The 702,426-nt window shown below is 61.3% G+C and carries 704 protein-coding genes, 7 tRNA genes, 3 pseudogenes and 2 riboswitches (1 of these 716 running past the window's edge); of the genes and pseudogenes, 263 read left to right on the top strand and 451 right to left on the bottom strand.

Annotated elements, in window-relative coordinates; translation table 11 throughout:
- Positions 1–104: 104 nt before the first annotated feature.
- From AC1RTP_RS03820 to apbC, 5 genes are all read right to left on the bottom strand, one after another.
- Positions 105–180: transfer RNA gene (locus AC1RTP_RS03820), tRNA-Ala, on the bottom strand.
- Between the two features lie 75 nt (positions 181–255).
- The gene (gene gltX / locus AC1RTP_RS03815) at positions 256–1,650 is read right to left on the bottom strand and encodes a glutamate--tRNA ligase (protein ID WP_498604864.1); all 1,395 of its coding nucleotides are present in this window, start codon (positions 1,648–1,650) and stop codon (positions 256–258) included.
- Between the two features lie 126 nt (positions 1,651–1,776).
- On the bottom strand, positions 1,777–2,163 hold the full coding sequence (locus AC1RTP_RS03810; RefSeq protein WP_498604862.1) for a DUF4399 domain-containing protein: 387 nt from the start codon (positions 2,161–2,163) through the stop codon (positions 1,777–1,779).
- A gap of 10 nt (positions 2,164–2,173) precedes the next feature.
- Complete coding sequence (locus AC1RTP_RS03805) at positions 2,174–3,298, bottom strand: WD40/YVTN/BNR-like repeat-containing protein (RefSeq protein ID WP_498604860.1); 1,125 nt, start codon at positions 3,296–3,298, stop codon at positions 2,174–2,176.
- The gene (gene apbC, locus AC1RTP_RS03800) at positions 3,298–4,380 is read right to left on the bottom strand and encodes an iron-sulfur cluster carrier protein ApbC (RefSeq protein ID WP_498604858.1); all 1,083 of its coding nucleotides are present in this window, start codon (positions 4,378–4,380) and stop codon (positions 3,298–3,300) included. The genes AC1RTP_RS03805 and apbC overlap by 1 nt, the downstream gene beginning before the upstream one ends.
- A gap of 82 nt (positions 4,381–4,462) precedes the next feature.
- Between apbC and metG the strand changes: the two genes are divergently transcribed.
- Positions 4,463–6,616: a methionine--tRNA ligase gene (gene metG, locus AC1RTP_RS03795; protein ID WP_498604856.1), complete on the top strand. Its 2,154-nt coding sequence runs from the start codon at positions 4,463–4,465 to the stop codon at positions 6,614–6,616.
- A gap of 2 nt (positions 6,617–6,618) precedes the next feature.
- Positions 6,619–7,098: a GNAT family N-acetyltransferase gene (locus AC1RTP_RS03790; protein ID WP_498604854.1), complete on the top strand. Its 480-nt coding sequence runs from the start codon at positions 6,619–6,621 to the stop codon at positions 7,096–7,098.
- Between the two features lie 41 nt (positions 7,099–7,139).
- Here the strand turns inward: AC1RTP_RS03790 and AC1RTP_RS03785 are convergent, their stop codons facing one another.
- Both AC1RTP_RS03785 and AC1RTP_RS03780 read right to left on the bottom strand, forming a co-directional pair.
- On the bottom strand, positions 7,140–8,165 hold the full coding sequence (locus tag AC1RTP_RS03785) for a hypothetical protein (RefSeq protein WP_498604852.1): 1,026 nt from the start codon (positions 8,163–8,165) through the stop codon (positions 7,140–7,142).
- Positions 8,166–8,432: 267 nt separating this feature from the next.
- Positions 8,433–9,335, bottom strand: coding sequence for a DMT family transporter (locus AC1RTP_RS03780; RefSeq protein WP_498604850.1), 903 nt, complete (start codon positions 9,333–9,335; stop codon positions 8,433–8,435).
- 120 nt (positions 9,336–9,455) lie between these two features.
- Between AC1RTP_RS03780 and AC1RTP_RS03775 the strand changes: the two genes are divergently transcribed.
- From AC1RTP_RS03775 to AC1RTP_RS03755, 5 genes are read left to right on the top strand one after another with little or no spacing between them, the layout of a single operon-like run.
- Positions 9,456–10,463, top strand: coding sequence for a porin (locus AC1RTP_RS03775; RefSeq protein ID WP_498604848.1), 1,008 nt, complete (start codon positions 9,456–9,458; stop codon positions 10,461–10,463).
- 50 nt (positions 10,464–10,513) lie between these two features.
- On the top strand, positions 10,514–10,723 hold the full coding sequence (locus AC1RTP_RS03770; protein WP_498604846.1) for a DUF3460 family protein: 210 nt from the start codon (positions 10,514–10,516) through the stop codon (positions 10,721–10,723).
- A gap of 20 nt (positions 10,724–10,743) precedes the next feature.
- Positions 10,744–11,664 carry a segregation and condensation protein A gene (locus AC1RTP_RS03765; protein ID WP_498604844.1) on the top strand — a complete coding sequence of 307 codons (921 nt, stop codon included), beginning with the start codon at positions 10,744–10,746 and terminating at the stop codon, positions 11,662–11,664.
- A gap of 8 nt (positions 11,665–11,672) precedes the next feature.
- Positions 11,673–12,512 (top strand): pantoate--beta-alanine ligase, encoded by an 840-nt coding sequence (gene panC / locus AC1RTP_RS03760; protein ID WP_498604842.1) that lies wholly within the window; start codon positions 11,673–11,675, stop codon positions 12,510–12,512.
- Positions 12,513–12,519: 7 nt separating this feature from the next.
- On the top strand, positions 12,520–13,701 hold the full coding sequence (locus AC1RTP_RS03755) for a hypothetical protein (RefSeq protein ID WP_498604840.1): 1,182 nt from the start codon (positions 12,520–12,522) through the stop codon (positions 13,699–13,701).
- Here AC1RTP_RS03755 and AC1RTP_RS03750 read toward each other — a convergent pair.
- The 16 genes from AC1RTP_RS03750 to flhD form a co-directional block, all read right to left on the bottom strand.
- Entirely contained in the window at positions 13,694–14,863 is a 1,170-nt protein-coding gene (locus AC1RTP_RS03750) for a chromate transporter (protein ID WP_498604838.1), read from the bottom strand. The two genes, AC1RTP_RS03755 and AC1RTP_RS03750, sit on opposite strands and share 8 nt — an antisense overlap.
- A gap of 4 nt (positions 14,864–14,867) precedes the next feature.
- A complete protein-coding gene (locus AC1RTP_RS03745; RefSeq protein ID WP_498604837.1) occupies positions 14,868–16,082 on the bottom strand; it encodes an EAL and HDOD domain-containing protein in 1,215 nt (404 codons plus the stop codon).
- Positions 16,083–16,166: 84 nt separating this feature from the next.
- Positions 16,167–16,556, bottom strand: a complete 390-nt coding sequence (gene cheY, locus AC1RTP_RS03740; protein ID WP_028104141.1) for a chemotaxis response regulator CheY — start codon at positions 16,554–16,556, stop codon at positions 16,167–16,169.
- Between the two features lie 110 nt (positions 16,557–16,666).
- Complete coding sequence (locus tag AC1RTP_RS03735; protein ID WP_498604835.1) at positions 16,667–17,746, bottom strand: protein-glutamate methylesterase/protein-glutamine glutaminase; 1,080 nt, start codon at positions 17,744–17,746, stop codon at positions 16,667–16,669.
- A 17-nt stretch (positions 17,747–17,763) separates the two neighbouring features.
- Complete coding sequence (cheD, locus tag AC1RTP_RS03730) at positions 17,764–18,384, bottom strand: chemoreceptor glutamine deamidase CheD (RefSeq protein WP_498604834.1); 621 nt, start codon at positions 18,382–18,384, stop codon at positions 17,764–17,766.
- Entirely contained in the window at positions 18,365–19,213 is an 849-nt protein-coding gene (locus tag AC1RTP_RS03725) for a CheR family methyltransferase (protein ID WP_498604833.1), read from the bottom strand. Before AC1RTP_RS03725 ends, cheD begins: the two co-directional genes overlap by 20 nt.
- A gap of 29 nt (positions 19,214–19,242) precedes the next feature.
- Positions 19,243–20,952: a methyl-accepting chemotaxis protein gene (locus AC1RTP_RS03720; protein ID WP_498604832.1), complete on the bottom strand. Its 1,710-nt coding sequence runs from the start codon at positions 20,950–20,952 to the stop codon at positions 19,243–19,245.
- Positions 20,953–21,013: 61 nt separating this feature from the next.
- Positions 21,014–21,493, bottom strand: coding sequence for a chemotaxis protein CheW (locus AC1RTP_RS03715; protein ID WP_498604831.1), 480 nt, complete (start codon positions 21,491–21,493; stop codon positions 21,014–21,016).
- A complete protein-coding gene (gene cheA, locus AC1RTP_RS03710) occupies positions 21,490–23,733 on the bottom strand; it encodes a chemotaxis protein CheA (protein ID WP_498604830.1) in 2,244 nt (747 codons plus the stop codon). Before cheA ends, AC1RTP_RS03715 begins: the two co-directional genes overlap by 4 nt.
- 14 nt (positions 23,734–23,747) lie before the next feature.
- The gene (locus AC1RTP_RS03705) at positions 23,748–24,113 is read right to left on the bottom strand and encodes a response regulator (protein WP_155454197.1); all 366 of its coding nucleotides are present in this window, start codon (positions 24,111–24,113) and stop codon (positions 23,748–23,750) included.
- Between the two features lie 44 nt (positions 24,114–24,157).
- The gene (locus tag AC1RTP_RS03700) at positions 24,158–24,706 is read right to left on the bottom strand and encodes a chemotaxis protein (protein WP_498604827.1); all 549 of its coding nucleotides are present in this window, start codon (positions 24,704–24,706) and stop codon (positions 24,158–24,160) included.
- Positions 24,707–24,716: 10 nt separating this feature from the next.
- The gene (gene motB, locus AC1RTP_RS03695; RefSeq protein ID WP_498604826.1) at positions 24,717–25,649 is read right to left on the bottom strand and encodes a flagellar motor protein MotB; all 933 of its coding nucleotides are present in this window, start codon (positions 25,647–25,649) and stop codon (positions 24,717–24,719) included.
- Between the two features lie 18 nt (positions 25,650–25,667).
- Entirely contained in the window at positions 25,668–26,528 is an 861-nt protein-coding gene (gene motA, locus AC1RTP_RS03690) for a flagellar motor stator protein MotA (RefSeq protein ID WP_498604824.1), read from the bottom strand.
- Positions 26,529–26,623: 95 nt separating this feature from the next.
- Positions 26,624–27,376, bottom strand: a complete 753-nt coding sequence (locus tag AC1RTP_RS03685) for a class I SAM-dependent methyltransferase (protein ID WP_498604823.1) — start codon at positions 27,374–27,376, stop codon at positions 26,624–26,626.
- Positions 27,377–27,528: 152 nt separating this feature from the next.
- Positions 27,529–28,077, bottom strand: a complete 549-nt coding sequence (gene flhC / locus AC1RTP_RS03680) for a flagellar transcriptional regulator FlhC (RefSeq protein ID WP_498604821.1) — start codon at positions 28,075–28,077, stop codon at positions 27,529–27,531.
- A gap of 11 nt (positions 28,078–28,088) precedes the next feature.
- The gene (gene flhD, locus AC1RTP_RS03675) at positions 28,089–28,406 is read right to left on the bottom strand and encodes a flagellar transcriptional regulator FlhD (protein WP_055936061.1); all 318 of its coding nucleotides are present in this window, start codon (positions 28,404–28,406) and stop codon (positions 28,089–28,091) included.
- A 638-nt stretch (positions 28,407–29,044) separates the two neighbouring features.
- Between flhD and kynU the strand changes: the two genes are divergently transcribed.
- The 4 genes from kynU (at position 29,045) to AC1RTP_RS03655 (ending at position 32,495) form a co-directional block, all read left to right on the top strand.
- A complete protein-coding gene (gene kynU / locus AC1RTP_RS03670; RefSeq protein WP_498604819.1) occupies positions 29,045–30,283 on the top strand; it encodes a kynureninase in 1,239 nt (412 codons plus the stop codon).
- A gap of 9 nt (positions 30,284–30,292) precedes the next feature.
- Positions 30,293–31,132, top strand: coding sequence for a tryptophan 2,3-dioxygenase (gene kynA, locus AC1RTP_RS03665; protein ID WP_498604818.1), 840 nt, complete (start codon positions 30,293–30,295; stop codon positions 31,130–31,132).
- On the top strand, positions 31,129–31,776 hold the full coding sequence (locus tag AC1RTP_RS03660; RefSeq protein ID WP_498604817.1) for a ribonuclease T2 family protein: 648 nt from the start codon (positions 31,129–31,131) through the stop codon (positions 31,774–31,776). The genes kynA and AC1RTP_RS03660 overlap by 4 nt, the downstream gene beginning before the upstream one ends.
- A 125-nt stretch (positions 31,777–31,901) precedes the next feature.
- Positions 31,902–32,495, top strand: a complete 594-nt coding sequence (locus AC1RTP_RS03655; protein ID WP_498604815.1) for a CHRD domain-containing protein — start codon at positions 31,902–31,904, stop codon at positions 32,493–32,495.
- Here the strand turns inward: AC1RTP_RS03655 and AC1RTP_RS03650 are convergent.
- The 6 genes from AC1RTP_RS03650 to AC1RTP_RS03625 all read right to left on the bottom strand — a co-directional run bounded on the left by AC1RTP_RS03650 (position 32,492) and on the right by AC1RTP_RS03625 (position 39,733).
- Positions 32,492–32,935, bottom strand: a complete 444-nt coding sequence (locus tag AC1RTP_RS03650; protein ID WP_498604813.1) for a carboxymuconolactone decarboxylase family protein — start codon at positions 32,933–32,935, stop codon at positions 32,492–32,494. The genes AC1RTP_RS03655 and AC1RTP_RS03650 overlap by 4 nt on opposite strands.
- Positions 32,936–33,132: 197 nt before the next feature.
- Entirely contained in the window at positions 33,133–34,137 is a 1,005-nt protein-coding gene (locus AC1RTP_RS03645; protein ID WP_498604812.1) for a sensor domain-containing diguanylate cyclase, read from the bottom strand.
- A 16-nt stretch (positions 34,138–34,153) separates the two neighbouring features.
- Complete coding sequence (locus AC1RTP_RS03640) at positions 34,154–35,011, bottom strand: RNA polymerase sigma-70 factor (protein ID WP_498604810.1); 858 nt, start codon at positions 35,009–35,011, stop codon at positions 34,154–34,156.
- On the bottom strand, positions 35,008–37,533 hold the full coding sequence (locus tag AC1RTP_RS03635; protein ID WP_498604808.1) for an ATP-binding protein: 2,526 nt from the start codon (positions 37,531–37,533) through the stop codon (positions 35,008–35,010). Before AC1RTP_RS03635 ends, AC1RTP_RS03640 begins: the two co-directional genes overlap by 4 nt.
- 3 nt (positions 37,534–37,536) lie before the next feature.
- The gene (locus tag AC1RTP_RS03630) at positions 37,537–38,529 is read right to left on the bottom strand and encodes an ABC transporter substrate-binding protein (protein WP_498604806.1); all 993 of its coding nucleotides are present in this window, start codon (positions 38,527–38,529) and stop codon (positions 37,537–37,539) included.
- A gap of 7 nt (positions 38,530–38,536) precedes the next feature.
- Positions 38,537–39,733 (bottom strand): ATP-binding response regulator, encoded by a 1,197-nt coding sequence (locus AC1RTP_RS03625; protein ID WP_498604805.1) that lies wholly within the window; start codon positions 39,731–39,733, stop codon positions 38,537–38,539.
- Between the two features lie 135 nt (positions 39,734–39,868).
- Here AC1RTP_RS03625 and AC1RTP_RS03620 point away from each other — a divergent pair, with 135 nt between their 5' ends.
- A complete protein-coding gene (locus AC1RTP_RS03620) occupies positions 39,869–41,758 on the top strand; it encodes a hypothetical protein (RefSeq protein ID WP_498604803.1) in 1,890 nt (629 codons plus the stop codon).
- Between the two features lie 15 nt (positions 41,759–41,773).
- On the opposite strand, the gene htpG is transcribed toward AC1RTP_RS03620, so the two are convergent.
- Entirely contained in the window at positions 41,774–43,654 is a 1,881-nt protein-coding gene (htpG, locus tag AC1RTP_RS03615; RefSeq protein ID WP_498604802.1) for a molecular chaperone HtpG, read from the bottom strand.
- Positions 43,655–43,798: 144 nt separating this feature from the next.
- Here htpG and AC1RTP_RS03610 point away from each other — a divergent pair, with 144 nt between their 5' ends.
- The 20 genes from AC1RTP_RS03610 (at position 43,799) to AC1RTP_RS03515 (ending at position 61,834) form a co-directional block, all read left to right on the top strand.
- Positions 43,799–45,460 carry a sensor histidine kinase gene (locus tag AC1RTP_RS03610; RefSeq protein WP_498604800.1) on the top strand — a complete coding sequence of 554 codons (1,662 nt, stop codon included), beginning with the start codon at positions 43,799–43,801 and terminating at the stop codon, positions 45,458–45,460.
- Between the two features lie 7 nt (positions 45,461–45,467).
- Positions 45,468–46,157, top strand: a complete 690-nt coding sequence (locus AC1RTP_RS03605; RefSeq protein WP_498604798.1) for a response regulator — start codon at positions 45,468–45,470, stop codon at positions 46,155–46,157.
- A 249-nt stretch (positions 46,158–46,406) separates the two neighbouring features.
- On the top strand, positions 46,407–46,550 hold the full coding sequence (locus tag AC1RTP_RS03600; protein ID WP_498604797.1) for a hypothetical protein: 144 nt from the start codon (positions 46,407–46,409) through the stop codon (positions 46,548–46,550).
- A 70-nt stretch (positions 46,551–46,620) separates the two neighbouring features.
- Positions 46,621–46,794 carry a Flp family type IVb pilin gene (locus tag AC1RTP_RS03595; RefSeq protein ID WP_498604796.1) on the top strand — a complete coding sequence of 58 codons (174 nt, stop codon included), beginning with the start codon at positions 46,621–46,623 and terminating at the stop codon, positions 46,792–46,794.
- A 69-nt stretch (positions 46,795–46,863) separates the two neighbouring features.
- On the top strand, positions 46,864–47,040 hold the full coding sequence (locus tag AC1RTP_RS03590; RefSeq protein ID WP_498604794.1) for a Flp family type IVb pilin: 177 nt from the start codon (positions 46,864–46,866) through the stop codon (positions 47,038–47,040).
- Positions 47,037–48,089, top strand: coding sequence for a phosphatase PAP2 family protein (locus AC1RTP_RS03585; RefSeq protein WP_498604793.1), 1,053 nt, complete (start codon positions 47,037–47,039; stop codon positions 48,087–48,089). Before AC1RTP_RS03590 ends, AC1RTP_RS03585 begins: the two co-directional genes overlap by 4 nt.
- Positions 48,086–48,673 carry an A24 family peptidase gene (locus AC1RTP_RS03580; RefSeq protein WP_498604792.1) on the top strand — a complete coding sequence of 196 codons (588 nt, stop codon included), beginning with the start codon at positions 48,086–48,088 and terminating at the stop codon, positions 48,671–48,673. The genes AC1RTP_RS03585 and AC1RTP_RS03580 overlap by 4 nt, the downstream gene beginning before the upstream one ends.
- Complete coding sequence (locus tag AC1RTP_RS03575; RefSeq protein ID WP_498604790.1) at positions 48,670–49,287, top strand: methyltransferase family protein; 618 nt, start codon at positions 48,670–48,672, stop codon at positions 49,285–49,287. Before AC1RTP_RS03580 ends, AC1RTP_RS03575 begins: the two co-directional genes overlap by 4 nt.
- Positions 49,288–49,299: 12 nt before the next feature.
- The gene (locus tag AC1RTP_RS03570) at positions 49,300–50,616 is read left to right on the top strand and encodes an ATP-binding protein (RefSeq protein ID WP_498604787.1); all 1,317 of its coding nucleotides are present in this window, start codon (positions 49,300–49,302) and stop codon (positions 50,614–50,616) included.
- A gap of 15 nt (positions 50,617–50,631) precedes the next feature.
- Positions 50,632–51,471, top strand: coding sequence for a Flp pilus assembly protein CpaB (gene cpaB / locus AC1RTP_RS03565; protein ID WP_498604785.1), 840 nt, complete (start codon positions 50,632–50,634; stop codon positions 51,469–51,471).
- A 13-nt stretch (positions 51,472–51,484) separates the two neighbouring features.
- Positions 51,485–53,059, top strand: coding sequence for a type II and III secretion system protein family protein (locus AC1RTP_RS03560; protein WP_498604784.1), 1,575 nt, complete (start codon positions 51,485–51,487; stop codon positions 53,057–53,059).
- Between the two features lie 9 nt (positions 53,060–53,068).
- On the top strand, positions 53,069–53,344 hold the full coding sequence (locus AC1RTP_RS03555; protein WP_498604783.1) for a pilus assembly protein: 276 nt from the start codon (positions 53,069–53,071) through the stop codon (positions 53,342–53,344).
- Positions 53,345–53,353: 9 nt separating this feature from the next.
- The gene (locus AC1RTP_RS03550; RefSeq protein ID WP_498604781.1) at positions 53,354–54,937 is read left to right on the top strand and encodes a pilus assembly protein TadG-related protein; all 1,584 of its coding nucleotides are present in this window, start codon (positions 53,354–53,356) and stop codon (positions 54,935–54,937) included.
- 5 nt (positions 54,938–54,942) lie between these two features.
- A complete protein-coding gene (locus tag AC1RTP_RS03545; RefSeq protein WP_498604779.1) occupies positions 54,943–55,401 on the top strand; it encodes a TadE/TadG family type IV pilus assembly protein in 459 nt (152 codons plus the stop codon).
- 8 nt (positions 55,402–55,409) lie between these two features.
- Positions 55,410–55,940 carry a TadE/TadG family type IV pilus assembly protein gene (locus tag AC1RTP_RS03540; RefSeq protein WP_498604777.1) on the top strand — a complete coding sequence of 177 codons (531 nt, stop codon included), beginning with the start codon at positions 55,410–55,412 and terminating at the stop codon, positions 55,938–55,940.
- A gap of 8 nt (positions 55,941–55,948) precedes the next feature.
- Positions 55,949–57,109: a CpaE/TadZ family protein gene (locus AC1RTP_RS03535; protein WP_498604775.1), complete on the top strand. Its 1,161-nt coding sequence runs from the start codon at positions 55,949–55,951 to the stop codon at positions 57,107–57,109.
- A 33-nt stretch (positions 57,110–57,142) separates the two neighbouring features.
- The gene (locus AC1RTP_RS03530; RefSeq protein WP_498604774.1) at positions 57,143–58,516 is read left to right on the top strand and encodes a TadA family conjugal transfer-associated ATPase; all 1,374 of its coding nucleotides are present in this window, start codon (positions 57,143–57,145) and stop codon (positions 58,514–58,516) included.
- Positions 58,517–58,519: 3 nt separating this feature from the next.
- Positions 58,520–59,497: a type II secretion system F family protein gene (locus tag AC1RTP_RS03525; RefSeq protein WP_498604772.1), complete on the top strand. Its 978-nt coding sequence runs from the start codon at positions 58,520–58,522 to the stop codon at positions 59,495–59,497.
- Between the two features lie 12 nt (positions 59,498–59,509).
- Positions 59,510–60,466: a type II secretion system F family protein gene (locus tag AC1RTP_RS03520; RefSeq protein ID WP_498604770.1), complete on the top strand. Its 957-nt coding sequence runs from the start codon at positions 59,510–59,512 to the stop codon at positions 60,464–60,466.
- Between the two features lie 12 nt (positions 60,467–60,478).
- The gene (locus AC1RTP_RS03515) at positions 60,479–61,834 is read left to right on the top strand and encodes a LytR C-terminal domain-containing protein (RefSeq protein ID WP_498604768.1); all 1,356 of its coding nucleotides are present in this window, start codon (positions 60,479–60,481) and stop codon (positions 61,832–61,834) included.
- A gap of 62 nt (positions 61,835–61,896) precedes the next feature.
- On the opposite strand, the gene AC1RTP_RS03510 is transcribed toward AC1RTP_RS03515, so the two are convergent.
- Positions 61,897–63,327: an aminotransferase-like domain-containing protein gene (locus AC1RTP_RS03510; protein WP_498604766.1), complete on the bottom strand. Its 1,431-nt coding sequence runs from the start codon at positions 63,325–63,327 to the stop codon at positions 61,897–61,899.
- A gap of 114 nt (positions 63,328–63,441) precedes the next feature.
- Here AC1RTP_RS03510 and AC1RTP_RS03505 point away from each other — a divergent pair, with 114 nt between their 5' ends.
- The 7 genes from AC1RTP_RS03505 (at position 63,442) to AC1RTP_RS03475 (ending at position 70,239) form a co-directional block, all read left to right on the top strand.
- Entirely contained in the window at positions 63,442–64,419 is a 978-nt protein-coding gene (locus AC1RTP_RS03505; protein ID WP_498604764.1) for a threonine dehydratase, read from the top strand.
- A 101-nt stretch (positions 64,420–64,520) separates the two neighbouring features.
- Positions 64,521–65,378, top strand: a complete 858-nt coding sequence (locus AC1RTP_RS03500; protein WP_498604903.1) for a DMT family transporter — start codon at positions 64,521–64,523, stop codon at positions 65,376–65,378.
- A 67-nt stretch (positions 65,379–65,445) separates the two neighbouring features.
- Positions 65,446–65,907, top strand: a complete 462-nt coding sequence (locus AC1RTP_RS03495) for a RidA family protein (RefSeq protein ID WP_498604762.1) — start codon at positions 65,446–65,448, stop codon at positions 65,905–65,907.
- Positions 65,908–65,925: 18 nt separating this feature from the next.
- Positions 65,926–67,119: an aminotransferase-like domain-containing protein gene (locus AC1RTP_RS03490; protein WP_498604760.1), complete on the top strand. Its 1,194-nt coding sequence runs from the start codon at positions 65,926–65,928 to the stop codon at positions 67,117–67,119.
- A 16-nt stretch (positions 67,120–67,135) separates the two neighbouring features.
- Complete coding sequence (locus tag AC1RTP_RS03485; RefSeq protein ID WP_498604758.1) at positions 67,136–68,347, top strand: esterase/lipase family protein; 1,212 nt, start codon at positions 67,136–67,138, stop codon at positions 68,345–68,347.
- Positions 68,348–68,464: 117 nt separating this feature from the next.
- Positions 68,465–69,760: an esterase/lipase family protein gene (locus AC1RTP_RS03480; RefSeq protein ID WP_498604757.1), complete on the top strand. Its 1,296-nt coding sequence runs from the start codon at positions 68,465–68,467 to the stop codon at positions 69,758–69,760.
- A gap of 2 nt (positions 69,761–69,762) precedes the next feature.
- Positions 69,763–70,239, top strand: coding sequence for a hypothetical protein (locus AC1RTP_RS03475; protein ID WP_498604755.1), 477 nt, complete (start codon positions 69,763–69,765; stop codon positions 70,237–70,239).
- A 3-nt stretch (positions 70,240–70,242) separates the two neighbouring features.
- Here the strand turns inward: AC1RTP_RS03475 and AC1RTP_RS03470 are convergent, their stop codons facing one another.
- A complete protein-coding gene (locus tag AC1RTP_RS03470; RefSeq protein WP_498604753.1) occupies positions 70,243–71,085 on the bottom strand; it encodes a substrate-binding periplasmic protein in 843 nt (280 codons plus the stop codon).
- A 63-nt stretch (positions 71,086–71,148) separates the two neighbouring features.
- Positions 71,149–71,943, bottom strand: coding sequence for an SPFH domain-containing protein (locus AC1RTP_RS03465; protein WP_498604751.1), 795 nt, complete (start codon positions 71,941–71,943; stop codon positions 71,149–71,151).
- A gap of 270 nt (positions 71,944–72,213) precedes the next feature.
- Here AC1RTP_RS03465 and AC1RTP_RS03460 point away from each other — a divergent pair, with 270 nt between their 5' ends.
- The gene (locus AC1RTP_RS03460) at positions 72,214–73,575 is read left to right on the top strand and encodes a diguanylate cyclase domain-containing protein (RefSeq protein ID WP_498604749.1); all 1,362 of its coding nucleotides are present in this window, start codon (positions 72,214–72,216) and stop codon (positions 73,573–73,575) included.
- 88 nt (positions 73,576–73,663) lie between these two features.
- Here AC1RTP_RS03460 and AC1RTP_RS03455 read toward each other — a convergent pair whose 3' ends face one another.
- The 3 genes from AC1RTP_RS03455 to AC1RTP_RS03445 are packed head-to-tail and all read right to left on the bottom strand — an operon-like array spanning position 73,664 to position 78,452.
- On the bottom strand, positions 73,664–75,226 hold the full coding sequence (locus AC1RTP_RS03455; RefSeq protein ID WP_498604748.1) for an FGGY-family carbohydrate kinase: 1,563 nt from the start codon (positions 75,224–75,226) through the stop codon (positions 73,664–73,666).
- On the bottom strand, positions 75,223–76,848 hold the full coding sequence (locus tag AC1RTP_RS03450) for a glycerol-3-phosphate dehydrogenase/oxidase (protein ID WP_498604746.1): 1,626 nt from the start codon (positions 76,846–76,848) through the stop codon (positions 75,223–75,225). Before AC1RTP_RS03450 ends, AC1RTP_RS03455 begins: the two co-directional genes overlap by 4 nt.
- Positions 76,845–78,452 (bottom strand): FAD-binding oxidoreductase, encoded by a 1,608-nt coding sequence (locus AC1RTP_RS03445; protein ID WP_498604744.1) that lies wholly within the window; start codon positions 78,450–78,452, stop codon positions 76,845–76,847. Before AC1RTP_RS03445 ends, AC1RTP_RS03450 begins: the two co-directional genes overlap by 4 nt.
- 68 nt (positions 78,453–78,520) lie before the next feature.
- Between AC1RTP_RS03445 and AC1RTP_RS03440 the strand changes: the two genes are divergently transcribed.
- On the top strand, positions 78,521–79,558 hold the full coding sequence (locus AC1RTP_RS03440) for an AraC family transcriptional regulator (RefSeq protein ID WP_498604743.1): 1,038 nt from the start codon (positions 78,521–78,523) through the stop codon (positions 79,556–79,558).
- Here the strand turns inward: AC1RTP_RS03440 and AC1RTP_RS03435 are convergent.
- The 4 genes from AC1RTP_RS03435 to AC1RTP_RS03420 form a co-directional block, all read right to left on the bottom strand.
- Entirely contained in the window at positions 79,555–79,977 is a 423-nt protein-coding gene (locus tag AC1RTP_RS03435; protein WP_498604742.1) for a hypothetical protein, read from the bottom strand. The genes AC1RTP_RS03440 and AC1RTP_RS03435 overlap by 4 nt on opposite strands.
- A gap of 82 nt (positions 79,978–80,059) precedes the next feature.
- On the bottom strand, positions 80,060–80,584 hold the full coding sequence (locus AC1RTP_RS03430; protein ID WP_498604740.1) for an SRPBCC family protein: 525 nt from the start codon (positions 80,582–80,584) through the stop codon (positions 80,060–80,062).
- Positions 80,585–80,621: 37 nt separating this feature from the next.
- The gene (locus AC1RTP_RS03425; RefSeq protein WP_498604738.1) at positions 80,622–81,983 is read right to left on the bottom strand and encodes a cytochrome P450; all 1,362 of its coding nucleotides are present in this window, start codon (positions 81,981–81,983) and stop codon (positions 80,622–80,624) included.
- 11 nt (positions 81,984–81,994) lie between these two features.
- On the bottom strand, positions 81,995–82,882 hold the full coding sequence (locus AC1RTP_RS03420) for a LysR family transcriptional regulator (RefSeq protein ID WP_498604737.1): 888 nt from the start codon (positions 82,880–82,882) through the stop codon (positions 81,995–81,997).
- 96 nt (positions 82,883–82,978) lie between these two features.
- Here AC1RTP_RS03420 and AC1RTP_RS03415 point away from each other — a divergent pair, with 96 nt between their 5' ends.
- Positions 82,979–83,689, top strand: coding sequence for a hydrolase (locus AC1RTP_RS03415; protein WP_498604736.1), 711 nt, complete (start codon positions 82,979–82,981; stop codon positions 83,687–83,689).
- A gap of 2 nt (positions 83,690–83,691) precedes the next feature.
- The gene (locus AC1RTP_RS03410; protein WP_498604735.1) at positions 83,692–84,006 is read left to right on the top strand and encodes a c-type cytochrome; all 315 of its coding nucleotides are present in this window, start codon (positions 83,692–83,694) and stop codon (positions 84,004–84,006) included.
- Here AC1RTP_RS03410 and AC1RTP_RS03405 read toward each other — a convergent pair.
- Together AC1RTP_RS03405 and AC1RTP_RS03400 are read right to left on the bottom strand one after the other, a co-directional pair.
- On the bottom strand, positions 83,969–84,874 hold the full coding sequence (locus AC1RTP_RS03405; protein WP_498604733.1) for a sulfurtransferase: 906 nt from the start codon (positions 84,872–84,874) through the stop codon (positions 83,969–83,971). The genes AC1RTP_RS03410 and AC1RTP_RS03405 overlap by 38 nt on opposite strands.
- A 16-nt stretch (positions 84,875–84,890) precedes the next feature.
- Positions 84,891–87,782, bottom strand: a complete 2,892-nt coding sequence (locus tag AC1RTP_RS03400) for a M16 family metallopeptidase (protein WP_498604732.1) — start codon at positions 87,780–87,782, stop codon at positions 84,891–84,893.
- A 48-nt stretch (positions 87,783–87,830) separates the two neighbouring features.
- Between AC1RTP_RS03400 and AC1RTP_RS03395 the strand changes: the two genes are divergently transcribed.
- From AC1RTP_RS03395 to AC1RTP_RS03385, 3 genes are read left to right on the top strand one after another with little or no spacing between them, the layout of a single operon-like run.
- Positions 87,831–88,601: an ABC transporter permease gene (locus AC1RTP_RS03395; RefSeq protein ID WP_498604730.1), complete on the top strand. Its 771-nt coding sequence runs from the start codon at positions 87,831–87,833 to the stop codon at positions 88,599–88,601.
- Between the two features lie 4 nt (positions 88,602–88,605).
- Positions 88,606–89,565 carry an MlaD family protein gene (locus AC1RTP_RS03390; RefSeq protein ID WP_498604728.1) on the top strand — a complete coding sequence of 320 codons (960 nt, stop codon included), beginning with the start codon at positions 88,606–88,608 and terminating at the stop codon, positions 89,563–89,565.
- Positions 89,562–90,215, top strand: a complete 654-nt coding sequence (locus tag AC1RTP_RS03385) for a hypothetical protein (RefSeq protein WP_498604726.1) — start codon at positions 89,562–89,564, stop codon at positions 90,213–90,215. The genes AC1RTP_RS03390 and AC1RTP_RS03385 overlap by 4 nt, the downstream gene beginning before the upstream one ends.
- A 128-nt stretch (positions 90,216–90,343) precedes the next feature.
- Here the strand turns inward: AC1RTP_RS03385 and AC1RTP_RS03380 are convergent, their stop codons facing one another.
- A complete protein-coding gene (locus AC1RTP_RS03380; RefSeq protein WP_498604724.1) occupies positions 90,344–91,603 on the bottom strand; it encodes a DEAD/DEAH box helicase in 1,260 nt (419 codons plus the stop codon).
- 93 nt (positions 91,604–91,696) lie between these two features.
- On the opposite strand from AC1RTP_RS03380, the gene AC1RTP_RS03375 reads away from it, so the two are divergent.
- Positions 91,697–92,662 carry a dipeptidase gene (locus tag AC1RTP_RS03375; RefSeq protein WP_498604722.1) on the top strand — a complete coding sequence of 322 codons (966 nt, stop codon included), beginning with the start codon at positions 91,697–91,699 and terminating at the stop codon, positions 92,660–92,662.
- Positions 92,663–92,668: 6 nt separating this feature from the next.
- On the opposite strand, the gene AC1RTP_RS03370 is transcribed toward AC1RTP_RS03375, so the two are convergent.
- Genes AC1RTP_RS03370 through AC1RTP_RS03360 form a run of 3 tightly spaced genes read right to left on the bottom strand, consistent with a single transcriptional unit; the run spans position 92,669 to position 94,547 of the window.
- Complete coding sequence (locus tag AC1RTP_RS03370; RefSeq protein WP_498604720.1) at positions 92,669–93,736, bottom strand: hypothetical protein; 1,068 nt, start codon at positions 93,734–93,736, stop codon at positions 92,669–92,671.
- 12 nt (positions 93,737–93,748) lie between these two features.
- Complete coding sequence (locus AC1RTP_RS03365; protein ID WP_498604718.1) at positions 93,749–94,138, bottom strand: VOC family protein; 390 nt, start codon at positions 94,136–94,138, stop codon at positions 93,749–93,751.
- A 1-nt stretch (position 94,139) separates the two neighbouring features.
- Positions 94,140–94,547, bottom strand: coding sequence for a hypothetical protein (locus tag AC1RTP_RS03360; protein ID WP_498604717.1), 408 nt, complete (start codon positions 94,545–94,547; stop codon positions 94,140–94,142).
- A gap of 59 nt (positions 94,548–94,606) precedes the next feature.
- On the opposite strand from AC1RTP_RS03360, the gene AC1RTP_RS03355 reads away from it, so the two are divergent.
- Complete coding sequence (locus tag AC1RTP_RS03355; protein ID WP_498604715.1) at positions 94,607–94,972, top strand: MerR family transcriptional regulator; 366 nt, start codon at positions 94,607–94,609, stop codon at positions 94,970–94,972.
- On the opposite strand, the gene AC1RTP_RS03350 is transcribed toward AC1RTP_RS03355, so the two are convergent.
- On the bottom strand, positions 94,969–95,457 hold the full coding sequence (locus AC1RTP_RS03350; RefSeq protein WP_498604713.1) for a VOC family protein: 489 nt from the start codon (positions 95,455–95,457) through the stop codon (positions 94,969–94,971). The genes AC1RTP_RS03355 and AC1RTP_RS03350 overlap by 4 nt on opposite strands.
- A 13-nt stretch (positions 95,458–95,470) precedes the next feature.
- Between AC1RTP_RS03350 and AC1RTP_RS03345 the strand changes: the two genes are divergently transcribed.
- On the top strand, positions 95,471–96,217 hold the full coding sequence (locus AC1RTP_RS03345) for a Mut7-C RNAse domain-containing protein (RefSeq protein ID WP_498604901.1): 747 nt from the start codon (positions 95,471–95,473) through the stop codon (positions 96,215–96,217).
- On the opposite strand, the gene AC1RTP_RS03340 is transcribed toward AC1RTP_RS03345, so the two are convergent.
- Positions 96,214–98,055, bottom strand: coding sequence for a DUF4153 domain-containing protein (locus AC1RTP_RS03340; RefSeq protein ID WP_498604712.1), 1,842 nt, complete (start codon positions 98,053–98,055; stop codon positions 96,214–96,216). The genes AC1RTP_RS03345 and AC1RTP_RS03340 overlap by 4 nt on opposite strands.
- A 101-nt stretch (positions 98,056–98,156) precedes the next feature.
- On the opposite strand from AC1RTP_RS03340, the gene dapC reads away from it, so the two are divergent.
- The 6 genes from dapC to AC1RTP_RS03310 all read left to right on the top strand — a co-directional run bounded on the left by dapC (position 98,157) and on the right by AC1RTP_RS03310 (position 104,310).
- A complete protein-coding gene (gene dapC / locus AC1RTP_RS03335; RefSeq protein WP_498604710.1) occupies positions 98,157–99,374 on the top strand; it encodes a succinyldiaminopimelate transaminase in 1,218 nt (405 codons plus the stop codon).
- Between the two features lie 2 nt (positions 99,375–99,376).
- On the top strand, positions 99,377–100,198 hold the full coding sequence (dapD, locus tag AC1RTP_RS03330) for a 2,3,4,5-tetrahydropyridine-2,6-dicarboxylate N-succinyltransferase (protein ID WP_155454268.1): 822 nt from the start codon (positions 99,377–99,379) through the stop codon (positions 100,196–100,198).
- 40 nt (positions 100,199–100,238) lie between these two features.
- Entirely contained in the window at positions 100,239–101,378 is a 1,140-nt protein-coding gene (locus AC1RTP_RS03325) for a PilT/PilU family type 4a pilus ATPase (protein WP_498604708.1), read from the top strand.
- 140 nt (positions 101,379–101,518) lie between these two features.
- Positions 101,519–102,277 (top strand): PEP-CTERM sorting domain-containing protein, encoded by a 759-nt coding sequence (locus tag AC1RTP_RS03320; RefSeq protein ID WP_498604706.1) that lies wholly within the window; start codon positions 101,519–101,521, stop codon positions 102,275–102,277.
- Positions 102,278–102,319: 42 nt separating this feature from the next.
- Positions 102,320–103,864, top strand: coding sequence for a helicase HerA-like C-terminal domain-containing protein (locus AC1RTP_RS03315; protein WP_498604704.1), 1,545 nt, complete (start codon positions 102,320–102,322; stop codon positions 103,862–103,864).
- Positions 103,861–104,310 (top strand): acyl-CoA thioesterase, encoded by a 450-nt coding sequence (locus AC1RTP_RS03310; RefSeq protein ID WP_498604703.1) that lies wholly within the window; start codon positions 103,861–103,863, stop codon positions 104,308–104,310. The genes AC1RTP_RS03315 and AC1RTP_RS03310 overlap by 4 nt, the downstream gene beginning before the upstream one ends.
- 58 nt (positions 104,311–104,368) lie before the next feature.
- Here the strand turns inward: AC1RTP_RS03310 and AC1RTP_RS03305 are convergent, their stop codons facing one another.
- Positions 104,369–107,212, bottom strand: coding sequence for a TonB-dependent receptor (locus AC1RTP_RS03305; protein WP_498604702.1), 2,844 nt, complete (start codon positions 107,210–107,212; stop codon positions 104,369–104,371).
- 210 nt (positions 107,213–107,422) lie between these two features.
- Between AC1RTP_RS03305 and AC1RTP_RS03300 the strand changes: the two genes are divergently transcribed.
- The 4 genes from AC1RTP_RS03300 (at position 107,423) to AC1RTP_RS03285 (ending at position 111,902) form a co-directional block, all read left to right on the top strand.
- The gene (locus tag AC1RTP_RS03300) at positions 107,423–107,776 is read left to right on the top strand and encodes an ArsC family reductase (RefSeq protein WP_498604700.1); all 354 of its coding nucleotides are present in this window, start codon (positions 107,423–107,425) and stop codon (positions 107,774–107,776) included.
- The gene (dapE, locus tag AC1RTP_RS03295) at positions 107,773–108,906 is read left to right on the top strand and encodes a succinyl-diaminopimelate desuccinylase (RefSeq protein WP_498604698.1); all 1,134 of its coding nucleotides are present in this window, start codon (positions 107,773–107,775) and stop codon (positions 108,904–108,906) included. Before AC1RTP_RS03300 ends, dapE begins: the two co-directional genes overlap by 4 nt.
- 10 nt (positions 108,907–108,916) lie before the next feature.
- Positions 108,917–109,807: a 50S ribosomal protein L3 N(5)-glutamine methyltransferase gene (gene prmB / locus AC1RTP_RS03290; protein WP_498604696.1), complete on the top strand. Its 891-nt coding sequence runs from the start codon at positions 108,917–108,919 to the stop codon at positions 109,805–109,807.
- A gap of 121 nt (positions 109,808–109,928) precedes the next feature.
- Complete coding sequence (locus AC1RTP_RS03285; protein WP_498604694.1) at positions 109,929–111,902, top strand: ATP-binding cassette domain-containing protein; 1,974 nt, start codon at positions 109,929–109,931, stop codon at positions 111,900–111,902.
- Here the strand turns inward: AC1RTP_RS03285 and AC1RTP_RS03280 are convergent.
- Positions 111,872–112,351 (bottom strand): chemotaxis protein CheW, encoded by a 480-nt coding sequence (locus AC1RTP_RS03280; RefSeq protein WP_498604692.1) that lies wholly within the window; start codon positions 112,349–112,351, stop codon positions 111,872–111,874. The genes AC1RTP_RS03285 and AC1RTP_RS03280 overlap by 31 nt on opposite strands.
- A gap of 129 nt (positions 112,352–112,480) precedes the next feature.
- On the opposite strand from AC1RTP_RS03280, the gene AC1RTP_RS03275 reads away from it, so the two are divergent.
- Complete coding sequence (locus AC1RTP_RS03275) at positions 112,481–113,503, top strand: HDOD domain-containing protein (protein ID WP_498604690.1); 1,023 nt, start codon at positions 112,481–112,483, stop codon at positions 113,501–113,503.
- Positions 113,504–113,590: 87 nt separating this feature from the next.
- Here AC1RTP_RS03275 and AC1RTP_RS03270 read toward each other — a convergent pair whose 3' ends face one another.
- The 3 genes from AC1RTP_RS03270 to AC1RTP_RS03260 all read right to left on the bottom strand — a co-directional run bounded on the left by AC1RTP_RS03270 (position 113,591) and on the right by AC1RTP_RS03260 (position 117,871).
- Positions 113,591–115,483 carry a flagellar assembly protein A gene (locus AC1RTP_RS03270; RefSeq protein WP_498604689.1) on the bottom strand — a complete coding sequence of 631 codons (1,893 nt, stop codon included), beginning with the start codon at positions 115,481–115,483 and terminating at the stop codon, positions 113,591–113,593.
- Between the two features lie 18 nt (positions 115,484–115,501).
- The gene (locus AC1RTP_RS03265) at positions 115,502–117,391 is read right to left on the bottom strand and encodes a flagellar assembly protein A (protein ID WP_498604687.1); all 1,890 of its coding nucleotides are present in this window, start codon (positions 117,389–117,391) and stop codon (positions 115,502–115,504) included.
- Between the two features lie 135 nt (positions 117,392–117,526).
- On the bottom strand, positions 117,527–117,871 hold the full coding sequence (locus AC1RTP_RS03260; RefSeq protein WP_498604686.1) for a hypothetical protein: 345 nt from the start codon (positions 117,869–117,871) through the stop codon (positions 117,527–117,529).
- A gap of 196 nt (positions 117,872–118,067) precedes the next feature.
- Here AC1RTP_RS03260 and ompR point away from each other — a divergent pair, with 196 nt between their 5' ends.
- The 6 genes from ompR to AC1RTP_RS03230 all read left to right on the top strand — a co-directional run bounded on the left by ompR (position 118,068) and on the right by AC1RTP_RS03230 (position 123,069).
- On the top strand, positions 118,068–118,832 hold the full coding sequence (gene ompR, locus AC1RTP_RS03255; RefSeq protein WP_498604684.1) for an osmolarity response regulator transcription factor OmpR: 765 nt from the start codon (positions 118,068–118,070) through the stop codon (positions 118,830–118,832).
- Positions 118,833–118,845: 13 nt separating this feature from the next.
- The gene (locus AC1RTP_RS03250; protein ID WP_498604682.1) at positions 118,846–120,192 is read left to right on the top strand and encodes an ATP-binding protein; all 1,347 of its coding nucleotides are present in this window, start codon (positions 118,846–118,848) and stop codon (positions 120,190–120,192) included.
- Positions 120,193–120,380: 188 nt separating this feature from the next.
- Entirely contained in the window at positions 120,381–121,349 is a 969-nt protein-coding gene (locus tag AC1RTP_RS03245; protein WP_498604680.1) for a cysteine synthase A, read from the top strand.
- 91 nt (positions 121,350–121,440) lie between these two features.
- A complete protein-coding gene (locus tag AC1RTP_RS03240) occupies positions 121,441–121,920 on the top strand; it encodes a VOC family protein (protein ID WP_498604678.1) in 480 nt (159 codons plus the stop codon).
- A gap of 18 nt (positions 121,921–121,938) precedes the next feature.
- A complete protein-coding gene (locus tag AC1RTP_RS03235) occupies positions 121,939–122,364 on the top strand; it encodes a YciI family protein (RefSeq protein WP_498604677.1) in 426 nt (141 codons plus the stop codon).
- A gap of 12 nt (positions 122,365–122,376) precedes the next feature.
- Entirely contained in the window at positions 122,377–123,069 is a 693-nt protein-coding gene (locus AC1RTP_RS03230; protein WP_498604675.1) for a YciI family protein, read from the top strand.
- Here AC1RTP_RS03230 and AC1RTP_RS03225 read toward each other — a convergent pair.
- Positions 123,066–124,058 (bottom strand): LacI family DNA-binding transcriptional regulator, encoded by a 993-nt coding sequence (locus AC1RTP_RS03225; protein WP_498604674.1) that lies wholly within the window; start codon positions 124,056–124,058, stop codon positions 123,066–123,068. The genes AC1RTP_RS03230 and AC1RTP_RS03225 overlap by 4 nt on opposite strands.
- A 53-nt stretch (positions 124,059–124,111) precedes the next feature.
- Between AC1RTP_RS03225 and AC1RTP_RS03220 the strand changes: the two genes are divergently transcribed.
- The 6 genes from AC1RTP_RS03220 (at position 124,112) to AC1RTP_RS03195 (ending at position 127,474) form a co-directional block, all read left to right on the top strand.
- On the top strand, positions 124,112–125,371 hold the full coding sequence (locus tag AC1RTP_RS03220) for an RNA polymerase sigma factor (RefSeq protein ID WP_498604672.1): 1,260 nt from the start codon (positions 124,112–124,114) through the stop codon (positions 125,369–125,371).
- Between the two features lie 9 nt (positions 125,372–125,380).
- A complete protein-coding gene (locus AC1RTP_RS03215; RefSeq protein WP_498604671.1) occupies positions 125,381–125,749 on the top strand; it encodes a VOC family protein in 369 nt (122 codons plus the stop codon).
- 4 nt (positions 125,750–125,753) lie between these two features.
- Complete coding sequence (locus tag AC1RTP_RS03210) at positions 125,754–126,272, top strand: GNAT family N-acetyltransferase (protein WP_498604669.1); 519 nt, start codon at positions 125,754–125,756, stop codon at positions 126,270–126,272.
- Between the two features lie 59 nt (positions 126,273–126,331).
- On the top strand, positions 126,332–126,676 hold the full coding sequence (locus AC1RTP_RS03205; RefSeq protein WP_498604667.1) for a DUF3024 domain-containing protein: 345 nt from the start codon (positions 126,332–126,334) through the stop codon (positions 126,674–126,676).
- An 81-nt stretch (positions 126,677–126,757) separates the two neighbouring features.
- Complete coding sequence (locus tag AC1RTP_RS03200; RefSeq protein WP_228892410.1) at positions 126,758–127,048, top strand: hypothetical protein; 291 nt, start codon at positions 126,758–126,760, stop codon at positions 127,046–127,048.
- Positions 127,049–127,150: 102 nt separating this feature from the next.
- On the top strand, positions 127,151–127,474 hold the full coding sequence (locus AC1RTP_RS03195) for a hypothetical protein (protein WP_498604665.1): 324 nt from the start codon (positions 127,151–127,153) through the stop codon (positions 127,472–127,474).
- Between the two features lie 42 nt (positions 127,475–127,516).
- Here AC1RTP_RS03195 and AC1RTP_RS03190 read toward each other — a convergent pair whose 3' ends face one another.
- Positions 127,517–128,086, bottom strand: a complete 570-nt coding sequence (locus AC1RTP_RS03190) for a glycine zipper 2TM domain-containing protein (protein ID WP_498604663.1) — start codon at positions 128,084–128,086, stop codon at positions 127,517–127,519.
- Between the two features lie 165 nt (positions 128,087–128,251).
- Between AC1RTP_RS03190 and AC1RTP_RS03185 the strand changes: the two genes are divergently transcribed.
- Genes AC1RTP_RS03185 through AC1RTP_RS03175 form a run of 3 tightly spaced genes read left to right on the top strand, consistent with a single transcriptional unit; the run spans position 128,252 to position 129,821 of the window.
- Positions 128,252–128,683, top strand: a complete 432-nt coding sequence (locus AC1RTP_RS03185) for a hypothetical protein (RefSeq protein ID WP_498604662.1) — start codon at positions 128,252–128,254, stop codon at positions 128,681–128,683.
- On the top strand, positions 128,671–129,270 hold the full coding sequence (locus AC1RTP_RS03180) for a hypothetical protein (protein ID WP_498604661.1): 600 nt from the start codon (positions 128,671–128,673) through the stop codon (positions 129,268–129,270). The genes AC1RTP_RS03185 and AC1RTP_RS03180 overlap by 13 nt, the downstream gene beginning before the upstream one ends.
- Positions 129,261–129,821, top strand: a complete 561-nt coding sequence (locus AC1RTP_RS03175) for a hypothetical protein (RefSeq protein WP_498604660.1) — start codon at positions 129,261–129,263, stop codon at positions 129,819–129,821. The genes AC1RTP_RS03180 and AC1RTP_RS03175 overlap by 10 nt, the downstream gene beginning before the upstream one ends.
- Here AC1RTP_RS03175 and AC1RTP_RS03170 read toward each other — a convergent pair whose 3' ends face one another.
- Genes AC1RTP_RS03170 through AC1RTP_RS03160 form a run of 3 tightly spaced genes read right to left on the bottom strand, consistent with a single transcriptional unit; the run spans position 129,822 to position 131,042 of the window.
- Complete coding sequence (locus AC1RTP_RS03170) at positions 129,822–130,235, bottom strand: GFA family protein (protein ID WP_498604659.1); 414 nt, start codon at positions 130,233–130,235, stop codon at positions 129,822–129,824.
- 10 nt (positions 130,236–130,245) lie between these two features.
- Complete coding sequence (locus tag AC1RTP_RS03165; RefSeq protein WP_498604657.1) at positions 130,246–130,704, bottom strand: immunity 26/phosphotriesterase HocA family protein; 459 nt, start codon at positions 130,702–130,704, stop codon at positions 130,246–130,248.
- Between the two features lie 38 nt (positions 130,705–130,742).
- Positions 130,743–131,042 (bottom strand): ferritin family protein, encoded by a 300-nt coding sequence (locus AC1RTP_RS03160; RefSeq protein WP_498604655.1) that lies wholly within the window; start codon positions 131,040–131,042, stop codon positions 130,743–130,745.
- 125 nt (positions 131,043–131,167) lie between these two features.
- Here AC1RTP_RS03160 and AC1RTP_RS03155 point away from each other — a divergent pair, with 125 nt between their 5' ends.
- Entirely contained in the window at positions 131,168–132,325 is a 1,158-nt protein-coding gene (locus AC1RTP_RS03155; RefSeq protein WP_498604654.1) for an iron-containing alcohol dehydrogenase, read from the top strand.
- A gap of 7 nt (positions 132,326–132,332) precedes the next feature.
- A riboswitch (TPP riboswitch) is annotated at positions 132,333–132,431 on the top strand.
- Between the two features lie 64 nt (positions 132,432–132,495).
- A complete protein-coding gene (locus tag AC1RTP_RS03150; RefSeq protein WP_498604652.1) occupies positions 132,496–134,586 on the top strand; it encodes a TonB-dependent siderophore receptor in 2,091 nt (696 codons plus the stop codon).
- A 103-nt stretch (positions 134,587–134,689) separates the two neighbouring features.
- On the opposite strand, the gene AC1RTP_RS03145 is transcribed toward AC1RTP_RS03150, so the two are convergent.
- The 3 genes from AC1RTP_RS03145 to pnuC are packed head-to-tail and all read right to left on the bottom strand — an operon-like array spanning position 134,690 to position 136,523.
- A complete protein-coding gene (locus AC1RTP_RS03145) occupies positions 134,690–135,394 on the bottom strand; it encodes a hypothetical protein (RefSeq protein WP_498604648.1) in 705 nt (234 codons plus the stop codon).
- Between the two features lie 2 nt (positions 135,395–135,396).
- Positions 135,397–135,912 carry an AAA family ATPase gene (locus AC1RTP_RS03140; RefSeq protein ID WP_498604646.1) on the bottom strand — a complete coding sequence of 172 codons (516 nt, stop codon included), beginning with the start codon at positions 135,910–135,912 and terminating at the stop codon, positions 135,397–135,399.
- Entirely contained in the window at positions 135,909–136,523 is a 615-nt protein-coding gene (gene pnuC, locus AC1RTP_RS03135; RefSeq protein WP_498604644.1) for a nicotinamide riboside transporter PnuC, read from the bottom strand. The genes AC1RTP_RS03140 and pnuC overlap by 4 nt, the downstream gene beginning before the upstream one ends.
- A gap of 120 nt (positions 136,524–136,643) precedes the next feature.
- Here pnuC and AC1RTP_RS03130 point away from each other — a divergent pair, with 120 nt between their 5' ends.
- The 3 genes from AC1RTP_RS03130 (at position 136,644) to AC1RTP_RS03120 (ending at position 139,391) form a co-directional block, all read left to right on the top strand.
- A complete protein-coding gene (locus AC1RTP_RS03130; RefSeq protein ID WP_498604642.1) occupies positions 136,644–137,285 on the top strand; it encodes a hypothetical protein in 642 nt (213 codons plus the stop codon).
- A gap of 29 nt (positions 137,286–137,314) precedes the next feature.
- Positions 137,315–138,595, top strand: coding sequence for an alpha/beta hydrolase family protein (locus tag AC1RTP_RS03125; protein WP_498604899.1), 1,281 nt, complete (start codon positions 137,315–137,317; stop codon positions 138,593–138,595).
- 235 nt (positions 138,596–138,830) lie between these two features.
- Positions 138,831–139,391, top strand: a complete 561-nt coding sequence (locus AC1RTP_RS03120) for a PEP-CTERM sorting domain-containing protein (RefSeq protein WP_498604640.1) — start codon at positions 138,831–138,833, stop codon at positions 139,389–139,391.
- Between the two features lie 63 nt (positions 139,392–139,454).
- On the opposite strand, the gene AC1RTP_RS03115 is transcribed toward AC1RTP_RS03120, so the two are convergent.
- The 10 genes from AC1RTP_RS03115 to AC1RTP_RS03070 form a co-directional block, all read right to left on the bottom strand.
- Positions 139,455–141,563 (bottom strand): S46 family peptidase, encoded by a 2,109-nt coding sequence (locus tag AC1RTP_RS03115; protein WP_498604897.1) that lies wholly within the window; start codon positions 141,561–141,563, stop codon positions 139,455–139,457.
- Positions 141,564–141,649: 86 nt separating this feature from the next.
- Positions 141,650–143,194 carry a PAS domain-containing sensor histidine kinase gene (locus AC1RTP_RS03110; RefSeq protein WP_498604639.1) on the bottom strand — a complete coding sequence of 515 codons (1,545 nt, stop codon included), beginning with the start codon at positions 143,192–143,194 and terminating at the stop codon, positions 141,650–141,652.
- Positions 143,191–145,134, bottom strand: coding sequence for a CheR family methyltransferase (locus AC1RTP_RS03105; protein WP_498604637.1), 1,944 nt, complete (start codon positions 145,132–145,134; stop codon positions 143,191–143,193). The genes AC1RTP_RS03110 and AC1RTP_RS03105 overlap by 4 nt, the downstream gene beginning before the upstream one ends.
- Positions 145,080–145,601, bottom strand: coding sequence for a chemotaxis protein CheB (locus AC1RTP_RS03100; protein ID WP_498604635.1), 522 nt, complete (start codon positions 145,599–145,601; stop codon positions 145,080–145,082). Before AC1RTP_RS03100 ends, AC1RTP_RS03105 begins: the two co-directional genes overlap by 55 nt.
- 191 nt (positions 145,602–145,792) lie before the next feature.
- Positions 145,793–147,166, bottom strand: coding sequence for an efflux transporter outer membrane subunit (locus AC1RTP_RS03095; protein ID WP_498604633.1), 1,374 nt, complete (start codon positions 147,164–147,166; stop codon positions 145,793–145,795).
- Positions 147,163–150,333: an efflux RND transporter permease subunit gene (locus AC1RTP_RS03090; protein WP_498604630.1), complete on the bottom strand. Its 3,171-nt coding sequence runs from the start codon at positions 150,331–150,333 to the stop codon at positions 147,163–147,165. Before AC1RTP_RS03090 ends, AC1RTP_RS03095 begins: the two co-directional genes overlap by 4 nt.
- Positions 150,330–153,398: an efflux RND transporter permease subunit gene (locus AC1RTP_RS03085; RefSeq protein WP_498604629.1), complete on the bottom strand. Its 3,069-nt coding sequence runs from the start codon at positions 153,396–153,398 to the stop codon at positions 150,330–150,332. Before AC1RTP_RS03085 ends, AC1RTP_RS03090 begins: the two co-directional genes overlap by 4 nt.
- Entirely contained in the window at positions 153,395–154,912 is a 1,518-nt protein-coding gene (locus AC1RTP_RS03080) for an efflux RND transporter periplasmic adaptor subunit (protein ID WP_498604627.1), read from the bottom strand. Before AC1RTP_RS03080 ends, AC1RTP_RS03085 begins: the two co-directional genes overlap by 4 nt.
- A 179-nt stretch (positions 154,913–155,091) precedes the next feature.
- Entirely contained in the window at positions 155,092–156,969 is a 1,878-nt protein-coding gene (gene sppA / locus AC1RTP_RS03075; RefSeq protein WP_498604626.1) for a signal peptide peptidase SppA, read from the bottom strand.
- Between the two features lie 26 nt (positions 156,970–156,995).
- Positions 156,996–158,465, bottom strand: a complete 1,470-nt coding sequence (locus tag AC1RTP_RS03070) for a sodium:solute symporter (RefSeq protein WP_498604625.1) — start codon at positions 158,463–158,465, stop codon at positions 156,996–156,998.
- A gap of 45 nt (positions 158,466–158,510) precedes the next feature.
- Here AC1RTP_RS03070 and dgt point away from each other — a divergent pair, with 45 nt between their 5' ends.
- The gene (gene dgt, locus AC1RTP_RS03065; protein ID WP_498604623.1) at positions 158,511–159,749 is read left to right on the top strand and encodes a dGTP triphosphohydrolase; all 1,239 of its coding nucleotides are present in this window, start codon (positions 158,511–158,513) and stop codon (positions 159,747–159,749) included.
- Positions 159,750–159,754: 5 nt separating this feature from the next.
- Positions 159,755–159,976, top strand: coding sequence for a DUF3820 family protein (locus AC1RTP_RS03060; RefSeq protein WP_498604896.1), 222 nt, complete (start codon positions 159,755–159,757; stop codon positions 159,974–159,976).
- A gap of 4 nt (positions 159,977–159,980) precedes the next feature.
- Here AC1RTP_RS03060 and AC1RTP_RS03055 read toward each other — a convergent pair whose 3' ends face one another.
- From AC1RTP_RS03055 to AC1RTP_RS03045, 3 genes are read right to left on the bottom strand one after another with little or no spacing between them, the layout of a single operon-like run.
- The gene (locus tag AC1RTP_RS03055; RefSeq protein ID WP_498604894.1) at positions 159,981–160,385 is read right to left on the bottom strand and encodes a PPC domain-containing DNA-binding protein; all 405 of its coding nucleotides are present in this window, start codon (positions 160,383–160,385) and stop codon (positions 159,981–159,983) included.
- Positions 160,385–160,765 carry a glutaredoxin gene (locus tag AC1RTP_RS03050; protein ID WP_498604622.1) on the bottom strand — a complete coding sequence of 127 codons (381 nt, stop codon included), beginning with the start codon at positions 160,763–160,765 and terminating at the stop codon, positions 160,385–160,387. Before AC1RTP_RS03050 ends, AC1RTP_RS03055 begins: the two co-directional genes overlap by 1 nt.
- 2 nt (positions 160,766–160,767) lie before the next feature.
- Positions 160,768–161,187 carry a DUF1810 domain-containing protein gene (locus tag AC1RTP_RS03045; protein ID WP_498604621.1) on the bottom strand — a complete coding sequence of 140 codons (420 nt, stop codon included), beginning with the start codon at positions 161,185–161,187 and terminating at the stop codon, positions 160,768–160,770.
- Between the two features lie 128 nt (positions 161,188–161,315).
- Between AC1RTP_RS03045 and AC1RTP_RS03040 the strand changes: the two genes are divergently transcribed.
- Entirely contained in the window at positions 161,316–161,663 is a 348-nt protein-coding gene (locus tag AC1RTP_RS03040) for a KGG domain-containing protein (RefSeq protein ID WP_498604619.1), read from the top strand.
- Here the strand turns inward: AC1RTP_RS03040 and AC1RTP_RS03035 are convergent.
- From AC1RTP_RS03035 to AC1RTP_RS03025, 3 genes are all read right to left on the bottom strand, one after another.
- Entirely contained in the window at positions 161,660–162,550 is an 891-nt protein-coding gene (locus AC1RTP_RS03035) for a DMT family transporter (RefSeq protein ID WP_498604617.1), read from the bottom strand. The two genes, AC1RTP_RS03040 and AC1RTP_RS03035, sit on opposite strands and share 4 nt — an antisense overlap.
- A 20-nt stretch (positions 162,551–162,570) precedes the next feature.
- Complete coding sequence (locus AC1RTP_RS03030; RefSeq protein WP_498604614.1) at positions 162,571–163,167, bottom strand: glutathione binding-like protein; 597 nt, start codon at positions 163,165–163,167, stop codon at positions 162,571–162,573.
- Positions 163,168–163,274: 107 nt separating this feature from the next.
- Positions 163,275–164,207 carry a LysR substrate-binding domain-containing protein gene (locus AC1RTP_RS03025; RefSeq protein ID WP_498604612.1) on the bottom strand — a complete coding sequence of 311 codons (933 nt, stop codon included), beginning with the start codon at positions 164,205–164,207 and terminating at the stop codon, positions 163,275–163,277.
- A gap of 105 nt (positions 164,208–164,312) precedes the next feature.
- Between AC1RTP_RS03025 and AC1RTP_RS03020 the strand changes: the two genes are divergently transcribed.
- From AC1RTP_RS03020 to AC1RTP_RS03005, 4 genes are all read left to right on the top strand, one after another.
- The gene (locus AC1RTP_RS03020) at positions 164,313–165,011 is read left to right on the top strand and encodes a pirin family protein (RefSeq protein ID WP_498604610.1); all 699 of its coding nucleotides are present in this window, start codon (positions 164,313–164,315) and stop codon (positions 165,009–165,011) included.
- 174 nt (positions 165,012–165,185) lie between these two features.
- Positions 165,186–165,839 carry a GTP cyclohydrolase II gene (gene ribA / locus AC1RTP_RS03015; protein WP_498604608.1) on the top strand — a complete coding sequence of 218 codons (654 nt, stop codon included), beginning with the start codon at positions 165,186–165,188 and terminating at the stop codon, positions 165,837–165,839.
- A 33-nt stretch (positions 165,840–165,872) separates the two neighbouring features.
- The gene (locus AC1RTP_RS03010; RefSeq protein ID WP_498604606.1) at positions 165,873–167,189 is read left to right on the top strand and encodes a S1 family peptidase; all 1,317 of its coding nucleotides are present in this window, start codon (positions 165,873–165,875) and stop codon (positions 167,187–167,189) included.
- The gene (locus AC1RTP_RS03005) at positions 167,186–168,163 is read left to right on the top strand and encodes an FHA domain-containing protein (RefSeq protein ID WP_498604605.1); all 978 of its coding nucleotides are present in this window, start codon (positions 167,186–167,188) and stop codon (positions 168,161–168,163) included. Before AC1RTP_RS03010 ends, AC1RTP_RS03005 begins: the two co-directional genes overlap by 4 nt.
- Here AC1RTP_RS03005 and AC1RTP_RS03000 read toward each other — a convergent pair whose 3' ends face one another.
- Positions 168,164–168,574, bottom strand: a complete 411-nt coding sequence (locus AC1RTP_RS03000; protein WP_498604604.1) for a VOC family protein — start codon at positions 168,572–168,574, stop codon at positions 168,164–168,166.
- An 18-nt stretch (positions 168,575–168,592) separates the two neighbouring features.
- Entirely contained in the window at positions 168,593–168,895 is a 303-nt protein-coding gene (locus AC1RTP_RS02995; protein WP_498604602.1) for a hypothetical protein, read from the bottom strand.
- A gap of 133 nt (positions 168,896–169,028) precedes the next feature.
- Between AC1RTP_RS02995 and AC1RTP_RS02990 the strand changes: the two genes are divergently transcribed.
- A complete protein-coding gene (locus AC1RTP_RS02990; protein ID WP_498604600.1) occupies positions 169,029–169,289 on the top strand; it encodes a hypothetical protein in 261 nt (86 codons plus the stop codon).
- A 37-nt stretch (positions 169,290–169,326) separates the two neighbouring features.
- Here the strand turns inward: AC1RTP_RS02990 and AC1RTP_RS02985 are convergent, their stop codons facing one another.
- The 27 genes from AC1RTP_RS02985 to AC1RTP_RS02855 all read right to left on the bottom strand — a co-directional run bounded on the left by AC1RTP_RS02985 (position 169,327) and on the right by AC1RTP_RS02855 (position 192,698).
- Positions 169,327–170,214 carry a cupin-like domain-containing protein gene (locus AC1RTP_RS02985; protein ID WP_498604599.1) on the bottom strand — a complete coding sequence of 296 codons (888 nt, stop codon included), beginning with the start codon at positions 170,212–170,214 and terminating at the stop codon, positions 169,327–169,329.
- Positions 170,215–170,218: 4 nt separating this feature from the next.
- Positions 170,219–170,716: a 2-C-methyl-D-erythritol 2,4-cyclodiphosphate synthase gene (gene ispF / locus AC1RTP_RS02980; protein WP_498604598.1), complete on the bottom strand. Its 498-nt coding sequence runs from the start codon at positions 170,714–170,716 to the stop codon at positions 170,219–170,221.
- The gene (gene ispD / locus AC1RTP_RS02975; RefSeq protein WP_498604596.1) at positions 170,713–171,396 is read right to left on the bottom strand and encodes a 2-C-methyl-D-erythritol 4-phosphate cytidylyltransferase; all 684 of its coding nucleotides are present in this window, start codon (positions 171,394–171,396) and stop codon (positions 170,713–170,715) included. Before ispD ends, ispF begins: the two co-directional genes overlap by 4 nt.
- Positions 171,393–172,100, bottom strand: coding sequence for a hypothetical protein (locus AC1RTP_RS02970; protein WP_498604594.1), 708 nt, complete (start codon positions 172,098–172,100; stop codon positions 171,393–171,395). Before AC1RTP_RS02970 ends, ispD begins: the two co-directional genes overlap by 4 nt.
- 4 nt (positions 172,101–172,104) lie before the next feature.
- Positions 172,105–172,662, bottom strand: coding sequence for an NUDIX domain-containing protein (locus tag AC1RTP_RS02965; protein ID WP_498604591.1), 558 nt, complete (start codon positions 172,660–172,662; stop codon positions 172,105–172,107).
- A 173-nt stretch (positions 172,663–172,835) separates the two neighbouring features.
- Complete coding sequence (locus AC1RTP_RS02960; RefSeq protein ID WP_498604589.1) at positions 172,836–173,138, bottom strand: DUF2818 family protein; 303 nt, start codon at positions 173,136–173,138, stop codon at positions 172,836–172,838.
- Positions 173,139–173,141: 3 nt separating this feature from the next.
- A complete protein-coding gene (nuoN, locus tag AC1RTP_RS02955; RefSeq protein WP_498604587.1) occupies positions 173,142–174,626 on the bottom strand; it encodes an NADH-quinone oxidoreductase subunit NuoN in 1,485 nt (494 codons plus the stop codon).
- Between the two features lie 22 nt (positions 174,627–174,648).
- Positions 174,649–176,157, bottom strand: a complete 1,509-nt coding sequence (locus tag AC1RTP_RS02950) for an NADH-quinone oxidoreductase subunit M (RefSeq protein ID WP_498604585.1) — start codon at positions 176,155–176,157, stop codon at positions 174,649–174,651.
- A gap of 17 nt (positions 176,158–176,174) precedes the next feature.
- Positions 176,175–178,229 carry an NADH-quinone oxidoreductase subunit L gene (nuoL, locus tag AC1RTP_RS02945; RefSeq protein ID WP_498604584.1) on the bottom strand — a complete coding sequence of 685 codons (2,055 nt, stop codon included), beginning with the start codon at positions 178,227–178,229 and terminating at the stop codon, positions 176,175–176,177.
- A gap of 32 nt (positions 178,230–178,261) precedes the next feature.
- Positions 178,262–178,564 (bottom strand): NADH-quinone oxidoreductase subunit NuoK, encoded by a 303-nt coding sequence (gene nuoK, locus AC1RTP_RS02940; RefSeq protein ID WP_057259369.1) that lies wholly within the window; start codon positions 178,562–178,564, stop codon positions 178,262–178,264.
- Positions 178,561–179,193 carry an NADH-quinone oxidoreductase subunit J gene (locus AC1RTP_RS02935; protein WP_498604581.1) on the bottom strand — a complete coding sequence of 211 codons (633 nt, stop codon included), beginning with the start codon at positions 179,191–179,193 and terminating at the stop codon, positions 178,561–178,563. The genes nuoK and AC1RTP_RS02935 overlap by 4 nt, the downstream gene beginning before the upstream one ends.
- A gap of 16 nt (positions 179,194–179,209) precedes the next feature.
- On the bottom strand, positions 179,210–179,698 hold the full coding sequence (gene nuoI / locus AC1RTP_RS02930) for an NADH-quinone oxidoreductase subunit NuoI (RefSeq protein WP_028104271.1): 489 nt from the start codon (positions 179,696–179,698) through the stop codon (positions 179,210–179,212).
- A 15-nt stretch (positions 179,699–179,713) separates the two neighbouring features.
- Positions 179,714–180,796, bottom strand: coding sequence for an NADH-quinone oxidoreductase subunit NuoH (gene nuoH / locus AC1RTP_RS02925; RefSeq protein ID WP_498604579.1), 1,083 nt, complete (start codon positions 180,794–180,796; stop codon positions 179,714–179,716).
- Positions 180,796–183,138 carry an NADH-quinone oxidoreductase subunit NuoG gene (nuoG, locus tag AC1RTP_RS02920; RefSeq protein ID WP_498604577.1) on the bottom strand — a complete coding sequence of 781 codons (2,343 nt, stop codon included), beginning with the start codon at positions 183,136–183,138 and terminating at the stop codon, positions 180,796–180,798. The genes nuoH and nuoG overlap by 1 nt, the downstream gene beginning before the upstream one ends.
- Before the next feature lie 12 nt (positions 183,139–183,150).
- The gene (gene nuoF, locus AC1RTP_RS02915) at positions 183,151–184,449 is read right to left on the bottom strand and encodes an NADH-quinone oxidoreductase subunit NuoF (RefSeq protein ID WP_498604576.1); all 1,299 of its coding nucleotides are present in this window, start codon (positions 184,447–184,449) and stop codon (positions 183,151–183,153) included.
- The gene (gene nuoE / locus AC1RTP_RS02910) at positions 184,446–184,925 is read right to left on the bottom strand and encodes an NADH-quinone oxidoreductase subunit NuoE (RefSeq protein ID WP_498604574.1); all 480 of its coding nucleotides are present in this window, start codon (positions 184,923–184,925) and stop codon (positions 184,446–184,448) included. The genes nuoF and nuoE overlap by 4 nt, the downstream gene beginning before the upstream one ends.
- 9 nt (positions 184,926–184,934) lie before the next feature.
- Complete coding sequence (locus tag AC1RTP_RS02905) at positions 184,935–186,188, bottom strand: NADH-quinone oxidoreductase subunit D (RefSeq protein WP_498604572.1); 1,254 nt, start codon at positions 186,186–186,188, stop codon at positions 184,935–184,937.
- Between the two features lie 3 nt (positions 186,189–186,191).
- Positions 186,192–186,782: an NADH-quinone oxidoreductase subunit C gene (locus AC1RTP_RS02900; RefSeq protein WP_498604570.1), complete on the bottom strand. Its 591-nt coding sequence runs from the start codon at positions 186,780–186,782 to the stop codon at positions 186,192–186,194.
- Between the two features lie 6 nt (positions 186,783–186,788).
- Complete coding sequence (locus tag AC1RTP_RS02895) at positions 186,789–187,265, bottom strand: NuoB/complex I 20 kDa subunit family protein (RefSeq protein WP_028104278.1); 477 nt, start codon at positions 187,263–187,265, stop codon at positions 186,789–186,791.
- 3 nt (positions 187,266–187,268) lie between these two features.
- Positions 187,269–187,628, bottom strand: a complete 360-nt coding sequence (gene ndhC / locus AC1RTP_RS02890) for an NADH-quinone oxidoreductase subunit A (RefSeq protein WP_170298974.1) — start codon at positions 187,626–187,628, stop codon at positions 187,269–187,271.
- 142 nt (positions 187,629–187,770) lie between these two features.
- Positions 187,771–187,855: transfer RNA gene (locus AC1RTP_RS02885), tRNA-Leu, on the bottom strand.
- A 95-nt stretch (positions 187,856–187,950) separates the two neighbouring features.
- Positions 187,951–188,388, bottom strand: a complete 438-nt coding sequence (secG, locus tag AC1RTP_RS02880; protein WP_498604568.1) for a preprotein translocase subunit SecG — start codon at positions 188,386–188,388, stop codon at positions 187,951–187,953.
- 31 nt (positions 188,389–188,419) lie between these two features.
- A complete protein-coding gene (gene tpiA, locus AC1RTP_RS02875; RefSeq protein ID WP_498604566.1) occupies positions 188,420–189,166 on the bottom strand; it encodes a triose-phosphate isomerase in 747 nt (248 codons plus the stop codon).
- Positions 189,167–189,314: 148 nt separating this feature from the next.
- The gene (locus AC1RTP_RS02870) at positions 189,315–190,295 is read right to left on the bottom strand and encodes an NAD(P)H-quinone oxidoreductase (protein WP_498604892.1); all 981 of its coding nucleotides are present in this window, start codon (positions 190,293–190,295) and stop codon (positions 189,315–189,317) included.
- 39 nt (positions 190,296–190,334) lie between these two features.
- Complete coding sequence (locus tag AC1RTP_RS02865) at positions 190,335–190,913, bottom strand: TMEM165/GDT1 family protein (protein ID WP_498604564.1); 579 nt, start codon at positions 190,911–190,913, stop codon at positions 190,335–190,337.
- Positions 190,914–190,919: 6 nt separating this feature from the next.
- A riboswitch (yybP-ykoY riboswitch) is annotated at positions 190,920–191,094 on the bottom strand.
- Between the two features lie 185 nt (positions 191,095–191,279).
- Positions 191,280–191,897 (bottom strand): tetratricopeptide repeat protein, encoded by a 618-nt coding sequence (locus AC1RTP_RS02860; protein ID WP_498604562.1) that lies wholly within the window; start codon positions 191,895–191,897, stop codon positions 191,280–191,282.
- A gap of 39 nt (positions 191,898–191,936) precedes the next feature.
- Complete coding sequence (locus tag AC1RTP_RS02855; RefSeq protein WP_498604560.1) at positions 191,937–192,698, bottom strand: GIN domain-containing protein; 762 nt, start codon at positions 192,696–192,698, stop codon at positions 191,937–191,939.
- A gap of 162 nt (positions 192,699–192,860) precedes the next feature.
- Here AC1RTP_RS02855 and AC1RTP_RS02850 point away from each other — a divergent pair, with 162 nt between their 5' ends.
- From AC1RTP_RS02850 to AC1RTP_RS02840, 3 genes are all read left to right on the top strand, one after another.
- Positions 192,861–194,291 (top strand): c-type cytochrome, encoded by a 1,431-nt coding sequence (locus AC1RTP_RS02850; RefSeq protein ID WP_498604558.1) that lies wholly within the window; start codon positions 192,861–192,863, stop codon positions 194,289–194,291.
- Between the two features lie 137 nt (positions 194,292–194,428).
- Positions 194,429–194,842: a hypothetical protein gene (locus tag AC1RTP_RS02845; protein WP_498604556.1), complete on the top strand. Its 414-nt coding sequence runs from the start codon at positions 194,429–194,431 to the stop codon at positions 194,840–194,842.
- 75 nt (positions 194,843–194,917) lie between these two features.
- Positions 194,918–195,331, top strand: a complete 414-nt coding sequence (locus AC1RTP_RS02840) for a hypothetical protein (RefSeq protein ID WP_498604555.1) — start codon at positions 194,918–194,920, stop codon at positions 195,329–195,331.
- A gap of 108 nt (positions 195,332–195,439) precedes the next feature.
- On the opposite strand, the gene AC1RTP_RS02835 is transcribed toward AC1RTP_RS02840, so the two are convergent.
- The 16 genes from AC1RTP_RS02835 to AC1RTP_RS02760 form a co-directional block, all read right to left on the bottom strand.
- The gene (locus AC1RTP_RS02835; RefSeq protein ID WP_498604554.1) at positions 195,440–196,795 is read right to left on the bottom strand and encodes a serine hydrolase domain-containing protein; all 1,356 of its coding nucleotides are present in this window, start codon (positions 196,793–196,795) and stop codon (positions 195,440–195,442) included.
- Positions 196,792–197,253 carry a YciI family protein gene (locus AC1RTP_RS02830; RefSeq protein ID WP_498604553.1) on the bottom strand — a complete coding sequence of 154 codons (462 nt, stop codon included), beginning with the start codon at positions 197,251–197,253 and terminating at the stop codon, positions 196,792–196,794. Before AC1RTP_RS02830 ends, AC1RTP_RS02835 begins: the two co-directional genes overlap by 4 nt.
- Positions 197,250–197,483, bottom strand: a complete 234-nt coding sequence (locus AC1RTP_RS02825) for a hypothetical protein (RefSeq protein WP_498604551.1) — start codon at positions 197,481–197,483, stop codon at positions 197,250–197,252. Before AC1RTP_RS02825 ends, AC1RTP_RS02830 begins: the two co-directional genes overlap by 4 nt.
- Positions 197,484–197,494: 11 nt before the next feature.
- The gene (locus AC1RTP_RS02820; RefSeq protein ID WP_498604549.1) at positions 197,495–197,944 is read right to left on the bottom strand and encodes an SRPBCC family protein; all 450 of its coding nucleotides are present in this window, start codon (positions 197,942–197,944) and stop codon (positions 197,495–197,497) included.
- Positions 197,945–197,986: 42 nt separating this feature from the next.
- Positions 197,987–198,442: a GNAT family N-acetyltransferase gene (locus tag AC1RTP_RS02815; protein ID WP_498604547.1), complete on the bottom strand. Its 456-nt coding sequence runs from the start codon at positions 198,440–198,442 to the stop codon at positions 197,987–197,989.
- Complete coding sequence (locus AC1RTP_RS02810) at positions 198,435–198,866, bottom strand: hypothetical protein (protein WP_498604546.1); 432 nt, start codon at positions 198,864–198,866, stop codon at positions 198,435–198,437. The genes AC1RTP_RS02815 and AC1RTP_RS02810 overlap by 8 nt, the downstream gene beginning before the upstream one ends.
- A gap of 123 nt (positions 198,867–198,989) precedes the next feature.
- A complete protein-coding gene (locus AC1RTP_RS02805; protein WP_498604544.1) occupies positions 198,990–199,454 on the bottom strand; it encodes an SMI1/KNR4 family protein in 465 nt (154 codons plus the stop codon).
- The gene (locus AC1RTP_RS02800) at positions 199,451–199,840 is read right to left on the bottom strand and encodes a DUF6632 domain-containing protein (protein WP_498604543.1); all 390 of its coding nucleotides are present in this window, start codon (positions 199,838–199,840) and stop codon (positions 199,451–199,453) included. Before AC1RTP_RS02800 ends, AC1RTP_RS02805 begins: the two co-directional genes overlap by 4 nt.
- Positions 199,841–199,905: 65 nt before the next feature.
- Positions 199,906–200,682 carry an amidohydrolase family protein gene (locus AC1RTP_RS02795; protein ID WP_498604541.1) on the bottom strand — a complete coding sequence of 259 codons (777 nt, stop codon included), beginning with the start codon at positions 200,680–200,682 and terminating at the stop codon, positions 199,906–199,908.
- Positions 200,683–200,718: 36 nt separating this feature from the next.
- Positions 200,719–201,657 (bottom strand): MBL fold metallo-hydrolase, encoded by a 939-nt coding sequence (locus AC1RTP_RS02790; protein ID WP_498604539.1) that lies wholly within the window; start codon positions 201,655–201,657, stop codon positions 200,719–200,721.
- 6 nt (positions 201,658–201,663) lie between these two features.
- A complete protein-coding gene (locus tag AC1RTP_RS02785) occupies positions 201,664–202,221 on the bottom strand; it encodes a dihydrofolate reductase family protein (protein ID WP_498604537.1) in 558 nt (185 codons plus the stop codon).
- Positions 202,222–202,311: 90 nt separating this feature from the next.
- On the bottom strand, positions 202,312–202,785 hold the full coding sequence (locus tag AC1RTP_RS02780; RefSeq protein WP_498604533.1) for a T6SS immunity protein Tdi1 domain-containing protein: 474 nt from the start codon (positions 202,783–202,785) through the stop codon (positions 202,312–202,314).
- Positions 202,786–202,928: 143 nt separating this feature from the next.
- Positions 202,929–203,318, bottom strand: a complete 390-nt coding sequence (locus tag AC1RTP_RS02775; protein WP_498604531.1) for a GNAT family N-acetyltransferase — start codon at positions 203,316–203,318, stop codon at positions 202,929–202,931.
- Positions 203,319–203,367: 49 nt separating this feature from the next.
- Positions 203,368–204,021: a hypothetical protein gene (locus AC1RTP_RS02770; protein WP_498604529.1), complete on the bottom strand. Its 654-nt coding sequence runs from the start codon at positions 204,019–204,021 to the stop codon at positions 203,368–203,370.
- A gap of 195 nt (positions 204,022–204,216) precedes the next feature.
- Positions 204,217–204,471, bottom strand: a complete 255-nt coding sequence (locus AC1RTP_RS02765; protein ID WP_498604528.1) for a hypothetical protein — start codon at positions 204,469–204,471, stop codon at positions 204,217–204,219.
- Between the two features lie 342 nt (positions 204,472–204,813).
- Entirely contained in the window at positions 204,814–205,185 is a 372-nt protein-coding gene (locus tag AC1RTP_RS02760) for a lysozyme inhibitor LprI family protein (RefSeq protein ID WP_498604526.1), read from the bottom strand.
- A gap of 489 nt (positions 205,186–205,674) precedes the next feature.
- On the opposite strand from AC1RTP_RS02760, the gene AC1RTP_RS02755 reads away from it, so the two are divergent.
- On the top strand, positions 205,675–206,070 hold the full coding sequence (locus tag AC1RTP_RS02755) for an OsmC family protein (protein WP_498604524.1): 396 nt from the start codon (positions 205,675–205,677) through the stop codon (positions 206,068–206,070).
- Positions 206,071–206,082: 12 nt separating this feature from the next.
- On the opposite strand, the gene AC1RTP_RS02750 is transcribed toward AC1RTP_RS02755, so the two are convergent.
- From AC1RTP_RS02750 to AC1RTP_RS02690, 13 genes are all read right to left on the bottom strand, one after another.
- Positions 206,083–206,607, bottom strand: a complete 525-nt coding sequence (locus tag AC1RTP_RS02750; protein WP_498604522.1) for a YbhB/YbcL family Raf kinase inhibitor-like protein — start codon at positions 206,605–206,607, stop codon at positions 206,083–206,085.
- Between the two features lie 80 nt (positions 206,608–206,687).
- A complete protein-coding gene (locus AC1RTP_RS02745; protein ID WP_498604520.1) occupies positions 206,688–207,200 on the bottom strand; it encodes an OsmC family protein in 513 nt (170 codons plus the stop codon).
- Between the two features lie 20 nt (positions 207,201–207,220).
- Positions 207,221–208,039: a helix-turn-helix transcriptional regulator gene (locus AC1RTP_RS02740; protein ID WP_498604518.1), complete on the bottom strand. Its 819-nt coding sequence runs from the start codon at positions 208,037–208,039 to the stop codon at positions 207,221–207,223.
- Positions 208,029–208,508, bottom strand: coding sequence for a hypothetical protein (locus AC1RTP_RS02735; RefSeq protein ID WP_498604516.1), 480 nt, complete (start codon positions 208,506–208,508; stop codon positions 208,029–208,031). The genes AC1RTP_RS02740 and AC1RTP_RS02735 overlap by 11 nt, the downstream gene beginning before the upstream one ends.
- A 1-nt stretch (position 208,509) precedes the next feature.
- Positions 208,510–209,166, bottom strand: a complete 657-nt coding sequence (locus AC1RTP_RS02730; protein ID WP_498604514.1) for a hypothetical protein — start codon at positions 209,164–209,166, stop codon at positions 208,510–208,512.
- Between the two features lie 35 nt (positions 209,167–209,201).
- Complete coding sequence (locus AC1RTP_RS02725) at positions 209,202–209,840, bottom strand: hypothetical protein (RefSeq protein ID WP_498604512.1); 639 nt, start codon at positions 209,838–209,840, stop codon at positions 209,202–209,204.
- Between the two features lie 124 nt (positions 209,841–209,964).
- On the bottom strand, positions 209,965–210,444 hold the full coding sequence (locus tag AC1RTP_RS02720) for a septation protein IspZ (RefSeq protein ID WP_498604510.1): 480 nt from the start codon (positions 210,442–210,444) through the stop codon (positions 209,965–209,967).
- Positions 210,445–210,590: 146 nt separating this feature from the next.
- Positions 210,591–212,711 (bottom strand): polyribonucleotide nucleotidyltransferase, encoded by a 2,121-nt coding sequence (gene pnp, locus AC1RTP_RS02715; RefSeq protein ID WP_498604508.1) that lies wholly within the window; start codon positions 212,709–212,711, stop codon positions 210,591–210,593.
- Positions 212,712–212,882: 171 nt separating this feature from the next.
- A complete protein-coding gene (gene rpsO / locus AC1RTP_RS02710; RefSeq protein WP_498604506.1) occupies positions 212,883–213,152 on the bottom strand; it encodes a 30S ribosomal protein S15 in 270 nt (89 codons plus the stop codon).
- 171 nt (positions 213,153–213,323) lie between these two features.
- On the bottom strand, positions 213,324–213,812 hold the full coding sequence (locus AC1RTP_RS02705; protein WP_498604505.1) for a hypothetical protein: 489 nt from the start codon (positions 213,810–213,812) through the stop codon (positions 213,324–213,326).
- Positions 213,813–213,834: 22 nt separating this feature from the next.
- Positions 213,835–214,167, bottom strand: a complete 333-nt coding sequence (locus tag AC1RTP_RS02700; protein ID WP_498604503.1) for a helix-turn-helix domain-containing protein — start codon at positions 214,165–214,167, stop codon at positions 213,835–213,837.
- A complete protein-coding gene (locus tag AC1RTP_RS02695; RefSeq protein WP_498604502.1) occupies positions 214,151–214,357 on the bottom strand; it encodes a type II toxin-antitoxin system RelE family toxin in 207 nt (68 codons plus the stop codon). Before AC1RTP_RS02695 ends, AC1RTP_RS02700 begins: the two co-directional genes overlap by 17 nt.
- A 186-nt stretch (positions 214,358–214,543) precedes the next feature.
- Entirely contained in the window at positions 214,544–215,860 is a 1,317-nt protein-coding gene (locus AC1RTP_RS02690; protein WP_498604500.1) for an MFS transporter, read from the bottom strand.
- A 153-nt stretch (positions 215,861–216,013) separates the two neighbouring features.
- Between AC1RTP_RS02690 and cyoA the strand changes: the two genes are divergently transcribed.
- Genes cyoA through AC1RTP_RS02650 form a run of 8 tightly spaced genes read left to right on the top strand, consistent with a single transcriptional unit; the run spans position 216,014 to position 223,565 of the window.
- Positions 216,014–216,997: a ubiquinol oxidase subunit II gene (cyoA, locus tag AC1RTP_RS02685; RefSeq protein ID WP_498604499.1), complete on the top strand. Its 984-nt coding sequence runs from the start codon at positions 216,014–216,016 to the stop codon at positions 216,995–216,997.
- Positions 216,998–216,999: 2 nt separating this feature from the next.
- Positions 217,000–219,003 (top strand): cytochrome o ubiquinol oxidase subunit I, encoded by a 2,004-nt coding sequence (gene cyoB / locus AC1RTP_RS02680; protein WP_498604498.1) that lies wholly within the window; start codon positions 217,000–217,002, stop codon positions 219,001–219,003.
- Between the two features lie 43 nt (positions 219,004–219,046).
- On the top strand, positions 219,047–219,631 hold the full coding sequence (cyoC, locus tag AC1RTP_RS02675; RefSeq protein ID WP_498604890.1) for a cytochrome o ubiquinol oxidase subunit III: 585 nt from the start codon (positions 219,047–219,049) through the stop codon (positions 219,629–219,631).
- On the top strand, positions 219,628–220,035 hold the full coding sequence (gene cyoD, locus AC1RTP_RS02670) for a cytochrome o ubiquinol oxidase subunit IV (RefSeq protein WP_498604497.1): 408 nt from the start codon (positions 219,628–219,630) through the stop codon (positions 220,033–220,035). The genes cyoC and cyoD overlap by 4 nt, the downstream gene beginning before the upstream one ends.
- A gap of 2 nt (positions 220,036–220,037) precedes the next feature.
- The gene (locus AC1RTP_RS02665) at positions 220,038–220,757 is read left to right on the top strand and encodes an SURF1 family protein (RefSeq protein WP_498604496.1); all 720 of its coding nucleotides are present in this window, start codon (positions 220,038–220,040) and stop codon (positions 220,755–220,757) included.
- Positions 220,754–222,058: an ATP-binding protein gene (locus tag AC1RTP_RS02660; RefSeq protein ID WP_498604494.1), complete on the top strand. Its 1,305-nt coding sequence runs from the start codon at positions 220,754–220,756 to the stop codon at positions 222,056–222,058. The genes AC1RTP_RS02665 and AC1RTP_RS02660 overlap by 4 nt, the downstream gene beginning before the upstream one ends.
- On the top strand, positions 222,048–222,584 hold the full coding sequence (locus tag AC1RTP_RS02655) for a response regulator transcription factor (RefSeq protein ID WP_498604493.1): 537 nt from the start codon (positions 222,048–222,050) through the stop codon (positions 222,582–222,584). Before AC1RTP_RS02660 ends, AC1RTP_RS02655 begins: the two co-directional genes overlap by 11 nt.
- Before the next feature lie 3 nt (positions 222,585–222,587).
- Positions 222,588–223,565: a CE1 family esterase gene (locus AC1RTP_RS02650; RefSeq protein ID WP_498604492.1), complete on the top strand. Its 978-nt coding sequence runs from the start codon at positions 222,588–222,590 to the stop codon at positions 223,563–223,565.
- Here the strand turns inward: AC1RTP_RS02650 and AC1RTP_RS02645 are convergent.
- From AC1RTP_RS02645 to AC1RTP_RS02625, 5 genes are all read right to left on the bottom strand, one after another.
- Entirely contained in the window at positions 223,518–224,159 is a 642-nt protein-coding gene (locus AC1RTP_RS02645; RefSeq protein WP_498604490.1) for a CatA-like O-acetyltransferase, read from the bottom strand. The genes AC1RTP_RS02650 and AC1RTP_RS02645 overlap by 48 nt on opposite strands.
- Position 224,160: 1 nt before the next feature.
- Positions 224,161–225,699 carry a 2-isopropylmalate synthase gene (locus AC1RTP_RS02640; protein WP_498604489.1) on the bottom strand — a complete coding sequence of 513 codons (1,539 nt, stop codon included), beginning with the start codon at positions 225,697–225,699 and terminating at the stop codon, positions 224,161–224,163.
- A gap of 35 nt (positions 225,700–225,734) precedes the next feature.
- On the bottom strand, positions 225,735–226,577 hold the full coding sequence (gene pssA / locus AC1RTP_RS02635; RefSeq protein ID WP_498604488.1) for a CDP-diacylglycerol--serine O-phosphatidyltransferase: 843 nt from the start codon (positions 226,575–226,577) through the stop codon (positions 225,735–225,737).
- A 42-nt stretch (positions 226,578–226,619) separates the two neighbouring features.
- Positions 226,620–227,690 (bottom strand): flavodoxin family protein, encoded by a 1,071-nt coding sequence (locus AC1RTP_RS02630; protein ID WP_498604486.1) that lies wholly within the window; start codon positions 227,688–227,690, stop codon positions 226,620–226,622.
- An 89-nt stretch (positions 227,691–227,779) separates the two neighbouring features.
- Positions 227,780–228,538 (bottom strand): SIMPL domain-containing protein, encoded by a 759-nt coding sequence (locus AC1RTP_RS02625; protein WP_498604485.1) that lies wholly within the window; start codon positions 228,536–228,538, stop codon positions 227,780–227,782.
- A gap of 153 nt (positions 228,539–228,691) precedes the next feature.
- Here AC1RTP_RS02625 and AC1RTP_RS02620 point away from each other — a divergent pair, with 153 nt between their 5' ends.
- Positions 228,692–230,314 carry an alkaline phosphatase family protein gene (locus AC1RTP_RS02620; protein ID WP_498604484.1) on the top strand — a complete coding sequence of 541 codons (1,623 nt, stop codon included), beginning with the start codon at positions 228,692–228,694 and terminating at the stop codon, positions 230,312–230,314.
- 157 nt (positions 230,315–230,471) lie between these two features.
- Here AC1RTP_RS02620 and ilvC read toward each other — a convergent pair whose 3' ends face one another.
- The 3 genes from ilvC to AC1RTP_RS02605 are packed head-to-tail and all read right to left on the bottom strand — an operon-like array spanning position 230,472 to position 233,749.
- A complete protein-coding gene (ilvC, locus tag AC1RTP_RS02615; protein ID WP_498604483.1) occupies positions 230,472–231,488 on the bottom strand; it encodes a ketol-acid reductoisomerase in 1,017 nt (338 codons plus the stop codon).
- A gap of 45 nt (positions 231,489–231,533) precedes the next feature.
- Positions 231,534–232,025 (bottom strand): acetolactate synthase small subunit, encoded by a 492-nt coding sequence (ilvN, locus tag AC1RTP_RS02610; RefSeq protein ID WP_028104341.1) that lies wholly within the window; start codon positions 232,023–232,025, stop codon positions 231,534–231,536.
- 2 nt (positions 232,026–232,027) lie between these two features.
- Positions 232,028–233,749: an acetolactate synthase 3 catalytic subunit gene (locus AC1RTP_RS02605; RefSeq protein WP_498604482.1), complete on the bottom strand. Its 1,722-nt coding sequence runs from the start codon at positions 233,747–233,749 to the stop codon at positions 232,028–232,030.
- 418 nt (positions 233,750–234,167) lie between these two features.
- Here AC1RTP_RS02605 and AC1RTP_RS02600 point away from each other — a divergent pair, with 418 nt between their 5' ends.
- Genes AC1RTP_RS02600 through AC1RTP_RS02580 form a run of 5 tightly spaced genes read left to right on the top strand, consistent with a single transcriptional unit; the run spans position 234,168 to position 237,327 of the window.
- Positions 234,168–234,737: an RNA polymerase sigma factor gene (locus AC1RTP_RS02600; protein ID WP_498604481.1), complete on the top strand. Its 570-nt coding sequence runs from the start codon at positions 234,168–234,170 to the stop codon at positions 234,735–234,737.
- Entirely contained in the window at positions 234,734–235,144 is a 411-nt protein-coding gene (locus AC1RTP_RS02595; RefSeq protein ID WP_498604480.1) for a DUF3619 family protein, read from the top strand. Before AC1RTP_RS02600 ends, AC1RTP_RS02595 begins: the two co-directional genes overlap by 4 nt.
- Positions 235,145–235,147: 3 nt before the next feature.
- Positions 235,148–235,978 (top strand): DUF3106 domain-containing protein, encoded by an 831-nt coding sequence (locus AC1RTP_RS02590; RefSeq protein WP_498604479.1) that lies wholly within the window; start codon positions 235,148–235,150, stop codon positions 235,976–235,978.
- Positions 235,965–236,480 (top strand): RDD family protein, encoded by a 516-nt coding sequence (locus AC1RTP_RS02585; RefSeq protein WP_498604478.1) that lies wholly within the window; start codon positions 235,965–235,967, stop codon positions 236,478–236,480. Before AC1RTP_RS02590 ends, AC1RTP_RS02585 begins: the two co-directional genes overlap by 14 nt.
- 37 nt (positions 236,481–236,517) lie before the next feature.
- Positions 236,518–237,327: a class I SAM-dependent methyltransferase gene (locus tag AC1RTP_RS02580; RefSeq protein ID WP_498604476.1), complete on the top strand. Its 810-nt coding sequence runs from the start codon at positions 236,518–236,520 to the stop codon at positions 237,325–237,327.
- Here the strand turns inward: AC1RTP_RS02580 and phnF are convergent.
- The 6 genes from phnF to AC1RTP_RS02550 form a co-directional block, all read right to left on the bottom strand.
- Positions 237,324–238,052 (bottom strand): phosphonate metabolism transcriptional regulator PhnF, encoded by a 729-nt coding sequence (gene phnF, locus AC1RTP_RS02575; RefSeq protein ID WP_498604474.1) that lies wholly within the window; start codon positions 238,050–238,052, stop codon positions 237,324–237,326. The genes AC1RTP_RS02580 and phnF overlap by 4 nt on opposite strands.
- Before the next feature lie 72 nt (positions 238,053–238,124).
- Positions 238,125–238,949, bottom strand: a complete 825-nt coding sequence (gene phnX, locus AC1RTP_RS02570) for a phosphonoacetaldehyde hydrolase (protein WP_498604473.1) — start codon at positions 238,947–238,949, stop codon at positions 238,125–238,127.
- On the bottom strand, positions 238,949–240,052 hold the full coding sequence (locus tag AC1RTP_RS02565) for a 2-aminoethylphosphonate--pyruvate transaminase (protein WP_498604472.1): 1,104 nt from the start codon (positions 240,050–240,052) through the stop codon (positions 238,949–238,951). The genes phnX and AC1RTP_RS02565 overlap by 1 nt, the downstream gene beginning before the upstream one ends.
- 34 nt (positions 240,053–240,086) lie before the next feature.
- Positions 240,087–241,760 (bottom strand): putative 2-aminoethylphosphonate ABC transporter permease subunit, encoded by a 1,674-nt coding sequence (locus AC1RTP_RS02560; RefSeq protein WP_498604471.1) that lies wholly within the window; start codon positions 241,758–241,760, stop codon positions 240,087–240,089.
- Positions 241,757–242,863, bottom strand: coding sequence for a putative 2-aminoethylphosphonate ABC transporter ATP-binding protein (locus AC1RTP_RS02555; RefSeq protein WP_498604469.1), 1,107 nt, complete (start codon positions 242,861–242,863; stop codon positions 241,757–241,759). The genes AC1RTP_RS02560 and AC1RTP_RS02555 overlap by 4 nt, the downstream gene beginning before the upstream one ends.
- Before the next feature lie 3 nt (positions 242,864–242,866).
- The gene (locus AC1RTP_RS02550; RefSeq protein WP_498604468.1) at positions 242,867–243,886 is read right to left on the bottom strand and encodes a putative 2-aminoethylphosphonate ABC transporter substrate-binding protein; all 1,020 of its coding nucleotides are present in this window, start codon (positions 243,884–243,886) and stop codon (positions 242,867–242,869) included.
- A gap of 155 nt (positions 243,887–244,041) precedes the next feature.
- Between AC1RTP_RS02550 and AC1RTP_RS02545 the strand changes: the two genes are divergently transcribed.
- Positions 244,042–245,079, top strand: a complete 1,038-nt coding sequence (locus tag AC1RTP_RS02545) for a porin (RefSeq protein ID WP_498604466.1) — start codon at positions 244,042–244,044, stop codon at positions 245,077–245,079.
- The gene (locus AC1RTP_RS02540) at positions 245,069–245,527 is read left to right on the top strand and encodes a GNAT family N-acetyltransferase (RefSeq protein ID WP_498604465.1); all 459 of its coding nucleotides are present in this window, start codon (positions 245,069–245,071) and stop codon (positions 245,525–245,527) included. The genes AC1RTP_RS02545 and AC1RTP_RS02540 overlap by 11 nt, the downstream gene beginning before the upstream one ends.
- Here AC1RTP_RS02540 and AC1RTP_RS02535 read toward each other — a convergent pair.
- From AC1RTP_RS02535 to AC1RTP_RS02525, 3 genes are read right to left on the bottom strand one after another with little or no spacing between them, the layout of a single operon-like run.
- Positions 245,494–245,790 carry a hypothetical protein gene (locus AC1RTP_RS02535; RefSeq protein ID WP_498604463.1) on the bottom strand — a complete coding sequence of 99 codons (297 nt, stop codon included), beginning with the start codon at positions 245,788–245,790 and terminating at the stop codon, positions 245,494–245,496. The two genes, AC1RTP_RS02540 and AC1RTP_RS02535, sit on opposite strands and share 34 nt — an antisense overlap.
- Positions 245,791–245,797: 7 nt before the next feature.
- A complete protein-coding gene (locus AC1RTP_RS02530; protein WP_498604462.1) occupies positions 245,798–246,040 on the bottom strand; it encodes a helix-turn-helix domain-containing protein in 243 nt (80 codons plus the stop codon).
- On the bottom strand, positions 246,040–246,567 hold the full coding sequence (locus AC1RTP_RS02525; RefSeq protein ID WP_498604461.1) for a DUF2975 domain-containing protein: 528 nt from the start codon (positions 246,565–246,567) through the stop codon (positions 246,040–246,042). The genes AC1RTP_RS02530 and AC1RTP_RS02525 overlap by 1 nt, the downstream gene beginning before the upstream one ends.
- A 63-nt stretch (positions 246,568–246,630) precedes the next feature.
- On the opposite strand from AC1RTP_RS02525, the gene AC1RTP_RS02520 reads away from it, so the two are divergent.
- A complete protein-coding gene (locus AC1RTP_RS02520; RefSeq protein WP_498604460.1) occupies positions 246,631–247,440 on the top strand; it encodes an alpha/beta hydrolase in 810 nt (269 codons plus the stop codon).
- Here AC1RTP_RS02520 and AC1RTP_RS02515 read toward each other — a convergent pair.
- The 4 genes from AC1RTP_RS02515 to AC1RTP_RS02500 are packed head-to-tail and all read right to left on the bottom strand — an operon-like array spanning position 247,427 to position 250,408.
- Positions 247,427–248,101 carry a PAAR domain-containing protein gene (locus AC1RTP_RS02515; RefSeq protein ID WP_498604459.1) on the bottom strand — a complete coding sequence of 225 codons (675 nt, stop codon included), beginning with the start codon at positions 248,099–248,101 and terminating at the stop codon, positions 247,427–247,429. The genes AC1RTP_RS02520 and AC1RTP_RS02515 overlap by 14 nt on opposite strands.
- A 32-nt stretch (positions 248,102–248,133) precedes the next feature.
- Positions 248,134–248,775 carry a WG repeat-containing protein gene (locus tag AC1RTP_RS02510; RefSeq protein ID WP_498604458.1) on the bottom strand — a complete coding sequence of 214 codons (642 nt, stop codon included), beginning with the start codon at positions 248,773–248,775 and terminating at the stop codon, positions 248,134–248,136.
- Positions 248,775–249,452 carry a T6SS effector amidase Tae4 family protein gene (locus tag AC1RTP_RS02505; RefSeq protein WP_498604456.1) on the bottom strand — a complete coding sequence of 226 codons (678 nt, stop codon included), beginning with the start codon at positions 249,450–249,452 and terminating at the stop codon, positions 248,775–248,777. The genes AC1RTP_RS02510 and AC1RTP_RS02505 overlap by 1 nt, the downstream gene beginning before the upstream one ends.
- Before the next feature lie 59 nt (positions 249,453–249,511).
- On the bottom strand, positions 249,512–250,408 hold the full coding sequence (locus AC1RTP_RS02500) for a LysR family transcriptional regulator (RefSeq protein ID WP_498604455.1): 897 nt from the start codon (positions 250,406–250,408) through the stop codon (positions 249,512–249,514).
- A gap of 100 nt (positions 250,409–250,508) precedes the next feature.
- Here AC1RTP_RS02500 and AC1RTP_RS02495 point away from each other — a divergent pair, with 100 nt between their 5' ends.
- Positions 250,509–250,736 carry a DUF2798 domain-containing protein gene (locus AC1RTP_RS02495; RefSeq protein WP_498604453.1) on the top strand — a complete coding sequence of 76 codons (228 nt, stop codon included), beginning with the start codon at positions 250,509–250,511 and terminating at the stop codon, positions 250,734–250,736.
- A gap of 126 nt (positions 250,737–250,862) precedes the next feature.
- Here AC1RTP_RS02495 and AC1RTP_RS02490 read toward each other — a convergent pair whose 3' ends face one another.
- The 16 genes from AC1RTP_RS02490 to AC1RTP_RS02415 form a co-directional block, all read right to left on the bottom strand.
- A complete protein-coding gene (locus tag AC1RTP_RS02490) occupies positions 250,863–251,546 on the bottom strand; it encodes an RNA pseudouridine synthase (RefSeq protein WP_498604452.1) in 684 nt (227 codons plus the stop codon).
- Positions 251,546–252,571, bottom strand: a complete 1,026-nt coding sequence (ltaE, locus tag AC1RTP_RS02485) for a low-specificity L-threonine aldolase (protein WP_498604888.1) — start codon at positions 252,569–252,571, stop codon at positions 251,546–251,548. The genes AC1RTP_RS02490 and ltaE overlap by 1 nt, the downstream gene beginning before the upstream one ends.
- 38 nt (positions 252,572–252,609) lie before the next feature.
- On the bottom strand, positions 252,610–253,536 hold the full coding sequence (locus tag AC1RTP_RS02480; RefSeq protein WP_498604451.1) for a class I SAM-dependent methyltransferase: 927 nt from the start codon (positions 253,534–253,536) through the stop codon (positions 252,610–252,612).
- Positions 253,523–253,717: a Fe-S cluster assembly protein IscX gene (gene iscX / locus AC1RTP_RS02475; RefSeq protein ID WP_057259699.1), complete on the bottom strand. Its 195-nt coding sequence runs from the start codon at positions 253,715–253,717 to the stop codon at positions 253,523–253,525. Before iscX ends, AC1RTP_RS02480 begins: the two co-directional genes overlap by 14 nt.
- Positions 253,718–253,733: 16 nt before the next feature.
- Positions 253,734–254,075, bottom strand: coding sequence for an ISC system 2Fe-2S type ferredoxin (gene fdx, locus AC1RTP_RS02470; RefSeq protein ID WP_055935517.1), 342 nt, complete (start codon positions 254,073–254,075; stop codon positions 253,734–253,736).
- A gap of 17 nt (positions 254,076–254,092) precedes the next feature.
- Positions 254,093–255,973 (bottom strand): Fe-S protein assembly chaperone HscA, encoded by a 1,881-nt coding sequence (hscA, locus tag AC1RTP_RS02465; RefSeq protein WP_498604449.1) that lies wholly within the window; start codon positions 255,971–255,973, stop codon positions 254,093–254,095.
- Positions 255,974–255,992: 19 nt separating this feature from the next.
- A complete protein-coding gene (hscB, locus tag AC1RTP_RS02460) occupies positions 255,993–256,508 on the bottom strand; it encodes a Fe-S protein assembly co-chaperone HscB (protein WP_498604448.1) in 516 nt (171 codons plus the stop codon).
- A 4-nt stretch (positions 256,509–256,512) separates the two neighbouring features.
- Entirely contained in the window at positions 256,513–256,836 is a 324-nt protein-coding gene (gene iscA / locus AC1RTP_RS02455) for an iron-sulfur cluster assembly protein IscA (RefSeq protein WP_057245543.1), read from the bottom strand.
- Between the two features lie 18 nt (positions 256,837–256,854).
- Positions 256,855–257,238, bottom strand: coding sequence for a Fe-S cluster assembly scaffold IscU (gene iscU / locus AC1RTP_RS02450; protein ID WP_028104361.1), 384 nt, complete (start codon positions 257,236–257,238; stop codon positions 256,855–256,857).
- Between the two features lie 24 nt (positions 257,239–257,262).
- The gene (locus AC1RTP_RS02445; protein WP_498604445.1) at positions 257,263–258,519 is read right to left on the bottom strand and encodes an IscS subfamily cysteine desulfurase; all 1,257 of its coding nucleotides are present in this window, start codon (positions 258,517–258,519) and stop codon (positions 257,263–257,265) included.
- 19 nt (positions 258,520–258,538) lie between these two features.
- Positions 258,539–259,021 carry a Fe-S cluster assembly transcriptional regulator IscR gene (gene iscR, locus AC1RTP_RS02440; protein ID WP_498604444.1) on the bottom strand — a complete coding sequence of 161 codons (483 nt, stop codon included), beginning with the start codon at positions 259,019–259,021 and terminating at the stop codon, positions 258,539–258,541.
- Between the two features lie 147 nt (positions 259,022–259,168).
- Positions 259,169–259,930, bottom strand: a complete 762-nt coding sequence (locus AC1RTP_RS02435) for a uracil-DNA glycosylase family protein (RefSeq protein ID WP_498604443.1) — start codon at positions 259,928–259,930, stop codon at positions 259,169–259,171.
- Between the two features lie 62 nt (positions 259,931–259,992).
- Complete coding sequence (gene sorB / locus AC1RTP_RS02430; RefSeq protein ID WP_498604441.1) at positions 259,993–260,304, bottom strand: SorB family sulfite dehydrogenase c-type cytochrome subunit; 312 nt, start codon at positions 260,302–260,304, stop codon at positions 259,993–259,995.
- A 10-nt stretch (positions 260,305–260,314) separates the two neighbouring features.
- Positions 260,315–261,535 carry a SorA family sulfite dehydrogenase catalytic subunit gene (sorA, locus tag AC1RTP_RS02425; protein WP_498604439.1) on the bottom strand — a complete coding sequence of 407 codons (1,221 nt, stop codon included), beginning with the start codon at positions 261,533–261,535 and terminating at the stop codon, positions 260,315–260,317.
- 47 nt (positions 261,536–261,582) lie between these two features.
- Positions 261,583–262,932, bottom strand: a complete 1,350-nt coding sequence (locus AC1RTP_RS02420; RefSeq protein WP_498604437.1) for a hypothetical protein — start codon at positions 262,930–262,932, stop codon at positions 261,583–261,585.
- Positions 262,933–262,971: 39 nt separating this feature from the next.
- On the bottom strand, positions 262,972–263,370 hold the full coding sequence (locus AC1RTP_RS02415; RefSeq protein WP_498604435.1) for a hypothetical protein: 399 nt from the start codon (positions 263,368–263,370) through the stop codon (positions 262,972–262,974).
- Positions 263,371–263,488: 118 nt separating this feature from the next.
- Here AC1RTP_RS02415 and AC1RTP_RS02410 point away from each other — a divergent pair, with 118 nt between their 5' ends.
- Complete coding sequence (locus AC1RTP_RS02410) at positions 263,489–267,166, top strand: ATP-binding protein (protein ID WP_498604433.1); 3,678 nt, start codon at positions 263,489–263,491, stop codon at positions 267,164–267,166.
- Positions 267,167–267,275: 109 nt separating this feature from the next.
- Here AC1RTP_RS02410 and maiA read toward each other — a convergent pair whose 3' ends face one another.
- Genes maiA through AC1RTP_RS02395 form a run of 3 tightly spaced genes read right to left on the bottom strand, consistent with a single transcriptional unit; the run spans position 267,276 to position 269,492 of the window.
- Positions 267,276–267,920: a maleylacetoacetate isomerase gene (gene maiA / locus AC1RTP_RS02405; RefSeq protein WP_498604432.1), complete on the bottom strand. Its 645-nt coding sequence runs from the start codon at positions 267,918–267,920 to the stop codon at positions 267,276–267,278.
- Complete coding sequence (locus AC1RTP_RS02400) at positions 267,917–268,939, bottom strand: fumarylacetoacetate hydrolase family protein (protein ID WP_498604431.1); 1,023 nt, start codon at positions 268,937–268,939, stop codon at positions 267,917–267,919. Before AC1RTP_RS02400 ends, maiA begins: the two co-directional genes overlap by 4 nt.
- A gap of 22 nt (positions 268,940–268,961) precedes the next feature.
- Positions 268,962–269,492 (bottom strand): VOC family protein, encoded by a 531-nt coding sequence (locus AC1RTP_RS02395; RefSeq protein WP_498604429.1) that lies wholly within the window; start codon positions 269,490–269,492, stop codon positions 268,962–268,964.
- 86 nt (positions 269,493–269,578) lie between these two features.
- Between AC1RTP_RS02395 and AC1RTP_RS02390 the strand changes: the two genes are divergently transcribed.
- Together AC1RTP_RS02390 and AC1RTP_RS02385 are read left to right on the top strand one after the other, a co-directional pair.
- Positions 269,579–270,448 (top strand): LysR family transcriptional regulator, encoded by an 870-nt coding sequence (locus AC1RTP_RS02390; RefSeq protein WP_498604427.1) that lies wholly within the window; start codon positions 269,579–269,581, stop codon positions 270,446–270,448.
- Positions 270,449–270,455: 7 nt separating this feature from the next.
- Positions 270,456–271,031, top strand: coding sequence for a gamma-glutamylcyclotransferase (locus AC1RTP_RS02385; protein ID WP_498604426.1), 576 nt, complete (start codon positions 270,456–270,458; stop codon positions 271,029–271,031).
- Between the two features lie 196 nt (positions 271,032–271,227).
- On the opposite strand, the gene AC1RTP_RS02380 is transcribed toward AC1RTP_RS02385, so the two are convergent.
- Positions 271,228–272,394: a PA0069 family radical SAM protein gene (locus tag AC1RTP_RS02380; protein WP_498604425.1), complete on the bottom strand. Its 1,167-nt coding sequence runs from the start codon at positions 272,392–272,394 to the stop codon at positions 271,228–271,230.
- Between the two features lie 127 nt (positions 272,395–272,521).
- Here AC1RTP_RS02380 and AC1RTP_RS02375 point away from each other — a divergent pair, with 127 nt between their 5' ends.
- From AC1RTP_RS02375 to AC1RTP_RS02365, 3 genes are read left to right on the top strand one after another with little or no spacing between them, the layout of a single operon-like run.
- Positions 272,522–273,088 (top strand): DUF2760 domain-containing protein, encoded by a 567-nt coding sequence (locus AC1RTP_RS02375; protein ID WP_498604424.1) that lies wholly within the window; start codon positions 272,522–272,524, stop codon positions 273,086–273,088.
- Positions 273,085–274,932: an Hsp70 family protein gene (locus AC1RTP_RS02370; protein ID WP_498604422.1), complete on the top strand. Its 1,848-nt coding sequence runs from the start codon at positions 273,085–273,087 to the stop codon at positions 274,930–274,932. The genes AC1RTP_RS02375 and AC1RTP_RS02370 overlap by 4 nt, the downstream gene beginning before the upstream one ends.
- Positions 274,929–277,772 carry an Hsp70 family protein gene (locus tag AC1RTP_RS02365; protein ID WP_498604421.1) on the top strand — a complete coding sequence of 948 codons (2,844 nt, stop codon included), beginning with the start codon at positions 274,929–274,931 and terminating at the stop codon, positions 277,770–277,772. The genes AC1RTP_RS02370 and AC1RTP_RS02365 overlap by 4 nt, the downstream gene beginning before the upstream one ends.
- Here AC1RTP_RS02365 and AC1RTP_RS02360 read toward each other — a convergent pair.
- The 8 genes from AC1RTP_RS02360 to AC1RTP_RS02325 form a co-directional block, all read right to left on the bottom strand.
- On the bottom strand, positions 277,765–278,391 hold the full coding sequence (locus tag AC1RTP_RS02360; protein WP_498604420.1) for a tRNA-uridine aminocarboxypropyltransferase: 627 nt from the start codon (positions 278,389–278,391) through the stop codon (positions 277,765–277,767). The two genes, AC1RTP_RS02365 and AC1RTP_RS02360, sit on opposite strands and share 8 nt — an antisense overlap.
- Before the next feature lie 15 nt (positions 278,392–278,406).
- On the bottom strand, positions 278,407–279,309 hold the full coding sequence (locus tag AC1RTP_RS02355) for a type VI secretion system protein TssA (protein ID WP_498604418.1): 903 nt from the start codon (positions 279,307–279,309) through the stop codon (positions 278,407–278,409).
- Positions 279,310–279,317: 8 nt separating this feature from the next.
- A complete protein-coding gene (gene tssH, locus AC1RTP_RS02350) occupies positions 279,318–281,909 on the bottom strand; it encodes a type VI secretion system ATPase TssH (protein WP_498604417.1) in 2,592 nt (863 codons plus the stop codon).
- Positions 281,906–282,364 (bottom strand): type VI secretion system baseplate subunit TssE, encoded by a 459-nt coding sequence (tssE, locus tag AC1RTP_RS02345; RefSeq protein ID WP_498604415.1) that lies wholly within the window; start codon positions 282,362–282,364, stop codon positions 281,906–281,908. Before tssE ends, tssH begins: the two co-directional genes overlap by 4 nt.
- A gap of 62 nt (positions 282,365–282,426) precedes the next feature.
- Positions 282,427–282,918 carry an Hcp family type VI secretion system effector gene (locus AC1RTP_RS02340; protein WP_498604414.1) on the bottom strand — a complete coding sequence of 164 codons (492 nt, stop codon included), beginning with the start codon at positions 282,916–282,918 and terminating at the stop codon, positions 282,427–282,429.
- 14 nt (positions 282,919–282,932) lie between these two features.
- Entirely contained in the window at positions 282,933–284,414 is a 1,482-nt protein-coding gene (tssC, locus tag AC1RTP_RS02335) for a type VI secretion system contractile sheath large subunit (protein WP_498604412.1), read from the bottom strand.
- Between the two features lies 1 nt (position 284,415).
- Entirely contained in the window at positions 284,416–284,910 is a 495-nt protein-coding gene (tssB, locus tag AC1RTP_RS02330) for a type VI secretion system contractile sheath small subunit (RefSeq protein WP_498604411.1), read from the bottom strand.
- 10 nt (positions 284,911–284,920) lie between these two features.
- Positions 284,921–285,502, bottom strand: a complete 582-nt coding sequence (locus AC1RTP_RS02325) for a hypothetical protein (RefSeq protein WP_498604410.1) — start codon at positions 285,500–285,502, stop codon at positions 284,921–284,923.
- A 164-nt stretch (positions 285,503–285,666) separates the two neighbouring features.
- On the opposite strand from AC1RTP_RS02325, the gene tssK reads away from it, so the two are divergent.
- Both tssK and icmH read left to right on the top strand, forming a co-directional pair.
- Positions 285,667–286,971 (top strand): type VI secretion system baseplate subunit TssK, encoded by a 1,305-nt coding sequence (gene tssK, locus AC1RTP_RS02320; protein WP_498604408.1) that lies wholly within the window; start codon positions 285,667–285,669, stop codon positions 286,969–286,971.
- Positions 286,968–287,714 (top strand): type IVB secretion system protein IcmH/DotU, encoded by a 747-nt coding sequence (gene icmH, locus AC1RTP_RS02315; RefSeq protein WP_498604406.1) that lies wholly within the window; start codon positions 286,968–286,970, stop codon positions 287,712–287,714. Before tssK ends, icmH begins: the two co-directional genes overlap by 4 nt.
- A gap of 6 nt (positions 287,715–287,720) precedes the next feature.
- Here icmH and AC1RTP_RS02310 read toward each other — a convergent pair whose 3' ends face one another.
- The 4 genes from AC1RTP_RS02310 to AC1RTP_RS02295 form a co-directional block, all read right to left on the bottom strand.
- Positions 287,721–288,470 carry an OmpA family protein gene (locus AC1RTP_RS02310; RefSeq protein ID WP_498604404.1) on the bottom strand — a complete coding sequence of 250 codons (750 nt, stop codon included), beginning with the start codon at positions 288,468–288,470 and terminating at the stop codon, positions 287,721–287,723.
- 13 nt (positions 288,471–288,483) lie between these two features.
- Positions 288,484–289,440, bottom strand: coding sequence for a type VI secretion system-associated protein TagF (gene tagF, locus AC1RTP_RS02305; RefSeq protein WP_498604403.1), 957 nt, complete (start codon positions 289,438–289,440; stop codon positions 288,484–288,486).
- On the bottom strand, positions 289,437–293,000 hold the full coding sequence (tssM, locus tag AC1RTP_RS02300) for a type VI secretion system membrane subunit TssM (protein ID WP_498604401.1): 3,564 nt from the start codon (positions 292,998–293,000) through the stop codon (positions 289,437–289,439). The genes tagF and tssM overlap by 4 nt, the downstream gene beginning before the upstream one ends.
- A 69-nt stretch (positions 293,001–293,069) precedes the next feature.
- Positions 293,070–293,783 (bottom strand): M15 family metallopeptidase, encoded by a 714-nt coding sequence (locus AC1RTP_RS02295; protein WP_498604400.1) that lies wholly within the window; start codon positions 293,781–293,783, stop codon positions 293,070–293,072.
- 103 nt (positions 293,784–293,886) lie between these two features.
- Between AC1RTP_RS02295 and AC1RTP_RS02290 the strand changes: the two genes are divergently transcribed.
- A complete protein-coding gene (locus AC1RTP_RS02290) occupies positions 293,887–294,399 on the top strand; it encodes a hypothetical protein (RefSeq protein WP_498604398.1) in 513 nt (170 codons plus the stop codon).
- Here AC1RTP_RS02290 and AC1RTP_RS02285 read toward each other — a convergent pair.
- Genes AC1RTP_RS02285 through AC1RTP_RS02270 form a run of 4 tightly spaced genes read right to left on the bottom strand, consistent with a single transcriptional unit; the run spans position 294,380 to position 301,197 of the window.
- Positions 294,380–295,147 (bottom strand): alpha/beta fold hydrolase, encoded by a 768-nt coding sequence (locus AC1RTP_RS02285; RefSeq protein ID WP_498604397.1) that lies wholly within the window; start codon positions 295,145–295,147, stop codon positions 294,380–294,382. The genes AC1RTP_RS02290 and AC1RTP_RS02285 overlap by 20 nt on opposite strands.
- 9 nt (positions 295,148–295,156) lie before the next feature.
- Entirely contained in the window at positions 295,157–298,387 is a 3,231-nt protein-coding gene (locus tag AC1RTP_RS02280; RefSeq protein ID WP_498604396.1) for a DUF748 domain-containing protein, read from the bottom strand.
- The gene (locus AC1RTP_RS02275; protein ID WP_498604395.1) at positions 298,384–300,273 is read right to left on the bottom strand and encodes a DUF6351 family protein; all 1,890 of its coding nucleotides are present in this window, start codon (positions 300,271–300,273) and stop codon (positions 298,384–298,386) included. Before AC1RTP_RS02275 ends, AC1RTP_RS02280 begins: the two co-directional genes overlap by 4 nt.
- A 51-nt stretch (positions 300,274–300,324) precedes the next feature.
- A complete protein-coding gene (locus AC1RTP_RS02270; protein ID WP_498604393.1) occupies positions 300,325–301,197 on the bottom strand; it encodes a hypothetical protein in 873 nt (290 codons plus the stop codon).
- A 71-nt stretch (positions 301,198–301,268) separates the two neighbouring features.
- Here AC1RTP_RS02270 and AC1RTP_RS02265 point away from each other — a divergent pair, with 71 nt between their 5' ends.
- Positions 301,269–301,601 carry a DUF2322 family protein gene (locus tag AC1RTP_RS02265; RefSeq protein ID WP_498604392.1) on the top strand — a complete coding sequence of 111 codons (333 nt, stop codon included), beginning with the start codon at positions 301,269–301,271 and terminating at the stop codon, positions 301,599–301,601.
- A 55-nt stretch (positions 301,602–301,656) separates the two neighbouring features.
- Here the strand turns inward: AC1RTP_RS02265 and AC1RTP_RS02260 are convergent.
- The 4 genes from AC1RTP_RS02260 to AC1RTP_RS02245 all read right to left on the bottom strand — a co-directional run bounded on the left by AC1RTP_RS02260 (position 301,657) and on the right by AC1RTP_RS02245 (position 305,699).
- A tRNA-Asn gene (locus tag AC1RTP_RS02260) sits at positions 301,657–301,732 on the bottom strand.
- Between the two features lie 58 nt (positions 301,733–301,790).
- The gene (locus AC1RTP_RS02255; protein WP_498604391.1) at positions 301,791–302,861 is read right to left on the bottom strand and encodes a DUF4034 domain-containing protein; all 1,071 of its coding nucleotides are present in this window, start codon (positions 302,859–302,861) and stop codon (positions 301,791–301,793) included.
- Positions 302,862–302,988: 127 nt separating this feature from the next.
- Positions 302,989–305,172 (bottom strand): TonB-dependent receptor, encoded by a 2,184-nt coding sequence (locus tag AC1RTP_RS02250; RefSeq protein ID WP_498604390.1) that lies wholly within the window; start codon positions 305,170–305,172, stop codon positions 302,989–302,991.
- Positions 305,173–305,279: 107 nt separating this feature from the next.
- Positions 305,280–305,699, bottom strand: coding sequence for a cupin domain-containing protein (locus AC1RTP_RS02245; protein ID WP_498604389.1), 420 nt, complete (start codon positions 305,697–305,699; stop codon positions 305,280–305,282).
- Positions 305,700–305,819: 120 nt separating this feature from the next.
- Here AC1RTP_RS02245 and AC1RTP_RS02240 point away from each other — a divergent pair, with 120 nt between their 5' ends.
- From AC1RTP_RS02240 to AC1RTP_RS02215, 6 genes are all read left to right on the top strand, one after another.
- On the top strand, positions 305,820–308,483 hold the full coding sequence (locus AC1RTP_RS02240; protein ID WP_498604388.1) for a S8 family serine peptidase: 2,664 nt from the start codon (positions 305,820–305,822) through the stop codon (positions 308,481–308,483).
- Positions 308,484–308,585: 102 nt separating this feature from the next.
- On the top strand, positions 308,586–309,230 hold the full coding sequence (locus tag AC1RTP_RS02235; protein WP_498604387.1) for a hypothetical protein: 645 nt from the start codon (positions 308,586–308,588) through the stop codon (positions 309,228–309,230).
- Complete coding sequence (locus AC1RTP_RS02230) at positions 309,227–309,925, top strand: ABC transporter ATP-binding protein (RefSeq protein WP_498604386.1); 699 nt, start codon at positions 309,227–309,229, stop codon at positions 309,923–309,925. Before AC1RTP_RS02235 ends, AC1RTP_RS02230 begins: the two co-directional genes overlap by 4 nt.
- Positions 309,915–311,162, top strand: a complete 1,248-nt coding sequence (locus AC1RTP_RS02225) for an ABC transporter permease (RefSeq protein ID WP_498604385.1) — start codon at positions 309,915–309,917, stop codon at positions 311,160–311,162. Before AC1RTP_RS02230 ends, AC1RTP_RS02225 begins: the two co-directional genes overlap by 11 nt.
- Positions 311,155–311,859, top strand: coding sequence for an outer membrane lipoprotein-sorting protein (locus AC1RTP_RS02220; RefSeq protein WP_498604384.1), 705 nt, complete (start codon positions 311,155–311,157; stop codon positions 311,857–311,859). Before AC1RTP_RS02225 ends, AC1RTP_RS02220 begins: the two co-directional genes overlap by 8 nt.
- A 16-nt stretch (positions 311,860–311,875) precedes the next feature.
- Complete coding sequence (locus tag AC1RTP_RS02215) at positions 311,876–312,814, top strand: hypothetical protein (RefSeq protein WP_498604383.1); 939 nt, start codon at positions 311,876–311,878, stop codon at positions 312,812–312,814.
- 1 nt (position 312,815) lies between these two features.
- Here AC1RTP_RS02215 and AC1RTP_RS02210 read toward each other — a convergent pair whose 3' ends face one another.
- The 3 genes from AC1RTP_RS02210 to AC1RTP_RS02200 all read right to left on the bottom strand — a co-directional run bounded on the left by AC1RTP_RS02210 (position 312,816) and on the right by AC1RTP_RS02200 (position 314,926).
- The gene (locus AC1RTP_RS02210) at positions 312,816–313,589 is read right to left on the bottom strand and encodes a LytR/AlgR family response regulator transcription factor (protein WP_498604382.1); all 774 of its coding nucleotides are present in this window, start codon (positions 313,587–313,589) and stop codon (positions 312,816–312,818) included.
- The gene (locus tag AC1RTP_RS02205) at positions 313,586–314,647 is read right to left on the bottom strand and encodes a sensor histidine kinase (RefSeq protein WP_498604381.1); all 1,062 of its coding nucleotides are present in this window, start codon (positions 314,645–314,647) and stop codon (positions 313,586–313,588) included. Before AC1RTP_RS02205 ends, AC1RTP_RS02210 begins: the two co-directional genes overlap by 4 nt.
- Positions 314,648–314,725: 78 nt before the next feature.
- A complete protein-coding gene (locus AC1RTP_RS02200) occupies positions 314,726–314,926 on the bottom strand; it encodes a hypothetical protein (RefSeq protein WP_498604380.1) in 201 nt (66 codons plus the stop codon).
- A 110-nt stretch (positions 314,927–315,036) separates the two neighbouring features.
- Between AC1RTP_RS02200 and AC1RTP_RS02195 the strand changes: the two genes are divergently transcribed.
- Positions 315,037–315,966 carry a hypothetical protein gene (locus tag AC1RTP_RS02195; protein WP_498604379.1) on the top strand — a complete coding sequence of 310 codons (930 nt, stop codon included), beginning with the start codon at positions 315,037–315,039 and terminating at the stop codon, positions 315,964–315,966.
- A 5-nt stretch (positions 315,967–315,971) separates the two neighbouring features.
- On the opposite strand, the gene AC1RTP_RS02190 is transcribed toward AC1RTP_RS02195, so the two are convergent.
- Both AC1RTP_RS02190 and AC1RTP_RS02185 read right to left on the bottom strand, forming a co-directional pair.
- Positions 315,972–316,643 (bottom strand): hypothetical protein, encoded by a 672-nt coding sequence (locus AC1RTP_RS02190; RefSeq protein WP_498604378.1) that lies wholly within the window; start codon positions 316,641–316,643, stop codon positions 315,972–315,974.
- A 112-nt stretch (positions 316,644–316,755) separates the two neighbouring features.
- Positions 316,756–317,292, bottom strand: coding sequence for a PEP-CTERM sorting domain-containing protein (locus AC1RTP_RS02185; RefSeq protein WP_498604377.1), 537 nt, complete (start codon positions 317,290–317,292; stop codon positions 316,756–316,758).
- 222 nt (positions 317,293–317,514) lie between these two features.
- Between AC1RTP_RS02185 and AC1RTP_RS02180 the strand changes: the two genes are divergently transcribed.
- Complete coding sequence (locus AC1RTP_RS02180; RefSeq protein WP_498604375.1) at positions 317,515–319,170, top strand: WD40/YVTN/BNR-like repeat-containing protein; 1,656 nt, start codon at positions 317,515–317,517, stop codon at positions 319,168–319,170.
- A gap of 2 nt (positions 319,171–319,172) precedes the next feature.
- On the opposite strand, the gene AC1RTP_RS02175 is transcribed toward AC1RTP_RS02180, so the two are convergent.
- The 14 genes from AC1RTP_RS02175 to AC1RTP_RS02110 form a co-directional block, all read right to left on the bottom strand.
- The gene (locus AC1RTP_RS02175) at positions 319,173–319,418 is read right to left on the bottom strand and encodes a hypothetical protein (protein ID WP_498604373.1); all 246 of its coding nucleotides are present in this window, start codon (positions 319,416–319,418) and stop codon (positions 319,173–319,175) included.
- A gap of 57 nt (positions 319,419–319,475) precedes the next feature.
- Positions 319,476–319,545 (bottom strand) — tRNA-Asn (locus AC1RTP_RS02170).
- A 175-nt stretch (positions 319,546–319,720) separates the two neighbouring features.
- Positions 319,721–320,584 carry an SIR2 family protein gene (locus AC1RTP_RS02165; RefSeq protein ID WP_498604371.1) on the bottom strand — a complete coding sequence of 288 codons (864 nt, stop codon included), beginning with the start codon at positions 320,582–320,584 and terminating at the stop codon, positions 319,721–319,723.
- A 2-nt stretch (positions 320,585–320,586) separates the two neighbouring features.
- Positions 320,587–321,615, bottom strand: coding sequence for a ParA family protein (locus AC1RTP_RS02160; protein WP_498604370.1), 1,029 nt, complete (start codon positions 321,613–321,615; stop codon positions 320,587–320,589).
- A gap of 87 nt (positions 321,616–321,702) precedes the next feature.
- The gene (locus tag AC1RTP_RS02155; RefSeq protein ID WP_498604368.1) at positions 321,703–322,953 is read right to left on the bottom strand and encodes a hypothetical protein; all 1,251 of its coding nucleotides are present in this window, start codon (positions 322,951–322,953) and stop codon (positions 321,703–321,705) included.
- Positions 322,954–323,142: 189 nt separating this feature from the next.
- Positions 323,143–324,354: a site-specific integrase gene (locus AC1RTP_RS02150; protein ID WP_498604367.1), complete on the bottom strand. Its 1,212-nt coding sequence runs from the start codon at positions 324,352–324,354 to the stop codon at positions 323,143–323,145.
- A gap of 83 nt (positions 324,355–324,437) precedes the next feature.
- Positions 324,438–324,788: a hypothetical protein gene (locus AC1RTP_RS02145; RefSeq protein WP_498604365.1), complete on the bottom strand. Its 351-nt coding sequence runs from the start codon at positions 324,786–324,788 to the stop codon at positions 324,438–324,440.
- 142 nt (positions 324,789–324,930) lie between these two features.
- Positions 324,931–326,346, bottom strand: coding sequence for an AICE element replication initiation protein (locus AC1RTP_RS02140; RefSeq protein ID WP_498604363.1), 1,416 nt, complete (start codon positions 326,344–326,346; stop codon positions 324,931–324,933).
- 1,279 nt (positions 326,347–327,625) lie between these two features.
- Positions 327,626–327,769: a hypothetical protein gene (locus tag AC1RTP_RS02135; RefSeq protein WP_498604362.1), complete on the bottom strand. Its 144-nt coding sequence runs from the start codon at positions 327,767–327,769 to the stop codon at positions 327,626–327,628.
- Between the two features lie 381 nt (positions 327,770–328,150).
- Positions 328,151–328,729 (bottom strand): hypothetical protein, encoded by a 579-nt coding sequence (locus AC1RTP_RS02130; protein ID WP_498604361.1) that lies wholly within the window; start codon positions 328,727–328,729, stop codon positions 328,151–328,153.
- Positions 328,730–328,817: 88 nt separating this feature from the next.
- Positions 328,818–329,525, bottom strand: coding sequence for a hypothetical protein (locus tag AC1RTP_RS02125; RefSeq protein ID WP_498604360.1), 708 nt, complete (start codon positions 329,523–329,525; stop codon positions 328,818–328,820).
- A gap of 244 nt (positions 329,526–329,769) precedes the next feature.
- On the bottom strand, positions 329,770–330,945 hold the full coding sequence (locus tag AC1RTP_RS02120) for a hypothetical protein (RefSeq protein ID WP_498604359.1): 1,176 nt from the start codon (positions 330,943–330,945) through the stop codon (positions 329,770–329,772).
- A 95-nt stretch (positions 330,946–331,040) separates the two neighbouring features.
- Complete coding sequence (locus tag AC1RTP_RS02115; RefSeq protein ID WP_498604358.1) at positions 331,041–331,523, bottom strand: hypothetical protein; 483 nt, start codon at positions 331,521–331,523, stop codon at positions 331,041–331,043.
- Between the two features lie 73 nt (positions 331,524–331,596).
- Positions 331,597–331,989: a hypothetical protein gene (locus AC1RTP_RS02110; protein WP_498604357.1), complete on the bottom strand. Its 393-nt coding sequence runs from the start codon at positions 331,987–331,989 to the stop codon at positions 331,597–331,599.
- 134 nt (positions 331,990–332,123) lie between these two features.
- On the opposite strand from AC1RTP_RS02110, the gene AC1RTP_RS02105 reads away from it, so the two are divergent.
- Together AC1RTP_RS02105 and AC1RTP_RS02100 are read left to right on the top strand one after the other, a co-directional pair.
- On the top strand, positions 332,124–332,363 hold the full coding sequence (locus AC1RTP_RS02105; RefSeq protein WP_498604356.1) for a helix-turn-helix domain-containing protein: 240 nt from the start codon (positions 332,124–332,126) through the stop codon (positions 332,361–332,363).
- A 563-nt stretch (positions 332,364–332,926) separates the two neighbouring features.
- Positions 332,927–334,057, top strand: coding sequence for a hypothetical protein (locus tag AC1RTP_RS02100; RefSeq protein WP_498604355.1), 1,131 nt, complete (start codon positions 332,927–332,929; stop codon positions 334,055–334,057).
- A 5-nt stretch (positions 334,058–334,062) separates the two neighbouring features.
- Here the strand turns inward: AC1RTP_RS02100 and AC1RTP_RS02095 are convergent, their stop codons facing one another.
- Complete coding sequence (locus AC1RTP_RS02095) at positions 334,063–335,007, bottom strand: reverse transcriptase domain-containing protein (protein ID WP_498604354.1); 945 nt, start codon at positions 335,005–335,007, stop codon at positions 334,063–334,065.
- 632 nt (positions 335,008–335,639) lie between these two features.
- Here AC1RTP_RS02095 and AC1RTP_RS02090 point away from each other — a divergent pair.
- From AC1RTP_RS02090 to AC1RTP_RS02080, 3 genes are all read left to right on the top strand, one after another.
- Positions 335,640–336,110 carry a hypothetical protein gene (locus tag AC1RTP_RS02090; RefSeq protein ID WP_498604353.1) on the top strand — a complete coding sequence of 157 codons (471 nt, stop codon included), beginning with the start codon at positions 335,640–335,642 and terminating at the stop codon, positions 336,108–336,110.
- Positions 336,111–336,171: 61 nt separating this feature from the next.
- On the top strand, positions 336,172–336,969 hold the full coding sequence (locus AC1RTP_RS02085; RefSeq protein WP_498604352.1) for a hypothetical protein: 798 nt from the start codon (positions 336,172–336,174) through the stop codon (positions 336,967–336,969).
- A 228-nt stretch (positions 336,970–337,197) separates the two neighbouring features.
- A complete protein-coding gene (locus AC1RTP_RS02080; protein WP_498604350.1) occupies positions 337,198–337,641 on the top strand; it encodes a hypothetical protein in 444 nt (147 codons plus the stop codon).
- A gap of 221 nt (positions 337,642–337,862) precedes the next feature.
- On the opposite strand, the gene AC1RTP_RS02075 is transcribed toward AC1RTP_RS02080, so the two are convergent.
- Positions 337,863–338,642, bottom strand: a complete 780-nt coding sequence (locus tag AC1RTP_RS02075) for a Swt1 family HEPN domain-containing protein (protein ID WP_498604349.1) — start codon at positions 338,640–338,642, stop codon at positions 337,863–337,865.
- 286 nt (positions 338,643–338,928) lie between these two features.
- Here AC1RTP_RS02075 and AC1RTP_RS02070 point away from each other — a divergent pair, with 286 nt between their 5' ends.
- On the top strand, positions 338,929–339,282 hold the full coding sequence (locus AC1RTP_RS02070) for an HNH endonuclease (RefSeq protein WP_498604348.1): 354 nt from the start codon (positions 338,929–338,931) through the stop codon (positions 339,280–339,282).
- A 244-nt stretch (positions 339,283–339,526) separates the two neighbouring features.
- On the opposite strand, the gene AC1RTP_RS02065 is transcribed toward AC1RTP_RS02070, so the two are convergent.
- The 4 genes from AC1RTP_RS02065 to AC1RTP_RS02050 form a co-directional block, all read right to left on the bottom strand.
- Positions 339,527–339,602 (bottom strand) — tRNA-Asn (locus AC1RTP_RS02065).
- 52 nt (positions 339,603–339,654) lie between these two features.
- On the bottom strand, positions 339,655–340,344 hold the full coding sequence (locus AC1RTP_RS02060; RefSeq protein WP_498604346.1) for a DUF3334 family protein: 690 nt from the start codon (positions 340,342–340,344) through the stop codon (positions 339,655–339,657).
- Positions 340,345–340,463: 119 nt separating this feature from the next.
- On the bottom strand, positions 340,464–341,741 hold the full coding sequence (locus AC1RTP_RS02055) for a hypothetical protein (RefSeq protein WP_498604345.1): 1,278 nt from the start codon (positions 341,739–341,741) through the stop codon (positions 340,464–340,466).
- A 17-nt stretch (positions 341,742–341,758) separates the two neighbouring features.
- Complete coding sequence (locus AC1RTP_RS02050) at positions 341,759–343,630, bottom strand: phospholipase D-like domain-containing protein (protein WP_498604343.1); 1,872 nt, start codon at positions 343,628–343,630, stop codon at positions 341,759–341,761.
- Positions 343,631–343,751: 121 nt separating this feature from the next.
- Between AC1RTP_RS02050 and AC1RTP_RS02045 the strand changes: the two genes are divergently transcribed.
- Positions 343,752–345,206, top strand: coding sequence for a serine hydrolase (locus tag AC1RTP_RS02045; protein ID WP_498604342.1), 1,455 nt, complete (start codon positions 343,752–343,754; stop codon positions 345,204–345,206).
- A 32-nt stretch (positions 345,207–345,238) separates the two neighbouring features.
- Here AC1RTP_RS02045 and AC1RTP_RS02040 read toward each other — a convergent pair whose 3' ends face one another.
- The 5 genes from AC1RTP_RS02040 to AC1RTP_RS02020 all read right to left on the bottom strand — a co-directional run bounded on the left by AC1RTP_RS02040 (position 345,239) and on the right by AC1RTP_RS02020 (position 349,007).
- On the bottom strand, positions 345,239–346,837 hold the full coding sequence (locus AC1RTP_RS02040; protein WP_498604341.1) for a DUF4955 domain-containing protein: 1,599 nt from the start codon (positions 346,835–346,837) through the stop codon (positions 345,239–345,241).
- Positions 346,838–346,991: 154 nt separating this feature from the next.
- The gene (locus tag AC1RTP_RS02035) at positions 346,992–347,297 is read right to left on the bottom strand and encodes a HigA family addiction module antitoxin (RefSeq protein WP_498604340.1); all 306 of its coding nucleotides are present in this window, start codon (positions 347,295–347,297) and stop codon (positions 346,992–346,994) included.
- Positions 347,298–347,313: 16 nt separating this feature from the next.
- On the bottom strand, positions 347,314–347,583 hold the full coding sequence (locus AC1RTP_RS02030) for a type II toxin-antitoxin system RelE/ParE family toxin (RefSeq protein WP_498604339.1): 270 nt from the start codon (positions 347,581–347,583) through the stop codon (positions 347,314–347,316).
- A 108-nt stretch (positions 347,584–347,691) separates the two neighbouring features.
- Positions 347,692–347,767 (bottom strand) — tRNA-Asn (locus AC1RTP_RS02025).
- A 37-nt stretch (positions 347,768–347,804) separates the two neighbouring features.
- Complete coding sequence (locus tag AC1RTP_RS02020; RefSeq protein ID WP_498604338.1) at positions 347,805–349,007, bottom strand: amino acid aminotransferase; 1,203 nt, start codon at positions 349,005–349,007, stop codon at positions 347,805–347,807.
- A 110-nt stretch (positions 349,008–349,117) separates the two neighbouring features.
- Between AC1RTP_RS02020 and uvrB the strand changes: the two genes are divergently transcribed.
- Entirely contained in the window at positions 349,118–351,184 is a 2,067-nt protein-coding gene (gene uvrB, locus AC1RTP_RS02015; RefSeq protein ID WP_498604336.1) for an excinuclease ABC subunit UvrB, read from the top strand.
- A 171-nt stretch (positions 351,185–351,355) separates the two neighbouring features.
- On the opposite strand, the gene AC1RTP_RS02010 is transcribed toward uvrB, so the two are convergent.
- From AC1RTP_RS02010 to AC1RTP_RS01990, 5 genes are all read right to left on the bottom strand, one after another.
- Entirely contained in the window at positions 351,356–352,015 is a 660-nt protein-coding gene (locus AC1RTP_RS02010; RefSeq protein WP_498604335.1) for a peroxiredoxin, read from the bottom strand.
- Positions 352,016–352,086: 71 nt separating this feature from the next.
- Positions 352,087–352,362 (bottom strand): hypothetical protein, encoded by a 276-nt coding sequence (locus tag AC1RTP_RS02005; RefSeq protein WP_498604334.1) that lies wholly within the window; start codon positions 352,360–352,362, stop codon positions 352,087–352,089.
- The gene (locus AC1RTP_RS02000) at positions 352,359–353,654 is read right to left on the bottom strand and encodes a hypothetical protein (RefSeq protein WP_498604333.1); all 1,296 of its coding nucleotides are present in this window, start codon (positions 353,652–353,654) and stop codon (positions 352,359–352,361) included. Before AC1RTP_RS02000 ends, AC1RTP_RS02005 begins: the two co-directional genes overlap by 4 nt.
- An 83-nt stretch (positions 353,655–353,737) precedes the next feature.
- Positions 353,738–354,334, bottom strand: coding sequence for a MarC family protein (locus AC1RTP_RS01995; protein ID WP_498604332.1), 597 nt, complete (start codon positions 354,332–354,334; stop codon positions 353,738–353,740).
- Positions 354,331–355,314, bottom strand: coding sequence for a hypothetical protein (locus AC1RTP_RS01990; RefSeq protein WP_498604331.1), 984 nt, complete (start codon positions 355,312–355,314; stop codon positions 354,331–354,333). The genes AC1RTP_RS01995 and AC1RTP_RS01990 overlap by 4 nt, the downstream gene beginning before the upstream one ends.
- A gap of 171 nt (positions 355,315–355,485) precedes the next feature.
- Between AC1RTP_RS01990 and AC1RTP_RS01985 the strand changes: the two genes are divergently transcribed.
- A complete protein-coding gene (locus AC1RTP_RS01985) occupies positions 355,486–355,926 on the top strand; it encodes an FKBP-type peptidyl-prolyl cis-trans isomerase (RefSeq protein WP_498604887.1) in 441 nt (146 codons plus the stop codon).
- 36 nt (positions 355,927–355,962) lie between these two features.
- On the opposite strand, the gene AC1RTP_RS01980 is transcribed toward AC1RTP_RS01985, so the two are convergent.
- From AC1RTP_RS01980 to ndk, 16 genes are all read right to left on the bottom strand, one after another.
- Complete coding sequence (locus AC1RTP_RS01980) at positions 355,963–356,508, bottom strand: phosphoribosyltransferase (RefSeq protein WP_498604330.1); 546 nt, start codon at positions 356,506–356,508, stop codon at positions 355,963–355,965.
- A 96-nt stretch (positions 356,509–356,604) separates the two neighbouring features.
- Positions 356,605–357,915 carry an adenylosuccinate synthase gene (locus AC1RTP_RS01975; RefSeq protein WP_055931621.1) on the bottom strand — a complete coding sequence of 437 codons (1,311 nt, stop codon included), beginning with the start codon at positions 357,913–357,915 and terminating at the stop codon, positions 356,605–356,607.
- A gap of 5 nt (positions 357,916–357,920) precedes the next feature.
- A complete protein-coding gene (locus tag AC1RTP_RS01970) occupies positions 357,921–359,081 on the bottom strand; it encodes an ATP phosphoribosyltransferase regulatory subunit (protein WP_498604329.1) in 1,161 nt (386 codons plus the stop codon).
- A 224-nt stretch (positions 359,082–359,305) separates the two neighbouring features.
- Positions 359,306–360,181: a protease modulator HflC gene (gene hflC, locus AC1RTP_RS01965; RefSeq protein WP_498604328.1), complete on the bottom strand. Its 876-nt coding sequence runs from the start codon at positions 360,179–360,181 to the stop codon at positions 359,306–359,308.
- A complete protein-coding gene (gene hflK, locus AC1RTP_RS01960) occupies positions 360,181–361,419 on the bottom strand; it encodes an FtsH protease activity modulator HflK (RefSeq protein WP_498604326.1) in 1,239 nt (412 codons plus the stop codon). Before hflK ends, hflC begins: the two co-directional genes overlap by 1 nt.
- Before the next feature lie 9 nt (positions 361,420–361,428).
- Entirely contained in the window at positions 361,429–362,574 is a 1,146-nt protein-coding gene (gene hflX / locus AC1RTP_RS01955; RefSeq protein ID WP_498604325.1) for a GTPase HflX, read from the bottom strand.
- Between the two features lie 10 nt (positions 362,575–362,584).
- Positions 362,585–362,830, bottom strand: coding sequence for an RNA chaperone Hfq (gene hfq / locus AC1RTP_RS01950; RefSeq protein ID WP_055931606.1), 246 nt, complete (start codon positions 362,828–362,830; stop codon positions 362,585–362,587).
- A gap of 133 nt (positions 362,831–362,963) precedes the next feature.
- A complete protein-coding gene (gene der, locus AC1RTP_RS01945; RefSeq protein WP_498604323.1) occupies positions 362,964–364,310 on the bottom strand; it encodes a ribosome biogenesis GTPase Der in 1,347 nt (448 codons plus the stop codon).
- A 7-nt stretch (positions 364,311–364,317) separates the two neighbouring features.
- Complete coding sequence (gene bamB, locus AC1RTP_RS01940) at positions 364,318–365,478, bottom strand: outer membrane protein assembly factor BamB (protein ID WP_498604322.1); 1,161 nt, start codon at positions 365,476–365,478, stop codon at positions 364,318–364,320.
- A 4-nt stretch (positions 365,479–365,482) separates the two neighbouring features.
- On the bottom strand, positions 365,483–366,130 hold the full coding sequence (locus AC1RTP_RS01935) for a YfgM family protein (protein WP_498604321.1): 648 nt from the start codon (positions 366,128–366,130) through the stop codon (positions 365,483–365,485).
- Between the two features lie 24 nt (positions 366,131–366,154).
- Complete coding sequence (gene hisS, locus AC1RTP_RS01930) at positions 366,155–367,498, bottom strand: histidine--tRNA ligase (RefSeq protein WP_498604319.1); 1,344 nt, start codon at positions 367,496–367,498, stop codon at positions 366,155–366,157.
- A gap of 5 nt (positions 367,499–367,503) precedes the next feature.
- On the bottom strand, positions 367,504–368,766 hold the full coding sequence (gene ispG / locus AC1RTP_RS01925) for a flavodoxin-dependent (E)-4-hydroxy-3-methylbut-2-enyl-diphosphate synthase (RefSeq protein ID WP_498604318.1): 1,263 nt from the start codon (positions 368,764–368,766) through the stop codon (positions 367,504–367,506).
- Positions 368,767–368,781: 15 nt separating this feature from the next.
- Positions 368,782–369,951: a helix-turn-helix domain-containing protein gene (locus tag AC1RTP_RS01920; protein ID WP_498604316.1), complete on the bottom strand. Its 1,170-nt coding sequence runs from the start codon at positions 369,949–369,951 to the stop codon at positions 368,782–368,784.
- Positions 369,952–369,964: 13 nt separating this feature from the next.
- On the bottom strand, positions 369,965–370,777 hold the full coding sequence (gene pilW, locus AC1RTP_RS01915; protein ID WP_498604315.1) for a type IV pilus biogenesis/stability protein PilW: 813 nt from the start codon (positions 370,775–370,777) through the stop codon (positions 369,965–369,967).
- A complete protein-coding gene (gene rlmN, locus AC1RTP_RS01910; protein ID WP_498604314.1) occupies positions 370,777–371,949 on the bottom strand; it encodes a dual-specificity RNA methyltransferase RlmN in 1,173 nt (390 codons plus the stop codon). Before rlmN ends, pilW begins: the two co-directional genes overlap by 1 nt.
- A gap of 95 nt (positions 371,950–372,044) precedes the next feature.
- Positions 372,045–372,470: a nucleoside-diphosphate kinase gene (gene ndk / locus AC1RTP_RS01905; RefSeq protein ID WP_498604312.1), complete on the bottom strand. Its 426-nt coding sequence runs from the start codon at positions 372,468–372,470 to the stop codon at positions 372,045–372,047.
- Positions 372,471–372,684: 214 nt separating this feature from the next.
- On the opposite strand from ndk, the gene AC1RTP_RS01900 reads away from it, so the two are divergent.
- The 4 genes from AC1RTP_RS01900 to AC1RTP_RS01885 all read left to right on the top strand — a co-directional run bounded on the left by AC1RTP_RS01900 (position 372,685) and on the right by AC1RTP_RS01885 (position 375,377).
- Positions 372,685–373,368, top strand: coding sequence for a Bax inhibitor-1/YccA family protein (locus AC1RTP_RS01900; protein WP_498604311.1), 684 nt, complete (start codon positions 372,685–372,687; stop codon positions 373,366–373,368).
- A 62-nt stretch (positions 373,369–373,430) separates the two neighbouring features.
- Complete coding sequence (locus tag AC1RTP_RS01895; RefSeq protein ID WP_498604310.1) at positions 373,431–374,399, top strand: CE1 family esterase; 969 nt, start codon at positions 373,431–373,433, stop codon at positions 374,397–374,399.
- A gap of 129 nt (positions 374,400–374,528) precedes the next feature.
- Positions 374,529–374,810, top strand: a complete 282-nt coding sequence (locus tag AC1RTP_RS01890) for a hypothetical protein (RefSeq protein WP_498604308.1) — start codon at positions 374,529–374,531, stop codon at positions 374,808–374,810.
- Positions 374,811–374,876: 66 nt separating this feature from the next.
- Positions 374,877–375,377 (top strand): hypothetical protein, encoded by a 501-nt coding sequence (locus AC1RTP_RS01885; RefSeq protein ID WP_498604307.1) that lies wholly within the window; start codon positions 374,877–374,879, stop codon positions 375,375–375,377.
- On the opposite strand, the gene rlmD is transcribed toward AC1RTP_RS01885, so the two are convergent.
- The 7 genes from rlmD to AC1RTP_RS01850 form a co-directional block, all read right to left on the bottom strand.
- Positions 375,374–376,714, bottom strand: coding sequence for a 23S rRNA (uracil(1939)-C(5))-methyltransferase RlmD (gene rlmD, locus AC1RTP_RS01880; protein ID WP_498604306.1), 1,341 nt, complete (start codon positions 376,712–376,714; stop codon positions 375,374–375,376). The genes AC1RTP_RS01885 and rlmD overlap by 4 nt on opposite strands.
- A gap of 106 nt (positions 376,715–376,820) precedes the next feature.
- Positions 376,821–377,834 carry an RNA polymerase sigma factor RpoS gene (gene rpoS / locus AC1RTP_RS01875; RefSeq protein WP_498604305.1) on the bottom strand — a complete coding sequence of 338 codons (1,014 nt, stop codon included), beginning with the start codon at positions 377,832–377,834 and terminating at the stop codon, positions 376,821–376,823.
- A gap of 10 nt (positions 377,835–377,844) precedes the next feature.
- Positions 377,845–378,735: a peptidoglycan DD-metalloendopeptidase family protein gene (locus tag AC1RTP_RS01870; protein ID WP_498604304.1), complete on the bottom strand. Its 891-nt coding sequence runs from the start codon at positions 378,733–378,735 to the stop codon at positions 377,845–377,847.
- Positions 378,736–378,751: 16 nt separating this feature from the next.
- On the bottom strand, positions 378,752–379,636 hold the full coding sequence (locus AC1RTP_RS01865) for a protein-L-isoaspartate(D-aspartate) O-methyltransferase (protein WP_498604303.1): 885 nt from the start codon (positions 379,634–379,636) through the stop codon (positions 378,752–378,754).
- A complete protein-coding gene (gene surE / locus AC1RTP_RS01860) occupies positions 379,633–380,370 on the bottom strand; it encodes a 5'/3'-nucleotidase SurE (protein ID WP_498604302.1) in 738 nt (245 codons plus the stop codon). Before surE ends, AC1RTP_RS01865 begins: the two co-directional genes overlap by 4 nt.
- Before the next feature lie 54 nt (positions 380,371–380,424).
- Complete coding sequence (locus AC1RTP_RS01855; RefSeq protein WP_498604300.1) at positions 380,425–381,468, bottom strand: KGGVGR-motif variant AAA ATPase; 1,044 nt, start codon at positions 381,466–381,468, stop codon at positions 380,425–380,427.
- A gap of 21 nt (positions 381,469–381,489) precedes the next feature.
- On the bottom strand, positions 381,490–382,095 hold the full coding sequence (locus AC1RTP_RS01850; RefSeq protein WP_498604299.1) for a toll/interleukin-1 receptor domain-containing protein: 606 nt from the start codon (positions 382,093–382,095) through the stop codon (positions 381,490–381,492).
- A gap of 118 nt (positions 382,096–382,213) precedes the next feature.
- On the opposite strand from AC1RTP_RS01850, the gene AC1RTP_RS01845 reads away from it, so the two are divergent.
- Positions 382,214–383,188, top strand: coding sequence for an NADPH:quinone oxidoreductase family protein (locus AC1RTP_RS01845; RefSeq protein ID WP_498604298.1), 975 nt, complete (start codon positions 382,214–382,216; stop codon positions 383,186–383,188).
- A 5-nt stretch (positions 383,189–383,193) separates the two neighbouring features.
- On the opposite strand, the gene AC1RTP_RS01840 is transcribed toward AC1RTP_RS01845, so the two are convergent.
- The 12 genes from AC1RTP_RS01840 to AC1RTP_RS01785 all read right to left on the bottom strand — a co-directional run bounded on the left by AC1RTP_RS01840 (position 383,194) and on the right by AC1RTP_RS01785 (position 391,620).
- Entirely contained in the window at positions 383,194–383,838 is a 645-nt protein-coding gene (locus tag AC1RTP_RS01840) for a hypothetical protein (protein WP_498604297.1), read from the bottom strand.
- Entirely contained in the window at positions 383,829–384,242 is a 414-nt protein-coding gene (locus AC1RTP_RS01835; protein ID WP_498604296.1) for a hypothetical protein, read from the bottom strand. The genes AC1RTP_RS01840 and AC1RTP_RS01835 overlap by 10 nt, the downstream gene beginning before the upstream one ends.
- Before the next feature lie 12 nt (positions 384,243–384,254).
- Positions 384,255–384,989, bottom strand: a complete 735-nt coding sequence (locus AC1RTP_RS01830) for a DUF899 domain-containing protein (RefSeq protein WP_498604294.1) — start codon at positions 384,987–384,989, stop codon at positions 384,255–384,257.
- Between the two features lie 2 nt (positions 384,990–384,991).
- Positions 384,992–385,645, bottom strand: a complete 654-nt coding sequence (locus AC1RTP_RS01825) for a Vgb family protein (protein WP_498604293.1) — start codon at positions 385,643–385,645, stop codon at positions 384,992–384,994.
- A gap of 48 nt (positions 385,646–385,693) precedes the next feature.
- On the bottom strand, positions 385,694–386,914 hold the full coding sequence (locus AC1RTP_RS01820; RefSeq protein WP_498604292.1) for a helix-turn-helix domain-containing protein: 1,221 nt from the start codon (positions 386,912–386,914) through the stop codon (positions 385,694–385,696).
- Positions 386,914–387,402 (bottom strand): hypothetical protein, encoded by a 489-nt coding sequence (locus tag AC1RTP_RS01815; RefSeq protein WP_498604290.1) that lies wholly within the window; start codon positions 387,400–387,402, stop codon positions 386,914–386,916. Before AC1RTP_RS01815 ends, AC1RTP_RS01820 begins: the two co-directional genes overlap by 1 nt.
- A complete protein-coding gene (locus AC1RTP_RS01810) occupies positions 387,387–387,743 on the bottom strand; it encodes a GFA family protein (protein ID WP_498604289.1) in 357 nt (118 codons plus the stop codon). The genes AC1RTP_RS01815 and AC1RTP_RS01810 overlap by 16 nt, the downstream gene beginning before the upstream one ends.
- Positions 387,740–388,408 carry a DUF6683 family protein gene (locus AC1RTP_RS01805; RefSeq protein ID WP_498604288.1) on the bottom strand — a complete coding sequence of 223 codons (669 nt, stop codon included), beginning with the start codon at positions 388,406–388,408 and terminating at the stop codon, positions 387,740–387,742. Before AC1RTP_RS01805 ends, AC1RTP_RS01810 begins: the two co-directional genes overlap by 4 nt.
- A 172-nt stretch (positions 388,409–388,580) precedes the next feature.
- Positions 388,581–388,727, bottom strand: a complete 147-nt coding sequence (locus AC1RTP_RS01800; RefSeq protein ID WP_498604286.1) for a hypothetical protein — start codon at positions 388,725–388,727, stop codon at positions 388,581–388,583.
- Positions 388,728–388,731: 4 nt separating this feature from the next.
- Complete coding sequence (locus AC1RTP_RS01795; RefSeq protein ID WP_498604285.1) at positions 388,732–389,361, bottom strand: hypothetical protein; 630 nt, start codon at positions 389,359–389,361, stop codon at positions 388,732–388,734.
- A 16-nt stretch (positions 389,362–389,377) separates the two neighbouring features.
- The gene (gene yoaA / locus AC1RTP_RS01790) at positions 389,378–391,390 is read right to left on the bottom strand and encodes a DNA repair helicase YoaA (RefSeq protein WP_498604886.1); all 2,013 of its coding nucleotides are present in this window, start codon (positions 391,388–391,390) and stop codon (positions 389,378–389,380) included.
- 29 nt (positions 391,391–391,419) lie between these two features.
- Positions 391,420–391,620 carry a YdcH family protein gene (locus AC1RTP_RS01785; RefSeq protein WP_055931517.1) on the bottom strand — a complete coding sequence of 67 codons (201 nt, stop codon included), beginning with the start codon at positions 391,618–391,620 and terminating at the stop codon, positions 391,420–391,422.
- 133 nt (positions 391,621–391,753) lie between these two features.
- Here AC1RTP_RS01785 and AC1RTP_RS01780 point away from each other — a divergent pair, with 133 nt between their 5' ends.
- The gene (locus AC1RTP_RS01780; protein WP_498604283.1) at positions 391,754–392,560 is read left to right on the top strand and encodes a PP2C family protein-serine/threonine phosphatase; all 807 of its coding nucleotides are present in this window, start codon (positions 391,754–391,756) and stop codon (positions 392,558–392,560) included.
- A 41-nt stretch (positions 392,561–392,601) separates the two neighbouring features.
- On the opposite strand, the gene AC1RTP_RS01775 is transcribed toward AC1RTP_RS01780, so the two are convergent.
- The 7 genes from AC1RTP_RS01775 to AC1RTP_RS01745 form a co-directional block, all read right to left on the bottom strand.
- On the bottom strand, positions 392,602–393,255 hold the full coding sequence (locus tag AC1RTP_RS01775) for a hypothetical protein (RefSeq protein ID WP_498604282.1): 654 nt from the start codon (positions 393,253–393,255) through the stop codon (positions 392,602–392,604).
- A gap of 13 nt (positions 393,256–393,268) precedes the next feature.
- Positions 393,269–394,366: a cell division protein ZapE gene (gene zapE, locus AC1RTP_RS01770; RefSeq protein WP_498604281.1), complete on the bottom strand. Its 1,098-nt coding sequence runs from the start codon at positions 394,364–394,366 to the stop codon at positions 393,269–393,271.
- 109 nt (positions 394,367–394,475) lie between these two features.
- Positions 394,476–395,909, bottom strand: a complete 1,434-nt coding sequence (gene lpdA, locus AC1RTP_RS01765) for a dihydrolipoyl dehydrogenase (RefSeq protein ID WP_498604279.1) — start codon at positions 395,907–395,909, stop codon at positions 394,476–394,478.
- 12 nt (positions 395,910–395,921) lie between these two features.
- Positions 395,922–396,251 (bottom strand): PspC domain-containing protein, encoded by a 330-nt coding sequence (locus tag AC1RTP_RS01760; protein WP_498604278.1) that lies wholly within the window; start codon positions 396,249–396,251, stop codon positions 395,922–395,924.
- 135 nt (positions 396,252–396,386) lie between these two features.
- Complete coding sequence (gene odhB / locus AC1RTP_RS01755; RefSeq protein WP_498604276.1) at positions 396,387–397,625, bottom strand: 2-oxoglutarate dehydrogenase complex dihydrolipoyllysine-residue succinyltransferase; 1,239 nt, start codon at positions 397,623–397,625, stop codon at positions 396,387–396,389.
- 80 nt (positions 397,626–397,705) lie between these two features.
- Positions 397,706–400,561, bottom strand: coding sequence for a 2-oxoglutarate dehydrogenase E1 component (locus AC1RTP_RS01750; RefSeq protein WP_498604274.1), 2,856 nt, complete (start codon positions 400,559–400,561; stop codon positions 397,706–397,708).
- A gap of 223 nt (positions 400,562–400,784) precedes the next feature.
- Positions 400,785–401,693 carry a LysR family transcriptional regulator gene (locus AC1RTP_RS01745; protein WP_498604273.1) on the bottom strand — a complete coding sequence of 303 codons (909 nt, stop codon included), beginning with the start codon at positions 401,691–401,693 and terminating at the stop codon, positions 400,785–400,787.
- 100 nt (positions 401,694–401,793) lie between these two features.
- Between AC1RTP_RS01745 and AC1RTP_RS01740 the strand changes: the two genes are divergently transcribed.
- The 4 genes from AC1RTP_RS01740 (at position 401,794) to AC1RTP_RS01725 (ending at position 406,702) form a co-directional block, all read left to right on the top strand.
- Positions 401,794–402,642 (top strand): MBL fold metallo-hydrolase, encoded by an 849-nt coding sequence (locus AC1RTP_RS01740; RefSeq protein ID WP_498604272.1) that lies wholly within the window; start codon positions 401,794–401,796, stop codon positions 402,640–402,642.
- A gap of 198 nt (positions 402,643–402,840) precedes the next feature.
- Positions 402,841–403,215, top strand: a complete 375-nt coding sequence (locus AC1RTP_RS01735) for a BlaI/MecI/CopY family transcriptional regulator (RefSeq protein WP_498604271.1) — start codon at positions 402,841–402,843, stop codon at positions 403,213–403,215.
- Positions 403,216–403,221: 6 nt separating this feature from the next.
- Positions 403,222–404,499: a leucine-rich repeat-containing protein kinase family protein gene (locus AC1RTP_RS01730; RefSeq protein WP_498604270.1), complete on the top strand. Its 1,278-nt coding sequence runs from the start codon at positions 403,222–403,224 to the stop codon at positions 404,497–404,499.
- 154 nt (positions 404,500–404,653) lie between these two features.
- Positions 404,654–406,702, top strand: coding sequence for a putative bifunctional diguanylate cyclase/phosphodiesterase (locus AC1RTP_RS01725; protein ID WP_498604268.1), 2,049 nt, complete (start codon positions 404,654–404,656; stop codon positions 406,700–406,702).
- 50 nt (positions 406,703–406,752) lie between these two features.
- On the opposite strand, the gene gltA is transcribed toward AC1RTP_RS01725, so the two are convergent.
- The 7 genes from gltA to AC1RTP_RS01690 form a co-directional block, all read right to left on the bottom strand.
- Positions 406,753–408,057 (bottom strand): citrate synthase, encoded by a 1,305-nt coding sequence (gltA, locus tag AC1RTP_RS01720; RefSeq protein ID WP_498604267.1) that lies wholly within the window; start codon positions 408,055–408,057, stop codon positions 406,753–406,755.
- A 46-nt stretch (positions 408,058–408,103) separates the two neighbouring features.
- Positions 408,104–408,385 (bottom strand): FAD assembly factor SdhE, encoded by a 282-nt coding sequence (locus tag AC1RTP_RS01715; RefSeq protein ID WP_498604266.1) that lies wholly within the window; start codon positions 408,383–408,385, stop codon positions 408,104–408,106.
- Positions 408,386–408,392: 7 nt separating this feature from the next.
- On the bottom strand, positions 408,393–409,103 hold the full coding sequence (locus AC1RTP_RS01710) for a succinate dehydrogenase iron-sulfur subunit (RefSeq protein WP_055931466.1): 711 nt from the start codon (positions 409,101–409,103) through the stop codon (positions 408,393–408,395).
- 16 nt (positions 409,104–409,119) lie between these two features.
- Complete coding sequence (gene sdhA, locus AC1RTP_RS01705; RefSeq protein ID WP_498604265.1) at positions 409,120–410,898, bottom strand: succinate dehydrogenase flavoprotein subunit; 1,779 nt, start codon at positions 410,896–410,898, stop codon at positions 409,120–409,122.
- Positions 410,899–410,901: 3 nt separating this feature from the next.
- Positions 410,902–411,267 (bottom strand): succinate dehydrogenase, hydrophobic membrane anchor protein, encoded by a 366-nt coding sequence (gene sdhD, locus AC1RTP_RS01700; protein ID WP_498604264.1) that lies wholly within the window; start codon positions 411,265–411,267, stop codon positions 410,902–410,904.
- On the bottom strand, positions 411,268–411,690 hold the full coding sequence (gene sdhC, locus AC1RTP_RS01695) for a succinate dehydrogenase, cytochrome b556 subunit (protein ID WP_498604263.1): 423 nt from the start codon (positions 411,688–411,690) through the stop codon (positions 411,268–411,270).
- A gap of 127 nt (positions 411,691–411,817) precedes the next feature.
- Positions 411,818–412,594 (bottom strand): GntR family transcriptional regulator, encoded by a 777-nt coding sequence (locus AC1RTP_RS01690; RefSeq protein ID WP_498604262.1) that lies wholly within the window; start codon positions 412,592–412,594, stop codon positions 411,818–411,820.
- 197 nt (positions 412,595–412,791) lie between these two features.
- On the opposite strand from AC1RTP_RS01690, the gene AC1RTP_RS01685 reads away from it, so the two are divergent.
- The 5 genes from AC1RTP_RS01685 to AC1RTP_RS01665 all read left to right on the top strand — a co-directional run bounded on the left by AC1RTP_RS01685 (position 412,792) and on the right by AC1RTP_RS01665 (position 419,412).
- Positions 412,792–413,781: a malate dehydrogenase gene (locus AC1RTP_RS01685; RefSeq protein WP_498604260.1), complete on the top strand. Its 990-nt coding sequence runs from the start codon at positions 412,792–412,794 to the stop codon at positions 413,779–413,781.
- 96 nt (positions 413,782–413,877) lie between these two features.
- Entirely contained in the window at positions 413,878–414,879 is a 1,002-nt protein-coding gene (locus AC1RTP_RS01680; protein WP_498604885.1) for an HpcH/HpaI aldolase/citrate lyase family protein, read from the top strand.
- Entirely contained in the window at positions 414,879–415,295 is a 417-nt protein-coding gene (locus AC1RTP_RS01675) for a hypothetical protein (protein ID WP_498604259.1), read from the top strand. The genes AC1RTP_RS01680 and AC1RTP_RS01675 overlap by 1 nt, the downstream gene beginning before the upstream one ends.
- Before the next feature lie 16 nt (positions 415,296–415,311).
- Complete coding sequence (gene acnA, locus AC1RTP_RS01670) at positions 415,312–418,020, top strand: aconitate hydratase AcnA (RefSeq protein WP_498604258.1); 2,709 nt, start codon at positions 415,312–415,314, stop codon at positions 418,018–418,020.
- Positions 418,021–418,143: 123 nt separating this feature from the next.
- Positions 418,144–419,412, top strand: a complete 1,269-nt coding sequence (locus AC1RTP_RS01665; RefSeq protein WP_498604257.1) for a DUF2863 family protein — start codon at positions 418,144–418,146, stop codon at positions 419,410–419,412.
- Positions 419,413–419,729: 317 nt separating this feature from the next.
- Here the strand turns inward: AC1RTP_RS01665 and AC1RTP_RS01660 are convergent, their stop codons facing one another.
- The 5 genes from AC1RTP_RS01660 to AC1RTP_RS01640 form a co-directional block, all read right to left on the bottom strand.
- On the bottom strand, positions 419,730–420,197 hold the full coding sequence (locus AC1RTP_RS01660; RefSeq protein WP_498604256.1) for a CYTH domain-containing protein: 468 nt from the start codon (positions 420,195–420,197) through the stop codon (positions 419,730–419,732).
- A 5-nt stretch (positions 420,198–420,202) separates the two neighbouring features.
- Positions 420,203–421,327 carry a M14 family metallopeptidase gene (locus AC1RTP_RS01655; RefSeq protein ID WP_498604255.1) on the bottom strand — a complete coding sequence of 375 codons (1,125 nt, stop codon included), beginning with the start codon at positions 421,325–421,327 and terminating at the stop codon, positions 420,203–420,205.
- A gap of 104 nt (positions 421,328–421,431) precedes the next feature.
- A complete protein-coding gene (locus tag AC1RTP_RS01650) occupies positions 421,432–422,895 on the bottom strand; it encodes a catalase (protein WP_498604253.1) in 1,464 nt (487 codons plus the stop codon).
- A gap of 99 nt (positions 422,896–422,994) precedes the next feature.
- Positions 422,995–424,056: a patatin-like phospholipase family protein gene (locus AC1RTP_RS01645; protein WP_498604252.1), complete on the bottom strand. Its 1,062-nt coding sequence runs from the start codon at positions 424,054–424,056 to the stop codon at positions 422,995–422,997.
- An 8-nt stretch (positions 424,057–424,064) separates the two neighbouring features.
- On the bottom strand, positions 424,065–424,808 hold the full coding sequence (locus AC1RTP_RS01640) for a transporter (protein WP_498604251.1): 744 nt from the start codon (positions 424,806–424,808) through the stop codon (positions 424,065–424,067).
- A gap of 77 nt (positions 424,809–424,885) precedes the next feature.
- Here AC1RTP_RS01640 and AC1RTP_RS01635 point away from each other — a divergent pair, with 77 nt between their 5' ends.
- Entirely contained in the window at positions 424,886–425,224 is a 339-nt protein-coding gene (locus AC1RTP_RS01635) for a VOC family protein (protein WP_498604249.1), read from the top strand.
- Here AC1RTP_RS01635 and AC1RTP_RS01630 read toward each other — a convergent pair.
- From AC1RTP_RS01630 to AC1RTP_RS01605, 6 genes are all read right to left on the bottom strand, one after another.
- Complete coding sequence (locus AC1RTP_RS01630) at positions 425,221–425,958, bottom strand: metallophosphoesterase family protein (protein WP_498604248.1); 738 nt, start codon at positions 425,956–425,958, stop codon at positions 425,221–425,223. The genes AC1RTP_RS01635 and AC1RTP_RS01630 overlap by 4 nt on opposite strands.
- Before the next feature lie 53 nt (positions 425,959–426,011).
- Positions 426,012–428,225, bottom strand: coding sequence for a LamG-like jellyroll fold domain-containing protein (locus tag AC1RTP_RS01625; RefSeq protein ID WP_498604247.1), 2,214 nt, complete (start codon positions 428,223–428,225; stop codon positions 426,012–426,014).
- Between the two features lie 129 nt (positions 428,226–428,354).
- Positions 428,355–428,486: a hypothetical protein gene (locus tag AC1RTP_RS01620; RefSeq protein WP_498604245.1), complete on the bottom strand. Its 132-nt coding sequence runs from the start codon at positions 428,484–428,486 to the stop codon at positions 428,355–428,357.
- A 171-nt stretch (positions 428,487–428,657) separates the two neighbouring features.
- Positions 428,658–429,062 (bottom strand): VOC family protein, encoded by a 405-nt coding sequence (locus tag AC1RTP_RS01615; RefSeq protein WP_498604243.1) that lies wholly within the window; start codon positions 429,060–429,062, stop codon positions 428,658–428,660.
- A 123-nt stretch (positions 429,063–429,185) separates the two neighbouring features.
- Entirely contained in the window at positions 429,186–429,488 is a 303-nt protein-coding gene (locus tag AC1RTP_RS01610; protein ID WP_498604242.1) for a DUF5710 domain-containing protein, read from the bottom strand.
- A 68-nt stretch (positions 429,489–429,556) separates the two neighbouring features.
- Positions 429,557–429,633: transfer RNA gene (locus AC1RTP_RS01605), tRNA-Pro, on the bottom strand.
- Between the two features lie 64 nt (positions 429,634–429,697).
- Here AC1RTP_RS01605 and AC1RTP_RS01600 point away from each other — a divergent pair.
- On the top strand, positions 429,698–430,534 hold the full coding sequence (locus tag AC1RTP_RS01600) for an SIR2 family NAD-dependent protein deacylase (RefSeq protein WP_498604240.1): 837 nt from the start codon (positions 429,698–429,700) through the stop codon (positions 430,532–430,534).
- A 50-nt stretch (positions 430,535–430,584) separates the two neighbouring features.
- Here AC1RTP_RS01600 and AC1RTP_RS01595 read toward each other — a convergent pair whose 3' ends face one another.
- Positions 430,585–431,292 carry a fumarylacetoacetate hydrolase family protein gene (locus AC1RTP_RS01595; protein ID WP_498604239.1) on the bottom strand — a complete coding sequence of 236 codons (708 nt, stop codon included), beginning with the start codon at positions 431,290–431,292 and terminating at the stop codon, positions 430,585–430,587.
- An 11-nt stretch (positions 431,293–431,303) separates the two neighbouring features.
- The gene (locus tag AC1RTP_RS01590) at positions 431,304–431,909 is read right to left on the bottom strand and encodes a TetR/AcrR family transcriptional regulator (RefSeq protein ID WP_498604238.1); all 606 of its coding nucleotides are present in this window, start codon (positions 431,907–431,909) and stop codon (positions 431,304–431,306) included.
- 93 nt (positions 431,910–432,002) lie between these two features.
- Between AC1RTP_RS01590 and AC1RTP_RS01585 the strand changes: the two genes are divergently transcribed.
- Positions 432,003–432,506, top strand: a complete 504-nt coding sequence (locus tag AC1RTP_RS01585; protein ID WP_498604236.1) for a GNAT family N-acetyltransferase — start codon at positions 432,003–432,005, stop codon at positions 432,504–432,506.
- On the opposite strand, the gene AC1RTP_RS01580 is transcribed toward AC1RTP_RS01585, so the two are convergent.
- Genes AC1RTP_RS01580 through AC1RTP_RS01570 form a run of 3 tightly spaced genes read right to left on the bottom strand, consistent with a single transcriptional unit; the run spans position 432,503 to position 438,228 of the window.
- Complete coding sequence (locus AC1RTP_RS01580) at positions 432,503–433,888, bottom strand: efflux transporter outer membrane subunit (RefSeq protein WP_498604235.1); 1,386 nt, start codon at positions 433,886–433,888, stop codon at positions 432,503–432,505. The two genes, AC1RTP_RS01585 and AC1RTP_RS01580, sit on opposite strands and share 4 nt — an antisense overlap.
- Position 433,889: 1 nt before the next feature.
- Positions 433,890–437,030, bottom strand: coding sequence for an efflux RND transporter permease subunit (locus AC1RTP_RS01575; RefSeq protein WP_498604234.1), 3,141 nt, complete (start codon positions 437,028–437,030; stop codon positions 433,890–433,892).
- Positions 437,031–437,046: 16 nt separating this feature from the next.
- Entirely contained in the window at positions 437,047–438,228 is a 1,182-nt protein-coding gene (locus AC1RTP_RS01570; protein WP_498604882.1) for an efflux RND transporter periplasmic adaptor subunit, read from the bottom strand.
- Positions 438,229–438,350: 122 nt separating this feature from the next.
- Here AC1RTP_RS01570 and AC1RTP_RS01565 point away from each other — a divergent pair, with 122 nt between their 5' ends.
- Positions 438,351–439,016 carry an alpha/beta hydrolase gene (locus tag AC1RTP_RS01565; protein ID WP_498604233.1) on the top strand — a complete coding sequence of 222 codons (666 nt, stop codon included), beginning with the start codon at positions 438,351–438,353 and terminating at the stop codon, positions 439,014–439,016.
- Here the strand turns inward: AC1RTP_RS01565 and AC1RTP_RS01560 are convergent.
- Positions 439,013–439,471 carry a YaiI/YqxD family protein gene (locus AC1RTP_RS01560; protein WP_498604232.1) on the bottom strand — a complete coding sequence of 153 codons (459 nt, stop codon included), beginning with the start codon at positions 439,469–439,471 and terminating at the stop codon, positions 439,013–439,015. The two genes, AC1RTP_RS01565 and AC1RTP_RS01560, sit on opposite strands and share 4 nt — an antisense overlap.
- A 108-nt stretch (positions 439,472–439,579) precedes the next feature.
- On the opposite strand from AC1RTP_RS01560, the gene AC1RTP_RS01555 reads away from it, so the two are divergent.
- Positions 439,580–440,074: a DUF4440 domain-containing protein gene (locus AC1RTP_RS01555; RefSeq protein WP_498604231.1), complete on the top strand. Its 495-nt coding sequence runs from the start codon at positions 439,580–439,582 to the stop codon at positions 440,072–440,074.
- An 80-nt stretch (positions 440,075–440,154) separates the two neighbouring features.
- Positions 440,155–440,424, top strand: coding sequence for a hypothetical protein (locus AC1RTP_RS01550; protein ID WP_498604230.1), 270 nt, complete (start codon positions 440,155–440,157; stop codon positions 440,422–440,424).
- On the opposite strand, the gene AC1RTP_RS01545 is transcribed toward AC1RTP_RS01550, so the two are convergent.
- The 8 genes from AC1RTP_RS01545 to AC1RTP_RS01510 form a co-directional block, all read right to left on the bottom strand.
- Positions 440,421–441,146, bottom strand: coding sequence for a hypothetical protein (locus AC1RTP_RS01545; RefSeq protein ID WP_498604228.1), 726 nt, complete (start codon positions 441,144–441,146; stop codon positions 440,421–440,423). The two genes, AC1RTP_RS01550 and AC1RTP_RS01545, sit on opposite strands and share 4 nt — an antisense overlap.
- A gap of 106 nt (positions 441,147–441,252) precedes the next feature.
- A complete protein-coding gene (locus tag AC1RTP_RS01540) occupies positions 441,253–443,139 on the bottom strand; it encodes an MFS transporter (protein WP_498604227.1) in 1,887 nt (628 codons plus the stop codon).
- Positions 443,140–443,244: 105 nt separating this feature from the next.
- The gene (locus tag AC1RTP_RS01535; RefSeq protein ID WP_498604226.1) at positions 443,245–444,345 is read right to left on the bottom strand and encodes an AbrB family transcriptional regulator; all 1,101 of its coding nucleotides are present in this window, start codon (positions 444,343–444,345) and stop codon (positions 443,245–443,247) included.
- Positions 444,333–445,394, bottom strand: a complete 1,062-nt coding sequence (locus AC1RTP_RS01530; protein ID WP_498604225.1) for an ABC transporter ATP-binding protein — start codon at positions 445,392–445,394, stop codon at positions 444,333–444,335. Before AC1RTP_RS01530 ends, AC1RTP_RS01535 begins: the two co-directional genes overlap by 13 nt.
- A gap of 28 nt (positions 445,395–445,422) precedes the next feature.
- Positions 445,423–447,198: an ABC transporter permease gene (locus AC1RTP_RS01525; RefSeq protein ID WP_498604223.1), complete on the bottom strand. Its 1,776-nt coding sequence runs from the start codon at positions 447,196–447,198 to the stop codon at positions 445,423–445,425.
- A 10-nt stretch (positions 447,199–447,208) separates the two neighbouring features.
- Entirely contained in the window at positions 447,209–448,294 is a 1,086-nt protein-coding gene (locus AC1RTP_RS01520) for an ABC transporter substrate-binding protein (protein ID WP_498604222.1), read from the bottom strand.
- A gap of 29 nt (positions 448,295–448,323) precedes the next feature.
- Positions 448,324–449,268 carry a Bug family tripartite tricarboxylate transporter substrate binding protein gene (locus AC1RTP_RS01515; RefSeq protein WP_498604220.1) on the bottom strand — a complete coding sequence of 315 codons (945 nt, stop codon included), beginning with the start codon at positions 449,266–449,268 and terminating at the stop codon, positions 448,324–448,326.
- A gap of 13 nt (positions 449,269–449,281) precedes the next feature.
- A complete protein-coding gene (locus AC1RTP_RS01510; RefSeq protein WP_498604219.1) occupies positions 449,282–450,355 on the bottom strand; it encodes a porin in 1,074 nt (357 codons plus the stop codon).
- Positions 450,356–450,455: 100 nt separating this feature from the next.
- On the opposite strand from AC1RTP_RS01510, the gene AC1RTP_RS01505 reads away from it, so the two are divergent.
- On the top strand, positions 450,456–451,142 hold the full coding sequence (locus AC1RTP_RS01505) for a response regulator (protein ID WP_498604218.1): 687 nt from the start codon (positions 450,456–450,458) through the stop codon (positions 451,140–451,142).
- On the top strand, positions 451,142–452,581 hold the full coding sequence (locus AC1RTP_RS01500) for a sensor histidine kinase (RefSeq protein WP_498604216.1): 1,440 nt from the start codon (positions 451,142–451,144) through the stop codon (positions 452,579–452,581). Before AC1RTP_RS01505 ends, AC1RTP_RS01500 begins: the two co-directional genes overlap by 1 nt.
- On the opposite strand, the gene AC1RTP_RS01495 is transcribed toward AC1RTP_RS01500, so the two are convergent.
- Together AC1RTP_RS01495 and AC1RTP_RS01490 are read right to left on the bottom strand one after the other, a co-directional pair.
- A complete protein-coding gene (locus AC1RTP_RS01495; protein ID WP_498604215.1) occupies positions 452,544–453,836 on the bottom strand; it encodes a sensor histidine kinase in 1,293 nt (430 codons plus the stop codon). The two genes, AC1RTP_RS01500 and AC1RTP_RS01495, sit on opposite strands and share 38 nt — an antisense overlap.
- A complete protein-coding gene (locus AC1RTP_RS01490) occupies positions 453,836–454,474 on the bottom strand; it encodes a response regulator (protein WP_498604213.1) in 639 nt (212 codons plus the stop codon). Before AC1RTP_RS01490 ends, AC1RTP_RS01495 begins: the two co-directional genes overlap by 1 nt.
- A 142-nt stretch (positions 454,475–454,616) precedes the next feature.
- Here AC1RTP_RS01490 and AC1RTP_RS01485 point away from each other — a divergent pair, with 142 nt between their 5' ends.
- From AC1RTP_RS01485 to AC1RTP_RS01465, 5 genes are all read left to right on the top strand, one after another.
- Positions 454,617–455,267: an energy transducer TonB gene (locus AC1RTP_RS01485; RefSeq protein ID WP_498604212.1), complete on the top strand. Its 651-nt coding sequence runs from the start codon at positions 454,617–454,619 to the stop codon at positions 455,265–455,267.
- Positions 455,268–455,351: 84 nt separating this feature from the next.
- Complete coding sequence (locus tag AC1RTP_RS01480; protein WP_498604211.1) at positions 455,352–456,773, top strand: HAMP domain-containing sensor histidine kinase; 1,422 nt, start codon at positions 455,352–455,354, stop codon at positions 456,771–456,773.
- Entirely contained in the window at positions 456,763–457,302 is a 540-nt protein-coding gene (locus AC1RTP_RS01475; RefSeq protein ID WP_498604210.1) for a hypothetical protein, read from the top strand. Before AC1RTP_RS01480 ends, AC1RTP_RS01475 begins: the two co-directional genes overlap by 11 nt.
- Positions 457,302–458,690, top strand: coding sequence for a sigma 54-interacting transcriptional regulator (locus tag AC1RTP_RS01470; RefSeq protein ID WP_498604208.1), 1,389 nt, complete (start codon positions 457,302–457,304; stop codon positions 458,688–458,690). Before AC1RTP_RS01475 ends, AC1RTP_RS01470 begins: the two co-directional genes overlap by 1 nt.
- A 175-nt stretch (positions 458,691–458,865) precedes the next feature.
- Positions 458,866–459,177, top strand: coding sequence for a BON domain-containing protein (locus tag AC1RTP_RS01465; RefSeq protein WP_498604207.1), 312 nt, complete (start codon positions 458,866–458,868; stop codon positions 459,175–459,177).
- A 57-nt stretch (positions 459,178–459,234) separates the two neighbouring features.
- Here AC1RTP_RS01465 and AC1RTP_RS01460 read toward each other — a convergent pair whose 3' ends face one another.
- The 23 genes from AC1RTP_RS01460 to AC1RTP_RS01350 all read right to left on the bottom strand — a co-directional run bounded on the left by AC1RTP_RS01460 (position 459,235) and on the right by AC1RTP_RS01350 (position 479,909).
- Complete coding sequence (locus tag AC1RTP_RS01460; protein ID WP_498604206.1) at positions 459,235–459,825, bottom strand: 4'-phosphopantetheinyl transferase family protein; 591 nt, start codon at positions 459,823–459,825, stop codon at positions 459,235–459,237.
- A gap of 5 nt (positions 459,826–459,830) precedes the next feature.
- The gene (locus tag AC1RTP_RS01455) at positions 459,831–460,277 is read right to left on the bottom strand and encodes an excinuclease ATPase subunit (RefSeq protein WP_498604204.1); all 447 of its coding nucleotides are present in this window, start codon (positions 460,275–460,277) and stop codon (positions 459,831–459,833) included.
- A 35-nt stretch (positions 460,278–460,312) separates the two neighbouring features.
- Positions 460,313–460,897: a hypothetical protein gene (locus tag AC1RTP_RS01450; protein WP_498604203.1), complete on the bottom strand. Its 585-nt coding sequence runs from the start codon at positions 460,895–460,897 to the stop codon at positions 460,313–460,315.
- Positions 460,894–462,126, bottom strand: a complete 1,233-nt coding sequence (locus AC1RTP_RS01445) for a beta-ketoacyl-ACP synthase (protein WP_498604202.1) — start codon at positions 462,124–462,126, stop codon at positions 460,894–460,896. Before AC1RTP_RS01445 ends, AC1RTP_RS01450 begins: the two co-directional genes overlap by 4 nt.
- A complete protein-coding gene (fabG, locus tag AC1RTP_RS01440; RefSeq protein WP_498604200.1) occupies positions 462,123–462,848 on the bottom strand; it encodes a 3-oxoacyl-ACP reductase FabG in 726 nt (241 codons plus the stop codon). Before fabG ends, AC1RTP_RS01445 begins: the two co-directional genes overlap by 4 nt.
- 1 nt (position 462,849) lies before the next feature.
- Positions 462,850–463,311: a hotdog family protein gene (locus tag AC1RTP_RS01435; RefSeq protein ID WP_498604199.1), complete on the bottom strand. Its 462-nt coding sequence runs from the start codon at positions 463,309–463,311 to the stop codon at positions 462,850–462,852.
- Positions 463,308–464,492 (bottom strand): beta-ketoacyl-ACP synthase, encoded by a 1,185-nt coding sequence (locus AC1RTP_RS01430; protein WP_498604198.1) that lies wholly within the window; start codon positions 464,490–464,492, stop codon positions 463,308–463,310. The genes AC1RTP_RS01435 and AC1RTP_RS01430 overlap by 4 nt, the downstream gene beginning before the upstream one ends.
- Positions 464,492–465,037: a DUF3261 domain-containing protein gene (locus tag AC1RTP_RS01425; protein WP_498604196.1), complete on the bottom strand. Its 546-nt coding sequence runs from the start codon at positions 465,035–465,037 to the stop codon at positions 464,492–464,494. Before AC1RTP_RS01425 ends, AC1RTP_RS01430 begins: the two co-directional genes overlap by 1 nt.
- Positions 465,021–467,405: an MMPL family transporter gene (locus tag AC1RTP_RS01420; RefSeq protein WP_498604195.1), complete on the bottom strand. Its 2,385-nt coding sequence runs from the start codon at positions 467,403–467,405 to the stop codon at positions 465,021–465,023. Before AC1RTP_RS01420 ends, AC1RTP_RS01425 begins: the two co-directional genes overlap by 17 nt.
- Before the next feature lies 1 nt (position 467,406).
- Positions 467,407–468,012, bottom strand: coding sequence for an outer membrane lipoprotein carrier protein LolA (locus AC1RTP_RS01415; protein WP_498604194.1), 606 nt, complete (start codon positions 468,010–468,012; stop codon positions 467,407–467,409).
- Complete coding sequence (locus tag AC1RTP_RS01410) at positions 468,006–468,440, bottom strand: acyl-CoA thioesterase (RefSeq protein ID WP_498604193.1); 435 nt, start codon at positions 468,438–468,440, stop codon at positions 468,006–468,008. Before AC1RTP_RS01410 ends, AC1RTP_RS01415 begins: the two co-directional genes overlap by 7 nt.
- On the bottom strand, positions 468,433–469,989 hold the full coding sequence (locus AC1RTP_RS01405) for an HAL/PAL/TAL family ammonia-lyase (protein WP_498604191.1): 1,557 nt from the start codon (positions 469,987–469,989) through the stop codon (positions 468,433–468,435). Before AC1RTP_RS01405 ends, AC1RTP_RS01410 begins: the two co-directional genes overlap by 8 nt.
- Complete coding sequence (locus AC1RTP_RS01400; protein ID WP_498604190.1) at positions 469,976–470,920, bottom strand: lysophospholipid acyltransferase family protein; 945 nt, start codon at positions 470,918–470,920, stop codon at positions 469,976–469,978. The genes AC1RTP_RS01405 and AC1RTP_RS01400 overlap by 14 nt, the downstream gene beginning before the upstream one ends.
- The gene (locus AC1RTP_RS01395) at positions 470,917–471,660 is read right to left on the bottom strand and encodes a glycosyltransferase family 2 protein (RefSeq protein WP_498604189.1); all 744 of its coding nucleotides are present in this window, start codon (positions 471,658–471,660) and stop codon (positions 470,917–470,919) included. The genes AC1RTP_RS01400 and AC1RTP_RS01395 overlap by 4 nt, the downstream gene beginning before the upstream one ends.
- Positions 471,653–472,741 (bottom strand): class I SAM-dependent methyltransferase, encoded by a 1,089-nt coding sequence (locus AC1RTP_RS01390; protein WP_498604188.1) that lies wholly within the window; start codon positions 472,739–472,741, stop codon positions 471,653–471,655. Before AC1RTP_RS01390 ends, AC1RTP_RS01395 begins: the two co-directional genes overlap by 8 nt.
- A gap of 24 nt (positions 472,742–472,765) precedes the next feature.
- Positions 472,766–474,517 carry an ApeI family dehydratase gene (locus AC1RTP_RS01385; RefSeq protein WP_498604187.1) on the bottom strand — a complete coding sequence of 584 codons (1,752 nt, stop codon included), beginning with the start codon at positions 474,515–474,517 and terminating at the stop codon, positions 472,766–472,768.
- Positions 474,510–475,058 carry a COG4648 family protein gene (locus AC1RTP_RS01380; protein WP_498604186.1) on the bottom strand — a complete coding sequence of 183 codons (549 nt, stop codon included), beginning with the start codon at positions 475,056–475,058 and terminating at the stop codon, positions 474,510–474,512. The genes AC1RTP_RS01385 and AC1RTP_RS01380 overlap by 8 nt, the downstream gene beginning before the upstream one ends.
- The gene (locus AC1RTP_RS01375) at positions 475,058–475,312 is read right to left on the bottom strand and encodes an acyl carrier protein (protein ID WP_498604880.1); all 255 of its coding nucleotides are present in this window, start codon (positions 475,310–475,312) and stop codon (positions 475,058–475,060) included. The genes AC1RTP_RS01380 and AC1RTP_RS01375 overlap by 1 nt, the downstream gene beginning before the upstream one ends.
- Positions 475,313–475,340: 28 nt before the next feature.
- The gene (locus AC1RTP_RS01370; RefSeq protein ID WP_155454474.1) at positions 475,341–475,595 is read right to left on the bottom strand and encodes a phosphopantetheine-binding protein; all 255 of its coding nucleotides are present in this window, start codon (positions 475,593–475,595) and stop codon (positions 475,341–475,343) included.
- Complete coding sequence (locus AC1RTP_RS01365; protein WP_498604185.1) at positions 475,588–476,361, bottom strand: lysophospholipid acyltransferase family protein; 774 nt, start codon at positions 476,359–476,361, stop codon at positions 475,588–475,590. Before AC1RTP_RS01365 ends, AC1RTP_RS01370 begins: the two co-directional genes overlap by 8 nt.
- Positions 476,354–477,073 carry a beta-ketoacyl synthase chain length factor gene (locus tag AC1RTP_RS01360; protein ID WP_498604184.1) on the bottom strand — a complete coding sequence of 240 codons (720 nt, stop codon included), beginning with the start codon at positions 477,071–477,073 and terminating at the stop codon, positions 476,354–476,356. Before AC1RTP_RS01360 ends, AC1RTP_RS01365 begins: the two co-directional genes overlap by 8 nt.
- A gap of 259 nt (positions 477,074–477,332) precedes the next feature.
- Positions 477,333–478,655, bottom strand: coding sequence for a homoserine dehydrogenase (locus tag AC1RTP_RS01355; protein ID WP_498604183.1), 1,323 nt, complete (start codon positions 478,653–478,655; stop codon positions 477,333–477,335).
- Positions 478,656–478,676: 21 nt separating this feature from the next.
- Complete coding sequence (locus tag AC1RTP_RS01350) at positions 478,677–479,909, bottom strand: pyridoxal phosphate-dependent aminotransferase (protein ID WP_155454470.1); 1,233 nt, start codon at positions 479,907–479,909, stop codon at positions 478,677–478,679.
- Between the two features lie 133 nt (positions 479,910–480,042).
- Between AC1RTP_RS01350 and AC1RTP_RS01345 the strand changes: the two genes are divergently transcribed.
- From AC1RTP_RS01345 to AC1RTP_RS01335, 3 genes are all read left to right on the top strand, one after another.
- Positions 480,043–480,417: an Mth938-like domain-containing protein gene (locus tag AC1RTP_RS01345; protein WP_498604182.1), complete on the top strand. Its 375-nt coding sequence runs from the start codon at positions 480,043–480,045 to the stop codon at positions 480,415–480,417.
- 25 nt (positions 480,418–480,442) lie between these two features.
- The gene (locus AC1RTP_RS01340) at positions 480,443–480,898 is read left to right on the top strand and encodes a peroxiredoxin (protein ID WP_498604181.1); all 456 of its coding nucleotides are present in this window, start codon (positions 480,443–480,445) and stop codon (positions 480,896–480,898) included.
- A gap of 238 nt (positions 480,899–481,136) precedes the next feature.
- Positions 481,137–482,921: a PhoH family protein gene (locus tag AC1RTP_RS01335; RefSeq protein WP_498604179.1), complete on the top strand. Its 1,785-nt coding sequence runs from the start codon at positions 481,137–481,139 to the stop codon at positions 482,919–482,921.
- 47 nt (positions 482,922–482,968) lie between these two features.
- On the opposite strand, the gene AC1RTP_RS01330 is transcribed toward AC1RTP_RS01335, so the two are convergent.
- A complete protein-coding gene (locus tag AC1RTP_RS01330; RefSeq protein ID WP_498604178.1) occupies positions 482,969–483,388 on the bottom strand; it encodes a VOC family protein in 420 nt (139 codons plus the stop codon).
- Positions 483,385–484,173: a DUF4349 domain-containing protein gene (locus tag AC1RTP_RS01325; protein WP_498604177.1), complete on the bottom strand. Its 789-nt coding sequence runs from the start codon at positions 484,171–484,173 to the stop codon at positions 483,385–483,387. Before AC1RTP_RS01325 ends, AC1RTP_RS01330 begins: the two co-directional genes overlap by 4 nt.
- Before the next feature lie 64 nt (positions 484,174–484,237).
- Here AC1RTP_RS01325 and AC1RTP_RS01320 point away from each other — a divergent pair, with 64 nt between their 5' ends.
- A complete protein-coding gene (locus AC1RTP_RS01320) occupies positions 484,238–484,441 on the top strand; it encodes a heavy-metal-associated domain-containing protein (RefSeq protein ID WP_498604176.1) in 204 nt (67 codons plus the stop codon).
- On the opposite strand, the gene AC1RTP_RS01315 is transcribed toward AC1RTP_RS01320, so the two are convergent.
- Both AC1RTP_RS01315 and AC1RTP_RS01310 read right to left on the bottom strand, forming a co-directional pair.
- Entirely contained in the window at positions 484,422–485,156 is a 735-nt protein-coding gene (locus tag AC1RTP_RS01315; protein ID WP_498604175.1) for a glutathione S-transferase, read from the bottom strand. The genes AC1RTP_RS01320 and AC1RTP_RS01315 overlap by 20 nt on opposite strands.
- Before the next feature lie 11 nt (positions 485,157–485,167).
- Positions 485,168–486,046: a LysR substrate-binding domain-containing protein gene (locus tag AC1RTP_RS01310; RefSeq protein ID WP_498604174.1), complete on the bottom strand. Its 879-nt coding sequence runs from the start codon at positions 486,044–486,046 to the stop codon at positions 485,168–485,170.
- A 112-nt stretch (positions 486,047–486,158) separates the two neighbouring features.
- Between AC1RTP_RS01310 and AC1RTP_RS01305 the strand changes: the two genes are divergently transcribed.
- On the top strand, positions 486,159–486,857 hold the full coding sequence (locus AC1RTP_RS01305; RefSeq protein ID WP_498604173.1) for an FMN-dependent NADH-azoreductase: 699 nt from the start codon (positions 486,159–486,161) through the stop codon (positions 486,855–486,857).
- Between the two features lie 52 nt (positions 486,858–486,909).
- On the top strand, positions 486,910–487,656 hold the full coding sequence (locus tag AC1RTP_RS01300; RefSeq protein ID WP_498604172.1) for a sulfite exporter TauE/SafE family protein: 747 nt from the start codon (positions 486,910–486,912) through the stop codon (positions 487,654–487,656).
- On the opposite strand, the pseudogene cueR reads toward AC1RTP_RS01300, so the two are convergent.
- The 3 genes and pseudogenes from cueR to AC1RTP_RS01285 form a co-directional block, all read right to left on the bottom strand.
- Positions 487,618–488,037 (bottom strand): annotated as a pseudogene (gene cueR / locus AC1RTP_RS01295) (Cu(I)-responsive transcriptional regulator); the annotation flags it as partial. The gene AC1RTP_RS01300 and the pseudogene cueR sit on opposite strands and share 39 nt — an antisense overlap.
- 3 nt (positions 488,038–488,040) lie before the next feature.
- Complete coding sequence (locus AC1RTP_RS01290; protein WP_498604171.1) at positions 488,041–490,230, bottom strand: heavy metal translocating P-type ATPase; 2,190 nt, start codon at positions 490,228–490,230, stop codon at positions 488,041–488,043.
- An 81-nt stretch (positions 490,231–490,311) separates the two neighbouring features.
- Positions 490,312–490,947 carry a hypothetical protein gene (locus tag AC1RTP_RS01285; RefSeq protein WP_498604170.1) on the bottom strand — a complete coding sequence of 212 codons (636 nt, stop codon included), beginning with the start codon at positions 490,945–490,947 and terminating at the stop codon, positions 490,312–490,314.
- Between the two features lie 153 nt (positions 490,948–491,100).
- Here AC1RTP_RS01285 and AC1RTP_RS01280 point away from each other — a divergent pair, with 153 nt between their 5' ends.
- Both AC1RTP_RS01280 and AC1RTP_RS01275 read left to right on the top strand, forming a co-directional pair.
- Positions 491,101–492,927 carry a GspE/PulE family protein gene (locus tag AC1RTP_RS01280; protein WP_498604168.1) on the top strand — a complete coding sequence of 609 codons (1,827 nt, stop codon included), beginning with the start codon at positions 491,101–491,103 and terminating at the stop codon, positions 492,925–492,927.
- Positions 492,924–493,316 carry a VOC family protein gene (locus AC1RTP_RS01275; RefSeq protein WP_498604167.1) on the top strand — a complete coding sequence of 131 codons (393 nt, stop codon included), beginning with the start codon at positions 492,924–492,926 and terminating at the stop codon, positions 493,314–493,316. Before AC1RTP_RS01280 ends, AC1RTP_RS01275 begins: the two co-directional genes overlap by 4 nt.
- On the opposite strand, the gene AC1RTP_RS01270 is transcribed toward AC1RTP_RS01275, so the two are convergent.
- The 9 genes from AC1RTP_RS01270 to rpsF form a co-directional block, all read right to left on the bottom strand.
- Positions 493,313–494,275 (bottom strand): GNAT family N-acetyltransferase, encoded by a 963-nt coding sequence (locus AC1RTP_RS01270; RefSeq protein WP_498604166.1) that lies wholly within the window; start codon positions 494,273–494,275, stop codon positions 493,313–493,315. The two genes, AC1RTP_RS01275 and AC1RTP_RS01270, sit on opposite strands and share 4 nt — an antisense overlap.
- Positions 494,263–494,823, bottom strand: a complete 561-nt coding sequence (locus AC1RTP_RS01265) for a helix-turn-helix domain-containing protein (protein WP_498604164.1) — start codon at positions 494,821–494,823, stop codon at positions 494,263–494,265. The genes AC1RTP_RS01270 and AC1RTP_RS01265 overlap by 13 nt, the downstream gene beginning before the upstream one ends.
- Before the next feature lie 77 nt (positions 494,824–494,900).
- The gene (locus AC1RTP_RS01260) at positions 494,901–495,911 is read right to left on the bottom strand and encodes an inorganic phosphate transporter (protein WP_498604163.1); all 1,011 of its coding nucleotides are present in this window, start codon (positions 495,909–495,911) and stop codon (positions 494,901–494,903) included.
- 15 nt (positions 495,912–495,926) lie between these two features.
- Entirely contained in the window at positions 495,927–496,553 is a 627-nt protein-coding gene (locus AC1RTP_RS01255) for a DUF47 domain-containing protein (protein WP_498604162.1), read from the bottom strand.
- Positions 496,554–496,619: 66 nt separating this feature from the next.
- Positions 496,620–498,011 carry a replicative DNA helicase gene (locus AC1RTP_RS01250; protein ID WP_498604878.1) on the bottom strand — a complete coding sequence of 464 codons (1,392 nt, stop codon included), beginning with the start codon at positions 498,009–498,011 and terminating at the stop codon, positions 496,620–496,622.
- A 96-nt stretch (positions 498,012–498,107) separates the two neighbouring features.
- Positions 498,108–498,560 (bottom strand): 50S ribosomal protein L9, encoded by a 453-nt coding sequence (gene rplI, locus AC1RTP_RS01245; protein ID WP_498604160.1) that lies wholly within the window; start codon positions 498,558–498,560, stop codon positions 498,108–498,110.
- 34 nt (positions 498,561–498,594) lie between these two features.
- Positions 498,595–498,885, bottom strand: coding sequence for a 30S ribosomal protein S18 (gene rpsR / locus AC1RTP_RS01240; protein ID WP_028104935.1), 291 nt, complete (start codon positions 498,883–498,885; stop codon positions 498,595–498,597).
- Positions 498,886–498,915: 30 nt separating this feature from the next.
- Positions 498,916–499,209, bottom strand: coding sequence for a primosomal replication protein N (gene priB, locus AC1RTP_RS01235; RefSeq protein ID WP_028104934.1), 294 nt, complete (start codon positions 499,207–499,209; stop codon positions 498,916–498,918).
- Between the two features lie 18 nt (positions 499,210–499,227).
- On the bottom strand, positions 499,228–499,608 hold the full coding sequence (gene rpsF / locus AC1RTP_RS01230; RefSeq protein ID WP_028104933.1) for a 30S ribosomal protein S6: 381 nt from the start codon (positions 499,606–499,608) through the stop codon (positions 499,228–499,230).
- 156 nt (positions 499,609–499,764) lie between these two features.
- Here rpsF and AC1RTP_RS01225 point away from each other — a divergent pair, with 156 nt between their 5' ends.
- Together AC1RTP_RS01225 and AC1RTP_RS01220 are read left to right on the top strand one after the other, a co-directional pair.
- Entirely contained in the window at positions 499,765–500,274 is a 510-nt protein-coding gene (locus tag AC1RTP_RS01225) for a hypothetical protein (RefSeq protein WP_498604159.1), read from the top strand.
- A 44-nt stretch (positions 500,275–500,318) separates the two neighbouring features.
- Entirely contained in the window at positions 500,319–500,648 is a 330-nt protein-coding gene (locus AC1RTP_RS01220) for a DUF4351 domain-containing protein (RefSeq protein WP_498604157.1), read from the top strand.
- Here AC1RTP_RS01220 and AC1RTP_RS01215 read toward each other — a convergent pair.
- Positions 500,637–501,086, bottom strand: a complete 450-nt coding sequence (locus AC1RTP_RS01215) for a hypothetical protein (RefSeq protein ID WP_498604156.1) — start codon at positions 501,084–501,086, stop codon at positions 500,637–500,639. The genes AC1RTP_RS01220 and AC1RTP_RS01215 overlap by 12 nt on opposite strands.
- A gap of 130 nt (positions 501,087–501,216) precedes the next feature.
- Between AC1RTP_RS01215 and lexA the strand changes: the two genes are divergently transcribed.
- A complete protein-coding gene (gene lexA / locus AC1RTP_RS01210) occupies positions 501,217–501,906 on the top strand; it encodes a transcriptional repressor LexA (RefSeq protein ID WP_498604155.1) in 690 nt (229 codons plus the stop codon).
- A 104-nt stretch (positions 501,907–502,010) separates the two neighbouring features.
- The gene (locus AC1RTP_RS01205) at positions 502,011–503,039 is read left to right on the top strand and encodes an alpha/beta fold hydrolase (protein WP_498604154.1); all 1,029 of its coding nucleotides are present in this window, start codon (positions 502,011–502,013) and stop codon (positions 503,037–503,039) included.
- A gap of 61 nt (positions 503,040–503,100) precedes the next feature.
- On the opposite strand, the gene AC1RTP_RS01200 is transcribed toward AC1RTP_RS01205, so the two are convergent.
- From AC1RTP_RS01200 to AC1RTP_RS01110, 19 genes and pseudogenes are all read right to left on the bottom strand, one after another.
- On the bottom strand, positions 503,101–503,523 hold the full coding sequence (locus AC1RTP_RS01200) for a hypothetical protein (protein WP_498604153.1): 423 nt from the start codon (positions 503,521–503,523) through the stop codon (positions 503,101–503,103).
- 1,089 nt (positions 503,524–504,612) lie between these two features.
- Positions 504,613–505,824 (bottom strand): annotated as a pseudogene (locus tag AC1RTP_RS01195) (cystathionine gamma-synthase family protein); the annotation flags it as partial.
- Complete coding sequence (gene purF / locus AC1RTP_RS01190) at positions 505,824–507,350, bottom strand: amidophosphoribosyltransferase (protein WP_498604152.1); 1,527 nt, start codon at positions 507,348–507,350, stop codon at positions 505,824–505,826. The gene purF and the pseudogene AC1RTP_RS01195, both read right to left, overlap by 1 nt.
- Positions 507,351–507,389: 39 nt before the next feature.
- Complete coding sequence (locus AC1RTP_RS01185; RefSeq protein WP_498604151.1) at positions 507,390–507,878, bottom strand: CvpA family protein; 489 nt, start codon at positions 507,876–507,878, stop codon at positions 507,390–507,392.
- A 25-nt stretch (positions 507,879–507,903) separates the two neighbouring features.
- A complete protein-coding gene (locus tag AC1RTP_RS01180; protein WP_498604149.1) occupies positions 507,904–508,833 on the bottom strand; it encodes an SPOR domain-containing protein in 930 nt (309 codons plus the stop codon).
- 11 nt (positions 508,834–508,844) lie between these two features.
- Positions 508,845–510,134 carry a bifunctional tetrahydrofolate synthase/dihydrofolate synthase gene (gene folC / locus AC1RTP_RS01175; RefSeq protein WP_498604148.1) on the bottom strand — a complete coding sequence of 430 codons (1,290 nt, stop codon included), beginning with the start codon at positions 510,132–510,134 and terminating at the stop codon, positions 508,845–508,847.
- Between the two features lie 69 nt (positions 510,135–510,203).
- Positions 510,204–511,076: an acetyl-CoA carboxylase, carboxyltransferase subunit beta gene (gene accD, locus AC1RTP_RS01170; protein ID WP_057259652.1), complete on the bottom strand. Its 873-nt coding sequence runs from the start codon at positions 511,074–511,076 to the stop codon at positions 510,204–510,206.
- Positions 511,077–511,165: 89 nt separating this feature from the next.
- Entirely contained in the window at positions 511,166–511,969 is an 804-nt protein-coding gene (trpA, locus tag AC1RTP_RS01165; protein ID WP_498604146.1) for a tryptophan synthase subunit alpha, read from the bottom strand.
- A gap of 115 nt (positions 511,970–512,084) precedes the next feature.
- Positions 512,085–513,326 (bottom strand): tryptophan synthase subunit beta, encoded by a 1,242-nt coding sequence (gene trpB, locus AC1RTP_RS01160; protein ID WP_498604145.1) that lies wholly within the window; start codon positions 513,324–513,326, stop codon positions 512,085–512,087.
- A complete protein-coding gene (locus AC1RTP_RS01155; RefSeq protein ID WP_498604143.1) occupies positions 513,310–514,002 on the bottom strand; it encodes a phosphoribosylanthranilate isomerase in 693 nt (230 codons plus the stop codon). Before AC1RTP_RS01155 ends, trpB begins: the two co-directional genes overlap by 17 nt.
- Before the next feature lie 11 nt (positions 514,003–514,013).
- Complete coding sequence (gene truA / locus AC1RTP_RS01150; RefSeq protein WP_498604142.1) at positions 514,014–514,817, bottom strand: tRNA pseudouridine(38-40) synthase TruA; 804 nt, start codon at positions 514,815–514,817, stop codon at positions 514,014–514,016.
- Between the two features lie 58 nt (positions 514,818–514,875).
- Positions 514,876–517,806, bottom strand: a complete 2,931-nt coding sequence (locus AC1RTP_RS01145) for a motility hub landmark protein FimV (RefSeq protein ID WP_498604141.1) — start codon at positions 517,804–517,806, stop codon at positions 514,876–514,878.
- Between the two features lie 250 nt (positions 517,807–518,056).
- Positions 518,057–519,184, bottom strand: a complete 1,128-nt coding sequence (asd, locus tag AC1RTP_RS01140) for an aspartate-semialdehyde dehydrogenase (RefSeq protein WP_498604139.1) — start codon at positions 519,182–519,184, stop codon at positions 518,057–518,059.
- 137 nt (positions 519,185–519,321) lie between these two features.
- On the bottom strand, positions 519,322–520,389 hold the full coding sequence (gene leuB / locus AC1RTP_RS01135; RefSeq protein WP_498604138.1) for a 3-isopropylmalate dehydrogenase: 1,068 nt from the start codon (positions 520,387–520,389) through the stop codon (positions 519,322–519,324).
- Positions 520,390–520,403: 14 nt separating this feature from the next.
- The gene (leuD, locus tag AC1RTP_RS01130) at positions 520,404–521,051 is read right to left on the bottom strand and encodes a 3-isopropylmalate dehydratase small subunit (RefSeq protein ID WP_498604137.1); all 648 of its coding nucleotides are present in this window, start codon (positions 521,049–521,051) and stop codon (positions 520,404–520,406) included.
- Between the two features lie 62 nt (positions 521,052–521,113).
- Positions 521,114–521,236 (bottom strand): entericidin A/B family lipoprotein, encoded by a 123-nt coding sequence (locus AC1RTP_RS01125; protein WP_155454431.1) that lies wholly within the window; start codon positions 521,234–521,236, stop codon positions 521,114–521,116.
- Between the two features lie 21 nt (positions 521,237–521,257).
- Positions 521,258–522,661, bottom strand: coding sequence for a 3-isopropylmalate dehydratase large subunit (gene leuC / locus AC1RTP_RS01120; protein ID WP_498604875.1), 1,404 nt, complete (start codon positions 522,659–522,661; stop codon positions 521,258–521,260).
- A 180-nt stretch (positions 522,662–522,841) separates the two neighbouring features.
- The gene (locus AC1RTP_RS01115) at positions 522,842–524,722 is read right to left on the bottom strand and encodes a chemotaxis protein CheA (protein WP_498604136.1); all 1,881 of its coding nucleotides are present in this window, start codon (positions 524,720–524,722) and stop codon (positions 522,842–522,844) included.
- Entirely contained in the window at positions 524,722–525,555 is an 834-nt protein-coding gene (locus AC1RTP_RS01110; RefSeq protein WP_498604134.1) for a protein phosphatase CheZ, read from the bottom strand. Before AC1RTP_RS01110 ends, AC1RTP_RS01115 begins: the two co-directional genes overlap by 1 nt.
- Before the next feature lie 341 nt (positions 525,556–525,896).
- On the opposite strand from AC1RTP_RS01110, the gene AC1RTP_RS01105 reads away from it, so the two are divergent.
- From AC1RTP_RS01105 to AC1RTP_RS01080, 6 genes are all read left to right on the top strand, one after another.
- Complete coding sequence (locus AC1RTP_RS01105; protein ID WP_498604133.1) at positions 525,897–526,364, top strand: universal stress protein; 468 nt, start codon at positions 525,897–525,899, stop codon at positions 526,362–526,364.
- 78 nt (positions 526,365–526,442) lie between these two features.
- Entirely contained in the window at positions 526,443–527,087 is a 645-nt protein-coding gene (locus tag AC1RTP_RS01100; protein ID WP_057259666.1) for a response regulator, read from the top strand.
- 136 nt (positions 527,088–527,223) lie between these two features.
- Positions 527,224–528,039: a Crp/Fnr family transcriptional regulator gene (locus tag AC1RTP_RS01095; RefSeq protein WP_498604132.1), complete on the top strand. Its 816-nt coding sequence runs from the start codon at positions 527,224–527,226 to the stop codon at positions 528,037–528,039.
- 134 nt (positions 528,040–528,173) lie between these two features.
- A complete protein-coding gene (gene hemP, locus AC1RTP_RS01090; protein ID WP_498604130.1) occupies positions 528,174–528,371 on the top strand; it encodes a hemin uptake protein HemP in 198 nt (65 codons plus the stop codon).
- A 72-nt stretch (positions 528,372–528,443) separates the two neighbouring features.
- Complete coding sequence (locus tag AC1RTP_RS01085) at positions 528,444–528,776, top strand: hypothetical protein (protein ID WP_498604129.1); 333 nt, start codon at positions 528,444–528,446, stop codon at positions 528,774–528,776.
- Between the two features lie 8 nt (positions 528,777–528,784).
- Entirely contained in the window at positions 528,785–529,963 is a 1,179-nt protein-coding gene (locus tag AC1RTP_RS01080; protein ID WP_498604128.1) for a DUF2325 domain-containing protein, read from the top strand.
- An 81-nt stretch (positions 529,964–530,044) separates the two neighbouring features.
- Here the strand turns inward: AC1RTP_RS01080 and AC1RTP_RS01075 are convergent, their stop codons facing one another.
- From AC1RTP_RS01075 to AC1RTP_RS01055, 5 genes are read right to left on the bottom strand one after another with little or no spacing between them, the layout of a single operon-like run.
- Positions 530,045–531,412 carry a sulfite reductase subunit alpha gene (locus tag AC1RTP_RS01075; protein ID WP_498604127.1) on the bottom strand — a complete coding sequence of 456 codons (1,368 nt, stop codon included), beginning with the start codon at positions 531,410–531,412 and terminating at the stop codon, positions 530,045–530,047.
- Complete coding sequence (locus tag AC1RTP_RS01070) at positions 531,409–532,425, bottom strand: FAD:protein FMN transferase (protein ID WP_498604126.1); 1,017 nt, start codon at positions 532,423–532,425, stop codon at positions 531,409–531,411. The genes AC1RTP_RS01075 and AC1RTP_RS01070 overlap by 4 nt, the downstream gene beginning before the upstream one ends.
- Before the next feature lie 4 nt (positions 532,426–532,429).
- Positions 532,430–533,257 (bottom strand): DUF4198 domain-containing protein, encoded by an 828-nt coding sequence (locus tag AC1RTP_RS01065; protein WP_498604125.1) that lies wholly within the window; start codon positions 533,255–533,257, stop codon positions 532,430–532,432.
- Positions 533,258–533,266: 9 nt separating this feature from the next.
- A complete protein-coding gene (locus AC1RTP_RS01060; protein ID WP_498604124.1) occupies positions 533,267–533,782 on the bottom strand; it encodes a DUF2271 domain-containing protein in 516 nt (171 codons plus the stop codon).
- A gap of 10 nt (positions 533,783–533,792) precedes the next feature.
- A complete protein-coding gene (locus tag AC1RTP_RS01055) occupies positions 533,793–534,428 on the bottom strand; it encodes a PepSY-associated TM helix domain-containing protein (RefSeq protein WP_498604123.1) in 636 nt (211 codons plus the stop codon).
- 162 nt (positions 534,429–534,590) lie between these two features.
- Between AC1RTP_RS01055 and AC1RTP_RS01050 the strand changes: the two genes are divergently transcribed.
- Entirely contained in the window at positions 534,591–536,846 is a 2,256-nt protein-coding gene (locus AC1RTP_RS01050) for a catecholate siderophore receptor Fiu (protein ID WP_498604122.1), read from the top strand.
- A 41-nt stretch (positions 536,847–536,887) separates the two neighbouring features.
- On the opposite strand, the gene AC1RTP_RS01045 is transcribed toward AC1RTP_RS01050, so the two are convergent.
- From AC1RTP_RS01045 to AC1RTP_RS01035, 3 genes are all read right to left on the bottom strand, one after another.
- Entirely contained in the window at positions 536,888–537,124 is a 237-nt protein-coding gene (locus AC1RTP_RS01045) for a hypothetical protein (RefSeq protein WP_498604121.1), read from the bottom strand.
- Positions 537,125–537,150: 26 nt separating this feature from the next.
- A complete protein-coding gene (locus AC1RTP_RS01040) occupies positions 537,151–537,504 on the bottom strand; it encodes a KGG domain-containing protein (RefSeq protein WP_498604120.1) in 354 nt (117 codons plus the stop codon).
- A gap of 125 nt (positions 537,505–537,629) precedes the next feature.
- Positions 537,630–539,072, bottom strand: a complete 1,443-nt coding sequence (locus AC1RTP_RS01035; RefSeq protein WP_498604119.1) for a RecQ family ATP-dependent DNA helicase — start codon at positions 539,070–539,072, stop codon at positions 537,630–537,632.
- 64 nt (positions 539,073–539,136) lie between these two features.
- Here AC1RTP_RS01035 and AC1RTP_RS01030 point away from each other — a divergent pair, with 64 nt between their 5' ends.
- A complete protein-coding gene (locus AC1RTP_RS01030) occupies positions 539,137–539,646 on the top strand; it encodes a GAF domain-containing protein (protein ID WP_498604118.1) in 510 nt (169 codons plus the stop codon).
- Positions 539,647–539,770: 124 nt separating this feature from the next.
- Here AC1RTP_RS01030 and AC1RTP_RS01025 read toward each other — a convergent pair whose 3' ends face one another.
- A complete protein-coding gene (locus AC1RTP_RS01025) occupies positions 539,771–540,538 on the bottom strand; it encodes a sulfite exporter TauE/SafE family protein (RefSeq protein ID WP_498604117.1) in 768 nt (255 codons plus the stop codon).
- Between the two features lie 86 nt (positions 540,539–540,624).
- Here AC1RTP_RS01025 and AC1RTP_RS01020 point away from each other — a divergent pair, with 86 nt between their 5' ends.
- A complete protein-coding gene (locus tag AC1RTP_RS01020; RefSeq protein ID WP_498604116.1) occupies positions 540,625–541,509 on the top strand; it encodes a LysR family transcriptional regulator in 885 nt (294 codons plus the stop codon).
- Here the strand turns inward: AC1RTP_RS01020 and AC1RTP_RS01015 are convergent.
- Together AC1RTP_RS01015 and AC1RTP_RS01010 are read right to left on the bottom strand one after the other, a co-directional pair.
- Entirely contained in the window at positions 541,498–542,295 is a 798-nt protein-coding gene (locus AC1RTP_RS01015) for an HDOD domain-containing protein (protein WP_498604115.1), read from the bottom strand. The genes AC1RTP_RS01020 and AC1RTP_RS01015 overlap by 12 nt on opposite strands.
- Positions 542,296–542,342: 47 nt before the next feature.
- Positions 542,343–544,376 (bottom strand): methyl-accepting chemotaxis protein, encoded by a 2,034-nt coding sequence (locus tag AC1RTP_RS01010; protein ID WP_498604114.1) that lies wholly within the window; start codon positions 544,374–544,376, stop codon positions 542,343–542,345.
- 233 nt (positions 544,377–544,609) lie between these two features.
- Here AC1RTP_RS01010 and AC1RTP_RS01005 point away from each other — a divergent pair, with 233 nt between their 5' ends.
- Complete coding sequence (locus AC1RTP_RS01005; RefSeq protein WP_498604113.1) at positions 544,610–544,972, top strand: hypothetical protein; 363 nt, start codon at positions 544,610–544,612, stop codon at positions 544,970–544,972.
- A gap of 61 nt (positions 544,973–545,033) precedes the next feature.
- Here the strand turns inward: AC1RTP_RS01005 and ltrA are convergent, their stop codons facing one another.
- Together ltrA and AC1RTP_RS00995 are read right to left on the bottom strand one after the other, a co-directional pair.
- Positions 545,034–546,404 (bottom strand): group II intron reverse transcriptase/maturase, encoded by a 1,371-nt coding sequence (gene ltrA / locus AC1RTP_RS01000; RefSeq protein ID WP_498604111.1) that lies wholly within the window; start codon positions 546,402–546,404, stop codon positions 545,034–545,036.
- 438 nt (positions 546,405–546,842) lie between these two features.
- A complete protein-coding gene (locus tag AC1RTP_RS00995; RefSeq protein WP_498604110.1) occupies positions 546,843–548,060 on the bottom strand; it encodes an RNA-guided endonuclease InsQ/TnpB family protein in 1,218 nt (405 codons plus the stop codon).
- A 21-nt stretch (positions 548,061–548,081) separates the two neighbouring features.
- Here AC1RTP_RS00995 and tnpA point away from each other — a divergent pair.
- From tnpA to AC1RTP_RS00975, 4 genes and pseudogenes are all read left to right on the top strand, one after another.
- Positions 548,082–548,499: pseudogene (gene tnpA / locus AC1RTP_RS00990) on the top strand (IS200/IS605 family transposase).
- Between the two features lie 79 nt (positions 548,500–548,578).
- Positions 548,579–548,821 (top strand): hypothetical protein, encoded by a 243-nt coding sequence (locus tag AC1RTP_RS00985; RefSeq protein ID WP_498604109.1) that lies wholly within the window; start codon positions 548,579–548,581, stop codon positions 548,819–548,821.
- Between the two features lie 90 nt (positions 548,822–548,911).
- Positions 548,912–552,088, top strand: coding sequence for a ligand-binding sensor domain-containing diguanylate cyclase (locus tag AC1RTP_RS00980; protein WP_498604108.1), 3,177 nt, complete (start codon positions 548,912–548,914; stop codon positions 552,086–552,088).
- A gap of 45 nt (positions 552,089–552,133) precedes the next feature.
- Complete coding sequence (locus AC1RTP_RS00975; protein WP_498604106.1) at positions 552,134–553,009, top strand: phosphate/phosphite/phosphonate ABC transporter substrate-binding protein; 876 nt, start codon at positions 552,134–552,136, stop codon at positions 553,007–553,009.
- Positions 553,010–553,015: 6 nt separating this feature from the next.
- On the opposite strand, the gene AC1RTP_RS00970 is transcribed toward AC1RTP_RS00975, so the two are convergent.
- On the bottom strand, positions 553,016–554,959 hold the full coding sequence (locus AC1RTP_RS00970; protein ID WP_498604105.1) for an ATP-binding protein: 1,944 nt from the start codon (positions 554,957–554,959) through the stop codon (positions 553,016–553,018).
- 5 nt (positions 554,960–554,964) lie between these two features.
- Entirely contained in the window at positions 554,965–556,047 is a 1,083-nt protein-coding gene (locus AC1RTP_RS00965) for a porin (RefSeq protein WP_498604104.1), read from the bottom strand.
- Positions 556,048–556,181: 134 nt separating this feature from the next.
- Here AC1RTP_RS00965 and mutS point away from each other — a divergent pair, with 134 nt between their 5' ends.
- Together mutS and AC1RTP_RS00955 are read left to right on the top strand one after the other, a co-directional pair.
- Entirely contained in the window at positions 556,182–558,854 is a 2,673-nt protein-coding gene (gene mutS / locus AC1RTP_RS00960; protein WP_498604102.1) for a DNA mismatch repair protein MutS, read from the top strand.
- Entirely contained in the window at positions 558,851–559,786 is a 936-nt protein-coding gene (locus tag AC1RTP_RS00955; protein ID WP_498604101.1) for a hypothetical protein, read from the top strand. The genes mutS and AC1RTP_RS00955 overlap by 4 nt, the downstream gene beginning before the upstream one ends.
- A 3-nt stretch (positions 559,787–559,789) precedes the next feature.
- Here the strand turns inward: AC1RTP_RS00955 and AC1RTP_RS00950 are convergent, their stop codons facing one another.
- The gene (locus tag AC1RTP_RS00950) at positions 559,790–560,335 is read right to left on the bottom strand and encodes an FKBP-type peptidyl-prolyl cis-trans isomerase (RefSeq protein ID WP_498604100.1); all 546 of its coding nucleotides are present in this window, start codon (positions 560,333–560,335) and stop codon (positions 559,790–559,792) included.
- A 58-nt stretch (positions 560,336–560,393) separates the two neighbouring features.
- Here AC1RTP_RS00950 and AC1RTP_RS00945 point away from each other — a divergent pair, with 58 nt between their 5' ends.
- The 3 genes from AC1RTP_RS00945 (at position 560,394) to AC1RTP_RS00935 (ending at position 562,565) form a co-directional block, all read left to right on the top strand.
- Positions 560,394–561,518 (top strand): ribosomal protein uL16 3-hydroxylase, encoded by a 1,125-nt coding sequence (locus tag AC1RTP_RS00945; protein WP_498604098.1) that lies wholly within the window; start codon positions 560,394–560,396, stop codon positions 561,516–561,518.
- Positions 561,519–561,530: 12 nt separating this feature from the next.
- A complete protein-coding gene (locus tag AC1RTP_RS00940) occupies positions 561,531–562,001 on the top strand; it encodes a DUF7931 domain-containing protein (protein WP_498604097.1) in 471 nt (156 codons plus the stop codon).
- 288 nt (positions 562,002–562,289) lie between these two features.
- Positions 562,290–562,565 (top strand): hypothetical protein, encoded by a 276-nt coding sequence (locus AC1RTP_RS00935; protein ID WP_498604096.1) that lies wholly within the window; start codon positions 562,290–562,292, stop codon positions 562,563–562,565.
- 116 nt (positions 562,566–562,681) lie between these two features.
- On the opposite strand, the gene bamC is transcribed toward AC1RTP_RS00935, so the two are convergent.
- The 9 genes from bamC to AC1RTP_RS00890 form a co-directional block, all read right to left on the bottom strand.
- Positions 562,682–563,836, bottom strand: coding sequence for an NlpB/DapX family lipoprotein (gene bamC / locus AC1RTP_RS00930; protein WP_498604095.1), 1,155 nt, complete (start codon positions 563,834–563,836; stop codon positions 562,682–562,684).
- 13 nt (positions 563,837–563,849) lie between these two features.
- Positions 563,850–564,728, bottom strand: a complete 879-nt coding sequence (gene dapA / locus AC1RTP_RS00925) for a 4-hydroxy-tetrahydrodipicolinate synthase (protein WP_498604094.1) — start codon at positions 564,726–564,728, stop codon at positions 563,850–563,852.
- A gap of 74 nt (positions 564,729–564,802) precedes the next feature.
- Positions 564,803–565,360, bottom strand: coding sequence for a class I SAM-dependent methyltransferase (locus tag AC1RTP_RS00920; RefSeq protein WP_498604092.1), 558 nt, complete (start codon positions 565,358–565,360; stop codon positions 564,803–564,805).
- Positions 565,353–566,555, bottom strand: coding sequence for a tryptophan--tRNA ligase (locus AC1RTP_RS00915; RefSeq protein ID WP_498604091.1), 1,203 nt, complete (start codon positions 566,553–566,555; stop codon positions 565,353–565,355). Before AC1RTP_RS00915 ends, AC1RTP_RS00920 begins: the two co-directional genes overlap by 8 nt.
- Positions 566,556–566,559: 4 nt before the next feature.
- A complete protein-coding gene (locus AC1RTP_RS00910; protein WP_498604090.1) occupies positions 566,560–567,225 on the bottom strand; it encodes a site-2 protease family protein in 666 nt (221 codons plus the stop codon).
- A gap of 51 nt (positions 567,226–567,276) precedes the next feature.
- Positions 567,277–567,900, bottom strand: a complete 624-nt coding sequence (locus AC1RTP_RS00905; protein ID WP_498604089.1) for an L-threonylcarbamoyladenylate synthase — start codon at positions 567,898–567,900, stop codon at positions 567,277–567,279.
- Positions 567,901–567,903: 3 nt separating this feature from the next.
- On the bottom strand, positions 567,904–568,773 hold the full coding sequence (gene htpX / locus AC1RTP_RS00900) for a protease HtpX (protein WP_498604088.1): 870 nt from the start codon (positions 568,771–568,773) through the stop codon (positions 567,904–567,906).
- 168 nt (positions 568,774–568,941) lie between these two features.
- Complete coding sequence (locus AC1RTP_RS00895) at positions 568,942–569,775, bottom strand: 3',5'-nucleoside bisphosphate phosphatase (protein WP_498604086.1); 834 nt, start codon at positions 569,773–569,775, stop codon at positions 568,942–568,944.
- Positions 569,776–569,817: 42 nt separating this feature from the next.
- Positions 569,818–570,693: an alpha/beta fold hydrolase gene (locus AC1RTP_RS00890; RefSeq protein ID WP_498604085.1), complete on the bottom strand. Its 876-nt coding sequence runs from the start codon at positions 570,691–570,693 to the stop codon at positions 569,818–569,820.
- A gap of 102 nt (positions 570,694–570,795) precedes the next feature.
- On the opposite strand from AC1RTP_RS00890, the gene AC1RTP_RS00885 reads away from it, so the two are divergent.
- The 3 genes from AC1RTP_RS00885 to AC1RTP_RS00875 all read left to right on the top strand — a co-directional run bounded on the left by AC1RTP_RS00885 (position 570,796) and on the right by AC1RTP_RS00875 (position 574,261).
- Entirely contained in the window at positions 570,796–571,320 is a 525-nt protein-coding gene (locus AC1RTP_RS00885) for a gamma carbonic anhydrase family protein (protein ID WP_498604084.1), read from the top strand.
- Between the two features lie 5 nt (positions 571,321–571,325).
- Entirely contained in the window at positions 571,326–572,273 is a 948-nt protein-coding gene (gene hslO / locus AC1RTP_RS00880) for an Hsp33 family molecular chaperone HslO (RefSeq protein ID WP_498604082.1), read from the top strand.
- Positions 572,274–572,443: 170 nt separating this feature from the next.
- Positions 572,444–574,261 (top strand): DUF885 domain-containing protein, encoded by a 1,818-nt coding sequence (locus AC1RTP_RS00875; protein ID WP_498604081.1) that lies wholly within the window; start codon positions 572,444–572,446, stop codon positions 574,259–574,261.
- Here the strand turns inward: AC1RTP_RS00875 and ftsB are convergent, their stop codons facing one another.
- The 4 genes from ftsB to pyrG all read right to left on the bottom strand — a co-directional run bounded on the left by ftsB (position 574,262) and on the right by pyrG (position 578,515).
- Positions 574,262–574,567, bottom strand: a complete 306-nt coding sequence (ftsB, locus tag AC1RTP_RS00870; protein WP_498604080.1) for a cell division protein FtsB — start codon at positions 574,565–574,567, stop codon at positions 574,262–574,264.
- Positions 574,568–574,614: 47 nt separating this feature from the next.
- Positions 574,615–575,898 carry a phosphopyruvate hydratase gene (gene eno, locus AC1RTP_RS00865; RefSeq protein WP_498604079.1) on the bottom strand — a complete coding sequence of 428 codons (1,284 nt, stop codon included), beginning with the start codon at positions 575,896–575,898 and terminating at the stop codon, positions 574,615–574,617.
- A 104-nt stretch (positions 575,899–576,002) separates the two neighbouring features.
- Complete coding sequence (gene kdsA, locus AC1RTP_RS00860; protein ID WP_498604078.1) at positions 576,003–576,857, bottom strand: 3-deoxy-8-phosphooctulonate synthase; 855 nt, start codon at positions 576,855–576,857, stop codon at positions 576,003–576,005.
- A complete protein-coding gene (gene pyrG, locus AC1RTP_RS00855; RefSeq protein WP_498604873.1) occupies positions 576,854–578,515 on the bottom strand; it encodes a CTP synthase in 1,662 nt (553 codons plus the stop codon). The genes kdsA and pyrG overlap by 4 nt, the downstream gene beginning before the upstream one ends.
- Positions 578,516–578,652: 137 nt before the next feature.
- Between pyrG and AC1RTP_RS00850 the strand changes: the two genes are divergently transcribed.
- Positions 578,653–579,087, top strand: coding sequence for a PRC-barrel domain-containing protein (locus tag AC1RTP_RS00850; RefSeq protein ID WP_498604076.1), 435 nt, complete (start codon positions 578,653–578,655; stop codon positions 579,085–579,087).
- Here the strand turns inward: AC1RTP_RS00850 and AC1RTP_RS00845 are convergent.
- Positions 579,084–579,560: a GNAT family N-acetyltransferase gene (locus AC1RTP_RS00845; protein WP_498604075.1), complete on the bottom strand. Its 477-nt coding sequence runs from the start codon at positions 579,558–579,560 to the stop codon at positions 579,084–579,086. The two genes, AC1RTP_RS00850 and AC1RTP_RS00845, sit on opposite strands and share 4 nt — an antisense overlap.
- A gap of 77 nt (positions 579,561–579,637) precedes the next feature.
- Complete coding sequence (locus tag AC1RTP_RS00840; RefSeq protein WP_498604074.1) at positions 579,638–582,871, bottom strand: error-prone DNA polymerase; 3,234 nt, start codon at positions 582,869–582,871, stop codon at positions 579,638–579,640.
- Positions 582,872–583,020: 149 nt separating this feature from the next.
- Here AC1RTP_RS00840 and AC1RTP_RS00835 point away from each other — a divergent pair, with 149 nt between their 5' ends.
- Together AC1RTP_RS00835 and AC1RTP_RS00830 are read left to right on the top strand one after the other, a co-directional pair.
- Positions 583,021–585,387: a TonB-dependent receptor plug domain-containing protein gene (locus AC1RTP_RS00835; RefSeq protein ID WP_498604073.1), complete on the top strand. Its 2,367-nt coding sequence runs from the start codon at positions 583,021–583,023 to the stop codon at positions 585,385–585,387.
- A 207-nt stretch (positions 585,388–585,594) separates the two neighbouring features.
- On the top strand, positions 585,595–585,786 hold the full coding sequence (locus AC1RTP_RS00830) for a hypothetical protein (protein WP_498604072.1): 192 nt from the start codon (positions 585,595–585,597) through the stop codon (positions 585,784–585,786).
- Here the strand turns inward: AC1RTP_RS00830 and coaD are convergent.
- From coaD to AC1RTP_RS00805, 5 genes are all read right to left on the bottom strand, one after another.
- On the bottom strand, positions 585,769–586,899 hold the full coding sequence (gene coaD / locus AC1RTP_RS00825) for a pantetheine-phosphate adenylyltransferase (RefSeq protein ID WP_498604071.1): 1,131 nt from the start codon (positions 586,897–586,899) through the stop codon (positions 585,769–585,771). The two genes, AC1RTP_RS00830 and coaD, sit on opposite strands and share 18 nt — an antisense overlap.
- Positions 586,900–586,928: 29 nt before the next feature.
- Positions 586,929–588,263: an ATP-binding protein gene (locus AC1RTP_RS00820; RefSeq protein WP_498604871.1), complete on the bottom strand. Its 1,335-nt coding sequence runs from the start codon at positions 588,261–588,263 to the stop codon at positions 586,929–586,931.
- On the bottom strand, positions 588,263–588,922 hold the full coding sequence (locus AC1RTP_RS00815; protein ID WP_498604070.1) for a response regulator: 660 nt from the start codon (positions 588,920–588,922) through the stop codon (positions 588,263–588,265). The genes AC1RTP_RS00820 and AC1RTP_RS00815 overlap by 1 nt, the downstream gene beginning before the upstream one ends.
- 20 nt (positions 588,923–588,942) lie before the next feature.
- On the bottom strand, positions 588,943–590,430 hold the full coding sequence (locus AC1RTP_RS00810; protein ID WP_498604069.1) for a Do family serine endopeptidase: 1,488 nt from the start codon (positions 590,428–590,430) through the stop codon (positions 588,943–588,945).
- A gap of 117 nt (positions 590,431–590,547) precedes the next feature.
- The gene (locus AC1RTP_RS00805) at positions 590,548–590,997 is read right to left on the bottom strand and encodes an Hsp20 family protein (RefSeq protein WP_498604068.1); all 450 of its coding nucleotides are present in this window, start codon (positions 590,995–590,997) and stop codon (positions 590,548–590,550) included.
- 180 nt (positions 590,998–591,177) lie between these two features.
- Between AC1RTP_RS00805 and AC1RTP_RS00800 the strand changes: the two genes are divergently transcribed.
- The gene (locus tag AC1RTP_RS00800; RefSeq protein ID WP_498604067.1) at positions 591,178–593,070 is read left to right on the top strand and encodes a M61 family metallopeptidase; all 1,893 of its coding nucleotides are present in this window, start codon (positions 591,178–591,180) and stop codon (positions 593,068–593,070) included.
- A 66-nt stretch (positions 593,071–593,136) separates the two neighbouring features.
- The gene (locus tag AC1RTP_RS00795) at positions 593,137–593,742 is read left to right on the top strand and encodes a glutathione S-transferase family protein (RefSeq protein ID WP_498604065.1); all 606 of its coding nucleotides are present in this window, start codon (positions 593,137–593,139) and stop codon (positions 593,740–593,742) included.
- Here AC1RTP_RS00795 and AC1RTP_RS00790 read toward each other — a convergent pair.
- The 6 genes from AC1RTP_RS00790 to AC1RTP_RS00765 form a co-directional block, all read right to left on the bottom strand.
- Positions 593,735–594,493: an alpha/beta hydrolase family protein gene (locus tag AC1RTP_RS00790; RefSeq protein ID WP_498604064.1), complete on the bottom strand. Its 759-nt coding sequence runs from the start codon at positions 594,491–594,493 to the stop codon at positions 593,735–593,737. The genes AC1RTP_RS00795 and AC1RTP_RS00790 overlap by 8 nt on opposite strands.
- Before the next feature lie 25 nt (positions 594,494–594,518).
- A complete protein-coding gene (locus AC1RTP_RS00785; protein ID WP_498604063.1) occupies positions 594,519–596,963 on the bottom strand; it encodes an EAL domain-containing protein in 2,445 nt (814 codons plus the stop codon).
- A 69-nt stretch (positions 596,964–597,032) separates the two neighbouring features.
- The gene (locus AC1RTP_RS00780) at positions 597,033–597,725 is read right to left on the bottom strand and encodes an alpha/beta hydrolase (RefSeq protein ID WP_498604062.1); all 693 of its coding nucleotides are present in this window, start codon (positions 597,723–597,725) and stop codon (positions 597,033–597,035) included.
- 204 nt (positions 597,726–597,929) lie between these two features.
- Positions 597,930–598,340 carry a cupin domain-containing protein gene (locus tag AC1RTP_RS00775; protein WP_498604060.1) on the bottom strand — a complete coding sequence of 137 codons (411 nt, stop codon included), beginning with the start codon at positions 598,338–598,340 and terminating at the stop codon, positions 597,930–597,932.
- 105 nt (positions 598,341–598,445) lie between these two features.
- Positions 598,446–598,922 carry a carboxymuconolactone decarboxylase family protein gene (locus tag AC1RTP_RS00770; protein ID WP_498604059.1) on the bottom strand — a complete coding sequence of 159 codons (477 nt, stop codon included), beginning with the start codon at positions 598,920–598,922 and terminating at the stop codon, positions 598,446–598,448.
- Between the two features lie 30 nt (positions 598,923–598,952).
- Entirely contained in the window at positions 598,953–599,705 is a 753-nt protein-coding gene (locus tag AC1RTP_RS00765; protein WP_498604058.1) for an SDR family oxidoreductase, read from the bottom strand.
- Between the two features lie 149 nt (positions 599,706–599,854).
- On the opposite strand from AC1RTP_RS00765, the gene AC1RTP_RS00760 reads away from it, so the two are divergent.
- On the top strand, positions 599,855–601,438 hold the full coding sequence (locus AC1RTP_RS00760) for a winged helix-turn-helix domain-containing tetratricopeptide repeat protein (protein ID WP_498604057.1): 1,584 nt from the start codon (positions 599,855–599,857) through the stop codon (positions 601,436–601,438).
- A gap of 57 nt (positions 601,439–601,495) precedes the next feature.
- Here the strand turns inward: AC1RTP_RS00760 and AC1RTP_RS00755 are convergent, their stop codons facing one another.
- From AC1RTP_RS00755 to AC1RTP_RS00745, 3 genes are read right to left on the bottom strand one after another with little or no spacing between them, the layout of a single operon-like run.
- The gene (locus tag AC1RTP_RS00755; protein ID WP_498604056.1) at positions 601,496–602,962 is read right to left on the bottom strand and encodes a Y-family DNA polymerase; all 1,467 of its coding nucleotides are present in this window, start codon (positions 602,960–602,962) and stop codon (positions 601,496–601,498) included.
- On the bottom strand, positions 602,892–603,578 hold the full coding sequence (gene imuA / locus AC1RTP_RS00750; RefSeq protein ID WP_498604055.1) for a translesion DNA synthesis-associated protein ImuA: 687 nt from the start codon (positions 603,576–603,578) through the stop codon (positions 602,892–602,894). The genes AC1RTP_RS00755 and imuA overlap by 71 nt, the downstream gene beginning before the upstream one ends.
- 34 nt (positions 603,579–603,612) lie before the next feature.
- Positions 603,613–604,602 carry a DUF4351 domain-containing protein gene (locus tag AC1RTP_RS00745; RefSeq protein WP_498604054.1) on the bottom strand — a complete coding sequence of 330 codons (990 nt, stop codon included), beginning with the start codon at positions 604,600–604,602 and terminating at the stop codon, positions 603,613–603,615.
- 67 nt (positions 604,603–604,669) lie between these two features.
- Here AC1RTP_RS00745 and AC1RTP_RS00740 point away from each other — a divergent pair, with 67 nt between their 5' ends.
- Both AC1RTP_RS00740 and AC1RTP_RS00735 read left to right on the top strand, forming a co-directional pair.
- The gene (locus tag AC1RTP_RS00740; RefSeq protein WP_498604053.1) at positions 604,670–605,944 is read left to right on the top strand and encodes a putative Na+/H+ antiporter; all 1,275 of its coding nucleotides are present in this window, start codon (positions 604,670–604,672) and stop codon (positions 605,942–605,944) included.
- Between the two features lie 88 nt (positions 605,945–606,032).
- Complete coding sequence (locus AC1RTP_RS00735; protein ID WP_498604052.1) at positions 606,033–606,536, top strand: PRC-barrel domain-containing protein; 504 nt, start codon at positions 606,033–606,035, stop codon at positions 606,534–606,536.
- A gap of 4 nt (positions 606,537–606,540) precedes the next feature.
- Here AC1RTP_RS00735 and hrpA read toward each other — a convergent pair whose 3' ends face one another.
- On the bottom strand, positions 606,541–610,551 hold the full coding sequence (gene hrpA / locus AC1RTP_RS00730) for an ATP-dependent RNA helicase HrpA (RefSeq protein ID WP_498604051.1): 4,011 nt from the start codon (positions 610,549–610,551) through the stop codon (positions 606,541–606,543).
- A 56-nt stretch (positions 610,552–610,607) separates the two neighbouring features.
- Here hrpA and argA point away from each other — a divergent pair, with 56 nt between their 5' ends.
- Positions 610,608–611,918 carry an amino-acid N-acetyltransferase gene (gene argA, locus AC1RTP_RS00725; protein ID WP_498604050.1) on the top strand — a complete coding sequence of 437 codons (1,311 nt, stop codon included), beginning with the start codon at positions 610,608–610,610 and terminating at the stop codon, positions 611,916–611,918.
- A gap of 29 nt (positions 611,919–611,947) precedes the next feature.
- Entirely contained in the window at positions 611,948–612,220 is a 273-nt protein-coding gene (locus AC1RTP_RS00720) for an oxidative damage protection protein (protein WP_498604048.1), read from the top strand.
- Positions 612,221–612,320: 100 nt separating this feature from the next.
- On the opposite strand, the gene AC1RTP_RS00715 is transcribed toward AC1RTP_RS00720, so the two are convergent.
- Together AC1RTP_RS00715 and rpiA are read right to left on the bottom strand one after the other, a co-directional pair.
- Positions 612,321–612,683 (bottom strand): hypothetical protein, encoded by a 363-nt coding sequence (locus AC1RTP_RS00715; protein WP_498604047.1) that lies wholly within the window; start codon positions 612,681–612,683, stop codon positions 612,321–612,323.
- Between the two features lie 22 nt (positions 612,684–612,705).
- Positions 612,706–613,383 carry a ribose-5-phosphate isomerase RpiA gene (gene rpiA / locus AC1RTP_RS00710; RefSeq protein WP_498604045.1) on the bottom strand — a complete coding sequence of 226 codons (678 nt, stop codon included), beginning with the start codon at positions 613,381–613,383 and terminating at the stop codon, positions 612,706–612,708.
- 80 nt (positions 613,384–613,463) lie between these two features.
- Between rpiA and AC1RTP_RS00705 the strand changes: the two genes are divergently transcribed.
- Genes AC1RTP_RS00705 through AC1RTP_RS00690 form a run of 4 tightly spaced genes read left to right on the top strand, consistent with a single transcriptional unit; the run spans position 613,464 to position 615,980 of the window.
- A complete protein-coding gene (locus AC1RTP_RS00705) occupies positions 613,464–613,829 on the top strand; it encodes a response regulator (protein WP_498604044.1) in 366 nt (121 codons plus the stop codon).
- A gap of 2 nt (positions 613,830–613,831) precedes the next feature.
- Positions 613,832–614,461 carry a chemotaxis protein CheC gene (locus tag AC1RTP_RS00700; protein WP_498604043.1) on the top strand — a complete coding sequence of 210 codons (630 nt, stop codon included), beginning with the start codon at positions 613,832–613,834 and terminating at the stop codon, positions 614,459–614,461.
- A complete protein-coding gene (locus AC1RTP_RS00695) occupies positions 614,458–615,414 on the top strand; it encodes a sensor domain-containing diguanylate cyclase (protein WP_498604041.1) in 957 nt (318 codons plus the stop codon). The genes AC1RTP_RS00700 and AC1RTP_RS00695 overlap by 4 nt, the downstream gene beginning before the upstream one ends.
- Positions 615,411–615,980: a dihydrofolate reductase family protein gene (locus tag AC1RTP_RS00690; RefSeq protein ID WP_498604039.1), complete on the top strand. Its 570-nt coding sequence runs from the start codon at positions 615,411–615,413 to the stop codon at positions 615,978–615,980. Before AC1RTP_RS00695 ends, AC1RTP_RS00690 begins: the two co-directional genes overlap by 4 nt.
- Here AC1RTP_RS00690 and AC1RTP_RS00685 read toward each other — a convergent pair.
- The 11 genes from AC1RTP_RS00685 to edd form a co-directional block, all read right to left on the bottom strand.
- The gene (locus AC1RTP_RS00685; protein ID WP_498604038.1) at positions 615,945–616,295 is read right to left on the bottom strand and encodes a DUF3147 family protein; all 351 of its coding nucleotides are present in this window, start codon (positions 616,293–616,295) and stop codon (positions 615,945–615,947) included. The two genes, AC1RTP_RS00690 and AC1RTP_RS00685, sit on opposite strands and share 36 nt — an antisense overlap.
- A gap of 10 nt (positions 616,296–616,305) precedes the next feature.
- Complete coding sequence (locus tag AC1RTP_RS00680; protein WP_498604037.1) at positions 616,306–616,686, bottom strand: hypothetical protein; 381 nt, start codon at positions 616,684–616,686, stop codon at positions 616,306–616,308.
- Positions 616,683–617,711 carry an acyl-CoA dehydrogenase family protein gene (locus AC1RTP_RS00675; protein ID WP_498604036.1) on the bottom strand — a complete coding sequence of 343 codons (1,029 nt, stop codon included), beginning with the start codon at positions 617,709–617,711 and terminating at the stop codon, positions 616,683–616,685. Before AC1RTP_RS00675 ends, AC1RTP_RS00680 begins: the two co-directional genes overlap by 4 nt.
- Complete coding sequence (locus AC1RTP_RS00670; protein ID WP_498604034.1) at positions 617,705–619,063, bottom strand: hypothetical protein; 1,359 nt, start codon at positions 619,061–619,063, stop codon at positions 617,705–617,707. The genes AC1RTP_RS00675 and AC1RTP_RS00670 overlap by 7 nt, the downstream gene beginning before the upstream one ends.
- The gene (locus tag AC1RTP_RS00665; protein WP_498604033.1) at positions 619,060–620,262 is read right to left on the bottom strand and encodes a DUF3667 domain-containing protein; all 1,203 of its coding nucleotides are present in this window, start codon (positions 620,260–620,262) and stop codon (positions 619,060–619,062) included. The genes AC1RTP_RS00670 and AC1RTP_RS00665 overlap by 4 nt, the downstream gene beginning before the upstream one ends.
- 18 nt (positions 620,263–620,280) lie before the next feature.
- The gene (locus AC1RTP_RS00660; RefSeq protein WP_498604032.1) at positions 620,281–620,832 is read right to left on the bottom strand and encodes a cysteine hydrolase family protein; all 552 of its coding nucleotides are present in this window, start codon (positions 620,830–620,832) and stop codon (positions 620,281–620,283) included.
- Between the two features lie 71 nt (positions 620,833–620,903).
- The gene (locus tag AC1RTP_RS00655) at positions 620,904–621,197 is read right to left on the bottom strand and encodes a hypothetical protein (protein ID WP_498604030.1); all 294 of its coding nucleotides are present in this window, start codon (positions 621,195–621,197) and stop codon (positions 620,904–620,906) included.
- The gene (locus AC1RTP_RS00650) at positions 621,190–621,684 is read right to left on the bottom strand and encodes a hypothetical protein (RefSeq protein ID WP_498604029.1); all 495 of its coding nucleotides are present in this window, start codon (positions 621,682–621,684) and stop codon (positions 621,190–621,192) included. The genes AC1RTP_RS00655 and AC1RTP_RS00650 overlap by 8 nt, the downstream gene beginning before the upstream one ends.
- A complete protein-coding gene (locus AC1RTP_RS00645; protein WP_498604028.1) occupies positions 621,681–622,184 on the bottom strand; it encodes a Rhs element Vgr protein in 504 nt (167 codons plus the stop codon). Before AC1RTP_RS00645 ends, AC1RTP_RS00650 begins: the two co-directional genes overlap by 4 nt.
- Positions 622,184–622,804 (bottom strand): bifunctional 4-hydroxy-2-oxoglutarate aldolase/2-dehydro-3-deoxy-phosphogluconate aldolase, encoded by a 621-nt coding sequence (gene eda, locus AC1RTP_RS00640; RefSeq protein WP_498604026.1) that lies wholly within the window; start codon positions 622,802–622,804, stop codon positions 622,184–622,186. Before eda ends, AC1RTP_RS00645 begins: the two co-directional genes overlap by 1 nt.
- A gap of 1 nt (position 622,805) precedes the next feature.
- The gene (gene edd, locus AC1RTP_RS00635; RefSeq protein ID WP_498604025.1) at positions 622,806–624,728 is read right to left on the bottom strand and encodes a phosphogluconate dehydratase; all 1,923 of its coding nucleotides are present in this window, start codon (positions 624,726–624,728) and stop codon (positions 622,806–622,808) included.
- A gap of 186 nt (positions 624,729–624,914) precedes the next feature.
- Between edd and pgi the strand changes: the two genes are divergently transcribed.
- The 8 genes from pgi (at position 624,915) to AC1RTP_RS00595 (ending at position 634,439) form a co-directional block, all read left to right on the top strand.
- Positions 624,915–626,564, top strand: coding sequence for a glucose-6-phosphate isomerase (gene pgi, locus AC1RTP_RS00630; RefSeq protein WP_498604023.1), 1,650 nt, complete (start codon positions 624,915–624,917; stop codon positions 626,562–626,564).
- Entirely contained in the window at positions 626,561–627,454 is an 894-nt protein-coding gene (locus AC1RTP_RS00625; RefSeq protein ID WP_498604022.1) for an SMP-30/gluconolactonase/LRE family protein, read from the top strand. The genes pgi and AC1RTP_RS00625 overlap by 4 nt, the downstream gene beginning before the upstream one ends.
- Before the next feature lie 23 nt (positions 627,455–627,477).
- Positions 627,478–628,950, top strand: a complete 1,473-nt coding sequence (gene zwf, locus AC1RTP_RS00620) for a glucose-6-phosphate dehydrogenase (protein ID WP_498604021.1) — start codon at positions 627,478–627,480, stop codon at positions 628,948–628,950.
- Positions 628,950–629,804, top strand: coding sequence for an SIS domain-containing protein (locus tag AC1RTP_RS00615; RefSeq protein WP_498604020.1), 855 nt, complete (start codon positions 628,950–628,952; stop codon positions 629,802–629,804). Before zwf ends, AC1RTP_RS00615 begins: the two co-directional genes overlap by 1 nt.
- A 114-nt stretch (positions 629,805–629,918) precedes the next feature.
- Positions 629,919–630,515, top strand: coding sequence for a cytochrome b/b6 domain-containing protein (locus AC1RTP_RS00610; protein ID WP_498604018.1), 597 nt, complete (start codon positions 629,919–629,921; stop codon positions 630,513–630,515).
- A 33-nt stretch (positions 630,516–630,548) separates the two neighbouring features.
- On the top strand, positions 630,549–631,301 hold the full coding sequence (locus AC1RTP_RS00605) for a molybdopterin-dependent oxidoreductase (RefSeq protein WP_498604869.1): 753 nt from the start codon (positions 630,549–630,551) through the stop codon (positions 631,299–631,301).
- A 66-nt stretch (positions 631,302–631,367) separates the two neighbouring features.
- Positions 631,368–631,676 (top strand): pentapeptide MXKDX repeat protein, encoded by a 309-nt coding sequence (locus AC1RTP_RS00600; protein ID WP_498604016.1) that lies wholly within the window; start codon positions 631,368–631,370, stop codon positions 631,674–631,676.
- An 87-nt stretch (positions 631,677–631,763) separates the two neighbouring features.
- Positions 631,764–634,439: a polysaccharide deacetylase family protein gene (locus AC1RTP_RS00595; protein WP_498604014.1), complete on the top strand. Its 2,676-nt coding sequence runs from the start codon at positions 631,764–631,766 to the stop codon at positions 634,437–634,439.
- 234 nt (positions 634,440–634,673) lie between these two features.
- Here AC1RTP_RS00595 and AC1RTP_RS00590 read toward each other — a convergent pair whose 3' ends face one another.
- The 5 genes from AC1RTP_RS00590 to AC1RTP_RS00570 form a co-directional block, all read right to left on the bottom strand.
- A complete protein-coding gene (locus AC1RTP_RS00590) occupies positions 634,674–635,132 on the bottom strand; it encodes a hypothetical protein (RefSeq protein WP_498604013.1) in 459 nt (152 codons plus the stop codon).
- 17 nt (positions 635,133–635,149) lie between these two features.
- Positions 635,150–636,088: a PA2778 family cysteine peptidase gene (locus AC1RTP_RS00585; protein ID WP_498604012.1), complete on the bottom strand. Its 939-nt coding sequence runs from the start codon at positions 636,086–636,088 to the stop codon at positions 635,150–635,152.
- A 2-nt stretch (positions 636,089–636,090) separates the two neighbouring features.
- Positions 636,091–636,474 carry a PA2779 family protein gene (locus tag AC1RTP_RS00580; RefSeq protein ID WP_498604011.1) on the bottom strand — a complete coding sequence of 128 codons (384 nt, stop codon included), beginning with the start codon at positions 636,472–636,474 and terminating at the stop codon, positions 636,091–636,093.
- A gap of 74 nt (positions 636,475–636,548) precedes the next feature.
- The gene (locus tag AC1RTP_RS00575) at positions 636,549–636,773 is read right to left on the bottom strand and encodes a hypothetical protein (RefSeq protein ID WP_498604009.1); all 225 of its coding nucleotides are present in this window, start codon (positions 636,771–636,773) and stop codon (positions 636,549–636,551) included.
- Between the two features lie 52 nt (positions 636,774–636,825).
- Positions 636,826–637,230 carry a hypothetical protein gene (locus AC1RTP_RS00570; RefSeq protein WP_498604008.1) on the bottom strand — a complete coding sequence of 135 codons (405 nt, stop codon included), beginning with the start codon at positions 637,228–637,230 and terminating at the stop codon, positions 636,826–636,828.
- A gap of 81 nt (positions 637,231–637,311) precedes the next feature.
- Here AC1RTP_RS00570 and AC1RTP_RS00565 point away from each other — a divergent pair, with 81 nt between their 5' ends.
- Complete coding sequence (locus AC1RTP_RS00565; protein WP_498604007.1) at positions 637,312–638,253, top strand: diguanylate cyclase domain-containing protein; 942 nt, start codon at positions 637,312–637,314, stop codon at positions 638,251–638,253.
- On the opposite strand, the gene AC1RTP_RS00560 is transcribed toward AC1RTP_RS00565, so the two are convergent.
- The 3 genes from AC1RTP_RS00560 to AC1RTP_RS00550 are packed head-to-tail and all read right to left on the bottom strand — an operon-like array spanning position 638,250 to position 640,171.
- Entirely contained in the window at positions 638,250–638,525 is a 276-nt protein-coding gene (locus AC1RTP_RS00560) for a DUF4242 domain-containing protein (protein ID WP_498604005.1), read from the bottom strand. The genes AC1RTP_RS00565 and AC1RTP_RS00560 overlap by 4 nt on opposite strands.
- A 49-nt stretch (positions 638,526–638,574) precedes the next feature.
- Positions 638,575–639,795 (bottom strand): D-amino acid dehydrogenase, encoded by a 1,221-nt coding sequence (locus AC1RTP_RS00555; protein WP_498604004.1) that lies wholly within the window; start codon positions 639,793–639,795, stop codon positions 638,575–638,577.
- 1 nt (position 639,796) lies between these two features.
- Positions 639,797–640,171, bottom strand: a complete 375-nt coding sequence (locus tag AC1RTP_RS00550; protein WP_498604003.1) for a hypothetical protein — start codon at positions 640,169–640,171, stop codon at positions 639,797–639,799.
- A gap of 122 nt (positions 640,172–640,293) precedes the next feature.
- Between AC1RTP_RS00550 and tal the strand changes: the two genes are divergently transcribed.
- The 6 genes from tal to AC1RTP_RS00520 all read left to right on the top strand — a co-directional run bounded on the left by tal (position 640,294) and on the right by AC1RTP_RS00520 (position 650,091).
- Entirely contained in the window at positions 640,294–641,223 is a 930-nt protein-coding gene (gene tal / locus AC1RTP_RS00545) for a transaldolase (protein ID WP_498604002.1), read from the top strand.
- 129 nt (positions 641,224–641,352) lie between these two features.
- Positions 641,353–642,546, top strand: coding sequence for an efflux RND transporter periplasmic adaptor subunit (locus tag AC1RTP_RS00540; protein WP_498604001.1), 1,194 nt, complete (start codon positions 641,353–641,355; stop codon positions 642,544–642,546).
- A 12-nt stretch (positions 642,547–642,558) separates the two neighbouring features.
- Positions 642,559–645,705: an efflux RND transporter permease subunit gene (locus AC1RTP_RS00535; RefSeq protein WP_498604000.1), complete on the top strand. Its 3,147-nt coding sequence runs from the start codon at positions 642,559–642,561 to the stop codon at positions 645,703–645,705.
- Positions 645,705–647,105, top strand: a complete 1,401-nt coding sequence (locus AC1RTP_RS00530) for an efflux transporter outer membrane subunit (RefSeq protein WP_498604868.1) — start codon at positions 645,705–645,707, stop codon at positions 647,103–647,105. Before AC1RTP_RS00535 ends, AC1RTP_RS00530 begins: the two co-directional genes overlap by 1 nt.
- Complete coding sequence (locus AC1RTP_RS00525; protein ID WP_498603999.1) at positions 647,105–648,178, top strand: patatin-like phospholipase family protein; 1,074 nt, start codon at positions 647,105–647,107, stop codon at positions 648,176–648,178. The genes AC1RTP_RS00530 and AC1RTP_RS00525 overlap by 1 nt, the downstream gene beginning before the upstream one ends.
- Positions 648,179–648,270: 92 nt before the next feature.
- A complete protein-coding gene (locus tag AC1RTP_RS00520) occupies positions 648,271–650,091 on the top strand; it encodes a methyl-accepting chemotaxis protein (protein WP_498603998.1) in 1,821 nt (606 codons plus the stop codon).
- On the opposite strand, the gene hemW is transcribed toward AC1RTP_RS00520, so the two are convergent.
- Genes hemW through AC1RTP_RS00505 form a run of 3 tightly spaced genes read right to left on the bottom strand, consistent with a single transcriptional unit; the run spans position 650,088 to position 652,952 of the window.
- Entirely contained in the window at positions 650,088–651,332 is a 1,245-nt protein-coding gene (hemW, locus tag AC1RTP_RS00515) for a radical SAM family heme chaperone HemW (RefSeq protein WP_498603997.1), read from the bottom strand. The two genes, AC1RTP_RS00520 and hemW, sit on opposite strands and share 4 nt — an antisense overlap.
- A complete protein-coding gene (gene rdgB, locus AC1RTP_RS00510; protein ID WP_498603996.1) occupies positions 651,329–651,916 on the bottom strand; it encodes an RdgB/HAM1 family non-canonical purine NTP pyrophosphatase in 588 nt (195 codons plus the stop codon). Before rdgB ends, hemW begins: the two co-directional genes overlap by 4 nt.
- Positions 651,917–651,947: 31 nt before the next feature.
- On the bottom strand, positions 651,948–652,952 hold the full coding sequence (locus AC1RTP_RS00505) for an NADP-dependent oxidoreductase (protein ID WP_498603995.1): 1,005 nt from the start codon (positions 652,950–652,952) through the stop codon (positions 651,948–651,950).
- Between the two features lie 102 nt (positions 652,953–653,054).
- Here AC1RTP_RS00505 and AC1RTP_RS00500 point away from each other — a divergent pair, with 102 nt between their 5' ends.
- Positions 653,055–653,969 (top strand): LysR family transcriptional regulator, encoded by a 915-nt coding sequence (locus AC1RTP_RS00500; protein WP_498603993.1) that lies wholly within the window; start codon positions 653,055–653,057, stop codon positions 653,967–653,969.
- A 58-nt stretch (positions 653,970–654,027) separates the two neighbouring features.
- On the opposite strand, the gene rph is transcribed toward AC1RTP_RS00500, so the two are convergent.
- Genes rph through AC1RTP_RS00485 form a run of 3 tightly spaced genes read right to left on the bottom strand, consistent with a single transcriptional unit; the run spans position 654,028 to position 656,698 of the window.
- The gene (gene rph, locus AC1RTP_RS00495) at positions 654,028–654,756 is read right to left on the bottom strand and encodes a ribonuclease PH (RefSeq protein WP_498603992.1); all 729 of its coding nucleotides are present in this window, start codon (positions 654,754–654,756) and stop codon (positions 654,028–654,030) included.
- A gap of 1 nt (position 654,757) precedes the next feature.
- Positions 654,758–655,693 carry a PP2C family protein-serine/threonine phosphatase gene (locus AC1RTP_RS00490; protein ID WP_498603991.1) on the bottom strand — a complete coding sequence of 312 codons (936 nt, stop codon included), beginning with the start codon at positions 655,691–655,693 and terminating at the stop codon, positions 654,758–654,760.
- A 12-nt stretch (positions 655,694–655,705) separates the two neighbouring features.
- Entirely contained in the window at positions 655,706–656,698 is a 993-nt protein-coding gene (locus AC1RTP_RS00485) for a serine/threonine protein kinase (RefSeq protein WP_498604866.1), read from the bottom strand.
- Between the two features lie 97 nt (positions 656,699–656,795).
- Here AC1RTP_RS00485 and AC1RTP_RS00480 point away from each other — a divergent pair, with 97 nt between their 5' ends.
- A complete protein-coding gene (locus AC1RTP_RS00480; protein ID WP_498603990.1) occupies positions 656,796–657,686 on the top strand; it encodes a YicC/YloC family endoribonuclease in 891 nt (296 codons plus the stop codon).
- Between the two features lie 85 nt (positions 657,687–657,771).
- Here AC1RTP_RS00480 and AC1RTP_RS00475 read toward each other — a convergent pair whose 3' ends face one another.
- On the bottom strand, positions 657,772–659,070 hold the full coding sequence (locus AC1RTP_RS00475) for a M20/M25/M40 family metallo-hydrolase (RefSeq protein ID WP_498603989.1): 1,299 nt from the start codon (positions 659,068–659,070) through the stop codon (positions 657,772–657,774).
- Between the two features lie 50 nt (positions 659,071–659,120).
- Between AC1RTP_RS00475 and AC1RTP_RS00470 the strand changes: the two genes are divergently transcribed.
- Positions 659,121–659,867 (top strand): DUF72 domain-containing protein, encoded by a 747-nt coding sequence (locus AC1RTP_RS00470; RefSeq protein ID WP_498603988.1) that lies wholly within the window; start codon positions 659,121–659,123, stop codon positions 659,865–659,867.
- Positions 659,868–659,875: 8 nt separating this feature from the next.
- Here the strand turns inward: AC1RTP_RS00470 and AC1RTP_RS00465 are convergent, their stop codons facing one another.
- On the bottom strand, positions 659,876–660,760 hold the full coding sequence (locus AC1RTP_RS00465) for an alpha/beta hydrolase family protein (RefSeq protein ID WP_498603987.1): 885 nt from the start codon (positions 660,758–660,760) through the stop codon (positions 659,876–659,878).
- The gene (locus tag AC1RTP_RS00460; RefSeq protein ID WP_498603986.1) at positions 660,757–661,335 is read right to left on the bottom strand and encodes a TetR/AcrR family transcriptional regulator; all 579 of its coding nucleotides are present in this window, start codon (positions 661,333–661,335) and stop codon (positions 660,757–660,759) included. The genes AC1RTP_RS00465 and AC1RTP_RS00460 overlap by 4 nt, the downstream gene beginning before the upstream one ends.
- A 103-nt stretch (positions 661,336–661,438) precedes the next feature.
- Between AC1RTP_RS00460 and gmk the strand changes: the two genes are divergently transcribed.
- Genes gmk through AC1RTP_RS00445 form a run of 3 tightly spaced genes read left to right on the top strand, consistent with a single transcriptional unit; the run spans position 661,439 to position 664,614 of the window.
- Entirely contained in the window at positions 661,439–662,080 is a 642-nt protein-coding gene (gmk, locus tag AC1RTP_RS00455) for a guanylate kinase (RefSeq protein ID WP_498603985.1), read from the top strand.
- 26 nt (positions 662,081–662,106) lie between these two features.
- A complete protein-coding gene (gene rpoZ, locus AC1RTP_RS00450; protein WP_005665923.1) occupies positions 662,107–662,310 on the top strand; it encodes a DNA-directed RNA polymerase subunit omega in 204 nt (67 codons plus the stop codon).
- Positions 662,311–662,334: 24 nt separating this feature from the next.
- The gene (locus AC1RTP_RS00445; protein ID WP_498603983.1) at positions 662,335–664,614 is read left to right on the top strand and encodes a RelA/SpoT family protein; all 2,280 of its coding nucleotides are present in this window, start codon (positions 662,335–662,337) and stop codon (positions 664,612–664,614) included.
- A gap of 34 nt (positions 664,615–664,648) precedes the next feature.
- On the opposite strand, the gene AC1RTP_RS00440 is transcribed toward AC1RTP_RS00445, so the two are convergent.
- Positions 664,649–665,278, bottom strand: a complete 630-nt coding sequence (locus tag AC1RTP_RS00440) for a transposase (protein ID WP_498603982.1) — start codon at positions 665,276–665,278, stop codon at positions 664,649–664,651.
- Between the two features lie 102 nt (positions 665,279–665,380).
- On the bottom strand, positions 665,381–665,944 hold the full coding sequence (greB, locus tag AC1RTP_RS00435) for a transcription elongation factor GreB (protein WP_498603981.1): 564 nt from the start codon (positions 665,942–665,944) through the stop codon (positions 665,381–665,383).
- 39 nt (positions 665,945–665,983) lie between these two features.
- Here greB and AC1RTP_RS00430 point away from each other — a divergent pair, with 39 nt between their 5' ends.
- From AC1RTP_RS00430 to AC1RTP_RS00375, 12 genes are all read left to right on the top strand, one after another.
- Entirely contained in the window at positions 665,984–666,565 is a 582-nt protein-coding gene (locus tag AC1RTP_RS00430; protein ID WP_498603979.1) for a hypothetical protein, read from the top strand.
- Between the two features lie 27 nt (positions 666,566–666,592).
- Positions 666,593–667,672: a sensor histidine kinase gene (locus AC1RTP_RS00425; RefSeq protein ID WP_498603978.1), complete on the top strand. Its 1,080-nt coding sequence runs from the start codon at positions 666,593–666,595 to the stop codon at positions 667,670–667,672.
- The gene (locus tag AC1RTP_RS00420; protein WP_155454022.1) at positions 667,665–668,312 is read left to right on the top strand and encodes a response regulator; all 648 of its coding nucleotides are present in this window, start codon (positions 667,665–667,667) and stop codon (positions 668,310–668,312) included. Before AC1RTP_RS00425 ends, AC1RTP_RS00420 begins: the two co-directional genes overlap by 8 nt.
- Positions 668,313–668,424: 112 nt before the next feature.
- On the top strand, positions 668,425–670,002 hold the full coding sequence (locus AC1RTP_RS00415; RefSeq protein WP_498603977.1) for a GGDEF domain-containing protein: 1,578 nt from the start codon (positions 668,425–668,427) through the stop codon (positions 670,000–670,002).
- A gap of 289 nt (positions 670,003–670,291) precedes the next feature.
- Positions 670,292–671,761: a flagellin N-terminal helical domain-containing protein gene (locus AC1RTP_RS00410; protein WP_498603976.1), complete on the top strand. Its 1,470-nt coding sequence runs from the start codon at positions 670,292–670,294 to the stop codon at positions 671,759–671,761.
- Between the two features lie 75 nt (positions 671,762–671,836).
- The gene (locus AC1RTP_RS00405) at positions 671,837–672,211 is read left to right on the top strand and encodes a flagellar protein FlaG (protein WP_498603975.1); all 375 of its coding nucleotides are present in this window, start codon (positions 671,837–671,839) and stop codon (positions 672,209–672,211) included.
- A 182-nt stretch (positions 672,212–672,393) separates the two neighbouring features.
- Entirely contained in the window at positions 672,394–675,051 is a 2,658-nt protein-coding gene (fliD, locus tag AC1RTP_RS00400; protein ID WP_498603974.1) for a flagellar filament capping protein FliD, read from the top strand.
- A gap of 21 nt (positions 675,052–675,072) precedes the next feature.
- Positions 675,073–675,513, top strand: coding sequence for a flagellar export chaperone FliS (gene fliS / locus AC1RTP_RS00395; RefSeq protein WP_498603973.1), 441 nt, complete (start codon positions 675,073–675,075; stop codon positions 675,511–675,513).
- A gap of 12 nt (positions 675,514–675,525) precedes the next feature.
- The gene (locus tag AC1RTP_RS00390; protein ID WP_498603972.1) at positions 675,526–675,852 is read left to right on the top strand and encodes a flagellar protein FliT; all 327 of its coding nucleotides are present in this window, start codon (positions 675,526–675,528) and stop codon (positions 675,850–675,852) included.
- Between the two features lie 14 nt (positions 675,853–675,866).
- Entirely contained in the window at positions 675,867–677,156 is a 1,290-nt protein-coding gene (gene fliK / locus AC1RTP_RS00385) for a flagellar hook-length control protein FliK (protein WP_498603971.1), read from the top strand.
- Positions 677,143–677,499, top strand: coding sequence for an EscU/YscU/HrcU family type III secretion system export apparatus switch protein (locus tag AC1RTP_RS00380; RefSeq protein WP_498603970.1), 357 nt, complete (start codon positions 677,143–677,145; stop codon positions 677,497–677,499). Before fliK ends, AC1RTP_RS00380 begins: the two co-directional genes overlap by 14 nt.
- Positions 677,499–678,260, top strand: a complete 762-nt coding sequence (locus AC1RTP_RS00375) for a flagellar brake protein (protein WP_498603969.1) — start codon at positions 677,499–677,501, stop codon at positions 678,258–678,260. Before AC1RTP_RS00380 ends, AC1RTP_RS00375 begins: the two co-directional genes overlap by 1 nt.
- A gap of 88 nt (positions 678,261–678,348) precedes the next feature.
- Here AC1RTP_RS00375 and fliE read toward each other — a convergent pair whose 3' ends face one another.
- On the bottom strand, positions 678,349–678,690 hold the full coding sequence (gene fliE / locus AC1RTP_RS00370; RefSeq protein ID WP_498603967.1) for a flagellar hook-basal body complex protein FliE: 342 nt from the start codon (positions 678,688–678,690) through the stop codon (positions 678,349–678,351).
- A gap of 169 nt (positions 678,691–678,859) precedes the next feature.
- Between fliE and fliF the strand changes: the two genes are divergently transcribed.
- The 13 genes from fliF (at position 678,860) to fliR (ending at position 690,388) form a co-directional block, all read left to right on the top strand.
- Complete coding sequence (gene fliF, locus AC1RTP_RS00365; protein WP_498603965.1) at positions 678,860–680,596, top strand: flagellar basal-body MS-ring/collar protein FliF; 1,737 nt, start codon at positions 678,860–678,862, stop codon at positions 680,594–680,596.
- Complete coding sequence (gene fliG / locus AC1RTP_RS00360) at positions 680,589–681,587, top strand: flagellar motor switch protein FliG (RefSeq protein ID WP_498603964.1); 999 nt, start codon at positions 680,589–680,591, stop codon at positions 681,585–681,587. Before fliF ends, fliG begins: the two co-directional genes overlap by 8 nt.
- Positions 681,588–681,702: 115 nt before the next feature.
- Positions 681,703–682,458 (top strand): flagellar assembly protein FliH, encoded by a 756-nt coding sequence (locus tag AC1RTP_RS00355; RefSeq protein WP_498603963.1) that lies wholly within the window; start codon positions 681,703–681,705, stop codon positions 682,456–682,458.
- A 1-nt stretch (position 682,459) separates the two neighbouring features.
- Positions 682,460–683,863: a flagellar protein export ATPase FliI gene (gene fliI, locus AC1RTP_RS00350; RefSeq protein ID WP_498603961.1), complete on the top strand. Its 1,404-nt coding sequence runs from the start codon at positions 682,460–682,462 to the stop codon at positions 683,861–683,863.
- 34 nt (positions 683,864–683,897) lie between these two features.
- Positions 683,898–684,338 carry a flagellar export protein FliJ gene (fliJ, locus tag AC1RTP_RS00345; protein WP_498603960.1) on the top strand — a complete coding sequence of 147 codons (441 nt, stop codon included), beginning with the start codon at positions 683,898–683,900 and terminating at the stop codon, positions 684,336–684,338.
- 12 nt (positions 684,339–684,350) lie between these two features.
- A complete protein-coding gene (locus tag AC1RTP_RS00340) occupies positions 684,351–685,799 on the top strand; it encodes a flagellar hook-length control protein FliK (protein WP_498603959.1) in 1,449 nt (482 codons plus the stop codon).
- Between the two features lie 129 nt (positions 685,800–685,928).
- Positions 685,929–686,450: a flagellar basal body-associated protein FliL gene (gene fliL, locus AC1RTP_RS00335; protein ID WP_498603958.1), complete on the top strand. Its 522-nt coding sequence runs from the start codon at positions 685,929–685,931 to the stop codon at positions 686,448–686,450.
- A gap of 12 nt (positions 686,451–686,462) precedes the next feature.
- Positions 686,463–687,443: a flagellar motor switch protein FliM gene (gene fliM, locus AC1RTP_RS00330; protein ID WP_498603957.1), complete on the top strand. Its 981-nt coding sequence runs from the start codon at positions 686,463–686,465 to the stop codon at positions 687,441–687,443.
- A 21-nt stretch (positions 687,444–687,464) separates the two neighbouring features.
- Positions 687,465–687,884 carry a flagellar motor switch protein FliN gene (gene fliN, locus AC1RTP_RS00325; RefSeq protein WP_155454007.1) on the top strand — a complete coding sequence of 140 codons (420 nt, stop codon included), beginning with the start codon at positions 687,465–687,467 and terminating at the stop codon, positions 687,882–687,884.
- Entirely contained in the window at positions 687,881–688,531 is a 651-nt protein-coding gene (gene fliO, locus AC1RTP_RS00320; protein WP_498603956.1) for a flagellar biosynthetic protein FliO, read from the top strand. The genes fliN and fliO overlap by 4 nt, the downstream gene beginning before the upstream one ends.
- Positions 688,521–689,270, top strand: a complete 750-nt coding sequence (gene fliP, locus AC1RTP_RS00315; RefSeq protein WP_498603954.1) for a flagellar type III secretion system pore protein FliP — start codon at positions 688,521–688,523, stop codon at positions 689,268–689,270. The genes fliO and fliP overlap by 11 nt, the downstream gene beginning before the upstream one ends.
- 11 nt (positions 689,271–689,281) lie before the next feature.
- Entirely contained in the window at positions 689,282–689,551 is a 270-nt protein-coding gene (fliQ, locus tag AC1RTP_RS00310) for a flagellar biosynthesis protein FliQ (RefSeq protein WP_498603953.1), read from the top strand.
- A gap of 3 nt (positions 689,552–689,554) precedes the next feature.
- Positions 689,555–690,388: a flagellar biosynthetic protein FliR gene (gene fliR / locus AC1RTP_RS00305; RefSeq protein ID WP_498603952.1), complete on the top strand. Its 834-nt coding sequence runs from the start codon at positions 689,555–689,557 to the stop codon at positions 690,386–690,388.
- On the opposite strand, the gene flgL is transcribed toward fliR, so the two are convergent.
- From flgL to flgG, 6 genes are all read right to left on the bottom strand, one after another.
- Positions 690,288–691,523: a flagellar hook-associated protein FlgL gene (gene flgL, locus AC1RTP_RS00300; protein ID WP_498603951.1), complete on the bottom strand. Its 1,236-nt coding sequence runs from the start codon at positions 691,521–691,523 to the stop codon at positions 690,288–690,290. The two genes, fliR and flgL, sit on opposite strands and share 101 nt — an antisense overlap.
- 21 nt (positions 691,524–691,544) lie before the next feature.
- Entirely contained in the window at positions 691,545–693,491 is a 1,947-nt protein-coding gene (flgK, locus tag AC1RTP_RS00295) for a flagellar hook-associated protein FlgK (protein WP_498603950.1), read from the bottom strand.
- Between the two features lie 62 nt (positions 693,492–693,553).
- Positions 693,554–694,456 carry a flagellar assembly peptidoglycan hydrolase FlgJ gene (gene flgJ / locus AC1RTP_RS00290; RefSeq protein ID WP_498603949.1) on the bottom strand — a complete coding sequence of 301 codons (903 nt, stop codon included), beginning with the start codon at positions 694,454–694,456 and terminating at the stop codon, positions 693,554–693,556.
- Positions 694,457–694,466: 10 nt separating this feature from the next.
- Positions 694,467–695,573, bottom strand: coding sequence for a flagellar basal body P-ring protein FlgI (locus AC1RTP_RS00285; protein ID WP_498603947.1), 1,107 nt, complete (start codon positions 695,571–695,573; stop codon positions 694,467–694,469).
- A gap of 2 nt (positions 695,574–695,575) precedes the next feature.
- Positions 695,576–696,229, bottom strand: coding sequence for a flagellar basal body L-ring protein FlgH (locus AC1RTP_RS00280; protein WP_498603946.1), 654 nt, complete (start codon positions 696,227–696,229; stop codon positions 695,576–695,578).
- Between the two features lie 15 nt (positions 696,230–696,244).
- Positions 696,245–697,027, bottom strand: a complete 783-nt coding sequence (flgG, locus tag AC1RTP_RS00275; RefSeq protein WP_498603945.1) for a flagellar basal-body rod protein FlgG — start codon at positions 697,025–697,027, stop codon at positions 696,245–696,247.
- Between the two features lie 161 nt (positions 697,028–697,188).
- On the opposite strand from flgG, the gene AC1RTP_RS00270 reads away from it, so the two are divergent.
- From AC1RTP_RS00270 to AC1RTP_RS00255, 4 genes are all read left to right on the top strand, one after another.
- Positions 697,189–700,044 (top strand): type VI secretion system Vgr family protein, encoded by a 2,856-nt coding sequence (locus AC1RTP_RS00270; protein ID WP_498603943.1) that lies wholly within the window; start codon positions 697,189–697,191, stop codon positions 700,042–700,044.
- A 2-nt stretch (positions 700,045–700,046) separates the two neighbouring features.
- Positions 700,047–700,793 (top strand): DUF4123 domain-containing protein, encoded by a 747-nt coding sequence (locus AC1RTP_RS00265; protein WP_498603942.1) that lies wholly within the window; start codon positions 700,047–700,049, stop codon positions 700,791–700,793.
- Between the two features lie 4 nt (positions 700,794–700,797).
- A complete protein-coding gene (locus AC1RTP_RS00260) occupies positions 700,798–701,565 on the top strand; it encodes a DUF3304 domain-containing protein (protein ID WP_498603941.1) in 768 nt (255 codons plus the stop codon).
- Positions 701,566–701,698: 133 nt separating this feature from the next.
- Positions 701,699–702,426 carry the 5' portion of a DUF3304 domain-containing protein gene (locus AC1RTP_RS00255; protein ID WP_498603940.1) on the top strand. The gene runs 70 nt beyond the window's last position, so the window shows 728 of its 798 coding nt (coding positions 1–728); it begins with the start codon at positions 701,699–701,701; the stop codon falls past the right edge of the window.

The following is a 702,426-nucleotide window of genomic DNA, read 5'->3' as shown; positions in this document are numbered from 1 at the left end:
CCACGGGGATTCGAACCCCGGTACTCACCGTGAAAGGGTGATGTCCTAGGCCTCTAGACGATGGGGACCCTGGACTTTCTTTTACTGCTTTTCCTTCGCAAAACTGGTGGAGGTAAGCGGGATCGAACCGCTGACCTCTTGCATGCCATGCAAGCGCTCTCCCAGCTGAGCTATACCCCCGTTTTGCAAGGAGACAGAAGTATAGCAGCCCTTCTGTAAATTGCAAATGCCAAATTGCAAGATTGTCGAAAATATTTAGGCAAATTTGGCTAAACGGGCAGCCACAGTGTCGCGTCCAAACAATTGCAGCACTGCATCGATGGCAGGCGTCTGCAACTGACCAGCCACCATCAGGCGCAGAGGCATGGCCAGCTGAGGCATTTTCAGACCGTGGGCTGCCAATACGTCCTTGATCATGGCGGCGATGGCTTCCTTGGTCCACTCGACGGTAGCGATACGGGCGGCGAAGTCGGCCACGGCTGGCTTCACCGCATCGGTGTAATGCTGGGTCATCAGGGCAGCATCGGGATTCGGCGCACGATAGAACAGCATGGCGGCATCGGCCAGTTCGTTGATGGTATTGGTGCGGTCTTTCAGCAACGCCAGCACCAGCGGCAGCTCAGGCGCGCCTTCCAGCTTGCCGCCGTCGGCCAGCAGCTTAGGCGTGACCAGCTCAGCCAGGCGAGTATTGTCGGATTGCTTGATCCAGTGGTTGTTGACCCAGGCCAGCTTGTCGTAGTTGAACTGGGCTGGCGATGCGGTCAGGCTCTCCAGGTTGAACCACTCGCAGAACTGCTCCATCGAGAACAGCTCATCGTCGCCGTGCGACCAGCCCAGGCGGGCCAGGTAGTTCAGCATGGCTTCCGGCAGATAGCCCTGGGCCGGGTATTCCATCACGCTGACGGCGCCGTGGCGCTTGGACAGCTTGGCACCGTCGGAACCCAGGATCATCGGCAGGTGGCCATACTGCGGCAGCTCGGCACCGATGGCACGCAGGATGTTGATCTGGCGCGGAGTGTTGTTCACGTGGTCGTCGCCGCGCAGCACGTGAGTGATCTTCATGTCCCAGTCATCGACTGCCACGCAGAAGTTATAAGTCGGGGTGCCGTCTGGGCGAGCGATGACCAGGTCATCCAGCTCCTTATTGGCGATGGTGATGGTGCCTTTGACCACGTCGTTCCAGGTCACATCGCCATCCAGCGGGTTCTTGAAGCGCACGACTGGCTTGCGGTCGGCAGGGATTGCCGGCAGGGTCTTGCCCTCTTCCGGACGCCAGGTACCGTCGTAACGCGGCTTTTCTCCCGCTGCGGTGGCTTTGTCACGCATAGCCTGCACTTCTTCCGGCGAGGAATAGCAATGATAGGCAGTACCGGAGGCCAGCATTTGCGCCACAACCTCACGGTAGCGATCCATGCGCTGCATCTGGTAGAACGGGCCTTCGTCATGATCCAGGCCCAGCCACTTCATGCCATCCAGGATGGCTTGCACGGCTTCCGGAGTCGAACGTTCCAGGTCGGTATCCTCGATACGCAACACAAAGGTGCCGCCGAAGTGGCGAGCAAAGGCCCAGGAATACAGCGCAGTACGCGCACCGCCAACGTGCAGGAAACCGGTCGGGCTAGGTGCGAAACGGGTACGGACTTGAGTCATTTCGAATGGAATGCAGAAAAATATAAAGGCGTCATTCTACCGTAATGAAAGTCGGGGTCAGGTCGAGCAAATGGACATTTTGCTGCGCAAAATGTCCATTTGCTCGACCTGACCCCGACTTTCGAGTTACTTGACGGTGACGGTGATGCTCTTCGACAGGCCGGGGCCGTAGCTTTGGTGGGCGCCGTTGGCGAATTGCATGGTCAGTTTGTAGGTGCCGGGTGGCAGCTTGACTTCGGTTTCGGTCTGGCCTTTGCCGAAGTGCAGGTGGGTTTCGTCGAATGGGACCGATTCGCCGACCTTCATGCTGTCGCCATTGATGATCAGGTGGTGGTGGCCGGTGTTGTTGTCCATCGTGCCGGCGGGCTTCACTTCCATGCCGGTTACGGCGAATTTGACTTTGAATGGGCTGCTGACGACTGCACCGTCTTTTGGTTCGGTGAAATCAACTGATTGCGCTGCCGCGGCGCCAGCTGCGAGGGCGATTGCAATGCCCGCCAGGATCTTCTTCATGTCTCTCTCCTTATTTAATTGGGGGTCCAACATACTTGACGATCAGGCCTTTCGGGCCGACTGCCCATCCTGTGCCGCTCGCCGTGAAGCCAACGGCGTTCAGTTTCGTTTCCTTCTCGATAATTGTCCAGCTTTTACCGCCATCGCGGGTATAGCCGGAACCTGCCAGGCCAACAGCAACGAAAGTGCCGTTGGTACCTGGCACCGGGACCACGGCGGACATGAAGCCGGACGGCAGGATCTGGGCGGGCGACCAGCCTGCGCCGCCATCCGTGCTGACGGAGCCATTCAGGGTGCCGAGGCTCGGCTCCTTGTAGTCGCCGCCTGCGACCAGGCCGCGCCCTTTGCCGTCAAAGCCAACCGAGAACGCGCCCTTGCTGGCGACTGCGGCTGGAATCTGCAGCGTGGCTGCTTGCCAGTTGTGGCCGCGGTCGACCGAGCGGAAGACGCGCGATTGCGCTGCGCCGCCGGTGACGAACCATGCGTCACCCTTCCCGCCTACGCTCAGGCAGGTGCCACTGGCGGCAAATGCGCCCTCTTGCGGCAAGGCGGCCAAGCCTCTGGGGTCGTTGACCGGCTGCCAGTTTTCGCCGCCGTCGGTCGTGACAAGGATCGCGAATGCGCCGCGCACCGGGTCGCCGAATACAATGCCGTTGCGGGCGTCCCAGAACGCCATGGCATCCCAGAAGCCTTCGGGCTCCTGGTTCACGACCAGCAGTTGCCAGGTGGCGCCGCCGTCGCGCGTGCGGTACATGCGAGATGCGGCGCCCGGGCCTGCACCCATCACGATTGCGGTGTTGGCGTCGAATGCTTCGATGTCGCGGAAATCGTAGGCTTCCGCGCCGGGCACGGTCAACGTGGTCCAGTTTTCGCCATCGATAGTGCGCAAAACCGTGCCTTTAGCGCCGCTGGCCCACGCAAGCTTCTCGCTTAACACGGACAGGCCGCGCAACTCCGCATCTGCCGAAGTGCGTTGCGGCGCCCATGCGGACGCCGTGCCCTGTGCTAGCACCGGGGGCGGAGGCACAACAGCCGGCGCAAATGGTCCGGCGGCTGGACGCGGCGACGAGCAGGCGGTCAACGCGGCCACCGCGGCAAAGGCGACCAACGCCGCGCAGGAGATGGCGCTCCGCATCAGTCGTGCTTTATGACGATGCTTGGGAACTTGCTGCTCAAATCCTTGGCTTTTTCGGCGACCTTCACAGCCACCTTGCGTGCAATCGCCTTGTAGATGGCAGCTTCGGCGCCATCCGGCTCGGCCACTACGGTAGGCTTGCCGGAATCGGCCTGCTCGCGGATCGCCAGCTTCAAAGGCAGCGCGCCCAGGAAGTCCACGCCAAAGTCGGCGCACATCTTTTCGCCGCCGCCATGGCCGAAGATTTCTTCGGTGTGGCCGCAGTTGGAGCAGATATGGGTGCTCATGTTCTCCACCACGCCCAGGATCGGGATGCCGACTTTCTCGAACATCTTCAGGCCTTTGCGCGCATCCAGCAGGGCGATGTCCTGCGGGGTGGTGACGATTACGGCGCCGGTGACCGGCACTTTCTGCGACAGGGTCAATTGGATATCACCGGTACCAGGCGGCATGTCGACGATCAGGTAATCCAGGTCGCGCCAGTTGGTCTGTTCAAGCAACTGCTGCAAAGCCTGGGTAACCATCGGGCCGCGCCACACCATCGGTTCATCCGGATCGATCAGGAAACCGATCGAGGAAACCTGGATGCCATGGCCTTCCATCGGATCCATGGTCTTGCCGTCGGACGTGGTCGGACGGCCGGAAACGCCCAGCATCATTGGCTGCGAAGGGCCGTAGATATCGGCATCCAGCACGCCAACCGACGCGCCTTCGGCAGCCAGCGCCAGCGCCAGGTTGACTGCGGTGGTCGACTTGCCGACGCCGCCCTTGCCCGAGGCCACAGCGATGATATTCTTCACGTTCGGCATCAGCTTCAGGCCGCGCTGCACGGTGTGGGAAATGATTTTGGTGGTGACAGTCAGGTTGACCTTGGCGCCCAGCGGCTGCAGTGCAGCCAGCACATTGGCGCGGATCGATTCGATTTGCGACTTTGCCGGGTAACCCAGTTCGATATCCAGGCTGATTTCGCCACTTTCGACCTTCAGGTTGCGGACGGACTTCGAGGAGACAAAGTCCTTATTGGTATTAGGGTCAATTACTTTGGACAGTGCTGATTTGACGTCATCTACAGTGATACTCATGCAATTCTCCATTGGTGATGGCGCAGTCTAGCGCATCCACTGGTAAAATGCTCTTTTTATCCACCTTACAAGCGCATCAATTATGACTCGCAAGCTGTTCGTCACCACTGCCCTGCCATACGCAAACGCTGCCTTCCACATCGGCCACATGATGGAGTACATCCAGGCCGATATCTGGGTCCGTTTCCAGCGAATGCAGGCTGAAGGCGATGGTTTGCGCGAAGTCCATTTCGTGGGCGCCGATGACACCCACGGCACCCCGATCATGATCGCCGCTGAAAAGGAAGGCATCACCCCGCAGGAGTTCGTGGCCAAGATCGCCGCCGGCCGTCCGCAATATCTTGACGGTTTCCACATCGCTTTCGATAACTGGTACTCCACCGATTCGCCGGAAAACGTGGAACTGTCCCAGGGCATCTATCGCAAGCTGCGCGAAGCTGGCCTGATCCAGACCAAGACCGTTGACCGCTTCTTCGACCCGGTCAAAGGCATGTTCCTGGCCGACCGCAACATCAAAGGCGAGTGCCCTAAGTGCCACGCCAAGGACCAATACGGCGATAACTGCGAAGTGTGCGGCGCGGCTTACCAGCCGACCGACCTGATTAACCCGTACTCGGTCTTCACCAACGCCACCCCGATCCTGAAGCCTTCGGAACAATACTTTTTCAAGCTATCCGACCCGCGCTGCTTCGAATTCCTGCGCGACTGGCTGAACACCCCTGGCCGTTTGCAGCCGGAGATGGTGAACAAGGTTTCCGAGTGGCTGGGCGAAGCGGGTGAAAAGCTGGCCGACTGGGATATCTCGCGTGATGCGCCCTACTTCGGCATCCCGATCCCTGATGCACCTAACAAATACTTCTACGTCTGGCTGGATGCGCCAGTCGGCTACCTGGCTTCGCTGAAGAACTATTGTGGCAAGAAAGGCATCGACTACGACGCGTTGCTGGCCGATCCAAGCACGGAACAGATCCACTTCATCGGCAAGGACATCGTCTCTTTCCACCTGCTGTTCTGGCCTGCGATGCTGGAATTCGCCCAGCACCCGACCATCGACCGCATGAAGGTTGCCGTGCACGGCCACCTGACCGTGAACAACGAGAAAATGTCCAAGTCGCGCGGCACCGGCATCTCGCCGCTGCGCTACCTGAACCTGGGCATGAATCCGGAGTGGCTGCGCTACTACCTGGCTTACAAGCTGAACTCCCGCGTCGAAGACCTGGACTTCACCGGCGACGACTTCGTGGCTCGCGTGAACTCGGACCTGATCGGTAAGTTCGTCAACATCGCGTCCCGTTGCGCAGGCTTCATCGCCAAGAAGTTCGATGGCAAGCTGGCTTCTGAACTGTCCGCATCTTCGCAGGAATGGATCAAGAAGGCCCTGGTTGCAGAAGATGGCTCCGAACGCCAGGCTTCCATCGCCGCAAACTTCGAATCGCGCGAATTCGGCAAAGCCCTGCGCGAAATCATGGAAATCGCCGACGTGGCCAACCGCTTCGTCGACGAAAACAAGCCATGGATCCTGGCCAAGGACGAATCGAAAGTCGCCGAGCTGCACGACGTTTGCACCGCAGCGCTGATCCTGTTCCGCCAGCTGACCATCCTGCTGTCGCCGGTGCTGCCGGGCGTTGCCACCAATGTGCGCACCTTCTTGAACGATACGGCTTACACCTGGGCTGACACCTCGGTCGCCAGCGGCGCCGCATGGCAGCCAATGCTGGGCCGTACCATCGGCGCTTACAGCCACCTGATGACCCGCGTCGACGCCAAGATGATTGAAGACCTGTTCGATGCGCCGGCGCAGCAAGCCGCTGCAACTCCGGCACCGGCTGCAGTCGCCGCTGAAGCCGCGCCAGCGCTCGAGGCGCCAGCTGCAGGCGACATCGAAGAACTGTCCCCGGAAATCTCGATCGACGACTTCACCAAGATCGACCTGCGCATCGCCAAGATCGTCAACTGCGAACACGTGGAAGGCGCCGGCAAGCTGCTGCGCCTGACCCTGGACGTGGGCGAAGGCCGCTACCGCAACGTCTTCTCCGGCATCAAATCGATGTACAAGCCGGAAGACCTGGTCGGCAAGCTGACCGTGATGGTCGCCAACCTGGCTCCGCGCAAGATGAAGTTCGGCGTGTCCGAAGGTATGGTGCTGGCTGCCTCCGCCAAGGATGAGAAAGCCAACCCAGGCATCTACGTACTGAACCCATGGCCGGGCGCTGAGCCGGGCATGCGCGTGCGCTAAGCATGGGCATATTAGTCCGCGAGGCGACTGCTGAAGATGCCTCACTGATCGCCGAGCTCACGCGCAAAGCGTGGGCCGGCAAGGTCAGCGTCACCTCCAGCGGCCATCGTGAAACCGCCGTCTACGTCGCCGACCACCTGCGCGACGGCGGCGGTTTTATTTTGCTGGACGGCGAAACCCCAATCGGCTCCGTACGCTGGCTGCCGCTCGATGCCGAGCCCGACGTGTGGGAAATCCTGCGCATGGGCGTGATTACCGACTACCGCGGCACCAACCTCTCGCAGCACCTGCTGGAAGCCGTGATCCATCACGCCCTCGCCGCCGGCATCGAAGAGGTCCGCCTGGCCGTGCGCAGCGACCAGCCCAAGCTGATCGACTTCTACACCGCTTACGAATTCACTCTCGCCGAAGAGCTGGAATACTCCCACGCCAACCCACTTGAACCAGCCCCGCTGGTTATGCGGCGCCTGCTGAAATACTGATCCGCTGTGGTGGCGTGTCGAGTTGGTCAATTATCGCATCGCTAGATCGCAGCGATGGGCCATTGGAAGTGGCGTAACAGCACCGACTGGAAGGGGTTGACTTGGGGACTGAACCCAATATACGAGTCGCCCTCCAGTTCAATATCGAACCTGACCTCCAAATCGACATGCACCTTCTCATTGCTGTCGATTAGACCCATTTCGATCATCGGCATCGGCACAAAGCCAGGCAAATCGCAATGCACGGCCCGCGAATTGTTCTCCTCGAGGATCAAGGGGCGCAGCTCGGTATTCGACGCCAGAATTTGCGGCTTTGAATTAATGAACTGCAAAGCCGTCTGGCGCAGGAAGAGCCGGCATTTGCTCCATTTATCGTCTGCCGCCCACAGCCCGTCGTAGAAGCCGGTCCATCCATCAAGCCGGCCAAACAGCTCCACCCACGGCGCGGAACGCCAGCGTCCGTTCGACGACGATGGTATGCGGACGGGGTCGAGGATAAAACTGGCCGTGGCGCCAATATTCCTCTGGATAAGCCGGTCGCCACCGTAATTGATATGACCAAAGAAATGCAGGCCATCGGTCTCGAATTGCGCCTGCAAGCCAGCATCACTGGAAAAAGCCTCGGTCCTGGACCACCAGAACATGCCATCGGGCGGCGGCAAAATCACCACGCCGTTCACATTTGGCCCATCCATGACATGGCCCTTGTTGAACGGTGCGTTCAAATGGCGCCCTTTAACGTCATCGAACTTTGTTTTAGCCAATAGTTCACTGATCGTCGTCGCCTTCGCGTATAAATCCGGGGCGAATTCCTTAATACACTGACGCAATTGATCTTGTAGCGCTGACCGCTCGCGCTTATGTAAAGATTCCGACACAGGTTGCTGGCCGAATAGTTGCTGCGATTCACGGCGCCAGGCTTTCAATGCGTCCAACGGCAAGTTTTGGTAAAACTGGTTGTAGCGTATTTCGACCGCGGTCTTATCCTGCGGGTGCGCCCCATCGAGCATTGCGGCGACCAGGACCTGATCCTTGACTGTTTGGGCTGCCGATGCGATTTCATTCATTTTCGCCTCCCTTGAGTGATTGCGAGTCTTAAGCTGCAATATCCAGGCCAGACTCCGGGCAAGCGAAAGGCGAGGCGCGTGTCAATTTTATCGACGCGCGCCAAAGAATGGCGTGATCACGCTGCCGATTGGCTCACTATTGCGATCGGTTTCGGCGGCTTGGGTGGGGGCTTCTGGCAGGCGGTGAGCAGGATGGCCGCAGCGAGGGCGGCCCAAGTGAAGGTACGCATGGCAACCTCCAAAGTGCAAAATTTGAAGTTATCAGATTCAGTGGCGTGCTGTCGCACGGCCGGAGGAGATAATAATCCCGCCGACAATCAGGATAAAGGCGGTTGCGTGGTAGATTTTCGGCGATTCACCGAGAATCAGGGACGACAGCAGGGCCGTAAATAAAGGCGTGAGATTCACAAAGAATGAGGCGACCGCCGGCCCGGCCTGTTGAACTCCGGCGCCCCAGCAGCGAAATGCAATAATCGCCGGGCCAATCGCGACATAGGCGAGCGCGGCAATAAGCGGCCAGCCCCAGTGAGTTGTCGCGGAAGAGATTGCCGCCTCGCCGGCCGCAAATAATCCCGACCATACGGCGCCAAATGCCACTTGCGCCAACAGGAAACTAGCCCAATGGCCGCGAATATCGGCCGGGCCGGTGGTGCGAATTAATAGCCAGCTATATAAAGACCAGGCAATCGTGGCCAGGATCATGAATATATCGCCGGCCACCAGGCGCAATTCCATTAAATGCGACCATTCGCCGCGCGCCAATACCAGTAATACCCCGGCAATCGATAAAACCGCGCCCGCAACTTGGCGGCGCGATACGCCTGCTCCGAAAAACAGCCAGCCAGTCAGCATCATCCAGACCGGCATGCCAGACGCCACCAGTGTCACATTGATCGGCGTGGAACTCTGCAAAGCGAGGTATTGCAGGGCGTTATAGAGCCCGATCCCGAGCAAGCCAAGAACAGTAAAGCGTCGCCAGTTCGGCCACAAGCCGCTATCGCGCCGAAAAACCGGGCCGGCGAACGGGAGAAGCAAAACGAAAGCAATCGCCCAGCGCAGGAAATTCAACAAAATTGGCGGAACCTCGTGCGCCACCATGCGTCCGACAATCGCATTCCCCGCCCACAGGATCGGCGGTATCGTCAGAAGTATTGCTGTGCGGGCTTTCATATAGCCCGCAAGGATACAACGCCGAAGGAAGTTTTGCTTGTCGTGAAACTTGGCAGCAGGGACAATGGGACGCAGCAGGAGAAGGCCGAAACAACAATATTAAGAAGGTAGCTACTCACGATGAAAAAACTGCTCCCAGCAATCGCCCTCACCCTCCCATTCGCCGCATCGGCGCAAACCCAAGTCAATATTTACGGCGTCGTCGACGCCTTTGCAGGCCGCACTGCGACCGCCAACGCGCCCCAATCAGTTGTTGCCGTCAACAGCGGCGGCATGATCACTTCCTATTACGGCTTTTCCGGCGCGGAAGCGCTGGGCGGCGGGCTGAAGGCCCAATTCCAGCTAGAGGGATTTTTCCGCGGCGACACCGGCGAAGGCGGCCGCGTGAACGGCGAAGCCATGTTCGCGCGCAATGCCAACGTCGGCCTGGCCGGCCAGTTCGGCATGGTGCGCCTGGGACGGATCGGCAATCCACTGTTCATTGCAGCGGGCCAGATCAATCCGTTTGGGCCGTCGACCAAATTCTCGCCGCTGATTAACCAAATCTTTACCATCCCGGGCGGCAATGCCACCCTGGGCGATACCGGCTGGAGCAATTCTGTCCAGTACGCGTCGAACCCGGTGCACGACACCACCTTCATCGCCCAATACTCGCTGGGCGAACAAACCGGCGCGCACAATAACAACTGGGCAGCCGTCGCCAAGTACGTCGGCAAGGAGTTGGCCGTGACCCTTGGTGCGCAGGATGTGCGTTTCGGGCCTGGCGTCTCGCCAACTGTGCCCCAGCAGCGCACTTACCTGGCCGCCGTTTCCTACGACTTCAAAGTGGTCAAGCTGTACGCTTCCTACTCCGACCACCAGGCCAAGGTCAGCGAGCGCGACGGCCATAGCGTCCAGGCTGGCTTCACCGTCCCTGTCCAGGGCGGCGCGGGACGCTGGATGGTGTCCTGGTCGCGCCTTACCGAAAAGGCAAAAATAGTGCCGGAATTCCATCGCGACACGGGCGCCGCAGGCTATGACTACAACTTGTCACCCCGCACCGACCTGTATGCAGTGCTGATGTACGACAAGATTAGCAACGCTAGCAAAGGAAATACCTACGTAGCGGGCATTCGGCATCGTTTCTAGTCGGAAAAGACGGTAGAATGTTTGTTGCTGAACCCCGTTATTTTCACAATATGAAATTTCTTAAGCAGAACCACAAATACGAATCCGACCACTCCTTGTTCATCAAGGAACTGAAGTCCAAGAATCCTGAGATCGAAGCTGGCCAGCAAGCAGGCCGCTCCATCCTGTGGGACAAGCCTTCGACTTCGCTGGACGACCAGGCCCGTAACAAGGCTTCGAACGTCAAGCAACAGGCTTACGTGTACCAGAACAAGGTATAAGAGCCGGGACGGCACACAGCATGTCGCCAAAAGACGCGGTGGACGAACAAGCCGAGCAGGCTGAACTGGCCGTCGCCGCGGATTTGCCGCCTGATGCAGGCGGACCAAGCAGCGGCGCGGATAACGCGCCACCCGAAGCGAGCGCCACGGCAGAAGCCAATGGCGCCGCTTTTGCACGCCTGTACGGCGAGCCGGTGCTCAAGCTGCCAAACGACCTCTACATCCCGCCCGACGCGCTGGAAGTGATCCTCGATGCCTTCGAAGGCCCGCTGGACTTGCTGCTGTACCTGATCCGCAAACAAAACTTCAACATCCTCGACATCCCGATGGCCCAGGTGACGCTGCAATACCTGAGCTATGTCGAAGAAATCCGCAAAACCAACCTTGAGCTGGCCGCAGAATACCTGCTGATGGCCGCCATGCTGATCGAGATCAAATCTCGCATGCTGTTACCGCAGCGCCAGCACGACCTCGATGTGGAAGCGGAAGACCCGCGCGCCGAACTGGTGCGCCGCCTGCTCGAGTACGAGCAAATCAAATTGGCCGCCTATGAGCTGAACACCCTGCCCCAGGTTGGCCGCGATTTCGTACGCACCCAGATCTTCATCGAACAAAGCCTGGTGCCGACCTGGCCCGAAGTCGCCGTGGTCGACCTGCAGGACGCATGGCGCACGCTCATGAAGCGCGCCACGCTCAAGCAGCACCACAAGATCACACGAGAGGAGCTGTCGGTGCGCGAGCACATGACATCCATCCTGCGCAAACTGCAATCGAGCCGCTTCATCGAATTCACCGAATTGTTCAATCCCGAATCGCCGCCGCCGGTGGTGGTCGTGAACTTCGTGGCGATGCTGGAGCTGGCCAAGGAAACCCTGATTGAAATTACCCAGGCGGAGCCCTTCGCACCGATCTACGTGCGCCTGGCTTACTCGCCTGCCTGAAAAAAACTATGAAAATCATTTCGAACATCGAAGAATTGCGCGACCAGCTGAGTGGCCAGTTGCGTACCGCATTCGTGCCAACCATGGGCAACCTGCACGAAGGCCACCTGTCCCTGATGCGCCTGGCGCGCAAGCATGGCGACCCGGTGGTGGCCTCCATTTTCGTGAACCGCCTGCAGTTCGGCCCGAACGAGGACTTCGACAAATACCCGCGCACTTTCCAGGCTGACGTGGAAAAGCTGGAGAAGGAAGGCGTCTACGTGCTGTTCGCGCCGACCGAAAAAGATATGTACCCGGAGCCGCAGGAATACCGCGTGCAGCCGCCGGACGGTTTGGGCAACACCCTGGAAGGCGAGTTCCGTCCAGGCTTCTTCGGTGGCGTCTGCACCGTGGTGACCAAGCTGTTCTCCTGCGTGCAGCCTAAGGTTGCAGTGTTCGGCAAGAAGGACTACCAGCAGCTGATGATCGTTCGTAATATGGCGCGCCAGCTGGGCATGCCGACCGAAATCATCGCAGCCGAAACCTACCGCGCCGACGATGGCCTGGCCCTGTCCTCGCGCAATATGTACCTGTCGGCCGACGAACGCGCTGAAGCCCCTTCCCTGTACCGCGCCCTGAACCAGGTGGCGGACGAAGTGCGCTCCGGCCACCTCGACGTGTTCCAGCTGGAACACAAGGCCATGGAAGAACTGGCCTCGCGCGGCTGGAAGCCGGACTACATCTCCATCCGCAAACGCAACGACCTGCAACCACCTAACGCCGGCGACCTGGCGCAAGGCGAAAAGCTGGTCGTACTGGCAGCGGCAAAGCTGGGCACCACCCGCCTGATCGACAACCTGGAAATTTAAGCTGCCGATGATGTCTTTCAGCGTGACGATGCGCGGCCGCCGCGATGCGGCCGATAAGGTGGAAACCGTAGCACGCCTGGCCAAACTCACCGGCCGCGGCGAAGCAGAAACAGAGCGATTCCTGGCCATGCCTTCGGTCGCGGTCAAGCGCGGGGTCGACCTGCGCACGGCTAATCGCTACCAGGCCGCGCTGGAAGACTGCGGCGTCTACGCCACCATCGAACGCGAAAGCATTGCTGAATCCAGCCTTGAGGGTATTCCCGAAGGCTTCCGCCAACTGCCTGCCCAACTGCGCCAGGCCGACCGCGACTACCGCTACACCGACCGCATCCACGCCGCCATGGTGGGCTTGCTGGCAGATGGTGTCGACGGTCCTGGCGTACGCTTCGCCATGGAACAGAACCTCAAGGGCATGTGCGGCGGCCAGATCAGCATCGAAGGTTTGCTGCTCTACTTCTCGGCCGATCGCCTCGACACCATCCTGAAAGACGGTGCCAACACCATCGACATCTACCGCCGCGGCGGCTTCCGCCATGTCATCAATTATGGCTATGGCGGGGGCAACCAGATCAGCGCAGCTGACTCAGCATTCTTCACCCAGGCTTCACGCCGCTACGAGGCCCTGTTGGCAATCCTGCGCGACTACGACCTGCTGTCGCCGGAAGGTCGTTTGCCCTCCACTATCCCTCTGCGCGACGGCAAGGGCGACCTGATTCGTTCCCAGGGCCAGCGTATCCAGTTCTGCCACCTTGATTCGCCGTATGTACACGCTGGCACAATCGAAGCCTGCCACGCCATCGGCGTCGAAGTGACCCGCCCCCTGCGCGATGGCATGCTGTGTACGGCCATGGTTCCTTACGCGAATCTGTTCCTGGATGGCGGCGAATCATTCCGCCCCCTGCCGCGCGAAGCGGTGCTGGAACGGCGCGCCTTGACTGGCTATGCGCTGCCCCAAGTCCCGCAACTCAAGCTGAAGGGCAACCTCGAAGTTGAATTCGACCTGTTGACGCCGCCATCCTCGCACGAGCAGCAGGCTTTCTTCGCCGGTTTCGCCGCCAGGATCAATGCACTGTCGGACGGACAGGTCGACTCGGGCAACCTGGCGCCGGGCCTGTTCCTGGTTGGGCGCAATATGGAACAGGCGGCCCAACTGGTTGCCCAGGCGTTGGAGCCGCTGCGCCTCAGGTAACCGGGTGCAGCAAGGGATAAATCGCCAAACCAATCAGCGCCGCACCGGCAACGATCACAGGTTCAGGAAGCTTTTTTACCTTCCACAATAAGGCTGCCGCCGCCAGCGCCAGCAAGGCGGTGGGGATATCGCTGATTGAGCGCCTGGCGATCACGATCACCGAACCGACAATGGCGCCAATAGCCGCCGCCGTGATGCCGTCAACGAAGGCGGCGACGGCCGGCTGCTTACCGTATTTCTTGAAGTATGGCGCCGGGATGATCGTGAACAGGTAGCACGGCAGGAAAGTGGCCAAGGCCGCGACGACAGCGCCTCCCAGGCCTGCAACCAGAAAGCCGATAAAGCCAACCGTAATCACCACGGGCCCCGGCGTAATCATCGCCACCGCGACGGCATCGACAAACTGCCGCTCCGTCAGCCAATGATGCTCAGTCACCACGCCGCCATACAGGAAGGGGACGATCGCAAGTCCAGAACCAAACACGAACGTGCCGGCCTTGGCGAAAAATATGCCCAGCTGCGTCAGCAGCGATACGTCAAGCGAGCCGACGATGGCGCCCGCCTGCGGCAACTGGAAAGCGGCAACGGCATTCATGCCGGTCCGGCCCAGCCACTTCGGCGGTGCACGCAGCAGCCAGGTCAGCACGCCGGCCGCGATGAAGAGCCAGGCGACTTCCGATTCCGTCACGACCGTGACCGCTGCCAGCAGCAGGTAAATCGCCCACAGCAGCTTGTCCTTGCCGATGCTCTTCTCCGTGAGCTTCTTCGCGCTCAGGGCGATGATGCCGATGACCGCAGCGCCAACGCCATAGAACACCGCTAGCATCCACGGCAGGCCGCCAAAGTGCACATAGGCCCAGCCAAGCGCAACAACCATCAGGAAGGACGGCACGACAAAGGCTACGCCAGCCAGCGTAGCGCCCAGGATGCTGTAATGGACGTAGCCGATGTAGATTGCCAGCTGCGCGGCCAATGGTCCCGGCGCCAACTGGGCCAGCGCCAAACCTTCGCGGTAGTCTGCGTCGGAAATCCAGGCCCGCCGCTCGACCAGGTCGCGCTGCATATAGCCCACCAGCGCGACCGGCCCGCCAAAGCCCAACGCCCCCAGCCGCAGGAAATACAGCATCAACTGCCATAAGCTATATGCGGGCTGGGACTGCATGCCTCTAGGTCGTGACGCTCTGGGTCCAGGCCAGGGCGGACAGGTGGGCCTTGTTGACGTCCTCTGGAGTCAGGGACAGGGATTCGGCCAGCGAGCTGACCAGGTTCGAGTTCAGTTCGCAGGCTTCGGCCAGCGCCAGGAATGGGCCATACTTGCCGCCGCGCGTCAGCAGCGCCTTCACGACTTCTTCATGCAGCTGGATTTCCTGCAGCACGTCCTTCATCGGCATGCCAAGCAGGCGGTCCAGCAGCGAGAACATGCCGGCCACGAAGATATTTTCCGCGTCCGCCCTGCCCAGCGCCTTCTGGCCCAGCAGCTCGGCCAGGCGGCCGCGCACCACGGCAGTTTCCAGCAGCACCGGCGAGAAGCCGGAAGTCGAAGCGGTCGCCAGCAGCAGGGTGAGCCAGCGGTACAGCGGCTGGTAGCCCATCAGCTGGATGGCTTGCTTCAGCGACTGCACTTCACGGCCCGCGCCGAAACCGGCCGAGTTAATGTAGCGCAGCAGCTTGTAGGTCAGGGCCGCATCGCGCTTCAATGCGCTTTCCAGCTGGGCGATATCGGCATTGGCATTCACCATCTGCATCAGTTGCAAAATGATTGTTTGCGAAGGATTCAAGCCCTGCCCTTCGCTGCCTGGGCGCGGGGTCAGGTGCAGCTTGCCGACGAAGGCATCGAGGCCCAGTGCGGCACAGGCATCGAAATCAGCCCAGGTGGTGACCGGCCGGCCCACCATGCGGATATTGGACGTCTTCAGCAGCGAATAGGCACGCGCCTGCTCGGCCACGTCGGCGCCGGTAAATCGTACTTCAACGTAGGAGCAGATGGTACCCAGGCGGCTGCCTACGCGCGCCAGGTCGGCTTCGCGCAAGAGAATGCCGACGCCGCCGGCGCGCAAGCCCTGCACCGCCGCCAGCGTGGTCGGATTGGCCAGCTCGGAGGTCTTGAGGGATAGCACGGTATGTTCGGGCGGCATGTCGAACATGGAATCGGTCGACAGCATGCCGGGCACGGCTTGCAGGAACAGGGTTTTCTGCTTGAGCAGCCAACCGTGTTCCGCATGGTTCACCTGGCTGGCGACGAAGCCGACGAGGCCTTCGAGTTCTTCCAGCGTAGGGGCCTGGGCATGTGCGTCTTGCTGTTGCCAGGTAAGTTCGTAGCCAACCACGCGCTGCTCGGGATCGAGCAGGGGCTCACGGACCAGGAAATGTGTCTGATGCATACGTAGTCTTATGCTGGGCTCAGGATGGAACAGCGGCGGCCATGGCTGCCGCCGCTAACTACTGTTGGTGTTGCAAGGCTGGGATCAAGCGCCGAGCTTTTCGAAGATCTTGTTCAGCTTCTCATCCAGGGTGGCGGCGGTGAACGGTTTCACCACATAGCCGTTGGCGCCTGCTTGCGCAGCCGCGATGATGTTTTCCTTTTTGGCCTCGGCGGTCACCATCAACACAGGCAGCTTGGCCAGTGCGGGGTCGGCACGGATGTTCTGCAGCATGGTCAGGCCATCCATATTCGGCATATTCCAGTCGGACACCACGAAGTCGAATTGCTCCGCGCGCAGCTTGGCCAGCGCCATGACGCCGTCTTCCGCCTCGTCCACGTTGGCATAACCCAGTTCCTTCAAGAGATTTCGCACGATGCGACGCATCGTCGAGAAATCGTCAACAACCAAAAATTTCATCTTTGGATCAGCCATGAATTGCTCCGTTGTTTCTACTTACGCGGTTATTAATTAAAGTGGTGTTCCCAGCAAGTTGTAGGATAGCATTTTCATTGCCCCAAGGCGAACTTAAAACCATACCCGTATCAAACGCGCAATGCGCGCGAGCCATGCTGTGAAAGGTAACCCAATACCATGCCGGGCAGCGCCTGCAAGGCGCCGACTTCATGGGTAGCGCCGACGGCGATCGCTTCACGCGGCATGCCGAAGACCACGCAACTGGCTTCATCCTGCGCGAAATTATACGCCCCGGCGTTCTTCATCTCCAGCATGCCTGCAGCACCATCCTTGCCCATGCCGGTCAGGATCACGCCGACCGCGTTTTTGCCCGCATTCTGGGCGGCGGAGCGGAACAGCACGTCGACTGAAGGGCGATGGCGGTTGACCGGCTCGCCCTGGTCCAATTTGGTCATGTAGTTGGCGCCGGAACGCGTCAGCAGCAGGTGCGAGTGGCCCGGCGCAATGTAAGCGTGGCCTGGCAGCACGCGCTCGTTGCCCTGCGCCTCCATCACGGAGATCTTGCACAGGGAATCGAGGCGCTTGGCGAAGGATTTAGTGAAGCCTTCCGGCATATGCTGGGTGATCAGGATGCCCGGGCAGTCCGACGGCATTTGCATCAGGAATTCGCGGATGGCTTCGGTGCCGCCTGTTGACGCGCCGACAATAATCAGTTTTTCCGAAGACATCAGTGGATTCCGTAATTGCGGCAGCGGCGCGGCGCCCTCACCCGCCGCCCCGGCTGCAGGCAAGGTGCGCGCCCTCACGCGGGCCTTGGAGGCCGCGCGGATCTTGTCGGAAATCAGGTCGGCATACTCGCGCATGCCGGACTGGATCGAAATTTTTGGCTTGGTGACGAAATCGACCGCGCCCAGTTCCAGCGCGCGCAGCGTGATTTCGGAGCCGCGCTCGGTCAGCGAAGACACCATCACCACCGGCATCGGCCGCAGGCGCATCAGGCGCTCGAGGAAGTCGAGGCCATCCATCTTCGGCATTTCGACGTCCAGCGTCAGCACATCCGGGTTGGTCTGCTTGATCAACTCGCGCGCCACCAGCGGATCGGGCGCGACGCCCACTACTTCCATATCCGGCTGGCTCTTGATGATCTCGGTCATCACGCTACGGATCAGCGCAGAGTCGTCGCAAATCAGGACTTTGATCTTGTTCATTTTTACACCTGGCTTTTTCAGAACAGCTCGACCTCGCCCGCCACAGGTTTCGACTTGAGGCGGTTGGCGTAGTCGTTCTCACGCTGCGCCAGGGTGTCGTTATGGGTTTGCATCAGTTTCTTGACCAGCACCTTGCCGGTCTTGGGGAAGAAGTACACCTTGCGCGGGTAGATATCGCACAGGTCTTCCGCCACAATGCGGATCTTTTCGTTTTTCAGGAAGCTTTGCACGAAGGCGGCATTGCGTTCGCCCACATTGATCGCGGTGAAGCCCTTCAGCACCGCGCCGCCGCCGAACACCTTGGCTTCCAGGTTATCGCGCCGCGCACCGGCCTTCAGCAGGTCGTTGATCAGCACCTCCATTGCATACGTGCCGTAACGCGCCGAGGCAGACACCGGGCTATTCTGGTCAGCGCCGCCATCGGGCAGCATGAAATGGTTCATGCCGCCCAGGCCCGTCAGCCGGTCGCGGATGCAGGCCGACACGCAGGACCCAAGCACGGTCACGATCAGCATGTCCTTATGGGTGTAGTAGTACTCGCCCGGCAAGATCTTGGCCGCGTCGCAGTCGAAGGTCCTGTCGTAATAGACATTGGTCGCGAATTGTTCTTTATCCATGTCATGCCCTCTTGCGCTCATCGAGCTCGTAGACAGTCTTACCGCGCAACTTCAAAGCGTCCGACACGTAAAGGAAGTTCTCGGAATGGCCGGCAAACAGCAGGGCATCCGGTTTCATCAAGGGCACGAAGCGCGACAGGATCTTGCGCTGGGTCGCCTTGTCGAAGTAGATCATCACGTTGCGACAGAAAATCACGTCGAAGCCGGGACGGATGTCCCACTTCTCGTCCAGCAGGTTCACTTGCCTGTAGGTGATCAGCGAGCGCAGCTCCTGGCGCACGCGCGCCATGCCTTCGTTGGCGCCGCGTCCCTTCAGGAAAAAGCGGCGCTGCTGCTCGGCTGTCAGCTTTTCGATCCGCTCCATCGGGTAGACGCCATTGGCCGCCGTAGCCAGCACATTGGTGTCGATATCGGTGGCGAGGATATGCACCGGCGGCGTCAACGTATTGAACGCTTCGCAGCAGGTGATCGCTATCGAATACGGTTCTTCGCCAGTCGAACTGGCGGAGCACCAGATATTGATCTGTTCCCCGCGCCTGGCCTTCAGGTGTTCGGCCAGCAGCGGGAAGTGGTGCGATTCGCGGAAAAACGAGGTCAGGTTGGTGGTCAGCGCATTGGTGAACGCCTCCCACTCGCCATTGCCCAGGCGCCCTGCTTCCAGGTCGTCCAGGTAGCGCAGGAAAGTATTGATGCCGGTGGCGCGCAAGCGTCGCGCCAGCCGGCTGTACACCATTTCCTGCTTCGAATCGGCCAGCGCAATGCCGGCCCGCTTGTAGATCATTGCGCGGACCCGTTCAAAATCCTTGCCGTTGAAATCAAACTCTTTCACGGTCTCTCTGGTCAGCGCCATTTGTGTTGGCCTCCGCTATTACATGGACATTAAAACTCTTCCCAATCATCGCCGGATGGGGCGGCTGCCGCGATTTTCTTTTTCGGCGGCTGCGCTGCGGCTGGCGCGGCTGCGACGATGGCGTTGCTGCGTGCAGGTACGGCGGGCTTGGCCTTGCGCGGTGCCGGCGCGACGCTGCGCTTGGCGAATTCATCGCCGGCCAGCTTGAAGATGGCCACTGCGTCCGCCAGTCGCGAAGCCTGTTCCTGCATCGATTCCGCTGCGGCCGCGGCTTCTTCCACCAGGGCGGCATTCTGCTGCGTCATTTCATCCATCTGGCCGATGGCGGCATTCACTTCTTCGATGCCATGGCTTTGTTCCAGGGTCGCGGCGGTGATTTCGCCCATGATGTCGGCCACCTGTTTGATCGAGGTCACGATCAGGCCCATGGTCTGGCCGGCTTCGTCGACCAAGCGTCCGCCTGCATCCACTTTGTCGACAGAGTCGTCGATCAGGGCCTTGATTTCCTTCGCCGCTGCGGCGGAGCGCTGCGCCAGGTTGCGCACTTCCGATGCCACCACGGCGAACCCGCGGCCCTGTTCACCGGCGCGCGCCGCCTCCACCGCTGCGTTCAGCGCCAGGATATTGGTCTGGAAGGCGATGCCGTCGATCACGCCGATGATGTCCACGATCTTGGTCGAGGACTGCTTGATCGAGCCCATGGTGTCGACCACTTGCGACACCACCTGGCCGCCCTTCTCCGCCACCGAGGATGCGGACACTGCCAACTGGTTGGCCTGGCGTGCATTGTCGGCATTCTGCTTCACGGTGGAAGTCAGGTTTTCCATCGATGCCGCGGTTTCCTCCAGCGAGGAAGCCTGCGATTCGGTGCGGGCCGACAGGTCGGCATTGCCGGTGGCGATTTCCTGCGAGGCGGTGGTGATGGTGTCGGTCGAGGTGCGTACCTGGCCGACGGTTTTCACCAGGCTGTCGTTCATGTCTTTCAGCGCTTGCAGCAGCTCGGAGGTTTCATCCTTGCCTTCCACCGTCACTTGCGAAGTCAGTTCGCCTGCGGCGACTTTCTGCGCCACTTCCACCGCACCAGACAAGGGGCCGGTAATGGACTTGGTAATCACCAGGGCGCATACGATGCCCACCCCCACCGCCACGGCGGCCAGCACCACCATCCACATGGTCAGGTTGCGATCGCCCTTGTTGGAGCTGTCCTTGAAGTCGTTGGCGGCGGTCTGCTGCAGGTCCACCAGCTTGTTCAGCGCAGTCAGGGTTTGCTGGTTCAGCGGGTCGATGCGGCCGGCGATGACTTTCGCGGCGCCTTCTGCGTTGAAGGCCATAATCTGGCCCATGGCTTCCTTGAATGCGGCGTCGACGTCGGTTTGCAGCGCGGAGATGTCGTTCAGGACTTTCTTCTCGGCGTCGTTCAGGCCCAGGCCTTGCAGCTTGCTGCGCGCCGCGTCGTAGCGGGCGCGGTTGGCCTTGACCTTCTCTTCTTCCTTCTGCATCAGGCTGACGTCCGACTGCAGGCCGATATTGCGCATGGCAATGCCGGTTTCGAGCATCGCGCTCTTCATGGCTTGCGCCTGCAATTCCTTGGCGCTGGTCAGCTCCAGGCCGGTCATCAAGGCCGACTTGTTGCGGTAGTTCAGCACATTGGTCAGCAGTACCGTGCCGACCAGGATCAGTAAAATCACGCCGAACCCGAAACCCAGCCGCGTGCCAATCTTGTAATCCCGCGCGTTCATTTGTGTTCTCCCTGTTTGTCTATTATTTTCCGGGACCTCGTGGCGATGTCCCGGTCGCGGATCATGCCGCCAGTTTTTCGCTCAAGCCCATTTCCGGGCTCGACATCAGGCGCTGGATGTCCACCAGGATCAGCATGCGCTCATCGATGGTGCCCAGGCCAATCATGTACTCCGTGCTGAAGGCCGTGCCCATGTCCGGCGCCGGCTTGATCTGTTCTTCGGTCAGCGAGGTCACATCCGACACCGAATCAACGACCATGCCTACCACGCGGCCGTTGATGTTGAGGATAATGACGACGGTGAATTGATCGTACACCGGTTCGCCCAGCTTGAATTTGATGCGCATGTCCACCACCGGAATGATGATGCCGCGCAGGTTGATCACGCCCTTGATGAATTCAGGGGCGTTTGCGATGCGGGTCACGGCCTCGTAGCCGCGGATTTCCTGAACTTTCAGGATGTCGATGCCGTACTCCTCGGATCCCAGCTTGAATGCCAGGAATTCCTGGACTGCGGTGCCGGCGCTCGCTGCGTCGCTCATGGTGCTTCCTTTACAAAGTTTGATTCGTCAACCAGCTGGCGCGAGGAGCGCACCAGCGCTGTCACGTCCAGGATCAGCGACACGCCTCCGTCGCCGAGGATGGTGGCGCCGGAAATGCCGGTCACCTTGCGGTAATTCGATTCCAGGTTCTTGACCACAACCTGCTGCTGGCCAACCAGCTCGTCCACGAACAGGCAGGCTTTCTTGCCCTCGGTCTCCACGATCACCAGGATGCCTTGGCATGGATCGGTAAAGCGCGGTTCGATATCGAAAATCTGGTATAGCGGGATCAAAGGCAGGTATTCGCCGCGCACCTTGATGACGCGGCCCTTGCCACTGATCTCCTTCACGTCTTCCGGCGCCGGCTGCAGCGATTCGAGCACGAAGCCAAGCGGCAGGATGTAGACTTCTTCGCCGGTCTGTATCAGCATGCCGTCCAGGATGGCCAGCGTGAGCGGCAGGGAGATCGACATCGTGGTGCCAAAGCCTTTGGCGGAACGGATGTCGACAGTACCGCCCATGGCGGTGATATTGCGTTTGACCACATCCATGCCGACACCGCGGCCGGAAACATCGGTCACCGTTTCGGCGGTAGAGAAGCCCGGCGCGAATATCAGCTGCCAGACGTCGGCGTCACTCATATTATCGGACAGCGGCAAGCCGTTCTGGCGGGCTTTCGCCAGGATCTTATCGCGGTTCAAGCCGCCGCCATCATCGGATACTTCGATGATAATGCTGCCGCCCTGGTGGGAGGCGGACAGGAACAGGCGGCCCGTTTCGGACTTGCCCGCAGCCTTGCGCACATCCGGCATTTCGATGCCGTGGTCGATCGAGTTGCGCACCAGGTGGGTCAGCGGGTCGACGATGCGCTCGATCAGGCCCTTGTCCAGTTCCGTGGCGGCGCCGCTGGTGACGAATTCGACTTTCTTGCCAAGCTTGGTGGCCAGGTCGCGCACCATGCGCGGGAAGCGCGAGAACACAAAGTCCATCGGCATCATGCGGATCGACATCACCGATTCCTGCAGGTCGCGCGTGTTGCGGGTGAGCTGGGAAATGCCGCTCATCAGCTTCTCGTGCAGCACCGGGTCCAGCGTGCCGGCGCGCTGCTCGATCATCGCCTGCGTGATCACCAGTTCGCCGACCAGGTTAATCAGCTGGTCGACTTTTTCCACCGACACGCGGATAGAGGACGACTCGCCGCCGGCCGGTGCGTGGGCTTGTTTTTCCGCTTCCTTGCGGGCGGCTTTCTTTTCCTGTTCTTCAGTAGGTTTCGGCGCTTCCGCCGGCGCATCCTTGATGCCGGCCTGGGCGCGGATCACTTCCAGCGGCTGGAAGAAACCGTAACCGCGTGCGTCTTCCATTGCAGCGCCGGCGTCTGAGCGGATTTGCTCCAGCGGTTGGAAGAAGCCGTAGCCTTCGCCGTCCGCAGGCGTAGCTGCGGTGGCGGTGGTTGCGGCGGGACCTGCACCGCCCGGCGGCAGCGGGTCGAAGAAGCCGTAGCCCAGCTCCGCTTCCTTGCGTTCACGTTCCGCATTCTCGCGCGCCGCCTGGGTCGGGCTCAGTGCCGGCAGTTCGCTGACCTGCATCTGGTCGGCATCGATCACGAAGGAGCAGATGGCCACAATATCGTCCAGCGATTCGTGGGTGGTGACGATCATGGCGTGGCGTTCGGCGTCCAGCGGCATCAGCTCCACATGGCCCATCAGGCCAAGTTCGGCGGCCAGCGCTTCCACTTCACGGTGCACCATGGGCGGCAGTTCCAGGCGATAGCGTTTGCCGCCGCTGTGGTCCACGGCCTGTGCCTCCGGCGTGCTGAAGCCCGACGCCACCGGCGCCATGGCTTCGATGTGCACGTCCTGCGCCAGTTCCTGCAGCATCATGCGCACGTCGCCCACCGCTTCCTGGTCGACGGCGGCGCCATTGCGGTGGCCGTCCAGTTGCATCTTCAGGATGTCCTTGGCGGCCAGGAAGGCGTCGACGTGGGTCGACGTCAACGCCATTTCGCCTTTGCGGATGCGATCCAGCAGCGTTTCCAGCACGTGCGTGACCTCGCTCATATCGGTCACGCCGAACGTCGACGCCCCGCCCTTCACCGAGTGCGCGGTACGGAAAATCGCGTTCAAGTCTTCTTCGCTGGGCGTCTCGATGTCGACCGCCAGCAGCAGGCGCTCCATTTCAGCCAGCAGTTCTTCCGCTTCGTCGAAGAAGACCTGGTAGAACTGGCTAATATCGATGGTCATGCCACACCCCTTTATTAGCCAATGACCTTCTTCACTACCTCAATCAGACGTTGCGGGTCGAAAGGCTTGACCAGCCAGCCATTCGCGCCGGCGGCGCGGCCCTTGGCCTTCATCTCGTCGGACGATTCGGTGGTCAGCATCAGGATGGGCGTCTTGGCGAAAGCCGGCTGTTCGCGCAGCAGCTTGATCAGCTGCAGGCCATCCATGCGCGGCATATTCTGGTCGGTCAGCACCAGGTCAATCGGCTGCAGCTTGGCCTTTTCCAGGCCGTCCTGGCCGTCGACCGCTTCCACCACCTGGTAGCCGGCTGCCTTCAGGCTGAATGCCACCATCTGGCGCAGCGAGGAGGAATCGTCGACTGCAAGAATTGTTTTAGCCATCTTTTTATCTCACTTATTAAGGTTTTCTTGTGTATTCAGGGTATTCAGAATAATTCGATGTCGCCGCTTTCCAGATGCTTCTGGCTGACCGCCTTGCGCAGCACGCTGCGCAGCTCCAGGCTCTGGATTGCCAGGGCCATGCTGACCTTGCTCAGCAGGTCGACGATTTCATCGCTGCCCGATTCCGGCACCACTTCGGCGCCGTGCGCCCCCAGCGTCCCGAGGAATTCGCGCAAGCCTGTCACACGCTTCAGCGTGCGGTCGATCAGCTGGCTGGTCATGTCCTGGAACTGCATGCTGGTGATTGCGGCATTCACATAGCCGCTCACCTGCTCATTCATTTCTTTCAAACGCGCCTTGTCTTCCGGCGTAGGATTGCCGCCCTGCAGCAGCAGCTCGATGGTTGCCTGCTGCGCGCTGACCGCCTCGTGGATGGCCATGAAGTTGCGCGTCAGCTTGTCAATCGCCTCTTCCAGCAGCAGGTTGGTCTGCAGCAGGTCGGTCTCGACTTCCGTCAGGTGGCGACGACCGTGGTCCGACACACCGGACAAAAGCCGCTTCACGTGGGAGCCAAGGATTTTCTTTCTGGTCATAACGCCTCGTTTATTTCTTCCCTGGTGCCGCTGCCGCTGCGGCTTGCGTCGCTTCCGTATCGAGGCCGACTTGCAATTTGCCGCCATCGCGCAGCACATTCTCCTCGGTCTTCTTATTCATCACGATAATGCTGATACGGCGATTGATCGGGTTGAAAGGATCCGCGCGGTCCAGGTGGGCAGCACTGGCCAGGCCCACTACGCGCAGGATCTTATTGTCGGCCAGTCCGCCATGCAGCAGCGCGCGGCGCGAGGCATTGGCGCGGTCGGCCGACAGTTCCCAGTTACTGTACCCCGTTTCGGTGAAATACGGCGTGGAGTCGGTGTGGCCGGACAAGCCGATCTTGTTCGGCACGTCGTTCAGTGCCGGAGCAATGGCTTCCAGGATTTCGCGTGCGTACGGCTGCAGTTCAGCCTTGCCGGCGTTGAACATCGGACGGTTTTGCAGGTCGACGATCTGGATGCGCAAGCCTTCGCTGGTGAAGTCCAGCAACAGCTGCTCTTTGAATTTTTTCAGTTCGGCATTGGTATCGATGGTCATTTCGATACGCTGGCGCAGGGCCTGCAGGCGGCCGCGCTCTTCTTCCTCGAGCGCCTTCTTGGCGGCATCCAGGTTGTAGGATTTCGATTTGGTCGGGTCGTCCGACATCTTGACCTGGCCGGTGCGGCGCGACAGGTCAGAGCCGCCGCCCTGGATCACCGAGGAACTGTCGCCGCTGCCCGAACCGCCTTGCATGGCAACTTTGAGCGGCGTCTTGAAGTACTCGGAAATGCCATTCAGGTCGCCCTTGGTGGTCGAGCCGAGCAGCCACATCAGCAGGAAGAACGCCATCATCGCCGTCACGAAGTCGGCATAGGCGATCTTCCAGGCGCCGCCGTGATGGCCGCCCCCGCCTTTCTTGATCTTCTTGACGATGATGGGCCGCAGGCCTTCTTCAGCCATGGCAGGTCCTCGCTTCCATTACTTCGACTTCGATTTTTTGATGTGCTCTTCCAGCTCGGCGAAGCTTGGGCGCTCGGTCGAATACAGCACCTTGCGGCCGAACTCCACCGCCAGCGCCGGCGCGTAGCCGTTCAGGCTGGCGAGCAGGGTCACTTTCACGCATTGGAACATCTTGGTCGACTCTTCCAGCTTCTGTTCCAGCAGGCTGGAGAGCGGACCGACGAAACCATAGGCAAGCAAAATACCGAGGAAGGTACCAACCAGCGCGTGCGCGATCAGCAAGCCCAGCTCGGATGGCGGAATGCCCACCGACTCCATGGTGTGCACCACGCCCATCACCGCCGCCACGATACCGAAAGCCGGCAGGCCGTCGCCCAGCTTGGCGATGCAGTGGGCAGGCACGTGGCCTTCCTGGTGGTGGGTGTCGATCTCGTTATCCATCAGGTTCTCGATCTGGAAGGCATCCATATTCCCCGACACCATCAGGCGCAGGTAGTCAGTCATGAACTCGACAATATGATGGTCTTCCAGCACGGCTGGATATTTACTGAACAAGGGGCTGTCTTCCGGCTTGTCGATATCGCCTTCGATCGACATCAGGCCTTCCTTGCGCACCTTGGACAGCACATCGAACAGGAGCGACATCAGTTCCATGTACAGATCTTTGGTATAGCGCGAGCCCTTGAACAGGCTTGGAATCGCGGCGAGCGTCGCTTTGATCGCCTTGCCGTTATTACCGACGAAGAAGGCACCTGCAGCGCCGCCGCCAATCATCAGCAGTTCCAGCGGCTGGAACAGGGCCGCCAAGTGGCCGCCATTGAGTGCGAAACCACCAAAAACGGAGGCGAGGACGACGATATATCCGACGATGACTAACAAGCGCGCAAACTCCCCGAAAGCTAGTTAAAAGCAATAATATTCCACAGTGGAACTACAATAGCGTGAAGACGCTCCCCCGGCAAGGGAAACAGCCTCTAAATTGCTCTTATATAGAGTGGCGGAGCACCCTCTGTGGTAAGGATGGTCTTGACGCCGTCAACTGCTGGAATTTCGAATTCATAACTGGCAAGCAAACTGCCGGCCCGCATCTCGCGCTGGGCCTTGCTCCACAGGGCCGGCATGGCGGCCGGCGACAGGTAGGCAAACACCAGGTCGTAGTCCGCAAAGTTCAACTGCTCATAGTCGCCGCGCGTGAAGCGGGCGCGGCTGCCGGACAAGGCCGCACGCACACGTGACACCAGCCAGGGCACGGGCGCCAGCTCGATCCCCATCACCTCCGACTCCGGCCGTGCAGCCGCCAAATGCAAGGTGAAGCCGCCCAGCCCGCTGCCGATATCGATCACGCGCAGCGCCCTGCCCTGCGGCAGTTCAGCCAGCACAGCGCGCCACACGGCGGCATTCGACGGATAGTAGGGAACCTGGGTGCGGTAAGTAGACCAGTACCAGCCCAGCAAGATGATGAAGGCGACTGCTGCTAACCATGGCGGGAAATGCAGGGCCAGTCCAGCCAGCAGCGCAATCGGGAACAGCAACTGGATCGGCAGCCACCAGCGCGCCAGGCCAATCTTCCAGCCGATGGCAGCGGCCAGCAAACCCTGCAGCAAAGCGGCTTGCAGCAAAGTCAGTCCATGACCAAGCGATTCAAGCGCAACAGCCAGCGCAGCGCATGGCAGCACCGCGCCGGCCTGGACCAGCAATGCCTGGAAAGCAGGGATTCGTAAAATCATTGCGGGAGTATACCCACGCCAGCGGCGCTGGCATATCGGTGCCTGACCCTGCGGGCCAGGCACCGGGTTACCGGTTTTAGCCTGCCGCATGGCAGGGCATGCTCAAAACCGGCAAACCAGTGTCAGACCCGCAGGGTCTGACACTACCAAACTCAAGCAGCGACGGCTTCGGCGGCGTCCTTGGCCTTGCGGGTCTTGCCGGCGCGCGAAGGCATGTGGCACAGGCCGCACTTGTAGTCGCGGTTCAAGTCCATGGCGTCGACCACGTACTTGCCTTTGCAGCAGGTGCAGGCCTTGAGTTTCAGCATGCCGCTGCCGGAGAATTTGACCAGGGTCCAGGCGCGAGTCAGCGAGAGCAGCGGCTCTTCGCCAGCGGCCGGCGGCATTTGTTCCAGGTAGAGCTGGTAAGCCTTCATCACGGCGTGGATGCCGCTGGCGCCAGCGTGCTCGACCAGGAAGTCGTGGATGTTCATGAACAGCGAGGAGTGGATATTCGGCTGCCAGGTCAGGAACCAGTCGGTCGAGAACGGCAGCATGCCCTTCGGTGGCGACACGCCCTTCAGCTCTTTGTACAGCTTGAGCAGGCGCTCGCGCGACAGCGAGACTTCGGTTTCCAGCAGTTGCAGGCGGGCGCCGAGGTTGATCAGCTCGATGGCCAGCTGGATTTCCTGGGCTTCCGTCACCACGCTCTTCTTGGTCATGGCGCCGCTCCTTAAGCGATTTCTTCGACAGCCTGGCCAGCCATCAGGATGGCGGCGTGGGACTGAGCCAGGGAACGGTCCTTGTTGTAGTTGGTCAGCATGCCGAGGATGGCGCTGTCGTCGAAGCGGAAACGGGCCAGCATCATATTGCCGCCTGCCAGTTTCAGGATCTGGGCATTGCTCATGCCTTCGATCAGGTCGGCGATGTCAGCCGAGATGCCAAGACGGAAGATTGCAGTGACTTTGTCGGCGCGGATCATCTGCTGCGCCAGCATCAGGTAGCTCAGGTTCGCATCGCGGATTTCAGCCATCATGTCGTTTGCGGTCATGTCCATCTCCAGTCGGTTTCAGCTTGCAACGCAAATATTCGTTGCCGTTGAGATACATTCTGCTGGAGACGACACAAAGCGCATAGAGGCCGCACTCTGTATTTTGGGTCGGGAATAGACGAAGTGACCCTGTAGGATTTTGTCCTACAACGGTCTGCCCATAGAGGGGCAACGCCAGCATTGGCGCGGGTCTGCGGGGCGTTCGGACTCGCCAAAACTGCAGGAGCCGAGGGTAAAAATGCGATGTCGGCGTGCTGCTTTTTTGCGACATCTAAACTGGTAACGGCAGGGTTTTGGAGAACTTTAGGGTTCAGAGCAAAAAATTTTAAGTTTTTTTCACTCAATCCAAACTGTCGAACAGCAAGCCTTTTACCGGGCTTCTAAAAACGGTAACGGCAGGGGTTTGGGGAACTTTAGGGTTTTTTGAAAATATTTTTGAAAATTTTTTAGTTCTTTATAAATCAATGGCTTAGCATACGAACCGGCACTACAGTGCCTGACCCGCAGGGTCAGGCACTGGTCGGCGGCGGCCGTGGGCAGGTGTCAGACCCTGCGGGTCTGACACTGGTTTACCGGTTTAGGCTAGCTAAAAGGTTGCTACAATCCCACTTTGTTTAAGTCTCAAGGAAAGCACCCGCATGATTTCCCGTTCCGACTGCCTGGCCCGCGACGCCGCGGATACCCTGGCTCCCCTGCGCGAGCAGTTCGACCTGCCTGCCGGCGTGATTTATCTGGATGGCAACTCCCTGGGCGCGCGCCCGAAAGCGGCCCTCACCCGCGCCACCGAAGTCATCGCCAAAGAATGGGGCAAGGACCTGATCACCAGCTGGAACACCGCCGGCTGGTTCGAGATGCCGAAACGCCTGGGCGACAAGTTGGCCCCGCTGGTCGGCGCCAAGGCCGGAGAAGTAGTCGTCACGGACACCACCTCGATCAACCTGTTCAAAGCCCTCGCCGCCGCCATGCACGCACAATCGCATACCGGCCGCAAGGTAATCATTACCGAGCGCTCGAACTTCCCGACCGATATCTATATGGCACAGGGCCTGACGTCCTGGCTCGACCGAGGCTATCAGGTAAAGCTGGTCGACAGTCCGGACCAGCTGCCTGCCGCCATCAACACCGACACCGCCGTGGTCATGCTGACCCACGTGAACTACCGCACCGGTTACCAGCACGATATGGCCGCCACCAGCGCCCTCGCCCACCAGCACGGTGCAGTGATCGTATGGGACTTGTGCCACTCGGTCGGCGCGGTGCCGCTCGACCTGCACGCGGACGGCGCCGATTTTGCCGTCGGCTGCACCTATAAATACCTGAATGGAGGTCCAGGCTCGCCAGCCTTCATCTGGGTCCCTGAGCGCAACCAGGACAAATTCAGCCACCCGCTGTCCGGCTGGTGGGGTCACGCCAACCCGTTCGCCATGGCGCCGGACTTCGCGCCAACCAAGGGCATCGGCCGCGCCCTGTGCGGCACCCAGCCCGTCACCTCGCTGGCGATGGTGGAATGCGGCCTCGATGTCTTCGGCCAAACCAATATGCAGGCAGTGCGCGCCAAGTCGCTGGCACTGACCGACCTGTTCATTGCCCTGGTCGAGCAGCGCTGCCCGAATCATCCACTGGGCCTGGTTACGCCGCGCGACCATGCGCGCCGTGGTTCGCAGGTCAGCTTCACCCACCCATACGGCTACGCGGTGATGCAGGCACTCATCGCGCGCGGCGTGATCGGCGACTACCGTGAACCGGAAATCATGCGCTTCGGCTTCACACCGCTATACACCAGCTTCGCCGACGTGTGGGATGCTGTTGAAATCCTGAAGCAGATCCTGGACGATAAAGCCTACGACATCACTGCCGCACGCGGCGCTGTAACCTGAGACATCGATATGACCGAAGAAAAGAAGGACGCGGCCTGGCATGGCGCGCAGATGGACTTCTCCAAGTCCATGAGCTATGGCGATTACCTGGGCCTGGAAAAGATCCTGAACGCCCAGCACCCGCTGTCGCCGAATCACAATGAGATGTTGTTCATCGTGCAGCACCAGACCAGCGAACTGTGGATGAAGCTCATGCTGCACGAGCTGCACGCCGTGGTTGACCATATCCGCCGCGACGACTTGCCGCCAGCTTTCAAAATGCTGGCCCGCGTAGCGCGCATCATGGACCAGCTGGTGCATGCCTGGGACGTGCTGGCGACCATGACGCCGCCCGAGTACACCGCGATCCGCCCGTACCTCGCTTCGTCGTCCGGATTCCAGTCGCATCAATATCGCGAAATCGAATTCATCCTCGGTAACAAGAACGCCAATATGCTGGCAGTGCACCAACAGGCGCCGGAAGCGCACGCCCTGCTCGACGCGGCGCTCCGCGCGCCTTCCCTGTACGATGAGGCGATCCGCCTGCTGGCGCGCAACGGCCTGCCAATCGATGCCGACCGCCTGGACGGCGACTGGACCCAGCCGACCGTGGCCAATGAATCGGTGAAGGATGCCTGGCTGCAGGTGTACCGCGACACCAACCGCTATTGGGCGCTGTACGAGCTGGCCGAAAAGCTGGTGGACATGGAAACCGCCTTCCGCTTCTGGCGCTTCCGCCACGTCACCACGGTGGAACGCGTGATCGGCTTCAAGACCGGCACCGGCGGCACCGCGGGCGTGTCCTACCTGCGCAAGATGCTGGATGTGGTACTGTTCCCCGAATTGTTCGCTTTGAGGACCGCACTGTGAAACGCTTGCTCGCTGCCTTGCTGGCCGCGGCGTGTGCGCTGCCGGCAATGGCGCGCGACGACCGCCCCGGCGTCTTTGACTACTACACGATGTCCCTGTCCTGGTCGCCGGAATTCTGCGACGGCCGTGGCGGCGCCGACCCTGTGCAATGCGCCACCGGCCGCCAGCTCGGCTTCGTGCTGCACGGCCTGTGGCCGCAGTTCGAACGCGGCTATCCGGAAAGCTGCGGCCGCAGCCGCATTTCCAACCGCCTGCGCGACCAGTACGAATCGCTCTATCCATCGCCCAAGCTGCTTTTCCACGAGTGGAACAAGCACGGCACATGCTCCGGCCTCGAGCCGCAGGACTACCTGGCCCTCAGCGCCAGGCTGCGCGACAACCTGAAGATCCCCGCCGCATTCGCACGCCCGCAACAACCGGTACGCGTAACGCCCGGCCAGTTCGAGCAGGAATTCCACCAGGCCAATCCATGGCTGGCGCGTGACTCCGTGCTGCCGGTATGCGGCTCGGGCGGCCGCTTCCTGCGTGAAGCGCGCGTCTGCTTCAGCAAGGACGGCAAATCGCGCAGCTGTTCGCAAGACGCGATCGTCTATTCGCAGAAGAGCTGCGGCCAGTCCAGTTTCCTCATGAAAAACGTGCGCTGACCTCGCTTGCATTCGTGCGCCGCAATACGGGCGCTTGAAGCGACAATAAGCGCGCTGTACCGCGCGCCTGCTTGCAACAACACGGGGGGGATCCGTCGTCGCGGGCTCGCACACATGAGGAGCCAATGATGAAGACTCATCTCGGCAAAGGGTTGGCAGCGCTGACCCTATTTGTCGCTTGTGCTGCTGCGCAAGCCGATGCAACAACCTACAACGCCACGCTCAGCGGCGCGGCGGAAAATCCGCCTAACCTGTCGACCGCCACCGGTAGTGTTTCGGTGCTGTTCGATATCGACAACCACTACTTCAGTATTGCGACGAGCTTCAACGGCCTGACTGGCGGCAGCGCAGCGGCCCACGTGCATTGCTGCACCGCCCTGCCGGGCGACGGCAATGCCGGCGTAGCCACCATGCTGCCCACCTTCACCGGTTTCCCGACCGGCGTGACCAGCGGCGCCTATGCCGCCATTTTCGACACCTCGCTGGCATCGTTCTGGAATCCAACCTTCCTGAGCGACCACGGCGGCACCACGGCCGGTGCTGAAGCAGCCCTGCTGGCTGCACTGGACAGCGGCTCGAGCTACTTCAACATCCACAGCAGTGCTTATGCGGGCGGTGAAATCCGCGGCTTCCTGGCGGCGCCGATTCCCGAGCCGGCACAGGGCTTGATGCTGCTGGCCGGCCTGCCCTTGCTCTTACTACGCAGGAGGAAAACTTAGCGAGGAATCGGGTTACGGGACGCCACGTTCAACATATTCCAGGAACGGATGACCGCAACCACGAAGCCCAGTTCCGCGATCTCTTCGTCGGAGAAATGCTCTTTGACACGGGCGTATGCTGCGTCGTCGGGGTCGCGGACTGGGATCGCGTTAATCAACTCCGACCATTCCAGCGCAGAGCGTTCTCGCTCGCTGAAGAATGGCGCCTCACGCCAGCCGGCGACCGCGTTCACGTGACGCGGATCCACATCCATCTTCAGCAGGTCCTGGTAATGCATGTCGATGCAGAAGCCGCAACCATTGATTTGCGACACGCGCAGCAGGACCAGGTCGACCAGCTTTTTGCCCAGCAGCTCACGGTTCAGGCCATTCGACAAAGCCAGCAGGTTCTGGAAGGATTTCTGGGACAGTTGGAAATAGTTGTAGCGCAGGGTGCTCATGGAAATTCCTCTCGGTCTGATGGTGAAGGCTGCACTTTGCGGCCTTCTTATCCATTAGACGGAGCGGCTTGCGGGTTTGTGACAGCTTGCCCGAAAAAAATGTCCACCGCGGGGTCGGGACGGTACCGCGGGCGGGCGAATGTGGACATTTCCGCCGGAAATGTCCACATTCGTTCCTGACCCCACGGTGGACATTTTCAGGTGGGCTGGGCGGGGAAGGTGCAGACGCGGTCGCGGCCGGCGCGTTTGGCGGCGTAGAGGGCGGCGTCAGCGCGTTGCAGTAGCTCTGCCAGCGACTCGCCGGGCTGGTGTTCGGCGACCCCGGCGCTGATCGAGAACTCGATGCTTCCTGTTGCACCGTCCAGGCGAAGGGCATGCACTTCTCCCCGTACGCGCTCGGCGAATTGACGGCTTAGCTGGAGGTCAAGCTTGGGCAGGAAGACGGCAAATTCGTCGCCGCCTGTGCGCACGGCAATGTCGATGCGGCGGGTATGGCTGTTCAGGAGCGCACCGATGCGCTGCAACACCGTGTCGCCGGCCAGATGGCCGTGATTGTCGTTGATGGATTTGAAGCGGTCGACGTCGAATACCAGCACGCTCACGCGCTCTGCCGGGTCCCGCTCATGCTGTTCGAGCAGGCGGGCGGCGGCATCTTCCATATAGTGCCGGGTGTACAGGCCAGTGACGGCGTCGCGCACCGCCAGCTTGTAGTACTTGGATCGGTCCTTTTCGAGCTCTGTGTTGTCGAGCTGGGCGCGGCGCAAGTCGTCATAGGCCGACAGCAGCTTCTCGTGCGCCTCCTGTAACTCTTGTTGCTGGCGCGCTTCGGTAGTGACGTCTTCGTAAATGGTGACGAAACCGACCACGCGTCCCTTTTCGTCGCTCATCGGGCGGCCCGTCACCTGCAAGACCGTGCCGTTGGCGCGGGTGCGACGGAAACGGTGCGGAACAAATTTGCGGGCAAGTTCGATACGCTCGCATACCTGGACCTCCGGATCGCCAGGGCCGAATTCGCCGCGCTGGGCGTTGAAGCGGAACAGGTCTTCCAGCGCCACGCCCTCATGCATGATGCTTTCAGGGAAATCCAGGCACTGGCAAAAGCTGTCATTCCAGAAGCGGAACTGCAAGTCGCGGTCGATGATCGACATGCCTACCGGCAGGTATTGCATGGCGCGCACCAGGTCGGACAATCCAACTTGCATGTCGAGCTCCCTTCCCTTACCGAATAATGTGCTCCAGCTTGTCCGGGTTACGCACCGCATAGATGCCGGTGATGCGCTGGCCGTCGCTCAGGAAGGCCAGGGCCGATTCCAGCTTGCCGTCGATGAAGCGCAGCAGGCCCGGCTCGCCGTTCAGCGTGACCGGGCGGAATTCGACAGCCCCCAGTTTGACCGCGCCGGCGAACAGCGCCGCGATCTTGTCCGGATCGGTAATGACAATGCCGAAGGACTTGACCTTGCCGCCGCCGTCGCCCACCAGTTCCAGGTCCTCCGCCAGCAGGGCGCGGACCGCAGCCTTGTCGCCGCTGGCCGACGCTTCGACGAAGCGCTGCAGCAGCTGGCGGTGGGTCTCGGCCGGGATGTCGAAGCGAGACTGCGGCTTTTGCACCCGTTCGCCGGCCCGACTCACCATCTGGCGGCAAGCCGCTTCCGTCTTGCCAAGCTGCTGCGCTACTTCCTCATAGTCGTAATCGAAGACCTGGCGCAGCAGGAAGGCGGCCCGTTCTTCGGGGCCCAGGCGCTCCAGCATCCACATATAAGCCAGCGACAGGTCGCTCGCGCGTTCGGCCTGCAGTTCGGGCGTTTCCTCGTCCACCGCCACCAGCGGCTCCGGCAGCCAGAGGCCCTCGTAGGCTTCGCGTTCCGCAATTGCGGCGCGCAGGCGGTCGATGGAAAGCCTGGTCGCCACCGTCACCAGCCAGGCTTCTGGCGATTGCACGCCGCTGGTGTCGGCGCCTTGCCAGCGCAGCCAGGCATCCTGTACCACGTCCTCTGCATCGGCGCGCACGCCAAGCATGCGATAGGCAATGGCGAACAACCGCGCCCTGTGCGCGGCAAAAACAGTTGGATCATTCATGAAGCAGGACTATACCCGACCTTGTGCACTTTCAGCAGGACCTCGCGCAGTTCGCGCACGCGCGGCGGCTTGCTCAATACTTCGTCCACGCTGGCCGGCTTGGCGTCCACGTCGCCCTCCGGGATCAGGCGCTGGCCCCAGCCCGTGACCAGGATCACCGGCGTGGTGGGCGACAACTCCTTGATGCAGCCGGCCACTTTGCGGCCATCCACATGCGGCATGCCAAGGTCGCTGAACACGGCATCGAAAGGCTGGCTCGATTCCTGCGATGCACGGAACTGCTCGATGCCGGCGGCGCCGCCATTGGCCGCCACCACGGTGTGGCCGTCGCGCTGCAGGATGGTGGTCATGGACGCCAGGACAGCCGGGTCGTCGTCGATCACCAGCAGGCGCATAGGTTCGGCCACTGCCACCGTCGTGGCCGGCGCTTCCAGCGGCGGCATCGTAGCGTGGGCCTGCGGCAGCGGGAAGGCCAGCGACACCGTAGTGCCCCGTCCCAGCATCGACTCGACCTGCACCACGGCGCTGTGGCGCTCGGCCATGGAATTGACGGTGGCCAGCCCCAGGCCGCTGCCGCGTTCGCCCTTGGTGGTGAAGAAGGGATCAAGGCAGTGGCGGCGCGTCGATTCGTCCATGCCGATGCCGCTGTCGGCCACTTCCACGATGGCGTGTTCGCCGGTGATTCGGGTGCGCAGGATCAGCGGGCCGCCCTCGGGCATGGCGTCAACGGCGTTGAACACCAGGTTGGTCAGGGCCTCGCGGATTTCACTCTCGGCGCCCATCACGGCGGGCAGCCCGGGCGCCATTTCCAGCTTAAGGGAAATCACCACGCCGCGCTGCTGCGGCATATCGCTCCAGCGCGCCCGCGTCAGGTCCGCCACCTGCTGCGCCAGTACGTTCAGGCTGACGCTGGACAGCTCCATCTGCGGCTCACGGCGGCGATACAGCTCGCGCATGCGCGCCACGGTGGCCGCCACGTCGTCGATGGCGCGGGCGATCACCTGCAGGTTATTGCGGCCGCTGGCGCTCAGGCCATCCTCGGTTTCCAGCAAGGTCTCCGTGTACAGGGCGACCGGCGAGATGGCGTTGTTGATGTCGTGAGCGATGCCGCTGGCCATCTGGCCCAGGGCGCGCAAGCGCTCTTCGCGCGTGATAGATTGCTGCGTGGCGTGCAGCGTGTGGTAGGCCTGCTGCAGGGCGCCGTACAACTGTGCCTGGCGTGCGGCCAGCGCGGCGTGCTCGCTCAGTTGGCGCAGGAATTCGCATTCGCCGCTGGTGAAGCCGTTGGGGATCACGCGGGCCACGGCCAGCACGCCGAACACCACGCTTTCGGCTTGCAGCGGCGCCAGTACCAGCGATTCCAGGCCGCCACGGTATAGGCGGTGCGGGAAAGGGAACTCACTGCCGCTGATATCGGGTTCGTACACCAGTTGGCCTTTCACGCAGCGCGACAGGCCGTTATTGTCGATCGAGACCTGGGCGCCCTCCTTCAGCGCCGCATCGGCCGGCAGCAAGGCATTGCCCAGGCCCACGCAGCTCGCTTCCAGCACCCCTTCCTGCAGCAGGAAGACGCAAGCGAAGTCCACCGGCAACTGGTCTTCCAGGCTGCGCACCAGCACTTGCAGGATGCTGCGCAAGTCCTGCCGCTCGCCGATGGAACGCGTCATCTGGTGCAGCAAGCTGAGACGGCCCAGCTGCGCCTGCACTTTCAGTTCGGCGCCGTGGCGCACTTCCATTTCGTCATGCAGGGCGGCGTTGGCATGCACCAGCTCATCGCGCGACACGGTGGTGGAGCGCAGGCGTTCGGTCATGGAGTCGAAGGCGCGCGCCAGGTCGCCCACTTCATCCACCGCCGTCATATTCATGCGGAAATCCAGTTTGCCCGCGCCGACCAGTTCGGCGCCCTTGCGCAATTTTTCCAGCGGGTGGGCCACGCTGCGGATGGTCAGCGCCAGCGCGCCCAGTACCGTCAGCGCCAGCAGCAGGCCCAGTGCGGCCGCCACGGCGGAGGCGTTCTGCTGCGCATTAAGCACGCCCTCGCGGCTGCGGCGCGCAAGGTCTTCGGCATCGCTGATCATGTCCTGGGTCTTGGACATCAGCTGGCCAAACAGACGCGCTTCCAACTGGTGCAGCACTTCGCCGCGTTCCGGCGTGACGCGCAATTCCTGGCGCACCAGCACCAGTTCGGAGAAATGGCGCGCCAGCAGCGGCAGGTTTTCCTGCAGCTCGCGCAACAGCCGGTTTTCGTCGCCTTCCTTGAACAAGTCTTCGCGCAGCAGAAGGCCTTGCAGCGAGTCCTTGCGCAGCTGCCACTGCACGTGCGAGCGCCGCTCCTGCGATTGCGAATACTCGAGCGACAGGTAGCGCAGCGCCACCACGGCGCTGACGATTTGACCGGCGCGTTCGTTGCGCTGCAGCTCCTGCTTGACCTGGCGCGTGGCGCCCAGCATCAGGAGCACGGCCAGCGAAACGCCGATCACGCACAGCCACTGGGCCCATTTGAGGCGGGTGATAATCTTCATGGCTTAGTGGATGACGGTGACGGCTGTCGGCCGCACCTCACCCATTCCTTCCAGGTACATATTGTCGAGGAAATTGGGCACGTCGCGCGAGTTGGACAGGCGGTTGCGAATGGCCCAGCGGGCGCGATCTTCCAGCGCCAGCAAGAGCGACTGGTCCAGTTCCAGGCCGAAGTGGTAAGTCGGCCAGGCTGCCAGCACTTCGTCGCGGTTCAGCTTTGCGGTCGCCGGCAACATGGGCTGGGCCTGGCCCGGCGAACGCTCGCACCACGCCGAGCCCCGGTCCAGTGCGTGCAGCAGGCGCGGTATGACGGCGGCCCGGGCGCCGGTAAAGCGCTGCAAGGCCACCAGGTTATAGATGCTCTCATAGGCCTGCTCGCCCGAGAAGCTGATTGCATTGTCGCCCAGCTGCTTGCGCATCGCGCCGAGGAAAGGCTCCCAGCCCGCCACCGCATCGACATCGCCGCGCTGCAGCGCCGGCCCAAGTTCTTCCGGCTTGAAGTTAACCATCGTGACTTCGCTGCTGTCCATGCGCTGCCAGTTGAGGAAGACGTCAAGCGTGAACTGGCCCGATGTGGCCTGCGACACGCCGATGCGCTTTCCCTTCAGGCTGGCCGGGCTGATCACGCCATGGTCGCGGCGGCCGACGATGCCGTGGTCTTTATTGGTACGGAAAAAAGTCGCGAGCACCTTGACCGGCAGGCCGTCCATGGCGGCGAACACGATGGGGATGTCGGCCACGGTGCCCACGTCGGCCTTGCCTTCGACCACCGCCTGCATCGACGCCTTGCCGCTGGAGAAAGGCAGCACCTTGACCTGCAAGCCCTGCGCGGAGAAGTAGCCTTCCTTTTGGGCGGCCAGCACGGCGCAGGTGCCGACATATTCGGTATTGGCGGCGATCACCAGCGACTGAAGCGCCGGCGCCGGCAAGTGCTGCTGCCGCCAAAGCCAGGCCACGCCCAGCACCAGCACGATGAACAGCACCGCAAGGATTTGCATGGTTCGGCTACGCATGTTGCTCCCGATGTGTGGTTTCCTGCGCCAATGGCAATTCGACCCAGAATGTGCTGCCTTCGCCCGGCTCGCTCTCGACGCCGATGGCGCCCTGCATGGCTTCGACCACGCGCCGCGTCAGGGCCAGGCCAAGGCCGCTGCCCTCTTCTTCTTCGTCGCGCCCCAGGCGGTGGAAGGGCTGGAAGATGTGCTGCACCTGGTCCGCGTCCAGGCCCGGCCCGGTGTCGCTGACCGAGATGCGCAGGCGGCTGCCGTTGACCGGACTGCAGTCCACCGCCACCCGCCCCTGCTCGTGGTTGTACTTGATGGCATTCGACAAAAGGTTAATCAGCACCTGCACCAGGCGCGTGCGGTCGGCGCGCAAGCTCTTTTGCGGTACGGTGCCGAAGCCGAGGCTGATATCGCGCTTAGCGGCCAGCGGCGTGACCATCATGCGGCATTCCTGCAGCACGGTCGGCAAGTCCACCGCCTCCATCGCCAGCGGCACCTTGCCCGCTTCGATGCGCGCCAGGTCGAGGATTTCGTTGACCAGCTTGAGCAAGTGCTGGCCGGACTGCACGATGTTGCGCGCGAAGCGCTGCTTTTCCAGCTGGGTGGCCGGCAGCTTGTCGGCCGCCAGGATTTGCGCGAAACCGAGAATGCCGTTCAAAGGCGTGCGCAGCTCGTGGCTCATATTCGACAGGAAACGCGACTTCTCCGCGTTGGCGTGTTCGGCGGCGGTGCGCGCCACCTCCAGGCGATGGTTGGCTTCGGCCAGCTCCATCACATTCTGCCGCACCTGGCGTTCCAGTTCGGCGTTGGCCATGCGCAGGCTGCGCGTGGCTTGGGCGCGCGCCAGCACCGGCAGCAGCGAGGAAGCCTTGAAGGGTTTGACGATGTAATCGAGGGCGCCGCCTTGCATGGCGCGCACGGCGGTGGCGATGCTGCCTTCGCCGGTCATGATGATGCAGGCCAGGTCGGGGTCATGCTGCAGGGCCGCCTTCACCAGGCCGATGCCATCCATGCCGGGCATATTCAGGTCGGACAGCATCAGGTCGAAGGTCTGGCCGCGCAGCACGTCCAGCGCCGATTCCGCGCTGCCGCAACCTTCGGCATCGAACTGGTACTGGCGTAGCACATCGCATAGCGCAACGGTGTGGGCGCTCTGGTCATCGACGATAAGAATGCGCTGCTTGCGGGCTTCCGTCATGCAATCCTCGCGGAACCGGTGGTTGCTTTGATTATGCCGCTTGACAACGAATTAAAGTCTATCCAAATCTAACCACCCTTAGTTAAAGCAAATCTGTAGCCAAACGAAAAGACCGATACTAGAATACCAACACACATGCTCACCGCCAAAATCCACCGGCGTACGCCGCTGATCCTGATGACCATGCTGGCCTTGTGGCTGGCTTACCATCCATGGCGCGGCATCTGGCATGACAGCATCCTCTACGCGGTACAGGCAATGCGCCGCCTTTATCCCGGCAACTTCCTTGCCGAACTCTATTTCCTACACGGCTCGCAGGATAAATTCACTATCTTCAGCCCTATCTATGCGGCCACTATCGAGGCCCTTGGTTTGCAGCATGCCACCATTGTGCTGCTGGTCATTGCCTATATGCTGTGGGTGGGGGCCGCAGTCTATCTGCTGCATCCCCTATTGCGCGGCTTCTATTTCTGGCTGGGCCTGGCCATGCTAGCCAGCTGGCCTGCCGATTACGGGCCCAGCGTCGATGTCTTCCACTTGGCCGAACCATTCCTGACGCCACGCCTGTTTTCCGAAGGGCTGGGGATTCTCGCGCTTGGCTGCTTCGTGCGCGGCCGCCTCGCGAGGGGCTTGCTGGCTTCATTCCTGGCGATGGCCCTGCACCCGCTGATGGGCTGCGCGCCCTTGCTGGCCGGCGTGCTGTTCCTTGTCTGGGGCAACTGGCGCGTCGTTGGGATCGCACTTCTTGCAGGCACGGTGTTGCTGGCGGTCCTGATCTTTGCCGGAATTCCCCCCTTCGACCGGCTGGTAATGAATATGGATGCCGAATGGCTGGCCCTGGTCAACGAGCGCGCCCCCATGAACGCCTGGGTCGCCTGGCAGGCGCAGGATTGGGTCAGCCGCACTGCGGTGGCGTTCTGCCTTGTGCTATCCGCAGCGCGCCTGGCCAAAGGCATGGTGGCGCGGCTGTTCGAATGCGCCGCCGTGATGGGCGCACTGGGTTTGCTGGCCAGTTGGATCGGTACCGGGCTGAGCGCCAATCTCCTGCTGATCCAGGCCCAGCCCTGGCGCCTGCTGTGGATGACCCACCTGTGCTCGTTGCTGGCCCTGGCCTGGCTGCTGGCCGAGTTCTGGCATCGCGAACGCATGGTGCGCGCCCTGCTGGTCGCGCTTTGCCTGGCGGTCCTCACGCGCGACACGGTAGGCGGTGTGCTTGCCCTGCTGGCTGGCGCCGCCCTGTGCTACCGTGTGCCGCGGCCCGCACTGCAGTGGCCGGCCTGGGGCAATTTCGCCGCGCTGGCTTGCGTGGCAGGCCTGCTGCTGGTGTGGGTGCTGGAAGTGAATATACTGGTGGCGCGCGCCGCCAGCGCTGAACTGAACCTGACGCCGACCATGTGGTGGGTGATCTGGTTTGCGGTCGCCATCAAGCAGGGAGCCGGCGCAGCGCTTTGGTGGGTGCTGCTGGCCTTCGTCTGGCGCAGCGGCGGCAGCCAGCGCACCGCGCCGCAACTTCTGGCGTTTGCACTGGCCTTCGGCGTGCTTTACCTTGCCACATCGTTTGCCACCCTTAACTTCCGCCCGACTTATGCGCTGTCGCCCATCGGTGAAAAAGCTGTGCTGGCCGAGTTCGGGCCGCGCATTCCGCCTGGGTCCGTCATGTACTGGCAAAACAATGTCATGGTGAGCTGGTTCCTGCTGCACCGATCGAACTACGCGTCGAATACGCAGATCACGGGCTTGTCCTTCAATCGCGGCACCGCAACGGAAGGCAATCGCAGGCTGGAACGCTTGCGCCGTCTTGGCGGGGAAGATGCGGTAGTTGCACTCGATATCGTGCAGACCAGGGCGGGCGCGCGCAAGTTGCCGGCGCCGAGCAGAGAAGGCCTGGCCTACGTCTGCGAAGACCCGGTACTGGATTTTGTCGTACTCGACACGCCCCTGGCGGGGGCAGTCGCGCAGGCGCGCGACGCCGAGTACGACAAGACTTACTACTTGTATGAGTGCGCCCGCTTGCGCGGGCGTTAGGCGGCTTTACTGTGCTTACTTCGCCAACAGCATTTCATTCACGCGTTTTACGAACGATGCCGGGTCGGCCAGGGTGCCGCCTTCGGCCAGCAAGGCCTGGTCGAACAGGATGTTGGCCCAGTCCTTGAACTTGTCGCCGGCCGCGTCTTCATATTTCAAACGCATGACCAGCGGGTGCTGCGGGTTGATTTCAAGGATAGGCTTGGACTCCGGCGCATCCTGGCCGGCGGCCTTCAGCATGCGCAGCAGGTTGCCCGACAGCTCGTGCTCGTCCGCCACCAGGCAGGCCGGCGAATCGGTCAGGCGGAAGGTGACGCGCACTTCCTTGGCTTTGTCGGCCAGCGCTTCCTTCATCTTGCCCACCAGTTCCTGGTACTGGGTTTCGGTCTCGGCATGTTCCTTCTTCTCCGCCTCGTCCTCCATCGCGCCCAGGTCCAGGCCGCCTTTGGCCACGGAATGCAGTTCCTTGCCTTCGAAGTCGTGCATAAAGGACAGCATCCATTCGTCCACGCGGTCGGTCAGCAGCAGCACTTCGACGCCCTTCTTGCGGAATATTTCCAGGTGCGGCGAGTTTTTCGCGGCGGCGAAAGTGTCGGCGGTAACGTAGAAGATCTTGTCCTGGCCTTCCTTCATGCGGCCCACATAGGCTTCCAGCGAAACGTCCTGCGCATCGCTGTCGTTTTGGGTCGATGCGAAACGCAGCAGCTTGGCAATGCGTTCCTTGTTGGCGAAGTCTTCGCCGATGCCCTCTTTCAGCACCTGGCCGAATTCGGTCCAGAAGGTCGCGTACCTGTCCTTCTTTTCCTGCTCGTCGGCGTTGGCCAGTTCTTCCAGCATGCCCAGCACGCGCTTGGTCGAACCCTCGCGGATGGCCTTCACGTCGCGCGACTCCTGCAGGATTTCACGCGACACGTTCAGCGGCAGGTCGGCCGAATCGATCACGCCTTTGACAAAGCGCAGGTAGGTCGGCATCAGCTGCTCGGCATCGTCCATGATGAAGACGCGCTTGACGTACAGCTTGATGCCGGCACGCTTGTTGCGGTCCCACAGGTCGAATGGGGCCTTGGCCGGAATGTATAGCAGCTGGGTGTATTCGCTGCGGCCTTCGACCCGGTTGTGGGTGTGGGTCAGCGGCGCACCGAAGTCGTGCGACACGTGCTTGTAGAACTCTTCGTACTGCTCCTGGGTGACCTCGTTCTTGTTGCGGGCCCACAGGGCGCTGGCCTGGTTGATGGTGGCCGGCTCTTCCGAGCCTTCCTTCTTCATCTGGATCGGCAGCGAAATATGGTCGGAGTATTTGCGGATGATGGATTCGAGCTTCCAGTCGTTCAGCAGCTCGTCCTCGCCTTCGCGCAGGTGCAGGATGATGTCGGTGCCGCGGCCGGTCTTCTCGATCTGCTCGATCGAGTAATCGCCCTCGCCCGCCGATTCCCAGCGCACGCCTTCGGAAGCATCGAGGCCGGCGCGGCGCGATTCGACGGTGATCTTGTCGGCCACGATGAAGCCGGAATAGAAGCCCACGCCGAACTGGCCGATCAGGGCCGCGTCTTTCTGCTGGTCGCCGGACAGCTTGCCGAAGAATTCCCTGGTGCCCGACTTGGCGATCGTGCCGAGGTGGGAAATCGCCTCGTCACGGCTCATGCCGATGCCGTTGTCGGAAATGGTGATGGTGCGCGCTTCCTTGTCAAAGGCCACGCGGATTTTCAGCTCATGGTCGTTGCCGTACAGGGCATCGTTATTGATCGCTTCGAAACGCAGCTTATCCGCCGCATCGGAGGCGTTCGAGACCAGCTCGCGCAGGAAGATTTCCTTGTTCGAGTACAGGGAGTGGATCATCAGTTGCAGAAGCTGTTTTACTTCTGCCTGGAAGCCCATGGTTTGCTTGTTTTCAGCCATTTTTGCCTCAATAGTCTTATGAGCGATGCATATAGGGCCGCCGCAGGATAATTTCAAGGCCCCGGCGTTTCATTAATACAACCTTGTTATGGACAACCACACGAGGTTCTCTTAGCATGGTAACAACAATGCAGCGGAGAGAATGTGATCAACGAGGGCCTGCTCCACGCGACTCTGCCGAAGGACACTTCGGATGCGTCCATGGTGCGCTGGATGCGCATGGTACTAGCCGTTGCCTGCCTGTTCACCCTCGTGGTGGAACCCAGGGGCCGGGCCGACGTGCTGTCACTGGGCGTCTTCCTGGCCTACCTGCTGCAAAGCTTCACCCTCCTCCTGTTGGCCAACCGCTCCATCCTGGTGCGCAGCAAGCTGATTTACTGGCTCGACGTCGGCTGGTTCACCCTGATGGTGTATGTCACGGGCGGTGATTCCAGCTTCTATTTCCTGCTGTTTTTCTTTGCCATCCTGACCTCGGCCTTCAGCCACGGCTTCGAGGAAGGCGCCCGCATCACCATGGCCGCCTCGCTGGCCTTCACCCTCACTACGCTGTACACCCACAGCGAGACGGAAATGGCGCTGGTCATGCTGCGCTCCACTTTCCTGCTGGCCCTGGGCTATATGATCGCCCACTGGGGCGGCATGGCCACGATCCAGCGCCAGCGCATGGGCCTGCTCCATGCGGTGAGCCAGATGTCCAACCCGCGCTTCGGCGTGGACCGCACCATCAGTTCGGTACTCGAACAAACCCGCTTGTTCTACCATGCCCACAGCTGCATCCTGCTGATGCACGACAACAGCGCTGCCAGCTGGACCTTGCGCGCAGCCAGCGGAGCGAATGCCGGCCGTCCCATCCATGCCAGCAACCTGGCGCCGGACGCCGCCGCGCCGCTGCTGGTATGCGGCGAAGACGCCATCCTCCTGATGCGCCAGCCACGCGGCCCTTGGCTGCGCCGCCGGCTGCAACTGAAAAGCTACGACGGCGAGCACCAGCGCTGGGTGGAGGAAGACGCCGAGGCGGGCGAAACCCTGGGCGAACTGCTCGACGCCTTTTCCCTGATCGCCGTACCCCTGCCGCTGCGGCGCGGCTCGGGCCGCCTGATCGTGGTGTCGCAGCGCCACCATTTCAGCAAGTCCGACGCCCTGTTCTTGTTGCAGATCGCGGCACAGGCCTTCCCGGTGATCGAAAATATTGAATTGCTCGACCGCATGGCCTCGGAAGCGGTCTTGCGTGAGCGCGAGCGCATCGCCCGCGACTTGCATGACACCACGATTCAACCCTATATTGGCCTGCGCCATGGTGTTTCGGGCATCCGCCTGAAGGCCGACCCCGGCAACCCGCTGGTGCCAGACTTGGACAACCTGCTCGACGTTACATCACAAGTGGTACGCGACCTGCGCAACTATGCCAAAAGCTTGCGCGGTGGGCTGGAAATGAAAGAGCCGGAACTGCTGATCGCCCTACGCCGCCAGGCGGCCCAGGTGCGCCAGTTCTACGACGTGCACATCAATGTGGAAACCAAGGGAGAGCTGCATATGAGCGACCGCCTGGCCGCCGAAGTATTCCAGATCGTCAATGAAGGGATGAGTAATATCTGCAAGCACACCACGGCGCGCAACGGCTATATCGAACTGGCCTGCACTGCCGGCCAGTTGACCGTGCGCATCGAGAATGAATGCTCGGGCCAGCCGGTGCTAGACTTTACACCGAGCTCTATCGCAGAACGCGCCGCTGCCCTGGGCGGCGAGGCCCGCGTCCAACGCGGCCGCCAGAACAACACTGCAGTACAGATTGTGATTCCGGTGTGAGGTGAGTATGGGGCAAGCTGACAAGAGAATCCGCATCATGCTGGTCGATGACCACAAGACCCTGCTATGGGGGCTTGGCAAGCTCATCGAAAGCGAAGCAAGCCATATGATTGTTGTGGGCACGGCGCGCGACTGCGACAGTGCCCTGGCCATGGCTTCCGAAGTATTGCCGGACGTCATCCTGCTGGACATCGATCTGGGCGGCACCTGTTCGCTGGACATTATGCCGCGCCTGCTGGAAGGCTGTAATGGCGCGCGCGTCCTGGTGCTGTCGGGCACGCGCGACCGCGAATTGCTGGACCGGGCCGTGATGATGGGTGCGCGCGGCGTGGTCAGCAAGGACGAACCGGCCGAAACGGTGCTCAAAGCCATCGAAAAAGTCCATGGCGGTGAGCTGTGGCTCGATGGCATCATGCTGACCCGCGTGTTCGAAGCCATGCGCAATCCACAAGCGAACCGGCGGCAAGATCCCGAACTGGACAAGATTGCCCAGCTGACCGCCAAGGAAAGGCGTATTTGCAGCTTAATTGCAACAGGTGGGGGCGCGGTTAATAAGGCTTTGGCGCAACAGTTGTTTATTTCTGAGCATACTTTACGCAATCATTTGACTGCCATCTATCACAAACTGGGTGTGTCGAACCGCCTGGATCTCTACGTGTTTGCAACCAAGCACAGGCTCGATCAAGCCGACCTGTAGCATCCCTCTCGCCCCCTGCCCACTACAGGCAGGGGTGCCGAAAATCTTTCTCTCCACACATCAACGTTACATCCGGGACAAATGTCCCGATTCCTGCTGGAAAAAAAGGACATCTATCCCGGTCAGAAAAGGACAGATGTTTGATGGAAGTCAAAACGCAGAAGCCTAAAGTGAACTCATCAGCACGGCAGACATGTCGGCTGAGACTAGAACCAGGCAAGGCCAACACAACCATGTCCGGAGTACAGAATGCGTGATCGATACCTACCGCCAAGAATCGCCAGCTTCATCGCCGAGGAAGACGGCAGGGCCTTTTACGAATATGTGCTTGTAGCCTCACTGACAGTTGTCGTCGGCATCATTGTGCTTCTGGCGCTTGGAAAAAGCAGGTGACGCGGGCTAGTTCCGTGCAGCTGCAAACACTTTGGTGCAATTTTCTACTCAGTCCCCGAAAGGAATCATCATGAAAGCCATTCAAAAATTCATCCGCGACGAACAAGGCGTAACCGCAATCGAATACGGCCTGATCGCCGCCCTGATCGCTGTGGTGATCATCGCTGCGGTACGGATTGTAGGTACCCAGCTGCGCACCACCTTCACCACCATTGGCACCGCGCTGAGCACCGCCAACAGCTAAATGGCCAGCCAGCGTCCGGCGAGGCCCAGCGCCTCCCCGGACGCGCTTTTTTCTGAACGGAGGCAGATTGTGAAAAACCGATTCTTACGATTCCTCCGTCACGAGCGCGCAGTTACCGCCATCGAATATGCACTGCTTGGAGGCTTGATTGCAGTAGTCATCGTGATCGCCGTCGGCATGGCCGGCGCCCAGCTCAAGACCCTGTTCGACACCATTTCATCCCAAGTCTCACAGGCCTCATCATGAGCGCAGTCCTGTCTCCGTCCATTGCCAGCCGCGCCAGCCTGTCGCGCATACTGCTGCGCGAACATGGGCTCCTGCTCACCATCGTCATCCTGGAACTGGCTGCCGCCCTTGCGCTGTGCGCCGCCCATCCGGAAAAATTCCGCGACGACCTGCAACTCGAAACGTATCTCAGCACCCTGCTACTGGGCCTGCTGTTTTCCCTGTGCGGCTATACCCTCCATGTAATGATTTTCACCCGTCCGGCACAACTGGTGCAGTATCTGCGCCTGAGCCTGGGCGCCTTCCTGACCCGCGAGCGTCTGCTGTTCGCAGCGCCGGTGCTGGTCATGATGCCGATTTTCGCCGCCAGCTTCACCGTATTGAAAGCAGCCGTGCCGCTGGTGCAGCCTTATGCCTGGGATGCCCGCATTGCCGCCGCCGACGCCTGGCTGCACGGCGGCGTGCAACCGTGGGAGCTGCTGCAGCCGGTGCTGGGCCACCCGCTGCTGACGGCCCTGGTCAGCATCAATTATCACCTGTGGTTCTTCATCCTGCTCGGCACCGTTTACTGGCTGGCCTTCAGCCTGGAACGCCGCCAGTTGCGCATGCAATTCCTGCTGAGCTTTGTGCTGAGCTGGATCCTGCTGGGCAACGTGATGGCGATGGCGTTCTCTTCTGCCGGGCCCTGCTATTACCAGCACTTTGTGCCAGGCGCCGATCCGTTCCTCGGCCTGATGCAATACCTGCAGGGCGCCAATACCGATATCCCCTTGCTGGTGCTCGATGTGCAGAGCAGCCTGTGGCACAGCTACGCGACCCATAGCGGCAGCAATGCCCTGAGCATCTCTGCCATGCCCAGCATGCATGTGGCCAGCTCAGTGCTGTTGGCCCTGCTTGGCTGGCGCCTGAACCGCACCGCCGGCATCGCCCTTACCGTGTTCGCCGTGCTGATCCAACTAGGTTCGGTCCACCTGGGCTGGCACTACGCGATCGACGGCTATGCCGGTGCACTGGGCGCCTGGGCTATCTGGATTGTTTGCGGCCGCTTGCTGCAACGGAGCGCAGCATGAACCTGGATGCCCGCGCCCTGCTGCCCATCGTGCTCTTCGCCTGCCTGCTGGCATGGGCGGTCGCCAGCGATGTGCGCAGCCGCCGCATCCCCAACCAGCTGGTGCTGGCCGGCATCGTGGCCGGCCTGGCGCTGCAAGCGACCGTCACTCCTGGCGCCGGTCTGTTCAGCGAACCTTTCGGCGCGTTGGGCGTGTTGAAGGGTGCAGCCGGCATGATGGTCGGGCTGCTTCTGCTCTTGCCTATGTATGTGCTGGGCGCGATGGGCGCCGGCGACGTCAAGTTGATGGCCATGATCGGCACCTTCCTCGGTCCGCTCGACACCGTGTGCGCCGGCCTGGCCAGCCTGCTGGCTGGAGGCCTGCTGTCACTGAGCGTCGCGCTGGTACAAGGCAGCCTGGGCCGGGTCACTGGAAACGTGAAAACCATGGTGCTCAGTAGCGTACTGCGCGGCCTGTCCGGCGGCAGCGCCCGCGTCGATGCGCCGCAAACGGCCACTGGCCAACTGCCTTATGCAGTGGCCATTGCCAGCGGCACCGTGGCGTACTTGTTACTGACCCGTTACTTCGGCTGGAGCCTCTTATGAACGCTACCCCACTCCTGGCATCGCGCGCCGTGAACCTGCTGGCGACTGCCGCACTGGCCAGCGTCTGGCTCTTGTTTTCGATTGCCCATGCGCGCGCCTTCGCCGCCACCGGCGACTGGACTTATCTGCTGTTCGTGGCTTCGGAAACCCTGGTGGCGGCGCTGTTCGTACTGCGCTCCGAGCCTGCCGCGGTATCGCATTCTCCGCTGGACTGGGTGCTGGCCATCGCTTCCACCGGCGCGCCCTTCCTGTTCGCGCCAAGCAGCGAAGGCCTGGTGCCGGCGGCGCGCGTGCTGATCGTTCTGGGCGTGCTGCTGCAGATCGGCGGTCTGCTCTCGCTCAATCGCAGCTTCGGGCTGGTGGCGGCCAAGCGCCAGATCAAGACAAGCGGCCTGTACCGCTGGATCCGCCATCCGCTGTATGCCAGCTACCTGCTGAGCTACGCGGGCTATGTATTATCCAACAGCAGCGCCGCCAACGCCCTCACCTGCTTGCTGGCTGCCATGCTGCTAGTGGCCCGCCTGCTGCGCGAGGAACGCTTCCTGTCGCGCGATAGCGAATACCTGCTGTACATGCGTCATGTGAAGTACCGCGTCCTGCCACTGGTATTTTGAGAGGGGTCCGCCATGCCTGCCGACTTTGAAGAACCTAGCAAACGCGCCTGGGCCGATGACCCGCTGCGCGTGCCCGCTCCGCGTACCGTGGAGGAAACCGGCCTGCCTTTTCTGCTGCTGGTGGAGTTGACCGCCAAGATCCTGTACCAGCGCGGCCAGATCAAGCTCAATGAGCTGTCCGGCCACATCAAGCTGCCGCTGTCGGTGCTGGACCCCGTGATCTCCTTCATGCGCACCGAAAAGCTGGCCGAGATGATTCGCCGCGGCATGAGCAACACCGATGCCGACATCATGTACAACCTGACCGATACCGGCCGCGACCGCGCTGCCGAGTTCGTAAGGCGCGACGCCTATGCCGGCGCAGCGCCTGTCACTTTCGCCGATTATGCCGAACGGGTGCGCGCCCACAGCGTGGCGCAAATGCGCGTCAAGCGCGAACATATCCGTAAAGTTTTCGATGGCATCGTCGCGAGCCCTGCAGTGCTTGACCAGTTGGGCGCGGCCATGAACAGTGGCCGCGCCATCTTTATCCATGGTCCGGCAGGCAGCGGCAAGACTTACCTGGCCGAGCGCCTGAACGGCCTGCTGCAAGGGCAGATCGCCGTGCCGCACGCGCTGCTGGTGGACGGCGACATCATCCCCGTCTTCGATCCGGTACTGCACACCGCCATCGAGGATACGCCGCCGCCAGGCATGCTGTTCGACCGCCGCACGCCGCGCGACCAGCGCTGGGTGCGCAGCGACCGCCCTGCCGTGATCACCGGCGGCGAACTGACTTTGGACGCGCTGGACCTGCGTTTCGACCCGACCACCCGCCTCTACCAGGCACCGCCGCACCTGAAGGCCAACGGCGGCATCTTCATCATCGACGACCTTGGCCGCCAACGCTGCTCGCCGGTGGAGTTGATGAACCGCTGGATTGTGCCAATGGACCGCCAGGTCGACTACCTGTCGCTGCAAAACGGCTACAAGTTCCCGGTGCCTTTCGACGTGGTGGTGATTTTCTCCTCCAACCTGCCGCCGGAATCCCTAGCCGATGGTTCCTTCCTGCGCCGACTGGGCTACAAGATCCATGTCGGTCCGCTGCTGCCGGAACAATACGAAACCGTGTTCCGCCAGGTCTGCCAGCGCTACTCGGTGCCGTTCGAGGCCGAGACCTTCGCCTGGCTGATGCGCCAGCATCACACGCACGAAAAGCCATTCATGGCCTGCTATCCACGCGACCTGGTTTCGCAGCTGCGCGACCTGGCAGCATACGAAGGACGCCTGCCCACGCTCGATATCGCTTCGCTCGAGTGGGCCTGGAATAACTATTTTTCAGCCGTCTAAGGCAAGGGGATAATCATGAGGAACACACGAGCAATGATCATGATGGTGGTGGCCATCGGGCTGGCCTTCGTGGCCGTGGTAGTGGCGGCGCGCTGGATCAACGCCCAGGCCACCACCAATACCGCCAAGGTGGCCGTAGCGCAGGTGGACATCAGCATGGGCGCGCGCATCACGCCGGACATGGTGCGCCTGGTCGACTGGCCCGCTTCCGTGCAACCTCCCGGCGTGATCAAGGACGACAAGGCACTCGAGTCGCGCGTCACCAGGAACAGTATCACGCGCGGCGAGCCTATCCTCGAATCCAAGCTGGCCCCGCCCGGCACCCAGGGCGGCCTGTCGGCGGTGGTGACCGAAGGCAAGCGCGCCATGACGGTCCGCGTCAACGATGTGGTGGGCGTGGCCGGCTTTGCCCTCCCAGGCAACTACGTCGACATCCTGGTCAATACCCAGGAAGAAGGCCAGCGCAGCCAGACCAAGGACCCGACCATCTCCAAGATTGTGCTGGAGCGCATCCTGGTGCTGGCCGTGGCGCAGGAATCCGGGCGCGACGATACCAAGCCAAAGGTGGTCAATGCCGTGACGCTGGAGCTGACGCCGGAACAGGTTGAAAAACTGGACCTGGCGCGCAGCGTGGGCAGCCTGTCGCTGGTGCTGCGCAACCAGGTCGATCCGAATCCCGCGCTGACCGCCGGCGCCACCAAGACCACCCTGCTGGGCGCCCAGGCCCCGGCCCCAAAAGCGGCGCCGGCCGCGGCACCCAAGCCAGCACCAGTGCGCAAGATAGCCACTGTGCCGCCACCGGGCGTGAAAGTGGAAATGATCAAGGGTCTGGACCGCAGCAGCCAACAATTCTGATACGGAGCTACTCATGAAACGAATCAGCACTGCAGTACCGAGCATCCTGGGCGCCCTGCTGGTCCTGCCCGCGCTCGTGTCGCCCGCCACCGCGCAAGTCGCCGCTGAAGCCGTGGTGGTGGCGCAGCAACCTAAAATCAAAGCCAAGGGCAGCATGCCAGGCAAGGCTGCGCCGGCTGTCTCGCAAAAAGACTCTGCCGGCATTCCGGAAGGCGGCCGCACCGAAATGGCGCCGACCATGCAGCTGGCCGAGGGCAAGTCCAGCATCGTGCGCCTGCAGCATCCGGCGGCCCGGGTGGCCGTGGGCGATGCGCGCATTGCCGATGTGATCCTGCTTAATCCGAAAGAAGTGTATATGCTGGGCCGCAACGTCGGCACCACCAACCTGATCGTTTGGCAGAAGACCGGCGACACCGTGATTGCCGACCTGACTGTCAGCGCCGATACGGCTTCCCTGCAGGCCGGTGTCGACAAGCTGTCTGGCGCGCCAGGCTCGGTCAAGGTGAGCGCGGCAGCCGACTCCATCATCCTGAGCGGCGTGGTGCCTGACGTGGTGGTATCCGAACACATCCTGCAAATGGCCAATGCCTACGTCACCCGCCAGCGTCCGCAAGCCGGCGGTGCAGGCGGCGCGGGCGGCGGCGCCCAGCAACAGGGTGGCTCAAGCGACAGCGGCCTGTCGCTCAAAGTGATCAATATGATGACGGTGGCGGCGCCCCAGCAGGTGATGCTGGAGGTGAAGGTGGCCGAGGTATCCAAGACCCTGGTCGACCAGCTGGGCGCCAGCATCAGCGCCAGCCACGCGATCGGCAACTGGACTTACACCCTGTTGTCCAATCTCCTGAGCGGCAATTCTTCGCTGATTGATGCCTTCAACAAACGCAACGGCAACTTCCTCACCATCGATGCGCAAAAGCGCGACGGCCTGGTGAAGATGCTGGCCGAACCTAACCTGATGGCCATCAGCGGCCAGGAAGCCAGCTTCCTCGCCGGCGGCAAGATCTTCATCCCGGTGGCCTCCAGTCCGGAAGGCGGCTTTACCCGCATCACGCTGGAAGAGAAGGAATTCGGCGTGGCCGTGCGCTTCACCCCGACCGTGCTGGCAGATGGCCGCATCAACCTGAAGGTAGCGCCGGAAGTGTCTGAGCTGAACAAGGAAGGCGTAGGCATCTCTGCCGGCGGCATCACAGGTACCGCCATCCTGCCTTCGTTCACCACCCGCCGCGCGGCGACCACGGTGCAATTGTTTGACGGCCAGAGCTTCGCCATTGGTGGCCTGATCAAGAACAACACCACCACCAATATCAAGGCCGTTCCGGGCCTGGGCGAAATCCCTGTGCTGGGCGCCCTGTTCCGCTCCAACGACTTCCAGACCGACCGCACCGAGCTGGTGTTCGTGATCACGCCGCGCCTGGTCAAGCCGCTGCCGCCTGATTTTGCCGACAACCTGCCGACTTCGAATGTGAGCGACCCGGCACGCGCCTCGCGCATCTTCATGGGCAGGATGGAAGGCAAGCCGCCGCGCGAGCAGCAGCAAGAACAACAAAAGCAGCCCGGCCAGCCGGCCGGCGGTTTTGACCTGAACTAGGAGGCCACCATGAATCGTTCCTTACTTCGCTCCGCCGGCATTGCCCTGCTGCCCCTCGGCCTGGTCGCCTGCATGGCGCCCGCGCCCTACGTCGACCGTGACATCGGCAAGGCCGCCACGGATATGCGCCACGCCCAGTACATCAACCCCGGCGCCGACCGCAATATGACGGTGCCGGCGGGCCTGGACGCCACGGCCGCCAAGTCGGGCTACGACCAGTACCAGAAGTCGTTCAAGGCGCCGGAGAAGAACACCAACACCTTCACGATTGGCATCGGTAAATAGGAGACTGCCATGGTCCAGCGCCTACCAATGCATCACCAGCAGCGCGGCTCTGTCGCCGTGATGACTGGTTTGCTGCTCATGCTCGTACTGATCCCGGTCAGCGGCCTGGTGCTGGACCTCGGTCACCTCTATATCGTCAAAACCGAATTGCAGAACATGGCCGACGCGGCGGCGCTGGCGGGCGGCAAGGACCTGGACAATTCGGATGCGGGCCTGAACAAGGCGGTGGCCTCCGGCAAGGCCATCGCCCTGAAAAACCGCTACGACTTCGGCAGCACGATGACGCTGAAGAACGAAAACTTCCGCTTCGCCGCCAGCCCGGACGGCCCCTGGTATACCCTGGCGCAAAGCTTGGGCAATGCCAACGGCCGCACCTTCGTCGAAGTCGACACCCACGACGACGGAGACCAGCAAAAACCACAAACAATCGACACCTGGCTAATGCGCATAGCCGGCAAAAACAACACCTCCACTTTCGGCAGGGCTGTCGCTGGCCGCTTCGTCGATACCGTGACCCCAATCGGCATTTGCGCCATCGACCCGGCCCACCGCACGGATAGCTACGACTACGGAACTTTCAGTGAAGTCGTCGAATTCGGCTTTCGCCGCGGTGTTGGATACAATGTGTTCGACCTCGGTTCGCTGGGCGGCGCATCCTCCGACCCTTACCTGATCAATCCTGTGAACTCGCCGCCGAGTGCTTGCGTTGCAGCGAACTCCTCGGCTAGCTACACCGAGCCGTTTATCTGCGTCGGCAACAGCGCGGTGCTACCGACCGGCGTCGGCCAGGTCTATACCAATACCGGCCTTTCCTCCTCACTGGAAAAAGCGTTCAACTCACGCTTTAACGATTATTCCGGCGGTTCCAAATGCGATCCGGCCACCGCGCCGCCGGATAAAAATATCAAGGAATACCTGTTCGGCGCCGGCAACCCACCGGCCGCCTGGCAGGATGCCGGTGGCACCACGCTGCCCAGCCAGCAGACCATCACCACCAGCGGCAGCCCGGCATTGCCACAATACTCGCTGCCCTACGAGGCGCGGGCCAGCGCCACACCGGCCAACGTATGGCCTAGTACCGTATCGACCCGTGTGACCACCCCTACGCCCTATGCGAATTATGGCGTGATGTGGTCGTACACCCCGGCCGTTCGAGCCAATGGCAGCACTGCAGTGACGCCGGCGGAAGCCAATGGCACCATCGGCACCAACATCGTCGGCACCGACAAGCTGATGTACGGCCTCAAAGGAGCCGCCACCAATTACATCGATCCAGCCAACTATCCGACCAGTGTCGGCGCCGGCTTTAGCTCGCAATACGCCGCTCCCTATAACCAAGCCAGTGGCGCAAACTTCCTGGCGCCGGCCGGCCGCAGCGGCGTGGAAGACCGCCGCATCCTGAACATCGTTCTGATCGATTGCCGGACAGCCCCGGTGGGAAGCGCCTCTTGCGGCGTCATGACGGCAGTCGGCATCGGGAAATTCTTCATGCAAAGGAAAGCCGACCTTGGCGGCTCGCCGAAGAAATTGTGGGTCGAATTCACCGGCCTGGTGGAGCCAGTGCCCACCTCCGAAGTCAAACTGTACAAGTGAACGCCATGCGCAACCGTCCATCAAATAAGCAGTCCGGCGCCGCCCTGGTCGAATTCGCCTTGGTGGCAGCGATCCTGATCCTGCTGCTGGCGGGCACCTATGAATTCGGCCGCGCCTTCGCCTTCTACGACGCCCTGAGCAAGGGCACACGCGACGCCGCGCGCTATATGAGCGTGGCGAAGAAAGCGACGATCAACTCCAGTTCCGTCAGCAACGCCCAGGACATTGTGGTGGCCGCCGCGAACGCCGCCAAGGTGCCAAATTTTGCCCGAAGCAATGTCGTCATCACCTGCCTGGATGCGTCCTACAACGACAGCAACTGCGTCGACGGCACCGCACCCGGCGGCGTGCGGGTCGAGATCAGCGGTTACGTGGTCAACATCGGCCAGACGATCCCGCTGATCGGTAATGCCAACCGCAACATCAGCCTGACTCCGCGCACCATCATGCGCTACATGCTGTGAGGACCATCATGCGCACGCCAGTCCAGCACCCAGACCTGAAACGCCAAAGCGGCGCCGCGATCGTGGAATTCGCCCTGATCTGCGCGATATTTATCGCGTTGCTCATCGCCACCATCGAATTCGGCCGCATGATGTACGTCTATAACAGCATGCAGGAGATCAGCCGCCGTGGTGCGCGCGAAGCGACCGTGCGCTGGATCAGCGACACCGCAGCGATCAAGAGCGTTGCCCTGTTCGGCGCCGGCACCCTGCCCGGCGCCCCGGAAGTCACCAGCTCCAACATCTTCATCCGCTACCTGCGCGCCAATGGCGTCGATGAAGTCACCACCCCACCGGCAGATGCCGGCGACAACCTGTCGGCCTGCAACGATGCGACGCGCACCCTTGACTGTATCGTGTACGTGGAAGTCTCGGTCAAGAACGTGACATACCGGCCGCTGATTTTCAATCCAGCCAACGTCACCACCTCGCGGCCCAGCGTCTCCCTGCCGCAAGCCACCACCGTCGTCTATGCCGAAAGCCTCGGCTTTACCAACTGAGCGATGCCATGAAGATCACAGCCATCTCCAGCAACGACAAGCAACTGTTCGAAATCGCCCGCATCCTGCGCGAGCGCAGCCTGGCCGACCAGGTCGACGTTCTGCCAGGCCTGGTCGACAAGCTGCCACGCTTTGAGGCTGGCGCGCCGGACCTGCTGCTGGTGGCGCAGCCGCTGCTCAATGGCGAGGATCTTGAACGGCTGGAAACGCTCAGCGTACAGCACCCCGACATGGTGATCATCATTGCCTGTGGCCAGCAGAATCCCGACTTCCTGATGCAGGCCATGCGCGCCGGCGTGCGCGAAGTGATGCCGATGCCGATCGATCCCGGAGCGCTGCAGTCGGCCGTGCGCCGCATCGACGAAAAACGCAATTTCAGTAGCCGCGCACTGGGCAAGGTGCTGGCCTTCATCTCCTGCAAGGGCGGCAGCGGCGCCACCTTCCTGGCCGCCAACCTCGGTTACGCGCTAGCTGCGGCAGAAGGCAAGAAAGTGGCGCTGATGGACTTCAACCTGCAGTTCGGCGATGCCTCGCTGTTCGTTTCCGACCAGCGTCCGGCCGCCAGCGTGGCCAGCGTGGCCCAGCAAATCCATCGCCTCGACCACTCGCTGCTCATTTCCAGCATGGTGCAGGTGACCCAGAATTTCCACGTGCTGGCAGCGCCGGAAGATCCGACCCAGGCCAACGACGTGCACCCGGAGCATGTGGATGCACTGCTGCGACTGGCTCGCCAGCACTACGACTTCGTCATCCTCGACATCGGCCGCAGCCTGGACGCCGTCTCGGTGCGGGCGCTGGACCAGGCCGACATGATCTTCCCCATCCTGCAGGCCACGCTGCCGTATATCCGCGACGGCAAGCGGCTGCTGCAAGTATTCCGTTCGCTCGACTATCGGAAGGACAAAATCCACCTGATTGTCAACCGCCACTCCAATAACGGCGACATCCGCCTGCGCGATTGCGAACAAGCTTATGGCATGGAGATGTTCCGCACCATTCCGAACCACTATGAAGCAGCTGCCGCCTCGGTCAACCAGGGTGTGCCGATCCTGCAGCTGCAGCGCGCCAGCCCGGTTTCCAAGGCTTTGCAGGACCTGGCGCGTACCTTGGCCGGCGAAAGCGGTACCGATTCGCGCGGCTGGTTGTCCCGCATTCTTCAGCGCGCGTAACAGTGCAAACTTGACTAGCCCATGGAGCCGATCATGCAGATCCCCGCCCAGACCCTCCGCAACCGCCTTGGCGCCGCCGCGCCGCTCAATGGCAACGTGTCCGCCTTGCGCGGCTCCGAGGCTATCGACAACCGCGCCTACCAGCAGCTCAAGCACCGCATCCACCAGACCCTGCTCGACCGGGTCGACCTGGAAGGCATGCAGCGCCTGACCCAGGACCAGATCCGCGACGAGCTGAAGGTCCTGGTCGAGCGCCTGCTCGAAGAAAACATGGTCGTGATCAACGACAGCGAACGGCGCAACCTGACCCGCGACATCCAATACGAGGTGCTGGGCTTCGGGCCGCTGGAACCGCTGCTGGCCGACCCGAATGTGTCGGATATCCTGGTCAACGGCGCACGCCAGGTGTACGTCGAACGCAAGGGCTGCCTGGAACTGACGGCGGTGACCTTCAATGACGACGCCCACCTGATGAAGATCATCGACAAGATCGTGTCCCGCGTCGGCCGCCGCATCGACGAATCAAGCCCGATGGTCGACGCCCGCCTGCCGGACGGCTCGCGCGTCAACGCCATCATCCCGCCGCTGGCCATCGACGGTCCGGTGCTCTCGATCCGCCGTTTCTCGGCCGATCCGCTGGGCCTGGCCGAGCTGATCAGCTTCAATTCCATGACCGAGGCCATGGCCAGCATCCTGCAGGCGCTGGGCAAGAGCAAGGTCAATATCCTGATCTCGGGCGGTACCGGCTCCGGCAAGACCACCATGCTGAACGCCATTTCCGGCTACATCAGCCACAACGAACGTATCGTCACTATCGAAGACGCGGCCGAACTTCAGCTGCAGCAGCCGCACATCGTGCGCCTGGAAACCCGTCCGGCCAATATCGAAAACAAGGGCGAGGTGACGCAGCGTGCCCTGGTGCGCAACGCCCTGCGTATGCGCCCCGACCGCATTATCCTGGGCGAGGTGCGCGGCGCTGAAGCGCTGGACATGCTGCAGGCCATGAATACCGGCCATGAAGGTTCGATGGCGACCATCCACGCCAACACCCCGCGCGACGCGCTGACCCGCCTGGAAAACATGATCAGCATGGGCGCCGCCGGCCTGCCGGTGAAGGCAATGCGCCAGCAAATCAGCTCCGCCATCGGCGTGGTGGTGCAGGTGGCGCGCCTGACCGACGGCAAGCGCAAGCTGATGTCGATCCAGGAGATCACCGGCATGGAAGGCGAAATGATCACCATGCAGGAAATCTTCTGCTTCAAGCAGACCGGCGTCGGCACCGACGGCTCGGTACAGGGCTACTTCAGCGCCACGGGTGTACGGCCACGCTTCGGCGAGCGCCTGCGCACCTTCGGCGTGACCCTGGCCGACAACATCTTCGACCCTTCCGTGCAAAAGAGGACGTAAGCCATGGACTACCTCTACTACGCTACCGGCATCCTGGTGTTCCTGGCCGTGGTGCTGCTGATCGAAGGCATGTACCTGACCTGGAACTCGGCCAAGGGGCCGGAGGCGGAACGGGTGGCGCGCCGGCTGCGCATGATGTCGGCCGGCGGCCATGCCGGCGGCGAAAGCCACTCGATGATCAAGCAACGCATGCTAAGCGAGACGCCGCTGTTCCAGCGACTGCTGCTGCAAATGCCGCGCGTGAGCCAAATCGACCGACTGCTGGAGCAGTCGGGCATGACCTGGACCGTGTCGGACCTGGTGGTGCTGTCGCTGATCTGCCCCGTGCTGGTGGGCGGCCTGACGCTGTTCATGGGAGTGCCCGTGCTCATTGTGCTGCCCCTGATGCTGGTTTCCATCGCGTTTCCCTTCCTCGTGGTGCTGCGCGCCAAGGGCAAGCGCCTGACCAAAGTGGACAAGCAACTGCCGGACGCGCTGGACCTGATCGGCCGCGCCTTGCGCGCCGGCCACGCCTTCCCGACTGCGATGAAGATGGTTGGCGACGAAATGAATGCGCCGATCGCAGACGAATTCAAAGCCACGTTCGACGAGGTCAATTTCGGCATCTCGATGAACGATGCGCTGATGAATCTTGCCACGCGCGTGCCGAGCACCGACTTGCGCTACTTCGTGATCGCTGTGCTGATCCAGCGCGAGACCGGAGGCAACCTGGCCGAACTGCTGGACAACATCAGCAAAATCATTCGAGACCGCCTCAAACTGCTCGGGCAGATCCGCGTGCTGTCGGCCGAAGGCAAGATGTCGGCCTGGGTGCTGGGCTTGCTGCCCTTCGCCACCGCGCTGATGATCCAGCTGACCAACCCCGAGTTCCTGGCCGTGCTGTACACCGACCCGGCGGGCCGCAAGATGATTGGCATGGCGCTGATCATGATGTTCCTGGGCGTGCTGGCAATGCGCAAGATTATCCGGATTCGCGTTTAGCGGGAGACTCACATGAACGTCCTTCAAATGGCATTTCTGGCCCTGGTGTTCCTGGCGGTATTCGGGGCCGCCTATGTGATCATGCTGCGCTTTGCCGGCAACCCGGTGCAAGGCCGCCTGCAGCAAGTGACCGACCTTCCGAGCGTCCCGCGCCGCCGCGAGCGCATCAGCCCTAACCTGCTGTCCCGCCTATCCGCCTGGCTGGCGCCGGTCGCCAAGCTGTCAGGCGCAGAGGAGGAGGAATGGGAAAAGTCATCGCTGCGCATTCGCTTCATGAATGCCGGTATGCGCCACCCTTCCATGGGTGTGCTGTACTTTGCCGCCAAGACAGCGCTGGCCATCATCCTGCCGCTGCTGACGTATGTGGGCATGGTGCTGTCAAATTCGCACCTGACCGGCAATGGACTGATGTTCTGGCTTTTGCTTGCCGCAGCAGTGGGATACTACCTGCCGAACTACGCCCTGCGCTATGCAGTCAAATACCGCCAGCGCGAGATTTTCGAATCCTTCCCTGATGCCCTGGACCTGATGACGGTCTGCGTGGAAGCCGGCCTGGCAATGGACGCTGCACTGCTGCGCGTGGCCGACGAAATCGGTATCAAGAGCCCGATCCTGGCAGACGAACTTAACCTGGTCACGCTCGAACTGCGGGCCGGCCTGTCCAAGGAACGCGCCTTGCGCAACCTGGCGCTGCGCACCGGGGTGGAGGACGTCGATGCACTGGTGGCCATGCTGATCCAGGCTGAGCGCTTCGGTACCAGCATTGCTGATTCGCTGCGCGTGCAGTCGGACCAGCTGCGTACGCGCCGCCGCCAGCGCGCCGAAGAAGCTGCTGCAAAGATTTCCCTGAAACTGCTGTTCCCGTTGATCTTCTTCATCTTCCCGTCACTGCTGGTGGTGTTGATGGGGCCTGCGTTTATCTCGATTTACCGCGTGCTGCTGCCAACCATGAACGGCGACGCCGGTTAGAAAGGAACTGCCATGATCAAGCTTAAGCCAATCGCCTTGGCCGCCATGGGTTGCGGCCTTCTCTCGGCATGCAGCGCTCCTCCGCCATCGCGTCCCCTGGCCATCCAGCCGGTGGTGCGCGGCGACATGCCGGGCAACCAGGCAGCCAGCTGGAACCGGCTGGCGCGCTTCCACCACGAGCGCGGGCAACTGGCCCTGGCGCTCGGCGCTTACGCGCAGTCGCTGGCGCTCGACGCCAACCAGCTCGAGGCGCGCAACGCGGTTGCTGTGATCGAGGCGCAGCGGGGCGACCTGGAAATAGCGCGCAAGGCATTGGTGGCACTGGTCAATGACTATCCAGGGGAAGCGCAGCCGCATACCAATCTTGGCTATGTGCAGTACCTGATGGGAGATAACGCCGGCGCATCGCAGACCCTGCGCCGTGCCATGGCGCTAGGGGCCGGACCAAAAGCTTTCCAGAACCTGCAACTGGCCGAAGCGGCTATGGGCAAGAAACCGGGCGCTGATGACATCCAAATGGCGGCCGCCCAAGCGGCAGCGCAGCCAGCTGCAGCACCCATTGCTGCCCCCGCTGCCATGGCCGTCGCGCCTTCCGTCGTACCAAGTCCAGCGCCGTCCGCGACTGTTTCGGCAGCGTCCGCGCCTTCCCCAGCACCAGCCGCCGCGCCGGTCGTCACCGCCGTTACCGCACCGGTCCCGACTCCGGCGCCCGTCATGCCGGTCCCTCCTGTACGCAATATGGCAGCGCCGCTCGCCGCCGCGCCGCTGTCCGCCGCCAAACCCGCGCTGGCGAACGCCCTGCCCGACACGCCAAACGTCTCGCGCAGCACGCCGCAGCAACTCACCCTGTTGCCTTCTTCGAGCGAGATCGCCAGCCATATGGAACTGGTTAAGCTTTCCGCAAACATCTACGAGCTGAAAGCCCGCGTCGCCGCAGACCCAATCGCAGCTCCTGTCGCAGCAGCAACGCCGATGGTGGCCGCCGTCGCGCCGAAGCCCGCCGTGCAAGCCGTGGCAAAAGCCGAAAAACTGCGCTTGGTACGCCTGGAAGTCTCGAACGGCAACGGCGTAACCGGCATGGCGCGCCGCTTCCGCAGCCTGCTCGGTCAGATGGGCATTCCAGTCGACCGCCTGAGCAACGACAAGCCATACAAACAGGTGAGCACCACGATCCAGTACAGCCCTGGCTTTGAAAAACAAGCCGCCAGCCTGCAGAAAGCCCTGCAAGGAAAAGTGCAGCTCACCAGCAAGCAGCTGGCGGCTAGCGACGTCCGCCTGGTGCTGGGCAAAGACGCCCGCGTCAGTCTGACTGCCGCCACCGAGGCAGCGGGCTTTTCCCTGGTCGCCATGCAAGAAGACAGCAAATAGCAGGAACCTGCCCCGCTGCGTAGCGCCTGCCTCGCGGCAGGCGTTACCGCTCAAGTAAAAGCCTAAGTCAGCTCTTTTTGCAGGAAACGCCAGATCTCAGGCGCCTGCAGCGCAGCGATGTTCAGGCGCATGAACTGGGACGGCAGCTGGCTCGGCGAGAACAGGCTGCCTGGCGCCAGCAGCAAACCCTGCCCCATGGCTTTTTCGGTCAGCACATTAGTGTCCCTTCCCGCATCAACCCAGACAAACATACCCGCCGGCGGCGCGCTGGCGATGCGCATGCCGGTTTTCTCCAACTGGCGCACCGTGCGTGCACGCAGGCCGTCCAGGCGCGTGCGGATGCGCTCCGTATGTTTGCGGTAGCTCCCCTCGGACAGCACCTTGTGCACTACGCGTTCGCCGATATCGCTGGTAGTCAGGGTTTGCAGCATCTTGCGGTCGGCCAGGCGCAGCGCCATTTCTTCCGACGTAGCGATAAAGCCGACGCGCAGATTGGCGGCCATGGTTTTGGAAAAACCGCCCAGGTAGATCACGCGTTTCAACTGGTCGAGCGCCGCCATGCGCGTGGCGGGCTGCACGCTGCTGCCCGGGTGCAGGTCGCAGTAGATATCGTCTTCCACGATGGTGATGTTGTGCTCCTCGGCGATGCGCAGGATCTGGAAGGCCTTGGCCGCCGACAGCGAGGTTGAACTCGGGTTGTGCAGCACTGAGTTGATCACGTACAGCTTGGGCTTATGGATTGCAGCCAGTTCGGCCAATCGCTCCAGGTCGGGCCCGTCGGCCAGGCGCGGAATGCCGACCACGCGCGCGCCCAGCGCGGCGAAGGAGCCGAACATCAGGAACCAGGCCGGGTCGTCGACGAACACCGTGTCGCCGGGACGGGTGAATTCGCGCGCCACCATGTCAATCGCCTGCGTGACGCCGGCGGTGGTGACGATCTGCTCCGGCGTAACGCCGATTTCCAGTTCCGCCAGTTTGTGCTGGAGGTACTGGCGCAGCGGCAGGTAGCCTTGCGGCACGCCGTAGTTCAACAGGATGCTGCTGTGCTGACGGCTGATGGCGCGCAGTGCATTGCCAATCGCGACGCCGTCCAGCCAATCGGCCGGCAGCACGCCGGTGCCGGGCATGTGCTGGTGCGGTGCGTTGCGGAACATATTGCGCACCAGCCAAACCACGTCCAGGCCATGCGTACCTTCAGGCTGCGCAGGGCCTGCTTCGCGCGGGGTGGCTTGCGGCGCCTGCAATGGCGCGCGGTCACGAATGAAGAAGCCGGCGCCGCGTCGTGATTCAAGGTAACCGCGCGCCACCAGCTTGTCGTAAGCCCCGACCACCGTGAAGGGCGACACGCCGTGCGCAGTGGCGAAATGGCGGATCGATGGCATGCGTGTACCGGCACGCAGCACGCGGTCGTCGATGCGGGCGGCCACGCTGCGCACGATCTGGTCGCTGAGCGACTCCCCGCCTTCGCGGGACAAAAGGATTGTATTGGTCATATCGCCATCACAGTGCGTGAATTTATCCGTGCAAGTGTACTGGTACTGTACTGGTTAATTATTCTACGATACACCCATCCCCTTCCAATTTCCAGCAAATAAAGGAGTCCTGCCATGAACCTGCTGCCATCCCGTGCCGAAATCGACGCCGCCGCCACCATCGTTTACGGCGCGATGCCGGCCACCCCGCAGTTTTCCTGGCCGCTGCTGAATGAGGCCCTGGGCACCGAGGCCTGGATCAAGCATGAAAACCATACGCCGATCGGCGCCTTCAAGGTACGCGGCGGCTTGGTTTATATGCACCAGCTGATGCAGCGCGAGCCAGGCGTACCCGGTGTGATCGCAGCAACGCGCGGCAACCACGGACAGGCCGTAGCCTTTGCCGCGCGCCGCCATGGCGTGCGCGCCGTGATCGTCGTCCCGCATGGGAACAGCATCGAGAAGAATGCCGCGGTACGCGCGCTGGGCGGGGAACTGATCGAGTATGGCGAGGATTTCCAGGCGAGCCATGATTACGCGCAGGCCCTGGCGCGCCGCGAAGGCCTGCATATGGTGCCGTCCTGTAATCCGGAGGCCGTGGCCGGCGTGGCGAGCTATTGGATGGAGTTGTTCCATGCGCAGCCCGAACTCGATACCGTGTTTGTGCCAATTGGCCAGGGTTCCGGATTTTGCGCAGCGATTGCGGCGCGCGAGGCGCTGGGCTTGCGTACCCGCGTGATTGGGGTGGTATCGGGCCATGCCACGGCTTACCTCGACTCCTTCCGCAGCGGCGAGCTGCAAGAAGCGCCATCGACTACCGAGCTGGCGGACGGTATGGCTTGCCGCCGGCCGCATGCGGGGTCGCTGGAGGTAGTGCAGCGCTATGCGGACGATGTGGTTGCCGTGAGCGATGAGGAAGTGGCGCGCGCCATCCGCCTGTACTACCGGGCCACGCATAACCTGGCCGAAGGCGCGGGCGCGGCGGCGCTGGCGGCGGCCTTGCGCCTCAAGCATGATCCACGCGTGGCGGGATGCAAGGTCGGCTTGCCGCTGACCGGAGCGAACGTGGATGCGGAGAAGGTCATGCGCGTTTTATCAGAGGTCCTGCCATGACGCCCTATTCACACGATGGGCCGGGGTGGGATGCGGACTGCAAACCCGGTAAATCTGGGTCCGACCCTGGTTTAGCGGGTTTGGCGGACGAGTCGAAAGGCATGCTGCTCGGCTTCGTCGGCGTCGCGGTCTTCAGCCTGACGCTGCCCTTCACGCGGCTGGCAGTCGCCGGGCTGGATCCGGTCTTCGTTGCCATGGGCCGCGCCGTGGCGGCAGCTGTACTGGCGCTGTGCTGGCTGCGCTGGAAACGTGCGCCGCTGCCGACGCGCGCGCAATTGCCAACGCTGCTCGCCGTCACCGTCGGCTGCGTCATCGGCTTCCCTTTGCTGACGTCCATCGCCATGCGCACCCTGCCCGCCTCCCACGGCGCGGTGCTGGTCGGGATCCTGCCGCTGGCCACCGCCCTGTTCGCGGCACTGCGCGGCCACGAGCGGCCATCCGCCGGCTTCTGGACCATGGCCGCAGCAGGCAGCGCGCTGGTGATCGGCTTCGCCCTGCGCCAGTCCGGCGGCGGCCTGCATGGCGCCGACCTGGCCATCTTCGCCGCCGTGGCCCTGGCCGCCATGGGATATGCCGAGGGCGGCCGCCTGTCGCAAACCATGGGCGGCGAGCAGGTGATCGGCTGGGCGCTGGTGCTGTCCCTGCCCGTCGCGGCACCGGCGACGGCATGGCTGCTGTGGCGCGACTGGACCGGCATCGCCACCGCACCGGCCAGCGCCTGGCTTGGATTCGGCTACGTTTCCGTGTTCTCCATGTTCATCGGTTTTTTCTTCTGGTACCGGGGCATGGCGCTGGGCGGCGTGGCGCGCGTCGGACAGGTGCAATTGGCGCAGCCCGGATTATCGTTGGTCGCTGCGGCACTAGTCCTGAACGAAACTTTGCAAATTGAGCATATTCTGTTCACTTTTGCCGTAATTGCCGTCGTCGGCGCAGGAAAACGCATGAAAGTGGCCCGTTGACCGTGACGAATTCGGCAAGCCGCAGAGTACAATAGCGTTTTCACGGAACCTTTTTCTTGGAAATCACATGTCTGTCTACGAAAAACTGAAGTCGCTCGATATCACCCTGACCGCGCCAGCCGCCCCGGTAGCCGCCTATGTCATGCATGTACAAACCGGCAACCAGGTCTTCCTGTCCGGCCACATCGCTAAAAAGGCCGACGGCACCCCTTGGGTAGGCCAGTTGGGTAAGAATATCTCGACCGAAGAAGGCAAACAGGCAGCACGCTCGATCGCCATCGCCATGATCGGCACCCTGCAGGAAGCCTGCGGCGGCGACCTGACCCGCGTCAAGCGCATCGTCAAGGTCATGAGCCTGGTGAATTCCACCCCCGATTACACCGAGCAGCACCTGGTGACCAACGGCTGCTCCGAGCTGCTGGGCGAAGTGTTCGGCGACGCCGGCAAGCACGCCCGCTCCGCTTTCGGCGTGGCCCAGATCCCGCTCGGCGCCTGCGTTGAAATCGAAATGATCGCAGAAATCGCTTAATTATCTAGAGTACTTAAAATGAAAATCGAGACCCCAAACCCATTGCAGTGGAACTTCTCCGAGCGTGCCAAAGGCATGCAGGCCTCCTTCATCCGTGAAATCCTGAAGGTCACCCAGCAGCCAGAGATTACCTCCTTCGCCGGCGGCCTGCCATCGCCAGCCACCTTCCCGGTGGACATCATGAAGGCAGCCTTCGACAAGGTCCTGTCGACCAACGGTAAAGTCGCCCTGCAATACGGCCCGACCGACGGCTATATGCCGCTGCGCCAGTGGATCGCTGATTCGCTGTCCCAGAACGGCGCCAAGATCTCGCCTGAACAAGTGCTGATGGTATCGGGCTCGCAGCAAGCACTGGACCTGATCGGCAAAGTGCTGATCGACGAAGGCAGCAAAGTACTGGTCGAGACCCCGTCCTACCTGGGCGCGCTGCAAGCGTTCTCGGTGTACCGTCCTGAATTCCATTCCGTTCCATCCGACGAACATGGCCTGATCCCATCGTCGCTGGACTCCATCGCCGAAGGCGCGCGCCTGCTGTACGCGCTGCCTAACTTCCAGAACCCGACCGGCCGCTCGCTGTCGGTGGAGCGCCGCCAGCAACTGGTGGAAACCTGCGCCCGCCTGAACCTGCCGCTGATCGAAGACGATCCATACGGCGCCCTGTCCTACACCGGCCAGCCAAGCCCGAAAATGATCGCCATGAATCCGGACGGCGTGATCTACATGGGTTCCTTCTCCAAAGTGCTGACCCCTGGCATCCGCCTGGGCTACGTTGTCGCTCCGCTGCCGATGGTTCGCCGCCTGGAACTGGCCAAGCAAGCTGCCGACCTGCACACCGCGCAACTGACCCAGATGGTCGTGCACGAAGTGGTGAAGGACGGCTTCCTGGACAAGCACATTCCAACCATCCGCGAACTGTACGGCAACCAGTGCAAGGCCATGCTGGATGCGATGGACGAGCACTTCCCGAAAGAAGCCACCTGGACCAAGCCAGACGGCGGCATGTTCATCTGGGTCGAGCTGCCAAAGCACATCAACGCGATGGAACTGCTGGACGAAGCAATCAAGAACAAGATCGCCTTCGTACCTGGCGCACCGTTCTATGCCAACGAGCCGGCCACCAACACCCTGCGCCTGTCCTTCGTGACCGTTGCTCCGGACCGCATCCGCGCCGGCATCGAAGTGCTGGGCAAGCTGATCAAAGCTCGCATGTAATACGGCGCCGCGCAGGTTGAAAATCCTTTCGAGGTACCTCCTCGCGGCATGCCTGGCCGCCGGCAGCGCACACGCTGCCGGCAAGCCCCCTGTCGTCCTGGTTCATGGCTTCCTCGGCTTTGACCACACGACCCTGGGCGGCAACTTCCGCTACTGGGGCGGATTCAACGATATCGCGCAACACATTGCGAGCACCAGCGGCCGTGAAGTATTTACCGCCGGTGTGGGACCGGTCAGCTCCAACTACGACCGCGCTATCGAACTGTATTACCAGATCAAAGGCGGTTGCGTCGACTACGGCGCCGAACACACCGCACGCAATACCATCGCAAGCGAACAGGCCAAGCCACAAGGCAAATGCTTCCCTGGCATATACCCGCAATGGGACGCCGCACATCCGATCCACCTGGTTGGACATAGCCAGGGCGGGCAAACCATCCGCACCCTGATACAGCTGCTGGAAAAACCTGGCGCGGAAGATCCGCATTGTGTGCCGCAGGCAGACCTGCTCAAAGGCGGGCGCTGTGGATGGGTCATCAGCGCAACCTCCATCGCCACGCCGCATAACGGCACGACGCTGCGCGATATTGTCGTCGGCTGGCTGCCGAGCGCGTCGACCCTGGCAGGACTCGCGGTGCACGCCATGGGCGCCGGCGGCTCGGGCGGTGACGGCTTCAAGTTCCGGCTCGAGCAATACGACATCGGCGTCGCGCCGTCAGAGTCGGTTACAGGCTTTTTCGAACGCACGCGCAACCATCCCTTCTGGAGCCTGGACAATCACGACTCCGCACAATGGGAGCTGTCGCCCGATGGCGCCAGGGAATTGAATAACTGGGTAAAGACTTCGCCCGACGTCTACTACTTCTCGGTCAGTGCACATGCCGCGCGCAAGGACATGACCGTACTCCTGCAAGGCATGGCGGGCGAATGGGTGCTGCCCTCCTTCGGCAAGCCGGGCATGGGCTCCTTCCAGCAAACCGCGCCAGGCCGCGTTCCCACCGACGCGCGCTGGTTCACCAATGACGGCGTGGTGAATACCGTCAGCATGGCCGGGCCGGAAGGCAGCACGATCCAGCCCTTCAACGGACAGCCAGTCAAGGGCGCGTGGAACCAGCTGGACGCCATGCAAGGCTTCGATCACTTCGCGGTCATCGGCTGGGACGCCAAGCCTTCGAAGTCGCTGAAGATGTACGACAAGCTGGTAGCCATCCTGTCCAAACTGGACTAAGCGGCCGCTTGGCTCGCGGTGCATTGCGATTGGCTCCGCAGGCACGGTTATCCCTCAACCGTGCGCAATCTCCCCGTGGTGAAATGAAATCACACAATAACCACGGGAGACACCCGCATGAAAGTGCTATCGAAACTCGTTGTTGCCGCCTGCCTGGCCGCATCCTCCACCACCTATGCTGCGAACAGCGATCCGGTCGTGCTGGTGCACGGCTTCCTCGGCTTCGGGCCGGAAACCTTTGCCGCCACCGGCTTCAAATACTGGGGCGGCTTCAACGACATCGCGGGTCATATCCGCGCCACGCAGCGCCCTGTATTCGTTGCCGGCGTTGGCCCGGTCAGCTCGAACTGGGACCGCGCGGTAGAACTGTATTACCAGATCAAAGGCGGCTGCGCCGATTACGGTGCGCGCCACACGGCGGACAATGCCGCCGCAGGCCATATCCAAAAGCCGGCCGGCAAATGCTGGGCCGCCGATCCGGCCAATAATCCCAACAACTATCCGCTCGCGCTGTACCCGCAATGGGATGCGCAGCACCCGGTGCACTTTGTCTCGCACAGCCAGGGCGGCCAGACCATCCGCACCCTGATCCAACTGCTGGAAAATGGTGGGCCTAACGGCGCCGGCAGCGAAGGCAGCGGCGCTCTGTACGCCGGCGGCAAAGTGGGCTGGGTCAAAAGCGCGACATCGATTTCTTCGCCACACAACGGCACCACGCTGCGAGATGTGGTCGTTGATTTCGTGCCGAAGGTGTCGGAGCTGGCGGGCAGCATCGTGCAGGTAGCGGGCCTTGGCGGCTCGGGCGGTTCGGGCTACAAGTTCCGCCTCGAACAGTACGGGCTGGCACAAGGGCCAGCCGAATCGATTGGCGATTTCATCGACCGCACGCACGCCTCACCCTTCTGGCAATTATCCAACCTCGACGCGGCGCAGTGGGACCTGGCTCCCGACGGCGCCACGCAGTTGAACAGCTGGGTAAAAACTTCGCCCAACGTCTACTACTTCTCCATCGGCTCGCGCGCTACAGAGCAAGGCCACTGGTGCTGCAACAACACGGACCGCGTCATCGCGCCCTTCCAGAGCAGCGATTACCAGTACGCCCGCAACGACATGATCTTCTTCCTGAAGAATACTGCGGGTGAATGGGTGGTGCCGTCTATTCTCCAGCGAGGCATGGGATCTTCACGCGGGCCGGAATGGTATGTCAACGACGGTGTGGTGAACACCAACTCGATGCGCTGGCCTTCCGGGCAGCCGTACCGCAATTTCGAGGGCACGCCGGTCAAGGGAAGCTGGAACTATATCGGCTACTACGACCAGTACGACCACTTCGACGTGATTGGATGGGACTCGCCATCGTGGGCGGTTTACCCGATCTACGACAACCTGCTTAGTATCATTCGGGGACTGTGATCGTGAGGGCGACGATTACCATCGCAGCGATCGGCGCGTTGGCAGCACTGTGGCACGCTGTCGCCAGCGTGCCCGCAGCGGCGCCGACACACGAGGCCGCGGCGCCCGATGCTTCGCGAACAATTGCGCGGCCATCGGCCGCCGCAGCAATCGATGCATCCGCCATTACACCTGCCGCTTTGCCCGGCGCAACTGTCGCGGCGCCTGCCCTCGCAAGCATCGAGGCTGCCGTGCGTGACGCGCGCAAGCAAGGCAAAGGCGAACATGAGGTCCATCGCCTGCGCAGTGCCGGCATGCCTGCCGCGCAAGTCGACGCATTGGCCCGGATGGAAGCTGCGGAGACCAGTTGGCGACAGCGTGTAGAAGCCTTGCAGGCAGCGTGCGCCGCCAACATCGGCTGCGACGACGCACGCGCCAGCTTCACGCACGAAGAACTGGCCCGCACTACCGCCTATTCGCGGCCAACTCTCAGGCAGTAAATGTCAGGGAACCTGCGCCACCATCCTGCCCGCATCATCCGCCCCGACATAGCGGGCGATCATGCGTTGCAGGGTGCCGTCGGCGCGCATCTCTTTCAGCAAAGCGCCCCAACGCCGCGACTCCTCGGCACTGAAGTGCGCCTTCGACATCATCAAGTTCGTGGAAACGTTTGGCTTAGTCGTGCCCCAGTCCTCGACACGTACAGCACCGGCCGCGATTTCATCTTTCAGGTAGCTGCCGTACACCAGCTTAGGCGCCACGAGGGCCTGGAAGCGCCCCGCCTTGAACATGGCGTACATACGGTCGGTATCGTCCACGTCCTCCACGCGGCCGATGTTACGCAACTGCATGACGAAATCTTCGTACGCCGGTCCGACGGCGTGGGCGCGACCATGGCCAAGCCGAAGGTTGGGGTCCGCGATGAATTCGGCCAGCGAATGCACGCCAATGCTGGCGTCCTTGCGCATCACCAGCATATTCCGCACCCACATATAGGGCTCGGCCCAGGCGAACATCATGCGCTCCGGCGTGCCTACTGCAGAAAATGTCATGTCGACGCCACCGCTTTGCAGAGCGGGCCAGATCGCCCGCCGTTGCATGACTTTGTAGGAGAAATTGCAGCCGCTTCGCTTGCGCAGTTCTTCAGCAAGATCCTTGTCCAGGCCCGCGCCGGCGCGGTAGAAATTACCAAATTCGTAAAGCCCGACCACGATGGGGCGCGAGGGGCACGCAGGCGCCTGAACCTTTTGCGCCTGCACTGGAGGCGCAAGCCCAGCCAACAGCATCAATGCCAACATGGCCGCGCCTCCATCCAGCCCGCGCAGCCCACGCATGAAGTCCAGCATGCTGCCTCCCGATGTCGTCAATCGCTGCAAACAATTATGACACGCGGCCCCGGGCCCGCCCACTTATTTGCTGGTCACGTTGACCATGCCCTTGAAGTCGTACGGGATCACCACCGTCTGCACCTTGCCGGCCGCGATGCCTTCCGCGATCTTCATCTGGGCCTGCGCCTGCATGTACGAGATGGCGCCGGCATTGGAGTTAAGGGCAGCGATTCGTTCCGCCTCCTTCTTCGCGATCTGCACCTCGACTTCCTTAGTCTTCTCTTCGTTCTTGGCGCGTACCAGGTTGTCGGCGCTGGCCTTGACCGCATCGCTCGGCACCATGCTGCCCACGCGCACCTGCGAAATCACAATGCCATTAAGTTTTTCATCGGCCAGCGTGGCGACCATGGTCGCCTGGATTTCCTGCTCGATCTGACTGCGGTTATCGTTCATGTTCAGCGCCTCATATTTGCGCGCGACCTTGTACACCGCATTGCGCGCAGTCTGGTAGATGTAGGCGTGCATCAGATAAATATCGCCGCTGGCATCCTGCGTGTGGAAAGCGCGGCTCTTGTTCACGTACAGGTCCGACACGGCCGACGGCGTGATGTTATAGATCACCGCCAGGTCGAAATCCTTCATCGTCGAATTGTCGGCAGCAAGCGGCATCAGGTCGCGCACGTCGACGCTGACATCTTTGATCGGGAAGGTCAGGACGTTGCCGATGATGGTCTGGTTGAAACTGCCCGCCACGCGCTCATCGGCTTCAACGGTCTTGTCGAAGTTGACGCGCAAGCCTACCTCGCCGGTGTCGATCACCTTGCAGCCAGCCAGGGTAAGCAGGGCTGGAACCAGCAGGAGCGGAAGTTTTTTCATTTGTGCCTCGGAAAGTTATAAGAACCGATATCCTATTGCTTTCTGGACAGAAAAAAATCATGAAAAAACGAGCAGAATTACCGTTGATTCAACGTTAATAAACATGTCTCAATATACACAAAATGTCACATAGTTCCTTGGATTACTGGAAACTTTGATCAACTTTCATTATTTCAACGTCTTTTTTAGGCAAAACCTTCCTTGAATTTTTACAATTCCAGTTGGCAACACGGTATTATCAACGGCATATCCTACTCACCTCCAGTCAGCATGAATCAAGGCGGTACCAGCTTTACACCACGGCGTGACGCTGTGATATTGATTGTTGATGATGCGCCGGACAACCTCTCGGTCCTGCGCAAGTTGATGGTCGAGCAGGGTTACCAAACGTACGTCGCCAACTCCGGCGAGCGCGGGCTGGAAATTGCACGCCGCGTGCATCCGCACCTGATCCTGCTGGACGTGATCATGCCAGGCATGGATGGCTTTGAAACCTGCCGCCAGCTCAAATCGCACCCTGCCACTGAAGATATCCCGGTGCTGTTCATGAGCGCCCGCAACGAGCAGGAAGACGTGGTGACCGGCTTTGAATTGGGCGCCGTCGATTACATCGGCAAGCCGCTGCGCATGGCCGAGGTATGCGCGCGTGTACGCACGCAGCTGCAGATCCGCTTCGCCACCGAAACGCAGCAGGAACAATCGGAACGCCTGCGCACCATCGTCAACAATATGGCAGAAGGCCTGCTGATTATTGAAGCCGATGGCCGCATCCAGTTCACCAATCCGGCCTGCGACCAGTATCTTGGATACATGTCGCACGAACTGGCGGGCAAATCGATTTCCGACCTGCTCAACCCGCTGGTGGCAGGCGAATACCTCGAATATTTTGCGCGCTACGCCGCCAATCCCGAAGCGGCGCACAGCCACGGCACGCGCGAAGTGATCATACGCCACCGCACCGGCAAATCCGTGTGCATGGACTTGACGCTGACGCCGATGTTCCTGCGCCAGCCGCTGTTTATCGGCCTGCTGCACGACATCACGCACCACAAGCTTTCTGAAGACGCGCTGCAGCGCGCGGCAATGATCGACCCGCTGACGAAAATTGCGAACCGGCGCCACTTCGACTCCTTCCTCGAGAAGGAATGGCAGCGCGCCATGCGCACCGGCGCCCCGCTGTCGCTGGTGGTGCTGGACGTCGACCACTTCAAGCTGTTCAACGATACACTGGGGCACGCCCAGGGCGACGTCTGCCTGCAGCAGGTAGCGCAAGCAATCAGCGCTCACGCGCTGCGCGTGACCGACCTCGCCGCACGCTACGGCGGTGAAGAATTCGTGCTGCTGTTTGCCGAGACCGATGCCGATTCCGCCTACCAGATGGCCGAATCGATCCGCACACACGTTGAATCGCTGCACATTCCGCACCCGCGCTCCGCGACCTCGCCCCATATCACGGTAAGTATCGGCGTAGCGACGCTGTGCCCCACTCCAACGGACAATATCGAATCGCTGTTCGTTGCCGCCGACCGCGCCATGTATGCGGCCAAAGAAGACGGCCGCAACCAGGTCCGCGCCACGCGACCTCCCACCACCGCCATCGAAGCCGCCCGCGCCGCCCTCGCCAAACGCTAAATGTCCACCTTGGGGTCAGGAACCGAAGTGGACATTTCTTTCGGAAATGTCCACTTTCGTTCCTGACCCCACGGTGGACATTTCTGCTTTATAGCTTTTCGGGGTAGCCGGTGATTTCGGCGATTTCGGCGTACATCGGTTGCAGGCGCTTGTACATCTTCAGGTAGACGCGGTGGTAGAGCTGGTCGTAAGTCTTGCGGTGTGCGGGGTCGGGCTGGAAGACGCGCCCCTTGCGGGTCATGGCGTTGATGGCGGTGTTGAAGTCCTTGTGCAGGCCCAGGCCAGCGGCAATCGCAATCGCTGCGCCTAATCCACTCGTTTCGTAGACATGGGCACGTGCGGCGGGCAGGCCGAAGATGTCGGCTGTCAGCTGCATGGCGGCGTCACTTTGCGAGCCGCCGCCTGCCACGCGCAGTTCGGTAATCTTCGTGCCGCCGCGCTTTTCAATCCTTTCACGGCCTTCGCGCAGGGCGTAGGCCAACCCTTCCAGAATCGCGCGGTACATGTGGGCGCGCGTGTGCACGTCGCCGAAGCCGATCATGGCGCCTTTGGCTTCCGGGCCGGGGACTTTGATGCCGGGGCTCCAATACGGCTGCAGCATCAGGCCCATCGAACCTGGCGGCACTTCATTTACCAGGCGGTCGAACAAGGCTTCGGGAGGCATGCCCTGCTCCACCGCTGCTGATTGTTCGAGGTGGCCGAATTGTTCCTTGAACCAGTTGACCATCCAGTAGCCGCGGAAGATCTGCACTTCGGTGCTGTAGGCGCCCGGTATCGCTGCCGGGTATGGCGGGATGAAGGGCGTGACTTCGACATATTTGCTGGTGGTGGTGTTGATCGTGGCCGTGGTGCCGTAACTCAGGCAGCCAATGTGCGGCTCAAGGCCGCCGGCGCCGATCACTTCGCAGGCTTTGTCGGCTGCGGCGGCGATCAGCGGCACGCCTTCCGGGATGCCGGTGGCTGCGGCAGCGGCAGCGCTGATGGCGCCGATCACGGTGCCCGGCTGCACCAGCTCGGGCAACTGCTCGGGGCGCACAGCCAGCGCTTGCCATTTCCAGTCACGCGCGCCGGCCCAGGCGTGGCGCTTGTAGTCGAAGGGCATGTAGGCGACCTGCGAGCCGATGGAATCGGCGAAGCGGCCGCTCAGGCAGTAATTCAGGTAGCCGGAGAGCAGCAGGAATTTATGCGTGCGGTCCCACAGCCCTGGCTCGTGGGCTTTGATCCAGTTCACTTCCGCTTCGCGGCGGAAGTAGTCGATGGTGCCGTCCACGCCGGCCAGCTTGAAGGCGGCTTTCCACAACGGGCCGATCGGCGGTATTTGTTCGGTGCGGCGCTGATCGAGCCAGGTGATGGCGGCGCGCAGCGGCGTACCTTCAGCATCGACGGCGACCACGGTGCCGCGCTGGGTGGTTACTGCTACGCCTGCAATTGCGTTGCGTGGGATGTCGGTAACGGTCCACAGGCGCTGGCAGGCGGCGCAGACGGCGTCCCAGTAGCCTTCAGCCTTGTGCTCGGCCCAGCCGGGCTGCTCGGAGTAGTAAGCTGGCTGCAGGTGCACCTGGGTCTTGGCGACCAGGTTGCCCTGCAAGTCGAACAGCAACGCGCGCACGCTTTGCGTGCCATTGTCGATGGAGAGGAGGTATTTGCTCATGCGCGTGCTTTCGGCAGGCTGTAGTTTGATCGGCATAATGCCAGATATGCCGCTTCTTCGGCAGCCCAGCGTTGGTCGTCCCAGCCAAGTTCGGGCTGGCAGATGGCGCGCACGCGGGCCAGTACGGCAGCGCCTCCTTGCGTCAGCTGGATGCCCAGCCGGCTGCGGCGCAGCATCAAGTCTTCCAGGTGCTGCACGGATTCGTGGCGCGCGGCCCAGCGCAGTTGTGCCCACAGCGTTTGGGTGCCGGGGATTTCTTCCAATTCGCCATCGCGTGCGGCTGCGGCCAGCGCGACGGCCTGGGCGCCATAGCGGCCTTGAAGGCGCAGGGCTTGGCCGGGGGCCAGCCGCTGCTGGCGAGCAGCTGCGGATGCCGATGCCGGCGATGGCGCGAAGATGGGACGCGGGCCGAGGTCTGCCTGCCAGTGCGGCAGCTGGGGCGCGGCGTGGCGCAGCACGTCCAGCGCGATGGCGCGGAAAGTCGTCAGCTTGCCGCCGGTGACGGTCAGCAGGCCTTCCTGCTGCCACAGCACGTGGTCGCGGGCCTCTTTCGATGGATCGGCCTTGCCCGTGTCGATCACGGGGCGCACGCCGGCATAGGTGGCCAGCACGTCGTCCTCGCGCAGCGCCAGCGTTGGGAACTGGTCGTGCAGCGCTTCCATCAGGTAGTCGGTTTCTTCCTGGGTGATCGCGGCTTCCTGCTGCAAGTCGGCGCGGTGGTCGACGTCGGTGGTGCCAACGATGGTGACGCCCTCCCAGGGGAAGGCAAACACCGGGCGGCCGTCGCGCGGGTGCATCAGGCTGATCGCCTGGGCCAGCGGGAGCCGCCAGGCGGGCAGCACGAGGTGGCTGCCGCGCAGGGGGCGCAGCCGCGCTTCCGCCTTGTCGTGCAAGCGGTCCGCCCACGCGCCCGTGGCATTCACCACCAGCTTCGCCTGGACTTCATGCGTTTCGCCGCTCACCGCGCAGCGCAGCAGCGCGCCATGCACACGGCTGCCGGCGCCGCCTTTACGCAGAAGCTTGTTCACGGCGCAGTAATTGAGCGCCACGCCGCCGTGCGCTTGCGCTTCCTGCAAAACGCGCAGCACAAGGCGGGCATCGTCTGTCTTGGCGTCCTGGTAGCAGATGCCGCCGTGCAGCCCTTCAGTGCGGATATGCGGGGCCATCGCGAGGAATTCTTGCGCGCCGAAATAGTGGCGACCGTGCTGGCCGGCCATGCGGTCGTAGATTGCCAGGCCAAGCAGGAAGGCGCGTTTGCCCGGCTTGCGGCCTTCATAGTCGCCGAACGCGAAGCTTTGCGGTTCGACCAGGCCGGGCGCGTCGCGCAGCAGCGCGTCGCGTTCGTGGACAGATTCGCGGGTCAGGGCGAACTGGCCTTCCTTCAGGTAGCGCAGGCCGCCGTGCACCAGCTTGGAGGAGCGGCTGGACGTGCCCCAGGCGAAATCACGCTGTTCGACAAGCAGTGCGCGCAGGCCGCGGCGCGAGGCTTCCAGCAGGATGCCAGCGCCGGTAATGCCGCCGCCGACTACCAGCAGGTCCCATTCACTGGCCAGCAGCTTGGCCAGCTGCGCGCGGCCGCCGGACTGCCAGTGCGGCACCGGCCCGCCAGCCGCCGCCGTCATGCCGCCTGCCCTGCCGGCAGCAGCTTGCCGGGATTCATAATGCCTTGCGGGTCGAAGTGTGAGAACAGCGCCTGCATGGCCGCCATGCCAGCCGCCCCCTTTTCCGCCGCGAGGTATGGCGCATGGTCGCTGCCCACGCCGTGCTGATGGCTGATGGTGCCGCCGTTATCGACGATGGCCATGCTGACGGCGTGCTTGAGCGCCCTCCAGCGCGCCATATCAGTCTCGTAATCGCCATCCAGCCGATAGACGAAAGTCGTGTAGACGCTTGCTCCCTGCGCGTACAGGTGGGACAGGTGGGTGTAGGTGTGCACCTTCTCGCCCATGCCGCCCAACACGCCGGTTGCCGCCGCCTCGACCGCGTTCATCATCAGCGCCACGCGCGGCCAGTCGACAGCCGTTTCCACCGTATCGATCACATAGCCCTTTTGCCAGGCGGCGTTGCGCAGGTAGACGTTGCGGAAGCGCCCTTCTTTCCACTTGTCGCCCATGCGGCGGCCAACGTGCACGCCTTTGAAGCCGCGGCAGGTGGAGATTGCGCTGCGCAGCGCGGCACGCGCCTGGCCGCGTGGACCGCTGGCGCCGATCATCAGCATGCATTTGCCTTCGCCGCAGCCGCGCAGTTTCAGCCAGCCTTCCAGCAGGCCAATCAGGCGCTTGTGGCCGGCCAGCGCCAGCATGGTCACGGTTTCCAGTGGGTTCGACAGGCGCAGCATCGACAGCCCGCCGCGCGCCTGTGCCAGCGCACGGACGGCAGCTTCGGCGCGTTCCCAGTCGGGGAAGAACACGGCGTGGAAAGCTTCATATTCGGGCAGCGGGCTGACACGCACGGTGGCTTCGGTCAGGATGCCCATGCGGCCTTCCGAACCGAGCACGATCTCGCGCAGGTCGGTGCCGGCGGCCGAAGCCGGGAAAGTCGGGATATCCAGGCGGCCTTGCGGCGTCTCCACCACCCCGCCTGCAAACATCTGCTCAATACGACCGTAGCGCAGCGATTGCTGGCCAGAGGAGCGCGTAACCACCCAGCCGCCCAGCGTGGAGTATTCGAACGATTGCGGGAAGTGGCCCAGCATATAACCCTGGGCGCGCAGTTGCGCCTCCAGGTCGGGACCCAGCACGCCAGCGCCGAAGGTAGCGAGCTGCGATTGCTTGTCCAGGTAATGCAGGCGGCCCATGCGCGTCATATTCACCGCCAGCACGGCCTTGTCGCAGGCCGGCGCCGTCAGGTGGCCGGCCACGCTGGTGCCGCCGCCTTGCGGGATCAGCGACACGCCGTTGCGCAGCGCAAAATCAATCAGCTCGCGCACCTGCTGTGCGCTTTCGGGATAAGCCACGCCGTCCGGAGCGGTGCCGATGCGGCCGTAGCGCAGCTTGAGCCAGTCCGGCAGGCTTTGGCCAAGCGCATTGCGCAGGCGCGTGGCCGGCGTGGCGTCGACCAACGAGTGCCCTGGCAGGCGCGATGGCGCCAGCGAGGCGCAAGCAGCGTCAAAGCTGGCATCCTGCACCGGCTTGCCCGGGCCGATGCGGCTGGCCAGAAAAGCCAGCGCATCGTCATGCAGCGGATACTCGAATGTCTCCTCGCCCCAACCGTTCCAACGTTTCATGTGCAATCCCTTGTTATACTTTACTCAAGAAAGCTTAACCCATCGCCCTCTGTCAGTATTGCTTTTTCATGCCAGCCGAATTGCTCGATCATGCCAAATCCGCCCGCGTTGCGGGCTCTTACCTGCAACCCATGCTGGAGGCAGCAGCGGCGCGCGGCGTGACGGCGCAGGCGCTGGAACAGGAGGCCGGCCTTCCCGCAGGCGCGCTGGAACCGCTGCCGGAAGCCCTGCCAGCGGCCACCTACGTCAAACTGCTGGACATCGCCGCCGAACTGGCCAATGACCCGCATTTCGGCCTGCACGTCGGCGAGCGCGTCAAATTGGGCACCTACACCGTGTATGGACTGATCCTGCTTAGCTGCCGCGACTTCGGCCAGGCCTTCGAGCAAACCATGCGCTACGAACAGCTGGCGCATGACCTGGGACGCTCAACGCTCGAAATCCACGGCGCGCTGGCCGACTACACCTGGCATTCCAATTACCCGCCGCACTGCCGCCACCTGGTCGACAGCGTGTTCGCCGGCATCCGCGTTTTTGGCAACTGGCTGGCCGGGACCACGCTGCCGCCGGCCGAACTATCGTTGATGCACGACGGCGGGGATCCATCCGGCCATGCTGAATACCTGCGCGTGTTCGGCGCCCTGCCCCGCTTCCATGCTACGGCCAATGTTGCGCAGTTTGAAGCCGCGCTACTGGCTTGGCCGGTGCCGAATGCGGACGTGAGCCTCTACCCTGTCTTGCAACAGCATGCGGAAAACTTGCTGAAACAGCGCGCAACTCCCGCCGGCGGCGGTATTGCGGCGCAAGTGCACGAGGCCATCGTTCAGCGCCTGGCGCAAGGCCAGGTACGCGTTGCCAGCGTGGCCGAAGACCTGGGCCTGGCGCCGCGCACCCTGCAGCGCAAACTGGCCGATGCCGGCTCCAGCTTCCAGCAGGTTCTCGACGAAGCACGCTTTGCGCTGGCGCGCGACTACCTGCGCCAGCCCAATCTTTCGCTGGTCGATATTGCCTTCCTGCTTGGCTACCAGGAGCAAAGCGCCTTCACCCATGCCTTCCGCGAATGGTCTGGGATGAATCCAGGGGCCTGGCGGGCTGCGGGCCGCTAAATCTCGGTTCCGTGCACGCGGATGAAGGGGCCGATGCAGCTGCCCATATCGCGCTTCTGGCACATGAGGAACATATTGTTCGATGGGTGGAACACGATGAAGGCCTGGATAACGTGGCCTACCTCGGTCACCTCGCCGGTGCAGTCCTTTTTACCGTTGTCCTTCACGATCTTGTCATGGGAGTGATAAAAACCATCGCCGTCCGGCTGGTCGTCGATATCGAATTCGGTTTCCGCTATCTCGGCCGCGCTGGTGATCAGGGCCGTGCCGTCGGCGCTGATGCGGTACATCTCGTGGCAGGAGCCGTCCGGCAATTCAAAGCGCCAGGTGCCGACGATGGGATGGTCCGTGCGCACGGGTGAGGCCAGCACGCTTTGGGCAACCAGCAGGGCTGCGGCGAACAACAGGATGGGTTTCATGGCAGCCCCTTGGCGGAGTGATTAACTCCAGTATAGACCTGTTGGCCGCCTTGCACTTTCCTGTTGCCGCCGCCTGCGGCGCCTACTTTTCCGCGACCGTTTTCAACTGCGCCAGGCCCTTTTCAAAGTCCTTGCCGATCATCTTGTCCATGCTGTAAAACACGCCCATCACCTTGGTGACGAACTGGCTTGGCCCTGTCATGGTCCAGGTGACCACGGTGGTGTCGCCTTGTTCCTGCAGCGCAAACTCGGTACGGTTGGACGATGCGAAAGGCTTGATGAAATCGAGCTTGATGTCCAACTGCGCCGGAACGCTTTCGAGAATCTCCATGCGTCCCTGGCCGACTTCGTCGTTGCCCTTCCATGCGTAGACGGCGCCTTTGCCGCTCGCAGCGCCTTCAAAGGTACGCTGCATGTTCGGGTCAAGCTTTTCCCACGGCGACCAGGCTGGCCATTGGTGGAAATCATTCAGGTAAGCCATGACTTTCGCCGGCGGCGCCTTGATGGCGGCGCTGCGCTGCACCTTGAAGCTGTCCGGTTGCATCAGCGCCAGGCCCAGGATCACAACAAGCACCAGGATCAGGGCCATCGAAATCTTTTTCAACATGCTCGCCTCTTGAAATATTGATATGCGAGCAAGCCTATCACAGCTGTCGCGGACGCAAAAGCAAGGGCAGCGCACTTGGCGTCATGGTGAAGGTGAACATTTCCTCCACCGGCGGCGCATCGGGTGCCGTTTCGATGGTGAAGCTGCGCATCAGCATCGACATCACCATGCGGATCTCGCACATGGCCAGGTAACGCCCCGGGCAAAAACGCGGGCCGCCGCCGAAGGGAACCATCTTGCGCGCAGGGTCATCGAGCTTTTGCTTGATGGCGGAATCGAGCCAGCGCTCGGGACGGAATTCAGCGCCATCTTCGAGCGGCGTTTCGAGCGCAAAAGAATGGCGCAGCAGCATAAATACCACGACGCCGGCAGGCACCTGTACGCCGTCGAGCGCCACATCGTTCACCGCTTCCGCCGCCATGATCGGCGCAACAGGCTTGAGCCGCATCGCTTCCTGCACGCAGCCCTCCAGGTAGGGCATCTGGTCCAGTGCGGGCGCGGTGTCGGCCTCCTGCGCCAGTCGCGCCGCCGCTTGCGGATTTTTCGACAGCAGGTAGAGCAGCCAGGCGATGGTATTGGCCGTGGTGTCCTCGCCTGCAAAGACCATGGTGAGGGCGTTGGCCTGCACCACCCGGTCGTTGATGCCGGAGTCCGGCAGGTCTCTCGCGACCAGCATGGCTTCCAGCAGGTTGGTGGGTTTGTCGTAGAGGATAGGGTTGGCCGCCATGCGCGCACGCGCGTCGGCGATGAAGCCGTCCACCGTGGTGCGGATACGGAGGCCCGCCGCATCGGTCGCGCGGTCGGCGGGCAGCTTCACCGTGCGCCAGTAGGCAACAGGCGCCACCACGCGGCGCGCCACCTGGCTGAAAACGAATTCGATATCCTGCTGCAGCGGATTGTCTTCATGCTCCAGCATGTTCTGGTCCTGGCCCATGGCCATGCCGATGGCCACGTCGAGGGCAAAGGCTTTCAGGTCGCGCAGCAGGCGTTGCTGCTGCCCTGCTTCGGCCGCCGCCAGCCAGCGCAAGCGCAGGCGCTCCGTCATGGCCGTCAAGGTGGGATGGAAGCGGTTGATGACTTCCGGCGTGAGCGCATGCATCACCATTTTGCGCTGGCGGCGCCACTCCTCGCCTTCGGCCGAGAACACGCCGCCCGTTGCGGCTTCCTCCAGGATGCTGGCAATGCGCCTGGTGCGCCGCCATTGGTCCGGGCGGTCGTGCAGGATCTGCCCGATGTCGGCACGCCGGCTGGTGACGATGAAGCGCCGGTCCAGCATGTGGAAACGGTAGATCGGGCCGTGATCGCGCGCCCATTGCTCCAGCGTCTGGTGAAAACGCACCGCGTCGAGTCCAATATTCCCAACCAGCGGCAAGCCGCTGGGGCCAGGCAGGTGTTCCATTTGCACCTCCGTCAGAAACCGCATTCCTTCAGATAATCGATGAACAAGCGCAGCCTCGCCGGCGTGAACTGGCGTGACGGGCGCACCGCGAACAGGCCATAGGGCTCGGGGCTGGCATCGGCCAGCAACTGCACCAGCCGCCCCTCAGCCAGCGCCGGCGCCAGCGCGAATTCCGGCAACAGCACGATGCCCATGCCCTGGATCGCCCATTCGGCCAGCACCTCGGCATTATTGGCGGCAAGGGGAACTTTCAAATCCAATTGTTCCCCGGGGTCGCCGATCAGCCGCCCCCATTCCTCACGCACGCTGAGCAGACTGTAATTTAACACCGAGTGGCCGCGCAATCCCGCCAGTGTCTTCGGCTTGCCGGCACGCCGCAGGTAGGACGGCGCTGCGGCGAAAACCCTTTCCACCGTGCCGATACGCGTGGCAACCAGCGAGGAGTCGCGCAGGAAGCCGATGCGCAGCGCCACATCGATCGCTTCCGCATGCAGGTCGGTGGTGCGGTCTTCCAGCAAAAGCTGCACCTTCAGGTCCGGATGGCGCTTCATAAAGGGCGGCAGCACCGGCGCCACTTTCTGGATGCCGAAACTTAGCGGAGCCGCCACGCGCAAGGTGCCGCTGGCCGTATCCTGGCCCTGGCGCACGCGGTCCTGCGCTTCATCGAGCAGCTGGAATACGGCTTGCGCATCGGCGTAAAAGGCGCGCCCGGTATCAGTGATGTCGTTGCGGCGCGTGGTGCGGGTAATCAGCTGGCTGCCCAGGGCAGATTCCAGCGTGGCGATGCGGCGGCTGATGGCGGCGGTACTGACCTCGAGTTGCTCGGCGGCGCGTACAAAACTGCCGCTCTCCACCACCGTGATGAAGGTGCGCAGGTCGATCAGGTCATATTGTTCCATTTTACGTAAATATCATTTGCGTAATCGCTAGTTTATTACGAAACGCGAATTTATTAAAGTTCACTCCATCGCAACCCCACAACTACGGAGCACACCATGAACTTCAAATCCCTGATCAAAGCCGCCCTGCCAGTGATCCTCGCATTCAGCGCCAGCGCCCACGCCGCACCGCCAGCCGAACAGCTGCTCACGCCAAGCAACCACACCCTGCTGCTGATCGACCACCAGCCGCAAATGGCTTTCGCCACCCGCTCCATCGATATCGCCGAATTGCGCAACAACGTGACCGGCCTGGCCAAGGCGGCCAAGACTTTCAAGGTGCCGACCATCCTGACCACGGTCGCAGCAAAATCCTTCAGCGGCCCGATTTTCCCTGAACTGCAGGCGGTATTCCCTGAACAAACCCCGATCGACCGCACCACCATGAACACCTGGGAAGACCAGCGCGTGGTCGACGCGGTGCAAAAGAACGGTCACAAGAAAGTCGTGATGGCGGCGCTGTGGACCGAGGTATGCCTGGTGCAGCCTGCACTTTCGGCCATCGACCAGGGCTACCAGGTCTATATCGTGACCGACGCTTCGGGCGGCGTATCGAAGGAAGCGCATGACATGGCAGTGCAGCGCATGGTGCAGGCCGGCGCCCGTCCGATCACCTGGCTGCAATACATGCTGGAACTGCAGCGCGACTGGGCGCGCGGCGAGACCTACGCTCCAGTGATGAAGATCGCTTCTGAACACGGCGGCGGCTACGGCCTGGGCATCGTCTACGCCAAGGAGATGTTCAACGCCAAAGAAGGCAAGAAATAATCATGCGCCTGGCAAGCGCCCTGCTGGCAGCCTGCGGGCTGCTGGCCGCCTCCGCGGCATCTGCGCAAAGCACCGGCCGCGAAGTGTATGAGTCGGTATGCATCGCCTGTCACGCTACCGAGAATGTGATGGTCAGTTCACCGAAGTTCGGCGAGCGCAAGGAGTGGCAGGAGCGCATGGCGCGCGCAGGCGGCATCGACGGCCTGGTACGCAATGCTGTGCAGGGAGTGGGCGCGATGCCCGCCCGCGGCGGAAAGCCCGAGCTGGATGCCGCGCAGCTTAAAGCCGCGATCCGCTACATGATGCAGGCGGATTGACCCGGCTCCATTCGCACCAGCCGCCGTCGTACACGCTGATGCGTTCCCAGTCCATCAACCAGGCATAGAAGAATGCCAGCGAAGCCCGCCAGCCGGTGCCGCAATAAAAAGCGGTGCGCTGGCCGGGCTCGATCCCCGCCTTACGCCACAGCGCGCTGATTTCCGCAGAAGGCTTCATCGTTCCATCGGCATGCTGGTATTCGCTCATGCTGTGCACATCGCCGTCATTGCCGGCACGGCCCCAGCGTGCGCCGGGAATATCGCCGCGTGCCTCGATATAGCTGTAGCCGGAGGTGGCACCGACATGCTCCTGCCAGGTGCGGATGCTGACAAGAGCGCCGTCCGGCTGCTGCAGCAGTTCTCGCGCCTGGACGGTGTCGATCAGGTAGTCGGGACGTGCCGGAAAGGCGGCGCCGAAGCTGGCTGCCGATTGTGGCGCCGGTCCAGCCCCTTCTTCCAGCGTCTGGCCGGCGCGCAGCCAGCCATCAAGGCCGCCATCGAGCAGGCGCACGTCGGCCACGCCGGCGTACAGCATCAGGTGGGCGGCGCGGGCGGCGGCCAGCGAGTTGCGGCCGTAAAGGATGACGGTGGTGTCGTGGCGGATGCCGTTTTCCAGCAAGAGCGCCAGCAAGGCGTCGTCGGACACCTTATTCCACAGCGGCTGCCGCTCCAGGCGATTGGTATCGATGTAGCCGGCGTCCGGATTATGGCCGCTTTCAAAGGCGGCGAGGCTGTCGCAGCCTACTTCAAACAGGCGCCATGCCCCGCCCGGCGCTGCCAGGACGGGCACGCCTGCGAGCAGGCGCGCCAGCCAGGCAGGCGATGGCAGCTGGCGCCAGCGCGCCAGGTCGGGACGAAAACCATGCATTTACGACAACTCAAAATCAGGAACCAGCCGGAAGTTTAGCAGTTTCGGCGGGCGCATCCTGCTTTGCGGCCGGCTTGGCATCCGGCTTGGCTTCCGCCTTTTCTTCGGCCGGATGCAGCACCACCTGCACATAATTATTGAAGTCGAAATAACGCTTGGCTGCGGCCTGCACGTCCGCCGCTTTCAGGCTGGCGATCATTTCGCCCTGGCGCAGCAGCTGTTTCGGGTCGGTACTGTTGATCAGCGACGACTGCAAACCGGCCAGCCACCAGCCGTTTTCGCGCAGCGCCTTGCGATAGTTCGCGGTCCAGTTTTCCTTCACCTTGGCCAGGTCAGCCTCCTCAGGACCTTTCTCCTGCAGTTTGCGCACCTCGGCAAAAGTGGCTTCGATTGCCTTGTCCACGTTTTCCGGCGCAGTCGGCAGGCCGATGTTGATGGTGTAATTGCCGTAGGGGTGACGCCCCATGCCGCCCGTAATATTCGCGGTGTAGACCAGGCCGCGCTGCTCGCGCAGGGCTTCAGTGGCCTTTATCTGCATGATTTCGACCAGGGCGCGCAGGCGCATCTGCTCGACATCGTCAACCTTCACCGCACCGGTAAAGGAAATATCGACCTGGCTCTTTTGCTCACGGCCGCGGCGCACCTCCTTCTTCACCACCCCGCGTACCGGACGCACATTGCGGTCCTTGTAGGCAGTCGGGATCTTCGCCGCCGGCAGGCCGCCGAGGTAGGTCGCGATCAGCGGCTTGATTTTTGCGAGGTCAAAGCTGCCGACCAGGATGAAGGTCATGCCGTAGGCGCTGGACATGCGCTCCTTGTGCATTTCCATCACGCGGTCCAGGCGGATGCCGTCCAGTTCTTCCGGACGCGGCGTCAGCCCTACTCGCGGGTGGTTGCCGAACACGGTGGTGCGCATGGTGTCGGTCAGCACAGCCTCCGGACGCGCCAGCGCATTGCGCGCCTGCTCCTGCTGCTTGTCGATGAAGACGCCGAACAAGGCCTGGTCGCGACGCGGCTGCGTCATTTGCAGGTAGACCAGCTGCATCAGTGTTTCCACGTCGGCGCTGCTCGATCCGCCGCTGAAGCCCTCGGTCAAACCGCTCATGCCGTAGGCGGAACGCACACTGCGGCCGGCCAGGATCTTCTGCAAGTCCAGTGGCGCGTAATCCTTCACGCCCATGCTGGCCAGGATTGAACTCGCGTAGCGCGCGTTCACAATATCGGCTTCCTCGGCCAGCGACTGGCCTCCGAAGCGGATGGAAGTCATCAGCACCTGGTCGTTCTTGAAATCGGTCGGCTTCAGCATGACTTTCACGCCGTTCGACAGCGTCAGCTCAGTGACGCCCAGAGTCTTGTCCGTGCTTTCCTTGACGATGCGGCCAGCCTTGGGAGGCTGCGCCATCAGGCTGGCAGCCAATGCTTTTTCCTCATGCGCGGCAACGGTGGCTTTTTCCGCCGCATCCACCGTGGCCAGCATCTGGTTTGCGTCCGGCACCACGGTGCCCGACTTGTCATTGCCCATGAAAATGACCAGCTTCTTCTGGCCCACTGGAATGGCAGTGCGCACCTGGGCATTGATTTCTTCGATCGTTATGCTCGGCAGCAGGTCCTTATGGTAGTTGTACTCGTTCTCGATACCCGGCATCGATTCGCCGTCAAGGAAGTGGCGCGTGTATTCGCTCATATGAACCGCCGATTCGGTCTTATCACGCTCGTTGTACAGGGTCTCGACGAAGCGGGCAATGCTCTTCTTGGCACGCTCGAGTTCCGCAGCGCTGAAACCGAGCTGGCGGGCACGCTCGCCCTCTTCCACCAAGGCGCGGATGGCCGGCAGTGCACCAGCTTTGCCCACCACGGCGCTGGAAACGAAGGAACGGTGGCCATGCACCGCCTTCGCCATGCTGCTGAAACCTTGCAGGAATGGCGGATTGCTTTGCTGCGACAGTTCTGTGATGCGCTGGCTTAGCATGGCAGCCGAGAGCTGCTCCACGATACTGGAGCGGTACTCACCCACGGTCGTCGACTCATTGCGCTGCAGGAATGGGTAGCGGATCGTCACCAGGTTGGAAGGCGACTCGCGGTCGGTCACGACGATCGCTTCAGACTCCTTGCGATCCGGGATGACCGCGTAGTTGCGCGGACGCGGCCTGGCTGGATTCACCAGGCTGGAAAAATGGCTGATCACCAGGCGCTCGGCCTCCTGCGGATCGATGTCGCCAACCACCATCACGGCCATCAGGTCCGGGCGGTACCAGTCCTTGTAAAAACGGCGGATCGCCTCCGGCTTGAAGTTCTTGAGGATTTCCTCCTTGCCGATCGGCAGCCGGCGCGCATACAGCGAGCCGTTGAACATCTTCGGCAGCAGCACCTTGTTCATGCGGTCGGCAGCTCCTTTACCAAGGCGCTGCTCTTCCAGCACGATGCCGCGTTCACTATCGATGTCGGCATCGTTGAAGGTCACGCCCTGGGCCCAGTCTTCCAGCACCAGCAGGCCCTTGTCCAGGTTTTCCTTCTTGTCGACCGGGATCGGCAGCATGTACACCGTTTCGTCGAAGCTGGTGTAAGCATTCAGGTCGGCGCCGAACTTCACGCCCACCGACTGCAACCAGGACACGAGTTCATGGCGCTTGAAATGGGTGGAGCCGTTGAATGCCATATGCTCGGTGAAGTGGGCCAGGCCGAGCTGGTCCTCATCCTCCAGCACCGATCCCGCGCGCACCACCAGGCGCAGTTCCACGCGCTTCTCCGGACGATGGTTTTGCCGGATGTAGTAAGTAAGGCCGTTTGGCAGCTTGCCCATTTTGACCAGCGGGTCAATCGGCAGCGCGGTGGCGGGATCGGGCGCGGCGGAGGCGGCGAACGAGCTGCACACCAGGGCCGCTGCAAGGAGAAGTTTTAGTAGTTTCATAACATAGTACGATACACCATAGGCCATCCTTAATGCTAGTATGCCAAAATGAACGCCCACCGCTCCGCAATCGCATGGCTTAACAGCTGGTGGCAGCTGCTGCAATTCGCCGCCCTGTTGTTGACGCGCGCCCTGGCGCCATCCAGCTACCGGCGCGATAACCGGCGCATGCTGTCCGAACAAATCGTCATCGCCACCACGGGCAACCTGGTCTGGTTCTCCGTGCTGTGCGCCCTGATCAGCCTGATCATCATCCGCATCGTGGTGGTCACCTCGGCCAGCTACGGCCTGTCGCGCTATGCGCTGGAAATGGTGGTGCGCGTACTGGTGCTGGAACTGGTGCCGCTGACGGCCGCCCTCTTCGTCGCTCTGCGGACAACCCTGCCTGCCGGCGTCGAATTTACGCAGCAAAGGCTGGCCGGCAACGCGCCTGAGGCGCGCGCCGCGCTGCGCACGCAGTTCTATCCGCGCGCCGCAGCCGGTGTGTTTGCGGTGTGGATGCTGGCAGCGGTCAGCTGCCTGGTGACCCTGGTGCTCACCTACCTGGTGATGTACGGCTTCACGCCATGGGCGCTGCCCGGCTACACGCGCGTGGTGGGTCAGATCTTCAATCCGGCCGTGTGCCTGATCCTGACGCTGAAAGTGGTGTTTTTCAGCCTGGCGGTGGCCGTGATCCCGCTGGCATCTTCTTATTACGGCAGCGTCCCCGGCACGCTCATGCGGCGCATCGGCGCAGCGCACGGCCTGGCCGACATGGTGCGCATGTTTTCCGTGATCCTTATGGTGGAAGCGGCCTCCCTGATGGGTAATTATTATTGACGATATGAGCGACACGACTAATCCTCCCGAACCGGCGTCAATCCATAACGCCGAAGCCAAGGCCGTGGCCCTCCTGGTGCTGCTGGCGGCGCTCATATTAGGCGCCGTTTTCTACCTGATGTATGCGCGCGGCGCCTTCGAAGCCACGCAAAGGCTGGTGCTCACCGCAGACGATTCCGAAGGCGTGGCCGTCGGCATGGACGTGACCTTTGCCGGCTTCCCGGTCGGGCGCGTGCAGCGCATTGAGCTATCGCAGGAAGGCAAGGCGCGCATCCTGGTCGACGTGCCAAGCAAGGACGCGCACTGGCTGCGCACCAGCAGCGTCTTCACACTGGAAAAAGGCCTGGTCGGCGGCGCCAAGCTGCGCGCCTTCACCGGCATCCCCTCCGACCCGCCGCTGGCGCCGGATTCCGAACGCGCCCTGCTGGTAGGCGACACGGCTGCCGAAATCCCACGCCTGCTGCAATCGGCCAAGGACTTGCTGAACAACCTGGCCGCGCTGACGGCCGACGATTCCGCCCTTGGCAGCAGCTTGCGCAATGTCCAAGGCGTCACCGAAAAGCTGAATGGTCCCGGCGGCGCGCTGGGCGTGATCGCCGGCGAAGACCAGAAAGCGCGCGAACTGCTGCGCAACGCCAACTCGCTTGTCATCAAAGCCGACAGCCTGATTGGCAATGCCGACAAGCGCGTGTTCGGCGACAAAGGCCTGGCCAACGATGCCCAGGCCGCCGTGCAGCAGCTGAACGCCCTGTTGACCGACGCCCGCACCACGCTGAAAAAGCTCGATGCCGTGCTGGTGGAAGCGCAAGCCGTCGGCGCCAACACGCGCGCCGCAACCGAGGACCTCAGTGCGCTGCGCTCGGAAGTCGACGCCAACCTGCGCAAGGTCGAACAAATGATCAATGAATTGAACCGCAAATGGCCGTTCAAGGGCAGCGACAAGCCGGAGATCAAACTGCCATGAATACAATCAGACTCGCGCTCATCGCCGCACTCCTAAGCGCCTGCGGCAGCGGCCCGCGCGTGCCGGACTGGCAGGTCAATGCCGCCAGCGCCACCGAACGCGCCAGCTCCGCCTACATGGAAGGCAAGAGCGCCATCGCCGAACGCGAATTCGCCCTCGCGCGCAACCAGGTTGGCAGCACCGGCCTGCCGGAATACGCCATCCGCGTTGAACTGCTGCGCTGCGCCGTGCAAGTGGCATCGCTGGTGTTCGAAGACTGCGCCGGCTTCACCGCACTGGCGCCGGATGCCAGCGCCGCCGACCAGGCTTATGCCCGCTACCTGGCAGGCAGCGCCACGCCAGCCGATGCCGCGCTACTGCCCGAAGCGCAACGCCCCGTGGCCGCAGCGTCCAGCGACACCGGCGCCGCCGCAGCAGCATCCGCCATCAAAGACCCACTATCGCGCATGGTCGCCGCCGGCGCCCTGCTGCGCGCCAACCGCGCCACACCGGAAGTGATGACGATGGCCATCAACACCGCCTCCTCGCAAGGCTGGCGCCGCGCCGTGCTGGCCTGGCTGAACGTCCAGCTGAAACGCGCCGAACAAGCCGGCGACGAAGGCGAAGCCGCCCGCCTCCGCCGCCGCATCAAGCTCGCCAGCACCCCATAGCCCACTATTGCCCAGTCCGTGTCACACCATGGGGTCACACCCCGAGTGTGACACGGGCTCAAGCGTCCTACGGCTGACCTCGTGTCACGCTTCGGGTGTGACCCCAAGGTGTGACACGGGCTCGGCTGTTATTCGGCGGCGGCTTTGGCGGCGGCTTCGCGTAGCTTGTCTTTCTTGCTCTTGCGCTTGCCCTTGATGCCGCCGGTGCCGTCGTTGGCGCCGGGGGGCAGTACTTGGGGCGCTGACGTGGGTTCGAAGCCGGGGAGGCGTTCGCGTTCTACGCGTACGTTCTGGCGCTTTTCGATCAGGCGGAAGTGCTGCTCGGCGTCGGGGGTGATAAATGTGACGGCCAGGCCGGAGGCTCCGGCGCGGCCGGTGCGGCCTATGCGGTGGGTATAGTCGGCTGGTGAGCGCGGGAGGTCGTAATTGACCACGACCGGCAGTTGTGCGATGTCGATGCCGCGCGCCGCGACGTCGGTCGCGACCAGCACTTTCAGTTTGCCTTCGCGGAAGTCGTTCAGCACCGATGTGCGGGCGCCCTGGCTGAAATCACCGTGGAATGCTTCCGCCGCTACGCCGCCGCGCCGCAATTTGTCGGCCACGTGTTCGGAGGCGTATTTGGTGGCGACGAATACCAGCACCTGGCGCCATTTTTCTTCCTTCATCAGGATGCGCAGCAGCGAGGTGCGCTGCGACTGGTCGACTTCAATGGCGCGTTGGGTGATGTCTGGCGCCTGCTCTTCAATGTCCTGCATGGCCACGCGTACCGGTTCGTGCAGCAGCTTGCCGGCCAGCGCCTGTACCGCAGCCGGGAAGGTGGCGGAAAAAAACAGGTTCTGGCGGCGCGCAGGCAACTGCGCCATGATGCGTGCGATTTCGTCGGCAAAGCCCATGTCCAGCAACTTGTCCGCTTCGTCCAACACCAGCACCGAGGCTTCGTCCAGCTTCAGGGCGTTGTGTTCCACCAGGTCCAGCAGCCGGCCCGGGGTGGCGACCATGATGTCGGTGCCGCCTCGCAGCGCCATCATCTGCGGGTTGATCGATACGCCGCCAAAGGCGACCGATACCTTGACCGGCACCGGCAGGTGCGAGGCGAAGCCGCGCAGCGTTTCGCCCACCTGGGCCGCCAGCTCGCGCGTCGGCGCCAGCACCAGGGCATACAGCTTGCGCGTGCCGCTTGCCGGCCGGCCTGCAGCCAGCAAGGCGTTCAACAGCGGCAGTGCGAATGCGGCGGTCTTGCCGGAACCGGTTTGCGCCTGTCCGAGAACGTCGACGCCGCGCAAAGCAGGCGGAATAGCGGCCGTCTGGATGGCGGTTGGCGTGCTGTAGCCGGTCTCGGTGACGGCGTTGAGCAGGGCGGGCGCGAGGCCCAGGCTGGAAAATGTCATGGATGGCTTCGATTGGATAAGCCGGCAGTATACCTTGCGCCGGATTTCATGCGACTATACGGTTGCTATCAATCTACCAACAGCACTTGAAGAATGATCAATTGGGACGCCCACTTCTGCCTGCCCCTGCATCCGCAAGCGGATTTCTCCCCTCTTAAACAGCTGCAGGCCGCTGGCGTAAATTACGTCTCGGTCAACGTGGGCATGGACATGAATCCTGTGCCGCAGGTGATGTCCGTGATCGCCGGCTTCCGCGCCACGATCGCCGCGAACCCGGATCGCTACCGCCTGGTGTCGGGCGCCGATGAAGTGATCCAGGCCGCCGCCGATGGCGTGCTGGCCATCGGGTTTGACCTGGAGGGCTCCATGCCGCTGATGGACCAGCCGGAAATGGCCGCTGTTTATGCGCAGCTGGGCGTGCGCCAAATGCATTTCGCTTACAACCGCAACAACAGCGTGGCCGACGGCTGCCACGATACCGCACGCGGCCTCACGCCGCTGGGCCATAAAGTGCTGCAGGCGGTGAATGATGCCGGCATCATCGTCGACTGCTCGCATACGGGCCGCCTGTGCAGCCTGGAGATCATGGCCGCGTCGAGCAAGCCGGTGGTGTTCAGCCACGCCAATCCCTTCGGGCAGCTGCCGCATGGCCGCAATGTGACCGATGAACAGATCCAGGCCTGCGCCGCGACCGGCGGCGTCGTCTGCATCTCGGGCCTATCCTGGTTCCTTGGCGCCGAGCAGCCGACTGCGGCTGACGTAGCGCGTAATGTCGCCTATGTGGCGGAGCTGGTGGGCACGGCCCATGTCGGCATCGGCCTCGATATCTGTGTCAGCCAGAAGGACCTGGACGATACGCCGCCGGGCGATTTCGATCCTTCGAAGTGGTGGCCCGAGTCGGCCGGCTACCGCGCCGGCCGTCCGCCGGCTTACGTGCCGCCTGGCGCCTGGAAATCGCTGCCGCTGGAACTGCGCAAGCTGGGAATGGCGCCCAACGAAATCGAACAAGTCCTGGGCCGCAATATGCTGCGCGTTGCGCGCGCCACCTGGCTGTCGTAAAGCCGGCTAAGGCTTGACCGCCTCGCGCTGCAGGGCGGCCGCTTGTCGCAGTCCTTCTTCGTTGAGGAAAGGCTGCAAAGTCTTGAAGGATGCAACCGAGACATCCATGCACGGCCCGAAACCAGCCTCGAATTCAATGCCCCCAGGCGCCAGGCGCGGACCACCCCACGACTTACGCTGATCCTTGCAGTCCGGATCGCCGCCGTTGTCGTCGAAACGGCCGATCACTCTGGTCAATGCCTTCGACGGCGCGAACACCCCCTCCTGCCATGTACCTGCGCGCGCATTGAACCAGCGCCACAGATCGACCTTGGCGCCGGTCGACAGGTCCCAGGTCTCAAACCACACGCTGATGCTGGAAACGCCGTGCCCTTTCGGCCATTCTGTTTCTCGCAGCGACAGCCAGCGATCCGACAGCCACACCACTTCTTCAGTTGATTCCGACAGGCCGTTCATGCGGGCGTCATGGCTCTGCGCCAGTCGCTTACGCAAGCGCTGCAGCAATTCACGGTTCACCGCCGCACCGTTGGCGCCAACGTCGCGCAGCACCACAGCTTCCGGCTCGAATTGATTGTCGCCGCGCTTCTGGATGCGCGTTGAAAGTTTTTGGTAGCGATGCCGGCCGAAAGCCTGCAACGGGCCAGACACAAGCTTCTGGGCATCGGCCACCGGCTTGAAGAAATACTCCGCTTCACAGACGCTGGGAGCCCCCTCCAGCTGGAGCGCCGTCCGCTTAAGCGCGATCGGCAGATGCTTACTGGCGCTGGCGCTATGCCAAGTGCCGCGCAGCGCATCGGCGCCTTCCGCAGCCAGCTGCCATTTTCCGTTCGGCTTATCGGCAGACTCCTCGCCTTCCAGCCAGCTGCCCTCCTCGCCCTCCGGTTGATGCAGGAGGATGTCCTTGCCATATTTAAGGTAGTAGTAGCGCGAATCCTCGCCACCCTTGCCATCGAGGCAGACGCGCACTGGCATCTGCCCGATCGTTCCCTCCCAAATGCCGCGCCATGCCTCTTGCGCGGAACACGTCCCCACCACGGCCAGCAGCATTGCCGGCGCCCACAGCCTTACTCTCATAAATCTCCAGGTTCACATGCCAACGTCGCCGTACGGCCCCGCCAGCACGACGACATAGCCTTCCGGATCGCGCAGCCACAGCTCGCGGTGCTGGGCGTTGCTGTTTTCCTTCGGCCCTTCCAGCACGGTGGCCCCGGCCGCCGCGGCACGGTCCACGGCGTCGTCGAAATCATCAGTCCAGAACCATAGCAGCGCGCCATTGCCATATGGGCGCTGTTCGGGATTGCCGATGTGGGGATGGTGATGGGCGTCCCAGCGGTGCAGTTGCAGCACCATGCGTCCGTCATGCAGTAATTGTTCATATTCGTTGCCGCCATGTCCGCTCTTCAGGCCCAGGGTTTTCTGGTACCAGCGGCTGGTCGCTTCGACGTTGCTGACAGCAATCAAAGGTTGCGCTTGCATATCACTCTCCCTTTCTGCTCATCGGAGGAACAGCATACCACTGCGCGACTCCCCAAGCGAATTCGGGGACGATGAACAGCCACACGAGCGGCAACCCGCCGCCGGCAAGCGCCCACGCGAACCAGGTGCTGAAAAGGAAGCGCGCCGCGCCATCGTAGGTGGCGAACTGCGGCTGCGGGTCGCGCAGGCGCAGCCAGGACCACACCAGCACAATACTGCCCATCAGGCAGGCGAACAGCAGATGCATGGTGCCGAAGCTTGGTAGCGCTGCACCGCCCAGCACCTGGTTGAACGCGGAGAGGTGGCCGTGCGCGATGGCGAAGGTCCATGGGGTGGCGAAAGGTGCTGTGAGCAGCAGGTCGTAGGCGGCGCTGGCGCGCACCAGTTTCTGGATGTTTGGAGTTTTCATGCTGCGCAGCTTAAACCTTGGAGTACACTCCAGGGTCAAGCACTTTTGGGAGAGGCGGTATGCAGATCGGCGAACTGGCGGAGGTCACGGGCATCAGCCGCGACACCTTGCGCTACTACGAGAAGCGCGGCTTGCTGCAAGCGCGCCGCGGCACAAACGGCTACCGCGAATATCCGGAAGAAGCGGCGGACTGGCTGCGCTATATCCGCACCGCGCAGGCGCTGGGCTTTACCTTGCAGGAGATCGAGGCGGACTTGCCTCTGCTGACGGCGCCCGCCTCCGACAGCGCAGCAGCCGTGCGCGCGGCGCTGCAGGCCAAGCTGGCCGAAGTCGACCGCCGCATCGACGGCTTGCGTGCCTTACGCGGCGAACTGGCACGGCGCATCAACGCGCAGATAGCGGAGTGCCCGCTGCGGCCGGCCTAGCCCTTGTAGGCCTTGCGCAGCGCCGCCAGGTCCATTTTCTTCATCCCCATCATGGCCGTCATGGCGCGGCCGGCTTTTTCGCGGTCCGGGTCCAGCAGCATGTCCATCATCTCGCGTGGGAAGATTTGCCAGCTCAGGCCATATTTGTCCTTCAGCCAGCCGCACATCTGGGCTGCCGGATCGCCGCCGCTACCCAGCTTGTCCCAAAAATAGTCGATTTCTTCCTGCGTGTCGCAAGGCACTTGCAGCGACAACGCTTCGTTGAATTTGAAATTCGGGCCGCCATTCAGGGCGCTGAATGGCTGGCCGTTCAAATCGAAAGCAACGGTCAGCACTTTCCCCTCGGCCTGGCCGTGGGTTTCCTTGCCTGCATCCGTGTAGTAACTGGTTTCGGTGATCCTGCTGTCCTTGAAGATGCCGGTGTAATAGCGGGCAGCTTCTTCGGCTTGATGATCGAACCACAGGCACGGGGTGATTTTTTGCATGGTAATCTCCAGTATGGTCAGCGCCACTTTCCGTTTCTACGAAGAACTGAACGACTTCCTGCCGCGCGCGCGGCGCAAGATGGAATTCACGGTACCGTGCGCGCAAGCGGCCACCACCAAGCACATGATCGAGGCGCTCGGCGTGCCGCATACCGAGGTTGAACTCATCCTGGTCAACGGCGAATCGTCGGGTTTCGAGCGCCTGCTTTGCGATGGGGACCGCGTGGCAGTCTATCCCAAATTCGAGACTTTCGACGTACGGCCGCTGTTGCATGTGCGCGCCGAACCGCTGCGCATAACGCGCTTTGTGGCGGACGCTCATCTTGGCGGCCTGGCGCGGCTGCTGCGCATGGCGGGTTTTGATACGCTGTACGACAACCAGATCGATGATCCCACTGTGGCCGCGCTGTCGGCCGACGAAGGACGCATCGCCCTCACCCGCGATCGCGACCTCTTGAAGCGGCGCGGTATAACCCATGGCTGCTACGTGCGGGCTTTGAAGCCTGCGCAGCAGTTTGCAGAAATGTTCCAGCGCCTGGACCTTGCGGCCAGCGCGCGGCCATTCACGCTATGCCTCGCTTGCAATGCGCCGCTGCGGTCCGTACTGAAGGACGAGGTAGCGGAGAAGCTGCCGCCATCTGTGCGCGCCACGCAAGATGAATTCCTGACGTGCGACTGCTGCCACGGCGTGTTCTGGCGGGGATCGCACTGGCGCCGCATGAAGTCGCTGCTGGAAAGCCAGGGCGTCAACAGCAATTAGCGCCCCGCCGATGACGAAGCTGGCGATGCGCCTGGTGTGCAATCGAGCGCAGTGACATCGGCAGGTGTCAGTGTCAGGCGCTGGCCGCCGGCCTCGATGTCGCGCAGGCGCTGCGGGGCGAGGGAGAATTCGCCGGCCCGCAAGCGATCCAGCACGGCGCTGCAGCCGGCCAGCTGCACCGGCGGCCTGGCGATCACCCGCCAGGGGCCGTCGCGTTCTTCCAGCAGCGCGGCGCCATCGCCCCGGGTCGCCCCGACGAGCAAGATATCCTGCCGTCCATCGCCATCCGCATCAAGCACGAAAGCATCGCATTTGCTGCCGGCGCGGCGCAGGCATCCCGGCGTCATGGCCGGCAAGCGCGCAGCCGCCCAATCCTGGCCAAGGAAACTGGCGGGCAATTGCGCGCCTTTCGGCCATACACTCAGGTTCGCGGCAATGTCGGCGGCCGAAGCAGCGCCCACCGTTCCCGGGTCCTCGTAGCGCTGGTTCAAGGCGGCGGTGGCGCGCGTACGCACCAGCCCCGCCTGCGCGCCGGCGCCGCGCGCAGCCAGCGACTGCAACGCCTCCATGCCATAGCGTGCCCCATGGAAGCGCAGGAAAGCGTAATCGAATTGCGCCGCCTGCGTCACGCCGCGCTCAAGCCGCGCCACTTGGTCGCCCACCGCAATGCGCGCCGGATCGGCAATTGGAGAGAACAGGGCAAACGACACGGCCAGCGTCAGGAAGGCTGCCGCCAGGTTCACATTACGCAAGCCATCGAGCCATGGCGTGCCGCGGCGCGCGGCCGCCAGCGCATACCCGCCCGCATAAACCGCGGCAACCAGCAGGCAAGCCGCGCCCAGCACGCGCTCAGTGGTCCAGCCGTAATCCCCAACGCGCAAACCAAGCGCATGCACGCCCAGCGCGACCAGCGGCAGCAGGAGGAAGCACGCCAGCCGCGCCGCAAAACGCACGCTGAGCGCCAGCCCGGCCGCCGCATCGCCGGCCTGGAAAGCCGCATTGACCAGCACCACGAGCACTGCGCAACTGGCCAGCAGCACGGCGGTGGCGTGGCGTGTTTGCCACAGCGGATCAAGTCCGGTGAACGGCAACGCGGCCAGGAAGCCGCCCACCATCAGCACGGCGATCGGCAGAATCCACGCCATCAGCACCAGCAGCAGGCTGCGGATGCCGCGCACAATCGCGGGCCGCACGTCGGTGGTATGCATGGCGCTGGAAAACGCCACGCACACCAGCGGCACCGAAAACCATGATTTCACCAGCAGCTCGCCCAGGAAATGCAGCTTGAGCAAATCGAACAAGGCATCGCCCAGCCACATGACCAGCCAGACGCCGGCCACGAACATGGCGGAAAACAGCAGTTGTATAGCCAGCTTCCAGGCGCTTTCAAAACAGGTGGCGTAGTGCGCAATGCGGCGGCCGTCCTGCGCGCCGGCCAGCACCAGGCTGTGGGCGACAAAGAAAAAGCCCGCGCTGAAGGGGAAGAGCAGGAACGAGGGACGTTTGAGCGGCGCCGTATCGAGCGCATTGCGCCAGGCGTCATGCAGGCATACGGCGGCCAGCGCCAGCGCGGCGACGCCCAGCCAAAGCAGCAGCTGGCGACGGTCAAGGTGGCCCAGGCTGGATATCAGCAATGCCGGCAACACGATCGCGCACATGACCAGCGGGATTTGCAGCCCCGGGTGGCCGGACGGCCAGCTGCCTGATTGCAGCGCATGATACAAAAAATACAACACAACGCCTTGCGCCAATCCTACGCCAAGGCGCAACTGCCCCACGCGCCGCGTCACGGCGGCATCGCGTACGGGAAGCTCCGGTTCTGGCAGCGAGGCGTCCATTGGCTGATCATAGCCCGTTCACAGGCCATTGTCATAATGGCAGCACCGACACTGTTGCGCGCCTCGCTATATAATCAATAGCTCAACCAGCCGCATTCGCCATGAATCCACATCTCGACAAGCTGCAGCCCTACCCGTTTGAAAAACTGCGCCAGCTGTTCGCCGGCAGCACTCCCAATCCCGCTTTCAAGCCAATCAGCCTTGGCATGGGCGAACCGAAACACCCTACCCCGGCCTTCATCCGCCAGGCCCTGGTCGACAACCTCGACGGCCTGGCCAGCTACCCGGTGACCGCCGGCAGCGAAGCACTGCGCGACGCGATCGCCTCCTGGCTGGAGCGCCGCTACGACCTGCCGACGCTGGACCGCGCCACCCAAGTGCTGCCGGTGAACGGCTCGCGTGAAGCCCTGTTTGCGCTGGCGCAGACCGTGATCGTGCCTGACACCGGCGCGCTGGTGATGTGCCCCAACCCGTTCTACCAGATCTATGAAGGCGCGGCTTTCCTGGCCGGCGCCGAGCCGTATTTCGTGAACTCCGACCCGGCCCGCAATTTCGCGCCGGATTACGACAGCGTGCCGGAAGAAGTCTGGCAGCGCGTGCGCCTGCTGTATATCTGCTCGCCGGGCAACCCGACCGGCGCCGTGCTCACGCTGACCGACTGGGAACACCTGTTCGCCCTGTCCGAGCGATACAACTTCATCATCGCCGCCGACGAGTGCTATTCGGAGATCTACCACGGCGACGAAGCGCCGCTGGGCGCCATGCAGGCCGCCAATATCCTGGGCCTGACCAAGGTTGGCGAGCCGTATGCCCGCCTGGTGGTGTTTTCCAGCCTGTCCAAGCGCTCCAACGTACCGGGCATGCGCTCCGGTTTCGTGGCCGGCGATGCGCAAGTGCTGAAGAAATTCCTGCTGTACCGCACCTACCACGGCAGCGCCATGGGCCCGCACGTGCAGGCCGCCTCTGTCGCCGCCTGGAACGACGAAACCCATGTCGAGGAAAACCGCGCGCAATACCGCGCCAAGTTCGCCGCCATCACGCCCCTTATCCAGGAGGTGATGGACGTGCAAATGCCGGACGCCGGCTTCTACCTGTGGGCCGACGTGACCCGCACCGGCCTGTCCGATACTGAATTCGCCCGCCGCCTGCACGCCGAGTACAATGTCACCGTGCTGCCGGGTAGCTACCTGGCGCGCGACGCCCACGGCATCAACCCGGGCCGCAACCGCATCCGTATGGCGCTGGTTGCCGGAACCGAGGAAGGCCTTGAAGCGGCGCGCCGAATCGTCCAATTCTGTCATCAACTGAAAAGCCAGTAAAAATGAGCATCCAGCAAATCATCGAAACCGCGTGGGACAACCGCGCCGAGATCAACCCGTCCAACGCCACCGCTGAAGTGCGCGATGCCGTCAACCACGTGCTGGCCGGCCTGGACAACGGCTCGCTGCGCGTAGCCCAGAAAGAAAACGGCGCCTGGATCGTCAACCAGTGGGTCAAGAAGGCCGTGCTGCTGTCCTTCCGCCTGGAGAACAACGTGGTCATGCCTTCCGACGGCACCATGCAGTTCTACGACAAGGTTCCGACCAAGTTCGCCAACTACTCCGCCGAAGATTTCGCCAAAGGCGGCTTCCGCGTGGTGCCGCCAGCTGTGGCGCGCCGCGGCTCCTTCATCGGCAAAAACGTGGTGCTGATGCCTTCCTACGTAAACATCGGCGCCTACGTTGACGAAGGCGCGATGGTCGACACCTGGGCTACCGTGGGTTCCTGCGCACAGATCGGCAAGAACGTCCACCTGTCCGGCGGCGTGGGCATCGGCGGCGTCCTGGAACCAATGCAAGCCAATCCGACCATCATCGAAGACAACTGCTTCATCGGCGCCCGTTCCGAGATCGTGGAAGGCGTGATCGTCGAAGAAAACTCCGTAATTTCGATGGGCGTGTACATCGGCCAGTCCACTAAGATTTACGACCGCACCACTGGCGAGGTATTCTATGGCCGCGTACCGGCTGGCTCGGTGGTCGTTTCGGGTTCGCTGCCGTCGGCTGACGGCAAATACAGCTTGTACTGCGCCGTAATCGTGAAGCGAGTGGATGCACAGACTCGCGCTAAAACAGGCATTAACGAACTGCTGCGCGGCGTTTAAACCGCCGTAACGGGTTCAAAAAAGAGGAGATACCCAAAAAATGGCAATGGACCGCCTGTTCCAGCTGATGAAGGAAAAAAACGCCTCGGACATGTTTTTCGCCGTAGGCTCGCCGGTGCACTTGAAAATCAACGGCATCCTGATCCCCATCAACCAGCAAAAGCTCGAGCCCGACAACCTGCGCGCCCTGCTGGCCGAAGTCTGCTCTCCGGAGCAGATGACGGAGCTGGACGACACCAATGAGCTGAACATGGGTATCTCCGTGGCCAACCTTGGCCGCTTCCGTTTGTCAGCCTTCCGCCAGCGCGGCAGCATTTCCGCCGTCTTCCGTTTCGTCCCGGCCAGCATCCCGCCGCTGGGCGAACTCGGACTGCCGCCGGTGCTGGCCGACCTGATCATGGAAAAACGCGGCCTGGTGCTGCTGGTCGGCGCCACCGGCTCCGGCAAGTCGACCACCATTGCCTCGATGCTGGACCACCGCAACGAACTGCGCTCGGGCCACATCCTGACCCTGGAAGACCCGATCGAATACCTGTTCCGCAATAAGAAATCGATCGTCAACCAGCGTGAAATCGGCAGCGATGCCAAAGACTTCTACACCGCGCTGCGCAACTCCATGCGCCAGGCACCGGACTGCATCCTGATCGGCGAGATCCGCGACCGCGAAACCATGGCTTCGGCAATGGCCTACGCGCAGTCCGGCCACCTGGTGCTGGCGACCCTGCACGCGAATAACTCGTACAACGCGCTGAATCGTATTATTTCCTTCTACCCGATCGAGAACCGCCCGGCACTGCTGCAGGATTTGTCCTCGACCATCAAGGCCATCGTGTCGCAGCGCCTGATCCGTTCGGCCGGCGGCGGCACCCGTACGCCTGCGGTGGAAATCATGGTCAACACGCGCTACATCTCCGACCTGATCGAAAAAGGCGAAATCGGCCAGATCAAGGAAGCGCTGGAAAAATCGCTCTCGCCAGGCTCGCAGTCCTTCGAACAGGCGCTGTACAAGCTCGTGATGGATGGCGCGATCACGAAAGACGAAGCGCTGGCCAACGCCGACTCGGCGACCAACCTTCTGTGGCTGCTGAACCACGGTATGGAAGCGCCTCCTCCAGTCGAGGAAGAAGAGCTGAAATCGCCGACCGACGCCTCCTTCACCGAGTTCACCCTGAACTCCTGAGCCGCACTGTCGTAAATCTTTACAGTTGCATCGCGGAAGCGACGCGCCCACAACCATAAGTCACTGAATACTAGGGACTTAGTTGTTTGGGCGCATTTCTTGCATTCCCTCCACATCAGCAATCCACGGAGGGGAAGCAAATGAAATCCTTGCTACGACTGTTTCTGCTAGCCATCTTGCTGCTGAGTGGACCGTTCGCCAAGGCTTCGCTGCTGTCCACCATTAACTACGTCTCCTGCGGCCCCAACTGCCTTCCTCCCACGATCGTTAGCTCCACATCCCTGAGTGGCAGCGCCCTTTCCTTCAGCAACTTATACGGTGGCGCATCGTCCCAGGCCAGTTACGGCACTCTGAAAGCGAGCGTGGACAGTTCCTATACCAGCTCCCCCTATACCTTCAGCTCCGGCAACTCTTTGGCCCAGTTTAATGATTGGATCACGCTGGGCGGCCTCACCGGTCCGCAGATGGTGACCTTTATCCTCCATACGGACGGAACGATGGGCGGCGTTGGCGAGGCGACCATTGGCACCACGGCCAGCATGTCGATTTCTCTGAACGTGGACGGCAACCAGGTTGCGCTGGTGGCCGACTATTTTGGCGGGCTCCCGCTGGCCCAGCCGAGCGCTGCGCAAGGCGGCGGGCTGACCGGGACTTTCGAGCTCGAATATGGAACCCAGCTTTCGCTTGACGCCCTCTTGCAGGTCAGCGGCAGTTTCGGCGGCTTCGCCCATTTCGGCGATACGGTGACCCTTGAAATCATTGCGCCGCAAGGCACGACCCTCACTTCCGGCTCCGGCACGAACTACCGCCTGACGACAGTTCCTGAACCAGCAACCGCCGCGCTTATGCTGCTTGGCCTCGCCCTGCTAGCAACTCGGAATCGATCTCGCTGGTGCTGATGGTATGATCGGAATTTCATATCAACAAGAAATTCCGCCCACATGAGCATTGCCCTGCCCATCGCAAAAAGCGAATCCCTTTCCCTCGACCTGCTGTCCAACCTGGTGAACCGTCACGGTTGCATTACCGGCGCCACCGGCACCGGCAAGACGGTCACGTTGCAGCGCATGGCGCAGTCCTTGTCCGACATCGGCGTGCCGGTCTTCATGGCCGACATCAAGGGCGACCTGTCCGGCATGGCGAAACCGGGCGTGCTGGGCGAGAAGATGGCCAAGCGCCTGGAAGCGCTGAAACTGGAAACCCCGCAGTGGGCCGGCTGCCCCGTCACTTTCTGGGACGTGTTCGGCGAACAGGGCCACCCGGTACGCGCCACCATTTCGGACCTGGGACCTACCCTGCTTGCCCGCATGCTGAACCTGAACGACACCCAGGAAGGCGTGCTGCAACTGGTGTTCAAGATCGCCGACGATAACGGCTTGCTGCTGCTCGACACCAAGGACCTGCGCGCCATGCTGCAGCATGTGGGCGACAATGCCGCCGACTACAAGACCAGCTACGGCAACGTGAGCGCCGCCAGCATCGGCGCTATCCAGCGCGGCCTGCTGACGATTGAAGAACAAGGCGGCGACGAATTCTTCGGCGAGCCTATGCTCAATATCGACGACCTGCTGCAAACCGATGCTGCGGGCAAGGGCGTAGTCAATATCCTCGCCGCCGACAAGCTGATGAACGCGCCGCGCATCTACGCCGTGTTCCTGCTGTGGATGCTGTCCGAACTGTTCGAAAACCTGCCGGAAGTGGGCGACCTCGATAAGCCTAAGCTGGTCTTCTTCTTCGACGAAGCCCACCTGCTGTTTGCCGAAGCGCCGAAAGCGCTGCTGCAAAAGATTGAACAGGTGGTGCGCCTGATCCGCTCCAAAGGCGTTGGCGTCTACTTCATTACCCAGAACCCGCTCGACATTCCGGAAACCGTGCTGGGCCAGTTGGGCAACCGTGTACAGCACGCCCTGCGCGCTTACACGCCGCGCGACCAGAAAGCCGTTAAATCGGCGGCCGAAACTTTCCGCCCGAATCCCGCCATCGACGTCGCGCAGGTGATCACGGAACTTGGCGTGGGCGAAGCGCTGGTGTCCTTCCTCGACGAGAAGGGCACGCCGCAGATCGTGCAGCGCGCTTTCGTGCTGCCGCCGGCATCGCAACTGGGTCCGATCACGCCAGCCGAACGCCAGGCCGCGCGCGACAATTCCGTTGTCGCTGGCGTGTATGAAAAAGAAGTGGACCGCGAATCGGCCTACGAAAAACTGACGGGACGTGTAGCCAATGCTAGCGGCGGCCGTGCCTCAGCGCCAGCCGACAGCGCACCAATGGGCCGTACCCCGGCGCCAGCGCCTGCCCCGGCTCCAGCGCCAGCAGACAGCGGTGGCTCCATTTTCGGCGACGTGTTGGGCGGCATATTCGGCAGCGGGAGCAGCAAGCGCGACTCCGCCGTGCAAGCGATGGTCAAGTCCGCCGCCCGCAGCATCGGCTCGCAAGTCGGCCGCGAAATCATCCGCGGCGTTCTCGGCTCCATCCTCAAGAGCCGTTGATTTTATCCGCGCAGCACTGGGACCGCGCCAATCCATTTATCCTGCAGGTATCGCCGGCAGCGGTCGATATTGATGGTATGGACCACACCAATAACGCCGTCTACGTGCGCTGGTGCGAAGAAGCCGGCTGGGCGCATTCCAACGCGCTTGGCCTGACCCTGGCCGACTACAAGCGCCTGGACCGCGGCATGGCGATCCGCCGCAGCGAGTTCGATTACATCTTCGCGACCAATAAAGGCGAGGCGCTACAGCTTGGCACCTGGCTGCTGCCGGGCGACAGCCCGCTATCGATGCAGCGCTGCTTCCAGCTAGTGCGGCAAAGCGACAACGCCACCGTGCTGCGTGCGCGCTGGGAGCTGGTCTGCATCGAACTCTCTACCGGCCGCCCAAAGCGCCTCCCGCCCGAATTCAACGATATCTACATCCCCGCCTTCTGCGCTCCATAAAAAATGCGCCGCCTGCCATTGCTGGCAAGCGGCGCATGCTGTGGTCAAGCCCTATGAATTAGAACTTGTAGTTGGCCCCGATGTTGAAGAAGCGGCCAACTGCGCCCGATTGGTGCAGGGCTGGGTTGTAGAAGGTCGACGCTGCGCTGCCGTAGGTCTGGAAGTCCAGCGGCGGCTGCTTGTTGAACAGGTTCAGGATCGAACCGTGCACCGTCCATTTGTCGCTCAGCTTGTAGTTCACGTTCAGGTCGAACGTGGTGAAGTGCTTCACGCGGCAGAACTCGGCCGGTGGGTTGGCGAATGCGCCACTGCCGTTGGCGATAGCAGACTTACAGGTCAGTGCCGATGCGCTGGATGGGTCGATCACGTCGTAACCGGAAATCCAGTTCGTCGTGCCGGTCACATTCAACGGGCCGTTGTCGAAGCCGAGGATCAGTTGCGCGCGGTCTTTCGGATTACCCGTATCGCCCGACACGCCGGAAGGACCGTGGGTGCCTGCCAGTTCCACAGTCGGGCCGCCAGTGATGGCCTGCTTGTAGCTGAACATATGCGACTCGATCAGCTCCGCAGTGAACTTGCCGACGCCTTCCACATTGAAGCGGAAGCGCATATCGATATCCAGGCCGCGCGTGGTGGTGGCCGACGCATTCTCGTAAGGATACGGTGCGAACAGCATATTACCCACCGACGGGGTGTTGGTGCCCTGAGTACCATCCGGCAGGATGAACGGCTGCGCCACTGGCGTACCACGCACCACGAACGGCATCGGATCGTAATTAGGATCGCTGATGGCGCTGATGATCTGGTTCGTCATCTTGATGTGGTAGTAGTCCGCCGACATATTGAACATCTTGCTTGGCTCGATGATCATGCCCAGGGTATAGGACTGCGATTTCTCCGGCTTCAGGTTCTTGCCAGGCTGCTGAGCGCCGCCCAGGCCCACCGAGCATTGCAGCGGGTAGTTGCCTGGAATGACGGTTGGATCCGGACCATCGTTCGGGCACAGAATCGGGTCAGGCACACCGTTGGCGCCGAAGAAGGCGCCGGTATTGCCGGTTTCGGCCGGGTTCGGGGCGCGGAAGCCCTTGGTGTAAGTACCGCGCAGTGTCATTTCTTTCAGCGGCACGTACTTGAAGCCGACTTTCGGCGTGGTCGCCTTGGCCAGGCCCATCACGCGGTCAAACCGCACCGACGCGTCCAGTTCCAGGTTCTTCATGACCGGAGCCACCAGCTCGGCATAGGTCGCGCCGATGCTTTGCTTGCCGATTGCCCAGGCATTGTTACCAATCTGCTCGCCGGATTCCACCGCATCAGGCGCCACGGCGTCGAGCTTGCGGCGGACATATTCCGCGCCCAGTCCCAGAGACAGCGGGCCGCCGGCCAGGTCCATCAGCTCACGCGAACCGCGCAGGCTCATATATTCCAGGGTGCTGGTCGCTTCGGTATGTGCGGTCGGCGCGATGAACTGGCGCAGGGTCGCGGCATTGCCCGATGCAGCCTGGCCCACCAGGTATGGGTGGGTCGGATCGTTGAACGCAGCCTGCAGGTTCGCCAGGTTGAAGTTGCCGTCGATAGCCTGCTTGACGCGGCTGCGGCTCCAGCCCACGGACGCGGTCACATCCCAGCTGCCGATCGTACCGGTCAGGTCGCCCACAAAGCGCAGGGTGCGCGCCTTCAGTTCGGTGCGGCCGCCGCCCAGCTCAGGGAAGTTATATTGCAGCAGCTGCGGCAGGCCGGTCGGATTGCCCGGATAGCTGGCTGGCACAGTCAGTTGCAGCGGGCCGGCCAGCGGTGTGGAGACCGGGTTTGGATATTTCGGGCCATATTGCAGCGCCGTCAGGCCGCCGCCGTTGGCGCCGGAGGTGGCATAACGGCCCAACTGCTCCGCGTCGGACTGGAACACGGAACCCTTCAGGTTCAATTGCCAGCCGCTGCCCAAGTTCTGGATGTGGGAAGCGATCAGGTTGATGTTCCTGGTTTCCGGCTGCAGTTCCAGGTCTTCGTCGTGGTAGGCGCACTGCTTGGCGTCCAGCATCGTCTGGTTACAGCCTGGCAGGAAGCCGGAGATTTCAAAGGTGTCCGGGTCAATGAAATAGCCAGTGGTCGAACCAGGCAAGCCGCCGTTGGAAGGCGTAGGCACGCCGCGGCTGCGGTCACGGCCGCCCAGCGCGGTCCAGTCGGTGCGGGTGAAGTCTTTGCCCAGGCGATCGGTCACCAGGATTTTCTTCTGCTTGCGGTACTCGACTGCCAGGTAGGTGTTATGGCCTTCCGTCCCCAGGTCGCCCCAGCCGTAGATGCCGGATACGTGAACAGTCTTGCCATCGCGGTGGGAAGACTCGCCGCCTTCGGCCGAAATGCTGCCGCCGACGACGCTCTTTTTCAGGATCACGTTGACCACGCCGGCTACGGCGTCGGAGCCGTACACCGACGAGGCGCCGTCCTTAAGGATTTCGATACGCTCGATGGCTTCAAACGGGATCTGGCTAATGTCGACGAAGCTGCGCTGGCCATCGTCCGACAGCGCATAAGGCGCCATGCGGTGGCCGTCGATCAGCACCAGGGTTGCGCCGACCGACAGGCCGCGCAGCGAGATGCCCGTTGCGCCGCCGGCGAAGGCGCCGCTGAAGGACTGCGACAGCGTACCCTGGCCGTTGGCCGTGACATTACGCAGCACGTCCGACACCGAGGTGTAGCCGGAGTTTTTCAGGTCTTGCGCGGTCAGTACCTGCACCGGGCTTGGGGTTTCCTTGTCGGTACGGCGAATGTTCGAGCCGGTGATTTCCACGCGCTGGATCGGTTGCGATGCTTCCGGTCCGGAGGTGGATTGCGCTTGTGCTGCGGGCGCGAGGGCCAAAGTAGCCATGGCCAGGTTTACTGCGAGGGGTAAAACCTTGTGTTTCATTCTGATGATCTCCATGAGGATGTGGCGACCATCAGACCACCAGTGATACATAAACGTCAATTGAGCGATTAATAATGTTGCTTAACAACCACACAATTGTTACTAGTAAAAGTTAAGTTAACCAAGCCCCTGCGAGCAGCCTTGCGCCATGCGCGGCGGGATATAATGTCGTCCTTCGCCCGCCGGGCGGCCCCCGCACAACAAACTCGAATGATTACTCTCTACGGCATCCCGAACTGCGACACCGTCAAGAAAGCCCGCGTGTGGCTGGCTGGCGCGCAGCACGACTTCACCTTCCACGACTTCAAGAAGCAAGGCCTGGACGAAGCCACCGTGCGCACCTGGCTGAAAACCCTGGACTGGGAAGTGCTGGTCAATAAGAAAGGCACCACCTGGCGCGCCCTGCCCGACGAGCGCAAGGCCGTTGTCACCAATGCCGATGCCGCGCTTGCGCTGATGCTGGAAAATCCGTCCGTGATCAAGCGCCCGGTGCTGGTCGGCGCCGGTGCGAAAGCCCACGTCGGCTTCAATGACGCCATGTACCAGGAAATCTTCGCAGCATGAGCGCTTCCCGCACCCTCGACCTGACCGAAAAGCTGCTGGGCCGCGAGTCGGTCACGCCGGACGATAAGGGCTGCCAGGATCATTTGAAATCGTGGCTTGAGCCGATCGGCTTTAAATGCGAGACCATCGTATCCGGCGAAGTGACCAACCTGTGGGCGCGCAAAGGTACCGAGAGCCCGGTGCTGGTATTCGCCGGCCATACCGACGTGGTGCCGACCGGCCCGGTTGAGAAATGGTCGTCCGAGCCCTTCTACCCGACCCACCGCGACGGCAAGCTGTATGGCCGCGGCGCTGCCGACATGAAGACGTCTATCGCCGCCATGGTGGTCGCTTGCGAGGAATTCCTGGCAGCGAACCCTGGCCACAAAGGCTCAATCGCCTTCCTCATCACCTCCGATGAAGAGGGCCCAGCAACGGACGGCACCATCAAGGTGGTGGAGAAGCTGAAGGCTCGCAACGAGAGCATCGACTACTGCATCGTCGGCGAGCCGACCTCCGACAAAACCCTGGGCGATGTGATCAAGAACGGCCGCCGTGGTTCGCTGTCCGGCAGCCTGACCATCAAGGGTGTGCAAGGCCACATCGCCTACCCGCAACTGGCGAAGAACCCGATCCACCTGGCCGCGCCTGCGCTGGCCGACCTGGTGGCGGAAGTCTGGGACCACGGCAATGAGTACTACCTGCCGACCTCCTGGCAGATGTCGAACATCAAGGCCGGCACGGGCGCGAACAATGTGATTCCGGGCGATATGCATATCGACTTCAACTTCCGCTTCTCGACCGCGTCCACGCACGAAAACCTGCGCGAGCGCGTACACGCCATCCTCGACAAGCACGGCCTGGACTACCAGCTGGACTGGGTGCTGTCCGGCCTGCCCTTCCTGACCACGCGCGGCACGCTGTCCGACGCGCTGTGCCATGCGATCAAGGATGAAACGGGCGTCGACACCGAACTGTCCACCACCGGCGGCACCTCCGACGGGCGCTTCATCGCCCAGATCTGCCCCCAGGTGATAGAATTTGGCCCCCCGAATGCCAGCATCCACAAGATCGACGAGCACATCGAAGTGCGCTTCATCGATCCGCTGAAGAACATCTACCGCCGCACCCTGGAAAACCTCCTGCGCTAAGAAGAACACTATGGATACCACCCTGTACACCACCCCGCGCGACCTGATTCGCCACGCAGTCACCCGCTTCAACAAGGCCAAGCTGTTCTTCGGCCATGGCAGCGCCGAGGCTTACGACGAAGCGGCCTACCTGACCCTGCACACCCTGGCGCTGCCGCTGGACCGCCTGGAGCCGTTCATGGACGCGCGCCTGCAGCCGGAAGAAGTGGCCGAAGTGCTGGCCGTGATCGAGCGCCGCGCCAAGGACCGCGTACCGGCCGCCTATATCACCAACGAAGCCTGGCTGGGCACTTACAACTTCTACGTGGACGAGCGAGTCATCGTGCCGCGCTCCTACATCGCCGAACTGATCCCGAACTACTTCGCGCCTTGGGTCAACGACGCGGAGAACGTTTCCAACATCCTGGAACTGTGCACGGGTTCCGGCTGCCTGGCGATCATGATGGCCGACGCCTTCCCGGATGCGGAAGTGGATGCGGTTGATATTTCCGGCGACGCCTTGCAAGTGGCGCGCAAGAACGTCGACAAGTACGAACTTGGCGACCGCCTGAACCTGATCCAGTCGGACCTGTATGCCAATGTCCCTGCCGGCAAAAAGTACGATCTGATCATCACCAACCCGCCGTATGTGAATTCTTCGTCAATGTCCAAGCTGCCGCAGGAATACCTGCACGAGCCGCAGATTGCGCTGGATGGCGGCGCCGATGGCATGGACCTGGTGCGCAAGATCGTCGCCGGCGCGGCTGAGCGCCTGACCGACGACGGCCTGCTGATCGTGGAAATCGGCAATGAGAAAGAATTCGCCGAGGCGGCCTTCGGCCACCTGGGCCTGACCTGGCTGACCACCAGCCAGGGCGATGATATGGTGTTCCTGCTGACCGCTGACCAACTGAAAAACTAAACCGGCAAGTCGGTGTCTGACCCGCAGGGTCAGACACCGGTAACGCGGCTGCCGCAGGCCAGGTGTCTGACCCTGCGGGTCTGACACCGGTTTACCGGTTTTACAGAAACGACCAACGAAAATGATCCGCTTCACAAACGTCAGCCTGATGCGCGGCCTGAAGCCGCTGCTGGAAAACGCCGACCTGACCCTGAACCCAGGCGACAAAATCGGCCTGATCGGCGCCAACGGCGCCGGCAAATCCAGCCTGTTCGCCATGCTGCGCAACGAGCTGCACCCGGACCTGGGCGACATCGACTTCCCGAAAAGCTGGCGCATGGCCTACGTGGCGCAGGAAACCCCTGCCCTGCCGCGCACCGCCATCGACTACGCCATCGACGGCGATGCCCACCTGCGCGAGCTGCAAGCCGAACTGGCGCGCCTGGAAGCGATGCCCGATTCGCCGGAACACGGCATCGACATCGCCCACGTCCACACCGAGCTGGCTGACGCCGACGCCTACACCGTGCAGTCGCGCGCCGAGCAACTGCTGCTTGGCCTGGGCTTCTCGCTGGAGCAGATGCAGCAGCCGGTCGCCAGTTTCTCGGGCGGCTGGCGTATGCGCCTGAACCTGGCGCAGGCGCTGATGTGCCCTTCCGACCTGCTGCTGCTTGACGAGCCGACCAACCACCTGGACCTGGACGCGATCATCTGGCTGGAAGACTGGCTGAAGCGCTACCCGGGCACCCTGATCATCATTTCCCACGACCGCGATTTCCTCGACGAGATCGTGAACGTGATCGTCCACATCGACGACCGCAAGCTGAAACGCTACTCCGGCAACTACTCCGGCTTCGAGCGCCAGCGCGCCGCGCACCTGGTGCTGCAAGCTTCGGCCATCGAGAAGCAGCAGCGCGCCCGCGCCCACCTGCAGTCGTTCATCGACCGCTTCAAGGCCAAGGCTACCAAGGCCCGCCAGGCGCAGTCCCGCATGAAGCAGCTGGCGAAGATGGAAGAATTGGCCCCGCTGCGCGCGGCCGCTGAATTCAGCTTCGAGTTCCGCGACCCGGTCAGCGCACCGAATCCGCTGCTCGTGATGGAAGACGTCAACTGCGGCTACCACACCGACGAGGGCGACAAGACCATCGTGCGCGGCGTGACCTTCTCCCTGGTGCAGGGCCAGCGTATCGGCCTGCTGGGCGTGAACGGCGCCGGTAAATCGACGCTGATCAAAACCATCGCCGGCGACATCGACCCGCTGACGGGCACCGCGACCACCGGCAAAGGCCTGGTGATCGGCTACTTCGCCCAGCACCAGGTGGAGATGCTGCGCCACGACGAATCGCCGCTGTGGCACTTGCAGAAAATGGCGCCGACCGTGCGCGAGCAGGAGCTGCGCAACTTCCTGGGCAGCTTCAACTTCCCTGGCGATATGGTAACCAGCAAGATCGCCCCGTTCTCCGGCGGCGAGAAGGCGCGCCTGGCGCTGGCCCTGATCGTGTGGCAGCGCCCTAACCTGCTGCTGCTGGACGAACCGACCAACCACCTGGACCTGGAAACCCGCGAAGCGCTGACCGATGCGCTGGCCCAGTTCGAGGGCACGCTGCTGGTCGTGTCCCACGATCGCCACTTGCTGCGCGCCACAACCGAACAATTCATCATCGTCGAAAGCGGCCGCCTGCGCGAGTTCGACGGCGACCTCGATGAATACAAGGACTGGCTGCTGCAAACCAAGATGGCCAAGCCGGCAGCTGCGGCCCCTGCCAGTGCCGGTGCTGCCAGCACCATCTCGGCCGGCGCAGCCGAAGAAGCGCCCCTGTCGGCTGCCGACCGCAAGGAGCAAAAGCGCCTGGAAGCCGAGCAGCGCCAGCGTCTGTCGGCCCAGCGCAAACCGCTGGAAAACCGCCTGAAGAAGGTGGAAACGGCCATGGCCCAGCGCAGCGAGCAGAAAGCCACGATCGACGCCGCGCTGGCCGATCCGGCCATCTACGAAGCCGAGAACAAGCCTAAGCTGAAAACCCTGTTAGCCGACCAGGTCGAATGCAGCAAGGAGCTGGAACAGCTGGAAGGCGAATGGCTCGAGCTTCAGGAGCAGCTGGAAGCATTGGCAGCTTGATGTCCATGCGCCGGGCGCAATGCCCCGCGCATCGCCATCAGGCGGTCGATATCGAGCACGATCAAACGGCGCTCGCCCAACTGCCCCATCCCCAGCAGGTAATCCACGTCCTCGCCCACATGCGGCAAAGGATGGATTGCCGACGCGGGCAGCGTGACCAGGTCGGTCACGCCATCGGTCACCATCCCCATCACACAAGTCGATAGCTGCAGGATAATCACGTCCGTGCGCGGATCGTGCGCCGGCGGGCGCGGACCGAAGGCCACGCGCATGTCGACGATAGGCATGATCACGCCGCGCGATAAGGCCACGCCTTCCACCAGCTCCCCGCCCGATGCGATGCGTTCGAGCGCGCTCAAGGGACGCAATTCCTGCACGCGGCGGTAGTCCAGCGCATACTCAAGGCCGCCCAGGCGGAACGTCAGGTACTGTCGCAGGTCGGCTTCCATTAGTGCTCCTCTGATTCCGGTGATACTTCATGCCATCGTACAGTTACGCAACAGCAAGCAGTTTGACCATCCTCAAAGGATGCAGCCTGGGCTACAATGCTTTCATGACAATTGCTGGGGAAAGCAACAATGTACCAATGGCTGAAGCGACTGCTCTCCAAACCTGAAAGCAGCCCTGCGCCGGCTATGGAACGCGCGCCGGCGCAGCAGCCGGCAGCGCCGCCCCGCCACGTCCTGTCGCCCGCTGCTGAAGGCGGCCCCGATTTCGAGCAGAAGGACCTGGTCAACTCCACCTTCCAGCGCTGGCTATTCAACCTGCGCGAAGACGAAGCGTTCGACACCAACGCCCCCGAAGGCCGCGTATTGCACGAATTGATCATGGCCGCGCAATCGGGCCACAACGCCGCCGACATGCTGCGCCGTATGCCGGGCGTGATCCCGCAACTGCTGCAAAGCCTGCGCAGCGAGAACTTCGCCGGCGCCGACATCGCCCGCAATATCTCCAGCGACCTGGTACTGGTGGGCTCCGTGCTGCGCCTGGCCAATGCAGCCATCCTCAATAGCGGCGAGCCCACCACCATCAAGAGCGTCGAGCATGCGGTGATCGTCGTTGGCCAGGAAGGCTTGCGCCAGCTGATCACCTCCGTTGCCTTCCGCCCCATCATCGACCTGAACTCGGGTCACTATACCAAGCAGCTGGCGCCGCGCATCTGGGATCAATCGGAAAAGAGCGCCATCGCCTGCCGCATGCTGGCGCCGGAATTCGGGGTCGAACCGTTTGAAGCCTTCCTGGCCGGGCTGGTTCTGAACTCCGGCTTGTTGACCGCCTTGCGCGTAATGGACGGCGCGGGCGCCAAACCGGGCGAACTGGGTTCGGCCACCTTCCGCGCCCGACTGGCGCGCGAAGGACGCGCCATTTCGGCCGGTATTTCGGAAGCATGGAATTTCTCGCCCGCGATCACGCAAGCGATCCGCGAGCAGGAAGACACGCGCGGCGGCGGCGCACTGTCGCCGATGGGACGCGTGCTGGCGGTAGGCGACTACCTGTCGAAAATCCGCCTGCTGCAAGCCAACCGCATGATCAACGACACCGACCACAACCTGTTCCACGACCTGCCCCTGGGCGCCATGCCCTGCTACGCCGCCATCTAAACTAAAATGTCCACCGTGGGGTCAGGAACGAAAGTGGACATTCCCAAAAGAATGTCCACTTCTGTTCCTGACCCCAAGGTGGACATTTCAAGCGGCGCTGGCGCTCCAGTCGAAGCTGCCGGCGCTGCCGTGGAATAGGGGCTGCTGGCTGCCCAGCGCGGCGCGCACGCGCAGCTTCACTTCTTTTGGCGGCAGCAAATAAGCCGGGCCCAGATCGGGATTGAACACCAGCTTGCGCACAAGTAGCTCGCCCGTCACCTGCCGCACCGTGCAGCGTGCGCTGCCGATCACCATCAGCTTTTGCTTGTAGACGTGTTCGCCCAGCTCCTGCTCTTTTTGCTGCGCGGCCTGGGCTTCCTTCATCGCCACCTGCAGGCGCGCCACCATCTTCAGCGAAGGGCCGACTTTCAGCGCCATTTTCTGGAACAGCGCCAGCTGCTCCAGGTTCAGCGTCACTTCCTGCCTGCGCACCTTGCTGGCCAATTGCAGGTAGTTGCGCACTTCCTGGTCGGAAGTGATTTCCTCCATCTGCGACTTGCAGCGCTCGGCCTGTAGCTCATTCTTTTCGGCGCGGACGGCGCATTCGGCCAGCTTTTCGTCGTATTTCGACGTGTCGGGCACCATCACATGCAGCTGCATTTCGGCCTGCTTGCGCGGACCGGCGTTGTCGATCTCGATGCGGCGCGCGGCGATGGCGCAGCCGGCGGCCAGCTTGACCAGCACTTCGTCCGCCATGATCTCGCAGTTGTAAGCCTCGGTGATGATCACGCGGGTGCCGGTAATCACGCAGTTCTGCGCCTTGCCCAGCACGACTTCGCCCTGCTTTGCCTGCAGCAGCGCGCCGGAGGCTACACCCGCCACGCGGATATTGCCGTCGGCATTGGTGGCGCTGCCGCCCATCAGGTTCTTTTGCAGGGCGATGGTGCCGCCGCGCGAAATGATATGGCCGTAGACGTCGGCATGCACGGTGATGTTGCAGCCTTCGACCGTGCGCTGTTCCTGCACTTCGCCGAATTCCTCGTAGTCGCCATCGAGCTGCAGGTTGCCGGTGGTGCGCGCGGACACGCCCTCGCGGCTGATGATCTTGGGGCCGATGGAAATGCGCTTGCTCTTGCTGTCGACGTTGATGAATCCTTCGGTCGACGAGACCAGGTAATCAATGCCGTCATGGTGCTCCACCACCGTGCCTTCCCCCGCCACCGAGGTCAGCTCCACGTCGCGCGGCGCCGGCGGTTCCAGCACAATGCCGGACAGCTCGAAGCCGCGCGCACCCGCAACAGGCGGCTCGCGCCGCAGCAGGCGCACCCGAGCCTTCACCTGCGGGAAGCGGTTCTGGAAGCTATGCAAGTCGAAACGCCCATTGGCCAGCAGGCGCGGCGCATTGGAGCGGTGGATGCTTTCCGAGACTTCCACGATGGCCGCGTCGCGCCCCGGCACCGGCGGCAGCTTGCGCGCCACGATCAGGCGCGCCACCTTGCCGCTGGCGATGGCTTCGCGCACCGCCGGCGCGTCAATGCCAAAGCGTACGCCCTTGGTCCACATATCGGCCACGAATTCGCCGAAATCGAGGTGGCCAGGCACCGGCACCGCGTCTTCAATTTCAATGAAAACCGGCTCGAAGTAATATTCGGCGTCGCCGCCGACAATGCGCACGGCCTTGTAGAGGGCGCGGCGGCCGCTCGGGAAAGGCACGATGTCGTCGGCGAAGCGCCAGAGCGGCTGGCCCTTCATCCCTTCCGGCAGCTCAGGGCCGGCGCCGTACAGGGCGCGGATGAAGACACCGTAATCGAGACCGCGGAAGAATGCGCCGGAAAGAAAAACCTGGTTGGCAGCCGCCTGCAGCAAGGCGGCTGGGGCTTCCGCCTTGAAATACACGCCATCTGCGCGCTGGACCAGCGACGATGGCAAATCGCCAGCCGCTGCGGCGGCCGGGGCAGCGTCTTCAGGCACCATGTCTCCCGGGATAGTCTGTTGCGCCATTGTACGGCTAATGGGCCATCAGCCTACACTCGCCTCGGCCAGCGACGCGCCATGCCAGTTCACGCTGCCATTCGAGCCGGCGAAGATGGCCACGCTGTCCAGCCGTGGCCCGCGCAGCAGGGTCTTGTAATCCTTGGGCGCGGCCGTGAAGTTGGCCGCCACGTTTTCTGACAGGGGCAAGGTGCGCACCAAGACTTCACCGTCCACCATGGTCACGCGCACCGAGGAACGCGCAGCAGCGCCACGCTTCAATTCTTCCAGCTCGTCGCGCCGGGCGCGCGCGCCGGCGATGGCGTCTTCGCCGACCTTGATCGATTGCAGGAGCTGGCCGATGGCCTTGATCTGCGGCGCCACGGCGGCCGCCACTTTCTTCAGGTGCGGCACCTGTGCCGGGGTCAGGTGGATCTCGCCCTTGCGCAGTTTTTCGGCCAGGGTCAGGTAGCTGCGCACTTCGGACAGGCCGCTCACGCGGTCATGCTCGGCGCGCCAGGCCGCAATCTCCGCCTCGTGTACGGCGACCTGGTTCTGCAGTGTCTCAAGTTCGGCTTGGTGCCCAGCGACGTCCTGCACCACCACGTAGACGAGCATTTCGCTGCTCTTGCGCGGACCGGCGCTCTCCACCACCACGCTGCGGCCGGCCACCGCACAGCCGATAGCCAGCTCGATCTGCACTTCGTCGGCGAAGATTTCGCAGTTCGAGGCTTCCGAGATCACCACTTTGGGCGCGCTGATCGTGCAGCTCTCAGCACGGCCATTGATGGTGATGGTGCCATTGGCGGTCTGGATGGTCGCGCCCGAGGCCACGCCATCGACCTGGATATCGCCCTTGACGTTGATCGCCTTGCCGCCCACCAGGTTGCGGCCCAGGATGATCGTGCCGCCGCTGGAGTGGATATTACCGAACACGTCGCCGTGCACGGTGATGTCGCTGCCGTTCACATCGCGCAGTTCCTGCACGTCGCCGAATTCCTCGAAGGCGCCCATCAGCTCCAGGTTGCCCGTGGTACGGCCGGACACGCCATCGCGGCTGATGATCTTGTCGCTTAGCCCAATCTGCCCGCTTTTCGGGTCCACATTCAGGAAGCCTTCGCGCGCAGCGACCAGGAATTCACCGTCTTCCTCGCGCACGATCACCGTGCCTTCGCCAGCAAAGCGCTTGAAATCCACATCATTCGGCGCCAGGGCCGCCAGCGGCAGGCCCGAGATATTACGGCCCGGCTCACCCGGCACGCCGGGCAGCTTTTGCAGGAGGCGCACGCCCTGCTTGATCTGTGGGAAGCGGTTCTGGAAGCTGGTCAGGTCCACGGTGCCGTCGGCACGCTGGCGAGGGGCATCGCTGCGGTGCAGCTCGGACGCCACTTCCACCACCTGCGCATCCTGCGCCGGGGTCGGCTCCAGGTCGAGCGCGGCGGCTACCCGTTCGCCCTTGGGCGCGGCCAGGGCGGCGCGCACCGCTGCCACCTGGATGCCAAAGCGCACATTCTTCACCCACATATCGGACACGAATTCGTCGAAGTCCAGCTGCGCCAGGCGCTCCGGCTGCAGGGTGCCGTCCTCCAGCTCCTCGGCCGGCAGGTAGATCGGTTCAAAGAAGTATTCCGCCTCGCCGTCGCGGATCTTGACGTTGCGGTACAGGGAGCGGCGTTCGGCCGGGAAAGCTTCGACCTTGTCGGCCACCCGCGCCAGCAGTTCGGCATTGGGGGCCAGCTCCGGACCCACGCCGTACAGGGCGCGCGCCAGCACCGGATAATCCAGGCCGCGCAGTACATGGCCGCTGCGGAAGAGCGCATCGACCGCGTTGGTCAGTTCCGGCGCAAGCAGGCGCACGTCGAGGAACACCCCATCGGGGCGCTGCACCACGCCAGCCGGCAAGGCTGCGCTGCTTTCCTGTTGTGCGGTTTGGGACAAAGCTCCTCCTCCAGTGCCCTGATGTTGGGCGCGCCGGGGCGCGTTGTCTTGCGGGCAATCAATATTACACGCAAAACATCAAATAACGGAGGTTTTAGAGCCGAAAGTTTTCTTAACGTTACGTAAACGTCACAATCACCGTCGAGGCGGCAGGGAATACACCTGCTGGCCGGCTTCATTGATCTGGCGGCGCAGGTCGCGGCGTTCGTCGGGCGTCATACGGCCTTGACGGCGCTGCTGCTCCGCCATGTCCCGGTTATCGTCCATGCGGCCCTCATACGAGCGCTCGCGCGCCTCGCGCATATCGTTGCGGTTATCGCGGAAATCGCGCGGCGGCGCTTCGCGGCGCTCCATCTGCCGTTCCTGGCGGCGCTCCTGTTGCCGCTGATGGCGGTCGGACTGGGCCTGCGCATTAGCCATCAAGGTGCAGCACAGGGCCGCGCACAGCGCTGCAGCCGCTTTGCCCAATCCCGTTTTCACACCAAGTTTCATCGCAGTCCTCGTGAGTCTTGCCTATCCATGCCCGCAGTGTATGCGCTCCGACTTTTCATAGTAAGAGCGACCGGGTAAAGTTTGTAAGAATTTGTAATGAGTTTTCACCGGTATGGCACCGGGAATCAATATGACGTTACCATAGCGACATGCATCTGACAATTGAACAAGATCAAAACGCCCTATGAATACCCCCACTACCCCTCCAGCAGCACCCGGCGGCCAGCACGGCCATCAGGCCAAGATCATGGTGGTGGACGATGACGTCCGCCTGCGCGACCTGCTGCGCCGCTACCTGACCGAGCAAGGCTTCAACGTCGTCACCGCCGAAAACGCCACCGCCATGAACAAACTCTGGCTGCGCGAACGTTACGACCTGCTGGTGCTGGACCTGATGCTGCCCGGCGAAGACGGCCTGTCGATCTGCCGCCGCCTGCGCGGCGCCGGCGACCAGACCCCGATCATCATGCTGACCGCCAAGGGCGAAGACGTGGACCGCATCGTGGGTCTGGAAATGGGCGCCGACGATTACCTGCCCAAGCCTTTCAACCCGCGCGAGCTGGTGGCCCGTATCGGCGCCGTGCTGCGCCGCAAGCAGCCGGACGAAATCCCGGGCGCGCCTTCCGAGCATCCGCAAACTTTCGAATTCGGCCAGTTCGTGCTGGACCTGGGCACCCGTACCCTGAAAAAGAACGGCGAAACCGTGCCCCTGACCACCGGCGAATTCTCGGTGCTGAAAGTGTTTGCGCGCCATGCGCGCCAGCCGCTGTCGCGCGAAAAGCTGATGGAACTGGCGCGCGGCCGCGAGTACGAGGTATTCGACCGCAGCCTGGACGTGCAGATTTCCCGCCTGCGCAAGCTGATCGAGCCGGACCCATCCAGCCCGCTGTACATCCAGACGGTCTGGGGCCTGGGCTATGTCTTCATCCCTGAGGGCCAGCCACGCTGATTTTGGGCTGCCGATGAAATTTCGCCTGCCGCGCCCGGCGTCGCTGACCAGCGGCCTGTTCTGGCGCACCTTCCTGATGTTGAGCGTGCTGATCACGCTCTCCATGTCGGCCTGGTTCGGCATGGTCAACTACGTCCAGCGCGAACCGCTGGCGCAGCAGACCGCCGCCCAGGTGGTGTCGGTGGTGACCATCACTCGCGCCGCCCTGACCCACTCCGCGCCCGATCTGCGGCGCGAGCTGCTGTTCGAGCTGGTGTCGAACGAAGGCATCCGTGTCTTCACGATGGAGGATGATGACGAAGTGGCGCCGGCCCCGGCTTCGGGGCTGATGTCCGACATCCACGCCATCGTGCGCGCCAAGCTGGGCGCAGATACCCGCTTTTCCTCGGAAGTGAATGGCGTGCCTGGCTACTGGGTCAGCTTCAAGATTGCCGATGACCGCTACTGGCTGATGCTGGAACGCGAGCGCCTCCAGGGTCCTGTCGAATGGATTGGCTGGGCGGGCGTGGTGTCGGTGGTGTCGCTGCTTGGTGCGGCCTTGATTTCCAGCCTGATCAACCTGCCGCTACGCCGCCTGACTGCTGCCGCCCGCGAAATCGCCCAGGGCAACCATCCCGAGCCCCTGCCTGAGGTTGGCCCGCAGGAAGTGCGCCAGGCCAACCGCAGCTTCAACCAGATGGTCGACGATTTGAAGCAGGTGGAGTCGGACCGCGCCGTGATTTTGGCCGGTATTTCCCACGATCTGCGCACGCCACTGGCGCGCATGCAGCTGGAAGTGGAAATGGCCAACCTGTCGAAGGAGGCGCACGAAGGCATGCAGTCCGATATTGCGCAAATGGACGCGATCATTGCGCAATTCCTCGATTACGCCAAGCCGACCGAGGCTTCCAGCTTTATCAACGTGGATATGGTGGGGCTGCTGTCCGAATGCGCGCACGAGGTTGGGCGGCAGGCGGATGTGAAGATTACGGCTGAGCTGCCGGAGCATGCGCATGTGCTGGGCAATGCGACTGACCTCAGGCGAGTGATCGCCAACCTGGTTGAGAATGCGCGGAAGTATGGCAAGACACCGGGTACTGATGTGGCTGAGATTGACATCAAGTGCACGGTGCGCGGAATGCATACCGCCAAGCGCGTGATTGTTGAGGTGCAGGATCATGGGGTGGGTGTGCCGGAGGAGCAGATTGCGCAGTTGCTGAAGCCGTTCACGCGGCTTGACACGGCGCGCGGACAGGCTAACGGTGCCGGCCTCGGCCTGGCGATTGTTGACCGCGTACTTTCGCGGCATGAGGCGGAGCTGGAAGTGGCTAACCGCGAAGGTGGCGGGCTCAAGTTCACCATTACGCTGCGCGCGCTGTAAACCCGGTAAACCTGGGTCCGACCCAAGGGTCAGACCCTGTCAGCTCAGCCGCTACGGGGATGGTTCTAGGCTTTTGACTTCTTGAGAAGATCAAATGCGCACAACCGTACCCCAATCCGTAAGACCGTTGGGGGTCTGACCCTGCAGGTCTGCCCCCGCCTTACCGGGTTTTAGACTAAATTGAAGCCATGCACCCCGCAAACGGCTTCGCCGGCGCCATCGGCCACACTCCCCTCATCCGCCTCGCCCGCCTCTCGGCCGAGACCGGTTGCGAAATACTGGCCAAAGCCGAATTCATGAACCCCGGCGGCTCCGTCAAAGACCGCGCCGCCCTCGCCATCATCCTCGACGCCGAACGCTCCGGCCGCCTTAAACCCGGCGGCACCGTCGTCGAAGGCACCGCCGGCAACACCGGCATCGGCCTGGCTCACCTGTGCGCCGCCCGTGGCTACCACTGCGTGATCGTCATCCCCGAAACCCAGTCCGAAGAAAAATTCGCCATCCTGCGCATCCTTGGCGCCGAAGTCCGCGCCGTGAAAGCCGTCCCCTACGCCGACGACAACAACTACCAGAAAGTCGCCGGCCGCCTGGCGCAGGAGCTGCCCAACGCCATCTGGGCCCAGCAATTCGACAACCTGGCCAACCGCCATGCGCACTATCAGCACACCGGCCCTGAAATCTGGCGCGACTGCGAAGGCAAGGTCGATGCCTTCACCTGCGCCACCGGCACCGGCGGCACCCTGGCCGGCGTCGCCCGCTACCTCAAAGAGCAGCGGCCGGATACCCGCATCGTGCTGGCCGATCCCTACGGCAGCGCCCTCTACAACTGGATCAAGCATGGCGAACTGAAGAGCGAAGGCAGTTCGATTTCCGAAGGCATAGGCAACAGCCGAGTCACCGCCAATTTGCAAGACACCCCGATCGATGACGCCGTCCGCATCGACGACAAGGCTTGCGTGCATATGGTCCATCGCCTGCTGCGCGAGGAAGGCCTGTATGTAGGCGGCTCCAGCGGCATCAACGTCGCCGCTGCTGTTGAGCTGGCGCGGCAAATGGGGCCCGGCCACACCATCGTCACCTTGCTATGCGACCGCGGCGCCACCTATGCGGCCCGGCTGTTCAACCCGGAATGGCTGGCGCAAAAAAATCTTTTGTAATCGTGTCGAACTGGCGCATCGCCGTTCGTCGTGGGATTATGGAGGCCGCAAAACGGTGTCCACTTTCCTCAACTACGAACGGAGATCCACCATGACTGTCAAAGCGATTCCAGAAGGCATGCACACTGTTACCCCGCACCTGGTTTGCGAGGGCGCTACAGAAGCCATCGAGTTCTACAAAAAAGCCTTCAACGCCGTGGAAAATGGCCGCATGCCAGCGCCGGATGGCAAGGTCATGCATGCCCAAATGAAGATCGGCGACTCGGTCATCATGCTGGTTGATGCCTTCCCCGAACATGGCTGCTTCGGCGCCAAACACTACAACGGCAGCCCAGTCACCATCCACCTCTACGTGACCGACGTCGACGCCACCTACGCCCAGGCTGTGAAGGCCGGCGCCACCGCCAAGCACCCGCCTGCCGACATGTTCTGGGGCGACCGCTACGGCGTGCTGGTCGATCCATTCGGCCACAGCTGGTCCGTGGCGACCCACACCCGCGACCTCACGCCTGAACAGATGATGGAAGGCATGAAGGAAATGATGGCCAACGCGCCCGACTGCAAAGCCTGAATAAAAGGAGAGACAAAAATGCGATTCATGCTCATCGTAAAAGCCACACCGGATTCCGAAGCCGGCAAGATGCCGAAAACCGAACTACTCGCCGCCATGGGCAAGTTCAACGAAGAACTGGTCAATGCCGGCGTGTTGCTGGCCGGTGAAGGCCTGCATCCAAGTTCGCGCGGCGCCCGCGTGCACTTCTCGGGCAGCAAGCGCACCGTAATCGACGGCCCGTTCTCCGAAACCAAGGAATTGATCGCCGGGTTCTGGCTAATTCAGGTAAAGTCGCTCGCCGAAGCCATCGAATGGGTCAAGCGCTGCCCCAATCCGATGGAGAGCGATTCCGATATCGAAATCCGCCAGGTCTTCGAGGCCGAAGATTTCGGCGCCGAGTTCACGCCCGAACTGCGTGAGCAGGAAGCCCGCATCGCCAGCAAAATCGCAGCGCCCGTGTAAAGGAGGCAGCAAATGCAGTACATGGTAATTCGGAAGGCCGACGCCACGTCGGAACTGGACAGTTTCCCATCGGCTGAACTGGTGCAGGCCGTGCCGGATGCCAAGTGGCTGCGTTCCAGCGCCGACGGCGGTTTGCGCATGCGCCGCCGCAACGGCCAGTGGCTCTACGAAGAAGGGCCCTTCGACGACGTGAGCGTAGCCGGCTTTGCTTTCATCGAAGCTGACGACCGCCGCGCCGCCAGCGATATCGCTGCGCGTTGGCCGTCGGCCGATGCCGAAGGCCGCGCCGTGATCGAGGTGCGCGAAGCCGGCTGCCCCGGCGGCTGCGTAGGCTTCGACACCGGCAGGCCGCCCAAGCACGCTGCCTGGGCTATCCTGCTGCGTTCGGACGAGGTGGCGGAACAGGATTTCGAACCGCCAGCCGTGGTGATCGACATCATGAACCGCGCCAATAACGCCGGCATCGCCGCCGGTGTCGCACTCTCCGGCGAGGGCTTGAAATCCACCGCGCGCGGCGCCCGCGTCAAGTTCAACGGCGGAAAATCCTTCATCACCGACGGTCCTTTCGCCGAAGTGAAGGAACTGATCGCCGGCTATTGGGCCGTCGATGCCGCCACGCGCGACGAAGTGATTGCCTGGGTCAAGTCCTATCCCTACCCTAACCCGGGCGACATGGAAGTAGAGCTGCGCAGGGTAGCAATTTAAGAACGCGCTACCGTGGAAGCGCGCAGCACCAGCTGTGCGTCGACCACGGTTAGCGGATCGACTTCCTGGCCATCGATGGTGGCCAGCAGTTTCTGCATGGCGGCTGCGCCCATGCGTTCGCTGTGCAAATCCACGCTGGTAAGGCCTGGGCACGAGAAATGCCCGAACTGGATATTGTCAAAGCCGACCACCGAGATATCGTTCGGTACGCGAAAGCCTAATATTTGCGCGGCTTTCATGAAGCCCAGTGCCAGCACGTCGTTAAAACACACCAATGCATCGAGCGGCTGCCGGCCCAAAACGATCGAAGAACACAGTTTTTCGCCAGCTGATGCCGACGGTGCGTCGGCATCAAACACCGTCAACTCCAGCCCCTGCGCAGCCAGCGCTTCGCGCACGCCCGCCATGCGTTCCCTGTCACGGAGAGACCTGGAAAAGCCCATATAGCCCACGCGCTGGTGACCCTGCGACAGCAAATGGCGCGTCACCATGAAGGCGCCAAGTTCATCGTCGCTGGCGACCGATGGCAGGTTGATGCGCTTGGGCCGACCGAAATAAACAGCTGGCCGGCCCAGCGCCATCAGCCAGTCCAGCTCCTCCTCCGGCGTACGCGTGTACACGATGAGGCCATCCACCCTGCGGCTCAAGTCTTCAAGCAGACGGCGTTCGCGCTCCGGGGTTTCTTCCGTATCGACCAGCAGCAAGTTGTAGCCATGGTCCTGAGCAACGCGGCTGGCGCCCTTCACGACGTTGGCGTAATGAGGATTCGTGATATCGAGCACGGACAGGCCGATGGCCTTGGTGCGGCCGGTGATCATCGACTGCGCCATCGGGTTAGAGCGATAGCCCAGTTCCTCGATCACGCTGGTCAGGCGGGCTTCCACGGCCGGCGAAAAGCGCTGCGTGCCGTTGACGAACTTGGAGACCGTGGCATTGGATACGCCAGCGGCGGCTGCCACGTCTCGGATTGTCGCTATGCTCTTCTTCATCGGCCCGGTCATTTTTGGAAAAGTTGCCGAGTTTATCATGCTAAAGTAGCACCATGAACGACAACAGCATCCACCGCGCCATCGACGCCGTCTGGCGCATTGAAGAAGCCAAGATCATCGCCGTGCTGACGCGCATGCTGCGCGACGTCGCGCTGGCGGAAGAAATGGCGCAGGACGCCCTGGTCAGCGCCCTTGAAACATGGCCGGAGAACGGCACGCCCGACCGCCCCGCCGCCTGGCTGATGCAGGCTGCGAAGAACAAGGCCCTCGACTACCTTCGCCACCAGAAGCTGGTGCACGAAAAAGAGCCGGAGCTGACCTACGAAATCGAAACCCTGCTACAGGACGCCGCGCCGGACCTGGAGCGCGAACTCGATGACAATATCGGCGACGACCTGCTGCGGCTGATCTTCATCTCCTGCCACCCCGTGCTGACCATGGAGGCGCGCGTGGCGCTGACCCTGCGCCTGCTGGGCGGCCTGACGACGGAAGAAATCGCCCGCGCCTTCTTGGCGTCAGAAGCGACGGTCGCGCAACGAATCGTCCGCGCCAAACGTACGCTTGGCGACGCCAAGGTGCCGTTCGAAGTGCCGCGCGGCGAGGAGCTGGAAGAACGCTTGTCCGCCGTCCTGCAAGTCATCTACCTGGTCTACAACGAAGGCTACTCCGCTAGCGCCGGCGCCGACTTGATGCGCCCTACCCTATGCAACGAAGCACTGCGCCTGGGCCGCATCCTGGCAGAGCTGGCGCCCAGTGAACCGGAAGTGCATGGCCTGGTGGCGCTGATGGAAATCCAATCTTCACGCTCCCGCGCACGCACGGACGCTTCGGGCAAGCCGGTTCTGCTGCTCGACCAGGACCGCACCCGCTGGGACCAGATGCTGATCCGGCGCGGCCTGGCGGCCCTGGAACGCGCGCAAAGCCTCGGCCGCGTACCGGGCCCCTACCTGCTGCAAGCAGCCATCGCCTCCTGCCACGCCCGCGCACGCCGCGCCGAGGATACGGACTGGCAGCAGATCGCGAACCTGTACCTCGCGCTGGCGACCCGCGCCCCGTCGCCCGTGGTGGAACTGAATCGCGCCGTGGCATTGGCCATGGCTTACGGCCCGGCCGTAGGCCTGGAGCTGGTCGACCAACTGGTCGATGAACCAGCGCTCAAGCAGTACCATCTGCTGCCAAGCGTCCGCGGCGACTTCCTCTACAAGTTAAAGCGCCTGCCCGAAGCGCGCTTCGAGTTCGAACGCGCTGCATCCCTCACTCAAAACGAACAGGAACGCCAGCTGCTGCTGACACGCGCAGCAGCGTGCAGCTAAGGTGAGGCCATGACTGATTTCATCGCGAGCCGATTCACGCTGGCAGTTCTCGACCTTGCCAAATCCACCGACTACTACACATCGGTGTTAGGCCTGACCATCGACTTCACCGTGCCTGGCTGGACCTTCCTCTCCCGCGCCGGCTTCCGCGTCATGCTCGGCGAATGCAAGGACGCCATTCCACCCGGCCAGATCGAGTTCCACTCGTGGTATGGCTACGTGTACGTCTCGGATGCAACCGCCCTATGCGCCGAATACCAGGCCAAGGACGCGGAATTCGTCCAGGAACTCGCAGACAAACCATGGGGCATGCGCGAATTCGGCATCCGCACAATCGACGGCCACCGCATCATGTTTGGCCAGGAACTCGAAAGCTAACAATATGAATCCCGCATTCACCATTTCCGTACCGCGCCTTCAAACAAAACGACTTACGCTTCGCGAATATCGGAGCGACGACTTCGACTTATTTGCGGACCATTTAGCGAATCCCGAAAGTTCAGCGTACTTGGGCTCTGCTGACCGTCAAACAGCGTGGCGAATCTTCAGCTCCCAAGCTGGATTATGGGTCCTGAAAGGGGCTGGTTGGTGGGCTCTGGAGGATAAGCAGACTGGTCAGCTCGTCGGAAATGTCGGAGCCTTCTTTCGTGAGCAATCCAATGTGATGGAATTGGGATGGAATACATATCGCGCCTTCTGGGGGAAGGGAATCGCAAACGAGGCGGCGGTGGCAGTCTTGAATTATGCGTTCGAGGTTCGGCGCGAACCGAAAGTTCGAGCACTCATCACCCCTGGAAACGATTCATCGCGCCGCGTTGCCGAGCGCATTGGCATGACCTACGAAATGGAAACTGAGCTCCACGGCAAAGCAATCAATAGCTTCATGCGTGAGCGTAGATGAATGGTCTTATAGCGGTCAGTAGCTACCAACCGAAAAATCAGGGATGCGAGGAACATCTAGTGCTCAACGATCTGGAAAGACGGAAGATTGAAAATGCTGTCGGAGCCTTCGTCGCAAGGCGTCGTCCGCCGCCGCACATTCGAAAAGAAATTGATCTTGATTTCAGGATTGCAGGGCAGAGCATAGAGATTTTTGAGATTCGCCCCGTTTGGCAAGGGAACGGAGAAACACATGAAATTCCTATCGCGAAAGCGACGTTTGTCAGAACACGCGGCGTTTGGCAATTGTATTGGCAGCGCAGAGATTTGAAATGGCACAGTTACGAGCCGTTGCCGGCGGTGCGATCAATTGAAGATGCCATTGCAGAAATTGACGCTGATCCGTATGCCTGTTTCTGGGGATAATTCGGCATCACTTCACGGTGTTCTTGACCAGGCCGAGTTCGGCCAAAAACGGACTTTCGATAAACCTGTTGTTAGGCGCTCATGTGGCAAGTAATTTTATTTGATTGTAACGACGCAGATGAGTTGGATAGCCTTCTTCGTGGCTTGTCGTCCCTTGCCGCCTTTCGTGACGGTACAGCGTTTTATTTCTACTCCCAGCTTCCGGGGCAGCCAGAGTTTGATGTCGACTGTGAAATCATTACTGGCGGCCTCATCACTTCCCGAAAAGGCGCATATCATCTGTTCTTTGGGCATCTCATCGACGCCCTCACTGCAAAGTTCGGAAAACTGGAGTTGTTTAAAGATGGTGAACTACCAGTGATCCAGCATTGAACCCTGGAGTCCGCGTTGGGGCGGAAGCCGCCTCCCCGAATGACAAACGATGTCGGCTCAAGTCTGGGCGAGTACAGTTAAGCACACCAGAGGCGTACTTCAATGACTCTCCCAATTCGAATTATGGCGGTCGCCGAAGTGATTATCGGCATCATGGTTGCTTCACTCTTGATGGTGGACCACCTGGGAATTGCCGGCCCCGATTCCGTCTTAACAGCAATATTGGGACTCTCGTGCCTGGCCGTTGCTGCTATTTCCATACCCTGCTTCGTCTGCTGCCTGCCTCTTTCGATTCGCCGATTGATTTCGACACCATCGGACCGCACGGCTTTGCACATTCTCGTCGTCGTGCTGGCGGCTCTTCTGATCCTCGCGCTGGCCGCCTGGCTCATACACATTTCCCCTTACTTAATCCGGCATGCATGACGTAGTCGCGAGGCCAGGCTGCGGCCCCGCGACATAAGCCAATTATTGTTGCTGCTGCGGTTGTGGTTGCGGCTGCTGCTGATTGCGTTTGGCGATTTCGTTACCAACGAAGCCGCCGCCAATAGCACCCGCGATGGTGGCCAGCTTGCGGCCGTTACCGTGGCCTACCTGATTGCCAAGCAAGCCGCCCACTACAGCACCGATACCGATGCCAACCGCACTATTCTGCGGAGCGGGCGCTGGCTGTGGAGCCGGCGCTGGACCTGCGGCCACCACAGGAGCTTGCGATTGTTCTTGCGCGACCTGCTGAGCCGGCGGGTAAGTACGATGCGGAGCGGGCTTATGTTCCGCCACGCGGCGCACTTCAGGCGCAGGCGCCGGCGTCGACACTGGCGCGGCCACCGGCGCTGCGATTGGCGCAGCTGCTGGCGCGGTCGTTGTGACGGCGGCTACCGGAGCAACTGGCGCAGCGGCGGCATTTGGCGCAGTGGAAGCCTGCGAATTGGGCAGCAGGCCCGCAATCGACGCAGCTCCAGCCAGACTCACAAGTGCTACCGAGGCAGCTGCAATGGCCATCATTGGATGAATTTTGGTGCGTGCGGTGTTTTCCATTTTCTTCTCTCTTGAAAATCGCCTTCAATGGCGCTTGCCTATCAAACGGCTTGGAGTGAAAACACGGTGACGCAAAAAGTGTTTCGTGAGTAAGTAAATGTTTCCGGAAGCATTGCAAATAAGGCATGCTACTATTCGCGATTAATTTGTAGTTAGAGGAAATGCATGTTTCAACGATTCACTACAGCTAGTATTTTCTTGCTGTTGGCTGCCTGCGCTTCGCCCGAAAAGGCTCCCGCTGTTACTAAATCCTGCATTTCCCAGGTTCACGAGTCCAAATCTGACTCGACCGCCGACTATGCTGCGTGTCGCTTCAACAATCGCGAGGATGCCTCAGCAACCGCTCAATGCATGCGCGATCATGGGTGGACCTTACAGCCAATCTGCCTGGACGATGATTGGGTCCATACAGACGCAGCGATCGCCCAATGCTTGGCTGCCTCCAAATCAGAGAACCGCGTCGACCATCAAGCGATGAACGAATGTCTGGCGAAGAATCAGCAGAAAGAAGAAAGTCCGTCGGCCAAACTTCAGAAGCTTATGAAAAAATGCAACGTATTCCAGTTTGTTGGGCAAGAGCTGCAATGCGCAAACTAATCATTTATCTCGCCGTGCCGTTCGTCGCGACTGCTTGCGCAGCACCGGCGCAAATCCCTCCCGGCACAAAGTACGTCTCCCCCTTTGGGCAATTCAGCTGCGGCCCGTTCAAACTGGACACCCAGGTCCAACCCGCCTTTGGCCCCCATGGCGGCACGGTGCGCTTTATCGACGATATAGGCATCACAAGGATCGATGTTGAGGAATTTCAGCCGGCGCTTGATGCCGCTGAGCTGGAGCAGCATCCAGAGACCGTCTATCTAGCCTATCTGGCAGTCCAGAATCTCCCATTAGTCAAAAGCGCCGTCCCAAACGCGAGCCTTCTCGGCTCGCGTTCGGCCGCCATTAACACGCACGCGGTCTACGAATCTGCGATCCTTATGCCCGGCAAATCGGATGCCATTTCACGCGAGGGCAAACCGCTCGACGGCGTACGGGGACAGGTTCATTACACAAATGGCCGCTACATGTTCACGATCAGCGTCAACTCCGTCGCATGGCCGGACAAGTCCAGCAAGGAACACATTGAAGATGCCTTGTCATCTGCGGCAAGCGCGTTCAAGGAGTGCACGTTCCCATGGAAATAAGCTACTCGCCGACCATTGAGGATTTCCGGGAAGCGCTAAGCACAGTCGACAGGGCTTACCCTGGCGTTCCCGACGCTCCAGCCCCGGCGTGGCAGAACTTCTTGTTTCGTGGGCTGAGACGGTTACTGGAAACCGTGGCAATCTGGATCTGCGTTGGATTTCTGCTCTTATTGTCGATAACAAATGTAGAAATCCATATTTGGCATTTGATCCTGGTCGCGGTGAGCGCGTTCGCTGGGGGAGCCAGTGCTTGTTGGGCCGTACAAGATAAGACTGCAATGCAATGCATCCGGGGGCATGTTGAACGTCGTGGATTGACGACTATTCGGCTAGGCAATGACGGAGTTGAAGTGCAACGCGGTGCAACGCGTTCATTCACACTATGGGGCGCCTACTCAAGGGTCGCAATCGTTAACAATCACCTCTTCCTGTTTCAAGACTGCGCGGCGGACTATATTCCTTTAGGCGCTTTCGAAAATGAGGAGCAGATGAACGAGTTCGGTAAATTTGCGGCCGCAAAAATCACCGAGCATAGCGCCAGACAGGAATAGCTAAGCGCTTTCAAGCGCTCCATCGCGGCGGGTGCGGCGGTAACGCGGGAGGTCGTCGCAGATCGCTTCCCAATGCAGGCGGTTGTCGGCGAATGTGTGGTCTTGGGGAGGCAGCGCTTCGGGATCGTCGAGGCTGCAAGTGGTGATATCGAGTTCGTCCGGCGTGCAGTCATCGCGGAACGTGAGCTGCGTGCCGCAGGCGCCGCAGAATTCGCGCGTTACGCCGGGGCTGGAGTGGAAGACGGCTGGTGTGCCGCGTACGTATCGGAACTGGGCGCGCGGCACGCTGAACCAGGCCATGCTGGGCGCGCCGCACAGGCGGCGGCACATCGAACAATGGCACCAGGTGCATGTCAGCACCGGCGCCTCGGCTTCATATTGCACTGCCCCGCAAAAACAGCCGCCCGTATACATAGGGATCTCCCTATTCCAGCATTTTGGTCATGAGCAGTTCCGCCGAGCCATAGCCGTATAGCGAATCGCTCTCCAACCCCTCCGTGTCATATGGCACGGACACTTCACGTTCCGGCTTGGCCGGGTCATCGCCGTAAGTCGCCTGCCAGGCGCGCTTAAGCGCATCGGCGCGGCGGATAAACATCGGTACCGGCCAGTCGCGCCGCTCGAAACCGAGGGTATTGCCGATCACCGGCCAGCGTCCATTGGCCACCGCGATGTCGCCGGTGCGGATCACCTTAAGCGCATCGTTCGCCGACAGCTGCTGCACGTCGCCGAGGGTCGGCAGCGTCCAGTGGGTCGGCCCGAACAGGTAGGCCAGCATGACCTTTCCTTGCGGCGACAGGCGCGCCACTAATCCTGTGGCATACCCGCCATTTCTGAGCGGGATAGCAAACCAACTGCCCTCCCGGTACGGCTGCAACTTCATCGACTTCCTTTCTTTCTGCAGCGCGATACCAGAAACGTTTACTCGTAGTGGTACTGCGCGACGATCGGTCCCGCTTTGAACAGCGCTTCCTTCATTTCTTTATCCATCTTCGGGTCGCGCCGGCGCACCCATTCCAGCAGCATCGCGATTTGCTTGCGCGTTGAATCGCGATGACTGGCCATGACCAGTTTCAGCTCGGGATCGGTGCACGTTTCGATACGCTGGTTCTGCAAATCCAGCATCTCGATCTTCTCGCTCAGCGACGTCAACGCCCGATGCATATCCAGCACCTGGGCATTCAAATAGTCGCGCGGCTCGACCACGTGTTCCTGTGTCATCTCACTCTCCTTAGGCATGCGAATACACGCATTGTCAGCCTGCGGCGCGGATTTCTCAAGTGTAGCAAGGTGATCTGGCGGGTGTCGCACGGATGGGCGAGATTTGCGCGATAATGCCCGGCACTATGCAAAACTTTGAATTCCATAACCCTACCCGCGTCATCTTCGGCGTGGGTCAGATTGCCTCCTTGGCAAAACATATTCCTTCCAATGCACGTGTACTGATGCTCTATGGTGGCGGCAGCATCAAGAAGAATGGCACTTACGACGAGGTACGCGCAGCGCTGGCCGAGCATACCGTGCTGGAATTTGCCGGCATCGAACCGAATCCGAAATACGAAACGCTGATGCAGGCGGTGGAATTGATCCACCGCGAGAAGATCGACTTCCTGCTGGCCGTTGGCGGCGGCTCTGTTGTCGATGGAACAAAATTCATTGCCGCCGCTGCGGTGTATGACGGCGATGCCTGGGACATCCTGAAAATCGGCGGCAAAGTCGTGAAGGCAGCCCTGCCCTTCGGCGCCGTACTCACCCTGCCTGCCACCGGCTCGGAAATGAACAGCGCGAGTGTGGTCAGCCGCGTGGAGACGCAGGAAAAACGCGCCTTCATGAGCCCTCACGTTTATCCGCGCTTCTCAGTGCTGGATCCGGCCAAGACCCTGACCCTGCCGCTGCGCCAGGTCGGCAACGGCGTGGTCGATGCCTTCGTCCACACCACCGAACAATACCTGACCTACCCGGCCAACGCGCCTGTGCAGGACCGCTTCGCGGAAGGCCTGCTGCAAACCCTGGTGGAACTGGGCCCGCAAGTATTGGCCCGCCCGGAAGACGTGGAAGTGCGCGCCAATATCATGTGGTCCGCCACCATGGCCCTGAATGGCCTGATCGGCGTCGGCGTGCCGCAGGATTGGGCTACCCACATGATCGGCCACGAATTGACCGCCCTGTTTGGCCTGGACCACGCGCAGACGCTGGCGATTGTCCTGCCGGGCATCCTGCAGATCCGCCGCGAGGCCAAACGCGGCAAGCTGCTGCAGTACGCGGAGCGCGTCTGGGGCCTGAAGAACGGCACCGAGGACGAACGCATTGACGCCGCCATCGGCAACACGCGCTCCTTCTTCGAGCAAATGGGCGTGCCGACCCGTTTGTCCGGCTACGGCCTGGGTCCGGAGGCGATCGACGCCACCGTCGCCGCCGTGGAAGCGGCCGGCCTGACCAGCCTGGGCGAACGCCGCGATATCACGCCTGAGGACGTGCGCAAGGCCTTGCAACTGAGCCTGTAGTACAATACCGCCTCGCTAGGGGTCCTCGCGCATGTGCGCGGGGTGAGAAATACCCTCGGAACCTGATCTGGATAATGCCAGCGAAGGAAAGCGCAGATGGATGAAGCTCCCCTCTTTCGGAGCTTCGCGTGCTCTCCCGCTGGCCCACACGCACAGCAAGAGCACACAATATGAATCGCACCAACCTCACCCTGGCCGCATTGGCCGTCGCTTCCGCCTTCGCCCCTGCCGCCTACGCGCAGGACCAGAAAATGACCGAAGTGGTCATCACCGCCAACCGCATCGCGGCCGAGCGCTCCTCCGTAGCCGGTTTCAGCGACCAGCCTTTGCTGCAGACCCCTGCTTCCGTCAGCGTGCTGACCCGCGAGCAGTTGCAGGACCTGAACATCCGCAACACCACCGATGCCGTCAAGTTCGACGCCAGCATCGGCGATGCTTACAACGCTGTCGGCTACGCCGAACAGTTCTCGATCCGCGGCTTCAAACTGGATAACGCCAGCTCCTACCGTAAGGATGGCCACGCGATTTCCGGCGACACCCAGATCCCGCTGGAAAATAAGGAAAGCATCGAAGTGCTGCGCGGCCTGGCCGGCCTGCAAATGGGCGTTGCTGCTCCAGGCGGCGTTATCAATTATGTGACCAAGCGTCCGACCGACAGCAACCTGCGCTCGGTACTGTTTGAAGTGAGCGAGCGCGGCACCGTGCTGGGCACCGTGGACTTGGGCGGCCGCTTCGAAGACCGCCGCTTCGGCTACCGCATCAATGCGGCCGGCGAGCGTATGCGCTCCATCATCAAGGGCGCCGACGGCCACCGCAGCTTCGTCTCCGGTGCTTTCGACTTCCGCATCAGCCCACAGGCGCTGCTGCAGATCGATGCCGACTACCAGAAGAAATCTCAGAAGTCCGCGCCGGGCTTCCAGCTGATTGGCGGCACCAGCCTGCCGATGGTCGATGCAGCCACCTTCCTGAACGACCAGCCTTGGGCCAAGCCGGTTGAAACCACTTCCAGCAATATCGGCGTGAACTTCCAGTACGAGTTGTCGCCTGAGTGGAAAGCCACCGTCAGCGCCAACCAGCACCACTTCAAACGCGACGACTACACCGCCTTCCCTTACGGCTGCTCGAGCGAAGAGCTGTGGCCTGGCTTCTGCGCCAACGGCGACTACGACGTTTACGATTACCGCAGCCTGGGCGAGAAGAAAAAGCCGCTGTCGGCCAAGGCGCAGTTGAATGGCCGCTTTGTGGCTGGCGGCTTGCGTCACCAGCTGACCGCTGGCCTCTCCTTCTTCAGCAACCATGAAAGCTGGGGCGATTACGTCTACGACTACGCGGGAGTGAGCAATATTTACCACCCGGTGGTGGTGCCGATGTCGACCGGCGTCGTTGGTCCCGTCTCCGAGCGCCGCACCGACAATGAACGCGCCGCTTACGTGCAGGATATCGTCGGCCTGACCGACCAGCTGGCGCTGCACGCTGGTGCCCGTTATGTTTCCGTGCGTCGCACGCAAGTTGACGCTGCCCCTAGCAGCGACAACTTCTGGCTGCCGAATGTGTCGCTGGTGTTTAGCCCGACCGCTAAACTGTCCTACTACGCTTCCTACGCACAAGGCCTGCAGCATGGCGGCGTGGCGCCAATCGAGACCACCAACACCGGCTTCGCGCTGGCTCCGGGCAAGTCGAAAGAGATCGAAGTGGGCGCCAAGGCTGATGTGAATGGCATTTCGCTGTCGGCTGCGCTGTACCAGATCGACCAGGGCCTGGAGTTCACCAGCCCTGTCTCCAACACCTTCGTGCGCAGCGGCCAGGAACGTCACCGTGGCGTGGAATTCACCGCGCAAGGCAAGGTGACGCGCGAGCTGCTGCTGGGCGTTTCGATGGCAGCCATCCATACCGAGCAGGAAGGCACCGGCCTGGCGATTTACGACGGCAAGCGTGTGACCAATGTGCCGAACTTCAAGTCGACTGTTTGGGCGGATTACATCGTGACCGACCTGCCGGGGCTGAAGCTGAATGCGAACTGGCAGTTCGCAGGTAAGAAGGCGTTTGACCAGGAGAATAAGACCATGGTGCCGTCTTACAGTGTGGTGAACCTGGGTGGCTCGTATTCTACGCGTATGGGTGGGACTTCGGTGATCCTGCGTGCGCAGGTGAAGAATGCTTTTGATAAGTTCTACTGGCGTGATGTGACGCCGGATCTGGGTGGCTATCTGTTCCCGGGTTCGCCGCGTACGTTCCAGATGTCGGCGCAGGTCGATTTCTAAACCGGCAAACCGGTGTCAGACCCACTGGGTCTGACACCCGACACGCGGCTGCCGCAGGCCAGGTGTCTGCCCCTGCGGGTCAGACATCGGGTTACCGGTTTTCTCAAAAGATGTACTGCACCCGCATCGCGAACGAATTGGCCGCGCGTCCCGAATTTTTCCCAAACAGGTAAGCCGCTTCATACTTGAAGTGATCCACCTGCCCAAAAAACGCCGGCCCTGCCCGGTGCCCCTGCTTCCTGGCCGGCAGCCAGTTATTCCACTTCCCCACCTCGCCAAAGCCCTGCAGCCCCGGCGAAAACCAGCTCTTCCAGCGCTGCTTGACCTGCCACTGATAAACCAGCTCCGTCTCGTTCTGCTCCCCGTTATCCATCTCGCGTTGGAAGAACAGGTTGAAATTGAGCTGCGTGCGCCAGACCTGCGCCTGCAGCACCGGCCCGATTTCCACGGCATAGCCATCTTCGCGATTCTTCGCGCGCTCCACCGTCGTGTGCAGCGCCACGTCCACGTCGTACTGCCCCTGCGTCAACAGGAAATCGTTCTGCCACTCCACACCAGTATTGCGCGTGCGGCGCCCATCGAATTGAATCCACTGTGTCGAAAGCTCGGTGTACCAGCGCGGCGTGACGCCGTAAGCAAACCCGATCTCCGGGCTGGCGACGTTGCGCGAATTTTTGTAGTGGGCGTTCCAGTACTTGTAGTCGATTGAAGCCTGGCCCGCCACATCGTAGACGGAGACCAGGTAATAGCCCGTATCGGCAAACACCACCTGCGGAAGGAAGGCAGCCAGCACGAGCAGTTTTTTCATCTTCAATCCCCTAAGAGTCGACCTACTTGTTTCAAGCGCTCGTCCAGGCTTCCGGAGATGCGGGTGTAAGGTACGCCGCGCCGGGCCAGTTCTTCGAGCAGGATGGCGTCAATAATACCGCTGACGTCCTGCTCCTCGTGATGCAGTCCGTCGGGTATCCATGCGAATTCTGGCTTGCAGACAAGGGTAATGTCGTATTGGCGCGACGATGCGAGGCTTTCGAGCTGCTCGTCGATGCCGCCAAAGTAGTGGATGCTGTACACCGCCGTCATCAACGGCGTGGTGTCGCAGAACAGGAAGCGCCCGCCTTTCGCGGCCAGCGCCTCTTCGCGCGCCACCTGGGTGCTGGCAATGTGGAACTGGTCGGTCGCTACTGGCACGTCCTGGCGCGCATCGCAGAACTCGCGCAAGTATTCAGGCACCCACGTTTCGCTGTAGCGCTCTGCCAGCGCCTGCGCCAGCGTGGTTTTGCCGGAAGCTGCGGCGCCGATGATGGCGACGCGGTAAGGGTGCTTCATTTCCAGACGACCGCTTCTTCCGCTTCGTCGCTGCTGCCCTGCCAGGCCATCAGGCCGGCAATCGCCATGGCGACGAACATGCCGTACAGGATGGCCGTCAGCATCAGGCCTTTATGCACATACAGCGCGACGTACAGCACGTCGACGATGATCCACACATGCCAATTCTCGATCTTCTTGCGCGACAGGAGTGCCTGGCCCACCAGGCTGCCGGCGGTGAGGAAGGCGTCCGTGTTCGGCACGTCGGTATTGGTGTAGGTGCGCAGGAACCAGGCCAGCACGCCGAAACCGGCCAGCCAGGCCACGCCGGACACCACGCGGCCACGCAGCGACAGGTTCGAAACGCCAAGCTGCAGGCCATCGCTGCCATGCAGCCATTGGTACCAGCCCCAGAACGAAACGGTGATAAACACCCCCTGCAGCGCCATATCGCCATACAGCTTGGCGCCGAAGAACACCACAGCGTAGGTGGCCGAAGAGACGATCGCGAACAACCAGGCCCAGTGGTTCTGGCGGATGTTCAGCCACACGGTGAGCACCGACAGTACAAACGACACCAGCTCCAGCGGAGTGGTGGTGGCCAGGCCAAACAGGGAAATGATTTCGTTCATAAGGTCGCGATGGGGTAACGCGCGATTATGCCACGCCAACCCCTCACGGGCCATATGTCAAAGTTGCAAAAAAGTAACGAATCGTGATAGCCTGCCACTTCTTAAATTAATGTCACTTTTATGCGCTTGCCCTTACTACTCTGTGCCAGCCTCGCTGCCTCCCACTGCTACGCCCAGACTGCCGCCACCGCCATCCCTATTTCCGCCTTCGTGGAGCGCGACCAGTACGCACATCCGAACATGTCGCCCGACGGCAAACACATGGCGGTGACGGTGCGAGTCCCTGACGGCAAACGCCCGGTCGCCATGGTGGTGTTCTACAGCCTACCGGACATGAAGTTGGAGAGCTCAATCCGCCTTAAAGCATTCGAGATCCCTTCCAACTACCACTGGGTCAGCAATACTCGGCTCGTGATCGAAAAAGCGCAGGAATTCGGCGACCGCGAGCGACCACTGCTAACCGGCGAAATCATGGCCTTCGACTTCGACGGCGGCAAACAGGAATACATTTACGGCTCCGGAATGTTCAAGTATTCCTCCCGCAATAATGGCTATGACGACGATTGGGGGTTCGGCTTCGTCAGCCGCGTACCCCAATCCATGAACGGTCACGTCATGGTCAACAGCCAACTGTGGAAGGCCGACCGTAGCATCCTGTTAGACATCGACTCGCGTACCGCCGTTCGCAAACAGCTCGCCACCATTCCCATGAAGCAGCTGACCTTTGTGACCCAGCGCGACGGTACGCCGCGCTTCGCTTAGGTCACAAAGAAGACACCAGTTTCGTGCTGATGCGCTTTGACCAGGCGACCGGCAACTGGGGCCCCATGGACAAGTCCTACACGGATATCGCGTTGACGCCGTTCGCGTTTTCCGAGGACAACAGCGAATTCATGGCCTGGCAACACAGTAAGCACGGCCCCGCCAAACTGATTCAAGAACGCGTGGCCGATGGTCAGCGCAAAGTCGTGGCATCCGATCCCGAAAGCACATTGAGCCTGATGTTCGGCAACAACAGCGGCTTCCCGATTGGCGCGTTCACCAACCTCGGCAGGCCACATGCGGTCTACCTCGACGAGAGCAAGAGCGAAGCGCAGTTGTATAAGAGCTTGAGCCAGCAGTTCCCCGATAGCGAAGTGCGTTTCATCGACTTCACGGATGATGGCAGCCGCCTGATCTTCTCCGTACGCAGCGATCGCGATCCAGGCTCGCTATATCTTTATGACCGTAAGGAAAATAAGGCCGACTTGCTAATGGAGTTCAGGCCAGGTATTAACCCCGAACAGATGTCCGAGCGCCGTCCAATCAGCTTCACTGCGCGCGACGGCTTGAAACTGTATGGTTTTCTGACCGTGCCGAAACACGCGCCCAACGAAAAACTGCCGATGGTGCTCCTGCCGCATGGCGGGCCGCACGGCCCATCCGACTCCTGGTACTTCGATTCAGATGCCCAATTCCTGGCCAGCCGCGGCTATGCCGTGCTGCAGGTAAATTTCCGCGGTTCGGGCGGACGCGGCGACGCTTTCCAGTCGTCCGGCCACCGCCAGTGGGGCGGCAAGATCATGGACGACTTGATCGACGGCGTGAAATGGGCCAGCAAGCAGGGCGAGATCGACGGCCAGCGCGTTTGCAGCTACGGCATCAGCTTTGGCGGCTATGCCTCTCTGATGCTGGCGGCAACGGAACCCGACATGTTCAAGTGCGTCATCGGCTACTCGGGTGTGTATGACCTGGCCTATATCTACAAAGAGGATAACGTCCGCACCTCGCGCACTAGCACCAACTGGCACAGGAAATACATCGGCGACGACATGGCGGAACTGGAACGCTTCTCACCTTCCGCCCAGGCCGCCCGCATCAAAGCACCGGTCCTGTTGATCCACGGCGGCAAGGACAACATCTGTCCGAAGGAACACGCTTACCGCATGCGCGACGCGCTGAAAGAAGCCGGCAAAACGCCTGAGTGGATGTACATCGACTACGAAGGCCATGGTTTCTACGATACTGAAAACAGAACTGCCGCCTACCAGAAAATCGAAGATTTCCTGAAGCGTCACATCGGCGCGAAATAAGGAAACGGGGCTCAGCGAGCCCCGTTTTTTACTTATGGTACCGTCGACAATATTTACACTTTCATGACGATTGGAACCTCTCAATATAGGGGCTTCCCTCTGTAATTCCCCACGTCCTTCAATTGGCGCGCTTTTTGCTCCTGACCAAGCTGGCAATGCTTTTAACGGCCAAGGAATGCCGGCCTACAGGCTGGCAAACGAGTAGTTCCACAATAATCCATACAGGGAGCCTGTTATGATTTTGAAGAACAAAAAAGTTATCGCGTCGTTGCTGGGTGCATCACTGGTCATCGCTGCAAACTGCTCTCAGGCGCACACCATCGCACTGGGCAGCATTAACGCCGGCGCTCCTGGCAGCGTCACGATCTGGCTTGGCAGCTATCACACCGACGCGCCGAATGAAGGTTCGTTGACTTTGAACGGCGTCACCAAAGCCTTTGATATGGTTTCCGATTCGCTGCCAACCGGCCTGGTGGCGGGCTCGAATTACTTCTATGCCGACACGGTCAGCGGCACACAAGGCGACTTTGATGCCCCGACCAATGCGACTTGCTGCGGCGAGACCCGCTGGCAGGGCGTGACCTTTACCGGCCTTGCTGCCGGCGACTATGCCTACAGCATCACGGGCATGAACTCGGTGGATTGGGCCGACTGGAACTCCAGCGAGGCCAACTGGCGTGGCATGGTGAACATTCCAACCTCCTCCGCCGGTGTTCCGGAGCCAGCCAGCTTAGCCCTGTTCGGACTCGGCATGCTGGGCCTGGCCAGCGCACGCCGCCGCAAGAGCCAGAAGTAAAAAGCAGTGAGGCCGTCCAGCGTTGACTGAACGGCCTCACGAGCGGTACTGCTTGTTACTGCTTTACTGCTGCTTCGGATATTTGATCGTCATTTCCTTCAGCAGGTTGTCCGCATGGTCAACCTCCTTCATCACCCACAGCATGTAGCGCACGTCCAGGTGGATGGCGCGCGTGATGTCGCGGTCGAAGTACCAGTCCTTGGTAATGGACTCGTAAGTCGAATCGAAGTTCAGGCCAATCAGCTCGCCGCGCTTGTTGACGATGGCGGAACCGGAGTTGCCGCCGGTGGTATCGGCGGAGGACAGGAAGTCCACAGGCACGGTGCCCAGCACCGGATCCTTGAACTGGCCATAACGCTTGGCCTTGACCGCATCCAACAGCGCTTTCGGCGCCTCGAACGGATCCTTGCCGGTGTATTTCTCGACGATGCCTTCCACGGTCGTGAACGGGCCCTTGCTCACGCCATCTTTCGGCGAGTAGGACGACACGGTGCCGTAGGTCACGCGCAGGGTGGAGTTGGCGTCCGGGTAGACCGGCTTGCCTTGCGACTTCTTCCAGGCGATCACCGCGCCCATATACTGCGGGATGATCTTTTCCATGTTGCCGTCCACTTCCTTGCGGCGCTCTTCCAGCGACATGGCCACGCCGTGCATGCGCACCGCCAGCTTGATGAACGGGTCATCCGATTTTTCGAAATCGGCTGGCGCCTTGTCCATCCAGGCCAGGCGGGTCACGGTATCGGCCAGCTTGGACTGCTGGTACATGGCTGGCACGTCGGCAACGGCAGGCGCCAGGTTGTCCAGCCACTGCGGATGCGACTTGGCAGGCAGCTTGGCGTAGCGCTGCAGGCCGGCCACGTAGCGCGCCTGGTCGACCGAAGCAACCAGCGATTGCTCGAGGCGGGTCATGCGGCCCTTGATATTGGACAGGTCGCGCTCCTGGTAGCCCGATTCGCGGTCGGCGTCAGGCTTCTGCTTTTCCAGCGCCAGGCGGTACAGGGTGCGTGCGCTCTTCAACAGGTCGCTGTAGGTGGCAACGCCGTAGGCGAATTCCTCGTCGCTCAGCGCCATGTCGGCGGCGATGCCGGTGTCCAGTTCGGACAGCATGGCGGCCGAAGCGTTGGGCTGCTTGCCGTACCAGGTGCGGAACTCGGCGTCCTGCACGTCCTTGATGGCGGCGATGTCCTTGCGCGCAAAGCCGTCCAGCAAGCCCTGGGTCTTCTTCATGCGGTTGTTGATCGACTTGACCACGCTGGCGTAACGCACCACGTCGTTGTCCTTGCCCTTGGTGGCAGCGGCAATGGCGTCCAGGTCGGCCTGGTAATCGGCCACCATGGCCGGGTAGCTCAGGTCGCGCGCGTAGCGGATTTCCACCGGCAGCTTGTAGCGGCTGGTGCGGCCCGGGTAGCCGGCCAGCAGGATCGGATCGCCGGCTTTCAGGCCTTCAGCCGAAACCACCAGGAAGTCCTTGGACTTGTACGGCACGTTGTCCGGCGACGGGTCAGCCGGTTTGCCGTCCTTGCCCACGTAGGCGCGCAGGAAGGAGTAATCGCCGGTGTGGCGCGGCCACTCGTAGTTGTCGATGTCGCCGCCGAAGTTGCCGATCGATTCAGGCGGCGCGTACACCAGGCGCACGTCCTTGATCATCATCTGGCGGATACGGTAGTACTCGGCGCCGCGGTGGAAGGCAGGCACGGAGCAGCGGTAGTTCTTGTCGGTCTCGCATTCGGCGATCAGGGCCTTGATGCGCTTCTTGGTCTCGGCGTAGCGCTCCTTGCCGGACAGCTTGTCCAGGCCATCGTTCACGCGCGCGCTCACGTTTTCCAGCTTGTCGGTCACGTAGACGCGGGTGGTCGGGCCGCCCGGCAGCTCTTCGGCGCGGGTCTTGGCCAGGAAGCCGTTGACGATGAAGTTCTTTTCAGCGGTCGAATTGCGCTGGATGGCGCCGTATGCGCAGTGGTGGTTGGTCACCACCAGGCCATCAGGGGATACGAACGATGCCGAGCAGCCGTCCAGCGACACGATGGCGCTCATTGGGTGCTTGGACAGGTCGGCCAGGCGTTCCGCCGGAATGGTGATGCCGATGCGCTTCAGTTCCGCCTTCAATTGAGGCAGTTGGTGCGGCTGCCATTGGCCTTCGTCGGCCATGACTGGAGCGAATGCGGTTAGCATCGCCGCCGTAAGTGCGAGTTTTTTGGTCAAAATAGTCCCCTGAACGGTGAAAGCACCGGCAGTATAAGCGTTCCGCGTAGTTAGGGCTATTGATTACTTGGCAACGGCAGTCGCACGGTTATGCAGCATCCGGCGCCGTGCTCGTAGTCGTTCAGGGTGAAGCTGCCGTGCAGGGCGTCGGCCCGCTCCTGCATGCCGATCAGGCCAAAAGAGCCTGGCCGCTCACGGCAAACCGGCGCAATGCCGATGCCGTTATCTTCCACTTCGAGCAGGACTTCGCCCTGCCAGACTTGCAGCCGGACGGTGACCTGGCTCGCGCGCGAATGGCGCAGCACATTGACCAGGGCTTCCTGCACGATGCGGAACAGCACGAGGCTTGCTTCGCCGTCGATGGCAGCCAGTTTCGCCTCGCCGGGCAATTCCAGCTCGTAATGCAGGCTGCTGCGCTGGCGGAAGTCGTTGACCAGCCATTCCAGGGCCGCCGCCAAGCCCAGATCCAGTACGGAGGGGCGCAATTCATTCATGATGCCGCGCACGCTGCGCAGGGTGGCGTCGATATTGTCCAGGGCCGCCGACACGCGCCGTGCAAAGCGCGTCTGGCGCCCGCCCATGCGCTCGTTCAGCTGCACGATATCGAGCTTCAGCGCCAGCAGGTTCTGTCCCAGTTCGTCATGGATTTCGCGTGCGATGCGCTTGCGCTCCTCCTCCTTGACTGCTGCCATGTGGGCCGACAACTGGCGCAGCTGGCCGTTGGCGTGCAGCAGTTCGGCGGTGCGTTGCACCACCCGGGTTTCCAGGTTGCGGTGCAGGTCCTGCAGCGCCGATTCGGCCTGCTTGCGGCGGCTGATGTCAGACAGCACGGCCACCACGCCGGCCACTCCGTTATCGGGTCCAGCCAGGGTGCGCAGCGAAAGCGCAGCCTGGAAGTCGCCGCCATCCGGCCGGCGTCCTGTCAATTCGCCCTGCCAGCTGCCGCGTTCCAGCGCCTGCAGCGTAGCGTCAGTCCCGCACAATGCTTCCAGGTCGCTGCCAATGGCTTTGGCCTCGGTGTAGCCGCTGATGGCGGAAAAGGCGGGATTGACGGCGACGATGGCGCCGTTGGCATCGGCCACCGCCACCCCTTCGCCCAGGTTATCCAGTACAGCAAAGGCGCGGCGCAGCGCGGCATCGTTCTGCTCGTGCGAACGCACGTCGCTGACCACCATGCGGATCGCTTCGCCGGCACGGTCAAGATTAGCCTCGATGCGCACGCGTCCGCCGCCGATGAATTCGAAGAGTTGCGCCATCATTGACGCGCTGGCGCCGTCGGCGTCCAGGCCGGCGAGCAGGCGGCGCAGGCCCGGTTGGCTGGCAGGAGCAAAGAAACGCTCCACCGGCAGGCCGGGCAACTGGCCCAAAGGCACCGCGAACAAGGCCGCAGCCGCGCGGTTGGCGCCGGCGATCCGGCCGTCGCGCGCCAGCGCCAGGTAGCTGACGGGCGCCTGGTCGAACAGGCCGGCATAGCGCAACAGGCCCTGCTCCACTTCACTTTTCTGACGCTCGAGCTCCGCCAGGGCAGCACTCTGGACTTCAAGTTCCAGCTGGCTGACTTGCAGCTCATGCCATTGGCGCAGGGCGTCGGATCGGGTCATTTGGCGCTATCTCCTCCAGGCGTTAAACGCGCTTCCAGCAGTTTGAGTTCGGTGACGTTGACGAAGGTTAGCACCAATCCATCGATCACGTTGTTCACCGTGCGGTAAGGCATGATGCGGACCATGAACCAGCGGCCGTCGCGGGTCGGGATCTGGCGCTCGCAGAACACCAGGGAGCGCAGGACTTCGGCCGCATCCTCTTCCATGTCCGGGTACACAAGGTCGTTGGCGATGTCGCTCAGGGGACGGTTCAGGTCCGTGGCGATCAGCTTGTACAACTGCGTGGCCTGGTTGGTGTAGCGGCGGATATTCATCGCGCTATCGAGGAAGATGACGGCTATATCGGTGCTATTCAACAGGTTCTTCATGTCGCTGTTGACCAGGGACAGGTCGTCCACCTTCGATTGCAGTTCGGCGTTGACGGTGTACAGCTCTTCGTTCAGCGACTGCATTTCTTCCTTCGAGGTAGTGAGCTCCTCATTGGTCGATTGCAGTTCTTCATTGGTCGATTGCAGCTCCTCGTTGGCCGCCTTCAGTTCTTCACGCGAGGTTTGCATTTCTTCGCGCACCGACTGCAATTCCAGGCGCGCCATGGTCAGCTGCTGCTCCAGTTCCTGCGGGCGCGGATCGGCGCCGCGGCTGCCGCGCTTGCGGGCCGGCATCGGCGAGGCGTTGAAGGTCACCAGCAGGTTGTGGCCGGACGCAGCGTCTTCATGCAAAACTTCAGCCGTCATGTCGACCAGCAGCGAGGCGGCGCCGTGCTTGAACAGCAGTTCGCGCACGGTTTCGGTGGATTCGCTGCGGTTGGCGCGCTCGATCAGGTCCGCCAGTTCGTAGCGCAGGCCGTCGCGCGCCATGGCATGGATATTCCAGTTGGCGCGGCCAGCGGCCGGCTCCAGGAAAGTACCCGTGCGGCCATGGATATAGAGGATATCGCCATCGCTATTGACCATGACTGCAGCAGGCGTGTGCGCCTTGAGCAGAAGGTGTTCTACTTGTGTCTGGATATTGCCGTTCATGGTCATAGTTGTGACTTCGATGGAACTTGGTTGCGCGGCCTTCGCGATCTTGGTTGGGAAATAATTCGCCACGCGCTGTGTGCTCGCGTCCAGGCGGCGGTAGATGCGACCGCAGCCCGGGACCGGGGTAAACAACTCGTTGTAACTGCCTGGCGTATCCGCGCTGCCCAATACCAGCAAGCCTTCCCGTTTCAAGGCATAGTGGAACAAAGGTATTAACTGTTCCTGCAGTTTTGGGTTGAAATAGATTAGCAGATTGCGGCAGCTAAGAATATCGAGTTTGGTGAACGGCGGATCGGAGATGATGTTCTGCTGCGCGAAGATAATCATATTGCGCAGCTCCTTGCGGATGCGGTAGCCGGAGCCGTCGGCCACAAAATATCGCAGCAGGCGTTCGTGCGACACCATGTCTTCCACCCCTCGCCCGAACACCCCCTGGCGCGCCTTGTCAATCGCGTCGCCGTGCAAGTCGGTGGCAAAGATCTGCAGCGAATACTTGCCCGGCTCGTTTGTGCGCGTGACCGCTTCGTCAAACACCATCGCAAGGGTATAGGCTTCCTCGCCGGTCGAGCAGGCCGGCACCCAGGCTTTGAAAGCCGCGCCATCCGGATTGGCAGCCAGCAGCGCCGGGATGGTTTCGTTACAAAGGTGCTCCCACACTGTCGGATCGCGGAAGAAGCTGGTGACGCCGATCAGCATTTCGCGGAACAGCAGCTGCACTTCGGCCGCGTTTTCGCGCAGGTAGGCCACGTAGGATTCCATCGAGTCGAGCTGGTGCAGCTTCATGCGGCGCTCGATCCGGCGCAGCACGGTGCTCATTTTGTACTCGGTAAAGTTATTGCCGGTGTGCCGCTGCAGAAGCGACATCAGCTCGCGCAAAGCCTGGCGCCGCGCGCGCGCGGCACCGAGCGCACCTGGCACAGCCACATCGGCATGGCGCCCGGCGGCGCCACGAAATCCGCCACGCCGGCGGTGATCGCGCTGCGCGGCATGGAGTCGAATTTGGCGGAGTTAGGCTCCTCTGCCAGCGTCACGCTGCCCGCTTCCTGGATCGCGCGCAGGCACGCGGTGCCGTCCGTGCCCATGCCGGAAAACACCACGCCGGCAGCGGCCTGGCCTTTTTCAGCGGCCAGCGTACGGAAAAAAGAATCGATCGGATACCGGCTATGGCCTTCCGATGTCTCCACCGACATCAGCTTTCCATTGGAAAAACCCAAGTCAAAATTGGGCGGAGCAACGTACACGTGGTCAGGCCGCACCTCGATCGAGTCCGCGATCTCACACACTTCCATGGTGGTGATACGGCGCAGCAGTTCCGGCAGCAGGCCGCGCCGCGACGGATCCTGGTGCTGCAAGACGATGAAAGCCATACCGGTGCGGGACGGCATGGAAGCCAGGAATTCGGAATTGCATCGAGCCCGCCGGCCGACGCACCCATGCCGACGATCTGCACCGCCTGGCGGTTCCGGTACGCATCGCTGGCGTCCGAATCAGATGAAACTAGAGGGTTAGTCATCCCGCCATCATGCCAGTGCAGCAAGGAAATGGCAAACCGACAGTTACCCCCTTTACAACGGCATTACTGCTGGTGCCAGCCGCCGCCTAGCGCCTGCACCAGCGCCACCGCCGTCGACTGGCGGTCGGCCTGCGCTTGCAATAAAGAGCGGCGGGCATTCAGCGCCGTGACCTGCGCCGTCACCACTTCCGTGTAGCTGACCTGGCCGGCCCGGTAGCGGTTAAGCATCTGCTGTTCGACCTGGGTCGCGGAATTGGCCGAGGTTTCGCGCAGTTCCTGCTGCTGCGCCAGCACCGAGCTGGCGACCAGCTGGTTTTCCACGTCGGCCAGGGCGTCGAGCACGGACTGGCGGTAGTTGGCCACGGCCACGTCGCGCGCGGCGCTGGCCTGGTCGACGCGGGCGCCGGTGGCGCCGGCATTGAACAGCGTCTGCGCTGCAGACAGGCCGAGCGACCAAAGCGTGTTGGACGCGCTGAACAAGCCACTTACCGCGCTGCCGGCCACGCCGTAGCTGCCGCTCAGGCTCAGGTTCGGAAAATAGGCGCTGCGGGCGATGCCGATTTGCGAGTTGGCCGCGGCCACGCGGCGTTCAGCGGCCGCGATATCGGGGCGGCGCTCCAGCAGCGTCGATGGCAGGCCAAGCGGTATCGCCGGCACCTGCAGCATCCCTGGCGCAGCCTCCAGCGTGAAATCGGCGGGAGCCTTGCCAAGCAAAACCGCGATCGCATGTTCGAGCTGGGCGCGCTGGCGTTGCGACGTCAGGCGGTCGGCGCTGGCGTTGGCGAACTGGGTCTTCGCTTGCAGCAGGTCCGACGTCGGCGCAACGCCGGCGTTGACGCGGTTCTGCGTGATCTGCAGCACGCGCTGGTAGCCTTCCACCGTCTCGCCGAGCAAGGCAAGCTGGGCGTCAGCCAGGCGCAGGCCTATATAGTTCGCGGCCAGCTCGCCCTGCGCGGACAGGCGCGCGGCGGCCAGGTCGGCGGCGCTGGCCTGGGCGCTGGCTTGTGCACCACTGACGCCGGCGCGCAGGCGGCCCCACACGTCAGGCTCCCAGCTGCCGCCGATGTTCACGCGATACTGGTTGCCGGTGCGCTGCTGCCCGCCCCCACCGCTTCGATTGGCGCTGCCGTCCAGCGTCACTTGCGGGAACAGCGAGGCCCGCTGCTCGGCCACCAGGGCCCGGGCCTGGGCATAGCGCGCTTCCGCGGCCGCCACGTTCTGGTTATTGACGTCCACCTGCTTCGCCAAGGCGTTTAGCGTGGCGTCACCGAACAACTCCCACCACGGGCCTTTTTCCAGCAGGTCCGCCGGCGCGGCCGGCTGCCAGCCTTGCGCTTCCTTGAACTGGGACGGCATCGGCGCGCTGGGCACCTGGTAGGCTGGGCCGGTGGCGCAGCCGGCCAGTGCGAGAGTCATCGCGCCAAGAATTTTTTTCATGTTGTCGCCTTTGCGCCGCGAAGGCGCATTTTGTCGAGCAGTAGGTAGACCACCGGGGTGGTCAATAAGGTCAGCATCTGGCTGGCAATCAGGCCGCCAATGATGGCGATGCCGAGCGGCTGACGCAGCTCAGAGCCTTCGCCAAAGCCGATCGCCAGCGGCAGCGCGCCCAACGCGGCCGCCATGGTCGTCATCAGGATCGGGCGGAAGCGCAGCAGGCAGGCTTCCCTTACGGCGCTGAGCGAATCCAGTCCGCGCGTGCGTTCCGCTTCCAGTGCAAAGTCGATGATCAGGATGGCGTTTTTCTTCACGATACCAATCAGCAGGAAGACGCCGATCAGGGCGATCAGAGAAAACTCCATGCGGAACATGAGCAGGGCCAACACCGCGCCAACGCCCGCCGAAGGAAGCGTGGACAGCACCGTGAGCGGGTGTACCAGGCTTTCGTACAGCATGCCGAGGACAATATAGATCACCACCAGCGCGGCGGCGATCAGGAAAGGCTGTTGCTGGTTGGTTTCCTGCGCCGAGCGGGCGGTGCCCTGGAAGCTGCCGCGCACATTGTTCGGCATGCCGATAGCGTTTTCGGCGTCCTTCACCGCCTGCTGCGCTTCGCCCAGGCTGGCGCCGTCGGCCAGGTTGAAGGATATTGTGGTCGCCAGTTCACCGTCCTGGTGGTTCACCGAGGCAGGAGTCGAACGCTCTGAGAAGGACGCCAGCGCCGTCAGCGGCACCATCGCGTCCGCATTCGTGCTCAGCGCCGAACCGCCGGATGGATCGCGCATCCCGACGCCGACGACCGAGCCGCCGCTGGTGCTTGCCCCGCTGGCCGCCGCGCGGCGGCCGACGTAGACATCGTCCAGCGATTCCGGACTGCGCGCATATTCAGGCGCGACCTCCATCACCACCTTGTACTGGTTCAGCTCATCGTAAATCGTCGCCACCTGCCGCTGCCCAAACGCGTTATACAGCGCATTATCGACATCGCGCATGGTCAGCCCCATGCGCGAGACCATATCCTTGTCCGCCGCAACGAAGGTCTCGACGCCGTTGTCCGCCTGGTCGGTATCCACATCCACCAGCGCCTTCTGCCGCTTCATTTCATCCGCCAGGCGCGAAGCCCAGCGCTTCAAATCCGTGCGGTTATCGCTTTTCAGCGTGTACTGGTAGGTGGAATTACTCTGCCGCCCGCCCATGCGCAAATCCTGCACGGTATTGAGGAACAGCGAAACACCCGTCACCCGCGCCAGCTTCGGCCGCAGGCGGGAAATCACCTGCTGCCCCGTCACGTCACGCTCGCCCGCCGGCTTCAGGCTGACGAACATGAAGCCGCCGCCAGCCCGCGAGCCGCCGGTAAAGCCAACCACCGTCGCCACCGCCGGATCATCGCGGATAATATTGACCAGCTGCCGCAGCTTCTCCTGCATCGCCTGGAACGAAATACTCTGGTCCGCGCGGATGCCGCCATTGATCTGCCCCGTATCCTGCTGCGGGAAGAAGCCCTTCGGCGCGGCCGCGTACAAGTAGACGTTCAGCCCGACCACGAACACCAGCGTCAACATCACCAGCAAAGGGCTGGCCAGCGCCCAGTCCAGCGACTTCTCGTAAGTGCGCAGGATGAAGGCAAAACCGCTCTCGAACCAGCGTGACACCCGCCCCGGCGCCTTGCGCTCCGCTCCGGGGCGCAGCAGCCAGGCGCACAGCATCGGCGTGGTGGTCAGTGAAATCACCAGCGAAATCATCACCGCAGCCGACAAGGTAACGGCGAACTCGCGGAACAGCCGCCCCACCTGCCCGCCCATGAACAGCAACGGAATGAACACCGCCACCAGCGACACGCTGATCGACAGCACGGTGAAGCCGACCTCCTTCGCGCCTTTCAAGGCAGCAGCAAAGCGCTCCATGCCCTCTTCCATATGGCGCGCCGTATTTTCCAGCACCACGATTGCGTCGTCGACCACGAAACCGGTCGCCACCGTCAGCGCCATCAAGCTAAGGTTATTCAGGCTGAAGCCGAGGAAATACATGATCCCGAAGGTGCCCAGCAAGGACACCACCGTAGCAATCGCCGGAATCAGCGTCGCCCGGGCACTGCGCAGGAAAGCACTCACCACCAGCACCACCAAAGCGATGGAAATCAGCAGCGTGACCTCGATCTCCCGCAGCGACGAACGGATCGAGTTTGTGCTGTCCGACGCCACTTGCAGCTTCACATCCTGTGGAAGCTGCGCCTGCAATTGCGGCAGCAGCTCGCGTACCGCGTCCACAGTTTCAATGACATTGGCGCCCGGCTGGCGCGTCACCAGGACAATCACGGCAGGTTCGCCATTGAACAGGCCCAGCGTGTTGCGGTTCTCCGCCCCGTCGGTCACTTCGGCCACATCCTGCAAGCGGATCGCTGCCCCGTCTCGCCAGGCGACAACAAGGTCGCGGTAATCGGATGCGCTACGCCCCCCGCTGGCAGTGGAAGCCGCCGAATAAATCTGCAAGCGGCGCCCTTCCACTTCAATTGCGCCTTTCGGCCGGTTGGCATTGGTCGCCTGGATTGCAGCCCGCACGTCCTCGGACGAAACGCCGTAGCGGTTCAGCGCAAATGGCAGCAATTCCACCCGCACGGCAGGCAGCGAACCGCCGCCGATCTCCACATCGCCAACGCCTTTCACCTGCGCCAGTTTCTGCTGGACGATGTTCGACACGGCTTCGTACACCTGGCCCGGGCTGCGGGTCGGTGATGTGAGCGCAAGGATAATCACCGGCGCGTCGGAAGGATTGGCCTTGCGGTAGGTTGGATTGCTGCGCAGCGTGGCCGGCAAGTCAGCGCGGGATGCATTGATCGCCGCCTGCACTTCTCGCGCCGCCGCATCGATCTTCCGGTTCAATTCGAATTGCAGGTTGACCCGGGTTGATCCGCTGCCGGAAGAAGAAGTGACCTCGTTGACGCCAGCGATCACCGCCAGCCGCCGCTCCAGCGGCGTTGCCACGCTGCTGGCCATGGTGTCTGGACTTGCGCCCGGCAGGCTGGCACTGACCGAAATCGATGGATAGTCCACCTGCGGCAAGGGCGACACTGGCAGCACAAAGAAAGCCGCGATGCCCGCCAGCGCCAGCCCTATCGTCAGCAGCACCGTGGCGATGGGGCGGCGGACAAAGGGTTCGGACAGGTTCATGCCAGCTCCTCGCGCCCGCGGCGGCGGCGCTGGGCCAGGCGGTCAAAGGCGAGGTAGATCACGGGCGTGGTGTACAGCGTGAGCAGCTGGCTGACAATCAGGCCGCCGAAAATCGACAGGCCGAGCGGCCGGCGCAGTTCCGCGCCCTCGCCCCAGCCGAACATCAGCGGGATGGCCGCAAACAGCGCCGCCAGCGTCGTCATCAGGATAGGCCGCAGCCGCAGTAGCGCTGCCTGGTGGATCGCATCTTGCGGCGCCATGCCCTGCTCTCGCTCCGCCTCGATGGCGAAGTCGATCATCATGATGGCGTTCTTCTTCACGATGCCGATCAGCAGGATGATGCCGATGATGCCGATCACGCCCAGCTCCTGCCCCGTGAGCATCAGCGCCAGCAGCGCGCCGACACCGGCCGAGGGCAGCGTGGACAGGATGGTCAGCGGGTGGATATAGCTTTCGTACAGCACGCCCAGCACGATGTACACGCACACCACCGCCGCCAGGATCAGCCAGAGCTGGTTGCTCAGCGACGCCTGGTAGGCGCCGGCCGCGCCGAGGAAGGTCAGGCTGACCGACTGCGGCAGGCCGACATCCTTGGCCGCTTCGCGGATTGCATCGACCGCCTGCCCCAGCGCCACGCCGGGCGCCGCATCGAAGCCGATGGTGGTGGCCGGATATTGCGCCACGTGGGTCACCTGCAGCGGCGCCGGGCGTTCCTGCACGCTGGCGATGGCCGACAAGGGCGTTGGCTTGCCGCTGCCGGTGCGCAGTTGCAGGTTACCCAGCGCTTCCGGCGTATCCATGCGGTCCTGGTCCGCCTCCAGGATCACGCGGTACTGGTTGGTTTCGGTGAAGATGGTCGATACGATGCGCTGGCCGAAGGCGCTGTACAGCGCATCGTCCACCGCGGCGGCCGTGATCGACAGGCGCGACGCCGTGTCGCGGTCGATGCTGACGTAGGCGCCGGCGCCTGTGGCCGTAACATCCGACACCACATTGCGCAGCCGGTCCTTGGATGCCATTCGATCGGAAAGCTTAGTAGCCCATTCGGCAACGGTCGCATTGTCGGCGCCTTCCAGCGACACACGGTATTGGGTCGGGCCGCTTTCGGCGTCGATGGTCAGGTCCTGGGTCGGCTGGAGGTATAGCTTGACGCCCGCCACCTGGGATACGCGCTGGCGCAGGCGGTCCATCACCACCGCCAGCTTGTCGCGGTCGGCCTTCAGGTTGACCAGCATACGGCCGGTATGCAGCATGGTGTTGTTGCCGGCGTCGACGCCCACCACCGAGCTAAGCGATGCCACGGCCGGGTCTTCCAGCATGGCGTTTGCGGCCTGCTGCTGCAATTGCGCCATGCGTTCGTAGGAAACCGTTTGCGCGGCTTCGATACGGGCCTGAAGCTGGCCGGTATCCTGGGTCGGGAACAAACCCTTTGGTATCCACAGGTAGAGCAGCACCGTCAGCAGCAGCGTACCGAGCGCCACCAGCAAGGTCATACCCTGGTGCTCGAGCACCCATTGCAGGCTGCCATCGTAGCGTTTGACCAGGCGGTCGAACAGGGTCGATTCATGCTCCTTGTGCGCCGCCAGCCAGCGGCCGGACATCATCGGAACCAGCGTCAGAGACACCACAGCGGATATCAGGATGGTGATGGCCAGCGTGACGGCGAACTCGCGGAACAGCCGCCCCACCACGTCGCCCATGAACAGCAACGGGATCAGCACCGCAATCAGCGACACCGTCAGCGAAATGATGGTGAAGCCAATCTGCTGCGCGCCTTTCAGGGCTGCGTCCATCGGGCTTTCGCCATCTTCGATGTAGCGGGCGATGTTTTCGATCATGACGATGGCATCGTCCACCACGAAACCGGTGGCGATGGTCAGCGCCATCAGGCTGAGGTTATTCAGGCTGTAGCCAAGCAGGTACATGGCGCCGAAGGTGCCGACCAGCGAAATCGGCACGGCCAGGCTGGCGATCACCGTGGCGCGCGGGCTGCGCAGGAAGGCGAAGATCACCAGCACCACCAATACCACGGCCAGCAGCAGCTCGATCTCCACGTGTTCGACGGAGGCGCGGATGCCGTTGGTGCGGTCGCTCAGCAAGCTCACCTCGATCGCACCCGGCAGGCTGGCCTGCAGCTCTGGCAGCCGCTCCTTGATGGCGTCCACCGTGGCGATGACGTTGGCGCCGGGCTGGCGCTGCACGTCGAGGATAATGGCCGGCGTCAGCGAGCCCCCGTGTCCGGCCCAGGCGCCAAGCTTGACGTTTTCCGCGCTGTCGACCACGCGCGCCACGTCCTGCAGGCGTACTGGCGCGCCGTTGCGGTAGGAGACGATCAGCTGCCGATAGTCGTCCGCCGCCAGCAACTGGTCGTTGGCGTTGATGGTGAAGGCGCGCGCCGGTCCATCGAAGCTGCCCTTGGCGCTGTTGGCGTTGGCCGCTGTGATTGCGGTACGCAAGGTGTCGAGGCCCAGGCCATAGCTGGCCAGCGCTTGCGTGTCGGCCTGGATGCGCACTGCCGGACGCTGGCCGCCGCTCAGGTTGACCAGGCCGACGCCGTTGACCTGGCTGATTTTCAGCGCCAGGCGTGTGTTGACGATGTTCTGCACTTCCGTCAGCGGCATCGTCTTGGAGGTGATGGCCAGCGTCAGTACTGGCGCGTCGGCCGGGTTGACCTTGGCGTACACCGGCGGCGCCGGCAGGTCGGTCGGCAGCAGCGAACTGCCGGCATTGATCGCAGCCTGCACTTCCTGCTCCGCCACATCCAGCGTCTGGCCAAGGCTGAATTGCAGGGTGATGATGGAAACGCCGGCGGCGCTGGTGGAACTCATACGCTGCAAGCCCGCCATCTGGCCGAACTGGCGTTCCAGCGGCGCGGTGACGGTGCGACCCATGACTTCCGGGCTCGCGCCTGGATATAGCGTGCGTACCTGGATCGTCGGGAAGTCGACTTGCGGCAGCGCCGACAAGGGCAGGAAGCGGTAGCCAAGCAGGCCGGCCAGCACGATGGCCAGCATGAACAGCGCCGTCGCCACCGGCCGCTTGATGAATGGCGCCGAAGGACTCATCGCGCTGCGCCGTCCGCCGCCCGGCCCTCGCCTTTTGCCGCACCGGCCGCGCTGCCTTGCACTGCTGCGCCGGAAGCCGCGTCCTCGCGATGGCGCCAGAAGCGGCGCGCGCCCTCGCCACTCGCCGCACTCGCGGCGCCGCTGGCCCCGGCGGCCGACGCCGCCGCGCCGGCAGCACCTGCTTCGCCGCGATGGCGACCGCCCCGGCCTCCACGTTCGCCGTCAGCGCCTCCCCGCTGCGATGGCAGCGTCACCCGCGCACCATCCTTGAGACGATCCGCGCCCTCGGTTATCACCTGCTCGCCCGCCTGCAGCCCGCCGGCAATCTGCACCTTATCAACGGTGGCGATCCCGCGTGTGACAGGACGCAAAGAAGCCGTCTGCCCATCCTGCAGCACATAAACATAGTCGCCCGTGGCGCCATGCCGCAAAGCCGTCACCGGCACCACCACCGCATCCTTGATGGTGCGCAGTTCCAGCCGAATATTCACGAACTGGCTTGGGAACAGCGACGACCCCGCATTATTAAAGCGCGCCTTCGCCATCACCGTGCCGGTCTGTGTATCGACCTGGTTGTCCAGGGCATGGAACTGCCCCTTCTCCAGCACCGTGCTGCGCGTACGGTCATACGCCAGCGCCACCATGCCCGCCCCCGAACGCTCGCCGGCACGCGGCGCCAGGTCGGCCACCCGGTCCTGCGGCACCGCAAACTCCACGTCGATCGGCGCCAGCTGCGTGATCACTGCAATCCCCGCCGCATCGCTCGATCCAACGAGGTTGCCTATATCAACCACCCGCAAGCCAACCCGCCCACTGATCGGCGCCACCACCTTGGTGTAGCCGAGGTTCAGGCGCGCCGTGCCTTCGTTCGCACGGTCCGTCGTGACCGTGCCTTGCAGCTGCTTGACCAGGGCCGCCTGAGTATCGACATCCTGCCGCGCAATGGAGTCCTGCGACAACAAGGTGCGGTAGCGCTCCAGCGTCAGGCGTGCATTCTCCAGCTGCGCCTCATCGCGCTCTCGCTGGCCGGTCGCCTGCATCAGCTGCAGCTCGAACTGGCGCGGATCGATCTGGGCCAGCACCTGGCCGGCCTTTACTATCTGCCCTTCCTTGAACAGCACTTTTTGCAGGATGCCGGAAACTTGCGGACGCACAGTGGTGGTGGCAGCGGCGGTGACCGTGCCCAAAGCATCGAGGGTGACAGGCAAATCGGCTTTTTCGGCAGTCGCCACGCCGACCGTCGCCGCCGGACCGCGCCCACTGCGGCCGCCGCGCCCCGCACCGCCTGCGCCCTGCCCTGCGCCAGCCGCACCGCCGCGCCCACCGGCGCCCTGCCCGGCCCCGGCCACCGTTGCCGCGCCAGGCCCATCGTCAGCCGGACCGCGATGAGTGAGGTACCAGGCCAGCCCACCCAGGGCCAGCATTCCGACGACGGCAGAGATACCGCCAATCCAGCGCGCGCGGCGGCTGGCATGCGGTTTCGTTCGAGCATTAGGTGTTGTTGGAGTCTCCATAGGGCGACCCTTTCTTATTGGGATGGCATTCGAATTGACTCTAGCACATGCCTGTTGCCCGAATACGTTAGGCACGAAACATCAGAAACAATTCAGCCCACCGGCGGCCCCAAAAGAAAAGCCGCCGGACGGGCCGGCGGCTTTTCTTCTGTAACAACTGCTTACAACGCTGCTACAAACTAGTCGGGAGAACTGCAGAGGCAATGGGTCAGCGCCATGAACGGCTTGCGCTGGGCAGTCATCTCGTTCAGCCAGCCCAAGTCCTGCACCACCTCGCTCGCCACGCCAGCTGGAATGCCGGCCGGCAGCAGCGAACCACGCGCCTGCTCGCCGAAGGCCTTGGCCGCGGCAGCCTTGGCCGACGAAGCGCCGAAGAATTCCAGTACCTTGTCGAAGCGCGTCTGCTCACGCTCGATGTACACCACGCGAGGCTCGCCAGCGATCTTCGCGTGGCGCGCAGCAGCTTTCAGCGCATCCTTGTAGCCGCCCAGGGTATCAACCAGGCCACGCTCCTGCGCCTGCGCACCGGTCCAGACACGGCCCTGGCCCACGGCATCGATCTTGTCGGCGCTGGTCTTGCGCGCCTTGGCGGCACGGCTGGTGAATTCCTCGTAAGTATGGCCGATCGCACCCTGGATCAACTGGCCGAAGCGAGGGTCCATTGGACGCAGCGGATTGGCCGCATCGCCCAGCCAGGTGGTGGTCTGGCCGGCGGTATGGATGCCCAGCTTGTCGATCACCTTGTCCACGGTCGGGAACAGCGCGAACACACCGATGGAACCGGTCACGGTGGCCGGATCGGCAATCACCTCGTCCGCCGCCATCGAAATCCAGTAACCGCCGGAAGCGGCCACATTACCCATCGAAACGATGACCGGCTTGCCCGCCGCGCGGGTAAGCTCCAGCTCGCGGCGGATCAGCTCCGAACCGAAAGCGCTGCCGCCAGGCGAATCGACACGCAGCACCACGGCCTTGATCGAGCTGTCTTCGCGCGCCATGCGCACCAGGCGCGCGGTCGACGCGCCGCCGATCTGGCCGGCCGGTGCATCGCCATCGCTGATTTCACCCACGGCCATCACCACACCGATCGCATCGCCCGTGATTTTCGGGAACACGCGGGCCAGGTAATCGTGATAGCTGACCTGGCGGAAGGACTTGACCGCAGGGTCGTCCACGCCAAGCTTGGTCATCATCACGCGTAGTTCATCCTTGGTTTTCAGGCCGTCGACCAGCTTCGCATTCAGCGCCACCTGGGCCAGGTTGCCTTTGGCCTCGGCCACCAGTGCCGGCAGGTTGTCGATCGCCTTCATCACCGCGCCTTCAGGCAGCTTGCGCGATTTTTCCACCTGGGCGGTGTAGCGCGCCCACAGGTCGTTGTACAGGAAGGCATCTGCCTCCGCCGCCGCCGGCGATGGGCCGTTTGCGATGTACGGCTCGGCGAAGCTCTTATAAGTGCCGACCTTCATCAGGTTCACGGTCACGCCCACCTTGTCCAGCGCATCGCGGTAGTAATTGCGGTACTTGCCGAAGCCTTCCAGGAATACCGCGCCCATTGGATGCAGGTAGACCTCATCTGCATGCATGGCGATCTGGTACTGGCGCTGGTTGAAGCTGGAGCCCCAGGCAACGACCTTCTTGCCGCTGGCCTTAAAGCGGTCCACTGCCGCGCCGATTTCGCGCAGCATGGCCTGGCCCCCGCCCTGCATTTCATCCAGCACCAGCACGAGGCCGCCGATTTGCGGATCTTTGGCGGCCGCATCGAGCACGTTCAATACATCGCGCAGCTGCACGGACTTGTGCACTTCGCCACCGGCCAGGCCGGCCATCAGCGCATCACGGCTGCTGCCAGCCGCTTGTTCAACCAGCCCACCTTCCAGGTTCAGTACCAGCATGGTCTTGTCGCCAAGCGGCTTAACGCCGCCGCCGAAAATGCCAGCGATCAGGAACACCAGCACCAGCAAGAACAGGAAATTCATGGTGGCGCGGCGGCTGCTGTCAACGGCACGCCAGAACCAGGCAAAACCGCCACGGATATACGAAAAAACAGAGCGAGACATCTTTACTCCCAGTGCCAAAATAATAACTACTTCACACTATAAGCGACATTCGCCTTATCGGGTGAAGAAATGAGGTAGAGCCCAGCCATAACCAGCAGGCCATTGATGACAAGAAGTTCCAGGCCAATGCGGTAGCTGCCGAACAAGACCTGCTGGTTGAAATCGACAAGGGCGCACAGCAGCGGCCCGGCCAGCGCAACCCACGGCGCCAGCTTGTCGTTCACCGCCCGTTTGCTGAGCAGGCCGAAGGCGAACAGGCCAAGCAGCGGGCCGTAGGTATAGCCGGCCAGTTTCAGGATCACGCCGATCATGCTGGCGCTATCGATCCATTTGAACGCCATCACCAGCACAAGGAACAGCGCGCAGAAGCCCAGGTGCACGCGGTGGCGGATGCGCAATTGCGCGCCCTCTCCCAAGTCCGCCCGCCGCTTCACGCCGAGGATGTCGATGCAAAAGGACGAAGTCAGCGCCGTGATTGCGCCGTCCGCACTCGGGAACAAGGCACTGATCAGGCCAAGCATGAATATGAGTTGCAGCGCGGCCGGCAAATGGCCCATCACGACAGCCGGGAAGATTTTGTCGCCGCTGGCGCTCACGCCCACCTGCGGCGCATACAGGTACAGCAAGCCGCCCAGGAACAGGAACAGCACCAGCACACCGGCCAGGATCAGGTTCAGCGCCAGCATATTCTTTTGCGAATCGCGGAGCGTGCGCACCGAGATATTCTTCTGCATCATTTCCTGGTCCATGCCAGTCATGGTGACGACGATGAAGGCGCCCGCCAGCACCTGTTTCCAGAAATATGCCGGGCTGTCGATATCGCTGGTGAACACGCGCGCCAGGCCGCTGGAACGCATATGCTCCAGGCTTTCCAGCACGCCCAGGTTCATTTCGTTCAGCAGGAAGACCGTGCAGGCCACCAGGCCAAACAACATGCCGGTGGTTTGCAGGGTGTCGGTCCAGACGATGGTCTTGACGCCGCCCTCATATGTATAGAGCAAGATCATCGCCAGGATCACCAGGTTCGTGATCCAGAACGGCACGCCCAGGCTGTCCAGGATTGTCGCCTGCAGGATGTTCACCACCAGGTACAGGCGCGCCGAAGCGCCCAGGGTGCGCGACAAAATGAAGAAGGCCGCTCCGCTCTGGTAGGAACGGCGGCCCAGGCGCACATCCAGGTAGTGGTAGATCGAAGTCAGTTTCAGCCGGTAGTACAGCGGCAGCAGCACGTAGGCCACCGCGATATAGCCCACGAAATAGCCGATCATAATCTGCATATAGCCGAACCCATCGCGCCCCACGGCGCCCGGCACGCTGATGAACGTCAGGCCGCTCAGGGTGGTACCCACCATGCCGAAGGCCACCAGCATCCAGTTCGAGCTCTTATTCCCGATGAAAAAGCTATCGTTATTGGCGTTGCGTGAAGTGGCCCAGGCTACGCCGAACAGCAGCCCGAAATAGGCCAGTACGACGAGAAAAAGTAAAACAGGAGACATTTTTTTATCCGGCGATGAAACTAGTGGGCCGCAATATACACCCGAATGTACAATCGCCACATGTACGCTCAATCCACCATCGATTTTGCCCGCGCCCAGGAGGCGTTGGTGCTGCCGCTCGAATACCGCGTCCACAGCCAGGCCGATGGCCGCAGCGAAGGCCGCGAAGAATGCATGCGCGATTACGCGCGCGTGCTGTATTCGTCTTCCTTCCGCCGCCTGCAGGGCAAGATGCAGCTGCTCGGGGTGGACGCCAACCGCTTCAACCGCAACCGCCTGACGCACAGCCTGGAAGTGGCGCAAATCGCCCGCTCCATTGCCGCCGACCTGGGGCTGGAGCGCAGCGTCGTATCGGAGACCTGCTCGCTGGCCCATGATATCGGCAACCCGCCCTTCGGCCACTACGGTGAAAAAATTCTGGACGAACTGGTGGCCGGCCATGGCGGCTTTGAAGGCAATGCCCAGGCCTTCCGCACCTTGCGCACGCTGGAAAAAAAGCACCACGCCTACGCGGGCCTGAACCTGACCGTGCGCTCCCTGCTCGGCATCACCAAATACTTCCAGCGCCGCGCCGACAATCCAAAGAAATTCCTGTACGACGAGGATTACGCATTCCTGTCCGAGCAGCTCGCCGCGCACGGAGTTTCGCTGCGCAAGAGTATCGACGCCCAGATCATGGACCTGGCCGACGAAATCGCCTATGCCGCGCACGATGTGGAAGACGCACTGAGCTTCGGCATCATCACCTGGGGCGAGATCGTCCACGAATTCAAGATCAGCAAGGACTTCTCCGCCGCCTACGAGCAGTTCGCCAGCATCGCCAACCACGCCCACGAAGAAGCGCTGAAATGCGATATGCAGGAAAGCTCGGAAGAATATTCCATCGTGCTGCGCAAGGAGCTGACTTCGCAAATCGTGCATGAACTGTGCCGCGACATCGCCGTAGTCGAAGGCAAGCACGGTCCGGAACTGGGCTACAGCAGCAAAGGCCTGCTGGCGCGCGGCCTGAAAAGCCTGCTGTGGCGCGCCATCCTGCGCAAGAAGGACGTGCAGCTGTATGAAAAGCGCGGCGAGAAGATCATTCGCGGCCTGTTCGAAGTCCTCACCGACAAGACTTACAACAAGGGCGGCATCCTGCTGCCGCCAGCCATCCGCAGCCTGAAAGACTCACGAGAGCGCCTGGTGGTCGACTACATCTCCGGCATGATGGATTCCTACGCCGCCAAGGAGTACGAAAAATACTTCGGCCCCGGCAGCCTGGATCGGATCTATCCACTGGCATGAACGCTATGAACCCGGAATACCTGGCAATGCTGGTGGCGCGCGATATGCCATATGGGAAGTACAAAGGCCGCAAGCTGGCGGACTTGCCAGGTCACTACCTTGGCTGGATGGCGCGCGAAGGCTTCCCGAAAGGAGAACTGGGCGCGCTGCTGGCCCTGATGTACGAGATCGACCACAACAACCTGCGCGCCCTGCTCGAGCCGCTGCGGCAGGGAAGCCGCCGCTAGGCCGCTAATCCTGCGGCGCGGGCCGGATTGCTAGTTCCGCAAAGCCGGTCAGCGCATCATGCTCGCGCGAGAAGCTGTGCGCCGGCAGCAGCACCAGCAGCAGTTCCGCCGTGGTGCGCACAATGCAGCCACGGCCCACATGCCCGCCAAAGACCCGGCCGCGCGCGTCGGACAGCATCATATGCAAGTGCGCGCCATCGGGCGCCACCGAACCAGCCAACGTCAGGATCTCCAGGTCGCCAAGCAATTCGGTCGGCTGCGCCAATCCCGCGTAGCGGATCTGCGCCACCGACAGGCTACCGATGCCCTGCACCAGGTAGCCCGCCGTGGCGCCCGCATCGCGCAAGGCCTGTTCAACGGCGCCGCGCAAGTCATCGCCCGGATTCAGGCGCAGCGGCAGCGCGTCCATCATGCCGGCAGGCGCGGCGCCACCATGGCCTTGAACTCGCCCGTTTCAACCAGGCGCTCCAGGTCGGAGAAGCCGCCGATCAAAACGCCGTCGACGAAAATCATCGGCAAGGTCGGCCAGCCGGTCCACATCTTCAGCGCGGTGCGGCGGCGCCACATGCTGAAGTAGCTGCCGTATTCAAGGTAGGCGTGCTGCACGCCCTGCGCGTCCAGCAGCTTGCGCGCTTTTTTCGGGAAGGGATTCCCGCGCATGCCAACCACCAGTACGCGGTTGGCGGCGACGGCAGCCTGCACTTCGGTCACGATATCGGCGTGGTTTTTCGCCACGCGTTCGCGGATGGCCGGGTGCAGGTGGGCGTCGTCGAGAATCTTTCGGGTCATCGTTATTCCTTGTCCAGTAAATCAAGCGTGGCCTGGTCGGGCACGCCGCCAAAATATTTGTCGAGGCAATCGCGGAACAATGCGTCACCGGGCGACGCCTGTGCAAACAGCGTCATCGAAGAATGGAACTTCATATTGTCCGGCGACCCGAAGATACCATGGACTGTGGCTCCCTGGACAGCCAGCACCAGCGCACTGCATTCGCGCAGCCGTGACCCGAGCACGGGATGATCCAGGTAAGCGCGCGCCTCCGCCAGCCCACTGATCGCGTAATGCTGCGCCGTCACGCTGTAGCCCAGGCCAGCCAGCTGCGGAAAGATGAACCACATCCAGTGGCTACGCTTGCGTCCAGCCGACAGTTCGCGGAAGACCTGCTGGTAAATACTGTCCTGTGCGGCGACAAAGCGCTCCAGATTGTACATGGCGTCCTCACCGAAAAATTACTTTTCAATGAGCCATTCTCCTACAAACTCTGGTCGCGTGTTCTGATTAATAGGCCCCTTCGTCACGCCTACCATGACGTCTCCTTGAACCGAAATGGGAGATGATCATGGCATCCAGTAATCAAGACAACCGCGGCGGCAACAAACAGTCGGGCGACACCAGCAACCGCGGCTTCGCTTCGATGGACCCGCAAAAACAGCGTGAAATTGCAAGCGAAGGCGGCAAGGCTGCCCACGCTTCCGGCAATGCGCACGAGTTCACCTCGGAAGAAGCACGCAAAGCCGGCAGCATGAGCCACAAGAATGACGGCAACCGCCAGTCCGGTTCCTCAGACACTGGCAGCCGCCAGAGTGGCAGCAACACCGGCAGCAGCGGTGGCGGCACCCGTGGCGGCACGCCGGAACAGCACGCAGAAGCTGGCCGCCAGAGTCACAAAAACGATGACAAGCGTTAAACGCGCCGCGTCATGAACGGAACCGTCCAACGCGACGGTTTCGGCAGCAGCCCGGTGGTCAGCGCGCACCCCGCGAGGATCACCAGGCAGCTCCCCACCATCTGCCACGTCAGCGATTCACCCAGGAACACGCAGCCCCACAGCACACCGAACGCAGGAATCATGAACAGCGCGCTCATCGCCTTGCTCGCGCCCAGCCGCGCAATCAAGCCAAAGAACAGCACATATGCAAAGGTCGTGCACAGCGCAGCCAGCGCCAGCACCGCTCCCCAAGCCTTGGCCGAAGGCGGCTCAGCAGGCCATAGCGCCAGCGCCGGGCCGATCAGCAAGATCGCCGCCACCACCTGGCTACCGGTCGCCACCGCCAAGGGCGGCGCCTCTGACAGATAACGCTTGCTGAAATTACCCGAAATTCCATAGAGCAGCGTCGCCACAAGGCACGCCAGCGAAGCCAGCGTGGTTTGCAGCATGTCATGTTGCGGCAGGAAATGTAGCTTGCCCGCGACCAGCAGCACCACGCCGCCAAACCCCAGCGCCAGCCCGGCCATACGGGTGATCGTCAGACGCTCGCCCAGCCAGATGGCGCCGATCAGGGCCGCGAACAAAGGCGTCGTCGCGCTTAGGATCGACGACAGCCCCGCCGGAATGGTCAGCGCCGCAAAATTAAACAGCAGGAAAGGCAGCGCCGCATTGGTCACGCCGACGAATGCGATGCCGCGCCAATACTTGCGGAAAGCCGACGCCTGCCCGCGCCACAGCAGCAGCGGCAGCAACAGCAGCGCCGCAGCGACCGCCCTCACCCCGCCCATCGCCACCGCCCCAAACGCCGGCGCCCCAACGCGGATGAACAGGTAGGACGCCCCCCAGATCGCCGCCACCAACACCATCCGCCCCACATCCCCCCGCCTCATGGCAACACCCCCTCCAGCGAAATGTCCACCTTGGGGTCAGGAACGAAAGTGGACATTCTGGCCTTCGGCCGAATGTCCACTTCTGTTCCTGACCCCAAGGTGGACATTTCGCGGCCGTAGGCGCGCTGAGTGGCTGGGCGCTGGCTTACTGCGTGGAACCAGCGTGCGAGGTGGGGATAGCCGGAAAGCGCTGCGCCGCGGACGCTTACCCAGGGGAAGCACGCTATGTCTGCTACCGAATACTGCTCGCCGCACAGGAATGCGCCGAGTTCAAGCTGCTTTTCGAGCGCATCAAACTGCGCCGCTGTTTGCTGCCCCTGGCATTCGAACGACTTCTGCCAGAAAAGCCATTGCCGCAGCGCCACCCGCCCGCGCAGGCTGGCCGGCATGCCGAAGCCCGCCTTCTCGGCCAGGTAGAGCAGCATGGCCCCCGACTCTTGCAGCGGCAAAGCGTCGCCGCCATCCACCGGCCAATGGTCGACCAGGGCCAACGCCTTCGGATTAGGAATGCGCCGGTACGGCAAGCCAGTCTCTTCCAGGAACATCAGCAATTGCTGACCTTGGGGCGTCGGGAGATAGTAGAAGTCCAGCATGGCAATCCCTTTCGATTGTTCGTCAGGGTTAGTTTGCTCCGGGCACTGGCTCCAACAAAGGTCCAGCGTTGGCAAATTTTATAGAGCCAGCATGACTTGTCGCTCATTTATTGATCGTGCGCAACTGTCGGCAAGTGGGTGCATAGACGATCAAATAGGTTCGGCTCCGACATGCGCTGCTGCCACCAGCGCAGGGCCGCACCGGACTCTCCGCTGCGCCAGGCCAGGTAAAAGGTTTCGTCGGGCTTGGGCTCATCCACCTCTTTTTCCACCAGCAGGCCGTCGGCGATGGCCTCGCGCGCGCAACGCTCGGGCAGGAAACCGAAGCCCAGGCCCGCCAGCTGGCAATCGAATTTGGCTTGCATGGTCGGCACGGTCAGCGTGTCCTGCCCCAGCACCAGGCCTACCGTGCGCGGCGCCAGCAGGCGCGAAGAATCGGCGGTGGCGATGGCGCGATGCAGTTGCAGCTCGTTGCGGCCCAGGCGGCCCGGCACTTGCGCTAGCGGATGCTGGGGCGCTACCGCGAATATCCATTTCAAATTGCCGATGGGCTGCGACACGTAACCGCCGCCGGCAGGACCATCGCCCGGCGCGCCGACCACAATGTCCGCGCGCCTCTCCAGCAAGGCTTCCCAGCTGCCGCCCAGGGTTTCCTGCGACACGCGCAGGCGGGTTTGCTGCGTCACCTGGTAGAAGGCGCGTACGTCTTCCATCAGCACGGCGGCGCCGAACATGGAGTCCAGGCCGACAGTCAGCTCCGTCTCCCAGCCCGAAGCCACGCGCCGCACCCGCTGTTCCAGGTCGCCCGCCGCCTTAAGCAGGTAACGCCCTTCTTTCAGCAGCTCGCGCCCCGCCGCAGTCAGTTCGACGCGCGGGCCGATACGTTCGAAGACTTGCACGCCAAGCTCCTCTTCCAGCTTGCCGACGGTATAGGAAATCGTCGAAGGGACGCGGAACAGTTCGCGCGCCGCGGCTGCGAACGAGCCGCCACGGTCGATAGCATCCACGATTTGCAGGGCTTCCAGGCTTAGTCTTAGCATTCGAAATTTTCGATCATATGAAGGCAAATTATTCGCTTTTTAACACGATAAAGCGAGCCTATACTGTGAAACATCTGATCGAAATTATCGCACAAGGAGATAAACATGTTGCAAATTCGCAAATCTGAAGAACGTGGTGTCGCTAACTTTGGCTGGCTGGATTCCCGTCACAGCTTTTCCTTCGGTCACTACTACGATCCGGAACACGTTGGTTTCGGCCCGCTGCTGGTGATTAACGAGGACAAAGTGGCTCCAGGCCAGGGCTTTGGCACCCACGGTCACCGCGACATGGAAATCATCTCTTATGTATTGAGCGGCCAGCTGGAGCACAAAGACAGCATGGGCAATGGCTCGGTGCTCAAGTATGGCGATGTGCAGCGCATGACGGCTGGTACCGGCGTGCGGCACTCGGAATACAACCACTCGAACACTGAAGGGGTGCATTTCCTGCAGATCTGGGTCCAGCCTTCGCAGGGGGGCATTGAGCCTGGATATGAAGAGAAGCACTTCACGCCCGAGAGCAAAACCGGTGCTTTGCGGCTGGTTGCTTCGCCTGATGGGCGGGATGGATCGGTGCTGGTGCACCAGGATGCCTTTATCTATGCCTCGATCCTGAATGGCGGGGAAGATGTGGTGCATACGCTGGCTGAAGGCCGCCAGGCATATGTCCACGTGATCCGGGGCGCGCTGACCGTCAACGGCACCGCCTTGAAAGGTGGCGATGCCGCCAAGATTACCGGCGAAACTGCGGTAACCTTGTCCGGCGCCCAGGATGTCGAAGTTTTGCTCTTCGACCTGCCTTAAACCCGGTAAATCGGTGTCTGACCCGCAGGGACAGACACCGTCTGCGCCCCGGCCAAGGGAACCAAAACTGTGGCCGTGAGACCGTTGAGGGTCGGACCCTGCGGGTCTGACCCAGATTTACCGGGTTTTTGTTATGATTGCAGGGTTCCACAATACAAAGATCGAAAGAGCAAGATGCAGCCCGCAGCAGAACAACCGGTAAAAGAAGAACTGGACTACGTCACCTCATGCGCCTTGCCGACGCCATGGGCCCAGTTCACGCTGCATGCTTTCGTCGAACACGCCACCGGCAAGGAGCACCTGGCCATGGTGCTGGGCGATATCGGCAACGGCGAGCCAGTCCTGGCCCGCGTCCACTCCGAATGCCTGACCGGCGACGTGCTGTTCTCCCAGCGCTGCGACTGCGGCGCCCAGCTTGAAGGCGCGCTGAAACGCATCGCCGAAGAAGGCCGCGGCGTGCTGCTCTACCTGCGCCAGGAAGGCCGCGGCATTGGCCTGATCAACAAAATGCGCGCCTACCGCCTGCAAGAGCAAGGCGCCGACACCGTGCAAGCCAACGAACAACTGGGCTTCAAGCCTGACCAGCGCAACTATGCCCTGGTCGAGCCGATGCTGAAGCAATTCGGCGTGAAGAGCCTGAAGCTGATGACCAATAACCCGCGCAAAATCGCAGCTATGGGCGCCCTCGGCGTCGAAGTGGCGGAACGAGTGCCGCTACTGGTCAACCGCAACGCCTTCAACCAGCACTACCTGAATACCAAGGCGCTAAAACTGGGACATATGATGACCCCAGCCACCCCGCCCGCCGCCGAAGACGGATCGCTGTAACCCGGCCCCGCCCCACGTCGAAGATAGGATTAGATGAAATTCTCTAAACTGGCATTCATACTGACTTTGACTTGGGGCTGCGCAGCAGCCAACGCACAGCAAGTCCCTCCTTCCGCCGCCGATGCAGTCGCCCTGCCGACACCATCGAGCACCGCGCAAAAACTCTATTCCGCCGCCAAGGCCGACCTGCTGCAAGTACGGTCGCTGCTGAAGACCGGCCGCACGCAATCCTCCGTCGGTTCCGGCTTCCTGGTCGGCACCTCCAACCTGGTCCTGACCAACTACCACGTCGTTTCGCAATTCGCGCTCGATCCTGATACTTACACCGGCGAGTGGGTCGACACGGCCGGCCAGCGCGGCAGCATCGAGCTGCTGGCGGTGGACGTGCTGCACGACCTGGCCGTGGTGCGCGTGAACCGCTACGGCACCGGCTACTTCAAGCTGGGCGACAAGCCGGTCACGCTGACGCAAGGCCAGTACCTGTACTCGATGGGCAATCCGCTCGACCTGGGCTTCGCGATTTCGGAAGGCTCGTTCAACGGCGTGATCGCGCGCAGCTTCTACGAGCAGCTGATGTTCACTGGCCCGATCAACGCCGGCATGAGCGGCGGCCCAAGCGTGACCGTGGATGGCGCGGTCGCAGGCATCAACGTCTCCAAACGCCTGGATGGTGAACTGGTGTCCTTCCTCGTCCCGGCACGCTACGCGCAGGAACTGCTGAAGAAAGTCGAGCCGGAGGCCAAGCCGCCGAAGGACTTCACCGCCATCGTTGCGCAGCAACTGCTGGTGCACCAGAAAGCCATGATCGACCAGTTGCTGGCCAAGCCGCTGACTGCCAAAGCCATGGGCCCTTACTCGGTGCCGGTGCGCGAATCGGAGCAGATGCGCTGCTGGGGGCGATCCAACGACCGCGATTCCTTCTCGGTGGAAGTGACCAACTGCCAGATGGAGTCCTCGCTGTTCGTTTCGAGCTCGCTGCAGACCGGCCAGGTGCAGATCCAGCACCAGTACATGAAGAGCACTGGCCTGGATGAAGTGCGCTTCGCCGTCCTGTCCAGCAACTCCTTCAAGAACGAGAACTTCGGCAGCTACAAAGACAAGCGCCTGACCGGCCCCACCTGCACCGAACAATTCGTCAAGAACGGCAACCTGCCAATGCGCGCCGTGATGTGCGTGCGCGCCTACCGCAAGTTCGACGGCTTGTACGACTTCGCCCTGCTCACTTCGAGCACCGACGAAGGAAAAATGAATCTCCAAAGCCGCCTCGACGCACGTGGCGTTTCGTACGAAAACGGCCTGCGTGCTTCGCGCGCCTTCCTCGAATCGCTGTCGCGCGGGGGCAAGAAATGAACGGCCCTTTCTTCATCGAGACCCTGGCGCGCAATGGCGACGTGCTGCACCGGCACCGTGTCGAAAAGCTGCCGATCACCATTGGCCGCGGCTATAACAACGATTTCATCCTCGACGATGCGCACACCGCGCCTACCCATGCGGTAGTGGAGCTGGCCGAAGACGGTGCGCTGGTCATGCGCGACCTGGGCAGCCAGAACGGCATCGCAATCCATGGCAAACGCCAGGCCCGCGTGCCGATCAACGGCACCACCGTGGTCCGCCTGGGCCACACCCGCCTGCGCATTCGCGACGCTGCTTTCCCCGTCGAAGCCGAAGTCACCGACACCACCATGCACGCATGGGAAGGCGGCGTGCCTGCGCTGGCAGGCATGGCGCTGATCGCTTTGTTTGTCGGTGTGACGGAAGCGCTGGCCGATACCGGCGCCTTCCAGGCCATTCGCTACCTGTTGGTGATTGCGACCGGCGTCGGCGCCGGCATGGTGTGGAGTGGCGTGTGGGCGCTGGCCAATCGCCTGTTCAGCGGGCATGCGCGCTTGGGACGCCACCTCTTCATCCTCGGCAGCGGCCTGGTAGCGATTGGCGCATGGAAGGCCTTGAGCGGAGTTCTGGCCTATGCCTGGTCAGCGGAAGTGTTCACGCGCTACGGCAACCACATCGTCATGCTGATCCTGGTGGCGATGATCTACAACCACCTGCGCACCATCAAGCCGCTCAAGCCGCGCTCTTTCATCTCTTCCTGCGCCGTGTTCCTGGCCCTGGGTTCGGGGCTGATCCTGATGCGCAATTACGAGAATGCAGGCCGCCTGCGCGATGAGCTGTATATGTCCGTGATCCTGCCGCCTTCGATGCGTCACAGCGAAGACCACAGCGTCGATGATTTCATGGGTGGCGCGGCCAAAATGAAAGCGGAAGCCGACAAAGCCCGCAAGTCCTCGAAGCTCAAGAAAGACGACGAGGACGACGACGATTAATCAGCTTGCGTAAGGCTTGCCGCGAAGTTCGACGGTATTGCCTTCGGGGTCGTTGACGTAGATCGACGGCCCCTCGCCTTCCGCTCCGTAGCGCGATTCGGACGGACCATTCGGGACATCATGCGCGCTCAGGTGCGCACGGATCGCCGCTTCATCAAAAGGCTCAACGCGGAAGCAGAAATGGTCGACGTTGCGGCCTTCCTTGCCCGGCGCGGCGCCGCCCATTTTCCCCAGCTTCTTATCGACCGGCACCAGGTCCACCAGCGAACTGCCAGCACGCAGCTGGATCAGGCCAATCTCGTCCTGGCGGCGCTCGACGGTGCAGCCCAAGACCTCGGTGTAAAAACGGATCATGCGGTCGGCATCAACGACGCGCAGGACGATGTGGTCGATTTCACGGATCTTGATCAAAGCTCGTCTCCTTAGGGATTAGATACGCAAGCGGCGGCGGTCATTGAGGAAGGTATCCAGCTGCTTCGGCGTCAGCGCCTTCACCGGATCACCGTGGAAGACATACAGGTAAGGCTCCCCGCCCAAACGGTCAGTCATCTTCGCCAGCACCAGGAAGCAAGTCCCAAGCGGGTACACAGCGGTGTCGCGCAACTGCCGCGAACATTGCACCCGCATCTCCGGACTGAACGCCTGCCCATTCACTGGCCGCACGACAACCTGGCCGTCCTCTTCCAGCGACTCCACTGCCACGTCGCGGTAATCAAAAGTATCTCTTGTCATCCCCGCATGTTACCTGATCCACCTCAACATCGCCCGGCTCACCAAGCGGGAAAATGAACTTCCCGCAGAGCTCGCTTGACGTCATATCTCATAGGGATACACTGAAAATGAAATGGAGACGAGGAACACATTCATGTCATATCCCTTCGAAAAGCAACCAGGCGAGAAGTCCGGGAATTCCTCGAAACACTGCAGTGATTTGACCGATTGGGATCGAGTCCACGCAATGGACGACGAGGACATTGTCTTCGACGAAGACAATCCAGAAATACTGCCTGGCGAATGGCAAGACGGCATCGTCAGATATATGGGTAAGCCCGCAACGCGAGAACAAATTGAAGATTTCAAGCGCCGCCTGCACGCTTATGCCAACCGCCCAGTGCTGCCGAAATGACCGGGGGCGTTACTTGAGGGCCAGCGCTGAAAGTCTTCTAACCACATGGACGGTCTTGCAGTGCAAACGGCTTTCCGCGCGCCCAGCGGTTGGATGAGAGGGAGAATGTCAGGGCGCGGACCTGGTGGTACCAGCCAGCGGGGACGTAGAGCATGTCGCCGGGCTGCACAATGACTTCGATCAGCGTGGCCTGCCGGGCCAACGGGTAGCGGTCGAAGTCGGGCGACTCCGGGTCGAAGGGGCTGCCGAACAAGACTGGGTTGGCTTCGCGCGTGTAGAGGAATTCGTCGTGGTGCGGTGGGGCGAGGAAGATGCGCTTGGTGCCCCATACTTGCGCGAAGATGTTGTCGTCATAGTCGCTATGCAGCGGCGTCACCGTTCCCGCCGGGCCGATCCAAAAGCGCGGCGGGCCCATTTTCTCAAAGTACGTCGGCCAGTGGCACATGCTGTTCAACTCGCGCAGCTCGAGGTTGCCGAGGTATGGCGGCAGGCCTTCGGTCGCTTCGGCAAGGTCGAGGTATTCCCGCATCGTGGTGTCCAGCATCGCGCGGTCTGGCGCGAAGGCGGTGCCGATGTAGTCGCCGACGCGGGCGCGCACGTGCACGTCGCCGAAGCGTTCGCGCAGGATTTCGGGGCCGAGCGCGCTGATTGGCCAGCGGGCGATGGCGCCGGGGATCAGGAATGGCAGGCCTTCGCGCGCACGGGCGCGGAAGTCGGCGGCGCTAGGCATGCGGACCCGCGGTATCTCGGTGATCGCAGGCAGCGCACGCGCGGCTTGCTTGATCGCTTGGCGCATTTCCTCCATCGACGACACGCCGCGCACCTCGGCATCGCGGCGGGCGCGCGCCTCGGCCTTCGCGCGCTGGCCCTCTTCATCGGGAGGATCGACACGAGAGGCGTCGAGCGGCGGCAGGCGTGACGACATGAATTTACGCGCCCTGGCGCAGCACCAGCAGCGCCACTGCTTCGGCGTTGATGCCTTCTTCGCGGCCCAGGTAGCCGAGCTTCTCGTTGGTCTTGGCTTTGACGTTCACATGACCGACCGGCACGCCCAGGTCGGCGGCGATATTGGCCGCCATCGTGGCGATGTGCGGCGCCATTTTCGGACGCTGGGCAATGATGGTGCAATCCACGTTGCCGATATCGTAGCCTGTTGCGCGCACGCGCTTGGCAGCTTCGCGCAACAGCACGCGTGAATCGGCGCCGCGGAATTCTTCGGCGGTATCAGGGAAATGCTTGCCGATATCGCCCAGCGCCGCCGCGCCAAGGATGGCGTCGGTGATCGCATGCAGCAGCGCGTCGGCATCCGAATGGCCAAGCAGACCACGCTCGTGCGGGATCTCAACGCCGCCGAGAATCAGCTTGCGACATTCAACCAGGCGGTGAGAGTCGTAGCCCTGGCCGATACGGAATGGAAGTTGCGTCATTTTGAATCCTGTCTCAAATACATTTCTGCGATCGCGATATCGGTCGGCAGCGTGACCTTCAGGTTACGCGGATGGCCTTCTACCAGTTTCGGCGAGAAGCCAAGCATTTCAATCGCGCTGGCATCATCGGTGATCGCATTCGGGTCCGGCGCCAGCGCCAGTGCGCGCACCAGCAAGGCATAGGAAAACATCTGCGGCGTCTGCGCCAGCCACAGCCCATCACGCGGCGTGGTCTGCACGGCGCCGGTGCGCGTGGACTTTACAGTGTCTACCACCGGCAGCGCAAGCAGGCCGCCAGCCTCGTGGTCGCCCACTGCGGCGATCAGTTTCGCGATCAGGGCCGGCGTCAGGCCTGGGCGCGCGGCGTCGTGCACCAGCACCATGTCGTCGTCGCCCAACTCCGCACGCATAGCGCGCAAACCATTGAGGATCGACTCCATGCGCGTGGCGCCGCCGCAGCGCAGGATCGTCACGCCGCCTTCCGGCGTAATCGAGTCGATATAGCCATCGTCATGACTGACCACCACGAAGGTGTGGGCAATCAGCTCGCTCTTGTGGAACGCGTCCAGCGTATGCTGCAGCATGGGTACGCCGTTGATCGGCAAGTACTGCTTGGGAGTGGCCGCAGCCATGCGCGCGCCGATGCCGGCGGCTGGAATCAATGCGAAGTATCGCTTCATTTTCGGCTACGTGTCTTCCTCAAAATATTCTGTATCTCGCCGTTGCAGGCTTTGCCCAGGCGGGCATATTCTGTCGGCGAATCAATCAGCGCCTGCTGTACTTCCACCTTGGCCATTTCGGCTTTGATGTAGGGCATCCAGCCGCTGTCGATCTCATGCTCCAGCGCCGAACGCGCGGTGCCGGCAGGCGCGTACAGCGGCTTGCCTTCAAAGCGCCGTGCCAGTGCCGAGCGTACGACGCCTTCAACCTTGACCAAGTGGTCCATGTAGGCATTCATGTGGCGCAGTTCGTGCGACAGGATCTCAGCGTAACCGCATGTCCCCGGCGGGAATTCATTGCCCACATAAATACGCACCGGCGCGTACGTCAGCTGCACTTTGATCTGCGGCGCCACACACTCATAGCCGCTCGCAGGGTCGGTCAGCATCGGTCCATCGAGGCCAATCTGCACGCGCGATTCTGTGCGGGTCAGGCCCAGCACATAGCCGGTTGCCGGCATCTTCTCGGTCCGCATGGCCGACAGCTGTTTGTACGATAGCTGCGTGTTGACCGAATACCCGTTCTGGCGTGCCGACAATACCGACACAGTCTTGCTGATCGTGTCTTCGCAGCGGATCTGGAACAGCGTCCGTTCCACTTGCGCTGCCTGCGCCTGGTTCGCCGCGAGGGCGCCAACCAGCATCAGGCTGCGCGAAGCGTTCATGGACTTAGTCCAGCTTCCAGGCGCCGGCGCGCAGCTTGTCCAGCCAGAAGGCGCCGATGACGGTTTTCACGTCGGTGATCTTGCCGTTGCGGACCCAGTCCAGCATTTCATCCACCGTGACGCTGATGGTTTCGATGAATTCGCCGTCGTCCAGTTTCGTTTCGCCGGCGGTCAGGCCGCGCGCCAGGAAAATGTCCAGGTGCTCGTCCGAGTAGGCGATGGCGTTGTGGATGGTGCTGACGAATTTCCATTCGGTGGCGGTGTAGCCGGTTTCTTCTTCCAACTCGCGGATGGCGCAGGCCAATGGGTCTTCACCCGGGTCGATCTTGCCGGCGGGGAGTTCGATGAAGACGCGGTCGTTCGGGTAGCGGTACTGGCGTTCCAGCAGGATTCTGCCGTCGTCCAGCACGGGGATGATGACGACTGCGCCGGGGTGACGGATGTATTCGCGCTTGGTGTGCTTGCCGTCCGGCAGGCTGACCGTGTCGCGGTGGACTTTCAGGAAGCCGCCGTCGTAGGCGATGCCGCCGTCTATTTTGGTTTCTTTTAGGTGCTTGTCCATGGTTTTCTAAACCCGTTAAACCGGGGTCTGACCCGCAGGGTCAGACCCCGAACGGTTTTACAGCCGCTGGATTTTGGTTGTGCGCCTTTGATCTTCTCAAAAAGTCAAAAGCCTAGAACCAACCCCGCGCTCGTAAAACCGTTGGGGGTCTGACCCCGGTTTATCCGGTTCAATTAGTGGTGTTTACGCAGGTAGCGTACCACGAAGCCAGGGAAAGCAAACACCAGGAAGGCGAAAGCCGCGACCCAGTAGAACTCCCAGTTCTGTGGAAACGCGGTGCCGATGCGGGATTCGAGGGCCATGCCAATGCCGCCTACGACGACATACAACACAGCCAGTTCCGCCAGCCGCACCAGAAATGACTTCTTGGCGGCTTTGAGCGGAACCAGGGCAAACACCTTCTCGTTCAGGAAAGGCAGGTTGGCGGCCACCACTGCGAGCAGGATGACCAGCCAGGATGATGCATTGACGTCCATCTATCAGGAAGCCAGGGTCTTCGACATCGCCGACATGCAGGCGTTCAGCAGCGGGCCAGGAATCATGCCCAGCACCACAACGGCCACGCCGTTCAAAGCCAGTACCAGGCCCTTGTCGCCGTGAACGACCAGCGGATTGTTGTCGGCCGCTTCGTCGAACCACATCACTTTCACGATGCGGATGTAGTAGAACGCGCCCACCAGCGAGAACATCACTGCGAACACGGTCAGCCATACGGCGCCGGTAGCCAGCACCGACTGCAGCACTGCGAACTTGGCGGCAAAGCCCATCATCGGCGGCACGCCGGCCAGGGAGAACATCAGCACCGACATCAGCGCGGCGTAAGCCGGGCTGCGCTTGGCCAGGCCCTTGAAGTCGTCGATTTCTTCCGCTTCGAAGCCCTGGCGCGCCAGCAGCATGATCATGCCGAACGAGCCAACGGTGGTCAGTACGTAGGTAATCGAGTAGTACATCGCAGCCGAGTAGGCAGCAGCAGCGTTGGCGGTGTCGTGACCAACCACGCCGGCCAGCAGGCCAAGCAGCACAAAGCCCATTTGCGCGATGGTGGAGTAAGCCAGCATGCGCTTCAGGTTGGTCTGTGCGATTGCGGTCAGGTTACCGATAGCCAGCGACAGCACGGCCAGGATCATCAGCATCTGCTGCCAGTCGAACGCCATTGGCAGCATGCCTTCCACCAGCAGGCGCACGCAGATGGCGAAAGTCGCCAGCTTTGGTGCACCGCCCAGCAGCAAGGTCACGCCGGTTGGCGCACCCTGGTAGACGTCCGGCACCCACATATGGAACGGCACGGCACCCAGTTTGAAGGCCAGGCCAGCCACCACGAACACCAGGCCGAAGATCAGGATCGACTTGTCGACGGTGCCGGTGCCCAGCTTGCGAGCCACTTCGGAGATATCCAGGGTGCCGGTCGCACCGTACAGCATGGACATGCCATACAGCAGGAAGCCGGAAGCCAGCGCGCCCAGGATGAAGTACTTCATCGCAGCTTCGGTAGCGCGGGCGTTATCGCGGCGCAGTGCCACCAGGGCGTACAGCGACAGCGACATCAGTTCCAGGCCCAGGTAGATGGTCAGGAAGTTGTTTGCCGAGATCATCACGTTCTGGCCCAGCAGGGAGAACAGTGCCAGGACGTAGAACTCGCCACCCAGGTTACCGCCCAACATGCCGCGGTCGGTGGAGTACTGGCGTGCATACACCAGCGTCATCGCCATGGTCAGGTAAGAGAACAGCTTGAGCAGGTTGCCCATCGGGTCGTTCAGGAACATGTTCGAGAACGAGTACACGGTGGTGCCGGCGTTGTAGTCGGCAAAGCTGAAGAAGGCCGCGCCCACCAGGGTCGCCAGCGTCAGCATGTAGGTGATCGCGCGCTTGCCCTCGTCGAGGAACATGTCGATCAGCAGGATCGCCGAAGCAGCGATCAGCAGAAAGACTTCTGCGTACATCGGGATCAGGTTAGTGGTATTCATGAAAACTTGGTCCTATCTGCAATCAAGGGGCCACAACGGCTGGCAGCTTGCTTTGAGCTGCATGCGCCAGCAGGTCAGCCACGGAAACCTGCATCACGTCGGTGAACGGTGCTGGGTACAGGCCCATTACCAGAACAGCGATCGCCAGGATGCCCAGCATCAGGAACTCGCGGTTGTTGACGTCGGTCAGTTCTTCCACGTGCGGGTTGGTGATCGCGCCGAAGATCACGCGCTTGGCCATCCACAGGGAGTAAGCCGCGCCGAAGATCAGGGCGGTGGCAGCCAGGATGCCGGTCACGAAGTTGAACTTCACGGCGCCCAGGATCACCATGAACTCGCCCACGAAGCCGGAGGTGGCTGGCAGGCCGCAGTTAGCCATGGAGAACAGGATGAACAGTGCTGCGAACTTAGGCATCTTGTTCACGACGCCACCGTAGTCGGCGATCTGTCGCGAGTGCATGCGGTCGTACAGTACGCCGATGCACAGGAACATTGCGCCGGAAATGAAGCCGTGCGAAACCATCTGCACGATACCGCCCTGCACCGACATGTCGTTGAACATGAAGAAGCCCAGGGTCACGAAGCCCATGTGCGCGATGGACGAATACGCCACCAGTTTCTTCATGTCTTTCTGCACCAGGGCCACCAGGCCGATGTAGATAACAGCGATCAGGGACAGCACGATGACCATTGGCGCCAGCTTGTGCGAAGCGTCAGGAACGATAGGCAGCGAGAATCGCAGGAAGCCGTAAGCACCCAGCTTCAGCATGATTGCGGCCAGCACTGCGGAACCGCCGGTCGGCGCTTCCACGTGCACGTCCGGCAGCCAGGTGTGGACTGGGAACATTGGCACCTTCACAGCGAAGGCCATGAAGAAGGCGAAGAAGATCGCGATCTGCTCATTCATCGTCAGCGGCAGTTTGTGCCATGCCAGGATATCGAAGCTACCGGACTTGTTGTACAGGTAGATGATAGCGACCAGCGTCAGCAGCGAGCCGAAGAAGGTGTAGAGGAAGAACTTGAACGCAGCGTAGATGCGGTTCGCACCACCCCACACGCCGATGATGATGTACATCGGGATCAGGGTCGCTTCGAAGAAGAAGTAGAACAGCAGGCCGTCGGTGGCGCTGAACACGCCGATCATCAGGCCGGACAGGATCAGGAACGCGCCCATGTACTGCGCCACGCGTTCGGTGATCACTTCCCACGCCGAGATCACCACGATGATGGTGATGAAGGCGGTCAGCGGGATGAACCACATCGACAGGCCGTCAATGCCCAGCGAGTAGAAGATGTTGAAGCGCTCGATCCAGGGAGCCTTCTCGACGAACTGCATGCCGTGGGCTTCGGTATTGAACTGAGTGATCAGCGGGATGGTCGGCAACAGCGAGACCAGCGAGCCGACCAGCGACAGCACGCGCACCATGCCGGCGCGCGAATCGCGGCCGACGGCCAGGATGATCAGGCCGAAAATAATCGGCACCCAGATCGACAGGCTCAGATATGTAGAAAGATTAGTCGTTGACTGCATTTGTTATCTCTTTTGCGTCAGCTGTTAGCCTGCCAGAAAGGCAGGAAGTACACGAGGAAGCCCAGGATGCCGATAATCATGACGAAGGCATAGTGGTAGATGTAGCCGGTCTGGAACACGCGGGTGATGCTGGAGAACCAGCCCACCACTTTCGCCGAACCGTTGACCATCAGGCCATCGATGATGGCGCGGTCGCCGGCTGCCCACAGGCCCTCGCCCAGCAGGCGTGCGCCGCGAGCGAAGACAGCTTCGTTGAACTTGTCCATGTAGTACTTGTTGTCCAGCAGGGTGTGCAGGAACTTGAACTTGGCGTAGAACCAGGCTGGAATCGCAGGCTTGACCATGTAGCAAACGTAAGCTGCGACCACACCAGCCAGCGCCAGGATGAATGGCAGCGAGGTGAACGAGTGCAGGCCCATGGCAACAGCGCCGTGGAACTCTTCTGCCAGTTCGTGCATCGCGTGGTGGTTTTCACCGACGAAGATCACGTCCTTGAAGAAGTCGCCGAACAACATTGGCTTGATCGCGATCGCGCCGATCACCACCGAAGGGATGGCCAGCAGGATCAGAGGCAGGGTCACTACCAGGCCTGGCGAATGCGGCTTCTCGCCTGGAGCCAGGCCGTGGTGGCCGTGGTCGTCCTCTTCGCCTTCGTCAGCGTGGTGCGAATCATGCGCATGGTGGTGTTCCTTGCCGAAGTTTTCCGGGCCGTGGAAGACCAGGAAGTACATGCGGAAGGAGTAGAACGCGGTCACGAACACGCCGCAGATCACGGCGAAGTAAGCGAAGCCCGAACCGGCGATGTGGGTCGCAGCCACGGCTTCGATGATCGAATCCTTGGAGTAGAAGCCCGAGAAGAACGGGGTACCGATCAGCGCCAGGGAGCCCAGCAGCGAGGTAATCCAGATCACTTTCAGGTATTTCTTCAGGCCGCCCATATTGCGGATGTCCTGGTCGTGGTGCATCGCCATGATGACGGCGCCGGCGCCAAGGAACAGCAGTGCCTTGAAGAAGGCGTGGGTCATCAGGTGGAACACGGCCACGGAGTAAGCCGAGCAACCCAGCGCCACGGTCATGTAGCCCAGCTGCGACAGGGTCGAGTAAGCCACCACGCGCTTGATGTCGTTCTGAATGATGCCCATGAAGCCCATGAACAGCGCGGTAATCGAACCGATCACCAGGATGAACGACAGTGCGGCGTCCGACATTTCGAACAGCGGCGACATGCGGGTCACCATGAAGATACCTGCGGTAACCATGGTTGCCGCGTGAATCAGTGCGGAGATCGGGGTCGGGCCTTCCATCGAGTCAGGCAGCCAGACGTGCAGCGGGAACTGCGCCGACTTGCCCATCGCGCCGATGAACAGGCAGATACAAGCGACCGAGATCAGCGCCCAGCCGAAGCCCGGCAGGGTGCCGTTGACCAGGATGTCCTTCTTGGCGAACACTTCGGCGTAGTCCATCGAGCCGGTGTAGGCCAGGATGATGCCGATGCCCAGGATGAAGCCGAAGTCACCCACACGGTTGACCAGGAAGGCCTTCATGTTGGCGAAGATCGCGGTCGGGCGGGTGTACCAGAAGCCGATCAGCAGGTAGGACACCAGGCCCACAGCTTCCCAGCCGAAGAACAGCTGCAGGAAGTTGTTCGACATCACCAGCATCAGCATGGAGAAGGTGAACAGCGAGATGTAGGAGAAGAAGCGGTTGTAGCCTTCGTCTTCAGCCATGTAGCCGATGGTGTAGATGTGCACCATCAGCGACACGAAGGTCACCACGTTCATCATCATCGCGGTCAGCGAGTCGATGTGGAAGCCGACGGCCAGCTTGACGCTGCCCACGGTCATCCAGCGATACAGGTCGCCGGTATAAGTTGCGCCATCCATCACCTGCAGCAGGGTCTGGAAGGAGATCAGGAAAGCGATCAGCACGCCAAGGATGGTCGCGGTATGCGACACCTTGCGGCCAACGACATTGCCGAAGAACTTGGTGCCCAGCAGGCCCGCGATTGCGGAACCTGCCAATGGCGCCAGCGGAACGGCCAGAAGGAGGGTTGGGTTAAGTTGCCCCGTCATGATTTACCTTATCTATTTTTCGAGGATTTAACTTAGCCTTTGAGGCTGTCCAGGTCTTCGACGTTGATGGTGTCCAGGTTACGGAACATCACCACCAGGATCGCGAGGCCGATTGCCGATTCGGCAGCCGCCACGGTCAGGATGAAGAAGACGAAGATCTGCCCGGCCGCGTCGCCCAGGTAGTGCGAGAACGCGATGAAGTTCATGTTCACTGCCAGCAGCATCAGTTCGATGGCCATCAGCAGGACGATGACGTTCTTACGGTTCAGGAAAATACCGACGATCGAGATCGCGAACAGGATCGCGCCCAGGATCAGTACCGAGGATAAAGTCATGGTGCCTCCTTCGTTTCTGCGGCAGCGACCGGAGCGTGGACGGTAGCGTCCATCTTCACGATCTTCAGGCGGTCGTTACGCTTGACGCGGACAGCAACGCCCGGGTCGATAGCCTTGGTATCTTTGCGCTTGCGCAGGGTCAGGGCCACGGCGGCAACGATCGCCACCAGCAGGACCACGGCCGCGATTTCAAACGCGTAGATGTACTCGGTGTAGATCTTCAGGCCCAGGGCCTTGGTCTGGCCGATGGTGTTGGACGCTTCAGGCACGGCGGTGCCGGTGCCTGGGAAAGCGCGCCAGATCACAGCCGACATTTCGAGCACGATCACGCCGCCGACGGCCGCAGCCACCGGCAGGTAATTCCAGAAGCCCGCACGCAGCTTGTCCATGTCGATGTCGATCATCATCACAACGAACAGGAACAGGACCATGACGGCGCCGACGTACACCAGCACCAGCACGATGGACAGGAATTCGGCTTTGAGCAGCATCCAGATGCCGGCCGCCTGGAAGAAGGCCAGCACCAGGAACAGTGCAGCTTGCACCGGGTTGCGGGCCGTAATAACGCGAAGCGATGCCAGCACCAGGATGGCAGCGAACACGTAGAACAGGATAGTAGTAAAGGTCATTATTTATCCTCGGCGATCAGCGGTACTTGGCGTCGGCCGCGCGGTTGGCCGCGATTTCCGCTTCGTAGCGGTCGCCCACAGCCAGCAGCATTTCCTTGGTGTAGTACAGGTCGCCACGCTTTTCACCGTGGTATTCCAATACGTGTGTCTCGACGATCGAGTCCACCGGGCAGGATTCTTCGCAGAAGCCGCAGAAAATGCACTTGGTCAGGTCGATGTCGTAGCGGGTGGTACGGCGGCTGCCGTCGTCACGCTGCTCCGACTCGATGGTGATCGCCATCGCCGGGCAAACTGCTTCGCACAGTTTGCAGGCGATGCAGCGCTCTTCGCCGTTTGGATAACGGCGCAGTGCGTGCAGGCCGCGGAAACGCGGCGAGATCGGGGTTTTCTCTTCAGGGAACTGGACGGTGATCTTCTTGGCAAACATGTATTTGCCGGTCAGCGCCATCCCCTTGAACAGTTCGGTCAGCAAGAAGCTGCCGAAGAAATCTTTCAATCGGTCCATTCTGTATTCGCTCTCTTACTTCCAAATATTCCAGGAGGTCTGCATCCAGGTCGCCACGAACACCAGGTACACCAGGGTCAGTGGGATGAACACTTTCCAGCCCAAACGCATAATCTGGTCATAGCGGTAACGCGGGAAGGTGCCGCGCGTCCAGATGAACAGCGATACGATGACGAAGGTCTTCATGAACAGCCAGAAGAAGCCGCCGAACACGCCGCCGATTTCCAGCGCTGCGATCGGAGCAGACCAGCCGCCCAGGAACATGATCGATGCCAGCAGGCCGATCAGGATCATGTTGGCGTATTCCGCCAGGAAGAACATCGCGTAAGCCATGCCGCCGTATTCGACCATGTGGCCGCCGACGATCTCGGATTCGCCTTCCACCACGTCGAACGGGTGACGGTTACATTCAGCCAGGCCGGAGATCAGGTACACGACGAAGATCGGCAGCAGCGGCAGCCAGTTCCACGACAGCAGGTTCAGGCCCATGGCAGCCATGGTGCCCTTCTGCTGGCCGGCCACGATTTCCGACAGGTTCAGCGAACCGGAAACCATCAGCACGATCACCAGGCAGAAGCCCATCGCGATTTCGTAGGACACCATCTGAGCCGATGCACGCATCGCCCCCATGAAGGAGTACTTCGAGTTGGCGGACCAGCCGGCGATGATGATGCCGTACACCTCCATCGAGGCGATCGCCATGATCAGCAGCAGGCCGGCGTTGACGTCGGCCAGGGCCGCGCCATCGGCGAACGGCACCACCGCCCAGCAAGCCAGCGCCGGCATGATGGTCATCACTGGACCGATGAAGAACAGGGACTTGTTCGACTTGGCCGGGACGATGATCTCTTTAAACAGCAGTTTCAGCGCGTCGGCGATCGGCTGCAGCAGGCCGTTCGGGCCTACGCGGTTCGGGCCGATACGGATCTGGATCCAGCCCAGCAGCTTACGCTCCCACAGGGTCAGGTAAGCCACGAGGCCCATCAGCGGCAAGGTCACGCACAGGATCTTGGCCATGGTCCAGATGAACGGCCAGAAGGTGCCGAGGTTGGCCGCGCCGGCGGCCTTGATGGTTTCAATCATTTCTGGCAGAGCCATTACTTGCCCTCCCCTGCTTTAGCAACGGTGATGTCACCGAACATTGCGCCCAGCATCGAGGTCGATGCGTGTGCGGCGGACACGCGCACCACGTTCGCTGGCAGGCCGGCGTCGATGATGGCTTCCAGGATCGCAAAGCCGGAGCCCTGCTTCACTTCGACCTTGTCGCCAGCCTTCACGCCGATCTGCTGCGCGGTGGCAGTGGACAGGTGCGCTTTAGGAGCGGCGGCATCGGTGGTCGCCAGAAGCGGGCCGGAACGGCGCGCCAGGGCGTCAGCGAAGTAGATCGGCACGTCGGCCAGGCGCTGCAAGCCGGTCGCGGAGAAGGGCTCGCCGTAGGAAGAGCTAACTGCGGCGGCCTTGCGCGACACGTTCGACAGCTTGGCCGACAGGTCGGATGCGCCTTTTTCGAACAGCTCGTCGCGGATCGATTCGGAGGTTTCGTAGTCGAAGCCGCCCAGGCCCAGGATGTTGCCCAGGACGCGCAGCACCTTCCATGCCGGACGGGCATCGCCCGCTGGCTTGACGGTACCGTTGAACGACTGCAGGCGGCCTTCGGCATTGACGAAGGAGCCGGAAGTCTCGGCGAACGGAGCGACAGGCAGCAGCACGTCGGCGTAGTCCATGCCGTGCTTGAAGGCCGACATCACGACCACCATTTCGGCGGCGTTCAGCGCGGTCTTGGCTGCTTGCGGGTTCGCAGCATCCAGTTCCGGTTCGGCGTTCAGCAGGACGTAGGCTTTCTTCTGTTGCGAGAACGCTGGCGCAGCGGACTTCGCGGTCGCGCCAACCAGGTAGCCGCCAACGGTGTTGGCTGCTTCGGTCAGGTAGCCCAGCTTGGCGCCGGTCTGTTCCGCGATCCACTGCGCAGCAGCGTGCAGCTTGGACGCTTCCGGATGCGCCACAGCGGCGTTACCCAGGAAGACGGCTTTGCGCTCGCCGCCCAGCAGGGATTCGGCAATGGCGTCAGCTTCAACGGAAGCGACAATGCCTTCGAAGCCGGCAGGAGCGGCAACGCCCTTCGCCTTGGCGACAGCGGCAACAACGCCGGACAGCGCGGCCAGCCAGTCGGTCGGCGCAGCGACGATCTTGTTGGCGGTGTTGATCAGGTTTTCATCGTTCGAACCATGCAGCACGGACAGCTTGCCGCCAGCCTTCACGGCCGCGCGGATGCGTGTCGCGAACAGCGGATGGTCCTTACGCAGGAAGGAACCGATCACGAACACGCGCTGCAGCGAGCTCAGTTCAGCGATCGGCATGCCCAGCCATGGCTTCACTTCGCCGTCCAGGGCAAAATCGCTCTGGCGCAGGCGGAAGTCCACGTTCTCGGAACCCACGCCGTGCATCAGCTTCTTCAGCAGGGCCAATTCTTCCACGGTGGAGTGCGCGGTGCCGTAGGCCGCCAGCGAATCCGCACCGTGTTCGTGCTTGATGTTCTTCAGGCCGTGCGCCACGTATTCCAGCGCGACTTGCCATTCAACTTCTTTCCACTCGCCGCCCTGCTTCAGCATAGGCTTGGTCAGGCGCTCGGCGCTTTCCAGCGCTTCGTAGGAGTAGCGGTCCTTGTCGGAAATCCAGCACTCGTTGACGGCTTCGTTCTCGAACGGCAGCACGCGCTTCACGGAGCCCTGCTTCACTTGCACGATCAGGTTCGCGCCGGTGGAGTCGTGCGGGGAGACCGATTTGCGGCGCGACAGTTCCCAGGTACGGGCGCTGTAGCGGAATGGGCGCGAGGTCAGCGCGCCGACCGGGCACAGGTCGATCATATTGCCCGACATTTCGGAGCTCACTGCTTCGCCCACGAAAGTGGTGATCTCGGAATGCTCGCCGCGCCCCAGCATGCCCAGTTCCATCACGCCGGCCACTTCCTGGCCAAAGCGCACGCAACGGGTGCAGTGGATGCAGCGCGACATTTCTTCCATCGCCACCAGCGCGCTGCCGGCCTTCGGCGGCACAACGCGCTTCTCTTCTTCGTAGCGGGACTCCATCTTGCCGTAACCTACGGCCAAGTCCTGCAGCTGGCACTCACCGCCCTGGTCGCAGATTGGGCAATCCAGCGGGTGGTTAATCAGCAGGAATTCCATCACCGACTTCTGTGCTTGCACAGCCTTGTCGGAGGCGGACTTCACAATCATGCCAGCCGATACCGGCGTGGCGCATGCTGGCAAAGGCTTAGGCGCCTTCTCAACTTCGACCAGGCACATACGGCAGTTCGCAGCGATCGACAATTTCTTGTGATAGCAGAAGTGCGGGATGTAGGTACCCAGCTTGTTGGCGGCGTCCATCACCATGCTACCCGCAGGGACTTCTACCTTTTTGCCGTCAATTTCGATTTCAACCATGATAATCGCAGCTTAGTAAGCCGAAACAGGCACCAGACAGTGCTTGTGTTCGACGTGATATTCAAATTCTTCGCGGAACTGCTTGACGAAGGCGCGTACCGGCATAGCGGCAGCATCGCCCAGCGCGCAGATGGTGCGGCCCTGGATGTTGTCGGCGATGGAGTTCAGCATGTCCAGATCGCTCGGACGGCCTTGGCCGTTCTCGATACGGTGGATCATGCGGTACATCCAGCCGGTGCCTTCACGGCACGGGGTGCACTGGCCGCAGGACTCTTCAAAGTAGAAGTAGGACAGGCGTTCCAGGGCTTTCACCATGCAGCGGGTCTCGTCCATCACGATCACGGCGCCCGAACCCAGCATGGAGCCGGCTTTGGCGATCGAATCGTAATCGAGGTCAGTCTGCATCATGATCTCGCCGCGGATCACCGGAGCGGACGAACCGCCAGGGATCACGGCCTTGATCTTCTTGCCGCCGCGCATACCGCCGGCCAGCTCCATCAGCTTGGCGAACGGAGTGCCCAGCGGGACTTCGTAGTTGCCTGGCCGCTCAACGTCGCCCGAGATCGAGAAGATCTTGGTGCCGCCGTTGTTAGGCTTGCCCAGGCCGAGGTAGTTTTCAGCGCCGATGTTCAGGATGAACGGAACGGCCGCGAAAGTCTCGGTGTTGTTGATGGTGGTCGGCTTGCCGTACAGGCCGAACGACGCCGGGAAAGGCGGCTTGAAGCGCGGCTGGCCTTTTTTGCCTTCCAGCGATTCCAGCAGCGCGGTTTCTTCGCCGCAGATGTAGGCACCGTAGCCATGGTGGGCGTGCAGCTGGAAGCTGAAGTCCGAACCCATGATCTTATCGCCCAGGAAGCCGGCGGCACGCGCCTCTTCCAGCGCTTCTTCAAAGCGCAGGTAGTCCTGGAAGATCTCGCCGTGGATGTAGTTGTAGCCCACGGTGATGCCCATCGCGTACGCGCCGATGGCCATGCCTTCGATCAGCGAATGCGGGTTGTAGCGAATGATGTCGCGGTCTTTGAAGGTACCTGGTTCGCCTTCGTCGGTATTGCAGACGAGGTATTTCTGGCCAGGGAACTGGCGCGGCATGAAGGACCATTTCAGGCCGGTCGGGAAACCCGCACCGCCGCGGCCGCGCAGGCCGGAGGTCTTCAGGTCGGCGATGATCTGCTCTGGCGGGATCTTCTCTTCGATGATCTTGCGCAGTGCGGAATAGCCGCCACGTTTCACGTAGTCGGCCAGGTGCCAGTTGTCGCCGTTCAGATCCTTCAGGATCAGCGGATTGATGTGACGGTCGTGCAGGGAAGTCATTTCTTGAGCTCCTCCACGAGGGCATCCAGTTTGTCGTTGCTCATGTGGGAACACATGCGATGGTTATTGACCAGCAGCACCGGTGCGTCGCCGCAGGCGCCCATGCACTCCCCTTCCATCAGCGTGAACTCACCGTCTTCGGTGGTGCCGCGGAAGTCGATGCCCAGCTTGGCCTTCAGGTGCTCGGCCGCTTTCACGCCGCCGGACAGTGCGCATGGCAGGTTGGTGCACACGGTGATCTTGTGCTTACCAATCGGCTTCAGGTTGTACATATTGTAGAAAGTCGCGACTTCCTGCACGGCGATGGCCGGCATGCGGATGTAGTCCGCGATTTCCTTCATGGTTTCTGGCGACAGCCAGCCCAGTTCAACCTGGGCGTGGGCCAGCGAGGCCATCACGGCCGACTGGCGCTGGTCGGCCGGATACTTGGCCAACTCGCGGTCGATTTTTTTATAGCATTCTTGGGATAACAGCATTTCTTGCCCTTAGCGGTCGATTTCACCGAAAACGATGTCCTGGGTACCGATGATGGTCACGGCGTCGGCGATCATGTGGCCGCGCGACATTTCGTCCAGACCCTGCAGGTGGGCAAAGCCCGGAGCACGGATCTTCATACGGTATGGCTTGTTGGCGCCATCGGAGATCAGGTAGATACCGAATTCGCCTTTCGGGTGTTCCACCGCGCTGTACGCTTCGCCCGGCGGCACGTGGAAGCCTTCGGTGAACAGCTTGAAGTGGTGGATCAGCGATTCCATATTGGTTTTCATGTCCACGCGGTTAGGCGGAGCGACCTTGCGGTTGCTGGTCATGACAGGACCCGGATTAGCTTTCAGCCATGCGACGCACTGCTTGATGATCTTGTTCGACTGGCGCATCTCTTCGATACGCACCAGGTAACGGTCGTAGCAATCGCCGTTGGTGCCGATCGGGATGTCGAAGTCCATCTTGTCATAGACTTCGTACGGCTGCTTCTTGCGCACGTCCCAGGCGATGCCCGAGCCGCGCAGCATGGCGCCGGTGAAGCCCATGGCCTTCGCATCTTCCGGCGACACCACGCCCACGCCGACGGTACGCTGTTTCCAGATACGGTTGTCGGTCAGCAGGGTTTCGTATTCGTCGACATAGGTCGGGAAACGCTTGGTGAAGTCTTCCACGAAGTCCAGCAGCGAACCCTGGCGGTTTTCGTTACGCTCGGCCAGCGCTTTCGCGTTGCGGATCAGCGATGCCTTGTACTGCGGCATGGAGTCCGGCAGGTCGCGGTAGACGCCACCCGGACGGTAGTAAGCCGCGTGCATACGGGCACCGGAAACGGCTTCGTAGCAGTCCATCAGGTCTTCGCGGTCGCGGAAAGCGTACAGGAACGGGCCCATTGCGCCCACGTCCAGCGCGTGCGCGCCCAGCCACAGCAGGTGGTTCAGCAGGCGGGTGATCTCGTCGAACATCACGCGGATGTACTGCGCGCGGATCGGCACGTCCAGGCCCAGCAGCTTCTCGATCGCCATCACGTAGGCGTGCTCATTGGACATCATGGACACATAGTCCAGGCGATCCATATAAGGCACGGATTGCAGGTAGGTCTTCTGCTCGGCCAGCTTTTCGGTCGCGCGGTGCAGCAGGCCGATATGCGGGTCGGCGCGCTGGATCACTTCACCGTCCAGCTCCAGCACCAGGCGCAGCACGCCGTGCGCCGCAGGGTGCTGCGGACCAAAGTTCAGGGTGTAATTCTTAATTTCAGCCATTTCTTACTTCCCGTAGTTTTCTTCGCGGATCACGCGCGGCACGTTTTCGCGCGGCTCGATGGTCACAGGCTGGTAGACAACGCGCTTCTGCTCCTGGTCATAGCGCATTTCAACGTAGCCCGACACTGGGAAGTCCTTGCGGAATGGATGGCCGATGAAACCGTAGTCGGTCAGGATGCGGCGCAGGTCGTTGTGGCCTTCGAAGATGATGCCGTACAGGTCGAACGCTTCACGCTCGAACCAGTTGGCGGCGCGCCAGATCGTGGTCACGGAGGCCACGATAGGCAAGTCTTCGTCGGACGCGAAAACGCGCACGCGCAGGCGCCAGTTCTTTTCCACGGACAGCAGGTGGGTCACGGCTGCGAAACGCAGGCCATCCCAGGTGCCTTCACCGTAGGTCGAGTAGTCAACGCCGCACAAGTCGATCAGCGTATCAAAACGCAAAGCTGCGTCGTCGCGCAGCTCTTGCATTACCTGGTAGTAGTCCCCAGATTTGACTGTAATCGTCACTTCGCCCAGCGCGACGACGATGGAGGCCCGCTCGCCCAGCTTTTGCTCGAGGGCGGAGACCAGTGTTTGCAGATGTGTGTTCATAAGGTCTTACCGCGCGATCGTGTTGGTCTTCTTGATCTTGTTGTGCAGCTGCAGGATGCCGTACAGCAGTGCTTCTGCAGTCGGCGGGCAGCCAGGCACGTACACGTCAACCGGCACGATACGGTCGCAACCGCGCACTACGGAGTACGAGTAGTGGTAGTAGCCGCCGCCGTTGGCGCAGGAGCCCATGGAGATCACCCAGCGTGGGTCAGGCATCTGGTCATAGACCTTGCGCAGCGCAGGGGCCATCTTGTTGCACAGGGTGCCTGCCACGATCATCACGTCAGACTGACGTGGCGACGGACGGAACATGAAACCGAAACGCTCCAGGTCGTAACGGGCAGCACCAGCATGCATCATCTCCACTGCACAGCAAGCCAGACCGAACGTCATCGGGTACATCGAACCCGTACGCGCCCAGTTGATTACCGTGTCAAAGGTAGTGGTGATGAAGCCTTCGTTAAATACGCCTTCAATAGACATGGCTTATTCCCAATCAAGGGCACCTTTCTTCCAGATATACCAAAAACCGACCACGAATTCGGCGATGAACACCATCATCGTCACGTAACCCTGCCAGCCCAGTTCACGCATGGAGACGCCCCATGGGAAGAAGAATGCAGTTTCAAGGTCGAACAAAATGAACAGAATTGCGACGAGGTAGTAACGCACGTCGAATTTCATGCGCGCGTCTTCGAAAGCTTCGAAGCCGCACTCGAATGGGGAGAGCTTGGCCGCATCGGGCTTGTTCGGGCCAAGGATATGGCCCAGCACTTGCGGGACTACGCCGACGCCAAGGCCGACGAGAAGGAACAACAGGACGGGGAAGTAATTTTCGAGGTTCACGATGGGTAAGCAGCTTAGTTGAAATACGCTCGACCCCAATCACTTAATGCTGAGACCAGGATCAAACGACACATCCTCGTAAAAAAACCAGCTAAGCCAATGAATCTGCGATTCAAACGACCAGCTGGCTTTTGATCTTTTTTGGTGCCGACGACGAGACTCGAACTCGTACAGCTTGCGCCACTACCCCCTCAAGATAGCGTGTCTACCAATTTCACCACGTCGGCAATAGGCCGCTATTCTACACTGTGATCGACGCTTTGTTAATGCACATTGCGCCTAAACAAGAAGAAAAACGGCAAAAAGTTCAAAGTTGCCAGTTTTACTTCGCTGGAGAAGCGGCCGAGGCAGCCGATGCTGCAGCCGAGGCAGCAGGAGTTTCCACAGGAGCCGGGGCGGCAGCAGCCGGAGCTGGTGCAGGCGCCGGAGCAGCCGAAGGGATTGCAGCAGAGCCGCTTACTGGAGCAGGCGCCGGAGCCTTGACGTTATCCATTACGCTCGCCGCGCCGGACGACACACTGCCCTTGCTGGCCAGGACCGACAGGCCCAGGGTGGAAGCAAAGAAGATCGCTGCCGCCAGGGCGGTCGACTTGGACAGGAAGTTCGAGGAGCCGGAGGCGCCGAACAGGCTGCCGGAAGCGCCGGAGCCGAAGGCCGCGCCCATATCGGCGCCCTTACCATGCTGCAGCAAGACCAGGCCAATAATCGCCACAGCGGAAATGACCTGCAATACGATAACCAGATTGAACAAAGAGTTCATGCTATTCCTTAATTAATAAAATTACCCTGCTTTATGCAGCCGCGATGATGGCGAGGAAGTCCGCCGCCTTCAGTGCTGCACCGCCAATCAGGCCGCCGTCGATATCCGGCTGGGCCAACAATTCCTTGGCGTTTTCCGGCTTCATGCTGCCGCCATACAGGATCTGCATGCCGGCGGCCGCAGCCGCATCCTTCTTCGCCACACGGGCGCGCAGCAGTGCATGCACTTCCTGCGCCATTTCCGGGGTGGCGGTTTTGCCGGTGCCGATCGCCCATACAGGCTCGTACGCCAGCACAATCTTTGCCATCTGCTCGGTGCTCAATACTTCCAGCACCGCGTCCAGCTGCTCGCCGACCACGTCGGCAGTCTTGCCCGCTTCACGTTCTTGCAGGGTCTCGCCCACGCAAACCACCGGCACCAGGCCGGCATTCACAGCGGCCAGCGCCTTTTGCGCGACCAGGGCGCTGCGCTCCTGATGGTAGGAGCGGCGCTCGGAGTGGCCGACGATGGCGAATTTGCTTGCGAAGTCCAGCAGCATGGCTGCCGAAATCTCGCCCGTGTAGGCGCCAGAAGCGTGGGCGGACACGTCCTGCGAACCCCAGGCAACTGCGCTGCCGGTGAGTTCAGCCTGACATTGTGCCAGATATGGAGCTGGGACGCAGACCGCGGTATCGGCCTTTGCGTCACCCAGGCCAGCCTTGATACCTGCCAACAGGGTAGTGTTGGCGGTACGGCTCCCGTTCATTTTCCAGTTACCGATGACTAGTTTGCGGCGCATAGTAGCTTAATTTTTAATAACCCGTAATTGTAGCTTGCTGCACGCAAAACCGGCAAGACGGTCGTCTGACCCACAGGGTCAGACACCTGGCCCGCGACCGCCGCCGATCAGTGCCTGACCCTGCGGGTCAGACACTGGGTTACCGGTTTTACAACACTTGCAACATAATTTTGCCCACATGGTTGCTGCTTTCCATCAGCTCATGGGCCTTGACCGCCTGCTCCAGCGGGAAACTCTCGTAGATGACCGGCTTGACGTCGCCCGCCTCGATCAGCGGCCAGACTTTTTCACGTAACTGGCGGGCGATGGTCCCCTTGAATGCCACCGAGCGTGGGCGAAGCGTGGAGCCAGTGATCGTCAGGCGGCGGCGCAGCACCTGCCCCATGTCCAGCGTGCCCTTGGCGCCGCCCAACAGCGCGATGATGGCGATGCGGCCGTCGTCGGCCAGGCAGCTGATCTCGCGCGGCAGGTAATCGCCGCCCACCATGTCGAGGATCACGTCCACGCCGGTATCGCCGGTCAGCTCGCGCACCACGGCCGCAAAGTCCTCCGTGCGGTAATTGATACCGCGCGCCGCGCCCAAGGCCTCGCACGCTCTCGCCTTTTCATCGCTGCCCGCCGTGGCGAACACGCGATGGCCCAGTGCGTGCGCCAGCTGGATCGCCGTCACGCCGATGCCGGAAGTCCCGCCCTGCACCAGCAAAGTCTCGCCCTTGCCCAGGCCAGCGCGGTCGAACACATTGCTCCACACGGTGAAGAAGGTCTCCGGCAGCGAGGCTGCCTCCAGCGGCGACAAGCCATGCGGCACCGGCAGCACCTGCTCGACCGGCGCCGTCACGTATTCTGCGTAACCGCCGCCCTGCACCAGCGCGCACACCATGTCGCCGATCTTGAAACCAGTCGCAGCCAGGTCGCCATCGACGATCTCGCCCGCCACTTCCAGCCCCGGGATGTCGGTGGCGCCCGGCGGCGGCGCGTAGCTGCCCATGCGCTGGAATACGTCCGGACGGTTGATGCCGGCCGCATGCACGCGGATGCGTACCTCGCCCTCCTTCGCCACGGGCAGCGGACGTTCGCACAGTCGCAGCACATCGGCCGCGCCGGGTTTGGTAATTTCGATCGCACGCATCATGGCACCACCTCTCTGGGAAAGAGGCGATTGTAGCGCTTACAGCCCGAAGCGCGCGCCCATGCCGAGCAGGGTCGCCAGGCCCAGCGCCGCGAACATGGCGGCGGCGATGCCGTGCACCAGCTTAAGCGGGATTTTCGCGGCCAGCTTGTCGCCGGCGAAGACGGCCGGCACGTCGGCGATCAGCATGCCGAGCGTGGTGCCGGCCACCACCATCAACGGGTTTGGGTAATGGGCGGCCATGGCCACGGTGGCGACCTGGGTCTTGTCGCCCATTTCGGCCAGGAAGAAGGTCACCAGGGTGGCGCCGAAAACGCCGAAGCGGCTGGCGACATTGGTTTCGTCTTCTTCGATCTTGTCCGGAACCAGGGTCCAGGCGGCCATGCCGAGGAAGGAGAATCCCAGCACCCAGCGCAGCACTTCCGGCGTTAGCATGGACGTGATCCAGGCGCCAAGCGCACCGGCCAGGCCGTGGTTGAAGATGGTGGCGATGAAGATGCCTGCAATGATGGGCAGCGGCTTTTTGAAGCGGGCGGCGAGCAGGAAGGCCAGGAGTTGGGTCTTGTCGCCGATTTCGGCCAGGGCGACTACGCCGGTTGATACGAGGAGGGAATCCATTATTGTGTTTCCAGGCCGGGCACGGACGAATGACCACGGCTCGCCCCCGGCCTAAATCGGCGGCGTCGTGGTCAAAGGTCTTGCCAAGTTTGGGACCGCATATGCCATGGCCTGTGGGCCAAGTGTGTTGACATATGCCTCCTCCTTTGCGGAGGAGAGGCTACTCCCCAATGACGGACGGGATTTTACACCAAACCCGGTAAACCTGGGTCTGACCCGCAGGGTCAGACCCCCAACGGTCTCACGGCCAGGGGTGAAGGTTGTCCGATGTTGATCTTCGTAGAAAGTCAAAAGCCTTGAACCAACCCCGCGGCCGCCGAGCAGACGGGGTCTGACCCTGCGGGTCAGACCCCGGTTTACCGGGTTTCAGCCGCCCCCAGTCCGAGAACTACGCGGCAACGCCGTCCCCCTCTTCCAGGAAGAAGACAACGCCTGCCCCTCCTCAATCTGCTCCTGCGACATCCCCCTTGCAACCGCCGACCGCTGCTCCGCCGCATTCGAAGACCCGCCCGCAGCCGCCAGGTTCCACAACATATAAGCAATCACATTATCCTGCGGCATCCCGCCAATGTGATACCGATACATCAACCCCAGCACCTGCTGCGCCTCCGGATGCCCCTGCTCCGCCGCTTTGCGGAACCAGGTCACCGCCTCCTTATGGTCCTGTATCACCGCATTCCCGGTGTAATACATGGCCCCGACGACATACTGCGCATCCGCCTTGCCCTTGACCGCAGCCTTGCGGTGCCAGAACAGCGCCTCCTTATAATCCTGCGGCACGCCCCGGCCCATGTAATACATCAAGCCGAGCAGGTGCTCGGCATCCGTATTGCCCGCCTTGGCCAGCGGCAGGATCTCCTTGTAGGCCAGCGCATAATTTTTGTTGTTATACGCCGTGGCCCCTTCCGCGAACCCGGCATGCGCGCTGGCCTGTAGCCCTAGTGCGATGCCAAGCGCGCATAACACGCCTCGTAGTTTTTTCATGGTGCTTTGAATTTATCTGTCTTATGCACTACTAACGAATTACTTCCAGCTCACCTTGCCCAGACCGTCCACACTGACGTTACGCTTGGCCGGCTTGCCGTACACGGTTACCGAACCCAGGCCGCTCAAACTCAGGTTGGCGTTATTGGTCGCATTGATGGTCGCGTTACCCAGACCGCTCAGCTCCAAGTCCACGTCATCCGCCTTGAACTGCTGCGCATTCAGGCCGCCCAGGCCGCCCAGGGTCGCTTTCAGATTCTTGCTGCGGCCGCCAATGGTGATGTAGCCCGCGCCCTGCAAGTCGAGGTCAACGTTTTCGTTCTCCGTCACCCACACATGCATGCTGCCAACGCCGCCCAGGTTGGCTTTCAGCTTCTTATAATCGCAGACCACCTTCATGCTGCCCGCGCCATCCAGCGTCAGGTCGATGTTGTCGCCGCTAAAACCGCTCACTTCCGTGGAGCCCACGCCTTCCGAGACCAGCTCGCGCAGCTGCGGCAGTACCAGTTCCACCTTCACCGCCGAAGACTTCAGCTTCATGCCGCGGCTCTCAGTATCGAGATAGAGTGTGTCGCCGGTCTGCACCGCCGTCACCTTGTTGACGTAGCGCTTATCGGTGGTGATGGTGAGGGCAGCCGTATCGCCGCGGCGCAGCTTGAGGTCGATCACGCCGTCGAGCTTGACGCGCACCACGCGGGCATCGATGGTCCGGCTCTCGGTCGTCGTATCGTCGGCACGGGCCAGGCCCAGGAACAGACAGAGGGCGGTGAACAGCAAGCCAATCTGGAACGGTTTCTTCATCTTGCATCCTTTATAAGTCACCAGCGCATTATATGACCGGTTTTTGATGGTTTCATCATATCGGCGCCCCCCTCCCCCGTCTTTCCATATGCGACGAAATGCAAAAAACAGGGAACAGGCGGATAATTCGCCTGCCTTTCCGTCATTCCTGAGAGAAATAATATGAAAAACACGCTCCAGACGCTGGCCGCCGCGGCCCTGACTGCCTTCCCACTCTTCTTTGCCACACAAGGCGCCCAAGCCGCCACCGATGGCATGGCCGCCGCTCACAAGCTCTACCAGGCCAATTGCGCCCAATGCCACGGCAAGGATCTGGAAGGCGCCGCCGGTCCCAACCTGGCCGACGCCGCCTGGCTGCACGGCCAGCCGACCAAGGCCAACCTGGTGCGCGTGATCAGCAAGGGGGTCGCCGACAAAGGCATGCCCGCCTGGGGCACGCAGCTGAGTGCAAGCCAGATCGGCCAACTGGCGGAATACCTGATGCCGGCCAACGCCGCCGCCCGCAAGGCCGCCAGCGGCGTTGCCACCGCTGCCGCCCCGACGCCGGCCGCCAAGCCGACCGGCCTCCCCTCCCTTAAGCTGCCGAAAGGCTTCCAGATCGCCGTCTATGCCGACAAGGTAGAAGGCGCACGCGAACTGGCCGTTACCGACAGCGGCATCGTCTTCGTCGGTTCGACGAAAGCCGGCAAGGTCTACGCCCTGGTCGACGCCGACAAAAACGGCGTGGCCGAAAAAGTCGTCACCGTCGCCGAAGGCCTGAACAACCCGAATGGCGTCGCCCTGCTCAATGGCGCCCTCTACGTCGGCGAAATCTCGCGCATCATCAGGTTCGACGACATCGAAAAAACTTACGCCAGCAAGCCATCGTACAAAGTTGTGAAAGACGACCTGCCAACCGAAACCTGGCACGGCGCCAAATATATCAAGGCCGGCCCGGACGGAAAGCTCTACATCCCGATCGGCGCGCCATGCAATGTCTGCGACAAGGAAGACGCGCCCCACTCCAAGATCTGGCGCATGAACCCGGACGGCAGCAACTGGGAATTGTTCGCACGCGGCGTGCGCAACACCGTCGGCTTCACCTGGCACCCGCAAACGAAGGAAATGTGGTTTACCGATAACGGCCGCGACGAAATGGGCGACAACATGCCGGGCTGCGAACTGAATATCGCACCGAAACCGGGCCTGCACTTCGGCTTCCCTTACTGCCACGGCGGCGTGGTGCCCGACCCGCAATTCGGCAAAGGCAAAAGCTGCGACGCCTACGTGCCGCCTGTCGCTGCGCTCGGCCCGCACGTCGCCCCGCTTGGCCTAGCGTTCTACACCGGCAGCCAATTCCCTGAGCAGTACCGCAACCAGTTGCTGATCGCCGAACACGGCTCCTGGAACCGCAGCAGCAAGATCGGCTACCAGGTGCGCCTGATTACGCTCTACGGCAACAAGGTAGTCAGCGATACCGCCTTCATTGACGGCTTCCTGCAAAACGAAGAAGTCAGCGGCCGGCCGGTCGATATTGCCAATTTACCTGACGGTTCGATACTCGTTTCCGACGACCATGCGCACAAGGTGTATCGCGTTAGCTACCGCCCATGATGGGGCATATGCGCAAGGTATCGCCACCGACAGTTCCATCAAAAGATTGAAATTACGTCGGCCATCGCCAGGGCTATATTGAAAAATAGCCAGACAACAAAATAACTGGCACCCTTGGTCCACGAACGGAGGCAGTCATGAAGCGATACTTCGCTGCCGCCGGGTTGTGCGTGCTAGCTGCAACTGCAGCTGCACAAAGCAGCACCGGCGCAGACCAATCGGTGGTTGTGCCCGCGCAGAAGCAAATGCAATTGGAACGCAAGCTCATATCACCGCAAGAGTTCTACCAATACCAGGGCAGCTATGCCCTGTCCAACGGCCAAACCCTCACCTTGTCGCGCAAAGCTGTCCGGCTCTACGCACAAATTGGCCAGCAACCCCGGCAGGAAGTCCAATGGTATGGCGACGGCAGATTCAGCGCAACTGATGGCAGCCTGGCCATGAATATCGTCTGGGTTGATGACGATACCGCCACGGGCGACCTGAATTACATGCCAAGCATGGCCGACGCCCAAACGGTGCATGCCAGCCTTACCTTAGCCTCGCGCTAAGGCAAACGGGGAACTATAGTGAAATAGCCAGGCAATCTTAAAGACCTGGCCATACACCTGAAAATGGAGGCAATCATGAAACGGTTAGTGGCTGCCGGCAGCCTGCTTGCGTTCGCCCTTACGGCGTACGCACAGAGCACCGGCGATCAGACAGTGTTAGTCCCCGCAGCAAAGTCAGTTGTGCGGACCTATATTGCGCCTGACGAATTCAGTAAATACAAAGGCGCATACGATCTCTCCAACGGCAAGACACTCTGGCTCATTCGCAAACAAACGCGCATTTATGCCAAGGTCGACGACCAATCCGAACACGAAATCACACGTACCGGCAGCGGTAAATTCGCCGCCCTCGACGGCAAGATGGCGATGGAACTTAAGTTTGCCGACGATGATTCAGTCAGTGGCCATTTGAGCTATGTCGATGAATCCATGCCCGCGATCGCAGGAGTAGCGCCAACGGTTATTGAAATGCAGTTCGCCTCGCGCTAGGTTATCGAGGACCTGCCGGTTCAACCACCGGCCTATGCCTCCCCTCATGACGCGCTAGCCGCGGGCACGTCAGGGCCGCCAGCCCTTGTGTAGGCTGGCGGCCTCTTTTTAGTTGACGATGCGCTCCGCGGTTTCGTCGCCGGAAGTACCGTGCAACATGAAGCCGGTCACCGCGCCATCAGGGCCACGCACGAAATCCAGCGTGGTCAACGAGCCTTCGACGAAGAACTTATCCACCCCATAAGGGCGCAGTCCCGCCGGACGGCGCCCTTTTCGTTCGAAGCGCAAGCCGCCGCCATCAAAGCTGATCGTGCGGACGCCGCTTTCGGACAGCCTGAACGTGCCGACAAAGGCCGTCATCGCAAGCTTGGTCATGGGGATTGTCTTTTGCGGCGGGAATGGCGAGCCCACCGCAATGGCCGCAGCGGTGAAGGCCACCCGGTCGGTATTGAGCATATTGCGGTTGCTGTTGCCCAGCACCGCCACGAAGACCTTATCGTCCGGCAGCCGGATCGCTTCCGCGTTGAAGCCCGCGATATCGCCGGCATGGGCCGCCATCCGGTGCCCGCGCATGGTGCCAAGCTGCCAGCCATAGCCATAGCTGCATTTCGCGCCGTTCGGCAAAGGACAAGGCGTAAAGGCCTGCCGCCAGGTATCCGCCCTGAGCAGCTTGCCGGAAGAAATAGCTTCGTCCCACAGCGCCAGGTCGTCCACGGTGGAGACCAGCGCTCCTGCCGCATAAGGCTGCGTCATGCTCACATGTTCCGCGGGTGTGTAGCCACTGAGGAAGCCCTCGCGATAACCGGCCACGCGGCGCCTGGCGTTGCGCTCATGCCCTTCGTAAGCTGTGTCCTGCATGCCCAGCGGCTCAAAGATATTCTTCGCGATGTAGTCAGCATACGAGGCGCCGCTCACCTTTTCGATGATGGCGCCCAGCAGGATGTAGCCGGAATTACTGTAGGCCCAGCGCTCGCCAGGCTCGAAATCGAGCGCTTCGTCCTTGAAGTAATCGATCATCTGCTGGACGCTCTTGTCACGGCCCTGTGTGAGCCCGAACGTCATCTTGGCGGTGTAATTGGGGACGCCTGCCGTATGCTGCAACAGGCGCTCGATCGTGATGTGCTTGTCCTTGGCCGGATAGTCGGGCAGGAAGCGCGTCACCTCATCCTGCAGCGACAGCTTGCCCTGCTCCGCCAGCATCAGGATCGCCACGGCGGTGAACTGCTTGGTGATTGAGCCGAGACGCAGTTGCATCTCCGGCTGCATGGGCGTGTTCTTGTCCACGTCCGCCAGGCCATATGCCTTGCGGAAGACCGGCGCACCGTCCTTCATCACGATGACGGTGGCGCCGGGTGCATCTGCTTTGAAAAAGGGCTTCAGCGCCGCATCGATACGCTCGGCCAAAGGCACTTCGGCATGCGCCGCACCGGCGAGCATCAATGCGGCAAGCCAGGCCAACTTCATTTGCTGGCAGGCTTGGTGATCTGGGTATGGATCTGGTTAACCATCATCAGGCCAGCCGAACCAAAGTGCATGTGGTACTCCGCCACCATTTCGCCCTTGATGATGACGGGATCGGTAGCGGCCAGCGCTTTAGCTTCATCGATGCTGTCGACGGCAAAGATGAAGATGCCGCGCGCACCATCCACACCATCCAGCGGACCTGCATATGCCAGCTTGCGCTCGTTGGCCAGGCGCTGGATATTCGCCATATGGCCGGCGAACATTTCCGTCCGCTCCGCACCTGCCGGCAACTTGCTCGGGCCTGTGCGCAGCACCACGAAGACATACTTGCGCATGCCGTTCTCGTTGCCGCCGAGGGACTTCGCCAGCTCCGCGTCATAGCCCGCCGCGGGCTGGGCCTGTGCCTGTGCAGAGAATGCCGCCGTCACCAGCAGCGCAGCACCAAGAATTTTTTTCACTGTTCTTCCCTCATTTCCGGCGTATCCCTGCACAGCGCGCAATGCTGCTTCTTGCGCGACTTGTGGATCCGCACTGCTATAAATATCACTGAACTGATCACGCCCCAGATCGCCCCTTGCGTCGCAGAGTATTCCAGGTCATGCCCCTTCAACAGCTGCGCGGCACAAATGATTGCAAAGGCCCCAGCCTGCACCACCAGGTAACGCTTGATCCAGAATGCAGTTCCCATGACAGACTCCCTTATTTGCGCTCCACTGCGGCCTTGATGTCGTTCAGGTCCTGCATGATGGCCTTCCGGATGGCGCCCCTGAAAAACAGCCCCATTGGAATCGCCTGCAGCTTGGCAGCGAAAGTCTGCGGCTGCGAATCATGGGAGCTGGTCACCGTAATCGCCCCGCCCTCCTCCGCCAAACGCATGGTGGTCAGGAAGACAAAACCCTGCTGCTCCGCCCTGGTGGTGAAGTACTCGTTCTCCGAGGATTCGGTAACCCACTTCTCCACGGTAGCCGGTTCGCCAAACAGGATGCGCGTCTCGCGCCAGCGCAGGCCAGCAAAGCCATTCGCCGGCTTCTCGATGATTTCAATCTTCTCGATACCGGAAATGAAATTCGCAGCATTCTCGATATCGGAGACCGCGTCCCAGACCGCCGCTTTGCTTCCGTTGATGGTTAGCTTTGCCTGCACGAGCATCGTGATTTTCTCCCCTGGGGAAATTGGGGAACAATAATAGCATCAGCCAAGCTCGTGGGAATACACGAGGAAGCCATTATGTTTGGCCACCTTGTCGTACAAAGCACGCCCCGCCTGGTTGGTGTTTAGCGTCTGCCAGTAAACACGCGAGCTGCCCGCAGCGCGTGCAGCCTCATACACCGCCTCGATCAATTGGCGCCCAACGCCCTTCCCGCGCGCCTGCTCCGCCGTGAACAAGTCCTGCATGTAGCAAACCTGATTCAGCCGTGTCGTGCTGCGATGGAAAATGTAGTGAGCAATGCCGACCACCCGGCCTGCATCCTCCGCAACCAGCGCATGCACCGGCTCCGACGGATCAAAAAACCGCTCCCACGTAGCCCGCGTGATTTCCTCAGGCAGCGCAGTCGTACCGCTGCGGCCATAGTAGGCGTTATAGCCATCCCAAAGGACGCGCCAGCCATCGTAGTCCGACTGCTGAATGGGTCTGATGTTAAACACTGTATGCCACCGAAAACTTCAGTTGGTAATTCGTTGCCCCACAGTGCACTCCACCCGTACCGTACGCCTGCAGAGCATCTCTGATGTCATTGATGATCTCCTGCTTGTGTTCTTTCAACCCCATCGGAATCTCAAGCTTGGTCAGGATGATGCGCGCCAGCCAACCATTGCCTTTCGACGCATGCTCGGTAATCTGGACGTGAAAAACCACATAAGCCGACTTCCAGTAAAACAGCCAGAACGGATCATGCGCTCCCATCTCCGGCGGAACCGTGCGGGTCACACAGCGCATGTGAATATACCGCTCCCGGTCAATCGTCCATTGTGAGGAGCAATGGCTCATCGGAATGTAGCGCCGGTCGATCTCGCCGAGCCGGTACACCTGGTAGTCTTCCCTCGATATTTTCGCATTCTCAAAAGCCATTCACTTTTTCTCCATTGTGCGCTTGGCATAGACAACAGCGACAGTAAGCAAAGCAGAATCGCAATGAACATACGCTCGGTTGGTTAATTGGCAATCACTCCAGTTTGCCGCGAAGAGCCCGCCTCAGGCAAGCTTGGGCTGAATGAGCGCTTCCAGATACTCTTCAAACGAAGCGTACCGCGGGCCGCGGCAGCCATCCCTCGGATACCCAATCAGCGCAGGTGACCAGTATTCGACGGCCGGCCCGCCGTCATCCTGCCCCTCCTTCGGCCTGACCAGGCAATCAAAATCCTCGTCCATGAAACCATTGGAGATGATGACCAGGTCTTCCGGAAGCCGCCGCGTGCGGCGGCGCCTGCGCCAGTACCGGTTGTACGAAATGATATGTGCGGTGGACTCGTAGTCCTCACCAAGGCTAAGGAATACATGGCCGAACCTCGAACTTTCCGTCGCCAAAGTCACCAGCAAGTCGGGCAAGCGAATGCGGAGTGACGCAGTGATTCGATCCAGAGAAGCTTTCGTTGGCGGCCAATTCCCGATCCCATCTCCACCAACCGCGACATCAAATCGCGCAACGAAATCGCTCATTTAAACGACGCCTTAAACGCCTCCGGGCAAAGCCAGGCCAGGACGGCTGCCACAATGAATAGCGCCGGAACGTCGCCAAGCAAATGCCCCGCATGCATCGGGTTGCCCGCCGCCTGAATCGCCATCACCCCGCCGTGCACAATGCTGGACCAGATCGTGAATGCAATGAGGCTGATGTGCCGCTCCGGCTGGCGCGACGCAAGCAAAAGAAACACGCCAAGCGTCGCGTAGATCGCAATGATCATCTCCAGATACTCCGACCGCCCGTGATGCCACGCCCACCCCGAAGGCCAAAGAACGGTAAGTGGGAATACGCCAAAAAGAAAAATCAAGCCAAACACAATCAGCGCTGCTCGCAGGTACTTCATCCGGTCTGCTGTATTCATGTCGCGCTCCCGCGTTTGGCATGGCCAGTGGCTGCAAATTTTACTACGACAGGCAGTCGCGGCGGCTACTGGGCAAACCGGAGCCTGTTGCTTGCAATTTGCTGGAATTCCTCGTTGGTTAGCGGGACCCTGGTTCGGAATATCTCCCAACCTCTACGTATGCTGCCGCCAGGCGGACTGAGATCGGAGCCGTAAAGCACGCGCGTGGGCCCAATCTGCCGAATACGCTGGGCGACGAGCTGCAATTCGGCATTCGTGGTTTCCTCGGTGACGTTGGTCGCGACATCGAAATAGAGCTTTCCAATGCGAGGGTCCTTACGTTCTGCCGCTGCGGCAAATACCGCCATCACCTCGTCGTTTTGCGGCGTGTAGCCAGGACCGGATGCACCGAGGTGCGCGACGATGATTTCGATGCGAGGCGCCGTCGGCAGGACTTTATCGAGAAAGAGCCGCGCATCTTCAGCGCCATAATCGCTGCCGCCACGCGCCCGCATGTGCACAAGGACAGCGGCGCCACGCCGTTGCGCAAGCCCGAATATCGCTTGCACCACCGACAGGTGGCTTGGGTCGCGCAAGCTGACGCCACTGTTACCCAGATGGAGCTTAATGCCAGTCATTCCTGGAAGCCCCAGGCACCGCTCAAGCTCCGCCATCGCAAACGCGCGCAACGGATTGGCGCTGCAGAATCCGATAAGACGGGATGCGTGCTTGTCCACCTCGGCAGAGGTCCAATCGTTTTCCTCCTGTGTCAGCCTATCAGGATCGACTAGTCCTTTACGCTCATCGGAAAAGCTGTAGCCAACCGAAAGAACGACTGCCCGTTCAATCCCCGCCGCATCCAATTCATTAACCAGCGCCGCCCCATCCCTGGTCGGCTCTCACTTGCCACAATATTCGGCGCGCTTGCTGGGTACCCGCAGCACCTGGTCGACATAGTAGGTCAACGCATCTTCCGAATATTTTGGATCCGGATGCATGGCGACGAAGGCCGCCCCCTTCTGCATCCAAGTCGCAACGCAGCTCGCCGTGGCCTCGCCCCCCTCAGCGCATACGGTGAATTCATCAAACGCACGGCGGTAAACGGAGAACGCGGCGTGATCCATCGGCAGGCCATGACCCGGCACCAGGGTTGGGAAATCCACCTTATCGATCTCCGCCAGCGCCTGGCGCCAGCCTTCCGCACAGCCGGTATCGAAGAATGGCAGCGGCACCGCCACCAGGTCGCCGACGAACACGGTTTTGCTGACCGGATCGTGAACCCATACATCGCCTTCTGTCGCGGCATACTTGGCCAGATGGAGTTGCAGCTCGCGCTCGCCAAGTTTGATCGACATCGCCCCCTTCACCGGCTGATCAGGAATCAGGTTGGCAGGATCATTTATCGCACCAAGGTATAAGCGCGTATCGGCCTTTCGCGCCTCCGGCACGGCGGGATCTTCTAGCCTGGCCTTGGCCTTGTCGACATTCCGGATCAGGAAGCCTTTCAGCGCGCCCTCCACGGCCGTACTCGTGTAGAGCTTTGCGCCCGGATAGGCGGCGCGGATGCGGGCGTTTCCCGTCGCATGATCCAGATGCCAGTGTGTATTGATAATTGCAGTGATCGGCTTATTCCGAGCCTTGGCAACAGCAATGATCTTTTCGGTATGTTCGGGATGTCTGCCAGTATCGATAACCAGCATTTCTTTGGGGCCTTCGAACACGATGGAGTTCCCATCAGGCTGGGAATCTTGCGGCAGCTTACCCTCGATGAAGGTGTACGGTGCTTGCGCCGCAGGAGTAGCGGCCATGCCGAGCGCCAACGCTAGTGTGGTGATCATTTCCGTTTATTTCCTCGGTTCGTACCGCAAAGCGACTGCGCCGGATTGGAAATCCCTGCGCCCGACGGGCTTCAAGTCAACGTACTTCGAAAGGCCTGCGAACAAAGCCGGACCATGTCCCACCAGACGAGGGTGCACCACAAACTCGTACTCGTCGATCAATCCCAGTTCCGCCAACGCGAGAGGGAGTGTCACTCCGCCCAAATAAATCCCCCTACCCGGTTGCCGCTTAAGTTTGCGAACCGCCTCGGCCAGGTCGCCCTGCACCAGTTCTGCGTTCCAGTCGACGTTGTCCAGTGTGCTGGACACAACGTATTTCTTTGCCGCGTCTATGGTCATGGCAAAGGGCTGCATCCATTCGGCCATCCAGTCAGGCCAACCACCCGCTGCCGGCCGCCGCCACGCCTCCTCCATCATCTGGTAGGTTATCCTGCCAAACAATAAGGCATCAGCTTCCGCGAGCCGCTCTGCAAAGAAGCGATGCAGTTCTTCATCCGGCGAAATGGTGCGATGGTCGCAGCCCCCGTCCAAGGTGATGTTGATGGAATACCTAAGGGGACGCATGGGAGACTCCTTTGGCTGAATTTGGATTTGAACGCAATAATAGCCTGTTCATGCCCCCCGGCCCGCGGTGTCTTTTCTGCGTATTGGGATTTACCAGAATTTAAACCACTGCTTCTTTTCTGGCTTTGCGTTCGGCCTTTGCCGAAGCTGGCGGTGCAATTGCCCCATCAGGCTTTGATATACCAACATCGAAAACGTCTGAAGGTTCTCAATTTCGAACTTCCCACCCAGCAGGGGATGCAGTTTCCACCCCAAGCATTCTGTCTCATTCGGCGCAACTTCGTTGCCGACCGCGATATCAAACCAGTCTGACTGAAAAGTCTCTTCAATCCATTCCTGCGACTTATTCAAGCGATTGTATTCAGCTGAATTTTCAGCGATCTTCGAATACGAGCCTTCCAGCATCGAGAGAAGCCAAAGGCTCCCATCGGGCGCCCCGAACACCCAATCACCCATCGCCGTTAAGAACAAGGGCGTTTCGGACGATGGTACGAGCCAGCGCCAATCGTCAAGCAGCGCGCCGGCATCGACGTTTGCAGCATCAATAAAGAATGGACGATGCATGGAATGTGCTCCTGATAGTCGCGCTATTTTTGAGTACAACAGCAATCCGGCTTGGAACTAACCCTTCAGGTTTCCATCTGTCCGGAATAGGCCAATTGCGACGAAAATGGGGAAGATAAGGTTTCGCTTCCTTAGCGCCCGCATTACGCACGGCGGCGCTCCATGGCGAGCGATGACCGTTCGAAGCCCAATTTAGCGAAGAATTCAGCCGCCCCCTTGCGTCCAGCGCGAAGAACCCACGTGACCTGCTTATTTGTACCAAGTGCGTGCAGAACGAGTGACCGACCTATGCCCTTACGCCGATGATCGAGTGCGACGACGAGCATGGAGAGATACCCGTTGGATTGACCGTCGGTTATTGCGCGAATAAACCCTACGACCTGGCCTTCGTGAACCGCAACCGCAGCGACCTGCGACGCATAAACGAGTGACCCGAATTGCTCAATGCTGCCGATGCGCTCGCGCCAGCCATTCTGCGAGAGCAACTCATGGGCACTCGCAAGCTCTGATGGTTGAATACGATGAATGTTCATGGCGAGGGAACGAAAAATAGAACATCAACGTCCATATTGCGCCAACTTATTACCTCAACTGCAACAGGCGCAGTTCATCAGGCAGTGCGCCTCCACGCAGCACCGCGCTCATGAGCGGAATGTCCACCGAGATATTAATACTCAGCGCAAAATCCCTTGTGAGCGGCCCTGCGATTCGAACGCGATCTACGACTTGACCTTCCCATTCAATTAAAAGCAGCCTACCGGCAGCCCTCTGCGTGAGCATAGCTACGCGCTTAGCGGCAGCATCCGTAAGGCGGATCGCCAATTCTGGACGCGGTCCTCCAGATAAAGGTCGAGCATCGGCAACATCTGCCTGTGTCACCATGGATTGCTTCTCCCCCTCTAGAATCAGGCGAAATTTCCCGTGAGTCTTGGTCAGATATTCGACTTGCCGTGTAGTAGGCGCCCAGCCGCCGAATCGAAGAGTAATTTGGTCGGAGCTCGCCTTTGAGTCAATCGTAGCGAAGAACCCATGCTCAATGCTCTCGAATCGCCTTTCAAGAACCTTCGCCACCTGAGGAACCGCAGCCAGTGGAACTTGTTCAGCGCGCAAAGTAACTGAGATAGTTTCAGCAAATGCAGGGGCCGACGTGAGTGCCGCAGCCCCAGCAAGGAGCGCCACTTGGTAGAGACGCCACAAGCGAAAATTCATAATACCTTTCATGCCTAATTCAATCATTATTCTGCCTTATCATGGCCAGATGTTCATTCTCCCATTCTCCACTTACCCATAGTGCGTTCGAAAAAGCGGGGGCCGCAACCAGCATTGCGACGGCCGAACGTGATCTGAGGGATGGCATCATCGTCGCCCACCGTTCTTGATTCGCGGCGAACAAATCGTGGTTAGCCCACTTGAGCGGAAATACCGGAAAGGTCAGTTCAGCGCTTTGGCGACGCGGTCGCCAAATTCTGCTCCGTGCATTTGCAAGGCCAGCTGGATCGTGCGCGTGGCACAGCGGTCTGAGGTCGAAGTTCCGTTCTGCTGCACGCAGCGCTTGTGGTGAAATGCGGCGAAGTCCTTCGCCTTTGCGTTGGCACCATGCATCCAGCCCAGGACTGCAAGCAGCACTATGCCAACGGCGAATTGCGCTTTGATCGGCAAAGTCCAGTTGTAACGGATGAAGAACATGGCGCCTCCGGAAATCCTTCCTGCCCTCGATCTTAGGCAGCGAATATTTCCGTTTGATGACCTGGCGCCATTCCCAATCACGCTTCACTCTTTTCAACCTCACGCTCGCCATGCTCTTCCGATGCCTCTGGCGGGTGGTGGTACCACCTCTCGTGCGGGGAGTAGCGTTCACACGAAAAACACTGCGTTTGCGGCCACTTCACAGTGCATCCAGGGCAGACGGCCCTAGTCCAGAAGGTATTCCATATCGTGCCGCAAGATGGCGTGCAGGACCAGCGGTCTTCTGGCTGCGGACGCCATTTGCAATGCGGACAGTAGATTTCGGCCTTCTGTTCCATCGAATCAGAGTTTGCTGTTCATGCAGCCGGCGCTTGAGCACTCGCGCAGGCGGTCTTGCAGGAAGCGGGAGCGTTCGATGGTGGTGCTGGTGGCACAGTCCAGGTTCACGTAGAAACCTTTAGCTTCGCGCTTGGAGCAGGAGTTGTTGCGGTTTTCGATCCATGCCAGTTGGCCGGTCTTGAGGGCTTTCTTGCCATTGGCATCGAGCTTGGCGCTCAGGTTCTTGTAGGTTTCGTTCAGTTCTTTATCCGCTTCCTGATAGACCTTGTTCAGGCAATACAGGCCGTCGAAGTCGTTCTTCGGCACGTCGCACGCAGAGTTTGCGAAAGCGGCGCCAGTGGCGGCCATTAACAGGGAAAACACCAGTTTCTTCATTCTTGCTCCGCAGGGTGGCTATTAATTATGACCCCGGCATCTTAACTTGCCCGCTCCCTCTCAATCCTCTCCAAAAGTAACGTCCTGGTGTCGAGCAAGACCTCCGCTTGGACGAATTATTGGCCGGCGTCGCCTCTGAGTGCGTCCACCGGCACGACACTCCCATCCTGTCCGCCTTGTAGTGCAGTGATCTTGATCAGTGGATTCTCACGAATTTGAAGCTGGGTTTGCATGGTCAGGTCCGACTGAATGATGTCGATGGCATCAAAGAGTTGATCAACTCGCTACGTAGCTCATGACCCGCAAGCTAAAGTTAAACCCCAGCCCGTCCGGGTTGAATGCTGGACTGGGCGTCACAATAATTTACGCACACGTCCTGAATCGAGGTGGGATTGGCGTGATCAGTCCTCTTGATCGCTAACCATTGCGCCTTCATCGGATGATGAGCGTAATGACGTAGAATGGGGCATCCGCCTGCAGGAGTACCCCGTGAAAATTACTGCCGCAGTTCGCAATTCCGCCAAGTCGCACGAGGTTAATGTCGCCACGAATGGCGTTACGCAAACGCTTCCGGTGCCGGCCAAAAGTACGGGTCAAGGCTCTGCCGTCAATGGTGGCGAATTCCTGATGCTGGCACTGGCAACGTGCTACTGCAACGATGTTTATCGTGAGGCGGAAAAGCTGCAAATTCCGATCGATGGAGTTTTCATCGAGGCGAGCGCGGACTTTACCGGCCCGGGCCTGGCAGCTACCAATATCCGCTACCATGCCCGCATTACTTCGCCGGTTTCGGAAGACGTCATTGCGGATCTATTGCGCCATACCGACGCTGTGGCGGAGGTTCACAACACCATTCGCAACGGCGTTCCGGTCCGGCTCGAGTAAGCCAAGACCGCATCAATCCCGCTTGTACAGTGCTTCAATGGTGCTAGAGGCGAGCGAATGGGCGTTGACGATATAGCCCGTCAACGCGCCGGAGGCGTTTTCAGGCAGCTCAAGCTTCTTCGACAGCGCATGCACAGTGAATCGGTAGTGATGCACGCCATGCTTTGGTGGCGGACAAGCGCCGCCGAAGCCTTTGGCGCCGTAGTCGTTGTTCATTGCCTGGCTGCCGGACGGTGCTGCGGCGCCTGCGGGCAACGAGTTCACATCCTTCGGAATGTTCACCAACTGCCAGTGCCACCAGCCGCTGCCGGTCGGCGCATCGGGGTCGTAGGCGAGGACGGCGAATGCCACCGTCCCTTCCGGCGCCCCGGACCAGGAAAGTTGTGGGGACTGGTTGCCGCCGCCGCAGCCAAAGCCCTGGAATTCCTGTGCCTTGGCCATGAATTTGCCGTTGGCGATGTCGGAGCTGGTCAGGGTCAATGAGCCGGCCATCGCGGTGTTGGATGCCAGCAGTGCTGCAAGAATAAGGTGTCGCATATATGCTCCTGTGTTCGGGAGCGCATATCTTAGGCAGCGGGCGCAGAATCGTTTAGACCAAATCCAGCCAGATCTTCGCCCTATCCGTTCATTCTCGAAGTGGTGGCAGAAATGGCGGGGCCTTTTGCCAGTGTCTGGAAGACGACGCAATAGCGTTCCGTTAGCCGCAGCAGCGTCGCAAGTTGCTCGTCGTTCGCGTCAGTGTCGAGGTCAAAATGCAGGCGGATGGACTGAAAGCCGACCGCTATCTCCTTGGAGACACCCAGGGTACCGCGGAAGTCCAGGTCGCCGTCTGCGCTCACGACCGCCTCGCGCAGGGTGATGCCCAGCGAGGTGGCCACGGCGTTGAGCGTTACGCCGGCACATGCCACCAGGGCTTCCAGCAGCATGTCGCCGGAGCAGGCTTGCAACCCTGTGCCGCCGGTTGCGGGATGCAGGCCTGCGACGACAAGCCCCTTCCCCGTTTCGATCTTGCAGCTGACGCCCTCGCCTGCGCGGCCTTGCGCATGAAGGGTAATCATTGCTGCTTCCGGATCTTCCTTGTAGCGCTCCTTCAACGGAGCCTGCACAGCGCGCAATTCCTCTGCCTTCATGACACCCTCCCGTGGATGGATCAGTCAGCAAGCATTATGCGCGTTTTGCGGAGTTCCGTCGGCGTAATGCCGAAGAACTGTTTGAACTTGTCGGTGAAGCGCGATTGGGATTGGTAGCCGCACTTTTCGGCTATGCGGCCAATGGGCTCGAAAGTCGATTGAACAAGGTGCAGGCCATGTCCCAGCCTGGCCCTGTCCTTGATCGCCTGCAGGGTCGTGCCCTCCGCTGCCAGTTTGCGGCGCAGGGTCGACTCGCTGAGTGCCAACCTTGCGACCAGCACATCGGCGTTGATATCGTTGGCGAAATCGGCGCTGATCATGGCGTGCAGCTTATGGCTCAGGCTTGGCGGCTCGACGACCGCGCTCACCTGCTCATGCCCCAGGTGATAAATCAGCTGGAGTATTTCCTGCCTGCGCGCGGCCCACATGGCTGGTGGCGCAAACGCGGACCATTCCACGAACTGCTCCAGGGTCCTCCGGAACGCATCGCATATCGGGCCTTGAAGGTGCGACTCTGTTCGGCCTTTCCTGGGAGGCAGGCAGTTGAAATCTTCGTATTCGAATTCAACGATCAGCGCCAGGTATTCCCCTTCGCCGGGAATATTGCGCATATTGATGCTTGGGTGATTCGACAGTACGACAAAGGTCCCAGTCGGGCATTCGATCTCGCCTTTGCTGCCAAGCCTCTTGCTGCCATCAAGCACGCAGATCAGCAATGGCTTGATGATCGGGACGTTGACGATCTTTTGTTCACAGACCGACGAATAGACAGAGAACGGAAGCGCGCGCCGCTCGCTCCCTGCGCTCTTTGCAGCCAGAATCAGCTCCTTACTTGCCATCCGTTTTCGTGCGCAGTTTTCCTGGGATGACTACGAAGAAGAACAGCAATGAGATCAGGGACACCGAAATCCTGATGGCAGTCGGCATGCTGGGAAGCATATACGCCACCGCAATGTTCCAGATAGCCAGCGGCGTATAAAACCCTGCAAGCAGCCAGTGGAATTTGCGCCAGGCGGAATCTGCCAGGCCAAGGCGATCACCGAATAGAAAGTACAAGGCGCCCCGCTTCGTGGCGAACAGCGATACGACCGGCACCAACACCAATACCAGACAAATGAACACTTGCTTCAAGCGGCCAATATCGAACGGGAGATGCCGCAGCGAATCCACCGCATAGACGGCGAAGCACTGCAGCATGAACACGCGCCAGAAAAGCGACCAGCCAAGGCGGAATCCGAAATCGCTCCGCAATTCCGGCGCCCGGGCAAACATGTCCGCCGATGGCGGCTGATAAGGATTGTGGGACATCTTATGATTTCAGGTGGAACTGGATCGCCGCCTCCATTGCCTGATGCAGTGGAATCTTGTCGCCTGGTTGCATCGACTTGATCGGCGATACAGTGCGGGTAAAGCGGCGCTGCCCGTCTGATTCGGTTTCGATGAAGATCACAAATGCGGACGTACCCGGCTTCAATTCGGATTCGGTGTATAACGCGCGCTGGTATTCGTTCTCGCCTGACATGGCATTGAATGCGTTGGCATCAACCAGGGTGTGAACTACGTCACCTTCGCGAATTACATTTTCGCCCATAATCGCAGCGCCAATGATGCCGCCAAATGCCGCACCAAGCGCGACATTTCGCAGTTCACTGCGCCTATTCATATACACGGCAAAATGGTGCAGCTTGGTCTGCGGCACGGCTGTCGAAACAAACTTCTCTTGCAAGCGATGGCTGAACAGGCGTGCGCCGGTTGGATCGGTGATGTCTTGTGCCACGCGGTGATAGCCATACGCGTCGCTGGTAATCAGCAGGCTGAAGATCTCGCGGGTGCCTTCAGTCGCAGGACGCAGGTCTTCAACGGGGGCTTTCGCGGATACAGCCAGGTTTTCAACCGGCAGTGCAACCGGGCCAGTGGCGCAGCCGGCAAGGATAAAGGAAGCAAGAAGTACGAACAGGTAACGCATGAATCCAAGGTCTCCAATAGTGAGGGGAATAGGCTTTACCGACGCTCGATCGAATAAATACGGCCAGCCTTCTGCAACTGGACAAGTTCGTCTTTAGTGAAGACAACCGTTCCTTCGTAGTATTGGGAACCAATCACCTCCCCGCTACTCATGGCCTTCGTTGCGCCCTTCAGCTTGTTGTAGGTAACGCGTGGAGCGTCGAATTCAATATTATTTCCATCGACGTTTTTGACTCGCAGCACGCCATACATGACCGGCGCTTCCGGGGACTTCAGCAGGCTTGCGATGTCTGCGATGTAGAGGTCGCGCTGCACCGGGCTCGCCATCATGGCCAGCACTTCTTTGTCGCGTTTTGCTCCATCGACTTGCGCGAAGATAACAAAGCCCACGATCAGCGCAACCAGGAACGCCCAGCTCCAGCGGGACATGAACGGGATCGCCGGCTTGCCGAGTTTCTCTTCCACTTCCTTGGAAATCAGCTTTTCGCCGCGCTGGCAGACTTCGCACACCTTCACGTACTGCTTGGCGGTGACCCATTTGAACAGGTACCAGATGTGATTGACCTTGTAGTGCAGCTGGACCATGAAAGTCCGCTCTTTTTCGCAAGTCGGGCAATGCTTGTGCTCATCGGCTTGCAGTACTTCTACTTCGCCCTTCGATCCCCAGACGATCATTTGTCATACCCCCAAATTTAGTTGTTTTGAATGCCCAGCATCATGCCGTCATTGGGGGCGCTTGAATCTCTCGAAATTTCACAAGCTATCAAAATACAACGCATCCAGACGGGAGCCTTCGCATTCAATAACGCGCTCCGCGCAGGAAGCGCGGTGCAATTGCGCAGAAGGCGATAAGGGAGAGCAGCGGGAAGAACATCTTCACCGTGAGCCACGTTTCGATCGCGACGCTCAGTGCGAGTACGAAATTACCGGTTCCTAAGGCGAAGTAATATGCAGCCGCCATCCAATTGAATCTTCGCCACGCGGTGACGCCAAGGTTAAGGCGGCGGCCCCATATAAAGAACAATGCACCTGGCTTGGCGAGCATTGCGGACAAGACCAGGACGATCGCTGCGCAATAGCAGATCACTGCAGGCTTGAAGGCGATGAAATCGTACGGCCAGCCCACGAACGATACGATCGGAAGCGTGACAATGAACTGCAGTACCAGTACTCGCCAAAAGAGCGAGGCCCCGAGGCGAAATCCAAAATCGGTCCGAGTGCCATCCGGGCTGCCAGCGTCGAAAGAAGCTGAAGGTGGTGCATAAGGGTTTTGAGACATACATGGCTCCAGATATGCCAGACCGAGCCAGGGAGGGCTTCGCGGCGCGACGAATCATAACTTGCCACATGCAAGCGAAAGCTCTCCAAAAGTAACAAAAAAGCCGCCAGGCTTGCGCGCTGGCGGCTTTTTTGGGGCGGAGCTGATTACTGTGCGGCGGCAGCAGCTTCTTCAGCAGCGGCTTTCATCGACAGTTTCAGGCGGCCGCGCTCGTCGGTCTCCAGGACCTTCACGCGCACTTGCTGGCCTTCTTTCAGGTAGTCGGCAACGGCGTTCACACGCTCGTTGGCGATCTGCGAGATGTGCAGCAGGCCGTCTTTGCCAGGCATAACCTGGACAATGGCGCCGAAGTCCAGCAGCTTCAGGACGGTACCGTCGTAGGTCTTGCCCACTTCCACGGAAGCGGTCAGTTCTTCGATACGGCGCTTGGCTTCCTGGCCAGCGGACGCGTCGACGGAAGCGATGGTGACGATGCCGTCGTCGCTGATATCGATCTGGGTGCCGGTTTCTTCGGTCAGCGCGCGGATCACGGCGCCGCCCTTGCCGATCACGTCACGGATCTTCTCTGGGTTGATCTTGATGGTGATCAGGCGTGGTGCGAAGTCCGACAGTTCGGTCTTCACGTTCGGCATGGCCTTCTGCATTTCGCCCAGGATGTGCTCACGGCCTTCTTTGGCTTGCGCCAGTGCCACTTGCATGATTTCCTTGGTGATGCCCTGGATCTTGATGTCCATCTGCAGCGCGGTGATACCAGCGGAGGTACCGGCTACTTTGAAGTCCATGTCGCCCAGGTGGTCTTCGTCGCCCAGGATGTCGGACAGAACGGCGAAGCGGCCGCCTTCTTTGATCAGGCCCATGGCGATACCAGCAACGTGTGCTTTCATCGGCACGCCGGCGTCCATCAGCGCCAGGCAGCCGCCGCAGACGGAAGCCATCGACGAGGAACCGTTGGATTCGGTGATTTCCGAAACCAGGCGCACGGAGTAGCTGAACTCTTCTTGCGAAGGCAGAGCGGCGATCAGTGCACGCTTGGCCAGACGGCCGTGGCCGATTTCGCGGCGCTTAGGCGTACCAACACGGCCGGTTTCGCCGGTGGCGAACGGAGGCATGTTGTAGTGCAGCATGAAGTCGTCGGTGTACTCGCCCATCAGAGCATCGATCTTCTGCGAGTCACGGGCGGTGCCCAGGGTCGCTACGACCAGTGCCTGGGTTTCGCCGCGGGTGAACAGCGCGGAACCGTGGGTACGTGGCAGCACGGACGAACGGATCGAGATTGGACGCACGGTCTTGGTGTCGCGGCCGTCGATACGTGGCTCGCCTTGCAGGATCTGGGAGCGAACAACTTTGGCTTCCATTTCGAACAGGATGTTGCCGACTTCTACCGAGTCAGGAGCGTCGGCGCCGTTGGCAGCTGCGTCGGCGGCCAGGTCGGCGGCGACTTCAGCGGACATGGCGCGCAGCTTGTCGGTACGGGCTTGCTTGTCCTTGGTCTGGTAAGCGGCGTTGATCTTCGCTTCTGCGAAGTGGGCTACTTTAGCGATCAGGGCTTCGTTCTTGGCAGGAGCGGTCCACTGCTGCTCTGGTTTGCCACCGTCGCGCACCAGTTCGTGGATCGCGTCGATAACGGCTTTCATTTGCTCGTGGCCGTAGACCACTGCGCCCAGCATCACTTCTTCGGACAGCTGCTTGGCTTCGGATTCCACCATCAGCACGGCGGATTCGGTACCGGCAACCACCAGGTCCATCTCGGAATCTTTGAGTTGGGAAGCGGTTGGGTTCAGGATGTACTGGCCGTTCTTGTAGCCGACGCGTGCTGCGCCGATTGGGCCATTGAATGGCACGCCAGCCACGCACAGGGCGGCGGAAGCGCCGATCATGGAAGCGATGTCGGGATCGATCTCTGGGTTCACGGACAGAACGTGAATGATCACCTGCACTTCGTTCATGTAGCCCTCTGGGAACAGAGGACGGATTGGACGGTCGATCAGGCGGGAAGTCAGGGTTTCCTTCTCGGAAGGACGGCCTTCGCGCTTGAAGAAGCCACCTGGGATCTTACCTGCTGCGTAGGTCTTCTCGAGGTAATCAACGGTCAGTGGGAAGAAGTCCTGGCCTGGTTTTGCGTCTTTACGCGCCACCACGGTTGCCAGTACGACGGTGTCATCCATCGATACCACTACCGCGCCGGATGCCTGGCGAGCGATTTCGCCGGTTTCCAGCGTCACGGTGTGTTGGCCGTACTGGAAGGTCTTCGTTACTTTGTTAAACATGGGTTTATCCCTCTTTCTCTTTAGCCGACAGATTTTCAGGAGCTGTCGTAGCACCTCACCACGGCCGGCCCGAAGACCGACATACTGCTTTACTGCTTCTCCTTCAATAAAAAATGCCTGCGGCAGCGAACTGGCGCAGGCATTTCTCGTTTAAACCTGGAAACGCAAGAATTACTTACGCAGGCCGAGTTTAGCGATCAGGTCGCGGTAACGGGTTGCGTCTTTGTTCTTCAGGTAAGCCAGCAGGGACTTACGACGGTTAACCATCATGATCAGGCCACGACGGGAGTGGTGATCTTTGGAGTGGGTCTTGAAGTGGCCGTTCAGTTCGTTGATACGTGCGGTCAGCAGAGCAACTTGCACTTCTGGGGAGCCGGTGTCGTTTTGGCCACGGGCGTTGTCGGCGATGATGGCCGACTTGTTGATGTTTTCAACGGTCATTTTCTTACCTTTCACATGCGATGAACGGAGTCTTGCAACCCTGAACATCGTGAATTACGTTAATTAAAAATCCAGCCGGAAGGCCAGACACGGGAGTATAACCGGAATACGGGACGAAAGCTACCCGGGCATACAATCTTGCGCCCCAGGCAGTTGCAATTTCAACACCAATTACAGTGCATCCAGGCTCTTTTGGTCATCCGCCACGAATTGCGGCTGGCAATAGTCCTGGTCCTCCGGCTTCAAGTCCGTCCACAGCTCTTCATTCAACGTCGACGCCAGGCCGGCTTTTTTTATCACTTCAGCCAGTCGCGCCTGGAATTCGCCACGCCGGCCCTCGAGCTGAGTGGGAAATTTATAAAAAGACAAGCGACACGGCCCCAGCCAGCCACCCACATCGGTAATATGCAGCAACTCATCGTCGACGAAGAAAATATAAGCTCGATCTGAGGTGCGCGTGTAATTGGGGCCACGGAACAGGAACTCCCTCCTCTCGCGATCCCACCAATGGCAGCCACTCATCCCACGGCTCGCGTGATCAAGTGCTGTGGCGAGGTACGACAATTCAGAATGCGTCAGTCCGTCGTGCTTCGGAAACAGGGACTCCAACGCCCAATCACACTGCTCCCGAGTCAACACCACGGGATCGGTGTACTTCATGTATTCATTCATAAAATTCGTTTCAGAACTCCAACTGCGCAGCGAAAATTCCCAAGGCTGCCGCGATTCGCTCTCGCGTCCCTTTGCGGGGCCGTCGAGCACTCTCCTGTTGCGCGAAGGCGGGCTGGGTAATGCCAAGCCGTCCTGCAACTTGCTCCTGAGTGAGGCCAAGGTGCTCGCGCCAGGCGCGAATGGGGCTCCAATCATTTGTTACGATTAGGCCTACGACCTCGTGTGGCAGCGCGCCGTCTTCCCTTTCCTTTTGAGCCCGCATGTAATCGTCGTAGGGAATAACTACGAAAGCGGGACTGCCGTCTGGGCCGTTGATGACTTGGATGTTAGTAGGTTTGTTCATCACGCTTTCTCACCTCTTCAATGCTGACAATCCTCAACCGCCCATCAAAGTCGAATAACACGCGGAACCGCCCTGCCCGCAATCGATAACTGTATTTATGTCGCGTCAACGCAATAACATTGGAGCCCCATGGCAAGGTAGCCAGGCTGCCGACGGAGCGCCATACGATTAGCTGATCAAGCTTGTCCATTTTGGCGAGCTGCTTCTTGGCTTTCGCCTGCCATACGATGGAAAATTGGGCTACCACAATTATAAGCCTTCACGAAAAATCCCTTATATGGGCCGTGAAAGCTTATAGGTGAAGCGACAGGCGCGATTTGACGAGCGTCAAGTCGGAGTCGGGCCGGCCGGCGTGACGGCCGGCCCGGTGGCGCGCTTAATCCTTGATTTCGAGGGCGCGGTTGAGGCTGAGGGCGGCGAGCGAGCCGGCGGCGCCGGAGAGCAGGTAAAGGCTGACGTAGGCGAGGCCGAAGTGGGCGGACAGGCCAAGCGCGACCAACGGTGCGAACGCGGCGCCGACCAGCCAGGCCAGGTCCGAGGTCAGCGCAGCGCCGCTGTAGCGGAAGCGGGATTCGAAGTTGGCGGTCACGGCGCCGGCGGCCTGGCCGTAAGACAGGCCCAGCAGCGCGAAGCCGATAATGATGAAGACGGTCTGGCCAAGGTCGCCGCCCTGCATCAGCAACGGCACGAAGCCGCTGAACACGCCGATCATCACGGCCAAGGAGCCCAAAGTCTTGCGGCGGCCGATGCGGTCGGCAATCCAGCCGGAGGCGACGATGCAGCCTGCCGCCAGGAAGGCGCCGGCAATCTGGATCGCCAGGAATTCACTGACGGAGCGCTCCGAATACAGCGTGATCCACGAAAGCGGGAATACGGTCACCAGGTGGAACAGTGCGTAGCTGGCCAGGGCGGCCAGCGCGCCGATCACCACATTGCGGCCTTGCGACTTAAACAGCTCGCCGACGTCGGTCGGCTGCAGTTCGCGCTCTTCCAGCAGGCGGGCGTATTCATTGGTAGACACCAGGCGCAGGCGCGCAAACAGCGCCACGACGTTGATCGCAAAGGCGACATAGAACGGATAACGCCAGCCCCAGTCGAGGAAGTCTTCCGACGCCAGGCTGGACAGAAGGAAGGAGAACAGGCCTGCTGCGATGATGAAGCCGGTCGGAGCACCCAGCTGGCCCAGCATTGCGTACCAGCCGCGCTTCTCTTTCGGCGCATTCAGGGCCAGCAGCGACGGCAAGCCATCCCAGGAACCACCCAGGGCAATACCCTGTCCGAAGCGCAGCATCGCCAGCATGGCCAGCGCGCCCAAACCACCCTGCGCATAAGTTGGCAGGAATGCCATGCCGGCGGTCGATGCGCCAAGCATGAACAGTGCAATCGTCAATTTGGCCTCACGCCCGAACCGCGACTGGATCGCCATGAACGTGGCCGTGCCCAGCGGCCTTGCCAAAAACGCAAAGGAGAAAATCACGAAGGAATACAGCATTCCGTCCAGCTTGGAGGCGAACGGGAAGAACACGCTGGGGAACACCAGCACGGAGGCAATGGCGTAAACGAAAAAGTCGAAATATTCGGATGCCCTGCCAATGACGACACCCACGGCGATTTCGCCGGGAGCAATGCGTTCATGGGAGGAATCAGATGGCCCCATCGGGATTCCGTGGGCTGGCGCGGTCAGGCTTTGCATAGTACTTGTCTCCTATTACTCGCCGGTTGAGAGATATCACCGGCGTTTATTACAGTTATCTAGCCTGCTGGTAGGACAATATGTCCAATCGCGCGTCCTGTCCAGTTTCTTTACAGTACGAAGAAACTTGATCCAGAACATTGATTTTTGCGCATGCCTATCATACTGCTTCTCCTTTTGGCCGTCTGCCTCAGCGGCTGTAATACCATCGTGATGAACCCTGCCGGCGATGTAGCTTCGCAACAGGCGCACCTGGTAACCATCTCAACCCTCCTGATGCTGCTCATCATCGTACCGGTGATCGCGCTGACGGTACTGTTCGCCTGGCGTTATCGCAAAGGCAACACCAAGGCCAAATACACGCCGGACTGGGACCACTCGACCCAGCTCGAACTGGTGATCTGGGGCGCCCCGCTGATGATCATCATCGTCCTCGGCCTGCTGACCTGGATCAGCACCCACCTGCTGGACCCTTACCGTCCGCTCAGCCGCATCGATGAAAAGCGTCCGCTGGCCGCCAATCACAAGCCGCTGGAAGTGCAAGTGGTGGCGCTGGACTGGAAATGGCTGTTCATCTATCCGGAACAGGGCATCGCCACCGTCAACGAACTGGTGACCCCGGTCGACACCCCGATCCGCTTCAAGATCACCGCCTCGACCGTGATGAACTCGTTCTACATCCCTGCCCTGGCTGGCCAGATTTACGCCATGCCGGGCATGGACACGACCCTGAACGCGGTGCTGAACAAGCCAGGTACGTATGAAGGCTTCTCCGCCAACTACAGCGGCTCGGGCTTCTCGCATATGCGCTTCAAGTACCACGGCATGTCGAGCGCCGACTTCGACGCCTGGGTCGCCAAGACCAAGGCCGAAAGCGGCAGCCTGAATCGCACCGAGTACCTGGCCCTCGAAAAGCCAAGCGAGCGCGAACCGGTACGCCACTACGGCACCGTGACCGACGAACTGTACTCCGCGATCATCAACCGCTGCGTCGCCGAAGGTTCCGTCTGCGCCAACCAGACCATGGCCGCCGATGCCGCCCGCGTGAAAGCCGACATCGCCAAGAAGGAAATGGAAGCTCGCCTGTGCACGCCTAGCGAAAAGCTGGCCCTCGAATCTACTGCCCGCAAGAACTGAATATGGAAAACCAAACCAACCTGCACCCGCTGCTGGGCCGGCTGAGCTGGGACGCGATCCCTTACCATGAGCCTATCCTGGTGGCTACCTTCGCCATGGTGGTCCTGGGCGGCCTGGCCGTCATGGGCGCCATGACCAAATACCGCCTCTGGGGCCCGCTGTGGCGCGACTGGATCACCAGCATCGACCATAAGAAAATCGGCATCATGTACATGGTGCTGGGCCTTGTCATGCTGCTGCGCGGCTTTGCCGATGCGCTGATGATGCGCATGCAGCAGGCGATCGCTTTCGGCGACGCTACCGGCTACCTGCCTCCGCACCACTACGACCAGATCTTCACCGCCCACGGCGTGATCATGATCTTCTTCGTGGCGATGCCTTTCGTGACCGGCCTGATGAACTACGTGGTGCCGCTGCAGATCGGCGCGCGCGACGTGGCTTTCCCGTTCCTGAACAACTTCTCCTTCTGGATGACTGCCTTCGGCGGCGGCCTGACCATGGTCTCGCTGTTCGTGGGTGAATACGCAAAGACCGGCTGGCTGGCTTACCCGCCGCTGTCGGGCATCCTGGCTTCGCCTGACGTGGGTGTGGACTACTACATCTGGTCATTGCAGGTGGCGGGTGTCGGGACGCTTCTATCAGGGGTCAACCTGATTGCGACCATCGTCAAGATGCGCGCGCCAGGCATGAAGCTGATGAAGATGCCTGTCTTCACCTGGACCTCGCTGTGCACCAACGTGCTGATCGTCGTCACCTTCCCGGTGCTGACCGCCGTGCTGGCCATGCTGTCCCTGGACCGTACCTTCGGCACCCACTTCTTCACCAATGACCTCGGCGGCAACTCCATGCTGTACGTGAACCTGATCTGGATCTGGGGCCACCCGGAGGTCTACATCCTGGTTCTGCCGGTGTTCGGCGTGTTCTCCGAGATCGTTTCCACCTTCTCCGGCAAGCGCCTGTTCGGCTACACCTCGATGGTGTATGCGACCGTGGTGATTACCATCCTGTCGTACCTGGTATGGCTGCACCACTTCTTCACCATGGGCTCCGGCGCCAGCGTGAACTCCTTCTTCGGCATCACCACGATGATCATTTCGATCCCGACTGGCGCCAAGATCTTCAACTGGCTGTTCACCATGTACCGCGGCCGTATCCGCTTTGAACTGCCGATGATGTGGACCATCGCCTTCATGATCACCTTCGTTATCGGTGGCATGACCGGCGTGCTGCTGGCCGTTCCTCCTGCGGACTTCGTACTGCATAACTCCCTGTTCCTGATCGCTCACTTCCACAACGTGATCATTGGCGGCGTGGTGTTCGGCGTGTTCGCTGCGATCAACTACTGGTTCCCGAAAGCCTTTGGCTACAAGCTGGACGTGTTCTGGGGCAAAGTCTCCTTCTGGTGCTGGGTGGTCGGCTTCTACCTCGCCTTCATGCCGCTGTACGTCCTGGGCCTGATGGGCGTGACCCGCCGCATGAGCCACTTCGAAGACCCTACCCTGCAGATCTGGTTCCAGATCGCGGCTCTCGGCGCTGTGCTGATCGCTGCCGGTATCGGCGCCATGCTGGTGCAGTTCTACGTGTCCTACCGCCGCCGTGCCGAACTGCGCGACGTGACCGGCGACCCGTGGGATGGCCGTACCCTGGAGTGGTCGACTTCCTCGCCACCGCCTGATTACAACTTCGCCTTCACTCCGCGCGTGTACGACAACGACACCTGGACCGACATGAAGCGCCGTAACTACCTGCGTCCAGTGGATGGCTTTATCTCGATCCACATGCCGAAGAACACGGCTGCTGGTTTCGTCATCGCCGGCCTGAGCGCCGCGACCGGCTTCGCCCTGGTCTGGCAGATGTGGATCCTGGCCGTCGCCGGCCTGGTGGCAACCGTTGCTGCCGCGATCATCCACACCTTCAACTACAAGCGCGATTACTACATCCCGGCTGATGAAGTCGTTGTGACCGAAGCAGAGCGCACCCGCAACCTGGAGGCAGCCAATGTCTGATCTCGTACTTGACCACGCAGCACACGGTACTGCGAAAGACGACATGGTGTTCCATGTCCGCGACCACCATCCGGAAAACGGCACCCTGCTCGGCTTCTGGCTCTACCTGATGAGCGATTGCCTCATCTTCGCCGTGCTGTTCATCGCGTACGCGGTGCTGGGCCGCCACTACGCCGGCGGTCCGTCCGGCGCGGAGCTGTTCGACCTGCCGACCGTGGCGCTGAATACCGCTTTCCTGCTGCTGTCGTCGATCACCTACGGCTTCGCCATGATCGCTTCGCAGCGCAAGAAGCTGGGCACCACCCTGCTCTGGCTGGGCGTGACCGGCTTGTTCGGCCTGGCCTTCCTTAGCCTGGAACTGTACGAATTCGCGCACCTGATCCACGAAGGCGCGGGCCCGGCACGCAGCGCCTTCCTGACCTCGTTCTTTGCGCTGGTCGGCACCCACGGCCTGCACGTGACCTTTGGCGCCATCTGGCTGGTTACCCTGATGGTCCAGCTGAACCGCCATGGCCTGACCGAAGCCAACACCCGCCGCCTGATGTGCCTCTCGATGTTCTGGCACTTCCTGGACGTGATCTGGATCGGCGTCTTCACCTTTGTCTACCTGATGGGAGTCCTGCCATGAGCGCACACCACGACCACGAACACGGCCACGGCGCACACGGCGACGGCCATGACCACGGCAGCATGAAAACCTATGCCATCGGCTTCATCCTGTCGGTGATCCTGACGGCGATCCCGTTCTGGCTGGTCATGGGCCACGTGATCAAGGATTCGAGCACTACCGCCTTTGTGATTCTTGGCTTTGCAGCGGTACAGATCGTGGTTCACATGGTCTACTTCCTGCACATGAACTCCCGTTCCGAAGGCGGCTGGACCATGCTGGCCCTGATCTTCACCATCATGCTGGTGGCGATCGTGCTGATTGGCTCCATCTGGGTCATGTACCACCTTGACCACAATATGATGCCGGACATGGCTGCTCCTGCCCCAGGCTCCACCGTGCAGCAAATGCACGACATGCCATAACCATGGCGCGCCCCGCTTCCTCGCGGGCGCGCCTGTTTTGGGCCGCCGGGATCGCGTTAGTCTCATTAGCTTTCCTGGCGCTCGGCACCTGGCAGCTGTACCGCATGCAATGGAAGCATGCGCTGATCGACCGTGTGAACCAGCGCGTTCACACGGAGCCAGTCGCGGTGCCGCCGCATGGCAAATGGCCGTTTCTCACGGCCGATAATTCGGAATACCTGCATGTCCAGGCCAGCGGCAACCTGCTGCTCGGCCAGACTACCCTGGTCCAGGCGTCCACCCAGCACGGCCTGGGCTACTGGGTCATGACACCACTGCAAACCGCTTCCGGCGACATCATCCTGGTCAACCGCGGCTTCGTCTCCGACCGCAAGGCTGGCGAGGCGACCGAGGCGCGTCCTGCCACGGTGACCGGCCTGCTGCGCATGAGCGAGCCGGTCGGTCGCGTCCTGCGCAAGAATGACCCGGCCAACCAGCGCTGGTACTCGCGCGACGTGCAAGCCATTGCCGCCGCCCATGGCCTGGGCCAGGTTGCGCCCTACTTCATCGATGCGGACGCCAGTCCGGCGCAAGAAGCCGGGCAACCCATCGGCGGGCTGACCGTGATCGCTTTCAACGATAATCACCTTGTCTATGCATTGACTTGGTATGCTCTTGCGTTGATGATCATCGGATTCACATGGCAAATCAATCGGAACAAACGCCGGATTGGGGTGGAATGAGGTCGCTGACCATCGCGACAGGCTCCAGCGACACTGCCGGCCATAAAAACATGCTGTACCTGATCCGGCTGCGCTGGATCGCGGTACTGGGCCAGATTACGACCATCGCCGGCGTCACGCTCGGCATGGGCCTGCACCTGCCCCTGCCCCAGATGCTGGGCGTGCTTGCCTGCCTGATCGCTTTCAACATCGGCAGCCATTTGCGCTGGCACGAAAACCCTATCGTTACCAATAACGAGATGTTCCTGGCGCTGCTGGTCGACGTGGCCAGCCTGACGGCGCAATTGCATTTCAGCGGCGGCACGACCAATCCCTTTGCCTTCCTCTACCTGCTGCAGGTGATCCTGTCGGCGGTGCTGCTGGATGCCTGGGCTGCCTGGACTACCGTCGCCATTACCGCCGCCTGCCTGGGCGGCCTGGCGCTGTTTTCCATGCCGCTACCCCAGATGCTGGAAAACTCCAGCGACTTTGCCCACCTGTATGTCGAGGGCATGTTGATTTGCTTCCTGCTGAATGCCGGCCTACTGGTCATCCTGATCAAGCGCATCACCGGCAACTTGAGGGAACGCGACGCCCGCCTGGCCGACTTGCGCCAGCGCGCGGCGGAAGAGGAACATATCGTTCGCATGGGCCTTTTGGCATCCGGCGCAGCGCATGAACTGGGCACCCCGATGGCCACCATGTCGGTGCTGCTGGGCGACTGGCTGCGTATGCCGGAATTTACCCAGGACCCGTCGCTGAGGGAAGAAATCGTAGAGATGCAAACCCAGCTAAAACGCTGCAAAACCATTGTTACCGGCATCCTGCTGTCGGCCGGCGAGCTGCGCGGTGAATCGTCCGCCAAGACCACGCTGCGCGCCTTCCTCGACGAACTGCTGGACGAATGGCGCCGCAACCGCCCTGTGGTGGACTTCGAATACGACGACCAGTTGGCGGAAGATATTCCAGTGGTCTTTGAATCCGCGCTGAAGCAAACCATCTTCAACCTGCTGGACAACGCGCTGGAAGCCTCGCCGCAGTGGGTGCGCCTGGTGGTTTCGCTCGAAGGCGAAGTCCTGAAACTGGCCGTGAGCGATCGCGGGCCGGGCTTTGCCGCCTCAATGCTGGCGCAATTCGGCAAGCCTTACCAGTCCAGCAAAGGACGTCCCGGCAGCGGCCTTGGCCTGTTCCTGGTGGTGAACGTAGCCCGCACGCTGGGCGGCACCGTCGAAGCCCGCAACCTCGATCAAGGGGCGATGGTAGAACTGCGCTTGCCGATATCGGCCATCGCCCTGGACTGGGAGCCGCCACATGAGCACTGACCGCCTGTTGTTAATCGTGGAGGACGACCCCGCCTTTGCACGCACTTTGTCGCGTTCCTTCGAACGGCGCGGCTACACCGTGCTGCGTGCTGCGAACCTGGAGGAAGTCAACGCGCTGCTCAACGAGCACACACCAACCCACGCCGTGGTCGACCTCAAGCTGGAAGGCAATACTTCCGGCCTGACCTGCGTGCAGGCGCTGAATACCCATTCGCCGGAAATGCTGATCGTGGTGCTCACCGGCTTTGCCAGCATCAACACCGCGGTCGAAGCGATCAAGCTGGGCGCCTGCCAGTACCTCGCCAAGCCGTCCAATACCGACGACATCGAAGCCGCCTTCCTGCACGTGGCCGGCGTGGCCGAAGTCGAACTGACCAACCGCTCCACCTCCGTGAAAACGCTGGAGTGGGAGCATATCCACAAAGTGCTGGCCGAGACCGACTTCAACATCTCCGAAGCCGCCCGCCGCCTCGGCATGCACCGTCGCACGCTGGCGCGCAAGCTGGAAAAGCAACGGGTCAAATAATCCATGGGATTCCGCCACGCTTTACGCTCCTTCTTCGTCGGCATCGACCGGAAGGATGGTCCCACCGCGCCGATCGCGCGAGTCGACATGATGCGGCAGGAAGGCCCGCGCCATTACCTCAAAGCTGTGCCGTCCGCTCGCGCAACTGGAAAGCGTCCACTGGTGATCGTACTTCATGGCAGCGGAGCGTCCGCAGAACAGGTGCTTGGCCTGGCCTTCCCTTATTCGCCGCTGTCGGTCTGGCTTGAAATCGCCGAACGCGAGCAAGTGATCGTTATTGCCCCCGACGGAACCAAACAACGCGGAACGCGCGCCTGGAACGATGGATTTGCAGGTATCGCGGGCAACCCAGCGTGCGACGACGTAGGTTTTATTGCCGCTGTAATCGATCGCGCCATCGCCGACGACGGAGCGGATCCGGAGCGAGTCTATGTGATTGGTGTGTCCAAAGGCGGCATGATGGCCTATCGCCTGGCCGCCGAACTGGCGCCCCGGTTGGCAGCGTTTTCCGCAGTGCTGGCAGCCATGCCACAGCGAGCGGAATACCGTTTACCCGCACAGCCGCTTTCCGCGCTGATCGTCGCGGGTACTGCCGACCCGTTCATCCCCTACCAGGGCGGAAAGTCGCTCATTACGCTTAGATTCATGGCGCCTGCACTGGGCATTGAAGCGACTGCCGCTGTGTGGCGCAAGCTGGCGGGGCTGGAGGGGGAGCCCATCGTCAGCAGCGCGGGCAGCGTCGAACGGTGCACGTGGGGCTCATCGACCGGCTCGCTGCAGGTTGCCCTTCTGAAGATCATCGGCGGCGGCCACGCGGAACCGAGCCGCAAAAAACGCTATCCCGGCCTGTTCAGCCGATTCCCCGGACACCAGAGCGCCGATGTCGAAACTGCAGAAGAAGCCTGGGCCTTCTTCAAGGACAAACAACGCAGTTCACAAGGTCATTTCGTGAGCGATCCGCTCGCCGAGGCGCTGCAATAGCAAGTGGATGTGGTAGCCGTCGACAAAGCCGTGGTGGGCCTGGATACAGAATGGGATCGTCATCGTATCTCCGGCCAGGTCGCTGTACCGTCCCCACGCAATGAGCGGAACGTCCGCAGTCTTGTATTCGTAGATCGGATGTTCAATAGCGCGCAAGTCTAGCCAAGGCATGCAGGTCGTGTAGATATTGTTCTTGAGCTCTCGCGGGGGCAGGTCGCGGCCAGTGTTGATGAACTCCCGAGTAACGCGCGCCTCGACGCCGGCCGCCAGGCTTCTCCTGATGAATTCCGAGCGGTCTTCCGAAATGTCGAACCTCGCGTAATTCAGGTTGTTATCCAGGTTGATAACCGTATAGCCGCCGTAGAAGCCGTCGATCTTGATCACCGCCCCTTCAAATTCCCGATAAAGGAAGTTGTCGACGTCCTTCACGCTCATGTACAAGCAGTACAGCAGGAAGTGAAACGGCTGCAACTGCCGCACCTTGCAGTAGTGCCGGAACTCCGGCAGCCGCGCGACGACGCTCAGGTTCAGCAATGGGTTCGCGTATTTGCTGAACGTCTCGTAACGGTCACGGCGAAACTCAAACTTATCCATGTCACACCTGCGGATTGAGCTTCTCGATTTTCGAATGGAGCTTGTTGAGGCCTGCGAGATAGGCCTTGGCGGAGGCGACGACGATGTCCGGGTCGGCGCCGACCCCGTTGACGATGCGGCCCGAGTGGGCAAGTCGCATCGTGACCTCGCCTTGCGATTGCGTTCCGGGGCTGATGCCGCTAATGGCGAACAGCACCAGCTCGGCGCCGCTTTGCGCTTTGCTTTCGATGGCGTTGACCATGGCGTCCACCGGGCCGTCGCCGGTGGCAACGGCGCTATGCTCAACGCCATCGATTGAGAACACGACGGTGGCGAATGGCAGCTCGCCGGTCTCCGAGCGCTGCGCCAACGAGACGAGGCGGTAATGTTCGCCACCCGCGGCGGCTTCCTCGCCGCTTACCAGCGCCATGATGTCTTCATCGAAGATTTCGGACTTGCGGTCGGCCAGTTCCTTGAACCGGGCGAAGGCTGCGTTCACTTCCGCTTCCGAATCCAGCTCGATGCCCAGCTCCTGCAAGCGCTGCTTGAAAGCGTTGCGCCCGGACAGCTTGCCCAGCACGATCTTGTTGGCGGTCCAGCCCACGTCCTCGGCACGCATGATTTCATAAGTTTCGCGTGCTTTCAAAATGCCGTCCTGGTGGATGCCGGAGGCATGGGCAAAGGCGTTGGCGCCGACCACCGCTTTGTTCGGCTGCACGGCAAAGCCGGTGATCTGCGACACCATTTTCGACGCCGGCACAATCTGCGTCGTATCGATGCCGCATTCAAGGTTGAAATAGCCGGCGCGTGTGCGCAGCGCCATCACTACTTCCTCCAGCGCGGTATTGCCGGCGCGCTCGCCCAAGCCGTTGATCGTGCATTCGACCTGGCGCGCACCGCCGATCATCACGCCGGCAAGCGAATTCGCCACGGCCAAGCCAAGGTCGTTATGGCAGTGCACCGACCACACTGCCTTGTCGGAATTGGGAATGCGTTCGCGCAGGCGGCGGATCGTTTCGCCATACAGCTCGGGCACCGCATAGCCCACGGTGTCCGGGAAATTGATGGTGGTGGCGCCTTCTGCAATCACGTTTTCCAGCACGCGGCACAGGAAGTCTTCTTCGGAACGGCTGCCGTCTTCCGGGCTGAATTCAATGTCGTCGGTGAATTGGCGGGCAAAGCGGATTGCCAGCTTGGCCTGCTCCAGCACCTGCTCGGGCGACATGCGCAGCTTCACCTGCATATGCAGCGGCGAAGTTGCGATGAAGGTGTGGATGCGCTTGCGGGCGGCCGGTTCCAGCGCTTCGGCGGCGCGGGACAGGTCGCGGTCATTGGCTCGGGCCAGCGAGCAGACGATCGGCTCGCGTACGGCCGCCGCAATGGCGCGGATGGATTCGAAATCGCCCTGTGAAGCAGCGGCGAAACCCGCCTCGATCACATCGACCCGCAGCTTTTCCAGCTGCCGGGCGATGCGCACCTTTTCTTCGCGGGTCATGGAGGCGCCCGGCGATTGCTCGCCGTCGCGCAAAGTGGTGTCGAAGATGATGAGGCGGTTATTCATGGAATCTCTCCTTTTGAACTGCCGCCCCAGCGGCATTATGCCTTGTCGTCAGGCGTCGTTTTCTCGATCAGCTTGACCGGATTACCTTTCACCAGGCGGGTCAGGTAAATCACGTAGCCGGAAAGTCCGTAAGCCACGAACAGCACGAACAGCACCTTCGGCGGGTCAATCGAGATCAGGGCGAAGAACATCGCAATCAGGAAGACCGCCAGGAATGGCACCGATTTGCGGAAGTTGATGTCCTTGAAGCTGTAGAACGGCACGTTGGAAACCATGCTCAGGCCAGCAAACACCGCCAGCACCCATGCTTGCCAAGGATACAGCACGCCATCCACATCCAGGTCGGTCAGCAGCATGACAAAACCAGCGATCAGGGAAGCAGCGGCCGGCGACGGCAGGCCCTGGAAGTAGCGCTTGTCCACTACTTCGATATTGGTGTTGAAGCGAGCCAGGCGCAGTGCGGCGCCAGCGCAGTAGACGAAGGCGGCGATCCAGCCCAGCTTACCCAGGCCGCGCAGCGCGAATTCATAAATCACCAGGGCTGGGGCAGCGCCGAAGGAGACCATGTCTGACAGCGAGTCGTACTGGGCGCCGAATTCGCTCTGGGTATTGGTCAGGCGGGCGACGCGGCCATCCAGGCCGTCCAGCAGCATGGCGACGAAAATCGCCCAGGCGGCGTGTTCAAAACGCTGGTTCATGGCCATGACAATGGCGAAGAAACCGCAGAACAGCGCACCGGTGGTGAAGGCGTTTGGCAGCAGGTAAATGCCGCGCGAACGCGGACGGTCGCCAGCCTCGCCCTTACGGCGGGCAAAGCGGCTGAACAGGGATTGTTTGGCGGCGGCGTTTTTAGGACGGCGTCGAGGGAATTTGGCCATACTATTCCATTTTGTGTAGTGTGGCCCCTATTATAGAGGACACTACTTCGGGCGGGGCGGCTTCAGTTCTTCGTCGCCCAAATGCATTTGCCCGGCGCGGATCCGGCTGACCGTGGCTACCACGGCGCGGCCCACGTTGCGCACTTCTTCCTGGAATGCGGTGGAGCGGTCCAGGGTGTCATGGCTTTTTGCATACGACTCGTAGTAGCCGATATAGCGGTCCAGCAAGGCCTGGTCACCGGAGGGGATCAGCCCCATCCAGCTTAGCCAGTCCGACAGGTTGCGCCGCAAGCTTTCCGCTCCCGCCACATCGCCATGCACGACCAGGCCGTAGGCCCGCCCGGCCAGGTGTTTGGGATACGGCCAGCCTGCCAGTTCCAGCTCCTTGGCCTCCTCCGCCTTTTTGCCGTGTGTGCTAGTCGGGTCGGGGTTGCCGCCGTCGGCGCACACCAGCCGGTCGATCATCAATTTCAGCGGCGACGGGGCCTGATACCAATAGACGGGGGTGACGATGATGACGCCATGCGCCGCCCCCCATTCCTCGTAAATCTGCGCCATCCAGTCATTCGTCTGGCGCATGGCGTGGTTGGGATAGCAGCTGCAGGGCCAATGGCATAGCGGCATGGCAGTCGACACGCAACCCTTGCAGGGGTGGATATGCTTGTCGTAGCCGGAGGTCAGCAAACTGAGGTCGAGCACCCTGGCATCCTGGCTCTCCCCTTGCAGGGTCTCTTTCAGCCACTGCACCATACGCCAGGATTTCGACATCTCGCCGGGGCAAGTGCCGTCGTTACGGGCGGCGCCGTTGATCAGCAAGATGCGGGAAGGCGTGGCGGGATCTTTCTGGACCTTTTCCGCTTGCAGCAGCCGGTCATGGGTTTCGCGCCAATCATCGGAGAGATCGCAGGAAGGGTCGGCAAAACCGGGGCCTGCGGGATGGGTGCGAGGCGCCTTGCGGCCCGCCTCATAGTTTTCCCACGCGACCTGCTCGACCTGCGCCAGCGCATCGCCCACCTTGCCGAATGCAGGATCGGCGAAGGAGCGGTGGAATTGCAGGCGGAATTGGTCCCGGTCCAGCGGGGCGGGCGCCTGGCCCTTGCGTATATCTGTCATGGCTGCCTCCATCGTCAGCAGCCAGCATGCGCCTGGGGGCGCGGCAACTCCGTACGCCACCGAACGATGGCGTACGGTTCAGGCCAGGATTACTTGAATTTAACCTTGCCGACCACGCGCATTTCCAGCGTGGTCTCGCCAGGCTCGAAACTTGGCTCGGCCACAGACTGGTCCATCTCAGCCTTGGCGGACATGCGGGCCATCATTGGCGCTGCGGCGCCGGCCGGGCCTCCGCCATAATTGCCGGAGCCTTCGTAATCGATGGTGTCCAGCACCGCATCGGTCACAGGACGACCCATGGCCGAAGCGATGGAGGCGATGCGCTCGTTCAGGTTCTTGTAAGTGGCTGCGATGCGCGCATCATCCAGCTTGCGGGTCGCGGCTGGGCTCAGGCCGAAGGACAGGCCATTCAGCGTCAGCACCTTCTGCGCGGAGGCCACGGTCTTCGGCAGCACCGAGAGGTTGGTGGTGGTCACCTGCACGTACTGGCCGACGCGCCATGCAGTCGGCTGGCGCGGCTTGGCGGCGACGCCGTTTGGCAGCGGACGGTCCTCCGGGTACACCGGATAGGTGTAGTAGCCCTGGGTTTTCAGCTTTGCTTGCGGGTCTTCCTTCTTCAGGATTTCCAGGCCCTGCTTGATCTTCTGGTTCACGCGGGACGCGGCGGCGGCCTTGTCCTTATCCTGCTCTTCGATCGCCATAACGGCCACGGCCTGGTCGTTCGGCGCAGTAACTTCACCATAGGCAGGCACGATGACGGTGGCGCCGGTGGTCGGGATGGATTGTGCGATGGCAGCCTGGGTGCCCAGCACCAGGGCGGCAGCGGCTACAGCTTTCAGGACGGTCATTGTTGTTCTCCTCAATTACGATGCAGGCACTTTAACTGAAAACGAACGGTCGATCTGTCACTCTTCGTCAGCATTTGTAACAGCGTTGAAATGATACCGTCATGCGCTTGTGGCATGATCACATGTCGTCCACTCCATTCATGAAAAAGGAAAATGGCAAAGTACCTGATTCCCGCACTGGCCCTGGCGGCCACGTTCGGCGCGCAAGCAGCGCCGGCCAAACAGCCTGCACAACCAAAACTCGTCCTGGTGATGGCCGTAGACGGCCTGCCGCAAGAACAGGTAACCCGCTACGCGCAACAATTCGGCCAGGGGGGCTTTCGCCGCCTGCTGGAACAAGGCGCATGGTTCAGCAATGCACACCAAGCGCACGGCATCACGGTCACTGCCGTTGGCCACGCCGCCATCCTGAGCGGCGCCTATCCATACCAGCACGGCATCATTGGCAATAACTGGGTCAACCAGGCTAATGGCGGCAGCATGTACTGCACCGAAGACACCAACTTCAAGTACATCGGCAATGAAAAAACCGATCCGCATGACGGCACCTCTCCTGCCAACCTGCGCGTCGACACGCTGGGCGACCAACTGCGCTATGCGACCGGCCTGCAATCCAAAGTGGTCACCGTGTCCGGCAAGGACCGCGGCGCGATTCTCCTGGGCGGAAAGACCGGCACCGCCTACATGTACATGGAAGAAAGCGGCAACTTCGCATCGACCACCTTCTACATGAAAGAGCACCCGCAGTGGGTGCAGAAGTACCAGGCCGGCAAGCCGCAAGAGCGCTACTACGGCGTGAAGTGGAAGCCGTTGCTGCCTGATTCGGCTTACGCCGGCGATTATGGCGATGCGCCGAACGTGCAGCTGTCCAGCGAGTCCGGCACGACGGATGCTGCCTACTACAAACGGCTGAAGGCCTCGCCGTTCCTGGACGAATTGACTGCGGATTTCGCACAGGCTGCGATTGAAGGCGAAAACCTGGGGAAGAATCCGGCTGGCGTGCCTGACCTGCTGGGCGTCAGCTTCTCCGCGCACGACCTGGCGAACCACGAGTACGGCCCGGAGAGCAAATATTCGCACGACCACCTGATGCGCCTGGACCGCATCCTGTCCAACTTCTTCTCCTACATCGACAAACGCATCGGCATGGAGAATGTGCTGGTAGTGCTGACCGCCGACCATGGCTTCCCGAACACGCCTGAATTTGCGAATGAAGTGCAGAAGGCCGGCGTTCAGCGTGTAGACAGCAAGAAGATGATCGAAGACCTGAACGCCCAGTTGTCTACCAAGTTCGGCTTGAGCAAGGGCGTGATGGCGTCTTCGCTGCCAAACTTGCACCTGGACTACGCCCAGATCGAAGCCAAAGGCCTGAAGCGTGAAGATGTCGAAAGTGCAGCCGCACGCATCCTGATGTCGCAGCCTGGCATGGCCGACGTCTACACCCGCACGCAGATGGAAAGCGGCGCCGTTGGCGGCAACCGGATTTCAATGTTGATGCGCCGCGCATGGAACCGCCAGCTTTCCGGCGACCTGATGGTGGTACTGAAGCCGCACTGGATCTTCGGCTTCGGCAGCGGCAAAGGCACGACCCATGGCGCCCCATACGCCTACGACACCAACGTACCCCTGATTGTGATGGGCAAGCGCTGGGTCAACTCCGGCCACTACGGCCAGTACGCCGAAGTCGTCGACATCGCCCCCACCCTCGCCTACCTGCTGAACGTCCGTCCCCCAGCCGGCGCCGAAGGCCGCGTCCTCACCGAAGCCCTGAAGTAACGGCTCTCGCAAAAATGTCCACCGTGGGGTCAGGAACGAAAGTGGACATTTCTTTTGGAAATGTCCACTTTCGTTCCTGACCCCACGGTGGACATTTTTGCTGAGCAATAAAAAAACGGCCCCGAGGGGCCGTTGAAGTTTGCTTCTAGGGACAAAATCAATTCTTGGACTGGTCGACCAGCTTGTTTTTGGCGATCCATGGCATCATCGCGCGCAGCTTGGCGCCGACTTCTTCGATCTGGTGCTCGGAGGTCAGGCGGCGGCGGGAGATCAGGGTCGGTGCGCCGGCCTTGTTCTCGAGGATGAAGGACTTGGCGTATTCGCCGGTCTGGATGTCCTTCAGGCACTGGCGCATCGCGTCCTTGGTGGCGGAAGTCACCACTTTCGGGCCGGTCACGTATTCGCCGTATTCCGCGTTGTTCGAGATCGAGTAGTTCATGTTGGCAATGCCGCCTTCGTAGATCAGATCGACGATCAGCTTCAGCTCGTGCAGGCATTCGAAGTAAGCCATCTCCGGCGCGTAGCCGGCTTCCACGAGGGTTTCGAAACCGGCTTTGATCAGTTCCACGGTACCGCCGCACAGGACTGCTTGTTCGCCGAACAGGTCGGTCTCGGTCTCTTCGCGGAAGTTGGTTTCGATGATGCCGGCCTTGCCGCCGCCGTTGGCCGATGCGTACGACAGGGCGATGTCACGGGCGGAGCCGGATTTGTCCTGGTACACGGCGATCAGGTGTGGCACGCCGCCACCCTGGCGGTAGGTGCCGCGCACGGTGTGGCCTGGCGCTTTAGGGGCGATCATGATCACGTCCAGGTCGGCGCGTGGCACGACTTGGCCGTAGTGCACGTTGAAGCCGTGGGCGAAGGCCAGCACGCCGCCTTGCTTGATGTTTGGTTCGACGTTTTCTTTGTACACCTGGGCGATGTTCTCGTCCGGCAGCAGGATCATCACGACGTCGGCGTTCTTCACTGCGTCGTTCACTTCCGCCACTTTCAGGCCAGCCGCTTCGACCTTGTTCCAGGACGCGCCGCCCTTGCGCAGGCCGACGGTCACGTTCACGCCGGATTCGGTCAGGTTTTGCGCGTGCGCGTGACCTTGCGAGCCGTAGCCGATGATGGCAACGTTCTTGCCTTTGATGAGGGAGAGGTCAGCGTCTTTGTCGTAGAAAACTTTCATGGTCATTCCTTGGGTGTGAATTCGGTTGAATCTATATTCGATTAATTAAACTTTGAGGATACGTTCGCCGCGGCCAATGCCGGAGCCGCCAGTACGGACGGTCTCCAGGATCGAGGCGCGGTCGATCGCGTCAATGAAGGCGTCCAGCTTGCTCTTGGCGCCCGTCAGCTCAATGGTGTAGGTCTTTTCGGTCACGTCGATGATGCGGCCGCGGAAGATGTCGGCGGTACGCTTCATCTCTTCGCGCTCCTTGCCGACAGCACGTACCTTGATCAGCATCAGCTCGCGCTCGATGTGCTGGCCTTCGGTCAGGTCCACCACCTTCACCACTTCGATCAGGCGGTTCAGGTGCTTGGTGATCTGTTCGATGATGTCATCGGAACCAGTGGTCACGATGGTCATACGGGACAGGGTCGCATCTTCGGTCGGCGCAACGGTCAGCGTTTCGATGTTGTAGCCGCGGGCGGAGAACAGGCCCACCACGCGGGACAAGGCACCCGCTTCGTTTTCGAGCAGTACAGAAATAATATGGCGCATGATTACAGGTCCTCCGAGCCAAGCAGCATTTCGGAGAGGCCTTTGCCGGCTTTCACCATCGGCCACACGTTTTCACTTTGGTCGGTAATGAAGTTCATGAAGACCAGGCGGTCTTTCATTGCGAACGCATCGCGCAGTGCGCCGTCGACATCGCCCGGTTTCTCGATGCGCATGCCGACGTGGCCATAGGCCTCGGCCAGCTTTTCGAAGTCCGGCAGCGAATCCATATAGGACTCGGAATAGCGCGAACCGTAGTCGATCTGCTGCCACTGGCGAACCATGCCCAGGAAGCGGTTATTCAACAGGATGATCTTCGGCGTCAGGTGGTACTGTTTGCAGGTCGCCAATTCCTGGATGTTCATCTGGATCGAGCCTTCGCCGGTGATACAGGCGACGGTCGCATCCGGATTGGCCATCTGCACGCCCATGGCGTACGGCAGGCCGACACCCATGGTGCCCAGGCCGCCGGAATTGATCCAGCGGCGCGGCTTGTCGAACTTGTAGTACTGCGCAGCCCACATCTGGTGCTGGCCCACGTCGGAAGTGACGAAGGCGTCGCCCTTGGTGATGTCGAACAGCGATTCAACCACTTGCTGCGGCTTGATCACCAGGTCGTTCGTGGCGTAGCCCAGGCACTTGCGGTCGCGCCATTCGTTGATCTGCTTCCACCAGTTTTTCAGCGCGGGCGCGTTTGGACGCTGCTCGGTCGCATCGAGCTGGGACAGCAGTTCAACCAACACGTCTTTCACGTTGCCGACGATCGGGATGTCCACTTTCACGCGCTTCGAGATCGACGATGGGTCGATGTCGATGTGGATGATCTTGCGCGGGCTTTGGCTGAAGTGCTTAGGATTGCCGATCACGCGGTCGTCAAAGCGGGCGCCGATCGCGATCAGCACGTCGCAGTTCTGCATCGCGAGGTTGGCTTCGTAGGTGCCGTGCATGCCGGGCATGCCGACGAAGCATGGATCGGAAGCGCGCGAACCGCCAAGGCCCATCAGGGTATTGGTGACCGGGAAGCCGAGCTTTTCAACCAGCTTATTCAGTTCATTCGATGCATGCGCCAGGATCACGCCGCCGCCGGTGTAGATCATCGGACGCTCGGCGCCCAACAGCAGCTGCAGCGCTTTGCGGATCTGGCCAGCGTGGCCTTTATCCACCGGGCGGTAGGAACGCATCTCGATATCCTTTGGATACGAGTACACGTGCTTGTGCATCGAAATGTCTTTTGGAATATCGACCAGCACCGGGCCTGGACGGCCGGTCTTGGCGATATAAAAAGCCTTCTTGATGGTTTCCGCCAGGTCTTTCACGTCCTTGACCAGGAAGTTGTGCTTGACCACCGGGCGGGTAATGCCGACGGTATCGCACTCCTGGAAGGCATCCTGGCCAATGGCGTGGCTCGGCACCTGGCCGGAAATCACCACCATCGGAACGGAGTCCATGTATGCGGTGGACAGGCCGGTCACAGCATTGGTGACGCCAGGTCCGGAAGTGACCAGCGCCACGCCCACTTTGTTCGAGCTGCGCGAATACGCGTCGGCGGCATGTACTGCGGCCTGCTCATGGCGAACGAGGATGTGCTGGAATTTGTCCTGCTTGAAGATGGCGTCGTAGATATAAAGAACGGCGCCGCCGGGATATCCGAAAACGTGCTCGACGCCTTCCTCAGCGAGGCAGCGGACGAGGATTTCGGCGCCCGTGATGGGAGCTTCGGTATTCATGAAACATTCCTTTCAAGGTCCATAGGAGATTGATCGGATGCTCTTGCCTAGCGAAGTGGGCGACACCGTGCACGACTCTCAGCTTCCCTTCTTTCTGCGGTCACACTGACCCTTCCCCCATGCGTAGCTGGAGTACAAGCCGGTGCTAAACGCAACTCGTTTGGCCGGAGTTTTGCAGCGGTTTCAAGCCTACCTCTCGCGCTTGTGGCACGGGTTAGAGCAAACTGCTGACAATAGAAAGCTGGCTTTTCGAAACGGCTTTGTGTGCCTGTCCCGAAGAACCGGGGAGCTTTGTGGTGTGCAAAGCGTCCTTAACGTTACCGCGCTGCACAATTTTGGTCAAGCTTATTCTGCTTTTTTTGTTAAAATGCCGGGATTGTTCAGACTAGCGATATAGCGCAGCCCCTTTTTCCGACGCATGGCCACAGACAAAGAATTATCTGATTTCCTCGAAAGCGTCGAGCGCCGCGCCTTCAAGCAAGCGGTTTATGCCGTCCGAAAGGATGAGTCCGCCCTGGACATTGTGCAGGATGCAATGATCAAGCTGGCCGAGAAGTACGGCGATAAGCCGGCTGCGGAATTGCCGATGCTGTTCCAGCGCATCCTGCAAACGACGATACTTGATTATTTCCGTCGGGAAAAAGTTCGTAATACCTGGGTCAGCCTGTTTTCCGGTCTTGGCCCTGGGCAAGACGAGCATGAGGACTTTGATATACTGGAATCCTACGAGGCTGAAGAGGGTTCCCAGGCGGCCGAGTCGAGTGCGGATCAGGTGGAACGGGCACAGATCTTGCAGATTATTGAAGAAGAAGTGCAAAAACTGCCTACGCGTCAACGAGAAGCGTTCCTCATGCGTTACTGGCAGGACATGGACGTAGCAGAAACCGCCGAAGCGATGGGATGTTCCGAAGGGAGCGTTAAAACGCATTGCTCACGAGCAACACACACTCTCGCTGAATCGCTCAAAGCCAAGGGAATTAAGTTATGAACACCGATGACACCAACTTTGCATACAGCGTGCGGCGCGCGCTCAATGAAAAGCTAGACGATCTGCCAGCCTCGACCACAGATCGCCTGGCCGCTGCCCGCATGGCGGCAATGAAGCGCAAAAAGGCCGATGCTCCGGCCCGCGTGCGCGTAACCCGCACCGCCCCTGCCCTGGCTGGCGGCGCTTCGGGCTTCTTCGCCAACCAGTTTGCCTGGTTCAACCGCGTCAGCGTGGCCCTGCCACTGCTGCTGGTGTTGGGCGGCATGGTCGGCGTGTACCAGTACGAACAACAGCAATCGATCGTGGAACTGGCAGAAATGGACGCAGCCGTGCTGTCCGATGAACTGCCGCTGTCCGCTTACCTTGACCAGGGCTTTGGCGCCTACCTCGAGACTCGCGAGCAATAAAGTATGGCGAGTGTGAGTGGTGGCAAGAAATGGATTGCTGGAACTATCGCCGTGCTCGGCGTGGGGATCGCTGCCGTCGTCTGGCTGGCGACCCGCCCTGCAGTGCCGCCGGCGCCGACTCCTTCGGCCTCCGCTACCGCTGCCGCCCTGCCGGTCGGCGAAAAACCCCATTGGTCCGACCTGAACCCTGCCCAGCAGCAGGCCCTGTCTCCGCTCGAGCCGACCTGGGAAGAGTTGGGTCCGGTACGCAAGCAAAAATGGATTTCCATCGGCAATCGCCTGGCCAAGATGAACCCGGATGAAAAAGCGCGCGTGCAGGAACGCATGCGCGAATGGGTCAACCTGACTCCGGCCGAACGCAAGTCTGTGCGCGAAAACTTTGCCCGTGCCCAGAAGAAAGCTACTCCGCCGGGCCAGCGTGCCGCCGAGTGGGAGCAATACCAGCAATTGCCGGAGGAAGCCAAGCGCGCCCTGGCAGAAGCCGCTGCAGCCAAGAAGAACCAGGTCGTCAAGACTCCAAGCCCGACCCAGGCTGCTGCGAAGACCCCGGCGCCAGTGAAGGCGCAAGGCGTGGGCCTGGTGCCTGCCCCGGGCACCGTTCCTCCAGGCACCGTGCCGCCGGCGCCGATCGGCCTGCCGCAGGGCTCGCCTGCAATCGTTCCACCGGGCAGCGCGCAAGGTGCTGCGCCTGTTTCCAACGTGGCTGGCGCCCCTGCCGCGGCTGCGCCGGCTGCACCTTCCGCGACGCCTGCCGCCGATGCCGCTGCCGCAGCTGCCGCCGCCCCAACTGCCGCGCCAAGCGCGACTACCGCCGTTCCGAATGCAAGCAAATAACGCTGTGCCGACCGTCAAGCGTCGCCTGATCTCGATGGTCTATGAAATCCTGCTGGCTTTTGCCGTGCTGTTCCTGCCATTCCTGGTGTTCGAGATTGCCACCAAGGCTAGCCATGCGCCGGTGATCGAGCATATGCGCCAGTTCCTTGCCTTCCTGATCCTGGGCGCCTATTTCATCCATCAATGGACGCGCAAGGGCCAGACCCTGGCGATGCAAACCTGGTGCATCAAAGTGGTGCAGCCGGGCCATGCTCACCTGCCGCTGCGCACCGCGGCGCTGCGTTATTTGTTCAGCTGGATGTGGGTGCTGCCAGGCATCGTGGTCGGCTTTCTGGCCGACCTCAGCAATAAGCACAAGCTTTACGCCCTGCTGGCCAGTGTGCTGGTGTGGTCGCTGACTGCTTTCCTCGATAAGGACCGCCAGTTCCTGCACGACCGCTGGACCGGCACCCGCTTGATCCAACTGCCGAAACCAGAGAAAAAAGGCAAGAAAGCCGCCTAAGCTCTCGCTATACTGGACTTGGACAAGGGAGGCAACCATGGACAAGGACAGCAGCTTCACTGGCTCAATTCCGGAAACTTACGAGCGCGCCATGGTGCCGCTCCTTTTCACGCCTTACGCCGTCGATATGGCGCGCCGAGCCGCCCAGCGGCGCCCTTCGCGAATATTGGAAGTTGCCGCCGGCACCGGCGCCGTCACCAGGCAGCTGCTGCAGGATATCCCTGGCGCGCAGATCGTCGCCACCGACCTCAATCCCGCCATGCTGGAGCAAGCACGCAAGGCGGTCGATTCATCCCACATCGAATGGAAGCAGGCCGATGGCCAGGACCTGCCCTTCCCCGACGCCAGTTTCGACGTGGTGCTGTGCCAGTTCGGCATCATGTTCTTCCCCGATAAGGCGAAGGGTTTCAGCGAGGCGCGCCGCGTACTGAAACCGGGCGGCCTGTATTGCTTCAATGTGTGGGATGGCATTGCCCATAACGATTTTTCCGCCACCATCAACCATGCGCTGGCCAAGGTCTTCCCCGACGACCCGCCGCGCTTCCTGGCGCGCGTGCCTTACGGCTGGCACGATATTGATGTAATCATGGAGGAACTGGCGCGCGGAGGCTGGAAGTCCGGCATTACACATGAAGTGGTGACCGCCACCAGCCGCGCGGATTCTGCCCGTTCAACCGCCGTGGCTTTGTGCCAGGGATCTCCGCTACGGGCCGATATTGAAGCGCGCGATCCGGCGCGACTGCAGGAGGCGACCGACGCGGTCATCGCGGCACTCACCGAAAAATACGGCAGTAGCGCGATTGAAGGCAAGATGCAGGCGATTGTGTTCACCTGTGTGAGAGATTAATCGGGCTCGATCACCAGTTGCACAGCGGTGCTGCTGAAATTGGAAATACCGTATTCGATCGGCTTGTCGTCCTGGTCGACGTAGACGGTTTCCACGAACAGGATAGGCTGGGATGCCGGCTGCGAGAGCCGTTGCGCGATATCGGGCGACGGCAGGCGCGCCGTGATCCTGCTCAGCCGGCGCTGGAATTGCTGCACGCCGAAACGCGCCAGCGCCAGGTGTGTCTTGCCCTCTTCAGCATAGGCTTCGCCAAAACCCTCGAAGCGCGGCAGCGGGAAGTACTGGGTACAGACACCGATCACCTTTTCGTCCACCACATCGAGCGAGCTGACCGCCAGCGCTTTGGAGCGCGAAGACAGCTCCAGCATTGCCGCGATTTCTGCGGAAGGACGCACCGCTTCCCAGCCGAGGATCTCGCTCTTGCCCACGCGGCGAGCCTTCACCACGCTGTGCGCGAGGCGCGTGCGGCGGCCGATTTGGTAATCGAGGAAGTCTTCGCGCACAAAGGTGCCGCGTCCATGCACCACGTCAACCAGGCCTTGTTCGACCAGCGCCTTGACCGCCTGCCGCACCGTGTGGCGGTTGACGGCGAAGCGCTCCGCCAGCGCAGTTTCGTTAGGCAGGCGCCCGGTCAGGCGGCCCGCCAGCACATCGTCGGCCAGCGCGGCCTGGATCTGCTTCCAGACCGCCGTGCCAGGCTGGCGGACAATCGCGTTTTCAAGCATGCGGCTTTTTCCTCAAAGCGAAAAATGATGGCGCTGATTGTCGCATATCTGCCGCAAGCTCGTGCTCTTCACTCAGGGCTTTTCTCCCTGCTGCAAACGCAATTCTATGGTGTCGATCACGGCAGGCAGGCCGGCGATCGTGTCCACCACGTAGTGCGCACCGGCGGCCAGCAGCTTGTCGCGCGCTGGCGCCACCCGGCGCGCGAGATCGGCTTCGTTCAAGGCTGCGGCTTCTTGCACCGTCAGGCCAACTTCGTTGCCCGAGAGCGCGACGCCCACCGTCCACATGCCGGCAGCCAGGCCTTCGGCGATTCCAGGCACCGTGTCGTCAATCTTCACGCAGGCTGCAACGGCGCTGACACCAAGCTTGAGGACGTTGTCGAGCGCCATCCAAGGACCGGGGCGGCCGCCGGCTGGCAGGTCGTCGGTCGCCACTGCGTGATCCACCAGCAGGCCGTCGCTGCTTGCTTTATCCAGCAGGCGCCCCATCACGATGCGCGGGTAGCCCGAGCAGGAGCCGATCTTGATGCCGCGTGCGCGCAGCGTCGCGAGCGTTTCGAGTGCACCGGGAATCGGGTCGGAGTACTGGCTAACGCGCTCCACTTGCAGTGGAAGGAAGGCTGCATACAGGGCATCCACGTCGGCGTGCTGCATTGGTGCGCCGTGGCGCGCCTGCCAGCGCTCGGCCACGCCGGCTTGCTTGCCCAGTGCAGCGATGTGGTCCCATTTGGCAAGCCCCATTGGCTGGCGCGCCTCTTCCAGCGAAACCTCCACGCCGAAACCAGCAAAAGCATCGATCAGTACCTGGGTTGGCGCAAACGAACCGAAGTCCACCAGCGTACCAGCCCAGTCGCACACGACGACCTGCACCGGGCCGCGATAGTTCATCTTTTCCATCAATAACCCTTCAAGCCCATTTCGTTAATCACTTCGGCGATCACCGCCACACCACGCTGCATGTCCTGCACATCGATCGCGCCGATGCAGCCGACGCGGAAGGTTTCCACTGCAGTCAGCTTGCCCGGATAGAGGATTACGCCTCGCGCCTTGGCGCGGCGGTAGAACTCTGCGAAGTTCCAGCCGGGATTGTTTGGCGCGTGCACTGTCACAATGATCGGCGCCTGGATCGAGGACGGCAGGAAGGCGCGCAGCCCAATGCCAGCCAGGCCATCCACCAGCGCTGCGCAATTGGCCTGGTAGCGCGCCAGCCGCGCCGGCTGGCCGCCCTGCCCGATATACTGCTCGATGGCGCAGTCGAAGGCTGCCACCACATGGGTCGGCGGCGTGTAGCGCCATTGACCGGTCTTTTGCATGTAGCGCCACTGCGCATACAAGTCCAGCGACAGCGAATGCGCGCGGCCTTCAGCCTGTTCCAGCGCCGCGGTGCGCACCAGTACGAAGCCCATGCCGGGTGCACCTTCCAGGCATTTGTTGGAGGAGCCGATTACAGCCTCGAATTCCACCTCGCGCACCGACAACGGCAATGCACCGAAGGCGCTCATCGCATCGATCACCAGCTTTCGGCCGGCGGCTGCAGTTACGCGGGCGACCTCCTGGATCGGATTGAGGATGCCGGTGCTGGTCTCGCAGTAGATCACGCCAACGTGCGTGATACCAGGATCGGCGTCAAGGTGCGCGCGCAGCACGACCGGATCGACCGCAGCGGTCTCGCCGAAATCGGCCACCATGACACGGCGCCCCATCTGGCGCGTCAACTGGGCCATGCGGTGGCCGTAGGCTCCGTTGGCAAGCACCAGCAGCTTGCCCTCAGCCGGCAGCAGCGTACCGATCGCCGCTTCCACGGCAAAGGTGCCGGAGCCTTGCAGCGGTACGCAGGTGTAGTCGTCCGCGCCGTCAATGATATCGAGCAGGCGCTCGCCGATGCGCGCAGTCAGCGCATTGAAGTCTGCGTCCCAGGAGCCCCAGTCGCGCAGCATGGCGCGCCGCGTTTGCATCGACGTGACGAGCGGACCCGGGGTTAACAGCAATTGTTCTTGCATATCTACTTTCGAAAAAAAATGAGGAGAAAAATATTCAGGCAACGCGCCAGGCCTGCGTGCGCCTCAGGCAATACCGCCCGAGCAAGCCAAGCAGCAGCGAAACGCCAGCCGACGTGCCGACCACCAGCGTAGCCATGGCCGCCGCACCGGCCGTTTCGCCTGCATCGTCCATATTCACCACGGCAAGCGATGCCAGCGGCGTATCGGGGCTGTACAGGAACACCACGCAGCTGACCGTCGTCATGGCCGACACGAACAGGTAGCGCAGTACGTCGAGCATCGTGGGCAAGGCCATCGGCAGCGAGACGCGCAGGCAGCATTGCCACCACGGCTGCCCCAGCGTGCGTGCCACGGTTTCGATTTCACCGTCCTGCTGGCGCAGCGCCGTGGTCAGCGCCAGGTGGCCGCTGGTGTAGTAGTGGGCCACCGTGGATGCCACCAGGATCGCCATGCCGCCCAACATGCCGCGCATCGGATTGCCAGGCGCGTTGAACCACAACACATAGCCCAGGCCCAGCACCAGTCCGGGCACCGCCATCGGCAGGCTCGCCACTGCCCGCAGCCAGGGAGCCGCCGGCGCAGCAGCCGGCTGCTTCTCGACCAGGTAGGCATTCAGGAATACCAGCGCGGTTCCTGCCAGCGCAGTGCCCAGCGCCAGCTGCAGGCTGTTGAAGAAGGCTTGCCAGCCGCCGCCGTCGTACTGGTCGAAGTCGAAATGCGCCAGTGTGAATTGCAGCTTGTAGGGCCATAGTTCGATGAAGGCCGCGACAATACCAACGCCAAGCAAGGCCAGCACCACCACTGCGATCAACGCGCAGCCAGCCATCAGCGGGATATCGCGCCATGCATTCGGCTGCGGACGGTACGGGATGGCGCGGCCATCGATCCCGGCCTTGCGACCTCGCGCTACGTGGCGTTCAAGCAGCACGCTCAGAACGGCGGGCAACAGCAGCATCAGGCCGATAACAGCACCATGATGGAAGTCCTGCTGCCCCAGCACCTGCTTGTACGCTTCCAGCGCGAGCATGTTGTACTGGCCGCCGATCACTTTCGGCACACCGAAGTCGGTCACCACCAGCGTCACCACCAGCGCCGCCGCCGATACCAGGCCATAACGCGCATTCGGCAGCGTGATGGTCAGGAAGCGCCGCAATGGGCTGGCGCCAAGAACCTTTGCGGCTTCATACAAGCGGGCATCAGCCGCCGACAATGCGGCCGTCATCACCAGAACCGCGTGCGGGAAGCAATTGAACGCTTCACCCAGCACGATGCCGATCGGGCCATAGATAGTTTGCTCGCCCATCCAGTGGCGCAGCATGCCCTGCGTGCCGAACAGATAGACCAGCGAGATCGCGGGCATCAGCGAAGGAGTCAGCAGCGGTACAAAGGCAATCAGCCGCAGCACCGGCATGCCTGCAATGCGCGAGCGCGTCAGAGCGAAGGCAAACAGGAATGCGGAAGGCAGGACCACCAGCGCAGTCGCCAGCGCCATCGTGATGCTGTGCATGGCAGCGTTGCCGGTACGCGCATCAGCAGCAACCTGCCAGATCGGCGCCAGGCCGGCAAATCTGCCGTCGCGCGCCAGCAGCGCCTTGACGAAAATGGCGCCCATCGGCAGCACGATAAAGGCCAGCATCAGCGCGAGGCTGCCCCAGGCCAGTACGGCGGCCAGCCGTTCGTCGCCATTGCGCGGCACGTCCATCTTCATGCGGCACCATCGGCAAAGAAGCGTACACGATGCTGCGGCACCGAGACCGGCACACGCTGGCCCGGCACCAGCATATCGTAGCCAGGGTCGCTGGCGCCAACATCCACTACCAGCTGCACATTGCGGTCGGCGCACAGCGAAAGGAAGCCGCGCCGCACCCCGCCCAGGAAGTCGATCCGATCAACGATGGTCATCGTCATGCCGCCGCCAGCGCTCCAGCATGGCTCGACCTTGAGATCCTCGGGGCGGCAGAACGCCAGCGCCGAACGCGTGCCGCCTGGCAGGTCATGACCGAAAGCCAGGTCGCCAACCGTAGCCTGTCCCGCTTCGTTCATGCGCACCGGCAGCCAGTTGGCGCAGCCGACGAAATCGGCCACAAAACGGGTGGCAGGTGCGCGGTACACCTGCTCCGGCGCGCCGATCTGCTCGATGCGCCCGTTCGCAACCACGGCGATGGTGTCGGCCATCGCCATTGCTTCCTCCTGGTCGTGCGTCACCATGATGGTGGTCACGCCCAATTTGCGCTGCAGCTTGCGCAATTCCAGGCGCAGGGTTTCGCGCACCTTGGCGTCCAACGCGGACAAGGGTTCATCCAGCAACAGCAGCTTGGGCGACGTGGCCAGCGCGCGCGCCAGCGCCACGCGCTGTTGCTGGCCGCCGGACAATTGCGAGGGGTAGCTGTCCTGCCGCCCATCCAGCCCCACCATGCGCAGCAATTGCGCTACGCGCTCTTCGCGTTCGCGGCGCGGCAAGCGCAGGGCGTAGGCCACATTGTCCGCCACCGTCAGGTTCGGAAAGAGCGCATAGGACTGGAACACCATGCCATAGCCGCGCTGCGCCGGCGGCAGACGGCCGATATCGCGTCCGCCCATCCACATCGTTCCGCCATCCTGCGCCTCCAGCCCGGCGATGATGCGCAACAGCGTGGTCTTGCCGCAACCGGAAGGCCCCAGCAGGCAAAGCAGTTCACCTTGCCGCACCTTGAGCGAAACATTATCGAGCACTGCAGTCGCGCCGAAGCGCTTGCTGACGCCGTCGACGTGCAGCCAGCAGGCATCCTGGCCGGCCGCTGCTTCGGCCAATTGAAAATCGTCTTGCTTCATGGCTTACTTGGGCTCCGCCTTGCCTTCGTAACGCTTGCTCCATTCGGCCAGGATACGGTCGCGCTCACGAGCCGACCATTTCAGGTCCTGCTTGATCAGCAGCTGCTCGTAGTTGGCAGGAATGGCAGGATGCGGCTTGACGATGCCCGGATAGGCCACCAGCGCGAAGTTCTTTGCATATAGCTCGTTGGCAGTGCGTGATGCCGACCAGTCGGCCAGTCGGCGCGCCGCTTCCAGCTTCCTGGTGCCTTTGACGATGGCAGTAGCTTCCACGTCCCAGCCCAAGCCTTCCTTCGGCAGGATCACGTCCAGTGGCGCACCGCCCTCTTTCAGCTTCGCCGCCCGGTATTCAAAGGCGATCCCGATCGGGAATTCGCCTGCCGCCGCCTGCTTGCATGGCTTGGAACCGGAGTGCGTGTACTGGGCGATGTTGTCGTGCAGCTTGTCCATAAAGGCCCAGCCTTCTCTTTCGCCAAACAGCGTAAGCCAGGCTGTCACGTCGAAGTAGCCGGTGCCGCTGGAAACAGGGTGCGGCATGCTGATGCGGCCTTTGTATTCAGGCTTGAGCAAATCCTTCCATGACTCGGGACGCTTGAGGCCCAGCCGCGCTGCTTCCACTGTGTTGAAGCAGATAGCAGCACCCCACACGTCCATGCCAACCCAGCTCGGCGGGCTGTCGTCATCCACGAAACGGGTCGCCAGGCGCTGGACATCCTTCGGCGCGTAGTTGTGCAGCATGCCCTCCTTCTCAAGCACCAGCAGCGAAGTCGCCGCCACGCCCATCACTACGTCCGCCTGCGGATTGGACTTCTCCGCCAGCAGCTTGGCCGTAATGATGCCGGTGGAATCGCGCACCCACTTGATCTTGATGTCCGGGTTATCGGCTTCAAAGCGGGTCTGATAGGACTTGAGCTGGTCCGCTTCGAGCGCGCTGTACACGGTCAGCGTGGTCTGGGCATGGGCTGCGGCTGCCAACAGCGTGCAGGCTGCGGCGGCGGTTTGGATGATGCGTTTGAACTGCATGGTTGGCTCCATTGTTGAACGGTATGGATGCATCTTAGGCGTCCAAGATGACAGGCCTATGACATCTAGACGTCACGACGTTGTAACAAAGCCCGCATAAGCTTCGGCGCTCAGGCAATTCCGCCTGCAAGCAATCTCCAGACAGGGAAGAAACAATGAAAAAATCGATGATCGCCGCCGCATGTCTTTGCTGCACCAATGCCGCTTTCGGCCAAAGCAATGTCAACGTCTACGGCGTAATGGACCTGAGCATCTCCAAAGTGAGCGGCTCCACGCCAGGCACGGCCACGCCCGCCTTTAACGGCGACGACCTCAAAGTGAATAGCGGCACGCTGCAGGGCAGCCGCCTGGGATTCAAAGGCAGTGAAGATATCGGCGGCGGCTGGTCCGCCCTGTTCACGCTGGAATCGGGCCTCCTGGCCGATACCGGCGCCTCCGACCAGGGCGGCCTGGCATTCGGCCGCCAGGCCTTCATCGGCATCCGCCATGCGCAATACGGCGCGCTGACCATGGGCCGCCAGTACGGCCCGGAATACCTGGCATGGAAAACCGTGGAACCGATGGACGACGGCTTTGCCGGCGCGGCCAGCAACCTGTTCTCTACCAACGGCAAGCGCAATAACAACACGGTCAAGTACACTACGCCGACGGTAGCGGGCGTAACTGCCGACATACTGTACGGCCTGGGTGAAGTCGGTGGCAACAGCAAGGCCGGGCGCAGTGTCGGCGGTTCGGTGGTGTACAACCAGGGACCGGTGTTGATCAAGACCGGCTTCCATCGCCTGAACAACGGTACCGGCACCGACCGCACGTCGACCTGGGTCTTTGGCGGCAGCTACGACTTCAAGGTTGTGAAGGCGATCGCCATCGTGGGCGGCCTGAAAGGCACTGGCACCGCCACGGCCAGCGACTTGCTGCTGGGCGCCTCGGTGCCGTTTGGCGCCAGCACCATCCTGGCCAGCTACATCACCAAGAACGACAAGTCTGCGGCCGACAAGGATGCCCGCCAGCTCGCACTGACCTACACCTACGACCTGTCGAAGCGCACGATTTTCTACGCATCGACCGCGCATGTGAGCAACGACAATGGCGCCAACTACCATACCTTCGACGCCACCCTGCCCTCGTCCAGCCAGACCGGCGCAGTTGCCGGCAACCGCGAATACAACGTCGGTCTGCGCCATGCATTCTGAGCTCAATGTGCGTTCGGCGTGCGTTGCGGACTTGCCACGGATCGCGGAGCTGTTCTGGCAGCTCGGTTATCCCAATTCCGCCGCCACGGTGGCGGAGCGTTGGCCGCAGTTCATCGAGCGCGATGGCGATTGCTGGATTGCCGAAAGCGAGGGAAGTCTGCTCGGTGTGCTCACTCAGAACTACGTCCTGCCATTGAGTACGACAGCGGAATATGCGGTGGTGACTGCCTTCGTTGTCGACGAAGGAGCAAGGAGGAGCGGCGCAGGTCGCGCACTGATGGCGTATGCCGAAGATGCAGCCAGGGCGCGCGGCTGCACGCATACCGAGCTATCAAGCAGCATGCGGCGCCAGGTTGCGCATCAGTTCTACACCAACTATGGCTTCAAGGAAGTGCCGAAACGTTTCGTCATCGACTACAGGCCGCGTTCCCGCGAAGGGAACGGGTAGACGTTGGAGCTCACGTCGGCGTCGTCCGGCAGTGCCAGTTCTCCGCGCTGGAAGGCGGCCAGTACTTCGAGTGCGGCCGCCAAGTCCGGCGACGGGACCAGCACTCGGGCGCCACCGATGGCCGGCGCCAGCAGCAGGTTCGTCAGCATCAGCTGGTCATCGGCCACGATGGCTTCGATCCCTGCCGCCCGCAAACAGCCGCATGCGATAAAGGCGTCGGCAGGAATCAGGTAACGGCCGACGAGTTCGAATTCGTTGTCCATAACCCCATCATAGCAAGCCTTCGTTCTCAATGGCAGTTCCGCCAGGTTCCGGCGTCCATTCGATGATGTCGCCAGGCTGGCATTGCAGCTTTTCGCAAATCCTCTCCAGCGTACCGAAACGGATGCCTTTCACCTTGCCGGATTTGAGCAGGCTGAGATTCTGCTCGGTGATGCCGACATAGGCGGCCAGTTCGCGCGATTTGATTTTGCGCCTGGCCAGCATGACGTCGAGATGGATCACGATGGCCATCAGACGAAGCCCTCGTTTTCTTCAGCCAGGCGGCGGCCTTCGTGCATGAGGCCTGCGATCAGGAAGAACAACAGGCAAACCAGCATTGCCAGCAGTTCTTCCGATGAGACGCCGATCTTGACGTGTCCTTCGATGCCGAAAAATGCGCGCCAGGCAAGGCCGCGCAACAGCGTGTCGAGCACCGACCACGCCATTGCGCCCAGCGCGGCGCCCGCGAAGGCACGCAGGTGGCCGATAGTCGCTGCTGCGAACAGTGCGCCTTGTTGCAGCGCGCGCAGCAAGGCGTTCAGGCGCCACGCCGCGTAAGCGGTCAACAGCACTACCGGCGCGTTGACGAGCATGGCCACCGCCAGCGGGCCGGCCGCCAGCACGGCTACGGCATCAGGCTCCAGCCATTTCGGCGTCATCACCATATGCACGCCGGCGATTGCCGCACCTTGCGGCACCAGCCAGGCCATCACGAAGTAAATCGCCTGCACCAGGACAAAGGCCAGCAGCGCCAGCCGAAGGATAGGAATCCATTTCATTATTGTTTTACGATAAGATTTTAATGTAATATAGTTATCATATCATTAAAAACGGAGCTTTCCATGCGTAGAATTGCCCTGCTGTTGCTGCTTGCCCTTGGCGGTTGCAAGACCGTCGAAATCCGGGAATCCATGATCATCCGGCCGGATGCGGTGACCAAGGCTAATCCTTTGCCCGAGCAGGTTTTTGAGAACGGCACGCCGCTTGAAGTCGCGCGCCCCGACGGCGCGGTGCTGCATGGCGTGCTGGTCACGCGTAATGGCGCCCAGCGCACCCTGCTCTACTTCGGTGGCAATGCCTTCCACCTCGACGAAAGCGGCAAGCACGTAGTAACCGCACTGGAAGGCTGCAAGGCGAATGTCGCCATCTTCGATTACCGTGGTTATGGGCGCAGCAGCGGCATGCCGACCGTCGCGAACATGACGGGCGATGGCTTGGCGATTTACGATTTGATCGATGCACGCTTTCCCGGCAACGTAGTCGTGCATGGACAATCGCTTGGCAGCTTTGTCGCCGCAGGCGTGGCACAGGAGCGGCCCGTCCGGGCGGTGGTGCTTGAAACCACGGCTACCACGGCGCTGGATTGGGCCAACCACTCGCTGCCCTGGTACTTCAAGCCCTTCATCACCTTCAAGGTGGATGATGCGCTGGCTGCCATCGATAACCTGAAGGTTGCGGGCAGCATCAAGTCGCCGCTGCTGGTGCTGGCCGGCGGCGAGGACAAGACCACGCCTGCGGCCATGTCGCAGCGCGTGTTCGATGCGGCGCCTGTCGAACGCAAACGGATCTTGATCCTGCCGGATGCAGGCCACAATAATGTGCTGTCGAATCCTGCGACTTCTGCAACCTTATGTCCGTTTATCGAAGGTTGATGGTCTTGCCGGCGAAGACGTTCAGCGCCTTGCCGGCGCCGTCAGGGCCGAGCTTCACTGTCAGCGCCAGTTCCGGAATGCCGTCGGCGAACTCGCTGCCGTCGTCATTGAGGATCGAGACCGGGACGGATTCACCACTGGCGTAATTCTCCGTCTCGACGTGGATGTTCAGGTCGACGTAGTGGCGCGAGAAAGTTTCAACCGGCGTTTCCTCCTCGCCGTAACTCCACCAGATTCGTTTGATGGACTTCTCGCCGCTGCCGTTGGCTTGGTCGCCGACTGCAGCCGCAGCACCTGCAGCCGCTGACGCTGCAGCGGCTGCAGGCTTAGCTGCCGCTGGCTGCTGCGATGATGCCCCAACAGGGGCCGAGCCGCCACTACCACCACCGCCTCCGCCGGGCACAATCACCGCCGTGAACTGGCTCGCAATCAGCGTGGCCCCGCATGAAGTCTTCATGCCCGCGAGCGCCACGCCTTTGCCATAAATCGTGGAGGTCTGTACGCCTTCCACAATCGTGGGAGTGCCACTGCATTTGGGGCACGACACTTTATGACCTATGAACGCGATTGGCTTGCCATGGCAGATATTTGTTTGCGAACCTTCCAGTACTTTTCCGCCATGACTCGTCGAGTCACCGAGGCGAATGATTTCTCCTGCCATTTTCTACCTTCTACCTTGTAAACCGTATGCGCTCATAACTCGAGTCCTGGCGCCGCATTACACTTCAGAAAAGGCGTAGGACCGTCCAGCTTTCTCACCTCCGCAACGCCTACCCGGCCACAAGCATTTTCCAACTCAGGCAAGGCGAATTGCCGCTGAAGCCGACCTTTGCCATCGAATACGAAGCCTTGCCCCCCCACCAAGGTGCTGTCCTGGCATGAGCCTGCAGTGCAATAGCGCGTGCAATCGCGGCACGCAAGCGCAGTGCCTTCGTGAAAAGGCAGGCACTCTTCGTAGGTGGGCGGTACGATCACCTCAAAGGAAGCTGTGCGGAAGTAACCACATTTGCCACCAGAAGAAAACCGGCCAATGCCAGCTTCCGCCGTAGGATAATCAAAGTCTCCGCTGGAACGGATGCCTGGTACCACGACAAGACCCTGACGATCAACCGCCAACACCTCGAATGGCCCCTCAACGACGATCACGGCTTTGCCGAACTTATTAGGCACAATGTTCTTGCGGTACGGCGGCTTCACGCGGCGCTTGCCACCGGTGATTTCGAAGCATTCCGCCGACCATTGATCATTCGATTGCGTTGAAGGGCATTTGGGTGCGGCCGCGGCTGCATAGCCGCTAGCCACAAAGAGCCCCAAGGCAAGAAACAGTTTGCGCATCACTTCAACTCCCAAAATTTGACCTTGACCGTTTGCACAAAGAATCGTCTGCCGGTTTTTGGGTCTTCACGTATGTCTGCAAACCAGAAATAGTAAAAGCGGTCTTCTGGCGAATCATTGTGGGGCGCATATGCCAACTTCTGATTGACGCCATCCCACAAGGTGAAGTGTCCCGTGGCATCGCCATACCCGCGAGTCTCGAACACGACAATTCCACGTTTTCCGGCTACTCGCGTATCAAGGAATTGCTGCGCAGTCGCGACGCGATCACGGAAGATTTTTTTCCGGCCTTCTTCGTCGTCGACCAGATTGTTCGGAATAGCATTGAGCACCAGCTCTTCATCGAAGCCCTTAAAGCGAGCCATCAGCTCTGCTTTCACGTCCTGTACCCGAATCCAATAATTGAACCCATCGCCCCCTACCACCGTACCGCCCCGATCAGCGGTCACGCCGAGTCTTATGCCGCAACGGTTTAAGGCATAGGACATACGCGTCGCACAGGTATTCTCATATGTCGGGTTTTTATCCTCGCCCACAAACTTACCGCGGATCATACTGTTGTACAGCTGATCAATTGATACCGACACCGCTGGGTAATGTTTCACCATATCGTCCCAGGAAGGACGACGCGCATGAATGGTCGCCGAAGCATTGCCGACGGACGCTGTGATTGCCAAAGATAACTCCAAGAAAGATTACTGGCGGCAATCCTAGCATTTTTAACAACAAGAGCGCGTCACGATTGGAGCAAGGGATGGTGGGCCGTGTAGTCGGCGAGATGTTCGAGCAAAGCCCGTACGCGGGCAGGAAGGTAGCGCTGCTGCGACCAAACGGCATAGACGCTGCGGGGCGTCGGCGGCATCCAATCCGGCAGCAGCCGAACCAGCACGCCGGATTCGAGGCTGGCGTGGCATTGCAGTTCGGGGGCCAGAACGATGCCAAGGCCAGCCTCCGCCATGATGACTGCCAGGCGGACCTCGTTAATGCGCAGGCGCGGGTCGGGGTGCAGCACGATCTGGGCGCCGGTGATCGGGTTTTGCAGACGCCACTCGCGCAGGGGCAAGGTGGCAAGCGTAGAGTGGCCTTCCAGTTCCGCCGCAGTGCGAGGCGTGCCGTTTTGCGCGAGGTAGGATGGCGACGCCGCCAGCACCAAGCGCACGTTGCCTAGCTTACGCTGCGTTAGCGTGGAATCGGGCATAGCGCCGATGCGGATCGCCAGGTCGGCGCCACTGCCGACCAGGTCCTGCACCTCGTTGGACAGTTCGAGCTCCAGCTTTACCTTAGGGTACTTCTCGAGGAAGCCAGCCCATGCCGGGGCCAGGATATCGCTGGCGAAGTTGACGGGGGCCAGCACGCGGATGGTGCCTTCGATTGCGCCCAGCGTGGCATCCAGCCGCATGGTCGCCTGGCGCAAGGCTTGCACCAAGGGACGGCATTGCTCGTAATACTGCATGCCTTCCGCCGTGGGCTGTGTACGGCGCGCGCTGCGGTGAAGAAGCCGATAGCCGAGCGAAGCCTCCAGCTTTTGCAGTCGGCGTGTCACGGTGGCGGTGGGGAGGCCTTCCTTCTCGGCGGCAGCATTCAGGCTGCCCGCTTCGACAATGGCGACAAACAGGGCGAGGTCGTCAAGCATGATTCCATTTTTGGAATTAGAGATTGAAATTTCAACTCTAGTCTACTCCAACGGAATTGACTACGCTTTAGCCATTGAACAACTTTAGCTGGAGAAGACCATGCCTGACCTGCGCACCCGGATGATTTTTGCGTTCCTCATGTCTTTCCTGATGACGGTGATCATGAGCGGCTGGATCACCTGGCTGAACATTGGCCTCCACCCCGAATACGTAACGCGCTGGGGCCACGCATTCCTGGCCGCATGGCCAGCCGCCTTTATCGCCGTAATGACCATCGCACCGATGGTCCAACGCCTGACCCAGCGCCTCGCCGCAGCCCTACGCTAGAGCCCGTGTCACACCTTGGGGTCACACCCCGACTGTGACACGAACTCTACTGCAGTCATGGTTGAGCCCGTGTCACGCTTGGGGTGTGACCCCATGGTGGGACACGGGCTCGGCTGTTGGCGTGGATTAGAAGCGTTCGTAGCCTTGGAGGTAGCGCCATTCGCCGGGCTGGAGGCCGGACATGGAGATGCGGCCGATGCGTTGGCGTTTTACGGCGGTGGCTTTCAAGCCTACGTCCTCGCAGAGTTTGACGATTAGGGCTGGCTTGGGTGGCTTGACGGCGAATCGCAGGCGGTGTTCGTTTTGCCAGCTGACTTTTCCGGCGCCTTGGTTGAGCAAGGTCAGGCCGTTGTCGACGATCGTGCCCTCGACGTCGACGATCAGTTCCTGTTCGACGGTTGCCCCTTCGTCCACCAGTTTGCGGGCGACGCGGAAGTCTTGCGTGAACACGAACAGGCCGCTGGCTTGTTTGTCCAGCGCGAGGCAGGCGGTCAGGTTTCGCAGGTGGCGTTTGAGGAAGCGAATGCGCTGGGCGTCTTTGCTGCGTGCGTCCGGCAACAGGCAGGCCAGTGCGTCGGCGCTGGCGGGCTTGTTCAGCAGGATGGTGACTGGGGCGATATCGAGCAGGGTTGCGTCGGGCGATAGCGTGACTTGCTGGCCGGGGGTTACGCGGGCGCCGGGTTCTTCGACGAGTTCTCCATCGACTGCGACGTAGGCGCCTTCGATGTAGTTTTCTGCTTCGCGGCGCGAGCATGGAACCATGTCCGCTACGCGCTTGGCGAGGCGGATGGTGTTGTCTTCGTTATTCATTATTGCTTGAAGTAGTGGGCGAATACGGCGGCGACGTGTTCCAGGTCGGCGCGCGATACGTCCAGGTGGGTCACGAGGCGCAGGGTCGGCGCCATCGAGACGCGGATGCGTTCTGCAGCCAGCGCGGCATTGAGGCCTTCGCAGGCGTCGCGTGGCATGGTGACGAACAGGATGTTCGTTTGCGGTACGCTGACTTGCAGCACGCCGATCTTGGTCAGTTCAGCTGCGAGCCAGGCGGCGTTGGCGTGGTCTTCGGCGAGGCGCAGGACGTTGTTTTGCAGGGCGTACAGGCCTGCGGCTGCAATGACGCCAGCCTGGCGCATGCCGCCGCCGAGCATTTTTCGCCAGCGTTTGCCTTGTTCGATCAATTCGCTGCTGCCGCACAGGACGGAGCCGACTGGGGCGCCGAGGCCTTTGCTCAGGCAGACGGAGACGCTGTCGAAGCCTTTCACTGCCTCTTTCAGCGAGATACCTTGTTTGACGGCGGCGTTGCAGATGCGGGCGCCGTCGAGGTGCGTGGCCAGGCCGCGTGCGTGCGCCAGGCTGGTGGCTTGTGCGACGTATTGCTGCGGCAGGACTTTGCCGCCGATAGTGTTTTCCAGCGCGAGCAGCTTGCTGCGGGCGTAGTGGAAGTCGTGCGGTTTGATGGCGGCTTCGATGTCTTGCAGGGCGATGCTGCCGTCTGGCTGGTTGGTGATCGGCTGCGGTTGGATGCTGCCGAGGACCGCGGCGCCGCCGCCTTCGTATTTGTAGGTGTGGGCGTCCTGGCCGACCAGGTATTCGTCTCCCCTGCCGCAGTGTGCCAGCAGGGCGATCAGGTTGGTCTGCGTGCCGCTCGGTGCGAACAGGGCTGCTTCGTAGCCAAAGAGTTCTGCGGCGTGGGCTTGCAAGGCATTGACTGTGGGGTCGTCGCCGTAGACGTCGTCGCCCACCTGGGCGGTGAACATTGCTTCGCGCATTGCGGCGCTGGGGCGGGTGACGGTGTCGCTGCGCAGGTCGATCCAGCGTTCGCCGTCGGCGGCCATCAGCGGGCTCGCGCCGGCGCCGGCGGGATAGCCGGTGCTCACGGCGCGACCTCGGCGTCGGCTGGCGTCGTGGCCGGGGCGCCGGTGTAGAAGCGCTCGCCCATTTCATCGAGGCCAATGGTGGACAGGACTTCCTTGAGGCGCTCGGCTGGTTTGCGGCGCGGCAGGTTTTTGTACGTGGCGACGATCAGCTCATTCTTCATCGAGTGCTCCCAGCCTACGAGCTCGGTGACGGTAACCTGGTAGCCGTGCGACTCCAGCTGCAGGCAGCGCAGCACGTTGGTGATCTGGCTGCCGAATTCACGCGTGTGAATCGGGTGGCGCCACAATTCGGTGAGCACGTTCTTGCCCAGCGAGGAGCCTTTATTCTTGCGCAGCACGGAGGCGACTTCGGCCTGGCAGCATGGCACCAGTACGATGTGCTTGGCCTTTTTCTTCAGGGCGAAGTCGATGGCGTCGTCGGTTGCGGTATTGCAGGCGTGCAGTGCGGTCACGATGTCGATCTGCTCCGGCAGCTTATCGGAGGTGGTCGATTCGGCTACGGACAGCGGCAGGAAACTCATGCCGGGGAAGCCGAATTTGCGCGCCAGTTCTTCGGAACGCGCCACCAGCTCTTCGCGGGTTTCGATGCCGTAGATGTGGGAGTCGTCGCCCAGGGCCTTGAAGAACAGGTCGTAGATGATGAAGCCTAGGTAGGACTTCCCTGCCCCGTGGTCGACCAGCGATACCGAGCCTTTGGCCGAACGGACGTCGTTCAGCAGCGGTTCGATGAACTGGTAGAGGTGGTAGACCTGTTTCAGCTTGCGGCGGCTGTCTTGATTCAGCTTGCCGTCGCGGGTGAGGATGTGCAGCTCCTGCAGCAGCGCGACCGATTGGCCGGGCTTCACTTCTGGGATGTCGGTGACAGTAGTAGGCAGCGGCGCCGGTGCCGACTTGGCGCCGCCTGCAGCTTTATTGCGCTTCATCGATCCACGCCTGCTGGATCGCTTCCAGCACTTTTTCGCCGCCGCGCTTATGGTCGTCGTCGAAGCCGTCCAGGTCGACGATCCAGTTGTGCAGGTCGACAAAGCGCACGGTGGTCGGGTCGACCTCCGGGAATTTGTCGTACAGGGCTTCGGCAATCGCCGTGACATCACTCCATTTCAGCATGGTGCACCTCGGCTCAGTGGCCGCCTTCGCTGGCGTGGTTGATCGTGTACTTCGGAATTTCGATGACCAGGTCTTCTTCGGCAACGATGGACTGGCAGGAAAGGCGCGAGCAGGCTTCCAGGCCCCAAGCTTTGTCCAGCAGGTCTTCTTCGGTGTCGGTCGCTTCGTTCAGCGAGTTGAAGCCTTCACGTACCAGCACGTGGCAAGTAGTGCAGGCGCAGGACTTCTCGCAGGCGTGTTCGATGTGGATGTCGTTTTCCAGCAGGACGTCGCAAACGGACTTCCCTGCTTCGGTTTCGATCACGGCGCCTTCAGGGCACAGCTTTGCATGCGGCAGGATGACGATTTGTGGCACTTCTATTCCTCGGTCAATTAAACAACCTGGTCCAGCGTCTTGCCGGCCAGTGCGCTGCGCACGCTGCGGTCCATGCGGCGCGATGCGAATTCTTCGGTGCCCTGGGCCAGGGCTTCGTAGGCGGCTTTCACCGCGTAGTGATCGGCTTCACCGGAGCCGGATTTCACCAGCATGTCCATGGTGGTCGCCATCAAGGCGTTGATGGCGGCGCGCTCTTCGTCGTTCAGCAAGGCGCTGTCTTCGTCCAGTGCGGACTGCGTCGCCAGCATGATGCGCTCGGCTTCCACCTGCTCTTCGCGCAGGGCACGGGCTTTCATGTCGGCTTCCGCTTCGGTGTGCGATTCGGACAGCATGCGCGCCACGTCGTCGTCGCCCAGGCCGTAGGATGGCTTGACGGTAATCGAGGCTTCCACGTTGGAGCGCAGTTCGCGTGCGGAGACGGACAGCAGGCCGTCGGCGTCCACCTGGTAGGTGATGCGGATACGGGCGGCGCCGGCAGCCATTGGCGGAATGCCGCGCAGCTCGAAGCGCGCCAGGGAGCGGCAGTCGCTCACCAATTCGCGCTCGCCTTGCAGCACGTGCACCGCCAGCGCGGTCTGGCCATCCTTGAAGGTGGTGAATTCCTGCGCGCGGGCGCATGGGATGGTGGAGTTGCGCGGGATGATCTTTTCGACCAGGCCGCCCATCGTTTCGATACCCAGCGACAGCGGGATCACGTCCAGCAGCAGCCAGTCGTCGCCTGCGGCGCGGTTACCGGCCAGCAGGTTGGCCTGGATCGCTGCGCCCAGCGCTACGACCTTGTCCGGGTCGATATTGGCGTGCGGAATGGTGTGGAAATACTCGCCTACCGCGCGCTGCACGTGCGGCATGCGGGTCGCGCCGCCGACCATGACCACGCCGTCGATGTCGTCGGCGTCGAGGTTGGCATCGCGCAGGGCCTTCTTCACCGCGTTCATGGTCTTGGCGACCAGGTGCTTGGTGATGTCGGCGAAAGTTTCAGGGGTGACGCGCTGGTGGACTTCTTCGCCCGAACGCAGCATGGCGTCGATGGTCACTTCGGACTTGGTCGACAGCAGCTCTTTCGCTTCGCGCGCTTTCACCATCAGGGTCGCGGTGTCTTCGTCGGACAGAGGCGCCAGTTTTTCCTGCTCGTGCACCCAGCAGAACAGGCGGTGGTCGAAGTCGTCGCCGCCCAGCGCGGAGTCGCCGCCGGTGGACAGCACTTCAAACACGCCTTTGGACAGCTTGAGGATCGAGATGTCGAAGGTGCCGCCGCCCAGGTCGTACACGGCGAAGATGCCTTCGGAGCCGTTATCGAGTCCGTAGGCGATTGCCGCGGCAGTCGGTTCGGACAGCAGGCGCAGCACGTTGATGCCGGCCAGTTGCGCGGCATCCTTGGTCGCCTGGCGCTGCGCTTCGTCGAAGTAGGCAGGAACGGTGATGACGGCGCCGACCAGGTCGTCGCCCAACGAATCTTCCGCCTGCTGGCGCAGGGTGGCCAGGATTTGCGCCGATACTTCCACCGGCGACTTCACGCCGGCGACAGTCTTCAGCTGCACCATGCCGGGCGCATCGACGAAGTCGTATGGCAGGTTTTCAGCGTAAGCGATGTCCTTCAGGCCGCGGCCCATGAAGCGCTTGACCGACACGATGGTGTTCTTTGGATCGGTGGTCTGATGCGCCTGGGCTTTGTAGCCGATATTGGCATGGCCGTTTGGCAGGTAACGCACCACGGAAGGCAGCAGCGGGTGGCCGTCTTCGTCGTTCAGCACTTCTGGAATGCTGCTGCGGACGGTCGCTACCAGCGAATTGGTGGTGCCGAGGTCGATACCCACTGCCAGGCGATGCTGGTGCGGGGCGGTCGACATGCCCGGTTCGGAAATCTGCAAAAGAGCCATGGTGAAACCTATTCTTTTTTTACGCCTCGATGGCGTCGTAAGCGAAGCGCACTTCTTCGCCAAACTTTTCGATGAACATCAGCGCGCGCACACCCTGCGCGACGGCGTGATAGTCACCGGCGTTGCAATGCTGTTCGATCTCGGTGAGCTGGCCCTTGCGCGCCGCGCGCAGCTGGCCATCCAGCTTGTCGAGCAAATCGCCATCCTTGCCGGCGCGGGCTTCGGACAGCTCTTCGCGCCATTCCATCTGCTGCATCAGGAATTCCATCGGCATGGCCGTGTTGGATTCCATCTTCAAATCGACGCCATTCAGCTCGCATAGGTATTGCGCGCGCTTTTGCGGATTCTTCAGGGTCTGGTAAGCCTCGTTGGAGCGGGTCGACCACTGCATGGCGACGCGCTTTTCGGCATCGGTGGCGTTGACGAATTTGTCCGGATGGACGCGGCTCTGGACTTCGCGGTAGGCGGAGTCCAAGGCCGCCGCGTCAACGGCGAACTGCTGGGGAAGCTGGAAAAGGTCGAAGTGGTTCTGCACGATGTTAGATGCGGAAGCTTTCGCCGCAGCCGCATGCGTCCTTCTCGTTCGGGTTGTTGAACTTGAAGCCTTCGTTCAGGCCTTCGCGGGCGAAGTCCAGCTCAGTGCCGTCGATGTACGGCAGGCTTTTCGGGTCAACGAAGACCTTCACGCCGAACGACTCGAAAACGGAATCTTCCGCAGTCACTTCGTCCACGTATTCCAGCTTGTAGGCCAGACCGGAGCAGCCGGTCGTGCGTACGCCAAAGCGCAGGCCAATGCCCTTGCCGCGACGCTCGATGTAGCGGTTGATATGCTTGGCTGCTTTTTCGGTCAGGGTGATTGCCATACTTCCTCCGTACGCTGATTAGGCGCCGTGTTTTGCCTTGTAGTCGTTCACAGCTGCTTTGATGGCGTCTTCCGCCAGGATGGAGCAGTGGATCTTCACTGGCGGCAGCGCCAGTTCTTCCGCGATCTGGGTGTTCTTGATGGCCAGCGCTTCGTCCAGCGACTTGCCCTTCACCCATTCGGTCACCAGCGAGCTGGAGGCGATTGCCGAACCGCAGCCGTAGGTCTTGAATTTCGCGTCTTCGATCTTGCCGTCCGCGCCGACCTTGATCTGCAGCTTCATCACGTCGCCGCAAGCAGGTGCGCCGACCATGCCGGTACCGACGGTCTCGTCGCCTTTTTCAAAGGAACCGACGTTGCGTGGGTTTTCGTAGTGGTCGAGGACTTTTTCCGAGTATGCCATTTTGATGCTCCTTAATTCTAAAAATTAGTGCGCTGCCCACTGGATGGTCGAGATGTCGATGCCATCCTTGTACATCTCCCACAGCGGGGACAGTTCGCGCAGCTTGCCCACTTTGCCTTTCAGCAGTTCGACGGCGAAGTCGACGTCTTTTTCAGTGGTGAAGCGGCCGATGGTGAAACGGATCGAGCTGTGCGCCAGTTCGTCGCTGCGGCCCAGGGCGCGCAGAACGTAGGATGGCTCCAGAGATGCCGAGGTGCAGGCGGAACCGGACGATACGGCCAGGTCTTTCACGGCCATGATCAGGGACTCGCCTTCCACGAAGTTGAAGCTCACGTTCAGGTTGTGCGGCACGCGGTGGTCCATGTCGCCGTTGACGTAGGTTTCTTCGATTTCTTGCAGGCCGTTCGCCAGGCGGTCGCGCAGTGCGCGGATGCGGGCGATTTCGGAATCCATTTCCACTTTCGCCAGGCGGAAGGCTTCGCCCATTGCCACGATCTGGTGGGTTGGCAGGGTGCCGGAGCGCAGGCCGCGCTCATGGCCGCCACCGTGCATCTGCGCTTCGATACGCACGCGCGGCTTGCGGCATACGTACAGGGCGCCAACGCCTTTTGGGCCGTAGGTCTTGTGGGCGGTGAAGGTCATCAGGTCAACCTTCAGGTCTTGCAGGTCAATCGCCACTTTGCCGGTCGCTTGCGCAGCGTCGCAGTGGAAAATGATGCCTTTTTTGCGGCAGAAGGCGGCGATTTCCTTGATCGGCTGGATCACGCCGATTTCGTTGTTGACCATCATGACCGAGATCAGGATGGTGTCCGGACGCACGGCGGCTTCCAGTTGTTCGATGGTGATCAGGCCGTTGTCCTGGGTGTCCAGGTAGGTGGCGTCGAAGCCCTGGCGCTCCAGTTCACGCACGGTGTCCAGCACGGATTTGTGCTCGGTTTTCACGGTGATGATGTGCTTGCCCTTGGACTTGTAGAAATTGGCCGCGCCTTTCAGGGCGAGGTTGTTCGACTCGGTGGCGCCGGAGGTCCAGATGATTTCGCGCGGGTCGGCGTTGACCAGGGCGGCCACGTGGCCGCGCGCTTCTTCCACCGCAGCTTCCGCGGTCCAGCCGTACATGTGGCTGCGGGATGCAGGGTTACCGAACTGTTCGCGCAGGTAAGGGATCATCTTGTCCGCAACGCGTGGATCGATCGGCGTGGTCGCCGAGTAGTCCATGTAAATCGGGAAATGCGGCGCGGTCTTGAATTCTACCGGGGCGATGTTCTTTTCAGGGGCGTTCATCTAAATAACTCCAATTCGGTTAACCGAGTGCTGCTTGGTTGCTGTTGCGGTGCACATGTACTGGCTGCTCTGCCGCGGCCTTGGCTTTTTGCTGGTCCACCAAGTCCTGCAGCGATACGGAATCCAGGTAGTCGACCATCTTTTCATTCAGGGTGGCCCACAGTTCGTGGGTCATGCAGCGGGCGCCATTCGCGTGGTCGGCGCCGTGGCAATTTTCCTTGCCGCCGCACTGGGTTGCATCGAGCGGTTCATCGACAGCGATAATGATGTCGGCGACGGTCACCTTGTCTGCCTTGCGGGCCAGGCTGTAGCCGCCGCCAGGGCCGCGGATCGATTCCACGATTTCGTGGCGACGCAGCTTACCGAACAATTGCTCCAGGTAAGACAGGGAGATAGCCTGACGCTGGCTGATTCCGGAAAGCGTCACTGGACCCTTGCCCTGGCGCATAGCCAGGTCAATCATCGCAGTCACTGCAAAACGGCCTTTGGTAGTCAGTCGCATCACAACCTCGGTTCAACTCAGTTAAAATATCGTTCTGTTCTCGCAAATCAAATCCTGATTACTTGAACGATTTAGTCAAGTATAACAGACTTGCGCAGACCTTGCCGGACGCGCCTCAAGCTGTCCGAGGGGCAACGCGCGCTAAACTTACGGCTTGAGCAATCCCATCGGGCCAAACAGCGCCTGCATTTCCTTATTGGCAATAAACGACAGGTTGTAGGGATGCTCCGCCACGATCTGCGGCAGCGCCTGAACACTTGGCAGCTTGTTGAGCTGCTCCGCGATCTTTCCCCAGAGAATCAATTTAGGCTGCTGTGTGGCCAGCGCCTCCATCACCGTCTCGAAGAATGGCAGCCAAGCCTTTGCGTCTTTCACCGGGGCAACGTGCGGCCGGAAGACAAGCGAAGCATTCAATAGCAGGAAGCCATGGCGATGCAGGCGCTCCTGCATTTCGGCCAGGGTGAGGATCGCGGCGCCGGCCTTGGCGCGGGTCGAGCAGGCTGCCAGCGCTTCGCCGGCGGTATTCGATTCATCTAACTGGCCATCGGCGACCAGCAGCATTTTCATGAAGTTGCGCAGCGAGGTGGCTTTGTTGACCGGCTTGGACAGGCCGCCGCCGTCCTCGTCCGACCACAGGCCTTTGACAGCACCGTCCATAAAACAGACGCCGGTGGCGCTCTCGGCACGCGGATATGGCCCTTCGCCCACCAGCACGTAGCGCACCTGGTCCAGCGGCTGCTGGAAGGCGGCGAACAAACGCAACTCGGTCGGCATGTAGTTGTCGACCGCGAGTTCCGCCAGGTAGGCAGGATTGGCGGCGACGATCGCCTCCAAGCCGCGCTCCAGCACCGGCTGCCACGAAGGGTGGGCGCGGTCGAGCGCTTGCAGGATGGGGTTGGGGATCGTCATGGCGGCTGTCGGCGATGGGCAAAGGCGAGATTGTATCGCCGCCGGCGGCCACGGTCTACGGTCTACGGCTTGGGTTTTTCCGCGCCGTAGACTTTGGTCAGGTAGTCCACCATCGCCGGGATGTCGTCGTCGGAGAACTGGGCGCCGAAGGGCTTCTTCATTTTCTTCACCGTGGCTTCCCAGTAGCCGCGCGGCGAGGACGTGGGCTGCATCTGGGCGTAATGCGCCGAGTGGCATAGCAGGCAGTTGTTCAGCACGAGCTGGTAGCCGGGCAGCGTGCTTTGCTTGTAGGCCGCGGTTTCATCGGGCAGCTTGATTTCGGCGGCGTGGGCTGCGCTGGCGCATAGCAGGAGCGCGATGGCGAAAGTCTTCATTTGCATCCCCTCAAGCCGCCGTCACGCGGGTGGTTTCCACGACATTGCGCATATAGCCAGCGGCGTTCCACAAAGCGGTTGAAGGCTGGCTTTGACCGATGCGGTTCACGGCGCGCACCATCAGCGCGTGCTCGCCCTTACCCGGCTTGAAGGATGCGCTCCACTCGCGGAAGGAGTACTTGCCCAGGTCCTTGCCCAGCGTAGCGGCCTGCCAGCTTTTGCCGCCATCGGAGGAGAACGCGACTTCGGTGATGCCGTAGCCGCCATCGAAGGCGATGCCTTTCACGACAACCGGCTTGCCGGCCTTGATCCGCGCGCCGTCCTGCAGGCTGGTGATAAAGGAGCGCACGTTGAAGCGGTTGATCGGCACCGTCCTGGCCGGCGCCGTGCCGGGCGCCACGCAGGCGCAGGCGTTGTCGGCGATGCGGTAGGCGGTGGCGACCCAGAAGCCGTCGAACGGTTTGTCGAGAACCGTGATGTCGGACAGGTGCTTCACCCAATAAGTACCGTAATAGCCCGGCACGACCAGGCGCAGCGGGTAGCCGTTCAGCATCGGCAGGTCTTCGCCGTTCATCTGCCAGGCCAGTATCACCTCACCGTCCAGCGCGTGGTCGATATTGAGCGATTTGACGAAGTCCGGACCGTCGCCGGCGGGCGGCGTATCGAGTCCGTTGAAGGAAACCTGCACCGCGCCCGCTTTGACTCCGGCGCGCTCGAGGACTTTTTTCAGCGGCACGCCGGTCCAGCGCGCATTGCCCATGGCGCCGTTGGACAGTTGGCCGCCATTAGCGCGCGGGGCAAAGTAGCCGCGGCTATTGCCCGAGCATTGGTTAACCGCGACGACTTCGATCGGCTCGGCGAGCTGTTTGAGTTCAGCCAGCGAGAGTTCCAGCGGCGTGTTCACGTGGCCGCCGATTTTCAGGCGGTAGCTTTGCGGATCGATCTCGGTTGGAATGGCGCTCCAGTGGTAGCGCACGAAGAAGGCGTCGTTCGGCGTCAGCACCCCTTCGCTGAAGACGCTGAAGGGGGTTTCCAGCTGCGGTGGGCGGCTGGTCAGCACGATCATCGGCCGTTTTTGCGGGAAGGCCACCAGTTCGCGCTCGCCGTTCTCGAAGGGCAGCGCCACCCTGCCCGGCCCTGCCAGCACCGTTAGCGCCGGGCCGCCGAGGGCGGTCGCCACGCCCGCCATGCCAGCCTGCTTCAGGAACTCACGTCTTGGAATGCTTTTCATGCTTGCCTCCCGGTGTGTGATGCGTGCCGAGATGCAAATTTAACATGCTATTCCGTCGCGGAATCGAATTTCTTCAGCTTGACGCGGGCGGCACGCAACTGGCGATACAAGAACGCCACCAGGAGCACGCCGAAGACGGCCAAGACAGCAGCGACCGTCCAGGCGCGCCGTAATTTCTGCTGGTTGCGCAGCTCCTTGGCTTCTTCATCCTTCTGGCGCAGGAGTTCTTCGTCTTCGCGGTTTTTCTTTTCGGCCTGGGTTTTGGCAGTGCCGGCGTCCAGCGACTTGCGGGTGGCGCTGGCGTAGACCTGCAAGGCCAGCTCTTTCAGTCCCACGTAATCAAGGGCGCGAGCGTATTCAGACAGCGCTTCCGCGTCGATCATTTCAATATTGACCGACTCGATGGTTTGGCGCCCGGCATCGGTCTGGCCCAGATAGATCAGGGCAATGCCTTCGTTGAATTGCGAGATGTCCGCGATCTCGGTATTGCCCGAGGCCAGCGCCGCTTTCTTCGACTCGCGGCTCAACTCCAGCGCTTGCTTGTAGTCCTGGCTTTTCAGGCTCATGTCCGCGAGGGTGGCCTGCAGCTCCGGCACATCCTCGCTCATACGATGCTTTTGCAGCCAGGCCACCACGTCGTTCAGCGCCTCGCGGGCGCGCGCGATCTGGCCCGCGCCTTCGGCAATCTCCCACTCCGCGTAGCGGGCACGAATGACCGGCCCATCGAGCGGGATAGTGGCGGCCTTGGCCTTCAGGACATCGATGGACTTCAGCGCTTCCTGGCTGCCGCCGGCCAGGCCGTTCAGGGCATATGCCTTGGCACGCAGGGCCATGAACTGGGTGATGGACTGGCCCGACTTGTCGGCCAAGGCTACGCCGCGCTCGATGTATTCAAGGCCCTTGCGGCCATTCCCCTGGCGGATTTCATTCTGGCCAGCAGCGAGGATCGCCTTGGCCTGCAGCGCCAGGTCGCTGGTCTGGTCGGCCAACTGGCGCGCCTGCTCCAGGTATCTGGTCGCGGTCTCCTTTTCGCCCTGCGTGGAATACACGAAAGAGCGGTCCAGCAGGCTGTTGGCGATGATGGCATCGTCGTCGAGCTGGTGGCCGATCATTTCTTCCGCCTCGGCCGCCTGTAGCGCCGTGGGACGGTCCGTCCTAAACACCACGTTGCTTAGTAAGGAGTAGTAAGCCGCCTGGTCGCGCTGCGACCATTGCGCCAGCTGGGGTTTGAGCTTACGCAATTCAGCAAGGGTGCTGTTGCTAGCCAAATAAGAAAACTCCCGCAACTGGGCAAGCCGGGCGCGCGGTGTCGGCGCTTCCTGTCCCTGGGCCGGCGACTGTGTCAGCCCGACGAGCAGGACAGACGCACCAAGCAAGCGCACAAGATTGCGGAACATTACGACTTTCGAATTGACAGGAAGTAAGCTATTTTACCTCTATGCAAACAAATCGTGGGCATTCAGGATGGCAAAAGCGATCTCGGGGTTGCGTTCCAGACACTTACGTATGGCTGCAGGTACCGACTGACGCGTCTTGCGGCACAGGCCCGGCCGCTCGCCCAGCACGATCTGGAAACCGCGCACCGTGCGGACTTCGTTCGGTCCCGGTGCAATGCTGACCGAAACACCCAGCTGTTCTTCCAGCCGCTGGCCTATGCGCATGAGCTCGGCATAGGTGGAGATTGCCTCGATGCGCTCGAGCAGGCGCTTTTCCTCTTCCTTGGTCAGGCGCAGGATGCGCAAGTCCGCTTGCGGGTCCTCCAGCAGCGACTCGCGCGCGCAATCGCAGGCGCCCGGCGGGCATTCCTTGCGTATGGGGAAAGGCGGCATTGTCATCGTCCCAGTATCCGTTGCTTGCATGCTGCTGTCAAACCGGGCGGCGGCTGGCACTTGTGTGCGCCGCGCAGTTTTCGTACAGTGCTAAATTGATAAAAATTTACAGATCGAGCTACGCGTGACTATCAAACAGGAAGGCTTGAATTTCCTTGCGTCCCCAGGCGCATTGGGACGGCAGATCGCCGAGTTCGATTGGTCCGCCACGCCGCTCGGACGCCTCGACGCGTGGCCGCAAAGCTTGCGCACCACGGTCAACCTGATGCTCAATTCCAGCCACCCGATCTGGATCGGCTGGGGCCCGCAGGCTACCTTCCTCTACAACGACGCCTATATCGACGTGCTGGGCGCGGCCAAGCACCCGTGGGCGCTGGGCCGCCCGGCGCAGGAAGTGTGGGCAGAGATCTGGCATTTCTGCGGTCCGCTGGCCGACAAGGTGTTCCAGCGCGCCGAACCTTCTTATGTCGATGCGGTACAGCTGTTCATGAATCGAGGCGACTGGGTGGAAGAAGTCTGGTACTCGTTCTCATACAGCCCGATCTTCAATGAAGCGGGCGCAGTGGGCGGCCTGTTCTGCCCTTCCACCGACACCACGGCCACGCGCCTGAACGCGCGCCGCTTGGCCGCACTGTCGGCGCTGTCGGCCAGCGCGCTGCGTGAGCAAGACGTGGCCAGTGCCTGCGCCACCGCCATGCACACCATCGGCGAGAACCCGGCCGACATTCCCTTCGCCCTGCTGTTCAAACGCGTGGGCGACAGCGTGCGACTGCAGCAGACGGCGCATGTGGAGGATGCCGCTTGCGACCTGGCGCACTGGCCGGTGGGCCAGGTGCTGACCAGCGGCCAGCCTGTGGCGATTGCCACCGCCGGCTTGCCTGGCTTGCCGCTTGGCCTGGCAGGACAACCGGTGCGGGTGGCGATGGCGCTGCCCGTGACGGACGGCGTGCTGGTACTGGGCATTAGCCCGGCGCGTCCGCTCGATGCCGAATACCGCACCTTCTGCGAGCTGGTGGCGGGTCAGGTATCGGCGGCGGTGCAGAACGCCAGCGCGGCAGCCGAGCAGCGGCAGCGCGCCGAGGCCCTGGCAGAACTGGACCGCGCGAAGACCGCCTTCTTCAGCAATGTGAGCCACGAATTCCGCACGCCGCTGACGCTGATGCTGGGTCCCATAGAGGAGGCGCTGGGCGACAGCGCCAACCGCCTGCCGGCGATTCACCACGAGCGCCTGCGGTTGGCCCAGCGTAACGCATTGCGCCTGCAAAAACTGGTCAATACCCTGCTCGATTTTTCGCGCGTACAGGCGGGGCGCATGCATGCCAGCTATTCCCGCGTTGACCTGGCCGCCCTCACTCGCGACCTGGCCAGCGGCTTCCGCTCGGTAGTGGAAAGCGCGGGGCTGCGGCTGACGGTCGATTGCAGCGAACTGAGTGCCTGCGCCTGGGTCGATATCGGCCTGTTCGAAAAGATCGTGCTGAACCTGCTGTCCAACGCCTTCAAGTTCACTTTCGACGGCGGCATCACAGTCAAGCTGCGCCAGCAAGGGCATATGGCGGTGCTATCGGTCAGCGATACAGGCGTCGGTATTTCGGAAGACCAGCAGCAGCGAATATTCGAGCGTTTCCGCCGCGTGGAAGGCACGCGCTCGCGCACCCACGAAGGCTCGGGCATCGGCCTGGCGCTGGTGCGCGACCTGGTGGAGCTGCTGCATGGGCATATTGAGTTGGACAGCACGCTGGGCGCGGGCAGTACCTTCATCATCACGCTGCCGCTTGGCCACGCGCACCTGCGCGATGAGCAGCTGGGCGTCGGGCACGGCGTTGGCAACGCCGGCGTACGTGAAGCCTTCCTGCTGGAGGCGCAGCGCTGGCTGCCTGAAGAAGACAACGAAGAGCCCTTCCTCGACCTGGCCGATGACGACAGCGTGCTGACATTGGGCGCGCAAGTGCTGGTGGTGGACGACAACGCCGACATGCGCGATTACCTGGCGCGCTTGCTGCGCCAGCGCTGGCACGTCAGCACGGCGGCCAACGGACGCGAGGCGATGCGGGCAATGGCGCATGCGGTGCCGGACCTGGTGGTGTCCGACGTGATGATGCCGGAGCTGGACGGCTTCGGCCTGATTGCGGCCATGCGCGCCGACCAGCACTTGCATGACCTGCCTGTGCTGCTGTTGTCGGCACGCGCAGGCGAAGAGGCACGCATTGAAGGCGTGAACGCGGGCGCCGACGATTACCTGGTCAAGCCTTTCTCCGCCCGGGAACTGGTGACACGCGTCGATTCGCAGCTGATGCGCTCACGTATCCGCCAGGCTGAACGCGCCCATATGGCGCGCATGGCGAACACTTTCCAGCAGGCGCCGGCCGCCATTGCTATCGTGCGCGGGACGGACCTGGACTTTGAACTGGCCAACGACCGTTTCGTGGAATTGAGCTGGCAGCGCCAGCTCATCGGCCTGCCGATGCGGCGCGCCTTCCCTGAGCTGGAGGGCCAGGGCATGGTGGAAGAACTGGAACAGGCGCTCGCCACCGGCCAGCCCGTCATCGGCAAAGCGCGCCGCGTGATGCTGAAGCGCGACGGCGGGCTGCAGGAGTGCTATTTCGATTACGTGCACCAGCCGGTGCGCAATGCGCGCGGCGAGGTGGACCGCGTGGCTATTGTGGCTTTCGAGGTGACGGAGCTGGTGCGCGCGCGGCGCGACGCGGAGCTGGCAAATCGCACCAAGGACGATTTCCTGGCGATGGTGGGGCATGAGCTGCGCAATCCGCTCTCCCCTATCCTGATTGCGCTGGAGCTGATGCGCCTAAAGGGACTGGGCGGGCTGGCGCGCGAGCACTCGGCCATCGAGCGCCAGGCGCATCACCTGGTGCGGCTGGTGGATGATTTGCTGGATGTGGCGCGCATCGCCCAAGGCAAGATAGCACTGCGGCTGGAGCGGATTGAGCTTTCCAAGCTGTTGGCACAGGCGCTGGAAACTGTCAGCGGCTTGCTGGAGGAACGCCAGCAGCGGCTGGAAGTGGATGTGCCGGTCGAGGGTCTGGCGATCAATGCCGATCCGATGCGCTTTGCGCAGGTGCTGGTCAACTTGCTGACCAATGCGGCCAAGTATTCCAACCTGGGCGGGCATATCCTGGTGCGGGCGTCTGCTGCCAAGGGACGCTTGGTGCTGAAAGTACGCGATACGGGGATTGGCATTGGCGCGGAGATGCTGCCGCAGTTGTTTGACAAGTTCGTGCAGGCGCCGCAGTCGCTGGATCGTTCGCGCGGCGGGTTGGGATTGGGCTTGTCGATTGCGCGCAGCCTGGTGCAGCTGCATGGTGGGGAGATTGAGGCGCATAGTGCGGGGCCTGGTGCGGGCAGTGAATTTACTATTCGTTTGCCGCTGGCGGGTGAGGCGGATATGGCTCCGGTGGCTGGTGCTGCGCCGGGGCAGTTGGCGGCTGTGTCGCCGCGGCGGGTGCTGCTGGTGGATGACAACCAGGACGTGCTGCAGGGCTTGCGCGCGCTGCTGGAGGTGGGCGGGCATGAGGTGCAGGCGGTGGCGGATCCAGCGAGTGCCTTGCGGGCGAGTGCGAGCTTTGTGCCGGACCTGGCGATTCTCGATATCGGGCTGCCGGGGATGGATGGGTATGAGCTGGCGATTGAGCTGAGGCGCAAGCCTGGGTTTGGGAATACGCGGCTGGTGGCGTTGTCGGGGTATGGGCAGCCGGCGGATCAGGCGAGGTCGCGGGCGGCGGGGTTTGCGGCGCATTTGGTGAAGCCGATTACGCCGGCGCAGCTTTATTCGTTGCTGGTGGATTAATCCTGGTGAACCGGTAAACCGGTGTCAGACCCATAGGGTCAGACACCGACATGCGGCGGCCGCTGGCCGAGGTGTCTGACCCTGCGGGTCAGACACCGGTTTGCCGGTTTTACTCGGTATCCGGCTGCGCGGAAGGATGCGCCGCCTTGAACGCCGGCAGGTCCGCGCAATTGGCGGCAATGCGGGCGATGTTCGGGTATGGCGTCAAATCAATTTCGAAACGCTGCGCGTTATACACCTGCGGCACCAGGCAGCAATCCGCAATGGTCGGCGTATCGCCGTAGCAGAAGCGCCCGGCGTCGCCGTCGCGCTCCAGGTGCGCCTCCAGCGCCTTCATGCCCTCGCCCATCCAATGGAAGTACCAATCCATTTTCTGCTCTTCGCTCAGCCCCATCGGGCCTTTGATGTGCTTGAGCACGCGAAGATTCATCAGCGGATGGGTATCGCAAGCAATGGTCTGCGCCAGCGCACGCACGCGCGCACGGCCCACCGCATCTTGCGGCAGCAGCGGCACCATCGGATGCACCTCTTCCAGGTACTCGATGATCGCCAGCGACTGCGTCAGCACAATGCCGTTATCCACCAGCGCAGGCACCAGCCCGGCCGGATTGACTTCGCGATACGCCGGCGCCAGCTGCTCGCCGCCGTCGCGCAGCAAGTGCACCGGCACGGCATCATAAGCCAGGCCTTTCAGGTTCAGCGCAATGCGGACGCGGTAGGCGGCCGAACTGCGAAAGTAGGTGTAGAGCTTCATGCACGTTCCCCGTAGTTGCGCACGGTCTGGTCGATGGCGCCGAAGATGGACTTGCCGGCGGCGTCGTGCATCTCAATGCGCACGGTGTCGCCAAATTGCAGGAAGCCGGTCTGCGGCTTGCCGCTTTCGATGGTCTCGTACATGCGCACTTCGGCCAGGCAGCAGTAGCCCACGCCGCCGTTGGCGATGCTGGAGCCGTGCAGGCTGCCTTGCTTATTCGAGACGGTACCGGAGCCGATAATGGTGCCGGCGCACAGTTCGCGCGTCTTGGCGGCGTGGGCCACCAGTTGGGCGAAGTTGAAGGTCATGTCCTCGCCGGCGTTCGGCTTGCCGAAAGGCTGGCGGTTGATCTGCACCAGCAATGGCAGGCGCAGCTTGCTGTCGTTCCAGGACTTGCCCAGTTCTTCCGGCGTAACGGCCACCGGCGAGAAGGCGCTGGCCGGCTTGGAGTTGAAGAAGCCGAAGCCCTTTGCCAGTTCGTTCGGGATCAGGTTGCGCAGGGAGACGTCGTTGACCAGCATGACCAAGCGGATCGCCTTGGCCGCCTCTTCGTCGCTGGCGCCCATTTTCACATCGCCGGTGATGACGGCAACTTCCGCTTCCAGGTCGATACCCCAGGCTTCGTCCAGCGCGAAGATGGCGTCGCGCGGGCCGACGAAGCTGTCGGAGCCGCCCTGGTACATCAGCGGGTCGGTATAGAACGATGCCGGCACTTCGGCATTGCGGGCCTTGCGCACCAGCTCCACGTGGTTGATATAGGCGGAACCGTCGGCCCACTGGAAGGCGCGCGGCAGCGGCGAGTGGCACATGCTTTCGTCGAAAGGCTTGGCGCCCGATGCGCTGCCCTGGTTCAGCAGGGCGTAGATCTGCTTCAGCTGCGGGGCGGCGTTGTCCCAGTTATCCAGTGCATCCTGCATGGTGGCGGCGATGGTCGGTACCGGCTGGCAGGATTTCAGGTCGCGGCTAACGACGACCAGGCGGCCGTCACGGCTGCCGTCTTTCAGGGAGGCGAGTTTCATGTAATTCCTTCGCTTTTAATCTTTATGCTTGTGGTGCGTGCATCCAGGCTGCGTGCTTGGGGGCTTTTTTCGTTTTAGACCATTCTTCCAGCATTTCCCACTTCACGTCGTCCAGCTTTTTCATCATTTCCGGGGTGCCGATGTTGGCTGCCAGTTCCAGGCGGTGGCCGTTCGGGTCGAAGAAGTAGATCGACTTGAAGATGGTGTGGTTGACGGGGCCCAGTACCTCGATGCCGGCGGCGACCAGGCGCTCTTTGGCGGCCAGAAGTTCGTCCATCGACGCCACTTCCAGCGCCAGGTGCTGTACCCAGGCAGGGGTGTTTTCGTCGCGGCCCATGTCTTTCTGGGTTGGCAGCTCGAAGAAAGCAAGGATGTTGCCCTGGCCGGCGTCCAGGAAGACGTGCATGTATGGATCGGGGGCCTTGGTCGAAGGCACTTCATCCTCCGCGATGGCCAGCACGAAGTTCATGTTCAGGTGCTTGACGTACCACTCAACGGTTTCCTTGGCGTCTTTGCAGCGGTAGGCAACGTGGTGGATTTGCTTGATTTTCATGACGGGCTCCTTTGTATCCCGCCATTAAACTCTTGTTTCAGCTATCATACAAACGATATTTTCACGTCCATTTATTAGTTTTTCTGATGAGTCCAACCGTCCGCCAAATGCGCGCCCTGGTCGCTGTTGCCCGCACCGGCAGCTTCACTTCCGCCGCCGACCTGCTCCATGTGACCCAGTCCGCCCTGTCGGGGCAGATCAAGGAGCTGGAGCAGCTGCTGGGGGTGAAGGTGGTCGAGCGCAATACGCGGCGCGTGCAGCTATCGGAGGTGGGGCGCGAGCTTTATCCGCTGTTCGACAAGATGCTGCAGGACCTGGATGGGGCGATGGTGGATATTGCCAATCGCAAGGCCCTGAAAAAAGGCATCGTGCGGGTGGCGGCGCCGCAGATGATGGCCTGCACCCTGCTGCCGCAGGTGATCGGGGCTTTCCGAGCTTCCTATCCGGACGTGCAGGTGCAACTGGTGGACTGCCCGGTCGATAACGTGGCGGCGCGCGTAGTGAGCGGCGAGGTTGATGTGGGCATTGGGCCGGAGCGCGATGTGACGGCGGAGGTGGATGCGCAGCTGCTGTTCGAAATGCCGTTCGTCGTGGTATTCCCCGCCGGGCATGCGCTGGCTGCGCGCCGCACGGTAGCCTGGTCGGAGGTCAACCAGCATCCCTTCATTGCGCTGCAGGGCCAGTTCACCGAACGCCTGCTGCGCGATATGACGACGCTGGCGCCGTATAACGAGGTGACCTTCATGACGACAGCGCTGGCGATGGTGGCGGCGGGGCTGGGCATCACCGCCTGCCTGCCCTATGCGGAGCCGATGGTGCGCCTGTATGGGCTGGAAATGCGGCCGCTGGTCGAGCCGGAGCTAAAGCGCAAATTCTTCATCTACACCAAGACCTCGCGCACACCTTCGCCCGCTGCGGAGCGCTTCATCAGCGTGCTTGGCGAGCATTCCCTATAATTGGCGCATGTCGCACAATACGATTGAAGCCAATAAGGCAATGGACAAATTCGACGGCCACCACCAGGTTTGGCTGTTCGGTTATGGCTCTCTGATTTACAAAGCGGACTTCCCCTTCATCGAGCGCCGGCCGGCGCACATTTTCGGCTGGTCGCGCCGCTTCTGGCAAGGTTCGCACGACCATCGCGGCACGCCTGATGCGCCGGGCCGCGTGGCTACCCTGATTCCGTTGGAAGGCGCCGTTTGCCACGGCATGGCCTACCTTGTTACGCCGGAAGAATTTGCCCATCTCGACCATCGCGAGAAAAATGGCTACCTGCGCGTTGCGATTCACATTCATTTCGAAGCGGGCGGCGTGGAGGAAGGCCTCATCTACATCGCCGCCGCCGACAACGCCGCCTGGCTGGGCGATGCGCCGGTGGAAGAAATCGCCCGCCACATCGCCGCTGCTTCCGGCCCAAGCGGCCCGAACATCGAATACTTGCTGCGCCTGGCGAGCGAGCTTCGCGCAATGGGACATCACGACGAGCATGTTCACGCAATCGAAGCCCAACTTGCTCGACTGCAGCACGATGGAAAGTGAGAGACGGCGTACCTGCATGATAACTCGGTCGCTGCTACTGAAAACTACTGAAATATTTGCGATTAGAGCGCTATCAGGGCCCCAAAAGCACAATTTCAGTAGTTTTCAGTAGTATTTTCAGTAGTTTTCAGTAGTAGGTCCCGACAAGTGTGCACAGAGCTCCCAAACCGAGAACTGGCGGCGGACTAATGCTTTTTTAAAACAGATCCATCTGACCGGCTTTCGCGGCGGCACGGGCGCGGGCGCCGGATGGGGGGATGTAGTCGGGGCGTTTGAATTGGGTGCAGTCAAGGGAGCGGAATTTGCTGTGGCGGCCGTGGAAGCCGAAGCGGGTGATGCCTTTTTCGATGCGCTGCTGGATCAGGTCTGCCCATACGCCTTCACCGCGCATGCGAGAGCCGAACTCTGCTTCATATTCTTTGCCGCCGCGCATATCGCGGACGCGGTTCATCACGCGTGCTGCGCGGTCGGGGAAATGGGCTTCCAGCCATTCCTTGAAAAGCGGGCTCACTTCCCATGGCAGGCGCAACACGACGTAAGTTGCCATCACCGCGCCGGCATCGCGCGCTGCGGCCATGATTTTTTCAATATCAGGCTCGGTGACGAAGGGGATGATCGGTGCGATGCTGACGCCGACCGGAATGCCGGCCTTGGCCAACGTTTCAATCGTACGCAGGCGGCGTGCCGGCGCGGCGGCGCGCGGCTCGAGCGTGCGGGAAATCTTGCTATCCAGGGTAGTCAGGGTGATCGAGGCGGCGGCAAGGTTGCGCGCAGCCATCGGCGCGAGGATGTCGATATCGCGCTCGATCAGTGAGGATTTGGTAATCAGCCCCACCGGGTGGTTGCACTCGGCCAGCACTTCCAGCACGCGCCGCGTAAGCTGGTATTCGCGCTCGCACGGCTGGTAGGCGTCGGTATTCACGCCCAACGCCAGCGATTCAACCAGGTAGCCGGGCTTGGACAATTCGGCGCGCAGCAGCTCCGCCGCGTTCACTTTGGCAAATAGCTTGGTCTCGAAATCGAGCCCCGGCGACAGGCCGAGATAACTATGCGATGGGCGCGCGAAGCAGTAAATGCAACCGTGCTCGCAGCCGCGATAGGGATTCAGCGAAACATTGAAGGGAATATCCGGCGACTGGTTATGCGTCAGGATCGTCTTGGCCATTTCTTCGGTGACGATGGTGCACGGCGGACGCATTTCAGCATCGGCATCGTCCGGATCGGGCGCCCAGCCGTCATCAAACGCCTCGCGCGCCTGCAATTCATACCTGCCTTGCATATTTGATACCGCTCCGCGCCCTTTTTGAGCCTTGCGCGATTGCGGCGGCAGCATCACCTGCCCCTCTAGTTCATCGTCCTGCATGCGTGCCTCGACGGCTAAATACTGGATATATATACAGTATTCTAAACCGCCCTGGCCGCGCCTGCAAGCCAAGCTGGTATCATGCGCACTTCTCCGGGATTTCCCCCGACATTCAAAGAGCAATAACATGAGCAAAACTTCCAATCTGCCCTCCTTTGGGAGCAGGATTTCCCTCGCCATTGGCGCCTTTTTCAAAACCCTGGGCGATGCCGAATTCGCTGCGCGCGTGCGCGACGATCAAGTCGGCCCGGTAGCCGCACCTGCCCCAACTCCAACGCCTGCCCCGGCTCCAGCCGCCGCGCCTTTGCGCGAAGCTACGCCTGACGCAGCCCTGCAACTGCTGTCGCTGTTCCAGCGCGAAGCACGCCTGATCGACTTCACCCAGGAAAACTTGTCCGCCTATTCCGACGCCGACATCGGCGCCGCAGCGCGCGTGGTGCATGAAGGCTGCGCCAAGGTGCTGCGCGAGCACTTCACCATTGAAGGCATCCGCAGCGAAGCGGAAGGCAGCCGCGTGACGCTGCCGGAAGGCTTCGACGCCGCTGCCGTGCGCCTGACCGGCAACGTGGTCGGCAAGGCGCCGTTCACCGGCACCCTGAGCCACCGCGGCTGGCGCGCCTCCAGCGTTCGCCTGCCCAAACTGGCGGAAGCGCATGACGCCAAAGTCCTGGCGCCGGCCGAGGTGGAGCTGTGAGCGATCCACGTTACGCCATCGGCATCGACCTTGGCACCACGCATAGCGCGCTGTCCTATGTGGAACTGGCCGGCAGCGACGGCGAGAAAACCGCGCACGGCGTACTGCGCGTGCCCCAGCTGACCGCACCGGGCACGGTGGAAGAACTGCCGCTGCTGCCAAGCTTCCTCTACCTGCCGCACCCGGACGAACTGGCCGCCGGCGAACTGGCCCTGCCCTGGGCCGCCGCCGACGCACAGCCCGCGGTGACGGGCGAAATGGCCCGCAGCCGCGGCGCCACCACGCCGATCCGCCTGGTCTCGAGCGCCAAGAGCTGGCTGTGCCACCCGGGCGTGGACCGCCGCGCCGCCATCCTGCCGCATGACGCGCCGGAAGAAGTTTCGCGCGTCTCGCCGCTGGAAGCTTCCACCCGCTACCTGAAACACTTGTGCGCCGCATGGGATAACGCCCATCCGGAAGCGCCGTTTGCGCAGCAGGCGGTAACCGTCACGATTCCTGCCTCCTTCGACCCGGCAGCGCGTGAACTGACCGCCGAAGCCGCGCGCGCAGCCGGCTACGACGCCATGACCCTGCTGGAAGAACCGCAGGCCGCGCTGTATAGCTGGATCCAGAACAGCGATGGCCGCTGGCGCAAGGAAGTCAAGCCGGGCGACATCATCCTGGTAATGGACGTGGGCGGCGGCACCAGCGACTTTTCGCTGATCGCCATCCTCGAACGCGACGGCAAGCTGGAACCGCATCGTGTGGCCGTAGGCGACCATATCCTGCTGGGCGGCGACAATATGGACCTCGCCCTGGCCCATCTGGTGGCGCGCAAGCTGGCCGCCAGCGGCACCCAGCTCGACGCGTGGCAAATGCGCGCACTGACCTACGGCTGCCGCAGCGCCAAGGAAAACCTGCTGGCCAACGCGCAGGCAGAAACCTGGCCGATCGTGGTGCCAAGCCGCGGCTCGAAGCTGATCGGCGGCTCGATCCGCACCGAGCTGACGCGCGCCGAAGTGACGACCTTCATCACCGACGGCTTCTTCCCGAAAGTGGAAGCGTCGGCACGCCCTGCCGTGCGCGCCCGCGCAGGCCTGACCCAGCTTGGCCTGCCTTACGCGCAGGACGCGGCGATCACCAAGCATCTGGCAGCTTTCCTGGCGCGCCAGGTGGGCGCTACCGGCGAACTGGAAGGCTTTACTGCCAACCCGGCCCACACCTTCCTGCATCCAAGCGCAGTGCTATTCAATGGCGGCGTATTCAAGTCCGAACTGCTGGCTGGCCGCGTGATGGAAACCATCAACGATTGGCTCTATATGGAAGGCGCCGAGCCGGCACGCATGCTGGGCGGCGCGGACCTGGACCTGGCGGTCGCACGCGGCGCCGCCTATTACAGCTATGTGCGTCGCGGCGCCGGTGTGCGCATTCGCGGCGGCACGGCGCGCTCTTACTACGTGGCCGTGGAGTCCTCGATGCCTGCCATCCCGGGCATGGAGCCGCCGATCCAGGCGCTGTGCGTGGCGCCGTTCGGCATGGAAGAAGGCAGCGAGCTGGAATTGCCAGGCCAGGAATTCGGCCTGGTGGTCGGCGAGCCGGTGCACTTCCGCTTCTTCGGTTCCTCAGTGCGGCGCCAGGACCAGATCGGCTCGGTGCTCGATTTCTGGGGTCCGGATGAACTGATTGAGCTGAATGAAATTCAGGCTACGCTGTCGCCCGAAGGCCGTTCCGCCGGCGAAGTTGTGCAGGTGCGCCTGCATGCATACGCCAGCGAAGCGGGCACGCTGGAGCTGCTGGCCGTGGCGCAGGATGGCCAACGCTGGAAGGTCGAATTCGACGTACGCGGCGCCGGCGAAGGCCAATGACGCAGTACCTGGTCAGCATCGACCTGGGCACCACCAATTCGGTGCTCGCTTATGCCGCTCCGGGCGGCGATGTCCAACTGCTCGAAGTCGAGCAGCTCACCGCTCCCGGCGAGGTTGGCAGCGCTGCCTTGCTGCCCTCCTCGCGCTACCACCCAGCTGCCGGCGAATTTGCGGTGGGCGAATTGCAGCTGCCCTGGCCTGAGCCGACGGTGGCGGACGCGCCTTCCGGCGCCGTCGTCGGCCGCCTGGCGCGCAAGCTTGGCGGACAAGTGCCCGGGCGCTTGGTCGCCAGCGCCAAAAGCTGGCTATCCCATACCGGCGTTGACCGCATGGCGCCCATCCTGCCCTGGGGCGCCGCGGATGACGTGGCGCGCGTGTCGCCGGTTGCCGCCAGCGCGAGCTATCTCGCGCACTTACGGGCGGCATGGAATACACGCTTCCCTTCCGCGCCGCTTGAACAGCAGCAAATCGTACTGACCATACCCGCATCCTTCGACGAAGGCGCTCGAGCACTTACGCTGGAAGCGGCGCGCATGGCCGGCTTGCCTTCGTTGCGCCTTCTTGAAGAACCGCAGGCCGCGCTCTACGACTGGCTGTACCGCCACCGCACAACGCTGGCGCAGGAGCTGGCTTCCGCACGCCTGGTGCTAGTGGCCGACGTCGGCGGCGGAACTACCGACTTCACGCTCGTCAAGGTAGAAATGGTGGACGGCGCGCCGCAGCTGACGCGCATCGGCGTCGGCAATCACTTGATCCTCGGCGGCGACAATATGGACCTGGCGCTGGCACACCTCGCCGAACAGCGCCTGTCCGCCAGCGCTGACGGGACGCCGAGCGCACAGCCCCCGCAACGCTTGTCGGCGGCGCGCCTGGCCCAGCTCACTGAACGCTGCCGCGCGGCGAAGGAAGCCTTGCTGGCGGAGGACGCGCCGGAGCAAATCAGCGTCACGCTTCTCGGTTCTGGCTCCAAGCTGATTGGCGGCAGCCGCTCCGTTACGCTGCAGCGGCAAGACATTGAGCGCATCGTACTGGACGGCTTCTTCCCCCTCAACGAAGCGCAGCAGCCCGCGCAACTCAAACGCGGCGGCATCGTCGAATTCGGCCTGCCCTACGCGAGCGACCCGGCCATCACGCGCCACCTGGCCAGCTTCCTGCGCCAGCATGCCTCCGCCGCGCGCGATGCCCTGGGCCAGCCGGATGACGGCAAGCTCCCCATCCCCGACACCCTGCTGTTGAACGGCGGCGTATTCCGCGCCGCCAAATTGGCCGAGCGCCTGGCCGCAACGTTATCGGCCTGGCGCGGACAGCCGCTGCGCGTCCTCCACAACGACAACCCCGACGTGGCGGTCGCCCGCGGCGGGGTCGCGTACGCACTTGGCAAACAGGGCATGGCCCCCACCATCGCCGGCGGCTCGCCGCGCAGCTACTGGCTGCTACTGGATAACGCCCGCGCCCCCGGCGTGACGCGCCGCGCCGTCTGCCTGCTCCCGCGCGGCGCGGCCAGCGGCCACGAAGTGCGCCTCGACGAACGCAGCTTCGCCTTGCGCCTGGGCCGCCCCGTACGCTTCCACATCGCCACCACGCTGGCCGACGCCACGCCGCCGCAAGCCGGCGAAGTGGCCGACCTCGCACCAGACGATCTCACCGCGCTGCCTGCCATTGCCACCATACTTCGCGACAACAACGATGCCAACGCGCGCAAGGAAATCACCGTGCAACTGGCTGCCTCGCTGACTGAAGTCGGCACGCTGGAAGTGCACTGCGACGGCAACGGCCAACGCTGGCAACTGGAATTCCAGCTGCGCGAAGTCGGCGCCGATCACGCCGCTGACAGCTGCGCCGGCGAAGACGGTGCAGCCGATGCCAGCGCCGAAGCGTCCCTGCCAGCGCGCCTGCCCGACGCGCTGGAAAAGATCGACCGCATCTTCGGCAGCCGCGCGCAGCAAGTCGACGTCAAGGAAGTGCGCCAGCTGCGCAGCCAGCTCGAACACTCGTTAGGTAGCCGTGAACGCTGGGCCACGCCCCTGCTGCGCCGCCTGTTCGACGCCCTGATAGAGCGCGCCAAAGGCCGCCGCCGCTCGCCCGAGCACGAACGCACCTGGCTCAACCTGGCCGGCTACTGCCTGCGGCCCGGCTTTGGCCACACGCTCGACGAATGGCGCATCGAACAGCTATGGGCAATGTTCGAAACTGGCGTGCAGCACCACAAGGACAGCCAGGTCTGCGCCGAATGGTGGACGCTATGGCGCCGCGTTGCAGGCGGCCTGCCTCCCGCTGCGCAACTGCGCCTGCTGGACGATTTCGCCTTCAACCTGCAGGCCGATGCCCGCGAACGCGGACGCCGTCCCGTCACCCTGGTCAACGGCAGCGAGGATGACATGCTGCGCCTGGGCGCATCGCTCGAACGCATCCCTTCCGCCTACAAGGCCGAGATCGGCAACTGGATGGTGGGCGAGATGCCCAAGGCGAAGGACCTCGCCAAGCAAACCCGCTACCTGTGGGCGCTGGGCCGCGTTGGGGCACGGCGCCCCTTCCACGGCAGCGCCCACGACGTAGCGCCGAGTGAAACGGTGGAAGCATGGCTGCAGGCCGTCATGCTGCTGGATTGGCGCAAAGTGGAGCCGGCGGGTTTCGCCGCCGCCCACCTGGCGCGCATGACTGGTGACCGTTCGCGCGACATCCGCGAAACATTACGCGCGGAAGTGGTGCGCCGGCTTACAGCTGCGGGGGCGCCGCCAGGATGGCCGGCCATGGTGCGCGAAGTTGTGCAACTCGACCAGGCCAGCGAACAGCGCATGCTGGGCGAAGCGCTCCCGCCTGGCCTGAAGCTTCTCAGCTGACGATGCTGCCGCGCTCGGCCTGCGCCTGCTGCTGCGCGACGAAGCCGTCGAAAGCCGCGATCACACGGTCATAGCGATGTTCGTCCCCTTCCAACTGCGCCAGCGCATAGCAAGTCGCCTCCAGCGTTGAGAGCTGGTCGGGCGCGTGCGCTTTGCGTATCAGATAGTGCGATGGCGGTGTATCGCGTAAAGGCAGGCGCGGCAAAGCTTGCAGGGCCGGGTTCAGGTACAGCATCTTGCGGCTCTTGCGCCAGGTCGCGTCCAGCACCACCAATTGCACCTGCTCGGGCGCCAGCGTCGCGCTGTAGGGTGGTGGCGGGGCGATTCCCAGTGAACGGTCGCCTGGCGTGCCCGGATACAAAAGCACCGGCTGTCGGCCACCCGCGCCGAGCATGGCGCGCAGCGCCGCTTCATCGAACTGTTCGCCAATTTCGATTCGGCTGCCTGGCAGGCAAAGATGCAGCAAGCGCGCGCTACCCTTGGCATTCGGCACTTCCATTGGATGCTGCAGGATCAGGACTTCGACCGCGCCCGCAAGCGGCGCCGCCAACTGGCAAATGCAGGTGGCGACGGGGCGCAGGCAGTTGGCGCACATCGGTCGCCGCGGCATGGTGTTCATGGCGCGGATCATACACTAGGATTGCTGGCTTGCCCCCAGCAGTTCCTCAAGTTGCGCGATCTGCGCCGGGTCTTTGACGACGGCGCGCAGCCATTCATGCAGCGGCAGCTCCCCCCATTTGGCAGCCTTTTCAGCGAGGTAGGCCACCGGGCTATGCGGTTCGGTGCGTCGGAAGTATTCCGCCACCAGCCGCAGTTGCGCAAGCGCGTGTGCGCGCGATTGCGGCATCGCAGGCCTGCCGCCTGCCGCGCCCTCCGCCACAGCCCACGAACCCGGGCCCCGCCCTGCATTCACCTCATCGTCGGCACCGGCATCAGCACCGACGGACCTGACTTCGAGCGCAGCATGTTCAACCGCCCGCCGCACCGCATCGCGCGCAGGCCCAAAGGCCGGGCCATCGGCGCCAAGCCGGGCATCGACGGCGGCCTGCAGCAATTGCAGGCCCGCCAGGCAATGCTGCGCATCGCGCAGGCAGGCCTCGGGATCGCCTTCCGCGCGAAAGTCCCGCACCAGCGCCGGCGTGCGCCCCAGCAGCCAGGCCAGGTTGCCGCTGCGCAGTTCATGCTCGCCGCCCTCCGGCAATGGATGCATGTGCTCCCAGAACCGTTCGCACAAGCTGGCCAGCAAGTGGAAGCCATCTCCCAGCCCCCGCAAGCGATGCGTATGCGCCCGCGCCTCGGCCAGCCAGACTGCCAGCCGCAAGTCCTTGCTGCGCGAGCGAAGCAAGTCGGCACAGCTGCTGGCCACCAGCGGCCAATCCGCAGTGTGAAGCGGCGTGGTCCACTCGCCCTGCTCCAGCGTCGGATCATCCTGGCGCCGCGCGGCAGCAATCGCGTCCATGCACTCATCGAACGAAACATCCTCGCCGCACGGCTGGTCAGCGCTGACCGGCACCAGCAAATCCTCGTTGCTGAACATATGGCCTCCTATTTGGTGGTGATCCGGAATTGCCCCTGGCGCGTTACGCCCACCTTTACTTTCGCCACCGGCATGCCGTCTGCGAATCGCGCAAGCAGGACGTCTGCAATCCCCGGTAACAAGCTGCCATGCAGGATGCTGTCAATATTGCGGGCACCGGAGTCAGTCTCGGTGCAGCGCGCGAGCACCGCCTGCACCAGCGCGTCGTCCCAACAGAATTCGGCGTGGTGGTTCTCGCTGATGCGCTGACCGATACGGCCCAGTTTCATCGCAATGACTTGTGCCAGCGCTTCATCCGAGATCGGGTAATACGGCACCACTTGCAGCCGCCCCAGGAAGGCAGGTTTAAAATACCGCACCAGGTGCGGCCGCAGCAGGGCATCAAGCTCCTCCGGCATTGGCAACGGCGCCTCGCCCCGGTTCAGGCAGGCCTGCATGATGGCGGCGGAGCCCAGGTTGGACGTGAGCACGATGACCGTGTTACTGAAGTCGACCATCTGCCCTTCCGAATCTTCCAGCATGCCGCGGTCGAACACCTGGTAGAACAGTTCCAGTACGTCGGGATGGGCCTTGTCCGCCTCGTCGAGCAACACCACGCAGTAAGGGCAGCGCCGCACCGCCTCCGTCAGCACGCCGCCCTCGCCGTAACCGACGTAGCCGGGCGGCGAACCTTTCAGGCCAGCCACGCTGTGCGGCTCCTGGTACTCGCTCATATTGATGGTAACCAGCTTGCGCTCGCCTCCGTACAGCAAATCGGCCAGGGCCAGCGCGGTTTCGGTCTTGCCCACTCCCGAAGGACCGGTCAGCAGGAATACGCCCTTCGGCTTGCGCGGATCGTCCAGTCCCGCACGCGCGGTGCGCATGCGCTGCACGATGGTTTCAACGGCATGCGGCTGGCCCAGCACACGCGACTCCAGCGCGGGGGTGAGCTGCTGCACGGTGCGGATTTCATCGCGCAGCATGCGGCCGACAGGAATACCAGTCCATGCCGCGACCACGCCAGCGACAACATGGCGGTCGACTTCCAGCGCTACCATCGGTGCTTCGCGCTGCAGGGCGTGCAGTTCTTGCTGGGCGCTGGCGGCGGCGCTGGCATCGCCGCCTTGCCGCAGCGCGACAACGCGCTTGCAAAGCTCGCGCTCACGTTCATGGCGCGCCGCCAGCTCCGCGTGCCAGGCTTGCAGGCTGCCTCGCTCGTCGCGCAGGGCGGCCACCGGGGATGGGCCGCCATCGCTGCTGCCGGCACCGGTCGCCGTATCGCGCTCCAACGCCGCGATGCGCGCAGATAGACGCTCGATCTGGCAGGCTGCGTCTTCCAGCAGCGCTGGCGATGCGCATTGGCTCAGTGCGACGCGGGCGCAAGCCGTGTCCAGCACGCCGACTGCCTTTTCGGGCAGCTGGCGGCTATTGATATAGCGGTGCGCCAGCCGCACCGCCGCCGTGACGGCATCGTCGCTCACGCGCACCCCGAAATGCCGCTCCATGAGGGGCACCATGGCACGCAGCATTGCCGCCGCCGTGTCCTCGTCCGGTGCTTCGACCTTGACGACCTGAAAACGTCGGGCCAGTGCCGCGTCCTTCTCGAAATATCGTTTGTATTCGCTCCAGGTCGTGGCGGCAATGGTGCGCAACTCGCCGCGCGCCAAGGCTGGCTTCAGCAAGTTGGCCGCGTCGCCCTGTCCGGCCGTACCTCCGGCGCCGATCATGGTGTGCGCTTCGTCGATGAACAGCACGATGGGACGCGGACTGCGGCGCACTTCGTCGATCACATTCTTCAGGCGCGCCTCGAATTCGCCGCGAACGCTGGCGCCGGCCTGCAGCAGCGCCAGGTCCAGGGCATGCAGTTCCACGTTGCGCAAGGGCGGCGGCACCTCGCCGGCGGCAATACGCAGGGCCAGGCCCTCCACCACGGCAGTTTTGCCGACGCCCGCCGCACCGGTCAGGATCGGGTTGTTCTGGCGGCGCCGCAGCAGAATGTCCATCAGCTGCCGTACATCCGCAGCGCGGCCGATTACCGGATCCAATTTTCCGTCGCGCGCAAGCTGGCACATGTTGACGGTGTATTGCGCCAGCGCCGGCATTTGCGGCGCCGCCGGCGACAGCTCTTGCGCTTCGGCCTCGCCCTCCGCGGAGCCGGCGACATACTTCTCCATGCGATGTTTCAGGCCATCGACCGGGAATCGCGCAAACAGCGAAGAGATGCGCGTCGCTTGTTGCGACAATTCCGATTCCGTCAGCAACGCAAGCAGCAAATGGCAGCTGCGTACCTGGTCCGGCTGCGGCAAGGCCAGCGAGGAAATCAGCCACGCATGCTCCAGCAGCAGTTGCAGCCGCCTCGCAAATACCGGAACACGCACCGTAGCAACGCACACCCCAGCCAGTTCGCGCCGCAAATCAAACTCCAGCGCGGTAGGGCTTACTTCGCAGCGGCCTGCGATCGCCAGCAAATCGCATTCCGGCTGCTCCAGCAACGCAAGCAGAAGATGCTCGACATCGACTTCGCCATGCCCCATGCCAATGGCGATATTTGCAGCGCGGGTTGCGGCGGCGCGGCAGGCGCCATTCAGTTTTCCGATCAGGGTTTTCAGTTGGATACTCATGCGATGGCTCCGCGCTTGATGGAATAATGCAGCGATGAGGGCTGAAGTGCGGCGCTGAAGCTCACCGCTTCGCTCCCGCCATGCGTGCGCAGCATGCCGACGATGACGATATCGATGCGGTTGACGCTTCCGTTGCGATCGGCCAGGGTGACCAGCACATTTCGCAGGCGCGGCTCATGCCGCTCCACCGCCTGGCGTATGCTGCTGCAGATTCGCGCCCGGTCTTCGCTGCTGCTATGGGACAGGCCGGCAAAATCCGCCAGCCCGAAGTTCAGGATCGAGCTTGCGCATTCCGGATAGGCTTGCAGCAGCTGTTGCGGCAACGCGGTGCGTGTGTTCAGCAGTACTTCCAGGTCGCGCGCCACGCTTTCCTTCAACTGTTCCTGCGACAGGAAGCGTCCACCGGAATGGCTTCCCAACAAACGGTCCAATAAGCCAAGGCGAAAGCCATCCATGCCGCATCTCCGAAAAAAACGGCTGCAGCGCATGTGCGCCGCAGCCGCAACTCCCTCCAGAATCAGGCAATGCGGTTGGAAGCCAGGTCCCATCCGCCGGATGTATTGCCGCCCATGCCGCCGGAAATGCGCTGCTGCGTGTACTTCCAGCGCACCTTGGAGAACTTGAAGCCCACCTCTTCAGTCAGGATGTCGCCTTCACTCACCGAGGGCGACACCGCGCCAATCAGCACGTTATCGAGTTCGATCTCGAAGTACTTGACCCGCTCGCCCTGCGCATCGGCGCGCATGAATTCAAGCTTGGCCCGAGGGATGGTGCGTCCGGCGGAACAGGTTTGCAGCAGGATGGGCGAGGCCAGGTCGGCCAGTTTGGTGATCACCACGTCGTGATGCTCGCAGCGTTCGGCCGTGTGGCCGCCACCGGTCGAGGACGTGGCGGAACGCGGCTGCTCCACGGCCCAGCTGACCGATTTGCATTCGATCCAGTCCTTGTGGCGCTCATCGGCCGATTCGCCCTTGATGCCGTCGATATGCAGGTATACGTCGATTGCCATTGCAATACTCCTTTTCAGTAGTTGGTGGTTTGCGGCAGTTCCGCCACGAGGCGGAGGGAAACGGTCAACTCGTCGAGCTGGAAATGGGGACGCAGGAAGCTGACGGCGCGAAACACGCCGGGCCGGCCCGGAACCTCGCTCACTTGCACCGAAGCTTCGCGCAAGGGGAATTGCGCTTTCTGTTCCTGGCTGGCGTTATCATCCAACAGGACGTATTTCATCAGCCAGCGATTCAGGAAATCTTCCACATTCGAGGCGGCTGCGAAGCTGCCGATTTTGTCGCGCATCATGGCCTTCATGTAATGCGCGATGCGGGATACGGCGAAGATGTATTGCAGCTGGGAGGACAGCACCGCGTTCGCGTTGGCCGCCTCCGAGCTGTAACGCATGGCCTTCTGCGCCGACTGGGCGCCGAAAAAGGCGGCATAGGCGGTGTTCTTGCAGTGGACCAGGGAGATGAATCCCAGATCGCTCAGCTCCTTCTCGCGGCGGTCGGTGATCGCCACCTCGGTCGGGCATTTCAGCGCGACTTCGCCCTCGTCGGTCTTGAAGGTGTGGGTCGGCAAGTCGTCCACCAGGCCGCCGCCCTCCACACCCCGAATGGCGGCGCACCAGCCGAATTCCTCGTGCGCCTTGGTTAGGCGGGCACCGAAGGCATAAGCGGCATTGCACCACAGGTATTTGTGGTGGTCGCGGCCATCCACGTCTTCCACGAAATTGAAGCCTTCGACGGTGGTGCCATCGACGGGATTGAACGGCAGGCGCCCCAGGAAACGCGGCAGCGTCAGGCCGACGTAGCGCGAGTCCTCGCATTCGCGGAAGGCCTTCCACTTGGCGTATTCCACGGTATCGAATACCTTGGCCAGGTCGCGCGGCTTGCCAAGGTCACCGTAGTTCTCCAAGCCGAAGAGCTCCGGCGAGGCGGCGCTGATGAAGGGCGCGTGGGCCGCGGCGGCAAGGTGCGACATCTGCTCGATGAAATAGACGTCTTCGGGTTGCCGCGAAATCTCGAAGTCGCCCAAAAGCGCGGCATATGGCGAGCCGCCGAAGGTGCCGAACTCCTCTTCGTAGACCTTCTTGAAAATGGTGCTCTGGTCAAATTCCAGTGCGCTCTGGAAGTCGCGCACCAGTTCACGCTTGCTCACGTTCAGCAGGCGGATTTTCAATGACGGGCCGGTAGCCGTGCTGCCAACCAGGTAATGCAAGCCGGTCCAGCTCTGCTCGAGCTTCTGGAATGCCGGGGTGTGCATGATGGCGCTCAACTGGTCCGAAATCATGCGGTCCAACTCCGCCACGCGTGCATCGATTGTGGCGGAGAGGTTATGCGACATCTGCACCGTGCCCTTCACCACTTGCCGCGCAAGCTCGCTGATGATGTCGCGCGCACGTTCATGCTCGCTGCTGGATTTGGCGACCTTGCTTTCCTCGACGATGCGGTCCAGCAGGTCGCCCTCTTCCAACGCGGTCTGCGCCGCTGCTTTCAGTTGCGCGCTCATCTCATTCCTCCTTGGGCACGATGGCCGCCAGGTCTTCCGTGTTTTTCAGCACATCGGTCAGCAAGTCTTCCAACCGGTCGTTGCCGGCCAGTTTGTTGCGCAGGTCCGCCAGCTTGCTGCGCGCCTCGAGCAGTTTGCTGAGGGGCTCGACCTGGCGCACGATGGCTTCCGGGCGAAAATCCTGCATGCCTTTGAAATGAAGCTCCACCGGGAATTCGCCCTCCCCGCCCAGCCGGTTCGGCACCTGAAAATTCAGCACCGGATTAACCCCAGCCAGCACTTCGTCGAAATTGCTGCTGTCGATGTTGACGAAATTTCGCTCCTTCAGCCGCTTTTGCGGAGCGGTCGGGTTGCCGCTGAAGTCCCCCATGACGCCGACCACAAAAGGCAGTTCCTTGTTTTCCATCGCATCGCCAACCTCCACGTCATAGGTCATCTGCACGCGCGGCGGACGCACTTTTGTCAAGCGCTTCTGCACACTGTCACGGTTTGTCATTTGCATGCTCCTATTTGAGGGCGCCGAAAGGATCGGCTGCGGTAGACGGGTTGGTGGTGCTGCGCGGCGACTGCAGCTTGATGGGCGCCGCGGCTTTCTTTGGTTGGCGCGGCGCCCCGGCTACCGGCACCAGCACGTCTTCGCCAAGCGCCGTACGCAGGGTGCGTGCCAGTTCCTGCGCTTCGCTTCGGACCGATCCACCGAGGTTGCTTTGCTGGCTCAGTTCCAGCAGCGAACGGGTGGACAGGCGCAGGCCGCTGACGGCGATGATGCTGTGTGCCTGCTTGTCGGTAGGGTCACGCTGCAATGCTTCCTGCGCGTTCACGATCGCTTCGCTGTAACTGCCTCGGTCAAATCGCGCTTGAGCCACTTGCAGCCAGGGAGCCTTATCGGCGGGGTAGCTTGTCGCCGCAGCTTTCAACGCCGCCTGGTATTTTTCGTGCTGGCCTGCGGCAGCGGCGCGGTCCGCATCGGCCAGCATGCTCTCAAGGGATCTCAGGGCTATTTTGTCGCTGCGTTGCAGCGGCTCTTCGGTGGCACAGCCTGCAAGCAAGGCCGCGACGACAAAAACTGCAGTGCATGATCTGCGCATCGTTCTCTCCTTCCGCAAAGTGAAGGCCATTATTGGATCGATGTGCGGGCTTGCCATTGCGCTGTCTCAAAGTCCCCCTACATCACTGCGCCGCTGTTTGAGCGCGCGCAAACGCAGCCTGCAAATGCGCAGCTTTAATGGAATCTTCAAACAAGGAGGCCGGCATGACATTACCAGCGAAGATCCTTTGGAGCGAAGGCCTTTTCCTGCGCCCGCAGCACTTCCAGCAGCAAGACCGCTATCACGAAGCGCGCGTGCACGCCACCGCGCTGGCCGCTCAGCCAATGCTGTGGGGCGTTCAGGCAATCGAATGGGACCAGGCGGCGCTGGCGAACGGCAAACTGCGCCTGCTTGCCTTGCGCGCCATCTTTCGCGAAGGCGAGTTGTTTGACGCGCCGGCCAGCGATCCGCTGCCTCCGGCCATTGACCTGGGTACCTTGCCTGCGGAAGTGCAAGAAATCTTCTTTCACGCCGCGATGCCGTCGCAGGAAAATGACCGCTTCCAGCAGGCGCAACGCGAGACAGAGGACTTGTTCAGCGATGCCTTGCCGGCCGGCCTGATATATTTGCGCAAGCAGGTGCGCCTGGTGTCCGACCTTGAGCCGCGCGGCGCTTACGACAGTTTTCCCTTATTGCGCCTGCGCCGCGTCGTTTCCGGCAGCTTCGAAATCGACGCGTCGTTCATGCCTCCCTCCATCAGCATAGCCGCCACGCCACGGCTCAAGCTACTCCTGGACCAGCTGATGGATGCGCTGCAAGCCAAGGCAAACGCACTGCAGGGCCATATGCGCGAACCAAGCCGCAACGTCATCGAGTTCCGTAGCGGCGATGTTTCTTCCTTCTGGCTGCTGCACACCGTCTCCACCTCGGCCGCCACGCTGCTGCACCTGCTGCGCCATCCCACCCTGCATCCCGAGCGCCTTTACCAGGCAATGCTCGGCCTGGCGGGTGGCCTGATGACTTATTCGCGCCTTGTCCACCTGGGTAACCGGCCGGCTTACGACCACGCTGCACCCGGGCCATCTTTCCTGCAACTGGATGGCATGATTCGCGAGCTGCTCGACACTGTCATCTCGGCGCGCTACTTCTCGATTGCCCTGCGCGAGGAAAAGCCCGGCTACCACATTGGCAAGCTCGATTCGGGCAAGATCGGCGCCGACGCCACGCTCTACCTGGCTATTGCGGCCGCCGTGCCGGCCCTGGAACTGGTCGATGCTGTACCGCTGCGTGTAAAAGCAGGTGCGCCGGACGATGTGGAACAATGCGTGCTGTCCGCCATGCCCGGCGTGACACTTGTCCATGCGCCTCAAGTGCCGTCTGCAATTCCCGTGCGTCCCGATACGTGCTATTTCGCGCTGGAGAACCGTGGCGTGCTGTATGAGCAGATGCTCAAGGCACAGTCCATTTCCATCTACGTGCCCGCAGGGATCAAGGAACTGCGGCTCGAACTCCTGGTGGTGACCAAATGAGCCAATTCATCGAACGGCGCGCCGCGCCACCCAAGCAGCGTACCCCGGACTTGGTGGACCTGATGCACGAAGGCTTCCATATGCTTTCACTTTTACGGCATGGCAGCGTCCCCCCTGGGGAAACCGAATTCGCGGCGGCCATCCACGGCTTCCTCGACGACTTCAGTAATGCCGCACGCGAACTGAAAATCGCGGCGGAAGATATCGAAGCCGCGAGATACGCCTTCTGCGCCGCTCTGGACGAGACCATCCTGGCATCAGCCTTTCCACTACGCGACGCCTGGGAACGCAGGCCGCTGCAATTGCTGCTGTTCGGAGATCAGTTGGCGGGGGAGCACTTCTTCGAAAAGCTTGAAAATCTGCGGCTGAGGGGCAGTGAAAGGCTGCAGGCGCTCGAGGTATTCCATATGTGCCTGCTGCTTGGCTTCAAAGGGCGCTATGCACTTGACGGCGCCGATCGCCTGGCCTATCTCGCCGCGCGGCTTGGCGACGAGATTGCGCACCTGCGTGGTCACGGTAAAGGTTTCGCTCCACGCGCAGCGCGGCCCGACAACGTCGCCCACAAGCTGCAAAGCAATGGCCCGATATGGATAGCCGGTGGTGTGTTCGTCCTGGCTGCGCTGGCATCGTTCGGCATCATGCGTTTTACCTTGGACAACTCGACCGGCGCCACCATGGCTGCCTACCAGGACGTCGTGAAACAGCCGCCGCGCCCAGCCACGCTCTCAGTAAGCTTGCCTTGACTCGTCTCAGTCGATGACGCGGAACTCGATACGGCGGTTGCGCGCGCGCCCTTCTGTGTTGGAGTTATCTGCGACCGGTTGATCCGGACCCGCTCCCGCCACCGCAACACTTGCAGCCGGGATGCCCTTGGCCGCCAGGTAGCTGCGCACCGCTGCGGCGCGCGCCAGGCTTAGCGCCAGGTTGGCTTCGCGCGCGCCGGTATTGTCGGTGTGGCCGATCACTTCCACCTTACGGCCGCCGATCTGCGCCATCGCCGCCGCCATTTCGTCGAGGATCTGCAAGCCCGATGGCCTGATCACGGCCTGTCCGCTTTCGAATTCGATGATGCGCCGCGCCAAAGCGGTATCCAGCAGCTTTTGCGCAGGGGCATTGACGCGCAGGCCGTTGCTGATGGTGAAGGTGGGATTGAGGCTGTTGGCCAGGTCGCTGGCCACTTGCTGCCGCTGTGCCTCGTTGGCTACGTCACCACGGATTCCAACGCGGTTGCCCTCCACCGTCAGGTGCCCCTGGCTGACCTGCTTCAGTGGCTCGGAGAGCAGCTTTTGCATATGCGCGCTCCAGTTGGGCGGCGCCACGACATTACCCACCGCGAGCTGATCCACCACGCGTGCGGCGCCGTACAGGGCGCGCGCCCGTTGCAGAATGGCGGACTTGGTCGCCTCGTCGGGCACGGTGCCCGCAACGGTGACCGGCGCCACCTGCGCCAGTGCGGGCGCCCCGGCGGCCAGGCAAAGGGTCAAAGCCAGTTTGCGCATGCCGGGCTCCTTGTCAGCAGAAGGTTTCCTGGAACAGTTGTATCGCGGCAGGCAGGCCAAGCTGCCCTTGCTCGAGGCATGCGGCAAGGCGCAGCAAGGGTGCGTCCCCTTGCAGTGCGCCCTCCACCCAGGCGCAGTCCGTGAGCTGCACCATGCCTTCCCTCCTGGCATCCGGATCAATGACGGCTCCCAGGCTGGCCGGGTTGGCGCCGTCCAGGCCAAGCACCAGCGAGGGCTGGCCGGCGACCGGCGCCAGGAATAAGGCTAACTCCAGATCCTGCCGCGCCAGCATTGGAGCGGCAAGCGTCATCCAAAATGCGGCGACCTGCGGGCGCAGCGCTGCATCATGCGGCAAAGGCAGGGCCAAGCAGCGCGATGGCACCGGTCCTTGCTGGCGCAGGGGCGACAAAAGCAAGCCCAATGCAAGAAGCAACTGCCGCATGGACATGGCGGCAGGGGGCGGCGCCAGCGCGGCTTCCAGGCCGGCCAGGCATGCGCCGACGAGATATTCATCAAAGCTCGCCTGCGCCAGCGCCACTTCCGTTACCGGCACCGGCTGGATGCCGTCGACCGGGCGCCCAGCCGCCGCCCAGGCGACGCCGGCGGCGATTGCCAGCCCCTCCCACGTCGGCGCCAACGCCATCGGACTGCAAGGCAGGAAGTCGCGCGGCTTTGCTACCTGGTGCACCGCCATGCAAACAAAAGGGAAGCGGCGTTTCGACTGGTCCCGGCTGGCCAACAGGCGGCCGCTGACCACCTGGCGCGAACGCGTTCCAGCAAAGGCGAAGTCCAGCGGCGGGCAGGCATCGTAATGCTGGCGCCAGCGCGGATTGGTCGAAAGACGCTGCATGACTGTCGCTAGCCATTGGTCCATCAACTCCACCAGCACCTGGTCGCCAGGCGAGCGCACAAAGTCGCCGCAGCCTGGCAGCTTGCCGAAATATGCAATGCGTGGCGCCGCGACAGTCATGGCGCTCCCCTCCTGCCAACTACAGTCTCAGGCAGCCGCATGCCGCGGAAGCCGTTATCTTCGGGCGTGCTGCCCGGCGTGCTGGTGATGCGCAATTCCACCGTCACCGATGCGCCGCCGCTACTCCAACGCAGTTCATGCACGCCCTCCTCCTTGCGCGTGCGGCTGGCGGAGTCGATCATCCGCCGCAAGCCAGTTGCGCCGGTTTCACTGAATAGCTCCACCACCTTGCCGTCCTCCGTGACACCGCTGATCCGCACGCCGCTGCTTCCCTGTGGCCCCGGGTAGACCATATTGCTCCATTGCGGCACGCCATTGCGGAAGCGTAGCAATTGTCCGTCTATCTCAATCGAATACTCCGCCAGCCCACTGCCTGCATGCGGCAGCAGCTGGAAAACAGTCTGCGTAGCCGACGCCACGCCGCCTGCCGCCACGGGAGCCATCCAGCCCGGGAAGCGTTGCAAGGTATGCGGCGTGAAGCTGATGCCCATCTCAGCCCAGGTGCGCGGCGCCATCACGTCACCGCGCCTCAGTACCAGGGCTCCCAGCGAGGCGCTGGCGAATTTTGCGATCGCCCCTTCCGGCCCGAAGACCTGAGCGATTTCCGCCTGGCTGGCCTCCGCGCTGCCAGCCGGCGCGAATGGGAATTTTGCGGCCAGCGTGCGCATGAACGGTTCGTAGACTTGTGCTTGCCAGGTCTTGTTGATCTCCGCTTCGGCTGGCGCCACCAGCCCCGCAAAGACCTGGATCAAGGGCCTGACCAGGAGCGGCCGAATCGCTTGCCTTTGGCGCTCCTCCAGTCCCGCCATCATCTGTTCATCCACATCGCGCAGCGCATCGGCCAGTTCGGAACCGCTGCCCTCGAGCGTCTGCTGCATAAGCTGGCGCGCACCGGGACCCGGGTCGCCCTGGTTTCGTATGCCGTTCAGGCGCGCGCGCAGCCGAGACAGATGTTCGAGGTAAGCCCGCATCATGGAACCATCCTTGTCGCGGCTCGCCAGCATAGCCGCCACAGGTGCAAACTCACGTCCCAACGCGCCTGCCTGCGGAGCCGGCAATGCGGCTGCGACTGCGCCCCCTGCCGGGGCGCGTTCAAACAGGCGGGCTTTAAGCCATTGCGCCAAACCGCTATCGGCATGCTGCACGCTGTCCGCTGCACGAGACGGAATATCCCAGCTGGTTTGCGCTGCCACGGCGCTCCAAACCTTCAGCAACGGAGAGGCGGCAGGGTCGCCAAGGCGATTCATCGCATCGACCGTGCGGGGGAAGTCCGACATGCTGGCGATGGCAACGCCTTGCAGGAAAGCCAGCCACTCCTTACTGCATTCGACTTTGTAGCTCTCGATCAGTGCCTTTTGCACCTGTTCCGGGCTGCCCTCCAGCGTCAAGTCGGTGCGTTCCGCCGTTTTCAGCACCCAGTCGCTCGATTGCAGCGAGCTGTTGGCCGCCTCGCGGATAGCGTCGCGCACATATCCTTCCCATGCCTCGCGCGTGAAGGCGCCCGAAACCGCATGGCTGCCCTGTACCAGCTCGCGGTCTTGTTCACCGACGATGCGCGCCACCGTCATCGCGGGATAACGCGTGCTTGCACGTGCCTTGATCTCGGCATAAACACGTTCGCGGGCCGTCATGCCGCGTACCACTTGCCGCAACTGCTCACGCGCCGCCTCGACCAGCGCGAGTTTTGGTTCAAGTCGAGGCCAGGCTGGATCCGAAAGCTGCAAAAGGTAGAAGGAAATCAATCCTTCCGCGCTACGCAGCAGCTCCTCGAGCGGCATGGCACCGCGATTGGCCTCCAGCCAGCCGCGCCAATGGCGGGTCAACTGGTCACCCAGGTGACCAGTTTCGGCGTGGGATTTATCGGCCAGCATCAGGTATGCCTTCAGCGCGTTATAGGAATCCTCGACATTGCCTGCTTCGCGACGGCCCAAGGCAAACAGCTGGTTTTCCAGGCTCGCGGCCACGGGCTTGAGCAGGATTTCAGACATGCCTTTGAAGTATTCGCTACGCAGCTTTCGTTCCAGCGCGCCGCGCTGGGAAAGTCCCATTCCCCAAAGCCATGGCGATTCTCGCTCCAGCTTGTCCATTTGCTCGATGCGGTCTTGCAGCAGTTGCAGTGCTTCCAGGCGCGATTGCAGGTCCGGGCGCTGCGCCTGCAGTTTGACGGCCTTTTCCAGATCCGCTGCGGCATTGGCGACCAGCTGCGCATTTCCCGAATAGGACCAGGTCCATGCTCCCAGCACCATGCCAAGCAGCACCACAGCCGTGGCAAGCGACCCGTTGCGCAGAAGGCGCTGCCTGCGGGTCGCATACTGCGAGACCAAATTCTTATCGGCGAAAATCACGTCACGAAAAAGCCGGGGCAAGAAATATCCGGTCTGGATGCGCGGACGCGTTGCCGCATCAGCCGGCCGCGCCAGGCCGAAACGCTGCGCCACCCGCAGCGATTGCGCGCATAGGGGTTGTCCCTCCTGGAGTGCGCTGGTGAAGTAGTAGCCCCGGAAAACAGGATGGAACTGGAAGGGATTGTCCTCGAACAGGGTGGCCAGGAAAGCCTTCAACGACGCACGCAGGGCCGCAAATTCAAGCGGAAAGGTATGCACGCCTGCCGGGACCAGTTCGCGGCGGCGCTGGGTCATGATGGCGACGGCCATTTCACGCAAGCCGTCGCATAGTTCATCGTAGCTTTGTTCGAAAAATGCCAGCATTTCGCGGCAACCGGCCTTTTGCCTGAACGGCATGGTCGCGCCCCAGGGCCGTTCGCGCTCCGCCAGTTCCGCATCGGCGAAGAAGTCTGCAAAGCCGGCTATCAGGTCCGCTTTGGTGAACATCACATACACGGGCGCGAAGACTTCCAGCTTTTCGATAAGGTCCTGAACGCGCTGGCGCAGGCTGCGTGCAAGCTGCAGCACGGCCTCCGGATCGTCGCCACGCAACTCGGCGATGCTGACTGCGATGATGATGCCGTTGACCGGCGCGCGCCGGCGGTGCTTCTTCAACAGTCCAAGGAAGCCATGCCATTCCTCGCGGTCGGCCGCTTGCACCGCATAGCGTCCGGCGGTGTCGAGCAGGATGCCTTCAGCCGTGAAGAACCAGTCGCATTGGCGCGTCCCGCCTACGCCCTGGATCGCGCGCGCGTCCGCGAACGGAAACTGGAGGCCGGATTGTGTAATGGCGCTGCTCTTGCCCGCCGCCGGGTTGCCGATCACCATATACCAGGGCAGTTCGTACAGCGCGCGAGCGCCCGTAGCGCGGCCAAGGCGCGAGTTTTTTATGGTGCCGACAGCGTCCAGCATCGCGCTGCGCACCGCTTCCAGGTCGGCCTGGGCGCACGTTTCGACTGGAGGCTCAGGCTCGTGTTCCCGCCGGTAGGCCAAGTAGCGCCGTGCACCCCGCACGGCCAGTGCCAGCACGGCAAGAGCCGCGATCGCAAGCAAGGCCCAGATCAGCGCCAGTTGCAGGAACTCGGCGCCCAGGAATAGCAGACCTGCCAGCAGGACAAAGGCCAGCACATTCAGGACGCGCCAATCGGTCAGCAGGTACCAGATTCTTTGCCACATGATGGACTGGAGGAGAGAGGCAGGTTGACTGATGTTGCCATCAAGCCGAACGACGTTTCTTGAGCCGCCTCAAGCCCTGGTATCGTGTGTGCGCAATTCTGTGTGGCCAAAATCCATCATGGTCCAGCGGCCGCCCCATACCATGCCGGCAGCTTCCGCCACTTCGCCATACAGCTGGTAGCCGCGCAAGGCCCAGGGATCCCGTTCGCTGATCACCAGCCGGCCCTCGCGAACAAAGGCGCAATCGGCGGCCAGTCCATATTGATGGAAGCTCTGGAAAGCCCGCGCGTTGCTGACATGGCTGCCGGCGGCAGCCAGCCGCTCCTGCCGCTCCGGGCTGCGGTACCCCTCCAGCAGCGCCATTTCGTAGCCGTGGCGTTCGCGCATCACATTGAATACCGCCAGCAGGCGCTGGGCAAAATCCTTATCCAATCTCTGCCAATCGCGGTCAGCTTGCGACAACATAGGCCGCAGCAGGTCCACATCTGCAGCGGAGAAAACCAGCGGCGGCAGTGGCGGCGGCGGCACAAGCTGTTCGCCTTGCAGCAAAGCTGTGATTTTCGGATCGGCGGGACGACCGCTGTCTTCGAACGCAGGCAGCGACCAGCGCGGACGCAGCAAGCGCACCAGCAGCGGCGGCGTTCCCGCCAGCAGCACCGCGCCGGAACCGAGCAAAAACAGGCGGCGCCGGCGCGGGTTTGGCGCCAGCTTTGGAGGGAATAGCAACAGCCAGCCACCTGCGCAGGCTGCGATAAAAATGCATGCCACGATAAATAACAACATGGTGCGTTCCGTCAATGCGAATGCGCATACGCTGCGCGACACTTGCATCCTATGCCGGCTCGGGATCAGACATGACGAGCCAAATCAAGCTTTGGGAGGACTTATGCAGCCCGACTTGTTTGCAGGCGGTGCGCAAAGGGACGATAGCCATCGGATCCTGACGCGGCTGGCCAATGGTGGGCATGTGCCAACAGTGGCGCGGCAGTGGCAAGGCTGGAATTCCGTGCAGCGGGCGCGCTTCGCGGCTGTCGCCTCGCTGTTTGCCATCATTGCCGCCGCGTGGGGGTGGCTGCAAGATGTTGGCGCGCCTGCATCGCATTCCGCGCTGGCGCCAGTTGCAATGGCCAGGGTCCACGCCGCCTCAGACTCGCAGGCGGCGACCATCGTCAACGAACCGGCGCATGCAACTCCATCCGTGCAGCAGCCGCCCGCGATAGCTGTGGCGCGACCCGAACCACGCGCCGTGCGCCCTCACCCGGCCAAGCCGGCTTTGCCGCCACCACGCCTGCCACGCAACAATGCGCCGGCCGAAGGCGACGAAGATGTCACCCTGCTGACGGCCATGCTCAAGCACGCCAACGGGCAGAAGCCGATGTCTACCCCGCCAAAGGATTGATGAAAGCCGCCATCGCCTGAAGGGTGGCTTCTGCTTGTTCAAGGTGAGGGCTGTGGCCGCAGTCAGGCAACAGCAATTGGCGCGCACCGGGCGTGGCGCATTCGATGGCGTCCAGCTGCGCGCCGGACCCAAAATGGTCGTCGCTGCCCTGCATTGCCAGCAATGGGCAGGCAATCGCCGGCAGCAGGTATTCGATATTCCACTGCCTGAACCAGGGTGCCAGCCAGGTATCGGCCCAGGATGAAAAAACCGTCGCCGCTTTGTCGCCGTGATGACGTGCAAGCGCACGCAGCATTTTTCCGGAGCCGTGTGCGGCCAGCACAGCGCGGATACCTTCGATCGTGATGTCTTCCACGAACACGTGCGCTGCCGCGCTGATGACACCGCGCAGTCCCTGTGGCCGTCCAGCCGCGTAAATCAGGGCGATGCTTCCGCCATCCGAATGGCCCACCACGATATGCTCGCGGCCTGGGGCCAGGCGCTCGATCAGGGCCGGTAGTTCCAGCATCGCCGATTGGTGCAGGTAATGAACGGTGCGCTGCGCCGGCTGCGGCGACGACAAACCGAAGCCCTGCCGGTCATATACGAGGCCAGGGCAGCCGGTTGCCGCGCACAGCCTCTCAGGGAATTCCTTCCACATGCCGATGCAACCCAGGCCCTCGTGCAAGAACACCAGTAAAGGCTTGCGCGAATCGCCCTCGATCAGCTGGTAATTCAGTTGCGCCTTACCCAAGTCCAGCAATGGCATGCGCGGCTCCTAGTGCAGCGAAAAATCGACGCGGCCCGCTGCGCCGGACTTCGGCGCGATCAGGAACACACGCTCCGGTGGCACCTGCCCCTGTCCTGTCAACCAATCTTTTGCAGCTTGCGCGCGGCGGTTGCCCAGCGCGATGAAATCATCCTGCTCGAACTTGATATTCGCCAGCATCAGCTTCTCCATTTCCTCGGTCGGCAGCGACTTGGTGAAGCCCAGCGCATTGCGCGGCTTGGTGAACGTCTCGTCCTTGTAGGCACGCGCCAGCAGGCCTGCGTATTCTTCCTTGCTAACCACCACGCCGCCTTCCGGCAGGGCCGCGCCTTTGGCCTGCAAGTCGCGCGTTTTGAGCTGTCGCAGCTTACGGTCAAGCGCCGCGCGCTTCATGGCTTCCAGTTCCGCGCTATCGTCGAAGCGGCCGGTGATATCCAGTTTCAGGCCTGGGCGCTCGGTCATCGCCTTGGACAGCGACTTCAATTTTGCTTCCGATGCCGGCAGCAGCGCCGCACGGCCCTGGTCAAATTCCAGGTTCGACAATTCTTCACCGCCACCGAACATGGAACTGATCAGCGCAAATGGCGAGGTGACGGTCTTCATGATGGCGTTGCCAATCACCTTTAGGATGATGCCGCCCAGCGAGAACTGCGGATCGTCCAGCGAGCCGCCAATCGGAACGTTGATGTCGATCACGCCATTGCGGTCGCTGAGCAAAGCAACCGCCAGGTTCACCGGCAGCTTGGTTGCTTCGGGATTGGTGCTCTCCTTGCCGAAGGTGAGTTGGTCGAGCACCAGTCGGTTCTCAGCCTTCAATGCACGATTCTCCAGCTGGTAAGCCACCTCGAAGGTCATCTTGCCCTTCTCGATACCGTAGCCGACGTACTTGTCAGCGTAGGCGGAAAGCTGCGACAGTTCCATGCCGCGCACTTCAGCGCGCAAGTCGAGCGACAGTTCCTGCTTCAGTGGATGCACCTGGCCGGCGATCAGCAGCGGCGCGCCGCTGACGTTCCCGCGCAGATCCACCTTGGCGTTGTGCGCAGGGTCGGACGACAAGCCGCTCACGGTACCGCCCAGGTCTTTCAGGTTGGCGGTGTAGTTAGGCTTGATGAAGTTATCGGTGAAACGTACCTTACCGCCCGACAGCAGCAATTTGCCGATGCGGATGGGCGGCAGCGGTTCCGACGGTTTCGCTGGTTTCGCCGGTGCGGCGGCCTCGGGCGATTCGACTGGCGGCGCAGCCTGTGCAACTTCTTTCGCTTTGGCCTTGGCATCCTTGACCGCTTGCGCACGCGCACCGGCTTCGGTCAGGCTCTTGCCCTCTTCGCCTTCCTTGCGCATAACGTCCTGCACGTTCAGTCGGCCGTTCGGGTCGATAATCACGCGGGCGAAGAAATCGTCCAGCGCCACGCGGTCGATATTCAGTGTGAACGGTTTGAAGTTGACGTCCATGCCGCCGAAGGCCAGCGACTTCCAGCTCAGGAAATCGTTTGAACTGGTTTTATCGACGGTCGACAGGCGGTTCACGCTAACGTCGCCTTTGAAGCCACCGGCAACCGAGCCGTCCTTGCCCGTATCGAGTTTCAGGCGCGCCTTGCTGGTAACGGCTGCCTGCAACAGGCGCAAGTTCACATAGTCGGTGACGTAAGGCTGCAGCGGCAGCAGGTCGAAGTTCCTCAGATCCAGCGCCAGGTCGGCCTTCAACGGCGACGGCGCCAATTGGCCCTTAATCTCCAGCTCGCCCTTGTTGATGGCTGTCTTCAGCGCCACTTCCGCGCTTGCGCCAGGCGTGTTGGAATAGCCCTCCACAGTCAGCGCCAGCGGCGACAACTTGAAGATGGTCGGTTCGGTGTGGAAGTCCTCGCGCAACTTGGCCGACCAGTCGCTGATATCCAGCTTGCCGACCTTGATTTGCATCGGCTCTTCGTCGGACGATTTGGCCTGCGCCTTTGCCGGTGCCGACGCAGAAGCCAGCTTGCCCTGGTGGACATCGATGTCTGCGCTGCTGGAAGTAACGGACGCGATATCCAGCATGTGCTTGGAGCTGTCGAACGCAATGTCCTGCACTGTCAGGCCGAACTTCGCCAGTTCCGCACGCAAGTTGCCTTGCGGCGTATCGTCGGCATAGTGCAGTGCCGCGCCGTTGATGGTCAATTCTTTCAGCAGGACCACTGGGCCGGTTCCGGCCGGAGCCGCCGCCGCAGGGGCCGCAGGCGAAGCTTCCGGCGCCGCGGCAGGCGCCAGCTGCGCCAGATTCAGCTTGCCATCCTTGCCGCGCTTGATATCCAGGTCCAGTCCATCAATACCCACTTGTGCGATTTCAAAGCGCTGCGCCAGCAGATCCAGCTTGCCCAGTTTGACTTTGAGTGCGTCCAGCTTCGCAACTTGCGTCCCATCCAGCTGTTGCAGCTGAACGCCCGACAAGCTAGCCTCGCCGCCCAGCACCAGCGATGCCGGTTTGTCCTTCGGCTGCACCACGGTCAGTTTCAGCTTGGTGTCCAGGTGCGCCGACGGCAGCTTGAAGCCCGGCTTGAACGGCAGGTAGCCCAGGTAGGTGGTCAGGTCCACCTTGTCCAGCTCCAGGTCCAGCGCATAGTCCTTCGGTTCCGCGAACGGACGCGCTTTGCCCTTCAGCGACAGCGGTGCACCGTTGATATTGGCGCTGAACAGCGGCTCCACAAAAATCGTCACGTCCGCAGGCAGCGAAGATACGAACGGAAGGCCCAGCTTCAGCTCCTGCACCTTGTGCGTCACGCCCGCAGGCTTATCCTCGAAGGACAGGCTGCCCTGCTCCAGCTGGATGTTATTGACAGAAAAGCGGGAAGGCTCCGGTGAAGGCGGCTGGCTCGCGATCAGTTGCAGGATGTCGTCGATGTTGTAGCGGTTGTCCGCGTTGCGCACCAGGTGCACATATGGCTTGGCCAGGCGGACTTCCTGCACCACCGGTGCCAGGCGCGTGACCGATTGCCAGGACAGGTCAAGACCCAGGCGGTCAAAGCTGGCAAAGACGGCGCCGCCATCCGGCTCCATCACTTTCAATCCCTGCACCGAAGCAGCCAGCGTAAACGGGTTGAACGAAACATCTTCAATGCTCAACTGGCGATGCAGTTTTTCCGATGCCTGCTTGGCCGCTTGCGACTTTACGATTGCCGGCACAGCGAGAAAGCCAATGCCCGTATAGGCAAGCAGCAACCCGGCCACAGTGCCGGGTATAAGGTATTTCAGTGGTGGGATTTTCATAATGCAGTATTGTAATCGCACACGCCCTGCGGGAAGATTCGTGCAAGCCAGGTTTTTTGTGCCTCGCTAAAGCGGACAGCAGGCCCGTACGTGCCGTCGGCGAGGGCCGTCGCCAGCGGTTTCAGTTCGCATTTAAAGGTGTCGCCACGGATCGATTCACCCGCCACCATGCGCGGGCTGCTGTGGATCGGGAAAGCCAGGGTGCAGGCGCCGGGTGTGCCGCCATCAAGGACACCGCCCCACGCACCTGGACCGGAGCCAATCACTGCGCCCGCTCCGTCCACGCAGCGGTCGGTAAATCCTGCCGGCGCGCGGCCGATCGCAAGGTACTGGTCCAACACCGCTACCGCCTGCATCACCTGCCCTGGCAAATCGGTTTCCGGCTTGGCGAACCAGATCACCTGCTGCTTCGCCTCGCCCGGATTGGCCGCTAATAGGCGCGCGCGCACCGAGAAAGCCTGGCGCGCATCGTGCATATCCAGGTCCGCTTCGCGATAAGGGCGCAAGTCGATCATCGGGATGCCAAGCTGCTTGCCGGTGAAGACATGCCCCGAGCTCCAGGCCGCGCGAATCGAACGCTGGTCGCCTTCGCGCCGCGGCGCCGGCATTCCACCAGGATCGCGGCACGTGGCGCTGCGATGCATATTGGCGGAATCAAATGGATCGCTATCCTGCTTGTATTGCACGAAGTCTCGCTGCTCCTTCCAGCTGCCGGCGCATGCGTTCAGGCGCAGGAATTCATCGGCATCGATCTTTCCGGCCGCCAACGCGGTGAGCCCGTACTGTACGCCCACATTATCGATAGGGATAGGCGCGAAACCCTCAGCATCGGTGCCGTAGAACTCTTCCAGGTCGTTCCAGTGCGTCCATTTCACTTTCGCGAAGGCTTCCGGCGCGTAGCCATAGTAAGCAATCGCCTTGTCGAAATTCGGGCTGCGGTAATGCGGATTGACCACCGTCGGCATGGCAAAGCGCCAGCCGTTGATGCATTCCGTCGAACCAGGCTTGCCGGTAAAGGGATTTTTTGCCGTGTCGCTGGCATTCATGCCCTGCACCAGCGACTGGCGGCTCCACGTCGCCCATGGCGATTTCGGGTCGCGCGCCACCTCGTCGAGGAAGTACTGTCCCAGCAAAGGGCAATCGGAAATCGGTATAGCCTGCGTCACCATGTCCGGATAAGATTGCACCGGGATGCCGGCATCGAACAAACCCGGATGGTTTTGCGCAAACATATACTGTTGCACCGCCCCGCCCGAGCCGCCAATACCTATCGTATAAAGCGGCTTGCCGTAATGCTCCGCGAAGTAAGCCTTGACCTGCGCCGCCGTTTCCTCGGCCAGCCGCATATTGTAGTGAACCCCGCTCTCGTTGCCCGACGAGTTGGCGATGGCGTAGCCCTGCGCCAGCAGCTTGGGCATCAGCTGCTTCTCGGAGCCATTCAGCGCATCGTTGAACCACATGGCCTGCCCTTGCTGGTGGCCGATGCCGACGCCGCCGCGCATCCAGTAAATCAGCTTATGATTCCAGGGCACGCTCTCCGGCATGGCGATGGTGTAAATGAATCGATTGATGGTGCCGGCCTCCACCCGTATGGTCGACATCGCGCCGGACACCGCCTCCCGCGGGTAAGGCTTATAGCCCGCACCGGTGTTATAGAAACGTTCAATGCGCGGCTTGATGGCGCACTGGCTGATATAGCCGACGATCTTGCCGGCATCGTCGCGCACCGGGTGGCCTATGCCCTTGTCGTTATCGACCAGGGGCTGGCCGAGGCCCGATTCCACCGTGCGGCAGATGAAGGGCTGCTGCTGGTGATGTTGCTGCTCCGGGGTGCTGCATCCTGCCAGGGTGGTAGCCGCTGGAACGGCCAGTATCCAAGCTCTCATGGCGCCTCCTCCTTGCCTCCCAGTGTAGCTGAACGCCGAGGGCAAGTCGATTTATGGCCGATACCACAAATCGCTGCGCCCCAGCGGCGTTTGCGGCGGCAGGCTGGGATTCGGGATACGGAAAAGACGGCGGTGCGCCAGGCCGGACCGCTTGATCAGAGGCCCTTTGTAGGTCATGAACAGAGCCTGCAGCGATCCATCGTGAATCATGATTTCCAGCCCCGCCTCCAGCCGTTGCGCCAGCGCCTCACCTTCCGCATCGCGGCGCGTGAAGAAATAGCGCGCCAACGGATAATACAAGGCGATATCCGGCTCCACATCGAAGCCGGCCTGCTCGTGCCGCTCATCGTATTCGCGCAAAGCCTCATCCACCGAGCGCGAAAACGCATCGAAGCGCTTCACTGCCAGCATGGAAAACAGGCCATCGTAATTATTCCCCTGCACTACTTTGAAACCAGCGGACTGCAGGATGTCGACATCGACCCAGCCCTGCCCCTGGCCCATCCTGAAACGTCGCAGCTGGTCGAGCGTGCGGACCTTGGCGAATTGCGACAAGTCGTCTTTACGTACCAGAAAAAGCCGGTATCCAATCAGGCCGCGGTCGACCGGGATGCGAATTGGCCGGAACTGCTGCTCCAGTTGTACCGAAGTGGCGCGGACAAACAGATTGATGGCACCCGGTCCGGTGGCTTCTGCCGTTACCCGCGCCGGCGACATGTACTGGCGTGACGGAAGCAGCTCGTATGGGCCAAACCTGGCCCGCGTCTTTTCCAGGGCTGTGCGCAGCACTTCCCAGTCATACAGGTACCGGCTGTCATGCTCGGACTCTGGGCGTGGATAAACGATCTGCTGCGGCAGTTTTGACGGTTTCGCAGCCGCCGGCCCCGCCGCCAGCAAGATCAGGACTAGCAGGCGAAAAATCATCCCGCAATCCTAGCAGGAAAGTACGCGATGCCTTAAGACCTTGCATAATAGATGTTTTTCAAGAGGCACCCATGCAATTACCAAACTTCACAGAAAAGTTCGCAGACAACCTGTCCCAGCTCCCGGCTGTGGACACCATCGCCGCAATTGACCTGGTCGACCAGGCAGGCAACCAGGCCGCCCGGATCGAAAACAAGCCAGGCCAGGCCGGCTCCCTGCGTGTCTACCACTGGCTGGCGCAAACCTTCGGCGCGATCACCCCGGAAGCCGCGGCCCTCGGCCAGAAAATCTACGCCGAACACACCCAGGACGCCATCGCCAACCCGGGCAAGCATCCCAACATCGACCGCCTGTTCGGCATCACTTCAACTGAACAAGCCCTACGCGTGGTCACCCAAAACTAATCTTGGCCCCGAATGCAAAAAGCCCAACCTGCGAAGGTTGGGCTTTTCTTTATTCTGGCTCCCCGACCTGGACTCGAACCAGGGACCTGCGGATTAACAGTCCGTCGCTCTACCGACTGAGCTATCAGGGAAAAGAGGCCGCATTATATCGACCCATTTGCAGTTTGCATAGTCCCCGCAAATTCTTTTTTACTTTTTCGCCATGCGGCGGTCGCAGACATCCACTTTCCAGGAATCCGGCCACTGCTCATCGATGACGTTGTCGCCCAATTCCTGCCGCAGCTTGGCGTATGTCGCGCGGTCATTGGCGCGGCAGGCATAGGATGCAAAACGGTTACGGTTGTGGACCTGGTCAGGATACCGCTGCAGCAAATCCTCGAAGCCGGCCTTCATCAATTTCCAGTCGGGATCGCCCGGGCGGCCGAAGCCAATGCCCTGCTGGCAATCGCAGTCTGCGAACCAGAACAGCCGTGCGTACATGGCACGTCCCTCGTCCTGCTGCGGCAGGTTGGCAACCCGGCGCGCAAAGCGTTCAAGCTCACCCGGTTGCCCGCCCCACAGCGGCTGCACGGAACGCGTCATCGCAAAATGGACCTGCTGCGATCCGGGGAATGCCTTGACCGCTGCAGCATAGGCGGCATCAAGCGTGGCGCGCGGCGCGCCGCTATCGATCAGGACTTCAAGTTTCATGCTGTGCCATAGCGGACAATTCCCCGCCGCCGCCTTGCTTTCCTCTAGGCGGACAGCAGCCTTGGCAAGGCGTTCGCGGAACAGCTCCCACGCTTCGGGAGGCACGGTGCTGGCATAGCCGCCACCGCGCCCATACCAGGCGAATCGCCGCCAGTACATCGTCTCTACAAGCGCCTGCGCCGCCGAATCGGGCGCCTTCTCGCGCCAGGATTGCATGACGGCCCCGTAGCGCGGCCAAGCCTTCCACGCATCAAAGAGCGTGATGAACGCAGACTGGAACACCATTAACTCAGGCTGACCATCCGGCAGCTTTGTACCGCCTGTGCACAAGTCTTGCAGGATTCTATCAAGCTCCTCATAACTCCCATCCTGCAGCATTCTCTGCAACGCAATCCCGCGCTGGGAGATGATGCGGCTCATCGAACAGCTTTTGGTCACCACGCCATCCTGGCAGGGCAAGCCGCTTGGCATATCGGGCAACGCCGAGCGTTGCTCCAAGGGGGCTGCGCTGCTGGCGAAGCTGGCGGCGCCCAACACGGTAATCGACAACAGGCGGGCGAGTACATTCATCAGACATCTCCTGGAAAAACGAGTCCCCGCATTATGCTGAATAATTCCACATGGAAATATATTAAATTGTCACGGAGCAATAAAAAAGCGGCCCGAAGGCCGCTTGGAAATGCTATCTGAACAAGGTTTAGAACGAACCCTTGAACTGCACGCCAAACTGACGTGGCTCGTTGACGAAGCCGGTCAGGTTGTTGAAGTCGATGCCGCCGGTGATGCGACGCTGGTCGGTGATATTGCGTGCGAAGGCTGCGACTTCGTACTTGCCGCCTTCCCAGTTGTAGCCCACGCGCAGGCCGCCTTCGGTCATTGCCTTGCCGGTGAATTCAACCGATTCATACAGGAAGAAGTTCACTTTCGAGCGGTACGACCAGTCGGTCACCACGAACAGGTTGCCTTCGGCCAGCGGGTAGTTGTAGCGGGCGTTCAGGTTGACGATCCACTTCGGCGCCTGTGGCAGCGGGTTGCCGTCGATGAGGGCGCGGCCGGCTGCGTTGACCGGGCTGGTCACGGTGCAGGTGCGGCAAACGTTCATGGACAGCGAAGGATCGCGGATCTCGGTGAAGTTGTACGAAACGCTGGAGCCGACCTTGAAGTCGTTGGTCACGAAGCCTTCGATTTCGGCTTCGATACCGCGGCCCTTGGTCTTGGCAGCGTTAATCAGCTTGGTGACGTTGGAGTTGCCGCCAACGACGGTCAGCTGCTGGTTCTTCACGTCGTAGTCATACACGCTCAGGGCAGCGCGTGCGCGGCGGTTCCACAGGTCGGCTTTCACGCCGGCTTCGAAGGAGGTGACGGTTTCAGCGTCAGCGATGGTGATCGGCACGGAGCTCGATGCAGCAGCGATCGAAGGTGCGCGGAAGCCGGTGGCGTAGCGGGCGTAGACACTGACGTCCTTGTCCAGCTTGTAGGTGCCGCTCAGGTCCCAATTAACCTTGTCCTTCGACTCGGATACCGACTGCGGGCCAACCAGCACGGCGTTGGTCGCTTCAAGGGTCGCGAAGTCCTTCTTGTCCTTGGTGTAGCGCAGGCCGCCGCGTACGGTGAAGGCTTCGTTCACAGCGTAGTTCACGGAACCGAACAGCGCCACGGCTTCGTTCTTCTGCTGCGAGGTCACGCGCGAGGTACGGGCGCCGGCAACGTTGAAGTTGTCCTGGCCGGCTTCTGCCTTCTCGTCGAAGTAGTACACGCCTGCTTGCCAGTTCATTGGACCAGCGTATTTGGACTCAACGCGGAACTCTTGCGAGTACTGCTTGATGCCAGGTACGAAGGATTCGGTTTCAACCTGGAACGGCACGGCTGGTGCGTCGCCTGGATTGCCGCCGTCGATGTCGCCGCGCGAGGTGTACTTGGCCACGGTCTCGTAACCGGTGATCGAGTACAGCTTGTGCGCGCCCAGGTCCCAGCTCAAACGCATATTGGCGCCGCGGGTTTTCAGCTGCTGGCCTTCCTGGCCGTTGATGGCGATCTTCTCAGAATCAAAGCCGTCGACGAAGTCGTTCGTGCCCTTCTTGATGATGTTGGCGCGGAACAGGCGCGAGCTGCCGGTGGTCGTGCGCTGGTGCACATTGAACAGGGCGTTGAAAGTACCGCTTGGCTGGTACAGCACCTGCACGCGTTCTGCGTGCTCGTTATAGCCTTCCAGCGCGTCTTTCTGGCCGGTGAAGCTGTTGTCGACGTAATCGTCGCGGTGCTGGCGCAGGGTCGATGCGCGCAGGGCCCACTCTTTCGACAGCGGCACGTTGGCGGCTGCTTCCAGGTTCACGGTGTTGTGGGAAGCGTAGGAAACGTTGTAGAAGCCTTCCACGCCGCGCAGGCTAGGCTTGGCCGATTCGAACTTGACCACGCCGGCCGGGGTGTTGCGGCCGAACAGGGTGCCTTGCGGGCCACGCAGCACTTCCACGTTGGCCAGGTCGTACATCGGGTAACCCTTGAGGATTGGGTTCTCTTGCACCACGTCGTCGTAAATCAGCGAGACAGGCTGCGAAGCGAACACGGTGAAGTCGGTGTTGCCGTAGCCGCGGATGTAGAAGCGCGGGAATACACGGCCGGTCGACGATTCAATGTTCAGCGACGGAGTCTTGCCCGCCAGGACGCGGATGTCCTGGCCAGCGGACAGCAGGATGTCCAGCTTCTCATTGTTAATCATCGAAACGGATACCGGCACTTCGCGGATATTTTCAGCGCGGCGCTGTGCGGTAACGGTAACAACTTCCAGCTGGCCGGCTGGAGCCTGGGCTGCTTCCTGAGCCAGGGCGGTCATCTGCACAGTGGCGAGGGTCACTGCCAAGTGCATTTTGGACAACTTCAACATGGTTTTCCTTGTGGGTGGATTGTTTTAGGTCCCCTATTCTCCCCACAGGCTGCGGTCTGCTGCCGCAAAAATAGCGCGCATTATATACCCACTATACGTTTGCGACACTATTCCTTGACCGTCAGTGTGCTACCGCTAGCGCCGGCATAGAACACCACAAGCTTGACCGGACCCTTGCCCACATTGCGGCCGTTATGCAGCGTGTTCACCACCTCCGCCAGTGCCTGGCCCGCAACCAGGTGCTTGACCGAACCGTCCTTCAGGTTCACATCCAGTTCACCTTCCAGGATGTAGCCGAACGATGCCACCGGATGCAAGTGCCAGCCAGTTTCCCCGCCGGGCGCGATTTCAATCATCAGGGCGGTGATTTCCGCCTGCCCACCCGGATAGGACAGCGCCGCGCCATTCCAGCTGGAAGTTGTCTGCATCAGCTTATTGACTTTGACTGCAGCGGATTGGTCCAGCGCGAAAGCAGGCTGAGCGGCAAAGATGGCGAAGGCGGCTACGACACTGGCAAAAGTTTTCATGGATGTCTCCGGTTAGTAAATGCCACATGATAGATGCAGGTCAAGGCCCGATCAAATAGGCCTCCTAGACTGGCTTGATCCCCGCTGCAAAGGGGATTCCCGAACCCGCTAGGAGACATCATGAAAAACTTTCCGCAAGAATTGAGCCACGCCTCGGGCGCCACGCTGGCGCTCGACAACACCCGCCTTCTGATTTCCCTCAAGCAGCCGAAAGAACGCAGCGCCGTCGAGCAGTTCCTGCACAGCGTGGACCTGTTCCTGGAAGATGAAACCGATGAAGGCATGGTGCCCGGTGAAAGGGTCAACCACACCAAGACCCGCTACTTCGTGCAATCGCGCCGCCCGCTCGATGATGGTCGGCTGGCGAAAATCGAAGAAGCCGGCGCCCAGCTTGGCCTTGACTGGATTGGCCCCGTGTACAGCCAGGCCGGCCAGCGCGGACGGCGCGCGCTGATGGCGCCCCTGCCCCACGTCGCCCTGATTAAACTGCGCCAGCGCGACGCAGGCTTCAAGCTGCCGGAAGGCCTGGGTACAAAAGGCGCAGCCGAACCGGCGATCCAGGAAATCGCCGAAAAATCGCGCTACCTGAACGGCCACCACTACCTCCAGATCGGCGACGTCAAGGAAATCAACGCCTTCCAGCTGCGCGAGCGCCTGGGCCGGATGACGAATAGCCCTATCGCCGATTTCCAGTTCGAGACTATGCCGCTGCTCACGCCTACCTCGGTCTCGCCCAACGACACACTATTCCCGCAGCAGTGGGACATGACACGCATCCAGGCTGGCGGTCCGGGCACCACGGGCTGGGACATCACTACCGGCACCGCCACCACCGTGATCTGCGTGCTCGATGAAGGCTGCGACCTGGCACACCCCGACCTGCGTTTTTCCGCCCCCGGCATCAACCTCGGCACCATGAGCGGCGACGGCTCACCCACCGGAAACCATGGCACCGCTTGCGCCGGCATCGTGGCTGCGACCTACAACAACGGAACCGGCGTAACCGGCGTGGCGGGCGACGCGCGCATCCTGCCGGTAGCCTTCGAATCCTGGACCGATGTCGAAGTGGCGAACGGCATCAACTACGCCTCCGCCCACGGCGCCAGCATCATCAGCATGAGCTTCGGCTTTAACGGCTGGAGCCACGCCATCATCGACCCGGCGATCCAGGCCGCCTTCAACAACGACCTGGTGATGTGCGTGGCCACGCACAACTACAACGGCCCCATCACCTACCCCGCCACCAATCCGCTCGTGATCGCAGTTGGCGCCTCGGACGAAATCGATAATCGCAAAACGCCAATGAGCCCGGACGGCGAACCCTGGGGCTCCAATTTCGGCCCGCAGATCTCGGTGGTCTCGCCCGGCGTGCACATTCCCACCACCGACATCCATGGCGCCGGCGGCTACAACGCAGGCGACTACGACCTGGTATTCAACGGCACCTCCTCCGCCACTCCGCACGTCGCCGGCCTGGCAGCCCTGATCCGCAGCGTCTACCCGGCCCTGGACAATGTGCAGGTACGCGCCCACATCGAACGCACCGCGCAGAAAGTCGGCGCGGTGGCCTACGCCGAAACCGCCGGCAAAGCCAACGGCAGCTGGAACCAGGAGATGGGCTATGGCCGCATCAACGTCTACCGCGCGCTGGACGAGGCGGACGTGATGATCAAGGACGCCCCGGCAGACAGCGGCGCCGAGCCCTTCACCGGCGGGAACTTCTGGGACTTCTCCGACATTGTGGTGCGCATCAACGACGACAACGTCTTCGTGCCCAGCGACCCGCTCAAATCGAAGAACGTGGAGCGCGGCCAGGCCAACTACATCTACGTGCGCGTCACCAACAAAGGCGCACGCACAGCCCGCAATGTCACTGTGAGCACGCGCATCACGCCCTTCGTCGGCCTGCAGTTCGTCTACCCGCCCGACTGGACGCATGTCGACGCCATGCACGTGAGCCCGACCGCCATCACCACCAGTTTTGCCAACGTGCCCGCCGGCGGCACCGTGATGGCCAAATTCCGCATCGAGGCGAGCCAGGTCGAAACCCTGTACGGCTGGGAGACCAGCCATCCGTGGCACCCCTGCCTGCTGGCGGTCGTCAAGTCGGACAACGACTATGCCTTCGCCAATGCGCCGTTGACAGGCAATCCAATCAGCGCACGCCTCAACAACCTCGCCCAGCGCAACCTGTCGGTCATCGACGTACTGGGAGGCGCCCACGCCACCTTCCCCTTCGTTTTGGCCAGCCGCTTCAACCGCGAAACGCGCATGACCCTGGTGATTGACCGCAGCCACCTGCCAAGCGCCATGCCGCTCACCCTGTCGCTGGACGAAGACGGCGCCGCCTTCCCCGCCATCGATTTCGCCAACCAGGTCGACCCGATGCCCACGCCTACCCAAGGCGAGAGCGATATGAAGAAGGATTGCGGCCTGGTCTTCTTGCAAGACACCAAGGTCATGACCCGCTTCGGCTGCTGCTGCGGCATCCTGACGCTGGGCAAGGGCTCGCACTTCGACTGCATTCCGACGCGCACCCTGGGCAATGTCACTGTGGATGGGGGTGATGTGGTGCTGCGTGACGGCAAACGCTATGTCGAAATCCGGCAGCCGGTGGTCAGAGTCACCATGGAAAAAGAGGCGGCCATGATGTACCCGCTGGCCCTGCAGACGGAGATCCCGGCCGGCGCCGAAGCTGGCGCCCAGTACCCCATCAACGTGGCCCAGCTGGATGCACAGGGCATACCGGTGGGCGGCGCCTCCATGGTCTACCACGTCGCCTAACGCGGTTTCGCGCCGCCCCAGCCCGGTTTCGTCGCACCGCGGTGGCGCCTGGGGCGCCTGCTCCGTAGTCTTGCAGCATCAACAACGACTACGGAGCACACCATGAAACAAACCATCCTCACCCTGGCCATCGCCATCGCATTCGGCAGCGCACTGGCTGCACCAGCCGTCGACAACGCAGCCTTCACCACCGCCCGCCAGCAATTCCAGGCCGCCTCCGGTGGCGATGCCTCGGCCCGCGACGCTGCCATCGAAGCTTTCGAAAAACTCAGCGCCAGCCAGCCCGGCAACCCCGTCTACCTGGCCTACCAGGGCGCAGGCATCGCCATGCGCGGCCGTGACGCCATGATGCCCTGGGAGAAAATGAAGTACGCCGAAAAAGGGGCGGACATGGTGCAGAAGGCCGTCACCCTGCTGGCGCCCGAGCATGACAGCCTGATGGTCGATGGCGCCCCGGCCAGCATCCTCACCCGCATGGTCGCCTCCAACACCCTGCTCGCCCTCCCCGAATTCATGCACCGCCGCGCCGACGGCAAGCGCGCACTGCAAGCGGCAGTGGATTCGCCGGTGCTGGCCCAGGCGCCGGCCCCGCTGCGCGCCAGCGTATTCTCGGCAGCAGCCCGCGTAGCCGGCGAAGAAAAACGCAACGCCGACGAAATCGGCTACCTGCAGCAAGTCGTCGCCACCCAGGCCAACACTCCGCACGTCGCCAAGGCCGCCGCCCGCCTGAAGGAGTTGGGCCAATGAACGCCGGCGAACCACTGCTGTCGCTGCACGGCGCCAGCAAGTCCTACACGCTGGGCAGCAACAAGATCCACGCCTTGCAATCGGTAGACCTGGCCCTGGCGCGCGGCGAAATCGCCGCCGTCACTGGCCCTTCCGGCAGCGGAAAGAGCACCCTGCTCAACCTGTGCGGCCTGCTGGACCAGGCCGACGGCGGCGAACTGCTGTTCGACGGCGAACCACTGCCCGCCAAGGACGAAGCGCGCCGCACGCAGTTGCGCCGCCAGGCCATCGGCTTCGTATTCCAGGGCTTCAACCTGGTGCCGGTGATGACGGCTCACGACAATATCGACTACCCGCTCTACCTGCTCGGCATAGGCGCCGCCGAGCGCCGCCAGCGGGTGCAGGAAGCGCTGCAGCGCGTCGGGCTGGCGGGACTGGGCGACCACAAGCCGGACCAGCTCTCCGGCGGCCAGCGCCAGCGCGTCGCCATTGCACGCGCCATCGTCAAGCGCCCTCGCCTCGTCATCGCCGACGAACCCACCGCCAACCTGGACGCGCATACCGCCTCGCAAATCATCAGCCTGATGCGCGCCCTGGCCCACAACGACGGCACCACCTTCCTGGTCGCCACCCACGACGACCGCATGCTGCCGCATTGCGACCGCGCGCTGATGCTTGACGACGGCGTATTAAAAGGAGCCTCCCATGCGCATTGATTTGAAATGGCTGTCGCTGGCCTGCCGCAACACCATGCGCAACCGCCGGCGCTCACTGGTCACGCTGGCCATTGCCGCCACGGGCACCGCCGCCGCCTTGCTGGGCGGCGGCTTCGCCTTGCACACCTATGAGTCGCTGGCCCAGGCCAGTGCGCGCGACACCGGCCATCTGGTGCTGGCCGCGCTGGGCCAGTTCGACGGCAACGACAATATGCCCCTGGAACACGGCCTGGCCGGCCGCGATGCGCTGACACGGGAATTGCTGGCCGACCCGCGCGTCACGCGGGTGCTGCCGCGGCTGCAGTTCTCCGGCCTGATCAGCAATGGCGACAAAAGCGAAATCTTCCTCGGCACCGGAGTCGATGCGCGCCAGGAGTTCCTGGTCAAGGGCCCTTTCATGAAGGTCGAAGAAGGCACATTGCTGGACGCCGAGGGCCCCGCAGCAAGCGCCGTGCCTTCCGGCCTTGGCATCGTCCTTGGCGAAGGTCTTGCGCACATCCTGAACGTCCACCCTGGCAGCTCGCTCACGCTGATGTCCACCACCACGACTGGCAGCCTGAACGCGATCGACGTCACGGTGACCGGCATCGTCAGCAGCGGCATCGCCGACATCGACAAGCGCCTTGCCATGGTTGAACTCACGACCGCGCAGCAGTTGCTGGTGTCCGACAAAGTCAGCTACCTGAGCGTCTACCTGGATGAACTGGAACACAGCGAGGCCGTAGCCGCGGGCTGGAAAACCAAGTACGCAAGCAAGCTGGAAGTGCGCACCTGGCTCGACCAGGCTCTCTTCTACCAAAGCGTGAAAGGCCTGTACGACCGCATCTTCGGCTTCCTCGGCCTGATCGTGCTGGTGATCGTGCTGTTCGCCATCAGCAATACCCTGTCGATGGCCGTCCTCGAACGCACCCGCGAAATCGGCACGCTGCGCGCCATGGGCACCACGCCCGGCGAAGTCACGCGCCTGTTCACGCTCGAAGGCTTCGTGCTCGGTGGCGGCGGTGCGCTGCTTGGCATGGTCCTGGCAGGCGGCGTGGCAATGGCCCTGCTGGTGTTCGGCATCCAGATGCCGCCTCCACCGGGGCGCACCAGCGGCTATCCGCTCGTGGTGGCCGTCTCGCCAGCCATGTACGCCTGCGCTGCTCTCGCCGTTACCCTTCTCGCCGCCCTGGCCTCGCTGTTCGTCAGTCGCAAGGCAGCCAATCAATCCGTTGTGGAGGCACTCTCCCATGTTTAAAACTCTGATCGCCGCCGCACTCGCGGTGGCATGCCGCAGCGCCGCAGCCCAGGAAGTCGACGCCATCTTGCGCAAAGCCGATTTGCATCGCCTGCCCAATGCATCCGCCCAGGTGGACACCCTGGTGCAAACCTTCAAGGACGGCAAGCAGGATAAGGAGAAGCGCTACCAGGTCCTGGTGCGCGCTGGCGGCAAGTCGCTGATCCTGTTCCGTTCCCCCGGCGAAGCGGGACAGAAAGTGCTGATGTCCGGCGACGACTTCTGGCTGCAGCTGCCGGGCAGCGCACGCCCGATCCGCATCACGCCTTTGCAAAAACTGCTGGGCGATGCCTCCACCGGCGATATCGCCACCATGACCTGGTCCGGCGACTACCACGGCAGCGTGGCGCGCGAAGTCGATATCGACGGCGTGCACTGCCTCGAGCTGGAACTGGCCGCCACGCGCAAGACCCTGAGCTACCAGCGCGTTGTGCTGCATGTCGCCAAAGCCGATTACCGGCCCGTGCATGCCGACCTGTACGCCACCTCCAACAAACGGCTCAAGCAAGCGCGCTATAGCCAGGACCGCATGGTGCTGGTGGACGAAATCGCCACCGGCCGCGAAACCGTCGTCACGATCACCGCCAGCAAGCCGCGCCAGTTCGGCGACGAGCTGTTCAACCCGATGTACCTGGGCCGCTCCGATGCCGCACCATAAGAGGCTCACCGCCGCTATGATGCTCGCACTGTCGGCAGCGGCGGCGCCGGGCGCGGCGCTGGCCGACGACCTGATTGCCAACGTCCGCGCGCAATTCGGTACCCAGTCCCTGCAAGCCGGCGAGCTGCGCTGGCATGACGGCCCATTGCGCAGCGTGCTGACTGCAACTCGCGTCGATGGCCACCACGCTCGCCTGCGCCTGAATGAACTCACATATGACGGTGCAGTGGCTGGCGGCTTCTTCACCGCAGGAAAAAAGGTCATGAGCTGGGATGTAGGCTATGCCTTCCGCCCGCTCGACGTCGTGCAGCGCGAAGACCGCCGCGCCCTGAATCCCCTGGCGCTCGAAGGCATCCCCATGCTCGCCTGGGAACACTTCACCGCCGACAGCGCCACAACAATCGTCTGGGCCAACCCAGCCCGCGGCCAGGCAAGTAGCCCCAGCGCGCAACGCGACGACGAGGCCATCGCCATCCGCCAATACCGCCAGCGCGGCGCGCGCGACGAATACACCGTGCTGCGCTTCTCGCGCCGCAACGGCATCGAAGCCGGCGCCTCGTTCTCGCAAGTAGCCAGCGACGGCATCGAACTGCACGCGTCAATACTCTGGCAGCAGCGCCCCGTCCACGGCGGCAAAGCACTGGCAGGCTTCACCTGGACCACGGAAAGCAAGTTCTCGTTAATGGGTGAAGCCTGGACCGACCGCAGCGCTATGCCGGGCCAGCGGCACAACCGCTTCCTGCGCGCCTCGCAATACTTCGATGACGTGGAAATTTCCGCCGACATGCTGTGGCAGCCCCGCAGCGGCCACCTGGAAGGCAGCCGCACCAGCACCGTTTCCGCCGGCTGGAAAACCGGACCCTGGGTGCTCTCCGCCAGCTATCGGCGCTTTGAAGGAACGGCCGCCCGCTACGCCCGGAACCAAGCCCTGGCCAGCATCCAGCGCGGCTTTTGAATCACATCTGACGGAACAGGTGCGCGTACAAAGGAGAAACCCGCAGTTTCTCCGAACGCCCGCGCAAGGCCAGCGACATCTTGCCGCCCTCCTCCCGCAAAGCGCTCAGCACACAAGCAGAATTGACGATGGTGCCGCGATGCACCTGCCAGAACAAATGCTCATCGAGCTGCGGCAGCAATTCCTTGAGGCTCATGCGGATCAACAACTCGCTCTCCGCCGTTACCACGTTCACATACTTATCGGCCGCCTCGAAATACACAACCTCCGACACCGGCACCATGCGCACCTGGTTGCCCACCGCCGCGCGGATCACGCTTAAACGCTGCACCGCCACCGGCACACCCAGCGCGCGCAACTGCGCCGCCAGCGCTTCCAGCCCGCCGGAAGGCTTGTCCTGCAAGCGAAGACGCAAGCGCGCCACTGTGCGCGCCAGGCGCTCATCGCTGACAGGCTTCAGCACATAATCAGCCGCCTCGCGCTCGAAAGCCTGAACCGCAAATTCATCGTAAGCAGTCACGAACACGATTTGCGGGAATGGCGCCGGCCCGGTCCAGGTATCGGCCAGTTCCTCCGCCACCTCCAGCCCGGACTTGCCCGGCATTTTGATATCGAGGAAAAGCACTTGCGGCTGCAAGTCCGCAGCCTGCGCAAACGCCTCGATGCCATTGGCGCAGGACGCCACAATGGAAAGTTCAGGCCATTGGCGCTGCAAGGCAGCCGCCAGAGTCGCGGCCAGGATTGGTTCGTCTTCAGCAATCAGCGCAGTAATCATGAGAGAAGAATTCGTGCAGTCGCGCCCTGCGGCGCTGCTTCAAGGGAAAAGGAAGCGCGCCCGCCGTACAAGGCTTGCAGGCGTTCGCGTACATTGGCCAGCCCCAGCCCGGTGCCCGGTTTACCAGGACCCGCATCGAGCCCGCGCCCGGTATCGGAAACGAGCAATTCCAGCCCGCCTTCCGCAGCGCGAGCCGACACCTGGATATGGCCGCCGGCCACGTTCGGCTCAACACCATGGGCAATCGCATTTTCAACCAGCGGTTGCAGCAGCATTGGCGGCAACTCGGTGCCGCGCAAATCCTCCGGCAAATCCAGTGCAAAGCTAAGCCGCGCGCCCATACGCACCGACATCAGCCCAAGGTAAGCATCCAGCAGAGCAAACTCCTGCGCCAGCGTCGTGCGCTCGGCACGCGCCGCGCTCAATGTCGCACGCAGGTAGACAATCAACTGGTCCAGCATGGATTGCGCACGCACAGAATCAATAGCGATCAGGCCCTGCAAATTGGCCAGGGTATTGAACAGCATATGCGGTTCGATCTGCGCCTGCAGCCTTTGCAATTGCGCTTGCAGCGCCTGGCGTTCGACCGCCTCGGCCCGCGCCTTCTCCAACGCCGCCTCGGCGCGCGCCTGCGACAGACGGTCACGGCCCGCAAAGAACAGCGTCGCCGCACCGGTCGCGAAAACAGTGAACAGCAAGGCGCTCACGCCGCGCTCACCACGCAGGTAGCGCAGGGTGTCGATCTCCATGTCCAACAGCCAGGACGCCTCTAGCATGCCAAGATAAACGCCGCCCAATACCGCCAGCGCCAGCACCGGCAAGAACTGCAGCCACCTGACTTTCTCCAGTCCCCACAGCAGGAAGCGCGCGACATCGACCAGCAACCAGGTACTGATACCGATGCACATGGAGACCAGCAAATTCGGCCCGAAATTGCGTCCGCCGCCAAACACATAGGTGATCATCAGCGCACACACGACATTGAAGGCCGCGACATACGTGCCATCGATGGCAAGGCGGCGGAATGGGAATGAGGACTTGCGGGGAGTTATCTGCATGGCAAGCATTTTCGCCCTACGGGCGCTTGCCATGCAACTATTTTGCGACGAAACCGCGCCAGGGCGGCGCGAAACCGTTTAGGCCAGTGCTTCCTTGGCCGCTTCTTCCGGCGTCAAGCCGTCATAGAACAAGTCGGTGAACCATTCGATCTGTTCTTCGATATGGTCCTGTGCTTCTTCAACCGTAGCGCCACCCTTGACCAGGAAGCCTTCCACCTCGATGCACCAATGGATCAATTCCAAGGTTTCCGGATCGAGTTCTTCTTTCTTTTTTGCCATCACAACCTCCTACTCAAAAGCGGCTGAAGCATACCCCCGGGGCAGCCATCCGTCCAGTAGCGAAAATTTTAATACACAATATGCTAACGTTAACGTATATTGTTTATACGATGAAGATCCTCCATGCATTCCGCAACACCTTTCTGGCCCTCGCCCTCGCGGCGGGCTGGCCCGCGAGTGCAAAGGATATAGCCATTATCGACCACGCTGAAAACAAAGACGATCAGCGCCGCGACTTCACCCGCATCGTCCTGCGCGCCGCGCTCGAACGCACCACGGGCGAATACGGCCCCTACCAGATCGACGAAGCGCCCGTTTTCATGGAGCGCGCGCGCCTGTTCAGCGCTTTAAAAGACGGCAAGCAGGTCAATATCGCGGCCATGCTGGCCGATACGGAATGGCAGCAGGGCCTGCCCTCCATCCCCATCCCGATTGACCTTGGCCTACAATCCTGGCGTTTGCTGTTGGCGGATAGCCACAGCCTGCCGCGCCTGCAGCAATTGGCGAAGAGCGGTCAACTGGCTCAGGCATCTGCAGGCGTCGGCGCCACCTGGGCGTTGCGCAACATCCTGGAAGAAAACAAGTACCGTATCGTGACCGGTAACAGCTACGAAGGCTTATTCCTCATGCTGCAGGCAGGACGATTCGATTACCTGCCGCGCAGCCTGGTCGATGTGTTCAATGAATATGATAAACACCGCGAAAAATACCCCGGGCTGGCGATCGAGGAAGGAGTCGTACTGCATGCGCGCATGCCCTGGCTATTTTTCTTTGCGCCACAGGAAAACAGGCTACGCCAACGCGTTTCCGCGGGACTGGAAGCAATGTTGAAAGATGGCTCGCTGGCCCAACTGATCCTGGCGCATTACCGGACCGACCTCAAACGTGCCCGCTTATGCGATCGCATTCATATCGACCTGCCCAACAGCCAGCTTGAGCCGGCGCTGCTGGCGCGGCGCGAGTTGTGGCTCGACCCTTTCGAACCGCGCCATGGGATCTGCCCACGCCATGCTAAAGCAGCGCGCGAACGCGCTCCGTAAGGCCACTAATTAGCCGCAACAGCTTTGTTGTCGTACGCGGTCAATTCCCACATATCGCGCTTGGCCACGCGGCCGTACCTATCGATGTCCACGTACTCTAGCTTGACGTAATTCTTGACGGCCGGCGCATACCAGACCGTCTCAGTCGCCTTGCTGGAACCGCGATTTCGGCCAATTTCATCATTTTGATAATAGGCCGTTACTTCAACTTTCATCGCCTCGAACTCTCCGGCCTGCACCTTGATTTTCTCCCAGCCTAGCGCCTTTCCTTCAATCTGGTAACGCCAGTGCTTACCCGCCGCCGGATTCTCCGCGGTAGTCTCACTGCTCCACACTTTGCCCGTCTCAAGCGGGAATGCGAATCGGGTGAATGCCGGCGCAAAATGAGCCTGGCCGCGGTCAAAGGGATTCATTTCGCGGCTGAAATGCTGGTGAGAGACCAGCGCTCCCGTATCCGCCCGCTTGAGGTCCGCCTCGATCCCGGCGTCGTTGACCGCCGTGACCTCCACCCGGTTCTGGTGGCCGGGCTCGTTTTTCCAGACGTCGGTGTACTGGTAGGTCCAACTATCCCCGACCGTGACCTGCGGCGCAGCGATGGGCGCGTGCTGGTCCGCCGCCGAAGCGAGGTTGTAAACAAACAGGCCTAGGACAAGCACTCGTCCGGTAATTGTGCGCATCTCCACTCTCCAGTTTTGTCAAAAATATCACACCGCAACAGGTTATCATTTTGAAAACTGAAAAGCAAAAAGCCCCACCAGGTGGGGCTTTCAAAAGCGGACTACGCTCGAATTAAGCGCGGCGGCGGGTGCGTGCCAGCGCCAGCAGGCCCAGGCCGAACAGCGCCATCGAAGCAGGCTCAGGTACTTGTACGTCGGCAGCAACGGCGCCGATATTATTCCATGCGTCGGAATCCCAGAAGAACAGGTTCAGCGCGCCGCTGGCGTTGGCGAAGCCATCAAAGCTGGTGCCGACGATGAAGAAATTGCCCACGTCCGCAGTGCCGGTACCGATCTGGCCAACCAGTTGGCCGATGTCGGCGGTAAAGCCGCTGCCATCAGGGTTGCTGACACCCATGCCCCAACCAGGAATGCCGTCAGCGTTGGTGGTGTAGTCAGCCACACCGCCGCCGAAATTCCAGGTCTGCGATGGGTCAACGGAGATCGTCAGGTGCTGGCCAGCGTCCAGGTGAATGCCGGTGTTGAGACCGGAACCGCCGAAAATGCTGTTTGCGTTCGAATCAACAGTGAACGTGTCTGCCTGGGCCAGGTTAGCCATGGCGAATGCAGCGACGAAACCAACAGTGCGAATTACGTTTTGAATTTTCATCAGGTATTACCTAGTTATATTTTTGGAATTTAGCATTACGCAAGTTCCATGCCACTTTCCCAATATTGCTAAAAGATGAAATAGATCAACAACTTATCCGTGGAGAAAAAAATATTACCTCAGCAACTGTAAAGTTTTCCGACATCAATATTGGCGGGTTTATTGACGGAGATCGCATGCGATAACGATAATGAGCGCCCTATCAAGAAAACAACAAACTCCATGCGCCAAATATTCCTTAGCGTATTACTCTGGGCGGCTGCCCTTACCCTGGCTGGTTGCGCCGGCACTGGCCCGGCCGTCGATCCTCGCAGCTCGAACTTTCCAGCGAACAATGGCCTTGCACTTGTCCGCATCGTTACCAATACTCCGACGATCAGTTCCCAATTGGGCCTCTCCAACCAGTGGGCCAATTTGTATGTCCGTGATTCAAACGGCAGCAAACACCAGTTGCAGCTGTCGCCGTCCGAGGGACGCAGAAGCACCCAGGTCTTCAGCGGCTTCCTGCCGGAGGGCAAATATGAACTCGCAGAGTTATTCTTCGCAATCAAAAGTGCAGACTTGAAGGGCCAAGGGCTCTCGTTTGAAGTGAAGGCGGGCCAGGTCACGAACCTGGGCAGCGTCATTTACCAATCCACAGGCAACAATGGCTACGCCGTGTTCCGCAGCGACAAGGATGATGGACTGACGCCTATGCTCAATGAGGAATTCCCACTGCTGAGCAAGAGTCAGTCGACCCAGCTCTCCTTCGACGGCTCCTCACTCGGCAAGGACAACGCGCTTAGCAGCACGTCCATGGGTGTGGCCAGCAACTCGCCTCTCGTGAGCGGCGTTGGCGGTGCCACCACCAGCATCATGCAGGCGATTGCCGATAACATGTCTGCGACAGAAGCGCTCGACGCATGGAAAAAGACAACCGACCCAGTAACGCGGCTCAACCTCGCTCGCGCCAGCACTTATGCCTTGAACAGCGCCCTCGAACTCCCGACCGGCGAACTCATTGCAGCCAGCAACCTCGGGCAATTGCTGATTCGTGAGCCTTCGGGCACATGGATTCGCATGAACGTTGGCGACGCACGTGAACTGATGGCAGTGCACGCACGCGACCGCCAGAACATCGTTGTTGGCGGCGAAGAAGGCGAGCTTTACATGACTGCCGACGGTGGCGCAAGCTGGAAACGCGCGCAGTTCCCAACGCGTACCGGGCTGGTGTTGAATATCCAGGAATACCGCGGCGAGTTCCTGGTATTGAGCCTGGAGAAAAACGAATTCATCGTACGGAGTACCCGCGACATCGCATCCGGATCGTGGACCGAATTGAAGCGCTTCGCGGTTGAAAACCCGTATCTTCTAACCGTCCACTCCAGCGTCCAGCACGTGGCAACGATCCATGGGAATAAGTACATTGTCGTCACTCCCGTGCGCACGGTGCAGGTCCTCGACCTGGACGCACGCACCTGGCAAACCGTTGCAACCGCGGGCTGGTATCGCGACGTCAAGGCGGTGGACAGCCAGACCTTGCTGTCCAGCGGCGGCCATCGCGTCACACCATTTACTTCGACTGACTTCGGCTCCAGCTGGAAGGAAGTACCAGGCAGCTGCGCCGGCACCTACTCGCGCGTCGTGTCCATCGACTTCACCACCGCGCTGAACGGCTACATGCTGTGCGCCGCAAACGGAATGATGGCAGGCTCTACCAGCCTGAAAAAGACCAGCGACGGCGGCGCAAGCTGGCAAACCGTCATCCCGGAAACGCCCGCGATGGCCAGCCAGATGATCGCCACCAAACAGTTCATCCTCTACGTTGACATCATCAATCGCATCTTCGTGAGCAAGGACGGCGGCGCCACCTGGTCGCCGGAACGCGTGGCAATGTAAGCCTATTGCCCAACGCAGATGATCTTGGTCGCGTACTCGTGGGCAGCGGACTTCTTCTTCGCCGCCCATGCCATCGCTTCCTGTGCTTGGGCCATCGTCATTACCGTCGCCTTGTCTTTATTCTTGATGAAGGAGACACCTTCGAACACGCCCTCTTTGCTGCGCATGACCCGCGCGAAGACCGGCGGTTTGCCTGGTTCGTTGATTTTGTTCTGCTGGACTAAATAGCGCTGGTCGTTGTTTTCCATGTGTAACTCCTGAAATGCAAAAAGCCCAACCTGGGAAGGTTGGGCTTTTCTTTGTTCTGGCTCCCCGACCTGGACTCGAACCAGGGACCTGCGGATTAACAGAACGGCGATCCTGCAAACCTATGGGCACCAAGTCGAAGAAACGTAACGGCTTTCTTGGCCACCGCTGCGGAGCCCATCAAAAGCCGACCTAATACCGAGACAGTATACCTGCTGCCGTGGCATCCCTGCCAGGAAGTTGAGTCAGGTCAAGGGCTTGTGGCTGCCGAACGCCGAACTGAAACCGAGACCTCGGCAAAACGTCAAACAAGCACGTGCCTTACATCGTCAACCCGATTTTTCAAGTCAACTAAACTCTCGTACAACACATCGTGCCCACCATCTGCGTCGTATTCATATTGCAACGCTTTAATATTATACGAATTCTCCATCGCTCGAAGTAGTGCTGGGTGCCTTCCTTCAGGCAGCACTGCATAGTGAGTATGATCCGAAGTCGCAGCAATATTCGTATTTTCCAATACCAGCTGTATATCTGGGTCCGTCATACTGCACCCGAGAAATACAACCGTATTAACTGTAAGTAAGCTATCCAGAACATTATAAAATTGCCAATGCTCCTTCTTGATCTTAAAATAATCTGACCGAGTCAAAACAAGGGCCTCAGTATTATTCATGCAACCATGCGCCTTGACAATCAGATTATCCTTAGAGCGGACATCATTTAGAATATTTCTGTCGTTATATTTCCTGACAGCATACCCTCGCCCTGCAACGAGTGCGCCGCACTGCTCCTCATACAGTTGATCATAATTGGTTGTTATTACAATCTTAGCATTGATACCTTGTATTGCAGCATGAAAGCGAGAGGCTTCAAACCTAGGAACTGCAAAAATTTTCTGAAAGAAGACACGACGATCAGCTTGGGGGACCCCATCAAAAACGACTTCGGCTGCATCAAGAAAGAGTTCCTTATCCAGAAGTTCACCGACATATTTAGCGTCTGCTTGCTTTACAAACTTCGCCACTGCATCTTCAAGAAGTTTTTTCCAAGATGGTGGCCGTTCACCTGCAGCATTAACAGAGCTAGAAGAAATTCCGGAGCCCAAAAATAAAATCGCGCGCTTCGATGCGATTTCCTCAACAAGTGATTCTGGCCAATTTATCACAATTAGCCCCCAGTATTCATGATCAAATTCTCAGACACTTGGTCAAAGATGTCGGAATAGACCTTTGCCTGAGAATAGTGTGCACCAAATATCCCATCACTCGCCTTAAGGCCCCTAATCGGCGCTGAATTCTTTTGTGCCAATGGTGCCAAGCTAAACATATTCGGTATTTCGCCCAATATTACCGAATCCTTCACTGCCTCCGGAATAAAGCCTCCCAAGTTGAGAACAAATTCCTCACCAAACTGATTTAAAATATTCTCAAACGCTTGCGTTGGGCGCCTTTCGCCATCCTTATTCTTTCGAGTCGCGTATGATTGGGTTGTATATCCGATACAGCCATTTCGTATCGGCAAATTCTCCCGAACAGGATATTTCTTAAGCAAATCGCCTTGATCATTGAGTATCAAATTCTCAACCCCCCGCTCATACCTCTTGATCCATTGCGTCAGCCAATCTGAGATATTACGCAATCCTATAATACTAAATATATCTATCGACATCGGCGTTACAAAATAATCGGAGGCGATCAACGCAGAGCGGTTCAACGAGCCAAGGCTAGGTCCTAAATCAATAAATATGTAGTCATAACTGTCGCGCAGCTCGGTCACTAAAGCATGGCACCAATTAGTCTTACGAAGTGCGCCAATTTCACCACCTGCCAATTTCACCCAAGCATCCCCCAACCGATCTTCGATTGCGGACAATTTCGGATGCCCCATAAGTACGTGGACACCGAATCTATTTGGCGTCACATTCACCATTTTTTTATCGAATGCAATTGTAGGCTCATCTTCAAGCAATGGTGCCACAACATTCAAGATGGTCTCAGTTGCACCAGGATTGATCCAATAACAATCAGTTACCTTATCCTCACCAGTAATGAGAAGAGTTGAATTGCATTGGGGGTCTAGGTCCAAGTACAGAACCTTTTTCCCAAACTTTTGGGCCAGGCCTGCCGCTACGTTTGTCGAAGTTGTCGTTTTACCGACACCACCTTTGTTGTTAAAAAAACTTACTACTTTTGCCATATTATTCTCACAAGTTTATCATTCTTAACAGCGGGGCAACCGCGTATACAAAAGAGTTCTCAACCAACATTAGGAGAAGCGAAACGGTTATAGACCTTCCAACGCCTCCATAATGGAGCTTCCAAGTTGCCGTATGTTCAACGGATTTCCATTTCCGTTCACGAGCTGAACTTTTAATTCGTTGGCAAGGTCACGCAAGGCCGGCATGACAGGAACGATTTGGGCCCCAGCTTTTTCAACTTCAATTGCGCCATTCGCACGACGACGTACGACGTAGTTGGAGTAAGGAATTTCAACAATCGTCTCAGAAGTAGGGAGGTAGGAGATTCCATCAGGTTGCGGTAAGCGGGCGACTAGATTGCCAACAGCCTCCAGAGTGCGGACACCCCATTGATTTGAGAATGCAAACGTCTTGCCTTTGATATGGAAAAGCTCGCCCTCTGAGGTGAAGTAGCGAATGTTCTTTCCCTGGAATGCTTTCAAAAAATCAGATTCATTCAATGTCCCCTCCACTGAGACGAACAAGTTCCCCCGCCAATCAGCACATGACTCAATTTCAGAGATGGGAACACCTTGTCGAATTGCTTCGGCAACGACACCAAATATTAACCTTCGCTTTGGAAGATTCGTCTGAGTGATCTCTCCGATGGTTAAGTCATATCGCGTCAGATCGCGGTTCTGCTTCCTTGCAGCGTCCTGCTCCATAGACTTCTCACGAACCGCGACTTGATATTGTTCCACTTGAGGAAGGGGGATAACTTGCTGAATATCAAGCAGGACACGGTCACCGATCTGGTGTGGACGCATTTGAACGCAGCGAAGATCGAGTCCCTGTTTATTAAGCCACAACACCGCCGTTGTAAGCTCTGGGGAAAACTCCGCCGACGCGAGGACTATTCGCACCTTATCGGTAAATGCAACAACCTCGTCCTCTTCCTTCTCCAGAAAATCTCGGATTGATTGCGCTGGATCGTCATCACATCCGATCGAGAGGAGATATTTGCGATGGGCTTCCACTGCTTGGTCGAAGCGCATAGTTGAAACCATAGCAGCATAACGTAGGGCTTGAAGCTCCATATTGGCGCTGTCATCCCGTTTGAGCTCTACTACGACGAGATTTGCTTGATCATCCAAACAGAGCAGGTCGATTCGTCGATTCGCGCCGACCCAGTCGCCGAACTCTTCCGCGAGGACCATGGTCTTAGCATTCGGAGTAATTGCATGAATGTTTGCACGTATAGCCTTCTGGATATTTTGCCGCTCTAAGATCCCCAATTGTGTAAAAGACGTTGGATCAATAGTGCTCAAACCGTTTCCGGTCATTTCATACAATGCCATATAGCTCTCACTTGTAAACTTGCCATCGTGCTTGCCTCACGCAACTATAGCCAGCCTTCTGCGCGAATGCGATTATTTACCTCTAGGATAACATCTTGCATCAAAGAAAAGAAACATTTCAATTAAATCAATAAACTAGAGCAAGAAACTTGAGGCGGCCAGTACATGCACCGCCCCGACCTTCCCTCACTACGCGGCCACCAACTCCTGCTGCACCGGCATCACCAGCACTCCCCGACCAGCCCCCATCAACACATTCGATGCGCTATTGGCCGCCCCTGCCAAAGTCTTTTGCGATAAGTGCGCGTATCGTTCAGTCACCTTAGTATCCGAGTGCCCAAGGATCTTTTGGACTTCGTAGATGGTATGGCCGGCATTGACCAAGAACGAAGCGAACTGATGCCGAAGATCGTGCAGCCTCAGGTGAGGAAGTCCAGCCTTGATTCGCAGCCTCCCCCAGACCTTATTCACCACCTTGAGCCTTTCCATAGTTTGCAGGTTGATGAACAGGTGTTCCGACTTCCCCTCAGTGCCCAGGCGATCCAATACTTCGATTGCATGATCATTCAAGGGAATCGAACGCAGCCGCTTGGACTTCGAGTTCGTCGCAGGAATAAGCCACACCCGAGACCTTCTATCGATGTGAGACCACTGAGCCTGCAACGCTTCCGACAACCTGGCTCCGGTGGACAGCAGGAACAAGGCAACCCGGCACACCATGGGTGGATCGTCGGCACGCAGCACAGACACCAGCCTTTCCAGTTCATCGTCATCAAGGTAATGCTCGACCTTGTTGTCCTCGTTAAACTGCTTGATGCCCGCCGCAGGGTTCTTGTCGAGCATTTCCCACTCAACCGCCAAGTTCAACGAATGGCGAATCAGCTTCAGGTGATGGTCTGCACTGGAGGGCGACAGACCTTCGACCTTGACCGACGAATGGAAGTCCTGAATTTGGTGCCGAGTGATCTCGTTCAGGCGCTTGCTGCCGAAGACGTCACGAACGCGGCGGAACAATTGCACATCACGAACCCACGATCGTTTGTGAGCCTTGGCATGCGGCAGGTACTTCTCGTCGAAGAACTCGGAGAAAGTAATGACGGCCTTCCGAGCCCGTTCTTCGGCGCGTGGGTCAGCCCCCAATGCAATTTCCGCCTTTTGCAGCTTGGCTCGTTTTCGGGCTTCGGCTAAGCTGATTTCGGTGGTTCGGCCCAACTTCTGGTGCGCGGTCTTGTTGAGGGCGTTCTTGTAGCGCAAATAGTACGTGCCTTGGCCGGGGCTTGTAGCGCGGACCTCGATGTATAGGCCAGGAAAGTCCAAGTCACAGTATTCAATACGGGACTCCTTTGGCGGGCAAACCAGATCTTTCGCAATGAATGTTTCGGTAAGTTTTTTTCTAGCCATGCATTCTCCTTTGACGGTGATTGGAAAAAAAAGTGGTCGGAACACTCAGAAAAATTTTTAACGATGTGCCGACCACGCCAAGATCAAACTATTTGAAATAACGGGTCGCCATTAGATTTCAACGTGAAAAACTTCAAGTTCGCCTCCCTAGTCACAGCAAGATGCATCGCGCAGTTTCGAGCCACCTGCCGTTGCTTTTTGTCGTACGAGTCCCAATAACAGGGCGAAAGCAACTCGCTTGTGCTACAGACTGTGCCACCAGAGAATTCAGGAATCGCCATCAACACCGCAGCCTTTAAATAGTTATAAAATTCAGCGTCTACATATTCGCCGTTGTACAACTGCACATGAACGCACATACCAGCCCCGAGTTGCGCATTAAGATTCATGATCAGAGCCGAAGCATTTTGATTAATCGAAGCTAACTCTTGCATAATTTTTTCCTTTTTAAGTGTGTTGCCCCTGTAATGGGCCGATAGTTGTTTAGTTAGGTTTAAGCTCACGACGCGACACAAGCGACGCTTCCGACGCTCCAGCGAGTCCCCTGTCAATGCCTCTGTCGTGGGCGTCGCTTCGTCAGGTGCGTCGCTTGCTAGCTGCCTTCGTTATCGTGATTGTTCGCTCTTTGCCCCGCCCAAGTTCCACGTGGATGCCCTGCGTCAGTAACGCTGCCTGCAAGCCCACAATGCGTTTGGAAAGCGCCGTAGCGTTATCTGGCCAGCTTCTTGAGCGCGTTCCCATCCCATCCTGATTGAAGGTAAGTTGCTGAAGAAGCTGAGTAGGTGTTCCGGTCCAACCTTCATCGCAAAGGTCTTCTCCGAAATTAACTAAGGCGGCTCCAAGCAAGTTGTCCATCAAAGCATCGCGCTGCCCTTGGTTGAGAATATCGCTGTAGGCGGCTTGATAGACCCCGGCCGGAAGGCCTTTCACGATCTCCATGGCACCCAGCCATTTGCAGAAATCAATCATGCGCTCCGGCGAAGTAAGCTTGACGTGCGGCAGTTGCATTTGGATCTTTGCTATCTCGTCAAAGAGCCCGCCCTGAATAATCGGCAAGTCCTTACTCAGATCCGCTTCCACGTCGATTTCAGACCTACGGCGTTCTGGTGGAATAGCCCTCAAAGACAGCGGCAAGCACCGCTGAGCAAGGTCCGACTCGCTGACGAAGGGATGAATGCCGTTTAACACCAACACACCATGCAACTCAATGACGTTCTGCTCATCATTCGTGAACAGTTGACGTCCCGTCTGGCTGCCGCCCGTGGCAACAGTGCACAATCGGTCTGACATCAGCTTGGAAATGACACGAAGATTATCGAAGCAAGCCACATGGGCCTGCTGCACTGCAATCCCGAGGTCCCTTTCGTTCGCGGGCATGGTCTGCACGTCAGTGATAGCTGGATCAAGCAGACGCTTAATCAGCTTCGTCAACATAGACTTACCGCTTCCTTGTCCACCCAGCAGTTGTAAGATGACGAACTTTGAGGTCGGCACTTTAGGCTTCGCTAATGTGTACGTCATCCAAGCTTTGAGCAGCATGCGTGACATCGGGTGCAGGTTCTCAAGGTACTTGTCGATCAAGTTGAAATCGCCCTGCCCTGGTGGCACAGGCATCGCCATTGGCTTGGAGTTCCTATATCGACGGAACAAAACCTCGGAGCCGCTCTTAATCAGGCGCACACTGCCATGGCTAATCCTGACACGCGTCTGGGCGTCATCGCCGATATCAATCTCTACACCGCCCTCGACTGGTGCCACACGATGGTGTGTTTCATAAGCGTGGCCGACCTCCTCCGCATCCTGCCTGAGTTCTTCGTTAATGTTCTCCAATGCTGACGGCTTGAGCAACTGTCCCGCTTCACGCATCTGTTTCCGAATAAGGGCATTCATTAGCTGACTTCCAATGGTCAGCGCGTATGCATTGCCTTTATCCCCGCCTTCACTTTCCCCTTCGGCACGGACGCACGCCCGCCCATTCTGGTCGACAAACACATCAAATCTCACTGTTGGCCCTACTCGGCTGCTTTTCGAAAGCCGTGAAGGGCCAGGAACTTCTGGCTCTGGTGGCAAAATCACTACTGGTTCTGCTACAACTGGCTCTGCGACTACTGGCTCTGCTACTTCTGAATCGGTATTGCATGTATTCTTCTGTGACATATCTATCATTCGGCAATTGGATTTTTGATTTCTCCAGCAAAGTGCCTGTCCACTTCACGAACCCAACGACCTGACGCCTGCAGGGTCGGTCTCACAGCACCAGATCAAAGGAACGACCAGATGCATTACTGATTCCTAAGCAGCACAAAATCGGCTGAGAAAGGGATAACGGATTCGTAAGTTGTACTGCGCTTGCTGAAACTTTTTTGCAACCAAAACAGAGCCGTGAGGCAGTGTCTAGGTTCGTCCATATTTGAGGTGGGCACTGCCCGAAGATATGTTCACCGCGATTTTTGATTCGCCCTGCATGGACACAAGGCTTCACTCGATCACTGAATTATTGCGCACGAAACAAAGGCTGCTTCCTGCTGCCCATCTGCATCTGGCTTGGTTGGATGGGCACCTAGTTCAAGCCTCCTTCGTCGTGAAGGGATGCGAAACTTTAACGCACGACACAGCCACGGTCAATAGCAATCCGAAGATTTTTTTCGATAGGATTCGATGAAGTAGACCATATAGATACTGGTGATATGAAAATTCCGCCCTCAATTGAATTCAACGGAATTCTTCCAACCAGATAAAGCAGACCGTTCTAGATTCCCAATCAAGATCGGTCCAGTACTAGCAAGAAGAAACACCTCATTATGCATAAGGCACACCGCATTTAATTGCCAAAGCCGATCTGTGTTGAATGCACTAGAGCGCTACTTAAACGACTTGTGCCACTCACGCATCGTTAAGCATCCGTGCCCTGAGGTGGGGAAATATAGAAGCACTCCACCCGACGCACCCGACGACCTGACGCTACCACCATGACTCATGGATGAAAGACCACCGGCACCTGACGTACATGACGACCTGGCACCATCACTTCCCCTTTGCCCGACGCGACGACGGCATGCTGCCCTACTGGATATTTAACCACCTGCCTCAAGCCGTCATCCGAGACTGTTCTTCGGTCAAAACCGCCTTTCATTCCAGCTTCACTACTGCGTTGTTTTGTATCGATATGGCCTACTAAATAATTCAGAAAAATGTGGAGCGTCGGCAGGTACTTCCCGCATATGACGCCCCGACACGAAGACCAAACCGTGCTCCTAATGAAGCCCGGTGGTCACAACTCCATTTGATCCAGGTGGTTCGAGTAGATCAATTCCGGATGCACCTTCGCCATCAGTGCTGCCTGATAGCACGCCACTCTTCCTACATCACCATCAGGGATCTCCCAGAACAGCACCTGTTCAACTGCATCAATCATGGCGTCACAAATAGACATAAAACACCCCTTAGTTAAGTTTGGAACCTGCACCAGCGAGAATTACGAAAATAAAAAAGGCCACGAGAATGGCCTTTGGACAGATGATTAGTAGGATCAGCAACCCAGACATAGCACCCTGCTGCGTGCTGGGGAAAGCTAAGCCGACTATGCAAATTGCGGCGATGGTCGTTGCGGATGCGAGCAATAGAAATCCTTTCTCTATGATGATTGGCCATCTATGAAATCCAGCAGCCGGTGTTGGTCGGTTATGGTTCGGAAATTCCCGAGGTCGAAGGCCAGTACGGAAGACTCCCTTTAACCTCAAGCGGTTCCGCACCACGCTTCGGACAGACCACCGGACTACAACTCCGTCACTACCATCTATCGCTTCTTGGACTTCCCAATGGACATAGGCTTGGACGTCGATGCTTCGGCATTAGCAATCGACATATCGGGCCCATCACCATTGGCTGCGCTGGACGAATCATTGGCCTCGACCGCAATCGTCATATCGACACCTTCGGAAAACGCCCCACATAGCTTCTTGATTTCGATGAAGAACTGCTCCGAACTGCTGCATTGGTAATAGCGCCGCTTCTCTGGCATGTGCACCACAAGGCCTTCCGCCTTCAGCACTGCCAAGATAAATCCGGCAGTGTTGACGGACGATCCAGCAAAGACGCTACTTAGCGATGACGATGTGACCGCATCTTCCGATTTCTCCTTATTGAATATGGGCTTCAGCGATTCGACCGACACCCATTGATTGCTGAATAGGCCGCTGCCTGTGTTGTGGTGAATGCGAAAGCTGATGCCTTCGTTGAACTCCAAACCTTCCTTGTCAAGAAGATCGCTGCGACAGCCAACGTGGTAGGTCAGATTTGAACGCCCTGACAGCGACGGACATACAGCCTCTTTCAGCACCTTCATTTCTGCATCGTGGTTGATTGGATCTTGCATATAGTTCTCCTGTGGTTAGAATGTAGAAAGCAAAACGTGCCTTCATATAAGATGGATAAAAAATCGCAAGGAGCCTTGCTGTTGGATGTCAGTACCAATATCCGTAATCGATAAGCTCGTTGCGCAGAAGCTCGATGTAGATCTGATCAGGGTCAGGTGAATACAAAATGTCAGACACCTTTAGGAATACTTGGTCGAAGTGCTGGCCTTGTGCGCCGTCCATCGAGTAGTCCTTATGCGAACGGAAGTCATCGAGCTCGACACCGACCATTGCTGGATCAATGGCGAACTTGACCTCGATATAGCAATCCGGGGACAAGCCTTGCAGCAGTTTCGATACGTTGGAGATCAAGACGACGATGCCTTCCGAGAGCAACCGATCATTGTCCACTGGGTCGCCAACAGGATCAGGCCCAAGGTTCACCATGTATTCGTTGAGGGGGCACTGGAAATAGGCTGCACCGGAAGTGCTCAGATTGATGCTTGCGCCGGACCAGTAAGCGACGATTTCTGCGAACTTATCAGGAAGGTTGGGAGCCCCAACAAAGATGCAGCCCCGAAGGTTGGCTGGAGCCGACATAGACAACGGATGCCCGATAGCAGCTGGGTCAATGACCTTGGCATCATCAGGCAGCATGGCCAGTTTGAGCACATTGGCGTTCTTCAGGTGATAGCCAGGCCGTTTGTCGAAGTCAGGTGTCTCGTCGCTCAGATTGAGTCGGTCGTAGTAGTCCAAATCCTTGATCGCCTGTGCCGTCTGATAGGCCTCGTTGGTGACGTAAATGGTTGCTTGCATAGGTACTCCTTCTGGTTAAATTTTTGATGGATGGATGCGACGCACCCGACGATGCGACGAGTGATATGCACGTGCGTCAGGTCGTCGGATACGACAGGTGCTATGGGAAGCGGAAATCCTGAAATGCTGCGATGCGAAAAAAATGCTGAACTGCTTCGGGGTTACTGCTGGAAGTAGGGGAAGGTGAAACCAGGAAGGGGCGACGCGAGGATTAGTGATGTGCTGCGGTTACTGCTACATATTGCTACTGCTGGTGGACGATCAAAAACCCTTTCTTGATTAACTTTGACTTGTGCCGCTGCTCGACCAACGACCGATCATGCTGAAATAAATCCATGCTGCGCTGGCCTGGTACTGTCTGAGCGACCTTGTTGTGGATGGCTTCGTGTATCGCATCTTCGCCAATCATGGGATCGAAGAAGAAGCCCTTGTTGAACCCGACACGATCAACGGCATACTGGGCGTTGAAGATGAACCGCTTGGCGTCGGCATCCGAGTCCATCAGGATCAGCTGAATCGACTTCCCTGCCCTCACCGACTTGCCCATGAAATACCGGGGGTAGGCACCGTCCGGCGACACCTCCTTGAACGTGAACCCGAACTGCTGGATCAAGGCATCCATCACACCAGTATTGAGCGCAATGACGTCGATATCGTTGTATTCAAGATGAACAACGGGGTCTACCAGGTGCTTGACGAAGCCGCCGAACAAGTAAGCATCGGGGTTCCCCATCAGGAAACCAGTCAGTGCAGCATTGTCCTGCACGATCTCATACCCTGTGCAGTCAATGGTCGAGAGATACCGGCTATTCAGGCACAACGACTTCGGCACGAACACGATTCCGCCGTGGCCGAATGACATACCTGCTGCGTCAACCGGGAAGATGCTGTTGAAGTTTTCACGCAGCACCAGCCGACGTCCAAGCCGCTTATGTAAAGCTGCATACTGAGGCTTTAGCTCCAGCAGATTCACCATTGGCAATGGCGGCAGCACCAAGGAGAATTCAACATCAAGCTGCTGGCTATCCCAAAGGCGCTGGTGATCATCAAGCAATTGCAGCACTTCGTCGTCCAAGGAGATCGAGACATGATCCGCAATGCCTTTCAGCTTCGCCACATGCTGCACTTCCCTGGCGATGATTCGGACGTTGTAGCCTTCCTCCTTGATGGTGTCCGACATAGACAGCAATGCAGGGAAGTTCTCCTCGAAGCGGTACAGAGGATCACCGCCGCCACTTATCGTTATAAACGATTTATCACATTTACGAATGAACTCCCTAACATCAGCCTCCGACTGCGCCCCTTGAGGCAACAATGGAGAACCGCGCCAGTTGCAGTATGCACATGCCTTTGAACATCCGAATCCCCTCTCCTTCCAGTTGACGATGATGGTGAAGTTGACGTGCTTGTTGTTGGCCATATTGATGACGCTCCTTTCTTTGATAAAAAAAAATGGCCCTCCCACTGGATAGTGAGAGGGCCAACTAGAACTTACTATTGATCAGCGTTTAAGAATTACTTTTCTTCTTCGGCTTTCCATTTCTTGACGTCACACGCTTCGTCCGCTTTCTTGGTGATCGCAATTAACTCTTGTGGATCATCCCTATACTCTGCAACATTGCGCGTCCTAATTCTTAGATCAACACACTCCCACGCAGCTTTTGTATAAAGTGATGGATCAATCGCAGTTGAACGCGGAGTGCATTTATTCTGGCTCTGCAACTGAACATTAAGTGCGATTACCGATAAGCGATTCGCGTTGTCTTGACCTCGCGCTGATTGCTGAACTGCACTCTTGTCACGCCTCGCCTCAACTTCCGAAAAGGCTATCGCCACAACGTTCCGATCAATGGCTGAGCTCAGCTGATCGCATAATTCCCTCGATGCCTGTGATTGTCGCGGCTCCTCGTTGGCCCGGCTCTTATCGCCGCCACATCCGGCAAGCCCCATAGCGCAACTGAACGCCAACAGAGTCCCGATTAATAGATTGCGCCTCATGCCCCTCTGCATACTGCTCCTTTCTGTTGAAATTACTGACTTGCTCCAGCCTTTGAAAATACTTCCGGCCTGATCATTCGTCCGACTCAAACGAGCTACTGCCGTCGCTCGACTTCACAGCCTCTTCCAAGGCATGCGATACCGCCGTTGCTGCCACTGCATTTGCCACGGTCTGCCCCACCGCAACACCAGCCGCCACACCCGCCGCAGTCTTCAAGGTGCTGCTCCCTGAACCTGGAGCAGAAGTAATGACTTGGGTGTGAGGTGCCGCAGTAGCACGCGCCAACATCAGAGCCTTGATGGCATCCTGATCACCGCTATTCATGATGTAGTCCTCGGCTTCCTTTCGTCGCTTCTCGGCCTCGTTTGCCGCCTCTTCGACAGCCTTTTTCTTTTTAGCTTCCTCGCTGCCACCTGCCATCGCAATGATGAAGAAGATCAGTAATGCCCACATCCACCAGCTCATATCAAAGCCCTTTCTTATCAATATTTGATTGGCAAAGGGACATCGCCCTTATCCAACAGGAAATTTTTTGAATCCTAGCACATGCTACTCAAACTCTGTAGACCTAAAGTCATCAAAAAAGCACCCTTTGGCCTGTGCAGACCAAAGCCCAATCACCAACAGCTTGCCCTACCGCCAAGATCAGATTTGGCGCACGGCTAAGGTTTGCTCGTGAGGAATTACAGCTATCACAGGAAGTTTTGGCCGAAAAAGCAGGACTGCACCGCACCTATATCGGGCAGGTTGAACGCGGGGAGCGGAATATCTCCATAGACAACATGGAACGACTCGCTGATGCAGTGGCCCAGCCATTATGGGAAATGCTGCGCCCTTGAAGTAATTGCATAGATTGCAAATTTCATCCCACCCTCGACTAATATCAACGTCAGGCCCGAAAAGCAGCGTACTGTCGCCAGTTGATCTGCTTTAGCTCAACGAAGTTCGCAAAAGCGAGTTACGCACGGGTTCACTCAAGTCTCGCATTGAAACGCTTCGCCCTCACTTCTGATGAAGTAGCTCGTCAATAAAGCTGCCAGGTGGGCTCGTGCTTAGCAATATCACTTCGACCGCCACCAATTCGACCACGGCCAAGCTAGCGACCGCAGATACCACGCGAAATTCGCCACACCCTAATGACGGATGGGCAGCGAGCGAACTTTGAGCCGATTAATCAGCCATTGCCGAGAAAAATCAGCCCTTTCGAAACTGGAGTCAGGACTCGCTTCAACCCCATCTCATTTGGTACACTTACCCATAGTTTCCAAAAAGAATGGCAACAGTACCCTTGAGGAAAATTTCAATTGACAGAAATCGTTAAAAATTTTCTCAATTGATGTTGCGAGTAAAAACATCGGCGAGCATATCACTACCAACAAATTCAGCGCCCTTATAAACAAATATGGCAAACGATAACGAAGTTCTTAACACACACCAGCTCACTGATGATGATGCGTACGATTTAATCAAATGGAGCGATTTGATCGACAATGCGATCTCAGAAGCAAATCAGGTGACGGACCATGTCCATCAAAAGAGTCTTAGGAAGTCGTTCCTTAGCATCAGCCACTATAAAGGGCGCGTCTTAGAACAAATAGGTGGAGGAAACTTCAACCTTACCTCCATGATGGACGTCTTTGAAAAACTTAAGCTGCGAGCCAATCAAATGGTCGATAAGGCGAAAGATGAATTGTTGCCGCTTAATGTCGTCGATTCTCTGCAACACATCGCGAATCTAATCGTTGACCGGCATGATTATTTATCGCAAAAATATGAGGTCACATCATCTGACCGATCTGAAGAAAAATCGATCAGGAAGATTTCTGCTGCCATTGACATCATTCGCGGTCAAATGGCGGCGCTCCAGAACGATAATAACCAGTCAAGACAGGCAATCCTCAAAACAAAAAAACAGGCTGAGAGCACCAATATTGAGTTATCAACTTATTCCAAACGCTTGGATGATGCGCTAGTTGACGTGAGTGAAAAGACGAATGAGGTATTAGAGAGTCTTAAAAAGAAGCAAGCAGAAGTAAACGAGCTTGTCGGACTAATTTCCGGCAATGTAGTCTCTGGGAGCTACACGAAATCGGCCACAACGGAAAAAAGCACCGCTGACTCGATGCGAAATGGTTCGGTGTTTTTGATGTTGCTCATTACATTCCTCCTCGCCCTTTCCCTATTTGAATCAGGCAGGCCTCATTTCGACTTAGAAACCGCAATTTTCCGGTTTGTCCTTACACTTGCACTTTCGGTGCCCGCAGCCTATTTGGCGCGAGAGTCGTCCAAACACCGCACCCAACAATATCTGCACCAACGAATTTCCTTGGACTTGCAAGCTATCACTCCTTATATTGCCTCGCTCCCAACAGACGAGCAGCATCGTTTGAAATCCGATATCGCCAGCCGCATCTTTGGGGCTACCGAACAAGGTCAATCTCAAACAGACTCATACCCGCTGAACTTGCAGGAATTACTAATGGCGGCCATTTCAAAACTAGATTCACCCAAGAGCGAAAAGAAGGAAAAATGAGGTATTTATTGCATGTGCAATAAGCCATCAATCACGCCACCACCATATTTGTTTCGCAATTTTTGGAGGAAAATTTTATCCGAGGCATTAACAAAGCTAATGTAGCCAACTAGCATTTGCTTACCCTTTTCAGCATCATCCCCAACCAACTCTAAGAATTTGAAGCTATTAGTGGAATAGAAATGCACCATTACTTCAATTTTTCTTTTTAACGCAATATCCAAGCTTACTGTACCATTGGGGAGAACAACCATTCCCAGAAGTTTTATTTTCCTACCCACCTTAACAAATTTACTTTTAGTTGAATTTTTTGAAAATATTTCCCCATGAAGATCCTTCATATACTCGTTTAACACGCCACTTGCCTCTTTGACGTCTTCAATGCGCTCACCAGAAACGATGATATCATCACTATATCTGGTATAAATCAGCCCCTTCTCCTGACAATAATCGAAGAACTTGTTATCAAACTCATATAAGCATGCATTACTTAACGCCGGCGATGTCGAAAAACCACGCGGAAGTCGGGATTCAAATGTTACGATAGCCGTAATTAACTTGATGTATTTCTTTGCTTCATCGAACGGAATTTTTTCTTCATTGATTGATAAAATGTATTCGACCAGAGCGCTATCAATCGATGCGTAAAAATCGGAAAAATCAGTTTGATAAAAACATTTGCTGCGAGAATGTTTCTTAAGTGCATCCGCTACATTTACGCCCTTCCGATATGAAAAGACAACATTAGAGTTAATCTTTAAATGCCGAATGACATACCTGAGTATAAACCGGTGGTAAGCCTTAAGCGTAGAATCCGCTATGAATATCGGCTTGCCATTGAGGTACCTTTTTTCGGTTCCTTGCTGAGATGTTGCATGCAAAAACGTTTCAAAATCCAACTCCCCCTGAAACATTTCATTGAAGAGAGTAGATAGCGATGTTGGTGACATAAGGCCTACCGATGGAAATTATTATTCCTCAGTATATATTGAATCTAATCGGGAAGGTAATATGAAGTGTTACGTATCGTGCAACCCCCGTAGGGGCTACACAACCGTAAATTAAGGAAACGCCGTAGAGGCCAGCTATGTGACTGGAGATGCTCCTAGTCGCCGGCATGAGATGAATTGTACAACATTTACCACCATTGTGCTGCCAAGAAATATTTGCCGAAGTGTGCGGCGGCATTATTCTCTTTTTTCCTAACTCAACACCCATGTTGACAGATCCAAGCGTCAACCTGCAGGTCATCTTCCATTTGTGCACGCACCGGCCCCACTCGCGACAAATCTGAGCCACGAGAAACTAGCCCCATGCACCATGCCCCCATCCCCGCCCGTCAAACGTCTCACCTTGGTCCACTATGCGCAAATAGACCGGCCCTGAAAAGCAAAAAACCAACCGGGTTAAGGCTGGGTGCTTTGTATGCGACTGAATTCAAGCTTTCCGGACCAGGTTGCAAATCGAGATGCAGCTCTGAGTTAATTCCCTATGAATAAGGTGATATCCTGCTTTTCGTAGGCGATTCATCGACATTCGGACATCCGTTTCTTGAATTGCATTTCAATCAACTGGAGTTGATATGGAAGACTATCGTCAAGCCTGTCAGCGGCAACATCAAGTTCTCGGCCACTTCCTTGCTGTTCAAGCATGGCTTCGGGGCGTTGATTGTTTGGTGCTTGAACGCTCGGATCTGAAAACTTTTTTTGATCTGAAGCGCATCAAGGAAGAACGGGTTCGTTGGCTCAGCGGAGATTTGTTACCGTGGTTTCCACACCAGTACATGCTTGAACAAGGCAACTCTGGTTTTTCCTTTCACTCTCTGTATCTCTCCCGAGTCCCCATAACAGATTGGATACCTGATGGAACGATGTCTACAACAGCTCGACTGCGTGCAATGGAAGAAGATGCCCCCAAGACTGAAGTGTTCGCAAAACCTCCTGCAGGACACCGTAGGTTGAAAGAAACAGATGTGGTTCGTTACCTGGCGCTTCTCGACAGCGGACTAGCGATTCCTGCTTCGCTTGTAAGCGTCCCGAAAAATGAGCATTAAATAAGACAAAGGCAACAAAAAAGAGAGCTAATATAGCTCACTCCTCAATGGACGCCCTCAAGTGAAAATACACGCTGAAATGCACGTAACCACGCCGCCAAGCAACTCTGCCTGGAGATGTCGACAGTTCATCCTAAACGCATTGCCTCACGCGAATCAACATGCTGATATTGCGTTTGCAAATGCAGCAGGCATTAAAGCGTACAACCCGCTAGATCCCGATCACCACGATTTGGTTCGTGCAGCATTAACCTCGCTTCGCAAACAGCAGCAGGCAATCCTTAAAGCGCTGAGTGAACATCCAAGCGTAACAGCGGAACTATTTGGGCCCATTGCGGAAGCAAATTCCGCCTTGGGATCGATGACAAACCTTCGTCAAGTACTCACGAATTTCCCTAAAGTTATTTCGCCCGAATATCCTTTGGCGCTTGGCTGGGCTGCAAACGTCTTACCATCATCCGAACAATCACCGAATGAAGTGGAGGTCGCGCAGGTCCTGAATGACATCATGGCCCTAAAGGCGCGTCTAATTGGAATGCACTTCCCACTCGCAGTACACGAGTTTCTCGAGCAGTTATTAAAAGACTTAGAGAATGGTGTGGTAGCCGCTAGTTTTGAAGGTACAACGTCCTTACAAAGAGCGTGCAGAAATGCGGTTTCAGAAATCTCAAGCGTAGGTGATACGCTTCGAGCCGCTGAGCCCAATTTGAATGAAGCTCAACGTAGCTATCTAACGGAAGCCGCTGACAAGGTTGGAAAAGTAGGCAAGATTGCAGGCGGCTTTTCGGCGGCGATCACCTTTGCTCAGCAACTAGCGCCTTTGATCGGGAACGCAGTTAAGGCCGCAACAGGCTCGTGACATCCCCTCCTACCAAAGTGTGCGCGGCAACCCAACTCCATGTGTCCGGAAGTCCCTCACGACTGCCCGAAGACTGAGTCTGCAAAGCTGCCCCGCTGCGCCACCGAAGCCCCGCCCCATGGCCTCCCCAATCCCCAACACCCAAAAGCCTCGCCACGGCCCACTATGCGTAAATTAACAGACCAAGAATCTTCGACGAGATCTACAGGCAAGTACGAGCCTACCAAGTTGATTGCGATGTTCCGCTTAGCGGCGGCGCTTCGCAAGCAGATGCTCGAGTCTGGCTTCACTGACAACGGGGGGACTATTCATAGCGCCGAGCGCATCCTCAATATTCTTGGCCTACGGCTCTGCTATCCAGGCTTGTCTCATATCAACAATCTGCGAGAACATCCCAACGCGGAGTTTTCCGTAAATGCGCGGGCTGCTCATGAAGTAGGCGAGAAGGTACTTATTGAACATGGCACCCCACATCGCGCACTCACGAGGTTGGCAATCGAGAGAATTGAGGCTGGCCTAAACGACGACGCCTTCACGGACTTTGTGAAGGAATATTTCCAACTTGCTCTACACACACAGGAAGAAACCCTTCATCTCAACAAGCTCAATCGATCGAAAATTGATCCTGATCGACTCAAGAATGCGGGAATCAAACTGGCCAAATCAACGTAATGGGCAAGAAGTAAGATCGAAGAGTCCGTCCCTCTCGGGTGCGCCAAAGACCGAATCCGCAAAGCTGCCCCGCTGCGCCCTCAAAGCCCAGCCCAATGGCCTACCCCATCCCAGCCCCGCAAGCGCCTCACCACGGCCCACTATGCGCAAATAAACGGCCCCTGAAACGCAAAAACCCAACCGGGTTAGGGCTGGGACTTTCTTGAAACAATCAGATCACGTTACATTTTTTTCGGCAACACGTCGTAATGAAACATCTTAAAGTCATCGTAAGTGCCGTGAGCTTTGTCTTGTCGCAAGCTACGGACGCGCACGTGAAGTTCCTTCATTTTGCCCATGATGTGCTCGGGCACACGCAGCGTAAATGCATTCGAATCTGTCCATTGCTCATCCCGCCCAGGGTGCCAATAGTATCCATACTGCATAGGCTGCCCCATTGGGTCAGTAGCTGTAACAACAAACTCGATCTCATCACCAACCCGAACAGTTGGCTTATTAATCGAGGAATTTTTCGAGGGCCATGAGTTACCTACAGAATCTCGGGCACTTTCAATCTTTGGAAAGTAATCATCAACGTTGTCCATCTTCTTCCTATAGCGAATAATCCGAGCTCTTATATCACCTGATATTCCAATTGCTAAGTGCCTCTGATAGGGAAGCAAATCACGATTGTGTGCGTTCGGATCCCGCAATCTTTCTAGCTCGGCCATCCAAACCTCTAGCGTTTTTTGATCACCGAAAACATCCTTGAAAACATCCCAGTTTTTCTTCAGAATTTGCCACAAATCGTAGAAGTCCGAGTAGTACAGCAGCCTCGGTTCGATTGGCGCGCCACGAGAGCGCTTTTCTTCTGCCTCTAGTCGAGCCTCCCAACGCTCTCGACGATCATCAGTTATGCCAATTTTCGATTCCCAGGTCAGACCATATTTCGCCTGCAAGAGGTCACTTATCAAATCACGAAGCGAATTTTCTGCGTCGCGAATTGCCTGTGAAATATCCATATATTTCGAATTGCCTCAAAATTAAAGCTGTATCATAGTACGGTGTTTGTGTGTTCTCAAGAGGCAACGAGCGCCTAGCTTAGGAGCGTCTGCAATTGACCAAAATCGACGACCGAAAATGCGATTGCAATGGCGTCGGCTTCGAAGTAAAGTACAGATGCTCAGGAACCGCAGCCCCTGACCGCATTAGGCTGAGCCAATGCACCGTCGATTGGTCTAACCTCGACGCCTGCATGATGCTTGAAGCATCTCCAGGGATTTTGCTTGTTTAAACAAGTGACTTCCTATGAGCGCAAAAAAATTACGTCAGCACGCATTCGAAAAGCAGAATCATCGCTGCTACTACTGCCAATATCCAATCTGGGATTCGGACTTTGAAGGCTTTTCACTCGCCCACAAAATGCCGCTCCGACTAGCGAAACACTTGAGATGCACGGCTGAACATCTCGTCGCTCGAAAGGATGGCGGAAAAAATATAGCCGACAACATAGTTGCTGCTTGTGTCTGGTGTAACTCGATGCGTCATCTTCACCGTCAAAATAAGGCACCGGACCACGCCACTTATAAACTGCGGGTCATAAAGCTCATTTCGTTAGGACGAGGCCATCCCTTGGCTATGAGCAAGAAGGTGACCCATTAAACTCCCGCCCCAACGTCAAAGATATTGCTTTCCCTAATTCGGGCGGTCACCATAGAGGGTTCTGCAAGTCACACCCACCAGTTGAGTCCTCCACCCCGCTGCGCCCACGAAGCCCAGCCCCATGGCCTCCCCCACCCCCACTAGCCAAGCGCCGCACCACGGGCCACTATGCCCAAATAAACGGACCCTGAAAAGCAAAAACCCAACCGGGTTAGGGCTGGGTTCTTGGCATACTGCTGAATTCTGGCTCCCCGACCTGGACTCGAACCAGGGACCTGCGGATTAACAGTCCGTCGCTCTACCGACTGAGCTATCAGGGAAAAGAGGCAATATTATAACTGCCGTTCAGGCGTTTGCAAAGCCCATTTTAAATCACATGCCCAGGGACTTCAAAAGTTCGTCTGCATCGTCGGAGGAAATCGCCGCGGCCGGTGCGGCATCCTTCTGGGCGGCTTGCTCGCGCTCCAGCAGAGTATCCGGGTCCTCGACTACGCTCTTCTCGAAATCATGCAATTTAATAAACTCGGTGCGGTCGATCGCCAGCTCGAGATAGAAGATGTTGTTACGCTCGGTGAAGAAGGACACGCGGCGCATTTCAGGGCGATCCAGCGGGGTATCGACGCTCAGGGTCACCTGTTTGTTCAGCACCAGCATCTTCGGCTGGTTCTGGGTGATATTGGTCTGCAGCTCGCTGCGCACCTTGCCGGTGAAGTCGCCGACGATCTGGTTCATCAATTCGCCCATGATGTTCGCCACTTCGTCTGAAGTGAAGGAACTGGCCAGCTCCGACTTCGGCATGCCCATGCTGAGCATATAGCGCTCATAGATTTCCATCGCCGCTTCAGCCGAGAAGTTCAGCACCACCAGGCCGGTAAAGCCGCCATCGAACAGCACGAAGCAGCCGATATCAGGCTTCAGGCCCACCTTGGTGATGCGCTGGACCATGGCCGAGTAGGTAATCCGGCTTTGCGACGCCACGTTCAGCACGCGGGTAACGGACGAGCAAAGAGTCGTCAGCAGGTCTTCGGTGCCGTACACCACCCGCTCTTCTTTTGTAATCATTCTTCAAATGCTCCGGATTGGATCTATTGGATATCTTGAAGAATAACTGATTCCACCTTAAAAGCATAATCTGCCACGATAGCCAGACACAGTTCGGCTATCGTGGCGCACTCAATCATTCAGAAGTAAATCAGCCGCCCTTCGACATTGGCTTGCGCCTTGGAGTAACTGACACGGTGCAAGAGCTTATTCTGACCGTCGAGCAAGCTGATTTCCCCGCCCTTGTTCGATAGCGCAAACGACCCCTTAGGCAAATTGATGGTCACACTTGCCCCGGCGGGTATCGTTTCCGCCCCAGCGGGAATCGCCAAGCGGTGTTTTCCAGCGTCACGCAGCACGCAGTTCGCCAGCGACACGTCAGTCAAGCCGCCGTTCGCAAGGATGATGCGTTCCTGCCCCTGGTCCTCTCCAACGGGATTCACCAGAGCAGCAAGGATTCGCACCTTGCCGCTGTCAACCTGCTCCACCGGGATGTTTGGCTGGGTATCGGTCTGCACATCCGCGCCAGGTCCAAGGTAGACGGGGTAGAAAGTACGGATATGCTGATTGTCATCGCTACGGAACAGCTTCAGGTCGTAGCGCGCGCCGTTGATGATGGCTTCCTTGGGAGCGCGTGCGCCGAGGTGGGCTCGCAAGGTTCCCAGTGCCATCAGGCCTTCCACGCTACAGCCGACAAAGAACCCACCGGTCGGCTTGGTCAGCGGACGCAGTTTCTTGCGATCATAATCCGGTGCCATCCATTTATAGGAGATCGTCACCGATTCAGGAAATTGTTCCTGGCCGTTGTTCTCCAGTCCACGCACATAGACAATGCGGTCGTTGCGGAAGCCGGGGAATGGCAAATCGGCGAGCGGCTCCATGCCGTCGTCCAGCCAGTACTTGTACCAGAAATGGTAGCCCTGTACTTTCGGCCCTTGCTGCTCACCGACGAACACATGTTCGAAGCCGGACAATGCCGGATCGCCGCCGCCGGCGAATGTCCGGAACCACATCTCCAGCAAGGTCGAATACCAGCGCGCATTGCTGATTGCCGTACCCGTCGCCTGCTCCACGTATTGGCGCGCCACCAGCATGGGCGGCGTGTCGACGACAGCTTGCAGTAGTTCGTGGACCTCTTCCCGCTCGCGAGGAGTCTCCGTTTCAAGGTCCTGCTCGTCGAGCGCATAGTTGTCGAACAGGGCGCGCGCCAGGTCATAGGTGTGCATCTTCTGCTGTGGAATGAATACGCTGGGCAGCAGTTTATGGTCCTCGACCGCACCACCCTCACCCAAATTTGTCTGTGCCACCACTTTGACAAAGCCTTGCACCTCGTCCAGCCTTTCATGCGCGTTCGCCAATACAGGCCTGACGCCGTTGCCTTTTTGGTCAGCGTCCCATATCGCCTGATAGATGTTCATGCCGTCCTCCTTTCGCCCTATTTGATTGCCATCTTCATGAATGCCTGCACCCGTTTGGCGCGCAGGCTGCCCGCCCTGTATTTCGTCAACCAGCTATCGTTTTCGCTCAACTCCAGCGACGCCTTCGCTTCCTGGTCTTGCGGATCTTGCGCCTCTTTGCGGGTCGAGCGGAAATAGTAGTGGTTGAACAGGCGATTGAATTCCGTGAAGTAGATGTCGGCCACACGCCTGTTGCCGCGGATGAACAGCATGTTTTCATCGTTCTCCCGTGTGGAGTTCGCCGAGAAATTTGCCGAGCCGGTGATGACGATCGGGTCGTCGCCCAAGGGGTCTTTCAACAGGAATTTGGAGTGAATGAAGCCGACGTTGACATTCAGCTTCAACTGTTTGGCGGAGACCTCCTGGGCCCACTGGTAAATCGGGTCTTCGATGACGGAGCCATAGGCCATATATGTATTGTTCTCCGGCTTTAGTCGTATAAAGCTTTCTTCCTTGCCCTTTGCAGCCGCATCCTTTTTCTCCAGCAGGAGGAACGTCAGCGCATTCGAACTGTCGTTATTCGCGAGACGGGTCTTGAACTCTTCGTTGACGCCGAAGGCGAGCGTAATGCAGGCTAGGTCTTGCGCGCTATCCAGCAAGTCGGCATACATCTGAAGAACGACCAGGCCAGGACGCGGGCTGAAGATCGGAGTGACACCTTGCGGATACTTGGTCCAATCGGCGCCGGCGCCATCGATCTCGGCGACGTAGCGACGCAGCGCATCGTTCTGCTTGCGCGCATCGGCGCCTGCATCCTCGGCTTTTGCTCCCGGATCGCGCGATAGCAGGTCCCAATAGTCCGCAAAGCGCTGCGCCACCGCAGAGTTACGCAGCCAATGCCCCACATTAGCTTGGCCATGGATCCCGCCATCGGACAGGTTGGTCGAACCAGTCCAGACTTCGAGGGGCTCTCCATCACGTACCAGCACCATGAACTTGTTGTGTTGAATCGCGCTTGGGCGTGCCTCTCGTGGGATCACCCCTTCCAGGCGGCTTTTCTCGATCGCGTCCAGATTGGCTGCGCGCGGCTCATCCTCCGCGTTTGCCTTTTCATCGACAATCAACTTGACGTCAACGTTCCGCTCATTCTGTGCGCGCCGCAGTGCCTGCAGCACCGGCATGTATTTAAATTCATAGAAGCAACCCAGTAAAGTGTCACCGGGTTGCGCCGCATCTATGAAGCGGATAATCGCCTCTTCCAGCGACCTGGCAAGCCATTTCAAGGCTTCGTCGGCGCGCTCGACTTCCCCCTTTGCACGCAATGCTTTCGGGCTCAGATTACCGAACTTGCGCTCATACGCCTGGCTCCCTGCGACACCGCGGTTGAAGAAGATATCGTGCTCATCTTCGGAGAATTCCAGTTCGGTCTCCACCTTCAAGTGGATCGGCTTCGCGGCAGGTTCCAGGCCAGCTGGAGTTCCTTTAAGTGGATGGAAAATGTATTCGTATTGATGGTCCGGCTTAGCGGTCAAGTCGTCATACACGAAGCTTTGCACGGGATGCTCGTCGGTGCGTACCGCCACACCAGGCGCTGGTGCCGTCGACCGGAAAGTCTTATAGCCATACAAGTAGTAACTCTCGTTTTCCGTCATGTCCCGCCGTTCGATTGCGAAACCGAGAAGTCCCTTTGTTTTAGCTTCGCTCGAATCGATCGCAAAACTGACAGCATCTGTGCCGGCCACGGCATACACTCGGTACCCGTCGACCAAATCTGACTTGAATCGCATAAAACGCTCCTGTTGACGGCAAACGAAATCCCCATCCCAGACCGCGAAGGGGGAACGATTGGAAACAACAGGACGGCGCCAGTCCCGGCAGTAAAAGTACGTTGGGCGCGAGCAACCCGTCAATGCCGGGCTGCGTCAAGTGCAAAAAATATACTTCTTGATAATTGTCAAACTTCGCATTTCCCCACTGAGTGCGACAGCCAGGGTTTCAAGGGCAAACTTAGCTGTGTGCTATTGTTGCCGCATGAAAAAAATTTATACCACCCTGGCACTGGCCTTTTTTGTAGCGGTTCCCGCCAAAGCCGACCGCACTGCGGACATTGACCGCATCGCCAAGCAATATCACGCACTCGGCCAGCTTGACGGCTCGGTCCTCGTCGCCGATCACGGCAAGGTGATTTACCACCGCGCTTTCGGCCTCGCGAATCGCGAATGGCAAATCCCCCACACCACGGACACCGTCTTCCGCGTCGCCTCGCTGACCAAGCAATTCACAGCCACGCTCGTCATGCAACTGGCCGAACAAGGCAAGCTGCGGCTCGACGACCCGATTGGCAAATACGTGCCGGAACTGAACGCGGAAACCGGCAAGCGCGTCACACTGCACCAATTGTTGAACCACACGTCCGGAATCGTCGATTACGCGAACTTCCCAGGCTTCTGGGCCAATCGCCTGGGCGAAAAAGTCCCGAAGGCCGACTTCCTCGCCATTATGAATCGCCCGCTGGAATTCGAGCCGGGAAGCCAGGCCCACTACAGCAGCTCGAACTACACGCTGCTTGGCTGGGTCATCGAAAAGCAAACCGGTAAGACCTATGGCGAAGCACTGGACAGCATGATCCTGCGCCCGCTCGGCATGCAGCGCTCGGCTTATGACGCGCCGGACCGCATCATCCCGCGCCGGGCTTCAGGCTATGTGCGCGTGCTGGGCGAATACCGTCCCGCCGATCCGCTCTGGATTCCCAACATCGGCGCCGGCGGCGGCGTAGCCAGCACCACGGGCGACTTCTTCAAGCTCGATCGTGCGCTGGCTGGCGACGCCCTGCTCAAGCCCGAATCAAAACGCCTGATGTTCACGCCCTACATCAAAGACGACGTGTGGGGAGATCTCGGTTACGGCTACGGCTGGATGATCGGCACGCGCACCATTGCGGGCAAACCGCGCCTGGTGCACGAGCACGGCGGCAACGGTAACGGCTTCCGCACGCTGGTTACGCGCTATCCAGAGGAAGGCAAGCTGGTGGTGATCTTCCTCAACGAAGGCAATGGCAATAAGGGCCCTGAGATCTACCGCATGCGCAGCGATTTCACCAACGCGATGTATGGCGTCCCTGTCGCGCCTCCCAAGCCCGTCTTGCACGAGCTGCTGGCGGCCGAAATCCGACGCGTTGGCGATGAGGCGGCATTCGCGCACTTCGATGCCATGCAGGCCCGCAGCGGCAAGCCTGAAAGCGGCGACGGGCTGAATCGCCTGGCCTATCAATATGCGGAGGCCAGCCGTGGAACAACCGGCATCGCCATCCTTAAGCGCGCCATCACCCTCTTTCCGCAGGACGGCAACCTGTACGACTCGCTGGGAGAGCTATACCTGATGGCGGGCGACAAGGCCAGCTCCGCGACCGCTTACAAGCGCGCCATTGAGCTGGATCCGAACAATACCAACGCAAAGGAAATGCTGATCAAAGCCCAGCAGCAGTAAGGCTCGGGGGCGTGTCATCCATCGCTTGCCACTCATTGCCCTCCAAGCTTCGGATCGCGCCGCCCCAACTTAGCCTTAAGTAGAGCCGCCCACTCTTGCTTCGCAGAGACCAGCCAGGCCGGAAGCTCGCCAAGGCGCCGCTCCAGTTGCGCCTCGTACAGCGATTCAGGCGCAACGTGGCGGCCCATGCTTTCAACACTACCCATATTTGCCATGCTCACTCCGGAATATGGCCCAACATAACCAACGAGCACGGGATTAACCGCCGTGTATGGACCGTACTGCTTCGTGTCCGAATCAGGCAGGTCCCAGAAATCAAACGTGCTGCTCTCGCCTGGAGCGAGCTGCCCGGTCTGGTGGAAGTTCCAGATTACCAAGCCAGCTAAGTGATTGGGCAAATCAGCATAGTTCCCGCCCTGGCCCCACATGCCGCGGCTCTCAATCGCATCAAACAGCGAATTGCGCACGAAGTTGGCATGCGAATCGATGCCGCGCGAGTTCGGCGCTACATCCCGCCAAAACACAGAACCTGTCGACTGATGTGAGGCGCCGACGCCATGCCACTGGCCTTCCGCCGTCGCATCGATGTTCAACCCGATCAAGCTATACGTGGAAAAGGTGGCGGCAAAACTAAGATGACCGCGATTGCCAGCGATCGTGTTCAGCATGATCGTATTGGCGGCTCCAGCATGGATCACGGCAGGCTGCGTGACATTCTCGAACTGGTTGCGAAGCACCCAGGAATGGACAGTCTGATCCAGTTCGACTCCGCAGAAACCGGAGTCGTGGTAAGCATTCTTATGATGGACAAACGGCTCATTGAAGCCACCTTCGACCCGAATGCCTTCAAAGCCCACATTGCGCAGCACCGGGACTTTGCGCACAGTCCACGGGAGCCGTAGGTCAATGGCCGTCGTCAACGGTGTCTTCAGGTACAGTATTGCGCCATCGACGCTGGCAACCTCATGCGTCTCCAATACTTTGACGCCCTGGCTGTTGATCTTGCTCCAGATCTTGCGCGTCGCCTTACCTTCGAGGTAGCTGGCGTTTGCGGCCATGCTCTGCATCTCGACACGCACGAAATCGCCCGGCTGGAGCGCGACGGCGGACGACAATACGAGTCGAGTGTCGCCAATGCGCGCCGGCGCCGCCAGCGTCCACGCCGGACCTAGCTGACCTTTGCCGGGAGTAAAAGTCACAAGGGCCGGCGCGGCCCACAACTGTTTTGGGTCGGCTGGAGCCAGCGCATTCACCATCTTGAAATGGGTCTGACCCGCGTTGGCCCCGCGCAGCACTACGTTGCTGGCAGAAACAATCAGGCGCTTGGGCGTATGTCCGCTATTGAGAAAATAGGTCCCAGGCTCGAACTGCACAATGCCGCCACCGGCCGCACTGGCCGCGTCGATGGCACGCTGGATCGCATCCGTATCGTCCAGCGCATCGCCCGCGACTGCGCCAAAGTCGGCCACCTTGAAGATCGTAGTATTGACCGGCGATATCCCCCGCTCGCCGTAATGGGCCCCAGCCCAGGAAAAATCGATGTAGGGTCGCTGCGCTTCCGGGCTAATCCCTTCAGCCCATACGAAAGGAGCACAAGTAAGCAACAGAAGACAAAGGAGAGATTTTTTCATGAGATAACGTTACCATACTTAGGCGGACCTGAAAAGCAAAAAGCCCATCAGCCTGTACGCGCTCAAGATCGCGTACAGGCTGATGGGCTTTTCTAGAGTCTGACTCCCCGACCTGGACTCGAACCAGGGACCTGCGGATGAACAGTTCGGTGGTCTATGCCTCCTGCGCGAGCGGTTCGATCTCTTTCGCGATTGCATTACCTGCCAATGTCTCGGCCACACGAAGGTCGTACGCACTTTGCAGGTTCATCCACCCTTGTGCCTCGCTGCCAAAATACCGTTCCAGACGCAAGGCCGTATCTGCCGTCACACCGCGCTGGCCCTTGGTAATTTCACTGAGGCGGGAATAGGGAACGCGCAACGCCAAGGCTACAGCGCGAACGCTGACACCCATAGGTTTAATGTAGTCCTCCATCAAAATTTCACCTGGATGGATTGGTCGCATTCCATTCTTGAACATGATGTACTACTCCATACTAATGAGGATCTTCGATCCGAACGTCACAAGGGCCATTTGCGCCCCACATGAAACTCAATCGCCACTGATCGTTGATACGCACGTGCCAAGCGCCGTTATATTCCTTCAAATCATTACCAGGTGGTACTTTCATAAAGTTCACCGATGGCGCCGCGTCGAGCTGGGCCAGCTTACGTTCGGCGACGCTCTTAATGTTGGCAAAGCGCCGGCTCTTGCCTGTTGTGAAGAGGGCCTCGGTGTCTGGACACGCAAAGGACTGGATTGACATGGATTCATGTTATCCGTTATCCGGATAACGGTCAACTTGGTTGCCTTGAGAATTGCGTGCCTGAAAAGCAAAAAGCCCAACCTGTGAAGGCTGGGCTTTTCTATATTCTGGCTCCCCGACCTGGACTCGAACCAGGGACCTGCGGATTAACAGTCCGTCGCTCTACCGACTGAGCTATCAGGGATCATTCTCTGACCGCGTTGCGATCAGAGAGCAGCATATTAAAGTACCTTGGCGATGGCGTCAACTACCACATCAATATTCTTCGAATTCAGCGCTGCGACGCAGATGCGGCCGGTATCCACAGCGTAGATCGACTGTTCGCGCAGTTTGCCTACCTGCTCCTTGCTCAGGCCGGAGTAGGAGAACATGCCAACCTGCTCACGCACGAAGTCGAAATCGTGGCCTGGGGCCTTGGCTTTCAGCTTCTGCACGAAGGCTTCGCGCATTTCCTTGATACGTACGCGCATGCCGGCCAGTTCGTCTTCCCACATCTGGCGCAGTTCCGGGGTTGCCAGGGCGGTTGCCACGACCTTGCCGCCGTGGACCGGTGGGTTGGAGTAGTTGGTGCGCACAACGCGCTTCAGCTGCGACAGCAGGCGTGCAGCTTCTTCGGAGGATGCAGCCACGACGCTCAGGGCGCCCACACGCTCGCCGTACAGCGAGAAGGACTTGGAGAAGGAGTTCGACACCAGCAGCGCCACGCCGGTAGCGGCGAAGCGGCGTACCACAGCGCCGTCTTCTGCGATGCCGGCGCCAAAGCCCTGGTAAGCCATGTCCAGGAACGGCACCAAGCCGCCCGCGACGACAGCGGCGATCACTTCATCCCATTGGCCCTGGGTCAGGTCGGCGCCGGTTGGGTTGTGGCAGCAAGCGTGCAGCAGCACGATGGAACCACGTGGCATAGCTTTGATTTCGGCCAGCATGGCGGCGAAGTTCACGCCATGGGTGGTCTCGTCGTAGTAAGCGTAGTTATTGACTTTGAAACCGGCGCTTTCGAACAGGGCGCGGTGGTTTTCCCAGCTTGGGTTGCTGATGTAAACCTCGGATTCCGGGGAGAAACGCTTCAGGAAGTCGGCGCCGATTTTCAGCGCGCCGGTGCCGCCCAGTGCCTGCACGGTCACGGCACGTTTCTCTTGAATTACGGCGCTGTCGGCACCAAATACCAGCTCTTGCACAGCCTTGTCGTAAGCTGCCAGGCCTTCGATCGGCAGGTAGGTACGCGGGGCGTGCTGCTCGATCAGGATTGCTTCCGCCTTTTCCACGCACTTCAGCAGCGGCACTTTGCCATTGTCGTCATAATAGACACCTACGCCCAGGTTAATTTTCGCTGGGTTAGTGTCTGCATTAAAGGCTTCGGTGATGCCGAGGATCGGGTCGCGCGGGGCCATCTCGATGGCGCTGAAAACGGAAGAGGTCGTCATGATTAAATTGGTAACGTTTTGGGGCGGAGCGTTGCAACAGCTAGCCGGCACCCGAAGAAAATCCGGTCAGGGCCGCCGACAATCGCATATTCTATCAAAGGTCAGCATTAATGTCTGAAACCCAAAACACAGCAACCCCGGCGGCGGAAGTTATCACTTTCCCCGATTCGCCGTACCGCCTGCACCAGCCCTTCCCTCCCGCAGGCGACCAGCCGACCGCGATTGATGCGCTGTGCGAGGGTATTGAGGACGGTTTATCGTTCCAGACCCTGCTCGGCGTGACGGGTTCGGGCAAGACCTACACCATGGCCAATGTGATCGCCCGTCTGGGCCGCCCGGCCATTGTGTTCGCGCCGAACAAGACTCTGGCGGCGCAGCTGTATTCCGAATTCCGTGAGTTCTTCCCGGAGAACGCGGTTGAATACTTCGTGTCGTACTACGATTACTACCAGCCGGAGGCCTACGTGCCGCAGCGCGACCTGTTCATTGAAAAGGACTCTTCCATCAATGAGCACATCGAGCAGATGCGCTTGTCCTGCACCAAGTCGCTGATGGAGCGCCGCGACGTGGTGATCGTGGCCACCGTGTCGGCGATTTACGGTATCGGTAACCCGAACGAATACCACCAGATGATCCTGACGCTGCGCGCCAAGGACCGCGTGGCGCAGCGCGACATCATCGCCCGCCTGATCCAGATGCAGTACACGCGCAATGAGATGGATTTCGGCCGCGGCACATTCCGCGTGCGCGGCGACACCATCGACATCTTCCCTGCTGAACACGCGGACCTGGCGGTGCGCCTTGAAATGTTCGATGACGAGCTGGAATCGATCCAGCTATTCGACCCGCTGACCGGCAAGGTCAAGCAGAAGATCCCTCGCTTTACCGTCTATCCTGGCTCGCACTACGTGACGCCGCGCGCCACCGTGCTGCGCGCCATCGAGACCATCAAGGAGGAATTGCGCGACCGCCTGGAGTTCTTCCGCAAAGAGACCAAGCTGGTGGAAGAACAGCGCCTGGAACAGCGCACGCGCTTCGACCTGGAGATGATGTCGGAGGTGGGCTTCACCAAGGGCATCGAGAACTACTCGCGCCACTTGTCCGGCGCCAAGGCCGGCGAGCCGCCGCCTACCCTGGTTGACTACCTGCCGCGCGATGCGCTGATGTTCCTTGACGAATCGCACGTACTGATCGGCCAGTTTTCGGCCATGTATAACGGCGACCGTTCGCGTAAGACCAACCTGGTGGACTACGGCTTCCGCCTGCCTTCCGCGCTGGATAACCGCCCGCTGAAGTTCGAAGAATTCGAGTCGAAGATGCGGCAGACGGTATTCGTCTCCGCGACACCGGCCGAGTACGAGAGGAAGAATGCAGGTGCGGTGGTCGAGCAGGTTGTTCGTCCGACTGGCCTGGTTGACCCGCAGGTGATCGTGCGCCCTGCCCGCACCCAGGTCGACGACCTGCTGGGCGAGATCAACGACCGCATCGAGAAGAATGAGCGCGTGCTGGTCACCACGCTGACCAAGCGCATGGCGGAGCAGCTGACCGAGTACCTGGGCGACCATGGCATCAAGGTGCGCTACCTGCACAGCGACGTCGACACCGTGGAGCGCGTGGAAATCCTGCGCGACCTGCGTATCGGTACTTTCGATGTGCTGGTGGGGATTAACCTGCTGCGCGAGGGCCTGGACTTGCCTGAGGTGTCGCTGGTGGCGATCCTGGATGCGGATAAGGAAGGCTTCTTGCGTTCGGAGCGTTCACTGATCCAGACCATTGGCCGTGCGGCGCGTAACCTGAATGGCGTGGCGATTCTGTACGCGGACAATATGACCGACTCGATGAAGCGCGCGATCGACGAAACCGAGCGGCGCCGGGCGAAGCAGATTGCTCATAACGAGAAGATGGGCATCGTGCCGCGCGGCGTGAAGAAGATCATCAAGGACATGATCGATGGCGTGTACAGCGCCGCGGCTCGCGAGCAGCTGGAGGTGGCTGAGGAAGCGGCGAAGTATGAGGCGATGAGCGAGAAACAGATCAGCAAGGAAATCAAGCGGCTGGAGAAGCTTATGCTTGATCATGCGAAGAACCTGGAGTTCGAGAAGGCCGCGCAGGTGCGGGATCAGTTGCACCATCTCAAAGAGCAGTTGTTTGGGGCGCCGGGGGCGGACGCGCTTTAAAACCGGTAAACCTGGGTCAGACCCGAGGGTCTGACCCAGTCAGCGCAACGGCCGCGGGTTTCGGTTGTGCGTCTTTGACCTTCGTCGAAAGTCAGAAGCCTTGCCCCCATACCCATGGCAGCAAGACCGTTGGGGGTCTGACCCTGCGGGTCAGACCCCGATTTACCGGGTTTAAGAAGGCTGCTTAACAATACGCAGATAAGGTTTCGGTGCCTTCCAGCCATTTGGATAAATCGACTTGGCTTCATCATCGCTGACCGAACCAGCAATGATCACATCTTCACCATCTTTCCAGTTCACCGGCGTAGCAACGCGATGCTTCGCGGTAAGCTGCATCGAATCCAGCACGCGCAGGATCTCGTCGAAATTACGGCCGGTGGTCATCGGATAAGTCAGCATCAGCTTGATCTTCTTGTCCGGGCCAATAATGAACACAGAACGCACGGTAGCATTGGTGGCAGCAGTACGGCCATCCGAAGTACCTGCCTCTTCAGCCGGCAGCATGTTGTACAGCTTCGCAACGTGCAGGTCGGTATCGCCGATCATCGGATATTTCACTGTAGCACCTTGAGTTTCCTCAATGTCAGCGGCCCACTTGGCGTGGTTCTCGACCGGGTCAATCGACAGGCCGATGATTTTGGTATTGCGCTTGGTGAACTCAGGCTCGATCTTGGCCATATAGCCGAGCTCGGTGGTGCAAACTGGGGTGAAGTCCTTCGGATGCGAGAACAGAACGGCCCACTGGTCGCCAATCCACTCGTGGAAATCGATTTGGCCCTTGGTGGTCTGGGCTTTGAAATTCGGCGCGGTATCGTTGATGCGCAGGGACATGGCAGCTCCTTTAATGATTGGCTTGGCGGGAACAATATCGTGCCACGCCGTCATTATCACCGCAACATGTTTTAGTCGCCCAGCGCCCCCAAACCATCGACAATGGTCTCGACCAAATCGGCTATGGCAGCAATACCGTCAACAAGGTCGCCTGCGCTTGCCTCGTGCTCCATCGGTTTGGGATTTGCCAAGCGCATCCTGGCCTCATCGCGCCGCGCAATTTCCCCTGCCGGCAGAAGCACGTCCGCAGGCAAGTTTGCACCGCAGTACAGGCAGCGCGGGAAGTCGCGGTTCAGAACACCACGGCCGCAGCCGGCACAACTAAAACGCGGCGCCGCTTCGGTCATGCACCCGCCGAGTCACGCACCAGCACCGCGCCAACCAGGTCGCCTTGCGAGACCAGCGAAGAGCGGCCCTGAGCGTCGAGCGCGAACATGCCGCGGCCATTGCTGTAGACGATGGTGCCGTTCGGCGTGATATCGAAAGAACTCACATTGCTGGCCACGACGGCCTCGCTGCCGCCGCGCGTGCGGCGCACCAGCTGCCACGACGACGGCACCAGAGAAGGAATGCCGCCGATACTGGCCTCGCGGCGCAGCGCGCGTTCAGCATCGATACGCTTACCCTGCAACATGATGTCCTTCATGTCCGCCTGCATCGGCGTGCCGTTCGCGCCGGTCAGCGGCTTGCGCGAGTACATCAGCGAGAAGAAGTTCAGGTAATGGAAAACTGCGCGCAGAAGGCGGAATGGGAAAAAGATCGTATCCAGCACCACGTTGCCCGCGTTGTATTGCGGCGGTTCGTAAGGACGGCGGATGAAGAACAGCACGCCATCCGCGGCCACGCGCGGCGACAGGAAATCGTAGCGCGTGTCTTCCAGCACCGGCGTCACGCGGCCAGTCGTCGTATTCAATTCCTGCAGAGTCACGTGGCCGATGCCCGCCCAGCCACCCTGCTGGTTACGCGCAATGCCCGCTGACTGGTAGATCACCACGCCCTCATCGCCCGGCACCGCCGTCGGCGCCGAATCGATGGTGTCGCCGCCGGTCAGTTCGCGCAGGCCGTCGCCGGAAACGCTCATCGACGCAATGTGACTGGCGCCACCCCGCGATTGCATGGTGCAGAAAATCATCTGGCCGGACGGCGACAGGTTCATGTCCTGCAATTGCAGCTGCTGGCGGTGCAGCAGGCGCTCTTCATGGCCGCTGGCGATATCGTAAGAGAACAGCCCGCCCATGCCGTGGTCGGCCTGGAAGTACAGCAGCTTGCCTTCGCTGGTGAAGCGTGCCGACGAAATCATGATTGGATCGGTGTCGCGTTCGAAGTCACGGTAATTGCCGTGCGCGGCAACGCCGAAAGCAGTGTCCTTTTTCCACGCATTCTTTTCGCGGCTGCGCTCAGCGCGGTCCATGGCCTGCTGCGCATAAGGGCTGGTGATTTCCTGCACCGCGCCATAGCCGCCCTGCACGAACAGCTTGCCGTTGGACACCCAGCCAATCTGGACCGGCGGCGCCGTGCCGCCCATCGTCGCGGCTGGCGCCGGCCCCTGCGAGCCGGCCGGCTGCACGTACTGGTTGGTCGACTTATAGAACAGCACGACCAGCAGCACAACGATTCCCAACACAATCAGGACATGCATGGATCACCCTCGTTCAGGCGCCGCCGGCGCGGCAAATACTGTCGATTATAGGGCTATTGCCAACCAGAAAAAGTCACAAAAAATCACAGGGTCTTGACGAACTCGCGCACGCCGCCCAGCAGCATTTCAATGGACATCGCGGCCAGGATCAGGCCCATCAAGCGTTCGAAGGCAGTCATGACCTGCGTGCCCAGCACCTTTTGCAGCCGTTCGGCGCCAAGGAATACGGCCAGCCATACCACCACCACGGCGGCCAGTGCAGCAACGTGCACGATCACTTCGCCCGTGCTCTCGCGCGAGAACAGCAGCACGGTCGCCAGCGCGGACGGGCCGGCCAGCGCGGGAATCGCGAGCGGCACGATGAATGGTTCGCCGCCCTCCTGCTTACCCAGCACGCCGTCCGGATGCGGGAACACCATGCGGATTGCGATCAGCAGCAGGATCACGCTGCCGGCGATGCGCAGCGATGCTTCCGACAGGCTCAGGGCCTTGAGGAAGTGGCTGCCGAAGAACATGAACACCAGCAGCACAACGAAGGCGATCAGGCATTCGCGCACCACGATTTTGGGGCGCCGCTTGGGCGGCACGGTCGCCAGCGCGGAGGCAAAAATAGGAACGTTACCGAACGGGTCGGTCACCAGCATCAAAAGGATGAAGGTTTGGAAGAAGTCTTGGGTCATGAATGCGAGTTTACACTACCGGCATGCGCCGGCGAAGCGGCAGCCGCACTCCCCTTGCCCAGCTTGCGGTCGCAGGCTTCAACGCTGGCCACGTCCGGCCACAGCTCCGGCATGACATGCTCGCCCAGTTCCTGGCGCAGCTTGACGTATGTTTCGCGGTCGTTGGCGCGGCAGGCGAAGGAGGCGAATTTGTTGCGGCCGCGCTGGTCCTGCGGGTGCCGCTGCAGCAAGTCTTCAAAGCCGGTCTTCACCATGCGCCATTCCGGCAGGCCGCGCTGTTCGCGGAACTGGATCGCTTCACTGCCATTGCCGTCCTCGCGCCAGTACAGGCGGGCATACATGCCGCTGCCCTCCGCCGACTTGGTGAAGTAGGCGGCGCGGCGGGCGAACTGGTCGAACTGCGCCGGACTGCCGCCCCAGCGCGGGCTGTAGGCGCGCGACATGGCGAAGTGGATCTGCAAGTCGTTCGGGAAAGCCTGGACGGCATCCAGGTAGGCGCTGGCAGCCGAACGGCGCGACCCGGCCCCCTCCAGCCGCAGGCTGATATTCAGGCTGTGCCACAGTGGGCAAGTATTGGACTGGCCCTTCACTTGCAGCAGGCGCGCGACGCCATGGGCCAACTGCTCCTGGTAGAAGGCCATGGCTTCCTTTTGCAGCTGTCCTACGGCCCCTAGACGCAGTTGCGAGGCATAGGCGCGCCAGTAGATGGCTTCTATAAGGGCGCCGGCCAGCGAATCGGGCTTCTCCTGGCGCCATTGGTCGAGCGCGGCATGGTCGGCCTCCCAGGCTTGCGTGGTGCGAAAATGACTGTCGAACTGGGATTCGAAACTTGCGGGATCGACCGTGCAGGACTCGCGCAGGCCGCGTTCGATGGCATCGAAGCGGCGCTCGGCCCATTGCTTCTGCAGCGTGCCGGCCTTGGTGGCGGGCGCACTGCTCCCTGCCGGGTCGGCAGGAGCGATAGCAAGCAGCAATGACATCAACAACGTTGGAAACATCACAATCCCGGCAACAGCAAAATGATGCCAAGAATTGTATAGTCATTTCTTTTCAGTAATGTCGCAAATATCCACGAATTGCTATTTTTTTAGCAGATTGTGGCGGATTCTGTACACTCGCTTCTTTTCCGTTTATTTGAATGAAAGAAGATGATGAAGCGACTGATATCCACCTGCCTGATTGGCGCGAGCCTGACCCTGGTCCTGGCAGGCTGCAACCGTAGCCAAGCGCCGGCGCAGGCCGAAGCTGCCGCAAGTGCCCTGCAAAAGATCGATACCGTTGAAGGCACTGGTAAGGAAGCCGCCTCCGGCGCGACCGTCGTCGTCAACTACACTGGCTGGATTTACGAACCGAATTCGCCGCAGCAGCACGGCGCGCAGTTCGATTCTTCTGTCGGACGCAGCCCATTTGTCTTCCCGCTCGGCGCGGGGCAAGTAATCCCGGGCTGGGACGAAGGCGTGAAGGGAATGAAAGTGGGCGGCAAGCGCACCCTGGTCGTGCCCGCAGCCATGGGCTACGGCAGCAATGGCGTGGGCCCGATCCCGCCTAACTCGAACCTGATCTTCGACGTCGAGTTGCTGGAAGTACGTTAAAAAAAAGCGGAAGGACATATCCTTCCGCTTTTTTTATCAGGCGCCGGCTTCGCCTTTTTTGATCCAGGCCGCCAACTGGTGCGGGCGCAGGCCATCGTAGTCTTCGAACGGCTGGTGGATCCATGGGTTGTGCGGCAGTTCTTCCATCTGGTAGTCCGGCTTGAAGGCGGAGCAGCCCTTGGTCCAGATCACGGCCGAACGCACTTCGGTCACGCCTTCGAAGTTCTCCTTCAGGTGCTTCATCACCTTGGTCAGGGTCACGCCGGAATCGGCCAGGTCGTCAACCAGCAGGATCTTGCCCGACAGCGGGCCCTTGGTCATGGTCATGTACTTGGCGATATCCAGGTCGCCGCGCACGGTGCCGGCTTCTTCACGGTAGGAGCTGGTCGACAGGATCGCCAGGGGCACGTCGAAGATACGCGAGAACACGTCGCCGGGACGCACGCCGCCGCGCGCCAGGCACAGCACCATGTCGAACTTCCAGCCCGATTCATGGACCTTCAGCGCCAGGCGCTCGATCAGGCGGTGATACTCGTCCCAGGAGACCCACAGGTGCTTTTGGTCGGATTGCGGAGTGCTCATTCTTGCTTTTCCTTCTCTCTGAAATTGGAAAGGCGGGTCAATGACCCGCCCTACTGTCTGATACTGGCGGGTCTTAATGGCCCGCCTTGCAATGCATTACTCGAATGGATGGCGCAGCACGATGGTTTCTTCGCGGTCAGGACCGGTGGAAACCATGTCGATCGGCACGCCGACCACTTCTTCGATGCGCTTGATGTAAGCGCGTGCAGCTGCCGGCAGTGCATCCATCGACTTGGCGCCGACGGTGCTTTCCGACCAGCCTGGCATTTCTTCGTAGATCGGCTGGCACAGCGCAGCGTCTTCGGCGCCGACCGGGAAGATGTCGGAGTGCTTGCCGTTGATGGTGTAGCCGGTGCAGATCTTCAGGGTTTCCAGGCCGTCCAGAACGTCCAGCTTGGTCAGGCACATGCCCGACACGCCGTTGATCTGCACGGAGCGGCGCAGCAGCGCTGCGTCGAACCAGCCGCAACGACGGGCACGGCCGGTCACGGTGCCGAACTCGTGGCCCACGGAGGAAAGGTGATGGCCAACGCCTGCATCGGTCGGCAGTTCGGAAGGGAACGGACCGGAACCAACGCGGGTGGTGTAGGCCTTGGTGATGCCCAGGATGTAGTGCAGCATGCCAGGACCGACGCCGGCGCCGGCAGCAGCATTGCCTGCCACGCAGTTCGACGAGGTGACGAACGGATAGGTACCGTGGTCGACGTCCAGCAGCGAGCCTTGCGCGCCTTCGAACAGCAGCGAGCCGCCGGCTTTATGGGTCGCGTACAAGGCGGACGAAACGTCGGTCACCATTGGGCGCAGGCGCGGCACGTAGGCCAGCGCGTCGTCCAGGGTCTTCTGGTAATCGATCTTCGGCGCTTTGAGGTAGTTTTCCAGGACGTAGTTATGGTAGTCCAGGTTCTCTTTCAGCTTTTCTGCAAAGCGCTCTGCATTCAGCAGGTCGGCCACGCGGATGGCGCGGCGGGCGACTTTGTCTTCGTATGCAGGGCCGATGCCTTTGCCGGTGGTGCCGATCTTGGCGGCGCCGCGGGCGGCTTCACGCGCTGCATCCAGTGCGGTGTGGTAAGGCAGGATGACCGGGCAAGCCTCGGAGATCTTCAGGCGGGAAGACACTTCCACGCCGGCCGCTTCCAGCTTGTCGATTTCGCGCAGCACGTCAGGCACGGACAGCACAACGCCGTTACCGATGTAGCAAGCCACGCCTGGGCGCATGATGCCCGAAGGGATCAGCTGCAGGGCGGTCTTTACGCCGCCGATCACGAGGGTGTGGCCCGCGTTGTGGCCGCCCTGGAAGCGCACCACGCCTTGAGCGTGTTCGGTCAGCCAGTCGACGATCTTGCCTTTGCCTTCATCGCCCCACTGGGTACCGATAACAACGACGTTCTTTGCAGTTTTGTTTGACATCACAATTAACCTAAGTTTTTGAGAATCCAGTTACTACCACTTTCGTCGAGCACCAGCGCGCGATCGCACTCGAACTCGTCCTGTTCATCGTTATGACCCGGCAGCGACTGGATCACAACTTCGCCGGACTTGCGCAGTTCGGCGATTTTTTCTTTCAGTTCCGGCGCATTGCCCCAAGGCGCGCGGATCGAATGCTTGCGTTCCGCGGTCGGCAGCAGGCGTGCCAGCTCGCGCAGGTCCAGCGAGAAGCCGGTGGCCGGACGCGCGCGGCCAAATGCCTCGCCCACATGGTCGTAGCGGCCGCCGCGTGCAACCGCGTTCGGCAGGCCCGGCACGTACAGCGCAAACATGGCGCCGCTCTCGTACTGGTAGCCGCGCAGGTCGGCCAGGTCGATCGCAACTTCGGCGCGGCCGATGGCCGATGCCGCCAGCGCCGCCAGTTCGGCCAGCGCGTGGGTGATGCCCGGCAGTGCCGGCAGGTTTTCGCGGGCGCGCTTCAGCACTTCCACGTCGCCGTACAGGTTAGGCAGCTCCAGCAAAGCGGCACGGGTGGTGTCGCTGTACTTGGCGCACTGCTGCTGCAAGCCGGGGACATCCTTGCCGCGCAACAGCGCGACGATGGCGTCGTAATCTTTTTTCGCAGCCGGATCCTGCTCCAGGATCGCGTGCAGCACGCCGACGTGGGTCAGGTCCAGGCGCATGTCGCTGAAACCGGCCAGGGACAGCGAACCGAGCGCCAGTTCCTGGATCTCGGCGTCCGCTTCCAGGCCGGCATGGCCGTAGATCTCGGCGCCGATCTGGAACGGCTCGCGGGTCGAATGCAGGCCGGACGGGCGGGTATGCAGCACGGAGCCGGCATAGCACAGGCGCGTCACGGTAGCGCGGTTCAGCAGGTGGGCGTCGATACGCGCCACTTGCGTCGTCATGTCCGCGCGCAGGCCCAGCATGCGGCCGGAAATCTGGTCCACCAGCTTGAAGGTGCGCAGGTCGGTGTCGGCGCCGGCGCCGGTCATCAGGGACTCGACGTATTCCAGCAGCGGCGGCATGACCAGCTCGTAGCCGTACAGCCGGAAATTATCCAGCATCAGACGGCGCAACTCCTCGATCTTGCGTGCTTCCGAAGGCAAGACGTCGGCAATATATTCAGGCAAAAGCCAATTCGGCATGGTTGGTGCTATTGAAATATAAACAATGCAGGCGCAAAGCTTCATCCGCAAAAGCGGATGACCAAACCGCGTATTTTACGCGAATTTGCGGCAGTGCGGGAAAATTCTAGACCGGTAAACCGGTGCCTGGCCCGCAGGGTCAGGCACCTGAAACGCGGCCGTCGCCATACTTGCAGTGAGGGACGGGAGCTGGACCTAGGGCCAGTTCCCGCCGAAGTACCGGCTTATTTACCGGAACCCGCGCTCTTGAAGTATTTGAAGAAGTCCGACTGCGGATCCACCAGCATCACGTCAGCCTTGTTCTTGAAGGAAGCACGATAAGCTTCCAGGGACCGGTAGAACTTGTAGAACTCCGGGTTGCGTCCAAATGCTTCGGCGTAAATCTGGGATGCTTTGGCATCGCCCTCGCCCTTGATCTTCTCCGCTTCGCGATAAGCCTCGGCCAGGATCACGGTGCGCTGCTTGTCAGCATCCGCACGGATCTGCTCCGACTCGGCCGAACCGGTGGAACGTGCTTCGTTGGCTACGCGCAGGCGCTCAGCCTTCATACGCTCGTACACCGAATTGTTGATCTGCTCAACATAGTCCACGCGCTTCAAGCGCACGTCCACGATCTGTACGCCGATCTGCTTGGCCTCGTCGACCACCTTGCTGCGGATCGATTCCATCACCTTGCCGCGCTGGCCGGAAATCACTTCGCGCACGGTGCGTTTGGTGATTTCATCGTTCAGCGCCGCTTTCACGATCTGCTGCATACGATCGCCTGCCCTGCCCTCGTCGCCGCCAAAGGAGACGAAATACAGGCGAGGATCGGTCACACGCCATTTGACGAAGGCATCCACCAGGATGTTCATCTTCTCGGCCGTGATGAAGCGGTCGGCTTCTTTCGGATCCAGGGTCTGGATGCGTTTGTCCAGGTACACCACGTTCTGGAACGGCGGCGGAAGCTTGAAGTGCAGGCCAGGCTCGGAAATCACCTGCTTCACTTCACCCAGCGCGAACACGATGGCGTACTTGCGCTGGTCCACTACGAACACGGTGGACGACAGCAGCATCAGGGCGATAAAGCCCGAAATCAGGATAGTTGCAAAGCGATTCATTAACGGCCCTCCCGGTCACGGGACGATTCACGCGAACGGCTATCACGGCGGTTCGTCTCAGGTGCAGCTTCCGGTGGCAGCAGGACAGCCGCCGGCGGCGGTGCGCTCACGTTGGCGGCGCGCGCTTCGGTGGCGGCCACTTGTGCGATCAGCTTGTCCAGCGGCAGGTACAGCAGGTTGCTGCCGGCCTTGGAGTCGACCATCACCTTGCTGGTGTTGGCGAAGATCTGCTGCATCGTGTCAATGTACATGCGGTCGCGCGTCACGCCCGGCGCCTTCTGGTACTCGGCCAGCACGGACTTGAAGCGGTCGGCATTACCGGTCGCGTTCTGCACGGTCATGGCGCGGTAAGCTTCGGCTTCCTGGATCAGGCGGAATGCCGCACCGCGCGCTTTCGGCACGATGTCGTTGGCATAGGCCTGGCCTTCATTCTTCTGGCGCTCCCGGTCCTGGCCCGCTTTCACGGCGTCGTCGAACGCGGTCTGCACCTGCTCCGGCGGCTGCACGCCCTGCATCGTGACGTTGGTCACCAGCGCGCCAGAGTCGTAGCGGTCGAGAATCAACTGCATCAACTGCTGGGTATCGGCCGCCACCTTCTCGCGGCCCTCGTACAGCACGAAGTCCATTTTGCTGCGGCCGACGATTTCGCGGATAGCCGTCTCGGCCACCTGGCGTACGGTGTCTTCCGCGTCGCGGTTCGAATACAGCCACTTCACCGCATCGCTCAGCTTGTACTGCACGGCGAACTGGATGTCGATAATGTTCTCGTCTTCCGTCAGCATCAGCGCTTCGGAAGCCATCTTGGATTTGGCGCTGCCGCGATAGCCCACTTCCACCGTGCGCACCTGGGACAGGTTGACGGTCTCATTGCCCTGGATCGGGTAAGGCCAGCGCCAGTTGAAGCCGGCACCGGTGGTGTGGCTGAATTTGCCGAATGTGGTGACCACGCCGGTCTGGCCTTCCTGGACGATGAAAGCGCCGGATGCGAGCCACACGAGCACCGCCACCGAAGCCACCGCGCCGAAGGTGAAGCCGGCGCCTTTCATGTCGCCGCCGCCATTGCCGCCGCCACCGCCGCCGGTATTGCTGCCGCGGTTTTTGCCGCCGCCAAACAGGCCATTCAGGCGCTGGTTAAAGTCGCGCCAAAGCTGATCGAGGTCCGGCGGTCCTTCGCCGGGCTTTTTGCCCTCCTGGGCAATGTAGTTGCCGAGCTTTTTCTTGAGAGAGGAAAAAGGCATATTTTTCTTTTAGTGAGATCCTACTTGGGTAAAGGTGAGAATACTGTCTGGCGCCACTTCCTCTTTTGGGTTGGCTAGCGCTTCCTGCTCATCCCGTGCAGCCTCGCAGATCGCCTCGCGCAGCAAGTCCAGGCCGGACCCTGTGCGTGCGCTGATGAATACGCGGGAAATCTTATCATACTCATTACGTTCCACCGCCGGCTCAAGGCCCGCCGCATCGATCTTGTTCCACACCAGGATCTGCGGGATATGGTCGGCGCCGATTTCGCGCAGCACCAGGTTGACCTGTTCGATCTGCTCCATGCGGCTCGGCGAGGCGCCGTCCACCACGTGCAGCAGCAAGTCGGCGTGAATCGTTTCTTCCAGCGTGGCGCGGAATGCGGCCACCAGCTGGTGCGGCAATTCACGCACGAAGCCGACCGTGTCCGACAGCACGACGTTGCCGACTTCCTCGCCCATGTAGACGCGGCGCGACGTGGTGTCCAGCGTTGCGAACAATTGGTCCGCCACGTAGACGCCGGCCTTGGTCAGCGTATTGAACAGGGTCGATTTGCCGGCATTGGTATAGCCGACCAGGGACACGGAGAACGTATGGCTGCGGCCGCGCGCACGGCGCTGGGTCTCATGCTGCTTGCGCAGCTTGGCCAGTTTGGCGCGCAGCATCTTGACGCGCTCGCCGAGCAATCGGCGGTCGGTTTCGAGCTGGGTTTCGCCAGGGCCGCGCAGGCCGATACCGCCCTTCTGACGTTCCAAGTGGGTCCAGCCGCGCACCAGGCGCGTGGCCAGGTGCTGCAACTGGGCCAGTTCGACCTGCACCTTGCCCTCGTGGCTTTGCGCGCGTTGGGCAAAGATATCGAGGATCAGGCTGGTGCGGTCGAGCACCCGGACGTGAAGGCGTTTTTCCAGATTGCGCTGCTGGGCTGGGGACAGCGCATGATTGAAGATGACGATTTCGAGCTTGTGGTCTTGCACTGCATGACCGATTTCGTCGGCCTTGCCGCTGCCGACGAAATACGCGGCATCAGGCGACGACCGCTTACCGGTGATGGTGGTGACCGGATCTGCGCCCGCGGAGCGGGCCAGCAGCATCAACTCCTCGATACTGGCAGCAAAGTCGCCCTGACCGAAATCTACCCCGACTAAAGCTGCACGCATACGAGGTGGTTTACTCCGCTGCCTCGGAGGAGTTATCCATGTTCAGGTTCACGGCGCGGGCAGGCACCACGGTGGAAATCGCATGCTTGTACACCATCTGGGTCACGGTGTTACGCAGCAGGACCACGTATTGGTCGAAAGACTCGATATGGCCTTGCAGCTTGATGCCGTTGACCAGGTAGATCGAGACTGGAACGTGCTCTTTGCGCAGCGCGTTCAGGAATGGGTCTTGTAACAATTGCCCTTTATTGCTCATAACAGCTCCGTTTTATGTTGTTGTGTACGAATTGGAGACGCTGCGCCTGTTTTTCAAGTGCTGGGGATGCTGCTCCAAAGACACTGTACCTTGTTTTTTCGAATCTTGCAGCGTGATAAGGCTTAAGCTTAGCTTATTTGCCTTCGCGCTTGTCGAATGGATTCTTGCCATTGCGCAACTCGATGCGCAGCGGCGTGCCGACCAGCTTGAAGCTATCGCGGAAATGCTTCTCCAGATAGCGCTTGTACGGCTCGGACACCGCATCCAGGGAATTGCCGTGGATGACGATGATAGGCGGGTTCTGGCCGCCCTGGTGCGCATAGCGCATCTTCGGACGCACGCCGGCCTTGCGCTTCGGTTCCTGCTTCTCGAGTGCTTCCTGCAAGGCGCGGGTCAGCTTAGGCGTCGGCAGGTCGGCCGTGGCAGCGGCATAAGCGCTGTTCACGGACTTCATCAGCGGGCCGATGCCGGAACCGCGCAGGGCCGAAATGAAATGGGTATTGGCGAAGGACAGGAAATCCAGCTTGCGGTCCATGTCCATCTTCACCTGGTCGCGGTCGTCCGATTGCAGGCCGTCCCACTTGTTGACCGCCACCACCAGGGCGCGGCCCGTTTCCAGGATGAAGCCGGCGATGTGGGCGTCCTGCTCGGAGATGTCCTGCTGCGCATCGAGCATCAGGATCACGACGTTCGCTTCCGAGATCGACTGCAGCGTCTTCACGACCGAGAACTTCTCGATCGCTTCGAACACCTTGCCGCGGCGGCGGATACCGGCCGTGTCGATCAGGGTGTACTGGCGGCCATCGCGCTCGAACGGGATCTCGATCGAGTCGCGGGTGGTGCCCGGCATGTCGAAGGCGATCACGCGCTCTTCACCGACCAGGGTGTTGATCAGGGTCGACTTGCCCACGTTCGGGCGGCCCACCAGGGCGATCTTCACGCCGCGTTCTTGCGGCAGCAGTTCTTCCTCGTCGGCCGGACGGGAGGCGAAAGCCTTGTCCAACGCTTCCGCCACGAGGTCGTGCACGCCGTCGCCGTGGGCGCCGGAAATCGCATACGGGTCGCCCAGGCCCAGCTCATAGAAGTCCGACACGGCGGCGGTGTAGCGCATGCCTTCGGCCTTGTTCACCACGAGCAGCACCGGACGGCCGGATTTGCGCAGGAAATCGGTAATCGTCTTGTCGTGCGGGGTCATGCCCTGGCGGCCATCCACCAGGAACACCACCACGTCGGCTTCCGCCACGGCCTGCTTGGTCTGCAGGGCCATCTGGAACATGATGCCTTCCTTGGCGACCGGCTCGAAACCGCCGGTATCGATGACCAGGAACGGGCGATTGCCCACGCGGCCCTCGCCGTAGTGACGATCGCGCGTCAGGCCAGGAAGGTCCGCCACCAGCGCATCGCGCGAGCGGGTCAGTCGATTGAAAAGGGTCGATTTCCCGACGTTCGGGCGACCCACAAGTGCAATTACCGGCTTCATATTGTTTTTATTCGACCGCGATAGCGGCCACAGTCCCATTCTGGGTTTGGAAAATCACATTCGGACCGGAGAGCAGAGGCGCCGATTTGATGGCGCTGCCGTCCGTCGCGATCCGACCTAATACCGTGCCGTCTTCCCGCGACAGGAAGTGCACATAGCCATCCAGGTCGCCCACGGCCACGAAGCGGCCATAGGAAACCGGTGCCGACAAGCGGCGGTATGCCAGCTTATCGTTCTTCCATACGGAAGCGCCGTTTTCACGGGTGAACGCCTGCACGGCGCCCTTCTCATCCGACACAAAGACGAAGCGCTGGTCCACGCCCAGGCCCACGTCGGACGAAGCCGGCTTGGTCCAGCGGGCCACGCCGGTGTTCACGTCCAGGCAGCCAACCTTGCCCTGGTAGCTCACCGCGCACAGGTCCTGCTCGAACACGGATGGCGTACCGCTGATATCGGATACGCGTTCCAGTTCGGTGGCGCCGCGCGGTTCGGACAGCGGGACTTCAAAGCGCGGCACGCCGTTCGTCAGCGCCATGGCCAGGATGCGGCCCGCAGGCTGCGCCGCGACCACATTGCCGTTGGCGATCACCAGGCCCGGCATATTGCGCAGGGTCAGCGGCGGCACTACGCGCTGGATGAACCACCGCTTCTTGCCGTCGGCCGCATCGTAGGCGGTAACCTTGTTGTCCACGGTACGCACGACGACGACGTCGGTGCCTACTGCCGGAGCAGACAGGATCTCGCTCGAAGCCTGCACTTTCCACAGCTGCTTGCCGCTGCCGTCGAAGGCGATCAGCGCGCCCTTTGCGCCGCCCACGGCCAGCAGCTTGCCGTCCGGGCTGACGCCAACACCGGCGGTCAGGTCGGTGCCGGCCTTGCTGCGCCATTGCACCTTGCCGCTGGCGGCTTCCAGGCGCTCGATATTGCCGTCGGAATCGGCGACGAACACGCTGTTGTCAGCCAGTGCAGGCGTGAACACATTGGCGCCGGCCTTGCCGGTGCTGTGTTTCCACACGATGCGGGCCGGCACGCCGGACTTCAGTTCTTCCAGCTTGGCCGGCGCGAACTTGTCTTCCTTGGCGAACGGATTCAGCTTGTTCATGGTGCTGCAGCCGGAAGCCAGCGCCAGTACGCCCAGCGCGATTACGGTACGAGTGGTCGCACGCATCAGATTAAGCCTTCACTTCCGGCACGGAGCCGCCAATGGATTCGAGCTTCAGCTGGATCAGCTGGCGGCCTGGGTTGTTCTTGTCTGCTGCTTCCAGCGCGGCCCTGTAGGCGGTGCGCGCTTCTTCCAGCTTGTTCTGTGCGGCCAGGATGTCGCCCTTGCGGTCTTCAACGTCGGCCTTGAACTGCGGCAGCGCAGCGCCAGCCAGCGCCTTCAGCGCTTCGTCGTAGGCTTTCTCGTCCAGCAGCACGCCTGCCAGGCGGATGGCGGCGATGTTTTTGTGTTCGTCGTTGCCATGTGCAACCACCCATTCCAGCTGCGCCTTGGCAGACTTCAGGTCATTGGCATCGAAGAAGGACTTGGCCGCGCTCAGGGCGCCCAGCGAGGCGTAGGCCGAGCGGCCGAACTTGGTCTCGATGTCGCCGGCCACGCGCGCCACCTTGGTGTTGTCCTTGGCGTTGACTGCGTTCTGCAGTTCATCGAACAGCACGGAGGCTTGCGCCGCCTGGGTGCGCTGGTAGTAATTCCAGCCGTTCCAGCCCGAATAAGCGGCCAGGCCTGCAATCACCACCCAGGTGGACAGGTTGCCGTACTTGGACCACCACTCTTTGAGGGTAGCAATCTGTTCTTGTTCTTCGAGATCGTATGCCATGTTTCAGTCTGCCTGTTTTCTTGATTAATGGTGGTGGTGATGGTCATGGTCGTGGTCACAATCGTCTCCGCATGTGATCTGGTCCACGACATAATCTACGACGCCTTCAAACGCGACGGTCTGCTGCTGGCCCTCGCCTTCTTCAGCGCGCATCGCCTTAACGACGGCGGTGTTGTTGGCCACTTCGTCTTCGCCGATGATGACTGCGAAGGTTGCGCCGGTGCCGTCGGCTTTTTTCATTTGCGACTTGAAGCTGCCGGCGCCGTTGGTGCCGCCGCAGTGCAGGATCACATCCAGGCCGGCGTCGCGCAGGCGCTCGCCGATGATGAAGGCTTGCATGCGCGCCGCTTCGCCCTGGTGCACCAGGTAGACGTCGCACTGGCGCGGGGCGGCGGTGTCGCCGGCGCCTTTCATCAGTTCGATCAGGCGTTCGATGCCCATGGCGAAACCGACCGCCGGGGTTGGCTTGCCGCCGAACATTTCGATCAGCGGGTCGTAACGGCCGCCGGCGCAGACGGTGCCCTGCGCGCCCAGTTCATCGGTTACCCATTCGAACACGGTGCGGTTGTAGTAGTCGATGCCGCGCACCAGGCGGGTGTTGACGGTGTACTGGATTGCGTTGGCGTCCAGGATCTTCTTCACGCCTTCGAAGTGGGCCAGCGATTCTTCGCCCAGGTAGTCCAGCAGCTTCGGCGCGCTGTTGACGATGCCTTGCAGGGCCGGATTCTTGGTGTCCAGGATGCGCAGGGGATTGGTGTGCAGGCGGCGCTTGGCGTCTGCATCCAGGTGCTCTTCGTGCTGTTCCAGGTAGGCGATCAGGTCGACGCGGTGGCGTGCGCGCTCCTCGGCGTCGCCGATGGAGTTGATTTCGAGGCGGATGTTTTCCAGGCCCAGGTCATCCCACAGGCGGCGGCACATCGCGATCATTTCGGCGTCCACGTCCGGGCCGGTGAAGCCCACGGCTTCGGCGCCGAACTGGTGGAACTGGCGGTAGCGGCCGCGCTGCGGCTTCTCATGACGGAACATCGGACCCTTGTACCACAGGCGCTTAGGGCCTTCGTACACCAGGTTATGCTCCAGCACGGCGCGCACCACGCCTGCGGTGCCTTCCGGGCGCAGGGTCAGCTTGTCGCCATTCATGGAGTCTTCAAAGGAGTACATTTCCTTCTCGACGATGTCGGTCACGGCGCCGATGGCGCGCGAGAACAGGCGGGTTTCTTCCACGATCGGGGTACGGATCTGCTGGAAGCCGTAGCTCTGCACCACGGACTGCGCGGTGTTCTCGAAGATCTCCCACAAGTGGGCGTCAGCCGGCAGGAGATCGTTCATCCCCTTGATGGCTGTGATTTTGTCTGCTTTATTGGACATATTCTTTATGCGGCTTTGCTATAGTTTTTCTGTACGTAGTCGAGCACAATCGCCTGGAATTCTTCAACGATATTATCGCCGCGCAGGGTCGCTACTTTCTGGCCGTCGACGAAGACCGGAGCGGCCGGCGATTCGCCAGTGCCCGGCAGGCTGATGCCGATATTGGCGTGCTTCGATTCACCCGGGCCGTTGACGATGCAGCCCATCACGGCCACGTTCATCGCCTCCACGCCCGGGAAGGTCTTTTTCCATTCCGGCATCTGCTCGCGCAGGTAGCTCTGGATATCGTCCGCCAGTTCCTGGAACACGGTGGACGTGGTGCGGCCGCAGCCCGGGCACGCAATCACCATCGGGGTGAACTTGCGCAAGCCCATGGTCTGCAGGATTTCCTGGCCCACCACCACTTCCTTGGTGCGGTCGCCGCCCGGTTCCGGGGTCAGCGAAATGCGGATGGTGTCGCCGATGCCTTCTTGCAGCAGCACCGACAGCGCGGCGGTCGAAGCCACGATGCCCTTGCTGCCCATGCCCGCCTCGGTCAAGCCCAAGTGCAGCGGATAGTCGCAGCGCTTGCCCAGTTCGCGGTACACCGCGATCAGGTCCTGCACGCCGGAGACTTTGCACGACAGGATGATCTTGTCGCGGGCCAGGCCCAGTTCTTCGGCGCGCACCGCGTTTTCAATCGCGGAGGTGATCAGCGCCTCATACATCACGGCTTGCGCGGTCCATGGATTTTCGCGTGCCGCGTTTTCATCCATGATGCGCGCCAGCAGCGCCTGGTCCAGCGAGCCCCAGTTGACGCCGATACGTACCGGCTTGTCGTACTTGGCCGCCACTTCGATCATTTGCGCGAACTGCGTGTCGCGCTTGGCGCCCTTGCCCACATTGCCCGGGTTGATGCGGTACTTCGACAGCGCAGCGGCGCAATCCGGGTACTCGGTCAGCAGGGTGTGGCCGTTGTAGTGGAAGTCGCCCACCAGCGGCACGTCGATGCCCATCTTGTCCAGCTGGTCGCGGATGTAAGGTACAGCGGCCGCCGACTCAGGACGGTCCACCGTCAGGCGTACCAGCTCGGAACCGGCGCGCGCCAGTTCCTTGATCTGGATAGCCGTCCCCACCGCATCGGCGGTGTCGGTATTGGTCATCGACTGCACTACCACCGGCGCGTCGCCGCCGACCCAGATCTTGCGCTCGCTGTGCTGCACCAGCACGCTGCGGCTGGCGCGGCGCGCCAGTGGTCCGGAAGGGATCGGGTTGTTCGAAGAAGACATGCTTGGCTACTCTTATTACTTGATGTTCACGAGGGCGTACGACTTGCCCGGACCTTGCGTCAGTTCCAGCTTGCCGCCGGCCAGGTTGGCGCTTACCCCGCTTGGCTTGCCGACGATCAGTACGTCATCCGCACGCACGTTGAAGGTTTCCGTGCCGCCGGCCCGCACCATGCGCGAAATCAGCTTTGGCTGACCGGCGCGGCGGATCTCGACCCAAGAATCTTCCTTCACGTTCAGCACCAGCTTACCGCCGGCATTGCCGACGGCTGGCGCCTGGCCTGCAACGGCGGCCGGTGCTGCTGGCGCAGGCGCTGGCGTTGCGGCCGGCGTGGCGCCTGGAGCGGCGCTGCTCGCCGGCTTGACCGGGATCAGGCCGGGCGAAGCCGGCGCAGTATTCGCTGGCACGGTCGCTACCGCCGGCGCGCCGCCCACGGTAGGCCCGGCGCGGTCAGCCGGCGCAACAACCGCCGCCGCGCCTGGCGCTGCGGCAGGAGCAGTGCCCTGCGCTGCGCCCGCGGCGGCAGCGCCGCCGGCTGGCTCGCCAGGCACACCCGCGCCCGGCACGGTAACCTGGGCGCCACTACCCGGTTGCGGAGGCACGGAAATCAGCGGCACATTTGGCGACTGGACCGGCGCCTCGACAGGCTGCCCCCCCGGCTGCGCAACCACCACGGGAGGCACAGCTTCAGGCGCGGATACAGGCGAACCAATGCCCACGCGCGACGGCAAGTTCAGCGACGACAACAAGCCGAACTGCCAAGCCGCAGCGCCGCCTGCCAGCGCCAGGACGGCCACGCCGGCAATGATGGCGCCCATCGGCTTGCCGCTATTCCGTTCAGTCAAAGTCGGGAAACGCGATTCCTGGAACGACGCCGTCACCCTGGTCGGACGCACGGTTGCATCCGCATGGCCTACAGCGCCCTCCACTTCCACCATGGCTACCAGCGGCGCCGGGTCCAGGCGCACAGCCTTGGCGTAGGCGCGGATAAAGCCGCGCGTCACCGCGCGGTTTGGCAACGCATCGAAATCACCGCGCTCAATCGCCAGCACCTGGCGCGAGGCCAGTTTCAGCTGGTCGGCAATCTGTTCAACCGACAAGCCCATGGCTTCGCGTGCCGCCGCCAATGCCACGCCGGGCGCGGTAGCATGCTGCTGGCTGGTCGGCTTGTCCTGCTCAGAATCCATTCGTTCCCCGTTCTCACTCATCAAACGCCCCACGTTGATACGCTGCGTACTCCGGCGAATCGGCGTGATGTCGCCGCAGCTGGGTCGCAAAACCCTGCTCCATGCCCTGGTCGCCCATCTTGTGCTGCACCTTGATCGACAGCCACAGCACGTCGGCCGGCAAGGCATCCAGTTTCGCTACCTTATGCAGTTGCTGGATGAAGAAGCTGGCGCGCGGATAATCGCGCTGCGCATAGTACACCTTGGCCAGGCCAATATTCGTTTCCGGCACTTCCGGCGCAATTTTCAGCGCCTGCAGCAGGTAACGTTCGGCCAGGTCATTGTTCTTGTCCTTCAGCGCGCAGGAGCCGGCATTGTTCAAGGCGCCCGCAGGCGACTGGTAATTGCGATTCGCCAGTGCTGCGTCAAAGTGCTTGAACGACTCTTTGACACGGCCGTTCTGGCACAGGAAGGAGCCGTAATTATTGTTCAGGTCTGGATCGTTCGGCGCCAGCTTCAGTGCTTGCAGGAAGTTGTCGTTCGCCCGCTCCTTCTCGCCCATCCGCATATAGATGATGGCGCGCAGACTGTAGCCGTTGGCGTTCTGCGGATCGGCGGCGATCGCCTTCTTCACTTCATCGAGCGCCACCGGATAATTGGCCTGCTCAAAATAGCCGCTCGCCAACTGCATGCGAATCTCGGCGCGTTTTTGCGCTGACGTCTGGTCGGAAGCGGTTTTCAGCTCTTCTTTGCCACTAGGGCCCTCGCCAGTCGCGCAGCCCGCCAAACAGCCGGCCAACGCAACCGCGGCCAGGCACTTGAAGCGGCGCTGGGCGAAATCGGTCATCAGGAACGAATCTCCACAATCTTGCCGAAATCGGCGCCGTACTTCTTTTGATACTCGGACATCTTCTCCATCCGTTCAGCCACGCGGGTGCGGTCTTTCACTTCGCCCGCCAGCTGGCCGCAAGCCGCGTCGATATCATCGCCGCGGGTCTTACGGATGGTGGTTACGATGCCCGCATTCATCAGAATTTCAGCAAAAGCCTTGATGCGCGGGTTCTTGGAGCGCAGCAGGCCCGATTCCGGGAAGGGGTTGAAAGGAATAAGGTTGAACTTGCAGTTGACGCCAACCACCGGGTCGTTCACCAGCGCGATCAGCTCGCGCGCGTGTTCGTCCGTGTCGTTGTAATTATCGAGCATGCAGTACTCGAATGTGATGAAGTCGCGCGGCGCGAACTCCAGATAGCGCTTGCACGCCGCCAGCAGTTCCTTCAGCGGGTACTTCTTGTTCAGCGGGACCAGTTCATCGCGCAGCTTGTCATTGGAGGCGTGCAGCGATACCGCCAGCGCCACCGGCACGTCTTGCGACAGCTTGTCGATATTCGGCACCACGCCCGAGGTGGACAGGGTCACGCGGCGGCGCGACAGGCCGTAAGCGTTATCGTCCAGCATCAGCTTGAGCGCGGTGGCGGTTGGCCCGTAATTCAGCAGCGGTTCGCCCATGCCCATCATCACCACGTTGGTGATCTGGCGCTCGCCTTTCGGGCCGGGTTCGATGCCTTTGGTTTGGCGCAGCGCGAATTCGGCCATCCACAGCTGGCCAATGATTTCGCCCACGGTCAGGTTGCGGTTGAAGCCTTGCTTGCCGGTCGAGCAGAAACGGCAATTCACGGCGCAACCGGCCTGGGTAGAGATGCACAGCGTGCCGCGGTTTTCTTCCGGGATAAACACGGTTTCCACGGCATTGCCATTACCAACGTCCACCAGCCATTTGCGGGTGCCGTCGGTGGAAGTGTGGTCGCTGATGACGGTCGGCGCCACGATGTGGGCGCGCGTCTTCAGCTTCTCGCGCAGGGACTTGGCCAGGTCGGTCATGCTGTCAAAGTCGGACGCACCGAATTGGTGGATCCAGCGCTGCAGCTGTTTGGCACGGAAAGGCTTCTCCCCCAGCTCGGCGCAGTAGGCGACTAGTTGTTCCGGATCGAAATCCAGCAGATTGGTGAGAGATGTTTCCATGCTTTTTTACTCAATTTCAAAAACGGCTTTGCCCCGGACCGAGGGACCGGGGCAAAAGCAATACTACTTTACTTCAATACTACCGCTAGGGGAAATTAACGGGAGTAAACGTTCAGTGCTGGGAAGTAGTAGGCAATTTCCACAGCAGCGGTTTCAGCGGCGTCGGAGCCGTGAACAGCGTTAGCGTCGATGGAGTCAGCGAAATCAGCACGGATGGTGCCTTTTTCTGCCTTCTTCGGGTCGGTAGCGCCCATCAGGTCGCGGTTTTTCAGGATCGCGCCTTCGCCTTCCAGAACCTGGATCATCACAGGACCGGAGATCATGAAGTCAACCAGATCCTTGAAGAAAGGACGAGCAGCGTGCACAGCGTAGAAGCCTTCGGCTTCAGCGCGGGACAGCTGGGTCATGCGGGCAGCGATCACTTTCAGGCCTGCGCCTTCGAAACGGCTGTAGATCTGGCCGATCACGTTCTTGGCTACTGCGTCAGGTTTGATGATCGACAGGGTGCGTTCGATTGCCATTATGAAAAACTCCAATAAAAAGAAAGGTTTAAAACAAGAAATTAGATTCCCGATCAACCCTAGATTTTAACATAGTTCACTCTATATGCCCATGGAAACGCTAGTACAGAACTTCTACGGGCATCCCTTACGTAAATTTAAGGGTTTCCTAAGGGAGAAAGTCCACATCCAGTCAGCGGCATGCTATGCTTTTTGGTAAAGGAGGCATTTAACTATGCAAAACGTACATCAATTCGGTAGTGCAGTCGCGACCGACAACGCGCTGATCCGCAACCGCGTGCTGCGCAACACTTACTGGCTGCTGGCACTGTCGATGATCCCGACCGTGCTGGGCGCCGCCATCGGCGTCATGTTCGGCGTGCCGATCCCGCGCGGCTTCATGGGCGCCCTGCTGTTCCTGGGTATCGCTTTCGGCTTCTTCTACGCCATTGAGAAGAACAAGAATTCCGGACTGGGCGTCGCCCTGCTGTTGGGCTTCACCTTCTTCATGGGCCTGATGCTGACGCCGCTTCTGCAGCGCACCCTGGGCTTCGCCAACGGCGGCAGCCTGATCATGACTGCCTTCGGCGGCACAGCGGCTGTGTTTGCAGGCCTGGCCAGTTACGCCACCGTGTCCAAGCGCGATTTCTCGATGATGGGCAAATGGCTGTTCGCCGCTGTGATCATCCTGATGCTGGCTTCGATCGCCAACATCTTCCTGGGCATGAGCGCGCTGTCGATCGTGATCTCGGTGCTGGTGATCGCCGTCTTCTCGGCCTACATCCTGTTCGACGTGCAGCAGATCGTGAACGGCGGCGAGACCAATTACGTCTCCGCCACCCTGGCCCTGTATCTGGACGTGTATAACATCTTCACCGCCCTGCTGAACCTGCTGGGCCTGGCCGGCGACCGCGAATAAGCGCTCACCGTGCCTCCCCCGAAAGCCGGCCTCAGCGCCGGCTTTTTTGTTACCATCGTTTCATGAAAGCCCTGCCCCTCGGCGCCATCGCCGCCATCGCCGCCGTGCTGCCTTGCGCCTTGCACGCAGCCACCATCACTTCCGCCGACATACAGCGCCCCAACGGCGCCCGCCACTATCTGCTGGCGGAACCGCAGCAGCCGGCAGCCGGCAAGCGACCGCTGGTGCTGGTGCTGCATGGGCACATGGGCTCGGCCAACCTGGTCTTTGGCCGCGAGCGCCTGCGGGATCCTTTACAGCAATGGCTGGCCATCGCCGACCGCGAGCAAGTGCTGGTCATCGCGCCGGACGGCGTCAAGGGCAGCGACCACAAGACCGGTTGGAACGATTGCCGCGCCGACGCCACGACCAGCCCCAAGACCGACGACGTTGGCTTCCTCTCCGCACTGATCGACAAGGCGATCGCCGACCATAACGCGGACCCTTCGCGCATTTATGTCATGGGCATGTCGAATGGCGGCGGCATGACTTACCGCCTTGGCGTGGAAATCGGGCAGCGCCTGGCAGGCATCGCCGCCATGGCCGCAGTTTGGCCCGCCAGGAGCCTATGCCCCGCGCCAAGTGCGCCATTGCCTGTTATGGTCATTCACGGCACGGCCGACAAGATCGTGCCTTACGGCGGCGGCGACATAGGCGGCCGCATGCTGCATGGCCGCGGCGTCTCGCTCTCCGTGGAACAGACCCTGGCCCTCTGGCGCAAGCTGGACCACCTGCCGGATGCCGTCACGCAGGATGCCGCCCTGCCCCATCGCAAGGAGTCAGGCGACACCTCCGCCCACCGCTACGTCTGGGGCAGCGATCCGCAAGGCATGCAAGTGGAATTGATCAAGGTCGACAAAGGCGGCCACAGCGAGCCGAGCATCCAGTTCCGCATGCAATGGATCGCTGACTTCCTGCTTGGCGCGCAGAATGCCGACTTTGAATCGGCCGAGGAAGCCTGGCGCTTCTTCCGCGACAAGCGCCGCCAATAATCACCTGTGGCGCACCTTTGCGCCACCTCGATCCGCATCCGCACGGTTGGCGAAACACTATGGCATTGCCACCCGCCGGAGCCTATCTTGGAAGCGGATTCCCCCGATCACGAAGAACGCATTCGAAAAATGGAACAGAAATTGCCTGACCTCGCTTGCGAAATCAGATTGCTTGGCGTCGAATTGCGCGCTGAAATTGCGGCCGCCATCGCAACTGCAATTTCGCAATCCGAAGAGCGCATGCGCGCCTATGTCGACACCCGCCTCGCGGAACTCGAGCAACGGCTCACGGCGCGCATTGTCGCGCTCGAGCAAGGCCAGCGCTGGATCATCGGGCTGCTGATCGCCATCTTGCTCGGCATGGTTGGCTTGGCAAGCAGCATGGCAACCCTGCTTTCCCGGCTTGCCTAGCTAAGATCAGCAGCGCGCTTGCATTGTTGCTAAACTGGCGATCCTTGCAACCCATTCATTGAAAACATGCGTCGCAAACTGATCGCCCTGATGTTCTGCCTCGCTGGCGCCGCGCGCGCGGCAGACACCCCAATCCTTGATGAAGACATGGCCACTTTCTTCTCTGGCCACTGGACCGGCGCTGGCGCCTTCAGCAATGGCAAGAAGATTGAAGCCGACACGGATTTCCAGCGCGAGCTGGATGGCCAATGGCTGTTGTACCGCCACACGGACAAGGCGCCCAACAGCTATAAGGCGCTCGGCATGTGGGGTGTGGAAAAGTCCTCGGGAAAGCTGATCATGACAGTCAGCGATAACTTCGGGGGCGCGCGCCGCTTCGAAAGCAGCGGCTGGAATGGCGGGAAAGTCGAATTCGTCAAAGTCGGCGCCCCCGTCGCTCCCGGTGCACGCCAGGAGCGTTTTATCTTCGAACGCAAAGCGCCGAACCGCTTCCGCATGACCTACGAGTGGAGCCCCGACGGCAGCAGCTGGAAGCTCGGCGACTATATCGACTTCGAACGCGCTTAAACGAGGTCGAAAACCGCCATCGATTCAACGTGGGAGGTGTGCGGGAACATATTCATCACACCCGCTTGCGACATGCGATAGCCGGCACGGTGCACCAGCACGCCGGCGTCGCGCGCCAGGGTCGACGGCGAGCAAGATACGTAGACAAGGCGCTTCGGCAGCATGTCCGGATTGCTCTCCTTCAGTTCCGCCAGCGCCAGCGACAGGGCCATCGCGCCATCGCGCGGCGGGTCGATCAGCATGCGGTCAAACTTGCCCAGGGCGATCAGGTCGTCCTTGGTGATCTCGAACAGGTTACGGCACTGGAAGGTGGTGTGGCCATCGACGCCGTTCACCTTGGCGTTGGCCAGCGCACGCTCGGTCAGCGCAGTCGAACCTTCAATACCCACCACTTCGCGCGCCATCGTCGCCAGCGGCAGCGTGAAGTTGCCCAGGCCGCAGAACAGGTCGGCCACGCGTTCATCCTTCTGCACGTCCAGCAGGCGCAGCGCCTTGTGCACCAGCACGCGGTTGATGTGGTGGTTCACCTGGGTGAAGTCGGTCGGCTTGAACGGCATCTTGATGCCGAATTCCGGCAGCGTGTAATACAGTTCCTTGTCGGCCGGGTAGAACGGATACGCGGTGTCCGGGCCCTTAGGCTGCAGCCACCACTGGATCTTGTATTTGTCGGCGAAGGCTTTCAGCTTGTCTTCGTCGCCCGCCCCCAGCGGCACCATATTGCGCATCACGAGCACGGTGTTGTCTTCGCCCACGGCCAGTTCAAGCTGCGGCACTTTATCGAAGATGGTCAGCGAGTGGATCAGGGCGCGCAGCGGCATCATCATGTCCGACACGTGCTTAGGCAGGATCTGGCAGCTCTGGATATCGGCAACGAAGACCGATTTCTTTTCGTGGAAGCCGACCAGCACGGTACCCTTCTTGGCAACGTAGCGCGAGGACAGGCGCGCGCGGTAGCGATAACCCCAGGTTGGGCCGTACATCGGGCGCATCATGGTGTCGGACTTGACCTTGGACAGGTGCCACAGGTTGTCTTCCAGTACGCGCTGCTTGATCGCCACCTGGGCCGAAGCGTCCAGGTGCTGCATGGAGCAGCCGCCGCAAATCTCGAAGTGCTCGCACTTCGGCTTGACGCGCATCGACGATTCCTTGTGCAGGGCGGTCATGCGGCCCTGCTCCCAGTTTTTCTTCTTGCGCAGCAGCTCGAAGCTGACCTGCTCACCCGGCAGCGCGCCTTCGATGAAAACGACCTTGCCCGGCGAGCCGTCTTCGTTCTCGATGTGGCCAACGCCACGGGCATCCATGTCCAGGGATTTGATTTCGACGATGTTGTCTTGCATAGCGATTAAGGTTGCAGCCGGCGCGTTGCGCGCCCAAAGCCCGCTATGATACCAAAACCCGGTAGGTCTGGGTCAGACCCGAGGGTCTGACCCAGACCTACCGGGTTCAGAGCAGCGAATCGCGGACCACGCCGCGTGCCGCCATGGCGCGTTTCAGCTTGACCAGCGCCTCCTGCTGGATCTGGCGTACCCGCTCCCGCGTCACGCCCATCTCCTCGGCCAGGGTCTCCAGCGTGGCCGGATCATCGTTGTCCAGCCCAAAGCGCCGCATGATCACAATGCGCTGCTTGTCCGGCAGCTTGGTCAGCCAGTCACGCACCAGCACTGTCATTTCGTGATGCTCCGCGCGGGCATCCGGCGAATCCTCCGAATCCCCCGGCAGCATATCCATCAGCGAAGACTGCGGATCGTTATCCAGCGGCGCATCGAGCGAGGTGGCATGTTCGGACAAGGCCAGGATATCCTGCACCTCCTCCACCGGCCGCCCCACCAGGTCGGCGATATCCTCCGCCGTGGCATCCTTGCCGTTGTGGTGCTGCGCCTCCAGGTGATATTTACCGCGCAGGATCTGGTTCAATTCGCGCACCATGTGCACAGGCAAGCGCACCGTGCGCGCCTGGTTCATGATTGCGCGCTCGATGCTCTGGCGGATCCACCATGTGGCATAAGTCGAAAAACGGAAACCGCGCTCGGGCTCGAACTTGTCGATGGCGCGCATCAGGCCGATATTGCCCTCCTCGATCATGTCGAGCAGGACCACGCCGCGGTTGATGTAATGCTTGGCGATCGACACCACCAGCCGAAGGTTATGCTCGATCATGGTCTGGCGGGCGGAGAAATCGCCCTGCTTGGCCAGTGTCGCGAAATGCACTTCCTGCGGCGCCGTCAGCAAGGGACGGGTGCCAATCTGGTTCAGGTAATGCTGGGTGGTGTCGGTGGAGAGTTCCGCCGCGAGCACTTTTTTCAGCTCGTCGACGGTTTCCAGGACGGCGCTGCTGCCTTCAACCGCAACCTCGCCGTCCGGTTCCATGGAATCGACCGCTACTTCATCGATCGGCTCGTCCGGGAATTCCTCAGGAATCGAGTCGTCTTCCAGTTGGTCATTCGGCGAGCGTGTCATGGGTGCTTATCTAGCGGTTAGGCAGGAATTTCGATGGATCCACCGGCTTGCCCTGCTGCCTTATCTCAAAGTGCAGCTTGACCGTGTCGGTATCGGAGTCCCCCATTTCAGCAATTGCCTGCCCCCTGCGCACCTCCTGGCCTTCCTTCACGAGGATGGCCCGGTTGTGGGCATAGGCCGACAACAGGCTGTTACTGTGCTTCACAATGACGAGATTACCATATCCGCGGATGCCGCTACCGGCATACATCACTTTTCCTCGTTCGGCAGCCAACACTTGTTGTCCGGCGCGGCCGGCGATGTCGATACCTTTGTTCTTACCCTCGTCGAATTGGGCCACTACACGCCCGTCGGACGGCCAGGTCCAGGCCAGGTCTCGGTCTTCGGCGCTCATGGACACTGCCGGCGCCGGCGCCGGTGCTGGGGCCAGGCTGGCCATCAGCGCTGGTTTTTCGGCGCGCTCGTCGGATTTCTGCAGCTCCGCCACGGCAGTCTCGGAATATGGGCGTTTTTCACCCTTCGGCGTAGTCTTGCGCGGCGGCGGCGGGGTCTTTTCGATCTGCGGCGGCATCGGCACGGCGGAGGTCTGCACGCCTTCCGGCGGCGACAGGCGCAGCACCTGGTCGACCTTGATGTCATCCGGGTTCGCGATATTGTTCCAGGCCGCCAGTTCGCGGTAGTTCAGGCCGCGGTCGAATGCGATGCGGATCAGGGTGTCGCCCTTGTGGACGGTGTATTGGCCTTCCTTGTCTTTCGGCTCCTCGGCCGGAGCGACCTTGACCGCCGCCGCAGGTTGCGGGACCGAGCGGTCTTCGATCGGGGCCTGGGTCGGCACGGACGGACATCCGGTCAGCAGGACCATCGAAGCCGCGATGAGTAATAGGGAATATTTCTTCGTCATTCTATAAGTCTGTGTGTTAAACGGTGCCAGGGCGAAGCGGCACAAAGTGGCAGTCTTCCAGCGTCTGGCGCACCCATTCGTTCTTGCTGACACGGGTCACCAGTTCGAGATGCTGGGTGCGAGCCCCGACCGGGGCGACCAGGCGGCCGCCGATATTCAATTGATCCAGCAAGGCCTGGGGTACTTCCAGGCCCGCAGCGGCAAGGATGATGCCATCGAAAGGCGCCGCCTGCGGCAAGCCTAGCATACCATCTCCGTAGTGCAAGCGCAGGTTCGGCACCCGCATCGGCCGCAGATTGGTCTTGGCCAGTTCGTGCAGGGGCTTGATGCGTTCGATCGAATACACCTCTTTTGCCACGCAGGCCAGCACCGCCGCCTGGTAGCCGCAGCCGGTGCCGATTTCCAGCACGCGGTGCAAATCCTGCCCGGCGCGCATCACCTCGATCATGCGCGCCACGATGTATGGTTGCGAGATGGTCTGGTGGTGGCCAATCGGCAGCGAGGCGTCGATATACGCCTGCGGCGCCAGGCCTTCGTCCATGAACATATGGCGAGGCACGGTATCCAGTGCACCCAGCACCACTGGATCGCTCACGCCCTGCTTGGCCACGCGCTGCACCATGGCGCGGCGCACGCCGTCCGATACAAGCGCGTGGGCGCGCGGCGGAATGACAGGAGCCATCTGCACCTGGGCGCGTTCCTGGGCATAGGAATGGGCGCGCGACGGGGAAGCTACTGGCTGCGGCGGACGCCAGCCGCCCGGAGTGGCCGCTGCCGTGCGCGCGGCGTTCTGGGTGGCGGTTTGTGGCGTGGCCACGGTGTTGTAGACCGGTTTTTTCGCCGGGCTCTTGTCGGTAATCGAAGACAGGGGCAACGGGAAAGTGCGGGTCTTGTCGCTCATGCGATGGCCTTTGCCAGGGAATCGAGTTGTTGACGATGGGTCAGGTCGATCTGCAAAGGCGTCACCGACACGCGGCCATTCGCCACGGCATGGAAGTCGGTACCCTCGCCTGCATCCTTGCCGGCGCCCGGCGGGCCAATCCAGTAAATTTCGCGGCCGCGCGGGTCGAGCGCCTTGACCACGGGCTCGGCCTGGTGGCGGCGGCCCAGGCGGGTCGGCGTCAGCGGGCCCAGTTGCTCGTATGGCAAGGCTGGGATGTTCACGTTGAGCAGATAGGGCCGCGCCAGCAGTTCCAGGTAGCGCTCGACCAGTTCGCGCGCCACACGGGCGGCGGCATCGATATTGGTCCAGCCGTAGGAACCTTGCGAAAAAGCCATGGCCGGAACGCCGAACAGATAGCCCTCCGTCGCGGCCGCCACGGTGCCGGAATACAGGGTGTCGTCGCCCATATTCGGGCCGTTGTTGATGCCGGAAACGACGAGGTCAGGCACATGGTCCAGCAAACCGGTTAAGGCGATGTGGACGCAGTCGGTCGGCGTTCCATTAACAAAATAGAAACCATTTGCCGCCTGATGCACTGACAAAGGGCGGTCCAGCGTGAGCGAATTGGAGGCGCCGGAGCGGTTGCTGTCAGGCGCCACAACCACGATATCGGCGATAGGCTGCAGGGCTTCCGCCAGCGCATTGATGCCAGGCGCCAGGTAGCCGTCGTCGTTACTGATAAGGATTCTCATACAGGGAATTTTACCTGAAGCAACGACGCCCGCGCCGCGCGGCGGCTGACAAATTTACATTGTTGCAGGCAGCGGCCAATAGCCCGTGCGTTCTTGCTGCAACGGCAAGCTGTGGTGGTTATTTGCCGCAGCCGGCGCGGCTGATGGCAGCTTTTGCCAGGGGCACAGGCCCTCGCGGAACCATTGCATGAAGGCGCCGTAGCCGTCCTGCAGTGCCTGGGCCGGAAGCGGCTCGCCACAGGCCAGGCTGGCGCAGTGCGGCAGTTGCACGGCGTTGAAATAGTCCTCCAGCGACAGCCAGGGCAAGCCATAGGCCTCGGCCAGCAGGCTTTCGAACAAGGGCTGGTAGCCGCCCTCGCCTCGCCGCCATTGCTCGCAGTGCTCCTCATTCGCCAGGTCGATGCGCGAGGGTAGCGGATAGACCAGGAGCTGGCGCTGCTCTTCCTCATGACATCTGCGGTAGCCGGTGGCGCGCGCCACCAGGTCCTGCAGGCCGTCGTAGTTCTGGCGGTTGGGCGCAAACACCAGCACCAGCCGCGTTGGCAACAGCGTGGTGCAAATGGCCGCGCAATCGGCGCGCCCGCTGCGCGCGTCAACCAGCACATGGCCGAAATGACGCGCCAGGCGCTTGGCAAAGGTGCGGAACAGCGCGGGGCAAGCGTCGAACAGGCCTTGCCAGTCCATCGTCGCCGCGCGTTCCGCATGGCTGCCATCGCACCGCCCAGCGCGCAGCAGCCAGAGTGGCCGGTCATCGCATGCCTTCACCAGGTATTGTTCCCAGCGCACGGCGTCGAGCACCGCTTCGGCCAGCGCCTGCTCGCTCGCGTAGAGGCCGGCGCGCTCGAGCAACTGGTCGCGGCAGGCTTCGAACAGATCCAGCACGCCAGGTGCTTCCGGCGCGCCGGGAAAGTAGTAATGCAGGCCGGGAGCCTCCAGGTCCCAGTCCACCAGCAGCACCGGAGCCGCGCGGTGCTGCGCCAGCATATGCCCAAGGTTGGCCAGCGCCATGGTGCGGCCTACGCCGCCCTTATAGGAATAGAAGGTGGTGACTTCGCCCGCTGCGGGCAGCAGCGGCAGGTGCAGGCGTAGGTGTTCCATGGCGCTCTTTCAGTGTATTTTCTAGCGAGGAAAATGCGGCGGCGCCGGCGGGCGCCATTCCGGCGGGGGCGGGGGCAGCACGAAATTCCTGCAATCGTGATCGGCTGGCATGCTCGCCTTCAGGCAGTGGTAATGCATCGTGATGCGGTCCACGATGCGCCGGATATCGGGCAGGTAATCGGGGTTGGTTTTCAACTCCCCGGTCGCCAGGGTGTAACGCGAAAAGTCCACATACATGCCCGGTTCGCTGATCTGGCGCGGCAGGCTCAGTGGGTGGCGGGTCATGATCACGGGGATGATCAAATGGCTTGGCAGCTCGTACCAGCCGCTGCGCTCGGCCTCGATCATCTGCATGGCGGCGAATTCGCGCCGGGTATATGGGTGGGCCTCGTATTTTGGCGTGTAGATCATGATCATCGACACGCTCTGGCACATGGCCAGGGCGAGCCGCCGATCGATATCATCACCGCCACCCAGTTGCTCGCTATCGACAAAGAGTTCGGTCTCGTTGTCGAAGTGGGGCTCAAGATAGCACTTCAAGGCATCGACCAGATCGTCCTTGAAGTGGCTCATATATGCGTGCTGGCCATGCGCGTAACTGAAAAAGCAGCCGTACCGGATACTCATGGCAATCGCCTCCCCTTGCCAGCCCAATGTATTCCCCTGCGGCGCGCTAGACTTTGTGGAGGCGCAAAGTGTTCTGGGGCATAATCGCACGATCGTTCGATTAAATAATGGAGACTGTATGAAGGCTATCGTTTGCAAGGAATGGGGCTTGCCCGACTCGCTGGTGCTGGAAGAATTGCCCGATCTGCAGCCTGGCCCGGGCCAGGTGGTTCTGCAGGTGAAGGCGGCCGCAGTCAACTTCCCCGATGTGCTGATCATCCAGGGCAAGTACCAGTACAAGCCCGCCCTGCCCTTCACGCCGGGGAATGAGGTGTCCGGCGTGGTCCTGTCGGTGGGCGAAGGCGTGCAAGGCTACAAAGCGGGCGACAAGGTGATTGCATTTTCCGCCCACGGCGGCTTTGCGGAGCAGTTGCTGGCGCCCGCCGCCGCGCTGATGCCCATGCCGCCTGGGATGGATTTCGATACCGCCGCCGCAATCACCCTCACGTACGGCACCTCGCACCATGCAGTGGTGGACCGCGCGCAACTGAAGGCCGGCGAAACCATGCTGGTACTGGGCGCCGCCGGCGGCGTGGGCCTGGCGGCCATCGAGATCGGCAAGGCTTTAGGTGCGCGCGTCATTGCCGCCGCTTCCAGCGAAGAAAAACTGGCCGTCTGCAAGGAGCACGGCGCCGATGTCCTGATCAACTACAGCAGCGGCGACCTGCGCGAGGCGATCAAGGCCGCCACCGACGGCAAGGGGCCGGACGTCATTTACGATCCAGTCGGCGGCGAGTATGCCGAACCAGCATTCCGTTCGATTGGCTGGCGTGGACGCTACTTGGTAGTGGGCTTCGCCAACGGCGAAATTCCGAAACTGCCTTTGAACCTGGCGCTGCTGAAAGGCGCTTCGCTGATGGGCGTGTTCTGGGGCGAGTTCGTCAAGCGCGAGCCGAAGGCCAACCTGGCCGGCATGATGCAGCTTCTGGGCTGGCTCGGCGAAGGCAAGATCCGCCCGCACATCTCGGCCCGTTATGCGCTGGCCGACACCCCGCGTGCGCTGGAGGCGATGGCCGCGCGCAAGGTCACGGGCAAGGTGATCATCAAGCCCTGACGTGGCTACTCTTTTTTCGCGCTGCGCACTTGCTCAAGCGCGGCCGATAAGGAGAGCGGCTTCCCCTTTGGCAGCGTCATGATCATCGCATCGCGCCGGTAGACGCGCCAGCCCTGCAAATCGCCCTCCAATGGGAGGTTCGGAAGCTGGCTCGCATAGTGCCAAGATCCCTGGATTTCCACGCCCGGGGCTTCCTCGATCGCATAGTCGACCATCATCCCATTCCTGCGTATCCATCCTTTCTGCGCAGGTGACTTTTTCTGGAGCACGTCACTCAGTTGCAAGGTCACCTTGTCTTTCAGTAGGCATGGCCCGGCGAGCTTGGGCTCCGTCCAGAATGGGCCATCTGCCAAAGCGCTGGCCTTCTGGACATGGGATGGGGTTTCGCTGTCGGCCGCCCAGAGGAAGCTGATCCCGTCATCGTCACCCTTCCCCTTCAAAATGATCATCGCCGTCGTTCCGGCCCGAACTTTGAGGGCCAAGGCGATCGCATTTGCATACTGCTTGACGACCACATGCCCCCGCTCGCCTTTCTCGATATCCGTCCGCTCGACATAGGTACCATCTTTCCAGCGCAGGCTTGCCGGACAGTCCGTGGCCTGTGCGGCAGGAAGTGCCGCCAGGAGAAGCAAGGTGCAAATCATACGCATGGTGTCGCGAGCCTTTTTGTTAAGAAAAAGGCAATATATGCGATGACGCCGTTTGCTGCAAGCATGAGCGCCAGGTGGATGCCCATCGCGCCCAGGACAAACAGCGCCGGTCCCACTGCACCGCGCCCGCAGATCGTCATCAAGGACGGCATCAGCACGAAGCCGGCGCCGTGGGCCGTGGACATGATGAAGGTCCACAGCGCCATGCCCGCCTGCCCCGCCAAGGCATGCCCTCGGCGCAAGCGGCAAACCAGTGCAACGAGGAGCAGGACGCCGGCCCCCCATTGCATTGCAGGCCGGTCCAGCGGCAGCCGGAAAGCCGCCGCCACTGCCACTGCCGCCATTGAAGCCAGATGGCCGCAGGCGATCGCGGACGCGGCCCGCCAGGGCCGAAAGCCAGACATGGCATCCCCGCTTCAGCCGTGGGAACAGCAGGACCCGGCAGCCGGCGCCTGCTGGTAGCTGTCGTGGTACTTCACCCACGCCATCGTGTAAGGCAAGTCTTCCTCGTGGCGCCCCAGCGGGGTGATATCGAGCAGGCGATAGGTTTGCATCATGACTTCGACGCCGCGGCCAAAGGTCGAATAGGTGTGATAGACCGTGCCCTTGTCATCCTTGTAGAAAACGCTGACGCCCGGTGCGTCTTCAAACGGGAAGGCCTGGCCCGAGTAGTTGTAATAGACCTCGCCTTTGGCCACGTCTTCCGCAGCGAAGCTGACGTGGAAGTCGTAATTGAAATCGCTTTCGCCGGACGACACCCATTTGAATTGCCAGCCCATTTGCTTGCGCATGCGCTCCAGGGTTGCGAGCGGTGCGCGCGATGCCACCACCAGGCTCACATCGCGCGCCGCCAAGTGGGGCAATGCGCCGTCGGTGTGGTCGGCCATGTAGGAGCAGTGCGCGCAGCCCCGCTCCTCCCCCGGCGCGAACATGAAGTGCTGCACGATCAGTTGGCTGCGGCCTTCGAACAAGTCGCCCAGCGAGCGCTTGCCCTGCGGCGTGTCGAACACGTATTGCTTGTCCACCCGTACCCACGGCAGTTCGCGGCGGGCGCGGGCCAATTGGTCCTGCTGGCGCATCAGCTCTTTTTCGCGCGCCAGAAGATCCAGGCGCTGCGCCAGCCACTGCTCTTGATTGACGATGGCATTCATGATCACTCTCCTCGTGGACGACGCACTGCACGCACTTTTCCGCTGCCTTCGCCGCCGGCGTAGAACAGGCCGGCGCCATCTGACTCCAGGCCGCTGACGTGCATGCCCGGCGGCATTTGCAGGAGCTCCAGCACTTCGCCGTTTTTTGGATCGATGTGGCGGATGTCGCTCTCGTCGCCTTCCCAGGTGCCGTGCCACAGTTCACCATCCACCCATGTCACGCCCGTCACGAAACGGTTCGATTCGATGGTGCGGATAACAGCGCCGGTTTCAGGATTGATCTGGTGAATCTTGCGGTCGCGGTATTGACCCACCCACAGGCTGCCTTCCGCCCATGCCAGGCCCGAGTCGCTGCCCTTTCCAGGCGCTGGAATCGAGGACACGATCTTGCCGCTGTTCGGGTCGATCTTATCGATGCGCTGTTCCGCGATCTGGTAGAGGAATTTGCCGTCGAACGCGGTGCCGGCATCGGCGGTAACGTCCAGCGCGCGGGCTTGCTTGCCACTGGCGGGATCGATGCCGATCAGGCGGGCGCCCGTGGCAGCCCAAACGGTCTGGCCGTCGAAGGTGACGCCTCCAACCTTGCTGACGCCTTCAAACGGACCGTACTCACGCACGATTTCGGCCGTGCTTACCTTGCTTGTATTGCGTGTCATTGTCTAGCTCCTTTTGTGTAGCGCCTGATCCGGCGCCGCAAGTGAACTTTATTCCAACGGCAGTGCAGCAGGGAGTAACAAGATTGTCGTGAATCCGGCCAGCGGCGGCGACAGCCAGCGGCGTGTGCGGGTGTTGCCGATGGCGCGTACGCGGCCGTCCGCTTCCAGCTCTGCGAGGGCGCGCTGGATGGTGCGCTGGCTTGCGTCCAGCGCCAGCGCCAAGGCCGAGGTAGACCAGGCGGCTCCGTCGGACAATAGCGCGAGCAGCGAAGCCTGTTCGCCATCAATCGGCGGCTCCAGCACGGCCAGCGGACGACCATCGAGCGGATGCAGGGCAAAGCCGCGCGGCGTGGCTTCAATGCTGGCAAGGCCTTTGAGCAGTGCTCGCAAACGGCCGATTTCGACACGCAGCCGCGCGCGGTGGGTTTCGTCGGGACGGCGGGTGTTGAAGGCTCGCTCGATCAGTACATCGCGCTCGGCATCGCCGGGCCAGGCCTCGGCCAGCGTGCGTGCAAGCGTGAACAGTACCGGCCTGCGGGCAAGCGCACGCCATGTCGTGCCGCAGCCCAGGCCGCGCCGGCAGGCGTCCAGCACCAACGTATCGGATGCCAGCAGCGCTGCCACTTCGTCGAGCGACATGGCTTGCCCTTCGCCTGCACCGTGGCGACGCGCTGCGGGGCGTTCCAGCGCAGCACTGGCGTCATTCACTTCCGCCAGCAACTCGGGCACGCGTGAGCGTTCGGCCGCCGCATGTGCGCGCGCCAGCGCGGCGCGCGCTGGCGCAGGGCGCAAGGAACGCATCGCCAGTTCCGCAGCCGCCAGTTCGGCCACGGCCGCCAGCGCAGAAGTCAGCGCGCGCACGTCCAGCCGGGATAGCTCCGCCGCCGCTGCATCCAAGCGGCCAAGCAGCAGGTATTTGCGGGCCGCGATCAGGCGCGCCTGTAAGGCGTTGCCGTAGTCGCCATGCAATTCCAATACCGCCAGCGCTGCAGCCAATGCACGCGGTGGACCGGCGAAATCGCGCATGGCCAGAGCCACCTCCGCCTCAGCGACCACGCAGCGGGCACGCGCCAGTTCCTCGTGCGAACCGAATCCGCGCGCTGCGCGCCGCAGCAGCTCTCGTGAACGCGGGAAGTCGCCCAAACGCGCCATGGCGATGCCGCGCAGCGCCAAGGCCGGCGGGTCCTCCCGCAAAGAGACGTGCTTTAACGCGCCAAGCACATCGCCGGTGGCGAGGCAACGTGCAGAAGCGGAAATCAGGGAATCCATCAAGCCCTGCGCAGGCGGGACACGGCAGCGCGCAGCAAGATGCGCGAGTAAAGCTTGTGGAAACCAAGCAGCGCACTGAAAACCCCGCCCTGGCTGGACCGCACCACAGCGGACCCGAAGAAGAGCCGCGTGCTGGCGCCGCCCTCGGCGCTTGGCGATGCCATCAGCCATGAGCGCGTGCTGCCCGCGAAATCGCACATCAGCAACTGCCCTGGCGCGCGCGCCTCGACCGACCACGCCGCGAACCGCTCGCGATCGCCGTCAGCCAGCTCACGCGCCTGCGCATCGTTCGAAGGACGCGAGACGAACAGCGCCAGCAGCAAACGTTCAAGCTTGAAGACTGAAGTCGTGTAGAAGGCTTCGACAAAGGCGGCATGCGGCACATGGCCCGGCACGTCGATGGCGAAACAATCCGTGTAGGCGCCCTGCTCGCGATAGCGCTGCAATAAAGCGTCCGCAGGCAAGTCGGCGATCATAGATATTCCCACGTATCGGCGCCATCGAAGCGACGCACTTCCAGCGCCGCCACTACGCCAGGCTCGAAATTCGCCATATTGACGCCCATGCGGGCGTTATCATTCGACTTTAACGATTTCCAATGCGTGATGCAGCCACAGGAACGGCAGCGCACCGTGCGCAGCGACTTTTCGCCCCAGACGTAATTCTCGGATTGCGACGGATCGCCCTCGATGCGCACCGCATCCTCGGCATAGAAAGCCCACAGTGCCCGCGTGCGGCGGCAGATCGAGCAATTACAGTCGATGATGTACGCCGGCAGTCCCGGCACCTCAATCGAGATTGCGCCGCAGTGGCAGGTTCCTTTGATCATTTGACAAGCATAACACCCCGCTCGCTGATTTGCAGCCGCTCGGGATCGGCGCCCAGGACGAGTTTCAAGTTCTCTCTTGCCGCATTGCGCATGTTTTCATACACGGCCGGTGGTTGCGGTTGTTGCTGATGCGATTTATAGGCCAATGCCATGAAGGCTCCGATCATCGCGCTCTGTTCGAACACGTCTTGCACTTTGTCCGCATCGTTGCGGCTATTGACGTCCTGAAGCTTGTTCTGGGCGCGCATCTGCCGGGCGACGGCATTGAATTCCTCGTCCGAGACTTCGGTATTTTTCAGCACCATGTAATTCCCGACCAGGAAAGCAGCCAGGCCGCCGGCCATGTCGCGCGGCGTCCAGCCCATCTTCTTTTCAACCTGGAGATAGACATCCATGCTTTGCACATAGATTTTTTCCATCTCCGCGCGCTTATTTGCGGGGAAGTGCTGCGCAAGCTTATGGGCATTGGCCTGAACGGCGGGCCTGGATTTCGGCAAGATCGGCGGCGCCTTTTTGGCTGTACTGGCCGGAGGCACCGGAATACGCAAATCCGGCTGCGGCCACACCACGACATTGTCGTAGCTCATACCATAGCCGCAGCACTGGCTATATGCCGCGGGTACGGCGCCAAGCATGAGCACCGCGAACAGAAAACTCGCCTTCATCTTCGCCTCCCAAAGTCCCCCAAGGTTGGCGAAGAATATAGAAAAAACAATATGCCGCCAATCGAATCAGGCAGCGTGAAAGTCACTCAAATAAGGACCCAGCCGATCCCCACCATGCTGGCCAGCACACCCAACGCAATGCACAGTGCGACGATTTCACGACGGCGACGGCTCATGCTGCTCTCCTTTCAACCAGTGTACGTACGGGTCCCGGCAACCACTCTCGCAGGCTGGCGCCGATGGCGGCTTCGCGGCGCTGCCAGGACACGCCGGCGGCGATGATGGCGATGCCGATGGCGGTCAGGGCGACCGGAAACATCAGGCTATCGCGGAATACGGTGTAGGACAAGTGGCCGAGGTAACCGGCCAGGCCAAAGCCGCCAAAAACAGCAAATACGCTGCCCGATGGCGGCGCCGAAGACGGCTGAAATGACCTTGCCTTCGCGGGAGAAGAAGCCTGCACCACCGCCAAGCAGCATGTCAGTGACGTCCATGCTCATGTACCACAGCGTGACCGCTACCGGCATCACAGTGAAGGGCATACGGTAGCGCCACAGCACGATCGCGCCGAAGGCGAGTGTGGCCAGCTCCATGTAGATCCAGCGCCAGTCGATGAAGTAGTGGTAGTTGCGGTATGACGAGCCGGGGCTGCCGTCCGCCCACAGGCCAAGCATATGCTGCAAGCCATGCACGGCCAGCGGAACCAGCACCACGGCGAAAGCTGCCAGCACGCCGGCCGGCAGTTCCATCCGGCGTGCGCGCAGCCATTCGATGATGAGGGACATGGCGCCGATGGCGATCATGCCGCCCAGGTAGTACAGGATGTGCGCGGGTTTGAAGCCGGGCGTATGCTGCTCGCGCTCCGCCAGAAACTGCCACAACCGCCCTGCCTGATCCCGATCCAGCAAGCCCTGGCTTGCCGCTTCGTCCAACATCGCGCGTGTCAGCTTCATTCGCTCTCCTGTTGTTTTAGTGCCCTTTGAAGAATTCTATGACTTCGGCCGCTTCGCGTGTGCGCTTAAACGGCGGCAGGCTTTGCCAGATGCGTCGGCCATAGGGCTTTGAGATCACGCGCGGGTCGCACAGCATCAGCACACCACGATCGCCTTCGTCGCGGATCAGGCGCCCGGCGCCCTGCTTCAGGTTGATGATAGCTTCCGGCAAGGTATGGCCCATGAAACCGTTCAAGCCCTGGCGCTCCATCACTTCGATGCGGGCGGCCAGCACAGGATCGTCCGGCGGCGCGAATGGCAGCTTGTCGATGATGACCAGCGACAGCGCGTCGCCGCGCACGTCCACGCCTTCCCAGAAGCTCTGGGAGCCAATCAGCACGCCGTTGCCGGCTTTGCGGAATTGGTCCAGCAGCTCGGTGCGGCCACGGTCGCCCTGCACGAACAAGGGGAATTTCAGGCCGCGCTTGTCGAATTCATCGCGCAGGCGGTCGGCGGCGCGCTTGACGGCGCGCAGCGTGGTGCAAAGCAGGAAGGTCCGGCCGCCGGCTGCTTCAATGACCGGCAACGCCGCGTCCAGCACGGCGTCGGTGTAGCCCATCGAATTCGGGTCCGGCAAGCCTTGCGGCACGTACAGGATACCCTGCTGCTCGTAGTTGAACGGGCTTGGCCAGTTGCGCGCGACTTCGTTCTCCAGCCCCAGTTGCTGGGCGAAGTGCGTGAAGTCGTTTTTCACCGCCAGCGTGGCGGAGGTAAAGATCCAGCTGCGCGGTACGCCTTCGCGCTGGCCGTTGAAGATCGGTGCGATCGAAAGCGGCGTTTTGTGCAGCTGCAGCGAGCTTTGGAAGGCTTCGACCCAGTACACGGCTTCTTCGCCGGGCTGCACCTTCGCTTTGGGATCGAATTTCCACGCTTCCAGGCGGGCGGAAAGCTCGTTGCCGCGCACGCGGCATTGTTCGATAGTCTCGGCGCGCTCGGCGTTCCTTTCCAGCACCGCAACCATGTCGACCAGTTCATCCTTCAGCGTCTGCAAGGCCGGGAAGAAATCGCTCGATGGCGCGATCTGCGGCAGCGACATGCGTACGATGTCTTGCGTGAAGGTCAGGCGCAGGTCGCGCGCAGCCTTTTCCACGGGAGTGACGACTTTGGCCCATTCTGCGCCGTCACGGGCGTGGGCCAGGCCCTCGGCCAGCACGTCGCGGCACAGTTCCAGGATCTGGGAGGTGGAGATGGTGTCGCCGAAGAACAGCGTGGCGGTGTCGGGCAGCTGGTGCGCCTCGTCGAAGATCACGGTATTCGCAGCTGGCAGCAATTCGGCCACGCCGGTATCTTTCAGCGCCACGTCGGCGAAGAACAGGTGGTGGTTGACCACGACCACGTCGGCCTGCTGCGCCTCGCGGCGCGCCTTCATGACGAAGCAGTCCTGGTAGTACTGGCACTCCTGCCCCATGCAATTCTCGCGGGTGGACGTCACCAGGTTCCACACCAGGGCATTTTCCGGCACGCGCGCCAGTTCGGCCTTGTCGCCGGTGTTGGTCATCTTCAGGAAACGCGAAATCTCGCGCAGGTAACCGACATCCTCGCGGGAGGTCATGCGGCCATTCTGCAGCGTGCGTTCCAGGTGGTAGTGGCACAGGTAGTTGGAGCGCCCCTTCAGCAGCGCCACCGACACCGGCGCCTGCAGCGCGGAGCGGATAGTCGGGATATCGCGCAGGAAGAGCTGGTCCTGCAGGTTCTTGGTACCGGTGGAGACGATCGTCTTGCCACCCCACAGCAGGGCCGGCACCAGGTAAGCAAAAGTCTTACCGGTACCGGTGCCCGCCTCGGCGATCAGGGTTTGCTGCTTGGAGATGGCGTCGGCAATCGCCTTGGCCATTTCGGTCTGCGATTTGCGCGGACGAAAACCGCCCACCGCCGGGCCCAAAGGGCCGCCGGGTCCAAACAAGCGCTCAATATCGGCGTCGTGCGCTCCCGGGGCAAAAACCGGTTCGTTCGGCGCGCCGGGATCGGCGGTCGGCTGTTGTGAATCTATCAAGTTCGTCGAGGAGGATAATGGCCTGTTCAGGCCGGTACGTCGGGCACCAATTGCATTTTCAGCAGGGTAATATAGTCTTTCAATTGCAACTTGCGCTTCTTGAGGCGGCGCAACTGAAGTTGATCGTGATGACCATCCAGGGTCAACATTTCAATGACTGCATCCAGGTCGCGGTGCTCGACGTCGAGCTCAACGATGCGGCGCTGGATTTCTTCTTTGTTGATCATAGGTTGAAAGTCACGATTACTATTAACGTTTGCTTACAGTTTCGTATGGACAACAGGCTATACTTGCTACAAAACTGCATACAGGTGCATAGTTTAACTCAGGTAGTCATTGGAAAGAAGCTGTCAACCCCCTATGAGCACGTACAAGATAGAGGCTGGAACCGCGCAACACATTGGTAGCCGGCCCCAGCAAAATGACCGTGTGGCGCTGTTTACCGCGCCCAAAGCACCCGGCTACGTGTTCGCCGTGCTTGCCGACGGCATTAGCGGCGGCGCTACCGGCGCCGAACAAGTGCTGCACACGGCCAAACAATTGTTTGACGAATACCGGGCGTCCGAGACGGTTAGCCTGCCGCGCGTGGAGGAATTCCTGCGCGAAATCGCGCACGATGTGCACCAGATCCTGGTGATGGATCCCCGCACTGGAGCTAGCGAACCGCAATCCAGTATGGTGCTGATGGTGCTGACGCCGGAGCGCCAGGCCGCCTGGGCCGTCGTCGGCGACTCGCGGCTGTATCGTTTTGACCACAAGGAATGCGTGGGCCGCACCGGTGATGCTGAATATGTGGCGCACCTGATGGAAACCGAGAATCTGCCGGAGGAATCGGCTCGCAAGCACCGCCAGGCGAAACTGCTGAATAACGCGCTGGGGAATAAGCACCGGGAGCCGTTTGTGGTGTTCGGACTGCAGGAGGATTTGAAGGCGGGCGACGCGTTCCTGCTTTGCTCGGATGGCTTGTGGTCTTACTTCGCGGATGTGGAGTTGGCTTCCGTGGTCGCGAAGAAGTCGCCGCGCGAGGCGGCTGAGATGCTGATTAATAAGGCGCGGGAACGGGCGCAGGGCAAGGGCGATAACTGCTCGATGGCGATTATCAAACTGGTGGCGCTGCCTAAGGAAGAGGTTAATTACACTGTGCAGAAGATGCGCAAGGCTGTCTAGGCGGCGCAGGCGGTGTCTGACCCTATGGGTCTGACACCGGTTTACCGGGTCGGAGCTTCAGCAGCCTTTTTCTTCTTCGCTTCCTTCTCCGCCAGCTTGGCCTTGACCTCGGCCTGGCGCTTCTCGGATTCCGCCTTCTTCTTCTCAAACGCTACGACATTTGCCGCGCGCTTCTGGGCATCGGCCGCTTCATGTTCTGCGCGTGCACGCTCCCTGGCATCGTGCTCCGCCTGACGCTGCGCCACTGACACCGTAGCGGGTTTCGGCAGCGGCTTGTTTTCAGGCGCCACCTTCGGCGGCTTCGGGTGCGCGGCGTTGTAAGCCGCCTCCGCCGCATCCTTCTGCGCACGGTCTTCCAGCTCACGGTCACGCGCTTCGACCAGGTTCTGGCGCTTGAAATGGCTTGCCTCCACCTCGACCGCGCGCAACTCGGCTAAGCGCAGGCGGCGCTGTTCCTTGGCTTCGTCGAGGCAGTTATTCACGAAAAACTTCTCGTAGCAAAGCGTTTCGCTGGCGCTGAATTCCGCCTCAACCACGTCGCGGTCCTTCTTCACCTGCGCCAGGCGTGCGTCGGCCTGCTCCACCGAGTGGGTCTCAGGAATGCGCGGGGCGCCAGTCGTTGCCGGACGGCCGATGTTTTGCTGCGCCAGTACGGCGCCAGGCAACACCAAGGCCAGCCAGATCCAGTTCTTCAAATTCTTCTCCTTGTCAGGACAGCTTTTCGGCGGCGCCGCGCTGTTCCTTTTCCATATACTCACGCGACTGCATCTCGACGATGCGCGACACGGTACGGTGGAATTCATTAGACAGTACACCGCTCGTGTACAGCTCTTCCGGCTCAACCTCGGCCGACATGATCAGCTTGACCTTCTGGTCGTAGAACACGTCGATCAGCCAGGTGAAGCGGCGCGCTTCGGACGATTGTCCGGCCGACATCATCGGAATACCGGACAATATCACGGTATGGAAGCGGCTGGCGATTTCCAGGTAATCATTCTGCGAGCGCGGACCGCCGCACAGCGTGGCAAAGTCGAACCAGATAATGGTACCGGCGCGGCGCAGTGCTTTCAGCTCGCGGCCTTCGACCTGGATGTGCGGGTCTTCGTCGGACGTCTCAGCGATGCGGGCGAAGGCTTCGCGCAGCTGGTGGTCGGTGTCGGCGTTGAGCGGTGTGTAGTAAGCATCCACCTGCTCCAGCGCACGGCCGCGGTAATCGACGCCGGCGTCCACGTTCAGCACATCCATCTTCTCCTTCAGCAGGGCGATGGTGGGCAGGATGCGGTCGCGGTGCAGGCCGTCCGGGTACAGGGTGGACGGCTCGTAGTTCGAGGTCATGATGAAAGACACGCCGTTGTCGTACAGGGCCTTCATCAGGTTGTACAGGATCATGGCGTCTGCCACGTCCGATACGTGGAATTCATCGAAGCAGATCAGACGGTATTTTTTCGCGATCCGTTTTGCTACTTCATCCAGCGGGTCTTCCACGCCGCGCAGTTCGTCGAGCTGCATGTGGACGTCGCGCATGAATTCGTGAAAGTGCAGGCGCGTCTTGCGCACCAGCGGGATCACCGAATAGAACGAATCCATCAGGAAGGACTTGCCGCGCCCTACCCCGCCCCACATGTAAACGCCGCGCGGAGGCGTCGGGCGGTTGATCAGGCGTTTGAAGGAATTGGAGCGCTGGGACTTGTACTCGCCCCACTCGTCGTAGCATTGCTGCAGGCGGTCGACGGCGCGCTTTTGGGCGGCGTCGGCTTTGAAGTCGCGCTGTTCCAGCGCGTGCTGGTAAAACTCTTGGACGTTCATTCGTTTTTAAACCGGTAAACCAGTGCCAGACCCGCAGGGTCTGGCACTTATGACGCGGCTGTCGCGGGCCTAGTGCCTGACCCTGCGGGTCAGACACTGCCTTACCGGTTTAGAAGTTCAGCGTACGCTTATCAACAGCCAGCGCTGCTTCCTTGGTCGCTTCGGACAGCGATGGGTGTGCGTGGCAGATGCGCGCGATGTCTTCGGCCGAAGCCTTGAACTCCATCGCCACCACCGCTTCGGAAATCAGCTCGGAAGCCATTGGGCCAACAATGTGCACGCCCAGGATCTCGTCGGTGGTTGCATCGGCCAGGAACTTCACCATGCCGTTGGTATCGCCCAGCGCACGTGCGCGGCCGTTTGCCAGGAATGGGAAGGTGCCGGCTTTGTACGCCACGCCTTCAGCCTTCAGCTGCTGCTCGGTCTTGCCCACGGAAGCGATTTCCGGATGGGTATAGATCACGGATGGCAGGGTATTGAAGTTGGTGTGACCGTGCTGGCCGGCGATGCGTTCAGCCACGGCAACCGCTTCTTCTTCCGCCTTGTGCGCCAGCATCGGGCCGCGAACCACGTCGCCGATCGCCCAGACGTTCGGCAGGTTGGTCTTGCAGTCTTCGTCCACGGTGATCATGCCGCGCTCGTCGACAGCCAGGCCCACTTTATCGGCGCCCAGGCCGATGGTGTTGGCGGTACGGCCGATCGACACGATCAGCTTGTCGAACACGGTCTTCTGCGCTTCGCCCTTGGCGTCGGTGTATTCAACGGTGACGTTGTTCTTGCCGGCTTCGACCTTGGTGATCTTGCAGGACAGGTTGATCGACAGGCCTTGCTTGGTCAGCAGCTTCTGCGCTTCCTTGGCGATCTGCTCGTCGACTGCGCCCAGGAAGGTCGGCAGGCCTTCCAGCACGGTGACCTTGGAGCCCAGGCGGCGCCATACGGAACCCAGTTCCAGGCCGATCACGCCTGCGCCGATCACGCCCAGGTTGGCTGGCACTTCTTCGATGTTCAGTGCACCGGTGTTCGACAGGATCAGTTTCTCGTCGAATGGTGCGCCTGGCAGTGCGCGCGGGTTGGAGCCGGTAGCGACGATGATCTGCTTGCCGGTGATGGTCTCGGTGGTCTGGCCCGAAATGGCGATCGGGTAGCCTTCAGCACCAGCGGCGCCGGCGAATGCGCCGCGACCGTGGAAGAAGGTGACCTTGTTCTTCTTGAACAGGAACAGAATGCCGTCGTTGTTTTGCTTAACAACGGTGTTCTTACGCTTCAGCATCTGGGCGACGTCGAAGGACAGGCCTTCCACGTTAATGCCGTGCTCTTTGAAGCCGTGCGATGCGTGGTCGAAGTGTTCCGACGATTGCAGCAGCGCTTTCGATGGGATGCAGCCTACGTTGGTGCAGGTGCCGCCAGGTGCTGGCTTGCCGGCGTCGTTGCTCCATTCGTCGATACAGGCTACGGAGAAGCCCAGTTGCGCTGCGCGGATGGCGGCGATGTAACCACCAGGACCGGCGCCGATAACTACTACGTCAAATTGTTTGTTGCTCATGTCTTTTCCCAATCATTGTTCGTCCGTGGGGACGAAGATCCACATAAGGATGTAAATCAGCCCGCCGAAGCCGAGGCATGATGCGACCAGAACGAAGATCAGGCGCCAGATCCAGGACTCGATGCCGGTTTGCTTGGCGATGCCGCCACAGACGCCGCCCAGCCAGCGGTCGCTGGTGGATCGGCGCAGCTTGCCGACTTCGGCGGCGAAATCGCCACCTGGTTGCTGGGTAGTGCCACTGCCTTGCAGCAGCTTTTCCTTGGCACGGGCGAATTCCTCATCGCTCAGGGCACCGGCTTGGTGCAGTTCGTGCAGACGCTTCAGTTCTTCGGAGACGCTCATGTAAACCCCTCTTCTTTAACTCTTAAACCGGCAACCCGATGTCTGACCCGCAGGGTCAGACACCTATGCAGATTACGCGGCAGTCGCAGGCCTAGTGTCTGACCCTGCGGGTCAGACACTGACTTACCGGTTTTTTTAAAGGTCCAGCAGCAGGCGTGCTGGATCTTCCAGGGCTTCCTTCATTGCCACCAGGCCCAGGACAGCTTCGCGGCCGTCGATGATACGGTGGTCGTAGGACATCGCCAGGTAGTTCATTGGGCGAATCACGATCTGGCCGTCAACGACAACAGCGCGGTCCTTGGTGGCGTGCACGCCCAGGATTGCGGATTGTGGTGGGTTGATGATCGGGGTCGACAGCATGGAGCCGAAGGTACCGCCGTTCGAGATGGAGAAGGTACCGCCGGTCAGGTCTTCCAGGGTCAGCTTGCCTTCCTTGGCTTTCTGGCCGAACTCGCCGATCTTCTTCTCGATCTCAGCGATGCTCATCTGGTCTGCGTTACGCAGGATAGGCACCACCAGGCCGCGTGGGGAACCCACAGCGATACCGATGTCGAAGTAGCCGTGGTACACGATGTCGTTGCCGTCAACCGAAGCGTTCAGGATCGGGTACTTCTTCAGTGCGTGCACTGCGGCCTTCACGAAGAAGGACATGAAGCCCAGCTTCACGCCGTGTTCTTTCTCGAATTTGTCCTTGTACTTGTTACGCAGGTCCATCACCGGCTTCATGTCCACTTCGTTGAAGGTGGTCAGGATGGCGTTGGTGGATTGCGATTCAACCAGGCGCTCGGCGATACGTGCGCGCAGGCGGCTCATTGGCACGCGCTCTTCTGGACGGTCGCCCAGGTTGGCGGCGGCTGGAGCAGCAACCTTCTGCAGTTGCGCCTTAGGAGCAGCAGGAGCCAGTGGTGCTGGAGCGGCTGGTTTCGGTGCAGCGGCGGCAGCCAGGGCGTCGCCCTTGGTCACGCGGCCGTCTTTGCCGGAACCGGCAACGTCGGAAGCGGCGATGCCGGCTTCGGACAGGATCTTGGCAGCAGCTGGCATCGCCACGCCGGACTTGTCGGCGGAAGCGGCAGCAGCTGGGGCGGCGGCTGGAGCAGCAGCGGCCGGTGCGGAAGGAGCAGCGCCTGCAGCGGCTTCGGTATCGATGATGGCGATCACTTCGCCGGCAACCACGGTGGCGCCGTCAGCCTTGATCACTTGCACAACCACGCCGGCGGCGGGTGCTGGCAGTTCCAGAACGACCTTATCGGTCTCGATGTCGATCATGTTTTCGTCGCGGGCCACTGCCTCGCCGACTTTCTTGTGCCAGGTCAGCAGGGTCGCTTCAGCGACGGATTCCGACAGTTGAGGAACTTTAACTTCGATTTGTGCCATTTTGTTTTTTACTCCGAATTTTGTGTTTTGTTTCGCCGCCTGCGCCAGGCACAGGCGGCTCACCCGCTAATGCGATGCGATTACTTGGTCAGGATGAAGCCCTTCAGCTTCGAGAACGCGGTTTCCAGCAGGTCTTTCTGCTGCGCGTAGTGCTTGTCGTAGTAACCCACGGCAGGCGAAGCGGAGGCTGGGCGGCCGGCGTATGCCAGCTTCTGGCCCGCGTCCATCGACTCGAAGATGTTGTGCTGGATCTGGAACCATGGACCCTGGTTCTGCGGCTCGTCCTGCGCCCACACCACTTCGGCCAGGCTTGGGAACTTCTTCAGTTCAGCAGCGAAGGCTTTGTGCGGGAACGGGTACAGCTGCTCGATACGCACGATGGCGGTATCGGTCACGCCACGGGTCTTGCGGGTGTTGACCAGGTCGTAGTACACCTTGCCGGAGCAGGCGATCACGCGCTTGACCTTCTTGGCGTCGATCGAAGCATCGACTTCGCCGATCACGGTCTGGAAGGCGCCCTTGGCCAGTTGCTCCAGCGGGGAACCTGCATCCTTGTTACGCAGCAGCGATTTCGGGGTCATGATGACCAGCGGCTTGCGGAACTGGCGCACCATCTGGCGGCGCAGCACGTGGAAGATCTGCGCCGCGGTGGTCGGCTGCACAACTTGCATATTGTTGTCAGCGCACAGCTGCAGGAAACGCTCTGGGCGGCACGACGAGTGCTCTGGGCCCTGGCCTTCGTAACCGTGCGGCAGCATCATGACCAGGCCGGAAGCGCGGCCCCACTTCACTTCGCCGGAGCTGATGAACTGGTCGATCACAACCTGGGCGCCGTTGACGAAGTCGCCGAACTGGGCTTCCCAGATGGTCAGGGTGTTAGGCTCGGCGGTCGAGTAGCCGTATTCGAAGCCCAGCACTGCCTCTTCGGACAGCACGGAGTCGATCACGGTGAACGGCGCCTGGCCTTCTGCGATGTTCTGCAGCGGGATGTAGGTGCCGGCGTCCCAACGTTCGCGGTTCTGGTCGTGCAGCACGGCGTGACGGTGGGTGAAGGTGCCGCGGCCGGCATCCTGGCCGGTCAGGCGCAGTGCGTAGCCGGAGGAAACCAGGGATGCGAAGGCCAGGTGCTCGCCCATGCCCCAATCCAGGTTCATCTCGCCCTTGCCCATGGTGGCGCGGTCGGCCAGCACTTTTTCAACCAGCGAGTGCACTTTGAAGCTCTCAGGCACGGTGGTGATGGCGGCCGACAGGCGCTTCAGTTCAGTCATCGGCACGGCGGTATCGGCCGCGTCGGTCCACTTGCGGTTCAGGAATGGCAGCCAATCGACAGCGAACTTGTTCTTGAAGTTCGAGATCACTGGATCGATGGTGTGCTTGCCCTGGTCCATGGCAGCGCGGTAAGCGGCCACCATGACGTCGCCGCCGTCGGCCGGGATCACGCCCTGGGTTGCCAGCTTGTCCGCGTACAGCTTGCGGGTGCCTGGGTGCTTGGCGATCTTCTTGTACATCAGCGGCTGGGTCAGCGCTGGGGTGTCTTGCTCGTTGTGGCCCAGTTTGCGGAAGCAGATGATGTCGACAACGATGTCTTTCTTGAACTGCAGGCGGTAGTCCAGGGCGATCTGGGAAGCCAGTACCACGGCTTCAGGATCGTCGGCGTTCACGTGCAGCACAGGCGCTTCGATCATCTTCACGACGTCGGAGCAGTAAATGGTGGAACGTGCATCGCGTGGATCGGAAGTGGTGAAGCCGATCTGGTTGTTGATCACGATGTGCACGGTGCCGCCGGTGCCGTAGCCGCGGGTCTGTGCCAGGTTCAGAGTTTCCATCACAACGCCCTGGCCCGCGAATGCCGCGTCGCCGTGCACCAGGATAGGCAGCACTTGCGCGCCATGGGTGTCGCCGCGGCGATCCATACGGGCTTTCACGGAACCTTCAACGACTGGGTTGACGATTTCCAGGTGGGACGGATTGAACGCCAGCGACAGGTGGACTGGGCCGCCTGCGGTGGAGATGTCGGACGAGAAGCCCTGGTGGTATTTCACGTCGCCGGCCGGCAGGTCGTCGGCGTGCTTGCCTTCGAATTCTTCGAACAGGTCCTTAGGCGCTTTGCCCAGGGTGTTCACCAGCACGTTCAGGCGACCACGGTGCGCCATGCCGATCACGATTTCCTGCACGCCTTTTTCACCGGCGCGCTGGATCACTTCGTCCAGCGAAGCGATGAAGGTCTCGCCACCTTCCAGCGAGAAGCGCTTCTGGCCGACGTACTTGGTGTGGAGGTAGCGTTCCAGGCCTTCAGCTGCGGTCAGGCGCTCGAGGATGTGCTTTTTCTTTTCAGCGGTGAATGCCGGGGTCGAACGGATCGACTCCAGGCGCTCCTGCAGCCAGCGCTTTTCGGCTGGATCGGAGATGTACATGTATTCCGCGCCGACGGAGCGGGTGTAGGTGTCTTTCAGCAGGTTGGTCAGGTCGCGCAGGGTCGCGGTCTCTGGGCCGAAGTAGGTGTTGCTGATGTTGAAGACGGTATCCTGGTCGGCATCGGTGAAGCCGTAGAAGGATGGCTCCAGTTCAGGGATGTTCGGACGTTCCTGGCGCTGCAGCGGATCCAGGTTGGCCCAGCGAGAGCCCAGGTAGCGGTAGGCTGCGATCAGCTGGGTAGCTGCCACGCGCTTGCGGCCCATTTCAGCGTCGGACGAAGCGACGATGGTGCGGATAGGACCAGCTTTCGCGCGTTCGGCGAAGGAGGCGATGACGGACGAGTGAACGACGTCTGGCTTGGCGCTGCCGTCAACGGCAGGCACGTTCTGCATGGCGTCGAAGTACTGGCGCCAGTTGTCTGGCACGGAGCCAGGATTCTCAAGGTACGCCTCGTACAGTTCTTCTACGTACGGCGCGTTCCCACCAAAGAGGTAGGAATTGGACGACTGCTGTTGCATCATTTCTTTGCTCACCTTTCTTCGCGCTTCGCGAGGAATTAGCGGGTTGTTCAAACCTTCCGCGACACGGCCTGACCGGTTAGCGGATTGCACATCAAGTTGTGGGGAAGGGCTCTGTTGTTTCCAGATTTTCCAAAAACGGTCGCCTAGCATAGCACTGTCATTGAACTGAAACAACTAAAAGGCGTCGGCGTACGTAGTCTCCCGCAGGCGAATTATCAATCAGTCAAGCCGAGCTCAGCCAGTCGGGATCGCTGGCGAACCAGTCGGCCAGGAAATCGAGCATGGCGCGCAGCACCGGCGGCATGTGCTGGCGGGAAGTGTAGATGGCGTGGATGCCGAGGGTTTGCGATTGCCATCCAGGCAAGACCTCGACCAGCTCGCCGGCATTGATAAGAGGCTGCGCGGCGAAGCGGGGCTGCATGGCGATGCCGGCGCCCTTCCCTGCTGCAGCCAGCAGGGCCATGGACTCGTTCGCGCTCAAGCTGCCGCTTACCGGCACTTCGACCGGTGCCCCGTCTTTTTGGGTGAATTGCCAGACGCTCTTACCGAAATAGCTATAAGTCAGGCAGTTGTGCCGCACCAGGTCTTGCGGGTCGGCGGGCTGGCCGTACTCGGCGATGTAGCCGGGCGAGGCGCACAGCAAGGAGCGGCACGCGCCAAGCTGGCGCGCAATCATCCCCGGCTCCAGCGCATTGGTGATGCGGATTGCCAGGTCAATCCGCTGTTCGACCAGGTTGACCGCGCGGTTATCGACTTGCAGGTCGAGGCGGGCCTGCGGGTAGCGGCGCAGGAAGCCGACCATGGCGGCGGCCAGCGCCGTCTGCGACAGGAACTGCGAGCACGCCACTCTTAAAAGACCGCGCGGCTCGCCGGCGCCCGGGTCACCCGCTGTGGCGACGTCCCCGGCCAAGGACAGCAGCTCCCGGCAGCGGCCAAGGGTCACCTCCCCCGCCGACGTCAGGCTGAGGCGACGCGTAGTCCGGTGCAGGAGACGGGCCCCCGCCCACTCCTCCATCTCGGCCAAATAGCGCGTCACCATGGCGCGGGACATATCGAGCGCCTCAGCCGCGCCCGCAAGGCTGCCACGTTCGGCGATGATGACAAATACGCTGGCAGAGGTAATGCGGTCCATATGATCGATTTATGCAATAAACCATTTCAATATACCCTATTTTTCGATCATGTCAGGACGCCTACACTGGCGTTATCCAATCAACGAAAGGAATTCAGCCATGATCAAACACACCCTCGCCGCAGCAGCACTCGCCACCGCAACCGCCGGCGCCACTGCCGCCCCGCTGACGCTGGAAGTCTTCAACCCAGGCGAAGCCGCCATCTTCCCGGTCGCATCGGTATTGGTGAAAGGCGAAAAAGATGCCGTGCTGGTCGACGCCCAATTCTCCCGCGGCGAAGCCGAAAAGCTGGCAGCCCAGATCAAAGCCAGCGGCAAACGCCTGACCACGATCTACGTCAGCCACGGCGACCCCGACTTCTACTTCGGCCTCGACGTACTGAAAGCCGCCTTCCCGCAAGCCCGAATCGTCGCCCGCGGCACCACCATCGCCGCCATGGAAAAGAAAGCGCAAGCCAAAGTCGCGTACTGGGGCCCAATCCTCGGCGCCAACGCCCCAAGCGGCGTGGTGATGCCCGAGCTGCTGCAAGGCGACATCGAACTGGAAGGCCAGAAGCTGCAAGTCAAAGGCCAGGGCGACCGCAGCTATGTGTGGATTCCATCGATCAAAGCGGTCGTGGGCGGCGTTGTACTGTTCAAAGGCCTGCACGTCTGGGTCGCAGACACCCAGACGCCCGAATCACGCGCCCAATGGCTGTCCGTGCTCGATGAAATGGCCAAGCTGAAGCCGTCCACCGTCGTCCCCGGCCACTTCGCCCCAGGCGTGAGCTACACGCCAGACGCCATTGAATACACTGCCGACTACCTGCGCCGCTTCGAAGCCGCCACCCCAGCCGCACCCGACAGCACCGCCCTGGTCGCCGCCATGAAATCCGCCTACCCCCAAGCCGGCCTGGAAAGCGCCCTGCAACTGAGCGCCAAAGTCGCCAAAGGCGAAATGAAGTGGTAACACCTCTACGGTCCAGCCCGTGTCACACCATGGGGTCACACCCCAGGTGTGACCCGGGCTCTACTACGCCACGGTCGCGCCCGTGTCACAGTTCGGGTGTGACCCCATGGTGTGACACGGGCTCTGCTTGTGTGCGGGTCTAGACTTTCGTGTCTAGATCATTTATTCTAGATCCATCGATGTCTATCTGGATCTATCATGTCTCTGCCAAAACCTACCCCTAGCGAACTGGAAATGCTGCGTCTCTTGTTTGCCCTGGGCCCGGCAACTGCGCGGCAGGTGCATGAGGCGGCGGTGGAAACGCGGCCGGATATGCAGTACGCGACCGTGCTGCGCCTGTTGCAGGTTATGCATACCAAGGGTCTGCTGAACCGCGATGAGAGCCAGCGCGCCCATGTCTATTCGCCTATCGAGCAGCAGGATTCGATCCAGACCTCCCTGTTGAAGGACTTGATCCACAAAGCCTTCGCCGGCTCCGGCAAGGCTCTGGTGCTGGCTGCGCTGAAAGGCGGCGCCGTCAGCGCCAAGGAGCGCGCCGAAATCCGTGCCCTGCTTGACGACGACGAGAAATAAGCCCGGATGCAAACCCTGGAACAATTGCGCGCCGGCGAACTGGCCGGCGCCGTGCGGCTTCAACTGCGCTGTGGCCTGACCGAATTCCCTCGCGAGATTTTCGAACTCGCCGATACACTGGAAATCCTCGACCTTTCCGGCAACCAGCTGATATCCCTGCCCGGCGATTTGCCGCGCCTGCATCGCTTGCGCATCATCTTCTGCTCGGACAATCCATTCACCGAACTGCCGGAAGTACTCGGCCGCTGCCCCTCGCTAACAATGATCGGCTTCAAGGCCTGCCAGATCGCGGCCGTCCCCGCAGCCGCCCTGCCCGCCCGCCTGCGCTGGCTGATCCTGACCGACAACCGCATCGAACAACTGCCCGCTGAAATCGGCCAATGCGCTGATATGCAGAAGCTCATGTTGTCCGGGAATCGCTTGCACAGTCTGCCGCCGGAGCTGGCCAGTTGCAGCAAGCTCGAATTACTGCGCATCGCATCCAACCGCCTGCCGAAACTGCCGGAATGGCTCCTGGCGATACCGCGCCTGACCTGGCTGGCCTGCGCAGGCAATCCGTTCAACGAAGCGCCTTCCGTCAGGTCGCCGCAGGTCCGCAACATCAGCTGGAACGAGCTGCAACTCCAGCACAAACTTGGGGAAGGCGCGTCAGGCATCATCCACCAGGCCATTTTGGACGGCGTCACCGTTGCGGTGAAGGTCTACAAAGGCACGATGACCAGCGACGGCTCGCCCGCTCACGAAATGGCCGCCTGCATAGGTGCCGGCCAGCATCCCAACCTAATCCCCGTGCTTGGCACCATCCCCGATCACCCCGAGCGCCTGCCGGCACTCGTCATGCCGCTCATGGACCCGAGCCTGCGTAACCTGGCCGGCCCACCGAGCTTCACCACCTGCACGCGCGACGTCTACGCGGACAACCAGCAATTCAGCGCCGCGACGCTGCTCAGAATCGCACGCGGCATCGCCTCCGCCGCCGCCCATCTGCACGCGCAAGGCATCATGCACGGTGACCTGTATGCCCACAACATCCTGAACTGCGACAAAGGTAATGCAGTATTGGGCGACTTCGGCGGCGCCTCGATGTTCGAGCCTGGCACCGATCTCGCAGCCGCTTTACAGCGCCTGGAAGTCAGGGCTTTCGGCTGCCTGCTGGAAGAATTGCTTGAGCGCTGCGACGATCACCTGCCACTACTGCAAGATCTGGCAATGGCCTGCCTGCAGCCTAAGCCAAACACACGCCCCACTTTCGCAGAGGCCGCAGCGCGGCTGAACCAAATCTAAATCTGTATATTTCAAAACGGCATCAACAGCGCGTCACGGCTCCCAAATTTGAAGCAAACTAGTCCCTTGCAGCAAACTCGCGGGCAGACATTCCGGCAGTCACCGCAAGTTACCAGGCCGGCACTAACAATACTTATAAATAAGTGGGGAAGGCATGGACGACACAGGCGAGGACCCGGCCAGGATGGTCGGGGCCGCCGCATTGGCCGATGTTATGCATTTGCTGGCGGGGCCCTTCTATCTCATCGATGAGGCTGGCCACTTCATTTTATGGAACCGGCAGCTTGAACAACTGACGGGACTGCCCGCCGCCGAGATACGCCGCATCCATATGCTGGAATTGGTGGCCCCGGCCGACCGGCCCAAAGTAGCCGAAGCATTTTGCAGCGCCATGCAGCAGGAAGGCCAGGTGCAGGTCGATGCATGCCTGCAACTGGACGGGGGCAGCGTGCCCTACCTGCTGTGGGGTACGCGCTTGCTGGCCCAAGGGCACAGCTACCTGTGCGGCATGGGTATGGACCTGACGAGCCAGGCGCGCCAGCGCAGCGATCTCGACTTGTGCAAGCGCGCGCTGGATGCAGCCAGCAACGGTATCGTGATCACCCGCTGCGAAGGACGCGAGAACCCGATCGAATACGTCAACCCTGCATTCGAACGCATTTCCGGTTATTCATCCGCCGAAGTGATCGGACGCGACTCGCGCTTCATGGCGGCGCCGGGGCTCGACGACACCCAGCGCGCCGAACTGCATGTGGCGATCCGCCAGCAACGTGCCGCCACAACGGTATTTCGCAATCGCCGCAAGAACGGCGAAAAGTTCTGGAACCAGCTGACGATTACCCCGGTGCGCGATGGCGCCAGCCAGGTCAGTCATTACATCGGAATTCTCGAAGACATTACCGCCCTCAAAGAACGGACCACACAACTGGAGTACCAGGTCACGCACGACCCCATGACTGGTCTTGCCAACCGCACCTTGCTGACGGATCGCCTGGACCAGGCATTGCACAGCGCGGAACGAGCGCAGCGCCAGGTCGCATTGGTGCTGCTGGACCTGAACAAATTCAAGCAGATCAACGACACCATGGGCCACGATGCCGGCGACGACGTGCTGCGCCAGGTGGCGGCCCGCCTGTGCTCCGCGGTGCGCGAAACCGATACGGTCGCCAGGCTGGGCGGCGACGAATTCGTCCTGGTCCTTGCCGGGCAGCCCTCTCTGCGCCATATCCTGCAATCGCTGGACCGGGTGCGGCGGGCCCTCGCCGGGCCGCTGACGGTCTGCGGCCGCAAAATGTCGGTCGGGGCAAGCATGGGGGTCGCTCTCTTCCCGCAGGACGGCCGGGACCAATCCGCACTGCTGAAGGCCGCGGACGCCGCCATGTATACCGGCAAATGCGGCGGTCCGGATGCCATCCATTTTTACTCGCAGGAGATCGCGGCCACCCAGCAAGCGCGCCAGAATTCCGAAGCAGCATTGAAAGCCGCCCTCGAATGCGACCAGATTTTCCTGATGTACCAGCCGAACGTTTGCGTCCGCACCGGCAAGCTGCAAGGCCTGGAAGCGCTGCTGCGCTGGCGCCATCCGGTGCGCGGCGAGCTGTTGCCGGCCGACTTCCTGCCGGAGGCCGAAGAAAATGGCTTGATCATTCCATTGGGACGGCGGGTCTTGGAAGATGTGCTGCAAACATTGACTCGGCTCGACGAAATCGGCTACGAGGACATCCCCATTTCCATCAATTCGTGCAGCCGCGAATTCAGCCAGCGCGAATACCTGCCGCATATTGCCCAGCGCCTGAAATTCCATGGCGCCGCGCCAGGCCGCCTCTCGCTGGAAGTGCGCGAGTCGCAATTCATGGGCAACCCCGACGAGGCCCGGCGCCTGGCGCGCGGCGCCGAGGAGCTGGGCATTGGCCTCGCCTTGGACGAATTCGGAGGGGGGCCGTCGAATTGGAATTGCCTGGCCGCGCTGCCTATCGCCCACCTCAAGATGCCGGCGCTGTCGATCCAGCCCAACGGCGCACTGGCGCGTTCGATCCTGGACCTGGGCCATCACCTCAAGATCGACGTGATCGCGACCGGCGTTGAAAATAATACCCAGCACCAGTTCCTCTCGTCCCATGGCTGCGCCGGCATGCAGGGCCGTTTCGTCAGCGCCCCGCTACCGCGCCCGGCGCTGGAAGAATGGCTGCATAAACCGCGCTGACAAAAAAAAAAGCGAGCCGAAGCTCGCTTTTGCCGGAAAGGCGGCAAGGATTACTTGCGGTCTTTCAGAGGAGGTACGTCGCGCACTGCGGAGCCGACGAACAGCTGGCGTGGGCGGCCGATCTTCTGCTCTGGGTCGGCGATCATTTCGTTCCACTGGGCGATCCAGCCGATGGTACGGGCCATGGCGAAGATACCGGTGAACAGGGACACTGGGATGCCCAGGGCCGACTGCACGATACCGGAGTAGAAGTCCACGTTCGGGTACAGCTTGCGGGAGACGAAGTATTCGTCGTTCAGCGCAATCTTTTCCAGTTCCATGGCCAGCTTGAACAGTGGGTCGTCTTGCAGGCCCAATTCGTTCAGCACTTCGTGGCAGGTTTCGCGCATCAGCTTCGCACGTGGGTCGAAGTTCTTGTACACGCGGTGACCGAAGCCCATCAGCTTGACGCCGGAGTTCTTGTCTTTCACCTGAGCGATGAATGCTGGAATCTTGTCGACGGAGCCGATTTCTTTCAGCATGTTCAATGCAGCTTCGTTCGCGCCGCCGTGGGCAGGGCCCCACAGGCAGGCGATACCGGCAGCGATACAGGCGAACGGGTTGGCGCCCGACGAACCGGCCAGACGGACGGTGGAGGTCGAAGCGTTCTGCTCGTGGTCTGCGTGCAGGATCAGGATGCGGTCCAGGGCGCGCACCAGCACGTCGTTGACTTTGTACTCTTCGCATGGATTGCCGAACATCATGCGCATGAAGTTGGCGGAGTACGACAGGTCGTTGCGTGGGTACACGAATGGCTGGCCAACCGAGTACTTGTATGCCATGGCGACCAGGGTCGGCAGCTTGGCGATCAGGCGGATGGCCGAGATTTCACGCTGCTTGGCATCGTTGATGTCCAGCGAGTCGTGGTAGAACGATGCCAGCGCGCCGACGGTACCAACCAGTACCGACATCGGGTGCGCATCGCGGCGGAAGCCGCGGAAGAAGAATTGCATCTGCTCGTGGACCATGGTGTGCTTGGTCACGGTATCGACGAACTGCTTCTTTTGCACTGCGTTCGGCAGGTCGCCGTTCAGCAGCAGGTAGCACGATTCCATGAAGTCGGCGTTCACGGCCAGTTGCTCGATCGGGTAGCCGCGGTATTGCAGCTCGCCCTTGTCACCGTCGATGTAGGTGATGGAGGAGTTGCACGACGCGGTCGACATGAAGCCTGGGTCGTAGGTGAATTTGCCGGTGGCGCCGTACAGCTTGCGGATGTCGATGACGTCCGGGCCTACGGTGCCCTTGTAGATCGGCATTTCTACCGATGCACTGCCGTCGGAAAACGATAGGGTAGCTTTGGTTTCAGAGATGTTCATGGGCTCTTCCTTTAGGAGAGATGCAGCAAATAAAAAAACTTTTAACTCAGGCTTGGCGCAGGCGAGCCAGCAACGCATGTACATGCGGCAGGTCTACTTCGCCTTCCGGCTCCTTACGGGCCAAGACCAGATCCATCAGTGCATTGTCCGACAAATCGAGGAGTCGCGTGAAAGCGTCCACTTCTTCGTCGGTCAATTCAGCCTCGTGCGCATCAAGGAAACGAGTCAGGATAATGTCGTTTTCCAGCAGGCCCCGTCGCGCGCGCCAGCGTAGGCGCGCACGGTTGGTCGGATCGGCCTGGTGCGCTCGTTTTTCGAGTTCCGCCATTTTTTAATTAAATCGCGCGGCGAACCATCAGTTCCTTGATCTTGCCGATGGCCTTGTTCGGATTCAGGCCTTTCGGGCACACATCGACGCAGTTCATGATCGAGTGGCAACGGAACAGTCGATATGGGTCTTCCAGGTTGTCCAGGCGCTCGCCGGTGGCTTCGTCGCGCGAGTCGGCGATGAAGCGGTAGGCTTGCAGCAGGCCGGCCGGGCCGACGAACTTGTCCGGGTTCCACCAGAACGATGGGCAGGAAGTCGAACAGCAGGCGCACAGGATGCACTCGTACAGGCCATCCAGTTCTTCGCGTTCCGCCGGCGACTGCAGGCGCTCTTTCTCTGGAGGGATAGAGTCGTTGATCAGGAACGGCTTGATCGAGTGGTATTGCTTGAAGAACTGGGTCATGTCGACGATCAGGTCGCGCACCACCGGCAGGCCTGGCAGCGGGCGCAGCACGATAGGCTCGCTCAGCTCGTTCAGGTTGGTGGTGCAGGCCAGGCCGTTCTTGCCGTTGATGTTCATGGCGTCGGAACCGCACACGCCTTCGCGGCAGGAGCGGCGCAGCGACAGCGAGTCATCCACGTCGGACTTGATGCGCTGCAGTGCGTCCAGCAGCATCTTGTCGGTATCTTTCAGCTCGACCGTCAGGTCTTGCATGTACGGCTTGGCGTCCTTGTCCGGATCGTAACGGTAAATCTTGAATTTGAGAGTGCGTGCCATGTTGTGAGGCCCTTGCTTAGAAAGTGCGTGGTTTCGGTTTGAAGGTATCAACCGTCAGCGGTTTGGTGACGACAGCCTTGTATTCCAGGCGGTTGCCTTCCGAGAACCACAGCGTGTGCTTCATCCAGTTTTCATCGTCGCGTTGCGGGTGGTCGTCCTGGGCGTGGGCGCCGCGGGATTCTTTACGCGCGTTGGCGGAGACGATGGTCGCTTTTGCGGTTTCGATCAGGTTGTCCAGTTCCAGCGCTTCGACGCGGGCGGTGTTGAACACCTTGGACTTATCGTTGTACGAAACGTGCTTGCGGCGCTCGTCCAACTTCAGGATCTCTTCCACACCCTTGGCCAGCATTTCGTCGGTACGGAACACGCCGCAGTACTTCTGCATAGTGGCGCGGATGTCGTTGGCGACGTCTTGTACGCGCTCGCCACCGGTGGAGGTTTCCAGGTGGTTCAGGCGGTTCATTGCGAAGTCGGAAGCATCCTTCGGCAGAGGCTTGTTTTCCTTCTGCTTCAAGTTCTGTGCCACCACGTGGTTGCCGGCTGCGCGGCCGAACACCACCAGGTCCAGCAGGGAGTTGGTGCCCAGGCGGTTTGCACCGTGCACGGAGACGCAGGCGCATTCGCCAATGGCGTACAGGCCGTTCACAATCTTCTGGCTGCCGTCGCCGTTAGGCACGACCACCTGGCCGTGGATATTGGTCGGGATACCGCCCATCTGGTAGTGGATGGTCGGCACGACTGGGATTGGTTCCTTGGTCGCGTCGACGTTGGCGAACTTGTGGCCGATTTCCAGGATGGATGGCAGGCGCTTCTGGATGGTCTCGGAGCCGATGTGGCGCAGGTCCAGCAGAACGTGGTCTTTATTAGGACCGCAGCCGCGGCCTTCCTTGATTTCCTGGTCCATGGAGCGGGACACGAAGTCGCGCGGCGCCAGGTCTTTCAGGGTCGGAGCATAGCGCTCCATGAAGCGTTCGCCGTTCGAGTTGATCAGGATGCCGCCTTCGCCGCGCACGCCTTCGGTGATCAGAACGCCCGCGCCGGACACGCCGGTCGGGTGGAACTGCCAGAATTCCATGTCTTGCAGCGGCAGGCCGGCACGTGCCGCCATACCCATGCCGTCACCGGTGTTGATGAAGGCGTTGGTCGATGCTGCGAAGATGCGGCCTGCGCCGCCGGTTGCGAAGATGGTGGTCTTGGCTTCCAGGATCATGCATTCGCCGGTTTCCATTTCCAGGGCCACCACGCCAACGACGTCGCCGTCGGCATCGCGCACCAGGTCCAGGGCCATCCACTCAACGAAGAAGTGGGTGCGGGCGCGCACGTTGCGCTGGTACAGGGTGTGCAGCAGTGCGTGGCCGGTACGGTCAGCCGCGGCGCAGGCGCGCTGCACTGGCTTCTCGCCCAGGTTCGCGGTGTGGCCGCCGAACGGACGCTGGTAAATGGTGCCGTCCGGGTTACGGTCGAAAGGCATGCCGAAGTGTTCCAGCTCGTAGACGACTTTCGGTGCTTCGCGGCACATGAATTCAATCGCATCCTGGTCGCCGAGATAGTCGCCACCTTTGACGGTGTCGAACATGTGCCAGTACCAGTTGTCTTCCGACATATTGCCCAGCGAGGCGCCGATGCCGCCCTGCGCTGCCACGGTGTGGGAGCGGGTTGGGAACACCTTGGACAGCACGGCCACGTTCAGGCCGGCTTCCGCCAGTTGCAGGGAGGCGCGCATGCCGGAACCGCCGGCGCCAACGATTACCGCGTCGAAGCGGCGGGTAGGGATTGCAGATTTAATAGCTGCCACGATTTACACACTCCACAGAATTTGCAGCGACCAGGCGGCGCAGGCGATCAGCCAGCCAATGGTTGCGATTTGCAGGAACAGGCGCAGGCCGACCGGCTTGATGTAGTCCATCCAGATGTCACGGATGCCGACCCAGGCGTGGTAGAACAACGCCAGCAGGGTCACTGCGCTGAACAGCTTGAACCACTGCTGCGCGAACAGGCCCGCCCAGCCTTCGTACGACGGGGTCGACGAAGTAAAGATCAGGAAGAACAGGACGGCGGTGTACACCACCATCAGCACGGCGGTCACACGCTGGACCAGCCAATCCTTGACGCCGTAGTGGGCGCCGACAACCAGGCGTTTTGGGCCGATGTTATTGTTAGCCATTTAGAACACTCCAAACAATTTCAGTGCGACCAGCGCGGTCACGACGACGGTGATCACAACCACGGTGGTGGCGGACTTGCGCGCGGAATCCTTGTCCAGGCCGACGTGGGTGTCCATGATCAGGTGGCGTACGCCAGCGCAGAAGTGCTGGGTGTAGCCCCAGACCAGGGCCAGCATGACCAGCTTGGCGATTGGGTGGGAGGCGATCTGCATGAAGTGCGCGAAGGTGTACTCGGAGCGCAGGGATTCCTGCAGCAGGTACAGCACGAACGGCAACAGCAGGAACATCAAGGCGCCGCTGATGCGGTGCAAGATGGAGACGATGCCGGCCATCGGCAGTCGGTAGTTCATCAGATCCGTAACGTGGATGTTACGGAATTCTGGCCGCTCTTTTTTTGGGGTTTCCCGCACGGCTTCAGTCATATACAACCTCCCTATGCTTTATTACAAATGAATTGCCAAACTTGGCGAAACTGCGATTTTCGCCGATTTTTGCTGTTCAGACCAATATGTATTCTTACATATCACCAAAATATTATTGCGCTGCACCTTAACTGAGATCATTTTGATAATGATGCCGTTCGGTCAAATACAAACCGCGGCGCAGCTCCACCGGCTTGTCGCCGTAAGTGAAGGAAACGCGCTCGGCGCACAGCAAAGGCGTACCTGCCGCAATTTTCAGCAGCCCGGCATCGCCCTCTTCTGCGCAGACGGCACGGATCTTTTCTTCCGCACGGATCATGCGGGTACCAAATTCAGATTCGAACAGGCCGTACATCGGGCCTTTGTATTCATTCAGGCGTTCCGCCGTCAGGCCTTTGAAGATCACGCCAGGCAGCCAGAGTTCTTCCACGATGGTCGGCACGGCGTCGAAACTTTGCACGCGCTTGATATAGACCACGGCGTCGCCCGATTTCAAATCGAGCAGGCGCGCCACTTCGGCCGGCGCGCGCAGGCGTTTGACTTCAATAAACCGGGATTCCGGATAGTGCGGCACACCTTCGTCCGGCACCAGGCGCAGGAAGCGGAAGTGGGCCCGGGCCTCATGGTGGGTGGACACGAAAGTGCCCTTGCCCTGCTTGCGCACCACCAGGTTTTCGGCAGCCAGTTCGTCGATCGCCTTGCGTACGGTGCCCTGGCTGACCTTGAAGCGGTTTGCCAGTTCGACTTCGCTGGGGATCATCTCACCGGGCTTCCATTCACCCGATTGCAGGCCCTGGGTAATCAGGCCTTTGATCTGCTGGTACAGGGGAGAAAAAGTCGGGGACGGAGCGCCGGCCGCACCTAAGGCGTCAGAAGTGGTCTGGTTGGGCGTGACGGGATTCATAGCCCGCTATTCCACCACATCCAACCCTCTACGTCCAGAAAAATCCTATAACTTATATGTCTTATATAAGACATAAGATAGGATTGACACGAAGCCAACGGAAGCCTAAACTCGCCGTCGAAGCTGGTCTGCCCCGACTTAAATTGTCGTATCATTACGAGCTTACACCGTTTTCACGTCCACTTTGGAGATTCACCATGGCTAAAACCCCAATGCGTGTTGCCGTAACCGGCGCCGCCGGCCAGATCGGCTATTCCCTGCTGTTCCGTATCGCCAACGGCGACATGCTGGGCAAAGACCAGCCAGTCATCCTGCAACTGCTGGAAATCCCTGACGAGAAGGCCCAGAAAGCGCTGAAAGGCGTGATGATGGAGATCGACGACTGCGCATTCCCGCTGGTCGCCGGCATGACTGCCCACTCTGACCCAATGACCGCTTTCAAGGACGCAGACGTTGCCCTGCTGGTTGGCGCACGTCCACGCGGCCCAGGCATGGAGCGTAAAGACCTGCTGGAAGCCAACGCACAGATCTTCACCGTGCAAGGCAAGGCGCTGGACGCTGTCGCTTCGCGCAACATCAAGGTTCTGGTTGTGGGCAACCCAGCCAACACCAACGCCTACATCGCAATGAAGTCTGCTCCTTCCCTGCCAGCGAAGAACTTCACCGCCATGCTGCGCCTGGACCACAACCGCGCCCTGTCCCAGGTCGCCGCCAAGACCGGCAAGGCCGTCAAGGACATCGAAAAGCTGTGCGTATGGGGCAACCACTCCCCAACCATGTACGCCGACTACCGTTTCGCGACCATCGCCGGCGCATCGGTCAAGGACATGATCAACGACCAGGAATGGAACGCCAACACCTTCCTGCCAACCGTGGGCAAGCGCGGCGCAGCGATCATCGAAGCACGCGGCCTGTCCTCGGCAGCTTCCGCAGCCTCGGCAGCGATCGACCACGTGCGTGACTGGGTACTGGGCACCAACGGCAAGTGGACCACCATGGGTATCCCTTCCGACGGCTCCTACGGCATCCCTGAAGGCACCATGTTCGGCTTCCCAGTGACCTGCGAAAACGGCGAATACAAAATCGTCCAGGGCCTGGAAATCGACGCATTCTCGCAAGAGCGCATCAACATCACGCTGAAGGAACTGACCGAAGAGCGTGAAGGCGTTAAGCACTTGCTGCCGTAATATCGTCTGACTACTGTGGACCCGGTAAAACCACCGATCCGCCGTACCCGCCGCGCTGCCGAGGGCAGCGCGGCTGCTGTTTCACCTAACGTACCAATGCATCCATCCGAGGTTTTATTCCAGGGCACACGCCAGCCGCTTCTGCTTCCTTCCTGCGACCACTATGCAGGCAATGAGAAGCTGATGCGCAAATCCATGGCCCTGCAACAAGAGCTTGGTCCCCTGTTCGACATCACTTTCGATTGCGAGGACGGCGCTGCCGCCGGCAACGAAGAATCGCACGCCAAGCTGGTCGCCCTGCTGCTGCTGGACGAATCCAACCAGTTCAACCGCATCGGCGCCCGTGTGCACGATGTCAACAGCCCATATTTCGAGCGCGACGTCGAAATCATCTGCACCGAAGCGGGCCACAAGCTGGCCTATATCGTGGTGCCAAAGCCGGAGAGCGTGCAGGAAGTCGCGCGCGCCATCGATGTTGTCAATAAATACTCGGCCAAGTCCGGCCGCAACAAGCCGGTGCCGGTGCATGTGCTGATCGAGACCCACGGCGCCCTGCGCGACGTGCACGATATCGCCGCCCTGCTCCAGGTTGAATGCCTGTCCTTCGGCATCATGGATTTCGTATCGGCCCACTACGGCGCCGTGCCGGGCAGCGCCATGCGCACACCGGGCCAGTTCACCCACCCGCTGGTGGTGCGCGCCAAGCTGGAAATCGCCGCCGCCTGCCATGCACACGGCAAGGTGCCCTCGCATAACGTGACCACTGACATCAAGGACTCCGCCGTCGTGGCCACCGATGCCCAGCGCGCCGCCGCGGAATTCGGTTTCACGCGCATGTGGAGCATCCATCCGAGCCAGATAAAACCTGTCATAAAAGCATTTACTCCGCGTGCATCCGAAGTCAATGAGGCCGCAACCATCCTGCATGAGGCAGAGAAGGTACAGTGGGGCCCGATTAGCCAGCACGGACGCTTGCATGACAGAGCTAGCTATCGCTATTATTGGACGGTTCTGCAGCGAGCCAAGCTCGCAGGCCTGCCGCTGCCGGACTCCGTTGCCGCCCTTGTCGGGGCGGTTGAATCCAAAGGAGACCAATAATGTCGTATTTGAAACTGATCACCGCCTGCGCTATGGCGCTTGCCATTGCCGCCCCATCCGCACAAGCCGCACCTAAAAAAGCTGCCGCCAAACCTGCTGCCACCGCAAACGCCAACGCCGGCGAACCGGAATCGAGCGTCAAGGGCCAGACCGGCACCAGCTATTCCTGCGAACTGGGCAACAAAATCACCATTTACAACAGCGCCGATGATGAAAACAGCATCGTCATGCGCTGGAAAAATCGCCTGCACCGCCTGACTCGCGAAGCCACCACCACTGGTGCGCAGCGCTTCGAGAACAAGATTGCAGGCCTGATCTGGATCGGCATCCCTGCCAAGGGCATGCTGCTGGATTCGAAAGTGAACCGCCAACTGGCGAACGAATGCAAGACATCTGATCAAGCGCTCGGACTTTAATCAATAAGGAGAGGACATGTCCCGCAACACACTGAATACGCTTAAGGATTTCCCGATCGGGGGCAAGAAGGGTAAGTTCTACTCCCTGCCAGCCCTGGAAAAGGAACTGGGCGCCAAGATTTCCCGCCTGCCAGTATCGATTCGCGTCGTGCTGGAATCCGTTCTGCGTAACTGCGACGGTAAGAAAGTGACCGAAGAGCACGTCAAGCAGTTGGCTAACTGGGGCGCTACCGCTGCCCGCACCGACGAGATCCCATTCGTCGTAGCCCGCGTTGTGCTGCAGGACTTCACCGGCGTTCCGCTGCTGGCCGACCTGGCTGCCATGCGTAACGTCGCCTCCAAAATGGGCGTCAACCCTAAGAAAATCGAACCTCTGGTCCCAGTGGACCTGGTGGTCGACCACTCGGTCACCATCGACCACTTCCGCGAGCCTAAGGCCCTGGACCTGAACATGAAGCTGGAATTCTCGCGCAACAACGAGCGTTACCAGTTCATGAAGTGGGGCATGCAAGCCTTCGATACCTTCGGCGTGGTTCCTCCAGGCTTCGGTATCGTTCACCAGGTGAACCTGGAATACCTGGCACGCGGCGTGCACAATGCATCCGGCGTGTACTACCCTGACTCGCTGGTGGGCACCGACTCCCACACCACCATGATCAACGGTATCGGCGTTGTGGGCTGGGGCGTGGGCGGCATCGAGGCGGAAGCCGGCATGCTGGGCCAGCCAGTGTACTTCCTGACCCCGGACGTGATCGGCGTCAACCTGACCGGCGCGCTGCGCGAAGGCTGCACCGCAACCGACCTGGTGCTGACCATCACCGAAATGCTGCGTAAAGAAAAAGTCGTGGGCAAGTTCGTCGAGTTCTTCGGCGAAGGCACCGAGTCCCTGTCCGTGACCGACCGCGCAACCATCGCCAACATGGCGCCCGAATACGGCGCGACCATGGGCTTCTTCCCAGTCGACGACGCGACCATCGAATACTTCGAAGGCACCGGCCGCACCAAGGAAGAAATCGCTGCATTCCAGTCCTACTTCAAGGCACAGGGCATGTACGGCGTGCCGAAGAAGGGCGAAATCGACTTTACCCGCGAACTGCACCTGGACCTGTCCACCGTTGCACCGTCGCTGGCCGGTCCTAAGCGTCCGCAAGACCGTATCGAAATCGGCAACGTGAAGTCCACCTTCACCGACCTGTTCTCGAAGCCAACCAGCGACAATGGCTTCAACAAGAAGGCCGACGAACTGACCAAGACCTACACCACCAGCAATGGCGTGAACGTGAAGAACGGCGACGTTCTGATCGCTGCAATCACCTCCTGCACCAACACCTCGAACCCGAGCGTGCTGCTGGCAGCCGGCCTGCTTGCCAAGAAAGCTGTGGAAGCCGGCCTGACCGTTGCTCCGCACATCAAGTCGTCCCTGGCTCCAGGCTCCCGCGTTGTGACCGAGTACCTGACCGCCGCCGGCCTGCTGCCTTACCTGGAAAAACTGGGCTTCGGCGTGACCGCGTACGGCTGCACCACCTGCATCGGTAACGCTGGCGACCTGACCCCTGAACTGAACGCCACCATCACCGGCAACGACATCGTTGCTGCTGCCGTGCTGTCCGGCAACCGTAACTTTGAAGCGCGTATTCACCCGAACATCCGCTCCAACTTCCTGGCATCGCCACCGCTGGTCGTCGCTTACGCGATCGCCGGCAACGTGACCCGCGACCTGATGACCGAACCAGTCGGCCAGGGCAAGGATGGCAAGGACGTGTACCTGGGCGACATCTGGCCGACCTCGAAAGAGATCGCTGCCCTGATGAAGTTCGCGATGAACTCCAAGGTCTTCAAGTCCAACTACGCCGACGTCAAAGGCAACCCAGGCAAGCTGTGGGAAGCCGTGTCGTCGACCGAAGGCCAAGTGTACAACTGGCCTGATTCGACCTACATCGCCGAGCCGCCATTCTTCGACGGCTTCGAGATGAAACCGAAGGCAGCGGAAGCCGGCATCAAAGGCGCACGCGCGCTGGGCGTGTTCGGCGACTCCATCACCACCGACCACATCTCGCCAGCAGGCTCGATCAAGGAAGACGGCCCGGCAGGCAAGTGGCTGAAGGAAAACGGCGTGATGAAGGCCGACTTCAACTCCTACGGCTCGCGCCGCGGCAACCACGAGATCATGATGCGCGGCACCTTCGCCAACGTGCGTATCAAGAACAAGATGATCCCTGCCAAGGCCGACGGTTCCGCAGTTGAAGGCGGCATCACCCTGCACCAGCCATCGGGCGAACAACTGTCGATCTACGACGCAGCAATGCGCTACGTTGAAGAAGGCACCCCGACCATGATCTTCGGCGGCGAAGAATACGGTACCGGCTCCTCCCGTGACTGGGCGGCCAAGGGCACCCAGCTGCTGGGCGTGAAGGCAGTGATCTGCCGTTCCTTCGAGCGTATCCACCGTTCCAACCTGGTGGGCATGGGCGTGCTGCCGCTGCAATTCATCGGCAACGATTCCGTGGAATCGCTGGGCATCACCGGCAAGGGCGAAACCTACGACCTGAAGGGCCTGGAAGGCGAAATCAAGCCTCAACAGCAAGCTACCCTGGTGATTCACCGCGCTGACGGCTCGAGCAAAGAAGTGCAAGTGCTTCTGCGCATCGATACCCCAATCGAAGTGGACTACTACAAGCACGGCGGCATCCTGCCATTCGTGCTGCGCCAGCTGCTGGCTGCTTAATTTTCAGTCTCACCGAAACCAAAAACGCCGGGTTCGCCCGGCGTTTTTTTATTGCACCGCCAACCTCGAGCGAATCCACTACAATAGGGGTAATAAGTTTCCTTTTTGACTAAGAAAAGCGCTATGCGTCGTCCATCCAAAGATTCAACCCACAAATTATCTGCCGACAGCCAGCGCCTTATCACCCTCGCCCAAGCCTTGGGCCAGTCCGCGAGCCGCATTGAAGAGCGTAACTGGGAACGGGTGCTGGACGCCCAGCTGCATAAGCTGCTGCGCACCGGCCACCAGGACACTGTCGACTCGGCCCTGAACTCCTTGTTCAGCGTGGATTTGCCCGCCTATGACATCCTGATGGACAGCGTGGAAGCGGTCAGCGAATCCGACTCCATCGTGGTGGAAGTCGAAGGCGAGTCGCGCGAGTTCGATATCCTGCTGGTGGCCGCTCCGGTGCTGGCATGGACGCGTTTCTCTATCGCTTCCGGCCAGATTCCGGCTGACATCCTGAACACGCTGTCGGCGCACTTCTCCGCCCACCTTCTGGCGGATGGCACGCATATGGCGATGTCGTCCACCCTGTACTCCATCGACCAGCTGCCGCGCACCCATGCCGAGGCTTACTCGAAGGTGCACAAGCTGGCGCAGGCTGCGTTGAAGGGCCAGGCGCTCAAGTCCGAAGCCAAAGTGGCTGAAACCGCGCCCTTCCTGGCCGACACCCGCTACCTGATGGTGGCTGTGGTGGCGCCGCATAACGGTCCGCTATTCCGCTGGCAGATGCCGGCCCATCACGCTGCACAGGCCGAAGCGCGCCGCGACGCGCTGGCCGCATGGACCACGCAAGCCACGCCGACCGTGGCGCGCTTGCTGCCTGGCTGCGGCATCGAGCTGTTGCTGCCGGAAGCCTATTACACCGGCTGCCGCGAAGCGGACAAGCTGATTCGCCCGGTGTCGATCCGCGCTGCCGTGCATTACCTGACACATTCGCTGGCTTGCGAGCCTTCTGATTTGCGCGCAGTCATTGCGGGCTTTGGCGATGAATCCGCGCCGGATGGCCAGATCGACGAATACCGCGTCGCCTTCACCCGCCGTTCCGACAGCGATGTGATGTATGGCGTGGTGTGGCCGCTGTATGGCCAGGAAGATGAGGAAGGCACGCCGGCCGAGGGCCTGTCCGGCACCACGCTGGCCGAGCTGCTTAAGCCCCGCACCCCGGTGGAAGAAATCGTCGAACACCTGAACGCCGCCGGCGTCTCGCAAGTGAAAAAACTCGGTGAGAAGTATGTCGCCGAATACTGCGACGATTGCGGCGCTCCCCTCTTCGCCGATCCATCAGGCGAGCTGGTCCACGCCGAAATGCCCGAAGACGCCGCCACCGGCACCGAGCACTTCCATTAAGCAGAAAAGCCCGCGGTCACCGCGGGCTTTTTTCATTGGGTATCGCCGATGGCCGTGCCGGACACAGCTGGCATACCGACGCTGGCGCAGGCGGCGGCGCTGGCGCAGCGGTTGGCGTTCGGGTCAGCGCAACGACCAAGCCTGAGAAACTGAGAAACAAGCCAACGACAGTTCCCAACATCCAACGCGTAAATTCTGCACGCATCGCCTCAAGGTCGGCTTTCGTTGCCAGAGTTGGCAAGATCGCTTCGACTCGCGCCTTGAATTCGATAAATTCGTTTTCGATGCCCATGTATCCAGCATACGCCGGACACAGATCACTTCCAAGTGGAATACGGCTGCTTAATCAGGCGGGAATTGAGGTAGCGCAAATCGTGGGTGACTTCGTCGCCAGCCCAGTCCGGCTTGTCGAACGTGGCGTCCTCAGCCGGTAATTCGATCTCGGCGACGACGAGTCCGGCATTCTCGCCGAGGAACTCGTCCACTTCCCACACAAAGCCGCCGAAGGGAATGCGGCGGCGGTATTTTTCGATGAGCGGCCGCTCGCATAAGCGGTCCAGCAGCTCGGCGGCTTCGGCGACGGGGATCGGATACTCCCACTCGCCGCGCGCCGCACCGACATTCTTACTCTTGATGGTCAGGACCGCCCGCTCGCCCTCGATCCGCACGCGTACGGTGCGCTCGGCATGTGAGGACAGATAACCCTGGCGCAACAGGACCGGCTCGCCTTGCGTGCGCCAGCCATCTCCCGCCACCAGGAATTTACGTTCGATCTCAACGCCCATCCGGATTACTCGTCCAGCGACAGCAGGATAGGCTGCAGGATCGCAGCGCCCAGCGCTGCACTGCGCGAGCCGTTCCAGCCGACGGTCGGTACCGGCAGGTCCGCGTTATCCTTGAACGGCATTTCCAGTGTCAGGGACAGCACCTGGAAGTGGTGACCGATGTACTTGGAGGCCAGCGTCAGCATGTCTTCCTTGTACTTGGAAGGCGCGTAACCTACCGCGTCCTGGAAGTCCGGCGACGCATTCTTGTAGCGGTCGATGAAGTTCTTCTGGCGCGCCATCTGCTCCGGCGTGAAGTTCTCCAGCATTTCGTTACCGGCCACGAAGTTGTAAGGCAGCGCTTCGTCACCGTGGATGTCGAAGAACATATCGACGCCGGTTTCGTGGATCTTCTGCTTTACGCACAGCACTTCCGGCGAGCGTTCCAGCGAAGGCGTCATCCATTCGCGGTTCAAATTCGCGCCGGCAGCGTTGGTGCGCAGGTTGCCACGGATCGAGCCGTCCGGGTTCATGTTCGGCACGATGTAGAAGCAGCAGCGCTGCAGCAGCTTGCGGGAGATCGGGTTGGCGTCGTCCAGCAGGGAATCGATCAGGCCTTCGATGAACCATTCGGCCATGGATTCGCCTGGGTGCTGGCGGGCGATGAACCAGATTTTCTTTTCAGCTTCCGGATCGCCGACGACTACCAGGTTCATGTCGCGGCCGTCGACGGAGGAGCCGATATCCAGCACGCGTGCAACCGGGTTCTCGGCCACTTCGCCCAGCAGGCGCAGGTGGCGCTCCCACGAATATGGTTCGAAATAGGCGTAGTACACGCTGTCGTTGTGTGGCGTGTGCTTGATGGTCATGACCTGGCCATCGAAGGATGTCGGGACGCGGAACCAGTTTTCGCCGTCGTAGCTGGCGGCGGCGTTGTAGTCTTCGAAGCCTTTGGCGTAGGTGGCGTCGCCGGCGTTCAGGAATTTCATGGTCAGCGCTTCGCCGCGTGCACCTTGCACGCGGAAGTGGAACCACTGGTGGATGTCGGCGGCGTTGTCCTTGCGGAGGTTCAGTTCGATGTTCGCGGCATTGTCAGCGCGGACTACTTCGATGGCGCCAGAGTCGAAATTCTGGCTGATTTTGATGGTCATTGCGATCCCGTTCAGAGGCTTGGGTTGATCGGAACCGATATTGTACACACCAAACCCGGTAAAGCTGGGTCAGACCCAAGGGTCTGACCCAGCTTTACCGGGTTTTAGTCGACGTTGCGCCCGCGCGCCTTCAACGCGGCCCGCACGCCAGCGCCGTAAGCGGAATCCGCCTTATCAAAATGCCCCAGCTGCCGCTGGATAATCTCGTCACTAACCTGGCTCAAAGGCCCCGCAATATTCTCGAACAGGTTCAATTTCTCCTGCTCAGGCAAGAGGCGGAACAAATTCCCCGCCTGGGTGTAATCATCCTCTTTACCCCGCCCGTCGTAGCGCCCTGCCCCGCCATTCAGCGCCAGCACCGGCTCCCCATGCCCCATGCCTTGTGGCGAGGAGCCCGCAGCCTCAGTCGGCGCATAGTTCTGCTCCGCGCCACCGACGCCCGACGCCATCGCCCCATCCCGCTGCTGGTGATGGAAAGGACAACGCGGCGCATTAACCGGCAGTTGCTGGTGATTAGTACCCACCCGGTACAACTGCGCATCGTGATAAGCAAACAAGCGCGCCTGCAACATCTTGTCCGGCGAATACCCCATGCCCGGCACGATATTGGCCGGCGACAGCGCCGCCTGCTCCACCTCCGCGTGATAGTTCACAGGATTGCGGTTCAACTCCAGCACACCGACAGGAATCAGCGGGAAGTCCGCGTGCGGCCACACCTTGGTCAGGTCAAACGGATTCCAGCCAGTACGCTGCTCCCACGCCGCCAACTGCTGTTCGGTCGCCACCTGCAGTTTCACCTCCCACTGTGGGAAATCGCCGTTGGCAATCGCGTTATACAGGTCGCGCTGCGCATGGTCCGGGTCCGAACCCGCCAGGCGCGTTGCATCGGCCGCGCTCAGGTTCTTGATGCCCTGTTTTGTCTTGAGGTGCCATTTCACGTAGACACGCTCGCCCGCCGCATTCACCAGGCTGAAAGTATGGCTGCCGAAACCGTCCATGTGCCGGTAGCCATCCGGCGTGCCACGGTCGCTGAACAGCATAGTGACCTGGTGCAGCGACTCGGGCGTCTTGCTCCAGAAGTCGAACATCATGGTCGGCGATTTGAGGTTGGTCTGCGGGTCGCGCTTCTGGGTGTGGATGAAGTCAGGGAATTTGATGCCGTCCTTGATGAAGAACATCGGCGTGTTATTACCCACCAGGTCCCAGTTGCCCTCCTCGGTGTAGAAACGCAACGCGAAGCCGCGCGGATCGCGCTCGGTATCGGCGCTGCCACGTTCGCCGCCGACGGTGGAGAAACGCACGAAGGTCTCGGTCTGCTTGCCCACGGCCGAGAACAGCTTGGCCTTGGAGTATTTGCTGATGTCGTGGGTGACGGTGAAGGAACCGTAGGCGCCCGAACCCTTGGCGTGAACCACACGCTCAGGAATGCGTTCGCGGTTGAAATGCTGGAGCTTTTCAATCAGGTGGAAGTCCTGCAGCAGGACGGGGCCGCGCGGACCGGCAGTCAGGGAGTTCTGGTTATCGACGACTGGAATGCCGGATGCGGTGGTGATGGGGGTCTGGCTCATTTACTGGCTCCTTCATGTGATCGGTGAAATCATTCTAAAGAGACACGAGCAATTAATAAATTTGATTAATTCTATGAAACCGATAGTCAAAGACGATACTTAGAATTTTTCATGGATGGCGATCCCCTCGAAAGTATCCGCTCCTGCGGTCCATGGCTTTGCCTTGAAAGCCCGCTGCGCATCCGCGTAGCCGGCCTGCCAGCGCTGGCTGATGCCGGCGCTCGAGAAGTCGATGTCCTTGGTGTGGTCCTCGCAACTCAGGTGGGGCGCCTTCAGCAGCACCACATGCATGGAGGTGCCGCAGCCCCACAGCGCCAGCTCGCGCACTTCCGGCGAGGTACGCACATCGTCCGGCAGCTTCATCGCCAGCTCGCGGATCACGCGACGCAGGCGGTGCAGCTTGCGCTGCTGCTCGATGTGGCTGGCGCGGCTGGCGTACTGGATTTCCTTGTGCTTCTCCAGCACATCGAGCACGCTTTGCGGCTCGCTGCCGTCCGGGTTCCACACCTGGACCGAGAAAATCACCGAATCGCGCCGGGGCTCGTCATCGAGCACCGCCTCGATCGGCGTATTGGAGTAAATGCCGCCGTCCCAATACGGCTCACTGCCGATGCGCACCGCCGGGAATGCAGGCGGAATCGCGCCGGACGCGATCACGTGCGATAGTTCCAGCGCTTCCTTGCGGGTGTCGAAGTAGCGCATCACGCCATTACGGGCGTTCACAGCGCCCACGGTCAGGCGGGTGTGGCGCTCGTTCAGGTAATTCATGTCCACCAGCCCGGCCAGCGTTTCACGCAAGGCGTTGGTGCGATAGAACGAGGCGTTTTCCACGCCAAGTGGCGCAGCGGGATTCCACCATGCGATGGGATTCGGGTCGAAGAAAGCAGGAATACCCTGAGCCAGCGTCAGCGCATTGGCGAAGGCTGGCGGCAGGCTGCCGAAGATATCGCGCCGCTCCATCGCATCCCAGAACGCCTTTAGCCGCGCAAGGCGTTGCTCGGGCGGATTGCCCGCGATGATGGCGCCGTTCAGTGCGCCGATTGAGGTGCCGATCACCCAGTCCGGCTCGACGCCCGCTTCATGCATTGCCTGGTAGACGCCCAGCTGGTAGGCGCCAAGCGCTCCGCCGCCTTGCAGCACCAGCACCACTTGCCCTGGCATCCCCTTCTTCACATCCGCACCGATAAGCCGACGGTGAACGCCAAGTCCGGCGTGCGGTGGTTCAGGCCGATCATGAAGCCTGCATCAAGGTGCAGGTCGTGCGTTGGCGAATAACCACCGCCAAAGTCGAAGCTGGCCTGGCTGCCGCCGTCGCGCGAACGGGCGATGCGCGGCGTCGATACTTCCAAAAAGGCATAGGCGCGGTCGCTCAAGCTTTTTGCCAGCGTGATGCCGAACATGCCGGTGTTGTAATGGCGGCCGTTGTCATCGCGGTCGCGGTAGACGCCGGGCATGACACCCAGGGTCAGGTCGTACGGCAGTTCCCACTCCATCGGCATGCGTATCGAAGGCCGCGTGCCATTGCCGCGGAAGTCGCGCGAGCCGCTCGCAAAGTCCAGCTGCGGAATCAGGCCGATGGTTGGTGTGCCGTCCTTGCCCTCGTTGATTTGCCACTTGATGCTCAAGCCCGTGTCGCCCCAGCCGCTCGAGCGGGCCGGGGCGCTGCGGTCGGTTACGCGGCCGTCGGTGTCGATGCGCAGCTCAAGGCGTTCCGATACCCCCACGCGCAGCAGCAGCGGCGTGGCGCGATCATCCTTCGATTGCAGGAATCCGGTTTCCAGCTGCAAGCGTCCCTTGCCGACCACCTCGGGCGAGTCCACAAAGTCGGGACGGTCAGTCGAGATCCAGTCATCCGGTTCCGCAGCCGCGCAGCACAAGGGCAGCGCCAGCACGCACAATACTAAATTCCGCATTCCGCCCTCCCAGCGATTTCTGGCTTAGGATAGGAATATGCCATTAATACCGGAGATCAACAATGAGGTTAAACCATATGGATTTACCCGTATCGGACCTGGAAGCGGCCGCGGACTATTTCCAGCGAGGGTTTGGCTTTGAACGGATACCGGCACGCGCCGAAGGAATGGCGATTTTGCGCGGCGAAGACGGCTTCGCCCTGATCCTGCAGCAGGCGGACCATGTCGACTATCCCCCCGGCTTCCACATCGGCTTCCTGCAACCGTCCGACGAAGCAGTGCATGCCGCTTATCGCCGCCTCGCCGACGCCGGGCTGCCGCAGCCCCCTGCCCCGTCGGTCAGCTACGGTTGCCTGGCCTTCTGGTGCCAGGCTCCCGGTGGCCTGCTCATTGAAGTCAGCCACCGTCCCGGTTAAGCCATGCGCCCCGTCCTGAGCGCGAACGCCCACTCAGGGCGGCCATGGCGCTGCGCCACTTCCGCCGCAGCATTCCAGTCGTAAGCGACCGCATACTGCTCGACCGCCCAACCGCTTGAAGTGCGCTCGACGATCGCGTAACGCGCATGCGGCGAACCGTTTTCAGCCTTATGCGGATAAGGCAGATCATCATCGTAAGCCTGCAAGCCGACGCTGCCCGGATTGACCACCAGGCGCCCGTCGTCCAGCAGCACGCAGCGCGGCACATGGGTATGCCCGCACAGGATCAGGGAGGCACGGGCGTCGCCGGCCCGCTCCAGCACTTCCTCGTAGGTAGCGGCGCGCTGGCCGGACGGATCGACCGTCTCCATCCAGTAGACCAGGTCCGAGCCCGGGGTGCCATGCACCATCAGCACGTCGTCTCGCATCCGCAAGGAAGCAGGCAGCGAGGCAATCCAATTGCGATGAGACGGTGAGATATGATCGTGCGCCCAGCGGTCGGACGCGCCCATGCGGGCAGGATCGTGCTCCAGCACTTGCCGCTCATGGTTGCCGCGAATGGCAGGCAGGTCCAACGCCATCAGGCGATCGGCCGTTTCGGCCGGCAGCAAGGGGCCGGACAGGATATCGCCCAGGTTGACTGTTACGTCCACCTTTCGCCGCGCGATATCGGCCAACACAGCATCGAGCGCCCACAGGTTTCCATGAATATCCGACATGACCGCGATGCGCATCGTGAACACTCCTCCTCCAGATAAGAGTATTCACTTTACACGCAGATGTGAAACTACGCAGCGAGCGACGCCACCTCCACTGCGCTTAGCGCGCCGCTGTAAATGCGGAAGTCGTCGATTTTGCCGTTGAAGTACGGGTCGGACGAATATTGCGAACGGCCGATCCAGTTCTGCGTCGTGCTGCGCATGCGGAACGGCGCATGGGTCATCTGCTTATTGGTGGCGACTGCACTGCCGTTCACATACATGGTGCCGGTGCTGCCGGACAAGGTTACCGCCACGTGCACCCACTGCCCGGTCGGCAAAGGCGTCGAGTCAAGTGCCTGCTCGCCCCAGCCGTTGGTCAGGCTGATAGCGAATCGCAGGCCGCCGCCGCCCGCTTGCGGCGTCAGGAACATGTACTGCGTGGTCCCCGAACCAAAATCGAAAATGCGCGTCCAGTTGCGGCCGCCCTGCCAGAATACCCAGGCGGCGATCGTGAAATCGGCCAGGCCGTCCACCAGGCCCGCCGGCAGCGCCAGGTAATCGTCAACGCCATCGAGCAGCACTGCATTTCCGCGCTTTCCGCTCGCCCATTGCGCGCCGTTCAGCAAGCTGGCGTGGCGGCCATTGCCGCTGCTGTCTTGTGCCGCCGTGCCTTGCGACTCGTCGAATGCCAGCAATGTATGCGCTACGACGCCGGCCGCGACGCGCGCTTCAGCGGAAGGGGCGCTGTCGCCGGACGGTGTCTGCGCCGTGACCACGTAATAAAAGGTAGTGGGTGCCGGCGCGCGGTCCGTGTACGTGAGCAAGCCGTTGATTGCGCTAGCCACAGGCTGGTAAGGTCCGCCACGAACCGTCGAACGCAGCACGGTGTAGCCGGTTGCATTGGCTGTGCCCCACCATGAAAGCTCGACATTGCCGCCCACCAGGCGCGCCGTCAGGCCGCTCGGCGCCACGTTTTTGGCCTGCGGATCGCGGCTGAACAAAAGCGTCCCGACGCCAAGCTGGTCGCCGTTGCCGCCATCGCCTTCGGCCCGCACCCTGGCCGCCATCTGCGCCACGAAAGGCGCGGCCAGTCCGCGCCGGTTGACGTAGTGGTTGTAGATCATTTCCCAAACCGGACGGATGCTGGGCAAGCCGCCCGTCGAAACGCCGTTGCCCGTACCTTGCCTGTTGGTGTAGGTATCGAACGGCATCGATGTGTAATAAGGGTTACCGTTGGCGTCGGACAGGTTGGACTTGGCCACGTATTCGGCCCCGGCCAGGAAGCGGTTGTTGTCGTAGCCGTAGAAATCATCACCCTGGTTCCAGGCCATCTCGCAGAATGCACCTGCCAAGCCGATGCCGAGCGTGCAATGGCCCTGATCGCGCGAGCTCTCCTGCCATTGGCCAAGGTAACCGGGATGGACAAATGGCACCGCCTGGCTGGAAGCGCCATTACCGCGGCCAGACTGGTAATAGCCCACTGCCTCGTTGTACAAGTCTTCGCGGTCGCAAAGCACGCCGATAGCCAGGATAGACGCCAGGTTGCACTGATCCCAGTTGGCCCAGTAGTTGGTGATGTCCGCCCCGTTATGCTGCGTCAGGAACTGGTGGTTCAGAGGATAGAAGACGTTCAGCATCATGGCCTGGAAACGCTGCAGGTCGGCCGGCGCCCAGCCCTGGTAGGTGCGCATGATTTCGGCGGCATTGGCGAACTGGTAGCCGTAGATGCCGGCAGCCAGGAAGCGGTCGGCGTTCCCGGTAATGGTCGTCAGCGTGGACGACCAGGCATTGAGGAATTGGACGGCTTTTTCGGCGTATGCTGGGTCGTCGGAGACCTTCCAGCGCAGCGCCAGTTGGTATGCGCGCGCCACATCGATATAGAACTGCGGGAAATTGCTGTCGGCGCCGCCGCGAATCACGGTCTGCAAAGGACGCGGACTGTTATTCAGGTGCGAACGGCCGGTGCCAAGCAGCGCATTCCAGCCGTCGCGCCAGGGTTGCACGCCCTCCTTCACCTTGGCACGCATGCGGGCAAAGTCTTCTTCAGTATGCAGCAGGCCGGGATGCACGAAAGTACGGGCTTGCGTGGTCGCGGCAGCCGGCGAGGTTGCGGCGGCCGGCGTGCTCGGGGCGGCAGGAGGGCTTTGCGTAACTGGCGCGGTTTGCGCACCTGGTCTGCTTTGTGCGGTGGACCCTCCGGCATTGCAGGCACTGAGCGCGAGCGGCCCAAGTGCCGCAATCCCAAGCGAGCGGGTACAGAAAGTCCTGCGGAGAAGAGAAATAGCGGGTGGTTTTATCATGGTCGCCTATCGAACGTTTCGCGGGCAGGACGCCGCGCGCGTCGATGGTAACTTACCATGAGGCAACTTTTTTATAAGCACTTGATGAAATTTGCGCGCTGGATTGCGCAATGCGATTCGGTCTTGGAATCAGTGGCCTTCCAAGGCGTCGGCGATCTTGTCCATCTGGGATGCCTTGGCCACTGCATTCGCCGGCTTCTTCACATTCGACTGGTTTTCCTTGGCCTGCTGTGGTGGCGACAACGGCAATATGGAGGCCACACGAACCGTATCCATAGCGTACATGGATGCAGTCAGCCCCACCGTTGCGATCAATAACCAGCGTACCCACCAGGTCAACACGATGACCTCCCGCGAACTTGTCTACTAATTAGTTTAGTTTCGAAATTTGCGGGAATTCTATTAAATTGTCACCGTTGACCAAGAGTTATCTTACTGCTGCGGCGCTTGGGCCATATAGACCAGTTCCCAGATATGGCCGTCCAGGTCTTCAAAGCCGTGGGCGTACATGAAGCCGTAGTCCTTTGGCTCGCGCGGGGTCTTGCCGCCGGCTGCCACCGCCTTGCGCACCAGATCATCGACTTCCTCGCGGCTTTCGCAGGACAGGCACACCAGCACCTCGGTCGCCTCTTTGGCGTTGACGATCGGCTTCCCGGTGAAGGTGCGGAAGAAGTCTTCGACCAGAAGCATCGCGTAGATGCTGCCGTCGTTGATGATCATGCTGGCTGCGTTCTCGTCGGTGAACTGCGGGTTGAAGGTATAGCCCATGGCGGCGAAGAAGGCCTTCGACTTTTCCAGGTTCTTGACGGACAGGTTGACGAAGATTTGCTTGTTCATTTTGGGCCTCATGTTGATTTAGTTGATGGCAGCACGCCTGCCATTATCCCTACGACGCGCCAGGAATGTTGAAATCGACAAGGAGATCAAAAACTATTTTGCCGTACGCACCAGAGCGCGGCCCTACTTGGCAGTAAGCCAGCGGCTGAACGGTTCTACGTTCACGCCTTGCGGAACGTACCATTTCTTGCGAGTGGAGTCCCATTTCGCGCCGAGCTTTTTCGCCTCGTCCTTCTCGGCATACGGCACGTTCAGAATGGTGGTTTTGGCTGATGCCGCCGGCGCTTCCATTGTTTGCAGCGGCCAGCTTGAGGGGGCCGCACACGGAATCTGCGTTCCGTCCTCGCGTACCTCAACCCAATGATCGCCCTCCTGGCCGTTAATCTTGATGACGTAAGGCGGGTCGAAAGGTACAGAGTCGTGCATATCTCTCCAGTTAAATGGCGGAAAAAAAGGGCTACAGTCCAAAACTGTAACCCTTTATTCGAATTAATTGGTCGGGGCGAGAAGATTCGAACTTCCGACCCCTTGCACCCCATGCAAGTACGCTACCAGGCTGCGCTACGCCCCGACTCGAGGAACCGATTATATCAGAGCAATTTGTGGTTTTGTCAAAGTTACCTCAAACTACAGAAATGGCTATTGATCGAGACTTGGCGGCGCGCGCTGCCGAACTTATTACGCAATCGGACGGGCTGGTGATTGCGGCCGGCGCGGGCATGGGCGTAGATTCGGGGCTGCCGGATTTCCGGGGAAATGAGGGATTCTGGAAGGCCTACCCTGCCCTCGGACGAGCGCGGATGGAATTCACCAGCATCGCTTCTCCGCGCACTTTTCATGATGATCCGGCTTTGGCCTGGGGGTTTTATGGGCATCGCCTGGCGCTGTACCGCGAGACTGTACCGCATGAGGGCTTTGCGCTGCTGCGTGAATGGGGTGCGGGGATGGAGCATGGGTGCTTTGTCTTTACCAGCAATGTGGATGGGCAGTTTCAGAAGGCGGGATTTGATGCTCGCTCCATTTATGAGTGCCACGGGTCGATACATCATCTGCAATGCCTGGGGCCTTGCTGCCGGAAGATATGGGCGGCGGATGGGTTTGCGCCGGATGTGGACGCGGCGGCTTGCCGGTTGCGTAATGAGGCGCCTCGGTGTCCTGAATGTGGCGGGTTGGCGCGGCCGAATATTTTGATGTTTGGGGATTGGGGGTGGGTTGAGCGGCGCAGCGAGATGCAGGCGGGGCGGTTGGAGGAGTGGTTGGCCAAGGTGCGGCGGCCGGTGGTCATTGAAATTGGGGCGGGGACGGCGGTTCCTTCGGTGAGGCGCTTTGGGCAGAGCGTGGTGCTGCGGGGTGGGAGGATGGTGAGGATTAATCCGCGGGAGTTTGCGGTGAGCGGCGCGGCGGATGTGGGGATTGCGGCGGGAGCGCTGGAGGGGTTACTTGCGATTGCTGCTGAACTGCAAACCCGGTAGACCGGGGTATGACCCAAGGGTCAGACCCCGTCATCTCTTCGTGTAGTGGGTTAGGTGAACTTTACGGAGAGGCTGGCCAGGCCTTCGATGCTGCCGGTGAGGGATTGGCCGCGGGTGACGGCGCCTACGCCTTCGGGAGTGCCGGTGAAAATCAGGTCGCCGGGTTCGAGGCGGAAGAGCGTCGACAAGTTGGCGATGGTTTCGGAGATGGACCAGATCATGTGGTCGGTGCTGCTGGATTGGCGCACTGCGCCGTCCAGGGCCAGCGCGATGGCGGCGTTTTCGACGGCTGGTGCTTCGGACGCGCGGCGCAATTCGCCTACGGGCGCGGAGTAGTCGAAGGCTTTGCCGATCTCCCATGGGCGGCCGGCGTCCTTCATTTTTCCTTGCAGGTCGCGGCGGGTCATGTCCAGGCCGACGGCATATCCGAAGATGTGTTTGGGTGCGTCGGCTACGGAGATGTCGCTGCCACCGGTACCGATTGCCACCACCAGTTCGCACTCGTAGTGGTAGTTGCTGGTCTGTGGTGGGTATGGCAGTTCGGCCACTGCGCCCGGTGCAACAGGCACCACGGCTGATGCGTCGCCCGGTTTGCAGAAGAAGAATGGCGGTTCGCGGTCTGGATCGGAGCCCATCTCGCGTGCGTGGCCGGCGTAGTTGCGGCCCACACAATAGACGCGGCGCACAGGAAAGCGTTCGTCCGTGCCGGCGATGTGCAATGCCGCGACCTGGTGTGGAGGGAAAACGAATTTGGTCATTTCTCTTATCCTTAAGTGAAAAGGAGCGCCCGCATGGCGATGCGGAAGGATTTAATGATCTCGGCCACCGGCAGCTCGGGATAATTCAGCAAGCGCAATTGCAGGCCCTGGTGCAGGCAAATCACGGCCTGCATACGCCCTTCCACAGTGACATCGTCGGCAGCCAGGCCATGCATTTCGCGGCCGGCCTTCAGCAACGCAAGCAGGCTTTCGCACATGCGGCGGTCGGCTTGCTGGGTCAAAGCGGCTATGGCGGGATTGCGCGCGCTTTCGGCGGCGATTTCCAGCGGCAGTGCCCAGTGGTCAGGGTCGAGGTTGTTCTGGACGCTCTGCTCGACGTCGTCGATGATCGCTTGCAGCGGGTCCGGCTGGCTGGCGATCTTGCTGATGATTTCATGTACCCGCGTTTCGTTTTCTTCCACGAAGGCGGCGATGATGGCGTCTTTGCTGGCGAAATAGTTATAAATGTGGCCGGCGCTCATGCCGGCCGCTTTGGAAATCTCGGACATGCTGGCGCCGTGGAATCCGCTGCGGCGGAAACAGGTGGCGGCGGCGTCCAGTACCTGGCGGCGGCGGCTGGCGGCGCGCTCTGGGTCGATGTGGCGTTTTTCAGTCATAAGGCGATACTCTGGCCAAGGGATTGAGCTTTGTCAAATTACAACGTGCTATGATTGAAAGGCAGTTACTTCATTCTTAAAGGAAAAAGTGATATGCCCTCCCGTACCTCTCGCTCGATTGAGATGCGTCCCGCCGAAGCGGGCGACCTGGCGTTCATGCAGCAGCTGTATTCCTGCACCCGCAGCGCCGATCTTCGAATGGGAGGTTGCGACCTCGCCACCGAGTCCTTACTTCACGGCGTGCAGTTCAAGGCGCAGCAGTCCTGGTTTGAGACCCATTACCCGCATGCCGATTTGGCCGTGATCATGGATCGCGAGCGTTCGATTGGGCGGCTGTTCGTTGATTACGGGCCGGGGGAACTGCGCATTCTCGATATCTGCTTGCTGCCTGAATACCGCAATCGCGGGATTGGGCTTGGCTTGTTGCGCAGCTTGCAGGCACAAGGAGAGCGCTTGCGTCTTCCGGTTCGAATGAACGTGGCGCTGGGCAGCCCTGCCCTGCGGCTGCTGCAGCGCTGTGGGTTTGAGATTCTGGCGGTCGACGGCATCTACAACCTGATGGAGTGGATGCCGCCAGCCGGTATCGATCCCGATTAAGCCCAGCCCCCAAGCACTTTGTACAGGGTTACCTGGTTGGCTGCCTTTGCCAGGCGGACGCTGATCAAGCCTTGCTGGGCCGCGTATAACGCTCGCTGCGAAACCAGGGCGTTCAGGTAGGACTCGGCGCCTTTCTGGTAGCGCGCTTCGTGGATGCGGTAGCTGCGGCTAGCGGCTTCCGTCAGGGCGGCTTGCGACTCTACGCGTTCATCCAATGTGCCTCGCTGCGCCAGTGCATCGGCTACTTCGCGGAAGGCTGACTGGATCGCTTTTTCGTAGCGCGCTACGGCGATGCCGTTGTCGGCTTTGGCGATGTCCAGCCTTGCGCTGTTGGCGCCGGCGTCAAACAGGGGCAGCGTCAGTTGCGGCAGGAAGGTCCAGGCGCCGGTGCCGGCCTTGAACAGGTTCCCCAGGCTATTACTTGCGCTGCCTGCGGTGCCGGTCAGCGTGATGCTCGGGAAGAAGGCTGCACGCGCCACGCCGATATTGGCGTTGGCGGCTTTCAGCGCATGCTCCGCTTCCAGCACGTCCGGGCGCTGCAGCAGCACAGAAGACGGCACGCCTTCCGGCAGTTCGGCCAGCGTGGTGACGGCGGTCGGCAAAGCCTGCGGCAGCAGGTCCGCCGGCACTTGGGTACCGACCAGCAGGGCCAGCGCGTTCTCGCCGGCCGCTACCTGGGCGGTGTACAGGGCCATGTCGTTGCGCGCGGCTTCGACACTGGTTTGTGCTTCATACATATCGAGGCCCGAGGTGGCGCCGGATTCGAAGCGGCGCTTGCTCAGCTCAAATGTGATTTGCTGGCTTTTCAGCGTGTCTTGCGCCAGGCGCAGGCGTTCCTTATCGGCTGCCAGGCCAAGCCAGGTGGTCGCTACTTCGGATACCAGGCTAAGGCGCTGGGCGCGTTGCGCTTCCTGCGTGCCAAGGTAGGACTGCAGGCCAGCTTCCGAGGAGTTGCGCAGTTTGCCGAACAGGTCCAGCTCATAGGCCGGCAGCGCCAGGCCGCCGGTGTACTGGCGGCTGATGTCGCCGCTCGGAGCGCGGGCTGCGCTCTGGCCAACTTGCGCATTCACCTTAGGCAGCTGGGCGGAACGGTCGATGCCATATTGCGCCCTCGCCTTCTCTATATTCAGCGCCGAGACGCGCAGGTCGCGGTTGTTCTTCAGCGCCAGCTCCACGACGTCGCGCAGCTGCTGGTCGCCGATAAAGTCCTGCCAGGCGATTTCGCCGGCAGGCTTGGCATCGGCCGCAGTTTGTGCGGGCTTGTAGGCATCGCCCTGCGGCCAGGCCGCAGCTACCGGCGATACCGGGCGCTCATAGGTCGGAGCCAGGCTGCAGCCGGCCAGCAAGGCCGCAGCTGCAAGGGTAAAGATCGTCTTTTTCATATCAATTCGCCTCCGAAGCGATGGCTGGTGCAGCTGGTGCGGCAGGTGCAGCCTTTCGGCCCACCCATGCACGCACCACCACGAAGAACACCGGCACGAAGAAGATGCCGAGGAAAGTTGCGGTCAGCATGCCGCCCAACACGCCGACGCCGATGGCGTTCTGGCTGCCGGAACCTGCGCCGCTTGCCATGGCCAGCGGCAGCACGCCAAGACCGAAGGCGATGGACGTCATCAGGATCGGACGCAGGCGCAGCTTGACTGCCTGCAGCGTGGCTTCACGCAGTTCTATGCCCTTCTCCTGCAGTTCCTTGGCGAATTCCACGATCAGGATCGCGTTCTTCGCCGACAGGCCGACCACGGTCAGCAAGCCAACCTGGAAGTACACGTCGTTCGCCAGGTGGAAGCCCCATGTGGCCAGCACGGTGCCGATCACGCCCAGAGGCACCACCAGCAGCACCGAGAACGGCACGGACCAGCTTTCATACAGCGCGGCCAGGCACAGGAACACGATCAGCACGGAGATGGTGTACAGGATGGTGGTCTGCGAACCGGAGTCGCGTTCCTCCAGCGACAGGCCGGTCCACTCGAAGCCAATGCCCGGCGGCAGTTGCGCCACCATCTTTTCCATTTCAGCCATGGCCACACCGGAACTCACGCCCGGCGCAGGCATACCCTGCACGTTCATCGATGGAATGCCGTTATAGCGTTCCAGTCGCGGCGAAGCGTAGATCCAGCGGCCGGAAGCGAAGGCGGAGAATGGCACCATTTCGCCCTGTGCATTACGCACGAACCACTTGTTCAGGTCTTCCGGCGCCATACGCGATTCCGGGGTGCCTTGCAGGTAGACGCGCTTGACACGGCCACGGTCGACGAAGTCGTTTACGTAGGACGAGCCCCAGCCAACGCTCAGCACGCGGTTCACGTCCGCGACGGACAGGCCCAGTGCGGTGGCTTTCTGCTGGTCGATATCGAGCTTGAACTGCGGCGTATCTTCCTGGCCGTTTGGACGCACGGCCATCAGCAGCGGATTCTTGGCGGCCATGCCGAGCAGCTGGTTACGCGCAGCCATCAGCGCATCGTGACCGACACCGCCCTGGTCTTGCAGCTGCATATCGAAACCGGTGGCGTTACCCAGCTCCATCACGGCTGGCGGCGCGAAAGCAAACACCATCGCTTCACGGATTTGCGAGAAGGCGCCCATGGCGCGGCCTGCGATCGCTTTCACTTTCTGGTCAGGGTTCGTACGTTCGGACCAGTCTTTCAGGCGCACGAAGGCCAGGCCGGCATTCTGGCCGTTACCGGCGAAGCTGAAGCCCGCCACCGTGAATACGGAAGCGACGTTGGCCTTTTCATCTTCCATGAAGTGGTGTTCCAGCTTTTCCAGCACTTTCAGGGTGCGTTGCTGGGTGGCGCCGGTTGGCAGCTGCACCATGGAGAACAGCACGCCCTGGTCTTCTTCCGGCAGGAAGGAAGTCGGGAGGCGCATGAAGGACACAGCCAATACGGCCAGCAGTGCGCCGTACACCAGCAGCGAGCGGCCGCTACGTGCCAGCATCTTGCCGACCCAGCCCTGGTACCTGGTGCTGCTGCGTTCAAAGGTTCGGTTGAACCAGCCGAAGAAGCCTTTTTCCGAAACGTGGGAACCAGGTTTCAGGAAGGTGGCGCACAGCGCAGGGGTGAACACCATCGCTACCAGCACGGACAGCACCATGGCGGATACGATCGTCACCGAGAACTGGCGGTAAATCACGCCGGTGGAACCGCCGAAGAAGGCCATCGGCACGAACACGGCGGACAGCACCATCGCAATACCGACAAGGGCGCCGGAGATCTGGCCCATGGACTTGATGGTCGCCTCCTTCGGCGACAAGCCCTCTTCCGTCATTACACGTTCGACGTTCTCCACCACGACGATGGCGTCGTCCACCAGCAGGCCGATTGCAAGCACCATGGCGAACATGGTCAGCGTGTTGATCGAGTAGCCCAGCGAGAACAGCACCCCGAAAGTACCGAGCAGCACGACAGGCACAGCAAAGGTCGGGATCAGGGTGGCGCGGAAGTTCTGCAGGAAGACGTACATCACGATGAAGACCAGGACCACCGCTTCCAGCAGGGTCTTGACCACTTCTTCAATCGACAGTTTGACGAATGGCGTGGTGTCGAAAGCCACAACAGCCTTCATCCCTTGCGGGAATTGCTTGCCCAGGACTTCGATCTTCTTCTTAACCAGGTCCGCGGTTTCCAGCGCGTTGGCGCCGGTGGCCAGCTTGATTGCTACGCCCACGGCAGGCGAGCCGTTGTAGCGCGCTACGGTGTTGTAGTTTTCGTTGCCCAGTTCAATGCGGGCCACGTCGCGCAGGTGCACGGTGGCGCCGTTGCCGGCAGTCTTCAGCAGGATGGCGCCGAATTGTTCCGGCGTCTGCAGGCGGCTTTGCGCGGTCACGGTCGCGTTCAGCTGCTGGTTCGGCACGGCAGGGGCGCCGCCCAGTTCACCGGCCGACACTTCGGCGTTCTGCGCCTGGATGGCGGCGGTGACGTCGGCGGGTGTGAGCTGGAAGCTTTGCAGCTTTTGTGGATCGAGCCAGATGCGCATCGCATACTGGGAACCGAACAGGGTGACGTCACCCACGCCTTGCACGCGGCTCAGCGGATCGATCACGTTGGCGGCCACATAGTCGCCCAGGTCGGACTGCTTCATCTTGCCGTCTTCGGAGATGAAGCCGAACACCATCAGGAAGTTGCGGGTCGCTTTCGACACCACCAGGCCTTGCTGGGTCACGGCGGCAGGCAGCAGCGGGGTCGCCAGCTGCAGCTTGTTCTGCACCTGCACCTGTGCGATGTCCGGATTGGTGCCGTTCTTGAAGTTCAGCGTGATGTTGATGCCGCCGACCGAGTCACTGGTCGAGGACATATAGCGCAGGCCGTCGATACCCTTCATCTTCTGTTCGATGATCTGGGTGACCGCGTCTTCCACCGTCTTGGCCGATGCACCCGGATAGGAACCGGTGATCGAGATCGATGGCGGCGCAATGCTTGGGTACTGCGCGATTGGCAGGCCCTTGATCGCCATTACACCCGCCAGCATCACAACGATGGCGAGCACCCAGGCGAAAATGGGGCGATTGATAAAGAAGCGGGACATGATTCAGGCTCCTTGCTTAGCGTGCAGTCGACTGGCGTTGCGCGTCACCGCCGGCGCCGCCGCTGGTGTTCTTCGCCACGACAGCAGGTGTGCCTGGCTTGACTTTCTGCAGGCCTTCCACGATCACGCGGTCGCCGGCTTCCAGGCCGGACTTCACAAGCCATTTGTCGCCGATGGTGCCGCCGGTTTGCAGCACGCGCTGTTCAACCTTACCTTCCTTGTTCAGCACCAGGGCCGTGGCCTCGCCTTTCGGGTTGCGGGTCACGCCCATTTGCGGCACTGCGATGGCTTGCTCGCTCACGCCGGTTTCCAGCACGGCGCGCACGAACATGCCCGGCAGCAGGTCATGCTTCGGGTTCGGGAACAGCGCGCGCAGGGTTACGTTGCCGGTGCCTGGATCGACGCTTACATCGGAGAACTGCAGTTTGCCTGGCAGCGCGTATTTGCTGCCGTCCGCCAGCAGCAGCGTTACTGCGGCCTGGCCGTTCACCTTCTTGATCGAACCGCTATCCATTTCGCGCTTCAGGCGCAGCAGCTCTTCGCTGGACTGGGTCACGTCGACGTAGATCGGGTCCAGTTGCTGCACGGTGGTCAGCGCAGTCGCCTGGCCGGCGGTCACCAGGGCGCCCGGGGTCACGTTGGAGCGGCTGATGCGGCCGGAAATTGGCGATGCCACTTTGGTGTAGTCCACATTGATGCGCGCCGAATCCAGCGCGGCTTGCGCGGCTTCCACTTCGGCCTTGGCCTGTTCGTGCGCGGCCACGGCATCGTCGTAATCCTGGCGGCTCACGCCTTCGATCGCGACCAGCTCTTTATAGCGGGCGACTTTAGGACCGGCGGCGGCCAGATTGGCTTTGGCCTTGGCCAGGTTGGCCTTGGCGGAATTGAACGCAGCCTGGTAGGTCGCGGAATCGATCTGGTACAGCTGCACGCCTGCTTTGATGTCGGAGCCTTCGGTGAACAGGCGCTTCTGGATCAGGCCACCGACTTGCGGGCGCACTTCGGCCACCTGGTAGGCGGCGGTGCGGCCCGGCAGTTCGGTGCTCATGGCCAGCGCTTGCGGCGTCACGGTGAAAACGGCAACTTCCGGCGCTTGCTTTGCGCCGCCTTGGGCTGGTGCAGCCTCTTTTCCGCCGCAAGCGGCGACCATTGCAGCCACCGCAGCAGCGGCGCCCAGCAGCATGAATTTCTTTTGCATGTTATTCATCTTTTTTCCAGAAAGACTTAGAATGAACGATCATTCTAACACGATTTATGAATCTGACCACGGAGTCAGTAATTCTACGTAGCGGGAAGTTGTCAGATTGATATAATTTCGATATGAACATCAAATGGCTTTTGCAGCTCATCTGCATCATTTCCTGCGCTACCAACGTCGGCGCGGAGAACCTTCTTGAACGCCAAAGCAAGGCTTGGCAAACCGCTGGCAAATCACTTCAAGTTCAACCTTGGCCGAAGGGCCCTCCTTCACCCTCTACGCTGAAAAAGGGCCAGGGGTCCTTTGGTTTCGGCATCAAGCAGATTGCGGGGCGACGATACACCGCGGTCGAATTCGTATCGCAGCCGAGCATGTCCATCTTCGCGATTGGCCTGCTGCATTTTCGGGCCAAGGAGATCGGTTTTTCCGCCGGTGGACATATGGTGGCGGATATCAGCAATCACTCGAAGCGCAGCTACAAAACCGTCGACGACGCCGACCAGCAAAGCGGCCGGCCGGATTTCGCGATGGCGCTCTATCCTGGCAACATCTGGAAAAAGCCTGGGCTGACACTGGAACCGTCGATCAGGATTGCAGCTGACTGCCCGCCAATGCTGATCATCGCGGCCAGCGATGACCCGCTTCAACAGGCCAAAGTTCCGGTGGAGATGCATATGTACGCGCAGGGCGGCCATGCCTTCGGAGTACGCAAGACGTCGGGCCCCGTCTCGCAATGGACGGACGTCGCAGAAAAATGGATGAAATCAATCGAAGTGTTGCGCGACTAGCCCGGTGACTGCCGTCTGCGCGCCAGCTCCCGGTCAAGCGCGTTGGCGAAGTTCTGGCGGTCAGCTTGATTGAAAGCGGACGGGCCGCCGGTGTCAACACCGGCGCCGCGCAGTTCTTCCATGAAGGCCCGCATCGTCAGTTGCTGCGCGATGGTGTCCTTGGTGTACCAATCACCGCGCGGATTAAGCGGCATTCCGCCCTTCTCCAGTACCAGCGAAGCCAATGGAATGTCGCCAGTTACGACGATGTCTCCTGCGCTGACTCGCTCCACGATTTCCGCATCGGCCGCATCAGCGCCAGCTGGAACCTGCAACGCTTTGATAAAGCGCGATCCCGGCACGCGGATCAACTGGTTGGCAACCAGCGTCACGTTGATTTGCGTGCGCTCAGCGACACGAAACAGAATGTCCTTGATAACAGCGGGACAAGCGTCCGCATCGACCCAGATATGCATTGATTAAATTGAGCGAAGGAAGAAAGAAGTCGCATTGTAAAGCACCACCGGGCACAGGGTCATGCTACATTGACAACTCACCAACCCGCAACTTTCCCGGAGAACCGAATGAAAAAGTGCAGCAAGCTTGTTGGAGCCTTGTTCTTTGCCGCCTCGCTGAACGTTTCCGCTGCGAGCACGGAAGCCCAAAGCGGGCCGTCAGCCGATCCATTGTTCAACACCATATCGGCCCTCGACGCCGCAGCCTTCGACGCCTTCAACAATTGCAGCACTCCAGGCCAGTTGCAAAAACATGCGAGCTATTTTGCACCGGATGTCGAGTTCTATCACGATACGGGTGGTGTCACCTGGTCACGGCAAGAGATGCTGGCCAACACCGCGAAATACGTTTGCGGGAATTTCCGCCGCGAGATTATTCCGGGCACGCTGAAGGTTTCGCCGATCAAAAACTTCGGCGCCATTGAAACGGGTTCGCACCGTTTCTGCCAGTTCGCGAGTGGCAAGTGCGAAGGCCTCGCTGACTTCGCAATCGTCTGGAGCAACCAGTCCGGCAACTGGGTTATCACCCGCGTCCTTAGCTACGGCCATCGCGCCAACAACTAGACTGCGTTAAGAAAAAGTCATGCAGGCTTCAGCAGGCTGCGGCAAGTGCGTAGAATGGCGCCTTTGAAAAGGATCTCAGTATGAAAAAGACAGACCTGGCAAAGAACGACGCCAAAAAGCTCATGAACAAAATGGCAGCGCAGGGCGCCTCGGCGTTCGGCAACGCAGCCAATCCTGCTGTCGATAAACGCGAACAGCGCAAGCGCGATCAGGCGCTTGGCCTGGTGCCGTTCGCGGTCAAGCTCAATAGTGATTTGGTGAAGCAGCTGAACGCACTGGCCGCCGAACGCGGTGTCGACATGAATACACTTGTTGCCGATGTGCTGGCCAAGGGCCTGGAGCAGCGTTAAATCGTAGCGGCCGGCGTTGCGTCGATCTGCACGGTTTGCAGCGTCACGGACGAATAAGCCTCGAAGCCCGAGTCGATACCCATGACGATCCACACCGAGCCATTTGCGTCCGTGGTCACCGGCTGCACCTTGTCGTTCTTCACAGTCTTGCTGACGTAGGCGGTGCTGCCGCACGCCAGGCCATTGGCGATATTGCCGATTACCTGGGCGTCCTTGCCTCCCGCCCCCTGGTTGCCGCGGTCGATGTTCATGCGGATCTCGCTATTGACGGTGACTGCTTTCGGTTCAGTGGGTGTAGCGCCGGCGTAGACCCACACTGCTTCGCCCGGCGCGCCGCCAACACCTACACAGCCGGATGGCGTGTTGGTCGCGAACTTGATCGCGAAATTAAGGTTGTAGATGGTATTTGGCTTGAGGCCCGGGAACTGCTTTTTCACGAACAGGAAAAGGTCGTCGCTGCGATTGGTGCCGCCAATGAAGTAGCCCTTGCCGTTCAAGGGCGCAGCCAGGGTGCGCTCTTCGAAAACGACATTGATTGGCGCGGTCTCCGGCGTGTAGTCGGAAGAGCTGCCGTTCCAGCCGGTCACACCGTCCCTGTTGAAATCGATCAGCATTGAAGCCGTTCTTGGACGGTTGTCGGCTTCAGTGCCGCCACCACCGCATGCCGCCAGCGCGGACAGCATCGAAATCGCGAGACCGGCTTTGAGGACTTTTTTCATCATCTACCCTTCTTACAAAAATTGTTAGAGAAACCAATTGTAAGAAGCAGAAAAGGCGCCACGAGGGCGCCTTTGTATGTAGAAGTATGTAGTCCGAAACTACACTTAATTACTTCCAGTCGCCGCGCAATTCTGCTACCTGGCGGTACAGCATTTCGGGGTTCACATCGGAAGGATCAACCGGCTGGCCGACCGCCAGCGACAGCTGCGAGCGGAAGCCTTTGCAGAAGGCGCGTTCCAGCAGGCTGTCCTTGCTGCGGCTGAACAGGTGGCCCCACAGGCCGCGCAGCGCCATCGGGATGACCGGCACTTTCGTGCGTTCGATGATCTTGCTGATGCCGCCTTTGAATTCATTCATTTCGCCGGTGCTGGTCAGCTTTCCTTCCGGGAAGATGCAAACCAGTTCGCCTTCGTGCAGTGCTTGCGCGATATCGACGAAGGCTTTCTCCATCAGCCACGGGTCTTCTTTGGCTGGCGCAATCGGGATCGCCTTGGCGGTGCGGAAGATCCAGCCGAAGAACGGGGTCTTGAATATGCGGTGGTCCATCACGAAGCGGATCGGGCGCGGGCTTGCTGCCACGATCACAATCGCATCGACGTAGCTCACGTGGTTGCAGACCAGGACTGCGCCGCCTTCGGCCGGAATACGGTCGGCGTCGACGGTCTTCACCTTGTGCACGGTGTGGATCAGGATCCATGCCAGGAAGCGCATCAGGAATTCCGGTACCAGCGAGAAGATGTACACCGCCACCAGGCCATTCAGGATCGCCGTGACCAGGAACAATTCCGGAATCGTGAAGCCTTCTTTCAGCAGCAGGATCGCCACGCCGGTAGCCACCACCATGAACAGCGCGTTCAGGATGTTCATGCCGGCGATGGTGCGCGACAGGTGCTTTGGATCGGCGCGCAGCTGGATCAGGGCGAACAGAGGAACGATGAAGAAACCGCCGAATACGCCGATCAGGATCACGTCCATGATGATGCGCCATGCGCCGGGCTGCATCGCCATGGCGTAGGCGTCAACTGTGCCGGAAGCGCTGTAGCCTTGGCTGGCAAGGTAAAGGTCGATGCCGAACAGGGACAGGCCGATGGAACCAAATGGCACGAGGCCGATTTCGACCTTGCGGCCGGAGAGCTTTTCGCACAGCAGCGAGCCGGCGCCGATCCCCAGCGAGAACATCGTCAGCAGCAATACGAAGACGCTGTTGTCGCCTTTCAGGTAATCCTTGGCGTAGACAGGGAACTGGGCCAGCACAATCGCGCCGTAGAACCAGAACCAGGAATTACCCAGCATCGACAGGAACACGGTGCGGTTGGAGGCGGAGAAGCGGATGTTGCGGATCGACTCGGTGAAGGGATTCAGGTTGACGTGCAGGTCCGGTTGCGGCGCCGGAGTGGTCGGGATGCTATGGGCGGCAACCAGGCCGAGTACCGCGAAGCCGACGGTGGCTGCGGCCAGCCAGGCAATGCCGTTCGGCTGGAAATTGACGATCACCGCGCCAAACACCTGGCCAAGCAGGATGCCGACGAAGGTGCCCATTTCGACGATGCCGTTGCCGCCGGTGAGTTCTTCCGGCTTCAGGTGCTGCGGCATGTAGGCGTATTTCACTGGGCCGAACAGCGTGGAGTGGCATCCCATGCCGAATACCGCGAGCAGCAGCAGCGGCAACGTGTGGGTGAACCAGCCGACGGCGGCCACGGACATGATGCCGATTTCCAGCCATTTAATAATGCGCGCCAGCCTGCCCTTCTCCACCTTTTCGGCGATCTGGCCGGAAGTCGCTGAGAACAGGACGTATGGAAGGATGAAGAGGCCCGGCACCAGGTTGGTGACCATGGAGGCCGGCAGCGTGGTCCAGCTGGCGGCGTCGAATGCCAACGCCACCACCAGGGCCGTTTTGAACAGGTTGTCGTTGAAGGCACCGAGGAATTGGGTCCAGAAGAACGGTGCAAAGCGACGCTGCTTCAGCAGGTCGAATTGGCTGGGATGGCTCATGTTGCGTCACAGGAAAGTGAAAGTGCTGACAACATACAGTACATCAGCCAGCGGCTCAACCCACCCTCTTAAAGTATCGATAATTGATACTTTTAAGCCACGGCATCACATCCGTACCAAGCGCCGGTAGGCGGGGCCAACGGCCAGCACCAGCACCACCATTCGGCAGACGTGGAAAGCTGTCACCACCGGGACTTCAACGTGCAGGGCGCGGGCTGTTAGCGCCATTTCCGCGATGCCGCCGGGCGATGTGGCCAGCATGGCGGTTGCCGGGTGCAGGCCGCCGAATTTGGCGAGCGCAATTCCGAATAGCGCGGCCAGTCCCAACGCAGTGGCCGTGCATGCGATGACGGAGGCCATGTAGCGTGGGGCGGTGTGCAGGAAACCGGGCGTGAAGCGCGTGCCTAGCGAGAGGCCGATGCATAGCTGGCCGGTGCGGACCATCCATTCAGGCACGCCGCCGACGGGGACTTGCGCCGCAGCCAGCATTCCCGCAGCGAGCAAGGGGCCTAGCACCCAAGCGTTCGGCACGCCGCGTCGCCACAGCAGCCAACCAGCTGTGCACGTGACGACGGCGAGGAGGCCGAATGCCAGCAAGGGGGCCGGCGCAAGCAGCTCCCCGAGCGGGAAGGACGCCGTCACCAGGCCAAGCGCCGCCTGCGCCCCCGCGCCGGCCGGCGCTGCGGGCAGCGGCGGCATGCCGTGGCTGCTCCAGTAGCGCAGCAGGAATGGCAGAAAGCTCACTACGAACATCAGCCGCACGCCCTGCGCCGCGGCGACGTGCTGCGATACCGCGCCATGCCTCTCCCCCTGCACCGCCATTTCGGATGCACCGCCAAGCGCCATGCCGAAGAACGCCGTGGCGATGCTGACATCGGCCAGCCGCTTCAACATCCACGCGCAAAGGCAGCCCAACGCCAATGCAAATGCCACCGCCCCCAAGATATAGCCTGCATGCGCCGCGACCACCGCCAGCACAGCGGGCGTGAAGTACAGCCCAAGCACCGTGCCGATGGCCCACTGCCCTGCCGCGCGCGCGGGAACGGGGCATCGCAGGTCTGCGCCGGCGATACGCAGCGCCGCGCTGGCGAACAAGGGCCCGATCAGCCAAGGCAGCGGCGTATCGATCCAGCGGCAAAAAAAAGCGGCCAGCAAGCCGGCCGCCAAAGCTTGGAGGAAGAAGCGTTGTTTTTTCAGAATACCCACAGTTTGTCGGCCGGCAGTTGCAGCCAGTACTGGCCATCCTGCAGACGGTATTTGGAATGGGCGCGCACGCTGATGTCGCCGCGCTTGAACAGGCATTCCCAGCGATCACCCAGGTACATGCAGGTGACCAACGCCAATTGCAGCGAATTGTCGACCTGCTCGCTGCTCACGCGCACCTCTTCAACGCGGATCAGCGGGGCAATCGTGTCGCTACCCTTGCCGCGCGCGGTGCCCTGCAGCTTGGTGCCGGCAACCTCGATCACCACCTGGTTGCCATCGCGCGAAATCAAAGTACCTGGCAGGCGGTTGTTACTGCCCATGAATTCAGCGGTGAACAGGGTCTCCGGCGTTTCGTACATGGACTGCGGCGTGCCTTGCTGCTCGATCTTGCCGTTATTGAGCAGGAGGATACGGTCGGAAATCGCCATCGCCTCATCCTGGTCGTGCGTCACCATCAGTGCCGACAAGCCAAGGCGCACGATCAGTTCACGCAGGAAGGCGCGCGCTTCCTCGCGCAGCTTGGCGTCGAGGTTGGACAGCGGCTCGTCCAGCAGGATGACCGGCGGGTTGTACACCAGCGCACGGGCAATCGCCACGCGCTGCTGCTGGCCGCCCGACAGCTGGTGCGGGAAACGCTCGCCCAGGTGGCCCAGGCCCAGCTGCTTCAGCACCTCGGTCACGCGGCGGCCGATTTCTTCCTTGTTCATCTTGCGCAGCTTCAGGCCATAGGCAACGTTGTCGGCCACGGTCTTGTGCGGCCACAGCGCGTAGGACTGGAACACCAGGCCCAGGTTACGCTGCTCCGCTGGCATTTCAAAGTTCTTGCTGCCGTCGAACACGCGGCGCTCGCCGATGTCGATGGAACCCTGGCGCGGGCTTTCCAGGCCGGCGACAGCGCGCAGCAGCGTGGTCTTGCCGCTGCCCGATGGGCCCAGGAGGGCCACCACTTCGCCTTTTTGCAGGTGCATCGAAACGCCCTTCAGGATCGGATTGGCGTGGGCGCCGGTGCCGTAATCCAGGTGCAGGTCTTCGACAGACAGTTCGTTCATTTTGAGGTCTCGTTTCATGATGTGTGTCTCAGTTATGCAGCTTGACGCCAAAGCGCAGCGCGATGCCCAGGCCAATGCCGACCAGGGTGATGTTGATGAAGGACAGTGCAGCTACCAGGTCGGTTGAACCACCCGCCCACAGCGACACGATCAGCGCGCCAATCACTTCGGTACCCGGCGACAGCAGGTACACGCCTGTCGAATATTCGCGTTCGAAGATCAGGAAAATCATCAGCCACGCACCCAGCAGACCGAATTTGATCAGCGGCAGGGTTACGTCACGGGTCACCTGGCCGCGGCGGGCGCCGACTGCGCGTGCCGCTTCTTCCAGCTCAGGGCCCACTTGCAGCAGCGCGGTGGAAATCAGGCGCATGCCGTAAGCCATCCACACCACCGAGTAGGCCAGCCACACCGCGAAGATGGTGGTGCGCAGGCTGCGCAGCGCAGGGATCACGTTCTCCGTCAGCCACACGGCCACGCCGCTTTCGGAACCTTTGAGCATGCCATCGAGCCAGCTAGGCACGAACAGGAACACCCACAGGAAGGCCAGGCCGGCCAGCAGGCCAGGAATGGCGCGCGGTACCAGCACGCTGTAGTCCAGGAGGCGGGTCAGCAAATCCGGCTTGCGGTGCATGGCCAGTGCGATAAAGCTGTAGCAGAAAATCGCCAGGCCGCCGCCGATTACGCCGATCAGCACCGTATTGATGATGCCGCGAATCAGCGAAGGCTGTTCGAAGATGTCGCGGAAGTGCTGCAGGGTCAGCACGTCGGCCAACTTCACGCCCTCGCCCCAGTACTGCACGAAAGAGCGCAGCGCGATGCCGGAAATCGGCATGAACACGGTCACCAGCAGCCAGGCGCCCAGCACGGCGAAGGCCAGCCACTTCCAGCGGCCCAGCGGCAGCGCCTTGCTGCGCGCGCCCTTGCCCTTGATCGACACATATTTGTTGGCCGACTTGAGCAACCAGCGTTGCAGCATCACCAGCGGCATGGTCACGGCTACCAGGCACACGGCCACTGCGGCCATCAGGTGGTAGGACGGGGTGCCAAGCTTGTTGGTCAGTTTATACAGGTAGGTAGGCAGCACCAGGTGGCCTTCCGGATCGCCCAGGACCAACACCAGGCCGAATACTTCGAAGCCGAGGAAGAACACCAGAACGCCTGCATACGCCAGCGCCGGCATGATCATCGGCAGCGACACGTTGAACATCACCTGCAGCGGCGAGGCGCCGGATACGCGGGCCGCTTCTTCCACGTCCGAGCCGAGACTCTTTAGCGCCGACGAAGCGTACAGGTAGACGTGTGGCACGTGGGTCAGGCCGGCGATCACCACGATACTGGTGAAGGAGTACACATTCCACGGGATGAAGCCGATCAGGTCTTTCACCCAGGTGGAGTAGAAGCCCACAGGCCCCATCGACACCACATAGCCGAAGCCCATCACCATTGGCGAAACGAAGATCGGCACCAGCAGCAGCGGGGAAATCCAGCCGCGACCCGGCAGGTCGGTACGCACCATCAGGAAAGCCAGCATGCCGCCCAAAGGCACGGCGATGGCAGCCAGGCCGGCAGCAAGCAGCAGGCCGTTCTTGAATGCCACGATAAAGTCCGGATCATCGAAGATGAAGCGGAAGGCATCCAATCCTACTTCCTTGCCGGGCATGAAGAACGGCGCCGACAGGAAGCTCTGGTAGAAGATCAGGAACAGCGGCAGGAAGATGGCAACGCATGTCAGCGTCGCCACGATCCAGCGCGGCCAGTTCAAACTGGCGCGGCCCGTTCCCTGCAAAGTCGCGGTGGTCATTTACAACTCCTTATTTCTTACCGGCGGTTTCTTTCCACTGCTTCAGGAAGGCCATGCGCTTTTGCGGGCCCAGGAACTGCAGCAGGATTGGGTGCACCGGCACCGGCTTGATCTTGTCCTGGCCGATCTGCTTGACCAGGTCGGACGAGGTGGTTTCGCCGGTCACGTCGGCACGGATCGCGTACAGCTTGGATTCGTTGGCGATGATGGTCTGGCCGCGGTGCGACAGGGTGTAGTCCAGCCACAGCTTGGCGGCGTTGACGTTCTTGGCGCCTTTGTTGATGAAGATCACGCGCGACAGGATCAGGGTGTAGTCCTTCGGCAGCTGCACGCCGATCGACGGGTCGGTCTTGGCGCGCACCAGGGCGTAGGAGCCCAGCACGTTGTAGCCGATCAGGTTTTCGCCGGAGGAAATGCGTTCCATCATGGTGCCGGTGGAGGACTGGACGCGCACCCTGGCTTCGCCGAAGGCGTTTTCCAGTTCCTGGAATTTCGGGTATTCCTTGGCATCCTGGGTCATGAACATGAAGCCCACGCCGGATTTTTCGATGTCGTAGGTGGTGACCTTGTCCTTGAACTTCGGCTGCTGGATCAGCTTCACGAAGTCGGCGTGGGTCTGCGGCACTTCTTTCGCATCGACCAGGCGCTTGTTGTAGACGATGGCGGCCGGCTCGAAGGTGGTGCCGTAGGCCTGGTCGTCCCAGATTGCCCAGCCAGGGATCTTGGAGGCTTCCACCGACTTGTATTTCAGCGCGTAGCCGTCGGAGGCAAGGCGCATTTGCAGGTCCATCGCGGAGGACCACATCACGTCGGCGGTATTGCCGCCTGCTGCCATCTCGGAGATGAAGCGGTTGTACACTTCGGTCGAATTCATGTCGTTGTATTCGACGGTAATGCCAGGATACAGCGCGTTGAAGTCGCGGATCAAAGGCTGTGCAGCCTTGCTGTCGGTGGCGCCGTACACCACCAGCTTGCCTTCCTTCTTGGCCGCGTCGATCACCTTCTGATAATCGGCAGGATAGCCGGCAGGCGATTGTGCAAATGCGGTGCACGCGAACAGGCCGGTAGCGGCGGCCACCAGGGTCGTCTTGATCATGTTTGTCTCCTAGATTTTTGAGGGATGTTTCAGCGCACCAGGCCTAGCTGGCTGGCGCGTTTTCCGTAGTCGTCTACGGCTTTATGCACATACTCGTTGAGTGCCTGACCTGTCAGGCTGAAGGGATAGAATCCTGCTTCCGTTCGCAGCTTGGCAAATTCGGGTGTGGCCATCAGGTGCTCGAAGGTCTTTACCCACTGCTTGTAGTCGGCATCGCTCACCTTGGGGCCCATCCACAAGCCGCGGATGACCGGCCAGACGATGTCGTAGCCCTGCTCGCGCGCAGTCGGCACCGAGGACAGTGCGCCAGGCAGGCGCTCTTCCGACATCACCGCCAGCACGCGGATCGATTCCCCGGCGAGGTGGACTTCCGAAGCATCGCCCGATACGACCTGCACGTAATTGGCCTGCATCGCAGTGAACGATTCGCCGCCGCCTTCCAGCGCCACGAAGCGCAGCACTTTCGGGTCCAGGCCGGCCATACGCACCAGCATGGCCACCTTCAGCCAGTCCTGGCTGCCGACGGTGCCGCTGACGCCAATCAGCACCTTGGATGGATCGCGCTTGAGTGCGGCCACCAGGTCGCCCAGCGACTTGTACGGCGAGTCGGAACGGACTGCAATCATGCCGTAGTCCGCACCAAGCGCCGCAACCCAGCGGACGTCGTCCGCTTTGACCTTGCCGAACTTGCCCTGGGCGAGGTTCAGCAGCGAGCCGCCGGAAAAAGCAACCAGGGTGTTCGGCGTGGCGCTGCGCTGGGACACCAGCGAATGCCAGGCGACAGCACCGATCCCGCCCGGGCGGTAGACCAGCTTCATGTGCTGGCCGCCCGGCACCGTCGCCAGGCCTTTTTGGGCCAGCTTGCACGTCAGGTCCATCGCGCCGCCCGGCTTGGACGGAACGATGCACTCTGCGGCGTGCACCTGCCCTGCCAGCAGCAGGACAATAGCGAAGATGGAGTTCAGGATCTTCATGGCTTCATTATTATCAGAAGCGGTGCTGCATGCCAACCATCAGGCCTTTTTGGCTATCGCCAAAGCCCGCATCGTCGCGCGACAGGCCAACCAACTGGTCGTTCTTGCCTTTGGTGTAACCGAAAGTGGCATAAAGGTCGGTGCGCTTGGAGGCGGCGTAGCGGTAACGCACCACGTACATGGTCGGGTCGGCGTCCTTGCCGGCGGCCAGGTTGCGCTGGTCGATATGGTACACAGCGCCGGTCAGGGTGACGTTAGGCTGCAGCTTGTATGCCACACCGGCCCACAAAGTGTTGCCTTTTACATCAGCCGTATTGGCTTTACCGGCCACCGTCTTGAAGGTGCGGCCGCCCAGCCAGAACTTGAAAGGACCGGTGGCGTAATAGCCGCCCAGGTGGTAAGCGGTTGTTTCGTCACGGTTGCCGGTGGCGACCACCACGTTGCCGTTGATGCGCTCCGCAGTGAACATGGCGCCCAGCGATTCGCTTTGGTAGCTGACCGCGCCGGCGTATTTGGCGCTGTCGGCCGAGCTGGCGCCGGCGCCCGCCTGTTCACCCAGGCCGTAGCTAAAGCCATATTTCCAGTCGCCGGTCTCGCCGGAGTACTTGATCAGGTTATCGAAACCAGTGGTCATGCCGTATTTGCTTGGCAAAGTTGCGCTGCCGCCGGTAGCCCAGGAATAGTAAGGCGCAAAGCCCATCGGGTCGAAGCGGATGACGGTGTCGTACACGCTGGTGAAGGAGCGGCCCAACACCAGGCGGCCGTATTTGCCTTCCAGGCCAACGTTGGCCTGGCGCTTGAACAGGTTGCCGTCCTGCGCACCGGTGTCCATCAGGATGCCGCTTTCCAGCTGGTACACGGCTTTCAGGCCGCCGCCCAGGTCTTCGGAACCTTTGATGCCCCAACGCGAGGTGTTCATGCCGCCGGAGCTGACGTGGGCCATGCTGCCGCCGCCTGGTTTTGCATCGGATGTCACGTCGACGCCCACGTCGAGCAGGCCATACAGCTGCACATTGGATTGGGCGTGGGCGGAAGTATAGGCGGCAAGCATCATCGCGACGGCCGCTGCCATCGAAGTTCTTTTCACAATCAGTCTCCTGGGTTTATAGTTATTTCAGTCATGCCTCGCTCTGGCACGGTTCAACTATAAAATCGCCAACCTTTCAAACGCCTTTCAGGCAACTGCCATGCGAATATTGTTAGTGGAAGACCACACCGAATTGCAACACTGGCTATCCAAAGCCCTTCGTGATGCGAACCTTTCTGTCGAATGCGCCGATAACGGCGCCGACGCCGACTCACTCTTGCTGACCCAGGAATACGCCCTGGTGATCCTGGACCTCACCCTGCCCCGCATGGACGGATTGGAAGTACTCAAGCGCCTGCGTGCGCGCGGCGGCAAGACGCCCGTATTGATCCTGACCGCGCGCGGCGGCCTGGAAGACCGCGTCCAAGGCCTGAACCTTGGCGCGGACGATTACCTCGCAAAACCTTTCGAGCTGGTGGAGCTGGAAGCGCGCGTCAAAGCGCTCCTTCGCCGCAGCGTCGGCAACGAGGCCGTCGTGTATGAATGCGGTTCGCTACGCTTTGATACCGTGAGCCGCATGTTTTCCTATTTCGGCGAGAACCTGCAACTGACGCCGCGCGAACATGCGGTGCTGGAAGCGCTGATCACCAAGGGTGGCAAGCCGCTGGCGAAAGAGAAGCTGTTCGACCAGGTATTCACGCTGGCCGACGACGCCAACCTCGACGCCATCGACCTTTACATCCATCGCGTGCGCAAAAAGCTTGACCGCAAGGAGCCTGGCGCCGCGGCCATCACCACTTTGCGCGGCATCGGCTACCTGCTGCAGCCGGCCGAAGCGAAAGCCTGATGAGAGCCATGCTCGCCATGGGCAGCCTGCGCGGCCAGTTGCTGCGCTGGCTGCTGCTGCCGCTGGTGCTGCTGGAAATCTTCAACACCATTTCGGTCTACTACAACGCGGTGGATGCGGCGGATATGGCTTATGACCGTTCGCTGCTGGCGTCCACGCGCGCGCTGGCGGAGCGGGTTTCGGTGGAAGACGGCAAGGTGGTAGCGGATGTGCCGTACGTTGCACTGGACAGCTTCGAGACGGACACCCTGGGCCGCATCTACTACAAGGTGACCGGCATCAATGGCGAGACCGTGTCCGGCTACGACGACCTGCCTGCGGTGCCGGCCAATGTGCCGCGCTCGGAAAACTACCCTGCCCTGGTGCGCTTCTATCACGCCAACTACAACGGGCAGCCGATCCGCATCGCCGCCCTGCTGCAGCCGGTGTTCGACGACAATATGCGCGGCATCGCCCTGATCCAGGTCGGCGAAACGCTTGATGCGCGCAAGGGACTGACGCGCAAGATCCTGTACGACACGATCGCCTGGCAGGCCAGCGTCGTGCTGATGGCAGGTTTCCTTGTGTGGTTCGCGGTGAAACTGGTTTTACGGCCGCTGATGCAATTGAAGCAGGAGGTCGAGGCTCGCGACGTGTCCGACCTGTCGGACCTCGATCCGGCGCTGGTGCACAAGGAAGTGCGGCCGCTGGTGCAGGCCATGAATGCTTCGACCACCCGCATTGCGGGGCTGATAGCCAGCCAGCGGCGCTTTATCGCCGATGCGTCGCACCAGCTGCGCACGCCGCTGACCGTTTTGAAAACGCAGGCCGAACTGGCGCAGCGCGAGCTGGAACGTTCGCTTGCGATAGCACCGGAATTGCGTGACGTCGTCGCCAGCATGGCAGCCACCACCGACTCCACGGTGCACCTGGCCAATCGCCTGCTGATGCTGGCGCGGATTGAGCATAGCGAGAACCGTGAGCTGGTGGCAGTGCCGCTGCGCGAAACGGTGCAGCAAGTGGCGCTGGAGCTGGCCTTGTCCGCCGTGGGGCGCGGCATCGACCTGGCGCTGGAAGGCGAAGGCGAGGCTGAAGTCAACGGACAGGCCTTGCTGCTGCACGAGCTGGTGTCCAACCTGGTTGACAATGCCCTGCACTACACGCCTCGCGGCGGCAGCGTTGTACTGCGAGTGCTGGCGGGCGAATCCGAGGTTGTGCTGGAGGTGGAGGACAGCGGGCCGGGTATTCCGCAGGAAGACCGCGAGCGCGTGTTCTCGCCCTTCTACCGTGCCGCAAGCACCATGCAGGCCAATCCGGGCGGCTCAGGCCTGGGGCTGGCCATCGTGCGCGATATCACCGCCATGCACCACGCCGCGCTGGAACTCGACCAAGGTGCGGGCGGACGTGGCTTGCTGGTGCGAGTCAGGTTCCCGCGCGCCACGCCTCCACCGGCAGCGTAATAGCGATGCGCGTGCCCGACGCGCAATCCATCTCAAAGCTGCCGCCCAGCGCCTGGACCCTTTCGCGCATGCCGGCCAAGCCGATGCCGGCTGCGGTGCGGGCCGGATCGAAGCCCACGCCGTCATCCGCCACCGAGATCTGCAAAGCTGCTTCTCGCCGCAGCACCTTCACACTGGCCGTGCCGGCGCGGGCATGCTTGACGATATTCGATAACGCTTCCTGCACGATGCGATAGGCCGAAATCGCGGCATCGCCATCCAGTCCCGCAAAATCACCCTCGGTGTGAAGGGAGAAGCGGCAGGCTGGATGGCTGCTGCCCACCTGGCGCACCATCTCCTCCAGCGCGCCTTGCAGGCCAAGCATATCCAGCATCTCCGGCCGCAAGCGGCGCACCAGCGTACGGCCGCTGTTATACAAGCCCAGCGCCAGCTTGACGATAGCCTGCGCCTTCTCGCGAATGGCCGAGCCCGTGTCAACCTTGGGGCGGTACGGCGACCCGGCAGGCTCTTTGGTTGACACGGGCTCGGCCATAGCAGCAATCTGCTGCGCTTCCAGGCGGATGGCGATCAGGGTCGCGTTCAGCTCATCGTGGATTTCCAGCGCGATCGCTTTGCGCTCGTCTTCCACCGCTGTCGTTACGCGCTGAAGGAGGCGGCGCTTTTCGGCATCGGCGGCGCGCACTGCTTGCATCGAGGCTTGCAACGAGTCGGCAAAGCCGCTGGTCATGCGCCATGCAACTCCAGCGCACACCAGCAAGCCCGCCAGCGCTACCGCCAGTTCGAGCTGGAAGCGGGAGCGGGCCTTGCGCAGCATGGCGGTCGGCGACATGCGCACCTGCACATAGCCCATGGTGCCGACGTTGCGGTTGCCGCCGCCGGTCACGTACAGCAGCCGCTTATGGATCGCCGCTTCGTAATAACGCGCTTCCGGCTGCGCATCGGCGCGCCCCGCCACATCGAGCAGCGCTTTGCGTGAATCGTCGAGCAGGGTTACGCGATGGACTGCGCTGTCGGTCTGCATCATGCCGTTGATGGTCGCGCGCAGTTCGTCGAACTGGCCTTGCACCAGGCTGATTTCGCTGCTCGCCACGAGCGCGGTAGCCAGCAATTGGCCGCGCTCTGCCAGCTCCGCCCGGACCTCCGACTGGCGCGACTGGTAGTTGTACCAGGTGAGCGTAACGAACAGAGCCAGCACCGGCAGCAGGGTAATGGCCAGCAGCCGGCCGCGCGTGCCGAGTCGCCAGGATGCGCGCATCAGGCTTGCAGCACGCCGTGGCGCACGGCCAGGCGCGTGATATCAGCGGCGCGGTCAACGCCCAGTTTGTCCTTGATCGCCTGGCTCGAATTGCTGATCGTCTTGCTGGACACCCCGAGACGATCGGCGATTTCCGCGTTGGTCAGCCCCTCCGCCATCAGTTTGAAGATCTCCAGCGAGCGTTCGTCGAGCAGCGCTTGCGGCGATTGCTCGCCCAGCACCGACAGGCTGGCCAGTCGTTCCGCGATGGCGGGCATGAAATACAGCTTGCCCTGCGCTGCGTGCTGCACTGCCGTGGCCAGCTCCGACGGGTCGCAATCCTTGGTCACCAGCGCGCGCGCGCCGATGCGGTAAGCCTCTTTGACCAGGGCGTCCTGGTCGAACTGGGTAAGGAAGATGATGTGGGCTTTCGGCGCTTTGGCGAGGATCTCGCGAGCCGCATCCATTCCAGTCAATTGCTCGCCGAAGCGTATGTCGAGGATAGCAACGTCCGGTGCCAGGGTCTGGTAAGCATCCACCGCTTCGGTCGGGGTACGGGCCTGGCCGACGACGTCGATACCGAAACCACCCAGCGCCATCGCAAAACCACCCATCACTACAGGGTGATCATCTGCCAGCAACACTTTGATCTTATTCATGGAATTCCCTATTTCTAGATGATGGAAGGATATCACGCTTAGCCATAGCAATAAAAATTGCTTGCACATTTCCATGAAATAGAAGAATATCTTGCCATGGCCTGGCAATTTAGCCTGCCAACAAGAAGAAAGGAGCATTACCATGAACTTCGACAACTCCCGCAAGAACTATTCTGGCCTGGCCTTCGTCGCTGTTTTGCACCTTGCTGTCGCTGGCTTCATCGTGACCCATTCCAAAATCTCGATCATCCGCGCCACCGAACCCGAACCGTTTAAAGTGACGCCGCTGCCGCCTGATGTGGTGGAGCCGCCGCCACCCGTCGAGCATTTCGAAGTCGAGTTCACGAAACCGACCGTGATCACACCGCCCCCGCCATTCGAGGAACGGTGGCCGGACGGTCCGACGATCACGACGGAGCGGGGCGACCCGCCTGTAATCAGCGATCCTGGTCCAACGGGGCGGGGCAAGGAGTCGGTCGTCAATGTCGACCCGCCACGCAAGGCGGCCCCGGTCAACATCGCTGCGGTGATCGACGCGGCCAGTTGCGCCAAGCCGGCCTACCCTGCCGCGGCGCTGCGCAACGGCGATGAAGGCACGGTCACCCTTGCTTTTCTGGTCGGTAAAGACGGCCATGTGGCCAGCGCCAAAGTCGAACGCACCAGCGGCCATCGCGACCTCGATCGCGCCGCCTTGCAAGGGCTCTCGAACTGCGCCTTCAAGCCCGGTACCATTGACGGGGTGGCGCAAGAGTCGTGGGCGCGGATGCAGTACGCCTGGCATTTGGACGAGTAAACAGGCATAGGCAAGCGAGCGCGGCAATACAGCCAAATCTCCTATCATGCGCCGGTTAACCACGTGGTTTCCGGCGCATGCCCTATGTTCATTAAGCTTTCTTTTCGCCAACTACTGCTGGGCGTCTTCCTGCTGATCGCCTTGCTGCTCAGCGCGACTTCGATCCAGGCCTTGCTCACTCTGGACCACCTGGCCGCCGAAAGCCGCGCCGTCGGCCAGCACGCCGTGGCGCTGACAGCCAGCGTCCAGCGACTGGCCGAACGCAGCGTGGCAATGGAGCGCAGCGCACGGCAATTCCTGGTGCTGGACGATCCCGCCTTCCGCGACCGCTACGCAGCCGCCTGGCACGATGGCGAAGACGCACTCTCTGCCCTGTCCTCCGGCCTGCCCTCAGTCCCAAAAGCCAGCTTCGCCGCCTGGCGCGACCAAGGCGAACAAGCGTGGAACGCACTGGAAGCTCCGCACGCCAAACGCGCCCAGCGCCAGCACATGCTGAACCTAGCGTTGGCCGGCCTGCCCGCCATCAACGAAGACCTGGCCGAAGAAGTAAAACGCGAAGTCGACCAGCGCAACCAGCGCATCCTGCTCGGACTCGAACACCGGCGCAGCGTGCTGGCCGGGCAACTGCTCGCCACCATCAGCCTGGCCGCCGCCCTCGCCATTGGCTGCGGCTTCTGGCTGTCGCGCCCACTGGCGCAGATTGAAGGCGCCATCGGCCGCCTGGGCGGCAACCGCTACGACCAGCCGATCGAAGTGGAAGGCCCGGACGACTTGCGCCGCCTCGGCCAGCAACTGAACTGGCTGCGCCAGCGACTGGCTAGCCTGGAGGCCGACAAGTCGCGCTTCCTGCGCCATATTTCGCACGAACTGAAAACACCGCTAGCGGCACTGGTGGAAGGCGTGGCCCTGCTGGAGGACGAAGTGGCCGGCACGCTGAACGCAAGCCAGCGCGAGGTGGCCGGCATCCTTCGCCAGAACACCGCTTCCCTGCAAAACCAGATTGAAGACCTGCTGCGCTATAACACCGCCACTTTCGCCGCCCAGCACCTGCAACGCCAGCCAACCGATATCGCCGCGCTGCTGCGCGATACTGTCGACGCGCAACGCCTGCAATGGCAAGCGCACCGCCTCGACATAACGGTGGATGGAAGTGCGCCGCCTATCGACATCGATCCCGGAAAATTAGCCATTGTCACCAGCAACCTGCTGTCCAACGCCCTGCGCTATAGCCCGGAAGGCGGGACGATACGCTTCATCATCGGCGAGCAAGCCGGCATGCTGGCCATCGACTGTGTAGACCAGGGCCCGGGCGTCGCACCTGAAGATGCAGCCCATATCTTTGAACCTTTCTACCAGGGGCAGCGCCAGCCGCCCGGCGCGCGGCGCGGCAACGGCGTCGGCTTGTCCATCGTGCTCGAATATGTCAACGCCCACGGCGGTTCCCTGCAATTACTGCCGGCGAGCGCCGGCGCCCATTTCCGGATCGAGCTGCCCTATGACTTCTAAGTCCCTGCCCTTGCTGCTGCTCTTGGCGCTTGGCGCCTGCGCGCAGCGCCAGCCGATCACGGCGCCTCTGCCGCCCCTTCCGCCACCGCCCCTACCCGCGCAACTGACGCTGGTGGTCGCACCGCAGGACGAGGTCGCGCCAATGCTGGCTTACCACCAGTCGCTGCGCCGCATGACGCAGGGTGAACTACTGAAGGAATTGAGCGGTCTCTCGCTCCAGCAAAAGACACCAAAGGTGCAACTGCAATCAGCCATGGTGCTCTCGCTCACGCGAGGCAACGGCGACCTGGCTCGCGCGCAAGCCCAGTTCGACATCGTCGCCACCATGCCGGAACCGGAGGCGCAAGGTTTGCGCCAGCTGGCGCAGCTGCTGTCTGCCCAATGCGCCGATACCCGCCGCCTGATGGATGACGGCGAGCGCCTGCGCGCGCAGCTGAAAGACAACCAGCGCAAGAACGAGCAATTGAATGAAACCCTGGAAGCGCTCAAGGAAATCGAGCGCGGCCTGCCTGCCAGAGCGAGCAAATAATGAGCGATATGCGACCACCCATTCCCCCGCGGCTGCTGCTGGTCGACGACGACCCGGACCTGCTGCGCCTGCTCTCCATGCGCCTGAGCGCCAACGGCTACCAGGTCACCGCCGTCGGCAGCGCGGAAGCGGCGCTTGCCAGCCTGTCGATCGCCCTGCCGGCAATGGTGATCAGCGACGTGCGGCTGCCCGAGCGCGACGGCATGTCGCTGTTCCAGCAAATCCGCAGCCAGCATCCTGCGCTGCCCGTGATCCTGCTGACCGCCCACGGCACCATCCCCGATGCGGTGGAAGCAACTTCACTCGGCGCCTACGCCTACCTGACCAAGCCTTTCGACGCACGCTTGCTGCTCGATCGTATCGCCATGGCCCTAAGCGTGTCGGCACCGGATGCCACACCGGAAGCCGGCAACGGCGCCTGGCGCGCCGACATCATCAGCCGCAGCCGCGCCATGGAAGAGCTACTGCATGATGCGCAACTGGTGGCGGCTTCCGACGCCAGCGTGCTGCTGCGCGGTGAAAGCGGCACCGGCAAGGAATTGCTGGCGCGCGCCATCCACCGCGCAAGCCGCCGTTCCGCCGCACCCTTCATCGCCGTCAACTGCGGTGCGATTCCGGAACAGTTGCTGGAGTCCGAATTGTTCGGCCACGTGAAAGGCGCCTTCACCGGCGCCGTCGCCAGCCGCGAAGGCCTGCTGCAGGCGGCCGACGGCGGCACGCTCTTCCTCGACGAGATCGGCGACATGCCATTGCTGCTGCAAGTGAAGCTGTTGCGCGTGCTGCAGGAACGCGTGGTACGCCAGGTTGGCTCCGACAGCGGACGTGCTATCGACGTGCGCGTGCTGTCGGCCACCCATCGCGACCTGGAAGCGGCCATGCTCGAAGGCCAGTTCCGTGAGGACTTGTACTACCGCCTGAATGTGATCACGCTCACCCTGCCCTCGCTTGCCGAGCGCCGTGAAGACATCGGCCTGCTGGCAACGCGCTTCCTGCAAATGCTGGCTGCCAAATACGGCAAGCCAGTGAATGGCTTCGCGCCCGATGCGCTGGAAGCCTTGTCGCGCGCCTCCTGGCCCGGCAATGTGCGCCAGCTGTATAACGTCGTCGAACATGCCTGCGCGCTTGCCACGGCGCCGCTGCTGCCGTTGTCCCTGGTGCAGCGAGCGCTGCGCGTGCCCTCGCTGGAAGTACTCAGCTACACGGAGGCCAAGCAGCGCTTCGAGCGCAATTACCTGGTGCAGCTGCTCAAGCTCACAGACGGCAATGTGGCCGACGCCTCGCGCCTGGCAGAGCGCAACCGCACCGAGTTTTACCGCCTGCTGCAAAAGCACGAACTCAATGCCGCGCAGTTCCGCAACGAGGCTGTCGCCGAGGAGCGACAGCCATAAACCCCGTCAAATCAGGCTCTTTGGGCCAAAGGTCCAAATCCTGTCGCTATGCGGCGACAAACTTCATGTTGCCGCATAGCTAAGTCGTTGATTTCTCTACATGGCACACACCTTGCAAAGATAAGGACAACGCACCAGCGTTGAATTTGCCAACTCAAAAATGGAGAGATAGACCATGAAGGATTCCAAACTGATCGCAGGCCTGTTCGCTGCCGCTGCATTCGCCCTCGCCTCGCTGTCCGCACACGCGCAGCAAGAAGCCGCCATGGCCGGTGCAGCCGTCGCCACCAACGATGCGACGCTGCTGGCCAAGGTCAAATCGGCCCTATCGGACCAGAAAGAGATCACCGTTTCGGCCAACCAGGGCGTGGTTATCCTGAGTGGATCGGTGTCAAGCTCCGATGCAGGCGCCAAAGCGATCCAGGCCGCATCCGCCGTGGCGGGAGTAAAGGAAGTGAAGAGTGAGCTGACTGTCGCCGGCAAGTAATGCCCTCGCTGCAGTAGTACCTCCCTTGGCGGGTGGTCCCTTGGGCCACCCGATTTTTTATGCCTGTCGCACCAGCAGCTCGAGTTCCGCGATGCTCGCAATAGCGATTGTCAGTTCGGCATGCCCGGGTTGCAGCCAATGCTGTGCGGGCTGTCCCAGCTTGAATTCGGCTTCCAGCCGGCACCACTCACGATAGAAGGCGGCGGCGCGTTCGGCTTCCGGCAAGCTGGCTAGCCGCTGTGCGATGGCGGCCTCGAAACTGTGTTCGGCAAGTGCGGCAAAATCGCGTTTGCGCCCATGCAGTTCGATGTCCAGGCCAAGCGGGGCTGCCGAGCTCACGGCGCAAGCGACCCATTGGCCCGCATGTGAAATACTGAAATATGGCGAAGCGCCGGGCATGCTGACCTGCGGTGCGGCACCTGGGCGTTCGGAGAAATGAATGTCTGTGCCGGGAACGTCCGGCCTGGCATCGGCCAGTGCGCGCCGAAGCAGGAGGCGGCCGGCGATAAACTGGCGTTGCCGTTCGGCCCGTCGAAAGCGGCGGTAGCGCTGCTGCACGCTGGCGCCAAGGCTTTCGAGGCCTTGTGCCAGCGTGGCTTCGTCGATCGCGGCCAGGTCAAGCAGCCAAAGGGTCGCTTGCGGCCGCATGGCGATTACTTTTTCAGGCGGACGAAATCAGCCTTCAGCTCGACGCGAGTGACAAAGGCGCCGTCGGTGCACTCATACTCGGTGGCCGAAGAAAATGGCTGGTTGTTGTGATTGCTCTGGATGTTGACGATGGCGTCGGCGCCCAGCGCGTTGGCGCGCTTCTTCAGTTGCAGCATGGCCGACAGGAAGGCCCAGTTGCAGGCAGTCTGAGGGGACTTGTTGAAGCCGTTGGTCTTCTGGCTGGTCCTGTCGCTGCCAAGTTTTTCAAGCTTGCCGGCTGGTTGTTGGTCGCCGAAGAAGAACTGCACGTCTTCGCCCAGGCGGCCCTTGGCATCGTTTTCAGCCATTGCGCCGGCGATCGGGAAGGTCAGTTTGTTGTCGCGCGCCTGCGCAGGGGCGACGGTGGAGATCAGGGCTGCTGCAGCGGCAGCGGCCGCGAACATCTTTTTCATTCTTATTTCTCCTTACGGTTTAGGGGATTACTGCTTCACTGCTTTACTGCCTTGCTATCGGCGCCGGTCGGGCCGCCACGCGCTTGTTCAAAATTGGCGATCAGGTAGTCGGTTGCCAGGTTTGATACACGGGTCAGCATCAAGCCATCGCCCACGCCCATAGTCCAACCGGCTGCCATCGCGTCGGCACGCTGGAAGAATTCAGGCGATGCGATCAGGTTGCCTTTGCTGTCGCGGATATTCATGCGCATCAGCACACCCGAGCTGCCGGCCAATGGGCCGAACATCACACGCGAGGCGCCGCCGGTCAGTTCCAGCTGCTCCACGACCGGCTCCACCACCAGGGTGCGGCCATTCTCAGGCCGGCTGTTCCATTCCGCCAATTTCTTCGCCAGGTCCTTCTTGATATTGGCGTCGATACGTTCGACACCTTTCTCCTTGCCCTTGGCGCCCGGGGCGAGGATCGCGGTTTTCACTTCGATGCGGCCAAAGTTCTTGAAAGCCTCGGCTGGCGGCGGGTTGGTCAACGCGGTGGAGCGGACATGCGTTGCGCAGCCTTGAACCAGGGTCAATGCAACCAGGCCGGCGCCCAGCAAAAGAGTACGGCGGGTGGTCTTCATTTGCTTCCTTTCTTAAAGATCAGGGAGGTATTGATACCGCCAAAGGCGAAGTTATTCGACATCACATAGTCACACTGCATATGACGCCCTTCTCCCGCAATATAGTCGAGGGGCGCGCATTCCGGGTCGATATCGGTCAAGCTTACGGTTGGTGCAAACCAGCCTTCGTTCATCATCTGGATGCTGATCCACGCTTCCAGCGCGCCGCAAGCGCCCAGGGTGTGGCCCATATAGCTCTTGAGCGAGCTGATTGGCATGCTGCTGCCGAAGATCGAATGAGTGGCATGCGATTCGGCGATATCGCCGTGCTGGGTCGCAGTGCCGTGTGCATTCACGTAGCCGATCGCCGATGCCGGCAGGTCCGCATCTTCCAGCGCCAGGCGCATGGCTTGCGCCATGGTGGTCGAATTGGGCTGGGTCACGTGGCAGCCGTCGCTATTGGTGCCGAAGCCCACGATCTCGGCGTAGATATTGGCGCCGCGCGCCTGCGCGTGCTCCATGTCTTCCAGGATCAGGCAGCCGGCGCCTTCGCCGATCACCAGGCCGTCGCGCGCCTTGTCGAACGGGCGCGGCGTGGTGTGCGGCGCATCGTTGCGGGTGCTGGTGGCGAACAGCGTGTCGAACACCGCCGCCTCTGTTGCGCATAGTTCTTCCGCGCCGCCCGCGATCATGGCGGTCTGCTTGCCGCTGCGGATCGCCTCGTAGGCGTAGCCGATGCCCTGGCTGCCCGAAGTGCAGGCACTGGACGTGGTGATCACGCGGCCGGTGGCGCCAAAGAACACGCCGATATTCACCGGCGCGGTGTGCGACATCATCTTGATATAAGTGGTGGCGTTGATACCGCGCGTGCTGCGCTCTTCCATCATGCGGCCGAAGTCGCCGATGGCGCTTGGCGTGCCGGCCGAGGAGCCGAAGGACACACCCATGCGGCCGCTCTTCAGCAGTTCGGAATCAAGCAGGCCGGCGTCTTCCAGCGCCAGTTCGGTGGCGCGGGTCGCCATCAGGGCTACGCGGCCCATGCTGCGCATGGTCTTGCGGTTGAAACGCGGGCTCAGTTCGAATTCCGCCGCCGGCGCGCCGAGGCGGGTATTCAGGCCCTCATAGTCTTCCCAATCCGCCATGCGTACGATGGCGTTGCGGTACTCGCCCAGGCGGCCACGGATGGTCGCCCAGTCGTTGCCCAGTGGGCTGATGCCGGCCATGCCGGTGACGACGACGCGGCGGTTCATGCCAGGCCTCCGTTCACGGAAATCACCTGGCGGGTGATGTAGCCCGATTCCTCGCCGACCAGGAAGCTGACGGCAGCGGCCACTTCATCCGCGGTGCCGACGCGGCGCGCAGGGATCATTTTCAGCACTTCATCCATCGGCAGGTCTTCGGTCATGTCGGTATCGATCAGGCCCGGCGCCACGCAGTTGACGGTGATATTGCGCTTGGCCAGTTCCAGCGCCAGCGCCTTGGTGGCGCCGATGATGCCGGCCTTGGCCGCGCTGTAATTGACCTGGCCCCGGTTGCCCACCAGGCCCGATACGGAAGCCATGGTGACGATGCGGCCCGGCTTGCGGCGCTGGACCATCGGCATGACCAGTGGATTGACCACGTTGTAGAAGCCATCCAGGTTGGTGCGCAATACGATGTCCCAATCCTCGCCGCTCATGGCGGGGAAAGCATTGTCGCGCGCCACGCCGGCGTTGCACACCACGCCGTAATAGCAGCCATGTTCGGCGATATCTGCTTCCAAAGCGGCTGCGGCAACAGCGCGGTCGCCGATATCGAACTGCAGTACGCGCGCAGTGCGGCCCATCTCCGCAATCTGCTGCGCCACCGCCTCCGCTTCGGCGCGCTGGCTGCGGCAATGCACCACCACGTCGAAGCCATCGCGAGCCAGGCGCAGCGCAACCGCTTTGCCGATGCCGCGCGACGATCCCGTCACCAAGACAGACTTATTCATTTCATACCCCATGCAAAAACTTATTGACATCATCGGGCTGGAACACGGTCAGCGTGGCGCTGGCCAGCTCCTGCCCTGGATTGCCTGTATCGGCAATTAAACACTCATATGCGCCGAGCCCATTATCCCCGCGCATTTCCATCTTTACCTTGACCTGCAGCACCTGTCCGTTGGCGAACAGCGGGCGTTGCGTGCTGTAGCGGCGCGAACCAAGCAGGAAGCCCGGCTTGACCGTACCGCCATCGCGCTTTGCCAACCAGCCGGCGTGCGCGGCCACAGCCTGCGCCATGTATTCGATGCCGACCCAGCTGCCCACCCCCTGTATGGCCTGCGTATAGAACAGGCTCGCCTCGTGGATCGCAACTTCCGCAACCAGCGTTTCGGCGTCGGAAGCGACGACACGATCGAGCAGGCACATTGGGCCGCCGTGCGGCACCAGGGTGCGGATATCGGGCATCGTCATGCCATCCTCCCGAGCAGCAAGGCGGCGTTCGAGCCGCCAAAGGCGAAGGAATTGCTCAAAGCATAGCGCAGCGGGCGGCCAAGCTTGGCGCCGGGGGCCGCGACCTGCAGCGCCGGCAGCGCCGGGTCGGCTGCGCCATCCCACAGTTGCGGCGGCAGGTAGCCTTCCGGATTATCGTCCTGCATCAGCAGCCAGCACAAGGCTGCTTCCAGCGCGGCCGCCGCGCCCAGCGCGTGGCCGGTGAATGCCTTGGTCGAACTGACCGGCACGTCGCTGCCGAAAAGCGACGCCACCACGCGCGACTCCATCGCATCGTTCTGGATCGTGGCCGTGCCGTGCAGGTTGATGTAATCGACTTGCTGCGGCGTGATGCCGGCGCGCTGCAGCGCCTGGCCAATCGCCAGCCGCGCCCCGCCGCCTTCCGGGTCGGGTGCAGAAATATGGTGGCCGTCAGACGATTCCCCCCAGCCGCATAGCGCCACGGCCGACGGTTCGCGGCTCATGAGGAACAGGCCGGCGCCTTCGCCGATATTGATGCCGTTGCGGTTGGCGCTCAATGGATTGCAGCGCACCGCACTGACCGATTCCAGCGCCGAGAAACCTGCCACGGTGAAGGCGCACAGCGTGTCCACGCCGCCTGCCACCACGGCATCGCAGGCGCCCATGGCGATCAGGCGCGCCGCGCTGGCCAGTGCCTTGGCGCCGGACGAGCAGGCGCTCGAATGCACGAGTGCCGGGCCACTGATGCCAAGTTCCCGCGCCAGCAGCAGTGCGGGCGCGCCCATCTCTTGCTGGCCGTAGTGGAAGCCGGCAGGCAATTCGCCGCTGGCCAAGCGGGCAGCCAACGCCGCTTCCGCTTCGCCGACACCGGAAGTACTCGTGCCAATCACCACGCCGACGCGATTCGCGCCGTGGCGCGCAATGGCCGCATCGACCGCCGGACGGATCTGCGCCAGTGCCGCCAGGGCAAACTGGTTGTTGCGGCTGCGCTGCGCCAGCGGCAAGTGCTCCACCGAAGGCAGCACGACGCCGGCAGCGAGGCCCAGCGGCAGCATGCGGCCCGGCGAACAGGCTTCAGTCGGCTGCACGCCGCTCTCGCCGCGCAGCAGCGCCTCGCGCACGGCTTGCTTGCCGTCGCCCATGGCGCACACGATGCCGCAGTCGTTCAGGTAAAAAGCCATTACTGCAACTCCGATTCAATGGTCAGGCGATATTTGTAACGCAGGTTATCGAGTACCAGCTTGCCGCTCCAGCGCGGCATGCCACTGTAATTGATCACCATGATGGTTTCGCCGTCCAGCGACAGCGTGCGGCGCAGGCCCTGCTCTTCCACCTGCCAGCCGGCCGGCAGCGCTGCACGCACGGCTTCAACCGGCCACAGGGTCAGCTGCATGTCTTCCAGCACGTCTTCCGCCTTCACTTGCGATGGCAGCATGGCGTGGCGCCACTCTTTCATTTCCTTGCCGTCGTAGCTCAAGGACAGCACGCGCTGGCCCAGGACCAGGCCGACCAGCTCCAGCCTTTGCGGTTCGACTTCCAATGCTACATCCAGTTCATCATTGCGGCCATTGCGCTCGACGCGCAAGTGCTGCTGCACGCTGATCGACTCGCCCAGCGCCTGCGGCGCCAGTTTCAGTCCCAGGCGCGCGGCAGGCGGCGGCGTGCTTGTCGCGCAGGCCGACAGCAGCAGCGCAGCAATCGCTATCGTCTTAAGCCGCTTCCACATTCTTCTTATCCTCGTTGATTACAAAGCATGGCACCAGCAGCCACACCAGCGCCGTGCCCACCAGCATGGTCAGGCCGAACGCCCGCAGCGCCGGCGTGCTGCTCAAGCCGAGCAGGCCAAAGCCCAGGATCGCGTTGGCCGCTGCCATGCCGACCGCCAGCCATGGGGCAACCGGGCCGCGGCTGGCACGTTCCGCCATGAAGACGCCATAGTCCACGCCCACGCCGAGCAGCAGCATCAGGCCAAGCACGTGGAACAGCTGCAGCGGCATGCCGAACCAGCCAAGCAGCGACAGCGATGCTGCACTGGCCAGCAAGGTCGGCGCCAGGACGCGCCAGGCGCCGCCACGGTAGCGCGGCAGCAAGAGCAGGAACACCAGCAAATATGCAGCAGCAAGCACCCAGCCCATCATCACACGGTAGCGTCCCAGCACAGCCGAAATCTCGCCCACTTTGTCGACCCACTGCACGCCATGCATTCCTTCGGCAGCCGCATGGAGTCGCGGCAAGCCGCTGTACTGCATGCCGCGCACGGCGACAATGCTGGCGAACTCCTTGCGATGCCGGCCAAGCCAGAGGTGGCGCCATGGCTCGCTTGAAGGAGCCGCCAGGAAGTCTTGCGGCAAAAGCGGTGCGGCGCCTTCGGCCGCCTTGGCGCGCGTTGCCGCGATCCAGGCTTTGTCTTCGCCAACCTGCTCCGCCACGGCGGCCAGTGGGCCGTTGTCCGCGAATAGCTTGTCATGTATCAGCGCCCGGCGTTGCGCTTGCTGCACCTGCGAAGGGACCCAGTTCGATATTGCCTGGTAGCCGCCGATCACGCCGGCCGCAATCAGCGGGTCCAGGCCGCGCTTCAATGCTTCCTCGCGCTGCAATACTTCCTCTTCGCTGCTGGCGCGCACCAGGAAGTACTGGACCGGGGAGGCGGAATCGAGCAGCTTGCCCAGGCGCTGCTGGCTGTCGACCAGCGCCTTCGGGGAATTCTGCAGCAGGCGGATGTCGTCATTTGCGCCAATGCGGGAGATGCCGACGCCGAGCGCCGAGCCGCCGAGCACTGTAGCCAGCACGAACAGCAGGCGGCCGGCCGGCGTTGCGGTCGCGCGCGGGAACGGCCAGCGCGGCCAATGCGCCAGCAGCCTGACGTACGGCGCCACCAAGGGGCCCTGGCGCAGCACGCCGCCGCGAACAAACAGCGGGAACCAGGCCATTACCGTCAGCCACGCAAAGACCAGGCCCAGGGCCGAAAACACCGCCATGGCGCGCAGGCCCGGGAACGGCGTGAAGGCCAGGCCGGCATATCCGATAACCGCCGCCAGCAACGTCAGCACCAGGGCCGGCAGCAGGCGGCGCAGCAGCGCGTGCGAATCAAGTTTCGGATCAGCCTCCATGCGGTTGCACAAGAAGTCGATGCCGTAGTCCTGCGCCACGCCGATCAGGCTGGCGCCGAACACCAACGTCATAAGGTGCACCTGGCCAAAGACCAGCCAGCAAACGGAAAAGGCACCGAGAACACCGACCGTAATCGAGAGCAGCACCATCACGATTGGCCGCACCGTGCGGAACACCAGCCAGGTAAGCAGCACGATGCCGAGCAGGGAGCCGGCGCCGATGGTGTGCATTTCACGCTGCGCCTGGGCGCTGGCTGCCGCCGCGTGCAGGATCACGCCAGCGGGGATCAGGTCCGCTTCGGGCTCCGCGGCCCGGGCGGCAGCGGCGGCGCGTTCCAGCAGCGGCAGCACCTTGTCCTGCGCCGTGATCGAGAATGCCGGCACTTTCAGTTCGAAGGGCAGCAGTACGTACTGCACCTTGTCGTCGCCGACGAAGAGGTAGCCATCGCGCGGACGCACCGGGGTTTCTTGCGCGCGCTCCTGCACCCAGCCTGCGAACAGGCCGAAGGGATCTTCCTGCCAGCTGCCCACTTTGGGGCCGCCGAAGGTGTTATACAGTCCGCCCAGCGCGGTTTCCGACCAGGCTTGTGCGCCCTGCTCTTTCAGCTGGCTCTCCTGCTGTCCGGTCATCAGCACGCTGCGGTGCTTGCGGAACAATTGCAGCCAGTCGTCCTGCGTTTTCTCGTTCAGCGCCGTCGCCGCTACCACGCCCGGCTGCTCGCCGATTACCTTGCGGTAGGCGTCCGCCGCCTGCTTCGCCTTGTTCCAGTCCGCCGCGCCCACCAGCACGACAAGGCGCTGCTGCGCCGAGTCGACCATATGCTGGAAGGATTGCTGCAGCACCGGGTCGCGCTCCTGCACTGGCAACAGGGCCAGGATGTCGGTATCCGGCACCACGCGCTGCACAAACCACAGCCACGCGTTATGCCCGACCACCAGGGTCGCGACGAGGAGCCACAACAGGGCGAAGCGGTTTGCCTTCATATCAGAATTGCGTCGCCTCTTCCGCTGTCATCGCGCCTTCCCCGGTCTGCATGGCGGAGAACACGATCGTGGTCTTGTCACCGGAAGCCTCGTTCATTTCGATGCGCTTCACGTATGCGGCGCCTTCCAGGTTGATGGCGCCGATGGCCTTGGCCAGCGCCGGCTCGCGCGCCTTCAGCGCTACCTGCCAGCTGTCCTTGTCGGCGGTGCCATCCACTTCGAACATCTTGTCCAGCTGCGCCAGGTCGCCGCCCAGCAGCGAGAACAGCACGCTGTTAATCATGCGTACCACCGGCTCGGTCTTGGCATCCATGCGCATGGCGACGCGGTCGCCCTGCAGGTGGACGATTTCGTCGCGCGTCAGGCGCAGGGTGTTGGGGAAAGGCTTCAGGGTTCGCCACAGCACGCCCTTGCCTTTGACCACGCAGAAGCGGCCATTCGACAGTAATGGCTTCTTCATGCCGGCCAGGTTCTTGGTCTGGTCAAAGCGGCCGCACAGCACGTCCGGCTTTGCCAGCAACGCCTGGATTTTCGCCACCGGTGCGGCGGCCTGGGCGCATGCGCCCGCGGCGATCAATACGGCTCCTGCCATCAGTTGCTTCAGCATGGCAATGGTACTCCCAGTTTCTCAAACAGGATGGCCGGCGACACGAAGCACATTTCCTTGCTCGCCATATCGACGGCCACCTGGATGGTGCTTGCCTTGTTCAGGCGGCGTCCGGTGGCGGCATCGCTGATCAGGTAATCGATCTTCAGGCGGTTTTCCCACTCGACGATCTCGGCGCGCAGATTGATCACCTGGCCGAAGGTTGCCGGGGCCGCGTAACGCAGGTGCATATCGATGATCGGCCAGGCATAGCCGGATGCCTTCATCTCGACGTAGTTGTAGCCGATCTTGTCGAGCAGCGCGCAGCGCACCACTTCAAGGTACTTGACGTAGTTGCCGTGCCAGACGATCTCCATCGGATCCAGGTCGAAGAACTGGACCTGCATCTCGACTTCAGCGAACCAGCGCGATTCCGCCTTCTTACGCATACAGGTCCCAGGCCTTGTTGCGGATGCGCTGAACCAGCATGCGCAGTTCCGGGTCGAGGCGGCGATCTTCCGCCACGACAGCGATATCGTCGGCCAGCAGCTGCTGCATTTGCGCCAGCGCAGCTTGCGGCGCCATGTCCGCGTTCTCGCGGCAGCGCAGGTGCACGCCCTGGCGCACGGTCACCAGCAACGCTGCGGCACACTGCTCCACCAGTTCGAGCACGCGCAGGCAATCGCGCGCGGCGATGGTGCCCATGCTTACCTTGTCCTGGTTATGGCATTCGGTCGAACGCGAGAACACGGAAGCCGGCATGGTCAGCTTCAGCGCTTCGGCGGTCCATGCCGACACGCTGATCTGCAGCGCCTTCAGGCCGTGGTTGATTGCTGCGCGCGGGCCGGTGGCGCCGGACAGGTTGCTTGGCAGGCCGTGGTTGTAGCGGGTATCGACCATCAGCGCCATCTGGCGGTCCATCAGGTCGGCCAGGTTGGCTACCGCATTCTTCATGCCGTCCATGGCAAAGGCGATATGGCCGCCGTAGAAATGGCCGCCGTGCAGCACGGTTTCGCCGTCCGGATCAATGATCGGGTTGTCGTTGGCGCTATTCAGCTCGTTCTCGATCGAGGTGCGGAAGAACGGCAGGGCATCGGCCAGCACGCCGATTACGTGCGGGGCGCAGCGGATCGAGTAGCGGTCTTGCAGGCGCTTGCCGTTACGTTCCAGCAGCTCGGTCGGCAGGTCGCTACGCAGCCAGGCCGCAATCTGCTGCATGCCGCCGTGCGGCTTGACCGAGAACAGCACTTCGTTGAAGTGGTGGGCGTTGCCGTCCAGCGTGAAGGATGCCATGGCCGTGATGCGGGTGCAGAGCCGCATCAGGTATTCGGCGCGGTCGTAAGCCAGGCAAGCCAGAGCGGTCATGACGGCGGTGCCGTTCATGATGGCCAGGCCCTCTTTCGGGCGCAGTCGCAGCGGCGTGATGCCGGCTTCGGCCAGCGCCTGTGCGGCCGGCACGGTCTCGCCGTCGCGCCACACCTCACGCTCGCCGCACAGCACTGCGGCCAGGTAGGACAGCGGGGTCAGGTCGCCGCTCGCGCCGACCGAGCCTTCGCTTGGGATCAACGGCAGCAGGCCGGCGTCCAGCAGGCGCGCGATCTGTTCCAGCAAGTCCAGGCTGACGCCGGAAAAGCCTTTGGACAGCGACGCCAGACGCGAAGCCAGGATGGCGCGGGTCTGCGCCGGCGAAAAGTGCTCGCCCAGGCCGCAGCCGTGGTAGGTGTACAGGTGGTGCGGCAATTCGGCTACCAGCTCCGCCGGCACGTTCACTGTGCAGGAATCGCCGTAGCCGGTGGTCACGCCGTAGATATTGCCGTCCTCGCGCAGCAGGCGGTCGAGGAAGTCGGCGCCGCGTTGAATCATGGCGCGGTAAGCAGGATCGTCGGACAGCACGGCTTGCGCGCGGCCTGCGGCGATATCGACGATGTCTTCGATCGTCAGTCGGTTGCGGTCAAAGCGCACTTCGCGCTTCGCATTGGTCAGGTCAGCCAGGTGCATCGCTAGTATCCAGTTTCGGTAAATGCCAGAAGTCGTAAAAATTGAACCATTGCAGCGGGGCTTGCAGGCAGTAGTGCTGCAAGCGAGCGCTGTAGCGCTGCACGCAGTCCTGCAACGCCGCTTCGCGCGCTTTACGCGGCAGGCGCAGTCCTTCGCTGAATAGTTCGAAATGCAGTTCGCTGCGGCCATCGCGCTGCAGCGGGAAAATCAGGTAAACGGGACATTGCAGCACGCCGGCCAGCACGTAGGGGCCCACCGGGAACGGCGCCGGGGCGCCCAGGAAGTCGGCCATCGCTACGCGCGGCTGGTCGGTCACCGGCACGCGGTCGCCGGCAATAACCACCAATTCGCCGCGCGAAACACGCTCGGACAGCTGCGTCGCCATCGCCGCATCCATATCCGTCACCTGCATCAGGTTCAGGGCGCTGGCCGGATTCAGGCGCGCCAGCATACGGTTGAAGGCTTGCGCGTGGCGGGTGTGAACCAGCACCGTGATCCTCACGTCCGGGCGGTCCAGCGACAGCACGCGCGACAGCTCCATATTGCCAAGGTGCGAGCACACCAGCAGGCCGCCCTGCCCGCGCGCCAGCATGGCATTGATCGAATCGACGCCGTGCATCGCGACGCTGCGGGTGTCGAACAGGCCGCCCCACAGCAGCATCTTGTCGAGGATGCTCTCGGCGAAGGCGGCGAAGTGGCGCAGCACGCCCAGGCGCGGCACCGTCGTAAAGGCGGCAACGCGGCGCAGGTAAGCGCCCGACACGCGGCGCGCGCGCGGCGCAGCCAGCAGGTACCAGCACAGCACCGGGTACAGCATGACGCGGAAAGGCCAGCGGCCCAGCACGCGGAAAATCCAGAACAGCAGGCGCATGCCCGCCACGAAGCTCACTTCGTTGATAGCAGCCCAGTGGCGTGGTGCGGCCTGGCTCATGCACCGCTCCAGCGGCGCGCCAGCAGGCGCGGTGCGCGCCACAGCATGCCGAAGAACAGGCGTGCGTGCATGCGCGAGATAAGCACGTTGTCGCGCCAGACCTGGAAGTGTGACACGCCATCGGCCGGGTAGCGGACGCGGGTGGCGCGGTTCACCATCGGCACGCCTTCCCAGAACAGGCGAACCAGGATTTCGGTGTCAAAGTTCATGCGCAGGCCGAGGCGCTGGCGCGCCATCAGGGCCAAGACAGGCTGCAGCGGATAGACGCGGAAGCCGCACATGGAATCCTTGATCTGCAGCGACAAGGTATTGATCCAGACCCAGATATGGGTGGCGTAGCGGCCGTAAAGCCGGCCCTTCGGCACCGACTGATCGTAGATTGGATAGCCCACGACCAGCACGTCGGGGCGTTCAGCGGCGCTGGCTAAAAAGGCTGCCACGTCGTCCAGGTTGTGCTGGCCGTCGGCGTCCACTTGCAGCGCGTGCGTATAGCCCAGGCGAGCGGCGGACTTGAAGCCGGTCATGACGGCGCCGCCCTTGCCCTGGTTGACTTCATGCGTGACCAGCGTCACCTGCGTCGGATGCGCCGCCGCCAGGCGCGCCAGTTCGGCAGCGCACTCATGGCGGCTGCCGTCATCGACCAGCACGCAGTGCAGGCCGTGCGGCAACAGTCCCGCCACCACGCCCGCGATGGCGTGCTCGTGGTTATAGACGGGAACGACGAAACAGGGTTTAAACACCAGCGTCTCCGGCGCGGGTAAAGCGCAACAGCGAATGGCAGTAGCCGATGTTGTCGCGCGTGGTCAGCAGGCGCAGGCCGGCCGCTTCCGCCAGGCGCACGTAGTCGGCAGCCTGGTAGATCTTCGAGTTACCGCTCGCCATGGCGGTGAAGTATGGCGAGGTGTTGATCAGGCAATAGGAAGCGATGTCGTACTGCTGGCGGTCCCAGAAGGTATCCATGATGATCAGCTGACCGCGCTCCGACAGCGCTTCCGCTGTGCGGCGCAGGATGCTGGCGATGGCCGGCTCGCTGAAGCAGCTGAGGAATTGGCTCATCCAGATCACGTCCATACCGGCCGGCAGCGGGTGCGCGTCGTCCAGCAGGTCGATCGGGTGCAGGTTGGCGCGTTCGCGTACGCCGGCGGCCTTCAGGTTCTGCTCCGCCACGTGCAGCTGGCGCGGCAGGTCGACCAGGTGCATCTGCACGTCGGCGTTGTAGGCCAGGGTCGCCAGGCTGAATTTGCCAGTGTTGGCGCCGATGTCCATCACCTTGCGCGGTGCGGTTGCGAAGACGTCCGGCATGATGTCGGGGAAGGAAGTGTCCGAGTAATAGTGGTCGAACGCGAACCAGCTGGTCTTGGCAGGCTCGGACAACTGCGACAGGCCCTGGTACAGGGTTGGCCATTCACCCAGCGCCTTCAGGCCGATCGGCTTCTCTTCGTCCAGCGAGCGATCCAGGTCGAACAAGCCCTGGTAGCAGACGTCATGGTTGAAATCGATATTGATCTGGGTGATCTTGTCGGTCAGGATGCAGAAACCTGCTTTATCGAGCACGTAGGCGCCATTCTCGATCGACACCACGCCGGCGGACAGGCAGGTTTCCAGCACGACCTTCAACGCGTATTCGGTCCATTTGCCGCCGGCAGCCAGTTGCTCGATGCTCAGGCCAGCACCGCCGGCATCGGACAGCGCCTGCAACATGCCGCGCTTCCAGGCGTAGCGAACGCATTGGAACACAACTGGACCGAAGGCGATCTTCTGCGCTTCGTAACGGGCTGCGAAAGCGGACTGGCGCGGCGGGGAAAACGATTTGTCTTGCATGGGCACTCGATCATGGGTTGAAGGTCAGGCGGCAGCGAAGATGACGCGGCCGCTGGCATGTTGTCCTGCTTGTGACAGGTATTTGAATTGCAGGCTGGATTTGGCACAGTCCCAGGCCAGCTCCAGCTCCACGGTCGCACCGGGCGAAATAACTTGCTGGAATTTGAGCATGGCGATGTCGCGGAATACCGGCGGCATGGCGAAGTAATGGCGGCCGCGCGCGATGGCCCAGTCAAGCTGCACGACGCCGGGCAAGATCGGGCTGCCAGGGAAGTGGCCGTCGAAATACAGCAAGTCTTTCGGCACGGTCAGCGAAAGCTTGACGCCGGTCTCGCCGCGCTCAAGCTCCCGCCATTCGGGCTCGATCGGACGCTCGTCTGCTGCCTGGGCTATGGGTGCCGGATTCGGCTCCGCCAACAGCGCTGCAAGCGCGGCGTGCGTGGTCTTGCCCTGGGCGTTGACCGGGAATTGTTCGAGGTAGCGCCAGCGGCGCGGCAAAGCGACGGTTTCGGCGTTGGCGGCGAGCAGCGCGCGCAAGGCGCGGTTCAGGGCGAGCTTGCCTTCTGCTTGCAATTGCGCGCGGCCTTCCGGGGAGAGCACGAGGAAGGCGGCCAAGCAGGCGCGCGCGGCACTTTCATCCAGCAGCAGGCGGGCTTCTCCCACCAGAGGGCTGGCGCGCAAGGCGGCTTCCAGCGCGTCGAGCGAGATGCGTTTTTCTTCCAGCTTGACGATACGGTCTGCGCGGCCGCGCAGCTCGAAGCGGCCATCATCGGCCGCCTCGGCGCGGTCGGCCAGTTGCAGCCACGCGTCATCCGCCAGGTGCGCCGAGCGGACGGCGAGAACGCCCTCCTCTTCCAGGCGCCATTCAACATTCGGGAAGGAAGTCCATGCCGCACCGCTTACGCGGGTGCGTTGGCGCCATGCCACGCCGCCGGTTTCCGAACTACCATAGACTTCAATTGGGGCCTTGCCGAGCAAGTCGAAGCAGGCATAGGCCGCTTCTTCCGGCAGCGGCCCGCCGGACGAGAACACCGCGCGCAACTGGGCACGTGCGTCCTGCCAGCCGGCCAGTTCCGGCAAGCGTTTCAGGTGGGCCGGGCTGCTGACCAGCAGGGATGGGCGTTGCGCCAGCAGCGCCGCCAGTTCTTCAGGGTAGACTGCGCTCTCCGCCAGCACAGTGCGGCCAGCGCACAATGGCCAGAGTACTTTGAACAGCAGGCCGTAAATATGCTGGTGCGAGACCGTGGCGATCACCGCCGCATCCGCGCCGAGCATGCCGCCGAACATCGACTCCAGCACGTCCACCTCGCTGGACATCTGCGACAAGCGCTTCGGGATCGCCTGCGGCGCGCCCGTGCTGCCGGAGGTATGCACGACGAGCGCCTCGAACGCGCCATCCAGCGCATGCATCGCCTGCGGCGCACCCGACGCGGAGCCGCGCGGCGCCACCAGTGGCGAGCAGTCGCCAGGGAATTCGCCGAGGAAGCCGTCCACGCGCGCGCGCAGGGCGGCGCACGAAGCAGGCAGCGCATCGGCCGTCAGCCAGACCGTCTTGCCAGACTGCCAGGCGCCCAGCAGAGCCGCCGAAAATTCAAGGCTGTCCTCGATATACAGCGCAAAATGACGTCCAGGCGACGCCGCAAGCATCGCGCGCCAATCCTGCACGCGCCCTACAAGCGCCGCACAGCTGACAGCTTCCGAGCCGCGCCAACCTGCAATGGCATGGGCCGGCCGCGCAGCCAGCGACGCAGCAAGATCAAGCAATGCATCACGCATGCGACACCGCCTTGCGCATGCGCCGGCGCAGCAGGAATTCGCCGCCGAACATCAGCCCCATCAAACCATAGGCGATCACGCCGTTATACAGCGACCAGACAGCCTCGCTCGCAAACAGCGCCGTCGCCAGCGCGATCGAACCGTTCAAGACGAAAAATACGCACCAGGCCTGCGTCACACGGCGCGTGTAGGCCACGCCCTCCGGCGGCAGGTCCGGCTCGCGCAAGCGCGCCAAACGTTCGATCATCGAAACAGGCGTCGTCAGGCTATAGCTAAACGCCACCAGGAAAGCCATGTTGACCAGCACCGGATAGAGCTTCAACGGCAGCAGCACGTTGCTCCACACTGCCAGCGCGACAAGCACCAGCGCGCCCGCCACCGACCAGCGCGCAGCAGCGCTGATGCGCAGCGCAGGCAGGCGGGATCCAGCAGCAAGCAGCAGCACACACGCTAGCCAGCGCGGCTCCAGCTGACCGTGGCCAAGCCAGATCGCCAGCGGGTAAAGCAGCGTCAATGCCGCGGTCAACACGGTCCAGAACATCAGGCCGCCTCTTCGGTCGCCAATCCTTGCAATGCCGACACCACGTCATCGATGGTACGGATTGTCTTGAACGTTTCAGGGCCCATGCGCTTGCCGGTCAGCTGCTTCAGCTTAACGGCCAGGTCGACGGCATCGATGCTGTCGATGTCGAGGTCTTCATACAGGTTGGTGGTCGGAGTCACTTCCGACACATCCAGTTCGAACATTTCCGCCAGCAGGGTCACCACCCACTGGTACAGTTCTTCCTTGCTCATTGCATTCAGATCAACCACGCTGCTCTCCTTATTGCTTGCGTTGGGTTTCAACCAGGGCAGCCAGGGCACGCACGGAAGCGAAGTGGCGGCGAGTATCTTCCGAGTCGGCCGACAGCGAAATGCCGTAACGCTTTTGCAGCGCCACGCCCAGTTCCAGCGCGTCGATCGAATCCAGGCCCAGGCCTTCGACGAACAGCGGCTCTTCCGCGTTGATGTCGTCCGGGCTAATGTCCTCCAGCTGGAGCACATCGATGATCATTTCTTTGACTTCCTGCTCAAACATGATGTTGGTATTTCCCTGCAAAGTAGTGTTGTAAATAATCTGTCAGGCGGCGCGCAGCCAGCACTTCGCTCGCGCCCTCGCCCGTAAAGCGGCTGATCGCCACGTCATCCTGCACCGTGATGCTGAACTGCACACGGCGCGGCGGCACGCGCCACCACTTCTCCCCTTTGCCAAGGGTGGCTGGCGCGCATTGGATTACGACCGGCGTGATATCGCGTTCGCCACGCACGGCGATATTTGCGGCGCCGCGTTTCAGCGCGATCACGCCGTCGGCACCGGTACGCGTCCCCTCAGGGAACACGATCAGGTTGTTGCCCCGCTTAAGCGAAGCAATGCAATCGTCCACCAGGCCCGCACCGCCGCTGTTGGCGATGTACGAAGCCGCCCGCACCGGGCCGCGCGTGAAGGGGTTGTCGCGCAGGCTGGCCTTGACAATGCAGTCGGCCTGCTTGACGAACGCCATCAGGAACACGGTGTCGATCAGGGTTGGATGGTTGGCCAGGATCAGCAGCCCGCCACGCTCCAGCTTTTTCAGGCCGCGCACGTCGTAGCGCAGCACGCCCAAGACGCGCATCATCTCGATGTACACGCGGAAGCTGTGGCGAATCAGGTCGCGCGACAGGCGCACCCGATTTGCCTCGTCGCGCACCAGCAGGTGCAGCAACGGGAAGACGACAACGCGCAGCAGCACGCCGCCAATGCCGAACAATGCGAAACTCAGGCCGGTGGCAAGCACCCGCCAATACATGAAAGCCTTCTCAAACATGGCGTTGCCATTGCCATTGTCGCTGGTCCGCCGCGCGCACCAATTGCTGTTCGCCGGAGAGAAAGAAACGCAGCACCTGCAGCGCGCCCGGCATGGCATCCAGCGGCGCATCGGCGCCGGCCTGCCAGCCAAGCGACAGCTGCGCACCCGGCTGCAGCAGCCATGCGAAGGCAAATGCCTGCTCTTCGCAATCTTCAAAACGGGAATAAGGTTCCGGCAAGGCGGTTTCCGCCATGACCAGCAGTACTTGCGGCGCGCCGTCGGCCAGCAGGCCGCAGGCTTCGATCACCGCATGTTCCAGCGAGCTGGGACCAGCCGCCAGTGCGATATGGTTCGCCTGTTCTTTGCGGGCGATGGTGAACAGGCCGGGATTGGCGTTGTGGACCGACATGCCGAAAGCCGTCGGCGACAAAGCTTCGCCGCGCGCCATGGCATCGAGCAGCTCCACAGAGCGGCCCACTTCACCGTGGCGCGAACAATAAACGATAGGGATGCCGGATTCGCCGCCCAGGCATTCATAGGCCACTTCCAGCGCCATCTTGCCCAGTTGGCCGGCGCGGCGACGCAGCATCGGCGGCATGGCCTTGACGCCGGGTTCGCCCTCGGTGCCAAGCAGATAAGGCGCGCGCGACCACTCCAGCCACGCTTCAGGCGCGGCCAAAGACGGCGCCCACGCCGCGTGCCTGACGATAGAAAAACTGACCCCGCTCATTTACTTTTTCTCGTGCAACTTGCTTTTTTATATACCCTTTTTAGGGAAGCACGAATTATAAACGAAGGGATTTACATCGATGCCCAAATATTAATCAATGTACAAAAATAAATTTCTATCGGGCATCAAATCTATCGAATTATCACGAAATACGTGTGAATTGACAACAGATATGGAAGTCGGGGTCAGGTCGAGCAAACGGACAAATGATGCCCGAGGGCATCATTTGTCCGTTTGCTCGACCTGACCCCGACTTTTATTACGCCAGGTTCTCGAGGCGGATCTTGGTGACGTTGCCGACCACGCTGGCCAGTTTTTCGATCTTGTCGATCGCTGCGACGACGTTCTTTTCCTGCGCCTGGTGCGTCAGCAGGATGATGTCGGCCTGGGTCTCGCCTTCCGCCGGTTCCTTCTGCATCATGGCGTCGATGGAGATGGTGGCGTCGGCCAGGATGCGGGTCAGTTCGGCCAGCACGCCCGGGCGGTCAACCACCGTCATGCGCAGGTAGTAGCTGGTGGTGATCTCGGACATCGGCATGATCTTGATGTCGGTCATCGCGTTCGGCTGGAAGGCCAGGTGCGGCACGCGGTGCTCGGGATCGGCGGTTGCCAGGCGGGTGATGTCGACCAGGTCCGCAATCACGGCGGAAGCGGTCGGCTCAGGACCTGCGCCTTTGCCGTAATACATGGTGGCGCCGATGGCGTCGCCCTGCACCAGCACCGCATTCATCGCACCTTCCACATTAGCGATCAGGCGCTTGGCCGGGATCAGGGTCGGGTGCACGCGCAGCTCGATGCCTTCGCCGCCGTCCACTTGCGCGCGGCGCGCGATGCCCAGCAGCTTGATGCGGTAGCCCAGTTGTTCGGCGTATTTGATGTCGATGCCCTGCAGCTTGGTGATGCCTTCGATATGCGCCTTGTCAAACTGCACCGGGATGCCGAAAGCAATCGCGGACAGGATGGTCGCTTTGTGCGCCGCGTCCACGCCTTCGATGTCGAAGGTCGGATCGGCTTCGGCGTAACCCAGGCGCTGCGCTTCTTTCAGCACGGTGTCGAAGTCCAGGCCCTTGTCGCGCATTTCGGACAGGATGAAGTTGGTGGTGCCGTTGATGATGCCGGCGATCCATTCGATGCGGTTGGCAGTCAGGCCTTCGCGCAACGCTTTGATGATCGGGATGCCGCCCGCAACGGCCGCCTCGAAGGCCACCATCACGCCCTTGGCCTGGGCCGCGGCGAAGATTTCGGTGCCATGCATGGCCAGCAGCGCCTTGTTGGCGGTGACCACGTGCTTGCCGTTGGCGATGGCCTGCATCACCAGTTCCTTGGCGGTGTCATAGCCGCCAATCAGCTCCACGACGATATCGATTTCCGGATCGTTGACGATCGCGAACGGGTCTGCCACGACTCTGCATTGGCCTTCGGTGCGCTCTTTTGCGCGCTCCAGGTTGCGGGCCGATACGGCCACGATCTCAATACCGCGGCCGGCGCGGCGGCGGATCTCTTCCTGGTTGCGTCGCAATACGCTGAACGTGCCGGCGCCTACATTGCCTACGCCCAGCAAACCTACTTTAATCGATTTCATCTTTCAAATTCCCTGGTGTTGTTAGCTGTGCCCGTGCCGTTTTCGGTAGCCTTCCATGAAGCGCGCGATACGGCCGAATGCATCTTCCATGTCGTCCGAGTTCGGCAGGAAGACCACGCGGAAGTGATCGGGGCTATGCCAGTTGAAGCCCGTGCCCTGCACGATAAGGACCTTGGTTTCTTCCAGCAGTTCGTAAGCGAATTGCTGGTCGTCCGCGATCGGGTAGATCTTCGGATCGAGGCGGGGGAACATATACAGTGCAGCTTTTGGCTTGACCACGCTGACACCCGGAATTTCGGACAGCAGCTTGTATGCAAGGTCGCGTTGCTTGAGCAAGCGCCCGCCGGGAGCCACCAGGTCATTGATGCTCTGGTAGCCGCCGAGCGCAGTCTGGATCGCAAACTGGCCCGGCGCATTGGCGCAAAGGCGCATCGAGGCGAGCATATTCAGGCCCCAGATGTAATCCTTCGCATATTTCTTGTTTTCGCCCGAAAGCACCATCCAGCCGGAACGGTAGCCGCAGGAACGGTAGCTCTTGGACAGGCCGTTGAAGGTCACGCAGAACACGTCGTCGCACAGCGCGGCGATCGAGGTGTGGGTGACGCCGTCGTACAGCACTTTGTCGTAAATTTCGTCGGCGTAGATGATCAGCTGGTGCTGGCGCGCCAGTTCGATAATCTGCAGCAGCACTTCGTCCGGATACAGCGCACCGGTCGGGTTGTTCGGGTTGATGACGACGATCGCCTTGGTGTTAGGCGTGATCTTCTTGCGCATATCGTCGATGTCCGGGTACCAGTCCTGCTGCTCGTCGCAGACATAGTGCACCGGCTTGCCGCCGGACAGGCTGACGGCCGCAGTCCACAGCGGATAATCCGGCGCCGGCACCAGCACCTCGTCGCCGTTGTTCAACAGCGCGTTCATCGACATCACGATCAGTTCCGATGCCCCGTTACCCAGGTAGATGTCGTCCATAGTGACATTGGCGACCTTCTTTTGCTGGGTGTAGTGCATGACCGCCTTGCGCGGCGCGAACAAGCCTTTGGAATCGGTGTAGCCCGCCGCATTCGGCAGGTTGACGATCATGTCGTGGACAATCTCGTCAGGCGGATCAAAGCCGAACGGCTGCATATTGCCGATATTCAGCTTGATGATCTTATGGCCCTCTTCTTCCATCAGTCGGGCCTTCTCCGGCACCGGACCGCGGATTTCATAACAAATCTCGTTAAGCTTGTTGGATTTCTGAACCGGACGCAAAATCAATCCCTTAGGTGTAAATGCTGCAATGCGAAAATATCCATTCTGCCGAATTAAATTGGTTTAATCAACCATCGATATGCGCAAAACGTTACAATAAGATCTCTATTGTATTTAAATATAGCGAAAAGTTATGAAGCTCCACTCCAGCACCACTGGCCAATACCAGACCGTCTCCGGCTATTTCGACGGTGGAGTCGAGATCAACGGCCAGCCTTTCGCTTACAGCCTGCTGGTTTTACCTGAAAGCGCGCCGCGCGCCTGGCCGGTATCCAGGTTCGAGGATCTGACCGTCGAACACTTCGAACAGCTGCTGGCCGAAAGCCCGGACGTGGTCATCCTCGGTACCGGCGAACGCCAGCGCTTCGTCCATCCGCGCCTGACCGCGCCCCTGATCGGCAAGCAGGTCGGCGTCGAATGCATGGACACCAACGCCGCCTGCCGCACCTACAACATCCTGATGGGCGAAGGCCGCAAAGCCCTGCTGGCACTGATCATTGAAAAATAAACACTCTGCCCCCAACTAAACGCGCATGAGCCAAACCATCCCCGATTTCAGCGCCGCCATGACCAGCGGCCAGACCTTCCAGCTCTCCGGCCGCCCGGCCAAAGCCACCGTGCTGTTCTTCTACCCGAAAGACAACACACCTGGCTGCACCACCGAGAACATGGCCTTCCGCGACCTGCACGAACAATTCACCGCCGCCGGTGCTGAAATTTATGGCATCAGCCGCGACTCGCTGCGCTCGCATGAGAACTTCAAGACCAAACTTGGCCTGCCCTTCGAACTGATCTCCGACCCGGACGAAGCGGTGTGCCTGGCCTTCAATGTCATGAAGATGAAAAAAATGTACGGTAAAGATGTACGCGGCATCGAGCGCAGCACGTTTGTGATTGACGCAAAAGGCCGATTGGTGAAAGAATGGAGAGGCGTGAAAGTACCAGGTCACGTCGATGAAGTGCTGGAATTCGTGGCAACCCTGGGCTGATGGCAAGGCCCTCGCTGCGAATGTGTTAGCTCAACGGGAGCTTGTCATTTGAACGTGTCAGCCAGATTTTGAGTCGAGTAAGTCCTTCCACCCACTGTCCCCGGTGGCATGCCCACCGGCATTCGGGCGACGCAGACGCCCGCCAGGCATCCTTTAGTTTTTCCGATTCACCCACGCATTCGTCCATGCCAGGCATTCGCCTTCGCGTGGGCGCATCCTTTTTGAGAATGAGATCCTGATGCCACTGCCAAAACTGCCTAGTAAGCCAGCCACCCTGCTGCTGGCTAAAGACTATCCGAAGGCGAGCGGAGCAAACCCGGTTCCCTTCCCTACCGAAGAAAAGGCAGCACCAGCGTCGAAGAAAGCGGCGCCAAAAACTGCTGCCAAAGCAGTGAAAGAACCAGCCGTCGTAGCAAAAAAAGCTGCTGCGAAGAAGGCGCCCGCGCTGAAGTCCGTCAAATTGCCGGACGACGTGCCAGCCCCGCCGCGCACCAAAGCTGCGCCGCAGGCTCGCGCCAAAGTCACACCGATCAAGGCCGACGCGCCACACCCGGCCAAGCACAAGGCCCACGAGGTGGTGCTCAAGTCCGCCATCAGCCGCAAGGCCGACGTATTGGGCAGCACCAAGCTGTTCGTACTCGACACCAATGTGCTGATGCACGACCCGTCTTCGCTGTTCCGCTTTGAGGAACACGATGTCTTCCTGCCGATGATGACGCTGGAAGAATTGGACAACCACAAGAAGGGCATGACCGAAGTCGCCCGTAATGCGCGCCAGGTATCGCGTACGCTCGATGCCCTGATCAGCAACACCGACGACGACGACATGGAAAACGGCATCCCGCTGAACAAGCTGGGTAACAAGGATGCCAAGGGCCACCTGTTCTTCCAGACCAAGGTGCAGGTAGCAGACCTGCCGGAAGGCCTGCCGCAAGGTAAGGCCGACAACCAGATCCTGGCCGTGGTGCGTTCGCTGGAGGCGGAGCAGCCTGGCCGCGCCGTGGTGCTGGTGTCGAAAGACATCAATATGCGCATCAAGGCGCGCGCACTGGGCCTGCCCGCGGAAGACTACTTCAACGACCATGTGCTGGAAGATACCGACCTGCTGTACTCGGGCATCGTCCAGCTGCCGGACGATTTCTGGAACAAGCATGGCAAGGACATGGAGTCCTGGCAGGAGAACAAGCACGGCCAGTCGAGCACTTTCTACCGCGTGACCGGTCCGTTCATTCCGTCACTGCTGGTGAACCAGTTCGTGTTCCTGGAGCCGAACAACGGCGAATCGCCGCTCTATGCGCAAGTGAAGCAGATCAACGGCAAGACCGCCGTCCTGCAAACCCTGCGCGACTACTCGCACAACAAGAACAGCGTATGGGGTGTCACTGCCCGCAACCGCGAGCAGAACTTCGCGCTGAACCTGTTGATGAACCCAGAGTGCGACTTCATCACCCTGCTGGGCCAGGCCGGTACCGGCAAGACCCTGCTCGCCCTGGCCGCCGGCCTGGCACAGGTGCTGGAGACCAAGCTGTATAACGAGATCATCGTCACCCGCGTCACGGTGCCGGTGGGCGAAGATATCGGCTTCCTGCCGGGTACCGAGGAAGAGAAGATGGGGCCTTGGATGGGCGCCTTCGACGACAACCTGGAAGTACTGAACAAGTCCGACGGTGAAGGCGGAGAATGGGGCCGTGCGGCGACGCAGGACCTGATCCGCTCGCGCATCAAGATCAAGTCGTTGAACTTCATGCGCGGCCGCACCTTCGTCAACAAGTTCCTCATCATCGACGAGGCGCAGAACCTGACGCCGAAGCAGATGAAGACCCTGGTGACGCGCGCAGGTCCTGGCACCAAGATTCTGTGCCTGGGTAATATCGCCCAGATCGACACGCCATACCTGACCGAAGGCTCGTCCGGCCTGACCTATGTGGTCGACCGTTTCAAGGGTTGGGCGCACAGCGGCCACGTAACCCTGGCCCGCGGCGAACGTTCCCGCCTGGCGGACCACGCAAGCGACGTGCTTTAATTACACACCGATCAGCAGTTAAGCCCCGCCAAGTGCGGGGCTTTTTTTTATCCTCGGCGTGCTATCGGGTGCTCGGTATTCAGCTGCAGCAGGTCCCACAGGTTACCGTACAAGTCCGCAAAGACGGCGACCATGCCGTAGTCCTGCTGCTTGGGTTCGCGCACGATGCGCACGCCTTGTGCTTTCAGACGCTCGTAATCGCGCCAGAAGTCGTCCGTGTTCAGGAACAGGAATACCCGGCCGCCGGCCTGGTTACCGATGAACGGCTCCTGCTCTTGTTTGGACGCGCGCGCCAGCAGAATGGTGGTGCCGCTGCCGCCCGGCGGCGCTACCACCACCCAGCGCTTGTCCTGCTCCGGCTGATAGGTATCATCCAGCAGCTCGAAACCAAGCGTGTTGACGTAAAAATCGATCGCCTCGTCGTAGTCGCGTACGACGAGGGCAATGTGGACGATGGACTGCTTCATTTGCGACGCACCTTTCGCCAGATTTTGCGTACGATGGCGCCAACGACGAAGAGGATCAGCGCCCATGGCAGCAGATACGCGGCGCCGGTGATTGCGCTGGCGATACCTTCCGACAGGTTGCTGCTGAAATCGCGCGTTGCACGCTTCACCGGCGACCAGAAGCCACGCTGGGCGTGCGATTGGATTGAAATGTTCAGCAAGTCCATATTGACGCGCTCCATCAGCCGCGCTTCGACGCCGGTCGCGGATTCGAGCTCGCTTTGCACGGTCGCCAGTTCCTGCGATAGCTTGATCAGCGCTTCGGCGTTGTTGCCGGCCTTGGCCTCCAGCGCCAACAGCTTCTCGCGGTAGGCGCGCAGCATGTCGAGGCGCTTGGCGTTGTCGCGGATCGGGCCTTCCAGGTCTTCCGCTTCCGTGTTGCGCGACGCGACTTCGCCACCGGTTGCCGCCAGTGCGACCAGCGGCTCCACGCCGGCCTTCTTGATGCGGACGCGGATGTGGGCGCGCGATTCGCGGCCGCCTTCGACACCGGAGGCGAGCAGAGTGCATTGGTTCGCCACGTCGGCCTGGCAAGCAGCAACCAGCTTGTCGAGCAGCGGCTTGATGTCCGGCTCTGCCGCGTCGACGGTCACCGAATGTTCGTAGGCCAGGTATTTGCTGCGCTGTGAGTCCCGAGCCGTCGCCGCGCCTCCGCGTCCCGGCTCCACCATGTGCGCGGCGCCCTCGGGTCCAGAATATTGCTGCGAGCATCCCTGCAGCGATAGCAGCAGAAACAGCGAAAGCACGCTTGACCTTACAATGGTGGCAAGGACTAAAGTACGTTTACCCATAAGACGAAAGGATCTCCAAATGTACGAACTCACTGTAGAAAACATGACTTGCGGCCATTGCATCTCGGCCGTGACGGAAGCCGTGCACACCGTTGACCCGGCAGCCTTTGTCGAGGTGGACCTGAAGGGCCGGCACGTCAAGGTCAACTCGACCGCAGCGCTGGAGCCGATCAAGGCTGCCATCGTGGACGCCGGCTACCCGGTTACCCGCGCGTCGGCTTAACGCGCACGCCCTGCTCCAGTTCCGGGTAATGCCGGAACACGTCGTCCTCGTTGTTGGCGAGGCGACGTTTTGATTCCAGGTAGGCCGTGATATTCGGGCGCGCCGCCACTTTGAGCGCCAGCCGCTCCAGGCCTGGCCAACGCCCTTCGTAAGCCGCCATGGCTTTCGGGAATGCGTAGCGCAATCCATCCAGCAGCTGGAACAACGACAGGTCGACGTAACTGAGGCGCGAGCCCACCATCCAGCCGCCACGCCCAGGATTGGCCTGTAAAACCGACTCAAAATAGTCCAGGTATTTCGGAATACGCTCGGTCACGAAGTCGCGCGATTTCGCTTTCGCCTCGCGCGCCTGCTCCTCGTAATATTGGTTGACCGAAATCGGATGGTGGGTGTCGTGCGCCTCGCCCACCACGTCCGCAATGGTCTGCTGCAGTTGGTTGCACCACAGCCGCCCCGCTTCCGAACGCGGCGCCAGTTTATGCCGGGAACCCAGGAACATCAGGATATTGGCAGTCTGCCCCACCAGCAGTTCCCCCGCCCGCAGCACCGGCGGCGCAAACGCCGCACGCTCATCGCTGCCGCCCGCGATCGCCGCGTTCATCGCCTTCATGCCGCCTTTGCCGCGCGCCACGTCGACATAGGGAACGCCCGCCTCCTCCAGCGCCAGCCGGACGAATTCGCCGCGGCCCTGGATTGTCGGCCAATAGTAAAGCATGTAAGGCTCCATTATTGCTTCTCCTGTGCCAGAAGCCATTCTTCGACAGCGCGAACTTCCTCGCGCGGATCGTCGCCTTCGGGCCGCACAACATAAAAATCAAATCCGCCCAGCACCGGCCCAACCGGCGCTTCCAGCAGTCCCATTCCGATTTCCTCGCGCACCAGGGGCAAGGCAGTGAGCACCACGCCCTGCCCGGCAATGGCTGCCTGCACCGCGTGCGATTCTTCTGAAAAGCGTACGCCGCAAGACGCGTCCAGCGACACGCCTGCAGCCTTGGCCCACTTTTCCCAGGTCAGTGCACCGCGGTATCCACGCTGCCAGTCGAAATGGATCAAAGGATGGCGCGTAACGTCGTTTGCCTTGCGCAGCTTCAGGCGCGGACTGGCAACCGGGGCGAAGCCGGCTTGCATCAACCGCCGCGAACGCAGGCCGGCAAAATGTCCCGTGCCACCGCGCACTGCCAGGTCGGCCGCTCCGCCGGCCAGGTCGACCGGCTTGTTGCTGGCCTGGACGTTCAGGGCGATATCGGGATGATCGGCGTTGAAGGCTGCCAGGCGCGGCACCAGCCAGCGCGCAGCGAAAGCCGGCGTGGTCGACAGTGTGACGGTGCGGCGATGCTCGCGGCGAAGCCTTTCGACGCCGGCCGCAATGGCATCGAAACCGTTGCCAGTCGCCTGCAACAGGATGCGGCCCTCCGGCGTCAATTCAACCGCACGCGTCTTGCGCAGGAACAGCCGCACTTCCAGCGACTCCTCCAGCGCACGCACCTGGTGGCTGATCGAGGTTGCGCTCACCGACAACTCTTCGGCCGCAAGCTTGAAGCTTTGCAGCCGCGCGGCGGCCTCGAAGCTGCGCAGTGCGGAGAGGGATGGCAGGCGACGTCTCATGTTATTTACTATACATGAATCCAGTTCATCCATCTGCTGAGAATTGATCGTTTGTCGCCAGTCGTTTGCTGGCGCACAGTGCGTCCATCGCAAACACTTTTGGAGAGAACAAATGACCACCATCCTGCATATTGATTCAAGCGCGCGGCCGGGTCGTTCCGACGCACAGGCACACGGTTCCCACACGCGTCGCCTGACCGCGCGTTTCATCGAACGATACCTTGAACTTGATAGCGGAACAGAAGTCATCTATCGCGACGTTGGCGCGGAGCCGCCATCGCCCGTCACCGGCGCCTGGGTGCACGCAGCCTTCACGCCGCCGGCAGCACGCGAACCGTGGATGGTGGAAGCGCTCGCCCAAAGCGATGCCCTTGTCGACGATCTGCTGCGGGCAGACATTATCGTTGCCGGTGTACCGATGTATAACTTTGGACCGCCGGCGCAGTTCAAGGCCTGGCTCGATAACATCGTTCGCGTTGGACGGACTTTCGGCTTTGATCGCTCACGCCCGGGCGAGCCGTATTGGCCGCTGCTGTCGGCTGCTGGCAAACAGCTGGTGATTCTCTCTTCTCGTGGCGACTTTGGCTACGATCCCGGCCAGCGGCTGGAAGGCATTAATCACGTTGAAGGATCGGTGCGCAGCGTGTTCCGCTACCTGGGTGTGACCGACAGCTACGGCGCAGCCATCGAATACGACGAATTTGGCGACGAGCGCCTGACCCAGTCCATCGCCGATGCCGAACGCGCCACCGCCCAGATTGCAGAAACCATCGCCGCAGGACGCGCCTCGGCTGCGAGACGCGTGGCCTGATCGTCCGGGGCGGCCGCCGGCAAGATCCGAAAGGCTTGGCTATAATGGTCCGATGCCTGAACTCCACACCATCTTACTGCTTGCCGCAGCAGGACTGTTTGCCGGCACGCAGAATGCGTTGGCTGGCGGCGGTTCCTTCATCACCTTCCCTGCCCTGCTGCTGGCGGGCCTGAACCCGGTTGCCGCCAACATGACGTCGACGGTCGCCATGTTCCCGAGCCAGACCACCTCCGCCATCGCCGGCCGCAAATTCGCGGAAGGCGTGAGCGGCTTATCGTTCACGCAACTCTTCACAATCAGTATTGTTGGCGGCATTTTCGGCGCCATCCTGCTTTGGATCACGCCACCGACCTTCTTCGCCAGGCTCGTGCCATGGCTGGTGCTGTTCGCGACCTCGATGTTTGCCTGGGGCGCCTTCCGCCGCCAGCCAATCCACGCGGCATCCAGCATGCCGAAACCGGTACTGGCCACGATCCAGTTCTGCATTGCGGTCTATGGCGGCTACTTCGGCGGCGGCATCGGCTTCCTGATGCTGGCCGCGCTGACCATCGCCGGCCAGCAGATCCGCGCAGCAACCGCCACTAAAAATATGCTGGCAATGGCGATGAACGCCTCCGCCACGCTGATCTTCGCCTTCTCGGGCATGATCAGCTGGGCCGCTGCCCTGGCCTTATGCGCCGGTGGTATTGCGGGCGGGCTTCTGGGTTCGTGGCTGATCTACCGACTTCCCCCGCAGCTGATGCGTATCTTTGTCGTGATGGTGGGCGCAGTGCTCACCGTGTACATGTTCCTGCGCTGATCCCAGCGTTTGCAGGATCGGGCAATCGGGACGGTCGTCGCCGTGACAGGTTTTCGCCAGGCTCGCCAGCGTGTCGCGCATTTCGGTCAGCTCCACGATGCGCTGGTTCAGTTCATTCACATGGCTCATGGCGATAGTTTTCACGTCCGCACTGGCGCGGCCCGTGTCCTGCCATAGCGACAGCAGGTCGCCGATCTGCTCCAGCGAGAAGCCAAGGTTGCGCGCGCGCTTGATGAAACGCAGCGAGTGCAGGTCCTTCTCGCCATAGATGCGATAGCCACTGTCGGTGCGTGCAGTTTCCTTCACCAGGCCGATGCTCTCGTAGTAGCGGATCATCTTGGCGCTTACGCCGGATGCGGCGGCGGCTTGTCCGATATTCATTGCTTACTCCTTCGAAGGTTGCCAGCGGCGCAGCAGCAGTGCATTGCTGATTACACTGACCGAGCTGAATGCCATCGCGGCGCCGGCCAGCAGTGGATTCAGCATGCCGAGTGCTGCCAGCGGAATCCCCGCCACATTGTAGATGAAGGCCCAGAACAGGTTCTGGCGGATCTTGCTGAAGGTGCGATTGGAAATGTCAATAGCGTCGGCCACCAGCAGCGGTTCGCCGCGCATCAAGGTGATGCCGGCTGCGTTCATGGCGACGTCCGCGCCGGTAGCCATGGCGATGCCGACGTGGGCCGCCGCCAGTGCTGGGGCGTCGTTGATGCCATCGCCGACCATGGCGACACGCTTGCCTTCAGCCTTCAGTCTTGCGATAACGGCGGTTTTATCTGCGGGCAGGAGGTTGGCCTCAACCTGGCCGATGCCGATCGCCTGCGCTACGGCTTGCGCACTGCCCTGGTTGTCGCCGGTCAGCATGACGGTGGCGATGCCGCGCGCATGCAGGCGTTCAACCGCGGCGCGGGCATGGGGCTTGGGCTGGTCGGCGAAGGCCAGCAGGCCAAGCAGCTTCGCCCCGCCTGCGCCTGCGCTGGCGGCGGCCAGCCAGGAGATCGTGTGGCCCTGCGCCTCCAGTTCTGCCGCGCGCTGCTGCAGCGGCGCCAGGTCGACGCCGCGTTCCGCCATCAATCGCCCGCTGCCCAGCAGCAGATCCAGGCCGTCGACTTGCGCCGCCAGCCCCCGCCCCGCCAGCGTCGTCACAGCGCTCGCCGTCAGCGGCGGCAAGCCGCCAGCGGCAGCAGCCTCCGCGTCGAGAACTGCACGGGCCAGCGAGTGTTCGCTGCCGCGCTGGATAGCGGCAGCCAGTTGCAAGGCACGCTCGCGCCCTACGCCGTTCGGCAACAAGTGCGCCAGCACCGGTTTGCCCTGCGTAAGCGTGCCCGTCTTATCGAACACCACCGTATCCACCTGACGCGCCATTTCCAGCGCCTCGGCGTCCTTAATGAGGATCCCATGCCGCGCCGCCACGCCGGTACCCGCCATGATCGCGGCCGGCGTCGCCAGCCCCAGCGCACACGGACAGGCAATCACCATCACCACCACGGCATTGATCAAGGCTTGCTCGGCGTCGCCCGACGCCATCCACCAGCCGACGAAGGTCAGCGCCGCGATCACGAGAACCAGCGGCACGAACACCGCCGCCACCTTATCGACCAATTTCTGCACCGGCGCCTTGGCCGATTGAGCATCTTCCACCAGGCGGATAATCCGCGACAGCATGGTCTCCGCCCCGGTCGCACTGGTGCGCACCAGCAGCAAGCCCTCGCCATTGATTGCACCGCCGGTCACGCGGTCGCCCTCATGCTTGGCGACCGGCAGGCTCTCACCGGTAATCAGGGATTCATCGACGTGGCTGGCGCCATCAACCACCTCGCCATCTACCGCCACACGCTCACCGGCGCGGATCACCACGATATCGCCCACCCGCACCTGCTCGATCGGCAGGTCGGCATCCGATTCGCCCTCACGCCGTACGCGCGCCGTCGCCGGCCGCAAGTCCTGCAAGGCGCGGATGGCGGATGCCGTCTGCCGCTTGGCGCGCGCCTCCAGCCACTTGCCCAGCAACACAAGCGTCAATACGACAGCCGACGCCTCGAAATACAGATGCGCCATGCCGTGCGAAGGCGACAGCGCCAGATAAACGCTCAAGCCGTAGGCCGCCGAAGTCCCCAGCGCCACCAGCAAATCCATATTGCCCGCGCGCGCCTTCACAGCCTTCCAGCCGGCGCGATAGAAGCGCGCACCAAAGACAAATTGCACCGGCGTCGCCAGCAGCCATTGCAGCCACGCCGGGATCATCAAGTGCACGCCGAACCACTCCGCCACCATCGGCATTACCAGCGGCGCCGACAACATGGCGGACAAGATTACGGCCAGTCCCTCCGGAATGCGGCGCTCCGCATCGACTGCAGGAGCGGCCAGTTCGCTGGCGGCATAACCGGCCTTGCCAATGGCCTGCTGCAAGGCGGCAAACGCCACCGGCGAATCAGAGTCGACGCGCGCTGTTTCGGTCGCCAGGTTGACGGCGGCATGGGCCACGCCCGGAACGGTGGCCAGCGCCTTTTCGACACGGCGCACGCAGGACGCGCAGCTCATGCCTTCAATACGGACGGTTTGCTGGAACTGACTCATGGAATACTCCTCGCCTATGCTCTGGCGACCAGTATCAAGTATCCCATGATGGGAAGGTCAAGCAGTATTTTTAGAAGCGTTTTACCAGGTATAGCCCATGCGCAGGGTCAGGCGGCTGCGGTCGTCCTCCGGCATCTGCTCGGAACGCACCACCCGTCCATAATCAAGCTGCATGCTGGAGCGCTTGCCCGTCAATATCCTCATCCCTATACCCATGCTGCCAATGCGGCCGCTGCGCAGCTGCCCGGCATAGTTGCGGTTGTAGCGGATGTAATTGCGGTCGTAGAACATCAGGGCGCGGCAATTGCGCAGCAGGGTCGCGCACATATTCGGCGAATACAGCTCGAGATTGCTGCCTATGCCGCCGTCGCGCAGCACATCGCGGTCACGCATCATATTGAGGGAAGTAAACACCGTCGGCGCCAGGGTATCCTGCAAGGTCAGGTCGCCGGAGTTGTACTGGGTATTCAGGCTGGCCCGCACCTGCCAGTCGCGTGGCAATGACTGCGTCATGGTCGCAGCCATGCGTAAGGTGACGTTATTGCTGTTGGGGTTGCCCGGCCAATCGGAGAGTTTCATCTGGCTCGCGCTGAGGTCGAAAACAGCGGCTGGCGCTCGCTCACGCTCCCGTTCCGCTCGCAGGGGATCGGCTGCAAGGTTTCCACAGGCGATGGCCAATGCGGCCATGCCAACCAGACGAGGCGCGGGGCTTTTCATTTTCGTTCTCCCGGCAATCATCCTGCTTGTTTAAGGCGAGATGGCCAAAGTGACAGCTATATTTTACTCCCGCCAGGGCCCGCACGGTTGAGTGTTGCTTATTTGGCGCTATCATTGACAAACTTGGAAAAACGACAAGATAAGGGATGTGCTGTGAGTGATACAGAGCAATTGCAGCTATACCGTAAGCTGCAGGAAGTCAGCACGCGCGTACACGCCGCGCGTGGGCTCGACGGTTTAATGTCCAGCGTGCCGGCCGACTTATGCCATCTGTTCGAATGCGAGCGCTGCCAGTTGTTCGTGATGGACCAGGAGAAGGATTACCTGGTGTCGCGCGAATTGCGCGTCGCTGTCACGCCCGGCAGCATTCCCGGCTATGTCGCGTTGACCCAGCAAGTGCTGGACATCGGCGATGTGTACGATGAAGCGCAGCTGCGCGACATCTCTCCCGACTTGCAATTCCAGCGCGGCCTTGACCAGCGCACCGGCTATCGCACCCGCCAGGTGCTGGCCGCGCCCATCGCTGACGCGCAAGGCAAGGAGCTGCTGGGCGTGATCCAGCTGGTGAACCCGCGCAGCGACCTGCCCTTCAGCGCGCTGCAACGCGAATGCCTGCAAGCCCTGTGCGAAACGCTGGCCGTCGCACTGGCCGCGCGCCAGTCGCCGCGTTTCGCAGCCAGCGCCGGCGTCGGCGCCGCCAAGCCTGCCCGCACGCACAACGCCGCCGATGCCGATGCCGCAGCCGCCCTGGCAGACAAGATCATCACCGAGGCATGCCGCCTCGATGCATCCGACATCCACATCGAACCCCACACCGCGCGCGGCGTCTCGGTACTGCGCCTGCGCCGCGATGGCGCCCTCCTGCCCTACGCCGACGCAGCACTTGACCTGCATGCCGCCCTGGTGGCGCGCCTGAAAACCATGTGCGGCCTGCCTGCCACGCCAGCCGGGCATCCGGTCGAAGGCAAACTGCTGTTCCGCGAATTCAGCCAGCTCGATGTGGAGCTGCGCGCCACTTTCATCCCTTCCGCCGGCGGCATGGAGGACGTGGTGCTGCACCTGCTTAGCAGCGGTGCGCCGATCCCGCTGGATCGCCTGGGTATGGTGCCCGCCTTGCAGGACAAGCTGCGCGCCGCCATCGACACCACGCACGGCCTGTTCCTGCTATGCGGTCCCGCAGGTTCCGGCCGCACCACGGCCCTGCATTCGCTGCTGCTGCAGCTGGAGCGCCCAGACGCCAAGGTATGGACCATCGAGGAGCCGGTCGAGATCCTGCAGCCCGGCGCCCGCCAGGTGCCGGTGCAGCGCGAAGCTGGCACCGGCTTCGCCGCCGCCCTGCGCGCTGTGCTGCACGCTGATCCCGACCAGGTAGCGATTGGGGATATGCGCGACAGCGAGACTGCCGCACTAGCCATCGAAGCTGCGATGAACGGCCGCATGGTGCTTGGCTGCCTGCCCACCGGCAGCAGCACCGATAGCATCAGCCGCCTGCACGAAATGGGCAGCGAGCGATTCGCCATGGCCGATGCCCTGCTTGGCGTGCTGGCCTTGCGCCTGGCCAAGCGCCTGTGCGAGCACTGCAAACTCGCCTACCAGCCCGGCGAGGCTGAGCTTGAACTTCTGCTGGCAGAATACAGCGAGGAGTTACAGAAGTCCGAAGCCTGGCGCGCCGATCCGCGAGCGGCCAAGCTGCGCATCGTCAACGGCTGGCGCGAGCGCCACGGCGAGGCGCGCGGCGGCTTTACGCTGTACCGCGCCGTCGGATGCAAGGAATGCAGCAAAGGTTATAAGGGCCGCATCGGCCTGCATGAATTGCTGGTGCCGGGCGAGCACACGCGCCAGCTGGTACGCGAACGCGCCAGCCCGCCGCAACTGCGCAATGCCGCGCTGGCCGAGGGCATCCGGACGTTGAAGATGGATGGCATCGAGAAGATACTCGCCGGGCTGACAGACGTGAAAGCTGTAAGGGGCGCTTTATGATTTCGCACGTATTCATCGGCATCAGCGATTTCGCCGCCGCCTACCGCTTTCATGCGGCCGTGATGGCGGCGCTCGGCCATGCCCAGCGCTTCTGCGACGAAAGCAAGCCCTGGGCGGCCTGGCAGCCGGCCGGCGGCGGACGTCCGCTGTTGATCATCGGCCGCCCTTACGACGGCTCTCCCGCCGACCCTGGCAATGGCCCGATGACTGCCTTGCTGGCGCCATCGCGCGCGGCAGTTGATGCCGCGCACGCTACGGCGCTGGCCAACGGCGGAAGCTGTGAAGGCGCGCCAGGCCTGCGTCCGCACTATCACGCCAACTATTACGGCGCTTACTTCCGCGACCCCGATGGCAACAAGATCGGCGTCTGCTGCCACGATCCTGTTTAAAGCGTTTTCTCGAAACAGGCGGCAGCGGGATTGCCGGCGTAGCGGCCGAAGTTCTCGATTCGCTGGTATCCGTGCGCCAGGTAGAACTGCACGGCGCGTGTGTTGACCAGCCGCGTCTCCAGACGCAGCGCGCGGTATCCGATGCGGCGCGCCTCCGCCTCCAGCCAGACCAGCACTGCGCTGCCTATACCCTTGCTGCCGGGCCGAGCGTACATGCGCTTGATTTCCGCGACGTTCTCGCCCATGGGCCGCAAAGCTCCGCAACCAAGCGCTTTTCCATGCGGGTCGCGCGCTACCGCAAAACGACCGGCCTCGCCGCGGGCATCGGCGACGCTGAACTGGGTGCGGCGGCTGTCGCCTGTAATCGCCTGCAGCGTCGCATCCAGCTCCGACATCAGCGCCACCGAATCCGGTTCACCCGGATCGGCCGCCGCCACGTGCGGCAGCAGCTTGTACATGAAAGTCGTCGCGCCCAGGCGGCCATCGGGCATGGTGGCGTACTGCGGAATCTCGCCGCATCGCTCGTAGCCAAGCTTGAGATACATGCTTTCTGCCGGCTCGCCGCTGCAGGTGTCGAGCACAATCAGCGTACGGCCCAGCGCGCGTGCATGTGCCTCGGCGCTCAGCACCAGCGCCTGCGCCAGCCCCCGGCGGCGCGCACGCGGATGCACCAGCATCTTGGACAGCTCGGCGCGGTGGCAGCCATTCGGCATCCCCGCCAGCACCAGCTGCAAGGTGCCGTCAACGCGCCCATCATCGCCGCGCACCACGAACAGGCGCCGCTCACCGCGCTCCACTGCGCCGTGCAGGCCAAGCCAGAAGGCGCGCGACTCCTCATGCGGGAAAGGCAGCTCGAAGCCGACGCTCGCCCCGGCCAGCACGCAAGCGCGCAGCACCTCGGCCAATTCATCGGCATGCGCCAGCAAGCCGGCGCCATCCAGTTCGTTTATGGTTCGCATATCGCAATCAGGTAATGGGCCTCGCCAGGGCCAGGACAGGAAAAGCGCGTCGCGCCATACAAGTGAAAGCGCAGGCAATCGCCAGGCTGCAGCCGATGCGTTACGCCGTCGATGGTGTAGTCGAGCACCCCTGACAGCATCCACATATGCTGCTCCAACCCCCGCATCGGCGGCTGGGCGTAATCGATCAAAGCGCCCGCTGGCAGGCGCCCTTCGATCATCTCCGCCGCAAAGCCGCGCGCCGGCGGCGACACCATGCGTCGCACGAAGCCGGTGGACGGATCATGCCACTCCGCTTGCTCGGCGCGCCGGATCAGCTGCACCGGCGCCTGCTCCACTTCCGCGATCAGGCGCGACATCGGCATGCCATACACGGAGCACAGCTTGCCCAGCATCTCCGCCGTCGGACTGGTTTCAGCGCGCTCCAGGCGCGACAAGGTAGCGCGGCTGATGCCGCTCTGCGTGGCCAGTTCTTCCAGCGACAGTGCGCGCTCCTCGCGCAACAGCGCCAGACGCCTGACCAGCCGGTCTTCAAATGAATTTCCCATATGAGAGACAATATCTCAAATATGAGACGAGCACAACGAAAAAAGGGAGGCCGCAGCCTCCCCTTTTTTAAAATCATTTACATGATCTTGGTACCGAGCCACCAGAAAATCGCACCGACGAAGGCCGATGCAGGGATGGTGAATATCCACGCCCAGACGATATTGCCAGCCACACCCCAACGCACAGCCGACATTTTCTGCGACGAGCCCACGCCGACGATAGCGCCGGTGATGGTGTGGGTGGTCGACACAGGCACGCCCAGGAAGGACGCCATCAGCAGGGTGATCGCACCGCCGGTCTCGGCGCAGAAGCCGCCCACCGGTTTCAGCTTGGTGATTTTCTGGCCCATGGTCTTGACGATACGCCAGCCGCCGAACAGGGTGCCGAACGAAATCGCGCCGTAGCAAGCGATGATGACCCAGACCGGTGGCGATGCATCCGTCGCCGCCACGTGGCCCGAAGCGATCAGCAGCATCCAGATGATACCCATGGTCTTTTGCGCGTCATTGCCGCCGTGGCCCAGCGAATAGCCGGCCGCGGAGACCAGCTGCAGGCGACGGAACCAGGTGTCGACCTTGCGCGGCGTCGATTTAACGAACACCCACGACACGATCAGCATGATCAGGGAACCGAGCACAAAGCCGAGCAGCGGCGCCAGCACGATGAATTCCACGATGGTAATCAGGCCTTTGCCGATCAGCGCGCCGGTACCGGCTTTGGCTACCGCTGCGCCCACCAGGCCGCCGATCAGCGCGTGCGAGGACGACGATGGAATGCCGTAGTACCAGGTGATCACGTTCCAGATCACGGCGCCGCACAGGGCGCCAAAGATCACATAGTGGTCCACCACATGCGGATCGATCGTGCCTTTACCGATGGTTTGCGCCACCTTCAGGCCGACGACGAAAATCGCCACGAAGTTGAAAAACGCCGCCATGGCTACCGCGGTCTGCGGCTTCAGCACGCCGGTGGAGACCACCGTGGCGATCGCATTCGCGGCATCATGGAAGCCGTTCATGAAGTCGAACACCAGCGCCAGGAAGACCAAAGCCGACAGCGCGTAGATGCCAATTTCCAGGTTGTTCATGGAAGTAGTCTTTTCTTATGCGTTTTCGACGATGATGCCTTCGATGATGTTGGCAACATCTTCGCAGCGGTCGGTCACGGTTTCCAGGATCTCGTAGATTGCCTTCATCTTGATCAGGTTACGCACGTCCGGTTCGTCGCGGAACAGCTTGGACATTGCAGCGCGCATCACGTGGTCGGCGTCCGATTCCAGGCGGTCGATCTCTTCGCAGATGCCGACGATCTTGGAAGCGTTGTTCATGTTCGACAGCAGGGCCACGGCTTCTTTCACTTTTTCGCAGCATGCCAGGACCAGTTCGGCCAGGCGCTTGGCTTCCGGAGTCACGGAGTGCAGGTCGTACAGGGACACGGTCTGTGCGGCGTCTTCCATCAGGTCCAGGATGTCGTCCATCTTGGTGATCAGCTTGTGGATGTCGTCGCGGTCCAGTGGGGTGATGAAGGTCTTGTGCAGCAGGTCCACCGCCTGGTAGGTGATCTTGTCAGCCTGCTTTTCGAGACTTTCAATAGCGTGCACGCGATTTTCGAGGTCGTCGAAGTTAGCCATCAGGCCCAGCATCTCTTTGGCGCCCTTCACGCACAGATCGGCGTGCTGGTTAAACATGTCAAAGAATTTGCCCTCCGAGGGCATCAAGCGTCCAAACATTTTTGTTCTCCGTTGGTTGATTCGTTGGTACTGCAGCATAGCCACCCAGCGTGGCCAGCCTGGTAATCAATCGCCTTGGTAGATCGACAGGTTACCGGTGTAATTGCCAAACTTGGTGTACGCACCGATCCAGGTCAGGCGGATCGCCCCGATTGGACCGTTACGCTGCTTGCCGATAATGATCTCGGCGGTGCCTTTATCCGGCGAGTCTGGGTTATAGACTTCGTCGCGATACAGGAAAATGATCACGTCCGCATCCTGCTCGATAGCGCCGGATTCGCGCAGGTCGGACATGACGGGACGTTTATTGGGACGTTGTTCCAGCGATCGGTTCAGCTGGGAGAGTGCAATGACGGGGCAATGCAGCTCTTTGGCCAGGCCCTTGAGGGAACGCGAGATCTCGGAGATCTCGGCCGAGCGGTTGTCGCCCGGCTGGCTGCCCTGCATCAGCTGCAGGTAGTCGACCACGATCAGGCCCAGCTTCCCGCATTGGCGGGCCAGGCGGCGCGCACGGGCGCGCATCTCGATCGGGTTCAGTGCCGGGGTCTCGTCGATGTAGACCTGGGCATCATTCATTTTCTGGATGGCGTGCGTCAGGCGCGGCCAATCCTCGTCGATCAGTTTACCGGTACGCAGGCGGTGCTGGTCCAGCAGGCCGACGGAACCCAGCATACGCATCGCCAGCTGCACGCCGCCCATCTCCATCGAGAACACGGCGACCGGCAGGCCCGCTTCCACCGCCACGTTTTCGGCGATATTCATCGAGAATGCGGTCTTGCCCATGGAAGGACGGCCGGCCACAACAACCATGTCGCCCGGCTGCAGGCCCGATGTCATCTTATCCAGATCGGTCCAGCCGGTCGGCACGCCGGTGATTTCGGAGCCTGAATCGCGCGAATACAGTTCGTCGATACGCTCCACCACCTGAGTCAGCAGGGGCTGCACCGGCAGCCAGCCAGCTGCGCCGCGAGAGCCGGCTTCGGCGATGGCGAAGATCTTCGCTTCCGCCTCGTCCAGGATCTGCTTGACGTCCTTGCCTTGCGGGCTGAAGGCGTTGCCCGACACTTCATCGGCCACGGTGATCAGCTTGCGCAGCACGCCGCGGTCACGCACGATTTCCGCATACCGGCGGATATTCGCGGCCGACGGCGTATTCTGCGCCATGGCGTTCAGGTAGGCCATGCCGCCCACCTCGTCCGCTTTGCCCAGCATGCTCAGGGCCTCGAACACGGTCACCACGTCGGCCGGCTTGCCCGAGTTAATCAGGCGGACCATCTGCTCGAAGATAATGCGGTGGTCGTAGCGGTAGAAGTCTTCCGCATTCATGAAGTCCGCAATACGGTCCCACGCCGCGTTGTCACGCAACAAACCACCGATGACAGATTGCTCTGCCTCGATCGAGTGCGGCGGAATGCGGAGGGAATCGACTTGTGGGTCGGACTGGGGTGCGGCGTTCATGGCGCGCATTATACCTGCTTCGGCAAGCCGGGAATAATCCCTGAAAATAAAAAAAGCCGGGCGAACCCGGCTTTTTTGATGTAGATACGACGCTGATTAAGCAGCTTCGCCAACTACGGCAACGGTGACTTCCACCACGACGTCGGTGTGCAGTGCCACGGCAACTGGGAACTCGCCGGTGGTCTTCAGAGGACCGGTTGGCAGGCGCACAGCAGCTTTTTCCACGGTGAAGCCAGCTTTCGACAGGGCTTCAGCGATATCGAAGTTGGTCACAGAACCGAACAGACGGCCGTCAACGCCGGCTTTCTGCGATACGGTTACGGTCATGCCGTTCAGCTTTTCGCCTTGGGCTTGAGCAGCAGCCAGCTTAGCAGCAGCAGCTTTTTCCAGTTCAGCGCGCTTGGCTTCGAATTCAGCAACAGCAGCAGCGGTAGCACGACGTGCCAGCTTCTGAGGGATCAGGAAGTTACGGGCGTAGCCGTCTTTCACTTTCACCACGTCGCCCAGGTTGCCGACGTTAACAACTTTTTCCAAAAGGATGATTTGCATATTATTTCTCCAGGATCTCTGATCTGATCGCTAATTAAGCGTGGTGCAGATCGGTGTACGGCAGCAGGGCCAGGTAGCGGGCGCGCTTGATCGCGGTGTCAACTTGGCGCTGGTAGTGCGCCTTGGTACCGGTCAGGCGTGCTGGCATGATCTTGCCGTTTTCCTGGACGAAATCTTTCAGGGTGTCTACGTCTTTGTAGTCCACTTGCTCAACGTGAGCTGCGGTGAAGCGGCAGAACTTCTTGCGCTTGAACAGTGGGTTTTGTTGCTTGCGCTTTTCTTTCAGCTTGAGCTTGTTTTTGTCGAACTTTTTACCGAATGCCATTTTAGGCTCCTGTATTTAAATGTGCGCTGTTTAGACAGCACGAAAATCAATGATGTGAAACACCAGGGTTCTGCTATTGCGGTTCTTCTTGGCCAGGAAGCCGGTGAACTCGTACAAGCCTCCAAGGGGCGCCTGACTGAATCGTTTCGACAGTTCTCCTGCGGCGACCGCAGGAACTTCAAACTCGGTCAGTCGGGCAATGCCTGCCTCTGTCTGCTGCGAACTGTGCTGCAAGCTTGCATTCACAATCGGCAGGCCGGCGGGGGTGTAACGAATTTCATCCCGTTCGGCGATCAGGGCGGTAACCCGGAGCTGGTTGTACAGACCGTCTCCTGTCAGGAATTAGGCCGCTGCAGGAGCTGCTGGGGCTTCGGCGCGATGGCTCTTGGCCGCGTCTTCACGCTGAACCGACTTCATCATCGGCGAAGGAGCGGTTTCCGCTTTCTTCATCTTGACGGTCAGGTGGCGCAGTACGGCATCATTGAATTTGAATGCGGTTTCCAGCTCAACCAGGGTTTCGTTGTCGCATTCGATGTTCAGGCAGATGTAGTGTGCCTTAGCCAGTTTCTGGATCGAGTAAGCCATTTGACGGCGGCCCCAATCTTCAACACGGTGTACGTTACCGCCGCGCGAGGTCACGCTGGCTTTGTAACGTTCGATCATCGCGGGCACTTGCTCGCTCTGGTCCGGATGGACGATAAATACGATTTCGTAGTGACGCATTAATAACTCCCTTAAGGACTGTGAATATAGCCCACCCCGGCGTCAAGACGGGTGTGGGAAGAGGTAAGCCCGCAAGCATAGCAGGTTTTGCCCACCGGCTCAAGGTTTACTGATGGCGCGCAAAGCCCGCTACCCCGGGCGCTGGCATGCTGGGACATGGACCAGTTCGACGCCGCCTGGAAGCTGTTGGCCGGGAACCACCCCGAAGGTTTCCTGCGCCTGTTCGCCCCAGACCTCGCCTCCCAGATCGACTGGAGCCGGCAATATTGTCTGCCCGATCACGAACTGCCCCCGCCGACACCGGATTCCGCTGCCGCTGCCCGGCATCCCGACATCTTGCTGCTTGTTTCCCTGCTGGACGGCAGCCCTGCCTGCCTCCATATTGAAATCCAGTGCAGCCGCGATGAAGGTTTCGCCCAGCGTATGGCGATTTACCGCAGTCGCCTGCAAGACCGCTTTGCCATGCCGATCATCAGCATCGCCCTGCTGGCCGATCCAGGTCTGCGATGGCGGCCGTTACGGCCGTCGCAATCGCCACGCACCTGCTTGCATTGCAGACCCGCCGCTCAGTCGAGCGCCGCCGGGCCGCCAAGTTGCGCTTACTGCGTCAACTTTTTGCAGGCAGTTGGAATGTGCGGGAACTTTCAGACCTGCGGCAAGTCATAGATCTGATGATGCCAATACCAAGGACATGGCAAACGGAGACAACCATGGAAATCTACGAACTGATCGAAGCCGACCAGCATGCTGACAAAAACAGTTTTGCTTACATGATGTGGGAGCTGACAGACCGTCGAGGACGAATAAAGGGAAGGATTCAAGGGCTTGCTGAAGGCCGTGCTGAAGGGCGTGCTGAGGCGCGCAGACGTTTGGCAGCAATGGTGGAGCGACAACTCGAGGCCCGCTTCGGCAAACTACCCGAATCGGTTCGCAGCCCCATGCGCGACGCGAACCCGGAGCAACTGGAACAGTTGGCCCTGGCGCTACTGAGGGTGAGGACGCTGGATGATGCCTTGGTGATCTCCGGACTAATCGCCTGAGGCCGCGCCTTGCGCTTGCGCGGCGCGGGAAGACTGCAGGATGCCGGTCAGGAAACCGAGCCCGGCCGCAAGCCAGATGCAGGACGCGACAACGTCAAACGTCCACAGACGCTCGGGGAATTTGTAGAGGTAAGGCACAACCAGCAGCCCGCGCAGCAGGCAGATCGCAGCGATCGTGCCCTGCGCCATTTGTGCAAACGGCAGCCAGTGCAGGCGGCCCGCACCGGCCAGCGCGTACAGGGAGCAGATGAACATCAGGGCCCCAATGAGCGCAGCACCAGCAGGCGCGAACCAGGTCCCAGCGTGGGCGGGAGCGACAACCTTAGGCGGCGCCTGCAGGAAGGCGTACCACTCCGGCCCCAGCCAAGGCGCGGCGAAATGGATTACTGCACCAAAAAGCGAAATCCCCGCCGCCAGCAAGAAAGCAAACCGTCCCATCCTGCCCTCCAATGGTTGTCGAATCGACATTAAGCCGAATATTTTCTGCCGATGCAACAAATTTGCTTGCAATTCCTTTCATACTGTACAAAAATACAGACTGTCTATAATCACAGTCCACTATAGCGCCATGATCAAGCTCACAGCACGACAAGAACAAATCCTCGACCTGATCAAGGATGCAATCGAAAACACCGGCTTCCCACCGACCCGCGCAGAAATCGCAGCGGAACTGGGCTTCAAATCCGCCAATGCGGCCGAAGAGCACCTGAAAGCCCTCCAGCGCAAAGGCGCGATTGAAATCACCGCCGGCACTTCGCGCGGCATCCGCCTGACCGGCAACTTCGGCGGCCCGGCAACCGGCACCGCAAAACCTAGCCCTGCCCCGCGCGCCAAAGTCGAATTCGACGATATGCCAGCCGTCCCGGCCGGCATGCTGATTTCCCTGCCGCTGATCGGCCGCGTCGCCGCCGGTTCGCCCATCCTGGCACAGGAAAACCTGGAAACCAGCTACAGCGTCGACCCGAACCTGTTCTCGGCCAAGCCCGACTTCCTGCTGAAGGTGCGCGGCGAATCGATGCGCGACATCGGCATCATGGACGGCGACCTGCTGGCCGTGAAAAAGACCGACAGCGCCCGCAACGGCCAGGTGGTGGTAGCCCGTATCGGCAACGACGTCACGGTGAAGACCTACCGCAAGACCGGCAGCAAGATCGAACTGCTGCCGGAAAACCCGGACTTCAAGATCATCACCGTCAACCCGGAAGACGACTTCGCCCTGGAAGGCCTGGCGGTCGGCCTGATGCGCACCTGGCACTGATTCATCCCGCCTGTTCCGCGTTTTTTGCAGCCTGTCGCATAGACGCTACTATTGCCGGGCAAACAAAGTTATCCTTCTTACATCAACAACAAGAAGGAGAAAACATGTTTGCCCGACGCCTCAGCGCCACCCTGTGCACTCTCGCATTTGCCTCCGTCTCGGCCTACGCCGCAGCGCCACAGCAGCAATTCGCCAAAATGGGCGACCTGCAGCTTGAGAGCAAAGCCACCATCAACGACTGCTCGATCGGCTACCGCACCATCGGCACCCTGAACGCCGACAAATCCAACGCCATCCTGTTCACCACCTGGCACACCGGCACCAGCCGCGACGCCATCGGCATGCTGCAAAGCGGCGCCCTGTTCGATCCAGCGCCATGGTATGTGATCGTGGTCGATGCGCTGGGCAACGGCGTTTCCTGCTCGCCCTCCAACAGCAAGACCCAGGCCGGCCCAGCCTTCCCGCAATTCTCCATGCGCGACATGGTGGAAAGCCAGCACAAGCTGCTGACTGAAAAACTGGGCATCAACCACGTGCGCGCCGTCATGGGCTACTCGATGGGCGGCATGCAAACCTTCCAGTGGGCAGCCAGCTACCCGGGCTTCATGGACGTGGCTATCCCGATTGCGGGCACCCCGCGCCTGACCTCCTCCGACATGCTGTTCCTGCGCATCGTCGAGAAATCCGTGGTCGACGAACCAGCCTATGCCGGCGGCCGCTACGCAAAGAATCCGGCCCTGCCGATGTACAACCTGCTGTTCGCCATGAACTTCGACAGCCCGGCCCACCGCAGCGCACGCACCGCGCCAAAGGATTTCGAAAAATTCTTCCGCGAGAGCGCAGCCTCCGATCCTGAAGGCACCGATGCCAACAACTCCCTGTGGCAGATCCGCGCAGTGCTCGGCCACGACATCGCCCAGGGCGGCAAATTGGAAGACGCAGCTGCCCACGTCAAGGCGCACATCTACCCGATCAATGCCGCGCAAGACCACCTGGTCAATCCAGCGCCAAGCATCTCCTTCGCCAAGCTGCGCAAGGAAGAAGCCACAGTCCTCGACACCGACTGCGGCCACGCCGCCCTGCGCTGCGCCATGCCCGCAATGAAAGCCGTTGTGGAAAAAGCGCTACGCTAAGACTGCAGTCTATTCCGCCAATCCTGCAGTTCGTCGCAGCCACGCTCCCCGGGTGGCTGCGCTAACTTAAAGTCACACAAAACCACATAACCACCGGGGAGATTTGATGTTCAAGCCACTCTGCATCGCAGCCGCGATGCTGGCAGCGCAGTCCGCGTTCGCCTTCGACAACCAGACCAACCATTACCGCCTGAGCATCGACAAAGATGCCAAGCGCGCCCACGTTGAAGCCGACGTCTGGGTCGAAGGCCGCGAACTGGTGCTGTTCAACTGCATGCCCATCCCGCAGCTGAAAAACGGCCAGGCGGACCTGATCGAAAAACTGGCCGTGCGCGACATGGCCGGCAGCGCGGTCGCACTGACCGACAAGGGCGAAGGCGAATATGAAGTGGATGGCGACCGCCGCCTGCGCCTCTCCTATGACATCCGCCTGGAGCACGACAAATACGAATGGCCGGGCGGGAATGAAGAAGTGTCCTATCACACAGACGAAGGCCTGATGTCGGTCGGCTACCCGCTATTTATCGTGCCGGGCGTGAAGATGCTGGGCGAAACCGAAGTCGCCTTCGAGCTGCCGCAAGGGTGGAAAGCCAACACGCCATGGCGCAGCGCCGGCAAGCCTGGCGCCTTCGTCGTCGAATCGCGCCGCGAGCTGGTGAACAACGCCTTCTTCTTCGGCACCGCACATGCCGAGACCTTCAAGGCAGGCGGCGTCGAAATGACCCTGGTCATGGGCAAACAATACTGGAAACGCCGCGACGCCTTCATGTCGATGATCGACAAACAGATGAACAGCTACCAGAAGCTTTACGGCCGTGGCCCGGTTGCCGACCGCTTCCTGATCGTGATCAACCAGGGCGACACCGGCGACGGCGGCGCCTTCTCCGCCTCCTTCAGCCAATACCTGAAAGACGATGGCAGCGACGTCTCGCGCCCGATCTGGGGCAAGGTGATGGCGCACGAGCTGGCCCACTTCTGGGACGGTCACTCGCTGGTGCCGAAGAACGAAAGCGAAGAATGGTTCAAGGAAGGCGTGAACGACTACGTCACCGTGATCACGATGGCGCGCAACAAACTGATGGACCGCACGATGGTGATCCAGCAGCTGGAAAACCTGGCGCGCGGCCAGAACGTCGCCCGTAATGTACAAGGACTGACCGTCACAGTGCGCGAAGCGGTCAAGGACAAGCACCGCAACTGGCTGCTTGTCTACGGCGGCGGTACGATTGCCGGCCTGGCGATGGACGTCGAACTGCGCAAGGCCAGCAAAGGCAAGGTCAGCCTCGACACGCTGCTGAACGCGATGTACAAAGAGTTCGGCCACAAAGGCAAACAATACGACCAGGCCGACATCGTCCGCATCGGCAAAGCGATCGGCGGTGTCGACCTCGACCCGCTGCTGAACAACATTGTCGCCACCACCAAAGCGCCCGACCTCTCGCCCCTGTTCAAAGACATTGGCCTGCGCCTCGAACAATTCGGCATGCTGGAAACCTACCTGCTGCGCGACCCAGCCGCCACAGCCGAACAGAAATCCCGCTTCACCGCCATCTTCGGTATCCCCTACTAAGGAAAAAGTCGGGGTCAGGTCGGCGGGGTCTTCGATGCCGACGGAGACGCGGATCAGGCTGTCGGCAATGCCCATCGAGGCGCGGCGCTCTGGGCCCATTTCGTAGAAGATGGTGTGCGAGACGGGGATCACCAACGTGCGGGTATCGCCCAGGTTGGAAGTCGGGATCGCGAGCTTCAACTTGTTGAGGTAGTCGAAACAGTCGATGCCGTCTTTCAGTTCAAAGCTCAAAAGCGAACCGAAGTCCTTGAACAGCTCTGCTGCGATGCCGTGCTGCGGGTGCGATTTCAGGCCTGGGTAGTAGACAGCCGCAACGCGCTCGTCGGCTTCCAGCATTGCTGCCAGGGCGCGGGCGTTGGCGCAGGTGCGTTCCATGCGCAGGGCCAGCGTTTCGGCGCCGACGGCAATGGTGTGCGCTGCTTCCGGGGCCAGCGAGGCGCCGAAGTCGCGCAGCGCCTTGGCGCGGATCTGCACCAGGCCCCACTGCGCCGCAGGATTCTTTTTGTAGTTCTCGAAGATGTTCGGGAACTTGGTCCAGTCGTAAGCGCCGGTATCAGTCAGCGCGCCGCCCAGTGCATTGCCATGGCCGCCAATCGACTTGGTCAGCGCATTCACCACCAGGCCCGCACCCACGTCTTTCGGGCGGAACAGGTAGGGCGACGTCATCGTGTTGTCCACGATGTAGAGGATGCCGCGCTCCGCGCACAGTTGGCCGATGCGTTTCAGGTCGGCGATCTGCGTGCGCGGGTTGGCGATGGTCTCCACGAACACCATGCGGGTTTCAGGCTTCAAAGCCGCGGCCACATTGGCCACGTCGGTGGCGTCGACAAAGTCCACGCCCACGCCCTGCCCCGCTACGGTTTGCCACAGCGAGTTGGTATTCCCGAACAGGAACGACGACGACACGATATGGTCGCCGGCGCGCAGCAGCGCCTGGAACACGGCGCCGATGGCGCCCATGCCCGTGGCGAAGCAGATCGTGCCCACGCCCTGCTCCATCTTGCTGACCTTATCCTCCAAAGCGGCAACGGTAGGGTTGCCCTGGCGGCCGTAGCGGAAGCCCGGCTCCTTGCCCTGGAAGACCGACGCCAGCTGGCGTGCGTCGGCGTAGCCGAAAGTGACCGAAGTGTGGATCGGCTTGTGCAGCGAGCCGTGCTCGATGCCTTTCTGGCGGTCGTTATGCAGGATGGTGGTCGTGAAGCCGTAGTTCTTCATCAGGATTCCGTGTTGGCGGTGTTCAGGTTCAGTTGCGTACGTGCCGCGTCTTCAGCAACCTTGGCCTTGGTCGGATTGTGGCGAGCCTGTTCGATGCGGTCCAGGTACTCGGCCGACACGTCGCCGGTGATATACTTGCCGTCGAAGCAGGAAGCCTCGAATTCGGTCAGCGCAGGGTTCACGTCGGCGATGGATTTCTTCAGGTCTTCCAGGTCCTGGTAGACCAGCGCGTCGGCGGTGATTTCTTCGCAGATCTCTTGCACGGTGCGGCCGTGGGCGATCAGTTCGTCGCGGGTAGGCATGTCGATGCCGTACACGTTCGGGTACAGCACTGGCGGCGCGGCGGAGGCGAAGATCACTTTCTTGGCGCCGGCTTCGCGCGCCATCTGCACGATCTCACGGGAGGTGGTGCCGCGCACGATGGAGTCGTCCACCAGCAGTACAACCTTGTCCTTGAATTCGTCGCCGATGGCGTTCAGCTTCTGGCGCACGGACTTCTTGCGCATCGCCTGGCCCGGCATGATGAAGGTGCGGCCGATGTAGCGGTTCTTGATGAAGCCTTCGCGGTAATCCACGCCCAGGCGCATCGCCAACTGGATTGCGGCAGGACGCGAGGAGTCAGGAATAGGCATGACGACGTCCACGCCTTCAGCCAGGCCTTCGCGCTTGATCTTGTCGGCCAGGTACTCGCCCATCTTCAGGCGGGTGTTGTACACGGAGGCGCCGTCGATCACGGAATCAGGACGCGCCAGGTACACGTATTCGAACACGCATGGATTCAGCTTTGGATTCTCGGCGCAGATCTGTGCGTGCAGGTTGTTGTCGTCGTCGATGAAGATCGCTTCGCCCGGCAGCACGTCGCGCACGAAGCGGAAGCCCATGCCTTCCAGCGCCACGGATTCCGAAGCAACCATGTACTCCTTGCCTTCCGGGGTTTCGTTGATACCCAGGCACAGCGGACGGATGCCGTTCGGGTCGCGGAAGGCCAGCATGCCGCTGCCTGCGATTTGCGCCACCGCAGCATAGCCGCCGCGCACGCGCTTGATCAGCACCGTCACGGCCTGGAAGATGTTGGCCGGGGTCAGGTGAACGTCGGTGGATGCCTTCTGGATCTCGTGCGCCAGCACGTTCAACAGCACTTCCGAATCGGAATCGGTGTTGATGTGGCGGCGGTCATTCTTGAACATCTCGTCCTTGAGCTGTTCCCAGTTGGTCAGGTTGCCGTTGTGCGCCAGGGTGATGCCGAACGGCGCGTTGACGTAGAACGGCTGCGCTTCTTCTTCGCTGGAAGAACCGGCGGTCGGGTAGCGGCAATGGCCGATACCGGAGGTGCCGTTCAGCGAACGCATATTCCGAGTGCGGAACACGTCGCGCACCAGGCCATTGGCCTTGTGCATGGAGAACGTGTTGCTTTGGTTGGTTGCGATACCTGCCGCGTCCTGGCCGCGATGCTGCAACAGCAGCAGCGCGTCATACAGCATCTGGTTGACTGGTTGGTGGGATACGACGCCGACGATGCCACACATGGTGTGCTCCTAAACTTGGTACTGCGGATTTAACGAATTCTAAAAATGGACATGCTGCGCCATATCGGCGGGCAGGAATGGTTTTACGGTGCGCACGCCGGATTCCGCCATGGGACTCAACAGCGCGTTCTTCCAGAAATCCTGCTTCGGCATGGATGTCATCCCTGCCAATATGACGCCGGCCAGCACAATCACAATGCCCCGAGCCAGGCCAAACAAGCTTCCCAGGCCGCGGTCTGCCAGTGACAGGCCGCCCGCTTCGATCAGCGCCTCGATCGCCATGGTCACCAGGGCAAGGAGGATGCGCGCACCGATAAACAGTGCAATGAAGGCAACGATCAGGCGCACCACGGCGCCCGGGATGGCCTCCGGCAGCATGGCGGCCAGCCATGGTCCGTAAGCGTTGGCGACGACAAAGGCTATTATCCAGCCGGCCAGCGACAGTACTTCTTTGACCAGGCCGCGCAGGGTACCGATAATGACGGAGGAGGCAAGCACGAAAATAACCAGGTAATCGAAAATCGTCACGTCAGCGCAGCCTCAAATCATCCTGTCAGGCCGGGGCCAGGCTGCCGTTCAGGCCCAGTTTGACCAGCTTGGCTTTGACCTTTTCGGCTTCTTCCTTGTTCGGGAACGGACCGACTCGCACGCTGGTCAATTCGCCATTGGCGGTGGTGACCTTTTGCGCATAGGACTTGATGCCGGCGTCGCCCAGCTTGCGCTGCAGCTCTTCCACTTTTTCTTTCGCGGCGAAGGCGCCGACCTTGATCACAAACTTGGTCGATGGCGCTGCTTCGGCGGCCTTGCCTTCCAGGATAGCCATGGCGCGCGCATCGTCGGACAGTGCAGGCTTGGCTTCCGGTTTCTTCGGCTCCGGCTTCGGTTCTGGGTGTTTTACTTCGGCCTTGGCGACTTTTGGCTCGGTCGCTTTTGGATCGGCCGCTTTTGGCGGCTTCACAGGTTCGGTCACGGCCGGCTTGCTCGGCACGTGGACAATTTCTTCGCCCTTGTCGAGGGCAGCGCCGGCGGCTGCAACCGGAGCGACCGTACGCGAGGACGGCGCCGGAGCAGGAACAGGAGCAGGAGCGGCAGGCTGCCCGATAGCTGGCACCGGAGCCGGTGCGCTGGCAGGACCGCCATTCAGCGGTTCGCCCGGCTTGTCCTTCGAAGGCATATTGATGGCGATATCCGACACCGACGATTTAGGTTCGGAATCGAGCAGCATCGGCAGGCCGATGGCCACTGCCAAAGCTAGCGCAATGGCGCCTACCAGACGGCGGCGTGCACGCTTTTTCTCTGGCAGTACGGGATCCTGGGCATTTTTGCCGGCACCGCGGCGCGGAGCCGCGTCGGCGCCGGCGCTGGATGCGCGCTTGGAACGGGCCTTTTCATCCAGGGCCCTGTCGTCCTGTGCGCGGTAGTAGCCGCTGTCTTCACCAGCAGCATCTTGCTTGTCTTTGCCAAATTTCGATAACAAGCCCATGCGGAATTTTCTCAGTGGAGTGAGGATTTTTTCGCCGCCATGACGCCGGCGACGGTCAGGAATGATCCAAAGACCACAATTCTATCATTCTCGCCCGCGCGGCTCATCGCATTTGCGAATGCCTGACCTGGATCATCGAAAATATTGACGGTTTTTTCACCGATTTTCGGCTCAATCGCCTGCACTTTGCCTGCCAGCTCGGAAGCAGTGGCCGCGCGCGACGATGGTAAGTTGGTAAGACACCAGTGGTCAACGCATGGCGCCATGGCTTTGATCACGCCGTCGATGTCCTTATCGTGCATGGAGCCGAACACTGCGAAGGTGTACGGGCTGAAGCCCATATTGCCCACGTTCTGCGCCAGCGCAGCTGCTGCGTGCGGGTTGTGCGCCACATCGTAAATCACAGTCGGACGGCCCGGCAGCACCTGGAAGCGGCCCGGCAGCTCCACCATCACCAGGCCGGTACGCACTTCCTGCGCGCCAACCGGCAGTTCCATCTTCAGCGCTTCGAGTGCTGCGAGAGCGGCGCAGGCATTCAGCAGCTGGTTCGCGCCGCGTAAGCCCGGGTAAGCGAGCGAATTGCGGCGCTGCGAACGGCCGCCGTAATTCCATTGCTGCTTGTCGCCCGCGTAGTTGAAGTCGCGGCCCATCAGCCACAGGTCGGCGCCGATTTCCATGGCGTGGTCGATCAGCGACTGCGGCGGCACCGGGTCGCTGCAAATGGCGACCTTGCCGGTGCGGAAAATGCCGGCCTTTTCAAAGCCGATCTGCTCGCGCGTGCCGCCAAGGTAATCAACGTGGTCAATGTCGACGCTGGTCACGATGGACACGTCGGCGTCGATCACATTGACCGCATCCAGGCGTCCGCCCAGGCCCACTTCCAGGATGACCACATCCAGCGTCGCCTGCGACATCAGGTGCATGATCGCCAGGGTGGTAAATTCGAAATACGTCAGCGAAATATCGCCTCGCGCGCGCTCGACGAAATTGAAACTCTCCACCAGCTGCTCATCGCTCGCCATGTCGCCGTTCAGGCGCGCACGTTCATTGAAGTGCAAGAAGTGCGGCTTGATGTACAGGCCGACACGGTAGCCGCCCTGCAGCAGGATCGATTCCAGCATGGCGCAGGTCGAGCCCTTGCCATTGGTGCCGGCCACCATGATGACGGGGCATTTGAACTGCAATGCCATGCGTTCCTTGACCGCGCGTACGCGTTCCAGGCCCATGTTGATGACGGTTTCGGCGTGGCGCGATTCGATCAGCGCAAGCCATTCTGGGAGGGTATTCGGGAGATTGGACATTATCGCCAGGAGGGTGTTGGGCGCGCAGCGCAGGAGGCTGCGCGCGCCGGGTAAAACTAGAGTTGAAGCTTAGGCCAGCACTTCTGCGGCCTGGTTCTGCATCAGGGCCAGCAGGCGAGCGATTTCTTCGCGCATCTGGCGGCGGTCCACGATCATGTCGATCGCGCCCTTGGTCAGCAGGAACTCGGAACGCTGGAAGCCTTCCGGCAGCTTTTCACGCACGGTGTTTTCGATCACGCGTGGACCGGCGAAGCCGATCAGCGCTTTCGGCTCGGCCATCACCACGTCGCCCATGAAGGCGAACGATGCGGACACGCCGCCCATGGTCGGGTCGGTCAGCACGGAGATGAACGGCAGCTTCTTCTCGGCCAGCTTGGTCAGCATCGCAGTGGTTTTCGCCATCTGCATCAGGGACAGCAGGCCTTCCTGCATACGTGCGCCGCCGGTAGCGGTCACGCAGATGAACGGCACTTTCTGTTCCAGCGCTACCTGGGCCGCGCGGGCGAAACGTTCGCCAACCACGGAACCCATGGAGCCGCCCATGAATTCGAATTCGAAGCACGCTACGACAACCGGCAGGCTCATGATCGAGCCGCCCATCGCGATCAGGGCATCGGTTTCGCCAGTGGCTTCCATCGCCTGCTTCAGGCGATCAGGGTATTTCTTGCTGTCCTTGAATTTCAGCGTGTCGACCGGCAGGGTCTCCTGGCCGATTTCATAACGGCCGCCGGCGTCCAGCAGTGCATCCAGGCGCTCGCGCGCGCGGATACGCATGTGGTGGTCGCACTTAGGGCAGACATGCAGGTTCGACTCCAGGTCGGTACGGTACAGAACTGCCTCGCAGGATGGGCATTTGACCCACAGGCCTTCAGGCATTGTCTTGCGAGCGGCAGCGTCCGAGCGCTGGATGCGCGGTGGCAGTAATTTTTCCAACCAGCTCATATATTTCTCCTCTTGCACTAACTTAGGCCGGAAGTGTAGCCGTTTCTGCCTGTCCTGTCGAACTAAACAGGCAGAATCTTGCTCTACGATTAACGCTTTTCGTCGAGTGCGTGGCGAATACCGGAAACGAACGATCGTACTGATTTTACAGCGTTTTCCGGCCCTGCCGTCTCGATTTCCTGGATGATGCGGCTGCCGATCACGACCGCGTCGGCCACGCTGGCCACGGCCCGCGCAGTTTCCGCATCGCGGATGCCGAAGCCGACGCCCAGCGGCAGCTGGACGTGCTTGCGGATCATGTCCAAGCGGCGCGCCACGTCTTCGGTATCGATATGGCCGGCGCCGGTGACGCCTTTCAGCGACACATAGTAGGTGAAGCCGCTGCCGACACGCGCTACTTGCTGCACGCGCTGTTCGGTCGAGGTGGGGGCCAGCAGGAAAATCAGGTCCTGCCCAGCCGCGCGCATTTTGGCGGCGAATACCTCACATTCTTCCGGCGGATAGTCGACCACGATGGCGCCGTCGGCGCCGGCGGAGCTGCTGGCGTCGATGTAGGCGTCGGCGCCCAGGCGCTCGATCGGGTTGGCGTAACCCATCAGGACCACCGGGGTGGTGCTGTTGGTCTTGCGGAATTCGCGCACGAAGTCGAAGCAGTCGCGGATGCCGACGCCCTTTGCCAATGCGCGCTCGCAGGCGCGCTGGATGACCGGGCCTTCCGCCATTGGGTCGGAGAATGGGATGCCGAGTTCGAGGATGTCGGCGCCGCCTTCCACCAAGGCGTGCATCAGTGCCACGGTGTGGCCTGGGTCAGGGTCGCCCGCGGTAATGAAGGTGACCAGGGCTTTCTTGTTTTGCGCTTTCAGGGCGGCGAAGGTTGCTGCGATACGAGTCATGTTTTTTCCTTTCAAACCGGTAGAGCAGTGTCTGACCCGCAGGGTCGGACACTTGGTACGCGGCGGTCGCGGGTCGGATGTCTGACCCTGCGGGTCAGACACCGGTTTACCGGTTTTAGAACTGCAGGCCGGCGCGCTGCGCGACGGTATGCATATCCTTGTCGCCACGGCCCGACAGGTTGGCCAGGATGATCTTATCCTTCGGCAGGGTCGCCGCCAGCTTGGCCGCATAGGCCAGCGCGTGCGAAGACTCCAGCGCAGGAATGATCCCCTCGATATGGCAGCAGTCATGGAAAGCCTGCAATGCCTCGTCATCGGTGATCGACACGTATTGCGCGCGTCCCGAATCCTTCAGGTAGGAGTGCTCAGGCCCCACGCCCGGATAATCCAGGCCAGCCGACACCGAATGCGTTTCGATAATCTGGCCGCCATCATCCTGCAGCAGGTAGGTACGGTTGCCGTGTAAGACGCCCGGATAGCCGGCCGTCAGCGAAGCAGCATGCTTGCCCGACTCCAGGCCCTCGCCTGCCGCTTCCACGCCCACCAGCGCCGTCGCGGCCTGGTCGATGTAAGGATAGAAAATACCCATCGCGTTGGAACCGCCGCCGATGCAGGCCACCACATAGTCCGGCTGGCGGCCGGTCATCTCAGGCATCTGCTGCAGGCATTCTTCGCCGATCACGGACTGGAAGTCGCGCACCATCATCGGGTACGGGTGCGGGCCCGCCACGGTGCCGATGATGTAGAAAGTGTTTTCGATATTGGTGACCCAGTCGCGCATCGCTTCGTTCAGCGCGTCTTTCAGGGTCTTGGAGCCGGATTCCACCGGCACCACGGTCGCGCCCAGAAGCTTCATGCGATAAACGTTCTGCGCCTGGCGCTTCACGTCCTCGCTGCCCATGTACACCACGCACTCCAGGCCGAAGCGGGCGCAGATGGTGGCGGTGGCAACGCCGTGCTGGCCGGCGCCGGTTTCGGCGATGATGCGCGGCTTGCCCATGCGCTTGGCCAGCAAAGCCTGGCCGATCACGTTATTGATCTTGTGCGCGCCGGTGTGGTTCAGGTCTTCGCGCTTGAAGAAGATTTGCGCGCCGCCCAGCTGGTTGGACCAGCGCTTGGCGTGGTACACGGGCGAAGGACGGCCGACGAAGTGCTTCAGCTCATAGCGGAACTCTTCGAGGAAAAGTTCATCCTTGCTGTAGCGGTCATAGGCTTCGCGCAGCTCGGCCAGCGCGTAGCTCAGGGTCTCTGCGACGAAGGAGCCGCCGTAAGGGCCGAAATGGCCGGTGGCGTCAGGCAGGTGGTAAGTCGAGGCGTGAAACAGGTGCGCTGGAGGCGCATCAACCGGGGTTTTCATGGTGCGGATCTTTCTCAAGTGTGGCATCTGCCGCCCGCACGCCGCGAATGAACTCCGCGATCAGGCGAGCATCTTTGATGCCCTTGGCGCGCTCGACGCCACTAGAGACGTCAACCGCGTAAGGGCGAACGCTGGCCACTGCGCCAGTCACATTTTGCACGCTCAAGCCACCACTCAAAACGGCCCGATGCGCGAGATCTTTTGGAATTAGGGACCAATCGAAAACCTTTCCTGCGCCGCCATATGCATCCACGAAGGTGTCGAGCAGGAGGCCCGAGAACAAGCCACTGGATGCGCGGCAAAGTCGCTCATATTCTAGCAGCTCAGCGCCGCTTGTGTCGGGTTTGACGCGGAAGACCCGCACGAAGGCGCGGCCGGCAGCTTTGGCTGCGGCGGCGCACTGCTCCGCCGTCTCATCGCCATGGAATTGCAAAAGTGATATTGGCGCAATGGCCACGGTGTCGGCCACCTGCTGCGCCGTGTGGTTCACGAACAATCCCACCGGCGTCACGAAGGGCGGCAACAGCGCAATCAGTTCGGCCGCGCGCTGCGGCGTCACGTAGCGCGGGCTTTTTTCGTAAAACACGAAGCCCACCGCATCGGCGCCCGCCGCAACGGCGGCCTGGACGTCTTCTTCGCGGGTCAGGCCGCAGATTTTGATGCGGGTGCGTGGCATTGCGGGTTTCCTCAGAAAGCTGGCAGGATGCTGGGCTCTTCTTGCGGCAAGCCCCATTTTGCGTCGTATTCGATCCTCGACAGGTACAGGCCGTCCGGCATGAAAGTCGGCGCGGACTTGGTGCGGTCCTTCCCTGCCAACAGCTCTCCCAGCCAGTCGGTGTTCTCGCGGCCCTGGCCAACATAGACAAGGGAGCCGACCAGGTTGCGCACCATATGGTGCAGGAAAGCGTTGGCGCGCAGCGTGAACAGGATCATGTCGCCATGGCGCTCGATCCCGATCATCTGCATTTCCTTGACTGGCGTCTTGGCCTGGCACATGGAGGCGCGGAAGGCGGTGAAGTCGTGGGTGCCGATCAGCGGCTTGACGGCTTCACGCATGCGTTCCACGTCCAGCTTCCAGTGCGTGAAGCCGGCGCGGCCCGCCAGCAGAGGCGAACGCACCTGGTTGTTATACAGCAGGTAGTGGTAAGTGCGGGAACGGGCGCTGAAACGGGAGTGGAATTCCTGCTCCGGCGTAGGCGCCTCGGGCAGGTAGCGCGCCCAGCGCACGCCGATCGATTCAGGCAGGAAGGCGTTGATGCCGCGCACCCAGGCGTGTTCGGCGCGATCGAGTTCGGTGTCGAAGTGCACCACCTGGTTCAGCGCATGCACGCCGGCGTCGGTGCGGCCGGCACAAGTGGTGCCCAGCTTGACGCAGGCGAAGCGCTCAATGGCTTCCTCCAGCTTGTTCTGCACGGTCTGGCCGTGCGGCTGGATCTGGTAGCCAAGCCAGTCGGCGCCGTTGTACTGGATGCCTAATGCGATGCGTTTCAAAATAAAAAATGCCCGGTCAGATTGATCTGTGACCGGGCATTATACGGCGAATTGCTGTTTAACCGAGCAATGCGCGCATGGAGTTGGCTCGTGCAACCTGGTCGTCGCTACCACCGCGGATAACTTCATCCAGCAGCTCGCGGGCGCCTTCCTTGTCGCCGATTTCCTGGTAGGCCACCGCCAGATCCAGCTTGGTGTCCATTTCCATATGCAGGGCAGACATCTCTTCCTCGCCTTTCGGTGCGGCAGGTGCGCCCGCACCACCCAGGTCCAGGTTGATGCTGGACAGGTCGAAGTCGGCTGGCGCCGCAGCAGGAGCTGCAGCCGGTGCCGGCGCATCCATGCCAGGCAGGTCCAGCGCGAAGTCGGCAGCCGACAGAGACGCTTCTTCCGCAGCAGGAGCCGGGGCTGGAGCAGCACCGCCGCTTGGCAGCGAGAAGTCCATGCTATCCAGTTCAGCCAACGGGCTGGCAGCTGGTGCAGCTTCGGCTTTAGCGGCTGGCAGGTCCAGGTTGAAGTCCATGCCGATATCGGCCATGGCGTCAGCCACTGGAGCGGCTTCCACTGCTTCTACCTTGGCTGCTGGAGCATCCAGGCCTAGGTCGAAGGACAGGTCGTGCGCTTCTTCCGCAGCTGGAACCGGCGCCGCTTCAACTGCAGCAACGGCAGCGGCAGGCGCTGGCTCGTCGAAGCTCAGGCCACCCAGGTCGAAGTCCAGGGTGTTGCTCTCGGCAGCTTTCGGCGCTGGAGCAGCTTCCGCGGAGAGTGCGTTTGCGTCGCGATCCAGGTCAAAGTCCATCAGGCTCGCTTCAGCAGCGACTGGCGAAGCGTCCTGGCTCAGGTCCAGGTCCAGGCCGCCCGCATCCGCTGGAGCCATGGCCGCAGCAGCAGGTGCTGGCTCGGCAAACATGGCGGCGAAGTCGTTCAGCTCATTGGACTGGCTGGCCACGAACGGCGCAGCGGCAGCACCAGCGGCGGCGGCGCCACCCAGGCCTGCAGCGGCTTTCGCCTGCGCAGCGCTGACGTACAGCGGATTATCCGGATCGATGCCCGAACCCAGGGCAGCGGCTTGCGCCCACTCGTCGCCCACGCCCTTGGTCATCGAATACAGCTCGGTCGCCTGGGATTCGAAGGCGCGCGCATCCTTGCGGCCGGCGTAGATTTCCAGCAGCTTCAAGCGCACTGGGTGACGTTCAGGGTGAACGCGCAGCGCTTCTTTCAGGATTTCTTCAGCCTGGGCGTCGCGACCGTAGGCAATGTACACGTCGGCTTCCGCTACCGGATCGACTTCATTGGTGTCGAGCTGGCTGGCCGAAGGGGCGAAGTTGGAGTTGAACACGCTGTTGCTGGTGTCGACGCTCTGGCCGCCGGTTTCGGCGAACAGGGAGTGTGCCGTGGTGCCTGGATCGCCCAGGGTACCTGTGGACTCGACGCTCGCCAGCGACATATCTTCCGCAGCTGCCTTGCGGCGGCGCATGATGATCAGCGCAGCACCACCCAGCAGCGCTGCAACTGCGGCGCCGATCAGGGTGATGTTTTCCATGATCGTATCGACCAGGCTTGGGCCCACAGGAGCCGGCGCTGGTGCAGGTGCGCTGCGTTTCGGCTTGGCCGGCTTGGCTGCTTCCGGCGCTGGTGCTGCCTCAGGGGCCGATGCTGCCGGAGCAGATGCCATTGGAGCTGCCGGTGCCGGAGCCGATGCAGCGGCAGCAGGTGCCGGAGCGGCAGCCGCAGGCGCCGAGGCAGCCTTCGCAGGCGCGCTGGCTACCGGGCTGGCTGCTGCCGACGCTGCCGCGGCGCTGGCCTTGGCTTGCGCGCTGGCGCCAGCCTTGTTCTTCACTTCCATCAACTTCTCGAGATCGTTGACGTTCTTTTCCAGCTCCTTCACGCGGGCGCTGGCGTCAGCCATCTGGCGGTCTTTGGCGATCTTGTCTTCCACCGCACCAGTCTTGCCTGCCTTGCTGGCGGCATCGCCGGCCTTGGACAGTTTCAGCTGGTCTTTCGACTCGGTCACGGCGGTCGGGCGTTCTTTCACCTGGGCCGTGATCTTGCCGGTTTGGCTTTGCTGGGCCTCCGGCTCCTTGGCCGGGGTAGCCGCGGCTACCTGCCCTGCCAGCTTGTTGCGGTAAGCGTTGAAGTCGGCGGCATGCGCCACCACGGTGCCATGGGCTTCGCCCTGGGAGGTGCCTTTGACGGCATCCGCACCCGGCACGGACAGGATGGTGCCCGACTTCAGGCGGTTCATATTATTGCCTGCGAAGGCGTCCGGATTGGCGCGGTACAGCGCCACCAGCATCATGTCCAGCGAAACGTCGGCTGGTTTCAGGCGGCCGGCGATCTTGCCCAGCGTATCGCCCTTGCGTACGGCATAGCTGTCGGCGGAGCCGGCTGCTTCCTGCGTTGCCGCGTGGCGTGGCTCACGCGGCGCTGCGGGCGCAGATGGTGCGGCGGCAGGAGCGGCAGCCGATGCAGCCGGAGCTGCGGCCGGTGCGGTCGCAACGGCAACCGGAGCAGCTTTACGTGCTACCGGCGCCGCCACTTGCGGCGACTGCGCGGTGCGCAGGTCGGCAGGATCGAGCAGGAAGGTGTATTCACGGACCAGGCGACCATTGGTCCAGGTCAGTTCCAGCAGCATATCGACGAAAGGCTCGTTGATCGGCTGACCGGAAGAAATGCGGATGAACTGGCGAGCACCACGTGCCTCCACCTCAAAGCGCAGGCCAAGCAGTGCCGGATTGAATTCGATATTGGCGGCGCGGAAGGCATCCGTCGAGGCCAGTTTGGCCACCAGTTCGGACGCTTCTTCTGGCGAAACGGCCGTCAATTCGATTTCGGCGCGCAGCGGCTGCCCCAATGAAGAGAGAACAGTGAGCTTGCCAAGACCAGCTGCGTTGACGGAAAGAGGTGCGAGCACAGCGCCACCGAGCACAGCGGCGGTCAGTGTTTTCAACGCGAACGAAGCGACCTTGGAAGGTTTTTGTACAGGCATAGTGGGCGACGAAAGTGGTTAACGTGGAAAGAAAGTTACTTTTCCAGAGGTCCAAACATAACATCATGCTTTGAAGCATGCAAGCATTCTCCCCCTAATACCCCTCTCAAGCCCCCTATTCTGTTTCGTTCATGCCGAAAATATTTTGTGATTCAAAGAAAAAAGCCGGAATTTCCTTTGAAATCCGGCTTTTAGAAAATACTTCTTATCTTGATTATTAATCAGCAGGTATTAGCTCATTAATAACTAATTATTTATCGAGAACAATGCGCAGCATGCGGCGCAGTGGTTCGGCAGCGCCCCACAGCAGCTGGTCGCCAACGGTGAAGGCGGACAGGTATTCGCCGCCCATCGACATCTTGCGCACGCGGCCGACCGGAATGGTCAGGCTGCCAGTGACGGCGGCCGGGGTCAGTTCCTTCACCGACGCTTCGCGGGTGTTGGGCACGAACTTCACCCACTGGTTGTCCTTGGCGATGATGTCGTTGACTTCGTCCAGCGGCACGTCCTTGCGCAGCTTGATGGTCAGCGCCTGGCTGTGGCAGCGCATGGCGCCGATACGCACACACAGGCCGTCCACATGGATCGGGGAAGCGTCGAAGCCTTCGCCGCGGCCCAGGATCTTGTTGGTCTCGGCGCCGCCCTTCCATTCTTCCTTCGACTGGCCGTTGCCCAGATCCTTGTCGATCCAAGGAATCAGGTTGCCGCCCAGCGGAACACCGAACTGCTTGGTTTCTTCCGGCGACATGCCGTGCTGGGTGGCCAGCACTTGCTTGTCGATTTCCAGGATGGCCGACGCCGGGTTGTCCAGCAGGTGCTTGACGGAGGCGTTGATGGTGCCGTACTGGGTCAGCAGCTCGCGCATGTGCTGGGCGCCGCCGCCCGATGCCGCCTGGTAGGTCATGGAAGTCATCCACTCCACCAGGTCCTGCTTGAACAGGCCGCCCAGGCCCATCAGCATGCATGACACGGTGCAGTTACCGCCGATGAAGTTCTTCACGCCCTTGGACATGGCGTCCTTGATCACGTTCAGGTTGACCGGATCCAGCACGATCACGGAATCCTTGTCCATGCGCAGGGTCGATGCGGCGTCGATCCAGTAGCCGTTCCAGCCGGCTGCGCGCAGCTTGGGGAATACCTCGGTGGTGTAGTCGCCGCCCTGGCAGGAGATGATGATCTCGCAGCGTTTCAGTTCGTCGATGTTGGTGGCGTCCTTCAGGGTAGTCTCGTTCTTCGCCATCTTCGGCGCAGCGCCGCCGGTGTTTGAAGTGGAGAAGAATACCGGCTCGATATGGGCAAAGTCGCCCTCTTCCTGCATGCGCTGCATCAGGACCGAACCGACCATACCGCGCCAACCAACCAGACCTACGAGTTTCATTTTGCTTTCCTTTGGGTGTGAAATCTATTCAATTCTAAACCGGCAAACCAGTGCCTGACCCGCAGGGTCAGGCACTTGGCCTGTGACCGCTGCGGATCGGTGTCTGACCCTGCGGGTCAGACACCGGGGTACCGGTTCTAGAGCGCCGCCACCACAGCATCGCCCATCTGCGAAGTGCCCACCTTGGTGGTGCCTTCTTCGTAGATGTCCGGCGTGCGCAGGCCCTGCGCCAGGACCTTCTTGACAGCGTTTTCGATACGGTCGGCCTGCTCCGCGCGATTCAGCGAATAGCGCAGCATCATGGCAGCCGACAGGATCGTAGCCAGCGGGTTGGCAACGCCTTTGCCCGCGATATCAGGAGCCGAGCCGTGCGATGGTTCATACAGGCCCTTGTTGTTTGCATCCAGCGATGCCGATGGCAGCATGCCGATGGAACCGGTCAGCATGGCCGCTGCATCGGACAGGATATCGCCGAACATATTGCCAGTGACGATAACATCGAATTTCTTAGGAGCGCGCACCAGCTGCATGGCGGCGTTGTCGACGTACATATGGTCCAGCGCCACGTCCGGATATTCCTTGTGCACGTCGGTGACGATATCTTTCCAGAACTGGAAGGTTTCCAGCACGTTGGCCTTGTCGACGGAAGTCAGGCGCTTGCCGCGCTTTTGCGCCGCCTGGAATGCCACGTGGGCGATGCGGCGGATCTCGCCTTCCGCATAGCGCATAGTGTCGAAGCCTTCGCGCTGGCCCTTGAAAGGACCGTCCGGGCATTCGCGCACGCCGCGCGGCTGGCCGAAGTAAATGTCGCCGGTCAGTTCGCGCACGATCAAGATATCCAGGCCCGACACCACTTCCGGCTTCAGCGTCGAAGCGCCGGCCAGTTCAGGATACAGGATGGCAGGACGCAGGTTGCCGAACAGGCCCAGGTTCTTGCGCAGGCCCAGGATGGCTTGCTCAGGGCGCAGCGGGCGGTCCAGGGTATCGTACTTCCAGTCGCCCACGGCGCCGAACAGCACGGCGTCGGCCGCCTTGGCCAGCGCCAGGGTTTCTTCCGGCAGCGGGTGGCCCTTGGCTTCATAGCCTGCACCGCCGACCGGCGCGGTTTCCATCTCAAATTTTTCGTCGAGCGCGTTCAGGACCTTGACGGCCTGGGTCACGATTTCCGGGCCGATGCCGTCGCCCGGCAGGATTGCGATTTTCATTAGTCGATCTTCTGTTAGATAACGTTGGCCAGCCAGGGCTGGCTTGCGAGGCGGCGTTCTTCGAACGCTTTGATGTCGTCGGAGTGGCGCAGGGTCAGGCCAATATCGTCGAGGCCATTCATCAGGCAGTATTTGCGGAAGGCGTCGACCTCGAATGGGTAGGAGACGGAGCCGTTGCTGGTGCTGACGCGCTGCTGTTCAAGGTCCACCACCAGGCGGTAACCCGGGAATGCCTTGACTTCGTTGAACAGATGATCGATCTGCGCTTCGGTGAGGACGACCGGCAGCAGGCCGTTCTTGAAGCAGTTGTTGAAGAAGATGTCCGCAAAGCTTGGCGCGATCACGGCGCGGAAGCCGTATTGGTCGAGCGCCCACGGCGCGTGCTCGCGCGAGGAGCCGCAGCCGAAGTTCTTGCGGGTCAGGAGAATCGATGCCCCCTGGTAGCGCGGCTGGTTCAGCACGAAGTCCGGATTGAGCGGACGCTTGCTGTTATCCATGCCCGGCTCGCCGTGGTCAAGGTAGCGCCACTCGTCGAACAGGTTGGGACCGAAGCCGGTACGGTGGATCGACTTCAGGAATTGTTTCGGGATGATCGCGTCGGTATCGACATTGGCGCGGTCCAGCGGTGCAACTAAGCCATCAAGGACAGTAAATTTTTCCATTTGCGTTCTGCTTGGGTGGCAGGCGCGGGGCGCGCAGGCGGCGCGGCCCCAGCCCGCAGGTGTTATTTCCCGCCAGCGCTAGTCACGACCTGGCCGGCCTTTTGTACGTCCCTGCCGAAACCGGACACGGTATTGCAGCCGGTCAGGACGAGGGCGGTAATCACGATAGCGAATAGGGTTTTCATTTCAGGACATCCTTCTGGTATTTAGCGCAGGGCACGCACGTCGACAAAGTGGCCGGCGATACCGGCTGCGGCCGCCATGGCAGGCGATACCAGGTGGGTACGCCCGCCCTGGCCCTGACGGCCTTCGAAATTGCGGTTGGAAGTCGAGGCGCAGCGCTCGCCCGGATCGAGGCGGTCGGCGTTCATGGCCAGGCACATCGAGCAGCCCGGCTCGCGCCATTCAAAGCCGGCAGCCTTGAAGATTGCGTCCAGACCTTCGCGCTCGGCCTGCTCTTTGACCAGGCCCGAACCCGGCACCACCATCGCCAGCTTCACATTGGAAGCGCGCTGCTTGCCGCGCACCACGGCGGCAGCGGCGCGCAAATCCTCGATGCGCGAGTTGGTGCAGGAGCCGATAAAGACCTTGTCGATGCGGATGTCTTCGATACGGGTATTCGGGGTCAGGTTCATGTACACCAGGGCTTTTTCCATGGCGTCGCGCTTGACCGGGTCTTTTTCCAGGTCCGGATCGGGCACGCGGCCGTCGATGGAAGTGACCTGCTCGGGCGAAGTGCCCCAGGTCACTTGCGGCAGGATTTGCGCCGCATCCAGTGTCACCACGAAGTCGAACTTGGCGCCCTGGTCGGAATGCAGGGTGCGCCAGTAGGCCACGGCCTGGTCCCACTGCGGGCCCACCGGCGAATACGGACGGCCCTTGACGTAATTGATGGTGGTGTCGTCCACCGCGATCATGCCGGCGCGGGCGCCCGCTTCGATCGCCATATTACAGACGGTCATGCGGCCTTCCATCGACAGCGAGCGGATCGCCGAGCCGGCGAATTCGATCGCGTAGCCGGTGCCGCCGGCGGTGCCGATTTTGCCGATAATGGCCAGGACGATGTCCTTGGCGGTCACGCCGGCCGGCAGCACGCCGTCCACCTGCACCAGCATGGCCTTGGATTTCTTGGCCAGCAGGGTCTGGGTCGCCAGCACGTGCTCCACTTCCGAGGTGCCGATGCCGTGCGCCAGCGCGCCGAATGCGCCGTGGGTCGAAGTATGCGAGTCGCCGCACACCACGGTCATGCCAGGCAGGGTGGCGCCCTGCTCCGGGCCGATGACGTGAACGATGCCCTGGCGCTTGTCGTTCATATTGAAGTAGGTCATACCGACCGACTTGGTGTTCTTGTCCAGGGTTTCCACCTGCAGGCGCGAAGTCGGGTCTTCGATGCCGTGCGAGCGATCTGTTGTCGGAACGTTATGATCGGCCACGGCCAGGTTGGCCGACAGGCGCCATGGCTGGCGGCCGGCGCTGCGCAGGCCGTCGAATGCCTGCGGGCTGGTGACTTCGTGAACGAGGTGGCGATCGATGTACAGAAGGGCCGTACCGTCTTCCTCAGTGCGTACTACGTGGGATTCCCAGAGTTTGTCGTAAAGCGTTTTCATGATGCTGCCGTAATAGGTGATCCGTTTGATTATGCCATATTTTGTGCGTTGCAATACCAAGCAGGTTTTTCGCCTTATGAGCAATCCGGCTTAACAAATGCGCTATGGCGCCAAATAAAAAAAGCCTGCAGCCCCTTTTTGGGAGGCTGCAGGCTTGTGTTTTGAATTTTCTTCGAAGGGGCTTTAGGCCGCCATTCGTACACTTCCCCTGCAACCGTCCATCAGGAACGATAGGCCAACTACTAGGACCAGGTCGCCCTCGGCGGAACGTGCGGTGCCGGTAATACCGTCCACCGACAATGCAGTCATAGGTTTAATGACCAGGTCGGCGGTGCCGTCAACTGCCGACACGGCCAGGATGTAGGGTTGCGGCGAGTTCACCACGATGCCCACGCGCTCCGAGCATGGCTCGTAGCCCAGCGCATCGGCCAGCGAACGCACCGGCAGCGGACGGCCCTGGTCTTTCAAGACCGGAGCGCCGCCAACTTCCATGAAGGTTTCCGGCAGTTCGACCACGCGCTCGACCACCGCCATCGGCAGCGCCAGCAGCGCACCCGAGGTGGACACCAGCATGGTCGGCACGATCGACAATTCGATCGGAAGGCGGATGGCGAACTTGGTGCCTTTGCCCAGTGCGGATTCGATGTGGATCGCACCGCGGTTCTTTTCCACGGCGGTCTTCACCACGTCCATGCCGACGCCGCGGCCGGACACGGAAGACGCCACTTCCTTGGTCGAGAAGCCCGGCAGGAATACCAGCTGGTAGCACTCGTCGTCCGTCAAGTTGGCGCTTGGCGAAATCAGGCCTTTCTCACCGGCCTTGCGCTTCAGCGCTGCCGGGTCCATGCCTTTGCCGTCGTCCTGCAGCACGATCATGACGGAGTTGGCCTCCTGCCATGCCTTCAGGGAGATGTAGGCTTTGGGCGGCTTGCCGATGGCCATGCGGGCCTCAGGACCTTCCACGCCATGGTCCAGCGCATTGCGCAGCATGTGCACCAGCGGGTCGTACAGGCTGTCCACCACCACGCGGTCAACTTCGGTCTCCGCGCCTTCGATGGTCAGCTCGACTTCTTTGCCCAGGTCTTTCGCCAGTTCGCGCACCAGGCGCGGGAATTTCTGGAACAGGCGGCCGACCGGCTGCATGCGGGTCGCCAGGGTGGCGCGCTGCAGTTCGGTGGAATATCGCGATGCGCGCTCCAGGGTTTCGGTCAGGGCCGACATCAGCGTGGCGGCCTGGCCTTCGAATTTGAATTGCTGCAAGCGTTCCAGCAGCACCGCAGCCTGGTTGGCGGCCTGCACGGATTCGCCGGCCACTTCCAGCAGCGCGTCCAGCTTGACGGCATCGATACGGATGGATTCTTCCTTGGCCGGTGCGGAAGTCGGCTTCGGCTCGCCGGCCGGGCGTTCCTTCGCTTCCGGCGCAGGCGCTGGTGCGTGAACGGCGGCCTGGGTGCCTTCGGCGGCTGCATGGGCGGCGGCGACACCTTCAGCGCGCACCTCGGCGGCTGGGCGCACATAAGTGCCAGGCGGGACGACAGCTTGATACATGCCTTCCCAGTCCAGGCCATCGGCCGATGGCGCGGAGGCGGCGCTTGGCGCAGGAGCAGCGGCGGCCACCGGTGCGGCAGCTACAGGAGCAGGCGCAGCAGCCGGCCTGGCCTTGCCCGCAGAGGAGCTGGCCTTGCCTTCAATAGCCTCCTTGAGGATCGCTTCCAGGTCGGCCGGCATCGGCGCCAGCTGGTCCGGCGCGGTGCCGTTATTCAGGTCGGTCAACTGGTCGGCGACAAAGCCGGACGCTTGCAGTGCCGCCTCGATCGACAGCGGGGTGACCGGCGCAGCGCCGGTGCGCAGCGCGTCGAACAGGTTTTCAGTCAAGTGGCAGGCCGATACCAGCGCGCCCAGGTTCATGAAGCCCGCGCCACCCTTGATGGTGTGGAACGAACGGAAAACTGCGTTCAGTGTTTCCTTGTTGTCGGGGTCACGTTCGAGGCGCAGCAAGTGCTCTTCGACGTTGACGGCCAAATCCATGGCCTCGACAACGAACTCCTTGAGCATATCGTCCATTAGAACCCCAGGTCGGCAAGCAGGTCATCGACGCTGTCCTGATTCAGGGCTTCCGATGGGACGGATGGACCCGACATCAGCGACACCTCTTTCTGCGCAATCTTCTCGCGCACATCCGCTGGAGCGTTGTCCTTCAGCAGCTGCGCCAGTTCGGTTTCGACCTTCTTGGTAATGGCAACGACCTTCTTGATCAACTGGCCCGTGATGTCCTGGAAGTCCTGGGCCATCATGATTTCCAGCAGTCGGGCTTTCTCAGCCTCGGTCGCCTCCGACACCTTGGCCGCGAACGCGCGCGAATCGCCAGCCAGGGATTTGAATTCTTCGATACTCAGCTTGCCCGCGAACAGGGCCGCCCAGCGCTCTTCCATTTCCTTGGCGTTCTTGGACAGCACTTCCTGTGCCGGCATGCCGTCGTCCAGGGTGTTCAACACCTTGTTGGCGGCTTGCTCGGTCAGGGAAGCAACGTATTCCAGGCGATCCTGCGCATCGACGATCTGGGTCGACGCTTCGGTCAGCGCCTTGTCGTAGCCGAGTTCACGCAGCGAGTCGTGCAGCAGGCGCACGATGCCGCCCAAGCGCTCGAACATGCCTTCGGCGTGCTCGCCGCCTTCGGCCGGCGCGGCGGCTGCCTCTGCCGGCGCAGCTGCTGCAGCCGGAGCTGGCGCCTTGTTCGCCGCTGCTACGGAATCAAAGAGACTTTCCAGGTCATCCGAATCGCCCGAATCGGAAGCTGCAGCTGCCGGAGCAGCAGCTGGAGCAGGTGCAGGCGCATTCGCCCGTTGCGCGGATACTTCCTCAAATAATGCATCGAAATCATCAGCGGCGTCGGTCATAATTCCTGCTTCTCCATAAATTTCAAACGTTCCTGCAGCCGAAAGATTGTCAAATTTGACGCTCGGCAATAAATAAAGCTCTCTCGCGAGTGTAACAGGGGGCCGCCCCTCTGTTCAATCACTTAGGTGGCGGGCCATAGTCTAGCAAGTGTACTGTTGTATTTGCGGATTATGTGAAATACGCGCTGCAAGCCACTGAAATCGCGGGATTTTGCGCTTTCTGCGATGCCCCGATGACAGTTTCTTGATAATTATCAACTCTTTACAGCAGAACAATACTGATAAACGGGGCTACAATGAAGGCAGGAACGGCTCTTTTAATAGTTAAAGGAGGCTGAGATATGTATCGGAAAATCCTGATCACGACGGACGGCTCGGCCGTATCCAGCAAGACCGCCTGCGCCGGGGTCGAGTTCGCCCAGCAACTGGGGGCGGAGGTGCTGGCCCTGTTCGTAGCGCCGGAATACCAGTACCCGATTTACGTGGAGATCATCCCGCCCAGCTATCCCAGCGAGGAAGAGTACCGGGCGGCGATGCAGCGTGCCGGCAATGAGCATGTGCAGTCCATCCTCGAATCCTGCGCCAGGAAAGGCGTACGGGCCGAGGGCATGACCGCCTTCGCCGAAAGCGCAGCGCTGAAGATCGTCGATGTCGCAAGCCAAAGCAACTGCGACCTGATCTTCATTGGCTCGCACGGCCGCAGCGGCTGGGGCCACCTGCTGCTGGGCAGCGTGACCAACAAGGTACTGTCGCACACCAAGATCCCGGTGCTGGTGCACCGCCTGATCAAAGACCCGCGCCCGGCTTGATATGCCTGGCGTAACGACTCGCTCCGGCCCCGCCGGCCGGAGCGGGGAGAGAAGTTTTACACAATTTTTTGAGGAACTATGATTCGTATTGTCATCGCAGACGACCACACCATCATGCGCGAAGGGCTCAAGCGCATTCTCGACGGGGCTCCTGACATCGACATCGTAGGCGAAGCCATCGACGGCTTCGAAGTCCTCAACCACATCCGCCAGGGCGGCTTCGACCTGCTGCTGCTTGACCTGTCCATGCCAGGGCGCAGCGGGGTCGACCTGATCCGCCAGATCCGCAGCGAATCCCCCAAGCTTGCCATCCTCATCCTCACCATGCACGAGGAAGAGCAATACGCGGTGCGCGCCATCCGCGCCGGCGCCCAGGGCTACCTGACCAAGGAAAGCGCCGGCACCCAGCTGGTCGGCGCGATCCGCAAGGTCGCCTCCGGCCGCCCCTACATCTCCACCGAAGTGGCTGAGCAACTGGCGCTGAACATCATGCAGCCGGCCGAAACCCTGCTGCACAAACAGCTCTCCGACCGCGAATTCGAAGTGTTTTCGCTGCTGGTGTCGGGAAAATCCATCACCGAAATCGCCAACGGCCTGCATTTGAGCGTAAAAACTGTCAGCACGCACAAAACCCGCATCATGCAGAAGATGGGCATGGCTTCCCTCTCGGAAATGGTCCAGTACGCAGTGGCGCACAAGCTGCTGACACCGTTCAAAGCCTGATTGGCAAGATTGATTTTAGGATAATTCCTACAACTCCCCTCTACCCTCCTACGGTCATATTCAGCAACGGCTGATATTTTTCCCACATTCTCGTTGGCATACTGAAACCATTCCGTTTGGGAACCAGGAGATCAGCATGCTCTCAACGCAACCCGTGTCCCATGAGGCCGGCCGGCAACGGCAAGGCCGTTTGTGGTCCAACCTGAAAGAAGTCTGCGAGCTGCTGCACCTGCCACCAGTGTCGCTTAGCACTGAGGAGCTTCTGTTCCAGCACGTGCAATTCAAAACCGGCCAGCGCATCCACACGATCGGACAATCGTTCGACATGCTGTACGTGGTCAACTCCGGTTTCGTGAAAACGGTATTGATTGACGAGTTCGGCAACGAACAGGTGCTGGCCTTCCCGATGAAGGGCGACCTGATGGGGGTGGACGGCATCCACAGCAAGACTTACGCCTCGGAGGCGGTGGCCTTGTCGGATTGCGACCTGATCCTGTTGCCGTTCAAGAAGCTGACCACGCTGGGCCGTACCCACGTGGAATTGGAGAACATGATGTACGGCGTGATGAGCCGCGAACTGGTGCGCGAGCAAGCCATGATCGGCATGCTGGGAGCCCTGAGCGCAGAAGCGCGGGTAGCGCGCTTCCTCGTCACCCTGTCGGACAAGTTTTCACAGATGGGCTATTCGAGCAAGCTGTTCAACCTGCGCATGACGCGCCATGAGATTGGCAGCTACCTCGGCCTGACGCTGGAAACGGTCAGCCGCACCCTCTCGGCTTTCAACGAGATCGGGCTGATCAGCGTAGACCAGCGCACCATCGGCATTAAGGACGTCGACGCATTGAAATCCCTGCGTCGCCTGCCACCCTCGCGCACGCGCAGCAAGCTGCCGTCGCGGGCCAAGGCCGCAGCCGCCAGCGAAGCCACCGTGCCGCTGCTGGCGACTTTGTAAAGAGTAATACTCACCCAGCTTTGGCCCGCTTCGGCGGGCCTCTTTTTTTTGTAATAAAGATCTAATAATTCATTTGACAAGTATAGGTCTGATGCGCATAATGCAAATGCGAATCATTCTTATCTTAGGAAGCAATGCAAACTACAAACATCGCCGAAGGTCCCAAACCCATCGCTGCTGCCGCACCTGACGCGCAGCAGCCTACTCCCGCGCTGCGCCGCTTCACCACCGCCGGCCTGATGCAGGACCAGCGCGAAATCGAAATCGAACATGCAGGCCGCATTTACCGCCTGCGCATCACGCAGTTGAACAAGCTGATCTTAACTGCCTGAGCCCCCCCTCCCCAACCGCCAGCCAGCCGTGACCTGCGGCAGCCAGCCACCCCAAACTTCTTGGAGTGATTCATGGCTATCGACCGCAACGACCCCATCTTCCAAAATCAGGGAGCTGCCGCCCAGCACCCGGAACTGATGCTGTCCGCCGTGCTGCACCTGATGTCCCATTACACGGCCAATGCGGCCGAGAACGGAGGCTGCGTCAAGCTCGCCTCCGTCATCGAACGGCACCTGAAAGCCCTGTCCGATTTGCCTGGCCTGGCGCCGGTGCTGCGCGCCACCTGCCAGCAATTGTGCGAACAATGGGCCGCCGTGGTCGAACAAGCCCGTCCTCCGCAAGAACGCGCCGGCTTCCTGGCGCGCCTGATCGGACGTTCGCGCCCCGCAGTGCTCGCGATCTGAGGCCAGCCATGTGCGACAAGCATCACGCCCCGGCAATTGCGAACGCCGAACCGGTGCGGCGCCGACGCATCTGGGACCTGCCCCACTCCTGCCTCTGTCCACTGGTCGGCGTTGGCCTGCCGCTTGGCGTGCTGCGCAAGATCGTCGGCAAGGCGGCCGGCGGCAAGTTGCTGGCCAGCGATTACGAAATCCACGTCGGCACGATCAGCGAATGCGGCAAGCGCAGCCGCCTGTCCGAAGCGGTGCAGAAAGAACTGGAACGCCGCTATACCGCCATCATCCAGCGCTTCCGCAACGCCCGCGACACGCAAGCGCTGGAAGCGTTATGGGTTGCAGCAGTCGCCAGCGGCGACGTACCCGGCGCGTTCTGGGCAGGCCTGAGCCATCCCCACTGCACGCCCGAGCTGCAAGAGCAGATGTGCCGCGACCTACACATGATCCAGCACCAGGCCGGCGCCGCCACGCGCGCCGACATCAGCCGCCTGCAAGAATTAGAACAAGCCAATGCCGCACAAGAACGCGAACTGGCGCGCCTGCAGCAACGCAGCACCGCCTGGCAAACCGAACGCCACGCCGAACAGGAGTCCCATGCCGCCGCCATGATGCAGCTGCGCGCGCAACTGGTCGGCCGCGACAGCGTGCTGGCATCGCTACAACAGCAGCTCGAAGAACTGCACGCCAAGATCCCCGGCCTCGCCACACGCGAACGTTTGGCGCACCAGCTAGCCAATACCGAGCAGCGCGTGCACGAACTGCGCGTCGAGCTCTCCGCAGCGCGCGCTGAAGCAGCCGACGCCCGCACCGCGCTTGCCGCAGCCGCAGCCTCTGCCGCGCAACAGACGCCCGCGGCTCCACCCAGCGCTCCAGCGCAACGCATCACCTTGCACGGCCCGCTGGCAGAGCGAGTCCTATGCGTCGGCGGCCGCGCCGGCAACGTCGCCGGCTACCGAAATGTAATCGAAGAAACCGGCGCCGAATTCCTCCATCACGACGGCGGCCTGGAAGACAACGTAGCCCGCCTCGAAACAAGCATGGCCGCCGCCGACCTCGTGATCTGCCAAACCGCCTGCATCAGCCACAGCGCCTACTGGCGCGTAAAAGACTTCTGCAAGCGCCACCAGAAACGCTGCATCTTCGTCGACAACCCCAGCATCACCACCCTCCAGCGCGCACTGGATCCTCAATAAAAAGTCGGGGTCAGGTCGAGCAAATGGACATTTCGCCCAGCGAAATGTCCATTTGCTCGACCTGACCCCGACTTTCAAGAATCAATAGACGTCGCGGCGGTAGCGGGCGGTGCGGGCCAGTTCGGACAAGGGGGCGCTGCCGAGGATCTGTGTCAGGGCCTGGTCGACGCCGGCGGCCATGCCTTCGAGGCTGCCGCAGACGTAGATGGCGGCGCCGTCGGCGATCCAGGCACGCACGGTTTCGGCGTGGCGTAGCAGAACGTCTTGCACGTATTCCTTGCTTTCCGGGCCGCGCGACCAGGCGAGGTCGAGGCGGGCAAGCATTCCTTGGCGCTGCCACGCTTCCAGTTCTTCGCGGTAGAAAGCGTCATGCGCGGGGTCACGTTCGCCGAACAACAGCCAATTGCGGGATTGGGCGTCAGCGGCGCGCGCTTTCAGGTGGCCGCGCAGACCGGCGATGCCGCTGCCGTTGCCGATCAGGATCAGTGGGCGGTCTGCGTTCGCTTCCAGGCGGAAGCGGCGGTGTTCGCGCAGCCGCAGGCGTACCGTGGCGCCGTCTGCGGCTTGTTGCGTGAGCCAGCCGGATGCCAGGCCGTGGCTGCCGTCGCTATGGCGGTGCAGGCGCACCAGCAGGTGCACGCGGCCGTCTGCTGGAATCGATGCGATCGAGTATTCCCGTGGGCGTTCTGGATCGGCCGGTGCGGCAATCTGCACCAGGTCGCCCGACTGCCAGTCCGGCAGCGCGGCGCCGTCGGCAGGTTCGAGTTCGAGATGGTAGATCGGGGCGCCTGCACTGCCGGGGTTCAGGTGACGGCGTTCCGCCAGACGCCATTCGCCGAAGGCTGGTGCATCCCAGTCCGGTGCATCGCTGGTGCCAACGAGGTGGCTCAATTGCTGGCGCCAGGCTGCAATGGCTGGCGCTGCGCTGCGGTCGACTTCCACGCGGGGGAACAGGGCTTGCGCGCCGCACGCGGCCAGCCATGCGTCAAGCGCGCGGCCAAAGCCGCAGAAGCTGCTGTAGGCGCTGTCGCCCAGCGCCAGCACGGCGTAGTGCAACTGGCCGAGCGCGAGGTCACTGCGCGACATCAGGCGTTGTGCGAAGCGCGCTGCCGCATCGGGGGCGTCGCCTTCGCCGTAGGTCGAGGCGAGGAGCAGGATGCGCTCCGAAGACTGCAGCGTGGCAGCATCGATCTCGTCGAAGTCGCATACGTGATTGGCGATGCCCGCCACGCGCAAGGTTTCGCTGGTCTGGCGCGCGAGCAGTTCGGCGTTGCCGGTCTGGCTGGCGTAGGCAACCAGCCATGGCGAGTCGCCTGCGGCGGCGCGCGCTGCTTTCGCTTCGGCGCGGGCGCGGCGTGCGCGCAGCCAGGGCAGCAGGCATACGATGCCGTAGCCGGCCAGCATGGCGGCCGTCAGGCCCAGGCGCGTGGGGTCGTTGGTGAGGATCATTCGTCTTCGAGCATCTTCTGGAAGCGGCTGCTGAGGATTTCGCGCAGCCCGCCTTCTTCGCGCAACAGGAAGCGTGCGGCCAGCCGTTTGCGTTCGGCCAGCGCGAGCCCTTGTTCGGGGCCAAGCACGGTCAAGGCGGTGGACCAGGCGTCGGCTGCCATTGCGCTTTCGTGCACTACCGTTACCGATGCCAGTGCATTGGTAATCGGCATTCCTGTGCGGGGATCAATCGTGTGCGGGCGCCGGGTGGCGTCCTGCATAAAGTATTTGCGGTAGTCGCCGGAAGTGGCGACGGCCAGGCCGTGCAAGGCGACGGCGATTTCATCCTGCCCGGCGAGCGGTTCTTCCAGCGCGACCCACCAAGGCTGGCCGTCGGGCTTGAAGCCGGAACCGCGCAATTCGCCGCCCACTTCGACAAGATAATGCTGGCAGCCCGCCCCTTCAAGCCAACGCGCCAGCTTGTCGACGCTGAAGCCTTTGGCGACGGCCGACAAATCCAGCTGCACGCCGCCTGGCTGTAACGCGCGTTTGCGGGGCACGTCCAGCTCCACTACGCGGCCAGCCATACCGGCCTTCACGGTAGCGACATCGCGCGCGCTTGGCGGCACGAAACCGGCTTCGTCATGACGCCCGGTCGGGCCGAAGCCCCACAGGTTGACCAGCGCACCGGCGCAAGGATCGCAGGCGCCGCCGGTCTCGCGCGAGACTTCGAGGGCGAAATGCAGTACCTGGAAAAAAGCATCCGGCAGCACATGCCATGTGCCGGCGCCGGCGCGATTGAAGCGGCCCAGGTTGGAGCCTGGTTCCCAGTGGCTCATCTCGGCCACCACCTGGTCCAGCTCCTGCTGCAGGCCGGCCTGCAAGGCGGTGCGAAGTGCCGGAACTTCGCCCGCTGCAAGCGCCACCCGTGCCGACCACGTCGTGCCCATCGTCACGCCGCCGAAATCGGCGACAAGCGCCCCCGCCGGCGCTGGCTCGGCGGCGATGGTTGGGGGCAGCAGGACGCGGCGCACCTGTTTACTGCGGCAGGACTTCCACAGTCGCCGCGTAAGTCACGCGGCGCGCCGGCATCGGGCGCGGGCCGGCTTGCTGGCCCGCTTGCGCGGCAGGAGGCGCAGGCCAGCTGCTCGACACCAGGTACATGCCAGCTTGCGGGATCTTGAACGTCACCTCGCCCTTCGCATCGGTGGTCATACGGATCTCCCCCAGCGTGCCGCGATAACGCACGCCGCCCGGGATCAGGCTGAAGGCCTGGTCGGCCGCAGGTTTGCCATCCAGCAGGAACTTCCACTTGGCTTCCTCGCCTGCACGCATATCGTTCGGGTGCGTCACAGGAACCAGCTCCAGGCCCACGCCGGTCGGCTTGAAGACCGCCTCGTCGGTACTGTTGGCGCTGACGAAGGTCTCCAGCCGGCCGAAGGTGCGCGACACATACAGTTCGTCGGCCTTGGCCGGCACATTGGCCGCCAGTTCAGCCTCGCTGCCGCGCCAGCGTTTCATTTCACCGTTCACCTTCCAGCTGGCCATGACCGACTGGTTCACCAATGCGATCTTGTAAGTACCAGGCTTGGCCAGCTTCACGTCGAAGGTCGAGCGCAGGCGGCCGGTCAGGGCGTTCTGCATTTCCACCTTGGCGCCGTCAGGGCCGGTGATGGTGAGGCCATCCAGTTTCAATGGCTGGTGGTCGATGTCGAACAGGCCTTCCGAGATTGCCGCATCCACGGTCACCCAGGCGTCTTTGGAATCGACCAGCGAAGACGAAGGCAGCAGCCATGGCTTGTGCGCCTGGGCGCTGAAGGCGGCGCCGGCCAGTGCCAGCGCAATCAGGGTTCTATTTAGCTTCATGGCGCTTCCTTATGGTTTGACTTGTACGGTGACTTCGCCCAGCTCTTCCTTGCCCTTGGCCGAGAAGGACTGCGCCGATTTCGGCGGCCATACCACCGGTACTTTCACCAGTTCACGGCCGCCCGCTTCGCGCGCGGCCTCGATCACCAGCTGGTAATTGCCGGCCGGGAGCTTGTTCAGGGCTTCTTTGGCGACCGGGAAGTTCAGGGTCTGCTCGCCTGGACCACGGGTTGCGCCGCTCACGCCATCCATCGGCATTTCCACGTCGCGGCCGGACTTGCGCCACCATTGGCGCATATCCTTCAGCCACTTGGCGCCGCCGTTGTCCTTCTTCTTCACGTCGTACAGCACGGCCAGGTTGGTGACAACTTTCTGGTCCGCGTTTTCCAGCCAGGCAGCCAGGTAAGGACGGTGGTATTCCGCCACGTTCAGTTGCGGGATCTCGAATTTCAGCGTCAGGTCGGCCGCCATCGCGGACACGCTCACCAGCGGCAAACCGACGGCGATGGAATAACGAAGTTTCATACAGAAGTCCTTAATGAATGTAGAGCAAAGCAATGACACATGGGATCACCACGCCCAGGCCCACCATCGGCCAGGTGAAGGGCCGCTTGGCCGCGTGGAATTTCAGGATCAGCAGGCCAGTGATGCAGAACACCAGGCAGGCCGCCGCAAAAATATCGATAAACCAGTTCCAGGCCGCGCCGGTGTTGCGGCCCTTGTGCACATCATTGAGCCAGGAGATCCAGCCGCGGTCCGTGTTCTCAAATTCAGCCGCGCCGTCTTCCAGGCCAATGCGCACCCAGGCGTCGCCGCCGGCTTTCGGCATCGGCAAATAGACTTCATCGACCGACCACTCGGCTTCGCGGCCGCCAGCCTTGATCGACCAGGTCTCGCGCAGCCAGCGCTCGCCCGCTTCCGGCAGCGGCGCCTTGTCGCCGTCATGCTTTTCGGCGAAGGCATGCAGCTCGCTGACCAGCGCCGCCGGTGCGGTGGCCTGCTTGCGCTGCACGGAAGGCTTGGCTTCGATCTGGCTCGCGTGGTTCAACGTGATGCCGGTAATCGCGAACAGGATCATCCCGAGCAGGCACATGGCCGAACTGACCCAATGCCATTCATGCAGGAGCTTGAGCCACACGGCTCGTTTCGCTTGGATTTCAGGACTGCTCAAGTTGGCACTTTCGGTGAAGGAATTTCAGGATGATAAAGCACAGCGCTTGCTAATGCAATTGAGAATCGTTATCATTTACACGCTTTTACCCACCCCGCCCCGCCAGCCAGCTCCGAATTGATGGAAGCCGCCAGCTTCAAACGCATCAATCTGGAGAAAATTTTGACCATCCGTAGCCGCAAGCACGCGCTTTCCACCCAGCCGCTGCTGAACCAATCCCTGCTCGCCATGGCCGCTATCGGCCTGCCGCTGTCCGCCTCCGCACAGGCGCAGGTGCAAGAAAAGACCATGGCCGAAGTCAAGGTCGAAGCCAATGCCGACGTGCCGTACAAGGCAGACCGCGCATCCTCGCCGAAACTGACTTCCCCGCTGCTCGATACGCCGCAGACCATTTCCGTGATCAAGAAAGAGCTGATCCAGGAGCAAGGCGCCAGCTCCATCGTGGAAGCGCTGCGCAACACGCCGGGCATTACGCTGCAACTGGGCGAAAACGGCAACACCAGCGCCGGCGATACCTTCCAGATGCGCGGCTTCGCAGCCCAATCGTCGATTTTTGTTGACGGCATCCGCGACCTGGGCGCAGTGACGCGCGAAGCCTTCAATATCGAACAGGTGGAAGTGGCCAAGGGCCCGGCCGGCGCCGACATCGGGCGCGGTGCAGCCGGCGGCTACATCAACCTGGTCTCGAAGATGCCTGCGCGCGAAGATTCCTTCGCAGCTTCCCTCGGCTTTACGGAGGGCGGCGTCAAGCGAGGCAGCGCCGACGTCACGCGCAGCTTCGGCAGCAGCGGCGCCTTCCGCATCAACGCCATGGTGCAGGACGGCAGCGTCAAGGGCAGCAATGCGCTGGACCGCGAAAGCAAGGGCTTTGCACCATCGATCGCCTGGGGCCTCGGCACGCCGACTCGCCTCTACCTGTTCTCGCAGCACGTGCGCCAGGACAATGTGCCTGATGGCGGCATCCCCAGCGTAGGCATGGAAGGCTTCTACAACGCAGGCGAAGCGCTGCGCAAGGCGCCACGCGTGGACCGCAACAACTGGTATGGCTTCAAGGGCGACTACGAAAAAGTCGACGCCGACATGATCACGGCGAAGATCGAACATGAACTGGCGCCAAAGACCACGCTCACCAACACTACCCGTTGGGGCAAATCGAAGATGGACCGCATCATGACCGGCATCTACACTCTCGCCATGCCGGCTGCCGATCCATCCACCTGGACCGTCACCCGCCTGCGCCAGAGCGTCCTGCAGCAAAACAAGATCCTGGCCAACACCACCAATATCGTCAGCGAGTTCACGCTGGGCGGCATGCAGCACACCTTGTCGACCGGCCTCGAACTCCTGAATGAGCAACAGTATTCGCCGACCCGCGCGAGCGCCAGCCTGGGCATCGCACCTCCGGCCAACCTGTACCATCCGAACCAGAACGATGCGCTGGCTGGCTTCAGCCCCGTCTTCAACGGCGCCTTCAGCAACGGCAAGACCGACACCGTCGGCGCCTACGCCTTCGACACCGTCAAGCTGAACGAACAGTGGCAGTTGAACGGCGGCCTGCGCTTCGAGCGCTACACCACCAGCACCGACAGCGTAGCGGTCAACGCCACCACCGGTGCACAGAGCGGCAGCCACGTCGAAAAGTCGGGCAACCTGGCCAGCATCAAGGCCGGCTTGCTGTATAAGCCGACCGCCGACGGCAGTGTCTACCTCGCTTACGCAAACTCCAAGACGCCACCTGGCAGCGCCAACCACTCGCTCGCGGCGCAGACTGCATCCAACTCCAACAACCCTGCCCTCAAGCCGCAAAAGACCACCAACGTGGAACTGGGCACCAAGTGGGACGTGATCCAGAAGCAGCTGGCGCTGACCGCAGCCCTTTATCGCACTACCAACAAGGACGAATTCCCGCAGCTGGTGGATGCCGTGAGCAACACCTGGGCGCAGCTGGGTGAACGCCGTGTACAGGGTGTGGAACTGGGCGCCGTGGGCCAGATCAGCAAAGCCTGGAGCGTGACCGCCGGCATTGCGACCATGGATACCGAAATCAAGGAAGGCCTCACCGGCAACAACGCCGTCGGCGCAGCCAGCCGCTGGTCGCCCAAGGTATCGGCCACCATGTGGACTGCCTACAAGTTCGACGACAAGCTGTCCATCGGCGGCGGCGTGCGCTATATGGGCGAACAGAAACGCCTGGTCGACCAATCGCAATCGGCAGCAGTGACCAATATGCCGTCCATCCCGCATTACACGGTGGTCGATGCCATGGCGTCTTACAAGTTGAGTAAGAACGTCTCGCTGCAACTGAACCTGTACAACGTATTCGACAAGTTCTATATCAACACGCTGAACAACAGCGGCGCGCGTGCATCCCTCGGCGCTCCGCGTACTGCGCAGCTGACCGCGAACTTCATGTTCTAAGGAAAGCAGGTGTAAAAAAGCGGGCCTCGGCCCGCTATCTTTCAGACGCCGGAACTTGCATCCGGCCCTGGCGCGCCACCTTCGGTGCCCAGTCCACTGCCGCCCTGCCGCGAACCGCTTTCCGTAGCGCTTTGCCGGTTGCCCGGCAAAGGTCGGTCGGCGCGGCGGATCTGGCCTTCCGGAATCGCGGTGTTGGCGATCTCCGGATGCTCTGTGTCGACCAGCACAAAGTTTTGCTGGTTCTCCGTATCCTTACTGGGTTTGTCAGGCCGTCCCATACTGGCCTCCTTGCCACAATGAAACCTTAATACTTATCGCCACCCTGCTTGTTGCCCTGGTAGTCCTTTTGGTAGTCCTGCTGATACTCCTGGCCTACCTGTTGGCCCTGGTCGGGTTGCTGCTCGGTGCGGCTCGCATTGCCCTTCGAACCACTCTGGCGATTGCCATCGTTCTTGTGGCTCATGCTGCCGGCCTTGCGTGCTTCCTCGGAAGTGAACTCATGCGCAGTGCCCTTCTGGTGGGCGGCACGACCGCCTTCAGAAGCGATTTCACGCTGACGCTGTGGGTCCATGGAGGCAAAGCCACGTGCACTTTGCTTGCTGCCGGCCGGACTGTCCTGCCGGTTGCCGCGTTTGTCGCCTGGATTGTTCGAAGCCATGATTCGTCCCCCTGCTCGTTTCAGATGGAAAAGACCCCCGCGGAGTAGGCGCGGGAGAACTCATGTTAGTGCAAGCACTGTACAGGTAATATAGGACGTTCAGCGCGACATATGTAGGATATCGCCTACTTTATTTCGAGTGGGAAAATTGCATCCCCTACAGTAGGAGGCGCTACGCAGTTATCACAGCTGCCGCAGCGCTCTATTCCAGCGGACTCATCGTCGAAATAATTTAGCAATAATTTCCACCGGCAATATCCTGACTGCGCGTAGGACACCATCTGGGCCAGGGCTTCGCGGTCATGCTCCTGCTTTTCGCGGTAGCGTTCCGACAGCCGCTCCAGGTCCACGGGGCGCGGCGCCTTGCTGGACAGGCCGTATTGCAGCTTGCGGTCTTGCAGCAACCAGCCGCCCTCCTTCAATAATTTCAATGCAAGCTGGCTGCGTTTATCACGCGGCTTTTCGCCGCTGGCAATTGCTTCATAAGCATTACGCAACAGCGCGGCGTCGGGATAGCTGCGTGCAAGGAAAAACTGCTGCACGCGTTTATCTTCATGAAAGTACAACAGCGTACATGCCGCGGCATCGGCGTCACGCCCTGCCCGCCCAGCTTCTTGGTAGTAGGCTTCCAGGCAAGCCGGCACTTGCAAGTGGATTACAAAACGGATGTCGGGCTTGTCGATGCCCATGCCGAACGCGTTGGTCGCCACCATCACGCGGCGCGCCCCGGACATGAACATTTCCTGGTTCTGGTGGCGCTCGCCCGCGTGCAGCCTGCCGTGGTAGAGAGCCACGCTTTCGCCGGCTTCTTCCAGCGCGGCCAGCATATCTTCAGCGGCCTTGACCGTGGCGGCGTAGATAATCCCGCTCCCCTTCGTTTCGCGCACCAGGCGCAGCGCCTCGGCCATTCGCTCATCGGCATTGGTCACCTGGCGCACGGCAAGTTGCAGGTTGGGCCGGTAGATGCCGGTGTTGACGACACGCATCTTTGGCGCGCCCAGTTGCTGGCGGATATCTTCCACCACTTCCTCGGTAGCTGTAGCTGTGAGCGCCAGCATCGGCGGACGTCCCAGCGCATCGAGCGCGGCGCCAATGTCGAGATAAGCGGGGCGGAAATCGTGGCCCCAGCGCGAGATGCAATGCGCCTCGTCAACCACGACCAGCCCGATATCGGCCTTATGCAGCAGGGACATGAACTCCACCGACGCCAGCCGCTCCGGCGTGCAGAACACAATACGCTCCGCGTTATCGCGCAAGCCTTGCAGCGCATCCTCCTGCTCGTCAGTGGGAATTTTGCTATTGAGCTGGGCGGCCTCAATGCCGATATCGTCCAGCTTTTCCGCCTGGTCTTTCATCAGCGAGATCAGGGGAGACACCACGACCGTGCTGCCCTTCAGGATCGACGCGGGGATCTGGTAGCACAGCGATTTGCCGCTGCCCGTGGGCATGATGGCAAGCGTGTCATGCCCCGCCAGAACGCTGTCGATCACTTGCTGCTGGCCAACACGCAGACGCTCGACGCCGAAAACTTCGCGCAGCAGGTGCTTGATTTGATGATGAGTAGCCATAGCCACAAGGTAACGCGCCAACTGGTAAGATGTCGGCCACCTAAGTAACATAGCGGATTGCCAAATGTCCTTTTCCCTCAGCGAAACTACCTACAGCACCGATACCCCGGAAGCCAAGCGCGCCATGTATGAAGACCTGCGCTCCCAACTGGGCGGCCTGGTGCACGGCGAGCACGATTGGATTGCCAATACGGCAAATGCCAGCTCGCTGGTATTCAACAGCATGCCTGGCCTGAACTGGGCGGGCTTCTATTTCATGCAAGGTCCGGATGAGCTCGTGCTGGGCCCGTTCCAGGGTAAACCTGCTTGCATCCGCATCAAAAAAGGCCGCGGCGTGTGCGGCACGACCGTTGAGAAACGCGCTACCAGCGTGGTGGAAGACGTGCATGCCTTCCCTGGCCATATCGCCTGCGATGCCGCTTCCCGTTCGGAACTCGTGGTGCCGATCTTCGATAAGGAAGGCGCCGTCATCGGCGTCTTCGACCTCGACAGCCCACTGCCTGGACGCTTCGATGCGGTCGACGCCGAAGGCATCGAATCCCTCGTCCGCATCCTCGAGCAATCCCGCGTTTAACTGTCGTTCGGCCCAGCCTGGGCCGAGGAACGCCGCGCTATCACGTTAACGACGATGCTGGCGATGACGCCCAGCGTTCCAATGGTTTCCAACAAGGCGTTCAGCATATTTCTCTCCCTCGGTTTCAGCGCTGCAGCAGCGCAGGTGCGTAGGCCTTCATGAAGAACGCCAGGGTGATACAACAGGTAGCCAGCAGCGTGAAGGCGCGGATGACGCTGGCCGGGGCGCGGCGGCCGAGGTGGGCGCCGCCGTAACCGCCGATCACGGCCCCCGCGAGCATTGCCAGCGTCAATGGCCAGTACACCGCCCCGCCCACACTGAAGGCCAGCACGGCCACCGCATTCGCCGAACTGACAAGCAAGGTGCGCGGCGCATTCAAGGCCTTCAGGTCGCGTTTGTCGATCGGTCCCCACATCGCCATCATCATGATCCCGACCGCACCTCCGAAATAGCCGCCGTACACACCGAGCGCGAACTGCACCGCCAGCACCGCATGTGGGCGCACCTGCCACCGTGTGCGCAAGGCCTCGCCAAGGCGGCGTCCAAACGCCAGCGTCAGGGAGGCTGCCAGCAACAGCCAGGGCAACACAAAAGTGAAGGCCGTGGAGGAAGTCCGCAGCAGCAACAAGGCTCCGGCAAGGCCGCCGCACAGTGTCGCCACCATCATCGTCCGCAGCGGCACGCCGCCTACCGGCTGCAAGCCGTCGCGATAAGCCCAGACGCTCGCCAGGCCTCCCGGCAGCAGCGCGACCGTGCTGGAAGCATTCGCCTGAACCGGTGGCACACCCGCCGCCATCATGGCCGGCAGGCTGACGAAGGAGCCGCCGCCAGCCAGTGCATTCATCGCACCAGCCAGTATTCCCGCTGTAAATGTCGTGATTATCGCTTCCATAAAAGCGATGTTAGTCGGCAGCCGGAACTCCCACAATCTGGCAATTCCGGTGCTACACTTCGGAAATTCCGAATGCTGGAGGCATTATGCGCTTTGACCTGACCGATATGCGGCTGTTCCTGACAGTAGTGGAATGCGGCAGCCTGACCCAGGGCGCGCGCGCCATGCACCTGGCGCTGGCTTCGGTCAGCGAACGTATTGCCGGCATGGAGGAGACGCTCGGCGCGGCACTACTTGAACGCAACCGGCGCGGCGTACGCACCACTGCCGCCGGCGACGCCCTGGTCCGCCATGCGCGTTCCATCCTGGGCCAGGTAGAGCAGATGCGCGGCGAACTGCGTACTTACGCAACGGGCTTGAAAGGCCGCATCCGCGTGATGACCAACACCGCCGCCATGGCCGCCTTCCTGCCGCCGCACCTGTGCCGCTTCCTCGCAGCGCATCGCGACCTGTCGATTGATTTGCTGGAGCGGCCAAGCGCGGAGATCGTGCATTCGATGGTGGACCGCCGCGCCGACCTGGGCATCGTCGCGGACATCACGGACTTCGGTCCGCTGCAAACGCATTTGATCGCCAGCGACCAGCTGGTGGTGGCGGCCAGCCACGCGCATCGCCTGGCGCGCGAATCGTCCGTGACGTTTGCCGACATCATCGGCGAGCCTATCGTAGGCATTGCGGATACCGCCCTCGAGGTGCACCTGGCGGAACGCGCATCGCGCCTGGGCCGCCAGCTCGATTACCGCATCCAGCTGCGCAATATCGAAAATGTGGCCATGCATGTGGAAGCCGGCATCGGCATTTCCATTCTCTCAGGCGCACTGGCGGGCCAACTGCGGCGCGACCTGGCGATTGTGCCGCTGGCCGAGCCTTGGGCCACGCGCAGGCTGTTCCTTTGCGCGCGCGAGTTCGGGGAGTTGACGCCGCATGCCAGCCTGCTGGCGCAGCAATTGATGCAGGCCTCAGGCAAGTAAGGCAGCGCCCATCGAGCGCGCTTCGTTGGCGGCAACGTCAAGCAAGTCGGCCAGGCCCGGGAAAGTATCCAGGCATTGCACGATGTCCGTGCGCCGCACCAGGTAATCGTCCTGAGATACTGGCAGCGGCGAGAGCACAGGGCACAGATGGCGCGCCAGCAAAAGCGTGTCGCGCAAACCAGCCGGCGGCAGGCTGATGGCGCCATCGCGCAAGCTGATGATGGCAGCAGCCACCGGCTCCGGCACATCGAGTTTGCGCAGCACTCCCCGCGCGACAATCTCCTGCACCGGACCTAAACGATTACCCATTTCATCAAGCAAGCCAGGCACCTGGTCCGCTTGCGACAGCAGGTAGAAGTTTCCCGCCTCGTGCACGATGCCGGCAAACAGCGCAGTATCCGGATCGCTGCGGGTGATGTGGCGTGCCACCTGGTAAGCAATGGCCGCTACATGGGCCGAATACTTCCAGAGCTGCTCGGCGCTCTCGCGCAGTGCGCGATCGCGGATGCGGGCGCCAAACTGGCGCACTACCATCGATGCCGCCAGCGAATACAGGTTGCGGTAGCCCAGGCGCTGAACTGCCGCGCGGGCGCTGGTAACAGGCGGCCCGCCATTGCGACGGAACACCGCGGTATTGGCCAGCGCCACAGCGCGCGCCGCCAGCACAGGTTCGCCCAGCACCCTGCGCGCGATTTCATCATCGTGGCAATCGGGATCGGCCAGGGACATCTGCAAGGACAGCGCGGCATTGACGCTGGTGGGGAACACCAGTTCCCCACGCTGCATTTCTGAAATAACGGTCGCTAAGTCCCTGAGCTTTTCCATGCAGGAAATTATACCGAGGCCGCCCGTAAGGCGCGCACATTGCTTGGCGCGCGCCGCTTGGCGGCCGCGGGCGCCAGCCGCGCTGCCAGCGCCGCCGTACCGCTATCCTCGTTCCCCAGCGTGAAGATGCTGATTGATTTCACCAGCAACTGCGCCTGGTCCTGCAGGCTGGCCGAAGCAGCCGCCGTCTCTTCCACCAGCGCCGCGTTCTGCTGCGTGGTGTCGTCCATCTGGGTCACGGCCATATTGATTTGCTCGATGCCGTTGCCCTGCTCGGCCGAGGCGGTGGCGATATCCTGCATGATGGCGGTGACGCTCTGCACGCTCTTCAGCACCTCCTCCATCGCGCGTCCCGCTTCGCCGACCAGGCGGTTGCCGGTTTCGACGCGGTCGACGCTGTGATTGATCAAGTCCTTGATCTCCTTGGCCGCCGAGGCCGAGCGCTGCGCCAGGTTGCGCACTTCGGATGCCACCACGGCAAAGCCACGGCCCTGTTCACCGGCGCGCGCCGCTTCCACCGCAGCATTCAGCGCCAGGATATTGGTCTGGAAGGCGATGCCATCGATCACGCCGATGATGTCGACGATCTTGCGCGAGCTGTCGTTGATCTCACCCATGGTCGTCACGACCTGCGACACCACGGCGCCGCCCTTGCTGGCCACGTCCGCCGCGCTGTGCACCAGCTGGTTGGCCTGGCGCGCATTATCGGCATTCTGTTTGACGGTGGAAGTCAGTTCTTCCATCGAGGATGCGGTTTCCTCCAGGTTGGAGGCCTGCGACTCCAGGCGCGACGATACGTCCGCATTGCCGGTGGCGATATCGCGGCTGGCGGCATTGATCTGGTCCACGCTGGCGCGCACGTCGGACACGATGCAGCGCAAGCTCTCGCTCATGGTTTTGAGGGAGCGCAGCAACTGCCCTACTTCATTGGGCGGTCCCACATCGAAATCGCTATCGAGCTTTCCCTTCGCTACTTCATCCGCCACGGCGATAGCGTTTTGCAGCGGCACCGTCACCGAACGCGCGATCAGCACACAGATCCAGCCCGCCAGGGCAAACAGGCCCACCATGGAAATGATCATGACCCAGCGCTGCTCGGTAAAGCCGGCAATTTTCTCTTTCAGCATGCTGTCGATTTCCTTGGCCGCTGCTTCATTGACGGCGAACTGCATGTCGATAGCGGCTGTACATTTTTCCACCCACTCAGCGCCTGAATAAGTCAGCGGGTCAGCCTTCACGATCTGCTCCGTGCCCAGCTCCACAATCTTCCGCGCCGCATCGGCCGCTTCACGCAGCTTAGCGCCCAGCTTTTTGTCGATATCGGGATTGGCCGAAGCGGCCTTGCCGAAGGCGGTCATGGTCTGGTCGAGCCGGTCCGTCACGCGCGACATGATGGCGGCCTCCGTCATGCGGTCTTCCGCCGAGGCTTCCTTCTTCGCCAACAGGCCAGCGCCCTTGGCGCGCGTCTTGCCGGTTTCCTCTGTCAGCCATGGCAACTGGTAGAACATGGACTGGATTAACTGATAGCTGTCTTTGTCCGGATCGAGGCTCAAGCCGTAGGCATCGCCGATCAGCTCATTCACTTTGAGCAGCTTTGGAATAAGGCCGGTATGCCCCGTATAGCTTTGCGGTACGGTGATCTTGCCCTCCGCTACATTGTTACGCAGCGTTTCCCATTCCTGCTTGGCGGCGGCGAAGGCATCAATGATGGCCTTGTCGCCAATCGTCGCTGCGGCTTTCTCCAGCCTGGCGTAAGCGGCATCGGCTTCCACCTGTTTGGCGCGGCGTTTCTCCTCTACGCCTTTTACACCACCCAGCACCAGCGCCGACAAGCCGCGATGCTGCTGCGTGAACTGCACGACCTTCAGGCCATCCACCACCACCGGCAAGCCAGTGTGTTCATCCTGGTAGGCTTGCAGCACTTTGCCGGCTTCGCGCATGTACAGGTAGGCTGGGATAATCGCCAGCAGCGCTGCGATCAGACCTAGAATCATGAACTTATGGCTCAGCTTGAGCTGGCCCAGGAGGGAGGTTGGATTCATGGCATTTCCCAAAGAAAAGATTGGCAAAAAGTGCGTTGCGGCACCGCGATACCTCTTGCTTTGATCATATGCCGAATTATCGGGCGGCGTTACAATTCGTGAGAATTAACCACAAAAATCTCTTACTCCATCACCATTTCTGTTGCAGCCGCGCGAAACAATTGCCAATGAAGAATTTCACTTTCATGATGCAAGTGCAAGGCCTTTGCTATAGTGCGTTCATGAAATTTTTAATGCCGGTACTGATGCTGATTGTGTCGCTCGCTGCGCAGGCTGACACCGTCACCGTCTACACCAGTGCCAACTTCGCGCCCCTTGTCATCGACGGCACCCGCGGTATTTATCACGAAGCAATCGACTACCTGAACAAGCAGGCTACCGACGGCACCAATTACCGCCTGGCTTACTTGCCGCGCAAGCGCTTGCAGATGCAGCTGGAGGACGGCTCACTCGATGGCATCGTGATAGGCATGATGCCGCAGTGGTTCGATGACGTCGCACAGGGCTCGCTTGCCGGCAAATCGATCGGGCTCACGCTGGGCTATGTCTACCCCGGCATCGACCACTGGTTGATCGGCATAGGGGGCGGCGGTTAGCCGCGCCCCTGCCACACCACCTGGCATGCGGGTCCGCACCAGGCGGTTCGAGAAGTTGAGGTCATGTGAGTCGTGGGAAGCCCAACCCGTCGAAGTATTCGACCGTGAGGACGCGGTTCATTCCAGCCCCGCTGTGCCCCCACCAGCTACCGGCGCCGCCGGCAAGGAGTACCGCCATGTCATGCGAGGCACCGAGGCTGCGGAGACGGTTATACACCGTCCGACCGACGCGCCAGTGCTTGAGCTGAATGGCCCTGAGTCGGTGCCGAATCCATGAGTCAAGGTTCTTGAACGTTTGAGGCGTTTGCGCGAGACGGAAGTAGGACTTCCATCCCGGCAGATACTCCCTCATCTGTTCTGCGACCTGTCTCATGCTCTTGCCACCGACACGCTTGGTGAGAGTCTTGATGCGCTGCTTAAACGTTTTGATCGCCTTGGGGGCAACCGCAATCTTGACCGTGTTCCCCGCCCACCGCCGCAGGCAGTATCCGAGAAACTTACGGCCAAACACGGGACCCACTTCGGTTTTCGATTCGTTTACACGGAGGTGAAGCCGCGCATACAGCTTGCGCATCCAGCAAAGTACCCGCTCGCCAGCCTTTTGACTGCGCACGTAAACGTTACAGTCATCGGCATAGCGCGCAAATCGGTGCCCACGCTGGGTCAAAGCGCGATCCACATCATCCAGCAGGACGTTGGCCAGCAACGGAGACAAAGGACCGCCTTGCGGTGTGCCTTCATCCCGTGCAAGGACCACTCCATCGTTCATGACCCCGACCTCCAGATATCGGCGAATCAGCCGTAGCGCGGCTTTGTCACAAATTCTTTTGGCAAGACGGTCCATCAAGATATCGTGGTTGACCCGATCAAAGAACTTCTCCAAGTCCACGTCTACGACTATCCGGAAGCCCTCCTGTGCATGTCGTTGTGCCTGAAGCACAGCGTCGTGCGCACTGCGGCCCGGCCGGAAGCCGTAACTGAATTCAGAGAACGTCGGGTCGATCAACGGCTGCAGAATCTGCAGTAGCGCTTGCTGAATAAGCCGGTCGGTGACAGTTGGAATACCCAATTCCCGTACTCCGCCAGTGGGCTTTGGAATTTCCACGCGGCGAACGGCTTGGGGCCTGTACGTACCATCGAGGAGTTCCTGCCGTATGCGCGGCCATTGAGTCTTGAGGTATTCAACTGTCTGCTCAATGGACAAACCATCGACGCCAGCACTTCCCTTATTGGCCTTGACACGTTTCCATGCCGCGACCATGTTCTCACGCGATAGAGCCTGCCGAAGCAAGCATTCTCGCCCTAAGCTATCTGCCGTATGCCACGCCGAACAAGCTTCATCACGAAACGCGACGGAACGAGCTTCACCCGCCCCGCCCGCGATTCGTCCAAGTTGCCTCAGCTTCTGATGCAATGCCTGTTCAAGAGTCATCGGTTCCTGCTTTCCTTCTCGTTCAGCCCTTCACCTGACGCTTCACGCCTCACCGGCTTTGCGTCCGGCTACTACGGCCTCTGCTGACTTCTCGCTCCGGCTTGCGCCGTTGCCCTTTCAGGCATAAAGCGAGATCTCCCCAGGTAAGAACGCGATCCTTCCCCGCACAACCGCCAGATCTACGCGACGTCTCCTTGACCACAAGAGCTTCGCAGTGAAGTGCCTGCTCGCCCTGATTGGTCGCGCCTTGTATCTGATTTTTGTCCATCGGCTCACGGTTTCGCTTCGCGCTTCCTTCCCACGCTTGGTCACCCTCACGCAGTTGCGCTACACTTCACTCGCTGTGGTCAGCTCGTGGGAGGACTTTCACCTCCAAGATCGCGCCCATGCTGGGCGCACACTTCCTCCCCGCCCTAAAGGACGGGGATTCCTACGGCGCTACGCAAAGTGATGCGTCGTCGCTTTGGCAGGTTCCTGCTTCGCAGAGTGGCCTGACCGCGCCAACTCTCCACAGGCTAACAAGCGGAGCCCCCGCTCTAAGATGTTGATTGCACCAACCGCATCGGCGTGATTGCAGTATCCGCATGCAGTGCAACGGAACACGGCTTGAGTACACCGGTTATCAGGCGATACATGGCAGCAGCGCGGACAAGTCTGGCTCGTGTGGTGCGGTGGCACCAGCACCAGCGTGCCGCCACACCAAGCCAATTTATAGGACAGCTGCCGCCTGAATTCGCCCCATCCCTGATCCAGGATGCTGCGGTTCAGCCCTCGCTTCTGTCCCATCATTGTGCCAGGCAGCTGCCGCGTGCCCTTGGCTGAGCGCGTCATATTTTTGATCTGCAGATCCTCCAGGCAGACGATAGCGTGGTTTTGGCTAATCGCCGTGCTGGCTTTATGCAGGAAGTCCCTGCGCATATTGGCTATGCGCGCGTGCAATTGCTGTACGCGCGCCTTGGCCTTATGCCAGTTTTTGCTGAACTTTACCTTGCGGCTCATGCGCCGCTGATACTTCGCTAAGTGCTGTTGATGACGTTTAAAGCAGTTCAAAGGCTCGATCGAGGTGCCGTCGTTCAATGTCGCAAAACGGGTAATTCCGACATCGATTCCCACCGCAGACAATACTACCGGCACGCCGGGCTCGACGTCGCGCTGCGACTGGACCGAAATGAACCATTTGCCTGCCACTTGGCTCACCGTCACATTGCGCACTTCACCCAATACGGTGCGGCTGTTCCGGTAACGGAGCCAACCAAGCTTGGGCAGGAAGATGCGGCTATTGCCTTGGTCGAGCTTGATCTGCTTGGCGTCAGGATACCGAAATGCTTCCCTGCCCCCTTTTCGCTTGAAACGAGGGTACGCCGCACGACCGGCAAAGAAGTTCTTGAACGCTTGGTCCAGGTGTTTCAGTGTGTGCTGCAAGGGGTGGCAAGGCGCCTCCCGCAACCATGGCGTCTCCGCTCCATTGCGCCACATGGTCAATTGCCTGGCCATCGCTACATAACCAAGATAGGGCTTGCCGGCTGCATGGTTTTCCTTGAGCAGGGCCAGTGCCTTGTTAAAGACGTAGCGGCAAGCGCCCGCAAAGCAGCACATGGCGCGTCGTTGTCGGCCATTTGGCATCAGCTCAAACCGGTCAGCTTGAAGTCGTAACATCACTTCAGTGTAGTTTGGTCTATAACCAGTTCAAGCGAGCTCCGCCACAAAAGGCTATGCGTTTTTATGATGCATGTGCATTTTGGTCTTTGTCACGAATTGCCGCCGCAATGTGTTCACTAACGAGATTCTGGGCGACCTGCGCCTGATCTTTGCGGGCGTCTGCGCGGACTTTGAAGCGGAACTGATTGAATTCGATGAAGAAGACGATCACGTTCACCTCCTGGTGAACTACCCGCAGAAAGTAGCGGTCTCGCGCTTGGTCAATAGCCTCAAAGGGGCTTCCAGCCGCGTGATCCGGAAGAGAAAATACCCAAGTATCCGACAGAAACTGTGGGTTAGCGCATTGTGTTCACCCTCGTATTTTGCCGGAAGTTGCGGCGGCGCCTCCATTGCCGTCATTCGGCAATATATCGAACAGCAGCAAACCCCGCACTAGCTTGCGAGCAAGGACGGCTTCGCCGTCCGCGCTCTTGACCCCGCCGTAAACGACGGGGTTTGCCGCGCCCTGAATCAATATGGAAAAGCTGCGCCGTGGCCGCATCGATTGCGTGGCGGTGTCGGAATCGGTGGCGCGCTATTTTGTGCGACTGCACGGCCTGGGCAACAGCCTGGCTTTCGTTGACTTGCCAGGCCGCGCGACGGAACGCCGCTTCCTGGTGCCGATAGGCCGCAATGACTTGTTCGACAAAGTCGCGCCAATCGTCAAGCGCATGCGCGACGACCCTCAGTGGCTGCGCATGACGTCGAAGTATCAGTAATTGATCTTCACCTGCGCGCCGTAGGTACGCGGCTCGTTGACTGCCTCCCTGTGTCGAATCATCCTAGCAGACACAACCCAGCATGGCATAATGATAGTTTCCATAAAACCCACACTGGCAATGCCTTCGTTGCTGCGCTCCTCCTTGTTCGCCTGCCTGCTGGCCGCAGGCACTATCGCATCGGCGCAACAGCGTCCGGGCGAAGTGTCATTCCAGCGCATCGCGATGCCGGACCAGGTGCCCGCCCACCTCGGCACGGCCATGGTGCAAGACGCGCAAGGCTTGCTGTGGATTGGCACCCAGGATGGCCTGGTGCGTTACGACGGCTACGGCTACAAGGTATTCCGTCCGCGCGCCGGCGATGCATCCTCCCTTGGCGGCAGCTATATCCGCGCCCTCTATCCCGCGAGCGACGGCCGGCTATGGGTCGGCACCTTCAGCGGCGGCCTGTCCATCTTTGATCCACGCACAGAACACTTCACACAGTACCGCCACGACCCGCGGCGCGCCGACAGCCTGGCCAATGACCGCGTCGACAGCATCGCAGAGCAGTCGGGCGGCGTGATGTGGCTGGCCACTGACAACGGCCTGTCGGTATTCGATCCGGCCACCGGCCAGTTCCGTCATCACCGCCACCTTGATGGCGATAGCAGCAGCCTGGCCAGCAACCAGGTGCGCGCCGTCCTGCTCGACCGCGAAGGCCGCCTTTGGGTGGCCAGCGAAGCAGGCCTGCAACGCTTGCTGGGCGATGGCCGCTTCTCGCCGCCGGTCGGCCCCGCCAACGCAATCCGCCTGTTCCAGGATAGCCAAGGCCGCATCTGGATCGGCAGCTCGCGCCAGGGCGCCGCCGTGCTCAACCCGGCGACCGGCGACGTGCGTATGCTGGCTGGCCTCAACCACTTCTGGATCTACAGCATTGCAGAACCGGTGCCAGGTGAAATCTGGCTCGGCACATTCGGCAAAGGCATCGACGTCGTCGACGGCATCAGCCTGGCCGTGGTCGACCATTTGCAAAACGATAGTGCAAGCAATTCCAGCATCGGCAATGACCGCATCGGCGCCCTGCTGGTCGACCGCTCCGGCCTGGCCTGGGCCGCAACCTGGGGCGGCGGCGTGGCGCTGCACGATCCCGCCAGCCGCGCCTTCATGAGATTGCGCCACAGCCCGTCGAATCCGCAAGGCCCCAGCCACCCAGCCATCGTCCGCGCGCTGGAAGCTGCCGACGGCAGGCTGTGGCTCGGAACCAATGGCAATGGCGTCGACGTGCTCGATGCCGGCGGCAAGCTGGTGGCCGGCTTCCGCCCCGATCCCAAACGCAGCGACACGCTGTCCGACGGCGCCATCACCTGCCTGGCGCAAGGTCCCGATGGCAGCATGTGGGTCGCCACACTGGACGGCACCTTGCACCGCCAGCGCCCCGGCCAGCAAGGCTTCCTGCGCTTCGGCAGCGCGCAAGGCCTGCCCGGCGGGCCAATCCGCAGCATGGTGTTCGACGCAGGCGGTGCGCTATGGACCGGCGCCCAGCAAGGCATGGCCCGCATCGGCAAGGATGGCGCGGTGAGCGCCTGGCGCCATCAGGCCGACGATCCGGAAAGCCTGTCCGGGCGCGAAGTTGAGTCCCTGGCATTCACGCCGGATGGCACGCTTTGGGTCGGCACCAACGATGGCCTGAATGCCTTCGACACCAGGACCGGCAAAGCAAAACGCATCCGGCGCGATCCCGCGCGCACCGACAGCCTGCCCGACAACTGGGTGCCCGACCTGATGGTCGCGAAGGACGGCCAGTTATGGCTCGCGACGCAATCCGGCGCCGCCATCCTGCGCTCCTTCGACGGCAAGACGGCGCACTTCGATGTGCTCTCCACACGCCTGAAGTTACCGCCCCACCCGCCCGAATCCCTGGTGCAGGACGCGCAAGGCCAGGTCTGGCTGGGCAGCCGCGTTCGCATCGATCCGCTGACCTGGCGCTGGCGCAGTTTCGACCGTGCCGACGGCAATGAATTCCGCTCCCTGTATTACGCGAGCCGCGAACGCATGCGCAACGGCGACCTGCTGTTTGGCTCGCCGGAAGGCTTGCTGCGTGTGAGGCCGCAAATGGTGCGCAGCTGGGCCTTCAAGCCCTCGGTCACAGCGACCGCTTTGAGCATCGACGGCGTCGAGCAAGCCGGCGCCGGCGTGATCGCCGAACGCACTTTGTCGCCGAACCAGCGCGACTTGCGCCTGGAATTTGCAGCCCCTGACTTCAGCGCGCCTGAGCAGCAGCAATACCGCTACCGCCTGGATGGCTACGACGCCGGCTGGGTCAACGTCGATGCGCGACAGCGCGTTGCCGCCTACTCCCACCTCCCTCCCGGCGATTACCAATTGCGCGTGCAAGCCAGCAACCGCACCGGCCAATGGAGCCCTCAGGAATGGGCCTTGGCACTGCACGTGCAACCAGCCTTTTACCAGACCTGGTGGTTCCGCAGCACCATGTGGCTGTTGGGCGCCGTTGGCATCGCCTTCCTGTTCCGGCTGCGGCTGCACGCGCTGCGCCGCCGCGGTGAACGCCTGGAACGCCTGGTGGCCGAACGCACCGCCGAACTGGAAGCAGCATCACGCCGCCTGGAGCAAGCCAGCCTGACCGACCCGCTGACCGGCCTTCACAACCGCCGCTACCTGGAGCAAACCATCCAGGCCGACTTCGAACTGGCCGCGCGCCGCCACCGCAGCATGCCGCCGGAACCGCATTCCGACCTGGTGCTGTTCATGCTCGACCTCGACCACTTCAAGCGCGTGAACGACGAATACGGCCACGCTGCCGGCGACGCCGTGCTTCAGCAGACCGCCGGCCTGCTGCGCGAATGCATGCGCAGCTCCGACCACATCGTGCGCTGGGGCGGCGAAGAATTCCTGCTGGTGGCGCGCTTCATCGACCGCAACGACGCGCCCGCGCTGGCCGAGAAAATCCGCCTTGCCGTCGCCGCCCATGATTTCCACATCCCCGGCGGGCAACTACTGCGCAAGACCGTCTCGATCGGCTTCGCCGCCTTCCCCGGCATGCCGGGCCGCCCAAGCGCACTGACACCGGAATCGCTGCAACGCCTGGCCGACGCCGCCCTCTACGCCGCCAAGCACACCTGGCGCGACGCCTGGGTTGGCGTGCAAGCCCGCAGCGGCGAAGGCGGCCTCTCGCGCTTCCTCGCCAACCCAAGCAACGCTATCGAAGCCGGCGACGTCGAACTGCTGGTGCCCGAACAACGCGGCCGCATCGTCAACTGGCATTGACCGGGACGGGAGTATGATGGCCCTTGACGCAAGCGAAAGGGGCCTATGCTGACGAGAAGATCACTACTGGGCATGCTGATGGCGGTGATCGCCTTGTGCGCCAGCCATGCCATGGCCCAGGATAAATCCCAGGACAAAGCCTTGCGCCTGGCGGCAAACCCGAATCTTTCAGCCATCGAGCTGCTGAATAATTTCGGCCCGTTCGCACGCGAACTGGAAAAGGAATTGGGCCTCCCGGTGCGCCTGGTTGCCGGCCGCGACTACGAAGACACACTGCGCCTGCTTAAAGATGGCCAGGTCGACATCGCCGGCACCGGCGCTTTCGGCTACGTGACCGCGCACGACGATTTCGGTGCTCGCCTGCTGGTGCGTTATGTGGAAGACGACGGCGACTCCTACCATTCGATCATCTTTACCCGCCAGGATTCGGGCCTGCGCAGCGTGGCGGAACTGCGCGGCAAACGCTTTGCCTTCACCGACGTCAAGTCCACCTCCGGCTACCTGATGCCTTTGCTGGAGCTGCGCCGCAACGGCATCAACCTGGCCGACCTGGGCAAGGTCGAACACGTGAAAAAGCAGCCCAATGCCGCCATTGCCGTCTACAATAAGCAGGTCGATGCAGGCGCCATGGCCGATAACCAGCTGAATGAGAAATACGGCGTCAAGATCGACGAGCTTCGCATCCTCTGGCGCTCGCCGCCGATTCCGCACGGCGTCTGGATCGCCCGTGCGGACATGGGCGAGGCCGAGGTGCAGCGCATTGCCCAGGCCATCCTGCGCATCTCCCGTAGCGAAGCAGGCCGTAAGGCTCTTGCCACGGCTTCGGTGCGCGGCTTTGCGCCAGCCAACGATGCCGATTTCGCCTTTGTCCGCAGCGCCGCGCGCCAGATGAAGAAAATGCAGTCGGAATCCAAGCCCTGAAACCGGCTACTGCAAAATACAGGGCAAGCCAATCGTGACGCGCGTGCCGGTATCCGACGTACTGTCGATATGCACTTCCCCGCCAAGCGCAGTAACGAGGTTGTGCAGGATGTGCAGCCCCAGCCCCGCATGGCCGGCGCCGCGCCGCGTGGTATAGAACGGCTCGAACACGCGCGCCAGCGCGGACCCTTCGATGCCGCAGCCATTGTCGCGCACAATCACTTCGGCACGGCCCTCGGCCGGGCACCAAAGACGCACCCATAATTGCGGCTGTTCGACGCCATCGAAGGCGTGATCCAGCACATTGTTCAGCAAAGCCACCAGCACTTGCAGCAGCATGCCGGGATAGTTATCCAGCACGATGTTTTCCGCCAGCTCCGCATGGACCTTTACGCCGCGCCGCTGCAGTCGATGCTCAAAGCCTTCCAGCACGGCCCGCACCTGCGGCGCAGCGGCAAACACGCGGCGCTGTTCCTCGCGCTGGTCTGCCGCCACCAGCTTGAATCGTTCGATCAATTGCGCCGCGCGCTCTGCGTTGCGTTCGATGAGCAGCGCCACCTCGTGCGCCTGGCGGTTTGATTGCACCAGGCGGGCGCGCGTCAGCTCACCGCTCTCCAGCGCGCCCGCTAGTTGCTCGTGCAAGTGCGAAAGGCCCGAGGCGGCTGTCAGCATATTGCCGATCGGCGTGTTGAGTTCATGCGCCATGCCGGCAACCAGCTGTCCCAGCGCTGCCTGCTTTTCCGCCTCCACCAGTTGCAGCTGCGTGCTGCGCAAGCGCTCCAGCGACTCCTGCAGGTCGCGGCTGCGCTGCTCCAGTGAGCGCTCCGCGGCCTTGCGCGCAGTGATGTCCTGCAGGACCCAGATGCTGCCTTTCGCCACATCGTCCGGGTCGATCGCCTTGCCCTGGAAGCTGCATTCAACCAGGCTGCCATCCTTGCGCCGGAACGAAGCTTCGCTATAGGTGGCCTGTCCCGCCATGATCGATGGGTAGAGCAGCATGCCCTGCTTTTCGTAGGCCGCGTCCGACTCATAATAGATGCGGGTGCTCTGCCCTTCCAGCTCGGCGATCGTATAGCCAAGCATTTCGGCCCAGCCCCGGTTGCAGCGCAGGATAATGCGGTCGCGTACGAACAAGATGCCGACAATGGCGTTATCGAGGATGGTGCGCTGCTCCAGCAGGCTTTGCTCCAGCGCGTGGGTGCGCTCGGCGATGCGCCGTTCCAGCTCCAGGTTCATGTGGTGCAAGGCCTGTTCGCGCTGTTCGACTTCATGCCCCATGCGATTGACCGCTCGCGCCAGCTCGGCCACCTCGGCGCCGCCCTGTTCCGGCAAGCGGCGCGTGTAGTCGCCGTCGCCAATGGCGCGGCTAGCTGCTGCGGCGCGTTCCAGGTGATGCGTCAGCCACAGGCCGAGCAAGCTCAGAACGACCACGCTGGCGAGAATCTCCAGGCCTGCGATCAAGCTCCCCTGGCGCATCAGGGCGGCCCGGGTTTCGGCAGCGATACGGGTCGAAAGGCCAATGCGCAGAACGCCCAGTTGCTGCCCGCCGACCACCACCGGGCGCTCCGTGCGATATTCTCCCTGTTCCACAGCCTGTTCAACGCTGGCGCTCGGCGCGGCCAAGGCAACACCACGCGCGAGGCCGACGCGCGCCACTTCATGCCCCTCTGCTTCGATAATGCTGGCATAGCTCAATTCACGTTCCTCGCCCTGTATGAAGGCACCGAGAAAGTCCTGCAAGCCGGCATAGTCACGCTCCAGCAGATAAGGCGCGATGGCCGCGTTCAGCATTGGCACCACCTGGTCCAGCGAAGCCTGCACGCTGGCGCGCGCGGCCTTGTCGATCAAGCGGACAGAGTTGGCGATCAATAGCGCCAGCAGCACGAGTTCCACCAGCACGCTGGCCATCACCAGCCGAAAGCGCAGCGAGCGTGGGAGAGGCAGCTTCATGCTGCTCAAAAGGAGTGGCGCAGGCCGCAGCCTACGCCAGTGGGATCGGCGCCCGGGCGGCGCTGCGACAGGGCAGGCACGACCGGATTGGCGTCAAAGTCATATAGCGCCTGGCCATCGTTGAATATACGCGTGTAAAACAGCCCCAGTGTGCTGCGTTTGCTCAGTACATAGTGATACAGCAAGGCTATCTGGCGCGCACCGGTGGCGCCGATATTGGAGGCAGCGCATTGTCCCTTGCCGTCCGCAGCGCCAAAGCATTGCACCGGGCGTGCGAAGCTCAAGTGCAGCATCACGTCATGCTGGCCGTGGCGCCAGGCCGCACCAGCCGTCCAGGCTTGGCGCCATACGGCGCCGTGGCTTGCGCCGAACAGGCCGCGCGAACCCAGCTTGTCCCAGCCTGCACTGATACTCCAGGGCCCCATCGTATAGCGTAGCACCAGCCGGTTTTCCCAATCGCTCGAATCGCCAAGCGCCAGCTTTTGTTGCGCCCTGCGGTTCTCATAAGCCCATCCGGCAAACCATGCGGCCGCCTCATAATTGATGCCAACGCCCAGCGTACGGTCGTTGAGACCTTGCGGCCGCGCCTCGCCGGGTGACCATAGCAAAGTCGGCGACCAGCCGGCCGGCGCGGGAAGCGTGTACTGCACCGAATTGGCAAGGCGGGAGTTCAAGCCCGCGTGCAGGCCGTTCAAAGTGGTCATGACGCCGATGTTATTGGCGATTGACGTCGAGCCGGGCACAAAATTCAAGCGCCCGCCAAGGGCCCGCATGGGAGTGGTCATGAAGCCAAGGCGCACCTGGCCGAGGGGCCCGCCCAGGCCGACAAAGGTGTCGCGCGAATTAAGGCCGCCGCTGCCGGTGTCGACGTTGATGCCGCCTTCGATCTGGAATTGCGCCTTCCAGCCGCCCGCCAGGATTTCGCTGCCTTTGAAGCCGAAACCGGAGCTGTTGCTGCTGACGCGTGACTGGCGGCCGACCGGTCCGGCATGCACGGCTTCCGCCGTAACGTCCAGGGTGCCAAAGGGAGTGACAGGCGTCTGCGCCAGGGCCGGAACCGCAGCCAGCGTGAATATGGGGCCAGTCAACAAGGTTGTCCTTATCATCACCCGCTCCCGCGGCCCGCTGCCGCCCGTCTCTGGATGGTAGCACCATTGCGAAAAGGGTAAAATGGCGGGCTTGATTCCACGCCATAGGGCGTTGCAATACCGACACTGACTCCATGACCACCCTGCCATCCGAAATCAACCCTGAAGCCGTCAAGAACAGCCCGGCCGAAAAAGTAACTCCAATGATGCAGCAATACCTTCGCATCAAGGCCGATTACCCGAACATGCTGGTGTTCTACCGCATGGGCGACTTTTACGAATTGTTCTTCGATGACGCTGAAAAGGCGTCGCGCGTATTGGGCATTACGCTGACGGCGCGCGGCAGCCAGAACGGCGTGCCGATCAAGATGGCGGGCGTGCCTTTCCATTCGCTGGACGGCTACCTGGCCAAACTGGTCAAGGTCGGCGAGTCCTGCGCGATTGCGGAGCAGATCGGCGATCCGGCGCTGGCCAAGGGCCCGGTCGAACGCAAGGTGGTGCGCGTGGTCACGCCGGGCACACTGACGGACTCGGACCTGCTGCCGGAAAAATCGGAACGCCCGCTGCTGGCGATGTCGATGATCAACAACCGCAAGCACATCACTTGCGGCCTGGCCTGGCTGTCGCTGGCCTCCGGCGCGCTGCGCCTGATGGAGTTCACCGGCGACCAGCGCAGCGTCAACGTGCGCCTGCAGCAGGAGCTGGAGCGCATTGCGCCGGCAGAAATCCTGCGCGGCGACGATGCCGACATGTTCGACGATATCTCGATCTGCCACGTCAACAACGTGCCGGCCTGGCACTTCGACGTGGTTCATGGCCACAAGGCGCTGCTGGACCAGTTGACGGTAGCCACCCTGACCGGTTTTGGCGCGGAAGGCCTGGGCGCGGCATTCGGCGCGGCTGGCGCCCTGCTGCGCTATGCACAAAACACCCAGGGCCGCGGCCTGCAGCACGTCAAGAGCCTGACCTGCGAAACGGAAAATGAATACATCGGACTGGACGCGGCCACCCGCCGTAACCTGGAACTGACGGAAACCATCCGCGGCCAGGAATCCCCTACCCTGTTCTCGTTGCTGGACCACTGCCGCACCGCCATGGGCTCGCGCCTGCTGCGCCACTGGCTGCACCACGCGAAGCGCGACCAGTCGGTTGCCCGCGCGCGCCATGACGCCATCGCCGCGCTGATGCAGCATGACACCACCGGTTCGCTGGCCTACCACCTGGCGCAAGTGCCGGACATCGAACGCATCACCACCCGCGTGGCGCTGCTGTCGGCCCGTCCGCGCGACCTGTCCGCCCTGCGCGACGGATTGCAGCAGCTGCCGAAGCTGCAGCACGCCATGCAGCGCGCCCTGAGCCACGACAACGCGCAAGGCCTGTTGGCCAAGCTGCACCACGGCCTGAACGAGCCGGAAGAATGCGTAAGCCTGCTGGTGCGCGCCATCATGCCCGAGCCGGCCACCATGGTGCGCGACGGCGGCGTGATCGCACGCGGCTACGATGCGGAGCTCGATGAACTGCGCGGCCTGTCCGAAAACGCCGGCCAATTCCTGGTCGACCTGGAAACCCGCGAACGCGAACGCACCGGCATCGCCAACCTGCGTGTGGAATACAACCGCGTGCACGGCTTCTACATCGAAGTCACCAACGGCCAGGCCGACAAGGTGCCGGAAGATTACCGCCGCCGCCAGACGCTGAAGAACTGCGAGCGTTACATCACGCCCGAACTGAAAGCATTCGAGGACAAGGCGCTGTCGGCGCAGGACCGCGCCCTGGCGCGCGAGAAGATGCTGTACGACGAGCTGCTGGCCGCGCTGGCGCCGTTCATCGGCCCGCTGCAGGCGATCGCCCAGGCGCTGGCCCAGGTGGACACCCTGTGCGCCCTGGCGGAACACGCGCTGCGCAACAACTGGTGCGCACCGAACCTGGTGGCCGAGCCTTGCATCAATATCGTGGAAGGCCGCCACCCGGTGGTGGAAAACCAGATCGAGCGCTTCATCGCCAACGACTGTAAGTTCATGGCCGACCGCCGCCTGCTGCTGATCACCGGCCCGAACATGGGCGGTAAATCGACCTTCATGCGCCAGGTAGCCCTGATTACCCTGCTGGCCTACGTGGGCAGCTATGTGCCGGCCGCGAGCGCCACCATCGGCCCGATCGACCGCGTCTTCACCCGTATCGGCGCGACCGACGACCTGGCCGGCGGCCGCTCCACCTTCATGGTCGAAATGACCGAAGCGGCCACCATCCTGAACGGCGCCACCGAGCATTCGCTGGTGCTGATGGACGAAATCGGCCGCGGCACTTCAACCTTTGACGGCCTGGCGCTGGCGTGGGCGATTGCACGCCACCTGATCGAGTCGAGCCGCAGCTTCACCCTGTTCGCGACCCACTACTTCGAGCTGACCCAGTTGCCGGAAGCGCATCCGACCGCCGCCAACGTGCACCTGTCGGCAGTGGAACACAAGGATTCCATCGTCTTCCTGCACGCGGTGCAGAACGGCCCTGCCTCGCAAAGCTACGGTTTGCAGGTGGCGCAGCTGGCGGGCGTGCCGCAGCCGGTTATTAAAGCCGCGCGCAAGCACCTGGCCCGCCTGGAAGCGCAAGCGCTGGATGCTACGCCGCAGCTGGACTTGTTCGCAGCACCGGTGGCCGATGCCAACGACGACGAGGCGCCGGTCGCCGTCGCAGCCGATCCACGCGCAGAGGAATTGCTGGCCGCACTGGACGATATCGATCCTGACGCAATGACCCCGCGCGAAGCGCTGGACCGTCTTTACCAGCTGAAGCGCCTGGCGCAGGCATGAAGCCGCAACACGCTCTGGCCGCACTGACTGTGCTGGTCGCGCTGGCCGCGGCGAACGCGCAGGCGCGCGGCGAAAAGGCCGCACAGCGCAAGGGTGAATTCACCTTCGCCCTGCTTGGCCACAACTTCGGCAAGGATGGCGGCGATGCCGAAGTCCGCCGCATGCTGGGCGAGGCCGATCGAACCGACACGGCCTTCATCATCGCCACTGGTATCAAATCCGCCGGCGAACCGTGCACCGACCGCTTGTACGAAGCGCGCCGCGACCTGATGAACGCTGTGGAGCGTCCGCTGGTCGTGCTGCCCGCAGGCAGCGACTGGACCGAATGCCGCAACTCCAACGGTAAATCGAACGCCACCGAACGCCTGAATCGCATCCGTGAGCTGTTCTATCCAGAGCCGGAATCGCTGGGCACGCGCAAGCTGCTCGTGAACCGCCAATCCGCCATTGCCAAATTCCGCGATTACGCCGAGAACTCGTACTGGGAGCAGGACAACATCCTGTTCGTCACCATCAACGTCCCGGCAAAGAACAATCACTACCTCAGTGAGGCAGGACGCAACAGCGAGTATGAAGACCGCATGGTGGCCAACCGTGCATGGCTGCACCGCGCATTCCTGACGGCCAAACGCAAGAAGATGCCGGGAATGGTGCTGGTGATGGACGGTGACATTGGCGCCCATGTGGAGCAAGGCTTCTTCGCCCGGCTGTCGCAAAAGAGGGATGGTTTTACGGAGATCCGCCGCATCGTACGCTCGCAAGCGGACAAATACGCCGGCCAGCTGCTGCTGGTGGATAACCGCAAGCAGGACAAGGCCGCACCTGCGATTGTCTGGAACAAAAACGTCGGCCACCTTTCGCTCGGAGCCGAATGGACGGCGCTGCGGGTGATTCCCGGCAGCGCCGCCCTGTTTACACTAGGCGGTGATTAAACCTTAGTGGAGTGGTTGGCTGCGGAAGTGGTCGCCCTCTTCGCCGTCGTCGCCCTCTTCATCTTCGTGGTGGTGGCCATGGGCGCCGTGCACGTGTTCGTGAGCGATTTCTTCGTCGGTAGCGGCGCGAACGTCCATTACTTTCAGTTCAAAGCGCAGGGCCATGCCGGCCAGCGGGTGATTACCGTCCAGGACCACTTTGTCTTCGGCGATCTCGGTCACGGTGAAAATCATCACGTCGTCGTCTTCGCCGCCTTCTGGCAGGCCTTCGAACTGCATGCCGACTTCCAGCGGCTCCGGCAGGCGCGCGCGCTCTTCCACTTTCAGCAGGTTCGGGTCGTAATCGCCAAAGGCGTCTTCCGGTTCAATCTGGATCGTGGCTGCGTAGCCGACATCTTTGCCGTCCAATTCTTCTTCAATCTTCGGCAGGGTGTTTTCATAGCCACCGTGCAGGTAGACCATAGGCTGGCGACCGTCTTCGATCAGATTGTTCTGTGCGTCGGACAGTTTGTATTCCACCGTCACAACGGTATTCTTGGCGATCTTCATTGAGCTTCCTTTCTTTTCTAAGCTGGGAGGGATTATACCGCTTGCTATAATCGGGCCCATGAAAAAACTCACTCTCCTGGGCGACATCACGCCCGAACAATTCCTGCGCGACTACTGGCACAAGAAGCCGCTGCTGATCCGCCAGGCAGTTCCCGGCTTCAAGCCGCTGCTGCCTTTCGACAAGCTGGCCGAGCTGGCCACCAAGGACTACGTGGAAAGCCGCCTGGTGACCAAGAAGGACGGCAGCTGGGATATGCAGCACGGCCCGCTGAAGTCGCTGCCGGCACGCAGCGAGCGCGAATGGACCATGCTGGTGCAAGGCGTCAACCTGCAGGACGACACGGCGGACGAATTGCTGCGCCAGTTCCGCTTCCTGCCGGACGCGCGCCTGGACGACCTGATGGTGAGTTTCGCCACCGATGGCGGCGGCGTCGGTCCGCACTTCGATTCCTATGACGTCTTCCTGCTGCAAGCCCAGGGCCAGCGCCGCTGGAAAATCAGCGCGCAGAAAGACCTGACCCTGATCGAAGGCCTGCCGCTGAAGATCCTGAAGAAATTCAAAGCGACCGAAGAATTCGTGCTGGAACCGGGCGATATGCTTTACCTGCCGCCGCATTACGCCCACGATGGCGAAGCGATCGGGGATTGCCAGACTTATTCGATTGGTTTCCGCTCGCCGTCCTACCAGGAATTAGGCGAAGCCTTCCTGCAATTCATGGCCGATTCCATCGACCTGCCCGGCCGTTATGCCGACCCGGACCTGGAACCGACCAATAAACCGGCTGAGATTCCAAAAGCCATGCTGTCAAAATTAGCCGATGAATTAAATAAAGTCAGTTTTACTGAAGACGACTTCGCCATTTTCCTGGGTGAATATCTCTCTGAGCCGAAGCACAACGTTTTCTTCCAGCCCTTGGAAAAGCCGCTAACTGCCGGCAAATTCCAGCAAGCTGCTGAGAAACAGGGGGTATCCCTCTCGCGCAAGACGCAAATGCTGTATCGCGGCAAGAACGTCTTCATTAATGGCGAGTCGTTTGCCATGAACAAGGCCGATAAGGCCGCCCTGGAAACCCTGGCAAATACCCGCGGCCTGGATGGAGCCGTGGTGGCAGGCGCTTCCGAAGACGTGCTGGAAGCCCTCTTCGCCTGGTACACGGACGGCTGGCTGGAACTGAATAAATAACGGGAGATCAGGATGGAAAAGCAGCTTTTTGACAGCCGTACCCAATTCCAGGCCCTGCTGCAGGACTGCATTTCCCAAGCCCGCCTGACCCTGCAAATGTTCGACCCCGACTATGAATGGTGGCAGCTGGGGCACTCCAAAACAGATGCCTTGCTGCGCCACTTCCTGCAGCATAAAGGGCAATTGAAGCTGGTAGCCCACAGCAATGCCCACCTGGAGCGCAATGAGCCGCGCTTTCTCAAGCTGCTGGAGGATTATTCGCACCAGATCGAATGCCGCCTGACCACGCGCAGCATCCGCACCCTGACCGACTCCTTCTGCGTAGCCGATGGCGTCACAATCGTACGCAGATTTCATTCCGACCACTTCCGTGGCGAAGCAGATATTAATAATCCTTCGTCAACCCAAACGAGTCTGGAACGTTATGAAGCGATCTGGGCCGAAACCCAGCCAGGTTTACGGCCAGGAACTACTGGATTGTGAGCCAGAAAACTGTAAAATGCTGCGGTTCGACGTTGTCCGGTGATCGCTGCAGTTGCATACAAAACGGCGCGGTAAAAAAATATTGCGTTTTCGCAAAATAGTTGCGCAAACAGCCCGTTTTGCTATTGCGACGCAGCAGAAAACGCTATAATATCCGGTGTGTTTCCGTGTCTGGTCGACCTTTTTCTGAAGGTTGGAAAGGCCGACGAAACGCCGTACGAGCGATAATTACCGGTAATTATTCATCGCAACATTGTTAATATTTTTGTTGTTATTTAAGGAAAACAAATGAAAAAATCCCTGCTGATCGCCTCCCTGCTGGCCGTTGCCCTGGCTGCTTGCTCCAAGAAAGAAGAAGCTCCAGCTCCAGTAGCTACCCCAGAAGCAGCTGCTCCAGCAGCCGCTCCTGCAGCTCCAGCAGCTGACGCTGCTGCTCCTGCTGCTGCTCCAGCCGCTGACGCTGCTGCTGCTGCCGCTACCGCTGCTTCCGCAGCTGCTGACGCTGCTTCCGCTGCTGCTTCGGCTGCTTCGGCTGCTGCTTCCGCTGCTTCCGCTGCTAAGTAATTCCTTCGCAGGGAAAAGAAACCAGCCTTCGGGCTGGTTTTTTTTCGCCTAAAGGTCTTATGCGGACATAAAAAAACCAGCCCGAAGGCTGGTTTCTATTATTTAAGGCTTTCGCCTTATTTCAGCTGTTCATGCAGCAAGGTCATGATCTTCTGACCCACCGGCGATTCTTCCGGCTTGTTTTCGTTGTTCCAAACTGAAACCTGGGTGCTATTGACCGAGTCAGAACGGACCGAGATACGGTAGCGCTGGGCTTCCTTATCCTTCTCGGAGGAACCGAAGCTGAACAGCCGGCTAAAGAAACCACGGGTATCGGTCGCATCATTGACGAAGCGTACGAAGTACACGCCGTTCACACGGTCGCGGTCTTCCACGGTGAAGCCGGCGCGGTCCAGCGCCAGGCCAACACGGCGCCAGGTGCGGTCGAAGCCTTCATCGGTACGGATGAAGCGGCCAGCGCCTTCGCCAACGATGGTGGCATGCTGCGCTTGCACAACCGCATTATCAACGGCAGTCTTGGCGCTTGCCTCGTCAGCGGTACCACCCAGCTTGGTCATCAACTTGGCCAGGAAGATCGCTTCCAGGTTCGGGTCGCTATTGCGGTTGGTCCACATGGTCGACTCGTTCTGCGCGCCGGTCACCACTTCCTTGGTGCCACGGTGGCTGACGTAGATCTCCGTGCCGCCAGCAGCATTGCGTTCGAGACGGGTGCGATACTTGTCGCGCTCGCCACTCGAGTACAGGCCGTCGAAGACCTTGCCCAGGGTGTTACGGATGAAGTCTTGCGGGATCTTCGCGCGGTTCTCGTTCCATTCGGTTTCCATCACACCCGCAGTGGCATTATCCACGGCGAGGGTGAAGCCGGACTCTTCCCAGAACGACTTAAGCTGAGGCCACAAGACTTCAGGAGTCTGCTGCACGACCAGCCAGCGCTGGTTGCCGGCGCGCTCCACGCGAACCGCACTGTTGCCGGTGCTGGCCACTTCGTTGCTGCTGACTGCAGCAGCAGGAGTACCTGGACGGGCAGCGTTGTAGCCGGATGCGGTCGCCACGCCGCGGTCGTTGCTAGGCAGCGAGTAGCGGTTGTCTTTTGACAGCTGGGTCAGGTCCGGCGGCACGTCTAGCGTGCTGGCCTTCTTGGCCGATTTGTAATCTACCTTGGTTTCGCCTACTACGGACTGGACCATGCCGCAGCCGGTCAGGCTCAGCATCAGGGCGCCAACGACGAGCCCGCGCTGCGGGGTCTGGGAAACGATCTTGCGAATAGTCATGTGAAAAAGAAGATTAGTTCAGCACACCGGATTCGCGCAGGGCAGCGCGGACGGTCTCATGATACTGCTCTGCCAGCGGCACCAGCGGCAGGCGGATACCTTTCGGCATCTTGCCCATTTCCGCCAGGGCCCACTTGACCGGTACCGGGTTCGGTTCAATGAACAGGTTCTGGTGCAGCGGGAGCAGCTGGTTGTTGATGGCAGTCGCTTTCGCGGCATCGCCAGCCATCGCAGCTACGCACAATTCGTGCATCTGGCGCGGGGCCACGTTGGCGGTCACCGAGATATTGCCTTTGCCACCGGCCATCATCAGCGCGATCGCAGTTGGATCATCGCCCGAGTATACGGCGAAGTCGGATGGCGCCCGGCGCAACAGGTCGTAGCCGCGGCCGATATTGCCCGTCGCGTCTTTAACGCCGATGATGTTCTTGATCTGGGCCAGGCGCAGGATGGTGTCGTTGCTCATGTCAGCAACGGTGCGGCCAGGCACGTTGTACAGGATGACTGGCAGGTCCACCGCTTCGGCGATCGCCTTGAAGTGCTGGTACATGCCTTCCTGGGTAGGACGGTTGTAGTAGGGAACCACTTGCAGCGAGGCGTCAGCGCCGGCGCTCTTGGCAAAGCGGGTCAGTTCAATGGCTTCCTGGGTGGAGTTGCCACCGGAGCCGGCGATCACTGGAATACGGCCAGCTACGCGCTCCACGGTCGCCTTGATCAGTGCACAGTGCTCGGCCACGTTGACAGTGGCGGACTCGCCGGTAGTACCGACGATGACGATGGCATCAGTGCCTTCGGCGATATGCCAGTCGATCAGCGCGTTCAGGCCTGGATAGTCCAGGGTGCCGTCCGCGTGCATCGGGGTTACGATTGCTACAATGCTACCCTTAATCATAGGAAACCAATTGCAATTAGAATTAAAACGACGATTGTAGAGCATACCCTGCACCCGTGGTGCATTTTGGTCGCTCAAAATGACGGCAACAGCGCCGCCTCCCTTGGAAACTCCACTTTTACGGCGCAAATCCTCTGCACCATCGCAGGTTTCGGTGTATTAACGACCCCATCCTCGAATGCGATGACACGCAAACCATGCATTCTAGCCAATTCCAATAATTCTCCAGGCTGTAACAAAAAAGCCGGATTTGATGGTTTACCGAAGGCGGCATTGCCGTCGGCAAAGGTCTCATAAATCAACATGCCGTTCGGCGCCAGGCTGCCCAGCATGTCCGCCAGCAGGGGGCGGTGCAGGTAGTTGGTGACGATGATGCCGGCAAAGCGGTCCGGACCGAAGGGCCAGCAGGCGCCCTCTTCTTCCAGGTCGATCTGGCTGGTGACGATGCCGTCGTCGGCGGTGGCGGCCAGGGCTTCGGCATCGCGGTCCACGGCGACCACGGCGTGGCCAAGGGCTGCCATCAGGCGCGAGTGGCGGCCGCTGCCGCAAGCCAGGTCCAGCACTTCGCCGCCGGGGACCAGCGTCGAGAAACGTTCTACCCAGGCCGAGGGTGGAGTAAATACATCAGCCATAACTCAATCCCATTGCTTCGCGCACATCACGCATTGTTTCTTGCGCCAGTTTGCGCGCTGTTTCATTGCCGTCTGCCACGATGGCGCGCACTAGGGACGGGTCGTCCAGGTAGGGCTGGGCGCGCTCGTGCATCGGATCCTGCTCTTTGACGATGGCGTCGATCACCGGCTGCTTGCATTCGATGCAGCCGATGCCGGCCGATTTGCAGCCCTTCTGTACCCATTCCTGGGTCGGGCCGTCCGAATACACCACGTGGAATTGCCAGACCGGGCAGCGATCCGGTTCGCCCGGGTCGGTGCGGCGCACACGCGCCGGGTCAGTCGGCATGGTGCGGACTTTCTTGGTGACCGATTCCTTGTCCTCGCGCAGGGCGATCGCGTTGCCGTAGCTCTTGGACATTTTGCGGCCATCCAGGCCTGGCAGGCGTGAGGCTTCGGTCAGCTTGGCTTGCGGTTCGACCAGGATCAGCTTGCGGGCGCCTTCCAGGTAGCCGAACAGGCGCTCGCGGTCGATCATCGACAGGTTTTGCGCGTCGTCCAGCATGGCCTTCGCCTGCTCGAGGGCGGCGTCGTCGCCTTCCTGCTGGTAGGCGGTGCGCAGTTCGTTGTATAGCTTGGCGCGCTTGCTGCCCAGCTTCTTGACGGCATCCTGCGCCTTTTCCTCGAAGCCCTTTTCTTTGCCGTACAGGTGGTTAAAGCGGCGCGCGATTTCGCGCATCATTTCCACGTGCGGCACCTGGTCGTCGCCGACCGGCACTTCGCTGGCGCGGTAGATCAGCACGTCCGCCGCTTGCAGCAGCGGGTAGCCGAGGAAGCCGTAGGTTTGCAGGTCCTTGTTGGCCAGGTTATCGATCTGGTCTTTGTAGGTTGGCACGCGTTCCAGCCAGCCGAGCGGGGTGGCCATTGACAGCAGCAGGTGCAGTTCGGCGTGTTCCGGGATTTTCGACTGGATGAATAACGTGGCCTGGGTTGGGTCGATGCCGGCTGCCAGCCAGTCCACCAGCATGTCCCAGGTGGACTTCTCGATGATGGATGGGTCGTCGTAATGTGTGGTCAGCGCGTGCCAGTCAGCTACGAAGAACAGGCAAGGCTGTTCGGCCTGCATCTTGATCCAGTTCTTCAAGGCCCCGTGGTAGTGGCCAAGGTGCATGCTGCCCGTCGGGCGCATGCCGGAGACGACGCGGTCAGGGTACATATTGTTAGCTCAAAATTGTCGGGAACGGCGCCTTGATTAACCCTATTACCAAACCGATCAAACCACCAAGCAGGACGCGGAATGGGCCGGTGTTCAGCAGCAGGATCAGGCCGATGAAAATGAATGGCCCCAGGCGTTCGATGCTGGCAAATTTGTACGCAAGGTCGCGCGGCAAAAGCGAAGTCACGATGCGGCCACCATCAAGTGGCGGTATTGGAAGCAAATTAAAAGCGCACATTACGGCATTGACGATAACGCCCGCATCGCAGACCAAATAGAAGAATTGTTCCGTCACGCCCAGCTTATAGATCACAAGCTTCAAGAACATCCAGCCAAAGCCCATCGCGAGATTGGCGGCAGGGCCAGCGGCGGCGACGAAGCCCATTTGCTTTTTTGGGTTACGCAAGCGACCGAAATCTACCGGTACAGGCTTAGCGTAACCAAACGCGATATGTGGTGGCATCCAAAGCAATAAAATTGGCAGGATGATGGTGCCAAATAGGTCGATATGCTTAATTGGATTCGGGGTCAGGCGGCCCATTTGTTCGGCTGTATTGTCGCCGAAATAGCGCGCTACATAACCGTGCGCAGCTTCATGCAGGGAAATCGCAAACAGTACGGGAATAGCGTAGACCGCGATTATGCGGATGATCTCGTCGGTATTGTTCATAACTGGGATTTTATCAGAGGGACCCGGCGTGCTTGCCGGGCGCCGGAATGGTCAGAGGCCGAGGGCGGCGCAGTCGCCGCAGCCGCGTCGGATCAGCACCGGCTCGTCGCCGGTCAGGTCCACCACGGTGGTGGGTTCGAAGCTGCAGGCGCCACCGTCGATCACCAGATCGACCTGCTTGCACAGGCGTTCCAGCACCATGTCAGGGTCGGTCAGCGGCTCGTCGTCGCCGGGCAGGATCAAGGTAGTACCCAGCAGCGGCTGGCCCAGTTCGGCCATCAGCATTTCGGTGATGGTGTTTTGCGGCACACGCAAGCCGATGGTCTTGCGCGAAGGATGCGACAGGCGGCGCGGCACTTCGCGCGTCGCCTCGAGGATGAAGGTATACGGGCCGGGAGTTACAGCCTTCATCAGGCGGAATTGCTTGTTATCGACCCGGGCGTAAGTGCTGATTTCGCTCAGGTCGCGGCACAACAGCGTCAGGTGGTGCTTCTCGTCGATGCCGCGGATGCGGCGCAGCTTCTCGACCGCCGCCTTATCGTCCAGGTGGCACACCAGCGCATAGCAGGAATCGGTCGGCAGCGCGACAATGCCGCCGCCGTGGATGATTTGCGCCGCCTGCTTGATCAGCCGCAGCTGCGGATTTTCTGGGTGTACCTGGAAGAATTGGGTCATGGTTTAGCGCAGCTGCTGCAGGGCCGCGATGCGTTCTTCAATTGGAGGATGGCTGGAGAACAGCGCGGCCCAGCCACTCGGCGAGGTGATGCCCGACGCAGCCATGCCTTGCGGCAGTTCGCCTGGATGCACGCCGCCCAGGCGCGCAAGGGCGTGCTGCATCGGCATGGAATTGCCCAGCAGGCGCGCAGAGCCGGCGTCGGCGCGGAATTCGCGCTGGCGCGAGAACCAGGCCACGATCATGGAGGCGATCAGGCCAAACACGAGTTCGCACACGAATACGGTCGCCATGTAACCGATGCCAGGGCCGCGGCGCTCTTCATCCTTGTTCAGCATATTGTCGACAATGCCGCCGACAATACGGGCCAGGAAGACCACGAAGGTATTCACCACGCCCTGGATCAGGGTCAGGGTCACCATGTCGCCGTTGGCGATGTGGGCGACTTCGTGGCCCAGCACCGCTTCCACTTCTTCCTTGTTCATGGATTGCAGCAGACCGGTGGAGACGGCGACCAGGGCGTCATTCTTGAAGGCGCCGGTGGCGAAGGCGTTGGCGTCGCCTTCATAGACGGCGACTTCAGGACGGCCGATGCCGGCTTTGTCGGCCAGTCCGTGCACGGTGGCGACCAGCCATTGCTCGGTGGAGTTAGCCGGCTGCTCGATGACGCGCGCGCCGGTGGACCATTTGGCCATTGGCTTGGACATCAGCAGGGAAATGATGGAGCCGGTAAAGCCGACGACCGCCGAGAAGGCCAGCAGGCTGCCCATGCTGGTATTGGAACCGGGACGGCCAATGCCCAGCAGCGACAGGACGATGGAAAGCACCACCATGACCGCGAGGTTGGTGGCAATGAACAGGATGATTCGTTTCATGTGGGATTCTCCGGGCAACTTTGCCGAATCTTAAAGTATGGTCGGTTGTAGGGGAATTCAAGTACCAAACCGGAAAACCAGTGTCAGACCCGCAGGGTCTGACACTTGACCAGCGGCAGCCGCGTATCAGTGTCTGACCCTGCGGGTCAGACACTGGGTTGCCGGGTTTCAGAACCAGTCATGCCAAACCGGCGTCACATTCCCCGGCAGCGGCGGCAGCAAATGAAAATCAACCCTCGCCTCCCCGGGCGCATGGAAATCCGTCCCGCGCGAAGCCAGGAAGCCGTAGCTATTCGCCAGGTTCGCATATTTCGGATACTGGTCCGGCGTATGCGACCCGGTCACCACCTCGATCGCCGTCCCGCCCAGCTCTTTGAATTCATCGAACAGCACACCTTCCTGCAACGGCGTGAACTTATAGCGCCCCGGGTGCGCAATCACCGCAATCCCGCCCGCGCCGATGATCCAGCCCACCGCATCCTGCAGCGAAGCCCAGCGATGCTCGACAAATCCCGGCTTACCCGGCGACAGGTATTTGCGGAACACTTCCGGCACCGAAGCACATAAGCCCTGCTCCACCAAAAAGCGCGCAAAGTGCGTACGCGACATCAGCGAAGGATTATCGACATAATTCAGCGCGCCTTCATAAGCACCCGGAATACCGACCATCTCCAGCTGGCGCCCGATCTCGCGGCCGCGGTTATCACGGCCAGAGCGGGTATCTTCCAGCCCTTTCAGCAATACGGGATTATTCTCATCGATCTGCAGGCCGACGATATGCACCGTCTCGTTCGCCCAGGTGATGGAAATCTCCACCCCCGAAACAAACTGCATGCCATGCAGCTGCGCAGCGGCACGCGCGGTGGCGACGCCGCCTACTTCATCATGATCAGTCAGCGCCCAGACATTCACGCCCCCCTTATGGGCATGTTCGGCCACTGCCGCCGGGGGCAGTACACCGTCGGACACATTCGAATGGCAGTGTAGGTCTACGTTCAGCATACGGATTGCAAAATTGCGAAGGTTTCATTGTACGCTGAAAGCTCAGGCCAGGAATTCCTCCAACATTTCGGCCAGCAATTCGGGCTGGTCGTGGTGCAGCATATGGCCCGCATCGGGCATCATTTTCGGCGTAACCTTGGCCAGATGGCTTAAACGGCGGTCGATTTCGGCGCGCGCCTCGTCTTTTGGCCCCATCCATAGCCACATATTGGTGTCTTCCGCCTCCACCCACAGCACGGGCGCGGTGATTTTCTTCCAGCAGGCCAGCACTTCCTCCACCCGATAGAGCGAAGGGCCTGGACGTTTATGTACCGGGTCACCGAGGATTTCCCAGCGCCCTTCCGCATTCTGTGCCGACCAGTGCGTGGCCAGGAAGGCGGCTCGTTCATCGGACAGGCGCGGGTTGGTCTTCTGCAGGCGGGCCGCGACGGCAGCCTGCGAGTCGTAGGTGCGCATTTCCGGCTCCACCAGCAGCTCGTCCAGCCACTTGCGCATGCGCGACGGCGCCTGCTCGGGCACGGTGGCCTTCAGGCCGAAGCCCTCCAGGTTGATCAGGCGGCGAATGCGCTCAGGACGCACACCTGCATACAAACTGACAACATTGCCACCCATGCTATGGCCCAGCAGGTTCACCTCACCCTCCGGCTGGTAATGGCGCAGCATGGCGTCCAGGTCGGCCACATAGTCGGGGAACCAGTAAGTATCCGTGCCATTGCGCTCGGTCAGGCCGAAACCGCGCCAGTCGGGCGCGATCACATGCCAATCACCCTTCAGGCAATCGACCACGAACTGGAAGCTGGCGCCGACGTCCATCCAGCCGTGCACCATGAAGACCTTGGGCGCGCCTTCGCGGCCCCAGTGCAGAACGTGGGTACGCTTGCCGCGCACGTCGATAAAATCGGAACGGAATGGAATCATGGTGCTTGCCTCAAAATGGAGAACCAAGATATTAGCACGACCGTGCTAAAACCTGCTTGACGTACAATAGCGCCACTTCCCTTCCCTCCTACCGGACCATCCATGACAATTTACCAGCTTGGCGAACATGCGCCAGAGATTGATGCTTCCGCTTTCGTGGCCGACAATGCTACTTTGATCGGCAAGGTGACGTTGCAGGCGAACAGCTCCGTCTGGTTCAGCGCAACCATCCGCGGCGATAACGAGCGCATCACAATCGGTGAAAACAGTAATGTGCAGGAAGGTACGGTAATGCACACCGATATGGGCTACCCGCTCACGGTAGGCAAGGACGTGACCATCGGCCACCAGGCCATGCTGCACGGCTGCACGATCGGCGACGGTTCGCTGATCGGCATCCAGGCAGTGGTGCTGAACGGCGCCAAGATCGGCAAAGGTTGCCTGGTCGGCGCCGGCGCCCTGGTCACCGAGGGCAAGGAATTTCCTGACAACTCGCTGATCGTCGGCGCGCCTGCAAAAGTGGTGCGCCAGCTGACAGCGGAAGACGTGGCGCGCCTGATCGGCAGCGCCGACAGCTATGTCAAACGTGGCCAGCTGTTCAAGTCGCAACTGAAAAAGATTGGATAAAAACAATGACGAACACCCCGGATACCCTGCAGAAGTTTGTTTTCGAAGACGCCGCTGTGCGCGGTGAGCTGATTGATATTTCCGCTACCTGGCGCGAAATCGTGGCTCGCCATCACTACCCGGTTGCCGTCAAACGCTTGCTGGGCCAAATGGTGTCGGCGGCCGCCCTGCTGTCGGCCAACCTGAAATTCAACGGTTCGCTGATCATGCAACTGCATGGTGATGGCCCGGTGCGACTGCTGGTGGTGGAATGCGATTCCGAGCTGCGCATGCGTGCGACGGCCAAGATGAATTCCGAATTCGCGATAGCGGAAGACGCGGGCTTGCAGGCGCTGGTGAATGTGCATGGCCAAGGCCGTTTCGTGATCACCCTGGATCCGGCCGAGAAGGTGCCGGGCCAGCAGCCTTACCAGGGCATCGTGCCGCTGGATGGCGATAATGTGGCGACTGTGATCGAGCATTACATGCTGCGTTCGGAGCAGCTGGATACCAAACTGTGGCTGGCGGCCGATGACAATGTGTCGCGCGGCCTGCTGCTGCAAAAGCTGCCGCTGCATGGCGGTAAGGCGGAAGCCACGGCGCAGGCGGCTGAACATTCGCAGGAAACCTGGGAGCGGGTGGTGATGCTGGGCGACACGCTGAAGGAAGCGGAGATGCTGGAGCATGGCATCGAGGAACTGCAGAAGCGCTTGTTCTGGGAAGAGACGCTGCGCGTGTTCGAGCCACTGCATCCTGAATTCCACTGCTCCTGCACGCGCGAGAAAGTGGGCAATATGCTGAAGATGCTGGGACAGCAGGAAGTGGAAGATGCGCTGTCCGAGCAAGGCAAGCTGGGCATCAACTGCGATTTCTGCGGCAAGCATTACGAATACGACGCGGTCGACTGCGCGCAGCTATTCGTCACCGACGCCCCAGCCGAAGCGCTGATTCACAGCTCGGAAGCCAAGCACTAATCATTGCCGAGCCCGTGTCACACCTTGGGGTCACACCCGAAGTGTGACACGGGCTCGGCTGTCCTGCGCATGAGGCCGTGTCACGATTGGGGTGTGACCCCAAGGTGTGACACGGACTCAGCCGCAATTTTGGAGTATCCTGATCGCCTCATCTTTACCCAGGATCCCCAATGCTGCCTACCCGCCTATCCACCGCGGTTCTCACTGCCAGCCTGCTGGCCTCCCCTCTCGCTTTCACCCCGGCCCTGGCAGCACCGGCCACTAGCCAAAAAGCCACCCAAGCCAGCCGCCAACTCGCGCAACTCGCCAACGACTTCCACGTCTCCCGCGCGCATTTCGACCCGCTGCTGTTCGCAACCGCCAACGGCGATCCGCGCTACAACGACCAGATCGGCATGGCCATTTCGCCATCCGTGCGCTCCAAGCAGTTCGCCACCTACCGCCAGATGCAGAAGCGCCTCGCGAAAATCCCGCGCGGGCAATTGGCGCAGCAAGACCAGATGACGCTGGACCTGCTGGCTTATGAGCTGGACGCCGCCCTGGCGCTGGCCCCGTTCCCCGAGCACCTGCTGCCGCTGAACCACTTCGACAACATCCCAAGCACCCTGGCCAACTACGCCGGCGGTACCGGCTCGCAGCCGCTTGGCACCGTCAAGCAATACCAGGACTATCTGAGCCGCGTGCGCCAGCTGGCGCCGTGGATCGACCAGGCCATCGCCAATATGCGCGAAGGCATCAAGCAAGGTGTGGTGCAGCCAAAGCCGATCACCCAGGCGATGCTGCCGCAAATGGCCGCCCTGCGCAGCAAGACCGCTGAGGCCAGCATCTACTATTCGCCGATCACCCGCATGCCGGCTTCGTTCAGCGACGCCGACAAGCAGCGACTGAGCCGCGATTACCGAGCCGCTGTGGAAAAACTCAACCCAGCGCTGGAACGCCTGGTGAAATTCCTCGAATCCGATTACCTGGCAGCCAGCCGTGACAGCACCGGCTGGAGTGCCCTGCCAAACGGCGCCGCATGGTACAAGGCCCGCATCAACGACAGCACGAACCTGCCGCTGACGCCGCAGGAAGTCCACGACCTGGGCCTGAAAGAAGTCGCCCGCATCAGCGGCCAGATGCAAGGCCTGATGGGCAAGCTGGGTTACACCGGCCCGGCGCAAGCCTTCCCGCAATGGGTGCGCGACCAGCAGCAGTTCAAGCCCTTCACCTCCGAAGCCGAAGTGCTGGCCGAGTACCGCAAGATCTACAACGTCGTGCAGACCAAGCTGCCGGCCTATTTCAGCCTAGTGCCAAAATCGAAACTGGTGGTGGACCTGGAGCCTGAGCTGACGCGCGCCACCGCCTCCGACCATTACACCCCGCCAGCCGCCGACGGCTCGCACCCAGGCGTGTTCTGGGCCGTGGTCAACGATCCTAAAGACTACAGCCGCACCGGCATGGCCAGCCTGCTGCTGCACGAAGGCGTGCCGGGCCACCACTTCCACGCCGCGCTGCTGAAGGAAATGCCGCTGCCTGACTTCCGCATGTTCAGCACCGAAAACCAGAACAACGCCGCCTACACCGAAGGCTGGGCGCTGTATTCTGAAACGCTGGGCAAGGACTTCGGCCTGTATGACGATCCGGTCTGGTACTACGGGCACCTGAACGCGGAAATGCTGCGCGCGGTGCGCCTGGTGGTGGACACTGGCATGCACTCGCTGGGCTGGAGCCGCGAAAAAGCCATTGCCTACATGGTGGAAACGCTGGGCGTATCGGAAGCGCGCGCCAAGAACCAGATCGAGCGCTATATGGTCTGGCCGGCACAGGCCCTGAGCTACAAGGTGGGTTCGCTGAAGATCCTGGAACTGCGCGACAAGGCGCAGAAAGCATTGGGCAGCAAATTCAGCTACCCGGCATTCCACGCGGTGATCCTGGGCGACGGCACTCTGCCGCTGCCAATCCTGGAACAGCGGGTCAATGCCTGGATCGCAGGCCAGAGTATGTAATTACTTTGATTCGGCGGGGGCCGGCTTAGCCTGGTCCTTGCCGAGGATTTGAACGTAGATTTCGTTCTGCTTGATCATGCTCAGCTCAAAGCGGGCACGTTCTTCGACGGCGCCGGTGCCGTCCTTGAGGTCATTCACTTCAGACGCCAGCTTGGCGTTACGCTGGCGCAGGCCTTCATTCTTTTCCTGCGCCGCCGCAACTTCCTTCTCCAGCTCCCCTACGCGCAGCCAGCCGCCCTTCCCCAGCCAAAGCGGGTATTGGATCAGCAACAGCAAGAGGGCAAGAGCAACAGTAATCAGGCGCATTGGGTCAAAACTGAACCGGCCGGGAAGACCCGGCCGGGGGTACACAATTACTTCAGATTATAGAACGCATCGCGGCCTGGGTAGGAAGCGATATCGCCCAGATCTTCTTCAATGCGCAGCAGCTGGTTGTACTTGGCCATGCGGTCCGAACGGGACATGGAGCCAGTCTTGATCTGCAGCGCGTTGGTGCCAACAGCGATATCGGCGATGGTCGAATCTTCGGTTTCGCCGGAACGGTGCGAGATCACGGCGGTGTAGCCGGCGCGCTTTGCCATTTCGATTGCTGCGAAGGTTTCGGTCAGGGTGCCGATCTGGTTGATCTTGATCAGGATCGAGTTGGCGATGTCCTTCTGGATGCCTTCTTTCAGGATCTTGGTGTTGGTGACGAACAGGTCGTCGCCAACCAGCTGGACTTTCTTGCCCAGGGCTTGGGTCAGGTGCGCCCAACCGGCCCAGTCGCCTTCGTGCATCGCGTCTTCGATCGAGATGATCGGGTACTTGTCGCACCAGGTAGCCAGCAAGTTGGTGAATTCTTCAGCCGACAGGACCATGCCTTCGCCTTCCAGGTGGTACTTGCCGTCCTTGTAGAACTCGGAAGCCGCGCAATCCAGGCCGATGGCGATCTGGGTGCCTGGCTCGTAGCCGGCTTCTTCGATTGCTTGCATGATCAGCTTGATCGCGTCTTCGTGCGAAGCCAGCGAAGGAGCGAAGCCGCCTTCGTCGCCCACGGCGGTGTTCATGCCCTTCTTGTGCAGGATCTTCTTCAGGGTGTGGAACACTTCGGCGCCGAAACGGATCGCTTCCTTGAAGGACGGTGCGCCCACTGGAATGATCATGAATTCCTGGATGTCCAGGTTGTTGTCGGCGTGCGCGCCGCCGTTGATGACGTTCATCATCGGCACTGGCATTTGCATTGCGCCGGAGCCGCCGAAGTAGCGGTACAGCGGCAGGCCGGCTTCTTCAGCAGCGGCTTTGGCGACGGCCATCGACACTGCCAGCATGGCGTTGGCGCCCAGGCGGGACTTGTTCTCGGTGCCGTCCAGTTCGATCAGGGTACGGTCCAGGAAAGCCTGTTCATTGGCGTCCAGGCCCATGATGGCTTCCGAAATTTCGGTATTGATGTTTTCGCAGGCTTTCAGCACGCCTTTGCCGAAGTAGCGCTTGGCATCGCCGTCGCGCAGTTCGATCGCTTCGCGCGAACCGGTGGATGCGCCGGACGGCACTGCGGCACGGCCCATGACGCCGGATTCCAGCAGGACGTCGCATTCCACGGTCGGATTGCCGCGCGAGTCGATTACTTCACGACCGATGATGTCAACGATTGCACTCATGTGTTTTCTCCAAAGTTAAAGCGAATATCTGGGGCAAAATTGCTGCAAGGATAACAGACAGAACCAAAAAAAGGCCGCAAGTAAAGCGGCCCTTGGTATATGAATCAGTTGAAGTCAGATTCGAGGAAACCTGCCTTTTTGGTGACGCGGTCCAGATCGATCAGAACGGACAGCAGTTCTTTCATGCGGCCGAGCGGCACGGCATTTGGGCCGTCCGACAGCGCTTGTGCAGGAACCGGGTGGGTTTCCATGAACAGGCCGGCTACACCTACAGCCACGGCAGCGCGCGACAGCACAGGCACCATGTCGCGCATACCGCCCGACGAGCCGCCCTGGCCGCCCGGCAGCTGCACCGAGTGGGTTGCGTCGAACACCACCGGTGCGCCGGTTTCGCGCATGATGGCCAGCGAACGCATGTCCGACACCAGGTTGTTGTAGCCGAAGGAAGCGCCACGCTCGCAAGCCATGAAGTTGTCTTCATTCAGGCCCTTGGCCTTGGCGGCGGCGCGTGCCTTGTCGATCACGTTCTTCATCTCGTGCGGCGACAGGAACTGGCCCTTCTTGATATTGACCGGCAGGCCGGATTCGGCGCAGGCGGTGATGAAGTCGGTTTGGCGGCACAGGAAGGCCGGGGTCTGGATCACGTCGACCACGGACGACACGGCGGCGATTTCTTCCACGGTGTGTACATCGGTCAGCACAGGCACTTCCAGCTCGCGCTTGACGTCGCCCAGGATTTCCAGGCCCTTTTCCATGCCCGGACCGCGGTAAGAGGTACCGGAGGTGCGGTTAGCCTTGTCGAAGGACGACTTGTAGATGAACGGGATGCCCAGTTCAGCGGTCATTTCCTTCAGCGCGCCGGCGGTGTCGAACGCCATCTGGCGCGACTCGATCACGCAGGTGCCTGCGATCAGGAAGAACGGTTTGTCCAGGCCTACATCAAATCCAGTCAGCTTCATGCTGCATTCTCCAGACGGGTGCCGGCCGCTTTATGCGCCAGGGCTGCCTTAATAAACGACGTGAACAGCGGATGGCCGTCACGCGGGGTCGATTTGAATTCAGGGTGATACTGCACGCCCATATACCATGGGTGCGAATTGGTGCCGGTGCGCGGCAGTTCCATGATTTCGCACAGGTTCTCGTTCGGGGTGCGCGCTGCCACCACCAGGCCGGCGTCTTCAACGCGGGCCAGGTAATGGTTGTTCGCTTCGTAGCGGTGACGGTGACGCTCGGTGACTACGCTGCCGTAGATCTCGGAAGCCAGGGTGCCAGGCTTCACTTCGCAGGTCTGCGCGCCCAGGCGCATGGTGCCGCCCAGGTCGGAGTTGGCGTCGCGCTTCTCGATCTTGCCGTCTTCGTTCTGCCATTCGTCAATCAGGGCGACCAGCGGCTGCTCGGTGTCCGGCTCGAACTCGGTGGAGTTGGCCTTGGTGAAGCCGGCCATGTGGCGCGCGTATTCGATCAGCGCAACCTGCATGCCCAGGCAGATGCCCAGGTAAGGAACCTTGGATTCACGGGCGAATTGCGCCGCCTTGATCTTGCCCTCAACTCCGCGCTTGCCGAAGCCGCCCGGCACCAGGATCGCATCGAACTTTTCCAGTTCGGCGGTGCCCTTGGTCTCTATCTCTTCGGAGTCGATGTACTCGATGTTCACGCGCGACTCGGTGTGCAGGCCGGCGTGGCGCAGCGCTTCGGTCAGCGACTTGTAGGATTCGGTCAGTTCGACGTACTTGCCCACCATGCCGATCGACACTTCCGCCTTCGGGTTTTCCAGGTTGTGGATCAGCTTTGCCCACATGGACAGGTCGGCCGGCGCCGGGTTCAGGTCCAGCGCTTCGCAGATGATCGCGTCCAGGCCCTGGTCGTGCAGCATTTGCGGCACTTTGTAGATGGTGTCCACGTCCCACACCGAGATCACGGCGCGTTCTTCGATGTTCGAGAACAGGGAGATCTTCGCCACTTCGTCTTCAGGGATCTTGCGGTCGGCGCGGCACAGCAGCGCGTTCGGGGAAATACCGATTTCGCGCAGCTTCTGTACCGAGTGCTGGGTAGGCTTGGTTTTCAGTTCGCCGGCCGATGCGATGTACGGCACCAGGGTCAGGTGAACGAAAGCGCAGTTCTTGCGGCCAGCGCGCAGCGACAGCTGGCGGGCGGCTTCGAGGAATGGCAGCGATTCGATATCGCCAACGGTGCCGCCGATTTCGCACAGGGCGACATCGTAGCCTTCCGCGCCACGGCGGATGTAATCCTGGATTTCATTGGTGATGTGCGGGATCACCTGCACGGTCTTGCCCAGGTACTCGCCGCGGCGTTCCTTGCGGATCACGGATTCATAAATCTGGCCGGTGGTGAAGTTGTTCACCTTGCGCATGCGGGTGGAGATGAAACGTTCGTAGTGACCCAGGTCCAGGTCGGTCTCAGCGCCGTCGTCGGTAACGAAAACTTCACCGTGCTGCATTGGGCTCATGGTGCCTGGATCCACGTTGATGTACGGGTCCAGTTTGAGCATGGTGACTTTGAGGCCACGCGATTCGAGGATCGCGGCGAGGGAGGCGGCGGCAATCCCTTTACCAAGGGACGACACAACGCCACCAGTGACGAAGACAAATTTGGTCATTGCGAGATCGGGCGCCGGATAGGCGCGCAGCGGGAAATTGAAATTATAGCTCATTTTGGGGCCTAATGCGTGCGGCACCGAACAGACCCCCGCCCCGCCAAGCCGCAACAATGACTTTATTTCAACAGGAGGCCACCATGAGTCTGGATCGCGACGAATATGGCAACTATGTCGACACTGGCCACCAGGGTCCTGGCCCTCGCCTGATGGGCGCGGACACCTTGATTGGCGACCATGTCCACAACCTGCAGAACGAACATTTGGGCACGATCAAGGAGATCATGCTCGATATGCAGACCGGGCACATCGCCTATGTGGTGATGGCCTCCGGCGGGGTGCTGGGCATCGGCGAAAAACTGTTTGCGGTGCCGTTCGAGGCGCTGTCGCTGGATACCGCCAACCACCGCATGACGCTGAATATCGAGAAAGAGCGCATTGAGCAGGCGCCAGGCTTCGACAAGAGCCATTGGCCGGATATGGCCAATGAGAGCTGGGCCACGGAGCTGCACAACTTCTACGGCACCAGCGGCGTCACCAGCGGCCCGAGCCACCTGGACCAGAGTTCGCGCTAAGCCTGCGCCAGGTCGAGCCGCATCGGGATGAAACGGATCCCGTGCATTTCCGCCAGCGGTCCGGTAGCCGTGAAGCCGAGGTGGCGGTACATGCTCTCCGCGAAGACTGAGGAATTCACGGTGAAGCTGCCCGGGTTGCCACGCGCCAGCGCCGCGTCCCGGGCCACAAGCCACAGCAACCTGCCCACGCCCTGCCCGTGCCAGGCCGCCCCCACATAAAGACTGAACAAATGCGTGTTGTCGCGCACCGCGACCACGCCCGCCAGCACCTCGCTGTCAAAGGCCAACTGATAGCTGTAGTTCTCGTCTTGCAGGTTGCGGCGGATGATATCAGGCGTCAGCGATATCAGGAATTCCTCCGCCCCGCTTCCGTCCGGCTCGATCGTGAGGTAAGGCTGCAGCGATAGGATCAGCGCACTGATCGCCGAAGCGTCATCAGCCGTCCCCGGGCGCAAGTTGAAATGATTTTCCATCCAACCATTTTATCTGGCCTTGCTGGGAAAGTTGCGGCGCGCCGACAACTCGCGGTGCGGATTGAGGCGGCGCAAGCTTATTGGAAGTCGCGGCTGGCGGTTGGGAGACGGCCGAGAAGGTACGATAAATCGACGAGGCGGCGGGCGACCAGGTGACGCACGATGCCTTCCTGCTGCCACACGCCGTACACGCCGAGCAGCGTGGAGCCCAGCACTTCGCGGCGGTATTGCTCCACCAGGTCGGGCCAGACGATCACGTTGACGTAGCCGGTTTCGTCTTCGATGGTGACGAACAGCACGCCCTTTGCCGTGCCAGGGCGCTGGCGGCCGGTGACGATGCCAGCGCCGCGGGCGAGCTGGTTGTTGCTGAAGGTATTCAGCACGTCGGCCGGCAGGAAGCGCTTGGCCAGCAGCGCAGGCCGCAGCAGCGCCAGCGGATGGCGGCCCAGCGTGAGGCCTTGGGCGCGGTAGTCGCCGAGGATTTCCTCGCCTTCGGTTGGCGGCACCAGTTGCGGCGCGACCTCCTCCACTTCGGTCGGGCGCAGCAAGTCCTTGTCCGGCACCGCACCCGCCGCATCCCACAGCGCCTGGCGGCGATTGCCGGCCAGCGAACGCAGGGCATTGCCGCCGGCCAGCACTTGCAGGTCGTGGCGATTCAAGTCGGCGCGCCGCGCGAATTCGGCCACACTGGAGAATGGACACTCCGCGCGAGCTTCTTCGATTCGCGCCGCCGCGTCTTCGCGCATGCCGTACAGCCGCGACATGCCGAGCCGCACCGCTGGCTGCCGACGCGCGCCCTGAGGCGCCGACACGGCGAGGAACTCCTCGGGCGTGACATGGCGCTCGAGCGGCATGTCCTGCAGCCCCGGCAAAGCATCCAGCTCCTCCAACGAGGATTCCCAGCCGCTAATGGCAACGTCCACCGGCCGTACTTCAATGCCGTGCCGCTTCGCATCTTGCACCAATTGTGAAGCACTATAGAAACCCATCGGCAGACTATTTAACAAGGCGCACAGGAAGGCCGCCGGTTCATGGCATTTGAGCCAAGAGCTCGCGTACGTCAGTAACGCAAAACTCGCTGCATGCGATTCGGGAAAGCCGTATTCACCAAAGCCCTGGATCTGTTGGCATATCTGCAGTGCAAATGCTTCCTCGTAGCCGTTTTTCATCATGCCGCTGACGATGCGCGCCTGGTATTTTTCCAGTCCTCCCTTGCGCTTCCATGCCGCCATCGAACGTCGCAGCTGGTCGGCTTCGCCTGGCGTGAAATCGGCTGCATCAATCACCACCTGCATCACCTGCTCCTGGAAGATCGGCACGCCAAGCGTACGGCTGAGAGCATTCTTGAGGCCAGCCGGGTAATCGACGGGGACGGCGCCAGTGCGTCGTTGCAGATAAGGGTGGACCATGCCGCCCTGGATCGGACCAGGCCGCACGATGGCCACCTCGATCACCAGGTCATAGAACTTCCGCGGCTTCAAACGGGGCAGCATGCTCATTTGCGCCCGCGATTCGATCTGGAACACGCCAATGGTGTCGGCCTGGCAGATCATGTCGTACGTGGCCTTGTCCTCGGGCGGCACGCTGGTCAAGCCGAACGGCAGCTGGTAACGCTGCGAGATCAAATCGAAGGTGCGCCGCATCGCAGTCAGCATGCCCAGCGCCAGCACGTCCACCTTCAACAGCCCCAGCTCTTCCAGGTCATCCTTGTCCCACTGGATCACGCTGCGGTCTTCCATCGCAGCATTCTCGATCGGCACCAGGCGCGACAGCTTGTCCTGCGAGATCACAAAGCCGCCCACGTGCTGTGACAAGTGGCGCGGGAAGCTGAGCATCTGCAGCACCAGGTGCGCCCACTGGTGCGCCACCGGCGAATCCGGGTCCAGTCCGCATTCGGCGAACCGCTCCATCAGCTCGTGCTTGCGGTCGAACCAGCGGTGCGATTTAGCGACTTTTTCCACGATCTCCTGGTCCACGCCGAGCGCCTTGCCGCAGTCGCGCAGCGCGCTCTTGGTGCGGTAGCAAATCACAGTCGCCGCGAGAGCCGTGCGGTGGCGACCGTATTTCTCGTAGATGTACTGGATCACTTCCTCGCGCCGTTGGTGCTCGAAATCGACGTCAATATCCGGCGGCTCCTTGCGCTCGATCGACATGAAGCGCCCCACCACACTATTGCCGCGGATAGGATCGACCGATGTCACGCCCAGGCAATAGCAGACGGCGGAGTTGGCGGCGGAACCGCGCCCCTGGCACAGGATGCCAATCGAGCGGGCATAGCGAACAATGTCGTAGACAGTCAGGAAGAAGTACTCATACTCGAGCGTCTTCACCAGCGCAAGCTCTTGTTCGATCTGCGCTTGCACGGCGGGGGGAATGCCATGCGGGTAGCGCCATTTGGCGCCCAGATAAGTCTCCTGCCGCAGGAAGCTGGATGGCGTATGGCCCGGCGGGATCAGCTCATTCGGGTATTCGTAGCGCAGTTCCTCCAGCGAGAACTGGCACATATCGGCGATGCGCACGGTTTCTTCCAGCACCTGCGCCGCATAGACATTCGCCAGCCGCAGGCGCGAGCGCAGGTGCTGCTCGGCGTTCTGCCCCAGTTCATAGCCGCATTCGCTGACCGGCTTGCCGAGCCGCACTGCGGTCAGCGTGTCGTGCAGCGGCTTGCGCGAGCGCACGTGCATGCAGACGTGACCGGCCGCCGCCATCGGCAAGCCATGCTGCAGGGCGACTTCCTCAATTGCCGCGCCATGCGCTTCGTCGAAGGCGCGGCCCAGCATGGTCATGCCGAGCCAGGTGCGCTCGCTAAAGGTGGCGGCCATCCAGGACGCCTGCCGGTGCAGGCGCTCCACGCTGGCCGGGTATTCCGGCAGCAGGAGCAGCAGGCAGTCCGGCAGCCCGCGCAAATGTTCGCGTTCAGGCGGGGGATTGGCGAAATCGTCCGGGTGCAGCTCATAAGTGCCCTTGTCGGCGCGCATGCGGCCGAGGGTGATCATTTCCGACAGGTTGCCGTAGCCATTGCGGTTGGTGGCCAGCACCAGCAGCGAAAGCGCCGGGCTGCCGTCGGCATGGGTCAGGTGAAAGTGGGCGCCGATCAGCAGTTTCAGGCCGGCCTGTTTGGCCTCGCCATGCGCGCGCACCACGCCGGCCAGCGAGCATTCGTCAGTGATGGCCAGCGCGCTATAGCCGAGCTTTACCGCGCGCTCGACCAGCTCTTCGGCATGGGAGGCTCCGTGCAAAAATGAAAAGTTTGTCAGGCAAAACAGCTCCGCATAGGCGGGCAGCCCGGCACGGTGTGACTGTATATCCATACAGTATTTTACACCAATGCCAGCGGCGCGGACTACGTATGATCCGCAGCGCGGAAGTGGCGTAGTTGCAACGCGAACTTGTCATTTATGAACTCTACTGCAAGTCACTTCGGCTAGAATTGAAGGCAATTTTTCCTAGGAGCAAAAAATTGTCAAGCCATTCGATCCTGCGTAAAGCCATCCTGACCGCGCTGTATGGTGCGGGCGCCCTGTCTGCCTTCCCAGCCGTTGCACAAACCCAAACTGGCGACATGACCGTCGTGAACGTGGTCGGCTCGCGCCGCGCCACCAGCTCCACCACCGATACCGTAGCGCCGATCGACGTGATCCCGCTGAGCAAGGCCGCCGAGCAAGGCGCGCAATTCGACCTGGCGCAAACCCTGACCTTCATTTCGCCGTCGTTCAACTCGACCCGCCAGACCGGCGCGGACGGCGCCGACCTGGTGGACTCCGCTGCCCTGCGCGGCCTGAGCTCCGACCAGACCCTGGTACTGGTGAACGGCAAGCGCCACCACACCTCGTCCCTGGTCAACATCTTTGGCGCCCGCAACCGCGGTTCGACCGGTACCGACATGAACACCATCCCTGTGATGGCGATCAAGGACGTGCAAGTGCTGCGTGACGGCGCTGCTGCCCAATACGGTTCCGACGCGATTGCCGGCGTGATGGACATCGGCCTGAAAAAGAACGTGGGCTGCGAATCGGCCATCGGCTACGGCCAGTACGGCGCAGGCGACGGCAAGAACTACCTGGCTTCGGCTTACTGCGGCTTCGAAGTCGCAGGCGGCACCGTCGGCATTACCGGCGAATACCTGGACCGCGGCCGTTCCAACCGCGCCGAACCTGACAATCCGCGTACCATCGGCGACTCCAAGACCAAGAACAAGACTGTCCTGGTTAACGGCGAAATTCCGGCCGGCCCTGGCCGCGTCTACTTCACCGGCAGCCTGCAGAAGCGCGACGCATCGAGCGGCGCCTGGGCGCGTAACGGCACCGACGACATCCCGTCCCGCAACTCCGCCGCCATGTACCCGAACGGCTTCGTCCCGTTCATCAACGGCGACCTGGATGACCGCTTCGCCATCGTGGGCTACAAGCAGAAGATCGGCGACTGGAATGCCGACCTGTCGCAAACCTACGGCTACAACCGCCTGAAGTACAACATCAGCCACACCCTGAACGCCTCCATCGCCAACCTGGACCTGATGAACGGCGGCAAAGGCATCAGCCCTGACCACTTCGACGCGGGCGGCTTCTCGTTCCAGCAGAACACCACCAACTTCGACATGAACCGCTACTTCGAAGGCCTGGTGGGCGACGGCATGAACGTGGCATTCGGCGCCGAGTACCGTTCCGAGAACTACAAGATCTTCGCCGGCGAACCTGGCTCCTACATCGACGCCGACGGCGCCGGCGGCGGCAATGCCGGCAGCCAGGGCTTCCCGGGCTTCCAGCCGGGCGACCAGACTGACGCCAAGCGCCACAGCCATGCGGCCTACCTGGACCTGGAATTGGACATCAACGCCAAGACCCGCCTGCAGGGCGCGCTGCGCTATGAGAAGTTCAGCGACTTCGGCTCCACCGTGACCGGCAAGATCGCCGGCAGCTACCGCATCGCCGACCCAGTGCTGCTGCGCGGCTCCGCCTCGACCGGCTTCCGCGCACCGTCGCTGCAACAGGCTTACTTCTCCTCGACCTACACCGACTTCGTGGGCGGCAAACCGGTCGACATCTCGATCACCCCGGCCGTGGGCCCGGTGGGCAAGATCGCCGGCCTGGACCCGCTGAAAGAAGAGAAATCGCGCAGCTACACCCTGGGCGCCACCTGGACCCCGAACGATGCGCTGTCGGTCACCGCCGACCTGTACCGCATCAAGATCAAGGACCGCATCGTGCTGTCCGGCCAATTCAACGAAGACAACTACCCTGTCCTGGCCGCCAAGCTGGCGACCCTGGGCGTGGGCGCCGCGCAGTTCTTCGTCAACTCGGTCGACACCAAGACCCAGGGCCTGGACCTGACCGCATCGCACAAGGCCACCCTGTTCGGCAACAAGCTGACCACCTTCCTGGCCGCCAACTTCAGCAAGACCGAAGTGACCGCGATCCACACCCCGACTGCGCTGCAAGGCTTTGAAGACGTGCTGCTGTCCGAGCGCGAGCGCCTGTTCATGGAGCAAGGCGGCCCACGCCGCAAGGCAACCCTGGGCTTCAACTACGTGACCGGCCCGCTGGAAACCGACTTCAAGATTATTCACTTCGGCCCGCAGACCCTGGGTACCTGGAGCGGCAGCGCGCTGGTGCCGAACCAGAAATACGAAGCGAAGACCTCGGCCGACCTGGGCTTTACCTACGCGATCACCCCGAAGGCCAAGTTCAGCATCGGCGCGTCCAACATCTTCAATGTGCATCCAAGCGTGCAGAATCCGGACGAAACCGACAACGGCTTCAAGTACGAGAGCGTACAGTTTGGCCTGAACGGCGTCGCCTACTTCGCCCGCCTGCACGTCAAGTTCTAAGCAGCGCAACGGCCGAGCCCGTGTCCCACCTTGGGGTCACACCCGTTTCGGGACACGGACTCGGCCATGTTACAGCCGGGCTCGTGTCCCATTTCGGGTGTGACCCCATGGTGGGACACGGGCTCTTGCGTAGGGTTTGATTTTGCGCAAAACCTCTTCCGGTGAATTGATGCATGGTGGAATCACATTCCACTCAGAGGAGCTGCTATGGCTGCAATGACGATCCACCTGGCTGGCGACGTTATTTCCGCAATCGCCAAATGGGCGCCGATAGAGCAAATGTCGACGGAAGAATTCATCCTCAGCGCCGTTTCTGAAAAGTGCGAGAAGGCTAACGCACTGGAGGAAGTGGAACTTTTCTGGCGCGATCTCGCGCTTCCCCTACCTTCCAGCAATTAGCGCCAGTTCGGCGCTCATGTTCGCAATCGCAGCGGCAGTGTAGTTATCCGTGAAGAACGGGTCCGCGAACAGCGTGCCCGCTTCCGCCTTGCCGCGCAGGTGCGCCAGGATCTGGGCGCGCTTGCTGTTGTAGTCCGCTTCCGGCACATGGGCGTATTCGGCGCGGATGCCGGTCGCGTAGGCCTGGTACACCTCGGCTTCCTGGCCGAGGATGGCCAGGTCCACCGACAGCATGGTGTCCTTCAGCGGGTGCAGCATGGCGCCGCCCTGGAAGTGGTCCGTGCTGCGGATCAGGGTTGCCACTTCTTCGGCGCGCACCGAATCCGCTTCCAGGCCGCTGCCCAGCCACAGGCGGGCGCTGGCTTCTTCGTTGGAGACGTCGCCGGCGGCATGGGCATACACTGCGTCGTGGAACCAGAAGGCGGCTTTGACCAGGGCCACGTTAGACGGCGCGGCGCCGGTATTGGCGGCCCAGGCGCGGATTTCGGCCATGCCATGCACCAGGTGGTCGAGGTTATGGTAATGGCGCTCGGAGCCGCCGTAAGCTTGCTCGCCGGTCAGGCGTTCGAACCAGTCGGCCGAATGCGGGCGCTCGCGCCACAGGCTGTCCCATTCCTTGCGCAGCCAGGCCAGGATCCAGGCTTTATAGGCTGGCGCGGGCACGAATTTCTTCATGGTCCAGTTCCAGCCCACCGGGCCTTCCAGCGCCTTGACGAAGCTGGAGCTCACCGAGCCCAGGTCGCGCGGCGGCATCACGAACAGCGTCTTGGCGCCGCCGATCACCTCCACATTGGTTTGCTGGATCAGGTTTTCGTAGTCGAAGTCGGCGGTGCTGCGGATGCCGCGAATCAGGTAGTCGACGCCATTGCGCTTGGCCACGCGCGCGGTGTATTCGCTTTTCACGATCTGCACCGCGACATTGCTCCAGCCACGTTCGGCGCAGCTGGCAAGTACGATGGCCTTGCGTTCCTCAGCGGTGAATTTAGGCGCCTTGGTGGAGTTCTCGGACAGGAAGACCACTACCTCCTCCGCGATGGAACGCGCTTCGCCAATGACCCACATATGGCCGTTGGTGATGGGGTCCAAGGTCCCCGAGAAACCGATCTTCTGCATGCCCTGCTCCGAATGTCGAAAACGACATTCTAGCTCGGGGCAAACTCCACCGTCACTTTCAGGCCTCCGAGGCGTTCGGAAGCGTCCAGCGCCAGGGTGGCGCCGTGGCGTTCGGCGATGGCGCTGATGATGGCCAGTCCCAGGCCGCTGCCCTGGGCTTCGCTGCCCGGCACGCGGTAGAAGCGGTGGAATACGCGCTCGCGTTCTTCCGGCGCGATACCGGGGCCGCTGTCTTCCACCACCAGGCGGGCGCCGGCGCCGTTGGCCGCCGCCATCACCGACACGTCGATGGTGCCGCCGGCCGGCGTGTATTTAACGGCATTGTCGACAAGGTTGCGCAGCAGGATTACCAGGGCGTCGCCCTGCCCTTGCACTGTAGCTTCCTCGGCCTGCTCCAGGCCCAGGTCGATGTCGCGCGCCTGTGCGGCGCCGGCCATATCGCCCACGGCTCGCTTGGCCAGGTCGCTCAGGCTGACCGGCTCCAGCTTGGCGTCGGCCGCTTCGGTGCGGGCCAGCACCAGCAATTGTTCCACCAGACGCGAGGCGCGCTCCACGCCAGCCGACAGTCGGCCAATGGCGATGTCGCGCGCTTCACTGCAATCGGCGCGGGACAAGCTGAGAATCTGCAGCTTGAGCGCCGCCAGCGGCGTGCGCAGTTCGTGCGCCGCGTCGGCTACGAAGTTCTGCTGCGCCTGGAAGGCCGTCTGCACGCGCGAGAACAGCAGGTTCAGTTCCTGCACCAGCGGACGCACTTCGTCGGGCAAGTCGGCGTCGGATACTTCGGAGAGGTCGTCCGCCTTGCGCGATGCCAATTGCCGCTGCACCCGCGCCACCGGCGCCAGCGAGCCGGAAACCACCCACCACACCACCAGCATCAGCACCGGCGCCATCAGGGCGATGGGGCCCACGGTGCGCAGCGCCAGCGTGCCCGCCATGCGCTTGCGCACGGCCAGGTCCTGGGCGATCTGGATCGTCTGGGTGGCGGTCTGCGCCGAGAACACGCGGTAAGTCGTGCCATTGGCGCGCACATTGGAAAAGCCCAGCACTGCGCGCTGCGGCAGTTCGGCGCGCGACAGCGAGCGGAAGACCTGGATGCCGTCCGGCGTCCACACCTGCACCACCATTTCGTCGTTGCCCGGGTCCGAAGGGTCGGTGTTGCCGGTGGCCGCCATCGGTGCATTGGAGCGCAGCGACATGGCCATCTGCTGCATGTGGTAGTCGAAGATCTGGTCGGCGTCGTTCAGGGCCGAACTGTAGGCGATCATGGCCTGCGCCACGGCGGCCATGGTGATCGCCGCCAGCAGGAACCATAGCAGGCGCCCACGCAGCGAGTGCGTGACATTGACCTTCGGGACCGCCATCATCATTGTTTCGGCACCATATAGCCCAAGCCGCGCACGTTCTGGATCAGTTCAGACCCGAGCTTTTTGCGCAGGCCGTGGATATACACCTCGACTGCATTGGAATTGACTTCGTCCTTCCAGCTGTACAGCTTTTCTTCCAGCTGGGCGCGCGAGAGCACGATGCCGGGACGCGCGATCAGCGCTTCCAGCACCGCCCATTCGCGGGCCGACAGGCTGACCGGCTGGCCATTCGCGATCACTTCGCGGGTTTGCGGGTTGATCGACACGCCTTTGTGCTCGAACACCGGTTCGGCGCGGCCGGCGGCGCGGCGCAGCAAGGCGCGGATGCGGGCCAGCAGCTCGTCCAGGTCGTACGGCTTGAGCACGTAGTCGTCGGCGCCGGCATCGAGGCCGGCGATGCGCTGCTCGACGGCGTCGCGCGCGGTGGCCACCAGCACTGGCGTCAGCTCCTTGCGCGCGCGCATGGAGCGCAGGACTTCCAGTCCGTCTTTCTTCGGCAGGCCCAGGTCCAGCAGCACCAGGTCGTAGGTCTGGGTTTGCAGGGCCGTGTCGGCCATGGCGCCATCCTTGACCCAGTCGACAGCGTAGTGCTCTGCCCTGAGCAGGTCGAGCACTACCTCGCCGATCATCGTGTCATCTTCTACCAGCAGGAGGCGCATTTCATTCCTTTCTTGTTGTTTTAGCCGAGGCGCACCGGGATAAAGATGCGATCCTCACCGCGCTGGATCAGCAGCGCGACAGATTTCGTTGATTTTGACACGAGGTCGCGCACATCGTTGACAGTATTGACCGAGCGGCCGTTCACCGACAACAGCACGTCCCCCGGCTGCACGCCTGCACTGGCGGCGGCGCCACCGGCATCTTCGATCAGCAGGCCCGAGTTCAGGCCGGATTCGCGGCGCTCCATCGGGTCCAGCTGGCGCAGCGACAGGCCGAGGCGCAGCTTGGCGGCTGCTTCATCGTTCTGCACGGCGGCCACGTTGCGGTCGGCGGCGTTACCGAGCTTGCCTTCCAGCGCGATGGTCTTACCCTGGCGCCAGACTTCAAGCGCTACTTTATCACCTGGCATGGCCAGGCTGACCATTGCCGGCAGGTCGCCGGAAGCAACGATCTTTTGGCCGTTCATCTTGCGGATCACATCGCCCGCCTTCAGGCCAAGCTTGTCGGCCGGGCCGCCGCGTTCAACGTTCGACACCAGTGCGCCTTCCGGCGACTCCAGGTCGAAGGAATCGGCAAAGCCCTGGTTCACTTCCTGCACCATCACGCCGAGGCGCGCATGCACCACCTTGCCGGTCGAAACGATCTGGTCGCGGATGCGGGTCGCCACGTCGATCGGGATCGAGAACGACAGGCCCTGGTAGCCGCCGCTCTGGCTGTAGATCTGCGAGTTAATGCCGATCACCTCGCCCCTGGTGTTGAACAGCGGACCGCCTGAATTGCCGGGATTGATCGCCACGTCGGTCTGGATGAAAGGCACGTTGGAGTCGTCCGGCAGCGAGCGGCCCTTGGCGCTCACCACGCCGGCGGTGACGGTGTTTTCCAGGCCGAACGGCGAGCCGATGGCCAGGACCCATTCGCCTACCTTCACGTCGGTGGAGCGGCCCAGCGGCACAACCGGCAGGTTCTTGGCGTCGATCTTCAGCACGGCGACGTCGGTTTTCGGATCGGAACCGAGCACCTTGGCGCGGAACTCGCGGCGGTCGGTCAGCTTGACCGTCACTTCGCTGGCGTCGCGCACCACGTGGGCATTGGTCAGGATAATGCCGTCGGCGCTGACGATGAAGCCGGAGCCCACGCCATGGGTCGGCGCAGGGGCGCCGCCGCGGCCGCGCTGGCCTGGCTGCTGGAAGCGGCGGAAGAATTCGAAGAACGGGTCGTTTTCATCGGCATCGGCATCGCCGCGGTAGCTGGCGGCCTTGGTGCTGCCGACCGTGGAAATATTGACAACAGCAGGTCCATTGCGCGACGCGATCACGCTGAAGTCAGGTAGGGAAATCATCGGCGCGGGTACGGGCGCCGGTGCGCCCTGTGCGGCGTTGGTGGCCGGGGCGACAATGGCGGCGACTGGGGCGGCGAAAGCCTGGCTATGCTGGACAGCGATGGCTGCACCGGCACCGGCGACGCCGGCGATGGCCAGGGCGAGGAACATGGTAGTGGTGTTGCGCATGGTTTGACTCCTGATGAAATGACTTTCTCAACGGCTCCAATATGCGGCATTAAACTTAGATGCGTCTTAATGCAAAAAAGGCCGGAAATCCGGCCTTTTTCATTGGGGAAGAAGGAATTAAGCCGCCTGCTCCAGGGCAGTGTGGTTGACCACGCCATCGATGGCGATCTTGCGGGCCTTCAGGGCTTCCGGCACTTCGCGCTGCAGCTCGATGGTGAGCACGCCGTTGTTGAAGGAAGCGCCGTTCACCTTCACGTGGTTGGCCAGCTGGAAGCGCTGCTCGAAATCGCGGAAGGCGATGCCACGGTGCAGGTAGGTCTTTTCCTGGCCGTCTTTCTGCTTGCGGCCAATAACTACAAGGGAGTCGCGTTCGGTGGTGATGTCGATTTCGCTACGGTCAAAGCCGGCCAGCGCCATCACGATACGGTACTGGTCTTCGGACACCAGCTCGATATTGTACGGAGGGTAGCTAGGCTGGTCGCTGCGATGCGCGTCATTCAGCATCTGGGCCAGGCGGTCAAAACCGATAGCGGAACGATACAGTGGGGTCAGGTCAAAAGTACGCATTTTCATATCCTTTCAAGGTTAAGCGATATAAGGTCCCGCGGTCCCCATCTGGGCAACCGCTGAATCCGATATAGGAGCTTCAAAACGGATTTCAAGAGATTTTTTTCGATTTACTTTCTGAAACAATCGCCCTCCCCCTGCGTGCTACACTCGCCCGTCGCACTTTCCTTGTTGAAATAAATGAAACTGTTCACCAAAACCGCCCTCGCCCTGCTGCTGGGCGCAGCCTTCAGCGCACACGCTGGCCAGACTATCCCCGCTCCGGCCGACCAGCCTTACCCAGGCACCATCGTGATGAAGGTCGATGCCTCCAACACCGCCCAGAATGTTTACCGCATCCAGCAGACCATCCCCGCCAAGCCGGGCAAGATGACGCTGCTGTTCCCGCAGTGGGTGACGGCGCAGCACGGCCCGACCGGTGCGCTGAACCAGTTCGCCGGCTTCAAAGTCTCCGCCAACGGCAAGACCCTGGCCTGGCGCCGCGACAACGTGAACGTGTACGCATTCCATATCGAAGTGCCGTCCGGTGCCAAGACGATCGAAGTGGAATACCAGCACCTGGCGCCGACCGAGTCGGCGCAAGGCCGCACGTCGATTACGCCTGACATCCTGGGCATCCAGTGGCAGTCGCTGACCATGTACCCGGCCGGCTACGCTACGCGCCGCATCCCGATCCAGACCACGCTGACCCTGCCGGCCGGCTGGCAGTACGGCTCCGCGCTGGAAGAAGCCGAGCGCAAAGGCGACGTGGTCACCTTCAAAACCACCGACGTCGAAACCTTCGTCGATTCGCCGCTGTTCGCCGGCCGCTATTTCAAGCGCTTCGACCTGGACCCGGGCGGCAAGGTGCCGGTGCACCTGAACGTGGTGGCCGACAACGCCGAGGCGCTGGAAGCCAAGCCTGAGCAGATCGAGCTGCATCGCAACCTGGTCAAGCAAGCCTACAAGGTGTTCGGCTCGCAGCACTACAAGCACTACGACTTCCTGTTTGCGCTGAGCGACGAATTCGGCGGCGTGGGCCGCGAACACCACCAGTCCAGCGAGAATGCGCTGAAGACCGATTACTTCACCGACTGGAACAAGACCGAATCCGAACGCGGCCTGCTGCCGCACGAATTCACCCACTCCTGGAACGGCAAATTCCGTCGCCCGAAAGGCCAGGATGTGCTGAACTTCAACCAGCCGCTGCAAAACGACCTGCTGTGGGTGTATGAAGGCCAGACCACCTACTACGGCGAAGTGCTGGCCTCGCGCTCCGGCCTGATGAAGTCCGCCAGCGTCAAGGACATCATGGCCGCTACCGCCGCCCGCTACAGCATCATGAAGGGCCGCGAATGGCGTTCGGTGCAGGACACCACCTACGACCCGATCATCAACGCGCGCCGCGCCATCCCATGGTCGAACTACCAGCGCAGCGAAGACTACTACCAGGAAGGCATGCTGATCTGGCTGGACGTGGATACCAAGATCCGCGAACTGTCGGGCGAAAAGCGCTCGCTGGACGACTTCTCCAGCAAGTTCTTCGGCGTGGAAGACGGCCGCAACACCGCGCTGCACTACACCTTCGACGACGTGGTCAAGGCGCTGGACAGCGTGCAGTCTTACGACTGGGCGAACTTCCTGCGCGCCCGCATCGAAGAACTGGGCCCGGTGCCGATGGACGGCATCACCCGCGCCGGCTACAAGCTGGTGTTCACCGAGAAGCCGACCGACTTCCTGAAGGCTGCCGAAGACCGCAGCAAAGCGGCCGACTTCACCTACTCGCTTGGCTTTAACGTGGGCGCCGAAGGCAAGATCCAGAGCATCCAGTGGGATGGCGTTGGCTTCAAGGCCGGCTTGTCCGGCAACACCAACCTGCTGGCAGTGAATGGCCGCGCGTACAAGGCCGAACTGCTGCGCAAGGCGATCACCGAAGCCAAGACCAGCAAGAAGCCGATCGAACTGCTGGTGAAACATGGCCAGCAATACAGCACCGTGGCGCTGGCCTACTACGAAGGCTTGAAGTATCCGCGCCTGGAGCGCGTCGAAGGCACGCCTGACCGACTGGAAGCAATCCTCACTCCGCGACAGTAAGTCATCCCAAAAGGGCGCACTGCGGTGCGCCCTTTTTCTTTGGCCCGCGCTAGAGTAGCGGGCACTATGTACACCATCTACACCTGGTCCACCCCGAACGGCCGCAAGCCCCTGATCCTGCTGGAAGAACTTGGCCAGCCTTACGAGATTGTGCCGGTCAACCTGCGCGAGCATGCGCAGTTCGAAGCCAGCTTCCTCGCCATTTCGCCTAACAACAAAATCCCTGCGATGAAGGATGGTTCGCTGTCGCTATTCGAGAGCGGCGCGATCCTCACCTACCTGGCGGAGAGGCACCAGCGCTTCCTCGCCGTCGAGGGCCCGCAGCGCTACCGCACCTTGCAGTGGCTGCACTGGCAGATCGGCGGCCTTGGCCCGATGCTGGGGCAGCTCGGTTTTTTCGACAAGAAGGATTCGGCACTGGCGAAAGAACACTTCAACGCAGAAGCGGAACGCTTGCTGAATGTGCTGGACCGCGCACTGGCAGGCAACAGCTACGTCGCCGGCGACGAGTACAGCATCGCCGACATCGCCTGCTATCCCTGGACCCAGGCTGCGGCTTCGCACCTTGAACTGAACCTGTCCGGCAAGCCCGCCGTGCAGCGCTGGCTCGCCATGATGGGCGAACGCCCCGCCGTTAAGCGGGCCATGGCGTGGAAGCCTTCCACTACTTGAGATAGCGCACGCTCCAGGCGGCGATCAGTCCCGCCACATAGACCGCATCTTCGCGGATGCTGAGCAAGTGGTCCGCCGTGTCGAGCGAAATAAAACTCTTCGGGTGTTTGGCCGCGCTGAAGATTTCGAGCGCATTGTTGATGCCGACGGTCGTGTCGCCTGGCGCATGCATGATCAGCAAAGCCTTGCGCATGGTCGCGATCTTGTTGCGCAGGCTGTTCTCCGCCACGTCTTCCAGAAACTGCCGCTTGATGCGGAAGGGCCGCCCCGCCAGCTGCACCATCGCTTCGCCCTGCGCCGTGATGGCGTCGACCTGGTCGCCAAAGAGATGCGTCACGTGTACCGGGTCGCTCGGCGCGGCGATGGTCACCACGGCCTGCGCTTCCGCCACGGTGCCGGCAAAGGCCAGCGTTGCCGCCCCGCCCAGGCTATGTCCGATCAACAGTCGCGGCGCCTGGAATTCACGCCGCAGGAAATCGGCGGCCGCCTGTAGGTCGGCCACATTGGAAGAGAAATTGGTATTGGCGAAATCCCCCTCGCTGGCGCCCAGCCCCGTGAAGTCGAAGCGCAGCACGGCGATGCCATGCTCGGTCAGCGCTTGCGCAATGCGGCTGGCTGCAAAGACGTCCTTGCCGCAGGTGAAACAGTGGGCAAACAGCGCGTAGGCGCGCACGCCGGATTCCGGAGAATCCAGCCGCGCCGCCAGCATTTGCCCGCCTGCGCCAGGAAATTCGAGTCGTTGTGCGTACATGGGCACTCCTATCGGTTTGCATCCATCATACGCCGTCCACCAGGCGGTTCAGCGCAACGTTCAATTGTTCGCCCATGCGTTCCAGGTCGGCCATGGCGTCGTGCACCGCCGACGTTTCGCCGTGCGCAATGTGCTCGATCATTTGCCGTGCCACTTCGTGCTGTGCTTCGTGCAGGCGGTGCGCCAAGGTCACCAGCTTGCCCGCTTGCGGGCGCTGCACGGCTTCTTCCAGCCACATGTCAAGGCGGCACTGCTCTTCGAGGAAGGGCGGCAGCGGTTGGCTGCCGTCACGCGCGTAGTCCAGCAAGGCGCGTATCCAGGCCTGGTGTTCGACGCCCGCCACCAGCAGCTGCGCGCTATTGCGGTCGAGCACTCGGCATCCGGCCAAGCCTTCCGGCAAGCGCCAGCTGGCGGCCCAGGCCATCAATTGATCCGGAGGCATGGGGCGTGCGATGCCGTAGCCCTGTCCCATCAGGCACCCCATCTGCACCAGCATGCGCGCGTGCTCCATGCTCTCCACGCCTTCGGCAATGACCTCGCGCTTGAAGGCGGCAGCCATGCCCAGCACGCCTTCCAGGATGGCCAGGTCGTCCGAATCGACCAGCATGTCGCGCACGAAGCTCTGGTCGATCTTGATGCGCTTGGCGGGCAACTGCTTCAGGTACAGCAGCGAGGAATAGCCGGTACCGAAATCGTCCAGCGCAAACGGCACGCCCAACGCGGCGCATTCGGTGATGGTTTGCGAAACGTGGCCGATATCGTTCAGCGCGCTGGTCTCCAGCACTTCCAGCTTGAGGCGGCTGGCGGCTACGCGAGGATGAGCGTGAAGCTTTGCGCGCAGGCGCTCAACGAAATCGCGCTCCTGCAATTTGGTGCTGCTGACGTTGACGCTGATGGCGATGTCCAGGCCCGCGTCCAGCCAGGCTTGGTGCTGGCGCAAGGCTTCGTCCATTACCCAGTTATCGAGCGATGCTGCGATGGGGTGGCCTTCGACCAGCGGCAGGAACTCCGCCGGCGGCAGCAGGCCGCGTTCCGTGTGCCGCCAGCGGATCAGCGCTTCCACCGAATTCAGTTCGCCGGTCTGCATGTTCACGATGGGCTGGTAATGCAGCACGAATTCGCCGTTGGAAATGGCGCGCGCGATTTCGGCCAGCGGGCCGTTGATTTGCGCTCCCGCCGCCGGCATGTCGTCGCCGAAGACGGTGTAGCGGTTCTTGCCAAGCGTCTTGGCGCGGTACATGGCCTGGTCGGCCTGGCGCATCAATTGGTCGGCGTCGATCTCCACCGCTTGCGGGTAGATCGCCACGCCTATGCTTCCGGTCACGCGCAACACCTTGCGCTCGACCACCACCGGTGCGGCCACCGCTTCCAGCAAGCGCACCACCATCGGGATGAAGTCGGAGGCTTCCTGCAAGTCGTCCAGCACCACCACGAATTCATCGCCGCCCAGGCGACATACGGTATCGCATTCGCGCGTGGCGTGCGTCATGCGCGCGCCCAGGGCCACCAGCAACTGGTCGCCGAATTCGTGGCCCAGTTCATCGTTGATCGCCTTGAAACCATCCAGGTCCAGGTAGGCCACCACCAGGCGGCTGCCACGACGGCGCGACTGCGCCATCGCATGCTGCAGGCGGTCGGCCAGCAAGCGACGGTTCGGCAGTCCGGTCAGCGGATCGTAATGGGCGATGCGATCAAGATGCTGTGCCTGCAAGGTCTGCTTGGTGATGTCGGAGAAAATGCCGACGTAATTGAGCGCCTTGCCGCGCGCATTGCGGATGCCGGTGATGGTCAGGCGCTCCACATACAGCTCGCCCGATTTGCGGCGGTTCCAGACTTCGCCCTGCCAAAAATTATCGCTGTGCAGGCGTTCCCACATGGTGTCGTAGAATTCGCTGCCCTGGCGGCCGGAGCTCAGCATGCTCGGGTTGCGGCCGCAGGCTTCGGCCCGCGTGTAGCCGGTGATTTTTTCAAAGGCGTCGTTGACGTCGATGATGGTGGCATCGGCTGCAGTGATCATGATGCCCTCGCCGGCGTGCAGGAAGACGCTGGCGGCAAAACGCAGCTTTTCCTCATTGCACTTACGCTCTGTGACGTCGCTCAGGGTGCCGGAAATGCCGATCAAGGCGCCATCCTGCCCCAGCGTCAGTCGCGCAAACACTTCCACCCAGCGGAAGCTGCGGTCGCGGTGCAGGTAGCGGATCTCATGCCGGCAATATTCCGCCTCGCGCCGTATCAGCGGCATGAAACGCTGCTGGTTCAGCTTGCGGTCTTCCGGCCAAAGGTATTTGAGGAAGGGCTTGCCCAGGCTGTCCTGCACCTTATGTCCAGTCAGCTCTTCCCAGGCAGGATTCAGGAAAGTCCAGCAGCCAGCTGCATCGGTCTGGAAAACAACCTCCTTGAGATTGTCCAGCACGGACTCGGCAAGCCGGGCGCGAGCGCCAGCGTTGGGAAGGGAGAGTGGGGTTGGCATACTCCGATTATAAAAGTATGCCATTAATGAATAAATTGCCCTAGATCAAATTAGGGCCAGATTTGTCGATCATCCAGCCGTGGCCTTTGCCGCTTCGTCGATCAATGCCGCCACCTCGGCCGCGTGGGAGGCAAGCGAGGCGTGGCTGGCCTTGAGGGTGATGACCTTGCGGGCATTCATGCGGCTTGACATGCGTTGCTGGTTTTCCGGCGCGATCATCCGATCCTCGCTGGATATCTGGTACCAGCTTGGCTTGTGCTTCCATGCAGGGTCGGTGACGTTATTGCCGAAGGTGGATCCGAGGGGTGCCTTCTGCGTGGCCGCCATGACAAAGGCTTCGTCTGCGCTGAGATCCTGGCAGAAGCTTTCCTGGAATTTGTCGGGGCTGACCCACAGATATCCGTCACTGTCCGGCATGATGTTTGCGAAGGCGACAGGCGGGTGCTGCTGGGTAATGCCGCCGGGACTTTCGCCGGCATCGGGCGCGAACGCGGCGATAAACACCAGCGCTGCCACATTCGGCTGGTTGCCGACTTCGCTGATGACCGCGCCGCCGTAGGAATGTCCGACCAGAACCACGGGACCTGCGACCTGGGCCACCATCTTTCGCGTTCTCTCGGCGTCGTCCGCGAGTGAAGTCAGCGGGTTCTCCACCGCGCGCAAATCATCGTACCCCATTCGCTTCAGTTCAAGGAGGACCTTGGTCCAGTGGGCGGCCCCTCCCCAAAAACCATGAACCAGAATCACAGCAGGCTTGCTCATCGCTATTCTCCCCAACGGTTGATGTGGATTAAGTATAGGAGCCGTTTTGCTAGGCGAACAGGCCGTGGAGATACGCGCGCATTTCTTCCGTGCCGAGCCTACTGCTGCTTCGCCTCAATCAGCCCAGCCTGCGCCTAACGAGGCGCAGCACGTCCCTGGTTACCGACAATAGTTGGCGGTGACGCGAATCGTGCCGCTGGGGATTCACTTATTTTCGGTTGGGATAAAAAAATCCTTGCCGGCATCCTTCAACAGCAGAACAGTGAACTTCGCTGGCTTAGTTTTGCTCGCGTTGCGTCCAACAGTGTGCAGATCATTAGGAGATTCGTAGAACGTATCGCCCGCCTTCAGTGTCACCTGCTTCCCCCCCTTGACCGCCATAATGATTTCGCCCTCAAGAACATAAACGAAAGCGTGTGCATTGTGACGGTGAACTGGGTCGACGGCACCAGGGGGATATACGACTGAAATCATCAGTGCTTCCTTGCCAGGGAAATCCGGCAGTACTTTGGAGCTGAGTGTTTTGACTTCCGCGTTTGGCGATTCCGCCAGTGCCATTGGAGAAATCAAAAGCGCCGATGCGACGCAGACGAGAATTTTGGTTGGATTGAACATGTTGATCTCCATTTGGGTAGCGTTACAGCGCATCAGTGGCACCACTAGCACCTCGGAAGTGCTCGAATGGCCACACGATGCTGCACGATGTGGACCAATCACGAATCACAAGCCAGATTTATCGACGCCGAAGGCCTTATCGTAGGTTCCCGGGACAAGACGGAAGGCGACGTTAACGCGATTCCAGGCATTAATCGACATCACCAGGAATGTGAGGTCTGACAGTTCTTTCTCAGACAGTTGCGAGCGGACGTGGTCGTAGACGCTATCAGACACGCCGTCTGCAGGAGACTTGGTCAGCGCTTCGGTCCATTCCAGTGCTGCGCGTTCGCGTTCACTGAATAGGTTCGACTCGCGCCAGATGGCAACGTGATGCAGGCGGAGGGCACGCTCACCGTGCATAGTGGCTTCCTTAACGTGCATGTCCACGCAGAAGGCGCAGCCATTGATTTGAGACGCCCGGATATCAACCAGGTCTCGAATGGATTCTTCAATCGCTGACTGTTTGAGGGCTATGCTGAAGTCGACAAACTTCTTGAACAGTTCAGGTGACTGCTTCATGTAGTCGATACGCTGTTTCATGATGGGACCTCTAGTGTGGGGGAAGGTTAATTAGTGCGCGGAGGGATGCAGCAACCAGTTTTGAAAGCGCGTAGGACCAGTACGAGAGTTCTCACCGGTGACCAACGAGCGGTCATTCAACTCAGCTCCGAAATATCTTGCGCGCACGTCGGCAATGACCTCACGCGAATCGCCCTTGGCGGCAAGGAATTTGCGCGCAAGCTCATCGAGCGGGAATCGGTCCTGACCACCAAGTTCGACCATTCCATTGAGTGGAGCGCCGACGGCGAGATCTGCAATCACAGCAGAAACATCATCCGCTGCAATAGGCTGAATCAGTGCAGGCGAGAGGCGTATTACGTTCCCATCCGAACCAGAATAGACAATGCTTTCAACAAACTCGAAGAACTGCGTCGCGCGAAGGATGGTGTACGGTACGCTGGAAGCCTCAATTAGGGCCTCTTGTGCGGCTTTGGCGCGCATGTAGCCGCTGTCTGTGAGACGGTCGGCCCCTACTACCGAGAGCGCAAGGTGGTGCTGCACGCCAGCCTCGGTTTCCGCATCAAGCAGATTGCGGCTTGATGCCTTAAAGAAGTCCATTACCGCCTGGTCTTCGAACGAAGGCGAGTTGGCCACGTCTATCACCACCTGGGCACCGGCGAGAACCGCAGCCAAACCTTGACCAGTGACCGCGTTGACACCCGACCTAGGCGAAGCAGCAACGGTCTCATGGCCGATCTGGCGCAAACGGTTGACCACGTTAGAACCAATAAGGCCGTTGCCGCCAATCACTACAATTTTCATTTTAAGCTCCTAGAAAGAGAATTTTTCCGCCAACTGGATTTGGCGCTAACCTATGTGGTCAGTATGCTTCGCCCCCAAAAGCAATACTTTGGGTACACCTTGCGATACCATTGGTTTTTCCTTGGAAAATCCTACAAAAGGTGCTGCGAATGCTTTTAGTGTTTGACGACTGTGTGCTTGACCTCGATCGGCGCGAATTCAAGCGTGCCGATGTAGCCGTCGCCATACCACCCAAAGTGTTCGACCTCCTCGCCTACCTAGCCAACCAGCACGAACGCGTCGTAAGCCGAGACGACTTGATAGAAAACGTATGGGATGGCCGCGTTGTATCGGAGTCAACCCTGGCTAGCCACATCAATGCGGTGCGCAAAGCTGTTGGTGACGATGGCCAGCAACAGCGTGTGATTCGAACCATGGCGCGCAAAGGATTTCGCTTCACGGCAACCGTACGGCTTAGCAGTCCAGAGTCTGGCACCCTCTGCCCAGACAGCGAGACCGCCCTGTTGCCTGAAAGTTTGAAGCATCCTCTTCCCCTTCCAAACAAGCCATCAATTGCGGTTTTGCCCTTCGTGAATCTGAGCGGCGATCGTGAGCAAGACTATTTGGTTGATGGTGTGGTCGAAGACATCATCGCTGCCCTGTCTCACTGCCGTTGGCTTTTTGTTGTCTCACGCAATTCGAGCTTCACGTACAAAGACCGAAATGTAGACATCAAACAAATTGGTCGAGAGCTGGGTGTTCGCTATGTACTAGAAGGCAGCTGGCGCAACGCGAAGAATCATTTTCGAGTGACGGGGCAGTTGATTGAAGCAGGCACCGGCGGACATCTTTGGGCAGGCCGCTTCGAAGGTGTTATCGGTGACATCTTCAAGCTGCAGGATCAAATTACCGAGAACGTCGTTGGTGCGATCACGCCGCAGCTTGAGCTAGTGGAAATCGAGCGCGCACGGCATAAGGCGACCGGGAGCCTGGGCGCCTACGACTACTACTTGCGAGGAATGGCCCAACTACATGCAGGAACCAGAGAGAGCATCGGTCAAGCATTGCCGATGTTTCGACAAGCGCAGGAGGCCGATCCAGAATTCGCGTCGGCCTATGCAATGGCCGGTTGGTGCTATTGCTGGCGCAAAGTTAATCGTTGGATGGACGACCCTGCGATGGAATACGCGGAGGGCGCGAGGCTTGCGCGTCGCGCCATTGAGCTTGGGAAGAGCGATGCTGTCGCGCTTACCCGAAGTGGACACACACTGGCTCACCTTGCTGGCGATTACCACGGAGGGATTGCCTTGTTGGACAAGGCCTTGGTGCTCAATCCCAATCTTGCAGCGGCGTGGTTCCTGGGGGCGTTTCTCCGGCTTTGGCACGGAGAAACCGCCTCGTCAATTCAGTATTTTGAGCGCGCCATGCGCTTGAGTCCACTCGACCCCGAGCTTTACCGCATGCAGGCAGGCATGGCGGCAGCGCATTTATTCCTAGGGCACTACGAAGAGGCCGCATCGTGGGCGGAGAAGGCCTACCGGGAACTGCCCAGTTTTCTACTGGTAGCAGTAGTTCTTGCAGCCTGCCATGCGTTTTCGGAACGGATCACCGACGCGCAACGAGCAATGAACTACGTACGTCAGCTCGCGCCAGACCTTCGGCTGTCCAACTTAACAGACTGGCTGCCAATCCATAAACCGGAGAATTTATCTATCCTAGTGGACGGATTGCGCAAGGCAGGACTTCCCGCCTGATGTGAACAAGCTGTTGAGTGAAATTCCTTCTACCTGATCTAACAAGTTTTCGGATAACTAAGCGAATAAGCCGTGCAGGTACCAGCGCATTTCATCGGTTCCGGGCGTGCGTTCGCGATAGACCCAGTAGTAGGCGTGGTCTTCGCCCTCGGCGATGAAGTAGTCGCGGCTTTGCGTTTCGCTCCACCAGCCCGCTTCGATGCGCTCAGCAGTTGAGACCATGCGCAGCGGTGAGCAGTAGAACGGGCGGTGGTCGCGCATCAGCAGCTGGATCGGCTTGGGCAGCAGGAAGGCGGGACGCGGCAAGGGGCGCGGCGGCATTTGGGACGCCACGTCGGCCGCGCGCACTTTCTCGTGCAGGGGCACCCAGCGGTTGGCGACTTCGGGACGGTAGTCCGCCTTGGGATAAGGCTGCAGCACGTTGTCGGCGCCGAGGCGCGCCACCAGCACTTCGAACAGGCGCTGGCGGTCTTGCGGGCTGCCGCCCGGTTCAGGGAAGAGCGAATCGCTGAGCGGAGCCATCGGCTCCACCTGGGCTGCTTCCAGCGCCAGCCCGATCACCGGCGCGGGAAGCTCAACCTTGGCCAGGCGCTCCTTCAGCAGGCGCACAATGTGCGCGTCGCGCCAGGTGGGTTCGGCCAGCATCACGTCTACCGGCGTGGGCGGGCAGGCTTCGCGGCCCCGTTCATGTTCCAGCAGCAGGCGGATGCGCGAGACGGCGAACTGGTGGGCGCATAGCCAGCCGGTCAGCTGTTGCAACAGGCGGCAGGCGCCAGCCAGTAGCAGGTCGGTGTTGTCGATGCGGCCGAACAGTTCCAGCTTGGCTTTAAAACTGGGCGGCGCTACTACCCACTCGTGCATTTCGGGCGCCAGGCCTTGCGCGGTATCGAGCATATCGAGCACTTCGATACCGCAGCGGCGCTGCAGGCCGGGGCGCGGCAGGCGCACCAGGTCGCCGATGCTGAGGCAGCCGATGCCGTCCAGCCAGCGCTGGTGTTTTTGCAAGGGCGGCAGCAGGCCCACCGGCAGGCGGTGCAAGTGGCGCTGCAGGCTGTCCAGCTTGAGCGTGCGGCCGCCGCCGGCGCGCGCCAGCAGCCAGGCGCCCCGTGCGGTCGGCGCCACACCCAGCACGGCGCTGAAGCCGAGCTTTTGCAGGCTGTCTTCCACCAGGCGGCACAGGTTTCGGATGCCGCCGAACAGGCGCAGGCTGGCGCCCACGTCCAGCAGCAAGGTGGCGCCCTCGCCTTCCGCTACCTGGGGCGTGTATTGCAGCATGGCCATGGCGACGGCGTGCAGGGCTTCGTGTTCCAGCTGCGGGGCGCGTTCGTGCATCTGCACTTCCGGCGCCAGCATCAGGGCGCCGCTGCGGCGCATGCCGGCGCGCACGCCCATCCGGTGGGCGCGGTAGGACACGGCCAGCACGCCCTCCTGCTCCAGCACTACGCTGCACAGGTCATCCGACCAGTTGGGGCAGAACACTTCGAGCGGTAGCCGGGGCAGGTAGAGGCCGATCCACAGACGCATGACGTTGCAACAGGGTTGGGGTTAATGGGAGGAACAGCGGCGTATCGCGCTGCGGTCCCCTACGTTTGATGAATTCAATATTGATGCCCCCGGGCGCCGGACGCAGCGCCAGCCGCAGCGGCGCGGGGGATGAATCCTGGGCGGCGGCAATCGGCCGCAGCAGGAAGAACAGGGTTTCGCCGCACTGGGCCGCCAGGTGCAGGCGGCGCAGCGATTCGTTGCGGATGTGCTGCTGCCACAGCAGCACCGCGCCGCAACTGCCGCTGCGCAGGATTTGCTCGGCCGCCCACAGGCTGTCGGCGGCCTTGCCGGTGTTGCGGATCCACAGCAGTTGCTGGGGAGGCAAGTCCAGCGCCAGGGTTTGCGGGTTGTAGGGTGGTTGCAGCATGGCTACCGGGCTTTTCTGCTTAGTGAGCGTTGATTGCAATAAGCGCAACTCCCCGATGCCGGGTTGCTGGAGTAGCAACTCGGTCAGGACGCCCGTAGGCCAACCGCCCCCAGGCAGTTGGTGGGAGAGCACGGGTATGCCGGTATCCACGCAGGACGTGGCACCCTTGGTGAGTTGGGATGCCAGCCAGAGGGCCGGGTGCAGGGGTTGGGGGTCGAGAAGCGCCATAGCGAACAGTGCTGTATATACATACAGTATAGTCTTATGGACGCGCGGAGAAAACCTGTTTCAGGGTTTGGGCATCCAGTACCGCTTTACTCCACTGGGCAAGCTGCTCTGGCGTGGCCCTGGCAAGCCGTTTCTGGACGGTTGGGGATAATGCGCCAAATCGATGACTAAGCATGCTTTCAAGCACTTCCACCGCGCCTTCCCGCCGCCCCTCCCGCCGACCTTCCTGCAAACCTTGCGCATGACCGATCTTAATACCCCGCTTCTCTCCTTTTTTCTCGCCTTGTTCAAACCGCAGCTTGTCATAAGGATTAATCCATTCCACGTTGCGCCTCCTTTCGAGCAGTCTGATGCTGCGCATTAACCGATTCTCCAGTTCGGCAGGCAACGGCATCAGCCAGTGAATTACAACGAACAAATCGATGATACGCCGCTTGCGCCAGCCACGTTCGTACAGACGCCTGATTAGCCGCCATTTCTCGGCATAGCGCGCCTCGGCATTGCCGTGCGTTCTTTGCGCCAATAGGTGTGCAGCGGTTACCCAAGCGAAGACATTGCGCTCAAGCAGAAGCTCGTCAACCAATTCAGCATAGGCCGACAGTTTCGCGACCGAAAACCTGGTGCCCATTTCCGTACCAAGCAGATTGTTATGGAATGCATCCTGGCGCCAGCGCTTGCCCGCATCCGCCAGCACCACGAAGCTCGCGACTGGCAGGCGGTAGTTCTTGTACAGGCAATGGTTGTATTCGAGAATGCGCTCCGCCAGTTTCGGATCGCGTTGCGACTGGATTTCAATATGCAGCAATACTTCGCGGCCGTCACAAAGGAAAACACTGGCCAGCAAATCTGCAATCAATGTACGCGGCCTGCCATCGCCAGAAACTTCAGCCAACTCCTTGTCGCGAAAGCTGATCGGGCGGTGCCGATCGATCAGGTCTCGATACTGCGGGAAAAAGAAGGCGATAAAGTCAGTCAGGTTGTGCTTGAGCGCCCGCTTCCAGGGGGAATCGTAGTTGTCGGCCATGGGGAAACCTTACCGGCGCCGGCAGCGCTGCGGTAGCGGTTTGCGCAAGGGTCGAGCTTGCAATGGGATGCCTGATAGAATCGGCAATATTGCCAACTTACCTCCTCACGTCATGCAACTAATCGGCGCCATCCTGTTTGCCCTCGCCCTCTTGCACACCTTCAGCGCCAAAGCGTTCGAGCGGCTGTCACATAAGATTCCGCGCCATGCAGGCTTGCTGCATTTGCTGGGCGAAGTGGAAGTGGTATTCGGCTTCTGGGCCATGGTGCTCCTGGTGGCGATGGCTTTCGTGGCCGGGCCGCAAAATGCGATTGCTTACGCGGAAACGCAGCAATACACCGAGCCTCTGTTTGTCTTTGTGGTGATGGTGGTGGCGGCGTCGCGGCCGGTGCTCGATTTCGTGCAGCGCCTGATTAATGTGCTGTCCGGCGGCCGTCCGCTGCTCCAGGCGTGGATGGGACTCGCGCTGGTGCCGTTGGCTGGCTCGCTGATCACCGAGCCTGCAGCGATGACGTTGGCTGCGTTGATGCTGGCGCCGCAGATTTTCCGTGATGGCGTGCCGGAGTGGCAGAAGTACGCAGCGCTGGGCGTGCTGTTCGTGAATGTGTCGATCGGCGGCACGCTGACTGCTTACGCTGCGCCGCCGGTACTGATGGTGGCTGCGACCTGGCAGTGGGACAGCGCCTTCATGGCTGCGAACTTCGGCTGGAAGGCCACGCTGGCGGTGCTGGTCAATGCCACCGCGGCCACCTGGCTGCTGCGCGCCCACTTGCGCGTGCGAAGTGAGACTCCGGCACTCACCGCGCGCGCGCCTGCGCCGCTGTTCACCAGCCTGATCCACCTGGGCTTCCTCGCGGCTGTGGTGCTGCTGGCGCACCACCCGGTGCTGTTCCTCGGACTGTTCCTGTTCTTCATTGGCTTTACCACGGCATATCCGCAGCATCAATCGCCGCTGATTTTGAAGGAAGCTTTGCTGGTCGGTTTCTTCCTCGCCGGCCTGGTGGTGCTGGGCAGCATGCAGCAATGGTGGTTGCAACCAATTGTCGAAAGCTTGCAGCCACTGGCGCTCTTCTTCGGGGCGCTGGGGCTGACCGCTATCACCGACAACGCCGCCCTCACCTATCTCGGTTCGCTGATCGACGGCATTTCGCCTCACGCGCAATACATGCTGGTGGCAGGCGCCGTTGCCGGCGGCGGCCTGACTGTGATCGCCAACGCACCGAATCCCGCCGGCGTCTCGCTGCTGCGCAAGGGATTCCGCGATGAATCAATCAGCGCCCTCGGATTGCTTGCAGGAGCCCTTGCGCCGACTGCAGTTGCAGCCCTCGCATTCTTCTTGTAGGACTACGCCGCGCTAACGTAGCGCGCGCCTCGCGCGTGCTGCTTAAGCTATTCTGGCCTCACCATTCACACCAATGAGGAGAGGCAGAATGAGCTATCTTGACCGCGACAAATTCGGCATCTATCGCGACCGTGACGACAACGATGGACCAGGCCCACGCCTGATGGGCGCTGACACGCTGATGGGTGAAGACGTCTATAACCGCCAGGAAGAAGACCTTGGCGACATAAAGGAAATCATGCTCGACATGCAGACCGGCCAGATCGCTTATGCGGTGCTGTCCTTCGGCGGCGTGCTGGGCATGGGCGACAAGCTGTTTGCCGTGCCATGGCAGGCATTGCAGCTCGACACCGTGAACAAGCGCTTCGTGCTTGACTGCACCAAGGAAAAACTGGAGAACGCGCCGGGCTTCGACAAAGACCGCTGGCCTGATATGGCGAGCCCAGACTTCAGCTCGGAGATCCATAACTTCTACGGCACCAGCGCCAGCGGCATGCGCACTTCGACCGGCAGCGTGATGGGTTCCGGCACCAGTACCATGCAGAGCGACTCGACCAGCGGCAGCTACGGCGGCAACAAGGGCAATTACTAAGCCCTTAGCGCTGCATCGATTCCCATACCTTCATCAGGCGCTTAACGGACACCGGCATCGGTGTCCGCAGCTCCTGCGCGAACAGCGACACGCGCAGTTCTTCCAGCATCCAGCGGTATTCCACCAGTTTCGGGTCGGTGTTCTTGCCAGCTGACTTGTCGCGCATCAGGCGCTGGTAAGGCGCTGCTGCCTGGTTCCATTCGCCAATGGCTTTGGCGTCGCGGGCGGCGTCGGCACGCAGCTTTTCCAGCCGCACGTTCATCGCTTTCAGGTAGCGCGGGAAATGCGACAGCTGCGCGAACTCGTTTTCGATCAGGAAACGCTTGTGCACCAGGCCTTGCAGCTGCTGCTGCATGTCCTGCGCCACCTGCTGGTTAATGCCTTGCAGGCGCTTTGGCAGGCCATGGTATTCGGTCAGCACTTGCGATACAAGGCGGGCGATTTCGTTCACCAGCAGCACGATGCGGGATTTGCCTTCGTCCTTGCGCTTGTTGAAGCTCGCTTCGTCGGTCGGCAGCGGATCCTGCAGGCAGGCGATGTCGATGGCTTTGGCGATGATCTGGTCGCGCAGCTCTTCCTGCGTGCCCATGGACATGAATTGCATGCCCATCTGCTGCAGGTTGGGAATCGATTTCTCGACGAACTTGATCTGGTCGCGCATTTGCAGCATGAACAGGCGGCGCAGGCCGATGCGGTGGGTGCGTGCGGCCACGTTCGGGTCGTCGAACACTTCCAGGTCGCAGTGCGTGGTTTTGTCCACCAGGGCCGGGAAGCCGATCAGGCTTAGCTTGCCTTGCGTGATTTCCAGCAGTTCGGGCAGTTCGCCGAAACTCCACGTCGTGATGTTGGTGTGCTGAGAAGGGGCGCTCGGCGCGGCGGCGGCTGGCGCGCTTGCGGGCGCGCGGGCCGGCGTCGCGCCACGCGCTGCGTCGGCTGCGATGCCGCCGTGCTTCGGCTTCACGGCGCCAGCGGAGCTGCCGATGCCGCCGCCTGCGAGCTGCGCAAGCTGCGCGGCGGAAGCTGGCGTGTTGCCGCCTTCGGCCATGCGCTGGAAGCTCTGGCGCGCTTGCAGGCCGTATTCCGCTTGCAGCGTGGCCAGGTTGCGGCCCATGTCGAGCTGTCGGCCATGCTCGTCCACCACCTTGAAGTTCATGAAGTGGTGGGCCGGCAGCTGTTCGGGCTTGAAGTCGGAGGTCAGCACGCTGATCGTGATCTGCTTGCGGATGTCGGCGATGATGGCGTCGATCAGGTCACCGCGCGCAAACTCGGTGCGCTCGCAGAATTTGGCGGCGTAATCGGGCAGCGGCACCATGTGGCGGCGCTGCTTTTGCGGCAGGGTCTTGAGCAGCAGGTGCACTTTCTCCTTCAGCATGCCCGGCACCAGCCACTCGCAGCGTTCGCGCGAGAGCTGGTTCAGCGCATACAGCGGCACCGTCAGCGTAACGCCGTCTCGCGGAGTGCCCGGTTCGAAGTGGTAGGACAGCTGCATCTCCAGCCCGGCCGCCATCATCTTCTTCGGGAACAGCTCGGTCGTGATGCCGGCCGCTTCGTGGCGCATCAAGTCGTCGCGGTTCAGGAACAGCAGCTTCGGATCGTCGTGCGAGGCGTCCTTGTACCACTTTTCGAAACCGGCGCCGTTCACCACGTCGGCGGGAACGTGCTCGTCGTAGAAGGCTTCGATCAACTGGTCGTCCACCAGCACGTCCTGGCGGCGCGACTTGTGTTCGAGGTTTTCGATCTCGCGCACCAGCTTGTGGTTGTGGGCGTAGAACGGCAGGCGGGTGTCGTAGTCGCCGCCGACCAGCGCGTCGCGGATGAAGATTTCGCGCGCTTCGGCCGGGTTCTTCTGGCCGTAGTTGATACGGCGCTGGCTGTAGACCACGATGCCGTACAACGTAGCGCGTTCGGACGCGGTGACTTGCGCCGGGCGTTTTTCCCAGCGCGGTTCGCCCCAGGATTTCTTCAGCAGGTGGCCGCCGATCTTTTCGATCCATTCCGGCTCAATGCGGGCCACGCAGCGCGCATACAGGCGCGTGGTTTCCACCAGTTCGGCGGAGACGATCCATTTGCCTGGTTTCTTCGAGAGGTGCGAGCCTGGCCAGACGTGGAACCTGATGCCGCGCGCGCCAAGGTAGGCGCCGCCCGGTTCGTCCTCGCCTTTGAAGCCGATATTGCCCAGCAGGCCGGTGAGCAGCGCCATATGCAGCTGGTCGTAAGTGGCCGGCAGTTCGTTGGTGCGCCAGCCCTGCTCTTTTACGATGGTGAGCAGTTGCGAGTGCACATCGCGCCATTCACGCAGGCGCAGCTGGTTCAGGAAGGTGGCGCGGCAAGTGTCCATCAGCTGGCGATTGGACTTCTTGTGCTCAATGGCGTTCTCGAACCATTTCCAGATTTTCAGGTAGCTGAGGAATTCGGATTTTTCGTCGGCGAATTTCTTGTGCGCTTCGTCGGCGGCGCCCTGGTGCTCGACCGGGCGGTCGCGCGGGTCTTGCACGGACAGCGCGGAGGCGACGATCAGCACCTCGGTCAGGCAGGCGTATTCCTGCGCGGCCAGGATCATGCGGCCCACCCGCGGGTCGAGCGGCAGCTTGGCCAGCTTGCGGCCCAGTGGGGTCAACTGGTTGTCGTCGTCGACGGCGCCCAGTTCCTGCAGCAGCTGGTAGCCGTCGGCGATCGCGCGGCCCAGCGGCGGCTCGATGAACGGGAAGCTTTCGACATCCGTCAGGTGCAGGGACTTCATGCGCAGGATGACGGAGGCCAGCGAGGAGCGCAGGATTTCCGGATCGGTGAACTTTGGACGCTGCAGGAAATCCTGTTCGTCGTACAGGCGGATACAGACGCCATCGGCCACACGGCCGCAACGGCCGGCGCGCTGGTTGGCGGCCGATTGCGCCACCGGTTCCACTTGCAGCTGCTCGACCTTGTTGCGGTAGCTGTAGCGCTTGACGCGCGCCAGGCCGGCGTCCACCACGTAGCGGATGCCCGGCACAGTCAGCGAGGTTTCCGCCACGTTGGTGGCCAGTACGATGCGGCGCGCGTTGGTGGTGCGGAAGACGCGGTCCTGCTCTTCCACCGACAGGCGGGCAAACAGGGGCAGGATGTCCACGTGCGGTGGATGGTGCTTGCGCAGGGCCTCGGCGGCGTCGCGGATTTCGCGTTCGCCGGGCAGGAAGACCAGCACGTCGCCGCTGCCAATGCGGCAGACTTCATCGACGCCGTCGACGATGGCTTCCATCAGGTCGCGTTTTTCGCGGGCGGCGGCGGTGCGGGCGCCTTTGGCATCTGCGCCTTGCTGCGCGCCGGGCGCCACGACCTGGTCGCGCTCCACGGGGCGATAGCGCACTTCGACCGCGTACAGGCGGCCGGAGACTTCGATCACCGGCACCGGCGGTTTGCCTTCCTGGGTGAAGTGGCGGGCGAAGCGTTCAGCGTCGATGGTCGCGGAGGTGATGATCACCTTCAGGTCCGGGCGGCGCGGCAGGATCTGTCTCAGGTAGCCAAGCAGGAAGTCGATGTTCAGGCTGCGTTCGTGGGCTTCGTCGATGATGATCGTGTCGTAGCCTTTGAGCAGCGGGTCGGTCTGGGTTTCGGCCAGCAGGATACCGTCGGTCATCAGCTTGACCGAGGCGCCTTTGCTCAAGGTGTCGTTGAAGCGCACCTTGTAGCCGACGGTTTCGCCCAGCGGAGTGCCCAGCTCCACGGCGATGCGCTTGGCGGTGGACGAAGCAGCAATACGGCGTGGCTGGGTGTGGCCGATCAGGCCTTTCTGGCCGCGGCCCAGCTCCAGGCAAATCTTCGGCAGCTGGGTGGTCTTACCGGAGCCGGTTTCGCCGGAGACGATCACCACCTGGTGCTTGCTCAGGGCTTCGGCGATTTCCGCGCGGCGGCCCGAGACTGGCAGTTCTTCCGGAAAGGTGATCGGCGGCAGCGGATTGCGGAAGGCGCGCGCGGCTTCGCCTTGCGGGCGCTGGCCGGGTGGTTGCTGGGAAGGATTCTTCTTGCTTGCTTCAGACATCGTTTTTTACATAGTTTGGGCGCGAAAACCGCGCAGCGCATTATAATGCGCGGATAATGGAAAACCCTATCCAATTCGTCTCCTGGCTGCGCTCCGTAGCGCCTTACGTCCACGCTTTCCGCGGCAAGACCTTCGTGGTCGCCTTCCCCGGTGAACTGGTTGCCTCCGGCGCCCTGTCGGTGCTGGCGCACGACCTGTCGCTGCTGCACGCGTTGGACATCAACGTCACCGTGGTCTACGGCTCCCGCCCGCAGGTCGCCGAGCAGCTCGCGCTGCGTAACGTCGAAGGCCGCTTCCACAACGGCGTGCGTATCACCGACACGGCTGCCATGGAATGCGCCAAGGAAGCCGCCGGCGAACTGCGGCTCGATATCGAGGCCGCTTTCAGCCAGGGCTTGCCGAATACGCCAATGTCGCATGCCGCGATCCGCATCATTTCCGGCAACTTCATCACCGCCCGCCCACTGGGCGTGATCGACGGCGTCGACTTCGAACTGACCGGCCTGACCCGTAAGGTCGACGCGGAGACCATCCACTCCATCATGGGGTCGGACGGCGTGGTGCTGCTGTCGCCACTGGGTTTCTCCCCGACCGGTGAGACCTTCAACCTGACAATGGAAGATGTGGCCTGCACCGCCGCCATCGCCCTGCACGCCGACAAGCTGGTCTTCATCACCGAAACCGAGATGATGACCGACGCCGGCGGCACCGAAATCCGCGAGCTGTCCTCGCACCAGGCCGAGGCAGTGCTGCAAGCGGGCTTCCTGCCCGACGCCACCGCGTACTACCTGAAGCATTGCGTCAAGGCCTGCAGCAACGGCGTCGAACGTGCCCACATCGTACCGTTCGCGATGGACGGCTCCGCCCTGCTGGAACTGTTCACCCACGATGGCGTGGGCACCATGATCTCGCACGAGAACCTGGAATCGCTGCGCCCTGCGACCATTGAAGACGTGGGCGGCATCATCAAGCTGATCGAGCCCCTGGAAGCCGACGGCACCCTGGTCAAGCGCGGCCGCGAGCTGATCGAGCGCGAAATCGAGATGTTCTCGGTCATCGAGCACGATGGCGTGATCTTCGGCTGCGCGGCGCTGTACGTCTTCCCGGAAGAAAAAATGGCCGAAATGGCATGCCTTACTGTCAACCCTGACGTGCAAACCCAGGGCGACGGCGAGCGCATCCTGAAACACATGGAAAACCGCGCTCGGGCGCAGGGTATCAGCAAGCTGTTCGTGCTGACCACCCGCACCGCGCACTGGTTCATCAAGCGCGGCTTCATCCCCGCCACGGTGGACGCGCTGCCGAAAGACCGCCAGCGCCTCTACAACTGGCAGCGCAAGTCGCAAGTCTTGATCAAGACCTTATAATTATATTTTTTGGTTTAGGAGTACCGAAGATGGCCCGTACCGTCCACTGCATCAAACTGAACAAGGAAGCCGAAGGCCTGGACTTCCCGCCATATCCGGGCGAGCTGGGCAAGCGTATTTATGAATCCGTGTCCAAGGAAGCCTGGGCTGCCTGGATCAAGCACCAGACCATGCTGGTGAATGAAAACCGCCTGAACCTGGCGGATGTGCGCGCGCGCAAATACCTGGCGGCGCAGATGGAGAAGCATTTCTTTGGTGAGGGTGCGGACGAGGCGGCTGGTTATGTGCCGCCTAGCGCCTAAAACCGGTAAACCAGTGCCTGACCCGCAGGGTCAGGCACTTGGCCTGCTGCTGCCGCGTCATAAGTGTCTGACCCTGCGGGTCAGACACTGAATTACCGGTTTAGCGGCTCGCTACCTCAGACCGCATTGGCGCGCACTGCCTGAACTCGCAGCGCGCCAAAAACACCTTCCCATTCGAACAAGCCATCCGGTACACCTCCACCGGTCCCGGCTCAGTCATCAGCCCTGCTCCCTGCCCGCCCGTGCATTGCTCGGCCCTTGCCAGACGCTCCACCGTAGCGGAAGAAACACCCGGACGGAAGGCAACCTTCTGCACCGGCACGCCATCGATCATTTCGCGCTTGGCAGCAGCCTCCGCTTCCAGCACAGACTTACGTTTCACCGGCGCCTGCGCCACTTCCTTGTGGGAACAAGCACTCAACACACCAGCAGCAACAAGCAACAGCAGGGACAGTCGTTTCATGGGCTCTTTCTAAGGAAGAAAATTAGTACTTCAGGGTACGCACGCCATCTGGGGTACCCAGCAGGCACACATTGGCGCCGCGGGCTGCGAACAGGCCGACGGCAACTACGCCGACGATCTGGTTGATCGCGGTTTCCAGCGCTACCGGGTCGGTAATCGACAGGCCGGACACGTCAATGATATTGCCGCCATTGTCGGTCACGAAGATCTCATCGGAACCGGCCTTGGTACGCACCTTAGGCTGGCCGCCCAAGGCCGCCAGCTGGCGCATCACGGAATTACGGGCCATTGGCAGCACTTCGACCGGCAGCGGGAACTTGCCCAGGGTCTCTACCAATTTGGAACCATCTGCGATGCAGACGAATTGCTTCGATACCGAAGCCACGATCTTTTCGCGGGTCAGGGCTGCGCCGCCGCCTTTGATCATGTGGCCTGCCGCGTTGATCTCATCGGCGCCGTCAATGTACACCGCGATTTCCGAAACCTCGTTAAGATCATAGACAGGAATGCCATGACCGGCCAGGCGCGCAGCGGTCGCTTCCGAAGAGGCGACTGCACCCTTGATGCGGTGCTTGATCTTGCCCAGTTCATCGATGAAGAAATTCGCGGTAGAACCGGTGCCTACGCCGATGATTTCACCGTCGATGACATATTCAATCGCGGAAATAGCAACAGCATGTTTCAATTTATCTTGCGTCATAGTTACAATGGATTCAATAAAGCTGATAGAAATGGTTGCCTATTTTATCCGAACTGCCGCACTGACCCGGGAAAAATGCCATGAAGCCTAGTACCGTACTGATCGTGGACGACAGCCGTGTCTCGCGCATGCTGACGCGCCAGCACATCCAGGTGCGCCATGCCGACTGGGTGGTGGAGGAAGCCGCCAACGGCGACGAAGCCATCGCCAAGGCGGAAGGCCTGCAGCCCGACCTGGTGCTGCTGGACGTGAACATGCCGGGCATGAACGGGGTTGACGCCGCCGCTGCCCTTCGCGTGATGCTCCCCAATGCCCATATATCCCTGCTGACGGCAAACGTGCAGGCCGCAACCCGCCAACGCGCCGAAGAAATCGGTGTTGGCTTCATGGAGAAACCGATCACCGCCGAACGCATCGCGCAGTTGATCGCGCCGCTGGAAGTCTGACCATGGTCAGACTCACCGAACTGGAGCACGACGCCCTCGTCGAGCTATTCAATATTGGCGTGGGCCAGGCCGCCTCCGCCATGAGCGAGATCGTCAACGAAACGGTCACCATGTCGGTGCCTGCCATCAGCTTCCTTACCCGTGGCGCGGCCGCCAAGCTGCTGGCCAGCCGCAGCTCCGGCAATGGCCGCCTGTGCGGCATCAGCCAACATTACAGCGGAGCCTTCGACACCGAAGCGGTCCTGATGTTCCCGGAAGAGAAAAGCCAGGAAATCGTGCGCCTGATGGTGGGCGAGACCATGCCGCTGGCCGAACTGTCCGCCATGGAACAGGAGGCGATGAGCGAGATCGGCAATATCCTGCTGAATAGCTGCGTCGGCTCGCTGGCCAATCTGCTAGGGCACGAGCTGCATGGCTCCCTGCCCGACTACCATGTCGGCTACAGCGAAGACATCCTGGCGCAAGCGGGCAGTGGAGACACCGCCGTGCTGATGCTGCACATTGAATTCGTGATCGAACGCCAGCAGATTGCCGGCGACGTAGCCTTCATCATGGACATGACGGCGCTGCACGACTTGAAGCAGCACGTGGCCAATTTCCTTGAGCGTTCCCTCGGCGGAGAGCGCCCATGAAATGCTCGGTCGAGTCCCTGCCGCTGCTGCAGGGCGTCATCGATTGCATCGACGTCGGCGCGCTGGTGCTCGATGCCAGCGAACGCGTAGTGCTGTGGAACCGCTGGATGGGCCAGCATTCCGGCGTGCTCGATGCCGAGATACTGGAGCGCAGTTTCTTCGACTTGTTCCCGGAACAGCGCGGCAAGCGACTGGAAGCGGCAGTAGGCCAGGCCTTACGCAGCAACCTGCCCTCGCTCCTGTCGCAGACGCTGAACCGCTGGCCGCTGCCGCTGTATAGCAGCAAGACTGCTGCCGAAAAGGGCGAACGCATGCAGCAGCAAATCACGGTTACCCCGCTTAACCTGGGCAGCAATGAACGCTACTGCCTGATCCAGGTCAGCGATGTATCGGCGGCCGTGCAGCGCGAAAGCCTGCTGCGCGAACAGGCGGTAGCGCTGCGCTCGCAAACCCTGCTCGACGACCTGACGGGCGTCGCCAACCGCCGCCACTTCGACATGGCGATCGACCGTGAAACGCGGCGCGCGCGGCGCATGGGTACTCCGCTGTCGCTGATGATGCTCGACATCGACTTCTTCAAGGCCTACAACGACCATTACGGCCACCAGCAAGGCGACGCTTGCTTGGAGGCGGTGGCCTCGACGCTGTCGACAATGCAGCAGCGCCCGGCCGACCTCTTTGCGCGCTACGGCGGCGAGGAATTCGCAGTAATCCTGCCCGACACACCGGGCGACGCGGCAGTGACGATGGCCAATGCCATGTGCCGCAAGGTGCGCGACTTGCGTATTCCGCACCAAGCGGCGCGCATGGAGGAACGCATCGTCACCATCAGCATTGGCGTCGCCAGCAGCGACGGCGGCCAGGCCGACGAAACATATGAGCTGATCAACGCGGCCGACCGCGCCCTGTACCAGGCCAAAGCTTGTGGCCGCAACCGAGTGCATTCGATATGAAAACTTCGGTCTTTATCGCCAGCAGCCTGGATGGCTACATCGCCCGTGAGGACGGCAACCTTGATTGGCTGATGGCTGCCACGCCGGTCAATGACGAACATGGCTACGACCCCTTCATGGCGGGCATCGACGTGATTGTGATGGGGCGCTACACCTTTGAGACGGTGCTGGGCTTTGAGGAATGGCCTTACGAGGGCAAGCGAGTGGTGGTGCTAAGCCGCATACTCGATGAAATACCCCCTTCGCTGCAAGGCAAAGTGGAGGTGCATCCGGGGCCAGTGCGCCTGCTGTACGACGCGCTGGTGGCCGGCGGCTGCAAAGGCCTGTATGTCGACGGCGGCCAGACCGTGCAAAGCTTCCTGCGCGAATCTCTGGTGGATGAACTGACGATCACCACCATCCCCATCCTGCTTGGCAGCGGCATTCCCCTATTCGGCCACACTGGCCACGACATCCACTTGCGCCACCTTAGCACCCGTCGCTTGCCTGGAGGCCTGGTGCAGGATGTTTACAGCACGCGCCTGATCGGTTCAGAGCAGCTCGATTCCGACGCGCCGAACGCATAGCGCAAACAGTACGAAGCAGGCGATGGTCAGCAGCACGCTCGCACCGAGCGTGGGCCAGAAACCGAGGCGTGGCAGCAGCCAGGGGAAGACCAGGAACATCGGCAGCGTCGGCACCACGTACCAGAAGGTGTACCAGGCGTGGTTGGCGATCTTTTCCTGCGGCTGGTTTTCGACATACAGCCAGATCAGCGCCAGCACGGTGACCATAGGCAGCGCGGCAATCAGCCCTCCGAGCCGGTCGCTGCGTTTGGCGAACTCCGACACCGCCACCACGACACCCGCAGTCATCAGGTATTTGAATATCAGCCAGGCCATTTGGCGTCTCCTACTGTGCAAAAACAAAACGGACAAGCGCCAGCGACAGCGCGAACACATAGCCATACGCGAAACGGTCAATGAGCAGCACAGGGTCGCCGCGCTTCGCACGCCATGCGCCCAGCAGGGTCATCATGCCGCCAGCGGCCAGCGGCGCTACCAGAAGATTCACCTTGCGCAGGACTTCGCTATGGACCATGTGGTTCGGCAGCAGCCAGACCGTGATGCCGCCGGCAATGGCGCCAAAGAGCGCGTAGCCAACGCCTGCCAGCCAGGGATTGGGCTTGTAGTCTTTCTTATCAAACAGCGAGTGTACGCCAGCTTCCGCCAACGCCTCGGCGATGAACTGGATCAGGATTTCGCCGATTAACTCAAACAGGAATTCAATCATGGGCAGAACAGTGCGTGCTGGCTGGCGGTATGGAAATCGCGCCAGACGCGGTTGATGTCAGAGTCTTCTTGCGCGGCGCGCAGGCCGCAGTAGGGGTAGATGTCGCCTACTGAGCGGCGCGCGGCGATTACCAGCGCCATCGAGGCTTCGCGCAGTTGGTTGTCGAGTGCGATGCCGATGCTGTCACCGCCCTCCGCTTGCGCCCAAGCCTGGTCGAGCAGCGCCAGCATCCGTTCCCGCGCCCCCTCCAGCGCCACAGCGGCTTGCGCCAACGCCTCCTGCGCGGTGGCTGGCGGCTGGCGGCGTGCAGCGACAATTTCTTGCGCCAGTTGCAGGAAATGGCGCGCCATGCCGGACAAGTTGGCCGACAGCGTCACCCACGCTAGCAGCATGAACGGGAAGCGGTATAGCGTGCCGGGTGCCGTTGCAAAGGCAGGATCGATAGTAAAGCCATGGCTGGCTGGCACCCAGGCGGCATCAATGCGGTAGCTGTGCGACGCAGTGCCGCGCATGCCAAAGCTGCGCCAGGTCGGCTCCACCACCACCTGCGCCGCCGGAACCACAAAGGCGCGGATACGCTCCTCACCCTCACCGCGCACAATGGCGTTGAGCGTGAAATGCGTCGCTATCGGCGCGCCGCTGGCGATATCCCAACGGCCGGTGATGCGGTAGCCATCGCCATCTTTGTCGGCGAAGCCGGTCGGCGCCCCGCTGCCTGCCAGGCAGACATTCGGCGTTCCGATAATTTCGCGAGCAGTATCGGGCGGCAGAAAGCCCGCGAACCAGCCAGCGCCAGCGCACAAGGTGACAACCCATCCCATGCTGCCATCCGCCTCCGAGATGGACTCTTCCAGCCGCACTACCTGCGGCAGGGACATTTCAGCACCGCCTGCAGCGCGCGGCGCCAGCATCTTCAGCCAGCCCCGTTCGTGAATCAGCGCCTGCTGGTCCGGCAGCAGGAAACGTGCCGCTTCCGCTGCCGCAGCACTACCGCCTATCAATCTCTTTTCCTGCGCATTCAACATTTCGCATCCAAACCTAACTCATGGCGCAAAATACCTTGGTCCCAACGGCAAAGCATTTTTAACCTCAACATCACTTGCGGCGACAGCAATCGCTCTCGCTGGGCTTCAACCGGACGCTCATACGAGTGTCCTGCATGCCGTATCCAGCGCTCCATCTCAACTAACAACAAATCCCATTGGGGGCTTTCTGGTTCGGATTGCATAGCTTCGTTCGCAATGGTCTCGATCCAGTCCCATTTCCTTAACCTTGCAAATGCAAACAAGACTGCAAAGTCGCGTTTCCCTCGCAATAACTCATGCACCAACTCAAACGGAATGAAAGCGCCCTGCCTCGTTGCCATACTTGCAGCAATCTTCCGAACGGACCGGCTTTCATCGCGCAGCGCCGCGGTTGCAATTGCATCCTTTTCCGAAGGCGCCAGCTTCAGCCAGGCCAGAAAGGCCGCCACGCGAATGGACGGGAATGGCGAACCGGTCCAATTCCGCGCCAGCGCAATATCTTCCTCCGCCCCCATGCTGCCAATTGCGGCAATCGATATGGCGGACAAATTTACCTTTGCAACTGGACTCTGAAGAACCTCTCGATAGTACCTGGCCAGATCATATGCATTCTTTTGCAAATGATATTGCGCAGAAGACCTTACTGAACCTTGCGTATCGAGTAACGCGTCGCGCGCAATTTCATCCGCATTTGAAGCACATTCCAGCAGTCCTCGCAAAGCCAGGGTCCGTACCGCCCCAAAGTGGGAGCGCATGCCGGCTTGAAGGACAACGATGCGCTCTTGTACTGGAAGCGACAATGCCAGACTAGCTGCTCGGCGTGCCATCAGAATGTCGCTACGAGATTCGATGGTAAGTGTTAATACTTCCGCGAGAGGAATCAGGTCGCGCTCTAGCAGCAAGAAAAAGCTGCCCCTGACGACAAATAGGCCATCCGAACCCAGGGCCTCCCGCAATTGGGCGATCGTAAGCCTTTGCGCAAGATCGGACTGCACCCCGGCAATCCACGCACTGTGATCACACCTTGAAAACTGGCGCAAACGCCAAGTGTAGCCGAGGAACGCAAGCAAGTCGTCCAACCCTGCAAACGGTAACAAGGTCTGAACCGCCCGCTTCGCCGAATCCCGGACTTGCCAAACGTGATCATTCAAGCGCGGCATGACAGCCGGAATGGCCCCCTCGCAACGCAAACTCACCGCACGTCCGATTGCAGCTTCCCGTACGTAGCCTGAACGATGACAGAGGAAGTCCTTCAGTTCATCCAGGCCGGTACACCTCATGGCTTGCTGCACCGGGTCTTCAGCATGGAGAGCCTGCACAGGCTTGCCGAACAAAAAAGTAATAAGGCTCACGCTGCAGTCAACGCCAGCACGACCAGTGCGTACATGGTCAGCACGATAAACGCCACGATCAGCATGATGCAGGTGCGCCAGAACGCGCCGAACTTCGACAGGCCGTAGGTACCGCGCAGTTGCAGGAACATATGCACCGGCGGGACGAAGGCGAACAGGCTGGCAGCCCAGCCGCCGAAGTTGAAGTAGCCCAGCGTCGCCACCAGCGTAAACAGCAGCGACATGAAAGATAGGGAGTACAGCGAGAACACTGCATGGTCGTACATGGTGATGCCGCGGCGCCAGAAGAACATCAGCCACAGGAAGGGCATCGAGATCGGCACCAGCATGAACGAGTATTTGTAGGCTGCGTTTTTCAGCTTGTACATGGCCAGCTCGGGATTGTCCTTCGCGTGCTTGAGGCCCTTGTTAATCCACGGGATGTCGGAATATTTAGTTTCCTTGTCACCGGGCTTTGCCTCGTTCGGCGTGATTTCGACGCTGTTGGCGATTTCCTGCAGGACGCCGGGTTCCGTTTCAGCCTTTTCGGCCTTCGCCGCTTTTTCAGGCTTGGCCGGGGTTTCAGTGAACTTGCTGTTGCTGTTCATGGCGAGTTTGCCTGCCAACAGGGCGCTATTCAGGCCGTCGAGCTCTCGCTGCGCTTTGTCCAGGTGGCGCTTGGCGCTGGCCATGTCGTCGGCATCGGCTTCCTTCAACTCCTTCTCAGCCTCGGCGACCACTTCTTTCTGGTGAGCGATCTTATCGTTCATTTTCTGTTCGAACACGACCTTGCCGTCCTTGCCTACGGTGACGGAGGAAGGCACGGAGCCGGTTCCCATCGTCAGCGAGAAGACGAAGAACATGAAGAACATCATGAACAGGAACAGCGCCAGCGGCGAGACGAAACGGGTACGCTGGCCGTCGATGTAGCGGCGCGTCAACTGGCCGGGACGCGCGACCAGCAGCGGCAAGGTACGCCAGCCCTTGGTGTCAAAGTGCAGCAGGCCGTGGATCAATTCCTCGCCCAGGTGCAGCACGGATTTGTGCAGGTGGCCTTTCTGGCCGCAATGGCCGCAGAAATTGCCGTGGACCGGCGTGTCGCAATTGGCGCAAGGTGCGCCGTGCGCATGAGCGCCGGTTTTGCCGGCATCGCCTTCAACTTCCGATGCCACCAGGCTGGCCGTCAATAAATCTCCTGCTGCTTCAATTTCGAGTCCCATCGGTTTTTCCCCAGTAGCTTATTTGAATTGTGAAATCGCGTCCTGCGATTGGATGACGGTGGCGTATTCGCCGTGCAGGTTGGACAGGGCCATTGCGTGTACTTCCTGCGGGCTGCGGCGCACGCCGTCGAAATCGGTCTGCGCGTAGGCATAGCAGCCGTCTGCCGCGACGAACGCCTTGAAGCCAAGGTTGCCCGCCGTACGGGCGGTCGATTCGACCGAATTATTGGTGCTGACGCCGACGATCAGCAGCGCCTCGATCCCGCGCACGCGGAGCCAGCGTTCCAGTCCGGTGTTGATAAAGGCATCCGGCACATTCTTTTCCACCACGTGTTCGCCGGCCAGCGGCGCGAGCGCCGGCTGGAACTCGGCGCCGGGCTGGCCCGGCCAGAATGGCGAGCCTACGGTGCGGGACATATGGCGGATATGGACGAGCGGCGCGCGGTGCTCGCGCCACTTGGCCAGCAGGCCGGCGATGACCTGCTCCGCCTGGTGGTTGTTGCGTTCCGCCGCTTCCGGCCAGCTCATGCCGACCTGCATGTCGACGATGATCAGCGCAGTGTTCTGCATTGAAAATGATGTGAAATCTTTTGGGGCATTAAAGATATCACATCATTAGTAAATTAACACCCTCGGCGTGCTTATTGGTCCTTGTCGCCAAGGAGACCCGCAACAGCGCCAATTGCCGCACCGACGCCCGCCCAGGGCAATGCAATCAACTCGGATCCATTTGGTCCCTTGCCCGTCAGGGTGAGGTAATCCAGGGCCAGCAAGAAAGGGCCGCCGAGCATTCCAAACAGTGCGTTCAGCCAGGCCCAATCGCCGCGGCCACCGTCCCAACCGAACTGCGCCCCTTTCGCCATGCAGGCGATCAGCACCCCAAACAAGGCGCCAAGGAGTGCGTCAACCAGCGGCGACCGGCGGCGCTCAGGCATTCCCGGCTGCGGAGAAGTAGCGCCGCGCCTTCTCGGAGAAGGCAAAGGCAAAAGCCCAATAAGCGAGTGGAGCCTCGAAAACTGCCGTCGCAAGAAGGACACCGACAAACTGCGCAGACCCATTGGTCGGCGTCGAAAACAGAACGTTATACGCGAGAGGAATGGCAAAAAAGGCGATCAGCCCGAGACCAAGGTTGCGACCGAGCCCGGAACGTTTCGGCAGCTGCCAAAGCATCAGCATCAACAGCCCTACGAAGACGGCCTCGATAAAAAGATGCAGCGCAATCGGTATGCCGAAACCTGTCACCGTTTGGCCAGCCATGGCCTTGCGGGCGACGACCACCAATCCATAAATGCAGAGGGCAGCGATACCGCCGCCAACGATTTGCATTACCCAGACACTTATGGGTTTGCGGATTGGCGTGTCGTCCTTGGGCAAAAGCGTCAGGTCGGAAGCTGGCGGGGCAAAGGGGTTCGGTGAGGTCATGGCCGCGAGGATAGCACGCGCGGAAGGTTGGCTGGCGAGGACGGATCGCGCAGGAAGTCGCGCAGCATGTCGGCATAGACGCCAGGGTCCGACTTACGAAGACAGACCACAGAGAAGTAGTCGGCCAGTACCTCGGCCTGCGCCTCCATATTGAAGTCGCACAGGCACAATTCGGGCGACAGTTCGTAGTCGTACGACAGGCCAAGCCGGATCGCGCCGCGCCACATCACGGGATAGCCAAGCTGGTATTGCCAGACGTGCGTCATTTCGTGCATGAACCAGTGCTGCTCGGACGCGGTGGCGAGTGAGAAGTCCGGGCGGTAGCGGGAGATGTGGAAATACAGTTCGCCGTTAGGCGTGATGCAGACGTCTTTGCGCTGCAGGAAGGGAATGAAGCGGGTGTTGTGGATGCGCACCCGCTGGTAGTCGATCGCGCTGCCGAAAATGAGCCGGGCCAGCGCGATCTCACCCGACGTCAAAGGCCGGGCGATGACTTCCATCAGTGGCGCAATGCGCTTGCCGCCTTGGCGATGGCGGTGATGCGGTCCCAGTCGCCGGCTTGCATGGCGTCTTTCGGGGTCAGCCAGGAGCCACCTACGCAAGCGACGTTCTTCAGCGACAGGAAGGCCGGCGCGGTGTCTTGCGAAATGCCGCCGGTCGGGCAGAACACGATATCCGACAGCGGGCCGGCAATCGCGTTCAGCATGCCGACGCCGCCGGCTGGAACCGCCGGGAACAGTTTCAGCTGCTTGAAGCCCTGTTCACGCGCCTTCATCACTTCCGAAGGAGTCATGACGCCCGGCAGCAGCGGCAGGCCGCTGGACTTGGCGGCGCCGATCAGCGCATCGGTCAGGCCCGGCGAAACGCCGAACACCGCGCCCGCATCGCGCGCAGCAGCAAATTCCTCAGGCTGGGTCAGCGTGCCGACGCCGACGATGGCGCCTTCCACCTGGCTCATGGCGCGGATCGCGCCCAGGCCGTGCTGGGTGCGCAAGGTCACTTCCAGCACACGGATGCCGCCCGCCACCAGGGCTTTCGCCAGCGGCACGGCGTGGTCAGGGTCGTCAATCGCGATCACAGGGATCACGGCGGAAGTACGCATAATTTCGAGCAGGGTCATGTCAGGCTTTCTTGGCGAGGAAATCTTCATCGGAACCGGGCACGGTGTTGCCCACGTCATCTTTACCATGCAGCAGCACGGTGGTCGGGATCGGCGACGGCAGCGGGAAGGTGGTTGCACCCTGCTCCGCTTCGCTCACATTGCTGCGGAACATGGAGAACAGTTCGCGGCCCATGCCGATCTGGTTTGGCGACAGGTCGGCCTGCGCCATCGAGCGGCCGTGCCAGACTTCGGAGGACACCAGGGCGTCCAGCGTACCGGTCGAGGCGCAGACGCGGATGATGTCGCCGTCGCGCACCAGGCCCAGAGGGCCGCCAGCCAGGATCTCCGGTGAAACGTGGATCGCGGCAGGCACCTTGCCCGAAGCGCCGGACATGCGGCCATCGGTCACCAGGGCCACTTTGCGGCCTGCATCCTGCAGATTGGCCAGGGCCGGGGTCAGGGAGTGCAGTTCCGGCATGCCGTTGGCGCGCGGGCCCTGGAAGCGGATCACGGCCACGAAGTCGCGATCCAGCTTGCCGGCTTTGTAGGCTTCCATGAAGGCTTCCTGAGAATCGAAGACCAGGGCCGGCGCTTCCACCGTGCGGTGCTCTTCCTTCACTGCGGAGACCTTCATGATCGCGCGGCCCAGGTTACCCTGTACCAGCACCATGCCGCCGTCTTTGGAGAATGGCTCGGCCGCGCCGCGCAGTACTTTTTCATCGGCGCTCTTGATCGGGGATTCCTTGAAGACCACGCCGCTTGCATCGTCGTTCAGGAAAGGCTCGGCGCAGTGCGCGCGCAGGCCTTTGCCCAGGATGGTATTCACGTCGTCGTGCAGCAGGCCGGCGTCCAGCAGTTCGCGGATCACGAAGCCGGTACCGCCGGCGGCGTGGAAGTGGTTCACGTCGGCGTCGCCGTTCGGGTAGATGCGGCACAGCAGCGGCACTACCGAGGACAGCTCGTTGAAGTCGTCCCAGTCGATCACCACGCCGGCAGCCTTGGCGATCGCCACCAGGTGCAGGGTGTGGTTGGTCGAACCGCCGGTGGCCAGCAGGCCCACCACGGCGTTGATGATGGCCTTTTCGTCCACGATATGGCCGACCGGGATGTACTCACTGCTCATCTCCGTGATCAGCGCGGCGCGCTGGGCGGCGGCGGCGGTCAGCGCATCGCGCAGAGGGGTGTTCGGGTTGATGAAAGCGGCGCCCGGCAGGTGCAGGCCCATGATTTCCATCAGCAACTGGTTGGAGTTAGCGGTACCGTAGAAAGTACAGGTGCCGGCGCCATGGTAGGACTGGGACTCGCCTTCCAGCAGCTCTTCGCGGGACGCCTTGCCTTGCGCGTAGCGCTGGCGGATCGCCGCTTTATCTTTATTCGACAAGCCGGAGGTCATAGGGCCGGCCGGAACGAATACCGCAGGCAGGTGGCCGAAGTGCAGCGCGCCGATCAGCAGGCCAGGCACGATCTTGTCGCACACGCCCAGGTACAGCACAGAGTCGAACATATTGTGGGACAGGCCGATGGCCGTCGCCATGGCAATCGCATCGCGCGAGAACAGCGACAGTTCCATGCCCGGCTGGCCCTGGGTTACGCCGTCGCACATGGCCGGCGTGCCGCCCGCGAACTGCGCCACGGCGCCAACCTTGCGCACAGCATCCTTGATAATGGCCGGGAAGACTTCGAATGGCTGGTGGGCCGACAGCATATCGTTATAGGCCGAGATGATCGCCACGGAAGGCTTCTTCACTTCCTTCAGGATCAGCTTATCGTTCGCCGGGAAGGCGGCAAAACCGTGCGCCAGGTTGGTGCAGGCCAGCGTACCGCGCTGCGGGCGGCCTTTGACACGGGCCGCTTCGAGGTGCGCCAGGTAGGCGCCGCGGGAAACGCGGCTGCGCTGGATGACGCGGGCGGTGACTTTTTCCAGGACTGGATGCAACGGCATGATCGTTCCTTTTCAATGAATTTCAGGAAATTTTACTACAAAATTTCCAACCGCGAGTGCCTCAAATGCGCCAAATTACGCTTTCAAGTCCCTGAATTAGCCAATATAGCGAAAGATTTGTAGTGAATTTACCGATTTTTCCTGTATAGTTAAACACAATTCATAAAACCATATGCACCGGACATTATGCGCTTGCCTGCACTGACCTCCACCGCCGCCTTCCAGGCCCTCGAAAACCACGCCCACGATGCCCGCGACTGGCATATGCGCCAGCTGTTCCAGAAGGACCCTGGCCGTTTCCCGCGCATGACGGTCGATGCGGCAGGCCTGTTCCTGGACTATTCGAAGAACCGGGCGAACGACGAAACCATGCAATTGCTGGTGCACCTGGCCCGCACGCGCGGCGTGGCCGAACAGCGCGATGCCATGTTCGCCGGCGAGAAAATTAATATTACCGAACGCCGCAGCGTGCTGCACACCGCCCTGCGTATGCCGCGCGGCAAGGCCCTGACAGTTGATGGCCAGGATGTCAACGCCGACGTGCACGCAGTGCTGGACCGCATCAAGGTCTTCACCGACAAGGTGCGCAATGGCGGCTGGCTGGGGCATACCGGCAAGCCGATCACGGACGTGGTCAATATCGGCATCGGCGGCTCCGACCTGGGCCCGAAGATGGCGGTGCTGGCCCTGCGCTCCTACTGCCACCCGCGCCTGAAGATGCACTTTGTCTCCAACGTGGACGGCCACGATATGGATGCCGTGCTGGCGCAAGTGAATCCTGAGACCACGATGTTCATCGTCGCCTCCAAGACCTTCACCACCGCCGAGACCATGCTGAACGCGCAGACTGCGCGCAGCTGGTTCCTGGCCAAGGCGAAAGAAGCCGACCTGCCGCGCCACTTTGTCGCCGTGTCCACCAATACCGACGCGGTGCGCGCCTTCGGCATCGATCCTGAAAACATGTTCCCGTTCTGGGACTGGGTTGGCGGCCGCTATTCCGTGTGGTCGGCGATCGGCCTGTCGGTGGCGATTGCGATCGGCTTCGGCTACTTCCAGGCTTTCCTGGAAGGTGCGCACGCCATGGATGAACACTTCCGCGAAGCGCCGCTGGAAGCGAATATGCCGGTTCTGCTGGCACTGATCGGCTTCTGGAACCGCCAGTTCCTGGGCGCCAGCTCGCTGTCCATCGCGCCTTACCACCAGGACCTGAACCGCTTCCCGGCCTACCTGCAGCAGCTCGATATGGAGAGCAATGGCAAGCGCGTGACCAAGAACGGCCAGCCGGTCGACACGCCAACCTGCCCTGTGGTCTGGGGCGAATGCGGCACCAACGCGCAGCACGCCTACTTCCAGCTGCTGCACCAGGGAACCGACGTGACCCCGCTGGACTTCATCGCTGCACTGCGCGCAACGCACGACCTGCCGGGCCACCATGACGCCCTGCTGGCAAACTGCTTCGCCCAGTCGGAAGCCTTCATGAAGGGCAAAACCGAAGACGAAGTGCGCGCCGAGCTGAAAGGCGCCGGCCTGCCTGCCGCGGAAATCGAAGAACTGGTCCCACACAAGACATTCCCGGGCAACCGTCCTTCCAACACCATCCTGATGGACCAGCTGACCCCATCGACGCTGGGCGCTCTGATCGCGCTGTACGAGCACAAGACTTTTGTCCAAGGCGTGATCTGGAATATCGCCAGCTTCGACCAGTGGGGCGTGGAGCTGGGCAAGGTGCTAGCCAAGAAGATCCAGGCCGAGTTGACCGGCAAGGTTGATCCTGAAGCCCATGACAGCTCGACCAACGGCCTGATCGTGATGACCAAGGCTGCGCAAATCCAATGAACCAATACCAAATCGACGTCGCCTGCAACGCCACCATGACGGTGGGCGAAAGCCCGCTGTGGGTGCCGGACGAGAAAGCGCTGTACTGGGTCGATATCGAAGGCTTCGCCATCCATCGCCTGGATACCGCCAGCGGCGAGCATCAGCAATGGAAGGTCGAAAGCGAAGCTTCCTCGCTGGCGCGCGCCGCAAGCGGCGGCCTGATGGTCGCGCAACGCCGCGGCTTCTCGCACTTCAATCCCAAGACCGGCGATTTGAAGCTGGTCGCCGAGGCGCCTTACGACCAGGCCACCACCCGCTTCAACGACGGCAAGTGCGACGCGGCAGGCCGCTTCTGGTGCGGCACGATTTACGAGCCGCGCGACAAGCCGGCTGCCGAAATGTTCGTGCTGGAGCACGGCCAGATTCGCAAGGTCTGGTCGGGCGGCATGGTCAATTCGAATGGCCTGGGCTTCAGCCCGGACGGCAAGACCATGTTCCACGCCGAGACGGCCAGCCACCGCGTGACCCGCTTCGCCTTCGACCCGATTTCCGGCACGGTCGGCGACGAACGCGACGTACACCGCTTCAGCACCGACAAATCGGCAGCCGATTACGGCGGCCGTCCGGACGGCGCGGCGGTGGACAGCGAAGGCAATTACTGGGTAGCGATGTTCGAAGGCGGCCGTATTCTCAAGCTGTCGCCGCAGGGCGACCAACTCGACGAGATCCGCCTGCCTGTGCGCTGCCCGACCATGGTCGCTTTCGGCGGCGAAGACCTGCAAACCCTGTATATCACGACCGCCGGCAAGCGTCCGGCGGAGGAACTGGCGGCCTTCCCGCTCACCGGCAAAATCCTGTCGGTGCGCATGCCGGTAGCGGGCCGCGTTGAACCTGCATATTTAGACTGAAATTAACTTTACTGAAGACGATTATGGCTCTCTCTGATTTCGACCTGGTTCTGTTTGGCGGCAGCGGCGACCTCGCAATGCGCAAATTGCTGCCTGCTATGTTCAGCCGCGATGTTTGCGGCGACCTGCCGCCGACCGCGCGCATTGTTTGCGTCGGCCGCCAGGAAAGCACACAGGAAGAGTTCATCAATATGGTGACGACCACGTCGCGTCCCCATATCAAATCGACCCTGGCCACGGACGAGAACTGGAACCGCTTCATCGCCCGCATCGTCTATGTCGCGCTGGATGCCGTCGATTCGTCCACCTACAAAGGACTGGTGGATGCGCTGCGCAACGACCCGGCGATCACCCGCGTGTATTACCTGGCGACCCCGCCTGCCCTGTTCTCGCGCATCTGCGACAACCTGAAGGACAACGGCCTGGCCACGCCGAATTCGCGCGTGGTGCTGGAAAAGCCGCTGGGCCGCGACCTGGCCTCGGCCAAGCAGATCAACAAGGAAGTGGGCAAGGTCTTCGAAGAACAGCAGATCTACCGTATCGACCACTACCTGGGCAAGGAAACCGTGCAGAACCTGCTGGCCCTGCGCTTCGGTAACATCCTGTTCGAACCGCTGTGGCGCCGCGAGTGGATCTCCGACGTGCAGATCACCATCGCCGAGAAACTGGGCGTGGGCAACCGCATCGGCTACTACGACACCTCCGGCGCGCTGCGCGACATGCTGCAGAACCACCTGCTGCAGCTGCTTTGTATCGTCGCCATGGAGCCGCCAACCTCGATCGCACCGGACGCCGTGCGCGACTCCAAGCTGCAGGTGCTGCGCTCCCTGAAACGCTTCACCCCGACCACGCTGGCGCAGAACATCGTGCGCGGCCAGTACCGCGCCGGCCATGTGGAAGGCAAGGCCGTGCCAAGCTACCGTGACGAGCCGGAAGCACCGCAGAATTCGAAGACCGAAACCTTCGTGGCGATGAAGGTGGAAATCGATACATGGCGCTGGGCCGGCGTGCCTTTCTACCTGCGTACCGGCAAGCGCATGGCCGATTCGCTCGCCGAAATCGTGGTGCGCTTCAAGCAGATCCCGCACTCGATCTTCAACCAGCCGACATCCAGCTTCCAGCCGAACTCCCTGGTGATCCGCCTGCAGCCGGACGAAGGCCTGCGCATGAACCTGATGGCCAAGACCCCGGGCGAAGGCATGCGCCTGAAACCGGCGGAACTGGAACTGGACTTCCGCGAAACCTTCAAGATGCCGCGCATGGATGCTTACGAGCGCCTGCTGCTGGACGTTCTGCGCGGCCAACTGACACTGTTCATGCGCGGCGACGAGCTGGAAGCGGCGTGGGAATGGGTCGAACCAATCCTGAACAACTGGGAACAGGACGATTCCGCGCCGCTGCCCTACGCTTCCGGCACCTGGGGCCCGGCCGCCGCCAGTGCCCTGATCGGCCGCGACGGGCTACAATGGCGCGAAGAAGCTCTTCCTGAAGACTAATGCTGCTCGACTCCATCCGCACCCAGCTCGACTCGCTCTCCAAATCGGAGCGCAAGGTCGCGCTGGCCGTGCTAGACAATCCGACCGCTACGGTGGGCGCCAATATCACGGCGCTGGCCAAGACTGCGCAAGTATCCGAACCGACCGTGGTGCGTTTCTGCCGCACGCTCGGCTACGACGGCTGGCATGAGTTCAAACTGAAGCTGGCACAGGGCCTGGCCCTCGCCCTGCCCGGCCTGAACGACCAGCCGGCCCAGGATGATTTAGCGGCGGACCTGGTGAACAAGATCTGCAGCCGCTCCATCAACACGCTGCTGGACCTGCGCAATAACCTGCACGCCGAACCGGTGCAGAAAGCGCTCGATATCCTGTCGCGCGCACGCAAGATCGAGTTCTACGGCCATGGCACATCCGGCATTGTGGCGGCGGATGCGCAGCACAAATTCTTCCGCTCCGGCGTGCCGACCGTGGCCTACGCCGACCCGGCGATCCACAGCATTTCGGCCGCCCTGCTGCATGAGGGTGACGCGGTCGTGGCGATTTCCCAGCGCGGCAACAGCCCAGCCCTGGTGCGTTCGGCCAAGCTGGCCAAGGAAGGCGGCGCGGACGTGATTGTGCTGGCGCCATCCGGCACCCCGCTGGCGGAAGCGGCGACGGTACTGATCCCTATCGACCTGATTTTCAACACCGACCCCTACACGCCGATTTCGGCCCGCCTGGCCTACCTGGTGGTGATCGACGTACTGGCCGTCGGCCTGGCCCTGAAACGCGGCCCCGAATTCCGCAAGAAAATGCAGAACGCCCAGAAGGCGCTGCAGGAATTCGACATGCAATTCGACTCCTTTATCGGCTGACACGGCGTTCGTTGCGTTCCCGCCTCAGATAACAGCTTTTGCCAACAAAAAGATGCTAGTTTGCCAGCAAAAGCTGTAACCTAATCCGTGCTTAGGTCCCGCACGGAGTCTGAGATGCCCGCTGATGAACGCCTTATCCACCCGGTCTGGCTACGCATTACGCACTGGCTCAACGCCATCGCCGTCATTCTCCTTGTGGCGAGCGGCTGGCGCATCTACAACGCCACAGCGTTCATGGGCTTCGGCATCCCTCCCAATATCACCCTCGGCGGCTGGCTTGCCGGCGCCCTGCAGTGGCACTTCGCTGCAATGTGGCTCCTGGTCGCGAATGGCCTCCTGTATTTGCTGATCAACGCATTCAGCGGCCGCCTGCGGCGCCAGTTTTTCCCGATTTCCCCGCGCGAAGTACTGCATGACATAGGCGCCGCGCTAAGGGGAAAGCTGGGCCACGACGACCTGCGCCACTACAACAGCGTGCAAAAGCTGGCCTATGTGTTCGTCATGGTCGACAGCATTCTCCTCATCCTGTCGGGATTGGTGCTGTGGAAGTCCGTGCAATTCCCACACCTGCGCGAGTTATTGGGCGGCTATGAAGGAGCACGGCGGATTCACTTCTTCGCCATGGCGGCCATGTGCGCCTTTTTTGTTGTGCACGTCGTGATGGTGGCGCTAGTGCCGCGCACACTGATTGCCATGCTGCGCGGCCGCTAAGGACGAACCATCATGAGCCGATCCAAGATTGTGATGCCAGTCGAAGGAGAGGCCATGCTGGCCGACGCCATCGGCCGCATCGAGCAGCCATCGCGCCGCGAATTCCTCAAGCGCAGCCTGACGCTGGGCGGGCTTACCCTTCTCACCGGATGCGCCACCGACGACCAGGACAGCATCGAGGCTGCCCTGATGCACATCTCACGCTTTAACGACCGCATCCAGGCCTTGATATTCGATCCGACGCTGCTGGCGCCGACCTATCCGGAATCCATGATTACGGATCCCTTCCCTTTCAACGCTTATTACAGCGAAGACGAGGTGCGCGAGATCGACGGCGATGCATGGAAACTGGAACTGAGCGGCATGCTGGCCGACCGCAGGCCATGGACGCTGGAGAAATTGCGCGCCTTGCCTCAGCAGGCGCAAGTCACGCGGCATATCTGCGTGGAAGGCTGGAGCGCCATCGGCAAGTGGGGAGGCGTGCCCTTCTCGCACTTCCTGCGCTTGGTGGGCGCGGACCTGACTGCGAAATATGTCGGTTTCAAATGCGGTGACGACTACTTCACTAGCATCGACATGGCGACCGCCCTGCATCCGCAAACGCTGATGGCGCTCACCTACAACAACGCGCCACTGCCGCCGAAATATGGCTTCCCCATGAAACTGCGCATGCCGACCAAGTTAGGCTACAAGAACCCCAAACACATACAGGCCATTTTTGTCACCAACACCTACCCTGGAGGATATTGGGAAGACCAGGGCTATAACTGGTTTGGCGGCAGTTGAAGGCCTGTCGTACCGAAGTACCACGCAACACCCACGCAGTTCAACTCAACGTTATCGAGGACAAACATGAAAAAGATTTCCACTGTCGCCCTGATTACCGCTTGCCTGCTGGTTTCTGGCGCAACTTACGCCCAGGATGGAATGAAGAAGGACGAAATGTCCAAGGACGCCATGGCCAAAGACGGGATGAAGAAGGATGCAATGGCAAAGGACGGTATGGCCAAGGACGGTATGGCCAAGGACGGCATGGCCAAGCACACCAAGAAAAAAGCCATGCACAAGGATGGAATGGCGAAGGATGGCATGAAGAAAGACGGCATGGCCAAGGATGAAATGAAAAAGGACGACATGGCCAAGGACGCAATGAAGAAATAAGCATCGCGAAACGGGGTTTGGAGCGCATTTCATCGATTGCAGGCGCAGCTGCGCTAGAATTGCAATACTGCAATCAATTAGTAAAAAATGAAGATTTCCAAACCCCTCGTCATCGGCGTGGCCATCGTCGCGGCAGCTGCTGCCGGCGCCGCCTATTTGAAAACCAGCGCCAAGCCGCAGGTTGCGCCAGCGCCAACCGTCGCCGCCAGCACCGCCAACGCCGGCGAAGCGCACGCGCCGCTGCAGGCCGAGATGCAGGACATCCTGGCCAACTACCGCAAGATCATCGTCCTGCTGGCCGATGAACAATCCCTGTCGGAACTTGACCGCAAGGCAGCAGGCCAGGTCGGCCAGGTGCTGTTCCATGAAAACGTGGAGCGCATCGGCAAGGCGCGGCAACTGCTGGCCAAGTTGCAGGAAGCGCCTGCCGCCCAGCGCGATGCGGCCTACGACATCCTGCTGACCTATATCGAATCGGCCTCCGACCTGTATGACGCCGATCGCCTCGCATTCCGCGAAGTGCTGGTCGAAATGAAGCAGCAGGCAGCGGCCAACCAGACCCTGCCCGGCATCAAACTGCACAAACGTGTGAGCGAAGACCTGGCCGCGCTGGAAGACATCGAGCGCCAGTACGACAAGGAATTGAGCGGCATCTTCGCCCGCTTCGACCAGCGCGCCATCGTCCCCAAGCGCGAACGTTGGGAAGACTATGTCGCCCACCTGAAAAAGCTGTTCACCCGCGAGCAGATCATGAAGGATTACGGCGTGATCGTGCCGTATCCAAGCAAGCCAAACCCGGACGACGCCGCGAAAGAAATCTTCGGCAAGTCGCTGCCGCCGAAAACCGTCGTGCTGACTTTTGACGACGGTCCGCACGCGACCTACACCGACGAAGTGGCGGCCATCCTCAAACAGTACGGCGTGACGGGCGTGTTCTTCCAGGTCGGTAAGAACCTGGGCGAAGTCAATGCGCAAGGCAAGGAGGCGTTGAGCAAGAAACAGGCTGCCGCCAGCCGCCGCCTGCTGGAAGGCGGCAACGTGCTCGCCAACCATAGCTACAGCCACGCCCTGCTCTCGAAAGAAAAAGGCGACCAGCTGTATGGCGAGATCGCCCAGGCCGACCAGCTGCTGAAGGCGGTCGACACGCGCCGCTCGGCGCTATTCCGCTTCCCTTACGGCGCGCATAACGCCGAAGGCCTGGAAGTACTGGGCAAGCTGGGCCTGCGATCGGTGATGTGGAATATCGATTCGCTGGACTGGGCCGACCCGGTGCCAACCTCCATCGCCAACCGTGTGCTTGGTACGCTGGAAAAGGAAAAGCGCGGCATCATCCTGTTCCACGATATCCACGAACGCACCGTCAAGACGCTGCCTCTCGTGCTGGACAAGCTGGTCGCAGATGGCTACAGCTTCGCCACCTGGGATGGCAATGACTTCACCATCACCAAGCCTGGCAAACCGGAACCGGACAAAGTCGCCATCAGCACTGGCTACGCAAACAGCTACGCCGTGGTCATCGGCATCAACGATTACCAGAAATGGCCCAAGCTGCAATATGCCGTGCAGGATGCGAAGGCGATTCGCGACACGCTGGTCAACCGCTTCGGCTTCGACGGCGCGCGCGTGTTCACGCTGACCAATGGCGACGCGACCCGCAACAATATCCTCGCCCTCTTCCACGACAAGCTGGCGGAAGCCAAGCTGAAAAAGGACGACCGCATCTTCGTGTTCTTTGCCGGCCATGGCGCCACGCGTCAACTGAGCTCCGGCCGCAGCCTGGGCTACATCATTCCGGTCGATTCCGATCCGCAGCAAGTGAGCGTCGATGCAATCCCGATGACGGACTTGCAGAACATCGCCGAAAGCCTGGATGCCAAGCACCTGCTGTTCGTGATGGATGCCTGCTACAGCGGCCTTGGCCTGACGCGCGGCGGCGGCACGAGCGCCTTCCTGCGCGATAACGCCCGCCGTATCGGCCGTCAGATGCTGACCGCCGGCGGCGCCGACCAGATGGTGGCGGACGGCGGCCCTAACGGCCACTCCGTCTTCACCTGGACCCTGCTGCAAGCGTTGGGCGGCAAGGCCGACCTGAATGGCGACGGCATGATCACCGCCACCGAACTGGCCGCATACGTGGCGCCGGCCGTTTCCAGCGTGTCGCAGCAGACGCCGGCCTTCGGCAGCCTGCCTGGTTCCGAAGGCGGCGAGTTTGTATTCCAGCTGCCTGCCGAAGCAGAATTCCTGAGCGAGAACAGCGCACAGCTATCGCAGGAAGCCATCGCGCTGAACAAGAAACTCGATACCGGCCGCAATAGCCAAGCTGAAGGCAATGCCGTAGTCGTGAAAAACCTGCAAGGCGAAGAACAGAAAATCGCCGCACCGAAGCCGGTGGACGCATCAAGCCGCCAACTGGCGCAACGCGCCAATGACCGCGGCCTGCAGCTGTACAAAGAGAAGCAGTACGCGCAGGCGGAAGCCGCTTTCACCGAAGCGCTGAAGTACCGTCCTGACTTCGGCCTCGCCGCCAACAACCTGGGCTTCGTCTACTTCAAGCAGGACAAGTATGCAGAGGCCGCGCGCTGGTTCGAAAACACGATCCAGATGGACGCATCGCGCGCCATCGCCTACCTGAACCTCGGCGACGCACGCCAGCGGCAAGGCGACCAGGAGAAGGCCAAGAAAGCCTACGCCAGCTTCCTGGAACTAGCTCCGAACCACCCAAGCGCCGGTTACGCGCGTGAGCAATTGAAGAAGCTGGGGTAAAAAGATCCGGTTGCCGCACGCACTGTGCGGCACCTGGAGTGAGGAGACCTACAATGTTGGGAGCGAATAAGCATCTAGTGTATGACAGGGAAGAAATGCTCTGTGTGCTGAAAGACTCAGCTGAACTTCAACTATCCCTCTCCGTTTAGACTGGATTCGACGCTGGCGGTTCCAAATAGACCGGATCAGAAGTGGGGAGAAATCGGAATCCCGCCTCCCCACGTATCGACGAACTTATTTTTTCACTTTGGACTTGGTTGCTGCTTGCGCGACTGATGCAGCCCACAGGGCTTCAAAGTGGTCAATGGTCAGTGCCTCTCCGCCTTCACTGAAAACCAGCTTGGCGCCGTTCTTGGTTTCAAACTGGTCGGTGGAAGCTGGGAAGATTTCTACTGCTGGCTGGCCTTTGAGCGTCACGAAGAAGCGCCCAACCTTGCGGCTGAAGCGCACCTGCTCTTTGTTATCGAGTACGTATGAGTACTCGTAATCCGAGAACTGCTGAGGTTCCATATGGAAGCGGCGGGCTTTGACGGTCACGCTTTCCATGGGTTGCGCAGCTTGGGTGGCGTTGGCGCCTTGTGCTTGTGGCTCGGCGATCGCGAACTCAGCTGTTGACCAGACCGCGAGCGCGGCCAGGCTCATAACAATGATTTTCATTTTAGCCCCCAATAAATTATCAGAGAACAACTTCATTGTAGTGCTATAGGCGGCTAATGCGAGGGCGTCGAAACTTGTTGCAGCGAGCGTAATGTGGCCTGGGCTTCATCGCGCCATGGGCCGCCGAGCTTGATGGCAGTTTGCGCGGCGGCGCGGGCCTCTTCGAGTTTGCCGAGTTCGCCGAGTACGACGGCGAGGTTGTTGAAGGCGGCGCCGTTGTCGGGATGGGCGACGGTGGCGCTACGGAAGGCTTCAGCGGCACCGGCGCGGTCGCCTGTGGCGTAGGCGCTGTTGCCAAGGCCTAGTTGCAGGGGCAGTGTGTTGGGCCAGCGTTCCAGGGCGGCGCGGTAGGCGAGTTGGGCAGACTTTGGCGGCGCCGATTTTTCGTAGACGATCAGCGCCGGCTGGAGGTCTTCCAACTTGGTGGTGGCTGGCAGCTGGCCGGGCGCGAGTGCGACCATGCCCCAGAAGCCGCTGCGCGCCCATGTGTGTTCGAACGTTGAAAGCGGCATTGTCATGCGCCGCGTGGTGCCGGAGCGCAGGATTATTTCGCCGCGGTCGATGTCGTAGCCGATAGCGACTGCGTAGTGCCACTTCGGCACGATGGGGAGGCTCAGGTTTTGCAGCACCAGCACAGGATGGCCGGCGTCGAGTTCTTCGAGCAGCGCGTCAACGCGCGGCTCGATGCGCGCGGTCAGCGCGCCATGGCGGCGGCCGGCGGCGAGCAGTTCGATTTGCAGGCTGCCTTCACGGCCGGGAAGATAAACCTCCGGGACCAGGGTCTCAGGCGAGACGTCGATGCGCGCCGAACCAAGCACCATCGCCAGCGCAGCAGGGCCGCACTGGTAGCGCTCCTGGGCGTGGAAAGGAGTCGAGCTGAGTTCTTGCTGGTGTGGTCCGGTGCGCGGCGCAGATAGCAGCGCGCGGGTCTGCGTTGCCGCACAGCCTGCCAGGCACAGGACTATCGCCGCTGTGGCTAGCAGGCGCTGCACGATTAGCGTGCGGAGCGGGTGAACGGGAATACTTTGGTCAGGCCGAGGATGTCGGTCACCAGCAGCACGACAAAGATGAAGACCAGGGCGCCGACCAGGCCGTCACCACCGGCTGGCAGCGAATCAACCTGCTGTGCCATGGATGCCGCTTCTTCGTCGCTCATTGCCGCGACGCGGGCTTTCGCATCAGTTGCGGAGATGCCGTTGTGTTCGAGGGCCGCTTGCACATCAGCGCGTTCCAGCGCTGCGGCGAGGCGTACGCGGACTTGTGCCGCTGCGTCCGCTGCTGCGACTTGTGCGGTACTGACCATGGCAGCTTGTGCGCTTTGCTGGAAGCTCATCATAGTGAATGCGCTCAGCAGGAAGTGTACGAAGAATTTTTTCATGTTGTGACCCCTAGGATAAATAACCGAAGGTTACCCTTTAAGAAATTTCCGTGACGCACGATTGTCGCCAATACTCACATCGACGAGCGCTGCTGGTGGCGACGGTCTTTTATGGCGTCTACGCCCTCAACTTCTTTGCGGACTTTCCATTGTGGCCGACCAAGGATACGCTCGACCAGGGCTGGAGACAAGCCGGCGAGCAGCGCATTGCGCATAGCGACCTGTTTCCCGAACGCCGCCTGGGCAAGCAGCGCCAGGGAGACTTTTTCTGCCCTCACGTGATCAATTCGCCTTGTCATGCTTTAACGATACCTGCGGCGAATTGTCCTGACTGTTGGTTACTTAACCAAATTACAAACCTTCGCGCAACATCTTCTCCATTGCTACCCGTGATACGTGCGGGGTGTCCTTGCCGGTTTCCACCTGCCACTGGCCACCCTTCTGCAGCACGATGTATTCGACCTGGGCGCTACCGCCTTTTGGATGGGGTACGGCTTGCTCCAGATCGAGCGAAGCGGTCGCCGTATAGGTGTAGGTGACGATGGCTTTGCAGCGGGCGCCGTCGCAGTTCAGCGCTTCGGTTTTCGAGCCGTCGACCAGGTGAACTTGCTCGTAGTAGCCCTCGGTGTCGTTATGCAGCCGCCCGCCGTCCAGTTCGAACTTCAGGAATTGATCGAGGGCTGCTTGCGGGGTAGGCTCCGCGGCGTGCGAGGTCACGGCGGCGCAAAGCGCGGCCAGGGTGAGTAGTTTTTTCATGCGGGTATTATATTTTTCCGCAGAGCAATCACTCAACGCAAATTTCCGACGCAAAGCTCTAAATTCCATATAATGCCTTTCATGCAAGAATCGACTCTGTATGGCCGCGTGCTCGGCCTCGCCAACCTTGGCTTAATGGTGCTGGACGCGGACCAGCGCATCGTTTTCTGGAATCAATGGCTGGCCAGCCGCTCGGGCATGGCGGCCTCCCGCGTGCAGGGGTTGACCATGCTGGAAGCCTTTCCGGAACTGGCGGGACAACGTCTCGAACTGGCCGTTCACACGGCGCTGGCGAACAACCTTCCGTCCGTGCTGCCGCAGAATCAGGACCGCAGGCCCTTCCCACTTTTTGCAGCTGGCACCTGGGGCGGTGAACGCATCGAGCAGGCTGTGACGCTGACGCCTTTCAACGAGGGCAAGGAGCGCTTTTGCATGGTCGAAGTGGCGGACGTCAGCAACACCGTGGGGCGCGAGCGACAACTGCGCGGCCAGGCCGAAGCCTTGCGCGCACAGTCCTATGTGGACGGTTTGACCGGCATCGCCAACCGCCGCCATTTCGACGTGGCGCTGGACCGCGAGCTACGCCGCGCACAGCGCCAGGGCGCCAACCTGTCCCTGCTGCTGATGGATATCGATTCCTTCAAGGCCTACAACGACCATTTCGGACACCAGCAGGGCGACGCTTGCCTGACCCTGGTGGCTGAGGCCTTCGCATCGCGCCTGCAACGCCCGGCCGACCTGGCGGCGCGCTACGGCGGCGAGGAATTTGCCGCCGTGCTGCCTGATACCACGCCCGAACAGGCGGCGCAGCATGCGGAAGTAATCCGTGCATATGTGGAGTCCCTGAAAATGGCGCACGCGCCCAAGGCCGTGCATCCGCACGTTACCCTGAGCATCGGCGTAGCCAGCTTCGATAAAGAGCGCCTGCACGACGCCAAGTCGCTGCTGGAAGCGGCCGACCGCTCGCTGTATATCGCCAAGCGCGAGGGCCGCAACCGCGTGGTCGTCGGGCAGCCGGCCTAGCCTTTGTAGAAGTACGGATCGAGCGCCGTCACCTGTGTGATTTTGTCCACGGGCAGGTGATTCATTTCGGCTGTCTCGCGGATCGCGTCCGGCGACGGGGCTTCATACAGGCAGTAGGTTTTGCGCAGGTCGTCGCTCACATAGGAATGAATCCATGTGACGCCGCTGCCGGCGTTGGTGCCGATCACCAGATCGCAAGCCTTGGCGCCTTCCGCATTGATGGGGATGTGCAAGCCTTCAGGGAATGTGCGCTCAACAATATAACGGGGCATGATGGTCTCCTGTTGGATCGGCGGCCGCGCCGCCAATCTTCACCATAGACTATCTGGCCGCGCTGTCCAGTTGTTGAGCCACTAGCTCAGCAGTGGCGGCGGACATGGTCCAGCCAAGGTGGCCGTGGCCGGTGTTGTAGAACACGCCCGGACGCTTGCCGGGGCCGACGCGCGGCATCAGGTCGGGCATCATCGGGCGCAAGCCGGCCCAGGGTACGACCTGGCGCGTGCTCACACCGGGGAAGCATTCCTGCACCCATTTCACCAGCGGTGCGATGCGGTCGGCGCGGATGTCGCGGTCGAAGCCGTTGAATTCCGCCGTCCCTGCTACGCGGAAACGGTTGTCGCCCAGTCGGCTGCTGACCAGCTTCGTGGAGTCGTCGACCAGGCTGGCGGTGGGTGCGGCGGCGCGGCTGGATTCATCGTCCAGCATGACCGTGATCGAATAGCCCTTGACCGGGTAGACGTTGATGCGGTCGCCCAGCATGGCGGCCAGTTCGCGGCTGGCCGTGCCGGCGCAGACTACCAGTGCGTCGAAGCCTTGCTGCACTTCCTCGCTTTCGCGCACGTAGGTGATGCGCGCACCCTTGTCGCCTGCCTGCAGGTGGCGCACTTCGGCGTCGCATACCATCTTCACGCCACGCGCTTGCGCCGCTTGCGCCAGGCCGGTCGTGAATTTGTGGATGTCGCCGGTGCTATCGCTCTCAGTGAAAAAGCCGCCGTAGAACTGGCCTTCCAGCGTGGGTTCGATACCGCGCATTTCCAGAGGTGTTACCGCGCGCCTCTGCAGGCCGCCTTTTGCCAGCAGGCCGCTCACTTGCGCGGCATGGTCGAAGCCGGCCTTGTCGCGGCAGACGTGCAGGATGCCTTCGCGCCGCGCGTCGAAATCAATGCCCTCTTCCTTCGCCCAGCCAAACAGGTGCTCGCGGGCCGCAATGGCAAGCCGCGCACAGGCGATGGTGTTGGTTTCGTAATGGGGAATGGCGGACAGGAATTCGGCGAACCAGGACAGCTTGTGCCAGCTCGGTTTGGGATTGACCAGCAAGGGCGCGTCGCCGCGCAGCATCCATTGCAGTCCTTTGCGCACGGTGCCCCAACTGTTCCACACCTCGGCATGGCATGCCGACAGCTGGCCGCCGTTGGCAAACGATGTTTCCATGGCCGGATAGCGGTGGCGCTCAAACAGGGTGACCGACAGGCCACGGCGGGCCAATGCGTAGGCGGTGGTGACGCCGGTGACGCCACCGCCTATGACTGCGATTGATCTCATCCTACTGCGCCGCCATCCTTCCATGCGAGGCAGCGCCAGTCGTGCCCAATGCACCGGCGATCAGCAGTACGTACCACAACGCGCCGGTGCCGCCGTGCAGCGCCAGCATGGCTGTGGCGTCGGCCACCAGGGCTATAGCGCACCCAAGGGCCAGCAGCAACAAGGCAATCGAAACCGCAAACGAAAGCGCGCGGAAGTTGGCCACGCGTGCGCCCGTGGCGAACAGCAGGTAGCCTGCCACGCTAAACAACGGAAACATCAGCCACAGCGATGCTCCGGCGGCCAGTCCCCCTACGCCCAACTGGGCCATGACGAGGGCGGCTCCGGAAAAAAGGCCTAGCGCCAAAAGCAGTGCTCCAACAATGGCTAGGATCATGGTTTTGCTCCTTGAATACCAAAATAAGAATTCGCTAATAATGCCCATTGTAAACGCAACATGGCGGCGGCCACCGATTTAGTACAATAGGTTTTTTCGTCCCTAACGTTTCCAGGACCGCAATGAACCAGCTAGAACAGCTCAAGCAATACACCACCGTGGTTGCCGATACCGGCGATTTCCAGTCGATCAAAGCTTATGCTCCGCAAGACGCAACGACCAATCCGTCGCTGATCCTGAAGGCAGTGCAGAAGGACGAATACAAGCCGCTGCTGGAAAAGGCCGTGCGCGACAACCCTGCCGCTTCGACCGGCGAGATTATCGACAAGCTGCTGATCGCCTTCGGCACCGAGATCCTGAAGTTTGTTCCAGGCCGCGTTTCGACCGAGATCGACGCTGCCCTGTCCTTCGACGTGGCGGGCAATGTGGCCAAGGGCCGCGAGCTGATTTCCCTGTACGAGAAGGCCGGCATTCCGCGCGAGCGCGTGCTGATCAAGATCGCCTCCACCTGGGAAGGCATCCGCGCTTCCGAGCAGTTGGAGAAGGAGGGCATCCGCACCAATATGACCCTGCTGTTCTCGCTGTGCCAGGCGATCGCCTGCGCGGAAGCGGGTTCGCAGCTGATTTCCCCGTTCGTCGGCCGCATCTACGACTGGTACAAGAAGTCCACCGGCATCGATTACCAGGGCGCGGAAGATCCGGGCGTGCAGTCGGTCAAACGCATCTACAACTACTACCGCAAGTTCGGCTACAAGACCGAGGTGATGGGCGCGTCTTTCCGCAACACCAGCCAGATCCTGGAACTGGCGGGCTGCGACCTGCTGACCATTTCGCCGGACCTGCTGCAAAAACTGGCCGACACCCAGTCTCCGGTCGAACGCAAGCTGTCGGCAGCCGATACCGGCGCCGCGATGAAGATCTCCATGGACGAGAAGACTTTCCGCTTCATGCTGAACGACGATGCGATGGCGACCGAAAAGCTGGCTGAAGGCATCCGCGCCTTCGTGGCGGACTCGAATAAGCTGAAGCAGATGATCTCGGCCATCCGCTAAGTAATTCCCGTACCTGCTTCAAAAAGGGCGCTTCGGCGCCCTTTTTTGTCATTTACCGCTATACAAAACGTTACAATTGACAGTGTTATACAATTTTCGGCGCAGTCCCACTCACAAAAAGAGACGCCAATGAAACCTGTATTGCGCACCCTGCCGCTGGCCATCGCCCTGTCGCTTACCCTTGCGGCCTGCGGCGATAAGAAGGACGCCAACAAGGCCGCCCCGCCCCCTCCCACAATTTCCGTCGTCACCGTCTCTTCTGGCGCGGTCACCATTACCAACGAGCTGCCGGGCCGCATCGAAGCGTCGCGCATCGCTCAGGTGCGAGCGCGTACGCCGGGCATCGTGCTGCAGCGCGTATTCAAGGAAGGCGGCGACATCAGGGCGGGTGAGGTGCTGTTCCGTATCGATCCCGCGCAATTCCAGGCCAATGTGGAAAGTGCCGACGCGGCCATCGCCCGTGCGGAAGCGAACCTGGCGCAGGCGGACCTGAAGGCCAAGCGCTATAAGCCTTTGCTGGCAGCGCAGGCAGTGAGCCAGCAGGAGTATGACGACGCGGTCACCGCGCAAAAGCAGGCCGGCGCAGAGTTGCAGTCGGCCCGCGCCTCGCGCAAGAATGCCGGGCTGACGCTGGGTTATGCCACCGTGACAGCGCCGATCTCGGGCCGCGTGGGACGCGCCCTGGTGACGGAAGGCGCGCTGGTCGGGCAGAACGAGGCAACGCCGATGGCGACCGTGCAGCAGCTCGATCCGATCTACGTCACCATCACCCAATCTTCCGCAGAACTGCTGCGACTCAAACAGGCGCTGGCCGGCGGCACGCTGAAAAGCGCGGGCAAAGACCAGGCGCGCGTGACCCTGCTGACTGAGGATGGCCAGGAATATTCGCGTCCCGGCAAGCTGCTGTTCTCCGACGTGGCGGTGGATGAATCGTCCGGCGCGGTGTCGATGCGCGCTGAATTCCCGAACCCTGAACGCACCCTGTTGCCGGGCATGTATGTGCGCGCCCGCCTGGAGCAAGGCGTGAACGAAGCGGCCATCACTGTTCCGCAGCAGGCCGTGGTGCGCGGCGCAGAAGGGGCTTCGGTGTGGGTGGTCGGGGCCGACAACAAGGTCAGCTCGGTGCCGGTCAAGGCCGATGCTTCGCTCGGTGGAAAATGGGTGGTCAGCTCGGGCCTGAAAGGCGGCGAGCGCGTCGTCGTGGAAGGCTTCCAGAAGACCAAGCCAGGTGGAACCGTGAACCCGGTTCCATGGAAAGGTCCAGCGAACGGACCTGCACCGGCGGGCGCTGCGCCTGCGGCATCCGCTCCGGCGGCCAGGTAAAGGGGCCGCCACATGGCAAAGTTCTTTATCGACCGCCCCGTGTTCGCGTGGGTGATCGCCCTCTTCATCCTGTTGGGTGGGGCGCTGGCGATCACCATGCTGCCGGTGGCGCAATACCCGACCATCGCGCCGCCATCGATTGTGGTCAGCGCGGCCTACCCTGGCGCTACGGCGCAAGTGCTGGACGATGCGGTCACCTCCGTCATTGAACAGGAGATGAACGGTGCGGACGGCTTGCAGTACGTGGAGTCGCAAAGCGATTCCAATGGCTCCGTGAGCATTACCGTCACCTTCCAGCCGGGCACCAACCCGGACCTGGCGGCGGTGGACGTGCAGAACCGCATCAAGCGCGTTGAGTCGCGCTTGCCACAGGCGGTGATCCAGCAGGGCGTGCAGGTCAACAAGGCGCGCTCCAATATCCTGATGTTCGTCGGCGCCTATTCGACTGATGGGAGCATGGACCCGACGGCCATCGGCGATTACCTGGCGCGCAATGTGCTGAATGAAGTCAAGCGCTTGCCGGGCGTGGGCCAGGCCCAGTTGTTCGGTACCGAGCGTTCGATGCGGGTTTGGGTCGATCCCGACAAGCTGACCGGCTACAAGCTCAATATGAGCGATGTGACCGCCGCGATCCGCCAGCAGAACGTGCAGGTGGCGGGCGGCACGGTGGGCGACCTGCCGAACCCGCGCTCGCAGACCTGGTTTGCGCCAGTGGTGGTGACGGGCCAGCTGTCGTCCGTTGAGGAATTCGGCAAGGTGGTGCTGCGCGCGAATCGCGACGGCTCCCTGGTGCGATTGAAGGACGTGGCGCGCATGGAACTGGGCGGCGCCAGCTACGGCATCCAGGCGCGCCTGAGCGGGCAGCCTTTCGTGGCAATCGCCGTGCAGCAGTCGCTGACCGGCAATGCGCTGGCCACTGCGACCATCGTGCGCGAGAAGATGGACGAGCTGCAGAAGTTTTTCCCGCCGGGATTGAAGTACACGGTGCCGTACGACACTTCGCTGTTCGTCAAGATCTCGATCGAGGAAGTGGTCAAGACCCTGCTGGAAGCGGTGGCGCTGGTGTTCCTGGTGATGTACATCTTCCTGCAGAACTTCCGCTACACGCTGATCCCAACCATCGTGGTGCCGGTGGCGCTGATGGGTACTTTCGCGGCGATGCAGGTGTTCGGCTTTTCGATCAACGTGCTGACCATGTTCGGCATGGTGCTGGCAATCGGCATCCTGGTGGACGATGCGATCGTGGTGGTGGAGAACGTTGAGCGCATCATGAGCGAGGAAGGTTTGTCGCCGCGAGATGCGACGCGCAAAGCCATGTCGCAGATTACGGGCGCGATTATCGGTATCACGCTCGTGCTGATCGCGGTGTTCATTCCTATGGCTTTCTTCGGCGGCGCTGTGGGTGCGATTTATCGCCAGTTCTCGCTGTCGATGGTGTCGGCCATGGTGTTCTCGGCGCTGATGGCGCTGTCGCTGACGCCGGCCCTTTGCGCGACCATGCTGAAACCAGTCGAGGCGGGACACCATCACGCCAAGACCGGCATCTTCGGCTGGTTCAACCGGGGCTTCGCTTCCACGGCGACGCATTACCAGGGCTGGATTGGCAAGATCCTCACGCGTACCGGGCGCTTCCTGATCATCTATGCCGTCTTGCTGGGCGCGGTGGCCTTGCTGTACGTGCGACTGCCCTCCTCTTTCCTGCCGAACGAAGACCAGGGCTATATCATCGCCAACGTACAGTTGCCGCCGGGTGCTTCGCGCAGCCGCGCCGAAGCTGTGCTGGCGGAAGTGGATTCCTATTTCCGTTCGCAGCCGGGCGTGGCGCGCACCATTGCGGTGGCGGGCTTCAGCTTCTCGGGCAGCGGACAGAATGCGGGCCTGGTGTTTGTGCCGCTCAAGGACTGGAAGGAGCGCGGTCCGGACCAGTCGGCCGATGCGATTGCCATGCGGTCCTTCGGCGGCCTGGCCCATATCCAGGATGCGCAGGTGTTTGCATTGAGCCCGCCGCCGATTCGTGAGCTTGGCAATGCGACCGGTATCACGGCGCGCTTGCAGGACCGAGGGGGGCTTGGGCACGAGGCCTTGCTGGCGGCGCGTAACCAGCTGCTGGAGTTGGCGGGCAAGAGCAAGGTCCTGACCGGCATGCGTCCGGAAGGCCTGGAAGATGCGCCGCAGGTGCAGGTGGATATCGACCGGGAAAAGGCGAATGCGCTTGGCGTGTCCTTCGGTGATATCTCGGCCACGCTGGGTACGGCTTTCGGTTCGTCGTATGTGAATGACTTTGCCGCCAGCGGGCGCCAGCAGCGCGTGATCGTGCAGGCGGATCAATCGCGGCGCATGCAGCCGGAAGACATCCTGCGCTTGAATGTGCGCAGCTCCACCGGGATCATGGTGCCGTTCGCGTCCTTCGCGACTACGCGCTGGGTGACGGGGCCGATCCAGCTGGTGCGCTACAACGGTTATCCTGCTTATCGCCTGAGCGCGAATGCGGCGCCGGGCCATTCGACGGGCGAGGCGATGGAGGAGTTGCTGCGCCTGGCCGAGCAGTTGCCGCCGGGCTTTGGCATTGAGTGGACTGGCCAGTCTTCCGAAGAGCGCTTGTCCGGTTCGCAGGCGCCGGCGCTGTTTGCCCTGTCGATGCTGGCGGCCTTCCTGGTGCTGGCGGCGCTGTATGAATCGGAGTCGATTCCGGTCGCCGTGCTGCTGGTCGTGCCGCTGGGCGTGTTGGGTGCACTGCTTGGGGCGCATATCCGCGACTTGCCGAATGACGTGTACTTCAAGGTGGGCCTGATTGCGATTATCGGCTTGTCCGCCAAGAATGCGATCCTGATCATTGAGTTTGCCAAGGATCTGCAGGCGCAGGGCAAGGGGCTGATCGAGGCGACGCTGGAAGCGGTGCACTTGCGCTTCCGCCCGATCATCATGACCTCACTGGCGTTCATTCTCGGCGTGCTGCCGCTGGTGATCGCATCCGGCGCTGGTTCGGCTTCGCAGCGCGCCATCGGTACCGGCGTAATGGGGGGCATGATTACTGCCACCGTGCTGGCAGTCTTCCTGGTGCCGGTATTCTTTGTGGTGGTGCGCCGTATCTTCAAAGGCAGCGAGCGTCAACGCCGACTGGCCGCACATGAACTGGACCTGCCGGAGAATAAGCAATGATGAAGCTTGATTTCGCAGCCGCGCTGCTGCTGGCCGGAGCCCTGTCCGGCTGCTCCATGGCGCCGACCTACCAGCGCCCTGCTGCGCCGGTCGCTGACAACTTCCCGGACTTGCCGCCAGCCGGCGCGCAGCAGTCCGCCGTGGACACCGGCTGGCGCGCCTTCTTCCCTGACGGCCGCCTTCAGCAACTGATCGAAGCGGCGCTTGAAAACAACCGCGACCTGCGTATCGCCGCCCTGCGCATTGAAGAAGCGCGCGGCGCCTACCGCATCCAGCGCGCCGACCGCTTGCCGACGCTAAACGCAAACCTCAGCGAATCCCGCAGCCGCACGCCAGGCTTTGCGAACAGCAACGGCTTGCCGCAAACGAGCGAACGCTTTGACGTTGGTCTTGGCATCGCTGCCTTTGAGCTCGATTTCTTCGGCCGCGTGAAAAGCCTGAGCGACTCGGCGCTGGCCAACTATCTCGCCACCGAAGAAGCCAAACAGGCCGCGCAAATCAGCCTGGTCGCCGAAGTCGCCAAAGCCTACTACACCGAACGCGCCTTCGCCGAGCAGCAAACGCTGGCTGAAAGCACTTACGAAGCCCGCAAGCGCACCTTTGACCTGACGAAAAAACGCGTTGAAGGCGGCGCCTCGTCGCGCCTCGACCTGCGCTCCAACGAGCAGCAGATGGAGACCGCCCGCGCTTCCGCCCTGGCATTGGCACGCCAGCGCGCGCAGGCCGCCAACGCCCTCACCTTGCTGATCGGCCAGGCTCGCCCAGCAGCGCCAGGCACGCCGCCTCCGATGGACGATGCCCAGGCCGACGCCATGTCCGCCCTGACCGCCGGGCTGCCATCGGACCTGCTGGCCAACCGCCCCGACATCCGCGCCGCCGAGCAGCGCCTGAAGGCCGCCAACGCCAACATTGGCGCCGCGCGCGCCGCCTTCTTCCCGCGCATTGCGCTGACCACTTCGGTCGGCAGCGCCAGCCGCGATTTCAGCGGCCTGTTCGAAGGTGGCAGCGGCACATGGAGCTTCGCGCCGCAGCTGGTGCTGCCGATCTTCGACAGCGGCCGCAATATGGCCAACCTGGACGTGAGCCACGCCCGAAAGAACATCGCCGTGGCGGACTACGAAAAAACCATCCAGGGCGCCTTCCGCGAAGTGGCCGACGCTCTGGCAGCGCGGTCCTACCTCGGCGAACAGGTCGCCGCCCAGCGCGCGGTGCAGGACGCCCAGGCCGAACGCCTGCGTCTATTACAATTACGCTTTGAAAACGGGGTCGCCAGCTCGCTCGACGTGCTCGACGCCCAACGCGAATTGTTCACCGCGGAGCAGGCACTCGTCCAGGCGCGCTTGCTGCGCACAACCAGCGCCATCGATTTGTACCGGGCGCTTGGAGGAGGCTTGAAGTAGTGGATTCACCAATCAGTATCCGGCTTGGCCAGCGAGCCCGCCAGCGCATCGAGCGCGAAGGCTTGCAGGCCGCCGACATCGCCATCATCCCCGCCGCAGCGGGCGGCCCCAAAGGCCTGATCCTGAACGGCATCGACCAGTGGATGTTCGGCGAATGGCTGAAACAGGCGCCGCGCAAGCGCCGCCTGATCGGCGCTTCCATCGGCGCCTGGCGCATGGCGGCCGGCGCCTTCCATGACCCGGTCGCCGCGCACAAACGCCTGGCCCACCACTACGCCCACCAGACCTACCCTGACAAGGTGGATGCCGCTTACGTGAGCCGCGTAATTCGCGGCCTGCTCGATAGCGTGCTCGATGGGCGCGGCGAGGAAATGCTGACCAATCCCGACTACCTGCTGTCGGTGATCACGGTACGCGGCATCGGCCCGCTGGCCAACACAGGCGGTAGCAAATGGCGTGAAATGGCCGGCTTCCTGCGCGCCGCTGCGGGCAATGCCGTTTCGCGCAGGCGCCTGGCCGGTGCGATGGAACGCGTGGTCTTCCACGACAGCCGCGATGATGCCGCATGGCTGCGCACCAGCTTCGATGCCTTTGCCTCGCACTACGTCGGCCTGTCCGGGCAGAACCTGCATTCGGCGCTGCTGGCCTCCGGCTCGATCCCGCTGGTGCTGCAAGCAGTGAGCGATATCCACGGCGCGCCGCCCGGCGACTACTGGGACGGCGGCTTGATCGACTACCATCTGCACCTGCCCTACCAGCGCGATGAAGGACTGGTGCTGTATCCGCACTTCACCGACCATATCGTGCCTGGCTGGCTTGATAAGTCGATGCCGTGGCGCCGCGCCCGCGACAGCGCACTGGAAAACGTGATCCTTGTATCGCCCTCGCCTGCCTTCGTAGAGCGCCTGCCGAACCGCAAACTGCCCGACCGCACGGACTTCAAACACTATGGACAGGACCATGCGGCTCGCATCCGCGACTGGACCTACGCCATCGGCGAAAGCCAGCGCATGGCCGACGCGCTGGCGCAGTGGGCAGAGCAGCCCGATTTGCGCACCGCCGGGTCTTTTTAAGCTACGTGATATCCCTGTTGCAGCCTTGCAACGGGATATCTTCCACGCAAATATTCGGGTGCATACTAGAACTCCAACCTCTGGAGGCCTGTATGCAATTCCTGTCCAAGCTTCGTATTGGCCCCCGCCTCGCAGCGGGCTTCGGCATCGTCCTGCTGCTATCGGCCATCGGCACCATCAACGCCCTCTACCACTCGAATAACACCGCCAACGCAACACGCGCCATGATGGACCGTCCGCTGGCCAAAGAACGCATCGTCTCCGACTGGTATGTGCTGATCTATTCCGCCGTTGCGCGGACCCAGATGATTGCGCGCAGCAGCGATAGCGAATTGTCGAACACCTTCGCCACCGCCATTGCCGATAGCGCCAAGCGCGGCGCCGAGCTGCTGAAATCCATCGAAGGCCTGCTGGAGTCCGACGAGGAGCGCAAGATCTACCAGGACGCCGTTGCCATTCGCGGCAAGTACCAGGACGCAAAGAACCAGGTGATGAATGCCAAGAAGGTTGGCGATGCAGCGGAAGGCGAACGCCTTTACCGCGAGGTGTTCGAGCCAGCCGCCAAGGCTTACCAGGACAAGGTCAAGGAACTGCTGGCGCAGCAGCGCAAGGCGATCGACGCCACGGCGGCCAATATTAATGAAGCCAACGCGCGCAGCACCCGCCTGATGCTGGCACTGGGCGTGATCATGCTGGCATTCGGCGCATGGGCAGCCTGGATCATTTCGCGCAGCATCACGGCGCCGCTGAACTCCGCCCTGGGCATCGCCAACACCGTGGCCGATGGCGACCTGACCACCCACTTCGACGAGGAAACGGCGCGCGATGAAATCGGTGACCTGATGAAAGCCTTGCGGGGCATGAACGATGCACTGCGGCGCGTGGTGAGCCAGGTGCAGACCGGCACCACGGCCATTGCCACCGCTTCCAGCGAGATCGCGGAGGGCAACCTGGATTTGTCTTCACGCACCGAGCAGCAGGCCAGCTCCCTGGAGGAAACCGCATCCTCGATGGAAGAGCTGACTTCCACCGTGCGCCAGAACGCCGACAATGCCAACCAGGCCAATCAGCTGGCGCAGGCGGCCTCCGATGTGGCGGCTCGCGGTGGTGAGATCGTTGGGCAAGTGGTTGAAACCATGGGCTCTATCGATGCCTCCTCCCGCAAGATTGTGGACATTATCGGCACCATCGATGGCATCGCGTTCCAGACCAATATCCTTGCGCTGAATGCGGCGGTGGAAGCGGCGCGAGCGGGCGAACAGGGACGCGGTTTCGCCGTGGTCGCCTCCGAGGTGCGCAACCTGGCGCAGCGCTCAGCCGCTGCGGCGAAAGAGATCAAGGAACTGATCGACAATTCCGTGTCCCAAGTGAACGCCGGCACCTCGCTGGTACAGCAGGCCGGCACCACCATGGGCGAGGTTGTGACCAGCGTGCGGCGCGTGACCGACATCATGGGCGAGATCACATCGGCAAGCCGCGAGCAAAGCGTGGGCATCGATGAAGTGAACCAGGCCATCGGACAGATGGACCAGGTGACGCAGCAGAATGCAGCGCTGGTGGAGGAAGCTGCTGCGGCGGCGGCCAGCATGCAGGAGCAGGCAGCGCAGCTGGCGCAGGTGGCGGCGTCGTTCCGGCTTGGGACCGAGGCGGTGGCGCGCTGGAGCGCCACGCCGCGTGCTGCGGCGCGCGCCGCGGTGGACAGTAGCGCTTCGGCTGATGCAGGAACAGCGGCCACGGGACGGCAGAAACGGCTCGCAGCACCGGATGCCCGCGCGACGTCGCGCGCCTCCACGCGTACAGCAGGCAGCACAAGCGCAGAGTCAGGCGCGCCGGCCGACCGAACGTCGGAACGCCGCACGAAGACCGAGCGCCGCGCTCCCGCGGCCAGCAACGATGAATGGGAAGAGTTCTAGTCTTCGCCCAGGAACATCTGCTGCAGGTCGTTGAGGAAGCGCTGGCCTAGTTCGGTCGGCTTGATCAGCATGTGATCGCGGTACAGCAGGCCTTTGGCTTCGGCCGCGTTGAGCTGCTTCTCAATGGTGTTGAGCGCTACGCCGGTGCGTTCGGCGAACAGGTTCGGTTCGAAGCCGCCCTGCAGGCGCAGTGCGTTCAGCATGAACTCGAAGCCCATCTCGTCGCGCGCCAGTTCGCGCTCTTCCTGCACCGGATTGCCGGCTGCCACTGCATCCATGTACGACTTGGGTTGCTTGTAGCGCGCCTGGCGCAGCACGCGGTGCGGGAAGGACAGCTTGGAGTGCGCGCCCGCGCCGATGCCGAGGTAGTCGCCGAACTGCCAGTAGTTCAGGTTGTGGCGTGCCTGGTGGCCCGGCTGGGCGTAGGCCGACACTTCGTAGTGGCCATAGCCGTTGGCCGTGGTCATCTCTGCGATCATGTCCTGCATGTCCGCGCTCAGATCATCGTCCGGCAACTGCGGTGGATACTTGGCGAACACCGTGTTCGGTTCCATCGTCAGGTGGTACAGCGACAGGTGCGGCGGCTTGAAGTCAATCGCAGTCTGGATATCCTGGCGCGCCTGTTCCAGCGTCTGGTTCGGCAGCGCGTACATCAGGTCCAGGTTGAAGTTGTCGAAATTCGCCAGCGCGATTTCAACCGCGCGTTTCGCTTCGCCGTCATCGTGGATGCGGCCCAGTGCTTTCAGGTGTTCGCTGTTGAAGCTCTGGATACCGATCGACAGGCGGTTGATGCCGCTGTCGCGGTAAGAGCGGAATTTTTCGGCCTCGAAGGTGCCTGGATTGGCTTCCATCGTGATTTCACAGGCGCCATCCAGCGGCAGCAGGCTGCGCAAGTCCGACATCAGGCGATCCATGCCGGCCGCCGACATCAGGCTCGGCGTACCTCCGCCAATGAAGATGGTGTAAATCTTGCGGCCCCAGATCAGGGGCAAGGACATTTCCAGGTCGCGGCGCAGCGCGTCGAGGTATTCCTTCTCCGGCACCTCGCCCTTCGCCTCGTGCGAATTGAAGTCGCAGTAGGGGCACTTGCGCACGCACCACGGCCAGTGGATGTAGAGCGACAGCGGCGGCAAGGCTTGCAGGTTCAGCGCGCCCGGGCGCAAGTAGGTAGCAGCGACGCCGGCGGCGCTGTCGATGGTGCGGCTTGGTACGGCATTGCCGACCGGCTTAATCGGAATCATTTCTTCAGCTTCTCTACCAACGCACGCAGGGCCTGGCCGCGATGGGACAGGCTGTTCTTCACTTCCGGCGCCAGCTCGGCCACATGCTTACCCAGCGATGGAATCAGGAAGTGCGGATCGTAGCCGAAGCCGCCCTCGCCGCGCGCTTCCGGCGAAATCAAGCCATCCCAGCGCCCGTCGGCAATTACCGGCTGCGGGTCGTCGGCATGGCGCACGAACACCAGCACACAGTAATAGTAGGCCGATTTGTCGGCATGTGCTGCCAGGTCGGCGATGACCTTCTCATTGTTGCGCGCGTCCGATTTCGGCTCGCCCGCATAGCGCGCCGAATACACGCCTGGCGCACCGCCCAGCGCATTCACGCACACGCCCGAATCATCGGCCAGCGCCGGTAAACCGGTCAGGCGCGACGCGTGGCGCGCCTTTGTCAGTGCATTTTCGACAAAAGTGTGAAAAGGCTCTTCCGCCTCCGGGACGTTGAATTCGCCTTGCGGGTGGACGGAAAAGCCAATGGTTGCGAGCAGCTCGTTGAATTCCTTGAGCTTGCCCTTGTTGTTCGATGCGAGAACGATACGCTGTGTCATGAATGTCGGCTCATATGAGAGAGCCGACATTTTAAACCACTTGCAGCACCAGCTTCCCTTGGTTGGCGCCTGTGAACAGCTTGGCAAAAGTCTCAGGGAAGGTGTCCAGGCCCTGCACCACGTGCTCCCGGGTTTTCAGCTTGCCGGACTGGATCCAGCCGCCCATGGCGCCGATGGCTTCCATCGCCCTGTGATAGTAGTCGCTTACCATCACGCCGCGCATGGTGGCGCGCTTGACCAGCAGTTGCAGGTAGTTCGCCGGGCCGGAAATGGCGTCGGTATTGTTGTACTGCGAGATGGCGCCGCAGATCACCACGCGGGCGCCGTGCGCCAGGTTGGCCAGCGCTGCATCCAGGATGGCGCCGCCGACGTTGTCGAAGAAGACATCGATGCCTTTCGGTGCGTGCTGGCGCAGTGCTGCTGCCACGTCTTCCGACTTGTAGTCGATGGCGGAGTCAAAGCCCAGCTCTTCGACCAGGTAGCGTACTTTGTCGGCACCGCCGGCGATGCCGATCACGCGCGCACCTTTGAGTTTGGCGATCTGGCCGACCAGGGCTCCCACCGCACCGGCCGCGCCGGAAACCACGACGGTATCGCCCTCCTTCGGCTGGCCCACGTCCAGAAGCCCGAAGTAAGCGGTCAGGCCCGGCATGCCGAGGGCGCCGAGGAACAGCGGCAGCGGCGCCAATGTTGGATCGACCTTGTTCAGCCCTGCGCCGTTGTGGATCGCGTATTCCTGCACGCCCAGCAGGCCGGTGACGTGGTCGCCGACCGCAAAGCCAGGGTTGCGCGACTCTGTCACGCGGCCCACGGCGATAGCGCGCATCACCTCTCCCAGTGCTACCGGCGGCATATAGGACTCGGTAGAGGCGTTCATCCAACCGCGCATGGCCGGGTCGAGGGAGACGTGGGATACCTGGATCAGGATTTCGCCGTCTTGCAGAGCGCGCAATGGCACAGTGGCGAAGTCGAAATCGGTGCGCTGGACAGCGCCTTCAGGACGGCGGGCAAGCAGGAACTGGCGATTGGTGGTCATGGTGCATTACTCCGTGGAAGATTGAATGCGGCCAGTGTACGTGGCTTGTTCTTGCTTGATAAGTCAACAAACAGACATTACATTGTTGACCATGGAGGAACAATGAACCCGCAACGCCTTGCTATTTTCGCCACCATCATCCAGGCCGGCAGCATCAGTGCCGCTGCGCTCAAGCTCGGCTGCGGCAAGTCGGTCGTTTCGCGCCAGCTGGCGCAGCTGGAAAAGGATCTTGGTGCACGCCTGATCCAGCGCTCTACGCGCCAGCTTGCGCTGACCGAAGTCGGGCAGATGGTGCTGGAAGAGGCACGCCAGATCGAGCGCTCGCTGGACAAGATCGCCCATCTCACCGATAGCTACCAGCAGCAGGTGCGCGGGCTGCTGCGCGTTTCGTGCTCAATGGCGGGGCGGCGGGTGCTGGTGCCTCTGCTGGCGGAGTTCACGGCACTGTATCCGCAGGTGAAGGTGTCGCTGCAGCTGGACGATGCGATGGTGGATTTGATTGCGCAGCAGATTGATGTGGCGATTCGGACTTCGGCACTGGTTGATTCGACGCTGGTGGCGCGGAAGCTGGCGGAGAATCCGAGTGTGGTGTGCGCGGCGCCGTCGTATCTGGCGCGGTGCGGGAGGCCGCGGACGCCGCAGGAATTGCAGCAGCATGCTTGTTTGCTTTATGCGGTGGGGGCGCGTGTTTACGATGAGTGGAATTTTGGTGAGGCGGGGACGGTGCGGGTTGATGGTCCTTTGCAGATGAATGATGGGGGTGCGCTGGTGACGGCTGCCGTTGGCGGGGCTGGGGTGATCAAGGTGCCGCTGCCGATTGTGGCGGATGAACTGGCGAGCGGGGAACTGGTGCGGATTTTGGAGGATGTGGTGCTGCCGGCAGGGGCGGCGACTTATGCGGTGTATCCGGCGCGGGAGTTTTTGCCGTTGAAGACGGGGGCGTTTGTGGAGTTTTTGGTGGGGCGAATGTCGAAAACCGTTAAACCGGTGTCTGACCCACAGGGTCAGACACCGTGACGCGGCCGTCGCGTGTCAAGTGTCAGCCCCTGCGGGTCTGACACAGGTTTACCGGTTTTTACAAGCCCAGCGCCTGCCTCTGCAGCTTGACCAGGTCGCGAATCCCGCCCTCAGCCAAATCCAGTAAACGATTCATCGCCGCGCGATCGAAGGCGGCGCCTTCCGCAGTGCCCTGCACTTCCACGAAAGCGCCAGCATCGGTCATGATCACGTTCATGTCGGTATCGCAGTCCGAATCTTCCACATAGTCCAGGTCCAGCACCGGCACGCCCTTGTACACGCCGACCGAAATCGCGGCCACGAAATGCTTGACCGGAATGGCCCCGATCATGCCGCGCGCCTTCAGCTTGGAAAACGCGTCATACGCCGCGACCATGGCGCCGGTGATCGACGCGGTACGGGTGCCGCCATCGGCCTGGATCACATCGCAATCCAGTTGCAGGGTGCGTTCGCCGAAAGCCTCGAGGTCGAACGCTGCGCGCAGGGAGCGGCCGATCAGGCGCTGGATCTCCTGCGTACGCCCGCTTTGCTTGCCCTTGGCCGCCTCGCGGTCCATGCGCGAATGGGTGGAGCGCGGCAGCATGCCGTATTCCGCCGTCATCCAGCCCTGCCCTTTACCCTTCAGGAAGCCAGGCACGCGCTCCTCGATGCTGGCGGTGCAGATTACTTTGGTGTCGCCGCACTCGATCAGCACGGAACCTTCAGCGTGCTTGGTGTAGTCGCGGGTGATGCGGATATTGCGCAGCGCATCGACGGCGCGGCCGCTCGGGCGGGTAACAGTGCTCATTTCAATCCTTGAGTAATTGGGAAGATTTTTCAATGGCGCCGCGGATTTCCTCGATCGCCTTTTCAATTTCATCATCGTCGAACACGTCGACCTCGGTCTTGGCGCCGTGGATGGTGGTGCTCACCACGTCGTCCGGCAGCTGTTCGGTCGAGATCACGGTGGAGCCGCCGTGCGTAGTCGGCACTGCATCGGCCACCAGCGCGCCCTGCCACATGATGGCCAGCGCGGTGACATTGTCGCTCGTGTCGCCGGCGCGGCGCAGTGCGGTCGCCAGCATATCCGGTACCGCGCGCACCACGGTCTGCGTGGTCAGCATCTGCACCAGTTCTTCATCGGTGCACATCGCCCACAAGCCGTCGGAACACAGCATCAGCGTATCGCCCGGCAGCAGGTTGGCGCGGCCGGAAATTTCCACGCGCGGCAAGCTGCCCGCACCCACGCAGGCGTACAGCTTGTTGCGGTCCGGGTGCGTGTTGCGCTCGGATGCCGGGATCAGGCCCTTCTCGATCATGTTTTCCACATGCGAGTGGTCGCGCGTGCGGCCGTGGATCTGGCCATTGCGCACCCAGTACAAGCGCGAATCGCCGCAATGCGCCCACACGGCGGTGTTGTGCTGCACCAGGCAGGCGACCAGGGTGGTGCGCGGCGACTCCGGCATATTGTGGGCCGCAGTATATTTGTGGATCTCGTGATGCGAGGCCATGATTGCCTCTTCCAGGAAGCGCTCCGCGCCCTTCACGTAAGGCGTGGCCTGCTGCTGGAACATCTGCGAAATGGTGCGGGTGGCGATGGAAGCGGCGATCTCGCCGCGTGCGTGTCCGCCCATGCCGTCGGCCAGCACCAGCAGCAGCGCATCGCGCGTGAAGCTGTAGCCCATACGGTCCTGGTTGACCTTGCGGCCGCCAATGTGTGTTTCTTGGTAAACAGCGAATTGCATGGCAAGCCCTCCTTATTTTGGTGTGCGCGGCGCCGCGTCTTTTTTGCGGCCGAATCCGAGCTTGCCTGCGAGCTTGCCCAGCTTTTCAATGGCTCCCGTGGGAGTCGGTGGTTCAATCGCGGCCGGCGCCTGCTGCAGAAGCTTTTGCAGCTCGAACAGGCTTTGCGGACGCGCCAAGGGATCGAGTTCCAAAGTCCAGCGCACAATCTTGACCAGTTCCGGCGTATAGAGCGCATCCAGTCGCTGGAAATGCGCCTCCATCTTGTCTTCCTTGCGGCGCTGGTCGGCCGGCTGCGGAGGCTGGCCCAGCATGCAGGCGAACATGGACGCACCGATCGAATACACGTCGGTCCAGGGCCCGAGCGCCTCGGTCTTGGTGTACAGCTCCGGTGGCGCAAAGCCAGGCGTGTACATCGGCATCAGCTTCGGACTGTCGGAGTTGACAGTCTGGCGGGCCGCGCCGAAGTCCAGCAGCATGGGGGTACCGTCCGTGCGCAGGTAGATATTGGCCGGTTTCAGGTCCAGGTGCAGCAGCTTATTGGTATGGACTTCGCGCAGACCTTTCAGTACTTGCGTGAAAATCTGTCGCACAAAAGCCTCACTGCAATTGCGTCCTTTGCTGCGTTGGCGCTGGATATGATCCTGCAGGGAATGGCCCGATTCATAGGCCATGACCATGTACACAGTTTCGTTCGCGCGGAAGAAATTCAGCACCCTTACAACGTTTGGATGTGAAATTTTCGCAAGTGCACGACCTTCTTCAAAAAAGCATTTCAGCCCGATGCGAAAGACCGGAAGGTTCGATTTAGTGACCACAGGCACCATCTCGCCCTCTTGACGCAATGCAAGACTGCTTGGTAAATATTCTTTTATTGCTACTGCATTACCTTCCGCGTCGTAGGCCAGGTACACAATACTGAACCCACCTGACGCAATTTTCTTTACAATGCGGTATCCAGCAATTTCCAGACCATCCGGTAATGGAGCGTTGTTCTGAGCTGCCATAAGTTTCCTCGCTTCAACTAAACCGGATTGTGTGGGACAAAGCAATATATTGTAAAGACAAAGACAAAATCGGGGACATCCTTTGAGCATTTCCAGCATGACTGGCTACGCTGTAGCCACCAGCGAAAGCGCGGCGGGCACGCTGACAATTGAGATCAAGAGCGTCAATTCACGCTTCCTTGACCTGCAATTCCGCATCAACGACGACCTGCGAGCACTCGAACCCGATTTACGTAGCGCCATCATGGGCGCCATCACCCGCGGCAAAGTGGAGCTGCGACTGAGCTTCGGCCGCAAGGCAGCTGCCGCCGGCACCCAGGCCCTGAATGTAGCCCTGCTCAACGAGCTGGCCCGCCTGCAAGGCGAGGTAAGCCAGCATTTCTCAGGCGCGGCACAGATGAGTGTTGCGGAACTACTTCGTTGGCCTGGTGTTGTTGAAGAGGCACAAATCGGCCAGGAATCCCTGCAATCCGATGTTGCGACCCTGATGGCCAAGACCCTGGGCGCCTTTGTCCAGAGCCGCCAGCGCGAAGGCGCGGCGCTGGAAGCGATGCTGGTTTCCCGCATCGAATCGATGGAAGGCATCGTTAAACGAATTACCCCACTAATTCCTCAGGTAGTTGCACAATTCCAACAAAAAGCTGTCGAGCGCATGCAGGAAGCCCTCGGGTTGGCCTGCCAGGGATCGAATACTTCGATGTCGCGCCAGGACGCGATGGAGCGCATCCGCCAGGAAGTGATCCTGTATGGCATCCGTATCGACGTGGCTGAAGAGCTGGGCCGCCTGTCGGCGCACCTGAGCGAAACCCGCCACATCCTGAAAAAAGGCGGCCAGGTCGGCAAACGCCTGGACTTCATGATGCAGGAACTGAACCGCGAAGCGAACACCCTCGGCGCCAAAGCCTCGGTCAAAGAACTAGCCGACGCCTCGATGGAGCTCAAACTCCTGATCGAGCAAATGCGCGAACAAGTCCAGAACCTAGAATAACGAAAGTCGGGGTCAGGTCGAGCAAATGGACAAATGGCGCACATTCGTGCGCCATTTGTCCATTTGCTCGACCTGACCCCGACTTTTATCTCGTAAGGCGATAGAGCAGCAGCGCTGTTCGGATCGCACCTTGCTCGATCGAGCGCACTTCCAGATCTTCTCCCGGCGCATGGGCGCCCTTCCCTGTGGCGCCTAAGCCGTCGAGGCTGTCGATGTAGGGGGCGACAAATTGCACGTCGCCGGCGCCGCGCTGGCCAGGTGGCAAGGCTGCAATCGGGCCGAGGCCGGCGTCGGCGCTGGCTTTTGAATAGAGCTCCAATATCTTCAGGTTGCCGTCGGTGGGCGCCATGGGCGGGTAGCCGTCGTGGAAGACGATGTCGGCCCTGGTGCCGGGCAGGCTTTGGGCGACGATGGCGCGCATGCGGGTGCGGGCTTGCTCGCCTTGCTCGGGCGTCAGGAAGCGCAGGTCGCCTTTCACCATCGCGCTGTTGGCGATGACGTTTGATTTGCCGAAGGCGGTGCCTTGGGACGGGCCAGTGTGGCTGACCTCCGTTCCGCCCAGGATCATGCCGGGGTTGAAGGTCAGGTTGGGTTCTTGCAGCTGCTGGCGGAAGGCGTCGAGGATGCGGGCTGTTTCGTACACCGCGCCGTAGCCCGCGCTTGGGGTGAAGATGCCGGAGGAGTGGCCTTGCTTGCCTTTTACCGTCAATTCCCAGGAGGTAGAAGAGCGGCGGCCGATGGTGCCGGTGGCTTTGCCGTTTTCATCCAGTACGGTGGCCTCGAAGGCCAGGGCGACGTCGCTGCGCTTGGCCAGGTCGATCATGTCGCGGCGGGAGATTTCTTGCGGCTCACCGGCGTTTTCTTCGTCGCCGGTAAAGATCACGCTGATGGTGGTGTTGTCCAGGGCTCCCACGGCTTTCAGTGCGCGCAGCGCTTCAATGATGATGATGTCGCCGCCCTTCATGTCGTTGACACCCTGGCCACTGGCGCGGTCGCCCTGGCGTTCCCATTTGGCCATTGGGGAGTCGGCTTCGAACACGGTGTCGAGGTGGCCGATCATCAGCACGCGCTTGCCTTGCTTGCCTTCGCGCGTGGCGACCAGGTGGCCGGCGCGGTGCATTTCTTTCGGCATGTCGATCCACTGCGTCTTGAATCCGAGCTTGTCGAATTCGGCGCGGAATACTTTGCCGACTTCGCGTACGCCTTTATGATTCATGGTGCCGCTGTTGATGTTGACCGTTTTCTCCAGCAGCTGCAGGGCGTTGCCGGAGTTGGCCTTGACCAGGGCAACGATACGTTCTTCTTCAGGCGAGAGGGATTGCGCGGCGGCGCTTCCCATTAGTCCAGCGGCGAGCAGCGTAACGAACAGGCGGGTCAGGCGCATTTCTGGCATCCTCCGAAAGTGTGTTCGCAACTCTACTACGGAATATTGGAATGAGCATCCGGGTCGGTATTGGCGGCTGGGATTTCCCGCCGTGGCGCGAGACTTTCTATCCGCCGGAAATCCCCAACAAGCGCGCGCTGGAATATGCCAGCAGCGTGCTGACCAGCATTGAGATCAACGGCACGTTCTACCGCAACGCCGAGCCGCAGCATTTTGCGGATTGGGCGGCGCGCTCGCCGGATGGTTTCGTCTTCGCAGTGAAGGCCTCACGCTATGCGACCAATCGCAAGGTGCTGGGCGAGGCGGGGGAATCGATCGAGCGCTTCATCGGCAGCGGCTTGTCGGAGTTGGGCGACAAGCTTGGGCCGATCTTGTGGCAGCTTGCCGCAACCAAGCGTTTCGATCTGGACGATCTGGAGGCGTTCTTCAAACTTCTGCCGCCCAAACTCGGTGAGCGCAAGTTGCGCCATGTGCTGGATGCGCGTCATGAGAGCTTCTTGTGCAAGGAGTACCTGGCGCTCGCGCGCAAGTACAAGGTCGCCACGGTGATTACCGATTCGCCGAAATTCGCCAACTTCTCCGAATTGACTTCGCGCGATTTCGTCTACGCGCGATTGATGGATGCGCGCAGCGAGGTGGCGACCGGCTACACCAAGCCTGCGCTGAAGAAGTGGGCCGCGCAGGCCTTGGATTGGAGCGATGGCGGCAAGCGCGATGTTTTCGTCTACTTCATCAACGGCGCCAAGGAACGCGCGCCGGCAGCGGCGCTGCAGATGCTGCGCACGCTGGGCGTCTGAATCCGGCCTTAGCGGCCCAGGCCTTCGAACCAGTCCAATGCGCGCGTCCACAAAGGCTGCGCGTGGGGACGAAAATAGCCCATGTGTCCCAGCTTGCCCAGGCCTGCGGTGGCGGGGTCGATGTCCACGCCATGCCACGGCGCGTTGCGGTAGCCGGACATGAACGCGTCGCGCGACAGCGGCGGCGCCCACAAGTCGTCGGTGGCGTTCAGCGCCAGGATCGGCGTGCGCACTGTGGCGAAGCCCTCCGCGATTTCGGGCACTTTCGGGTCGTCGAAGAAATAGCGCGGGAAGCTGCACCAGCGCTTCCATTGGTGATACACGCCCATCGGCAAATCCTCGCCCATGCCAAGTTTGCTCCAGGCCAGGCGGCCTTTCCAGCGCGTGACGATGGGGCCGACGATATGCCACATCGCCAGCACGCGCAGGCGTTCCAGGCGCGGCATCCAGCCATGCCAGCCGGCGCCGACGCCGAACAGGTACACGCCGGCGATCTTTTCATGGTTCGGCACCAGGCCAAGCGCGTGCCCGCCGTAAGAGTGGCCCACCATGTACAGCGGTGTGCTGTCGGCGGGAGCAAAGTATTCGATGACCGCTTTCAGGTCCAGATATGCCCAGTCGAGGAAACTGGCCCGGAAACCGCGCAGGCTTCGCGGCGCCGAGCCACCCACGCCGCGATAGTCGAAAGTCAGCACGGTGTAGCCCTGCCCCGCCGCGAATTCGGCGAAGCGGCGGTAGAAGCCTTGCGGCACGCCGGTGGCGCCGGCCACCAGCAGGCGCGCTTTTTCAGGGCCGCGTGCGCGGTAGCACATGGCCGACAGCGGATAGCCGTCGACGGCGCGCAGTTCCAGTTTTTCGGCCAGCAGCAAGGCGGCAGGGGGCAGATTGCTCATGGTTTCGTCTCCACTTTCAGCATTGGCATCAGCGCATCCATGGTCTGGACCATGGGCGCAGTGTCGCCCGCGACGCGGGCTTGCAGCAGGCCGCCTTCATAGGCCGCCAGGATCAGGGCGGCGATGCCATCGGCGCGGTGGCGCTCGTGACCGGCCTGCGCCAGGGCGTCGGACATGCGGCCGCGCAGGGCTGCGAAGCCTGTTTTCAGGGCGGTGCGGATTTCCACGTCGTCAACCGTCGACTCAAGCGCCACTGCGGCCAGCGGGCAACCGAGCTCGAACTCGCTGTCGTCCAGGCCACGCAGCGCGCGCAGGATCCAGGCTTGCAGCGCGATGACCACGTCCGGCTCACGCTCCATATAAGTATCGAGCTTGTGCAGCAGGAAGCTGAAGGTGGCTTCGATGGCAGCCACGGCCAGCTGGTCCTTGCCGCCGGGGAAATGGTGGTACATCACGCCCTTGGGCGCCTTGGCCGTGGCCAGGATCTCGCTCAGGCCGGCGCCGTGCAGGCCGCGGTGCTGCAGCGTGGTGATCATGGCGTTGATCAGCCGTTCGCGCGTCGTAATAGTGGTCATGCATTCACTCTATAGACCGGTCGGTCCAGTGTCAAGTGATGTAAAACCCGTTGCTCTTGGTAAAATACCTCTTTGGGCGATAGCCTTTTATCGAGAGTTGCAAATGAGCCAACATTTTTCCGGCAGCCTGTTCATGGTTGCTGCACCATCCGGTGCCGGTAAATCGACTCTGGTGAACGCGCTGCTGGCGCAGGAGCCGGCCATCAAGCTGTCGATCTCGACCACCACGCGCCAGCCGCGTCCGGGCGAGCAGCATGGCCGCGAATACTTCTTCACCACGGCGGAAGACTTCCGTAAGCGCGCCGCCGACGGCGAATTCCTGGAATGGGCCGAGGTGCACGGTAATTACTACGGCACTTCCCGCATTTTCGTCGAAGAGCAAATGAAGGCCGGCACCGACATCCTGCTGGAGATCGATTGGCAGGGTGCGCGCCAGGTGAAGAAGCAGTTCCCGCAGGCGAACGGCATCTTCATCCTGCCGCCCTCCTTCGCGGCGCTGGAAGAACGCCTGCACAAGCGCGGCCAGGACGAAGTCCACGTGATCAACCGCCGCCTGCTGGCTGCGGGCGGCGAAATCGCCCACGCGCCCGAGTTTGAGTATGTTATTATCAATGAAGAGTTCCCGGTCGCCTTGTCGGAGCTGAGCGCGATCGTCCGATCCGCACGTTGCCGCTTCGCGCAACAATTCGCCCGCAGCGCCAAGTTGATGTCCGAGCTGGGCATCCACGCTGACCACGCAGAATAAACACCGCATTTACCCAGGAGTTAAGCATGGCCCGTATCACTATTGAAGATTGCCTGAAAAACGTACCTAACCGCTTCCAGCTGACCCTGGCAGCCACCTACCGCGCACGCCAGCTGCTGCAAGGCCACACCCCCAAGGTCGAAGCCAAGGACAAGCCAACCGTGGTCGCCTTGCGTGAAATCGCTGCAGGCAAAGTAGGTCTGGAAATGCTGAAAAAGGTCCCTATGTAAGCTGGGAACCTTACTGTTCCCGATATGAACCTGACATCCGCCGATCCCAACATCAGCGAACAGCCCGCACGGCGGGCCCGGCGCCCGGCTAAGCAACAGCCGGGCGTTGACGTTTCTGCATCATCGATTTCCAGCTCCCCGCTGGCTGCGCCGACCGTGACCACGGGCGTCGCCACCATCACCCACCTCACCGAAAAACTGGCCGAGTACATGAACGAGGCCGACCTGAAAAAGGTCAAGGAAGCCTATCGCTTCTCGGACGAGATGCATTTGGGCCAGGTGCGCAAGTCGGGCGAGCCGTATATCTCGCACCCGATCGCAGTGGCGGAAATCTGCACCGAGTGGAAGCTGGACGCGCAAGCCATCATGGCCGCGCTGCTGCATGATGTGATGGAGGACCAGGACGTCAAGAAGGAAGAGCTGATCGAACGCTTCGGCGCCCAAGTGGCCCACCTGGTCGATGGCTTGTCCAAGCTGGAAAAAATCGAGTTCCAGAGCCAGATCGAAGCGCAGGCGGAAAACTTCCGCAAGATGCTGCTGGCCATGGCCTCGGACGTGCGCGTGATCCTGATCAAGCTGGCCGACCGCCTGCACAATATGCGCACGCTGGAAGTGATGGTGCCGGCCAAGAAGCGCCGCATCGCGGCCGAGACGATGGAAGTCTACGTGCCCATCGCGCACCGCCTCGGCCTGAACAACATCTACCGCGAACTGCAGGACCTGTCCTTCTCCCACCTGTACCCGACGCGCTACCACGTGCTTGCCAAAGCCGTGAAGGCCGCGCGCGGCAACCGGCGCGAGGTGGTGACCAAGATCCTGGAGGCAGTGAAGAACACCCTGACCGCAGCCGGCATCAACGCCGAAGTCTACGGACGCGAAAAGACCCTGTACGGCATCTACAAGAAGATGCGCTCCAAGCACCTGTCGTTCTCGCAGGTGCTGGACGTTTACGGCTTCCGCGTGGTGGTCGACAGCTTCTCGCACTGCTACGTTGCGCTGGGCACCCTGCACTCGCTGTACAAGCCGATGCCGGGCAAGTTCAAGGACTACATCGCGATCCGTAAGCTGAACGGCTACCAATCGCTGCACACCACCCTGATCGGCCCTTACGGCACGCCGGTGGAATTCCAGATCCGCACGCAAGAAATGCACCGCACCGCCGAATCGGGCGTGGCGGCGCACTGGCTGTACAAGAGCAACGACGCGAACATCTCGGACATGCAGCAGCGCACCCACGCCTGGCTGCAATCGCTGCTCGACATCCAGCAGCAGACCGGCGACTCGGCCGAATTCCTGGAACACGTGAAGGTCGACCTGTTCCCTGATTCGGTCTACGTGTTCACGCCGAAGTCGAAGATCATCGCCCTGCCGCGCGGCGCCACCCCGATCGATTTCGCCTATTCGATCCACACAGGCATTGGCGACCACACGGTATCGGTCAACATCAACGGCGAGCCGGCGCAATTGCGCACGGAGCTGCGCAACGGCGACATCGTGGAAATTGTCACCGATACGAATTCGCGCCCTAGCCCGACCTGGCTGTCCTTTGTCCGTACCGGCAAGGCACGCTCCGCGATCCGCCACCACCTGCGCACCATCAACCTGCCGGAATCGATCGGCCTCGGCAAGCAGTTGCTGGCGCAAGCGCTCGATGCGATCAACGTGCCGGGCGAACTGCCGCCGGTGCTGATGGAGCGCCTGCTGAACGAATCCTCGGCCAAGTCGATGGAAGAACTGTATGCCGACATCGGCATCGGCAAGCGCATGGCCGCGCTGGTCGCGCGCCACATCTTCGGCTTGCTGGGCGGCGAATCGGCCAGCGTACCGATCGAGCACACCAGCTCCAAAGAACTCGACCCGGTCACGATCTACGGCAGCGAAGGCGTATCGGTGCAGCTGGCGCCGTGTTGCCTGCCGATCCCCGGCGACCATATCGTCGGCCAATTGCGCCGCGACCAGGGCCTGCAAGTACACACCGGCGACTGCGCTGTCGCCAAACGCTTAAAGCAAAAAGAGCCCGACCGCTGGATCGCGGTGAAATGGGGCACGGAAATCAACCGCCGCTTCGACAGCCGGATCCGCCTGATCATTGAAAATGAAAAAGGCATATTGGCCAGGGTCGCCGCCGAAATCGGCGAAAACGACGGCAACATCACCTTCGTCGGCATGGATGAAGATCGCGAGCACGTGTTACACCAGCTCCGCTTCACGATCCAGGTAAAAGACCGCGTGCACCTGGCAGCCCTGATCCGCAACGTCAGAAAAGTAGCCGGCGTCAACCGCGTCACCCGCGAGCGCGCATAGGCAGGGTGTCAGACCCTGCGGGTCTGACACCGGTTTACCGGTTTACGGATTTTTCGGCGATCCGCAAAGTTGCATCCCCTCTGGTCGCAAACCGAATTCTTTCCAAATCCCTTTCAGAAAAGGGAATATTGAACAGCGCCCGATAAGCATGCTGGCGCTCCAGCGGACTATTCCCCAAGCCCAGGTAAATCGGATGTTGGCAAAGCAGTTCATTTTCTTTCCCCTCCGCATTTGCCCGATAGCTCGACCACTTATACCCGCCAGCAAATTCAACCATTCCCGCGCGAACTGGGTTGAGCTCTATATACCGCTGGCACAACAACAAATATGCTTCGCTATCAATTTGAGAAGAGTGGTACCTGCTATCCCACATTGCGCCCGTACCACCATGCCTTGTATGGCGCCATAGCGCGGTTCGCTGGGCAAGCGACTTCATCAGATTTGCCTGCGAATTCCGCTCACGTATCGTGACTAACAAATGGAAATGGTTAGTCATCAGCACATATGCATGAATTTCACAGCTTGACTTCAGGCTGTGCTCTTTTAACAGGGAAAGAAATCCCAGACGCTCTTCGTCGTCTCGAAAGCATGACTGGCCGTTATTGCCTCGCTGAACCAGGTGGAGGCAGGTACCGGGCGGGTAATTTCGTAGGGGACGAGGCATTTGGGCTCTCCTTTAAAACCGGTAAACCGGTGTCTGACCCGCAGGGTCAGACACCGCCTGTTCAAAGGATAGCGGTGCTGCGGGGTGGCGCTTTGTGCGCGCTCAAGGCGCTGGGGTGGGGTAGGTGACTTCCAGGATTTCGAGCTCTTCGGCGCCATTGGGGGTGTGCAGGAGGACTGTGTCGCCTTCGCGGGCTTTGGTCAGCGTTCTTGCGACCGGGCTGATCCAGCTGACCTTTCCCTTCAATGGGTCGAACTCGTCGATGCCGACGATCGTGATCGTGTGCTCTTCGCCATCACGCTTGGCGTACGTCACCGTGGCGCCGAAGAAGACCTGGTCGTTGCCGTGGTGGATGCTGGGATCGACCACCTCGGCCAGGTCCATGCGCTTCGTCAAAAAGCGGATGCGGCGGTCGATCTCGCGCAGGCGGCGCTTGCCGTAGATGTAGTCGCCGTTTTCCGAGCGGTCGCCGTTCGAGGCGGCCCAGTGCACGACCCTCACCACTTCCGGACGATCAACATCGATCAGCTGCAGCAACTCATCCTTGATGCGCTGGTAGCCAGCGGGCGTGATGTAATTCTTGGAGCCGGCAGGTATCGGCGGCGCGCCTGGCAGCAAGTCGTCATCTTCGTCCTGCTCGCTCTCTTTGACAAAAGCTTTGTTCATAACCGTTTTCTAATTGTTTGGTGCAATAATGGCACTCACATGAAGCGATTGTACACATTCAGACGGCGCCTGTTTGCGCCCCTCGTCTACCTGGCCGCCCTCTTCCTGATCTTTGAGGAATGGCTGTGGGACGCAGGTGCGCGCTTGATGGCGAAGCTGGCGCAGTTCCCGCCGCTGCGGGCGCTTGAGCGCATCATCTGCAGCCTGGGCCCGGCCGCTGCCATGGCTGTGTTCCTGCTGCCGGCGCTGATGCTGTTCCCGGTCAAGCTGCTGGCCCTGTTCGCGATGGCGCGCGGCCACGCCATCATGGGCCTCAGCGTCTTCGTGCTGGCCAAGATTGCCGGCGCGGCCGCCGTGGCGCGGCTGTATGCGCTGACCCGCCCTTCCCTGCTCAAGCTGCGCTGGTTCGCCTGGCTGCACTTCCGCTTCATTGAATTGAAAGACCGCTGGATCGCGCGCCTCAAAGCCACTGCCGCCTGGCGCGAGTGCCGTGCGCTGGTCGATGGCGTGCGCGACGGCCTGCGCCGCTGGCGCGCGACCTGGCGCCGCGGACGCTTCTCGGCGCGGCCCATGCGCATCCTGCGCCGCTTCAGCGCGTTCTGGCGCATGCGCCGCCGCTGACCTTACAATCACTCCATGCGCCCTGCCTTGCCGACAGCCCTCCAACATATCGCCGCCAAAGCTCCCGGGCTGGTCTACCAGTTCCGCCGCAATGCCGATGGCAGCGTTTCTTTTCCCTACCTGAGCGAAGGCTGCCTGGCCCTGCTGGGCATCACGGCCGCCGAACTGCAAGCCGAGCCGGAACGCTTCCTGTCGCTGGTGCTGGCGGAAGACCGCCCTGCTTACCTGGAGTCGATGCAATCCTCCGCCAATTCGCTGTGGAGCTGGAACTGGGAAGGCCGCATCTGGGTCGAGGCCTGGAAAGACGTGAAATGGATCAACTTGCGCAGCACCCCGCACACCCTGCCCGACGGCGCGGTGCAGTGGGAAGGCATCATGTCCAACATCACGGAGAGCAAGCAGGAGCAGCTCGAAGTACGCGCCAGCCGCGCCCGCCTCGCCGAGCTCACAGCCCACATCGAAAAGGTCAAGGAGCAGGAACGCGAACGTATCGCGCGCGAAATCCACGACGACCTTGGCGGCAACCTGACCGCGATCAAGATGGCCATCGCCATGCTGGCCGCGCGCCTGCCCGAAGGCGACGACACGCTGCACAAGAAAGCCGCCTACGTCGACTCCCTGGTCGACCGCACCATCGACGCCGTGCACCGCCTGACGCTGGACTTGCGCCCTTCCGTGCTGGACTTCGGCCTGCTGCCTGCGCTGGAATGGCAAGCCAAGGAATTCGAAGCCCAGTCCGGCCTCGCCTGCACCCTGCACGCCAGCATGAAGGAGCTCGAGCTCGATCCCGAGCAGGCCACCGCCCTGTTCCGCATCGCGCAGGAAGCGCTGACCAATATCGCCAAGCACGCGCAAGCGAGCGAAGTCGCCATCAAGCTGACCCGCAGCCGCGGCGTGCTGACCCTGAAGATCGCCGACAACGGCCGCGGCATCAATCCCGCCGACCGCGCCAAGCCCGATTCCTTCGGCCTGCGCGGCATGGCTGAGCGCGCGCGGGCCCTGGGCGGCACGCTGAACCTGGGTCATGCGCCAGGCGGCGGCACCGAAGTGGCGATCAAAATCCGGCTCCCGGCCCGCGCGCCAGAAGTTACAATGAACCATGAGTGAAAAAAGCGTCATCAAAGTCTTTATTGCCGACGACCACGCCATCGTGCGCGAGGGTTTGAAGCAAATCCTGGCCGAGACCAAGGACATTGTGGTCGCCGGCGAAGCCGAAAATGGCCTCGACGCCATCAAGCTGTTCCGCAAGTCCGGCTGCCACGTCATGCTGCTCGATATTTCGCTGCCGGACCGCAACGGTATCGAAGTGCTCAAACAGATCAAAAAAGACAAGCCCGAGCTGGCCGTGCTGATGCTGTCCATGCATCGCGAAGACCAGTACGCCATCCGTTCACTCAAAGCGGGCGCCGCCGGCTACCTCACCAAACAAAGTGCACCGAAAGAGTTAGTAAATGCAATCCGCCAGTGCGCTGCGGGTTTAAAATATGTAAGCCCGGCGTTGGCCCAGGAACTGGCCAACCACGTCGGCGAGGACCATACGGCTGCGCCGCACGAAGCGCTGTCGGACCGTGAATACCAGACCCTGACCATGATTGCCTCCGGCAAAACGGTAGGCACCATTGCCAAGGAGCTATCACTCTCGGTCAAGACAGTCAGCGAATACCGCTCCCGCCTGCTGGCCAAAATGAACCTGAAGAACAGCGCCGAACTCACGCACTACGCCATCAAGAACCAGCTGATCGATTAGAAATGATGCTAGGAAGTAAGCACATTTCCCCTCGTTTATCACCAAATCGGGCGACTGGACAGTGGATTAAGATGCTAGTAATCGGTAAACCTTTGTAAAGGCTGTACGTCAGATGTCTAGCAAACCCACCAATCCAGCCGCGGCGGATATGAATCCGGCTGATATCGCTCGCGAGGCATTCCGCCGCCTCGCTGTGCGCCGGATTGCCCCTACGCCAGAAGCGTATCGCGACATCTACAACGAAATTGCCGGCATCGTCGAGGCGCCTCCCGCCCCGGTGGTGCAGGAAAGCCCGGCAGAAGCCATGCTGGCCCAATTCGCTGCCCGCCTGACCGACCAGCCGGGCGACCTAGCCGACTTCGGCCGCCGATTCAATCGCGCGGTCAAGGCGCGCGACTGGGATACTTACGCCCGCACCCTGGCTGCCCTCGCTGAGCGCCCGATGATCAAGGTCGGCGCCGGCGGCCTGGTACCGGAAGAGAACAATGAGCAGGCGCGCCAGCTGCGCGAACTGCTGAGCCGCACCCTCACCTTTGCCGTCGCCTCCCTGCTGTCTGCCACCCCTACCCTGGTAGCGGAAGCCGAGTCCCTCGGCGCAGCCACCAAGGAAGCGCATACCGAAGCGGCCCTTTCCGAGATCGGCACCCGCCTCAAGCAGCTGTGCTACCAGATCGAGATCCGCAGCGGCGACACCGCCGAGCAGCAGGAATTGCTGCTGCGCCTGTTCCGCCTGCTGCTGGAAAACGTCAGCGAGCTGATGGACGACGACTCCTGGCTGCGCGGCCAGATCGACGCCGTGCAGAACCTGATCGCCGGCCCGCTCGACCAGCGCGCGCTGGAAGAAGCCACGCGCAGCCTGAAAGACGTTATATATAAGCAGAGCCAGCTCAAGCACTCGATCACGGATGTGAAGGCCACCGTCAAGAACATGATGATGACCTTTATCGACCGCCTCAGCGTGGTAGCGACCACGACCGGCGACTTCCACGAGAAGATCGGCGGCTACTCCGATAAGATCCGCGCCGCGCACGATATCGGCGAGCTCAACCAGATCCTCGACGACGTGCTGAAGGAAACCCGCTCGGTGCAGAGCGAAGCCCTCAAGGCGCGCGACAATATGATGGTGGCGCGCCAGGAAGTGCAGGACGCCGAAGCACGCATCCATGCGCTGGAAGCCAAGCTGCAGCACTTAAGCGAACTGGTGCGCGAAGACCAGCTGACCGGCTCCCTCAATCGCCGCGGCCTGGACGATGTGTTCGAACGCGAGACCGCACGCGCCGACCGCCGCGGCACCCCGCTCTGCATCGCCGTGCTGGACCTGGACGATTTCAAGAAGCTCAACGACACGCTGGGCCACATCGCCGGCGACAACGCGCTGAAGCACTTGGTCAAGGTTGTCAAAGAAACCCTGCGCTCAATGGACGTGATCGCCCGCTTCGGCGGCGAAGAATTCCTGATCCTGCTGCCGGAGACGACGCTCGAAGCAGCTGAGGCGACCATGACCCGCCTGCAGCGCGAACTGACCCGCCACTTCTTCATGCACGAACACGAGAAGGTGCTGATCACCTTCTCGGCAGGTGTCGCCTTGCGCCGCCCCAACGAAATCCAGTCCGACCTGGTCAAACGTGCCGATGAAGCAATGTACAAGGCCAAGAAATCCGGCAAGAACCGGGTCGTCGTAGCCGAATAGACAACGACTCTCCTGCCAGCCCGCCCCTTCGGCGGGCTTTTTTTATTCTTTTTGCGCGTGAAAAATATTTTTTTTGGGCCTAAAGTTCAGGAAAAGCCCGCCGTTTAAGCGGCACTCTGAAGGCAACTTGAGGGTAAAAAGAGTGAGATTTACCAGCTAAATCCCCCTAAAGGTTCCCGTGCGGCAACCGTTACCCAAAACAACAGCGGCTTGATCGCTACAGAACAGCGTAGCGGGCCAATGTGAATGAGCGAATTGCCCAATCAGTTGTACCGAATGGAGAAATACCATGGCTTCCGTAATCAACACCAACATCGCCTCCCTGAACTCGCAGCGCAACCTGAACGCATCCCAGAGCAGCCTGTCGACCTCCCTGCAACGTCTGTCCTCCGGTCTGCGTATCAACAGCGCCAAGGACGATGCGGCGGGCCTGGCAATTTCCGACCGTATGTCTTCCCAGATCCGCGGTATGAACCAAGCTACCCGCAACGCCAACGACGGCGTTTCGATGGCTCAAACCGCTGAAGGTGCACTGGCTTCGTCCGGCGACATCCTGCAGCGTATCCGCGAACTGGCAGTGCAGTCCTCCAACGCAACCAACTCGGCTTCCGACCGTCAAGCTCTGCAGACTGAAGTTGGCCAGCTGGCGCAAGAACTGAACCGCGTTGCACAAACCACCACCTTCAACGGCCAGGCTCTGCTGGACGGCACCATGGGCACCGCTACCTTCCAGGTAGGTGCTGATGCCAACCAGACCATCCAGGCAACCGGCGCAAACTTCCTGACCAGCACCTACGGTGACAACCGCGTTGAAAACGACGCCGCTGCCGTAATCGCTACCAGCCACGCCGCTGCTTCGACCATCACCGTTGCAGGCTCCCGTGGTTCGGCAAGCGTCACTACCGCTACCACCGACAGCGCCAAGTCGATCGCCGCCAACGTGAACAAGCAGACCGCCTCCACCGGCGTGACCGCGACTGCACGTACCGACGTCAACCTGAACCTGGGTGCTGAGTCGTACAACCTGAAGCTGGAAGCCGACAACGCAGGTACTCCTGTGACCGTCGCTTTCACCGTGGGTGGTACCGCCAGCAGCGCAGCTGACTATGCAGCCGGCATCAACGCCATCAACGCGCAGTCCGCCAAGACCGGCATCACCGCACAGTACGACGAAAAGCTGGGCGGCCTGAAACTGTCGCACGCTACCGGCGCCGACATCAAGGTCACCAACAACGCCGCAGCAGCCAACGTCAAGCTGAACGTGTCCAACTACAACACGCCAACCGCAGGTACTTTGAGCGCAGCATTCGACGCCAAAGGCGCTGGTGCAGTGGCGATTGCCAACGGCCGCGTGACCTTCGACTCGGAAAACAGCTTCGCAATCACCGACGCTGGCTCGGGCTTCGCTGTGGGTACCGGTGCTACCGGTGTGTCGAAACTGCAATCGGTCGCTTCCCTGGACGTGACCACCTTCGACAACGCCCAGCTGGCAATCAAGATCGCTGACGCCGCACTGGCTTCCGTGAACAACCAGCGCGCTGCCTTCGGTGCACTGCAGTCCCGCTTCTCGTCGACGATCTCGAACCTGAGCGCAACGACCGAGAACCTGTCTGCATCCCGTAGCCGTATCGTGGATACCGACTTCGCTGCAGAAACCGCAAGCCTGACCCGCGGCCAGATCCTGCAACAAGCTGGTACCGCCATGCTGGCCCAGGCTAACTCCCTGCCAAACGGCGTGCTGAGCCTGCTGCGCGGCTAATCGCCAAATAGCTAGGTAAAAAGCGGTTCCCCGCTCCGGTTCGCCGGACCGGGGAATTTTCCGTAGGAGGTCTGTATGACTATCGATTCAATAACTGCAACTGTGCCGCGGGCTGACCGCAGCATTGCGGGCTACGACTTCGTGGCCTTGCCGGTGGCAGGCCGTAGCCCAGCTGCTACGGTTGAGACCATCGATGCGGTCAAGGCCAAGGAGGCAGTGCCTTCCAGGAAAGAAGTGGAAGACGCAGTCAACAAACTGAACAAGTCGGTGCAGCAACGGGCCCAAAGCCTGGTGTTTTCCATCGACGATGACAGCCACCGCACGATCGTCAAAGTGATTGACCAGCACACCAAGGAAGTCCTGCGACAGATTCCCACTCCGGAAGCACTGGAGATTGCGAAATCCATCGACGCTTTCAAAGGTGGCCTGCTGGTGGACCACGAAGCCTGAACGCTGGCAATGTATTTGAGGCCCGGCCTGTCCTTGCGGCAGTCCGGGCCTTTTTACGTTATGCTGCCATGACGGCTAGATTGCCTTTTCGGACACGAATAAACAGGTATTTCCCCCTCTCAAGTCCCCTTTGAATCTGCCGTAAACAAGTTAGACTTATCTTGTTACCTCAGGAGTTTGCCGTGGCCGTATCTTCTACCCCAGCACTTGCATCACCGGGCATTGGTTCCGGTCTGAACGTCAACGACATCGTCGATAAGTTGATGGCGGCTGAAGCTGCGCCACTGTCTGGCTACGACAGGAAGACCGCGTCTTACCAGGCCAAGGTCAGCGCCTACGGCCAGCTGAGCGGCGCCGTCGGCGTATTCCAAAGTGCACTGAGCAGCCTGAATTCCGCGACCGCATTCAATGGTTTGTCCACGACCGTGGGCAGCAAGGACGTGCTGAGCGCTTCGGCCACATCGAAGGCCGTGGCCGGCAACTACCGCGTCAACGTTTCCCAACTGGCCCAGGCGCAGACCCTGATGACCAGCGGCATGGCCAGCAAGACTTCGAGCATCGGCCTCGGCGGCTCGACCACCCTGTTTTTCCAGTTCGGCAGCGCCAGCGGCAGCTTCGGCTTGCAAGGCACTGGCTTGAGCTCGTCCATGCTGACCAGCGGCCTGAGCAATGGTTCGCTCAGCATCAACGGCACCGCGATTGCAACGTCGTCCAGCACGAATAGCGCGAGCACCTTGGCCGCCGCCATCAACGAAAAGAGCGGTACCACCGGCGTGACCGCCAGCGTATCGAATATCTTCTCGACCTTCGGCGACGTGGCCACCGATGCTGGCGGCTCTTACAGCCTGAAGGTTGGCAACACCGTGATCGCGGCCCAAGGCGCGGGCGTCGCTGCCGGCGCCGGCGTCACTGCCGCCTCGCTCGATGCCGACCTGGCCAATGCCGGCGGCGCCACTGCCACCGCACTGGCAGCGGCAGGCATCACCTTCACTGGCAGCGCAGCAGCGGGCACCCTGGAATTCCGCAGCGCCAGCGGCGCCAGCGTTGCCATCACCGAAACGGCGACCGGCGTGACCGGCGGCGCCAAGACTGCCGCGGGCGCGGCCAATGCCGGCGCCAGCTACACCTCCGCCAGCAGCGTGACCCTGGCGGCAGCCAACGGCAATCCGATCACCATCGCCGGCACCAACCCAGCCGCAGCCGGACTGACGGCAGGCACCGGCGGCAGTATGCTGGGCGGTGGGTTTACCCAGGACGCCAGCCAGCCTTCCGGCTCGGTTGTAATCGACAGCAGCAATAACACGCTGCAAGGCGTGGCTGATGCGATCAATAAAGCCAGCCTGGGCGTGACCGCGACTATTGTTTCCGACGGCAGCAGCAATCCTTACCACCTGGTCCTGACGTCTAATAAGACCGGCGAAAACGCCTCGATGAAAATCAGCCTGAGCGGCGATGGCAACAACCCGCCTGAGGCTGCCCTGCAATCCTTGCTTGGCTATGACCCAAGCGGCAGCCAGTCCATGCAGCAGACCACGGCGGCCCAGGACACCAAGCTGACCGTCAACGGCATTGCCGTCAGCAGCCATTCGTCCACGGTCAGCGAAGCTATCCAGGGCGTGAGCATGACGGTCAACCAGGTCGGCACCAGCACTCTTAACGTGGCGCGCGACACCGGCAGCGTGAAGACGAACCTGCAGGCCTTCGTCAAGGCGTATAACGACCTCAGCAGCTCGCTGAAAAAGCTCACCGCCTACGATCCGGAAACCAAGAAAGCGGGCCCGCTGCAAGGCGATCCCACGGCACAGTCCATGATGTCCCAGCTGCGCCGCATGCTGGGTGGCCAGATCACCGGCCTGTCGGGCGGCTTGACCAACCTGGGCCAGGTCGGCATTACCTTCGGCAAGGACGGCACGCTGAACCTGGACGATGGCAAGCTGAGCAAGGCGATGGATTCCAATTTCGCCGACATCGCCGGCCTGTTCTCCGCGATCGGTAAAGCGACTGACCCGAATGTCAACTTTGTCAGCTCGACCGCCAAGACCAAGCCTGGCTCGTTCAACCTCAACATCACGAACCTGGCGAGCCAAGGCGCGCTGACCAGCTCTGCAGCTGTTGGCGGCAGCACCACCGTCAACGCCAACACGGTATGGTCGGTGACCCTGAACGATACGACGCCGAGTAGTTCGAGCAACACCGCCAACGTCACCATTCCGGCCGGTACCTATACCCCGGACCAGCTGGCGAAAATTGTGCAGTCGTCGATCAATGGCTCTTCCGCGTTTTCGTCGAAAGGCGCCACCGTTGCGGCCTCGATCGACAGCAATGGCAAGCTGGTGCTGTCCTCCAGCAAATACGGCTCGACTTCGAATATCGCCCTGAGCGATGTCAGCGGCAGCACGGTAGGCGGCATCTTCGGCGGCGCCGCGCCGGTGGTAGGCACCGATGTAGCCGGCACCCTGGGTGGTAAAGCTGTTGTTGGCAGCGGCCAGACCCTGACTGGCGCCGATGGCACCGATGCGGAAGGCCTGAAGATTGAAGTCACTGGCGGCGCACTTGGCGACCGCGGCACCGTCGGTTTCTCGCAAGGCTATGCATACCAGCTTAACAATCTGGCGACGTCCTTCCTGGGTACTGGCGGCTTGCTGACTTCCGTGACTGACGGTCTGAACAAGAGCATCAAGGATGTGGCCAAACAGCGCGACGCATTTTCGTCCAAGCTGGATGATATTGAAAAACGCTATCGGGCGCAGTTCAACGCCCTGGATGTGACCCTGTCGAAGATGCAGAGCACGCAAGCGTATTTGACTCAGCAACTGGCGGCTATCGCCTCCAACAGCTGAGCGCAGCATTAAGGAGAGATCATGTTTGGAACCACCTCACGCGGCGTCAACGCCTACGCGAAAGTCGGCCTGGAAACCGGCGTTACATCGGCTTCGCCTCACAAGTTAATCGTCATGCTGTACGACGGTGCGCTGGCCGCCATTATGACCGGCATGACGCAAATGAACGCCGGCAATGTGCAGGAAAAAGGCAATGCCATCTCCAAAGCCATCCGCATCATCGACGACGGCCTGAAAGCCAGCCTGGACAAGGAAGTCGGCGGTGAGATCGCCCGCAACCTGGAGGCGCTGTACGACTACATGAGCCGCCGCCTGTTGGAAGCGAACATCAAGAACGATCCTGTGATCCTGGAAGAAGTGCGCGGCCTGCTGGTCGACCTGCGCGACACCTGGAACCAGATTGGCGGCGCCGCCGCTGATACCAACACCAACGCCCAGCCTGCTGCCTTCGCCAGCATGTAATAGAGGATGATAATGACGAACGCAGAAGTTTTGACCGCCTACTCCGCCATGGCCGCACTGACCCGCAAGATGGTGACGGCGGCAACGGTGGCCGACTGGGATGGACTGGAATCGCTGGAAACCGAAGTGGCGGTCCACGTGGCTGCGCTGCGCGGCAACGAAGAAGCCGTGACGCTGGACGCCGGCGAGCGCCAGCAAAAGCTGGGCCTGATCAAGCAGATGCTGGACGACGACCGCCAGATCCGCGACCTGACCATGCCATGGATGGCGCAGCTGTCCAAACTGATCAACAACACCGGCACTGAACGGCGCCTGGCCGCCGCCTACGGCGCCGTCTGATCGGGGCGGCGATCATGCTGCCCCCGCGCCTGGATGTCCGGGGCGTCAGCGCCACCAGCGCGACAACGTCTGCGCAAGCGGTTGCCGCGCCGCGTCAGGAAGCCTTCCAGCGCGCACTCTCCCAAATGGTCGGGCAAACCCTGCCCGCCCAAGTCCTCAACAAATTCTCCGATGGCAGTTTCCTCGTGCGCGTGGCCGACACCAATGCGCGCATGCTGCTGCCCAATGGTATCAATACCGGCGATGAATTGCCCTTGACCGTGGTCAGCGGGCAGCCGCGCGCCACGCTGCAAGTGGGCGCCGGCAGCCCCCAGGCGGGCCAGATGGCCACCTTTGTCAGCGGCGACCAGATGCCCGAGATGCCGAACCAGGGCCGCCTGCCCTCGCAGGAGGCAGCCATCCTCAACCTCAGCGGCAAACAGCCGCAAGCAGGCGCCGAAGCGGAAGGCGTCCATTCCAGCCAGGCTGCCGCCGCGCAAGCCCAGGGCCGCGCCCTGAGCCCCGGCGCCGCCCTTTTGAGCAAGGCGCCGCTGGTGCCCGCCGACCAGTTGCCGTCACTGGGCAAGGACACGCCGCAAGCCGCCCTGAGCCCGGCCGCGCGCGCCATCGCCAGCGCCCTCGCCTCGGCCTACACCACGCCTGGCGTACCGGTCACCATCAACGGCAAGACGCCTTTGAGCGCCGGGGGGCCGCCCGACACAGCCAAGCTCAGCGAAGGCTTGCAGCGCGCCCTCGGCGACAGCGGCCTGTTCTACGAATCGCACGTGGCCGAATGGGCCGAAGGCAAACGCTCGCTGCAGGACTTGCAGCGCGAACCGCAGATGCAGCGCCAGGTTGCCGCCCAAGGCGCCGCGCAAGGCCAGGCGGAGGCTATCGCAAAAACCTTGGCAGGGCCGGACCTGTCGGCAGCGCAAATGATCAACCAGCAGCTGCACACCCACGAACAAGGCAAAGTCATGTGGCAAGGTGAAGCCTGGCCCGGACAGCAAATGCAATGGCAGGTTGAGCGCGACCAGCGCGATGAAGGCGGCGGCAAAGAGGGCCGCCGCGAAGGGCGCGATGGTGAAGGCGCCGATTCCGTCTGGCGCAGCGGCGTACGATTCCGCTTCCCCATGCTGGGCCAGGTCGCCGCCAACGTCACCCTGGTCGGCGACCAAGTGCATATCTCCGTGCAGTCCGGCTCGGAAGACACGGCAGCCACCCTGCGCGCCTGGGCCGGCGCCCTGCAGCAAGCAATGGACGCGGCCGGTGCGCCGCTGACCTCGCTTGCCATCAATGCGGAGGCGAACGATGGCGCAAGCTGACAGCCAGGACCCGCCGCGCAAGCCGCTGCAAAGCGCAGTCGCCCTCGCCTACAAGAGCGGCGAAGCGGCACCAAAAGTCGTCGCAAAAGGGCGCGGACTGGTAGCCGAGCAGATTATCGCCGTCGCCGCCGAGCACGGCGTGCACATCCACGAGTCGAAAGAACTGGTTTCCCTGCTGATGGAAGTGGACCTGGACCACCAGATCCCGCCCATGCTCTACCGTGTAATTGCGGAACTGTTAGCATGGCTTTATCATATTGAAGCAGCGCAAAAGACTGGCAAGCCCCCGCCCCCGGCGCCGGATCTCAGCGTACCGAATGAATCCCCAGACAATGGACTTTGATGCAGAGCTATATTTCGGAATCGGACTTGGAGAACTGGCATGATTTCGAGGTCACCTCGCGCCGAGAAATCACCGCACTGCTGCGCAGCATCGGCGAAAAGAACCAGCTGATCCGCATGCTGGTGGCCGGCGAGTCCGACGTGTGCGTCACGTCCATCCTCGAGGTCGATGCCGACGGCGGCAACGTCATCCTCGACTGCTCGATCAGTCCCGACCAAAACCGCCGCATCCTTAGCGCCAAACGCCTCTCCTTCGAGACCACGCTCGACAAGATCCGCATCATGTTTGGCGGCGACCACATCGAATCCTGCACCTTTGAAGGCAGCCCAGCCTTCAAAATGCCACTGCCTGCCAGCCTGATCCGCCTGCAGCGCCGCGAGTTCTACCGCATGGCGACGCCGGTCACCAATCCGGTGCGCGCGCTGATCCCACAGCCGGCCGAAATGGGCGGCGGCAGCAAAGCCTTCCCGCTGGCCGACATCAGCTGCGGCGGCATTGCAATCCTCGATAACAGCCTGGTATTGGGTGACACGATCGGCAAGGTCTACAACGACTGCCGCATTGAACTACCTGAAATTGGCACGATTTCCACCGGCCTGCAGATCCGCAACTCACTGGACCTGACGCTTTTAAACAACAAATCCAACCGACGCCTGGGATGCCAGTTTGTCGACCTGCCACGCTCCGCCCTGAACGCCGTACAGCGCTACATCACCAAGCTCGAGCGCGAACGCAACGCCCGCATCGCCGGCCTCGAATAGCAAATGTCCACCTTGGGGTCAGGAACAGAAGTGGACATTCCTGCGGAAATGTCCACTTCTGTTCCTGACCCCAAGGTGGACATTTGGCTTAGACCTGCATATTCATGATGTCGTGGTAGGCCTGCACCAGCTTGTTGCGCACCTGGGCGGTGGCCTGGAAGTTGATGCTGGCTTTTTGCATCGAAATCATCACATCCGACAGGTTGACGGAGTCGTCTCCCATCTGGAAGCGCTTGCTCAGGCCCTCGGCCTGGTCCTGGCTCGCCTGGACAGCATCCAGCGCGCCTTTGAGGGCGTTGCTGAAGTCCGGTTTCTGTACCGCCTGCTCGGTCTGGATTGCCGGCGGGGTGACCGTGGGCTTTGTCGCCGCTGCATGCAGCTGGGCGATCATGGCCTGGATTTGGCTAGAATCAATTCCGCCTGTTCTCATTAGTTGACTCCAAGATACAATATTCCTGTTTTCAGGCTTCCAGAATACCCTTGTGAAAGCAAGGGGATAGCCCTGAGCAGGAAGGCAAACGGGCGCCTATTCGGGCCTTTAAAGGGCGCAACAGCACCTGATAATGTGCAACAGGCCCATTAACCCACAGTGATTACCCATGGCTGCTGCCGCAGAACAAGTCGAAATCGAAGATCCAGAAGCCCAGCAGGCGCCCAAGGGCCGCTTCGCCTTCTTCCAAACCCCTATGGGCAAGATGGTGGTGCGCGGGGCCGCAGTGGCGGGCGTACTGGCCCTCGTCCTGATCCTGTGGATGTGGAATAAGGAAGCGGACTACAAAGTCCTGTTCGCCAATTACACGGACAAGGACGGCGGCGCCATCACCGCCGCGCTGGACCAGATGCAGGTCAAGTACAAGCTGGCTGAGGGCGGCCAGGCCATCCTGGTGCCTTCCGAACAAGTGCACAGCGTGCGCCTGCGCCTGGCGCAGCAGGGCCTGCCAAAAGGCGGCAATGTCGGCTTTGAAGTCATGGAAAACCAGAAGCTGGGCGTATCCCAGTTCCTGGAACAGGTGAATTACCAGCGCGCGCTGGAAGGCGAGCTGGCGCGCTCCATCCAGTCCATCGGCGCGGTCGAATCGGCGCGCGTCCACCTGGCGCTGCCAAAACCGTCCGTCTTCGTGCGCGACCAGCAGAAGCCGACCGCTTCCGTGATCCTGCAACTGCACGCCAACCGCATGATCGATCCGGCCCAGGTCAGCGCCATCGTGCACCTGGTCGCTTCTTCCGTGCCGGAACTGTCGCCCGCCAACGTGACCGTGGTGGACCAGGCCGGCAACCTCGTGTCGGACCTGAACAAAAACGGCAACGCGGCCGGCAACGCCAAGAATCTCGATGCATCCCAGCTCAAGTACGTGCAGGAGTTGCAGAGCCAGGTCATCAAGCAAGTCGAATCCATCATCAAGCCGATTGTGGGCGAAGGCAATGTGCGCGCCGAGGCAGTGGCCGACGTCGACTTCTCCGCCATCGAGCAGGCGGCGGAATCCTTCAAGCCGAATTCGCCGCCGGCCGCTTCCGCCATCCGCAGCCAGCAAAGCATTGAAACTTCCGGTACCGCGAACCAGAATCCTGGCGGTATTCCTGGCGCTTTGTCGAACCAGCCGCCGGGCGTGGCCACTGCCCCGCTGACTACCACGCCGCCAGGCGCTGCCGGTGCTCCGGGCCAGCCAGGCACTGGCGCGGCGACGACCGCGGCCGGCCCTTCGCATAAGGAATCGACTACCAATTACGAAGTCGACAAGACCGTGCGCTATGAACAGAAGGCAATGGCCGGACTGAAGCGCATGACGGTGGGCGTCGTAGTAAACTACCGTAGGACCATCGATAAAAACGGCAAGGTCATCGTAAAGCCGCTGAGCGCGGACGAGATGGCCAAGATCAACAGCCTGGTCAAGGAAGCCATGGGCTACAACCAGGACCGCGGCGATTCCGTCAGCGTGGCCAATGCGCCATTCGACGGTGTCGACAAAGAACCGGAAGCACCGCTGGAATGGTGGCGCGATCCGGCCAACCTGCCGCTGGCGAAGGAGCTCGCGAAGTTCCTGATCACGGCCCTGATCCTGCTCTACATCCTGCTGCGTATCGTTCGTCCAATGATGCGTCCGGTATTCAAGAAGATCGATTCGATCAACGAGCCGGAGCCGGAACCAGAACCAGAGCCGATCGCCGAGCCGCTGGGCCCGACACCGGAAGAAATGCTGGCGGAGGAAATCGCCAAGATGGAAGAAAACACTGCCCGCACCTACCGCGACAACCTGGCGCTGGCGAAGAAACTGGCGCAAGAAGATCCGCGCATCGTCGCCAACGTCATCAAGGAATGGATAGGCAACAATGACTGAGAATACCGGACTGCAAAAGGCCGCCATCCTGATGCTGGCCATGGGTGAAGGCGAAGCGGCCGAGGTGATGAAGTTCCTCGGCCCGCGCGAAGTGCTGAAACTCGGCGCCTCGATGGCGACCATGAAAAACATCCCGCATGAAATGGTGGTCGATGTGCTGGACGACTTCCGCGACCAGTACGCGGCCGCGTCCACCGTGGGCCTCGACTCGGACGAGTACATCCGCCAGGTGCTGACCAAGGCTCTGGGCGACGACAAGGCGTCCGTGCTGCTGTCGCGCATTTTGGGCGGCAAGGATGCTTCCGGTATCGAGTCGCTGAAGTGGATGGATTCGCAGTCCGTGGCGGAATTGATCCGCAACGAACACCCGCAGATTATTGCCACCATCCTGGTGCACCTTGAGCGCGACCAGGCTTGTGAGATCCTGGGCCATTTCACCGACCGTTTGCGCAACGACGTAGTGCTGCGTATCGCTACCCTGGACGGCGTGCAGCCGCAGGCCTTGCGCGAATTGAACGACGTGCTGACCAAGCTCTTGTCCGGTAATGAAAACATCAAGAAATCGACGCTGGGCGGCATCCGCGCGGCGGCCGAGATCCTGAACTTCATGTCCGGCGAGCAGGAACAGAACGTGATGGACAATATCAAGAACTACGACAACGATATGGCGCAGAAGATCATGGACGAAATGTTCGTGTTCGATAACCTGATCGATGTTGACGACCGCGGCATCCAGCTGCTGCTGCGCGAAGTGCAGTCGGAGATGCTGATCATTGCGCTGAAGGGTGCATCGCCGGATCTGCGCGATAAGATCTTCAGGAATATGTCGGCACGTGCGTCCGAGATGATGCGCGAAGACCTGGAAAACAAAGGCCCGGTACGCCTGTCCGAAGTGGAAACGCAGCAGAAGCAGATCCTGCAGATTGTGCGCCGCCTGGCGGATGAAGGGCAGATCGTGCTGGGTGGTAAGGGTGAGGATTCGTTTGTTTAATAGTTCTAAACCGGTAACCCGGTGTCTGACCCGCAGGGTCAGACACCAATACGCGTCGGTCGCAGGCCGGGTGTCTGACCCTGCGGGTCAGACACCGCATTTCTGGTTTCGATAAATGACAACCATCCCAAAAGAACAACAAACCGCCTACCAACGCTGGGAACTACGTTCCTTCGGCGACTCGCGCCCGAGCGCCGTGGCCCAGCGCGAGCGCGAAGAAGCGGAAGCGCGTGCTGTCGCGGCTGAAGAAGCCGCTGCACTGGCAGAAGTACAGGAAGCCGAATATACCGGAGCCGGAGCCGAGCACGCCCCCGCCCTCGACTACCCCACCGAAGAGGAACTGGCCGCCATCCGCGAGCAAGCGCGCCAGCAGGCGTACGACGAAGGCTTCAAGGCCGGCCAAGAAGAAGGCATGGCCCAGGCCCTGGACGAGCAGCGCGCCTCCACCGAACAAGCTCTCGCACCTATCCGCCAGATCGCCGACAACTTCAGCACCGCCCTGCGCGAAGCCGACCAGGCTATCAGCAACGAAGTGCTGGAACTGGCCCTGCACCTGGCCAAGGGCATGCTGAAAAACGCCCTGCGCGTGAAGCCCGAACTGATCCTGCCGGTCGTGCGCGAAGCCATCGAATACCTTCCGGTGCTGCAGCAGCCCGCGCTGCTGATCCTGAATCCGGAAGACGCTTCCGTGGTGCGCGAAAGCATCGCCGAAGAACTGGACAAAGGCGGCTGGCGCGTGATCGACGACCCGACCATCGAGCGCGGCGGCTGCAAGGTCGACACCGCCTCCAACCAGATCGACGCCACCGTGGCCTCGCGCTGGCAGCGCCTGAGCCTGGCGCTCGGCAAGGACATTGACTGGATCGACTGATATGGGCGCCCCGGACACGCAAGTACACGCAGGCCGCTGGCGTTCTTACCTGAACGACTGCGCCACCCTGGTCGACTTCGTCGAACCGATGCAAGTCTCGGGCCGCGTCACGCGCGTGGCGGGCTTGGTGATGGAAGCGGTCGGCCTGCGCCTGGCCGTGGGCGCCGCCTGCACCGTTCCCCTGCCCTCCGGCGGCAAAGTGGAAGCGGAAGTAGTCGGCTTTGAAGGCGACAAGCTGTTCCTCATGCCGCAAAGCGATGTCGAAGGCATCATTCCCGGCACCCGCGTCTTCCCTGTCGAACAAAGCGTACCGAAACCAGGCACCGTGAACCATCCGCGCCGCCGCCCAAGCGACCGCGCGCGCCACCTGCCCGTCGGACCCGAGCTGCTGGGCCGCGTGGTCGATGGCGCCGGCCGTCCGCTGGATGGCCTGGGCCCGATCCAGACCAGCGATTCGGCGCCGATCAATGTGCGTCCCGCCAACCCGCTGGGCCGCGCGCCCATCGTCGAAACGCTGGACGTGGGCGTGCGCTGCATCAACTCCATGCTGACCGTGGGCCGTGGCCAACGCATGGGCCTGTTCGCCGGTTCCGGCGTCGGTAAATCTGTCTTGCTTGGGATGATGGCGCGCTACACCGAAGCCGACATCATCGTGGTCGGCCTGATCGGCGAGCGGGGCCGTGAGGTGAAGGAATTCATCGAGCAGATCCTGGGCGAAGAAGGCTTGCGCCGCTCAGTCGTCGTCGCAGCGCCAGCCGATACGCCGCCGCTGATGCGCATGCAGGGCGCCGCCTATTCCACCGCGATTGCCGAGCACTTCCGCGACAAGGGCCAGAACGTCCTGCTGATCATGGACTCACTGACCCGCTACGCCATGGCCCAGCGCGAAATCGCCCTGGCGATCGGCGAACCGCCGGCGACCAAGGGTTATCCCCCATCTGTGTTTGCCAAGCTGCCGGTCCTGGTGGAGCGCGCCGGCAATGGCGAAGTGGGCGGCGGCTCGATCACGGCTTTCTATACCGTACTGACCGAGGGCGACGACCAGCAGGACCCGATTGCCGACTCCGCGCGCGCGATCCTGGACGGCCACATCGTGCTGAACCGCCGCCTGGCGGAAGCCGGCCATTACCCGGCAATTGATATCGAACAGTCAATTAGCCGCGCCATGCACTCGATCACGACGCACAACCACCAGAACCAGGCGCGCAAGCTGAAACAGTTGTTTTCGCGCTACGAACGCAGCCGCGACCTGATCGCTGTCGGGGCGTACACGCCGGGCACCGATCCTGTACTTGACCAGGCCATCGCCCTGCACGATAAGATTGAGCAATTCCTGCAACAGCAAATTACCGAGCAGGTGAACATGCCCGAGAGTTTGGGGCAGTTAACCTCTCTATTCGACTGATTAGTCCTGCCGGCCCTGCATATAATTGACCATCATGGCCTCTACCCAGCAACTTGAAACTTTAATCGACCTGGCGCAACGGGAAACCGACGATGCGGCCAAGCGCCTTGGCGCGGCCCTGAAAGCCGCCGCTGATGCCGAGGAAAAGCTGAACATGCTGGTCGGCTACCGCGACGAGTATGGCCGCCGCTTCGACGAATCCCAGCAGCAAGGCATCACGCCTATGGCTTATCGCAATTTCCAGGCTTTCATGGAGAAACTGGATATGGCGATCCAGGGCCAGCAGGAAGTGGTGCGGCACAGCAAAGCGCGCGGCGACCAGGAAAAGCAAGTCTGGCAAGACTGCGAGCGCAAGCGCATGTCTTATTCCACCCTGCGCGACCGGGCCGAAGCCCAGGAGCTCAAGAAGGAAGCCAAGCGCGACCAGAAAGCCATGGACGAACACGCCTCCCGCCAGGCATTTTTCAAACGCTAGACCGATTCGAACATGCAAACCCAGACTGTACAGAACTCCCCTCTCCTCTCGGGCAACACGGCTTCCGGCCGCTCGTCCAATGCCGCGCAGGAAGACCAGCAGTTCGCACAGGCCCTGAACCACCAGATCGAACGCCAGGCTACCACCCTGCCGCCATCGGCCCAGCAGCAGGCGCCATCCGCAGCCCAGCGCCGCGCCGAAGCGCCAAAGCCGGCCCAGCCGCAAGCACAGCCACAGCCAAGCCAGCAAGCCGCTCGCACGAACAATTCGCAGGCGCCAGCCAAGGCCCAGCAGAACAACCAGTCCGCGCAAGCAAACGAAGCCCAGCAAGCCGATGGCGCCAAAGCTGATGCATCCGCAGCGAACGGCAGCGCCAGCGGCGCGAACGCCACGGCTGGCGGAGCTTCCGCCGCCGACAGCGCCTCGGCCGCGGACCAGTCTGATGACACGCAAGCCGCCAGCGACGCCGTCGCCGACATGCTTGCAATGATTCAAGGTTACGGCCAGCCAGCGGCGACCGATGCCGCCGCCGCGAGTGCCGCAGCCGCAGCAGCCGCTGCTGCAGCAAGCAAGGATTCCCACGCCACCGACGCAGCGCTCGCTGGCGATGCCGTCCTGGATGGCAAAGGCGGCCGCACCGGCATTGCCGATCGCCTTAGTACCGAAGGAATGCCGGTCGACCAGGCTGCCCTGCTTGCTGCGAAGGCCGCAGCCGATGGCGCCGCCGCTGGCAAGGCCGCGACCGGCGACCAGGACACTGACATGGCCGACGCACTGGCCAAGCTGGGCCACGGCGCAGCAACCGACGCCGCCGGCAGCGACAAAGCCGCCGCAAGCAGCACGGACTTCAAGGCAGCCCTGCAACAAGCCAGCGCAGACGCCAAAGCTGCCGACCTGGCCGCCAAGGACGCCAAACAAGCCATCCAGCCGCAGGCGAACGCCCTGCAAGCTGCCACAGCCGCCCTGGCGCCAGCCGGTGCCGGCAACGCGCAAGCCGCCCAGTCCGTCGCCAGCAACCAGCTGCACGCACGTGTCGGCAGCCAGGGCTGGGACCAGCAACTAGGCCAGAAAGTGATCTGGATGGTTAATGGCGGCGAACAAAGCGCCACCCTGACCCTGAACCCGCCCGACCTGGGCCCGCTTCAAGTGGTGCTGAACGTATCGAACGACCAGGCCAGCGTGGCCTTCACCGCCGCCCAGCCGGAAGTGCGCGCCGCACTCGAACAGGCACTGCCAAAATTGCGCGAAGCCATGGGTGACGCCGGCATCTCGCTCGGCAATACCAGCGTATCGTCAGGCAGCCAGGAGCAGCAGCAAGCCTTCGCCGAGATGGCCTCGGGCGGCCGCGGCCGCGGCGTCGCCAATGGTCAGAATGGCAATGGCGCTGAAGGAGAAGCGAGCATCCAGCCGGCGCCGCAAGTACGCCGCAGCGTGCTCAGCGCAGTCGATACCTTCGCTTAAGGCAGAGATAGCCCCGCTTCCTGCCTCTTTTCGGCGCATCGCTCCCCGCATGCTTTACCGATAATGACATAATGGCGTCATGATAAAACTCTTGCATCCAGGGCAGCAGAATTGAAAGCGAATCCAAAAATGAAGGCTGATGCGAAGGCAGAAGCAGCACCACCGGTTGGCGGTGGCTCCAAGAAGAAGCTGATCATTATCGTGGTCGCGGTGCTGGTGCTCGCCCTCGCCGGCGGCGGCGCTGCCTGGTTCTTCATGCATGGCGACAGCGGCGAAGAGCACTCGCAAGATGAGAAGTCGGCGAAGAAAGCCAAGAAGCCTGCCAAGAAAGCCGGCCCGCCTGTCTACATTCCGGTCGAACAGTTCACCGTCAACCTGCAGCCGGAAAACGGCGACCAGTACCTGCAGGTAGCCATGACGCTGCAAGCCAGCAGCCTGGAAGAGTCGGAAGTCATCAAAACCAATATGCCCAAGCTGCGCAGCCGCATCCTGCTGCTCCTGTCGAGCAAGCATGCGTCCGAGATCAACACGCCGGAAGGCAAGCAGCAGCTGAGCAAGGAAGTCCTGGAGACCGTCAACCAGCCGTTTGATAGCGGCGGCGAGCACCAGGAAGTGTCCGAAGTACTGTTTACCGCGTTTATCATCCAGTAAGGTCAGTGAAGCATGGCTGATAATTTTCTCTCCCAGGAAGAAGTTGATGCCCTCTTAAAGGGTGTCAACGGCGATCAGGACGACGTCGCTGCGCCCGAGGAGACATCGGGTGTCCGGACCTACAACCTGGCGACGCAGGAGCGCATCGTCCGGGGCCGTATGCCGACCCTGGAGATTATCAACGAGCGTTTCGCGCGCCTACTGCGCGTGGGCCTGTTCAACTTCCTGCGCCGTTCGGCCGAAGTGTCGGTCGGCTCGGTGCGCGTGTCCAAGTATTCCGAGTTCATCCGCAACCTGGTGGTGCCGACCAACCTTAACCTGGTGCACATGAAGCCGCTGCGCGGCACGGCCCTGATGGTGTTCGATCCGGGCCTGGTGTTCCTGCTGGTCGACAACCTGTTCGGCGGCGATGGCCGTTTCCACACCCGCGTCGAGGGCCGCGACTTTACCCAGACCGAGCAGCGCATCATCCTGCGCATCCTCGATATCGTGTTCGAGGCTTATACCAAATCGTGGGAACCGGTGTACCCGGTGGAGTTCGAGTACATCCGCTCCGAAATGAATACGCAGTTCGCCAACATCGCTACGCCGAACGAGGTGGTGGTGGCGTCGACCTTCACCATCGAACTCGGTTCGGTGTCGGGCCAGATCCACTTCTGCATGCCGTACTCGATGATCGAGCCGATCCGCGACGCGCTGACCTCCTCGCTGCAGGGCGAAGCGCTGGAAGTGGACAAGCGCTGGATCCGCCTGATGACGCAGCAGATCCAGATCGCCGAAGTGGAATTGATTGCCAAGCTTGGCACGGCCAAGGTCAGCTTCGATGAAATCCTGAACATGAAAGTGGGTGATGTGATCCCCCTCTCGATTCCGGAAACGATCGAAGCCACCGTCGATGGCGTCCCCGTGCTCGACTGCACTTATGGTGTGTTGAACGGGCAATACGCTTTGATGGTGGAGAAACTGCTGGCAAACGCCGATAATATGAAATAAGGCAGTATTTAGGAGAGAAACATGTCGGACAATCAAGACGACGATACAAGCATGGATGACGATTGGGGCGCCGCGATTGCCGAGCAGGCCGCTGCCGAGGCTGCTGCTATGCAGAACCAGGCCGCCACTGCCGCCGTGTTCAAGGACTTTTCCAAGCAGCCGAACAAAACCGAAACCCATAACGATATCGACTTCATCCTCGATATCCCGGTCCAGCTGACCGTGGAATTGGGCCGCACCAAGATCGCCATCAAGAACCTGCTGCAACTGGCGCAGGGCTCGGTGGTGGAACTGGACGGCCTGGCCGGCGAACCGATGGACGTGCTGGTCAACGGCTGCCTGATCGCCCAGGGCGAGGTGGTGGTGGTGAACGACAAGTTCGGTATCCGCCTGACGGATATCATCACGCCTTCCGAACGCATCCGAAAACTGAATAAATGAAGCATGACTTCCGTCCGCTCCGGCCGCTGATTTTCGCGGCCGCCCTCTGTCTCGCCGGCGCACCAGCGCTGGCGCAGCAAGCCTCTTCCCCAGATACCATCGCCACCAGCGGCCAGAACAGCACCGCAGCACCCGCTGCGCAAGCCGATGGCCCCGCTGCCGATAGCGCTGCTCCAGCAGCAGCCGGCACTGCGCCCGCCGCTGCCACTGCCGCCACGCCCGAACAGCAAGCCGCCCTGGCCGGCGCCCGCCCTGCCAACGCACCGGCGCCCAACAATGTGCTGGCCGCGCAAGCCCCTTCCGCCGCCGGCTCCCTGGTTCAAACCATCCTGTCGCTCGGCTTCGTCATCGCCCTGCTGGTCGGCCTGGCCTGGCTGCTGAAGCGCTTCGGCCCGAAACACATCACCGGCGGCACCACGGTCAAGCTGGTCGGCGCGCTGAGCGTCGGCGCGCGCGAACGCATCCTGGTGGTGGAAGTTGGCGAGCAATGGATTGTGGTCGGCGCCTCGCCCGGCCGTATGAACGCCCTGGCCACCATGCCGCGCCAGGAAATCGACGAAAGCGCACTGGCGAATGCACAGCCAATCCCGGGAGCCAATTTCGCCGAATGGTTCAAACAGACGATTGAAAAGCGCAATGGCAAATAATCGCGCACTGCGCTGCGCTACCGCCTGCGCCGCCCTGCTGCTGCCCCTGATCGCAGCAGCCGAACCAACCATCCCAGCGTTCACCAGCACCCCCGCAGCGGGCGGCGGCACCGCCTATGGCCTGACGCTGCAGACGCTGATCCTGATGACGGCGCTGACCTTCATCCCGGCAGCGCTGCTGATGATGACCGGCTTCACCCGTATCGTGATCGTGCTGTCGCTGCTGCGCCAGGCGCTCGGCACGCAATCGGCGCCGCCCAACCAGGTGATCATCGGCCTGTCGCTGTTCCTGACCTTCTTCGTCATGAGCCCGGTGTTCGACAAGATCTATACCGATGCCTGGGTACCGCTGCAGGACAACAAGATCACCATGCAGCAGGCGATGGACCGCGCCGCCGTGCCGCTGAAAACCTTCATGCTGAAACAGACCCGCCAGTCCGACCTGGCGCTGTTCGTCAAGATTTCACGCAGCCAGGCGCTGCAAGGTCCGGAAGACGTGCCGCTGAAGATATTGGTGCCGGCTTTCATCACTTCGGAGATGAAGACCGCCTTCCAGATCGGCTTCGCCATCTTCATCCCCTTCCTCATCATCGACATGGTGGTGGCGTCGGTGCTGATGTCGATGGGTATGATGATGATGTCGCCCGCCGTGATTTCGCTGCCGTTCAAGCTGATGCTGTTTGTGCTGGTCGATGGCTGGCAACTGCTGCTGGGCTCCTTGTCCCAGAGCTTCTACTAGGGAGGCTCGCCATGAATCCGGAAACCGTCATGACCATGGGCCGCCAGGCCATGGAAGTCACGCTGCTGGTGGCGGCGCCGCTGCTGCTGGCCGCGCTGGTGATCGGCCTGGTGGTCTCGATCTTCCAGGCCGCCACCCAGATCAACGAAGCGACCCTGTCCTTCATCCCGAAACTGGTGGGCGTGTTCGTCACCCTGGTGGTGGCTGGGCCGTGGATGCTGTCCGTGATGGTCGACTACATGCGCCAGGTGCTGACGGGCATTCCATCGCTGGTCTCGTGACCGATGCTGGTCGTCACCTCCGCTGAGCTGAATACCTGGATCGCCGCCCTGATGTGGCCGGCGACCCGCATCCTGGCGCTGATCGCCACCTCCCCCATCTTTGGCAATGCCCGCATTCCGAACGAGCTCAAGCTCGCACTCGGCATATTCACAGCGCTGGTGATCTCCCCGACCGTGCCGGCCACGCCCGCGCTGGATCCTGCCGGCTGGGCCGGGCTGTCGGTGCTGGCGCGCGAACTCGTGATCGGCGCCGGCATGGGCTTCGCGATGCGGCTGGTGTTTTCAGCGGTGGAGATGGCGGGCGAGATTTCCAGCCTGACCATGGGCCTGGGTTTCGCCAGCTTCTTCGACCCGATGTCGCAGGGCCGTTCTTCAGCGGTATCGCAATTCCTGGTGTGGGTGGTGACGCTGGCGGTGCTGGCGGTGAATGCCCACCTGGTGCTGCTGGAAGCGCTGGCAGAAAGCTTCTACACGCTGCCGATTGCAGCCATTTCCTTCCGCAACGACGGCTTCTGGGACTTGGCGCTGTGGGGCTCGAAAATCTTTTCCGCGGGCCTGCAACTGGCGCTGCCGATTGTCGCAGCACTGTTGATCACCAACGTCGCGCTCGGCATCCTCACGCGCGCCGCCCCGCAGCTGAACCTGTTCGGTATCGGCTTCCCCATCACCCTCGGCGTCGGCTTCCTCACGCTGATGATGACCCTGCCCTACATGAATATGCCGATCCAGGGCCTGGTCAACGAAGGCATCGAAAAAGCGCGGCAATTGCCGCGCGAATGGGATAGCAAGAACACCCGCCCGCCAATGCCGGGCAAGCCTCAGTTAGGAGCGAAATAAAAGTCGGGGTCAGGTCGACCAGGTCGGAGATCTGGCTCGAATACTGCAGGTTCAAGTCTTCGCCGGCGCTGTCGAGATGGTCGACTTCGCTCAGGCGGGCGCCGACCGAGGCGCGTACCGACAGCACATTGTCCAGCGAGTTGCTGATGTTCTGGTTGGCCAGGTTCAGTGCATTGGTCAGCGCTGCGCCAGCTTGCGGAGAACCGGATGGGCCGCGCAGGGCGGAGATCAGGTCGGTCATGGTCTTGAACACGGACTGGTTCTTGCTCGGGTCGACATTGAACGCGTCGCCGTTGGCCGGAACTCCGGTAACATCCATCGACATGCCGTCAAAGACGATCGGCTGGCCCGAGGTAAAAGGCTGGTTCGTCGCCACAGCGGTGCCGCTGGTGACGTCGTTGACGGTGTAGGTGGTCGTCGCCGGCGTGCCAGGCACCACCGTGAAATTCAGCGTGTAGTTGTGGCCCGTCAGTGCGGACGTGTTCTTGACCACGCCCGGGGAAATAATGCCGGTGCCGCCGCGCGTGACGTTGTTCGGGTCGACGCTGGTCTGGAAAGTGCCATTGCCGGTCAGGTTGTTCTCAAAGATGGCGGAGCCGGTTTCGCTGGTCGCCAGCTTGCGCGAGGATGCCACTTGCAGCTCGCGCTGGCCCTGGTCGCCGTTATAGGTGGCGCCGGTGGCAGTGCGGGTGAAAGGCTGGGTATCACTCTTGTAGCCGGAGAACAGGTAAGCGCCGGAACCGTCAGTGGCATTGGCCTGGCCCAGCAAGTCGTTCAAGCGGCCATCCAATTCCTTGGCCAGCGCCTCGCGGTCGGCCAGCGTGAAGGCTGGATTGCCGGCGGCAATAACCTTGGTCTTGATTTCCTGCAGCAGGTCGTCGGTGTTGGCGAGCGTATTGTCCACCAGGGACAGCGAGCCCTTGGCGCTGCTGCGGTTGGAAGCGAACTGGGTGTTCATTTCCTTCGACTGCGATACTTCCAGCGCACGAGCGGATGCCACCGGATCATCGGACGGCGTCACCACGCGGCGGCCGGTCGACAGCTGCATCTGCGTCTTTTGCAGTTGCGCTTGCAGGGTGTTCAGCTGGCTGACACCGTTGTCGTAAATCGTCTTGGTGGCGATACGCATGACCATGATGCTATTCCTTCAAAAATCTTATTGGTTCAGCGACAGCAAAGTATCGAACAAAGTGTTTGCCACTTGCATGATCTTGCCCGCAGCCTGGTAGGCTTGCTGGTAGCGCAGCAGGTTGGAGGCTTCTTCGTCGAGGTTGACGCCGGAGACCGAATCACGCGCGGCCTGGGCCTGCTGCACGGTGGTTTCAGCGGCGGTGCTGGCGATCTGGGTTTCGCGCGTTTTGTTGCCGACGAAATTGACCATTTGCGCGTAGCCGGCCTGGAAGGTGGCGTGGCCGCCATCCAGGATGTTTTTCGACTGCAGCCCTGCGAGCAGCACGCCATTGCGTGCATCGCCCACGCCGCTGCCTGGCGAAATGGTGAATGTGTCGTTGTTGGCCGGATTGCCGGTGACGGAAAACTCGATGCCATTGAATTCCATCTTGGCGCCGTCCGTGTACGGGACTGGGGTGCCAACCGCATAGGTGGTCGTGGTGCCGTTCACCGTCACATTGACCGGGCTGGTAAAGCCCGAGAACGAGTTGGTCCCCTTGTTATACGCAAAGGTGACAGGCGCAGCCAGCTGGTTGCCCGGCAACAGGTAGTTCGAATTGACTGAGCCTGCGCTGATCTTGGCCGTGCCGGTATTACCGGTCGTCGCAGCGGTGCTGATGGGAGCACCAAGTGCAATCTTGTTCTTGTCTTTCAGCTCGACGCCGAAATCCAGGGCTGCGTTGTAAGTCGGGCGCACCTGGAAGTGATCGGGGCCGCCGGCTGTGCCGTTGATCGAGAAGGCCACACCATCAATGACTTGCGGCTGGGTTTGCGGATACGGGTTGATCGTCGTGGTGGCGCCATCACTGGCGCGCGTCACGATGAAGTTGGTGCCGTTGTAGTTGATGTCGTAATCCGAGGTGGTCAGCGCGGCGGCATCAACAATGGTCGCATCGACTTTGACCGTACTCGATGGCGAGTTGCGGTTGTCGTAGCCGACATAGGCGTGGATGTCCTTGAAGAAGTTGCCGCCCAACTGGCCGTTCAGGTCAATCCCAAGCTTGTGCTGGTCGTTGAACGCATCAGCCAGGCCGGCCGCTACCTTGCCGAGGTTGGCATTGGCTACGTCCAGGCCAGTGTTACGGAAGTCAATCAGGCCGCCAAGCTGGCCGCCGGTAATCACGCTGTCCGGCAGCGGCGAGAACTTGCCCTGGGTCTGGTAGCCGACCACGATGCGTTCCGGATCGTACGGGGAATTCTGGGTCGCCAGTTCCTGCGGGCGGTTACCGATCACCAAAGGCTGGCCGGTGCCGAAGGAAATATTCAGCATATTGTTCTCGGCCGGACGCACGGTCAGCGAGACTTGCTTGTTCAGTTCGGCAATCAGTGCATCGCGCTGGTCCATCAAATCGTTCGGCAGCGCGGAAGGATCGACCGACAAGCCGGCAATCGTATTGTTCAGGTCGGCAATGCGGCGCGCGAAGGAATTGATTTCGTTCACGCTCGCAGTGATGCCGGAATTGACGCCCTGTTGCATTTCCTTCATGCGGCCGGAAATGCCGTTGAAGCGCGAGGCCAGCGACTCAGCCGAAGACAGCAAAGCCTGGCGGGTCGCCGTCGATTGCGGGTTCGAGTTGGCGTTCTGGACACTATTGAAGAAATCCGACAGCGCCGGCGACAGGCCGACCGTGGTGTCGGCCAGCAAGTTGTCGATCTGGCCAATCTGGTTCGAATAAGTGTCGAGCGCAGCCTGGTTGGTTTGGGCGCCCAGCAGCTGGCGGTTCAGGAAATCGTCATAGACGCGCTTGATCTGCGCCACTTCGGTACCGGTGCCGATAAAGCCGTCGCCGGTCTGCAGCGGCGGCGTCGTGCCCTGCACCACCACCTGGCGGTTGTAACCGGTCACATTGGCGTTGGTAATGTTGTGCCCAGTGGTGGCCAGGCCCGTCTGGGCAGCCAACAAACCACTTTTACCGATGCTGAGTAAGGACATTTTATTAACTACCTTCGCTAGATATTCAGTTTACGGCACTTGCGGACAAAACTTGATGTTCGTCAGGCAAGAGTGCGCTGGATAATGCCGGCCAGCTTGGTGGCATAGTTGGGATCGGTGGCGTAGCCGGCTTTCTGCAAGTGTCGCGCAAATCCGGCCGCGTCGGCGCCACCTGCGGCCGCGGCCAGCGCTTTTTCGTAGCGCGGATTGCTGCTCAGCAGGCGCGCGTAGTCTTTGAAACTGTCGGCGTAGCTGTCGTAGGCGCGGAATTTTTCGACGCGGGTCTGCGGTACGCCGTTGACGTATTCAGTTGTGGCCGTTTCGACAACGCGGCCTTTCCAGTCCGGTCCGGCCTTGATGCCGAACAGGTTGTGGCTGTTGCTGCCGTCTCGGCCCTTGATTTCGCGGCGGCCCCAGCCGGTTTCCAGCGCGGCCTGGCCGAGCATGAACTTGGCGGGGATGCCGGTGGCGCGGCTGGCCTCTTCGGCATGGCTCGACAGTTTTTCCTGGAAGCTGCGCACATGGGCTGGTTTGTCGGATGCCTTGGCCACGACTGCTGCGCCGCCACTGGCTTCAATCGAACGTTGCAGCCTGGCCTGCTCCATCAGTGCGCGCGCCATGGCCGGGTCGGTCGGCACGCCATCTTGCGGCGGCAGGGTTTTCGACAACTGGCGCACCAGCACGTCAGCCAGGCCCATGCCCTTCTTGGCGATGCTCTGGCTGGTCTGCTGGTCCAGCATGGTAGTGAACATCTTGGTTTGCTGGCTGTCCATCATGCCGTCTTGCGGCGTGGCGTCGCGCATGCTCTTCATCATCATGTTGACGAACATGGATTCGAATTGCGTGGCCGCCGTTTTCAGCGCTTCCGGCGAACCGGCCCTGGCCGACTGGCGCAGCTCGGACATTCCCTTGCTGTCGATGGCAAGGTTGGAGCTCAGGTCGGTGGCGGCGGTACGCGGAATCATGGCTGCATCCTCAAATGATTTCGAGTTCGGCGCGCAGCGAGCCGGCTGCCTTCATCGCCTGTAGGATAGCCAGCAAGTCTTGCGGCGAAGCGCCGATCGCGTTCAGGGCCCGCACCACCTCGCCCAGCGAAGCACCGCCTTTCAACATGATGACCTTGCCAGAGTCTTTCTTGATGTCGACACTACCCTGCTGCGAAACGACAGTCTGGCCGCCACTCAGTGCATTAGGCTGGCTGACCTGTGTCTCGGCATTGACCGACACCGACAGATTGCCGTGCGAAATAGCGCAAGTTTCCAGCGTCACTTCCTGGTTCATTACTACCGAACCGGTGCGTGCGTTCATGATGACTTTGGCCGCCTGCCGCGCAGGGCGCACATCCATGCTTTCCAGGTCGCCGATGAAGGCCACACGCGCATCGCTCGACGAAGGTGCGGTAACGCGGATAGTGCGGCCATCCTGGGCGTAGGCAACGCCGGCGCCGTATTTGTCGTTGATGGCGGTGACCACTCGGCTGGCGGTAGCAAAGTCGGTGTTGTTCAGTTCGAGGCGGATCTGGCCGCCCTCGCCCAGCGTGGTCGGCACGGCGCGTTCCACTGTGGCGCCGCCGGAAATGCGGCCGACAGACAGGTGGTTGACGACGACGGCAGCACCGCCGCCCGGCGCTTGCGCACCAACACCGCCTACCAGCACATTACCTTGCGCCATGCCGTACACCTGGCCGTCGGCGCCTTTCAGAGGCGTCATCAGCAGCGTGCCGCCGCGCAGCGATTTGGCGTTACCCATCGAGGACACGGTGACGTCGAGTTGCTGGCCTGGCTGGGCAAAGGCAGGCAGGCTGGTGGTGACCATGACGGCGGCCACGTTCTTCAATTGCAGCGTCGTGCCTGGAGGTAGCGCAACGCCCATCTGCTGCAGCATGGAGGCCACCGATTGCACGGTGAACGGGGTTTGCGTGGTCTGATCGCCGGAGCCGTCCAGGCCCACCACCAGGCCGTAGCCCATCAACTGGTTCTGGCGCACGCCGGCGATGCTGGCCAGGTCTTTCAGGCGCTCAGCCTGCACGGCCGGCGCCAGGATCATTGCGGCACATAGGGCCAGGAGTTTGAAAGTCTTCATGTTCAGAAAGGCAGCAGGCTGAGGAAGAAGCGCGACAGCATCGACTGCACTTCGGCGCCATCGATATTGCTCTTGGTGCGATATTCGACGCGCGCGTCGGCGATGGCGGTCGATGCGACCGAATTGCCGTTGATCGAGTCCGGATTCACCATGCCGGAAATGCGGATGTATTCGGTGGCTTTGTTCATGCCGACCTGCTTTTCGCCGGCGATGATCAGGTTACCGTTCGACAGCACTTCCACCACGGTCGCGCCGATGGTGCCGCGGAAGCTGTTGCTGAGGGACTGGCTGTCGGCGTCGGCAAACTTGTTGTCGGCGCTGGTGGCAATATTGGCGCCCAGCTTGTTCTGCAGCAAGCCCGGCACGCCGAAGTTGACGCTGCCCGATTTGTTGCCGGCGCTGGCGCCGTTCTTCACGGCGGAGGTGCTTTCCGTGATGACGACATTGATCACGTCGCCCACATGGCGCGCGCGGCGGTCTTCGAAGGCCGGGCGGTAGGTGCTGGCCTGGTAAATCGAGCCATTCGTCACCTGTGCCGGCGGATAGGATGGCGGCAACGGGCGCGCACTGGTCGGGCCCTGGACGATCGAAGTCGGCGCGCTGACGCAGGCGGACAACAGTGCGGCAGCAATGACGGTGACAATGGCGTTACGCATGGCAGGCTCGCTCTATTACAGCTGCGTCAGACGCTGCAGCATCTGGTCGGAGGTGGTGATCGCCTTCGAATTGATTTCGTAAGCGCGCTGGGTCTGGATCATGTTCACCATTTCCTCCACCACGTTGACGTTCGAGGTCTCCACATAGCCCTGCAGGATCACGCCGGTGCCATTGGTGCCTGGCTGGTTATTGGTCGCGGCGCCGGAAGAACCGGTCTCCACGTACAAGTTCTCGCCTTTCGATTCCAGGCCGGTCGGGTTGATGAAGGTCGCCAGCTGGATCGCTCCAATCTGCTGCGGCGCAGCCTGCCCCGGCAGTGTGACTGACACGATGCCGTCGCGGCCCACGGTAATGCTCTGAGCGTTGATCGGGATGGTGATGGCCGGCTGCAGCACGAAGCCGCTGGACGTCACCATCTGGCCATTGTTATCGCGCTGGAAAGAGCCGTCTCGGGTGTAGGCCGTGGTGCCGTCCGGCAGCAGAACCGGGAAGAAGCCATTGCCATTGACCATCAGGTCCTTGTCATTGCCGGTCGATTGCGGGTTGCCTTGGGTGTGGATGCGCTCGATCGAAACCGGGCGCACACCAGTACCAACTTGCATACCGGAAGGCAGCTGGGTCTGCTGCGACGAGGCTGCGCCTGGCTGGCGGATGTTCTGGTAAAGCAGGTCTTCAAACACGGCACGCGACTTCTTGAAGCCGTTGGTGCTCACGTTCGCCAGGTTATTGGACACCACGTCCATCTGGGTCTGCTGCGCTTCCATGCCAGTCTTGGCAATCCACAGTGATCGAATCATTTGCCTGCTCCAAAAACGGTTTTCCTATGCAGGCATTATCCGGTGGCCCGGGTCAAGTCAAAGCTTCGATCTGGCCGGTTTTCCCCCGCCTATTCAACCGTGTGGCAAGAATAATTCAGCTCTGCTATTGTTTGCGTTTTGATAATTATTGCCTTGTAGACATGCGGACTGAACTCCTGGCCCAGGTGGTGGCCGCCCTCGCCCAGTTCACCAGCGAAAGCCGGCTATATGAGCTCAGCCTTAAAAAGGATGGCAACTACGGCTCAGGCGGATTGCTGGTGGAAGCCTTCCTGTCCGACGACTGCCTGCAGGAAATCACTGCACGCGACGTGATCGTGCTGTCGACCAGCGCCACCATTCGTCCCGCCGAGCTGCTCGGCCAGCACGCCACCCTGAAGGCCAGCCTGGCCAATGGCAGCCGCACCGCCTTCCACGGTTACATCAGCCATGCCGCCATGCTGGGCAGCGAAGGCGGCTTCGCACGATACCGCGTGCGCCTGTCGTCCTGGCTGTGGCTCGCCACGCAAACGCGCAATAGCCGCGTGTGGCAGGACAAGAGCGTGGCCGATATTGTGGATGCCGTGTTTGGCGATTACGCGCCCTACGCCAAATGGCAATGGAGCGACGACGCACGTTCCCTGCTCGACACCCTCCCCGCGCGCAGCTACTGCTGCCAATACCGCGAATCCGACTACGACTTCGTGCGCCGCCTGCTGACCGAAGAAGGCATCGCCTGGCGCTTTGAAGATGGCGAGGAGGAGCAGACCGTGGTGCTGTTCGCCGACAGCAGCCAGCAATCAGCCACGCCGGAAGACGCCAGCAGCGCAGCCGGCGGCGGCCTGCGCTACCACGCCGCGCGCGCCGGCGAAAAGTTCGACACGATCCAGTCGCTGCAAACCATGCGCCAGCTGGTAAGCGGCGCGGTCGCCGTCATCAGCTATGACTACAAGGCCAAATCCTCCGTCAGCGCCACCGTGCCTACACGAGTGAATGACTTTGGCAAAAACGCCCAGCAGCCGGAAAGCTACGACTACCCCGGCCAATACTTCTACACCGACGGCTCCGACGCGGAACGCTACGCCACCCTGCACATGCAATTGCTGGAAGCACGCAGCCAGCAATGCCAGGGCCGCTCCACCGTCCGCACCCTGCGTGCAGGCACGCGCTTCACCATGACGCAAGGCGCCCTGTTCGGCACCGCTGACGATCCACGCTACGTCGCGCTGCGCGTGATCGGCGCCGGCGTCAACAACCTGCCGATTGCTGCAAAGCGCGGCCTCGCCGAATTGTTCGGCCCCATCCCTGAGCTGCTGGAAACGCTGGCCGCGCCGGTGCGCGAGATGCCGGAAGACTTCAGCACCACGCTGGAAAAGGCAGCCGCCAGCGGCTACGCCAACAGCTTTACCGCGCTGGCTGCGGACGTGCCTTGGCGGCCGGCACATCGCGGCGGCGAAGGCCGCCAGCATGCCAAGCCAACCGCAATGGGCAGCCAGAGCGCCATCGTCGTTGGCCCGGATGGCCAGGATCACGCACAAGGCGGCAACGAAATCCATTGCGACCAGCTGGGGCGCGTACGTATCCGCTTCCATTGGCAAGAGAGCGCCGACGCCACGTGCTGGGTGCGCGTTGCACAGCGCTCCGCAGGCGGCGGCATGGGCAGCCAGTTCCTGCCGCGCATCGGACAGGAAGTGCTGGTGCAGTTCCTTGAAAACGATATCGACCGCCCGATCATCATCGGCGCCTTGTACAACGGCCAGGGCGAAGGCGGCGTGCAGCCCACGCCTGGCGGTCAGCCGACTGCGGCCGCAGGACAGGTTTTCACCAGCGCCCACGACCACGCACCATCCGGCCAGGGCAATCTCACCGCAGGCAACAGCCCGGTATGGCACGGCCTCGCAGCCGGCAGCGGCGACCACCGCAACGGCTCCGCCCAATGGGGCGTACGCAGCAAGGAATTCGGCGGCAGCGGCTACAACCAGCTGCTGTTCGACGACACCGACCAGCAAGGCCGCATCCAGCTGCGCAGCACCAGCGCCGCCACGGAGCTCAATCTCGGCCACCTGGTGCACAGCGCCGACAACTTCCGGGGAAGCCTGCGCGGACAAGGCGCCGAACTGCGCACCGATGCATACGGGGCGGTGCGCGGCGGCGCCGGACTGCTCGTGAGCAGCTACGCCCTGCCCCACAACGCCAGCCAGCGCGGCCTGGCCGGCGACAACGCCCCCGGCATCGCCATGCTTAAGCAAGCCGCCAAGCTGGGCGAGACCTTCCACGACGCAGCAACCAAACACAAGACCGTCGGCTTTGCAGCGCATACCGGCCTGCCCGACGCCAAGGACGAAGAGCCGCCGCTCAAGCAACTCCTGACCTCCGTCTCCGGCATGGTCGAATCGGATAGCCTGGACGAAGCCAACGACGACGCCGGCGCTCGCAACACCAGGCCGGGCGCAGGCAAGCTGCCGCATACCGCCGCCCCGATCGTCGCCATCTCCGCCAAGGACGGCCTGGCCATGAGCGCCGGCCGCGACCTGCAAATCGCCGCAGGCGCGGTTGCCACCATCATGAGCGGCGCCGACACCCAGCTCGCCACCGGCGGCCAGATGCGCATGCACACCAGCCAGTCCATCGGCATGCTGGGCGGCGCCGTCAAACCAGGCGAACAAGGCCTCGGCCTGCAACTGATCGCAGCCCGCGACAACATCGACATGCAGGCACAGGCCGGCGCCATGGCCGTGATGGCGCGCGACACCGTCAACGTGAAAAGCTCCAACGCCCATATCGACTGGGCTGCGGCGAAGAAGATCAGCCTGTCCACGGCAGGCGGCGCGAACATCACCATTGATGGCGGCAATATTACGGTCCAATGTCCTGGCAAGATAGAGATCAAGGCGGGCAAGAAGTCCTTCGTCGGACCCGAAAAGCTTACCTACGCCATGCCCGCAATACCTCGCAGTATTTGCGTCGCGTGCCTGATGAAGTCCTTGGGTTCCGCCCCGGCCTTCACTTTGGTGGAGTGATCATGCTCATTAACGAATACGCGGCCGAGTGGCTCGACAACCTCGACACGCTAACCCCTACCTACCTGCTTTTGGATGGAGCCTTCATCCCAGGGTTCCACAAGCGATTCGGCAAAGAGGTGAAATTCCTTTTCGAGCATTTGCCCGGCTGGCGCGACGCAGTGCAAGATGTATCGCCCTTTATCCTGCGCTTCGATGGCAAAAACCAGCAACTAAAGCAATCACTAATCGAATGCAGCGGCTGGCCAATGATCAGCGTCTTCAAAACAAGCGAGCCAATAAACGCTTTTGCAGAACGACTATCGCGCTGGTGCGTGGTGCAAGCTGGCGGGCAACACATCAACCTGCGCTTCCCCGATACGCGCCGCTTGCCTGACATCCACCGTGTCATGAGCGAGGAACAGCGAGCGGATATGTTCGGCCCTGCAGAACTTTGTGCGTACATGGGCCGCGATGGACTATTACATCACATTACGCTGGATAACAAGGTTCAGCCCTCCCCAGTCGAGCCAAAGCTGACCGACGCCCAATTCGACGAACTGCTTAGCTGTAGCGAAGGCGATTCAATGCTGGCGCAACTTGAACGACGATCGATGCCTATGAATGAGATGCGCAGATCGGAACAATACAGTGCGGTCTGCGCAGCGATTGCTCTTGGCAGAACGCAAGGACTGGAGCGGAACGACATGCTGGACTTGTGCGAGCAAGCCATAACGCGCCCTGAACAAACTACATATCGAGTCGGATAAAAGTATGATCAAGATACCAAATCTTATGCGCGCTGCGCTGACAGTCACCTTCATGGCGCTGGCCAGCGGCTGCGCAGTCGTTTCTGCCAAAGGAAACGAAACCATGATGGTCAGCGTAAAAGGCGTGAACTATTCGGGAGACGTCATCGTGTTCAGCGTTGACGATCCACTGCAGCCTAAGAACACAACCGGCGGCGACCGCGCGAGCTCCTACTCGGGAGCTGGAATCCAGTGCTGCATACAATTGCCAAAGATGTGGCACCCAGGCATGCAACTGGTGATCGACGCAATCGTCTACCCCGTCGACGAGACCGACTTCAAACGCGAGCTCCCGCGCTACATGAAGAAGTTCACCGTTGAAGTGCCCCAATATCCAGCAGACCAGCCAACCGAAATTTGGGTCATTCGCGCACCATCCGGTGACATGAACCTTGTTGCCAGCAACGTTGATCCAACGCATGAGGCGTGGTCGGGTGCAATCAAAGGTTGGCCAGAACCGTCGTTAGCGGTAAAGATGCGCTATTGGGAGCGTAAAGTTGCGGAGGCCCGTAGTTCAATTGAAACAGCTAAGACTGCACTAGACGAAGGAATGTCAGAGCCAACTGTTCGTCAGCGTACTTGGGACGTCATCAAGAAAAATCAGCCAAGAGAGGTCGCTCAATTTAGCGGTCCAAATGATCCGGCCTTTGTAGACTCAGTGCTAAAAAGAAGACAAGCGGCTTTGCGGTTCTACGAAGAAAATCTGACGAAATTGTTGGAGAACAAGTCATGAGTGCAACGCTTATCGGTGACGTCGATCGAGGTTACGCAGCAGCAAGTTCGCTTCAAGAACTCTTCACAAAAGACGAGATAAAACGGATTAACGAGATCTCAATGGTTCAGGCACGCGAGCTTCCTGATGAGCCATGCTAAATATCAAGTCGGATAAACTAAGAATGATCAAGATATCAAATCTCATGCGTGCTGCGCTGACAGTGACCTTGATGGCGCTGGCCAGCGGCTGCGCTGCCGTTTCTGCCAAAGGAAACGAAACTATGATGGTCAGCGTGAAAGGCGTGAACTATTCGGGCGACGTCATCGTGTTCAGCATTGACGATCCGCTGCAGCCGAAGAACGCAACCGGCGGCGACCGTGCCAGTTCCTACTCGGGAGCCGGCATTCAATGCTGCATAGAATTGCCCAAAGTATGGCGCCCAGGCATGCAACTGGTGATCGACGCAATCGTCTACCCAGTCGACGAGAACGACTTCAAACGCGAACTCCCGCGCTACATGAAGAAGTTCACCGTTGAAGTGCCCCAATATGCAGCTGACCAGCCGACCGAGCTTTGGGTCATCCGCAGCCCAAGCGGCGACATGAATCTTGTTGCCAGCAACGTCGATCCAACCCATGAGGCATGGCCTGGAGCTATCAAAGGCTGGCCTGAACCCTCATTTGCGGTCAGAAAACGGCACTGGGACGACAAAGTTAATCGGGCACGTGATGCCATTGATAGAACTAAGTCGTCGCTCGACAAAGGAATGTCAGACCCGGCTAACCGTAAGACTGAATGGGACTGGTTTAAGCGCAATGCCCCAAAAGAAATTGCACAATTTAGTAGCCCCGAGGATCCGGCGTTTTCAGAGTTCGTAAC

The organism is Pseudoduganella sp. GW821-FHT11H04, assembly GCF_058807935.1.
The sequence above is the reverse complement of the archived record's forward strand: the minus strand, read 5'-3'. Positions and strand labels throughout refer to the sequence as shown.

Bases quoted from the DNA above. Each gene is read 5' to 3' on its own strand.
- gltX (WP_498604864.1), bottom strand. From the start codon at position 1,650: ATGACTCAAGTCCGTACCCGTTTCGCACCTAGCCCGACCGGTTTCCTG.
- AC1RTP_RS03810 (WP_498604862.1), bottom strand. From the start codon at position 2,163: ATGAAGAAGATCCTGGCGGGCATTGCAATCGCCCTCGCAGCTGGCGCC.
- AC1RTP_RS03805 (WP_498604860.1), bottom strand. From the start codon at position 3,298: ATGCGGAGCGCCATCTCCTGCGCGGCGTTGGTCGCCTTTGCCGCGGTG.
- apbC (WP_498604858.1), bottom strand. From the start codon at position 4,380: ATGAGTATCACTGTAGATGACGTCAAATCAGCACTGTCCAAAGTAATT.
- metG (WP_498604856.1), top strand. From the start codon at position 4,463: ATGACTCGCAAGCTGTTCGTCACCACTGCCCTGCCATACGCAAACGCT.
- AC1RTP_RS03790 (WP_498604854.1), top strand. From the start codon at position 6,619: ATGGGCATATTAGTCCGCGAGGCGACTGCTGAAGATGCCTCACTGATC.
- AC1RTP_RS03785 (WP_498604852.1), bottom strand. From the start codon at position 8,165: ATGAATGAAATCGCATCGGCAGCCCAAACAGTCAAGGATCAGGTCCTG.
- AC1RTP_RS03780 (WP_498604850.1), bottom strand. From the start codon at position 9,335: ATGAAAGCCCGCACAGCAATACTTCTGACGATACCGCCGATCCTGTGG.
- AC1RTP_RS03775 (WP_498604848.1), top strand. From the start codon at position 9,456: ATGAAAAAACTGCTCCCAGCAATCGCCCTCACCCTCCCATTCGCCGCA.
- AC1RTP_RS03770 (WP_498604846.1), top strand. From the start codon at position 10,514: ATGAAATTTCTTAAGCAGAACCACAAATACGAATCCGACCACTCCTTG.
- AC1RTP_RS03765 (WP_498604844.1), top strand. From the start codon at position 10,744: ATGTCGCCAAAAGACGCGGTGGACGAACAAGCCGAGCAGGCTGAACTG.
- panC (WP_498604842.1), top strand. From the start codon at position 11,673: ATGAAAATCATTTCGAACATCGAAGAATTGCGCGACCAGCTGAGTGGC.
- AC1RTP_RS03755 (WP_498604840.1), top strand. From the start codon at position 12,520: ATGATGTCTTTCAGCGTGACGATGCGCGGCCGCCGCGATGCGGCCGAT.
- AC1RTP_RS03750 (WP_498604838.1), bottom strand. From the start codon at position 14,863: ATGCAGTCCCAGCCCGCATATAGCTTATGGCAGTTGATGCTGTATTTC.
- AC1RTP_RS03745 (WP_498604837.1), bottom strand. From the start codon at position 16,082: ATGCATCAGACACATTTCCTGGTCCGTGAGCCCCTGCTCGATCCCGAG.
- cheY (WP_028104141.1), bottom strand. From the start codon at position 16,556: ATGGCTGATCCAAAGATGAAATTTTTGGTTGTTGACGATTTCTCGACG.
- AC1RTP_RS03735 (WP_498604835.1), bottom strand. From the start codon at position 17,746: ATGAACAAGATCAAAGTCCTGATTTGCGACGACTCTGCGCTGATCCGT.
- cheD (WP_498604834.1), bottom strand. From the start codon at position 18,384: ATGAGCGCAAGAGGGCATGACATGGATAAAGAACAATTCGCGACCAAT.
- AC1RTP_RS03725 (WP_498604833.1), bottom strand. From the start codon at position 19,213: ATGGCGCTGACCAGAGAGACCGTGAAAGAGTTTGATTTCAACGGCAAG.
- AC1RTP_RS03720 (WP_498604832.1), bottom strand. From the start codon at position 20,952: ATGAACGCGCGGGATTACAAGATTGGCACGCGGCTGGGTTTCGGGTTC.
- AC1RTP_RS03715 (WP_498604831.1), bottom strand. From the start codon at position 21,493: ATGAGCGACGCAGCGAGCGCCGGCACCGCAGTCCAGGAATTCCTGGCA.
- cheA (WP_498604830.1), bottom strand. From the start codon at position 23,733: ATGACCATCGATATTAGCCAGTTCTACCAGGTCTTCTTCGACGAAGCG.
- AC1RTP_RS03705 (WP_155454197.1), bottom strand. From the start codon at position 24,113: ATGGCTAAAACAATTCTTGCAGTCGACGATTCCTCCTCGCTGCGCCAG.
- AC1RTP_RS03700 (WP_498604827.1), bottom strand. From the start codon at position 24,706: ATGACCAGAAAGAAAATCCTTGGCTCCCACGTGAAGCGGCTTTTGTCC.
- motB (WP_498604826.1), bottom strand. From the start codon at position 25,649: ATGGCTGAAGAAGGCCTGCGGCCCATCATCGTCAAGAAGATCAAGAAA.
- AC1RTP_RS03685 (WP_498604823.1), bottom strand. From the start codon at position 27,376: ATGATTTTACGAATCCCTGCTTTCCAGGCATTGCTGGTCCAGGCCGGC.
- flhC (WP_498604821.1), bottom strand. From the start codon at position 28,077: ATGACCAAGAAGAGCGTGGTGACGGAAGCCCAGGAAATCCAGCTGGCC.
- flhD (WP_055936061.1), bottom strand. From the start codon at position 28,406: ATGACCGCAAACGACATGATGGCTGAAATCCGCGATGCGAACCTGAGC.
- kynU (WP_498604819.1), top strand. From the start codon at position 29,045: ATGATTTCCCGTTCCGACTGCCTGGCCCGCGACGCCGCGGATACCCTG.
- kynA (WP_498604818.1), top strand. From the start codon at position 30,293: ATGACCGAAGAAAAGAAGGACGCGGCCTGGCATGGCGCGCAGATGGAC.
- AC1RTP_RS03655 (WP_498604815.1), top strand. From the start codon at position 31,902: ATGATGAAGACTCATCTCGGCAAAGGGTTGGCAGCGCTGACCCTATTT.
- AC1RTP_RS03650 (WP_498604813.1), bottom strand. From the start codon at position 32,935: ATGAGCACCCTGCGCTACAACTATTTCCAACTGTCCCAGAAATCCTTC.
- AC1RTP_RS03645 (WP_498604812.1), bottom strand. From the start codon at position 34,137: ATGCAAGTTGGATTGTCCGACCTGGTGCGCGCCATGCAATACCTGCCG.
- AC1RTP_RS03640 (WP_498604810.1), bottom strand. From the start codon at position 35,011: ATGAATGATCCAACTGTTTTTGCCGCGCACAGGGCGCGGTTGTTCGCC.
- AC1RTP_RS03635 (WP_498604808.1), bottom strand. From the start codon at position 37,533: ATGAAGATTATCACCCGCCTCAAATGGGCCCAGTGGCTGTGCGTGATC.
- AC1RTP_RS03630 (WP_498604806.1), bottom strand. From the start codon at position 38,529: ATGCAAATCCTTGCGGTGCTGTTCATCGTGCTGGTGCTGGGCGTGGCC.
- AC1RTP_RS03625 (WP_498604805.1), bottom strand. From the start codon at position 39,733: ATGACGGAAGCCCGCAAGCAGCGCATTCTTATCGTCGATGACCAGAGC.
- AC1RTP_RS03620 (WP_498604803.1), top strand. From the start codon at position 39,869: ATGCTCACCGCCAAAATCCACCGGCGTACGCCGCTGATCCTGATGACC.
- htpG (WP_498604802.1), bottom strand. From the start codon at position 43,654: ATGGCTGAAAACAAGCAAACCATGGGCTTCCAGGCAGAAGTAAAACAG.
- AC1RTP_RS03605 (WP_498604798.1), top strand. From the start codon at position 45,468: ATGGGGCAAGCTGACAAGAGAATCCGCATCATGCTGGTCGATGACCAC.
- AC1RTP_RS03600 (WP_498604797.1), top strand. From the start codon at position 46,407: ATGCGTGATCGATACCTACCGCCAAGAATCGCCAGCTTCATCGCCGAG.
- AC1RTP_RS03595 (WP_498604796.1), top strand. From the start codon at position 46,621: ATGAAAGCCATTCAAAAATTCATCCGCGACGAACAAGGCGTAACCGCA.
- AC1RTP_RS03585 (WP_498604793.1), top strand. From the start codon at position 47,037: ATGAGCGCAGTCCTGTCTCCGTCCATTGCCAGCCGCGCCAGCCTGTCG.
- AC1RTP_RS03580 (WP_498604792.1), top strand. From the start codon at position 48,086: ATGAACCTGGATGCCCGCGCCCTGCTGCCCATCGTGCTCTTCGCCTGC.
- AC1RTP_RS03575 (WP_498604790.1), top strand. From the start codon at position 48,670: ATGAACGCTACCCCACTCCTGGCATCGCGCGCCGTGAACCTGCTGGCG.
- AC1RTP_RS03570 (WP_498604787.1), top strand. From the start codon at position 49,300: ATGCCTGCCGACTTTGAAGAACCTAGCAAACGCGCCTGGGCCGATGAC.
- cpaB (WP_498604785.1), top strand. From the start codon at position 50,632: ATGAGGAACACACGAGCAATGATCATGATGGTGGTGGCCATCGGGCTG.
- AC1RTP_RS03560 (WP_498604784.1), top strand. From the start codon at position 51,485: ATGAAACGAATCAGCACTGCAGTACCGAGCATCCTGGGCGCCCTGCTG.
- AC1RTP_RS03555 (WP_498604783.1), top strand. From the start codon at position 53,069: ATGAATCGTTCCTTACTTCGCTCCGCCGGCATTGCCCTGCTGCCCCTC.
- AC1RTP_RS03550 (WP_498604781.1), top strand. From the start codon at position 53,354: ATGGTCCAGCGCCTACCAATGCATCACCAGCAGCGCGGCTCTGTCGCC.
- AC1RTP_RS03545 (WP_498604779.1), top strand. From the start codon at position 54,943: ATGCGCAACCGTCCATCAAATAAGCAGTCCGGCGCCGCCCTGGTCGAA.
- AC1RTP_RS03540 (WP_498604777.1), top strand. From the start codon at position 55,410: ATGCGCACGCCAGTCCAGCACCCAGACCTGAAACGCCAAAGCGGCGCC.
- AC1RTP_RS03535 (WP_498604775.1), top strand. From the start codon at position 55,949: ATGAAGATCACAGCCATCTCCAGCAACGACAAGCAACTGTTCGAAATC.
- AC1RTP_RS03530 (WP_498604774.1), top strand. From the start codon at position 57,143: ATGCAGATCCCCGCCCAGACCCTCCGCAACCGCCTTGGCGCCGCCGCG.
- AC1RTP_RS03525 (WP_498604772.1), top strand. From the start codon at position 58,520: ATGGACTACCTCTACTACGCTACCGGCATCCTGGTGTTCCTGGCCGTG.
- AC1RTP_RS03520 (WP_498604770.1), top strand. From the start codon at position 59,510: ATGAACGTCCTTCAAATGGCATTTCTGGCCCTGGTGTTCCTGGCGGTA.
- AC1RTP_RS03515 (WP_498604768.1), top strand. From the start codon at position 60,479: ATGATCAAGCTTAAGCCAATCGCCTTGGCCGCCATGGGTTGCGGCCTT.
- AC1RTP_RS03510 (WP_498604766.1), bottom strand. From the start codon at position 63,327: ATGACCAATACAATCCTTTTGTCCCGCGAAGGCGGGGAGTCGCTCAGC.
- AC1RTP_RS03505 (WP_498604764.1), top strand. From the start codon at position 63,442: ATGAACCTGCTGCCATCCCGTGCCGAAATCGACGCCGCCGCCACCATC.
- AC1RTP_RS03500 (WP_498604903.1), top strand. From the start codon at position 64,521: ATGCTGCTCGGCTTCGTCGGCGTCGCGGTCTTCAGCCTGACGCTGCCC.
- AC1RTP_RS03495 (WP_498604762.1), top strand. From the start codon at position 65,446: ATGTCTGTCTACGAAAAACTGAAGTCGCTCGATATCACCCTGACCGCG.
- AC1RTP_RS03490 (WP_498604760.1), top strand. From the start codon at position 65,926: ATGAAAATCGAGACCCCAAACCCATTGCAGTGGAACTTCTCCGAGCGT.
- AC1RTP_RS03480 (WP_498604757.1), top strand. From the start codon at position 68,465: ATGAAAGTGCTATCGAAACTCGTTGTTGCCGCCTGCCTGGCCGCATCC.
- AC1RTP_RS03470 (WP_498604753.1), bottom strand. From the start codon at position 71,085: ATGCTGGACTTCATGCGTGGGCTGCGCGGGCTGGATGGAGGCGCGGCC.
- AC1RTP_RS03465 (WP_498604751.1), bottom strand. From the start codon at position 71,943: ATGAAAAAACTTCCGCTCCTGCTGGTTCCAGCCCTGCTTACCCTGGCT.
- AC1RTP_RS03460 (WP_498604749.1), top strand. From the start codon at position 72,214: ATGAATCAAGGCGGTACCAGCTTTACACCACGGCGTGACGCTGTGATA.
- AC1RTP_RS03455 (WP_498604748.1), bottom strand. From the start codon at position 75,226: ATGAGCAAATACCTCCTCTCCATCGACAATGGCACGCAAAGCGTGCGC.
- AC1RTP_RS03450 (WP_498604746.1), bottom strand. From the start codon at position 76,848: ATGACGGCGGCGGCTGGCGGGCCGGTGCCGCACTGGCAGTCCGGCGGC.
- AC1RTP_RS03445 (WP_498604744.1), bottom strand. From the start codon at position 78,452: ATGAAACGTTGGAACGGTTGGGGCGAGGAGACATTCGAGTATCCGCTG.
- AC1RTP_RS03440 (WP_498604743.1), top strand. From the start codon at position 78,521: ATGCCAGCCGAATTGCTCGATCATGCCAAATCCGCCCGCGTTGCGGGC.
- AC1RTP_RS03435 (WP_498604742.1), bottom strand. From the start codon at position 79,977: ATGAAACCCATCCTGTTGTTCGCCGCAGCCCTGCTGGTTGCCCAAAGC.
- AC1RTP_RS03430 (WP_498604740.1), bottom strand. From the start codon at position 80,584: ATGTTGAAAAAGATTTCGATGGCCCTGATCCTGGTGCTTGTTGTGATC.
- AC1RTP_RS03425 (WP_498604738.1), bottom strand. From the start codon at position 81,983: ATGGAACACCTGCCTGGCCCCAGCGGCTTGCCGCTGGTTGGGAATATT.
- AC1RTP_RS03420 (WP_498604737.1), bottom strand. From the start codon at position 82,882: ATGGAACAATATGACCTGATCGACCTGCGCACCTTCATCACGGTGGTG.
- AC1RTP_RS03415 (WP_498604736.1), top strand. From the start codon at position 82,979: ATGAACTTCAAATCCCTGATCAAAGCCGCCCTGCCAGTGATCCTCGCA.
- AC1RTP_RS03410 (WP_498604735.1), top strand. From the start codon at position 83,692: ATGCGCCTGGCAAGCGCCCTGCTGGCAGCCTGCGGGCTGCTGGCCGCC.
- AC1RTP_RS03405 (WP_498604733.1), bottom strand. From the start codon at position 84,874: ATGCATGGTTTTCGTCCCGACCTGGCGCGCTGGCGCCAGCTGCCATCG.
- AC1RTP_RS03400 (WP_498604732.1), bottom strand. From the start codon at position 87,782: ATGAAACTACTAAAACTTCTCCTTGCAGCGGCCCTGGTGTGCAGCTCG.
- AC1RTP_RS03395 (WP_498604730.1), top strand. From the start codon at position 87,831: ATGAACGCCCACCGCTCCGCAATCGCATGGCTTAACAGCTGGTGGCAG.
- AC1RTP_RS03390 (WP_498604728.1), top strand. From the start codon at position 88,606: ATGAGCGACACGACTAATCCTCCCGAACCGGCGTCAATCCATAACGCC.
- AC1RTP_RS03385 (WP_498604726.1), top strand. From the start codon at position 89,562: ATGAATACAATCAGACTCGCGCTCATCGCCGCACTCCTAAGCGCCTGC.
- AC1RTP_RS03380 (WP_498604724.1), bottom strand. From the start codon at position 91,603: ATGACATTTTCCAGCCTGGGCCTCGCGCCCGCCCTGCTCAACGCCGTC.
- AC1RTP_RS03375 (WP_498604722.1), top strand. From the start codon at position 91,697: ATGATCAATTGGGACGCCCACTTCTGCCTGCCCCTGCATCCGCAAGCG.
- AC1RTP_RS03370 (WP_498604720.1), bottom strand. From the start codon at position 93,736: ATGAGAGTAAGGCTGTGGGCGCCGGCAATGCTGCTGGCCGTGGTGGGG.
- AC1RTP_RS03365 (WP_498604718.1), bottom strand. From the start codon at position 94,138: ATGCAAGCGCAACCTTTGATTGCTGTCAGCAACGTCGAAGCGACCAGC.
- AC1RTP_RS03360 (WP_498604717.1), bottom strand. From the start codon at position 94,547: ATGAAAACTCCAAACATCCAGAAACTGGTGCGCGCCAGCGCCGCCTAC.
- AC1RTP_RS03355 (WP_498604715.1), top strand. From the start codon at position 94,607: ATGCAGATCGGCGAACTGGCGGAGGTCACGGGCATCAGCCGCGACACC.
- AC1RTP_RS03350 (WP_498604713.1), bottom strand. From the start codon at position 95,457: ATGCAAAAAATCACCCCGTGCCTGTGGTTCGATCATCAAGCCGAAGAA.
- AC1RTP_RS03345 (WP_498604901.1), top strand. From the start codon at position 95,471: ATGGTCAGCGCCACTTTCCGTTTCTACGAAGAACTGAACGACTTCCTG.
- AC1RTP_RS03340 (WP_498604712.1), bottom strand. From the start codon at position 98,055: ATGGACGCCTCGCTGCCAGAACCGGAGCTTCCCGTACGCGATGCCGCC.
- dapC (WP_498604710.1), top strand. From the start codon at position 98,157: ATGAATCCACATCTCGACAAGCTGCAGCCCTACCCGTTTGAAAAACTG.
- dapD (WP_155454268.1), top strand. From the start codon at position 99,377: ATGAGCATCCAGCAAATCATCGAAACCGCGTGGGACAACCGCGCCGAG.
- AC1RTP_RS03325 (WP_498604708.1), top strand. From the start codon at position 100,239: ATGGCAATGGACCGCCTGTTCCAGCTGATGAAGGAAAAAAACGCCTCG.
- AC1RTP_RS03320 (WP_498604706.1), top strand. From the start codon at position 101,519: ATGAAATCCTTGCTACGACTGTTTCTGCTAGCCATCTTGCTGCTGAGT.
- AC1RTP_RS03315 (WP_498604704.1), top strand. From the start codon at position 102,320: ATGAGCATTGCCCTGCCCATCGCAAAAAGCGAATCCCTTTCCCTCGAC.
- AC1RTP_RS03305 (WP_498604702.1), bottom strand. From the start codon at position 107,212: ATGAAACACAAGGTTTTACCCCTCGCAGTAAACCTGGCCATGGCTACT.
- AC1RTP_RS03300 (WP_498604700.1), top strand. From the start codon at position 107,423: ATGATTACTCTCTACGGCATCCCGAACTGCGACACCGTCAAGAAAGCC.
- dapE (WP_498604698.1), top strand. From the start codon at position 107,773: ATGAGCGCTTCCCGCACCCTCGACCTGACCGAAAAGCTGCTGGGCCGC.
- prmB (WP_498604696.1), top strand. From the start codon at position 108,917: ATGGATACCACCCTGTACACCACCCCGCGCGACCTGATTCGCCACGCA.
- AC1RTP_RS03285 (WP_498604694.1), top strand. From the start codon at position 109,929: ATGATCCGCTTCACAAACGTCAGCCTGATGCGCGGCCTGAAGCCGCTG.
- AC1RTP_RS03280 (WP_498604692.1), bottom strand. From the start codon at position 112,351: ATGGAAGCCGACCTGCGACAGTACCTGACGTTCCGCCTGGGCGGCCTT.
- AC1RTP_RS03275 (WP_498604690.1), top strand. From the start codon at position 112,481: ATGTACCAATGGCTGAAGCGACTGCTCTCCAAACCTGAAAGCAGCCCT.
- AC1RTP_RS03270 (WP_498604689.1), bottom strand. From the start codon at position 115,483: ATGGCGCAACAGACTATCCCGGGAGACATGGTGCCTGAAGACGCTGCC.
- ompR (WP_498604684.1), top strand. From the start codon at position 118,068: ATGAATACCCCCACTACCCCTCCAGCAGCACCCGGCGGCCAGCACGGC.
- AC1RTP_RS03250 (WP_498604682.1), top strand. From the start codon at position 118,846: ATGAAATTTCGCCTGCCGCGCCCGGCGTCGCTGACCAGCGGCCTGTTC.
- AC1RTP_RS03245 (WP_498604680.1), top strand. From the start codon at position 120,381: ATGCACCCCGCAAACGGCTTCGCCGGCGCCATCGGCCACACTCCCCTC.
- AC1RTP_RS03240 (WP_498604678.1), top strand. From the start codon at position 121,441: ATGACTGTCAAAGCGATTCCAGAAGGCATGCACACTGTTACCCCGCAC.
- AC1RTP_RS03235 (WP_498604677.1), top strand. From the start codon at position 121,939: ATGCGATTCATGCTCATCGTAAAAGCCACACCGGATTCCGAAGCCGGC.
- AC1RTP_RS03230 (WP_498604675.1), top strand. From the start codon at position 122,377: ATGCAGTACATGGTAATTCGGAAGGCCGACGCCACGTCGGAACTGGAC.
- AC1RTP_RS03225 (WP_498604674.1), bottom strand. From the start codon at position 124,058: ATGAAGAAGAGCATAGCGACAATCCGAGACGTGGCAGCCGCCGCTGGC.
- AC1RTP_RS03220 (WP_498604672.1), top strand. From the start codon at position 124,112: ATGAACGACAACAGCATCCACCGCGCCATCGACGCCGTCTGGCGCATT.
- AC1RTP_RS03215 (WP_498604671.1), top strand. From the start codon at position 125,381: ATGACTGATTTCATCGCGAGCCGATTCACGCTGGCAGTTCTCGACCTT.
- AC1RTP_RS03210 (WP_498604669.1), top strand. From the start codon at position 125,754: ATGAATCCCGCATTCACCATTTCCGTACCGCGCCTTCAAACAAAACGA.
- AC1RTP_RS03200 (WP_228892410.1), top strand. From the start codon at position 126,758: ATGTGGCAAGTAATTTTATTTGATTGTAACGACGCAGATGAGTTGGAT.
- AC1RTP_RS03195 (WP_498604665.1), top strand. From the start codon at position 127,151: ATGACTCTCCCAATTCGAATTATGGCGGTCGCCGAAGTGATTATCGGC.
- AC1RTP_RS03190 (WP_498604663.1), bottom strand. From the start codon at position 128,086: ATGGAAAACACCGCACGCACCAAAATTCATCCAATGATGGCCATTGCA.
- AC1RTP_RS03185 (WP_498604662.1), top strand. From the start codon at position 128,252: ATGTTTCAACGATTCACTACAGCTAGTATTTTCTTGCTGTTGGCTGCC.
- AC1RTP_RS03180 (WP_498604661.1), top strand. From the start codon at position 128,671: ATGCGCAAACTAATCATTTATCTCGCCGTGCCGTTCGTCGCGACTGCT.
- AC1RTP_RS03175 (WP_498604660.1), top strand. From the start codon at position 129,261: ATGGAAATAAGCTACTCGCCGACCATTGAGGATTTCCGGGAAGCGCTA.
- AC1RTP_RS03170 (WP_498604659.1), bottom strand. From the start codon at position 130,235: ATGTATACGGGCGGCTGTTTTTGCGGGGCAGTGCAATATGAAGCCGAG.
- AC1RTP_RS03165 (WP_498604657.1), bottom strand. From the start codon at position 130,704: ATGAAGTTGCAGCCGTACCGGGAGGGCAGTTGGTTTGCTATCCCGCTC.
- AC1RTP_RS03160 (WP_498604655.1), bottom strand. From the start codon at position 131,042: ATGACACAGGAACACGTGGTCGAGCCGCGCGACTATTTGAATGCCCAG.
- AC1RTP_RS03155 (WP_498604654.1), top strand. From the start codon at position 131,168: ATGCAAAACTTTGAATTCCATAACCCTACCCGCGTCATCTTCGGCGTG.
- AC1RTP_RS03150 (WP_498604652.1), top strand. From the start codon at position 132,496: ATGAATCGCACCAACCTCACCCTGGCCGCATTGGCCGTCGCTTCCGCC.
- AC1RTP_RS03145 (WP_498604648.1), bottom strand. From the start codon at position 135,394: ATGAAAAAACTGCTCGTGCTGGCTGCCTTCCTTCCGCAGGTGGTGTTT.
- AC1RTP_RS03140 (WP_498604646.1), bottom strand. From the start codon at position 135,912: ATGAAGCACCCTTACCGCGTCGCCATCATCGGCGCCGCAGCTTCCGGC.
- pnuC (WP_498604644.1), bottom strand. From the start codon at position 136,523: ATGAACGAAATCATTTCCCTGTTTGGCCTGGCCACCACCACTCCGCTG.
- AC1RTP_RS03130 (WP_498604642.1), top strand. From the start codon at position 136,644: ATGCGCTTGCCCTTACTACTCTGTGCCAGCCTCGCTGCCTCCCACTGC.
- AC1RTP_RS03125 (WP_498604899.1), top strand. From the start codon at position 137,315: ATGCGCTTTGACCAGGCGACCGGCAACTGGGGCCCCATGGACAAGTCC.
- AC1RTP_RS03120 (WP_498604640.1), top strand. From the start codon at position 138,831: ATGATTTTGAAGAACAAAAAAGTTATCGCGTCGTTGCTGGGTGCATCA.
- AC1RTP_RS03115 (WP_498604897.1), bottom strand. From the start codon at position 141,563: ATGCTAACCGCATTCGCTCCAGTCATGGCCGACGAAGGCCAATGGCAG.
- AC1RTP_RS03110 (WP_498604639.1), bottom strand. From the start codon at position 143,194: ATGACCCGATCCGACGCCCTGCGCCAATGGCATGAGCTGCAAGTCAGC.
- AC1RTP_RS03100 (WP_498604635.1), bottom strand. From the start codon at position 145,601: ATGCCGTCCCGCACCGGTATGGCTTTCATCGTCTTGCAGCACCAGGAT.
- AC1RTP_RS03095 (WP_498604633.1), bottom strand. From the start codon at position 147,166: ATGAAAAAAATTCTTGGCGCGATGACTCTCGCACTGGCCGGCTGCGCC.
- AC1RTP_RS03090 (WP_498604630.1), bottom strand. From the start codon at position 150,333: ATGAACCTGTCCGAACCCTTTGTCCGCCGCCCCATCGCCACGGTGCTG.
- AC1RTP_RS03085 (WP_498604629.1), bottom strand. From the start codon at position 153,398: ATGAGTCCTTCGGCGCCATTCATCAAGCGGCCGGTGGCGACGGCGCTG.
- AC1RTP_RS03080 (WP_498604627.1), bottom strand. From the start codon at position 154,912: ATGGAGACTCCAACAACACCTAATGCTCGAACGAAACCGCATGCCAGC.
- sppA (WP_498604626.1), bottom strand. From the start codon at position 156,969: ATGTCTCGCTCTGTTTTTTCGTATATCCGTGGCGGTTTTGCCTGGTTC.
- AC1RTP_RS03070 (WP_498604625.1), bottom strand. From the start codon at position 158,465: ATGTCTCCTGTTTTACTTTTTCTCGTCGTACTGGCCTATTTCGGGCTG.
- dgt (WP_498604623.1), top strand. From the start codon at position 158,511: ATGTACAATCGCCACATGTACGCTCAATCCACCATCGATTTTGCCCGC.
- AC1RTP_RS03060 (WP_498604896.1), top strand. From the start codon at position 159,755: ATGAACCCGGAATACCTGGCAATGCTGGTGGCGCGCGATATGCCATAT.
- AC1RTP_RS03055 (WP_498604894.1), bottom strand. From the start codon at position 160,385: ATGGACGCGCTGCCGCTGCGCCTGAATCCGGGCGATGACTTGCGCGGC.
- AC1RTP_RS03050 (WP_498604622.1), bottom strand. From the start codon at position 160,765: ATGACCCGAAAGATTCTCGACGACGCCCACCTGCACCCGGCCATCCGC.
- AC1RTP_RS03045 (WP_498604621.1), bottom strand. From the start codon at position 161,187: ATGTACAATCTGGAGCGCTTTGTCGCCGCACAGGACAGTATTTACCAG.
- AC1RTP_RS03040 (WP_498604619.1), top strand. From the start codon at position 161,316: ATGGCATCCAGTAATCAAGACAACCGCGGCGGCAACAAACAGTCGGGC.
- AC1RTP_RS03035 (WP_498604617.1), bottom strand. From the start codon at position 162,550: ATGGTGTTGGTGGCGGCGATCTGGGGGGCGTCCTACCTGTTCATCCGC.
- AC1RTP_RS03030 (WP_498604614.1), bottom strand. From the start codon at position 163,167: ATGCTGGACTTCTACTATCTCCCGACGCCCCAAGGTCAGCAATTGCTG.
- AC1RTP_RS03025 (WP_498604612.1), bottom strand. From the start codon at position 164,207: ATGCTAAGACTAAGCCTGGAAGCCCTGCAAATCGTGGATGCTATCGAC.
- AC1RTP_RS03020 (WP_498604610.1), top strand. From the start codon at position 164,313: ATGTTGCAAATTCGCAAATCTGAAGAACGTGGTGTCGCTAACTTTGGC.
- ribA (WP_498604608.1), top strand. From the start codon at position 165,186: ATGCAGCCCGCAGCAGAACAACCGGTAAAAGAAGAACTGGACTACGTC.
- AC1RTP_RS03010 (WP_498604606.1), top strand. From the start codon at position 165,873: ATGAAATTCTCTAAACTGGCATTCATACTGACTTTGACTTGGGGCTGC.
- AC1RTP_RS03005 (WP_498604605.1), top strand. From the start codon at position 167,186: ATGAACGGCCCTTTCTTCATCGAGACCCTGGCGCGCAATGGCGACGTG.
- AC1RTP_RS02995 (WP_498604602.1), bottom strand. From the start codon at position 168,895: ATGACAAGAGATACTTTTGATTACCGCGACGTGGCAGTGGAGTCGCTG.
- AC1RTP_RS02990 (WP_498604600.1), top strand. From the start codon at position 169,029: ATGTCATATCCCTTCGAAAAGCAACCAGGCGAGAAGTCCGGGAATTCC.
- AC1RTP_RS02985 (WP_498604599.1), bottom strand. From the start codon at position 170,214: ATGTCGTCACGCCTGCCGCCGCTCGACGCCTCTCGTGTCGATCCTCCC.
- ispF (WP_498604598.1), bottom strand. From the start codon at position 170,716: ATGACGCAACTTCCATTCCGTATCGGCCAGGGCTACGACTCTCACCGC.
- ispD (WP_498604596.1), bottom strand. From the start codon at position 171,396: ATGAAGCGATACTTCGCATTGATTCCAGCCGCCGGCATCGGCGCGCGC.
- AC1RTP_RS02970 (WP_498604594.1), bottom strand. From the start codon at position 172,100: ATGAACGCTTCGCGCAGCCTGATGCTGGTTGGCGCCCTCGCGGCGAAC.
- AC1RTP_RS02965 (WP_498604591.1), bottom strand. From the start codon at position 172,662: ATGGACAAGCACCTAAAAGAAACCAAAATAGACGGCGGCATCGCCTAC.
- AC1RTP_RS02960 (WP_498604589.1), bottom strand. From the start codon at position 173,138: ATGGACGTCAATGCATCATCCTGGCTGGTCATCCTGCTCGCAGTGGTG.
- nuoN (WP_498604587.1), bottom strand. From the start codon at position 174,626: ATGAATACCACTAACCTGATCCCGATGTACGCAGAAGTCTTTCTGCTG.
- AC1RTP_RS02950 (WP_498604585.1), bottom strand. From the start codon at position 176,157: ATGCAGTCAACGACTAATCTTTCTACATATCTGAGCCTGTCGATCTGG.
- nuoL (WP_498604584.1), bottom strand. From the start codon at position 178,229: ATGACGGGGCAACTTAACCCAACCCTCCTTCTGGCCGTTCCGCTGGCG.
- nuoK (WP_057259369.1), bottom strand. From the start codon at position 178,564: ATGACTTTATCCTCGGTACTGATCCTGGGCGCGATCCTGTTCGCGATC.
- AC1RTP_RS02935 (WP_498604581.1), bottom strand. From the start codon at position 179,193: ATGACCTTTACTACTATCCTGTTCTACGTGTTCGCTGCCATCCTGGTG.
- nuoI (WP_028104271.1), bottom strand. From the start codon at position 179,698: ATGGACCGATTGAAAGATTTCTTCGGCAGCTTCTTGCTGACCGAACTG.
- nuoH (WP_498604579.1), bottom strand. From the start codon at position 180,796: ATGGCTCTGCCAGAAATGATTGAAACCATCAAGGCCGCCGGCGCGGCC.
- nuoG (WP_498604577.1), bottom strand. From the start codon at position 183,138: ATGGTTGAAATCGAAATTGACGGCAAAAAGGTAGAAGTCCCTGCGGGT.
- nuoF (WP_498604576.1), bottom strand. From the start codon at position 184,449: ATGACTTCCCTGCACGACCGTCACATCAATCCGCTGATCCTGAAGGAT.
- nuoE (WP_498604574.1), bottom strand. From the start codon at position 184,925: ATGCTGTTATCCCAAGAATGCTATAAAAAAATCGACCGCGAGTTGGCC.
- AC1RTP_RS02905 (WP_498604572.1), bottom strand. From the start codon at position 186,188: ATGGCTGAAATTAAGAATTACACCCTGAACTTTGGTCCGCAGCACCCT.
- AC1RTP_RS02900 (WP_498604570.1), bottom strand. From the start codon at position 186,782: ATGAACACACATCTGCAAACACTGGTCTCCGCCCTCGAGCAAAAGCTG.
- AC1RTP_RS02895 (WP_028104278.1), bottom strand. From the start codon at position 187,265: ATGTCTATTGAAGGCGTATTTAACGAAGGCTTCATCACCACTACCTTT.
- secG (WP_498604568.1), bottom strand. From the start codon at position 188,388: ATGAACTCTTTGTTCAATCTGGTTATCGTATTGCAGGTCATTTCCGCT.
- tpiA (WP_498604566.1), bottom strand. From the start codon at position 189,166: ATGCGCCGCAAACTAGTCATCGGTAACTGGAAAATGAACGGGAGCCGT.
- AC1RTP_RS02870 (WP_498604892.1), bottom strand. From the start codon at position 190,295: ATGCGTGCGATCGAAATTACCAAACCCGGCGCGGCCGATGTGCTGCGA.
- AC1RTP_RS02865 (WP_498604564.1), bottom strand. From the start codon at position 190,913: ATGGATTCCCTCCTCGTATCAACCGGCGTAGTCGCCCTGGCCGAAATC.
- AC1RTP_RS02860 (WP_498604562.1), bottom strand. From the start codon at position 191,897: ATGAAAAAACTACGAGGCGTGTTATGCGCGCTTGGCATCGCACTAGGG.
- AC1RTP_RS02855 (WP_498604560.1), bottom strand. From the start codon at position 192,698: ATGAAGAAACCGTTCCAGATTGGCTTGCTGTTCACCGCCCTCTGTCTG.
- AC1RTP_RS02850 (WP_498604558.1), top strand. From the start codon at position 192,861: ATGAAAAACACGCTCCAGACGCTGGCCGCCGCGGCCCTGACTGCCTTC.
- AC1RTP_RS02845 (WP_498604556.1), top strand. From the start codon at position 194,429: ATGAAGCGATACTTCGCTGCCGCCGGGTTGTGCGTGCTAGCTGCAACT.
- AC1RTP_RS02840 (WP_498604555.1), top strand. From the start codon at position 194,918: ATGAAACGGTTAGTGGCTGCCGGCAGCCTGCTTGCGTTCGCCCTTACG.
- AC1RTP_RS02835 (WP_498604554.1), bottom strand. From the start codon at position 196,795: ATGAAGTTGGCCTGGCTTGCCGCATTGATGCTCGCCGGTGCGGCGCAT.
- AC1RTP_RS02825 (WP_498604551.1), bottom strand. From the start codon at position 197,483: ATGGGAACTGCATTCTGGATCAAGCGTTACCTGGTGGTGCAGGCTGGG.
- AC1RTP_RS02820 (WP_498604549.1), bottom strand. From the start codon at position 197,944: ATGCTCGTGCAGGCAAAGCTAACCATCAACGGAAGCAAAGCGGCGGTC.
- AC1RTP_RS02810 (WP_498604546.1), bottom strand. From the start codon at position 198,866: ATGGCTTTTGAGAATGCGAAAATATCGAGGGAAGACTACCAGGTGTAC.
- AC1RTP_RS02805 (WP_498604544.1), bottom strand. From the start codon at position 199,454: ATGAGCGATTTCGTTGCGCGATTTGATGTCGCGGTTGGTGGAGATGGG.
- AC1RTP_RS02800 (WP_498604543.1), bottom strand. From the start codon at position 199,840: ATGAATACAGCAGACCGGATGAAGTACCTGCGAGCAGCGCTGATTGTG.
- AC1RTP_RS02790 (WP_498604539.1), bottom strand. From the start codon at position 201,657: ATGATCACCACACTAGCGTTGGCGCTCGGCATGGCCGCTACTCCTGCG.
- AC1RTP_RS02785 (WP_498604537.1), bottom strand. From the start codon at position 202,221: ATGCGTCCCCTTAGGTATTCCATCAACATCACCTTGGACGGGGGCTGC.
- AC1RTP_RS02780 (WP_498604533.1), bottom strand. From the start codon at position 202,785: ATGCATCGTCCATTCTTTATTGATGCTGCAAACGTCGATGCCGGCGCG.
- AC1RTP_RS02775 (WP_498604531.1), bottom strand. From the start codon at position 203,318: ATGAACATTCATCGTATTCAACCATCAGAGCTTGCGAGTGCCCATGAG.
- AC1RTP_RS02770 (WP_498604529.1), bottom strand. From the start codon at position 204,021: ATGATTGAATTAGGCATGAAAGGTATTATGAATTTTCGCTTGTGGCGT.
- AC1RTP_RS02765 (WP_498604528.1), bottom strand. From the start codon at position 204,471: ATGTTCTTCATCCGTTACAACTGGACTTTGCCGATCAAAGCGCAATTC.
- AC1RTP_RS02760 (WP_498604526.1), bottom strand. From the start codon at position 205,185: ATGAAGAAACTGGTGTTTTCCCTGTTAATGGCCGCCACTGGCGCCGCT.
- AC1RTP_RS02750 (WP_498604522.1), bottom strand. From the start codon at position 206,607: ATGCGACACCTTATTCTTGCAGCACTGCTGGCATCCAACACCGCGATG.
- AC1RTP_RS02745 (WP_498604520.1), bottom strand. From the start codon at position 207,200: ATGAAGGCAGAGGAATTGCGCGCTGTGCAGGCTCCGTTGAAGGAGCGC.
- AC1RTP_RS02740 (WP_498604518.1), bottom strand. From the start codon at position 208,039: ATGGCAAGTAAGGAGCTGATTCTGGCTGCAAAGAGCGCAGGGAGCGAG.
- AC1RTP_RS02735 (WP_498604516.1), bottom strand. From the start codon at position 208,508: ATGTCCCACAATCCTTATCAGCCGCCATCGGCGGACATGTTTGCCCGG.
- AC1RTP_RS02730 (WP_498604514.1), bottom strand. From the start codon at position 209,166: ATGCGTTACCTGTTCGTACTTCTTGCTTCCTTTATCCTTGCCGGCTGC.
- AC1RTP_RS02725 (WP_498604512.1), bottom strand. From the start codon at position 209,840: ATGATCGTCTGGGGATCGAAGGGCGAAGTAGAAGTACTGCAAGCCGAT.
- AC1RTP_RS02720 (WP_498604510.1), bottom strand. From the start codon at position 210,444: ATGTCTCAAAACCCTTATGCACCACCTTCAGCTTCTTTCGACGCTGGC.
- pnp (WP_498604508.1), bottom strand. From the start codon at position 212,711: ATGTTTAACAAAGTAACGAAGACCTTCCAGTACGGCCAACACACCGTG.
- rpsO (WP_498604506.1), bottom strand. From the start codon at position 213,152: ATGACCGTTGAAAACATCAACAAGTCGGCCATCATCGCCGACAACGCC.
- AC1RTP_RS02705 (WP_498604505.1), bottom strand. From the start codon at position 213,812: ATGAAGTACACCGATCCCGTGGTGTTGACTCGGGAGCAGTGTGATTGG.
- AC1RTP_RS02700 (WP_498604503.1), bottom strand. From the start codon at position 214,167: ATGAACAAACCTACTAACATCCAAGTCATCAACGGCCCAGACGGCAGT.
- AC1RTP_RS02695 (WP_498604502.1), bottom strand. From the start codon at position 214,357: ATGGACAAGCTTGATCAGCTAATCGTATGGCGCTCCGTCGGCAGCCTG.
- AC1RTP_RS02690 (WP_498604500.1), bottom strand. From the start codon at position 215,860: ATGCAAAGCCTGACCGCGCCAGCCCACGGAATCCCGATGGGGCCATCT.
- cyoA (WP_498604499.1), top strand. From the start codon at position 216,014: ATGCCTATCATACTGCTTCTCCTTTTGGCCGTCTGCCTCAGCGGCTGT.
- cyoB (WP_498604498.1), top strand. From the start codon at position 217,000: ATGGAAAACCAAACCAACCTGCACCCGCTGCTGGGCCGGCTGAGCTGG.
- cyoC (WP_498604890.1), top strand. From the start codon at position 219,047: ATGGTGTTCCATGTCCGCGACCACCATCCGGAAAACGGCACCCTGCTC.
- cyoD (WP_498604497.1), top strand. From the start codon at position 219,628: ATGAGCGCACACCACGACCACGAACACGGCCACGGCGCACACGGCGAC.
- AC1RTP_RS02665 (WP_498604496.1), top strand. From the start codon at position 220,038: ATGGCGCGCCCCGCTTCCTCGCGGGCGCGCCTGTTTTGGGCCGCCGGG.
- AC1RTP_RS02660 (WP_498604494.1), top strand. From the start codon at position 220,754: ATGAGGTCGCTGACCATCGCGACAGGCTCCAGCGACACTGCCGGCCAT.
- AC1RTP_RS02655 (WP_498604493.1), top strand. From the start codon at position 222,048: ATGAGCACTGACCGCCTGTTGTTAATCGTGGAGGACGACCCCGCCTTT.
- AC1RTP_RS02650 (WP_498604492.1), top strand. From the start codon at position 222,588: ATGGGATTCCGCCACGCTTTACGCTCCTTCTTCGTCGGCATCGACCGG.
- AC1RTP_RS02645 (WP_498604490.1), bottom strand. From the start codon at position 224,159: ATGGATAAGTTTGAGTTTCGCCGTGACCGTTACGAGACGTTCAGCAAA.
- AC1RTP_RS02640 (WP_498604489.1), bottom strand. From the start codon at position 225,699: ATGAATAACCGCCTCATCATCTTCGACACCACTTTGCGCGACGGCGAG.
- pssA (WP_498604488.1), bottom strand. From the start codon at position 226,577: ATGGCCAAATTCCCTCGACGCCGTCCTAAAAACGCCGCCGCCAAACAA.
- AC1RTP_RS02630 (WP_498604486.1), bottom strand. From the start codon at position 227,690: ATGACAGATATACGCAAGGGCCAGGCGCCCGCCCCGCTGGACCGGGAC.
- AC1RTP_RS02625 (WP_498604485.1), bottom strand. From the start codon at position 228,538: ATGACCGTCCTGAAAGCTGTAGCCGCTGCCGCCCTGGTGCTGGGCACC.
- AC1RTP_RS02620 (WP_498604484.1), top strand. From the start codon at position 228,692: ATGGCAAAGTACCTGATTCCCGCACTGGCCCTGGCGGCCACGTTCGGC.
- ilvC (WP_498604483.1), bottom strand. From the start codon at position 231,488: ATGAAAGTTTTCTACGACAAAGACGCTGACCTCTCCCTCATCAAAGGC.
- ilvN (WP_028104341.1), bottom strand. From the start codon at position 232,025: ATGCGCCATATTATTTCTGTACTGCTCGAAAACGAAGCGGGTGCCTTG.
- AC1RTP_RS02605 (WP_498604482.1), bottom strand. From the start codon at position 233,749: ATGAATACCGAAGCTCCCATCACGGGCGCCGAAATCCTCGTCCGCTGC.
- AC1RTP_RS02600 (WP_498604481.1), top strand. From the start codon at position 234,168: ATGGCCACAGACAAAGAATTATCTGATTTCCTCGAAAGCGTCGAGCGC.
- AC1RTP_RS02595 (WP_498604480.1), top strand. From the start codon at position 234,734: ATGAACACCGATGACACCAACTTTGCATACAGCGTGCGGCGCGCGCTC.
- AC1RTP_RS02590 (WP_498604479.1), top strand. From the start codon at position 235,148: ATGGCGAGTGTGAGTGGTGGCAAGAAATGGATTGCTGGAACTATCGCC.
- AC1RTP_RS02585 (WP_498604478.1), top strand. From the start codon at position 235,965: ATGCAAGCAAATAACGCTGTGCCGACCGTCAAGCGTCGCCTGATCTCG.
- AC1RTP_RS02580 (WP_498604476.1), top strand. From the start codon at position 236,518: ATGGACAAGGACAGCAGCTTCACTGGCTCAATTCCGGAAACTTACGAG.
- phnF (WP_498604474.1), bottom strand. From the start codon at position 238,052: ATGCTTGAAAACGCGATTGTCCGCCAGCCTGGCACGGCGGTCTGGAAG.
- phnX (WP_498604473.1), bottom strand. From the start codon at position 238,949: ATGGAAAAGATGAACTATCGCGGCCCGGTGCAGGTCGTCGTGTGCGAC.
- AC1RTP_RS02565 (WP_498604472.1), bottom strand. From the start codon at position 240,052: ATGCAAGAACAATTGCTGTTAACCCCGGGTCCGCTCGTCACGTCGATG.
- AC1RTP_RS02560 (WP_498604471.1), bottom strand. From the start codon at position 241,760: ATGAAGATGGACGTGCCGCGCAATGGCGACGAACGGCTGGCCGCCGTA.
- AC1RTP_RS02555 (WP_498604469.1), bottom strand. From the start codon at position 242,863: ATGAAGCAAGACGATTTTCAATTGGCCGAAGCAGCGGCCGGCCAGGAT.
- AC1RTP_RS02550 (WP_498604468.1), bottom strand. From the start codon at position 243,886: ATGCAGTTCAAACGCATCATCCAAACCGCCGCCGCAGCCTGCACGCTG.
- AC1RTP_RS02545 (WP_498604466.1), top strand. From the start codon at position 244,042: ATGAAAAAATCGATGATCGCCGCCGCATGTCTTTGCTGCACCAATGCC.
- AC1RTP_RS02540 (WP_498604465.1), top strand. From the start codon at position 245,069: ATGCATTCTGAGCTCAATGTGCGTTCGGCGTGCGTTGCGGACTTGCCA.
- AC1RTP_RS02535 (WP_498604463.1), bottom strand. From the start codon at position 245,790: ATGGACAACGAATTCGAACTCGTCGGCCGTTACCTGATTCCTGCCGAC.
- AC1RTP_RS02530 (WP_498604462.1), bottom strand. From the start codon at position 246,040: ATGGCCATCGTGATCCATCTCGACGTCATGCTGGCCAGGCGCAAAATC.
- AC1RTP_RS02525 (WP_498604461.1), bottom strand. From the start codon at position 246,567: ATGAAATGGATTCCTATCCTTCGGCTGGCGCTGCTGGCCTTTGTCCTG.
- AC1RTP_RS02520 (WP_498604460.1), top strand. From the start codon at position 246,631: ATGCGTAGAATTGCCCTGCTGTTGCTGCTTGCCCTTGGCGGTTGCAAG.
- AC1RTP_RS02515 (WP_498604459.1), bottom strand. From the start codon at position 248,101: ATGGCAGGAGAAATCATTCGCCTCGGTGACTCGACGAGTCATGGCGGA.
- AC1RTP_RS02510 (WP_498604458.1), bottom strand. From the start codon at position 248,775: ATGCGCAAACTGTTTCTTGCCTTGGGGCTCTTTGTGGCTAGCGGCTAT.
- AC1RTP_RS02500 (WP_498604455.1), bottom strand. From the start codon at position 250,408: ATGCTTGACGACCTCGCCCTGTTTGTCGCCATTGTCGAAGCGGGCAGC.
- AC1RTP_RS02495 (WP_498604453.1), top strand. From the start codon at position 250,509: ATGCCTGACCTGCGCACCCGGATGATTTTTGCGTTCCTCATGTCTTTC.
- AC1RTP_RS02490 (WP_498604452.1), bottom strand. From the start codon at position 251,546: ATGAATAACGAAGACAACACCATCCGCCTCGCCAAGCGCGTAGCGGAC.
- ltaE (WP_498604888.1), bottom strand. From the start codon at position 252,571: ATGGCCGCCGACGGCGAACGCTGGATCGACCTGCGCAGCGACACCGTC.
- AC1RTP_RS02480 (WP_498604451.1), bottom strand. From the start codon at position 253,536: ATGAAGCGCAATAAAGCTGCAGGCGGCGCCAAGTCGGCACCGGCGCCG.
- hscA (WP_498604449.1), bottom strand. From the start codon at position 255,973: ATGGCTCTTTTGCAGATTTCCGAACCGGGCATGTCGACCGCCCCGCAC.
- iscA (WP_057245543.1), bottom strand. From the start codon at position 256,836: ATGGCAATCACCCTGACCGAAAAAGCAGCCAAGCATATCAACCGCTAC.
- iscU (WP_028104361.1), bottom strand. From the start codon at position 257,238: ATGGCATACTCGGAAAAAGTCCTCGACCACTACGAAAACCCACGCAAC.
- AC1RTP_RS02445 (WP_498604445.1), bottom strand. From the start codon at position 258,519: ATGAACGCCCCTGAAAAGAACATCGCCCCGGTAGAATTCAAGACCGCG.
- iscR (WP_498604444.1), bottom strand. From the start codon at position 259,021: ATGCGACTGACTACCAAAGGCCGTTTTGCAGTGACTGCGATGATTGAC.
- AC1RTP_RS02435 (WP_498604443.1), bottom strand. From the start codon at position 259,930: ATGACGATCCCCAACCCCATCCTGCAAGCGCTCGACCGCGCCCACCCT.
- sorB (WP_498604441.1), bottom strand. From the start codon at position 260,304: ATGAAGACTTTCGCCATCGCGCTCCTGCTATGCGCCAGCGCAGCCCAC.
- sorA (WP_498604439.1), bottom strand. From the start codon at position 261,535: ATGAAAAGCATTCCAAGACGTGAGTTCCTGAAGCAGGCTGGCATGGCG.
- AC1RTP_RS02420 (WP_498604437.1), bottom strand. From the start codon at position 262,932: ATGTTCCGCAATCTTGTGCGCTTGCTTGGTGCGTCTGTCCTGCTCGTC.
- AC1RTP_RS02415 (WP_498604435.1), bottom strand. From the start codon at position 263,370: ATGACAATGCCGCCTTTCCCCATACGCAAGGAATGCCCGCCGGGCGCC.
- maiA (WP_498604432.1), bottom strand. From the start codon at position 267,920: ATGAAGCTCTACACCTACTTTCGCAGTTCGGCCGCCTACCGCGTCCGC.
- AC1RTP_RS02400 (WP_498604431.1), bottom strand. From the start codon at position 268,939: ATGAAACTCGCCTCCCTGAAAGACGGCAGCCGTGACGGCCGCCTGGTC.
- AC1RTP_RS02395 (WP_498604429.1), bottom strand. From the start codon at position 269,492: ATGAAAATCAAGCAAATCCACCACGTTGCCTACCGCTGCAAAGACGCC.
- AC1RTP_RS02390 (WP_498604427.1), top strand. From the start codon at position 269,579: ATGAGTCCAACCGTCCGCCAAATGCGCGCCCTGGTCGCTGTTGCCCGC.
- AC1RTP_RS02385 (WP_498604426.1), top strand. From the start codon at position 270,456: ATGTCGCACAATACGATTGAAGCCAATAAGGCAATGGACAAATTCGAC.
- AC1RTP_RS02380 (WP_498604425.1), bottom strand. From the start codon at position 272,394: ATGCAGGACGATGAACTAGAGGGGCAGGTGATGCTGCCGCCGCAATCG.
- AC1RTP_RS02375 (WP_498604424.1), top strand. From the start codon at position 272,522: ATGAGCAAAACTTCCAATCTGCCCTCCTTTGGGAGCAGGATTTCCCTC.
- AC1RTP_RS02365 (WP_498604421.1), top strand. From the start codon at position 274,929: ATGACGCAGTACCTGGTCAGCATCGACCTGGGCACCACCAATTCGGTG.
- AC1RTP_RS02360 (WP_498604420.1), bottom strand. From the start codon at position 278,391: ATGAACACCATGCCGCGGCGACCGATGTGCGCCAACTGCCTGCGCCCC.
- AC1RTP_RS02355 (WP_498604418.1), bottom strand. From the start codon at position 279,309: ATGTTCAGCAACGAGGATTTGCTGGTGCCGGTCAGCGCTGACCAGCCG.
- tssH (WP_498604417.1), bottom strand. From the start codon at position 281,909: ATGAGTATCCAACTGAAAACCCTGATCGGAAAACTGAATGGCGCCTGC.
- tssE (WP_498604415.1), bottom strand. From the start codon at position 282,364: ATGGATGGCTTTCGCCTTGGCTTATTGGACCGTTTGTTGGGAAGCCAT.
- AC1RTP_RS02340 (WP_498604414.1), bottom strand. From the start codon at position 282,918: ATGGCAATCGACGTATACCTGCATATCGACGGCATCAAGGGCGAATCG.
- tssC (WP_498604412.1), bottom strand. From the start codon at position 284,414: ATGAGCGCGCAACTGAAAGCAGCGGCGCAGACCGCGTTGGAAGAGGGC.
- tssB (WP_498604411.1), bottom strand. From the start codon at position 284,910: ATGACAAACCGTGACAGTGTGCAGAAGCGCTTGACAAAAGTGCGTCCG.
- AC1RTP_RS02325 (WP_498604410.1), bottom strand. From the start codon at position 285,502: ATGCGCAGATCATGCACTGCAGTTTTTGTCGTCGCGGCCTTGCTTGCA.
- tssK (WP_498604408.1), top strand. From the start codon at position 285,667: ATGACATTACCAGCGAAGATCCTTTGGAGCGAAGGCCTTTTCCTGCGC.
- icmH (WP_498604406.1), top strand. From the start codon at position 286,968: ATGAGCCAATTCATCGAACGGCGCGCCGCGCCACCCAAGCAGCGTACC.
- AC1RTP_RS02310 (WP_498604404.1), bottom strand. From the start codon at position 288,470: ATGCGCAAACTGGCTTTGACCCTTTGCCTGGCCGCCGGGGCGCCCGCA.
- tagF (WP_498604403.1), bottom strand. From the start codon at position 289,440: ATGACTGTCGCGGCGCCACGCATTGCATATTTCGGCAAGCTGCCAGGC.
- tssM (WP_498604401.1), bottom strand. From the start codon at position 293,000: ATGTGGCAAAGAATCTGGTACCTGCTGACCGATTGGCGCGTCCTGAAT.
- AC1RTP_RS02295 (WP_498604400.1), bottom strand. From the start codon at position 293,783: ATGTTGTTATTTATCGTGGCATGCATTTTTATCGCAGCCTGCGCAGGT.
- AC1RTP_RS02290 (WP_498604398.1), top strand. From the start codon at position 293,887: ATGCAGCCCGACTTGTTTGCAGGCGGTGCGCAAAGGGACGATAGCCAT.
- AC1RTP_RS02285 (WP_498604397.1), bottom strand. From the start codon at position 295,147: ATGCCATTGCTGGACTTGGGTAAGGCGCAACTGAATTACCAGCTGATC.
- AC1RTP_RS02280 (WP_498604396.1), bottom strand. From the start codon at position 298,387: ATGAAAATCCCACCACTGAAATACCTTATACCCGGCACTGTGGCCGGG.
- AC1RTP_RS02275 (WP_498604395.1), bottom strand. From the start codon at position 300,273: ATGAGAGCTTGGATACTGGCCGTTCCAGCGGCTACCACCCTGGCAGGA.
- AC1RTP_RS02270 (WP_498604393.1), bottom strand. From the start codon at position 301,197: ATGATTTTTCGCCTGCTAGTCCTGATCTTGCTGGCGGCGGGGCCGGCG.
- AC1RTP_RS02265 (WP_498604392.1), top strand. From the start codon at position 301,269: ATGCAATTACCAAACTTCACAGAAAAGTTCGCAGACAACCTGTCCCAG.
- AC1RTP_RS02255 (WP_498604391.1), bottom strand. From the start codon at position 302,861: ATGAATGTACTCGCCCGCCTGTTGTCGATTACCGTGTTGGGCGCCGCC.
- AC1RTP_RS02250 (WP_498604390.1), bottom strand. From the start codon at position 305,172: ATGTTGAAGTTGTCCAAAATGCACTTGGCAGTGACCCTCGCCACTGTG.
- AC1RTP_RS02245 (WP_498604389.1), bottom strand. From the start codon at position 305,699: ATGAAAACTTTTGCCAGTGTCGTAGCCGCCTTCGCCATCTTTGCCGCT.
- AC1RTP_RS02240 (WP_498604388.1), top strand. From the start codon at position 305,820: ATGAAAAACTTTCCGCAAGAATTGAGCCACGCCTCGGGCGCCACGCTG.
- AC1RTP_RS02235 (WP_498604387.1), top strand. From the start codon at position 308,586: ATGAAACAAACCATCCTCACCCTGGCCATCGCCATCGCATTCGGCAGC.
- AC1RTP_RS02230 (WP_498604386.1), top strand. From the start codon at position 309,227: ATGAACGCCGGCGAACCACTGCTGTCGCTGCACGGCGCCAGCAAGTCC.
- AC1RTP_RS02225 (WP_498604385.1), top strand. From the start codon at position 309,915: ATGCGCATTGATTTGAAATGGCTGTCGCTGGCCTGCCGCAACACCATG.
- AC1RTP_RS02220 (WP_498604384.1), top strand. From the start codon at position 311,155: ATGTTTAAAACTCTGATCGCCGCCGCACTCGCGGTGGCATGCCGCAGC.
- AC1RTP_RS02215 (WP_498604383.1), top strand. From the start codon at position 311,876: ATGATGCTCGCACTGTCGGCAGCGGCGGCGCCGGGCGCGGCGCTGGCC.
- AC1RTP_RS02210 (WP_498604382.1), bottom strand. From the start codon at position 313,589: ATGATTACTGCGCTGATTGCTGAAGACGAACCAATCCTGGCCGCGACT.
- AC1RTP_RS02205 (WP_498604381.1), bottom strand. From the start codon at position 314,647: ATGCAGATAACTCCCCGCAAGTCCTCATTCCCATTCCGCCGCCTTGCC.
- AC1RTP_RS02200 (WP_498604380.1), bottom strand. From the start codon at position 314,926: ATGGCAAAAAAGAAAGAAGAACTCGATCCGGAAACCTTGGAATTGATC.
- AC1RTP_RS02195 (WP_498604379.1), top strand. From the start codon at position 315,037: ATGAAGATCCTCCATGCATTCCGCAACACCTTTCTGGCCCTCGCCCTC.
- AC1RTP_RS02190 (WP_498604378.1), bottom strand. From the start codon at position 316,643: ATGCGCACAATTACCGGACGAGTGCTTGTCCTAGGCCTGTTTGTTTAC.
- AC1RTP_RS02185 (WP_498604377.1), bottom strand. From the start codon at position 317,292: ATGAAAATTCAAAACGTAATTCGCACTGTTGGTTTCGTCGCTGCATTC.
- AC1RTP_RS02180 (WP_498604375.1), top strand. From the start codon at position 317,515: ATGCGCCAAATATTCCTTAGCGTATTACTCTGGGCGGCTGCCCTTACC.
- AC1RTP_RS02175 (WP_498604373.1), bottom strand. From the start codon at position 319,418: ATGGAAAACAACGACCAGCGCTATTTAGTCCAGCAGAACAAAATCAAC.
- AC1RTP_RS02160 (WP_498604370.1), bottom strand. From the start codon at position 321,615: ATGGCAAAAGTAGTAAGTTTTTTTAACAACAAAGGTGGTGTCGGTAAA.
- AC1RTP_RS02155 (WP_498604368.1), bottom strand. From the start codon at position 322,953: ATGGCATTGTATGAAATGACCGGAAACGGTTTGAGCACTATTGATCCA.
- AC1RTP_RS02150 (WP_498604367.1), bottom strand. From the start codon at position 324,354: ATGGCTAGAAAAAAACTTACCGAAACATTCATTGCGAAAGATCTGGTT.
- AC1RTP_RS02145 (WP_498604365.1), bottom strand. From the start codon at position 324,788: ATGCAAGAGTTAGCTTCGATTAATCAAAATGCTTCGGCTCTGATCATG.
- AC1RTP_RS02135 (WP_498604362.1), bottom strand. From the start codon at position 327,769: ATGATTGATGCAGTTGAACAGGTGCTGTTCTGGGAGATCCCTGATGGT.
- AC1RTP_RS02130 (WP_498604361.1), bottom strand. From the start codon at position 328,729: ATGCAAGATCCAATCAACCACGATGCAGAAATGAAGGTGCTGAAAGAG.
- AC1RTP_RS02125 (WP_498604360.1), bottom strand. From the start codon at position 329,525: ATGCAAGCAACCATTTACGTCACCAACGAGGCCTATCAGACGGCACAG.
- AC1RTP_RS02120 (WP_498604359.1), bottom strand. From the start codon at position 330,945: ATGGCCAACAACAAGCACGTCAACTTCACCATCATCGTCAACTGGAAG.
- AC1RTP_RS02115 (WP_498604358.1), bottom strand. From the start codon at position 331,523: ATGAGGCGCAATCTATTAATCGGGACTCTGTTGGCGTTCAGTTGCGCT.
- AC1RTP_RS02110 (WP_498604357.1), bottom strand. From the start codon at position 331,989: ATGAGCTGGTGGATGTGGGCATTACTGATCTTCTTCATCATTGCGATG.
- AC1RTP_RS02100 (WP_498604355.1), top strand. From the start codon at position 332,927: ATGGCAAACGATAACGAAGTTCTTAACACACACCAGCTCACTGATGAT.
- AC1RTP_RS02095 (WP_498604354.1), bottom strand. From the start codon at position 335,007: ATGTCACCAACATCGCTATCTACTCTCTTCAATGAAATGTTTCAGGGG.
- AC1RTP_RS02090 (WP_498604353.1), top strand. From the start codon at position 335,640: ATGGAAGACTATCGTCAAGCCTGTCAGCGGCAACATCAAGTTCTCGGC.
- AC1RTP_RS02075 (WP_498604349.1), bottom strand. From the start codon at position 338,642: ATGGATATTTCACAGGCAATTCGCGACGCAGAAAATTCGCTTCGTGAT.
- AC1RTP_RS02070 (WP_498604348.1), top strand. From the start codon at position 338,929: ATGAGCGCAAAAAAATTACGTCAGCACGCATTCGAAAAGCAGAATCAT.
- AC1RTP_RS02060 (WP_498604346.1), bottom strand. From the start codon at position 340,344: ATGATTACAAAAGAAGAGCGGGTGGTGTACGGCACCGAAGACCTGCTG.
- AC1RTP_RS02055 (WP_498604345.1), bottom strand. From the start codon at position 341,741: ATGAACATCTATCAGGCGATATGGGACGCTGACCAAAAAGGCAACGGC.
- AC1RTP_RS02045 (WP_498604342.1), top strand. From the start codon at position 343,752: ATGAAAAAAATTTATACCACCCTGGCACTGGCCTTTTTTGTAGCGGTT.
- AC1RTP_RS02040 (WP_498604341.1), bottom strand. From the start codon at position 346,837: ATGAAAAAATCTCTCCTTTGTCTTCTGTTGCTTACTTGTGCTCCTTTC.
- AC1RTP_RS02035 (WP_498604340.1), bottom strand. From the start codon at position 347,297: ATGTTCAAGAATGGAATGCGACCAATCCATCCAGGTGAAATTTTGATG.
- AC1RTP_RS02030 (WP_498604339.1), bottom strand. From the start codon at position 347,583: ATGTCAATCCAGTCCTTTGCGTGTCCAGACACCGAGGCCCTCTTCACA.
- AC1RTP_RS02020 (WP_498604338.1), bottom strand. From the start codon at position 349,007: ATGACGACCTCTTCCGTTTTCAGCGCCATCGAGATGGCCCCGCGCGAC.
- uvrB (WP_498604336.1), top strand. From the start codon at position 349,118: ATGTCTGAAACCCAAAACACAGCAACCCCGGCGGCGGAAGTTATCACT.
- AC1RTP_RS02010 (WP_498604335.1), bottom strand. From the start codon at position 352,015: ATGTCCCTGCGCATCAACGATACCGCGCCGAATTTCAAAGCCCAGACC.
- AC1RTP_RS02005 (WP_498604334.1), bottom strand. From the start codon at position 352,362: ATGACCGAAGCGGCGCCGCGTTTTAGTTGTGCCGGCTGCGGCCGTGGT.
- AC1RTP_RS02000 (WP_498604333.1), bottom strand. From the start codon at position 353,654: ATGCATGTCCTGATTGTGTTGGGAATCGTTGTGCTGCTGGTCGTGCTG.
- AC1RTP_RS01995 (WP_498604332.1), bottom strand. From the start codon at position 354,334: ATGACCCAAGACTTCTTCCAAACCTTCATCCTTTTGATGCTGGTGACC.
- AC1RTP_RS01990 (WP_498604331.1), bottom strand. From the start codon at position 355,314: ATGTCATTGCTGCTTGCTATCGCTCCTGCCGACCCGGCAGGGAGCAGT.
- AC1RTP_RS01985 (WP_498604887.1), top strand. From the start codon at position 355,486: ATGAAGCGACTGATATCCACCTGCCTGATTGGCGCGAGCCTGACCCTG.
- AC1RTP_RS01980 (WP_498604330.1), bottom strand. From the start codon at position 356,508: ATGAGCACTCCGCAATCCGACCAAAAGCACCTGTGGGTCTCCTGGGAC.
- AC1RTP_RS01975 (WP_055931621.1), bottom strand. From the start codon at position 357,915: ATGTCAAACAAAACTGCAAAGAACGTCGTTGTTATCGGTACCCAGTGG.
- AC1RTP_RS01970 (WP_498604329.1), bottom strand. From the start codon at position 359,081: ATGCCGAATTGGCTTTTGCCTGAATATATTGCCGACGTCTTGCCTTCG.
- hflC (WP_498604328.1), bottom strand. From the start codon at position 360,181: ATGAATCGCTTTGCAACTATCCTGATTTCGGGCTTTATCGCCCTGATG.
- hflK (WP_498604326.1), bottom strand. From the start codon at position 361,419: ATGCCTTTTTCCTCTCTCAAGAAAAAGCTCGGCAACTACATTGCCCAG.
- hflX (WP_498604325.1), bottom strand. From the start codon at position 362,574: ATGCGTGCAGCTTTAGTCGGGGTAGATTTCGGTCAGGGCGACTTTGCT.
- hfq (WP_055931606.1), bottom strand. From the start codon at position 362,830: ATGAGCAATAAAGGGCAATTGTTACAAGACCCATTCCTGAACGCGCTG.
- der (WP_498604323.1), bottom strand. From the start codon at position 364,310: ATGAAGCCGGTAATTGCACTTGTGGGTCGCCCGAACGTCGGGAAATCG.
- bamB (WP_498604322.1), bottom strand. From the start codon at position 365,478: ATGCGTGCGACCACTCGTACCGTAATCGCGCTGGGCGTACTGGCGCTG.
- AC1RTP_RS01935 (WP_498604321.1), bottom strand. From the start codon at position 366,130: ATGGCATACGATCTCGAAGAACAAGAACAGATTGCTACCCTCAAAGAG.
- hisS (WP_498604319.1), bottom strand. From the start codon at position 367,498: ATGTCCAATAAAGCAGACAAAATCACAGCCATCAAGGGGATGAACGAT.
- ispG (WP_498604318.1), bottom strand. From the start codon at position 368,766: ATGTCTTCTTCGAACAACCCGATCCCTTCCGGACCACTGGCGCGCCGC.
- AC1RTP_RS01920 (WP_498604316.1), bottom strand. From the start codon at position 369,951: ATGGATTCTGAGCAGGACAAGCCGACCAGCCAGCAGCATGCTACCGCG.
- pilW (WP_498604315.1), bottom strand. From the start codon at position 370,777: ATGACCGATTTCGCCCAGCGCCGCTTCAAGTGCCTGGCCGCGGTTGCG.
- rlmN (WP_498604314.1), bottom strand. From the start codon at position 371,949: ATGGAAACATCTCTCACCAATCTGCTGGATTTCGATCCGGAACAACTA.
- ndk (WP_498604312.1), bottom strand. From the start codon at position 372,470: ATGGCAATCGAACGCACCCTGTCGATCATCAAACCTGACGCAGTAGCC.
- AC1RTP_RS01900 (WP_498604311.1), top strand. From the start codon at position 372,685: ATGCAAAACGTACATCAATTCGGTAGTGCAGTCGCGACCGACAACGCG.
- AC1RTP_RS01895 (WP_498604310.1), top strand. From the start codon at position 373,431: ATGAAAGCCCTGCCCCTCGGCGCCATCGCCGCCATCGCCGCCGTGCTG.
- AC1RTP_RS01890 (WP_498604308.1), top strand. From the start codon at position 374,529: ATGGAACAGAAATTGCCTGACCTCGCTTGCGAAATCAGATTGCTTGGC.
- AC1RTP_RS01885 (WP_498604307.1), top strand. From the start codon at position 374,877: ATGCGTCGCAAACTGATCGCCCTGATGTTCTGCCTCGCTGGCGCCGCG.
- rlmD (WP_498604306.1), bottom strand. From the start codon at position 376,714: ATGCAAGACAACATCGTCGAAATCAAATCCCTGGACATGGATGCCCGT.
- rpoS (WP_498604305.1), bottom strand. From the start codon at position 377,834: ATGACACGCTCGCCGAATGACCAACTGGAAGACGACTCGATTCCTGAG.
- AC1RTP_RS01870 (WP_498604304.1), bottom strand. From the start codon at position 378,735: ATGACGAAGAAATATTCCCTATTACTCATCGCGGCTTCGATGGTCCTG.
- AC1RTP_RS01865 (WP_498604303.1), bottom strand. From the start codon at position 379,636: ATGAGCGACAAGACCCGCACTTTCCCGTTGCCCCTGTCTTCGATTACC.
- surE (WP_498604302.1), bottom strand. From the start codon at position 380,370: ATGAGAATCCTTATCAGTAACGACGACGGCTACCTGGCGCCTGGCATC.
- AC1RTP_RS01855 (WP_498604300.1), bottom strand. From the start codon at position 381,468: ATGGAACACCTACGCCTGCACCTGCCGCTGCTGCCCGCAGCGGGCGAA.
- AC1RTP_RS01850 (WP_498604299.1), bottom strand. From the start codon at position 382,095: ATGAGTATCCGGTACGGCTGCTTTTTCAGTTACGCGCATGGCCAGCAC.
- AC1RTP_RS01845 (WP_498604298.1), top strand. From the start codon at position 382,214: ATGAAGGCTATCGTTTGCAAGGAATGGGGCTTGCCCGACTCGCTGGTG.
- AC1RTP_RS01840 (WP_498604297.1), bottom strand. From the start codon at position 383,838: ATGCGTATGATTTGCACCTTGCTTCTCCTGGCGGCACTTCCTGCCGCA.
- AC1RTP_RS01835 (WP_498604296.1), bottom strand. From the start codon at position 384,242: ATGTCTGGCTTTCGGCCCTGGCGGGCCGCGTCCGCGATCGCCTGCGGC.
- AC1RTP_RS01830 (WP_498604294.1), bottom strand. From the start codon at position 384,989: ATGAATGCCATCGTCAATCAAGAGCAGTGGCTGGCGCAGCGCCTGGAT.
- AC1RTP_RS01825 (WP_498604293.1), bottom strand. From the start codon at position 385,645: ATGACACGCAATACAAGCAAGGTAAGCACGGCCGAAATCGTGCGTGAG.
- AC1RTP_RS01820 (WP_498604292.1), bottom strand. From the start codon at position 386,914: ATGGATTCCCTGATTTCCGCTTCTGCACGTTGCCTCGCCACCGGCGAT.
- AC1RTP_RS01810 (WP_498604289.1), bottom strand. From the start codon at position 387,743: ATGATCAAAGGAACCTGCCACTGCGGCGCAATCTCGATTGAGGTGCCG.
- AC1RTP_RS01805 (WP_498604288.1), bottom strand. From the start codon at position 388,408: ATGAAGGCGAGTTTTCTGTTCGCGGTGCTCATGCTTGGCGCCGTACCC.
- AC1RTP_RS01800 (WP_498604286.1), bottom strand. From the start codon at position 388,727: ATGTTTCCGGTCGCCCTGACCGCCATCGGCATCGCCATCATCGCCGCC.
- AC1RTP_RS01795 (WP_498604285.1), bottom strand. From the start codon at position 389,361: ATGAAGCTGACACGCGCGATGTTGGACGAAGCGGCAAGCCAGGGCTTG.
- AC1RTP_RS01785 (WP_055931517.1), bottom strand. From the start codon at position 391,620: ATGATCAACAAAGAAGAAATCCAGCGCCGCATCGTTGAGCTCGACGTC.
- AC1RTP_RS01780 (WP_498604283.1), top strand. From the start codon at position 391,754: ATGAGCACGTACAAGATAGAGGCTGGAACCGCGCAACACATTGGTAGC.
- zapE (WP_498604281.1), bottom strand. From the start codon at position 394,366: ATGAACGTCCAAGAGTTTTACCAGCACGCGCTGGAACAGCGCGACTTC.
- lpdA (WP_498604279.1), bottom strand. From the start codon at position 395,909: ATGAGCAACAAACAATTTGACGTAGTAGTTATCGGCGCCGGTCCTGGT.
- AC1RTP_RS01760 (WP_498604278.1), bottom strand. From the start codon at position 396,251: ATGAGCGTCTCCGAAGAACTGAAGCGTCTGCACGAACTGCACCAAGCC.
- odhB (WP_498604276.1), bottom strand. From the start codon at position 397,625: ATGGCACAAATCGAAGTTAAAGTTCCTCAACTGTCGGAATCCGTCGCT.
- AC1RTP_RS01750 (WP_498604274.1), bottom strand. From the start codon at position 400,561: ATGATGCAACAGCAGTCGTCCAATTCCTACCTCTTTGGTGGGAACGCG.
- AC1RTP_RS01745 (WP_498604273.1), bottom strand. From the start codon at position 401,693: ATGGACCGCATTACCTCTGCCAGCGTATTTGTCATCATCGCCGAACGT.
- AC1RTP_RS01740 (WP_498604272.1), top strand. From the start codon at position 401,794: ATGATCAAACACACCCTCGCCGCAGCAGCACTCGCCACCGCAACCGCC.
- AC1RTP_RS01735 (WP_498604271.1), top strand. From the start codon at position 402,841: ATGTCTCTGCCAAAACCTACCCCTAGCGAACTGGAAATGCTGCGTCTC.
- AC1RTP_RS01730 (WP_498604270.1), top strand. From the start codon at position 403,222: ATGCAAACCCTGGAACAATTGCGCGCCGGCGAACTGGCCGGCGCCGTG.
- AC1RTP_RS01725 (WP_498604268.1), top strand. From the start codon at position 404,654: ATGGACGACACAGGCGAGGACCCGGCCAGGATGGTCGGGGCCGCCGCA.
- gltA (WP_498604267.1), bottom strand. From the start codon at position 408,057: ATGAACATCTCTGAAACCAAAGCTACCCTATCGTTTTCCGACGGCAGT.
- AC1RTP_RS01715 (WP_498604266.1), bottom strand. From the start codon at position 408,385: ATGGCGGAACTCGAAAAACGAGCGCACCAGGCCGATCCGACCAACCGT.
- AC1RTP_RS01710 (WP_055931466.1), bottom strand. From the start codon at position 409,103: ATGGCACGCACTCTCAAATTCAAGATTTACCGTTACGATCCGGACAAG.
- sdhD (WP_498604264.1), bottom strand. From the start codon at position 411,267: ATGGCTAACAATAACATCGGCCCAAAACGCCTGGTTGTCGGCGCCCAC.
- sdhC (WP_498604263.1), bottom strand. From the start codon at position 411,690: ATGACTGAAGCCGTGCGGGAAACCCCAAAAAAAGAGCGGCCAGAATTC.
- AC1RTP_RS01690 (WP_498604262.1), bottom strand. From the start codon at position 412,594: ATGAATCCCGTCACGCCCAACCAGACCACTTCTGACGCCTTAGGTGCG.
- AC1RTP_RS01685 (WP_498604260.1), top strand. From the start codon at position 412,792: ATGGCTAAAACCCCAATGCGTGTTGCCGTAACCGGCGCCGCCGGCCAG.
- AC1RTP_RS01680 (WP_498604885.1), top strand. From the start codon at position 413,878: ATGCATCCATCCGAGGTTTTATTCCAGGGCACACGCCAGCCGCTTCTG.
- AC1RTP_RS01675 (WP_498604259.1), top strand. From the start codon at position 414,879: ATGTCGTATTTGAAACTGATCACCGCCTGCGCTATGGCGCTTGCCATT.
- acnA (WP_498604258.1), top strand. From the start codon at position 415,312: ATGTCCCGCAACACACTGAATACGCTTAAGGATTTCCCGATCGGGGGC.
- AC1RTP_RS01665 (WP_498604257.1), top strand. From the start codon at position 418,144: ATGCGTCGTCCATCCAAAGATTCAACCCACAAATTATCTGCCGACAGC.
- AC1RTP_RS01660 (WP_498604256.1), bottom strand. From the start codon at position 420,197: ATGGGCGTTGAGATCGAACGTAAATTCCTGGTGGCGGGAGATGGCTGG.
- AC1RTP_RS01655 (WP_498604255.1), bottom strand. From the start codon at position 421,327: ATGACCATCAAAATCAGCCAGAATTTCGACTCTGGCGCCATCGAAGTA.
- AC1RTP_RS01650 (WP_498604253.1), bottom strand. From the start codon at position 422,895: ATGAGCCAGACCCCCATCACCACCGCATCCGGCATTCCAGTCGTCGAT.
- AC1RTP_RS01645 (WP_498604252.1), bottom strand. From the start codon at position 424,056: ATGCCAGGGCAAGTGGTGCTGGTGCTGCAAGGCGGCGGAGCGCTTGGC.
- AC1RTP_RS01640 (WP_498604251.1), bottom strand. From the start codon at position 424,808: ATGCGGAATTTAGTATTGTGCGTGCTGGCGCTGCCCTTGTGCTGCGCG.
- AC1RTP_RS01635 (WP_498604249.1), top strand. From the start codon at position 424,886: ATGGATTTACCCGTATCGGACCTGGAAGCGGCCGCGGACTATTTCCAG.
- AC1RTP_RS01630 (WP_498604248.1), bottom strand. From the start codon at position 425,958: ATGCGCATCGCGGTCATGTCGGATATTCATGGAAACCTGTGGGCGCTC.
- AC1RTP_RS01625 (WP_498604247.1), bottom strand. From the start codon at position 428,225: ATGATAAAACCACCCGCTATTTCTCTTCTCCGCAGGACTTTCTGTACC.
- AC1RTP_RS01615 (WP_498604243.1), bottom strand. From the start codon at position 429,062: ATGAACAAGCAAATCTTCGTCAACCTGTCCGTCAAGAACCTGGAAAAG.
- AC1RTP_RS01610 (WP_498604242.1), bottom strand. From the start codon at position 429,488: ATGCACGACTCTGTACCTTTCGACCCGCCTTACGTCATCAAGATTAAC.
- AC1RTP_RS01600 (WP_498604240.1), top strand. From the start codon at position 429,698: ATGGCTATTGATCGAGACTTGGCGGCGCGCGCTGCCGAACTTATTACG.
- AC1RTP_RS01595 (WP_498604239.1), bottom strand. From the start codon at position 431,292: ATGACCAAATTCGTTTTCCCTCCACACCAGGTCGCGGCATTGCACATC.
- AC1RTP_RS01590 (WP_498604238.1), bottom strand. From the start codon at position 431,909: ATGACTGAAAAACGCCACATCGACCCAGAGCGCGCCGCCAGCCGCCGC.
- AC1RTP_RS01585 (WP_498604236.1), top strand. From the start codon at position 432,003: ATGCCCTCCCGTACCTCTCGCTCGATTGAGATGCGTCCCGCCGAAGCG.
- AC1RTP_RS01580 (WP_498604235.1), bottom strand. From the start codon at position 433,888: ATGAAAAAGACGATCTTTACCCTTGCAGCTGCGGCCTTGCTGGCCGGC.
- AC1RTP_RS01575 (WP_498604234.1), bottom strand. From the start codon at position 437,030: ATGTCCCGCTTCTTTATCAATCGCCCCATTTTCGCCTGGGTGCTCGCC.
- AC1RTP_RS01570 (WP_498604882.1), bottom strand. From the start codon at position 438,228: ATGCAAAAGAAATTCATGCTGCTGGGCGCCGCTGCTGCGGTGGCTGCA.
- AC1RTP_RS01565 (WP_498604233.1), top strand. From the start codon at position 438,351: ATGAACATCAAATGGCTTTTGCAGCTCATCTGCATCATTTCCTGCGCT.
- AC1RTP_RS01560 (WP_498604232.1), bottom strand. From the start codon at position 439,471: ATGCATATCTGGGTCGATGCGGACGCTTGTCCCGCTGTTATCAAGGAC.
- AC1RTP_RS01555 (WP_498604231.1), top strand. From the start codon at position 439,580: ATGAAAAAGTGCAGCAAGCTTGTTGGAGCCTTGTTCTTTGCCGCCTCG.
- AC1RTP_RS01550 (WP_498604230.1), top strand. From the start codon at position 440,155: ATGAAAAAGACAGACCTGGCAAAGAACGACGCCAAAAAGCTCATGAAC.
- AC1RTP_RS01545 (WP_498604228.1), bottom strand. From the start codon at position 441,146: ATGATGAAAAAAGTCCTCAAAGCCGGTCTCGCGATTTCGATGCTGTCC.
- AC1RTP_RS01540 (WP_498604227.1), bottom strand. From the start codon at position 443,139: ATGAGCCATCCCAGCCAATTCGACCTGCTGAAGCAGCGTCGCTTTGCA.
- AC1RTP_RS01530 (WP_498604225.1), bottom strand. From the start codon at position 445,394: ATGAACGAACTGTCTGTCGAAGACCTGCACCTGGATTACGGCACCGGC.
- AC1RTP_RS01525 (WP_498604223.1), bottom strand. From the start codon at position 447,198: ATGACCACCGCGACTTTGCAGGGAACGGGCCGCGCCAGTTTGAACTGG.
- AC1RTP_RS01520 (WP_498604222.1), bottom strand. From the start codon at position 448,294: ATGATCAAGACGACCCTGGTGGCCGCCGCTACCGGCCTGTTCGCGTGC.
- AC1RTP_RS01515 (WP_498604220.1), bottom strand. From the start codon at position 449,268: ATGAAGATCCTGAACTCCATCTTCGCTATTGTCCTGCTGCTGGCAGGG.
- AC1RTP_RS01505 (WP_498604218.1), top strand. From the start codon at position 450,456: ATGCGAATATTGTTAGTGGAAGACCACACCGAATTGCAACACTGGCTA.
- AC1RTP_RS01500 (WP_498604216.1), top strand. From the start codon at position 451,142: ATGAGAGCCATGCTCGCCATGGGCAGCCTGCGCGGCCAGTTGCTGCGC.
- AC1RTP_RS01495 (WP_498604215.1), bottom strand. From the start codon at position 453,836: ATGCGCGCATCCTGGCGACTCGGCACGCGCGGCCGGCTGCTGGCCATT.
- AC1RTP_RS01490 (WP_498604213.1), bottom strand. From the start codon at position 454,474: ATGAATAAGATCAAAGTGTTGCTGGCAGATGATCACCCTGTAGTGATG.
- AC1RTP_RS01485 (WP_498604212.1), top strand. From the start codon at position 454,617: ATGAACTTCGACAACTCCCGCAAGAACTATTCTGGCCTGGCCTTCGTC.
- AC1RTP_RS01480 (WP_498604211.1), top strand. From the start codon at position 455,352: ATGTTCATTAAGCTTTCTTTTCGCCAACTACTGCTGGGCGTCTTCCTG.
- AC1RTP_RS01475 (WP_498604210.1), top strand. From the start codon at position 456,763: ATGACTTCTAAGTCCCTGCCCTTGCTGCTGCTCTTGGCGCTTGGCGCC.
- AC1RTP_RS01470 (WP_498604208.1), top strand. From the start codon at position 457,302: ATGAGCGATATGCGACCACCCATTCCCCCGCGGCTGCTGCTGGTCGAC.
- AC1RTP_RS01465 (WP_498604207.1), top strand. From the start codon at position 458,866: ATGAAGGATTCCAAACTGATCGCAGGCCTGTTCGCTGCCGCTGCATTC.
- AC1RTP_RS01460 (WP_498604206.1), bottom strand. From the start codon at position 459,825: ATGCGGCCGCAAGCGACCCTTTGGCTGCTTGACCTGGCCGCGATCGAC.
- AC1RTP_RS01455 (WP_498604204.1), bottom strand. From the start codon at position 460,277: ATGAAAAAGATGTTCGCGGCCGCTGCCGCTGCAGCAGCCCTGATCTCC.
- AC1RTP_RS01450 (WP_498604203.1), bottom strand. From the start codon at position 460,897: ATGAAGACCACCCGCCGTACTCTTTTGCTGGGCGCCGGCCTGGTTGCA.
- AC1RTP_RS01445 (WP_498604202.1), bottom strand. From the start codon at position 462,126: ATGAACCGCCGCGTCGTCGTCACCGGCATGGCCGGCATCAGCCCACTG.
- fabG (WP_498604200.1), bottom strand. From the start codon at position 462,848: ATGAATAAGTCTGTCTTGGTGACGGGATCGTCGCGCGGCATCGGCAAA.
- AC1RTP_RS01435 (WP_498604199.1), bottom strand. From the start codon at position 463,311: ATGACGATGCCCGATATCCGCACCCTGGTGCCGCACGGCGGCCCAATG.
- AC1RTP_RS01430 (WP_498604198.1), bottom strand. From the start codon at position 464,492: ATGGCTTTTTACCTGAACGACTGCGGCATCGTGTGCGCCATGGGCGAC.
- AC1RTP_RS01425 (WP_498604196.1), bottom strand. From the start codon at position 465,037: ATGTGGAAGCGGCTTAAGACGATAGCGATTGCTGCGCTGCTGCTGTCG.
- AC1RTP_RS01420 (WP_498604195.1), bottom strand. From the start codon at position 467,405: ATGAAGGCAAACCGCTTCGCCCTGTTGTGGCTCCTCGTCGCGACCCTG.
- AC1RTP_RS01415 (WP_498604194.1), bottom strand. From the start codon at position 468,012: ATGCTGAAGCAACTGATGGCAGGAGCCGTATTGATCGCCGCGGGCGCA.
- AC1RTP_RS01410 (WP_498604193.1), bottom strand. From the start codon at position 468,440: ATGCGTAAGAAGGCGGAATCGCGCTGGTTCGCTGAAGTCGAGATGCAG.
- AC1RTP_RS01405 (WP_498604191.1), bottom strand. From the start codon at position 469,989: ATGCACCTGGCTGACCTGACCAATGCGAAGCGCGAAGTGCGCTTTGAC.
- AC1RTP_RS01400 (WP_498604190.1), bottom strand. From the start codon at position 470,920: ATGAGCCAGGCCGCACCACGCCACTGGGCTGCTATCAACGAAGTGAGC.
- AC1RTP_RS01390 (WP_498604188.1), bottom strand. From the start codon at position 472,741: ATGCAAGACAAATCGTTTTCCCCGCCGCGCCAGTCCGCTTTCGCAGCC.
- AC1RTP_RS01385 (WP_498604187.1), bottom strand. From the start codon at position 474,517: ATGCGTGATGCATTGCTTGATCTTGCTGCGTCGCTGGCTGCGCGGCCG.
- AC1RTP_RS01380 (WP_498604186.1), bottom strand. From the start codon at position 475,058: ATGTTCTGGACCGTGTTGACCGCGGCATTGACGCTGCTTTACCCGCTG.
- AC1RTP_RS01375 (WP_498604880.1), bottom strand. From the start codon at position 475,312: ATGAGCAAGGAAGAACTGTACCAGTGGGTGGTGACCCTGCTGGCGGAA.
- AC1RTP_RS01370 (WP_155454474.1), bottom strand. From the start codon at position 475,595: ATGTTTGAGCAGGAAGTCAAAGAAATGATCATCGATGTGCTCCAGCTG.
- AC1RTP_RS01365 (WP_498604185.1), bottom strand. From the start codon at position 476,361: ATGTTTGAGAAGGCTTTCATGTATTGGCGGGTGCTTGCCACCGGCCTG.
- AC1RTP_RS01360 (WP_498604184.1), bottom strand. From the start codon at position 477,073: ATGAGCGGGGTCAGTTTTTCTATCGTCAGGCACGCGGCGTGGGCGCCG.
- AC1RTP_RS01355 (WP_498604183.1), bottom strand. From the start codon at position 478,655: ATGAAATCGATTAAAGTAGGTTTGCTGGGCGTAGGCAATGTAGGCGCC.
- AC1RTP_RS01345 (WP_498604182.1), top strand. From the start codon at position 480,043: ATGAAGCTCCACTCCAGCACCACTGGCCAATACCAGACCGTCTCCGGC.
- AC1RTP_RS01340 (WP_498604181.1), top strand. From the start codon at position 480,443: ATGAGCCAAACCATCCCCGATTTCAGCGCCGCCATGACCAGCGGCCAG.
- AC1RTP_RS01335 (WP_498604179.1), top strand. From the start codon at position 481,137: ATGCCACTGCCAAAACTGCCTAGTAAGCCAGCCACCCTGCTGCTGGCT.
- AC1RTP_RS01330 (WP_498604178.1), bottom strand. From the start codon at position 483,388: ATGAAGCAGTCCATCGTCCACATTGCCCTCGTCGTACGCGACTACGAC.
- AC1RTP_RS01320 (WP_498604176.1), top strand. From the start codon at position 484,238: ATGTACGAACTCACTGTAGAAAACATGACTTGCGGCCATTGCATCTCG.
- AC1RTP_RS01315 (WP_498604175.1), bottom strand. From the start codon at position 485,156: ATGCTTTACTATTGGCCGACAATCCAGGGCCGCGGCGAATTCGTCCGG.
- AC1RTP_RS01310 (WP_498604174.1), bottom strand. From the start codon at position 486,046: ATGAGACGTCGCCTGCCATCCCTCTCCGCACTGCGCAGCTTCGAGGCC.
- AC1RTP_RS01305 (WP_498604173.1), top strand. From the start codon at position 486,159: ATGACCACCATCCTGCATATTGATTCAAGCGCGCGGCCGGGTCGTTCC.
- AC1RTP_RS01300 (WP_498604172.1), top strand. From the start codon at position 486,910: ATGCCTGAACTCCACACCATCTTACTGCTTGCCGCAGCAGGACTGTTT.
- AC1RTP_RS01290 (WP_498604171.1), bottom strand. From the start codon at position 490,230: ATGAGTCAGTTCCAGCAAACCGTCCGTATTGAAGGCATGAGCTGCGCG.
- AC1RTP_RS01285 (WP_498604170.1), bottom strand. From the start codon at position 490,947: ATGAAAAGCCCCGCGCCTCGTCTGGTTGGCATGGCCGCATTGGCCATC.
- AC1RTP_RS01275 (WP_498604167.1), top strand. From the start codon at position 492,924: ATGATTTCGCACGTATTCATCGGCATCAGCGATTTCGCCGCCGCCTAC.
- AC1RTP_RS01270 (WP_498604166.1), bottom strand. From the start codon at position 494,275: ATGCGAACCATAAACGAACTGGATGGCGCCGGCTTGCTGGCGCATGCC.
- AC1RTP_RS01265 (WP_498604164.1), bottom strand. From the start codon at position 494,823: ATGGGAAATTCATTTGAAGACCGGCTGGTCAGGCGTCTGGCGCTGTTG.
- AC1RTP_RS01260 (WP_498604163.1), bottom strand. From the start codon at position 495,911: ATGAACAACCTGGAAATTGGCATCTACGCGCTGTCGGCTTTGGTCTTC.
- AC1RTP_RS01255 (WP_498604162.1), bottom strand. From the start codon at position 496,553: ATGTTTGGACGCTTGATGCCCTCGGAGGGCAAATTCTTTGACATGTTT.
- AC1RTP_RS01250 (WP_498604878.1), bottom strand. From the start codon at position 498,011: ATGAACGCCGCACCCCAGTCCGACCCACAAGTCGATTCCCTCCGCATT.
- rplI (WP_498604160.1), bottom strand. From the start codon at position 498,560: ATGCAAATCATCCTTTTGGAAAAAGTTGTTAACGTCGGCAACCTGGGC.
- rpsR (WP_028104935.1), bottom strand. From the start codon at position 498,885: ATGGCATTCGGTAAAAAGTTCGACAAAAACAAGCTCAAGCTGAAAGAA.
- rpsF (WP_028104933.1), bottom strand. From the start codon at position 499,608: ATGCGTCACTACGAAATCGTATTTATCGTCCATCCGGACCAGAGCGAG.
- AC1RTP_RS01225 (WP_498604159.1), top strand. From the start codon at position 499,765: ATGGACCAGTTCGACGCCGCCTGGAAGCTGTTGGCCGGGAACCACCCC.
- AC1RTP_RS01220 (WP_498604157.1), top strand. From the start codon at position 500,319: ATGGAAATCTACGAACTGATCGAAGCCGACCAGCATGCTGACAAAAAC.
- AC1RTP_RS01215 (WP_498604156.1), bottom strand. From the start codon at position 501,086: ATGGGACGGTTTGCTTTCTTGCTGGCGGCGGGGATTTCGCTTTTTGGT.
- lexA (WP_498604155.1), top strand. From the start codon at position 501,217: ATGATCAAGCTCACAGCACGACAAGAACAAATCCTCGACCTGATCAAG.
- AC1RTP_RS01205 (WP_498604154.1), top strand. From the start codon at position 502,011: ATGTTTGCCCGACGCCTCAGCGCCACCCTGTGCACTCTCGCATTTGCC.
- purF (WP_498604152.1), bottom strand. From the start codon at position 507,350: ATGTGTGGCATCGTCGGCGTCGTATCCCACCAACCAGTCAACCAGATG.
- AC1RTP_RS01180 (WP_498604149.1), bottom strand. From the start codon at position 508,833: ATGGGCTTGTTATCGAAATTTGGCAAAGACAAGCAAGATGCTGCTGGT.
- folC (WP_498604148.1), bottom strand. From the start codon at position 510,134: ATGTCCAATCTCCCGAATACCCTCCCAGAATGGCTTGCGCTGATCGAA.
- accD (WP_057259652.1), bottom strand. From the start codon at position 511,076: ATGAGCTGGTTGGAAAAATTACTGCCACCGCGCATCCAGCGCTCGGAC.
- trpA (WP_498604146.1), bottom strand. From the start codon at position 511,969: ATGACTCGTATCGCAGCAACCTTCGCCGCCCTGAAAGCGCAAAACAAG.
- trpB (WP_498604145.1), bottom strand. From the start codon at position 513,326: ATGAAAACCCCGGTTGATGCGCCTCCAGCGCACCTGTTTCACGCCTCG.
- AC1RTP_RS01155 (WP_498604143.1), bottom strand. From the start codon at position 514,002: ATGCCACGCACCCGCATCAAAATCTGCGGCCTGACCCGCGAAGAAGAC.
- AC1RTP_RS01145 (WP_498604141.1), bottom strand. From the start codon at position 517,806: ATGCCTGTACAAAAACCTTCCAAGGTCGCTTCGTTCGCGTTGAAAACA.
- asd (WP_498604139.1), bottom strand. From the start codon at position 519,184: ATGAAACTCGTAGGTCTGGTTGGTTGGCGCGGTATGGTCGGTTCGGTC.
- leuB (WP_498604138.1), bottom strand. From the start codon at position 520,389: ATGAAAATCGCAATCCTGCCGGGCGACGGCATCGGCCCGGAAATCGTG.
- leuD (WP_498604137.1), bottom strand. From the start codon at position 521,051: ATGGAAAAATTTACTGTCCTTGATGGCTTAGTTGCACCGCTGGACCGC.
- AC1RTP_RS01125 (WP_155454431.1), bottom strand. From the start codon at position 521,236: ATGAAAACCCTATTCGCTATCGTGATTACCGCCCTCGTCCTGACCGGC.
- AC1RTP_RS01115 (WP_498604136.1), bottom strand. From the start codon at position 524,722: ATGGACGATATGCTCAAGGAGTTCGTTGTCGAGGCCATGGATTTGGCC.
- AC1RTP_RS01110 (WP_498604134.1), bottom strand. From the start codon at position 525,555: ATGACCGACGCCGCTGATGATTTCGATGCATTATTTGAGGAAGTATCC.
- AC1RTP_RS01105 (WP_498604133.1), top strand. From the start codon at position 525,897: ATGTATCGGAAAATCCTGATCACGACGGACGGCTCGGCCGTATCCAGC.
- AC1RTP_RS01100 (WP_057259666.1), top strand. From the start codon at position 526,443: ATGATTCGTATTGTCATCGCAGACGACCACACCATCATGCGCGAAGGG.
- AC1RTP_RS01095 (WP_498604132.1), top strand. From the start codon at position 527,224: ATGCTCTCAACGCAACCCGTGTCCCATGAGGCCGGCCGGCAACGGCAA.
- hemP (WP_498604130.1), top strand. From the start codon at position 528,174: ATGCAAACTACAAACATCGCCGAAGGTCCCAAACCCATCGCTGCTGCC.
- AC1RTP_RS01085 (WP_498604129.1), top strand. From the start codon at position 528,444: ATGGCTATCGACCGCAACGACCCCATCTTCCAAAATCAGGGAGCTGCC.
- AC1RTP_RS01080 (WP_498604128.1), top strand. From the start codon at position 528,785: ATGTGCGACAAGCATCACGCCCCGGCAATTGCGAACGCCGAACCGGTG.
- AC1RTP_RS01075 (WP_498604127.1), bottom strand. From the start codon at position 531,412: ATGATCCTCACCAACGACCCCACGCGCCTGGGCCTGACGGCCGCCATG.
- AC1RTP_RS01065 (WP_498604125.1), bottom strand. From the start codon at position 533,257: ATGAAGCTAAATAGAACCCTGATTGCGCTGGCACTGGCCGGCGCCGCC.
- AC1RTP_RS01060 (WP_498604124.1), bottom strand. From the start codon at position 533,782: ATGAAACTTCGTTATTCCATCGCCGTCGGTTTGCCGCTGGTGAGCGTG.
- AC1RTP_RS01045 (WP_498604121.1), bottom strand. From the start codon at position 537,124: ATGGGACGGCCTGACAAACCCAGTAAGGATACGGAGAACCAGCAAAAC.
- AC1RTP_RS01040 (WP_498604120.1), bottom strand. From the start codon at position 537,504: ATGGCTTCGAACAATCCAGGCGACAAACGCGGCAACCGGCAGGACAGT.
- AC1RTP_RS01035 (WP_498604119.1), bottom strand. From the start codon at position 539,072: ATGGCTACTCATCATCAAATCAAGCACCTGCTGCGCGAAGTTTTCGGC.
- AC1RTP_RS01030 (WP_498604118.1), top strand. From the start codon at position 539,137: ATGTCCTTTTCCCTCAGCGAAACTACCTACAGCACCGATACCCCGGAA.
- AC1RTP_RS01025 (WP_498604117.1), bottom strand. From the start codon at position 540,538: ATGGAAGCGATAATCACGACATTTACAGCGGGAATACTGGCTGGTGCG.
- AC1RTP_RS01020 (WP_498604116.1), top strand. From the start codon at position 540,625: ATGCGCTTTGACCTGACCGATATGCGGCTGTTCCTGACAGTAGTGGAA.
- AC1RTP_RS01015 (WP_498604115.1), bottom strand. From the start codon at position 542,295: ATGCAGCGTGGGGAACTGGTGTTCCCCACCAGCGTCAATGCCGCGCTG.
- AC1RTP_RS01010 (WP_498604114.1), bottom strand. From the start codon at position 544,376: ATGAATCCAACCTCCCTCCTGGGCCAGCTCAAGCTGAGCCATAAGTTC.
- AC1RTP_RS01005 (WP_498604113.1), top strand. From the start codon at position 544,610: ATGCCGGTACTGATGCTGATTGTGTCGCTCGCTGCGCAGGCTGACACC.
- ltrA (WP_498604111.1), bottom strand. From the start codon at position 546,404: ATGACTCTTGAACAGGCATTGCATCAGAAGCTGAGGCAACTTGGACGA.
- AC1RTP_RS00995 (WP_498604110.1), bottom strand. From the start codon at position 548,060: ATGTTACGACTTCAAGCTGACCGGTTTGAGCTGATGCCAAATGGCCGA.
- AC1RTP_RS00985 (WP_498604109.1), top strand. From the start codon at position 548,579: ATGGAAAAGCTGCGCCGTGGCCGCATCGATTGCGTGGCGGTGTCGGAA.
- AC1RTP_RS00980 (WP_498604108.1), top strand. From the start codon at position 548,912: ATGATAGTTTCCATAAAACCCACACTGGCAATGCCTTCGTTGCTGCGC.
- AC1RTP_RS00975 (WP_498604106.1), top strand. From the start codon at position 552,134: ATGCTGACGAGAAGATCACTACTGGGCATGCTGATGGCGGTGATCGCC.
- AC1RTP_RS00970 (WP_498604105.1), bottom strand. From the start codon at position 554,959: ATGAAGCTGCCTCTCCCACGCTCGCTGCGCTTTCGGCTGGTGATGGCC.
- mutS (WP_498604102.1), top strand. From the start codon at position 556,182: ATGACCACCCTGCCATCCGAAATCAACCCTGAAGCCGTCAAGAACAGC.
- AC1RTP_RS00955 (WP_498604101.1), top strand. From the start codon at position 558,851: ATGAAGCCGCAACACGCTCTGGCCGCACTGACTGTGCTGGTCGCGCTG.
- AC1RTP_RS00950 (WP_498604100.1), bottom strand. From the start codon at position 560,335: ATGAAGATCGCCAAGAATACCGTTGTGACGGTGGAATACAAACTGTCC.
- AC1RTP_RS00945 (WP_498604098.1), top strand. From the start codon at position 560,394: ATGAAAAAACTCACTCTCCTGGGCGACATCACGCCCGAACAATTCCTG.
- AC1RTP_RS00940 (WP_498604097.1), top strand. From the start codon at position 561,531: ATGGAAAAGCAGCTTTTTGACAGCCGTACCCAATTCCAGGCCCTGCTG.
- AC1RTP_RS00935 (WP_498604096.1), top strand. From the start codon at position 562,290: ATGAAAAAATCCCTGCTGATCGCCTCCCTGCTGGCCGTTGCCCTGGCT.
- bamC (WP_498604095.1), bottom strand. From the start codon at position 563,836: ATGACTATTCGCAAGATCGTTTCCCAGACCCCGCAGCGCGGGCTCGTC.
- dapA (WP_498604094.1), bottom strand. From the start codon at position 564,728: ATGATTAAGGGTAGCATTGTAGCAATCGTAACCCCGATGCACGCGGAC.
- AC1RTP_RS00920 (WP_498604092.1), bottom strand. From the start codon at position 565,360: ATGGCTGATGTATTTACTCCACCCTCGGCCTGGGTAGAACGTTTCTCG.
- AC1RTP_RS00915 (WP_498604091.1), bottom strand. From the start codon at position 566,555: ATGTACCCTGACCGCGTCGTCTCCGGCATGCGCCCGACGGGCAGCATG.
- AC1RTP_RS00910 (WP_498604090.1), bottom strand. From the start codon at position 567,225: ATGAACAATACCGACGAGATCATCCGCATAATCGCGGTCTACGCTATT.
- AC1RTP_RS00905 (WP_498604089.1), bottom strand. From the start codon at position 567,900: ATGACCCAATTCTTCCAGGTACACCCAGAAAATCCGCAGCTGCGGCTG.
- htpX (WP_498604088.1), bottom strand. From the start codon at position 568,773: ATGAAACGAATCATCCTGTTCATTGCCACCAACCTCGCGGTCATGGTG.
- AC1RTP_RS00895 (WP_498604086.1), bottom strand. From the start codon at position 569,775: ATGCTGAACGTAGACCTACACTGCCATTCGAATGTGTCCGACGGTGTA.
- AC1RTP_RS00890 (WP_498604085.1), bottom strand. From the start codon at position 570,693: ATGATTCCATTCCGTTCCGATTTTATCGACGTGCGCGGCAAGCGTACC.
- AC1RTP_RS00885 (WP_498604084.1), top strand. From the start codon at position 570,796: ATGACAATTTACCAGCTTGGCGAACATGCGCCAGAGATTGATGCTTCC.
- hslO (WP_498604082.1), top strand. From the start codon at position 571,326: ATGACGAACACCCCGGATACCCTGCAGAAGTTTGTTTTCGAAGACGCC.
- AC1RTP_RS00875 (WP_498604081.1), top strand. From the start codon at position 572,444: ATGCTGCCTACCCGCCTATCCACCGCGGTTCTCACTGCCAGCCTGCTG.
- ftsB (WP_498604080.1), bottom strand. From the start codon at position 574,567: ATGCGCCTGATTACTGTTGCTCTTGCCCTCTTGCTGTTGCTGATCCAA.
- eno (WP_498604079.1), bottom strand. From the start codon at position 575,898: ATGAGTGCAATCGTTGACATCATCGGTCGTGAAGTAATCGACTCGCGC.
- kdsA (WP_498604078.1), bottom strand. From the start codon at position 576,857: ATGAAGCTGACTGGATTTGATGTAGGCCTGGACAAACCGTTCTTCCTG.
- pyrG (WP_498604873.1), bottom strand. From the start codon at position 578,515: ATGACCAAATTTGTCTTCGTCACTGGTGGCGTTGTGTCGTCCCTTGGT.
- AC1RTP_RS00850 (WP_498604076.1), top strand. From the start codon at position 578,653: ATGAGTCTGGATCGCGACGAATATGGCAACTATGTCGACACTGGCCAC.
- AC1RTP_RS00845 (WP_498604075.1), bottom strand. From the start codon at position 579,560: ATGGAAAATCATTTCAACTTGCGCCCGGGGACGGCTGATGACGCTTCG.
- AC1RTP_RS00840 (WP_498604074.1), bottom strand. From the start codon at position 582,871: ATGGATATACAGTCACACCGTGCCGGGCTGCCCGCCTATGCGGAGCTG.
- AC1RTP_RS00830 (WP_498604072.1), top strand. From the start codon at position 585,595: ATGGCTGCAATGACGATCCACCTGGCTGGCGACGTTATTTCCGCAATC.
- coaD (WP_498604071.1), bottom strand. From the start codon at position 586,899: ATGCAGAAGATCGGTTTCTCGGGGACCTTGGACCCCATCACCAACGGC.
- AC1RTP_RS00820 (WP_498604871.1), bottom strand. From the start codon at position 588,263: ATGATGGCGGTCCCGAAGGTCAATGTCACGCACTCGCTGCGTGGGCGC.
- AC1RTP_RS00815 (WP_498604070.1), bottom strand. From the start codon at position 588,922: ATGCGCCTCCTGCTGGTAGAAGATGACACGATGATCGGCGAGGTAGTG.
- AC1RTP_RS00810 (WP_498604069.1), bottom strand. From the start codon at position 590,430: ATGCGCAACACCACTACCATGTTCCTCGCCCTGGCCATCGCCGGCGTC.
- AC1RTP_RS00805 (WP_498604068.1), bottom strand. From the start codon at position 590,997: ATGCGTACTTTTGACCTGACCCCACTGTATCGTTCCGCTATCGGTTTT.
- AC1RTP_RS00800 (WP_498604067.1), top strand. From the start codon at position 591,178: ATGAAACTGTTCACCAAAACCGCCCTCGCCCTGCTGCTGGGCGCAGCC.
- AC1RTP_RS00795 (WP_498604065.1), top strand. From the start codon at position 593,137: ATGTACACCATCTACACCTGGTCCACCCCGAACGGCCGCAAGCCCCTG.
- AC1RTP_RS00790 (WP_498604064.1), bottom strand. From the start codon at position 594,493: ATGTACGCACAACGACTCGAATTTCCTGGCGCAGGCGGGCAAATGCTG.
- AC1RTP_RS00785 (WP_498604063.1), bottom strand. From the start codon at position 596,963: ATGCCAACCCCACTCTCCCTTCCCAACGCTGGCGCTCGCGCCCGGCTT.
- AC1RTP_RS00780 (WP_498604062.1), bottom strand. From the start codon at position 597,725: ATGAGCAAGCCTGCTGTGATTCTGGTTCATGGTTTTTGGGGAGGGGCC.
- AC1RTP_RS00775 (WP_498604060.1), bottom strand. From the start codon at position 598,340: ATGTTCAATCCAACCAAAATTCTCGTCTGCGTCGCATCGGCGCTTTTG.
- AC1RTP_RS00770 (WP_498604059.1), bottom strand. From the start codon at position 598,922: ATGAAACAGCGTATCGACTACATGAAGCAGTCACCTGAACTGTTCAAG.
- AC1RTP_RS00765 (WP_498604058.1), bottom strand. From the start codon at position 599,705: ATGAAAATTGTAGTGATTGGCGGCAACGGCCTTATTGGTTCTAACGTG.
- AC1RTP_RS00760 (WP_498604057.1), top strand. From the start codon at position 599,855: ATGCTTTTAGTGTTTGACGACTGTGTGCTTGACCTCGATCGGCGCGAA.
- AC1RTP_RS00755 (WP_498604056.1), bottom strand. From the start codon at position 602,962: ATGCGTCTGTGGATCGGCCTCTACCTGCCCCGGCTACCGCTCGAAGTG.
- imuA (WP_498604055.1), bottom strand. From the start codon at position 603,578: ATGGCGCTTCTCGACCCCCAACCCCTGCACCCGGCCCTCTGGCTGGCA.
- AC1RTP_RS00745 (WP_498604054.1), bottom strand. From the start codon at position 604,602: ATGGCCGACAACTACGATTCCCCCTGGAAGCGGGCGCTCAAGCACAAC.
- AC1RTP_RS00740 (WP_498604053.1), top strand. From the start codon at position 604,670: ATGCCTGATAGAATCGGCAATATTGCCAACTTACCTCCTCACGTCATG.
- AC1RTP_RS00735 (WP_498604052.1), top strand. From the start codon at position 606,033: ATGAGCTATCTTGACCGCGACAAATTCGGCATCTATCGCGACCGTGAC.
- hrpA (WP_498604051.1), bottom strand. From the start codon at position 610,551: ATGTCTGAAGCAAGCAAGAAGAATCCTTCCCAGCAACCACCCGGCCAG.
- argA (WP_498604050.1), top strand. From the start codon at position 610,608: ATGGAAAACCCTATCCAATTCGTCTCCTGGCTGCGCTCCGTAGCGCCT.
- AC1RTP_RS00720 (WP_498604048.1), top strand. From the start codon at position 611,948: ATGGCCCGTACCGTCCACTGCATCAAACTGAACAAGGAAGCCGAAGGC.
- AC1RTP_RS00715 (WP_498604047.1), bottom strand. From the start codon at position 612,683: ATGAAACGACTGTCCCTGCTGTTGCTTGTTGCTGCTGGTGTGTTGAGT.
- rpiA (WP_498604045.1), bottom strand. From the start codon at position 613,383: ATGACGCAAGATAAATTGAAACATGCTGTTGCTATTTCCGCGATTGAA.
- AC1RTP_RS00705 (WP_498604044.1), top strand. From the start codon at position 613,464: ATGAAGCCTAGTACCGTACTGATCGTGGACGACAGCCGTGTCTCGCGC.
- AC1RTP_RS00700 (WP_498604043.1), top strand. From the start codon at position 613,832: ATGGTCAGACTCACCGAACTGGAGCACGACGCCCTCGTCGAGCTATTC.
- AC1RTP_RS00695 (WP_498604041.1), top strand. From the start codon at position 614,458: ATGAAATGCTCGGTCGAGTCCCTGCCGCTGCTGCAGGGCGTCATCGAT.
- AC1RTP_RS00690 (WP_498604039.1), top strand. From the start codon at position 615,411: ATGAAAACTTCGGTCTTTATCGCCAGCAGCCTGGATGGCTACATCGCC.
- AC1RTP_RS00685 (WP_498604038.1), bottom strand. From the start codon at position 616,295: ATGGCCTGGCTGATATTCAAATACCTGATGACTGCGGGTGTCGTGGTG.
- AC1RTP_RS00680 (WP_498604037.1), bottom strand. From the start codon at position 616,686: ATGATTGAATTCCTGTTTGAGTTAATCGGCGAAATCCTGATCCAGTTC.
- AC1RTP_RS00675 (WP_498604036.1), bottom strand. From the start codon at position 617,711: ATGTTGAATGCGCAGGAAAAGAGATTGATAGGCGGTAGTGCTGCGGCA.
- AC1RTP_RS00665 (WP_498604033.1), bottom strand. From the start codon at position 620,262: ATGGGACTCGAAATTGAAGCAGCAGGAGATTTATTGACGGCCAGCCTG.
- AC1RTP_RS00660 (WP_498604032.1), bottom strand. From the start codon at position 620,832: ATGCAGAACACTGCGCTGATCATCGTCGACATGCAGGTCGGCATGAGC.
- AC1RTP_RS00655 (WP_498604030.1), bottom strand. From the start codon at position 621,197: ATGCCTGAGCGCCGCCGGTCGCCGCTGGTTGACGCACTCCTTGGCGCC.
- AC1RTP_RS00650 (WP_498604029.1), bottom strand. From the start codon at position 621,684: ATGACCTCACCGAACCCCTTTGCCCCGCCAGCTTCCGACCTGACGCTT.
- AC1RTP_RS00645 (WP_498604028.1), bottom strand. From the start codon at position 622,184: ATGGAAGTCATCGCCCGGCCTTTGACGTCGGGTGAGATCGCGCTGGCC.
- eda (WP_498604026.1), bottom strand. From the start codon at position 622,804: ATGACCCTGCTCGAAATTATGCGTACTTCCGCCGTGATCCCTGTGATC.
- edd (WP_498604025.1), bottom strand. From the start codon at position 624,728: ATGCCGTTGCATCCAGTCCTGGAAAAAGTCACCGCCCGCGTCATCCAG.
- pgi (WP_498604023.1), top strand. From the start codon at position 624,915: ATGCGCTTGCCTGCACTGACCTCCACCGCCGCCTTCCAGGCCCTCGAA.
- AC1RTP_RS00625 (WP_498604022.1), top strand. From the start codon at position 626,561: ATGAACCAATACCAAATCGACGTCGCCTGCAACGCCACCATGACGGTG.
- zwf (WP_498604021.1), top strand. From the start codon at position 627,478: ATGGCTCTCTCTGATTTCGACCTGGTTCTGTTTGGCGGCAGCGGCGAC.
- AC1RTP_RS00615 (WP_498604020.1), top strand. From the start codon at position 628,950: ATGCTGCTCGACTCCATCCGCACCCAGCTCGACTCGCTCTCCAAATCG.
- AC1RTP_RS00610 (WP_498604018.1), top strand. From the start codon at position 629,919: ATGCCCGCTGATGAACGCCTTATCCACCCGGTCTGGCTACGCATTACG.
- AC1RTP_RS00605 (WP_498604869.1), top strand. From the start codon at position 630,549: ATGCCAGTCGAAGGAGAGGCCATGCTGGCCGACGCCATCGGCCGCATC.
- AC1RTP_RS00600 (WP_498604016.1), top strand. From the start codon at position 631,368: ATGAAAAAGATTTCCACTGTCGCCCTGATTACCGCTTGCCTGCTGGTT.
- AC1RTP_RS00595 (WP_498604014.1), top strand. From the start codon at position 631,764: ATGAAGATTTCCAAACCCCTCGTCATCGGCGTGGCCATCGTCGCGGCA.
- AC1RTP_RS00590 (WP_498604013.1), bottom strand. From the start codon at position 635,132: ATGAAGTTGTTCTCTGATAATTTATTGGGGGCTAAAATGAAAATCATT.
- AC1RTP_RS00580 (WP_498604011.1), bottom strand. From the start codon at position 636,474: ATGAAAAAATTCTTCGTACACTTCCTGCTGAGCGCATTCACTATGATG.
- AC1RTP_RS00575 (WP_498604009.1), bottom strand. From the start codon at position 636,773: ATGACAAGGCGAATTGATCACGTGAGGGCAGAAAAAGTCTCCCTGGCG.
- AC1RTP_RS00570 (WP_498604008.1), bottom strand. From the start codon at position 637,230: ATGAAAAAACTACTCACCCTGGCCGCGCTTTGCGCCGCCGTGACCTCG.
- AC1RTP_RS00565 (WP_498604007.1), top strand. From the start codon at position 637,312: ATGCAAGAATCGACTCTGTATGGCCGCGTGCTCGGCCTCGCCAACCTT.
- AC1RTP_RS00560 (WP_498604005.1), bottom strand. From the start codon at position 638,525: ATGCCCCGTTATATTGTTGAGCGCACATTCCCTGAAGGCTTGCACATC.
- AC1RTP_RS00555 (WP_498604004.1), bottom strand. From the start codon at position 639,795: ATGAGATCAATCGCAGTCATAGGCGGTGGCGTCACCGGCGTCACCACC.
- AC1RTP_RS00550 (WP_498604003.1), bottom strand. From the start codon at position 640,171: ATGATCCTAGCCATTGTTGGAGCACTGCTTTTGGCGCTAGGCCTTTTT.
- tal (WP_498604002.1), top strand. From the start codon at position 640,294: ATGAACCAGCTAGAACAGCTCAAGCAATACACCACCGTGGTTGCCGAT.
- AC1RTP_RS00540 (WP_498604001.1), top strand. From the start codon at position 641,353: ATGAAACCTGTATTGCGCACCCTGCCGCTGGCCATCGCCCTGTCGCTT.
- AC1RTP_RS00535 (WP_498604000.1), top strand. From the start codon at position 642,559: ATGGCAAAGTTCTTTATCGACCGCCCCGTGTTCGCGTGGGTGATCGCC.
- AC1RTP_RS00530 (WP_498604868.1), top strand. From the start codon at position 645,705: ATGAAGCTTGATTTCGCAGCCGCGCTGCTGCTGGCCGGAGCCCTGTCC.
- AC1RTP_RS00520 (WP_498603998.1), top strand. From the start codon at position 648,271: ATGCAATTCCTGTCCAAGCTTCGTATTGGCCCCCGCCTCGCAGCGGGC.
- hemW (WP_498603997.1), bottom strand. From the start codon at position 651,332: ATGATTCCGATTAAGCCGGTCGGCAATGCCGTACCAAGCCGCACCATC.
- rdgB (WP_498603996.1), bottom strand. From the start codon at position 651,916: ATGACACAGCGTATCGTTCTCGCATCGAACAACAAGGGCAAGCTCAAG.
- AC1RTP_RS00505 (WP_498603995.1), bottom strand. From the start codon at position 652,952: ATGACCACCAATCGCCAGTTCCTGCTTGCCCGCCGTCCTGAAGGCGCT.
- AC1RTP_RS00500 (WP_498603993.1), top strand. From the start codon at position 653,055: ATGAACCCGCAACGCCTTGCTATTTTCGCCACCATCATCCAGGCCGGC.
- rph (WP_498603992.1), bottom strand. From the start codon at position 654,756: ATGAGCACTGTTACCCGCCCGAGCGGCCGCGCCGTCGATGCGCTGCGC.
- AC1RTP_RS00490 (WP_498603991.1), bottom strand. From the start codon at position 655,693: ATGCAATTCGCTGTTTACCAAGAAACACACATTGGCGGCCGCAAGGTC.
- AC1RTP_RS00485 (WP_498604866.1), bottom strand. From the start codon at position 656,698: ATGGCAGCTCAGAACAACGCTCCATTACCGGATGGTCTGGAAATTGCT.
- AC1RTP_RS00480 (WP_498603990.1), top strand. From the start codon at position 656,796: ATGACTGGCTACGCTGTAGCCACCAGCGAAAGCGCGGCGGGCACGCTG.
- AC1RTP_RS00475 (WP_498603989.1), bottom strand. From the start codon at position 659,070: ATGCGCCTGACCCGCCTGTTCGTTACGCTGCTCGCCGCTGGACTAATG.
- AC1RTP_RS00470 (WP_498603988.1), top strand. From the start codon at position 659,121: ATGAGCATCCGGGTCGGTATTGGCGGCTGGGATTTCCCGCCGTGGCGC.
- AC1RTP_RS00465 (WP_498603987.1), bottom strand. From the start codon at position 660,760: ATGAGCAATCTGCCCCCTGCCGCCTTGCTGCTGGCCGAAAAACTGGAA.
- AC1RTP_RS00460 (WP_498603986.1), bottom strand. From the start codon at position 661,335: ATGACCACTATTACGACGCGCGAACGGCTGATCAACGCCATGATCACC.
- gmk (WP_498603985.1), top strand. From the start codon at position 661,439: ATGAGCCAACATTTTTCCGGCAGCCTGTTCATGGTTGCTGCACCATCC.
- rpoZ (WP_005665923.1), top strand. From the start codon at position 662,107: ATGGCCCGTATCACTATTGAAGATTGCCTGAAAAACGTACCTAACCGC.
- AC1RTP_RS00445 (WP_498603983.1), top strand. From the start codon at position 662,335: ATGAACCTGACATCCGCCGATCCCAACATCAGCGAACAGCCCGCACGG.
- AC1RTP_RS00440 (WP_498603982.1), bottom strand. From the start codon at position 665,278: ATGCCTCGTCCCCTACGAAATTACCCGCCCGGTACCTGCCTCCACCTG.
- greB (WP_498603981.1), bottom strand. From the start codon at position 665,944: ATGAACAAAGCTTTTGTCAAAGAGAGCGAGCAGGACGAAGATGACGAC.
- AC1RTP_RS00430 (WP_498603979.1), top strand. From the start codon at position 665,984: ATGAAGCGATTGTACACATTCAGACGGCGCCTGTTTGCGCCCCTCGTC.
- AC1RTP_RS00420 (WP_155454022.1), top strand. From the start codon at position 667,665: ATGAGTGAAAAAAGCGTCATCAAAGTCTTTATTGCCGACGACCACGCC.
- AC1RTP_RS00415 (WP_498603977.1), top strand. From the start codon at position 668,425: ATGTCTAGCAAACCCACCAATCCAGCCGCGGCGGATATGAATCCGGCT.
- AC1RTP_RS00410 (WP_498603976.1), top strand. From the start codon at position 670,292: ATGGCTTCCGTAATCAACACCAACATCGCCTCCCTGAACTCGCAGCGC.
- AC1RTP_RS00405 (WP_498603975.1), top strand. From the start codon at position 671,837: ATGACTATCGATTCAATAACTGCAACTGTGCCGCGGGCTGACCGCAGC.
- fliS (WP_498603973.1), top strand. From the start codon at position 675,073: ATGTTTGGAACCACCTCACGCGGCGTCAACGCCTACGCGAAAGTCGGC.
- AC1RTP_RS00390 (WP_498603972.1), top strand. From the start codon at position 675,526: ATGACGAACGCAGAAGTTTTGACCGCCTACTCCGCCATGGCCGCACTG.
- fliK (WP_498603971.1), top strand. From the start codon at position 675,867: ATGCTGCCCCCGCGCCTGGATGTCCGGGGCGTCAGCGCCACCAGCGCG.
- AC1RTP_RS00380 (WP_498603970.1), top strand. From the start codon at position 677,143: ATGGCGCAAGCTGACAGCCAGGACCCGCCGCGCAAGCCGCTGCAAAGC.
- AC1RTP_RS00375 (WP_498603969.1), top strand. From the start codon at position 677,499: ATGCAGAGCTATATTTCGGAATCGGACTTGGAGAACTGGCATGATTTC.
- fliE (WP_498603967.1), bottom strand. From the start codon at position 678,690: ATGAGAACAGGCGGAATTGATTCTAGCCAAATCCAGGCCATGATCGCC.
- fliF (WP_498603965.1), top strand. From the start codon at position 678,860: ATGGCTGCTGCCGCAGAACAAGTCGAAATCGAAGATCCAGAAGCCCAG.
- fliG (WP_498603964.1), top strand. From the start codon at position 680,589: ATGACTGAGAATACCGGACTGCAAAAGGCCGCCATCCTGATGCTGGCC.
- AC1RTP_RS00355 (WP_498603963.1), top strand. From the start codon at position 681,703: ATGACAACCATCCCAAAAGAACAACAAACCGCCTACCAACGCTGGGAA.
- fliI (WP_498603961.1), top strand. From the start codon at position 682,460: ATGGGCGCCCCGGACACGCAAGTACACGCAGGCCGCTGGCGTTCTTAC.
- fliJ (WP_498603960.1), top strand. From the start codon at position 683,898: ATGGCCTCTACCCAGCAACTTGAAACTTTAATCGACCTGGCGCAACGG.
- AC1RTP_RS00340 (WP_498603959.1), top strand. From the start codon at position 684,351: ATGCAAACCCAGACTGTACAGAACTCCCCTCTCCTCTCGGGCAACACG.
- fliL (WP_498603958.1), top strand. From the start codon at position 685,929: ATGAAGGCTGATGCGAAGGCAGAAGCAGCACCACCGGTTGGCGGTGGC.
- fliM (WP_498603957.1), top strand. From the start codon at position 686,463: ATGGCTGATAATTTTCTCTCCCAGGAAGAAGTTGATGCCCTCTTAAAG.
- fliN (WP_155454007.1), top strand. From the start codon at position 687,465: ATGTCGGACAATCAAGACGACGATACAAGCATGGATGACGATTGGGGC.
- fliO (WP_498603956.1), top strand. From the start codon at position 687,881: ATGAAGCATGACTTCCGTCCGCTCCGGCCGCTGATTTTCGCGGCCGCC.
- fliP (WP_498603954.1), top strand. From the start codon at position 688,521: ATGGCAAATAATCGCGCACTGCGCTGCGCTACCGCCTGCGCCGCCCTG.
- fliQ (WP_498603953.1), top strand. From the start codon at position 689,282: ATGAATCCGGAAACCGTCATGACCATGGGCCGCCAGGCCATGGAAGTC.
- fliR (WP_498603952.1), top strand. From the start codon at position 689,555: ATGCTGGTCGTCACCTCCGCTGAGCTGAATACCTGGATCGCCGCCCTG.
- flgL (WP_498603951.1), bottom strand. From the start codon at position 691,523: ATGGTCATGCGTATCGCCACCAAGACGATTTACGACAACGGTGTCAGC.
- flgK (WP_498603950.1), bottom strand. From the start codon at position 693,491: ATGTCCTTACTCAGCATCGGTAAAAGTGGTTTGTTGGCTGCCCAGACG.
- flgJ (WP_498603949.1), bottom strand. From the start codon at position 694,456: ATGATTCCGCGTACCGCCGCCACCGACCTGAGCTCCAACCTTGCCATC.
- AC1RTP_RS00285 (WP_498603947.1), bottom strand. From the start codon at position 695,573: ATGAAGACTTTCAAACTCCTGGCCCTATGTGCCGCAATGATCCTGGCG.
- AC1RTP_RS00280 (WP_498603946.1), bottom strand. From the start codon at position 696,229: ATGCGTAACGCCATTGTCACCGTCATTGCTGCCGCACTGTTGTCCGCC.
- flgG (WP_498603945.1), bottom strand. From the start codon at position 697,027: ATGATTCGATCACTGTGGATTGCCAAGACTGGCATGGAAGCGCAGCAG.
- AC1RTP_RS00270 (WP_498603943.1), top strand. From the start codon at position 697,189: ATGCGGACTGAACTCCTGGCCCAGGTGGTGGCCGCCCTCGCCCAGTTC.
- AC1RTP_RS00265 (WP_498603942.1), top strand. From the start codon at position 700,047: ATGCTCATTAACGAATACGCGGCCGAGTGGCTCGACAACCTCGACACG.
- AC1RTP_RS00260 (WP_498603941.1), top strand. From the start codon at position 700,798: ATGATCAAGATACCAAATCTTATGCGCGCTGCGCTGACAGTCACCTTC.